Source organism: Bradyrhizobium sp. USDA 327, assembly GCF_041262065.1.
GTDB lineage: Bacteria > Pseudomonadota > Alphaproteobacteria > Rhizobiales > Xanthobacteraceae > Bradyrhizobium > Bradyrhizobium liaoningense.
The window spans coordinates 2,799,407-3,713,248 of sequence record NZ_JBGCCW010000001.1 but is presented as its reverse complement, the minus strand read 5'-3'; the positions used below and the strand labels follow the sequence as shown (position 1 = coordinate 3,713,248).

Below are 913,842 nucleotides of genomic sequence, written 5' to 3'. Positions count from 1 at the left end.
CACGGCAAGTCGAACAAGGTCGTCGGGCCGAGCCCGGACAGGAACGACCGGACCGAGTCCAGATCATGTGACAATTGCAGGCCGCGATTCGCGCCGCCGCCGCGTAGCGGCCCGCGCAGGATGTTGCAGACGACCGGTTGCCACAGCGCGGCGTGAAGTGCCGATCCGATCCGGGTCAGAATGCGCTGACGCAGCAGGTCGAACAGCCCTTGCATCGCATACGCCGCCGCCACCGCGATCGACAGCGCGATCAAGGTCGGAATGCTGTGCGATGGAATGACCCGATCGTACACCTGCAGCATGTAGATCGAGCCGGTGAGCATCAGCAGATTGAGCACCGCCGAGAACAGTCCCACCGTCAGAAAGGCCGTTCTGCAGGAGGCGATCGCGGCCGAGGCGAGATCGCCGGACGCGGGAATCGACGCGGAGGACGTTGTTGCGGTCATGTTACTCAATTCAAAACGACGTCGAACGTCACGGTCGGATGGGGTCGGCGTTCGTTAGCGAGGTTCAACGTCAGGCGCATGACAAAGCGGCGCGTGCGCGAAAACGCGGGCCGGCGGCAACGAGGCCGCGATACCCTGCGACGAAACGCCGCCTGTTCGGATGTTGGGCCGCGCCGGCCAGCAATCGAAACCGGGCGTGGCTGCCCGTCGCGGCGGGCCGATCAAGCTGTAACGCGATGAGTCATTGGCGATTGCTACCGGCCGAGAGGTCGAACGCGCCGTAGTTGGTTCGCTCGGCCTTCGCAGGACCTTTCGGGTCGTGACTTCACCGGCCCGTTAAGAAGCAGTCACCGATCTGTTGTCGTCGGCGTTCTAGAAACGCGCATTAACGATCCGTTAACCATCGGCCGTCTGGACCGCGCCCTTACGCATGCCGTGAGGCGGTGATCCGCGACGTCTTCATCTCAAGCGCTGGAGTGGCGATACATGTCGACGACCCCTCATGTCCTGGCGAATGGCGATTTCCTGCAGGACTGGTCCAATACCGGCCTTATCACGACCAACGATGACTGGTCGGGGGTCGCATCGATCGTCGGCTATCTCGGCAACGATGTCGTTTCGGCCACCGGGGTGGACGCGCGTACGGCTACCGGATCGTCGTCAGGAGATGCCGACGTCGTCGCCAACCAGACCAACACCGCCATCACCAACGGCGGTGTGGCCGAATTCCAGATCGCCGACCCGACGGTGGCGCTGAACGGCTCAAACAGTGCGGATGCCCCCAGCCTCGTGATCCATCTCGACGCCACCGGCCGCAAAGATGTCCGGCTGAGCTTCAACGCACGCGACCTCGACGCCAGCACGGACGACTCGGCGCAGCAGATCAACGTGCAGTACCGGCTCGGTTCGAGCGGGGCGTGGACCAACGTTCCGAGCGGTTACGCCGCCGACGTCACCACCGGCGGTGCCGCGACCCAGGTGACGCCGTTCGATCTGCTGCTGCCCGCCGCCGTCGACGGCCGCAACGACATCCAGGTTCGCATTCTCACCACCAACGCCGTCGGCAATGACGAGTGGGTCGGCATCGACGACATCCGCGTCACCAGTTCGTCCGAATCGTCGATCGAAGTTCATCACGTCGCCTTCGCGCCGGATTCGCTCACGGTGTCGCATGACGAAGGTAACAGCGGCCCGACCGTCTATCAGTTCACCGTCGAGCGCAGCGGCGGCACCACGGGCGACGTCGCGTTCTCGGGAACGATCGCTTCGGCGCAGACCGATGCGGCGGACTACGTCGGCGGCAAACCGGTCAGCTTCAGCGGCAGCATCGCGGCGGGAGAGACCTCCGCGGTCGTGACCGTTACCGTCGCCGGCGACATCGACAATGAGGCGAACGAGAGCTTCACACTGACGCTGCAGGACGTTTCCAATTCGGTGGCCGTGACCACCACGATCGGCAGCGCCGCGACGGCGACCGGCACCATCGTCAACGACGACGTCGGCATTACCAAGATCAGCGCGATTCAGGGCAGCGGGGCCGGCAGCGCCATGGTCGGTCAGACTGTGACCGTCGAAGCCATCGTGGTCGGCGACTTCCAGAACGGCGATGCCGACGCCAACCGCAATCTCAACGGCTTCTATCTCCAGGAGGAGACCACCGATTCCGACGGCAACGTGCTGACCTCCGAGGCGATATTCGTCTACGGCGGCGCCACCGACGTCCAGATCGGCGACCGGGTCCGCGTCACCGGCTCGATCAGCGAATATTTCGGTCTGACCGAGCTCACCGCCAGCAACATTTCGGTCGTCCAGGCCGGCGCGGTGGCCGACGTCGACACGATGGCGGTGCAGATCGACCTGTCGTCGATGGGCACCACGCTGAGCCAGGACGGCGACTACCAGCCCGATCTTGAAGCCTATGAAGGCATGCTGGTCACGATTCCGCAGACCCTGACCGTCACCGAGCAGTACAATCTCGACCGGTTCAACGAGATCAAGCTGGTGGCGGGCGAACGGCCCGAACAGTTCACGCAGGAGAACGCGCCCGACGCCGCCGCCTACCAGGCGTATCTGGCCGAGCTCGGTGCTCGCACCATCACCTATGACGATGGCCTGAACGTCCAGAACGCCGCGATCAACAACCTCGACGGCTTCGATCCGAACGACAACCCGTCCGCCGCGCCGAACTACGGCACCGCCGACGCGGTCCGGATGGGTGACACCGTCACCGGCCTGACTGGCGTGCTCGACTATCAATGGGCCGGCAACTCCGCCTCGGGGGCGACCTGGCGGATCCGCTCGGTCGAGGATGGCGCCAACACCTTCGGAGCCGGCGACAATCCGCGCACCGATGCGCCGGAAGACGTCGGCGGCCGCCTGAAGGTGGCGAGCTTCAACGTGCTGAACTACTTCACTACGCTGGACAATGGCGGCACCACCGCGATCGGCGAAGCGCCGCGCGGCGCCGACAACGCCGCGGAGTTCGCGCGTCAGACCGAGAAGCTGGTCGCGACCATCCTCGACATGGACGTTGACGTGCTGGCGCTGACCGAGCTGGAGAACGACTTCTCCGCTGCATCGTCCGGCAACGCCATCAAATATCTGGTCGAACAGCTCAATGCCGTGGCTGGGGCCGGTACCTATGCCTGGGTCGATCCCGGCCAGCAGTTCGTTGGCGGCGACGCCATCGCGGTCGGCTTCATCTACGACACCACCGCGGTGAAGATCGCCGACGGTACGACCATCGAGATCCTCAACGACGCGGACCTGCCCGGCCTCGGCCTTGGCGGCCTGCTCGGGCAGAGCACGGTCGGCGCGGTGTTCGACGGCGAGAACACCAGCCGCAACGCGATCGCGGTGACCTTCGAGGAGCTGGCGACCGGCGAAACCTTCACGGCGATCGCCAACCATCTCAAGTCCAAGAGCGGTACCGGCTCCGGCGCCGATTCCGATCAGGGTGACGGCCAGGGCAACTGGCAGAACCAGCGCGAGCTGGCCGCCACCGCGCTGACCGCGTGGGCGGCGAGCGATCCGACCGGCTCGGGCGATCCGGACGTGATGCTGCTCGGCGACTTCAACGGCTACGCCAAGGAGCAGTCGACCGCGCTCATCGAGGGCGCGGGCTATGAGAATCTGCAGGACCGTGAGGACGGCGCTTATTCCTATGTGTTCGACGGCCAGACCGGCACGCTCGACTATGCGTTCGCCAATGCCAGCCTCGGCGCGCAGGTGTCCGGTGTGACCACCTGGCACATCAACGCCGACGAGGCCGACGCGCTCGACTACAACACCGACTACGGCCGCGACACCTCGATCTTCGACGGCGACTCCTCGATCCGGGTGTCCGACCACGATCCGGTGATCGTAGGCCTCAATCTCGGAGAGCAGGAGCCGACCCCCGCTTACACGCTGCAAATCCTCCATGCATCGGACTTCGAGGCGGGCCTGAACGCAGTCGATCGCGCCGGCAACTTCGCGGCGATCGTCGACTATCTCGAGGAGACCTACGACAACTCCATCACGCTGTCGTCGGGCGACAATTTCATTCCCAGCCCGTTCTTCAGCGCCGGCAGCGACGGCTCGCTGAAGGAGGTCTACGAAACCGCGCTGGAGACCTACTACGGCCTCGCTGCCGGGACGCTGAATATCTCGCCCGGCTTCGGCACCGCCGACATGGCGATGCTGAACATCATCGGCGTGCAGGCCTCGGCGATCGGCAATCACGAATTCGACGCCGGCACCAAGGCGTTCGCCGACATCATCAAGCAGACCGCCGGCTATCCCGGCGCGCAGTTCCCGTACCTCGCAGCCAATCTGGACTTCTCGGCCGATGCCAATCTCGCCTCGGTCTACACCGGCACGATCCAGGATGCCGACGCCTACACCGGCTTCCCGCCGGAGGCCGGTATCGGCAAGAAGATCGCGCCAGCCACGGTCATCGAGGAGAACGGCGAAAAGATCGGCGTGATCGGCGCGACCACGCAGATCGTGCAGAGCATCTCCTCGACCGGCGGCGTCGAAGTGATCGGCGACAATGTCGATGACATGGCGGCACTGGCGGCAATCCTGCAGCCGACTATCGACGGTCTGCTGGCGCAGGGCATCAACAAGATCATCCTGGTCAGCCATCTGCAGCAGCTCGCGCTCGAAAAAGCGCTGGCGCCCCTGCTGCACGGCGTCGACGTCATCGTCGCCGGCGGCTCGCACACGCTGCTGGCGGACGAGACCGACGCGCTCCGTGCCGGCGACACCGCTGCCGACACCTATCCGATCGTCACCGCGAACGCCGACGGCAAAACCACGCTGATCGTCAACACCTCCGGCGAGTACTCCTATGTCGGACGACTGGTGGTCGATTTCGATGCTGAAGGCAACGTGATCTACACCGCCAACACGGCGGTCAACGGCGCCTACGCCAGCACGGAAGAGGTGGTCGCCTCGCTGTACGACGGCAACACCACGGTCGATGTCGACGATGACGGCGACGTAGATGCCGACGACGCCGATCCGTTTGCCGACGGCGGCCGCGGCGATCTGGTCAACGACATCGCACAGGCGGTGGGTGGCATCATCGACGTGCAGGACGGCAACACTTTCGGCAAGACGGACGTCTATCTCGAGGGCCGTCGCAGCGAGGCTCGCACCGAGGAGACCAACCTCGGCGACCTCTCCGCCGATGCGAACCTGTGGTACGCCCAGAAGGTCGACCCGACCGTGCTGGTTTCGATTAAGAACGGCGGCGGCATCCGCGACTCGATCGGCTACGTCTATGCGGTCGGCGGCGAAGCGGTGGAGAGCCCGCCGCTGGCGAACACCAGCGTCGGCAAGGAAGCGGGCGAGGTGTCGCAGCTCGATATCGCCAACTCGCTGCGCTTCAACAACGCGCTGTCGATGGTCACGGTGACCGCGGATCAGCTGCTCGAGGTGCTCGAGCACGCGGTGGCGGCGACCACCGCGACCGCGACGCCCGGCCAGTTCGCCCAGGTCGGCGGCATCGCGTTCTCGTTCGACAAGGATTTGCCGGCCGGCAACCGCGTGCAGTCGGCAGCGCTGATCGATGACAACGGCAATCCGGTGCTGGCGCTGGTCGCGAACGGCGAACTGGTGGTCGATCCGGAGATGGCGATCCGGGTCGTGACCTTGAGCTTCCTGCTCACCGGCGGCGACGGCTATCCGTTCGCGAGCTTCATCGCGGCCAATCCCGCCTTTGCCAACGTCGTCAATCTGTCGCCGGACCTGGTTCCGGATGCGGGGCAGGGGGCGAACTTCGCCGCCGAAGGCACCGAGCAGGATGCCTTCGCCGAATACATGGCGGCGAACTACTCCGACACGCCCTACGACGTCGCCGACACCGACCGGGCGCACGACGAGCGCATCCAGAACCTCGACTATCGTCAAGACACGGTGCTCGAAACCGACGCGCTGGTGCTGGTCGGCGACGACGGTGACAACGAACTCACCGGCGCGCTCGGTGACGACGTCCTCAACGGTCTCGGGGGCGACGACGTCCTCGCCGGGCTGGGTGGCGACGACCAGCTCGATGGCGGGGAAGGCGATGATACCCTGTCCGGCGGTGACGGCGACGACACGCTGCTTGGCGGTGCAGGCGATGACACGCTCGACGGTGGCGCTGACGACGACCGGCTGGCGGGCGGCGACGGTGACGACACCCTGACCGGCGGCGAAGGCGACGACGTCCTGGTCGGCGGCGAAGGCTACGACACCCTGCAAGGTGGCGACGGCAACGACGAGCTGGTGGCTGGCGCGGGCGACACTGCTGAAGCCGGTGAAGGCGACGACCTCATCATCGTCTCCACCGACGATCCCGCGCCGAGTTTGATCGACGGCGGCGCCGGCAACGACACCGTCAAGCTGATCGGCGGTGGCACGGCGGAACTGATCGCCACGCTCAATGTCGAGAGCCTGCTGGTGGCCGCAGGCGCCTGGTCGGTGGCCGGATCGGAATCGTACGACAATGTGACGATCCAGGGCGGCGCGACGCTGGCTTCGAGCCTCGTTGTGGACAACAACGACCACGTCGCCATCGAGGCCGGCGGCGCGCTCTCGGTGTCCGGCAACGCGATCGTCTGGCAGGGCGGTGGCAACGCGGTCATCGACAATGCCGGCGAGATCTCAGGTTCGACCCGTGCGCTCACCACCACGGCGGGGGCGACCGGCTCGGTGACCCTCAACAACCAGGCCGGCGGCGTCGTCCGCGGCGCGCTGACCCCGGAACGGGCCGGTCACGCCGACGCGACCATCACCGTCAACAACGCCGGCGTGATCGAAGCGAACGGCCGCGTCCTCGATTTCCGTACCTTCGACAACAACGGCGCGTCGGCGGTGATCAACAACCTTGCCGGGGGCGTCATCCGCCAGCATGGCAGCGATACCGACGTGATCCGCCCGGGCACCGACGGCGTCGTCAACAACTGGGGGACGATCACGACGGATCCGACGTTCGTGGGCGGAGGCGACCTGATCGACTTCCAGAGCGACACCGGCGGCAAGGTCAACAACTATGCCGGCGGCTGGATGGAAGCTTCGCGTCATGCCGTCACCGGTGACAATGCAGTCACCGTCATCAACAGCGGCACGATGATCGGCCGCAACGGGTCCGCCGTGAACTTGGACACCGACGGGTCGCTCGCGCAGAAGGCCTTCATCACCAACCATGGGGTGATGGAAGGTCGCTCCGCCGAGCTGGCCGACTCCGATGGCGACGCCATCGACGTTGACGGCTTGGTGCAGGTGCTGAACTATGGCCGAATTGCCGGCCTCGGTGCCGAGGGCTATCACGACGGCGAACCGAACGTGTTTGAAGCGATCGCGATCGGCGGCGGCGAGATCGTCAACAGCGCCACCGGCGAGATCTACGGCTACGGCCGGGCGATCCAGGTCGACAACTCCAGCAACAGCAACGCATTGGGGGCGACGACCATCGTCAATGACGGTCTGATCCAGGGCGACGGCCACGGACCGGAAGGGGTTTCGCCGGCGGACGCTGCCCGGTTCGACCTCCGCGGCAACGAGGCGATCAACCTCGTCGGCGACTACGAGGACTTCGTCGGCAACAACAGCACCGGCCGGATCGTCGGTGGCATCTCGATGGGCGGCGGCCGCGACACCCTGAACAACTCGGGGTCGATCGTTGCGACGGGCGGTTCGGCGATCGACATGGGCGCCGGCAACGACCAGGTCAACCTCTACGTCGGCGCCACTGTGACCGGCACGATCCTGCTCGGCGTCGGCGACGACGTCGCGCTCTCGACATCTGCGGGCGGCTTCGTCATCGATGGTGGCGATGGCAGCGACACCATCGCCATGGACTACACTTATGGCGGCGATGACGTCCTGTTCGGCGGCGCGGGCAACGACTACATCTACGCCGGTGCCGGCAATGACCAGGTCGATGGCGGTGCCGACAACGACACGTTGTACGGCAATGACGGCGGCGACCTGATCAACGGCGCAGCCGGTGACGACATCATCGACGGCGGCGCCGGGACCGACACCGCGACCTTCTCCGGCGCGATTGCCGGATACGCGATGACGCTCAATGCCGACGGCTCGATCAACATCGCTGATCAGGTCGGCACCGACGGCACCGACACGCTCGGCAACATCGAGGAACTCGGCTTCGCCGACGGCACCTGGAAGCTGCGCATCGGAACCGGCGGCAGCGATACGATCGTCGGCGGCCTCGGCAACGATCTGGTGTTCGGCGGCGCCGGCGACGACACCTTCATCGGCGGCAATGGTCTGGATCGTTACGACGGCGGCGACGGCGTCGACACCATCGATTACAGTCAAATCCTGTTCAAGCTGACGATCGACCTCGACTCCGGGCTGGCCTCCTATCCGGGCTATCTCCCGGGCGCCGACCACCTCGCCGGGATCGAGAACGCGGTAGGCACGGCGTTCGGCGACACGCTGATCGGCTCGGCCGGAGCCAACACCCTGAACGGCGGCCTCGGCGACGACCTGCTGATCGGCGGCGCCGGTAACGACGTGCTGCTCGGTGGCTTCGGCGACGACGTACTCCGAGGCGGTGCTGGTGACGACACCATCGACGGCGGCTGCGGTCAGGATCTGTTGGATCTGTCCGACGCCACCGGTGCGGTCACGATCAGCCTGGTGTCCGGCATCGCGACCGGCGCAGGCATCGGCACCGACCACTTCAGCGGCATCGAGGGCTTCGTGCTCGGCGCCGGTGCAGACCATCTTACAGGCGGCAACGGCGCCGATATGTTCGATGGCGGAGCCGGCAACGACGTCATCGCCGGTGGTGCCGGCAATGACACGCTGCGCGGCGGCGACGGCGACGACAGCGTCGACGGTGGCTCCGGCAACGACGTGATCGAGGGTGGCGTCGGCAAGGACACGTTGAAGGGCGGTTCGGGTGTCGACGCCATCTCCGGCGGCGACGGCGACGACACCATCGATGGCGGCTCCGAGAACGACATGCTGAATGGTGGTGCCGGCAACGACACCATCAAGGGTGGCTCGGGTGCCGATATCCTCGCGGGCGATGCCGGCAACGACATCCTGTCCGGCGGCTCGGGTGCCGACGTGTTCATGTTCGCCGCCGGCTTCGGCAAGGACACCGTCACCGACTTCGCCACCACCGGTGCCTCGGCCGACGTGCTGCAATTCTCAAGCAGCCTGTTCTCCAACTTCGCCGAAGTGATGTCGCACACCACGCAGGTCGGCAACAACGTCGTCTTGACGCTCGATGCCGACAACACCGTGACGCTGGCTAATCTGCAGATGGCCTCGCTCGCGGCAGACGACTTCCGCTTCGTCTGATCCATTGCGGATCGAACCGGACCACGGAACGCAAGAGCGTTCCGTGGTCCTTCGCGACAAGCGTCCCGACACGTCGCCGCTGGGGCAGGAGAGGATTGTCGTCTAAATTCAGATTGCCAAAATTCCGGCCGTCCAACCGCGCGTCCACTCAGAACAGTGTCCGTGAGCTCGAAGGTGTCGTCCGCGTGTTGCGTCAGCGATCGGGTCGGATCGGCCATGTGTTTGCACGGCAACGCTCGAGGTTAGTCTTGGCATCCTGCCGTGGCCGTGGGCGGTGATGCGCGATCGTCAGGTTGAGAGCCGTGCATGGATGCCGTCCTGCGTCCAGTCATGACGCGCGAGCCGGCGCAAGGCTCCGGGCGCTTAGGAACTTGCGGTGGCATCTCGGGTTTTGGGTGCGGGGCCCGCAATCGAAGGGAAGAGTCATGCGGCAGAAGGCGAAGGTCGGGAACTATGATGCGCCCGCCGCCTGTTCAAGGACGTCCCTCCCGAAATCGTCGACGGCGGAGAGGCGCCGATTTCGGCATCGCGAATGCTGGATGAGGCACATGGTCAGGGGTGGATGACGATGAGGGACAGCACGTCGGATGTCGCCGACATCGGGAACGCCGTTCACTTGTGCATCGACATGCAGAACATCTTCGCTCCCGGCGGCCTTTGGGCGACGCCCTGGATGGAGCGTGTCCTGCCGACGATCGTTTCGGTCGTCTCGCGCAATCCGGCGAGAACGATGTTCACGCGCTTCATCGCCCCGCAGGATCCGGAGGATCGTCCGGGGCAGTGGCAGAGCTATTTTCGCCGCTGGCACCAGGCGACCCGCAGGCATCTGCCGCAGTCCGCCCTCGAGCTTGTGCCGTCCTTGAACCGCTTCGTTCCGCCGGCGGCCGTCATCGACAAGCCGGCCTATTCGGCTTTCAGCAATCCCGGTCTCGCGAGCCTGCTGGTCGAAAAGAAGATCGGTACCGTCGTGATATCAGGCGCAGAGACGGACGTCTGCGTGCTTTCGACGGTCCTGAGCGCCGTCGATCTCGGCTTCAGGGTCGTCATCGTCGAGGACGCGCTGTGCAGCTCGTCGGACGTCGGGCACGATGCGCTCATGACGATGTATCGCACCCGCTTTCACGGCCAGGTCGACCTGGTGACAGCGGAAGAGCTGGCCGAATTCTGGCGGGAGTAGGAAGCGAAGCGGGATACGATCCGACAATCGCGAAGGCAATGCGCACCCGGTGCCCTTTGTGATGGGTCAAGCGACGGCGGCCTCGGCCATCACCGAGGCTCAAGCGCGATGATCACGCCCTCGTTGCCCCGGAGCCGTTTCGTCACGGGACCCGGCGCTCATCGCCTTGCTTCACCTCGTTGTGCCCAGCGTGCGCTGCAATCTGCCTTGCGGCAGTTCGGGCGCTCTCGATGCCCTTGGGGAAACCGCTGCGGTTCGGATAGAGCTTGCGCCGTGCGTCGCGCGGCGGGCGTCGTGGCTTGGTGTCCTGCGCGGCGCGGTAGTCGAGCATGGCGATGCCGCCGACCATCAGCAGTGCGAGCGCGATGTTGCCCTTCTTGGGGTTGTCCGGTGTCAGCCCTGAGAGCAGCGCGGCGGCATCGAGGCCATCGCCGCCGACGCGGGCCCACAGGCCGGCGTTCTTGTCCACCGAGAGCGACATGATCCCGGCCAGGATCTCGCGCACCCCGAAGGCGCGGACCAGCGTCTCATGGCCTTCCATGCCGAGCGTGCGCGTGACGCGCCTTGGCGCAAGGAATTCGACGACGCCAAGACCGATGCTGAACCAGCCGAGTGCGCGCGCGAGCTGGTCCGCGGGCTGCTTCAGGCTCGGTCCGCCTTCGACGATCTTCGGGTCGCCCTTGGTGCGTACGATATTGGAGAAATGAAACATTGGTCTTGCTCCTCAGGGCTTCAGCACGACCTTGACGCAGGAATCGCGCTTGTCGCGGAACACCTGGTACATCTCGGGGCCCTGGCTGAGCGGCACGGTGTGGGTGATAACGAACGACGGATCGATCTCGCCCTCTTCGATGCGGCGGAGCAGGTCGTCGGTCCAGCGGTTGACGTGGGTCTGGCCGGTCCGCATCGTCAGCCCCTTGTTCATGAAGGCGCCCATCGGCATCTTGTCGGAGAGGCCGTTATAGACGCCGGCGACGGAGATGATGCCGCCGGGCCGGCAGACATAGATCATCTCGCGCAGCACGTGCGGCCGGTCGCTTTCCAGCATCACCATCTGCTTGGCGCGATCGAGCACTGTGTCGGGCTGGGACGCCATCACGTGAGCCTCCATGCCGGCGCAGTCGATGCACTTTTCGGGGCCCTTGCCGTCGGTGAGCTCGTTCAGCCGCTCCACCACGCTCTCGGTCTCGAAATTGATCGTGGTGGCGCCGCCGGCCTCGGCCATGCTGAGCCGCTCGGGCAGGCAGTCGATCGCGATCACCTGGTTGGCGCCGAGCAGGATGGCGCTGCGGATCGCCATCTGCCCGACCGGGCCACAGCCCCAGATCGCGACCGTATCGGTCGGCTCGATGTCGCATTGCACGGCGGCCTGCCAGCCGGTCGGGAAGATGTCGCTGAGGAATAGCAATTGCTCGTCGGGGATACCGGCGGGCACCTTGATGTGGGTGGCGTCGGCAAAGGGCACGCGCAGATACTCAGCCTGGCCGCCGGGATAGCCGCCGGTCAGATGCGTATAGCCGAACAGGCCAGCCGTCGTGTGTCCGAAGGCCTTGTCGGCCAGATGACGCTTGCGGTTGGTGGTCTCGCACACCGAAAAATTGCCGCGCTTGCACTGATCGCATTCGCCGCAAATGATCGTGAACGGCACGACGATGCGGTCGCCCTTCTTCAGCTTGCCGTCGACGCCCAAGCCGACCTCGACCACTTCGCCCATGGTCTCGTGGCCCATGATGTCGCCGGGCAGCATGCCGGGAATGAAATTGTGGAAGAGATGAAGGTCGGAGCCGCAGATGGCGCAGCTCGTGACCTTGATGATGGCGTCGCGCGGATCCTGGATCTCCGGATCGGTGACGGTGTCGCACCGGATGTCCTCCTTGCCGTGCCAGACCAGCGCCTTCATCTTCCGTCCTCCCGGTTGAACCACGTGCCATCTAAGTCCAGGAATGAACGATGGTTGCTACCGCCCCGCGCAAATTCTTCGCGCTGCGCAAATAGGAACGAGGGAGCAGGGCAGCGATTGAGCGTCATCACCTCAATTCCAAGGATGTGCGCATGCCCGCCAATCAACTCGCCGTCGTCACAGGCGCCTCCACCGGTATCGGCCTGGAACTCGCCAGGTGCTGCGCCCAGGCAGGTTTCAACCTCGTCATCGCGGCGGACGAGCCCCAGATCGAAAGGGTAGCCGTCGATCTGCGCCGGCTCGGCAGCAGCGTGGAGCCGGTCGAGGCCGACCTCGCCACCACCGAGGGGGTCGACAAGCTCTGTGCCGCCGTCGCCGACCGCCCGATCGATGCGCTGCTGGCCAATGCCGGCATCGGTCTCGGCAGGGCCTTCCTCGACCAGGACTTCGACAGGGTGAGACGCCTCATCGATACCAACATCACCGGCACGCTGTATCTGATCCACCGCGTCGGCAACGAGATGCTTCGCCGCAATGCGGGCCGGATCCTGATCACCGGCTCGATCGCGGGGTTCATGCCGGGCAGTTTCCAGGCTGCCTACAACGCCAGCAAGGCGTTCCTGGATTCATTCTCGTTTGCACTGCGCGAGGAGCTGCGCGACAGCGGCGTCACCGTCACCTGCCTGATGCCGGGTGCGACCGAGACCGAGTTCTTCCGCCGTGCCGGCATGATGGACACCAAGGTCGGCACCGAGAAGAAGGACGGCGCCTACGACGTCGCCAAGGCCGGGTTCGACGCAATGCTGCGCGGGGAGTCCGACATCGTCACCGGGCTGAAGAACAAGATCCAGACGACGGTCGCCAACGTCACGCCGAACGAGACGCTGGCCAAGCAGCACCGCAAGATGGCAGAGCCGGGCACCGCGCGGTCGTAGCGGCGCCGGCGCAATCTCGCGGCGCGGCGCGAGCCGTCTTGCGGACGGACAACGGAGATCGCCGATTCAAATAGCCTCATGCGGCCGCAGAGCGCTTCTGGGCAAGTGACGTCTTTTGAGTAACTTACGTTGCGCGGGGCGGAAGTTTTTCGGCGAGCCGAGCAACCGTTCCGCGTCAGGAACGTTGGACGCACGCCAGCGCGATTTTGCCTGGCATCATCAACATGTGAACGCAACGGCGCGCTCCACTGACTGACAGGGATACGCCATGACGATGATGCGGCGTCGGGTCAAGCATGAGGATACCTTGGAGGCGCGGCTGGCTGCCGAAGCGGAGCGGCTGCGCGAAGAGGCCAAATCGCTCCCGCCGGGCGCGGCGCGCGACGAGATGCTGCGCAAGGCGCGCCAGGCCGAGACGGGATCTCAGATGAGCGAATGGCTGCGATCGCCGGGCTTGCAGCCGCCCAGTTAGGGACCGCCGCTGCAGCGTGCAGCTGGTCAGGCTGCACGCGCCGGGAACGGGTCAGATGTCGGCGCGTACCGATGCGCTGGTGTCGTGGGCAGAAACCGGAAAAATGAGCACCACGTCCATCGTTCCCCGTTGCGTCCGGTTGTCACCCGGCGGTGCGGGAAATCAACGCCGCTTCGCCGCTTTGGTTCGCCGGTTGTAGGGCGAGCGGTTGACGGGCCTCAGCGAAATCCCTTCGCGTTGCGCCTTGCTGCGGATGGCAGCGACCGGCCGCTGAAGCTTGATGCTCATCACGCCGGTTGGCGTGTTGCCTTTCGCGAGCTGCTTCAGCTTGCTCACGTCCGCCGGCGTCCAGGGCTGGCGCGCGCGGCGCTTATACGCGGGATTGGCCTTGCGCGGTCCCTTGCGGCCAATCGGCGAGCCCGGCCGTTTCCATGCTGCTTTTGCCATGATGATCCTCCTTCAAGTCGTACTTGAACATGCGAATCGGCATTTCGGTTCCGGCGCAGTGCGGCGACGAAGGCCGCGCGCCCGTCTGCCGCGCAAAATTGCGTGGCGTTAACTTATTGAAATGCCGGAACCGCGAGTTGCGGCGGAAGCTACAAATTCGCTTCCGGAACCGGGCCGCCCCAACCGGCAGCGACTTGACTGACGAGCGGCTTGGGCCCCGGCGCCCAACCTCCCGTCGGGGCCAGCTTTCTTCCATCCAGATCCAACGTGAAAAACCATGACCGCCAAACGTAACCGCAGGAAACAGACCCAATCGCTCCAGGAGCGGTTGCCGCCTTCGCCGAAAGCAGCCGCGAGCGCGCGCGCAGCCTGCCACCCGGCCGGGAACGCGAGATGCTGCTGCGACGCGCCAAGCAGAACGAGGTGACCTCGAACCTGACAGAGTGGTTGAGCGCACCTGTCTCGCCAAGACGAGGACAGTCGTAATGGGGAGCATCAAGCATTACCGCGCGTTTCAGATCGATCCGGACGGCCACGTGTTCGGATGCATCAATCTGGTCTGCGACGATGACGAGCAGGCCAAGCGCGAAGCGGCCGCGCTCGTGCTGGCCCACCGCATCGAACTGTGGCGGCTCGACCGGCGGATCGCGAAATTCGATCTGCCGCGGGAGGCTGCTCGGCAGTAGAGCTGTGGGAACCGCGCGCTGCGCGGCGGGTTGGTCGATGACCGACTTTGCCAGGAGCCAGCATGACGGAAGCCGACGTTCGCAAGGGAATGCCGCCCGTCAAGCTGTCGCGCGAGGAGTTCGAGCGGCGTTACAAGGAGCAGTTCGTCGACCCTGCCTTTGCCCCGCTGCAACGTGAGCGCGATGCCATCACTGCTGCGGCCTGGGACGCCTATAGCCATTCGCGCAAGGCGCCGTTGATGCAGAAGGCGGGTGCAGGCTTCTCCGACCCCGACTACGATCTTGCCCTCGACTGGCTCGATGCGCGCGCAAAGATCCTGGAAGCGCAGCGGCGCCACGACGATGCGGACGAGATGCCGCGCATTCTCGTCATCAACGGCTCGGTGCGCAGCGAACACACCTGTCCCGGCGAGATGTCCAAGACCTGGCGGCTGGTCAAGCTGGCCGAGCCCGTCTTTATCGAGATGGGATATGCCGTCGACATCCTCGATCTGTCGCGCCTCGCCTCGGAGTTCGGCAAGACCATTCATCCCTGCAAGTCCTGCGTCGGCACCGCCATGCCGCTCTGCCACTGGCCGTGCAGCTGCTATCCGAACCATTCACTGGGCCAGACCGGCGACTGGATGAACGAGATCTATCCGCTCTGGGTTGCCGCCCACGGCATCCTGATCGTGACGCCGGTGCACTGGTATCAGGTGCCCGCCGGGCTCAAGGCGATGATGGACCGCATGGTCTGCGCCGACGGCGGCAATCCCGATCCGACCTCGACCCACGGCAAGAACGCCACCGAAGCCAAGGCGATGGAGCTGAAGGGCTGGCCCTATCCGCGCCATCTCGCCGGCCGTCATTTCGGCGTCGTCGTTCACGGCGATGCGGTCGGCGCCGAGGGCGTGCGCCGGGCCCTGTCCGACTGGCTGACCGACATGCAGCTGATCTCGGCGGGGCGCTTCGCCGAGCTCGACGGCTATGTCGGCTACATGGAGCCGTACGCCACCTCGCATCGCGATCTCGATGAGGACAGGGAATTCCAGCAGAAGGTGCAGAATGCGGCGCGTGCGCTGGGCAACGCGGTCCGGCTTGCAAGGAGCGGCCGCCTCGAGGAGCCCGGTACCGGTCTTGCGGACCCGAACCCGAAATGACACCGCCGCTCGATTGCCTGATCGTCGGCGGCGGCCCGGCCGGGCTGATGGCCGCGATCTATCTGGCGCGGTTTCATCGCAATGTCTGCGTCGTGGACGCCGGCGCCAGCCGGGCGGCGCTGATCCCGCGCAGCCACAATGTCCCGGGTTTCGTCCACGGGCTGTCCGGCACTGAACTGATCAAACGGATGTCGGCCCAGCTGGACGAGCTCGCCGTCACGCGCGTGGACGCCGAGGTCACCGCCCTGCAGCGACACGATCAGGGCTTTCTGGCGAGCTGGAATGGCCGCACGCATGCGGCCGCCGCCGTCATTCTCGCCTGCGGCATCGTCGATACCCATCCGCCGTTCGACGAATGGCGCGCCGCCGTTGCGGATGGGCTGTTGCGCTACTGCCCCGTCTGCGACGCCTTCGAGGCGACCGGCCGCCGCATCGGCGTCATCGGCCCGCTCGCGCGTGCCGCAGGCAAGGCGCTGTTCCTGCGGGGCTATTCGCGCGACGTCACGCTGCTCGCAACGGAGGGGGATGACGATCAGGCGGCAACGTCACGATTGGCCGAGGCGGATGTGGAGGTCCTGTTCGCGCCCGATCTGCGTTTGCGGCGGAGAGGCGAGGGCGTCGAAGCCGTATTCGCCGATGGCCGCACGGCGCAGTTCGACATGGTCTATCCCGCGATGGGTGCGGAGGTGCGCTCGCAGCTCGCGGTGTCGCTTGGCGCCGAACATACCGGGGAGGGCTATTTGAAGGTCGACGACCGTCAGCGCACGTCGATCGGTGGGCTCTACGGCATCGGCGACGTCGTCACCGACCTGCACCAGATCTCGGTCGCGTTCGGCCACGCCGCAATTGCCGCCTGCACGATCCACAACAGCCTGCCGCCGCGACTGGCCTGACCGGGGCCGCTGGCGGTGAGCCTCGCGATCGACCGGAGAAATCTGCGGCGAATGCGCCGAGGATTGCATCGGTGGCCTGAGGAGATGTCCATGCTGGAAGAGAAGCTCAAGGAAGCCATCATCGACGAGTTGAAGCGCCAAGCCGCCGACCGGCCGCAAGCGCTGAAGGTCCAGGGCGCGGGAGACGCGAAGGGCTCGGAGGAGCTGACCGTCAATGGCAAGATCGACCTTGGTGCGCTGGTCATGGTGATCGCAGGATCGGTTGCCGGCGGGCCTTAGACTAGCGCCGGTCAACTGCAGCTCTCATGCAGTTCGGGCGGAACGCCGCAGGGACTTCGGCGGCTGACCGAATGCGCGGATGAAGGCTCTGCGCATCCGCTCGGGGTCGCGAAAGCCGGTGGCTTGAGCGACGCGCTCGATCGCTTCTCCGGAGGACTGCACGCGCTCCCGTGCCACCTCGACCCGCAAGCGCTCGACGGCCTTCGTTGGCGTGGATCCGGTTTCGGCGATGAAGGAGCGGACGAAATGCCGTGAACTCAGGCCTGCGCGCTCGGCAAGTGCCTCGACCGTGAGAGGCGCATCCAGATTCTCGCGCACCCATGAAAGAAGGTTGCCGAAGCGCCCGTTCGGCGTCTTCAGTTCGAGCAAGGTCGAGAACTGCGATTGTCCGCCGCTGCGGCGATGGTACAGCACCAGCTGCCGAGCGGTCGCTTGCGAAATCTCTTCACCGTGGTCCTCGGCGATCATGGCGAGCGCCAGATCAATTCCTGCGGTGATTCCGGCCGATGTCCACACGCCGCCATCGCGGGTGAAGATCTGGTCCGGCTCGAGCCGGACCTTCGGGTAGCGTCCGATGAAGTCACGGGTGCAGGACCAATGCGTGGTCGCGCAACGACCGTCCAGAACTCCCGCCTCGGCGAGCAAATAGGCCCCCGAGCAGACGCTGGCCAGACGCACGCCGCGGCGCGCCAATCTCTGAATGAATGCGATCGTCGTCTTGCAGCGCGCCGCGTCCTCGACGCCTTCGCCACCTGCCACGAAAAGCGTCGTGACTGAGCTTGCCGATCGCAAGTTGCGCGCGAGCATCTCGGTGCCCGACGAACTGCGCACGGCGCCGGCCTTCGTGGCAACCGTTATCACACGCGGCGCATGCGGCGTGTGGCGTCTTGCGATCTCGAACACCGATATCGGGCCGGCGGCATCCAGCAATTGGAATTCGGGAAAGATCAGGAAGCCGATCATGAACGCGTCCAAAAATGAGGGAATTACGCCGTTTCCGCCCCCAAGGCCAACATGGCAGGCTGCCACCGTCAAGCGCGATGTCGAGGTTGGATATGTCGGGTCCGTTGCAGATCGGTCTTCTGGTTTTTCCCCGCGTTACCCAGCTCGATCTCACCGGCCCGGCCCAGGTCTTCTCCAGCCTGCCTGACGTGACGGTGCATCTGATCTGGAAACGCATCGAGCCCGTGCCGAGCGATTCCGTGATTGCGCTGACGCCGACCATCACCTTCGCCGATTGCCCGCAACTCGACGTGATCTGCGTCCCGGGTGGCTATGGCACCGACGAGCTGATGCTGGACGAGGAGGTGCTTGCGTTTCTGAAAGCGCAGGCGCGGGGCGCGAAATACCTGACTTCGGTCTGCACGGGTTCGCTCGTTCTCGGTGCGGCCGGCCTCCTGAAAGGATATCGCGCGGCCACGCACTGGACGGCGACCGATGCATTGCCGCTCTTCGGAGCCGAGGTGTCGCGCGAGAGGGTCTGCATCGATCGCAATCGCATGACGGGCGGCGGCATCACCGCCGGAATCGACTTCGCGCTCACGCTGGTTTCGATGTTGAGAGGCCGCGCGGCTGCGGAAATGATCCAGCTGCGCATGGAGTACAATCCCGAACCGCCTTTCCGGGCCGGTTCGCCAGATACCGCACCGGCTGCGATCGTTGCTGCGATGAAGGAGCGGGTCGCGCCCGCGCAGGCGAAGCGTCTGGAGTTCGTCAGGAGAGCCATTCATCAGGAGGGATAGCGCGGCGTTTCGAGGCAATCGCCGACAGTCGTCGCGGTGCCAGAGTGGAGGGGAAGATGGTGGATCACGTAGGGGCGTTGCAGTCATGGCACATCCGACTTTGCCGGTCGGTCTTCGGCGTCATCCTGACGCTGGGTCCGGTCGCATTCGCCGAACGGAGCCTGGCCGCCGATTTTTCCGGTGACGTTGTCCGGATCGGCATCATCAACGACCAGGCGGGACCATTGTCCGACCTTGCCGGACCTGGCTCCGTCGTCGCCGCGAAGATGGCGGTCCAGGATTTCCAGAAAGACGCGCCGGGCCTGAAGGTCGACATTGTCGTCGCCGACCATCAGAACAAGCCGGATATCGGCGCCCAGATCGTCCGCAAATGGTTCGACGTGGATGGCGTCGACATGGTGGCCGACGTCGGAAACTCGGCGGTCGCGCTCGCCATCCAGTCGATCGCGCGCGACAAGAACAGGATCGTCATCTACTCGGCGGTCGGGACCACCGAGATCGGCGGCAAGCAATGTTCGCGCACCGGTCTGATGTGGTTGCACGACAATTACAATCTTGTCGCCGGCTCGGTCCGAAAGCTGGTGTCGCAAGGATACGACAGCTGGTTCTTCATCGCGTCCGACTATGCGTTCGGGCGCAATATGGTCGAAGTGTCTCAGCGCGTGCTAGCGGCGACTGGTGCCAAGTCGCTCGGCGCGGTCTTTCATCCGCTGGGAAATGCCGACTACAGCTCTTTCCTGCTCCAGGCCCAGGCCTCGAAGGCCAAAGTGGTCGCGTTCGCCAATGCTGGCGAACAGCTCGTGACCTCGATGAAGCAATGGAATGAATTCGGAATGAATGCCGGGTCTCAGAAGGCCGTCGCCGAGCTCATGTTCCTGACCGATGTGCACGCCATGGGCGCCGATACGGCCAAGGGATTGACGACGGTTACCGCCTGGTACTGGGCGCTCAACGAGGCGACGCGGGCGTTCGCCCAGAGGTTCTACAAGCTTCACAACGCCATGCCGACCGCGCCGCAAGCCGCCGTCTATTCGGCCGTCCTGCAGTACCTGAGGGCTGCGGCTGCTGCAGGGACGGATGAAACTAATGCTGTCCTGGAGCAGATTCGGTCAATGCCCGTAGACGACTTCTATGCGCCTGGCGCGCGGCTGCGCGCTGACAACAAACTGGTGCACGATTTCTATCTCGTCGAAGTCAGGAAGCCTTCGGACGTGAAGACGCCCTGGGACTACTACGACGTTGTCGAGAGAATACCTGCCGAGGAAGCCTATCTCCCGTTGAGCCAGAGTGAATGCCCGCTGCTGAAGACCTCGCAGAACTAGCGCCGCGCCGGCCTTGCGCCCCTTAAGCGCGCCCCTTCAGCCATACTCCTCGCCGATGCCGTATTCCCGGTAGATCTCCAGCGGGTCGATCTCGGGAAACAGGCGGCATTTGGCCTGGGCGAGGTGCAGGCTCACCGCCGCCGGCTCCTTGCCGTTCGCGAGCAGCTTTCGGATGTCGTCCATATGCGCGTTCGGCTGGTGCTTCGGTGCGAGCTGCTCCAGCGCGACCAGGGCGGTTGCGAGCGCCTCGGTCAGAACCCACTCGTCGTGGCCCGTGATTCCCTTCTTCGGCATCGGCAGACCCCACATATGGCGGCGGCCGGCAGTTTACCGCGACTTCGGCCAAATCGCCATTGAGCCGTCGCGGGCAGTCCGATCGGCCATATTCCGGCCTGTGTTGTGGCCGCGTCTGGCTAAAAGGCGGCAAGTTTCGGGGCGATAGTATCTTTGTTGAAACAAACTTGGCGTAGACGGGCCGCTGCCGCATCCAGGCCGGCAGTTCCGGTCCGGGTCCCCATCCCGAAATTTCGCAACACGATCGAGTTGCGCCCCCGCAAAGGTTCGAGCCAGCATGGCCTTTCTTAGCTTCGTCTACCGCTTCCTCACCAATTTCGCGTTCATGGCGGTGGTCTATTTCAGCCTGAACTTCATGGAGAAGTATCCGAACCGGGCGATCCTGGCGATCCTGGTGCTGGTCTATGCCGGCATGCGCGCCGCCTCGACGCTGCGTGCGTTCTACTTCTTTCAGAAGATCGAGAAGCTGGAGGCCGAGACCAAGCGCCTGCAGGCTTCGATCAGTGACGGTTCAGGCGGAGCCTCGGCGCGCAGGCAGGTCGTCGCCGACGTGGCGCGGCTGCGGCGCGATGGCGAGCTCAAGTCCTATATGGACCTGTTCTTCCTGGCGCTGATCGTGCTGCTCTGCGTCGCCGCGATCATGCGGCAGTGAGGGCTCAGGCGCGCTTCTTCAGGCTGGCGACGCGGGTCGGGCGGGTGGTGGCGCTCCTGGATGCCGGGCCCTTGGGTGCAGTGCCCGTGGCTGTCGTGCCCCGGGCTGTCGTGCCCCTGGGCTGCTCGGCATGTTCCGGTGCCGCCGCCGCCGCATGCGCCGTGCGCCGTCCCTGCAGCTTGGCCGCCTTGCCCTTTGCTGCTTTGGCATGTGCGGCCTTGTCCTTGGCCGCACGAGTTGCCTCGGCCGCCATCGCCAGCCGCGTCGCGGCACGCCGCGACAGGGTCGTCGACAGCAGCACCTCGACCGAGCCTTCGGGGATCGCAAAGAGCGCGCGGCCGGGCACGGGCAGGGTGGCCGCGACATTGGCCTGCGCCATGGTCCGGAGCGGCAGCAGCGGCTGATGCTCGGCCTGCGCATTGAGGTCGGCAAGAGCGGGCGCCGGCAGCGTCCGGGTCTGCGTGAACACGAAATTGGGCACGCGCGGCCAGCGCGCGATCGGCGTCGTCTCGGTCGGCGGATGCAGCAGCCATTCCACCGTCGTGGTCGGCGTCGCCGGGCGCTCGGCGGTCGCGGGCACCACATGCACGATGCGATAGCCGCGCGCCTTGAGGTCGCGGATGATCTTGGGCAGCGCCGCCACCGTGCGGGCCTGGATGTCGTGCAGCAGCAGGATACCCTTGCCCTTGGCCTCCAGCCGCTGGATCGCGAGCTGGTAGACGCGGTCGGACGACACGTGCCGCCAGTCGTCGGCGGGGAAATCGGCGCTCCAGACCTGGATGCCGCGCGAGATCAGATAGTTCTCGACGCCCTCGGCGCGCATCAGGCCGGGAATGCGGAAAAACGGGGCGAGCTGGGACTGATCGGTCATCGCGGCCGACGTCCACGCGATTCCGCCGTTGATCTCGGCCTCGGCCTTTTCGATCGGCATCCGATCGAAGGTCAGCGGATGGTCCATGCTGTGCGTGCCGACGGTATGGCCCGCCGCGACCAGCTTGCGCACGCCTTCCGGATTGGCCTTGGCCTGGCTGCCGATGATGAAGAAGGTCGCCTTGATGCACTCGTCGGCGAGGATCTGGAGCACCTGGTTGGAATATTTCGGCAGCGGACCGTCGTCGAAGGTCAGGACGACCTCATGGTCCTTCAGCGGCAACGTCTCGCGGTATTGCATAGTGCCGATCAGCGGATGCTCGCGCGGATCGACCACGAGGGTGCGGGAGGTGCCGAGGGCGTCCGGGTGGCCGGGACAGTCGGCTGCTAAGGCCGCCGGTGTGCCGACAGTCAGCATTCCCAGACAGAGGACGATCCACGATCGCGTCCGCAAAACAACGCTAATTCCGATCATGAACCTCGTCTGCCCTCGTGCGTGATTGCCGCCTTGGTAGGTCGGAGACGCCCCGGAATGGTTCAGGCGCAATACCCAACCATCTTTGCAGGAGGTAGCATGAACAGAGTGTTAATTGGGCCGGGATCACCCCATTTTGCGCTGGCGTGACATTCCGGCATCAATGCGCATCGGCGCTCTTCTGCGGCGTGCCCGCCGGTACGACGTGGACCACCCGATAGCCGTTCTCCCTCAGATACCGCAGAAAGGCCGGCATCATTGCGGCCGTGCGCACCTTGTTGTCGTGGAAGAGGATGATGCCCTTGCCGCTCGCCGCCAGGCGGTCGGTGACGAGTTTCAATTCCTGCTCCGGCGTGATCTCCTCCCAGTCGCTGGCCCATAGGTCGGCCCCGAACACGACGATGCCGCGCGACTGGAGCAGGTCGAGCTGTGCTTGCGTCGACTCGAAATAGGGAAAGCGGAAGAACGGCGTCGAGGGTATCGTCGTCGAGCTGCCGTGCAGCGCCATCTCGTCGGCAGCGATACCGCGATCGATGTCGGCCTTCGACTTGTCGAACGGGATATGCGCCATGAACGGGTGCGACCAGGTATGGTGGCCGACGGTGTGGCCCTCGCGGGCGATGCGCTTGACCATGTCGGGATACTCGGCGGCGTGCTGGCCGATCAGGAAGAAGGTCGCGCGCACGCACTCCTGCGCCAGCGCTGCCAGCACCTTCGACGTCGTCGGCGGGAACGGGCCGTCGTCGAAGGTCAGCACGACCTCGTGATCCGCCAGCGGCAGCGTCTGGGGAAAGCTCTTCAGGCCGACGCGTGGATACGTCTTCGCGTCAACGCTCAGGATGCGCGAGGTGCCGAGCGCGTCCTTGCGCGGGCACTCGGCGGCATCGGCCGAGGCGATGCCGATGATAGAAGCGATGACCGCGCCCGCCGTCATCGATGTCCATTTCAGTCGAAGCATCTTTGTCATTGCGCTCAGAGTTGCCTTGTGGGTATTGCCTGAACCATCAGCTCAGACCACTGGTTCCAACCTGTCAACCGGCGAGGCGCGCCATGGATGAACATATGGACGTTGCCCCATCCGCCTTGGATTCGGTACTCGACCACGTGCCGATGCGCAATGAGAACGGCGAAATTCGTCACGAATTCGTCGAAGAAATTGCCCGGGCGATCGAGGCTGGCGACAGCGCTGCGCTGCGTGCCTGCGTCGCCGAGCTGCACGAGGCCGATCTCGGCGATCTGATCGCCGCCCTGGAGCCCGACGACCGCGTCCGCCTGGTCGAGCTGACGGGGCGCGATTTCGACTTTTCGGCCCTGAACGAGGTCGACGAGGCCGTCCGCGAGGAGATCCTCGAGGAGCTGCCGCCGGAGACGGTCGCCGAGGGCGTCCGCGAGCTCGAATCCGACGATGCCGTCGAGCTCCTGGAAACCCTCGACGAGGCCGAGCAGGAGGAGATCCTCGAAAAGCTGCCGCTCAAGGAGCGCGTCGCGCTCGAGCGCAGCCTGCTCTATCCGGAGAACTCCGCCGGCCGCCGGATGCAGACCGAGTTCATCGCCGTGCCCCAGGATTTCACCGTGGGCCAGGCGATCGACTACATGCGCGAGACGCCGGATCTGCCCGACCGCTTCTACGAGATCTACGTCGTCGACAAGGACCAGCACTGGCTGGGCGCGGTGCCGCTCGACGTGCTCTTGCGCACGCGCCGCCCGGTGGCGCTGACCGAGCTGACCGACGAAGACCGCCGCCGCGTCTCCGTCCTGGAAGACCAGGAAGAGGTGGCGCGCATGTTCGGCAAGTACAATCTCGTCGCCGCGCCCGTGCTCGATACCCAGGACCGCCTGGTCGGCGTCATCACCGTCGACGACGTCGTCGACGTCATCGAGGAGGAGGCGGACGAGGACCTCAAGGCGCTCGGCGGCGTCACCAGCGACGAAGAGCTGTCGGACACCTTCCTGACGATTGCGCGCGGCCGCTTCAACTGGCTGCTGGTGAATCTCGCCACCGCCTTTCTGGCGTCCTCCGTGCTCGGCCTGTTCGAGGGTCAGCTGGAACAGATGGTGGCGCTCGCGGTGCTGGCGCCGATCGTGGCGAGCCAGGGCGGCAATGCCGCGACCCAGACCATGACGGTGGCGGTACGCGCGCTCGCCACCCGCGAGCTTGGCTCCTCCAACGCATGGCGGGTGGTGCTGCGCGAGACGCTGGTCGGCCTCGTCAACGGCCTCGCCTTCGCCGTGATCACGGGCATTGCCGCGGTCGCCTGGTTCAAGATCCCGGGCCTCGGCATCGTCATTGGGCTCGCCATCATCTGCAACCTCGTCGCCGGCGCACTCGGCGGCATCCTGATCCCGATGGCACTGGATCGCGTCCGGGCCGACCCGGCGGTGGCGTCGGGCACCTTCGTGACCACCGTGACCGACGTGGTCGGCTTCTTCTCCTTCCTCGGCATCGCGACCCTCTGGTTCGGGCTGAAGTAGGGAATTTGCCGCGCGCTCTCGCGTCCCGGGCGCGCTGCGGCGCCAATAGCGCGTCGAAGACGCGCGTAAACGCGCTTATGGCCGCTGCTGCGCAGAACCGGAACCTAGAAAGCTGCACGGCACGCTGTTGCGACATGGGCCCCGGCTCTGCGGCACACACGCGAAGCCGCGCTGGGCCGCGTCCGGGACACGGGACCTCGCATCTTTAATCCGAACTTAAGCGACCTGCCGCATCATCGCTGTGCTTGGGGGAATGGGCATGCGGTTGCGGCTGAAGGCGGACGGACGGATCGTCGAATTGCGGGATGGGCAGGAATTTCCGGTCCAGCCTGCGGCCAATGCCGCGCCGGGCGACACCGGCCCGCTCGCGGTGCGCGATCTGCGGCGCCGCGCCTGCCTGACCCAGATGGAGTTCGCCGCCAAGCTCGGCGTCCCCGTCGAGACCATCCGCAATTGGGAGCAGGGCAAGCGCGCTCCACGGGGGCCTGCCCGCGCGCTGCTCGCGGTGATCGCGCATGCGCCGGACACCGTGTTTCAGGCTCTCGCCAAGGTCTGACGCACACCTCTCGTTAGTCTTGCACCTGAATATCCGCCCCGATCGTTGCGGCGTCCGTTGGCAGCATCATTGGCCGGGTCCATAATGACATTTCGGGCTGCCGCAACAGAGAGGATTTCTCATGCTGTTCGTCGAGGCCAATGGCGCGAGAATCCCGGCGATCGGGCTCGGGACCTGGGAGCTGAGCGGCAGGCCTGCCGCGCGCGTGGTCGAGCAGGCGCTGCGGCTCGGCTATCGTCACATCGACACCGCGCAGGTCTACGACAATGAGCGCGAGGTCGGCGATGGCTTGCGCGCCTCCGGCGTGCGCCGCGACGACGTCTTCCTCACCACCAAGGTCTGGACCAACCATTTCGCGCCCAACGATCTCGAACGCTCGGTCAAGGAGAGCCTCGCCCGGTTGCGGCTTCCCTCCGTCGATCTGTTGCTGCTGCACTGGCCCAATTCCCACGTGCCGCTGGCGGAGACGCTGGGCGCGCTGTCGCATGCCAGGCAAATGGGACTGACCCGCCACATCGGCGTCTCCAATTTCACGGTGGCGCTGATCGAGCAGGCGGTCGCGCTGTCGGCCGAGCCGCTCGTCTGCAACCAGGTCGAATATCACCCTTATCTCGACCAGGCGAAGGTGAGGGCGGCCTGCGACCAGCACGGCCTCGCGCTGGTCGCCTACAGTCCGATTGCGAGGGGCCGCATCAAGTCCGATCAGACGCTTGCCGAAATCGGGCGCGCCCACGGCAAGACGCCGGCGCAGGTCTGCCTGCGCTGGCTGGTGCAGCAGAATGTCGCTGCGATCCCGCGCACCTCGCGCGTCGAGCGTCTGTCGGAAAACATCGACATCTTCGATTTCGAGCTGTCGGAGGACGAGATGAGCCGGGTCGCCGGGCTAGCCAATCCCAGGGGACGCCTGACCGATTTCGGCTTCGCGCCAAAATGGGATTGAGGGGGACTTCCGTTATGCTAGGACCGCGGCAGCAACCCAAGATCGGTCGATGGAACTGCGGAAGATCATACGGACGGACATTGCGGCGTCGGCGATCGCGCATCTGACGCTGGTGGGGCTGATCATCCTGATCAGCGAAGTCCATCCGTTCCACGCCGCGCCGCCCGAGACCGTGATGGTGGACATCGTCACGCCGGAGCAGGTGAAGCAGGAAGAGGCCAAGGCCGAGGAGAAGTCCAAGGACGAGGCAAAGGAGAAGCCGCCGGAGCCGCTCCCCGATCTGAAGTTGCCGAAGCTGGATGTCACCGACAAGGCCGACGCAGCGCCGAAGGCCGCGGCCAAGCAGGAGGCTGCTGCTCCATCGCCATCCCCGCAGGCCTCGCCCGAGGCAAGGCAGAACCAGCCGCCATCCTCGCAGCCGCAGAAGCAGCGCGAGGCCAATGTGCAACCGCCGCCTCAGCCGCCTCAGCAGTCGCAGTCGCAACCGCCACCTCAGGTAATGCAGCAGCCGCAGGCCACGCCGCCGCCGGCCTATCTGCCTCCGGAGCCGGACGTCACCGTCAAGTACGGCGTCATGTTGGGCCTTCCGCCTGAACTGCCGACGGAGCTTCTGAAAGATGTCCCCAAGGACGATGGCGGCGACGCCAAGGATTCGATCGCCGCGAAGCTTCCACCCGAGGTTATCGCCGCGCTTCGCCGCCACCTGAGAAGCTGCGCCAAGCTGCCGGCGGGGGTCGCGCCGACCGACAACGTCCAGGTCAAGCTGCGCACGGTGTTCGCCACCGACGGCACGCTGGCACGCGAGCCGATCCTGCTCGAAGCTCCGCCGTCCGCGAAGGGCGTGGCTATCGTCAAGTCCGCAATGAGCGCGCTCCAGAACTGCCAGCCCTACAAGATGTTGCCGGCCGACAAGTACGGGGAATGGAAGGTGCTGGACTTGCCGTTCAGCCCGCGGGATTTCGGCGGGTAGCGTGGACCCGGATCCTGCTGTGTCGCCCTCTGTCAATCCGCTCGCACGAAGGCGGAAGCAAACCAGAATCCCTCCGAGGTGACAGTCTGGATTGCTTCGTCGCAAGAGCTCCTCGCAATGACGAGGAGGAGAGAGCCTGCGCCAAATTCCACTCTCGTGCCCCGGACGCAGCGCAGCGTCCCTCGACGGTGCGCCGCAGAGCCGGGGCCCATGTCGCCGTGTCGTACTGTGGCCCTGGGTCCCCGCCGCAACGCTCAACGCGTTGCAGCTCGTCCGGGACACGCGCCTCAACCGCGCTTCCGCATCTCCTCGCCATCCACCACCTCCGGCGCCATCGCGGCCCACGCACTGGACGCGAACTGCCGTCGCCAGGTGACGACCACCACGGCCGCCGTGGTCACGAACAGCACCCAGGGGCTGACGAACCAGCCGAGATAGCCGAGCGCGAAGAAGAACGCGCGCTGGCCGCGGTTGAAATGGCGGCCGGCGGATTCGAACAGGCGGGAGGTGCGAATGACATGGGCTTCGGCCTCCGGCGTGTCGCGCCGGTCGGCCGGCGGCATGCCGCCAAACAGGATCGCGACGTAGTTGAACAGGCGATAGGCCCAGGCGAACTTGAAGAAGGCGTAGACGCAGATCAGCACGAGGCCGACGCATTTCAGCTCCCACATCGCGGGTGAGGTGCTGAGGTCGATCGGCAGCTTGCTCAGAATCGTGATCGCATCATTGGTGGCATGCAGCAGCGCCAGCGCGCCGCCGAGCGCGAACAGGCTGGTGGAGGCGAAGAAGGCGGTGCCGCTCTGGAGCGAGGCCATGATCTGCATGTCGACCATGCGCGTCTCGCGGTCGAGCATGCGGCGTACCCAGACCTCGCGATAGCGGTTCATGCGCGCCGACAGGCTGTCGCGGCCGTAGGCCGAGTGCTCCAGCGTCAGGGCATAGACCAGCCATTCGATGATGAAGAAGCCGACGGCGGCGATGTCGACCCAATGCCTGCTCATGTCTGTCTCATGTCTGTCTCTTGGCAAGGACCGCAACGATTGCCACGCATGACGGGGCGCAGCAACGATTGATTGGCGGCAGGCGATGGCGCTAAAAGCAGCTCGCTTGAAGGCGTATCGAGAAGGACTGGTGACATGGCAGCGCTGAAACTCGCGATCGGCAACAAGAACTACTCGTCATGGTCGATGCGGCCCTGGCTCGCGCTCCGCGCCAACGATATTCCGTTCGTGGAGACGCTCATCCCGCTCTACACCGATAATCCCGCCGACAAGGAGCAGATCCTGTCCTTCAGCCGCGCCGGCAAGGTGCCGGTGCTGGTCGACGGCGACATCACGGTGTGGGATTCGCTTGCCATCATCGAGTACGTCGCCGAGCGCTATCCGGAAGTGAAGCTGTGGCCCGACGATGTCGCTGCGCGTGCGCATGCCCGCTCTGTGTGCGCCGAGATGCATTCCGGCTTCATGGCCTTGCGCAACGAATGCGGCATGAACCTGCATCGGCCGATCCGCCCCGTGGCGCTGTCGGCGGACGCCAAGGCCAACATCGCGCGCATCGAGGCGATCTGGCGCGAGTGCCGCACCCGCTATGGCGCGAACGGACCGTTCCTGTTCGGCCGCTTCGGCGCGGCGGACGCGATGTATGCCCCGGTCGTGCACCGCTTTCGCACCTACGCGATCGAGGTGGCGCCGGACACCAAGGCCTACATGGAGACGATGATGGCACTGCCGGCATTCCAGGAATGGACGCGCGACGGGCTTGCCGAAACGCTTGTCATCGCGAAGTTCGAGGACGCCTGACCGCAGGCTTGACGAGGGCGGCCGACCGCCCGCCGGCCGGCGGCCTCAGGCCGGCAACGAGCGAGGAGCGGTGGATCGGGGGGTGCGACACCGGCCTGCGACATGCCGGCGGAACGAGCAGCTCCGCTGGTATCATCGGCCCGCCATTTGTCCCGTTATCATTCTGAAATGACTGAAAAATTTGAGTGCTTGCCATGCTGCCATGGCGCTGGCCAAAACGGCGAGTCGCGTGCTATATAACAGCCCGGGTTTCCGGCCGGCCATCGCAGTGGGACACTGGGCGAGGTAGGCGCTGTTTGAGTAATGGAGAGGGTGTTGAAGCACAAATTTCCCGTGGGATCGCGCGTCCTGTTCACGGCAAGCAACGTCGCGCGTCCCGCTGCCAGCGGCTCGTACGAAGTGATCCGTCTGCTGCCGACCGACGGCGACGACTGCCAGTACCGGATCAAGAGCTCGACCGAAGCCTTCGAGCGCGTCGCCAAGGAAAGCCAGCTCGCGCTATCCTGAAGGCTGACCGCACCCGCGCATTGGTGCCATCAGGGATTTGTGTCCTGCGCCGTCAAAAGGCCAGCTTCACCCTCACAAGGTGGGCCGGGGCAGTTGCCGGCTCGCGGTGCTCGCTTGACCATTCGCTCTTTGCTCGCGTGAGGGGACGTCGCGCATGAACTGGGCATGGGCCACTTCGTTCGACCAAATCTGGCACTCGCCGGCCTTCCCGATGTGGATGACGCTGGTGGCCGCAGGATTCTTCGGATTGATCCTCCTGATCACGCTGCACCGCGCCGACAGATCGGTCGCCAACGGTGCGCTGACCGTCATTACGCTGCTATCCATCGTGATCGCGGGCGCAGCCACCGTGCGCGCCTATGGGCCGGACGGACAGGCGGCCCCGGCCGAGGCGCGCGCGCAGGCCGCGGTTGCCGCGAGCCTGCCGGCACTGTCCTGTCTCGACGATCTCGCGGGCGATGCCGTCGCCGCTGGTTGCGAGAAGGCGCTGTTCGGCGCGCCTGACGCCGCGGCCGCCGCCGTGTCCTACACGGCCGCCAGGATCGACCGGCTGACGGCGCTCGGCGACGCCGCCACGGCCGAGAGGAGCCTGACGCTCGAGATGAAGGTGCTGCGCAAGTCGCTCGAGCGTGATCGCTACGGCCTTGTCGCGCATGTGCTGATCGTGCGCGACGGCTGCACGCAGTTCGATTGCGCCGCGTTCCGCTCGCTGACCGACCAGCAGCAGGTCGCCGCCAACATGGGCTCCCATCTCTACGACACGCTGGTCGCGCGCTACGCGCCGACCTGGAATACGCCCGCAACAGCGCCGGCGATGCCGGCCACCGCCGCGCTTGCCGGGCTGCCGCCGTCGATGCCGACGGGCAAGCCGACCAATGCGGAGTTCCCGAGCGCTGCGTCGACGCCGCCGGTGAGCATCATGAGTGCGGAGCCATCCACGACATCGCGCCAGGCCGCGCCTGCAGCCAACACGGCGCTGCCAGCGCCGCGCGCGCCGGCCGCAACCTCGGCGCAGGCAGCGGCACCCGCCGCCAAGAAACCGCCAGCCCCGAAAGCCGCGCGTGCGCCGGCTGCCGCCCCGGTTCCTCTCGCGCCACCGGCCTCGGCGCCGGCTCCGGCGGCTGCGGATAACGAATAGATCGGCATTCCCAATGCGTGGCTGCCCGGCTAATGCTTGGGCATGTCACTCCATCTGATCAAGCTTGCCGTCGGCTGCGACTCCGTCAAGGAATTGAAGGAGTGGGTGGCCGAACGGATGCAGACCGCCAGGAAGAAGGGTCTGCCGCAACGTCACATCCATATCACCCGCATGGTGCCCAAGCGCGACGCCGAAATCCTCGCCGGCGGTTCGCTCTATTGGGTGATCAAGGGCGAGATCGCCGCGCGGGAAAAGATCATCGGCATCGAGCCGTTCCGCGACAAGGACGGTATCGGGCGCTGCCGGATCGTGATGCAGCCGAAAGTGATCTCGGTCTCGCCGCGGCCGATGCGCCCGTTCCAGGGCTGGCGTTATCTCACCGACGATTCCGTTCCGGCCGATCTCGGCAAGTCCGCGGCCGGCTCGATCGCGGCGATGCCCGAGCCGATGCGGCGCGAGCTGCGTGATCTCGGACTGCTCTAAACCGCGATATTATCGATCAGCCGGGTGGTGCCGAGCTTGGCTGCGACCAGGATCCGCAGGGGCCCATCCTTGCGCGAGGTGACTGGCGCCAGCGTCTCGGCATGGCGGACCTCGTAATAGTCGAGCGCCAAGCCGGCCGCCTTGATCATCTCGGCGCCGCCCGCCATCGCCGGCACGATCGAATCGCCGGCCCGGATGCGCCCGGCACTCTCCTTCATGGCGCGGTAGAGGACAGTGGCGGTCTGGCGCTCCTCGGGCGAGAGGTAGACGTTGCGCGAGGACATCGCGAGCCCGTCGCGCTCGCGCACGGTGCGGGAGCCGAGGACCTTGACGCCGAGGTCGAGGTCGCGCGCCATCTGCGTCACCACCCGCAATTGCTGAAAATCCTTTTCGCCGAAGATCGCAAAGTCCGGCCGGCACTGCGTGAACAGCTTGCCGACGACGGTGGCGACGCCGCCGAAGAAGTGCGGGCGGAAGCGGTCCTCGAGGCCGGCCAGCGCGGGTCCTTCCGGCACGATGCGGGTGGCAAAGCCCTCTGGATACATGGCCTCGACGCCCGGATGCCAGACGATATCGACGTCCTCGGCCGCGAGCTTGGCGATGTCGGCCTTCCAGGTGCGCGGATAGGCACCAAAGTCCTCGGTCGGGGCAAACTGAGTCGGGTTGACGAAGATCGACACCACGACGCGGCTGGCGCGGCGCTGGGCGAGTCGAACCAGCGACACATGCCCATCATGGAGGGCCCCCATGGTCGGGACCAGCGCGATCGTGGCTTTTCGCTTGCGGAGATTGTCGACGGCGCGTCGCAGGGCAGGGACCGTGCGGGCGATCAATGGGCTTGCTGACATCAGGACTCGACGGATTGGGAATCGGGGCAGGAGCGGGCGTCGTGCCCGGCCGGCTAACCTTAACAAGTGGCGATCGTGGACGCCATGCATCCGGATGCGGCACAGCATCCCGCGCAAGGTGGCGCAGGACGTCGCGACGTTGCAGGCCGGATCAAAGACGAAAGACGGCGCCGCGATTCACGATGGAGCAGGGCGCGCTGCGATTTGCATGATCTGTCACGCATTTCACTTGACCGCAGACGCGGTCAACTCGAAGATATTCGCGGGCGACGTTGAGGACCACTATGCTTGTGCAGGCTAGCCAAGGCCGATCGGGCTCGGCGCATGTGGTCGTGCTCGGCAACGAGAAGGGCGGCTCCGGCAAATCGACCACCGCCTTGCACATCGCCGTTGCGCTCCTCAAGGCGGGCCAGCGCGTCGCCACGATCGATCTCGACTGCCGCCAGCAGAGCTTCACCCGCTATATCGACAACCGCGCCGCCTGGGCCCGCCGCACCAAGCTCGATCTCGAACTGCCGGTGCATCGCTGCATCAAGCTCGGCGAGACCATGCAGATCGCCGAGAACGAGCATTCCGAGTTCCTGCAGTTCATGGAAGCGGTCTCGGCGGTCGAGAGCAGCTTCGACTTCATCGTCGTCGATACGCCCGGCACCGACAGCTATCTCATGCGGCTCGCCCATTCGATGGCCGACACCCTGGTGACGCCGATCAACGACAGCTTCCTGGATTTCGACGTGCTCGGTACCGTCGATCCCGCCAACTACGCGGTGACGGGCGAAAGCCACTATGCCGAGATGGTGCGCGACGTCAGGCGCAAGCGCCGCCAGCTCGACGGCGCAACCACCGACTGGATCGTCGTGCGCAACCGCCTGTCCATGCTCGGCTCCCGCAACAAGCAGCTCGTCGCCGAGGGCCTGAAGGATTTGTCGCTGCGGCTTGGCTTCCGCTACGTCGACGGTTTCGCCGAACGCGTCGTCTACCGTGAATTCTTCCCGCGTGGCCTGACCGCCCTCGACGAGATCGATGAGGCCACGCTCGGCATGCGACCCAATCTCGGCCATCTTACCGCGCGGGAGGAGGTGACGAGCCTGCTCCGCCAGCTCAAGCTGCCGCTCGACGAGCGCGGTCGGCGCCGCGCCGCCAACCGGGCCGAGTGGTTCAACCAGGTCGACAAGCCGCTCGAGGTCCACGACATCCTGGGCGTCTGAGGCGGCGGTAATTTGCTACTTTCTACCGATCCAATCAGCCGGTTCCTGCGGGAACCCTGGCTGCGCTCGACGCGTTTTCACTTCGTGTTGACTGCGAAATTGAACCAATCGGGATCGGTTGCGCCGGATGGTGAGCTGCACCTGACGTAGTGGTATGAGGATGGGGTGCACAGAAAACGTGTGCGTCGCACAATGGAAGGGCTGCGATTTCACATTATTTAGCCTTCCTGTCACGCTGCTGTGACATATATTAGCCAATAGGCGACAAGGGACCAAAGAGCCCCGGAAGAACACGATTTTCAACAGGGATTCAGGCAGCTAGGCCTGAGGCTGAGGACGAAAATGAAGCGTGGAATTGCCGTTCTGGTTTCGGTCAGTGCCCTCTGCGGCATCGCCTATTTCACGGCGAGCAAGTGGGCCATCAAGCACGAGACCATCACCTTCTACGACGCCTCGCGCGACAATCGTCCGGTGCCCGTCTACGTCGCGGTGCGCCGTGACAAGGAAATGCAGGCGAACGCCGGCATGATCACGCTGCCGGTCGCCGTGATCAATCACGGCAACACCGTCAAGAACACCGAGTACGGCTTCCTCGCCAACATCTTCGCTGCGCGCGGCTACATGGTCTTGAGCCCGCAGCATGACCTGCCGACCGATCCTCCGATGGTGACCAAGCCCGGCGAGCTCTATGTCGGCCGCCTGCCGCAGATCCTGCGCGGCGTCGCCAACATTCATCTCGCCATGCAGGAGATGAAGAAGGTTCAGCCCAATGCCGACTACGACAAGGTGACGATGGTCGGCCACTCCATGGGCGGTGACATCACGATGTACTTCGCCAAGCAGTATCCGGATGAGGTCAAGAAGGTCGTCACGCTCGACAATCTGCGCGTGCCCTTCGTCACCGCCGGCAAGTTCAAGATCCTGTCGTTCCGCTCCCAGGATCCGCAATTCAAGACCGATGCAGGCGTGCTTCCGACCGACGAGGAATGCGAGAAGGCGGGCATCCAGGTCGTGAAGACCGAATTCCAGCATAACGACATGCGCGACACCGGTCCGGATGTGGCGAAGAGCTCGATCCAGAGCATGCTCGACAAGTTCCTGAGCACGACCGACAGCGAAGTGGGGCCGGTCGACACGCAATCGTCCCCGCCCAAGATCCTCGAGCCTGGCCCGGTCGCCCTGATGGCACCCGCCAAGAGCTGACGCACAAGAGCTGACGTCAGCGCTCGACTGCACCGATCGTCAAAGCCTCCGCCGGCCTGCCCGCGGAGGCTTTGCGCATTGACCGGGCCGCATGCGCTGACCACATTAGCCGCTGACGCAAGGTGCAAGCAGCGATGTCGGGCGAACCTATCAAACCGCGCGGTCGCGATGCCGTCTCGGCGCAAGCAGACGGCGCGCTGCCGCAAGCGGCGACCTCAACCTCGGAAGACATCGCTGCCTTCGTCGCCAAGGCGCGGGCACTTTCACCGCATTCAGCGGGCGCCAAGGGGCGGCTGATCTTCGCGCTGGATGCGACGATGAGCCGGCAGCCGACCTGGGACCTGGCCTGCGCGCTCCAGGCCGACATGTTTCGCGAGACCGCGGCGCTCGGCAGTCTCGACATCCGGCTGGTCTACTATCGCGGCTTCAACGAGTGCCGTGCCACGGGCTGGATCTCCGACAGCGCCAAGCTGGCGGCGCTGATGAGCAAGATCGATTGCCGCGGCGGCGATACCCAGATCGGCAAGGTGTTGAGCGAGGCCCGGCGCGAAGCGGTGGCGTCCGGCGTACGGGCCGTGGTCTTCGTCGGTGATGCCATGGAGGAAAAGGTCGACGAGCTCTACGCCAAGGCCGGCGAGCTCGGCATGCTCAAGGTGCCCGTGTTCGTGTTTCAGGAAGGCCGTGACGCCGTCGCCGAGCAGGCCTTCCGCCAGATCGCGCGCCTGACCGGTGGCGCCTGGTGCCGGTTCGATCCCGGCGCGGCGGCGCAGCTGCGCGAGCTGTTGCGGGCAGCTGCGGCCTATGCAGCCGGCGGACGCGAAGCGTTGCTGAAACTGGCGAAGACCGCGAGCGGCGCGGCGCTTCTGATCGGCCAGATGAAGTAGCGATCGAGCTGGCGCGGCTCGGGCGGCGGTGGATGCGATGCATTTTGCCGCGAGGGCGCCTATATTCCGGTCATGACCCTGATTGCCGGCGCTGTCGCCGTTATCACGCTTTATCTGCTGCTTCAGATGTTCCGCGCGGCCAATCCGGCGGTGCTGGCGCGCACCATCAAGTTTGGGGGCGGTGTGCTGGCGCTGGCGGTCGCGGCCTTCACGGGTTTACGGGGCGAGCTGGCGGTTGCGATCCCGCTCGGAATCTTCGGCGCGGGGCTGCTCGGCTGGACGCCACTGGCGAATGCCGGCTTCGGCAATATCGGCGGGCTGTTCGGCGGCGGTGCGGCGCCGGCGCAAGGGCAGGCTTCGCGCGTGCGCTCGCAATTCCTCGACATGCGGCTCGACCACGATTCCGGGCAGCTTACAGGCCAGATCGTCGCCGGGCCTCACGCCGGGCGCAATCTCGGCGACTTCGATCTCGCCAGCCTGCTGGCGATGGTCCCGACGTTCGACGCCGAGAGCGTGGCCTTACTTGAAAGCTATCTGGACCGCCGGTTTCCCGCTTGGCGTCAGAACGCGCAGGGCGATGCGGCAGGGCGGCAGCGCCGCACGGCGGCGAGCGGCAAAATGACGGCGGAGGAAGCCTATCAGATCCTTGGCTTGCAGCCGGGAGCGGGGCGCGACGACATCAGCCGGGCCCACAAAGCCCTGATGAAGAAACTCCATCCCGACCAGGGGGGCTCGACGTATCTCGCTGCCCGGGTAAACGAGGCCAAGGATACTCTGCTTCGCACGCATAACGGCTAACTCCGGCACTACGCTACAAACGCCCGTACCGCGTGAGCTCCGTTCGCTCCGTCTGCCGTCGCCCCGATGCCCGCCATTGTCGGCGTGGTCGATCCATTGAGTAAAGTTTTAACCGTAAATCCTTGACGAGAGGTTGTCGTGGAACGGCCTTGTCAGGAATAGCCTCGGCATCACCGCATCCCCAAAACGAAAATGCCCGCGCAAGGGCGCGGGCATTTGGCTCGGAACGAAGAAGGGAGATCAGTTGCGCACGGTGATGCAGGAGATCTCGGCGCGCTTCAAGGTGCGGCAGACGGCTTCGGCCTGATCGCGCTCGAGCCCGGCGAAGCGGGCGCGGTAGAGCTTGCGATTGTCCTTGGCGACAACCGGCTCGGTAAACGGATCGGCCTTGCTGAGCAGGCCGCGGGCGGAGCTGCGGGCAGCGTCGATGCGCTGCTGGGCTTCGTTCTCGCTTTCAAGCGCGCCGACCTGGACGATCCAACCGCTGTGAGTGACGGCCGGCTTGGTGGTGCTCATCTGGATCGGCTGCGGCGCCGGGTCGGCGGACGCGAGCTTCGGACCAGCGGGGGCGGGAGCAGCGGCGGTTGCGGCCGGCAGCACCCCGAGGATGCCGTTGCCGGTGCCGAAGCCCGCCGGCTGCCGCGGCAGTTCGGTGCGGGCAATCTCGGCCTTCGGTGCTTCCGGCTGGCTGACCGCCTCGGGCCTGTTGATGAGATCGGCCCGGGCGACGACGGCGCCGGAGGTTTCCGCGACGTCGGAACGGGGTGGGATGGTGCTGGTGATCGGCGGGGCGACGTGAGCCGGGGCGGCGGAGGCGACCTTCACGGCGCCGGCCTTGACTTGAACCGTCTTGACTCGAACCGGCTTCATCGGCTCGGACGAGCCGGGGATGATGGAGAGCGGCTGGCTCGAAATCACGCCATTGGTGAGCGGCGCAGGCTCGACCTTGGATTCAGTCGGCCGAACTTCAGGCTTGCTGGCTTCAGATCTCGCGTGAGCGGGCGGCATCGCGGCAGCCGCAGCGGCCAGCGTCGACAGCCGCGAGGCGAGACGCGACGGGGCGGCTTCAGGAGCAGGGGCGGTGGCCTGAACCTGCGGCGCGGAGCGTGCCGGAGCATCCGAGGCATCGGCGACGTCGGTATTGGCTTCGGCGCCGTTGCGCTCCGTGACCGCGGCGACCGTGTGGACAGTCGCGCCCTTGTCGAGATTCTCCGCGAGCAGGCTGCGCATGATGGCGTCGCGCGAGCCGCCGCTGCGGCCGCCCAGCACCACGCCGATCAGGTGGCGATTGCCGCGGCGGATCGAGGTGACGAGGTTGAAGCCGGAGGCGCGGGTGTAGCCGGTCTTGATGCCGTCTACGCCCTCGACGCTGCCGAGCAGGTGGTTGTGGTTGCGGATCGACTGTCCCCGCCAATTGAAGGTCGAGGTCGCGAAATAGCGATAGTAGCGCGGGAAGCGCTCTTGGATGGCGCGACCGAGCGTCGCCTGGTCGCGCGCGGTGGTGACCTGCTCGTCGTTGGGAAGGCCGTTGGCGTTGCGGTAGACCGTCCTGGACATACCGAGCGAGCGCGCCTTGCGCGTCATCATCTGGGCGAAGTCGTCCTCGTCGCCGGCGATCGCTTCCGCGATCACCACGGCTGCATCGTTGGCCGAGCGGGTGACGAGGCCCTTGATCGCGTCCTCGACGCGGATGGTCTGGCCGGCACGCAGGTTCAGCTTGGTCGGATCCTGATTGGCGGCGTGCTGGGACACCGGCATCTCGGTGTCGAGCTTCATCTTGCCGGATTCGAGGCGCTCGAACAGCAGATAGAGCGTCATGATCTTAGTCAGCGACGCCGGATGGCGGATCCCGTCAGGGCTTGTTGCCTGGAGCACCGCGCCGGAATTGCCGTCGACGATGATGGACGCGAATTTCGGGCTCGAACTCTCGGACACATCGCGCTGGACGCGGTGATGCACCTGGTGGCGGCGATGGCGCCGCGCCTCCGCTGCATCGGTGGTGATGATGACCGCGATGGTGACCGTAAGAAGCCCCAAAACGCCAACCCGCGCCAAGCGCGAGGAAGACAAGTTGTTACGAAGCATGGAACCCCGTCCCCGTTTCTGACTTGATCACCGGCCCGTGGGGCGAAATTGTGCCCAATGGTCCCGGGATCATTACCTGCTCAGGCTGTCCCTCCGCTGGTGTTCGCCGCGGGGGACGTTGGACCCGAGCCGCTGTTCTGGCTAAGGTGATGTTCTCAAACGGCTTTGGCCGCCTGCGGAAGTGAACACGTCCAGGGAATCAGGGTAGGGCGCCGCGGTTTCCAAAAGCTTAAGGAACCCTTGCGGGAACCCCCGGGAATCTCCGCGATTTGCGTTGGTTTTTTGTGCGACGCACAAGATTCTTGACATTTTTGTGCGTTGCACTATTTTTGGGCGAAGTCAGGGAGCCGGGGCTTCCCGACGCGAGCCAGGGAAAAGGATTCCGACATGTTCAAGGTTGAAGACTTTCAGAACTACGGGAAAGAGCAGTTCGAGCAGTGCGTTGCCTCCGCGACCTCGGTACAGCACGGCCTCCAGGCGATCGCCAGCGCCTATGGCGACTATACGAAGAAGTCGTTCGAAGACACCAAGTCCTTCGTCGAGAAGCTGTCCGGTGTGAAGTCGCTGGACAAGGCGATGGAAGCGCAGACCGATTTTGCCCGTTCCGCCTACGAGACCTTCGTTGCGGAATCGCAGAAGATCGCCGGCCTCTACAGCGATCTCGCCAAGCAGGCGTTCAAGCCGGTCGAGACCATCGTGTCGAAGTTCACCCCGGCCGCGAACTGACCCGCTCAACGCGCTCCTGGAATCAAAAGCCCGGCCAGATCTGGCCGGGCTTTTCGTTTGTGGATGCTGATGAGAATGACTTCGCGACCCGCGGCTTGGAAATCTGCGCCAAGATGTTCTTGAACGCGTCCGATGTCTGAAGGCGCTGGATTTGTTGTCCGCGAGAATCGGAGGCTCGGCCTCCCATTCGGTCCAATTGATCGAGGCACGGACATTGGTGGTGCCGACGTTGACGTCCTTCGAGAACGGGATGATCGAATCGAGCGCGACCTGCAGCGAAGTACGTGCTTGCACTGCGCGGCTATAGTTTACCGCGGCGCCGATGAAACTCAGCACGGGCACCAGCGATGGCGGAGATCGTGCCGATATTGCCTTGCTCGGCCGCTGCAAAGCGGACGAACTGTCGACCGGGGCGGCTGAGGAGGCAGGCGAGACTTGGCGGTCCACGAAATCTATGTCCTGCCCGATTTCGCGGCACGCCATTGAACGGCAGGTAAATCAGACCGTAGAAGGCCGGAGCCATCCTCGAAAAACCGTCGCAGGCCGGTTAACGGCCGGGTTCCTGGTCAACATGTTCTAAACTTACCGGGCGGAAATTTTTGTCAAATCGGTCCGGATTGATTAACCTGACGAGGATCGCCCGGACCGGGAATCGGGACTGCCACCGCCGCATCGGCCCGATCTACGCATGCTTGCGGCCAGCCGTGGGCAGGCCCATATTGCTGGCGAACGGTCCGGCTCGAGCCGGATGTGTTGGGAGCGGCGATCCAACAAGGCGGCGCGCCTGCGCCAGGCTCCGAAGGGCGGAGTCGCGCGGTGACCGCCATGCGCTTCCGTGGGGAATTTGAACGCCTGTGCCATGCCGCAATTGACTTCCAGTATCGACCTGTTCGCGCCAGCCGCTGCCGACGCTCCTCGCATGAGCAATGACGAGAACCGTTCGGGCAGCCCCTCGGGTCCGAACACTTCGGTCATCACCAAGGTCAAGCCTAAGACCAAACGGCCGAACCTGTATCGCGTGCTGATCCTGAACGACGACTACACGCCGATGGAGTTCGTCGTCCACGTGCTGGAGAAGTTCTTCAACAAGGACGTCGAAGCGGCGACCAAGATCATGCTGCACGTCCATCATCATGGCATCGGCGAGTGCGGCGTGTTCACCTATGAGATCGCCGAGACCAAGGTGACGCAGGTGATGGATTTTGCCCGCAAGCACCAGCATCCGCTGCAATGCGTGATGGAAAAGAAGTAAGACGCCTCGCGGCGCGCGTTTGAAGCCGGCGCTTGTGCAAGTCGCGGCGTGATTGTTGCAGTCACGGCTGCGCGCGAGTCCCGTTGCTGCCGGCAAGACTACGAAATTCCGCGCCGGCGCCGATCCCGCCCAAATCGGAACGGGTTTTGCATTGAAAATACCGCAGGTGTGTCGCCGCCGAGTCGCGGAACCGGTCTTTCGCCGCGGTCTTGTATAACTATATGTGACAAAGGTTGTTGTTGCCTGACCGGGCGATGACGATCATGATGGTGGGGGCCATAGAGGACGCGAATGCCGACTTTTTCCCAAAGCCTTGAACAATCCCTGCATCGTGCGCTGGCGATCGCAAACGAGCGTCATCACCAATACGCGACGCTCGAGCATCTTTTGCTCTCACTGATCGACGACTCCGATGCAGCCGCCGTCATGCGCGCCTGTAGCGTCGATCTCGACAAGCTCCGTACGAGCCTCGTCAACTACCTTGAGACCGAATTCGAAAACCTGGTGACGGATGGCGCCGACGACGCCAAGCCGACCGCCGGTTTCCAGCGCGTGATCCAGCGCGCGGTGATCCACGTGCAATCCTCCGGTCGCGAAGAGGTGACCGGCGCCAATGTGCTGATCGCGATCTTTGCCGAGCGCGAGAGTCATGCCGCGTATTTCCTGCAGGAGCAGGACATGACGCGCTATGACGCGGTCAACTATATCAGCCACGGCATTGCCAAGCGTCCGGGTGTCTCCGAGGCGCGCCCCGTGCGCGGCGTCGACGAGGAGACCGAGACCAAGGGCAACGAGGACGCCAAGAAGAAGGGCGAGGCGCTCGAGACCTATTGCGTCAACCTCAACAAGAAGGCACGCGACGGCAAGATCGATCCGGTGATCGGACGCAATTCCGAGATCAACCGCGCGATCCAGGTGCTGTGCCGGCGGCAGAAGAACAACCCGCTGTTCGTGGGCGAGGCCGGCGTCGGCAAGACCGCGATTGCGGAGGGTCTTGCCAAGCGCATCGTCGACAGCGAGGTGCCGGAGGTGTTGGCGGCCGCGACCGTGTTCTCGCTGGACATGGGGACGCTGCTTGCCGGCACGCGCTATCGCGGCGACTTCGAGGAGCGCCTGAAGCAGGTGCTGAAGGAGCTCGAGGCGCATCCCAACGCCATCCTGTTCATCGACGAGATCCACACCGTCATCGGTGCGGGCGCCACGTCGGGTGGGGCGATGGATGCTTCCAACCTGCTTAAGCCGGCGCTGGCGTCGGGCACCATCCGCTGCATGGGCTCGACCACCTACAAGGAATATCGCCAGCACTTCGAGAAGGACCGCGCGCTGGTGCGGCGCTTCCAGAAGATCGATATCAACGAGCCGACGGTCGAGGACGCGATCGCGCGATCCTCAAGGGTCTCAAGCCGTATTTCGAGGACTACCACCGGCTGAAGTACACCAACGAGGCGATCGAGGCCGCCGTTCAGCTCTCCTCGCGCTACATCCACGACCGCAAGCTGCCGGACAAGGCGATCGACGTGATCGACGAGTCGGGTGCGGCGCAGATGCTGGTCGCCGAGAACAAGCGCAAGAAGACCATCGGCATCAAGGAGATCGAGACCACGATCGCCTCGATGGCACGGATCCCGCCGAAGAGCGTGTCGAAGGACGACGCCGAGGTGCTCAAGCATCTCGAAACGACGCTGAAGCGCACCGTGTTCGGTCAGGACAAGGCGATCGAGTCGCTCGCCGCATCGATCAAGCTGGCGCGCGCCGGTTTGCGTGAGCCGGAGAAGCCGATCGGCTGCTATTTGTTCTCAGGGCCCACCGGCGTCGGCAAGACCGAGGTCGCAAAGCAGCTCGCGGCAAGCCTCGGCGTCGAGCTGTTGCGCTTCGACATGTCCGAATACATGGAGCGGCACACCGTGTCGCGCCTGATCGGCGCGCCTCCCGGCTATGTCGGCTTCGACCAGGGCGGCCTCTTGACCGACGGCGTCGACCAGCATCCGCATTGCGTGGTGCTGCTTGACGAGATCGAGAAGGCGCATCCCGATCTCTACAACGTGCTGCTGCAGATCATGGATCACGGCCGGCTCACCGACCACAACGGCAAGCAGGTCAATTTCCGCAACGTGATCCTGATCATGACCACGAACGCGGGTGCTTCCGATCTCGCCAAGCAGGCGTTCGGCTTCACACGTTCGAAGCGGGAAGGCGACGACCACGAGGCGATCAACCGGCAGTTCGCGCCGGAATTCCGCAACCGTCTCGATGCCATCGTCTCGTTCGGTCATCTCAGCGTCGAGGTGATCGGCACGGTGGTCGAGAAGTTCGTGCTTCAGCTCGAAGCGCAGCTCGGCGACCGCGACGTCACCATCGAGCTGTCCGAGCCGGCCAAGACCTGGCTGGTCCAGCACGGCTACGACGAGCAGATGGGCGCGCGGCCGATGGCCCGCGTGATCCAGGAGCACATCAAGAAGCCGCTGGCCGACGAGGTGCTGTTCGGCAAGCTGAAGGGTGGCGGCCACGTCCGCGTCGTCCTGGTGAAGGACGAGGCCGACGAGACCAAGGACAAGATCGGCTTCGAGTTCGTCGAAGGTCCGGTCACGCCGAAGCAGGAGAAGCTCCCGGGTGCTCGCAAGCGCCCGCCGGGCAAGTCAAAGCCGGGCGGTCCCGGCGGCTCGAAGGGGCCGACCTCCAAGGGCCCGCTGGTCAAGGCTTGATCTGCACGCGATGAAATCGAAAAGGCCGGCTGCAAAGCCGGCCTTTTTGTTGGCGCCGATGTCGGCGTCGAGGGCCGCGGGAACTGGGCCTGGCTCCTTTTAGTCTCCCCGCAGGCGCTGATCGTCCTGGACGCGAACGTGCTCGGCGCCGCGCGCGCCCACGGGAGACAGCCGCAGCATGCTCAGCACCGCGCCGCAGAGCGCAAATCCGACGCCGACGAGGAGCGCCAGCCTGGTGCCCTCAACCGGGTACCGTCCGAGCAGCAGCGCCACCAGCGCTGCCCCCGTGGTCTGGCCGAGCAGGCGCGCCGTGCCCAGCATCCCGCTTGCGCCGCCGGCGCGCTCGCGCGGGGCGGCCGCGATCATGGTGCGGTTGTTAGGGGTCTGGAACAGGCCGAAGCCGGCACCGGCCAGCGCCATGCGCCAGATCACGTCAAGCGGGGTCGGGCTTGCGGGCAGGAAGGCCAGCGCGGCGAGACCGCAGGCGAACAGCGTGAGCCCGATGCCGCCGAGCAGGCCCGCCGGATAGTGCTCGACGAGGCGGCCGGCAAGGGGCGCTGCGAATGCCACCGCGATCGGCCAGGGCGTGATCAAGAGCCCCATATGCACGGCCGAATAGCCGAAGCGGCTCTGGAGATAGAAGGGGATCGCGACGAAGGCCAGCATCTGCCCGCAGAACGATGCGATCGAAGTCGCAATCGACAGCGCGAACACCGGAATGCGTAACAGATCGACCGGCAAGAGCGGCGAGCTCTTATGGGTTTCGCGATAGATCAGCAGCGCGCCAGCGACGATGGCGATGGCGAATTGCGCGATGCAGGTGATGGCGGCCTCACCATGACCGACGCTGTCGACGGCGGCGATGCCGACACCGAACGTGATCGCGGACAGGCCCGCGCTCTGCCAGTCGAAGGAACGGCTCGCTGGCTTGGTGTGCGGCAGGCTGCGCAGGCCGATCAGCAATGTCACCGCACCGAGGGGCACGTTGATCGCGAACAGCCAGGGCCAGCTTCCGATGGCCAGGATGCCGGCGGCGAGCGTCGGTCCGACCGCAGCCGAGAAGGCGACCACGAGCGCGTTGAGCCCGATGCCGCGGCCGAGCTGGCTGCGCGGATAGGTGAAGCGCACCAGCGCCGCGTTGACGCTCATGATGCCGGCGGCGCCAAAGCCCTGGAGGATGCGGCGCGGCCGTCAGCAGCGGCAGCGTGTGCGCCAGCGCGCACAATGCGGAGGCCAGCGTGAACAGCACCAGTCCGACCAGATAGACGCGGCGATAGCCGACGATCTCGCCGAGCGAAGCCAGCGGCAGAAGTGAGATCGTGATCGCTAGCTGGTAGCCGTTGACGATCCAGATCGAGAAGGCCGGGCTTGCATCGAGGTCGGCCGCGATCGTCGGCAGTGCGACGTTGGCGATGGCGCTGTCGACCACCGCCATGATGATGCCAAGCGCAATCGTCAGCACTGCCTGGTTGCGCTGTGGCTGCGGCAGGCCGTCGGCGTGCTCGATGGTGGTCGATGACATCGTGAAGCGTGCTTGCTCGAGACGCGGTTGCTGGTCCGCAACCTGGTCCGACCCGTGATGGTTCCAGCCAAAGCCTGGACGATTCCAGTCCTATTTCGGCTTCCGTGGCTCCTGAATCGCCCTGAGGTAGCTTACCACGGCCTCGGCGTCGTCTCGGCCGAATCGAGGCGTTGGCATCGAGCGGTGGATGCTGCTGTAGCCGTCCTGGAGGCGCTGCACGAAGTCGGGATCGTAGAGTTTGTTCTCGCCGAGGTTCCGGAAGGGCGGTGCCAGTTCGTTCCGGCTCTTGCCCGTCCTGCCGACCGCGTGGCACTGCGCGCACATCCGTTGCAGCAGTGCTTCGGCGCGCCGCTGTTGGAGATCCAGGGCTTGACTTGCCGTGCTCCACAGAACGCCAACGGCCAGCAGCGCTGGCGCGATCCTATTCATCGCTCATGTCCATCATTCCCAGCGCAGGGCCTTCATGGCAAATCGGCGCGGCAGCATCGCGAGTGCCGCAGCGTGTCACGGCCGACGCAGGCGGGCTTGATGCAGCTCAAGTATCCTACACCGCCGGCGGATTCCGGTCGGTGAAGGTCACGCGCTGGTGCCAATAGGGATAGGGCAGCGTCACCGTGCTCGCTGCATCGAGCTTTGCGACCTGGTCCTTGGTCAAGGACCAGCCGACCGCACCGAGATTTTCGCGCAGCTGGGTCTCGTTGCGCGCGCCGATGATCAGCGTCGAAACGGTCGGACGCTGGAGCAGCCAGTTGAGCGCGATCTGCGAGACGCTCTTGCCCGTCTCCTTTGCGATTTCGTCGATGGCCTCGACGACACGGTAGACATGCTCGTCCGGCACGGGCGGTCCGAACTCGGCCGTCTTGGGCAGCCGGCTGACTTCCGGCTTCGGCTGGCCACGCCGAATTTTTCCGGTGAGGCGTCCCCATCCGAGCGGCGACCAGACCACGGCACCCAACCCCTGGTCGAGCCCGAGCGGCATCAACTCCCATTCGTAATCGCGCCCGATCAGCGAATAGTAGGTCTGGTTGGCGACGTAGCGCGGAAAGCCGTGCTTGTCGGCGACGGCGAGCGATTTCATCAGGTGCCAGCCCGAGAAATTCGAGACGCCGACGTAGCGGATCTTGCCGGCGCGCACGAGCACATCGAGCGTGCCAAGCACCTCTTCGGGCGGGGTGAAGGCGTCGAAGCCGTGCAGCTGGAACAGGTCGATGTAGTCGGTGCCGAGCCTGCTCAGCGAACCATCGATGGCCGCGAGCAGATGCTGCCGCGACGAGCCGATATCGTTAGGGCCCTCGCCGAAGCGGAACGTCGCCTTGGTCGAGATCAGAACCTTGTCGCGGCGGCCCTTGATCGCTTCGCCGAGCACCCGCTCGGATTCGCCGAGAGAATAGACATTCGCAGTGTCGAACATCGACACGCCGGCCTCGAGGCAGATGTCCAGAAGGCGCCGCGCTTCGGTCGCGTCGGTCGTGCCCCAAGCCGCAAGGCGGCCGACGCCGCCGAAGGTGCCGGTGCCAAGACTGAGGGCGGGCACCATGAGGCCTGAACTGCCCAAGCGTCGGTATTCCATCGTTCTGCTCCTCGGCTGGCCGCTGGTTGATCGGTACGGCCTTGCGGGCCGATGGTAATGCAAGCAGGCGCTGCGTCCTATCACGCGCTCACATACCGGCCTTGCTTGGGTAGGCGCATATCGTCGAATGCAGCCTCGCAACGCGCGCGCCGAACGTCGTCACCAAAGATTGAACTTCGAGCCTCGTTGCGGGTGAGAGGAAGCGCGCGCGTCCGCATCATCCGCCTGCCGCGGCGGAAGCGTCGGGCTCCAGCCATCACGACCAGCACCGGATCGCGGTCACACCCATATCTCAATGCCGCAACTGGCTCTGCCGGAAGTCGCGCGGCGACATTCCGAAATGCTCGCGGAAGACGCGGCCGAAATGCGAGAGGTCGTTGAAGCCCCAGCCGAACGCGATCTCGCTGATGTGGCGATGGGCGAGCACGGGCGAGGCGAGGTCGCACCGGCATCGGGCGAGGCGTTCGGCAAGAACATGGCGCTGGAAGGAGGTGTCCTCGTCGGCGAGAAGATCGTTGACGTAGCGCGGCGAGATGCCGAGCGCGCCGGCGGTCTCCGCGAGTGAGAGGTCGGGATCGGAGAGATGCGCGCGGATGTGCGCCTTCAACCGGTAGAGCAGGGCCGAGCGGTGGGTCGAGGACGGCAGCGATGTCCTGCCGAGCCGGTCGCTCAGCGCCATGGCGAGCAGATCGACCGCCTGTTCCGACAGCGCGGCGGCGGTGTCCGGGGCCAGCGCGTCCGCGCTCTGGCAAAGCCGGAAGATGAAATCATAGGCGAGCCGCTCGAGCGGCGCGTCGGCTCCGAACGACATCGCAGTCAGCGTTTCGGTGCCGCCGAGCCGGCGCCGCAGCATCTCGCGCGGCACCTTGAAGATGGTCTGCGTGAAGGCGTCGTTGAACTTCAGTTCGTACGGGCGCGTGGTGTCATAGAGCGCGAACTCGCCGGGGTGGATCACGGTCTCCCGGCCATCCTGCACAACCCCGCCGCTGCCGCGATTGCCGAGGGCAATGAGAACAAAATCCTGGTCCGAGCGCGCGATGCGAGAGGGCGTGCGGAACACGTGCTGGCGGTCCGAGCAGACCTCGGAGCATGCCGCCTTGCCGAGCGAAGCCTGCGTGACCGAGCCGCGAAAGGCGCTGCCGAGATCGGACTTGCAGTCGAGGCCGACGAAGACGTCGCAGACGATGTCCTGCCAGAGCGCGAGCCGCCGATAGCCGGGGCTGCCGTCCGTCGTGAACTGGATTGTCATCTGGACAGCCTCCCTTTCACACCCTGCACAATCGCCGGGGATCCAGCCTGCCGGAGGCAAATCCCGTACCGACCGACGGTCCCTTCCCAGTCGAGTTTTTGTTCCGCCGTGGTCGAGCGCCCGGCCGCCTAGCTTGGCCAAATAGACTGCATCGGACGTGGTTTCCGATCAACCGGCAATGGAGGCGGGAATGGGCATCGAGCATCCGAAATACAAGGTCGCGGTGGTGCAGGCGGCGCCGGCCTGGCTCGACCTCGACGCCTCGATCGACAAGTCGATCGCGCTGATCAGGGAGGCCGCGGAAAAGGGCGCCAAGCTGATCGCCTTTCCCGAGGCCTTCATCCCCGGTTACCCCTGGCACATCTGGATGGACTCGCCGGCCTGGGCGATCGGCCGCGGCTTCGTGCAGCGCTATTTCGACAATTCGCTGTCCTACGACAGCCCGCAGGCCGAGCGGCTGCGCGAGGCCGTGCGCAAGGCAAAGCTCACCGCCGTGGTCGGCCTGTCCGAACGCGATGGCGGCAGCCTCTATCTGGCGCAATGGCTGATCGGGCCCGACGGCGAGACCATCGCAAGGCGCCGCAAGCTGCGGCCGACCCATGCCGAGCGCACCGTCTATGGCGAGGGTGACGGCAGCGACCTTGCCGTGCATGCGCGACCCGACATCGGCCGTCTCGGCGCACTATGCTGCTGGGAGCATCTCCAGCCGCTGTCGAAATACGCGATGTATGCCCAGAACGAGCAGGTCCATGTCGCGGCCTGGCCGAGCTTCTCGCTCTACGATCCCTTCGCGCCAGCGCTGGGAGCCGAGGTCAACAACGCCGCCTCGCGCGTCTATGCGGTGGAGGGCTCCTGCTTCGTGCTGGCGCCTTGCGCGACGGTGTCTCAGGCCATGATCGACGAGCTCTGCGACCGGCCGGACAAGCATGCGCTGCTGCATGCCGGCGGCGGGTTTGCCGCGATCTACGGCCCCGACGGCAGCCAGATCGGCGAGAAGTTGGCGCCGGACCAGGAAGGGCTGCTGATCGCCGAGATCGACCTTGGCGTCATCGGCGTCGCCAAGAACGCCGCTGACCCGGCCGGCCACTATTCGCGGCCCGACGTGACGCGGCTTCTGCTCAACAAGAAGCGGTACCAGCGCGTCGAGCAGTTCGCGCTGCCGGTCGACACCGTCGAGCCCACGGAGATCGCGGCGGCGGCAAGCTGAGCGTCGCCGCGCGAAGACGGGCTTACGTTAGGCGACGCAGTGCCCGAGCAGTTCCGGATGTGCGGCGCAGATATGGTGCGCGCCGGCATCGCGCAGCTCGGCCTCGCTGCCATAGCCATAGAGCACGCCGATTGCGGTCATGCCGTTGGTCCTGGCTCCGACCACGTCATGGCTGCGGTCGCCGATCATGATCGCGTTGTTCGCCTCGACCCTGGCCTCGTCGAGCGCATAGCGGAGCAGGTCGCGCTTGTCGACGCGGGTGCCGTCAAGCTCGGAGCCGAACACGCGCTCGAAATACGGCTTCAGGCCGAAATGATCGACGATGCGGGTGGCGTAGACCGCGGGCTTGCTGGTCGCGACGAACATGCGCGGTGTTGTCGCGGCAAGCCTCGTGAGGGTGTCCATGATGCCGGCATAGGCTTCGTTCTCGAACAGGCCGATATCGCTGAAGCGCTCCCGATAGAGCAGCAGCGCGCGGTCGGCGAGTTCGTCGGTTCCGGTGAGCTTTTTCAGGCTGGCATGCAGCGGCGGCCCGATGCACCAGGTCAGCTCGTCCTCGCTCGGGACAGGCTGGTTGAGCCGATCCAGGGCGTATTGGATGGATCGCGTGATCCCCGGCTTGGGATTGGTCAGCGTGCCGTCGAGATCAAAAAAGATTGTCACCATCCGGGCGGGACCTGCGTTGTTACTGCCGCTCGTGCTAATTGGCTGGGGTTCCAAGTCAAGGTCCGATTTGTCCGATAGCGTCAATGCCATGCGAATAGCTCGGGTCATCGCAGTCTTGTGCCACGCCCTCGTGCTGTCGCCGGCGCTCGCAGAGGAGACGCGGCCTCCCGTCGCGCCTCCGAATGCCGAGGAGCCCGCGAAGCCGGCGGAGAAACCCGCGGACGCGCGCGAGAGCGACACGCGGGAGTCGATCTGCCTGATCGTGGAGGCGGCTGCGCGCGATGCCAATCTCCCGCTCGAATTCTTCGCCCGGGTGATCTGGCAGGAAAGCCGCTTCCAGGCCGATGCGGTCGGCCCCATGACGCGCAACGGGGAGCACGCGCAAGGGATCGCGCAGTTCATGCCAGGCACGGCAAGCGAGCGTGGGCTGCTCAATCCGTTCAATCCGGTGCAGGCGCTGCCGAAGTCGGCCGAGTTCTTGAACGAGCTGCGCAACCAGTTCGGAAATCTCGGCCTCGCCGCGGCTGCCTACAATGCCGGTCCGCGGCGTGTGCAGGAATGGCTCGCCGGCACCGGCCCGATGCCGGAGCAGACCCGCAACTACGTCTTCGCCATCACCGGCACGAGCGTCGACGCCTGGGCCAAGGCCGGCAGCACCGGCAAGGGGCCGCCGAGTTCACCGCCGACGAGCTGCCGTGATCTGATGGCGCTGCTGAAGCGCGCGCCGAACCCGTTCGTCGCCGAGCTCGAGCAGCATGTGGAGCTTGCCGCCGCAAAGATCTGGGGCGTGCAGCTCGCGGCCGGCTTCGACCGCAACAAGGCGCTGGCGATGTATTCCAGGGCGGTCACGAGACTGAGCGCCGTGATCGGCGAGCGTGACCCGAGCCTGCTAAGCTCGGTGATGCGCAGCCGCGGCACGCGCGCCTTCTACCAGGTCCGTATCGGCGCGGATACCCGAGCCGAGGCCGATGATCTGTGCAACCGCATCCGCAAGGCAGGCGGCGCCTGCTTCGTGCTGAAGAACCGCGGTGTGAGCGGGTAGAGCGCATTCGCTCTGGGCGTCATTCCGGGGCGATGCGAAGCATCCATCGGGCTACAGAGACCGTCGCGAGATGGATTCCGGGTTCGCGCCAAGTGGCGCGCCCCGGAATGACGACGGTGGTCCTGGGCCTCGCGCATGTCAGCCCCGCCGTGCCCTTCCTTGACGCGCGCCGCCGTCTCGCGCGTTATGCCGCCAGGATTCCTCACCAGCCAAAGCTCTCCGTGGCGCTTCCTCCACTCGATTCCCCTCAATGGCAAAGTCCGTGGCGCGCGTTTGCGTGGGGACTGCGCTCGATCACGCAGACGATCCTCACCATCGTGCTGTTCGTGACCTATCTCGGCATCGGCGCGCTTGCCCACGACACCCATTTCAGCCTGCTCTGGGCGCTCTGCTCGACGCTATTCGTTTGGGCCGGGCCGGCACAGATCATCCTGATCACCACGCTCGGCTCCGGCGCGACCATCATCCAGTCCGCGATTGCGGTGACCGTGAGCGCCATTCGGCTGTTTCCAATGGTCGTGTCGGTGCTGCCGCTGATGCGCACGCCGACGACGAAACGACGCGAGCTGGTCTTCGCCGCGCATCTGACCGCGGTGACGCTGTGGGTCGAATGCCATCGCTTCCTGCCGCTTGTGCCGCGGCAGCGGCGCATCGCCTTCGTCCACGGGCTCGGCTGTGGCCTCGTTTCGGTGTGCCTCGTCGCCAACACCGTCGGCTATTTCCTCGCCGCCAATCTGACGCAGACGCTGGGAGCGGCGATCCTGCTGCTGACGCCGCTGTCCTTCCTGTTCTCGACCGCGCGCAACAGCCGCGAGGTCGCCGACGTCGTCGCGCTGACGCTCGGGATCTTGCTCTATCCGCTGGCCGCGAAGATGAACTCCGGCCTCGACATCCTCGTCAGCGGCGTGGCGGCCGGCACGATCGCCTATGGCGTGCATTGGTGGCGGGAGGTGCGCGCATGAGCTACGCGCAGCTCATCGGCGACTGGCAGGCGCTCGTCGTGCTGTTCGTCGCCGGCGTCGTTCCCAACCAGATCTGGCGCATGCTGGGTCTGTGGTTCGGCGGCGGCATCGACGAGGGCTCCGAGCTGCTGGTCTGGGTGCGGGCGGTCGCGACCGCGATCCTGGCCGGCGTCATCGCCCAGATCGTGGTGGAGCCGCCAGGGGCGCTTGCCACTGTGCCTGACGCGCTGCGCTATGGCGCGGTCGGTGCCGGACTCGTCGTCTTCCTGCTGACCCGCCGCTCGATCTTCGCCGGCGTGGTCACGGGCGAAGTCTTCATGCTGGCCGGCAAGTGGTGGTTGGGCTAAAACCGCCGGCGAACAGCAAGGAACTGAAATATGGTTCGCGAACAGGAGCTCCGCGGGGGCGAGGTCGCCATCGAGCTGCCGCCGACGCAAGATGCCGGGCTCGTCTTCATCGGCCGTATCCGCACGCCCTGGACGTCGCGTCTGGAGACGCCGCGACAGGGGCGTCAGGACGGCCCGATATGCCGGCTCGAGATCTTCGAGCCGTTCGTGCCGGCGATCAAGGGCGTCGATTTCTACAGCAATCTCGAAGTGCTCTACTGGCTCGACCAGTCGCGCCGCGACATCATCCTGCAAAGCCCGAAGAACAACGAGAAGACCCGCGGCACGTTCTCGCTGCGCTCGCCGGTTCGGCCCAACCCGATCGGCACATCGATCGTGAAGCTGGTCGGCATCGAGGGCAATGCGATCCTGGTGCGTGGGCTCGATTGCCTCGACAACACGCCGCTGATCGACATCAAGCCCGACCGTTGCGAGTTCACCCCATTGGCCGCGCCGCAGCCGGGGGATTTCCAGACGGAATGAGGATCAGCCCTTCAAAGCCGCGATCAGCTTGGCCGCGTGCTCTTCCAACACCTTGGCGTCTTCCTTGCGGCTCGCCGGCGGCAGCATGGCGACGCCGTCGTGGCGCGGCATCACGTGCATGTGCAGGTGAAACACCACCTGTCCGCCGGCCGGCTCGTTGAATTGCTGCACGGTGATGCCGTCGGCCTCGAACGCCTTCATCGCGGCGGCCGCGATCTTGTGCGCGCCGCGGGCGACATGGGCGTAGTCGTCCGGCTTGATGTCGAGGATGTTACGGGCAGGGGCCTTGGGGATCACCAGGGTGTGGCCGGGCGTGCGCGGCATGATGTCGAGGAAGGCGATGACGTGCTCGTCCTCGTAGACCTTGTAGCAGGGCAGCTCGCCGCGCAGAATCTTTGCGAAGATGTTGTTGGTGTCGTAGGCGGTCATGGTAGCTCCTCGGCGGCTCCTCGAGACTTTGCACTTACTGTCACCAGCGGCGGCGAGGCGTCAAGGCGCCTCATCGGCGCCCTTGCGGAACGGGCCGAGCTCGGCGAGCTCCCGTCCGGCCTCCGCGACATAGGCGCGCTCGCGCTTGAGGTAATCGTCGATGGCGCGGCGGAGTCCCGGATCGGCGATGAAGTGGGCGGAGTAGGTGGTGCGCGGCAGGTAGCCGCGCGCGATCTTGTGTTCGCCTTGCGCGCCGGCCTCGACATGCTTCAGGCCGTGTCTGATCGCGAAGTCGATCGCCTGATAGTAGCAGACCTCGAAATGCAGGAACGGATGATGCTCGACCGCGCCCCAGTTGCGGCCGAACAGCGTGTCCGAGCCGATGAAGTTGATCGCACCCGCGATCCAGCGGCCGTTGCGGCGGGCCATCACCAGCAGCACGTCCTCGCTCATGGTCTCGCCGATCAGTGAGAAGAACTCGCGCGTCAGGTAAGGCCGGCCCCATTTGCGCGAGCCGGTCTCCATGTAGAATTCGAAGAAGGCATCCCAGGCATCCTCGGTGATGTCCTTGCCCGTCAGCGAGTGGATCGTGATGCCCGCGGCCAGCGCGTCGCGCCGCTCGCGCTTGATCGATTTGCGGTGGCGGGAGTTCAGCGTCGCCAGGAAATCGTCGAAGCTCGTAAACCCCTCGTTGTGCCAGTGGAACTGCTGGTCGGTGCGCTGGAGGAAGCCGTGCTCTGCGAGCAGCTTCCATTCGGCCTCGCGCGCGAAGGTGACGTGGACCGAGGACGCCTTGCTGACGCCGCACAGCGCCACCAAGCCGCTCGCCAGGGCGTCGGTGATCTGCGCACGGTCGATGTCGTCGCGGACCAGCAGCCGCGGCCCCGTCGCCGGCGTGAAGGGAACCGAGACCTGAAGCTTCGGATAGTAGCGCCCGCCGGCGCCCTCATAGGCGTCCGCCCAGCCGCGGTCGAAGACGTATTCACCCTGGCTGTGCGATTTCAGATAGCAGGGCACGACGCCGGCGACGCGGCCGTCGACCTTGGCCACGAGGTGCCGCGGACCCCAGCCGGTGCGGATGGTCGCCGAGCCCGATTTCTCGAGGGCGGATAGAAATGCGTGTGAGACGAACGGGTTATAGGTAGGTCTTGAGAGCCCAAGAGAATCGTCTGGAAGGGCGGATGAGGTTCCCAGGCCATGCCCCTTGCAAGCCTTTTCGTTAAGAGCCTTGCCGGGATTGGCGCAAGCGTCCCAATCCTCGGGCGAGACTTCGCCTATGGACGGTACGGCCTCGAGCGTAATGTCGGATGATGCCATTGCGCCCAAGATCGTGCATTGCAGCAGCGACTTCAAGGGGTGGAGGAACACAGGTCTCGTGCCCCGGACGCAGCGCAGCACCTAGTGGTGCGCTGCTGAGCCGGGGCCCATGTGGCAGCGCGCTCGCGGAGAGATGGGTCCCGGCTCTGCGCAGCAACGCGATGCGTTGCAGCGCGTCCGGGACACGAGAGCTTATGTGCGGCGACGACAACGCCCCCTACGGCACGAACCCCTCAAAAATCATCTGGTCCGCATATTGGCCGACCCGCGTCCGCTGCTCCGGGGTGCGGACGGTCCAGCCGAGCAGGGCGCAGCCGAAGACGTTGCGCGCGATCCAGGGGGCGGGGGCCGGAAGGTGATCGACCTTGAACGCGACGAAGTGAGGCTGGGTCCGGAAGCCATGGCGAAGGTACAGCATGCTGTCGCGCTGCTCCCTGGTGAGCTTGGCCCAATACTCATCCTCATAGGTCCGTTGCGCGACGATGCCGCGCGGACGGGAGGGCAGCAATTCGCGCAGCGCCAGCACCTGGTCGGGATCGAACGACATGCCGACCGCCGGGCCGTCATAGGACGCCAAGACTTCAGCCATCCGCTTCACCAGCTTGCGGTCGCCGCCAAAATGACTCTTCACCTCGATCACCAGCGGCACGCGGCCGGCGACCATGGCGCAGAGGTCACTGAGCGACATCATCCGCTCGTCGGTGTCCCTGAACCTGACCGCCCTCAGCTCCGCCGCGGTCTTCGAGATGATGTCCCCGGTGGCCTCGGTGAGACGGCCCAGCGCGTGGTCGTGATGCACCATGGCCTCGCCGTCGGCCGAGAGCTGGATATCGACCTCGATCGTGAAATTGCCCGCAATCGCAGCCTGCACCGCGCCCGGCATGTTCTCGACGATGCCGCGCGAAATGTCGTGCAGGCCGCGGTGGGCGACCGGCCGGGCTGTCAGCCAATCCGGAGCACGCATTCGCGTCAGGCGACCTCGAACACGCCTTCGACCTCGACCGCCGCATCGGCGGGCAACGAGGCGACCCCGACCGTGGTCCGGGCATGGCGGCCCTTGTCGCCGAAGGCGGCGACCATGAGGTCGGAGGCGCCGTTGAGCACCTTCGGGCCGTCCAGGAAGTCCGGCGCCGAGTTGATGAAGCCGCCGAGGCGGACCACCCGCACGACCTTGTCGAGATCGCCGAGCGCCGCCTTGACCTGGGCCAGCAGGTTCACCGCGCAGCCACGCGCGGCCGCCGCCCCCTCCTCGATGGAGACCCCAGCGCCGAGCTTGCCCTTGGCGATCAGCTTGCCGGCGGGGTCGAAGCAGACCTGGCCGGAGACGAACAGCAGATTGCCGGTCCGCACGAACGGGACGTAGTTGGCGACGGGGGTGGGGGCCTCATGCAGCTTGATGCCCTGTTCCGCCAGTTTCTGCTCGACCGTGCCCGCCATGTCCGACCTCGTTGTCCAAAATCATTGCCCCGGCGCGTCCGTTTGAAGGCCGGGCGCGCCCTGTTTCGCCCATCGTGCCGTCACATGCAAGCAACCGGAAGGGGGCGCATTTTGTCGAGGCGGACCAACGCGAAGGGGCAACTTTACGTGAAACGGCCTCAGTTGCGACGCAATGGAACGGTCATTAAAATGTCGATTCTGCGCTTTCCTCAGGGAACAGACATGGTGCACCTTTTCCGGACTTCGCTCGGTGTGATGGCGCTCGCGGCGGCCGCTTTCGGCCCCGGCGGCGGGGCGCTGGCCGCCAATGGTCCGTTCCTCGCGCACCAGGCGCTGTATGACCTCAATCTCGTCAAATCGCGCTCCAATTCGGTCAACAGTGCCCGCGGCCGCATTCTCTACAATTTCACGGGGAACGCCTGCGAGGGCTATACCTCGGAATTCCGCCAGGTCTCGGAGCTCGACAGCGGCGAGGGCAAGGTCACGCTCAGCGATCTCCGCTCCAATTCCTGGGAGGACGCCGCCGGCAAGAGCTACCGCTTCAAGATCGAGACGCGCATGAACGAGGCGGATGCCGGCCGCGTCGACGGCTCGGCCGAGCGCGACGGCGACCACATCAACGTCAAGCTGAAGCTGCCGGCGCCGAAGAGCTTTACACTCGACGGCAAGATCGTGTTCCCGACCGAGCAGATCCAGCGCATCATCGCCGCCGCCAAAGAAGGCAAGTCGCTGCTCGAGCTCTCCGTCTACGACGGCTCGGACGACGGCCAGAAAGTCTACAACACGCTGACCGTGATCGGCCAGCCGATCCCCGCCGACCGGGCCACCTCGTCCGATCCGTCGACCTCGGACGAGCACATGAAGTCGCTGAAGCGCTGGCCCGTCACCGTCAGCTATTTCGATCGCGACGCCCAGCAGAAAGAGGGCGAGCAGACGCCGGTCTATGCGATGTCGTTCGAACTCTACGAGAACGGCGTCTCGCGCCAGCTCGTGCTCGATTACAACGATTTTGTGATCTCGGGTTCGATGGGCAAGTTCGACGTCAAGGACAGCAAGCCCTGCAATTGAGGGTTCGTTGCATCTAGCCCTCGACACCGTCTCCCGCTACGCTTCCTTCCAACCACAACTCCGGGAGGCACGCACCATGCCCAAGCTCGACCATCTTCGCCCCAGCGGCCTGCATCACAATCCCGCTTACTCCCACGTCGTGACCGCTACCGGTGCGCGCACCATCTACATCTCCGGCCAGGTGTCGGTGGATGAGGAGGGGCGGATCGTCGGCGAGGGCGATATCGCCGCGCAGACGACGCAGGTGATGCAGAATCTCGGGCAAGCCTTGAAGGCGGCGGGGGCCACCTACGCCAACATCGTCAAGATCACGACGTTCGTCGTGAACTACAAGCCGGAGCTGCGGCCGATCATCGGCAAGGCGCGCTCCGCCTTCTTCGAAGGCATGGAGCCGCCGGCCTCGACGCTCGTCGGCGTCTCCGCGCTCGCCGCGCCGGAATGGCTGATCGAGATCGAGGCGATCGCGGTCACGGATTGATTTCGCTGCGCTCTATCTGGGCGACGAGTGCGTCGCCTTGGACATCTCCCGCAGAACAGCCATCGCCTCGTCGGCCCTGTCGGCGGGCACGAAGAGATGGTCGTGGTGGAAGGCCGACACGGCGTTCACGCTGATGCCGGCTTCGGCCAGACGCGCCGTGATTGCCGCCAGAAGGCCCACCGCATCGAGTGCGGAGTGAACTGTCAAGGTGATCAGGCGCGAGGGAAATTCATGGCGTAGTCCGGCACGCTCGGCCTGCTCGTGCAGCATCACCAGCGTTGTTCCTTCGCGTTCGCGGAACTTCAGCATCGGGCTGATGGTGGCTGGAATGCTCGCGTTCGGCGCAAGCGTACAAAACACGAAGATGCCGTCCAGGATCTCCGGCCTCATGTGACTCAGCAGCGCATCGAGATCGCGTTCACCCGCCATCACTCCTGCGCCTTCTCCGGCCCGTCATAGGCGATGCCGCGGATCACCGCGGCGCTGCCGAACTTCTTGCGCAGGCTGTCCACCGCGCGCTCGGCGTGCGCGGCGCGGCGGTCGAGCATGTCGGTGTCGTCGGCGGGCGAGCCCGCGCGCAGAGCGCTGACGCCGGCGCCCATCAGACGGAAGGCGGTGCCGTCGATCTCCCTGGCCAGCATCTCGCGGCAGATCGAGAAGATCTTTGCGGCGAGCTGGGTCGGGGCCGCAATGGACTGCGAGCGGGTGCGCTGGCGGAAGTCGGCGGTCTTCAGCTTCAGCGTCACGGTGGAGCCGGCGAGTTCGCTGCTTTTCAGGCGCGACGACGTCTTCTCGCACAGTCGCCACAAAATCTTCTCCAGCGTCGCGAAATCGCGGATGTCGGTCTCGAAGGTGGTTTCGCTGGAGATCGTCTTGGCGCCGCGGTCAGGCTCGACGCGGCGGTCGTCGATGCCGCGCGCAAGCCGCCACAGCCGGCGGCCGTCGCTCGGAAACTGCCGCATCATCTCGATCTCGTCGGCCTTCTGCAGGTCGGCGATGATGCGGAAGCCGCGCTGCACGAGGCGCTCCTGGGTTGCGGGCCCTACGCCGAAGATGAAGCCGACCGGCTTTTCCGCCAGCATCAAACGGGCTTCTTCCTGGTCGAGCGCGGCGAAGCCGCGGGGCTTGTCGAGGTCGGAGGCGATCTTGGCCAGGAATTTGTTGCAGGACAGGCCGACCGAGACGGTGATGCCGATGTCACGCTCGACGTCGCGGGCAAAGCGCGCCAGCACCTTTGCCGGGATCATGCCGTGCACCCGTTCGGTGCCGGAGAGATCGAGGAAGGCTTCGTCGATCGAGAGCGGCTCGACCAGCGGCGTCAGCGCCTGCATGGCCTGGCGCACCTCGCGGCCGACGCGGACATATTTGGCCATGTCCGGCCGGATCACGGTCGCATGCGGGCAGGCCTCCAGCGCCTTGAACATCGGCATCGCCGAGCGCACGCCATAGGTGCGTGCGATGTAGCAGGCGGCCGACACCACTCCGCGTTTTCCCCCGCCGATGATGACGGGCCTGTCGGCGATGTCAGGATTGTCGCGCTTCTCGACCGTCGCGTAGAACGCGTCGCAGTCGATATGGGCGATGGTCAGGCCAGCCAGCGCGCGGTGGCGGACGAGGCGAGGGGAACCGCAGGCCGAGCAGCGCCGCACCCCCATATCCAGATCGGCCAGACAATCCCGGCAGAAGCAGCGGGGCCCGGCCGGGTCGGGGGCGGTCACGGCACGTCGCGCTCCCAGGAGCGGTCGCCGAGCGCGTCCCCGAGGACCTGCCGCGCTGCGGCAACGTTGGTCGGATGCAGCTCCGAGGCGCTCGCGAAGGCCTTCACGGTGGCGTCATCGCGCAGCACGAAATCCAGCACGTTAAGGAGGAAATTCGGGTCCGAGGCGGCGTTCCGGAGGGTCTCCGGGCCCACACCTGTCTCGGCCAGGAACAGGCCCAGCCGCTCGGGCTCGCTCGCGACGAAGGACAGCGCCTGAATCGCAACGATTTCAGCGACTTCGCGGGGGTTGTGAACAGGCTTTTTCACGGGCCCGGTTTGCCTTTCCGTTAACTTTCGGTGTCTACTTTGCATCATGCCCGAGTCTCGTGCCTGAGTCTTGCGACCCGGGGCAAGCAACTGGAAACCACATCGCAGAAAGTGGCCCCTCGGCTTTAACGAAACTAGAGCGAATCTGAGGCTAGTTTGAATCCAGTTTTCGAAGCGCCGGAAAGCGGCGCCTGAGGCGTCACATGTATCCGGCTTCGTGCCAATCAGGAGGACGGGATGGCTAAGACCGTCCTGATCGTGGAAGACAACGAGCTCAACATGAAGCTCTTCCGCGACCTGTTGGAGGCGCATGGTTATCAGACCTCGGGCACCAGCAACGGCTACGAGGCGCTCGATCTCGTTCGCAAGATGCGGCCCGACCTCGTGCTGATGGATATCCAGTTGCCGCAGGTCTCCGGCCTCGAGGTGACGCGCTGGATCAAGGACGATCCGGAGCTGCGCAACATTCCCATCGTCGCGGTCACGGCATTCGCGATGAAGGGTGACGAAGAGCGCATCCGCGAGGGCGGCTGCGAGGCCTATTTGTCCAAGCCGATCTCGGTCGGCAAATTCATCGAGACGGTCCGGCGTTTTATCGGATAGGAAGTGAGTTCAAAGTGTCCGCGCGTATCCTGGTTGTCGATGACGTTCCTGCCAACGTCAAACTCCTCGAAGCCCGCCTCTCCGCCGAATATTTCGACGTCATGACCGCTTCGAACGGCACCGAGGCGCTGGCGATCAGCCGGCGCGCCGAATGCGACATCATCCTGCTCGATGTGATGATGCCCGACATGGACGGTTTCGAAGTCTGCCGCCGCCTCAAGACCGATCCCGCCACGCACCACATTCCCGTCGTCATGGTGACAGCGCTCGACAGCCCCGCCGACCGCAACCGCGGCCTGGAAGCCGGCGCCGACGACTTCCTCACCAAGCCCGTCTCCGACGTCGTGCTGATCGCGCGCGTGCGCTCGCTGACCCGGCTGAAGATGATGACCGACGAGCTGCGCATGCGCGCCATCACCTCGCTCGAGATCGGCATGCAGACGCCGGAGCGCAGCGCCGTGGCCGACACCGGCAAGGGCGGCCGCATCCTGCTGGTGGATGACCGCGAGTCCTCCTACGAGCGGCTGGCGACCATCCTCGCTGCCGAGCACACCATCGATGTCGAGCCGAACCCGACGGAGGCGCTGTTCCACGCCGCCGAGGGCAATTACGACCTCCTGATCGTCTCGCTCGACCTCAACAATTTCGACGGCCTCAGGCTGTGCAGCCAGGCGCGCTCGCTGGAGCGCACGCGGCATGTGCCGATCCTGGCCATCGCGGACCCCGAGAACTCGACGCGGCTGCTCCGCGGCCTCGAGATCGGCGTCAACGACTACCTGCTGCGTCCGATCGACAAGACCGAGCTGCTGGCCCGCGCCCGCACCCAGATCCGCCGCCGCCGCTACACCGATCATCTGCGCGACAACGTGCAGAACTCGATCGAGATGGCGATCACCGACGCGCTCACCGGCCTGCACAATCGCCGCTACATGGAGAGCCATCTCGCGACCCTCGCCGAGCAGGCCTCGATCCGCGGTAAGCCCTTGGCGCTGATGATCCTCGACATCGACTACTTCAAGTCGATCAACGACAATTACGGCCACGACGCCGGCGACGACGTGCTGCGCGAGTTCGCGGTGCGGGTGCGCAAGTCGATCCGCGGCATCGATCTCGCCTGCCGCTACGGCGGCGAGGAGTTCGTCATCGTGATGCCGGAGACCGATCTTCACGTCGCCGGCATGGTCGCCGAGCGCCTGCGCCGCTCGATCGCGGGTGAGCCGTTCGCGATCCACAAGGGCACCAAGCGCATCGAGGTCACGATCTCGATCGGGCTCACCACGCTGGAGCGGAAGGGCGAGGCGGTCGCCGACGTCCTCAAGCGCGCCGACACGGCGCTCTATCGCGCCAAGCACGACGGCCGCAATCGCGTGGTGTCGCAGGCGGCCTGAGGCCGCCACGACACAAAAGTTGCGAAAACAACCCCATGCACAGTAGCCGGCGCCAGTCGGATCAAGGACTTACGCGGGTGGCAAAGAGGCATGCGCAGGCGGCCGGCAAAGCCGTTTGACTTGTCGGGCAAAACAGGAGCATTTTGCGAACATCGCGAAATGGTCCTGACGTGTAGTTAGGTGTCGACGCTTCCTCCACATCCTCACTGTCGTCCCTGCGAACGCAGGGACCCCAGGGAGCGGTTATGGCGTGAGCTGGCAACCACGGGTCTTCGCCTAACTTCTCCCTGTGGTTATAGGTCCCGGCTCTGCGCTCCGCTTCGCTGCGCTTGTCCGGGACGACAGTGGTTATTGTGGCGCGCGCTTGTGCTGCTTCACCGCATCATCGCCCACATCCACGCCCGCATTGCGCAGCAGCACCTTTGCCGCTTCCTTCGCTGCGCGCGCCATCGCCGGATCGTCGCGCACGAGGTCCTGGGCGATGGAGCCGTCGACCAGCAGCACGAGCTGCGTCGCGAGCGCATCGGCATCGGCGACGCCGAGCTCGGTCAACCGCTCGCGAAACCAGATGCGGCGGCTTTCCTTGAAGGCGATGGCGATCTTCTTCACGGCGCGGTCGGTGGGGCCCAGCTCGGCGACTGCATTGACGAACGGGCAGCCGCGAAAATCTTTCGCCGCAAACCGCCGCTCCAGCGAATCGAACGCCGCGAGAATCTGCTCGGCCGGCGGCTTGTCGGACGGGCGCTGAGCTACGAAGCGGCGCTCGAGATAGGCCGCGATCAGCGCGTCCTTGGAGGGGAAGTGGTTGTAGAGCGTGCGCTTGGAGATGCCGATCTCGGCCGCGATGGTGTCGACGCCGATGGCGCGAATGCCTTGCAGATAGAATAGCTTGTCGGCGGTCTCGAGGATCCGCTCTTTCATCGTCTGTTGTTTGGGCGGGGGAGCCATGCGGTAGCACGCGTCCTGTTCGCTTGACAGCACCGGACATCCATAGCCTATGTAAACAGATCTGTGTACCCAAAATCAACGGCAAAAACAGACGACGGCATTTGCGCCGTGCCGACGAGGGAGAAGAAAATGCCTCTGCTGCAGGTCCTGCGTCCGACATTGCCGATCCTGATCGGCGCATCGATCATGCTGACGCTGAGCATGGGGCTGCGGCAGAGCCTCGGGATCTTCATGCAGCCGCTGACGCATGACATCCACATTTCGATCTCGGATTTCACGCTGGCGCTGGCCGTACAGAACCTCGCCTGGGGCTTTCTCCAGCCACCCGCCGGCGCGCTCACGGTGCGCTACGGCTTCCGCCCGATCATGATTGCGGGCGCGCTGATGTACATTGCAGGGCTCGCGCTGATGGCAACCGCGAACGGGCTCGTCAGCATCATGATCGGAGCGGGCGTGCTGATCGGCACGTCGCTGGCCTGCACTGCCGCGGCGATCGCGATGTCGGTGGCGGCGCGCGCGGTGCCGGAAACGGTGCGTTCCACCGTGCTCGGCATCGTCTCCGGCGCGGGCTCGCTCGGCGCGCTCCTGTCGGCGCCGATCGGGCAGATGCTCAACGAGGGTTTCGGCTGGCGCATCGGGCTTGCCGGCTTCGTGATCATGTCGGTGCTGATGATCCCCGCCGCCTGGTATGCCGGCCGTGTCGACAGGATCCCGCTGCCGAAGCCGGCGGCCGACGATATCGGAGATGCCACGGCCGCGACGGCGGCGAGGACAGCATTCGGCAATGCGTCCTTCGTGGTGATGACCTGCGCCTATCTCGTCTGCGGCATGCAGCTGGTGTTCCTCACCACGCACTTGCCGTCGTATCTGGCGATCTGCGGTCTCGATCCGATGCTGAGCGCGCAGACGCTCGGCATGATCGGCGGCTTCAACGTGCTGGGCTCGCTGTTCTTCGGCTGGGCCGGCCAGCGCTGGAACAAGCTGGCACTGCTCGGCGGCATCTACATCCTGCGCTCGCTGGCGCTCGCCTGGTACTTCACGCTGCCGGCGACGCCGTTCTCGACGCTGCTGTTCGGCGCGATCATGGGCTTTTTGTGGATGGGCGTCGGCCCGCTGGTCGCGGGCGCGGTCGCCGAGATGTTCGGCCTGCGCTGGCAGGCGATGATCCAGGGCCTCGCCTTCATGAGCCACCAGATCGGCAGCTTCCTCGGCGCCTATGGGGGAGGGGTGCTCTACGACGCGCTCGGCTCCTACACCATGGCCTGGCGCATCGGCGTCGCGCTCGGCCTCGCCGGCGGCATCGTGCAGGTCGCGTTCGCGCTGATCCGCCCGTCGCAGCCGCCGGCGCCCGTGTTGCGGACGGCGTAGCAGGGGCGACTGGTCGCTTTCGTCAGCTTGGGAGCTTACCGCGGACGCCGCGCTGTTTAGTCGTCATGGGCCGATTGTGACCCAGCGCAGACTACCACTCCGTTCAAGCCGGGCAGAGGTCGCTCGCCGCCTCCGATCATTGCCAACTTTCGTAGACAAGCAGGACCCGAGATGGACATGGGCGGGTGAAGAGGGAGAGCCCGGCGGATCGGCGACGGCTCCTCACAAGCCTTGTGAGCCCACTGCGGTTAGGATCGCATCATTGTCGGCAAGGATAAGCGAATCTGCTGTGAGAAATCGGCTGCGCCATCGGCCGCCTGTGCGGCTTCGTTGATCAAGGACCCGCGCCTCAGTTCATCAAACGGCAGCGTCGCCTCTATCCGGCCGGAGTGGTAGAGATAGCTATCGATCAGTCCATTGAACAGATGTCGAATGTCGAAGCGCCCCTGTCGGCCCGCCGCATTTGCATAGCGCACGATGTTGATCGTGCAGCTGTTGGTCAACAGATGGTAGAACTCCGGCTGATCGGCGAGTTCGTTGATGCGCGTCAAATAGATCGTTAGCAGCCGGCGCGCGTCGTCAGCCGATGTATTGAGGCGATACAGGTACACCGGCTCGTGGCGATGGTTGGTGCGCACGCCCACAACATCACGCTCTTCACCCACCACGTAGATGAGCTCGAATTGCTTGAACAATGAGGCGACGGGCGCAAAGCCTTCGCCGACCTCAGGACGCGTCTCGATGGAGATGGCCAGTGGTGGCGCGTTGTCGAAGACAAAACTCACAAACGTGTGTCCGACTGGCCCCTCGGTGAAATAGGAAACGTAGAAATCGAGGGCTATCAAGTGCGACAGCGACACCTCGCGCTCCTCGTAGCGCACCGTGAGGTCGCTTCGACTTCGGTAGTCGAAGTTACGGACACCGGTCAGGCGCACGCGGTCGCCGTCGATGGCCGCCCGCGGCATCACCGCGACTTCCGGTCGCCAATGGCGATCGTGTGATGGAGGGATTGAGATCCACCATGCGACGACACCGAAAAACATGACGAGGAAGAGAACGGACGTGCGCCGTTGGCGCGAACGCCAGAGCGCCCAAATCGCAAAGCCCGCAAACGCTCCGGCCGAAATCGTACGCAGCCCACCCCAAGGCAAGTTCGAGTAGTAGATGGCCAGTACGGCCCATGTGACGAGCATGATCCGAATGAGAGAGCCAATTGGCTTTCCCGGCCACCTGACCAACATTGATACGAATTTACGCACTGAAATCACCTGGCTGCTCCTGCCGCAAAGCTCCGGCAATGCCTTTCTACAGCTCCGTTGTGTCAGATCACCTGTCGTTTCATTGTGAATAGTTGCACGCTACAGTAGCTCTTCGCGAACGAGAAGCGATGGCCTCGTTTTTTACAGTGCGTTCAAAGGGCTGCGCGACCTCACCTTCGTAGTGGGCTTGTTGCTGCCGATATCTGGATTTGTCCGCCTCTTTCTGGGCCTCAGCCACTGGAAGGATGCGGGCTGGGTGATGCTGCGGCGCATTCGGAATTCTCGCTGGCCTCGTTATTCTCACGGGGTTCCCGATGACAGGCCTTTGGGTGCTCGGATTTGTGCTCGTCGTCGACCTGATCTCTCACGGCATAGCCTGGCTGACCTATGCATGGCCGCCGGCGACGAGAACGGCATAGTGGAAACGAGTCGATAAAAGGGAGTGCGCTGATGGCGATCGCAGCTGAAAGACCAATCCTCCTGATCAAGAAACTCGCGGGTATCCTTCTCCTGCTTTTCGGCTTGCTATTCACGGCGCTCGGCTTGAGCAGCGAGTCCAGCGGAGTCACCGCGATCGGTGTTGCCTTCCTGGTTGCCGGCGCGATCTTCCTGGTTCTCAAGATCATGAGGCGCAACCAGGGCGATCCGCTCTGACCGAGGCCGCGAGATCGGCCTGTCGCTGCAAGAGCCACGCACGGCATCGCAATCGCGAAGGTCTGGCCGCTTCAACCGAACGCAGCCGATACGCAACGAGGGGGACCGTGCGCGATGATGTCAGGAACTCTCTTGAACAAATTGTACAGTGCGCGGCGGATCCGACCGTCGATGAGCGGAACATGCCGTTCGCTGTCGATCGCGGTGGTGCTCTCGACCTGGCTCGGTGGAGCGAGCCTGGCGCAGCAAGCGCTTCAGGCAGATGGCGCGGCCACGCTCTTTCAGAACGTCCGCATCTTTGATGGGAAGAGCGCCACGCTGTCTGCCTCCTCCAACGTCTTGGTGCGCGGCAACAAGATAGAATCAATCTCGCTACAGCCGATAGCGGTGGATATCCCGGCGGACATTCGCATTGTCGAAGGCGGCGGACGCACACTGATGCCCGGCCTCATCGACAACCATTGGCATGCGATGTTGATCCGGGTCACGCCGGCACAGTCGTTCGGCGACGTCGGCTACGTCAATCTTGTCGCTGGCGACGAGGCCACGCACACTCTCATGCGCGGCTTTACCAGCGTTCGAGATGTGGGCGGGCCGGTGTTCGGGCTCAAGAGCGCCATCGACGAAGGTATCATCAAGGGTCCGCGCATCTATCCGTCCGGCGCGGTCATTACTGTCACGAGTGGGCACGGGGATTTCCGCCAGCTTACCGACCTGCCGCGGACGATCGGCGGCATGCTCACCCGCATGGAACAGACCGGTGGGGCAATGATTGCGGACAGCCCCGACGAGGTCCGCGTCCGTGTCCGCGAGCAGCTCATGCAAGGCGCTTCCCAGGTCAAGTTGACGGCTGGCGGCGGAGTGTCGTCGCCTTTCAGTCCGATCGACGTGACCACGTTCACCGAACCCGAAATACGCGCCGCCGTTGAAGCGGCTGAGAATTGGGGCACGTACGTCGCTGCGCATGCCTTTACGTCTGCTGCGATTCGGGGAGCCATTGCGGCTGGGGTGAAGTGTATCGAACACGGCTTCCTGATGGACGACGCAACAGCGAAACTGATGGCAGAGAAGGGTGTCTGGTTGAGCATACAGCCTCTCCCCGAGGACTTGAGGCTGGGCTTTCCCGTAGGCTCCATCCAGCGAGCCAAGGCGGATGAGGTCTGGCCCGGCATAGCCAGATCCTACGAGTTGGCGAGGAAGTACAAGATCAAGACGGCGTGGGGCACCGACGTCCTGTTCTCCGCAGCGCTCGCGCGTCAACAGGGGGCCATCCTGGCCTCACTCGCTCGCTGGTACACGCCTGCCGAAGCGCTGACCATGGCGACATCGACGAACGCCGAACTGCTGGCGCTATCGGGCAAGCGGAATCCTTATCCCGGCAAACTCGGCGTCGTGGAACAGGGCGCACTCGCGGATTTGCTGCTCGTCGACGGAAATCCCCTGGACAATATCGGCCTTCTTGCCGACCCCGCCAACAATTTCAAGATCATCATGAAAGATGGAATTATCTACAAAGATACGCTTGCGCGTTAGCAGCAACGTCATCGCCCTGTTCGATGGACGAGGTCGCGCTCGATCCCAAAGCGAAGTACCAACCCGTGCCGGGTAATTCCGCTTGTGCCCGAAGGCGAAGAGAGGTTCGGGAAGCCGTATAGGGCTGCTGTAGCAGGTAGAGCGGACGCTGATCGCTCTGCCGTCAATGGGCGCATCCGACCCAGATGTATGGTCCGGCCGTGCGGTGCAAGAAGATTTCGACGATCCGGTAGATGGGCAACATGGTACTGGCTCCTGTAGTAGCTACAGGATGTAGAGTGGCGAGCCAAATAACAAGGATGCTCGATACCAAGGATGCCTCGATATGGAGACGGCAGAACTAGTTGAGCCAGTGCGTTATCGCGTCATGGGCATGGATTGTTCGTCGTGTGCCGAGAAAATCGAAATAGCGGCGCGTGCAATCTCGGGCGTGCTGGAAGCAAGAGTTTCAATTGCTTCGCAGGAAATGAGGCTCCACATTGATGAAAAGGCGGCTCCGCTGCCCGAGCTTGAGCGAACGGTCGCTGGGCTGGGCTATATGCTCGCGCGTCTAGACGCGAACGATGCCGACGACAAGATTGTGGACCTCTCCCATGTCACGCCCGCTTACAAGCGTGCCCTATGGATTGTGGTTCTGCTCAATGCCGGTTATGGCGTCATCGAAACCATCGGCGGGTTTATCGCTGGCTCTCAGGCGCTCAAGGCGGACGCGCTAGACTTTCTTGGCGACGGAATGATCTCTTTCCTAGGGCTGATTGCTGTGGGGTGGGGGCTGGCCGCACGGGCCAAGGCGGCAATGTTGCAAGGAATTTTTCTGGGCGTTCTGGGCATAAGTGTGCTCGTCGCAACCGTCTATCGCGTGTTGGTCGTTCAGCAGCCGGAAGCGCAACTGATGGGCGTGCTCGGCCTGATCGCTCTTGCCGTGAATATAGCTGCGGCTGTTGTTCTCCTTCCACACCGACATGGCGATGCCAATGTGCGCGCAGTGTGGCTGTTCAGCCGGAACGACGCTATCGGGAATGTGGCTGTCGTCATCGCGGCCTTACTCGTCGCTTGGACGCGAACGCCGTGGGCGGACCTAGTGGTAGCGGTCATCATCGCTGGCCTGTTCCTGCAATCGGCGTTTTCCATCATCAAGGACGCACGCAGTGACTTGAACGTGGCCACGCGCGCGCGTGGCCAAGTGTGAGCGGTTGTGAGCGAGCGGACGACGTCGGGTTGTGGCCCGAAGGCGAAGAGGGAAGCCGCATAGGGCTGCTGTAGCAGTAGAGCGGACGTTGATCGCTCTACCCTCAGTGGGTGCATCTGACCCAGAGCGAACGTCCAGGGCTTCGGTTGAGGTCGTGACCAGGACCGACCGATCACGTTTGTCGGGATACGAGCCACAGAAACCTGCTCATTAGTGCGGCAGGGAACGGCGCCCCAGTCTAGCCACCCAGGTCTTCCCGAGAAGGGTTCAGCGGGACGAGGCCAACCCATCGAAGCCATGTTGCAGTCTGCCCTGCTGGAGTTGTCGGACGTCAAGTCGTCTCGTCGCAAAACCGCTAGCACGCCCCTCGCCACAGGGACTAAGACATGGAATGGGCGGGCCATACGACGCATTGGACACTTGAGACCGGAGTTAAGGTGTGGCTGAGGACCAATTCCGTGTCGCACGACTATCCACCGGCAGGAACCGACCTGCCGATCATACTCGGTGATGCAACTATCATCAGCACCTGGGTGGTGAGTTCGTCGCCGAGCAAACTTGTCCTCGAGCTAGACGACGGTCATCTCCGACGTCTGACGCCGGGCGCTTCAGGCTTATCGCCTCGCGGATTTCCGGGCTCAGAGTGGATCGTGCAGCGGCGCGTGTAGCTAAGCGGCAGGCCGCTTGTCACGCGTCGAACGAAACGATTTGTACCGATCAATCTGGTTTGCGAGGCGGACCCAGCTTTGCGACAGAGACTTGAGGAGTCTTGCTTCAGTCTCGTCCCGCGCTGATTGCATCAAGCTGAGGCATTCAGTGGACTGGGCACGACAACGTTTCACGGTTTCCATGAATGCTACCCCACCCCAATCGCCAAACCTGTTAGCTAGCTTGACATACTTCCGAGCGAAAATCTGTGGGCTCGCTCACATTCTTTATAGGGCCTGGTTCCGCCGCCATAGATGCGCTTAGCGTCGTTGCGCGGGCCGCTCGCACACAGGCTGGCGTTGATGTCCATCGTTGCCTGTTAGGCTCGAAGAGCCGGGGACCCATGTCTTCGCGGTGTGCCGTGTTGCTTTCTGGATTCCGGCTCTGCGCAGCAGCGTTGTACGCTGCAGCCGTCCGGGACATGCAGCGGAGAAAATGAAAACGGGGCCCGTGAGGGCCCCGTCAAAGTCTTCAACGTCCCGCGATCTTACTTGATCTTGGCTTCGCGGAATTCGACGTGCTTGCGCGCGACCGGATCGTACTTCTTCTTGACCAGCTTGTCGGTCATGGTGCGCGAGTTCTTCTTGGCGACATAGTAGAAGCCGGTGTCGGCCGAGGACACGAGCTTGACCTTGATGGTGACCGCTTTGGCCATGTTCTGAACCTCAGAATATCGGGGAATCTGGAGCCGGCCAAACGGCCCGCGTTGGCCGGCAACCTAGCCAGAAACCGCCTGATGTCAAGGTTTCGAAGCGTTTTCGAGCGAAGTGAGCACCGGTTCGCGTCAAGAAAACGCGTCAAAAACAACAACCTAGAGCCCCGAAGGGAGCTCTAGGGCCGGAAAACCACTCAAAACGGGCCGATCAGGCCTCGAAGAACCGGTTTTTCGGCCGTGGCAGCCCCAGATTCTCCCTCAAAGTGGCACCCTCATACTCTTTGCGGAAAATCCCGCGCTTCTGAAGCTCCGGGACCACCTTGTCGACGAAATCGTCGAGGCCGGCGGGCAGGAACGGGAACATGATGTTGAACCCGTCGGAGCCGCGCCCGACCAGCCATTCCTCCATCTGGTCAGCGATGGTTTTGGCGGTGCCGACGAACGACAGGCCGCCATAGCCGCCGACGCGCTGGGCGAGCTGGCGCACGGTGAGCTTTTCGCGGGCGGCGAGATCGACCATGCGCTGGCGACCGCTCTTGCTGGCGTTGGTCTCGGGGATCTCGGGAAGGGGGCCATCGGGATCGAAGCCGGAGGCATCCGTGCCGAGGATGACGGAGAGCGAGGCGATGGCGCTGTCGTAGTGCACGCGGCTGTCGAGCAAAGCGCGCTTCTCCCTGGCCTCATCGACGCTGTCGCCGACCACGACGAAGGCGCCGGGCAGGATCTTCAGGTGCTCGGGATCGCGGCCGACCTTCTCCATGCGGCCCTTGATGTCGGCGTAGAGCTTCTGGCCGTCGGCGAGACTGCCGCCGCCGGTGAACACGGCTTCCGCGGTCTCAGCCGCGAGCTGCCTGCCGTCCTCGGAGGCGCCGGCCTGCACGATCACCGGCCAGCCCTGCACCGGACGGGCGATGTTGAGCGGCCCGCGCACCTTCAGATATTTGCCCTTGTGGTCGAGCGTGTGCATCTTCGCGGGATCGAAGAACAGGCCGCTTTCGACATCGCGAACGAAGGCATCGTCGGCGAAGGAATCCCACAGGCCGGTGACGACGTCGTAGAACTCGCGGGCGCGCTTGTAGCGCTCGGCGTGCTCCATGTGATCGTCGAGGCCGAAATTCAGCGCCGCGTCCGGGTTCGAGGTGGTGACGATATTCCACCCCGCACGCCCGCCGCTGAGATGGTCGAGCGAGGCGAAGCGGCGGGCGACGTGATAGGGCTCGTCGAAGGTGGTCGAGCCTGTCGCGATCAGGCCGATGCGCTCGGTGACGGCCGAGAGCGCCGACAGCAGCGTGAACGGTTCGAACGAGGTCACGGTGTGGCTGCGCTTGAGCGCGTTGATGGGCATGTTCAGCACGGCCAGGTGATCGGCCATGAAGAAGGCGTCGAACTTGCCGGCCTCGAGCTTTTGGATCAGCGTCTTGATGTGGCCGAAGTTGAAATTGGCGTCGGGCCAGGCCCCGGGATAGCGCCAGGCGCCGGTGTGGATGCTGATCGGGCGCATGAACGCGCCAAGCTTGAGTTGCCGTTGTGCCATCGCCCGGTGTCCGTTTTTGGTGACGCTCGGGAAGACATAGGGACGCGGCGAAACTCCGCCATTAGGTACGGCGGGAAGAATATTTTGTTTTTTGCAGATCTCTCAGCACGTCATTCCGGGGCGCGCCTCCTGGCGCGAACCCGGAATCCATCTCCCCGCAGTCTCGGCGGCCCAATGGATTCCGGGTTCGCCGCTGACGCGGCGCCCCGGAATGACGGACGAGGGCGTGGCGGCCCTGAGCCTAGCTCAAAATATCCTTCTGCATCTTGCCGCCGTAGAAATGGAAGAACGGCACCGGCGCATCGTGGCGGAGCGGGCCGGTGGCAAGGCGGTTGTCGAGCTCGTTGAGCACGTTGCGCGTCATGGGATGCAGATCGGCGAGCGGTTTCGAGCCGAGCTCGACCCAGACCAGCTCGACCAGCTCCGCATCGGCATGGATCACGCCCTCGACGCGATGGGTGATCGCGGACGCGTCGGCCGTGAAGAAGCGCGTGTCGAACCGCTTGACGCGGCCGGGCGGGGTGATCGCGCGCGCGATCAGGAACAGGCCGGAGGGATCGGGCAGCAGGCCCGCATCCGCAAACGGCTTCCAGGGGCCGTCGAGCCTCGTCACCTTGCCCTCAGCCTTGCGGCCGAGGCACAGGCCGGTTTCTTCACAGGCTTCGCGGATCGCGGCAATGGCGAGCGATTTCGCGCGGGAGGCCGGCGTCTTCGGGCTGCCCTTGGCGAGATTGGTCTCCAACTCCGCGGTGATGGGCGCAGCGCACGGCACGCGATGGTCGGCCTTGTCGACGCGGCCGCCCGGGAAGACGAATTTTCCGGGCATGAACACCACCTTGTCGTGCCGCTTGCCGACCAGCACTTTCGGACTGGCGCCGCTGCGATCGACCAGGATCAGTGTCGCCGCATCCCGTGGGCGGAAATAGGGATGATGGTCGGCTTCCTTCTCCTCATGGACCTTGGTTTTCTCCGCTGCCTGCGCAATATCCGTCATGTCCTCACCCAAACCGCTTCTTGCTTATTTGCTTACACGGGCGGAATACCATCCGGAGGGTTCTCGTCAAACCCGTGCATGCGCAGAGCCCATTGCAAGCCGACCACAGCTCCCTTCACCGGCTGCAGCAGCGCGAGCGAGGCGACGAAGGTGAAGGGCAGATAGGCCGCGAAGCTGATCCAGACCGGCGTGGTGTAGTTGGTCTCGATCCACAAAACCGCCGGCACCACGATGTGGCCGACGATGACGATGACGAGATAGGCGGGCAGATCGTCGGCGCGGTGCGGCGTGAAGTCGAGGCCGCATGTCGCGCAATTGTCCGCCGTCTTCAGGAAGGCGCGGAACAGCTTTCCCTCGCCGCAGCGCGGGCAGCGGCCGCGAAAGCCGCGCTTCATCGCCGTCCAGAGATCGCGCTTCTCGACGAGGCCGCTCTCGCGCGTCCAGATCTTCGGGGCCGTGCTCATCGTCACCATGCCTTGCCCTTCTGTCCCTTGCCTTTTCCCTTGCTCTTCGTCTGGTTTTTCCCCTGACCCTTCTTCCCCTTGCCGGATTTCTGTGTCTCCGGCTTGCGTTTTTTCTCTGGGCTGCGTCCGGGATGGGCCTTTGACGATTTGCGTTGCGGGCGGAACGGCCTGCGCTCCCTTGGGGAGCTCTCGCTCTGCGACGACAGCAATTCGAAGCGCAGTGCGCCCGCGATCGGGGCTGCTTCTATCAGACGGACGTCGACGACGTCACCGAGCTGATAGATCGTGCCGCTGCGTGTGCCGACCAGCGCGTGACGGCTCTCGTCATAGTTGAAATATTCCGTGCCGAGGGATCGGATCGGGATCAGCCCGTCGGCGCCGGTCTCGCTCAGCTTGACGAACAGGCCGGCGCGCGTCACGCCGGAGACGCGGCCCTGGAAACTTGCGCCGATGCGATCGGCGAGGTGATGGGCGATCAGGCGGTCGACGGTCTCGCGCTCCGCCTTCATCGCGCGCCGTTCGGTCACAGAGATGTGGGCGGCGACTTCGCTCAAGGTCTCAGGCGTCTCGCTGTCGGGCAGGGCGCCTTCACCGAGGCCGAGCGCGCGGACCAGCGCGCGGTGCACGACGAGGTCGGCATAGCGGCGGATCGGCGAGGTGAAATGCGCATAGCGGCGCAGATTCAGGCCGAAATGGCCGTAATTCTCGGAGGAATATTCGGCCTGCGCCTGGGCGCGCAGCACGACTTCGCTCACCAGCGGATAGTAGTCATGGCCTTCGAGCTGGGCCAGCACGCGGTTGAACAGCGTCGGGCGCAACGCGCCTGATTTCGTGAAGGGGACGTCGAGCGTCTCCAGAAATTCCGCGAGCGCGTGGACCTTCTCCAGCGTCGGCTCGTCATGCACGCGGTAGATCAGCGGCAGCGATTTCTTCTCCAGCATCTCGGCTGCCGCGACGTTGGCGAGGATCATGAACTCCTCGATCAGCTTGTGCGCATCGAGCCGCTCAGGCACGACGACGCGATCGACCGTGCCGTCGCTCTTCAGCAGGATCTTGCGCTCGGGCAGATCGAGATTGAGCGGATCGCGCTCGTCGCGTGCGCGCTTGGCGCAGGCATAGGCGGCATAGAGCGGTTTCAGGATCGGATCGAGCAGGGGGCCGGTGATATCGTCAGGCTTTCCGTCGATCGCAGCCTGTGCCTGCGCGTAGCTGAGCTTGGCCGCCGAGCGCATCAGGATGCGGTGGAAGCTGTGCGAACGCTTGCGCCCGTCCGGGCCGAGCACCATCCGCACCGCGAGCGCGCCGCGCGGCTCGCCCGGCACCAGCGAGCAGAGATTGTTGGAGATGCGCTCGGGTAGCATCGGCACGACGCGGTCGGGGAAGTAGACCGAGTTGCCGCGGTCGAGCGCGTCGCGATCGAGCGCAGTGCCCGGGCGGACGTAGAAGCTGACATCGGCAATGGCGACGTTGACGATGAAGCCGCCCTTGTTGTTGGGATCGTCGTCGGGCTGCGCGTGGACCGCGTCGTCGTGATCTTTTGCGTCCGGCGGATCGATCGTGGCCAGCGGGACGTCGCGCCAGTCCTCGCGTCCCCTGAGATTGGCGGGCTCGGCCGCCTCCGCCTCGCGCTCGGCGGCGGCGGAGAATTGCAGCGGGATGTCGTGGGCGTAGATCGCGATCAGGCTGATCGCCTTCTCCGACTTGACCGAGCCGAGCTTCTCCTTCACGCGGCCGGAGGCGAGGCCGAAGCCGCGCGAGCGGACGATGTCGACGCTGACGAGATCGCCGTCCTGCGCGCCGTGCGTATCGGTCTTGGCGATATTCAGCTCGCGGTCGGCGAACTTCTTGTCGACGGGGACAAGCCGTCCGCCGCCTTCGGGAAGCTCGCGAAACACCCCGAGGATGCGGCTCTTGGCCTTGTCGATGACCTTGATGATGCGGCCGCGCCAGGCGGGGCCTTCGGTCTCGTCCGAGCGCTCGACGCGCAGCAGCGCGCGGTCGCCGACGCCGGCCGCGGTGCCGGGCTTCGGCCGGCGCGGCATCTCGATCAGGATCTTCGGCGGCTCGCCGCTCTCGACCTCGTCCCATTCGGCCGGGGAGGCGATCAATTCGCCATCGGAGTCGCGGCCGGTGATGTCCGCGAGCAGCGTCGGCGGAAGCGTGTCCGGTTCGGAGACCTTGTGGCGCCTCTTCTTGATGATGCCGTCGTCGGCGAGCTCGCGCAGCATGCGCTTGAGCTCGACGCGGTCGGCGTTCTTCAGGCCGAACTCGCGCGCAATCTCGCGGGTCCCGACATTTCCCTGATTTGCCTTGATGAAGGCGACGATGGCGCTCCTGTCGGGAAAGCCATGGTCTTTCTTGCGTTTCACTTAACCTCTAACTCTTGCCGGCACTCTTCTTGGCCGGAGTATTTGCAGGATTCTTGGTGGCGGCGGCCTTGGTCGGCGACGTCTTGGCGGTCGACGGCACGGCGGCGCGCGCCTTGCTGGTGGATTCGGATTTGGTTTTGGCCGCGGCTTTCTTCGCGGCCGGCTTCTTCGGTTTTGGCGCGGCGTCTTCGCCGTCCGCAGCTTTCTTGTCCGAAGTTTTCTTGCCCTTGGCCGGCTTCGCCGCTTTCTTCGCCGACTTGGTGGTCTTCTTGCCGCCACCCTTGGCCGCGCGCTCGTCGATCAGTGCGATTGCCTGCGGCAGGGTGATCGTATCCTTCTCGAACTCGGCCGGGATCGTCGCATTGACGCCGCCGGCCGTGACATAGACGCCGTAACGCCCGCTCTTGACGGTGACGGTGCCGAGCGTTGGATGATCGCCGAGCGCCTTGCCGGGATCGGCGCCGAAGCGGCGGCTCGGACCCTTGGCGACCTTTTCCGCGATCAACGTCACCGCGCGGTTGAGGCCGATGTCGAACACCTCGTCGCCGGCTTCCAGGCTGGCGTAGGTCTTGTCGTGCTTCACGAACGGGCCGAAGCGGCCGAGGCCGGCGGTGATCGGAAGACCGCTTTCCGGATGCTTGCCGATTTCACGCGGCAGCGACAGCAGCTTCAGCGCGAGCTCGAGGTCGACATCGCTGGGCGAGGTGCCCTTCGGGATGCCGGCGCGCTTGGGCTTCTCGCCTTCTTCATAATCCTTCTGCTCTCCGAGCTGGATATAGGGGCCGAAGCGGCCGGCCTTGACCCAGACATCGCGACCCGTATCGGGGTCCTGGCCGAGCGAACGATCGGCGGTCGCTTCGCTGTCGGCGGCGAGCTGACGGGTGTAGCGGCATTCCGGATAGTTCGAGCAGCCGACGAAGGCGCCGAACTTGCCGGCCTTCAGGTTCAGCCGGCCGGTGCCGCAGTTCGGGCACTGGCGGACGTCGCCGCCATCGGCGCGCGGCGGATAGATGTGCGGCCCCAGCATCTCGTCGAGCACGTCGAGCACCTGCGCGACGCGCAGATCCTTGATGTCGTCGACGGCGCCGATGAAGTCGCGCCAGAAGTCCTTCAGCACCTGCTGCCAGGAAATCTCGTTGTTGGAGATGCGGTCGAGCTGTTCCTCAAGACCCGCGGTGAAGTCGTATTCGACGTAGCGGCTGAAGAAGCTCTCCAGGAACGCGATCACGACGCGGCCCTTGTCCTCGCCGTGCAGGCGCTTCTTCTCCAGCTTGACGTAGCCGCGGTCCTTCAGGACCTGGAGGATCGAGGCGTAGGTGGAGGGCCGGCCGATGCCGAGCTCTTCCATGCGCTTGACGAGGGAAGCTTCCGAGAAGCGCGGCGGCGGCTCGGTGAAGTGCTGGGTGACGGACAGGCTCTGCCGTTTCAGCGCGTCGCCCGAACTCATGGCGGGCAGACGGCGGGAATCCTCGTCCTCCTCGTCGTCGCGGCCTTCCTGGTAGAGCGCCAGAAAACCGTCGAACTTGACGACCTGGCCGGTGGCGCGCAGCTCCAGCGTGCGGGAGCCTGCCTTCGCCGCGATGTCGACCGTGGTGCGCTCGAGCTCGGCGGATTCCATCTGGCTCGCGATCGTGCGCTTCCAGATCAGCTCATAGAGTTTCGCCTGATCGGCATCGAGCTTGCGGCTCAGGCTGTCCGGCCGGCGCGACAGATCCGTCGGGCGGATCGCTTCGTGCGCTTCCTGGGCGTTCTTGGCCTTGGCCTGGTACTGGCGCGGGGCATCCGGCACATAGGCGTTGCCGTAATCCTCGCCGATCACTTTGCGGGCCTGGGTGATCGCGGACGGATCGATCTGCACGCCGTCGGTACGCATATAAGTAATGAGTCCGGTGGTCTCGCCGCCGATGTCGATGCCCTCATAGAGGCGCTGGGCGATGCGCATGGTGTGCGCTGGCGCAAAGCCGTATTTGCGGCTGGCTTCCTGCTGCAGCGTCGAGGTGGTGAAGGGCGCCTGCGGATTGCGCCGGGCCGGCTTGGCATCGACCGCGGTCACGGTGTAGCTGGCTGCCTCCAGCGCCTTCTTGAAGTCTTCGGCCTCCGCGCCGGTGCCGATGTCGAGGCGCTGGATCTTCTTGCCGTCGGCGCCGACGAGGCGGGCCTCGAACGCATCGCCGCGCGGGGTAAGCAGAGTCGCGATCAGCGACCAGTATTCGCGCGGCACGAACTTCTCGATCTCGAGCTCGCGGTCGCAGACGAGGCGCAGCGCCACCGACTGCACGCGGCCGGCCGAGCGCGCGCCCGGCAGCTTGCGCCACAGCACGGGGGAGAGAGTGAAGCCGACCAGGTAGTCGAGCGCACGGCGCGCCATGTAGGCGTCGACCAGCGCGCCGTCGATCTGGCGCGGATGCTTCATCGCCTCGGAGACCGCCTGCTTGGTGATGGCGTTGAACACCACCCGCTCGATCTTCTGGTCCTTGAGCGCGCGCTTTTCCTTCAGCACCTCCAGCACGTGCCAGGAGATGGCCTCGCCCTCGCGATCAGGGTCGGTGGCGAGAATCAGGCGGTCGGCGCCCTTCAGGGACCTGGCGATCTCGTTGAGCCGGCCGGCCGCCTTGGGATCGACCTCCCAGATCATCTTGAAATTGGCATCGGGATCGACGGAGCCGTTCTTCGCGGGCAGGTCGCGGACATGGCCGAACGAGGCCAGAACCTCATAGGACGAGCCCAGATATTTGTTGATCGTCTTGGCTTTCGCCGGCGACTCCACGATGACGATATTCATGTAGTTCCAGTAACTTACGGGAAAATCTTGGGCCGAAAACGAAAGGACTCGGGTCGGCCGTTTCGACCCGAACATGGGTGGTGCGGCCTCCGCTGTCAAATCGAGGGGTGTTGAAAGCCGCCTCGATGGGAAAAGTTTCATATCGAGAAAGTTGCAGAATACCACCTTGGAGTTGCGGTCGATGTGGGCGTAATGTTGCTGTTGGGACCATGGATTCGGGTGGGGTCTTGGTGACTAAGCCAAAGAAACGGAAGCGTGCCGCATCGGGCGCGCGGGGAGGCTCGCGTCACGAGGAACCAGGGGAGGGCGGCGCGGACGAGGCCGTGGCCTTCATCGCCGAGCAGACCGGAGCGTTGCGCAAGCTCGCCGAGCGCCACAAGCTCGACGTGCTGTATTATCTCCTGGGCATGACCAAGCTGGAGGCCGACGAGCATCTGCGGCTGCGGACCAAGCGCAAGCTGTCGTGACAAGGCTAGATGGATTGGCGTGAACTGTCGCGTTCGACCGACGACAAAGCCAATGTGAAGAACGCGTCCAATCTCTCGAGCCTTGCGGACAAGCTCCGCAACGATGTTCGTAGCCTCGTGATCATGGTGGCATTGATCGGAGGGTTGATCCTATGGTTTGCGACCGTCGGCTCGACCGATCGGGTGCTCTATCGTGGCGTCGATCAAGCCTGGTCCGAGCCCGGTCGCGTCCATCTCAAGACGGAGCCTTCCGGTCACTACACGATCGAGCGGAATGCAGACTTTGCCGCCATGAAGGCCGGCTGTGTTTACGATCTGAACTACGAGGTCGGGTTCGGCCGGCGCCAGCGCGCGGATCGGCTGAAAATGGTTCGCAGGGCTACCCTGGTCGGATGCTAGACAGGGTTCGCTCCACTTGCATTGACGGTATGGTGGCAGCTCGCCGTCGCAATCAGGCCGACCGCCGTCGCGCCGGCCGCGGCTTCAGCGTGGTGTCGGCGGGACTGAGCAGCCGCCCGTCCTCGGCGCGCATTTCCAGCCTCTTCACCGGGCGGCCTTTCGCACGATCGACCAGGATGGTCGCGATCTCCTCGGGGTGATCGTCGAACTCCTCGCTCCATTGCCGCAGCGCGACCAGGATCGGGAAGGTGCCGCGGCCCTTCGGCGTCAGCAGATATTCCTGATAGGCGCTGCCGTCGGAGGCGGGGGCGGTCTCGAGAATGCCGTGGTCGACCAGCGATCGCAGGCGGGCCGACAGGATGTTCTTGGCCATGCCGAGCCTGCTCTGGAATTCGCCGAAGCGGCGCACGCCGAACAGCGCCTCGCGGACGATCAGCAGCGACCACCAGTCGCCGAGCGCCTCCAGCGAGCGTGCGATCGGGCAGGAATCGCCCTCGAAGCTGGTTCGTTTCACCATCGCGGTCTGTCCTATCGCGTTCGACCGGCGCCGGCGCCGATCACGCGCTTGTGTGGTTGCATCATAAGACCATATGCCCTAGATGGCAACATAGTTTCATCATGCAACTACTGGAGGCGAGCGTGAGACTGAAAGATAAGACGGCATTGATTACGGGCGGCAACAGCGGCATCGGGCTTGCGACGGCAAAGCTGTTCGCGGCCGAAGGCGCCAAGGTGGTGATCACCGGGCGCAACAAGCAGACGCTGGAGGCTGCCGCGAAGGAGCTCGGGCCGAACGCGCTCGCACTCGCCGCCGATGCCACCGACATCGCCGCGACCGAAGCTGCCATCAAGCAGGGCGGGGAAAAGTTCGGCAAGTTCGATATCGTGTTTGCCAATGCCGGCATCGCCGGCGGCACGCCGCTGGGTTCGGCGACGCCCGAGGTCTTCGAGAAGGTCATCAGCACCAATCTGACCGGCGTGTTCTTCACCGTGCAGTCGGCGTTGCCCTATCTCAACGACAATGCCTCGATCATCCTCAACGGCTCGGTGATCTCCGTGCTCGGCATTCCCGGTTACTCCGCTTACGGTGCCGCGAAGGCCGGTGTGCGGGCGATGGCGCGGATCATGGCCTCGGAGCTGTCGCCGCGCGGAATCCGCGTCAATGTCGTGGCGCCCGGCGCGATCCGCACCCCGATCTGGGGGCCCGCGACCGCGACGCCCGAAGCCGAGAAGGCGTTCGAGAAGCGGATCGCGCTATCGACGCCGCTCGGCCGCATCGGTGAAACGGATCACGTTGCGAAGACGGTGCTGTTCCTCGCCTCCGATGATTCCGCGCATGTGCAGGGCCAGGAAATCTTCGTCGACGGCGGCGCGGTGGCCTCCCCGAGCGGCGCGCCGATCTATCGCGGCTGATCAAACCAAGCGCAAATCGAACTGGCCGGCGCGGTCCATGCAGTTGCGCCGGTCGGTTCCGACGTGCCGTGAGGTGCGTTGACCGAACCTTTGCGTGAGATATTGAACCTTCGCGCAAGCTGCGAAGACCCTCTTATGGGGCGGGGCAGACTCGTTATTTATATGGAGTCTAGCATGCCGAAAGCAGCCCGCTTTTTCTCGTCGCTTTCATCGCCGCGCATCTTCACCGAACGATCCGCCGTTCCGGCCAAGCGCTCCGACACATCCGAGCTGGTCGCCATCGCGTTGTTTTCCGGGATGGGCCTGTTCGTCTCGCTCGTTGCCGTGATCCTGGGCATCTAGGGCGTCTGGTTCCAGCTTTGCAGATCGTGCAGCCGTCAGCCGCCGCGCATTTCGGCGGCGGCCGATCTCGGCGCGGCGTCAGGCCGCCCGCAGGCTGGTGGCCGCTTGAAGCGCGTCCGCGAGCGCTTTCTCGCGGTGATCCGGTCCGACCTGGATGCCGTCGGCGATGATGAATTCGGCATCACTGATGCCCATGAAGCCGAACACGCCGCGCAGATAGCTTTCGAGATGCTCCAGCGCTGCGGCGGGCGAGCCCGCGCCGTAATAGCCGCCGCGCGAGATCGCGACGATCACCCGCTTGCCGCCGGCCAGCCCCTCCGGCCCGGCCGCGCCATATTTAAAAGTCTTCCCCACCACCACGATGCGGTCGATCCAGGCCTTGAGCTGGCTCGGAATGGTGAAGTTGTACATGGGGGCACCGACGACGACGACGTCGGCGCCCATGAACTCGTCCAGCACGGCCGCGCTTGCGGCAAGATCGGGCGCGAGTTCCGCCGGCGCGGGGGCGCCTTGCGCGGCCGCGAGATGCGAGCCGGAGAGATGGGCAAGCGGGGTCTGGGTCAGGTCGCGATAGGTTACGTCGAGACCGGGCGTCGTCTGCCGGAGCCGGTCGACGATGGCGGCGGAGACCTGCCGGCTGACGGAGTGGGGGCCGAGGACACTGGAGTCGATGTGGAGCAGTTTCATTTGAGGTCACCATGGTATAGGTTTGTAACCAGAGCTACATGAGTGACTGTCAAAATCCCCGCAAGAACGCACTTTTTTGAGCCATGGGCACATCATTGAAACCTGAGAACACCGATTTGCCTGCTCCGCCGAGGGCAAATCCAAGGCCGGACATGAGGCCTGATCCATTGCCGGATCCCAACCATGCGGACTGCCGTGGGGTCGCCTCCATCCTGTCCCGCGTCGGCGACAAATGGAGCGTGTTCGTCATCATGATGCTCAGCGACGGGCCGAAGCGCTTCAACGAGCTGAAGCGAATGATCAACGGCATCTCGCAGCGGATGCTGACCCTGACGCTGCGCGGTCTCGAGCGCGACGGCCTCGTCACGCGCACGATCTTCCCGACCATTCCGCCGCGGGTGGACTATGAGCTGACCGACCTCGGCCGCGGTCTTCAGCAGCCCGTAAAGGCGCTCGGGGAGTGGGCGATCGAACATCAGGAGCAGATCGCGGCCGCGCGCACGCGGTTCGACGAGCGCAACGAGGATTAGGACGTGATCAATCTCGGTTCACCGATGTGAGCCGACCGTCACCTCCCCCTGAGGGGCACGCGCTTTACCCTCCCCTGGAGGGGGAGGGTCGGCTCACATTGAGCGCAGCGAAATGTGAGACGGGGTGGGGTGACAGTCTCTCCTCATCGAACGCTGCCCGAGTGGAGAGATCACCCCACCCCGCTCGCGCTACGCGCGATCGACCCTCCCCCTCCAGGGGAGGGTAAGCTCTCTAGAGCAGCGACACCAACCCGCCGCCGTGGCGTTCGAGGCGCCCGGCGAGTTCGAGCTCCAATAGCACCGTGCGCACGATCGCAGGCGAGGCGCCGGACATTCGCACGAGATCGTCGATCGAGATCGGGGCTGGGCCGAGCAGGTTGGTGATCTGATCGCGGTCATGGCCCTGCGGATCGCTCTCGAACGGCTCGCTGTCGGGCTCGCCTGCGGGGCGCATCAGCGGCCGCTCCATGATCGGCTGAACCGCATTGACGATGTCGGCGGCCTCGGTGACGAGCGTTGCGCCCTGCTTGATCAGATCGTTGGCGCCGGCCGCGCGCGGATCGAGCGGCGAGCCGGGCACCGCGAACACCTCGCGCCCCTGTTCCGCCGCCATGCGCGCCGTGATCAGCGAGCCCGAGCGGTGCGCCGCTTCCACCACGACGACGCCGAGCGAGGCGCCGGAGATCAGGCGGTTGCGGCGGGGGAAGTCGCGGGCGCGCGGCTCGTGGCCGAGCGGCATCTCGGAGATCGCAGCGCCCGCGTGACCGAGGATCGCGGCGAGCAGATCGCCATGCTCGGGTGGATAGATGCAATCATGCCCGCCGGCCAGCACCGCGATCGTGCCGTTCTCGATGCTCGCGCGATGCGCGGCCTGATCGACGCCGCGGGCGAGGCCCGAGATGACGACAAAGCCGGCGTCGCCGAGCTCGCGCGCGAGCTGGCCGGCGAATTTCAGCCCGGCGCCCGAGGCGTTGCGCGAGCCGACGATGGCGATCATCGGCCGCATCAGGGTTTTCGTGTCGCCGCGCACGGCGAGCAGCGGCGGTGCGTCGTCGATCATCGCCAGTCGCGCCGGATAGCCGTCCTCGCCGGGCGCCAGCCAGGCGAGGCCGAACTTGCGGCTCGCGGCAAGCTCGGCCTTCGCCTCATCCGTACTGCAGATGCGGCCCGTTCGCTGCGCACCGCCACGGCGCGCCAGATCAGGCAGGCGCTCCAGCGCGGCCCGCGCCGTGCCGAAATGATCGACCAGTGAACGGAAGGTGCGCGGGCCGACATTGTCGGAGCGGATCAGCCGCAGGCGGTCGATCCTGTCAGGCTCGGTCAGCTCTACGCTCGGATTGCTAGCGTCCACGGTGTCTCCTTGCAGGGACAGCATGGAACAACCTGAGGGCGTTGCGCAACAGTCACCTGCGCTTGCGCGGCCTTGCTGCGATGCTAAAAGCGATCCCAATAAGAAGGGTTTTGCCATGATCTCACTCGCCGACCTCCAGCGCCGCATCGAAGCGGGCGAGTTGTCGCCTGACGCCGCCATCGCGCAATCGCACGCGGCGATCGAAGCCAAGGAGAAGGACGTCCACGCCTTCGTCCGCCACGACAAGTCGGCGAAGGCGCAAGGCTCCGGGCCGCTGCGCGGCATTGCGGTCGGGATCAAGGACATCATCGACACCGCCAATATGCCGACCGAGATGGGTTCGGAGATTTATCGTGGCTGGCAGCCGCGCGCTGACGCACCCGTCGTGATGATGCTGAAGCGGGCAGGGGCCACCATCATCGGCAAGACAACCACGACCGCGTTCGCCTCGCGCGATCCGACGCCGACGCGCAATCCGCACAATACAGGCCATTCGCCGGGCGGCTCCTCCTCGGGCTCGGCGGCGGCCGTCGGCGCCGGCATGATCCCGCTGGCGCTGGGCACCCAGACCGGCGGCTCGGTGATCCGGCCTGCCGCCTATTGCGGGACGGCCGCGATCAAGCCGTCGTTCCGGATGCTGCCGACGGTCGGTGTGAAGTGCTACTCATGGGCGCTCGACACCGTCGGCCTGTTCGGTGCGCGCGCTGAGGATCTCGCGCGCGGATTGTTGGCGATGACGGGCCGCACCGAATTTTCGGGCATCGCCCCGGCGAAGTCGCCCCGCATCGGCGTCGTCAGGCAGGAGTTTGCCGGCGCGGTTGAGCCGGCGGCCGAAGAGGGGCTGCTGGCCGCGATCAAGGCGGCCGAGCGCGCCGGTGCCAGCGTGAAGGCCATCGATCTGCCCGAGGCGGTGCAGCAAGCCTGGCGCATCCATCCCATCGTCCAGGATTTCGAGGCGCATCGCGCGCTGGCCTGGGAGTTTTCGGAACGTCATGACGAGATCGCGCCGATGCTGCGCGCCAGTCTCGATGCGACGGTCGGGCTGACGCCGAAGGAATATGACGAGGCGCGCCGGATCAGCCGTCGCGGCCGCCGCGAGCTCGGCGAGCTGTTCGAGGGTGTCGACGTGCTCTTGACCTATTCGGCGCCAGGCACGGCGCCGGCCAAGGAGCTCGCGAGCACTGGCGATCCCCGCTACAACCGGCTCTGGACGCTGATGGGCAATCCTTGCGTCAACGTGCCTGTCCTGAAGGTCGGCGGCCTGCCGATCGGCGTGCAGGTGATCGCCCGCTTCGGCAACGATCCGCTCGCGCTTGCGGCGGCCTGGTTCCTGGAGGATGCGCTGGCGAAATCAGGCTAGCGCAGGTTCGGAAGGAGCAAAGGCCTGAACGGGCGCAGAGGGCGCTGCGCCGGCCCTTGCATCTTGCCCGAGCCAGCGCTCGGCGGCCTCGCGACCGCTCCGGTGCAGCAGGCGGATGAAGCCGCGGCCGAGATCGGTCGATGAGCGCTGCGCCAGGCCGTCAACGGAGTCTTCTGCCGCGATCCTGGTGAGGCGCAGCGAAGCTGTGGCGCACGACTGCGCCCATTCGATCGCCGCGATCTCGGCATTGAGCGCGGCGTTGGCCATGATCTGGTCGAGCCTGCGGTCGATCGCGGCGAGCGTGATCGGCACATAGCTGTCGCGCGTCGGCGTGACCTGGACGAGCAGCAGATCCGTCGCCGCCGTTTCCTGGACCAGCCGCAACAGCGGCGGATTGCCGCCGAAGCCACCGTCCCAATAGGCCTCGCCGTCGATCTCGACGGCGCAGTGAACCAGCGGCGGACAGGTCGAGGCCAGCGCGACGTCCGCGGTGATGGCGTCGTTGGGGAAGATTTGCTGCTGCCCGTCGCGGATCCGCGTCGCCGCGATCAGCAGCTTCGGGCATCGCGCGTCGCTCAAGATGGAAAAGTTGATGTCGCGCGCCAGCGCCTGCCGCAGCGGGTCGAGATCGAACGGATCGAACTGACCGGAGCGCAGCGTCGGGCCGAACGCGACCGAGCTTCCCGCCGGCGAAAAGCCGCCGACCAGCATCAGCGAGCGGAATGAGGCCTCGTGCATCAGTCGGATCCAGAACCGGCTCAGCCGGCTGCGGGCGCCTTCACGGCCGCCTTCGGCAAGGCCGCAAGCGAGCAGCAGCGCATTGATGGCGCCGGCGCTGGCGCCGCTGACGGTGTCGATCGCGATGTCAGGCTCTTCCAGCAGCCGCTCCAGCACGCCCCAGGTGAAGGCGGCAAAGGTGCCGCCGCCCTGGAGCGCCAGCGAGAGTTTTCGCGGCGGCCATTGGTCGGAACGCGCCTGCGGAAGCGCGACCGGTGCAGCCCTGGTGACCACGATGTCGAGCGGAGCGTCGGCTTGCGCGACGGGCTCGGGCTGCGGCACTTGCGGCGAAACGGCCGCAGGGGCGGGCGGCGGCGCATCGGACCAGATATTGGTCGCCGAGAGCAGCCGGCTTGCCGTGCTGCCGGAAGCACTGAGCGAACCAACCCCGTTATGCGCGCCGACAATCATCTCGCTCATTCTGAGCAACCGCGTTACGCCGTTTCCTGTGTCAGGATGACAGGCATGGAACCCGTTCGCTACTGTCTGCACCGAGCGGTGCGGAAGTTGCGAACAGGATTTGGCGTATAATGCGGAAGGTGTGCGGCGATATCCGTACTTTTTCCGGCTTCAGATTCTTGTTTGACGCGTTTTCTTGATGCGAACCGGCATCCACTTCGCTCGAAAACGCTCTAGGCCTTCTCGCCGATCCGGCTTTCCTTGCCGGTTTGCAGACGCTTGATGTTCTCGCGATGCGCGTAGAACAAGAGCAGCGTCAGCACCGCTGTCAGCGCCGACAATGCGAGGTGGCCGAACCACCACAGGAACATCGGCGTGATGAATGCCGCCACCAGCGCGGAGAGCGAGGAGTAGCGGGTGGTGACGGCGGTGGCTAGCCAGAGCAGGCAGAACACCACTGCGCCCGGCCAGAACAGGCCAAGCAGGACGCCGATATAGACGGCAACACCCTTGCCGCCCCTGAACTTGAGCCAGACCGGGAAGAGATGGCCGAGGAAGGCGCCGAGCCCGGCCACCATCGCGGCATTGGGGCCCGCGATGTAGCCGGCGATCACGACGGCCACCGTGCCCTTGAGCGCGTCGAACAGCAGGGTGCCCGCGGCAAGGCTCTTGCGTCCCGTACGCAGCACATTGGTGGCGCCGATGCTGCCGGAGCCGATCGAGCGGATATCCTGCGTGCCCGCGAGCCTGGTCAGGACTAGCCCGAACGGAATCGAGCCGAGGAGATAGCCGATGACGAAGGCCAACGGCAGAAATGCTTCAAGCCCCATGGCGGCAGCTCCAAAGGCAGGGTCCCCATGTCGAACGATCGCGTATGTCAGACATGCTCGTAGACCGTCCGTCCGCCGACAATGGTGCGCACCACCCGGCCTGTAAAGCGGGCCTCGTCGAACGGGGTGTTCTTGCAGGGCGATTTGAGGTCGGCGGGATCGACCACCCAGGGCGTATCGGGATCGATCACGATGACGTCGGCGGGGCTGCCGGCGCGCAGGGTTCCGCCGGGCAGCCCGAGCAGCTCGGCCGGCCGGGTCGACATCGCCCGGATCAGCGTCTTCAGTTCCAGTTCGCCATTATGCACCAGCCGCAAGCCGGCCGGCAGCATGGTCTCGAGCCCGACGGCGCCGGGCGCCGCTTCCGCGAACGGCAGGCGCTTGACCTCGACGTCCTGCGGATTGTGGTCGGACATGATGACGTCGAGGAGGCCGGAGGCGATCGCCGCCACCAGCGCGCGGCGGTCGTCCTCGGTCCGCAGCGGCGGCGACAGCTTCAGGAAGGATCGATAGGGGCCGATGTCGTTCTCGTTCAGCGCCAGATGGTTGATCGAGACCGAGGCGCTGACCGCGAGCCCGGTATCGCGGGCGCGCTGGAGGATGTCGAGGGAATCGATGCAGGTGAGCGAGGCCGCATGGTAGCGGCCGCCGGTGAGCGCGACCAGGCGCAAATCCCGCTCCAGCATGATGGCTTCGGCGGCGTTCGGAATGCCCATCAGGCCGAGGCGCGTGGCGAACTCGCCCTCGTTCATCACGCCCTCACCGACCAGATCGGGGTCCTCGGTGTGATGCACGATCAGCGCGTCGAAGTCGCGCGCGTAAGTGAGCGCGCGGCGCATCACCAGGGCGTTGGTCACGCTTTTGTCGCCGTCGCTGAAGGCGATCGCGCCGGCCGCCTTCAACAGGCCGAACTCGGTCATCTCCTCGCCATGCATCCCCTTGGTGAGGGCGGCCATGGGCTGGATGTTGACGATCGCGGTGTCGCGGGCGCGGCGCATCACGAAGTCGACGGTTGCCGAATTGTCGATGACGGGAGAGGTGGCCGGCTGGCAGATGATGGTGGTGATGCCGCCCGTCGCGGCGGCCTGGCTCGCGGAGGCAAAGGTCTCGCGGTGGCTGAGGCCGGGCTCGCCGACGAAGGCGCACATGTCGATCAGGCCCGGCGCCACGATCTTGCCGGAGCAGTTGACGATGTCGGTGCCCTCGAGGACCCCGGCCGCGCCGATGCCGCGGCGCGTCTCGCGAATGGCGCCGTCCGCAATGAGAACGTCGCCGATGCCGTCGAAATCCCGGGAGGGATCGACGACGCGGGCATTGGCGAGCAGGATGGGGCGGCGATCGGTCAGCATCGGCATCACGCGTTGGGCAGGTTGCGGGCGAGCGCTTCCAGCACGGCCATGCGCACGGCGACGCCCATTTCCACCTGTTCGCGGATCAGGGACTGGGCGCCGTCGGCCACGATCGAGTCGATCTCCACGCCGCGGTTCATGGGACCCGGATGCATCACGAGGGCATCCGGCTTGGCGTAGGCGAGCTTCTTCTGGTCGAGCCCGAAATAATGGAAATATTCCGATGACGAGGGCACGAAGGAGCCGTTCATGCGCTCCCGCTGCAGCCGCAGCATCATGACGATGTCGGCGCCTTCGAGGCCCTCGCGCATGTCGCGCATGACCTCGACGCCCATCCGCTCGATGCCGGTCGGCAGCAGCGTGGAAGGGCCGACGACGCGGACGCGGGCGCCCATGGTGTTGAGCAGGATGATGTTGGAGCGGGCCACGCGCGAATGCAGCACGTCGCCGCAGATGGCGACCACGAGGCCTTCGATCCGGCCCTTGTTGCGGCGGATGGTGAGCGCGTCGAGCAGCGCTTGCGTCGGATGCTCGTGCGCGCCGTCGCCCGCATTGATCACGGAACCGTCAACCTTGCGCGCCAGCAGTTCCACCGCGCCGGAGGCATGATGGCGCACCACCAGGATGTCCGGGTGCATCGCATTCAGCGTCACGGCGGTGTCGATCAGGGTCTCGCCCTTGCGGATCGAGGAGGATGATACCGACATGTTCATGACGTCGGCGCCGAGCCGCTTGCCCGCGAGCTCGAACGAGGACTGGGTCCGGGTGGAAGCCTCGAAGAAGAGGTTCACCTGGGTCCGTCCACGCAGGACGGTGCGCTTCTTGTCAACCTGGCGGTTGACCTCGACATATTCTTCGGACAGGTCGAGGAGGCCGGTGATGTCGGCCGCGGAAAGGCCCTCGATGCCCAGCAAATGCCGGTGGCCGAGGACGAAGGTCGATTTCGATGTCATTAAAAGCAGAGCTATAGGGGCGGATGGCGGGGGGAGCAAGGGGCAAAGGCGAGGATGTGAGTTATCCCCTGATCTGTCGATGGTGGCTCATTCTTACCGGCATGCCCGGGCTTGTCCCGGCCATCCACGTTCTTGCACGCTCGCCGCAAAAAGGGCGTGGATGGCCGGGACAGCCCGGCCATGACGATGCGGAGGCATCTCGTGAAATCATTTCCAATTGCGGCCATAGCGATAACCATAGTCTCGTCGGCCCACGCGCAAGCTCTCCCCGGCGGCTTCGTGTATTTGCGTGATATCGACCCAAGCATCATCCAGGACATCCGCTACGCCACCTCGAACAATTTCGTCGGCCGTCCGCTCGCCGGCTACGGTGCCGGCGAATGCGTGGTGAAGCGCGAGGTCGGGATGCGGCTGAAGGCGGTTCAGCAGGAACTGGCCGCACAGAACCTGTCGCTGAAAATGTTCGACTGCTACCGGCCGGCGCGGGCCTCGCTCGACATGGTGAAGTGGTCGCAGAACGGTCATGAGACCGCGGCCGAGCGGCGCTACAACCCGAACATTCCGAGGACCGAGCTGTTCCGCCTCGGCTACATTGCGAGCCGCTCGCAGCATTCCACGGGTGCAGCGCTCGATCTCACGCTGGTCGATCTCAAGGCCGACAACTCCGCCACATTCGATCCGTCGAAGACCTATGCCGACTGCACGGCGCCGGTCGCGATGCGCGCGCCCGAAGGCAGCGTCGACATGGGCACAGGCTACGACTGTACCGACGTGAAGGGGTATACCGCTGTAACGTCGATCAATCCGGAGCAACGCACCTGGCGCAAGCGGCTGGTCGCTGCGATGGCCAGGCAAGGCTTTGTGAACTATTCGAAGGAGTGGTGGCATTTTTCCCTGCCGGGAGCAGGCGGGGCAGCCTATGATTTCCCGATCCAGCCGCGCCGGAACTGATTACGCGCCGAGGAAACCTGATGACCCAGCCGAGCTTTGCGACCCACGAGGTCTTCAACCAGTCGCCGCCGTTCGAGGACGTCGACCTGTTCGCGGTGGACCTGCCGCTGGTCGAAACGGTCAAAGCCAATGGCGGGGCCAAGGCGGAGCGGGAGCTGTCGGAGTTCGGCAAGCAATGGGGCTCGGCGGCCATGGCAGATCGCGGCCGCATCGCGAATGAGAACACGCCGAAGCTGCGCACCTTCGATGCCAAGGGCAATCGCCGCGACCAGGTCGAGTTTCATCCCGCCTATCACGAGCTGATGGCGCACAGTGCGCATGCGGGCGTGCACAATTCGACCTGGACGGCGGATGGAAGACCTGCTGGCGATGCCGCCGAGGTCATTCGTGCCGCGAAATTCTATATCGCCGCGCAGGTCGAGACCGGCCACCTCTGTCCGATCACGATGACGCGCGCCTCCGTGGGGGCGCTGGCGATGCAGCCTGACTTGCTCGCGGGCGTGATGCCGGTGCTGTCGACGAAGAGCTATGATCCCACCTTTGCGCCGTGGTGGCAGAAGCGCGGCATGACGATCGGCATGGGCATGACCGAGAAGCAGGGCGGCACCGACGTGCGCGCCAACATGACACGGGCCGTGCGCGACGGGGACGGCTATCGCATCACCGGTCACAAATGGTTCATGTCGGCGCCGATGTGCGATGCGTTCCTGGTGCTGGCGCAGGCAGATGGCGGGCTGACCTGTTTCTTCATGCCGCGCTTCGCGCCGGACGGCTCGGTCAACGCCATCCAGTTCCAGCGGCTCAAGGACAAGCTCGGCAATCGCTCCAATGCCTCGTCCGAGGTCGAGTTCGTCGGCGCTTATGCGCAAGCGGTCGGCGAGGAGGGCAAGGGCATTCGCACCATCATCCAGATGGTGCAGCTGACGCGGCAGGATTGCGCGATTGCGTCCGTCGGCCTGATGCGCTCGGGGCTCGCACATGCGCTGCATCATGCGCGGCACCGCAGCGTGTTCCAGAAGCATCTTGCCGACCAGCCCCTGATGCAGGCCGTGCTGTCGGACATGGCGCTGCATGTCGAGGCCAGTACGGCCCTGGTGATGCGGCTCTGCCGCGCCTTCGACCTTACGCCGCAGGATGCCGCGGAGGCAGCCTATATGCGGCTGCTGACGCCCGCGATCAAATACTGGACCTGCAAGAGCGCTCCGCCATTCCTCTACGAGGCGATGGAGTGCCTCGGCGGCAACGGCTATGTCGAGGACGGCATTCTGGCCCGCCACTATCGCGAGTCGCCGGTCAACGCGATCTGGGAAGGCTCGGGCAACGTGATGTGCCTCGACGTGCTCCGCGCGCTCTCGCGCGAGCCGGAGGCGGCGATGGCGGTGCTGCAAGCGCTGGCGGCCGAGACCAAGGGCCTGCCGGGGGCTGGTGAGGCGGTCGCGTTCATCGGCAAGACCTTCCGCCGCGCCGACGGCGAACGCGTCGCGCGCCTTGCCGTCGAGAAGCTGGCGCTGCTTGCTGCGACGGCTGCGCTCAATGGCGTGTCGCCGCACAATGCCGAATTGTTCGCGAGCACGCGTCTCGCGGCCAATCACGCCAGCATGTATGGCGCGGTGGAGCTGGATAGCGGCGAGGTGCGTGCGCTGCTGGAGCGGGCGCTGCCGTGATGGTTTTTCCCGTCATTCCGGGGCGCCCAACGGGCGCCCCCGGAATCTCGAGATTCCGGGTTCGGTCCTTCGGACCGCCCCGGAATGACGGTTATGTTCTAACGAAAGCCCACTGATGGACTCCCTCAATCCCGACCATCCGCCGATTACAGCGGCGCCTGCGGACCTCGCGCCACCTGTCTGGAAGTTCTGGGGCACGGCGCTGTGGGGCCTTTTCATCTTCGCCGCGATGTTCGTCGGGCAGATCGGCGCCGTCGTTCTGCTGGCGTCGCAGCGCGGTCTTCCGATGGACCTCCCTTCGCTCCAGCTCATCGGCCGCGAGCCCCAGACGCTCGCGCTGTCGGTCATCACGGGCCTGCCGGCGACGCTTCTTGCGGTTTGGCTCGCCATTCGCATCAAGAAGGCGTCCTTCGTCGATTATCTCGCGCTGCATTGGCCTTCCTGGAAGCAGCTGCTGTTCGGCGCCGTCGGCCTCATCCTGATCGTGCTGGTGTGGGAGACGATGTCGCGCGCGCTGGGGCGCGAGGCGACGCCGGGCTCCATGACCGATCTCTTGAAATCGGGACGCGACAAGGGCGCTGCCCTGTTGCTCCTGTTCGCCTTCAGCGTGGCCGCGCCCATGTCGGAAGAGATTCTGGCGCGAGGCTTCCTTTATCGCGGCTGGTCGGCGAGCTTCCTGCGCGTGCCCGGCGCGATCCTGCTGTCGTCGCTGATCTGGACGGTCGTGCACCTGCAATACGACGTGTACTTCCTCACCGAAGTCCTCGCCATCGGCCTGTGGTTCGGCTACATGCGCTATCGCTCCGGCTCGCTCTGGCTCACCATCGTGCTCCACGCGCTGAACAATCTGACCGCGGTGGTGCTGACGATGTGGCTGGGGAGCTGAAGCATGATCCGGAAAAGTGCGCAGCGGTTTTCCGAGAAGATCATGCTTAAGCTACAACCGAAAGCGCGATGACGATTCATCCTAGTCGCATCGCGCTTTAGGCCTCATTCTCCGTCATTGCGAGCCACCGGGGCCGCGCAAGGCGCAGCCCGATGACAGGCTCCGCGAAGCAGTCCAGAATCTTAGGCCAGCGCGATCGCGATCGGCATGGTGATTGCCGCCAGGATCGTCTGCAGCGTGATGATCTGCGCCAGCAACGGCGCGTCGCCGCCCATCTGGCGGGCCAGCACATAGGCGCTGGGCGAGGTCGGCACAGCCGCACAGATCGCGACGATCGCGAGGCTGTTGCCGGTGATGCCGAACCAGGCCGCGAGCCCCAGCGCGAGCGCAGGCATCAGCACCAGCTTCAGGCCGACGCCGATGGCTGCGCCTAGGCTGGGGCGCAACAGGCCCTTCAGATGCAGGCCCGCGCCGGTCACGAGCAGGCCGATGGCGAGCGAGGACCGGCTCAGCGCGTCCGCCACCTCGTGCCAGATTTTCGGCAGCGGCAGGTGCATCAGATTGACGGCAAGGCCGATCGCGCAGGCCCAGATCAGTGGATTGCGGATCACCGTCATGGCGATGGCGCGCGGGGATCGCTTCTCCCTTGCGGCGTAGTGGGCGAGCACGGCGACGCTGAACACGTTGACCAGCGGGATGATCGCGACCATGGCCACGGAGGCGAGCGCCAGCCCGAGATCGCCAAACATGTTGGCGGCGATCGACAGCGCAACGAAGGTTTGCCAGCGCGTTGCGCCCTGGAAGATCGAGGTGAAGGCGGGGCCATCGATGCCCAGCCGCGACAGCGCCGGCCGCAGCGCGAGACAGAGCAGCGACATCGCGAGCGCCGACAGCAGCAGCGCGCCGCCGACGCCGGCGACCGGCACCCTGGAGAGGTCGGCCTTGACCAGGGTCTGGATCAGCAGCATCGGAAACAGCACGAAATAGGTCAGTTGCTCCAGCCCGTGCCATTGCGTGTCCAGACGCATCAGGCTGTGCTTCAGCACGACACCGAGCACGATGAGGATGAAGACCGGCAGCAGCGCCGCGACCACGACCGGCATGGATCAGTCCGTCCCCGGCGCCGCGCGCAGATTTGCCAGACGGTCGAGCGCGCCTTGCAGGATGAAGATCGCGGCATGCTCGTCGATCACTTCGGCGCGCTTGGCGCGGCTGACGTCCATGCCGATCAGCTCGCGCTCGACCGCCGCCGTCGAGAGGCGCTCGTCCCAGAGGCCGATGGCGAGTTGGGTCAGTCCGGCGAGATTGCGGGCGAAGGCGCGGGTGGATTGCGCGCGCGGGCCCTCGCTGCCGTCCATGTTGATGGGCAGGCCGAGCACGAAGCCGACCACCTTGCGCTCGGCCGCAATCGCGAGCAGCCGGGCGGCGTCCTGCTTGAACGCCTTGCGGGCGATGGTCTCGACGCCGGTCGCAAGCCGACGATCGGGGTCGGACACGGCAACGCCGATGGTCTTGGTGCCGAGATCGAGCCCGACCAGCGCGCCGCGCACGGGCCAGTGGGTTGCAGCATCGACGAGGGGCAGGATAAGAGCCGGCATGGCGTAGCGCATATCACGCGTCACGCAGCGGAGTGAACCCGGAAGATGGACGTGCTGACATTATTCGGCCTGTTCGCCGTCACGGCGATGCTGGTCACCTACGCCCTGGAGGATCGCAGCCACTGGTTCGTGCTGCTGTTCGCCGCGTCCTGCGCGCTCGGCTCGGTCTACGGTTTTCTCCAGGGCGCCTGGCCGTTCGGGCTGGTCGAGGCGATCTGGTCCGTCGTGGCGCTGCGGCGGTGGCACCTGAAGGCGACAGCAAGAGGCGTGTGAGAATGGCCACGCACAAATGCAACGATCATTTGTGGCGAATCTCACACGGGCGACGTTGCAGGCCATGGCATGATGTCGCGTCCTCGGCAGCGCACGTCGATTGACGCTCTGGTTGCCGAGCTATAGACATATAGGTCTAAGGTAGTGTGGGGCGCGTGCCCCGATTTTTAGAATGATCGGCAGCGACCGGCAGTCCGGCCCGCGCTGCAACCTTGGCGCAGATATTCAGGCGCCGACCACGTCCAATACTCGCCCTTCGTTTTGAGAGGTCATGATGCTCATCAACCCAAGCCTGATCGCGGGCTCAGAAAGGCGATTCAAGCAAGCCGAGTTCTCACCCGATGCCTTGAACCGAAAACTGGGCGACGGCCCGATCGAGATGACCGTCGAAAAGATGCGCCAGCGCCAGCGCCAGCTTCTGGCCGAGACGCACGACATGCAAGCGGCCGAGATCGGCCTGGAGCGGATCATCCAGGGCAATGATCTCGACAGCATCAATTATCTCGCCAAGGGGACCGCCGCCGCGCGCTCGGTCTGCCGTATTCAGCTCAGGGATCTCAAGTCGAATCTGCTCGGCTATGGCTCCGGCTTTCTGATCGGGCCCGGCCTGCTGCTGACGAACCATCATGTCTTCGGCCGGCCGGCCGACGCAGCCAATTCGATCGCCGATTTCAACTACGAATTGGACGCTTCGGGACAGGAGCGTGTGCCGGTGCGGTTCGGCTTCGAGCCGGGCAGATTCTTCTACACCAATGACCGGCTGGATTTCTCGGTCGTTGCGGTGGCGCCGACCTCGCTGTCAGGCCCCGAGGAACTCGAGGATTGGGGATGGCTGCCGCTCAGTGGCGCGCCCGGCAAGGCGGACCCGGGGGAGTATCTCACCATCGTGCAGCATCCCAGCGGGCAGATGAAGCAGGTCTGCGTCCGCGAGAACAAGCTGCTCAAATATGTCGGCGACTTCCTCTGGTACAATACCGATACGACGGCCGGATCGTCGGGTGCGCCGGCGTTCAACCGCTTCTGGCAGGTGGTCGCGCTGCACCACAGCGGTGTTCCCCGGAAGAATGCGCAGGGTCGCACCCTGACCAAGGACGGCAAGGTGTGGAAGCCGTCGATGGACGAATCCTCGATCGACTGGATCGCCAACGAAGGCATCCGGATCAGCGCGATCGTCGCCGATCTCAAGGTGGCCGTCGGCTCTCACCCTCTGGTCAGGCCGGTGCTGGACGAGATGGACCCGCCAAGCCGGCACGAAATCGAGCGAGCCTTGCGGCCGCCGGTTGACGCAACTCCGTACGGCGCCAATGTCTGGGTCGAGCAATCCGTCGATGGCACGTCTCTTGTGGTCCCGATCCGCGTTCCGCTTCCGATGTTCAGGAAGGAGATTCCTCTCGCTCCAGCGGCGCCGCTACCGAGCCCGGCGGGAGGTCATGGCAATGGCCGGACGCCGAACGGCGGCACGGACGGCGGCATGCGCAACGGCGGTACGCCATTGATTGTTCCGCCGACCGGCCTGTTGTCTCACATCAGTGCGAGGAACGGCCTGCCGATGGAGGCCGTGCATATCGATCAGAGCACGCTGAAATCGCGTCCCGGCTACAAGGCGAATTTTCTGGGCACCGGCAAGTTCTCGGTCCCCCTGCCGAAGATTCCGGCCGCCCTCAAGTCGAGGATCGCGATGCTCAAGGGCCGCTCCAGGCAATCCGAGCTGAAATATTTCAACTACAGCGTCGTCATGAACAAGCAGCGCAGGCTCGCCTTCTTCAGCTGCGTCAATATCGACGGCGGCAAGCAGCAGGACGTCGGCAAGCGTGAAGGTGATTCCTGGCTGCGCGATCCGCGCATCGACGAGGATGCCCAGATCGGCGACGAGTTCTACCGCAAGCAGGCCACTTTCGAGGCGGACCGCAGCAAGAATCCGTTCGACCGCGGTCATCTGGTGCGCCGCCTCGATGCGACCTGGGGCGACACCGTCGCCGCGGCCAAGCAGCATGGCGACGACTCCTTCCATTTCACCAACTGCTCGCCGCAGTTCTTCTCGTTCAACCAGGGCAAGCAGCTCTGGGCAGGACTGGAGGATTACACGCGCGATGTCCTGCTCGAAGGGGAGGAGAAGGGCATCGTCATGAATGGCCCGGTGTTCGATGGGCCGGATGCCGACGGATCCGATCTGCCCAATCCGGCCGGCCGGCCGCACAAGGATCCGAGCTTCGGGGGCGTACAGATTCCGAAGTATTTCTGGAAGATACTGATCCGCCGCAACGAGGATGACGACGCTCTCAAGGCGGCGGCATTCCTGATGAGCCAGCGAAAGCAGGTGATGGAGATCGACCGAATCCAGGAGGCTGATCTGCTCGAGCGGATGTCCGAGGAGGATGTCAGCGTCTTCCAGGTCTCGATCGCGGATCTGACGAAACTGACCAAGCTCGACTTCGGCAATCTCGCTGACGCGGATTCGCACGAGGCGACCTCGGTCGGCCCGCGACGCATCGAATCCTATGAGGACATTCGGATCTAAAGCGCGATGCGATTAGGATGAATCGTCATCGTTCTTTAGCTTGTTGTTTAAGCATGATCTTTTCGGAAAACCGCTGCGTACTTTTCCGGATCATGCTTTAGGGCCTTGTTCTCGGAGTAGCGGAACCACGGGGGCGGGTGAGGGGAGCGGTGTGCTCTGTCGAGACACTGACGGCCCTCACCCGGTGCGTTTGCGACGCGGGCCGCGCGTCAGCGGATCGCGATCGGGTTGATCATCGCCTGCACGCCGCCGGTCCAGCGCGGCTGTCCCAGCACGAACAGGAATTCATAGCCCTTGTCCCGGGCGAGCGCGGCGGTGTCCATGTTTTCGAGGATGTAGGTCCCGTTCATCGCGAGCAGGATCTGGTGCACCTCGAACACGTTCTTCGATTCGAACGGCAGCACCTCCAGTCCCCAGGTGTCGGCGCCAACGGCGACGACGCCCTTGCCAGTCAGATATTTTGCGCCCTCGACGCCGAGGCCGGGCTCGCCGGCCGAATAGCGCTTGTCGTCCTTGCCGACCAGGCTGAGCCAGCCGGTGTGGAAGATGACGACGTCGCCCTGGCGGATCTCGACGTTCTGCTGCTTGGCGGCTTCCTCGATCTCCTTGACGTTGAAGGCGGTGCCTTCCTTCACCACGTCGGTCTTGAAATAGGCGGCCATGTCGAGCAGGACGCCGCGGGTGACCATCGGCGGCACCTTCTCGATGCCGAGCTTCTTCAGACCGTTGGGATCGGCGAAGTCGGCGAGCTTGTTGCCGTTGTAATAGACGTGCTCGACGCCGAGATGGCCGAGCCCGTCGAGCTGGCTGCCGATGCCGACCCAGGTGTCGAGGATGTCATCGTTATAGGTGGCCTTGTTCGGACCAAGCCCAGGGCTGCCGGCCTGTCCCGGCTGCACCACCGTGATCTTGTAGGTGCGCGGCGGATAGGCGGGCGTCTGCGACGTGACGGGAATGCCGAGGGCGTAGGTCTTGCCGGTCTTCACCAGCGATGCCGCCTTCACCACGAGCTCGGGCGTCATGTAGTTGGCGGCGCCGACCTCGTCGTTCGGCCCCCATTTCGATTTGGTCCAGTCCTGTGCGCTTGCAGTTCCTGATATCGCCGACAACACAGCGACACAGCACAACACGAGCGTATTGCGCATCGATAGTCCTCCCGATGTTCTTGCCGATGTTTGGCTTCGTTATGGTTTGCGCTGGCCAGTCAGTCATCCTAACGTAGAATGATCGCGGGCTTCAAAGCTTTTTGATGTGCTGCGTTGCCGCGGAAGGCAGCGTGGAAACGCGATGGATTTGTGACGAATTTCGTAGAGTGGAACGCTGCGTCGCGTCAGGCCGCGATGACGTCGTCGTCCTTCTTCAGGCAGTCGGCAAAACCGCTCAGCGCGCTGGTTTGATGGCCCGCGCGGCGGTGGATGAACAGTGTCTCGACGCGCGCGTGCGCCGGGCTCAGAGAGTGGATCGCGATGCTGCCGTTCATCGCGCTACGCTCGACGACCGCGCGCGGCAGCAACGTTACGCCCATGTCGGCGGCGACGCAGCCGATCATGCCGTCGAGCGTGCCGAGCTCGAAGCGCGCGGCCGACGGCCAGCCGAACTCGACGAACACTTGTTCGAGCCGCTGGCGGTAGGTGCAGCCGGTGCGGAAAACCAGCGCTGTCGGCCCGGACTCCGGCGTTCCTGCGCGCAGCTCGGCCATCGAGGCCCAGCGCCGTGCGCTGACCAGCACCAGCTCCTCGCGGAAGGCGCTCGTCGCGACGAGATCGGCATGCGTGATGGGACCCGCGACGAAGGCGCCGTCGAGCGAGCCTTCGAGCACGCCGGTGACGAGGTCGGCCGTCGGCGCGGTACGCAAGGAAAGGCGCACGGCGGGGAAGCGGCGGTGGAAGTCGGCGAGCAGCGGCGGCAGGCGCACGGCCGCCGTCGTCTCCATCGATCCGATCGCAAGCGGTCCTTTCGGCGCGCCATCGTCACGTGCGGCGAGCAAGGCTTCACGCGACAGAGCCGCCATTCTTTGTGCGTAGGGGAGAAGGCGCTTGCCGGCGCTGGTCAGCGTCATGCCGCGGCTGTGGCGCTCGAACAGCGCCGTGCCGATCTCCGCCTCCAGCGCCTTCACGCGCTGGGTGACGTTCGACTGCACCGTGTTGAGCTCTTCGGCGGCGCGGGTGATGCCGCCAGTGCGGGCGACGGCGGCGAAGGTCTGGAGATCGTTGAGTTCCATGGCGTCGTTTCGCTTTTGAGATGGCAACGTTCGCAACAATTCATTTCTGGAGAATGCTAGTCGCGCCTAGTCTCGCTGTCCAGCTCGGGGAGGAGCCATGCCGATGACGACGTCGCTGACCACGCTGCTGGAGATCGCGCATCCGATCTTGCTGGCGCCGATGGATGTCGTCGCCGGCAGCCGCCTGGTCGCGGCTGTGAGCCGCGCCGGCGGGTTCGGCATTCTCGGCGGCGGCTATGGCGAGCGAGCGTGGCTGGAGCAGGAGACTGCGAAGCTCGCCGAACTGCGTGCGCCGTTCGGCATCGGCTTCATCACGTGGAGCCTCGCCAAGCGGCCCGAGCTTCTCGACATTGCGCTCGGCGTGAAGCCATCGGCGATCATGCTGTCGTTCGGCGATCCCGTGCCGTTTGCACCCAAGATCAAGTCCGCCGGCGCACGCCTGATCTGCCAGGTGCAGGACGAGGCGATGGCGCGACAGGCGCTCGATGCCGGCGCCGATGTCCTGATCGCGCAGGGAACGGAGGCGGGCGGTCATGGCGCCTCGCGCACCACCGTCGATCTCGTGCCGGCGATCGTCGATCTCGCCGCAGGCCGCGTGCCGGTGGTCGCGGCCGGCGGCATCGCGGACGGGCGCGGGCTCGCCGCCATGATGATGCTGGGCGCAAGCGGCGTGCTGCTCGGCACGCGCTTCTATGCGAGCCGGGAGGCCGACGGTGCGGAGGAAGCGAAGCGGCGCATCTGTGCAGCACATAGCGGCTCCACGGTGCGCGGCATCATCTTCGATCTCTCCCGAAACAATGTCTGGCCGGCACCGTTCACGGGACGGTGTCTGGTCAACGACCATGCCCGGCGCTGGATCGGGCGCGAGGTCGAACTGATGCAGAATGTTGCCGCAGTCGCGGCGGACTATGCGGCGGCGAAAGCGGCGGGCAATTTCGACGTCGCGGCCGTGATCGCGGGCGAGGCGGTCGGGCTGATTCATGATATTCCACCGGCGGCGGAGATCGTCGAGCGGATTGTCGTGGAGGCGGAGCAGTTGCTGGAAGGGCGGCGGAATTCTGTGATAGCAGCGTAGACTTTTTACCCTCCCCTGGAGGGGGAGGGTCGATCGCGCGAAGCGCGAGCGGGGTGGGGTGACAGTCTCTCCATTGAGGCGGTGCCCGTGTGGAGAGATCACCCCACCCCGCTTCGCATTTCGCTTCGCTGCATGCGAACCGACCCTCCCCCTCCAGGGGAGGGTAAGAAAGAACGCGAGAGAACAACCATGTGGCCTGACCGTCGACTGATCGATCTGTTCAAGACCGAATTTCCGATCGTGCTGGCGCCGATGGCCGGCGTGATGGATGCGGAGCTGGTGATTGCGGCCGCGCAAGGCGGCGCGCTGGGCTCGCTGCCTTGCGCGATGATCTCGGCCGAGAAAGCGCGCGAGCAGGTCGGTCTCATCCGTCAGCGCGTGAAGGCGCCGGTCAACATCAACTTCTTCTGCCACACGCCGGTCGAGCTCACGGCGGAGGCTGACGGACGCTGGAAGCAGCGGCTCGCGGGCTATTACACCGAGCATGGTCTCGATCCGGCAGCGCCGATCGCCGCGGCCAACCGCGCGCCGTTCGATGCGGCCTTCTGCGAAGTTGTCGAAGAGCTGAAGCCGGAGGTCGTCAGCTTCCATTTCGGCCTGCCGGAGCAGGCGCTGCTCGGGCGGGTCAAGGCGGCCGGCTGCCTCGTCATCGCGTCCGCCACGACCGTGAAGGAAGCGGTCTGGCTGGAAGAGCGCGGCGTCGACGCCGTGATCGCGCAGGGCGCTGAGGCGGGCGGTCATCGCGGCATGTTCCTGACCGACAGGATCGCAGAACAGCCCGGCACTTTCGCGCTTGTGCCGCAGGTTGCCGATGCCGTGAAGGTGCCGGTGATCGCGGCGGGCGGCATCGCCGACGGGCGCGGCATCGCCGCGGCCTTCGCGCTCGGCGCTTCCGGCGTGCAGATCGGCAGCGCTTATCTGCGCTGTCCGGAATCCAGGGTCAGCGCGGGCGGCCGCAAGGCGCTCGCTGAAGCGGGGGACGATTCCACCGTCATCACCAATGTCATGACCGGCCGTCCGGCGCGCGGCGTCCAGAACCGCCTGATGCGCGAGGCCGGCCCGGTCTCGCCGGATGCGCCGCCTTTTCCCCATGCCGCGACCGCGCTGGGGCCGCTGAAGGCCGCCGCCGAAAAGCAGGGCAGGGTGGATTTCACCAATCTCTGGGCGGGACAGGCCGTTGCGCTGGGCCGCGAGGTCCCCGCCGCCGAGTTGACCCGGGATCTCGCCAAATCGGCCTTGGCTCGCCTGAAAGCGCTGGCCGGATAAGCCTCCAGGTTCTTGTTTGCGCATGATCTTTTCGGAAAACCGCTTCACACTTTTCCGGATCATGCGCTAGCGCCGGTTGCGGCGCAAAAGCGGCCTCTGCTATACGGCACATGGGTTTTGCCGTGAGAGGCCTTATATAATGTCCGTCGACGCCGCTACCGTCCGCCGCATCGCGCACCTGGCGCGCATTGCGGTTTCCGAGGACGAAGTTCCGCATCTGCAGGGCGAGCTCAACGCCATGCTCGCTTTCGTCGAGCAGCTCTCGGAGGTCAATGTCGAGGGCGTGGAGCCGATGACCTCGGTCACCCCGATGCAGATGAAGAAGCGGCAGGACGTGGTCAATGACGGCGAGATCGCCGACGATATCGTTGCCAACGCGCCCGCGACCGAAGGCCATTTCTTCCTGGTGCCCAAGGTCGTCGAATAGAATGGCGTTTTCGAGCGAAGCGGAAGCGGTTCGCGCGAAGACAACGCGTCAAATCAAAGAGTCTTAGGACGTGGTCCGATGTGTCTGCTTTGCGACGATGAAAAGGCCTATCAGGCCTACATGAATTACCTCGACAAGATGGAGCGGCAGGGTAAGGCTGCCGACCCCAATGTCGCCGTCAATGCCGTGCTCGACGAGATCGAGGCCGCTGCGAAAGCCGCCGCCAAAAAAGACGACCCGGCCAACGACAAGACCCTGTCTCCGTTCTTCTGCAGCCCGATCAATAAATGACCGATTTGACATCGCTGACGCTCGCCGAGGCCCGCAAGGGTCTCGCCGACAAGACTTTCACGTCGCTCGAGCTGACCGACGCGCATCTGAGCGCGATCGAGGCCGCGCGCGTGCTCAATGCCTTCGTGATGGAGACTCCCGACCAGGCGCGCGCGATGGCGCGCGAGGCGGACGGCAAGATCGCCAAGGGCGATGCGGGCCCGCTCGCCGGCATCCCGCTCGGCATCAAGGACCTGTTCGCGACCAAGGGCGTGCGCACCACGGCGTGCTCGAAGATCCTCGGCAATTTCGTGCCGACCTACGAGTCCACCGTCACCTCGCAGCTCTGGCGCGACGGCGCCGTGATGCTCGGCAAGCTCAACAATGACGAGTTCGCGATGGGCTCGTCGAACGAGACCTCGTGCTTCGGCCCCGTCGGCAATCCCTGGCGGCGCGACGGCAGCAACACCACGCTGGTGCCGGGCGGCTCGTCCGGCGGCTCGGCCTCGGCCGTGGCGGCGCTGCTGTGCATGGGCGCGACCGCGACCGACACCGGCGGCTCGATCCGCCAGCCGGCGGCGTTCACCGCCACCGTCGGCATCAAGCCGACCTATGGCCGCTGCTCGCGCTGGGGCATCGTCGCCTTTGCCTCCTCGCTCGACCAGGCCGGTCCGATCGCACGCAGCGTCCGCGATGCCGCGATGCTGCTGCGCTCGATGGCCGGTCATGACCCCAAGGACACGACCTCGGTCGACCTTCCCGTGCCGGACTACGAGGCTGCGATCGGCAAGTCCGTGAAGGGCATGAAGATCGGCATCCCCAGGGAGTATCGGCTCGACGGCATGCCGGCCGAGATCGAGAAGCTGTGGCAAGCGGGCGCGGATTGGCTCAGGAGCGCCGGCGCCGAGCTCGTCGAGGTCTCGCTGCCGCACACCAAATATGCGCTGCCGGCCTATTACATCGTGGCGCCGGCGGAGGCCTCCTCCAATCTCGCGCGCTATGACGGCGTGCGCTACGGCCTGCGCGAGCAGGCCAAGAACATCATCGAGCTCTACGAGAACACCCGCGCGTCGGGCTTTGGCGCCGAGGTGAAGCGCCGCGTCATGATCGGCACCTATGTGCTCTCGGCCGGCTATTACGACGCCTATTATCTGCGCGCGCAAAAGGTGCGGACGCTGATCAAGAAGGATTTCGAGGATTGCTTCGCGAGGGGCGTTGACGCGATCCTCACCCCCGCGACGCCGTCGGCGGCCTTCGGTATCGGAGAGAAGGGCGGTGCCGATCCCGTCGAAATGTATCTCAACGACATCTTCACGGTCACCGTGAACATGGCGGGCCTTCCGGGCATCGCCGTGCCCGCCGGCAAGGACGCGCAGGGCCTGCCGCTCGGCCTGCAATTGATCGGCCGTCCGTTCGACGAGGAGACGCTGTTCTCGCTCGGCGAGGTGATCGAGCAGGCCGCCGGCCGCTACACGCCCGCGAGGTGGTGGTGAATGTCGCCGCGTTCATCGCGAGCCTCGACGGCGCGGCGCCCGCGCCGGATTTGAACGCGCCGCTCGCCGGTCTCTGGTGGGCCGCGAAGGGGGACTGGGACCGCGCGCACAAGATCGTTCAGGACGACAACGGCCGTGACGCCGCCTGGGTGCACGCTTACTTGCACCGCGTCGAAGGCGATCTCGGCAATGCCGGCTACTGGTACCGCCAGGCCGGTCAGCCGGCCGCAAAGGATTCATTACAGGCGGAGTGGGAGCGGATCGCTGCCACGCTGCTCGGGAGCAGGACATGAGCACGGCCACGCACAAGCTTCTCAAGGGCGCCACGGGTGACTGGGAGATGGTCATCGGCATGGAGATCCACGCCCAGGTGACCTCGAACTCGAAGCTGTTCTCCGGCGCCTCGACGGCATTCGGCGGCGAGCCGAACACGCATGTGTCGCTGGTCGATGCGGCGATGCCGGGCATGTTGCCCGTGATCAACGAGGAATGCGTCAGGCAGGCTGTTCGGACTGGGCTCGGTCTCAACGCCAAGATCAATCTGCGTTCGGTGTTCGACCGGAAAAACTATTTCTATCCGGACTCGCCGCAGGGCTACCAGATCAGCCAGTACAAGTCGCCGGTGGTCGGCGAAGGCGAGGTGCTGGTCGAGCTCGACGGCGGCCGCAGCGTCAGCATCGGCATCGAGCGGCTGCATCTGGAGCAGGACGCCGGCAAGTTGCTGCACGACCGGTCGCCGACCATGTCCAATGTCGATCTCAACCGCTGCGGCGTGGCGCTGATGGAGATCGTGTCAAAACCGGACATCCGCGACGCCGAGCAGGCCAAGGCCTATGTCACCAAGCTGCGCTCGATCCTGCGCTATCTCGGCACCTGCGATGGCGACATGGAGAAGGGCTCCTTGCGCGCCGACGTCAACGTCTCGGTGCGCAAGCCGGGTGGGCCGCTCGGCACCCGCTGCGAGATCAAGAACATGAACTCGATCACCTTCATCGGCCAGGCGATCGAGTACGAGGCGCGGCGGCAGATCGAAATCCTCGAGGACGGCGGCCAGATCGACCAGGAAACGCGGCTCTATGATCCCAACAAGGGCGAGACCCGCTCGATGCGCTCCAAGGAAGAGGCGCATGACTACCGCTACTTCCCCGATCCCGACCTCTTGCCGCTGGAATTCAGCCAGGAATTCGTCGACGCGCTGAAGGCGAAGCTGCCGGAGCTGCCGGATCAGAAGAAGACGCGCTTCGTCGCCGACTTCGGCCTGTCGGCTTACGACGCGAGCGTGCTGGTCGCCGAGCGCGAGAGCGCGGTGTTCTACGAGACGGTGCTCGACAAGCTTGCCAATCGCGCCCGCGACGGCAAGATGGCGGCGAACTGGGTGATCAACGAGCTGTTCGGCCGTCTCAACAAGGAAGGCCGGGATGTTACGGGCTCTCCGGTCAATGCGGAGCAGCTGGCGGCGATCATCGACCTGATCGGCGAGGGCACGATCTCCGGCAAGATCGCCAAGGATCTGTTCGAGATCGTCTGGCAGGAAGGCGGCGACCCCCGCGCGCTGGTGGAAAGCCGCGGCATGAAGCAGGTGACGGATCTTTCGGCGATCGAAAAGGTTGTCGACGACATCATCGCCGCCAATCCCGACAAGGCCGCGCAGGTCAAGGACAAGCCGCAGTCGCTCGGCTGGTTCGTCGGCCAGGTGATGAAGGCGTCCGGCGGCAAGGCCAACCCGCAGAGCGTCAACGATCTGCTCAAGTCCAAGCTCGGCCTCTAGCCTCACGCGTCTAACGAGGTGGCGGACATGCTTCGTCGCCTCGCTTTCCGCTCTCGGTGCGACGCTCGCGCGCATCCTCGGCAGCAAACTTCATCCCGATCGACAGTGCCGCAGCGACCGAATCGCCGTCACGCGATTCGCGCAAAACGGCGGCTTGCACACGCTCAGACGAGCGTTCGCGCCGTTAAGCATGAAAATATTTTCGTTGCCAAAATTCGCGACTCAGAGTCCGCAAAGCGCCCTTGCGAGGTGATCGGAGGAATGGCGATGCGCATCGTCGCGTCGATCGCGCGCGATACGCGCGTGCAGAAAAATACTTGCTGCATAGTGTTTTTCTGCAATCGCATCAGTCGCGAACGTCGACGATGCGCCTGTTCTCCGTGATCGCAGGTGCACGTCGTGCGGTGCACTTGCGTCGCGCCCGCCAAGCGCACGCGCGTTGCGCCGTCAACACTTCTTTAAGCGAGACGCTGTTTTTTTCTTCGTGTTGGTGTATTCGGGATGAAGTGCATTCGATCCCCGAGTGCACGCAGCGATTAAAGCCATCTCACACATCGGAGGGCAACATGGCCAAGAAAGCGAAGAAGGCGAAGGCGAAGAAGGCGAAGAGCGCAGTGAAGAAGACTGCGAAGAAGACCCGCAAGGTCGCGAAGAAGAAGAAGTAACTTCGCTTCTGAAGTTGCCGGCTTCAGTTAGCCGGCACGTCATCAGCGCCTCCTAGAGGGTTCTGGTCGACGATAGAGGGTGTCGGCGAGACATCAGGTCAACGGTCGGACCGTTCTCTTTCGCGGTCCGGCAGAAGAAACGAGTTTTCTTCGTTCGGTGCGGTTCTCCGGAAGGAGCTCCGCAATTTCACGAGAGGCCTTCGGGCCGAAGTGGAATCTGGTCCTGACGTGTTCGCCGACGCCCTCGTTCTCATGAGGCCGGGGTATTGCCGGCATTCCTTTTCCCCCGACATCGCTGATCTGACTGCGACGTGGCCGCGCTGCCTTGGTGCAGGCGAGCGCTGTGCGCGTTTGGCTGCCTGCTGCAGTCCGCGCGTGGTTCCACGTGCGCGGTGTCATCGCCCGGCCTCGACCGGGCCGATCCAGTGCGCACGCAGCTTCTCCGCGGATCACTGCTGCCTCTTGGACAGGTCACTCGCCTGTCGCCGTCGCTGAAGCTTCGGCGACCCGAGACCGCGTGCCCCGGCGAAGCCTTGGCGTAACCGGGTCGCGGGTGACGACGGAGGGTGGGGCGGCGCATGAGACGCGCCACCGCGCGCGATGGTTATCGATGTCCCAAGATCTCAGGGTAAACCGAATCTGACGAATTGCAGAAGTGCCTGCAAATCAGGAACTTTTTGAATTTCCCGTACGCGCCTCGCGCGCTCGTGTTTACGTCTGCTTCATCGCGATACTTAAACTGCCATTCAAATTTGCCCGCCATCATCGCCTCCAACAAGCCGGCAAACGGCATGGGGAAGAGTTGAACAGCTATTTGGACGGGAGCCGCGCTCGGTGGAGCAGGACGGCATAAGAATAAAGGGGATGCGTGATGTTTCAGGGTACTTTCGATCTGGGGACGGCAACGCCGATCGACGCGAGCGCGCTGTCGGACGTGCTGTTCGAGCGCGGGATCTATTGGGCGAGCGGCCGCTCCGGGATCGTCGATCTCGTCGCCGCGCACAAATGGTTCAACCTTGCGGCGTTGAAGGGCCGCAAGGACGCGGTGGCGCTGCGCCAGGAAGTCGCCGGGCAGATGTCGGATGCCGAGATCTCCATCGCCCAGCGCGAGGCGAGGGCCTGGGTCTCCGCGCACTGAGATGAGAACCGCTGCCGACCCGTGTTTGCACGGGTGGGTCCGGTTGCGCTGAATCAAGTTTGCTCGTCGTGCCGCCGCATAAAATCGCATGGCATGGGCGACCAAAACACGAATGGACGATGGCTTCCGATCCAGATCGCTCCCGACGAGTGCGACCTGGAACTCGGACGTCTTCACAAGACGGGAATTCAGCCCTGGTCCTTTCCGTGCCGGCGCAAGGCCGGCGTCTGGTTCAACGTCTGGGCCGGCGAGGCTGTGCTGATATCGCCCTCGCATTGGCGGATATGGCGGTCCGGTACCTAGGTGCGCGCACACATATATAAGGAGCACGCGAATCGGGCTGAACGCCCCGTGCTCGTCCGTGGGCCAGGCACTGCGCCGGCTTCACGATCGCTCTCAGGTGAAAGAACGCAGTGATTGATTCTGCTGCTGGGTGGCGGAGAGGGAGGGATTCGAACCCTCGATACAGCTTGAGACCGTATGACGCTTTAGCAAAGCGTTGCCTTCAGCCACTCGGCCACCTCTCCGGTGCGAGCCTTATGCCTCTAATTACTCGGGCCGGTCAATTTGGAAGCGTGTGTTTTCGCTCGAATATTCCCAGTGATTTTCGACACAAGGCGGCCTGTCATCGGGCCAGAGTGTGGCGCTGCGCGAGCGGACGCGAAGCCTGAACCTAAGGCACGCTGCGCAAGGGAGTTCCGCGCATAGAAGCGTCCCTGCTCATGTCAGAAGCCGATTTGCTAGGAAATTCAACGGCTCGCGAGAAGGGGCTATAGAAACTTGGCAACCTGCGCCTCGGCTAGCCGAGCTGCCGGCCCGACTCCAGAATCCCGCCTTCATAAAGAGTGTTTGCCGCACACCCCAAGTGTAGCAGTGGCCCTGCTTGCATCAGACTGTCTGCTGCCGCGGAGGCGGTTGATACCCCTCATTGAGTCTCGTTTCTGATTCCACGATTCGAGCCCCTCAAAGCCCCTTCCAGGCCGATGTCTCGGCTGGGCGCCTCATGTGGGGAACTTTGATGGCAAATGGAACCGTCGAAAAAACGTCAATGTAAACAATGTGTTGCGAGGGCGTTACGATCACATCTACGTGTTATTTGTGCAACACCCGTTGGAAAACACGCTTCATCGGTCCGTTTCGGAGCGTTCTCTTGTTGTGTGTGCAAGGGCGTTCGGTAATTGTGGCTGAGCGACGGAGGGGGGCATCCCGAGGTCGTCCCGTTTAGGTCTTTCGCTTAAGTCCCTCGCGTTCATGCGGGTGTGTCCGAAGGCGCGAAGGGACTTGAAGCGGTGATTTAGAGGGGGTTTGGGAATTGGCCGTCCGGTCAGTGACCTTCCCTGAAGAGCAACTTGGAGGTTTAACATGAAGTTGGTTAAGAGCCTTTTGCTCGGCTCAGCGGCGGGTCTGATCGCCGTGGGCGGAGCGCAGGCAGCCGATCTCCCCGTGAAGGCCAAGGCGGTCGAATACGTGAAGATCTGCTCCCTGTACGGAGCCGGATTCTACTACATCCCGGGCACCGACACCTGCATCAAGCTGGGTGGTTATCTGCGTGCTGAAGTCGCGCTGAACACCAACAGCGTGTATAGCGGCCAGTTCAGCGGTACCGGCGGGGCGCACAACCGTCTCAGCAACTACTACACGATGCGCGCTCGTGAAGATCTCAACATCGACACGCGCACCGCGACCGAATACGGCGTCGTCCGCACCTTCTTCGATGCGACGTTCTCCTGGACCACTGGTAACTACTCCGGCAGCGGCTCCGCCACGGGTGCTACGACCTACTCCGGGGCTGCCCCGGTCGGAAACCCGTCTGACGGCGGCACTTCGGGCGGTTCGCTCGGTGTGTACTACGCCTTCATCCAGTTCGCCGGCTTCACGATGGGTAAGGCCGTGTCGCAGTTCGACGCGCCCTGGACCAACTATCCCGGCAACAACTTCGACGGTCTCGTCGGTGGCAGCGGCACGGTCACTGGTGTCAACCAGTTCACCTACACCGCTGACTTCGGTCAGGGCATCACGGCGTCGTTCTCGGCGGAAGATGCGACTGCCTATTATCAGGCAGGCAATCTGAACCTGACGGGCGCCACGGTTGCTGGCATCGCTGGCGGTTCGTACGGCTCCAACGCCATCGGCGGCTCGCGTTCGCCGAACCTCGTCGGTATGGTCCGCGTTGACCAGGCCTGGGGTCTGTTCCAGGCGTCGGTTGCTGCGCATGACAACCATGTCGCCTATTACGGCGCGACCGAGACCACTGGCCACCCCGACGACAAGTGGGGTTGGGCGGTTCAGCTCGCTCTGTCGATCAAGAACATCCCGACCGGCGCGGGTGACACGATCAACATTTCGGGCGTCTACACCGATGGTGCAACCCGCTACAACTTCCAGAACCTGGCGGGTAGCTCGTACTCCATGTTTGGCGGCACGGGCGTCGCCGGCGCTTATCAGAGCATCGGTTTCGCCAATGCTCCGGACACGGTGTTCGTGACCGGCGGCTCGCAGGAAAGCGTCAAGACCTGGGGCTTCCGTGGCGCTTACACCCACAACTGGGATCCCTACTGGAACACGGCGCTCTATGGTGCCTATGCATCGGCCCAGTTTGGTTCGCTGGCCAAGAACGCCATCTGCGGCGGCGGCGGTTTCGTCGGTGTCATGGCAGTGGCCGGTGTCACCAGCTGTAATCCGGACTTCAATATCGGCCAGGTCGGTGTCATCACCCGCTGGACTCCTGTGAAGAATCTGACCTTCTCGGCAGATTTCAACTGGACCCGTCTGGATCAGAAGTATGCCGGCACTGCCGTCATCACTCCGGCTGCTGCTGTCGCCAAGCCGACCGCAGTGTATGAGCTCAAGGATCAGGACTCGTTCACCCTGCTCCTCCGCGCTCAGCGCAACTGGTAAGTTCCGGTCTAACGACCTGACAGAGAACCCCGGCGGGCAACTGCCGGGGTTTTTCTTTTGCCGGTCGCATGTCTGGTTCGCTCGGGCAGGTCCGACCTGGTACCGCCACTCTCCGTTGATTTCGCGGTCTTGGTTGCGACCTGATGGAAGTCACTGTGGAGGGATGCGCTGCAATCGGTCTCCGACCGGGGTGCGCAGAGAAGACCGCCGGTGCCTGGCCCAACCGTACAAGCGCCCCAACGATTTCGCCCTGCAGCAGGAGCGACCTACGCCTTCATCTGTCAGGGCACCGGTTCATCTGCCAGCGGGCGCACCGGCGAGCGCGGCCGATCGGGCCGCCACGGTCGCAGCGCTCAAGGGGCGCGTCGGAAGGGCTCGCTGAGGATCGTGGTCGGTCGCCGGCTATGCCTCGGCGACTCAGGTCCTGACGAGGGCGGCGCTCGCCCCCATGCTCGGCCGCGAATCGGAACGGGGCAGCGTCATTCCACGCTTCCGGCGCCGCGACGCAGATCGGCTTCGATCTGCAAGCGCGTGCCGCCGCCGAAGCGGGCGCGGTAGACCTGAAGGTTCTCCATGATCCGCTGCACGTAGTTGCGCGTCTCGGAGAACGGAATCAGCTCGACCCAGTCGACCGCATCGACCTTCGGATCGCGCGGATCGCCGTAACGCTCGACCCACTTCTTCACGCTGCCGCGGCCGGCATTGTAGGCGGCAAAGGTCATGATGTAGGAGCCGCGATAATCCTCCAGCAATCCGCCGAGCTCGGCCGAGCCGAGCGCGGCGTTGTAGACCGAATCGTTCTTCAGCCGCCCCAGGTCGTAGGTCGCGCCGTGGCGCTTGCAGACGTAGCGGGCGGCGTCCGGCGTCACCTGCATCAGTCCATAGGCCTGCGCCGGCGAAACCACGCGCGGATTGAACGCACTCTCCTGTCGCGCGATCGCATAGACGATGCTGCGCTCGACGTCGGGGCCGATCGGCGTGAACTGCGGAATGCCGTTGACGGGATAGGCGTAGAAGTCGAATGGCAGGCCGCGGTTGAGGGCAGCCTTGCCGACCAGCAGCATGCCGCGCGCATCGCCGTAGCGCTGGGCGAGCTCGCCGAGGCCCGCAAGCGCTTCGGGATCGCCGTTCTCGCCCATGTCGGCGAGCATGGGCACCGCGAGCTCGCGCTCGTCGAGCTCGTAGAGCAGATGCGCAGCGCGCACGATCTCAAGCCGCTCGGCGCCGCGCCCGCGCGGCTGGCTGTTGAGCTCGATCTGCGGTAGGCCGAGTTTGGCCCGGGCGAGCTGGCCGTAATAGCTGGTCGACTGTTCGGCGGCGCGTGCATAGGCGTTGCGCGCCTCCTGCTGACGCCCCATCGCTTCGGCCGCGCGGCCCTGCCAATAGCCGGCGCGCGCCAGCGCGGTCGGATTGACGCTGCCGACGCCGATGCGGGCAAAATGCTGGGTGGCGGTCGCGGGGTCGTTGAGGAATCGCAGCGCGATCCACCCGGCGGTGAACTCCTGCTCGGTCTTGTAGATGTCGCGCGAGGGCAGGGCGGCATCGCGCGCGATCAGATAGGCCGTGCGGAATTCCTCGGTGTCGATCATCTTGCGCGCCAGGAGGCGCCGCTCGATCCACCATTCGTCGAGATTGTGAAGGCGACCCGGATCCTTGGGCGCCGACAGCATCAGCTGGGCGGCCTCGGCGAACTTCTCCTCGCGGCGTAGGAGCTGGATCTTGCTGAAGGTGTAGCCGGGGTCATTGTGCAGCTCGCGCGGCACGGCGTCGAGCAGCGCCCGCGCGTTCGGCGCTCTCTTGACCGCAGCGATGCGGGCCTTGGCGAGTGCGACATAGCCGGCGCCGAGGCGCTTTGCGGCGCGGAGCGCCGCCTCGGTCTCGCTGCCGTAGAGCAGGGTGTCCATCCGCGCTTTCTGGTCGCCCGGCGTCAGCAGGGCGCCGAACTGGTCGAGCGCGTTGTTCTCGGTGTCCTCCGACATCGGATCGCTGCGCCAGGCCTCGCGCACCAGCCGCTCGGCATTGGCGCGGTCGCCGCGCGCCAGCATCGCCTTGGCGAGCGTGAAGCGGCCCTTGGCGGAGATCGGAGACTCGTTCTCGAACCACGACCACGCGACCGATTCGTCGCGCCTGTCGTCCCACATCGCGGCCTCGAGGCGCCGGCGCAGGAAGGTCTGCGACGGCCAGGTCGGATTGGCGGAGATGAAGGCCCGATAGCGTTCCACGGTCGCGCCGTTGTCCTCGCTGCGCAGGATGATCCATTCGGCGAGCTTTCGCGCGACCGGATCGGAGATGCCGGCGGCGGCACTGGTGGCGTCGCCAGCCTTGCGCTTGCGTACGAGTTCGATGACGCTCTCGAGCGTGTCCTTGTCGGCCTGCGACGTCGACGATGTCGCCGCGACCGCGGCCGGGATGACAGGCTTGCGTGGCGCCGCATGCTGGCGGGTCGCAGGGGCCAGCACGGGAGCTGCGAGCGGTCTGGCGGCCGGGGCGGTAGGCCTGTCGGTGGCCGTCACGGCCGGCGCGGGTGCGGTCTTTGCGGTCTTGGGCGGCGACCCGTTGCTCGCCGGGTGTGATTTTGGCGAGGGGACCGCTGCCGCGGGTCTCGGCTTGTCCGTCGCGGGTTCCTTAGCGGCCGCATCCTTGGCTGGCGTCTTCGCGGCTTCCTTGGCCGGGGTGCCACCCTTGCTCGCGCCCTTCGCTGCGTCCTTGCCGGCTCCCTTGACCGTGCCTTTGGCTGTTTCCTTCGCTGTTTCCTTGGTCGAGCCCTTGTTCGAGCCCTTGGCCGGTCCCTTCGCGGAGTCCTTGGCCGCTGGCTTCGCGGTATCCTTGCCTGTCTCCGCGGCCGTCTCGTTGGACTTGGCGAGGGCGGCGCAGCCCAGCGACAGCCCTGCCATCAGGCACACGGCCAGACCGGTGGATCGCCATGCGGCACGAGCAAAGGAGGTCACGGCGTTTCGTCGCCCCGAATCAGTGAAGTGGCTCAAGACCTAGCTAAGTTTGATTGAATATGCGGACAAAATACCAACAGCCGCTTACCTCGGGCCGATTTGCACCATCACCGCGGCAAAATCGCGGCCTAAACGTTGCCCTCACCCGGAAGCGGGCCTTTTACCGGCAGGATAGACCCGATATGAATGGGGCTTGCTCAAGAGATAGCCGCGTACGGAGGAAGTCCATGGCAGCCAAGACAAAGTTCCGGGGGTCGTTCACCGCCTTGGTCACACCGTTCAAGAACGGCTCGCTGGACGAGGCGGCGTTCCGCTCCCTGGTCAACTGGCAGATTTCGGAGGGGACCAATGGCTTGGTCCCGGTCGGCACCACCGGCGAGAGCCCGACACTGAGCCATGACGAGCACAAGAAGGTCGTCGAATGGTGCATCGCTGAAGCCAAGGGCCGCGTGCCGGTCATCGCGGGGGCCGGCTCCAACTCGACCAAGGAAGCGATCGAGCTCTCCCAGCACGCCGAAAAGGCTGGCGCGGACGCCGTGTTGATCGTCACGCCCTACTACAACAAGCCGACCCAGGAAGGGATGTACCAGCACTTCAAGGCGATCAACGACGCGATCGGCATTCCGATCATCATCTATAACATCCCGCCGCGCTCGGTGATCGACATGTCGGTCGACACCATGAAGCGGCTGTGGGAGCTGAAGAACATCGCCGGCGTCAAGGACGCCACCGCCAGCATGGTTCGCGTGTCGCAGCAGCGCGCGGCGATGGGCGAGGACTTCAACCAGCTTTCGGGCGAGGACGCCACCATCATCGGCTACATGGCCCACGGCGGCCATGGCTGCATCTCGGTGACCTCGAACGTCGCGCCGCGCCTGTGCTCGGAGTTCCACGCCGCCTGGCAGAAGGGCGACACCAAGGCGGCGCTCGCGATCCACGACAAGCTGATGCCGCTGCACAACAACCTCTTCATCGAGAGCAATCCGGCGCCGATCAAGTACGCGATGTCGCTGCTCGGCAAGCTGGACGAGACGCTGCGGCTGCCGATGGTGCCGGTCTCCGAGCCGACCCGCGTTGCCGTGCGCAGCGCAATGGTGCACGCGGGTCTGATCAACTGAGGCGTTAGCTTTTCCGGGGGGCGTTCATGAGCGCGGTCGAGGAAAAGGGCAGGCGGATGCTCAAGGAGTTCCGCGAGTTCGCCATGAAAGGCAACGTCGTCGACCTCGCGGTCGGCGTCATCATCGGTGCGGCCTTCGGCGGCATCGTCAACTCGCTGGTCGGCGACGTGATCATGCCGATCATCGGTGCCGTCACCGGCGGCCTCGACTTCTCGAACTACTTTACCCCCTTGTCGGCGAAGGTCACGGCCACCAACTTAGCTGATGCGAAAAAGCAAGGCGCCGTGTTGGCTTGGGGCAGCTTTCTCACGCTGACGATCAACTTCATCATCATTGCCTTCGTGCTGTTCCTGGTGATCCGCGCCATAAACACGCTGAAGCGCAAGGAAGAGGCGGCGCCGGCCGCTCCGAAGCCGTCGGCCGAGGTCGAGCTGCTGACCGAGATCCGCGATCTCCTCAAGAAGTGACGCGCGCGCTTCATCCGAACTGTTAGATTCCGCGCGCATCTCACAAGCAGGTTTGCCCGACATGGCCGATAAGAACGAACGTCCGATCAAGGTCATGGCGGAAAATCGCAAGGCCCGCTTCAACTACGCCATCGAGGACACGATCGAGGCGGGCATTGCGCTGACCGGCACCGAGGTCAAATCGATCCGCAGCGGCAAGAGCACAATTGCGGAATCCTACGCCGATTCCAAGAACGGCGAGATCTGGCTGATCAACGCCACCATTCCCGAATATCTCCAGGGCAACCGATTCAATCACGAGCCCAAGCGGCCGCGCAAACTGCTTCTCCACCGCCGGCAGATCAACAAGCTGATTGGCGCGGTCGACCGCGAGGGCATGACGCTGATCCCGCTCAAGCTCTATTTCAACGAGCGTGGTCGCGCCAAATTGCAGCTCGCGGTTGCAAAGGGCAAGAAGCTGCACGACAAGCGCGAGTCCGAGAAGAAGCGCGACTGGAGCCGGGAGAAGGGCCGGCTGATGCGGGCGAGGGGATGACGCGATGAACCAACGAAACCTGCTCGAGGTCGATTGGAGCCAGATTCCCGCGCCCTCCGACGACGGCGGCGCCGCGCATCTCAAGGGCCTGACGTTGCCCCCGATCAGCCTGCTCGCGACCGACGACACGTCGGTCACGCTGTCGGCGCTGCGCGGCCGCACCGTCGTGTTCGCCTATCCCCGCACCGGCGAGCCCGGCAAGATCGCGCTGGTCGACGATTGGGACATGATCCCGGGGGCGCGCGGTTGCACGCCCCAGACTTGCGCATTTCGTGATCTGTTCGCCGAGCTGAAAGCCGCCGGCGCCTCACACGTGTTCGGCCTCTCGACCCAGAGCAACGCCTACCAGACCGAGATGGCCTCGCGCCTGCATCTGCCGTTCCCGGTGCTCTCGGACGAGAAGCTGGCGCTCACGCGCGCCTTGAACCTGCCGACCATGGAGGTCGCGGGCCTGACGCTGATCAAGCGCCTCGCGCTGATCGTCGACGACGCCAGGATCACCCATGTGTTCTATCCGGTATTTCCACCCGACCGGAACGCCGGCGACGTGCTCGACTGGCTGAAGGCCAATCCCGCCAAGGCCTAGATCGCCCGCCAGGGTGAATGATCTTGGTCGAACCGATGCGAGCCAGCTGCGGGGATCACAACCACCTGACTCCATCAGGCCCTAATCGAGACCGGCCTTCACCTTCGCGAACACGCTTCGGAACATGTCCGGCGTCAGCACGCCGGTGTTCGTGTTGTAGCGCGAGCAATGATAGCTGTCGTAGAGCTTGAACCGGCCTGCCTGATGCACCGCGCCGTGGCCGAAGGGGGCCTGCGAGCCCTTCAGGTTCAGCGGCTTGAGCACGCTGTCGTGCGCAATCCGCCCGAGCGCGACGATCGCGCGCAGGTTCGGCATCGACGCCAGATTCGCCACGAGAAACTGGCGGCAGGTGTTGATCTCGACCGGCAGCGGCTTGTTCTGCGGCGGCACGCAATGCACCGCATTGGCGATCCGGCAGTCGACCAGTTTCAGGCCGTCATCGGGACGCGCCTGATAGGTCCCCCTGGCAAAGCCGTATTCGATCAGCGTGCTATAGAGCAGGTCGCCGGCATAGTCGCCGGTGAAGGGCCGTCCCGTGCGGTTGGCGCCCTGCATTCCCGGCGCGAGGCCCACGATCAGGAGGCGCGCCTCGATGTCGCCGAAGGGCGCAACCGGCGCATTGTGCCACGACGGCTCGCGTGCGCGGTTCGCCTCGCGAAAGGCGACCAGGCGCGGACAGAGCGGACAGTCACGGTCGGGAACGACGGCGAGAGGCTGGCGGCTTGACCGGGCCGCCTCACTCCTCGAAGTCTTCATCGCCCCTCGGCGCCATCGTGGTTGCGCGCTGGAGGAATTGCGGGGCGTGGTGGCGTTCGCCACGCTCGCCGCGGTCGCGCGGGGCCGGGCGCTCGGACGGGTCGCGGCCGAGCTTGGATTGCAGCTCGACGAGGTCGGTGAAGACGTCGGCCTGGCGGCGCAGCTCGTCGGCGATCATCGGCGGCTGGCTGGCGATGGTGGAGATCACCGTGACCCGCACGCCGCGGCGCTGCACGGCCTCGACCAGGGAGCGAAAGTCGCCGTCACCCGAGAACAGCACCATCTGGTCGATGTGCTCGGCGAGCTCCATGGCGTCCACGGCAAGCTCGATGTCCATGTTGCCCTTGACCTTGCGGCGGCCGGAGGCGTCGATGAATTCCTTGGTCGCCTTGGTGACGACGGTGTAGCCGTTGTAATCCAGCCAGTCGATCAACGGGCGGATCGAGGAGTATTCCTGGTCTTCGATGATGGCGGTGTAATAGAACGCCCGCAACAACGTCCCGCGGCCCTGAAACTCCTTCAGTAGACGCTTGTAATCGATGTCGAAGCCCAGAGTTTTCGCGGTCGCGTAGAGATTGGCCCCATCGATGAAGAGCGCGATCTTGTTGGTAGGAGAAGGTGACATTCAGTTTGCTCGCGTAGTGTTCGTGATTGATCGTTTTTTTTGTTGGCGCGGCGACAGCAAGCCGCGCAGTTCTAAAGTGCCGCTGAGACCCGTCGAAACCGCAAGTCCGGAGAAGTCGGGGCAATCAAGGTATAGTTATGGCGGACTTGCATACACCCGGGGCTGCCCTCGATGGCAGCCCAGAAAACCCCGTCCCAGCCCCAATGTGGCGTTAGCAGAGCCGTTTGGCGAGACCAAATCACAAATTGGCCTTGCGAAATCGTCCCGGCCCCTATAACTAGCCCCCATCATCCACATATTTCGTCCCACCCACAACGGAGCGACAGTCCATGGCTCGCGTCACCGTAGAAGATTGTATCGACAAGGTCGACAACCGGTTTGACTTGGTCCTGCTGGCCGCCCACCGAGCCCGCATGATTTCGTCCGGTTCACAACTAACGGTTGACCGCGATAACGACAAGAACCCTGTTGTGTCTCTGCGTGAAATTGCCGAGACGACGATCTCGCCGGAGGATCTCCGCGAGGAGCTGGTGCACTCGCTCCAGAAGTTCGTCGAGGTGGACGAGCCCGAGCCGGATACGGTGCCGCTGATCGGTTCCGCAGGGGCGAGCGTCGATGCGGACGACACCGAAGTCGCCGTGGAGCGCATGACCGAAGAGGAGCTGCTGAAGGGTCTGGAAGGCCTCGCGCCTCCCGAGGAGCAGCCCGAGGAAGACGAGTAATTCCTCCATCGTGATCATCGACTGCTTGTGATCTTATCAAAGGCCCGAACCCTTGTTCGGGCCTTTGCTTTTGTTGACGTTTTCGTGGTTACCATAGTGTTGCCGGTTGGCGCTGCGCCTGTCACTGAATTGATCGGACACACGCGCGATCGGAGCTAGGATGCATACAACGGACCGGCTCGGGCCCGTTTGAAAGCAGGACGGAATGGTATATCGGCGCCGCAGATCCACGCAGATGCAGGCCGCAACCGAATCGGTTGCCGTGGCCCCGACTGCGCCGGTCGCGCGCCCCGCCAGGCCCCGCGCGCGCATGATGCGTCAATATGACCTCGTCGAGCGTGTCAGATCCTACAATCCCAACACCAACGAAGACCTGCTGAACCGCGCCTATGTCTACGCCATGAAGGCGCATGGTTCGCAGACCCGCGCTTCGGGCGATCCGTACTTCTCGCACCCGCTCGAAGTGGCGGCCATTCTCACCGACCTGAAGCTCGACGACGCCACCATCGTGGCAGCACTGCTGCACGATACGATCGAGGACACCGAGGCGACGCGGGCCGAGATCGACCAGATCTTCGGCCCGGAGATCGGCGCGCTGGTCGAGGGCCTGACCAAGCTGAAGCGGCTCGAGCTGGTGTCACGCGAGGCCAAGCAGGCCGAGAACCTGCGCAAATTGTTGCTGGCCATTGCTGATGATGTCCGTGTGCTTCTGGTCAAGCTCGCCGACCGCCTGCACAACATGCGCACGCTGGAATTCGTGCCGACGGAATCGCGCCGGCGCATCGCCGAGGAGACGCTCGACATCTACGCGCCGCTGGCGGGGCGCATGGGCATGCAGGAAATGCGCGAGGAGCTGGAGGATCTGTCCTTCCGCACCCTCGATCCCGAAGCCTATTCGGTGGTGATGCAGCGGCTCGACGCGCTTGCCGAGCGCAACCGCAACTTGATCGGCGAGATCGAGGACCAGCTCTCCAACAATCTGCGGCACAGGGGCCTCGGCGCGCGGGTCTATGGCCGCCGCAAGAAGCCGTTCTCGATCTGGACCAAGATGGAGCGCAAGTCGGTCGGCTTCGAGCAGTTGTCCGACATCTTCGGCTTCCGCCTCGTCGTCAACGACATCGAGGCCTGCTATCGCGCGCTCGGGATCGTTCACACCACTTGGCCGGTCGTGCCGGGGCGCTTCAAGGACTACATCTCGACGCCCAAGCAGAACGACTACCGCTCGATCCACACCACCGTGATCGGCCCCGGTAACCAGCGCGTCGAGCTCCAGATCCGCACCGAGGCGATGGACCAGATCGCCGAGCGCGGCATCGCCGCGCATGTCTTCTACAAGGAAGGCGTGGGCTCGCCGACCGAATACCTCAAGCGCGAGTCCAACGCGTTCGCCTGGCTGCGCCACACCATCGGAATCCTCTCCGAGAGCGCCAATCCCGAGGAATTCCTCGAGCACACCAAGCTCGAGCTGTTCCACGACCAGGTGTTCTGCTTCACCCCGAAGGGCAAGCTGATCGCGCTGCCGCGCCACGCCAACGTGATCGACTTCGCCTATGCGGTGCACACCGACGTCGGCAACAGCGCGGTGGGCTGCAAGATCAACGGCAAGTTCGCGCCGCTGTCCTCGGAGCTCCAGAACGGCGACGAGGTCGAGGTGCTGACCTCGGAAGCGCAGTCCGCGCCGCCGTCGGCCTGGGAAACGCTCGCAGTCACCGGCAAGGCGCGCGCCGCGATCCGCCGCGCCACGCGCACCGCCGTGCGCGACCAGTATGTCGGCCTCGGCCGGCGCATCGTCGAGCGCCTGTTCGAACGCGCCAAGATCGAATACGCCGACGACAAGCTCAAGGGTGCGCTGCCGCGGCTCGCGCGCACTTCGATCGAGGACGTCATGGCGGCGGTGGGCCGCGGCGAGATCAAGGCATCCCACGTCGCGCGTGCGATGTACCCGGACTACAAGGAGGAGCGCATCGCGCGCTACGGCGTCAAGAAGGGGCTTGCGGCCAAGTTCAAGGAGAAGTCCTCGGAACCGCGCAGCCCGGTTGCGATCCCGATCCGCGGTATCAATTCCGACCTTCCGGTGAAGTTCGCTCCGAACGGCGGCGCCGTGCCCGGGGATCGCATCGTCGGCATCGTCACCCCGGGCGAGGGCATCACGATCTATCCGATCCAGGCGCCGGCCCTGAAGGATTTCGAGGAGGAGCCGGAGCGCTGGCTCGACGTCCGCTGGGACATCGAGGACTCCGCGCCGCAGCGCTTCCCGGCCCGCATCAGGGTCGAGAACGTCAACGAGCCCGGCGCGCTGGCGCAGATCGCGACCGTGATCGCCGAGCACGACGGCAACATCGACAACATCAGCATGCAGCGCCGCTCGCCCGACTTCACGGAGACGACGATCGATCTCGAAGTCTACGATCTGAAGCACCTGAGCGCGATCCTGGCTCAGTTGCGCGCGAAGGCGGTCGTCGCCCGCGTCGAACGTGTTAATGGATAGGCGCTTTGCGTATGCGCCTGTCGCCCTGATCTCGTGAGTCCTGAAATGCCCGCAACTCCGCTCCGCCTCGGCGTCAATGTCGATCATGTCGCGACCCTGCGTAACGCCCGCGGTGGCCGCAATCCGGATCCGGTGCGCGCGGCGCTGCTCGCGATCGAGGCCGGCGCCGACGGCATCACCGCGCATCTGCGCGAGGATCGCCGGCACATCCGCGACGAGGACATGGCGCGGCTGAAGGCGGAGATCTCCAAGCCGCTCAATTTCGAGATGGCGGCGACTGACGACATGTTGCGCATCTCGCTCGCCACCAAGCCGCATGCGGTCTGCCTGGTTCCGGAGCGGCGCCAGGAGGTGACGACCGAAGGCGGGCTGGATGTGGTCGGCCAGCACAACGCGCTCGCGCCCTATATCGCGCGGCTGAACGATGCCGGCATCCGGGTCTCGCTGTTCATCGCCGCCGATCCCGCCCAGATCGAAATGGCGGCACGGCTGCGCGCGCCCGTGATCGAGATCCACACCGGCGCATGGTGCGACGCCGTCGTCGACGGCCACACCGACAAGGCCGAGGCCGAATGGCGGCGGATCGTGGCGGGGGTGAAGCTGGCCAAGGATGCGGGGCTCGAGGTCCATGCCGGGCACGGGCTCGACTATGCCACGGCGGAGACGATCGCGGCCCTGCCCGAGATCATGGAGCTCAATATCGGCTACTACATGATCGGCGAGGCGCTGTTCGTGGGTCTGGGCGAGACCGTGCGCAACATGCGCGCGGCGATGGACCGTGGCCGGAGCCGGGCATGATCATCGGCATCGGCTCCGATCTGATCGACATCACCCGCGTGGCCAAGGTGATCGAACGTCATGGCGAGCGCTTCCTCGACCGCATCTTCACCGCGGCCGAGCGGGCGAAGGCGGAGCGGCGCGCCAAGAACGAGAAGATGGTGGTAGCGACCTACGCCAAGCGCTTCGCCGCCAAGGAGGCCTGCTCCAAGGCGCTCGGCACCGGCATCAGGCGCGGCGTCTGGTGGCGCGACATGGGCGTGGTCAACCTGCCGGGGGGACGGCCGACCATGGAGCTGACCGGCGGCGCGCTGGCCCGGCTTCAGGCCCTGACGCCGGACGGATTCGAGGCGCGGATCGACGTTTCGATCACCGACGACTGGCCGCTGGCGCAGGCCTTTGTCATCATTTCCGCCGTGCCACCTGCGAAGCCCTGAGGATATCCGTTCTATTTTATAATTCGTATGTGAAATCAATATCTTAAGCAGTTTTGATGCGATCCTTGATTGCGTGGCCTCCGACAACCGTCTAAAAGTCCGCCGTCGCAAATCAGCTTGGGCGAATTCGGCTTTACGCCGGAATTGGCCCTCACTATCAGAATCAGGACAATCTCCATGGGCCGCGAAGCAATGGGCTGTTCGCGCCAGGAGGGCGCTCTGTGACCGCCGGCCGGAATTGAGAGAGCAATGAGCGTGACTTCAGGAACGAAAACTGAGAGCGGCGTCGGTGAAACGATCCGGGTCGTCATTCATGCTCTCCTGATCGCGCTGGTGATCCGCACCTTCCTGTTTCAGCCTTTCAACATCCCGTCGGGCTCGATGAAGGCGACGTTGCTGGTCGGCGACTATCTGTTCGTCTCGAAATATTCCTACGGCTATAGCCACTATTCGATTCCGTTCTCGCCGCCGCTGTTCTCGGGGCGAATCTGGGGCTCGGATCCGAACCGCGGCGACATCGTCGTGTTCCGCCTGCCGAAGGACGATTCCACGGACTACATCAAGCGCGTGATCGGCCTTCCCGGCGACCGCGTCCAGATGCGGGACGGGCTGCTCTACATCAACGACACGCCCGTCGAGCGGCAGCGCATGAGCGAATATGTCGGCGAAGACCCCTGTGGCTCGGAAGGCGGCGGCATCTCCCGGGTGAAGCGCTGGAAGGAGACGCTGCCGAACGGCGTGTCCTATGAGACGCTGGACTGCGCCGACAACGGCTACATGGACAACACCAACGTCTACACGGTGCCGCCCGGCCATTTCTTCATGATGGGCGACAATCGCGACAACTCGACCGACAGCCGCTTCCTCGGCCAGGTCGGCTACGTGCCGCAGGAGAATCTGATCGGCCGCGCCCAGATGATCTTCTTCTCTATCGCCGAAGGCGAGCATGCCTGGATGTTCTGGCGCTGGCCGTGGGCGGTACGCTGGAATCGTTTCTTCAAAATCGTCCGATGAAAGACGAAGCCAAGGACATCGCGACCCAACCGATCGAGGCGCAAGCGGGCCCCGAAGGGGAAGCTGCGACCAAGACAGCTGCAGACAAGGCGCCTGCGAAGAAGAAGCGGGTGCGGAGCAGCAAGGCCAAGGCCACGGATGCGAACGCGGCGCTCGAGGCGCGCATCGGCCACAGCTTCGCTGACCCGAACCTCCTGATGCAGGCGATCACGCATGTCTCGGCGCTGAAGTCCGGACGCAAGCGCGGCGACAGCTATCAGCGGCTGGAATTCCTCGGCGACCACGTGCTCGGGCTCGTCGTCTCCGACATGCTCTATCACGCCTTCCCGAACGCCGACGAAGGCGAGCTGTCCAAGCGGCTGGCCGAGCTCGTGCGCAAGGAAAGCTGCGCCGACGTCGCCAAGTCGCTCGGTCTGGTCGACGACATCAAGCTGGGCTCGGTCGGCCCCAGCGCCGACGCGCGCCTGCGCAAGAGCGTGCTGGGGGACATTTGCGAGGCCGTGATCGGCGCCATCTTCCTCGACGGCGGCCACGCGGCGGCAGCCGAATTCGTCAAGCGCAACTGGACCGAGCGCATGCACAAGCCGCGCCGTCCCTTGCGCGACCCCAAGACCGTGCTGCAGGAATGGGCGCAAGGGAAGGGACTGCCGACGCCTGTTTACCGCGAGGTCGAGCGTACCGGCCCGCATCACGATCCGCAGTTCCGCGTCGCGGTCGATCTGCCGGGGCTGGCGCCGGCGGAAGGCGTCGGCGGCAGCAAGCGCGCGGCAGAGAAGGTGGCAGCTTCAGTGATGATCGAACGCGAAGGTGTTGGCGGCGGCAATGACGGCTGAAGCAAGCGGCGAAGCGCCCATTGGTACGCGCTGCGGCTTCGTTGCGCTGATTGGTGCGCCGAATGTCGGCAAGTCCACGCTGGTCAACGCGCTGGTCGGGGCCAAGGTCACGATCGTGTCGCGCAAGGTGCAGACCACGCGCGCGCTGATCCGCGGCATCGTCATCGAGAACAATGCGCAGATCGTCCTGGTCGACACGCCCGGCATCTTCTCGCCCAAGCGCCGGCTCGACCGCGCCATGGTCTCGACCGCCTGGAGCGGGGCGCATGACGCCGACCTCGTCTGCGTGCTGCTGGATGCCAAGACCGGGATCGACGAGGAAGCGGAGGCGATCCTCGCCAAGGCCGCCAGCGTCAATCACGAGAAGATCCTGGTGATCAACAAGGTCGATCTGGTCCAGCGCGAGAAGCTGCTGGCGCTGGCGCAAGCCGCCAACGAGCGCATGAAGTTCGCGCGGACCTTCATGATCTCGGCGATCTCGGGCGATGGGGTCGACGACATCCGCAAGACGCTCGCGGAAATGGTGCCGCCGGGCCCGTTCCTCTATCCCGAGGACCAGATGTCGGACGCGCCGATGCGGCAACTCGCGGCCGAGATCACGCGCGAAAAGATCTATCAGAAGCTGCACCAGGAATTGCCCTACCAGTCCACGGTCGAGACCGACAAATGGGAGGAGCGCAAGGATCATTCGGTGCGGATCGAGCAGACGATCTTCGTCGAGCGCGAAAGCCAGCGCAAGATCGTGCTCGGCAAGGGCGGCGCAACCATCAAGTCGATCGGCGCGGATTCGCGGAAGGAACTGATGCAGATCCTCGACGTGCCGGTGCATCTGTTCCTGTTCGTCAAGGTACGCGAGAATTGGGGCGACGATCCCGATCGCTACCGCGAGATGGGCCTGGACTTCCCCAGGGAATAACCAAGAAAAGATCGGTATCCGATGAGCGTGCCCAGCAACGTCCGGCGCTTCGAAGCGCTGCTCTATGCATCGTTGATGCTGGATGCCCTCTCGGTCGCGGTGCAGGACCGCACGCCCAATGCCGAGATGACCGAGCAGATGATCATGACGGCGACCTTGCTCGCCGGCGGCATGATCCTGCTGCTGGTCTATTTCGTCTGGCTCGCTGCGCATCGGCGCAAGAACTGGCCGCGCTGGGTGCTGGCTGCGGCCCTAGTGTTGTCGGTGATCTCGCTCGGTCAGATCATCGGGGAGAAGGGCATGGAGTTCGACAGCGCCATCGAGATCGTCTCCTGCGCGCTGACCACGATCGGCCTTTATTTCTCCTTCACCGGCGATGCGCAGGGCTGGTTCAACGCGTGAGTTGATACGTTTTTGTCATTCCGGAGCGCCTCGAAGAGGCGAATCCGGAACCTCGAGATTCTCGGGTGCGCAAGGGGCGCACCCCAGTTCGATGCTTTGCATCGCCCGGAATGACGGGATGGAGCGCTGCGCGCTGAGCTGGAATCCTGTAGGCTTCTCCCATGGAATGGACCGACGAGGGCATCGTGCTGGGGGTTCGGCGGCATGGCGAAAGCAGCGCCATCGTCGAGCTTTTGACGCGCGCCCATGGCCGGCATCTCGGCCTCGTCCGCGGCGGCGCCGGCTCGCGGATGCGGCCCCTCTTGCAGCCCGGCAACAGCGTTAGCGCGGTGTGGCGGGCGCGGCTCGACGAGCATCTCGGTACCTATGCCGTCGAGGGATTGAAGCTGCGTGCGGCGACGCTGCTGGCATCGTCCCATGGGGTCTATGGCGTCACCCATCTCGCCTCGGTTGCGCGGCTCTTGCCGGAGCGCGATCCGCACGAAGAGATCTTTGCGCTGCTCGAGCATTCGCTCGACGATTTCGAGGATATCGGCAGCGCCGCCGTGCACGTCATTCACTTTGAGCTGGCGATGCTCGCCGAGCTGGGGTTCGGCCTGGCGTTGGACAATTGCGCGGTGACCGGCGAGACCACGGACCTGATCTACGTGTCGCCGAAATCCGGCGGTGCGGTGTCGCGCGGCGCGGGCGAGCCGTGGCGCGACCGGCTGTTGCGGCTGCCGCCCTTTCTGCGCCATGGCGAAACCGCGAGCGATCTCACCGAGCAGGATCTCCAGGACGGCTTCCGGCTCACCGGCTTGTTCCTGCTGCGTCACGTGCTGGAGCCGCGCGGGCAAGGCCATTCCGATGCGCGGGCCGGCTTCATCAATGCCCTGATACGACAGCAGGCGAGGGCAACGATTCCCGCGCCATGAGCTCATCGGGACTCTGCATTGCCACTTGGCATGGAGTTCCCCGGAACGAAGTCGGGCCGGTCGAGTTCGCCTTGAGGTTCCACAACGGGGACAGCCTAAATGTTGATCAGGGGTTTCGCCTTCTCCGCGGCGCTGCTTACGTTCGCGCCCGATGCAATGGCCGGAGAGCCGCAACCCGGCTTGTTTCGCCGGGCTTCCTGCACGGTCGTCCGGTATTATGTGGCGAAATATTCCGCTGCCACCGCAGAGACATGGGCGAGGGCCCACGGCGCGACCGAGGCTGAGATCGAGGCCGCCCGCCGCTGCGTGGCCAATGCGCGGGCACCCGCCCAAACGCCTGGTCAGGCCAAAACCCAGACATTCACGGCCGGCTGGGCAGGCCAGTAGGCCACCAACAGGGAACCATTCGATCCTTGCCCGATTCGCTTCCACGGTTTAACCGGGCGGCATGGGAAAACGAATCGTTCCGCCGGAAGAACCGGCCGAAATCCACGATGTGCCGCTGCGCGAGGCGCTGGAAGAGCGCTATCTCGCTTATGCGCTCTCCACCATCATGCACCGCGCGCTCCCGGACGCACGCGACGGCCTGAAGCCGGTGCACCGGCGCATCCTGTACGGCATGCGGCTGCTCAGGCTCGACCCCGGCACGGCTTTCAAGAAATCCGCAAAGATCGTCGGCGACGTGATGGGCTCGTTCCATCCGCATGGCGACCAGGCGATCTACGACGCCATGGTGCGCCTCGCGCAGGACTTCTCCTCGCGCTATCCGCTGGTCGACGGCCAGGGCAATTTCGGCAATATCGACGGCGATAACCCCGCCGCCTACCGCTATACCGAAGCGCGCATGACCGACGTCGCGCGGCTTCTGCTCGAGGGCATCGACGAGGACGGCGTCGAATTCCGCGCCAACTACGACGGCCAGTCGAAAGAGCCCGTCGTGCTGCCCGGCGGCTTCCCGAACCTGCTCGCCAACGGCGCGCAGGGCATCGCGGTCGGCATGGCCACCTCGATCCCGCCGCACAACGCCGCCGAGCTTTGCGATGCCGCGCTGCATCTGATCGAGAAGCCCGACGCGAAATCCAAGGCGCTGCTGAAGTGGGTCAAGGGACCGGATTTTCCGACCGGCGGCATCATCGTCGATTCCAAGCAGGCGATTGCGGAAGCCTACATGACCGGCCGCGGCTCGTTCCGTGTCCGTGCGAGATGGGAGCAGGAAGAGGGCGCCCGCGGCAGCTGGGTCGTCGTCGTCACCGAGATTCCCTTCCTGGTGCAGAAGTCGCGCCTGATCGAGAAGGTCGCCGAGCTGCTGGACCAGAAGAAGCTGCCGCTGGTCGGTGACATCAGGGACGAGTCGGCCGAAGACGTCCGCATCGTGATCGAGCCGAAATCGAAGAACGTCGATCCGGCGCTGATGATGGAATCGCTGTTCCGGCTCACCGAGCTGGAAAGCAAGATACCGCTGAACCTCAACGTGCTGATCAAGGGCAGGGTGCCCAAGGTGGTCGGCTTGGCCGAAGCCCTGCGCGAATGGCTCGACCATCTGCGCGACGTGCTGATCCGGCGCAGCAATTATCGCAAGGCGCAGATCGAGCACCGGCTGGAAGTGCTTGGCGGCTTCCTGATCGCCTATTTGAACATCGACAAGGTCATCAAGATCATCCGTACCGAGGATGAGCCCAAGCCCGAGCTGATGAAGGCGTTCAAGCTCACCGAGGTTCAGGCCGAAGCCATCCTCAACATGCGCCTGCGCTCCTTGCGCAAGCTCGAGGAAATGGAGATCCGCACCGAGGACAAGAACCTCCGCAACGAGCTGAAGGGCATCAACGCGGTGCTCGCCTCCGAGGCCGAACAGTGGAAGAAGGTCGGCGAGCAGGTCGGCAAGGTCCGCGAGATGTTCGGGCCGAAGACGCCGCTCGGCAAGCGCCGCACCACCTTTGCCGACGCGCCCGAGCACGATCTCGCCGCGATCGAGGAGGCCTTCGTCGAGCGTGAGCCGGTCACGGTCGTCGTCTCCGACAAGGGCTGGATCCGCACCATGAAGGGCCATGTCGAGGATCTCTCGGGCCTTGCCTTCAAGCAGGACGACAAGCTCGGCTTCGCCTTCTTCGCGGAGACGACCTCGAAGCTGCTGCTGTTCGCGACCAACGGCAAGTTCTACTCGCTCGACGTCGCGAAGCTTCCGGGCGGCCGAGGTCACGGCGAGCCGATCCGCCTGTTCATCGACCTCGAGCAGGAAGCCGCGCCCGTCGCGCTGTTCGTCCACAAGGGCGGACGCAAATTCCTGGTCGCGAGCCACGAGGGCCAGGGCTTCGTCGTCAACGAGGACGATTGCGTCGGCACCACCAAGAAGGGCAAGCAGGTCCTCAACGTCGACATGCCGAACGAGGCGCGCGCGATCACCGAGGTGCTCGGCGACACCGTCGCGGTGATCGGCGAGAACCGCAAGATGCTGGTCTTCCCGCTCGACCAGGTGCCGGAAATGGCGCGCGGCCGCGGCGTTCGCTTGCAGAAGTACAAGGATGGCGGCCTTTCGGATGTCGCCGTGTTCGACGCCAAGGCCGGCCTGACCTGGAAGGACTCCGCCGGTCGCGAATTCTCCGCGACCATGAAGGAGCTCGCCGAGTGGCAAGGCACCCGCGCCGACGCCGGCCGCCTGCCTCCGAAGGGTTTTCCGAAGTCGAACAAGTTCGGCCGGGGCATCGGGTAGGGGCGCAGGCCGTCGCCACACCATTGGTGTCATGCCCCGGCTTGACCGGGGCATCCAGTACGCCGCGGCCTTTATCATCGCATGGTCTCTGGAATACTGGATCGCCCGGTCAAGCCGGGCGATGACACCGACGGTGTGGTGCGCAAACGCGCGGCTGATAGCCGTGTGCGCATACGTGCTCCGATCGAACGGGCACGAACATTGCTTTTTGCTGGCGACCGTAACCGTTTCGCCAAGGCAAGAAGAAACCAATGTTCAAACTCAAGTCTTTGATCCCCGCGCTGTTCGGCCTCGCGCTGGCCGCGGCGCCGGCGCATGCGGCGGGCAATCTCGTCGCGGTGCTCGAGGCGGAGATCGTCACCCTCGATCCGCATTTCTCCACGGCCTATATTTCGCGCACGTTTGGCTACATGGTGTTCGATACGCTGTTTGCGAAGGACTCCAAGGGCGACGTCAAACCGCAGATGGTGCAGGACTGGAAGGTCTCGCCCGATGGCCTGACCTACAGTTTCACCCTGCGCGATGGCCTGAAGTGGCATGATGGCCAGCCGGTCACGGCGGCCGATTGCGTGGCCTCGCTGCGCCGCTGGGGCACCCGCAGCGCGCTCGGCCGCCGCATCTTCGCGATCACCGCATCGCTCGAGCCGACCGATGCCAAAACCTTCGTGCTGACGTTGAAGGAGCCGTCCGGTCTCGTTATCGACGCGCTCGGCAATCCCGTCAGCCCCGTCGCCTTCATGATGCCCGAGCGGATCGCGAAGACGCCCGGCGATCAGCGCATCACCGAGATCATCGGTTCGGGCCCGTTCGTCTACAGCAAGGCCGATCACCGCACCGGCGATCGCATGATCCTGAAGAAATTCGCCGACTATGTGCCGCGCCGCGAGCCCGCCGACTTCCTCGCCGGCGGCAAGCGCGTCAATGTCGACACGCTGGAGATCCGTGTCATTCCCGACGGTGCGACCGCAGCCTCCGCGCTCCAGGCCGGCGAAGTCGACTTCATGCAATACGCGCCGTTCGATCTGCTGCCGACGCTGGAGAAGAACTCCCGCGTGAAGCTGGTCAATTTCACCGGCGGCAACATGTTCGCAGGCGCCTACCGCCTCAACGCCGCGTCGAAACCGTTCGACGATCCCGCGATCCGGCGCGTGCTGTGGAAGCTGGTCGATCAGCGCGAAGTGCTGGATGCGCTCGGGCTCGATGCCAAATACGCCACGCCGTGCGCGACGTTCTTCACCTGCGGCACCACCTATGAAAGCAAGGCCGGCACCGAAGCGGCGGCAAAGCCCTCGATCGAGGCGGCCAAGGCCGCGCTGAAGGCGACCAAATACGCCGGCGAGCCCGTCGTCGTCATGGAGGCCAACGATCTCGAGGCCCCGCGCGTCTCGGCGCAGGTGCTCGCCGAGCGGCTGAAGGCCGCCGGCTTCAACGTCGATCTGCAGGTGATGGACTGGGCGAGCGTGCTGGCGCGCCGCGCCAAGAAGGAAGGCTGGAGCGTCTACGGCGTTCACGCCGGCGGTTTCGATCTGGGGTCGCCGCTGACCAACGTCATGGTTGCCTTCAACTGCGCCGACTTCACCGGCTGGCAATGCGATCAACGCATCACGCCCTTGATGGAAGCCTTCGCCAAGGCGCCGGCCGAGGAGGACCGCAAGAAGATCGCGGGCGAGATCCAGGCCGTCATGTACGATCAGGCACCCGCGATTCCGTGGGGCCAGTTCGCCCAGCCGGCCGCCTATCGCGCGACCTTGCGCGGTCTGATACCGTCCGCCATCCCGGTGTTCTGGAACGTTGAGAAGTAACGCGATGTACGATGTCATTGTTGTCGGCGGCGGCTCCGCCGGCGCCGCTGTTGCGGCACGGCTGTCCGAGGATCCAGGACGGCGCGTCCTGCTGCTCGAAGCGGGGCGCGACTGGCGCGCCGACGAGGCGCCCTGGGAGGTGCGGACGCCCAATCCCATTCCGATCATTCACAAGCGCGAATACCAGGAGAAATGGCAATGGCCTGACCTCTTGACGCGCCGAGTGGCGGGGCAGGAGCCACGCTTCTACTGGCGCGGCAAGGGGCTCGGCGGCTCATCGATGATTAACGGCCAGATCGCCATCCGCGGCGTTGCGGACGCCTTCGACGAATGGGCGGCCAATGGCTGCACCGGCTGGTCGGCGAAAGAGGTGATGCCGCTGTTCTCGGTGATCGAGGACGATCTGGAATTCGGCGATGCCGAGGGCCACGGACGCGGCGGGCCGTTGCCGGTCTATCGCGCGCCGCCGGAGAAATGGGGCCCGATCGATCGCGGCTTGCGCGACGCGGCGCTGGCGAGCGGCTATCCCTGGTGCGCCGATGTCAACGGCCCGGACGGCGAGGGCGTCGCCTGCTATCCCATCAACAGCCGCGACAGCCGCCGTATCACCACCAACGAGGGCTATCTCGAGCCCGCGCGTGGCCGCGCCAATCTGGAGATCCGCGGACATGCACTGGTCGATCGCGTGCTGATCAGCGACGGCCGCGCGACCGGCGTCCGCGTTCATGTCGAGGGGCAAGGCACCAGCGAGATCAGCGCGCGGCAGATCGTGCTCTGCGCCGGCGCCATTCACAGTCCGGCGATCCTGCTGCGCTCGGGCGTCGGACCGGCCGAGGAGTTGCGGGCGATGGGGATCGCGGTCGCTCGCGATCTGCCGGTCGGCCGCCACTTCTTCGATCACCCGCTGTTTCGTGCCACGATCCAGCTGCGGGAGGAGCTTCGTCCCACCGATCCCGATACGCGCCACACCAATTGCTGCGTGACCTACTCGTCGGGCCTTGCCAATGGCGGCAAGCGCGACATGATCCTGATCGCCTTCAATCACCGCGGCGTCGGCGTGTCCGGGGCGATCGGCGCCGGGCTGTTCAACGCGTATTCGCGGGGAACCCTCAAATTGGCCTCGACCGATCCCGCGATCGATCCCGTCGTCGAGGAGAACATGCTGGCCGATCCCCGCGACATGCTCCGCATGAAGGATGCGGTGAAGCGGCTCGCCGTGATCACGTCCCAGCCGGCGCTATCAGGCATCGCCGACTGGATCCGGCTGACCGACACCGACCTGACATTGCCGCAGGCCGCAGCGCTGCCGGATCACGAGCTCGATGCGGTGCTGCGGCGAGAGACCGGCGACATCCAGCACGCCGCCGGCAGCTGCCGCATGAGCGGCGTTGGGGATGCCGACGGCGTGGTCAATCCGGATGGCACGGTGAAGGGGATAAGCGGCCTACGCGTCGCCGACGCCTCGATCATGCCGTCGGATTGCCGGGCCAACACGCATTTCACGACGGTGGTGATTGGGGAAGCGATCGCGCGGATGATGATGCGGTAGAGGCACAACGATGGTGTCATGCCCCGGCTTGACCGGGGCATCCCGTACGCCGGGGCCTATCGATCAAACACGACCGTCTCGGAGTACTGGGTCGCCCGGTCAAGCCCGGCGACGACACCGAGTGTGAAGCTGGACAGGTCATCGCTCGTTGCACGCTTCAAACAGCAGACGCACGATCGTCTTCCCGCGGCGCATGTCGCCCGAGTTTTGCTTCTCGCACGCCCTCGAAAATGACGAGGGCGCACGGATCTCGGGCGCCGGCTGGCACCCGAGATCCGTGCGCCGAAAAATGCACACGGGGTGAACCACAGGTGATGCCGGTCGCCCGGCCTTCCCTGCGCAAATGGTTTTAACGGTGTCCTTCGTGCTCTCTTCGGGGAGCGATGCACTATTGCCCCCGTCGCCCTGCGGATGGCTGATGTGCGGACCCGGTTGGGCCGCAGGCATCACCGCAGGACTTGACGCACAGACCCCGGGCGTCAGGACCACACGACTTCTCCGTCCGCGCACGTCCTCGCATGTCGCTTCGAGGGCTGGCGTGTGCTCGCGCCCGAAGCCATGCGAAGACGCTGTCAGCGTCGTGTCGTATGCGCGACGGCAAGTTGCTCACAGCCGAAGCCGCCCTGCAATGCCTGTTACGCCCGACGCCGTCGCGTCCATCGCTGCCCGGCCCGCGGTTCGTGACGATCGCGATCCGCCCCTTGTCTCGGGCCAGGGTGTTTCTCTTTACGACAAATCCGAATTTCGAGAAAGTGGAATATTTGAACTGTCGGGCCTTGATAAGGCTTGAGGTCAGGGCGTGCGGCTGTTTTGCGCCGACCGCGCCAATGGCGACCGGGCATTGGCGACGTGCTTTTGCCTTAAGGACGTGAACTCATGAACGGCAGCTCCCGCGGGGCACAGCGGAAGTCGCCGGTTGATCATCATCGGCGCAAGCTTCCGAAATCCGAGCAAAGTTTGCGCCGATGTTGCGACCGGAAGGAGGACTCTAGCCAATCGCAATCCACGTCACTTGACCTTCCCCACTGTAGCGGATTCGTCGATTAGCAACTGGTTGCTGATCGACGTGCATACTCGTTGAACAGGCTGGGATGATCCGGAAAAGGTGATCTTCTGAACGTATGGTTTGTCTATTGCAGCCGTAATCTTCTTTCTGTCATCAGAGACATGGAACAGCCTGCTGTCTCCCTCTATGGAGAATTGCTGGCCGGCATTTGGCCCGGCATTCAGCCTGCCCTGAAAGGTGCCGGGTTTGAGGGCCATACGATAAGCGTGCTCTCCCTCGGCTGTGTAAGTGAACGAGTAAGAGAGTGTGCCCGCGCTTACTGCCGCTCCCAAAGGATTGGGGGGCGGAACGATGGTCACGAACGTCTGTCTCGCCTCGCCGGTCCCGTCGCCATGGTAGATGACCTGACCTTCGGTGGTGAGATGGCTGAGGTTGGTTTCGCCGATTGGGATTGTGAAGTTTCCCATGCTGTCTTGCTTGAACCCGGCCGGTGCGACCAAGCAGGTTTGAGCACCGACCAGCGAGTAAGTCCCCTTGAGATTTTCGGTAGCAGCGGCGGCTGCTGCTGCCGCAGCAGTCGATGCAACGGCAATGGTTGGCCAGAAGAGTGCAACTCGCATGATACTCTCCGAGGTTGGACAGCCCCTGGCAATTTATGCCTCGGTCCAGATCGATGTCTCTTGATCTGTCTCAAGGATGTGGAAAGTCCGAAGTTATCAAAATGACGCTCGGATTCGCGGCGGCCTTACACGATTGAAAGATCGGCGGAGCTTCGCCCTCCAGCTCGCAGATGATCAGCCACCTTATGCTGGTTCCCGGAGAGAAGCACATCAGGCTTCAACGATTGGTCCTCTGCGGCTCCCCCGAGAACCGTGCCTTTGTGGCCACCATACGTCCTAGATGATTCCCGCCAGCCGCAGCGCCACGCCTGCGGCGCAACTGCCGGCGAGCACCGTCAGCATGCCCAGCTTGAACCGAAAGATCGCGGTCGCCGCCGCGATGGACAGCACGAACGCGGGGATGTCGACGCTCCTCAGCACGGGCATGTCGAAGTTCAGCGGCAACGCGTGCACCGGCACGGTCTCTCGGAACAGCGTGTGCAGCGCGAACCAGATCGAGAGGTTGAGGATCACGCCGACCACCGCGGCAGTGATCGCACTCAGCGCGCCGGCGAGGCCAATGTTGCCGCGGAGGCGCTCGATATAGGGCGCGCCGACGAAGATCCAGAGGAAGCAGGGTGTGAAGGTGACCCAGGTCGCGAGCAGGCCGCCGAGCGTGGCCGCGAGCAACGGTGACAGGCCGCTGGGATCGCGGTAGGCCGCCATGAAGCCCACGAACTGCAGCACCATGATCAGCGGGCCCGGCGTGGTCTCGGCCATGCCGAGGCCGTCGAGCATCTCGTGCGGTTTCAGCCAGTGATAATGCTCGACCGCCTGCTGGGCGACGTAGGCCAGCACGGCGTAGGCGCCGCCGAAGGTGACGAGCGCCATTTTCGAGAAGAACAGCGCGATCTGGCTGAACACATTGGCCTGTCCGACGAATAACAGCAGCGCGATCACCGGGACAAGCCAGAGCGCGAGCCACAGTGCGCCGACGCGGATCGCGCGCGCCGTGTCGGGGCGCACGTGCTCGGGCACGGCATCGCCGAGCATGCTGTCGATCACGGCGCCGCTGCCGCCATGGCCGTGACCGGCCGGCGCGAACTCCGGACGGCCAGCTCGCGCGCCGGCATAGCCGATGATGGCGGCGGCGATGATGATGACGGGGAAGGGGACGGCGAAGAAGAAGATCGCGACGAAGGCCGCGGCCGCGAGCGCGATCATGATGCGGTTCTTCAGCGCGCGCTTGCCGACGCGCACCACGGCCTCGACGACGATGGCAAGCACGGCGGCCTTGAGGCCGAAGAACAGCGCCTCGACGAAGCTGACATTGCCGAATGCGGCATAGACGTAGCTGAGGCCCATGATGGCGATGATGCCGGGCAGGATGAAAAGCCCGCCCGCCATCAGGCCGCCGGCGGTGCGATGCATCAGCCAGCCGACATAGGTCGCGAGCTGCTGCGCCTCAGGTCCCGGCAGCAGCATGCAGTAATTCAGCGCATGCAGGAACCGGCCCTCGGAGATCCACTTCTTCTCCTCGACCAGGATGCGGTGCATCACCGCGATCTGGCCCGCGGGCCCGCCAAAGCTGAGGCAGGCGACGCGCAGCCAGACGCGAAAGGCCTCATCGAAGCTGACGCCGTGACCGGCGTCAGCTCCTGCTTGAACGTTACGGGTGTCCATTTACGCCTTCACCTTGTTGGTCGGCCAGTTGTGCGTCTCGGTGGTGGCGTCGCGGCACCAGCGGTAGAAGGCATCGTAGAGCAGCATGCCGGACTCGAGCTGTTCGAGGTCGTCGTCGTACATCCGGGACAGCCCGAGCGAGGCCGCGAGCAGGCCCGGAGCCTCCGGCGCCAGATCCGGCCGCGCGGTGTCGGCGCCGCGCACCAGCGTCGCGAGGCGAAGCAGGGCCGGCGTTGCGATCCCGAATTCCTCGATCATCACGTCGAAGGTGCAGAGCTCGCCACGGTGGCTCCAGAACACGTTCTCGATGTCGAAGGGGGCCGCGCCGAAGCGCTCGCCGACGGCGACCACCTCGGATGGCGCCACATAGAGGAACACTGCATTGGGATCGACGAAGCGGCGGATCAGCCACGGGCAGGCGATGCGATCGACCTTCGGTCGCGCTCGCGTGACCCAGACGGTGCGGCCCTTGGCATCGCTTGGCGGCAGCTTGCGGGCGTCGACCAGCGGCAGCCTGGCCGCCTTCCAGCCCTCGAAGCCGCCCTCCAGCGTTTCGGCTTGCACGCCGAGCTGCCGCAGCCAGGCCGCGGTGCCTTGCGCGAGCTTCTCACCGCGGAAGCAGGAGACGACGGCGCGGCGGCCGGCGAAGGCGCCGCCCCAGTCCGTCACATTGTCGTGGCTGAGCTTGATGGAGCCGGGGATCAGCCGCGGGTCGGCGGCAAAATCCTCCTCGGTGCGCACATCGATCAGTGCAGGCGCGTTCGCCGTGCCGATCAGCCGTGCCATTTTGTCAGACGAAATGGTCGTGAATGTAGACATGATGCGTCCTCGCAAGAAACGAACGGGACGCGATGCTTGGGCCTGTCGCCTCGTGGGGAGATCGCTCAAATCCCCATGGCGCAGATTACAGCGAAACTAAGTTGCACTGTCAATCCGCGGGACGATTGGACCTTAGAAAATTGGTGCCCGCGGTCTATATTGCGCGCCGACAGACCTGAATCTTCGGGAGAATTCGATGCATTCCCATTCCGTCGAGCAATGGACCCATGACCACGCGTTCCTGGGCGAGAAGCACGACGAGAACGAGCGCCGAACCTGGTTCGTGGTCGTCCTGACGCTGGTCATGATGGTCGGCGAGATCGTGGCAGGCTCGCTGTTCGGCTCGATGGCGCTGCTGGCCGACGGCTGGCACATGGGTACGCACGCGGCGGCGCTCGGCATTGCCGCCTTCGCCTATCGTTTCGCGCGCCGGCATCTGGGGAATGCGCATTTCACCTTCGGCACGGGCAAGTTCGGGGATCTTGCCGCCTTCGCCAGCGCGATCATCCTGGGCCTGATTGCGGTCGAGATCGCCTATGAGAGCGTGCTGCGGCTGATCACGCCGGTGCCGATCGTCTATGGCGAGGCCATGGCTGTGGCTGTTCTCGGCCTGTGCGTCAACCTCGCCAGTGTGTGGCTGCTGCGCGATAGCCACGATCATCACCATCACGGTCAGGACCATGGCCATGCGCATGATGACCGTGACGATCATGACCGCGACCACGATCATCACGGCCATCATCATCACCACCATCACCACGACAACAACCTTCGCGCGGCCTATGTTCATGTCATGACCGATGCCGCGACCTCTGTGCTGGCGATCGCAGCGCTCGCCGTCGCCATGTACTCGGGCTGGGTCTGGGCCGATCCGGCGGTGGGCCTGATCGGCAGCGTCGTGATCGCGAGCTGGGCGTTCGGCCTGATCAAGTCATCGGGGGCGGTTCTCCTCGACGTGCGCGCCGACGAGAAGCTGGAGTGGGTGATCCGGGCCCGCATGGAGGTCGGCGACGATCGCGTGACCGACCTCCATCTCTGGCAGGTCGGCCCCGGCCATTGTGCCGTGTTGCTCTCGGTGGTGTCGGACAAGCCGAAGCAGCCGGCCGTCTACAAGCGGCGGCTCGCGGGGCTGAAAGGCCTCAGCCACGTCACGGTCGAGGTCGAGACCTGCCCGCATTGACGGGCCTTACTGGAATTCAGACGGGGTGCGGAGGCTTTGTGGCCGAAGCGCGGATCAGCCTTTCGGCGCGGTCGCCGTCGGCGGGCTCGCCTCCGGCGTCTTCTTCGGCTTCAGCGTGCCGGCATAGAACGAGAGCAGCCACACCAGGAGGACGGCGAGGAGATAGACACCCCAGGCCTGCGGCGGCGTGGTCGCCCAGCGCAGGAGGCCTTTGAATGTGCGGGGCGGGCCGGCATCGTCGCTCATGGCTCGCTTCTGCGCGAAAGCGGCTGCGCCGTCAATCCGGCGGCCGCTCGGGGCGGATCAGGAACAGCGCCACAAGCGCCGAAAGGCTGAGCGCAGACGAGACGATCAGCACCTTGGCGCCCATGAGGTCGATCAGCAGGCCGAAGGCGAGCGGCGCCACCGCCTGCGCCATCCGTGCCGGGGCGCCGATGATGCCGAGACGATAGCCGAAATCCTTCGGGCCGAAGATCGACAGCGGCAGCGTGCCGCGCGCGATCGTCAAGATGCCGTTGCCGGAACCGTGGAACAGCGCGAACGCGCTCGCCGCTGCGCCGCCGAAGATCGCAACGATCATGGCTCCGAGCGGGTGGGTGAGGCAGGCGAGCCGGGTCGACCACAGCGGATGGAAGCGGCTGAGGAAGCCGGCTTCGAGCATGCGCGCCCCGACTTGCGCCGGGCCGATCAGTGCGCCGGCGGCGATGGCTTCGGCAGGCGTGGCCCCTGTCGCCTCCAGGATGCGCGGGAAATGCGCGGCCATCGCGCCGGTGACGGTCCAGACCGCCGCGAAGATGAAGCCCAGGAGGAGCATGGTGCGGTCGAGCGGCACATGCGGCTTCTCGGCCGTGGCCGCGGCCTGCTTCGCGCCCTTGATCACCGGCAGCATGAAGAAATTGAGCGGCAGGCCGATCAGGACGTTGGCGGCGGCCCACGCAAAACAGGTGTCGCGCCAGCCGATATGGGCGATGCCCCAGGCCGTGAGCGGCCAGCCGACGGTGGAGGCGAAGCCCGCCATCAGCGTGATGCCGGTGATGGGCCGGCGTGCCTCGGTGCCGTAGATGCGTCCGAGCGCGGCGAAGGCAGCGTCGTAGAGTCCCATCGCCATGCCGATGCCGAGCACGAGCCAGGCGATCGCCATCACGGCGATCGATTGCGAGAACCCAAGGAGCACGAGGCCGGCGGCGATGATCAGGTTCGAGGCCGACAGCACCTGACGGCCGCCGACGAGATCGATCTGCCGTCCGATGCGCGGGCCGAGCATGGCCGAGATCACCAGCGCGGCCGAAAACGCGCCGAAGATCCAGTTGGAGGAGACGCCGAGGTCGTGTGCCATGGGATCGGCGAGCAGCGCCGGCACATAATAGCTCGAGGCCCAGGCCAGGGTCTGCGTGGTACCGAGCGCCAGGATGATCGGGAGCTGGCGCTGGGTCATCCGCGCGGGCTTCCGATTTGGGCCGACGAAGTCATCATCGCCGATATTTGCCGTTCGCGTGGCGAGGGCGTCAACCGGCGCCGCGACATATTCGACCTGCAGGGGACGGGAGCCTGGTGCACACGCCGGGCCTGCGCCTTTCGCTCGTCACGAATGCACGCCATAATGGCGCATGCAATTGACCTCGCGCCTTGCGCTGATGAACTGGGTGACCGGCCAGGGGCTCACGGGCCTGCCAGAGAACGAGCTGCTCCGCGGCTTCTGCGAGCGCTGCTGCGCCGAGGGGCTGGAACTGTCGCGCGGGCTCGTCGTCATCGACACGCTGCATCCGATCTATGAGGGCAGGGGCTTCCGCTGGAGCGACCGGCCCAGCAATGAGAGCGATGCGTTCGAATACGGCTCGACCGCCGACGGCGACGCGGCAAAGAGCTGGCGCCGCTCGGTGTTCTTCCACATGCTCGAGAATGGCCACGACGAGATGGTGATCGATCTCGCGGAGGCCCCGTCGATGGATTTCTCTCAAATCGGCGAGCTCGCCGAAAAGGGCCACAAGCACTATCTCGCCTTCGTGCATCGGTTCGGCGAGAATGGCGCGCTCGGCCTGATGGATTGCCTCTATTCCTGCTGGACCACCCGCCGCGAGAGCGGTTTCTCCGGACTGGAGCTGGAGGCGCTGCGCGATCTGGTGCCGGTGCTGGGTCTGGCGATCAAGTCGGCACAGCAGGTCGACATCGTGCGCACGCTCGGCCGGGTCTATCTCGGCCGCGATGCCTCCGAACAGGTTTTGCGCGGGCGCATCTCCCGCGGCGTCACCGAGCGCATCAACGCGGTGCTGTGGTATTCGGACTTGCGCGGCTCGACCGGGATCAGCGAGAGCATCGGCCCCGACGAGATCATCCCGTTCCTCAACGACTATGCGCAGACGGTGATCGACGCGATCCACCACGCCGGCGGCGACGTGCTGAAACTGATCGGCGACGGCGTGCTGGCGATGTTCTGGGGCGAGGATATGGCGGATGCGCGGCGGGCCGCGCTACGGGCCGAGCACCTGTTCCGCAAGAATGTCGCCGCGCTGAACAAGCGTCGTGCGGCGGAGGGCCGTCCGACCACGTCGGCCTATGTCGGCCTGCATGTCGGCGAGGTCTTTTACGGCAATATCGGCAGCGAGGACCGGCTCGATTTCACCGTGGTCGGCCCGACCGTCAACGAGGTCAGCCGCATCGCCTCCATGAGCCGCTCGGTCGACCGCGAGCTGCTGGCCTCATCGGAGTTCTATAGTGGCCTCGATGCCGCCGGCCGTCGCTATCTCGTCTCCACTGGCCGCTACGCGCTACGCGGCATCGGCCGCGCGCAGGATCTCTATACGCTCGATCCGGAGGTCGACGCGAACGAGCCGGTGACGGGGAGCTACGAACGCTACCTGGCGAATTGAACCAGCAACGACGTGGCTAGCATTGCGCTGCCACTTCGTCCCCCACCATGTCCGGCTGCCGGTCCAGCGCCACCGCGGGTGACAGCAGGATCACGAGCGCCTGCAGGCCGAATACGGCGGCGGCGAGATAGAGGCACGCTTCCGCGCTCCAGAGGCCGCCGACGATCGCGCCCAGCGCCGAGCCGAGCGGACGGGCGCCATAGCTCATGATGTTGATGGCGGAGACGCGTCCCAGGAGGCGCGGCGGCGTCACCGACTGGCGCAGCGTCGTGGTCGAGATCACCCACAGGATCGGACCGACGCCGAGCAGGAAGAAGCTCAAGGCCGCGAGCCACGGCGAGGGCAGCAGCACCGTCAGCGCCATCACCAATGCGGCGACGAAGCCGGTGACGGGGCCGAGTCCGACGACGGTGCCGAAGGCAATGCGCTTCATCACGCGCGTGGCGAGGAGCGCGCCGATCACCATGCCGACACCGTACATCGTCAGCACCGCGCCGACACCGGCCGCCGTCAAGCCGAGATGGCGCACGGCATAGGGCACGAACACGGCGATCTGCAGGAACCAGCCGGTGTTGAAGATGAACTGGGTGATGAATACCGGCCGCAGCAGCGGATGGTGGAACACGAAGGCCGCGCCTTCGCGGATCTCCTGGAACGGATGACGTCGCGGCGCAGGCCCGCGCGCGGGCTCGTAGATGCCGGAGAGCAGCACGACGGCGATGGCCGAGAGTGCCGCGGCAAAGCCGAAGGCCGGGCTGGCGCCCCACCATCCCACCAGCGCGCCGCCAAGCGCAGGGCCGCTGGCGAAGGCGATGGTGCGCGCGAGCTCGATCCGTGCATTCGCCGCCGGCAACAGCTCCGAGCTCACCAGCGAGGGCACCAGCGCCGGCGCGGCGACGCTGTAGACGACGGTGCCGCACACGGCAGCGAAGCCGAGCAGCGCCAGCAGCGGCAAGTCGAGGGCCCCCACCGCGAGCAGGAGCACGATGGCGGCGAGCGCGGCGGCCCGCAACGCCTCGGCGCCCGCCATCAGCCGGCGGCGGGAGATGCGGTCGGCGAGCACGCCGGCGGGAATGGCGAACAGGACGAAGGGCAAGGTGAGCGCAGTCTGGAGCAGGCCGGTCTGACCTTCGGCAACCCCCAGCGTCAGCACGGCGACGATGGGAGCAGCGGCGAGCGCAATCTGCTCGGCCGATTGCGCCGCGAGGTTCGACCAGGCGAGGCGATTGAAGGTGTCAGGGAGGCGGGCGGGCGTTGACATGGCTCATATCCTGCAAAGGCGAATTTCGCCAATGTTCGCCCCCGACGACCACCAGACCCACCCGCTTCCCGACAAGAGGCAAATCCCCCGCGGTCCGCGCCGGAACGGTGCCGCTAGATGCAGTTGCAAATGAGTTGCAATAAGAACAAAGTTGGTTATTCTGCCGGCATGGATGCCCGATCACCCCACCTGACTCCCGACGCCACCGCCTGGCGTGCCGACGCGCCCACCACCAAGAGCCTCGCCGAGGTCAATTCCACAGTCGCGATCCCGCGAGGCCACTGGTCCCGGCGGCTGCTGGCCTTCGTCGGTCCGGGCTACCTCGTCTCGGTCGGCTACATGGACCCCGGCAATTGGGCGACCGATCTCGCCGGCGGGTCGAAGTTCGGCTACACGCTGCTGTCCGTCATCCTGCTCTCGAACCTGATGGCGATCCTGCTCCAGTCGCTGGCGGCGCGGCTCGGCATCGTCACCGACCGCGACCTCGCGCAGGCCTGCCGCGCCACCTATTCACCGGCGGTGAACTTCCTGCTCTGGATTGCCTGCGAGGCGGCGATCATCGCCTGCGATCTCGCCGAGGTGATCGGGACCGCGATCGCGCTGAAACTCCTGTTCGGCATTCCCCTGATCGGCGGCGCATTGCTCGCCGCGCTCGACGCCTTCCTGCTGCTGCTCCTGATGAACCGCGGCTTCCGTTTCCTGGAAGCCTTCGTCATCGCGCTGCTGGCGGTGATCGCCGTCTGCTTCGCGATCCAGATCGTGGCTGCGGCCCCGCCGGTGGCGGAGGTCCTGCACGGCTTCCTGCCGAAGACCGAGATTTTCACCAATCCGGAAATGCTCTACATCGCGATCGGCATCATCGGCGCGACCGTGATGCCGCATAATCTCTATCTGCATTCCTCGATCGTGCAGACGCGCGCCTATGAGCGCAACGAGACGGGCCGGCGCGAAGCGATCAAATGGGCGACGACGGACTCCACCATCGCCCTGATGCTGGCGCTGTTCATCAACGCCGCCATCCTCGTTGTCGCTGCCGCGACCTTCCACAAGAGCGGCCATTCCGATGTGGCCGAGATCGGTCAGGCCTTCGAGCTGCTGTCGCCGCTGCTCGGCCTCGGCATCGCCTCGACGCTGTTCGCGGTGGCGCTGCTGGCCTCCGGCCTCAATTCGACGGTGACGGCGACGCTCGCCGGGCAGATCGTGATGGAGGGCTTTCTCGACCTGCGCCTGCCGAACTGGGCGCGCCGCCTGCTGACGCGCGGCATCGCCATCATTCCCGTGATCATCGTCACGGCGATCTATGGCGAGCGCGGCACGGCGGATCTGCTGGTGTTCAGCCAGGTCGTGCTGTCGATGCAACTGCCTTTCGCCGTCATCCCGCTGGTCCGCTTCGTCTCCGACCGCCGCAAGATGGGTCAGTTCGCGATACCCAAATCCGTCGCCGCGATCGCCTGGATCGTGGCGGGTGTCATTGTGGTTTTGAATCTGAAGCTGCTCGCCGATACGCTGTTCGGGTGAGTGGCGAATAGCGAGTAGCGAATGGAGCGTGCTTCTCCTATTCGCCATTCACCATTCGCTCCTTCAATCCTGCGGCTCGGATGCCACGTCGCCCTGCGCGTCGATGCGCAGCCAGCCTGAGGGTGCAAGGCGCTGCTGCGGCAGGAAGCGGGCCTTGTAGTCCATCTTCTTGGAGCCTTCGATCCAGTAGCCGAGATAGACGTAAGGCAGGCCTTGGCGGCGGGCGCGCGCGATGTGGTCGAGGATCATGAAGGTGCCCATCGAGCGGCTGACCTGGTTCGGCTCGAAGAACGAATAGACCATCGACAGGCCGTCGCTGAGCACGTCGGTCAGGGCGACCGCGATCAGCTCCTCGCCGCGGCCGGTGAGGCCGCTGTCGGGGCCGCGCTTGCGGTACTCGATGATGCGGGTCTCGACGTGGCTGTCCTCGACCATCATGGCGTAGTCGAGCACGGTCATGTCGGCCATGCCGCCGTGGCGGTGGCGGGCGTCGAGATAGGCGCGGAACACCGAATATTGCTCGGAGGTGGGCACCGCGCTGCGCTGCTCGCCGATGATGTCGGCGTTGCGCGCCATCACCTTCCGGAAGCTGCGGGAGGGCCGAAACTCGTTGGCGATCACCCGGACCGAGACGCAGGCGCGGCACTGGTCGCAGGCCGGCCGGTAGGCGATCGACTGGCTGCGGCGGAAGCCGCCATGGGTCAGGAGGTCGTTGAGGTCGCCGGCGCGGTCGCCGACGAGGTGCGTGAACACCTTGCGCTCATGCCGGCCGGGCAAATAGGGGCACGGCGAGGGCGCCGTGAGGTAAAATTGGGGGGTGTCGCGCGAGTGCTGGGTCAAGGGACGTCGTGGGCCTCCGAACTGAGCATCAGCATCGCGCTACGAAAGCCCCTGGTCAATCGGTCTGCTCGGCAGGTCAGATCACTCAGCTTAGTCCGTCCTGGTTGATAGGTTCTTGATCAGTACGGTCTTGCCGCTTGAGGCACGGGAGCGCGGACGGAATTGTTGATCACGACCGTGCCCAGCACGAAATCGTGCAGCAGGCGACGCCGGCCGTTGAACAGGCCGACCAGCACCACGAAGGGCGACAGGAACGAGACCGTGATCCAGAACAGCACGGCATGGGTGGCGCCGAGCACGAAGTAGCCGGGCGCGCCGTACCAGGTGCGCAATTCCAGATCCATGACCCGCATGCCGATCGTCGCGGACGACGGACCGCCGATGCAGGCGCCGTAATAGACGATGGCCCAGATGACGGAGGCCGGCCACGCGATCCAGAACAGGGCCCAGCCGATGCCGAGGGTGACCACGCCGAACAATGCGATGAAGACGTAGCCAAGGATCACGGGCACCGAGATCACGACCATGTCGATCAGGAACGCGAACACCCGCCGCGTCGCCACGCCGCGGAACAGTTCCGGATGCAGGTAGGGGTCGTAGGCGTGCGGCTGCAACCCGCCGTCATTGCGCCAGACGCCTGAATCACTCGAGTCGTACGACATCGTCCGTCCTCCCAGGAGGAAAAACCCTCGTGGCACGACATGGGAACAGACCATGCCCGTGCCAAGGGCGCGCGGGCGTCAGCAAACCGAAATATTCCGGCGATTCGGGGGCGGGCTGGTGGTCGAAGAGACGCGCTGGCGCGACATCCCGCTGTCGTCCCCGCGAACGCGGGGGACCCATAATCCCAAGGGAGAGGTTTGGCGAAGATCAGCGGTTGATCCTTCGCCGGTACGAACAACGCGCATCACGAAGAGATCGCGCGGTATGGGTCCCCGCGTTCGCGGGGACGACATTGGAGATGCAGTGGGGGCTACCCTTGCGTCCGCAGCTTCTCTGCTGCCTTCGGCGCGAAATAGCTCAGCACGCCGTCCGCGCCGGCGCGCTTGAAGGCGAGCAGGCTCTCCATCATGGCACGTTCGCCGTCGAGCCAGCCGTTGTTCGCGGCGGCCGCGATCATCGCGTATTCGCCGGAGACCTGGTAGGCGAAGGTCGGCATCGCAAACGTATCCTTCACGCGGCGGACCACGTCGAGATAGGGCATGCCGGGCTTCACCATCACCATGTCGGCGCCCTCGGCGATATCGAGCTCGACCTCGCGCAACGCCTCGTCGGTGTTGGCGCTGTCCATCTGATAGGTACGCTTGTCGCCGGTCAGCGTCTTGGCCGAGCCGATGGCGTCGCGGAACGGGCCGTAGAAGGCGGAGGCATATTTGGCCGCATAGGCCATGATCTGCACGTCGAGCAGACCTGAGCGATCCAGCCCCTCGCGGATCGCGGCGACGCGGCCGTCCATCATGTCGGAGGGCGCGATGATGTCGCATCCGGCCTCGGCCTGCACCAGCGCCTGGCGCACCAGCACCGCCACCGTCTCGTCGTTCAGGATCTTGCCGTCGGAAATCAGGCCGTCGTGGCCGTGGCTGGTGAAGGGATCCAGCGCGACGTCGCAGAGGATACCGATCTCCGGAAACTCCTTCTTGATCGCGCGCACCGCCTGGCAGACCAGGTTGTCCGGGTTGGTGGCCTCCGAGCCTTCCTCGTCGCGCAAGGAGGGGTCGGTGTAGGGAAACAGCGCGATGCAGGGGATGGTCAGCTTCATGGCGCGCTCGGCCTCGCGCACGGCCTGGTCGACGCTGAGGCGGTCGACGCCCGGCATCGAGGCGACCTGCTCGCGCCTGTTGTGGCCGTCGATCAGGAACAGCGGCCAGATCAGATCGTCGGTGGTGAGGATGTTCTCGCGCACCATGCGCCGGGCCCACTCGGCCTTGCGGTTACGGCGCGGACGGACGGTCAGATCGAGGGCATGGGGCACTGCCGTGCTATCCCGGCGCGAAACCTCGCGCAATTCGATCGGACGTCCGTATTTGATCGCCATCACTCTTCCTCCGGCTGGAATTATTCTTATACCAGCTCGCATGGTTCCCGTCACCGCGGCTTGACCTGCCGCAAGGGATGGCAGCCGATTGATTTTGCGGGGCGAAGCAGCCAGAAGGGGCCATGTCCGAGATCTCTACCCGCGATGCGGCCCGCGACGGCGCCCAGGCCAGGGACGCCGCCCGAGACAATGCCAGAGAGAGCGCGTTGTCGGTGGCGGCGATCTCGTCGGAGCGCACCCAGTCCGATGACAATGTCTGGACGCGCCGGCTGGTGCTGTTCCTGCGGGTGATGGCGCTGCTCTCGATCCTGAAAGGTCTCTATCACTGGGCCCAGGTGACGGGGTTCGTCGGCGGCGAGGACGAGGCGTTCGAGAACCAGTCGATGGCCTGGCAGGCCGCGACCGTCTACTTCGCCGTGATCGAGCTCGTGGCCGCGGTCGGCCTCTGGCTCGCCACGCCCTGGGGCGCGGTGGTGTGGCTCACGACCGTGGTGTCGATGGCCGTGATCGAGCTGATGTTCCCTGGAATCTACGGCGGCAGCCTCGTCGTGGTCGGCGTCGAGGTCTTCATGCTCGCCGCCTATCTCGCGCTCGCCTGGATGGCCGCGCGCGAACGGCCGCCGTAGCAGCGTTTCTCGACGCGCGAACATTCGTGCCCCGGACGCAGCGCAGCATCAACAGCGCGTTTACGCGCGTCGTCAACGCGCTATGGTGATGCTCTGCTGAGCCGGGCCCATTTCGCCGCGATCTCAGTTTGCGACATCTGGATCCCGGCTCTGCGCTCCGCTTCGTGGCGCTTGTCCGGGACATGAGAGTGTTGCTCTTGGTTGACCGTTGGTTGCGTAAAATTCGACGTAAGTTTTCGCTAACCAGCCGCTTTCGCCACAGCTCTTACGCGCGCGTTTCGAAACGGGGCGGGGCTGTTCTGGAATGCGACAACAGGGGCGGACGGAGGGTGAACAGGACCTTGCGAAGGTCAACAGAGGGTTGCGAAAAGTGCTTGTGGCACAGGCTTAATCCGCAATTCACTGTCTTAAATTCATGATCTCTTTATTCTCTTATTTAAGCCGATCTTCAAACGCGCCCCTTAAGTTGCACCTATCAGGCGGGACACAAGTTTCGTCGAATAAGTGTCGATAAAAACGACAACAGGGGAAGTGTCATGATGAAAGCCGTCGCAACTGCGGCAGATACCGCAGAGCGCGTCTCCGGCCAGCAGGGTTCGGTGCAGTCGCTCTATCTGGAAGCTTTGACTCTGGTGGAGCGGCTGCATCGCCGGCTCCTCGACGTGATCAAGGATGAATTCGATCGCCGCGGCCGTGCGGACATCAACTCGGTCCAGGCGCTCTTGCTCTACAACATCGGCGACAAGGAGCTGACCGCGGGCGAGCTGCGCACGCGCGGTTACTATCTCGGCTCCAACGTCTCCTACAATCTGAAGAAGCTCGTCGAGCTCGGCTTCCTCGATCATCAGCGCTCGCGCGTTGATCGCCGCTCGGTGCGCATCCGCCTGACCCCGCAGGGCCAGGAAGTCCGCCGCATCGTCGACGCGCTCTACCAGAAGCACGTCAAGACGGTGGAGCAGGTCGGCGGCATCTCCGGCGACGAGTTTGCGACCCTCAACAAGTCGCTGCACCGCCTCGAGCGGTTCTGGACCGACCAGATCCTCTATCGCCTCTGAGTTTTCTGAAGGGATCAAGGCCAAGCCGGCCCGCAACAAGACCGGCAGCCTTCCCGAACGTGCCTGACCTCCCCAAGCGCGCCGGCCCGGATTTTCCGGACCGGTGCGTTTTGTGTTCTCGCACCTGCGAAAAAATGTGCCGGCCGTGAGGAACCAGTTCCGGGCTGGGCGCTTATCTCTTTCGGATCGGAGAGATGTCGATGCTGGTCGAGCGCGGGCTTCGGGCGATGAACGTGGAACTCGTCAGCGAGGCCTATGGCATTGCCGCGAATTACCTTCGCCGTTCCGGCGCGATCCCCGACACGCTCGTCACTGACGAACGCCTGCTCGGCCTCATCGTCAAGCTGCTCCAGCAAGGCGAATTCAACAAGATCAGGCTGGCCAACAAGGCGATTGCCCGGTTCCAGGCGCAGATCGAGGCCAAGGCGGTTGCCTGATCGAAACTCCCAAAATCGCGACGAACCAGAGGATGCCATGGAAGCTGCCATCGACCGCATCATGAAGACCTATGACCTGCTCGCCAACCGCACCGCCGCGGCCAGCGAGGAGGCCCGGGCCAAGGTCACGAACTATCTCAATACGTTGATGGAAGCCGGCGAGAAGGACCCTCACAGGTTGACGGTTTGCGGCCTGACCTATCTGCGCCAGCTCGACGGCAGCGTGGATCCGGTGAAGGCGGGGTATACGGGGCTGTGAAACGCCGCCGGCTTGAGCCGGTGGCTGTTGGCGGAGATGAGGCCCGCAGCGGCCCGTCGAGATAGTGCAGAGGAGTGGTTCCATAGAACCGCTCCCGCGCTCGAAATCTCCAATCCGCCACCACATCTTGCATAAATATCAGGCTCGACCCGCAACTACTTGGCCTGTTGCGGGCGATGTGGTAGATCGCGCTCGCCGCTTCCGATCGCCACACCAGACCCGTCCGTAGCCCGCCAAAAGGCTGCGGCGGTGGAGATATTCGCAAGATGACCGCACCCAAAACCGCCTCCGCGCCCGATTCGTTTTTCACCGCCTCGCTCGAGCAGGCCGATCCGGAAATCGCCGCCGCCATCAAGGGCGAGCTCGGCCGGCAGCGCCATGAAGTCGAGCTGATCGCCTCCGAGAACATCGTCAGCCGGGCCGTGCTGGAAGCGCAGGGTTCGGTGATGACCAACAAGTACGCGGAAGGCTATCCGGGCGCGCGCTATTACGGCGGTTGTGAGTGGGTCGACGTCGCCGAGAACCTTGCGATCGATCGCGCCAAGAAGCTGTTCGGCGCCAATTTCGCCAATGTGCAGCCGAATTCCGGCAGCCAGATGAACCAGGCGGTGTTCCTGGCGCTGCTCCAGCCCGGCGACACCTTCATGGGGCTCGATCTCGCCGCCGGCGGCCATCTCACACACGGCTCGCCCGTCAACATGAGCGGCAAGTGGTTCAAGGCCGCGCACTATACCGTGCGCCGCGAGGACCAGATCATCGACATGGACGCGGTGGCCAAGCAGGCCGAGCAGGTCAAGCCGAAGCTGATCATCGCCGGCGGCTCGGCCTATTCGCGCGCCTGGGACTTCAAGCGTTTTCGCGAGATTGCGGACAGCGTCGGGGCGTACCTCCTGGTCGACATGGCGCATTTCGCCGGGCTCGTCGCCGGCGGCGTGCATGCTTCGCCGGTGCCGTACGCGCACGTCACCACGACGACGACGCACAAGTCGCTGCGCGGTCCGCGCGGCGGCCTCATGCTGTGGAATGACGAGACGCTGACCAAGAAGCTCAACTCGGCGATCTTCCCGGGCCTTCAGGGCGGTCCCCTGATGCACGTGATTGCGGCCAAGGCGGTCGCCTTCGGCGAGGCGCTGCGTCCGGACTTCAAGGTCTACGCCAAGAACGTCGTCGAGAACGCCAAGGCCCTGGCAGAGACCTTGAAGGGCCATGGTCTCGATATCGTCTCCGGCGGCACCGACAATCATCTGATGCTGGTCGATCTCCGGCCGAAAGGCCTGAAGGGCAACGTCTCGGAGAAGGCGCTGGTCCGCGCGGCCATCACCTGCAACAAGAACGGCATTCCGTTCGATCCGGAGTCGCCCTTCGTCACCTCCGGGATTCGACTCGGCACGCCGGCGGCGACCAGCCGCGGGTTCGGCGTGGCCGAATTCCAGCAGGTCGGCGGCTTGATCGCCGAGGTCCTCAATGCGATCGCGCAGTCCTCCGACGGCAAGGCGCCGCTGGTGGAAGCTGCGATCAAGGAACGGGTCAAGGCGCTCACCGACCGGTTCCCGATCTACCAGTAAGGCTAGGCCAAGCGGATGCGCTGCCCGAACTGCAACAGTCTGGATACGCAGGTAAAGGACTCGCGTCCGACTGAGGACTCGTCCGTGATCCGCAGGCGGCGCGTGTGCGTCGCCTGCAATTTCCGCTTCACCACCTTCGAGCGCGTGCAGCTGCGCGAGCTCACGGTGATCAAGCGCAACGGGCGCCGCGTGCCGTTCGATCGCGACAAGCTGATGCGCTCGGTGCAGATCTCCTTGCGCAAGCGGCAGGTCGAGCCGGAGCGGGTGGAGAAGATGGTTTCCACCATCGTGCGCGAGCTCGAGACCGGAGGCGAAGCCGAGATCTCCTCCGAGGTGATCGGCGAGACCGTGATGGAGCATCTGCGCACGCTCGACGACGTCGCCTATGTGCGCTTTGCCTCGGTCTACCGCAATTTCCGCGAGGCCAAGGATTTCGCCGACGTCCTCGGCGAGCTCTCCGGCGAGGAGGAAGCGCGGCTCGCCGCGATCCGCAAATGATCTTCCGCATCCTGGAAGACCAGTTCGCGCAGAAGGCCCGCGAGGCCAAGGACGCCGATCGCCGATTCATGGAGCTGGCGCTCTCGCTGGGCAAGCGCGGGCAGGGGCGGACCTGGCCGAATCCGGCCGTGGGCGCCGTCATCGTCAAGGACGGCGTCATCGTCGGCCGCGGCTGGACGCAGCCTGGAGGACGGCCGCATGGTGAGCCCGAGGCGCTGCGGCGCGCGGGCGAGGCGGCGCGCGGCGCCACGCTCTATGTCACCTTGGAGCCATGCTCGCATTTCGGCAAGTCGCCGCCTTGCGCCGATGCGGTGATCGCAGCGGGCATCAAGCGGGTCGTGGCGGCGATCGAGGATCCCAATCCTGAGGTCGCAGGCCAGGGGCACGCCCGTCTGCGCGCCGCCGGCATCAATGTGGACGTGGGTCTTTGCGCGGCGGAGGCCGCCTTCGGCCATGCCGGCCATTTCCGCCGCATCAGGGATCACCGCCCGCATGTGATCCTCAAGCTCGCGGTTTCGCCCGACGGCAAGATCGGCGCGGCCGGCGGCGAGCCGCTCGCGATCACGGGTGAAGCCGCGCGCGACCGCGTGCATCTTCTCCGCGCACGCAGCGATGCGATCCTGGTCGGCATCGGAACGGTGCTGGCGGACGATCCGCTCCTCACCTGCCGCCTGCCGGGCATGGCGGTGCGCTCGCCGGTGCGCGTGGTGCTCGACCAGAGCCTGCGCATTCCCGCATCGAGCCAGCTCGTGCGATCCGCGCGCGAGACGCCGCTCTGGGTGGTGGGGTCCGAGCTCGCCGAGGCTGCCGCCGCCATGCGGCTCGGCGCGGCCGGTGCGCAGATCATTCGCGTGTCGCCGGGGGGCACGTCCGGGCTCGATCTTCCGGCCGTGCTGCGCGCGCTGGCCGAGAAAGGGATCACGCGGCTGATGGTCGAGGGCGGCAGCCGTGTCGCCGCGTCCTTTGTTGCGGCCGATCTCGTGGACGAGATCTGGCTGTTCCGCGGGGCGGAAGCGGTGGGCAGTGGCGGCGTCGATGCGCTCGATGCATTGCCCCTGTCGAAAATCACGCAGTCGCCGGCCTACAAGGTTCATGCTAGCGAGACCTTCGGCAAGGATACTCTCACCATCTACGAGCGCGCCTAATGTTCACCGGCATTGTCACCGATATCGGCGAGATCGTCAGCTTCACGCCCACGGCGCAGGGGCAGCTGCACCGCCTGCGCATCGCCTGCCGCTACGATCAGAGCACGATTGCCGACGGCGCCTCAATCGCCTGCAACGGCGTCTGCCTGACGGTGGTTGGCTCGGGCGTGGAGGGCGGCAAGGGCTCTGCTCAAAGGACCTGGTTCGACGTCGATACCGCCGCCGAGACGCTGGCGTTGACGACCGCCAAGCACTGGAAGGTGGGAACGAGACTCAATCTCGAGCGCGCCCTGAAGATCGGCGATGAGCTTGGCGGGCATATCGTCGCCGGCCATGCGGACGGCATCGCGACGCTTCTCAGCCGCGAGGATCTGCCCGACATGGCGCGGTTCGAGCTTTCCACCACGCGGGAGCTGGCGCGGTTCATCGCCACCAAGGGCTCGATCACGCTCGACGGCGTGTCGTTGACGGTCAATACGGTCAAGGACGTGAGTTTTTCGGTGCTGATCATCCCGCACACGCTGACGGTCACGACCGTCGGCGACTGGAAGGCGGGGGACGAGGTCAATATCGAGGTCGACCTGATGGCCCGCTATGCGGCGCGGCTGACGGAAATGAAGTGACCGGCGAAGCCGGTCACTCCGGGATGGTCCGAAGGACCAGACCACAGGTGCGCAATTGCGCGCCGGGGAATCTCGAGATTCCGGGTTCGCTCCGCGTCCCGGAATGACAGTGTCTTTCAACTTGGCTAACCCGCCGGCGGCGACTACATAACGCGCCGACGACTGTAAAACGGATTGAACGATGGCAGACGCGCGGCGCGCACCCCTGAAGGACCAGACCGACATTTCCGGCGCGCGCGCGCTGATTGTCGAGGCGCGGTTCTATGACGATCTCCAGGATGCGCTGCTGGACGGCGCGGTCGCCGAGCTGAAGGCGGCCGGCCTGACCCACGATGTCATCACGGTTCCCGGCGCTTTGGAGATCCCCGCGGCAGTCGCCATCGCGGTCGATGCCGCGGCGGCGAACGGCAAGCCCTATGACGCGGTGATCGCGCTTGGCTGTGTGATCCGCGGTGACACCATTCATTTCGAGATCGTCTCGCAGGAATCCTCGCGCGCGCTGATGGACCTTGCGGTTTCGCGAAAACTGCCGCTCGGCAACGGCATCCTCACCGTCAACACCGAGGCGCAGGCCTGGGCGCGGGCGCGCGCCAGCGAACTCGACAAGGGCGGCGATGCCGCGCGCGCCGCGTTGGCGATGCTGCGCATCAAACGCCGCTTGGCGCAGGCCTGAAGCCATGGCCGACAACACCAGAAAGCCGCCGCTCGGAACCGAGAAGAAAGCGAACCGGCGCGGTGCGGCGCGGCTCGCAGCCGTGCAGGCGCTGTATCAGATGGATATCGCCGGTGCCGGTATCAACGACATCTTTGCCGAGTTCGAGAGCCACTGGCTCGGCAACGAGGTCGAGGGCGACACTTACCTGCCGGCCGAAGCCGCCTTCTTCCGCGACGTGGTCTCGGGCGTCGTGCGCGACCAGAAGAAGCTCGATCCGCTGATCGACGAGGCGCTGTCGAAGGGCTGGCCCTTGAAGCGGATCGAAGCCATCCTGCGAGCGGTGCTGCGCGCCGGAGCCTATGAGCTCCAGCATCGCAAGGATGTGCCGGGCCGGGTGGTGGTTTCGGAATATGTCGACGTCGCCAATGCCTTCGTCGACCGCGAGGAAACCGGCATGGTGAACGCGGTGCTCGACCAGATCGGCCGGCAGTTTCGCGGCGACGAGTTCGGGCGAGGGTAGGTCACACATTCCGCTGTCATCACCCGCGAAAGCCGGTGATCCAGTACGCCGCGGCAGCGGTTATTGATATCGGGCGTCTCGGCGTACTGGATCGCCCGGTCCTAGTGCGCAATTGCGCACTGGCCGGACAGCGGAGGGTGGAGTGGCGCCGATGACGAACGCACAGGACAGCTCGGGCGAAGACGCCCTCATCGCGCGCTACTTCAAGCCGCTGGCGACCGACCCCGGCGCGTTCGGTCTGGTCGATGATGCCGCGGTCCTGTCCTCATCCGGCGACGACATCGTCGTCACCACCGATGCCGTCGTCGAGGGCGTGCATTATCTTGCCGACGATCCGCCCGAGACCATCGCGCGCAAGGCGCTGCGGGTGAACCTGTCCGATCTCGCCGCCAAGGGCGCGCTGCCAGCCGGCTTCGTGCTGACGCTCGCGCTGCGCGGTCAAGAGGATGCCTGGCTCCGTCCCTTTGCGGACGCGCTGGGAGAGGACGCAAAGCATTACGCTTGTCCTCTGCTCGGCGGCGACACGGTGTCGACGCCGGGTCCGCAGATGATCTCGATCACGGCCTTCGGCCGTGTGCCGCGGGGGCGGATGATCGGCCGTACCGGCGCAAGGCCGGGCGACCGCATCCTGGTGACGGGCACGATCGGCGACGCCGCGCTCGGCCTCGATGTGCTCAAAGGCGGTGCCGCTGCCGGGGCCCTGATATCCGATCCTGCCGCACGGGATTTTCTGGTCTCACGCTATCGGGTGCCGCAGCCGCGCAACGTGCTGGGGCGGGCGGTGCGCGATCATGCGACCGCAGCAATGGACGTTTCCGACGGCCTCGCTGGCGATCTGGCCAAGCTCTGTGCAGCGTCCGGGGTCTCGGCTTCGGTCGACGTGGCAAGCGTGCCGCTCTCGGCCGCGGCGGCCGGCCTGCTCGCAAACAACGTCGTTTGCGTCGAGACGCTGCTTGCGGGGGGCGATGACTACGAGGTGCTGTGCACCGTTCCGCCGGCGCAAAGCGACGCGCTGATGGCCGCCGGGCGGGCCGAGGGCGTTGCGGTGACCACGATCGGCAGGATCGTGCAGGGTCATGAGCGGCCGCGCTTCCTGGATGGGCAGGGCCAGGAACTGCTCTTGACGCGGCTGTCCTACAGCCACTTCTGAAGCGCGATGCGATCAGGATGAATCGCCATCGCGCTTGAGGTCACTGTTCGAGCATGATCTTTTCGGAAAACCGCTGCGCACTTTTCCGGATCAGCTGTGAGAATTGCTCCAAACCGGCATCTTAGTTCTCAGCACTTGGTCCTAAATACCTGCCGAGATCGGCGGTTTCGGCCTTATCCGGCGTTGCACCCTCTATTTGATTTTGGCAAGCTTGCGACCGACTGAGGCCGCCCCTTTTTGGGCAAGGGGGCGGCCTTGTTCGAAATCAAGGCGCCGCACCGCACGACGGACAACAAAAGGCGCCGGGGGTACATCAAGGATCTGAGGCAAAAATCACATGACAGCATTATGGTTGATAGTGCTCTGCGGAGTGCTTTCCGTCGTCTACGCGATTTGGGCGACGTCTTCGGTGTTGAGCGCGGATGCGGGGTCGCCGCGCATGCAGGAGATCGCAGGAGCCGTGCGCGAAGGCGCACAGGCGTATCTGCGGCGCCAATACACCACGATCGGTCTCGTCGGCATCGTCATCTTCGTGCTGCTTGTATATTTCCTCGGGCTCTATGTCGCGATCGGTTTTGCTATCGGCGCGATCCTGTCCGGCGCTGCCGGCTTCATCGGCATGAACGTCTCGGTCCGCGCCAATGTGCGTACCGCCCAGGCCGCGACGACGTCGCTTGCCGGCGGGCTCGAACTCGCCTTCAAGGCGGGAGCGATCACCGGTATGCTGGTGGCGGGTCTCGCGCTGCTGGGGGTGACCCTCTATTTCGGCTTTTTGGTCCACTCGCTGAAGCTCGCGCCCGATAGCCGCGTCGTGGTCGATGCCCTGGTGGCGCTCGGCTTCGGCGCCTCGCTGATCTCGATCTTCGCCCGTCTCGGCGGCGGCATCTTCACCAAGGGTGCGGACGTCGGCGGCGACCTCGTCGGCAAGGTCGAGGCCGGCATTCCCGAGGACGATCCGCGCAACCCGGCGACCATCGCCGACAACGTCGGTGACAATGTCGGCGACTGCGCCGGCATGGCCGCCGACCTGTTCGAGACCTATGCGGTGACCGCGGTCGCCACCATGGTCCTGGCGGCCATCTTCTTCGCCAAGACGACGATCCTCGCCAACATGATGACGCTGCCGCTCGCGATCGGCGGCATCTGCATCATCACCTCGATCATCGGCACCTTCTTCGTCAAGCTCGGGCCGAGCCAGTCGATCATGGGCGCGCTCTACAAGGGCCTGATCGCGACTGGCATCCTGTCCCTGATCGGCATCGCGCTGGTGATCTACTACCTGATCGGCTTCGGCAAGCTCGAGGGCGTCGATTACACCGGCATGGCGCTGTTCGAATGCGGCGTGGTCGGCCTCGTCGTCACCGCGCTGATCATCTGGATCACCGAATACTACACGGGCACCGACTACCGCCCGGTGAAGTCGATCGCCCAGGCCTCGGTGACCGGTCACGGCACCAACGTGATCCAGGGCCTTGCGATCTCGATGGAAGCGACCGCGCTGCCCGCGATCGTGATCATCGCCGGCATCCTGGTCACCCACAGCCTCGCCGGCCTGTTCGGCATCGCGATCGCGACCGCCACCATGCTGGCGCTGGCCGGCATGATCGTCGCGCTCGACGCCTTCGGCCCCGTCACCGACAACGCCGGCGGCATCGCCGAGATGGCGGGCCTGCCGAAGGAGGTGCGCAAATCGACCGACGCGCTCGACGCGGTCGGCAACACCACCAAGGCGGTGACCAAGGGCTACGCGATCGGCTCCGCCGGTCTCGGCGCCCTGGTGCTGTTCGCGGCCTACAACCAGGACCTCAAGTTCTTCGTTGCCGGCTCCGCGCAGCATCCCTACTTCGCCGGCGTCAATCCGGACTTCTCGCTCAACAACCCCTACGTGGTGGTGGGCCTCTTGTTCGGCGGCCTCTTGCCGTATCTGTTCGGCGCCATGGGCATGACGGCCGTGGGCCGTGCGGCAAGCGCGATCGTCGAGGAGGTTCGACGCCAGTTCCGCGAGAAGCCGGGCATCATGCAGGGCACCGACAAGCCTGACTACGGCAAGGCGGTCGATCTGCTGACGAAGGCGGCGATCAAGGAGATGATCATCCCCTCGCTGCTGCCCGTGCTGTCACCGATCTTCGTCTACTTCGTGATCTATGCGATCGCGGGCGGCGGCGCGGCCGGCAAGTCGGCGGCGTTCTCGGCCGTGGGCGCAATGCTGCTCGGCGTGATCGTGACGGGCCTGTTCGTCGCGATCTCGATGACTTCGGGCGGCGGCGCCTGGGACAACGCCAAGAAGTACATCGAGGACGGTCATTTCGGCGGCAAGGGCAGTGATGCCCACAAGGCCGCCGTGACCGGCGACACCGTCGGCGATCCCTACAAGGACACGGCGGGCCCCGCGGTGAATCCGATGATCAAGATCACCAACATCGTGGCCCTGCTGCTGCTGGCGATTTTGGCGCACTGAGCGGCGTCACGAGTTTGCAAGACGAGCCCCGCGGTGTGAGCCGCGGGGTTTTGGCTTTCACGATATCGTTCCTTCGCGGCTGCTTTGTCGCAGGGGAACTGTGACGTCAATTACAAAGTGTCTTCCCTCCGGGGACTACCGTGCAGCTGCTGTCTCACCCACTGGAGGGAAGAATGACGCAAGCTGTAAACCTGAACCCAAGACACGGGAAAGCCGGACGCCAGCCGACCAGGGCCGGTTTGAAACCGCCCAGCGCCAATGCAGATCCCGGCTTGTTCGGCCGGATGTTTGACCTGCCGGCATTCACGGCGCCGGAGGCTGCGCTGCGGGCGCTTGCGACCGCGATGAAGGACGCCAGTCCGGACGATGTGACCGGTGACAATTCCAACATTCCGTCGGGCTTTACCTATCTCGGCCAATTCGTCGATCACGACATTACGCTTGATCTCACTTCGCTTGCCGAGAAGCAGGAGGATCCCAACGCCACCATGAACTTCCGCACGCCGAGGCTCGATCTCGACAGCATTTACGGTCTGGGACCGGATGGCAGTCCCCAACTCTACGCTCGCGACACCAACAACGTCGCACAGCCCGGGCCGAAGTTCCTGCTCGGCAAGACAGAGCCCACGCCGCGCGCGGCCGGCGTCTTTCCGAATGATCTGACGAGGAATTCGGAAGGGCGGGCCCTGATCGGCGACCATCGCAATGACGAGAATCTGCTGGTCGCACAGACGCACCTTGCGTTCCTGAAATTCCACAACAAGGTCGTCGACATGCTCGCGGCCGGCCCCAATGCGCCGGCGCCCGACAAGCTCTTCTCCGAATCACGAAAGCTGGTGACTTGGCACTATCAATGGATGGTGCTGCACGATTTCGTCGAGCGCCTAACGGAGAAGGGCATCGTCGCCAAGATTCTGCACGAGGGCCGGAAGTTCTATCGATTCCAGAAGGTGCCCTATATGCCGGTCGAGTTCTCGGCGGCAGCCTACCGGCTCGGACACAGCATGGTTCGCGAGACCTATAGCCACAACCATGTGTTCACGCAGCCCGGCGGCTTTGCTGCGGCGACCCTCAACCTCGAGTTCTTCTTCTCCGGGCTCTCCGGCCGCATCCTGGGCGAAATCGCCGGTACCACTCCCAACGCGCCCAATTCCCCACCCAACGTCAGCACCTTGCCCACGGACTGGATCATCGACTGGAGCCGCTTCTACGAATTCGATCCGGCGATTGCGCCGACGCCAAACTTCCTGTTCAACCATTCGCGCAAGATCGATCCATTCCTCATTCCGAAATTGCACGATCTTCCAGGTGGCGGCGGTAGCCTGCCGCTCCGCAACCTGCAGCGCGGAGTCAATCTCGGATTGCCGTCTGGTCAAGATGTGGCGCGCGCGATGGCGATTCCAGTGCTCAAGCCAGCGGAGATCGCAACCGGCACGGACGGCGCGGTTGCGGCCGCGCACGGCTTCGATCGAAAGACGCCGCTTTGGTATTATATCCTCAAAGAGGCTCAGGTGAAGACCGGCGGTCTTCGGCTCGGTCCGGTCGGCGCGCGCATCGTGGCTGAGGTGTTCATTGGAATCGTCGCTGGCGATAACCAATCCTATCTCAGCCAGCGGAACTGGAAGCCGACGCTGCCGGCGAAGACCCCGGGCACGTTCCTGATGAGCGATCTCTTGCGCTTCGTCGGAGATATCAGTCCGATCGACGGGGTTACGACCGGATAGCAGTTGCTCAAGTCCCGGATGCCGCAGGCGGCATCCGGGACACGAGAAACTACTGCACGTCCATTTGCAGCCCTTCCTTCTGGATGATGCCGGCGAACTTCTTCGTCTCGGCCTCCACGAAGGCGGCAAATTGCTGCGGCGTGCCGTAATCGGCGCGGGCGCCCATGGCGGCGATCTGCTTCTTGATGTCCTCGCGCTCCAGCATCGCCTTGATCTGGAGATTGAGCGCGTTGAGCACCTCGGGTGAAACCCCCTTCGGCAGGAACACCGAGAACCAGGACGAGATGTCGAAACTCGCCAGTTCCGGCGCGCTCTCTCGCATGGTCGGCAGGTTCGGCGCGAGGTCGCTGCGCTCGGTCGTGGTGACGCAGAGACCGTTGAGCGTGCCGTTCTGCACCTGAGGCAGGCTCGGATAGAGATTGTCGAACAGGATCTGGATGTCGCCGGCGAGGGCCGCTTGAAGCGCGGGTCCGGCGCCGCGGAACGGGATGTGCGTCATCTTCAGGCCGGTGAGCTGGAGGAACCAGGCGCCGGTGAGGTGAGGGCTCTGGCCAACGCCCGAAGAGGCGTAGCTGAGCTTGTCCGGATTGGCCTTGAGGTAGGCGATCAGCTCGGGGATCGACTTGATGCCGGTCTTCGGATGCGCCGAGACGATGTTCGGGATCCGGATCATGTTCGAGACCGGCTGCAGCTGGTCGGGCTTGTAGGTGAGGTTCTTGAAGATGCTGTAGGCGATCGCGTTCGGACCGGGATTGCCGACCAGGATGGTGTGACCATCAGGCTTGGCGCGGACCACCTCGGCAGTCCCGATGGTGCCGCCGCCGCCGGAGCGGTTTTCCACGACCGCCGACTGGCCCCAGGCGGTTTGCAGATGCGCGGCCAAGAGCCGGCCCATCACGTCGGTCGAGCCGCCGGCCGCAGCCGGCACGACGAGGCGAACGTTTTCGGTGGGCTTCCAGTCGGCGAGGCTCGATCGCGGCAGTATGGCTGCGGCTGAAAGGCCGGCAGCGCCGGTGAGCACGCGACGGCGGGACAACAAAGGCTTAGGCACGAATCCACTCCCTGCTTCTTTCTTTGCAGGGACCGTACGGAACCGCTCGTGCGACCGCAAGTCGCGTGCGACGGCATGTGGCGCGCGCAGAGCGGCACGACGCCGCAGCTCAGAGCAATTTACCTTCCGACGGAATTGGAAGGGCTCTGGCTGTGTGTTGGACGCATTTTTTCCGCGCGAGCCGTTATCGACTCCGCGCGAAAAGCGCTCTGGAGTCTCAGTTGAAGCTGAGCAGCTTGAACAGCGGTGTGAGGTAGTTCATCTCCTGACCCGACGTCGGCGTGGTGCGGCTGATGAAGTCGAAGATCTTGCCGTCCTGCAGACCGTAATTCGCAAGCCGGCGCACGCGCCGGTTCTTGTCGAAATAGATCGCGATGACGCGCTGGTCGACCACCTTCTGGTTCATGAAGGCGACCGGGCGCTCCGAGCGTTGCGAGATGTAGTAAAAGACCTCACCGTCGAGGGTTGCGACCGTGGAGGGAGTGCCCATCACGATCAGCACCTGGTCCTGGCTTGCGCCGATCGGAATCTGCTCGAGCGCGCCGGGCGGCAGGATGTAACCCTTCTGGAACTGCTCGCCCGTACAGCCCGCAAGAGCCGCGCCGACCACGGCGGCAGCTGCGAGCATGCGCAAGCCGCGCCAGCATGCGTGAAGGCCGCGCCGCTGATCCGCGCGCAGGCTGGTCTGGTTTGTTGTCGTCATAGCGGAACTGATTCCGTCCCCTTGCGTCGCGCGAGGCGCTGAAGTACCGGGCGGAGGCTCTGAATGCAACACGCGCGCGCCCGCTTGCGGAAACCACAATGCTTTGGCCGTTCAATCACTTCAGGAAACCCCGACTAACCCCGCCGCCGGGCACCATTGAAGCCATCTATGGCATGATCGTGACGCAGGCGCGAGAACCCATATTTTACCGTGACTTGGGCGTGCCCGATACGGTTAACGGGCGTTTCGACCTGTTGCTGCTGCATCTCTGGCTGCTGCTGCGCCGCCTGCGCGCGGTCCAAGGCGGCACTGGAGGCGCCACGGAGTTGTCCCAGGCGCTGTTCGACCGCTTCTGCGAGGACATGGACGACAATCTGCGCGAGATGGGGGTGGGCGACCAGACCGTGCCGAAGCGGATGCGGGCCTTCGGCGAGGCGTTCTACGGTCGCGTCCAGGCCTATGACCAGGCCATGGAAGGCGGCGGCGAAGCGCTGGCATCGGCGATCTGCAAGAATATCTTGAATGGGACCGGCTTCGGCCAGGCGCAGCAGCTCGCGGCCTATGCCCGGGCCACTGAGGCCGATCTTGGCCGAACCGACGAGGCCGCGCTGCTGCGCGCCTCCTTCAAGTTTCCTCCAGCACTCCCCGAGGATGTCACGCCATGAGCCGACCGAATGCCGGATCCGAGCCCGATCCCTGGCGGGCGCCCGTCATCGTTGCGCAGATCCCCGAAGCAGGCCTGCATCGCGAGCTCGAGGCTACAGCGGCCGAGCGGCAGGCCATGGCGGAGCTCGCGGGCGTGCGGGAGATCCTGTCCGCGCATGCCAGCTTCGATGTCGTGCCGAAAAGCGGTGGGCGGGTCCAGGTCACGGGGCTTGTTCGCGGCCGGATCGGCCAGACCTGCGTCGTCACGCTGGATCCGATCGAGAGCGAGATCGAGGAGGAAGTCGACCTGATGTTCGCCCCCGAGGCCGAGGCGCGGCGTCTCGCCGATCTGATCGAGGAGGGGCAGGACGATGACGGGCCGTCCGAGGTCGCCGATTCTCCCGAGCCGATCGCCGGTGGCATCATCGACCTCGGCCGGCTCGCCACCGACGTCCTGTTCCTGGCGATCGATCCGTATCCGCGCAAGGAGGGGGCCGTGTTCGAGGCGGAGGTCACCGCCCCCGATCCCGAGGACCATCCTTTCGCGGTGCTGAAGGCGCTTCACGACAAGAAGAAGGGCCAATAGGGCATTGTCCGCTCGTGCCCGCCTTGCGAGGGGACGTGAGGCATTTTCCTTGTTGGTTTGAAAGAAGCATTTATCCTTCTGATTTCAATGTATTTCCTGCTAAATTCGGGGTTCGCGGCCGCATCGCCCCAAATGCAAAAGGCTGGGGGCAAGAGGTTGTTTCGGGGTAACAAAACGCTATTGTCGCGCCCCGGTCCGGGTGCGGCGTGGCGCTTGGCCGATCGCCATGTCCGTGGCGAACCCATTTTGCGGCCCCGCTAGCTCAACACCGCACCAGACCAGGTTTCCAGGACTTTTATGCCAAGCAAGGTTCGCATCGCGCTGGACGCCATGGGGGGCGATGTCGGCCCCGCCGTGGTCATTCCGGGCGCCGCCATCTCGCTAGGCAGGCATCGCGATACCGAGTTCCTGCTGGTCGGCGACCGCGCCAGGATCGAGCCGGAGCTCGAAAAGCACCCGAAGCTGAGAGCCGCCTCCAGGATTGTCCATACCGACGTCGCCGTCAGCATGGAGGACAAGCCGAGCCAGGCGCTGCGGCGCGGCCGCAGGACCTCCTCGATGTGGCTCGCGATCGATGCGGTCAAGAAGGGCGAGGCGGATGTCGCGATCTCCGCCGGCAATACCGGCGCGCTGATGGCGATGGCGCGCTTCCACCTGCGGACGCTGCCGGGCATCGATCGCCCGGCCATCTCCGCGATATGGCCGACCATGCGCGGCGAATCCGTCGTGCTCGACCTCGGCGCCACCCTCGGCGGCGATGCGCACCATCTGGTGTCGATGGCGGTCATGGGCGCAGCCAAGGCGAGCGTGCTGTTCAACAAGAAGCGACCGACGGTCGGGCTGCTCAACATCGGCGCCGAAGAGATCAAGGGCCACGAGGAGATCCGCGAGGCCAGCGAGATCCTGCGGGCGAGAAACCTGCCGGAGCTCGACTATATCGGCTTCGTCGAGGGTGACGGCATCGGCAAGGGGCTGGCCGACGTCATCGTGACCGAGGGCTTCAGCGGCAACATCGCGCTCAAGGCCGCCGAGGGAACCGCCCGCCAGATGGCGGAATTGCTCCGTAACGAGATGCAGCGGAGCTGGCTCTCCAAGCTCGGCTATGTCTTCGCCCGCAGCGCCTTCCAGGCCCTGCGCGACAAGATGGACCCCAACAAGTCCAATGGCGGCGTGCTGCTGGGACTGAGGGGGGTGGTGGTCAAGAGCCATGGCGGAACCAACGCCGAAGGCTTTGCCTATGCGATCGATGTTGGCTATGAGATGGCTCACTACGATCTCCTGAACAAGATCAATCAGATGCTCAACCGCGAGGGTGGTGCACTCAGTTTCGTGCAGCCCGCGCCGGAGGATGTTTCGTGACTCAAATTCGTTCGGTCGTGCTTGGCTGCGGCTCATATCTGCCGGAGCAGGTGGTGACCAACGCCCAATTGGCGGCCCGCATCGACACCTCCGACGAGTGGATCGTTCAGCGCACGGGCATTCGCGAGCGGCACATCGCGGCCGAGGGCGAGTTCACCTCGCACCTGGCGATCAAGGCCGCGCAGGCCGCGCTCAGCGATGCCGGCATGGACGCGCAGTCGATCGACCTCATCGTGCTGGCGACCTCGACCCCGGACAACACCTTCCCCGCGACGGCTGTCGCCGTGCAGCACGGGCTCGGCATCAATCATGGCGCGGCCTTCGACCTCCAGGCTGTGTGCTCGGGCTTCGTGTTCGCGCTCGCCACCGCCGACAATTTCCTGCGCACTGGCGCCTTCAAGCGCGCGCTGGTGATCGGCGCCGAGACCTTCTCGCGCATCCTCGACTGGAACGACCGCGGCACTTGCGTGCTGTTCGGCGACGGCGCCGGGGCGGTGGTGCTGGAGGCGCAGGAGCAGCCCGGCAATGCCGCGACCGATCGCGGCGTCGTGACCACGCATCTGCGCTCCGACGGCCGCCACAAGGCAAAACTGTTCGTCGACGGCGGCCCATCCTCGACCCAGACCGTCGGCCATCTGCGCATGGAAGGCCGCGAGGTCTTCAAACATGCGGTCGGCATGATCACCGACGTCATCGTCGATGCCTTCGAGGCGACCGGGCTCAATGCCGAAAGCATCGACTGGTTCGTGCCGCACCAGGCCAACAAGCGAATCATCGACGCCTCCGCCCACAAGCTTCACATCGCGCCGGAAAAGGTGGTGCTGACGGTGGACCGTCACGGCAACACCTCCGCCGCATCGATCCCGCTGGCGCTGGCGGTGGCGCGCAAGGACGGCCGCATCAAGAAGGGTGACCTGATTCTCCTGGAGGCGATGGGCGGCGGCTTCACCTGGGGCTCCGCGCTGCTGCGCTGGTAAGCCACAGTCGGTAAAATTTTGCCGGAATTCGCGCCGATAATCGATGCGTATGCATTGATGAGCGCTGTTGACCGCCGTATCGTAACCTCATAATTTCAGACAACAATTGTTCGCCGTGATGTGGGGCAGGGCGATGACCGATCAAAGTAAAACCGTAACGCGAGTTGATCTGTGCGAAGCCGTCTACCAGAAGGTCGGGCTGTCGCGCACGGAATCGTCCGCTTTCGTGGAACTCGTGCTGAAGGAGATCACCGATTGCCTCGAAAAGGGGGAGACGGTGAAATTGTCCTCCTTCGGGTCCTTCATGGTCCGCAAGAAGGGCCAGCGCATCGGCCGTAACCCGAAGACCGGTACCGAGGTGCCGATCTCGCCGCGCCGGGTCATGGTGTTCAAGCCGTCGGCGATCCTGAAGCAGCGGATCAACGGCCAGCACCGCGCCAATGGCGACGCCACCAGCAAGGCTCAACAAGAGGCGTAACCCTTTCGCAAAGGATTTGGCATTTGGACAAGGCGCCGGATGCGTTCCGAACCATCAGCGAAGTAGCGCAGGAACTCGACATTCCGCAGCACGTGCTGCGGTTCTGGGAAACCCGGTTCTCCCAGATCAAGCCGATGAAGCGCAGCGGCGGCCGCCGCTACTACCGCCCCGACGACGTCGACCTGCTCAAGGGCATCCGCCGGCTGCTCTACGGCGAGGGCTACACCATCCGTGGGGTGCAGCGGATCCTGAAAGAGCACGGCGTCAAATCAGTGCAGGGCCTCGCCGACAGCGCGGCCGCGGTCTCGTTCGGGGCCATCGAGGACGCCATCGGCGCGAGCCTGATCGAGCCCGAGGACGAGGCGCCCATCAAGGGCGTCACCGACACCGACGATGACGATTACCAGGGCAACGAAGAGGAAGGCATCGACTTCCGCTTCAGCGAGATCGACGACGAGGAGATTCTCACCACCTTCCGCAAGGGCGGCGCCGCCGCCGCACCCGCCGGCCCCAGCGCGCTGGACCGGGAGCGCCTGGGCCGGGCGCTCGCCGACCTCGTCGCCTGCCGTGAGATGCTGGATCAGGCGCTGAAGGACGGGTAGCGGCGGTGGTCCCACCGACTTGCCGGCAGTTCCGCGTGCTTTGGGCGGATACACCAAAATGCTGCGGCCTCGCCTTGCGCAAAGCGGCGATCCTAGCTAATGGAACGACGTTCGGAGCGTGGCGCAGCCCGGTTAGCGCACTAGTCTGGGAGACTAGGGGTCGGAGGTTCAAATCCTCTCGCTCCGACCATTCATTCAAAACATCAGTCGGGTGGACCGTGGCGTGGAGCATGGTCCTGCCCTTGACGCATGCGCGACGGTCAGTGGCGGCCGTCGGTTCGGGGTCGGAAAATTGAAATGCCGAAAACAACCCCATGCACAGTAGCGATGCCATTGCTCGAATGATGTTTTTCCGAAGCGATTTGACCCGTCGGGCAAAACAGGGGTAATATGGCATGGTGCCGGCCTGTGGGACGAAAGTCTCCACGACGTTTGTGTAACCGCGATGCATTGTAGGGATTTCGGAGCGCTTCCCCCTGGAGAGTGGCGCGGCCCAGGTTCGCACACTAGGGAGGCTAGGGCTCTCCCATTCCGGGCTGAAGTTGGCGGCCGCTGAAAACTCGCAACCCCTCGTTGACATAGAACCGTCAGCCGCGTCAAAGTTGGCAAAGGGGCCAGGGGGCGCGAGAGAGGCAGATGGAGCGTGACGCTCGCCTGCCGCAAGTATAGCAGCGTTACTCCTATGGCCGCCGTATTGCGGTGGCACAGATGACAGCGGAAGTTGCGATCCTGAATAAAATTGGTGTGGCCCTTGCAGCCGATAGCACGGTCACGATTACTACTGCGAATGGCGATAAGACATACAACACGACCAATAAGCTCTTTGCGCTTTCGAAATTTCATCCCGTCGGGATCATGATCTTTAACGGGACTGAGTTTAATGGGATTCCATTCGAGCTAATAATCAAAGAGTTTCGAGATACTCTCGGAAAAGGAAGCAAGCCGACTCTTCAACAGTATGCGAACGCCTTCATCCGACACCTGAAAACAAAGGCGCACGTCACCAAAGAAGATCAGTCTGCAAACTTCGAGAGTGTGACGCGAGATTTTTGTCTCGCCATCCGAAAGAATTTCCGAGAAGGGTGTCGAGACGCTGGCGTTCCGATCCCTGAGCCCAGGCTGACCGGCGAAGCCTCCAAATTCTTTACGAAGATCTTGGACGAACTTGAACTCAACGTCGCAACGGCGGGCGTCAATCCCGCATTCAAGGGAGTGACGGAAGCCCAACTTCAGCGGCAGTACCGTGGTGCCGCCAAAAAACTGGTGGATCGCCTGTTTGCAAGGATCGAGCCCAGCATTGCGCAAAAGAAAAGATTTGTTTCGCTGCTGCACCGAGCTGCCCTGAGCAACTACATTTCCGATGATTTCACCGGGTTCGTGATTTCCGGGTTCGGCTCAAAAGAATACTATCCCAGTGTTTTGGCTTATGAGACCGATGGAATGTATGCGAATCGCGTTAAGCTATTGGCGCGTCCTCCCACTGTTGTTTCGCAAAAAAATGCGTCGTGCTTACTACCCTTCGCTCAGACGCAGGCAGCGACGTTGTTCATGGAGGGGGTCAATGATGATTATCAGCAAGCGATCGACACTAGTGCTCATGATCTAATCGTCGGAATAGCGGACCGCGCGGCGAAGCAGTTGGGCGTCAGCAATCCTGTACTAATCAAAAAGCTCCGAGAAGAACTCGAGGAGACGGCCAAGGCCTACATCCAGCAAATGCATGGCCTTCGGAGAATAGAAGCTCAAAGTGTGCTATGATCAATTCGCGTCCTCGACAAAGCAGAGATGGCAATTTTGGCCGAGAACATCGTTAGCTTGACTGCACTCAAACAGAAATTTTCCCTTGAAACTGAAACCGTAGGGGGGCCCATCGACGTTGCCTTCATATCGAAAAACGATGGGTTCATTTGGATCAAAAGAAAGCACTACTTCCAAGCCGATCTAAACCCTTTCTTCTTCAAGAAGTATCTTGATGGGAACCGAAACGGTCGGAACTAGTGAGCCTAGAGGTATCAATGGCAAAAGCATTGGCACGAGACTTTCGGCGGCCGCCAGGGTTCAGCAGTAGTACTGGAGCCCCCGTTCTATCTATGGAATTGGACCGCCGCCGGGCGTGGGAGCGAGGGCGCGCTATCGCCAGCCGTCTCCTCTTAGAGATGGACAAGAGATATCTAGATGGGGCCAAGAAGAAGAAACGAAAGCCGAAGTGATTCAATGGTTTGGACGTGAAGACTTTCTAGCTACTATTTCACGGCAGTTTAGTCTTTCGACTTTTTCGAGCTCTCCGTGGCCGTCGCTGCCAAAGCGCAACGCCAGGGCAGATCAGCGTCAATCGCGCGCTGTGTTTGGTCCCTGATTCAAGTCCGAGCCTCAGCGATCTCCCGTGTCGTTGCATCCGGCTCCGCACCGGTGTTGCACAAGCGATCGAACGTTGCCAGCGTGTCGCTGCCCGACAGATCCTTGCGCAGAATCGAGTAGTAGAATCGCCTTCGATATGGTGGAGAGAGTTTTTTTGCTGTACATCTTCTGGTAGTGTACAGCAGACGTTGGAAGGAGAACTTTATGGCCAAAGCACCGCCACCCCCTCCGCCGCCACCTACGACTACTCAAAAGGGACACATTCCCCGGCCGCCGCCACCGCCCCCCAAACCAGACAAGATAAGCTAACGAGACCAGTAGGCCATCCAAACGAGCGCGGCACCAGCGAAAGGAGCCGCGACTCCACAAGTGTATGCCTTCGTGAGATAGCCGGAGGCTCGTGCGCTGTGACGCTCGTTGTGAGCTACTATTGTCTCGGATTGATCGACATACGCCATCGCCACGGCGCGTAATTCAACGTCATGCTTGAGTGCCCATTGCCAAAAGGGAGGCTTCCTCGAAGGCAAATAGATCGGTGCATTCCAAAGCGCGGCAAAGGCGCATACACATCCAACTAGGAGGCCCGCTCCCGTTCCTCCGATCATAAGCGTGAGAAAAAGAGTGAGTTTACTGGCTTGATATAGAGCGATCGTCCCCGCGATAAGTACGCCGAGAATGGGCACATATACTGCAAGGACTCTGAGCGCTCGATCGTCATGGAAGAAGATCAACTTGACTAGTTGCTCTTCGTGCCGCGCTACGTCTTGAATCGCCTGCTTCGCCACTTCATCAGCTGTGGCGGTTATTCCCTCGACTTGTGGCCATTGGTTGTTAGGCGTCCCCGGCATCGAAAGCTCCCCTCGCGCAATCTAGGCACGAACGAGAGCGTGGGCAACTCAATAGCTCGCAGCTGAGATGCTCAATTAGCACAATCCCGCGGCCCATTTGGGGGGCGGACGGATGTCGCCGGCCTGCTCAGATATGACCTTGATCTAATCTCGAACCATCACCGGCGGCAGGCCTTGTGCTCAATGGATTGCGAGATTCGATATCAGCGATCGCGGTGATGGAATTGTTGTATGTCGAGGTTGGATTGAGCGTTCCAAATGCAGCTTACCGAATGTGACCCATCGTCGATGTCGCGCGCTGCCAGCATCTTACTAGAGGCTTAGCCGATTGGGAACTGTTCCCAATCGACAGCGTAGATCGCGCCATGAACGAGGGTCTCTGGAAACGGTGCTGCGGTCATCTTGCCCTCCCAGTACTGAACCGCATTCTCGCTCCACTTGTTCTGGACTGCGTTCAACAGCTCGGCATCGCATCGATGGACAATGGCAGTATGTGCGAGCCGGATGCGCAGCATCAGACGATTGGGGGCCCCCTGGAACCATTCGCGTCTGGCGCGCTCGGCTAATTCTTCACTGTCAAAGCAATAGAAGGATTTTAGTCGCGAAGGGAGTGCGGGCTTGATTTGGGTGCGGACGGTTTCCCAAATGACTTCTTTCGGATCGTTTGCCCTTGCAAGAGAGTACGGCGAAACAGCGTTTTCTAATCCCGGAATCTGAGCGGCCGCGCTGATGCTCAACACGATTCCCTTGTTTACCCTGGCGTTGTTTTGAAAAAATCCGTTCGGTGTCGTGAGATGCCAAAATGTGTCAGGTTGCAATACCAACGGGTTGCCCTGCCAATCGTGTACTAAGTGCATTGTTACCTCTTAGCGTTGCGCCCTGATATTCGTCGGCGACCGCGCGCGCAGCCACAGCAATCATCGCAATAGGCGGGGCGTAAGGGAATACGACGGCGACCAGCGGTCTTACAAACTATTTCAAATACCCCACCACCATCCGCGTCGTCTCCTCCACCAGCGTCCGCACCGTCCTCTCCGACAGCATCTCGGCGTGGTTCAGCACGGTGTTGTGCGCGACTGCCTCGATCGTGCTGACGCAGATGAAGGTCGCCACATCGAGGTCGACCTTGCGCATCTCCTTGCGGCGGCTTTCGAGATAGGTGCGCACCAGGGCTTGGACTTCGCGGTTGAAGGCTTCGACCTCGGCGAACTGGCCAGTGCGCGGGATCTGCTCGGCGAGGACGCGGTGCAGTTTCGGGTTGATGCGGTGGGCGTCGATGGCGACGGTGACGAGTTGTCGCACGGCCTTGTCGATCGGCAGGTCGGCGACCTCCGTGAGCGCGGTGCGGACGATGCCCATGATCTCCTCGTTGTGACGCTCGATCACGGCGGCGACGAGGGCCTCCTTGCTTGGAAAATATTGGTAGAGCGAGCCGACGCTGACGCCGGCGATCTCGGCGATGTGATTGGTGCTGGCCTTCTCGAAGCCTTCCTTGACCAGAATGCGAGCAGTTGCCTCGACCAGCGCGTCCACCGTGGCGCGGGATCGCTCCTGCGAGGCATTTTTTCGGGGTGTTGTGGGCGGTTTGCGGGCCACGGCTTTGTGATCTGAATGCGAGTAGGAAAAGCGAGTGAATGCTCGCATTATATCGGCAAGTGGCGGCGGGTCGGCAAGCCTCTTTGTCGCCGTATCGGAAAGAGCCAGATGGGGATGTGGCGATGAGCGTTGCCAGGATCGTGTCGGCCTTGCAGTTCTGCCCGGGCGGCTGCGTGTTCGGTGCGCGAGCCTCGCGCGATCCCGCGCCGAGCCTGCAGAGCCGCGCCTTCAACCTGCTGCTCGGGCTGCTTCCGTACAAGGAGCGGTTGGCCTCAGCCGAGGCGGTGCAGGCGCATGTGCAGAAGCTCGCCTTGCAGCCGGCCTCGTTCGAGCCGACGGGGCTCGGTCGCGATGTCGAGGCGACGCTGACCAAGATGGGCGGATGGCCGGTGTACTACACCGCGCCGTCGTCGGGCCATGAAGGCTGCAACTACGTCATGTTCCTGCACGGCGGCGGCTACATCAACGAGATCGCGGCGGCGCATTGGCGTTTCATTGGCGAGATGACACGCAAGGCGCGCGTCTGTTGCGTCGTGCCCATCTATCCGCTGGCACCGCGCGCGACCGCGAAGGACGTCGTGCCGGCAATCGCCGAACTGCTCAGGATGCTGCTGGAGGACGCTGGCACTGCGAAGGTCACGGTGGTGGGGAATTCGGCCGGTGCGGGGCTCGCGCTCGCTGCGTGTCAGTGGCTGCGCGATCACGGCCATCCGCAGCCGAGCCGGATGGTGCTGATCTCGCCGGCGGCTGATGCCTCGGTCAGCCGTCCAGAGCAGGTGGCGATCGCCGCACGCGATCCGATCCAGGACATTCCGGGGATCGTCGAGGCGGGACGCCTCTACGCCGCCGAACTCGATATCGGCCATCCCTTCGTTAGCCCGCTCAACGGCGCCTTCCGCGCCCTCGCGCCGATGACGATCTTCGCGGGGACGCGCGATCTTCTCTATCCCGACAGCGTCGATCTCGCCGAAAAGGCGAGGGCGGTGGGTGTGCCGGTCGAGCTGCATCTTTTGCGCGAGCAGCCGCACAACTTCGCGCTGATGCCGACACCGGAAGGGCGGCGGGCGCGTGCGATCATCTTGCGAGAGGTGGCTTGAAGGAAAGGTGTGACCGTTGTCACAGAGCGCGGTTGCAATGGGGCTGGCGCTGCAAGCCGCACAGGGAAAAGGCGCCCCCGGGCGTTTCCTCGTATTGGTAGTCTTGGATCAGTAGTTTTGCGGGGCCGTCAGGCGTGGCCCTTGATCTCGTAGTGGCCCGGCACGCATTTGTAGCGCTCGAGGCGCCAGTTGGCGTGATAGATCGGATGCTCGCCCATCCATTTCGCGAGCGGCGCCTGTGCGCCGACCGCGCACTGCATCATCGAAATCTCGGGCGTCATGTTGCTGTCGGTCACGATCTCCTCGACGCAACTGCCTGAGCTGGCTGCGCCAAGCCGGCAAAGTACGGCAACGACGGTCACGAACATTCCTGTCACCTCATCGGTTGTTTCTGACCACGAGGAGGATGCAAGCGGAGTGCCAGAGCCTGTTGCACGCAAACGACATGCTGGCCCGGCCGACTCAACCCAACGTCCACCCTCGTCTGTCGATTCGGATTGTAAAAAATCTGCCCTTAACCCGAAGCCGGACAAATACGGGAAGCGGGCAGTCATCCCCGACATGTGGGACCAGCGCCGCGCCGCGGCTTCACGGGGCGTGCCCGGGCCTATTGAGCCGGCCGCGCGTCGAAGCGACGGGACGGAATAATCCGTCCGCCGAAATAACTGATCTCGAACACGGCCGCGCGGCGCTTTTACCTGCGGATGCGGCGCTGCTACAGTTTTGCGCGCGCCCCGGTGAGCGGCGCTGTGACGAAGAAACATACCGACAAGGGGAGGGACCGAAGTCCCATGAAGGATTTTGCTGGAAAGATCGCGGTCATCACCGGCGGCGGCACGGGAATGGGGCGCGAGCTCGCGCGGCAGCTCGTCGCCGAGGGCTGCAATGTCGCGATGTGCGACGTCTCGGAGGCCGCGATGGCCGAGACCAAGCGGCTCTGCGAGACCGAGAAGCTGCCGCAGGGCCTGCGCGTCACGACGCATGTCGCCGACGTCGCGATCGAGGATCATCTGAAGCGTTTTCGCGACGAGCTCGCCGAGCAGCAGCAGACGGACAAGATCCATCTGCTGTTCAACAATGCCGGCATCGGCGGCGGCGGCAGCCTGTTCACCAACACGCGCGAGCAGTGGGAGCGCACCTTCAACATCTGCTGGGGCGGGGTCTATCTCGGCGTGCGCACTTTCCTGCCGATGCTGGTGGCGGCGGACGAGGCCCACATCGTCAACACGGCGAGCGTCAACGGCTTTTGGGCCTCGATCGGCATGAACCAGGCGCACACCGCCTACAGCTCGGCCAAGTTCGCCGTGAAGGGATTTACCGAAGCGCTGATCAACGACCTCCGCCTGCACGCGCCGCACGTCAAATGCTCGGTGGTGATGCCCGGTCACATCGGCACCTCGATCGTCTCCAATTCACGCAAGGTGCAGAGTGCGGACGGCTCGGAACGGCTCAACACCGACGAAGTCGCGCTGACCCGCAAGCGCATGGTGGCGGCCGGCGTGCCGGATGCGGACAAGATGTCGGACGAGGACATCCAGGCGGTGTTCGCCGAGCGCGCCCGCAGCTTTCTGGAGGATGCGCCGACGACGGCCGCGCAGGCGGCGAAGATCATCCTCGACGGCGTCAAGGCGGAGCGCTGGCGCATCCTCGTTGGCGAGGACGCAAAACGCCTCGACGAGCGCGTGCGCGCCACGCCGGAGCAGGCCTACGACCGTGCCTTCTACGAAAGTTTCACGCAGGAGGTCGGCTGGCGGCTTGGTTGAGGCGGTCTCCGAGCGGCCGCGAATCTGGGTATGATGATCGTCATGGCAAGAGATGCGCATGCAATTTTGCGTGCCACCTCTTGCCAATGTTCGCTTGCCGATGTTCGCCCGCTCCATGACCTGTCGGAATGTCACGCATGCGACATGACGATGTTCAAGCGATGGTGATCTGAAACGCCTCTCATCGGGCGCACGGCCGCTTGGTTGGCGGACCGAAATCGTTTAGTCATTGGGAGTAACGCGACGATCGAGCGTAGCTCCCGATGATACCGTGCCTCTCCGACGACTGGACCTTTTGCCCGGAACGAGAGGACATTTCCGCTGAGTTCACGCGGTTGCTCACTGCGGCCCAGGAGGGCGGCGCCACGATCGCGGAATGCCTCATGATCGCGCGACAGCTGAAGCGGGGCGACGACCGGTCCTGGCATCGCGAGTGGAAGAAGCTGGCGCAAACCAATCGGCAGCGCGCCGAGGCCGCGTTCGCGGAGGGCCACATGGCGAGCGCGCAACGCAATTGGCTGCGCGCGATGAACTACTATGGTGCCGCGGCGATGCCGCTCGATCCGGCGGATGAGCGCCGCTGGGTCGCGGTGCTGGCGATGCAGGACTGCGCCCGCCGCTACCTCGCCGCGCGCAGCCCGGCCGGCGAGGTCGTGACGATACCCTGGCTCGACGGGCATTCGCTGCAGGGCTACTTCCTTCCTGCGCCGTCAGCCGGCGGGCGGGCTCCGACCGTGATCTGCATCGGCGAGCCCGGTCACCGCAAGGAAGAGTTCCTGATCAAGCTCGTGCCGCATGCGCGCGAGCGCGGCTTCTCGATGCTGGCCATCGACCTGTTCGGCGACGAGCGCGACGATTTTCTCGACGCGCTGTTGCGGCGCCGGGATCTCGAGAGCGCGATCCCTGGCGTCATGGACTATCTGGAGACGCGCGGTGACGTCGACTTCGCCCGCGTCGGGATCATCGCCGATGGCTGGGGCTCGTCCTTCGTCTCGCGCGCGGTGTTGCAGGAGCCGCGGCTTGCCGCCGCCGTCTGCGACGGCGGCCTGTGGGACCTGCACGAGCGGGCCTTCTTTGCCAGCCGATTCGCGATGAGCGACGTCAGCATCGTCCCCGTGCCCCATGCGCTGCTCATGGCCTCCAGCGCCGAGTGCCCGGTGCTGATCACGCTCGGCGAGGACGGTTGGCTCAAGGCCGATCGGGCGCGTCAGATCGTCCGGAACTCCAGGCTCGGCGGTTCGGACGTCATGCTGAAGGTGTTCACTGCGGCTGAGACCGGCGCGGCACAGGGCCATGCGGACAATCCCAGCCTTGCCAACGAATACATCTTCGACTGGCTCGAATCGCGGCTCGGTGCCGCCGGGCGCATCTAGCGCCGATGGCCCGGATCAGGCCGGGCGTCAGAAGTCCAGGCTCAGACGGACGCAGGCCTTTTCGAGACGGGTCTTCAGCGTCGCGAGCTTGGTGGTGAATTCGGTGAGCTCGGCCTCGTCGAATTCCTGGAAGACGAATTCCCTGATGGTCTTGTACTGCTCATTGAGGCTCGCCAGGTGCTTCTGCGTCTTGTCGGTCAGGGACAGCCGGACGACCCTGGCGTCGGTCGGCGAGGGGCGGCGGCGCAACAGGCCCTTCTTTTCGAGCAGCTTGGACTGGGTGGTGACGAAGGACGGATCGACGTGGAGGAGCTTGGACACGACGTTGACCGGGATGCCGTCGTCCTTGTCGAGGTCGGAGATGGCCATCAGGATCAGCCATTGCGGCCCGCTGATGCCGAGCGTCCTCGCCCAGAACTGACGCAGCTCCTCGAGATACAGGTTGATCGACGATATCTCCCAGGTGAAGCGCCTGATGATATCGAGATTGCCGATGGTGCGCAGGCGCGCTCCCTCTTTCCTCGTCGCGGACACAGCGTCACTCCGTGAACCGATTGTTCAGGTCGGTGTTCGTGGAACGTCATAGTCCACGCAAGCCTGCTCTGACGCAAGTGCAGAGCAGGGTAATTTTGTCACCAAAACCACAAAGATGACCGGCTCAGCAGATTCGCCTGGCCCGGGTGTTGCGCCCGGGGCACAGGTTTAGCGAAACCAGTAACCTGAGCTAATAAACTATTTTGATTAGCGGAACAGCGCAGGCATATTGACCGCGACGGTGGGGGGTACTCGATCGTCCCGTTGCAGGTGGTTCGCTCACGTCCCTCGCCTCGAAAGCGGGTGTGTCCGAAAGCGCAAAGCGGCCGAGCGGATTTGAGAGAGACGGGGATCTGGGGGGCCTCACGGTCCGGTCTCCGCAAAATGAGCAACTTGGAGGTTTTAAATGAAAGTGGTGAAGAGCCTTTTGCTCGGCACTGCGGCGGGTCTGATCGCCGTCGGTGGAGCCCAGGCGGCCGATCTTCCGGTCAAGGCCAAGGCGGTCGAGTACGTCAAGATCTGCACGCTGTACGGCGCCGGGTTCTACTACATCCCGGGCAGCGACACCTGCATCAAGCTGGGCGGCTACCTGCGTGCCGAAGTGGCGCTGAACGCCGGCGGCAACTACAGCGCCCAGTACAACGGCGTGTCCGCGGCCAACAACCGCCTCACCAACTACTACTCGATGCGCGCTCGTGAGGATCTCAACATCGACACGCGCACCGCGACCGAGTACGGCGTCGTCCGCACCTATTTCGACGCGGTCTTCACCTGGACGACCGGCAGCTATGCCGGCAGCGGTTCTGCCACAGGCGCGACCACCTACTCCGGGGCAGCCCCCGTCGCCAATGCGTCTGACGGCGGCATCTCGGGCGGCTCGCTCGGCGTCTACTACGCCTTCATCCAGTTCGCCGGCTTCACCCTGGGCAAGTCGGTGTCGCAGTTCGACGCTCCCTGGATCAACTATCCCGGCAACAACTTCGACCAGCTCGTCGGCGGCAGCGGCACCACCAACGGCGTCCCCCAGATCAGCTACACGGCCGATTTCGGCCAGGGCGTGACGGCGACGATCTCGGCGCAGGATCAGACGCAGATCTTCCAGACCAACCTCTGGAATACCGCGGGCATGACGACCTCGGGCGTTCTCGGCGGCGCCTACGGCTCGAGCAATTTCGGTGGCACCCGGGCCCCCGACATCGTCGGCGCGGTCCGTGTCGACCAGGCCTGGGGCCTGTTCCAGGCGTCGGTCGCTGCGCACGACAACCATGCCGGCTATTACGGTGCGACCGAAGTCACCGGTCATCCCGAAGACAAGTGGGGCTGGGCGGTTCAGCTCGCTCTCTCGATCAAGAACATTCCGACCGGCGCCGGCGACGTGATCAACGTCTCGGGCGTCTACACCGAAGGCGCGAGCCGCTACAACTTCCAGGAGCTGGCCGCGACCAGCTACTCGATGTTCGGCAGCTCGAACGCCGCCTACCAGAGCATCGGCTTCGCCGGCGTCTCTGACGCGGTGTTCGGCCCGGGCGGCCAGCTCGAGCTGACCAAGACCTACGGTTTCCGTGGTGCCTACACCCACAACTGGAGCCCGTACTGGAATACGGCGCTCTACGGCGCGTGGGCTGCGGTTAACTACAACAGCGCGGCGAAGGGCCTGATCTGCGGCAGCGCCGCGTTCGCGACCCTGACCGGCACCTGCAATCCGGACTTCAACATCGGCCAGGTGGGCGTCATCACCCGCTGGACGCCGGTGAAGAACCTGACCTTCTCGGCCGACTTCACCTACAGCCATCTCGACCAGAAGTATTCGGGCGTGATCACGACCGGAGCGCTGACGAACGTCGCCAAGCCGGCTGCGACCTACGAGCTGAAGGACCAGGACACCTACAGCCTCCTGCTGCGCGCCCAGCGCAACTGGTAAGCTCGAGGTTTCGACCTTGATGAAGCCCCGGCGGGAAAACCGCCGGGGCTTTTTCGCAAGGAAGGGATTCGGAAAATCGGCTGGCCTTTGCGGAGGACGAAGACGAGCCATGCGATTCGATCGCCTCAAACTTATTTACTTACCTGAGTTACTAAGCTATATACCGAGCAGCCAAATACGAAAGTTGCGGCTCTTAGCTTCACGCTAAGCCTCCAGAAACCTCCGGTGATGCCCCGCCGGAGGTTTTTTGTTTTCTGGAGCATGGCGCGGCATCAGCCGCGCATCACGCGAGCGCGCGTGTTCGGCCGGTAGGCGAGGCGGCTGTGACCGGCGCAATAGGGCTGGCCGTCGGGAGCCGTGTTGCCGCAGAAGCAGAAATCGTCTTCGCCCGGCGTCGAGATTGGCCATCGGCAGCGGTTCTCGGACAGCTCCAGCAGAGAGCAGCGATTGGCCTCGTCGATGAGGCACGCGGCCGCGGGGCCATCGCTCTCGCCATAGATCGTGGCGAGCATCTCATATTGCAGCCGCGGCACGGCCCTCCGCGTGCGCGCCGGCGCAAAGCCTCTGTCCTGGTCCTTGCGGTCGTCGACCGCCCGGCCGCGCGTCAGATTCAGACGGGACAGCTTGCCGATCACGGCGTTGCGGCTGACGCCGATGTCGGCGGCGATCTCGCGGCAGGAGAGGCCGGCCTCGAAGTGCCGCTTCAGCAGTTCAATGCGTTCGTCGGTCCAGGTCGGTGAAGAGGTCGATGAGAGAACAGGCATGTGTAACGATCCCAGGTTGCAGATGTCGGCCATCCGCCCTCTCGAGATCCGTCCGCCTCACATCCGGCGCGCACTCACGTCCTGCCATTGTCGCGGATCGACAAAAGCCCGTCCTTGATGGCGAGACGGATGCCTTCCTCGATCAATGTCCGTGCGACGCCGGGAACGCTGGTGCCGTGGGTGCCCTGTCTCACCAGCTTCTCCAGATAGGCGATGGTCGAGAGCGCCAAGGTAACGGGAATGCGGTCAGTCTCGGCTTTTTCGGTGGCCATGGCCGAACGCTAGCCTCTTACTCGGGTACATAAAAGTAACGATTAAGACTCTATTTAGGTTCGGGGGTGGAAGTCAAATCAGCGCCGGGGCAGCCGCTCACCTTGTTGGAATCGCTTGGGAATCGAACACGCCGCGGCGTCCCGCAGGGAAGACCGGGCGGCGGCTTGTGTCGGCAGGTCGGGGAAGGGCCCGGCGGGCTCAGCCGTGCACGATCGCCTTTTCGATCATGCAATGGATACCCTTGGCGCCGTTGACGGTTTGGGTCACCCTGAGATCGGCGGCCAGGCTGCACAGCGTGTAGGCGTCCTCGCGCGACAGATTTCGCGTCTCGCCGAGCAGTGCGATCATGTCGCGCAGCGCGCGCACCACGCACTGGTCGAGATCGGGGTCCATGGCCATGGTCATGTAGTGCGTCGCCGTCTCGGCGCGGGGGTAGTCGAGCCTGAGGTCCTTGCGCAGCGTCAGGCGGAAGCGGCCCTGGAGCGCGGTCTCGATCGCAGTGACGCAGACTTCGCCGTCGCCCTGCACGCCATGGCCGTCACCGCAGGAGAACATCGCGCCCGGAACGAACACCGGCAGATACAGCGTCGCGCCGGCGCCGAGCTCCTTGTTGTCGAGATTGCCGCCCATCGCGCGCGGGATCAGCGAGGAGATGCGGCCCCAGGCCGGCGGCGGCGAAACGCCCATCACGCCGAAGAACGGCTTGAGAGGCAGGTCGAGGCCCCACGGCATGCGGCCGGTCATCCGCGACCGGTCGAGCGGGATGTTCAGGATGCGCGTCTCATGGAAATCGTCGGGCAGGGTACCGGACAGCGGCTTGATCATGTTCCAGCCCCAGTCCTGCCGGAGCTGGACGTCGAGGATCTCGACCGCCAGCACGTCGCCGGGCTCGGCCCCTTCGACCGCGACCGGGCCAGTGAGGATGTGGCCGGGCAGCATGCGCTCGTTCTTCGCATGAACCTCGTGCATCTCGGGTGGAATGTGAAATTTGTCCCGGTCCGGCAGCATGTCTGGGCCGCCGCTGATGGTGTCGATCGTCACCTCGTCGCCGCTGGCGATGGTGAGGACGGGCTGAAGCGCGGCTTCGAAGAAGCCCCAATGGCAGGTTTCGGGGCTGGAATGCAGGTGATGATGGGTCATTTGCCGAGTCCGGTTGGTTTCGTCGGCCGCGGGCTTGACCCAACGATCGATCCTCTTTCAAGAAGATTTCTGAAGATGGTGGGGCCGGTCAAGCCCTGCACAGACATGCACGATGATTTCAGCGAGGCTCCCCTGTTTTTTGTTCTTTCCAAGACCCTCGGCGTCGCGCTGCTGCCGATCAATCTCCTGGTCGAGCTCGGCATCCTGTCTGTCGTGCTGATGGCGACGCGCTTTGCCGCGCTCGGCCGCAGGCTCGCGGTGATCACGCTGGTGGTGCTGGGACTCGCTGCGTTCTCGCCGCTCGGCAATCTCCTGATCTATCCGCTGGAGTCGCGCTTTCCGGCCTGGGATCCGTCGCGCGGCGCGCCCGACGGCATCATCGTGCTCGGCGGCTCCGTCGATACCGATCTGTCGGCGGCGCACCATACGCCCGTCGTCGCGCACGCGGCCGATCGTCTGTTCGCGCCGGCCGAGCTCGCGCGGCGCTATCCGAACGCGCGCATCGTCTTCACCGGAGGCTCAGCGAACCTGGTTTCGACCGAGGCGAGGGAGGCCGACTACTCCGCGCCGATCCTGGAGAATCTCGGCATACCGAAGCAGCGCCTGATCCTCGAGCGCAATTCCCGCAACACCTGGGAGAACGCGATCTTCACAAAGCAACTGGTGGCTCCAAAGCCGGGCGAGCGCTGGCTCCTGGTCACGTCGGCCTTCCACATGCCGCGCTCGATGGGGATCTTCCGCAAGGCCGGATTTGACGTCGAGGCCTATCCCGTGGACTGGCGGATGGGGGGACGTGACGACCTCTTTTCCTTCACCAATGTCGGCGCGGATGGACTTGGCCGAACTGAAGTGGCCGTACGCGAGTGGATCGGCCTCTTGGCTTACCGCCTGATGGGCCGGACCGGCGAGTTGCTTCCGGGACCGGGCAAGGACTAGAACGAGGGTCGCAAAACAACAACACACGGCGCGCGATCGCCGGCCGGGAGGGACCGCCATGCAGGAGCAGAGCGTAGACAGGATCGATCTTGCCGGCCTCGTCGCCGACCTCAACAGCCTGCTGCGGCTGAAGACGACGGTGATCGGCATGAAGCTGTTCGCAACGGCCGCGGAGATGGAGGCGATCCCGAAGATCCGGCGTCCGAACGCAATTCACACCACCGATCAGATCGTCAGCATGGCCGCGCGCCTCGGATGGACCGTCGGCATCACCGCCGACGACCTCGTCGGCGCGCAATGCCGCGCGGTGATCGGCCTTGCGCCGCAGGACGAGAAATGGCTCGCCGGCGAAAACTATGTCGGGGTCTGGCACGGTACCGCAGAGGATGCGCGCAAGCGCCAGGAGGCGCTGGATGTGGTTCCGTTCGGGCAATATCAGGCGCTCGCCGTCAGTCCGCTGGCCAGCGGCCGGCTCGATCCGCCCGACATCTGCCTGGTCTATGCGACGCCGGGGCAGATGATCATCCTGATCAACGGGCTGCAATATACCGGCTACAAGAAGTTCGAATGGGGCGTGGTCGGCGAGACCGCGTGCGCGGATTCCTGGGGGCGGGCGCTCAAGACCGGGGAGCCCAGCCTGTCCTTGCCATGCTATGCCGAACGGCGCTATGGCGGCGTGCCGGACGAGGAGATGCTGATGGCCTTGAAGCCGTCGCATCTCGCCAAGGCAGTCGAAGGCATGAAGGCGCTGGCTAGGAACGGCCTGCGCTATCCGATTCCGCCCTATGGCATTCAAAGCGACGTCCGTGCCGGCATGGGCGTGAGCTACGCGAAGAAGTAAAGGCCGACCATGAGCTCTGCGAAATTCGACATCGTCGTCTACGGCGCGACCGGCTTCACCGGCCAGCTCGTCGCCGAATATCTGACGGCGCACTACGAGGACGACAAGTCCCTGAAATGGGCGATGGCGGGCCGCAGCCTCGACAAGCTGAAATCGGTGCGCGACGCGATCGGTGCGCCCGCGGATACGCCGCTGATCGTCGCGGATGCGTCGGATGCGGCGTCGCTGAAGGCGATGGTCGCTCAGACGAGGTCGGTGATCACGACGGTGGGGCCGTATCAGTTCTATGGCGAGGACCTGTTAGCTGCCTGCGTCGCTGCGGGCGCGGATTATTTCGATCTCTGCGGCGAGCCGGTCTGGATGCGGCAGATGATCGACAAGTACGAGGCGGCGGCCAAGGCGAGCGGCGCGCGCATCGTGTTCTCCTGCGGCTACGACTCCGTGCCGTTCGAGCTCGGCACGTTCTTCGTGCAGGAAGAGGCCAGGCGCGTGTTCGGCGCGCCCGCTGCGCGCGTGAAGGGCCGGGTGCGCGACATGCGCGGCACGCTGTCAGGCGGCACCGCGGCCAGTGCGAAGGCGACCTTCGATGCGGTCGCCAAGGACCTCAGCCTCGTTGCCATTCTCAACGACCATTTTGCGCTGACGCCGGGGTTCACCGGCCCGAAGCAGCCCAAGGGCAACCGGGCGGCTTACGAGGAGGATCTGCAATCCTGGGCCGCGCCGTTCATGATGGCGCTGATCAACACCCGCAACGTCCATCGTTCCAACATGCTGATGGGCTTTCCCTATGGCAAGGAGTTCGTCTACGACGAGATGGTCCTGACCGGTCCCGGAGAGAAGGGCGAAGCCAACGCAAAGCGCGTGATGGCGGCCAACGCCGAGAAGACCGGCCCGAACGCGCCGAAGCCGGGCGAAGGGCCGTCGAAGGAGGAGCGCGAGAACGGCTTGTTCGATCTGCTCTACGTCGCGATCGCACCGGACGGACGCCAGGTTCGCGCCGGTGTCACCGGCGACCGCGATCCCGGCTACGGCTCGACCTCCAAGATGATCTCCGAATGCGCGATCTGCCTGCTGCGTGATGCGACGGATGTTCCGGGCGGCTTCTGGACGCCGGGCGCAGCGATGCAGCACAAGCTGATCAGGCGGCTGGTCGATCACGCCGGGCTGACGTTCAGGGTGGAGGCTTAGGCGGCGGCATCACGGATGCTGTCATGTCCAGCCTTGTGCGCAGTTGCGCACTGGGGCGGGGCATCCAGTGCGCCGCGGCCTCTCGTCCCGCTCTCACGCTGAAGAAGCTTCGTCGTCAGCCTCGATCTTGTAGGCCTGCGCCGCTGCGATCATGCCCCACATCGCGCCCAGCATCATCCAGAAGTGCCGCCAGTGATCGGTGTCGATCACGAAGTTTTCGCCGACGGTGCCGAGGAAGGCGGAGAAGACCGCAAGATATGCGCGCTGCCAGGGTACACGCACGAAGATGTGCCTGAAGCCCATGATGACGGTGGTGAAGACCAGCGCGGGATAGCACACGCCGGAAAGCCAGCCGCCGGACATGAAGGCGTTCAGGTAGGAGTTGTGGGTGTCCTCGGGGAAGTAGCGGTGGAATTGCAGGGGCCCGATGCCGAACGGCAGGTCGAGCGCCATCTCCGCGCCGAGGATGTGCCGGCCGAACCGGCCGAAGCGGCCTTCGTCATAGCTCTGGTCGAAGCTCGCGCGCTGCTTGAACATCTCGGCGGTGGAATCGAACGACAGCAGTACCGCGATCAGCGCGAGGCCCAGCACCGCGGCGACGATCGCCATGACGATGATGCGCGAACGCTGTGCGTTGGTGCGGCTGGTCAGCACCATCAGCGCCAGCATGAAGGCGGAGGTCAGCACCAATCCGCCCCAGGCGGCGCGGGAGAAGGCGAGCAGGATCGCGAGCGACATGATGCCGAAGGCGAAGACGTTGCGGAACGCCTTGCCGAACTTGTCAGAGACGACGCTCTGGAGAGCGAACAGGGCCGGCAGGATCAGGAAGGCGCCGAGCACGTTCGGGTCCTTGAAGGTGCCGCGCGCGCGGCCGTAGAGCGTGAGCAGGTCGTTGCCGCCGGGAATCAGGTGGAAGTAGCCGGCGATCGCCAACAGCGAGGCAACCATCGCGCCGACCACGAGCCCGCGGCGGAGCATGTCGAGCCGCGCCGCGGTGTCCTCGGACGTGACCATCGCGAAAAACACCACGGTCACCGCCATGTACCAGGAGGTCGCGATCCAGCTCGCCACCTCGGGCTTATCGAATAGCGGGATCGCGCTGATGGTGTAGCCGACATTGAGCAGGACCAGCAGCGCGACCAGCGGCATCAGAACGAGCTTCAGGCGCAGGCCGGTGGCGAAGAAGGTGACGGTGGCGAGCAGCGTCGCGATCTCGTAGGGGCTCGGCTCGATGAAAACGATCGCGCCGGAGGCGCCGACCAGCCACACCAGCGCGCGCTGCAGCGCCAGCACGCCGGGCGCAGCACGGACCGCTGCATTCATCTCCCCGGCTGTCGCCGCATACGTCATCGCACGCTCATACGCTCACGCAACTCTTACGCCACAAAACACGCCGTCATCGCCCGGCTTGACCGGGCGATCCAGTACTCTGCGGCGCCCATTGCGGAAAACGGCTGGCGCTGTGGGGTACTGGATGCCCCGGTCAAGCCGGGGCATGACGGAAACTCAATACGCGTTCTCGTTCTTGGTCAGCAGCGAGACCGGCGTCTTCAGGAGGATGTAGAGGTCGAACAGCACCGACCAGTTCTCGATGTAATACAGGTCGAACTCGACGCGCTTCTGGATCTTCTCTTCGTTGTCGATCTCGCCGCGCCAGCCGTTGATCTGGGCCCAGCCGGTGATGCCCGGCTTGACGCGGTGGCGGGCGAAATAGCCGTCGACGGCTTCGTCGAACAGACGGCTCTGGAGCTTGCCTTGCACCGCATGCGGCCGCGGGCCGACCAGCGAGAGATTGCCGGCGAACACCACGTTGAAGAGCTGCGGCAGCTCGTCGAGGCTGGTCTTGCGGATGAAGCGGCCGACTCGGGTGACGCGCGGATCGTTCTTGGTCACGACCTTCGATGCGGTCGGGTCGGCCTGGTGGTGGTACATCGAGCGGAATTTGTAGACGTCGATGCGTTCGTTGTTGAAGCCGAAACGCTTCTGGCGGAACAGCACCGGGCCGGGGCTGTCGAGCTTCACCGCGAGGGCCACCAGTCCCATCACCGGCAGCGCTGCGAGCAGCGCGAGGCTGCCGACGACGCGGTCGAACAGCCATTTCATCACCAGATCCCAGTCGGTGATCGGCGCCTCAAACACGTCCAGCGTCGGCACCTCGCCGAGATAGGAATAGGAGCGGGGACGGAAGCGCAGCTTGTTGGTGTGCGCGGACAGACGAATGTCGACCGGCAGCACCCAGAGCTTCTTCAGCATCTCCAGGATGCGCGTTTCCGCCGAGATCGGCAGCGCGAACAGCACGAGGTCGACGCGGGTGCGGCGCGCGAACTCGACGATGTCGTCGACCTTGCCGAGCTTGCGCGCGCCGGCGCAGGTGTCGAGCGCGCGGCTGTCGTTGCGGTCGTCGAACACGCCGAGCACGTGGATGTCGGAGTCTTCCTGCGCGTTCAACGCCTCGACCAGCTGCTCGCCGCTGCTGTCGGAGCCGACGATGATGGTCCGGCGGTCGAGCCGGCCCTGGCGCGCCCAGCCACGCACCAGCGCGCGCAGCACCAGACGCTCGGCAATCAGCGCGGCGAGCCCGAGGAAGTAGAAGGCGGCAAGCCAGAGCCGCGAGATTTCGCTGCCGAACTTGGCGAAAAAGGAGATGCCGATGAACAGCAGGAAGACGAAGGACCAGGACGAGATCATCCGCGTCATCTGCCGGAGCTGACCACGGAACAGCTGCACCTGGTAGATGTCGGCGGCCTGGAAGCAGACCACGGCGGCGACCGCGACGGCGACGACCTCGGCGGGATAAATCCAGCTGAAGGCGCCGGAGAGCGGCATGACATAGCCGACATAGAGCGCAATGCCGACGAGGCTCAGCAGCACGAAATCGGCCAGACGGACGAAACCGGTGATCACGACCGGCGAATAGGCGCGGGCGACCTTCTGGTTGACCACTTCGAGCGCGGCAGGCGAGAGCCGGCGACGGCGCTCCACGAAGGGCTGGTCAACAGGTTTTGCCGCGGCACTGGTCGCGGCATCGAGCATCGAGCGTGCGTTGAGCGGTTCCACGGGCGTCCACGTCCATTCCAAAACTTGCGGCACGGTCTTGCGCGCCCCGGGCAAGCATCCCCTGGCGCTTCGATTATCGAACAAATCGGAAGATTTTCTAAAGCGAGCTTAAGGATGGTTAATGATTGGTAAACGCATCGCGATAGCCGGCGAGCACGCCCTCGACCATGGCGGCTTGCGAGAAATGTGCCGAGATGCGCTCACGCAAGGACGCCGCGCGCTGCGTGGTCGTTTGCGGATCGTCCAGCGCCGCGGCGATCGCCTCCGCCATGGCTTCGGGATTGCTCGGCGCAAACAAGGCGGGGCTGTCGGAGCCGAAGATCTCTGGAATACCGCCGATGCGGGACGCGATCATCGGAATGCCGGCGGCACCCGCCTCGATCACGACGTAAGGCATGGAATCGCCGCGCGAGGGGACGACCAGCAGCCGCCCCTTGGAGAAGCCATAGCGCGGCTTGACGTGGCCGATGAAGCGGATTGCGTCGGACAGGCCGAGCCTCTCGACCTGCGCTTTCAGCGCCGCCGTTTCCTCGCCGTCGCCGCCGAGCGTCAGCGTGACCTTCCTGCCGCCCGCATGCAGCTGCGCCACGGCATCGACCAGCAGATCCGCACCCTTGATATGCCTGAACTCGCCGACATAAGCGAGGTCGGTGGCATCGTCGGCCGTTACGACAGGCTCGAACTCCTCGGGAGTGACACCATTGAAGACGCAACGCACCACGCCCTTGGGCGTGCCGACGATGCGTTGATAGGTGTCGCGGGCAAATGCGCTCTCGAACAGGAACAGGTCGGTCGAATCCATGAGCGCGCGCTCGAGCCGCGCGTAGAACTCGCCCTTGAAGGTGTTGAGGGGATAGTGCAGCGAACCGCCATGCGGGGTGTAGATGCGGATGGTGTCGTCGGAGCGCCGCCGCATGCGGATGAAGGCGCCGGCCTTGGCGCCGTGGCCGTGCATCACGTCGGGCTTGAGCGTGGCGATCAGGCGCCGCATGCGAAGCCATACCAGGACATCGTCGGGCGACGGCTCGCGGCGGATTGCGAGCCGGTGCACGCCGAGCTTCAGCCGAGGCGCGAGCTCGGCAAGCGCCTTGTCGGCACGCTCCCCGCCGGTGAGGCTGTCGGCGAGAATGCCGACATGATGGCCGCGGTCGACCTGGCCGTTGGCGACGTCGAGGATGTGGCGGAAGATGCCGCCGACCGGAGCACGCACGGCGTGCAGGATGCGAAGTGGCCGGTCGGGAGAGGGGGACATGATCGAAACCAGCTCGACGGCGACTGCCGAACAATTCTCACGAAATAATCGTGAGGGATTAAGGGCCCTCATGGTTAACAAACGGTGACGAGCGCGCCAGGGCCGGCCGCGGCCGTCGCGATTAACCCAGCGGCAACCTTAATGGAGTGTAATCGCCCCGGTTGAGGTAGAGTCGCAGCGTTGCCCTGCGGGAGTGTTCGATGCGTTTAGCGTTCTGGCGTGACAGCAAGGCCAAGGCGGTGATCGAGCGGGCAGTCTCGAGGTCGAGACCCAAGCCCGCGCCCAAGGTCGAAGCCAAGGTCGAAGCCGAGGTCAAAGCGGGCCATGCGCCCGTCGTCGCGAAGCAGGCACAAGTCGAATCCGGCGACATCGATCTGCGCGCGCTCGGAACGGCATTGGCGCGCAAGCGCAGCTGGATCATCGTGCCGACGGTGCTGGCGCTCGTTGCGTCTCTCGCTGTCGTCAATCTCGTCACGCCCCGCTACAAGTCCGAAGCCCGCATCCTGATCGACGGCCGCGAGAATGTGTTCCTGCGCCCGAACAGCGACCGCACCGAGGAGCGGCAGGCTCTCGACGCCGAGGCCGTCACCAGCCAGGTGCAGCTGGTGTTGTCGCGCGATCTCGCGCGGGAGATCATCAAGAAGAACAAGCTCGCGGAGCGCCCCGAATTCGACCCGGTGCTGCAAGGCGTCTCGCCGCTGAAGTCGCTTGCCGCGCTCATTGGTATCGGCCGTGATCCGTTCTCGATGACGCCGGAAGAGCGCGTGCTCGATGCCTATTACGAACGCCTCCAGGCCTATGCGGTCGACAAGTCGCGCGTGATCGTGATCGAATTCCAGTCCGCCGATCCCGAGCTTGCCGCCCGCGTCGCCAATTCGATCGCCGACGGCTATCTCGTGCTCCAGCAGGGCGTGCGCCAGGAGCAGGCCAAGAACGCCAGCCAGTGGCTGGCCGGCGAGATCGAGAGCTTGCGCAAGAAGGTCTCGGACGCCGAGGCGAGGGTCGAGGACTTCCGTTCCAAGTCGAGCCTGTTCATCGGGACCAACAACACCACGCTGTCGAACCAGCAGATGGGCGAGGTGAACACCCAGCTCAACAATGCGCGCTCGATGAAGGCGGATGCGGAATCCAAGGCACGGCTGATCAAGGAGATGCTCCAGAGCGGCAAGCCGATCGAGGCATCCGAGGTCGTGAACTCCGAATTGATGCGCCGGCTGTCGGAGCAAAGGGTGACGCTGCGCGCGCAGCTCGCCGAACAGTCATCCACGCTGCTCGGCAATCACCCGCGGATCAAGGAGCTGAAGGCGCAGCTTGGCGATCTCGACAATCAGATCCGCGACGAAGCGGCCAAGATCTCGCGCTCGCTCGAAAGCGACGCCCGGATCGCCAGCGGTCGGGTCGATGGCCTGACCGTGAGCCTCGAGCAGCTCAAGAAGCAGGCGGCCTCGACCAACGGTCAGGATGTCCAGCTCCGCGCCCTGGAGCGCGAAGCCAAGGCGCAGCGCGACCTGCTCGAGACTTATCTGGCCAAGTACCGCGAAGCCAATACCCGCGAGACTATCGACACCGCGCCGACGGACGGCCGCATCATCTCGCGCGCCATCGTCTCGAACACGCCGGCATATCCGAAGAAGCTGCCGATTGTGCTGATCGCGACCATCGCGACGCTGCTGCTTTCGTCCGGTGTCGTCGTCACCGGTGAGCTGTTGCGCCAGACCGCGCCGCGCGCGGCAGCTGTGTTTATGCCGGCGGCGGTTCGGGGGGAGCCGGCGGTGGCTCGGCAAGAAGTGGTGGTGGAGCCGGTCGTCGAACCCGTCACAGAAGAGCCGGCGCCGCTTCAGCCGGAGATGGCGGCCGATGCCGGAGTGACGGAGTTCGCCGAGATCGAGCACCTCGCCGACCGCCTGCGTGCCGCGGGCGCGGCGGCGAAAAAGGTCACGGTGCTCGGCACGGCGCCCGGCGAAGCCATCACGCTGTCGACGTTGACGCTCGCCCGGCACCTGGCGCGCGATGCCCGCGTCGTCGTTGTCGATCTCGCCGCGTCCTCGCCGACGATTGCCGCGGTCTCCGTCGATGCGTCGGCGCCGGGCCTCGCCGAGCTGATGCAGGGTGAAGCCTCGTTCGCCCAGATCATCACCCGCGACAAGCTCTCGCGACTGCATCTGGTCATGGCCGGCCGTCCCGGCTTCGACCGCAGCCTGCTGCAATCGCCGCGCGTGGCGCTCGCGATCGACGCGCTGCTGCGCGCCTACGACCACGTGCTGATCGATGCCGGCAGCGCCTCCGATCTTCCGGCCGAACTGCTGACGGCGCATGCCCGCGCCGTCGTGGTGCCCGATGCGTCGATGGCACCTGATGCCCGCACGCTGATGTGCGAGCAGCTGAGGGAGGTCGGCTTCAGCGAGGTGACGATGCTGAGCAAGCCGGTGCAGCCGTCAGATGCGATGGAAGCGCCGCGCGTCGTGGCGGCGTAGTTTTTCTTTTCCTCTCCCCTTGCGGGAGAGGGTGGCTCGCCGCGCCAGCGGCGAGACGGGTGAGGGGTATCTTTCCACGAGTCTGGAATCGTAGGGTGGGCAAAGGCGCACTTGCGCCGTGCCCACCACATTCCAGCGGTTTTCGACAGACGTGGTGGGCACGCTTCGCTTTGCCCACCCTACGATATCTGTGTTCGCGGAGAGATACCCCTCATCCGGCGCTTCGCGCCACCTTCCCGCAAGGGGAGAAGGGAAGCCAGCTCGCGAGTTCTTAGCCGAACGCCTGCCGCAGCCGTCGGGCCATATCGAACAGCATGTGGTTCTGCTTCACCAGCCGCTTGCCGTGGCTGAGCGAGGACATCGCCATCGCCGCGAGCTTGCCGCGGGAGGTCAGGGGCACGAAGCTGTCGAAAATGTCCTCGTCGTCCTTGCAGAACATTCGCTTGTAGTCGTCCGAACCGATGCCGAGGTCGAGCGAGCGGTAGCCGTGTTCGGCACAGCGATCGATGATGTAGCGCATCAGGATCAGGCCCGGGCTGTAGCGGGCGTGCTCGGACATCGTGTAGGTGTTGAACATCATCGAGAAGCGCTCGCCGTCGGCGACGCCGGCGAAGATCGCGATCACCTCCTCGTCGCATTCCAGCGCATGGATGTCGATGACGCGGCCTTCATCGCGCGGCGCAAGGCAGGCGTTGCGGACGAACTGTTCGACGCCGGGCTCGGCGAAGACGTTCGGGAGCTTCTGTTCCGCCATCCGCACCGGCTTGACGCGGAAGAACCAGTCGAGCAGGCGGGTGATGTCTGCGTCGGACGTGGCCAGGTGATAGCGATAGCCGGCGAGCGACTGAAGCTTCTTTTCCTTGCTCTTGAGGCGGCGGCGGAGCGAATTGCTGATCCGCGATGCCGGCGGGCCGCCAGGCTCCATCACCAGCCGCGGACAGCCGTTGATCGCGCTCTGTCGCGGCAGTAGCGCAAACGGGTTCTGCTGGTCGTGCCAGCGCTGCGGCTGCTGCGTCAGCACGAGCACGTCGACATGCTGTCGCAGCGGCGCAAGCAGTGCGTCGAGATCGGTGATGCCAGCCTGCGCCGCGAACTCGGCGTTCCACAAGCCCATGTTGAAGGTCGTATGCTTGCCGCCCATGAAGCAGGCCGTGCGCACGCCGTGGCTTTGGCGTTGCGAGAGCGGCAGCAGCAGCAGCGGGTGGCGCTCGGCGTCGCGGGCGATCACGATGAACGGTCGGGTGCCTTCATGGGCGCCCACCAGGCGTTGCCACGGGCTGAGCAGGTCGAAGCGCTGGTAAGGCGTGAAGAGATGGCCGTTCGCCTCGAAGGCACGCCAGATCGCCTCGGCATCGGCGAGATCGGTAACGATATCGACCTGCGCGATACGGCTCGCTTTCGACCGCGCTGGCGCTTCTGCCGTCCGGCTTTGCATCGCCGCAGCCATGGTCATTCGCGAAACCTGTCGAGAAATCGAAAATACGTATTTCGGCCTGTTGCCGACCTTTGCAAACAAAGGTCAACAAAGGGTAATGACGATGGGAGAGGGAACGGGCGCCGGCGAGCGCGAAGGATGGGATTTTGGCATCCGACGACAGATGGGTGGAACGGCTGCGTCTCGAGCTGGCCTGGTTCACTGGCCGGGCCATGCTGCACAGTCGCGGTGCCGGCGTCATCCTGCGCTTTGCGCATGTGCGGCCGCGGCGGCGCGGATTTCAGCCGCTGCGCGCGAACGAGATCACGTCGGAATTTCTTGATCGCGCGATTCGCGCGCTGAAGCGGTGGAGGTACGATTTCCTCGGCATGGACGAGGTCTGCCGGTGTGCCGTGACGCTGCCGGAGAAGCGTCGTTTCGTGGCGCTGACCTTCGACGGTGCGCCCAAGGATCTCATCAACTTCGCCTATCCGGTGCTGACGCGCCATGCCGTACCTTTCACAATCTATGTGCCCACCGCCTTTCCCGACGGCGTCGGCGAAGCCTGGTGGCTCGGTCTCGAACAGGTGATCGCGCGCGAGAGCCGGATCAGCCTGATGATGGGCGACAGGGAGCAGCGTTTCACCGTCACGGACAATGCCGAGAAGCAGGCGCTGTTTTCGTATATCGAGAGCTGGCTGCGCTCGTTGCCGCCCGCGGAGCTGTCGGCCGCGATTGCCGATCTCTGCACGCGCTACAGGATCGACCTCGCCACGCTCTCGCGCGAGGCGTCGATGGATTGGGAGGACCTTGCGAAGCTGGCCGCCGATCCGCTCGTGACGATCGGCAGCGCGACCGTTAACTATCCTGTTCTCGCCAACATGAAGGATGCCGCCGCGCTGCGCGAGATGACGATGGGCAAGGCCGTCGCGGAAGCGGCTTTCAGCCGCGAGATCAGGCATTTCGCTTTCCCGTTCGGCGATCGCTCTTCGTTTCGGCGCAGCCACGTCGTGATGGCGGAGGAGGCCGGATTCGCCAGCGCAGTGTCGACGATCCCGGGCATCGTGGACGCGGAGGGACGCACCAATCTGCGCGCGCTGCCGCGGATTTCCTGGGACGGACGGGTGCGTTCGCTGCGGATGATGCGCGTGCTGGCGTCGGGTGTCGCCTTTGCGCCGGTGAAACCGACGGGCAACGCGATGGGCCAGACTTAACGAGTGGATTTGACGCGGTCGGGCCGCTGCATCCAGCTCACGATCGGCATCGCGGGCAGCACCCAGCCCATGCCGACCACGACGTAGTAGATCGCCTGCCGCCAGCCGGACTCGGCGATCCACGGCATCTGCGCGGCGGCCATCCCGAGCAGGGCCCAGACGGTGGCCAGCACCAGGAGCAGGATGGCGCCGAGGAACTTACGGGTGCGGATCGTCATGGCGGGAGCTTGCTGCTTTCGCGTAACTTGCACTGAGGGAGCGGGGGACTATAAGGGGCACGCAGTCCGGTTCAAGCCTGGTTTTTGCCCCGAATGACGACGATTTCCACCCCGTCCGAGCCGCATCGCGCCGTGCGCTGGTGGCTGATCGCCGTGGCTGCGCTGATCGCACTGATGGTGCTGGTCGGTGGCGCGACGCGGCTGACGGAATCCGGCCTCTCGATCGTCGAATGGAAGCCTGTCACGGGCAGTGTTCCGCCGCTCTCGGAGGCGCAGTGGACCGAAGCATTCGAGGCCTACAAGAAGATCCCGCAATATCGCGAGCTCAACGCGGGCATGAGCCTGTCCGAGTTCAAGGAGATCTTCTGGTGGGAGTGGAGCCACCGGCTGCTCGGGCGTTTCATCGGTATCGCTTATCTCTTGCCGTTCCTGTTCTTCCTCTGGCGCGGCGGCCTGTCCGGTGAACTGAAGCGGCGGCTGTGGCTGCTGTTCGCTCTCGGCGGTCTGCAGGGTGCGGTTGGCTGGTGGATGGTCGCCTCGGGCCTGACCGAGCGGGTCGAGGTCTCGCAATATCGGCTGGCGACACATCTGGTGCTCGCACTCCTGATTTTCGCCGGGATCGTCTGGACGGTGCGGCGGCTCAAGGAGCGGCCGCAGATCTCAGCGCCCGCGAGGCTGCGGCTCACGAGCGCGCTGCTTCTCGTCGTGACCTTCGTGCAGATCTATTTCGGCGCGCTGGTCGCGGGCCTGCGCGCCGGGCGTGCCTACAACACCTGGCCGCAGATCGACGGCGCGTTCATCCCGTCGGCGGAGCGGTTGTGGTTCGAGACGCCATGGTGGCGCAACATGTTCGACAATGTGCTGACGGTGCAGTTCGAGCACCGCATGACCGCCTATCTGCTGTTCGCGCTGGCGGCGCTGCACGCAATCGACGCGGTGCGCTCGCGCGCAGGGGCGGCGGCGAGCGGCGCGCTGTGGCTGTTTGCGGCAGTGAGCCTGCAGGCGGTGCTCGGCATCCTCACGCTTCTCAACCAGGTGCCGATCGATCTCGCGCTCGCCCACCAGGCGGTCGCGATCGTGGTGTTGACGCTTGCGGTGATGCAGGTCGAGCGGCTGGCCCCGCGACAATCTGCGCAAGCACACCCGCGTGCGGTTCCGGTCGGTCAGCCCGGCTGATCGCCATCAGCCCGGCTGATCGCCATCAGCCCGGCTGATCGCCATCGGCCCGGCGGATCATGGATCAGCAATAGCCGTAAACGCCGCACGCGTAGGGCAGGCGCCAGAAATAATCGACCTGCTTCCCGCCGTAATACGCGCCCTGATAATCGTAGCTCCAGGGGCGGCCGTAATAGCCCGGTAGCGCGTGGGAGCCCGGCAGCAGCGGCGTGCCCGGCAGGTTGCGGATGTAGCTGCCGATGCCATAGGCCGGCGAGATCAGCGCATCCGGATCGGTTTCGACATAGACCTGCGGCGGATCCTGCGGCGGCACGGCGGCGCGCCGCTTCGGCGTCGCCGGCAGATCGGCGGCCAGCGCGCCTGAAACCGTCAGCATCGCCGCAAGGGCAGGCACCATCCAGCGCAGCATCGTCGGCTCCGAATCAAAAGGGGCGGTCCAAGGACGATGTATGGGGCAGATGTGGTTAACGACTGTTAACCGAGTCCAGTCATTCCGGGGCGGTCCATAGGACCGAACCCGGAATCTCGAGATGACCAGACAATATCGAGATTCCGGGTTCGGTGCTTTGCACCGCCCCGGAACGACTCCAAGTTCAAGCTCCCAGCGCCTGTTCCAGATCCGCGATCAGGTCTTCCTTGTCCTCGATGCCGACCGAGAGCCGCACCACGTCGGGGCCGGCACCGGACTTGATCTTGGCGGCGTCGTCGAGCTGGCTGTGCGTGGTCGAGGCCGGATGGATCACGAGCGAGCGGGTGTCGCCGACATTGGCCAGGTGCGAGAACAGCTGCAGTTTCGACACCAGGCTGACACCGGCGTCATAGCCGCCCTTCAAGCTGAAGGTGAACACCGCGCCGGCGCCCTTCGGCGCATATTTGCGGGCGAGCTGGTTGTACTTGTCGCTCGGAAGGCCGGCATAGCTCACCGAGGCCACCGCGGGGTGGCCGGCGAGGAATTCGGCGACCGCCTTGGCGTTTTCGCAGTGCCTCTGCATGCGCAGCGGCAGCGTCTCGATTCCCGTGAGGATCATGAAGGCATTGAAAGGCGACAGTGCCGGTCCGAGATCGCGCAGGCCGAGCACGCGGCAAGCGATCGCGAAGGCGAAATTGCCGAAGGTCTCCTGGAGGCGGATGCCGTGATATTCGGGGCGCGGCTCCGACAGCATGGGGTATTTGCCGCCCGTGGACCAGTCGAAGGTGCCGGCGTCGACGATGATGCCGCCGAGCGAGTTGCCGTGGCCGCCCAGGAATTTCGTCAGCGAGTGCACGACGATGTCGGCGCCGTGGTCGATCGGGCGGATCAGGTAGGGCGAAGCCAGCGTGTTGTCGACGATCAGCGGCACGCCCGCCTTGCGCGCGACCGTCGAGATCGCCTCGATGTCGGTGATGCTGCCGGCGGGGTTGGCGATGGACTCGATGAAGATGGCTTTCGTGCGCGGCGTCACCGCGCGCTCGAAGCTTGAGATGTCATCGGGATCGGCCCACACCACATTCCAGCCGAAACTCTTGAAGGCGTGCGTGAACTGGTTGATCGAACCGCCATAGAGCTTTCGCGCGGCGATGAACTCGTCGCCGGGCTGCAGCAATTGCTGCAATACCACGACCTGCGCGGCATGGCCCGAGGCCACCGCAAGCGCGGCCGTGCCGCCTTCAAGCGCGGCGACGCGCTCTTCGAGCACGGCATTGGTGGGGTTGCCGATGCGGGTATAGATGTTGCCGAACGCCTGCAGGCCGAACAGCGAGGCGGCATGGTCGGCGTCGTTGAAGACGAAGGACGTCGTCTGATAGATCGGCGTTGCGCGCGCACCGGTGGTCGGGTCGGGCTGTGCACCGGCATGCACGGCAAGAGTCGAAAATCCCGGAAGGCGATCGCTCATTTGGGCGTCCTGTTTCTCGTGGTCTGAAATCGCGCGGCATGCTGATCGGCGCCGCGCTCGCCGTCAAGGCGCGGCTTCACATCGGAATGATCGTGCTACGCATTGCCGCGTTCGCGAAAGAAATCCTTCGCAATTGCGTCAGCTCTGTTCGCTCTTGTTTTTCGCGGCGCGATCCGATGCTGCGGTATCGCCACCGCCGACACTCATCCGATTGAGGGATAGCCGCATGCCCTGCGTCGGTGCCGGCGCCCGCTTCGAACTGAGCGTGCGCGAATTCACGCCCATCCAGGAGATTTCGGACGACAGCCGGCCATACTCGATCTTCGGGCAGCGGTTCATGACCACCTTGATGCCGACCGACTCCGCCTTCGCCGCCGCGGCCTCGTCGCGCGCGCCGAGTTGCATCCAGATCACCTTCGGCAGCGGGTCCAGCGTGAGCGCCTCTTCGACGACAGGCATGATGTGGCTGGAATTGCGAAAGATGTCGATCATGTCGACGGGACGGCCGAGGTCGGAGAGCGAGGCGACGAACGGCTTTCCGAGCAGCTCCTTGTCGACATGGCCGGGGTTGATCGGGATCATGTCGTAGCCGCGCTGCGCCAGATATTTGAACGCGAAGTAGCTCGGCCGCACGTTGACCGGCGAGGCGCCGACCATCGCGATCGATTTCACGCTGTTGAGGATGCCGCGGATGTAATTGTCGGGATAGGCGTCGTGGTTCATTTGTTTCTTTCTCTGACCCTCATGGTGAGGAGCGCGGCACGCGCGTCTCGAACCATGAAGCCGCAGTCGGGCCTCTATCCTTCGAGACGCCGCGTTCCGCGGCCTCTCAGGATGAGGAGTTGACTATTCATCCCGCCATGTCGGCGTGCGCTTCTCGATGAAGGCGCCGATGCCTTCCTCGGCGTCGCGCGCCATCATGTTCTCGGTCATCACCTCTGCCGCATGGCGATAGGCGTCTGCAAGGCTCATCTCGGCCTGGCGGTAGAACGCCTCCTTGCCGAGCTTGATCGTGTAGGCGGATTTCAACGCGACCTTCTGCGCGAGCGCAATCGCGGCCTCGCGCTCGGTGCCGGCGGGGACGACGCGATTGATGAGCCCGATCTCGCACGCACGCGTGGCCGGAATTGGCTCGCCCGTCAGCAGCATCTCCATCGCCTGCTTGCGCGGCACGTTGCGCGACAGCGCCACCATCGGCGTCGAGCAGAACAGGCCGATGTCGACGCCGGGTGTCGCAAAGCTCGCCGCCTCGGAGGCGATCGCGAGATCGCAGCTCGCGACGAGCTGGCAGCCGGCCGCGGTCGCGATGCCCTGGACGGCGGCGACCACCGGCTTTGGCAGGTGCACGATCGCCTGCATCATCGCACTACAGGCGTTCATCATCTCGGCGAAAAAGGCGCGGCCGCGATCCGGGTCGGTGCGGCGTGCGGTGAGCTCCTTCATGTCGTGGCCGGCGGAGAATGCGGGACCGTTGGCCGCGATCACCACGCCGCGGACGGCCTTGTCGTCGCGGATCTCATTGAGCTCGGCATGCAGGCTCGCGATCATCGCCTCCGACAGGCTGTTGCGCGCCGCCGGGCGGTTGAGCGTCAGGACGGCGATGCTGCCGATCGTCTCGCGCAGCAGGATCTGTGGTTGCGGGGAGGGGACGCGGGCAACCTGGACGGACATTGACGCGATTTCCGCTAAATGATTGCAATTGGATGACGCAGATAACTTAATGTAACAGCACAAGCGAAGCGAGGGTGGGGAACGGCATGGCGGTAGCGAAAATGAGCGTGGCGGAGCTCGAGCTGTTCCTCCGTGATGAATTTCCCCAGGCCTTCAGCGGTGACGACATTACGATCGAGAGCGCGGACGGCCAGACCTGCCTCCTGCGCCAGCGCTACAGCGAACGAATGCTGCGGCCGGGTGGAACCGTGTCGGGCCCGACGCTGATGGCGCTCGCCGATTTCGCGATGTACGTGGTGCTTTTGTCGGCGATCGGGCCGATCGGGCTCGCGGTCACCACCAATCTCAACATCAATTTCCTGCGCAAGGGCCAGCCCGGGCAGGACGTGCTGGCGGAGGCGCGGCTGCTCAAGCTCGGCAAGCGCCTCGCAGTCGGGGAAGTGAACCTGCTGTCGGGGACCTCACCCGACCCGATTGCCCATGTCACCTCCACCTATTCCATTCCAAATGTTTGATGTTTTTGCAGGTAATATAGCACCATATTTGTAAGTAACTGATTTTACAGAAGTAATTTCCGTCATTGGGCATTGACCGTTGCGCGTCTCTTCTCTAGAAAACCGCGCAGTCCGGTGCGGTGTTCGCGCCGATGTCTCCCTCACGGAAATTCTGACATGAAAACCTTTTCGGCAAAGCCGGCCGAGGTGACGAAGAAGTGGGTGCTGATCGACGCCAAGGGTCTGGTCGTCGGCCGTCTCGCCACCATCGTCGCCATGCGGCTCCGCGGCAAGCACCTCCCGACCTACACCCCGCACGTCGATTGCGGCGACAACGTCATCATCATCAACGCGCAGCATGCGGTCCTCACCGGTCGCAAGCGCGAGCAGAAGACCTACTACAAGCACACCGGCTATGTCGGCCACGTCAAGGAGCGCACCGCGCGCCAGATCCTCGAGGGCCGTCATCCCGAGCGCGTGCTCGAGAAGGCCGTCGAGCGCATGATCCCGCGTGGCCCGCTCGGTCGCGTGCAGATGGGCAATCTTCGCGTCTATGGCGGGGCCGATCATCCGCACGAGGCGCAGCAGCCCGAGAAGATCGATATCGCCAAGTTGAACCGCAAGAACACGAGGGCCGCATAACATGGCCGAATCCATCCAGTCGCTCGACCAGCTCTCGCAGCTCAAGACGGCGGCAGCGCCCGAGGCGGCCAAGCACGAGAAGAAGGTCGACAAGTTCAACCGCGCCTATGCCACCGGCAAGCGCAAGGACGCGGTCGCCCGCGTCTGGATCAAGCCGGGCGCCGGCAAGGTCACCGTCAACTCGCGTGAGGTCGAGGTCTATTTCGCCCGTCCCGTGCTGCGCATGATGATCGAGCAGCCGTTCTCGGTGGCCCAGCGTTCGGGCCAGTACGACGTGATCTGCACCGTCGCCGGCGGCGGTCTGTCCGGCCAGGCCGGCGCGGTCCGTCACGGCATCTCCAAGGCGCTCACCTATTTCGAGCCGGAGCTGCGCGGCGTGCTCAAGAAGGGCGGCTTCCTCACCCGCGACTCGCGCGTGGTCGAGCGCAAGAAGTACGGCAAGGCCAAGGCCCGCCGCTCCTTCCAGTTCTCGAAGCGTTAATCGCTTTTGTCACATTCGCCGCGAAAGCGGCTTCAATGAGATGCAAAAGGGCGCTGATTTCAGCGCCCTTTTTGCTGTTCGTTTGTATGCAAATTGACGGCGTGTTTCCCGAAAACTTGGGCGTCCGCGAAAACCTGAATGGAACTCGCCGGAACTAGCGTCGCCTGTGGAAGGGCGCGCTAATCGGATGTGCCGATCGCGTAACTGCTATGTTCTAGAGGGGGCCGACATGACGTCGCTCGATAGCATCACGCTCTATTTGGTCGCCACCATGGTCGCCGCACTGCTCGGCGCCATGATGGTATTTTTCGGCAAGCAGGAGAACAGCCCCGCGCTGAAATGGTGGGGCACCGCCTATCTGCTCGGTGCCGCCTCGGTCGCGCTGTGGACCGCGGCGGGCGACAGGCTGGGTCCCCATATTTACCTTGCGCTGAACGCCGTCGGTTTCGTCGCCTGCGGCATGGTGTGGAATGCGGCGCGCGTTTTCCACGGCCGCAAGCCGAACTGGCCTGGTCTCGTGGTTGGTGCGCTCGCCTGGGTCACTGCTGCGACGCTGCTCGATCCCGCCGCGTCCATGCTGCGCATGCTCCTCGGTGCCGGTATCGTCTCGATCTATGCGGCGCTGACCGCGAGCGAGCTCTGGGTCGAGCGGCGCAAGAGCCTGCAACGGCGCTGGCCCGCCGTCGTGGTGCCGGTGATGCACGGCGGCGTGCTGATGCTGCCGATTCTGATCGGCAGTTTCCTGCGTCCGCACGATGCTGGCTTTTCATCGAGCATCTGGGTGACCGTGTTCGCGGTCGAGCTCGTGCTCTACGCCGTCGGCACCGTGTTCGTGATCTTCATGCTGGTGTCGGAGCGCACCGTCACCGCGCACCGGACCGCGGCGTCCACCGATCCTTTGACCGGCATGCTCAACCGCCGCGGCTTCTCGGAAGCCTGCGCACGCGTGATCGAGCGCGAGGCCAAGGCCGGGCGGCCCGTGACCGTGATGATCTTCGACATCGACCACTTCAAGTCGATCAACGATCGCTTCGGCCATCCCGCCGGCGACGAGATGCTGAAGCTGTTCTCCACCGTCGTCGTCAGCAACTTGCGCATCTCCGACCTCTCGGGCCGCATCGGCGGCGAGGAGTTCGCCGCGCTCCTGCCGTGTTCGCTGGAGGAGGGCGTGCTGGTCGCCGAGCGCGTGCGCGAAGCGTTCGAGACCTCCGGCGTCGTGGTCGACGAGGGTCCGGTCGACACCACCGTCAGCATCGGCGTCGCCGGCGGTCCGGCCGGCACCGAGCTCGAAGTGCTGCTGGCCTCCGCCGACACCGCGCTCTACCAGGCCAAGCGCGGCGGCCGTAACCGCGTCGAGGCGGCCGAGGAGCTGCCGCTGTCGCTCGAGAACTGGCGCCGCCGGAGCGCGGCACGGATCGGCGCGCCGCAGGCGCGTCCGGCCACCGCCTGATCGCAGGGGCCTTGCGGTAATCCTCTGTTTACCGTTCGATTCCTACCATTGCGGTCATGGAATCGATCCGTCGACAGAATCCGCAAATCACCCTGATGTCGCTCGAAGCAGCCGCGGCCTCCGCACGCGGCGGTTTCGGCTGTCTGTTCTCGACCGCCGACGAATACGAGACGGCGCTGATCGCCGAACGTCGCGCGCAGGGACGCTACGGCCAGCACCGCAGCTATTGGCCGTTCGCAATGTTCGTCGGTTGCGTGTTCATCGTGGCGGGCACCGTTTTGCTGCTCGCCTGACAGGCCTGCATTCAAGAGACCTGCAATCAAGAGACCTGCACATTCTAGCGAGCCAGGCGCCGTTTCGGCGCCTTTTTCTTTGTCGCCGTCTGCGGTAGACACGCCGATCGAACGAGAAAAGGGTGGAAACCGATGATCACCGAGATCGCGCAAATCGACGTCAAGCCGGGCAGCGAGACGGACTTTGAGGCCGCCGTCGCCAAGGCCAAGGCCGCCTTCGGCCGCTCTAAGGGGTTTCACGGCTTCGAGTTGCACAAATCCATCGAGAAGCCACAGCGCTACCGGTTGATGGTGAAGTGGGCGACGCTGGAGAACCACACCGTCGATTTCCGCGGCTCGGAGAATTTCACCAAATGGCGCGGCCTCGTCGGCCAGTATTTTGCCTCGCCCCCCGAGGTCGAGCACACCGAGACCGTGCTCACGACCTGAAGGCCTGAGCGACGTCAGGCCGCCTCGGCGAGCGGCGGCGCCTCATACGTCTTGAAATGGTCGATCACCACCTTGGCGATGGCGACCAGCGGCAGCGCCAGCGCGAGGCCCCAGATGCCGAACACGACGCCGAGCAGGATCTGGAACGCGAACAGCGTGGCCGGCGGGATGTCGAGCGCCTGCCGCTGCAGGATCGGCGTCAGCACGTAGCTCTCCATGGCGTGCACGCCCATGAAGAGCAGAAAGGCCGACAAAGCGGGGATCCAGCCCGAGGCGAGGCTTGCCAGCACCACGATGACGCCGGCGATGATGGCTCCGACGGTGGGGATGAAGGCGAGCAGGCCCGCCTGGATTCCCAGGATGAACGCGCTCGGGATGCCGATGATCGCAAGCCCGATCCAGGTCACGACACCGACCGCGATCATGACGACGATCTGGGCGATCAGCCAGCGCTCCAGCGTTTCGCTGATACGGTCGATGACGAGGGCGACACGCGTGCGGTGCCTCGCCGGTGCCAGGAACAGCAGGCCGTCATGATAGACGGTGGGCTGGGCGGCGAAGGCGAGGCCCAGGAACAGCACGATGAAGATGTTGCCCACGCCGTGAATGGTGCCGAGCAGCAGCTTGAAGGTCTGGCTCACGATCGCCCCGCCGCTGGAGGCGAGCGCGCTGGCGCCGGGCAAGGGACCGCGCGAGGCCGCCGCTGGCGGGGATGTCGCCTCCGACGAAGGATTGGCGGAGGAGTCCGACGCAGCGTTGCCGAGATCGAAGAAGCTGGTGTCGATGCCGTGGTTCTCGAGGAAGGACCTGACATTCACAATCTGCGACTTGATGGTCTTGCTCAGCAGCGACGCCTGCTCGGCGATGGTGGCGCCGCCAAGATAGGCGATGCCTGCGAGAAGCAGGGCAAGCGCGACACAGACGATCGCAAGTCGGACCGCGTGGGGCAGGTGAACCCGGCGGCCGAGCGCATGGATCAGCGCGTTGAGGCCGAGGCCGAGCAGCATGCCGGTGAAGATCAGCAGCAGCGTCGGCGCAAAATACCAGGTGAAGGCGAGCAGCGCGGTGAACAGCACGACGCCGATGCCTCCGACCGAAATCGCCCAGGCCTGGTCCCGAGCCAGGTCGCTGCGGGTCCGGGAGCGTTCATCTCTGGGAATCGTCACATTGGGTCCTTTTCGAGGGAGGCGGCGCCAGCGCACTCTTTCGCGAAATCCCGGCGGGGATCAAGCGGGACACGCGCCGGTTTGGCGCGTTCGTCGTCTCTGCGGGACTGTAGCCCCCTCCGAGCGATCGGACTCGCCGCCGCCCGGCCTGCCACGACGCTCCAGGCCGGGCATTTGCGCGAAAATAGCATTGCCGTCCCGCGATCCCTTCTGTTGAATTTGTTCTATCGGAGGGGCATGTTGACGGAATCTTCTTACCGGGAGGCGCGAAACGACAGATGAGAAAGCCGGTCGTCGGCGTGATCGGGAATTCCCATCGCGTCGAAAATCGATTTCAGGTCCAGATGGTCGGCGAGCGAAACCTGCGCGCCGTGGCCGAGGTCTCCGGCGGCTTGCCGGTGATGTTCGCGGGCTCGCCCGACATCACAGATATCAGCGCGCTGCTCGATACCGTGGACGGCATCATCCTCACCGGCGCCCGCGCCAACGTGCACCCGACCCGTTTCAACGTCGATCCTTGCGAGAAGCACGAGCCCTACGACATCCACCGCGACGAGGTGGCACTGGCGCTCTCCGTCGCCTGCGTCTCCCGTGGCATCCCGCTGTTCGGCATCTGCCGCGGTCTCCAGGAGATGAACGTCGCCTTCGGCGGCTCACTGCATCCGGAGATCCGCGAGATCCCGGGCCGTATGAACCATCGCATGCCACGGCTCGAGAACGGCGAGATACATCCCGATCCGACGGTGGTGTTCGCCGACCGCCATGATGTCGACCTGACGCCGGGCGGGGCGTTCGCAAAAATTCTCGGCTGTGAGAAGATCCGGGTGAATTCGCTGCACGGCCAGGGCATTCTCGAACCCGGCAAGCGCGTCCTGATCGAGGGCGTCGCCGAGGACGGCACCATCGAGGCGATCCGCATCGCCGAAGCCCCGGCCTTTGCGCTCGGCGTGCAATGGCATGCGGAGTACGATCCGCAGCACAATCCGATCAACCGCAAGCTGTTCGAGGCCTTTGGCCAGGCATTGGCCGCGCGGCAAAAGGCGGCGGCGTAGCTCGCGCTTGCGTCCGGACGCGCTGCAGCGTTCCAAAGCTGCCAGCACCGTCAGCCGCGTGATGCGGCTGCGGCCTCCCCTCAAACGAAAAGGCGCCTCCTTCCGGAAGCGCCTTTTGCCTGTCGTGGTCTGTTCGAGCCGATCAGCCCGAATAGTACATGTCGAACTCGATGGGGTGCGGGGTCATCTCGAAGCGCTCGACCTCGGTCATCTTCAGCTCGATATAGGCGTCGATGAAGTCGTCGTCGAACACGCCGCCGGCCTTGAGGAAGGCGCGGTCCTTGTCGAGGTTTTCGAGCGCCTCGCGCAAGCTGCCGCACACCGTCGGGATCTGCTTCAGCTCTTCCTTCGGCAGGTCGTAGAGATCCTTGTCCATCGCCGGACCCGGATCGATCTTGTTCTTGATGCCGTCGAGGCCGGCCATCAGCATCGCGGCGAAGCCGAGATAGGGGTTGGCGAGCGGATCGGGGAAGCGCACCTCGACGCGCTTGGCCTTCGGCGAAGCGGTGTAGGGGATGCGGCAGGAGGCCGAGCGGTTGCGCGCGGAATAGGCGAGCAGGACGGGGGCCTCATAGCCCGGGACCAGACGCTTGTAGGAATTGGTCGACGGGTTGGTGAAGGCGTTGATCGCCTTGGCGTGCTTGATGATGCCGCCGATGTAGTGGAGGCAGGTCTCCGACAGGTCGGCATATTTGTTGCCGGCGAACACCGGCTTGCCGTCCTTCCAGATCGACTGGTGCACGTGCATGCCCGAGCCGTTGTCGCCGTAGACGGGCTTCGGCATGAAGGTGGCGGTCTTGCCGTAGATGTGGGCGACCTGGTGGATGCAGTACTTGTAGATCTGGATGTGGTCGGCCATCAGCGTCAGCGTGTCGAACTTCATGCCGAGCTCGTGCTGGGCGGAAGCGACCTCGTGGTGATGCTTCTCGACCTTCACGCCCATCTTGGCCATGGCCCCGAGCATCTCCGAGCGCATGTCCTGGACGGAGTCCTGCGGCGGAACCGGGAAATAGCCGCCCTTGGTGCGGACGCGGTGGCCGAGATTGCCGCCCTCATATTCGGTGTCGGAATTGGTCGGCAGCTCCGAGGAGTCGAGACGGAAGCCGGTGTTGTAGGGAGTGGAGGAGAATCGCACGTCGTCGAACACGAAGAACTCGGCTTCGGGACCGACGAACACGGTGTCGCCCACGCCCATCGACTTCACCATCGCCTCGGCCTTCTTGGCGATGCCGCGGGGGTCGCGGTTGTAAGGCTCGCCGGTGGTCGGCTCGAGCACGTCGCAGGTGATGACCATGGTGGTCTCGGCGAAGAACGGATCAATCGTCGCGGTCACCGGATCGGGCATCAGGCACATGTCGGACTCGTTGATCGCCTTCCAGCCGGCGATCGAGGACCCGTCGAACATCGTCCCTTCGGCGAAGATGTCTTCATCGATCATGCTGACGTCGAACGTGACGTGCTGCCACTTGCCGCGCGGATCGGTGAAGCGCAGGTCGACGTACTTGACGTCGTTGTCCTTGATCGATTTCAGGACGTCTTTGGCGGTCTTCATGCATACCCCTTTTGGCTCTGCGGATCGGTTTCCAGATGAGCAAACTCGTTCTCGCTTTGGGCGAGTTTTGCGCGACCGCACAAACGAAATCAGGCCGCCGAAGCAGCCTCATTTCTTGTCGGAGTGTCGCAAAACGCGGGATAGCACCCGGCTCAGATAGCGTCCAGCCCGGATTCGCCGGTCCGGATGCGGATCGCCTCTTCGATGTTGGAGACGAAAATCTTGCCGTCGCCGATGCGGCCGGTCTGCGCGGCGCGGCGGATCGCGTCGATGGCGCGCTCGACCAGATCGTCGCCGATCACGATCTCGATTTTTACCTTCGGCAGGAAGTCGACGATGTATTCTGCGCCGCGGTAAAGTTCGGCGTGACCCTTCTGCCGGCCGAAGCCCTTGGCTTCGGTGACGGTGATGCCCTGAAGACCGACCTCCTGAAGCGCTTCCTTCACCTCGTCTAGCTTGAATGGCTTGATGATGGCTTCGATTTTCTTCACTGCGCGACTCCCGGCCTTTCGATCAAATAGCAACGTCTTCGTCAGGATGCGCATTTCTCAACGCACGATCTTGTCTTCTCTATGCCGGGATCCCTGACCAGTCCGGCAACAACGGCCGGCCACACCCTGTAAGATGCCAGTGAGCACGACGAACCGAAGCGGCTTCCTCGAAAGCAGGGTCTATGCCAAGTTGCACATGCCCTGGTTATTGGAGCGTTATCAGCCTTTTAACGAGCATCCTGGGTGGTGGCGCCGATCTGCACAAAATACCGAAGACTACGAAATAGGCAAACGGTTCAATATATGTGCAGATCGATGTTTCCGCCGTCGGATCGGCACGGAAGGTGCCTGTTGAAGAGGCGTTTGTACTAGGAAGTGGCATGGAAGTTCTGACCAACGCCGAAATGCAGCGCGCCGACCAGCTCGCCATTGCGGCCGGTACGCCCGGTTTCAAGCTGATGCTGAGCGCGGGCCAGGCGGTCGCCGAGGCCGCCCATGCGCTGGTGGAGGAGGGGCCGATCCTGATCGTGGCCGGCCCGGGCAACAATGGCGGCGACGGCTTTGTCGCAGCCGCCGAGCTCGCCGCCCAGGGGCGGGAGGTCTCGGTGATCCCGATGTGCGAGCGCGATCGGCTCCAGGGCGATGCGGCCTCCGCGGCGCGCGGCTGGAAGCATCCGGTGCTTCCGTTCAACCCCCAGGCAATCGGAAAGCCTGCGCTGATCGTCGATGCGCTGTTCGGCGCCGGTCTCAGCCGTCCCGTCGACGGCGAGGCGCGCGAAATGATCGAGGCGATCAACGCCAACGGTGCTCCGGTGCTCGCGGTCGACCTGCCGAGCGGCATCAACGGCACCAGCGCGGCCGTGATGGGGGCGGCGGTGAACGCCACCGAGACCGTCACCTTCTTCCGCAAGAAGCCGGCGCATCTGCTTCTGCCCGGGCGGATGCATTGCGGCCGCGTGCGCGTCGCCGACATCGGCATCGATGCGCAGGTGCTGGACGAGATCGCGCCGCAGACCTTCGAGAACGATCCGGACCTCTGGGGCGCCGCCTTTCCGGTGCCGCGCATCGATGGCCACAAATACGCGCGGGGTCACGTGCTGGCGGTTTCCGGTGATGCGGCAGCGACAGGCGCCGCGCGGCTCGCTGCGCGCGGAGCGCTGCGGGCCGGCGCGGGCCTCGTGACGCTGGCGAGCCCGCGCGATGCGCTCGCGATCAATGCGAGCGCGCTGATTGCGGTGATGGTTCGCCCCGTCGACACCGCCATCGAGTTCGGCGAGCTGCTTGGCGACAAGCGCTATAGTACCTGCATCATCGGTCCCGGCGCGGGCATCGGTCAGCGCACCTGCGACCTCGTTCACACCGCTCTCAACGCGCAGCGGCATCTGGTGCTCGATGCGGATGCGCTGACGAGCTTCGCTGCGACCCCCGAGCGCCTGTTCGAATCGATCAAGTCCTCGCAGGACAATGCGGTGGTGCTGACCCCGCACGAGGGCGAGTTTCCGCGCCTGTTCTCCGACCTCAGCAACAAGCATCCCGGCCGCTCCAAGCTCGAGCGCGTCCGCGCTGCCGCCGAGCGCTGCGGCGCCGTCGTGCTCCTGAAAGGCCCGGACACCACCATCGCCGCCCCTGACGGCCGCGCCACCATCGCCGCCAACGCGCCGCCCTGGCTCGCCACGGCCGGTGCCGGCGACGTGCTCTCCGGCATCATCGCAGGGCTCCTGGCGCAAGGCGTCCCGGCTTTCGAAGCCGCCAACATCGGCGTCTGGATGCACGGCGAGGCGGCAAGCGAGGCGGGGCCGGGATTGATCGCGGAAGACCTGACTGAGACGCTGCCGGCGGTGCACCGGCGGATCTACGATGCGCTCGGGGTGGATTACTAGTGCTCAGGCAGCTTGCGCTCACGGAAATGGGCGAGGCGGCGCAGATCCATCGGATCGCGTTTGACCAAGCGATGCCGTGGCTGGTCGGGCTGCACACGCCGGATCAGGATCGCTGGTTCTATCGTGAGCGTGTTCTCCAGACGTGCCGGGTATGGGGACGCTTCGACGGCGATCAGCTGAGCGGGATCATCGCGTTTCGGGACGGCTGGGTCGAGCAGCTCTACGTTCGTCCCGCGGCACAGGGACGGGGCTTCGGCACCGAACTCCTCAACGTCGCCAAAGGCACCTACGATCGGCTGGATCTCTGGACTTTCCAGCGCAATGCGTCGGCGCGGCGCTTCTATGAGATGCGCGGGTTCGCGCTGGTCGAGCAGACCGACGGAGCGCGGAACGAGGAGAAGGAGCCGGACGCTCGCTATCTCTGGATACGCCAGTAGGCGCTCACTCCACCCCATACCAGCGCACCAGGCGCGGCGCGGCCCAGTCGGTTGCGACGGATTCGATCAGCCAGCGTCCGGGGGCGATCGCCGCGAAGGCGATGCGCTGGGTCTGGCCGGGCTCGATCGCGAGCGTGTCGAGCCAATAGGGCTTCCAGCCATCGTCGAGCGTGTCGAGCAGGCGGAAATGGTGGCCGTGCAGATTGAAGATGGTGGCGATCGGGCCGGAGTTCTTCAGCGTCAGCACGACGGTGCGGCCGGTCCTGGCGCGGAAGATGGGTGCAGAGGCCGTGGAGAAATTCGCGGGTCGCGTCCAGGCGGCGTCGGCTGCGCCAAGCGCGACATCGAACCGCAGGGCGCCTCTCAGATCGAGCTTCTCGGGAAGGTCGTTCGAAGGGAGCGGCTGCGGCGGCAACAGCGGGACGTGCTCCAGCTTCCCGGAGATGGCGAGGCTTCCGACCTGGCGCGCCTCCTTGCCGTCGTGGAGCAGGAATGGGGCCGATGTCGCCGCATCCACAAAGGCGTCGGCTCGCGCGCCCGGGGCCAGCACCAAGGCGCCGTTGCGCGCGGCGAACGGCTCGGCCGGCTGGCCGTCCAGGGCCATCACGCGGACCTCGTGGTTTCCCAATTTGATCGCCAGAACAGTACGTTGGGAGCCGTTGATGAAGCGCAGTCGCAGCCGCTCATTGGCCGCGGCTGAGAGTTCGAATGAAGTTCTGCCATTGACCGTGTAGAGCGGTGTCGTGTCCTTCGGGTCCTGGCCCGGCGGGACCGCGGTGCCATCCGGCCGCAGACGCCATTCCTCGATCAACAGCACCTCGTCACGCTCGGCGGCAACCCGGCCGGTCTCGGCCACGATGATCGGGAGCGGGCGCGCAGGATGCTTCAGGCTGCCCTCGAAGAGACGGAAGTCCGCCAGCAGGGTTCCCGCGCTTGGTATTGAAATGATTGATGTTTCGGTCGTGTCTGGTGCGGCGGGCGCGCGCCCTCGCAACGGGTCGGCGGCAGTCGCGCCATTGAGGCCGTACCAGACCGGTGCAAGTGGCACAGGCAGGTCATTGCGAAACACCACCTCGCATCGGTCGCCGCGCTTGAGACGGACGGTCCCGAGATGGCTTGCGGCGGCCAGCTCCCAGATTGCCGTAGCTGGTTGCCCCGCCTTCGAAGCCAAGGTTGACGGCCTTGCCTGAAGCGCAAGCTGGGCGGTCACAAGCGGGCCTGCGCCCCCGATCATCAGTCCAGCCGCCGAGGCCCCGAGACCGGTCAACACCTCCCGTCGGGTCGGGTCAAGAATCCGCGGTTTCATGGGTCGATCCGGACCATGCCATGCTGGATAAGTCCAGCCATCGAGCCTACTTGAAGCATGCCTCCAACCGGCCATTTTTTTGCTGCGAACAGTCAGGCACATGCTATAAGCCCGGCCGCCCGCGGCATCGCGGCCGGTCTTGATGCAAATTCACGCGGGCGTGGCGGAACTGGTAGACGCGCTGGATTTAGGTTCCAGTGACGAAAGTTGTGGGGGTTCGAGTCCCTCCGCCCGCACCAAGCGCTTATCGCGTTTGCACGGATTACGAGACCTGCTTCTGCGGATGATCGTCCGTCTGGGGCCGGTCCGATGAACCACCGGTGGTGAGGCGTTTGCCTCGTGCCGGATCGATTAATGACAGCGTCCCGACGCGCGACGTGCCGGGGCCGAACGAGAAGAAGATTGGACGCCATGCAGGTCACAGAAACCCTCTCGGAAGGTTTGAAGCACGAGTTCAAGATCAGCGTTCCCGCGTCTGATCTCGATGCCAAGGCCGGCGCCAAGCTCGTCGACCTCAAGGACAAGGTCCGCATCAACGGCTTCCGTCCGGGCAAGGTGCCGGTCGCGCACCTGAAGAAGGTCTATGGCCGCTCTGTGATGGCCGAAACCATCGACCAGACCATTCGCGACACCAACACGCAGCTGTTCTCCGAACGCGGCTTCCGCCTCGCGACCGAGCCGAAGATCACCATGCCGACGGAGCAGAAGGACGTCGAGGAGCTGCTGAGCGGCAAGACCGATCTGACCTACACGGTCGCGATCGAAGTGGTGCCGGCGATCGCGCTCGCCGACTTCAAGACCTTCCAGGTCGAGAAGCCCGTCGCCGACGTCACCGATACCGACGTCGACGAAGCGATCAAGCGCATCGCCGATTCCAACCGCACCTTTGCCGACAAGGGCGAGGGTGCCAAGGCTGCCTCGGGCGACCGCGTCACCATCAACTTCAAGGGCAGCATCAACGGTGAAGTCTTCGAGGGCGGCACCGGCGAAGGCATCCAGGTCGTGATCGGCTCCAACACCTTCATCCCGGGCTTCGAGGAGCAGCTGATCGGCATCGGCGCGAACGAGACCCGCACGCTGAAAGTGTCGTTCCCCAAGAACTACATGAACGACAAGCTCGCCGGTCAGCCGGCCGAGTTCGAGACCACTGCGACCCTGATCGAGGCGCCGCAGGACCTCGCGATCGACGACGCATTCGCCAAGTCGCTCGGCCTGGAATCGCTGGACAAGCTCAAGGAAGCCGCGCGCGAGCGCCTTTCTGCCGAGTTCGCGACCGCGACGCGCCAGCGCGTCAAGCGCGCGCTGCTCGACCGCCTCGACGAGGCGCATCGCTTCGAGGCGCCGCCCTCGCTGGTCGACGAGGAGTTCAATCTGATGTGGAACTCGGTCAAGGCCGAGATGGATTCCGCCGGCAAGACCTTCGCCGACGAGGACACCACGGAGGACGCCGCCAAGGAAGAGTACCGCAAGATCGCCGATCGCCGCGTGCGGCTTGGCCTCGTGCTCTCCGAGATCGGCGAGAAGAACAAGATCACCGTGACCGACGACGAGGTCGGCCGCGCCGTGATCGAGCGCGCACGCTCGATGCCCGGCCGCGAGAAGGAGGTCTGGGACTATTACCGCAACAACGCCCAGGCGCTGGCCCAGCTTCGTGCACCGATCTACGAGGACAAGGTCGTCGACTTCATCCTCGAGCTCGCCAACGTGACGGAGAAGAAGGTCTCGCGCGAGGACCTCTACAAGGACGACGACGCGGAAAAGACCGCAGCCTGAGGGCCTTGGAACAGTCTTCCATTAAGGATGATCAGCGAAGAGGCCCAGCTAGCCAGATGGCCGGCTGGGCCTCTTTGTGCGAATCAGCTTCAACTGCCGCACGGATTAAGCCTTATTTCGCTCCGCACTTGTCAGAAGCGAATTGGGCTATATCTGTCGCTACGCCTTCTACTTCTACCAAGTTCCTGCATCACAGGACGTCCATTCGCCCTTCCGGCAATCCAGCCAAACTGGCGGCCAGGCCCGGCGATGTCCGTCTCCGAAAACCCTAGGTGACTCATGCGCGATCCGGTTGAAACCTACATGAACCTCGTGCCCATGGTGGTCGAGCAGACCAACCGTGGCGAGCGCGCCTACGACATCTTCTCGCGCCTCCTGAAGGAGCGCATCATTTTCCTGACCGGGCCGGTCGAGGACGGCATGTCGACGCTGGTCGTCGCGCAGCTGTTGTTCCTCGAGGCGGAAAACCCGAAGAAGGAAATCTCGATGTACATCAACTCGCCGGGCGGCGTGGTGACGTCGGGCCTTGCGATCTACGACACCATGCAGTTCATTCGCCCGCCGGTCTCGACGCTGTGCACAGGCCAGGCGGCCTCAATGGGTTCGCTGCTGCTCGCCGCCGGCGAGAAGGACATGCGCTTCTCGCTGCCGAACGCGCGCATCATGGTGCATCAGCCCTCCGGCGGCTTCCAGGGCCAGGCCACCGACATCATGCTGCACGCCCAGGAAATCCTCAACCTGAAGAAGCGTCTCAACGAGATCTACGTCAAGCACACCGGCCAGACCTACAAGGCGATCGAGGATGCGCTGGAACGCGACAAGTTCCTGACTGCGAACGACGCCAAGGAGTTCGGCCTGGTCGACAAGGTCATCGACAGGCGCGCCGAGGAGCCGGCGCCGGTGAAGGCTCCGTAGCACTACGGGGTCGTCACGGCGATCCTCAGATCGCCGTGGACCGGTCGGGGTGCGTTCACGTTAGGTGCGGGTGCGCGCGTCGCAAAATGCGGTTTTGCGCGCTGCGACAAGCAGAAAGTTCCGCTTTCGTGCTTTTTTCGTGGCAATCCAGCAACGCCGGGGTGATTTCGATCACTTCGTCCGTGCCAAGACCGGAAATCACGGTATTGTCACGGGTAGCCGGCGGCGTCCGATTAGCGAATTCTTGATAGTCGGGTGACAGCATGGTTGGCTACGACTGATCGGCTATGATCGCGGGAGAATCGAGTGACCGTGATTCGCACGGGATGTGATGCGTAGGGTCTTTTTTGGTACGGAATTTGCTCTACTTAAGCTTCATGCCGGCCATCGTGTCGGAATGGAGCGATCGAGCGGAACGGGATCGAACCGCGGACGGAGACAGGAATGAGTAAGGTCGGCACGAGCGACTCCAAGAACACGCTATATTGCTCGTTCTGCGGCAAGAGCCAGCACGAAGTCCGCAAACTGATCGCGGGTCCCACGGTCTTCATCTGCGACGAGTGCGTCGAGCTCTGCATGGACATCATCCGCGAGGAGAACAAGTCCTCGCTGGTCAAGTCGCGCGACGGGATTCCGACGCCGAAGGAAATCTGCAAGGTGCTGGACGATTACGTGATCGGCCAGAGCCATGCGAAGAAGGTCCTGTCGGTCGCGGTGCACAACCACTACAAGCGCCTCAACCATCAGACCAAGCACAACGACGTCGAGCTCGCGAAGTCGAACATCCTGCTGATCGGTCCGACCGGCTCGGGCAAGACGCTGCTCGCGCAGACGCTCGCCCGTATCCTGGACGTGCCGTTCACGATGGCGGATGCGACGACATTGACCGAAGCCGGCTATGTCGGCGAGGACGTCGAGAATATCATCCTGAAGCTGCTCCAGGCCGCCGACTACAATGTCGAGCGCGCCCAGCGCGGCATCGTCTATATCGACGAAATCGACAAGATCAGCCGCAAGTCCGACAATCCCTCCATCACGCGCGATGTGTCGGGTGAGGGCGTGCAGCAGGCGCTGCTCAAGATCATGGAAGGCACGGTGGCTTCGGTCCCGCCGCAGGGCGGCCGCAAGCATCCGCAGCAGGAGTTCCTGCAAGTGGATACCACCAACATCCTCTTCATCTGCGGCGGCGCTTTCGCCGGCCTCGAGAAGATCATCTCGGCGCGCGGACGGTCGACTTCGATCGGCTTCGGCGCCCAGGTGCTCGCCCCGGAGGACCGCCGTACCGGCGAGATCTTCCGTCACGTCGAGCCTGAGGACCTCCTGAAGTACGGCCTCATTCCCGAGTTCGTCGGCCGTCTGCCGGTCGTGGCGACGCTCGAGGACCTCGACGAGACCTCGCTGAAGAAGATCCTGACCGAGCCGAAGAACGCGCTGGTGAAACAGTACCAGCGGCTGTTCGAGATGGAGAACATCGAGCTGACCTTCGCCGACGAGGCGCTTGGCGCGGTCGCCCGCAAGGCGATCGAGCGCAAGACCGGCGCGCGTGGGTTGCGCTCGATCCTCGAGGCGATCCTGCTCGAGACCATGTTCGACCTGCCGGGCCTGGAAGGTGTGGAAGAAGTCGTGATTTCCCGCGAAGTGGTGGAAGGAACGGCGCGTCCGCTCTACATCTATGCCGATCGGTCCGATCGCGCCGTCGAGAACGCCAGCGCCTGATCCGGCGGCGCTGAAACGCTCCAATCGTCCCCTCGATATGGGCTGCGGAACTGTATTTCCGCAGCCGGTGTTGCGTCGCTTATTTGCGTGCGTAAGCGCCTGATGGCGCGCGTTTTTCAATGACTTGACACCCCCCGGGTCGATAGCCACCTAATGTCGGCGGCGAGCGAAAATTCTCTTCAAGATTCGCCTCAGTCCATCCGGCGAGCCGGTCCAACTTGTAGAAGACCGATCGGTTTTGCGGATCACCTCGGCACCTTGTGGCGGTTGCGCATCATCAGCGGGCTGCGTGCAAGGGGGCAAAGCAAAAGGAAAAGGCCATGACCAATCCCAAACCCCGGCCAACCATCGTCCATGGCGAAACGCACGCTTATCCCGTGCTGCCGCTGCGCGACATCGTCGTCTTCCCGCACATGATCGTGCCGCTCTTCGTCGGCCGCGAGAAGTCGATCCGCGCGCTCGAAGAGGTGATGAAGAACGATGCGCTGATCATGCTCGCGACGCAGAAGAACGCGTCCGACGATGATCCGGCGCCCGATGCCATCTACGAGACCGGGACGCTTGCCAGCGTGCTCCAACTCTTGAAGCTTCCGGACGGCACCGTGAAGGTGCTGGTCGAAGGGCTCGAGCGTGCGCGCGTGGCGAAGTACACCGATCGCGCCGACTATTACGAGGCGACTGCCGTCGCGCTCGCCGATACCGATGCGAAGTCGGTCGAGGCGGAAGCGCTGGCGCGCTCGGTCGTGTCCGACTTCGAGAGCTATGTGAAGCTCAACAAGAAGATCTCGGCCGAGGTCGTCGGCGTCGTGCAGGCGATCACCGACTTCGCCAAGCTCGCCGACACCGTTGCCTCGCATCTCGCCGTCAAGATCGCCGACCGCCAGGGCATCCTGGAGACGCTGTCCGTCACCACGCGCCTGGAGAAGGTGCTGGGCCTGATGGAGAGCGAAATCTCGGTGCTGCAGGTCGAGAAGCGCATCCGCTCGCGCGTCAAGCGCCAGATGGAGAAGACCCAGCGCGAGTATTATCTCAACGAGCAGATGAAGGCGATCCAGAAGGAACTCGGCGACGACGATGGTCGCGACGAGCTCGCCGATCTCGAAGAGAAGATCTCCAAGACCAAGCTCTCCAAGGAAGCGCGCGAGAGGGCGCAGCATGAATTGAAGAAGCTGCGCCAGATGTCGCCGATGTCCGCGGAAGCGACCGTCGTGCGCAACTATCTGGATTGGCTGCTGTCGATTCCGTGGAACAAGAAGTCCAAGGTGAAGAAGGACCTGGAGGCTGCGCAGGCCATCCTGGATTCCGATCACTATGGGCTCGAGAAGGTCAAGGAACGCATCGTCGAGTATCTCGCGGTGCAGTCGCGCGCCAACAAGCTGACGGGCCCGATCCTGTGCCTCGTCGGACCTCCCGGCGTCGGCAAGACCTCGCTCGGCAAGTCGATCGCGAAGGCGACGGGGCGCGAATTCGTGCGCGTCTCGCTCGGCGGCGTGCGCGACGAGGCCGAGATCCGCGGTCACCGCCGCACCTATATCGGCTCGATGCCCGGCAAGATCATCCAGTCGATGCGCAAGGCGAAGTCGTCCAATCCGCTGTTCCTGCTGGACGAGATCGACAAGATGGGCGCCGATTTCCGCGGCGATCCGTCCTCGGCCTTGCTCGAGGTGCTCGATCCCGAGCAGAACGCGACGTTCAACGACCACTATCTCGAGGTCGACTACGACCTGTCCAACGTGATGTTCATCACGACCGCGAATACGCTGAATATTCCCGGCCCGCTGATGGACCGCATGGAGATCATCCGGATCGCGGGCTACACCGAGAACGAGAAGGTCGAGATCGCGCGCAAGCACCTGATCCCGAACGCGGTGTCCAAGCACGGACTGGACTCCAAGGAGTTCTCGATCGACGACGACGCGCTGCTGCTTCTGATCCGCCGCTACACCCGCGAAGCGGGCGTGCGCAATCTGGAGCGTGAGCTCTCGACACTCGCCCGCAAGGCGGTGAAGGAGCTGATGATCTCCAAGAAGAAGTCGGTCAAGGTCACCGAGAAGACTCTGGAAGAGCTGCTCGGCGTGCCGAAGTACCGCTTCGGCGAGATCGAGAGCGAGCCGCAGGTCGGCATCGTCACTGGCCTTGCCTGGACCGATGTCGGCGGCGAGCTGTTGACGATCGAAGGCGTCATGATGCCCGGCAAGGGCAAGATGACGGTCACCGGCAATCTGCGCGACGTGATGAAGGAGTCGATCTCGGCGGCGGCGTCCTACGTCCGCTCGCGCGCGATCAACTACGGCGTCGAGCCGCCGCTGTTCGACCGGCGCGACATCCACGTGCACGTGCCGGAGGGCGCGACGCCGAAGGACGGTCCGTCCGCCGGTGTCGCCATGGCCACCGCGATCATCTCGGTCATGACCGGCATCCCGGTCCGCCACGATGTCGCGATGACCGGCGAGATCACGCTGCGCGGTCGCGTGCTGCCGATCGGCGGCCTGAAGGAGAAGCTGCTGGCTGCGGCCCGCGGCGGCATCAAGACGGTGCTGATCCCCGAGGACAACGCCAAGGATCTCACGGAGATTTCCGATGCGATCAAGGGCGGCATGGAGATCATCCCGGTCTCGCGCCTCGACGACGTCATCGCCAAGGCGCTGGTGAGGAAGCCGGTGCCGATCGTCTGGGAAGAGGACACCAAGGTGACGGTGAAGCCGGACGGCGACGAGGCCGCCGGCGGCCTGACCGCTCACTGAGGTTCAGCTGAAGATGATAAAACGGCGCCTTCGGGCGCCGTTTTTGTTTGAGGGGAAGGGGGGGAGGCAATGCACATCGACGGACAATGCCATTGCGGAAAGATCACCTTCGAGGCCGAGATCAATCCGGAGGAGGTCTCGGTGTGCCATTGCACCGATTGCCAGGCATTAACCGGCTCGCCGTTCCGGGTGACCGTCATCTGTTCCGCGGCCGATGTCCGCCTGACCGCCGGCACGCCAAGGATTTACGGCAAGCGCGGCGACAACGGCCGGATGCGCTTCCAGCACTTCTGCGCCGACTGCGGTTCCCCGCTGTTCACGAGCGGCGAGGGCGACCAGGCCGACGATTGGGGCATCCGCTGGGGTAGCATCCGCCAGCGTGACCAATTGCGACCGGTGCGGCAGATCTGGTGTCAGTCCGCAGCAGTCTGGATCGACGCGGTGGCGCTGCTGCCGGGAAGGCCGGGGGATTGAGGTCGGACCGGGGGTACTTGCCCGGTCGGGCTGCGAGAGGCTAAAGAGGCGGCGAGGGCGGTTAGCTCAGCTGGTTAGAGCATCTCGTTTACACCGAGAGGGTCCGCGGTTCGAATCCGTGACCGCCCACCATTCCCAGAGACATGTGGGCTTCGCGATCTGCTCGCCGGACTGGATACGGCAGAGCTAACGCTACTGGCATGGGGCGAGCCGGCCATGTTTGTTATCGAGGACGAAGCGCACGCCGAGTGGCACGGCCAATTTCAGACACGCCAGCAAGCACTCGCAGAGTTGCAGCGGCTAGCTGCGATTCCCTGGGACCAAGAGCCCAATCGTGCACCATGCACCAGCTGGAAGAATTGTGGTCGCCGATATGAGCTAATCGAGTACGACAGCGCCACGCCATGGAGAGAGTTTTCCCGCACGCTTCTCCTTGAGATTTCTGCTTCCGGCGCGCAGTGGGTTATCGAGACGTAGACGAGCGACAATCAAGAGGCTCCCAATGGAACAGCCTAGCGGACACGAGCAAAACGCCGACCAGATCGCCTATTGGAACGGGCCGAGCGGGCAGCGCTGGGCCGACCGCCATGCGGCGCAGGAGAGCCTGCTCGGCCCCATTGCCGACGTGCTGATCGACCGCGCCAGGCCGAAGCCGGGCGAGCGCGTTCTCGACGTCGGCTGCGGCTCCGGTGCGACGACGGTGGCGTTCGCGAAGACCGTGGCGCCGGATGGCTTTGCGCTCGGCCTCGATGTCTCCGAGCCGATGCTGGCGCAGGCGCGCGCGTTTGCGCCGAAGGGCCTGCCGCTCGATTTCGTGCTGGCGGATGCGACCGTCTATCCGTTCGAGCCGGCGAGCTTCGATCTGCTCGCCTCGCGCTTCGGCGTGATGTTCTTCGCCGATCCCATTGCGTCCTTCACCAATCTGCACCGCGCGCTGAAACCGACCGGGCGGCTCGCCTTCGCCTGCTGGCGCGAGCCGAAGGAGAACCCGTGGATGATGGCGCCGCTGATGGCGGTCTACAAGCACGTGCCGAAAATGCCGCCGGTCGGTCCGGAGGAGCCGGGCCCGTTCGCCTTCGCCTCAGAGGAGCGCGTGATGCGCATCCTGAAAGGCGCAGGCTTCGTGGATGTGGCGATGGAGCCGCACAATCTCGCAATGGACATCGCGATCGGCGGCGGCCTCGATGCCGCCGTCGACGGCTCGCTCCAGATCGGCCCGGCCAGCCGCGCGCTCCAGGGCCATCCGCCGGAGACCTATGAGGCCGCAAAGGCTTCGATCCGCGAGATGCTGACGCCGTTCCTGAAGGGGCAGAGCGTGGCATTGCAGGGCGCGATCTGGATCGTGACAGCGAAGGCGGGGTAGCGAATTCGCTGCTCCGTGACGTTGTGGCGTGCACTGTTGTCGCAAACTCGGCGTCGTCCCCGCGCAGGCGGGGATCCATAACCACAGGGAGTAATTTGGCGCGCAGCTGGTTACTCCGAGTCTTCGCCAAACCGCTCCCTGTGGTTATGGATCCCGGATCGGCGCTGCGCACACGACAACGCTGCGCGTTGTTGTGAGCTACGCTTGTCCGGGACGACAGCGGAGATTGGAGCGGCCACGCATCCCCTCACACCACGTCATCCGGCGCCAGTGCGCAGCCGTTGTCGGGATGCGTCTCGACCTGGAGTGTGGTGTGACCGATGCGGAAAGAGGCCTTCAGCAGCTGCGCCGTCTCCATCAGGAATGCGTCGCCGCCGCCTGCGGGCATGACGAGGTGGCAAGTCAGGGCCGTCTCGGTGGTGGAGATCGGCCAGACGTGGAGATCGTGGATCCCTGAGACGCCGGGACGGGCCAGAAGGAAAGCTCTGATCGCGGCGAGGTCGGTGCCCTTGGGCGCCGCTGCCATCGACATGTCGATGGACCCGCGCAGCAGGCTGGTCGTGCTCCAGAGGATGGTGGCGCAGATGACGAGGCTGGTGACGGGATCGAGCCAGAGCCAGCCGGTCCAGATGATCAGCGCCGCCGAGACCACGACGCCGAGTGAGACCGCGGCGTCGGCGGCCATGTGCAGGTAGGCGCCTTCGATGTTGATGTCGTCCTTGCGTCCGCTCGCGAACAGCATGGCGGTAAACCCGTTGATGAGGATGCCGATGCCGGCGACCACCATCACCGTAACGCCTGCGACCGGCTCCGGCTGCTGCAGGCGCAGGATTGCCTCCCAGCCGATCGCGCCGGTTGCGACCAGCAGGAACACCGCGTTCGCAAGTGCCGCGAGGATGGTGGAGGCGCGCAGGCCGTAGGTGAAGCGGCCGCTCGGGGCACGGCGCGCTGCGATGGAGGCGCCCCAGGCCACCACCAGGCCGAGCACGTCGGAAAGATTGTGACCGGCGTCAGCGAGCAGGGCGGTGGAATTGCCGAGATAGCCGTAGACCGCCTCGGCCACCACCAGCGCGATGTTGAGCGAAATGCCGATCGCGAACGCCTTGCCGAAACTGGCGGGCGCATGGGCGTGGCCATGGCCATGATCATGGCCGGCATGGTCATGGTGGTGATGACCGTGATGGTCGTGGCTTCCCACCTCTAGCGCTCCCCGGAAGCTGCCAAGTCGGGCGCCATTGTAGGCGCTTCCCGCGCTACGTCACGACGGAACAGGACATAAAGCGCCGGCAGCACCAGGAGCGTCAGCATGGTGGAGGAGATGATGCCGCCGATCACCACGGTCGCGAGCGGCCGCTGCACCTCGGCGCCGGCTCCGGTGGCGAGCGCCATCGGCACGAAGCCGAGGGAGGCGACGAGGGCCGTCATCAGCACCGGCCGTAGCCGCGTCAGTGCGCCTTCGCGAACGGCCTCCACAACGGATCGTCCCTCGCTGCGCAGACGCTCGATGAAGGCGATGATCACGAGCCCGTTGAGCACGGCGACGCCCGACAGCGCGATGAAGCCGACGCCGGCGCTGATGGACAAGGGAATGTCGCGCAGCAGCAGTGCCGCGACCCCGCCGGTCAGCGCCAGCGGCACGCCGGAGAACACCAGCGCCGCATCCGCCGCCGATCCCATGCCCATGAATAGCAGCAGAAACACCAGCAGCAACGCAACCGGCACGACGATGGTGAGCCGCTTGGTCGCGGAGACCAGCTGCTCGAAACTGTCCGCCCCAGCCGATGAAGTAGCCCGGCGGCAGCTTGACCTTCTCGGCCACGGCCGCCTCGGCCTCGGCCACGAAGGAGCCGAGGTCGCGCGCGCGGACATTGGCGGTGACGACGATCCGCCGCTTGCCGTTCTCGCGGCTGATCTGGTTGGGTCCGGGCGTCGCATCGACGGTTGCGACCGACGAGAGCGGCACATAGCGCATCTGGGTGAGGGAAGAGGCGGACAATGCTGTTCGGACCGGCGTGTTGGCCGTGGCCTCCTCACCGGGCGGCAGTGGGATCGGGATCGCCCGGATCGCCTCGAGATTGCCGCGCAGATGCTCAGGCAGGCGCACGACGATATCGAAGCGGCGGTCGCCCTCGAACAGCTTCCCGGCGGACTTGCCGCCAACGGCGATCTCGACGATGCCCTGCACCTCGGCAACGCTGAGGCCGTAGCGGGCGAGCGCCTGGCGGTCGAGCCGCACGGTGAGGATCGGCAGGCCCGCGACCTGCTCGATCTTGACGTCGCTGGCGCCGCGGATGCCCCGGATCGCGGCCTTCACCTGTCTTGCGGCGCCTTGCAGGATGTCGAGGTCATCGCCGAAGACCTTGATGCCGACATCGCTGCGTACGCCGGAAATCAGCTCGTTGACACGGAACTGGATCGGCTGGGAGATCTCATAGGCGCTACCCGGAATCTCGTCGGCAGCATGGTCGATCGCCTCGATCACCTCGGCTTTCGGCTTGTCCGGGTCGGGCCATTCGGCGCGCGGTTTGAGCATGATGTAGCCGTCGGTTTGCGCTGGCGACATCGGGTCGGTTGCGATCTCCGCGGTGCCGATGCGGGTGAAGAACTCCTTCACTTCAGGGATCTGCTTGATGCGCTTTTCCAAGGCCTTCTGCAGGTCCAGCGACTGGGTGAGGCTGGTGCCGGGAATCCGGATCGACGCCAGCGCGACGTCGCCTTCGTCCAGGCTCGGAATGAACTCGCCCCCCATCCGCGCGGCGGCGATGCCGCTCGCAACCACGATGACCACGGCCATGACGGCGACCGCGGCCCGGTTGTCGATGGCAAAGCGGAGCAGGGGGAGATAAGCGCGCTTGGCGACCCGCATGAACAGGTTTTCGTGTTCGGACACCTTGCCGGTGACGAAGATGGCAACGGCCGCCGGCACGAAGGTGATGGAGAACAGCACGGCGGCGCCGAGCGCCATCAGCACGGTCAGTGCCATCGGCGTGAACATCTTGCCTTCGACGCCGGTCAGCGTCAGCACGGGCAGGTAGACCACGGCGATGATTAGTGTTCCGAACAGGCTCGGCTTGATGACCTCGCTCGACCCGCGCTGGATCGCCCGCAGCCGCTCCGGGAGCGTGAGCAGGCGACCCTTCTCGCGCTGGGCCTCGGCCAGCATGCGCAGGCAATTCTCGACGATGATGACGGCGCCGTCGACGATGATGCCGAAGTCGATCGCACCCAGGCTCATCAGGTTCGCGCTGACCTTGGTCTCGACCATGCCGGTGATCGTCATCGCCATCGAGAGCGGAATGACACAGGCGGTGACCAGTGCGGCGCGGATGTTTCCGAGGATCAGGAACAGCACGGCCACCACGAGCGCCGCGCCTTCCAGCAGATTGTTCCTGACCGTTCGGATGGTGGCCTCGACGAGGTCGGTGCGATCGTAGATAGTCCGCGTCACGACGCCTTCGGGCAGCGATTTGGCGATGTCCTCGATGCGGGCTGCGACCCGGCGGGCGACGCTGCGACTGTTCTCGCCGATCAGCAGCATCGCAGTGCCGAGCACGGTTTCCTCGCCGTCTCGCGTCGCCGCGCCCGTGCGCAGATCGCGGCCTTCGATGACGGTCGCGACATCCCTGATCCTGACGGGATTGCCGCCGCGCGAGCCGATCACGATGTCCTGGATTTCGGCGATGTTGCCGACCTGTCCCGGCGAGCGCACCAGATATTGCTCGCCATTTCGCTCGATATAGCCGGCTCCGACATTGGCATTGTTGGCGGCCAGCGCCGTCATGACGTCGCGAAAGCCGAGCCGGTAGGCCATCAGCTTGCCGGGGTCCGGCAGCACGTGGAATTGGCGCTCGAAGCCTCCGATGGTGTTGACCTCGACCACGCCCGGCACGTTGCGGAGCTGCGGCCGGATGATCCAGTCCTGCACGGTACGCAAATCGGTCAGCGAATAGTCGTGGCCGCCTTGCGTCTTGGCGCCCGCCTTGGCCTCGACGGTGTACATGAAGATTTCGCCGAGCCCGGTCGAGACCGGCCCCATCGCGACCTCGACGCCCGCCGGGAGTTGGTCCTTCACCTGCTGGATGCGTTCGCCCACGAGCTGGCGGGCGAAATAGATGTCGGTGCCGTCCTTGAAGACGATCGTCACCTGGCTGAGGCCGTAGCGCGACAGCGAGCGGGTGTAGTCGAGCTTCGGCAGCCCGCTCATAGCGGTCTCGACCGGGAAGGTGATGCGTTGCTCTGTCTCGAGCGGCGAATAGCCGGGCGCGCGGGTGTTGATCTGGACCTGGACGTTGGTGATGTCGGGCACGGCGTCGATCGGCAGGCGCTGGAAATTCCAGGCGCCGAAAGCGACGGCGCCGAGCGCGAGCAGCAGGACCAGCCAGCGCTGATGCAGCGAGGCGGCGATGAGACGCTCAATCATGCTCGGCCTCGCCCTTGCCCATCTCCGCCTTCACGACGAAGCTGTTCTCCGCGACGTAGTGCTCGCCGGCCGCGAGCCCTGCCTTGATCTCGACGAACCTCGGATCGGAATCCCCGAGCTCGACCGGGCGCGCCTCGATCTTGTCGCCGTCCTCGCGCACGAACACGATGGTCCTGTTTTCCAGCGTCTGGATCGCGCTTCGGCGCACGGCGACCGCAACATTGCGGGTGGCGAGGATCAGCCGCGCCGTGACGAAGAGACCGGGACGCAGGCGTCCGTCCGGATTTGCCAGCACCACGCGCGCCAGCGCGGTCTGGGTCTCGCTGCTGCCGATCGGCGCCATGTAGGAGATCGTGCCCTTGATCTCGCCGCGTCCGTCGTCGGGATCGATCAGCACCTCGTCGTTGATGCGGACGCGCCTCAAGTCCTGCCGGTAGATCGACAGATCGACCCAGATGGTGGAGAGGTCGGCGACGACGAAGGCAGGCTTCTGCTCGGAGGCGTATTCGCCGAGCGAGATCTGCCGCTCGATGATGGTGCCGGCGAACGGCGCCTTCAGCTCATAGACGGTGAGACTCTGGTTGCTCTCGATCGTGGCGAGCAGATCGTCCTTGGCGACCTTGTCGCCGATGCGCTTCAGGATGGACTTGACGACGCCCGGAAAGCGCGGCGTCACCTGCACCACGGCTTCCTGGTTGGCGCGCAGGATGCCGTTGAAGGCGAGGGTGTCGGTCAGCGTGGCGCCCGCGGCTTCGGCCAGCGTGACGCCCGCGGCCGCGAGCTTGACGTCGGAGATCCGGACGCGGTCGGCGCCGTGCTCGTCCTGCTCGACATGGTCGTTCGGCTTCTTTTCGGAATGCTCTGCATGCTCGGAGTGTGCGAGCTTGGCCGGGGCGAGCAAGGAATAGCCGTAAGCACCGAGCGCGGCGGCAACGATGGCGACGAGAAGGGTGGAGAAGGTCCTCATCGTGCGTTCTCCCGCGCCAGCGTGAAGGGATTGCCGACGAGGCCCTCGATGATCGCAACGCCGGCATGGAAATTCTGCAGCGCCTCCTGCTCGCGCAGCCGCGCCTGGGTGACGCTGGCCTGGGCGTCGAGCACCTCGAGCAGGGTGAAGCGGCCCTGGCCGTAGCCCTGCGAGATCGCCTCGGACGCCTCGACGGCCTTGGGGATCGCGGTCTCACGCAGCACGGCGAGCTCGCGCAGCGAGCCCTGGACCGAGTCATAGGCGCGGCCGGCAATCACGATCAGCGTGTTGCGGTTGGCCTCGCGCTCGGCCCTGGTCTTGGCGAGGCTTTCCTGCGCCGAGAGGATGTTGCCCTGGTTCTGGTCGAACACGGGGATCGGCACGGAGACGGTCAGGCGCGCCGCATCGTCGCCCGTTTCGTTGAAGTGGCGCCAGCCGGCGGCGATCCGCACGTCGGGATAGGGTTTGAGCCGCGCCAGCAGCAGCTCGGCATTGCGCTGCGCGTAAACGGCGGTCCAGCGCACCAGTTGCGGATTGGCATCGATGGCGGCAACCACCGCCTGGAAGGTGGGCGGGCGTCCCGTGGTGTCGAGCCGGCCGGAGACCTCGCCGTATTTTGCGGCTGGATCGCCCATCAGCACCGCAAGCTCGCGCCGGGCGCTGGCCAGCGTCGCCTTGAAGCGCTCGCGGTCGGCTTTCACCAGGGCGGAGGCGACCTCGGCACGGCCGGTCTCGGCGGGCGAGGAGGCGCCGGCCTCGACGCGGCGGCGCAGCAGCGGCGTCAGGCGGTCGATGGCGGCAATCTGCTCGTCGAGGATCTGAATGCGCCGCTGTGCGCCGAGCACGCTGAGGAAGGCGATCGCGGTCTCCGACAGCACCTCCAGCCTGACGGCCTTGCGCTGGATCGCGGCCACTTCGACGCCGGCGACGCCTGCGGCAATCCGCGCATCGCGCTTGCCGAACAGCTCGAAGGCCTGGCTGATCTGCAGCGTGGTCTCGGCCGATCGCGTCCCGCGATATTTGCCCGAGCCGAAGGAATCGTCCTGTTCGTAGGACAGCTCCGGGTTGAAGAGGGCGCCCGCCTGGATGCGCTGGCCCGTGGCGATGCCGACGTCGCGCTCCGCCGCCGTCAGCCGCGGGCTTGCGGCCAGCGCGCGCGACAACGCGCTCCGCATGGTCAACGTCTGGGCGTGAGACGGCGCAATCGCGAGTCCGGCAATCAGACACGCCGCCGCGCACGCCAGGCGCGCGGCCATTCCTCTGAAAAACATCAAGCCGACCTGTGAAGGATGAACCTATTGGGCGCGGGACGCCCGACCAATCCGTTCAGGCTATATGTTTGGGAGGCGGCGAGTCGGTATCCAGGACAATTCCGGCGAGCCGGGATGCATGTTGCGGGCTCGGTGCGGAAACAAGCGCGACCGATGCGGTCGACGGTGCCGGCTGTGTCACCGTCAGCGAAAAGCAGCCATGACAGTGATGGCTGCCGATGACCTTGTGGTCGCTGTGGCCCGCGGGGCCGTCAAGGGCCGCCACGATCTCCGAGCCGCCGCCGGGCGTGGTGACGTCGATGTCATGCGAACCGTGCAGCGCGCTCGCGAGCAGATAGACGGCCGCGATCAGCACGGACAGCAGCCCGCGCCAGTTGCGCGGGCGGCAAGATCCTGAGGGCTGGCGGTTTGCGAGCACGACGTCTCTCTGGTTGCGGTCTGTGCCCGGCCTAGCATGGGCGCGGGAACAGTGTCGACCCGCAACATTGTTACGTCACTGGAACAATTGCCGCAGTGGCGTTGCCAGCCTCTCACTGGCGGGTCATGGCGCGTCGCTCTGAGGTCATGGCTTTGATGGCAGCCGTGCGGGACGCAGGCAACGCCGAGCGCAACGCAAAAAGGCCCCAGCCCGAACGAACGGGCTGAGGCCTTGTGTGCTCACAATCTCTATCCTTGGGACTTGAGCGGATAACCCTCAATTGCGCAGTTCGTTCCCGCGGCTCTGTCCAAATAGGAACGTTCCTCATACCCAGCGATTTAGCGATCGGAAGAAACCGAGGAGGACCAACAATGGACGGACTGATTTACTTGATCGGCTTGATCGTGGTCATCATGGCGATCCTGTCGTTCTTCGGCCTGCGCTGAGAGCGGTGCGATGACGATCGAAACTCTCGTGCGCGAAGAGATCATGGAAGGCGGCCTGGAGGGCGAAGCTCCTCGAACCATCCAGTGGAGCTCGGTGTTCGCAGGCGCGCTTGCGGCGGGCGCAATGTCGTTCATCCTGCTGGGCTTTGGTGTTGCGATCGGCCTTGGTGTCAGTTCGGCCTCGCCGACCTGGCGCGATGCCTCGGCTGCGCTGGCGCTGCTCTCCGGGCTGTATCTGATCATCCAGGCGGTCATCAGCTTTGGCTTCGGCGGCTACATCGCCGGACGGACGACGCGGCCGGCACCCGCGCTGGCGACGATCGAGGACGACGGCGAGCGACGGGACGGGCTGCATGGGCTGATGTCCTGGGCGCTCGCCGTGCTGCTCGGAGCCGCTCTGCTCGCGCTGCTCGGGGCATCTGCGGTTGATCGTTCGCCATTGCGCAGTTCGGCCGGCAACACGTCCGCGGCCGAGCCCCTGCTGAGCTATGAGCTCGACAAGCTGTTCCGCGCGCCGCGGCGTCCGCCTAACACGGACCTTCGCGAACCGCGCGCTGAAGCGGGACGCATCTTGATGACGTCCTCGAGCCACAGCGGCGTCACCACCGACGACAGGGCCCATCTCGTGCAGCAGGTGGCCGCGCTCACGGGTCTGGCGGCGCCCGATTCCGAAAAACGGGTCGATGTGCTGATCGCGGAGTCCAAGACGGCTATCAACCGCGCGCGGCGCAACTCGATCATCGTCGCGTTCTCGGTCGCAGCCGCGACCCTGATCGGCGCGGTGGTGGCATGGGCGGCGGCCGCCGCCGGTGGGCGGCATCGTGACGGCGCACCGTTGCCGAACTGGATGGCGAATTCAAATCGCTTCCACCGCAATCCGCGCGCGATGCCGGTGCCGTAGTCTCAATGCAAATGGCCGGGCGTGAGCCCGGCCATTTCAATACTTACGACGGTGAAGGGCCCTAGGCCCGTTCCTCCCAGATCATGGCGAGGTGGACGATGGTCTGCACCGCCTTTTCCATGTCCTGCCGGCTGACCCATTCGAGCCGCGAATGAAACGCATGCTCGCCGGCGAAGATGTTGGGGCAGGGCAGGCCCATGAACGACAAGCGGGAGCCGTCGGTGCCGCCGCGGATCGCGGTGCGCATCGGGCGCAGGCCGGCGCGGCGGATCGCCTCGATGGCGTATTCGAGGACGTGCGGGTGACGATCGATCACCTGCTTCATGTTGCGGTATTGCTCCTTGACCTCGAATTTGTAGGTCGAGCGCGGATAGTCCTTCATCACGTCCTTGACGATGCCCTCGAGCAGGACCTCCTTCTCCTTCAGCCCTTCCTCGGTGAAGTCGCGGACGATGAAGGAGAGCGTCGCCTGTTCCAACGCGCCCTCGATGCCGATCGGATGCAGGAAGCCCTGCTTGCCCGAGGTCGTCTCCGGTGAGCAGCCTTCCTTCGGCAGCCGCTCGACGATGGCGGCGGCGATCTTGATCGCGTGCTCCATCTTGCCCTTGGCGTAGCCGGGATGGGCGCTGACGCCGTTGATGGTGATGGTGGCACCGTCGGCCGAGAAGGTCTCGTCCTCGACGCAGCCGGCGCTCTCGCCATCCATGGTGTAGCCGAAATCGGCGCCCAGCTTCTTCAGGTCGACATTGTCGACGCCGCGGCCGATCTCCTCGTCCGGCGTGAACAGGATCTTGATGGTGCCGTGCTTCACATCGGGGTTGTTGAGGAAGAAATGCGCGGCATCCATGATCTCGGCGACACCGGCCTTGTTGTCGGCCCCCAGCAGCGTGGTGCCGTCCGTGGTGATGATGTCGTTGCCGATCTGGTTCTTCAGCGCCGGGTGCTCGGCAAAGCGGATTACCTGGCTGGTGTCGCCGGGCAGCACGATGTCGCCGCCACGATAGTTCTTCACCGTTTGCGGTTTGACGTCCTTGCCGGTGACGTCGGGCGATGTGTCCATGTGCGAGCAGAAGCAAATCACCGGCACCTTCTTGTCCGTGTTGGCCGGAATGGTGCCGTAGACATAGCCGTAATCGTCGAGATGAGCGTCCTCGACGCCCATGGCTTTCAGCTCGGCGGCGAGCACGCGGCCGAGATCCTTCTGTTTCTCGGTCGAGGGGGAGCTGGGGGATTCCGGATCGGACTGAGTGTCGATGGTGACATAGCGCAGGAAGCGCTCGGTCACGGTGTGCGAAAAGGTGAGGGAGGACATTTCTGGTCGAACCGCCGAACTTGAGGGAAGGCAGGCGGTATATCAGAAAAGCCGGCCGCGATGCGGCCGAACGAACCCCGATCAGGCCTAATGAATCGTAAGCGCTAGATCGCCTCTTTCAGTTCCTTCACCGGGCGGAACGCGACCTTCCTGCTGGCCTTGATGTGGATCGCTTCGCCGGTGGCGGGATTGCGGCCGGTGCGGGCGGCGCGCCTGCGGACCTGGAGGATGCCAAGGCCCACGATACGGACACGGTCGCCCTTCTTGAGGTGCTTGGTGATCAGGTCGACCATGTCGGTCAGGACGGCTTCGGCGCGCTTTTTCGAGAGGTCCTGGCGCTCCGCGATGTCGGCGGCGAGGTGCTTGAGCGTGATGGTCGCGGGAGCGGCTGCCTTCTTCCCCGAATCCTTCTTAGCCATGACTGGCCTCCTCGATTCCACTGACACGAAGCCCCGGAAAAGCCGGAAACGCGCGGGGATCCCTCTAAGTCTCGGAGGGCGTAGACGATTCGGGCGTGGGCTGACTATGCCGAGAGTTCCCGCCGGACACCGGCAATCGCTGGCGCAGATGCGACAGGCGTGGAGAAATTCAGGCTAAGACTATGAAGGGATTGCCAAAATGGCGCGAGAGACGGGGCTCGAACCCGCGACCTCCGGCGTGACAGGCCGAGAAATCAGCTGGAGATTCAAATGCAAGAGACACTTTGTGACACGAAAGTGGGGCGAAACTCCACGACAAGTGTCACGAAACTGGGAGCGAATTTCCAGCTGATGCGAGCCTGTCCTCCGGGCCGTTTGGCCCGCTTGTTTGGCTGCCCATGTTGCCGAGCTTGCACGTCATGGTGCCAACCGGGTCGGTTCGCCTCTCGATCCAATGATCAACTATATTTTGGTCCGAGGGTGTCCGAATCTACCTCGGGCACTATGGTGCAGGACCTGTCTGGAGCGTGCTCAGAACGATTTTGGGGTGAATAGTGGATCATTTGGACCAATACCTTACGGGTGCCTACTTGAGTGACAAGCAAGAGCTTGCCTCAGTTCAGCGAGTGATCCAGGAGGCTGCGGCTACGCTTCTCTGCGCATTTGTCGAAAACGAGGGCTGGCCATACCGAATTTCGCGGGGCCAGGTGGAACCTCCGCCCAAAAATCTGTCGCAGAGCACTACTGCGATGGTTTCGCTGGCGTTGTGGAAGCTGCTAAATAACTGGCAACGGCCGAACGCTCTTGTAGTAGCTCCTGAGTTCCCAGCCGTCCCTCTGTCGGACAGGGAAAACGTGCAGGGTATTGCGGAACGAGCAACATCTCTCCTGACCGACAAGATCAGGAAGGAAGATGGGAGCGTTAGCACTTGGTCGACCACATACGGACGTAACGATCCGGTTACGCTTTCGTTCTTGGCGGACCTGAACTTGGTGCGCGGCCTCCCTGGAGATGAGGCGGTTTGGGCTCGGGTTCGAGAGTACGTATTGAGTCGGACCTCGGAATTCCGATCGGGCCTGTTCGTCCAATCCCAATGGTTTCGAGATCACACGAAATTCTTTTCGGACCTTCCGATCGCCGAGCAAGGAAAACGACCTGAATACGACGTTATCGCAAACGCGATCATTCCACTGAGGATCGTTCAGGCCGTTCGAGCCGTCCACGATGGTAAAGAGCAGGACGTTCCTTCCTATCGGGAATATTTCGAGACGACGCTGCACGACCAGCTTTCATTCAGCTCAATTCCAGATAGCCGGTTCGACCCCGCCGAACTCACATTCTGCCTCGAAGGACTATTGCTGGCGCAACGTGACGCCGTCGATCAGACACTGTTTCGTCGCGTGGTGGATGTTCTGGCCAAAGCACAACAGGAAAGTGCGTTCTGGCGTCCGAACAAGCCCTTCATGGCGACTAGCAAGGGTTTTGCGCTATTTCCGGTTAGCGTAGAGGTCGCTAATTCCCTCCTGCGTTCATGTGAGATTTACGACGGGGCTCAACTGCATGATACGTTTGGCTCGGCAAGTCTCGGTTTGTTTCGCCGATATTGGCAATGGCTTCGAGCCCGCACCATCCGTTTTCGCACGACGAACGGTGACGATTTGGTGGGATGGCACTCAGAGCACATCAACGAGACGGGCTCAATCCACGTGTGGGAAACCAGCCAGGTCCTAGAGTTTTTACTCGCTTATCATCGGCTACTCCAAGCTCACGTAGCTCGGACCACCCTGATTCTGTCCCGATTCAGTATGCGGCCCACGAAGGTAGACAAGGGCAACAAGCCGGAATGGCTGCACATTCAGAAGGAGTTTGAACCAGTAACTCACCTTGGGTCCGGCTATGAAATTTATCGGCAAATTGCAGATGATTTCATATCGGGTTGGTTGGCGAACACTCGAAGCAACTATTCCATGCTGCTGTATGGACCGCCCGGGACCGGCAAGACAACGGTCGCAGAGAATATTGCCGACGCGCTCGGATATCGGATGATTACGATCACCGTGAGTGACTTTCTGGCCGGTGGTGGCGCGCAATTGGAAGCTCGTGCAAAGGCCATTTTTGAAGTCCTGATTTCTCAGTCCAATTGCGTGGTATTGTTCGATGAGATCGACAACTTCTTGCTCGATCGCGACAGCGATCGCTATACGAAGCAGGATAGCCCCTTTCAGTTTATGACGCCGGGGATGCTGACAAAACTAAACGACTTGCGCAGAGAAAAGCGGTTGCTCTTTGTGATCGCAACGAACTACGAGAACCGCATCGATCCAGCTATTAAGCGGACCGGCCGCATCGACAAACGATATTTGGTGCTTCCTCCAGATGGTGTCGCTCGAAAACGATTGCTGACCAGATTTCTTCGAGACTTCAAAGCTCAAGGTGATCTCGATCCTGCTCGCATAACCGATTGGACCGGTTTGACTGCGGCCTCGCTGTTTCTCGGGTTCAAAGACATTGAGGGAGCTGTGGCCGACGCGCTCAAGTCCGACCGACCGAGTGTGGAAACACTTCAAAGCATTCTGGCCGAGCGTGCGCGAACAACCAGTTTGAGCATGTACTCAAACAAGCTGAAGGATCCCTTAGATCGTGACGCTCCGGTCGAGGAGTTCCTATGTCTGATCGGGCTTGCCTTGGAAACGGAAGCCGAGCTGAAGGATACCGCGACGTGCAAGGCGATGAGGGTTGCGGCGAAATCAATTCAGGCGCGTGACGGCGTCACTGATACCAGATCGGGAGTGAAGGCGTTCGCGCCCGGATTAAGGTCTGACGTCGTCGATCAGATAACTGCCGAGTTGGATAACGCTCAAAAAGCTGAAGCATGATCACTGATATGGCTCACGACAGTACGTTAGAAAGCCGGGAACATCGGCTACTCATGCAAGCTTGGGAGTGTGCATTTGCCGGGACCTCAATCGTCTATTTGAGTGGGCCGATTACGACGGGGCCTCGTTTCGTCAGGTGGTATAGTGAAGTGGGGAAATCGCTCGCTGACCGCTCTGAATACGCTAAGGCCCTTCGCGAGCATGTCATTGAACCGAACAACAAGGATCTCCAAGCCGCCGCGACGCGGCTGCGCTTGCGGCTTCGAGAACCCGTTCTAGAGCCGGCCAGCCTAAATATCGCTGAATGGTCGCAGGTAGACTATCTCACTCTATGGGATCGAGTGATAGAGCGCTTTGCTGGTAGAGTCGTGCTGCTGCCGGGTTGGAATTTTAGCGCCGGCTGCGCCGCCGAACTTTCGCGGGCCATCAGGAAGGGTCTTCCGATAGAGACCATCGATGGCTCGTCAATTAGTGTAGCTCAAGCTATTGAACTCTTGAGTGATGCAGCAGGGCAAGTCGCGCAGGCGCAGATACCCATTCCAAATCTACGATCGGTGGCTGACCAACTCACGGCGGAGTTTCAACAGAAGTTGAGTCCGGCCAGCGCAAAGCAACAGGAGCTTGTTCGCAAAGACGCTTCTCTTGATCGGCTTGCCGAGTTGATCAATGTTGCGCAATTCGTGAGCTTCTCGCCGCGGCGGGCCCTTCTTCGACAGGAGTTCTCGCGCGTTCTTGGGCTGCCACCCAATTACCGGTTTCAAAGCTTGCGCCACGCCCTGGGTACCCTTCTCGAACGGAGCGCCGAAAGCTCGATCAACCTACGGAGTTACACTCCAGAGAGTCCGCAGAGTCGAGAGTTCATTTATGGAATCAAATCACTTGAAGAGGCAGTTGCTGCTGCGGAGCGTCTCGGCTCCGAAGGGCTGTATGTTATTGCGAATGAGACGGTCGATATTCACGATGGTGGTGTTTCCGGTGTCATCATGGACGACGTTGTCGAGTTTGCTCCGGATGACACACCGCGCGGTGTTGAAAAGCCAGGCGTGGCGTCGCTCCCTAGGCATTGGGGGCTCTCGATCCTCGGAACCGTATATGGTTTCGCACCAGATTTGAATGTGCCCCGGACGAGTCGTCTCGAATTCAGCATCCATCCAAAACCGCGAGGTTGGCGCAATTCGCATACGTTGGGCTGGGAGTACGTAGATTCGGACATTATAGACTTGAAACCCAAGCTCAGTTGGCCCAATCGGTTTAGCCGCATGATCGGAGACAAGGTCTATGGTCTCCTCGTTGCACATAGTGTTGGCTTGCCCGTCCCTCGCACAACGGTGGTGAACCGTCGGGTCGCTCCGTTCGTATTTGGTCAGCCAACTGGGTCCGACGAGGTCTGGCTGAGAACTAGTCCAACAGAGCAAATTCCAGGAAAGTTCACGACCAGGAAGGGCTGGGCAGATCCATTCAGAATCCTTCAGAATGAAGACCCGGCCGGAACGGCGATCGCGTCCGTTCTTTGTCAAGCTGCTGTGCCCGCCTTTTGTTCCGGCGCGGCGATCGTCACAGCAGATGATGAGCTCGTGGTTGAAGGTGCTTCCGGAGAAGGCGAGGCGTTCATGAAAGGGGAGGCTGGCCCAGAACGTCTACCTGCGACCGTTGCCGCCGATGTTGAAGCGCTCTATCGGAGAGCCGCTGCGTATTTGGGGCCGGTCCGTTTCGAATGGGTTCACGATGGCCGCTCCGCTTGGATCGTCCAGCTGCACAGAGGCGCTACACAGAGCACGAGTGCCGTGCTGGTCCCAGGGGATGCCGAACACTGGATCCCCTTTGATGTCACTGTCGGCCTAGAGCAGCTCCGCTCCACAGTTTCTAGCTTGGATCCAGGAGCAGGTTTGATTCTGCGCGGCGATGTTGGGTTGACCAGCCACATCGCGGATGTGATCCGGCGGGCGGGTGTACCCGCCAGGATCAGCACGGGCTAGGGTCGCGTGTTGATATCACCGAGATGGTAACGGAGTTGGTGCATCCGCCTTATCTCTTAACGCCTCGTACAGTTGACCAGGCCCAAGCAGGACGTCCTTCAGCCCCTCTCGTACCCGCTCGCTGTCGATAGCTTGCTTGCTCATAGTCGTGTGAGCCGCCAATGCATCCATCACCGCGTTCATGATTTCCTTAGAAAGCGTCGGCGAGTTGGCGAATTGCGCCTTGGTGTTGTTGCTGGCCTGAAGAACCAGCTCTTCGGACTCCAGCAGCTTTCCCTTGATGACGTTGTTCACGTAAACGAGCTGATCGTCGTCGGTCAGATCGCCTTCGAACAGATCGTTTACCTTGGCAATGATCTCTTCGAGCCGCGCCTTCTCTTTCTCGTGCAGTGAACCGGAACCGGCCTCCGACAGGGGCGGCAGCTTGGGCGCTTCACCATCCCCGAGCGGCAACTGCCGTTTGCCTTGGTCTTTTAGGCTATGATGGGTGAGCTTTACCTTCGACAGGTCGATGCCTTCGCGCTCGCGACCGAACTCCAGGAGCGGGATCAGCCGCCGGTAGAACATGAACCGCTTCTCGATGGCCGTGTTGCCATAGTCGAAGATTTGCGACAGGAAGCTGTACGTGCGCTGGAACGCGCCCATGTCACCCTTGAACAGGGTGAGCGCATTGATCTCGCCATTGGCTTCCTCAATGGCCTTGGCGTCGTCCTTCGCTTGCGCTGTCTGAAGCTTCTCCTGGGCCTGCTTGAACCGTTTCAGGAGGCGATCCACCACCGGCTCAAGGGCTGCGATCAGGTCACCCTGCTTGGCTTTTGGGTTCATTTCGACCGCCACGACGCGATCGACTTCGAACTCGTCGTAGTGCCCCAACGCGTCGAGTTTGGCCCGCAGGTCATAGACGAGGTTGGGGTCGGTGACGCTCTCCAGCTCGGCTGTGTCGTAGTAGGTCTTGAACGCCGCTAGCACCTCTTCCGAGCTGTTGACGAAGTCCAGCACATACGTCGTGTCTTTGCCCGGATAAGCACGGTTGAGCCGCGACAATGTCTGCACGGCCTGGATGCCCGCAAGACGCCGGTCTACATACATGCCGCAAAGCAGCGGCTGATCGAACCCTGTCTGGAACTTGTTTGCGACCAGGAGGATCTGGAACTCGTTGCCCTTGAAGGCGTCCCGGATATCGCGTCCATTCAGGCTGGGGTTCAGCGCCTTGCTGGATTCGGTAAAGGGATCAGAGCCGGACTCATGGTCAATCACCTCACCTGAGAAGGCGACCAGCGTCCCGATCTCGTAACCACGGGACTTGATGTACTTCTCTATAGCGAGTTGCCAGCGCACTGCCTCAACGCGGCTTCCCAGCACGACCATGGCCTTGGCACGGCCCTCCAGCAACGGCGCGACGCTCTCGCGGAAATGCTCGACGACGATCTGTACTTTCTGGCTAATGTTATAGGGATGCAGCCGAACCCAGCGCATAATCCCCTTCAGCGCCGCATCGCGCTCGACTTCCTTGTCGTCCCATTCCTTGCCGTTGTTGGCGAGGCGGAAGGCCAGCCGGTATGGCGTGTAGTTCTTCAGCACGTCGAGGATGAAGCCTTCCTCAATGGCTTGCCGCATCGAGTAGACATGGAACGGGGCAGGCAGATTATCATCACCAACCGGCCTATTGGGTTTCGGCGGACGCCCGAATAATTGCAGCGTCTTGGCCTTCGGCGTGGCTGTGAAGGCGACGTAGGTGATACCCTTGTCGTTAGCGCGAGTCGCCATCTGAGCAGCCAGCACGTCCTCTGTGCTGATCTCGCCGCCGTCCCCCAGTTCGGCCAGCTCCTCGGGCGATAGCACTTCCTTGAGTTTTGCGGCAGCTTCGCCGGTCTGCGACGAGTGCGCCTCGTCGGCGATCACCGCGAAACGCTTGCCTTCAGTAGCTGCAAGCCTGCGAACCTCTTCCAGGGCGAACGGAAAGGTCTGGATGGTGCAGACGATGATCTTCTTGCCTGCCGCAAGCGCCTCCGCGAGCTGCCCGCTCTTGCTCGCTCCTTCGGACTTGATGGTCGCAACCACGCCAGTGGTGCGCTGGAAGTCGAACAGTGCATCCTGAAGCTGGGCGTCGATCACGTTGCGGTCGGAGATGACGATGACGGTCGAGAACAGTTTCTCGTTGTTGGCATCGTGCAGGTCGGCGAGAAAGTGCGCGGACCAGGCAATCGAATTGGTCTTGCCGGAGCCTGCCGAGTGCTGGATCAGGAACTTGCCGCCTGCTTCCTCGTCAAGAACCTTGGCTTGCAGCTTCCGGGTGGCGTCGAGCTGGTGATAACGCGGGAAGACGATGCTAGTGATCTTCTTCTTGTCGTCACGCCGGGTCACGAGATAGCGGCCAGTTATCTCCAACCAGCTATCGCGTTGCCAGACCTCCTCCCAGAGGTAGCTCGTGCGGTGACCGGCCGGGTTCGGCGGGTTGCCCTTGGCTCCGTGGTCACCCTTATTGAAGGGCAAAAAGGCGGTCGCTGGACCGGCAAGCTGCGTCGTCATGTGGACTTCACTGTTACTGACGGCGAAATGCACCAGGGCTCCGCTAGGGGAGTTCAGTAGCGGCTCGACACCTTGCCCCTTGGGGCGCGGGTGGCGGTCGAAGCGATACTGGTCTATGGCATCGTCAATGCTCTGGGTGAAGTCGGTTTTGAGTTCGGCGGTTGCGACCGGAAGCCCGTTGAGGAACAGCACGAGGTCAAGGCAGTTTTCATTCGCCGAGGAGTAGCGCACCTGCCGCACGACTCTCAGGCGGTTCGCGGCGTAACGAGCGAGGATGTCGGCGTTCATCGCCAGCGCTGGTTTGAACTGGGCGAGCGCGATGGGCTGGCGCAACCCGATCAGCTCGACGCCGTGCCGCAGCACGTCGAGAGTGCCGCGATCATCGAGCTGCTTGCGGACGCGGTCGAGCAGGATACCTTCGGCACTCGCGCCGTGGTTCTTCGACAAAGTCTGCCATGCGGTTGGCTGCGTGGCTTGCACCCAGGCGAGAAGATCAGCCGGAAAGAGGGCGCGAGGGCGGTCGTAGAGGGCTGCATCGCCTTCCGCATAGAGCCAGCTCCCCGCGGCGAGATGGCCGCAAATCTCGTCCTCGAAGCTGATCTCCTTGTGCAGGCTCATGCGGCGACCACCGCCGTTGAGGCTTTGGCGCCTGCTAGGCCGCGAAGGTCGATTTTGCCAGTGACAGCAGCAGAGATCAGGGCGACACGGTGCTCTTCGAGCAATTCGATTGCTTTTGCGGCTTCCCCGGTAAGTGCATCAAGCCTACCCAATTCTGCGTCTAGGTAGTCCAGTATCTGTGTTTGCTCCGCAGGAGACGGCACAGGGATCTGCATATTCCCCAAGTCTTCCATCGAAAGGTTCGGTTGGGCCGATTGTACGGATGCCAGTTTTACCCTCTCCTGAACGAAGGCAGTGGACATCCAGAAATTGACGAAAGCCGCATGTCGCTTGTCGCGGCATCGAACAAATGCAACAGCCTGGTTAGTGTTCGCAGGTAACAAATCCTCGGTAACCACGGCGGATTTTCCGGTTGTTGCCCCAGCGATCACAACGAGAACATCGAGATCGTGCAGGTTACTTCGGACCATTAGGCGATGAGTCTCTGGTGAAATAAAGAACTCAGGTTCGCTTGAGACCCTGCCATCCGTGATGTTCTCGGCCTTTAGGAAGCGGACGCCGGTTTCGACGAACTCAGCGCCTATCGTGGTGGGCGTCGTTCCCTTCGAAATGAAAGCGGATAGATGCTTGATCCGCTTCACCTCCCAATGCGTGGGCACTTCGTCCATACCCTCAATTCCGGTCCGCCGTGTCGGCGCGTTCCGGTCGAGTCCCTTTGTAACAGCGTCTGAGATGACCGCCTGCCGCTTCTCCTTGAGCAGTTCGATCAACCGCTGCTGCTCCGACACTAGTGCATCGATCTTCGCTACCTCGCGGTGGAGAAAATCGATGATTGCGAGTTGCTCGTCATGCGGCGGCAAAGTCAGGTATAGGTCTTTGAAGCTGTCCCAATACAAGCGGAGACGGAAGTCAGTCACCCCGTGCGAATGCCGCCTCATTTCCTCGATTGCATTAGGCGTACGAAGGAGGTGCTCAACAAAAACCGTTGAAAACCGAGACTTCGGCCGAGCGACGACGTACGCAGGGCTGACCATTCCTGTCGCACGAACGGTTCCGAACCCGCCCTGCCAGGCTCGCATCATGTTGTAAACGAGATCGTCGGGTTGAACTCTTTTGTATTTTGATCTGTCGTCACTGCGACTGACTTTGCGGTCCAACTGCTCATCGTTCAACTCGTCGTCAGAGACCCCATCGTGAATTGAAACACTCAAAATGGGCAAGTCCTCACTGCCTTGCTCGGCAACCTCGTTGAACAAATGGGTAGCTCGGAGCACATCCCAATGCTCGGGGATGCGGCCGAGCCACTCGACACCGGAATCTTTATATCTCGGGTATCGTGGAAAACTCATGCCGCCAACCCTTCGATCATCGCCTTTATGCGGGCTGTCACCCGAGTCAGGTCGGCGTCGATCTCGGCCAGAGGGCGCGGTGGTTTGAACACGTAGAAGTGCCTATTGAAGGGGATTTCGTATCCCGTCTTGGTCTTCTCCTCATCGATCCACGCATCGCGCGCGTGGGGTAGTACCTCGCGCTTGAAATAGTCTGCAACGTCGTCCGAAAGCGGCACATTCTCGGTGTCGCGCAGTGAAGCGTCGGGTTGCGGATTGCCCTTCTGCTTGCCCTTTGTGCTTAGTACCACCTGCCCCTTCTCGTCGCGCAGTGGGCGCTCTACTGTAATGGTGCGATAGCCGAAAGCATTATTGGCAAAGATACGAGAGAGTGGCGCGAGATTCACCTTGCCGCTCTGGGGCGGGACCGGCGGGGTCTTGCCTGCCTGCACCACCTGCTGAGTTATCTCCTTGCCTTCGACATCGAACACGGTAGCGAGCTGGGCTTCGACAAACGAGCCGAACAACTTTGTCACCTCGGCGATGTGCGCATCACTCATCTCCTTACGCTTGGAGCCGAGGCTCTTGCGCATCTTCTGCCAGAACGAGCTGGCGTCGATGAGCTGCACCTTGCCCTTCCGCAGCGACGGCTTCCGGTTAGAGACGATCCAGACGTAGGTCGAAATACCAGTGTTGTAGAACATGTCGGTCGGAAGGCCGATAATGGCCTCGACCAGATCGTTCTCTAGCAGGTAGCGGCGGATTTCGCTCTCGCCCGATCCTGCGCCGCCAGTGAACAGTGGTGAGCCATTAAGAACGATGCCGAAGCGGCTGCCTCCGTCCTGCGCAGGACGCATCTTGGAGAGGAGATGCAGCAGAAAGAGCAGCGACCCATCGGATACGCGCGGCAGGCCGGGACCGAAGCGGCCATTGAAGCCTTGGCTCTCGTGTTCCTTGCGCACCTCCTTCTCGACCTTCTTCCATTCCACGCCGAACGGAGGATTGGAGAGCATGTAATCAAACTTCGCGTGAGGATGTCCATCTTCCGACAAGGTGTTGCCCGCGACGATCTTAGTCACATCCTGCCCCTTGATCAGCATGTCCGCCTTGCAGATTGCATAGCTCTCGTCGTTCAGCTCCTGGCCGAACATGGTCAGCCGAGCCTGCGGGTTCAACGCGGTAAGGTGCTCGCCCGCAACTGACAGCATGCCGCCCGTGCCAGCCGTGGGGTCATAGATGGTGCGGACCACGCCTGGCTTGGTCAGAACGTCATCGTCTTCGACAAACAACAGGTTGACCATCAATCGGATGACTTCGCGCGGCGTGAAGTGTTCACCGGCAGTCTCGTTTGAAAGTTCAGCGAACTTGCGGATCAGCTCCTCGAAGGCTAGTCCCATCTCGTGGTTGTCAACGGCCTCGGGATGCAGGTCGATACCTGCGAACTTCTCGGTGACAAGATAGAGCAGGCCGCCCTTCGCCAGCTTGTCAATCTGGTTCGAGAAGCTGAACCGTTCGAAGATGTCGCGCACTGCAGGTGAGAACGCCTGAATATAGGCGTAGAGGTTCTGGCTGATGTGGTCCTGATCACCCATCAGCTTACGCAGATCGAGATCGGAAGTGTTGTAGAAACTCAGGCCCGACGCGCGGAGCAGGAATGGGTCCGGGTTCAGGCCCGCCTTCTTCTTTGCCGCGAACTCAGCCAGCACCTTCGCCTTGGTGGGCTCAAGCACACAATCCAGACGCCGCAACACCGTGAACGGCAGGATCACCTTCCCATAGTCAGACTGCTTGTAATCACCCCGCAGTAGATCGGCCACGGACCAGATGAAGGAAGACAGATTTTGGTGGTTCACGATCGGGAAAGCCCCATGATTCCTGAAGGAATGCCAATTTGCCAAGGGCATTCTCGGACGACAACCCCAACTTGTGGCCGTGAACTGCCAGAAAGTAGCCCGCCCGTATGGTGGCCTTCGCATGGTCGCCAAGTTTGCTCCGGCTCTAGCAGCACCGACCGGGTCGAGCCGTCCGGAGCCGCGCTCGATTAGGGTTGTTGAACACTGATCGTTGTTGTACAGATATCTCAAGAAAACCGTACAATAATTCGGGGTAAGTTGATGGGAAACAAAGGCAAACGGGTGGACGCTGTGGGCTATCTCCGCACGTCCTCAGCTACCAACGTCGGAGCGGATAAAGACAGTGATCGCCGCCAGCGCGTGGCCATCGCCAGCTTTGCCCGGGCAAATGGGTACGAGCTCGTCGGCGAGTTCTACGATGCCGCGGTCAGTGGGGCCGATCCCGTGGCTGAGCGGCCCGGCTTTGCAGCAATGCTCGACCGCATCGCCGGCAACGGTGTCAGGACCATCCTCGTCGAGAGCCCGGACCGCTTTGCGCGCGACCTAGCCGTCCAGCTGGCTGGTCACGATCACCTACGGAGTCTGGGCATCACACTGATCCCGGCGAGCTCGCCTGACTTTTTCATCGAGGACACCCCGACAGCTGTCCTAGTGCGCCAGGTGCTCGGCGCCATCGCTCAGTTCGAGAAGGCCACTACCGTAGCGAAGCTTCGGGCCGCACGTCAGCGCAAGCGTGAAGCTGTTGGGAAGGTGGAGGGGCGGAAAAGCTGGGCGGAGATCAAACCCGAGCTAGTTGCCACAGCAAAGCGTTTACGCCGCCGTTCAAGGAAAGGACACCAGCGATCGCTGCGTGCCGTCGCCGAGGAACTCGCGAAGCTAGGTTACACAAACGAACGCGGTGCGACATTCTCCGCCTCGTCGGTAGCGTCCATAATCGCTAGCTAACATGGCAAGCTACTTAGTCGGTGTCGCGACTTGGCTGCTGAAGTCTAGAAGCTCGGGCGGCTTGCCGGTTTGGTAGACAGCGTCCGCACATGAAACAAATGAGGTTCTATCGGTGCAGAATTGATGGACCAGCGCGCTTCTGCGATTGTGCTCAAGTCGTGTTAGGCCAAGTTGTTTTGCGTGACTCAGACTTAGAAACTCGCTTTCCACTGGGTCCATGACAACTAAGCCATACCTGTCTTGGTCCTCAACGCTCAAGAATCGGACCGACGACGCCGGCGTCTTCAGCATCTCGTCCGCAAGAGCCTCTGAGACGTTCATCTCCCGGAAATAGGACCTAATATCCTGAACAAGCGAAGTGTAGCTACGCCTTATTTCCTGCTCGTCGATCTTGGAATCAGGCGCGTCAAGAAAGAAGGGGGCATGGATCCCAATTCGTCCACCCGTCGAGCGAGCGTTCCGGACCACAGCCCCAGCATAGATGAGAACACAAGCGCTGACGCAGGATGCTCCGCCTGGCACCAATGCAACCATCCTATGCTGCCTAGCTAATCTTCCGATTGCCATCGCCGCAGGAACAGAACCTCCCGGACTATTCAATGTAATGACGCTGGCAACGGCATAGCTAGTGAGATCAGGGACTTGGGATTTGTCCGTACGGGCCTCTGCATCTCTGAGAAGTTGAAGGACGTTATCGGCGTCTACCTTGTCGATTGCGCCGGTAACCTTCAGGTCTTCAACCGTGCAGACCTTCACGCCATGACAGTCAATGCGCCCCTCTACTTGGCCAGCGTGTGCGGGCTCCAGTGGAAGCAGTGCGGTCCATCCGCCCAGTAGAATTGCCCGAAGTTGACCCCTCATCTGCCGCCCCTCCCGCTGCCCTGGCGCGGCTGGTTAAAAGCCGTGCTTGATGGGCCGTTTCGCCCAACGCGCGCCCTCTCGACGTGCACTATAATGCGTCGCAATCTATTGCACGGTCTGTCGCATTGTGTCCATGGCAGAGGACGTGCGACAACTAGTTGGGAACAACGTTAGGCGGCTTCGCATTACGGCCGGGTTGTCACAAGCGGAATTGGCCAATCGGTTGGGCGTCGATCGGTCTTACGTGAGCGGACTTGAGCTTGGGACTCGCAATGCGACCATTGTCACGCTCTGGCATGTCGCCCAAGCCCTAAGCGTGAGCTTTCAGGAAATTTTCGCTGAAGGGACGAGAAGGACTCGAAGATCGAAGGGAAGCTGACTACCTGATGTTGGGAGCGAACCTGAACCAACAAGCAGCGCCGCTCTGAACGCCCTAAGCGGCGCTAGCCACTCGCTGGTAGGTCATTCGTGGTCAAAAAGTCCCAGCCCGAATATTACATCCAGCTCTGCGCACAAAGGTACGCCCAGATCACTGAGAACATTGTAGTAAGCTCATCGGCTGCCGAGATCAGCGAGATGAAACACAAGCTCACGATCATCAAAGAAGCCGCTCTTGAAGAGGCAAAAGCTGAACGGCGATACAGGATGCTTAGTCTCCCAGAGTACTTGAAGGTCATTGTTGATCGAGGGGGAGCACTGGAGCAGTCGATACCCAGAGCGGACGCGCTGTGCTTGATTGATTATTTCGCTGTTCCGCCACCGGGCACGTTGGGCTTGTTGTCGAGCTCACAGCTCGACAATCTTGCCGACCAATGCGAAGGCTGGGCTTGCACGCCAAATCTGCGCGACTATGAAGCGGCCCGCCTGAACGGCAAGGCAATAGGGTTCCGCCTGCTGGCCGAGTATCTAGGGCCTCTTCACCGGCCTTACGAACCACCTAAATCGCTTCATGGGTTACTGAGCGGGACGCCCGACTGACCGGCATTTAGGTCCGTCGACAGCCTCCTTTAGCCGGAAGTAATGGCGCCAGGGAGCCTGCCCCATAGCGAATTGGTGATTTATTGCGTGCCAGGCTTCAAGTTGCGCAATTGCGCAACTCTGGTACTTTGTCGGTATGAGCCTTGATTCTAAAGACTTTCGCACCCCGGGCCAGTTCGTTTCGGCCCTGATGGAGCAGCGTAGCTGGACCCAGGTAACGCTTGCCGTCGTTCTTGGCCTAGACAAATCCGGCGTTGCGCGGCTAGTGGCCGATAAGCGGCCTATCGATGCCGAACTAGCCCTGACGCTGGAAGAACTATTCGAAGTTCCTGCCGAACAATTTTTGTCCATTCAGCATCGGTACGACTTGGCTCTGGCGCGGGTAACGCGCCGCCCCGACTCCGGGCGATCGGTGCGAGCGCACCTGTATGGCCAGCTTCCGATCTCGGAAATGATTAAGCGCGGATGGATCAACGCTCAAGACATCCGTGACCCGGCCGTCACTACGGAGTTGATGCGGTTTTTCGGCGTCAACCGTATTGAGGACATCGAGGTCATACCCCATTCGGCAAAAAAGACCGAGGTGAACACCCCGGCGACCCCCACGCAATTAGCTTGGCTCTACCGGGTAAAGCAGATTGCGAGCCAAATGCTTGTTGCGAAATACAGCCCTGCGGCGCTCCCTGGTGTACTCGCAAAACTAAAGGGTTTGTTGGGGGCAGCCGAAGAAGCTCGGAAAGTACCACGCATCCTTGCCGAACACGGCATACGCTTTCTGATTGTCGAAACGCTACCGTCCGCAAAGATCGACGGTGTTTGTTTTTGGCTGGATGAAACCTCTCCAGTGGTTGCCATGTCCTTGCGCTTCGACAGGATTGACAATTTTTGGTTCGTTCTGCGGCACGAACTGGAACATGTGCGTCAGCGGCACGGTCTCGGACAGACCTACATGTTAGATGCAGAATTGGAAGGAGATCGCGCGGGTACTGGGGACCACATTGAAGCTGAGGAGCGAGAGGCGAACTCTGCCGCGGCCGACTTTTGCGTGCCTCAAAAGATGATGGATGCCTTCATTGCTAGAAAGGCCCCTCTCTTTCCGGAGCGGGACATCTTAGCTTTCGCGAAGATGGCAAGCGTTCACCCGGGTCTGATCGCAGGTCAGTTGCGTCACCGTATCGGCCGCTATGACCGTTTTGGGAATCACATAACGAAAATCCGTTCGATCGTCGCGCCGAATGCGATCAGAGACGGGTGGGGAGACGTGCAACCACTCGGCAACTTATGAGGACAGAATGTCGCGACGTAAGGAAATGCAACGCCTGATCCGGGCTTATAAGGATGAAACTAAGGTGCTTGAGATCGACATGAAAAAGGTCGCCCTTTGGGCGATCGGAAGAGGCTGGCAACTCCCGACGCCTCCTGATCCGGTTGATCTCCTCGCCCGCCAGTTCACCGACGCAGCACGCGAAGTAGTTGAATACGATAAGAAGACCGGAAAGCCGTTCCGCGTGTACCACGCGCTTAGAACCTCGCATGGGGGCACTCAACTCCACTTCTTCGTGGATATTGAAGAAGCGACGCGCACACAAATGCACGTTTCGCTGGTAAACCGTCGAGAGCAAATGGTCAGCGATGGCCTAATGCTGAGCTATGATCAGGATCACTGGAATGACGCGCACCCAACCGAGGAGCCGATCCAGCTTCCGATGGATCTGAGCTTCGACATCGAATTGCGCAAGAACGCGCCAGATGAAGGCGAAGAGGCGGCCTAGCGGTCGCCCTTTCCTCCATCTAGCTTCTGCGGCGCCGCCGAGCAGATCGAACAGAGCTATGGCGCTGCCATGGTCGCGCTCGCCGACTACCTCACGCGCGAGCAGGACGCCGTGTCGACCAACGATCGACTTCTCCGCATCCTTAATCGTGACAGCCTGCGGACGCAATTACCGAGGTCCTGGTCGACGGCCGCGTGCATCCCGGCCAACAGCAGGTCTTTTGCTTTTACTGGTGCCTTTAGGACGTAGCTTCGCAGCTCACCCCTGTGTCTCAGCGATATCCTGCAAGGTGTCTCACGCTAAGTCTTTCTTGGTATTTCAGTTTTACTCAGCGAAGCCTGAGACACCCTGTCTCATCCGAACGTGCGCGATGACTCACGGTGTCTCACCAGCCCAATTGGGTGTCAATTGGGTGCAAACCGCTCCAATTGCGCGCGCTCAGGCTCATAATCTTGTTGTTGGGGCGTTGCTCAACGTCAGGCGGGCCTGTCCACGAACCGCAACAGTGAGACACCCTTGTCAATTCTTAAGGTGTCTCACCAACTGTCTCAGCCCTACTAGATGGTGATTTAATTGAGTACCGAGGCTGCTGGAGGATCCTCAATCGGGCAAATATTGTGGATGAGAAATACTGGAGCGTTCTGTGCCACTTGAGGAATATCGAGGAACGCCATATGGTCGCAAATACGTAGTGTGCGGTTCTGCGCCTAAGTAGCGTGTCGCCACTTCAGTTAGTGCCCAACGCCCTTCGAGGGCGTTTTTTTGTGCCTTGAATACATCACCCTGAGAGCTCGCCGGCCACGCCGCGCGGGCTTTTTGCGTTGGAGAGAACATATGTCAGCCGAGAAATACCTCACATCCAAAGAAGCCGCAGCCTACCTGCGGAGCTCGACGTCGACCTTGGCTAAGCTGCGAATGAACGGTTCTGGGCCGCGGTTTACGCGCATCGGAAGAGCAGTGCGTTATCGCGAAGGCGATCTAGATGCCTGGATGGACGGCACCGCGCGTCCCGCGCATTTCGGTCAACAAACGTGACGGACGCGCGGCCGAGGACCACGGCGCTCAAATGGTTTCGCCTCTACAACGACCTGATCAACGATCCAAAGGTCCAAAGTCTCCCCGATCGCGTTTTTCGGGGATGGATCAATGTTCTTTGCATTGCCTCGAAATGCGCGGGCATTCTTCCCCCTCTTCAGGACGTCGCGTTCCTTCTCCGCCTTACCCCTTCTCGAACACAATCATTACTGGATGAACTCAAAGCCGCAGGGCTCCTTGACGCGAACGATGGAAAGTTGAGCCCACATAACTGGAAAGGCCGCCAATACGAATCTGACAGTTCTACGTCTCGTGTTCGCGACTATCGAGATCGCCGAAGAAACGGGGCCGGAAACGTTTCATCCACCGTTCCAGAAGCGGTCCCAGAGTCAGAAACAGATCCAGATTCAGATTCGCTGGTGTCTAACGACACCAGACCCCCGCGCGAAATGCGTCCCTCCTTCAAAAGCACGCGAAAAGGGAAGGGACCAATTCCGGAGGGCTGGAGACCCAACGATCAGCACGCTCATCTCGCAAGCTCGCTCGGCCTCGACCTGAAAGATGTGGAGCAAAGGTTTCGGGATTACTGCGCATCAAAAAGCGTTTTCTACGCTGATCATGATGCCGCTTTCCGCAACTTTCTAAAAAATCAACCCAACTTCCAACGAGGATCGACCTATGGAAAGGACAACCGACGTGGGGGGTCCATTATTGATGCTTGTGACCGCTTCGAGGCATTGCTCGATCGTCAACTGGCGGGCCAAGTGGAGGATGCCCTGGCTCTTCCGTTCTTATCCGACAAATGACAGCGAGCACTCTGGATGACGGTTTAGGCCAATCAGACGTCCGTTGCTGCTGTTGAGCGTCGATGACTAGGCTCAATCCTCCCACTCAGCGCGCCATCGAGCGCGCGATCCGTGCAGCACTGTCTGCGGGATTGAAGGTCGTCGGAGTTCGTCCTGATGGTACCGTCCTAACTGAAACGACAGGAAAGCCGCGTGAAGAGAACTTGACCGGCCTGCCCAAGGCCCGCGATGCTCGGGAGAAGCTGGGTGTCGGGTAAATCTTCCGGCTCACACCGGAATGCGTCGGGGGCGCTCATGGGAAAGGACAAAATCCGCTACTTCATTTATCTCAACGGTCGCTGGCGATGGCGTCCTACCAGGACGATGCGGGAATATGGTTTCGGGCTTGTCACTCTCGGGCGAGGAGGGCCCGCCCTCGATGCCGATGGAAATCCTGCCGCTAGCCTGGAGGACCGCCAGCGCGCGTTAGCGTTCAACCGGGCGTGGGACGAGATACGGAGTGGAAAGATCACGCCGCCCGCCCAAACGACTTTAAAGGTCTATCCACCCGGCTCGGTCGGCGAAGCATACCAGCGCGTTATGGCGATGCGAAAAGCCGAGAGACTGGCAAGGGGAGTGGTCTGGAGCAAGGAGCAAGAAGGCCGAGACGACTGGCCGCGCGCCTGGCGCTGGATCGAGCCTAAATTCGGCGACTGCGATCCCAATACCATTATCCCCGAGCACTTCCTGCGGATTGACGGGATTACCGGCAAGCCCGCCGGGCTCGTGGTCGAGATCGAAACGGCGGTCTCAGTCACCGAACGGCACCGGACGGTCAAGGTCTGGCGTGCGCTGTGGGCTCGCATGGGATCGATGGGCTACGTCGGCGACAAGAAGGACCCGGCACTCGGCTTCGTCAACAGCGCCCCGCCGACACGGAACGAAATCTGGTTGCGCCGCGAAGTCATGCGGCTAGTGCAGACGGCCTGGCGGAACGGCTTCTACGGCCTCGCCGCCTGCATGGCGGTGGCCTGGGACTCTATGCTCTCGCCGGTCGATGCCCGCCGGCTGACGGCAGGGCAGGCCGCCGACGACGGTCTCGGCATGCTCTTCTTTCTCGATCGTGCCAAAACCGGCCGGGCGGCTGCGGGCACGCTGTCACAATGGTCGCAGGCGATCCTGCTGGCGTACCTGCGCAAGCTCGGCCTCGACATGCTGGAACATACGCCGCTGTTCTGGACACGCGGCGGCAAGGCCGTGAGCCGCAAGGGCACGGCAGGCCGACGCGGCGGCGATGTCGGTGGCGGCCGCAACTGGGCCCCGCGCCCTTATACCAAGGACCGCCTTGAAAAGGATTTTGCGAAGGTCAGGAAGCTGGCCTTCGGAGCAGACGAGCTCCGCCAGCTCGGCCACATGCGGCGCTCCGGGGCAGTCGAGGGCGACGCCGGCGGGGCCACCGTGACCGACCAGTCCAACAAGATGGCAAACACGGTCGCCGCCAACAATCGGCTGCGAAAAGTCTACAATCCCGTGAACGTTCCGAGCGTGCGCCGGTTCGACGAGGCGAGGCTCAAGGGCGCCAAGGCCCTGGAACAAAGACCGTCCAAAAGTGTCACACCTTCGGTCATTGTGACACTTTTGCGGGAAAGGCCCAAATCGGGCTGAATTTAAGGGATTGATATTCCGCCATGAAATGGCGCGAGAGACGGGGCTCGAACCCGCGACCTCCGGCGTGACAGGCCGGCGCTCTAACCAACTGAGCTACTCCCGCGTGGTTCGCTCGACGCGCGCGGAACGAGGGGGGACTTAAAGGGGGGACATGGTGAAGTCAAGGACGTTGCGCTTTACCGGCCTGTCTCGGCTAAGCATTGCTCTGGAAAACAAAAAGGCCGCCCGGGGGCGGCCATTGGTCAGCCCGGAAGAGGACGTATCAGCGAATTTCCGAGCTCGCCGCGCTCGTCACCGCCACCGGCTTGCCGGCCTTGATCACAGGCGTCGACTGGGCCGTCTGGCCGTAATCGCCATGGGTCCGGGCTGCGATCCCGAAGCCGGCCACGACGATACCGGCCACCAGCGCCACCACCACGATTTTCAGGTGGGTCGCACGATCAGCGGAATGAATTGAGTGGTTCATCTGAGCCTCCCGACGGGCTTTGCCGCCGTCTATGGCTTTGTCTTAAGGGCGATCTGTTTCCGGATCGTTTCGCGGGTTCCGCAAAATGGTTTCATCTGTCCGCCTGGCTGGTTTCGTCCGGGGCAAGCGGGCCCGGACGAAGAGCGGCGCCGAGGCCGTCGGCCAGGACAGGGACAGATCAGCCACCCGTTCGCAGATCTGTTGTCGCGCAAGCTGATCGTGAAATCCGAAAATCCGACGTTGCGGCGAGAGCCTGACCTTCCTGATCGCGGTGGCCCAGCGCAGCCGAGTTCCTTGCAGTGCTGCGACAGGCCGGTCGGCTCACGGCGATCGCCGCCGAGATGTTCGAGAGCGAGAAGAATGCGCACCGATCTCGCTGCAGCAGCGGAAACATTGGAGCCCTTCTAAGAGTCCTTCTAAGAAGCTTTCAATTAGGGAAATCGCGCACCCTCACATAAGCGTCATCGCAAGCGCATGCCGTTCCGGGACAGGCGGCATGATGCATCACACATGCAGCTTTGGGGTGGCGCGTTGAACAGTCTTGGAATGCTGCGGTCGGCCGTGTTGGCGACTGCATCCGCTTGGGTCTTGATGCCGCAGGCATCGCTCGCACAATCTTCCACGCAGAGTGGCGCACAGAACCTGCCGGCGGTGACCGTCACCGCGCCGGAAGCGCGCCGCCGCGCGGCCGCTGCGCCCCCTCAGCGCCGTGCGGCGAGGTCGTCGGTGCAGACCGCCAACAGGAACAAGCCGCCGCAGCAGCGCGATGTCGGCTTCGTCGAGACGCCGCGTGGCCCGGTGCACGGCTATGTCGCGAACCGCAGCTCGTCCGGCACCAAGACCAACACGCCGATCATGGAAACACCACAATCGGTGTCGGTCATCGGTGCCGAGCAGATCCGCGACCAGAAGCCGAACAAACTCGACGAGGTGCTGCGTTACACCGCCGGCGTGCGGGCAGGGACGTTCGGCGCGGACACCCGCAACGACTGGTGGCTGATCCGCGGCTTCAAGTCCGACGACATCGGGCTGTTCCTCGACGGCCTGCAACTGTTCTACACGTCCTATGCGAGCTGGCGGCTGCCGCCGTCCAACATGGAGCGCGTCGAGGTGCTGCGCGGTCCGTCCGCCGTGCTCTATGGCGGATCGAGCCCGAGTGGCATCGTCAACGTCATCAGCAAAATGCCGCCGGCCGAGCCGATCCGTTACATCGAGACCGGCGTCAACAATTTCGGCAACGCCTATGTCGGCTTCGACGTCGGCGGGCCGGTCGCAACGCAGCCCCAGGACGGAAAGCTGTTCTACCGCGTCGTCGGTGAGGTCAGGAACGGCGGGACGCAGGTCGACTTCACGCCTGACAACAACTACTTCATCGCGCCGTCCTTCACCTGGAAGCCGGATGCCGATACGACCTTCACGGTTCTCGCGTCGGCGTCGAAGACGGACACCCGCGGCATCAACTTCCTACCTTACCAGGGCACGGTGACCAACGCACCGTTCGGCAAGATTCCGACCAGCTTCTTCGTCGGCGATCCCAGCGTCGACAAGTTCACCCGCGAGCAGGAGATGCTCGGCTACCAGTTCGAGCGCAATCTCACCGACGACCTCACGTTCCGGCAGAATGCGCGATTTGCGCATATCGACCTGACCTATCGCGGTTACATCGGCAACGGCTGGGACAACATCAACACGGCGACGATGGGCCGCTATAACTGGTATGCGAAGAACACCGCGAACCAGGCCAATCTCGACAACCAGCTGGAGTATCGCTTCAACACCGGTGCCGTCAGGCACACGATGCTGTTTGGCGTCGATCTCAAGGGCTATCAGATTGACGACTACCAGAGCTTCAATTTCGGCACCGTCCCTTCGATCAATGTGTTCAATCCCGTCTATGGTCTGAACATTCCGCTCACGGGCGCCCCGTTCCGCAACTACCAGATCACGCAGAAGCAGGCGGGCACCTATCTTCAGGACCAGATGAAGCTTGGAAACTTCACGCTGGTGCTGAGCGGTCGCAATGACTGGGTCGAGACGACGCAGGCCGCGCGTGACAGCGGCGTGACGCTCGCCAGCCGCGACGACAGCAGGTTCAGCGGGCGGGCCGGGCTGATCTACAATTTCGACAACGGCATCGCGCCCTATGTCTCCTATGCAACCAGCTACAATCCCGTCGTCGGCCTGAACGCCAGCAACCAGCTGCTGCTTCCGGAGACCGGCAAGCAGGCTGAAATCGGCGTGAAGGTGGCACCAAAGGGATTTGACGGCTATTTCACCGCCTCGGTCTTCGACCTGAAGCGCCAGAACGCGCTGACGACCGATCCGTCGAATTCGTTGCTGCAGAACCAGACCGGTGAGGTAACCTCGCGCGGCATCGAGCTCGAAGCGGTGGCCAACGCCACCAGGGAACTGAAGCTGATCGGCGCCTTCACCGCCTACCATCTCTTCACCAGCAAGGACCTCGATCAGTCGCTCGTCGGCAAGACGCCGACCAACACGCCTGAACTCCTGGTGTCGGGTTGGGCCGACTACACCTTCAAGGACGGGCCCCTCGAGGGCTTCGGCTTCGGCGGTGGCGTGCGCTACATCGGCTCGTCCTGGGCCGACGCCGCAAACACGCTCGAGGTTCCCGCAGTCGTGCTCGGCGATCTCGCACTCCATTATGAATGGCAGAACTGGCGCACGGCGCTGAACGTGATCAACCTGACCGACAAGATCTATGTCGCGAGCTGCGCGTCGGCCTCGTCCTGCTTCTACGGCGACCGCCGGCGCATCACCGCCAGCGTCTCCTACAAGTGGTGAGCGAGGACGGGACCTCGTGCAGCCTGCGAGAGGCGGCCAGTCGATCGCGACCGTCCTTCTGCTCCGCCTCACCGGGCAACCACGGATCTTCCGCCAGGAGATCGATGAGCTCACGGGCCATGCCCCCCAGCCCGAAGCTCATCCGAGCGCGGCGCGAGCGACGAACCAGCAAGTCGCCGCCGCCGCGCTCGCGGCCGGTCCGGGATGGGAGCGCGGGCCGACGCATTCGCCAGACGAGACCCGGCCCCGTCGTGACGCATGGCTCTTCCGATCATTCGCAGCTGTGGATAGTATCCTTGCGGCACCTGTCCTGATCGCGGCGCGCACCATCATTGGCTCCCTTGGCTGCGCTGCTCTGGGAAGACCGTTGGCAAAATCTGCTGCTGCGGTGGCGGGAGGGGACCTGCGGCGGTCATTGCCGGGGTTTGAGTGTGCTGCCGACCCGAGAAAACCGAGCATTTTGGTCGTCAGCGCATCGCGCATAGCTGTCCCGGCCCGAGCGCCGCAATCTCAGAACTGCTGACCTGCGAAACCGTGACTGCCCTTGCTGGGTCAGGCGATCTGCTCCATACCAGCCGCGGGGTGATTCCGGGATTTTCACCGTTCTGGGAGCGGCAAAGGGCCTGAAAAGAGCGTGTCTTGCGCCCATTGGTGCACTGCGCTAAGGCTCAGAATAATTCCAAATCGGACGAATCCGTGGCTGTCCCGAGGCTGCGGGAAAAAGGGCTCGTCAATGAGCGGCATTCTTCAGAACTATCTACCACTTGTCGTCTTTATAGGGGTAGCGGGCCTCATTGGCCTGGTGCTGCTGATCGCGCCCTTCATCGTGGCGTTTCAGCAGCCGGACCCGGAAAAGCTGTCGGCGTATGAGTGCGGTTTCAACGCCTTCGACGACGCCCGCATGAAGTTCGACGTCCGCTTCTATCTGGTCGCCATCCTCTTCATCATCTTCGACCTCGAGGTGGCGTTCCTGTTTCCCTGGGCGGTTGCGTTCGGCAAGCTTGGCGCGACCGGGTTCTGGTCCATGGTGGTGTTCCTCGCCGTGCTGACGGTCGGGTTCGCCTATGAGTGGAAGAAGGGAGCACTGGAATGGGATTGAATCCTGCACCGTCCGCGGGTCCGGTTGTCGCGCCGGCCCCGAAGGGCATCCTGGATCCGTCGACCGGCAGACCGGTCGGGGCCAATGATCCGTTCTTCCTCGAGGTCAATTCCGAGCTGTCCGACAAGGGCTTCTTCGTGGCCGCGACCGATGATCTCATCACCTGGGCGCGTACCGGCTCCTTGATGTGGATGACCTTCGGCCTCGCCTGCTGCGCGGTCGAGATGATGCAGGTGTCGATGCCGCGCTACGACGTCGAGCGCTTCGGCTTCGCGCCGCGTGCCTCGCCGCGTCAGTCCGACGTGATGATCGTGGCGGGAACCCTGACCAACAAGATGGCCCCGGCGCTGCGCAAGGTCTACGATCAGATGCCCGAGCCGCGCTACGTCATCTCGATGGGCTCCTGCGCCAATGGCGGCGGCTATTATCACTATTCCTACTCGGTCGTGCGTGGCTGCGACCGCATCGTGCCGATCGACATCTATGTGCCGGGCTGCCCGCCCACGGCGGAAGCGCTGCTCTACGGCGTGCTGCTGCTGCAGAAGAAGATCCGGCGCACCGGCACCATCGAACGCTAAGGTTTTACGTCATGGATGACGCCAAGCTCGACGCCCTGGGGCAGACGATCGTTAGTGCGCTTCCGGGCGCCGCTACCGGTCACTCGGTGGCGTTCAACCAGCTCACCGTGGATGTTGAGGCCGCCAAGATCGTCGAGGTGGTCAAGTACCTCCGCGACGATCCGAACTGCCGTTTCGTCAACATCACCGACATCACGGCGGTGGACTATCCCGATCGCGAAAAGCGTTTCGACGTGATCTACCACTTCTTGTCCCCGACGCTGAACACGCGGATCCGGCTCAAGGCGCAAGCGGACGAGACCACGCAGGTGCCGTCGCTGATCGACGAATTCCCCGGCGCGGATTGGTTCGAGCGCGAGGCCTACGACCTCTATGGCGTGTTCTTCGTTGGTCATCCCGACATGCGCCGCCTCCTTACCGACTACGGCTTCGAGGGGCATCCGCTGCGCAAGGACTTCCCGCTCACCGGTTTCGTCGAGGTCCGCTACGACGACCAGGAGAAGCGGGTGGTGTACGAGCCTGTCCGGCTCAATCAGGAATTCCGCAAGTTCGATTTCCTCTCGCCGTGGGAAGGGGCGGACTATCCGCTGCCCGGTGACGAGAAAGCGGGGCCGAAGGTCTGATCATGAACGAGCAACCCGAAAACCTCCGTAACTTCACCATCAACTTTGGTCCGCAGCATCCGGCTGCGCACGGCGTGTTGCGGCTGGTGCTGGAGCTCGACGGCGAAGTGGTCGAGCGCGTCGATCCGCATATCGGCCTGCTGCATCGCGGCACCGAGAAGCTGATCGAGCAGAAAACCTATCTCCAGGCGATCCCGTATTTCGACCGGCTCGATTACGTCGCGCCGATGAACCAGGAGCACGCCTTCTGCCTCGCAGCCGAAAAGCTGCTCGGCATCGAGGTGCCGCGCCGCGGCCAGCTGATCCGCGTGCTCTATTGCGAAATCGGCCGCATCCTGTCGCATCTGCTCAACGTCACCACGCAGGCGATGGACGTTGGCGCGCTGACCCCGCCGCTGTGGGGCTTCGAAGAGCGCGAGAAGCTGATGGTGTTCTACGAGCGTGCCTCGGGCAGCCGCATGCACGCGGCCTTCTTCCGCGTTGGCGGCGTGCATCAGGACCTGCCTCAGAAGCTGGTCGACGACATCGAGGCCTGGTGCGATCCGTTCCTGAAGGTGGTCGATGACCTCGACCGGCTGCTTACCGCCAACCGCATCTTCAAGCAGCGCAACGTCGACATCGGCGTCGTGTCGCTCAAGGAAGCCTGGGAGTGGGGCTTTTCGGGCGTGATGGTGCGCGGCTCCGGCGCGGCCTGGGACCTGCGCAAGTCGCAGCCCTACGAGTGCTACGCCGAGATGGATTTCGACATTCCGATCGGCAAGAACGGCGACTGCTACGACCGCTATTTGATCCGCATGGAAGAGATGCGTCAGTCCGTGCGCATCATGAAGCAGTGCATCCAGAAGCTGAACGCGCCTGAGGGCAAGGGCCCCGTCGTCGTCGAGGACAACAAGGTCGCGCCGCCGCGCCGTGGCGAGATGAAGCGCTCGATGGAAGCGCTGATCCACCACTTCAAGCTCTACACCGAGGGCGTCCACGTGCCGGCCGGCGAAGTCTATGCCGCGGTCGAAGCGCCGAAGGGTGAGTTCGGCGTCTATCTCGTCGCCGACGGCACCAACAAGCCCTATAAGTGCAAGATCCGCGCGCCGGGCTTTGCGCATCTGCAGGCCATGCATCACATCTGCCGCGGCCATCTGCTCGCCGACGTCTCGGCGATCCTCGGCTCGCTCGACATCGTGTTCGGAGAGGTCGATCGCTGATGGGGCAGCAGGCGCCAATCCAGTTCGACCGCGCCTCGGGGGCCCTTGAAGGGGCCAACCTGTGGGAGCGGACGGCTGCCCTGGCGCTGATGACGGGATCGAAGATCTCCTCGCACTTCTCGCATATGGGCTACATCGCCTGCGCCAATCTGCTGCGCAGGACGCTGCCCGAGCGCAACATCGCGATCAGGCTCAATCCCGACGCCGTGTTCGAATTCCCTTACGGCGACGGCTACTGGAGCAAGCTGCTCAACCGCTCCTACAATTACGAGGACGAGCTCGAGCTGCTGTTCGCCGACTCGATCGACGTCGATTACACCCTGCTCGATTGCGGCGCCAATTACGGCTACTGGTCGGTGCTGGTGTCGAGCAAGCCGTTCGGTTCGCACAAGGCGATCGCGATCGAGCCATCGGGGCAGAACTATCCGAAGCTCGCCAACAACGCCCGCGTCAACGGCAACCGCTTCGAGACCATGAAGTGCGCCATCGGCGCGGCCCGCGGCACCGCGCGGCTGTCCGGCACCAAGCACGAGGCCTTCAGCATTGCCGGCGATCCGTCGGCGGGCGGTGAAGAAGTGTCCGTGATCGCGCTCGACAACCTCATCGACGACGGCAAGGTCGCGGCCACCGGCAAATACCTGATCAAGCTCGACGTCGAGGGCGTCGAGATCGAGGCGATCAAGGGCGGCGCCCGGCTGCTTGAGGCCGACAGCGTCATCATGTGCGAGGAGCACGGCAGCGACCGCTCCCATGCCGTGTCGCGCTTCATCCTCGAACAGACCCCGCTGAAGCTGATCGTGTTCGATCCGCGCAGTAACCGGATGGAGACCGTGACCGAGCTGTCGATCCTCGACCGCATCAAGGTCTCGACCCACGTCGGCTACAACGTTTTCGGCACCGCAAGCGCATTCTGGCAGGACAGGATCGATGCCCTGAATGCGAAAACCGCGCGCCGTATGCAGTGAGAGATTAGAGATGTCCGTTCGCCGATTAGCACCGAAGGAAGTCCAGCCCGCGAGCTTTGCGTTCACGGAGGAGAACCTCGCATTCGCCAGGCAGCAGATCGCGAAATATCCGGCCGGCCGCCAGGCTTCCGCTGTCATCGCCATCCTCTGGCGCGCGCAGGAGCAGAACGACGGCTGGGTGTCGGAAGCCGCGATCCGCGTCATCGCCGACATGCTCGACATGCCCTATATCCGCGTGCTGGAAGTCGCGACCTTCTACACGATGTTCCAGCTCGCCCCGGTCGGCAAGAAGGCCCATGTCCAGGTCTGCGGCACCACGCCGTGCCGCCTGCGCGGCGCCGAGGATCTGATCCACGTCTGCGAGCACCGCATCCATCACGAGCCCTTCCATCTCTCCAAGGACGGCAATTTCAGCTGGGAAGAGGTGGAGTGCCTGGGCGCCTGCGTGAACGCGCCGATGGTGCTGATCGGCAAGGATACTTACGAGGACCTGACCAAGGAAAGCTTCGGCAAGGTGCTCGACGGTTTTGCTTCGGGCAATCCGCCCAAGCCGGGTCCGCAGAACGGCCGCCAGTTCTCGGCGCCGATCACCGGGCCGACCACGCTGAAGGAGATCACCTGATGCGTGATCTCTCGTCGCCGGCAATGCAGGGGAGCGGTGCCATGGAGAAGTGGGGCTTCATCGCGATGCACGCCGTTGTGGCGGCCGCTTTCATCTTCCTGCTTCAGCGCTTCGGCCTGAACGCATCGCTGGAATCTAGTCTGCTCTGGGCGCTGACGTTTGGTATCTGCGCCGCCGGACTTGCCTACAAGCAGTCCAATCGTTGATCGGAAAGCACTGATATGCTCGAGGACAAGGACCGCATCTTCAAGAACCTCTACGGCCTCCACGATTGGGGGCTCGAGGGCGCGCGGCGCCGCGGCGCCTGGGACGGCACGAAGAACATCATCGACAAGGGCCGCGACTGGATCATCAACGAGATGAAGGCCTCGGGGCTCCGCGGCCGCGGCGGCGCCGGCTTCCCGACCGGTCTGAAATGGTCCTTCATGCCGAAGGAATCGACCGACGGCCGGCCGAGCTATCTGGTCGTCAACGCCGACGAATCCGAGCCCGGCACCTGCAAGGATCGCGAGATCATGCGGCACGATCCGCATCTCCTGATCGAGGGCTGCCTGATCGCCAGCTGCGCGATGAACGCGCACGCCTGTTACATCTATGTCCGCGGCGAGTTCATCCGCGAGCGTGAGCACCTCCAGGCCGCGATCGACCAGGCCTACGAGGCTAAGCTGGTCGGCAAGGACAACGTCAACGGTTGGCCGTTCGACATCTATGTCGCCCACGGCGCCGGCGCCTATATCTGCGGCGAGGAAACCGCGCTGCTCGAAAGCCTCGAAGGCAAGAAGGGCCAGCCGCGCCTGAAGCCGCCGTTCCCGGCCAATGTCGGCCTGTTTGGCTGCCCGACCACCGTCAACAACGTCGAGTCGATCGCCGTTGCGCCGGATATCCTGCGCCGCGGCGCGGCGTGGTTCGCCGGCATCGGCCGCCCGAACAACGTCGGCACCAAGCTCTTCTGCATCTCCGGCCATGTCGAGCGGCCCTGCAACGTCGAAGAAGCCATGGGCATTCCGTTCCGTGAGCTGATCGAGAAGCATTGCGGCGGCATTCGCGGCGGCTGGGACAACCTCAAGGCCGTGATCCCCGGCGGCTCGTCGGTGCGCATGGTGCCGGCCGAGCAGATCATCGACACGCCGATGGATTTCGATTCCTTGAGCAAGCTGCGCTCGGGCCTCGGCACCGCGGCCGTGATCGTGATGGACAAGTCCACCGATTTGATCCGCGCCATTGCCCGCATCTCCTATTTCTACAAGCACGAGAGCTGCGGCCAGTGCACGCCGTGCCGCGAGGGCACCGGCTGGATGTGGCGGGTCCTGACCCGCATGGCCGAGGGCCGCGCCCACAAGCGCGAGATCGACATGCTGCTTGAAGTGACAAAACAGGTCGAAGGCCACACCATCTGCGCGCTCGGCGACGCGGCGGCCTGGCCGATCCAGGGCCTGATCACGCATTTCCGTCACGAGATCGAAGCGCGCATCGACCAGTATTCGCACAAGGCTGACATCGACGATATCGGCGTCCGCGATCCCGTGAACATGGTCGCGGCGGAGTAAGAGACATGACCAAGCTCATCATCGACGGCAAGGAGATCGACGTCCCCGCCGAATACACGCTGCTCCAGGCGTGCGAGGCGGCCGGTGCCGAGATTCCGCGCTTCTGCTATCACGAGCGGCTGTCGATCGCCGGCAATTGCCGGATGTGCCTCGTCGAGGTGAAGGGCGGCCCGAAGCCGGTCGCCAGCTGCGCCTGGGGCGTGCGCGACTGCCGTCCAGGCCCCAAGGGCGAGCCGCCGGAGATCTCCACCCGTTCGCCGATGGTGAAGAAGGCGCGCGAAGGCGTGATGGAGTTCCTTCTCATCAACCATCCGCTGGACTGCCCGATCTGCGACCAGGGCGGTGAGTGCGACCTCCAGGACCAGGCGATGGGCTATGGTGTCGACACCAGCCGCTTCGCCGAGAACAAGCGTGCGGTCGAGGACAAATATCTCGGCGCGCTGGTCAAGACCTCGATGAACCGCTGCATCCAGTGCACGCGCTGCGTCCGCTTCTCGGCGGAAGTCGCCGGCGCCCCCGAGATGGGCGCGACCGGCCGCGGCGAGGACATGGAGATCACGACCTATCTCGAGCACGCGCTGACGTCGGAACTGCAGGGCAATCTCGTCGACATCTGCCCGGTCGGCGCGCTGACCTCGAAGCCCTATGCGTTCGCGGCGCGTCCGTGGGAGCTCGGCAAGACCCAGTCGATCGACGTCATGGACGGCCTGGGATCGGCGATCCGCGTCGACACCCGCGGCCGTGAGGTGATGCGTATTCTGCCGCGCATCAACGAGGCCGTGAACGAGGAGTGGATCTCCGACAAGACCCGCCACGTCGTCGACGGCCTGCGCACCCAGCGGCTCGACCGGCCCTATATCCGCGAGGCCGGCAAGCTGCGCGCGGCGAGCTGGACCGAGGCCTTCGCCGCGATCGCCGCCAAGGCGGCGCGCACCGACGGCAAGCGCATCGGCGCGATCGCCGGCGACCTCGCCGGTGTCGAGGAGATGTTCGCGCTGAAGGATCTGCTCGCCAAGTATGGCTCGAGCAATCTGGCGGTGCAGGGCGGCGACGCCTTCGATCCCGCGCTCGGCCGCGCCTCCTACATATTCAACCCAACGCTCTTGGGCGTCGAGCAGGCCGATGCGCTGCTCATCATCGGCGCCAACCCGCGGAAAGAGGCGGCCGTGTTCAACGCCCGCATCCGCAAGCGCTGGCGTGCCGGCGGCTTCAAGGTCGGCGTGATCGGCACCAAGGCCGATCTCACTTACGACTATGACCACCTCGGCGCAGGCACCGAGACGCTCAGCGAGCTCGCGGCCGGCAAGCACTCCTTCATGGACGTGCTGAAGAACGCCAAGAATCCGATCATTCTGGTCGGTGCGGGCGCGGCCGCCCGTCACGATGGCGCTGCCATCCTCGCCGCCGCCGCCAAGCTCGCGCTCGACGTCGGCGCGGTGAAGGACGGCTGGAACGGTTTTGGCGTGCTGCACGAGACCGCTTCGCGCGTCGGTGCGCTCGACATCGGCTTCTCCGCCACGGGCGGCGGGCTCAACGCTGCGCAGATGACGACGTTCGGCACGCTCGATTTGCTGTTCCTGTTGGGGGCCGACGAGATCAAGGCGCCGGACGGCACCTTCGTCGTCTATATCGGCACCCATGGCGACCGCGGCGCGCATCGCGCCGACGTCATCCTGCCGGCAGCCGCCTACACCGAGAAGTCCGCGATCTACGTCAACACCGAAGGCCGCGTGCAGATGACCGGCCGCGCCGCGTTCCCGCCGGGCGAAGCCCGCGAGGACTGGGCGATCATCCGCGCGCTGTCGGAAGCGCTGGGCAAGAAGCTCGGTTACGATTCGCTCGCGGCGCTGCGCCAGGCGATCTTCAAGACCGTGCCGCATCTGATGCGTCTCGACCAGATCGAGGCCGGCACCGCCGACCAGGTCAAGAAGCTGGCCGGGAAGGGCGGCTCGCCCGAGAAGGCGCCGTTCAAGCCGCTGGTCGAGGACTTCTACCTGACCAACCCAATCGCGCGTGCATCCGCCGTGATGGCGGAATGCTCGCGCCTCGCCTCCGGGCAAATGCTGACCGCAGCGGAGTGAGCGTGATCTGATGGAATTCTTCGAAAGCGCATTCTGGACCGGGTTCCTCTGGCCGCTGATCATCATGGTCGCGCAGAGCGTCCTGGTGCTTGTCGTCCTCCTGGTCGCGATCGCCTACATCCTGCTCGCCGACCGCAAGATCTGGGCGGCGGTGCAGATCCGCCGCGGCCCGAACGTGGTCGGCCCATGGGGCCTGCTGCAATCCTTCGCCGACCTTTTGAAGTTCGTGCTGAAGGAGCCGATCATTCCGGCCGGCGCCAACAAGGGCGTGTTCCTGCTGGCGCCGCTGGTGTCCTGCGTGCTCGCGCTCGCCGCCTGGGCGGTGATCCCGACCAATCTCGGCTGGGTGATCGCCGACATCAATGTCGGCATCCTCTTCATCTTCGCGATCTCGTCGCTGTCGATCTACGGCATCATCATGGCCGGCTGGTCGTCGAACTCGAAATATCCGTTCCTGGCCGCGCTGCGCTCGGCGGCGCAGATGGTGTCGTACGAAGTCTCGATCGGCTTCGTCATCATCACGGTGCTGCTCTGCGCGGGCACGCTGAACCTGTCGGCCGTGGTCGAGGCCCAGCACGCGCGCGGCCTCGCCAGCCTGATCGGGTTGCCGCAGCTCACCATCCTGAACTGGTACGTCTGGCCGCTGTTCCCGATGTTCGTCGTGTTCTACGTCTCGGCGCTGGCGGAAACCAACCGTCCGCCCTTCGACCTCGTCGAAGCGGAATCCGAGCTCGTCGCCGGCTTCATGGTCGAATACGGCTCGACTCCGTACCTTCTGTTCATGCTCGGCGAGTATGTCGCGATCGTCACGATGTGCGCGATGGCGACCATCCTGTTCCTCGGGGGCTGGCTGCCGCCGGTTGACCTGCCGCCCTTCAACTGGGTGCCGGGGATCATCTGGTTCTCGCTGAAGCTGTTCTTCATGTTCTTCCTGTTCGCGATGGCGAAGGCGATCGTGCCCCGCTACCGCTACGATCAACTGATGCGCCTCGGCTGGAAGGTGTTCCTGCCGCTGTCCCTGGCGATGGTGATCGTGGTGGCCGGCGTGCTGCATTTCGCCGGCATCGCGCCGAAGTGAGGGCCGTCATGGGTATCAACGTCAACGCCACTGCACGCTCGCTTCTTCTGTCGGAATTCGTCTCGGCGTTCTTCCTCGCCATGCGCTATTTCTTCCAGCCGAAGCCGACGCTGAACTATCCGTTCGAGAAGGGCCCGATCTCGCCGCGCTTCCGAGGCGAGCACGCGCTGCGCCGCTATCCGAACGGCGAAGAGCGCTGCATCGCCTGCAAGCTGTGCGAAGCGGTCTGCCCGGCGCAGGCCATCACCATCGAGGCCGGTCCGCGCCGCAACGACGGCACCCGCCGCACCGTGCGTTACGACATCGACATGGTGAAGTGCATCTATTGCGGCCTCTGCCAGGAGGCCTGTCCTGTGGACGCCATCGTCGAAGGCCCGAACTTCGAGTTCGCGACCGAGACCCGCGAGGAACTGTTCTATGACAAGGCCAAGCTGCTCGCCAATGGCGACCGCTGGGAACGCGAGATCGCGAAAGCGATCGAGCTCGACGCGCCGTACCGGTGAGATGAGAGCATGATCCTTCCCGCGCTGTTCTTCTATCTGTTCGCCGGCATCTGCGTCGCCTCGGCGGTGATGGTGATTGTCTCGCGCAATCCCGTGCACTCCGTGCTGTACCTGATCCTGGCCTTCGTCAACGCCTCCGGCCTGTTCGTGCTGATGGGCGCCGAGTTCCTCGGCATGATGCTGATCGTCGTCTATGTCGGCGCGGTCGCGGTGCTGTTCCTGTTCGTGATCATGATGCTCGACGTCGACTTCCTCGAACTGCGCGAGGGCTTCATCGAGTACCTGCCGGTCGGCCTCGTGATCGGCGGCATCTTCCTGTTCGAGCTGCTGCTCACCGTCGGCTTCTGGGTCATCAATCCCGGCGTCTCCAAGACGATCACGGCGGCGATCCCGGCCAATGTCAGCAACACCGAAGCGCTCGGCCTCGTGCTCTATACGAAGTACATCCACTACTTCCAGCTCTCGGGCATGGTGCTGCTGGTCGCCATGATCGGCGCCATCGTGCTGACGCTCCGGCACAAGGCGAGCGTGAAGCGGCAGGACATCAACGTTCAGAACGCGCGCACGCCCGAGATGGCGATGGCGATGCGCAAGGTGGCGCCGGGGCAGGGGCTCTCGGACGCCGATGCGGCGGAGTGGGTGAAATGACGATCGGGCTCGGGCATTATCTGGCGGTCGGCGCGATCCTTTTCACGCTCGGCATCCTCGGCATCTTCCTGAACCGCAAGAACATCATCGTCATCCTGATGTCGATCGAGCTGATCCTGCTCTCGGTCAACATCAACCTCGTGGCGTTCTCGACCTTCCTCGGCGACATCGTCGGCCAGGTCTTCGCGCTGCTGGTGCTGACGGTTGCGGCTGCTGAAGCTGCGATCGGTCTCGCCATCCTGGTGGTCTATTTCCGCAACCGCGGCTCGATCGCGGTTGAGGACGTCAATCTGATGAAGGGCTGAGCTCTCAAATGGTTCAGGCAATCGTTTTCCTGCCTCTGCTGGGCGCCATTCTGGCTGGCCTGATCGCGCTCGTCGGCGCGCATGCCCGCAACCCCTCGGGCGACGAGCTCGACCATCACGGCGATCACGGCCACGGCGACGCTCATGCGTCGGCCGCCCATGATGACCATGGTCATGACGATCACGGCCACGACGATCACGGCCATAGCCCGACCGAGCCGCCCGCGGCGGGCTCGCGCGGCGCCGAGCTGATCACCACGGCGCTGCTGTTCGTCTCGGCGGCGTTGTCCTGGATGACGCTGGTCGATGTCGGCTTCATGCACCACGACTACAGGATCCAGCTGCTGCCCTGGATCTTCTCCGGCGACCTCCAGGTCTGGTGGACGCTGCGCGTCGACACGCTCACCGCCGTGATGCTGGTGGTGGTGACCACCGTGTCCTCGCTCGTGCACCTCTATTCCATCGGCTACATGGACGAGGATCCGAACCGGCCGCGCTTCTTCGGTTATCTCAGCCTGTTTACCTTCGCCATGCTGATGCTGGTGACGGCGGACAACCTCGTGCAGCTGTTCTTCGGCTGGGAAGGCGTGGGTCTGGCCAGCTACCTGCTGATCGGCTTCTGGTACCAGAAGCCGTCGGCGAACGCGGCCGCGATCAAGGCCTTCGTGGTCAACCGCGTCGGCGATTTCGGCTTCGCCCTCGGCATCTTCGCGATCTTCATGCTGGTCGGCTCGACCGATTTCGAGACCATCTTCCACGCGGCGCCCGGCCTCACCGGCAAGACCATCAACTTCCTCGGCTGGCACGCCGACGCGCTGACCCTGACCTGTCTGCTTTTGTTCATGGGCGCGATGGGCAAGTCGGCGCAGTTCCTGCTGCACACCTGGTTGCCGGACGCGATGGAAGGCCCGACCCCGGTCTCGGCGCTGATCCATGCCGCGACCATGGTCACCGCCGGCGTCTTCATGGTGGCGCGCCTGTCGCCGCTGTTCGAGCTCGCCCCGACTGCCCAGGCCGTCGTGATGTTCTTCGGCGCGACCACCGCGTTCTTCGCCGCGACCATCGGTCTCGTCCAGAACGACATCAAGCGCATCGTCGCCTATTCGACCTGTTCGCAGCTAGGCTACATGTTCGTGGCGATGGGAGCGGGGGCCTATTCGGTCGGCATGTTCCACCTGTTCACGCACGCCTTCTTCAAGGCGCTGCTGTTCTTGGGCTCCGGCTCGGTGATCTACGCGATGCACCACGAGCAGGACATCCGCAACATGGGCGGCCTCTGGAAGAAGATCCCCTACACCTACGCGGTGATGGTGGTCGGCACCCTGGCGCTCACCGGCTTTCCGCTCACCGCCGGCTACTTCTCCAAGGACGCGATCATCGAGTCCGCCTACGCCTCGCACAATCCGTTCGGGGTGTACGGCTTCCTGATGACGATCGTGGCCGCCGGCCTGACCTCGTTCTACTCCTGGCGCCTGATCTTCAAGACCTTCCACGGCGAGCCGCATGACGAGCATCACTACGAGGCCGCGCATGAGGCTCCGATCTGGATGCTGATCCCGATCGGCGTGCTCGCGGTCGGCTCGTTCGTCGCGGGGCTGCCGTTCAAGGAGCTGTTCGCCGGTCACGGCATCGAGGAGTTCTTCCGCGAATCCGTGAAGATGAACCCCCACATCATCGAGGAGATGCACCACATACCGCAGACCATCGCCTTCCTGCCGACGGTGATGATGGTGCTGGGCTTCCTGGTGTCGTACCTGTTCTACATCCGCCGGCCCTATCTGCCGGTCGAGCTCGCGAAGACGCAGCCGATGCTGTACCAGTTCCTGCTCAACAAATGGTACTTCGACGAGCTCTACGACCTCATCTTCGTCCGTCCGGCGAAGTGGATCGGCTATCAGCTCTGGAAGAAGGGCGACGGGTTCATCATCGACGGCTTCGGTCCCGACGGCGTCTCGGCCCGCGTGCTGGACGTCACCCGCAACGTCGTGAAGATCCAGACCGGCTATCTCTATCACTACGCATTCGCCATGCTGATCGGCGCCGCCGGCCTGATCACCTGGTTCATGTTCGGCTTTGGAGGCCAGTAAATGACAACCTGGCCCATTCTTTCGGTCACGACGTTCCTGCCACTGGTCGGCGCGCTGATCGTCTATCTCAGCCGCGGCGACGACGAGGCGGCCAAGCGCAACTCGCGCTGGATCGCGCTGTGGACCACGCTGATCACCTTCGCGGTGTCGGTGATCCTGGTCATGCGCTTCGACCCCAGCAACCCCGACTTCCAGTTCGTCGAGAAGGCGAACTGGCTCGCCGCCGGCATCACCTATCACATGGGCGTCGACGGCATCTCGCTGCCGCTGGTGATCCTCACCACCGCCGTGATGCCGTTCTGCATCATCGCGAGCTGGAAGGCGATCACGAGCCGCGTCCGCGAATACATGATGGCGTTCCTGATCCTGGAGACGCTGATGATCGGCACCTTCTCGGCGCTCGATCTCGTGCTGTTCTACCTGTTCTTCGAGGGTGGCCTGATCCCGATGTTCCTGATCATCGGCGTCTGGGGCGGCCCGCGCCGGGTCTACGCGTCGTTCAAGTTCTTCCTCTACACGCTGCTCGGCTCGGTCCTGATGCTGCTCGCCATCATGGCGCTGTACTGGAACGGCGGCACCACCGACATCCCGACCCTGATGCACACGGCCGTGCCGCGGTCCCTGCAGACCTGGGCGTGGCTCGCCTTCTTCGCCTCCTTTGCGGTGAAGATGCCGATGTGGCCGGTCCACACCTGGCTTCCCGACGCGCACGTCGAGGCGCCGACCGCGGGCTCTGTGGTCCTCGCCGCGATCCTCCTGAAGATGGGCGGTTACGGCTTCCTGCGCTTCTCGCTGCCGATGTTCCCGCTGGCCTCGCACGACTTCGCGCCGCTGGTGTTCACGCTCTCGGCCATCGCCATCATCTACACCTCGCTGGTGGCCCTGATGCAGGAGGACATGAAGAAGCTGATCGCGTACTCGTCGGTGGCGCATATGGGCTTCGTCACCATGGGCATCTTCGCCGGCACCATGCAGGGTGTCGCCGGCGGCGTGTTCCAGATGATCTCGCACGGCATCGTCTCCGGCGCGCTGTTCCTCTGCGTCGGCATCGTCTACGACCGCCTGCACACCCGCGAGATCGCGGCCTATGGCGGCCTCGTCAACCGGATGCCGCTCTACGCGATGACCTTCATGGTCTTCACCATGGCCAATGTCGGCCTGCCCGGAACGAGCGGCTTCGTCGGCGAGTTCATGACGCTGCTCGGCACCTTCAAGGTCTCGATCCCGACCGCGTTCTTCGCCAGCTTCGGCGTGATCCTGTCGGCGGCCTATGCGCTGTGGCTCTATCGCAAGGTGGTGTTCGGGGCCCTGGTCAAGCCGTCGCTGATGAGCATGAAGGATCTCACCTTCCGGGAGTGCCTGACGCTGTTCCCGATGATCGCGCTGACGATCCTGTTCGGCGTCTATCCGAAGCCGGTGCTCGACATGTCGGCCGCTTCGGTCCAGCAACTCGTCAACAACTACAACACCGCTGTGACGGCCATGAAGGCCGCCGCACTGCTCCAGTGATCGGGCAGGTCAGGATATCGCCATGAGCTTTGAGACTGCAGGTTATCAACTGGCGCCGGTGCTGCCCGAACTCGTGCTCGCGGTCGGCGCGATGGCGCTTCTGATGCTGGGAGCCTATCGCGGGCAGGAGACGACCAGGACGGTCACGCTGCTGTCGGTGGTGCTCCTGATCGTGGTCGGCGCGCTCGTCTACATGCAGCCCGCGGGCAAGCAGGTGACCTTCGGCGGCAGCTTCATCGCCGACGACTTCGCCCGCTTCATGAAGATCCTGGCCCTGATCGGCTCGGCGGTGACCCTGGTCCTGTCGACCGAGTTCCTGTCCGACCCGTCGCGCCGCATCTTCGAATATTCGATCCTGGTGCTGCTCTCGACGCTCGGCATGATGGTGCTGATCTCGGCCGGCGACCTGATCTCGCTCTATCTCGGCCTCGAGCTGATGTCGCTGGCGCTTTACGTCGTGGCGGCCTCGAACCGCGACAATGCCAAGTCGACCGAAGCCGGCTTGAAGTATTTCGTGCTCGGCGCGCTGTCCTCGGGCATGCTGCTCTACGGTTCCTCGCTGATCTACGGCTTCACCGGCACGGTGAGCTTCACCGGCATCGCCGCGGCGGCCACGGTCTCGAATGTCGGCCTGGTCTTCGGCCTCGTCTTCCTGCTCGCCGGCCTCTGCTTCAAGGTCTCGGCGGTGCCGTTCCACATGTGGACGCCCGACGTCTATGAGGGCGCCCCGACCCCGGTCACCGCCTTCTTCGCCTCGGCGCCGAAGGTGGCCGCGCTCGCCGTCTTCACCCGCGTGACGCTGACCGCATTCCCCGGCATCGTCTCGCAGTGGCAGCAGATCCTGGTGTTCGTGTCGATCGCCTCGATGGCGCTCGGCTCCTTCGCCGCGATCGGCCAGAGCAACATCAAGCGCCTGATGGCCTATTCGTCGATCGGCCACATGGGCTTCGCGCTGGTCGGCCTCGCCTCCGGCACGGTCGAGGGCGCGCAGGGCGTCCTGATGTACATCGTGATCTATGTCGCGATGACGCTCGGCTCGTTCTCGATCATCCTCGCCATGAAGCGCAACGGCCAGGCGGTGGAGCAGATCAGCGATTTCGCAGGCCTCTCGCGGACCAATCCGCTGCTCGCCTTCATGTTCGCGATGCTGCTGTTCTCGCTCGCCGGCATCCCGCCGCTCGCCGGCTTCTTCGCCAAATGGTACGTTTTCGTCGCCGCCATCAAGGCGAACCTGTTCACGCTCGCCGTCATCGGCGTGCTTACCAGCGTGGTGGGTGCCTATTACTACCTCGCCATCGTCAAGACGATGTACTTCGACGAGCCGGCCGGCCAGGTCGATCCGGTGCGCATCGAAGTGCGGACGGTGCTGGCGGTCGCGGGCCTGTTCAACATCCTGTTCGCGCTATTCGCAGGTCCGGTGGTGAGCGTCGCCTCCGCCGCGGCAAAGTCGCTGTTCTAGGATGGCTTTCGCGCTCGGTTCTCGCGCACTCTCGGCGGGCTATAAGCTCGCAGCTTTCGAGCGGACCGGCTCGACCAATACCGAGGCGATCGAGCACGCCAGGGCCGGCGAGCGTGGCCCGATGTGGTTCGTTACGTCGGAACAGACCGCCGGCCGCGGCCGCCGCCAGCGCGCCTGGATTGCGCCGCGCGGCAATCTCGCCGCCAGCATCCTCGAAGTGATGGACGTTACCCCGGCCGTCGCCGCCACGCTGGGCTTTGCCGCCGGGCTGGCGGAGGAGGCTGCGCTGGAGAAGGTGAGCCTCGAGGCCGCGCTCCGCCTCGGCGAGGGCCGCCCCCGCTACGCCCTGAAATGGCCGAATGATGTGCTCGCCGGCGGCAAGAAGCTGGTCGGCATTGGCCTTGAAGCCGAGGCCGTTGGCAACGGTCTCGCCATCGTCGTCGGCATCGGCACCAACGTGGTCGCAGCGCCCGAGGGCACCCCGACGCCCGCGGTGTCGCTGGCCGCGCTCGGCGTCCAGATCAGCGCCGAGGAGCTGTTCTCGGCCTTGTCGGACGCCTGGGTCGAGTTCCGCGGCATCTGGGACAATGGCCGCGGCTTTGCCGAGATCCGGAAGCTCTGGCTCGAGCGCGCTGCCGGCCTCGGCGAGCGGGTCGCGATCCACACGGGAGCGATGACGCTGGAAGGCGTTTTTGACACAATCGACGACACCGGCTGCCTGATTGTCCGCACCGCGGAGGGCCGCCTCGTGCCGGTGGCCGCGGGCGAGGTGTTCTTCGGCCCCGTCGCCTCCGTGGGAGCTGCGTGATGGCAAGGCCCGACGAACTGGTGTTTGCGCCCCTCGGCGGCGTCGGCGAGATCGGCATGAACCTGTCGATCTACGGCCTCGGCAACCGCCACCAGCGCGCCTGGCTGGCGGTCGATCTCGGCGTGTCATTCGGTGACGAGGAGCATCTGCCGGGCATCGACCTGATCATGCCCGACATCAGCTTCCTGGAGAAGGAGCGCGAGAACCTGATGGGCCTCGTGCTGACCCACGCCCATGAGGACCATTTCGGCGCCATCATCGATCTCTGGCCGAAACTGAAATGCCCGATCTATGCCACCAAGTTCAGCGCGGCACTGTTCGAGGCCAAATGCGCTGCCGAGCGCAATGCGCCTGAGATCCCTGTCACCGTGGTCCCGTCCGGCGGCCGCGTCGATGTCGGCCCGTTCAACGTCGAGTTCATTCCCGTCGCGCATTCGATTCCGGAAGCGCATGCGCTGGCGATCCACACCGAAGCCGGCATCGTGCTGCATACCGGCGACTGGAAGATCGACCCGACTCCGACCCTTGGGGCGCCGACCGACGAGAAGCGGCTGCGCGAATTGGGCGAGCAGGGCGTGCTCGCCTTGATCGGCGATTCCACCAACGCCGTGCGCGACGGCCGCTCGCCGTCGGAAGCCGAGGTCGCCCGGACCATCATCGAGCTCGTCAAGTCAGCCAAGGGCCGCGTTGCGGTGACGACCTTCGCCTCCAACGTCGCCCGCATCAAGGCGGTGGCCGACGCGGCGAAGGCTGCCGACCGCGAGGTCGTCGTGGTCGGCCGCGCCATGGAGCGTGTGGTGCAGGTCGCCCGCGAGACCGGCTATCTCGACGGCGTGCAGAATTTCCGTTCGCCTGAGGTCTACGGTCACCTTCCGCAGGACAAGGTGCTGGCCCTGTGCACCGGCAGCCAGGGCGAGTCGCGTGCGGCGCTGGCGCGCATCGCCAACGACGACCATCCTGAGATCACGCTCAACCGCGGCGACAGCGTCATCTTCTCCTCGCGCACCATTCCAGGCAACGAGAAGGCTGTCAGCTCGATCGTCAACAATCTCGTGCTCCAGGGCGTCGAGATCATCACCGACCGCGACGCTCTGGTCCACGTCTCCGGCCATCCCCGCCGCGACGAGCTGCGCGACCTGATTTCCTGGGTGAAGCCGCAACTCCTGATCCCGGTCCATGGCGAGGCCCTGCATCTGCACGAGCACGCAAAGCTGGCCCGCGCCGCCGGCGTGCCGCGCGTGCTGGTCTGCCGCGACGGTGACCTCGTCAGGCTCGGCCCCGGCGATCCCGGCATCATCGGGGAGGTGCCTTTCGGCCGTCTCTACAAGGACGGGACGATTCTGGAGGACTCCAAGTCCCGCGCGGTGATCGAGCGTCGCCGCATGGCCTTTTCCGGCTGCGCCTTCGTCGCCATCGCGATGACTGGGCAGGGCGAGCTCGCCGACGATCCCGAGGTCGATCTCGTCGGCATCCCCGAGAAGAATAGGGCGGGCGAGCTCTTCGACGACATCGTCTTCGACGCCGTGATGTCCACCATCGAGGGCCTGCCAAAGGCGCGTCGCCGCGATCCCGACGCCTTGGGCGAGTCGGTGCGACGCGCCGTCCGGGCCGTGATCAACGAACATTGGGGCAAAAAGCCTCCCTGTCTGGTACACGTACTGACAGTGTAATTGTGTCAGCATCCCGGGAAGGCGGCCCGCCGCTTGTCCGGATCACGCGCTGAGGGAGAAGAAACCATGCTGGGCCGGCTCAACCATGTCGCGATCGCAACCAAGGACGCGGTCAAGGCCGCGAAGATCTACGGTGCGGCGTTCGGGGCCGAGATCTCGGAGGCCGTTCCGCTGCCCGAGCACGGCGTCACCACCGTGTTCGCGACCTTGCCCAACACCAAGATCGAGTTCATCGAGCCGCTTGGCGAGGCCTCGCCGATCGCGAAGTTCCTCGAGCGCAACGCCGACGGCGGCATCCACCATGTCTGCTACGAGGTCGTGGACATCATCGCCTCGCGCGACACCTTGGTGAAGGAGGGCGCGCGGGTGCTCGGCGACGGCGTGCCGAAGATCGGGGCCCACGGCAAGCCGGTGCTGTTCCTGCACCCGAAGGACTTTTCCGGCGCGCTGGTCGAGATCGAGCAGGCGTAAGGCCGTCCCATGGCCATCCAGATATCGACCGCACTTGCGATCTACTTCGTCATCTGGTGGGTCGCGCTGTTCCTGACGCTGCCGTTCGGCGTGCGCAGCCAGCACGAGGATGGCGTCGGCGCACCCGGCACCGACCCCGGCGCGCCGATCCTGACGCGGATGGGGCGCAAGCTGATCTGGACCACGATCATCTCGGCGGTGATCTACGGCATCGGCGTAGCGGCCTATCATGCCGGCTATCTCTCGATCGAGCGCCTGTCGAAATTGATGGGAATGCCGTTCTAGGGCATGGTTGGCTGCGCGTGGTTCACCTCTCCCCAGCGGGGAGAGGTCGGATTGCGCAGCAACCCGGGTGAGGGGCCGCGGCGCTCAGCGAGTCCAGAACCCCTCATCCGGATCGCATCTTCGATTCGATCCGACCTCTCCCTATGGGAGAGGTGAATCGGAGCCCGGAGCTCACATCGATTCAATCAAGATGCGTTCGATTAGGATTTCTTCGCGCGTTGTTCTTTCGGGGGAAACAAATGACTTTTCAGCGTATCGTCGTCGCGCTTCTGGTGCTGATCGTCGCCGGCCTCGGTGCAATTGGCTATTTTGAGTGGAAGATGGCCGTGCAGGTCCGCACCCTGAAGGCGTTCGTCGAGGGCTATGTCTTCAACGAGGCGGTGCTGGCCTGCGAGCAGTCGAAGAGCTCGACGCCGTTCAGGTGGAACGGAGGCAAGACCACCTCGGTGATCGGCCTGAGCTCGGTCAAGCTCGACAAATACAACGTCAGCGCCAGCTACACGCTGGTGGCGGACGGCGTCTATTGTGACTACGATCCCATCAAGAGAAAGGCCGACATCGGCTCCAGCTTCCTGGAGCGGGAGACCTTTTAGTCGCGAGCGAAGCGCGTGAGCTCTCGAATGGCATCGGACGCCGCCGACCACATCATCGATCTCTATCAGCGCAAGGCATCGGACTGGATCGAGAGCCGTGCACGGAGCAGTCTGTTCGAACAGGCCTGGCTCGACCGTTTCCGCGCGCTGCTGCCGCCTGCCGGCTCCGTCCTCGATCTCGGCTGCGGCTCGGCAGAGCCGATGGCGGGATATCTGATCGGGCTCGACCATCCCGTGACGGGGGTGGATTCCTCGCCGGCCATGATCGATGCGTGCGGACAGCGCTTCCCGCAGCAGGAATGGATCGTTGCCGATATGCGCCAGCTTGCGTTGGGACGGCGATTTGGCGGCATCCTCGCCTGGGATAGCTTCTTCCACCTCTGTTTTGACGACCAGCGCCGCATGTTCCCGATCTTTCGCGACCATGCGAGGCCGGAGGCGGCGCTGATGTTCACAAGCGGCCCGGCGCAGGGCGAGGCGATCGGAGCGCTCGGCGGCGAGCCGCTGTATCATGCCAGCCTGGATCCGGCCGAATATCGTTCACTGCTGGATCGGCATGGATTCCGCGTCGTGTCGCACGTGGTCGAGGACCCCGATTGCGGTGGGCACACCATCTGGCTGGCGCAGCGCCTTTGAGACGCTGCGGCCACCTCGCGGCAGCAGCGGCGTCGCCGTGAAGCAGGCATCCGGCGAGCCTTCCGTCACACATTCCGCTTGAGCGAGTCCGCCAGCAGGTCTCGGCCAGTTCTAAAGCATGATGCGAGTAGGTTTGATTGCGCCACCGGCGGTGCACTTCCTCTCCCGCTTGCGAGAGCTTTGCATAATTGGATGTAAGGGACTGGTTCCCGATGTCGGGCTTTTTTTGCGCGGGGTCGGACGGCGCGCGGGCGTTGAATGGTTGGGTTTTCGCGGCCAACCGATGGCGTTGGGCGGCGGCGGTCATGCCGCAGCTCCCGCAGGAGACAGCACTGCCCATCGTTTGAGATTCATGGCGAGGCAGATCAGGCGCAGACGCGTCTGGTTGCGCGCCAAGCCGAGATAGCGGGCGCGCGCCCAGCGGTAGCTGCCCTTGAGGCGCGCGAAGACCTGCTCGACCGGTGCGCGGCGCTTTCCCACAGCGTCGTTGAAGCGCTTCTGCCGCTCGGTCAGCGGATGATGCTTGTTGGGCCGAAACATCAGCCGCGGCTTGATGCCTCGCGCACGGAGGCCGCTGCGGCGCTCGTGCTTGTCATAGGCCTGGTCGGCGTAGACCGCCTTCTCATCACCACAGATCAACTCGTCGGCGGGCACCGTGTCGTTGACCGCAGCATCGGTCAGCTTGTTGCGGCGGATGATGGCCGAGCCCTTGTCGATGCCGACATGCGCCTTGTAGCCGAAGTATCGTTTGCCGCCCTTCTTGGTCCAGCGCGCATCCGGATCGCGCTTGCTGTTGACCAGTTTGCTCGGCGCCCGGCCGTCCGGGCCGGGCGGCTGCGGGTCCTCTGGCGGCTTTGGCGGCTTCACCGCCGCCGGGATCAGGCTCGCATCGATCAGTGTGCCCCGCCGCAGCACCAGCCCATGCGCCTCGATCTGGCGCAGGATCTCACCGAACAGCGTCTCGTCCAGGCCGGCCCGCTGCAAAGCGTCGCGGAAGCGCCAGATCGTTGCGTGGTCGGGGGTCTCGTCGCCCAGCACAAAGCCGCAGAAATCGCGGAACGAGGCGCGATCATCCAGCGCCTCTTCAAGCTCAGGATCGGACAGCCCGTACCATTGCTGCAGCAGCAGCGCCTTGAACATCACCAGCCGCGGATAGGCCGGCGCGCCCCGCTCCGGTTCCGGCAGACCGCCCAGCACGCGCGCCACTGCCGCCCAATCGACCAGTTCGCCAACCCGCCTCAGCACCCGATTGCCTTTCCCTCGCCGCGACACCAGCGCGTCCGCGAAGCTCGGTTGTCCAACCTGCCGATATGCCATCCCCAGCCCCCTACCAATCAAGCCGAGAGAATTGCAGATTCGTGCTTTATGCAAAGCTCTCGCAAGCGGGAGAGGTGTACGAGCCGCACCGATCATCTATTCAACCTAAGCCATTCCGCTTAGATCGCCCGGCGTTGCCGGCCAGCGAAGAGACCGTAAACAAACAGCACGACGATCGCGCCGACCACCGCACCGATCAGGCCGGCCCCTTCACCAGGGCGATACCAACCCAGCGCTTGCCCGAGATAAGAGGCCACGAACGCGCCGACGATGCCGAGAATGGTCGTCAGGATGAAGCCGGAAGGTTCATTGTCGCCCGGCATGATGAACTTGGCGATCACGCCGGCGAGAAAGCCAATGATGATGGTCCAAAGAATGCTCATGGGTACATCTCTTCTGAGTTAAGCCGCTGCTTCTATGCTTCGGGCAGGCGTCCATCCGGCGTGTATTTGTCGATTGCGGAAGGAAGTTCACGGGACAGCCGTGTGATGATCTCGTCTTGAGAAAGCCCGGTCTGCTCTGCGAGCTTCTCCAGGACGTCGCCGCCGATAGCTTGTTTGAGCTGCGGCGAGGAGATGTCCTTGTTGGGCCCGGGCTTCACCCATGAGTCGGCGATTTCGCCCTGGCCATTCTGGTTGAACCTCTCCAGGAGCTCGCCAATTCCGCCATTGAGCAGGCCCCCGATTCCGCCCGCGCCGAGCATGCCGCCGAGATTGCCGAGCATGCCCCCAGGCGGCTGCGGACCGCCCGCAGACGAGCCGCCCCCTGCGCCTTTCAACAGCTCAGCCAATTTGTCGCGGTTCTGATATCCGGCAATGGCCAGCATCGCCAGAAAGGCAGTCATGGAGGGCATTCCGCGGCTCATCTGCAGCTCCTCTACAAGGTCAGAAACTCAAAACTGTCTCAGCCTGCTTGGGTTCCTCAATCAGCCAATCCTGGCTCGCGGCCAAGCGTCCCAGCTGGTTGCCCGATGCCCATAACGTGCGCCCATGTCCCGCGCGCCGGCACGACAACGCACCAGGTGGCGGGCGGCGTTGATTGCGATTACGATCCGATCAAAAGAATGGCCGGGATCGGCTCGGGCTTGCCAGCCTCGGGAGTAACGATCCGGCCCAGACAAGGGATGGGATCGTCATGAGCGGGGACCGGGCAGGGCACTACCGAATTCTGCACGAAGGCGACCTGCGCGACTATCTCGCGGGCCTCTCCGGGCTCAGGGCATTGCTTGGCGGCGAGCCGGCGTCCTGGTCCATCACCGAGGTCGGCGACGGCAATCTCAACCTCGTCTTCATCGTCAAGGGCGCGGGCGGCGGCATCGCGGTGAAGCAGGCGCTGCCCTACGTCCGCCTCGTCGGCGAGAGCTGGCCGCTGCCGCTGTCGCGGGCCCATTACGAGTATCTCGCGCTGTCCCGGCAGGCCCAGCTCGCGCCCGGCCTGGTGCCAGCCGTGCTGCACCACAACGACGCCCTGGCCCTGACGGTCATGGAGCTGCTCGAGCCCCACATCATCATGCGCAAGGGGTTGGTTGCGGGGAAGCAATATCCGCGCTTCGTCGACGACATCACGGCCTTCATGGCGAGGACGCTGTTCTTCACCTCCGACCTCGCGCTCTCCGCGGCCGAGAAGAAGGAGGGGATCGCCGCCTTCGCCGGCAATCACGCGCTTTGCAAGATCACCGAAGACCTGATCTTCACCGATCCCTACCGCATTGCCGAGCAGAACCGCTGGACCGCCCCGTACCTCGACAGCCTGGCCGCGGAGCTGCGTAACGACATGGAGCTGCATGTCTCGGTCTCCCGCCTGAAGCTGAAGTTCATGGCAAGCCCGGAAGCGCTGCTCCATGGCGATCTCCACACCGGCTCGATCATGGTGACGGAGAGCGAGACGCGCGTGATCGATCCGGAATTCGCGTTCTACGGCCCGATGGGTTTCGACTCCGGCGCCGTGCTGGCCAATCTCCTGATGGCTTATTTCGCCTCCGTCGGCCACGAGCGCGCGGCGGGCGAGCGGGCTGCCTTCGAGGGTTGGGTTCTGGAGACCGTCGAAAAGGTCTGGACCGAGTTCGCCCGCAAATTCCTCGACCTCTGGCGCGCTGGAGCCACCGGGGACGCCTATCCGCCATCGCTGTTCACCGGCGACAAGGGAGCCGCACGGCTGGAAACCGAGCGGCAGGCCTACATGCAGCGCCTGTTCGCCGACACCGTCGGCTTCGCGGCGGCCAAGATCATCCGTCGCATCTTCGGTCTCGCCCACAACATCGACTTCGAGCTGATCGAGGATGCAGGGAAACGCGCGGTCAGCGAGGCCCGTGCTGTGCGGCTGGCGCGCGCGATGATGGTGGAGACGGCGACGTTCCGGACGATCGCTGACGTCACCGGCGCCGCACGAGAACTGAGGGAGTGGATGCCGGACCTGCCTGGCTGAGCGAGCTTAACGTCCGCTGACGCCGACCAGACGAGGACGACGCTGGCTTGCGCGCGGCCTTTTCGCGCCCTGCTCAGTCCTCGTCCTGCCACCTGCGCAGATCCGTCTGGTCATGATAGGCCATGCGGTCCGGCGTGGTGATGAATTCCATCGTCGTGCCCCACGGCATGCGGCAGTAGCAGACCTTGTTTCCAGGACCTTTCTCGGTTGCATAGGGAATAGCGCGCGGCGCGGTGAGGGGTGTGCCTCCCGCCTTCTCGAAGCGCTCGACCGATGCGTCGATGTCGTCGGTGTAGAGAGCGAAGTGCGTGATGCCGAAGTCGCTCGCCCGGATCGGCTTGGCTTGCTCGGGACCGTGCATTTCGAAGAGCTCGATATCGGGTCCGGTTCCGATCTTGACCATCGCCTGCGCACGCACGACCGTTCCGGGAAAAGCGCCGACGGCCCGCTCGAATTCGGGTCCCTGCCGCGGCGGATCCTGCGGTCCGAAGGACTGGTAGATCACCTGGCCGCCGAAAGCTTCCACCAGGAACGATTTTGCTGCTTCGATGTCGGGCACCGTGATGCCGATATGGTTAACGCCGCGAATGACGGGTGCGGTCATGACAGTCTCCTTTGCTGTTGATTCGATCCATCGCGTTTCCGCGGCGCAATTCGCCCGCAGCCTCGCGATCTGCCCGGCCCACGACGGCGCGGGCGCCGAGTTTCAGTCGGCCTTGAGGAACTCGATCAGGGCGGCTGCGACTTCATCCGGCCGCTCGTCCGCGACATAGTGGCTGCACCGCGCGATCGAGCCGCCCCTCACATTGGTGGCGAACTCCTTGAGCATCGGCACCATCTGCGCACCGAACCGCTGGTCCCCACCGAGGCCAAGCACCGGTATCTCGAGCGTTTGCTTCTTGTACGCGAGCGCAGTCGCATGATCGGCGATGAGGGTGCGGTACCATTCCATGCCGCCACGCGTGCGGCCAGGAAGCGCCATCGCCTTGGCGTAGATCTCGATGTCCGCCGGATTGAAGGTGCTGTGATCGTAGAACCGCTCTGCCATGAAAGTCGAAACATAGTCATATTCACGGCCATGAATCAGGCGTTCGGGCAGGTCCCGGTTCATATGGAAGCTGAAGTGCCAGAGCCTTGCGGTCGTCGCCTCCCATCCCGTCCAGCCGGGAAGCGGAACGTCGAGGACGGCCAGGTGGGTAACAGCCTCCCGATAGATGGCGGCCTGAGGCAAGGCGACCATTCCGCCGATGTCATGTCCGCACACGGCGTAGCGTTCATGTCCAAGGGCAACCATCACTTCATGCGCGTCGCGCGCCATCGTCGCCTTGTCATAGCCGTCGAGCGGGCAGTCGGAAAAGCCCGCGCCGCGCAGATCCATGGCCACCACGCTGAAATGCTCGGCCAGCAGCGGCATCACATGGTGCCATTCCCACCAAGTTTCCGGCCAGCCGTGAAGCAGAAGGATCGGCGGGCCTGAACCTCCCGTGACGGCGTTGATCTTGATGCCATTCACCGGCACCAGCTGCTGGGTAAACCCCTTCAAAGATGCGATCATGATCGCTTTCCAGTCAGATGTTGACGTTCAAACAGAGCTCGTGGCCAGCGCTCAGGGCTGGTCGAAATCGGTGGCGATCGTGATGTCGCGCCAGGCGTCGATATCGCTGCGGAAGGCGGCCAGCTTTCGCTCGGCGATCGCGTGCGCGATCGGGCCGAGCGGCAGATGAAGCGGGGCGTCATCGGCGTCGACGGCCTGCAGGATCACCGCGATCGCCTTGTCGGGATCGCCCGCCTGATTGCCGTTGTTGGTTTCGCGATAGGGCTTGCGCGAGCTCGCGGCGTATTCCGGCATCTCGTTGGCCGCCATCGTGATCGAACGGCCAAGGAAATCGGTGCGAAACGGCCCGGGTTCGACGATCAGCACGCGAATGCCGAACGGCTCCAGCTCGCCGGCGAGCGCTTCGGAAATCCCTTCCACGGCAAACTTGGCGGCGTTGTAATAGCCTGCGCCGCCGCTGCCCGCGATGCCCGCGCCGGACGACATGTTGACGATCGTTCCGCCCGAACGTCGCAGGACGGGCAGGGCGGCTCTGGTGGTTTCGATCAGACCGAAGACGTTCACCTCGAACATCGGCCGATATTCCTCGGGCGTGCCCTCCTCGATCGCCCCGAACAGTCCGTAGCCGGCATTGTTCACGAGCACGTCAAAGCCGCCGAAGGTCTCGACCGCCTTTGCGACCGCTGCCTTGGCTGCCGCCGCATCGGTCACGTCGAGTGGCAAAGTGATCATGCGGCCGCCGAAAGGCTCGGCCATTTCCTCGATCGTCTTGACGTTGCGGGCCGTCGCGATGACCCGATCGCCGCGCTGTGCCGCAGCGAGCGCGAGCCGCTGGCCGAAGCCGCTCGAGCAGCCTGTGATGAGCCAAGTTTTCATGACGTCTTCTCCGAGTTGTTTTCTGGGGCACCAGCATCGTGATCATCATCGAAGTCCTCATTTGCGAGCATCGGGGCGGGCCGCCGCGTTCTGCCACCGCTCCGGAAAATCTCTCTGCTCAGTCCGGACGAGCTTCCCTTGGGTTCCACAGCCAAGTCACCGAAGCGGCCGCCCTCACGGGGGAATCCACAGAAGGACGAATCTCCAGACGATGGCGGGGATCTAGGTGCTTAGATTTGTTCTTTAACTGACGCGATTGTACTCTCGGCGTTCAGTTTTGTGCGGGGGTTGCGATGGAATGGAGTGACGTAAGGATCTTCCTCGCTGTTGTGCGATCCGGCACGCTCGGCGGTGCCGCGCGTTCGCTTCGGACAAGCCATCCGACCGTCGGCAGGCGCCTTCGCGCACTCGAGCAGGCAATCGGTCACACGCTCTTCCAGCGCACAGCGGACGGTCTTGTTCTGACCGATGAGGGCCACGGAATCATCGCGCTGGCCGAGCAAATGGAAGAAGGCGCGCTGGCCATGGAGCGCCGGCTTGCGGGGCGGGAGCAGAATCTCAAAGGCAGTCTGCGCATTTCGTCAACGGACTGGTTCGGGGCCTATGTCCTCCCTCCTATCCTGGCGGATTTCTCGAAAGCCTATCCGAACGTCGACGTCGAGATCCTGACCGGCACGCGCCGATTCAGCCTCGCCCAGCGGGAGGCTGAAGTCGCTTTTCGTGCCGTTCCGTTCGACACTGCCGATGTCATTCAGCGGCGGCTCTTCACGCTCGAATACGGCGTCTACATCGCAGAGGAGGCGGCTGATCCCAAATATGGCGATGGGACTGGTTTCCGGCTGATCACGCCATCCACGCCCCACTTTCCCGACATCGCGTGGCTCATCGAGAGTTTCCCCAACGCAAAACCGGTCCTGCGATCGAACAACCGCAACGTCCAGGCGCGCATGTGCAGGCAAGGCGTCGGCATCGCTGTCCTGCCCCGCGTGGTCGGCAACCAGATCCCGGGTATCCGCAGACTGGACCTGCCGACGCTGCCGCCGGCGCGAGACATTTGGATGGGATACCACCGAGACCTACGGCGTCTTGGGCGTCTTCGCGCGTTCATTTCGACGGTATCGGACCATCTCGTGAACGCGACCGCATGATGTGCGGCCCGGAAATGACTCAAGGCTCCCGGAGAAACGCCAAGATCGCTAGGGTCGTTCGCCGGTCATTTTCACCATCGCACCACCCCAGCCGTCCACGCCGCGTAGATGTACCCGCGATGCGGATAGCTCTCGTCAGGCTTCCAGCTGTCGAACGCGACGTTCAAGTCCTGGAGCCTTCAAAGCCAAGCTCGACCTACCCGGCATAAATTTGATCGTCGCCTAACTGTCGCCGAACTCCGAACCCGAAATCACGACTCTCGCAGGGATTGAACTAACTGCGATCTGCTGCTTATGATGCATCATCAATCGCTTTATTTGTGGGAACGCAAATCAACTGGACATGCTGGCATAGCAGAGGAGCAGAACATGGTCGTGGTCCTCACGCGAAAGCGCCTCGTTTCGAAGCAATTCAAGGACAATCAGAAGCTCCAGCGATGCCTGCTTTCGCCAGCCGATCATGTTCTGCCAGGCTCACGCGGAGAGCACGTCGGTCTGATCCAAGAAGCACTGACGAAGCTCGGCATGGGAGTAATCGGAGCAAGTGAGATATCTACCGAGCTGTACGGGCAATCGACCCAGCAAGCCGTGCTTCGTTACAAGGGGCCTCCCCGCAACATCATCAACACGGATTACCAAAGAACGCCGGACAACATCGTCGGCCAAATGACGATCGATCGTCTCGATGCCGATATGGTGGAATTCGAAAAGGTACCTGAGAGCTTGCTGGTTACGCTAACTGAGGCAGGGCCGAAACACGACCACTCGAAATGTCCAACTCTGCAAAGTGGAGGCCATAAGGGTACACCGATCAACCCACTCCCGTTCGGCAAAAGGATCAACATTTACGGGACCCATGAGACTGATTATCTAGGATTTGACGACTATGCGCCAAATCCGAACTTCGCAGGGAGAGGTCAAGGTGATCCGAGTCCTCCACGATTTCTGACCAATGCTCCGCCGCATCTCCACGGGCTCGAAGCTAAGAGCGTTAGCAATATCGCAATCCGAAGCAGTCCCATTTTTGCGAACCATGTCCATAGCAACCCGAATGAAGTGGAGGAGATCCTCCGGGTTGCGATGCCGGGTTGCAGGGTCACCTATGCTGGCACCGACGAGAACTTCAGTACCTTTGGCCCTACCGTTCTGCGGTTCGGTCCAGTGATTGAACGGCATGTCCTCACCACCCGGGACCCGGGCACGACGGCTGACTCGCATTTCCATGTGATCGTGCTCGTAATTCTTGATCCGGATACCGTTCTTCGAAGTTTCCAGCTGCCACCGTTCCTCTAGGCGTTTGGTGCGTGGCCGCAGTCCGCCCGTGGTTCCCAAACTGAACCGCCGTCATTCCATGAAATGATAGCTGGCGGAGCCGACATCATTTCCGTGCTGGCAAGTGCCACGCGGCGCGAAGCCGTCGAGTACGATGATTGGTAGAAGAGACCAGATGAACCCCAAGGGTTAGTTGAGCGGATGTAACCTGCGGCATCTGGAAGCCGAGCTGGTCATTATCGCGGACGGGGCAGGGGTGCGCTGGCGACGAGCCGCGCCACACGGCGGCTCGTCACCGTCCAGCGGCTCAGAACAGTTTGTAGTCGCCGCGATGGACTCCGCGCGCGTTGTCGCGCCATCGATCTAGTCGACCGCCTTGCGGCACTCGACGACCAACCTAGCGGCTGCTCGTCGCTGCATTGCCTCGATGTTGTAGGTAGCGGCGGCGGGACGCCACGCCGCGTGAGGAGCCACTCGCCTCTACGCCGGACCGATGACCGCTCGTTACCGCGCGCGTTGCGTAATCGTAATCGAAGTTTGCTCCTCTTGGTTCAACCAGCTCGCGGATCAATATCCGTCTTTAAGCCTTGCTACAGCGAGTTGAATTTCAAGGTGGGGTCCTACTATCGCGTTAGTGCTAGAACGGATTGCCCACGCGAGCTTATCGATAAACTCGTACTCACGTTGCTCAGGAGACCACTTGTCATAGCCATGTTTTTTCAGAAGTTTCATGCCCTTCGCGGCCAAGTCCTGCCTCCACTCTAATGGTCTTGAGAGACTGTAGCTGTAGCCGACATCGACAGCATAGTCTTCGCAGTTTTCGGCAAGTTGGAGGATAAAAGACAGCGTTAGAATACCTGCTTCGTCTTCAAGACCTCGAACCCGACCATGAGTAACGCGATGCTTGAGATTTAATCGCACATCCTCTTGACTCCAATCCATGGCACCGGCGGCAACACCTTTTGCAAAGCCCTCTTTCAAAAACTTGATCTTGATCTGCCGGATCGCCTCCCGGGCTGCAACTCTGTCGGATACCTTTAGAATCAACTCGGGAACCGCTGCGGCAATACCCTCAGGTGTGAAAACGCCCTCAACGCCCGCCCGGATGGCAGCTTTGTACATGTTTGCTCGCGCCCGAAAAAACGCGCGCAGCGGCGAGCCACCTCCGCCCCCGCTTGCGCCGCCGCCGGCGCCGCCGCCCTCGCTCCCTCCGCCCCCACTTGGAGGCTTACCGAGCGTCGGGGCGCTCGCGATTTTCTGTTCCAGATAGGCTTGCGCGCCGCTCCCTGGTATCCTGCGCGTCTCAAAAGCCCCGACGCGGCCTCGTCGGACATAAAGTTCTTCGACTTTCGCGGGCACTTTCGCGCCAGGTTCGACCTTCAAGATTCGGGCGTCCGGATTTCCGGAAGTTGGGTTTTTCACCAGTTGGGCGCCCTCGGGAATATCAACCCGAAGTTTCGCCGCGTAGGATTCACCCATCTGCCGATCCGCACCGTGAATCAGGCAGTTCTCCCAATCCCGCTCCGCGAAGAATATGCGACCCTGGGAGTCCGCGGTTAATGCGCCATTGCGAATATTGAACAGGAGCTTGTTCGCTTCCGCCCCGTGATAAAGAACGCGAGAGGCCATCTATGTGTCCTCCGGTGGTCTGGAGATCACTCGTCATTTTCGACCGACGGCGGAGGAGCCCATGGAAGTCGGGGCCTCCACCAAATCTCCAGATTGATTCGTTTGAAAGACTAGTCGCGAAAAAGGACCACCAGGTTCAAACGTGCGGCTCGATGTTTGGCGGGCTGTGCTCATCGCTGCGCACCTCGCGCGATGCGCGCAGATTTCCGCACTGCTCGGCCAGCCATCCTGTCCCACTACTGCTGCTCCCGAGCGGGAAAGGTTGGCCGCATGATCCTTCCCTCGAAGCGTCTCGGCCTGCTTCGAGCAGTGCTACCAGTCGGCGGCATCGCCAGCGAGAGGTCGCCGCCTCAGCACGGGTAGGATCCGAATCTCATCGCTCCGGAATCGTCCTTGGGCGTTGCCGCGCGCCAACAGCGCGATCTGGTTAGCGCGGAATAGCAGCTTGCCGTCCCATGGTTGCGCAACCGGCTGAAGCGCCGCGCCGGGTCTCGTCGGTCGGGCGACCTTTCGGCCGCACCCCCTGCGGGCTTGCCGGCCGTTGCTCTGTTTCGTCGCTGCCGTCGCCGTTTCAGTCATGGTCGTCTCATTGCTGCTGCAAAATTCATGGCCTTGGCGACGCGGCCGCCGCGCAATCGCGCATGGTTTTGGTCCTCCTATCTGGTAATCGAGGCGGCGCGGCCAACCGGAAAGGCTCGAGCAGATTTATTGTCGGCCGCCGCTGGTCGGGTAATCCCGCTGGATCGGCCAGCCGAAACCATCCGCTTCAAAGAAAGCGTCGCCAGATCAGAAAAATCGGAAGCCGCGCGCTTAGCTCAGCGGAACGAGCGCCTGGCCTACATCCAGGATGTCGGCGGTTCGATTCCGTCAGCGCGCACCAAATAGGGGATTCACTTCGGGCCGGCGCGGGCGTAGGATTGGCTCATGCACACCGGCGGCACAATCCGGGTAGTCGCGGATTTCGGCTTCAAACCAACCCTCGGCTTCGGCCCGGGCGTCGCTTCGCGATCGGAATTGCAGGTAGTGGCTGTAGTGCTTGCTTTCCAGCCATGTCTTGAAAGACAAAGTTAGGGTAGTGGCCAGGCTGTGGCCGAAAAGTTTCGTGCATCTACTCCAATGCGAGATGTCTTATCTTTTGCTCGGCGTCGGCTTTCTTGTGCATAGCCGTCCGGGCTCATTTCATATGGTTGCGGCGCGGTTTCGGGGGGAAGGGGGCCGTCTGATTTGCGGCTGCCGGGCGCCGCGACCATCATCTTTCCTCACGCGAGGCTGTGCACTTCGTTCATGAGGGACAGCATCATCATAGACGCAATGTATGCGCGCCTCTCTGCCTCGGTATTACCGCCGTCAGTAGAGCGCTGTGCGACCTTAGAGGCCATTGCCTTTCATTTTTTGATGGAAGCGTATCCGGCATTAACGAAGTAGTTGCGGCATTCGCCTGGCAGGACGTTTCTGACGAGGTGGCCGATGTGGTCGCAGGCGTCGTCGATCGTGCGTTTCTGTGCGACGCGCATCCAGTGCTTGATCTTGGCGAAGACCTGCTCGATGGGGTTGAGGTCGGGTGAGTACGGTGGCAGGTACCACAACCTTGCGCCGGCTTTCCGGATCATCTGCCGGACGGTCGGCGACTTGTGGCTACCAAGATTATCCATGACGACGATGTCGCCCGGTTTGAGCACTTTGACGAGTTGCTGTTCGACATAGGCGCGGAAGCTTTCGCCGTTGATCGGTCCGTCGAACACGCAGGGCGCAGTGAGCTGGTCAGAGCGTAGGGCACCGAGGAAGGTCAGGGTTCGCCAGTGACCGTGCGGCGCAAAGCCGCGCAACCGCTCGCCCTTGGATCCCCAGCCGCGCAGCGGGGCCATGTTGGTCTTGATCCAGGTCTCGTCGATGAACACGAGGCGGTTTGGATCGAGGCGATCCTGCAAGCTGCGCCAGCGCTGCCGCCGCCGTACGACGTCGGCGCGGCCCTGCTCAAGGGCGAACAGTGTTTTTTTTGAAGCTGAGACCTTCGCGTCGCAGGAAGGTCCATACCGCATGGTGTGAGACTTTCACGCCTCGCGCCGCAAGTTCGTCCTTCAGCCCGTGCAGCGTTAGATGTGGCGTCTGCCTGATCCGCTCCACGATGAACGCTCGATGTGGCTCCAGAACCGGCTTACGGTGACCGCCCACCTTACCCGGCGCCACCGAACCCGTCGCGCGATAGCGCTGCCGCCACTTCACGACGGACGACACTGCAACATCGAACCGGGCCGCCACAGCATGGCAACTCTCCCCGGATTCCACCGCCTTTACGGCTCGTTCACGAAGATCATTCGAAAGCGGTCGGACCATCCGGTGCTGGCCTCCGATCCAGCCAGTATCTTGAATCACAAACCGCCGCCCGACGGAATCCCTCCCGATTCAATTAATCGATGAACCGCTCTAGTGGGTGCTCAGCTTCGTTCTTCAAAATCCTCATTGTGTAAAAGCAAATAGCAGCCGCGTCGTCGGCGCCTCGATTAAAATCAAACTCATCATTGTGAGACATCTGGATGGTGCGCTGGACCAACTCCTGTCCGTTCAGGTTCGAAACCGTCGTGAGGACGTCACCGACCGCCGCGCTCAGTTCAGCGTCTTTGATCGATCCCCTCGTCGCGAGCTTGATGTGATGCCCGGCGGTAAATGTGAAGAAGCCGAGAATATAGTAGTTCGTCCAAAAGCTCGAAGGCAGTCCCTGGTTGTGTTGGATCGTCGCTATCAGGGGGCGAATGGCGTTGACGGCCGCTTCGGCACCAACCTTCCGATGTGATTTGAACAGACCGAACACTATCTCAGGGTCCGAGTGGCTGTAAGAGAACAGAGCACGAAGCTCCCGGCGTTGATGATCGACTTACTGAAGTCGCACAGTCTTCCGATCGCAAAGACCGTGCTCTGGCCCGCAGTCGACACCGCGATGATGTCGCCGCGCCGGCAGGCCTGCTGCAGATTTGCTAGCTCCGCTTCACCTGAACCAGAGAAGATTGCCTGAGCGCCGGAGCGGCAATAGGCCGATGGCTCCCCAGTTGGTTTCGGCGCTGCTGCTGGCTGTGTCTGAGCGTGCGCAGTCGCGGCAAATAGTAGTGTGGCGCAAACCACAAAGATTACTAAGCAACCGTGTGCCGGTCAATATCCAATACCGACTGGAGTATAGATCTTGGAAAAGCGTGGCCGCCGACGCGAGCCACTGCAGTTTCCGCTTCTCGCGGCTGCCGCCGACCGGGAGATCGGGAGCTAAGCAGCTAAGCAGCGTTCCGTACGTTGTTCAGCACCGCCGCTGCCGCGTCGTCATTGCGAGCGCAGCGAAGAAATCCAGGAATGCACCCGCGGAGAGGTTCTGGATTGTTTTCGCTGCGCTCGCAATGACGAGGCAAGCCACGGCTCATCGAAGCCACCGCCATGATGCCACCATACCCCTGTTTTGCCCGACGAGTCAAAATTCACTTCGCGAAATCCGCAATTTTGCGAGGTCCCGAGCAAGCCATTGATTTCGCTGGCCCCGGCTACTGTGCATGGGGTTGTTTTCGCACTTTTGCTTTAGCGGCCGTCTACTCCGCCGCTTTTTCCCTTAAGCGCTGCGCATAGACGTTGATGACCAGCGCCGCCAGGAGGATCAGGCCGCGGATCAGGATCTTCAGGAAGCTGTCGATGTTGACGTGGTCGAGGCCGTTGTTGAGCACGCCGAGCACGAACAGGCCGACGATGGTGTTGCCGATGCCGCCGCGGCCGCCGAACAGGCTGGTGCCGCCGACGACGACGGCGGCGATGGAGTCGAGCAGGTAGGTGTCGAACTCGTTCTGCTGCGCGCTGCCGAAATGGGCGACGCCGAGCATGCCGCCGATGCCGGAGCACACCGCCGAGATCACCATGACGGCGCCGAGGATGAGCTTGACGTTGAGGCCGGAATATTCGGCCGCCTCGCGGTTGCCCCCGACCATGTAGACGTAGCGGCCGAAGCGCGTGTAGGTCAGCACCAGGTGCCCGCCGAGCAGCATCAGCGCGGCGACGATGACGATCCAGGGGATCCCGCCGATCGAGCCGGAGCCGAGCGTCGTGATCAGGCTCGGCACCTTGTAGGCGATCTGGCCGCGCACCAGGAGCGCGGAGATGCCGGCGGCGATCTGCATCATCGCCAGGGTCATGATGAAGGAGGGGATGCCGATCACGGTCAGGCCAAGCGCATTGACGAGGCCGAGCAGCGCGCAGAGCAGGATAGACAGGATGATCGCGACCGCGCCGGGCAGGGGGACGTTGGCGATGTTGACGTAGGATTCCTGCAGCGTGAAGTAGGCGACCGCAATGCCCGTGACGTTGGCGATGCTGGCGATGGAGAGGTCGATCTCGGCGCACAGGATCACGAAGGTGAGGCCGACCGCGATGATCCCCGTGACCGACACCTGGGTCAGGATGTTGCCGAGATTGTCGAGCGTCGCGAAGGAGGGGCTGGCGAAGGCGAAGAAGGCGGTCAGGAAGATCAGCGTCAGGAAGGGGGCGATGTTGCGCATCTGCGAGCGCAGGAAGGGCGCAAGGCCCCGCGCCCTCCGTCCCGTCGCCAAAGCCGTCTCGCTGCTCATGTGCTTCTCCGTCACGCCGCTTCCAGCAGGCGGTCCTTGCTGACCGGCTCGTTCCTGAACTCCCGCACCACTGTGCCGCGCTTGAGCACGAGGATGCGGTCGGCCAGCGACAGCACCGTTTCCGGCTCGGTCGACAGCACGATGATGGCGAGCCCCCTGGCGCGGAGGTCGCGGACGATGTTGATGACGTCGTTCTTGGCGCCGACATCCATGCCGCGGGTCGGCTCGCACAGCACCAGGAGCTTGGGCGGATAGGTCAGCCATTTCGCCAGCGCGACCTTCTGCTGGTTGCCGCCCGAGAGCATGCCGAGATCGAGGCCGACCACCGGCGGCCGGATCTGCAATTGCTCGACCTGGCGCTTGGCGATGTCGCGCTCCCGCGCCGGCTTGAGCAGCAGGGACGAGATGCGATCGAGAATGCTGATCGAGATGTTCTTGTAGACCGGCTCCTGGTGAAACAGCATGTCGCGCCGGCTCTCCGGCACCAGCGCCACGCCGGCGCGCCGCGCCGCTGCCGTGCTGGCGAAGGTCTTGGGCGTGCCCTCGACGGCAAGCGTGCCGCCGTCCGGTTTCAGCTTGCCGAACAGGATGCGCGACAGCTCCTGCTGGCCGCAGCCCATGAAGCCGTAGATGCCGAGCACTTCGCCGGCGCGCGCCTCGAACGAGACGTCCTGAAGGCTGCGGGACAGCGACAGCTGATCGGCCTTGAGAACGACCTTCCTGTCGCTCGGCTGCGGCAGCATCAGATCGTCGGTGTAGCTATGCCCGAGCGCCTCGCCGCCGCGGCCGATCATGGCCTCGATCAGCGCGCCCTTGCTGGTCGCGGCGCTTGCCGTCTCTGCGACCTTGCGCCCGTTGCGGAACACGGTCACCGTGTCCGACACGCGCAAGATATCCTCGATGAAATGCGAGATGAAGACGATTGCAGTACCGGCCTCGCGCAGCCGCTTGAGCGTGGCGAACAGCCGCTCGACCTCGGGCGGGGAGAGGGCTGAGGTCGGCTCGTCCAGGATGACGATGCGCGCGCCGGAGAACAGCACGCGTGCGATCTCGATCAGCTGCTGCAGCCCGATCGGGAGATCGCCGAGCCGGCTCATCGGATCGACGTCGATGCCGAAGCGGGCGAGCTGCTCGCCCGCCTCCCGCGCCATCCGCCGCCATTGCACGAGGCCCAGCCGATTGATCGGCTGGTTGCCCAGGAAGACGTTCTCCGCGACCGTCAGATCGGGCGCGACACTGAGCTCCTGATGCACCATGGCGATGCCGGCGGCGTGCGCATCGCGGGCCGAGCGGAAATGCATCTCCTTCCCGTCGACCAGGAAGCGGCCGGAGAATTCGGTGTGCACGCCGGCGATGATCTTCATCAGCGTGCTTTTCCCGGCGCCGTTCTCGCCGACGAGACCATGGATCTCGCCGGGATAGAGCGCGAAGTCGACACCACGAAGCGCTTCGACCCCGCCGAAGCTCTTCGTGATGCCCTGCAGTTCCAGGATGGGCTGTTGTCCCTCAGGCATGAAAGTTCAGATCTTGGAGGCTCAGATCAGGAAGTGATCCTGCATCCACTGCATCCCGGCGGCGTTGGCCTTGGTCACGACCGGGCCGTCGGTGACGACGTTCTTCGGGATTCCCTGTCCGCTCTTCTCGCCGCCGACCACGGCCGACACGCCTGCAATGATGGCGCCGCCATGGATGCGGCAGGAGGGATTGCGCACCGTGGCGAACATGCGGCCCTCGCTCACCGCCTGGATCGCCGGCGGCATGGCATCGACGCCGCCGATCAGGATGTTGGTGCGGCCCCGCGCCTTCATGATGTTGGCGGCGGCGAGCGCCATGTCGTCATTGTGGAAGAACGCCGCGTCGATCTGCGGGTATTTCGTCAGGTACGTTTCCCAGAGGCGGGCGGTCTTGGAGACGTCCCAGTCGGCCGGCTGGGTGTCGAGCACCTCGATGCCGGGGAATTGCTTGACCACCGAGTTGAAGCCCTTGGCCCGTCCTTGCGCGCCGGTATGCCCGAGCGCGCCCTGCGTCATGATGATCTTGCCCTTGCCGCCCATGGCGTTGCACAGCGCCTGCGTCACCGAGGCGCCCATGAACTCGTTGTCGGGAGCGAGGAAGGAGTGGACATTGATCTGATCAAGAGGCGCGATCAGCGTGTCCATGTCGATCACGGGCGTGCCGGCGTCGATCATCTTCTGTACGGGCTGGGTGAGGGTGCCGATGCCGAACGCCTGGATCGCGACGAAATCCCATTTCTGCGAGGCCATGTTGTCGATCGCCGCGCGCTGCTTCACCGCGTCGAGCTGGCCGTCGAACCAGGTCACCTCGACGTTGAACAGCTTGCCCCAGAACTCCGCAGCCTGCTTTCCCTGCGCGCACCAGGTGGCCTGGAGGCCTGCATTGGAGAACGCCGCCTTCAGCGGCTTTTCACTGCGTCCGACTGCGGCGGCCAGTGCAGGGTTTATGCCCATGCTGCCGAGGATGGCAGTTGCGGCGCCGGCGGTCGCTGCCGCCTGAAGAAGATCGCGCCTCGTCGTCGAGAAATCTTTCGTCCCGGACATCGCTCGCTCCCATGTATTTTGTCGTCGGCGCGTCATTGCTTGCGCGACCGATCTCCGAAAGTCTCTCACAAGAGTTGTTGGCACTCAATCTGCAATCAGCCGCGAGATCGCCGCAGCCAGTGTTGGTGCAACGCAAAGCGTCGGGCCGGAGCGGCGGCGGATGCGTCGATATCCGCGAGCAATGTATCTCAGGCCTGCGCGATCTCCGGCGTCCATTTACGTCGAGCAGATCGCGGAGCGTATCCCTGACGACGCGGCGTGCCGTAAGCATCGTGAGAGGCGACCTCGCAGGCGATCAGCCGGAAATCCCCGCGGCGCTCACCGGCGAAGTCGAGGATCGCTTCGATCGTCAATCCCTCACCAACTCGCTGCCTTCGAGCGGAACATCGCGTTATCTAGGATTGGATGAGAGGCCACGTTCATCGGCAGTTCAGCCGCGCCGGGCAAAAAAAGAGCGGGGCCCTGGCCCCGCTCGAAAATTGTGTCGACCCTATTATCCCCGATTCTAAGATTTGCTCTTGATTGACGGGGCGACGCTGCGTTTTGCGCGCCAGGGGCTCCTCCCGAGACTTGGACCACCAGACTTCGACCTCGCGGCCAGCCTGAGCAAGGGAGATGCTAAATCAACTTTTCTCACTTGTCATCATTTTCGGCAACGAATGTTCAAAATTCGAGCAGTTAACGAAACGATCGAGCTTCAGGTCACCTAAATATATGACAGATATAAGAAATTTGTGGATAAGCGGGATGGTTGCCCTGCCTTAAATGGCGGACCGGCGCCGGTGCTGGAGCGCGCCGACCACAGTCTTCGAGAAATTTGCGCTGGGCCAAGAAGGCGGCGGAACTGGCCTCGACTCGGCCCTGACTGCAGTGTTTAGTTGGCTGACGAACGAATGGTTCGGCGGATGCGCGCACGGCTACAGAAGTTCCTACCCATCGTCCTGCTCGCCCTGGTGATGCAGGTGCTGGCGCCGATCGCCGCGTGCTTGGCGGCCGGCCAGGCTATGGCCGATCCGCTTTCCGCCGCCGTCATCTGCCACAGCGCGAGCGAGCAGGGCGGCGGACCGAACGATCCGACCGCGCATGCCGGCGCGTGCGCCCTTTGTTGCCTGGCCCAGGCCAACGCGACGCTCGATTCGCCGCCGCAGGTTGCGCTCGCCACTCCCTTGCGTCACGCCGAACGCGTGGTGTGGCTCGTGGCGGATGTGTCCGCCATCCCCGCTTACAAAGGCTCGAGCGCCCAGGCTCGCGCACCCCCTCGATTTTCCTGACGTAGCGACAAACCGAACCATTGGCGCGCGCCGTTGCCGTGCCGATGGCGTGTGCAATGGACCGGCCGACGTGCCGGATGTCAGGAATTCAAGAGATGTTACGCATTCGTGCGATCAGCCGCGCGAGCTTGCCCGTGCTTTGCGGGCTGGTGTCCTCGATCGGCTCGGACGCGCTGGCCCAAGGCGCCTCGGAATCGCTTCCCGCGGTGACGGTTGAGGCGCCGCAGCCTTCGCGTCCCAAACCAATCACCCGACCATCGCGACTGCGTTCAGCTTCGGCGGGACGCGCAGCGAGACCCGTTGCGCAGAACGCGACCGGCAGCGCGCCAGCCCAAAACCTGGCCACGTCTGCCGGCGCAGCGCGGGCTGGTCTCAATCAGTCGCCGGCCGGCCAGACCGCAACAACCATCGATCGCAGCCAGTTCGACAATCGCCCGGCGTTTTCGGTCAGCGACGTCTTGCGGGACAGTCCGGGCATTTCGATCAAGCAGGGGAACGGTCCCCGCGATTTCGGCATCTCAATCCGTGGCTCCAACGCCCGCAACGGTTTCGCCATCCGCAATCTCGTGATCTTCGAGGACGGCTTTCCGGTGACGCAACCGGACGGCCTGTCGCGCAGCGACCTGATTGATCCCCACGCCTATGGCGCGATCGACGTCATCCGCGGCCCCTCGTCGGCGCTCTACGGCAACTATGCGACCGGCGGTGCGCTGAATTTTCGGACGCGGCCCGGCGGCACGATCGACGGCGTCGAATATGGCGTCGACGGGGGCAGTTACGGCTATCTCAACAACTACCTCGCGGCCGGCAAGAAGGTCGGGAATTTCGAGGGCTCGCTGTTCGCAAGCGACGTGCGGGGCGATGGCTATATCGGCAACAGCTGGTTCAATACGCAGACCGTCAACTTCCTCGGCACGCTGAAGGCGACGCCGGACGATCGTTTCACGGTCAAGATCATCAACAATGATCTCAGCACGCGGTTGCCGATCCGGCAGTCGCTGAACCAGTACTACCTCAACCCGTTCCAGCAGGGATGTGCCACCGGTACCACCGCCGCGCCGGGGTGCGGGACGGTCAGGCTGTTCAACAACGGCTTCAACGCAACTGCCGGAACCGACACGGAAACGGCCCTGCAGGCCGGCCTCGGCCGCAACGACCGGCGGACCATCGTCGGCGGCCGGTGGGAGCACGATTTCGACAACACGATGACGTGGCGCAACCAGTTCGTGTTCGACGACAGGAACATCAGCCAGCCGACCGGACAGACCAGCTCGATCGGAGATTTTCCGTCGTACAACTACATGAGCGATCTCACCAAGCGCGGCGAGATCTTCGGGATGGAGTCGACCGCCTTCTTCGGCGCCTTCTACAATACCCTGACGGCGTCGAGTGACACGCGAAATGTGATGCCGGGGGGCAATGCCACGCTCGGCAGGCTCTCGAGCAATCTCTTCAGCGAGACGACTAATTATGGTGTGCGTGCCAGGGAAGAGCTCAGGCTGACGACCTCGCTGACGGCGGTCGCCGGCATTGGTTGGGAGACCACGCTACTCAAGGGGACAAACACGGCGTATGCGTACGCGGGTCCGACCGGCATCACCACATCAACCCTGACGACCGCGGACCGGCAGTTTCAAAATGCTGCTCCAGAGTTGGCGCTCCTCTACAATCTCAACAACGAATGGCTCTTCCGCGGACGAGTTGCCACGGGATACGGCACTCCGCAGGTTTCGAATCTCTTTGTCCTTCCGACCGGGTTGTCAGGCAACAATACCCAGCTCCAGGCTCAGAAAAATCTGGGCTACGATCTCGGTTTCGACTGGACTCCGAACAACACGCTCAAGCTCAGCGCGACCGGCTTCTACGAGTTCTTCCGCAACGAGATCGTCAGTCAGGCGACTCCGATATCCGGCATATCTTATACGTTCAACGCGCCGCGGTCGGAGCACCGCGGGATAGAGCTTGCCGCCGATTGGAAGTTCTATCCGGGCTGGCGATTCACGGCGGCGTACACCTATCTCGACGAGGTCTACACCGAGTATGTCGAGAACATCACCAATGGCGCGGTGTTCAGCTTCAACCGGGCAGGCAACAAGATTCCCGGCATCTCCCCCAATGAGCTCACGGCGCGAATTGGATATGACGAGTTCGCCGGGCCGCTTGCAGGTCTCGGAGGTTTTGTCGAACTGCAGTGGAAGGACTCCTTCTACATGGACAACGCGAATCTGCTGAAGGCGCCCGGCTATGAGCTGGTCAATTTGAATGTTCACTACAAGACCGATCTGATGTCGGACACCTTCAGATCGCTGAATCTGTTTCTCGAGGTCAGGAACGTATTCGACCGTACCTACATCGCTTCGGCAAACAACGTCGCCAACACGGTGACGGCGGCTGGCCTTCAAAATCCTGCGAGTGTGCTCGCAAACACGACAGGATCGATCTATGCGGGCTCGCCGCGCACCTTTGTTGCGGGTATGAAGGTGGCCTTCAAATGATCCAGGCTCTTGAAGGGAGTAGGGCCATGATCCGAACTGGCCTGCTCGGGATCGTCGCTCTCGCATTCCTGCAAGGTGCGGCGCTCGGACAGATGCGTGCTCCGCATGCGTCCGAAGCTGCGTGTGAGGAGCCGACGCTGCGCTGTGCAACCAAGGCGACGCCCGCATTCGCTCCGGACGGAACGCTGTGGCTGGTCTGGATGGCGGGAGGGCAAGTCTCGGTCGCGAGCTCGCGGGACGCGGGCCGCAATTTCTCGGCCCCCATCCAGGTCACGACGAAGCGGCTGAACCTTGATTGGGGGCCGGATGCGCGGCCGAAGATCGTGGTCGATCGCAAGGGCGGCATTGCCGTCGCGTTCTCGATCTTCAGGGACGAAGCCTTCAACGGCCAGGTGCTCTACACGCGTTCGGCCGATGGCGGAAAGAGCTTCGCGGAGCTGAAACCCATCACCGCAAGCAACGAGAGCCAGCGTTTCGAAGCGCTGGCGCTCGATCAGGACGGAACGGTCTTTGCGGCCTGGCTCGACAAGCGCAATCGTGTCCCCGCAAGGGAGGCGGGACGGAAGTACGAGGGAGCGGCGCTGTTCTTTGCCTCGTCTCGCGATGGCGGCGCCACCTACACCGGGGCCCGTCTCGCGCGTGACGGCACCTGCGAGTGCTGCCGATTGGGGCTGACGTTCGCAGCGCCCGGACGGCCGGCCGTGATCTTCAGAAACATCTTCGAGGGGGGCGTGCGCGATCACGCGATCATGACGTTCACCGACGTCTCGACGCCAGGGGAAATCCATCGGGTCAGCAACGACGACTGGCAGATCAATGCCTGCCCCCACCACGGGCCGAGCCTCACGGTTGCGCCGAACGGAACCTATCACGTCGCCTGGTACACGAACGGGAAGGCTCGTAAAGGGTTGTTCTACGCCCACTCGCGCGACGAAGGTCGCACGTTCTCTGCGCCGATGGCGTTGGGGCGGCCGGATCGCAATCCGACGCGCCCCTTCGTGCTCGCGGGCCCGGCGGGGACGGTGATGGTGTGGAAGGAGTTCGATGGCGAGAAGACCACGGTCCGGATGACGATCTCTCACGACGATGGCGAGACCTGGTCGCCACCGAAGGCGATATCGAGCACGACCGACACATCCGATCATCCTTTGCTCGTCTCCAATGGCGAGCAGGTCTACCTGTCATGGATGACGAAAGCAGATGGCTATCGCCTCACAACGATCGAGGACCAACGATGAGACGTCGATTTGCAGCCATTCTGGGTCTGGGTATCCTGATCGCATCGGCGTCCGCCCTCGGATCGCCTCCGGGCCTCAAACCGTTCGAGCGCGGCACCTGGCAAGGCGTGCTGAGGGGGCATGCAGGTCGTCCGACGCTCGTGCATTTCTGGGGCGTGACCTGCGGGCCCTGCAAAGTCGAGCTGCCGTTGCTCGGGAAGTTTGCGAAGGACCATCCCGAAATCGATGTCGTCACGGTCAGCGCCGATCTCGTGCCGAACCTGCCGGCCGCGACGCAATCGATGCTCGACAAGGCGGGGCTGTCGTCGACCGAGAACTTCATCTTCAACGACGGCTTTGTCGAGCGCTTGCGGTTCGAGATCGATCCTGCTTGGCAGGGCGACATCCCCCGGACGATGCTCATCTCTCGGGACGGGATCATCACGACGATCGAAGGCTCCGCCGAAATTTCCGACCTGGAGAAATGGTCGGCGCAGCAAATCTCCAAACACTGACGTTCAATCTGCAAAGGAAATACCGATATGAAGACAAGGCTGAAAGATGTGCTGCTCGCTGCGTTCGCTCTTGCACTCTGTGCGGCACCGGCGGTCGCCGACGACGTCAAGGCCGGCGATCTCGTCATTTCACAGGCGTGGAGCCGTGCGACGCCGGGCGGTGCGAAGGTCGCCGGCGGCTATCTGATCATCGAGAACAAGGGGACCGCGGCGGACAAGCTGGTCGGCGTGTCCGCCGATATCGCCGGCAAGGCCGAGATCCACGAGATGGCCATGGACAACGGCGTGATGAAGATGCGCCCGCTCGACAAGGGGCTCGCGATCGATCCCGGCAAGACGGTGAAGCTTGCGCCCGGCGGCTATCACCTGATGCTCCAGGAGTTGAAGGCCCCGTTCAAGCAGGGCGACAAGGTGCCCGTGACGCTGCAATTCGAGAAGGCCGGCAAGGTCGCCGTCTCTCTCGACGTCCAGGGCGTCGGCGCGCAGGCGCCGGGCGATGCAGGGCACTCGGGCCACATGGACATGAAGAAAATGCCGGATCACTCGGGAATGAAGATGAAATGAGACGGATCAAGGTTCTCGGGAGCCAAGGCAATGCGAGGCCGGCGTCAGCCGCTGGATCGAAGTCCCGCCCGAGGGGGCAGGGCATTCGCATGAGGTCAAGGCGCCCGCGCCTGGCGTGAAGCTCCTGTCAAAAGGCTGATGTGCCTGTTGCGCTCGCGACGCTGCTCTTCATTGCCAGCTTCGCGAGCGGTGCGCATGCGGCGCTCATTCGTTGGGGTTGGGCCTTGATCTTGTCGAGCACCCGCTGCCGGCTTTCGTGACGGCCCTCCCTGGAACGCCGCCTTCGCAAGCAACGCTTCAAGCTGAACCTGAAGCCGACGGAAAAATGACAAGGAATTTCGCTGCGTTAGCGGCTTTTCCTCATTCCCGGCCTTGTATTTTCGCTCTCAATCCGGTTTCACTGCGGACGATCATTGATTCCCAGAGTGCTACCATGCGGTTGTCGCGGTTCTTTCTGCCCATCCTGAAGGAAAATCCGAAAGAAGCGGAGATCGTCTCGCATCGGCTGATGCTGCGCGCCGGCATGATCCGGCAGGAGGCCGCCGGCATCTATGCCTGGCTGCCGCTCGGTTTTCGCGTGCTGAAGAAGATCGAGCAGATCGTCCGCGAGGAGCAGGACCGGTCCGGCGCGATCGAGGTCTTGATGCCGACCTTGCAGCTCGCCGATCTCTGGCGCGAGAGCGGCCGCTACGACGCCTATGGCCCGGAGATGCTGCGCATCGCCGACCGTCACAAGCGCGAGCTCTTGTACGGGCCGACCAACGAGGAAATGATCACCGAGATCTTCCGCGCCTACGTGAAGTCCTACAAGAACCTGCCGCTCAATCTCTATCACATCCAATGGAAATTCCGCGACGAGCAGCGCCCGCGCTTCGGCGTGATGCGCGGGCGCGAGTTCCTGATGAAGGACGCCTATTCGTTCGACCTCAACGAGGCCGCAGCGCGCGTCGCCTACAACAAGATGTTCGTCGCCTATTTGCGCACTTTCGCGCGGATGGGGCTGAAGGCGATCCCGATGCGCGCCGAGACCGGGCCGATCGGGGGCGACCTCAGCCACGAGTTCATCGTGCTCGCCGAAACCGGCGAATCCGGCGTCTTCATCAATCGCGACGTGCTGGACCTGCCGGTGCCGGGCGAGGATGTCGATTATGAGGGCGACCTGACGCCGATCATCAAGCAGTGGACCTCGCTCTATGCGGCGACGGAGGACGTCCACGATGCCACGCGCTTCGAGCGGGAGGTGCCCGCGGACAAGCGGGTCAACACCCGCGGCATCGAGGTCGGGCAGATCTTCTACTTCGGCACCAAATATTCCGAGCCGATGAAGGCGCTGGTGGCGGGCCCCGACGGCGTTGACGTGCCGATCCACGGCGGTTCCTACGGCGTCGGCGTCTCGCGCCTGTTAGGTGCCATCATCGAGGCCTGCCATGACGATGCCGGGATCAAATGGCCGGAGGCCGTCGCGCCGTTCCGCGTGTCGATCCTGAACCTCAAGCAGGGCGACGCGGCGGTCGACGCGGCCTGCGAGAAGCTCTATGCGGAGCTCACGGCCAAGGGCGTCGACGTGCTCTACGACGACACCGATCAGCGAGCCGGCGCCAAATTCGCCGCCGCCGACCTGATCGGCATCCCCTGGCAGATCATGATCGGGCCGAAGGGGCTCGCCGACGGCAAGGTCGAGATCAAACGACGCAGCGACGGCGCCCGCGAGACCATGTCGCCTGCCGACGCGGTCGCCCGGCTGGTCGGCTGAATATTGTTCATCGCCCGAGATCGCGGCCGCCAATCCGGCCACAATTGACCCCGAATCATGGGATTATCGAGCGATGGATGAGACCATGACCGAAACCGTGCAAACCGCGCCTTTTGCGCCATTCGAGTGGATGCTGTCGGCGCGCTATCTGCGTGCGCGGCGGAAGGAAGGATTCATCTCGGTCATCGCCGGGTTCTCCTTTCTTGGCATCATGCTGGGCGTCGCGACGCTGATCATCGTCATGGCCGTGATGAACGGCTTCCGCAAAGAGCTGCTCGACAAGATCCTCGGCCTCAACGGCCACATCCTGGTCCAACCGCTGGAATCGCCGCTGACCGACTGGAAGGACGTCGCCGAGCGCATCAGCCAGGTCGAGGGCATCCGCCTCGCGGCGCCCGTCGTGGATGGTCAGGCGCTGGCGTCGTCGCCATGGAACGCCTCGGGCGTCCTGGTGCGGGGCATCCGCTCCGACGATCTCAACAACCTCACCTCGATCGCCAAGAACATCAAGCAAGGCTCGCTCGAAGGCTTTGACGAGGGGCAGGGCGTCGCGATTGGCCGCCGCCTCGCCGACCAGCTGTCGCTGCATGCCGGCGACAGCGTGACGCTGGTGGCGCCGAAGGGCGCGGTCACGCCGATGGGCACGACGCCGCGGATCAAGCCCTACAAGATCGTCGCGGTGTTCGAGATCGGCATGTCCGAATATGATCTCGGCTTCGTGTTCATGCCGCTGGCCGAGGCACAGGCCTATTTCAACCGCAGTAACGACGTGACCTCGATCGAGGTGTTCACCACCAACCCCGACAGGATCGACGCCTTTCGCAAGGCGGTGACGGAGGCGGCGGGTCGGCCGGTGTTCCTGGTCGACTGGCGGCAGCGCAACTCGACCTTCTTCAATGCGCTCCAGGTCGAGCGCAACGTGATGTTCCTGATCCTGACGATGATCGTGCTTGTCGCCGCGCTCAACATCGTCTCCGGCCTGATCATGCTGGTGAAGGACAAGGGCAGCGACATCGCGATCTTGCGCACGATGGGCGCCTCGCAGGGCTCGATCATGCGCATCTTCCTGATCACGGGCGCCTCGATCGGCGTGGTCGGCACGCTGGTCGGCTTCTGCGTTGGCCTCGTGATCTGCCTCAACATCGAATCGATCCGGCAATTCCTGTCCTGGCTCACCAGCACCGAATTGTTCTCGCCGGAACTCTACTTCCTGTCGAAGCTGCCCGCTGAAATCGACGTCGGCGAGACCACGGCGGTGGTCGTCATGGCGCTGACGCTGTCGTTCCTGGCGACACTCTATCCGTCGTGGCGCGCCGCGCGCCTCGATCCCGTCGAAGCGCTGCGGTACGAGTGAGGGGCTGATGGAGCAGCAGCAGGGGGCGGAAGATGTACCGGTCATCTATCTCCACGAGATTAAGCGGCAGTACTTGCAGGGCGAGGTGCCGCTGACGATCCTCGACGGTGCCAATCTGGCGCTGTGGGCAGGCCAGTCCGTCGCGCTGGTGGCGCCGTCGGGCTCGGGCAAGTCGACGCTGCTGCATATCGCGGGGCTGCTCGAAGCGCCCGATTCCGGCGAGGTCTATGTCTCGGGCGCGCCGACCTCGCAGCTGCCGGACATCGAGCGCACGCAGCTTCGCCGCACCGACATCGGCTTCGTCTACCAGTCGCACCGGCTGCTGCCGGAGTTCTCGGCGCTCGAGAACGTCATGCTGCCGCAGATGATCCGCGGCCTGAAGAAGTCCGAGAGCGTCAAGCGCGCCAAGGAGATCCTGGGCTATCTCGGCCTCGGCGACCGCATCACCCACCGCCCGGCCGAGCTGTCCGGTGGCGAGCAGCAGCGTGTTGCGATCGCACGTGCGGTCGCCAACGCGCCGCGCGTGCTGTTCGCGGACGAGCCGACCGGCAATCTCGACCCGCACACGGCGGATCACGTGTTTCAGGCGCTGATGCAGCTGGTCAAGGCGACCAGGGTTTCGATGCTGATCGCGACCCACAACATGGACCTCGCCGGCCGCATGGACCGGCGCGTCTCGCTCTCGAACGGCCAGGTGGTCGAGCTCGATTAGCAAAACTGCGAAAACAACCCCATGCACAGTAGCCAAGTGCTTGGCGGGATTGGCGAAAAAAGCGACGATGGCGGCTTTGCCGCCGCCCGAAGGCTCAAGGCCTGATCACCGTCAATCTGAACGGCCCGCCATTGGCGGCGGCGTGCTCGACGGCCTCGTTGGCATGGTCGAGGTCGAAGGCCGTCGCCTTATACTCCTCCAGCCTGAGCAGCCCCGCGCGCACCAGCGCGATCAGGCGGCTCGCCGCATCCGGCGGGTACATCCAGACGCCGTGGATGCTGATGCAGTTGCGCATGATCCAGGGGTAGGGCAGCTCGAGGCCCGCGCCGCCCGCCATGCCGACGCCGCCCATCAGCACGACGCGGCCGTAAGCGCGCACCGTCATGACCGCCGCCCGCACGACGGTCGGGTTCACCGAGGGCGGCATGATGTCGAACACGCAGTCGATCGGGCCCGGCGCGGCGCGCTTCATGCTCTCGCGGTCGTCGTCCTCGTTACCGGTGAGCCTGACCGGCCTCACGCGGTCGCCGAAGCGACGGACGAGGTCGGCGAGAATCTTTTCGTTGCGGCCCGGCGCCACCACGCAGGCTGCGCCCATCGCCAGCGCAACGGATACCGCAGCGCTGCCGAAATTGCCGGTGGCGCCGCTCACCAGCACGGTCTCGCCCGGCCGAAGATCTGCGGCGAGGAAGCCGCCATAGGGCACCAGCAGCGTGCCCAGCGCGCACCAGCGCGTCGCTTCCTCCGACGTGATCGCGCCGAGGCGTTTGACGTTCTCGGTCGGCAGGCGCATCTGCTCGGCGAAGGAGCCATGGCGAAAGTGCTTTTGCAGAAGCATGCCGCCGGGCCCGGCGGCGGTGAGGCCTTGCAGCGCGATATCGGGCGCAACGGAGTCATCGCGCGAGCGCACTGTGGGGTCGCAGAACACCCAGTCGCCGACGGCAAGCCTGGTCGCGTCCGGACCGATCGCGCGGACCCGGCCGATGCCGCCGGGGCCCGGCACGATGGGCAGGTCGAGCGCATAATTGCGCGTCCCGTCGAGGACCTCGTTCATGTAGGACAGCACGCGCGTGGCGACGACGTCGACGATCACCTCGCCGGTGCCGATGGCTGGGTCCGGAACGTCCTCGATCACGAGCGGCGATCCAAAGGATTTGAGCACGGCAGCTTTCATGATGTTCACCTCAAGGTCGGGTGAAGCTCTATCCGCTGTCTTGGAGGGGACAGGAAGGCCTGGTATTATCCTAGTATTATACAGGCCCTCCATTGCAGGACACGCGTCATGGCCGATCCACGCCGGGTTGAATTCGGCGACTTCCTGAGGTCCCGCCGCGAAAAGCTGTCGCCGAAGGCCATCGGGCTTCCAATGGGCCGGCGCCGGCGTACCGCGGGGCTGCGCCGCGAGGAGGTCGCGCAACTCGCCGGCATCGGCGTCGACTGGTACATCCGCCTCGAGCAGGGCCGCACGGTCAGCCCGTCCGTCACCACGATCGACGCGCTGGCCCGCGCGCTGCGCCTCAGCAAGACCGAGCACGCGCACCTGAGGGCGCTGGCGCGCGACGGAGACAAGCGCCCGTTCACGCGCGAAATCGTGCCGCCGCCGATCCGGCGGATGATCGAGAGCCTGCACCAGCCGGCCTACATCACCGGGCGCCGCTGGGATGTGCTGGCCTGGAACGAGGCGGCCGAGGACGTCTTCGCCTTCGGGAGATTGCCGGAGCAGGATCGCAACACGCTGCTCCTCATGATGACCAACAAGCAGACGCGAAAATCCTACGGCGCCGGCTGGGCGGATGTCGCCAAGGCCATGGTGGCGATGTTTCGCGCGACCCACGACGTCTGGGCCGGCGATCCCGCCTTCACGGAGTTGCTCACGCGACTGCGCCAGAGCAGTCCGGAATTCGTCAAATGGTGGGAGGCACACGATATCCGCAGCACCATCTCGGGCCGCAAGACCATGAACCATCCGACCAAGGGTGTGCTGCACTTCGAGCACACCAGCTTCCAGGCCAACGACGATCCCGCGCTGAAGCTCGTGATCTATACGCCGGTGCAGGGCGGACACTGATTCAATAGAGCGTCTCTCTTCGAAGCCATTCAGGCTTTCGAGTACGACCGCTGCAGATCTCGTTCCGAGCGCAATGAAGCGACTTCAGCCGGATCCCAAGGGCCCGCGGAACCCAAGTGTCACCCGGAGGTTAATTGGTCGGTCAGTCGACATCGACGTCAGGTCGGGCTGCCCCGATCGAATTGAACTGCGCAACGCGGAATACCGTTTCATCAGCCTATTGAGTGGAGGCAGGGAAGTGTCCGGGGAAGACCGATGACGACAGCGACCGGGCTGCTCTCGGCCGACCGTAATGCCGTCTTGGCCACCCTCGGCGACTACATTCGAGAAATCGGCAACCCCGACGATCTCGCCTATGCCGCGGCTGAGCTGCTTGGCCGCAGCCTCGATGTCAGCCGGGCAGGTTACGGCACCGTCGATACCTCCGCCGAAACCATCACGATCGTTCGCGACTGGAACGCTCCCGGGATCTCGAGCCTGGCCGGCGTGCTGCGCTTTCGCGACTATGGCAGCTATATCGAAGACTTGAAGCGCGGCGAAACGGTCGTCTGCGCCGATGCCGAGAAAGACCCTCGCGTCGGCGACCGTGCCCGTGCTCTCGAGGCGATCTCTGCACGTGCACTCGTCAACATGCCGATCTCCGAGGCCGACGGGGTCGTGGCGCTGTTGTACCTCAACAATGCCGCGCCGCGCGAATGGAGCCCTGAAGAGCTGGAGCTCATTCGCGATGTTGCCGAGCGCACGCGCACCGCGGTCGAACGCCGCCGTGCGGAAACGGCCGTGCGCGAGAACGAAGCCCGGCTGCTCTTCCTGGACGCCCTCAACAAGGAGACGGCCAAGACCCGCGATGCCGATGGCGTGATGGCGGTGACGACGAGAATGGTCGGTGAGCATCTCGGCGTCTCGAACTGCGCCTATGCCGACATGGATCCTGATCAGGACGGCTTCACCATACGCGGGGACTGGGCAGCCCCCGGTGCGATGCACATCCTGGGGCACTATAGCCTTGGCGACTTCGGTGAGAAGGCGGTGCGAGAGCTGAGCGCCGGCAGGCCCCTTGTCATCAACGACAATCTGAAGGAGATCGCGCCAGAGGAAGCCGCCGCTTTCCAGCGCATCGGCATAGGTTCGACCATTTGCATGCCCTTGGTGAAGGAAGGGCGACTGACTGCCTTGATGGCGATACATCACCGGGGCCCGCATCTCTGGACGCCACGGGAGCTTGCCTTGCTCACCGAGGTGACGGAGCGATCATGGGCGCACATCGAGCGCGTCCGGTCGGAGCAGGCAGCCCGGGAAGCTGCCGAACGGCTGGTCCTCGCGAACAAGGCGGCGGGCATCGGCACCTGGGACTACGATCCGCTCAACGATATTCTCCGATGGGACAGCCGCTGCAAGGAGGTGTTCGGTCTCCCACCTGACGCCGACGTCAGCTATGAAGGGTCGTTCCTGAAGGGCATTCATCCCGAGGACAGGCAGCGCGCCCATGAGGCCGTATCGGCAGCCCTGAAGCCCCATTCTCCGGCAAGTTACAACATCGAATACCGAACCGTCGGTATCGAGGATGGCGTCGAGCGCTGGATCGCCGCAACCGGTCGCGCAATTTTTTCCAAGGGCCAGGCTACTCGCTTCATTGGGACCGTGCTGGATATCTCGGCGCAAAAGAAGACCGAACGTCATCTCAGGATACTCAACGATACAGGGGCATCGGTTGCCCGCGAACGCGATCTCGAGAAGATCGTTCAGATCGTGACGGATGCCGGCGTCGAGCTGACGGGCGCCCAATTCGGAGCCTTCTTCTACAACGTCCTGGCAGCGGGCGGCGACAGCTACATGCTGTATTCGCTGTCCGGCGTGCCTCGGTCCGCTTTCGAAAACTTCCCGATGCCGCGCAACACCGCCGTGTTCGAGCCGACGTTCAGGGGCACGGGCGTGGTGAGGTCGGACGACATTCTGCAGGACCCGCGCTATGGCAGGAATGCGCCGCGGAAAGGCATGCCCGAGGGCCATCTTCCGGTCCGCTCCTACCTGGCGGTCCCCGTGATCTCGCGAAGCGGCGAAGTGCTCGGTGGGCTGTTCCTGGGTCATGCGGAGGTAGGTCAATTCCACGAAGAGCATGAGGCCGCATTGCTCGGCATCGCCGGACATGCCGCGACGGCCATCGACAACGCTCGGCTCTTGACCAAGCTCGAGGCGCTCAATGCCGAGCTGGAGCAACGTGTCGCCGACGAGATCGGCGAGCGCATGAAGGCCGAGGAGCAATTGCGGCAATCGCAGAAGATGGAAGCCGTCGGGCAGTTGACAGGGGGCATCGCCCACGACTTCAACAACATGCTGGCCGTGATACTGGGCAGCCTGAATCTTGCAAAGCGACGGCTCAGCAAGGGCGAGGTCAACGTCGACCGCTTCCTCGAGGGTGCCATCGACGGCGCAAACCGTGCGGCCACCTTGACGCAAAGGCTGCTCGCGTTCTCGCGTCAGCAGCCTCTTGCGCCGGAGGTCCTGGACATCAACAAGATGGTCGGCGAGATGAGCGAGCTGCTCGAGCGATCGCTCGGCGAACTGGTCCACCTCGAAACGGTCCTCGCTGCGGGGCTCTGGCGCGTCAAAGCCGACCCCGCCCAGCTGGAAAGCGCGGTCATCAATCTCGCGGTGAATGCGCGCGACGCCATGCCGAAGGGCGGCAGGCTGACGATCGAAACCAGCAACGCGTCGATTGATCGAAAATATGCCCGCGAATACGCGCTGGCACCCGGGCAGTATGTTCTCATTGCCGTCACGGACAACGGCACCGGAATTCCGGCGGAGATGCTCGGAAAGGTCTTCGATCCGTTTTTCACGACCAAGGTCGTGGGCAAGGGCACCGGCCTCGGACTTAGTCAGGTCTACGGCTTCGTGCGGCAATCGGGCGGCCATGTCAAAATCTACTCGGAAGTCGACGTTGGCACGACCGTGAAGATCTACCTTCCACGTTTCATCGGCGAGGAGGCAATCCCGGACTCGTCGCGCGGGATCATACATCCCGGCGCAAGCCATCAGAACGAGACGATTCTCGTCGTGGAGGACGATGAGCGTGTCCGCAGCATCTCATCCGAAAGCCTGCGCGAGCTCGGCTATACCGTCATCGAAGCTGCGAGCGCCATACAGGCGATCAGGACGATCGAGAACGGCACCGTTCCGGATCTGCTGTTTACGGATGTCGTCATGCCCGAAATGACCGGCGCCGAACTCGCGGCACAATTGTCGAAACGACATCCCGGCCTGAAGGTGTTGTTTACCACCGGCTACACCCGCAATGCGATCGTTCACAACGGCATGCTCGACGCCGGCAAGCATCTGTTGTCGAAGCCCTTCGCGATCGAAGACTTGGCCGCCAAAATTCGCAATCTGCTCGACGAGAGTTGAGCACGTCGTGTCAGACGCCTTTCGATTCGAGCACGCCGGGCGATGTGCTCGTCCCAGACGATCTTCGGATGGATCTCTCCCGTTGCATGAGGGCGTTGTCCAGGCTTTCGCGAGTAGACATTTGAGGGACACGCCGACGCGTATCGGTCACGTCAGTCGATCGATCATCTGAAGGAGCCGATCGCAGGACGCCTCGATCTTCGTTAGAGGTGACGTTGCGACGCCGAGCAACAGTCCTGGGCGCGCTGAGCCTTTCGACGCAGACCAGAGCGACAGCGGCGTAGGCGCCAGTCCAAGCGCAGCTGCTTCCCTGGCGATGGCCAGATCGCGTGCTCCATCCGGCAACCGCAGGACCGCCGCTAATCCGGCAATCGCAACGTTCGCAGCGCGCGGGCGCAGGTATTTCAGCAATGCATCGCCTTGCGCTGCGTAGACCCGTTTCGTGCGCCGAAGATGCCGGAGATAATGGCCCTCGCTTATGAAATCGGCCAGCGCGAGCTGCACCGCGGGTCCAGGCGCAGGTGCGAGGCACGCCGCAACTTCGGCAAATCGCGACGCCAGAGCGGCGGGTGCAACCACAAAGCCCAGTCGCAGGGCAGGAGTCACAGTCTTGCTGAAAGAGCCGATGTGAATGACGCGGCCGGCGCGGTCGAGCGAGGCAAGCGCCGGTGTCGCCCGGCCCTTGAGCTGAAGCTCGCTCAGATAGTCATCCTCGATCACCCACGCCTTGCTTTGCGTGGCCCAGTCGAGCAGGCGTGAGCGTCTTGCCAGCGACAATGTCGCTCCGAGCGGCGCCTGCTGCCCTGGCGTCACGACCACCAGCGCCGCATCAGGAGCATGCTTCAGGCCGAAATCGACATCGATGCCGTCGGCGTCAACGGGGATCGGCACGATCGATGATCGCGCAAGCTTCAGGCCGTGCCGGGTGAAGGGAAAGCCTGGATCCTCCATCCAGGCCTTCTTCTGCTCGAGGCCGAGGACGCGGAGAGTCAGGCCAAGGCCGCCGCTGAAACCGCCGGTGATGATGATCTGGGAGGGCGCGCATTCGATCCCGCGCGCCAGCGCAAGGTAGGCGGCGATCTCGCGCCGCAACGCCGGCTCACCGCGCGGATCAGGATAGATCGCCGGTGCGCTCATCTCGATGCGGACCGCCTGCGCGCGCATCCGCGCCAGTAACGTCGCAGGAAGGGTCTCCTGCGCAGGCACGCCCATCTGGAAGATCGCCGGCCCGGCCGTAAGCTCCTGGTACATCTCCATGAACGAGCCTGGGGCCGGGGCCTTGTCCCGCCGCACCGGAAAGCGCGGCCGGTCCGCGACATGTGTTCCAGTCGCGCGGCTTGCGACGATCAGTTGCGCGGATGAGAGCTTTTCGTATGCGACGCGCACGGTGCCGCGCGCGACGCCGAGCTGGGCGGCCAGATCCTGCCAGGAGGGGAGGCGCGCGCCCGGGGCGAGCACGCCGCTCTCGATGGCGGCCCTGATTCCCTTGTGGATCTGCTCGGCCAAGGGCGTCTTCGCAGATCGATCCAGCTCCAGGCGCAGCGGCTCGGTCATGCCTGCATGGTACACGATTTTTGTGCATTCTTGGTTCTTTTCCGTGGACCAGAGCAAGGACACCTAATGGGGCAAAGGGGGGAGTGTTCATCCCCTCCGATCATCAAGGAGCAAACAGATGAGCGAACGTCTCGACTACAACCACGTTGCACCGGCAGGCGCGAAGGCACTGGGCGGTGTCTACGGCTACGTCATGCAGAGCGGGCTTCCCGCGACGCTGGTCACCCTGGTCTATCTCCGCGTGTCGCAGATCAACAACTGCGCCTATTGCCTCGACATGCATGCGCGCGACCTGCTCAAGGGCGGCGTCGAGATCGAAAAGCTCGCGCTGGTGCAGGCGTGGGCGGAGGCCGGCAATCTCTTCGACGAACGCGAGCGAGCCGCCCTTGCATGGGCCGAGACGGTCACCCGCGTCGCCGAGACCAACGTTCCGGATGATGCCTATCGAGCCGCCCGCAAGGTCTTCAATGAGCGCGAGCTCGTCGATCTCACGATCGCGATCAGCCTGATGAATGCGTACAATCGCATGTCGATCAGCTTCCGGAAAACGCCGCAGGCCGTGCTCGAGAGTGCCGCCTGACGACGAATGGCATCAGCCGAAACAGAAAACAGGAGCCTGAAAATGACGAGCATGATCTCCGGCGTCAAAATTCCCGACAGCCAATTGGCGCGCGAGGCTGCCGAACTCGTGCGCAGTTACGAAGGCGAGATGTTGTTCAACCATTCGGTTCGCGTCTACGTGTTCGGCGCGATCAAGGGGCTGCGTCAGAAGCTGAAGTTCGATCCCGAACTGCTGTATGTCGCGGCGCTGTTTCACGACCTCGGTCTCGTCGATCACTACCACACCGATACCAAGCGGTTTGAGGTCGACGGCGCCGACGCCGCACGCGACTTTCTGCGGGCGCGCGGCATTGCCGAGCCGCAAGCCGACCTGGTGTGGGAAGCAATCGCGCTACACACCACCCCCGGCATTCCGCAATATATGAGACCGGAGATCGCGCTCACCAACGCAGGCGTCCTGGTGGACGTCGTGGGCATTGGATATGACGAGTACACGCCGGAGCAGCGCGACCAGGTGATCTCCGCGTTTCCGCGCGGCGACTTCAAGAACGAGTTCTTGAAGGTGCAGACCTGCTCAGCGCTGAAGAAGCCGCAGACGACGTTCGGGACGGTCAACTTCGATTACATCGAAGATCACGATCCGAGCTTCCGCAAGCCGAACGCGTGCACGCGCATCCGCAACACGCCCTGGCAGAGCTGAGGAGAGGCTGCCGCTCCGTCACGGCATGCCCGGCATCAGCGGAACGGCTTTGATCATCCGGCACGAACAGCGGGGCGTCTCGGGCGGTGAGGGGGCGCCGGCTTGCTCGATGGAAAATACGGATTCACCACGCAACTCGCGGAGCGCCCGACGGCGAGATATCGGCACTGCGCAAGCGAACCGTAGCGGCAGTCGAAATAGCCGACGGGACCATAGATCTGCATGCAGACGGGATAGCTCGGATCGTAGGTCTGTGCATACGCAAGTCCGCCGGCAGAGAGCTGGGCGATCGCGACGAGCGCGAGGTGAGCGCGGCGCATCTCAGCGCGGCAGGAAGTAGCCCGGCGTCTGTGCGCGCGGACGATTTTGATACGCGTATGGATCGTCGCTCTGTCCGACGAAATACGGATTGGCGATGCAGGTCAGCGCGCGACCGGATGCGCTCTCCTGACACTGCGCATAGGTGTCGAACCTGCAATTGCTCAGTCCCGGCCATTCATCACCGGTGAGGCAGAATGGATGATTCTTGCCGAATGCGTGCGCCGGTGTGCTTGCAGCCGATGCGAATGCAAATGTGGCGAATGCGAGCGAAAATGTGGCGACAATAGGCAAGGGAACTCGACCGCGCATTTCGATTCTCCAATCACGTGAATGTGCGCGCGATGCCGTTACGCGCACATGCAGTTTATGTCCTGTAGTCGACATTGGAACTCGCGAAAACACTTGTTCCAAAGGGTTTCCGCACACCTGCTGATAAACATTCGTTAATGCAGCGAGGTCCTTTCGACCCAACTGTTGCGTCGCGGTTACAGCAATTCCGTCGTCCGCTGCTAAGACATTGCGCACGGCCCGGGGGCCTACTGAAGAAACTGGAACGGGAACCAAATGAAAAAGAATTTGTTGCTTGCCGCTGTCAGCCTCGTCGCGCTCAGCGCGGCTGCGCCGGCGATGGCTGCTGACCTCGCGGCGCGGCCCTACACGAAAGCTCCGCCCGCGGCGATCGCCGCCGTCTACGACTGGAGCGGGTTCTACATCGGCGTCAACGGTGGTGGCGGTTCGGCGGATACGTCGTGGGACCTCGTCAACTTTGGCCCTGAAGGTTCGCACAACTCGACCGGCGGCACGGTCGGTGGCCAGATCGGCTATCGCTGGCAGACCGGCCAGTTCGTTTTCGGTGTGGAAGGCCAGGGCAACTGGGCCGACTTCTCGGGCGACAACATCAGCCTGATCGCCGCCGGCAATCGTAACCGGACCAGGATGGACGCCTTTGGGCTCATCACCGGTCAGGTTGGCTATGCCTGGAACAACGTCCTGTTCTACGCGAAGGGCGGTGCGGCTGTTGTCAGCAACAAGTACGACGTCTACAGCGTCGCCACGGGCGCGAACATCGATAACGCGGACGAGACCCGCTGGGGCGGCACGGTTGGCGCGGGCCTGGAGTTCGGTTTTGCTCCGAACTGGACGGTCGGCGTCGAGTACAACCACATCTTCCTCGGCGACCAGAATGTCACCTTCGCCAGTGGCGCAGTCGACCGCATCAAGCAGGACGTCGACATGGGCCTCGTTCGCCTGAACTACAAGTTCGGCGGCCCGCTGCTGGCCCGCTACTAAGACAGATCGCTCAACGCGAGCGGCTGACGAAAGCCCCGGCTTCGGCCGGGGCTTTTTTATTGTTTGCATCCAGCGAGTTAACCATCCCGTTTCGCGTGGTCTCGGACCGCTTGACTCCCCTGAACAAAATGAGAACAATGTTCTTCATACGTTCCAACAAGGGAGCAGGCCATGTTCAGGGTTTTCGTGGAAGAAGCCGCCGCACTGGCGTCCATCACGCTGTTCGTCGGGATGATCGCGATCTGGGCGCAGGTGATTCCTCAGCTCTAGGGCGCGATGAGATTGGGATGAGTCGTCATCGCCCTTTAGGTTCTGTTGGAGCATGATCTTTTCGGACAACCGGATCATGCTCTGGGCCGGAGAGCTTGCTGCTGCCGCTGGGGAAAAGCGGGACGACTCGGCCGATCGGCCGCTCCGGCGTGGACTCTGGAGCAGTGACGCCCCACCATTGCGAGGCGAGTCGCCCGGGCGGTGCAGGATCCTCTTTTGATCTACCTGACATCTCCCGGCGCTGGCGACCGCTCCATTTCATCTGCAAGAGGCCGTCACGCGACCATGCCGAGCGCCGGATTCGTTCACCTTCACGTTCACTCGGCCTATTCGCTGCTCAAGGGCTCGATCAAGATCGCCAAGCTCGCCGAGCTTGCGAAGAAGGACCACCAGCCCGCGCTGGCGCTGACCGACACCGACAATCTGTTCGGTGCGCTGGAGTTCTCCGACAAGATGGCGAGTTCCGGCATCCAGCCGATCGTCGGCTGCGAGCTGGCCGTCGATTTCGGCGACCAGGATCCGAATGCGCGGAACGCGATGGGGCCGTCGCGGGTGGTGCTGCTGGGAGCGCAGGAGCGCGGCTATCGCAGCCTGATGCGGCTGAACTCGCGCGCGTTCCTGGAATCGCCGGACAGCCATGCTCCCTTCATCAGGTTCGATTGGCTCGAGGGCGAGACCGAAGGCCTGATCGCGCTGACGGGCGGACCGGACGGGCCGATCTCGCTGGCGCTCGCCGGCGGTCATGCCGAGCTCGCCGCCCAGCGCTGCGAGCGTCTGGCCGGCCTGTTCGGCGACCGCCTCTACGTCGAATTGCAGCGCCACAACACCGAGAAGGAGCGGCGCGTCGAAAGCGGCTTGATCGACATCGCCTACGCCAAGGGACTGCCGCTGGTTGCGACCAACGAGCCGTATTTCGCCGCAACCGACGACTACGAAGCCCATGACGCGCTGCTCTGCATCGCGGGCGGGAGGCTGATCGCCGAGACCGAGCGCGAGCAGCTCACGCCGGATCATCGCTTCAAGACGCGCGCCGAGATGGCGGTGCTGTTCGCCGACATCCCGGAGGCGCTGGCCTCGACGGTGGAGATCGCCGAGCGCTGCTCGTTCCGGCCGATGACGCGCAAGCCCATCCTGCCGTTCTTCACCGTCGGCGCCGCGTCGAGCTCGGATGCGGCTGCGGTGGAGGCCGCCGAATTGAAGCGCCAGGCGGAGGAGGGGCTCGCCAACCGCCTGCGGGTGCATGGCCTGTCGCAGGGCACGACGGAAGAGACCTACGCCAAGCGGCTCGCCTTCGAGCTCGACGTCATCATGCGGATGAAATACGCGGGCTACTTCCTGATCGTGTCCGACTTCATCAAATGGGCGAAGTCGCAAGGGATTCCGGTCGGGCCGGGCCGCGGCTCCGGCGCCGGCTCGCTGGTCGCCTGGGCGCTGACCATCACCGACCTCGATCCGATCAAGTTCGGCCTGCTGTTCGAGCGCTTCCTCAATCCCGAGCGCGTCTCGATGCCGGACTTCGACATCGACTTCTGCCAGGACCGCCGCGGCGAGGTCATCCAGTACGTGCAGCAGCGCTACGGCCGCGACCAGGTCGCGCAGATCATCACCTTCGGTACGCTGCAGGCGCGCGGCGTGCTGCGCGACGTCGGCCGCGTCCTCCAGATGCCCTATGGCCAGGTCGACAAGCTCACAAAACTGGTGCCGCAGAATCCGGCGGCACCGGTGACGCTGGCCGCCGCGATCGAGAGCGAGCCGAAGCTCCAGGCGTTCCGCGACGAAGACCCGGTGGTGGCGCGCGCCTTCGACATCGCGCAGCGCCTCGAAGGCCTGACGCGCCACGCCTCGACCCACGCGGCCGGCATCGTGATCGGTGATCGCCCGCTGAGCGAGCTCGTGCCGCTCTACCGCGATCCCAAATCCGACATGCCGGTGACCCAGTTCAACATGAAATGGGTCGAGCCCGCGGGGCTCGTGAAGTTCGACTTCCTCGGCCTGAAAACGCTCACAGTCCTCGACGTCGCAGTCAAACTGCTCAAGCCGCGCGGCATCGATGTCGATCTCGCCACGCTGCCGATCGACGATGCCGAGAGCTACCAGATGCTGGCCCGGGGCGACGTGGTCGGCGTGTTCCAGGTTGAAAGCCAGGGCATGCGGCGGGCGCTGATCGACATGCGCCCGGACCGTTTCGAAGACATCATCGCGCTGGTCGCGCTCTATCGACCGGGCCCGATGGCGAACATCCCGACCTACTGCGCGCGCAAGCACGGCGACGAGGAGCCGGAATATCTGCATCCCGTGCTGGAGCCGATCCTCAAGGAGACGTTCGGCGTCATCATCTACCAGGAACAGGTGATGCAGATCGCGCAGGTGATGTCCGGCTATTCGCTCGGCGACGCCGACCTCCTGCGCCGCGCCATGGGCAAGAAGATCCGCGCCGAGATGGACAAGCAGCGCGACATCTTCGTCGCGGGCGCGGTGAAGAACGGCGTTCCGAAGGGGCAGGCCGAGACCATCTTCGAGCTCTTGGCGAAGTTTGCCGACTACGGCTTCAACAAGAGCCACGCGGCGGCTTACGCGCTGGTGTCCTACCACACCGCCTACATGAAGGCGCATTATCCGGTGGAGTTCATCGCGGCGTCGATGACGCTCGATCTCAACAACACCGACAAGCTCTCCGAATTCCGCTCCGAAGCGCAGCGTCTCGGCATCAAGGTCGAGCCGCCCAACATCAACCGGTCAGGCGCGACCTTCGAGGTCGGCGAGAAGACGATCTACTACGCGCTCGCAGCGCTCAAAGGCGTCGGCATCCAGGCGATTGAGCAGATCATCGCGGAGCGAACGAAGAACGGCCTGTTCACCTCGCTCGCCGATTTCGCCGCCCGGGTCTCGCCGCGCGCGATCAACAAGCGCATCATCGAAAGTCTCGCCGCCGCCGGCGCCTTCGATACGCTGGAGCCGAACCGGGCGCGCGTCTTCGCCGGTGCCGACTCGATCCTCGCCGCGTGCCAGCGCGCGCACGAGGCCGCGACCGTCGGCCAGAACGACATGTTCGGCAGCGCGGCCGACGCGCCGACCATCATGCTGCCGCAGGTCGAGCCGTGGCTGCCGGCCGAGCGGCTCCGCCGCGAATACGACGCGATCGGCTTCTTCCTGTCGGGACATCCGCTCGACGACTACGCGACCGTGCTGAAGCGGCTGCGGGTGCAGAGCTGGGCCGAGTTCTCGCGCGCGGTGAAGACCGGCGCGACCGCCGGCAAGGTCGCCGCGACCGTGGTCTCGCGCATGGAGCGGCGCACCAAGACCGGCAACAAGATGGGCATCATGGGCCTTTCGGATCCGACCGGCCATTTCGAGGCGGTGCTGTTCTCCGAAGGCCTCGCGCAGTATCGCGACGTGCTGGAGCCGGGCGCGGCCGTGCTGCTGCAGCTGGGGGCCGAGCTCCAGGGCGAGGACGTGCGCGCCCGCGTGCTGCATGCCGAGCCGCTCGATGACGCCGCGGCCAAGACGCAGAAGGGCCTGCGCATCTTCCTGCGCGACACCAAGCCGCTGGACTCGATCGCCAAGCGTCTCGCCGGGCCAGACATGGCGGCCTCGAACGGCGGCGCGCCGAAAGTCGGGAGTCCCGCGCTTGCGCCGCGCTCCAACGGCGACGGCGAGGTCTCGCTGGTGATGATGCTCGACCTCGAGACCGAGGTGGAGATGAAGCTGCCCGGCCGCTTCAAGGTCTCGCCGCAGATCGCCGGCGCGATCAAGGCGGTCGCGGGCGTGGTGGACGTGCAGCAGCTCTGAGGTTGCCTGCACCGCGCAAACCAAAGCTTAACTATTTGGCTCGCGCGTGGTTTCGAAGTCGCTCGAGCGCAGCTATCAGTTGTCGACTCGACAATCTCGTTTGACGAGAAACCTGGAAGGACAACAACCATGTGCGAAAAGTGCTCCGAAAATCTGCATCAACCTGTTGCTCCCTCCCGGCGCTCCATGATGCTGCTCGCCACGTCGGCGCTTGCGGCTGCGGCGTTTGGCGGAACCGCCTTCGCCAAGGAGAAGAAGGCGCCGCCGAAACCGCAGAACGTGCTGTCGCCCGATGCGGCGCTGAAGCGGCTGATGGAAGGCAATGCGCGCTACGTCTCGGGCGTGTCGCGCCGCCACGACTTCAAGCATGAGCGCGAGGCATTGGTCGGCGGTCAGAATCCCTACGCGGCCGTTCTGAGCTGCGCCGATTCTCGCATCGCGCCCGAATATGCCTTCGACAGCGGACGCGGAGACCTGTTCGTGTGCCGCGTCGCCGGCAATTTCGCTGGCGACGAGACCGTTGCGAGCATGGAATACACCGTCGCGGTGCTCGGAACGCCCCTGATCCTGGTGCTCGGCCACGACAATTGCGGCGCGGTCGATGCGACCATCAAGTCGCTGAAGGACGACAAGCCGCTGCCGGGGCACATCCCCACGCTGGTCGCCGCGATCGCGCCGGCGGTGAAGACGGCGGCCCAGCAGAGCGGGAATGCGCTCGACAACGCCATTCGCCAGAATGTCCTCGACAACGTCGCCAAGCTGAAATCGGCCGCCCCGATCCTCAACGCGGCGGTCGAGCAGGGCAAGCTCAAGGTGGTCGGGGGCATCTACCGGCTGAGCACAGGAAGCGTCGAGTTGCTTGCCCAGGGCTGAGCCCATCCGAGCATCGAGCCTTTCGGTCGCGCCTCTTTCCTCCAGAGGCCGGCCGCAAGGTCGACAAGCAGCAATCACCCTCGCGATGACGTCGGCATACGAGATCCGGGGCCGGTCGATTTCTCGCCCGTTGATGAATTGGCTGCCCGGACGACCGCCGCCGAATTGAAATTGGCCGAGCGATCCTCGGACGAGAGGACGCGTCGCGATATCGTCGCAGCGGGGCTGACGCCGGCGATGGGGCGGCCATGCCACCGCCTCAATCCAAGCTTTTCGTCGTTCATCAAGCCTTTCGTTCAACCGCCGTTCAGCCGGCTGCGCGCCTCATGCGTGCCGGACCTTGACAACAATAGCGGGCGAGCAAGCCATGCGTGGGACGCTCAGAGCTTTCATCTGCCTTCTGCTGCCGATCCTGGCCCTCGCCGCCGGCGTACCGGAACCGGCGCGCGCCCAGCAGCCGGAAAAGCGTCTCGCGCTCGTGGTCGGCAACGGCGCCTACGCCAAATCGCCGCTGGCGACGACGGCCAACGATGCCGGCCTGATCGCGCAGACGCTCCAGGCGGCGGGCTTCGACGTGGTCGGCGCGCGCGATCTCGACGGCGACACGCTGCGCAAGAGCTTGCGCGATTTCATCCAGAAGGCCCAGGCTTCGGGCCCGGGCACCGTCGCGATGATCTATCTCGCCGGCTACGGCGTGCAGCTTGCCGGCGAGAACTATTTCATCCCGGTCGATTCCAACATCACCCGCGACACCGACATACCGACCGAGGCCCTGCGCATCAGCGACTATGTGCGCCAGCTCGCATCCATTCCGCTCAAGGCCGGCATCGTCGTGCTCGACGCCGCGCGCGCACAGCCCTTTATCGAGGGCGGTCAGCCGATCGCGAGCGGCCTGGCGCTGGTCGAGCCCGAGGCGAACATGCTGATCGCCTTCAACGCTGCGCCCGGCACGGTGGCGCCGGAGGAGCCTGGGCCTTACGGCATCTATGCCCAGTCGCTCGCCGAGATGATCCGCACCGGCGGCCTGCCGCTGCCCGAGGTGTTCGACCGCGTGCGCTTGCGCGTCAACGAGGCCTCCAAGGGCGCGCAGGTGCCTTGGAACGAGCAGAAGATATCGGCGCAATTCTCGTTCTTTGAGCGTGGGCCCGACGCGCCGCCGCCGGAGACCACGCCCGACCAGGCCGCCGCGATCCGCAACAAGCCGATCCGCGATCTCGGCGTGCAGGATGCCTATGCCGCCGCGCTCGAGCGCGACACGCTGGCGGCCTATGAGGAGTTTCTCGCGGCCTATCCGAATGACCCCCTTGCAAAGCGCGTCATGGCGATCGTGGCGGCGCGCCGCGAGGCGATCACCTGGCGGCGAACCTATCGCGCCGATACGCCGGACGCCTATTGGTCGTATCTGCGCCGCTACCCGCGCGGGCCGCATGCAGGCGATGCCCGGCGCAGGCTCGCGATCCTGACTGCGCCGCTCGAGCCGCCGCCGACTTTCACGATGCTGGATTACGACGTGCCGCCACCGCCGCCGGAGGAGGTGATCTATGTCGACCGTCCGGTGCTGTATTTCAGCGATCCCGATTTCGGCTTCGCGCCGCCACCGCCGCCACCGGTCTATTATCTGCCGCCGCCGCCGCCGGATTTCGTCGTGCTGCCGCCGCCGCTGCCTGTGGTCGGCCTCTTCGTGCTGCCGCAGCCGGTGTTCGTGCCGATCCCGGTGTTCGTCAGGCCGCCGGTCTATGTCGCGCCGCCGCCGAACAACATCATCTTTCAGAACATCCACAACACCACGGTCATCAACACCGTGATCAACCGCCCGCCGGCGGCGCCGCCGGCCGCGGGGCCGGCGCCCGGTCCGGGCAATCTGGCCCCGGCGGTTGCCGGCCGCGGCACACCGGCAGGTGCCGCCGTGCCGCAGGCAGTCATGCAGCGTGCGGCGCTGATCCAGCAGGGCAAGGCGCCGATGCCGCCGAGCGCGACGATCCAGCCGACGGTGAGACCGGGTATCGCGGCTCCAGCTCCAGCCAATGTCGCTCCTGCCACGACAGCCCAGCCGCCGGCTGCGGCCAGGCTGCCCCAGGTCAATACCTTGCCGGCACCCAATACCTTGCCGGGAACTCCTGGCGGTCCACCGGCGGGGACGGCGCCCGGCGCCGTAACGCCAAGCGGCAGGCCCAGTCCGAGCGCGACGGCCCCCGCCGGCAACGTTCCTGCGGCGACACCCCAAACACCGGCGGCCACCAGGCTGCCGCAGGCCAACACGCTGCCGGTGCCCGGAACTCCGGGTGGACCGCCTCCGGCCGGGGGAGGGGGCACGCCCGGCGCTGCTCCGCCTCATGGCAGACCCGCTGCCACCGCCACGACGCCCACTGGCAACGTTCCGCCGGCACCGCCGAACGCGGCAACCGCTACTCCGCCCAATCAGCCGACGGCTCCCGGAAGCTCGACGCCGCCGTCCGCAGGCCTGCCCAAGCCGCTGGGGCCGACAACGCCACCTGCGGCTGACCTGCGCGGCAGGCCGGCCGGGTCCCAGTCGGGCGCTTTGCCGCCGCCGAGCGCGGCCCCCGGCAAGCCGGTCGTCCCGCCCACGGTCAAACCCGCGGCACCGCCACCGCCGCCAGTGGCGGCGCGGGGGCCGTCCGGAGTTCGGGATCACCGGTCCGCGCCGCCGCCGCAGGCCGCCAGGCCTGCCGCACCGCCACCGCATCCTCAAGCCTTGGCGAAGCCGACGCCGCCGCCTCCGCCGCGAGTCGCGCCACCCCCGCCGCCGCGCGCGGCGCCTCCGCCCGCAGCTGTGGCCCGACCGGCGCCACCGCCGCCCGTTGCTCGACCGGCGCCGCCTCCGCCTGCGATGGCGCGTCCTGCACCGCCTCCACCTCCAATCGCACGGCCCGCGCCGCCGCCACCTCCGGTCGCGCGTCCTGCACCGCCTCCCATGGCGGCCGCGCCGCCGCGTGCGGCGCCGCATCCCCCGCCACGGCCAGCCGGCCCGCCACCAAAGGCCTGTCCGCCCGGCCAGCCCAAGTGCTAGGAGGCTGAAGGGCAGGGACGTCGGGAAGTGACAGGGAGCTTGCGGGCGTCCCGGATGGCCCCTTATTTCCTTGCTTCTGGCCGAAATGGCGCTATATAGCGCGCCATCTCACACGGAAACATGGCTCACAAGGCCGTCCGGTGGCAACCGGGGCGAGAACGCTCCGTTTTGCTCACACGTTTCCGGAGGAACCAACCGGAGAATTAGAACGATGGCGCTACCCGATTTCACCATGCGTCAGCTGCTCGAAGCTGGCGTGCACTTTGGTCACCAGTCTCACCGCTGGAATCCGAAAATGGCTCCGTTCATTTTCGGCACCCGCAACAACATCCACATCGTCGACCTCGCCCAGACCGTGCCGATGCTGCACCAGGCCCTCCAGGCCGTCAGCGACACGGTGGCCAAGGGCGGCCGCATCCTGTTCGTCGGCACCAAGCGCCAGGCGCAGGACGGCGTCGCGGACGCGGCCAAGCGCTGCGCGCAGTATTTCGTCAATTCGCGCTGGCTCGGCGGCACGCTGACCAACTGGAAGACGATCTCGGCCTCGATCAAGCGCCTGCGTCACCTCGACGACGTGCTCTCGGGCGGCGAAGCCAATTCCTACACGAAGAAGGAGCGCCTGACGCTTCAGCGCGAGCGCGACAAGCTCGACCGCTCGCTCGGCGGCATCAAGGACATGGGCGGTCTGCCCGACCTGATCTTCGTGATCGACACCAACAAGGAAGACATCGCGATCCAGGAGGCCCAGCGCCTCAACATCCCGGTCGCCGCGATCGTCGACACCAATTCGGACCCCAAGGGCATCACCTATGTGGTGCCGGGCAATGACGACGCCGGCCGCGCCATCTCTCTGTACTGCGATCTCATCGCGCGCGCTGCGATCGACGGCATCTCGCGTGCCCAGGGCGATTCGGGCATCGACGTCGGCGCTTCGGCTCAGCCGGTCGCCGAAGAGCTGCCGGCGCCCTCGTCGAGCGGTTTCCAGGGCCTTGCGGGTCCGCGCGGCACCGCCGACGACCTCAAGAAGCTCCCGGGCGTGTCGGGTGCGATCGAGAAGAAGTTCAACGACCTCGGCATCTTCCACTATTGGCAGCTCGCCGAGCTCGACCACGACACCGCGCACACGATCGGCGAAGAAGTCGGTCTGCCGAGCCGCGCGGACGCCTGGGTGGCCAAGGCCAAGGCGCTGACCGCGGAAGCGGAATAGTCAAAAAGAGCGATGGGTTGGCCGGATAGGATCCGGCCACCATTCCAGTTGACGCAAATTGCTGAGATGGAGCGCGGCGGGGCGCTACGATGCCACGCTGCGGCAAACCGGCAGGCACAAAGGATTTCAACGATGGCAACGATCACAGCTGCGATGGTCAAGGATCTGCGCGAGTCGACCGGCGCAGGCATGATGGACTGCAAGGCCGCGCTGACCGAGAACGACGGCAACATGGAAGCGGCGCAGGACTGGCTTCGCAAGAAGGGTCTGTCCAAGGCTGCCAAGAAGTCGGGCCGGGTCGCGGCCGAGGGCCTGATCGGCGCGCTCACCAAGGGCACCAAGGGCGTCGTGGTCGAGGTCAATTCCGAGACCGACTTCGTCGCGCGCAACGGCCAGTTCCAGGGCCTCGTCAAGATGATCGCCCAGGTTGCCTTCGACGTCGGCGCCGACGTCGAGAAGATCAAGGCCGCCAAGGTCGGCGACGTCACGATCGAAACCGCCATCAATGACGCGATCGCCACCATCGGCGAGAACATGACGCTGCGACGCGCCGCCCAGCTCGAAGTGAGCCAGGGTGTGGTGTCGCACTATGTCCACGGCGCCGTCATCGACGGCGCCGGCAAGATGGGCGTGATCGTGGCGCTGGAATCGCCGGGCAAGGCCGACGAGCTTGCCGCGCTCGGCCGCCAGATCGCGATGCATGTCGCCGCCGCCAACCCGCTGGCGCTCGATCCGTCCGGCCTCGATCCGGCGGTGGTCAAGCGCGAGAAGGACGTGCTCGCCGACAAATATCGCCAGCAGGGCAAGCCCGAGAACGTGATCGAGAAGATCGTCGAGTCCGGCCTCAAGACCTACTACAAGGAAGTCTGCCTGCTCGAGCAGGCCTTCATCCACGATACCGGCAAGTCGGTGGCGCAGGCGGTGAAGGAGGCCGAGGGCAAGGTCGGCGGCGCTGTGAAGATCGCGGGCTTTGTGCGCTATGCTCTCGGCGAGGGAATCGAGAAGCAGGAAAGTGACTTCGCGGCCGAGGTCGCCGCGGCCAGCGGCAAGAAGTAAGCGACGGAACGTTCCTTCCGGCGTGCCGCCGGAAGCGGCGCCCGGACAAGGAAGGTGCTCATGACTGATCCGGTCTACCGTCGCGTCGTGATCAAGCTGTCCGGCGAATATCTCGCGGGACAGCAAGGCTTTGGCATCGATCAGCCGACCGTCGACCGGGTTGTGGACGATCTGATCGCGGCCCGCCATCTCGGCACCGAGGTCGCGGTCGTGATCGGCGGCGGCAATATGGTCCGCGGCGTCGAGGTCTCCTCCCGCGGGGTGTCGCGCACAACCGGCGACACCATGGGCATGCTCGCCACCATGATGAACTGCCTCGCGCTGGAAGCAGCGATCGAGCGCAAGGGAACGCCGGCGCGGACGCTGTCGGCCTTCGTCATGCCGGAGATTTCCGAGCTGTTTACCCGCACTGCGGCACACAAATACCTGGCCGAGGGCCGGATCGTGCTGCTTGGCGGCGGGACGGGCAATCCGTACTTCACCACCGACACGACCGCGGTGCTGCGTGCCGCCGAGATCGGGGCGCAGGCGGTCCTGAAGGCGACCAATGTCGACGGCGTCTACTCGGCCGACCCGAAGACGGATCCGACCGCCACGCGGTTCGACCGTCTGACGCATTCGCAGGCGATCGAGGGCGGCTACAAGGTGATGGATGCGACCGCCTTCGCGCTTGCCCGCGAGACATCGCTGCCTATCATCGTATTCTCGATCGCGGAGCCGGGGTCGATCGGCGCGATTCTGCGTGGCGTCGGCCACGGAACCATCGTCGCCGGCTGACGGCTCGTCTTGCGTGCCCCGAGGGAAGGGCGCGGAGCGGTCGCCGGGATTTTGAAGGAGAAACGTGATGGCCACGGGTAATTTCGACCTCAACGAAGTGAAGCGCCGCATGCAGGGCGCCGTCCAGTCCCTCAAGCACGAACTCGGCGGCCTGCGCACCGGCCGCGCCTCCGCCTCGATGCTCGATCCGGTTCAGGTCGAGGCCTATGGCAGCCATATGCCGCTGAACCAGCTCGCCACCGTCAGCGTGCCGGAGCCCCGGCTGATCTCGGTGCAGGTCTGGGACAAGTCGATGGTCAAGGCGGTGGAGAAGGCGATCGTCGATTCCAATCTCGGCCTGTCGCCCGCGACCGAGGGCCAGGTGCTGCGCCTGCGCATTCCCGAGCTCAACGAGGAGCGGCGCAAGGAGCTGGTGAAGGTCGCGCACAAATACGCCGAAGCCGCCAAGGTCGCCGCGCGCCATGTCCGTCGCGACGGCCTCGACGTGCTCAAGAAGCTCGAGAAGAATCACGAGATGTCGGAGGACGATCAGAAGCGTCACGCCGACGAGGTGCAGAAGGCGACCGACGGTACCATCGCCGAGATCGACCAGTTGCTGGCCGCCAAGGAAAAAGAAATCCTCACCGTCTAAGGCCGCTTCCATGTCCAACGCCGCCGCGCCAGCAACGGAAGGACCCGACCGGTCCGAGGCGCCTGCGCATGTCGCCATCATCATGGATGGCAACGGGCGTTGGGCGGCCGCGCGCGGCCTGCCGCGTGCGGAAGGGCATCGCCGCGGTGTGGATGCGCTGCGCCGCGTGGTGCGCGCCTCGCACGAGCTCGGCATTCGCTATCTCACCATCTTCTCGTTCTCTTCGGAGAACTGGTCGCGCCCGGCGAGCGAGATCGGCGACCTGTTCGGCCTGCTGCGGCGCTTCATCCGCAACGATCTGGCGAGCCTGCATCGCGACGGCGTCAAGGTTCGCATCATCGGCGAGCGCGAGGGGCTCGAGAGCGACATCTGCGGGCTCCTCAACGAGGCTGAGGAGCTGACACGCGACAACACGCGCCTGACGCTCGTCGTCGCCTTCAACTACGGCTCGCGGCAGGAGATCGCGAAAGCGGCGCAGAAGCTCGCCCGCGAGGTTGCGGAGGGCAAGCTGGATCCAGCCACGATCGACGCCGAGACGCTCGGAGCGCATCTCGACGCGCCCGACATTCCCGATCCCGATCTCATCATCCGCACCAGCGGGGAGCAGCGCCTGTCGAACTTCCTGATGTGGCAGGCCGCCTATAGCGAGCTCGTGTTCGTGCCGATCCACTGGCCCGACTTCGACAAGGCGGCGCTGGAAAGCGCGATTGCCGAATTTGCCAGGCGCGAACGCCGTTTCGGCGGCCTGGTCGCGAAAAACGCCTCGTGAGCGAACCGGACGCCGCACCGGCGGGCTCTCAGCCTGCCCCGAGCAATCTCGTGCTGCGAGTCCTCGCAGGTTTGGTGCTGGCGCCGCTCGCCATTGCGCTCGCCTACGCCGGCGGCTGGCTCTGGGCACTTCTCGTCACCCTGGTCTCGATCGGACTGTTCGCCGAATGGCTGATGGTGGTGGGCGCGAGCTCGGTCGCGCTGACGGGCGCGGGGACGATCGTCATTGCCATCGTGGGATTTTGCACGGCCTTCGGTGCCCTCAAGACGGCCGTCATCAGCGGCTTCATCGGCGGCGCGATCGTCACGCTGATTGCGCGGAGGAAGTTCTTCTGGGCGGCGACCGGGTTTGCCTATGCGTCGGCGGCGCTGCTGGCCTCGATCCTTTTGCGGCAGGATCTCGTCAACGGTTTCGCCGCGCTGATGTTCGTGCTGCTCGTGGTGTGGGCGACCGACATCGGCGGCTATTTCGCCGGCCGCAGCATCGGCGGGCCGAAACTGTGGCCGCGCGTGAGCCCGAAAAAGACCTGGTCCGGAGCGCTCGGCGGCTTTGCGGCGAGCCTTGCCGTTGCGGCCGGCTTTGCCGCCTGCGGGATCGGAAAGGCGGTTCCACTGCTGCTCGTCAGCGCCGTCCTGTCGGTGGTATCGCAACTCGGCGATCTCTTCGAATCCGCAGTGAAACGGCGCTTCGGAGTCAAGGATTCCAGTCACTTAATTCCCGGCCATGGCGGGCTTATGGACCGCCTGGACGGTTTCGTCGCCGCCATCCTGGCGGCATGGATTATCGGCTTTCTCCGCCACGGTGTGCATAGCGCCGGAAGCGGTCTTATGGTTTGGTGAGGATATGAGCGCGGTCCCATTGCGTAACAACAGGCTTGCGGCGTCCGGCGTCCGCAGCGTCACGGTTCTCGGCGCCACCGGCTCGATCGGCGACAGCACGATGGACCTGCTGCGCGCCTCGCCCGAGCGCTACCGGGTCGAGGCGCTGACGGCGAACGGCAATGTCGCGGCGCTGGCCAAGCTCGCCAGGGAATTCTCCGCGCGCTATGTCGCGATCGCCGACACCTCCAAGCTCGGCGAGCTCAAGGCCGCGCTGGCGGGCACCGGCACCGAATGCGGCGCCGGCGAAAGCGCGGTGATCGAGGCCGGCGCACGTCCGGCCGACTGGGTGATGGCGGCCGTGAGCGGCGCAGCGGGACTGAAGCCGGCGCTGGCGGCGGTCGATCGCGGTGCCCATGTCGCGCTCGCCAACAAGGAGTGTCTGGTCTGCGCCGGCGATTTCTTCATGCAGCGCGCGGCAAAGGCGGGCGCCTGCATCCTGCCGGCCGATTCCGAGCACAATGCGCTGTTCCAAGCGCTGAGCTCAGGCAATCGCGACGAGCTCGTCCGCGTCATCATCACGGCCTCGGGAGGTCCGTTCCGGACCTGGAAGCCCGCCGACATCGAGCAAGCCACGCTCGAGCAAGCGCTGAAGCATCCGAACTGGAGCATGGGCCAGAAGATCACGATCGATTCCGCCTCGATGATGAACAAGGGGCTCGAAGTGATCGAGGCGTCCTATCTGTTCGCGCTCGCGCCCGACGAGATCGACGTGCTCGTTCATCCGCAGTCGATCATTCACGGCATGGTCGAGTTCTCCGACTGCTCCGTCGTGGCCCAGCTCGGCGCGCCCGACATGCGGACGCCGATCGCGCATTGCCTCGGCTGGCCCGATCGCATCAAGGGGCCGGCGGCCAGGCTGGACCTCGCCAAGATCGGCCAGCTGACCTTCGAAGCGCCGGACTTCGAGCGCTTCCCCGGACTTCGGCTGGCCTACGATTCGCTCCGGACCGGGAAGGGCGCGACCACCGTCTACAACGCCGCCAACGAGGTCGCGGTCGCCGCCTTCATCGCCGGCAAGATCCGGTTCGGCGCGATTGCCCGGCTGGTCGAGGCGACCCTTGACGATTGGATCAAAGGTGGGAACCAGGCGCCCCTGACGTCCGCCGACGATGCAATATCCGTTGACCATGTTGCGCGAAATAGGGCTGCCGCCCTATTGCCTCAAATTGCCTTAAAGGCATCCTAGCTGGTTCGGTGCCAGGGCCTTGCGGCGCTGGGTGAGGGAAATCGATGATCGACTTTTTCGTCCATAGTTTCAATACGTTGAGCCATGGGCTCCTCGGTTACGCAGTCCCCTTCTTGTTCGTCCTGACCATCGTCGTGTTCTTCCACGAGCTTGGCCATTTCCTGGTCGCGCGCTGGGCGGGTGTTCGCGTGCTGACCTTCTCGCTCGGTTTCGGACCAGAGCTGGTCGGTTTCAACGACCGCCATGGCACCCGCTGGAAGATCTCGGCAATCCCGCTCGGCGGCTACGTCAAGTTCTTCGGCGACGAGAGCGAGGCCTCGACACCGTCGTCCCAGACGCTCGCGGCGATGACGGCCGAGGAGCGCGCCGGCAGCTTCCACCACAAGAAGGTCGGTCCGCGCGCCGCCATCGTCGCGGCCGGACCGATCGCGAATTTCATCCTGGGCGCGCTGATCTTTGCTGGCATGGCGCTCTACTATGGCAAGCCGAGTACGATCGCGCGTGTCGACGGTGTGGTCGCCGACGGCGCGGCGGCTGCGGCCGGCTTCAAGGTCGGCGACGTCGTCATCCAGATCGACGGCAAGCCGATCGAGAGCTTTGCCGACATGCAGCGAATCGTTGCGATGAACGCAGGTTCGGCGCTTGCGTTCCAGGTGAAGCGGGACGGCGCCATCGTCTCCCTGACCGCGACCCCGGCGCTGCTGGAGCGCAAGGATCCGTTCGGCAACAGTCATCGTCTCGGCGTTCTCGGTATCGAGCACAAGTCGCAGGCCGGGGAGGCCTCGACCACGCCGGTCGGCGTCGGTGAGGCGCTCAAGATCGGGGTCGAGCAGGTCTGGTTCATCATCACCAGCACCTTCAAGTTCCTAGGCTCGCTGTTCGTCGGGCAGGGCAATCCGAACGAGGTCAGCGGCGTCCTGGGAATCGCGAAGATGTCGGGGCAGGCGGCCAGCGCCGGGTTCCAGTTCGTCATCAATCTCTGCGCGGTGCTGTCGGTCTCGATCGGCCTGTTGAACCTGTTCCCGATCCCGCTGCTCGACGGTGGCCACCTCATGTTCTATGCGGCCGAGGTGGTCCGTGGCCGGCCCTTGTCCGAGCGGACCCAGGAGATGGGGTTCCGAATCGGACTGGGCTTGGTGCTGATGTTGATGGTGTTTGCGACCTACAACGACATCCTGCGGATGGCCGCTTCCTGATCGAGGCTTTTTTGTGGCGTTGCTGTTCAGCAACGTCCTGGAATGAAATTGAAATCACGGCGCTTTCGGCCGTTTGCGCCGTCGGTGAAATTGGCTACAAGCGGCCTGAACTTGGGGAATCTCCAGACCGGCGTTGGGGTTGGGTCTGGCAGGGAATGATAAGGGCGCGTTGCGCGATGAAGTTTGGACTGCGACTCCGGGGGGGCTTGCTCGCAACCCTGATCATGTTCGGCGCGCCGGTGATTGCCCCGGTTGGGGCTGTTTTCGTGTCTTCGTCTGCATTCGCTCAGACCGTCCAGTCGATTTCCGTCGAGGGAAATCGCCGGGTCGAGGTGGAGACGATCCGCTCCTATTTCAAGCCGGGTCCGGGCGGCCGCCTGGATCAGGCTGCCATCGACGACGGCCTCAAGGCGTTGATCGAGACCGGCCTGTTCCAGGACGTCAGGATCAACCGCGGTCCCGGCGGCCAGATCATCGTCTCCGTGGTGGAGAATCCGGTGATCGGGCGCCTCGCCTTCGAGGGCAACAAGAAGATCAAGGACGAGCAGCTCTCCGCTGAAGTCCAGTCCAAGGCGCGCGGCACTTTCTCCCGCGCCATGGTGCAGTCCGACACGCTGCGAATCGCCGAAATCTATCGCCGGTCCGGCCGCTACGACGTGCGCGTCACGCCCGAGGTCATCGAGCAGCCGAACAATCGCGTTGACCTGATCTTCACGATCGAGGAGGGCGCCAAGACCGGCGTCAAGTCGATCGAGTTCGTCGGCAACAACGCGTTCTCGTCCTACCGCCTCAGGGACGTCATCAAGACGCGCGAATCGAACCTGCTGAGCTTTCTCGCCAGCGGCGACATCTATGATCCCGACCGCGTCGAGGCCGACCGCGACCTGATCCGCCGCTTCTACCTCAAGAACGGCTTCGCCGACGTCCAGGTCGTGGCCGCGCTCACCGAATACGATCCGGAGAAGAAGGGCTTCAACGTCACCTTCAAGATCGAGGAAGGCGCGCAGTACCGCGTCGCCGCGGTCAACTTCCGCTCGAGCATTCCGAACTTCGATCCAACCTCGATGCGCGGCTATTCGCGCGTCAATGTCGGCTCGCTCTACAACGTCGAATCGGTCGAGAAGTCGGTCGAGGAGATGCAGATCGAGGCCTCGCGCCGCGGCTATGCCTTCGCCGTGGTCCGGCCCGGCGGCGACCGCAACTTCGAGGCACACACGGTGTCCGTCGTTTTCAACATCGACGAGGGCCCGCGCACCTATATCGAGCGTATCAACCTGCGCGGCAACACCCGCACGCGCGACTACGTGATCCGCCGCGAGTTCGACATCTCGGAAGGCGATGCCTACAACCGCGCGCTGGTCGATCGTGCCGAGCGGCGCCTGAAGAACCTCGACTATTTCAAGAGCGTGAAGATCACGACCGAGCCGGGCTCGTCGAGCGACCGCGTGATCCTGATCGTCGACATGGAAGAGAAATCGACCGGCGACTTCTCGATCTCGGGCGGTTACTCCACCACCGACGGCGCGCTGGCCGAAGTGTCGGTCTCCGAGCGCAATCTGCTCGGCCGCGGCCTGTTCGCCAAGGCGTCGGTGACCTATGGCCAGTACGCCCGCGGCTACTCGCTGTCGTTCGTCGAGCCGTATCTGCTCGACTACCGCGTCGCGCTCGGCCTCGACCTCTATCAGCGCCAGCAGCTGGCCAACAGCTACATCTCCTACGGCACCAAGACGCTCGGCTTCTCGCCGCGCCTCGGCTTCTCCTTGCGTGAAGATCTGGCGCTCCAGCTGCGCTACTCGATCTACCAGCAGGAAATCACGCTGCCGAGCTACCTGGCGAACTGTAACAACGTGCAGTTCCTGCCCGATGGCAGCGCGAATCCCTTGTTCAATCCGAGCCCGGCCTTCGCCAATGCCAATGGCATTAGCCTTGCGTCGACGAACGGCCTGGGCTGTTACAACGATGGCGAAGCCTCGCTGCCGGTGCGCAAGGAGCTTGCCAACGGCAAGACCCTGACCTCGGCGCTCGGCTATACGCTGACCTACAACACGCTGGACAACAACAAGAACCCCACCGACGGTCTGCTCATCGACTTCCGGCAGGATTTCGCCGGCGTTGGCGGCGACGTGAGCTATCTGAAGACCGTGGCGGACGGAAAGTACTATACTCCGCTGGTGTCTGACATCGTCGGCATCGTCCGTCTGCAGGGCGGTATCCTGACCAAGGTAGGCAGCGATCTGCGCATGCTCGACCACTTCCAGATGGGTCCGAACCTCGTCCGCGGCTTTGCCCCGAACGGCATCGGCCCGCGCGACCTGAATCCCTTCGGTACCCAGGACGCGCTCGGCGGCACCAAGTACTGGGGTGCTTCGCTCGAACTGCAGATGCCGTTCTGGTTCCTGCCCAAGGAAGTGGGTCTGAAGGGTGCGGTCTATGCCGATGCCGGCGGCCTCTTTGATTACCAAGGGCCAACGAGCTGGACCACGACCAACGAGGTCAATGCGCCCGGCTGTATCCCGTCGACCATCAATCCGTCATCAGCGGGCACCTGTACCGGTCTCGTGTTTGACGACAGCAAGGTGGTCCGCACGTCGGTTGGTGTCGGCCTGATCTGGCAGTCGCCGTTCGGCCCGCTGCGCTTCGACTACGCCGTGCCGCTCACCAAGGGCAAATACGACCGCACGCAGGAGTTCCGGTTCGGCGGCGGCACCACGTTCTAATTCGATCAGCACGGCACGATCCGGATCACTGGAGCCGGTTTCCGAAAGGGATCGTGCCAATCCAAGACATGAGGCATGATGCGGCCCGACCGCTTCATGCCGAAGCCGGACCGCGACGGGGTGGAATGGCGCAGCCGATCTTCTTCACAAAACCGCCTGCCACAGCGTTGGCCGATATCGCCACGCTGACCAAGGCGCAGCTGGTCGACCCCGCGAGGGGCGGCCATGTCATTACGGGCCTGGCGTCGCTCGACGAAGCCGGCCCGATGCATCTGGCATTCTTCGACAATCTCAAATATGCCGAGCAGCTCAAGGCAACCAGGGCGGGCGCTTGTCTGGTCAGTCCGCGTTTCGAGGCGGAGGTGCCCGCACATGTGGCCGTGCTGCGGGTGGCGCAGCCGTTCCGCGCCTTCGTCAGGATCGCGCGCGAATGGCACGGGGACGCGCTGAGGCCGCAATCCTGGGTCGGCAATGACGGTATCGCGCCCTCGGCGATCATCGATCCCTCGGCCCGGCTCGAGGACGGCGTGATCGTCGATCCCCTGGCCGTGATCGGCCAGGGCGTCGAGATCGGCAGCGGCACCGTGATCGGCGTCGGAGCGGTGATCGGCCCCGGCGTCAAGATCGGCCGGGACTGCAACGTCGGCGCCCGCACGGCGATCCAGTGCGCCCTGATCGGCAACAACGTGCTGATCCATCCCGGCTGCTCGATTGGCCAGGACGGTTACGGCTTCATCTTCTTCGGCCCCGAGGGCCATCTGAAGGTGCCGCAGACCGGGCGCGTGCTGATCCAGAACAACGTCGAGGTCGGCGCCAACACCACGATCGACCGCGGCTCCTTGCGGGACACCGTGATCGGCGAGGGGACCAAAATCGACAATCAGGTCCAGATCGGCCACAATGTGACGATCGGCCGGCACTGCCTGCTGGCGGCACAGATCGGCCTCGCCGGCAGCCTGACCATCGGCGACAACGTGGCGCTTGGAGCGAAGGTTGGCATCAACAATCACCTCAAGATCGGCGACGGGGCTCAGGTCACCGCCATGAGCGCGGTCAAGGACGACATTCCGCCGGGCGGCCGCTGGGGCGGGCATTTCGCCAAACCGACCAAGCAGTGGTTCAAGGAGATCATCGCGGTGGAGCGCCTGGTACGCGACAGCAAGGCCGAGCCGAAGGACGAGGGACGGGAATGACGGCGGAATCACCTGTTAAGTTCGAGCTGGTGGATATCAACGCCATCCTCCAGACCCTGCCGCACCGTTTTCCGATGCTGCTCATCGACCGCGTGATCAACATCCGCGCCGATTACAGCGGCATTGGCATCAAGAACGTCACCTTCAACGAGCCGGCGTTCCAGGGGCATTTCCCCGAGCGCCCGGTCTATCCCGGCGTCATGATGATCGAGGCGATGGCGCAAACCGCGGGCGTGATCGGCATCAAGTCGGTCGAAGGCACCGAGAAGCCGCGGGCGGTGTATTTCCTCACCATCGACAAGTGCAAGTTCCGCAAGCCGGTGCTGCCCGGCGACACCATCGAATATCACATGCGCTCGCTCGGGCGCCGCAAGGCCATGTGGTGGTTTCACGGCGACGCCAAGGTCAACGGGCAGGTCGTCGCGGAGGCCGATGTCGGCGCCATGCTGACGGACTGAGCGGCCAGATGCTCCCGCATGGGCCTCACGCGCGACAATCGTAACGGCTGCCGGCCGTCTCTCGCCTGATATTCTGGTTGAAGAACTGGCCCATGGACGGCGCGCCCAGGAGGCGTTCGACCGTGTCGGCCGTCACGCCGCAATAGCGGTCATAGGCGCCGTCAGCCGCGACGACGAGATCCTGCCGCGCGCGATCGTAACAGACCCGCTGAAGCACCGTGCTCCTGGTGATGTCGCGGCACTCGAACGTGCCGAGATCGATGAGCTGGCGTTCACCGGTCTCGACCGTCTCGGACACGATCGGTGTACCGGCGAGCTGTGCAAGCAGAAGGACCAGGGCCCTGACCACGATAGCTGAAGCTCCGTATGAACATGTTGATGGGCCGGCAGGACCGCTTCATCCGGCACTTGAAATACGCCGAGATGATACGTCACTGGACAGATCGGGCATAGTCGCGCTAACGAGCGGAAAACCAAGCGACTTCAACACATAACCAGACCTTCTTGACGAGTAAGATTGGCTTGATGAGCAAGATTGATCCCACCGCACGGATCGCGGACGGCGCCGTGATCGGCGAGGGCTCCGAGATCGGACCCTATTGCATCATCGGCCCGAACGTCGTGATCGGCGCGAATTGCAGGTTGATCGGACAGGCCACAATCATCGGCCATACCTCGGTCGGGGACGGCTGCGTGATTTCGCCGTTCGCCGTGCTCGGCGGTGCGCCTCAGGATCTCAGCTATAGGGGCGAGCCGACCCGGCTTGAGATCGGCTCGGGCTGCACCATCCGGGAAGGTGCGACGATGAATGTCGGCACCATCAAGGGCGGCGGACTGACGCGCGTCGGCAGCGGCGGTTACTTCATGAACAACAGCCATGTCGGCCATGACTGCATGGTCGGCGACAACGTGATCTTCGCGACGTCAGCAACACTCGGCGGCCATTGCGAGATCGGCGATGCCGTTTACATCGGCGGCCTTTCTGCTGTGCACCAGTTCACCCGCATCGGCTCCTATGTCATGGTCGGAGGTGTCTGCGGTGTGCGCGACGACGTCATCCCGTATGGGCTCGTCAACGGCCAGTACGCGGTGCTGGAGAGCCTCAACCTGATCGGCATGAAGCGTCGCAAGTTCACCAGGCAGCGGCTCGCGACCGTGCGCGCGTTCTACCAGAAGCTCTTCCACGGGCCCGGCACGTTTGCGGAGCGTCTGGAGGCGGCGCGGCCGCTCGCAGGCGAAGACCCCGCGATCGCCGAAATCCTCGACTTCATCGGCAAGGGCAAGCGTCCGCTCTGTCTCCCCGCCATCGCGAAGTGAGTCCGGGATGGCCGCGGGCATGACATCGGCGGCTTCGCAGGTTTCATCACCGGTCGGCATTGTCGCCGGCGGCGGCGCCATGCCGTTCGCGGTCGCCGAGTCGCTCGCCGCGCACGGCATTACGCCAGTGCTGTTTCCGCTGCGCGGGGCCTGCGATCCCGTGCGGGTGGAGAAATTCCGCCATCGCTGGATCTCGGTCGGCCAGCTCGGCCGCGCGATGCGGCTGTTTCGCGAGGAGGGCTGCCGCGACCTGATCTTCATCGGCACGCTGGTGCGGCCCTCGCTGTCGGAGATCCGTTTCGACGTCAAGACGCTGCGCCTGCTCGGCAACGTCATCCGCGCCTTTCGCGGCGGCGACGATCATCTGTTGTCCGGTGTCGGCCGCATGCTCGAGCAGGACGGCTTTCGCATGGTCGGCATCAAGGACGTCGCACCGGATCTCCTGATGCCCGAGGGCTGCATCAGTCGCGCCTGGCCCAGCGACACCAGCAAGGCCGACATCGAGCGCGGGCGCGCGGTGCTGACCGCGCTCGGTCCGTTCGACATCGGCCAGGCTGCCGTGGTGATCGACGGCCATGTCGTGGCGGTCGAGGACATCGAAGGAACCGATGCGCTGCTCGCCCGCGTCGCGCGGCTGCGTGAGGAGGGCCGCATCCGTGCCGCCACGGGCCGCGGCGTGCTGGTGAAGGCGCCGAAGAGCGGCCAGGATCTGCGCTTCGACCTGCCGACGATCGGCCCGCGGACGATAGAGGGCGTCGCGGCCGCCGGCCTTGCGGGCATCGCCGTCATTGCCGGCAACACCATTGCCGCGGAGCCGCAAGCGATGATCGCGCTTGCCGACGCCAAATATCTCTTCATCATCGGCCTGCCCGCGTGATGCAGGGGCGCGATCCCATGCGCAAGATCTTCCTGATCGCCACGGAGGAATCCGGCGATCGGCTCGGCAGCGCCTTGATGAAGGTGCTGCGCCAGCGCCTCGGCGACGGTGTGCAGTTCGTCGGCGTCGGCGGCCGCACCATGGCGCTCGAAGGGCTCGAATCGCTTTTTCCGATCGAGGAGCTGTCGATCGTCGGCTTTGCCGCGGTTGTGCAGCAACTGCCGAAGATCCTGCGGCTGATCCGAGAGACCGCTGACGCGGTGGCCGAGGCCGCGCCCGACGCCCTCGTCATCATCGATAGCCCCGACTTCACCCATCGCGTCGCGCGGCGCGTGCGTTCGCGCAGTCCCGGAATCCCGATCGTCGATTACGTCTCGCCGCAGCTCTGGGCGTGGCGGCCGGGCCGCGCACGGACCATGCTCGGTTATGTCGACCATGTGCTCGGCCTGCTGCCGTTCGAGCCGGAGGAATACCGCAAGCTCGGCGGGCCGCCCTGCAGCTATGTCGGCCATCCCCTGATCGAGCAATTGTCCTCGCTGCGGCCGAACGCAGAGGAGCAGGCGCGCCGCGACGGCGCGCCGCCGGTGCTGCTGGTGTTGCCCGGCAGCCGCCGCAGCGAGATCCGGCATCACCTCGACGTGTTCGGCGCGGCGCTCGGCCGGTTGCAGGCGGAGGGGCGCACGTTCGCGCTGATGCTGCCGACCATGCCGCATCTCGAAGCCACCATCCGCGAGGGCATCGCGAATTGGCCGGTCAAGCCGCAGATCGTGATCGGCGAGAACGAGAAGCGTGCCGCTTTCCGCTTGGCCCACGCCGCGCTGGCCAAGTCCGGCACGGTGACGCTCGAGCTTGCGCTGTCGGGCATCCCGATGGTGACGGCCTATCGCGTCGGCGCGATCGAAGCCTTCATCCTGCGCCGCGCGATCCGCGTCTCCTCGGTGATCCTTGCCAATCTCGTGATCGGCAAGGATGTCATTCCCGAGTATCTGCAGGAGGACTGCACGCCGGAGAAGCTGGCGCCGGCGCTCGCCGAGCTGCTGACGGATTCGCCGCTCCGCCGGCAGCAGGTCGAGGCATTCGCCCAGCTCGATCAGATCATGTCGACCGGCAACAAGTCGCCGAGCGAGCTCGCCGCCGATATCGTGCTCGCAACGATGCGTGGGAGCCGGCAGTAAGCGGCTTCGCCCATCCTGCAAATCCCGCAAACGAAAACGGCGCCATCGTGGGATGGCGCCGTTTCGAAAGCCGTGATGGCCGAACTTACTTGCGATCGCCGATCGGCACGTAATCGCGCTTGGTGACGCCGGTGTAGAGCTGGCGCGGTCGGCCGATCTTCTGCTGGGGATCCTCGATCATCTCGCTCCACTGGCTGATCCAGCCGACGGTGCGGGCGACCGCGAACAGCACGGTGAACATCGAGACCGGGAAGCCCATCGCCTTCAGCGTGATGCCCGAATAGAAGTCGACGTTCGGGTAGAGCTTGCGATCGATGAAGTACTGGTCGCTGAGCGCGATCTTCTCGAGCTCCATCGCCACCTTCAGCATCGGATCGTCGCCATGGCCGGTCTCCTTGAGCACGGCGTGACACATCTTCTGCATGATCTTGGCGCGCGGATCGTAGTTCTTGTAGACGCGGTGACCGAAGCCCATCAGGCGGACTTCGGAGTTCTTGTCCTTCACCTTGGCGATGAACTCGGGGATCTTGTCGACCGTGCCGATGTCATAGAGCATGTTGAGCGCGGCTTCGTTGGCGCCGCCGTGCGCCGGGCCCCAGAGGCAGGCGATGCCCGCCGCGATGCAGGCGAACGGGTTGGCGCCGGAGGAGCCGGCGATGCGCACCGTCGAGGTCGAGGCGTTCTGCTCGTGGTCGGCGTGCAGGATGAAGATCTTCTCGAGCGCATCGGCGAGCACGGGGCTCACCTTGTAGTCCTCGCAGGGCACCGCGAAGCACATGTTGAGGAAGTTCTCGGCAAAGCCCAGCGAGTTCTTCGGATAGATGAACGGCTGGCCGACGGTGTACTTGTAGGCCATCGCCGCCAGCGTCGGGATCTTCGCGATCATGCGCATGGAGGCGATCATGCGCTGCTTCGGATCGTTGATGTCGGTCGAGTCGTGATAGAACGCGGCGAGCGCGCCGACGGCTGCGACCATGATCGCCATCGGATGGGCATCGCGGCGGAAGCCCTGGAAGAAGCGGGCCATCTGCTCGTGCACCATCGTGTGATGGGTCACGCGGTGGTCGAAATCCTTCTTCTGCGAGGCGGTCGGCAGGTTCCCGTAGAGCAGGAGATAGCAGGTCTCCAGGAAGTCGCCGTGCTCGGCGAGCTGCTCGATCGGGTAGCCGCGGTATTCCAGCACACCCGCGTCGCCGTCGATATAGGTGATCTTGGACTGGCAGCTCGCGGTCGAAGTGAAGCCCGGATCGTAGGTGAACAGGCCGGACTGGCCGTAGAGCTTGCCGATATCGACGACATCGGGCCCGACGCTGCCGCTGAGGATCGGAAGCTCGTAGTTCTTGTTTCCTACCGTCAGCGTGGCGGTCTTGTTGCTTGGTTTTGCGTCCATCGTAGTCCCCGATGTGTGGTGAAACGGGCCGAAGCCGGAGGCCCCTAGGCAGATCAGGGGGCAGACCGGATGTTCCAGAATGTACGGGGGAGATGGGTATATTATTGCTGTGTGCGCTGCAAGATCGCCGCACGCATGGTCGACTTACGTCGTAGACTGGTCCTTGAGCCGGCCCAGGGTTTCCTGGCGCCCCAGGACGTCCAGAACCTCAAATATACCAGGCGACGTCGTCCGTCCGGTGAGCGCCGCCCTGAGCGGCTGGGCAACCGCGCCGAGCTTGAGACTGTTTTCCTCGGCAAAGGCGCGCAGCGCGGCTTCGGTGGTGGCGCCGCTCCAGGTCTCGACCTTCTCCAGCGCGGAATGAAGCTGGCCGACCAGCCTGCGGTTCTCGGGTGTCAGCACCGCTTGCGCCTTGGGATCGAACTCCAGTGGCCGGTCGGCGAAGATGAAATGGGCGGCGTCGATCAGCTCGATCAGCGTCTTGGCGCGCTCCTTCAGGGCCGGCATGGCCTTGAGGAGCTGCGCGCGCGTGGTGTCGTTTAACTTGGCCTTAAGCTCGTTGCGTCCGGGCACGTGGTCGAGCACGTCCTCGAACATCTTCACGAGCGATTGATCGTCGGTGTGGCGGATGTAGTGACCGTTGAGGCTTTCCAGCTTGGCGAAATCGAAGCGGGCGGCGGCGCGGCCGACGCTGGCGAGGTCGAACGCCGCGATCATCTCCTCGGTCGAGAAAATCTCCTGGTCGCCATGGCTCCAGCCGAGCCGGACGAGGTAGTTGCGCAGCGCAGCCGGCAGGTATCCCATGGCGCGGTAGGCATCGACACCGAGCGCGCCGTGGCGCTTGGACAGTTTCGAGCCGTCCGGGCCATGGATCAGCGGGATGTGGGACATGCTGGGCAGCGCCCAGCCCATCGCATCGTAGATCTGCTTCTGGCGCGCGGCGTTGATCAGGTGGTCGTCGCCACGGATCACATGGGTGACACCCATGTCGTGGTCGTCGACCACCACGGCGAGCATATAGGTCGGGTTGCCGTCGCCTCGGAGCAGGACGAGATCGTCGAGGTTCTCGTTCTGCCAGACCACGCGTCCCTGGACCTGGTCCTCGATCACGGTTTCGCCGGTCTGCGGCGCGCGCAGGCGGATGGTGGGCTTCACGTCTGCGGGGGCAGTCGCGGGATCGCGGTCGCGCCACATGCCGTCATAGAGGCGGGTGCGCCCCTCGGCGCGCGCCTTCTCGCGCATGGCGGCGAGCTCCTCGGCCGTGGCGTAGCAGCGATAGGCCTTGCCGTCGGCCAGCAGCTGCTCGGCGACCTCGCGGTGGCGGGCGGCGCGGGCGAACTGGTAGATGACCTCGCCGTCCCAGCCGAGCTCCAGCCATTTCAGGCCGTCGAGGATGGCGGCGATGGCGGCCTCGGTGGAGCGCTCCCGGTCGGTGTCCTCGATCCGAAGCAGCATCTTGCCGCCGTGCTTCTTCGCATAGAGCCAGTTGAACAGCGCCGTGCGGGCCCCCCCGATATGAAGGAAGCCGGTCGGCGAGGGAGCGAAGCGGGTAACGACGGAATCGGACATTCTTGGCAGGGCCTATGCATTGGAGGCGGTGGTGTATAGCAGGACCGGAGCATAACTAAAGCCCGACGGCGGACATGCTAGGCCTTGGCTCAGCCACGCGAATTTGGCAGAAGGGCCGCTGATTTCCCTACAGGATTTTCGTGATGACAGAACCGGTGGCGACTGAGGTTGGGCGCGATTTCATTCGTGACATCATCCAGGCCGACCTCGATCAGGGCAAGTACAAGGAGATCGTGACCCGGTTCCCGCCGGAGCCGAACGGCTATCTGCACATCGGCCACGCCAAGTCGATCGCACTCAACTTCGGCATCGCCCAGGAATTTCCGGGCCGTTGCCATCTGCGCTTCGACGACACCAACCCGGTCAAGGAAGAGCAGGAATACATCGACTCCATCCAGGCCGACGTGCGCTGGCTCGGCTTCGACTGGGGCAAGAACCTGTTCTTCGCCTCGGACTATTTCGACCGCCTGTACGAATGGGCGGAGCAGCTGATCCGCGACGGGCTCGCCTATGTCGACGACCAGACCCAGGAGGAAATCCGCCTCACGCGCGGCACGCTGACCGAGCCCGGCAAGAACTCGCCGTTCCGCGACCGCAGCGTGGACGAGAACCTCGACCTGTTCCGCCGCATGAAGGCCGGCGAATTCCCGAACGGCGCGCGCGTGCTGCGGGCCAAGATCGACATGGCCGCGGGCAACATCAACCTGCGTGACCCCGTGCTGTACCGCATCCTGCATGCGCATCATCCGCGCACCGGCACCAAGTGGAACATCTATCCGAGCTACGACTATGCGCATGGCCAGTCGGACGCGATCGAGGGCATCACGCATTCGATCTGCACGCTGGAGTTCGAGGACCACCGGCCGCTCTATGACTGGTTCATCGAGAGGCTGCCGGTGCCGTCCAAGCCGCACCAGTACGAATTCGCGCGGCTCAACCTGACCTACACGCTGCTGTCCAAGCGCGTGCTGACCCAGCTCGTCCGCGACGGCCATGTCGCAGGCTGGGACGATCCGCGCATGCCGACCATGGCGGGCATGCGCCGCCGCGGCGTGCCGCCGGCCGCGCTGCGCGAATTCGTCAAGCGCATCGGGGTCGCCAAGGCCAACAGCGTGGTCGACGTCGGCATGCTGGAGTTCTGCATCCGCGAGGAGCTGAACCGCACGGCGCAGCGCCGCATGGCGGTGCTGAAGCCGCTGAAGGTCGTGATCGAGAACTATCCGGAAGGGCAGACCGAGGAACTCGAGGCGATCAACCATCCCGACGACGCTAGCGCCGGCACGCGCAAGATCACGTTCGGCCGCGAGCTCTATATCGAGCAGGACGACTTCATGGAGAACCCGCCGAAGAAGTTCTTCCGCCTGTCGCCAGGCAACGAGGTGCGGCTGCGCTACGCCTATTTCGTCAAGTGCATCGGCGTGATCAAGAACGACGCGGGTGAAGTGGTGGAGCTGCGCTGCACCTACGATCCCGCGACCAAGGGCGGCAACGCGCCCGACGGCCGCAAGGTCAAGGCGACCATGCACTGGCTGCCGGCGGCGGCATCCAGGCCCGCGGAGATCCGCATCTACAACCAGCTGTTCTCCAATCCGAGCCCGGACGCTTCGAACTTCGCGGCCGATCTCAATCCGAATTCGCTGGAGATCCTCTCCGATGCGCGGGTCGAGGCTTCCGTTGCGGAGAGCAATTCGACCGAGCCGATGCAGTTCGAGCGCCAGGGCTACTTCGTCCGTGACAAGGACTCGACCCCCGGCAAACCGGTGTTCTCGCGCACCATCGGCCTGCGCGACACGTTCGCGAAGGAAGTCGCGAAAGGTTGATGCGCAATGAGCAGCGAAGCAGACGCCATCGTTTCCGCCGTCATCGCGAAATGGTGCGCCGGCTTTGCCAAGCTCGACGCCGTGGCGCTGTCGTCGCTGTACTCGACGAACGCGTTCTTCTTCGGCTCCAACCCCAAACTCTATCGGGGCAGGGACGGCGTCGCCGATTATTTCAATGGGCTGCCGCGCTGGCGCGAACCGAGCGCGACCTTCTCCGAGGTGAACGCGGTGCAGGCCAGCCCCGGTCTGATCAACATGGCCGCGACCATCGCGTTCGATCTCGCCGGCGAGCGGGACGATCTCGTCGTCAAGATGAGCTGGGTCCTCATCCGCGAGGACGGCGACTGGAAGATCGTCAATCATCACGCCTCGTCACAGGCGCCGCTGATCTGATTGGCCATCTGCGTCAGTTTTGTCATTCCGGGATGGCCCGAAGGGCCAGGCCCGGAATCCATAACCCCAGCTCGTGGTTATGGATTCCGGGCTCGCGCCAAGCGGCGCGCCCCGGAATGACATCCGAACAAGAACCCGAGGTCTCTTGCTGCGTTGAGGTAGATTCCAAATAAGGATCCCGCCATGCAGAACATCGCAGAGCATATGGAAGTCATCGGCGCCGACGGCGTCCATGTCGGCACCGTCGATCGTGTCGAAGGTAACCGCATCAAGCTGACCAAGAAGGACAGCGGCGAGGGCAGCCACAAGGGGCACCATCATTTCATCGACAAGGGCCTCGTTGCCGACGTCGAAGGCAACAAGGTCCGGCTGTCGGCCAAGGCCTCGGTCGCGGTGACGATGGAAGAGGAAAAGTAGCGCCGCGACGCCCGTTCCTGATCTGTACCGCTATTCGCCCGGTCGCACGTTCCGGTAGCCTCCGCACCCGTCGCGTATCGTAAGGTGCAGGGGAATGGCGGAGCCGGGCCGGCCAGTGCGCTCCCAGGGAGTTGCCGGGACGTGGCCGGTCGGCCGCGCTGCACCGGCTGGCGGCTTTGCGCCGGCGGGCTTTGGCATCTGGCCGGGAATTGTCGGAACGCTGCGCGGATGGGCCCGCGCCGAGGCCGGCCCTGGCCGGCTGCTACCCTGGGTGCCGGTCGCCTTCGGCGGCGGCATCGCGCTGTATTTCGCCGCCGATCATGAGCCGGTGTTGTGGGTCGTTGCGGCGACGGCGGCCGTTCTCGCGCTTGGCGCGGTCGTGCTGCGACGGAGCCGGCTGTTTGCCCTGGCGATCATGCTCGCGGCGGTCGCGGCCGGTTTTGCCGTCGCAACCTGGAAGACGGCGCGCATCGCCCACACCGTGCTGGCCAAGCCGCTCTATTCGGTGTCGCTGTCCGGCTTCGTGGAGGCGCGCGACATCCGCGAGCGCACCGATCGCTTCGTGCTGCGCGTGAGCGCGATGGAGGCGCAGCGCAGTGACGTCAAGCTCGACCGCGTGCGTCTTTCGGTGCGCAAGGGGACGGCACCGGAGGTCGGCAGCTTCGTGCAATTGAAGGCGCGGCTTCTGCCGCCGATCTCGCCGGTGCGCCCCGGCAGCTACGATTTCTCGCGCGACATGTTCTTCCAGGGCATCGGAGCCTCCGGCTTCGTGATGGGAGCGATCACGGCCACACCGCCGCCGGATGCCGTCGGCTCGCGGCTGCGCTACGCGGCCTTCATGCAAGGCTTGCGCGATGCGATCGATGCCCGCATCCGTGCGACGCTCGAAGGCGATGATCGCGCGATCGCGACCGCGCTGCTCACAGGGCGGCGCGACGCGATCACCGCGCCCGTCAACGACGCGATGTTCGTCTCGGGGCTCGGCCATGTGCTGTCGATCTCCGGCTATCACATGGCGGTCGTCGCCGGCGTCGTCTTCTTCGCGGTTCGCGCGCTGCTGGCGCTGATTCCGGGGCTGGCGGCCGGCTTCGCCATCAAGAAATGGTCGGCGGCCGCTGCGCTTGTTGCGGCTGCGTTCTACCTGCTGCTGTCCGGCGCCGAGGTCGCGACGCAGAGATCGTTCTTCATGACGGCGGTGGTTTTGATTGCCGTGATGGTCGATCGCCGCGCCATCACGTTCCGGACGCTGGCGGTGGCCGCGCTGATCGTGCTCGCAGTCGCGCCCGAGGCGCTGGTGCATCCGAGTTTTCAGATGTCCTTTGCGGCAACGCTCGGGCTGGTGGCGCTGGTGCAGATCGGCATGCCGAACCGGCTCGCATCGCCCGATCATTCCGCAACGGCGCGGATCGCGCTGTGGGGCGGCCGCGAGATCGCGATGCTGTTCCTGGCCTCGCTGATTGCGGGGCTCGCGACCACGCCATACGCCGCCTTCCACTTCCACCGCGTGACGCCATACGGCGTGCTCGCCAATCTCGGCGCGATGCCGGTGGTCTCGGCGCTGGTGATGCCGGCGGGGCTGTTGGGGTTGCTCGCGGCGCCATTCGGGCTCGACGGCGCGTTCTGGTGGCTGATGGGGATCGGCATCGAGTGGATGATCGTGGTCTCGCGCTGGGTGGCGGCACTGCCGGGTGCCGTCGGCCGCATTCCCGCGTTCGGGATCGCGCCGCTGATCGCGGCGAGCCTCGGGATCATCGTGATGGGGCTGTTGCGCACGCCCCTGCGCTGGTCCGGGGCCCTGCTGCTGCTTGCCGCGATCCTCTGGGCGATGTCGGTGCGGCAGCCCGACATCCTGGTTGCCGGGGATGGCGCGAGCGTCGCCGTGCGGGGCCGGGACGGGCGGCTGCATGTGATCCGCGCCAGCAAGGATGGCTTCCTGCTGAGGGAGTGGTTGGCTGCCGATGCCGATCCGCGCGATGCCGGCAGCGCCTCGTTGGCCGACGGTGTGTCGTGTGACGAGTCCGGCTGCGTGACGCCGCTCGCGGACGGACGGCTGGTCGCGTTGGCGTTGCGCATCGACGCGCTGGCTGATGATTGCAGCCGCGCCGCGCTGGTGGTGACGGCGCGCCCAGCGCCGCCCGATTGCGCGGCGATGGTGGTCGACAGGCCGCGGCTCGCCAGTCAGGGCGCGCTGGCTCTGACGCGGAGCGGTGACGGCTTCTCGGTTCGGGCGGTGAGGGCGAGAGGCACAAGCCGCCCCTGGCTGCCGGCCGGCGCCGGCGAGGCGGATTTCGACGGCAGCCTTGCGCCGAAGACGGCCGTGCCCCGCAACCGGGACGCAACGCCATCGGAGACGGATTTTCAGGCGGACGATTGAGGAGCGGTGCGGGGGAGGTCGGACCGGATTTCGCAGGACGCAAACCATACCATCTCGCCGGCCTCGGCCGGCGATGGCATTTCATTCCTGGCCCACGACCATCGGCCGGGGCGACGACGTCAGCCGATCGGCAGGCGCGTGATGGTGGACCGCGTGTCGGCGACGATCTGCGGCTTGTGCTCGCGTTCGCCAACCGGCTGGGTCACCGGCAGTTGCAGCACGGTCGCGCGCTGGCCTTCGACGAGCTGTGTCACCAGCACGTATTTGCCGTCGGGGAATTCGATCGCGTCATGATGGCGATCGGGAATGTGCGGGTCGATCTTGCCGAACTTGCCGACGCGGGAGTTCACGGTGCGCGTCCAGATCCAGCGATTGTCGTAACGGACGTTGTCGGCGAAAGCGAGCTCCGTTCCCGGCAGCAGGCAGACCGCGACGGAGAGATCGGCTTCGGAGGCGAAGCCGCGCGTCGAGGTGCCACGGAAGGTTGTCGTGACGATCGTCTCGCCGACTTCGGCGGGGCGCGTCGCGACGGCATGCAGGCTGTAGTCACACATCGGGTGCTCCTCATGCGAAGATAGCAACCCGCACCTCTTTTGGAGGCGCAGGCCTCTATCAGGTGGAAGCACGCAACATTCTGCTTCGTTGTAGGCAAATCTGCGGCTGCGTCCGCAAGCCGCGATCACATTATCTTTCCCGGATTCGATAGGAACAAAGCCGATGCATGCGTATTCGGAAGGCGTGCGTCAGCGCCCCGCGGGCGCCGACCAGCCTGAGTATTGCCAGCTCGCTTGCGGAATGGCGGTGCGATTGTATGGCAGTGGCTTACGTCACTGCTGCTGCGATCGGCGCAGCGACGATCGTCCATGAAACGTCTGGCGCAACACCTGTCCTCGCATTCTCAGGCCGCGAAGCGATCATGCGCCGTGCGGCGTGTCGAGGATGTGGCGCCGAAAGAGGGGGCCGGACAATCTGAGCAGAACCGGAAAAATCATCCAGCCGGAGCGGACAGCGGATCCGCTCCAATAGGTGTCGAACGATCGCAGGACCGCTCAGTACTTGCGGTACAGCCCGATCAGCTTGCCCTGAATCTTCACGCGGTTCGGCGGAAGAATGCGGACCTCGTAGGCGGCGTTGGCGGGCTCGAGCGCGATAGAGGCGCCGCGGCGGCGGAAGCGCTTGAGCGTGGCTTCCTCGTCGTCGATCAGCGCCACCACGATGTCGCCGGTATCGGCGCTCTCGTTGCGCTGGATCAGCGCCATGTCGCCATCGAGGATGCCGGCCTCGACCATCGAATCGCCGCGGACTTCGAGCGCGTAATGCTCGCCCGAGCCGAGCATGTCGGGCGGCACGCTGATGGTGTGGCTGCGGGTCTGCAGCGCCTCGATCGGCGTGCCGGCCGCGATGCGGCCCATCACGGGCACCGCGACGGGACGCTCGCCCTCGTCCACAGGCGGGCTGGAGGTCGCGCGCACCTTGCCGAGATTGCCCTCGATGACGCTCGGCGTGAAGCCGCGGCGGCTGCCGGCGGCGGCCTGGAGCTCGGGCAGCTTGATCACCTCGATGGCACGGGCGCGGTTGGGCAGGCGGCGGATGAAGCCGCGCTCCTCGAGCGCGGTGATCAGGCGATGGATGCCTGACTTCGAGCGCAGGTCGAGCGCATCCTTCATCTCGTCGAAGGACGGCGGCACGCCGCTTTCCTTCAGACGTTCGCTGATGAACCGTAGAAGCTCGTATTGTTTGCGCGTCAACATCTCGACGAAAGTCCCCCGGTTGATGTCGTTCGATTCCGAGACGAGGAGTTCAGCGATAAGCTGCTACACGTTCGAAACAAATCATGAACGGACACTATATGTTCGATATGTGTTCCGCAACTGCTTAATTTACGGTGAACAGAGCGAAGCTCGCGCGATGCGTGTGGCCGTGCAGCTCAGGCGGGCAGGCGCAGCACCTCGCAAGGCGTGCCGGCCTCGGCCCTCGGCGCGAACGGTGCGCGCACGAGAAGTACCTGCGCCGCAGCGAGATTCGCAAGCAGAGAGGAGTCCTGATGGCTGACGGGATGGGCAACGAGCGCGCCGTCGTCACGCTGTTCCAGGCGCGCACGCAGATAATCCTCGCGCTGGTCGTTGGCACCGAGATCGCGGCCCAGCACGGCGCGCTCGCGGTGATGATGGATCACTGAACGGCCCGACAGGGCGCGAATCAGCGGCACCATGAACAGGAAGGCGCACACGTAAGACGACACGGGATTGCCGGGCAGGCCGATCACGCGCATTGCGCCGAGCCGTCCGTGCATCATCGGCTTGCCGGGCCGAATCGCGATCTTCCAGAACGACATCGAGATGCCTTCGTCCTTGAGCGCCTGCTGGACCAGATCGTGGTCGCCGACCGATGCGCCACCGGTCGTGATCAGGATGTCGGCGCCGCTCTCCCGGGCGCGACGGATGCCGGCGGAAGTGGCCTCCAGCGTATCGGCGGCAACGCCGAGGTCGATGGTCTCGGCGCCCTCGCTGCGGGCGAGCGCGTGCAGGGCATAGCCATTGGAATAGACGATCTGCCCGTGACCGGGCGTGGTGCCGGGCATCACCAACTCGTCGCCGGTGGCGAGGATCGCGACCCTCGGACGGCGGCAGACGGCGAGATGCGGGTGATTCATTCCGGCGGCCAGCGCGAGATCGCGCTCCGTGAGACGGCTTCCCTTGCGGAGCAGCACGTCTCCCTCGCGGAAGTCGACGCCGGCGGGGCGGATGTGCCGCCCGGAAATCGCGGCTTCCTTGATCGTGACAAGCTTGCCTTCCGCGACGGTGTCCTCCTGGATCACGACCGCATCGGCGCCGTCGGGAACGACGCCGCCGGTGAAGATCCGCACGGCTTCGCCGGGGCCAACCCTTCCCGCGAACGGGCGACCCGCCGCGACCTCGCCGACGACCGCGAGCCTGGAATCGACCGTTGCCGCGTCGGCCGCGCGCACGGCATAGCCGTCCATCGCCGACATGGCCTCCGGTGGCTGCGTGCGCCGCGAAGCGACGTCGCGCGCAAGCACGCGATGGTAGGCCTCATCGAGGGAAACCATCTCTTCAGGCAGCGGCTCTGCACCCGCCAGCACCGCGGCAAGCGCGTCAGAAACGGGCATGAGGGCCACGGGCGGAAACTCCTGCAAATCGTTGGCGAGAGTTCTAGCCGAGTGCAGGCGCGAGGCAAAGCAGCACACAGGATGATTTATCCTGCGCGATTTCCGTCGTGGGCAGGGAGCTCAAGTCCGCCGCGGCATGATCCGGACGGCGAGACAGACCGGCACGAGGATAGCCATGGCGAGGACGAGAATGACGAGCACCACGGCCAACATCGCTCAACGTCCTGTCGGATCGCTCGGACCGACGTCCGGTGCCACGTCGGGAGCTCTGGGATCCTGATCCTTGTCGGGCAGCGGATCGGCCAGGGACTTCAGGTCGGCCGCCTTGCTGATCAGCTTGGCGGAGAGGTCAGAATCCGAGGTGGTTCTGGCGAATTCAAGCAGGAGAGAGGCTTGCTTGGTGAGATAGGTTTTGCCCAGCACGTCGATCAGTCCGATGTAGAAATCCCAACAGACTCATGAGTCCGAAGGGTGGTACTCCGTTCCCGGAACTCCGTATAAAAATGCACAAAGGGGTTGGGTTCCTCATCCTCCGCAAATTTGGCTCCGGGAACCGAGGGCATGACCTGTCGCGGCGACTGCCTGGCATTCAGATGCCAAGCGCCCTCAACGCGTTCCCGACGTCGCCGGGCGACGTCACGTGCACGGCGTTCAAGCCGACAGCCCGCTGAGGCTCGGCGGCCAAACTGGTGTAAGCTCTGCGGCATACGTTCTCTTGAAGCGAGGAGCGCCCATGACACGAAAAATTCTCATCATGGGGCTTCCGGGCGCGGGTAAGACGACGCTCGCCAATATTCTGGCGCCGCTGCTCAATGCAGTTGTTTTCAATGCGGACTCGGTTAGGGCCAATATATCGAGAGACCTCGGCTTTAGTCACGAAGATCGCGTTGAACATGCCCGCCGCATGAGCTGGATGTGTGACCGGGTAGTCGAAGCGGGAGGAACGGCGATCGCGGACTTCATTTGCCCGACGGAGGAAACGCGGGCTGCATTTGGTTCTAGTTTCACGATTTGGATTGATCGCATTCAGGAGAGCCGATACGCAGACACCAATCGCATGTTTACACCGCCCAGCCATTTTGATGTGCGCGTCAATGCGGATGGCACTGTCCGATATTGGGCGGAGCAAGTGTTGGCACGCCTGCGACCGGCATTTGATCCACAACTGCCGACCGCGCTGTTCATCGGCCGCTATCAGCCGTTTCACCTTGGCCATCAGCGCCTGATCGAAGAGGGCCTGCGTCGTGTCGGCCAGGTGTGCATCGCTGTTCGCGATACGCACGGAATCGATCAGAAAAACCCGCTATCGTTCTTCGCGGTGAAGCAACGGATCGAAGCTGCGCTGTCGGCCCATGTAGGCCGCTTCATTGTCCTGCCGATGCCCAACATTACCAATGTCTATTACGGACGCGACGTTGGTTACGCAGTCGAACGCATCGTGCTCGACGAGGCAACGGAAGATATCTCCGCCACGGACCTGCGTCGGATGAGTGCAGCGCCGATGCCCCGATAATCGTCGTCAAGCGCTGCCGTCGGTCTCGAGCGGATCGTGAGTGATGAGGTTCAGAATCTCGTCGGAGGTGAAGCCGAGCGCCATCGGCCGCACCACATCCGGGACCACGCCGAGATCGTAGAGTTCCGTCACAGATCCATCGATACGGAACCAATGAACGCACGCACCCGTATCGAGATCGATGATCTGCACCCCGCACCATGGCTCCGAATCGGCCTCGGCGAGCCTGCGGTCGAGGGCCAGCCCTTCAAAGCGCTCGTAGCGTGGTTTTGACAGCCCCACGAATGCGTACCTGCCATGGAAGGCGAGCCCGCGCACGAAACCCGGACAGAAGGCGAGCACCCGAAATCGCCCATCTTCCGCCGAGGCGCAGCGCTCGATCCAGCCGATCTCGCCGGTTCCGGAGTTCAGCAACCACAATCTGCCGCGACACATGCGCGGAGAATGGGGCATTGAGAGCCCTCCGAGAACGACGGCGCCGGACTGCACGTCGATGACGATGCCGCCATTGGCGCGCCGGTCGCGCCAGCCATCGACGGTGTCGGATTTGCTGACCGCCGTCACGTAGCGTGGCACGCCGGCTTCCATGGCGAGTCCATTCAAGTGGCACCGATCCTCTTTGACGATCTTCGAAATGAAAGAAGGCTTCCAAAATGGCGTGAAGCTGTGCCGCTCGGATGTCGTGGCAAGGCAGTTATAGAGCGTATTGACGAAGACGATGCCGCCATCTTTCGTCAAGCCGATGTCGTGAACGTCGAGCTCGCCGGTGATGAATAGTTCACGCGGGACGTAGCATGCATCATGCAGATCGTTGATTGTCTGCTCGCGCTTGAGCACGTTCCTGAACTTGACGATCTGGAACAGTGTGGCGAGAAGAATGGTGTCTCGATCCGCGACGCAGATTCCCATCGCTTTGTGAAAAAAGCGCTCATGCACCAGAAGTCCGCCATCGACGTTCTGCCCGATCAGATAGAACTTGCCTGATTGATAGGACGAAACGGCGAGTGCGATGCGCTCTGAACCAAGAAAGGACGGCAGCCCTGGCGACATGGAATACTTGACCGCGTCGCCGCCGCGCTTGCCGCCCTGCTCAGCGGCAGCGTCCGTGCGCAGTCGATCGGCAGGTCGCTCGATCACTTCGTTGCCTGTGATGCTCCTGGATAACGTCAACACTAGCCGAGTTCTTGCGGAAACACCAAGCCGAGTCTCGCCCGACCCGGCTGCTACTAGCGCGGGAGGTCGTTACTGTGTAAAAACGCAGGTAGCGCGATTTAGGTGGGTTGGAACCTGCATTTGCTGGAGGCCTTATTGGCCGAACGGTCATTGCGTCATCTGATCTTGTCCTCCTCGATGCTCGCCAGCGCGGTCATCGGTTATGGCCGCCGCGCGTACGCCGCCTGTGTTCCGGCCGGCGGATCGAACTTCCTATGCTCCGGCGCCAGCACGGCCCAGTCGGTCTCGGCTGCCAATGCCAATGTCTCGACGCTGCCCGGCTTCAGAGTCACGACCGTGTCGTCCAATGCCCTGGCCATTACCGGATCCGGCGATCTCTTTTACACGGACACGAATTTCTCGGCCCTGACCGCGACCTCAGGCAATGGGTTGAACGTATCCAATGCCGCCGGCCCGGGCAGCATTACCATCAACACCAATGGTGCCGTCACCGCCCGCAACTACGGCATTCGCGGCCGAAACTTCGGTAGCGGAGCGCTGTCGATCACGGCCAATGGAGATGTCATCAGCACCGGCACCGGCGTGGCTTCGCTGTCGCGCGGAATCGTTGCCGTGAGTTCCGGAACCGACCTTAGCGTGACGACGGGAGTCGGGACCACCGTGAGCGGATTGCGATACGGCATCTTGAGCCGCAACTACGGCACCGGCACGACAACTGTGACCGCCAATGGGGATGTCGCAGCCAGTGGCACGACGGGAACAGACGTCGGCATCCTTGCGCGCGGGACCGCAGACGTCGTTGTGACGACGGCGGCCGGCACAACTGTCAGCGGGCAAGAAATTGGCATATCCGCGCGGAGCGACGGCGCCGGTGCATTGAATATTACCGTCAATGGCGACGTCACGGGAAATACGGCCATTTACGCCAGAACAGGCGCCGGCGGTTCCATTGCGATCAACGTCGGATCGGGGAGCAGTGTGACCTCCAACGGCACTGGTTATGCCGTCGACACGTCCACTTTTGCTTCCGCTAACGGAGCCACCAATCTTACGGTCGCCGGCACACTGAACGGCGGGACGGGCGGCGCAGTCCGCTTCCATCAAGGATCGGCGCTGGCTGACCGGCTGGAATTGCATCCGACCGCGGTGATCAACGGCACCGTCTTCGCCGGACCGGGCACCGATACGCTTGCGTTGGGGGGGACTGGCACCGGGAGCTTCGATGTCTCGCGGATCGGCTCGGCCGCGCAATATCGGGATTTCGAGACCTTCGAGAAGGTCGGCGCAAGCCAATGGACCCTGACGGGCATCAACACCGGGATCCCCGACTGGACCGTAAATGCGGGCGTGCTTTCCATCCAGGCGACGATGCCCAACACCGACTTCAGCGTGAACGGCGGAACGCTGGCGCTGGTCGGCGCCGGCAACATCTCCAATTCGATTGTCAACCTGAACGGCGCCACCAGCGTGCTGGATATCTCTGGCGCGGTGGCGGGGGGAACGATCGCGTCGCTCTCAGGTGTGGTCGGCAGCGCGGTTACGCTCGGCAATCAGACTCTGATACTGTCGAACGCCTCCGGGACCTTCGGCGGCGCAATCGCCGGCTCAGGCGGGTTGACGCTCGACGGTGGCACCGAAAGGCTAACCGGGATCAGCACCTACACGGGCGCCACCACCATCAATGGAGGAACGCTGCTGGTGGACGGCTCCATTGCATCATCGAGCGGCGTTACCGCCAACAGCGGCAGTACGCTGGGCGGCACGGGGACCTTGCCGACCACAGCGATCAACGGCGGCATACTCTCCCCCGGACCTATGATTGGCACACTTAACGTTCAGGGCACCATCAGTTTCACGCCCAACTCCACGTACCAGGTGGGCATTTCCCCTGGGTCCAGCGACCGCACGAACGTGACCGGGACCGCCGCACTCGCCGGTACCGCACACGTTATCGCCGGGGCCGGCAGCTATCCAAGGAATACGACGTATGTCATCCTCACCGCTGCCGGCGGGCTGAGCGGAGCATTCTCAGGCTTGAACTTCGCATCCGACTTCCTCTGTGCCTGTCTCAGCTACGATGCAAACAATGTGTATCTGCAGATCACCAGCACGGGGCTGACGTTCGCGGGTGCCGGGCAGACTCCGAACCAGATCGCTACGGGCGGCGCCGTTGAAGGACTCGGCGTCGGCAATCCGATTTATGACGTGATCGTACTCGGCAGCGCGGAGCAGGCCCGCTCCGCGTTTGACCTGCTTTCGGGAGAGGTTCACGCCAGCGCCGTCGGCATGGTGCTTGACGATTCGCGCCATGTCCGCGACGCGCTGCTTGGGCGGCTGAGACAATCCTATGGCGGCAGTTCCAATCCGCCTGCGAGTCTCACTCCCGGCGGTCCGGTGTTGGCCTATGCCAGGACGATGACCGATCATCCCGCACCTGGCTTCGGAGCCAAGAAAACAGCTATGCCTGCGGAGAACGTTGTCGCGGGGTGGGGGCAAACGATCGGAGCCTGGGGGCGCAATGCCGGTGACGGCAACGCGTCCGCACTTTCGCGCTCGGTCGGCGGTTTTATGACCGGGTTCGATGCGAACGTCGGCGAAATGTGGCGATTCGGCGTTGCCAGTGGCTATGCGCGCTCCTGGCTTCGAGCCGACGAGCGGAAGTCGTCCGGAACGGTCGACAGTTACCATTTCGGTCTCTATGGCGGTGGCCAATTCGGCGCCCTCGGATTGCGGGCCGGCGTGGCCCATACGTGGCACGACCTCGAGACGAGCCGCAGCATAGCCTTTGCAGGCGGGGAAGGGTGCTGCGCCTCCATGTTCAGCGATACGGCGACGGCCAGCTTCGCGGCTCGCACCGCGCAGGCGTTCGGCGAAATTGGCGCTAGCTTCTTTGCCGGCCGTGCTGCCATCGAGCCGTTTGCGAGCGCTGCCTATGTGAACGTCCACACCCATGGCTTTACGGAAAGCGGCGGCGCGGCGGTGCTCACCGCAAACGGACAGTCGAATGATGCGGTCTTCACGACGTTGGGGGCACGGGCCGCCATGACTTATGCGCTGCCCGATCGCGCGACGATCACGACTTATGGCATGCTCGGCTGGCGCCGCGCCTTCGGCGACACTACGCCGGTCATGGCCATGGCCTTTGCCAGCGGCGGTGCCGGATTTAACATTAGCGGCAATTCGCTTGCACGGAACGCGGCCCTCGTCGAAGCGGGCCTAAACCTGCACTTCAGCCCGACTGCGACCATTGGCTTCTCTTACGTCGGCCAGCTCTCGGATCGGGTGACTGATCACGCGATCAAGGGAAATCTGATCTGGCGGTTCTAAGCGGGCCGTCCAACGCGTCTTGATTTAAGTGTTGCCGACGAACTCCGACAATGCGGGAGCGGGTCTAGGACAAGCCTCGGTCGCGCCCCCAAGCTACCGGTCGTCGCAGCCCAATTCAGATGCCAAGTGCCCTCAACGCGTTCCCGACGTCGCCCGGCGACGTCACGTGCACGGCGTTCAAACCGCGCGCCCGCGCGCCGTCGATGTTCTCGGCGAGGTCGTCGAAGAATACGATGCGCTCCGCCGGCACGCCGATCGCGGCGACGACGTGGTCGAACGCCTCCGCGTCCGGTTTGCGCAGGCCGATGCTGGACGACAGATACAGCTCGCGGAAATGGCCGAGCACGCCGGCATATTCCTTCGAGAAATAGTCCACGTGCGGCCGATTGGTGTTGGAGAACGCGTAGAGCGGCATCTGCTTCGCCGCGCGCGGCAACAGTTCGGCGATGTCGGGCATCTCGCCTGCGAAGATCGCGTTCCAGCCTTCCAGGAACTGCGCGTCCGAGATGCCGATTCCGAGTGACGCGCGCAGCGAGGCGAAATAGTCCTCGTCGCTGATCTTGCCCATCTCGTGCAGCCGGTAGGCCTCGTCGCGCACATAGCGCGCGACGATGGCCTCGGGCTGGCAGCCGGCATGTCGCGCCCAGCAGGCGATCGCCTTGGAGAAGTCGATGTCGAGCACCACGCGCCCGAGGTCGAACAGAAGCGCATCCGCGCTGCCGGGAGAGAGCGATGTCATTGCGTCCTTTTCACTTCAGTATCGGCAAGTCAGTAGCGATAGGGCTCGTGGTCGAACAGCGGGAATGCGCTGAACACGCTGGGCGCGTTGGTGGCGGTCGCCGGATGCAGGCAAGATTTGTCGACCTCGGCGAATGAGGTGGCGCCCAGGAGGCCAAGGCAGCGCAGCACCTCGTCCTCGAGCAGCTCCAGCATCCGGGTGACACCGGCTTCGCCCGCCGCCGCCAGCGCCCAGCATTGCAGCCGGCCGATGCCGACGAGGTCCGCGCCCGCCGCGATCGCCTTGACGATGTCGGTGCCGCGGCCGAAGCCGCCGTCGACCATGATCTTGGCGCGGCCCTTCACGGCATCGACAATCTCGGGCAGCACATGCATGGCGCCGCGGCCGTGGTCGAGCTGGCGGCCGCCATGGTTGGACACGTAAATCCACTCGACGCCGTGATCCAGCGCGATCAGCGCGTCCTCTGCCGTGGCAATGCCCTTGAGGATCAGCGGTATTTTGAACTTGTCCTTGATCATCTTCACGGTCCGCCACTCCAGACCCTTCTGGAAATCGCCGCCGGTGGCGCGCAGGCGGCTCTCGCGAACGTAGCGCTTGGCGATGTCGCGTTCACGACGGCTGTAATGGGCGGTGTCGACGGTCAGGCAGAAGGCGGCATAGGCGCTCTTCTCGGCCCGGCTGACGACATCGGCGACGAAGGCATCGTCGCCGCGGACATAAAGCTGATAGAGGCGCAGCGCGTCGGGCGCGGCTTCGGCGGTCTTCTCCAGTCCTGGCTCGGACACCGAGCTCAGCATGTGCGCCGCACCGAAAGTGCCGGCGGCGCGTGCCACGCTTGCCGCGCCATCCGGATCGAAGATCTCGAGGGCGCCGACCGGGGCGAGCACCACCGGCAGGCGCATCCTGCGGCCGAATTGATCGACCCCTCCGTCGACCTTGCGGACATCGCGCAGCACGCGCGGGCGGAAGGCGATCTCGTCCAGCGCCATGCGGTTGCGGCGCATCGTGGTCTCGGTCTCGGCCGCGCCGACGATGTAGTCCCAGGCGTTCTGGTTCAGGTTGGCGCGCGCTTTCCGGATGAACTCGTGGAGGTTCTGGAACGTCTCGTTGCTGGCGCCGAGCTCGACGTTCCTTTCAGGCCGGATGCGGGGCGCTTCGTTCATTGTTGTCCTCCCGAGAATTTGAAGTCTTATCGCCATCGCCTATCGCGTCCGGCCCTCGAAAACCATCCTAAAATCGCATAGCTGCGAGGCATGGGCGGCCCGACCGGTTTCCCGCTTTGAGCGAAACAGTTTCGGAACGTTGCCAAAAGTTTAGTCCAAGGCGAAGGGATTTCTTCGGTATACCCGCCAGCGTGGCATCCCGGCCTTGAAGAAACCGGAATGGTATTGTGAGAAGTGGGCTGGATCGCCATTTGCATGGCGCTCCCAACCCGAAGAGAACCGCCAAGCAAAAGGCTACGTCATCCATGCGGAAAACCCTGCTGTTCCCCCTCGGCGCGCTCACCGGAGCGTGTCTGACTCTTCTGGTAGCCGGCCCACATAGCGGAGTATGGGCGGCGCGGGCTGCAGCGAGCGCGGACGATGCCTATTCCCAGCTCAATTTGTTCGGCGCGGTGTTCGAGCGGGTCAAGGCCAGCTATGTCGAGAAGCCCGACAACGCCAAGCTGATCGAGGGCGCGATCACCGGCATGGTGACCTCGCTCGATCCGCACTCGCGCTACATGAACGCCAAGGCCTGGACCGAGATGCAGGAGACCACCTCCGGCGAGTTCGGCGGGCTCGGCATCGAGGTCACCATGGAGGATGGCCTCGTCAAGGTGGTCTCGCCGATCGACGATACGCCCGCCTCGAAGGCCGGCATCATGTCCGGCGACCTCATCAGCAAGATCGACGGCGAGGCGGTGCAGGGCATGACGCTCGAGCAGGCCGTCAACAAGATGAAGGGCCCGGTCGATACCAAGACCAAGCTCACCATCGTGCGCAAGGGCGCGGACGCGCCGCTCGACGTTTCGATCACGCGCGAAATCATCCATGTGCGCCCGGTGCGCTTCCGCGTCGAGAACGGCGACATCGGCTATATCCGCGTCACCTCTTTCAACGAGCAGACTACCGACGGTTTGAAGAAGGCGATCGCGTCGATCTCCAGGCAGGTCCCGGCGGAGAAGCTGGCAGGCTACGTGATGGATCTGCGCAACAATCCGGGCGGACTGCTCGATCAGGCCGTGTCGGTGTCGAGCGCCTTCCTGCAGCGGGGCGAGGTCGTCTCGACCCGCGGCCGCAATCCGGAAGAGACTCAGCGTTTCACCGCGCATGGCGGCGATCTCACCAAGGGCAAGCCGCTCGTGGTCCTGATCAATGGCGGATCGGCCTCGGCCTCGGAGATCGTGGCCGGCGCGCTGCACGACCACAAGCGCGCGACGCTGATCGGCACGCGCTCGTTCGGCAAGGGCTCGGTGCAGACCATCATTCCGCTCGGCTCCGGCAACGGCGCGCTGGCGCTGACCACGGCGCGCTACTACACGCCGTCGGGCCGCTCGATCCAGGCCCAGGGCATCGCGCCCGACATCGAGATCCTGCAGGACGTGCCGCCCGAGCTGAAGGGCCGGATGGACACCATGGCGGAATCCCAGATGCGCGGCCATCTGCAAGCCGCCGACGGCACCGAGCAGACCGGATCGCAATCCTACGTCCCGCCGGAAGAGAAGGACGACAAGGCCCTGCATGCGGCCTATGACTTCCTCCACGGCGTGACCGCGAATGCCGTCGCTTCGAAGCCCGCGTCGAAGGCTGCGGTTCCGAACTAAATCTGACGACCTCCAGATGCGGATCGCCCGGGAGTGGATGACCACTTCCGGGCGAATGTCTTTCGGGACGCTCTCGGAGTCATCCCTCCATCGCGGCGGAAGGCCTAACCGGCCTCGCGGCGGCGGCCCTCACTGCCTTCGCGCCGGGCAAGCCGGCTGCGATGCAGCGCGAACAGCTCCAGCATCTTGTCGGCCGGCTTCGCGGCGCTGAACAGATAACCCTGCATCTCGGAGCAGCCGAGCGTGCGCAGCAGGCGCCGCTGCTCCTCGGTCTCGACGCCCTCGGCTGTGGTGGTCATGCGGCGGGAGGCCGCCAGGTTGACGACGGCCTGAACGATGCTGGCGGAGCCGTCGGGGCGGGCGATGTCGTCGACGAAGCAGCGGTCGATCTTGATCTTGTCGAAGGGGAAACGGTGCAGATAGCTCAGGGATGAGTAGCCGGTGCCGAAATCGTCGAGCGCGATGCGGACGCCGATGGCACGGAGCTGGTGCAGGATCGCGAGCGCGGCATCGTCGTCGCGGATCAGAACTGCTTCGGTGATCTCGAGCTCGAGCCGGCTCGCCGGCAGGTTCGACGCAGCGAGCGCCGCCATGATCTTCAGCGCCAGCGTGCCGCTCTTGAACTGCACCGGCGAGACGTTGACGGCGAGACGGATGTCGTCGGGCCAGGTGGCCGCGTCCCGGCAGGCGGTCGCGAGCACCCATTCGCCGATCTCGTTGATCAGGCCGGTGTCTTCGGCGATCGGGATGAACTCGGCAGGCGAGACCATGCCGCGCTCGGGATGGCGCCAGCGCACCAATGCCTCGCAGCCGGTGATGCGGTCGTCCTTCAGGCCAAGGCAGGGCTGGTAATAGACCTCGAGCCCGCCTTCGAGACTCCCTTGGGCGATGGCGTGGCGCAGGTCGCTCTCGAGCCGGCGGCGCTCGCGGACCCTGGCGTCCATGTCCGGCTCGAAGAAGCGGTAGGTACGGCGTCCGGCGGACTTCGCCGCGTACATCGCCATGTCCGCATTCTTGAGGATCTGGTCCAGCACCGTTCCGTGTTTCGGCGCAAGCGCAATGCCGATGCTGGCATCGGTGGTAAGATGATGGCCCATGCAGTCGAACGGCGTGCGGATGGCTTCGAAGACCCGCGCGACGAGCTCGTCGACCTGATCCAGCGACGTCACCGCGCTCTGTACGATGGCGAATTCGTCGCCGCCGAGCCGCGCCACGAAGTCCGCCGGGCCTGCACAGCGCTGGAGGCTCGCGGCTACCGATTTCAACAGCTCGTCGCCGACGAGATGGCCGAGCGCGTCGTTGACGCCCTTGAACTCGTCGATGTCGATGTAATGCACCGCGATCTGTTCGCCGTCGCGGACCGCGGCCAGCGCTTCGCGCAGATGCTCGTGGAACATGGCGCGGTTGGGCAGGTCCGTCAGCGCGTCGTAATGGGCGAGGTGGGTGATGCGCTCCTCGATGCGACGGCGCTCCGTGATGTCCTCATGGGTCGCGACCCAGCCGCCATCCGCGAGCGGTTCGTTGAGGATGTGGATCGAGCGGCCGTCGGAAGTATCGACCACCATGGAATTGCGGACATGGATGTCCTTCAGCACGAGCGCGACGTAAGCGTCGACGTCGCCGGTGAACGAGCCGGTTGCCCTGCGATGGGCGATGATGTCGTGGAAGCTGGAGCCGGGCTTCACGACCTCGGCCGACAATCCATACATCTCGATGTAGCGCTGGTTGCAGACCACGAGCCGCTGCTCGGCGTCGAACAGCAAGAGGCCCTGCGTCATGTTGTTGACGGCGCGGTCGAGCCGCTGCTTCTCCAGAGTCAGCCGTTCGCGCGAAAGGCGGTGCTGCTCCAGCAGCTTGCGCACGATCGCAATCAGCACGCCTGCGATGGCGAGCGCGGAAGAGGCGGCGACCGAGATCAGGATGCCGATCTGCTCGCGCCAGTCCGCCAGGGCCGCCGCGCGCGTCGTGCTGGCCATCATCAGGATCGGGAAGTGCGGCAGGGCGCGCGCGGAGATCAGCCGGTCCTCGCCGTCGACGGGACTCGTGAAACGGCCCGCGAAGTGATCGAGGCCGAAAATCCTCTGGTTCGCGAACGAACCGGTCTTGAAATTGTGTCCCATCAATTCGCTGGAATGGGGATAACGGGCGAGCAGCGTGCCGTCGCGATGCAGCATCGAGATTGTTGCACCTTCGCCGAGCACGACGGAGGCAAAGAATTTTTCAAAGTTGGCGGGCTCGATTCCGCGTCCGACGACACCGAGGAACTCGCCACGTGGCCCGACGATCCTCCGGGCCACCAGGATGGTCCATGCGCCGGAGATGCGGCTATGAAGCGGCTCGATCAGGACATCCGGCGAATGGGGATCGTACTTGAAGGTGCGGAAATAGGCGCGATCGGCAACGTTTACTTTTGGAGCCGGCCATGCCCTCGTCGTGTTGATCAGATTGCCTTCGGCATCGATGACGTTGACGCCTCCGATGTAGGGCAGCGCCTCGATCTTCGACCGCAGCATCTGGTGGACGTCCTCGCCCGAGAGACGCTTGCGATAATCTTCCCCGGTCATGATTCCGCTCGAGCGGACGTGGTCGACGAAATCCTTCTGGATGACCGCGAAATCCTGCAATTGCTGATCGAAATGGTGAGCGAGCAGCAGCACGGTGTTTTCCAGCTCGCGGCCGGAGTTGCGCAGCGCTCGCTCGCGGAAATTCTGCGCCATCAGGACCGAGCCTATGGCGATGGCCGCGATCAGCAGCGTGCCGCCCACCACCAGCCAGCGGATCGGTCCGCCGCGCACGAAGGCCTGGTCAAAGAAGCGACTGCCGAATTTCGTCATCATGCTGGATCATTGCCGGGCACACCTCAGGATCAATTCTTGGCCCTGGAAACACCCGTTGGTTTACGGGAACGGTGTGGAGGCAAAGTTAGCAAGCGCGGTTAACGCAACGTGAAAGGCCGCGCACAAAAGCAATCGATGTGCGCCGCGCGAGGGGGGCCGAAGCAAGCGGTTTCAGGCGCGGTAGTGGCCGGACTTGCCGCCGAGCTTCTCGACCAGGTGGATGCCTTCGATCCGCACGCCGCGCTCGACCGCCTTGATCATGTCGTAGATGGTGAGGCAGGCGACCGAGACGGCCGTGAGGGCCTCCATCTCGACGCCTGTCGGGCCCGTCACCTTCACGCTGGCCCGAACGAGGCAGCCCGGCAACGTCACGTCAGGCTCGATGTCGACCGTCACTTTCGACAGCGCGAGCGGATGGCAGAGCGGGATCAGCTCCGATGTGCGCTTGGCGGCCATGATGCCGGCGATGCGCGCGGTGCCAAGCACGTCGCCTTTCTTGGCATTGCCCGACACGATCAGGTCGAGCGTCGCCCTGGTCATCACGACGCGGCCTTGCGCGACAGCAAGCCGCTCGGTCGCGGGCTTGTCCGAGACGTCGACCATCCGCGCCTCGCCGGAGGCGCCGATATGGGTGAGGGCGGGGCCGGCCTTGGATTTGGCCGGCTTCGTCCTGGCTGGATCCGTCCTGGCTGGCTTGCGCGCCATATCAGCGCGTGCCCGTCGCGCGCGCATTCGTGTTGCGCGCGAGCAGCGCGCGCGTCGCCGCAGTGACGTCGGCCTGCCGCATCAGGCTTTCACCGACGAGGAACGTCGTTATGCCGACGCGCTCGAGCCGGGCGAGATCTTCTGGCGTGAAGATACCGCTTTCGCCGACCATCAGTCGGTCCTGAGGGATCAACGGCGCCAGCGCCTCGCTGGTCGCAAGCGTGGTCTCGAAGGTGCGCAGGTTGCGGTTGTTGACGCCGATCATCGGCGACCGCAGCTTCAGCGCCCGCTCGAGCTCGGCGCGGTCATGGATCTCGATCAGCACGTCCATGCCATAGGCGATGGCGGCGTCTTCGATATCCCTCGCGGCGGCATCATCGAGCGCCGCCATGATGATCAGGATGCAGTCGGCGCCGTGCGCGCGCGCCTCGACCACCTGATAGGTGTCGAACATGAAATCCTTGCGCAGCACCGGCAGGGACGTTGCCGCGCGCGCCGCCACCAGGAAGTCGAGATGGCCCTGGAACGAGGGCGTATCCGTCAGCACCGACAGACAGGCCGCGCCGCCCGCCTCATAGGCTCTTGCGAGTGCAGGCGGGTCGAAATCGGCGCGGATGAGGCCCTTGGAGGGCGAGGCCTTCTTGATCTCGGCGATCAGCGCATAGTCGCCATGGGCAAGCTTGCTCTTGATCGCGCGCACGAAACCACGCGGCGCGGACGCGGCCCTGGCTTGCGCCTCCACGGCGGAGAGCGGACGCGTCCGCTTCGCTGCCGCGATCTCCTCGCGCTTATAGGTCTCGATCTTGGTCAGGATGTCGGACATGCGCAATTCAGCTGTTGGAGACTGCGACCAGGTGCTTCAGCTTCGCGTTGGCCGCGCCGCTGTCGATTGAGCGGGCGCCGATCACGACGCCCTCCTTGAGGTCCTTGGCGCGGCCGGCCACGACCAGCGTGGCGGCGGCGTTGATCAGCGCCACGTCGCGATAGGGGCTCGGCTTGCCGTCGAGCACGCTTTGCAGAGCGATCGCATTGGCATCGGCGTCACCGCCCCTGAGCGCGCCGGCCTCGCAACGCGACAGTCCGGCCTCCTCGGGCGTCACCTCGAAATTCCGGATCTCGCCATTGTGGAGCGCGGAGACGAAGGTCGGGCCGGTGAGGGTGATCTCGTCGAGGCCATCGGAGCCGTGCACGACCCAGGCGGATTCCGAGCCGAGGTTCTTCAGCACCTGCGCCAGCGGCTGCACCCATTGCCGGGAGAACACGCCGACCATCTGCCGCTTCACGCCGGCCGGATTGGACAGGGGGCCGAGCAGGTTGAAGATCGTGCGCGTCGCAAGCTCGACCCGGGTCGGGCCGACGTTCTTCATCGCGGGATGGTGGGCGGGGGCGAACATGAAGCCGATGCCGCATTCGCGCACGCAGCGCCCGACCTGCTCCGGCTTCAGATCGATCTTCACCCCGAGCGAGGCCAGCACGTCGGCGGCGCCCGAGCGCGACGACAGCGCGCGGTTGCCGTGCTTGGCCACGGGCACGCCGGCGCCCGAGACGATGAAGGAGGCGCAGGTCGAGACGTTGACCGAGCCGGATCCGTCGCCGCCGGTGCCGACGATGTCGACGGCTTCGGGCGGCGCCGTCACGGTCAGCATCTTGGAGCGCATCGCGGAAACGGCGCCAGTGATCTCGTCCACGGTCTCACCGCGCACGCGGAGCGCCATCAACAGGCCGCCCATCTGCGAGGGCGTAGCCTCGCCCGACATCATGGCGTCGAAGGCGGAAGCGGCTTCGTCACGCGACAGGCTGGCGCCGGTCGCCACTTTTCCAATGATCGATTTCAGGTCGTCCATCGCGTGCTTTCAGCTCACTGGTTCGCGCCGGTCACCTGCGCGAAGGCGGCCTGATTGATGGTGGTCCCGATGTCGGTCTCGAGCTTGTTGACGTAGGAGGCAACCTGCTCCTCGGTCAGGGCCCGGTCGAGGCTCTCCTTCAGCTTCTTGACCGCGTCGGAGGCGAAATCGACCGCGGGATCGACGATGTCGGTGACGCGGAAGACGATGACCTCGCTGCCGCCGCTCACGGCCGTCTGTCCGACGCCGTCCTTGGCGGTGCGGAAGGCGGCCGACACGACGGTGGCGGGCACGCCGGCGGGCGAGTCGTCGCGCTTGAAGCCGGTGGCGGTCTCGACCTTGGCGCCGACCGCGGCGGCCTCGTCAGTGAGCTTGCCACCTGCTTCGAGCTTCTGCACCATCTCCGTCGCCTTGGCCTTCAACCTGGCCGCGATCTGGTCCTGGCGCCAGCGCGCCTCGACCTGGTCGCGGACCTCGTCGAGATTGCGGTCGTGCGAGGGCGTGATGGCGAGCACGTCGTACCAGACATAGCCGCCCTTGAACGAGATTGCGTCGTTGTCGACGCCGACGTCGGTATTGAAGGCCTGCGACACCACGTCGAGACCCTGCGGGATATTGGCGACCGGCTGGCCGTTCGGGGCGCGGCCGGAACGGTCGACGGCGTCGATGGTCACGGCGGTGAGGCCGAGCTTCTGCGCCGCGTCGATCACGCTGGAGCCGCCGCCGCGCTCGTCTTCCATCTTGTCGCGGAGATCGGCGACCTTGACGCGCGCGCGCTCGGTCGCGATCTCGCGCTTGATGTCGCCGGCGAGGCTCGCGTAGTCCGCCTCTTTGCCCGGCTCGATCTTGTCGACCCTGACGATGGAGGTGCCGAGAGCGCCCTGGATCGGCTGGCTGATCTCACCGACGGGAAGCGCGAAGGCGGCGTCGCCGACCGCGGGATCGAGCGAAGACTTGGTCACGAGGCCAAGGTCGACGTCGGAGGCACTCAGCCCGCGCTCCTTGCCGAGATCCTCGAACGACATCCCGCCGGCGAGCCGTTCGCGCGCGGCCTGCGCCTCGGCCGCATTCGGGAATACGATTTGGTGGATCTGGCGCTTCTCCGGGGTGCCGAGCCGGTCCTTGCGCTGCTCGAACACCTTCTTCGCGTCCTCGTCGGAGACCTCGGTCCATTTGCCGATGTCTTCCGGCGAGATCACGACGAAGGCGATCTTGCGGTATTCGGGCGCGCGGAACTGGACCTTGTGATCCTCGAAATAGGTGGCGAGGGCTTCGGGAGAGGGCGCGTCGATCTGGCCGGCTTGAGCTGCGTCGAGCCTGACGAATTCAATGGCGCGCTGTTCGTTCTGGTAGCGCGTCAGCACGTCGATCATGGTCTTCGGCGGCTCGATGCCAGCGCCGATCGTGCCGGTGATCTGGCGGCGCAGCGACACCTTGCGCTGCTCGGCGACGTAGCGCTGCTCGGTATAGCCGAAATTGCGGATCACGGCCTGGAAGCGGTTCGCATCGAAATTGCCGCCGACGCCTTTGAAGTTGGGGTCGTTCATGATGACCTGGCGGATCTGGTCGTCGGTTTGGCCGAGCCCGAGCCGGCGCGCCTCTTCGTCGAGGGCGGCTTCCGCGATGGTCTGCTGGAGCACCTGGCGATCGAGGCCGAAGGCGCGGGCCTGGTCGGGCGTCAACGGCCGGCCGAACTGGCGGCTGATCTGCTGCAGGCGGTCGGTGTAGATCTGACGGAACTCGTTGACCGAAATCTCCGTGCTGCCGACCTTGGCCACCGTGGACTGTCCAAAGCCTTTGAAGATGTCGGCGATGCCCCAAATGCCGAAACTGACGATCAACACGCCCATCACAATGGCCATTATCGTCTTGCCGAGCCAGTTTGATGAGGCCTTGCGCATTCCTCGAAGCATTTGGTCCAACTTGTTTGGTCAGGAGGGGAACGGAGCGCGTCTTAATGCAGATTCCGCAAAAGCGCGTCACCAAATTGATCAATCATCATAAAGTGGCGGCTTTCCCCCCGCAACCTCGCCTCACGCGGCCCCTCGAGACTGCGGTTAAAGGCCCCAAAGCGTTTTCCAGCGAAGTGGACCCGGTTCGCTTCACGAAAACGCGTCAAAACAAGAATCTGGAACTGCCGCGACAGCTCTGCTAGCGCATCCACAAACCTCATTTTGCTGGACCTTGACATGACCGACGCCATCCGACCGCTGATTGCCGGCAACTGGAAAATGAATGGCCTGAAGGCCAAGGCTGCCGAATTCGACGCCATGCTCAACGGTGCGGCAGACGTAGCCGGCAAGGCCGACCTGCTGGTTTGCCCGCCGGCGACCCTGGTCGCCGCCTTCGCCGACAAGGCGCGGGGCAAGAAGGTCGCGGTGGGAGCCCAGGACTGCCATCCCAAGGCCTCCGGTGCCCATACCGGCGATGTCGCCGCCGAAATGCTGGTGGATGCGGGCGCAACCGCCATCATCGTCGGCCATTCCGAGCGCCGCGCCGACCACGGCGAGGGCGATGCTCTGGTCCGCCAAAAGGCCGAAGCCGCCTGGCGCGCCGGGGCGACGGCGATCGTCTGTATCGGCGAGACGCAAGGCCAGCGCGATGCCGGGCAGACCCTGGACGTCCTGCGTGGCCAGCTCGACGGCTCGCTGCCGGACGGCTCCACCGCGGCCAATCTGGTCGTGGCCTACGAGCCGGTCTGGGCGATCGGCACCGGGCTGACGCCCACGGCCAGGGATGTCGAGCAGATTCATGGCTTTATCCGGGAACTCCTGATCTCCCGGTTCAAAGACGAAGGTGCCAGAATGCGCATCCTCTACGGCGGATCGGTCAAGCCGTCCAACGCGGCCGAGCTGATGGCGGTGAAAAACGTCGACGGCGCGCTGGTCGGCGGCGCCAGCCTGAAAGCGGCCGATTTCCTTGCCATCGCCAAAGGCTGTCCTAACTAAGCGCTGCCCGACCTCGTTCAAACCGTTGGTTCGGATCCGATCGGGGGTGGCAATACCCCTCCCGATCGTGTAACACCGCGCAACTTCAGGAAAACCCGCGAAGCGCGATCGGCCGCCGTCAGGCGCCGTCCGCTTGTGAAGGATACTATGCAGACCGTTGTCATCGTCATCCACCTCATGATCGTTGCCGTCATGATCGGCACCGTCCTGCTCCAGAAGTCGGAAGGCGGCGGGCTCGGCATGGGCGGAGGCGCCGGCTTCATGTCGAGCCGCGGCACTGCGAATCTTCTGACGCGGACCACTGCGATCCTGGCCGTCGGATTCTTCCTCACAAGCCTGTTCCTGTCCTGGTACGCCGGCTACGACCGCAAGCCGTCATCCATCATTGGCACGCCTGCGTCACAGACCCAGCCGGCCGGCGGGTCGCCGATCGCGCCGCCGACCTCGGGTGGCATCCTGGATTCGCTGAAGAAGGCCGACGAGCAGCAGAACCAGGCGCCATCGGGCCCGCAGGTGCCGCGCTCGCAATAAAGCAGGGGGGCCATGCAGGCCGGCTGCTACCGTCCTGCATCAACAATCCCCATCAAGGCACTGTCACCACTCTTAGTTCTGGCTCACCCACAGGCCCGCAAAATCTTTGGGGCGGAATACGAATCGCTTTGGCGAATCGAATTTAGGGGATTAGAGGTTAAGTCCCATGGCGCGGTACATATTCATCACCGGCGGCGTGGTTTCTTCGCTCGGCAAGGGTTTGGCTTCGGCGGCACTCGGTGCCCTGTTGCAGGCCCGGGGCTACAAGGTCCGCCTCCGCAAGCTCGACCCCTATCTCAACCTCGATCCCGGAACGATGTCGCCGTACCAGCACGGCGAAGTGTTCGTGACCGACGACGGCGCGGAGACTGATCTCGATCTCGGTCACTACGAGCGCTTCACCGGGCGGCCGGCGACCAAGGCCGACAACATCACGACGGGGCGCATCTACCAGGACATTATCTCCAAGGAGCGCCGTGGCGACTATCTCGGCGCGACCATCCAGGTGGTTCCGCACGTTACCAACGCCATCAAGGAATTCGTCCTCGACGGCAATGACGATTACGATTTCGTGCTGGTCGAGATCGGCGGCACCGTCGGCGACATCGAGGGGCTGCCGTTCTTCGAGGCGATCCGCCAGCTGAAGAACGAGCTGCCGCGCGATCACGCCGTTTACATCCATCTCACGCTGCTGCCCTATATCCCGAGCGCCGGCGAGCTGAAGACCAAGCCGACGCAGCACTCGGTGAAGGAACTGCGCTCGATCGGCATCCAGCCGGACATCCTGCTCTGCCGCACCGACCGCGAGATCCCGAAGGAAGAGCGACGCAAGCTCGGGCTTTTCTGCAACGTGCGCGAAAGCGCCGTGATCGAGGCGCGCGACGTCGACAACATCTACGCCGTGCCCGAGGCCTATCACGACGCGGGGCTCGACGACGAGGTGCTCGCCGCCTTCGGCATCGCCTCGCGTATTCCGCCGGAGCTGCGCAGCTGGCAAGAGATCAACGAGCGCATCCGCAACCCCGAAGGCAACGTCACCATCGCCATCGTCGGCAAGTACACCGGCATGAAGGATGCGTATAAGTCGCTGATCGAGGCGCTCTCGCATGGCGGCATCGCCAACAAGGTGAAAGTCAATCTCGACTGGATCGAGAGCGAGATCTTCGAGAAGGAGGATCCGGCGCCGTTCCTCGAGCACGTCAACGGCATCCTGGTGCCGGGCGGCTTCGGCCAGCGCGGCGCGGAAGGAAAGATCAAGGCGGCACAGTTCGCGCGCGAGCGCGACGGTGCCATATTTCGGCATCTGCTTCGGCATGCAGATGGCGGTGATCGAGGCGGCGCGAAACCTCGTCGGCATCGAGGACGCCAACTCCACCGAGTTCGGCCCCACCAGGGAGCCTCTGGTCGGCCTGATGACGGAATGGCTGCGCGGCAACGAGCTCGAGAAGCGCTCGCAGGCCGGCGACCTCGGCGGCACGATGCGGTTGGGCGCCTATCCCGCGACTCTGAACCGCGGCAGCCGGGTCTCGCGGGTCTATGGCGGCGCGACCGAAATCTCCGAGCGTCACCGCCATCGCTACGAGGTCAACACCGCCTACAAGGATCGGCTCGAACAGCACGGCTTGAAGTTCTCGGGGCTCTCGCCCGACGGCGTGCTGCCTGAAATCGTCGAGTACGAGGACCACCCCTGGTTCATCGGCGTCCAGTTTCACCCCGAGCTGAAGTCGCGGCCATTCGAGCCGCATCCGCTGTTCGCCTCGTTTATCGAGGCGGCGGCGAAGCAGAGCCGGCTGGTGTAGCGCGCTCTGGGCCTTTGACGATCGCGCCGTTCGTTGCGACAACTCCCTGCCGCAAGAACAACAATGCAGGGAGTGAGCTCCGATGATCTACGAAATGCGTCAGTATCGCTGCGTGCCCGGCCGTCTGCCGGCGCTGTTGAAGCGCTTTGACACGGTCACGCTGAAGATCTGGGAGAAGCACGGCATCAAGCAGGCCGGCTTCTTTACGACGCTGATCGGTGAATCCAACCAGGAGCTGACCTATTTCCTGGCCTGGGAGTCGCTCGCCGAGCGCGAGAAGAAGTGGGGCGCGTTCATGACCGATCCGGACTGGCTTGAGGCGCGCGCCAAGTCGGAAGCGGACGGCCAGATCGTCGGCAACATCGTCAGCCAAATCCTGGCGCCCACCGCCTTCTCGGCGGTGAAGTAGCCATCCCTGCCGCAGCGGGGAACCCTGGCGCAACCCTGATATTCGAACGGCCCGGGCGGAAGAGGGTTGATCCGACCCTCATCGCGGTTATGGTCGCGCCGAAACGAGGGATTTGTCTTGAGCTCTTCGAATTCAGCGGCGCCGGTCGTCACCATTGGCACGGTCAAGTTCGGCAATGATCTGCCGATCTCGGTCATTGCCGGGCCGTGCCAGCTCGAGAGCCGCCAGCATGCGCTGGAGGTGGCCTCCGCGCTGAAGGAGATCGCCGCGCGGCTGAACATCGGCCTCGTCTACAAGACCTCCTTCGACAAAGCCAACCGCACCAGCGCGTCGGCGGCGCGCGGGCTTGGCCTCGCGCAGTCGCTGCCGATCTTCGCCGAGATCCGATCCTCGCTTGGCCTGCCGGTGCTGACCGACGTGCACGAGGCCACGCAATGTGCCGAGGTGGCGCAGGCCGTGGACATCTTGCAGATCCCCGCCTTCCTGTGCCGCCAGACCGATCTCCTTCTGGCCGCGGCCGCAACCGGCAAGGTCGTCAACGTCAAGAAGGGCCAGTTCCTGGCGCCCTGGGACATGGCCAATGTGGTGAGCAAGATCACCGGCGCCGACAATCCCAACGTGCTCGTCACCGAGCGCGGTGTGTCCTTCGGCTACAACACGCTGGTCTCCGACATGCGCGCGCTGCCGATCCTGGCGCGTACCACCGGCGCGCCCGTGATCTTCGACGCCACCCATTCGGTGCAGCAACCCGGCGGGAAGGGGGCCTCCTCGGGCGGCGAGCGCGAATTCGTGCCGGTGCTCGCACGCGCGGCCGTTGCGGTCGGCGTTGCCGGCGTCTTCATCGAGACCCATCCTGATCCCGACCACGCGCCCTCGGACGGACCCAACATGGTGCCCCTGCGCGAGTTCGAGTCGCTGATCGCAAGACTGATGGCGTTCGACGCGCTCGCAAAGAATCCGCGCTGATGCAGGAAGGCGAGGCGCGGCCGCACGATCACGGCTTGCCGCCGGCGCTCTACGTTATATCAGGCGCGAGCTTCGCCGCTGCGCTCTCGGCACGTGCGCTCGATCCGGTGCTGCCGCACGTCGCAGAGGATTTTGGCGTCAGCATCGCCACTGCCGCGGGCTTTGCCGCGGTGTTCGCTTTTACCTTCTCGATCATCCAGCCGATCATCGGCGCAGCCGCCGATCTGTTCGGCAAGACGCGGCTGATGATCGGCTGCCTCGCGCTGCTCGGCCTTGCCAACATCCTGGGCGCGCTATCGTCCTCGTTCTCGGTTTTGTTCGCGACCCGCATTCTCGCCGGCATCGGCTCCGGCGGCGTGTTTCCGGTGGCGCTGAGCCTCACCAGCGATCTCGTCGGGCCCGACAAACGCCAGGTCGCGATCAGCCGCACGCTCGCCGGCGCCATGACCGGCAATCTGCTCGGCGCCTCGGCTTCCGGCCTGATCGGCGATTTCCTCGGCTGGCGTGGCGTGCTGGCGGTGCTCGGCGCGCTCGTGATCGTTGCCTCGATCGCCGTTGCGGCCGGCTTCCACGGCGCCAAGGTCAAGCATCCGCCGAAGATGAGCCTGTCGGCGCTGAAGGCCGGCTATCGCACCATCTTCACCAATCCGAACGCCTATGTCTGCTACTCGGCGGTGTTCATCGAAGGCTGCTGCGTGCTCGGGCTGTTTCCCTACATCGCTTCGTTCCTGTTCGAGCTCGGCCAGACCTCGCTGTCGATCGCCGGCATCGTCATCGCCGGCTTTGCGGTCGGCGGCCTGTTCTACACGCTGACGGTGTCGCGCCTGCTGCCTTGGCTGGGCGTCAGGGGCATGATGATCGCGGGCATGACGCTGGTGGCCTCGCAGCTCGTCGCCGTGGCCTTCGGCCCGCGCTGGGAGGTTCAGGCGCTCAACCTCATCGTCATGGGCTGGGGGTTCTACATTGCCCATGGCTGTCTCCAGGTGTTTGCCAGCGAGCTCTCGGTCGAGGCGCGCGCCACCGCGCTGTCGCTGCATTCGTTCTTCTTCTTCATGGGGCAGACCGTGGGACCGCTCGCCTATGGCTTCGGCCTCCAGCACGGCGGCAAGGTGCCGACGCTACTCGTGAGCGCCGCGATCATGGTGGTGCTGGGCCTCGTCTGCGCCCGACTGCTCAAGCAGCGCGCGCCGGCGGATGCGCTGGCCTGACGGACAGCGACACGAGACTAGCTCAAGCAGTTCTTGCGATACTCGGCCGGCGTGACGTTCATGTGTCTGCGGAAAATCCGATTGAGATGGCTTTGATCTGAAAATCCGCTCAAGAGCGCAATTTCTTTCAGGGCGAGCCGATCCTTGCGCAGAAACTGACAGGCGCGCTCCACCTTGCGGCTCAGGACATAGGCATGCGGGCGCATGCCATAGTGCACCTGGAACTTGCGCGCGAACTGCACCGGCGAGCAGTTGCAGATACTGGCCAGTTCCTCGAGCGTGATGTTCCTGGAGATGTTCTGCTCGACATAGTCCTCGATCAGCCTTGCATGCGCTGGCCTGAAGCGCCCCTGCGAACAGGGCAGCTTGAATTCCACCGAGGCATAGTTTCGCAAGATGTGCACGCTCGCCTGAAGTGCCAGCGCATCGTAGCAGAGCCGGCCGCCCGGACCGCCTTCGGACACCTCCTGCACCATCCGGTCGCCGATCCAGGTCAGCACCGGATCTTCGATCCTGAGCAGATCGTGGAGCTCGACGCCTTCTGAGTCGCGGTCGAATGCCTCGCTCGCGGTCTTCGTCATCAGGCCCGGCGAGATGTAGAAATGGCTGACCTCGAGGTCATTGCTCCAGCGCCAGTTCGAAGGCTCCGCGCGTGTCAGCAGGGTTGTGACGCCGCGTCCGACGTGATCCTGCTTCCAGGCGCCGGTGACGCGGCGGTTCATCGACGTTGTGCCTTCGCGATAGACGACAATCAGGAAGTTCTCCGACGGCGGCACCCAGATGTCGGACGGCGCATAGCGGAAGACGCGCAGCCTAAAGTCAGCCTTGCCTACCGCGGAACTGTCCAGCATCAATTGGCCGGGAGCGTAGCGTGGCAGCTCCTCGACCGTGATGAATTGGCCCATCGCGTGAGACTCCTTCCCTGAATTGTAAGGCGCGTTGACCGCTTCTGCTTCTCATTGGCCGTACGGCGGAGACGAGCATAAGCCGGTTTTGCCATTTGCCAAGCGAGCCGCGTTGCCGAACTGCAGTACCGGCAAGGGAACGTGCGGCTTCGTTCAAAGGATTGTCCGATTTGTTCAAGCTCCAACCGCCGGAAGACTCATAGCTTCCCCCGTCCCGCACTGACGGGATCAACAATGACGCGCTGCACCACCATCCGATCGCATGACGGGTGGGGAAGATCGTGCGCACTCAAAAATCACCGAGGAGGAAAGAATGGCGGAAGTCGCGACCAAGTCCAATGGAAGCAACGGTTCGCATGGAACCGCGAAGTTCGATGCCGTGGTTGTCGGAGCCGGCGTCGCCGGGCTCTATCAGCTCTATCGTCTGCGCGAGCAGGGATTGAGCGTCAGGGCGATCGACGCCGCGTCAGGCGTCGGCGGCACCTGGTACTGGAATCGATATCCCGGCGCGCGCTTCGATTCTGAGGCCTACATCTATCAGTATCTTTTCTCCGAGGAGCTCTACAAGGGTTGGAGCTGGAGCGAGAAGTTCCCGGGCCAGCCCGAAATCGAACGCTGGATGAACTACGTCGCCGACCGTCTCGATCTGCGCAGGGACATCCAGTTCGGCACGACGGTCAAGAGCGCGCATTTCAACGAGGCCACGCAGCGCTGGCTGGTCACGACCGACCAGGGCGACGTGATCGACACCCAGTTTCTGGTGACCTGCTGCGGCATGCTGTCGGCTCCCTACGTGTCGTTTCCGGGGCAGGAGACTTTCGAGGGGCAGTTGTTCCATACGGCACGCTGGCCAAAGCAGCCTGTCGACCTCGCGGGCAAGCGCGTCGGCGTCATCGGCAACGGTGCGACCGGCATCCAGGTCATCCAGACGATCGTCGGCGATGTCGGCCATCTCAAGGTGTTCATCCGCACGCCGCAATACGTCATCCCGATGAAGAATCCGAAATTTGGAGCCGCGGATGCCGAGGACTACAAGTCGAGATTCAAGTCGCTCACGGAGCGCCTGCCGCGCACCTTCACCGGCTTTGAATACGACTTCGAGCACGCCTGGGCAGACCTCACGCCGGAGCGCCGGCGGGCGGTGATCGAGGATTGCTGGAATGACGGTTCCCTGAAACTATGGATATCCTCGTTCGCCGAGCTGTTCTTCGACCCGGAGGTCAATGCCGAGATCTCCGAATTCGTGCGCGGGAAGATGCGCGAACGGCTCGGGGATCCGAAACTGTGCGATGCGTTGATTCCGGCCGAATATGGATTCGGGACGCACCGTGTACCGCTCGAGCAGAACTTCCTCGAGGTCTTCCATCGTCCCAACGTCGAGATCGTCAGCGTCAAGAGCAATCCGATCGAACGCGTAACGCCGCAGGGCATTCAGACCGCTGACGGTACGGTCCACGAGCTGGATGTCATTGTCCTTGCAACCGGCTTCGACGCCGGCACCGGTGCCTTGACGCGCATCGATATCAGGGGCCGCGACGGCCGATCGCTGAGGGAGGACTGGGGCAGGGACATCCGCACCACGATGGGCCTGCAGGTTCACGGCTATCCCAACCTGTTCACGACCGCCGTCCCGCTCGCGCCGTCGGCCGCGCTGTGCAACATGACCACGTGCCTGCAGCAGCAGGTCGAATGGATCGATGACTGCATCAGGTACATGCGCAGCAAGAACCTGAAGGTGGTCGAGCCGACAAAGGACGCCCAGGATGGCTGGGTGGCCCATCACGACGAGATCGCGAATGCGACGCTGATCGCGAAGACCAGTTCCTGGTACCTGGGCTCGAACGTCGAAGGCAAGCCGCGCCGTGTCCTGTCGTATTGCGGCGGCGTCGGCGCCTATCGGCAGAAGTGCGACGAGGTCGCGGCGAACGGTTACGAGGGCTTCGCGATGCAATGAGCGCTCGCGATGCGAGCGTCGACCATATCAATCCAATCCAGGCACGGAAGGACGATCATGATCATGAATTTTGGCGCGACGGCAGATGCCGTTCTCGACGGCGTCGTCACATCCACACCGCGCGTGCCCGGCGTTGTCGCAATGGTGACGGACCGCCAGCGCAACATCTATGAAGGGGCGGCCGGCAAACGCCGTCTCGATCAGCCGGCGGACATGACCACCGACAGCGTCTTCGCCATCTTCTCCACGACCAAGGCGATTACCGGCACGGCCGTTCTGCAACTCGTCGAGGAGGGCAAGCTCGATCTCGATGCGCCCGCGAAGCGCTACGCGCCCGAGATCGGAAAGCTGCAGGTGATCGAGGGCTTCGATGCAGCGGGCGAGCCGATCCTGCGCGCGCCGAGGCGGGATATTACCACGCGCATGCTGATGACCCACACGGCGGGCCTGAGCTACGATTTCATCAACCACACCTATAACCGGCTGGCCCAGGAGAAAGGGCAGCCCAGCGTGATCACCGCGACCAAAGCCTGCCTGATGACCCCGCTGCTGTTCGATCCCGGCGAGCGCTGGGACTATGGGACAAATCTCGACTGGTGCGGCCAGATCGTCGAGGCCATCACGGGCAAGCGACTCGGTGAGGTCTTCAAGACGCGCATCTTCGAACCGCTCGGGATCAAGGACATGACCTTCGAGCTGACCGACGCTATGCGCAAGAAATTGGCCGGCATCCACGCGCGAAACGCCGACGGGTCGCTGACGCCGATGGATTTCGAGCTTCCGGCAAAGCCCGAGGTCCACATGGGCGGCCACGGCCTGTACGGCACGGTCGGCGACTACATGCGTTTCATCCGCATGTGGCTGAATGACGGGGCTGGCGAGCACGGTCGCGTGCTGAAGGCCGAAACCGTGCGGATGGCGGAAAAGAACCATATGGGCGACAAGAAGGTAACGCCGATCACAGGCGTCATCCCGTCGCTTTGCAACGACGCGGAATTCTTTCCGGGTCAATCCAAATCCTGGGCGCTGAGCTTCATGGTCAACGACGAGGAAGCCCCGACGGGACGTCCCGCCGGCGCGCTGGGCTGGGCCGGGCTTGCCAACCTGTTCTACTGGATCGATCGGCAGAACAATGTCGGCGGGTTCTGGGCCACCCAGATTCTGCCCTTCGGCGATCCGACGTCGTTCATCGGCTATATGAACTTCGAGACGGCGTTCTACCAGAGCCAGAGGCAGCGCTTGGCAAGCTAGGACCATGACGCGAGAACGGCATCGTCGCTATCGACCGAGGCCGTTTTCTCTCGAAGGTCAGCGTGACCGAGATATGCCCTAGCCCCGCCCGCGATAGGGCGCGACGCCTTGCTCGGGCACCCATAGGCCCTTCGGTACGCGGCCGGTCTGCCAGAACACGTCGATCGGGATGCCGCCGCGCGGATACCAGTAGCCGCCGATGCGCAGCCACTTCGGCTTGATCTCGCTGGCGATACGCTTGCCGATCATCACGGTGCAGTCCTCGTGGAAGGCGCCATGATTGCGGAAGCTCGCGATGTAGAGCTTGAGCGACTTCGACTCCAGCAGCCACGCACCCGGCGCGTAGTCGATCGTCAGATGCGCGAAGTCAGGCTGGCCAGTGACCGGGCACAGCGAGGTGAATTCCGGCACGGTGAAGCGCACCAGGTAATCGGTGCCCTTTTGCGGATTGGGCACGCGGTCGAGCTGGGCTTCTTCCGGTGTGTGCGGCCACTCGACCGCCCGGCCGAGCTGGAGGGATTTCTTCGCCATCGTCGTCACATCCTGTTTCGGGTGCCGGGAATGGACGCAAATGCCGCTGCCGTCAACCGCTCGCGATCGTCTGGATCATGACGATCCGGTCGTTGCCGGACTCGCAGCCCCAGAGCTCGCCCGGCCTGCCATCGAGCTGGCGCACATTGGCGTTGGCCTTGTCGCTGACGAACACGTTGAACCGCTCGGTGGTGGGATCGAAGCGCACGATGGCGTTGGCGGAGAAATCCGTGAGCCAGACCTTGTCCTTGTCGTCGACGTAGACCGCGTAGGCGCGGGGACGTTCGCCCGGCAGCTTCCACGTCTTCCAGAAGCCATTGGCGGGATCGTGCACCGAGACATGGCCGCTATTCCACTCGCTGACCCAGATCAGGCCCTTCGAATCCGACCAGACGCGCCGCGCGCCCTGGTTCGGCGTCGGCGGTTCGGCCACGGTCGCATTCCCGCTCGCGAGATCGATCTTCGCGATGTAGCTGCCGGCGAGCGAGGCGTACCAGACATCGCCCTTGGGCGTGACAGTGATGCTGTAGGGACCGATGCCCTTCGGCGCCTTGAACACATTCATCTCGCCGGTCTTCGGCGCGAGCCGGCCGTAATAACCGGATTGGCCGGTGAACCAGTAGGTGCCTTGCTTGTCGAACACGCCAGTGTTGAGATTGGCGTAGGCGAACTTTTCCGGCAGGCGGAACAACGTGACCTTGAGATCGCCGGGGTCGACCCGCGCGATCGCGTTCTGGCCGCCCTCGGTGATCCAGGGCGCGCCGTCGGGACCGATGGTCACGCCATGCGGCGCTGCGCCCTGGCCGAGGCTCACCGTCTTGAAACTGCCATCCCGGGGATCGAGCCTGCCGAGCAGGCCCTTGCCCTGCGCCGTGAACCAAACCGCGCCGTCAGGAGCGGGCGTGAGATCGTGCAGGCCGACGCCCGGGCTGACCGGATAGTATTTTGTCCGGAATGGGGCGTCCTGCGCAAACCCTGGGCGGGCGGTGAGCAGCGCGGCGCTCGAAGCAAGAAACTGGCGGCGATTCATGGCGTTACCCCGACTGTTTCAGATTGAGGTTGGGCACGCGGACCAGATGCAGTCGAGCATAATCTCAGGCGCTTCACGCGTCAGTCGAAGCGGCTCTTCCAAGCGTTCACATTTGCTTGCGGCCCGTGTAAGACCCGCGGCACCGATCAGCCCTAACGAACGGAAGTGGACATCATGACCGCCATCATCGACATCATCGGCCGCGAAATCCTCGATAGCCGGGGCAATCCCACCGTCGAGGTCGATGTCGTGCTGGAGGACGGCGCGCTCGGCCGCGCCGCGGTGCCGTCGGGCGCCTCCACCGGCGCCCACGAGGCCGTGGAACTGCGCGACGGCGACAAGGCCCGCTATCTCGGCAAGGGCGTCTCCAAGGCAGTCGGCGCCGTCAACGGCGAGATCTTCGAGGCCCTGAGCGGCCTCGACGTCGAGCAGCAGGCCCAGATCGACCAGATCATGATCGACCTCGACGGCACGCCGAACAAGAGCCGGCTGGGCGCCAACGCCATCCTCGGCGTCTCGCTTGCCTGCGCCAAGGCCGCGGCGAACTCGCTGGACATGCCGCTCTACCGTTACGTCGGCGGCACCTCCGCGCGCCTGTTGCCGGTGCCGATGATGAACATCATCAATGGCGGCGTGCATGCCGACAACCCGATCGACTTCCAGGAGTTCATGATCCTCCCCGTCGGCGCGTCGAGCTTTGCCGAGGGCCTCCGCTACGGCGCCGAGGTGTTCCACACACTGAAGTCGGAGCTCAAGAAAGCCGGCCACAACACCAATGTCGGCGACGAGGGTGGCTTCGCCCCGAACCTGCCGTCGGCCGACGCCGCGCTCGACTTCGTCATGAACGCGATCGGCAAGGCCGGCTTCAAGGCGGGCACCGACATCGTGCTCGGCCTCGACTGCGCCTCGACCGAGTTCTTCAAGGACGGCAAATACGTCTATGAAGGCGAGGGCAAGACCCGCTCGATCTCCGAGCAGGCGAAGTATCTTGCAGACCTGGTCTCGCGCTATCCGATCGTGACCATCGAGGACGGCATGTCGGAAGACGACATGGACGGCTGGAAGGAGCTCACCGACCTCATCGGCAGGAAGTGCCAGCTGGTCGGCGACGATCTCTTCGTCACCAACGTCAAGCGCCTCGCCGAAGGCATCAAGGCTGGCCGCGCCAACTCGATCCTGATCAAGGTCAACCAGATCGGCACGCTGACCGAGACGCTCGCCGCCGTCGAGATGGCGCACAAGGCCGGCTACACCTCGGTGATGTCGCACCGCTCTGGCGAGACCGAGGATTCCACCATCGCCGACCTCGCGGTCGCCACCAATTGCGGTCAGATCAAGACCGGCTCCCTTGCGCGGTCGGATCGCACCGCCAAATACAATCAGCTCCTGCGCATCGAGCAGCAGCTCGGCAAGCAGGCGCTCTACGGCGGCAAGGCGGCACTGAAGGCGCTGGCATAAGCCGGCGCTTCGACCCGCGCAAAGACGGACAGGGGAGGATCGACATGAGCGACGGCAAGACCGGACTGCAATTGCGTTCGCTGCTGAAGAAGAGCGGCGAGCTGGAATTGTCCCTCGTGAATGTCCCGACGCCGGAGCCGGCCGACGATGAGGTGGTGGTTCGCGTCGAGGCCACGCCGATCAACCCGTCCGATCTCGGGCTTCTGATCGGGGCGGCCGACATGTCGGCCGCCAAGGCTTCCGGCACCAGGGAGATGCCTGTCATCACCGCCACGATGCCGGAAGCTGCGATGCGGATGATGACGGCCAGGTTCGATCAGTCGCTGCCGGTCGGCAACGAGGGTGCCGGCACGGTGATCCGGACCGGATCGTCGGACGCGGCGAAGGCGCTGATGGGCAAGACGGTGTCGATGATCGGCGGTGCGATGTACACACAGTACCGCGTGCTCAAGGTCCGCGACGTCATGGAGCTGCCAGCCGGCACCACGGCCGCGGACGGCGCGTCCTGGTTCGTCAATCCGCTGACAGCGCTCGGCATGACCGAGACGATGCGGCGCGAGAACCACAAGGCGCTCGTGCACACGGCCGCCGCCTCCAATCTCGGCCAGATGCTCAACAAGATATGCATCAAGGACGGCATCGGCCTCGTCAACATCGTCAGGAGCAAGGAGCAGGCCGACATCCTGCACAAGATCGGCGCCAAGCACGTCGTGGATTCCAGCGCGCCTGATTTCATGGACGACCTCACCAACGCACTGGTCGAGACCGGCGCCACCATCGCCTTCGACGCGATTGGCGGCGGCAAGCTGGCGAGCCAGATTCTGACCGCCATGGAAATCGCGGCCAACAAGACCGCGAAGGAATATAGCCGCTACGGCTCCAACGTGTACAAGCAGGTCTACATCTATGGCAGCCTCGACACGCGTCCGACGGAGCTGAACCGCTCGTTCGGCCTGAGCTGGGGCGTCGGCGGCTGGCTGCTGACGCCGTTCCTCCAGAAGATCGGCCCGGCCGAGATCGGCCGCCTGCGCCAACGCGTGGCGTCCGAGCTGAAGACCACCTTCGCCAGTCACTACACCAAGGTGGTGTCGCTTCCCGAGGTGCTCGATCCCGCCAACATCGCGGTGTACGCCAAACGCGCCACCGGCGAAAAATTTCTCATCAACCCGAATAAGTAATCGTGACCTGCGACGGCGCGTGCCCCCGGGGGCAGGGGCCGGCCGCGCCGGCCTATCCTGGATTGGGCGGCATGTTCATGCCTGAGCAGTCGGGCGAACGACGATCTCGCCGACATCCACGCCATCCGGTTGCGCTATCGCGAAAGCGATGGCTTCTGCGATCGCGCTCGCTGGAATGGCCAGCGCCTTCATGCTTGCCAGCCCCTCCGCCCGTAGCGCGGAATCCGTCATGGAGGATGGAAGCTCGGTGTCGACATAACCGGGGGAGATGGTCGTCACCCGAAGCGACGGGCCGGCCTCCTGACGAAGCCCTTCGGAAATCGCCCTGACGGCGTTCTTCGATCCCGCGTAGACGGCCATTGTCGGAACGATCTTGATGCCGGCGGTCGACAGGGTGTTGACGAAGTGGCCAAAGCCCTGACGACGGAAGACGGGAAGGGCCGCAGCGATCCCGTAGAGCACGCCTTTCACGTTCACGTCGATCATATCATCCCAATCGTCGACCCTTAGATCGTCCAGACGGGAAATCGGTGCAATCCCGGCATTGTTGATCATGACGTCCAGCTTTCCGCATCGGTCTGTCGCGAAACCGATGAGCCTGGCGACATCCTCGCGCTGCCTGACGTCGGTGACGAGATACGACGCCTTTCCGCCCTTCGAGGTGATGCTCGCGGTCAGCATCTCCAGCCTCTCGGAACGCCGTGCGGCGAGGACCACGATGGCGCCACGTTCTGCGAGATGCCGGGCCGTGGCTTCGCCAATTCCGCTGCTGGCGCCCGTAATGGCGATGACCTTGCCTGCGATGCCTGTCATAGGTGTTCCATCCAATTCGCTGCGCGATGAAATTCGCATCGGTCGCGAGGATGATCTATGTTTGAAATGCTCGAAAATCGTCGAGATCGGATCAAGCCTTGGACAAACTTTCGGACGAGCGCTTCGACAAGCACTTGGGCAAACAGTTGGGCAAGACCTCGGACCCTCTGTCCCAGGCCTTCTCACTCTTGGACGTTCGCGCTGCGCGTTGCACGAGGTTCGAGGCGGGCGGCAATTGGTCGTATCGGTTCCCGGCAAAACCCGCCCTGAAGTTCGGTGCGGTCATCCGAGGCGATTGCTGGATCGATTTTGGCGACGAAGCCCATCATCGGCTTGCCAGCGGCGACTGTTTTCTTCTGGCCCATGCACCAGCCTACGTTCTGGCCAACGACGAACGCCTCGCTCCCGAAGACGGAATAGCGGCGTTCGATTGGGCGCAGTCGGATGTCGCGCGTGGCGCGGGGAGCGATACCGTTCTCCTTGCCGGCAGTTTCGGTTTCGAGGCATCAGACGCCGAATTGCTGCTCGATGCCCTGCCTCGCTTTCTGCTCATACCATCGCGCAGTCCGTCGGCAGCCGTCGTTCATTCCACGCTCCACATTCTCGACCTTGAAATCAGGGGGACGGGAATCGGAACGGCCGTACTCACCGACAGGCTCGCCGACGTCCTGCTCGTCCAGGTGCTCCGCGCGGCGCTAGATCAGGGGGCCGGCGAGGGACTTGGATGGATCAACGCGCTGGTCGATGCCAGGATCGGCAAGGCAATCAGGCTGATGCACGAAGACGCTGCTCACCCCTGGACCCTGGAAGCATTGGCCGACGCGATCGCAATGTCGCGATCCGCATTTTCGAAGCGGTTCAAGTCCCTGGTGGGGCTGGCGCCGCTCGACTACCTCCTTCGGTGGCGAATGCGGCTTGCGCGCGATCAGCTGCGACGTGGTGCGACCGTGTCGGCAACCGCCGCGCAGCTGGGATATTCGTCGGAGAGCGCCTTCGGGCATGCCTTCAAACGAATCTACGGTCATGCACCGAAGCGATACTGGCGTGGAAAGGCCGCCGGCGAAAAATTCCCCATCGCCCCAAATAAATAATCGTGACGTGCGACGGCACGTCACCGAAAGAAGGTCTTGCCTTCCGAGCGACGCGGGGGATTATTCCGCCGCCATTTGAAGCGGAAGAACCGCAAGGCGCTCAGAAGGGACATTTCCATGACCGATCTCAATCGCCGTCACCTACTCGCGGGCGCCGCCGCCATGGGCGCGGCGGCCGTCACCGGGCTCGGGCCCATCGCCGCGAATGCCGCAGCCCCGCAAGCCGGGACACAGGCGCCGGGCTTCTATCGCTACAAGGTCGGCAGCTTCGAGTGCACCTCGATCAACGATGGCGCCCGCACCTTCCCGATGCCGGACAAGTTCGTCGTCAACATTCCGAAGGAAGAGGCGCTGGCGGCCGGCGCGGCGGCCTACATGCCGAAGGGCATGGTCACCGTGCCGTTCAACCCGCAGCTCATCAACACCGGCTCCAAGCTGGTCCTGATCGACACCGGCAACGGCATTGCGAATTTCGAGGCGAGCAAGGGCGCGGTCGGCCGCACGCTGCAAAACCTTCAGGCCGCCGGCGTCGACCCCAAGAACGTCGACGTCGTGCTGTTGTCGCATCTGCACCCCGACCATACCAACGGCATCCGTTTGGCCGACGGCGCGCTGGCCTTCCCGAATGCGGAGATCATGGTGCCGGGCAAGGACTGGGAGTTCTGGACCAGCGAGGACAACGCCGCCAAGGCCGAAGCCAATCCGATGATGAAGAACTACTTCGCCAACGTGAAGAAGACCTTCGCCGGCCTCGAATCCAAGGTGACGAAGTACGAATGGGGCAAGGAGGTCGCGCCCGGCATCACCTCCATCGCGACACCCGGCCACACGCCGGGGCACACCTCCTTCGCGGTCGCATCTGGCGATGCCAAGGTGCTGATCCAGTCCGACGTCACCAACATTCCGGAGTTCTTCCTGCGCAATCCGGACTGGCACGTGCTGTTCGACAACGATGCCGCGATGGCGCAAGCGACGCGCCACAAGTTCTACGACATGGCGGCAGCGGAAAAGGCGACCGTGATCGGCTTCCACTTCGCCTTCCCCTCGGTTGGCCATGTCGAGAAGGACGGCGCCAAGTATCGCCTGATCCCGTCGGCGTGGAATCCGACGATCTGATCCGCACGCGGCGTTTGCACGAACGATCGGGCCGCCGCTTGGCGGCCCGATTTGTTTGTTTGGTCTGCATTCGCGAAACGCAGCGTTTCCAAATCGGACCAATTCATGCACTTGCATCCATCGGTCCGGATGGCTTAAGTGCCGCCCCGGCACTCCCGCTCAAGCCCTCGAGGACATTCCATGGCCTATAACATCGTCACGATCGCCGGCAGCCTGCGCAAGGACAGCTTCTCGCTCAAGATCGCCAATGCGCTCGCCAAGCTGGCGCCTGGCTCGCTCAAGCTCGAGGTCGTCACGCCGGCAGGCATCTCGTTCTTCAACCAGGACCTCGAGGGTGCGCCGCCCGCGGACTGGCTCGCCTTCCGCGAAAAGCTCCAGAAATCGAACGGCGTCCTGTTCGTCACGCCCGAATACAACCGCTCGATCCCGGGCGTCCTGAAGAACGCCATCGACGTTGCCTCGCGGCCCTACGGCAAGAGCTCGTTCCTCGGCAAGCCGGTCGGCATCATCTCCAACTCGCCGGGGCTGCTCGGCGGAGTCAGCGCGGCCAAGCATCTGCAGAACATTCTGCCGGGCATTTCCGGTCCGGTTCTCCAGCAGCCGGAAATCTACCTCAGTGGCGTCGGCGACGCCTTCGACGCGGACGGCAATTTGACCAAGGACTCCCTCAAGACGGTGCTGCAGCAATACATCGACGCGTTCGCTGCGCATGTGGCGAAAAATCAGGGCTGAGGTCTAAGCCAAGGCTGCTCAACTCTCCGTCATGCCCGGGCTTGTCCCGGGCATCCACGTTCTTCGTTATCGCAGGCAAAGTACGTGGATGGCCGGGACAAGCCCGGCCATGGCGGGATAGTGTGCCTCGTTTTGCCAATTAGCACTCCCTTAACCAACCTGTCCCATCTTCGCAGAATGGTCTCCCGCGCCCGCCTGAAATCGATCCTGACTGGCCTTGCCCTCTATGCGATGGCGGCGGCCATCGTCGGCTATTTCGGCGTCAACGCCTATACCGGCAAATACGGCCTCAACGCGCGCCAGGAGCTCGACCAGGAGATCATCGCGCTGACCAGCGAGCTGGCCCAGCTCAAGCGTGAGCGCGCCAGGAGCGAACAGCGGGTGTCGCTGCTGCGGTCCGAGAAGATCGACCCCGACATGCTGGACGAGCGAGCGCGCTTCCAGCTCGACTATGTCAATCCGCGCGATCTCGTTCGGATGATCCCGGCGAAGTAGCGCATCCGCAGCTTTCGAAAGCGGCACCGAAAGCCGCTGTCGAAACCGACTTGCGTGCCTCTATTCCAGCGAAAGTCGTAGGCCTGGAGCCGGACGGCCGCCTTGACGGCCGCGCCGCAACGGGCGCATGGCTTCTGTCGCCTGTGTTGACGCAGATCAACCGGGCAGCACCGGCAGTTTCTAGACTGCCATCCGGAGGAAACAGTGATGAATGGGTCAATGCCCCGGCATCACGCGGCCCGTGTCGAGGCCGCCATCGCGTCAGGCCAGGCGGCTCGGTCCGCGCTCGTGGCCTCGTGGCGTCGTTCCTCCCGGTTGCATCATCTCGATCCCGGCGGCCGCACCGCGCCGATGCGGCTGACCGAAGCCGAGCTGCAGCGGGCGCGCGAACGTGTCGCGCCGCTTCTGGCCGCGGCGCAAGGCGCGATGGACCGGCTGTATCAAGCCGTCGGCGCCGCGGGCTGCTGCGTGCTGCTCGCCGACGGCGATGGCGTGCCGGTCGATCGCCGCGGCACGGTGGCGGACGACGCGACGTTTCAGTCCTGGGGCCTGTGGACTGGTGCGCTCTGGAGCGAGGAGCACGAGGGCACCAACGGCATCGGCACCTGCCTCGTCGAGCAGCGCCCGCTGACGATCGATCGCGACCAGCATTTCTTTGCCCGCAATACGCTTCTGAGCTGCACCGCCGTTCCGATCTACGATCATGAGGCGGCGGTCGCGGGCGTGCTCGACGTCTCCTCCTGCCGGGCCGACCGCACCGACGCCTTCGCCAGCCTGATCGCACTCGCGACGGGCGAGGCCGCCAAGCGTATCGAGGCCGACCTGTTTCGAAAGGCTTTTGCCGATGCCCGCATCGTGCTGACGCAAGCGGCGGACGGAAGTTGCAGCGGCCTCGTTGCAGTCGATGCGGACGATCTCGTGATCGGCGCGACCCGCTCCGCCCGGGTGGCGCTCGGAATTGCGCCCGGCCGGGCCTTGCAGCCGGTGCCTGCCGCCGACCTTCTCGGCGGTGATACCGCACGCGATCATCTTGCCGGCGGCCAGCGCGCGGTCTTGCAGCGGGCGCTGCTTCGCGCCGGCGGCAATGTCTCGGCAGCCGCCAAGGCCCTCGGTGTCAGCCGCGCCACGCTGCACAGAAAGCTCAAGCGGTTCGAGCTGAACCACTAAGCTGCGCCGTTTCGTCAATCGCAATGACGGGCCGCCCTACCTGTCGCAGAAGTGCGACAGGTCCGCCCCACCATCGCTCCCGCCCGGGCTGACAGAAAACGCCTCCCGCATCATCGTCGGCGCAAGTCGTGAACACACGGCGACAAGCAAGCAGCAAAGATCGGGAGTGATCAATGAACAAGGTGGAATTCCTCAGCGTCACCAAAGTTCCCTTTGCCGAACGCTACGACAATTTCATCGGCGGCAGGTTCGTGGCGCCGATCTCCGGCAAGTATTTCGACAATGCCTCGCCGGTGACCGGCCAGATCGTCTGCAAGATCGCGCGGTCCGACGCGCAGGACGTCGAGGCGGCGCTCGACGCGGCGCACGCCGCCAAGGCCGCCTGGGGCCGCACCAGCGTCGCCGAGCGCGCCGCGGTCCTGAACAAGATCGCCGACCGCATGGAAGACAATCTCGAGCGCCTTGCGATTGCCGAGACGTGGGACAACGGCAAGCCGATCCGAGAGACCCGCGCCGCCGACCTGCCGCTCGCGATCGATCACTTCCGCTATTTCGCCGGTGTCGTGCGCGCCCAGGAGGGCTCGATCGGCGAGATCGACCACGACACCATTGCCTATCATTTCCACGAGCCGCTCGGCGTGGTCGGCCAGATCATTCCCTGGAACTTCCCGCTGCTGATGGCCTGCTGGAAGCTCGCCCCCGCGCTCGCCGCCGGCAATTGCGTGGTGCTCAAGCCCGCCGAGCAGACGCCGGCGTCGATCATGGTGTGGGCCGAGATCATCGCGGATATCCTGCCGCCCGGTGTCCTCAATATCGTCAACGGCTTTGGCCTGGAGGCCGGCAAGCCGCTGGCGTCCAGCCCGCGCATCGCCAAGATCGCCTTCACCGGCGAGACGTCGACGGGCCGGCTGATCATGCAGTATGCCAGCCAGAACCTCATTCCGGTTACGCTTGAGCTCGGCGGCAAGTCGCCGAACATCTTCTTCAAGGACGTCATCGCCGAAGACGACGACTTCTTCGACAAGGCGATCGAAGGCTTCGTCATGTTCGCGCTGAACCAGGGCGAGGTCTGCACCTGTCCGAGCCGGGCGCTGGTCCACGCGGATATCTATGACCGCTTCATGGAGAGGGCGCTGAAGCGCGTCGCCGCGATCAAGCAGGGCGATCCGCGCGATCCCACGACCATGATCGGCGCTCAGGCATCCAGCGAGCAACTGTCCAAGATTCTCTCCTACATCGACATCGGCAGGCAGGAGGGCGCCAAGGTGCTCGCCGGCGGCGGCCGTGCCGAGCTCCCGGGCGATCTCGCCGGCGGCTTCTACGTCCAGCCGACCGTGTTCGAGGGCCACAACAAGATGCGCATCTTCCAGGAGGAGATTTTCGGCCCCGTCGTCTCGGTCACGACCTTCAGGAGCGATGAGGAGGCGCTCGCGATCGCCAACGACACGCTCTACGGATTGGGTGCCGGCGTCTGGAGCCGCGACGCCAATCGCTGCTACCGCTTCGGCCGGGAGATCCAGGCCGGCCGGGTCTGGACCAACTGCTACCATGCCTATCCCGCGCATGCGGCCTTCGGCGGCTACAAGCAGTCGGGCGTCGGGCGCGAGACCCACAAGATGATGCTCGATCACTATCAGCAGACCAAGAACCTCCTGGTCAGCTATAGCCCCAAGAAGCTCGGATTCTTCTGATGAGGGATGTCCCGCTCAGGAGGCCGTCATGCCCGGGCTTGTCCCGGGCATCCACGTCCTCCGTGCCGCGGGGCAAGGCGTGGATGGCCGGGACGAGCCCGGCCATGACGTCGCGGAAGCTGCAGCGCCCCATTCGTGGGACGAGTTTTCGACCGGCAGGATTCTGTTGGTTCGCAGGTTCTTGATCCGCTCACGAATTCGCGCGCGCCGTGGCGCGCATAGATTTGTTGCCCGATCGGCGCCAAAGATTTTGCAATATTTCGATCACGTTGCAGTGCGGCATAATGAAAGGCGTGTCATGCCGCCGCGGTGCTTTCGCACGCGATTGACTTGGGTTAGAGAGGGCGAAAGTTTTCTCTGACCCGGAATTCCCATGGCCGCCCCCAAGAAAGCCGCCGCAAGCCCTCCACAGGACAAGACCGACGGCGGTTCGCCTCCGGAATTCACCAGGGAGCAGGAGCTCAAGGCGCTCCGCGACATGCTGCTGATCCGTCGGTTCGAGGAAAAGGCAGGCCAGCTCTACGGCATGGGCGCGATCGGCGGCTTCTGTCACCTCTATATCGGCCAGGAGGCCGTGGTGGTCGGCATGCAGATGGCGCTGAAGCAGGGCGACCAGGTCATTACCGGCTATCGCGATCACGGCCACATGCTTGCCACCGGCATGGATGCCAACGGCGTCATGGCCGAGCTCACGGGCCGCCACGGCGGCTACTCCAAGGGCAAGGGCGGCTCCATGCACATGTTCAGCAAGGAGAAGCACTTTTATGGCGGCCATGGCATCGTCGGTGCCCAGGTCTCGCTCGGCACCGGTCTCGCCTTCGCCAATCACTATCGCGGCAACGACAATGTCAGCGTCACCTATTTCGGCGACGGCGCGGCCAATCAGGGCCAGGTCTATGAGAGCTTCAACATGGCGGAGCTCTGGAAGCTGCCGGTGATCTACGTCATCGAGAACAACCGCTACGCCATGGGCACATCGGTCTCGCGCGCCTCGGCGCAGCAGGATTTTTCCAAGCGCGGCGTCTCCTTCAACATCCCCGGCAAGCAGGTCGACGGCATGGACGTCCGTGCCGTGAAGGCGGCGGGCGAGGAGGCGGCGGCCTGGTGCCGCGCCGGCAAGGGGCCCTTCATCCTGGAGATGCAGACCTACCGCTATCGCGGGCACTCGATGTCCGACCCTGCAAAATATCGCACGCGCGAGGAGGTCGAGAAGGTCCGCCACGACCAGGATCCGATCGAGCAGGTGCGCAACCGCCTCCTGGCGGCGAAGGTCAGCGAGCAGGATCTGAAGGCGATCGATGCCGAAGTGCGCGACATCGTCAACGCCGCCGCCGATTTCGCCCAGCACGATCCAGAGCCGGATGCCGCCGAGCTCTGGACCGACGTTTATCGCTGAACGCGCGCAAGCTTTCTTTTGGAGTCGATATGCCAATTCAAGTGCTGATGCCCGCGCTCTCGCCCACGATGGAGAAGGGTAACCTCGCCAAATGGCTGAAGAAAGAGGGCGAGACGATCAAGTCCGGCGACGTCATCGCCGAGATCGAGACCGATAAGGCGACCATGGAGGTCGAGGCGACCGACGAAGGCACGCTCGGCAAGATCCTGATCCCCGAGGGCACCGCCGACGTTGCGGTGAACACGCCGATCGCCACCATTCTCGCCGACGGCGAGAGCGCCGCTGATCTCGGCAAGGCGTCCGCGCCGGCCAAGCAGGAGAAGGCTGCCGAGTCAGCGGCCGCGGCCAAGGCCGAGGCGCCGCAGCCGAAGGCCGCGCCGGCTGCCCCGCAGGCCGTTGCCGAGCCGGATCCGGAAGTGCCCGCCGGCACCGAGATGGTGACGCAGACCATCCGCGAAGCGCTGCGCGATGCCATGGCCGAAGAGATGCGCCGCGACGCGGACGTCTTCGTGATGGGTGAAGAGGTCGCCGAATATCAGGGCGCCTACAAGGTGACCCAGGGCCTGCTCCAGGAATTCGGCGCCAAGCGCGTCATCGACACCCCGATCACCGAGCACGGGTTTGCCGGCGTCGGCGTCGGTGCCGCGATGACCGGCCTGAAGCCGATCGTCGAGTTCATGACCTTCAACTTCGCCATGCAGGCGATCGACCAGATCATCAACTCCGCGGCCAAGACGCTGTACATGTCCGGCGGCCAGATGGGCTGCTCGATCGTGTTCCGCGGACCCAACGGTGCGGCCGCGCGCGTTGCCGCCCAGCACAGCCAGGATTACTCGTCCTGGTACTCGCACATTCCGGGCCTGAAGGTGGTCGCGCCGTATTCGGCAGCCGACGCCAAGGGCCTGCTCAAGGCTGCGATCCGCGATCCCAATCCGGTGATCTTCCTCGAGAACGAGGTGCTCTACGGTCACACCGGCGAAGTGCCCAAGCTGGATGATTTCATCATCCCGATCGGCAAGGCACGCATCGTGCGCTCCGGCAGCCACGTCACCATCATCTCCTGGTCGAATGGCATGACCTATGCGCTCAAGGCCGCCGACGAACTCGCCAAGGACGGCATCGAGGCCGAGGTGATCGACCTGCGCACGCTGCGCCCGATGGACACCGAGACCATCATCAACTCCGTCAAGAAGACCGGTCGCGCGGTCACAGTGGAAGAGGGTTGGGCCCAGAGCGGCGTCGGCGCCGAGATCGCCGCGCGCATCATGGAGAACGCTTTCGACTATCTGGACGCGCCGGTCGCGCGCGTCTCCGGCAAGGACGTCCCGATGCCTTATGCCGCGAACCTGGAGAAGCTCGCGCTGCCTTCGGCGGCGGAAGTCGTCGAGGCCGCCAAAGCCGTTTGCTACAGGTAGATCATGGCGGGCCCCAAGGAGCAGCCACTGCCACCCGACGTCATGGACCGCGAGGACGCGGTCGAGATCCTGCGCGTGTTCGTGCTGGACGGCGGGCTGTCGATGGCGTTCCAGCGCGCCTTCGAGGAGCCCGACATGTGGGGCCTCTTGCTCGTCGATCTCGCCCGCCATGCCGCGCGCGCCTATGCGCGCGAAAGCGAATACACCGAGGAGGACGCGTTGAACCGGATCCTCGACATGTTCCAGGCCGAGATCGAGCGTCCCACCGACACCGGCACCACGACGCCGCGCGGGAAGGGGCACTGACCATGGCGATCGAATCCTATCACTTCGATTTCATGCTCGAGGCGATCCGCGAGGCTGAAGCCTCGATCGCGCAAGGCGGTCTGCCGATCGGTGCCGTGCTGACGCGCGACAACAAGATCATCGCCCGCGGCCACAACAACCGCGTGCAGGAGAACAACGTGATCCTGCACGGCGAGATGAGCTGCCTGCGCGAAGCCGGCGCGATCAAGTTCCACGACACCGTCATGTACACCACTCTGTCGCCATGCTCGATGTGCGCCGGCGCGCTCGCGCTGTTCAAGGTCAAGCTGGTGGTGATCGGGGAATCCGTCACCTTCGAAGGCTCCAAGGACATCCTCGACAAGTTCGGGATCCCCTGGATCGACCTTGCCGACGACCGCTCCATCACCATGATGAAGAATTGGCGTTCCATCCCGGCCAATGAGCGCCTGTGGCAGGGCGACATCGGCAACTAAACCTGGTCTGTTCGTCTTCGCATCGAGGACGACGTTTTTGAGAAGTTCTTCGTGAGGTCAGCATGCCCATCAACATCCTGATGCCCGCTCTGTCGCCGACGATGGAGAAGGGCAACCTCGCCAAGTGGCTGAAGAAGGAAGGCGACAAGGTCAAATCCGGCGACGTGATCGCCGAGATCGAGACCGACAAGGCGACCATGGAGGTCGAGGCGATCGACGAGGGCACGATCGCCAAGATCCTGGTGCCCGAGGGTACGCAGGATGTCCCGGTCAACGACGTGATCGCCGTGCTCGCCGGCGAAGGTGAGGACGTGAAGGCTGCGGGTAGTAGCGCCAAGCCCAGCGCTTCGGCCGCGCCGCCCAAATCTGCTGAAAAGACGGCAGGCAAGCCCGCTGAGGCTGCTGCGCCGGCTCCGGCGCCCGCCGCGCCCAAGGCCGCTCCGCCGCCCGCCGCCGCACCTGCGCCGCAGGCGGCAGCGCAAAGCAACGGCCATGGCGGCCGCGTGTTCTCGTCGCCGCTGGCGCGGCGTCTGGCCAAGGACGCCGGCATCGATGTCTCGATGATTGCAGGTACCGGTCCACATGGCCGCGTGGTCGCCCGCGACGTCGAGCAGGCCAAATCGGGCAAGGGCCTCAAGGCGCCAGCTGCTGCTCCGTCGTCCGCGCCTTCGATCGCGCCGACCATGTCGGACAAGCAGATCCTGTCGCTGTTCGAGCCCGGCTCCTACGACATCGTCCCGCATGACGGCATGCGCCGCACCATTGCGCAGCGCCTGACCGCATCGATCCAGAACGTCCCGCACTTCTACCTCACCATCGACTGCGACATCGGCAAGCTGCTCGCCGCGCGCGAGGAGATCAATGCGGCTGCTCCCAAGGACAAGGAGAAGAAGCCGCTCTACAAGATCTCGGTCAACGACTTCGTCATCAAGGCGATGGCGGTGGCGCTGCAGAAGATCCCGAACTGCAACGTGAGCTGGACCGAAAGCGGCATGGTCAAGCATCACCATTCCGACGTCGGTGTTGCCGTCGCGATGCCCGGCGGCCTGATCACGCCGATCATCCGCAAAGCGGAGACCAAGACGCTCTCGATCATCTCCAACGAGATGAAGGACTTTGCCGCGCGCGCCCGCTCGCGCAAGCTCAAGCCCGAGGAGTACCAGGGCGGCACCACGGCCGTTTCCAACCTCGGCATGTACGGCATCAGCCACTTCACTGCCGTGATCAACCCGCCTCATGCGACGATCCTTGCTGTCGGCACCAGCGAGGAGCGCCCCGTGGTGCGCGGCGGCAAGATCGAGATCGCGCACATGATGAGCGTGACCTTGTCCTGCGATCACCGCGCCATCGACGGCGCGCTCGGCGCCGAGCTGATCGGCGCCTTCAAGCAGCTGATCGAAAACCCCGTCATGATGATGGTCTGACGCGGCGGCAGAGGGGGCAACCTTGCATGTCCGGACCCGCTGGCCATGGATATCGCTGCTGCTCGGGGCCGTCGTCGCGCTCAACCCGATCGGGCTCGATTTTCTTCACTCAGCGTTCTTTGCCGGCGAGCAACTGGCGCGGAACATCGCCCAGCCGATCGCGCTCACCGCACTGGCCGTGATGGTCCTGGTGGTGGTGCTCGAATGGCTGGTGAGGTCTCTTTTGGTCAAGCGCCGCGCCCGCGGCGCCTCTTGAGTTGAACGGGAGCCGCTATGGCCGACACATCCTTCGACGTCATCATCATCGGCTCCGGTCCCGGCGGCTACGTCACGGCGATCCGGGCCGCGCAGCTCGGATTCAAGACGGCAATCGTCGAAAAATCCTATCTCGGCGGCATCTGCCTGAACTGGGGCTGCATTCCGACCAAGGCGCTGCTGCGCTCGGCCGAGATCTATCACTACATGCAGCACGCCAAGGATTACGGCCTGTCGGCCGAGAAGGTGTCGTTCGATCCGAAGGCGGTGGTGCAGCGTTCGCGCGGCGTCTCGAAGCGGCTCAATGACGGCGTCGGCTTCCTGATGAAGAAGAACAAGGTCAGCGTGATCTGGGGCGCCGCCTCGATCAACGCGCCCGGCAAGGTCACCGTGAAGAAGTCCGACGTCGAGGGCCCGAAGGGCGCGCTGGGCGAGGGGACTTATCAGGCCAAGCACATCATCGTCGCGACCGGTGCGCGGCCGCGCGTGCTGCCCGGGCTCGAGCCCGACAAGAAGCTGGTGTGGACCTATTTCGAGGCGATGGTGCCGGAGCGGATGCCGAAATCGCTGCTGGTGGTCGGCTCCGGCGCGATCGGCATCGAGTTCGCCTCCTTCTTCCACACCATGGGCTCCGACGTCACCGTGGTCGAGGTGCTGCCGCAGATCCTGCCCGTCGAGGATGCCGAGATCGCGGGCCTTGCGCGCAAGCGGCTGGAGAAACAGGGCATCAAGATCATGTCCTCGACCAAAGTGACCAAGCTGGAGAAGAAGGCCGACAGCGTCGTCGCCACCATCGACGACGGCAAGGGCAAGCCCGTCACGACCGAGTTCGAGCGCGTGATCTCGGCGGTCGGCGTCGTCGGCAACATCGAGAATATCGGCCTGGAGAAACTCGGCGTCAAAACCGACCGCGGCATCATCGTCGTCGACGGCTACGGCAAGACCAACGTTCCCGGCATCTATGCCATCGGCGACGTTGCCGGCCCTCCGATGCTCGCGCACAAGGCCGAGCATGAAGGCGTGATCTGCGTCGAGGCGATCAAGGGCCTCAACCCGCACCCGATGGACAAGAACATGATCCCGGGCTGCACCTATTGCCATCCGCAGGTGGCGTCCGTGGGGCTCACCGAAGCCAAGGCGAAAGAGGGCGGCCGCGAGATCCGCGTCGGCCGTTTCCCCTTCGTGGGTAACGGCAAGGCCATCGCGCTCGGCGAGGACCAGGGCCTGGTCAAGGTGATCTTCGACAAGAAGACCGGTCAGCTCCTCGGTGCCCACATGGTCGGCGCGGAGGTCACCGAGCTGATCCAGGGCTACGTCGTCGCCATGAACCTGGAGACCACGGAAGAAGAACTCATGCACACGGTGTTCCCGCATCCGACGCTGTCGGAGATGATGAAGGAAGCCGTGCTGGATGCGTATGGAAGGGTGTTGAATATCTGATCAGTTCTCCGCTCTTGATGCGCAGGCTTGTCCCGCGCATCCATCAAGCGAAGCGCTCTTCAAGGGATGGATTGCCGGGTCAGGCCCGGCAATGGCGGATGCAAGAAACTGGCGACACAAGGAAGAAGAAAGAATCGAGCCATGCACGACAACGACAACCTCACCATCGAACGCCCGACCTTCGTCACCCATCTCGAATGCGCGATGGAGGGCGACCATTACGCCGCCGACCAGGTCCACAACCTCTCCAAGGCCGGCAAGCCGCTCTTGGTGCGCTATGACCTCGCCGGCGTGAAGAAGGCGCTGACGAAGGATGCGCTGGCCCAGCGCCCCGGCGACATGTGGCGCTACCGCGAGCTGCTGCCGGTGCGCAAATGCAAGGACATCGTCTCGCTCGGCGAGGTCACGACGCCGCTGATCCGGCTGCCCAAGCTCGGCGCAAAACTCGGCGGTGGCGAGATCATCGTGAAGGACGAGGGGCGGCTGCCGACCGGCTCGTTCAAGGCGCGGGGCCTCGTGATGGCGGTGTCGATGGGCAAGGCGCTCGGCATCAAGCACATGGCGATGCCGACCAACGGCAACGCCGGCGCGGCGCTTGCGGCCTATGCGACGTCCTGCGGCATCAAGACCACGATCTTCTGCCCGGCCGACACGCCCGAGGTGAATGTCAGCGAGATCGAGCTGCAAGGCGCGACCGTCTACCGCGTCAATGGCTATATCGACGATTGCGGCAAGATCGTCGGCGAGGGCAAGGCGAAGGTTGGCTGGTTCGACACCTCGACGCTGAAGGAGCCGTATCGCATCGAAGGCAAGAAGACGATGGGCCTCGAGCTCGCCGAGCAGCTCGGCTGGGATGTGCCCGATGTGATCTTCTATCCAACCGGCGGCGGCACCGGCCTGATCGGCATGTGGAAGGCGTTCGACGAGCTCGAGAAGATCGGCTTCATCGGAAGCAAGCGCCCGCGCATGGTTGCGGTGCAGGCGTCGGGCTGCGCGCCGATGGTGCGCGCCTATGAGGCCGGGACCGAGCACGCCACGCGCTGGGAGGACGCCCACACCATTGCCTCGGGCATCCGCGTTCCGCAGGCGATCGGCGATTTCCTGATCCTGCGCGCGGTGCGCGAAAGCAAGGGCTTCGCGATCGCAGTCGACGACGACAAGATCTCGTCGGCGCTGAACGAGGTTGCGCGCGAGGAGGGGCTGCTGTTGTGCCCCGAGGGCGCCGCCACCTACGCCGCCTACAAGCAGAGCCTCGCCGACGGCCGCGTCAGCAAGACCGATCGCGTGATGCTGTTCAACTGCGCGACCGGCCTGAAGTACCCGCTGCCGCCGGTCACCCGCACGCTCGACCGCCACAAGCCGATCGACTACGCGCAGTTCTAAAGCGCGATGCGATTAGGATGAATCGTCATCGCGCCTTAGATCATTGTTTGTGCATGATCTTTTCGGAAAACCGCTGCACACTTTTCCGGATCATGCTGTAGCGCGGCAACAGGCTACGAACGATCCCTCTTCCCGTACGCGGGCAGAGGCCAAAAAACAACAAAGACATCGCTGGGGAGAAGACAATGAAGAAAGCCGCCTGGGCTGCGCTGATTGCTATTCTCGCTGTGACCGGCGCCGCGCGCGCCGACGACTATCCCTCACGTCCCATCACCGTCATCGTGCCCTTCGCGGCCGGCGGACCGTCGGATGCGATGGCGCGAGTCCTCGCTGACCGGATGCGGGTGACGTTAGGGCAGCCCGTGGTGATTGAGAATGTCACCGGCGCGGGCGGTTCGATCGGCGTCGGCCGTGCCGTGCAATCACCGCCGGACGGCTACACCATCTCCTTCGGCCATCTCGGCACCCACGTCGCCAACGGTGCCGTCTACAAGCTCAAATACGATCTCGTCGCCGACCTCGAGCCGGTGGTGCTGTTGCCGAGCAATCCGATGATCGTCGTCAGCAAGAACTCGGTGCCTGCGACCTCGCTGAAGGAGCTGTTGGACTGGCTGAAGTCGCGGCCGTCGCCGCCGACCGCAGGCACCGCCGGCGCGGGCTCCGGCAGCCATATCGCCGGCGTCTATTTCGAGAACATCTCCGGCATCAAGCTGCAATACGTGCCGTATCGCGGCACCGCGCCCGCGCTGAACGACCTCATCGCCGGCCAGATCGACCTCATCGTCGACCAGACCTCCAACTCCATCAACCAGGTCCGCGCCGGCACCATCCGCGCCTATGCCATCACCGACGACAAGCGCCTGCGCTCGGCGCCCGACATTCCGACCGCGGAGGAGGCGGGCCTGAAAGGCTTCAACATGACGCTGTGGTCGGGCATGTGGGTTCCGAAGGGCACGCCGAAGGAGATCGTCACCAAGCTCAATGCAGCCGCCGTGGAAGCGCTGAACGACCCCGGAGTGAGGAAGCAGCTCGAAAGCCAGGGCCTGGAGATGCCCCCTAAGGATCAGCTCACGCCCGATGCGCTCGGCACCCGCCAGAAGGCCGAGATCGCAAAATGGTGGCCGATGATCAAGGCGGCGAACATCAAGGTGGATTGAAGCGGGCAGCGCATGCCTCGCGGTATGTCGTGAGGTTCTGCGAGCGCGCGGGCCATTTCGCGGGAAGCCCTCGCGAGAAGCGGGATTGATCCTGATCGCCGTCATCGTCGCGTCTGCTGGCCGCCGGGCGCTCGCTGCAAGGTTTCGTGACCTGCCGCCAGCGCACGGTCCAGGCACTGCATCAGATCCGAGGCGGCGAACGGCTTGCCGAGAAAACAGATTGCTCCGGCTTTGAGGGCACGCACCCGTACGCTCTCATCCGGGAAGGCCGTGATGAAGATGAACGGCGCCGCCGAACCATGCGCGCGCATCTGCGTCAAAAGATCGATTCCAGTCATCAGCGGCATCTGCACGTCGGCGATCACACACGAGGTGCCATTCGAATCGGGCGACCTCAAAAACTCCTCGGCTGAGGCGAATGTGTGGACGACGTACCCGCGCGATTCCAGAAGATTTTTGATAGCGGCCCGCACGTAAGGGTCGTCGTCAAGCACCGAAATGACCGAAGCCGCTGACAAGACGTCCGCTCCTCACCCGGCATCACGCTTGCCGTCGCCACGGCTGCACATAAACCGATAAGGTGGACCTGCCTGTTGCGATTGGAAACTCATACTTAGGTTTGTGCGTCGGGCTTGTTGGACCCTATCCCGAGCGCCTCGCTCATTCTCACCAGATCGGCCAGCGACTTCGCGCCCATTTTCCGCATGATCTGGCCGCGATAGATTTTGACGGTAATTTCCGCCAATCCGAGCTGGGCGGCCACCTGCTTGTTCATCAGCCCGGCCGTTACCAGGGACAATACGTCTCGCTCCCGCGAGGACAGTGACTCGAAGCGGGATCTCACGGTCGAGACCGTCCTGTTGAGGTCGCGGCGCTTGCGGTCTCTCTCGATCGCGGCCTGGACTGCATCCAGGATGTCTTGGTCGCGGACCGGCTTGGTCAAGAAGTCGATCGCGCCGCTCTTCATGGCCCGAACCGTCATGGGAATATCACCGTAACCGGTAATGAAGATGATAGGCGTGTGGATATTCGCCTTGGCAAGATCGGATTGAAGGTCAAGGCCGCTGGCGCCGGGAAGGCGGATGTCGAGCACGAGGCAACTGGGGACTTCCGGCGGCTTGGCCTGGAGGAGTTGTGGTGCCGAGCCGAATGCCTCGACCTTGAGGCCGACCGACTCGAATAAATTGGTGAGCGCACGGCGCATGGACGCGTCGTCGTCGACGATAAAGACAATTGGCTGATCGCCGTCCTCCGCCTGCGGTGGTGGAGGTTCCCCGCGCTCGGTCACGAAGTTTCCTCTCGATGGAGGGGCAAGGTGATCTGAAAAGTCGCGCCGTGCTCCTGGTTGGGTGCGGCGAAAAGCCGTCCACCATGCGCCTCGATGATGGATCGACAGATCGACAACCCCATGCCCATGCCGGTGGACTTCGTGGTAAAGAACGGCGTGAACAGTCGGTCGATCGCCTGTTCACTGATGCCGACTCCGCAGTCGGAAACGCTCACCAGCACCGCGCCATCGCCGCTCGCCGCTGAACGGATCGCCAGCTCGCGCGGGCGATCATGGACGTCTTCCATGGCCTCGATCCCGTTCATGATCAGGTTGATCAGGACCTGTTGCAATTGAATTCGATCGCCGAATATTTTCGGCAGTGCCGACGACAGCTCCATTCGCACCGACACGGCGTGGCTGGCCATCTCACGCTGAACGAGCGCCACCGACTCCCGTACGACGACATTGGCGTCGAGCGGAGCCATGTCGATGTCGGAGCGCTTGGCGAGCGCTCGAACGCGACGGATCACGTCGCTGGCGCGCGTGCCATCCTCGATGATCCACTCGACGGAGCGGCCGGCCGCTTTGAGGTCGGGCGGATTGCGCTGCAGCCAGGCGAGGCAGGCGTCGGCGTTTGCGATCACAGCGGCGAGCGGCTGATTGATTTCGTGGGCAATGGAAGCGGTCAGCTCACCCAGAGTCGTGACACGCGTCACATGGGCGAGTTCGGCCTGGGCCTTGCGCAGTGCGTCTTCGGCCTGATTGGCCCGGATGGCCGCGGTTACGTCAGTGCAGACGCCACGATAGCCCAGAAAAGCGCCGTCGGCGTCGAAGAACGGCTTGCCGCTGGTCCGGACGTAGATCGGCTGCCCGCTGCGATCCTTGCTGCGATACACCAGGTCGCGGAAGGGGACGTGGGCGTCGAGCGCCGCCCGGTGTTGTTGCCATTTCTCCGGTTCGAGATCGGCGTCAGGAGCGATATCCCAACGCGTGAGTCCGATCAGGCCGGCGGGAGCGGTCATGGTATCGGAGTGTTCCGATATCTGGGTGACGCGATGGTCTGGCCCTGTTTCCCAGAACCAGTCGGAAGCGGTCTCGGCATAGTCGCGGAAGCGCTGCTCGCTCGCACGCAGTCTGCGCTCTGCCTCTTTGGTCGCCGTGATGTCGGTCACTGATCCCACGAACTCCATGCACCCGTTTGAATCTCGCATCGCGCGGGCCACCGCTCGGACATACTTGATGGAGCCGTCGGGCATCACGAGCCGGTATTCGTGATCGTAATCCTTTCCCTCTCGCGCGGCCCGAGCCGTTATCTGTTGCACCGCGAGCCGGTCGTCCGGATGGATCCGCTGGAGCATGAACGGGATCTTTGGCTTGGTTCCCTCGTCGCACTGGAAGATGCGATAGGTCTCCTTGGACCAGGTGATCTCGCGGGTTGCGGCCTTCCATCCGAAACTGCCGGTGTGGCTCAGTTCCTGCGCCTGGGCGAGATAGGCCTCGCTCTGTCGCAGCGCATTCTCGGCTTCCTTGCGCTCGGTGATGTTCTCGCAGGCAACCAGGACGATTGGTCCGCCATCGCCCCGCAGCATGGTCTTGGCATTCTCGCGCACCCATAGCACCGAGCCGTCCTTGCGTATCTTCCGGATCTCCCAGGTGTGGGACTGATCGACGGTCTCAAGGCACAGCTTGACACAGGCGCGGACGAAGTCGCGATCCTCCTCGAAGAAGACATCCAGCACCGATCGGCCGATCAGCTCCGCGGCGGCATAGCCCAGTTGCGCGGCGCCGAACGTGTTCACGTTGATCACGGTTCCGGCTGGATCGACCATGAAGTACATGACCGGGGTGTGCTCGAAGACTTGCTGCCACTGCTTGACCGCCTCGAGCAAGTCGTCACGATCGGGCTCGCTGCGCGGCTCAGCGGTGACGGTTTGCCTTACGCAGCCAGCGAGGAATTGCGCGGCTGACTTCCCGAATGTCGCTGCTCGGCCAGGCTTCATCGCAGACGCTCCCGGCGCTCTCTGCGTGAATACGAGTAGAGCACGTTGCGGTGGGACGAGCAATTCCCGCCAAAGTCGGATGGGCAGTTATCACGTTCGCCTGTGACTTGACCGCCGCCACCCTGTCCGGTGCGGCGCATCACGTACGCCATGCGGGCAAAGATTTTCACGGTGACCGTGCGGCCGGAGCATCGTGCGCCGTCTCGTTGCACATGAGCCGTCGGGAGCCCCGGGCGAGTACGGACAAACCTAGGTATAGCTCCTCCATTCCTAATCATATCGGTCATTTACCTCCGTACAATTGAGCGTCTCGTGCCCTGGGGAATAGCCTCATGACCGATCGGGAGTGTCGCAGCCAATCGCAGCGAGCGCACGAAAACCGGTCTGAAGCTTGCGGCGGAGGCGTCTTGCCGGCAGGCAAAGACCAAGGACGATGCCGCTGCAATTTGTGGCAATTCACGACCCGCATGAGTCGAAGGAAACGAACTGGCAAAGCGCGAGCAAGGGAGGAAGACGACAATGTGCGTGACATCGGTGCTTCCTGAGCGTGGCCGATCCGAGTCCGAATGTTGCTCTTCAGTCAATGGCTGTGCGGTGTGTGGCGGCAAGTTTGGTCTGATCCGCTATTATTCCTGGCGCACCGCGCTCTGCTCCAAGAAGTGTGTCGATCGCTTCCGCACGCGCCGCGAGCGCGATCACCGGTGGTTGTTCCGGGTTCAGGCCGCGTGAGGCCGAATAAGAGAGCTGACATCGTCCGAGGGGCTGATCCGGGAGCGTACGTTGAACCGTTCATGCAAGCTGTTGTGCTCGATGGTTCTCCTCGGCTCCACTGCGACGGTCCGGGCACAGGAGACGGGACATGATGCCGTACATCGCCGGCACCCACCCCAGGACCAGGCGCTGCACGAGAAATTCTATTCGACCTGGCACATGCCGGATAATCCGGGCGTCAGTTGTTGCAACAGTGCTGACTGCTATCCGACCGATATCAAATACATCGACGACCAGATCTATGCCCGGCGCCGGGAGGACGGGAGATACATTCTGATTCCACCGCAAAAGGTGGAGCGAAACAGGGATAATCCGGACGGCCGAAACCATCTTTGCGCTCCGCCGCCCGCACTGTCGCCGCTGGATAGCGTTTACTGCTTCGCGTTGGGAGGTGCCACATGAGATTCGCGTTCGTGCTGGTGAACGACCGGACCCCGTTCCGGCAGGCCTGGTGCATGCAGTGCTGCGAGCCGATCAGCGGCAGCTATCTCCGCGAGATCGCGACCCGTCTGCCTTACTGCGATCATCAGTGCTACGCGCTGTTCTGCGAGATGCTTGCGAAAGATCGCATGAGGGCGGCTTCATGAAATTCATGGTGGTCAATCACGAGCCCCCGTTGTGCGCGGCCACGTGCAGCACCTGCTCGCGATCGATCCGGTCCGGCTATGTCCGGCATGTGCGGACGCAGCGCCGCTACTGCGATTACGATTGCTACCGGCGTGGCGAACTCGTGACGCTGCTAACGCAATGGTCGGTGCCTGGGCGCAACGAGCCGGCCTCCGGGAACGTCGAGGTCGCCGCTCGCAACGCGGTCGAGATGTTTACGGTCCTGGGTGCCGTCTTCTGCTGGAGCTGCACGATCCACGCCTGGACCTTCGCAAGAACCTTGACCGGCGCATACTTGGACGGTCGCGATCCGATCACGATGGAAGGAGGTGACACCTAGCTACGCGACGGCGCTCGCGTGGAAGCCGCAGCGACGCAACCTGGCAGGCGCCGTGTCCAGCCCCGGCGACGTCGCCTAGGGAGCGGGCGCTGCGGCCGCCACGGGTGCCGTTGCGCCGGCCTCCTGCGCGACGACGCGCTGGTCGCTCTTGCCGGCGACCATGCCGCTGCCCTCGAACCTCGTGCGGTAGACCAGCACGTTCTCCATCACGCGCTGGACGTAGTTGCGGGTCTCCGACAGCGGGATGCGCTCGACCCAGTCGACCGGATCGACATTGGGATTCCTGGGATCGCCGCGCGTCTGCACCCATTCGCGCACGCGGCCACGGCCGGCATTGTAGCCGGCGAAGGTCATGATCTGGTTGCCGCGGTATTCCGAAAAGAGCGCACTGAGCTCGGCCGCGCCCATCTGCGTGTTGTAGACGGGATCGGAGACCATCTTGCCCCAGTCATAGGTCAGGCCGAACCGCTTGGCGGTATCGCGGCCCGCTTCCGGCGTCACCTGCATCAGCCCGACCGCGTTGGCATGGGACTTGTCGCGCTGGTCGAACGAGCTTTCGGTGCGCGCCACCGAATAGATCACGCTGGTCTCGATCGCGGGCGCGACCTGCTTGTGCTCGGGGATGCCGATGGTGGGGAAGGCGTAATGGTCGAGCGCGAGCCCGCGCGCCAGCGCCGTCTTGCCGACCTCCAGCATCACGCGCGCATCGTTGCGCCGGCGGGCAACCTCGCCGAGGGCTTCGAGCGCTGCGACATCGCTGCTCTCCTTGGCGAAGTCCTCGGCGTAATAGAACACCATGTCGCGCTCGCCGATGGCGTAGAGCATGTCGGCCGCGCGCACGCGCTCGTCCGCGGGGGCCGTGTCGGCCGAGGCCAGCACAGGCGAGGGCGGACGCAGCTCGATCCGGTCGAGGCCCAGCTTTGCGCGGGCGAGCTGGCCGTAATAGGCGGTGTGATAGCGTGCCGCCGCCCGATAGCTCATGCGCGCATCGGCCATTGCGCCCAAGGCTTCGGCGGTGCGGCCGCGCCAGTAATGGGCGCGCGACAGCGCGATCGGATTGGATGAGCCCTCGTCGATGGCGGCGAAGTGCACCATCGCCGTCTCGGGATCATCGAGAAAGCGCAGCGCGATCCAGCCGCACATGAAGTGATAATCGACGCGATAGACTTCTTTCTCCGGCACCGCGGCCGTGCGCACCACGTCATAGGCGGTCCTGAACTTGCCCTGGTCGAGCAGCTTGCGTGCGAGCAGGCGACGCTCGCGCCACCAGGCGTCGGTGTCCTGGGCCGCCATGGTGTCCGGTGCGGCGGCCAGGATCACCTCGGCAGCGTCGTCGATGCGGTCCTTTTGAAGGTACCATTGTGCGCGGCACAGAACGTAGCCGAGATCGCGGCGGGCGTCAGCGGAGACGTCATCGAGATCGTCCCCGGCCTTGCTGGACTTGCCGGTGACCGCGGCACAGGCTTTCACGATCGCGAGCGCAACCTCGCCGAGCCGTTTGGCCGCGCGCCTCGCGCCCGCGTAATCCTTGGCGCCGAGCCGCTTGTCCATGCGCGCGCGGTGATCGTCAGCGGACAGAAGATCGCGAAACGCTTCGTAGAAATCCTCCTCGCTGCGCTCGGACAATTCGTCGGCGCGCCAGGCTTCGCGCACGAGCCGGGCGGCGCTGTCGGTATCGCCTTCGGTGCGCAAGACGCGGGCGAGCGCAAACTTGCCCTTGGCGCTGGTCGGCCGGCCCATCGTGAACTTGTGCACGGTGGCGGCGTCGGCCTTCTCCTGCCACAGCCGCGCCTCGGCGCGCCGGCGCAAAAGCGCGCTGCTCGGCCAGTCCGGATTGGCGGCCAGGAAGGCGGCATAGCGCTTGAAATTCGCCGTGCTCTCGGAATGGCGCAGCATGAACCAGTCGGCGAGCTTCTGTCCGGCGGGATCGGCGATGCGGTCGCGCGCCGCGCTCGCGTCATCCGTCTTGCCCTTGCGCACAAGATCGATGGCGTCCTTCAGCGCGGCGAGGTCGCCGGTCAGCGGTGGCGGTGCCGGCCTGTCCGCGGGCTGGTCGACCGTCTTCTTCGACTTGCGCCTGGCCTCGGCATGCTTGCCGTGCCGCGCCTTGCCGGCGGAGGCATGGCGGTGCTTGCCGGCTTTCGCCTCATGCGTCTTCTTCGGCGCGGCCGATTTGTGGCTGCTTTTGGCGGCCAGTTCTGTGGGAAGGAGGGCCATCGCGGCCACGGCAACGAAACACGCGAGCGAGCGTAGGCACTGGTTCATTCGATGGTCCCCCCTGCGAAACCACTACAAAACCAAGGTCCGCGACGACATGCGGCTGGAGAATCAAACTAGCGAACGATGCCGAGGCATCGTTCCGCATCCTGACGCTGTCGCAACAATGCGGCAAAAAACCGATGCCCCGTGGGAACTTCCGCAAAGGAGAAAAGGGCAGAGCCGTTAACCTTTGTTAACGGCCGGACTCGCGCGACGGTTGCACGGTGCAGGACGCCAGGAGCGCCAAGATTGCGCGTGTTCCCGCAGCCAGTCCGGTGTATGGAGTTCCCTCGTTCCGTCCTCTTGGCCTTTGCCTTCCGCACCCATGCCGATTTTCAACCAGTCGATCCGGCGCAAGATCGTCGGCATCGCCCTCGGATTGATCGTCCTGATGCTGGTCACCTCGATCCTGTCGATGGTGATGTCCAGCCAGGTCGGCGTCCTGCTCGATGAACTGACCAACCGCTACATCCCGGCCTACAGCCATCTGGCGCGCGCCAACATTCGCTCGCTGGAGCGGGCGCTGGCGCTGCGGCGGATGATCATGACCCGGATGGAGGCGCCGTCGGACGAGGAGGCCTACGCGGCGCGCCTTCGCGAATTCGAGCAATCGGACCGCAGGATCGAGGAGGAGGCCGAGGCCGCGCGCAAGCTGATCAACGCGATCATCGAGGACCCCAGGACGTTTTCCGACAATGCCGCGCTGGCGCGAATCGATATCCGCATCGACACCGCCGTTACCGAGTTGCGGCGCGATCTGAGCGAGGACCATGCGAAGCTCCTCAAGCAGGTCGACGCCAGGCAGATGGCCGAGGCGCGCGGCACGCTGGAACACATCGACGTGCTGCGCGACCATTTCAACCGGAAGATCGATACGATCCGCGGCGATATGCTGGCGCAGGTCTTCTTTTCGACGTCGCAGGTGATCAGCCGCCAGCATCAGACGATCATCGTTTCGGGAGTCGTGACATTGCTCGCGGCGATCGTCGGATTTGCGTTTGCGCTGCTGGTGTCCAGCGGCATCACGCGTCCGGTACGGCTGCTGCTGGCCGGCACCCGCGAGGTCGAAGCGGGCCGGTTCGACAAGCCCATCGCCGTCTCGACGCAGGACGAGATCGGGGAGCTCGCCGCGGCCTTCAACCGCATGATCGAGCAGCTGCGGCACAACGAGCGCATCCGGGAGACCTTTGGCCGCTACATCGACCCCAAGGTGGTGCAGGGTCTGATCGAGCGGCCGGAGGTCGCAATCGAGGGCGAGCGCCGCGTCATGACCATCATGTTCTGCGACATGAGCGGCTTCACCTCGATGAGCGAGGGCATGACCCCGCGCGGCCTCGTCAAGGTGATGAACCACTATTTCACCATGATGTCCGGCCCCATCAGGAGCAATCGCGGCGTCATCGACAAATATATCGGCGACGCCATCATGTCCTATTGGGGCCCGCCCTTCATCGAAGAGGACGAGCAGGCCCTGCTCGCCGGGCTTGCTGCCGTCGAGATGGCCGACCAGGTGCCTGCGCTGCAGAAGCAGCTGCCCGATCTGCTCGGTATCCGCGCCATGCCCGCGCCGTGCGATCTGCGGATCGGCATCGCCACCGGCGAGGTCCTGACCGGGGAGTGTCAGAAGTTTTGTGTAAGAGCGTCTCTGTGAGGGGTTTGCGGGGTCAGCGGACTGACCCCATGGGGTCAGTCCGCTGAGCCTGCAAAGCGCTCGCCGAACTGGATGGCAAACTGGCCCATTGCGGCCGTCCATGCAACCGGTCGTCGCCAATGGATGCCGGCATTTCTGATGGCGAGGTAAAGCAGCTTCATCGCCGCCTCGTCGTTGGGGAAGCTGCCGCGTGTTTTGATGATCTTGCGCAGCGAACGGTTCAGCGCCTCGACCGCGTTGGTGGTATAGATCATTTTGCGTATCTCCGGCGCGAAGGCGAAGAACGGAATGACGTGCTCCCACGCCCGGCGCCAGGCCGCCCCGATCGCGGGATAGCGCTTGCCCCACTCGGCTTCGAAGTCCTCGAGCCTGAGCAGAGCGGCGTCGGCATTCTCGGCATGATAGATCGCCTTGATCGAGGGAAGGATCGCCTTGCGATCCTTCCAGGACACGAAGGATAGGCTGTTGCGGATCAAATGCACGATGCAGGTCTGGACCATCGCCTTGGGAAAGACGCTGTTGATCGCCTCGGGAAAGCCCTTCAGACCGTCGACGACGGCGATCAGGATGTCGGCGACGCCGCGGTTCCTCAGATCGTTCATGACCTTGAGCCAGAATTTGGCGCCTTCGGTTTGCTCGATCCAAAGCCCGAGCACGTCTTTCTCGCCCGATGCAGTGATGCCCAGCACGACGTAGACTGCCTTGTTCTTGACCATCCCCTCATCGCGAATCTTGACCCTGAGCGCGTCGAAGAAGACCACCGGATAGATCGCTTCCAGCGGCCGGCTCTGCCATTCGCGGACCTCGTCGAGAATCGCGTCGGTGACCTTGCTGATCAGATCGGAGGACACCTCGGTGCCGTAGAGCTCGGCCAGATGGCCCTGGATCTCCCGTACCGTCATGCCCCGCCCGTAGAGACTGATGATCTTCTCGTCGAAGCCGTCGAAGCGGGTCTGGCCCTTCGCGACGATCACCGGTTCGAACGTGCCGGCGCGGTCGCGCGGCACCTCGATCTCGATCTCGCCGTCGTCCGTCAACAGCGCTTTGCTGCTTGTGCCGTTGCGGCTGTTGCCCGACCCGCGGCCCGCCGGGTCGCCCTTCTCATAGCCAAGGTGGTGGGTCAGCTCCGCACCCAGTGCGCGCTCCAGAAGCGCCTTCTTCAGTCGTCTGAAAAGCCCGTCTTCGCCGGCTAAGTCTTCTGGCTTGAGGCTGCCCCCGGCAAGAAGCTGGTCCAAAATCTCAGGTGAAAAATCCGTAGCCATGTGAGTCTCCTGTCAAAGGTAAACTCACAGAAACCATCTTACACCGAGTTACTGACACCCTCCCTGACCGGCAGCATCGGCTCCGAGCTGATGATGAGCTTTACCGTGATGGGCGACGCCGTGAATCTCGCCTCGCGGCTGGAGGCCGTCAACAAGGTCTACGGCACCCGCATCCTGGTCTCGCAGGCGACTGCGGACGCGATTGGATCTCGCCTCGAATTGCGCGAGATCGACCGTCTTGCGGTCGTGGGCCAAAGCGCGCCGCAGGCGATCTTCGAGGTGATGGCGCGACCGGGCGCACTCACTGATGCGCAAGTCAGCCTGCGCACGCACTATGTCGAAGGTCTTGCCGCGTATCGTGCCCGGCGCTTCGACGACGCTCGTGCTGCCTTCAACGCGGCGCTCGAGGCGGTCCCCGGCGACGGTCCCTCGCGCACGATGCTCGGCCGCATCGCGCAGTTCGCAGCCAATCCGCCGGATGCCGCTTGGGACGGCACCTGGCGGCTCGAGCAGAAATAGGCTGTCGCGGAAAAATTGATGCTACCCCATAACGATGTTCGCTGTGACCTATTTCCCGGATTTAGGTTAGCTGTCCTTGTGGCGTTTGACGGGGACACGCCGATGACAGAACTTCAGGACAGGTTGGAACGGTTCGAGACGCTCACCGCCGAATGCGAACTAATCGCCAAGCTCGCCACCGACAGCACCAAGCGCGAGTTCTATCTGAAGCTCGGGGAGCAGTACCGCCAGCTGGCGGTGGATATTCGGCAGGCGATCGCGACCACGGCTGCGGCCTGAGGCCGGCTGAAATCCGTTCTTAACATTTAGCGCGCATTCTCGCAGCATGCGGGCATCGCTGATCGGCGGTGGCTCGTGGTGGGAAGGCCGGGGTTCGTTGCAATGCAGCGCACCTCGCGAGTGTCATCGTGCCATGCCTGACAGGGCAAGTCCCTTGCGCCTCGTTGCCGTGATCATATGCGCGCTCATGACGGCGGCCTGCGACCAGGAGCGGGACATCACCGGCTCGACGACGTCGACCTGTCCGATACGAAACTACAGCTACAATCCACGCGACATGAACCAGTGCGTCAACGCCTGCAGATCGTGCGATCGCGGCACCACGGTCACCTGCACGACCTCCTGCACCCTCAAGGGGGCTCGCTGAGCAAATTGCCTTCTGCCTGCAAGGGCTCGCAACCGCGCATCCCCCATCGCCCCCGCCGTCTCCACCTGATAGGGTCGATCGGAGCAGGGGGACATCGGATGAAATTCGCAAGCTTTGAAATCGACAACGCCGGAGGTCTCGTGGGAACGGCGAGCAACGCGCAGGCTTCCAGCGAACGTGGCGTTGACGGTGCCGAGGCACCGGAACGATTTACATAGGATAGTCATTGGAAGCAGTGGGCAGGACGCGGAGTCCGATGGAATGGGTATGCTCGATCCCGGCCGGTTCCTGGTGTCGTGCTCGCATTGCGATGCCTGGCCGATGGCCGCCAACGTGAAGCGTTCAAGCTGGTCGGCATCCCCGCATGAGGTCCGTTTCGTCTGCACGCGCTGCCGGCGCGAAGAGACCGCGATCGTCTCGGCCTCTGGCGAGCTGATGCCGATCAAGCGCCTCGACGTTCCGCCGCGCGATGTCGCTGTCGCCTGGGCTCAGGCCCAGCGCCCGCGAGGACGAACGTAGGCGGCGCAGGGCATTGTTCGATTCGCTTTGAAGCCGGCCCACCGGTCGATTGACTCCCGGCCTGGGCGCCCCGTAGATTGGCCGCCGACGGTTCTCCCCATGGAGATCAAAAGGGAATGTGGTGCGAGATGTCCCAAGGCCGGGATCTTCTCAATGCCATGGCTGCCCCCGCAACTGTAAGCGGTGAATCTCTCGTCCTATGCCACTGGGAATCTCGGTCCTGGGAAGGCGACGCAGAGGTAACGACCCGCGAGCCAGGAGACCTGCCGTCAGCCGTGGTCACACGCGAAGATGTCGGTCGGGGAGTACAGACACTAGCTTCACCGGAGCAATCGATCGCTCCGCCGTAAAGCCTCGTTCGCTGTGACGTGCCACTGACGTCATGCCGAGGTTACAATTGTGTCCCGTATTGTCACTGCCGCCAGGCGCCGCTGCGCCGGCATCGTTGCGGCCGTTTCGCTGTATTCGCTCGATCCCTCCATCGCCCACGCCCAGCAGTCCGTCGCCGAGCAGCTGCCACCGGTTGAAGTGACCAGATCCGACGATCAGAACCGTACGCGTGCCAGGGCGATCGGCGATGGCGAGGCGGGGCGGCGCCGAACGGCGCCGGACGGGGCGCCGAGTGGGACCGGCTCGTCCGGCTCGGGCAATGAGGCCGCCGCCGGCAATGGCGGTATCGTCGGCGCGGCCACGACCGTCATCACGGCCGCGGACATCGCTCATGCGCCGTCGCAGACGCTGGCCGAGATCATCGCGACGCAAGTGCCGGGCGCCCAGATCACGACGTTCTATGGCGGCCCGATCGGTGCCAAGACCAGTGTCGACCTGCGCGGCTTCGGTGCCTTCGCCACGGCCAACACGCTGGTGCTGGTCAACGGACGACGGCTGAACGACATCGATATGGCCCAGGTGGACCTCTCCACCATCCCGCTCAATGCCATCGAGCGCATCGAGATCACGCGCGGCAATTCCGGTGCGGTGCTGTATGGTGACAATGCGGTTGGCGGCGTCATCAACATCGTCACCAAGAATGGCGTGGGCGGCCCGCCCGTGACAGCGCGCATCGAGGCCGGTTTCGGCTCATTCAATACCAGGCTCGGCAACGTCTCGGCCGCGATCAATTCCGGTCCGTGGTCGACCTCGTTCTACGGCAATGCCGTCAGGACCGACGGCTATCGCGACAACAATCGCTATTCGCAGGAGAACGGCGTCGCCAATCTGAACTACACGACGCCGGGCTTGACCGCCTTCCTGACCGTCACCGCTGACAATCAGGAGTTGCGACTGCCGGGCGGCCGCACCGTCGATCCCTCCATCGGCGTCGACGAGCTCGCGACCAACCGGCGAGGGACCAGCACGCCCTTCAACTACGCCAATCAGCAGGGTTTTGGCGCGACCGCGGGCTTCACGAAAACCCTTGTCAACGGCGTCGATCTCATCGTCGACGGCGGCGTGCGCGACAAGAAGCAGCAGAGCGCATTTTTCTCGAGCCCGGCGCCGGTTCTGGCTTTCTTCACGTCGACCTATGTCGATGCTGACCTTACGACATGGTCGATTACGCCGCGGCTCAGCGTGAAGAGCCTGCTCTTCGGAATGCCCTCGCAAGTGCTGACCGGCGTCGACTACTACGATGCGAGCTTTCAGCAGAACCGCGGCGCCGGCCAGGGTCTCGCTCCCTGGCACAATTACGATCTCAGGCAGCGGACGGTTGCGGGCTATATCCAGCACACACTCGGCGTCGCGCCAACGACCGATATCTCCTACGGCGTCCGGGTGCAGAACACCAATCTCTCGGCACGTGACAATTTCGACCCGGCCGCTCCGTTCAACGCCGACATCGGCGCGCTCCCGCTCAGGACCGACGAGACGCAATATGCGCTACACCTCGGTGCGGAGCATCGTCTCAATGACACCGTCGCGCTGTTCGGCCGCGTTGCGCGCGCCTTCCGCACGCCTGATGTCGACGAGCGGGTGTCGTCAGGCCCTTCATTCGACCCGTTCTTCAGTCCGCTCCCGCAAACGTTCCAGCTCAAGACCCAGACGTCGCAGGATATCGAGGGCGGGCTGCGCATCAGAGGAGGCGGACTGCAGATGCAGAGCAGCCTCTATCTGATGGACCTCGCCAACGAGATCCATTTCAATCCGATCCTGTTCTACAACACCAATCTGGATCCGACCCGCCGCTACGGTTCGGAGACCAGTGTCTCCTATCGCATCAACGACGCCCTGCTGGTGCGTTCCGGCATGGCCTATACACGGGCCGTCTTCCGCGAAGGCGTCTGGGCGGGCAACGACGTGCCGCTGGTGTCGCGCTACACCGCGAGTGCGGGCCTCACCTGGAACATCTGGCAGAACTATCTGGTGCTGGACGCCACCGCGCGCTTCTGGAGCGAGCGTCGCATGGACAACGACCAGGCCGGAACCCAGAAGCCGATTCCCGCCAACGGCACGATCGACCTCAAGCTCAGCGGCCAATATGAGCGCTACTTCTGGTCGCTCAGCGTCAGCAATGTGCTCAACGCGCTTTACTACGACTACGGCGTCGCAAGCACCTTCACGGACGGTCGCTTCAGCGCCTATCCGCTGCCCGGTCGTTCCTATCTGCTCAAGGCCGGCGCCACGTTTTGATTTCAATGGGGCTGTCACAGGCCCCCAAATGGACTAGAACTCGAAGAGAAGGAGATCACTTATGGCTCTCGACATGCTGCCGTCCGACGGCGACGATTCCCGCCTCAATCCGGTGACGCCGCGTCTCGCGCCGATGTTCGGCTTCGCGCTGCTGACGGTTTCATGCGCGCTCGCAAGTTTTGCGTTCGCCTGTGCGACGCCGTTCGCGGCCTTCGCCGTCGTCGCGGCTGCGATGCTGCCGCTGCGTCCGGCGCTGCTCGTCGTCACCGGCGCCTGGCTCGTGAACCAGAGCATCGGTTTCGGCGCACTGCACTATCCCATCGATGGCAGCACCATCGCCTGGGGTTTCGTCATCGGCGCGGCTGCGCTGCTGGCGACGGCGGCGGCGGCGGCCGTGCTCCGCAGGCTGCCGCAGGGCCGCACGCCGCTGATGCTGGCGCTCACGCTCGTCGCCGCCTATGCGGCCTACGAGCTCGCGCTGCTCGCCGCAACGCCGTTCCTGGGCGGAGAGGCCGCCTTCACCGCCGCCATCGTCACGCGCATCGGGCTGACCAATGTCGCCTGGCTCGCCGGCCTGGTCGCCGTCTGCGAGGTCGTGCGCCTGTTCGATCCGTTCGGGCGCAAGGGCGTGATGTCGGCCTGAGCAGTCCTCTCGTGGCTCGGATGGAGCACAGCGAAATCCGGGACAACTCGTTCCGTAGCGCGTCATTTACGCTTACGCTCCATCCGGGTTGCGTCGCCGCGCCTGTGTCGCCCTTCTGTCAATCCGTCAGCGCGAAAATATTCCACTTTACCGAAATTCGGATTTGTCGTATGTGTCGCCCATCCCGGCTCATCCTTGAGGGGCGATCATGAGGTCGTCATTGTCGCGAGCCGGGCTTGCGGTGGACGCGGCAGCGTCGTGCACGAGAGTCAGGGCAGGGCGGATTGCTCTCCGTGAGCCCGAAGCTGCGTGCGGACGAGCGGCGCTGTCAGGTTCGTCTCGCCTGTAAGTTTCCGGCTCCGTCGACAGGGCTGGGAAAACTGCGGCGAAATGGCGGGCCGCGCGTACGGCAAAACCGTGTGGTCCTGGCCGTCGTTGCTACGGTCAAGCTCTTGCGGAGGCGGCAGTCGCGTCAACCGGCGCGATTGCCGGTGAATTTCGCGGGAGTGAGGGAGGCCAGAACGAACTCGGCTCCCGGGAGAGCGCGGCATAAGCCGTCCGACCATCGCGCAGGGAAGGCCGAGTGATTGGCTACACCTGTATGCTGCTGTGCGGTTCTTCCTGCGTGTGCATTTCGCGCAGCGGACCGCGGGTGCCGGCCGGCACCCGGTCTTCCCTGCGCTCTCTTGGCTCGAGAGGGTGAGCGACGAAGCAAAGCTCGGGCGAATTCAGCCGCGAGACCGCGAAGCCGTGTCTGCCATTTGAAATGCGTGTTGGAAGAGCGGCGATGCCGCCCCTTGCTCCGACATTGCGAGCGCAGCGACTTGTCCGCCGAAGCCTTCGGCGAAGGCGGAAGCAAACCAGAATCTTTCCTCAGCGACAGCCTGGATTGCTTCATCGCAAGAGCTCCTCGCAATGACGATGTCGACAGAGCCGGCGCGATACTCAGCTCTCGTGCCCCGGACGCAGGGCAGCGTCCCTTCGACGGCGCGCTGCAGAGCCGGGGCCTATGCTGTTGTGTCGCATACCGTGTGGCCGCGGCAGATTGGCTGCCTATTCCCAAGTCGACTCAGCCGCCAGGATGCGTTGTTCTCGCTGGCGGAAATGGGCGCACTGCATCCGTCGCAAAATCTGAAGTTGCCAGATGGCCCCCTTAGTGGAGGTATCAAAGTAGTCTTGTCCGTGTCTTCCACGCCACGATTGTTGTGCCTCCGCAACACTCACGCCGGATTTAACCCTCATCAGCGGCGGTTCGCATCGTCGCCGCTTTTTGGCCACACCCGAACATGAATAAAATCACTCTAGTGTTTTAAGGGCAGTGGCGGTCTTCGAAGGCGACGAGAAAATCCCAAGGTCGATTCAAATCTTGGCTCTGATTTTTCGGGTCTGAAAGGGTTGGCCGGGGAAACTGGTTGCGATGGTCGCAAAGATTGACAAGCAGAGGCTGCCGAGCCGTCACGTGACGGAAGGCCCTGCGCGTGCGCCCCATCGGTCCTATTTCTACGCCATGGGTCTGACCACCGATCAGATCCACCAGCCTTTCGTCGGTGTCGCCTCCTGCTGGAACGAGGCCGCTCCCTGCAACATCGCGCTGATGCGCCAGGCCCAGGCGGTGAAGAAGGGCGTGGCGTCGGCCGGCGGCACGCCGCGCGAATTCTGCACCATCACCGTCACCGATGGCATCGCCATGGGCCATGACGGCATGCGCTCCTCGCTGCCGTCGCGGGAATGCATCGCCGACTCGGTCGAGCTGACGGTGCGCGGTCACGCCTATGACGCGCTGGTCGGCCTTGCTGGCTGCGACAAGTCGCTGCCGGGCATGATGATGGCGATGGTCCGCCTCAACGTGCCCTCGATCTTCATCTATGGCGGCTCGATCCTGCCCGGCAATTTCCGCGGGCAGCAGGTCACCGTGCAGGACATGTTCGAGGCGGTCGGCAAGCACTCGGTCGGCGCCATGTCGGACGAGGACCTCGACGAGATCGAGCGTGTGGCCTGTCCGTCGGCGGGCGCTTGCGGCGCGCAGTTCACCGCCAACACCATGGCGACCGTCTCCGAGGCGATCGGCCTCGCTTTGCCGTACTCGGCCGGTGCCCCGGCACCCTACGAAATTCGCGACGCGTTCTGCATGACCGCGGGCGAGAAGGTGATGGACCTGATCGCCCAGAACATCCGGCCGCGCGATATCGTCACCCGCAAGGCGCTGGAGAATGCGGCTGCCGTGGTTGCGGCCTCCGGTGGCTCGACCAATGCTGCGCTGCACCTGCCGGCGATCGCGCACGAGGTCGGCATCAAGTTCGACCTGTTCGACGTCGCTGAAATCTTCAAAAAGACACCTTATGTCGCGGATTTGAAGCCAGGCGGCCGTTATGTCGCCAAAGACATGTTTGAAGTAGGTGGCATACCGCTTCTGATGAAGACGCTGCTCGACAATGGCTTCCTGCACGGTGATTGCCTTACCGTCACGGGCCGCACGATCGCCGAAAACCTCAAGAGCGTGAAATGGAATCCGCACCAGGACGTGGTGCACCCGGCAGACAAGCCCATCACCGTGACAGGCGGTGTGGTCGGTCTGAAGGGCAATTTGGCGCCAGAAGGTGCGATCGTGAAAGTCGCGGGAATGTCCAACCTCAGGTTTACCGGTCCGGCCAGGTGCTTCGACCGTGAGGAGGATGCGTTCGAGGCGGTCCAGAACCGCACCTACCGCGAAGGCGAAGTCATCGTGATCCGCTACGAGGGGCCGAAGGGCGGCCCCGGCATGCGGGAAATGCTCCAGACCACAGCTGCGCTGACCGGCCAGGGCATGGGCGGCAAGATCGCGCTCATCACCGACGGCCGCTTCTCCGGCGCCACCCGCGGCTTCTGCATCGGCCATGTCGGGCCGGAGGCGGCGGTCGGCGGCCCGATCGGGCTGCTCGAGGACGGCGACATCATCGAGATCGACGCGGTCGCCGGTACCCTTAACGTAAAATTGAGCGACGCCGAGCTCGCCCAGCGCAAAACCAAATGGAGCGCGCGCGCGACTAACCATACGTCGGGTGTGCTCTGGAAATATGCTCAGCAGGTCGGACCGGCGGTCGGTGGGGCGGTAACCCATCCAGGCGGCGCGCACGAGAAACAGTGCTATGCGGACATCTAGGCGTGCCATAGTTGCGTTTGTGTTGGGGGCGGCTGCGCTGGCCGCGCCGGCGCTCGCCTTCGACGGCGCGCCGGTCAACCCCAAGGACGCGGCCATCCCGGTCGTAACCACCTTGCCCAGCGCCGCAGGCGCGGTGCGCACCAAGGTTCCGCCGGCAGTCGCACCCCAGGAAACCTCGCTCAGCGCGCTGCAATATGCTGCCGAGGGTGGCCACCCCATCGCGCAGTGGAAGCTCGGCCGCATGTACGCCAACGGCGACGGCGTCGCCCAGGACGATTTGCGTGCGTTCGAATATTTCAGCCGGATCGCCAACGCGCATGCCGAGGACAGCCCGTCGGCGCCGCAGGCGCAGATCGTGGCCAACGCCTTCGTCGCGCTCGGCCGCTATTATCTGAGCGGCATCCCGAACTCGAAGATCAAGTCGGACCCGGAGCGGGCACGGGAGATGTTCTCCTATGCGGCCTCCTATTTCGGCAACGCCGACGCGCAATACGATCTCGCGCGGCTGTACCTGAAGACCCCGGACGCCTCGCGCGAGGATTTCCGCTATGGCGCGCGCTGGCTCGGCCTCGCCGCGCAGAAGGGCCAGCACCAGGCGCAGGCGCTGCTCGGCCAGATGCTGTTCAACGGCGACCGCCTGCCGCGCCAGGCCGCGCGCGGCTTGATGTGGCTGACCCTGGCGCGCGACAGCGCCGGCGCCGAGGAGACCTGGATCAAGGAAAGCTACAACCGCGCCTTCGCCAAGGCCTCCGACGACGACCGCGCCATGTGCCTGCAGATGCTGGAGCAGTGGGTGCAGGGCCGCCGGGACTAGGTGAGGTCCCGTAGGATGGGCAAAGGCGCCTTGGCGCCGTGCCCACCGCCCGATCGGCGCTCACGCTGCGTCGAGATCCAGATCCGCCCACACCGGGACGTGGTCCGACGGCTTCTCCCAGCCGCGCACATAGCTGTCGATGCCGACATTGGCGAGCCGGTCGCTGGCCTGCGGCGACAGCAGCAGGTGGTCGATGCGCAGGCCCTGGTTCTTCTGCCAGGCCCCGGCTTGGTAGTCCCAGAAGGTGTAGAGCCCGGGCTCATCGGTGACGGCGCGCAAGGCGTCGGTCAGGCCAAGGCCGAGCAGGGACTGGAAGCTTTCGCGCGTCTCCGTCTTGAACAGGGCGTCCTCGGTCCAGGCGGCCGGATTGTGCACGTCGCGGGCGTGCGGGATGACGTTGAAATCGCCCGCGAGGATCAGCGGCTCCTCAGCCTTGAGGCGCTCCTTCGAATATTCAAGAAGCCGGGACATCCATTTGAGCTTGTAGGGATATTTGTCGCTCCCGACCGGGTTGCCATTGGGCAGATAAAGGCAGGCGATGCGCAGCACTCCGCGCTTGAGCGTGACCACGCCCTCGAGGAAGCGGGCATGCGTATCCTCGTCGTCGCCGGCAAGCCCCGACTTGGTCTCGTCGAATCGCAGCTTCGAGAGCAGGGCGACGCCGTTGAACGTCTTCTGCCCATGGGTGACGACGTTGTAGCCCAGCGCCTCGATCTCCAGCCGCGGAAAGGCCTCGTCGACGCATTTGATCTCCTGGAGGCAGACGATGTCGGGCTGGCACTCCTTCAGCCAGGTCAGCAGGAGATCGATCCGCTGCCGGACCGAGTTCACGTTCCAGGTGGCTACTCTGATGGACATGGGGAGGGGCTCCGGGCGGGGCCATGGTTAGAACAAACTGCAAACGCGCCCGTCAAGGACGCCGCAAAATCTCCCACAAAATTAACCTGGTCTAAGCAGGCGGCGGGCCATTGATCGTCGAAAGGTTCCGCGGATGGGTTGGCCGGACAAGTCGATGAAGCGAACTGAGCCGCGTGACGGCCTGATCGGCGCATTCCTGTATTGGCTCGGCGGCTTCGAGATCGAGGACGGCCTGACGGCCGATCTCAGCGAGCGCGAGATCCGCCGCATCCGCGCCAAGCAGATCGACGCTGTGACGCGGCTGATGCCGGTGACGATGGCGGTGACGATGCTGAACGTCGCCATCGTGCTGATCCTGTTCTGGGGCAGGGGCTGGAACGACTTCCTCGCGATCTGGGGCCTGACGCTCGCTGTCACCGCCTCACTCGCGGTGCGCTCCTGGCAGCGGTCGCATCAGAACCCGCCGCAAGAGGCTTCGCCCCGCGCGGCGCGCCAGATGCTGCGGCAGGCATTCTTCCTCGCCGCGATCTGGGGCACGCTGCCGCTCGCGCTGTTCAGCCGCATCGAGCCGACCAGTCAGCTCATCCTGGCCTGCCTGATGGTCGGCATGATGTCGGGCGGCGCCTTCACGCTCTCGACCTTTCCGCGTGCGGGCCTCATCTATCTCGCGACCATGACCGTCGCCTGCGCCGGCGCGCTGCTGCTGTGCGGGACCGGGCCCTATCTCGTGACCTCGGTGTTCCTGCTGCTGTTCGCATTCTTCATGGCGCGCAACATCGTCTCGCAGGGCAATCTGTTCCTCGGCAATCTCAAGGCCCAGCTCGAGCTCGAGCGCCAGACCGAGATCATCTCGCTGCTGCTGAAGGACTTTCAGGAGAACGCCAGCGACTGGCTGTGGCAGACCGACGCCGACGGGCATCTGATCGACGTGCCCCAACGCTTCGCGGACGTAGCGCAGCTGCCGCTTCCGCTGCTGAAGGGATCGCATTTCGCCGACGTGCTCGACATGCTCTGCCCGGAGGACAAGAGTGCAGCCTACAACGTTGTCGGCCTGATGGAGCAGAACGAGCCCTTGCACGAGATGAACCTCAAGGTCGTTGCCGGCGGCGAGGCGCGGCTGTGGTCGCTGACGGCGAAGCCCGCCTATGACCGCGAGGGACATTTCCTCGGCTATCGCGGCTTCGGGCGCGACGTGACCGAGCGCTGGCGCGCGGAAAAGGCCGAGGCCGAGAGCCGCGCCAAGTCGGACTTCCTCGCGGTGATGAGCCACGAGATCCGCACGCCTATGAACGGCGTGCTCGGGCTTGCCAGCATGCTGCTCGAAACCCAGCTCGATGCGGAGCAGCGCGAAGCCGTCACCACGATCCGCGACTCCGGCGACAATCTCCAGCGCATCCTCAACGACATTCTCGACTTGTCCAAGCTCGAGGCCGGGCGCTTCACCTTCGAGGTGATCGACTTCGCCCCGCAGGCGCTGGTCGAGGCGGTCGCGACCGTCATTCGCGCGAGCGCCAAAAACAGGGGGTTGACGGTCAAGGTCGAACTCGATCCGAACCTGCCGCCGACCCTGCGCGGCGACGTCGCACGCATCCGCCAGGTGCTGCTCAACCTCGCGTCCAATGCGGTGAAGTTCACCGACCAAGGCGAGGTGACGATTTCGGTCACCTGCCAGGCGCGACGCGATCTGCTGGCGACCGTCGAATGGACGGTGACCGACAGCGGCATCGGCATCGCCCCCGAAAAGCTCGGCCAGCTCTTCAGCGACTTCGCGCAAGCCGATGCCTCGATCAGCCGTCGCTTCGGCGGCACCGGCCTCGGCCTTGCGATCTCACGGCGCATCATCGAGCAGATGGGCGGCACCATCGGAGTCACCTCGACGCCGGGCCAAGGCTCGACCTTCCGTTTCACGCTGGTGCTGCCCTGGAGCCAGGCGCAGACGTCCGATCAGGCAGGCGGCCGCGACGAGGCCGACGATCTCAAAGCCCGCATTGCCGGCCTCGACCGGCCGCTGAAGGTGCTGGTCGCGGAGGACGATGCCGTCAACCGCATGGTCGTGAGCAAGATGTTGGGATCCTTCGACGTCGAGCTGCGCGTCGTCGCCGACGGCGCCGAGGCCGTCGCGGCGGCATCCGAGGGCAATTACGACGTCGTGCTGATGGACGTGCGCATGCCCGACATGGATGGACTTGCGGCCACCCGCACGATCCGCGCGCAAGGCGGACGCCTCGAAGCCTTGCCGATCATCGCGCTCACCGCCAATGCCTTCCCCGAGGACATCAAGGTCTGCCGCGAGGCCGGTATGTCGGACAGAGCTGGCCCCGGTTGTTTGGACAGCGCCCCGCTGGATTTAAGTGGATTCCTGCCGGGTTATGCTGAACGCGGGGCTTTACGATTTTGTCGTTGCGTCGGGAGGGCGTAGCCCGACCAGAGCGACGACAAAATCGTCGGCGACGGTCATGCGGCCATCACCATAGCTTGCGTGCCGAAGTAAGCCTCGTCGGGCGTGCGCCCGTCAAGGCTCGAGTGAGGGCGTCCCTGATTGTAGAAGGCCAGATACTTGGCAATTGACGCTCGCGCCTCGGACACGCTGTCGTAGGCGCGGAGATAAACTTCTTCGTATTTGACCGTGCGCCAGAGCCGCTCGACAAACACGTTGTCGCGCCAGGCGCCCTTGCCATCCATGCTGATGGCGATCTTCGCGTCCAGCAGCACATCGGTGAACTCGAGGCTGGTGAACTGGCTGCCCTGGTCCGTGTTGAAAATCGCGGGCCTGCCGTGCTTCGCCAACGCCTCCTGGACCGCTTCGACGCAGAAGGCCGCCTCCATTGTGATCGAGACGCGATGGGCCAGGACCCGTCGGCTGAACACATCGACGACCGCCGCGAGATAGACGAAGCCACGCCGCATCGGAATGTAGGTGATGTCCATTGCCCACGCATGGTCGGGCCGCTCGATCTTCAATCCGCGCAACAGGTACGGGTAGATCTTGTGACCCGGAGCCGGCTTGCTCGTGTTCGGGCGACGATAGACCGCCTCGATCCCCATGCGCTTCATCAGCGTCGCGATGTGGCGGCGACCGGCGTATACCCCCTCCCGCCGCAGCAACGATCGCAGCATACGCGCTCCCGCGAAGGGATAATCGAGATGCAGCTCATCGAGCCGACGCATCAAGGCAAGGTCCTCGGCCGAAACTGGCCGAGGTTCATAGTAGACCGTGCTGCGAGCCAGCTTCAGGACCTTCGCCTGGCGCACGATAGAAAGATCATGACCGCGGTCGATCATCGCTTTGCGCTCAGCAGGCCCGCCTTGGTGAGCGCGCCGGACAAAAAATCGTTTTCCAACGCCAGCTCGCCGATCTTGGCATGCAACGCCTTCAAATCGACCGGCGTCTCGGCCGATGTCTTGTCATGCCCAAACACGCCGGCGGCGCCTTCCAGGAGCTGGTTTTTCCAGATCGTGATCTGGTTCGGATGAACATCAAACAGTTGCGCCAGCTCCGCCAGTGTCTTGTCTCCTTTGACCGCAGCCAAAGCAACCTTCGCCTTGAATGCCGGAGAATGCGTCCGGCGGCTCTTCTTCGTCATCTTCGCTCCTGATTCGCAGCAAGAATCCTCGCCGCTGTCAGGCAGAAAATCCACTCAAGCTACTGTCCGAATTTGCGGGGCCAGCTCTGACTTCCTCGCCAAGCCGCTGCGCAAGCCAGCGCTGGTCGCGGCACTCCTGCGTGCGCTGAACGGCCATGTCATGTCGGAGGACGCACCGCTCCAGCCGGACCTGACGCCGGTCGAGGTGGAGTGGACGGAGGAGGAAAGGCAGATAACGGGCGCGTAGCCGGTCAGACCGAGAAGCTGGTCCCGCAGCCGCAGGACGCTGTGGCATTGGGATTGTTGACGCGGAACGAGGCGCCGATCAGATCGTCGACGAAATCGACCTGCGATCCCGCCAGGAAGGGCTGGGAGGCGGAATCGACCAGCACCACCGCATTGTCCTGCTCGATCACGAGATCGTCGTCGGTGCGGGCACGGTCGATGTCGAACTTGTACTGGAAGCCGGAGCAGCCGCCGCCCTCGACGGAGATGCGCAGCATCGCGCCAGAACCTTCGCCCTTGAGGATCTCCCCAATCCGGCGTGCGGCCCGGTCGCTGATGGTCACGGCAGTCGTCATCGTTCGTCTCCGATAGTCCCGCAGTCATACCCAATTCATTTGGTATCCCGCGCCCGACATAGTTAAGTGCCACCATACGCAGAATCAAATGGATAGGGACTAAATTCGCCGTGTCCGTCGGAATGGCAGCCCCCCGCGCGCCCTATGCCTGCGATCCCGATCGCAGCCGTGGCCGGCTGGTCGCCGAACCCCCGAGCCGAACCCGCAGCCCGTTCCGGCGGGATTGCGATCGGGTGATCCATTCCACCGCCTTCCGCCGCCTGAAGTACAAAACCCAGGTGTTCGTGTTCCATGAAGGCGACCATTACCGCACCCGGCTGACCCATTCGCTGGAGGTGGCGCAGATCGCCCGCGCGCTGGCCCGGCAGCTCGGGCTGGATGAGGACCTCACTGAAACCCTCGCGCTCGCCCACGATCTCGGTCATCCGCCGTTCGGGCATGCCGGCGAACGGGCCCTAGACGCCTGCCTGAAGGAATTCGGCGGCTTCGACCACAACGCCCAGACGCTCCGCGTCGTCGCTTCGCTCGAGCACCGCTATCCCGAGTTCGACGGGCTCAACCTGACCTGGGAATCGCTGGAGGGCATCGTCAAGCACAACGGTCCGCTGACCGACCGCAGCGGCGCTCCGGTCGGGCGCTATCGCGAGCACGGCATTCCCGTCGGCATCGCCGACTACATCAAGACCTACGACCTCGAACTGTGGAGCTTCGCCTCACTGGAGGCGCAGGTCGCCGCGATCGCCGACGACATCGCCTATGACGCGCACGACATCGACGACGGCCTGCGCGCCGGCCTGTTTCACCTCGACGATCTCAAGGTGATGCCGCTGACCGCGGAGATCATCGCCGGGATCGCTGCGCATTATCCCGACCTTGAAGACGTCCGGCGCGGCGCCGAACTGGTGCGCGAGCTGATCTCGCACCTGATCGGGGCGGTGTTTGCGGAGGCACAGAAGAACCTCGCCGCCACCAAGCCGCAATCGGCTCAGGAGGTGCGCCAGCAGAGCCGGGCGCTGATCGCGTTCCCCACCGAGGTCGCGGAGGAAGAGGCCGCCATCAAGGCCTTCCTGTACCAGCACATGTACCGCCACAAGCGGGTGATGCGGGTGATGGGCGAGGCGGAGCGGATCCTGTTCGACCTGTTCGCAAAATACCTGAAATCCCCCGGCGAGCTGCCGCCGGAATGGCTGCTGGGGGCGGAGGCGGACGACGAGGGCGACCGCGCCCGGCGGATCGGCAATTTCATAGCCGGAATGACGGATCGCTTCGCACTGACCGAGCACCAGCGGCTCTTTGACTCGACCCCGGATTTGCGTTAGGCGGCGGCCATGCCCCAGACATCCTCATCCCTGCATCTGTTCGCCGACGTGCTTGCGCGCGTGCACGCTGCCTGCCGCGCGCTTGCGGCGGACGCCGGCTGGCCGGAGGGCATCGATTTCTCGCGCGTGGTGGTCGAGCCGCCGCGCGATGCCTCCCATGGCGACATGGCGACCAACGCTGCCATGGTGCTTGCGAAAGAGGCAAAGGCAAAGCCGCGCGACCTCGCCGAGCAGATCGCGGAGCGGCTGCGCGCCGACGCGCTGATTGCCAAGGTCGACGTCGCCGGTCCCGGCTTCATCAATCTGACCTTGAAGCCCGCCGCCTGGGCCGAGGCGCTGCGGACGGTGCTGCGCGATGGTCCCGATTACGGCCGCGTCCGCGGCGGCTCCAAGGTCAATGTCGAATACGTCTCGGCCAACCCGACCGGGCCGATGCATGTCGGCCATTGCCGCGGGGCGGTGTTCGGCGACGCGCTGGCGAGCCTGCTTCAGTTCGCAGGCCACGACGTCACGCGCGAATATTACATCAACGACGCTGGCGCCCAGGTCGACGTGCTGGCCCGCTCCGCGTTCCTCAGGTACCGCGAGGCGCTCGGCGAGGACATCGGCGCGATCCCGGAAGGGCTCTATCCCGGCGATTACCTGAAGCCGGTGGGGGCGGCGCTTGCGAAAGAGCATGGCGACAAGCTCCTTGCGGTGAGCGAGGCCGAGTGGCTGCCGACGGTGCGGGCCAAGGCGATCGCGATGATGATGGACGAGATCAAGGACGATCTCGCCGCCCTCAACATCCGTCATGACGTGTTCTTCTCCGAGCGCTCGCTGATCGAGGCGGGTAACAACAAGGTCGCCGAGACCATCGATTTCCTGCGCGCCAAGGGCGACATCTACGAAGGTCGCCTGCCGCCGCCGAAGGGCGCACCGGTCGAGGATTGGGAAGACCGCGAGCAGCTGCTGTTCAAGGCGACCGCCTACGGCGACGACGTCGATCGTCCCCTGATCAAGTCGGACAATTCCTACACCTACTTTGCCTCCGACATCGCCTACCACAAGAACAAGTTCGACCGCGGCTTCGCCGAAATGATCGACGTCTGGGGCGCCGACCATGGCGGCTACATCAAGCGCATGCAGGCGGCGGTAAAGGCGACCACCTCCGGAAAGGGTGCGCTCGACGTCAAGATCGTTCAGCTCGTGAAGCTCTTGCGCAACGGCGAGCCGGTTAAAATGTCGAAGCGAAGCGGGGACTTCGTCACCTTGCGTGAGGTGGTGGATGAGGTCGGTCAGGACGCCGTCCGCTTCATGATGCTCTACCGGAAGAACGACGCGGTGCTCGACTTCGACCTCGCCAAGGTCATGGAACAGTCGCGCGACAATCCGGTGTTCTACGTCCAGTACGGTCACGCCCGCGGCCACTCGATCTTCCGCAACGCGCGCGCCGAGGTGTTTCCGGAACTGCCCGAGGATACCGGCCAACGGATCGCCTGGCTCAGTGAGTCGGCCGTGGAGCGGCTGTCGGACCCGGTCGAACTCGATCTTCTCAAGCGCCTCGCAATTTATCCGCGCATGCTCGAGGCCGCCGCCGCGGCCCACGAGCCGCATCGAATTGCCTTTTATCTCTATGAGTTAGCGAGCGAATTTCACGCACTTTGGACGAAGGGGCGTGATTTGCCCTATTTACGCTTCATTATCAATAATGATGCAGATCTTACAAAGGCGCGACTGGCCATGGTCCAGGGCGTCGTCTCGGTCCTGGCATCGGGCCTCGCCATCCTCGGCGTCCATGCCCCGGACGAGATGCGGTAGTTTGGGGCGAACTACTTAAGGGGAACTCGGGGGGTAACCGGCAGAAGCCGGATCGCTTAGACTTGGTTGAAAGCCTTGTGGGTCGAAAGCCGCGCCTTGGTCGAGGGGCGCGCGGCTTTCCCGAAGGGACGCATCATTACGATGGCCGAACGATATCAGGACAGACCGTTTCCTTCCGATGACTATGGTCGCGGTGGCGATCAGCATGGGAAGGCGGAAAATGATCCCTTGGCCGAGCTCGCCCGTCTGATCGGACAAACCGATCCGTTTGCAGCGCAGGGCCGGCCGACCGCGCGCCCGCCGGCAGCGCCGGCCCGGAGCAGTCGTCCGGACGATTATCGCCAGAACGATGATCAACAGGACGATGATCAACAGGATTACACCGAGCAAGCCCCGCCGCCGCCCGGGCCGCCCTCATGGATGCGACGCGCCAACGTGCAGCCGGCGCCCGCGCCAGAGCCCGACTATCCCGTCTCCGTCAGCCCGGTTCATCCGTTGCATCGCTATTCGGCCAAGCCTGCCAGGCCTGAGCCTGATATTCATCAGGCTCAGGCCTATCAGGATGGTCCTTATCAGGATCAGGCATATCAAGGTCAGGCCTACCAGCAGCACGGCCAGGCTTACCAGGATCAGACCGAGCCGGAGCCGTACGCGCAGCCCGATCCGTCGCGCTACGACGACGCGCTCTACGGCCGGCTGGAGACAGGCGAGCAGGACTATCAGCGCGATCCCGCATATCCGGACGATCCTTACGCGTTCCAAAGCGACTACCCCGACGACGCCGAAATCGAAGAGCCGAAGAAGCAGCGCGGCGGCATGATGACGGTCGCGGCGATCCTCGCGCTCGCCGTGGTCGGCACCGGTGCGGCCTTCGCCTACAAGACCTATATCGGCTCGCCCCGCAGCGGCGAGCCGCCGATCATCAAGGCCGACAACACGCCGACCAAGATCGTGCCGGCGCCGACGGACTCCTCGGCCAAGGTGCCGGACCGCATGGCCAGCGGTGATGGCACAGAAAAGATCGTGCCGCGCGAGGAGGCGCCCGTCGACGTCAACGCCAAGGCGGGCGGTCCCCGTGTCGTGTTCCCGCCACTGAACCAGAATGCGAACCCGCCGTCGGTGGCCAGCGTCTCGCCATCCTCGGTTCCGCCGCCAAGCACGGGGGTCCCGAGCAATGGGACGTTGCCGAGCAATTCGCCGCGCCCGATCCGGACCGTCGCCGTAAAGGGCGACCAGACCGACAGCGCTGCGCCGCAATCGGCCGCCGCCAAGCCGACGATCGCCGCGCCCAAGCCTGTTGCCGCGCCCTCTGCGACGGTGGCGCCGCACAATTCGCCAACCTCGGCAAATGCCAGCCTCAACCAGCCCCTTTCGCTCTCGCCGCAGTCGGGACCGACGGCCGAGCCTGCGCACCGGATGGCTGCCACCAACCCGACGCAAATCGCCCCCGCCAGCAACGGTGGCGGCTACATCGTGCAGGTGTCTTCGCAGCAAAGCGAAGACAGCGCCGCGGCGTCCTACCGAGTGCTTCAGAGCAAGTACGGCAGCGTGCTCGGCTCCCGTTCGCCGGTGATCAAGCGGGTCGATCTGACCGACAAGGGCAAGGGGATCGTCTATCGCGCCTTCGCCGGTCCCTACGCTTCGGCCGAGGAGGCGACGCAGGCCTGCAACAGCCTGAAGGCTGCCGGCCTGCCGTCCTGCTTCATCCAGAGGAATTAACGGCCGTTTCCTTGACCCCCTCGCGGGGCAGGGTTAATCGGCCGTTATGAGCACGCGGGCCTTCATTACCGGCGTATCCGGAACGGAACTGACCGCCGCCGAGCGGGAGTTTATCCGTGCCGAACGCCCATGGGGCTTCATCCTCTTCAAGCGCAACGTCGCGACACCGGCCCAAGTTACTGCATTGGTTGCGGAATTGCGGGCAGCTGCCAATGCTCCGGATGCTCCGGTCCTGATCGATCAGGAGGGCGGACGGGTGCAGCGGCTGGGCCCGCCGCACTGGCCGGTCTATCCGCCGGGCGCCGTATTCGCGACCTTATACGACACTGATTCGGCGCTTGGGCTCACCGCGGCGCGCCTCAGCGCCCGCCTGATCGCAGCCGATCTCGCTGATCTCGGCATCACCGTGGATTGCCTGCCGCTGGCCGATGTGCCCGTGCCGGGTGCCGACGCCGTCATCGGGAACCGGGCCTATGGCACTCATCCGGGCAAGGTCGCGGCGATTGCCCGTGCGGTCACCGAGGGCCTGGAGCAGGGCGGTGTCCTGCCGGTTCTAAAGCACATTCCCGGTCATGGCCGTGCCACCGCCGATACTCATTTCAAGCTGCCGACGGTCGACACGCCGCGGGACGAGCTGGAGCGGACCGATTTCGCCGCGTTCAAGTCACTCGCGGATCTGCCGATGGCCATGACTGCACATGTTGTGTTTAGCGCGGTCGACCCCGCCCATCCGGCGACGACATCTGCGACAATGATTGCTGACGTGATTCGCGGCGCAATCGGGTTCCAGGGTTTGTTAATGAGTGATGACGTGTCGATGAACGCGCTGTCGGGGAATATCGCCGAGCGGACCCGCGCCATCTTCGCGGCCGGCTGCGACGTTGCCCTGCATTGCAACGGCAACATCGAGGAGATGCGCGACGTCGCCAGCCGGACACCTGAATTGTCGGGCAGGGCATTGGAGCGGGCGAAAGCCGCGCTCGCCGCACGCAAGCCGCCGCAGCCATTCGACCGGGCGGCCGCGCGCGCGGAGTTGGACGCATTGATCGCACGGGCAAACACGGCATCGGCATGACCGCAGAAATCCTATCGTTCGAAACCGGGCGGCCCGCAGAGCTCGCCGAGGGTGAGCCGGCGTTGGTGGTGGACGTCGAGGGCTATGAGGGCCCGCTCGACCTCTTGCTCGCATTGGCGCGGCAGCAGAAGGTCGACCTCGCCAAGATTTCGATCCTGGCGCTGGCCGACCAGTACCTCCACTTCATCGAGGCCGCGCGGAAGATCCGGCTCGAGCTCGCCGCCGACTACCTCGTCATGGCGGCCTGGCTTGCCTTTCTGAAGTCGCGCCTGCTACTGCCGGAGCCGCCGAGTGCGGAAGGCCCGAGCGCGGAGCAGATGGCGACGGCGCTCGCCAACCGCCTGCGCCGGCTGGAAGCCATACGCGAAGCCGCCAACCGGCTCATGAACAGGCCGCAATTGCAGCGCGACATCTTCCCGCGCGGCGAGCCCGAGCAGATCGCCGAGATCAAGCATCCGAAATATACCGCGACGCTGTACGACCTGCTCACCGCCTATGCCGCACAGCGCCAGTCGCGCGTGCTGGCGAGCGTGCATCTGGCCAAGCGCACGGTGTGGTCGCTCGCCGAGGCGCGTGCCACGCTGGAGCGGCTGGTCGGCAGCCTCAACGAACAGGACGACTGGGGCGTGCTCGACGATTTTCTGATCCGGCATGTCGCCGATCCGACGCAGCGGGCAACGGTGTTCGCCTCGAGCTTTGCCGCCGCGCTCGAGTTGGTGCGCGAAGGTCAGCTCGAGCTGAACCAGAAAGAGGCGTTTGCGCCGATCTATTTCCGGAAGGGGCGCCCAAAACCGGTCCCGGACGCAGCTCCTGCGCCCGACGCGCCGGTCGCTTAAGTGCAAGAAGGAGAATCTGCCATGGCAAGCCTGGCTGAAGTGCGGGTAGAAGAGGCCGAGCCGATGGAGAACGAATCCCAGGCACGTCCCGAAGAATTGCGGCTGCTTGAAGCGCTGCTGTTCGCATCGAGTGAACCGCTGGATACCGCGACGCTGGCCAAGCGCATGCCCGAGGGCGTGGACGTGAAGTCCGCGCTTGAGCAGCTCCAGGCGGATTATGCCTCGCGCGGCGTCAACCTCGTGCGTGTCGCCAACAAGTGGACATTCCGCACGGCCGGCGACCTCGCCTGGCTGATGACGCGGGAGACCACCGAGACCCGCCGCCTGTCGCGTGCGGCGATCGAGGTGCTGGCAATCATCGCCTATCACCAGCCCGTGACACGTGCCGAGATCGAGGAGATCCGCGGTGTCGTGACATCAAAGGGCACGCTCGACGTGCTGCTGGAGACCGGCTGGATCAAGCCGCGTGGCCGTCGCAAGACGCCGGGCCGTCCCTTGACCTTCGGAACCACCGAGGAATTCCTGTCGCAGTTCACCCTGGAACAACTGGGTGACCTGCCGGGTCTCGAAGAGCTGAAGGGCACTGGCCTGCTGGATTCGCGCCTGCCAACCGGATTTAGCGTGCCGACGCCGTCCGACGACCCGGCTCTGCGCGAGGACGAGGATCCGCTGGAACCGGGCGAGGACCTCGATCTCGCGCTGGCGCCTGCGGTTGAGCCCGAGACGCCGGAAGGCGGCAATGAGGGCGGCAGCGAAGGCGGCACCGAGGCGTGATGCCCGTCCGCCTACGGGCCCTGCGACCAGTTAACACTAGCAAGATTGCGTAGTGCCGACAGCGAATTGGCGCTGCCTTGGTCCTTGTTTTTGAGACCTGCCAAGCCTAGGTTTCGGTGAAGATCGGCCGGGTCCCCGGCCATGCGCGTTTGGAGGGTTGCAGGATGGGTTCACTCAGCATTTGGCACTGGATCTTGGTGATCGCAGTGGTCCTGCTGCTGTTCGGCCGCGGCAAGATTTCGGATCTGATGGGCGACGTGGCGCAGGGCATCAAGGCCTTCAAGAAGGGCATGCAGGACGACGACAAGCCCGCCGAGAAGCCCGAGCCGGCCAAGTCGATCGAGCACAATGGTGCGCCGACCGCCGCACGGTCCGACGTCGGCAGCAAGGCCGTCTGAGCCAGAGAGCACGCGAGACACGGGTAGCGGCCCCGATCCTGCGCGCGAGGATTGGGCCGGCTCCGGCTGGCGTGAACGGAAGACCTCATGTTCGACATCGGGTGGAGTGAACTGGTCCTGATCGGGGTCGTGGCCCTGATCGCCATCGGCCCGAAAGAGCTGCCGGGCGTGTTGCGCATGGTTGGGCAATGGATGGGCAAGGCCCGCAAGATGGCCGCGGAGTTCCAGGGCCAGTTCCAGGAAGCGATGCGCGAGGCCGAGATGGCCGACCTCAAGAAGAGCTTTGACGAGGTCAAGGAAGCCGCCACCGGCTTTACCAGCAACAATCCGCTGACCTCGCTGCAGAAGGATGTCAGCGACGCGCTCCGCGTCGATGCGCTGGACAAGCCGGCCGAGACGCCTGCCGCCACCGCCATCGATCCGCCCGTCACACCGACGGCACCGGAAGCGCCGACGCCTGCGACCTTCATGGAAGCCGAAGCGCATGCGGCTACGAACGAGCCGCTCGCGATCACCCGCGACGTCGAACCGGCACCGGTTGCGCAGGACACCGCGCCATCCGAGGCGATCAAGGACGCCAAAGCGTCATGACCGACGCCGATATCGAGGCCAGCAAAGCCCCGCTGATGGACCATCTGATCGAGCTGCGCTCGCGGCTGATCAAGGCGCTGCTCGGCTTTGGCATTGCCTTCATCTTCTGCTTCTTCTTCGCCAAGCAGATCTACAACGTTCTGGTCTGGCCGTTCGTGTGGGTCGCAGGGCCCGAGAACTCCAAGTTCATCTACACGGCGCTGCTGGAATATTTCATCACTCAGCTGAAGCTCGCGCTGTTCGGCGCCGGCTTCATCTCGTTCCCGATCGTGGCGACGCAGATCTACAAGTTTGTCGCGCCCGGCCTCTACAAGCACGAGAAGCAGGCCTTCCTGCCGTATCTGGTCGCCACCCCGTTCTTCTTCGTGCTCGGCGCGGCGCTGGTCTATTTCGTCGTGCTGCCGATGCTGGTCCGCTTCTCGCTCGGCATGCAGCAGGCCGGCAGCGACGAGACCGCGCAGATTCAGCTCCTGCCCAAGGTCGGCGAATATCTGTCGCTGATGATGTCGCTGATCTTCGCCTTCGGCATCGCCTTCCAGCTTCCGGTGATCCTGACGCTGCTCGGGCGGATCGGCATCGTCACCTCGAAGATGCTGCGCGAGAAGCGCCGCTATTTCATCGTGGTTGCCTTCGTCATCGCGGCCGTGCTGACACCGCCCGACGTGCTCAGCCAGTGCTCCCTGGCCATTCCGTTGATGGCGCTCTACGAGGGCTCGATCATCGCGGTGGGGATGGTGGAGAAGAAGGCAGCGGCTTCGCAGGCCGCCACCGGCACCGACGTGTCGACGCCGGCCAATCCGGCGGAGTAGGGCACTTTCGCTTTATCATCGCACTGCTCAGCCCATGATTCGTCATGCCCGGGCTTGACCCGGGCATCCACGACTTGATCTAAGGCGGCAGACACGTGGATGGCCGGGATAAACCCGGCCATGACGGGAAGACAGCCATGCACGACATCAAATCGATCCGCGACAATCCGCAAGCCTTCGACGCCGGCCTCGCGCGGCGCGGTTTGAAGCCGATGTCGGCCTCGCTGCTGGCGATCGACGAGAGGCGGCGTGCGGCGATCCTCGCTTCCGAGCAGTCGCAGGCGCGACGCAATGCGGCTTCGAAGGAGATCGGCGACGCCAAGAAGGCCAAGGACGAGGCGCGGGCGGCCAAGCTGATGGCTGAGGTCGCCGAGCTCAAGACCACGATGCCGCAGCTCGAAGCCGCCGCCAGGGCCGCCGACGAGGAGCTGACGAAAGAGCTGTCGGCGATCCCGAACATTCCGTTCGACGAAGTGCCTGACGGCGTCGACGAGCACGGCAACGTCCAGCACCATGTGTTCGGCAACAAGCGCAACTACAGCTTTGCGCCAAAACTGCATGACGATCTCGGTACCGCGCTCGGCTATATGGATTTCGAGGCGGCGGCCAAACTCTCCGGCGCGCGCTTCGTCGTGCTGAAGAAGGGGCTGGCGCGACTCGAACGCGCCATCGGCCAGTTCATGCTCGACCTGCACACGACCGAGCACGGCTACACCGAGATCAATCCGCCGCTCTTGGTGCGCAACGAGGTGATGTTCGGCACCGGGCAACTGCCGAAATTCGAGGACGACCAGTTCTGGGCGATCAAGGGCGAGCTGCTCGCCTCGCCCGACCACGAGCGGTTGAAGACCGAGCGCCTCGGTCTGATCCCCACCGCGGAGGTGTCGCTCACCAATCTCGCGCGCGAGTCCATTCTCGACGAGAAGCAATTGCCGATGCGCCTCACCGCGCTGACGCCGTGCTTCCGCGCCGAGGCGGGCGCTGCGGGGCGCGACACCCGTGGCATGATCCGCCAGCATCAGTTCACCAAGGTCGAGCTGGTCTCGATCACCACGCAGGAAACCAGCAAGGACGAGCTGGAGCGGATGCTGTCCTGCGCCGAGCAGGTGCTGCAGAAACTCGACCTGCACTATCGCGTGATGACGCTCTGCGCAGGAGATATGGGTTTCTCGTCGCAGAAGACCTATGACATCGAGGTCTGGATGCCCGGGCAGGGCGACGGCGGCATGTTCCGCGAGATCTCGAGCTGCTCGGTCTGCGGCGACTTCCAGGCGCGCCGCATGGATGCGCGCTCGCGCGGGCCGGATGGCAAGCCGCGCTTCGTGCACACGCTGAACGGCTCCGGCACCGCGGTCGGCCGCGCGCTGATCGCCGTGATGGAGACCTATCAGCAGGAGGACGGCTCGATCGCGGTCCCCAGCGTGCTCCAGCCCTATATGGGCGGGCTGAAGGTGATCGCGCGCGACTAAAGCGTTTTCCCGCGAAATGGGCACCGGTTCGCGTCCGAAAACGCGGCATGACGAGAATCGCGTTGCGAAGATCGGACGGCCGGCTATCCTGCCGGCCCCCTCAGCGCGATCCCACCCTTCATGCCCTTGCACCGCGACATCTTCTGGATCGGCAGACAATGGGCGGTGACAGGTACCGGGATCCAGGCCATCGATCAGCGTCTCCGCGGCGTCCTGGACATCGAGATCGTGCGGCTCTGGGACGACGATCTCGTGCAGAGCCGACGGGCCAAGCCCGGAGTCAATGCTGCCGACTTCGACAAGGCGCTGACCGTGGCACGCGAACGGTTTCCGCAGGCGCCGACACCTGACCCGTTCGTCGCGCAGCTGGAGGCGCTCGGGGTGATCGAGGCTCCCGTCGTGAATTCAGTCGTGCCGGCGATGCAAATGCGTGCCGAGGGCCGGCTCGCGCGTTTCCTGCCGCAATGGCGCATTCGGCGCTAGTTTAGCGGGACAGGCCGGGAACCTGCTGCCGGGGCCCTGATCAGCCGGTTTGCCTGATGGGCCACGGCCGGATATGACAGATCAAACGGTTTTTCGGAATCGACCTCTCGCATGCGCATTCTCTGCACCAATGACGACGGCATCCATGCTCCCGGCCTCAAGGTCGTGGAGGAGATCGCGCGCGCCTTGTCGGACGACGTCTGGGTCGTGGCGCCCGAGCTCGACCAGTCCGGCGTGTCGCATTCGCTGTCGCTGAACGATCCCCTGCGCCTGCGCGAGGTCGGCCCGCGGCACTTTGCCGTGCGCGGCACGCCGACGGACTGCGTCATCATGGGGGCCCGCCATATCCTGGGTGCCAAGCTGCCTGATGTCGTGCTGTCCGGTGTCAACAAGGGCCGCAACGTCGCCGAGGACGTGGTCTATTCCGGCACCATTGCCGGCGCGCTGGAGGGCACCATCCTGGGCCTGCCGTCATTCGCACTGTCGCAGGAATTCAGTGTCGAGACCCGTGAACGGCCGCCGTGGGACACCGCGCGCAAATTCGGACCCGACATTCTGCGCAAGGTGATCGCTGCCGGCGTTCCCAAAGACACCGTCATCAACGTCAACTTCCCGTCCTGTGCGCCCGAGGATGTGCTGGGCGTCCGCGTCACGCGCCAGGGCAAGCGCAATCTCGGCTTCCTCAAGATCGACGAGCGCAGGGATGGCCGCGGCAATCCCTATTTCTGGATCGGCTTCGAGCGCACCGCGATGATGGATACGCCCGCCGACGGCACCGATCTCGCCGCGCTGCGCGAGCGCTACGTTTCCGTCACGCCGCTCAGGCTCGATCGCACCAACGAGGCCTTTTCGGAAGAGCTGAGCCTCATGCTGAAATAGGGCTCGAGCCTTTGCCGTTCCGGTGGAATCAGAACGGGGCTCTCGATTCTTGTTTCGACGCGTTTTCTTGACGCGAACCGGTGTCCACTTCGCTCGAAAACGCTCTAGCCGCCGCGAAGCGCGGCTTCGATGGTCTTGCCGAGTGCATCGAGCTGAAACGGCTTTTGCAGCGACGGCCGGTCGCGGTATTGTTCGGGCAGGCCGGAAGAGCCGTAACCGGTGGCGAAGATGAACGGGCAGCCCTTCGCCATGATGACATCGGCCACTGGCGAGATGACCTTGCCGTTGACGTTAACGTCCAGAATGGCGAGGTCGAACTCGGTGGATTGCGCAAGCCGCATGGCCTCGGTGATGTCGCCCGCTTCGGCGGCAACCTTGTAGCCGAGCTCCTCCAGCATGTCCGCGACCATCATTCTGATCATGACCTCGTCCTCGACGAGGAAAACAGAGCGGCCCGAAAGCCCTGTCGCAGTCATAGGTGAGTCCTTGCCCATTCTCGTGAACGTTCGCAGATAACGATAGGGGACGCAATGCGCGTTTCGGCGAACGCAAACCCGCAAACGGCTTAGCGCTTTGAAAGCCCGGTTGTGGTCAAATGATGCGCCGAAAGGCTATCATGAGTTCCTGAGCCGGAACAAGATTCTCGTCTCGGGTTCTTGCGGTGCAGTACGCGATGCGCCAGACGAGATGAGCAACAGCAGCTATGACGTCCCATCAGCACCCGCCGGAAAAGATGATGTTTCAGCTGACGCTGAGGCGTCGGGGCATCAGCGATCAGGCCGTGCTGAGGACCATGGAAGAGGTGCCGCGCGAGCTTTTCGTCGAGGGCGCCGATCGCGACGGCGCCTATCGTGACAGCGCACTGCCGATCGCCTGCGGGCAGACCATCAGCCAGCCCTTCGTCGTCGCGTACATGACCGAGCAGCTCCAGCTCAAAAAGCAGCACCGGGTGCTCGAAATCGGCACCGGGTCTGGCTACCAGGCTGCCGTGCTGTCGCGGCTCGCCGGCCAGGTGCTGACCGTCGAGCGCTATCGCAAGCTCGCCGACACGGCACGCGCGCGACTCGAAAAGCTCGATTGTCACAATGTCGAGGTGATGCTCGGCGACGGTCTCAATCTGCCTCCCAATATCGGTCCGTTCGATCGCATCATCGTCACCGCCGCGCTGGAGCAGATTCCGGAGAACCTGATCGAGCGGCTGGAGGTCGGGGGTATCCTGATCGCCCCCGTCGGACCGCATCAGGGCGTACAGACGCTGACCCGCTTGACCCGCACCGAAACCGGGATCGAGCGCAAGGAACTCGTCGAGGTCCGCTTCGTGCCGGCACTGCCCGGGGTGGCGCGGGAACTGTAGAACCCCGGATCGGCTGTGCCGCCAACACCTTATTGGGAGGGTTAAGCCGTTATTTACTCGGCAGGTGTTTACTTAAAACACCAGTTCTGTTGCGTACGAGTGAGTAACCATGTCCGCTGTCGCCGAGTTGCTTTACTCGCGCCGCGTGCCGCAGGTCGCGGCGCTGGCGCTGATCTCCTTCAGCTTTGCAGGGTGCAGCGCCGACATGTCGTCGCGTCTGTCCCAGACGAATTTCTCCAATCCCTTCGCCTCGGAATCCACGGGATCGGTGCAGCAGGCGCCGCCGCAGCAGCGTGAGCTGCCGCAATATGCGCGCCCGCAGACGCAGTCCGGCCATTATCAGTCGCAGCCCTTGCCGCCGCCGGCAGTGTCCGCGCCGCAATCCTATCCCGTCGCGTCGGGTGGGGGAGTGTCCGGTGGCGGACGCGGCGTCGGCTCCTATGCGCCTCCGGCGCAGCCGCATCTCGAGACCACGGCCACCGTGCCGCCGCGCTCGGTTGCGGCCGCCCAGCCGGCCGGCGGGACCAAGATCATCGTCGGTACCAGCGATACGCTGGACGTGCTGGCCAAGCGCTATCGCGTCACGCCGCAGGCGATCCTTGCCGCCAACGGCTACAAGGGGCCGCGCGCGCTCTCGCCCGGCCAGCAGCTGATCATCCCGCATCCGGCGACGGCCGCTGCGCCGGCGCCCGTGCCGGCGATGGCGCCCGTTGCGGCAGCGCCCGCGGCCAAGCCGGTCGCGGCCATGATTGCGCCGTCGAGCACCCATTTCGTCAATCGCGGCGACACGCTCGCCAGCATTGCCCGGAAGAACCACATCTCAGCGGCTGAACTCGCCCGTGCCAACGGCCTCGATCCGTCTGCAAAACTCAAGCTCGGCACCAGGCTGACTGTGCCCGGTGCCAAGACTGCCGCCGTCGCGGCGCCTGCGGCTCCGGCCACAGCTGCGCCCGTTGCGGGGACGCTCCAGCCCGTCGCGGCTGCTCCCGCGCCTGCCACCAAGATGGCGGCGGCCGCGCCGGTGCAGAGCGCGCGCCTGGCCCAGGCGACAGCCAATGTCGAAGAGAAACCCGCTGAGACGCCGGCGAAGGCCGCGGAGGCCACCGGCGCGCTGCCGACCTTCCGCTGGCCGGTCCGCGGCAAGGTGGTCACGAGCTACGGCGCCAAGACCAATGGCAAGGCCAATGACGGCATCAATCTCGCGGTGCCCGAAGGGACGCCGGTCAAGGCGGCTGAAGACGGCGTCGTCGCCTATTCCGGCAACGAGCTGAAAGGTTACGGCAATCTGGTCCTGGTTCGGCACTCCAACGGCTACGTCACCGCATATGCCCATGCGAGTGAGCTGTTGGTGAAGCGCGGCGACACCATCAAGCGCGGCCAGGTCATTGCCAAGTCGGGTCAATCCGGGGAGGTGGCGTCGCCGCAGCTCCACTTCGAGATCCGCAAGGGATCGAGCCCGGTTGACCCGCTTCAATTCCTGAACGGGGCGTGAGGCGCACCGCTTCGGTCGGGCACACCCTCGCCAAAAACACGCTGTCATCGCCCGCCTTGTGCGCACTCGCGCACTGGAGCGGACGATCCAGTATTCCAGAGACGCCAGTTGTTGAGCCGATAAGCCGCGGCGTACTGGATTCCCCGCCTGCCCGGAGAATGACAGTTGTGGGTGAGGTGATAGCGAGCCTTACTTCGCCGTCAGCTTCACGCCGAGCCGTCCCGCCAGCTCCTGCACGAACTGCCAGGCGACGCGGCCCGAGCGCGAGCCGCGCGTCGTAGACCATTCCAGCGCCTCGCGCTCCAGCGCCTCGTCGTCGATCTTGACGCCGAAATGGCTGCAATAGCCGCGCACCATGGCGAGATATTCGTCCTGGCTGCAGCGGTGAAAGCCGAGCCAGAGGCCGAAGCGATCCGACAGCGATACCTTCTCCTCGACCGCCTCGCCCGGATTGATCGCGGTCGAGCGCTCGTTCTCGATCATCTCGCGCGCCAGCAGGTGGCGGCGGTTGGAGGTGGCGTAGAGAATGACGTTCTCGGGCCGGCCCTCGATGCCGCCTTCGAGCACGGCCTTGAGCGACTTGTAGGAGGCATCGTTGCCGTCGAAGGAGAGGTCGTCGCAGAACACGATGAAGCGGAAGGACGAGGCCCGCAGCTGCTCCATCAGCGCGGGGAGGCTCTCGATGTCCTCGCGGTGGATCTCGATCAGCTTCAGCCGGTCGGCCGGTTTGCGCTCCGCGTTGATGCTGGCATGTGCTGCCTTCACCAGAGACGACTTGCCCATGCCGCGCGCACCCCAGAGCAGGGCATTATTGGCCGGCAGGCCATTGGCGAAGCGCTCGGTGTTCTCCATCAGGATGTCGCGCATCCGGTCGACGCCCTTCAGCAGGAACAGCTCGACGCGGCTGACCCGCGGCACGGCCGCAAGGCGCCCGTCGGGATGCCAGACATAGGCATCCGCCCGTTCGAACGATTCGCGCTCGACGGCCGGCATGCCCTGGGCGGAGAGGTGCGCCGCGATCGTCTCCAGCGCGCGGACGATCCGCTCCTGGGAGAGGTCTGGGGCTGTCTTGGCGATGGCTTTGGAGGCTGCCGTGGGGCGTTTTGCCGCGACGCGGGCGGGCTTGCTGGCAGGGGTGCGGGGGCCTTTGCCGGCCGGGCTTTTGCTAAGGTTTTTGGGCATGTCCGAAGTTCCTGAGAACGCAGCCTTATCGGGCCTCGCGGCGCGCCGCAAGGTGGCCCAAAAGGGCGGTCTGGCAGCGTTGCAATTGGGACAATGGCCGCTATAGTCCGCGCGAATTTGACCGAACCGGTCGCCTTTGAGGGCCTGACCGGCTTTCCCCCGTTCTCACGAGGATCGTCCGAATGCTGATTACCCCTGCGTATGCCCAGGCCGCGGGCGCCGGCGACACCAACAGCATGTTGATGTCGCTGCTGCCGTTCGCCCTGATCTTCGTGATCATGTACTTCCTGATTCTGCGTCCGCAGCAGAAGAAGGTCCGCGACCACGCCGAGCTCGTGAAGAACATCCGCCGCGGCGACACCGTCGTGACCTCGGGCGGCCTCGTCGGCAAGGTCACCAAGGTCGTCGACGACGACCAGATCGAGTTCGAGATTTCCGACGGCGTGCGCGTGCGGCAGATGCGCCAGATGATCTCGGGCGTGCGAGCCAAGGGCGAGCCGGCGAAAGAGAGCTCGAAGGAAAGCGCCAAGGACGACACCGCGGCGAAGTGAGCGCTCGCGCGAGTCTCTCAAGTCTCCTGATCTGACAGGTCCAGTCGATGTTGTATTTCACGCGGTGGAAGGCGCTGGGGATTATCCTGACGGCGCTGATCGTGTGCCTCTGCGCGGTCCCCAACTTCTTCCCCGAGGCGCAGGTCAAGACCTGGCCCGCCTGGGCGCAGCGCAGGCTCGTGCTCGGCCTCGACCTCCAGGGCGGCTCCTATCTGCTGCTCGAGGTCGATTCCAACTACGTGAAGAAGGAGCGGCTCGACCAGGTCCGCGACGACGTTCGCCGGACGCTACGCGATGCCAAGATCGGCTTCACCGGCGGCGTCACCGTGCGCAACGACGCGGTCGAGGTTCGGATCACCAAGGAATCCGATGCGCAGGCCGCACTCGCCAAGCTGCGGGAGCTGTCCCAGCCGTTGGGCGGGCTGATGGGATCCAGCGGCCAGCGTGACCTCGAAGTGACCGATGCCGGCGGCGGTGTGATCCGCCTGAGCATCCCGCAGGCTGCGATGCTCGACCGCATGCGCAAGACCATCGAGCAGTCGATCCAGATCGTCGAACGCCGCGTCAACGAGCTCGGCACCGTCGAGCCCGTGATCCAGCGCCAGGGCAATGACCGCATCCTGGTGCAGGTCCCGGGTCTCCAGGACCCGACGCGCCTGAAGGAATTGCTGGGCAAGACCGCGAAGATGGAATTCCGCATGGTCGACACCTCCGTGCCGCCGGATCAGGCGCAGCAGGGCAGGTTGCCGCCGGAATCCGAACTCCTGATGAGCGCGTCGCCGCCGCCGACGCCTTACGTGGTCAAGAAGCAGGTGCTGGTCGCAGGCGGCGACCTGACCGACGCCCAGGCGACCTTCGACCAGCGCACGGGCGAGCCGGTGGTCAGCTTCAAGTTCAATACGTCGGGCGCCCGCAAGTTCTCGCAGGCCACGACCGAGAACGTCGGCCTGCCCTTCGCGATCGTGCTCGACAACAAGGTGATCTCGGCGCCCGTGATCCGCGAGCCGATCACCGGCGGCCAGGGCCAGATCTCCGGCAATTTCACCGTGCAATCGGCCAACGACCTCGCCATCCTGCTGCGCGCCGGCGCGCTGCCGGCGCCGCTCACGGTGGTCGAGGAGCGCACCGTCGGTCCGGGCCTCGGCCAGGATTCGATCGAGAAGGGCGAGCTTGCGGCCTATGTCGGCTCGATCCTCGTCATCGTCTTCATGCTGTTGACCTACCGCCTGTTCGGCGTGTTCGCCAACATCGCGGTGGCCATCAACGTCGCGATGATCTTCGGCCTGCTGTCGCTGCTCAATGCCACGCTGACCTTGCCCGGCATCGCCGGCATCGTGCTCACCGTCGGCATTGCGGTCGACTCCAACGTGCTGATCTACGAGCGCATCCGCGAGGAGCTGCGCGGCGGCCGCAACGCGATCTCGGCCATCGACGCCGGCTTCAAGCGGGCGCTCGCAACCATCCTCGATTCCAACATCACCACCTTCATTGCCGCCGCGGTGCTGTTTTACATCGGCACCGGCCCGGTGCGCGGCTTTGCCGTGACGCTCGGCATCGGCATCATCACCACGGTGTTCACCGCCTTCACCATGACTCGGCTGATCGTCGCCTGGTGGGTGCGGTGGAAGCGGCCGCAGAGCGTGCCGATCTAGGAGCCTGATCGTGACTCACACCGTTCTCATCGGGCTCGGCGTCCTCATTGCCATTCTCACCGTGGTCTCGGTGTTCGGCTGGCTGCCGTCGCTCCGCATCGTCCCTGACGATACGCATTTCGACTTCACGCGCTTCCGCCGCATTAGCTTTCCGATCTCGGCGCTGCTGTCGATTGTCGCTATCACGCTGTTCTTCACTCACGGTCTGAACCTCGGCATCGATTTCAAGGGAGGCACGCTGCTCGAAGTGCGGGCCAAGTCCGGCGCCGCTGACATCGCGGCGATGCGCACGACGCTGGATGGCTTGCGTCTTGGCGAAGTCCAGCTGCAGCAGTTCGGCGGGCCCGAGAACGTCCTGATCCGCGTTGCGGAGCAGCCGGGCGGCGATGCCGCCCAGCAGGCGGCCGTGCAGAAGGTCCGCGCCGCGCTCGGCGATTCCATCGAGTACCGCCGCGTCGAGGTTCTCGGTCCGCGCGTCGCCGGCGAGCTGCTGGCCTACGGCATGCTCGGCCTGATGCTCGCGATCGTCGCGATCCTGATCTATCTCTGGTTCCGCTTCGAGTGGCAGTTCGCGTTGGGAGCCATGATCGCCAACGTGCACGATATCGTGCTGACCATCGGCTTCATGTCGATCAGCCAGGTGGATTTCGACCTGACCAGCATCGCGGCCCTGCTGACGATTCTCGGCTATTCGCTCAATGACACCGTCGTCATCTACGACCGTATCCGCGAAATGCTGCGGCGCTACAAGAAGATGCCGATGCCGCAGCTGCTCAACGAATCCATCAATTCGACGCTGTCGCGCTCGATCATTACCCACGTCACCGTGACGCTGGCACTGCTCGCGCTGCTGTTGTTCGGCGGACACGCGATCCACAGCTTTACCGCCGTGATGATGTTCGGCGTGGTGCTGGTCGGCACCTACACCTCGATCTTCATTGCGGCCCCGATCCTGATCTACCTCGGCGTCGGCGAGCATCGCGAAGATGCGCCCGATACGGCTACGCCGGCGAAGAAAAGCAAGGCATGATCCGAACCTCGCGCCCTCGCAGGAGTTTGCGAGGGCAGTAAGCCCATTCGGACGAAGCTCATGGCCGGCGATCCCAATGCTCCGCATTTCCCGCGCTCGGCGCCGATCGATGCCTATGGCAAGGGCGGCTTCGCCTTTGCCGGCATGTCGCATCGGGGCTCGCTGCTCTGCCTGCCGGACGCGATCTGGGCCTGGGACGTGACGGACCCCCAGAAGATCGACCGCTATTCGCTGGATCGGGTCTTCACGGCGGCCAACAGCATCGACACGCTCCTGGTCGGCACCGGAACCGGGCTGTGGTTGCCCCCGCCGGAGCTCCGTCAGGCCCTTAAGGCGGTGAGGGTGGTGCTGGACACGATGCAGACCGGACCCGCCGTACGCACCTATAACATCATGATCGGCGAACGGCGGCGGGTTGCCGCTGCGCTGATCGCCGTGCCATGAGCAGCCCTGCGCCGCCGCCCGATTCTGTTACCTTCTGCGCCGATCTGGTGCGCAGCCATGACTTTCCGCGTTACGCCGCGACCCTGTTTGCGCCGGCCGCCGAGCGCCGTGCGTTGCTGGCCCTGTATGCCTTCAACGTCGAGATCGTCCGCGTCCGCGACCAGGTGAGCCAGCCCTTGCCCGGCGAGATCCGCCTGCAATGGTGGACCGACATGCTGTCGGGTCATGTCCATGGCAGCGCCGAGGGCAATCCGGTGGCGGCCGAGTTGCTCCGCGCGATCCGTGATTTCAACCTGCCGGTCGAGCCGCTGTCGCAGCTGGCCGACGAGCACCAGTTCGATCTCTACAACGACCCGATGCCGACCATGGCCGCGCTGGAAGGCTATCTGACTGCGACCTCGTCGACGCTGTTCGGTCTGGCGGCGCAGGTTTTGGGACCGCCGTCGGAGGCGGTCGAGCATCTCGCCCGCCATGCCGGGCTGGCGCAGGGCATCGTGCAGGTCATCGCCAATTTGCCGCGCGACGCCGCGCACCGGCAATTGTTCCTGCCGCAGCAGCTGATGGAGAGGTACAATTGCAGCATCGAGGATGTCTTCGCCGGCAAGGAGACGCCCAATCTGCATGCGGTGCTGGAGCAGCTTGCGGGTGAAGCCCGGCAGCATCTGACGACGGCGTCGTCGCTGCTGGCGCAGGTGGCGCCGTCCATGCGGCCGGCGTTTCTGCCGTTGAGCCAGGCGCAGGCCGATCTCAAGCGCCTGTCGCGTCCGGGACGCAACCCGTTTACGCTGCAGCCATCGTCGCGGCTGCGCACGCTCTGGACATTGTGGCGCGCCTCGCGATCGCGTGAATTTACCAAATAGCGGCTGGCTTATCGCCTGAGCCGGCCAAATGCTCTATGCTGTCCTATGGCTGACTTATCCCGAAGCATGTCCGATCTCAGCGGCTTTCCGGTCGCACCAAGCGACATTCTTGCGGCCGCCGAGACCATCCGCGGCGCCGTCGTCGAGACGCCCTGCAGCCATAGCCGGACACTGAGCAGTATTTGCGGCTGCGACATCTGGCTGAAATTCGAGAACCTCCAGTTCACCTCCTCGTTCAAGGAGCGCGGCGCGCTCAACCGGCTCACCGCGCTGACGCCGGAAGAGCGCGTGCGGGGCGTGATCGCTATGTCCGCGGGCAACCACGCGCAAGGCGTCGCCTACCACGCCAAGCGGCTCGGCATTCCCGCCACCATCGTGATGCCGATCGGCACGCCCATGGTGAAGATCGAGAACACCAGGCATCACGGCGCCGAGGTGGTGGTCACGGGCGCGACGCTGGAAGAGGCCGCCGCCTTTGCGCGCAGCCACGGTGAAGCGCGCGGCATGATCTTCGTCCACCCTTACGACGATCCGCTTGTCATCGCGGGGCAGGGCACGATCGGGCTGGAAATGCTGAAGGCCGTACCGGATCTCGACACGCTGGTCGTTCCGATCGGCGGCGGCGGGTTGATCAGCGGTATCGCCATTGCCGCGAAATCGATCAAGCCGTCGCTGCGGATATTGGGCGTCGAGGCCTGGCTGTATCCCTCGATGTACAACGCCATCCATGACGGCAATCTGCCGGCGCGCGGCGACACGCTGGCCGAAGGCATCGCCGTGAAATCGCCGGGGAAGATCACCACCGAAATCGTCCGTCGTCTCGTCGACGACATCGCGCTGGTCAACGAAGCCGAGCTCGAGCGTGCGGTCGCAACCCTGATTTCGATCGAGAAGACGGTGGTCGAAGGGGCCGGCGCCGCGTGCCTCGCCGCGCTGATGTCCGATCCGTCCCGCTTTGCCGGCCAGAAGGTCGGCCTGGTGCTGAGCGGAGGCAATATCGACACGCGGCTGATTGCCTCCGTCCTCACCCGAGAGCTGGCGCGCGAGGGGCGGCTGACGCAGTTGTCGCTCGATATTCCTGATCGCCCCGGGCAGCTTGCCGCCGTGGCCGCGCTGCTGGCCGAAGCCGGCGCCAACATCATCGAGGTCTCGCATCAGCGGACCTTCTCGGATCTTCCGGCCAAGGCGACGCTGCTGCAGCTGGTCATCGAGACCCGCGACAGCGCGCATCTCGACGAGGTGATGGCGAGATTGAGCGCATCCGGACTGAGCGCGCGCTGCACCTGAGCGGTGCGCGGGCGTGCCGCTATCGCGCCGCCAGAGCCGCGAGGTGACCGATCAGCCGATCGATCTCGGCTTCGGTGTTGTAATAGTGCGGTGATGCCCGCACGAGCGGCGGCAGCGAGCGGAGCTCGGCATCGATGCGGGTACTTGATGGATCCGACGCGCCGATCGTGATGCCGGCGGCAGCGGCGCTGCCCACGATGGCGTCCGCCTCATACCCGTCCATCGTGAAGCTGACGATGGCGCCCGGCGCGCGGCCGAGGTCGCGAATGGCGAGGCCGCGGACGGACGCAAGGCCGCCCCGAAGGCGATCCGCCAGCAGACGGCAGCGCTGCTCGATGGGACCCATGCCGATATCGAGTGCATAGTCGACGGCAGCGCCGAGCCCGAGCCGGGCCGCATAATTGTTCTCCCAGGTCTCGAAACGGCGTGCATCGTCGCGGAGCCGATATTCATCCCGCGAGACCCAGGGCGCCGCGAAATGGTCGATCATCGGTGGTTCGAGCTGTTGCAGTAAAGCCCGGCGGACGTAGAGAAAGCCCGTGCCGCGCGGGCCGCGCAGGAACTTGCGCCCCGTGGCCGACAGCATGTCGCAGCCGATCGCCTCGACGTCGACGGCCATCTGGCCGACCGCCTGACAGGCATCGAGCAGGTAGGGAATACCATGTGCCCGCGCGATCTTGCCGATCGCCGCGGCGGGATTGACCAGCCCGCCATTGGTCGGAACCCAGGTGATGGCGATCAGCTTCGTGCGCTCATCGATCATGCGTTCGAGCGCGTGCACGTCGAGTTCGCCGCTGGCATCGCTCGGCACGACATCGATCGTCGCGCCGGTTCGCTTCGCGACCTGAAGAAAGGCGACATAATTGGCAGCGTATTCGGCCTCGGCCGTCAGGATGCGGTCGCCCTTGCGGAACGGAAGCGCGTAGAACGCCATCTGCCAGGCAACCGTTGCGTTCTCCACCAGGGCGATCTCGTCAGGTGCGGCATTGAGCAGGCGGGCCACCGAGCCATACACCGCGTCGAGCCGACCGGACTCGCGGTCGGCAGCGGCATAGCCACCAATTTCGCTTTCCAGGTCGATATGTCCCTTCACGGCCGCGACGACCGGCGCCGGCATCAGAGCCGCACCCGCATTGTGCAGGTAAGCGAGCCGGGAGGCGGCAGGCGTGTCGGCGCGTATCCGGTCGATATCGATCACTTACGCCTCCGCATCTCGCGATCTTCGTGCATGAATTAGACGCGTCGAGGACTGCGAGCAAGACGGCGCAGTCTTGGCTCAGATGCAGAGGCTGAGCAGCTTGATGTGGCAGGTGCTGGATTTGGGCTTGGTTGCGGGCGCCGCCTCACGCTTCACGGCAACCAGCGGCTCCTTGTCCTTCTTGCCCTTACCCTTGCCCTTCGGCTCGTAATCGCCGGCGATCACCATGGCCCAATAAGTGCGCTTGCCGTTGGCATTCTTGGCGCTGGCAATGCCGACGCGGGAGGCGTTGTGCAGCAGGAGGTTCTTGCGGTGCCCGGACGAGTCGATCCACTGTCCCAGCGTCTTCTCGAAATTGTCGTAGCCGTAGGCGATATTCTCGGCGGCGCGGCCCGCGCCCGCCGGCGCGACACGGCGGTTGAAGGGCCCGAGCGCATCGTGACTGAGGTCGTCCTTCGCCGCCATCGCGCGGGCCTGATCCATGGCGATACGGTCGAGGGTGGAATCGCGAACGACGCGGGCCTCACCATGCTTGAGACGGAAGCTCGAGATCTGCTCGGCCGGTGAGTCAGCCATCGCGGGCGCGCCTGCCAGCAGCAGAAGGCCAGCGATCATCCCGCCAACCACACGATGCATCATGGTCCCCCGAGTGCCCATAATCCTTGCCAGCCCTTCGCTATCCAAGCGTTTCTCTATCGCCAATGTGGACGCTTCAAGGCACGCCGCAATGCTAGCTCGCCGGCAGCTTCGCCTCGAAATTGAAGCGGTCGCGCAGGTTTTTGCGCTGCTCCAGGATATCCTTGAGGAAGGCACGGTCCTGCTCGTTCTTCATCATCGGCTCGATCAGGTCGAGCTGGTTCATTGCGACCAGTTGCAGGACCTCGGTGCGCGGCGCGCCGCTGGCGTTGCGCGGCAAGGCGTGCACGATCTGGATGTGTTCGGGCGGCTTCGGTCCCTTGGCGGCGGCAAGCTCGCTGCGGAGTTGACCTTCGAGCGCGGCCTGATCGGCTTCGACGAAGGCATAGAGCCCGACGCCGGAGCGGCGGTCGGCAAAGGCGACGATAGCGGTGTCGCGCACGGCAGGATTCCGGCGGATCAGCTCGGCGAGCACCGGCGCGTCGTTGACGAGCCGGCGGCCGCCGCCCTCGCGGTCGGTGAAGTTGAACAGGCCGCGGGTGATGGCGCGATAGACCTTCTTGCCGGTGGCGAGCCACAGGCGCGCGGCGAACGACTTCTTCGCCAGGATCTTCCGCTCCCGCGGCGTCAGCGCCTCCGGCGCGTAGGAGCGCTTGTGCTTCAGCAGATGCCGCAGGTCTTCATAGGCGAGAATGCGATACAGCCGGCCGCGACCGTTGAAGCACGCGGCAAGCTGAAAATCGGTCACGTAGGCGCGGCCGTCGCGGCCGACCAGCCAGTTCTGCTCCTTGGCGAGATCGTTGTGGCAGATACCGGCGCGACGCAGCCGGCGCAGCGCGGCCTTGGCCGAGCGGAAATAGGCGAGATCGCCATGCGGCTTTGCCAGATGCAGCGCGACGCCGTCGACGAAGCCGCGCACCAACGCGCGGCGTCCGGCCCACAGCAGCTCGGGACCGACGTTGAGGCCTTTGGCGCGCACCAGCGCATGCTTCTCGCGGGCGAACAGATGGCGTGCCAGCAGAAACGACCACCATGGCACCCCGTCGAGCCGGCGCAGCACCGCGTCGGTCTCGCCGCTCTCGGTGCGGAAGCGGCCGCGCTCGACGGTCGAGAACACGTCGCGCTTGAGCAGCACGCCTTCGGTCCAGCGCGCCGACAGCTCTGCGGCGTCGTCTTTGGGGAGGCTCATCGAAAACTCATGCGGCGGCGGCAATGCGCAGGTGATCGGCGATCCAGCGATCGAGATCGGCGAGCGCCCGTGCGCTGAGCGCCTGCTTCTTGGCCACCGTCTTCTCGTTGCCGCGCAATCGCGTGCCATCGGGCTTCTTCGTCGGTGCGGTCGCGAGCGGCGGGAACAGGCCGAAATTGATGTTCATCGGCTGGAACGACCGTGTGCCCGGCTCGATGGTCTCGATATGGCCGCCGGTGATGTGGCCGAGCAGCGATCCGAGCGCGGTCGTGCCAGGCGGACTGACAAGCGTCTCGCCGCGTGCCTGCGCTGCTGCATAGAGACCGGCGATCAAGCCGACGCTGGCGGATTCCACATAGCCCTCGCAGCCCGTCATCTGGCCGGCAAAGCGCAGCCGCGGCTGTGCGCGCAGCCGCAACTGGCCGTCGAGCAGCTTCGGCGAATTCAGGAAGGTGTTGCGATGCAGGCCGCCGAGTCGGGCGAACTCGGCCTTCTCCAGACCGGGAATGGTGCGGAAGATGCGCTGCTGCTCGCCATACTTCAATTTCGTCTGGAAGCCGACGATGTTGTAGAGCGTGCCGAGCTTGTTGTCCTGACGGAGCTGCACGATCGCATAAGCCTTCGTGGCGGGATCGTGCGGATTGGTGAGGCCGACGGGCTTCATGGGACCATGGCGCAGCGTCTCGGGGCCGCGCTCCGCCATCACTTCGATCGGCAGGCAGCCGTCGAAATAGGGCGTGTTGGTCTCCCATTCCTTGAATTCGGTCTTCTCGCCGGCCATCAGCGCGGCGACGAAGCTGTCATACTGCTCCTTTGTCATCGGGCAGTTGATGTAGTCGGCGCCATTGCCGCCGGGGCCGACCTTGTCGTAGCGCGACTGGAACCAGGCCACCGACATGTCGATGGACTCGCGGTGCACGATCGGCGCGATGGCGTCGAAGAAGGCGAGCGCGTTCTCGTCGGTGAGTTCGCGAATGGCTTCGGCCAGCGGCGCGGAGGTGAGGGGGCCGGTGGCAACGATGACGTTGCTCCAGTCGGCCGGCGGCAGGCCCGCGACTTCGCCACGGGCGATCTCGATCAGGGGATGGTCTTTCAGCGCTTTGGTGACGGCCGCCGAGAAGCCGTCGCGGTCGACCGCGAGTGCGCCGCCGGCGGGCACCTGGTTGGCATCGGCCGCACGCATGATCAGCGAGTCGAGCCGGCGCATCTCCGCATGCAGGAGGCCGACGGCGTTGTTGGCGGCGTCGTCCGAGCGGAACGAGTTGGAGCAGACGAGCTCAGCAAGTCCATCGGTGCGGTGCGCCTCGGTCATGCGGGTTGGCCGCATCTCGTGCAGCACCACGGGCACGCCGGATTTCGCCACCTGCCAAGCAGCCTCTGAACCGGCAAGGCCGGCGCCGATCACGTGGACGATGTTGGATTGGGGTCCTGTCATGGGGCGGACAGGTAGCGCTTTTCGGCGGAGAGTGGAATCGCCGAGATCGAGTTTTCTGCCACCAGATACGACAACGCCCGCACGAGGCGGGCGCTATCGGGTCGTCCGGTTGGGGCTGAGGTTATCAGCCCTGATACTGACCGGCGGCAACGCGCGGGATGTCCGAGCGATCGAGGCCGATATCGGCCAATTCGCGATCGCTGAGCTGAGACAGCTCGGCAACATTGCGCTGATAGTCCCGGAAGGCCTGGATCATGCGGATGAGCGAGAGCAGCATTGGTAGTCTCCTGTAGTTCGATTCAGCTCTTGCCCGAGCCTCATCGTTGAAGTGAATATAGATGGGAGTAGTGCAGTGCGAAAGTTCCTATGTTGCGATGCAGCTAGGCGTAGAGTGCATACCGTCGGTAACGGGCGATTAACCTGGGGGCGCTCCCGCCCACGCAACAGGCAGGGTGTCGTATCAGGAGAAGCAAATGTCCGTGAATTCACGGACTTAAGGGAGCTAGCGCTAGCCGGTTGCGCCAGGGAAATATGTTGCGTTCCTGCGCCCGCCAATGACCTGAAGCAGCTACTGAACCCAAGTCACATATGCGCGATTCGCATGTGTCCGGAACAGAAGATATGAATACATATTCATTCATGCGTCCTGTTGGTTCGCGTCGGATATTTGGCACCCTTCGACCGGCAAACGCCCTCGGTGCATCAAGCGCACGCTTTGCGTGCAGCGTTCGTTACAGGTCTGTCATGAAAGACAGAATTTCTGCATGCCACTCTGCGCCATGCGCAGCATCACGTAATTCTCGCGAAGAATTTATTGCGGCAAGTTGACGCGCCCGAAGGAAAGTCGTGCCGCAGAATCCGGCAATGTCGCTGGTCTGTGCAAGGACAAGAAGGAAGGTAACGTCATGTCGAAGTTACTCGGGGTTATCGCAATCGCTGCCGTTGCGTTCGCCGTCGCGCCGGCTGAGGCCACCAAGCACGCCGCGGGCGGCTGCAGCGGGGCCAATCTGGAGAAGACGGAGACCGCGATCGAGAACATGGCCGACGGCGACAGCAAATTCGTCGCGCAGAAGGAAATCACGGCGGCGCAGGACGCGCTGCTCAACGGCAAGATGGGTGTGTGCGGTGCGCATCTGAGCAAGGCGATGCAGGCCACCATGTCCAAATAGAAACGTTGAGAAGTCAGCGCATCAAAGAGGGGGCCGATCGCCGCGCGGTCGGCCCTTGCTCGCTTGTCCGAGGGCCTAAAGCATGATCCGGAAAAGTGCACAGCGGTTTCCGAAAAGATCATGCTTAAACAACAACCTAAAGCGCGATGACGATTCATCCTGATCGCATCGCGCTTTAAGGAGCGCGCGCCAGCTGGGTGGCGAAATAGGCGATGGTCTTGGAATAGACATCGCTCTTGTTCCATTGCTGAAGCACGGCGAAGTTGGGACTGCCCGGCTGCCAATCCTTGCCTCGTTGCCAGCCATAGCCGGCGAGATAGTTGGCGGTGGAGGCGAGCACGTCGGGCGCGTTATGCAGGAGATCGCGCTTGCCATTGCCGTCGAAATCGACGGCATATTTCATCCAGGATGACGGCATGAACTGGGTCTGGCCGAGCTCGCCAGCCCAGGCGCCCTTCATGTCGGCTGGGGCGAGATCGCCGCGCTGGACGATGCGCAGCGCGTCCATCAGCTCGGCGCGAAACTGCTCGGAGCGGCGGCAGTCATAGGCAAGCGTTGCCAGCGAGCGGATCGTCGCGAACTTGCCGGTGTTGACGCCGAAATCGGTCTCCAAACCCCAGATCGCAACCAGGATCTCGCCGGGCACCCCATAGGCCTGCTCGATGCGCGACAGTACCGAGCCGTATTGCTTCATCATGTTGGAGCCGCGCTGCATGCGCGGCGGCACCATGCGGCCGGAAAACTCCTCGAAGGACTGGGTGAAGACCTTTTGCGAGCGGTCGCGGTTGAGGACGCTCTGATCGAGCGTCACGCCGGCAAGCCCGGTGGTGATGGCCTGCTGCGAGATGCCTTTCGCCGCAGCGTCAGTTTTGAAATCCGCAAGCCAGGCGTCGAAATTGCCCGAGCCGCAGGCAACAGCAGCGAGCGCGGGCTGGGCTGACAGGATTGAAGCGGAGAGGGCGAAGGCTGCGAGAGCGAGACGAGAAATCGTCGGGGTCATTCGAGTAAATGAATTCCGTGAAGCGATCTGACCGGTGGGCACAATCTCGGTCGGAACCGCGGCCAAAGCAAGGCGCACGACAGGATGCGATCCTGCCCGAGCCGGGGCAGGATCGCAGGTCACGATATCGTCAGGCGTCCGTCCGATTCCGCCACGGGAAGAGGTTGGCCGGGAAGTCGGCAGCCGGCTTGCGCGGACGATGCGGCGGGGGCGGCACCGGGCGCGCCCCGGGCTCCGAGACGATCACCTTGCGGTAGAGGTGCCACGTGGCATGGCCGAGCAACGGGATCACCACGGCAAGGCCGAGGAAGGCCGGTATTGTGCCGAGCGCGAGCAGCACCGCCACAATGAAGCCCCACGCCGCCATCGGCACGGGGTTTCTTGCGACGACGCGCAGCGACGTTACCATTGACTCGAATGCGCCGGCATGACGGTCCAGCATCAAGGGGAACGACACGACGCTGATACAGAGCGCGGCGAGCGCGAACAGGAAGCCGGTGCCGCAGCCAACCGCGATCAGCCACCAACCTTGCTGAGTCGTCAGCACGCGCGTCACGAAGTCCGAGAGTCCGGTCGCGCCCTCGTAGCCGAACGCTGCGATGTAGATCGCCTGCGCGGTCGCGACCCAAGTGACGAGCAGGGCGAGCAGCAACGTGCCGAGGCCCAGCATCGCACCGAACGAAGGCGAGCGCAGCACCTCCAGGGCATCCCAGGCGCTGGCCGGTTCATAGCGCTCGCGCCGGCTGGAGAGCTCGTAAAGTCCGAGCGCCGCGAAGGGGCCAATCAGCGCGAAACCGGCAGCCAGTGGAAACAACAGCGGCAACACCGAATAGCCCATCACCACGCGGGCGAGCACGAGGCCGAGCACCGGGTAGATCAGGCACAGGATGATGGCGTGGCTCGGAACGGCCTTGAAGTCTTCCCAGCCGCGCCTGAGCGCATCCTGCAGATCGGACAGTCGGATGGTTCGGATCACTGGTCCAGCCGCATCCGCGGGCTGGCCCATCGTAGGAACATTGCCCTGGTAGAGTGTGGCCATGGTCGCTAGCTCCCTTGCCAGGCGGCCAAGACCGGCGCCGGCAAACGGCGCAAGCGGCCGCCATTCTTTGAAATCTCGCGATCCCGACCACACGCGAATTCCGGCCGGCATCGCGAGCTGAACGCCAACCATACTCTCAAGTCCAAGTCCTGTCCCTCACGCTGGGGTAAAATTCGATGTCGCGGCGCAACCACAACGACGTCATTCTGTCGTCATTTCGCCGCAGATAAGCTGATGCTGCTGTTAGCTTGCGGAACTTCGCGGGCGCAGCGCGGTAACTTCGTCTATAAGTGCCACTCAAGGCCCTTCCAACGGATTCCTTTTCGGGGAGCAGACATGAGCATTTTCGGGAAAATCATGAGCGCGATCTTCGGCAGCGAGCCGGCCTCCGCCGCGCCCGCCGGTGGCGCAGCTTCGCCCGGCACGCCCGCAGGCGCGCCAGGCGCTTCGGCGCCGGCCGCCGCGCCCATGGCGGCCGTCGACGTGGCGGCGATCGTCGACAAGGCCGCGGCCGCACACAAGGGCGAGAAGCTGGAATGGCGGACCTCGATCGTCGACCTCATGAAGGCGCTCGATATCGATTCCAGCCTCGCTGCGCGCAAGGATCTCGCCAAGGAGCTCGGCTACGGCGGCGACATGAACGACTCGGCCAGCATGAACGTCTGGCTGCACAAGCAGGTAATGTCCAAGCTCGCAGCCAACGGCGGCAAGCTGCCGCCGGAGATCAAGCACTGACCCACCCCGGGTCGTGCCGGAGGGGCCCGCGATCTCGCGGGCCCCTTTGCACTCAGGCGACCAGATCCGCATCCTCCGGATGCCTGTCGAGATAGTCGACGACGAAGCCGCAGCCGGCGATCACCTTCCTGCCGTCGCGCCGGATCAAGTCCAGCGCGCCCTTGACCAGCTCGGAGCCGATGCCGCGGCCGCGCAGCGCGCGCGGCGTCTCGGTATGGGTGATGATGACGGCGGACGGCGTCAGCCGGTAATTGGCGAAGGCGATGTCGCTGCCGACATCGAGCTCGAAGCGGCTCCTGTCCTTGTTGTCGCGTACCGATGCCGCCATGAGGGATCCTTCCGAAATGCAGATTGCCTCCTGATCTAGGAGGCCAATTCCGCCCTTGCCAAGGTGAGACCAAGGCAGATTGGCGCAGAGGAGATATCCGCAAATGCGCCGCGGTGACCGCAGTGCAGTATGGAAATCGCGCCCTGCGAGCATAGCGCGGCGACCGCAAATATTCCTCGCTACGGCTCTTGCAAGCCGAAGTTCGGTTCCCACGTCCTGGAGAGGACATACGCCCGAATGCGGCCGGCAGGGTCGCCAGATATTCGGAGTGTCGTGATCGCCAGCCGCAGACGTATGCCTCTTTTGCAGGAGGGTACGATGTCGGACTCTGGTTTCTTGAAGACTCATCGAACATGGGAAGACTGGTGCGGGATGCTGCTTGGCGCGGCGATCGTGGCTTCGCCGTGGTTTCCCGTCCAGGATCAGGGGATCACCGGACACCAGACGGCCATCCTCAACACCGTCGCGATCGGTCTGATCGTGTTTGGTCTCAGCCAGCTCGAGTACGTGGCCTTGCAGCGGTGGCAAGAGGTGACCACGATCCTGGTCGGGCTGTGGCTCATCGCCTCGCCTTACGTGATCGGCTATTCCGCCGACGGCTTCCTCCGCATCTATCACACGACCCTCGGTGCGGTGGTGGTGCTGCTCGGCATACTCCAGCTGTGGCAGGACTGGGGTCAGACTGACCAGGACCTGCTCAAGCATGGGCAATAGGCCGTAGATGCCGGCAGGCCCGCCGGCCATGGGCGGCGGGCCCGTGCACTCATCTTGTTACGAGATCTGCATAGTCCGGGTGCTTGTCGATCCACGCCTTCACGAACGGGCATTGTGGGATCAGCTTCAATCCGGCGGCGCGGACCTGGTCGAGTGCGCCTTGTACCAGCTTCGAACCAATGCCCTTGCCACCAAGTTCCTTCGGCACGTCCGTATGCTCGAACGTGATCACGTTGCCATCGAGCTTGTAATGCTCGGTCGCAAGATGGCCTTCCACCGCGAGCTCGTAGCGGTGTTGGGCCTTGTTGTCGATGACGTCGCTCATGTCGTGGCCCCTCCAGCTGCCAGCCTCGCACACGAGACCGTAACGCGCGGTCGGGTCGGCAGGTTTCCGATGTTGCGGTCGTTCGGTTCAATCGGTCGCTTGGGCCAGCCTGGAATCCTCGGGCTGCGGCGGCTGGCGGAGGCAACCCTGGCAGATGACCAGGGAGCGGTTGACCTTGGCGTCCTGCTCGGCCTCGATGCCGTCCTGCGCCTGCCACCATTCCTTCGAATAGGGCTGAATGCCGGCTTGCGACTTGTTGCGCTCGGAGTGGGCAGCGGTACGCGTTGGTTGTGAAGTAGCGCGCGGCCGGTTGGGATCCTCGCCGGCGCCATCCCAGGCGTAACGCGCAGGCTTGAAGGCGGGATCGGAAGCTAGATGCGCCTGTGGCGCAACGGCACATCCGGCGAGCGCCAGCGTGAGCAGGATGACGGCGGGCGCTTTGATCATGGAATGCACTCTGTACGCGGAGACGGATGAAGCGTGCGCCGATCATGTTTAAAATTCCCTGAACAATTGCGGTTGTGGCTGCGACCAACGCCAATGCGATCTCTGATCCTCCTGCTCACCTTGCTCGTGACCTGCGCGCGCGCCGACGACGCAAAGCCATTCAATCCGGCCGACTATCCATCGGACGTGCAGAAGGCGCTGCGCTACGCCAATGAGGAATGCGACAGCCAGGAGGGCGGCGAGGTGACCTTCGCGCCAAACACCGTGCGCAAGACCGACCTCACCGGCGATGGCCGCGAGGACTACATCGTCGATTTCCAGGACACCAAATGCGGCGATCGCGAAACGACCTATTGCGGAACCGGCGGCTGCGTCATGAAGATCCTGGTGACGCTGCCGAACGGGAGCGTGCGCGAGGTGTTTGGCGGCTATGTCCTCCGCTACGAGATCATGGCGCCGGCGGCGAAGCGCGGCGCCGCGCGCACCGTCCGCTTCGATCTGCATGGCAGCTTCTGCGGCGGCTTTGGTCCGCAGACCTGCGTCAAGCGGAAGACCATTGCGGCGACGCCGTTTGCGTTCAAGCAGCCGTAGAGCTGGTCCGCGGCAGCCGGCCTTGCAGGGGCGCTGGCGATGGCGATAAATGGGCGGCAATGAGCGGGCAGCTTGTGCGCCGCCCGTCGTCGAAGAGGAAGCCCGATGCAGCCCCTGCGCATGTCCCGCCGCGTCATGAATCTCGCCTACATGCTGACCCAGAATGCGCGGCGGCATGGATCGCGCCCCGGCTTCGTCTGGGGTGACAAATCCTGGACCTGGCGCGAGATCGATGCACAGGTCTCGGCGCTGGCGGCCGCGCTCACCGCGCGTGGAATTGCCAGGGGCGACCGCATCCTCGTCCATTCCAAGAACGGCGACGAGATGTTCGTCTCGATGTTCGCCGCGTTCCGGCTCGGTGCGGTCTGGGTCCCCACCAATTTTCGCCTGATGCCGGACGAGGTCAGCTATCTCGCGCAGGCCTCCGGGGCGAAGGCGTTCCTGTGCCATGTCGATTTCCCCGAGCACGCGGCGGCGGTGAAGGGCGGCGCACTCGAATTCACCTGGAGCATCGACAGCAAGGCGCCATTCGCGGATATGTCGGTGGCCGAAGCCATGGCCTCGCGGGGAGGAACGGCAGTCGAGAACGTCGCTGTCGAACACGACGATCCCTGCTGGTTCTTCTTCACCTCCGGCACCACCGGCCGTTCCAAGGCGGCTGTGCTCACACACGGCCAGATGGGGTTCGTCGTCACCAATCATCTCGCCGATCTGACGCCAGGCGTGACGGAGCAGGATGCCTCGCTGGTGGTGGCGCCGCTGTCGCACGGCGCCGGCGTGCATCAGCTGATGCAGACCGCGCGCGGCGCATGCACGGTGCTGCTGCCGACCGAAAAATTCGACATCAACGAGGCGTTCCGCCTGATCGAGGCGCATCGCGTCAGCAATCTCTTCACGGTGCCGACGATCCTCAAGATGATGGTCGAGCATCCCGCCGCCGACAAATACGATCATTCCTCGCTGCGTCAGGTGATCTATGCCGGCGCGCCAATGTATCGCGAGGACCAGAAGGCGGCGCTGAAGAAGCTCGGCAAGGTCATCGTGCAGTATTTCGGCCTTGGCGAGGTCACCGGCAACATCACCGTGCTGCCGGCCGCGCTGCACGATCCCGAGGACGGCCCGCATGCAAAGATCGGCACCTGTGGCTTCGAGCGCACCGGCATGCAGGTTTCGATCCAGGACGACGAGGGACGGGAGCTTGCCCCGAACCAGAGCGGCGAGATCTGCGTGATCGGGCCTGCGGTGTTCGCCGGCTATTACGACAACCCCGAAGCCAATGCGAAGGCGTTCCGCAACGGCTGGTTCCGCACCGGCGACCTCGGCCACATGGACGAGGAGGGATTCGTCTACATCACGGGACGTGCCTCCGACATGTACATCTCCGGCGGCTCCAACATCTATCCGCGCGAGATCGAGGAGAAGATCCTGACGCATCCCGCGATCGGCGAAGTCGCCGTGCTCGGCGTGCCCGATGCGACCTGGGGCGAGGTCGGAATAGCTGTCTGCGTTGCGCGCGAAGGCGCGAAGCCAGTGAGCGAAGCGGAGATGGCGGCGTTCCTCTCGCCAAAAGTGCCGCGCTACAAGATGCCGAAGCGGTTTTTCTTCTGGGAGGCGCTGCCCAAATCCGGCTACGGCAAGGTGCCGAAGCGGATGGTGCGCGACGAGCTCGAGGCGCGCGGGCTGCTCGATCTCGACAAGATCAAGGCCAGCTGAGCAGGCGTCATGCGCAGCATCAAGCAGCCGGGCCCGCCCGTCGCCGAACGCATTCAATGGGTGGAGGCGAGGGGGCGCGCCTTTTCCTTCACGCTTCAGGCGGGACTGCCGCTGCTGGAAGCTGCACGGCGCGGATTTGCGGCAGAGGGATTTGCCGGCGGCGTGCTCAATTTCGGCCGCTGTGCGCTCGAACCGTTCGCCTATGTCATGCCGGCGCTGTCGAAGACCGGCGAGAACGCGGCATTCTACAGCGAGACATATCGGCCCGAAGGCGTGACGCGCACGAAGCTTGGCAGCATGACGCTGGGCGTGCGGGACGGCGCACCGTTCTTTCATTGCCATGGGCTCTGGACCGAGGCCGACGGCAAGGCAAGCGGCGGCCACATGCTGCCGGACGAGACCGTTGTGGCCGAGCCCTTCGAGGTCGAGGCGTTCGGCATCGATGGCGCGATGTTCACTGCCGAACCCGATCCGGAGACCAATTTCAAGCTGTTCGGGCCCGTCGCGGTCGCGAGCACCGGCGCCCGCACGACGAGCCGAAGCTTCGCATTGCGGCTGCGGCCCAATCAGGATTTTGCCGGCGGCCTCGAGGACTTCTGCCGTGCACATGGCATCGCGCGTGCGAAAATTCACGGCGGCGTCGGCTCGACAATCGGCGCGCGTTTCACCCATGGCGGCATCACCGAGCCCTTTGCCACCGAGCTGGCGATCACGGCCGGCGCGATCGCGCCCGGCGCTTCCGGCCAACTGCAGGCCGCGCTCGATGTTGCATTGATCGATTACACCGGTGGCATCGCCGAGGGCCGCCTGATCCGCGGCGACAATCCCGTGCTGATGACCATGGAGCTGGTGCTGGAGGCGTTGGCGTAGCTGGTCAGGCCTGGGCGGGCGGGGCAGATATCGCTTTGCAATTCTTATGTTCCTGTTATGTTCTAGCGGAGGTTTCAGGGGTGGGCAATGGCACGAAAAGGCAATCGGACGATCAATCTGCCTGCGCCTTATCTGAAGCGGGTCTGGCTCGATCCGTCGCAAGTTCACGATCGCGAGGCCTATCCGTTTTGCCTGCCCATCTTCCCCGATGACTTCGAGCTCAACTTCGACGCGGCCATCACCATCATCGTGGGAGAGAACGGCACCGGGAAGTCGACGATCCTCGAGGGCATCGCAGCGCTCGCCGGCTATGACGATGCCGGTGGCGGCAAGGGCTACATGCCGGTCGATCATTCCGAAGCACGCGAGAAGATGGGCGGCCAACTCTCGAAGGCGCTGCGCGCAAGCTGGCTGCCGAAGATCACCAATGGCTGGTTCTTCCGTGCGGAGAGTTTTTTCTCGGTTGCGCGATATCTGGACAAGGCGGCACGGGATGCCGGCCAGGCCGGTCCCGATTTCCTCTCGCACTCCCACGGTGAAGGCTTCCTGCGCTTCTTCGAAGAACGCTGCCAACGCCAGGGCATCTTCATCTTCGACGAGCCGGAATCGGCGCTGTCGCCGGCGCGCCAGATCGAATTCCTGAAGCTGCTGCGCCGCATGGAAGAGTCCCGCATCTGCCAGGTGATCATGGCAACGCATTCGCCGGTGCTGATGGCCTATCCCAATGCGCGGCTGCTGCGGCTCGGGAAATACGGCCTGGAGCCGACCACGGTGGAGCAGACCGATCATTACCGGGTGATGCGGGAGTTTTGTGCCGATCCACGCGGGTTCGTGGAGGCGACGCTGGCGGAGTAGGGGCGCACCCGACGCCCACACTCGTGTCCCGGACAAGCCGCAACGCGTGAGCGTTGCGGCGCAGAGCCGGGACCCAGGAGTCCGCGCGTCGTGCTGCTGCATGGGCCCCGGCTCAGCAGCGCACCGCCGAAGGGGCGCTGCGCTGCGTCCGGGGCACGAGAGCCCGAATTTCTCTAGCATTGCTACCCGCATTATACGCGCGGCTTCGCATTCTCGCGGCACACCGTGTCCGAGCTTTGCGTTGATCGCCGCCCTCAAGAGTGCCGAGGGCGTAGGGAAGGCCGGGTGCCGGCTGGCACCCGCGGTCCGCTGTGCGCGTAATGCGCTGGAAGTGATGCACAGCGGCATACAGGTGAAGCCAAACATCCGGCCTTCCCTGCGCAGTGGTTTTACGGCTTATGTCGTGATCTCCTCGGGGAGCGATGCACTATTGCCCCCGTCGCCTTGCGGATGGTTGACGATGCGAACCCGGTCGGGCCGCAACGTCACCACAAGCCTTGGCGCACAGACCCCGGGCGCCAGGACCACACGATTTTGCCGTACGCTGGCTGCGCCCGTCGTGTGCGCGCGTCGTCTGCCCACGGAGTGACCCGTCCTGCAAACCGCCTGCGCGCGACGCTGCCTGCGTCCACCACATTCCCATCCCGCGTTCGTGACGATCGCGATCCGCCCCTCGGCCCGGGCTGGGATGGCCAAAACATGCGACAATTCCGAATTCGATTAAAGCGAATTATTTCCGCCCGCAAGGAGTTGACCGTGTTCTGGCGTGTTTTGCCCGTCAGGCAACGCAACGGATGGTGTGATAGTGGGAGCGCGCCGCCACAGCCGCGCCACGAACCGGTCTCCCCACCGTCCAAAAATGCGCTACGATGCTCCCAGCGCGCTTCAAGTCGCGCAGGATCAAATGAGGAAACGACATGAGGATGACGATGGGACCGGCGATCGCCGGGGTCGCGGCGCTGGCGGTGGCGGGGATGGCGCTGACAACGGCGTTCGAGCCGGTCTGGGCGCACGGGCCGACGCGGCAGAAGGTGAGGGAATCCATCGAGATCAACGCTGCCCCGGCCAAGGTATGGGCGGTGATCGGCAATTTCCAGGACATGAGCTGGCTTCCACCCGTCACCAAGACCACGGGCGAGAAGGGCAACGAGATCGGCGCGACGCGGACGCTGACGCTGACGGGCGGCGCAACGGTCGAGGAGGAGCTCTACAAATACGAGCCCGACATGCTGAGCTATTCGTACCGGATCACCAAGGTCGACGTGAAGGTGCTGCCGGTGACCAACTATTCCTCGACGCTGACGGTGTCGCCCGCGCCTGATGGCAAGGCGAAGCTGGAATGGGCCGGCGCGTTCTATCGCGGCTATCCCAACAACGATCCGCCGCCGGAGCTGAGCGACGAGGCCGCCAGGACCGCGGTGAGCGGGCTGTACAAGGCCGGGCTCGAGGCGCTCAAGAAGAAGATCGAGAGCGGAAGCTGACAGTGCGGGCGCTGGTTCTGGCGGCGTTCGCCGCCAGCCTCTGCGGTGCCGGTTCCCCACGCGCCTCCGCTGAAGAAGCGTTCGTCACCAACCAGCTCAGCGAGGATCTGATGATCGTGGACCTCGCGGGCCTACGCGCGGTCGCGACCATTCCGATCGGCGGCAAGCCGGCCGGTGTCGCCGTCAGCGCCGACGGGCGCTTTGCCTATGTGACGAGCCCAGATGCCAAGGCGGTGACGGTGGTGGACGCGGCCGCGCGTCAGGTCGCGGGGCGGATCGAGGTCGGCGGCGGGCCGCTCGGCATTGCCGTCGCGCCCGATGGCCGCACCGTCTATGTCGCCGACTGGTATGCCGCTGCGGTGCGGGTGATCGATACGGCTTCGCGCAGCGTCACGGCCAGCATCGCGGTCGGGGCCTCGCCATCGGGCCTCGCCGTGACGCCGGATGGCAAGCTGCTGCTCTCGGCGGACCGCGACGACGACAGCGTCTCGGTGGTGGACAGCGCGACGCGCCAGCGCAGGGCCATGATCAAGGTCGGCACCCGCCCGTTCGGCGTCACCATCGACGCCGATGGCCGGCGCGCCTACACGGCCAATGTCGGCTCCGACGATGTCTCGGTCATCGATATCGCGGAGGCTCGCGAAATCGGCCGTGTGCCGGTCGGGATGCGCCCCTATGCGGTGGCGCTGACGCAGGGCCGCGGTTTCGTCACCGACCAATATGGCGGCACCGTCAGCGTGTTCGACCTCGCGAGCCTGAAGCCGATCAAGCGCATCACTGTCGGCGACTATCCCGAAGGCATCGCGGCAACCGCCGACGGCAAGCGCATCATCGTCGCCTGCTGGGAGAGCAACACGCTCAATATCATCGATGCCAGCGAGCTGAAGGTGATCGGCGAGATCAAGACCGGCGATGGCCCGCGCGCATTCGGGGCGTTCTTGCGCAAGACGGAGTAGTTCGCCAAAACCCGCGGCCGCTATCCAACGACGACGTTGCATGAAGGTGCTGCCGATCGCTCATCCAGTAACACCAGTCAGCGCTGATCAGTTAGCGGGGGGGCCAGCCTGATCGGTGACCGCGGCTTCCGGGGCTGCGTTGGCCGGCGCACCCCGGTCGGTCCAATCCGGCGGCAGCCCAATCCTCTCTCCGGCCATTCCAATCAGTCCCGGCGCTCGCCCGAATGTTTCACAGATCACCTCCTTGGGCGCGCCGCCGAGAGAGGCCTGCAGACTGCCGATGGATGGCGGCGCCGAGACCTTTCCGAACGGACTCTCGCCGGTAACAAGCATCTTCCCGAAATCGTCTCCGAAAGCGCTGGCGAGATCATAGGCATCCCCGTCGCTCGATGCGCGCGGAGCGCTGGTGAAGGAATTCGCTCCGCGCGCCCAGATCATGGCAGCTTTTTGGTCGCCGCTGCGGTCACGGGCCTCGGCCTCTACGGACAGGCTCCCAAGTCCGATCGGAAGCCGCGGTACAGGGATGGGCACACCGGGAGCAACGATGGACGGTACAACGCTCGCGACCTTGGAGACGCCGGCTGCCGTCGCATCGGTCGGCGCAATGTGGGTAATGACCGCCCGAACATTCAAGTCCGCGGCTTCCGTCGGCGCTACGATGCGGAAGCGCTCGCTCAGCGCAAGACACATCGCTCTGTTCATCGCATTCTTGATCAGGCTGCGCTGCCGGTCGGAGAACGGCTGGTTTGCGGCGGTTACCGCGAACGCAGCTGGCTCGATACGCGCAGTCTTTGCGGCGAGAACATCAGCCTTGCTGATCCGAACCTGCGACTTGGTCAGAAGACCATCGGACGGCGTCAGATTGTCGTAGGAGGCCAGGGACCCGGACCGCTCCAGCGGTGCAACCGCGCAACCAGCAGCCATCAAGCTCAAGGTCGCGACGACTGACCATCTCATGGCGAGGGAGCAAGACCGATCGCCGCCCTCTGGACCATGCGCCGGGAACGCGCGACCGGAACGGGAGACGGCGCGGCGCCGGGCGCCGATGCTAGGATTGGCTGCCAGGTCGCATTCCAACGCGCCAGCGTCGTCTCGTTGCCGTCGAAGGCCAGGTCGAGGAAAGCCAGAGTGAGCTCGGCCGTCGCAGCCTTCACTTTCGGATTGAGAGCCGGACCACCCGTGAACGAGCGATCGGTAAAGATGCTGTGCGAGCCGCCCTCGAACACAGCAAGCAGCTTGCGCGGTTCGGCAATGGCGTTGAAGACAGCCAATCGATCGGCAGCAGGCGAGTGGTATCCGGGGATTTCGATGACGTCGTTTGTCGCAGTCACGTGCAGGTTCGGAACTGCGATCTTGCCCAGGACCGAGGCAAGATCGGACTCGCCGTAGAACGGCGGCGCAGAGATGACGATCGCCGCCGAGAAGCGCGGGTCGCGGACCTCGACCCACCGTCCTTCACGCATCACGCGGGCGCCAACCGCAAGAAGGGCCGTGTTCGCGCCATATGAATGTCCGGCCGCTACGATACGCCGGCGGTCGATCTGGGCGCCGTAGGGGCTCGACAGCACAAGGTTCAGAGCGAAGTGCAGATCCCTGGCCCGCGCCAGCGCCTCGCTCTCATGAGCCGCTCGCTGCAAGCGGTCCACGACGGCGAGAGGATTGCCTCGCCAGAGCGATGAATCGCTGCCCGCATGCTGAACATGCAGACTGGCGATGCCACGGGCCGCCCAATATCGTCCCAGATAGCTGTAGCCCCGGCGGGAGCCGCCCAGGCCATGGGAGAACACGATGAGCGGTACGCGCGATCCTGGCGCGACACTGGTCGGCCAATGCAGGCGCGCCGGAACGTCCCGCGAACGCGCGGGATCGAGCCAGTCGAAGTCGATGAAGGCGGGCGGGACGGACTGCGCTTGCGCTGGCGGTGCCGCAACGGCGGCTGTGACTGCGACGGCGAGCAGCATGGCACCAAGGCGCCGTCGCGTCATGTTGCCCGGCGCGATTGCGTCGCCCCCGCCACCTGCGTGAGGGGATGAAACATGCCACAAGGGAGTATCGCCGCCCACCCTGTTCACCATGAACACACCTTGAACACAATTCGCACTGGGTGTAATTTTGTATTGCACTTGGTGTAATTTTGCAAGCGGATTTGTTTCGTGCCAGAACAGGTTATGAAGAGCTCGTCTCGAAAGGAGGAAGGCCTGCGCGAACGGAAGCGGCGCGAAACGCTGCATCGTATCGCCGAGCAAGGCCTGAAACTGTTTCTGACGCACGGCTACGAGGCTACGACGCTCGACGCGATCGCGGAGGCAGCCGGGATCTCGCGGCGGACGTTCTTCTATTACTTCAAGTCCAAGGAAGAGATCCTGCTGGCGTGGCAGGACGGCGGTTTCAGCGAGACCCTGCGAGCCGCCGTGCTGGAGCAATCGACCAAGCAGTCACCCCTCGATGCCGTGAAGAACGCCTTGTTGGACCTGACGGCCCGCTTTCAGGCGGATTACAAGCAAGCCAAGGTGATCGAACGCCTGATGTGTGCGAACGAAGCGCTTCGCATTCGACAGCAGGCGAAATACGTAGAGAAGGAAGAAGCGGTATTCGATGCGCTCTGCCAGTTGTGGCCGCAGCCCAAGCGCCAACCCGCGCTCCGCATGGTCGCCATGATGTCGGTCGGAGCACTGCGTCTTGCGATCGACAACTGGAACGGCGATCAGGGCAAGCGACCTCTGGCCATCCACCTGAGAGAGGCTTTCGCGTGCCTGGACCAGGAAATTGGAGGGGCGTCCTCGCGCAAGACTGCCGGCCGCTCCGGCGAGTGAGTGAGCGTCAGGCCGGGTGGCCTGCAGAACCGCTGTCGCTCCGTAGCTTTCCGCCTGAGTGATTTGCCGGATGAGCGGTCCTCATCCACCGACGTTCCCGGGTATCGCTCCGCTCATCCGGGCTACGGCACCGGAGCACAGCGTCGGCGCAATCTCATCCATTCGCTCGAACATATGGTCCGGCCGCAGCGCCCGAAGCGCCGCCGGCGCCGCGTAGCCCCAGCACACGGCGCCGCAGTCGATGCCGACGGTGCGAGCGGCCTCGATGTCGCGAACCTCGTCGCCGATCGCAATCACACGCTCAGGGCTTACGGCTGCCCGCCGGATGACTCGGCGAAATTTCGCGGGCTTGCCGAATATCGACGCAGAACAGTCGAAATGCGCGAACAACGCGGCGGCATCCCCGAGCTTCTCGCGCGCATTGGCCTCGCTGTCGGAGGTCACCAGCGTGAGCTGCACGCCGTGTTCGGCCAGTGTCCGCAGCATCGCCTCGACACCCGCAAACAGCGGAATCTCGCTAGCGGCCTCCGCCTTCAACCGCCGCGCATGCCGCGCGATCGCCGGCAGCTTCCACAGCGGCACCTCGAGCCGGGAGAGCATCTCGCGGCTCGACGCATGCCGCAGCTCTTCAATGTCCTCATCCTTCACGCGGCGAAAATTGAAGCGATCGGCGACATCGTTGATGGTGCGGAGGAACCACGGAAAGCTGTCGGCGAGGGTGCCGTCGAGATCGAAGATGGCGAGGGCGTAGGGCATGAGTCGGGTTCTGGAATTCGCTGACAAAACGCGATGGGGCAGAACTGCACTGGGAATGAATCAACGCAATTTGCGAACATGAACATTGATGTCGATATCGATGTTGTTGACGCAAGTCTGCGTTGTCCGATGCGAGCCGCCTTCGTGCCAGCGCCCGTCGCGCGCCCGGGCGCCGCTAACATTTGCCAGCTTGAGACACCGCCATTGCGGCAACGATCCGGTGCTCTCGCCGGCAAACTGCCACGCCAGCACAGCCTCCTCGCCAGCCTTGTTGGTGCCGATGATGTGCGGGCAGAGCTCGCGAGGGCGACCCTCGTAGACGCAGGTCACCTGCTGCTCTGCGAGGATTGCGTCACGAAAGAGTGTATAAGTTCGGCTCGGCATGGAGACCACTCCACGGCAGCTTCAGCCGGTCGGCCCAGCGGGCGGCGCTATTCCGCCGCCTCGCTCGCCGTCCGTCTCCGCTTCGGCTTCCGCGCCTTCTCCAGCACCGGCGCCAGGAACTTGCCAGTATAGCTCCGCGGCGCTTTCGCGATGTCTTCCGGCGGGCCCCAGGCGACGATCTCGCCGCCGCCGTCGCCGCCTTCGGGGCCGAGATCGATGACCCAGTCGGCGGTCTTGATGACTTCGAGATTGTGCTCGATCACGACGACGGTGTTGCCCTGCGCGACCAGCTCGTGCAGCACCTCCAGCAGCTTCTTGACGTCATGGAAGTGCAGGCCGGTGGTCGGCTCGTCCAGGATGTAGAGCGTGCGGCCGGTGGCGCGCTTGGACAGCTCCTTCGCCAGCTTGACGCGCTGGGCTTCGCCGCCCGAGAGCGTGGTGGCCTGCTGGCCGACATGGATGTAGTCGAGGCCGACGCGGTGCAGGGTCTGGAAGGTCTCGCGGACGCGCGGCACGGCCTTGAAGAATTCCGCGGCCTCTTCGACGGTCATGTCGAGTACGTCGGCGATGCTCTTGCCCTTGAACAGGACTTCGAGCGTCTCGCGGTTGTAGCGCTTGCCCTTGCAGACGTCGCAGGTGACGTAGACGTCGGGCAGGAAGTGCATCTCGATCTTGATGACGCCGTCGCCCTGGCACGCCTCGCAGCGGCCGCCCTTGACGTTGAAGGAGAAGCGGCCCGGCTCGTAGCCGCGCGCCTTCGCCTCGGGCAGGCCGGCGAACCATTCGCGGATCGGCGTGAACGCGCCGGTATAGGTCGCCGGATTGGAGCGCGGGGTACGGCCGATCGGCGACTGGTCGATGTCGATGATCTTGTCGATGTGCTCGAGGCCCTCGATGCGATCGTGCGGCGCGGCGCCTTCGCTGGCGTTGTTCAGCTTGCGGGCGATGGCACGATAGAGCGTGTCGATCAGCAGCGTCGACTTGCCGCCGCCGGAGACGCCGGTGACGCAGGTGAACAGGCCGAGCGGGATCTCCGCCGTGACGTTCTTGAGGTTGTTGCCGCGCGCGTTCACCACCTTGATGGTGCGGCGATGGTTGGGCGGACGCCGCTCCGGCACCTCGACCTCGAGCTCGCCGGTCAGATACTTGCCGGTCAACGATTTCGGGTTGCGCATGATCTCGGCGGGCGTGCCTTCGGCGACGATGTTGCCGCCATGCATGCCGGCGCCGGGGCCGATGTCGAGGACGTAGTCGGCGAGGCGGATGGCGTCCTCGTCATGCTCGACCACGACCACGGTGTTGCCGAGGTCGCGAAGTCTCTTCAGCGTGTCGAGCAGGCGGGCATTGTCGCGCTGGTGCAGGCCGATCGAGGGCTCGTCGAGCACGTAGAGCACGCCAGTCAGGCCCGAGCCGATCTGCGAGGCCAGGCGGATGCGCTGGCTCTCGCCGCCGGACAGCGTGCCGGAGGCGCGGGACAGCGTGAGATAGTTGAGGCCGACGTCGAGCAGGAAGGTCAGGCGCTCGCGGATCTCTTTCAGGATGCGGCCGGCGATCTCGTTCTGCTGCTTGTTCAGCGTCTCGGGCACGCCCGCGAACCATTCGCCGGCCTTCTTGACTGACAGCTCCGAGATCTCGCCGATATGCTTGCCGCCGACCTTGACGCAGAGCGCCTCGGGCTTGAGCCGAAAGCCGTGGCACGCCTCGCAGGGCACGTCGTGGAAGTATTTCGCCAGCTCCTCGCGCGCCCACTCGCTCTCGGTCTCGCGGTAGCGGCGGTTGATGTTGGTGATGACGCCCTCGAACGGTTTCCTGGTGTCGTAGGAGCGGACACCGTCCTCGTAGGAGAACTTGATCTCGTCCTCGCCGGAGCCATAGAGCAGCGCGTCTCTCGTCTTCTTCGGCAGATCCTTCCATTTGGTGTCGAGCGTGAACTTGTAGTGCTTGCCGAGCGCGGTCAGCGTCTGCACGTAATAGGGCGATGACGACTTGGCCCAGGGCGCGATCGCGCCCTTGCGCAACGTCAGGTCCTTTTCTGGGGATGACGAGGTCCTCGTCGACATGCTGCTCGACGCCGAGGCCGCCGCAGGCCGGGCAGGCACCATAGGGATTGTTGAACGAGAACAGACGCGGCTCGATCTCGGGGATGGTGAAGCCGGAGACCGGACAGGCGAACTTTTCCGAGAACAGGATGCGTTCGGGGCCGCTCTTGTCGTGGATCTTCGCGGTCTTCTTTTTCTCTTTCTCTTCGGCAGGCGCGGCCGCCGGCGCGTCGGCGAACTCGACGACGGCGAGGCCCTCGGCGAGCTTCAGCGCGGTCTCGAAGCTTTCGGCGAGGCGCTGGCCGATATCGGCGCGCACCACGATGCGGTCGACGACGACGTCGATGTCGTGCGGGAATTTCTTGTCCAGCGTCGGCGCTTCCGCGAGCTCATGGAAGGTGCCGTCGATCTTGACGCGCTGGAAGCCCTTCTTGAGCCATTCGGCCAGCTCCTTCCGGTACTCGCCCTTGCGGCCGCGCACGACGGGCGCGAGCAGATAGAGGCGGGTGCCTTCGGGCAGCGCCAGCACGCGGTCGACCATCTGCGAGACGGTCTGGCTCTCGATCGGCAGGCCCGTGGCCGGCGAATAGGGTACGCCGACGCGGGCCCAGAGCAGGCGCATGTAGTCGTAGATCTCGGTGACGGTGCCGACGGTGGAACGCGGGTTCTTCGACGTCGTCTTCTGCTCGATCGAGATCGCCGGTGACAGGCCGTCGATCTGGTCGACGTCGGGCTTCTGCATCATCTCCAGGAACTGGCGGGCATAGGCCGACAGCGATTCGACGTAGCGGCGCTGGCCCTCGGCGTAGATGGTGTCGAAGGCGAGCGAGGATTTGCCGGAGCCGGAGAGGCCGGTGAACACCACCAGCTTGTCGCGGGGGATCTCGACGTCGATGTTCTTGAGGTTGTGCTCGCGCGCGCCACGGATCGAAATTGCGCGCAGGCTGGAGCCCGCGTTCTGTTGTTGGCGCTTCGCCTTGATCACTTCGTCCATCCCGCTGGTCCTTAAGGAATCCAAAGACGCGCGATCGCGCCAATGTTGAAGGCGCGCTTCGCCCGGAACCGGGAACGGCGCCGATGGGTATGGCAGCGAACGTAGGAAGAACGGCGGCGGATTTCCAGTGCGACTTGCGAATCGTCAACGGATTGTTGGCGCGCTGGCGGCATCTGGCAGTAGCAGGAGCGGGCGGAACTGCGCAGAGCGAGCCATCAAACAAAAAGGCCGGCGCTGGCGCCGGCCTTTCGTGACGATAAGACGTCGGTCGCGATCAGTACTTCAGATCAGTACTTGGCGACGACCGGGCCCCCGAAGTGATAGTTCACGCCGACCTGCACGGTGTGGAAGTTGAGCGTGCCGGATGCCAGCGGCGCGCCGAGGTTCGAGAAGTAGTTCTCGCTGTCGAGGCTGCGATAGAGGTACTCGCCCTTGACCGACCACTGCGGAGCAAAGAACGCCTCGACGCCCGCACCGACGGTCCAGCCGGAGTGCCACTTGCTGTCCGACACGGACACGCCCAGTGCCGTGAGGGTGATCTTGTTGTCGATCCAGGCATAACCACCGGTGCCGTAGAACAGGAGGTTGTTGACGGCGTAGCCGATGCGGCCGCGGACGGTGCCGAGCGCGTCGGTCTTGGACGACGCGGTGACGCCGAGAGCGGTCGCCGAGGCGCTGACGTCAGCCCAGGAGCCATCGGCCTCGAGGCCGAACACGACGTTGCCGGTCTGCCAGTTGTAGCCGGCGGTGCCGCCGACGAAGCCACCCTGCATGCGGGGGCTGCCAGCGTCTTCCCAAGCGCCGCCGCCGACGACACCGAGATAGAAGCCGGTCCAGTTGTAAACAGCGGCCGGAGCGATCGGAGCCTTGGTGTAAGGGCGAGCTGCGAGATCAGCAGCCGAAGCAGGGGCCGCAAGAGCGAACAAACAGGCCGAAGCCAACAAAACTTTCTTCATCTTTAACTAAATCCCAGTCCCAGTTTCTGTTGTTGCCTTCCGTGACCGGAAGGGCAGCGGACTCAACGGCCCAACTGAGGTTGTGTTTACACCACCAAAGCCGCAAGTTGTGTCTCCGAAAAGCCACAACGACGCAAAAGGTAATGGTTACTGACTCGTTGTCCCCCCGGTACTTCTCGCCCAAAGCAGAAAGGCCGGCGCGAGGCCGGCCTTTGATCTCCAAACAATATCAGCGGGATATCAGTACCTCGCGATCAACGGACCGCCCCAACGATAATTCACCCGGATGAGGCCGATATCGACGTCCTGGCTGATGCGATTGGAGGCCGTGAAAGCACCGAGCGGAGCCCCGGCAAAATTGCCGGACCCGGTGAAATCGATCGTGCGGTGGCCGAGGAAGATGTGATTATACTCGAAGCCGACCGACCAGTTCGGGGCGAATCCGAACTCGACGCCCGCGCCCACCGTGCCGCCCCAACGGGTCTCGTTGGCCCGGTCGAACTCGAGGCCGGTCGCCACATCGTAGGTCCGGTAGCGATCGCCGACGACGGCGGCGCCGCCCTTCACGTAGAGCAGCACGTTGTTCCAGGCATAGCCGATCTGCCCGGTGATCAAACCGAAAGAGTCGATCGTGGAGTGGTTGCGAAGGCCGGATACCGCGCTGATGTTGTCGCCGGAAAAATCGGCCCAGTTGCCCTGGCCCTCGAAGCCGAACACCCAGTTCGTCGACTGCCAGCGATAGCCGACCTGGCCACCGACGGTGCCGCCGGTCGCATTGTGGCAGCCCTCGCCAACCAGAACGCCGGTTGCCGGGGTCACGAAATCCCAACACTTGCGGCTTGTGCCACCACCGCCGTTGATGCCGATGTAGAAGCCGCTCCAGTCGTAGATGGCGGCAACCGGAGCTGGCGCCTTGGTGTAGGGACGGGCGGCAAGATCCGCCGCGCTTGCGGGGGCCGCCAGCCCCAACGCCATTGCACTGATTGCACCAAAAAGAATCTTATTCATTGCAGTCTCCCCAGTTTCGTCCGCTTCTCGAGGTCCCCGAAAGCGGCGGATCAGGCGCGACGCCCATATGAACTAATTCCAAGGCAACCATAGCCCAAGGAAGGGGCAAAATCCGTCTCCGAAATGCCACAGTTGCCCACCGATTGAAGTGTCCGCAACTCGATGAAAGTTAAACGGTTTTCGTCCTTCTCGGGAACCCGGAAAAGTTCCATCCGGGTTCCCTGGCTGTCGGCGCGTGTCCAGAATCTGTTCTGGCTCTTGGCACGAAAGAACAAATCTGGAACGAAGCCGGGCGCGATGCTATATGTGGGGATAACCGTGGGGGTGGCGGGCTGATCGGTGCCCGCAAGCGTATAGGGTCGCCTCAGCGGGGCGCAGAGGAACGCGGGCAGCGGGATTCGTCCTTTTGAAATTCAGTGGCATTCGGAGTGGAGAGCGGCGATGGCGGGAAGCGTCAACAAGGTCATTCTGGTTGGGAATCTCGGCAAGGATCCTGAAATCCGCCGCACCCAGGACGGGCGGCCGATCGCGAATTTGAGCATCGCCACCTCGGAGACATGGCGTGACAAGGCGACCGGCGAGCGCAAGGAAAAGACCGAGTGGCATCGCGTCGTGATCTTCAATGAAGGGCTCTGCAAGGTTGCCGAACAGTATCTGAAGAAGGGCGCGAAGGTTTACATCGAGGGCGCGCTGCAGACCCGCAAATGGACCGACCAGAGCGGCGTCGAGAAGTACTCGACCGAGGTCGTGCTCCAGGGCTTCAACTCGACGCTGACGATGCTCGATGGCCGCGGTGGCGGCGGAGGAGGCGGCAGCTTCGGCGACGAGCCGGGCGGCGATTTCGGCTCCTCCGGTCCCGTCAGCAGCGCACCGCGCCGTCCCGTCGCCGCCGGCGGCGGCCGCAACAACGACATGGACGACGATATCCCGTTCTGAGGACAGGGATCGCGGCCCAGGCACATTGCCCGATAGGGCTGCGCCTGGCGTGCCGTGTCAGCCATTCCTATTAATTCGCGGGGCGGGCTCGGGTTTTCCGGCCGCCTTCATGTTTGAGGTGAGCTCGGATTGCGCCGGGGCAAAACAGGCTGACAGCGCCCACTCTCGGCGCGGTTTCGCGGGCTTCGGAGATCGTTTAGGCAAGCCGGTTCCGGGCCTCTCGGAAGCAGTGCTTGCAAGGGCCTAAGTCGTTGGAAGAATAGGCGGAAAAATCGCTTGTCCTGATCTGCGCGAGGGTGGTTATCAGGACCCCGATGCGCTATATGATTCCCAGACAAAATCTCACCGGATTCCCCTTTGGCTGACGACGACAACAAGCCCGGCGACCAGCCGGCGCAACCCTCGGACATTCGCCCCGTCTCCATCTTCGAGGAGATGAAGAAGTCGTACCTCGACTACGCCATGAGCGTGATCGTGGCGCGTGCGCTGCCCGATGCACGCGACGGTCTGAAGCCGGTGCACCGCCGCATCCTGTTCTCGATGAACGAGCAGGGGCACACGCCCGACAAGAAGTACGTCAAGTCCGCCCGCGTGGTCGGCGACGTCATCGGTAAGTATCACCCGCACGGCGACCAGTCGATCTACGACGCCATGGTTCGCATGGCGCAGGACTTCTCGATGCGCGTGCCGCTGATCGACGGCCAGGGCAATTTCGGTTCGGTCGACGGCGATCCCCCGGCCGCCTATCGTTACACCGAAGCGCGCCTGACGAAGGCGGCGCTGGCTCTGCTGGCCGACATCGACAAGGACACCGTCGACTTCCAGCCGAACTACGACAACAACGAGACCGAGCCATCGGTCTTGCCGGCCAAGTTCCCGAACCTTCTCGTCAACGGCGCGGGCGGCATCGCGGTCGGCATGGCGACCAACATCCCGCCACACAATCTCGGCGAGGTCATCGACGCCTGCGTCGCTCTGATCGACAACCCTGCGCTCACCATTGACGAGCTCATCAACATCGTGCCGGGACCTGACTTCCCGACCGGCGGCGTCATTCTCGGGCGCGCGGGCATCCGCGCCGCCTATCACCTCGGCCGCGGCTCGATCGTCATGCGCGGCAAGGTCGCGATCGAGACCATCCGCAAGGAGCGCGAGGCGCTCATCATCACCGAGATTCCGTACCAGGTGAACAAGGCGACGATGGTCGAGCGCATCGCCGAGCTGGTGAAGGAAAAGAAGATCGAGGGCATCGGCGACCTGCGCGATGAATCCGACCGCGAAGGCTACCGCGTCGTCATCGAGTTGAAGCGCGACGCCGTGCCGGATGTGGTGCTGAACCAGCTGTACAGATTCACGCCGCTGCAGACGAGCTTCGGCGTCAACATGGTGGCGCTCGACAGCGGCCGTCCGCGGATCATGCATCTGAAGGACCTGCTGACGATCTTCGTAGACTTCCGTGAGCGGGTCGTCACGCGGCGCACCAAGTACCTGCTCGCCAAGGCGCGCGATCGGGCGCATATCCTGGTCGGTCTCGCGATCGCAGTCGCCAATATCGACGAGATGATCCGCGTCATCCGGAGCTCGCCCGACCCGACCACCGCCCGCGATACCCTGATGTCGCGCGACTGGCCGGCCCGGGACGTCGAGGACATGCTGACACTGATCGACGACCCGCGTCACCGCATGAGTGCGGATGGCACGATCCGGCTGTCGATGGAACAAGCGAGAGCCATTCTCGATCTGCGCCTTCAGCGCCTGACCGCACTCGGCCGTGACGAAATCCGCGACGAGCTCGACAAGCTCGCCGGCGAGATCGCCGATTATCTCGACATCCTGCGCTCGCGCGAGCGCGTGCTGGGCATCATCAAGACCGAGCTTGCCGAGGTGAAGGCGGAGTTCGCCACGCCACGCCGCACCGTGATCATGGAGCAGGAAGGCGAGGTCGAGGACGAGGACCTGATCCAGCGAGAGGACATGGTCGTCACCGTCTCCCACGCCGGCTACGTCAAGCGCGTGCCGCTGTCGGCCTATCGCGCGCAGCGCCGCGGCGGCAAGGGCCGCTCCGGCATGCAGACCCGCGACGAGGATTTCGTCAGCCGACTGTTCGTCGCCTCCACGCACACGCCGGTGCTGTTCTTCTCCTCGCGCGGCCAGGTCTACAAGGAAAAGGTCTGGCGGCTGCCGATGGCCGCTCCGAACGCGCGCGGCAAGGCAATGATCAACATCCTGCCGCTGGAGCAGGGCGAGCGCATCACCACCATCATGCCGCTGCCGGAGGATGAATCGACCTGGGGCAATCTCGACGTGATGTTCGCCACCACCGGCGGCAACGTCCGCCGCAACAAGCTGTCCGACTTCGTCGACGTTCGCCGCTCCGGCATCATCGCGATGAAGCTCGACGACAACGAGGCGATCGTCGACGTGCAGATCTGCACCGAGCGCGACGACGTGCTCCTGACGGCCGCCGGCGGCCAGTGCATCCGCTTCCCGGTCACCGACGTGCGCGTATTCACCGGACGCACCTCGATGGGCGTGCGCGGCATTGCGCTTGCCGAGGGCGACAAGGTGATCTCGCTGGCGATCCTGCGCCATGTCGAGACCACGTCCGACGAGCGCTCGGCGTACCTGAAGATGCGCCGAGCGGTGGCCGGCGAAGCCTCGGCGGAAGAGGTTCCCGCCGATGCCGAGGCCGAGGAGACCTCCGGCAGCTTCCAGCTGTCGCAGGAGCGTTATGCCGAGATGTCGGCGCAGGAACAGGTGGTGCTGACCGTCTCCGTCAACGGCTACGGCAAGCGGACCTCGTCCTATGAGTACCGCACCACGGGCCGCGGCGGCAAAGGCATCGTGGCCATGAGCGTCAACAACCGCAATGGCAATCTGGTGGCTTCCTTCCCGGTGGAGGACGCCGACCAGATCATGCTGGTCACCGACAAGGGCCAGCTGATCCGCTGCCCGGTCGAAGGCATCCGCATCGCCGGCCGCTCGACCCAGGGCGTGATCGTGTTCGATACCGCCGAGGACGAGCATGTGGTGTCGGTCGAGCACATCACGGAAGAGGCGGAGAGCAACGGCGCGAACGGAGAGTAACGTTCAGCCCGGTCGCCAGGACTGCGCGGCGCTGGATCCGGGCTACGCCCCGCTTGGCTGACACGAAATCGTCAGACGCCGACTACGGGGTCCGATCGGCAGTCACGAGGCGCGCCTCGCGGACATTGGTCTTCGTGCCGGCGCGGCGCAGGCACGAGGTCTCGAAGTTCGGCCAGGCCTGCTGCGAGCAGTCCTTTCCGATGCTGCGGATGTCGAGCCGGTCGCTCTTGGCCAGCGGCTGCGGCACGCTGGCTTCGACGGTGGGGGCGAAGCCCGGCAGGAGGGTGAGGCCCGCGGCAACACATGCAGAGAGTGCGATCGCTGAAAGGGTCTTGATCATTGACGGTCCCCTGTGATGCGGCCGCTCACGCCCTGTGTGCGGCCCGTCATTCGTTGACCGGATTGGTAACCATGACCAGTTTCGGGACGTCTTCGCCGATGCGGGAAATGGTTTCGTTCTCGCTCCGTTTTGTTTCGTGGCTGCCTGGGGACGAAACAAACCAGCCATTGCCGACACGTCCGGCGAGACATTTCCGGGCGACGTGGCAGGAAGCGGGCAAGGAAGCGGGCAAGGAACCTGCCCGGCTTGCCGGGCCGGGCCGGGCGCGGTAGGAGGGAGCCATGCCGCGCATTGCCTTCTATCCCGGTTCCTTCGATCCCATCACCAACGGCCACCTGGACGTGGTTCGGCACAGCGCTTCGCTGTGCGACAGGCTCGTGGTCGCGATCGGGGTGCACCCGGGCAAGAAGCCGCTGTTCTCGACCGAGGAACGGTTGAAGATGCTCCGTGACGTCTGCGGACCCGTGGCAGCCCAGGCTGGCTGCGTGCTCGAGGCCGTGACATTCGACGATCTGTCGGTCACCTCGGCGCGCAAGCACGGCGCGACGATCATGATCCGGGGCCTGCGCGACGGCACCGACCTCGATTACGAGATGCAGCTCGCCGGCATGAACGAGGCGATGGCGCCCGAGGTGCATACGGTCTTCCTGCCGGCCTCTCCCATGGTCCGCCCGATCACCGCCACTTTGGTGCGCCAGATCGCCGGCATGGGCGGGGATGTCTCGGCCTTCGTCCCGCCGCAGGTCGCGGCACAGCTCAAGGCAAAATTCGCCGGATAACGGCCCGCTTCCTTTCTCATCCTGACCGGAGTTGTCATGATCCGAATTCTCGCAGTTCTTGCCGCGCTTCTGTTCGCGGTGCCGGCGGTCGCGCAGCAATTGCCGGCGAACCTCGACAAGGCCAACGCCATCGTCATCGACAGCACCAAGGGTCGCATCGTCATCAAGCTCAGGACCGACATTGCGCCGCAGCACGCCGAGCGCATCAAGCAGCTCGCGCGGGAGGGCTTCTACAACAACGTGCCGTTTCATCGCGTGATGGACGGCTTCATGGCGCAGACGGGCGACGGCCAGAATTTCAACGGCACCGGCGGCTCGAAATACCCGAACCTGAAGCAGGAATTCTCCAAGGTGCATTTCGCCCGTGGCATCGTCGGCATGGCCCGCCGCGGCGACAGTGTCGACAGCGCCAACTCCCAGTTCTTCATCATGTTCGCCGATGGCGGCAGCCTCGATGGCCAGTACACGGTGATCGGCGAGGTCGTGCAGGGCATGGACGTTGTCGACAAGCTGAAGAAGGCGCCCCCGGGCTCGCCAGGAGGCGCGGTCGCCGATCCCGACAAGATGGTGAAGGTTCAGGTCGCCTCCGACATCAAATAGGAGCGGCCATGGCGCGCCGCGGTGGCAAGCTCCTGCTGGTTGCTGCGATGCTGGTGCTCGGCGTCTCGAGTACTGCCGCCGAGGACGCGCAGGTCAACACGATCCAGGACATCTTCCGGCACCTGCGCACCTGCTGGAGACCGCCGTCGCCGGCCAAGGCGCGCCCACTCGACATCACTGTCGTGGTGAGCTTTAACCGGGCCGGAAACATTCTGGGCCATCCGAGGATTACCTATGAATCCGCGGAGGCCTCCGACAATGATCGGCTGCAATACCGGATCGCGGTGATGGAAGCGTTGCAACGCTGCACGCCGATGCCATTTACCGATGCAATGGCCGGCGCCGCCGCAGGACGTCCATTCGCGATCCAGTTCCGCAGCCGGAAGACTTCACCCCCAACGCAAGAGAGACGAGCATGAGCGCCACCGAAAACACCCTGATCCTCGAGACCACGCAGGGCCCCGTCACCATCGAGATGCGGCCAGATCTCGCGCCCGGCCACGTCGCGCGCATCAAGGAGCTCGTGCGCGAGGGCTTCTATGACGGCATCGTGTTCCACCGCGTGATCGAGGGCTTCATGGCGCAGACCGGCTGCCCGCACGGCACCGGCACCGGCGGCTCCGGCAAGAAGCTGAAGGCCGAGTTCAACAAGGAGCCGCATGTGCGCGGCACCGCCTCGATGGCCCGCGCCGCCAACCCCGATTCCGGCGACAGCCAGTTCTTCATCTGCTTCGACGACGCCCGCTTCCTCGACAACCAGTACACGGTCTGGGGCAAGGTCACTGAGGGCATGGAGAACGTCGACAAGATCAAGCGCGGCGAGCCCGTGATGAATCCCGACAAGATCGTCAAGGCGCGGATGGCGGCCGACAAGGAATAGTCACTCATTCCGGGGCGCACCTTGGCGTGAACTATGGTGCGCAATTGGGCTCCCGAGAATCTCGCGCCACAATCTCGGGATTCCGGAGCGCCGCGCTCGAGGCGCGGCGTCCGGAATGACGGCGATAGTGACACATGCGCACCGATCTCTTCGATTTCGACCTGCCGCCCGGGCGCATTGCGTTGCGCCCGGCGAGCCCGCGCGACTCTGCGAAAATGCTGGTGGTGGCGAACGGCGCGTTGCGTGACCAGACCGTCGCCGACCTGCCGCAATGGCTGAAGCCTGGCGACCAGCTCGTCGTCAACGACACCAAGGTGATCGCGGCGCAATTGAAGGGCCGCCGCATCGGTCGCGAGACCGAGCCGAAGATCGAGGCGACCCTGATCAAGCGCCTCGACGGCTCGCGCTGGCAGGCCCTGGTGAAGCCGGCGAAGAAGCTCACGGCTGGCGACCGCATCCGCTTTGGCAATGAGGGCAAGGTCTGTCTGCTCGGCCATCTCGACGCCGAAGTCGAGGCCAAGGGCGGCGAGGGCGAGGTGACGCTGTCGTTCTCATTCCATGGCCCTGCGCTCGACCAGGCGATCGCCGATCTCGGCAGCCCGCCGCTGCCGCCCTACATCGCCTCGAAGCGCACGCCCGACGATCAGGATTTTGCGGACTACCAGACTATGTTCGCGGCGAACGAGGGCGCGGTGGCGGCTCCGACCGCGGGGCTGCATTTCACGCCGGCACTGGAGCAGGCGCTGCACGAGCGCGGTGTCGGCATCAACCGTGTGACGCTGCATGTGGGGGCAGGGACGTTCCTGCCGGTCAAGGTGGACGACACCGAGGGCCACAAGATGCATGCCGAGTGGGGCACGATCTCGGCCGAAACGGCGGAGCGGCTCAACACGGCGCGAAAGAACGGCGGCCGCATCGTTGCGGTCGGCACGACGTCATTGCGCCTCTTGGAAAGCGCGGCGGGCGAGGATGGCTCGATCCAGCCGTACGCGGCCGAGACGTCGATCTTCATCACGCCCGGGTATCGCTTCCGCGCGGTCGATGTCCTGATGACCAATTTTCATCTGCCGAAGTCGACGCTGTTCATGCTCGTCTCGGCCTTCTCCGGGCTCGAGACGATGAAGCAGGCCTACGCGCACGCCATCGCGAACGGCTACCGGTTTTATTCCTACGGCGACGCGTGCTTGCTGTTTCGGGCGGTGCCGTAGCCCGGATGAGCGAAGCGATATCCGGGATTCCGTCTTCGCAGCTTCCCGCATGTCGCTGCGCTCATGCGGGCTACAGCACTGCCGGAGGGTGGGCAAGAGCGCGAAGCGCCGTGCCCACCATCCATCTGCATAGTTGAGGTCGATAGACCTCTACGCCATCACCCGCTGCGGCAGCAGCTCGGCGATCTGCACCGCGTTCAGCGCTGCGCCCTTGAGCAGCTGATCGGCCGCCACGAACATCGAGATCGAATGGCCGCTAGCGTCGCTGAGGTCCTTGCGGATGCGGCCGACCAGGACGTCGTCCTGGCCCGAGGCGTCGATCGGCATCGGGAAGTAGTTCCTGGCGCGATCGTCGACGACCTTCACACCCGGCGCCTGCGCCATGATGGCGCGGACCTGGTCCTCGGTAATCGGCTTCTCGCATTCGAAGGTGATGGCCTCGCAATGGGCGCGCAGCACCGGCACGCGGACGCAGGTGACGCCGACCGCGATGGTGTCGTCCTCGAAGATCTTGCGGGTTTCCTTGATGACCTTGGTCTCTTCGTCGTTGTAGCCGGTCTCGGGATCGACGGCGGTGTTGTGGTTGAAGAGGTTGAAGGCGTAGGGGTGCGGCATCACCCTGGGCGTATAGACCTGCCCGTTGAGGTTGGCGCGGGTGGATTCGACGAGCTCGTCCATTGCGGCGGCGCCTGCGCCGGAGGCCGCCTGATAGGTCGAGATGATGACGCGCTTGATGCGGTTCTGCTGGTGGATCGGCCACAGCGGCACCAGCGCGGTGATCGCGGCGCAGTTGGGGTTGGCGATGATGCCCTTGTGGTCGCGGATGCGGCTGGCATTGATCTCGGGGATCACCAGCGGCACGTTCGGGTCCATGCGGAAGGCGGAGGAGTTGTCGACCACCACGGCGCCGGCCTTGACCGCGATCGGCGCGAACTTCCTGGAGATGCTGCCGCCGGCGGAGAACAGGGCGATGTCGACGCCCTCGAAGGCGCGCTCGGTCAGCTCCTCGATGACGACGTTCTGGCCGCGGAACGACACCGTCTTGCCCGCCGAGCGGGCGCTGGCGAGCGCCTTGAGTCTGCCGACGCGAAAGCTGCGCTTGTCCATGGTGGCGATGAATTCGGCGCCCACCGCACCGGTGACGCCGACAATCGCGACGACGGGATCGTTACTCACTTTGTCCTCCATTGCTTTTGAAATCCAGACAACAAAAAAGCCCCGGACCATCGAGGGCGGGGCTTCGGTAGAGCTGATGCGTTTTCGTCGACGACTACGCGCGCACGCCTCCCCGGGCCCCTGAGGCCGTGGTGGTTTTGGTCGTGCGTTTGGTGGTCGTGAACATGGCGGCGACTTATGCGGGAGAGTCTTGCGGCCGTCAATGGCTTTTCGCCCCGGTCGATACCGGGGGAAAATCTGTCGCTATCGGGCCCGGGCGCCCGGCGGCTCCAGGATGACCTCCTTGAGGTCGTCGCCGCTGATCACCACGATCGCAAAATTGAGCCGGCCGCGTTCGCGCACGAGGCCGCCGCTGATGGCCTTGCCCGAGGCTGCGCGCTCGGCGACGCGCACGGCATCGGCAAGGCGGTGCCTGATCGCACCCAGCGCTGCGAGGTTGCTGCGGTCCTCGTTGTCGAGCTCGGTGAGGGGCAGGGCGGCCTCGCCACCGACGAGCTCGCCGGTCGCGGCATTGATGGTGTGGCGCCAGATCCGGTCGTTGTGCAGGGTCTTCACCCGGTAGACCGGCACGTCCGAAGCGCCGTCGAAACTCACATCGGCGGTGGTGGCGCCGGCATGGCGGGCTTCCGCGATCGCCATGGCCTGACTGATCGTGATCGACGAGCTGCGGAAGCGTTCGATCTCGCGGCCGACTGCCTGGCGGTCTGCTTCGGCATCACCATCTGTGTCGTTGTGGAGCGCGGTCGGCGTGCTCGCGGTCACGATCGCCTGCGCCGGTGCGGCGAGGAGCAGCGCGGGCAAGGCGATCGCAAGCAGTTGCGAGGTCCGTCGTCTGGCTGTCGTCATGATCGAAACCTTCGGCCTGCGAGTGTGCCGGATGAACGTAAAGAATTCGCGGCCGGCCCTGGGCAAGGCCGGCCGCGGAACGCCGCGGCGGGCTGCACCTGCCGTGACGATCGAAGCGGTCCGGACCTCTTTTGGGGCTGGTGAAAAAAGCGGCCCGTACCAGCTTATAACTAAACCATACCGTATCGTTTTGTTTTGGTCAATGCCCTTGCGACGCCCCCTTGGGGGAAAGAGCGTGATTTCACGGAAACGTCAGCGGGAGGAGCGGCGCCGCGCCGGACCCTTTGCGGCGTCCTGGACCCGGTCGGCAGGACCCAGCGCACCGGCGAGGAACAGTTTGATCGCGATGCGCATGCGCTTCTCGGCCGATTTCGGCTCGAGCGCAGTTCCGAACGTCGCCATGCGGTGGGTGTGTCCGACGACGACGTCGAGGAACACCTCGGCTGCGATGGTGGTGTCTTCGACATCGAGCGCACCTTGCGCCACCAGATGGTCGAAGAAGCGCGCGGTGGTGGCGACGGCCTTGAGCCAGCCTTCCTCCTTGCCGAGCTTGGCGACGTCAGGGAAGTTGATGGCCTGTGACGTCATCATGCGGCTGAAGGCGACCGCGTCGGGACCACAGGTGAATGAGAGCATCTCGCGCCCGATCTCGACCAGCCGCTGCTCGACCGAGATGTCGGCGGCGCTGCTCAGCTGGGTCTCTGCCGCGGCCGACAGCGGCGCGAGCCAGCGCGCGATCTCCCGCCTCAGTACGGCCGCGAACAGCCCGCGCTTGTCGCCATAGCGCGAATAGACCGTGGGCTTGCTCACTCGGGCCGCTTCCGCGACCGCGTCGAGCGAGGTCGCCTCGAAGCCGCGATCCAGGAAAAGGCGGGTGGCGACCTCGATCAGCCGCTGGTCGCGCTCGATCGCGGCGGTTTTCGTCGGCCGGCCGCCGCGGGATTTCGGCATCTCGCGCCGCGGTGCTGCCGGTTTTGTCCTGGTCGCAGTCAATCCCATGCCCAATGATTCCTGCGCGTTTCTGACAGTCGTCTTTGCTCTATAACGTGCAGCAGCCGGGGCGTCATCGCGAATCTGGCCGAATTGGCCGCATCGTCAACGGCCTCGACACGGCCTCGTTCCGTCGCGCGGACTCACGGAAGCGCCGAGGTCCAGGCCTGGCCGGATGCTGCCTTCTCGTATCCGTACTGATACAGCGCCCGCATATAGGTGGTATCGAACCCTTCGGAGGGCGGGGCGGGGTAGTCGCGCGCGATGTAGGAGAGATGGAAGCCCAGTCGGTTGCGCTTGGCGAAATCGTAAGTCGAGAGGATGATCGAGCGCGTCTGCGACTGGGTGATCGCCGACAGGCTGCGTGAGGCAACGTCGATGGTGCCGTTGGAGACGAGCTCGAAGTTGCGTTCGATCTTCTTGTTGACGAGGATGTAGATGTCCATCTTCGCACTGCCGGGCAGGCGGCCGCCCTGGAACAGCAGGGCTTCCGGCAATGTCAGCACCGGGGCCGTCACGCCGCCGTCGACATGCATCTCCTGAAACTTGCGGCCCTGGCCTTCGGCGTCGATCATGATCGGCGGAAACACCAGCGGAATGCTGGCCGAGGCCGCCATCACGTCGCGAAACAGCTTCAGGGCCTCGGGCGTTCCGACCGAGGCGATCTTGCCCATGTCCCAGATCGCAGTGCGCTGGGTGTCGAGGTCCGTCGTCACCACCAGCAGTGTCCGACCTTTCGCATGCTCGCGCGCGACCTGGGCCATGATCTCCGGACCGACATAGCGCGCGACCAGCTCGCGCAGCCGCGTGTTGCCGAACAGGCCGGATCCAAACAGCACGCGCACGATGCTGGGATCGTTCAGGAGGCTCTCGGCGATGCCGCTGGTGTAGACCTCCTTCAGCGTGTCGTCATATTGCGGGCCGAGGAAGGCGAACGGCGCGATCAGGCCGCCGGTGCTCACGCCCGAGACGACCGAGAAGGAGGGGCGGGTTCTGGCCGCGGTCCAGCCGTTGAGCACGCCGACGCCATAGGCGCCGTCGGCGCCGCCGCCGGACAGCGCCAGATAGGATCTCGTCGCGGTGCTGTTGTCCTTCTCGAAGCTGAACTTCGTGACGGGATCGTCCGCGTAGCGCCGGAGGCCGTCGATATCGAGCACGCGCGACGTGCTGGCTTCAGCGGCCGTATAGGGCGTGCGCGGCAGGGAGGTGCAGGCGCCGAGCGCCAGGCCGCACACCAGGACCAGCGATCCGGTCAGGCGGACACAAGTCTGCCTGATCCGGTCACACGAGGAGACGGATGCGTCGGTCGAACACGAAGGGTGAGGCATTGTCGGTGGCTGGCGATCACGCGTTTACCGCCGCCGGCAAATTCGCCACGGCATTCTCGTCCAGCCCCCAGGAAGAAACTACACGGTATCGTTTTGTTTGACAAGGTGGACCGCACCGATCCTCGCGCTGGTTGATGTCCCAGTCTGGAGCACAAATCCGCTGGAGCGCGGTCTGGCGGGTTGATCGGCCTGCCCCGACACGCAATAAGCACCGCCATGAATCCGGACAATGGTCTCCCCAATCACTTTGAATTGCTCGCCGTCGATGGGGCCGCGCGCACTGGGCGGCTGACCACGCCGCATGGCCTGGTGCGGACGCCGGCCTTCATGCCGGTCGGCACCGCGGGTGCCATGAAGGGGATGCACTGGCGCGAGGTGCGCGATGCCGGCGCCGACATCGTGCTCGGCAACACCTACCACCTGATGCTGCGTCCGAGCGCCGAGCGGATCGCCGCGCTCGGCGGATTGCAGCGGTTCACCGGCTGGAACGGACCGATGCTGACGGATTCCGGCGGCTTCCAGGTGATGTCGCTGGCGGATTTGCGCAAGGTCAGCGAGAACGCCGTCACCTTCCGCTCGCATATCGACGGTGCCAAGGTCGAGCTGTCGCCGGAGCGCTCGATCGAGGTGCAGCGTTTGCTCGGTTCCGACATCGCCATGCAGATGGACGAATGCGTACGGCTTCCGGCCGAGCGCGCCGACATCGAGCGTGCGATGCAATTGTCGCTGCGCTGGGCCGAGAGAAGCAAGCGCGCCTTCGAGAGCGCCCCCGACGGCTACATGTTGTTCGGTATCGTGCAGGGCGGCGACATCCCCCAACTACGTCATGCGAGCGCCGAAGGTCTCGTTGCGATCGGCTTTCATGGCTATGCGATCGGCGGTCTTGCGGTTGGCGAACCGCAGGCAGTGATGCTGGCGATGATCGACGAGACCGCACCATTGCTGCCGAGAGAGCGCCCGCGGTACCTGATGGGCGTCGGCACGCCCGACGACATCCTCGAAGCCGTGAAGCGCGGCATCGACATGTTCGATTGCGTGATGCCGACGCGCAATGGGCGGCACGGCGTCGCCTTTACGCGGTTCGGCCAGGTGAATCTGCGCAATGCGCGCCACGCCGACGATCCGCGTCCGCTCGACGAAGAGAGCTCATGGCCTGCGGCGCGCAACTACGCGCGTGCCTATCTGCACCATCTCGTCAAAGCGGGCGAGACGCTGGGCGCGATGCTGCTGTCCGAGATCAATGTCGCTTACTACCAGTTCCTGATGCAGGGCATCAGAGGTGCGATCGCGCAGGGAAAATTCGACGAGTTCTATCAGCGCACGCGCGAGGACTGGGCGAGGGGCGACATCGCCCCGCGCCAGGTCAGTTGCAAGTGAAGCGTTGCTTCAGGGCGTGCTTGGTCACGAAGCCATAGCCGCAATTGTCGCAGGTCCAGAGATAGCTGATCATGTGGTCCGAGACGTAGGCGGATGCTTCGGCGGCGACCATGGAGTCGGCGCAGACGGGACAGGTCGGCAGCTCGCTGCAACGAGGATCGCGGGTCGACGCGACGGTCGGCAACACTTCAGCAATTGCTGACATCGTGGACCTCCCTGTTTGAAGTATAAACCTAACATAAGCAGAAGCGGTTGACGAGGTCGCAACACAAATGCGTAGCTTTTCTGATTTTACCGCTCACGTGATTTTGCGATGCAGCGTATTTTACATGTGCCGCATTGTCGCTTGCGTGTCGCCGCAAGCTGTCTGTAACTGCGCAATGGTCGGGACGGAAATGCAGATCGTTGCCACAGGGAGTTCATCATGGACGCATCGTCCACCACGGGTGCAGCGCACCAAGCCGGCCGCGGCCGGATCTATGACTCGATCGTCGATGCCTTCGGCAACACGCCCGTTGTGCGCTTGCGCCGGCTGCCCGGCATGCACGGCGTAAACGCGACCATTTTGGCAAAACTTGAATATTTCAATCCTGCAGCAAGCGTGAAAGACCGCATCGGCGCGGCCATGATCATCGCGATGGAGAAGGCGGGCATCGTCAAGCCCGACACCGTGCTGATCGAGCCGACCTCCGGCAACACCGGTATTGCGCTCGCCTTCGTGGCGGCTTCGCGCGGCTACCGGCTCAAGCTGGTGATGCCGGAGTCGATGTCGATCGAGCGGCGCAAGATGCTGGCTTTCCTCGGCGCCGAACTGGTGCTGACGCCAGCAGCGCAAGGCATGAAGGGTGCGATCGCCGCCGCCGAGGAGCTGGTGAAGACGACGCCGAACTCGGTGATGCCGCAGCAATTCAAGAACCTCGCCAATCCCGAGGTGCACCGCCGCACCACCGCGGAGGAAATCTGGAACGACACCGGCGGCAACATCGATTTCTTCGTGGCCGGCGTCGGCACCGGCGGAACGATCACCGGCGTCGGCCAGGTGCTCAAGCCACGCAAGGCCTCGCTGCGTGTGGTTGCGGTCGAACCGGAGGAGAGCCCGGTGCTGTCGGGCGGACAGCACACGCCGCACAAGATCCAGGGCATCGGCGCCGGCTTCATCCCTGACATCCTCGACCGCGCAGTGATCGACGAGATCGTGAAGATCAACTCGACGACGGCGATTGAGACCTCGCGCGCGCTGGCACGGCATGAAGGCATTCCGGGCGGCATCTCCTCGGGTGCGGCGATCGCGGCCGCGCTGCAGATCGGCAAGCGGCCGGAAGCTGCGGGAAAAACTATCCTGGCGATCGTGCCGTCGTTCTCCGAGCGCTATCTCTCGACAGCGCTGTTCGAAGGAATCTAGCAGATGGCGGATCAACCGAGACGACCGCGCACGCTTGGCGATGCTAGGACCGAAGCGGAGGCGGCATTCAAGAAGGTGACCGCCAAGGTCGCCGCGGCGCCGCCGAAACAAAGCGCCGTTCCCGGCATCAAGGAGCAGGTCACCCTGCGCATCGACCAGGACGTGCTGGAGTTCTTTCAGGAGGGCGGTCCAGGCTGGCAGGACCGCATCAACGAGGCGCTGCGGAAAGCTGCGGGGAAGTAGGCACCAACTCGACACCACTGCGAGGACGACCAAAGAAAAAAGCCCGGCGTGAGCCGGGCTTTTGTGTTGTCGATCTCGCCTCGGCTCAGCGGCGGAACATGCCGCCCATCATGCCGCCGACGACACCGCCGACGAAGGCCGCACCGGCTGCATCGCCGGGACTGCTGCTGCGTTGAGGTGCCGGTGCCGGCCCACTGCTCGGAGGTGGAGCGCTAGCGCGCCGGGCCGGCTTCTGGCTGGTGTCGCTGGCGGTCGCTGGGGCAGCGACGATCTCCGCGAGCAGGGCCTTGTGCTGGTTCTTGTTGAGATAACCCGACGAGGGATAGCCGCGCGCGGTCTGCCAGCGCTTGAGCACGGACCGCGTCTCGTCGTTGAATACGCCAGTCTGCTTGGTGTCGAACCCTAACGCTGTCAGTCGACGCTGCACGTCGCGGCGCTTGTTCTTGTCGAGGCCGATCTGGTCCTCGGTGACTTGGGTGGCCTCGTCGGTGAAGGTAGCGGGATCGACGCCGGCGTTGAGCGTGCGGGTCGCGGTCGAGGCGCCGCTCTTGATCGCCGCGAGGCGCGCCAGCGCCAGCGCCTTGAACTGGCCGTTCGGGTAGGCGGTGAGGTAGGCGTTGAGCTCTTCGGGCTTGTTGGACTCCTTGACCGAGCGCCAGTATTCGAGCTCGACACCATCCCCGGCCGCCGCCGGCGCGATGCCGGACGCGGTCGGCGCCGCGTTGGCGACCTGGGTCATCGGCGCCTGATTGAGATAGACGGAGCCCGTCAGGTTGGTGTGGCCCCAGGGCAGCTGGCCTTTGCGGGTCTCTTCATTGACCTGGGCGCGCACCGACGTCATCGCCTGCTGGATCTCGACGCCGGGCTTGGTGATGTTGTCGATCAGCGCGCGGGTGAACGGGCTGTTGTTGCCCTCCTGGCCGTCGAGCGCGGTCTGGCCTGGGCCGGTGGCGAAGGCGATCAGGGTGCCTTCGCCGGACTTCATCTCGGCGAGACCGCTCTGGACGTTGACGCTGCGGGTCGCCGCGTTCGACTTGATCTTGGCGGCGAACGGATTGTCGCGGCAGGCATCGAGGAAGACGAGCTTGACCTTGGCATCGCCCATGGTCTGCTCGAGCGTCAGGTCGATGTTGATGGCGGCGCCCAGCTTGACGTCCATCTCCGACTTGATGTCGGCATCGACGGGCAGAAGGTAGTTGGTGCCGCTGACGGCGATGCCGTGGCCGGCATAATAGAACAGCGCGATGTCGGAGCCCTGCGCCTTGCGGCCGAAGTCGAGCAGCTTCTCCGTCATCTGGTCGCGGCTGAGATTGGACCCCTCGATCACCTCGAAGCCGACATTGCGCAGCGTGGCCGCCATCGCCTTGGCGTCGATCGGCGGGTTCGGCAATTGCGCGACGTTCTTGTAGGAGCCGTTGCCGACGACGAAGGCGACGCGGCGGTCAGCCTTGGCGGCACTGATCGACAGTGCCATGCACACCAGCGAAGTGAGGAGGGTGAGATAGCGCATTCTGAAATCCCCAGAATCGAATTGCAGGCAGCAACAAATTGGCAACGAACCTACACGAAGTCCCCGACGTCGCGCCACCAAAACGGCCGGTCCGTTGCGTCAACCCGCTGCTGTGTGGCCGAATGTGCACGATGGAGTGTCCCTCCAACGTGATCCAGATCACACGGCCACTTCGTTTTGTCGCGCGAGGCGGCGCGAGGTTCACCGCGCGCGAGCGGCAACGGGCGAAGCGGGCTTCAAATTCAGCAAATTACCGCCCAGGATCAGCACCGCGCCGAGCACGGTCCAGGCGTCGAGCCGCTCGGAATACAGTAGCCAGCCGGCGGTCGCGGTCAGGGGGACCCGCAGGAAGTCCATCGGAACCACGATCGTCGCGTCGGCGTAGCGCATCGCGCTGGCGAGGCAATAGTGTGAAAATGTGCCGCAGACGGCGATCACGCCGACCCAGGCCCAGACATAGACCGATGGCCAGGTCCAGACGAACAGCGTCGGAATGAAGCCTGCGGCGGATTGCACCACCAGCATCCAGAACAGGATCGAGAGCGCACTTTCAGTGCGGGTCAGCGATTTGACCAGCGCCATCGACACGCCAAATCCCATGGCGGCCCCGAGCGCGATGAGCTGGCCCGGATTGATCTCCCCGGTCGCGGGTCGGACGATGACGATCACCCCGACGAGTCCGAGCACGATGGCGGCGATCTTCCATGGCGTCATCCGCTCGGACAGGAAGCTTGCCGCGAGGATCGCCGTCCAGATCGGCATTGTGAACTCGATCGCGACCACCTGGCCGATCGGAATCAGCGTCAGCGCGAAGAACCAGCCGAGCTGGGCGACATAGTGCACCAGGTTGCGCCCGACATGCTGCGGCAGGCGTGATGTCTTGAGCACCTTCAAGCCGCCGGCGCGGTAGATGATCGGCGAGAGCAACACGAAGCCGACCAGCGATCTCACCTCCATGATCTGAAAAACATTGAGTTCGCGCGTGGTCTCGCGCCCGGCAATCGCCATGACCAGCATCAGCGACAGCCAGCCGGCCATCCACAGTGCAGCCATCGTTTTGGACGGTGTCGCGCTCATTGGGGCAGGATGCCGGAGGAAGGAAACCCGAAGGGACGGTCGGTATCGGCGACATCATCGGCGTTTGCAACGGCCAAATCTGCGGATGCAGCGATGCAGGGTGTCGTGCTAGGCATCTCTGGACAACGAGAAGATCGGAGGAGCGTCGCTCATGCATATCTTGCAGCCGGCCGAGTGGAAAAACCCGCGCGGCTTTTCCCATGGCGTCGTGGTCGAGGGGCCGGGGCGCTGGGTGGTTCTGGCCGGCCAGACCGGCGGCGACGAGGCCGGCAATTACGCGTCCGACATGGCAGCGCAGGTCGCGACTGCGCTGAAGCGGATCATCAAGCTCCTGGGCCAGGCCGGCGCCGGCCCCGAGCACATCGTCCGCCTGACCTGGTACCTGACCAGCCGCAGCGAGTATGAAGCGGCCGGTGCTGGCATTGGTGCGGCCTGGAAGGAAACGCTCGGGCGAAATTTCCCGCCCTCGACGCTGCTCTATATCGGTGGCCTCGTGGACGACCGGGCCAAGGTCGAGATCGAGGTCACGGCGTTCGTGCCGGACGCGTAAAAAATCGACCCGGCGAAGCCGCCGGGCCGATTGTCAAAAGTGTCGTCCGCCTTAGCGCGACATCGAGATGTTGGCGCCGCGGAACTGGCTGTCCGCGCGCATCGTGACGGTCTGCTTGTTGCCGTGCGTCCTCAGTGCGATGTTGGCGTTGAAGCCTGCGGCGGAGGCGACCACCTCGAAGTTTCCGCCGCCACCGCGGCCCTGGAGCGAGCCGGAGATGTTGCGGCTGGCCTCGCTCCAGCCTCCCGAAATGGCACCGCCCGCCGACTGAACGTTGGCGGAGAGGATGAACTTGTAGGCGTCGCTGGCGCAGGTCAGCGTCATTTCCATTGTGGGGCCGATGGGAGCGTATTTGGCCCGGCAGCGGATGCGTTCCGTCGATCCGTCCTCGAGGCTGACCGTGCCGCCGCCGCTCCAGCTTCCCGCCATCGGAGCGAACGGACCGGACTGCGCGTTGCTTTCGGAATTGGCGGCTGCGGCCGCAAACAATACGGCGGCCGCGATCAGCAGCCGCCGATTCCGGGCAGGAACCTGCGTTGGTTTATTGGCGCGATGCTTCCCAGCGCCCGCTGCACGGTATGCCTGCTGATGCTCCATTCCACTTCCCCGATCCGGCGTTGCCGTTGAGTTGACCGTTGGCATATGCACCATTGATCGAAACTTTCACAAGTCCCTCACGGCCGATGGTGCCGGAAACGTTAGCGCCGGGCGCGGTGATCTTGCCATCGGCAACCGTCAGCATGGAACTCGCGGTCGGCTCGCACGATCCGCTCTTGGTGACGATCGTGACCTGCCAATTGCCATCATAGGGGCTCTGGGCGAAAGCGGGGACGGCGAGGGTGCCGGCGAAAACTGAAGCGGCACAGAACACCGCAATGCGACCAAAACGCATAAATTCCGTCCTTGAATTTGTCTGATATGCTGACGCTTATTCGGACGAAATGTGACGGAAATTTGTTGCGATGCCAAATCGAAAATTGCTCCTGTTGGCGCAATGGTTTATTCGAGATTCTGACACCGATTTTCGAAGCAGAATCAAAGCGGGCTCACGTTAAGGGTAAACGTCAGGAGAGACTCGGCGCGGAGGTCGCGAACTGCTCGTCCTGCGCTTTGGCGGGCAGCGCCTTGTGGACCTTGGCGTAGTCGATCACATCGGCCAGCAGCTTGAGCCCGAGCGGCGCCAGCGCGCGCTCCCAAAGCTCCCGTGCGGTCTCGCCCTTCTTGACGAAGCACCAGTCCTGGGCGGCGATGGCGCCAGCGTCCATACGGTCGGCGAGGTGATAGATCGTGCCGCCGGCGATCGGATCGGCTTCCTTGATGGTCCATTCCACCGCGGCCTTGCCGCGATGGCGCGGCAGCAGCGAAGGGTGATATCCAATCCCGCCGAGCTTGGCGGCGGCAAGCGCGTCCTTGCCGATCCGGGCGTGGCTGTGGGCCGTGATGATCAGATCGGTGTCGGGGGCAATCTCGGAAGCCACCACGAGCTTCGGATTGGCCTGGACCACGACCTCGATTCCGGCGGCCCTCGCCGTCGCGGCGAGGCGATCCTCGGCATCGGCTACCACGACCCGGACGACCGAGACGCTATGCTCCCGGAGCATGTTCAGGGTGGTCACGCCGAAATGGCGGGAGCCGACGAGGGTAATGCGCATGGGTGTCCGATCCGTTTCGCAACTGCGTCATCCCCGATAACACGTCAGGACGCCCTGTCACCACCCGCGCAGTGTTTGCGTGGGTTATCAACAATGCGCCGGGCGCCAGCGGCCGGCGAACCTATTTCTGCGTCACGGACTAGCGTTGCCGCGCCGCCACGGTCGGACGATAAGCGGCCGACAAGTGGTTCCTGTGTCTCGTTTTTAACAGAGATCCCCCTGATTGGCTGGTAACGTGCGCCGGACCGGGGCTGGCGACATTTCAACCCGCATCCATTTTCGAACCCGGCTTTGGCCGCTGGCGTGATCGCCGGCGGCCTTTTCATGCCACGCATCACGAAATCGTCCGACGGTAACACGATCTCAACCAGCTTGGCGTATCGACGAAACCGTCGCGGATTTGTATTGCGTACCGCGACACCGAAAACGTCCGCCGGCGTGGGCGCGCCGCCGGGCCTTTTCACGGGACAGGTTTCATGCCGAGCGCAATCGAGCAGATCGTCGACGCCTATGTGCGTCTGAAGAACCGCCGCGGACTGGACGAGCTGATGATGCATAGGCAGCGGCTTGCGGTCGATCTGAAGAGCAGGTCTGGCTATGATTTCAGCCTGCCGATCGGCCAGATCGACGAGGAGATCGCGATCATCGAGGCGGGGCTCAGCCGGCTCAAGGCGGAGAACTCCACGGGGATCTAGAGGTCTGCGGCACACGCGCTCCCGGCACGTCTGGCCGATGGCGGGCCTAAAATGTCTGTCGCTCAGTCGCGACGGCCTCCGTCGATGACCGTGAACAGCGGCCGCGCCGGGGTCGGCTCGACCAGGAGCTCCTCCACCAGTGCGGTTGCCGCATCGACATATTTGCGCGTCGGCTTGTCGAGAGGGCGCTTGGCCTCATCATCGAGCGCGACCTTCGCGGCCTCGACCAGCTTGCGCATGCGTGCCGCATGGTCGTCGCCGGCCGTCAGCGTCGCGCGTGCCAGCGAGCGCAGCACGAACAGTTCGCCCTCGAGGCGGAGCAGACGGTCGTTGAGCCTGGTCAGGACGGCGTTGAGGTCGGCCATGATTGGGGTTTGGCGCGGAGGATCCATCCTGATCTAGCGGCGACCGGTGAACGGAGTGCAAACGGCGGCGGTGCAATTGGGCCGATCCTGCGACGCGGACCGCTTACCACCCGACGCCCGCCCAGCGCCTCCCGAACACCGGCGGTCTCGTCTTCACGGCCTGCCAGCCGAAGAAATGATGCTTGCCGGACCAGGCGTGCACGACGCCGCTACAGATGCCGCATTTGAAGCTGCCGGTATGGGCCTCGCTGTGCTCCTCCCTGGTCGCGGTGTAGTTCATGCCGCAACCCGCACAGGTGAACTCTTCGATCGTCCAGATGCTGTTGGCCATTGCACAGAATGCGTTTCGGTGACCTCGATCCACGATAGCCGCCAGCGTTTGCAGCGGCGTAAACCGGCGCGGGGAAATCCGGTTAACGGGCGTTAGCTAAGCCGGGCCGGGGCGCAGGCCAGGGGGAGGCGTCATCGTCGCGGAATGCGGGATGGCCCGATGGGGTCCTGATCGTGGGCGCGGTCAGTTCCGGTCGTCTTGACGCCGGAAGCGTTGCTGGCAATAACGGCCGGGCCGTGCAAGCGCGGGAGGTTGCGTTCATGTCGCAAGGAAAGCTGTGCCCGTGAAAAGCCTCCGTCAGCTCCTGACGGGAGAGGACGTCATCCAGCTCGTGATCCGGCTTGGGCTGCTCGCCCTGCTGATCATCTGGACCTTCCTGATCATCCGCCCGTTCGTGCCGATCCTGGCCTGGAGCGGCGTGCTCGCGGTCGCGTTCTATCCGGCGTTCAGCTGGGTCGCCAAGATCCTCGGCGGCCGGCCCAAGACTGCAGCAGCGATCCTGACCCTGATCACGCTCGGCATCGTCATTGGTCCGGCGACTTGGCTCGGCATCAGCGCGGTGGACGGCGTGCGCGAGCTGGCGCACCAGCTCGGCACCGGCGACCTCGCGCTCCAGTCGGCGCCGGAGCAGCTCAAATCGTGGCCGCTCGTCGGGCCCTGGCTCTACGAGCTCTGGGAGCAGGCCTACAACAACGTCCGGGCGGTGGTGCGCGAGGTGGCGCCGTATCTCCAGCCGCTGGCGGGCCCGCTTCTCTCGCTCGCGGGCGATGCCGGCGTCGGCACGCTCCAGTTTCTCGTCTCCGTGTTCGTCGCCGGATTCCTGTTTCCGCACGGGCCGAGGCTGGTCGCGGCCGGCCGCGGCTTTCTGTTTCGCATCGTGCCCGAGCAGACCGAGCATTTCCTGGGTCTTGCGGGTGCGACCATTCGCGCCGTGGCGCAGGGCGTGATCGGCGTCGCGATCGTGCAGGCGTTGCTCGCCGGCATCGGCTTCAAGCTCGCCGAGGTGCCCAGTGCGGGCCTTCTCGCCTTCATCGTGCTGCTGCTCTCGATCGTGCAGATCGGTGCCTTCCTCGTGCTGCTGCCGGTGATCATCTGGATCTGGACCGCCAAGGACGTCACCACGGCGTTGCTGCTCACCGTGTTTTTCGTCCTCGTCGGCTTCATCGACACCATGCTGAAGCCGCTCGTCATGGGGCGGGGGCTGACCACTCCGACCATCGTGATCTTCGTCGGCGTGATCGGCGGCACGCTGGCCCACGGCATCGTCGGACTGTTCATCGGCCCGATCATCCTCTCGGTGGCCTGGGAGATCATGATGGCCTGGATCAGGACCGAGGATCAGGCGGAGGCGGGCGAGGGCTGATCTCGCGCCCCGCACGTGCGTCCTTCCGGCCGTGCCGCGCCAGGACCCGATATCTCGCGGCCTGTGATCAAAGCATGCCGCGAACTTGTCTGTTCGACTAGACAAGTTACCATCGGGTCGATTCTGTTTTTGATGACGGCAGCAATGGCGAAATCTTCCAAGCTGGTTGCCGCCAGGCGCGGCAAGGTATTGTTGGTCAGGCGCCGGTCGGATGGGCTCTGGATGTTCCCGGGCGGCCGCAAGCGTGCGCGCGAGTCGGAGAAGGACTGCCTGCGGCGGGAGATCAAGGAGGAGCTTCCAAAGCTGAAGCTCGGCAGGATCACACTCTGGAAGGAAGTGAAGACGAGAAACAAGCGCTCCGGGCGCAAGATGAATGACGCGATCTTCATCGCCAAATCCGCCAATGGCAGGCTGGCGATCGGCGACAAGAAGGAGATCGACCGCGCTGCCTGGCAGAAGCCCCGCGGCATCCGCCTGACGCCGACCTCGCGCTACATCCGCGACCGCCTGTTTCCGCGAAAGCGGCGGCGGAGCTGAGCTAGTCCTCTCGCCCGGCCGATCGCGTCCGCCCGGCGAATGACCGCGGACCTTGCGCGCATCGCGCCAAGACGCCGGTTGGGACAGTCGGCCGTTATCGCTTGGCCGCCATCGTCTCCAGGCAATGGTTGAGAAAGGCGGTGCGATCCCTGGGCAGCACCTTCTCGAGATCGGCCTTCAGCGCGCACTCACGCTGGCGCAACTGCTCGGCGCGGCGCTTCTCGGCTGCATCGCGGTATTCGGGAGCAACCTTGTTGGGATCGACCAGCGTCTGTGCGTGGGCGGCCGTCGCAAGCAGTGCGATGGCGCCGATGAAAATGAATGACCTCAAATGAGCCCCCGTAAAAGCGGGCATCCTAACGCGTGGCGCGTGCGCACTCAAACCGGCAGATGTGAGGTACTCGGTTCCGGCATGGTTGGAGCGCCCAAGCATGTTGGACCTCCGATCGGCCAGCTTTGGAACGACTCTGCATGACGTGCGTCGAATCCGGGCTCACGGCCCATCCCCAAGCCCCAAAGCCCCCGGGCCGCGAGAAAACCTACCCATAAAGGTTGGCGACCTCAGGGCCTCTCGCGCTGAGGTCGTTTGCTCGGCGCAAAGCGTGTGAACCAGTTCACAAGCGCACGGCGAAACCGCTGCTATGAAGACGTCATTGCTTAACTTATTCATGTTGAACGAAACGCCCCAGTGTGGCTCCAAGCGCTGGGGCTTTTTCGTGGCCCCATGCGCGCGCGACGTCTTCGATCGCCGCAACGCTTGCATCGAGCGATGCCGATCTCGGGCCGCATGAGTTCCGCGCTGCAGGCCTACCAAAACAGCTGGATTGCCGGGATCGCGGCGCCGCCTTTGAACGTTGCCACGAGGGGTGCGTTTGCGGGGCAAATCCCATATGCATGGCGGCGAGTTGCCGATTCGAGATGAGGGCGGCTCGCATTCTGTTGGCTACAATGTAAGACCAGAAACGGGTTCAAGTGAGGCTTTCCAAAAAGACAGGGGTGGCCAAGAAGGCGCCGAAGAAGAGCAAAGGATCGCAGCGCGCCACGATCTCGTCGTCGTCGCCCCTCGGCATGATGGCTCTTCACCTGCTTGCACAATGGAAGCAGTCCGGACGCAGCGGGATCGTCTTCCTCGCCGAGAACGAGAACAGGGCGGAGCGGCTGGGCAGCGTCATTCACGCGCTCGACCCGTCCTGCGAGGTGCTGGTGTTTCCGCGATTGAACACCTTGCCGTTCGATCAGCTCGAGCCGTCGCACGAGCTCGCCGGGCGCAGAGCCTCCGTGCTGAGCCGCCTCGCAAAATCCAGGAAGCCGTTGTTTCTCGTGTCGACCGCGGAAGCGGTGATGGAGCGCCTGCCGCCGCCGGCGAGTCTGTCGCGCCTGAGCCTGAGCTTGAAAGTGGGCGGCTCGTTCTCCGAGCGGGACCTCGAGACCCGCCTCCTAGCCCTGGGATACGATCTCGACGACGAGCCGGACTATCCGGGCGGGGCGCTGTTCCACGGGCAGACCTTCGAGATATTTCCCGCGGGCGCGCTGGGGCCGTTCCGGATCGAGCATTCGGACCATGCGATCAAGCGGATCGTGGCCTTCGACCCGAACGAGCACAGGATCATCTTCGAGACCAAAGAGCTGCTCGTCGATCCCATGTCGGAGCGGCTCGGCCTTGCCGGCAGGCGCGGCAAGCGCGCGAGCCTGTTCGACTATTGTGGGGGTGCCAAATGGATCGCGGACGCCGGCGTCCCGTTGCATGCCGACGCCTGGCTGGACACGATCGAGGAGGCCGCAGGCCGATCGGAACGGGAGCGTGAATATCTCGCACGGCGCGACTGGAAGCAGCTCTCCAAGAGCATGAAGGTGCTGCCGCGGACTGCGCCCTTCCAGCACATCCCGGAGTTTTCGAAGCTGACATCCTCCAGGAAGGCGCTGCGCGCCTTCGTCGAGGAGACACGCCGGGCCGGATCGCGACTGATCCTCGTCGCCGCGCACGAGGACGATCTGCGCGTGATGGAGCGGATGAGCGGCGTCAAGGCGGAGCGCTCCGATGACTGGGACGAGGCGGCGCGGGGGCGGGGCGGCGAGGCGACGCTGCTGGCCGATCTCGATGCCGGCTTCGTCGTGCCCGGGAAGAAGCCCCTCGTCGTGGTGACGGCGTCGGACGTGCTCGGCAGCCGCGCGCATCATCCGCAACCGATGGCGCGCGCCTGGAGTGCGGCCTTCGACCATGCCGATGTGCCCGAGCAGGGCACGGTGGTCGTCCACCTCCAGCGCGGCCTTGCCGTGCTCGACGGCTTGCAGACCGTCAACACCGGCGGCGGCGCCATGCGCGAGATGATCCGCCTGAAGTTCGCGGGCGACAATGCGGTTCTGGTGCCGCCGGCCGATCTCGCCTTGATGTGGCCTTACGCGACCGAGCTCGGCAAGCTCGCGCTGGACAAGGCGGATGGCAGCACATGGTGGGCCCGCCGCGGCGAGGCCGAGCGCGAGATCCAGGCCGCGGGCAAGGTGCTGGCCAAGCACATCAGCCAGCGCCGGCGGCGGCGCGCCGAAAAGCTGGTGCCGCCGGGGTCGACGTACGAGAAGTTCGTCGCGCGTTTCCCTTACTTCACGACGATCGACCAGGCCCAGGCGATCAGCGACGTGCTGGACGATCTTGCATCCGGTCATCCCATGGACCGGGTGGTCTGCGGCGACGTCGGCTTTGGCAAGACCGAGGTGGCGCTGCGGGCGGCCGCCGCGGTGGTGCTGTCGGGCAAGCAGGTGGCGATCGCGGTGCCGACGACGGTGCTGGCAAGGCAGCACGTCGCGACGTTCCAGAAGCGCTTTGCGCCGTTCGGCATCGAGGTGGGCAACCTGTCGCGGGCAACGTCCGGCGCGCGGCTGCGGGAGACCAGGGAGGGACTGCGCAGCGGCCGGATCAAGGTCGTGATCGGCACGCAGGCGCTCACCGGCAAGGACGTCAAATTCGACGATCTCGGCCTCGTCATCATCGACGAGGAGCAGCATTTCGGCGCGGCCGAGAAGACCAAGCTCGCCGGCCTCGCCAGGAACGTCCACGTGCTGATGATGAGCGCGACGCCGATCCCGCGGACGCTCGCCGCCGGGCTTGCCGGCTTCCGCGACCTCAGCGTGATCGCCTCGCCGCCGGTGCACCGGCTTCCGGTCGCGACCCGGATCGCGCCGCTGTCGGATGCCGCCATCGCCTCCGCGCTGCTGCGCGAGCAGCGCCGCCACGGGCAGAGTTTCCTGATCTGTCCGCGCATCCATGATCTCGATCCGATGCTGGCGCGGGTGCAGGCGGTGGCGCCCGACCTGCGCATCGTCTGTCTGCACGGCAAGCTGCCTGCCGACGAGATCGACGACCGGATGATGAGCTTCGTCGAGGGCGGTGCCGACGTCCTGCTCGCGACCAACATCGTCGAGAGCGGCCTCGACATTCCCCGCGCCAACACCATCGTGGTGTGCTGGCCGGAAAAATTCGGCCTTGCCCAGCTGCATCAGCTGCGCGGACGCGTCGGCCGCAGCGGCATCCGCGCCTTCGCCCATCTCTTGACCGAGACGGCTTCGGGACAATCCGAGAAGCGGCTGGCCGTGCTCGAGGAGTTCAGCCGGCCGGGCGCCGGCTTTGCCATCAGCGAGCGCGACCTGGATTTGCGAGGCGCGGGCGATTTGTTCTCGGAGCAGCAGTCCGGCCATGTCCAGGTGTTCGGGCCGGTGCTCTACAGCCACCTCCTGAAGATGGCCTCGGAGAAGGCCGACGAGGAGCGCGCTGCGGTGTGGGTGCCCGACCTGAACCTGCCGGTCGGGGACATGCTGCCCGAGACCTATGTGCAGTCCGAGCCCGTGCGGCTCGAGCTCTATGCGCGCGCCGCAAGATGCAATGGCGAGGATGACCTCGAAGACCTCGAGGAGGAAACCTCCCGCCGCTTCGGACCCTTGCCGAAGGTGGCGCGCGATTTCTTCGCCGCAGCCAGGCTCAGGATCGAGTGCAAGCGCAGAGGCATCATCCGCCTCGACGTCGGTCCCGAGGCGGTGGCTGCGACGTTCCTGCCGGGGCGCTTGCGGAAATCGAGAGGCAAGTCGCTGCAACGCGACGGCGATCGGGTGGTCCATCACAGTGCGATGCGCGATGCGCCGTTCGAGCGGGTGGAGGCACTGTTCGAGGTGCTGGACGAGGGGTGAGCTCCAAAAAACGCGAAAACAACCCCATGCACAGTAGCCAAGTGCTTCTGCCACAACGCCTTCTGCATCAGGCGCAAAAGGCCCGTTTGACCTGTCGGGCAAAACAGTGGCATGATGCCAACTTCGGAAAATCCGTCGGGGAGAAGCCGCTGCAGCGGGGCGCGTGTTCGGGCTCCAGAGCGAGTGCGCAGCGCAACAGCCCCGTAATCGGCCGGGGGCGTCGGGCCCGTCAGCCGGCTGGGCCGCTAACGTGGAATTAATCCGAAAAGCCCACAATTTTAGGCAGTTGGAGATGGGTGCTGCGTACAGGAGCCGTCACGAGGACGTTCCGGCGACGGCGTCCTGTTGCTCGCTCATTGGGGTCAACGCAGATGACCACGTCCCTGGAAACGCCAAGCTTCGCCGAAGAGCTCGACGCGGTGGCCCTCGCAGCCGCCGCAGCCGCGCACGATCCCGCGGCTCCGGAAGCTGCAGTGCCGCTCACGCGGCCCGGCCGAAAAACGGTGCTGCTGCTGGCGGTGTGTGCCCTGGCCATCAACGGCGCGGCGGCCGTCTATACGTTGCCGTCCGGCTTGCCGTCGCTGAATGTGTCGGCAGCCTGGCTGGGCTGCTTCCGCGCCAGGAAGCGCCCGCGCCGAAACCGGATCCGGTCGTCGCTGCCTTGAAGGACATTCAATCCGCCCAGCAGCAACACACGGCTTCGCTGCAGGCGAACAACCACGCCTTGCAGCAGAATGCGGCTCTGCTGCAGCAGGATTCACTGGTGCTGCTGTCGCTGAGGCAGAGCATCACGGACGAACGGGTCGACGTGAAGAAGATATCTTCGCAGCTGTCCACGCTGATCGCGAAGGTCGACTCGCTGCAAAATGTAATGATGTCGGACGTCACGTCCTCGATCCGACGAGCGAATGCTCGCTATGGACTGTCCGCAGCGATGCGCAAACGGCTGGTCCGGCCGTCGAAGCCGGTAGGGCCGGTTTCGGTGGGAGGAGCTCCGCTGAGTGTGCCGGCGACGGTTTCAGCGCCGGAAAGCTGAAGATCGGAAAATCGTTCATTATCCGCGTCCGGCCTGGTTTGATTTAGGCCGCAATCCGGTGGTCGACAGGTGTCGTCAGAAACTTGAGCGCTTCTGCATGCGCGAGGTCGGGAACCGCGATCGCGGTGTGGCTGTACATCGCATGCGTCCGCGACTTTGCAATCCTGTCCAGGATCTCGCGGCCCTTGATGACATGGAGACCCATACCCTCTTCAGTGGGGAAGATCGCCAGCACCACGTCGTAAGCCGCGATGACGGCCCTGAGCGCTTCGGCCTTGTCTTCGGCGACGTCGACATAGATACGAACATCAGCCGCGAGTTCACGCAGCTCGTCAAAATCCAGCACTGTGGGATACTCCAACGCAACGAACCTGATTGGAGCTTGGCCGCGTTAGGTTACTGAAGTGTCAACGACGCCGGCCGAGCCACAGGTTTCACGTGCAGGTCACACAGCAGGCGGATCAACAAGAGTCGCGACAGAGAAAACCCCGCCTGGGGGAAGCGGGGCTCTCTGGTGGGGGAGGCTTAGGGACCTCGATCATAAGACGCGCCAGCCGCCGAATGGTTCAAAAAGAAGCGGGCATGGGTCCACAGGAGGGAGGGAGTCCCTGAGAACCCGTGCTTGCGTTTTCGGCCTCGATGGGTTCTAAGCCCGGACACTTCATGACCCCTGGCATGAATCAGCAGCGCGCCCCCGCGGTCCGGCCGCGTCCTCAGCAGGAATTGCTCGCGCGCCCCCATTCAAAGGAATTCAGACATGGCGAAGATGACGAAGACCCAATTGATCGATGCAATTGCCGAGGGCACGCAGCTTTCGAAGAACGACGTGAAGTCGGTGATCGAGTACATGGCGACGGTCGGCTACAAGGAGCTCAATGAGTCCGGTGAGTTCGTCATTCCCGGCTTCGTGAAGATGTCGGTCGTGAACAAGCCGGCGACCGAAGCGCGCATGGGCGTCAATCCCTTCACCAAGGAGCCGATGCAGTTTGCGGCGAAGCCCGCGAGCAAGTCGGTCAAGGCCTCGCCGCTGAAGGTCGCCAAGGACGCCGTCTGAGGCGCAGGCGACATCGTTGCGGCGGGCACTTTCGCAAGGCCGCGCGACGAACAATGGCTGAAGAGGTGGTGCTCGGCGAAGGCGATGCCGAACATCACCGGACGATCAGGACAAACCATAGGGAGCGCCGTTCGCTCTGGCCGGGCGCGCTCTGCCGTTTCCCGCAAGCCGCGCAGACCGATAGAGGGTTCTCTCACAGACCTCGCAGGTCATCGGCGCCTCGATGACGAAGCTCGCGACGCTGGCTTCCCTGGCGTCGAACGGCTGCGCCGCACCGTTGCCGGCCCACTGGATTTCGGCCGGTCGATGCGCAAGGGCGAGGGTTCGCTTCGATAGCATGCAATCCGCGCGCGTTGCCAAGTCACCGACTTCAAGAGAGTCACCGACTTCAAGAGAAAAGCCCCGCGCTTTCGCGCGGGGCTCTCTTGGCTGACGGCGTTGGGATTTCAGCGCCTGGCCGCCAACCGTATCTCAAACTTAAGGTTGAAAATGTAAAAAGCAACAGCGCCGCGGTGACGGAGTATGTTCGTCAGGCGGCGCTGCCGTGTGACTGGGCGCTGAAATCCCCAGCTTCCGTAAGTCTATGCCGTTCCGAAAAGGTTCAACGCGGGGCCAGCGAAATTCGGCTGGAGGGGTCTGGACTTTTTGTTCTCATTTTGTTCTAGTGTGAGCCGCCTTGGGAGACTTTTTGGAGGTGGCTCATGACTGTCGAAAAACAGCGCGAAGTGATCAGGCTCTGGAACGAGCTCAGGAAGCTCGAGGGGCCTGCCGCGGAAGAGCTCCGCATCCAGATCCTCGAATGCTTCTCCAAGGTGAAGGCGAAGCGGGCGGCTTGATCAGCGTCGACGACACGCGGCAACCCGCGATCGCGTCTGTCGGCTCGCGCTCGATTGGCCGCCGAAGAGTTTGCCGGCAAAGAGCTCTGCCGCCGAAGGTGTGAGAGCTCGCGCTTTCATCGATCGTTAGGATTCGCTCCGCACCGATTTCCGCGACTCCGATTCGTTCTTCGAGAACGAAATGGAGTCGAAGCCGGAACAGGGCGCGCCTAAAGCGCGATGCGATTAGAATGAATCGTCATCGCGCATTAGGTTGTTGTTCAAGCGTGATCTTTTCGGAAGACCGCTGCGCACTTTTCCAGATCATGATTTAACGGCGGCGATGCGGCCGCACGTGTCAGAACGAGACGGAGTGATGCCTGGCCCCGCGCGTGTCTTCTCCGAAAGCGTGAGGCGAGGAGAGCGCCATGGATGCGGACTGCTCTGATCGAGGCGCAAAGTGTTTGTTAAGAATTGCTCCGCACTCATTTCTGCGATTCCGATTCGTTCTTCTGGAACGAAATGGAGTCGAAGCCGGAACAAAGCCGGTCGGTCTTTCGCCTGTCCGGACGGCAGAGGCGCCGCCTCTGATGTGCCTAACGAGTGCTTGCGCGGACGCCGATAACCCTATTCGGTTAGGTTAAAAGCCCAATCGCGTTGCGCTTGCTGCGGGCTGGGGTAGGTGTCTGGCAAAGACAAGCAAGAAACGCCTTTGCCAAGAAGCAATTTTGTCATGACGCCTTTTTCGACACCGTCCTTTTACCAGGGCGACCGGCACACCTACCGGCGCGTCGCCGTCGTCGGCACGCTGTTCTGTCTCGCCTTCGTGGTGATCAGCTTCTCGCTGCGGCCGCAGGCCGAGGACACGCGCGTGGCGGTCAAGGCCGACCGGCTGGTGCGTACGGCGGGCCAAGCGGCGCACGCCAATTAGCGTTCGTCACCGTAGATGCGATCGTCGGCCGGCGCCTGCGGGCAAGCGGCGCCGCCGCGAGAGGCGAGCGCCACGAAGCCGGCATAGCCGGACAGGTTGAGCAAGACTTCGAGCCACGCGGGCATGTCGGGCCTCTTTTCCTTCATCTCAGCGTGAGGAAGGACTCAACGTCCGCGCGCAATCCTGGTTCCCTGCTTCCGAAAGAAACTCAAACCGGCGAGGTGGGGTCGAGCCGGCGGCCGAGGGTCGCGACGGATTCACTCGACGGCTGCTCCTTCAGGAACTCGGCGATCGCCCGCGCCAGCTCGCCGTCGCTCATCGGCGTCGGCGGCGGGCGCAGGGTACCGACGCCGAAGCTGCGGACGATCTCGTCGTAATGCTGATCGTCGGATCTGGGAACCAACCTGCGAATACGTGCCAGCAAAGCGGATAATGGCAAGAATTCCTCCTCGATCGTCCGCCCCGCTGGCAGCAATTGCGGTCTGCTGCCATTGGCTCCCGTTAAACTGAAAAACCCCGCCAGCATCGCGGAGATACTGACGGGGTCTTCGTGCTGTTGCCTCAACCCGGATGGCGGAGGCTCCCGCACTTGGCAAACCAATCCGCGTTCGGCGATTTCGTTCCCCGCGCATCAACGCTTTTTGAATGCGCCGTGCTTCTTCGAGTTGCGCAACCATCGCAGTTGCTCGCGGTTATCTCCGTAAGACGCGAAGGAGACGAGCATGAAGAAGACATTGGCAGTTCTGGCCACCGTCGCGGCCGTCGGCGTGACCGCCGTCGCGGCGCCTGCGCCGGCCGAGGCGCGCGGTCGCGGCATCGGCCCGGGCCTCGCGTTCGGCCTTGCCGCCGGCGCCATCACCGCGGGCGCGGTCGCAGCCTCCCGACCGTATGGCTATTACGGTTCCGGTTACGGCTATTATGGCGGCCCGAGCTATTATTACGGGCCGGGTCCGTACGCCTATTATGGCGGCGGGCCGTACTAGCGCCATCACCACTGGCGCCATTGGTAGCCGCCAATAGCGAAAAGCCCGGAGCGTTGCTCCGGGCTTTTTTCATTCGCATGTCCTCGCACTTGCCTGCGGGACGATGCTAGGGCCAGAGCGATGGCCGTTCCACCTTGCGGGCGTTCTCCAGCGTCGACACGAAGTATTCTTCGCGCTCGCGCTGGAACTTCTCTTGCGTAGCACGGAAGGCGGCGACCCGGGCGGCGATCTCATCGCGCTCGCGCGCTTTGCGTTCTTCGTCTTCGGTCATGTCAAATCCCCTCCACACCTGAGTTGTGCACATCTGAACTCAAGCGCTGCCGCCGCAATCACGTTGAGTCGCGTCAACACATCCATTGGCGCTCCTGAATGGGGCGTCAATGGGGAGGAGGCATTGCAGGATTGTGATAAGCGAAGGTCGGAAAAAGTTGCCGAGCGCATTGCGTTCGCGCTTGATAAGTACGTCAACGATCTTGTCGCTTGTGCATATTGCTGTCAGGCCAAACGAGTCGGGAGGCGCGATTGATCGCATCGGATCTTCAGAGCGGCGTCGAGCGGCTCGGCGACATGATCGCCGAGGCGAGGGCCATCGTGCCGTTCACCGGCGCCGGCATCTCGACCGAATGCGGCATTCCCGACTTCCGCTCGCCAGGCGGAATTTGGACGCGCAACCGTCCGATCCCATTCGACGAATTCGTCGCGAGCCTGGAGGCGCGCAACGAATCCTGGCGCCGCCGCTTCGCGATGGAGGAGGTGTTTGCCGCAGCGCAGCCCGGGCGCGGCCATCGCGCGCTGGCCTCGCTCTACCGCGCCGGCAAGGTTCCCGCCGTCATCACCCAGAACATCGACAATCTGCACCAGGCCTCGGGTTTCGCCAGCGAACATGTGGTTGAACTTCATGGAAATACCACTTTTGCGAGATGTATTGGATGTGGGCGGGCCTATCCGCTCGACTGGGTGAGGCGCCGTTTCGACGAGGATGGCGCGGCGCCCAACTGCACGGCATGCGACGAGCCGGTGAAGACCGCCACGATCTCCTTCGGCCAGATGATGCCGGACGACGAAATGCAGCGCGCGACCGCGCTGTCGCAATCCTGCGACCTCTTCATCGCGATCGGTTCCTCGCTCGTGGTCTGGCCGGCCGCGGGCTTTCCGCTCATGGCCAAGCGCGCCGGTGCACGTCTTGTCATCATCAACCGCGAGCCGACCGAGCAGGACGACATCGCCGACCTCGTCATCCATCACGACATCGGCGAGACGCTCGGTCCCTTCGTCGGCAATTGAGACGAATCAATTTGATTCGCGGCGATGCAAGCTGTTCATAGGTTCCGGCGAATCTCTTTTTTGTCTATGCCTCTCAACCGGGAGTGTTATCTTTTGAGTCGGAAGATTCGCGTCGCGTCGAGTTGAGAAGATTTTCAGAAGACGCGTGATTCGAGCGCCGCCAATGTGGCGGGTGGCATGGCAGTGTGGGGTCCGGGGTTATGGGGTCGTCGGACGGATTTGAGTCCAAGAAGCTCGGAGTTCCCGGGCAGGGAGTATCGCCCGGGCGGATGGCGCCGGGCGAGCACGGCGGCGCCGGCCACGACAGCGGGCTCAGCCCCTTCAGCGGGCTCGGTGAGGCCAGCGCCAATCTCGTCGAGGTCCATGGCGTCATCAAATGGTTCGATGCCTCCAAAGGCTATGGCTTCATCGTTCCCGACAATGGTTGGCCCGACGTGCTCCTGCATGTGACCGTGCTCAGGCGCGACGGCTTCCAGACCGCTTATGAAGGCGCCCGCATCGTCGTCGAGTGCATTCAGCGCACCAAGGGTTACCAGGCCTTCCGCGTGGTCTCGATGGACGAGTCGACCGCGATCCATCCGGCGCAGATGTTGCCGCCGCGCACCCATGTCACGGTCACTCCGACCAGCGGGCTGGAACGGGCCCAGGTCAAATGGTTCAACCGGCTGCGCGGCTTCGGCTTCCTGACCTGCGGCGAGGGCACGCCCGACATTTTCGTGCACATGGAGACACTGCGCCGCTTCGGCATGACTGAACTCAGGCCGGGCCAGTACGTCCTGGTCCGCTTCGGGCCCGGCTCCAAGGGCATGATGGCGGCCGAGATCCATCCCGAGACCGGATCGCCGGGATTGCAGTCGCACTGAACCCCACCAATTCTCGCGATCGTGAGCAGAGGCGTGCCGGCTGGCCGGCGCGCCTCTTTCTTTTCCGATGGCCGCCGCGTAAGGACTTGCCCAGTCCCCCACGCCTCGAGAGCCCCATGAATTCTGATCGAAAGGCCGCTTGGTCCGCTGCGAAGGGCTGGCTTGCCGCCATCCTCGTCATCATCGGCTGTGTCGTCGCCAGCGCGCCCGTCGGCGCCGCCAGCTTCCAGCCGCTCGAGATCGTCACCAAGAACGGCGTGCAGGTTTTCTCGGTGGAAATGGCGACGACCGAGGAGGAGAAGCAGACCGGCCTGATGTATCGCAAGGAATTGGCGGACGGCAAAGGCATGCTGTTCGACTTCAATCCCGAGCAGGAAGTGTCGATGTGGATGAAGAACACGTATGTGTCGCTCGACATGATCTTCATCCGCGCCGACGGCCGCATCCTGCGCATCGCCGAGAACACCGAGCCGCTGTCGACGAAGATCATCTCGTCCCGGGGGCCGGCCCGGGCCGTGCTGGAGGTGGTGGCGGGAACGGCGCAGAAATACGGCATCCGCCCCGGTGACCGCGTCGGGCACCCTCTGTTCGGCAGCAAATAGGACGGGCGAGGCGATTGCCGGCCTTGCTGGCGCCTTCTGGAAGCTTGCTGGCGCCTTGGGAAGCGTGTATCGACGGGGCTCGCCGGACATTCGGGGTATAGCGCAGCCTGGTAGCGCGGCAGTTTTGGGTACTGCAGGTCGTTGGTTCGAATCCAGCTGCCCCGACCAGTCCCGAGAAGGCTCGCAGGGCATGGGATCGCAGACCTGCGACCGCAACTCCGCTCAGAACAGCAGCCAGTCAACAAGCCGCCAGGCGCCCCAGGCGAGGGCGCAGATCCAGCCCAGCATTGCAATCCCGGCCACGGCAAGTCCGCAGAGCGGCAACAGCGAGCTTCCGGTCTCCGGGACGTCGGGTAGTTTCTCGGTCGTATCGATCTGGCTCACTGCTCCCCCTTGCCATGCGGCCTGCTCATCATTGGTCTCGGCTCGCTCGCAGAAATTCACCGGCCGCGCGCCTGCTCACACGGACGTGAGACGAGACCACTGTCCGTCCATGGCGGGCGCGCGCTGATCGTCGACATTCACGGACGCCTCAAGATCGGTGGGAAAAACCTGCAACGCACGGTGCTGCGTTTGGTTGCTCCGGCCGGGCCCGTAAAATGCCTGCCGGGCTGAATTTTTCGCAGGGCCGCGCCTGCTTTGCGGGCTGTATGCGTTGAAGGGAGGATCGGGGGCGCGCAACCGGCGCTTTGCCCGATGTCTCCTTCGAGCGAGGTCTGCATGTCGATCAGCGCGATTGCATCTACCACCGCGGCCGTGACGACGTCCGCACCGACCGCGACGGCGTCGTCGTCTGCGGCATCCTCAACGTCTGCGGCATCCTCAACCTCGGCGGCCTCGTCGACGGCCGCCGCCTCATCGACCTCGTCGGAATCGTCCTCGCAATCGGCGGGTGGAAGCTCGGGATCGGGCGGCGGCGGCTCGGCCAAGACCATCGTCAGCGAGGTCTCCATGACCATCGACGGCGTCACCACCACTACCATTACCTATTCCGACGGCACCACGGAGGTCGAGACCTCCGTGAGCACGCAAGCCAGTCAGGGCAGTCCGTCCGGGCAGACCTACAACGCGCAAGGCGCGCTCGGGACCAATGCCCAGAACGCGTCCGGCAGCGCGTCGAACGCCAGCGCCACGTCCCAGTCGGCTTGATCGCCGAGGCAGGGGCAGGCGGCGCATTGCGTCGTGAGCCGTTTGCGAGAGGTCTGTCCGAGCCCTTCGAAGCCCTGGCGTTCATAGCCTGCGCCACACGACTTCTGCGCGATTTTTCAAGCCGTTGGTGAGGGGCCGCGCCGCGCAGAATTGCCAAAGATTCATCGAACCTTTGGCTGTTGTCACAGACATACGTGTGTTGGGGATTTCAGCGCCCAATGCCTAACGGACGCCGCCAAGCGATGATATTCCGCTTGCGCGGCGTTGCGCTTTTCCCCCCGCACGCCGATGATTTCCAAGCTCCGATTGTTTTCAAAGTTCGACGTCCGCTGGAAAGTCACCCGATCGCCGCTCCATCCCAAGAAGTAAGGTTGATCGGTTAGGTTAAAGGCGAGCGCTTGTTGCGGCCGTCCGGGTGGCTGTTATCAGGTCGGTCCCGGCTCGCGATGGGCGGCCTTCAATCCGTGCGACCACCAGATCACGGTTCGTCGCGGCGCCCATCGGTTGAGTTCTGCGCCAGCGAGTTCCGCCACATGTCTCTTGATCGCAACCTCAAGACCATTGGTCCGCAGTCGAGCTGGACCGATATCTGGCACCTCTGGACAGTGATCGTGCCGCGCCGCTCCATCAATAGGCAGTTCGTGGTCGGCAAGGTCTGGCGCCGCCGCGACGGCCGCGACTGGATCTACAAGAAATTCACCGAGTTCGACGGCGAAGAGGCGGCCTGAAGCGCGGTGAGATCGGGATGAGACATCATCGCGCCCCGGGCCGTTGAGGCCGTGCAGTCCTAACCCGAGTGCCGCTCGCCTATTGCTGATCCCGGCGTCTGCACGCGCGGCAGCGGCATCTTGAAGTGACGCTTCGCGTAGGCAACGATCTCGGCGTCCGAGGGATGATCGGCCGCTTCCACCGCGACAATCCGCTTGGCCAGATCGGGTGCGCTCGCGTGAATGTGGCCGGCAAGCTCCGTCTTCGCGCTCGCCGGACCGATGATGAGGATCTCGCCGGCATCGGCGATGGCTTTGGTCACCTCAGTGTAGAATGCCTCGTCGGGGGCAGCATGGCCGCTGCCGATCTCATTCGCCTTGTGATGAAGATGTCGTGTCGGCAGTTGCGGATGCAGCGTGACTTCGTCCGAGCCGCTCAGGCCGAGATGGAAGATCCTGGCCTGCGAATGGTCGATCCATACCACGGCGTGGAAATGAGAGGGCATGTGTCTGGGCCTTGTGCTAGAGGAGGTTGCCGACGGCAGAGCGGCGGCGCAGGTCGTGGCAACACTATGCGTGCCGCCGCCGCCGTCTCGTTGACTCATGTCAATGCGATCCCGGCTCAGAAAGCGTGGCAACCGGACGTCGCGCTCCGAAGGGCCTCTGCGGCTCAGGCCGCGGCTGCCGCCGGCTTGGGCGGCGGCGGCTTCAGCGGTTTGTCCTGCTTCTTCGACCACGAGATGTAATAGGCCACCGTCGTCATGATCGCGATGCCGGCGACGCTGACGAAGATCTGCGCGAGCAGCGAACCCGAGCTCATCGACAGCTCGAAATGGCCGACGAACGACAGGAACACGCCGACGCAGAACACGGCGAGCGACTGCTGGCCGCAGACGATCAAGGGATCGAACACCCTCCACTCCAGCCCCGGCCACTCCTTCGGCACGAAGCGGATCACCAGGATCACGATCACCACGAAATGGAGGAAGCGATACGGCGCAAGGTTGGTTTTGTCATTCGGGTTGAAAGCCGAGTACAGCCATTCCGGGAACATGCCGCCGAAGGTGGGGAAGCGGCCGGCCATGGTCATGACCAGCGCGAACAGGAGATAGCCGAGGCAGACCCACAGCGTGATCGGCGAATTGATCAGCGCCATCGAACGGCGTGCACCGCCCAGCGCGCACCAGGCGCCGAACACGAACAGCACCTGCCAGCAATAGGGGTTGAAGTACCACTGACCGGCCGGATAGGCCGTCAGGTTGAGGCCGTAATGGCGCGCGGCCAGCCACAGCACGATCGACAGGACCATCGTCAGGTCGGGCTTGCGCAGCATGAACCAAAGCACCGGCGGAAACAGGCCCATCAGCACGATGTACAGGGGCAGCACGTCGAGATTGAGCGGCTTGAAGCGCAGGAACAAGCCCTGGCGCAACGTCTCGGTGGCGTTGTCGACGAGGCCGGCAACGTTGAACTCGTTGATCATCTCGGAATCGCCGAAGCGCAGCGCCAGATAGCTGATCGAGGCGATGTAGATCACGAACAGGATGATGTGGGCGACATACAGCTGCCAGACCCGCTTGGTCAGCCGCGTGGCGCCCACGATGAAGCCGCGCTCCAGCATCATCCGCGCATAGACGAAGGAGGCGGTATAGCCGGAGATGAAGACGAACAGGTCGGCCGCGTCGGAAAAGCCGTAATTGCGGGTCGTGATCCAGTTCACGACGTTGTCGGGGATATGGTCGAGAAAGATCGCCCAGTTCGCGACGCCGCGAAACAGGTCGAGCCGGAGATCGCGGCCCTTGTCGGGAAGCGTTGCACTGATGTTCAGGAAGGCCATGCGACGGGAGCTCTCGAAGAGATCGGATAGGCTGATGAGGCAGTGCCGCCGGGCGGGATCCCGGCGCCGAGGGCAGGTACGGAATTGTCACGGTGCAGCATAATGACTATACCGTTGGCGAGGGGGCCGGGGGCCGGAATCACCGATCAAGTCCCGATCGGTTTCTCTATACTATCCCTGAGGTTTCCACCAACTGCCACCGTGACGCATCGAAATCGAACGAAAAGACGAAGAGGCCCGGACCAGCCATGACCGCACGCATTTTCAAGCCTGCCAAGAACGCGATGCAATCCGGCCGGTCCAAGACGAAGGAATGGCAGCTCGATTACGAGCCGGAGCAGCCGCGCTCGGTCGAGCCGCTGATGGGCTGGACGTCGTCCGGCGACATGAAGCAGCAGATCACGCTGCGCTTCCACAGCAAGGAAGAGGCGGTCGCCTATTGCGAGCGCAAGGGCATCGCCTACCAGGTCATCGAGCCGCAGGATTCAATCCGCCGCCCGGTCGCCTATGCGGATAATTTCTCGTTCCGCCGCGGAGAGCCCTGGACGCATTGAGGGGCGGGCGGCATCTGCTTCGCGGGCCCGCGTGAAGGAACGCCGATGGCCGAGAGGCATCCCGCCCGTACGCTCTAACGTCGCATCCGGTGCCGGGCCCCCGGGTCCTGCCCTTGGCATCAATTCCGCCACGTGCTTCGCTGCCTCGCGTGACGAGCTCATGGCGAGGCGGGGTATGGCGGGGCGTGACCAGCTCGACGGCGTCGATCTGAAGATATTGTCCGAGCTGCAGCAGGACGGGCGGGTGCGCAACAACGAGCTGGCACTGCGCGTCGGCGTGTCTGCGCCGAACTGCCTGCGGCGGCTGAAGTCGCTGTTCAGCCGTGGCGTGATCCGGGCGGTGCGCGCCGTCATCGACGAGCGGCGGCTCGGCTTTGAGGTGGTGTCGTTCGTCTCGATCCAGCTCGGCAGCCAGGCCCAGCCGGTGCTGGAGGCGTTCGAGAGCTCGATATCAGCGATCCCGCGCATCCAGCAGTGCTGGCGGATATCGGGCGACACCGACTATCTGCTGAAATGCGTGGCGCCGAGCGTCGAGAGCATGCGCCAGCAGCTCCTGCATTTCGCGGCGATGCCTGATGTGAAGAACGTCCGCAGCTTCCCCGTGCTGGGCGTCGCCAAGGATGTGCCGCTGCCGTTGCAGGAGGTCGCCGCGGCGGCCCCGGCAGGATAGATCGGAAATGCTCCCGCCAAATCAGAATTTCACGTAATCCGTATTTTAATGCATGAGTCACTCACCTAACTGTGACATGTGATTTGGGAAGCCCTGCAATGCGCTGAACCGTGATTGCCGGTTCCCCTGCGCCGCCTAAATGCGAGGTGCGAACCTCAGCGTGTTGGCATGCCGAGGCCTCTCTTTGTGAGACCCTGAAGCAGGAAAAGACACCATGACATCGAATTCGAAGACGTTCGTCGCATCCGCTGCGACGCTGTTTGCATCCGCGTTTCTCATGATGACCGCACCGGCTGCCAAGGCCGATGACTTCTGCATCACCAACGGCGCGCAGGCCGCTCACGGCTGCGGCTACCCGACGATGGAAGCCTGCCGCGCCGCGGCCGGCGGCATCGGCGGCACCTGCTCGCAGAGCGGCGGTGCGAAGGCCTCGAACGACGCGTTCGCCCAGCAGCCGAAACAGACCCACTCGCGCAAGCTCCGGCCGGGCGGCCAGACCAACTCGAACTAGCGCCGCCAGTCGAGACCGGTTCAGAGATGTTGCGGCCTCCGAGATCCAACTCGGGGGCCGCAATTCATGACGACCACGCAGCGCACGCGCTCGCTCACCGGTACCGGCCGCGAAACTCGCGCGGGGAGGTCCCGGTCCAGCTGCGGAAGGCGCGCGAAAAGCTCTTTTCGTTGCGGAAGCCGGCGATCTCCGCGATGCGCTTGATCGGCGTGCGGCCGCGCATCAGCTCCTGCTTGGCAAGCTCGAACTTTGCCTCTTCCTTGAGATCGCGCAGCGAAGTTGCCTCCTCGCGCAGGCGCCGGTGCATGGTGCGGGTGGACAGCGCCAGTTCGCGCGCGACGTCCTCGGCGCCGAGAATGCGCCCGCGCGCATTACGGAGCACGCGGCGCACGCGCTCGACCAGCAGCCGGTCGCGCCGGTAGGGCAGCACGGTCAGCCGCAACGCGCCCTCGAGCATGTTGTCGAGATCGGCCGCGCTGCGCGTGAGCGGCAGCGACAGATAGTGCTTGTCGAAGACGATGCTGGCGCGGTCCGCATCGAAGCGGACGGCCCGGCAGAAGATGGTCGGATAGACCGAGACGTGGCTGGGCTGCGGGTAGGGGAATTCAGCCGCGCGGAGCGCGATCTGGGAATCGACGGCCCAACACGAGAAGCCGAGCACGTAGCGGAACAGGGTGACCAGGCAGAACTCGCGGCAAGGCCCGAGGTCGCCTCGCTCACGGATCGACACGACCGCGGTCTCTTCGCCAAGCTCGAGATCGAGCAGCACATCCTCGGTGACCAGGCGGTGATGCCGGCACCAGCGCTTGAGTGCGACCTCCAGCGTCGGCGCGGTGATCGAGGCGCGGCACAGCATGCCATAGGTGCCCCAAGGCAGTCGCCGCGAGAACCAGCCGAGCGCCTCGTCGTCGAGCTCACGCATGGCATGGCCGGCCAGCGCCTCGAATTGGGCGGCGGTGACCCGTCCATCGGGAGAATTGACAAGATCCGGCGCGACCTGGCCCCGGTTCAATGCCTCCGCGGGATCGCGGCCGTATCGCTCATAGGCGGCGACCACGCCGCGGACGAAGGCGGCGGGGGTGACGGCGCGGCGCGGGATCGAGGTGGCGGCTTGAAAAGGCATCAGAAATCCCTCCTGAAAATCCTCGCCAAGTTTGGCGGAAAATGCAACCTTTTCGACTGCAAGAGGGCCGGGACCGGGCTAGGTTCGGTCCCCAAAATACGGAGGAATCGCCTTGAACATCCCGAGCATCGACTTCGATCTGGGCGAAGACATCACCATGCTGCGTGACACCGTGCGCGCCTTCGTGGAGGCGGAGGTCGCCCCGCGCGCCGCCGAGATCGAGAAGGCCAATCTGTTCCCGGCAGATCTGTGGAAACGCTTTGGCGATCTCGGCCTGCTCGGCATGACCGCGCCGGAGCAATATGGCGGGTCCAACATGGGCTATCTCGCCCACGTCGTCGCCATGGAGGAGATTTCGCGCGGCTCGGCTGCGGTCGGGCTGTCCTACGGCGCCCATTCCAACCTCTGCGTCAACCAGATCCGCCGCAACGGCAACGACGCCCAGCGGCAGCGCTATCTGCCGAAGCTGATCTCTGGCGACTATGTCGGCGCGCTGGCGATGTCCGAGCCGGGCGCCGGGTCCGACGTCGTCTCGATGAAGCTGCGCGCCGACAAGCGCGGCGACCGCTACGTGCTCAACGGCTCCAAGATGTGGATCACCAATGGCGGCGATGCCGACGTGCTGGTCGTCTACGCCAAGACCGATCCGGACGCCGGCCCGCGCGGCATGACCGCCTTCCTGGTCGAGAAGGGTTTCAAGGGCTTCACCCACGGCCAGCATCTCGACAAGCTCGGCATGCGCGGCTCCAACACCTATCCGCTGTTCTTCGACGAATGCGAGGTCCCCGAGGAGAACGTGCTCGGCAAGGTGGGCGAGGGCGTCAGGGTGCTGATGTCCGGCCTGGACTATGAGCGCGCGGTACTCTCCGGCGGCCCGCTCGGGATCATGGCGGCCTGCATGGACGCGGTGGTGCCCTACATGCACGAGCGCAAGCAGTTCGGCCAGCCGATCGGCGATTTCCAGCTCATGCAGGGCAAGCTCGCCGACATGTACTCGACCTGGCAGGCCACGCGTGCCTATGTCTACGCCGTGGGCCGCGCCTGCGACCGCGCCGACCACGCGCGCAGCTTGCGCAAGGATGCCGCGGCTGCGATTCTCTATTCCGCGGAGAAGGCGACATGGATGGCGGGCGAGGCGATCCAGGCGCTCGGCGGCGTCGGCTATACCAGCGAATTCCCGGTCGGGCGCCTCTGGCGCGACGCCAAGCTGTACGAGATCGGCGCCGGCACCTCGGAGGTTCGCCGCATGCTGATCGGTCGCGAGCTGATGGCCGAGACGGCTTAGATCCTGCACGCAATTGGAATTGCCGCGAGACTGGTCCAACCTGCTCGCGGCCTCTCGTCAGATCACCAGATACGCGGGACTTTCATGCCGCTCCATTCCAGCATCGATCCGTCTTCATCCGACTTTGCGCGCAACTCCGAGGCCATGCGCACGCTCGTCGCTGACTTGCGCGAAAAACTCAGCCAGGTCGCCGGCGGCGGCGGCGAGGTCTCGCGCAACCGCCACACAGCGCGCGGCAAGATGCTGGCGCGCCAGCGCGTCGATCTGCTGGTCGATCCCGGCACCTCGTTCCTGGAGCTGTCGCCGCTCGCGGCCTACGGCCTCTATGGCGGCGACGTGCACTCGGCGAGCGTCATCACGGGGGTGGGGCGCATCTCGGGTCGGGAATGCGTGATCGTCGCCAACGACGCCACCATCAAGGGCGGCACCTATTACCCGATGACTGTGAAGAAGCATCTGCGTGCGCAGGACATCGCGCGGCAGAACAATCTTCCCTGCGTCTATATGGTCGATTCCGGCGGCGCCTTCTTGCCGTTGCAGGACGAGATCTTCCCGGACGAGCGGCATTTCGGCCGCATCTTCTACAACCAGGCGCAGATGTCCTCACAAGGTATCCCGCAGATTGCGATCGTGATGGGCTCCTGCACCGCCGGCGGCGCCTATGTGCCGGCGATGTCCGACGAGAGCATCATCGTGCGCAATCAGGGCACCATCTTCCTCGGCGGTCCACCGCTGGTGAAGGCCGCGACCGGCGAGGTGGTGAGCGCGGAGGAGCTCGGCGGTGCCGACGTGCACTCGCGCCAGTCCGGGGTGACCGATCACTATGCCCAGAACGATGCCCATGCGATCGGCATCGCGCGGCGCATCGTCGGCACGCTGAAGCCGTCGGCACGGCCGAACCTGAACATGCATCCGCCACGCGAGCCGCTGTTTGCGGCGGAGGAGATCTACGGCGTGGTGCCCGTCGACGGCCGCAAGCCGTTCGACGTGCGCGACATCATCGCGCGCGTGGTGGATGGCTCCGAGTTCGACGAGTTCAAGAAACTCTACGGCACGACGCTGGTGTGCGGCTTCGCCCATATCTGGGGCTATCCGGTCGGCATCATCGCCAACAACGGCATCCTGTTCAGCGAGAGCTCGCTGAAGGGCGCGCATTTCATCGAGCTGTGCTGCCAGCGCGGCATTCCCCTGGTGTTCCTGCAGAACATCACGGGCTTCATGGTCGGCAAGAAATACGAGGCCGGCGGCATCGCGCGCGACGGCGCCAAGCTGGTGACGGCGGTCGCGACCGCCTCCGTGCCGAAGTTCACCGTCGTGATCGGCGGCTCCTACGGCGCCGGCAATTACGGCATGTGCGGCCGCGCCTACTCGCCACGCTTCCTCTGGATGTGGCCGAACGCGCGCATCTCGGTGATGGGCGGCGAGCAGGCCTCGATGGTGCTGAGCCAGGTCCGCCGCGACAACATCGAAGCCAAGGGTGACAGCTGGTCGAAGGAAGAGGAAGACAAATTCCGCGAGCCGATCCGCGCGCAATATGAGAGCCAGGGGCACCCGTATTACGCGACCGCGCGCCTCTGGGACGACGGCGTGATCGATCCGGCCGACACGCGCCTCGTGCTCGGCCTTGGCCTCTCGGCGGCATCGAATGCGCCGATCGAACCGACGAAATTCGGCCTGTTCAGGATGTGATGCGATGGACCGTTCCAAGCTCTACCGGCGTTTTCGCACGCTCCTGATCGCCAACAGGGGTGAGATCGCCTGCCGCGTCATCCGCACCGCCCGCGCCATGGGCCTGCGCACGGTCGCGGTCTATTCCGAGGCCGACCGCGACGCGATGCATGTCGCGCTCGCGGACGAGGCCGTGCTGCTCGGGCCCGCCCGGGCCCGCGACAGCTATCTCAATGTCGAGCGGCTGATCGAGGCCGCCCGGAAGACGGGGGCAGAGGCCGTGCATCCCGGCTACGGCTTCCTGTCGGAGAACGCCGATTTCGCGCAGGCCTGCTTTGAAGCGGGCCTCGTTTTCGTCGGCCCGACCGCCGAGATGATGAATGCGATGGGCTCGAAATCCGGCTCCAAAGCGCTGATGGAGAAGGCCGGCGTGCCGCTGGTGCCCGGCTATCACGGCGAGGCCCAGGACGAGGCGACGCTATCGAAGGCGGCGGACAAGATCGGCTTCCCCATCCTGGTGAAAGCTTCGGCCGGCGGCGGCGGCCGCGGCATGCGCATCGTGCGATCGGCCGCCGAGCTGGGACCTGCGATCGTCAGCGCCAAGCGCGAGGCTCTGGCGGCGTTCGGCGATGATCGCATGCTGATCGAGAAATATGTCGACAATCCCCGGCATATCGAGGTGCAGGTGATCGGCGACAGCCACGGCAATCTGCTCTCGCTGTTCGAGCGCGAATGCACGCTGCAACGGCGGCACCAGAAGGTGATCGAGGAGGCGCCGTCGCCGACCCTCAATGCCGCGCAACGCGAGACGGTCTGCGCCGCCGCGCGAAAGGCGGCCGGAGCGGTGAATTATGTCGGCGCCGGCACGATCGAGTTCGTCTCCGACGGCAAGGACGTGTTCTTCATCGAGATGAACACGCGTCTCCAGGTCGAGCATCCCGTGACCGAGCTGATCACCGGCATCGACCTCGTCGAGTGGCAGCTGCGCGTTGCCTTTGGGGAGGCGCTTCCTTTGAAGCAGGACGAGATCCGGCTCAACGGCCATGCCGTCGAGGCGCGCGTCTATGCGGAGAATCCCACCAAGAACTTCATGCCGTCGGTCGGGAGGATCTCGACCTGGCGCTTGCCGGCGGAAGCCGGAGGCTTGCGCATCGACGCCGGCTATCGCGAAGGCGATGCGGTCTCGCCGTACTACGACGCCATGCTCGCCAAGATGATCGCCTGGGCGCCAACGCGGGATGTCGCGATCGAGCGGCTGAATCGCGGGCTGGAAGAGTCCGACGTCCGCGGCATCGTGACGAACATCCCGTTCCTGTCGGCGCTGATGACGCATCCCAAGGTGCGCACGAATGCGATCGACACCGGCTTCATCGAGCGCGAGCTGGCGGTCCTGACACAGGTTGCACCCGCACCCGGGGAGCTCGAGCTTTGCGCCGCGGTGGCTGCGATCCTCAATGACGAGCAGCAAGCCGCACGTGCGCAGGCGAACTCACCCTGGCAGACCTTCGGCTGGCAGCCGGTCGGCCGCCGCCAGCGCAGCTTTGCCTTCCGCGTCGGGCACGGGCCGGAGCAGAAGATCACGCTGAACTACGGGAGTGGCCCCGCGACGCTGGTGATCGGCGAACGGGAGCTGGCGTTCACGACCGCGGCGAAGGAAGGCGGCTTCGACTTGACGCTCGACGGAGTCAAATCGTCAGTCGCGGCCGTGATCGACGGCCATGAGCTTTACTTGCGCACGCGCAACGGTCGCTTCGACCTGCACTGGGTGGATCCGTTCGGCGGCGAGAGCGAGGAGCAGGCTGGCGAGGACAAGATCGCGGCGCCCCTGCCGGGCACGGTCGTCGCCGTGCTCGCCGAGGAGGGAGCGAAACTCGAGAAGGGCGCGCCGATCCTCACCCTTGAGGTGATGAAGATGGAGCAGACGCTGCGCGCGCCCTTTGCCGGCGTGCTGAAGTCGATCAAGTGCAAGGTCGGCGACATCGTCCAGGAGGGCGTCGAGCTCGCCGTGGTCGAGCCTTCGGAGGAGTGACATGAGCGACGAGGTCCGCATCATCGAAATGGGGCCGCGCGACGGTCTCCAGAACGAGAAGACGCCCGTCAGCGTCGAGGCCCGCATCGCCTTCGTCGAGGCGTTGGTCTCGGCGGGGCTCAAGACGGTCGAGGTCGGTGCCTTTGTCTCGCCGAAGGCGATCCCGCAGATGGCAAGCTCGGACGCGGTGCTGCGGGGCGTCGGCCATATCAAGGGCGCGGAATTCCACGTGCTGGTGCCGAACGAAAAGGGGTATGACGCTGCGCGCGCCGCCGGTGCGAAGGTCGTCTCGGTATTCGCAGCGGCTTCCGAAGGTTTTTCGCGCGCCAACATCAACTGCACGGTCGCGGAGTCCATCGAGCGGTTCAAGCCGGTGCTGGCGCGCGCCAGGGCCGATGGCATTCCGGTGCGCGGCTATATTTCCTGCGTGCTCGGTTGCCCCTTCGACGGCGAGATCAAGCCGAAGGCGGTTGCCGATCTCGCCAGCACGCTGTTCGAGCTCGGCTGCTACGAAATCTCGCTCGGCGACACCATCGGGGTCGGCACGCCTGAGAAGGCCAAGGAGATGCTGCGTGCGGTTGCGGCCAACATTCCCGCAGCCAAGCTCGCGATGCATTTCCACGACACCTACGGCCAGGCGCTCGCCAATCTCTATGCCGGGATGGAGGAGGGCGTCCGCGTCATCGACGCCGCCGCCGGCGGCCTCGGCGGCTGCCCCTATGCGCCGGGCGCGACCGGCAACGTCGCGACCGAGGACGTCGTCTACATGCTCGAGGGCATGGGGATCAGGACCGGCGTCGACATGGACAAGCTGCTCGCGGCCACCAACGCGATGAGCGGCGTGCTCGGCAAGCCGCCCGTGAGCCGCGTGGCGTCCGCGCTGAACGCCAAGCGGAAGCGGGCGGCTTCTTAGTTCTCGTCATTGCGAGCGCAGCGAAACCATCCAGTTCGTAGGGTGGGCAAAGGCGCGTAGCGCCGTGCCCACCATTTCAAGGTTGCCATAGAAATGGTGGGCACGCTTTGCTTTGCCCACCCTACAAAAATGCGCGGTCAAGCCGCCTTCAAGCCGACATCCGGCAGGCGCGGCCGGTTCTTGAGCGCCTTGGCCATCATGGCCTCGACCTCGGCCTTCTCCTGCGGTAGCAGCGCAAGGCGAGGCGGGCGGGTCAGCGCGGTGCCGCGGCCCATGATGTGCTCGCACAGCTTGATGCACTGGACGAGGTCCGGGCGTGCATCGAGGTGCAGCAGCGGCATGAACCATTCGTAAAGCGGCATCGCCTCGGCGAATCGCCCGGCCTTCGCCAGGCGGAACAGCGTCTCGCCCTCGCGCGGAAAGGCGTTCGACATGCCGGAGACCCAGCCCACGGCGCCCATGGCGACGCTCTCGACGATGACGTCGTCGAGGCCCGCGAACAGCACGAAGCGATCACCGACCATGTTCCTGGTGTCGATGAAGCGCCGCGTGTCGCCCGAGGAATCCTTGAAGCAGACGACGGTCTCGACATCGGCGAGCGAGGCCAGGATGTCGGGGGTGACGTCGTTCTTGTAGATCGGCGGATTGTTGTAGAGCATGACCGGCAGGTCGGTGGCGCTGGCGACGGCGCGGAAGTGCGCGGCGGTCTCGTGCGGCTTGGAGGAATAGACCAGAGCCGGCATCACCATCACGCCGTCGATGCCGATGCGCGCGGCTTCCTTGGCGGTCTCGACCGCAAAGGCCGTGGTGAATTCGGCGATGCCGCACAGCACGGGCACGCGGCCGGCCGCGACCGACTTCGCGGCTTCCATGATCGCGATTTTTTCCTTGCGCTCGAGCGAGGTGTTCTCGCCGACCGACCCGCAGACGATCAGGCCGGAAACGCCGTCGCGGATCAGCCCGTCCATGACCCTGGCGGTCGCGTCGATGTTGAGTGACAGGTCGTCGTTGAACTGGGTGGTGACGGCCGGGAAGACGCCTTCCCAGGAGATGCGTGGGCTCATTGCTTGGCTCCGATTGGAATTGAGCCGGCGGACCGTTCGATCCGCCGGGCATTGACGTGAGGGCGATGGATGGGATCAGAGCGTCGCGCCGACCTTGCGCAGCTCGGCGAGAACGGGGGCTTTCGGCAGCCAGATCTTGTCGAACTCGGCGATGACGGCCTCGGTGTCCTTGGCGTCGACCTGGCGGATCGGGATCGGCGCCTTCTTGAAGTTCTCGACCAGCGCGGGCTCGTTGCCGGCAAGCTCGTCGATCTGCGCGTCCAGCGTCGTCTTGATCGTCTTGGCGATCAGTTCGCGATCGGCTGCGGGAAGCGACTGCCAGACCCGCCCGGAGACGACCGCCGCCATCGGCATGAAGACGGCGTTCATCTGCAGGATGACCTTGGACACCTTGTCGAAGCGCTGATTCCAGGAGAATTCGAGATCGGCTTCGAGGCCGTCGACTTGGCCGTTGGCCATGGCATCGAACACCTGCGGCGTCGGGATTGGCGTCGGGGCGGCGCCCAGCGAAGAATAGAAATCGCGATAGACCGGCGTCGGATTGATGCGCAGCTTCATACCCTTGATGTCGGCGAGCGAGTGCAGATCCTTGGACGAGAACACGGCGCGCATGCCGGTGATGCCCCAGCCGAGCCCGATCGTCCCGGTTTCCTGCGGCAGCACGTCGAACAGCTTCACCGCCGCGGGATGCCGCACGAACTTCGCGACCGAAGGCGTCGAGCGAACGATGTAGGGCGCGTTGATCGCGGCGATGTGCGGCACGCGCGAGCCGAGCTCGGCGGCCTGGATAAAGCCCATGTCGAGCGCGCCGGATTGCAATTGCTGCATCATCGCGGTTTCGTTGCCGAGCTGGCCGGAGTGGAACACGGTCAATGTCAGCCGGCCGTTGGTCGCGGACTTGAGATCCTCGCCGAATTTGAGCGCGGCCTTGTTCCAGGAATGGCCATTGGGCGTGATCAGGCCGAGGCGGAATTCCTTGGCCTGGGCGAGCGCCAGCGATGGGGCAAATACCGAGGCGGCGGCACTGGCGGCGAGAAAGCGGCGGCGTGTAAGCGACATGGTTGGGCTCCTATTGGATGGCCTATTTGACGAGGATCAGCGAGAGCGAGGGATAGAGCGAGAGCAGCACCAGCAGGACGCAGGAGATGACGAAGAAGGGCAGCGTCACCATGAACATCTTGCCGGGCTTGGCGCCGGTGACGGCGGCCGCGACGAAGAAGCAGAGCCCGACCGGCGGCGACAGCAGGCCGAGCACCAGGTTGATCACCACCACGACGCCGAATTGCCGGGGGTCGATGTGATAGATTTCGGTTGCCACCGGCAGCAGGATCGGCACGGTCATGATCAGGCCGGGAATGCCGTCGATCACCGTGCCGATCACCAGCAGGATCACGTTGCAGATCAGCATGAAGCTGACCGGGTCCTTGGCGACGGTCTGGATCCAGGCGGCGGTCTCCTGCGGCACCTTGCCGAAGATCAGGACCCAGGAGAACACGGCGGCGGCTGCCACCAGGAACAGCACGATCGCCGAATAGATGGCGCTGCGCAGCATCATCTGCGGCAGCTGCGAGAACTGGAACTCCCTGGTCCAGTATTTTCCGACCAATGCCGCGGCGACCGCGCCGACAGCCGCCGATTCCGTGGCGTTGGCGAGGCCGCCGAGGATGGTGCCGACGATGACGATCGGGATCAGCAGCGTCGGTGAGGTCCGCAGGATCGTCATGACGCGCTGGCGCGGCGTCTGGTAGTCCGCGCGGGGATAGTTGTAGATGTATCCCATCAGCGCGATGACGAGGCAGAACATCACGGTGAGAATGACGCCGGGAACGATGCCGGCGATCAGCATGTCGCTGACCGACACCTGTGCGAGCACGCTGTAGACCACGAACATCACCGACGGCGGGATGATCGGGCCGAGCATGCCGCCATAGGCGGTCAGCCCCGCTGCGAAGGTCTTGTCGTAGCCCTTCTTCTCCATCTCCGGGACCATGATCTGGGCCATGATCGCGACCTGGGCCGTCGCCGATCCCAGGATGGAGGAGATGAACATGTTGGCGAGGATGTTGACGTAGGCGAGACCGCCCTTGAGCGAGCCGACGAAGGCCATCGCCATGTCGACGATGCGCCGCGTAATGCCGCCGCCGTTCATGATCTCGCCGATCAGAATGAAGAGCGGGATGGCGATCAGGCCGTAGCTGTCGACGCCGCCGAACAGCTGGAGCGGGTAGGATTGGAACAGCACCGGATTGCCGGATGCCGCGATGTAGACGAGGCCGGCAAGGCACAGGCACAGGCCGATCGGCACGCCGACCAGCATGAACGCCATGAAGGCTGCTGACGTGATCATCAGTTGACCCCGTCCAGCTCGGAGAGCTGAAAGCCTTTCGGCGCCTTGCGCGGGACCAGCTCGAGATCTTCCAGCAGATTGGCGAGACCGTGAATGGTCATCGACACCGCGAAGATCGGCAGCGTCAGATAGAGCACCCAGGTTGGCCAGTTCAGCGTCTGGGTGCGCTCGGTGTAGAGGAAGTTGAAGGTTTCGGAGGCGAGCTTGCGCCCGTCGAAGCCGGCGCGGGCGAGACCAACGGGGTCCATCCAGAGCACACAGGTGACGATCAGGGCGACACCGAACACGACGACGAGGCCGGTCGAGATCACCTTGGCGATCTTCTGGTGCTGCGGCGACAGCCGCTCCGTCAGCATCGTGACCGCGAAGTCGAGCCGCAGCCGCGTCATCGCGGAGGCGCCGATGAAGGTCAGCCAGACCACGCAATAGACCGCGGATTCATCGATCCAGTAGATCGGGAAATGCGAGTAGCGGGTGACGACGTTCACCAGGATCAATCCGGTGAGCAGGTACATCAGGCCCATCAGCGCGAGGCGCTCGACCGCGAGCAGGCCGCCCGACATCCGGACGATCGTACGTCGGAGGCTGAGCGCGCGCGTGGCCGGCATGGTCTGCTCGATCATGAAAGAGGCCCAACCCCCGAAGAATTGTCGTGCGATTGCCAAATGTATAATTTATACATTTTGGGAGTCAAACGAAGTTTGCGGTCATTTCCGCGGCAGGGCGCGCTTTTGCTGGGCACTTTGCTTTTGTGGAGCGTCTGGCTTTTGCCGGGCACCTCGACATGCAAGACAGGGACCGCGTCGGCCGAACGAGTCGGGAAGGACAGCAGAAGGTCAGATGAAACAGCCTCTGAAGCATCGCACCCTGTCGGCTGCGATCGTCGACCAGCTCCGGCAGGCGATCCTCGACGGCACCTATCCGGCCGGATCGCAGCTGCGCCAGGACGCGCTTGGGGATGCTTATGGCGTCAGCCGCATCCCGGTGCGAGAGGCGCTGTTCCAGCTCGAGGCGGAAGGCCTGGTGCGGATCGTGCCGCAGAAGGGCGCCATCGTCTCCGAGCTGTCACTGGACGAGATCAACGACGTCTTCGACCTGCGCCGCATTTTGGAGCCGCGATTGCTGGCGCAGTCGGCGCCTCGCTTCGGCGCGGAGGATTTCGAGGGGCTCGACGACATCCACAAGAGCTTCGAAAAGGCGATCAAGGCGCGCAATGTCAGCGAATGGGGCCAGCTCAACGCAGACTTCCACATGGCGCTCTACGTCCACGCGCCGCAGCCCCGCACGCGCGCGATCGTGCTGTCGCTGCTCCAGACCAGCGACCGCTACACGCGCCTGCAGCTTTCCAACACCAAGGCGATGGGGACCGCCGAGAAGGAGCACGCCCATCTGATCGCGCTCTGCCGCGCGCGGAAGGTCGAGGAAGCCTGCGGGTTTCTGGAGCGGCACATCGAGGCCGTGCGCAAGGACCTGTTGCAGGTCGTGGCGGCGGCGCCGAAGTCGCGGGGGAAGGAGAAATCGTAGGGTGGGCAAAGGCGCATTTGCGCCGTGCCCACCAAACGGTGAACGTCTGCGACAGATGGTGGGCACGCTTCGCTTTGCCCTCCCTACGATAGCTTGCCTACCGGCTCCCGTCCGGTCCCATCACGAGGTCCGGCAGCCAGGTCGATATCCCCGGCACGAAGCACAGCAGCAGCACCGCGAGCATCATCAAGAGCACGAAGGGCAGGGTGCCCCAGATCACCTCGCGCAGGGGAATGTCCGGCGCGACGTTGCGAATGACGAAGATGTTGAGACCGACGGGCGGGTGGATCAGGCCCATCTCCATCACGATGGTCATGACCACGCCGAACCAGATGATGTCGAAATTGGCGGCGCGCAGCGGCGGCAGGATGATCGGCGCGGTCATGAGAATGATCGACACCGGCGGCAGGAAGAAGCCGAGCACGACCACCATGACGAGGATGGCGAACAGCAGCTCCCAGCGCGGCAGGTGCATCGCGACGATGGATTCGGCGACCGATTGCGAGATGTGCAGATAGCTCATCACGTAGGAATAGAGCAGTGACATGCCGATGATCATCATCAGCATGGTCGATTCCCGGATCGTCGACTTCATGATGGGGGCAAGGTCGCTCGGCCGCCACACGCTGTAGATCGCGGCGATCAGCGCCAGCGCGAGCAGGCCGCCGAGCCCCGCGGTCTCCGACGGCGTGGCGTAGCCGCCATAGAGGGCGATCATGACGCCGGTGAGCAGCAGCACGAACGGGATCACCCGCGGCAGCACGCTGAAGCGCTCGGCCAGCGTATACTCGTCGCGGGTCAGGATCGCGGCCTCCGGGCCACCATTCTTGTAGGCCGCCTCGGCCGCGGCATATTCCTGGCGGAAGCGGATCACGGCGTAGGCGCCGAACAGCGTGACCAGCAGGAGGCCGGGCCCGATGCCGGCGAGGAACAGCCGCCCCAGCGACTTTTCGGCCGCAACCGCAAACAGGATCATGGTGATCGAGGGCGGAAGCAGGATGCCGAGCGTGCCGCCGGCGGCGATGATCCCTGCGGCAAAGCCGCCGGAATAGCCGCGCTTGCGCATCTCGGGGATGCCGGCCGAGCCGATCGCCGAGCAGGTCGCAGGCGAGGAGCCTGCCATCGCCGCGAACAGCGCGCAGGCGAACACGTTGGCGACGCCGAGGCCGCCGGGCACGCGATGCAGCCAGGCGTGCATCGCCGAGTAGAGATCCTGGCCGGCGCGCGATTTGCCGATCGCCGCGCCCTTCAGGATGAAGAGCGGAATCGACAGGAGCGTGATCGAGGCCATCTCCTCGTAGACGTTCTGCGTGACCGTATCGAGCGAGGCCGAGGGCATGTAGATGCCCATGAACACGACGGCGACCGCGCCGAGCGCGAACGCAATCGGCATGCCCGAGAACATCGCCAGCAGCGTCGTGATGCCGTAGGCGAGGCCGATACCGAAAACGCTCATGGCCGCTTGGCTCCGGCGAATGGCAGCGCAAGCTGCACGAGGATCTGGATGCAGAGCAGGCTCATCCCGAACGCCATCAGTGAATAGGGAATGGCGAGAGGCGGCGACCACATCGAGTTCGAGACCTGGCCGTCGACATAGGCCTCATGGGCGAGGGTCCAGGATTTCCAGGTGAAGAAGGCGCAGAACAGGAACGTGGCGGCGTCGACCAGCCAGAGCCGGATCCGGTTCGCCAGCGGCGAGAGCAGCCCGACGAAGGCCTCGATGCCGATATGGCCGCGGTTCTGCTGCACGTAGGCCGCCGTCATGAAGGTCGCGCCGACCAGCAGGAACACGGCGGCCTCGTCCTGCCAGTAATTGGCGGCTTTGAACAGAGCGCGGCTGAGCACGCTGTAGCTCAGGATGGTGCAGGCCGCGACCAGCGCGATCGCTGCGAACACCACGATGATGCTGTTGAGGACGGCGAGACCGCGATCGATCGCTGCCGCAGGGCCGGTCCCTGCGGCAGCGCTCGTCTTGTCGTCGCGATCCGGAAGCGGACCGTGACTCATGCCGCGACGTCGATGGCGAGCTTGAGCAGGTTTGCCGCGGTCGCCGTCTTGGCGCTGTAATCCTTCCACGCGGTGTCGCGGGCGATGTCCCGCCACTTGCCGACGGTCGCGGCGTCGAGCGCGGAGACCTTGGCGCCGGCCTTCTCGTAGACCTTGGCGACCTCGATGTCGTCGTCCTGCGCGCCCTTGCGGCCGAAGGCTTCGAGCTCGGTGCCGACCGCGACCAAGATGTCCTGATGGTTCTTCGGCAGCTTGTCGAAGATCGCCTTCGACATCATCAGGGGCTCGAGCATGAACCAGTAGGAGGTGCCCGCGCCCGAGGTCAGGGACTTCGCGACCTCTTCGAGGCGGAACGAGATCAGGCTGGTCGAGGAGGTGATGCCGGCATCGCAGGCGCCGGTCTGCATCGCCGCGTAGATTTCGTTGGAGGGGACCGACAGCACCGAAGCCCCGGCGGTCTGAAGCACCATGTCCATCTCGCGCGAGCCGCCGCGCACCTTCATGCCCTTGGCATCTTCGGGCGCGACGATCGGCTTGGAGCGGCTGGCGACGCCGCCGGCCTGCCAGACCCAGGTGAGCAGGATGATGCCCTTGTCGGCGAGGAAATCGGTCAGCGCCTTGCCGACCGGCTCCTTCTTCCAGCGCAGGCCCTGGTCGTAGGTGGTCACGAGGCCCGGCATCAGGCCGATATTGGTTTCCGGCACCTCGCCGCCGGCATAAGGCATCGGATAGAGGCTGATGTCGAGCGCGCCCTTGCGCATCGCTGAGAACTGCGCGTTGGTCTTGATCAGCGAGGAGTTCGGATAGATTTCGGCGGCGATGTCGCCATTGCTACGCTTGCTGACCTCGGCGGCGAACATGCGGCAGAGCCGGTCGCGGAAATCGCCCTTGTCGATGGTGCCGCCCGGGAACTGGTGCGAGATCTTCAGCGTGGTCGCGGCGTGCGCCGTACCGGTGCCGAAGCGAAGGATCGCGGGCGCAGCGACGGCGGTCGCGAGCAGATGGCGGCGCGTGAGCATGGCGTGATTTCCTCGGACGATTCTTGTTTGTGTGATTTCGGTCTAGTCCTTCAGACCAGCAGGTAGGCCCATCCTAGCCGGTCTTTCACCCGATATTCTCTCATCTGATAGTTCGAGACCGAACGTCCGGGCAAGTGCTGGCCGTGCTGCGCTGCACACTTCCTGGTTGCGAGCCCGGAAGTACGTTGAACGAGAAATAGGGGAAGGCTCACCGAAATTTGTCGGCGGCGGCGTAACAACGCCGGCTGGCGACCCGTCAGGATTGAATAGCGGCGTCCGTCGCTGACAAACTCCATCTCGAAGGGAAGTTGAACCATGACCATTCGCACCCGCATCGTGCTCGGCCTCTCGGCTGCCGCTCTCTCGCTCGGCCTCGCTTTTGCCCCGGCCGCCTTTGCTCAGGACAAGATGGGCAAGGATGACGGCATGATGAAGAAAGACACGATGTCCAAGGACGGCATGATGAAGAAGGACACCATGTCCAAGGACGACGGCATGAAGAAGGACCACATGTCGAAGGACGGCATGAAGAAAGACGACGGGATGATGAAGAAGAATTGATCGTCGTCGTGGTCGCGCAGCGCCTGCCTCGGGCAGGCCGCGCACTCTCCAATTCCGGCGGCGGCCTTTGAGACCGCCTCCGGAACGGTGCTTTAGTTCAAGTTCAATGGGGCGCTACGAGCGCACCCTACTTGTTACTTGACTTGTTACTTGCGCTTCGCCTTGCGGGCGGCGTAGCGCGCGTCGCGTTTGGCCTTTTGCTCGGCTTCGATCGCAGCCTGTCTTTCGGCGGCTTCCTGAGCCTCGCGCGCGATCCGTTCGGCTTCGGCCGCCTTGGCTTCTTCCTCGAGGCGCTTCTGCTCGGCCTTCTCCGCCTCGCGCGCAGCCTTCGCCTCGGCGCGCTTGGCCGCGAGAGCCTCGCGTTCAGCACGGCGCGCGAGCACCGCCGGATCGTCGGGGCCCGGTTGCGATTTGAATTTGTTCAAAAGATTTTTGCGGGCTTCCTGCGCCGCCTTTTGCCGGTCTGTGAAGCCGGGTTCCCTGAATCCACTCATCTACGAGCCTTGTCTTCCTCGCTTTCGATCCTACATCCGTGCCTGTTGGTACGTCGGCTGGGCATAGCAGGCGCCACGCGACGCTGTAGCGTGTACATCGGCGCGCGTCGCGAAGCCACCCATAATCGCAGCCGATCAGGTCAACGAAAAATCGCCCCCCTCCCGACGATCTCTCGTAGCCCGAAAAAACTGCTGAATTGTGATGTCCCTCATAAGGGAGCACGAGCGCGACGCCTAGCGTCCGCCCGGAACGAGACGGAGCACGGGCATGATGACCTTCCGACCGAGCCTGAAGGCGCTCGCAATCGCCTTCGTCCTGGCAGGCGTGACCGGCGCCGCAGTGCTGTTCGCGCGCCCGCAGACGGTCGAAAGTGCCGTGCTGGGGGCGGACTGGGAATGCAGCCAGACCGCCTTCGTACTCACGACCTGCGCACCGCGGGTCCAGCGGGCGATCCCGGCCGTCGAAACCTCACGCAAGGACGCGACCCCGCCGCCCCGTGGCTGAATTCGGGCAGGCTGATCCGGATGTGACGCGACGCCGCAGAGGTGATAAAGCCGGCTCGCCAGCGCGATCAGGCGGCCATGTCCAAGCCCGAACCCGACCCCGGCGAAAAGCCGAATCCTCGCCCGAACAGTCGACCCCAACGCCAGTCCGGGAACGACCGCCGCGGCGCGATCGCGGGATTGATCATCGCGATCGTGATTCTTGGCGTCGGCTGGTGGCTTGCCCGGGATCTCACCGCAGCCAGCAAGATGCAGGATTGCCTGATGTCCGGGCGAAGCAATTGCAACGTGATTGAGCCGGCTCGCTAGAGGCGCTTCAGTGCGGCCCGCTGGGAGCCCGTTGAGGCCAAAAATTGCCGTGATCTTAATCATTTGTAACGGGACTTAGCCGATCAAGCAGGTCAGTTATGTCGGCCGGTATAAGCCCGGCGCGAGCGAATCGTCTATCGCGCAGGGAATGACGGCGATCGAGAGAGCAGGGGGCGAGCACGTATGAGTGCGTCCAAACGCATGAAGATCATCATTCCAATGGTTTCGGCCGTGTCGTTGCTCGCGCTTTCGGCGCAGGCTCAGGACGCCAGGCCGACGAGGGATGCCGGTCCGCCGCCGGCCCGCCAGGGCGTAGGCGCGCCAGCCCCGACCAATCAGAACATGCGCAAAGGTCCCCCGCCACAGCAGGCGGGCCGGCCCGTCGACCAGCAGCCCCATGCGGGTCCCGCCCGGCACAGTGCCGGCGGTCCGCCGCCGGGACGTCACGTCGCCCGCGGGCCCGCTCCGGAGCGCGACTGGGGCGGACATGCCTATCGCGGCAATCGCGCCTGGGAAGGCGGCCGCTGGCGTCATGAGGTCCGAAACGGACGCTCCGGCTGGTGGTGGGACGTTGGCGGCGTCTGGTATTATTATCCGCAGCGAATGGCTGGCCCGCCTGCCTACATTTCGGAGGACTATATCGACGACGTGCCGGTGGCCTATGCCCCGCCTCCCGTCGCCTACGCGCCACCACCTCCGCCTCCGCCACCGGCTGACCCCGGCGCCAGCGCGCTCGGCGGCGCGATCGTCGGTGGCGTGCTGGGTGGCCTGATCTCGGGCAACGCAACAGGAGCCGCCGCGGGCGCGGTTCTCGGCGGCGCGACGGGCGCGATCGCCGGCGCCACCGCTGCATCCCAGCCCGGCTACTACTGGGCGCAAGGCACCTGCTACTACCGCTATCCGAACGGCCAATATGTGCAGGCCGATCCCCGGGCATGCTACTGAGTTCTCCAAGCGGATTGAGCGCGGAGGCGGGCCCGGGCCCGCCTCTTTTTTTGTGCGCCGGCTTCAAATGAGCGCTGGCGCTGGCGGCCGCCTCACGCAAGTCTCAAAAGAAAAATATCCGGATGATTCGCGGGGATGTGGGACATGCTGGATGCCATCCAGATCAGCGTGGCGCTTTGGGCCATGATCGTTTGCGGCGGGATCAAACTCTCTCAGGCGCTGTCTTGCCTGTTCTAAAGCGCAATGGGACGAGGATGAATCGTCTCATGCTCTAGGTTGTTTTGCTTCAGCATGATCTCGGCGCGAACGCGTTCCGCGCTTGTCGCGAGGGAAAACCGCGGCGCACTTGCCCGGATGATGTCGTGGCGCGCGGACTGGCGTATGCAACCTATGCGCGTGAAGAGCTGCTCAATCGCCTCGCGCGTCAGGACACGAGCCAGCTGAAGAATGCCATCGTGGCCCAGACCAGGCTGCCGATCCAGGCCACCATCACCACGCCGATGGTGCCGAGGTACGCGATGCCAAGCAGGTTCGAGCTATGTCGCTGCTTCGGGACGATGACTTCCGTGGCTGCTTTGCGTGTCATGACCGGGCCTCATCCAAGAAGCGTCGAAGCGCTGTTTAGCGGAAATTGCCGGGGACAGGCTGTGACGTAGTTCACAGATCTGTCCGTGAGGCCTCAAAGCACCCCGCAATCATACGGACGAAATTGCCATGGGCTTGTCCAGATGACCGGCTAGGGTCGCCCCATGTGCACCGAGTACGATCCACAGCACGAAGCCGAGGCCGCAATGAAGCGGGCCGCGGAGGCCGAAGGTGCCGACCGGCAACGGCTGATCCAGCTGGCCCTGGCGTGGCATCAGCTCGCCCGCGATCCACACGATGAGCATGCCGACTCCTCATCGACAGGCGGCCACATGGCTCGGATTGAATAGGGCGGCCGAATGAGAAAAACCCCGTGCTCGGGGGACAAGCACGGGGGCCTTCAAAGCCGACCGGGGTTGGCAGGTCGGCACCACTCGAGTCTGTTGTCCAACGTCCTGATCGCGCGTTCGTTCCGCATCGATCCGCGGCGCTGACTTCCTGCACGGCTCGCGCGCTTGGCGCGCAGGAACATTCGTTCCGCCGCAGCGTTGTGCGGCTATGACCGATCCCGAGCTACGCGCACAGTCTTTCGAGATCGCCTGGCGATATCTCGACCAGTCCGGCCTGCTCACGGGCGAGCACAAGGATTCCGCCCGCTTCATATTGAACCGGATCGACCGCATGATGTTGCGTGGAGAGCGACGCAGGCTGCTGCTGTCGAATGCCGCGATCGATGCCTATCGGCTGCGGCCCGTGCTCGTGAGTGCATGACCGACCTGGCTGAACCAGTCATTAACGAATCCTCGGCCCCGCAATCTGCGATCGCGATTCGTGCTTTGCGAACGAAGCGGAGTCGGATCGTGAACAAACAAAAGGCCCCCGAAGGGGCCCAGTGTTTCAGCTCAGTGTTTCAGGCGGCTTCCGTCTTCGGCACGGCGTCGGCATTCACCGACAGCTTGACGATATCGCCTTCGACGGCGCCGACATATTTCGTATCGATGTAGTGATGATGGTCCTTGTGACCTTCCGGGCTGTCCTTGCGCGTCAGCTTGATGCGATTGCCCTCGACGCGATCGACGGTGCCGACATGTGCGCCGTCCTTGCCGATGATCTTCATGTGCTCTCTGATGTCAGCCATGCTGTCCTCCTTGCGTAGGTTCAACTGCGAAGACGCTTGTTCGTTGCAGCGGGCGCGTTGGACCCACGGCGTTTTCCAGACGTTGACGCCCCATTGAACTGTCAAGAAGCGCATGGAGACCATTCGAGCCTATCTGGAGCGAAAGCACGAGGAACTCAGGCTGTTGAATGACTGCCTGAGAAGCCGGCTTGATCTGGCGTGTCCGCGGTCCGTCGACGAGGTCGTCAGGTCCAAATTCCAGATCACTGCCGCGCTGAGGGCGGAGCACGAATTGCAGGAGTGGAAGGCGACGGAGACAGCCTGGTCGCATACGGCCACTCCCGCCAGCGGGCCGTTCGAGTTCAGTTACGACTACCAGCGCGCCGATCTCACGGTGCGCGGTCCTTCGTTCTATGAGTTCGACTGCGGCTGCACGAGCGCCGCGATCTATACCGCCTCGGGCATGGCCGCGATCTCCGCCGTGCTGCTCGCCTCCGCGCAAATCGTCGAGAAGGCTGATGTCCTGGTGCTTCCAGGCTCCTATGGAGAGACGCTGGAGCTGATCCGGGGTTTCGTCCCGCATTTGCGGCTCGAGGCCTTGAAGCAGCCGCTGGGCGATGCATTTGCTCCGGCGAACTCGCAGCGAATACTTCTGTTGGATTCCTGCTCCTTCGCCGGCGCTTTCGAGGCGGCGCTGCGCTGTGACGGCTCGGGCCTCGATCTCCTGGTTTTCGATACGACATGCTTCGCCGGCAGGTCAGGCCGCATCAGGCGTGTCCTGAGATGGGCCCGGCGATACGGAATCCCGCTGGTGTTGGTGCGAAGCCACAACAAGCTCGATTCGCTCGGAGCGGAATATGGCCGGCTCGGCTCAGCCGTTTTCGTGCAAGGGAACGAGCATCAGCAGCAGCGGGCAGGGGGCGTTGAATGGGCACGCCTCGCGCCCGAAACCCGAAACGCGGTGCGGCTGCTCGGCGGTGCGGCGTTGCCGGCGCACTTCCCGCCCTTTGCAGGCAGCGCGGCGTACTGGGCCCTCACGAAGAGGCGTGTCGCGGCGATCCTGCGCAACGGCCGCAGCACGGCTCGATATTTCGCCGCGAAGCTCCCGGCGCTCTCGGCCGAGCTTCATTTCACCCACGGTTTGTACGTGACCCTCCGGGGAAAGCGGGCGCTCGACGAGGCGGCAGCGCGGCAGGCGGCCGAAGAGATGAGCAGCGAATTGCGCGGGGAGGGCTTTCCCATCCGTCACGCCGGCAGCTTCGGCTTCGATTTCGCGGCGACCGAATGGTTTCACGATGCGACCACGGACCAGTATAGCGTCCGGGTGGCGGTCCCGGATCTTCCGACCGAGCTTTGGAATGATCTGGCCGCCGCAATTGCGCGGTGGTGGATGGCGCATCAGGGGTGAAGGGTGAATGCGAGGTCTCGTCGACAGCCGCGCGAGCGCGCCTCGCATCAATCGATCGCCAGGCAGTGCTCCAGGGCCGGCCTCTCGTGGCCGCGACGCGCCCACTCCTGAACGGCGAAGGCAAGGTGGTGCTGGCCCATCGCGGCGCCGACGATCGATGCCTGCGCCACCTTGATGGGCTTTGTGACCACATTGGTGTTCACGAGGCCTGCGTCAATCGCCAAGTACGACATCGCGACAATCGCCACCGCAGATGCGACAGCCATTCTCGTCCATTCGGATTGATGCATCGGGATCCTTTTCGGGCACACTTCGCCCGGCGGATAGATAGGGCTGATGTGCCCGGTTGAAAGCCCGGAGCGGAGTTACCCACGCATTCGTGAAGGACGATGGATCGGCGACTGCGCGTTGTATGGCGCGTCAAGCCACCGTACGGCTGTGGAGACGTACGCCGATGCACGAATGAGGCTCGTCGGCAAGACGAAGACTGGCGATCCCGGCAGGACTCGAACCTGCAACCCGCGGAGTAGAAATCTTCTGGGCAGCAAGCAATATCAAAAGCTTATGCGCGCCGTGTACGATCTGTGTACTGGTCAGATCCCGAGAAGCCGCGCCTGCACACTCTCTGCCGCGCGCTGGTCGGCGTCGGCATCGGCAAAAAGGTGGCCGTAGACGTCGAACGTAACCTTGATCGAGCTATGCCCCATCAGGCGCTGGATCTGCTTCGGATTGTAGCCGCTCTCGATCCATAGGGAGGCGCAGGCATGGCGCAGGGAGTGCATTCCATATCTCGGCACGTCTCTCAAAACCGGCTCGCCCGCGTTGTTGATGACCGGCTCGCCGGCTTCGTCGAGCACCGGACCTGGCTCAGTTAGCCCAGTCGCCATCAGGATCGGGTGCAAACCACGCTCCACAAGGTTCGAATGGCTCTCGACCTTACCCAGGCCGTTTGGAAACACGAGATCGAGCGCCTTTAGGCGCTCGCCATTGGCGCCCTTCTTCCCAGTGTCTCGCTTCGGACACATCAGTTTCCATTCGCGGAGCGCGTTTATCACTATGGGCGGGCAAGGGATGGACCGATAAGCGGCCTTCGATTTCAATTTGCCAATGCGGTGCGATGCGTCGGCGCGTTGGCTCAGGTTCAATTGCTTCGCCTCGAAGTCCACGTCAGCCCAGCGTAACCCCCGGAGTTCACTGGCACGGAGGCCGCAGAAGATCGCCACTAAGATCGCTGGACGCCACCGCCCGGCTGCGCTGGCAATGATGGCCTGCAATTCCGGCTTGGTCGGGATGACTGGGCGCGGGTCGTCGCGGTCTGGAAGGTCGAGCTCTACGCCCGAAGTCGGGGCCGTAGCTGCCAGTCCCCGACGGCGCGCTTCCTTGAAGATGCCGCCAAGCGACCGAACAACACGCGTGATCATGGCCGCAGATCTACCGGCGTCCCGGAGTTGATCGGCAAACGCGTTCACAGCGGGCACGGTGATATCAGAAAGCTTCTTGGCGCCGATGAAGGGCACGATATGAAGGTCAACGTGTTCCTCGTAGCCCTTCACCGTCATGGGCTCTAAGCCCTTTTCGTTACAGCGCTTGATCCATAGTGCGGCGGCGTCTTTGACAGTCGGCGAGATGCTGCCTGGAGTGTGAGTGCCGCGCGCGATATCGTGGCGGACTTCAACTAACCATGCCTCGCCATCGTTCTTGCGGGGGAATTGCTTCGTGCGGCGCTTTCCTGCGCCATCTGTGTAGGAAGCGCGCCAAACAACCAAACCAGATGGGAGGATACGCTTGCGAACGGTCGCCATTTCAAGCCTCCTTCTTTCCGAACCCGATCCGGTGAATTAGCAAGGGCGGCCCTACGGCGCGAGGGATGCTAGTCCCTTCGTTTCGTAGAGCAGGGCGAGACGAATTTCTTGAAGCGCACTGTTCGGCAGCTCAGCGTAAACCAGCAACCGATCCCGGCGCCGATCTCGCGCTCGGGCACCGAACTCGCTCATGCCTTCTGGTTGCTTCGGCCAATCGTAATGAATTTGGGCCGCGGGCTCGGTACGCGAAACTTGGACTGAAGTGAATGTCGAATCCTTTGCGGCCGGAGCATTCGCAGAAAGAGAGAAACTCAACGCATCCTTGAACATCGTTGCCCCAGTCCAGGGGCACCGGTCCTTTCTTTTGCCGACCAAGGGAGCCAACGCGAGCTTCCGAACGCGATCGTCCGTGTCCGACAGATTATCCGTCGCCATCACCGCGATAATGAGAAGGGCAACGGTATCTGGCGTAGCCTCAGCGCCGCTTCCTCGACCTCGCCCCTGCGGCGCAGGGAGCATCTTCATGCGAACAAGTGCGCGCTGCCGTTCGTACAGTGCCTGAGGACTCAGGCCGAACCTTGGGGCCAATATAGGCAAAAAGCTTGTCAGGCTGCGCATGCAAAGCCAATTAGCCCGAATTTTGGTGAATGTCCAGAAATAAACTTGATTGTCGGAGCTATTCGTTATATTTGGTGAATCACCAAAAAGATTGCACCGTTCCGCACAAGGATTTGGACAGGACATGACAACGGAAGAGATCCGGAAGCTCTTAAGTCGCCCGACGATCACGCCAGCCGAGTTGGCTGAGTCGAGGATTTTTCCGTTGGGACGCAACGGAATTTACGACGCGATTAAACGCGGGAAGATTGCCACGATCGACCTCGGTCACAAGAAGGCAATCATCACCGCGCCATTGCGCCGGCAGCTGGGCATCGACTAGGGCCAAAACGACAATGGCTCATCACTGCCGACGTTGCCGCTCGAAGCTTTCCGCTCCGGCGTCGAACCCCTTGGACGCCTTCTGCAGCAAGGGCTGCGCCCGGCTCCACTACCGGGATCGGTGCGTCGTCTGCGAAGGGCGGAAAGTTGGCAAGGGGTTGGCCTGCAACCACCCCAGGTGCCGGTCCGCGTTGGCGGCCAAAAAGCGCTACGGGACCCTGGGGAGGCTACTACCTACCAGCCGTAAAAAGTTTGGCTCCGGGACCCCTATAAAACAAGCACTTTCCGAAGCCCCCGACGGCCGTCCGACCTGCCGAATTGTCGCCGGATCAGTGAGCCCGGAGCAGCTGAGGCTGGCCACCATCGGCGCCGCGTTCGGCAGCTGTGCCTTCATGCAAGACCGCAGGCTCAATAAACGCCACCGGCTCGCGGACGAGCGGGCCGAGATCGAGGCGAACGGCGAGTTCGACGAGCCCGAGTGGCGAGAGACTGTCAGTTCTGGAGGCGTCAGGGCCTTCATCAAGGTCAGGGAGCACTACGAGGCAGAACGATCGGCGGATGTCACATGATCACCGCCGAGCAAATCATCATCGAGAGAGATGACGGCCTGTACGAGGTCGGCTTGCACCAGCCGATTGGGCCATTCGAGACACGTCAATTCGCCTTGGCCGTCGCAGCCCACGAGACGGCCCCGTCCGCACGGCTGCATCGAAATTCCCGACATCGCGAGGATATCACCAATGGCTGAAGTCGTTCCGTTTCCGATGGCGCGCCGGCGGACATTTATCGCGCGCCAGGCGCAGATCGCCGCAGGGATGAGACAGGAAGCTGGCGAGAGATACATCCAACACCAACTCAAGACGCAAGCGCAAACTATGCGCCGTAGAGGCATCGACGAAGAAGTTATTTCGCGCGAGCTCCGCTGCATGGATGCGGCGATCCGGGCTAACCTTTTCATGTCGATGCCTACGCCCAAGGGGCGCGCATGAGGGGGGCCATTACTGCTGTCGATAGCGGCGCCGATGCGCGGCGACACAGGCGCAAATTCATTAAAAGAGATGGCTACCCAGCTACCGCGCTGATCTGGCGCGGCGCTAGAGCCAAGAGCGTCGCACTCCGCAAGTGGCGAGGCGGAGTAAGCCGCGCATTCTCTGCGCAGGCGTCGTGTCTGCGTGTTGCTTGGATATTGGAATGGCTGTTTGGGAAAGACGGCTTTGCTTTCCCGACAGACGCCTTTATTGCCCGCGAGACCGGAATGGCACTTAAGCATGTGCAGCGCGCTCTGACTGCCTTGGAGCGGAGCGGGGCCATTGTTCGAGCGAGCGTCTTCATCGACGGGCGTCCGCAGAGGAGAATTTGGCCCTGCTCCGCAGTGATACCCCCCGATGTCGGGGGTATGGCTACCCCCAAAGATGCAGCAGATATACCCCCGAACTTCGGGGGAGAGATATCTCAAGAAGGAAAGCGTCAGGCGAATCTGTCGAGTACTGTTTTAGAGGCCCGCAGGGCCGCACAGATCAGAGAACAGCGGTCTCTCGAAAGGATGCGCGCCGAAGGCGCGACGGCCGAAGGCCCGGCGAAGCCGCATCCGGCGCTCCGACGACTGCCATGGGGTGGGGACCTCTGATGGCCAATGTAGCTGCGAGTCGCGCCAAGTGGCGCAGGCCTTTGGCCTCAGCGACGCCTTCGGCGCCGCTCTCTCAATCCCTAGCACGCGGCAGCCTCCGGATTCCGGTGAAGGGAAGAAGGAAGGGCGGGGCGCAGTATGCGTATGCGCCAGTCCTGCCGGTGCAAACATCGAGCTGCAGGCAGATGGGCACCAACGCCCGTCAAATCGCCAACAGCCGCCTTCCTGATTTGGCTGCTGATACGCATTCAGTCGTCGGCCGCTGTTCTCGCGGTCGAGAACGATCGGACGCGCCACGGGCCACCGCTGGCCAGCTGAGGCGGCAAATACGCGCGATTTTTTCAAGGTACCTTTCGGCAGGTCTGACCACTGCGCGCCGGACGCGCCCGGCATTTCTGCATATTCCGGACTCCGAAAACTCCGCTTTTCTTTTCAGCCGAGGTCCCCTGATGTACGGCCCGCGCCACAGGAATAAGTTCCCATATCGCGCCAAGGGATTACGTCGGGCGATCCTGCTCGTCTTGGAGCGGCGCACCGGACTGACCGCAGCGCAGATTGCCTCGTGCACGCATTCTCACGGTCGACCTCAGGCCCGCCCCGGCTGGCGAATTCCGAGCGAGTCGCAGATCGTCGCGGTGCGTCGAGCGCTCAGGCACCTGGTGCTGACCGGCCAAGTTCGAAAATGCGGTCGCGTTCGTGTCGCCGCGGCCCAACGGCGTCGGGATGCTTTCAAGCTGGCGCGGAGGTTCACATGACCGACGATAGCGATCTCGTCGCGGCCGTTAGCGGGCTCAGGACGGCGATCGAGATCCTTGAGGCGGATTTACTTGCACGCGCACGCGACCGGGCTTGCGCTCCGACGGCAGGCAAACCCACGTACATGGCGCCCAAAGAAGCGAGCGCAATCTGCGGCCGATCAGAGTCTACAATCCGCAGGGATTGCGAGGCCAACCCGGTGCATCTTGGCGGTTTCGGGCTGAAGATCGGAGGTCGATGGCGCGTGCTCGTGGCCGCATACATCGAGCAGCGCGGGCCTGCGCGTTTCAGGCGCTGACGCGTGCGCGTTTGCGCGTTTCGCAGATGGATCAATGACCGCTCGCGTGCGATTCTTCCAGTCTGCCGATGCGCAGTCAGACACGCAGCGGCTAGGTGTTGCGGACCTGGGCGGGCGGTGCCGCGCCGAAGCTGAATCATGGGATCAGGCAATAGCCGAAGTGAATCGCCTCCTCGGAGGTACGAGATTTTGAATATCGAAACGCCGCCGGTGGGCACGCTCCGTCTAAAAAAGCTGCCGGCGTCCCGCGCCGCGCGATCTTCCTCTGGGGTTGGATCGCGCGGCGCCTCAATCATGAATGGAAGCAACCGAATGTCTAAGACCCTGACCGAAGCCCAAGCCGCTCTCGCCGCGATCGAGGCCGAACTGTTGACGTTGGACGCCGCCAAGTCCGATGCGATCAGGAGCGCCGCTTCGTTCGCAACATGGAAGATCGATTACAGCACGAAGCAGGCTGAACGCGAGCGCCTGACGGCGCTGATCTCCGCGATCGAGCAAGAAGATGCTGCCGCCAGGGCCTCAGCCGAAGCCGCTGCGCTTCGCCAACGCTATGCCGATCGCCGGAAGGCGAACGATAAGCTTGCGGCCCGCATCCGTGCCGATCTCGGGAAGGCCAACACGATCATGACCGCGCTCATCCGTGATGTTGCCGAAGCCGCCGAAGCGGACGCCGCCGTCAATGCCGCGCTGCCCGATGACCTTGAGCCGCTGGTGCCCGCGGACGTGCTTGCGCGCACGCGCGCCGGCCTCGCTCGCAAGGATCTGGCGACTGAGCGGGTATGGCTCTGGACGCTTGCGGACACCGGCATGCTCATCGGCGACCAAGATAGCGTCACCGATTGTGGGGAGGGCCGCGGTCGCATCGGCACGGGCGCCTACACGAAGTTGTGCAGACTCGCGCTGTTCGAGCAGACTGAATATCATCCGGCCGCGCCGGCCGAGCGTCCGCAGTCGCTCTGGCAGATGCGGCTGCCGCAGCCCGACGGGCCAGGATTCGCGTACGACGGCGCGAGGTGCAACTACCCGGCCGCCGTGCTTGCCGAGCTGGCGCGCGATGTAATCGCCAGCGAGCCGCGCGAGCGACCCGTCGAGATCGAATTGAACCCGCTGCCGATGGCCGACGAGGTGGCCGCATGAGCGGCAAGACGATTACCGCTACCGCTGTCATCAGCGCAGCGGACAAAACGGGCAGTGTCCTCGACAAGATCGCATCGAAGTTCAAGTCGGTCGAGAAGAACGCAAGGGCGCTCGAAGGCATCAAGCCGCTGAAGTTCAGCGGCGATATGTTCGAGGAGCTGAGGCGGCTTCAGTTGTCCGAGAAGCAACTTCAGGGCGTGCGAAAAGAGTTCACCCTGTTCAATGATGCGCTGAAGCAGCAGCGCCCAAAGGCCGAGCACTATTTTCGCGCGCTTCAAGAATGGCAAGGCAAGACCGTAGACCATTGGCGAAACATCAAAGCGAACGTCGACCAGACCGACAAGTCATATAAGAGGTTCTTCGCCGGAGCAGGTGCCGCAGCGCTGCGGTGGGGCCTGATCGCGGGTGGCATCGGCAGCGGTGCCTATGCGGCCAACCGCATCGGCCGCGCAGCCATCGAGGCCGGAGCCGTATCACAGCGCGAGAGCGCACGTGATTATCTCTCCGGCATGTCGGAGGCGGACAGCCAGCGCATCAAGGAAGAGGCGCTGCGCGTTTCCGGCCGCTATCGGTCGGTCGATGCCAGCACCATGCACGAGCGGCTTCGCGACACCGCCATGAGCACGCGCTCGGTCGACAAGGCGCTGGAACTGAGCGACGTCATCGCGCAGGGCACCACCGTCCTGCAATCGCTCAAGGGCAAGGACCAGGCGATCGAGGAGGGGCGTAAGTTCTTCTCGGCTCTCGACGTGCTTGGAAAGAACATCGACCCGAAGGAGGTCAAGGATCTATTCGGCGGCTACATCAAGGCGCTCGGGGTTGAGGGCGCCGACATGAACCTCGGCGAGGTTTTGACGATGTCCAAGCGGCTGAAGGCGGCGGGCTCCACGATATCCAATCGCTTCCTGATGACGACCGGCGCGGGGTTGACCAGAGACATGGGGGCCGATCGCGCCGGCAATGCGCTTTCGATGATGATGCAGCAGGAGGTGCAGGCCACAGCAAAGGCGAAGGACTACGGCAGGCAATACGGCATTCGCGACAAGAGCGGGAAGTTCATCGACCGCTCAACGATGATGGCAGACCCTGATTATTGGGCGTGGAAGAACATCACCGCGGCCATGAAGCGCGCGAAACTGGACCCAGAGAACCCCCAAGACGTCAACACCTTCCTGCAAAGCGCCTATTCGAACAGTAGCGCGCGTGACGTCGTCAGCAAGCTGCTGACGCAGCGTAGCCAGTACGAAGCCAAGGCGGGGCAGTACGAGAAGGCCCCAGGACTTGAGGCAGCCTCACAACTACCTGGTAAGGACCCGTTCGTTGCCTACGAGTCCGTGTTCGCGCAGTTGCGCAATCTCGCAACGCAGGCTCCGGTGATGGACTCCGCGGCGAAGGGGCTGGACTCGATCTCAGGATCAATCGCCAACCTCAACAACTCGGTTGCCAAGGGCGAATATTCCGGATTCTTCAAGTTCGCCAACGACTTTATGTCGGCGGCCAGGCCGACTTTGTCCGGCACGGTCAGGGATATCGAAGTCATCGGGGAGGGTCTTTCCAAGGCCGATGAGGTCCTCAAAAACGCGCCGGCCTGGATCTCAGGCGTCCTGAAGTCGGGACTATCCGGCGCCAACAACGCCGCGCGAACCGGCGGCGGTAAGGGCATGGCTCAGTGGCCGTCATCTGCTGCGGCCGTGCCGTTCTCGCCGATCTCCGGTGGGCCGACGTCCTACGTTCCGTACAGCCAGAGTTGGTCGGACTATTTCAGCACCGGGGCGGCTCGGCTCGGCAAGGGCAAGAGTTCGGTGCCAGGCTTCTCCGCCCCCGGCGTGACCGATACTATGACCTACGGCACTGGTGTGAGCGGCCAGGTCACGGCGCAAGTTACTGGCGAGGTGCACGGCACCGGCCAGCTTGATCTCAACATCAACGCTGGCTCGTCGCTGATCGAGGTAGTGCGCCGCGCTGAAGCGGTCATTCAGCTCGCGGGCCACATCTCCAACAATGGCCCCGGCTCGACCGGCAAGAGCAGCCCGGACGCCGCGGCGCCGGCCAATCCTCGCGCGGACTCAACCTGGAACATGGCGCCGTGAGCCGACGACGCAGCACGGCAGAGCGCCTGACCGCGTTGGAGCGTATGGTCGATAGCGCGACGCAGAGAGGATTGATCTGCGAGGCTATGCTGGCGATGTCGTTGGGGCTGTTGCTGCGCCACGTGTCGACGGATCTTCGAACGGAGATGCTGCGCGAGCTGCGGGCGTGCACCTATTTCGATGCAACTGGACCATGTCAGCGGCAGGCCGAGAACAGCGTGATCGAGGCGGAAGAGAAATTTGATCTGCTCCTCGACACGATCGAACACATAGCACGAGCGCCACAACAATGAAGATTGGAACGTTGAGGAAGTTTGACGAGGTCCGGGGTTATGGCTTCATCCGACCCGACGAAGGCGACTCTGATTTTTTCGTTCACATCAAGGCCTTTCAAAAGATCGGCGTTGTTCCAGAAATCGGAATGCGCCTCGAATTTGAAGAGTGGCCGACCAAGGACGGCCGCCGCCGGGCAGGGCGGCTGTTTCCCGAGCAACACGGAGAATAAGCCATGCGTTTCGGCGTAGGCGTCAAATTTCCAATCCCCAATGCCATCGCCCTGGTCGGCAAAGCGTTTGCGCGGAGCCGCATGACGGCCGCCTCGATCGGCAAAACGCCGCTGGCCGGCAAGGCATCTTCTCGCCTCGCATTCCGCTCTGCGCTCGGAAGCGTCCCCGTCATCACGTCGACCTCATTCACGATCGGCTCCAATCTTGGTTTCGATGCATTCATTGCGCATGTCGACGCCACCAACAGCCCGACGGCGTATGCGATCACGGCGGGGAATCCCTCGGGCTATTTCGCATTGTACAACACCGGCAATTTGCGCACCGGCCTCTCGGCATCGCCACCGGATGGCGTCTACAACCTCACAGTCACCGCATCGAACAGCTACGGCACGAGTCCGGCCAAGTCCATTGGCGTGTCGGTCGGAACGGCGCCGGTCGTTGTTGGAACGACGTTCAACCTGTCTCTCCCGGCCACGGCTGGGGCGCACGTCGGCACGGTGACGGCAACCGGCGGCACGCCCACCGCATGGTCCATCACCGCGGGCAACTCTGCGGGATACTTTGCCATCGACAATTCCGGCCTGATCACCGTCACGTCGACGGGAGCCTCGGGCCTGACCGCTCAGACCTATGGCCTGACGGTGCAAGCGAGCAATGCGCTCGGAAGCAACACCGGCAGCGTTAGCATTGTCGCATCGGCTGTCGCGAGCCCTGGAGATGGATCTGCGAACGCTCCCACCGGAGCAGCCCAATTCCCGAGCCTGCTTAACGCAATGGCCGCGCGTCCTCCATGGAGCGTTGCCGGCGTCGACTACCGCACCGGGATCAACACCGGCGTCACGCTAAAGGACCCGGCGACCATTTCCATCAGCGGTGTCGACGTCGACACCGGAAACCGCATCGTCACCATCCTCGGAGACAACGTGGTCATAGATGCCTACGACTTTTCGATGGGCGGCGGCTGGTACTTGAACATCGGCAGCGTCAGTCAGATCGGCGGAAACAACGCGATAATTACGAACTGCCGATTCCAGCGGAATACTCTCTGGATTCGCAACCAGCCAGGTGCCGGCAATCCCGGCTCGACGATCCGATATTGCGAATTCGATGGCGGCTTCACGAGTGCGGACCCGAGCGCACCGGAATTCCTGATCGACTATCGAGCGAACGGGGACCACATCTTCGAATACAACTGGCTGCACAACATCGCGTGCGACGTCTTCAGCATCGCCGGCTATTACGACGATGGCCAACTTTCGAAGTGGACCTGTCGCTTTAACGTCGTGAACGACACGGGCTACAACTCGGCTCTCGGATGGCATCCGGATTGGACGCAAACATACGGGGGGGCGATCACCGAGATTGATTTTGCCTATAACACCTTCGCTGAGATCTCCGGCGGCGGCGCGGTGCAGGGCGTCTGCGGCGATCCCGGGGGGCCTTGGTATGGGGGATCGATCCATCACAACACGTTCTATGTTTCGGACACGACGCACATTAATTTCTACGTTTCGCCCTACACGCCCGGCAGCCAACTGATCGATGTGTCCAACAACTACGCTCGCCTAAAAGCCGGCGGCTTTGGAGGAACGGGTGTCGTGTTCAACTATCCCGGCTCGGAAGCCGACGGCAACTTCCACGACAACGTCAACATGTCGACCGGCTCAACCTTTGGCTCGTGGAGTGCCGGCGGCACGCCGCCGTGACCCTGACAGGAAATCTCAATCCCACCACCCCACCAAACCGGGGGCAACTCACCCCCGGTTAAGATCAGGAGGCTTTTGGAATGGCACTAGCGCTGGACGGCTCGGTCCACGCGGTCGGTTCGGGCGCATCGCTCGCGGTCGGCACGCTCACGACATCGAACGCAAACGTTGTCGTGATGATCGCGATTCAGGTCAATGGCGACTCCGTCGCGAGCGTGACCGACACCGGCTCGCACACTTGGCAACACCGTGCCTCGGCCGGTGACGCGCCGTTTACCGTCGAATTGTGGTGGACCACCTCTCTTGCCGCGTTCAACAACGCCATCACGGTAAGTCTCGGCGCGGGCGATAGCAGTTTCCTCACAGCTACCGCATGGGGCATCAGCGGAGCTGACGCGACGACTCCGTTCGATGCCAACGCGGCGCTGCCCGACACCGGAAACACCGGCGCGCGATCCATCACCACGTCAGATGCCAACGATTTCCTGATCCACTGCGCCCGGCTGAACAATCAGAACGGCACGCCGGCCACCGGCTGGACCGAGATCCAGGACAACACGGACTATTTCCTGGTCCAGTACAAGATCGTGAGCGCGACCCAGAGCGCACTCAGTGTCGACACAGGCGGCGAAACGAACAACGGCTCGATTGCCGATGCGGTCCAGCAAGCCGGCGCGCTCGTCGACAACCTGATGCCGCAAATCTGGATGTGAAGCATTTTGGCGGGGCCGGTCTTTCGCCTCCGCCATTCCCCATGGGCGACGGCGGATGTAACCGCGCCCTGGGGCCGCTCCAGACCTCTTGTTTTGTAGTGTCTGCGAAGGCCCGATCGACATTCGGGCTAGGTGGGTAGCCCCGCATCAAACGGCCCCCAAGGGAGGGTATCGTTATGGCAAAGCGTCGCAGCCGATTAGAGGACGACGAGGACGACGATAATAGCGGCTGCGAAGCTGGGGACGTTCCGGCATCAGCTCACGCATGGGGACGCGAGCCGTGGCCTGGGAAGCTGCAAGCCATACTCGACGCGCTGGAGATTGACGCGCTCGACGATGGCTCTCGGCTGTACCTTCAAAGACAGCTCCATATAGGCAGTTTGTTTGACCAAGATCGCACGGGGCATCTCGTTATGACGCTACGGTGCATCACCGAATCCGAGGGCAATGATGGCGCTCTCACGGAGCGGTATATCAGGGCCGTCTCTGGCGCGATCGGGCCATATGCCGATCGCGGCCTCGCCCTTATCGAGGCATTTGACCAAATCTCATTGGTCGGCATCTTTGAGCAGATGCGCGCGCTGGAATACTTCTACGAGAAGGAGGCCACGGACGCGCTGGAGCGGATCTTGCGGCACAAGCTGCGCCGTGCCCTTGATCCAACAGCGCCAGAGCCCGCGCCGCCTCCAACCAAGCAAGAGCGCCTTGCCGCGGCCAAGGCGCGTGCTGCCGCGGCAAGGCTCGCGACCGTCGAGCGCAACATTGATCTTGGCCGGCGGATGGCCGCGCTTCGTGACTTGACCCCATGCAACAAAAAGTTTGGCCGGTTGCGCGCGCAGCAATTCGACTTCCCGCAACGGGAATCCGCGGAAATGCTCAGGGTGGCGCGAATGTACGGCGAGCGGCCCGAGTTCTATCGCATCACAACTTGGCCGGTTCTCGTGGAGCTATCCGGCGCCATTCCTGACTCGTGCCGGCTGGCATTCGAGCGCCGCATTCAATCTGGCGAGGCCGTGAAGGCGAACGAAATCGCCGCGGCGCGGAGGGCCGCAGCTACCTAGCTTTCGCCTTCAGGCCGAGCAGCACAAGCCGGCGCCGAGATCGTCAGGACCGGCAAGGGCGTCAGGCAACCTCCAGCGGCCCCGGCCCCATGACATTCCTCTCTATCCGGGCCGGGGCCGTCCTATCGCATTATCGTCTACTCGCTGCCGGCGCAGGAGGCACACCGCGCAGGCCTTACCAACCGGCCCTGTGCAAAAGTGAACATAATAAATTTCCGGGCGGGGCTAGGCTGGCTGTGCTTGGTCCCAAGCCAGGCAACCTCCAACGGCTCCGGCATTTAGGGTTGTGCCGGGGCCGTTTTCCTTTTTGCCCTTGGTGCGGTGGTCCATGTTTAACGATGCACTCTTCGATGAGTTGAGGCAGCTGGAGCGCAATGTCGTCGACGCTGAGCGGCGGCTGGCCGAGCAGGAGGCGATGATCGTCCACCTGAAACGACAACACCAGGATGTCAGCAGCGCGCAGGCCGAACTGGAAGTCATGCGCGCGAACCAGCGGCAGCGTCAGCAGGACCGACAGCGCCTTCTATCGTTGCTGCAACGCTAAGGGACGTTCTGCAGTGAGGCTCGGCATATGGTTTAGCGCCGGGACAGGGTCGGTGCCGTCCTGGGCCGCGGCTTCGCCGTGCATGCCGCGATTCCGGTCGCCTCCTGCGAGCGGCGCTTCTCTGGGCGCTACGGGAGCGGCGTTTACTCTGCGGCCCCTTTTTTATTGCGATTTATATTGACTATATATCTCAAGTTAATATTATTTAATGTTGCAATAACCTAAATTATAAAGTGCCTGCGCCTGAGATTGGACCTGAAACGCCGGGCATTTCCCTCAAGCGGCACAGGGAGACCCAAGTGGCATGGATCGAGATCACCTTGACGCGATGTCCATTGATGAGTTGTGGGCGCTGCACACCGACGTGGGTCAGGTCCTAGCCGTCAAGCTGATCGCAGCAAAGCGCGACCTTGAGGAGCGGCTTGATCAGCTCGGCCGGAGAGCAGACTGGAAGGAACCCGGGAAAAAGCACTGAGGAACGACAGAGCCCCGGCACGAGTGTTATAAATAGTGATTAATTGTAATTAACTTAATTTATGCTTTTTGGGTCGCTACGTGATTTAATTGTTGCCTCATTATACAGAAGCGCGGCGCGGCCTTTCTACTCTATTTCCCCTGCGCCCGCTCGGAAGGTCCGGCCATGACTGGTCTCCATCATTTCCAGAATTCCCCAGCCCCAGCCCCAGCCCCAGCGTCAATGCGATCGGCCGCTCCCTTAGAATGGGCCAACCCGCCCGAGGCGGGCAATCTCGGCGGTCGAGCGGATGCCGCGACCGCTGTTCTTCGGCACCGCTTCGAAGTGCTCGCTGCTCAGATTGCCGAGTTGGGAGCGCTTCGCGAACGCGTTCTTGAGGCTGAGCAGAAGATCGCCTCTTGAGCTGACCAAGGCAGGCTGCCTTCGCTTGGCAGAAAAACTCGCAATTGAGGGCTCTTGCGCTTGAACTAGTGATCAAGCGGCAGCAACAACACTGACCTTTTGAGCCGTAGCGTGGCTTGGTGATTCGTTTCTTACGTGGGGATGCAGCAAGGGGAGGCGAGATATGGTCAAGCGAGTTCGGATTACCGCAGGTGATCTGACAGATCACGACATCGGAACAAACGACGTTTTGGTCGGCGCTGCGGACGTGATCAACTTGCTATATGGCGATGCCGGTGGAAGCCTGCTCGATCACGCTATTGGAGGAAATGACACTTTTACCGGCGGCACGAACTCGACGAACTTTTTCGTTGGCGATGCGCGTCGAGACATGTCCGATCACGCGAGAGGTGGTGCCGACACATTCAGCGGTGGGGCGGACTCGATCAACACGTTGATCGGTGACGCGGGCGGAAACATGTCTGGGCACGCAAAAGGGGGCGACGACACGCTAACAACGAATGGCCATAGCAACACCATCCATTATTACGGCGACGCGGGCGGAAACATGTCCGACCGGGCCCAGGGCGGCAACGACGCGTTTACAACGCGCGGCATTCAAGACAACTACTTCTTTTATGGCGACGCCGGCGGCAATTTGTCTGGTCATGCTTCGGGTGGTGACGATATCTTGAGTTTTCTTCCCCACCCTGGCGGCGCGATGAACGACTTCAGCTATTTCTACGGCGACGCCGGGGGCGACATGCTGGAATTTGCGCATGGCGGCAACGACACGATGGACAGCGCTGCAAACGATATCGGTAAGGCGACCTTCTTTGGTGACGCCGGCGGAAATATGCGGGATCATTCAGTCGGCGGCGATGACAAATTCGTAGGTGGCCCGAGCGCGTTTTTATGCGCGGCTTACGGTGATGCACTGACAATGTCCGGCGATGCGTCTGGTGGCAACGATACGCTTATAGCGGGCAGTGGTGGTTACAGCACCTTAGTTGGCGATGCGCAGACTATGACCGACAGAGCCCACGGCGGCAATGACAGGCTGATCAGCGGCACCGGAAAAGACGACATGTGGGGCGACGCTCAGGCAATGCTCGGCCTCGCGAAAGGAGGAAACGACTACTTCGCCTTCAATTTCAACAGCGGTCACGACAAGATCGAGGATTTTGGTCAGGGCCTCTCAAACTTGGGAACCGACCACATCGATGTTTCGGCTCTAGGCATCGTGAACTTCAGCGGTCTGACCATCTCAGCATTCGATCCGACGACGCAAGAGAGCACAATCACATTCAGTGCAGGCAACGATGTCGTAGTGCACAGCGAGGAGGCGCTCAGGCCGCAGGATTTCATTTTCGCGCCGCATGACCTCTTGATCTGAAGGGGAAACAGGCTCGCCTTGATTCAAGATCGATGGCGCGCCGGGGCCTCGCGAAGGCCCAGGCGTAAGCATCCCGCTGTTCCTGATTTAACGCGTTTTTCTGAGACAGCAACGTGTTTCAGCGCCCCGGATCGATCCCCCAGCAGTCGGTCCCGATCCTTGCAGGTGCAGAGCTTTATCTCATTCCCACGGCGCCCAGTTCGTCCATTAAGGAACTGGTTACAAGTCAATGTTATCATTGTGTATTACGCCGCCATTTGCGGCGAGCATTCTGAGAACGGCTTAATACTTCGACACGCCCGGTTGGCGGTCTCTTTCAGGAGAGGCCCAATGTTTAAGGGCTTAACGGCGGCAGTTGTGGCGCTGATTAGTACAGCGCAACTGGATCGATACCTAACCAACGGGCGGGTACACCGACGCGGCCACAGATGTGCTGCGGCAAATCAGGTTCGCGTTTGGATTTTGAGGCGCCCATGGACAATTTGAGGCCGGTGACGGAGGGCATCTCCTGGACTGATCTCGACGCCGAGGAGCAACGAGCCATTGCGATACTGGGAGCCGGACTGTCTATCGAGCTGTGTGATCCCGTTGCTCTCCTGAAATTGAAGTGGCTAGGGCTGATCGTTGGGTCCCATTTGACGGCCACTGCGCACGAGTTTCGGAGGCGCGTTGTTTTAGACGAACTCAGAGCGCGGGATTGAATCGTGTAATCAATATCGGCGCGCTTCAAAATCAGCTTGGTAGTAGTGTTGAATAAGGCGGGGAGTGAAGGTGGCGAGTGCAATTGAGCTGATCGTGGAGGGTTACGTTTCCCTAAGGGACCAAGCCGCGCTTGATGAGCTTCGGACGCAGCGCCGCAAACTTATCGCAGATCTCAATGCTTGTACCGGGATCGACTGCACAAGTACGATCCAACAGATCGAGAAAGATATCATCGTGATCGAGGCTGGGCTGGCGCACCTGGATGGTGCGGCGAAGACCTAACCAAGCTGCGAACGTAATAGCCCTGTCCATGAACGGCTGACCTGATTTCGTCGCTGACCTTGAGAACTCGTTTCCTGCTCCTGCGCCACTTATGTACAGAGTAAAGCACTGGTACGGGCGAGCCTGAACTTAGAACGAGCAAGTCGCGCTTGTGATTGCGATAGACAGAGCTGGCTCCGGAAATCTGGACAGGGCGGTAAGTGGAGTTTCTGCCTGACGGCGGGCAAGATTGTCCCGCGAATCAGGAGAGACGAAGAGCTGGCCCCGCAAATTCGGACAGTAGCTTGAGTGGATTTTCTGCCTGACAGCGGCGAGGATTCTTGCTGCGAATCAGGAGCGAAGATGACGAAGAAGAGCCGCCGGACGCATTCTCCGGCATTCAAGGCGAAGGTTGCTTTGGCTGCGGTCAAAGGAGACAAGACACTGGCGGAGCTGGCGCAACTGTTTGATGTTCATCCGAACCAGATCACGATCTGGAAAAACCAGCTCCTGGAAGGCGCCGCCGGCGTGTTTGGGCATGACAAGACATCGGCCGAGACGCCGGTCGATTTGAAGGCGTTGCATGCCAAGATCGGCGAGCTGGCGTTGGAAAACGATTTTTTGTCCGGCGCGCTCACCAAGGCGGGCCTGCTGAGCGCAAAGCGATGATCGACCGCGGTCATGATCTTTCTATCGTGCGCCAGGCGAAGGTCCTGAAGCTGGCTCGCAGCACGGTCTACTATGAACCTCGGCCAGTTTCGGCCGAGGACCTTGCCTTGATGCGTCGGCTCGATGAGCTGCATCTCGATTATCCCTTCGCGGGAGCGCGTATGCTGCGATCGTTGCTGCGGCGGGAGGGGGTATACGCCGGTCGCCGCCACATCGCGACGCTGATGAAGCGCATGGGGATCGAGGCGGTCTATCGTCGCCCGAACACGAGCAAGCCGGCTCCGGGTCACAAGATCTACCCGTACCTGTTGCGCGGATTGAAGATCGAGCGGCCCGACCATGCGTGGGCAATGGACATCACCTACATTCCGATGCGGCGTGGCTTCGTCTATCTCGCGGCGGTCGTCGATGTGTTCAGCCGACGGGTCCTGGCCCATCGCGTCTCGATCACAATGGAGGCGGCCTTCTGCGTCGAAGCGGTCCAGGAGGCGTTGGCGAAGCACGGCAGGCCCGCGATTTTCAACACGGACCAGGGCAGCCAGTTCACCAGCCTCGAGTTCACCGATGTGCTGCTGGACGCGAAGATCGCCATCAGCATGGATGGCAAGGGCGCCTGGCGCGACAACGTGTTTGTCGAGCGGCTCTGGCGCACGGTCAAATACGAAGAAGTTTATCTCCGCGCCTACGACAGCGTGTCCGAGGCGCGAGCGTCAATTGCCAAGTATCTGGCCTTCTACAATCAGGGACGCCCTCACTCGAGCCTTGACGGGCGCACGCCCGACGAGGCTTACTTCGGCACGCAAGCTATGGTGATGGCCGCATGACCGTCGCCGACGATTTTGTCGTCGCTCTGGTCGGGCTACGCCCTCCCGACGCAACGACAAAATCGTAAAGCCCCGCGTTCAGCATAACCCGGCAGGAATCCACTTAAATCCAGCGGGGCGCTGTCCAAACAACCGGGGCCAGCTCTACGATGAGCAGACGAGCCCGCCGGCAACACGCACCGGCATTCAAGGCCAAGGTGGCGTTAGCGGCGATCAAGGGCGAGATGACGCTGGCCCAGCTGGCTGAGCATTTCGACGTGCACCCGAACCAGATCACGCAGTGGAAGTCCCAGCTTCAGGAGGCGGCGGCCGAGGTGTTTGGTCCTGGCGGTGGCAACAGAGCGAGCGAGTCCGCGGTAGACGTGAAAACGCTGCACGCCAAGATCGGGGAGCTGACGCTTGAGAACGATTTTTTAGAAGGCGCGCTCAGCAAAGCCGGCCTGCTGAGCGCAAAGCGATGATCGACCGTGAGCACGACCTGCCGATCACCAAACAGGCGGAAGTTTTGAAGATCAGCCGTGGCAGTATCTATTATCTACCACGTCCGGTGTCGCCCGCCGACCTCGCGATCATGCAGCGGCTTGACCGGCTGCACCTGGAGTTTCCTTTCGCCGGTTCGCGAATGTTGCGAGACCTGCTGGCTGCCGAGGGGTGCAAGATCGGCCGCCGGCATGTCAAAACGCTGATGCGGCGGATGGGGATAGAGGCGCTCTATCGCCGGCCGCGTACCACCAAGCCCGAACCCGGGCACAAGATCTATCCGTATCTGCTGCGCGGGATGGAGATCACAGGCCCGAACCAGGTCTGGGCGATGGACATCACCTACATCCCGATGGCGCGCGGCTTCGTCTATCTCGCGGTGGTGCTGGACTGGTTCAGCCGCCGGGTGCTGTCGTGGCGCGTCTCGATCACTATGGAAGCCGCATTCTGCGTCGAGACGCTGGAGGACGCTCTCGCTCGCCATGGCAAGCCGGACATCTTCAATACCGACCAAGGCTCGCAGTTCACGGGCGCCGCGTTCACCGGCATGCTCGCCAGTCATGGCATCGCCATCAGCATGGACGGTCGGGGCGCCTGGCGCGACAACGTGTTCGTCGAGCGTCTGTGGCGCAGCATCAAATACGAAGAGGTCTATCTGCGCGCCTACGACACCGTGTCCGACGCCCGCGCCTCGATCGGCCGATACCTCGCCTTTTACAATGGCCGGCGTCCCCACTCGAGCCTTGACGGCGGCACCCCCGATCAAGCTTACTTCAGCCCGCTGCCGTTCCGCGCGGCAGCCTAACTCTGGCAGAAACTCCACTTATCGACGCGGAATTGCTGTTCAGATAACCGGGGCCAGCTCTAGACATCGAACATCTTTCGCCCCGCTGATCATATTGAACTAAGAATGAAATACGCTTCCATCATTTCATTCGACTAGCTTAGTGTCTCGAATGGCTGTGAGGGTTGTAAATCTGCAACGCCTGCGGCTTTTGCTTTCCGCGTTCCGGATTTGGAACGAACTAAATTGTAGGCCTGAACCATCGCCAAGCAGATTATCTTATTCTTGTAACCTGAACCTTTTCGCCATCATCCACGTTGACGATTTCATCGTCGCAAACAATTACATCAGATACAGCCAACCAAAGCGACGACGTGGGCGTATCTGTCGGGTCTACCTTCCACATACTGCCGTCCTCTAGCTTCAAAATCTGCCCATCAGCTAGGACTTCTTGTATCCAATGTCCGTCATCGCAGGCGCATGCAGGCGTGGTCGCGATAGCGCCTATGACTGCTACGGCGCAGAGCGGCACCAGCCTGATCTTCATTCGGAGTTTCTCCCTCAAGCTCCCGCCGGTCCTTGCGCGATGTCGATCACGTGCCGATCAGTGCCAACCGTAATGACGATAGTGTACGTCTTCGGTCCTCCGCTCTCACTTGCAACTGGTGGCGCCAGATGCAATTGCCCGCCGTACCATTCACCCGGCATCAAGGTGTTGTCCTTAATGACTGCTTGCTCCAATGCCGCCATGTTGCGCTGCCCCGTCTCGACTGTGGCGGCGATCATCGCTTCGTTTTGAACGGCCGCATTGTTCTGCGCGATCACAGCCGCAGTGGGGCTGTAGAACGTTCCGGTGCGTCCGCTGGGGGTGGTGTAGCTGCCATGACCAGCGTTCGCGGCGCTGTAAGCGTTGGCACCCGCGGCCAAGCCAGTGAGGAGGGCGGCGGCAACCTGCCGGTTTCGCTCCTCTTGGACCAGCATCTCGTAGGTCACGACCTTCATCTCGAAATCAGAGCCTGCGGCGTGCTGGACAGCCTCGACTTGCCCGACGCGGAAGTCGACCGGCTGCTTGCTTAGATTGTTGATGCCGACGACAAACACCGGCCGTCCGTTCGCTTGCATTTGACGCGACGCTGGTCGCACCAGGACGAGCGAGCTCTTTTGTCTGGAGACGAGGGCGGGCTGCCCGTCTCGCATGAGGGCCTGCTGCTGCGGATTTGACGCTCGGAAAGAAACCGTCTCGCCGGTCGACATACAGCCGCCCAAGAGGGTGCAAAGCGCTAAAACACCCAAACTACGCATAGAGGATCCCCCGACCCGACGCGCGCATCAAAACGCAACTGTCGCGCGAGATCAAGGGGCGGCACCAGTTTCGAAATCGATCGCTGTTGAAGGTCAAGGCCCGTCCAGGGTGCTGGTCGGCGAGAGCTAACCCTTCCACCTTGAGGCACGTTATGCAGGGCCCAGGACACAGCCGCCTTGCACGCGTGGGGTTAGCGCGCGTGCGAATCGAGCAGCATGGCTCTGAGCTATGATCTACGATCCTTCTATCAGTCGGGAACAAGTGGCAATCTGGCGCATTCCTTCTTTGCTCCGGTGTACCCCAAGAGCCCCCCTGAAGCCGGAGCAGACCCCAACGGCCTCAGCTGCCGCCCAGCTGAGGCCGCCCCTTTTGTCCCGAAGGGTCACGGCAGGGCGGGGATGCTCAGAGGCGCTTCTGAGACGCAAATTGGGGTGGACTGCCGCTCGCGAAGTTCGGCCTGACATCGGCTCCACGGTTGCCGCATCCGCCGCACACGAAGCGCGGCTCGACATCAGACAGGCGAATGTCGTCAGGCCAGCGATCGGCGCTGACAGCAAGGTTATGGCCGCAGTGGCAATAGACCAGGACGCCGCGCAGCCCCATCTCGCGCATCTCGCCAAAGGTGATCTTCATGGGACGGCCGTCAACGTGCGTGGGCGTGTGGCGTCGAGGAGAACGAGACATGCCGCCATCAAAGCGGCATCGTAAGCAGCTCGCAAATTATCGATTCCTGGTGGCTGGCGGGACTCGCGCGAGCTACGGCCGCTAGTAGGTGTGGACAGACTGAAATCCCCGGTCCGCTACCCGGGGATTTTCGAGCGTGCAGGGCATCAAGGGGGCCGCCTTCCTCGGTCGCCGACGAGGCGCCCCTGAAATGCCTATTTTCATAGGGTCTGCGTGCGCCCTGCCGACGCTTGGGCTAGGGTGGTAGCCCGCAGCATGAATTTGCCCTTGAGGGTGCGGAGATCGCCCCATAGGGCGCCGGCCACGGAGTTGCCGGTTCCGGGTCCTTGCGGTCTGGTGAACTAGGCGGACCGAACGCCCACGCCAACGAACGACGCTGTCGGTGCCGTCCGAACAAAGGCTGGGGGGGGCCACTTGGGTGGCGGGAGCCCGCCTGAAGGGGGGTGATGAGGGCGCGGCGTTCTGTGCGTGCGCACCGGTGGATCAGGGCGGCAACGTGGTGCCGATTAGAGCATGACGTCAGCCGTGTGCGTGCATTGCATCGTACATCGTTCTAAGGAAGCGGGTTCGCTTTGATTGATCGAGCCAATTATAAGTTTCGTCAGCGTAGTCGGATAGTAGCTGAATATGGTGGCTGAAGTGCTTCTTAAGATCAGGCTCAACCGCATATACCCCGATCCGGCGCACCGATTTGCCAAAGACATCGCGCGACTTGTCGAGGACGATTGATTTCAGTGCGGCCTCATCTAGCCGGACCGACTGCTTTCGCAAGTCGAGCGTGCTGGCGATATGCATTTTGCCGTTGCGCAGGGCGAAGTCGGCCAAGAGCCCCTCATTCGGTGCCACAGGCAGGGAGCGAACAATCTTTCCGTCTTTCAGTCCCTGCTCAGGCTTTGCTAGCGCCTTCGCTTTCCGGAACGTTGTGGCGATCTCCGTATTGATGCGCGAGACCGCATCGGTCGGCTTCGGTTTCGGAAGAAGGACCAATGTGTCCATGATCTCTTCAAGGGTTCGTTCATAGTCGGATCCGCCATGAGCAGCTAGAGTCCCCACTCCGCTTGGAGAGATCATCGGTTCAACAAGCGCCAGTCGCTCCAGCAAGACCTCAGCCGGTTCACCTGAAGAGCAAAGCGCAGCGATTCGCTCTCGCACACCTTCGATGCGAGCTTCCCAGTTTTCGCGAGTGAGCGCCTTGAGCTTGAACGCCGCCTGGGCAAGACGCACGTCCGCCTTGCCCTCCCGGAAGACAACGATCCCCACGTTCACGCGTTCGCCGCGCCGGCGATCTGGGGTGGCAGTTAGAACCGAGTACTTATAGATATGATCCATTGCGGATGCCTTGGCGGATTTGGTCGATTCTGTCGGTTCGTTGGCTAGAGTTCCACCAATCTACAATTTTGCTCTTTTGTTCGGCTGAAAGCCAGCTTCTCGGATGAGCATTTATCGCCTGCACGATGTGCGATTCCTTAACTTCGTTAAGTCGCTGCAGTGTCTGGTCTGCTTCTGCTTGATCGATGTACTCACCAAAAAGATGGCAAAGGACGCGGCGAGCCAAGATCGTCTTCTTCTCAGGCGCGAACGGCAAGCTTGGTAGGGGCATGCCGTTAAACAGCCATGCTCGGGAATAGTCAAATGCGAGGACTGCCCAGCCACGGCGCTGCTGCCGGAACAGGAAATTGTTCAAGTGACGATCTTCATTATGGATGAAGTGGTCGAAAGCGTAGATCCGGGACAACGCCGCAGAAATGTCGCTCAGAGCGATCGCGCCGCGTCGCACCATGTCCCACCAGGGTTCGGTCGCCACGCCACCCTCCCACCGAGAGCCAAAGACCAAGGTGCCATCCGGGCGCTCGACCGCGGTGCAGGGTGGAGATGGAATTCCGACAAGCTCAGCTAAGCGGGTGCAAAACCATTCGTCATGAGGCGTAAATGCGCTCGAGCTGCCGTCCTTGACCACGTAATCGCAACCGTCGTCGCACCGGCAGATGCCGCTTGCATCTGCAGTTCCTAACCCATCCGGGTCGCACCACCTAATTCGTGGAGGAACCAACACCCCTCAAGCCCCCGAGTCCTCAGCTAGACACGATTCCGCAACCGCAAGGCGAGCGCAAGGGCGAGTGGACAACAAGCGGTGGATTGTCGCGTTTGGGTCCTTTGACCTGCAGCGACTCGATTCTGCACTGAGCGGAGGGGATATGATCGGAACTCAAACGGAAGGGGTCGCGGGCCGCAGGCGATCCTTGAGCCGGAAGTTGAAGCCGCCAGGGGCGCCGGGCGGCCTCTTCCTCAATTGGTGGGCGTCAGCCCAAAGCATCTCATGGGCGCTTCACCCTGAGCCCCAGTTCCACCAGCCGGCGGATGGCTTCGGAGCGGTTGGGCTCGTCGTCCTGCTGCGATGCCCACGCTTCGATTTCTTTGGTGAGTTTCGGAGGCAGCCTCAATGCCGTGATGGGGTCTTTGCCCGTTGCCGGACGCCCGCGCCGCTTTTTAGGTATAACCCTATTTGACTTCGCCATATTTTTGTATAACCTAAAAGCAAGCCGAGGGGAAGTTGCAGCTTCCGCCTCGGCTCTAACCCCGATCAAGAGAGGCAGTTACCCCATGACCGAAGCTGACCGCGTGCGTAGCACGCCACCCCTAAACTCGTCCTCAAACAATGTCGCCGGGACGACAACCGTTGATCACGTCGAGACCTCCTCTCGACGCCGATTCCTTGCCCAAGCCGCGGCTGTCACCGCTGGGGGCGTCGCGCTTGGTGCGGCACTTCCGCTGTCCGGATCGGCCAAGGGCGCCGATCTGGCAACAGATCCGATGTTTGCCGCAATCGAGGCCCACAAGGCCGCCCGCGCCATGACATCGACATGGCTCGCCCGTTACTGCGAACTTGAAACCTTGCTTCCACAGGAAAAGCGTCGCTCCTCCATCTGCGCCTGGGGAGAGACCATCGTCGCGACGGATGACCCTCGCTGGATCGAGGCGGAACGAAAGGTTGACCTAACCAGCGATGCGGAGTTCGACGCAGCATACGCACTCCTGGAAGTCGTCCCCACCACAAGAGAGGGCTTGTTGGCCCTCCTCGGGCACGCCATCGCGCACGAAGCGGACCATTACAGCTGGCCGGAATACTGGAACAGCGACTTGCTGGAGTACCTCTCGGAGGTGCTGCCGCAACTCTGGCAGGAGGGGAGGGTCTGATGGATAAACATCAGCATCTTGAGGAGATCGACCGAAGCCTCGCCGACATTCAGGTGATGGGACAAGTCGCGATCCGAGCAGCGCAGAATCTCCAGCTCTGTGAAGACGATTCCGGCTGCTACCGTCTGCCAGAGCAGGAGACGTCGATACTGTTGTTCAGCGTTCACGACGTCTTGGACCGGATCGAGAAACTGAGAGCCGCCAAGGCGGGGCCGGACGCGCGGACGGTCGACGAGGCGGACATCCACGAGGGGGGCATCAACAAGAACCAGACCCGGCAACCGAACGCGGATGTTCTATACGAACTTCGGCACATGGCCATTCTCGGCATTCGAGTGCTGGAAGGAATGGACGAGAAGTTCTCACCAATCCCACGCAGAGGCATCCGAGGCGCTGGCCTTCTGTCTACACGACATGCTCGAACGCATCGACAGGCTGGAGCACACCGCGGGGCGGGACTGATCCGCATCCCCCTATCCCATGACAAGGCCCGGCCTAGCGCCGGGCTTTTTTCATGGGCGCCGACGACGCAGGTAGGCACCAAAGGCTGCGATAATTCGGGATCCATTCTCAAGGCAATCAGTTGGACCGAAATGCGCATCCAGGCGATGACATGGGCAGCAGGCTCGCTGACCGTCCTCGGTCTTCTGATCTCCGCATGCGCAAGTCACCAGTCATCTTCAGCGAGCCCGTCCGGGGCACCGTGGGCTCGCGATCTCAATGAGAGGCCGCCAAGTCGGGAGCCAGCCGATCGAGGGATAGTCCCAGAGGTGAAGTCTGACCTAAAGGCGACGAGAGACAGAGTACCGCGCTAGGGAGGCGGCTTCCATCCCGCGCTCTTATAAGACCTGGTCTGCGTCGCCAGGCACCACATCCGCGGACAACAGGGACGAAGCCAGTAAACAGGTTCGCGCTATAGCTCGCGCTCCATCGCGGGATGCCTCCGGTTCTTTATCTTGATCCAATGCTTCTGGCGCCCTCCGCGGTACGGCCGATCGCGGTGCTTGGAAACGAGCCCCTCAAGCCCCATCCGGCAGGCCGCTTGAAATAGGTCGGGCCCGATCTCGCCGCGTTCGAACGGCGCCACGCTGATCCCGTCGGGGCGGTGAGCCAATAGCTGCTCAAGGCTCGCCTTCCGCATATGAAGGGGTAGGGAACGGAGATCATCGCCGCCCGTCGCGAGAATATCGAAGGCGTAAAGCTGCACTTCGTGATCGTATCGCCGGCTATGCAGCGCGTTGAAGTCGCTAATGCCGTCCACCCCGAGGATCACAGCCTCGCCATCGATCACAAAGCGCTTCTGTCCGTTCTTCAGCGCCGCCTCGGCTATCCATGGGTAGCGCTTGGTCCAATCGGTGCCGTTGCGCGAGAGGAGACGCACGCGCTCGTTCTCCCGGATGACCAGCATTCGGTAGCCGTCGTGCTTTACTTCATGGATCCAGTCGGGCCCGTTCGGCACCTGCTTGCCGGCGGTAGCCAGGCAAAGCTCGTACGCCATACGCATGGTCCAAAAGATAGGACTTTTCGCTGGCTTTACGAGTCAGGAACAAGTGGCAAATTGACGAATTGGCTTTCTGCTCCGGCGTCCCCAAAAGCCCCCTGAAGCCGGAGCAGCCTCCAACGGTCTCAGCCGCCCAGCTGAGGCCGTCCTTCGGTAAGCTGCATGTCAGCGGGCGTTCTCCGGCCCAGGAATTATAACCAATCCGGCTTTGTTCTTCTCTGCGTGTATCCATAAACGGAGCACCCAGAAGAAGGTCACCCGATTCGGCAGTTGCCTTGATTATTGCTCTTAGGCGGTGGCTACCGCTCTCGGCTGCCCGTGATTGCAAGCCGCGGATTTCCGCGATCGAAGTCGGGCCGCACGTCGGCGCCACTGGACGCCGTCCCATAAAGGGAATCTCACTGGCTCCACTTATCAGGACTGCCGGTTGCACTCCAACACAGGGGGAGCCCGCAGCATGATCAGAGAACCCTATTTTGATACATATTCGATCCCTGCACGCGTTTGTTTTGCCATTGCTGTGTTTGGTGGCGCATTGCTGATCGCCGTAGCGGTTACGAGCGTCTACTTCACAAAATAACGCAGCTGGAACCCCGTGGTAAAACGTTAGGCTCAGACCGAAACCAGAGGTCGGTACTGGCGTTGGGCACAATGGATGACGAAGAACTCAAGGCCCACAGTGAACAAGCCCTTGTCGTGGTGACCCTCAGTACGGCAACGCTGATCGCGTGCGTCACCCACCCGCGCCGGCATTCGCCGCACCGAAGACGAAAAGCAGGTAGATGGTCGCTACCGTCCCGACCAGGATCTTGGCGAGGCGCATACCGCCGCCAAGGCAAACGATGATCAGCACGGTGCAGGCGATTATGACCCAGACCATTTGAGGCTCACAAGATTACGCCGCTCTAGGTTGCTATGCTGGAGGCGCGCTCGTGGAACGTCAAGCGGACTTGCGCAGCCAATAGTCGAGAACAAAGCACGAAGCGCCGTGTACGATCCGTGTATCATCGACTAAGCGGGACTAGACAGGAAAGGCTCAAACTAAAGGGTTTTCGTCTTAACGAGACGAGACACGGAAAGCGAAAGAACAGAACGCGCAACGTTTTGAAAACACTGGCGATCCCGGCAGGACTCGAACCTGCAACCCGCGGAGTAGAAATCCGCTACTCTATCCAGTTGAGCTACGGGACCGTTTTGAGCCGGCCGGTCTAGGCGGCTGGCAGTTCATCTAACATGCCAATATGAAAAATCTGGTGTTTCGCCAAGCCTGAACCGAACCGTTTTCCTCAATGCGGCGACAAAGTGGAACGGTGGCGTGTCAGGGTGCCGGGCTGAGCGGCAGCGGACTGGACGATGGATTACATCGCCGGGACCGCTGAGGAGCTTCCGGGACGCGGCCGCCGGTCGACTGGTCCGGTATTGCTGCGCCATCAGGACGGCGTGCGCGGCGGTATCTTGATCGGTCTCCTCTGGGCTTGCCTTGTCATGGCGATTGTGACGATTTGCACCGTTGGTTCCATCGCCTTGAGGCTGTCACCTTTCCGCGCATTTCTTGCGACAAGCGGCGTTCGTCCGCGATTTCCGGGAGTCCATCCATGATCGGTCTTGTTCGCGCCGTCACAATCTGCGCCGCGCTGGCGCTCGGCCTTTCGGCTGCGCAGGCCGCCGACAAGGCGTTCAAACGCGACGATCTCGCCGATTCCGCCATCAAGCTGGAGGCCCAGATCAAGAGCGAGGCGGGGCCGGTCGCCAAGTCCAGCGCGACGCTGCGCACGGATGCCGACGCCGCGTTCCGGCGCAATGATGTCCGCACCGGCCTCTCGGTGCTCGGCCAGATCGCGGCCACCGCTCCGGACGATGCCGGCAACTGGCTGCGGCTTGCCAAGGTCATTTTCCAGATCTCGCCGAAGAGCTCGAGCGAGCAGACCTTCCTGCTCGAGCGCGCCTCGACCGCCGCCTATATCGCCTATCAGCGCGCCGGAACCCCGGGCGAGGAGGCCGACGCGCTCGCCGTGCTCGGCAAGTCGCTGGCCGAACGAAAACTGTGGCGGCCGGCGCTGGATGCGTTGAGGCTGTCGCTCGACATGCGTGAGGTCGCCGACGTTCGCGGCCAGTATGAGAAGATGCGCGATGAGCACGGCTTCCGGCTGCTCGACTACACCGTGGACTCGGATTCGGCGAGCCCGCGCGCCTGCTTCCAGTTCTCGGAAGAGCTTGCCAAGCGGACCGACTTCGCGCCGTTCCTGGCGCTGGCGGGGCAGGACAAGCCGGCGCTGTCGGCTGAAGGCAAGCAGCTCTGCGTCGATGGGCTGAAGCACGGCGAGCGCTACAACATCAATCTGCGCGCCGGCCTGCCGTCCACCGTGAAGGAGGGCCTGCCGAAATCGGCCGAGTTCAACGTCTATGTCCGCGACCGCAAGCCCTTCGTGCGCTTCACCAGCCGCGCCTATGTGCTGCCGCGGACCGGCCAGCGCGGCATTCCCGTGGTCAGCGTCAACACGCCCGCAGTCAACATCAACGTCTTCCGGATCGGCGACCGCAATCTGATCAACACGGTAGTCGACAGCGACTTCCAGAGGACGCTCTCGACATACCAGCTCTCCGATCTCGGTGACCAGCGCGGCGTCAAGGTCTGGTCCGGCGAGCTCGCGACCGCGATGACGCTGAACCAGGACGTCACCACCGCATTCCCGGTGGACCAGGCGCTCGGCGAGCTCCAGCCCGGCGTCTACGTGATGACCGCCGCGGCCAAGGGCCCGGGCTCGGACGACGAGTACCAGCTCGCGACGCAATGGTTCATCGTCTCCGACCTCGGCGTCTCCGCTTATTCCGGCAATGACGGCATCCATGTCTTCGTCAACTCGCTGGCCTCGACCGATCCGGTCGGCAAGGCCGAGGTGCGGCTGGTTGCCCGCAACAACGAGATTTTGGCCACCCGCAAGACCGACGACAGCGGCCACGTGCTATTCGAAGCAGGGCTCGCGCGCGGTGAGGGCGGGCTGTCGCCGGCGATGCTCACCGTCACCGGCGAGAAGGCCGACTATGCCTTCCTCAGCCTCAGGTCCTCCGCCTTTGATCTGTCCGACCGTGGCGTTTCGGGGCGTGCGGTGCCGGCCGGCGCCGACGCGTTCGTTTATGCCGAGCGCGGCGTCTACCGCTCCAGCGAGACCGTCTATCTGACCGCGCTGTTGCGTGACGGCCAGGGCAATGCCGTCACCGGCGGGCCGATGACGCTGGTGATCGAGCGTCCCGACGGCGTCGAATTCCGCCGCGCCGTACTGGCCGACCAGGGCGCCGGCGGCCGCACGCTGGCCGTGCCCCTCAACTCGGCCGTCCCCACCGGAACGTGGCGGGTGCGCGCCTTCACCGATCCGAAGGGATCGTCCGTCGGCGAGACCACCTTCATGGTCGAGGATTACGTCCCCGACCGGATCGAATTCGATTTGTCTGCCAAGGACAAGCTGATCAAAGCTAATGCTCCGGTGGAGCTGAAGGCGGACGGCCATTTCCTTTATGGCGCGCCGGCTTCCGGCCTCCAGCTCGAAGGCGACATGCTGGTGGCGCCCGCGAGCGAACGCCCGGGCTTTGCCGGCTATCAGTTCGGCGTCGACGACGAGGAGACCACCTCGAACGAGCGCACGCCGCTCGAGAACCTACCCGAGGCGGACGCCAATGGCGTTGCGACGTTCCCGGTCACGCTGGACAAGCAGCCGGCCTCGACCCGGCCGCAGGAGGCACAGATCTTCGTCCGCATGGTCGAGACCGGCGGCCGCGCCGTCGAGCGCAAGATCGTGCTGCCGGTCGCGCCCGCCGCGGCGCAAATCGGCATCAAGCCCCTGTTCGGCGACAAGAACGTCGCTGAGGGCGACAAGGCCGAGTTCGAAATCGTGTTCGTCTCGCCCGAGGGCAAGACGCTGCCGCGTGATGGTCTGCGCTATGAGCTCCTGAAGATGGAGTCGCGCTACCAGTGGTACCGCCAGAACAATTATTGGGAGTACGAGCCGGTCAAGTCGACCTCGCGCGTGGCCGACGGTGACGTTACGATTGCTGCCGACAAGCCATCGCGCATCTCGCTCAGCCCCCAGCCCGGTCGTTACAGGCTCGACGTCAAATCCAACGATGCCGACGGCCCGGTGACCTCGGTACAGTTCGACGTCGGCTGGTACTCCGACGGCAGCGCCGACACGCCGGACCTGTTGGAGACCTCGATCGACAAGCCGCAATACGCCTCCGGCGACACCATGACGGTGTCGGTCAACGTCCGTAGCGCCGGCAAGCTGACGGTCAACGTCCTCGGCGACCGCCTGCTGACGACCCAGACCATCGACGTCAAGGAAGGCACCGCGCAGGTGAAGCTCCCGATCGGCAAGGACTGGGGCACCGGCGCCTACGTCGTGGCGACGCTGCGCCGTCCACTCGATGCGGCGGCCCAGCGCATGCCGGGCCGCGCAATCGGGCTGAAATGGTTCGGCATCGACAAGCAGGCCCGGACGCTGCAGGTGAAGCTGACGCCGCCTTCACTGATCCGGCCGAATTCCACGCTGAAGATCCCGGTCAAGCTCGATGGGCTCAATCCGGGCGAGGACGCCAAGGTCGTCATCGCCGCGGTCGATGTCGGCATCCTCAACCTCACCAATTACAAGCCGCCGGCGCCGGACGATTACTACCTCGGCCAGCGCCGCCTGAGCGCGGAAATCCGCGATCTCTACGGGCAACTCATCGACGGCATGTCGGGGACGCGCGGCCAGATCAAGTCCGGCGGCGACGCCGGCGCTGGTGAGCTCCAGGGCTCACCGCCCACGCAAAAGCCGCTGGCCCTGTATTCCGGCATCGTCACGGTCGCCGCTGACGGCACGGCCGAAGTGAGCTTCGACATTCCGGAGTTCGCCGGCACCGCGCGCGTGATGGCGGTGGCGTGGACCGCCACGAAGCTCGGCCGCGCCAACACCGACGTCGTGATCCGCGATCCCGTGGTGCTGACCACGACCCTGCCGCGCTTCCTGCTCAACGGCGACCACGGCACGGTCAATCTCGAGATCGACAATGTCGAGGGCCAGGCTGGCGACTACGTCATCAACGTGAAGACGGGCGGCCCGGTGAAGATGACCGGCAATCCCGCGACCACCGTGAAGCTCGCCGCCAAGCAGCGCAATGCGTTCTCGCTCGCGCTCGACGCGACTGCGGCGGGGCAGGCGACGCTCGACGTCGACATCAGGGGCCCGAACGGCCTCGCGCTGGCACGCCACTATGCCTTCGACGTCAAGGCGGCGACGCAGGTGCTGGCGCGGCGTTCGATCCGCACCCTGGCGAAAGGCGAGAGCCTGACGCTGACCTCGGACATGTTCTCCGATCTCGTGCCCGGCACCGGCAGCGTCTCGGTCTCGGCCAGCCTGTCCACCGCGCTCGATGCGGCGACGATCCTCAAGGCGCTGGATCGCTATCCCTATGGCTGCTCGGAGCAGATCACGAGCCGGGCCATGCCGCTGCTCTATGTCAACGATCTCGCTGCCGGCGCCCATCTCGCGATGGACACCGAGGTCGACCAGCGCATCCGCGACGCGATCGAGCGGCTGCTGGCCCGCCAGGGCTCGAACGGCTCGTTCGGCCTGTGGTCGGCGGGCGGCGACGATGCCTGGCTCGATGCTTACGTGACGGACTTCCTCACCCGCGCCCGCGAAAAGGGCTTTATGGTGCCGGACGTGCTGTTCAAGAACGCGCTCGATCGCATCCGCAACTCCGTGGTCAATGCCAATGAGCCCGAGAAGGACGGCGGCCGCGATCTCGCCTATGGCCTCTACGTGCTCGCACGCAATGGCGCGGCGCCGATCGGTGATCTCCGCTATCTCGCCGACACCAAGCTGAACAACCTCGCGACGCCGATTGCGAAGTCGCAGCTTGCGGCAGCGCTGGCGCTGGTCGGCGACCGCAACCGCGCCGAGCGGGTATATGGTGCCGCGCTCGACAGCCTCGCGCCCAAGCCGGTGCTGGAGTTTGGCCGCACCGACTACGGTTCGCAGCTCCGCGATGCCGCAGCGCTTGTCTCGCTCGCCAGTGAAGGCAACGCGCCGAAGGCGACGTTGACGCAGGCCGTGTCGCGGGTCGAGTCCGCGCGCGGACTGACGCCCTACACCTCTACTCAGGAGAATGCGTGGCTGGTGCTGGCGGCGCGTGCATTGGCCAAGGAGAACCTCTCCATGGAAGTGGACGGCCAACCGGTCAAGACCGCGCTCTACCGCAGCTACAAGGCGGACACGCTGAGCGGCAAGCCGCTGAAGATCACCAACACCGGCGATGCGCCTGTGCAGGCGGTGGTCTCGGTGTCGGGCTCGCCGGTGACGCCGGAGCCGGCCGCATCCAACGGCTTCAAGATCGAGCGCAGCTATTACACGCTCGACGGCAAGCCCGCCGATATCAGCAAGGTCAAGCAGAACCAGCGCTTTGCGGTGGTGCTGAAGATCACCGAGGCCAAGCCTGAGTACGGCCACATCATGGTGTCGGATTATCTGCCGGCGGGCCTGGAGATCGACAATCCCAAGCTGGTGTCCTCCGGCGACAGCGGTACGCTGGACTGGATCGAGGACGGCGAGGAGCCCGAGGATACCGAGTTCCGCGACGACCGCTTCACCGCGGCGGTCGACCGGGCCTCGGATTCCAAATCGGTGTTCACCGTCGCCTATGTCGTACGCGCGGTGTCGCCCGGCAAATATGTGCTGCCGCAGGCCTATGTCGAGGACATGTACAATCCCTCGCGCTATGGGCGCACCGGCACGGGTACGGTCGAGGTGCGGGCGGCGAAGTGAGATGGTGGGTTCGAACGTAAGCGGGATTGTATGAGCGACGCGGCGCCACATTCTCAGTCGTCATACCCGGGCTTCTCCCGGGCATCCACGGACTGTAGAGCCGTGGACAAGAACGCGGATGGCCGGGACAAGCCCGGCCATGACGGAGTGCGGGGCAGGGGCCTTCGTGCCCTCTCAGCCCTCGCGTTCACCCTCATCCTCGCCATCGTCGGATTCGTCGCCTGGGTCTACTCCCTCGGCCCGCTTCCGCTCGACGAAGCGCGCCAGGTCTCCACGACCATCGTCGACCGCAATGGAAAGCTGCTGCGTGCCTATGCCATGGCGGATGGGCGCTGGCGGCTGCCGGTCGACGCCAAGACCAGCGTCGATCCGACGTACCTGAAACTGCTGTTCGCCTATGAGGACCAGCGATTCTACGCCCACAACGGCCTCGACCCGCTGGCGCTGGCGCGCGCGGCGTTGCAGCTCGGAACGCGCGGCCACATCGTCTCGGGCGGCTCGACCATCACCATGCAGCTTGCGCGACTGATGGAGCCGCGGCGGCAGCGCTCGCTTCACGCCAAGCTGCGGCAGATCGTGCGCGCGATCGAGCTGGAGCGGACGCTGAGCAAGGAGCAGATCCTCGATCTCTATCTCGCGCTCGCGCCTTACGGCGGCAATCTCGAAGGTATCCGCGCCGCCTCCATCGCCTATCTCGGCAAGGAGCCGAAGCGGCTGTCGCTGGCGGAGGCCGCGCTGCTGGTCGCGTTGCCGCAATCGCCGGAAACTCGCCGTCTCGACCGCCATCCGGAGGCGGCACGCAAGGCGCGCGACCGCGTGCTCGACCGCATGGTCGAGGAGCATGTGGTCAGCGCAGACGATGCCAGGCAGGCCAAGGCGGTGCCCGTGCCGAAGCTGCGCAAGCCGATGCCGATCCTGGCGCCGCATGCCTCGGACACCGCGCTTTCGACGGTCAAGGACGCGCCGGTCATCAAGCTCACGTTGGACGCGAACCTGCAGAAGGTGCTGGAGCCGCTGGCGCGCGATCGCGCCATCGCGCTCGGGCCGAACATCTCGGTCGGGATCATTGTCGTCGACAACGAAAGCGGCGACGTGCTCGCGCGTGTCGGCTCGGCGGATTATTTCGACGAGAGCCGGGCAGGGCAGGTCGACATGACGCGCGCCGTCCGCTCACCGGGTTCGACGCTGAAACCCTTCATCTACGGGCTCGCCTTCGAGGACGGCTTTGTCCACCCCGACAGCCTGATCGACGACCGCCCGGTCCGCTTCGGCTCCTACGCGCCGGAGAATTTCGACATGACCTTCCAGGGCACGGTGCCGGTGAGGAAGGCGCTGCAGTTGTCGCTGAACGTACCGGCCATCGTGCTGCTCGACCGCGTCGGCTCCAGCCGACTGACCTCGCGGTTGCGGCAGGCCGGCGGCAACCTGGTTCTGCCCAAGGACGAGACGCCGGGGCTCGCCATGGGGCTCGGCGGGGTGGGCGTGACGCTCCAGGACCTCGCCCAGCTCTATGCGGGTTTCGCCCGTCTCGGCACCACCAAGCCGCTGCGTGAGGTCGTGACTGAACAGGACGACCGCGAGCTGCTCCGGCTGCTGGATCAGGTCGCGGCCTGGCAGGTCGGCAACGTACTGCTGGGAACGCCGCCGCCGGAGAATGCTGCCCACAACCGGATCGCGTTCAAGACCGGGACGTCCTACGGCTATCGCGACGCCTGGTCGGTCGGCTTCGATGGCCGTATGACCATCGGCGTCTGGGTCGGCCGGCCCGACGGCGCCCCGGTTCCCGGCCTGATCGGGCGCGTCGCTGCCGCGCCGATCCTGTTCGACGCCTTTGCCAGGACCGGCAAGACGCTCGCCCCGTTGCCGAAGGCGCCCAAGGGAACCCTGGTGGCGGGCAACGCCAAGCTGCCGCTGCCTCTGAAGCGGTTCCGCCCGGTCGGGGAGCTGGTGCGCACCGGGAGCGAGCAGGCGCTGCACATTCAGTTTCCGCTCAACGGTTCGCGGATCGATGTCGATCGATCAGGCAGCCGGGAGAACGCAGCCATGCCGGTCAAAGTCGCCGGCGGTGTGCTGCCCATGACGATCATGGTTAACGGCACCGCGCTCGGCGAGATCGACGGCCGCCGCCAGCGGCTGATTGATCCGCCCGGACCGGGCTTTGCCCGGGTCACCGTGATCGACGCCACGGGCGCCGCGGACACAGTCGTCATTCGAATTCAATGACCCTGCCTCAAGCGGTTGTGGCGATGGCGGTTTCAGCGTAAGCGGAACCAATGGCCGAGACCTACCCAAGCCCCCGTTTTGGTGCACCCCGCGAGTCGAAATCACCCGCAAATCCGGGCAGTGGACTCGTGCGCATGCTCGACATCGTCACGGCCAGCCATGCGCGCGCGGTCGGCTTCCTGGTGCTGTGCGCGCTGCTGCTGTTTCTGCCGGGCTTCTTCACCATCCCGCCGATCGATCGCGACGAAGCGCGGTTCGCCCAGGCCACCAAGCAGATGGTCGAGAGCGGCGACTACGTCGATATCCGCTTTCAGGAGGACGTCCGCTACAAGAAGCCGGTCGGCATCTACTGGTTGCAATCGGCGACCGTCGAAGCTGCGTCGATGCTCAAGCTGCCGAAGGCCGAATTGCGCATCTGGGTCTACCGGCTGCCGTCGCTGATGGGCGCGATCGGCGCCGTGCTCATGACCTATTGGGCCGCGCTCGGCTTCGTCACGCGGCGCGCAGCCGTGCTGGCGGCGCTGATGATGTGCGCGTCCGTGCTGCTCGGGGTCGAGGCGCGGCTGGCGAAGACCGATGCCATGCTGCTGCTCTGCGTCGTCGCCGCGATGGGCGCGATGGCGCGGGCCTATTTGTCCTGGCAGCGCGCCGAGGACGAGACGCATCCGCCCTGGAGCTGGCCCGCGATCTTCTGGACCGCGCTCGCTGTCGGCGTCCTGATCAAGGGCCCGCTGATCCTAATGTTCGCAGGTCTCACCATCGTCGTGCTTGCGATCCAGGATCGCGATGCCTCCTGGCTGTGGAAGCTGCGCCCGCTCTGGGGTCTGATGTGGATGCTGGTGCTGGTGCTGCCCTGGTTCCTCGCGATCTTCTGGCGCGCGGGCGATGCCTTCTTCGCCGATTCCGTCGGCGGCGACATGCTGAGCAAGTTGGGGGCCCAGGAATCTCATGGCGCGCCGCCCGGACTGTACCTCGCATTGTTCTGGATCACGTTCTGGCCGGGCGCACCGCTTGCGGCGATGGCGGCGCCCGCGGTATGGCGGGCGCGGCGCGAGCCCGGCGCGCAGTTCCTGCTGGCCTGGCTGATCCCGTCCTGGATCGTGTTCGAGGCCGTGCTGACCAAGCTGCCGCATTACGTGCTGCCGCTCTATCCGGCGATCGCGATCCTCACCGCAGGCGCGGTGGAGCGGCGCGTGCTGTCGCGTTCCTGGTTGATGCGCGGTTCGGCCTGGTGGTTCGCGATCCCCGCAGCCGCCTCGATCATCGCGGTCGTCGGGTCGGTGATGCTGACGCGGCAGCCGGCCTTCGTGGCCTGGCCGTTCATCGCGGCCTCGCTGATCTTTGGCCTGTTCGCCTGGTGGCTCTACGACAACAATCGTGCCGAGCGCTCGCTGCTCAACGCGCTGGTCGCAGCCCTGATGCTGGCGGTGACGGTCTACGGCATCGTCCTGCCGTCACTGACGCCGCTGTTTCCGAGCATCGAGATCGCGCGCGCGCTTCGCAACGTCACCTGCGTCGGACCGAAGGCGGCTGCGGCCGGTTATCACGAGCCGAGCCTCGTCTTCCTGGTGGGCACCCGGACCCTGCTCACCGACGGCTCCGGTGCGGCGGATTTCCTGCGGCAGGGCAGCTGCCGCTTCGCGCTGATCGAGCAGCGTTCGGAGCGCAGCTTCGTGCAGCGCGCCGAGGCGATCGGGCTGCGCTACAAGGTCGGCGCGCGCATCGACGGTTATAACTTCTCGCAAGGGCGCGCGATCTCGATCTCGATCTTCCGCTCGGAAGGCACCGAGTAGGATGCGGGCGCCGACCGACATTGCGCCGCGTGCCGGCTATCCCGCACAATTGCTCGCCGTGTCCTGGGGTGCGCTGGCGCAACTCGTGCGGTCGCCCTCGCATTCGCGCCGGGCCGAGGCCGCCCGAAAGCTGGCGCGGCACTCCCTCTGGCTCAGCGCAGTGGGCGCGGCGCTGGTCATCGTGCTGATGGTCGGGCTCGATCAGACCGAGATCGAGCTGATGCCGCCGCGCGGCACACCAAGCCTGTGGCCGATCCGCATCCTCACCGATTTCGGCAAGGACGAGTATCTGCTGATCGTGCTGGGGGCTGCGCTGGTGGCTGTGGCGTTCGTTGCAGCATGGCTGCACGGGACTCGCCGCGCACTGCTGCTCGGCTTCGGCACGCGGCTTCAGTACATATTTCTGTCTGTTGCCGTGTCGGCGCTTGTCGCCGAGATCCTGAAATTTCTCATCGGCCGCGGCCGCCCGTTCGTGGGCGGCAAGGCCAATCCGTTCAATTTCGTGCCGTTCGAGGGGACGGGGGCCTATGCCAGCCTGCCGTCGGGACATGCAGTGGCAGCGTTCGCCCTGGCGTTTGCGGTCTCGGCGCTGTGGCCGCGCCTGCGGGTTTTCATGTTCACTTACGCAATCGTGATCCTGCTGACGCGCCTGGTGCTGCTCGCGCATCACCCGAGCGACGTCGTGGCCGGCGCCCTGGTCGGAATGGTCGGCGCCATGACGGTGCGTTACTGGTTCGCGGCCCGGCGGCTCGGCTTTGCCATCCGCGCCGACGGCACCATCGTGCCTCTTCCGGGAGCGGCCCGGGGCCGCCTCAAAGGGGTTGCCCACGGGGCATCCGCCCCATAAAAGCGGCTGCCTGCCGGGACCGCCGGTTCCCCAAGGCGCAGGCCAAATCCAACCACGAGCCTCCTTTGTCGACGTCCCAGCCTTCGGTCTCCATCGTCGTTCCCGTGCGCAACGAGGCCGACAACATTGCGCCGCTGATCGCGGAGATCGGCGCGGCGCTCGATGGCCGCTGGGCCTATGAGATCATCTACATCAACGACGGCTCCACCGATGCGACCGGCGAGCGGCTTGCCGCCATCATGAAGCAGCGGAGCAATCTGCGTCAGCTCCGCCATGCGCGGTCTGGCGGCCAATCGGCGGCCGTGCGCAGTGGTGTGCGTGCGGCGCGCGGGGACATCGTGGCGACGCTCGACGGCGATGGCCAGAACAATCCCGCCTTCCTCCCGGACCTGATCGCGGCGGTCGAGAAAAGCGCGCGCGTCGGGCTGGCCGCCGGCCAGCGGGTCGGGCGCAAGGACACCGGCTTCAAGAAGTTCCAGTCGCGCGTGGCGAACGGCGTTCGCAATGCCATCCTGAAAGACGGCACGCGCGACACCGGCTGCGGACTCAAGGCGTTCCGGCGCGACGTCTTCCTGATGCTGCCTTATTTCGACGGGCTGCATCGCTTCCTGCCGGCGCTGGTGCGCCGGGAAGGCTACGAGATCGCCTATGTCGACGTGATCGACCGGCCGCGCCACTCCGGCGTATCAAATTACGGCTTCTTCGACCGGCTGTGGATCGGGATCATGGATCTCGCCGGCGTGTGGTGGCTGATCCGCCGCAAGAAGCCGACTCCTGAGGTGACCGAGGTGAACGCATGATCATTCAATACGGTCAGGCGGTCAGCAACTACTTCTACGACGTCTTCGTCGCCAAGTTCGACTTCTGGCTCGCATTCGGCCTGGTCGCGCAGCTCTTCTTCACGGCGCGATTCCTGGTGCAGTGGATCGCGAGCGAGCGGGCCGGCAACAGCGTGGTGCCGATGGCATTCTGGTTCTGCTCGATGGGCGGCGGCGTGATGACCCTGATCTACGGCATCGTGAAGCGGGAGCCCGTCATCATCATGGGCCAGCTGTTCGCGACCATCATCTATCTTCGCAACATCATGCTGATCTGGAAGAACCACGGCACCGCGTCGAAGACGCTGGATCGCTGATCCTATCGCGGCAGCACCGATGCCGCGCCTGACGCGGGCAGGGTGGCTGCATCCGCCTCGGTTCTGCGGTAGGGCTCGCCGGCCGCGTCGAGTACGGGATAGGCGACCGAGCAGATGTGCGAGTGGATGCGGCGCAGGTCGCGCAGCACGTCGAGATGCAGCGAGGTGGTCTCGATGGTCTCGGGACGGCCCTCGCGCAGGCGGTCGAGATGGCGCTCGACCGCGGCAAGCTCGGTGTTGCGCAGCGCGGTCTTCTCCACCAGCAGCTTGCGCGCCTCGTTGGCGTCGCCCGACATGAAGACGCCGAACGCGATACGCAGCGAGTCCATCGTGCGCTTGTGGAAGGCGGCGAGCTCGTCGGCCCCTTCCGCCGAGAACTGGAAGCGCCGCTTGATCTTCTTGGTGGCGAGCTCGCTCAGACTCTTGTCGATGATGTCGCCGATGTGCTCGAGGTTGATGGCAAAGGAGATGATCTCCATCGCGCGGCGCCCCTCACTTTCGTCGAGGCTGCCCCGCATCAGCTTGGTCGCGTAGAGCTTGATGGCCTCGTCGAGACCGTCGACGAGATTGTCCATCTTGGAGACCTGGTCGACCAGTGCACGGTCGCCGGTCATCATCGCGGCCATCACCTTGCGCAGCATCACCTCGACGAGATCGCCCATGCGCAACGTTTCGCGGGCGGCGTCGGCGAGCGCCAGGGACGGTGTCTCCAGCGCGGTCTCGTCGAGATAGCGCGGCCGGGCCGGGTCGGCCTCCTGCACGCGATCCGGCAAAAGGCGGGTGAGCAGGCGCGACATAGTGTCGAGCAGGCCGATGAAGACGACGGCCGTGCCGACGTTGAAGGCGATGTGGAAGGCCGCCGTCATCTTGGCGAGATCGGGCTGCCAGGCGTGCATGTGCTCGGCGATCACGCCCAGGAAGGGCAGGACGAGGGCAATCCCGGTCACGCGGTTGACGAGATTGCCGACCGGCAGGCGATAGCTCGCGGGGTCGTCGCGCCTTGCACCTTCAAACAACGGATTGATGGCACTGCCGAGATTGGCGCCGAGCACCAGTGCGAGGGCAGCTTCAGGCGTAATGAACTGCGAATAGACCAGCGACATGATCAGCAGCACGCTGGCGACGCTCGAATGCACCGCCCAGGTGACGAGGGCGGCGATGACGATGCACAGGACCGGGTCGCCGGTGATGGCCGACATCACGACGCGGACGCCGGGCGCGTTCTCCGCCGGCGCCAGCGTGTCGAGCAGGATGTGCAACGAGAGCAGCATCAGGCCGAGGCCGATGCAGACGCGGCCGATGTCCTTGATCCGCGAGCGCGCGCCGGAGCGGAAGGCCACGAGTCCGAGCACGAACAGGACCGGCGCAACGGCTGCGATGTTGAACGACAGCACTTGCACGATCAGCGTCGTGCCGACATTGGCTCCCAACATGATGGCGAGCGCAGCGGCGAGGCTGACGAGGCCCTCGGCCGCGAACGAACTCGTGATCAGCGCCGTCGCCGTGCTGCTCTGGAGCAGCGCGGTGAGTCCGAGGCCGGCGGCGAAGGCGCTGCCGCGATTGCTCAGCGCCTTGCCGAGCAGCCGCCGCAGGTCGGGACCGAAGGCGCGCAAAATGCCGCTGTGGACCATGTGCAGGCCCCACAGCAACAGGGCAACGCCGCCCATGAGATCGAGCAGAACCAACGTTCCCATGCTCCGTGTCCGGATTGGAGTCGATTGGCGAGGCTAGCGCCAAACGGGAGCCGATCAAACTCTTTGTTGGCGCATCGGCGTTAACGTTTGCGGCAGCGGCGCGTTCCCGCGGCGCGCGATTGCACGTCCGCTGGAGCGTGGTTGCCGTGTCCCCAGGCGCGTTGCCTCGCGAGCAGGTTCAGATTGCCGCTTTCAGGGCAGCGAAGCCGCGATCGAGATCGGCCTTGAGGTCGTCGACGTTCTCAAGCCCGATGTGCAGACGCAGCGTCGGCCCGCCGGGCGCCCACTTGGTCGCGGTGCGATAGGCATCGCAATCGAAGGGGATCACGAGGCTCTCGAAGCCGCCCCAGGAGAAGCCCATGCCGAACAGCTTCAGCGTATCGAGCATGGTGTCGACCGCCTTCTGCGGCGCCGGCTTCAGCACGATGCTGAACAGGCCTGACGCACCGGTGAAGTCGCGCTTCCAGATCGCATGGCCGGGATCGGTTTCGAGCCCCGGATGCAGCACGCGCGCGACCTCGGGTCTGGCGGCGAGCCAGCGTGCCATGTCGAGTCCGGAGCGATGATGCTGCGCCAATCGCACCGACAGCGTGCGTAATCCGCGCAGCGCCAGGAAGACGTCGTCGGGGCCCGCGCAGACGCCGAGCAGGCGGATGCCCTCGTTGATCTGCGGCCAAGCCTTGGCATTGGCAGAGATCGTGCCGAACATGATGTCGGAATGGCCGCCGATATATTTGGTGGCCGCCTGCATGCTGATGTCGACACCCTGATCGAGCGAGCGGTGATAGAGCGGGGTCGCCCAGGTGTTGTCGTCGATGACGAGCGCGCCGCGGGCATGCGCGACCTCGGCGATGGCGCGGATGTCGGGCATCTCGAACGACTGCGAGCCTGGCGCCTCGACCAGCACCGCACGCGTGTTGGGCTTGAACAGCTTGTCGATGCCCGCACCGATCAGCGGATCGAAATAGGTGGTCTCGACCCCATAGCGGGCCAGCATGCCGTTGCAGAAATTGCGCGAAGGCCGGTAGACGTTGTCGACGACCAGAATATGGTCGCCGGTCTTCAGTACCGAGAGCAGGGTGGTGGAGATCGCCGAAAGCCCGGACGGCACGATGCCGACGCCGGCGCATTGCGGTCCCTCCAGCGCCATCAGCGTGTCCTGGAACGCCTTGGTCGTCGGGGTGCCGTGGCGGCCATACGTGAACTCGCCGCGATGGGCGTGCAGGTCTTCGGCGGTCGGATAGAGCACGGTCGAGCCGTGGAACACCGGCGGATTGACGAACCCCTTCTGCGCCTTGGTGTCGCGGCCGGAGGTGACCAGCCGGGTCTCGGCGTGCTGCTGCTGGGGGTGCGAGGAATCCATGCGTCTGCTTTCAAAATCGCGTTTCCGCCGGGTGCGTTGCGCCCGCGGGCGGGCCGAAAGGCCGTCGTCGTTAATAACAGAACACAGAAGAGTCTCGTCAACCCCTTGACCCGGCAGGCCAGTCGTTCTGTGATGCGCAGGTGCTATTCAGTCGCCGCATGTTGAGGGGCCTGCCGCGACCTTCGATCCAATGTCTGACCGGACCTTGCGCCACAGCCGTAATGGCGGGCGCCTGCGGCGGGGATTAAGGTATGGCCTCCCGGGATCGGCGGGTGTTCGGCAAGGTGTTCCAGCATGACTCTTGCAAGGCTAGCCCTGGTACGATTAGCCCTGGCAGAGATGACCCCAAAGACAACATTCCTGATCTTGAGACGACCTTGAAAGGCCCGAAGCCCATGAAACGCGTAACCCTGGCTCTCACCCTTGCTCTCGCCGCCGGCCTCTCTGCCGAAGCCGCCGATGCGCAAACGCTCAAGACCGTCAAGGAACGGGGTATGCTGTCCTGCGGCGTCAGTCAGGGCTTGCCTGGCTTCTCCTCTCCGGATGACAAGGGCAACTGGACCGGCATCGACGTCGACGTCTGCCGCGCCATTGCGGGGGCGATCTTCAACGATCCGACCAAGGTCAAGTACGTGCCGCTGTCCGCCAAGGACCGCTTCACGGCGCTGCAATCCGGCGAGATCGACGTGCTCTCGCGCAACACCACCTGGACCATCTCGCGCGACACGTCGCTCGGCGCCAATTTCACCGGCGTGACCTATTATGACGGGCAGGGCTTCATGGTGAAGAAGTCCCTCAAGGTGAATTCGGCGCTCGAGCTCAACAGCGCATCGGTCTGCGTGCAGACCGGCACCACCACCGAGCAGAATCTCGCCGACTACTTCAAGGCCAACAACATGAAGTACGAGGTGATCGCGTTCGCCACCAACGACGAAACCGTCAAGGCCTATGAAGCCGGCCGTTGCGACGTCTTCACCACCGACCAGTCGGGCCTGTACGCCAATCGTCTGAAGCTCGCCAGTCCCAACGACCACATGGTGCTCCCCGAGATCATCTCGAAGGAACCGCTCGGTCCGATGGTGCGCCACGGCGACGACCAGTGGTTCGACATCGTGAAATGGACGCTGTTTGCGATGATCACCGCTGAAGAACTCGGCGTCACCTCGAAGAACGTCGACGAGAAGGCGAAGCTGGAAAATCCGGAACTGAAGCGCGTGCTCGGCAGCGACGGCAATTTCGGCGAACAGCTCGGCCTGACCAAGGATTGGGTGGTGCGGATCGTGAAGGCGGTCGGCAATTACGGCGAGGTGTTCGATCGCAACGTCGGCGCAGGCTCGCCGCTCGCCATCAATCGCGGTCTCAACAATCTCTGGAACAAGGGCGGTCTTCAGTACGCGCCGCCCATCCGCTGATCACCCCGATCGGCCGGCAACGGCATGAGCACCGAGGCCCGAAAACCGCCGGCCCAGATTGCGCTGAAGATCCGGCGCCTCCTGGGCGGCAAGGCAGGCTGGAACGGCGTTGCCGTCCAGTTTGCCTTCGCGGCGATCCTGGGCTGGATCGGCTATGAAATCGTCTCCAATGCTCGCGCCAACCTCGAGAACCAGCACATCGCCGCCGGCTTCGGCTTCCTCAGGAACAATGCCGGCTTCGACGTCAACCAGACCCTGATCCCCTATACCGGCTCGGACACGTTCCTGCGCGTGTTCGTGGTCGGGTTGCTGAACACGCTCGTCGTCTCGGTGGTGGGCATCGTCTTCGCCACCGTGATCGGCTTCATCGTCGCGCTGTGCCGGCTGTCGCCCAATTGGCTGTTGTCGCGCGTCGGCGAGCTCTATGTCGAGGTCATCCGCAACCTTCCGCTCCTGTTCCAGATCCTGTTCTGGTACCTCGCGGTGCTCGCGGCACTGCCCAATCCGCGGCAGAGCATTTCCCTGCTCGGCATCGCCTTCGTCAGCAATCGTGGTCTCGTCATTCCGCGCCCGATCGGCGAGAGCGGCCTCGAGCCGTTCCTGGCGATGCTGGTGTTCGGCATCGTGGCGTCACTGGCCCTGCGCTTCCATGCGCGACGCGCGCTGTTCCAGGAAGGGCGCATGATCCGGATCTGGCCCTATGTGCTGGGCCTGCTGTTCGGGCTGCCGGTCGCGACCATGCTGGTGTTCGGCTTGCCCTTCACCTTCGAGCTGCCGCAGCTCAAGGGCTTCAACTTCGCGGGTGGCTCGCGCATCATCCCGGAATTCGTGGCGCTGACGGTGGCGCTGTCGACCTATACCGCCGCCTTCATCGCCGAGATCGTGCGCGCCGGCATCCTGTCCGTTCACAAGGGGCAGATGGAGGCGGGATCCTCGCTCGGTCTCAGCCGCGGCGCCACGCTACGCCTGATCGTCATACCGCAGGCCATGCGCGTCATCGTGCCGCCGCTGACCAACCAGTACCTCAATCTCACCAAGAACTCGTCGCTGGCGGTCGCGATCGGCTATCCCGACCTGGTGTCGGTGTTCGCCGGCACGTCGCTGAGCCAGACCGGGCAGGCGATCGAGATCATCGCGATGACGATGGGCGTCTATCTCCTGATCTCGCTGCTCACCAGCGCCGTCATGAGCGTCTACGGTTGGCGCGTCAGCCGGAGTCTCGGCGCATGACCGATATCGCCTCAAGCAGCTTCGTCCGCCAGGACCTGCTCGCCGAGCGGCCCGCGCCGGTCAAGACCACGGGCTTCATCGGCCTGGTGCGTACGCGCCTGTTTAACTCGCCGACCAACATCCTGCTCACGATCGTGGGCGCCTTGCTGCTCTGGTTCACCATCGTTCCTTCCGTCAGGTTCCTGATGGTCGATGCGGTCTGGAGCGGCCAGGACCGCACCGCCTGCCTCACCGAGAACGCCGGCTTTGTGGTCGGCGCCTGCTGGCCCTACATCCAGGCGAAACTCCCGCAACTGATCTACGGCTTCTATCCCGAGGCGGAGCGCTGGCGGGTCGACCTCACGATGTTGCTCGCGGTCGTGCTGCTGCTTCCGCTGCTCGTTCCGCGGCTGCCGGCGAAGGGCCTGAACGCGGGCCTGTTCTTCGTTGCCTTTCCGGTGGTCGCATTCTTCCTGCTGCACGGCGGCGGTATCAAGGGCTTCGGCCTGAGCTGGACGGCCGGCCTGCTCCAACTGTTCGACGAGAGTATCATCGGTGCCGGGCAGGCGCTCCTCAGTCTCAGCAAGACGTCCGCCATCGCACCGTTGCTGTGGGTTGTCGGCAGCCTCATCGTGCTGGTCGGCACGGCGATCTCCTGGCTGATCTTTCCGCTCACCTGGCTGCGCGATTACGTCCAGGTGATCGGGCAGCCGGTCTGGGCTGATTTCGGCATCACGGCCGCGATTGTCAGCCTGATCGCGTTCTTTCTTGCTGGCGGCATTCGCACCGGCGGGCGGGCTCTGGCATCCAGCATCGCCACCTTCATTGCCATCGCGATCGTCATCAAGCTGATGGGCCTGGATCGCGGCGGATTGCCGATCGTGACGACCAATCTATGGGGCGGCCTCCTGGTGACATTGGTGGTCTCCGTCACCGGCATCGTCACCTCGCTGCCGATCGGCATCGCGCTGGCGCTCGGCCGCCGTTCCACCATTCCCTTGATCCGGATCTTCTCGATCGCCTTCATCGAGTTCTGGCGCGGTGTGCCGCTGATCACCGTGCTGTTCTTCGCCACCTACATGCTGCCCCTGTTCCTGCCCGGGAATTTCACCGTCGACGGCCTGGTCCGGGCGCTGATCGGCATCGCGCTGTTCACGGGCGCCTATCAGGCCGAGAACGTCCGCGGCGGGCTCGCTGCGATCCCGCGCGGGCAAGGCGAGGCCGCCGCCGCTCTCGGCCTGTCCTGGTGGAAAACGACCTCGCTGATCGTGCTGCCGCAGGCGCTGCGTCACGTCATTCCGAACCTCGTCAACAGCTTCATCTCGTTGTTCAAGGACACCTCGCTGGTCTCGATCGTGGCACTGTTCGACCTCCTGGGCTCGCTTCGCGCCTCGTTCTCGGATCCGAAATGGTCGACGCCGTCGACCGCGTTCACCGGCTTCGCCTTCGCCGGGATCATCTATTTCATCTTCTGCTTTGGAATGTCGCGCTACTCGCTGTTCGTCGAGCGTCGCCTCAACGCCCACCGCCGCAGCTGATCGAGGCCACCATGTCCGCCCCCATCGTCAAGATTTCCGGCCTGAACAAATGGTACGGCGAATTCCACGTGCTGCGTGACATCGACCTGGCTGTCGCGAAGGGCGAGCGCATCGTGATCTGCGGGCCCTCGGGCTCCGGCAAGTCGACCTTGATCCGCTGCATCAATGCGCTGGAGGAATTCCAGGAGGGCGAGATCGTCGTCGACGGCATCGAGCTCGGCCCCAACCTCAAGCATGTCGATGCCGTGCGCCGCGAGGTCGGCATGGTGTTCCAGAGCTTCAACCTGTTCCCGCACCTGACCGTGCTCGACAATTGCACGCTGGCGCCGATCTGGGTCCGCAACATCCCCAAGAAGGAGGCCGAGGCGACCGCGATGAAATTCCTGGAGCGGGTCAAGATCCCGCACCAGGCGAACAAGTTTCCGGGTCAGATGTCCGGCGGCCAGCAGCAGCGCGTCGCGATCGCCCGCGCGCTGACCATGAACCCGAAGGTGATGCTGTTCGACGAGCCGACCTCGGCGCTCGATCCCGAGATGGTCAAGGAGGTTCTCGACACCATGGTCGACCTCGCCGAGGAGGGCATGACCATGCTGGTCGTCACCCACGAGATGGGCTTTGCCCGGGAAGTGGCCAACCGTGTCGTGTTCATGGACGCCGGCCAGATCATCGAGGCCAACACGCCGAGAGAATTCTTCGCCGCCCCACGGCATGCCCGCACCAAACTGTTCCTGAGCCAGATCCTGCGGTGAGCCCCCGCAACCCGGTGGCCTCGCCGGTCTGACCGCCGCCGCAAGCTTGGCACCATGCGAATCAGCTCGTCTCTTTTCGGACCATCCTCCGGAGAGAAACCTTGCAGAGCAGTCTCGGCGCGCGCGCATACCAGAACGCGCGATTGCAGAAGAAGTTGAGGAAGCAGGCGGACGCCGTCATGTCCTTCGCGGTCGAGGCACTCGGGCAGGGCAGACTTGCCGAGGCCGAGACGCTGTGCCGCGAGATCTTGAAAGAGGTTCCGGATCATTTCCACGCCACGCATCTGCTCGGCCTGCGCGCGTTCGACGGTGGCCGGCTCGATGAGGCGGAATTCCTGCTCGAGCGCGCGATTGCGCTCGACCCGCGTTCGCCCGACGCCCATGGCAATCTCGGGGCCGTGTACTTCGATCTCCAGAAATTTCAGGCCGCCCGCGCATGCCAGGAGAAGGCCATTGCGCTGAAGCCGAATTGTCCGATCACCCTGACCAATCTCGGCAATACGCTGCTGCACATCGGTCTCGGCGAAGAGGCGATCGGGCTGCACGACCGCGCGATCAGGCTGAAGCCGGACTATGCCGATGCATTTTGCAACCGCGGCATGGCGGAGCTGATGACCGGCAAGTTCGAGCGGGCCAAAGAGAGCTTCGATCGCGCCCTGTCGCTTCAGCCGCGTCATGCCGAGGCAATCGCCGGCATGGGCATGGTGAATCTCGAGCTCAGGCACTTCAACGAGGCTGCCGCCGCCTTCGACGCAGCGCTCGCGATCAAGCCAGGGTCACCCAGGATTCTGCTGCAGCGCGGACGGCTCAATTTGAGCCGGTCCCGGCTGGAGCAGGCGGCAGCGGACCTCGATGCGGCGCTAACGCAATCGCCACGGCTCGAGCTCGCGCTGTGCTGGAGGGCGCAAATCGACATCCTCGTGGGGAACACGGCGCGGGCGATGGCGGGCGTCAAGACGCTGCTCGAGGTCAATCCGCGGTCGGAGATGGGATTGGCGCTACTTGCGGCTTGCCATGTGAACCAGGGAGACATCGCGACGGCGCTCGCGCATCTCGATGCGGCGCTGGAGATCGCGCCGGACTTTCCGGAGGCGATCGGATACAAGATTTTCGTGCTGGATTATCTGCCGCAGGCCGATTTCGTAGCCCAGCAGGCGGCCCGAAAATACTGGTGGGAGGCGATCGGCGCCAAGTTGCCGAGAAGGACGCTCGCGCCACGGGAGCTCGATCCGGACAGGCGGATCGTCATCGGGTATGTCGCGTCCGAATTCAGGCGCCACTCGGCAGCGTATTCGCTGTTGCCGGTGCTGCGCTATCATGATCACGCCAGGTTCAAGATCGTCTGCTATTCCTGCTGGCCGTCGCAGGATGAGATGACCGAACAGTTCAAGCCTTTGGCGGACGTCTGGGTCGATGCCGCGCAGCTTTCGGACGACGAACTGGCCGATCGTATCCAGGCCGATGGGATCGATATTCTGATCGACGTATCAGGACATACGACCGGCAGCCGGCTCCATGTCTTCGCCCGCAAGCCGGCCCCGATCCAGGTCACGGGCTTCGGGCATGCGACGGGGACCGGCCTTCGGACCATGGACTACGTGCTCGCGGATCCGGTCTTCATTCCGCCATCCGCGCGCCATCTGCTGGCTGAGAAGGTTCACGATCTGCCCTGCCTGATCACGATCGATCCCATCCTGGATGCGCAGCCTTCGGAGCTTCCCATGCTCCGCAACGGCCATGTGACCTTCGGCGTGTTCAACCGCATCTTCAAGATCTCGGACGAGGCCATCGGTGTGTGGTCGAAGGTGATGCGCGAGGTAACCGGATCGAAGATCGTCATCAAGAACGGACTGCTGGACGATCCCATGCTGCGCGACCGCCTGGTTGCGCGGTTCGTCGAACAGGGTATCGCCGACGACAACGTCGTCTGCATGGGCTCGACCCCGCGCGCCGAGCATCTGCGGGCCTTTGCGGATGTCGACATTTCGCTGGATACCTTCCCGCAAAACGGCGGCATCAGCACCTGGGAATCGCTCTATGCCGGCGTTCCGGTCGTCGCCAAGCTCGGCAGCGGCGCCTCGTCGCGCGCCGGCGGGTCGATCGTCGCGGCCGTCGGTCTTGGCGACTGGGTCGCCGAGGATGACGAAGGCTATGCCGCACTCGCGTGCAAATATGCGGCGCAGCCGGCTTATCTGGCCAAGCTGCGCGCAGAATTGCCGGCCCGGATCGCGGCTTCGCCTGCCGGCAATGTCGAGACCTACACGCGTAAGGTCGAGGCGGGGTATCGCCAGTTCTGGCGCGACTATTGCGCCGCGGCCCCGGAAGGCGGGGACGTAGCGTAGGCCGCGGCCAGATCTTGCGCAGAGCACCGGGAAACCCCGGGGGCCTCGCCGTTCCAGCCGACCGGGCGGCCTTGACGACGAATCAGCTAGACTCTCCGGGCGGCCATCCTTCGGAGAGCAACCTTGCAGAGCAGCGGCGCCGGCGCCCGCGCATTCCAGAACGCGCGATTGCAGAAGAAACTGATGAAGCAGGCGGATGCCGTCATCTCCGCCGCAGCGAGCGCCTATGGCCAGGGCCGATATGCGGAGACCGAGGCACTTTGCCGCGAGATCCTGAAGGCACTTCCGGATCATTTCGATGCCACGCATTTGCTCGGCCTGTGCGCCCATGACGGCCGTCGCCTGGCGGAGGCGCAACAGCTGCTCGAGCGTGCGATTGCGCTCGATCCGCGTTCGCACGAAGCCCACAGCAACCTCGCGACCGTGTACTTCGACCTCAAAAAACTCGAGGATGCGCGCAGGTGCCAGGAGAGGGCGATCGCGCTGAAGCCGAACTTCCCGCTCGCGCTGACCAACCTCGGCAATACCCTGCTGCACATGAAGCTCGCCGAGCAGGCCATCGAACTGCACGATCGCGCCATCAAGCTGAAGCCGGACTATGCCGATGCGTTCTGCAATCGGGGCATGGCCGAACTGATGATGGGCCAGTTCGACCGCGCCAGGGAGAGTTTCGACCGCGCCCTGTTGTTTCAGCCGCGTCACGCCGAAGCGATCGCCGGCAAGGGGATGCTGAGCGTCGAGCTCCGGCACTTCGACGAGGCCGAAGCCGCGCTCGCGGCGGGACTGGCGATCAAGCCCAATTCGGCGAGGATGCTGGCCCAGCGCGGACGGCTCAACTTCGATCTGTCGCGGCTGCCGCAGGCCGCCGCGGACTTCGATGCCGCGCTGGCGCAATCGCCCACGCTCGAGCTGGCGCTGCGCGGGAAGGCACAAGTCAACATTCTCCTGGGGAACACGGCGCAGGCGATTGCGGCCGTGAAGACCCTGCTCGAGGAAAATCCACGCTCCGAGATCGGCATGGCGCTGCTGGCGTCGTGTTATGCGAGCCAGGGAGACATCGCGACGGCGCTCGAGCATCTCGACAAGGCGCTGGAGCTCCGGCCGGATTATGCGGACGCCATCGAGCGCAAGATCTTCTTGCTGGACTATCTTTCCGAGGCCGGTTTCGCGGTCCAGCAGGCGGCGCGAAAATCCTGGTGGGATGCGGTCGGCGCCAACTTGCCGCGAAGGACGCTGGCGCCGCGCAAGCTCGATCCGGACAAGCGGATCGTGGTCGGATATGTCGCGTCCGAGTTCAGGAACCACTCGGCCGCGCTCACTTTATTGCCGGTGTTGCGCCATCATGATCACGCCAGGTTCGAGATCATCTGCTATTCGTGCTTTCCGTTGCCGGACGAGATGACCGAACGCTTCAAGCCTTTGGCGGACGTCTGGGTCGACGCCGGGCAGCTCTCGGACGACGAACTGGCCAATCGGATCCAGGCCGACAAGGTCGATGTGCTGATCGACGTATCAGGCCACACGACCGGCAACAGGCTCCATGTCTTCGCCAGGAAACCCGCGCCCATCCAGGTCACGGGTTTCGGACATGCCACCGGGACCGGCCTTCAGACCATGGACTACGTGCTCGCCGATCCGGTCTTCATTCCGCAATCGGCGCGCCATCTGCTGGCCGAGAAGGTTCACGATCTGCCATGCCTGATCACGATCGAGCCCGTGCTGGACGTGCCGACGTCGGAGCTGCCCATGCTCCGCAACGGCTATGTGACCTTCGGCGTCTTCAACCGCATCTACAAGATCTCGGACGAAGCCATCCGGGTGTGGTCGAAGGTGATGCGCGCGGTTCCCGGATCGAAGATCATCATCAAGCACGGGCTGCTTGACGATCCCTTGCTGCGCGACAGCCTGGCCGCACGGTTCGTGGCGCACGGCATCGACGCAGAGAATATCACCTGCATGGGCTCGACCTCGCGCCACGAGCATCTGCTGGCCTTCGCGAAGGTCGACATCTCGCTCGATACGTTCCCGCAAAATGGCGGCATCAGCACCTGGGAATCGCTCTATGCTGGCGTTCCGGTCGTGGCCAAGCTCGGCAACGGCGCCTCGTCGCGCGCCGGCGGCTCGATCGTGGCTGCGGTCGGTCTCGATGACTGGGTCGCCGAGGACGACGAAGGCTATGCCGCGATCGCGTACAAATATGCGGCGCAGCCCGCCCTTCTGGCGAAACTGCGCGCGGAACTGCCGGCGCGGATCGCAGCTTCGCCCGCGGGCAATGTCGAGATCTACACGCGGAAGGTCGAGGCGGGTTATCGCCAGTTCTGGCGCAACTATTGTGCCGCAGCCTCGGAACGCGGCGAGGTGGCGTAGGCGCTGGAGACCGCAAAGTCCCGGAGGCGATGCTGGTCCAGTAACCCGCCGGCCCGGCCTGCGAATCGGCTAGACTCTTTCCGGGCGATCCTCCGGAGACAATCCTTTGCAGAGCAGCGGCGCCGGTGCGCGCGCATTCCAGAACGCGCGATTGCAGAAGAAATTGAAGAAGCAGGCGGACGCCGTCATCGCCGCCGCGGCGAGCGCCTATGGCCAGGGCCGATATGCGGAGACCGAGGCGCTGTGCCGTCAGATCCTGCAAGCTGTTCCCGATCATTTCGACGCCACCCATTTGCTCGGTCTGTGCGCGCAAAACGGCCGGCGCCTGGAAGAGGCGCAGCGGCTGCTCGAGCGCGCGATCGCGCTCGATCCGCGTTCGCACGAGGCCCACAGCCATCTCGGAGCCGTGCATTTCGATCTCAGGAACTTCGAGGATGCGCGCCGGTGCCACGAGAAGGCGATCGCGCTGAAGCCGAATTTTCCGCTCGCGCTGGCCAATCTCGGCAATACGCTGCTTCACTTGAATCTCCCAGACCAGGCCATCGAACAGTACGATCGCGCGATCAGGCTGAAGCCGGACTCGGCCGATGCACTCTGCAATCGCGGCCTGGCGGAGCTGGCGCTGCGCCAGTTTGATCGCGCCAAACAGAGTTTCGAGCGCGCTCTGGTGTTTCAGCCGCGTCATGCGGAAGCGCTCGTCGGCAAAGGCGTGGTCTGTATCGACCTCAAGCAATATGACGAGGCGGAAGCCGCGCTCGCAGCGGCGCTCGCGATCCGGCCGGGCTCGGCGAAGACCCTGGCGCACCGCGGCCGGCTCCATTTCGAGCTGTCGCGGCTGGAGCAGGCGGCTGCGGATTATGACGCCGCGCTTGCGCTTTCGCCCAGGCTCGAGGTCGCCCTGCAGGGCAAGGCGCAAGTCAGCATCCAGTTGGGAAACACGGCCGAGGCGATTGCGGCCGTCAAGATCCTGCTTGCGGAAAATCCGCGCTCAGCGATCGCGATGACGCTGCTGAGCGCCTGTTTCGCAAACCAGGGAGAGATCGCATCCACCATCGCGCATCTCGACGCCGCGCTGGCGATCGCGCCGGACAATGCGGACCTGATCGCGCGCAAGATTTTCTTCCTGGACTTTCTCTCCGATGCCGATTTCGCGGTCCAGCAGGCCGCGCGCAAATATTGGTGGGACGCGATCGGCGCCAAATTGCCGCGAAGGACGCCGGCAGCGCGGGAGCTCGATCCGGACAAGCGGATCGTGGTCGGATACGTCGCGGCCGAGTTCTGGTACCACTCGGCGGCGTTCGCCCTGCTGCCGGTGCTGCGCCATCACGATCACGCCAGGTTCGAGATCGTCTGCTATTCGTGCTCGCCGCGACGAGATGAGATGACCGCCGAATTCAACTCCTATGCGGACATCTGGGTCGACGCCTGGCAGCTATCGGACGACGAACTGGCCGATCGTATCCAGGCCGACAAGGTCGACATCCTGATCGACGTATCCGGGCATTCGTCGGGCAACAGGCTTCCTGTCTTCGCCCGCAAGCCGGCCCCCATTCAAGTCACGGGTTTCGGACATGCCACCGGGACCGGCCTTCAGACCATGGGCTACGTGCTCGCGGACCCCATCTTCATTCCGCAATCGGCGCGCCATCTGCTGGCGGAAAAAGTCCATGATCTGCCGTGCCTGATCACGATCGATCCCATCCTGGACGTGCCTCCGTCGGAGCTGCCCATGCTCCGCAACGGCTATGTGACCTTCGGCGTGTTCAACCGCATCTACAAGATCTCGGACGAGGCCATCCGGGCGTGGTCGAAGGTGATGCGCGCGGTAGCCGGATCGAAGATCATCATCAAGCATACCCTGCTTGACGACCCGTTGCTGCGCGACAGCCTGGTCGCGCGGTTCGTGGCAGAGGGGGTCGCCGACGACAACGTCGTCTGCATGGGCTCGACCCCGCGCGCCGAGCATCTGCGGGCCTTTGCGGATGTCGACATTTCGCTGGATACCTTCCCGCAAAACGGCGGCATCAGCACCTGGGAATCGCTCTATGCCGGCGTTCCCGTCGTCGCCAAGCTCGGAAATGGCGCCTCGTCGCGCGCCGGCGGGTCGATCCTTTCAGCCGTCGGTCTGGAGGACTGGGTCGCCGAGGACGATGAAGGCTATGCCGCGATCGCGTGCAAATATGCGGCGCAGCCCGCCCATCTGGCGAAGCTGCGCGCGGAACTGCCGGCCCGGATCGCAGCTTCGCCTGCCGGCAACGTCGAGATCTACACGCGCAAGGTCGAGGCGGGTTATCGCCAGTTCTGGCGTGACTATTGTGCCGCAGCCTCGGAACGCGGCGACGTGGCGTAAATGGGCCGAACCGGGGACGCTTTGCGGGCGCGCGTCGCCGACGTGCGCCTTCCTGCGACGATCACACGAAGGGCGGCTTGATGTTGCTGCGCTTCTCCAGCCACTCCGGCACCGGCAAGTTCTTGGCCCGCATGAAGTCCGCGTTGAACAGCTTCGACAGATAGCGGCTGCCGGAATCGCACAGCACGGTGACGATCGTCTTGCCGGGCCCGAGCTGCCTGGCAAGGCGGATCGCGCCGACCACGTTGATGCCGGTCGAGCCGCCGAGGCACAAGCCTTCGTGCTGCAGCAGCTCGTAGATCGCGCTGACGGCTTCGGCATCGGGAATGAGATGGGTATCGTCGACCTTGGCGGTCTCGACGATCGCAGTGGCGCGGTTGAGGCCGATGCCTTCGGTGATCGAGCCGCCGGGCGTCGCCTTGGCCTCACCGGTCCTGAAATATTCGTACATGCCGGCGCCGTGCGGATCGGCGCAGGCGATGCGGATGCTCTTGCTCTTGTCTTTCAGATAACGGCTGACGCCGGCCAGCGTGCCGCCGCTGCCGACCGAGCAGACGAAGCCGTCGACCTTGCCGCCGGTCTGCTCCCAGATCTCGGGGCCGGTGGATTCGTAGTGCGCCTTGGCATTGTCGAGGTTGTTCCACTGATCGGCAAACAGTACGCCGTTTGGCTCGGTCTTGCGCAGCTCGTCGGCCAGCCGCCGGCCGACATGCTGGTAGTTGTTGGGATTGGCATAGGGCAGGGCCGGCACCTCGATCAGCTCGGCGCCGCACAGCTTCAGAAAGTCCTTCTTTTCCTGGCTCTGCGTCTCCGGGATCACGATCAGGGTGCGGTAGCCGCGCGCGCTCGCCACGACCGCGAGCCCGATGCCGGTATTGCCGGCGGTCGCTTCCACCACGAGACCCCCGGGCTTGAGCTCGCCGCGCTTCTCAGCCTCCAGGATCATCCATTTGCCGGCGCGGTCCTTGACCGACTGGCCCGGATTCATGAACTCGGCCTTGCCGAGAATGGTGCATCCGGTCAATTCCGAGGCGCGCTTCAGCTTGATCAGCGGGGTGTTGCCGATGGCTTCGACAACGTCGTTACGAATGGTCATGTCGGGGGAAATCACTGGCAAGGGGTTGATCAGCTTTGGCCAGAACCTAGTGCTTGGGAGGCCAAAGGGGAAGGCTTTTGCGCTGCGGCGAACCGGACCGAAACGCGCGCCCGAACAGTGATATTCCGAGTGGCGAGGCCGGCGATGATGCGCTCGGCCACGAGACGGGATATCGGTAGGAGGAAATCACTGAATGCCGTCGGGGGACGAAACGATAGCGCGCGTCACGAGCGGTCTTGCGACCAATTTTTGCCAGGGACGAGACGTGTCGAGATCGAGGAGCGTGGGCAGCACGTCGAAGGCCGAAGAGATATCGGCACGATGGACGGCTTCGCTTTCGGCAAATTGACGGACTTGTGAGGTGGCCAGAAGGCGCGACTGGGCTGAAGCTGCGTGGTGCAGTCGAACTGAAGGGCACAGCAGCCGGTGTGGCAGCAATATCACATGAAATCTTGGTAAGCTTGATCTCGTTTCCCCGACGTCACGTAGTGGGAGAAGTGTCTGCGAGACAGGTACTTTTTGCATTCCTGTCAGTTTTGCGCCCGCTCGTTCGCACGGGCATCTCGCAACTGCGACACTGTCCCCCTGTTCCGTGCCCGGCTAGTATGAAGCTCGAGGTTCCGCAGAAAGCATCGCCTGTGACCGAGTTGCCGAAAGCCCCCCCACCATCCTGCCGCGAATCGGTTAATCCCGCGGCGGGGTGGCGGCTCGATCTGCCCGGCGGGGGGTGGAAGTGACACAACATGTTCCGGCGATCGCCATGTGGCGATCATCGCGCTCTGCGTCCTGGACGCATCGTGCGGCGCGCTGGCTTGCGGTGCTGAGCCTCTCCGCCGGTTCGGGCGCTTGCGTGCTGACGCAGGATCTGCCCGACCCCGCGCTCGATGTTCCCGCGCAATACAAATATGCCGGGAAGGGGGATGTGCCGCCGTCGCTGGATTGGTGGCGCGGCTTCCGCTCAGCCGAGCTGACGCAGCTGATGGTGGAGGCGCAGACCGTCAACCTCGACATCGCCGCTGCCGTTTCGCGCATCGTCCAGGCCGATGCCCAGGCGCGGCAGGCGGGTGCTGCGCTGCTGCCGAGCCTGTCGACAGCCGGCTCGGAAACCTATTCGCGCACCTCGGGTTCGAGCGCCTCTGGTCTGTCCATCGGCGGGCGCGAGGTCGTCAATTATTCGGCCTCGCTCAGCGCGAGCTATCAGCTCGACTTCTGGGGCCAGAACCGCGACGCGCTGCAGACGGCGGAGGAGACCGCGAACGCCAATCGTTTCGATCGCGACACGGTCGCGCTGACAACGCTCGCAGCCGTCGCCAACGCCTATTTCCAGGTCCTGGCCTCGCAGGACCGCATCAGGACCTCACAGCGCAACATCGCGAGCGCGCAGCGCATCCTCGATGCGGTCCGGGAGCGCCGCAAGGCCGGCACCGGCACCGATCTCGATGTCGCCCAGCAGGAGAGCGTGCTTGCGAACCAGAAGGCCCTGGTGCCGCCGCTGCGCCAGACGCTGGACCAGAACGTCAACGCGCTCGCTGTGCTGATCTCGCGCCCGCCGGAGAGCGTGCGCGTGCTCGGCGGCTCGCTGGACCGGATCGCGATCCCACGCGTGACGCCAGGCCTGCCGTCGGAGCTGCTGACGCAGCGACCGGACATCCGCCGGCAGGAGGCGCAGCTCGCCTCCGCCACCGCGAACATCGGCAATGCCCGCGCGCAGTTCTTTCCGACCATCCAGCTCACCGGCAATGGCGGCTACCAGAGCTCGGCACTGGTCTCGCTGTTCCAGCCGCACGCGGCCTTCTTCCAGCTCGTCGGCAGCGCCACGCAGCCGATCTTCGACGGCGGCCGGATCCTCGGCAATTTCGAATTTGCCAAGGCGCGCCAGGACGAGCTGCTCCAGACCTACCGCAAGACCATCGTCCAGGCCTTTGCCGACGTCGACAATGCGCTGTTCTCGATCAAGCAGACCACGATCCGGCTGCAATTGCAGCGCGACGTCGTTGCTGCCTCGCGCCGCGCCTTCGATCTGTCGGAGCAGCAACTGCGCGCCGGCACTGCCGACATCGTGACCGTGCTCAACACCCAACTGACCCTGTTCCAGGCGGAAGACGTGCTGTCGCAGGCCCAACTCGCACGGCTTCTCGCCATCGTCAGCCTGTACCAGGCGCTCGGCGGCGGTTGGGAGCCGCGAATGGAGAAACCGGTCAATGCTCTTTAAGCCGGATACGAAGCAGGGCGCGGAAGAGGGGACGGCGAAAAAATCGCGCGGCCGCGGCTTCGTCATGACCCTGATCACGCTCGCTATCCTGGGCGGCCTTGGCTACCTCGGCTGGATCGTCACGCATCAGCAACAGGCCAACAACCGCAACCAGCGCCCCGATCTGCCGGTGCCCGTGCTGGCGGCGAGCCCGCGCATCCAGGACGTGCCGGTTTATCTCGATGGCGTCGGGGCGATCCGCGCGCTCAACACCGTGACCGTGCGCTCGCAGGTCGACGGCAAGCTGATCGCCGTCAACTTCACGGAGGGCCAGGACGTCAAGAAGGGTGACGTGCTCGGCGAGATCGATCCGGCGATTTACCAGGCGCAGTACGACCAGGCGGTGGCCAAGAAGGCGCAGGACCAGGCCCAGCTCGCCAATCAGCGCATCGATCTCGCCCGCTACGAGCAGCTCGCCGCCTCCAATGCCGGCTCCAAGCAGCAGGCCGATACCCAGCGCGCGCTGGTGGCGCAGACCGAGGCGCTGGTGAAAGCCGACCAGGCCGCGATCGACAACGCGGCCGCGACGCTGAGCTACACCAAGATCGTGGCGCCGATCTCGGGCCGGGCCGGCCTGCGCCAGGTCGATCAGGGCAACATCGTCCACGCCTCCGACACCACCGGCCTCGTGGTGATCACGCAATTGCAGCCGATCGCGGTGTGGTTCAGCCTCCCGCAGCAGCAGATCATGCGCGTCAACGCGGCCGCCGCAAAGGGCACGCTCGCCGTCGACGTGTTCGGAAATGACGGCATCACCGTGATCGATACCGGCAAGCTCACCGGCATCGACAACCAGGTCGACCAGACCACCGGCACGCTCAAGCTCAAGGCGGAGTTTCCGAACGCCCATTACCAGCTTTGGCCTGGCCAGTTCGTCAATGTCCGGCTGAAGGTCGAGACCTTGATGCAGGCGCTGGTGGTGCCGACCTCTGCGGTGCAGCGCGGTCCGATCGGGACCTTCAGCTACGTCATCGGCGAGGACAACATCGTCTCGGCCAAGCCCGTGACGGTGACCCAGCAGAACGAGCATGACGCCGTCATCGCCAGCGGCCTCTCGCCGACCGACAAGGTCGTCACCACGGGCTTTGCCAATCTGTCCGATGGCTCCAAGGTGATCGTGGGCCGCGACGACCAGACCCCGTCGGCCGATCTCGCGCCGCGCAAGCGCTCGCGCGGGCCGGACGCCCAGAAGAAGGAGGTTGCCAAAGAAGGCCAGAAGGACGGTCAAGGCAAGGACGGCGAGTTCCGCGCCAAGCGGAAGAGCAGCGAGGGCGACCAGAAGGGACAGACCGGGCCGGCACCGGGGCCGGGGGCATCCGGAAGCGGAGCCAAGCAGCCATGATCCCGACAACAGCCGCATGAAGCGGCAGGCGTAACCCATGGGCGTCTCCGAACCCTTCATCCGACGGCCGATCGCGACCTCGCTGCTTGGCATCGCGCTCCTGATCGGCGGGCTGCTGGGCTATTTCGCGCTGCCGGTCTCGGCGCTGCCGCAGGTCGATTTCCCAACCGTGCAGGTGACGACGCAGCTTCCGGGCGCCAGCCCCGACGTGATCGCCTCGCTGATCACCGCGCCGCTGGAGCGGCAGCTCGGCCAGATCCCGTCGCTGTCGGCGATGAACTCGACCAGCTCGTTCGGCGTCAGCCAGATCTCGCTCCAGTTCGACCTCAACCGCGATATCGACGGCGCGACCCCAGGACGTGCAGGCCGCGATCAACGCGGCGGCCGGCGTGCTGCCCAAGACGCTGCCTTATCCGCCGACCTACGCCAAGGTGAACCCGGCGGATGCGCCGGTGATGACGCTGGCGCTACGTTCCGACACGATCTCGTTGCGCGTGATGAGCGACATCGCCGACACCATTCTGGCGCAGCGTTTGAGCCAGATTTCTGGCGTCGGACGGGTCTCGGTCCTCGGCGGGCTGAAGCCGGCAGTGCGCATCCAGGCCGATCTCGCGCGCCTTGCTGCCTACGGCATCGCCATGGAAGATCTGCGCACTGCGATCGCCAATGCCAATGTCTCGGGGCCGAAGGGCTCGCTCGACGGCGCGCAGCAATCCTACATCATCGCCGCCAACGACCAGATCGCCGCCGCCGACGCTTACAGGCCGGTCATCATCGCCTATCGCAACGGCTCGCCCGTCACCATCGGCGACGTCGCCCAGATCGTCGACGGCCTCGAGAACGACCGCACCGGCGGCTGGTACCAGGGCACGCCGGCCGTCATCATCGACATCCAGCGCCAGCCCGGCGCCAACGTCATCGACGTCGTCAGCCAGATCCGCGCGGAAATCCCGAAAGTGCAGCGCGCGATCCCGGCCGGCGTGAACCTCACCATCGTCTCCGACCGCACCGTCACCATCCGCGCCTCGGTACGCGACGTGCAGTTCACGCTGGTCCTCGCCGTCGTGCTGGTGACGCTGGTCGTGCTGCTGTTCCTGCGCTCGCTGCGCGCCACGCTGATTGCCGGCGTTGCGCTGCCGCTGTCCCTGATCACGAGCTTCGGCATCATGTATTTTGCCGGCTTCAGCCTCGACAATCTCTCGCTGATGGCGCTCACGATCGGCACCGGCTTCGTCGTCGACGACGCCATCGTCATGATCGAGAACATCGTCCGCCACATGGAGAACGGCGACAGCGCAATGGAGGCCTCGCTGAAGGGCGCCAGCGAGATCGGCTTCACCGTGATCTCGCTGACGGTGTCGCTGATCGCGGTCTTCATTCCGCTGCTGTTCATGTCGGGTCTCGTCGGGCGCATGTTCCGAGAATTCGCGCTGACCTTGACGATCGCGGTCGTGACGTCGGCTGTGATCTCGTTGACGCTGACGCCGATGATGTGCTCGCGCCTGCTCAAGCACGCCCATGAGGAGCTGGCGGTGCCGGGATTGGCCGCGATCAGCCGCTTCATCGACCGCACGGTCGATGGCTATCACAGGTCGCTTTTGTGGGTCCTGGAACGCCAGCGCGCCACGCTGGTCGTGACCTTCGCCACGCTGATCGCGACCCTCGTGCTCTATGTCGTCGCGCCCAAGGGGTTCCTCCCGCTACAGGACACCGCCTCGATCACGGCGGTGACGGAGGCCGGGCCCGACGTGTCGTTTGCGGAGATGAAGAGACGGCAGGCCGAGGCGGCCGACGCCATCAGGGCCGACCCCGACGTGGTCGGCGTGGTCTCGGTGATCGGCGCGGGCTCGGTCAACCCGACCACCAATGTCGGCCGGCTCGTCATGAGCCTGAAGCCGCGCGGCGAGCGGCGTGACGACATCACGGGCGTCGTGGCCCGGCTGAAGGAGCGGGTATCGGGCATCCCCGGCATGACCGTCTACTTCCAGCCGGTGCAGGACGTGCAGATCTCGACCCAGTCGAGCCGCTCGCAATACCAGTACACGCTGACCGGCACCGATGCGACGCTGGTCTCGGAATGGGCGCGCAAGCTGGTTGCGGAGATGCGGCGCGATCCCTTGTTCCGGGACGTCTCCTCCGAGGCGCAGGAGGGGGGCTTGCGGGCCCAGCTCGATGTCGACCGCACCCGCGCCGGCCAGCTCGGCGTCAGCCTTCAGGCCATCACCGACACGCTCAACGACGCCTTCGCCCAGCGACAGATCTCGACAATTTACGGGCAGGCCAACCAGTACCGCGTGGTGCTGGAGGCGCTGCCGATGTACCAGCGCGATCCCTCGATCCTGTCGAAACTCTATCTGCCGGGCGCCGCCAGCAGCACCGTCGGCGCGCCCAACGCGCAGGTGCCGCTGTCGGCCGTGGCGACGCTGAAGCGGACAACGGCGCCGCTCGCGATCTCGCACCAGGCGCAGTTCCCGTCCGTGTCGCTCAGCTTCAACCTCGCGCCGGGCGCGGCGCTCGGCGATGCCGTCGAGGCCGTGAAGACGATCGAGACCCGCATCGGCATGCCCAACAGCATCGTCGGCGTCTATGCCGGCGATGCCGCCGAATTCGCCAAGGCGCTCGCCGGACAGCCCTGGCTGCTGCTTGCCGCCGTGATCACCATCTACATCGTGCTTGGCGTGCTCTATGAGAGCTACATCCATCCGATCACGATCCTCTCGACGCTGCCCTCGGCTGGCGTCGGTGCGATCCTGGCGCTGATGCTGTGCGGTCAGGATCTCTCGGTGATCGGCCTGATCGGCATCATCCTCCTGATGGGCATCGTCAAGAAGAACGCGATCATGATGATCGACTTCGCGCTGGAGGCCGAGCGCGGGCAGGGCATGTCGCCGAACGAGGCGATCGTGCAGGCGTGTCTTCTGCGCTTTCGCCCCATCATGATGACGACGCTGGCGGCGCTGTTCGGCGCGCTGCCGCTCGCGATCGAGAGCGGCACCGGCGCCGAGCTGCGCTTCCCGCTCGGCATCTCCATCATCGGCGGCCTGCTGCTGAGCCAGCTCCTGACGCTCTACACCACCCCCGTGATCTATCTCGCGCTCGACCGCATCAACCGCCGCCTCGAGCAGGCGCTGCCGCCCGCCGAATCCGGCGGGCCGCCGGTCGCCGGCGCGACCGAGGGGATGCAGTGATGGCATCGATCTCGGAGCCCTTCATCCGCCGACCGGTCGCGACCACGCTGCTGTCGATCGGGTTGTTCCTGCTGGGTGTCGTTGCCTACCATTTCCTGCCCGTCGCCTCGGTCCCGAACGTCGACTTTCCCGCCATCTTCGTCTCGGCCAGCCGGCCCGGCGCCGATCCGTCCGTGATGGCGGCCACGGTGGCATCGCCACTGGAGCGGCGGTTGGGCGAGATCGCCGGTATCAACCAGATCACCTCGACGTCGACCCTCGGCACCACCAGCATCCAGCTCCAGTTCGACATCGGCCGCAATATCGACAAGGCCGCACGCGACGTGCAGGCGGCGATCAACGCCGCGATGGTCGACCTGCCGAGCGACCTGCCGACGCTGCCCCGCTTCCGCAAGGCGAACACGGCCGGCGCGCCGGTTTTCGTGCTGGCGCTGACCTCGAAGACGCTGTCGGCAAGCGCGATCTACGATGTCGCCGATACCGTGCTGGCGCAGCGCATCTCGCAGGTGCCGGGCGTCGGTGACGTCACCGTGTCCGGTGCCGACCAGCCGGCCGCGCGGGTACAGCTCAACCCCGTGGCGCTGTCGAACGCCGGCATCGCCACCGACGACGTCCGAACCGCGATCATCAACGCCAACCCGCTCGGTCCCGTCGGCATTTTCGAAGGCGAGCGTCAGAGCGAGACGCTGGCGCTCAATCGCCAGATGCGCACGGCGAAGGAGTTCCGCGACATCATCATCAAGAGCTCCAACGGCAATTTCGTGCGGCTCTCGGACGTCGCCGACATCGAGGATTCCGTCCGCAACGCCCGCTCGATCGCTTGGTTCAACAAGCAGCCGGCGGTGCTGATCCAGATCACCAAGCAGGGTGATGCCAACGTCATCGACACCGTCGACAGAGTGAAGGCGCTGATCCCTGCGCTGAAGCAGTGGATACCGGCCGGCGTCGAGGTCTCCACTTTGGTCGACCGCACCGGCACGATCCGCGCCAGCGTGCTGGACATGCAGTGGACCCTGCTGGCGACCGCGTTCCTGGTGATGGCCGTGGTGTTCGTGTTCCTGCGACGGCTGACCCCGACGATCGCGGCCGGCATCTCGGTGCCGCTGGCGCTGGCCGGCACCTGCGCCGGCATGTGGGTCGCGGGCTTCTCGATCGACAATCTGTCGCTGATGGCGCTGGCGATTTCCGTCGGCTTCGTGGTCGACGACGCCATCGTCATGATCGAGAACATGTACCGCAACCTCGAGCATGGCATGCGGCCGTTCCGGGCGGCGCAGGAGGGCGCGAAGCAGATCGGCTTCACGGTGGTCTCGATCAGCCTGTCGCTGATCGCGGCGTTTACGCCGCTGATCTTCATGGACGGCATCGTCGGGCGCCTGCTGCGCGAGTTCTCGCTGACGCTGACCTTCGCCATCCTGGTCTCGACGCTGGTGTCGCTCACGGTCACGCCGATGATCTGCGCCCATTACATCCGGCAGACTACGTCCAGCACCGCGACCCTGTTCGACCGCGTCATCGAGGGCTCGCTGTCGCGCATCGTCGCCTTCTACGCCCGCACCTTGCGCACCGTGCTGGAATTTCCGCTACTGACGCTGCTGGTATTCTTCGCCACGATCGCGCTCACGGTGACACTCTACATCAAGGTCCCTAAGGGTTACTTCCCGACGGACGATTCCGGTTTCATCATCGGCGCGACGCGCGCCTCGGCCGACATCTCGTTCCAGTCGATGCTTGGTCTGCAGCAGCGGCTGGCCGACATCGTGATGCAGGATCCGGCCGTGGCCGGCATCGGCTCGACCGTCGGCAGCGGAGGCGGGCCGGGCGGGGCGACCTCGAACCGCGGCACCATGTTCATCAGCCTGAAGCCGCCGGAGGAGCGCGACCACGTCTCGACGCAGGTCGTGATCGACCGCCTCAGGCGCGCGTTATACCCCGTGCCCGGCATCCGGCTCTTCATGTTCGCCGCCCAGGACGTGCGGGCCGGCGGGCGACAGAGCGATTCCGATTACCAGTACACGCTGACCAGCACCGATCTCGGCTTGCTGCAGAAATGGGCGCCGATCGTGGCCAAACGCATGGAGAGCGTGGAGGGCATCACCGACATCTCCAGCGATCGCGACCCTGGCGGGCTTCAGCTCACGCTTTCCATCGACCGCCAGAAAGCCTCGGCGCTCGGCGTCAGGGTTCAGGACATCGACAACGCGCTCAACAATGCGTTCGCGCAGCGGCAGATCTCGATCATCTATACCCAGCGCAACCAGTACATGATCGTGCTGGAGATCGACCCGAAATTCCAGGTCGATCCCTCCAACCTCGACCGCATCTATGTCGCCGGCGCGGGCGACGCGCAGGTGCCGCTCTCGGCAGTGGTGCATGCGACGCGCGGGCTCGCCGCGCTGGCGGTCTATCACTCGCAGTCGTTCCCTTCGACCACAGTGTCGTTCAACCTGCTGCCGGACGTGCCGTTGCAGGTCGCGACGCAGAACATCCAGCGCGCGGTCGAGGAATTGCACATGCCCGAGGGCATTCGCGGCAGCTTCGACGGCAATGCCGGGGACTTCGCCAGGACCAGCGGCCGTCAGCCGCTCCTGATCCTCGGCGCGCTGGTCGCGATGTATATCGTGTTGGGGGTGCTCTATGAGAGCCTTGCCCATCCGCTCACGATCATCTCGACACTGCCCTCGGCCGGGCTCGGCGCATTGCTCGCCCTGCAGATCACCAACACGCCGCTGACGGTGATCGCCTTCGTCGGCATCATCCTGCTCATCGGCATCGTCAAGAAGAACGGCATCATGATGGTGGATTTCGCGCTCGACGCCGAACGCCGGCGCGGCCTGTCCTCGGCAGAGGCGATCTTCGAGGCCTGCCAGGCGCGCTTCCGTCCGATCCTGATGACGACCATGGCGGCGCTGTTCGCCGGCATTCCGCTTGTGGTCGCGACCGGCCCCGGCACGGAGCTGCGCCGCCCGCTCGGCATCACCATCATCGGCGGCCTGTTCGTCTCGCAGATCCTGACGCTCTACACCACGCCCGTGATCTATCTCTTGATCGACCGCCTGCGACGCCGTTCCGAGCCGCGTCCGCTGGCGGCACCGGCGGAATAGGTTGTTGAAGCGGCGCGCGAAGCGTATAGCGCGCCCATGTCGAACCCAACAGATGCGGCCGCGGCCGATCCCATTCCCGAATGCCCGCATTGCCAGAAGCCGATGCCGCTCTGCATCTGCGACAGCGTCACGCCGATCGAAAACCGGCTGTCGCTCCTGATCCTCCAGCATCCGCAGGAGCAGGACAGGGCGCTCGGCACCGCGCGGCTGCTTGCCAGGCATTTCGCCGATGCCACAGTGAGGGTCGGCCTGTCCTGGCCGAGCCTGTCCAAGGCGCTGGGGCGGCCGGTCGAGAATGCCTCGCACTGGGCCGTGCTCTACCTCGGCTCGGCGCGCGCGGCCGATCTCGAGGCCGAAGGTGAGATCGTCGCGCTCAACCGCAAGGGTGAGGTCGCGGAGAACCAGCGTGCGATCCTCGGCAAGCTCGAGGGCGTGGTGCTGCTCGACGGCACCTGGAGCCAGGCCAAGGCGCTATGGTGGCGCAATCCCTGGATGCTCAAGTGCCAGCGCGTGATCCTCAATCCGGCGCACCCCTCGCGGTACGGACGTCTGCGCCGCGAGCCGCGCAGCGACGGGCTCTCGACCATCGAGGCCGCGGCGACGGTCCTCGCCGGGCTCGAGCGGCGTCCTGACATCGCCGACACGCTGCATGCGAGTTTTGAGCGGCTGTTGACACGATATCGCGAGGTCCAGGGCGAGATGCCGGAACTGGCGCCCAAACCGGCCCCGAAGGGCCGCCGGCGCGACTTCCGGCGTCGCAAGCGCGCCTGACTTCGATCCACATCGGAAGTGCCCCGTCGCCGCCATCGCCGGACGAAGGCGGTTGCCTAAACGCTTCATCCCCTATATTGCTCCGCCCTTACGGGGCCACGTGGCGGAGTGGTTACGCAACGGTCTGCAAAACCGTGTACACCAGTTCAATTCTGGTCGTGGCCTCCATCATAAAGCTCTGGAATTACTTGCTAAATTCCTTCGTCGGCGGTTCGGCTCATCGCCCTGCTGGCGGATTGCCGGCCTTCATCTGGCCGCTTTTGAGCGGCCGCATTCTACCTTCCGCTAGTTCCAAACAGGGCCGGGCTATGACAGCCGCCGGTATTGACGGGTGGGTTCTTCTGGCGATCGCCATCTTCGTAACGCCGAGCGCGAGCCCGCCAGCGCGAGGGCGCTACAAGGTGCAGTGGGGGCTGACACCGGATTTGTCCGGGCCCCGCGCAAACCTGCGATTTAGGCCCGCTGGCATAGACTTCGCATCGGTCAGCTGAAATATCCGATCAATCGAGCGCTGGAGAAGCTATGGGCGAGATCGTCCGATTTGTTCCGAAATCCGAGCTGGAGCGGGCTCGCCTCATTCGTGAGGCGCGTGCGATCTATAACAGCATCTTTCCGCCGGCTGCACCCGACCGGGCGCCGCAGGACGGCGAGGAACGCGTCAAGAGTTGATCGTGGTCGCGCCCGGCCCCGGGCTCGATCATGCCAAAGCGCCCGCGGGCATCCGGTCAGGCGAAAGCGCCCTCAGCAGGCCGCATACCAGCCGTCGGGAAAGGGCAGGAGGGGCCAAGCGCCCTCGTTGTCATTGGCGGCCTTCGGAATTGTCCTGGGCGTCGCGTCGAAACTCCACGAGCGGGGCACGAATTCCTCCTCCGGCGCGGGAGCCAGATCTTCAAGGACCATGACGCCCCGGACGGCATCCAGCAGCAAGTTGAATTCGGCTTCGCTCATCACACCCTCCGGAACGCGGATGAGGCAATGTCGCAAAGCCGGCTTGTCTTCGGATTGACCCGATCGCTCGCATTTTAACGATCCGGCGATCGGGACCCGATTGGTTAGCGATTCCTGAAAAAGTCCCGGGCGAATCCTACGTGCCGCCACGGCCTCGTTGGTGTGAAAGAGATCACATTCCCACTGGCTTATTTCTCCTAGCTCTTCGCACCAGGTCGGCCCGCGCAGGCCGCGCGAGCAGGGCAGAACGGGAGACTTGGTCATGAGGGCAAGGTTCTTGCGGTTTGCGGGCGTGAAAAGCCGGGCGCGCGGCACCTCGACGGTCGGGCTGTTCCTGACGCTGTTTGCCCTCCGCCGCTCATGCATAGGGCACAGCGGAGCAGCGGCGGGCCTGCACCCCTGACGTTTACCGCCTCTGCGCCGGCGAGATCCCCAACGTCCGCGCCATCACGGCCTGCTTGCGCCGCAACCGGTCCAGCTTCAGCGAGGCCTGTCGCGCGTGTTCGACCAGCCTGGCGGCTGAGTTGTGCGGCCTGTGGGTTTGTGCGCAGCAAGTACCTCGCACGGGCTCACGAATCCGGCGTAGTGAGCCTGTGGATATGCTGCGGACAGGCTGTGGAGGGCCGGTTGATTTGCTGCGGAGGCCCGACCGTAGATGCGTCTGTCCGGGGTCTCATCTCCATCAGCAAACGTCATATCTCTGTCAAATCATCGCACCAAGTGATTCTCTGACCGGACATATCGCTTCGTCAGCCGGGATCATTTGGTTCTCCCGAATTCGAAAATCCCGCCCCCGCACCGCTTCGAGGCCTGCGAACAGTTTTTGTGCAGCCGTTTGCCCAAATGCCGGGCGCACTCCATCCAATTTTTTGTACGTCCGCGGACAAGCTTTTCGCGGCGCACTCCCGCACGCTTCCGCCCCGATCACTGGACCATGGCAGACGCCATGACATTCGGAGGAACTGGCGAGATGGAGAAATCGGTTGGGCCCCAGGCGCGGCGGGGAGTGGCGCGCGCATCATTGCCACGGCGCAAGCTCATGCTCGGCGCCGCCATTGCTCTCGGACTCGTCGTCGCCGCACCGCTGAGCGCGCAGGCCGCAGCGCCCGCCGCCTGCGCCGCGCTTCAGGAAAAGTATCCGGACTGGAAGGGCAAGACGCTCGTCAACGCCATCAACCCGCACACGCCGGGCTATGAGACGATCGATCCCAAGGATCCCAGCAAGTATATCGGCTTCGACATCGATCTCGGCGAAGCCATCGGCGAATGTCTCGGCTTCAAGCTGACCTACAAGGCGGTGACGTTCGCGGCGCTCCTGACCACGCTCGCCGCGGGACAGGCCGACATCGTGATCTCCGATATCTACGCCACCAAGGAGCGCGCCAAGGCCGCCGACTTCATCACCTACTCGAAGGTGTTCGATGGTGTCCTGGTCGCCAAGGGCAATCCGAAGGGCATCAACGGCATCAACATGTCGCTGTGCGGCGCCGCTGCTGCCGAAAACACCGGCTATGTCGAGGTGCCCCTGATCCAGGCGTTGATCCCGGAGTGCAAGAAGGCCGGCAAGCCCGAACCGACCATCCAGCTCTACGACAACAACGCCAACTGCATTCAGGCGATCCTCGCCGGCCGTGCCGACACCTACATCAACGACGTCAACACCGTCGACAGCGCCGTGAAAGCCTATCCGGACAAGCTGGAGAAGGCGATCGCGGTGACGATCCCGTATTCCGTCGGCATCGCCGTGCCCAAGAACAAGCCGAAATTCCGCGACGCCGTGCTTGCCGCGCTGATCGAGGTGCAGAAGGCCGGCACGCACATGGAGCTTCTGAAGAAGCATGGGCTCGATGTGAACAACTTCATGGAGCCGGAAATTCTCACGGCCGACTGATGTCGCTGTTCCTCCACTACCTGAGCATGCCGTATCTGCTCGCGGGCATCGAGCTCACCCTCGAGGTGACCGCCCTCGGGCTCGGCGGCGGATTGATCCTCGGATTGATCCTCGCCGGCATGCAGCTCTCCCGCTTCTGGCCCCTGGCGGCGATCGCCAGGGCCTATACCGTGATCTTCCGCGGCACGCCGCTGATCCTTCAGATGGTGTTCGCCTACGACGCGCTGCCGCATATCGGCATCAAGCTGCCGGCGGTGCTGGCCGCCGGCCTCGCGCTCGCCTGCAACGAGGCGCCTTTCATCGCGGAGATGCTGCGTGCCGGCGTGCTCGGCGTCGACCGCGGACAGCTGACGGCCGGCCAGGCGCTGGGCATGACGCCATCGGTGCTGATGCGCAGGATCATCGCGCCGCAGGCGATCCGCACCATGATCCCGGCCTTCGGCAACGAGGCGGTGAGCGCGCTGAAGAATTCCTCGCTCGCCTCCGTGGTCGCGGTGCAGGAGCTGACCCTGCGGTCGACGCAACTCGCGTCCTCGACCTTCGACTTCTTCTCGATCTTCTTCGCCTCGGGTCTGCTCTATCTCGTGCTGACCGCGACCATCAGCGTCATCCAGCTCTTCGTCGAATGGTGGCTCGATCTCGATCGCACCACGCGCCGCGAGCGCAAGCTCGCCGATTATCTGCCCTGGCGCCGCGTCGATCTGGTCACCAAGCTCGAACTCGCCGATGCGACCGTCGCCGATCCCGAGCCCGCACCAGCAGAGCTTGCGGCCACGCCTCCGCTGGCCCTGACCCGCGAGGAGCGCGCCCGCCGCGCCGCGACGATCGCGCGCAACAATATCGCGGTCGAAGTGAAGGACCTCACCAAGAGCTACGGCCCGCAGAAGGTGCTCGCCGGCCTCGACCTCACGGTGCGCGTCGGCGAAGTGGTCGCGCTGCTCGGCCCCAGCGGCTCCGGCAAGAGCACGCTGCTTCGCTGCATCAACCACCTCGAGAACTGGGACGCCGGCACCGTGCGCGTCGGCGGCCGGCGCCTCGGCTTCAGCGAAAATGGCAAGCCACTGTCGCCGCGGTCGATCGCCAATGAGCGCGCCAGCGTCGGCGTCGGCATGGTGTTCCAGCAGTTCAATCTGTTCGCGCATCTGTCGGCGAAGGAGAACATCGCCGGTCCCCTGCGCTGGGTTCACGGCATGACCCGCATCGACGCCGACCGCCGCGCCGCCGAGCTGCTCGACCGCGTCGGGCTCTCGCATCGCGCCCACGCGCTGCCGCGGCATCTGTCCGGCGGCCAGCAGCAGCGCGTCGCCATCGCCCGCGCGCTGGCGCCGAACCCGAGCGTGCTGCTGCTGGACGAGCCGACCTCGGCGCTCGATCCGGAGCTGGTCAACGAGGTGCTGGAGGTGATCCGCCGCCTCGCCATCGACGACGGCCTCACCATGATCATCTCGACGCACCAGATCCGCTTCGCCGACGAGGTCGCCGACCGCGTCGCCTTCCTGAGCGGCGGCACGATCATCGAGGAGGGGCCGGCGCACGAGGTGCTCTCCAATCCCCGCAATCCGCTGACGGCGCGGTTCCTCAGCGTGATGGAAGCCGACAAGACTCCGGAGGCGGTGCGATGAGCGGCGCATCCGCAAGGTTCAAGACTCCCGAAGAGGCCACCTCATGAAGCATGTCACGCTGCCGGTTTCGCCGAAAACCGTCCACTGGGGCTATTTCTCCAAGTCAGTCGCGCCGGCCCTGACGCTGCGCTCAGGCGATCGCGCCACCATCGAGACACTGACCCATCATGCCAATGACGATTACGAGCGCATGATCCAGGGCGATCCCGGCGCCGAGAGCGTGTTCCAGTGGACACGCGAGCACAAGGCTGTCGCGCGCCGCGGCTCCGGCCCGACAGAAGGCCCGTTCATCCGCGGCGCAGGCGAGGGGATCGGCGTGCATTTGCTCACCGGACCGGTCGCAATCGAAGGCGCCGAGCCCGGCGACATTCTGGAGGTGCGCATCCTCGACGTCCGGCCACGGCCCAGCTGCAGCGCCTGCCATGCCGGCCGCTGCTTCGGCTCCAACGTCGCAGCCAATTGGGGCTTTCACTATCACGACCTGATCGAGGAGCCGAAGCCGCGCGAGGTCGTCACCATCTTCGAGCTGGACACCTCCGGCGAGCCCTACGCGAAGGCGGTCTACAACTATGTCTGGACGCCGCAGACTGACCCTGACGGCATCGTGCATCCGACCATCGACTATCCCGGCGTCCGGGTCGATCACGCCACCATCAGGAAGCGCGAGAACATCCTCTCCAGCGTGAAGGTGCCGGCGCGACTGCATTTCGGCACGATGGGCCTCGCGCCGTCGGAAGCCGATTTCGTCAGCTCGATCCCGCCGAGCTACACCGGCGGCAACATCGACGACTGGCGCATCGGCAAAGGCGCGCGGATGTTCTATCCGGTTGCCGTCCCCGGCGCCTTTTTCTCGGTCGGCGATCCCCATGCCGCACAGGGCGACAGCGAGCTCGGCGGCACCGCGATCGAGACCTCGCTGACCGGCGACTTCGAGTTCATCCTGCACAAGAAGGCCAATCTTGCCGGCACCAGCCTCGAAGGCCTCGACCACCCGATGCTGGAGACCGACCACGCCTGGTCGTTCTACGGTTTCACCTATCCGAACTATCTCGCCACGCTCGGCGCCGATGCACAAACCGAGATTGCCAATCACTCGAGTCTCGACCGTGCGATGCGCGATGCGTTCAGAAAGCTCCGCCGCTTCCTGATGACCGTGCATCGTCTCAGCGAGGACGAGGCGATCTCGCTGATGTCGGTCGGAGCCGATTTCGGCGTCACCCAGGTCGTCGACGCCAATTGGGGCGTCCACGGCACGATCCGCAAGAACATCTTCCGGTGCGACTGAATCTCTCCACGTCGTCATGCTCTAACGCTTTGAAGAGCAGCCCATTTTTCAGGATAGGATGGTGACCGACGAACCTCGTCTCCGGCCCGTCGCGGCGACGGATGACCGCGTGCGTCTGGCACGGAGGTTGCTTCGATCGACTGCAATCTGGGTCGATCCGATGAGTTTCCGCCCGTTCACGAGCGAATCCTACGCGCAAGACGACCGCCCAGAAGCCTGGCGGGACGTGCTGGCTGCGGTCGGCCTGCAACCGGCGGGTGGCCACAGCATATTTGACGGACACGCGACCGCATCGCACCGGCACGCCGCAGGCGTCGCGCTGACGCGCATGGCTGCGGGCGCGCAGAGCGTCGTTCCGCTCTCACGAGCAAGCGAAGACCTTCCCATCGCGCTGATGCCGGTCGAGGACGGCATGGTGCTGAAGAGCGCCGGCAGTCATCGTATCGTTCCCGTCGGTCATCTCGTGCTGCTGCCGCGCAGCGGCGATTGGAGCATCGTGTTCCAGCGCGACATGCGCGCCATCGTGCTGTCGGTGACGTCGGAGGCGCTGCACGGGCGCCTCTCGGGCAAGCCACGGCTCGGCGGGCCCCGCGTCGTTCCACCCAGCGGCTTTGCCGACGTATTCTCCCGTCTGCTCGATGCCACTGCACGGACCCTCGACACCCTGAGCGACCCCGAATGGAATTCGGTCGCGCATTCTTTCGTCGATCTGCTGCTGACGCTCGTGCATCAGCTGGCGTCCTCGGCCTCCGATGCTGGATCGAGCGCGACGCAGGCCGCGCTGCTGCACCGGATCTGCCAGACCATCGAGCGTCGCCTCGACGATCCCGATCTGGTACCAGCGCGCGTCGCGCAGGCCGAGGGAATTTCCGAACGCTACCTGCAAAAGCTGTTCGAGACGGTCGGGGACAATTTCACCCATTACGTTCGCGAACGCCGCCTCCAGCGCGCCTGGGCCGACCTATCCAACCCAACCGAGGCACATCGTTCGATCTCGGAGATCGCCTACGCCTACGGCTTTGGCGACTCCGCGCATTTCAGCCGCGCGTTCCGACATCGCTTCGGCCTGCCGCCGCGCGAGTTTCGCCAGCAGGAGGCGGAGCGCGCGACGGCACGGCACGGCGTCGCCGGCCAGCGCGGCTGGCCGCAGGAGGCACTGGCGCAGCTTCGTGTCCATCAGAGCGTGGAGACGCGCAGCAGCGTCGCCTGCGCAGGCGCCGAGGCGCGCACGACCGCCGAACGCCGTCATCACCATCTGCCGGTCGAGGCCAGCCGCGTCCATTGGGGTTACTTCAGCCGCTCGCTGCCGCCGCAGATCGAGATCGCCTCGGGCGACACCATCACCATCGAGACGCTGACGCAGCACGCCTCCGACGATCCCGAGTTGATGATCGCCGGCGATGCCGCCGCCGAAAGCGTGTTCGGCTGGACGCGGGACAGGAAGAACGTCGACCGCCGCGGCGCAGGGCCCATGGATGCCAGCGTGTTCGGCCGCGGTGCCGGTGAGGGGTTTGGCGTGCACATCTGCACCGGACCCGTCGCTGTGAAGGACGCCCAGCCAGGTGATGTGCTGGAGGTGCGCATCCTCGACATCGTGCCGCGGACGAGCCGCAATCCGAACCATGCGGGCCGCGTGTTCGGCTCCTCGGTCGCGGCGTGGTGGGGCTATCACTACAACGAGTTTCTCGGCGGTCCGAAGCCGCGCGAAGCGGTTACCATCTACGAGATCTTCGACGACGCCGAGGTGCCGCACGCCCGTGCGCTCTATTCCTACCGCTGGGAGCCGCAGACCGATCCGTTTGGCGTCGTGCACACCACCTACGATTACCCCGGCGTTCCCGTCGCACTCGCCACGAACAAGCGCCGCCATGCCGTACTCGACGGCATCAAGATCCCCCTGCGTCCGCATTTCGGCGTGATCGCTGTGGCGCCGCGCGAGGTCGATTTCGTCGATTCCGTGCCGCCGTCCTATTTTGGCGGCAATCTCGACAATTGGCGGTTGGGGAAGGGGGCAGCCGTGTATCTTCCGGTCTCGGTTCCCGGTGCGCTGCTGTCGGTCGGCGATCCCCATGCCGCGCAGGGCGACGGCGAGCTCAGCGGCACCGCAATCGAGTGCTCGATGACCGGTACCTTCGAGGTGATCCTGCACAAGAAGGCCGATCTCGCCGGCCAGCCCTTCGCCGATCTCTCCTACCCCCTGATCGAGACCGAGACCGATTGGGTGCTGACAGGCTTCAGCCACCCGAACTATCTCGCGGAGTTCGGCGCCCAAGGGCAGAGCGAGGTCTACGCCAAGTCCTCGCTCGACCTCGCCATGAAGGACGCGTTCCGCAAGATGCGGCGGTTCCTGATGAACGTCAAAGGCCTCAGCGAGGACGAGGCGATCGCGCTGATGTCCGCCGCCGTCGATTTCGGCGTGACGCAGGTGGTCGACGGCAATTGGGGCGTGCACGCCATCCTCAGCAAGCGCCTGTTTCAGGACGCATCTTAACAAGGACACCCAGGTGAAATTCCACATGATCAGCGGCGGACCGAAGCCGGTCGCGCCTTTCAGCCATGCGGTGGAAACCGATGGCTTCGTCTTCGTCACGGGCCAGATGCCGGACACGCCGCAGGCGCCGGGCGTGCTGCCCGAGGGCATCGTCGCGCAGACCCGCGCCGTGATGGAGAACCTGAGTTTGGTGCTCGCCGGCCTCGATCTCGGCCTCGAGCATGTCGTGATGACGCGCGTGTATCTGACCCGCTTCAAGGAGGACTATGCCGCGATGAACGAGACCTACCGCACGTTCTTCGCGCCGGATCGCCTGCCGGCCCGTACCTGCGTCGGCGTCACCGGGCTTGCCTACGACGCGTTGATCGAGATCGATCTGGTGTGCCGGCGGCCGTGATCGTCCGCAGCCTGAATGGCGCCAACGGGACTACAAGATCTTGTGCTGCCTGTCGGGCAAGACATCCAGCCGGCAGGTCAATCCGCGCCCGCGAAAATATTCCGCTTTACCGAAATTCGGCTTTGGCGTATCCATCCATCACCTCATCCCGGTCAGAGGGCGTATCGCGATCGTCACGACACGCGGGGTGAGCTGCGGTGGACGCAGGCAGCATCGGCGCGAGAGGCCTTCGCAGGGCGGGCGACCGTGAGCGACAGGTCTTCGCGCACACGACCGATGTGATCTGCGTACGGTAAAACCGTGTCGTCCTGGCGCCCGGGGTCTGTGCGCCAAGTCTTGCGGTGATGTGGCGGCCCGACCGGGCGCGTGCATCAGCCATCCGCGAGGCGACGGGGGCAATAGTGCATCGCTCCCCGGGGAGAACTCGGCATAAGCCGTCAAACCACTGCGCAGGGAAGGCCGGATGTTTGGCTTCACCTGTATGCCGCTGTGCAGCTTCTCGTAGCGCAACCTTCGCACAGTGGACCGTGGGTGCCCGGCCGGCACCCGGTCTTCCCTGCGCCCTCTGACTGACGAGGGTGTCGCGATGGAGCAAAGCTCGGGCAAGACAAGCCGCGAGGAAGCGCAGGTGTGTCCGCAATAGAGATTTGCGTCGCTGGAGAGAGGCGTTGCTTCGAGCTTCGTCGTTGCGAACGTAGCGCAAGCAATCCAGAACCCATCCTCGGAAGCCCCTGAAGGAGGGGCCGCTCCTGACCTTCCTCCAGGCGCGTTGCGGATGATGACGAATTCGTCCTTTGCAAGCGCAAGCGGCTTTGTTATACGCAGCCGCGCGCGAACGAACGGTTCGCCTTTTCCTCGGTAGCTCAGCGGTAGAGCATCCGACTGTTAATCGGATGGTCGCTGGTTCGAATCCAGCCCGGGGAGCCAAATTTTGCTGACAATTCAGTGATTTATGCCCGCATCCTCATGCGGCGCGTGATTTTCTTCGCCTGACTTTGCAGCACGGCCTCCGCAATCCAGCGTGGAATCACGCTTGAACAGATGTGTGTGCAGGCGTGGTCGCGCCATGCGGCCGGCGCCAAATCGACTCAATTCAAATCGAGCATCCACCCGCCGGACATTTACGGAGCTGATCCCATGCCAGACATCCAGGTCGACCGTTCTCTCATGGCCCCCTCGATTCTGCCGGCCGACGTTCCCGAACTCAGCGACGACGAATGCATCGCCCGTCTGGCGCGCGCAGTCGAGACGCCGGATTCGGCACGGCTGGACGAGGTCGCCGCTCTGATCGGCCGCCTCGCGGTGGCGATCGAGTAAGGCTGCCCCTCGATCGGGGAGTTGCGGAAGCCTTGGCCTCTCGGGGCCAACGGCCATGTTGCGTTTTGACCGTGCATGCTCCAAAGATGCCGCGAATTTCTTCCGCGGCATCGTCCGCATTGCAGGGTCTGCAAATGTCCGGTTTCTCGACCGCGCGCCAGAAAATGGTCGATGGCCAGGTGCGCACCAATGACGTCACCGACCGTCGTGTTCTCGATGCCATGCTCACGGTTCCGCGCGAGGCCTTCGTGCCTGCCGCCCGGCAGGCGCTGGCTTATCTCGATCTCGACCTCGACGTGAGCGAAGGTGCCGCCAAGCGGTTCCTGATCAAGCCGGCGCTCACCGGCAAGCTGCTTCAGGCCGCCGAAATCGGCGAGGGCGACAGCGTGCTGGTCGTCGGCTGCGCCACGGGCTACCTCGCCGCGCTGACCGCCAAGCTCGCGCGGCAGGTCGCCGCGACCGAGTGCGATTCGGCCTTGGCCACGAAGGCCAAGGACGCCTTCACCGCCCTTGGGCTTGCCAATGTCACCTGCCGGGTGGCGGCGTGCCCCGAAGGGGAACCTTCTGCCGCTCCCTATGACGTCATCGTCCTCAACGGAGCCGCCGAGGTGCTGCCGGAGGCCCTGCTCGGGCAGCTGAAGGAGGGGGGGCGCCTGGTGGGGGTGTCGGCCGAATCCAGGCCGCCGCGCGCCATGATCGTGACCCGTACCCACGGTGAATTCGGCCATCGGGCACTGTTCGATGCCGCAGCCCCGGTTCTTCCCGGGCTTGAACGGGCCGCCGCCTTCGTCTTCTGACGGGCCAAAGCCCGCCAAAATCCCGTTCTGAATCAGAAGTGTGGCAGGGATGCTGCACGTGAAGAGTTTCCGCTGAGAACCACCCTCAGGTAGTTCCGTCGCGCTTGCCCCCGTCCTATGTTGCGGCGGGGCAATGACTCCTCGTAGACGGTAAACCCAGCTCGCGGGCACGGGGTGGGCGTTAAGATGAACGGAATTTCAGGGATGCATGGGGTGAAGCTCTTCACCGGAGCTGCGGTTTCGGTCCTGCTGCTGGCGCTTGCCGGGCCGACGCCTGCCTTGGCGGAGACGATGGAAGGCGCGCTGGTGCGTGCCTATCAGGACAATCCGCAACTCAACGCGCAGCGCGCCCAGGTGCGTGTGACCGACGAAAACGTGCCTCAGGCATTGTCCGGATATCGCCCGAGAGTTTCGCTGACTGCGAGCGCCGGCTATCAATATCAGGATGCGCAGAGCTCCTCGACCACGGCACCGTTCCACGGGACTACTGTCCCCCGCAGCTCCGCCCTGACCATTCAGCAGTCTCTGTACAACGGCAACCAAACGGCCAACCGGGTTCGGGGCGCAGAGCATCAGGTCTCCGGCGCGCGCGAGGGGCTGCGCAATCTCGAGCAAAGTGTTCTGTTCTTGGCGGCGCAGACCTACATGGACTATCTGCGCGACTCGGCGACCGTCGAGGTCAACAAGAGCAACGTCCGCGTCCTCGAGCAGACGCTGAAACAGACCCGCGACCGCTTTAACGTCGGCGAAGTCACTCGCACTGACGTGGCGCAATCGGAGGCGCAATTGGCTGCAGGGCGAACGCTGGAGCAGCAGTCCGAGGCCACGCTGACGGCGACGCGCGCGACCTATCGCCGCGTGATCGGCAACGACCCTGTCAACCTTGCGCCCGGCTCGCCGGTGGATCGTTTGCTGCCGCCGTCGCTGGCAAAAGCGGTCGAGCTCGCGCTTACTGAGAACCCGACAGTCACGGCAGCGATGTTCGGCATCGATGTCGCCTATATGAGCGTGAAGATCAATGAAGGCGCGCTGCTGCCGACGGTCACCTTGCAGGCGACCGCCCAGCAGCTCAACGAGCAGTCCCTGATTCAATACAGGTCGTTCACCGCCTCCGCTGTCGCGCAAGCTTCGTGGCAGCTCTATGCGGGCGGCTCCGAATATTCCCTGATCCGGCAGTCCAAGGAATCGCTGGCTCAGCAGCGTCTCACGCTTGATCAGACTCGTGACCAGGCTCGCGCTGACACCGCATCTGCCTGGGGCCTGCTCCAGGCATCCAAAGCGCAGGTGACGTCCGCACAAGCCCAGGTGACAGCATCCGAGATCGCGCTGAACGGTGTGCGCGAGGAGGCAAAGGCCGGGCAGCGCACCACGCTCGACGTTCTCAATGCGCAGCAGGCGCTGGTCAACGCCCGCATCAATCTCGTGAACGCGCAGCATGATCGCGTTGTGAATTCCTACAGGGTCCTCAGTACCATCGGCCGTCTGTCGCCGCAGGTGCTTGGTCTGCGGACCACAACCTACGACCCCAGCGTTCACTATCATCAGGTACGCGACAGCTGGGCCGGCGTGCGTACGCCCGACGGGCGCTGATCCTCCTAAAGCGCGATGCGATCAGGCTGAATCGCCATCGCGCTTTAGGTTTTTGTTCAAGCATGATCTTTTCGGAATACCTCTCCGGATCATGCCATAGTGATTCGGTCGATCTCGCCGACAGCCGAGGTCGACCGGTGCTTTGCTTGCAATCATCAAAATCCCTGACATAGCCTTGCCGGAATGATGCGGGTCGATTCGCCCCGCATTGATGTCGTGTGCGTAACGCTTGAGTGCCGGGGGCAGAGGCGCACCGCTGCACGTTGAGCCGTGATCTGGGGACAAGTCGGGCTGCCGCAACGAAAATGAGGGGCCTCCCGTCCGGAACCGGCCAATCCTGTCGTGCTTGGTGGTAAAACGACGCATGCGAGGGCGTTGATGATGTGGAGTCGGAGATGACGCAGCCTGCAAAGGTCACAGAACCCTCGATGGAGGAGATTCTGGCCTCGATCCGGCGCATCATTGCCGACGACGAGGCTAAGCCCCCACCGGCTGAAGCCGCCAAGCCCGAGAAGGCCGCGGCACCCGCGACGCCGCCGATACCGCAGGCAATGAACGACATTCCGCCATCCAAGGTCGCGCCTGCAAAACCTGCTGCCGAGAAGCCTGCGCCGTCAGCTGCGAAGCCGGCTCCGGCGCCGCCGCCCACCGCGGACGCAGCCAACAGCCAGGATGATATCGACGCGCTGCTGGCGGGGCTCGACGCGGCCACGCCTGCGCCCGAGGTCCGCGCTCCCGAGCCAGAGCCAGAACCCGAGCCCGACGTGCTCGAATTGACGGACGAGATGGCGGTGGATCCGACACCGCCTCCGCCGCCGCCCAGCTTCCGCAAGGTCGAGCCGCGCGACGATCTCGAATTCGCCGAATCGCCGCCGCGGCCTGCGCCGCCGCCGTCCTACGCACCGGTGGACTTTGACGCCCCGCCGCTGCCGCCGCAGCAGCCGATCCTCGCGCAATCGACGGTCTCCGCGGTCGAATCCGCCTTCAATTCCCTGGCCCATACGGTGCTCAGCAGCAATGCACGGACGCTGGAGGATTTGGTCAAGGAGATGCTGCGGCCGATGCTGAAGTCCTGGCTCGACGACAACCTGCCGGGCCTCGTTGAACGCATCGTGAAGGCCGAAATCGAGCGAGTCTCGCGCGGCGGCCGCTGAGAAGGGCCGTACGGCCCCGATATAGCCCCGCTCCTACGCCATATTGGGCTCGTCGACCGGGCCGGAAAGCCCGTTTGCGCTGACCTTTTCGTTGACTTGGCCCCCTCGCGCGGCTTTCTAGCAGCCCCATGATCGAGAAAAATTACCAGCCCGCCGATATCGAAGCCCGCATGTCCGTCGTGTGGGAGGACAGCCTTGCCTTCAAGGCTGGTCGCCCCGACCGGCGTGATGCCGTGCCCTTCACCATCGTGATCCCGCCGCCGAACGTGACGGGCTCGCTGCACATGGGCCACGCCCTCAACAACACGCTGCAGGACATCCTGTGCCGGTTCGAGCGCATGCGCGGCCGCGACGTGCTGTGGCAGCCCGGCACCGACCATGCCGGTATCGCCACCCAGATGGTGGTCGAGCGGCAGCTGATGGAGCGTCAGCAGCCCGGCCGCCGCGAGATGGGCCGCGCGAAGTTTCTCGAGCGGGTCTGGCAATGGAAGGCCGAGAGCGGCGACACCATCATCAACCAGCTCAAGCGGCTCGGCGCCTCCTGCGACTGGTCGCGCGAGCGTTTCACCATGGACGAGGGCCTTTCGAAAGCCGTCGTCAAGGTGTTCGTCGAGCTGCACCGCGAGGGACTGATCTACAAGGACAAGCGGTTGGTGAACTGGGACACCAAGCTCTTGACCGCGATCTCGGATCTCGAGGTGCAGCAGACGGAGGTCAAGGGCCACCTCTGGTACCTGCGCTATCCGATCGAGGGTAAATCGTTCAACCCCGAGGATCCCTCGAGCTTCATCGTCGTCGCCACCACGCGTCCCGAGACCATGCTCGGCGATACCGGCGTTGCCGTGCATCCCGAGGACGAGCGCTATCAGAAGCTGATCGGCAAGAACGTCATCCTGCCGCTGGTCGGCCGCAAGATTGCGATCGTCGCCGACGAGTACTCCGATCCGGAGAAAGGCTCGGGCGCGGTGAAGGTGACGCCGGCGCACGACTTCAACGATTTCGAAGTCGGCAATCGCCACGGCCTGCGCCGAATCAGCGTGCTCGACAGAGAAGGTTGCCTCGATCTCCTCGACAACGAGGATTATCTGCGCGACCTGCCCGAAGGCGCTGGGCAGTTCGCCGAGGAGTTCCACAAGGTCGACCGCTTCGTGGCGCGCAAGCGCATCGTCGAGCGGCTGGAATCGTTCGGTTTCGTCGAGCGGATCGAGCCGCACACCCACATGGTCCCGCATGGTGACCGCTCGAACAGCGTGATCGAGCCGTATCTGACCGACCAGTGGTATGTCGACGCCAAGACGCTGGCCAAGCCCGCGATCGCGGCGGTGCGCTCGGGCGAAACGACGTTCGTGCCGAAGAACTGGGAGAAGACCTATTTCGACTGGATGGAGAACATCCAGCCCTGGTGTATTTCGCGGCAGCTCTGGTGGGGCCACCAGATCCCGGCCTGGTACGGACCTGACGGCAAGGTGTTCGTGGCCGAGACCGAGGAGGAGGCCGTCAGCCACGCGCTCGGCTATTACGTCGAGCAGGAAGTGATCACGCCGGAGCAGGGGCGCGAGATGGCGCTCGACCGCAACAAGCGCGAAGGCTTCATCACCCGCGACGAGGACGTGCTCGACACCTGGTTCTCCTCGGCGCTGTGGCCGTTCTCGACGCTCGGCTGGCCCGACGATACGCCCGAGGTGCAGCGCTACTACCCGACCAACGCGCTGGTGACCGGCTTCGACATCATCTTCTTCTGGGTCGCCCGCATGATGATGATGGGCCTCCACTTCATGAAGGAGGTGCCGTTCTCGACGGTCTACATCCACGCCCTCGTCCGCGACGAGAAGGGCGCCAAGATGTCGAAGTCGAAGGGCAACGTCATCGATCCCCTGAACCTGATCGACGAATACGGCGCCGACGCGCTGCGTTTCACGCTGGCGGCGATGGCGGCGCAGGGGCGCGACATCAAGCTCGCCACCAGCCGCGTCGAAGGCTATCGCAATTTCGCGACGAAGCTCTGGAACGCGTGTCGCTTCGCCGAGATGAACCACTGCGTTGTTCGTGAAGGCTTCGAGCCGGCGAACGCGAAGGAGACACTGAACCGCTGGATCGCGCATGAGACCGCGCACACCACGCGTGAGGTGACCGAGGCGATCGAGGCCTATCGCTTCAACGATGCCGCGGGCAGCATCTATCGCTTCGTCTGGAACGTCTATTGCGACTGGTATGTCGAGCTCGCAAAGCCCGTGCTGCTCGGCCCGGACAGTCCAGCCAAGGACGAAACCCGCGCCATGGTTGCCTGGGCGCGCGACGAGATCCTCAAGCTGCTGCATCCCTTCATGCCCTTCATCACCGAAGAGCTGTGGGAGGTGACCGCCAGGCGCGACGGCCTGCTCGCGCTGGCGCCGTGGCCGCTCAAGCCGGTCGAGCCGACGCCGGAGCAACTCGCGATGCTCGCGGCGACGACGGGGCCGACCGATCCGCTCGTCTCGCCGGCCTGGGTGCTGCCGATCTTCGATCATGCCGACTTCACCGATCCCGCGGCCGAGGCCGAGATTGGTTGGGTGATCGATCTCGTCACGCAGATTCGCTCGGTGCGCGCAGAGATGAACATCCCACCGGCGACACTGACGGCGCTGGTGCTTGCGGGCGCCTCGGCCGAGACCAGGGAGCGCGCGCCGCGCTGGACCGACGTCATCAAGCGCATGGCGCGGCTGTCCGACATCTCCTTCGCCGACCGCGCGCCTGATGGGGCCGTACAGCTGCTCGTGCGTGGCGAGGTCGCAGCGCTGCCGCTCAAGGGCGTGATCGACGTCGCCGCCGAGCGCACGCGCCTCGACAAGGAAATCGGCAAGGCCGACGCCGACATCAAGCGTGCCGAGTCCAAGCTGGCGAACGAGAAATTCGTCGCCAACGCGGCCGAAGAGGTTGTCGAGGAGGAGCGCGAAAAGCGCGAGGCCGCGCTGGCCCGCAAGGCCAAGCTGCTCGAGGCGCTGGAGCGGCTGAAGCAGGCGTCGTGAGACTCCCGTCATTCCGGGATGGTCCGAAGGACCAGACCCGGAATCTCGAACTTCCGGGTTCGATGCTGCGCATCGCCCCGGAATGACAATCACTTCGGAAACGGCTTGCTCAAAAACTTCGAGCCCTTGATACCATAGCGCCAGGGCAACTCGACCGCCTTGGTGATGCCGATCCGGATGCCCGTTGCGACCTCCACATCCTCTGTCCGCGCATGCAGCGCGATTGGCGGGTGGTCCAGCGGCAGCGCGTTGTGTGCAATGGTGATGCCGAGCGCTTCGGTCAGCTTGCCGGGGCCCGAGCACAGCGCATGCACGTCCTGCAGATGCCGACGTCGGCGCATCGCAGCTAAGCCATGCGTCGGCTCGAGCGCGCGGATCAGCACGGCGCTTGCCGAGCCTTCCTCCTCGCAGACGAAGTTGACGCACCAGTGGATGCCGTAGGAACGGTAGACATAGGCGAAGCCGGGCGGGCCGAACATCACCTGGTTCCGTGGCGTCGGCCCGCGATAGGAGTGCGCCGCCGGGTCGGTATGATGATAGGCCTCGACCTCGACAATGATCCCGCCAACACCGTTGACCAGCATGGTCGCGCCGATCAGGTCGGGTGCGACCTCGTGGACGCTGCGGCGGAAAAAGGTCCGCTTCAGCTGCTTGCCGAGCCGCGGTGGGGATGCCTTCGAGATTGGAGCCATTCGAGGTGAGAATCGCCTGAGAACAGAGCAGGATATTGCCCATATCTGCCATGTTCCCTGAAGCGGCGCGAGCCGGGTTGCGGCAGGCAGCCAGACCGATTAGGTAGGACCTGAACAGACCGGACACCCCATGGTCGTTATTGTCGATACCATCTCGAACCCGCTGCGCCCGCGCCACCCCGAAAAGGTGAACCGGCCTGATTCCGCTTCGCCGCCCAAGCCGGACTGGATCCGCGTGCGCGCGCCGAATACCCGCGGCTATGCCGACACCCGCAACATCGTGCGGGCGAACGGCCTGCACACGGTATGCGAGGAAGCGGGCTGCCCGAACATCGGGGAGTGCTGGGACAAGAAGCACGCGACCTTCATGATCATGGGTGACACCTGCACCCGCGCCTGCGCCTTCTGCAACGTCAAGACCGGCCTGCCGAATGCGCTGGATGCGGCCGAGCCGCAGAACGTCGCCGAGGCGGTCGCCAAGCTCGGCCTCGCCCATGTCGTCATCACCTCCGTCGACCGCGACGACCTCGCCGACGGCGGCGCGCAACATTTCGCAGAGACGATCGGCGCGATCCGGGCCGCGTGCCCCTCGACCACGATCGAGATCCTGACGCCGGACTTCCTGCGCAAGGAGGGGGCACTCGAGGTCGTCGTTGCGGCGAAGCCCGACGTGTTCAACCACAATCTCGAGACGGTGCCGTCGCGCTATCTCACGGTGCGGCCCGGCGCGCGCTACTTCCACTCGATCCGGCTGTTGCAGCGGGTCAAGGAGCTCGATCCCGCCATCTTCACCAAGTCCGGCATCATGGCGGGCCTTGGCGAGGAGCGCCACGAGGTGCTCCAGGTGATGGACGATCTGCGTTCGGCCGACGTCGATTTCCTGACCATCGGGCAATATCTCCAGCCGACCCGCAAGCACCACGCCGTGATGCGGTACGTACCGCCGGACGAATTTTCGTCTTACGAGAAGGTCGCCTACACCAAGGGCTTCCTGATGGTGTCGGCGAGCCCGCTGACCCGCTCGTCGCATCATGCCGGCGAGGACTTTGCGAGACTGAAGGCCGCGCGGGCAGCTAGCGGCCACTGAACCGATATGCCCCGTTTTTCCAGCAAGCGCCGTGTCAATCACAGCGCATCCGAGATGTTCGATCTGGTCGCCGACGTCGAGCGCTATCCGGAATTCGTGCCGCTGTGCAGCGCCCTGAAGGTTCGTCAGCGCATGGCAAAGCCGGACGGCACCGAGGTGCTGATTGCCGACATGACGGTATCGTTCAAGCTGATCAAGGAGTCCTTCACCAGCCGGGTGACGCTCGACCGCGCCAATCTGAAGATCCTGGTCGAGTATCTGCAAGGTCCTTTCAGCAACCTCGAAAATCGCTGGACGTTCGAGCCCAAGGGCCAAGAGGGGGGTGAGGGCGTCTGCGACGTCGGGTTCTTCCTCTCCTACGAGTTCAGGAGCCGCATGCTGGCGATGCTGATGGGCTCGATGTTCGACGCCGCGTTCGCGCGGTTTTCCACCGCTTTCGAGAAGCGGGCGGACGCCATCTACGGCCGGCCGAAGCTGGCGTCGTCGTAAGGCGCATTCTCTCCGCCGTCATTGCGAGGAGCGAAGCGACGAAGCAATCCAGAGTCTTTCCGCGGAGGGATTCTGGATTGCTTCGCTTCGCTCGCAATGACGATGGTGAGACAGGTGAGCCATCCTCAATCCACCGCCTTCACCACGTCCGGCGGCTGCGAGGCATAGTACGCGGCGGCCTGCTCGATCTCCTGTGGTGTCATCGCGCGCGCGATGTTGCGCATCTGCTGGCTGATGTCGTTGCGCCGTTCACCGGAGGCGAAGGCCTGGAGCTGGGGCCTTCATGTAGGCCTCGGACTGCCCCTCCAGCCACGAGAAGCTGCACAGCGGCATACAGGCGGAGCCAAACATCCGGCCTTCCCTGCGCAGTGGTTTGACGGCTTATGCCGAGCTCTCCCCGGGGAGCGATGCACTATTGCCCCCGTCGCCTTGCGGATGGCTGATGCGCGCACCCGGTCGGGCCGCCACATCACCGCAAGACTTGGCGCACAGACCCCGGGCGCCAGGACGACACGGTTTTGCCGTACGCAGATCACACCGGTCGTGTGCGCGAAGACCTGTCGCTCACGGTCGCCCGCCCTGCGATGTCTCTCGCGCCGATGCTGCCTGCGTCCACCGCAGCTCACCCCGCGTGTCGTGACGATCGCGATACGCCCCTCTGACCGGGGTGAGGTGGCGGAGGAATACGTCAAAGCCGAATTTCGGTAAAGTGGAATATTTTCGCGCGCGCCGATTGACCCGGTGATTGGGTGTTTCGGCCGACAGGCAGCACAAGGACTGGTAGGGATGGGCTGTCACGCGCAAGCCGCGGCGCACAATCAAGGAGTTATACTTCCTGTGGCGAAGGTGACCACCTGTCGTCTGCGCGTCAAACGTGGAGCAGCGACGGCCCCCCTTGCCGCGAGCGGTACACATGTACGGGATGTATTTCATGAAATGTTCAACTACAATCCGAGTCGGGGGCGGGGCTGGTGGAGTCGGACTGGACAGATGGCGCGCTGGAAGCAATCGTGGAGCGAGGAGGATCTCAACCGGCTCAGGGAGCTCGCAGGCACCAAGCCGATTGCGGCGATCGCGAAAGAGCTCGGACGGACCACGGGCACGGTGCTCGCGAAGGCGATCGAGCAGAAGCTCCCCGTCATCTATCGTATCCAGCGAGCGGCGCCATAACGGGACTCGCGGTGAACCTGGAATATTCCAGCCGGTCAGTGCCCGAGGTTCACGTCACTTCCACCCATGCGATCCCGCGGCCGGCGCTTGACGATTGGCAAGCCCCGAAGGGGATCATTTTCCGCGACAGCGAGTTCTCAACCGATTGCCTTGGTTGGAGCCGCCATGACCGTCAATTTCGACACGCTGAGAGCCTCGCTCGTTCTCTATGGGCTGAATGCGATCTACGCGATCCTGCTGCTCGCGGTCGGCTGGTATCTGTCCGGCGCGATGCAGCGTTTCGTCACGCGCGTCCTGAGCGGCACGCATCGCGTCGATCCGCTGGTGACGTTGTTCGTGGGTAGCCTTGCGCGCTATGGCGTGCTCGCGGTGGTCGGCATCGCCGTGCTGCAGCTCTTCGGCATCCAGACCGCGAGCCTCGTCGCCGTGCTGGGCGCCACATCTCTCGCCATTGGTCTGGCGTTGCAGGGTACGCTTTCCAATCTCGCTGCCGGCGTGATGCTGCTGTTGTTCCGGCCATTTCGCATCGGCGACGAGGTCGAGGTCGCCGGCAAGGCGGGGAAGGTGAGGTCGCTGGCGCTGTTCATGACCGAGCTCGTCGCGGCCGACAACACGCAGATCCTGCTGCCGAACGGACAGGTGTGGGGTGCAGCGATCGTCAACCACAGCGCCTATCCCGGCACGGGCGAGGTCAAGGTGGCGTTTCCGGTTCCGGCCGGCGCCGCTTCGGCGCTGGCCGATCGGATCCTGAAGGAGCTGCGCAACGATTCCCGCATGGACGATCAGGCTGCGCCTGCCGTCAACATCTCCAGAGTGGTCGATGTCGCCAATCCGGCGTCGCCGATCCTGGAATTGACCGTCAGTGCGAAGGCCAAGCCGTCACAGGCGGATGCGGTCAGGCAGTGCGTGCTCGACCACGCCAGCGCGCTGCTCGCGGCGGCGTAGGCGTTTCGGCGGTGCGGTCGTTCAGCCTCGCGGCGAACGCGGAGGCCTGCGCTTCACCGCATGCCGGCGCGGCGAGCGGGTCACCCGCGGGCGCAGGCGGCTGGCGGCGGTGCGCTGCGGCTTGGCCGCGACTTGCGGACCGCGGGCGAGGTCCATCAGCATGCGCAGCGCCTCGACCACCGAGCGGGCGCGCACGGCGCTGCGGCCGATCGCGCCAAAACGCTGCTCGCGATGGATGATGCGGCCGTCGCGCGCGGCGGCGGCGAAGTGCACGAGACCGACCGGCTTGCCGGGCGTGGCGCCGCCAGGGCCGGCAATGCCGGTGATGGCGACGGCGAGATCGACATCGGCGCGCTCCAGCGCGCCGATCGCCATCGCGGTTGCGGTCTCCTTGCTGACCGCGCCGAAATTCGTCAACGTGCTCGCTTCGACGCCAAGCATCGCGCGCTTGGCGTCGTTGGAATAGGTGACGAAGCCGCGGTCAATGACGTCAGACGAGCCGGGGATGTCGGTCAGTGCGCCGGCAACCAGGCCGCCGGTGCAGGATTCCGCAGTCGCGATCGTCAGCTTGCGCATCCGGCACAGATCGAGCAGCGAGCGGGAGAGGGCGCGTGCGTCGCTGCCGCCCATGACCTAGACGCTCCAGGTCTTTTCGCTAAACGGCAGGCGGATGGTGGCGCTCGCGGTGGCGGCGATGCCTTCCTCACGGCCGGTGAAGCCGAGTCGCTCGCTGGTCGTTGCCTTCACCGCGACGCGGGAGATGTCGACGCCGGAAATCTCGGCGATGCGCGCGCGCATGGTGTCGCGCAAGGGGCCGATCTTCGGCCGCTCGCAGATCAGCGTCACCTCGAGATTGGCGACGCGGCCGCCGCGCTGGGCGACGCGCTCGATGGCGTATTTCAGGAACTGGTCGGAGGAGGCGCCCTTCCATTTCGCATCGCTCGGCGGGAAGTGCGAGCCGATGTCGCCGTCGGCCAGGGCCCCGAGGATGGCGTCCACCAGGGCATGCAGGCCGACATCGCCGTCGGAATGAGCGAGGAACCCCTTGGTGTGCGGCACGCGCACGCCGCAGATCATGACATGGTCGCCTTCACCGAAGGCGTGCACGTCATAGCCGGTGCCGGTCCTGATGTCGCCAAGCAGGGCGGCCAGGCGCGCTTCCTCGCGCACGAAATCCTCGGGAGTGGTGAGCTTCATGTTGGCAACATCGCCTTCAAAGGTTGCGACCGTCAATCCCGCCCACTCGGCAATCGCGGCATCGTCGGTGAAATCAGAGCGCCCGTCCTTCGCCGCGCGACGATGCGCCTCGAGGATGACGTCGAAACGAAAGGATTGCGGCGTCTGCGCGATCCTGAGGCGCGCCCGGTCCGGCGTGTCCTCGACATTGCCGCCCTCGCCGGTGAGCTTGATCGTGTCAGTGACGGGAACGACCGGGATCGCAGCGCCGGTGCGGCCCGCCGCTTCGATCGCGCGCGAGATCACGCCTGCCGAGACGAAGGGGCGGGCAGCATCGTGGATCAGCACGATGTCCGGCTTGTGCTTCGCCAGCGCTTCGAGGCCGGCGAGCACCGAAGCCTGACGGGTGGCGCCGCCATTGGTCGGCGGCTCGTGCCTCAGCCCTGCGACCGCTGCGGTGAACATGACGCTGTCGTCGGGGTTCACCACCGGCTGCACCGCTGATACCTCCGGGTGGCGGCTGAATGCCTCCATGGCGCGATAAATCACCGGTACACCGCCGATCTCGCGATATTGCTTGGGCCCGCCGGCGCCTGCACGCAGTCCACGCCCGGCTGCGACGAGAACGACTGCGGTGCGCTGTGATTTCGCCATAGGACTCAAATACTCAGTTGCTCGTCAAGGAGTCGGGGAGTGGTAATTTGCCGGCATGCCTCTAGCACGGCAGGCCCGCAAAAAAAGGGGGTTTCCCCGGATTGTGGGAAACAGCATTTTGCTGCACTGCACTTGCAAGATTTGCAGACTTGTCTAAACTGTAGGCATGACGCTTGACTGCACAAGAATTGTGCGCAAGATAGATCATGGCAGGCGCGATGAGGCCCTGCATAGTCAACGAGACCCCTGTGACCGGCTCGGCAGTATCAGGCTCTAAGCCGTTGAAAATAGGCGATATTGATATCGCCACCCCGGTCTTCCTGGCACCGATGTCGGGTGTGACTGACTCGCCCGTCCGCCGGCTGGCCGCCGAGCTTGGGGCCGGTCTCGTCGTGTCCGAAATGACCGCGAGCGATGAGCTCGCCAATGGCCACCGGATGTCCCGGTTGCGCTGCGAAGCCACCGGCATCGGCCCGCATGTGGTCCAGCTCGCCGGCTGCGAGACGCACTGGATGGCCGAAGGCGCCCGGATCGCCGAAGCAGAAGGCGCCGATATCATCGACATCAACATGGGCTGTCCGGCCCGCCACGTCACCGGCGGCCAGTCCGGCTCGGCCTTGATGCGCGACCTCGACCACGCCCTGAGCCTGATCGATGCGACGATCGCGGCGGTGAACGTGCCGGTGACGCTGAAGATGCGGCTCGGCTGGGACGACCGTACCCGCAACGCGCCGGAGCTGGCGCGGCGCGCGGAAGCCGCAGGCGTCAAGCTCGTCACCGTCCATGGTCGCACCCGCTGCCAGTTCTACAAGGGCGAGGCCGATTGGGATGCGATCCGCGCCGTGCGCGAGGCCATCTCGATCCCGCTCGTCGTCAATGGCGACATCACGTCCTACGAGAAGGCGCTCGCAGCATTGGAGGCCTCAGGCGCCGATGCCGTGATGATCGGCCGCGGCGCGCAGGGCCAGCCCTGGCTGCCCGGTCAGATCGGCCGCCGCCTGCAGGGCGGGGCCAAGGAAGCGATGCCCTCGCTCGAGACGCAGCTGCATTATGTCCGCACACTCTATGACGGCGTCTGCGCGCTCTATGGCCTGCGCATCGGGCTGAGGCATGCCCGCAAGCATCTGAGCTGGGCACTCGACGTCGCAGCGCAGGCGAGCCGCGCGCCGGCGGAGAAGCTGAAATCCTGGCGCCAAAAGATCCTGGTCTCGGAGGATCCGCGCCTCGTTCACAATTCACTGCAAGACGCCTTCGACGACTTCGCATGGAGCGCTGCTGCATGAGCTCAGCCGCTGAACATCGTCGGCCGCTTCAGTCCGACAGCGACGCAATCCTGGACGCCTTGCCCAACCCCGTGCTCATGATCGGGCCGGATGGCAAGATCGTCGCCGCCAATATCGCGACCGAAGCCTTCTTCGAGATCTCGACGCAGTTCCTGAAGCGGCAGTCATTGAAGGAGCTGGTGCCGTTCGGCAGCCCGTTGCTGGCGCTGATCGACCAGGTGCGCTCGTCGAATTCGCCGGTCAACGAATACAAGGTCGATCTCGGCACGCCGCGCATGGGCGGCGACCGCCAGGTCGATCTGCACGTGGCACCGCTCACCGAGCGGCCCGGCCACATCGTGGTGATGCTCCAGGAGCGCACCATCGCCGACAAGATGGACCGCCAGCTCACCCATCGCAGCGCCGCGCGCTCGGTGATCGCGCTCGCCGCGATGCTGGCGCACGAGATCAAGAATCCGCTGTCCGGCATCCGCGGCGCGGCGCAGCTCCTGGAACAGCAGGCCTCGTCCGAGGACCGCATGCTGACGCGGCTGATCTGCGACGAGGCCGACCGCATCGTCACGCTGGTCGACCGCATGGAGGTGTTCGGAGACGAGCGCCCCGTGGTGCGCGGCCCCGTCAACATCCATTCGGTGCTCGACCATGTGAAGCGGCTGGCGCAGTCGGGCTTTGCCCGCAACATCCGCTTCGTCGAGGACTACGATCCCTCGCTGCCGCCGGTGCTGGCGAACCAGGATCAGCTCATTCAGGTGTTCCTCAACCTCGTGAAGAACGCCGCAGAAGCCTTGATCGACGTTCCCGACGCCGAGATCCAGCTCACCACCGCCTTCCGTCCCGGCGTGCGCCTGTCAGTCCCCGGTCAAAAATCCAGGGTATCCCTGCCGCTGGAATTCTGCGTGAAGGACAACGGACCAGGCGTGCCGGACGATCTTCTGCCCAACCTGTTCGACCCGTTCGTGACCACCAAGCAGACCGGCTCGGGTCTCGGCCTGGCGCTGGTCGCCAAGATCGTCGGCGATCACGGGGGCATCATCGAATGCGAATCTCAGCCGCGCAAGACCACCTTCCGCGTGCTGATGCCGATGTATTCCACATCGGTGAAACATGCCGATCAAAGCAGTCGCGCCGACTCTGCCGGGAAGTCGTCGCCTGCGTCACAGGGGGCAAAATGAGGATCAACGATGCCCGCAGGTAGCATTCTCGTAGCCGATGACGATACCGCCATCCGCACCGTACTCAATCAGGCACTGTCCCGCGCCGGTTACGAGGTGCGGCTGACCGGCAATGCCGCAACGCTGTGGCGCTGGGTCAGCCAGGGCGAGGGAGATCTCGTCATCACCGACGTGGTGATGCCGGACGAAAACGCTTTCGACCTGTTGCCGCGGATCAAGAAGATGCGGCCGAATCTGCCCGTCATCGTCATGAGCGCGCAGAACACGTTCATGACGGCGATCCGCGCTTCCGAGCGCGGGGCCTACGAATATCTGCCGAAGCCCTTCGACCTCAAGGAGCTGATCGCCATCGTCGGTCGCGCGCTCGCCGAGCCGAAGGAGCGGACCTCGACGCCGGACGAAGATGCCGAGATGGAGGCGATCCCGCTGGTCGGCCGCTCGCCGGCGATGCAGGAAATCTACCGCGTGCTGGCGCGCCTGATGCAGACCGACCTCACCGTGATGATTACGGGCGAGTCCGGCACCGGCAAGGAACTGGTGGCGCGGGCGCTGCACGATTATGGCAAGCGCCGCAACGGCCCGTTCGTCGCGGTCAACATGGCGGCGATTCCGCGCGATCTCATCGAGTCCGAATTGTTCGGGCACGAGCGCGGCGCCTTCACCGGCGCGAATACCCGCGCCTCCGGCCGGTTCGAGCAGGCCGAGGGCGGCACGCTGTTCCTGGATGAGATCGGCGACATGCCGATGGAGGCGCAGACCCGCCTGCTGCGCGTGTTGCAGCAGGGCGAATACACGACGGTCGGCGGCCGCACGCCGATCAAGACCGACGTGCGCATCGTCGCGGCCTCCAACAAGGATTTGCGTGTCCTGATCCAGCAGGGCCTGTTCCGCGAAGATCTGTTCTTCCGCCTCAACGTCGTGCCGCTGCGGCTGCCGCCCTTGCGCGAGCGCATCGAGGATCTGCCGGATCTGGTGCGGCACTTCTTCACGCTGGCCGAGAAGGACGGGCTGCCGCCGAAGAAGCTCGACTCGCTGGCGCTGGAGCGGCTCAAGCAGCACCGCTGGCCCGGCAACGTGCGCGAGCTGGAGAATCTCGCCCGGCGCCTTGCCGCCCTCTATCCGCAGGACGTGATCACGGCCTCCGTCATCGACGGCGAGCTTGCGCCGCCCTCGGTCAGCCCGGGCGCCGCGGTCCAGCAGGGCGTCGACAATCTCGGCGGCGCGGTTGAGGCGTATCTGTCCTCGCACTTCCAGGGCTTTCCGAACGGCGTGCCGCCGCCCGGCCTCTATCACCGCATCCTCAAGGAGATTGAGGTGCCGCTGCTCACGGCCGCGCTGGCCGCCACCCGCGGCAACCAGATCCGCGCCGCCGACCTGCTCGGCCTCAACCGCAACACGCTGCGGAAGAAGATCCGGGATCTCGACATCCAGGTCTATCGGAGTGGGGGCTAGTCTCTCGAAGCGGACGGTGGCTCAGCTCCCCCTACCAAGGCAGAGCTGAGCCTGTCCGGATCGCGCTGGCCGTTGTGGCTGACGCGATGAGCAGAAGTCGGAGTGGGGCCAAAATGTTCCGCGGTCACACAAGGATGGGCCATCCCGCCATCGGCGGCGGCGAACACATTCACCTGATGATTGTGCCTGTGGACGGCAGGACGCGTGCGACGTACGCCGGCGACTCCTGCAGGCCGGGACCGTTGACCAGCAGATCGGCGGCGACGATCAGCAGCAGAACGGCAGAGACCATTATCGCGAGAAAGAACCTATCCATCTCGGACAAGCCGCAGCCGCGGGAATCCGTTCCCGCAGGTTAGCCTGCCAAGACCCTCTGTGGATTTCACCGCTCCGCCCCGGGGATCGCGCCGCGGAATTGTCGCAATTCGGCAACAATGTGGTACGAATACATCAGTATCCGCCCGTCGCGGACCGTTTTCATCACCACCATTGCCGGAATGACCAGCGCAGACACCTCGGCCGCACACTTTGACACGGCCCCAGCAGAAGAGCCCCGGCGTTGGTCGGTGCGGCGCTGGCTGGCACCGTTTGCCGTGGCGCTGGCGCTGCTGTCGGCCCTCCTGACCTTCCTGGTCCTGACCGGCCTTACGAGGATCGATCCGACGCCCGAGGTCGTCCGCTCGTTCTACCTGATCAACGCCGCGACGATCCTGCTCCTGGTCGGGATCATCGTCCGGGAACTCTGGCAGCTGATCCTGGCGCGGCGGCGGGGCAGGGCGGCGGCGCGCCTCCATGTCCAGATCGTCAGCCTGTTCTCGATCGTGGCGGTGCTGCCGGCAGTGCTGGTCGCCGTGGTCGCCAACGTCACCATCGAGCGCGGCCTCGACCGGTTGTTCTCCGGCCCGACCAGGGAGGTGATCCAGAACTCGCTGACGATCGCGCGGGCCTATATGCAGGACCATGCGCAGCTGATCCGCGGCGACATTCTCGGCATGGCCAACGACATCGCCCATGCGAGGCCGCTCTACGACCAGGATCGCCGCTCGTTCCGGGAGATGCTGACTGCAAGCGCCGCCTCGCGCAATTTGCCGGGCGCGATGATCATCGACAAGAACACCAATATCCTGGAATCCGCCGATACCGGCATGCGGCTGGCCTATTCGCCGCCCGCGCCGGACTTCCTCAGCAACGTCAACGAGAACGAGCCCGAGATCGCGGTCCTCCCGGACGCGAGCTTCGTTGCCGCGGTAATCCGTCTGCGCGCCTTCAGCGACACCTTCCTCTATGTCGCCCGTCCACTCGATCCGAACGTCGTCAATCAGCTCAAGCAGACCGAAGTCAGCGTCGCCGAATACGCCCAGATCGAGTCGCGCCGGCTCGGCATCCAGGTCGCCTTCGCGCTGATGTTCGCGGTGATCGCGCTGACCATTCTGATGGCCTCGGTGTTGATCGGCCTCAACTTCGCCAACTCGCTGGTCTCTCCGATCCGGCGGCTGATGAACGCGGCGCAAACGGTCTCGACCGGCGACCTCCATGTCCAGGTGCCCGTGCATCAGTCGGAAGGCGATCTCGCCCAGCTGGGCGAGACTTTCAACAAGATGACGCAGGAATTGCGCAGCCAGCGCGACGAGCTGGTCAATGCCAGCGATCTCATCGACAGCCGCCGCCGCTTCATCGAGGCCGTGCTGTCCTCGGCGAGCGCCGGCATCATCGGCGTCGATACTTCCGGCAGCGTCGGCATCCTCAACCGCTCCGCCGAGAAGCTGATCGGGCACTCCGAAGCGGAGACGCTGGGCCATCCGCTCTCCGACGTACTGCCCGAGCTCGACGAGATGATGAAGACGGCGCGGGAAGGGACCCAGCGCCTGGTGCAGGGCCAGATCACCATCACCCGCGACGGTGCCGAGCGCAATCTGTCGGTCCGCGTCAGCGCCGAGAAGAACCAGCCGCACGACAGCTACATCATCACGCTCGACGACATCACCGAGCTCGTCTCGGCCCAGCGCACCTCGGCCTGGGGCGACGTGGCGCGCCGCATCGCCCACGAGATCAAGAACCCGCTGACGCCGATCCAGCTCTCCGCCGAGCGCATCCGCCGCAAGTTCGGCAAGTCCATCACCGAGGTCAAGGACAAGCAGATCTTCGACCAGTGCACCGACACCATCGTGCGACAGGTCGACGACATCAGGCGCATGGTCGACGAGTTCTCGCGCTTTGCGCGGATGCCCAAACCGGTGATGGAAGGCGAGGACGTCGCCGACACCGTGCGTCAGGCCGTGTTCCTGATGAAGGTCGCCCATCCCGAGATCGATATCGAGGCCGAGTTCAAGGACGATCCGCTCCGCGCCCAGTTCGACCGTCGGCTGATCTCCCAGGCGGTCACCAACATCGTCAAGAACGCCACCGAGGCAATCGAGCAGGTCCCCCCCGAGGAGCTCGGCAAAGGCCGAATCGACGTCGTGGTGTCACGCGAGGGCGACGACGTGCTGATCGACGTCATCGACAACGGTATCGGCCTGCCCAAGGTCGCGCGCTCGCGCCTGCTCGAACCGTACGTCACCACGCGTGCCAAGGGTACGGGCCTGGGGCTGGCCATCGTCGGCCGCGTGCTGGAGGATCATGGCGGGCGGATCGAGCTGAAGGACGCCTCCGACTTCCGCGAAGGCCAGCGCGGCGCCTGGATGCGGATGCGCTTTGCGATCACGGGGCAACCCGCGAAATCCGGGGGCGCCGAGCCAGCGCCCGCGGCCAACGAGGCAACCAAGCCGGAAAACAAGGCTGCGGTCGCGGAATCCGTCAAGAAATCCAGCAACGACCTGGAAACAAAAGAGCCGGTCGCCGGAACCAAAGAGCCGGCTGAAAAGACCAATGATTCAACGAAAATCGAAGCCTCAACAGGCAGCTGACAACACAGGCGCGATCCATGGCAAGTGAAATTCTGATTGTCGATGATGAGGCCGATATTCGGGATCTCGTTGCGGGCATTCTCGAAGACGAGGGGTTCGTGACCCGGACCGCACGCGATAGCGATACGGCACTCGCCGAGATTGCCAATCGGCGGCCGCATCTGGTGTTTCTCGACATCTGGCTGCAAGGCTCCAAGCTCGACGGCTTGCAGCTGCTGGAGCAGGTCAAGAAGGACAATGCCGATCTGCCCGTCGTGATGATCTCCGGCCACGGCAACATCGAGACCGCGGTCGCCGCGATCAAGCGCGGCGCCTACGATTTCATCGAGAAGCCGTTCAAGGCTGACCGGCTGATCCTGGTCGCGACCAGAGCGCTGGAGAACTCGCGACTCAAGCGCGAGGTCAAGGAGCTGAAGCAGCTCGCGCCGAGCGCGAGCCAGCTCGTCGGTCGTTCGCCGAGCATGAACCAGCTGCGCCAGACCATCGAGCGCGCGGCCAAGGCCAACAGCCGCATCCTGATCGTCGGTCCCGCCGGCGCCGGCAAGGAATTGACCGCCCGCACGCTGCATACGGCCTCGGGCCGTGCCGACGGTCCCTTCGTGGTGATCAACGCGGCGGCGATCACGCCCGAGCGCATGGAGCACGAGCTGTTCGGCATCGAGCAGTCCAATGGCGAGCAGCCGCGCAAGCCCGGTGCGCTCGAGGAAGCCCATGGCGGCACGCTGTTCATCGACGAAATCGCCGACATGCCGCGCGAGACCCAGAACAAGATCTTGCGCGTGCTGGTGGAGCAGTCGTTCCAGCGCGTCGGCGGTACCGCCAAGGTGCAGGTCGACGTGCGCATCATCTCCTCGACCGCGCGCAACCTGGAGGAGGAGATCGCGGCCGGCCGTTTCCGCGAGGACCTCTACCACCGGCTCTCGGTGGTGCCGATTCGCGTGCCCGCGCTGTCGGAGCGGCGCGAGGACATTCCGGAATTGATCGACTATTTCATGGAGCAGATTTCCGCCGGCAGCGGCCTGCCCAAGCGCCAGATCGGGCAGGACGCGATGGCGGTGCTGCAATCCCATGTTTGGCCCGGCAATGTGCGTCAGCTCCGCAACAACGTCGAGAGGGTCATGATTCTCGCGGCAGGCGGGCCGGAGGTCATCATCACGGCCGACATGTTGCCGCAGGACGTCGGCTCGATGGTGCCGGCGATGCCGACCAGCAACAATGGCGAGCACATCATGGGCTTGCCGCTGCGTGAGGCGCGCGAGGTGTTCGAGCGCGACTATTTAATTGCGCAGATAAGCCGTTTTTCAGGAAATATTTCTCGTACGGCCGAGTTCGTTGGCATGGAACGTTCGGCGCTGCACCGCAAATTGAAAGCGCTCGGCGTCGGCTAACGTGCTTTCGAGCGGGGTGGAGACCGGTTCGCGTCAAGAAGACGCGTCAAAACAATAGCAGCGCGCGACCTTGCGGCCACGCGTCAGGAATAAGTGAGCAAGATCATCGATTTCCGTAGTTTTCCGGGACAATAGGGCGTGGCCTGCCGCGTGAAGCGGCTTGCCTAATATCCCGACCTGTCCTCTAATCGAACCGCTGTTCCTTCCGAGGGGGATCTCATGAGGGACAGCAACCGGGAGAGGCCCCGAACGTCACAAGAGGGCCGCAACCGGCGCAATAAAAAGAAACTCAAAGCGAGAAAAAAACAATGGCGGCAGACCGCGCACAAAACTTACAGGACACCTTCCTTAATCACGTTCGCAAAACCAAGACGCCACTGACGATCTTTCTGGTCAACGGAGTGAAGCTCCAGGGCATCGTGACCTGGTTCGACAATTTCTGTTTGCTGTTGCGGCGCGACGGTCACTCGCAGCTGGTCTACAAGCATGCGATCTCGACCATCATGCCGGGCGCACCGATCCAGTTGTTCGAAGGCGGCGAGGATCAGCCGACTTGAGAGTGATCTGATTGGAACCCCGGAATTTCGACGGGGATGCCGACCGTCCGCGGTCGGCAGGGGCCAATACGGGGCGGGTGCTGGTCATCGGCCCCTATTTGCGGGTGCGTGCAGGGAATGCTGACGCGCAATCGGAAGGCCATGTCCTGCGCAACACCGAGGCCCGGCTCGACGAGGCCGCGGGCCTCGCGCGCGCGATCGATCTCGTCATTGCCGATGCCATCATCGCTCCGGTCAGCCAGATTCGGCCCGCGACCTATATCGGCAAGGGCAAGGTCGAAGAGATCGCAGGGCTGATCAAGAGTCTGGAGGTCGAGCTCGTGGTGATGGATTGCGCGCTATCGCCGATCCAGCAGCGCAATCTCGAGAAGGAATGGCAGGCCAAGGTGCTCGACCGCACCGGTCTCATTCTGGAGATCTTCGGCCGCCGCGCCAAGACCAGGGAGGGCTCGCTCCAGGTCGAGCTTGCGCATCTCAACTACCAGCGCTCGCGCCTGGTGCGCTCATGGACCCATCTCGAACGCCAGCGCGGTGGTTTCGGCTTCATGGGCGGTCCTGGCGAGACACAGATCGAGGCGGACCGCCGCCTGATTCAGGAGCGCATCTCCAAGCTCGAGAGCGAGCTGAAAAAGGTGCAGGCGACGCGGCGTCTGCATCGCGCCGGCCGCCAGCGCGTACCGTATCGCGTCGTCGCGCTGGTCGGCTACACCAATGCCGGCAAGTCGACGCTGTTCAACCGCCTGACCCGGGCCGACGTGCAGGCGGCCGACATGCTGTTTGCGACGCTCGACCCCACCTTACGCGCACTCACTTTGCCGCATGGCGGCAAGGCGATGCTGTCGGACACCGTCGGCTTCATCTCCAATCTGCCGACCCAGCTCGTCGCCGCCTTCCGTGCCACGCTGGAGGAGGTGCTGGAGGCCGACGTCATCCTGCATGTCCGCGACATCTCGCACGAGGACGCCGAAGCGCAGCAGAGCGATGTCGACGCGGTGCTGCGCCAGCTCGGCATCAACCCTGATGATTCTGGCCGCATCATCGAAGTCTGGAACAAGATCGACCGGTTCGACGCCGGGCAGCGGGAAGAGCTGCTCAATATCGCTGCGCGCAGGCCGGAGGATCATCCGGCGATGCTGGTCTCAGCCGTATCAGGTGAGGGCATCGACGCACTGCTCGCCGCGATCGAGCAACGCCTCGCCACCAAGCGCACCACGCTCGATCTCTCCATCGACGCCTCGGACGGTGCCGGCATCAGCTGGCTGCACCGCAACGCCGAGGTCCTGTCGAAGGAGCTGCACGACGGCCGCTTCGACATGACCGTGCGGGTGGACGAGACCAAGCGGGATATCGTGGTGTCGAGGTTCGACGCGGTGCCGCATCACGCCACATGACCGCTGTCGTCCCGGCGAACGCCGGGGCCCATACCGCGTGATCTATCCACGTCGGGCGGTCTTCGTACCGACGAACGCTTGACTTCGAGCTTTCACCAAATTGCTGCCCGTGGTTATGGATCCCTGCGTTCGCAGGGACGACAGCGAGGTTACCGGCTGGCTTCCTTGCCTCCCCCTGACGCCGGCTTCTCCTCACCCTTCGCCGCATTCCACAGCGCGTCCATCTCCGCCAGCGACGCCTGCTCAAGGGTCCGACCCTGCGCCTCCAGCGTCCGCTCGATATAGGCGAAGCGCCGCTCGAATTTCCCATTGGTCACGCGTAGCGCGCTTTCCGGATCGGCGTCGACATGGCGTGCGAGGTTGACGAGGGCGAACATCAGGTCGCCGGTCTCTTCCGCAATCTCCTGCTTGTCGTTGCGATCCAATGCCGCCTCGATCTCGTCGACCTCCTCTCGGATCTTTTGCAGCACCGCGCGCGGATCGTTCCAGTCGAAGCCGACGGTGGAGGCCTTGCGTTGGAGCTCCATCGCGCGCGTCAGCGCCGGCTGGCCGGCCTTTACCCCCGACAGCAGCGATCTGTGCGACGGCGCGTCCTCCGGCGGCCGGCGCGCGGCGCGCTCGGCTTTCTCCTCGGCCTTGATGCGATCCCAGACCTCCTTGACATGGGAGGAGGCGAGATTGCCGTCCTTGTCGGCGAAGACATGGGGATGGCGGCGGATCATCTTGCGGGTGATGGCTTCGACGACGTCACCAAAATCGAACGCGTTCTGCTCCGAGGCCATCTGGGCGTGGTACACGACCTGGAGCAGGAGATCGCCGAGCTCCTCGCGCAGATCGTCGAGATCGCCGCGGGCGATGGCGTCGACCACCTCATAGGCTTCCTCGATGGTGTAGGGCGCGATCGTCGCAAAATCCTGCTCGAGGTCCCAGGGGCAGCCGGTGACCGGCGTGCGTAGCGCCGCCATGATCTCGATCAGGCGGGAAATCTCGCGGGAAGGGGTCATTGCGGGGCAGTCTCCTGGCTCCGCAACCTTATGCCAAAACCGGGCCGGCGTTCCCAGCCTGGTACGGCGGAACAGGCCGATTTCCACCGATTGGCGAGCCGGTCGCGCAATGCTAAAGCGCGGGCCATGAATGACGCATTTTCCTCCGAGACCGCGCTGGTGCTGTTCTCCGGCGGCCAGGATTCCACCACCTGCCTGGCCTGGGCGCTCAGCCGCTTTGCCCGCGTGGAGACGCTGGGGTTCGACTACGGCCAGCGCCATGCCATCGAGCTCGCCTGCCGCGAGCGGTTGTTCGACGGCATCAAGGGGCTGCGCGCGGATTGGGCCGCAAAGCTCGGCGAGAGCCATACGCTGTCGATCCCGACGCTGGCGGCGGTGTCCGAGACCGCGTTGACGCGCGACGTCGCGATCGCGATGGGGGCCGATGGCCTGCCCAATACGTTCGTGCCCGGCCGCAACCTCGTGTTCCTGACCTTCGCCGCGGCGCTGGCCTATCGACGCGGGATCAACCACATCGTCGGCGGCATGTGCGAGACCGACTATTCCGGCTATCCCGATTGCCGCGACGAGACCATCCGTGCCATGCAGGCCGCGCTCTCACTCGGCATGGCCAGAAAGTTCGAATTGCATACGCCCTTGATGTGGATCGACAAGGCCGCGACCTGGAAACTGGCGCAGGATCTCGGCGGCGAGGGGCTCGTCGACCTCATCCGCGAGCACTCGCACACCTGCTATCTCGGCGAACGCGGCGCGCAGCACGATTGGGGCTATGGCTGCGGCGAGTGCCCCGCGTGCAGCCTGCGCGCAAAGGGATGGGCGGAGTATGTGGCGGGCAGGCAGGCCCGCTAGAAAGTGTGCTGCAGTTTCACCGAGACGTTTCGACCGGTCTCCACGAGAGGGTTCGTGAAGCTCCGTGGATACGAGCGGTTCACGAAGGTCGAGGCGTCGACATAGGCCGTGTTGAAGATGTTTTCCAGGCCGAGGATCAGCTTGGTATCGCCGAGTTGCGGCGATACCAGTTTCCCCAGTTGAAGCGTCGCATAGAGCTTGGGAATGGCGTATCCCGAGGTCGTATACTCCTGTGCCGGATCGATCCGGGTCTTGCTGGCGGCCCAATCGATCACGCCGAGGATCGAGTAGGCGCCATCCGGGTCCGCATATTGTATCCCCACCCGCCCGCGATACGGAGCGAGAAAAGGCAGCGGCTTGTCGGTCGCCGTGTTGGTACCGCGCAGCTGGGTGAAGTTCGTGAACAGGTTGACGGACGGCGTCATCTGCCAGCGCGCCTCCAGTTCGACGCCGGTCACCTCGGCCTTGCCGACGTTCTGTGACTGAGTGTATCCGCCGACACCGTTGAGCGTCACTGCGACCGTTTGAAGGAAGTTCTCGTAGTGCGTATCGAACGCCGTGACCTTGAGCTCTGCATTGGTCGTATGAAAGCGTGCGCCTCCTTCGTACGTCACGCCGCGTTCCGGCTTCAGGTCCGGATTGGGAAGCTGAGTGGCCGTCACGGCAAACAGCTCGGAGTTCGTCGGTTGACGGAACGAGGTCGCCACGTTGCCGATCAGGTCGACGCTTGGCAGGACGGCGTAGACGAACCCAAGGCTTCCGGTCGGAGCCGTTTGATCCACGTTGGTCTTGCTCGCATACAACGCTCTGACATTTGCAGGAATGGTGGACGCGAGCGGCGAGGTGTCAGTGGTCGTGTTGAACCAGTCGAAACGGCCCCCTGCGGACAGCGTCAGCGGCTGGATCGGCTTCCATTCATGCAGGACGAACGTGCCGATGTTGGATTGCGTCGTGTCGGGGCCTTGCTTGGTGTAAGGCGAAAACACATCGCTCGTCACGATCCCCGTCGTCCCATTGCGGGTGATGGTCTCGGACGTCAATTCGCTGCCCGGCCGCGCTTCCCGGAAGCCGTCGAGGCCGACCGTGGTCTTCGTTGCACCCCACGGACTGAGCCAGGGAATCTCGGCCCGTGAGCGCCCGCCGATTACGAGGGGGCCTATGACGTGGCTGGTGGATTTGACGGTCCTGGTGGTGATGCCGGCAGCGTTGATCGTGTTGTTGATTGTCGAGAGCTTCGTGTCGAAATAGTTGACGTAGAATGAGCTCTCGACGTGCTTCACCAGGCCGTCGAGTTCGCCCGTATAGGCGATGCGCGCCGAATGCACCTGATTGGGGTCCTGCCGGACCTGGAGATATGGCGCACCCGGCGCTCCGCCGACGCCGCCGGCTCGCCCATCGACCTCGCTGTAAGAGCGCAACGAGAGCTCCAGCCTTTGTCCGATATCGGGCGAGTAGCCGAGCTTGATATTGCCGCCGACGCTCTGATAATCGCTATTCGGCACCGTTCCGAGCGAAGTCTGATAGTCGCCGCCCCAGCGGCCGGCGAAGCCGCCGATGAAATCGAAGCCCTGTCCGGCGCCCTTGACCCAGTCGTAGGTGGTGAACGAGTTGGCGGCGCTTCCGTAGCCGGTTGACCAGCCGCCACCCGTAAACCGGAATGGCCCCGACGTATCGCCGGTGTACGAGCGGGTCACGACGTTGACCAGTCCGGTCAGCGCCTCGCTGCCATAGACGACGGAGCCTGGACCGCGGATCACTTCGACGCGCTCGACCTCGTCAGGCGCGAGGTAATTGAGCTGCAGTGTATTGCGGCCGCGGAAGCGATCGCCGTCGATGAACATCGGCGAGCGGAAGCTGTTCGAGGAGAACCCTCGCAAGTAGATCTGACCACCGATACCACCGGAGCGGGCGACCGAGACGCCCGGGACCGAAGCAAGAATATCGAGAAGGCCAGTTGGCGAAGTCGCCTCGATCTGGGCACGGTCAACAACCGTAATGCTCTGCTCCGCAAGATGAGGAATTCCCGCTTGCGGCAGCCTGCCGCCCATGGGCTTCAGGGAATCGCTGTTCGTGCCTTCAGGAGCTGTTTGCGCGGTTTGCGGGCCTCGTGCCGGCTGCACAGCCTGCGACTGCGTTTGTCGCGCCGCGCGCGCTGCATTCTGCCGTGCCGTGCGACGAGGATTCGACGGTTTTCCGGCCTCGACGGTCACCGTCGGCAGCACGGATTGTTGTGATGAACTACCCGCCGTCTGGGCTTCCGCGACTACGCTCGATGCCGTGGCCGCCACGCAAGCAAGCCCCACACTCAATCTCCAAGTCGACGAAAAAAGCGAACTTCTCCCAAAGTCAGAAACGATCGTTCTCGAAAACATCGACGATATCCCTCAGCATTCAGCCAGCCTCAGGCGTCTTATCTTGCGACAATCTCTTGTGCCATCTTCCGAAGTCCAGTTTCGAGGAATTCAAATTGCGCTGGATGCTCTGCTCATCAATCAAGCGTTTGACGCACGACATTCAGCAACTCGTCGTCGCGATCGAACGACACATCGTCCTTCGAGCGATTCTAATTTCGGACAGCCACACCTCCGGCACACGACGAGCATTTTGCTTTTGAATCTTTCTTCCATTGGACTATGTAGCCGTGTCAGCAGCGCCGGGTCGTAATCCCCGCGCCGACGAGGTTCTTGCATTTCATGCTGCCGCTGTTGCATTGGGGAAGATCAGCACTGGGCTTGGCCACGATCCTTGTGATTGCGTTCGGCGAGCTCAGTGCTGCGAACGCGATCGATCTGACCGACCAGCGCAACCGCAAGCTCTCGTTCAGCCGACTGCCGGAACGCCTGGTCATCATTCCGATCCCGGCACCATCGACCTTCATGACGATCGATGGGAGCGACAGGAAGATCGTCGGTATGAACGAATACGCCGCACGCGCGATGCAGGAGGGCATTTTCGGCAAGCTGTTTCCTGGCTTCAGGCAGATCCAGACGGCGATAACGACCGGTGGAGATGCCTCCAACTTCGCTCCGAATGTAGAGGCAATCCTCGCATTGCGGCCGGATGCGGTTTTCCAATGGGCCAACAACAACGAGATCATCGGGCCGTTGGACCGAACCGGGATTCCCGTCGTCGGCATGCGTGTCGGTTCGTTCGAGAACTACGTCGACTACGTGAAGTTGATGGGTAAGATTGCGGGCAGGGAAGACCGAGCGAGCGAATTGCTCCGAAAGCAGGAAGAGACTCGTCAGTCGCTAACGTCGCGGTTTGCCGATCTATCGTCGACGCAGCGACCACGCGTGCTGTACTTCAATCGAGTCACGAACATGCTGCGCGTCAGCGGCAAAGGAACGGCGCAGGATTTCGCCATTGAGCTGGCGGGCGGACAGAACGCGGTCGGCACCGCTTCGATCAGCACCATCACCATTGAACAGATCCTCGCGTGGAATCCGCAAGTCATCCTGCTTGGAAATTTCGATCCGGCGATGCCGTCGGATTTGTATCGCGATCCGCGCTGGCAGGGCATCGAGGCCGTTCAGGCTCGCCGCGTGTACCGCGTTCCTCTCGGGGGTTATCGCTGGGATCCGCCGAGTCACGAATCGGCACTTGGTTGGCTCTGGCTGGCCGGTCTGCTGCATCCCGAACGTGCTCAGGAGAGCATTCGTACCTCGGTGAAGAGCTGGTTCGGCTTTCTCTATGATTACAATCCAACGGATGAGGAGATAGACGGCATCCTGTTTCTCAAGGACAACGCCGGGTCGGCCGGCTACGAAGCTTATCGGGCTCATTGATGGGAAGCGCTATCTCCGGATCGGCGACGAGTCTCCCCTCGCGAAGTGAAAGATCCTTTGCCCTGCTTTACGTTGCGCTCGCTGCGGGCCTGATCCTCGTCCTTTTGTGGGCGATCGCATCGGGACGGTATCAGATCCCGTTCGGCACGGTTTTGTCGATCATCGTGTCGCACCTGGTCGCAGTGAAAGCGACGTGGACGACCACGGAAGCCGTCGTCGTCGAAACGGTGAGGCTGCCACGCGTGCTCACCGCCGCTATCGCAGGCGCAGGCCTGTCTCTGTGCGGCGCAGTGCTTCAGGCGATCTTCCGCAATCCGCTGGTTGGCCCCCAGACAATCGGAGCCTCCTCCGGAGCTGCCCTCGGCGGCGTCATCGTCATCTTCCTGGTCGGGTTCGGGCCACTCGTCCAGATCGGTGCTTTTGGAGGCGCCGCCTTGGCGCTCGTCGCCGTGCTTGCGCTCCATCGCAGCGACAATCTCTCGCCCATCCTCACGCTCGTGCTTGCGGGCGTGGTCGTCAGCGCGTTCTGCACCGCTCTGGTCGGACTTGTGACCTATCTGGCCGATCCCGAGACGACATTGCAGGTCATCGTCTTCTGGCTGCTGGGCAGCTTCGCGCCTTCGACGTGGCTGCACTGCGGTCTGATTGCAGTCTGCACCGCGGTCGCAGCCGCCGTACTCATCGGGATGAGGTGGCGGGTCAACGTTCTTTCGCTCGGAGATGAAGAGGCTCGAGCCCTCGGCGTCAATCCGGGGCGCGATCGGTTGATCCTTCTGGCCGCGGCCTGTCTTGCGATCTCGTCTCAAGTTGCGGTCAGCGGAACGATCGGCTGGGTCGGACTCATCGTTCCCAACCTTGCGCGCATGATCGTGGGGGCGGACAACCGCCAGCTGCTGCCGGTATCGACATTCCTGGGCGCCATCTTCCTGGTTGCAGCGGACACGCTGGCGCGGTCGCTCACGCCGGCCGAGATTCCGGTCGGGATCATCACGGCGCTCATCGGCACTCCGATCTTCGCGCTGCTCCTCCGGCGCACCACCAGGAGCGGCGCAGCATGATCCGCATCGAGAATGCAGGCCACAGGTACGGATCCCAGCACTGGCTCTTTCGCGAGCTGTCCGTCACCTTTCCTTCGGCCCGGATCGCCGCAATACTCGGGCCGAATGGCTGCGGCAAAACAACCTTGCTGCGCGCGATCAGCCGAACATTGACCCTCAAGGAAGGAATCATCGACATCGACGGCCATGTGGGTTTCGTGCCGCAGGCATTGACGGCCGATCAGTCCTACAGTGCTGTCGATATGGTTCTGATGGGTCGAAGCCGCTATCTCGGCAGGTTCAGCTCACCGGGCCGCAAGGACAGGGAACGTGCATATGAGTCTCTCGAGGAAGTCGGTCTGGGGGCTCTCGCGGAGCAGCGTTACGACCGGCTGAGCGGCGGGCAGCGGCAGCTCGTCCTGCTGGCCCGCGCACTGGCCAGCGACTGCAAGGTCCTCGTGCTGGATGAGCCAGCCTCGGCGCTCGACATCGCCAATCAGGGCGTTGTTCTTCGCCTGCTCCTGCGCCTCGCAAGCTCCTTGGGCCTGACCGTGTTGTTCACAACGCATCATCCGGACCATGCAATCGGTATCGCCGATACGACCTTGCTGATGCAGCGCAATGGCATGCACATCTCCGGCCCGACAGAAATGGTGCTGACCGAAAGCAATCTCGCGCGGATGTACGGCGTTCCGGTTCGCCGCGTGGATGTTCATGCGGACGAGGAGACGGCATCGGCAATCGTGCCGTTGCACGGCTTGCGGAGCAAGGCTCCGGATCAGCCTCTGGTCCCCTGAGATCAGCGACCGCCGCGATCGATTTGCGGCGCAGCCTTTCGCTTCGCCCAGGGCAGAAAGCCGTCGAGGAGCTTCGTGGCTGCGGGCATGAAGTTGCTGCCATGATGATAGAATGGATCCAGTGTCGAGACGAACAAGCGCCCCGGCAGCGTGACCCAATCCTCGTAAAGGAGCGCTCCGCCACCGTCGCGACCCTCAGGATCGGCCGGCACGTCGATCAGCGCCCGAGCCCCTGCAGGCGGGGTCAATACGCCGTGAAAGTGCCATATCGTGCTTTCGAACGGCACCGCCTGGAAAAGCTCATGGTCGGGCGCCAGCAGGCGGTTCGGTGGACGCGCTGTCTTGTCGAGCCACCACCAGAAGTTTGTCGGCCGCGCCGCCCAGGTGACGCCTGGCAGCCACGTGTCGGCGCGATTCTCGCCGAACACGACCAGCGTGTGCCCGGCTTTCGCAAAATGGATCAGGACATCGCGGCTGGCACGAAGAACGTTCGGATTGATGCGATCCGGCACGATCAAAAAAGTGACGCCGGACAAGGCATCCGTTGTGAGTTCAGGAGCGTAGATGATCTTGTCGAACAGTTCTCGATAGCGCCGGCCGTGAATAGCCGCGTGGTGGTAAAACGTGCCGCCGTCGAGGATCGCCAGGCTCATTGAACGTTTCGTCCCTCTGTGACCCACTGCATGATCCGGGGCGCCAGCTGCTTGTCCTCGCCGCCGAATGTCCAGAGGTCATTTCCGCCGTGGAACAGCACATGACCTCGACCGACCGGATAGATGAAGTCGAGCGGCAGGTTCGGCTGGCCCAGGGCGTGGATAATCAGCGCATCCGGCGGCGCGTCGTGCCAGACCCGGCCGTAGAAGCCGGAGACGCCGCGGCGGAAAGTCAGATCATGCGGGTCAATGCCGTGCCAGATGGGATGCGCGGCGAGCCGCAGCACCGTGATGTCGCTCAGCTTGTAATTGTCGATGGTGTGGAAACCTGCCATGCGCGGTAGGTAGGAATAGGCGTGATGGCCGTTCGCAACGACGACACCGCCACGAACAAGGTATTCCTCGATCTGGCCAGCGCGGGCCGCCAGGAAACGCTGGTCGCTGTGCATGCTCACGAACAGCACACTGAAATCGTTCAGATCGATGTCGGGCAGCGCATAGATGTCCCGCAGCTCGGCTTTGACGTTCGCCAGGGCACGTAGCGACCCGTCGTCATAACCGAAGCTGAGAGCAAGTCCGGGCTTCGTCATCAACTCGCACGCATGGTGAAGAGAGCGCCTGGTTCCTTCGCCAGAACGTCCTCGGCGATGGACCGTTTCAATGCACTCAGCTCGCGCTCCTGTGCTGTGCTGCGATTCTTGGCGAAGACGAGCTCGAAAAATCGCTCCGGCAACACCCCAGGCAGCAACGCCATCTCGGCGGTTCGCTCTCCGAGCGTAATTCGAAAGCTGTAGGAAATGTCGTGCCCAGGCACAAGTCTCGCTTCGGGCAGCGTGCGGTCTACGCTATAGGCGCCGCGGGTCACGGCGCGCGTGATCACTTCGAACGCGTCCCGCACACCCGGACCTGGGTGCCCGCTCACGATGCTGATGTCACGCCGCGCCGGAGGCTTCTCGGGCGACAGCACGGCGAAAGCTGCCCGCTGCGCCTGGAATACGATGGCGGCCATGGCAAGCGCGGATTGGCCATGGTAGGCGGCCACCATGGGGAAACCAATCTCGACGGGCTCCTCCTCGGCCATGATGGCGATCGCAGATTCTTTTCCTGCTGGCGTGTTCACAGAGTTCTCACATGACGAGGCGGCTGGTAGCTCGCATGCGTTACCCCGCGCTTTTGCCCGAGGTCAACAAGCCAAACTTAGATTCAGTTCAAAGCGCGATCAGGCGGCGAGGCCCTTCCGTTCCTATGAATACAAGGAAGAGAGAGAATCCATTTCGCCGCTAGAAGCATGGCGCCGAATGGATTGGGCAACGAGGAGTTCGACCCGCAATCGCCGCAAGCTACCCGAAATCCTCCGGCCGCAGCTCGATCGGCTTGCCGTGCGGCGTGCGATCGGCGGCGTGGTCCCAGGCGTCGCGATAGCGGTGCAGGGTTTCGGCCGATGCGACGCCCTTGCGCGCCACGAGGCCTTCCAGCGTCGCCAGCCAGTGGAGGTAGTAGGTCTCGCCCGTATCAGGGTCGCCCGCCGCTTGCGCGCGCTTGATCTCGTCGGCGAGTGCGGCGGCCCATTCGGGCCAGGTGAACACGCCGCGCTCGTGCAGGGTCAGCGCCATGGCAAAGGCATGCGCCTCCCATGGCGCCCGGAAAACCGGGCCATCGTCATCGCGGGGGATGCTCGGGATGGCCGCGGTGGCGGCCGCAGCAAGCGTCGTGCTCATCACGCCGGATCCAGATAGGGCTCGAACGCGTCGATCGAGACTTTTGTGGTCGGATCGCCATCGAGGCCCCAGAGTTCGCTGCCCTCGAACACCACGGTGTAGAGCCATTGCGGGTTCTCGCCGCGCTCCATCGCCGCCGTGTCAGGAAACACATGGCAGCCATGGTTCAGCTCGATCACGCCGACATGGCCGCGCACGTAACGTGGCAGCCTTGTGTGCGAGGTCGGATGGATGTTCTTCGCGCGCACGCGGTCGCCGATCTCGAATTTCGCCGGAGCCGGAGCAGGGCGGTCAAATTTGCCGCGCACCATCACGCGCTCGACATTGGCGAGGTCGAACTTGCCGTGCTTGAGCGCTTTTGCGGGCTGCATCGCATGGCCGGCGGCGACTTCCTCCCTGGTGAGGTAGCCCTTGTCGATCAGCATCTCCTCGAGACCGAGGAACCATTTCTTATAGTAGGAGCTCGCGAGATAGACGTGCGGCGGCAGCGTCTCGCGGTAGAAGCGCGAGGTATCGATGTTGAAGGCGCCGGCCGCGCCCATCGCGCGCACCATGGCAAGGACGCGCGCTTCCCAATCCGCGTGGAACATCGGCTCGTTGGGCTCGGGCTCGACCTTGCCGAACCCGTCCATGCCGCCCATGTCGTGCACGCCGTTCATGACGGCTCTCCCGGCTTCCGCGGAAATCCGGTGCCGATCATGGAATCGCGGGTGACGAGTTCGGCGAGCTGCTCCTCGCTCCAGCCCTCCGTGCCTTCGGGCCGCATCGGCAACACCAGAAAGCGCGTCTCGGCAGTCGAATCCCACACCCGGATTTCCATATCCCTGGGCAATGTGACGTCGAAATCGGCGAGCACGCCGCGCGGGTCCTTCACGGCGCGGGAGCGGTAGGGCGCAGCCTTGTACCAGACCGGCGGCAGTCCCAGCATTTCCCAGGGGTAGCAGGAGCACAGTGTGCACACGACCATGTTGTGCCGCTCAGGCGTGTTCTCGACCACGACGAGATGGTCGCCGACGCGGCTCACATGGCCGAGCGTGCCGATCGCCTTGCTGCCGTCCTCCAGCAGCGCCTTCTTGAACGCCGGATCGGTCCAGGCCTTGGCGACGACGCGCGCACCATTGTGAGGGCCAATCCTGGTCTCGTAGGCCTGGATGATGGCATCGAGCGCGGCCGGCTCGACATAGCCTTTTTCGGTCAGGATCGTCTCCAGCGCGCGCACGCGCAGCTCGGTCTCCGACAATTCGGAATGGTCGTGGTGATGGTCGTGATCGTGGCTCATGGCAGCAAAGATATGCGCAATGGCCCAGGCCTGTCGAGTGTTCCTTGCATCGTGATCGGGTCCCATATTCGTGACGACAATTGTGCGCTAACATCGCCGAAAGCAGCGTGGAGATGATGGTGACGGACTACGTGAAGATCGAGAAGGGCCTTGGGCCTGAGGGCCGGATTGCGGTGGTCCGTTTCGACCGCGGCGATGGCATCAACGCACTCTCGCCGGAGGCATTGCGGCAGCTGACCGCGGCGGCGCGCAGTTTCGAGGATGACACCGCGACGTCGGTCGTCGTCTTGACCGGCAGCTCGGGCGCGTTCAGCGCCGGCTTCGACCTCAAGGATGCGGAGGGACGTTCGCGCAAGGAGATGGATCTCGGCACGTTGCGTCGGCATCTCAAGCTCGGGCCGCGCCTGACGCACGCCTGGCAGGAGATGGAGCAAATCACGATCGCGGCGATCGAGGGCTTTTGCGTCGGCGGCGGGGTGGCCCTCGCTGTCGCGCTCGACTTTCGCATCATGGGCCGCAATGCGCATTTGCGGGTGCCCGAGATCGGACTCGGCATGAACATGAGCTGGCAGAGCATCCCGCGCATGCTGCATCTGATGGGGCCGGCCCGCACCAAGCAGGCGGTTATATTGGCCGACCAGCGCATCAGCGCGGACGAGGCCTATGAATGGGGCCTGGTGGAACAGGTGACCGACCCCGGCCATTCCTTCGATGCGGCCATGGAGCTTGCCCGCAAGGTCGCCGCACAGCCGCCGCTCTCGGTCGCCATGACCAAGCTGACCGTCAACCGGCTCGCGCACGCGCTTGACGATCTCGCCAGCCACATGGATGTCGATCAGTTCGCGCTCGCCAGCCTGAGCGAGGATCACAAGGAGGGCGTCGAAGCATTCCTGGCCCGCCGAAAGCCACGCTTCAGGGGCCGGTAGATCAGGCGCGGCAGGACGATGATCCCGTCGGAAGATGAATTTTCTTCGGACGTAACGGATTGGGAAAACTTCGTCCAACTCCTCGCAAATTTCTGACATTGCAAGGAAGACCGGAAACGGCGATGGTGCGTGCTGCGGTGCAGCGCGCTTCACCCGGCCGGCATCGCAATTTCATCCCCGTCGCTCCATGCGACCTGATTCCCGCACGCCCATGAGCGGCGCGGGCAAGCGAACTATTGTGCATGAAGGCCGTCTCCATGAACGCCTACCAATCGCTCGCAATCGGACAGCCGATCGAAAGGCTTGAAGCGATTCCCCCTGCCGTGGATGCGATGGTCCGTTTCGAGGGCATCTCAAAAACCTATCCGGCCTATCGCGGCAAGCCCGGCGTCAACGCGCTGCAGAATATCGACTTTGCAATTCCGCGCGGTTCCATTACCGGCGTGATCGGCCGCTCCGGCGCGGGCAAGTCCAGCCTGGTGCGGCTGATCAACGGCCTGGAGAAGCCGACCACGGGCCGCGTGATCGTCGACGGCCGCGACATCTCGGCACTGACTGGTCGAGAGCTGCGGCTGGCGCAGCGCTCGATCGGCATGATCTTCCAGCACTTCAACCTGCTGTCGTCGCGCACCGCTGCCGACAACATCGCGCTGCCGCTCGAGATCGCCGGCTGGGCCAAGGCCGACATCAAGGCCCGCGTGACTGAGCTGCTCGCGCTCGTCGGCATCGCCGACAAGCATGATCGCTATCCATCCGAACTCTCCGGCGGCCAGAAGCAGCGCGTCGGCATTGCCCGCGCGCTGGCGACGCGGCCGAGCGTGCTGCTGTCGGACGAGGCGACCTCGGCGCTCGATCCGCAGACCACGCGCGCGATCCTCGACCTGCTCGCGAACATCAACCGCGAGCTCGGTGTGACTATCGTGCTGATCACCCACGAAATGTCCGTGGTACGCCAACTCGCCAAGGAGGTCGTCGTGCTCGACGCCGGACACGGCGTCGAGAGCGGCCATGTCGCCGACATCTTCACCCATCCCAAGCATCCCATCACACAGTCCTTCCTGGCCGAGGTGATCGGCGACAGCCTGCCAGTGTCACTGTCGAGCCGGATCGTGCCGGAGCCTTCGGCCGGCGGCCACGCCGTGATCCGCATCCAGGTGGGCGGGGCAGGGGCCGGCGACACGCTGGTGGCGCGGCTTGCGCGCGAAATCGGCCGCGACGTGTCGCTGCTGTCGGCGCGCATCGACGAGATCGGCGGCCAGCATGTCGGCTCGCTCGTTCTCGGTATTCCTCTCGGTGTTTCCAGCGGCGCGGACGCGGTGACGCGAACGCTGGCCTTTATGTCTCAACATCAATTCCCGGCGGAGCATCTCGGCTATGTCGCCTGAACTCATCAACCTGATCATCCAGGCGACCTTCGAGAGCCTGTACATGGTCGGCATCGCCGCGCTGCTCGGCACCGCCTTCGGCCTGCCGCTCGGCGTCTTCCTCGCGACCAGCGGCAAAGGCGAGTTGTTCGCGGCCCCCATCGTCAATCGCGTGCTCGGCATCGTCGTCAACGCAACGCGCTCCACGCCGTTCATCATCCTCGTCGTCGCCATCATCCCGTTCACGCGCCTCATTGCCGGCACCTCGATCGGATCGAGCGCCGCGATCGTGCCGCTGACGATTGCATCGACGCCGTTCATTGCGCGCCTGGTCGAAGCTGCGATCCGCGAGGTCGACGGCGGCCTGATCGAGACTGCGTCCTCGTTCGGGGCCTCGCCGCTCCAGATCGTGTTCAAGGTGCTGATCCCCGAGGCGCTGCCCGGCCTGTTGCTGGCGCTGACGCTCGCCGTGGTCAGCCTGCTCGGCTATTCCGCGATGGTGGGCGCGGTCGGCGGCGGAGGGCTTGGCGATCTCGGCATCCGCTACGGCTACCAGCGCTTCATGCCGGAGATGATGCTCGCCGTCGTCGTCGTGCTGATCGCACTGGTGCAACTCGTCCAGAGCGCCGGCGACTATCTGGCGCGCCGGGTCAACCGCCGGCTGCGGCATCGCTGATCCTTCTCGTTCAATATCGGAGACTTCCATGCGTTTTCTGGCAACCCTTGCGGCTGCGGCCTTGCTCGCGACCACCGCCCAGGCTGAAACCATCCGTGTCGGCGTGACCGCAGGTCCCCACGCCGAAATTCTCGACGTCGTGAAGAAGGTCGGCGCCGAGCGCGGCCTCGACATCAAGGTGGTCGAGTTCACCGACTATGTGATCCCGAACCAGGCGCTGGCGCTGAAGGATCTCGAGGCCAATTCGTTCCAGCACGAGCCCTATCTGAAGAACCAGATCGCCAAGACCGGCTGGAAGATCGTCAAGGTCGCCAACACGATCGGCTCGCCGCAGGGCGTCTATTCGCAGAAGTACAAGAAGCTCGCGGACCTTCCGGAAGGCGCCCGCGTCGCCATCGCCAACGATCCCTCCAACGGTGCGCGAGGCCTGATGATCCTGGCCCTGCAGGGCGTGATCAAGCTGAAGGACCCCAACAACGTCGCCTCGACCGTCGCTGACATCGCCGACAACCCGAAGAAGCTGCGCTTCGTCGAGCTCGATGCGGCCCAGCTGCCGCGCGCGCTGCAGGATGTCGACGTCGTTTCCATCAACAACAATTACGCGGTGCAGGCCGGCCTCAACCCCGCCACCGACGCGATCGCGCGCGAAAACCCCGATGGCCCCTGGGTCAACATCCTCGCCGTCCGCGATGAGGACAAGGACAAGCCGTGGGTCAGGCAGTTGATCGAGGCGTACCACTCCGAGCCCGTGAAGGCCTTCCTGGAGTCGCGTTTCAAGGGCACGTATCTGCCGACCTGGTAGGCCGCAAGCGCGCGCGTCAGGCCGCGAGCCTCGCGCGCCGCAGCGTATCCGAGGGCAACTCGGCGAAGTGACGCTTGTAGTCGAGCGAGAACTGGCTGAAGTGCCAGAAGCCGTGCTGCACGGCGACGTCGTAAATGGATGTCCCAGCGCCGCCGGCGCGCTTCAGATCGCGCCGCACGCGGTTCAGCCGCATCGCACGCCAATAATGCATCGGGCTCGTGCCCAAAACCGCCTGGAAGCAATAGCCGAGCTTACGCGGACTGGCGCCGACCGCCTTGCAGACCTCCAGCAGCGACAGCGAATGGTCACCGTTGCCGTGCATCAGCTCGCGCGCGCGATCGACGGTACGCTTGCGCGCGTTGGCGCTGCGGCCGGGATCGGTGGGGCGTGCGGTCGGCAGCATGTCCATGATCTCGACGAGGAGGGCGTCTTCGAGCGCCTGCCGGACGGTCGGATCCTGGAACCGTTCGGGTGCCGTCGCGATGGCCTCGTGAATGGTCTCAAGATGAGCCCGCAATCGTGCGACCGGTGCCTGCGCCATCTCGAACACCCGCAATTGGTGCCAGACCGCGCGCGGCAGATCGATCTCGAGCCGGGCGGCGAGATCCCGGATCAGCGCCGCACTGGCGACGACACCGCGCAGCTCGAATGACTTCGGCGTGCACATATCGACCTCGGCATCGACGCAGGCGATGACCTGGGCGCCTGCAACGCTGGCGCCGTTGCAATTGACCTCGCTGTCACCGCGCCAGGGTAGACCAATGCCAAAGCTGTCGGCGCCAAGCTGACCGTATTGGCGGACCTGCTGGCTGGTGATTTCGCGGAACACCTCGACCCGGGGCAGAGAGAGCTGGGTGAAGCTGCCGCGAAAGGCGCCGGCGCTGATCTGGTCGTAGCGCAGCCGCCAGCGGCCGAGCGCGGCGCAGTGCTCATCGACATCCGTGCTGCTCGCCTCGATCAGGCCGGCAGCCGAGTCCTGAATCGGAGGAGTTACGTTCAAGGCCATGATAATGCGTCGAAATTTGCAAGCCAAGATCAGCAATAAACGTGCCAAGACTGACATGCCGGACGGCTGCGTCCAGCAAAATATTGCCGGATCTCGATAACGCCCGACAGCGCTGAGGTGCAGATTTTCCTTCCAGCCGTTCCGACATCGCAGTCGGGATGGCCTTGCGGAGGATCGAGATGCGACCGACCCTTGTCATGCGCGGCAGCCCGCCCGTGCCCGAGGCCCAGGTGACGCGCGCCAACTGGCGCAGCTTTCCCGCGATACGCTGGGGCTTCACCCACACCCGCGAAGTGCTGCCCACCGCGGAGGTGCGCCGCTCGGCCCAGCCGACGCCGATTCGATGCGCGCCGCGCGAATTGTCAAAGCTCGGCTTCAAAGCCCCGGACGGCCAGCCGACGACGATCGAGGCCACGCTGCGCGAGACCTTTGGCGATGCACTGCTCGTCATGCATCGGGGCACGCTGATCCACGAATGGTATGGCGACGGCATGAGCGCGACAACGCCGCATCTGATCTGCTCGATCAGCAAGTCGATTGCCGGCGCGCTCGGCGGCGTGCTGGCGGCACGCGGGCTGCTCGATCCGGAGGCGAGGGTGGTGCGTTACGTGCCGGAGTTGGAGAATTCCGTCTACGGCAGCTGCACGGTCCGCAACGTCCTCGACATGGCCGTCGCCATCAAGTTCGAGGAAGACTACGAGGACCCGGCCGGCGACGTTGCGCGCTACCGCTTCTCCTCTGGCTGGGATGTGCCGCCTCCAGGTGTCGAGCCGAGCCATCAGCGCGCCTATCTCGCCACGCTGCGCGGTACTGGCAAGCCGCACGGCAAGGTGTTCCACTATGTCTCGACCAACACCGAAGTTCTCGGCTGGGTGTATGAGCGCGCCTGTGGCATGCCTTACCCTCGCATCCTCTCCGAATATCTCTGGCAGCCGATGGGCGCGGAGGAGGACGGCTCCCTCACGCTCGACAGCCACGGCATGGGCCGCATCGCCGGCGGTCTTTCCATCACTGCCCGCGATCTCATCCGCTTCGGCGAGATGATCCGCTGCCGCGGCGTGGTCGAGGGACGGCAGGTGGTGCCGGGCTGGTGGATCGACGACATCCACGAGAACGGCGATCCCCAGGCCTGGGCCGACGGCGACCTCGCCGACATCTTCCCGGGTGCCCGCTACCGCAGCAAATGGTACACGATCGATCCCCCGCGCAACGATCTTGCCGCGATCGGCATCCACGGCCAGTGGCTCTACATCGATGCGGCCTCCGACACCGTCATCGTCAAGCTCGCGACGCAGCCGAAGGCGATGGACGCTCCGCTTGACCATCGCTGGCTCGCCGCCTTCGGCGCCATCACCGCCCATCTCGCCCCGCGCTGACTTCTGGACATCATCATGCTCGATCCCGCCAAAGCCCGATCGCCCGCCCATGCCGCCACGGCGCATCCGCTCGATCCTCTGACGACTGAGGAGATCACGGCGGCTTGCACTCTGGTGCGTGCCTCCGCAACCTCTCCGGAGAACTGCCGCTTCCCGACGGTACGGCTGGAAGAGCCGACCAAGCAGGAGCTGGCCGCGGGCGGAGCAGGGCGCCGTGCCTTCGTGCTGACACTTGACATCACCACCGGCGAGGCCATCGAGCACATCGTCGATCTCGGCCGCGGGGAGATCGTCGATCGTAAGCTCCTCCCCAACCGCGACGTGCCCTACGGGCAGCCGCCGGTGATGCTGGAAGAGTTCTTCAAGTGCGAGGCCGTGGTGAAGGCCGATCCCGGCTGGCGCGCGGCGATGCATCGGCGCGGGCTTACCGACAAGGACATCGAGCTGGTGCAGGTCGATCCGTTCTCCTCGGGCTTCTTCGACATGGAATTCGAGCGCGGCGCGCGCATCGTACGCGCCGTCAGCTTTTTCCGCGAGCATCTACAGGACAACGGTTATGCGCACCCGATCGAGGGCGTCGTCGCCGTGGTCGATCTGATCGGCGGCAAGGTCATCGATCTCACGGATGCAGATCCGATCGTACCGATCCCGCGCAAGAAGCGAAATTACGGCGCTCACGAGGTCACCAACCCGCGCACCGACATCAAGCCGCTGCATATCGAGCAGCCGGAGGGCGCGAGCTTCAAGGTCGATGGCTGGAAGGTCGACTGGCAGAAATGGAGCTTTCGCGTCGGCTTTACACCGCGCGAGGGCCTGGTGCTGCACCAACTCTCCTACCAGGACGGCGCGCGCAAACGGTCGCTGATCCACCGCGCCAGCGTCACTGAGATGGTCGTGCCCTACGCCGATCCGACCGAGAACCATTTCTGGAAATCGGCGTTCGATGCCGGCGAATATGGCCTCGGCATGCTCGCCAACGCGCTCGAACTCGGCTGCGACTGCCTCGGCAACATCCATTATTTCGACGTGCCGGCGGCCGACAGCAAGGGCGAGCCCTTCGTCATGCAGAACGCCATCTGCATGCACGAAGAAGATTACGGAATTGCCTGGAAACACTACGAATTTCGCAACGGCCTGTTCGAGGTCCGCCGCTCGCGCCGCCTCGTGATCTCGTTCTTCGCGACGGTCGGCAATTACGACTACGGCTTCTATTGGTATCTCTACCAGGACGGCACGATCCAGCTCGAGACCAAGCTCACCGGCATCATCCAGACCGCTGCCGTGCCATCAGGCGAAACCTACAAATGGGGTGGCATGGTCGACGACAATCTGGGCGGACCGACGCACCAGCACTTCTTCAACGTGCGCCTGCACATGGATCTCGACGGCGGCGGCAACACCGTCACCGAGCACGAGTTCGTGCCGCGGCCATGGGGCCACGACAATCCCCATGGCAACGCCTTCACCACCACGACGCGCGTGCTGTCACGCGAGCGCGACGCGGCGGCGATCGCCAATGGCGAGACCGGCCGGTTCTGGAAGATCAGCAATCCGAACGAATCCAATTCGGTCGGCAACGCGCCGGCCTACAAGCTCGTGGTCAATCCGAGCCCGCTGATGCTGGCGCAGGAGGGGAGCTATGTGCGCAAGCGCGGCGGCTTTGCCACCAAGCATGTCTGGGTGACTGCGTTCGATGCCGACGAGAAATACGCCAGCGGCGACTATCCCAACGTCCATGCCGGCGGCGACGGCCTGCCGCGCTACGCCGCGCAAAACCGCAACATCGAGAATGCCGACATCGTGGTCTGGCACTCCTTCGGCCACACCCATGTCTGCAAACCCGAGGACTTTCCGATCATGCCGGTCGAATATGCCGGCTTCATGCTCAAGCCGACCGGATTCTTTGCGGCGAATGCGGCTGGCGACATCCCGCCGGACCGCAACAGCCGCAGCGTGCTGGCTGGCGGGAAGAGCACCGCCGCAACCTGTTGTCATGCGGACCCGGGGTAACATTCGGCGGCTTATGCCTTCGGCTTCGGCTCGCGGCGCTGATCGCGCGATGCAGCCATCGCATGCGGTCGCATTCCGAACCGACCGCCGAGTTTCGGTCTAGAAATATTCCAATTCTAAAGAAGCGACGTTGGGCGCATTGGTCGCAGAGTCTATTCCCCCGTCTCGATAAATTCTAACACCGCATCTCTCGCACTCCGGACCTGCCTGCGTTAGGGCGGGACATCAAAAATGATACCGGCGAAGCCGGCGGTGCGTGGGGCCTCGAAAGACGTGACTGACTTCCAACTCTCTTCGCGTGACGACACACGTCGTCGGCAGATTCAGGTATTTTTCCTCGGGGCGGTCAGCACATTGTCCCTCGTCGTTCCCTTCGGTTCCGTGGAGGCGCAAACGCAAATTCCCGCAGTCACCGTGGAAGCGCCGGCAGAGCGCGCCCGTTCGGCGGCAATTGCTTCGTCGCGAAGGGCGGCGGCAACTCGCACCGCACGCGCCAATCGTCGCCCTCCGGCGCACCAGGCCACCCTGACTCAGTCGGCATCATCGAACGGCGCCACGGGCGAACGCGCCAATGGTCCGGTGCGCGGGTTCGTCGCGACAAGGAGCGGCACCGCTACCAAGACCGATACGCCCTTGATCGAGACGCCACAGTCGGTGTCCGTCATCACCACCGATCAGATCAGGAACCAGGGCGCGGTCTCGATCGGCGAGGCCCTGCGCTACACCGCCGGCGTGAGTGGCGACGTCAATGGCGGCTCGGACACCCGCTTCGGCGGACTCCAGATCCGCGGCTTCGACATGACCATGCCGGGCCTCTACATCGACGGCTTGCGGATTCCGTCCAGCAACTACGTGCATTTCAACGGCCTCGATCCCTATGGCGCCGAGCGCATCGAGGTGCTCAAGGGCCCGTCCTCCGCGATGTACGGCGGCAGCGGCACCGGCGGCATCCTCAACTACGTGACCAAGCTGCCGACCGCGCAGCAGTTCGGCGAGGTCTCGATCTCCGGCGGCAGCTTCAACCGCTATCAGGGCCAGTTCGACATGGGCGGCCCCGCCAACAAGGAAGGGACCGTGCTGTGGCGTCTCACCGGCGTGGTTCGCGACGGCGAGACGCAGGTCGACTTCAGCAAGGACAATCGCGTCTTCATCGCGCCCGCCGTCACCTTCAAGCCGAACGAGGACACCACCATCACCTTGCTCGCCAACTACCAGCGCGATCGGGCAGGGTGGGGCCTCCAGTTCCTGCCGGCCGCGGGTACGGTGTGGCCGAACAACGGCCGCACCATTCCGGTCTCGTTCTTCGCGGGCGTGCCGAGCTTCGATGCCTTCAACACCGAGATTGCGACCGTCGGCTACCAGCTGGCGCACAACTTCACCGACAACATCACGTTCCGCCAGAACCTGCGATACGCCTATCAGCACAACGAGGAGAAGGTGTTTTACGGCGGCGGCTATACCAACGAGGCCGCGGGACAGCTCGCACGTTATGGCAGCTACAGCAACTCCTACATCAACTCCTTCGCGGTGGACAATCAGCTCCAGGGCAAGTTCACCACGGGCTTCCTCAGTCACACCGCGCTGGTCGGGATCGACTACCGCAACACCACGTTCCGCGATACCGCGTATAGCGTCACGACGTCGGCCCCCGAGATCAACGTCTTCAATCCGGTCTACAGCTACGACTGGACCATCGGCGCCATGAGCGACAATACCGGCGTCAAGCAGTCGCAGGTCGGCCTTTACGCGCAGGACCAGATCAAGCTCGGCCGGCTCTCGTTCCAGTTCGGCGGCCGCCAGGATTTCGTGACGACGCAGGTCGATAATGGTCTCGCCAACACCTCGGTCTCGAAGGACGCGTCGGCCTTCACCGGCCGGGCCGCCGTGATGTACAATTTCGACAACGGCATCGCGCCATATTTCAGCTATTCGGAATCCTTCCTGCCGGTGCTCGCGACGGCTTCCGGTCAGTTGCTCAATCCAGAGACCGGAGTCCAGTACGAAGTCGGCATCAAGTACCAACCGATCGGATGGAATGCCCTGTTCACCTTCGCCGCCTTCGACCTGACGCGCGACAACGTCGTCACCTACGCGCCTCCGAGCTATCTCGCGGAACAGACCGGTCAGGTGAAATCGCGCGGCATCGAGCTCGAAGGTACGATGTCGCTCGCCGACGGCTGGAACCTGCGCGCGGCCTATGCCTATGTCGATGCCGTGGTCACGCAGGATCCGGTCAATGTCGGCAAGGCCCCGGTTACCGTGCCGCTCAACCGCGCCTCGCTGTGGAGCGACTATACGCTCCAGAACGGCCCACTGGCGGGCTTGCAGTTCGGCGGCGGCATCCGCTATGTCGGCGCAACCTGGGGCGACGACGCCAACACGTTCAAGGTGGGAGCCTCGACCGTGCTGGATGCGTTGCTCGCTTACACCAAGGACAATTGGCGCCTGTCGCTGAACGTCACCAATCTCGCCGACACCCGCTATGTCGCCGCATGCTACGGCCTGTCGGGCTGCTTCTATGCGGAAAGGCGGAAAGCCATCGCCAGGCTGACCTACCGCTGGTGAGCACGAGGCGAGAGCGGTCCGGCGTTGCAGGCCGGACCTGTTCCTTTCACCGATCAGAACGGGTAGTGCCGGGGCCCGGTCTGCACGGTGATCCAGCGCAGCTCGGTGAATTCGTCGATTGCGGCCTTGCCGCCGAAGCGGCCGTAGCCTGACGCCTTGGTGCCGCCGAACGGCATCTGAGGCTCGTCATGCACGGTCGGGGCGTTGACGTGGCAGATGCCTGCCTCGATCCGCCTGGCCACGCCGAGCGCACGGGCGATGTCGCGGCCGAACACGGCGGAGGAGAGGCCGTATTCGGTGTCATTGGCCACGCGCACGGCCTCGTCTATTCCGCTCACGCGCACAACGGTCACGACCGGACCAAAGCTCTCCTCACCATAGATCCGCATCGCCGGCGTGACATGATCAACGATGGTGGCGGGCATGATGGTGCCGCTGCCGTGACCGCCGGCAGCGAGGACGGCGCCCTTGGCGACGGCATCGTCGATCAGGCCCCGGACGCGCTCGCAGGCCGCGTCACTGACCAGCGAGCCGAGCACCACATTCCCCTTGCGGGGATCGCCGAAGGGAAGGCTCCTGGCCTTGGCGGCGAACTTGGCGATGAAGGCATCCGCAACCTTGTCGTCGACGACGATCCGCTCGGTCGACATGCAGATCTGCCCCTGGTTCATGAAGGCGCCGAACGCTGCCGCATTCACGGCGGCGTCGAGGTCGGCATCGTCGAGGATCACGAGCGGGGCCTTGCCGCCAAGCTCCAGCAGCGCGCGCTTCAGATGCTTTGCACATGCCAGTGCGATGAGGCGGCCGACGCGGGTCGAGCCGGTGAAGTTGACGCGACGGATCGCAGGATGGGCGATCAGAGCTTCGACCACCGCCTGCGCATCCTCGGGCGCGTTGGTCACGACATTGACGACGCCGTCACCGAGGCCGGCCTCCGCCAGGCAGCTTCCGATCAGCCGGTGCACGCCGGGGCTCATCTCGGATGCCTTCAGCACCACGGTGTTGCCGCAGGCGAGCGGCATCGCGACCGAGCGCACGCCGAGGATCACGGGGGCGTTCCACGGCGCGATGCCGAGCACGACGCCGACCGGCTGGCGAAACGCCATGGCGAGGTTGTCGGGCTTGTCGGTCGGAATGACTTCGCCGGATATCTGCGTCGTCATGGCCGCGGCTTCGCGCAGCATGCCTTCGGCGAGATGCACGTTGAAGCCGGCCCAGCCCGCGGTGGCGCCCGTTTCGGCGACCATCAGCGCGGTGAACTCCGCCGCCCGGCGCGCGAGGATGTCGGCGGCCGCATTGAGCCGTTTGCGGCGCTCGGACGGACCAAGCTGCGACCAGGCCGGGAAGGCGGCGGCCGCAGCGTCCGCGGCTCGCATCGCGTCGTTGATCGAGGCCGCCGCCACGATGGTCGCGACGTCTCCGGAGATCGGGTTGTGGCGCTGGAAGGTGCGCTGGTTGCTGGCCGACTGGTCCTTGCCGCCGATGAGAAGGTCGATCGCGTTCATGAAGCACTCCAAAGGTTGCAGGCGGATTGAGTGATTATGGTGGGGACGGGGCCGCGCGCGCCTTGCCGAGATAGGCGCGCTGGACCTTCGGATCGTTCTTCATCGCACTGGCCGGTCCGCTGCCGGCGTTGCGGCCGGACTCGATCAGGTAGACACGGTCGGCGATGTCGAGGCTGGCCCGCGCATTCTGCTCGACCAGCAGCACGCTGAGGCCGCTGCTGCGGATCTCCGCCAGCGCGCGGAAGACCTCGCGGCTGAGGAGGGGCGACAGGCCGAGCGAGGGCTCATCGAGCAGGAGCAGCAGCGGGTTCGACATCAGCGCCCGGCCGATCGCCACCATCTGCTGCTCGCCGCCGCTCATGGTGCGAACGGCCTGGGCCATACGCTCGGCAAGCCGCGGGAACAGCCGGAGGATCCTTCCGAGCCGGTCCGCCTCGCCTGCGCGGGCACGGGCGGGGTAGGCACCGAGCTGCAGATTCTCGGCAACCGTCAGATCGCCGAACACGCCGCGGCCTTCGGGCACCAGCGCGATGCCGCGCTCCACGATCAGATGGGCGGGCAGCTCGCCAATGTGATGTCCCGCGAACCGGATCGTTGCGCCCGGCGCCGGTTTGACCAGCCCCGCGATGCTCTTGAGCAAGGTGGACTTGCCGGCGCCGTTGGCGCCGAGGATGGCGACGATCTCGCCTTGCTCGATACCGAGCGCAATGTCGGCGAGGGCCTGGTGCTTCCCATAGAAGTGGGAGAGGGCGGCGACCTCAAGCATCGTCGCCTCCGAGATAGGCTGCAACGACTTTCGGATCGGACAACACGGCCTCCGGCGCGCCGCGCGCGATCACGCTGCCGGCGTTCATGACGATGCAATGGCTGCACAGCGCTCGGATCGCATCCATCACATGCTCGACCATGATGATGGTGAGGCCGCGGTCGCGCAATTTCGCGATCAGCGCGATGCCGGTCTCGAGTTCGCTCGGATTGAGGCCCGCCAGCCATTCGTCGAGCAGCACGAGGCGCGGCTGCAGCGCCAGCGCGCGGGCGAGCTCGAGGCGTTTCTGGTCGATATAGGTCAGCTCGCTCGCGGGCGCTTCCTGCATCTTGCCGAGCCCGACCAGGTCCAGCAGCTCGCTCGCCGTTGCGCCCGAGCCGTTGGACGTCGAGAACAGCCGCGCCGCTGCAACGTTTTCGGCCACCGTCAGGTCCGGCATCACGCGCACCAGCTGGAACGTGCGCGCCAGGCCGAGGCGCGCGATCTGGTGCGCGCGCAGGCCGTTGAGGACGATGCCACCCAGCCGGATCGTGCCCGAGGAGGGCCGCAACGCCCCGGACAGCGTATTCAGCAGCGTCGTCTTGCCGGATCCGTTCGGGCCGATGATGCCGATGATCTCGCCCGGCGCGGCCGTGAAGCTGACACCGTCGACGGCGCGCAATCCGCTGAACGATTTGCTGACGCCGTCGACCGCGAGCAGCGGTGCATCGCTGGTGCGGGGGGGCGCGGCGGCGGGACCGCCGGCCGGAACGCGCCAGCGGCGGCCCGCCCCGAACAAGCCGATCACGCCATTCGGCAACACCATCACGATGAGCACGAAGATGACGCCGAGCACGATGCTGAAATGGTTGGGCAGCGTCGCGGTCAGCACCTCGAACAGCAGGACGAGGGGAATGACGCCCAGCACGGGCCCGAACAACGAGCCCGCGCCGCCCAGCAAGGCCATGATCACGACCTGGAACGAGATGGTCGGATTGAATGCAATGGCCGGATCGATATAGGTCCAGCGTGGCGCCATGACCGCGCCGGTCACCGCCATGAAGGTCGCGCTCAGAATGAAGACGCCGAGCTTGACCCGCGTGGCGTCGATGCCGGAATGGCTCGCCGCGGTTTCGTCGGCGCCGATGGCACGCAGGGCCAGCCCGTAGCGCGAGCGTCCGAGCATCCAGCCCACCAGGAAGACAATCGCGGTCAAGCCCAGGAGCTGCCAGTAGAGAACGTCCTGCGTCACCGCGCTGAAGAGATAGCGGCCGACCGATTTGTGGATGTTGACCTCGTACCAGATCACGAGCTGCCGGATCAGCTCGGCCAGGCCGAAGGAGAAGATCACGAAATAGATACCGGACAGCCGCAGCGTCGAAAGCCCGGTGACAGCGGCGGTAAGTGCGCCCACGCCGGCTGCGGCCAGCAGCACGGCCGGCCAGGGCATGGTCTCGCCGAGCACCGCAGCCGTGTAAGCGCCGAGCCCGAAGAACGCGACCGTGGCAAGCGAGATGTAGCGCGTCGGGCCCGAAAACATCGCCCACGCGGTCGCCAGGATCGTGAAATAGAGCACGCTGATGCCGAGCGCGAGATAATAGCCGTTGGCATAGAGCGGATAGGTGACGAGGCCGGCGGCGAGGGCGAGGCCGGCGCACCACAGCAAGATCCGGACGGCCCCCGTCATGACGCGGCCCTGCCGAACAGGCCGGTCGGCTTGATCACGAGGACGCCGAGAAACAGCGTGTAGGTCGCGGCCAGCGTCAGGCCGGGATCGACCAGCCGCGCCACCGCGGTTTCGACCACACCAAGCAGCAACCCGGCGACCAGCGCGCCGATGACGTTGCCGACACCGCCCATGATGACGACGACCAGTGCCTTCATCGTGAAGACCACGCCCATCGCGGCATTGAAGGTGAGGAACATGCTGATCAGAACGCCGCCGACGGCGACGAGGCCGCCGCCAAAGGCAAACGCCAGCCCCGACAGGGCCGCAACGTCGATGCCGACGAGACGCGCGGCGTTGGCATCGACGGCGATGGCGCGTACCGCAGTGCCGATCCGGGTGCGGGTGAGGGCGAGGTACACGGCGCCGCCGACCAGGGCCGCGAACAGCAGCGCGACGAGCCGATTGACGGCAAGCGTCGAGCCCATGATCGTCAGCGGAATGGAGAGATAGCTATAGCTGTAATACTGGCCGCCGAAGGCGACCAGCATGGCGCCCTGGATCACGAACAGCACGCCGAAGGTGACGAGGATGCTGTCGATCTCCTGCGCGCCCCGGTCCTTGCCGCGACGCATCAGCCGTTCCAGCAGGAAGCGATACAGCAGCCAGTTCAGCACCATCGCGACCGGGACCGCCAGCAGTAGCGCCGCAAGCGGGCTCAGCCCAAGGCCGCCGTAGAGCGAGAACGCGCCGAAGGCGGCCGCGACCAGCGACTCTCCATAGGAGAGGTTCATGATCCGCGCCACGCCATATTGCAGCGTCAGCCCGAGCGCGATCAGCGCGTACATGCCGCCGAGCACGAGGCCCGGCAGGATGATGTCCACAAGCAGCATGAAACGGCGTCCCCTTGAGCGGACGGCACGCAGGCCTTGCCTGCAGCCAGCCTTACTGCCACTGCGGCTTGGGCACGACCGCGGCACGTGCGCCCGGCAGCGAGGTCGGCGCGAGGGCGTAGAACTCGCCGTTCTGCCACTGTCCGACGCTCCAGACCTCCTGAAGCAGCCCGCCCTTCAGCTTGACCTTGCCGATGATGGTCTCGAACGTGCCGGCGCGGATTTCCGCCGCGATGGCGGTGCGATCGAGCTTGCCGACCTTTTCGATCGCCTGCTGGAGCACCTGCAAGCTCGCATAGGTGATCGAGCTCGCCCAGCGATCCGGCTCCTTGCCGGTGGCGGCCTTGTGGCGCGCGAGATACTCTTTCAGCTGCGGAGACTCGGCATTCCAACCGCCGATGCCCATCACGCCGTCGCTGTTGGCGGCAAACTTGCCCTTGTAGAGCGGGAACGCGGTGCCGACGCCGACATAGAAGACCTTCGGGTTGAACTTCAACAGTTGCGCCTGCTCGGTGAGCGCGATCGTATCCGGCGGATAGCTGAAGGCGATGAACGCATCCGGGTTTGACGCGATCGCATCCTTCAACAGAGGCTGGAGATCCTGCGTCCCCATCGGATAGGTCTTGTCATAGCCGAGCGTGAAGCCGTGCTTCTTGAAGGCCTCGCGGCCCGCAGCGGACAGCTCGATGCCGAACTGGTCGGCGATGCTGACCATCGCGATCTTCGCCCCTATCTTGCCTTCCCTCTTCAGCTTGCCGAGGAGGTCGGCAAGCCCCTCGGATATCTGCGCCGACGTCCCGAGCCAGAACGTCGCGTTCGACCAGCGCTTGGCAAGTTCCGGCGCCTTGTCGGTCACCGACGTGACCGCGAGGTGAGGGTAGCCCAGGCGGTTCAGCGTCGGGCCGACCGCGAGGTTGAGGCCCGTCCCCCAGGGCGAAAGAATGAAATCGACCTTGTCCTGGTTGGCGAGGCGCTCGATCGCCTTGACGGCTTCTTCCGAGCTACTGCGGTCGTCATATTCGACCACCTCGATCGGCAGCTTCTTGTCGCCGAGCTTGATGCCGCCGGCGGCATTGACGTCCTTCACCCACAGCTCATAGTTGGGCAGGGTGGTGATGCCGGCGCCGCCGGCATAAGGCCCGGTCTTGGAAATCGCGTAGCCGATCCGGATCTTCTCCTGCGCATCGGCCGTGGACGGAAAGGTCCAAAGCGTGCCGGCCAGAGCCGCAAGGCCAGCGCCGCGCAGCAACGTTCGACGGTTCGCTGAAAACATATCGTGTCTCCCTCCTGTTGCACTCAAGCGATTGTTGGCATCGAGTGGTTGGTCGTTTCCTCTTGGTCCCTTTCTTTCGGAGCGGCATCATTGAGCCGGCCGCCACCGGGACTTGACCTAGCAAGCATCGCAAGCTTTGCTCGCACAATGGACAAATCCGGCGAAAGGTTGGACATTTCTGGTCTTGATGGCCGAGTGCGTCGAGGCGTCGCGGGCCCGGATCCGGCACCGGCAACCGTCCCGAGTGGGGCCGTCCCTGTTGGCGCCGAGCTGATCGGAGCGCATTACGTCGCGCGGCGATGGTCGCTGACCTCGAAAGCGGCCCGTCCGTTCATTCATCTGCTCTGCCTTCCCGGCGGCGGAACCGCCGAGATCGGTCAGGCCGGCAAGATGATTCAGTCGGTCGGACCCGCGATGGTCTGGCTACCGGCAGGATCGGCCGACTATCTGGAGGTGCCGGCCGGCACGACCGCGCAGCTGCTGCAATTGCGTGCCGGCACATGGCATCGCTATCTCCCGCCATCGGCGGAGGCGGCCTATCTGGCGCTCGAAGGCGCGGGCGGCATCCTGGCGTTGCAGGTCGAGGCCGATCTCGCGGCCACGATGGCGCGTTCCATCGCGGCGATCGCCGCCGAGATCGCCTCGCCCGCGCGCAGTGGCGCAGCGTCGATCATGTCGGCGGAGCTGACGCTGTGCGCGCTGCGCTTTTGGCGCCTGTTCGCCGGCGACGGCAACCGCAACGAGGAGAGCAGCAGCACCGAGATCCTGAGCCGGTTCCGCAGGCTGCTCGAGGAGCGCTATCAGCAGCACCTGCGCGTCAGCGATTACGCCAGGCTGCTCGGCACGACGCCCGATCGGCTGCACGCGCTGTGCAGCCGCGAGCTGAAGCGATCGCCGAGCGAGCTGATCCAGCAGCGCCTCGTCAGGGAAGCGGCTGCGCGGCTGGAGACTGGAACCATCGCCGTCAAGCAGATCGCATTCGCGCTCGGCTTCACGGACACCGCCTATTTCAGCCGCTTCTTCCGCAAGCACACCGGCGAGGCACCGGGGGTATGGCGCCGGCGCGTTGCGGCACGTGTGAGAGCGGGGCGATCGAGGCCGACGCTGAATTTTGCCGATTGGCCGTGACGCACTTGGCTGCGCGGACAGCCGATCCCGCATGGACGCCTTGTCGCGCAGCTCATGCGCCAGTCTCGATAAATTCTAATGTCGGGCCTCTCGCACTGAAATGGTCCCTGCGTTAGGCCGAGGGCCCACCGGCGGACCTGCCGGCGATGAGTCCAATCGAAAGCGGTCCGGCAAATGGGGGGCCGGGCCCACCGTGAATGAGATCTGAGCGATGAGAGCGATATTCGGCAAACTGCATCGCTGGGCAGGACTGCTGACGGCCGCCTTCCTGTTCTTCTCGGGCATCACCGGCGCGATCATCTCCTGGGATCACGAGCTCGACGACGTTCTCAACGGCCATCTGTTCGACGTCGCGACCAAGGGCCCGGCCATTCCATCGATCGAGCTTGCCAAGATGATCGAGCAGCGCGATCCCCGTGCGCGCGTCGTCTACCTCTTCATGACGCCGGAAGAGGGCCACTCGCTGTGGTTCTTCGTCATGCCGCGTATCGACCCCGCGACCGGAAAGCGTTACCCGCTCGACTACAACCAGGTCTTCCTCGATCCCAACACCGGTGCCGAGCTTGGCCGCCGCTATTGGGGCGCGGTCTGGCCGGTGACGCGGGAGAACTTCGTCTCGTTCCTCTACAAGCTCCACTACACGATGCACATCCCGGAATTCTGGGGCAGCGACCGCTGGGGCATGCGCGTGCTCGGCGTGATCGCCATCATCTGGACCATCGATTGCTTCGTCGGCTTCTATCTGACGCTGCCCTCGCGGCGGCGTGCCAAGGCGGCGCGGGCGCCTGAAGTCACGCGCCAGCTCGAGCGCGGCTTCTGGGCGCGCTGGGCGCCGGCCTGGACCATCAAGACCTCGGGCAGCGGCTATCGGATCAATTTCGACATCCACCGGGCCTTCAGCCTCTGGACCTGGGGTGTGCTGTTCATCATCGCCTTCACCGCATTCTCGCTGAACCTCTATTTCGAGGTGTTCTCGCCGCTGATGAAGATGGTGTCGAACTACACGCCGACGCCCTACGAGCAGCGGCCCTATCGCGGTCTCGACGATCCGATCGAGCCCAAGGTGACGTTCGCCGACATCGCCGCACGCGCGGCGGCCGACGGCAAGGCGCGCGGATGGACGACCCCGGTCGGCTCGATCAATTACGGCCCGGCCCATGGCGTCTATGCCGCCGCCTTCTTCCACCCCGGCGACGACCACGGCGCAGGCGGCGTCGGCCCGGCGCAGCTCTACTACGACAGCGAGGACGGCCGCCCAATCGGCGAGCGACTGCCCTGGGTCGGCACCGCCGCCGACATCTTCGTGCAGGCGCAGTTCCCACTGCATTCGGGCCGGATCGTCGGGCTGTTCGGCCGCATCCTGATCTCGGTCATGGGATTGGTGGTGGCGGCGCTCTCTGTGACTGGCGTCGTGATCTGGTGGCGCAAGCGCCGCGCCCGCGTCCGCGTGCGCGAGACCGCCGCTATGCGCCTGAACCGGCAGCAACTCACGCCGGCGGAGTAGGGCTCCCGCACTCCGTCGACGGATGAACCTTCCCGCCCGGCGACGGCACAAAGACTGGAGACCGCTCCCAGTCTTCCGGACATCGCAATGAGATCGCTCGCCTTGCTCTGCCTGCTTCTCCTGGCTGCGCCGGTCCATGCAGCCGCGCCCGAGCAGCACTATCTCGACCTGCGCGATCGCTACATCGCAAAATTCTCGACAGCCAAGGAGAACGACGAGATCTACAAGCAGCACGATGCCGCGCTCAACGAGCTGACCGGCGTGCTGCGCGGCCTGGTGGGACCTGTGGCAATCAAGGGGCTGCCGGCCGAGGGCAAGTCGAACGTCGACACGCTGTTCAGGAACGATGTCGGCTTCGGCCATCTCGACGGGCTCGGCTTCGCTTCCGAGGGCGACAAGATGCGGGCCGTGGTGACCACGACCGGGCTGCTCAAGCACTGGCTGCGCGAGCACCGCGAGGACGGCATGCCGCAGGAGAGAGATGCCGCGTTCAAGTCGGACCGCTTCTACTATTACGCCATCCAGGACGCGGCCTTCGCCAAATATGCCGAGCTGCCGGTCACCAAGCCCGCATCCGCCACCACCGCGGTCGCCGTGCTGGGTGTGCGCGGCAATGGCGGCCTCAAGGGATCACCGCATGAAATCGACGTCATCGCCATAAAGGATGCCAAGGTCTTCTTCATCGCCACATCGGACGCCGTGAAGACGGCCGAAATCCCGGCCTGCGAAAAGGTCTGGAAGCAGATGATGGCCAGGAAGACCCCGCAGGACGCCATGGCCCGTGAAGACCAGGCGATGGACGCCTACACCAAGTGCTTTGCCAAGGAAGCGCCAAGCCAGAGCTGGTTCGCAGCCGCCGTCAAGAAGGCGCAGAGCCAGCTGGATTTGCTGCCGTTGCGCTAAATTGGAGCGCGGAAGGAGCAGACGAGGCGGCCAACTCGACCGACTTGCCGGCGGCGTCGATCAGATGCACGCTGTCGATGTCGACACGCGGCAACAACGATCGAATCCTGTCTTCCGGCATGAAGCTGAACGCCGTGGACAATGCGTCTGCGGCGGTTGCGCTGCGGGATACCGTCGTCACGCTGCGATAGCGCAGAGCGCAGCCGCCCGTTTGGGGATCGAACAGGTGGTTGAAGCATGCCTTGGAATCGAACCGGAAGCCGTAGCCACCCGAGGTGGACACGGCACGATCGACGATGGGCAGCACCGTTTTGGTGTGGTCCGCGATGTCTGGATTGGCGATGCCGATGTCCCAGGGACGTCCGTCCGGACGCGGGCCGATCGCGCGGGCCTCGCCCATGTCGACGAGGCTATGAGAGATGCCTTGCGCCCGCAGCAGGTCGACCACCTTGTCCGTGACGTAACCTTGCGCGATCCCGTTCAGGGTGACGGCCATGCCCCGAGGCATCACGATCCGGTCGCGGGATATCGACAGCCGGCCGCTGCCGATGCGCGTGAGCGCCGCTTCGATTTCGGCTGCCGCAGGACCAGCTGGATTTGCATCATTTTGCGCGAAGTGGCGGGCGTAGAGATCCCAAAGCGGCTGCACCGTGACATCGAACAGACCGCCTGTCAGCCTGGAATAGTGCTGCGAGGTCGAAAGCAGATCGACCATTTCGGCGGGGGGATCGATCAGGATGCCCTTCCGGTTCAGCTCCACCAGGGTGGAATCGTCCAGGTAAAGGCTGAACAGCCGCTCGAGCCGTCGCGCCTCGGCGCATGCCAGCGATATCAGCCGTTCGGCCCGGCGGCGATCTTCGTCGTGGATCTCCAACGTCGCGACCGCGCCCAGCATCGTGCCCCGCCACGTCACCGGGGCGACCTCGGCACGAACGGGATGTCCGACGAACAGCGAGCCGAGCCCCGCCGCCGCGGCGCTGATCCGGATGAACCGTCGGCGGGTCAGCGCTTGCGTCATGGCGTCCTCCTCGATCGGTCACCCGGCGAGCCTTCGGTCGCTTCGACGGACGCAGCGTCGCCAGCGGCATTCGCCGACGACAGGACATAGTCGCGGGGCACCTCGTCGAAGCCGACGATTCTGCCGCCGTTTTCACCTGCGAACTTCTCCGCGGCCGCCCGGTCCGAGAACGGGACCGCCTCGTCCCCGCCCATGCCGCTCTTGACCCGGCTCCCGATGACGAACAACGCCTTGCGCGCCTCGACCCAGTTGTCGGCGCCGGGCTGGTCCCAGTTCGGTGCCTTGCCCATATCGGACACGTAGATCGCCTGAATGTCTTTGGGCTCGTCTGGCAGAATGGTGAAGGCGAGGGTGTCGCGTACGGACGAGAACCAGACGGGCTGAATGAGGCTCGCGGCGAAAATCTGCCCCTTGGGTCCTGGGTGCTCGAGCACGTTCATGCCGCAGTAATGGCCGATGTCCTCTGCCGTCATCCGATGCGGCAGCGGGATCTTCGCCGCCTGCTTCTCGTTACAGCCCGCGAGCGCCAGCGGCAGCAGCAGGGCGCAAGCGATGGCCAGCCGCCTCATAGCTCCCTCCGCGAGAAGGCGAGTGCGGCCAGGCCCAGCGGCAGCAGCGTCCAGCCGAGCAGGGCCGTCAGAAGGACCGGTATCGTCAGGGAGGTGTTTTGAGCAAGGCCGGCCATGCCGGCGAAGGTGCTGACATTGGCGAACCCGGTCAGGTTGATCAGCCGGTAGGCGTCGGTCGGGTTAGACAGGAGCAGGGCGTTGAGCATGGTCGCCGAGATGCTGCGTCCCTGGTCGAGCGCAAGCACGCCCAGCAATGCCATGTCGTAGATCAGCACCAGCAGCAGCCATAATCCGATGCAGATGCCGGCCGCCGTTCCGCGGTCCCGCACGAGCGCGCTGACCAGATAGCCAATCGCGACGAACGTGGCGCCAAGCAGCACCGAGGAGCCTACCATCGCCGTGAACGCCAGGAGACTATCGCCGTCAATGTCGCTACCCGTCGCCGCCAGCGCCCCGACAGCCGCGCCATAGCCGAGGCAGGTCGCAAAGCCGAGGACGGCGAGGTGGCCCAGGAACTTGCCGAGCAGCACCTGCCAGCGTGCTACCGGATAACTCAATAGCAACAGCATCGTCCCCCGCTCCATCTCGCCGACGATGGCATCGTGGGAGATCAGGAGCGCAATGAGCGGAACGAGAAAGATCGTCAGGCTCGACAGGCTGACGATGACCACATCCAGCGTGCGAACGCCGACGTTGCCGGTCGGCGCGCTGCCGAGAAAGGTCAGCGACAGGGCGAGCCCTGCGAGCAGGAGCGTTGCGGCCAGCACCCAGCGATTGCGAATGGCCTGGTGGATCTCCTTGGCGGCGATGATCATGACGTTCATGGCGCCTGCTCCGATTGCCGAAGAAAGTGAGCGTAAAGCTCGTCGAGGGTCGGCGGGACCACGTCGACGTCCTCGACGGAATTGCCGGCGGCCGTCGCGCGATGCAGAAGCTCGATCTTGCGCTCCGGCGCGGCGTCGATCTCGACGATGTGGCCGTTCAAACGGCGGCAGGTCGCGTCCTTGGGCGCCCAGCCCGGCAACTCGCTCGGAGCGAGCCCTGCGACCCTAAGGCGGATCCTGGTGGGCAGCCGGGCAAGTCGACGCAGTTCGTCGATCGATCCGTCCGCGACCTTGATCCCGCGGTTCATGATGATGACCCGGCCGGCACGTTCCTCGAGCTCGGTCAGCGCATGCGACGACAGCAGTACGGTTGCACCAGCAGCGGCGAGGCGTACGATGATGTCGTAGAAGGTCTGCCGCAGCTCCGGATCGAGACCGGTGGTCGGCTCGTCCAGCAGCAGCACACGCGGCTCGCCGAGCAGCGCCTGCGCGAGCCCGAGGCGCTGCCGCATGCCCTTCGAATAGGTGTTGACCCTGCGGCGGCCGGCGGCGCCCAGGCCTACGGCGTCCAGCAGCTCCAGGGCCTCGGCGACCGGCTCCCGCTTCAGCCTGGCGTAGAAGGCCTGCGTCTCGCGGCCGGTCAGGGCAGGGTCGAAGGAGACGTTTTCCGGCAGGTAGCCGAGCTGCCGTCGGCCGGCAAATTCGCCGGCGGCCGGATTGTCTCCGAGAACCTCGATGGAGCCGCAGGTCGGCCGGATCAAGCCGAGCATGAGCTTCATCAGCGTGGTCTTGCCGGCGCCATTGTGGCCGATCAAGGCGACCAACTCGCCTTGGCCAAGCGTGAACGAGGCATCGCGCACGGCGTTGACCCGGCCATACGCCTTGGTGACGTTGCTGACGCGTACCGTGCCGATCATCGGGTTTCCTTCGCGCGGCGCGCTGGCGGCGACACCAGCGGATGGCTGTCGACCACGCCGCCCGGCAGCAGTGCCGGAAACTGTGCCTGCGCCCAGCGGATCACCTGGACGGCAGGGCTGTTGATCAGGACCTTTGCAGCGGGCGCCGTCCACAGCACGCGATCGATCAGGTCGTTCGGCCGGTACGCCGTGTCGGCGATTCCATCGCCGTTGAGGTCGAATGCCGGGTTGTCGCTCCAGTAGTTGCCGCGCCCCCCGATCGACCAGTCCAGATGCCGGGTGCCGACATATTTCACCTGATTGGCGTTGCTGACGAAAGCATTGCCCGTGATTTGGTTACCTTCGGAGCCGGCCGTGAAGTGCACGCCGATGGCGCAACGTTCGAACCAGTTGTTGCGGAATTTATTGTGATTGGTGTTGTAGATGAAGACGCATTTTTCCGGGCCAGTCCTGAGAGCGTTCTCCCGCCTCGCTTGCGGAAGCATGCCTCGCTCGTCGTCCGGACCATCGTCCGGTTTCTGCATCGTCGGGTTCAGCAGGCCGCCCGTGACCCGGTTGTCTTCGATCTCGGCGTAGTTCGCGTAGTTGAAGAGAAATCCATAGTCGCGATCGTGATCGGAGCTGTTGCCGCGGATCACCAGGCGGTTTGAATACATGATGGCGTAACCGACATGGTTGCCGATCGAGACGTTGCCGCTGACTTCGCTATCGTTGGTGTACATGTAGTGGACCGCGAAGCGAACCTGCTCGAAGCGGTTGTCGACGAATCGGTCCTTGCTGCTGGAGATCGAGAAGATGCCGTCGCGGCCATAGCGGAAGGTGTTGTTCGCGATGGTGACGTCGGGCGCATTCCACAGCGAGACGCCGTTGCCCGCCTCGCTGAGACGCCCGCCGCGCAGTCCCTCGATCTCGTTGCGGACGACCCGGGAGCCCCTCGCGCCATGCACATAGACGCCGAACAGGTTTCCGACCAGCCGGTTGTCCTCGATCGTTGCGCGCGCGGCTGTCTTCTGCAGGAAGATCCCGGAATTCATCGCCTGCAAATCGCGGCCGGACCCGCGAATGGTCACGCCGCGGACGGTGACGTCCGGCGCGCTGACGGTGACGACGTTGTCAGCGCCGTCGCCGTCCAGCACCGTACCTTCGGTCCCAACCAGCTGCAAAGGACGGTCGATCCGGATCGAGCCGTGATAGTCACCCGGTGCAAGTTTAACGACGTCGCCTGCGCGCGCGCCATCCAGCACCGCTTGCAGCGGCTGGCCGGGCGCAGCCGTCAGCGTCTCCGCCTCAGAGAAGCTAGACAATCCGGCAGCGACCAGCGCCGCCGGAAACATGGGTGACAAGAGACGCACGAGGTCGCTCCGATCAGACTGACTTTGGTTCGACGAGCATCCGGCCCTTCATCTCCATGTGCATGGCGTGGCAGAACCAGGAGCAATAGTACCAGTAGACACCCGGCTTGTCGGCCGTGAACGTCACTGACGAGGTGGCCATCGGCCCGATCTCCATGTTGATGCCGTAGTTGACGATGCAGAAGCCGTGCGTCAGGTCTTCGACCGCATCGATATTGGTGATGAAGACGGTCACTTCGTCCCCTTGCTTGACCTGGAACTGCTCGAGGCCATAGGCCGGCGCGGTCGACGTCATATAGACCCGCACCTTGTTGCCGTCCTGGATCACCTTGGAATCCGCCTCGAGATTGATCCCGTCCGCCTTGGCCTGCTTGACGGCGTCCGCGAACATCGGATCCGCGCGGTCCCAGATCGAGATCGGGTTGATCTTGGAGCGGTGGACGATGGTCGCGTCATGCGGCTCGGCGAAGCTCGGGCCGTCATGCACCAGCTTCATCTGATCGCCCGAGATGTCGATCAGCTGATCGTTCTCAGGCTTGAGCGGTCCGACGTTCAGGAAACGGTCCTTCGAGAACTTGTTCAGCGAGATGAGCCATTTTCCATCGGCCTCCTTGGTCTGTCCCATCGAGGTATGGTTGTGGCCGGGCTGATAGTGCACGTCGAGCTTCTGGATGATGGGATTGACCTTCTCACCCTTGAAGGCCCGCTTGGCGAGGTCGATGTTCCACTTGCAGACCTGGCTATCGAGGAACAGGGTCGTGTAGGCGTTGCCCTTGCCGTCATAGGCGGTGTGCAGCGGCCCGAGGCCGAGCTCCGGCTCCGCGACGACGACGTCGCGCGGCTTGATCTTGTCGTCGAACAGTTGGTCGAACAGGCGCACATCCATCACGGTCACGGTGGGCGAGAGCTTCCCGGCTGCGACGATGTGGATGCCGTCCGGGGCCGTGTTCATGCCGTGCGGATTGTTCGAGACCGGAACATAGCGGGTGTAGGCCGACCCCTTGCGGCCGTCGATCACGGGCACGCCGTTCATTTCCTTGAAGTCGCCCTTCTTTACTGCCTCCTCGATCCGCTTGAGGTTGAAGATGACGACCCAGTCCTGCTCGCTGGCGGTCATCTCCGCCAGCGTGACGCCTTCCTCGCCGTTGTAGCAGGTCGAGAAAGCGTATTTGCCCTGATAGTCCGCGTCGACATTGTCGAGGTTGCCGCTGACAATCACCTGCCAGGCCACCTTCATCGTGTCGCCGTCGATCGCACTGAGCATCGAGCGATATTGTTTGGGATCGTCAAGCACCTTACCGTCGTTGGGCAGGGGCACCCCGTCTTCGCCGTTGGCGAACACATAACCGGTGCGCGGATATTTCTGCAGTCGCAGGCCGTGGACCGTATGCTGGTTCGGCAGTTCGATGATCTTGTCGCATTTCATGACATCGAGCCGCACCCGCGCCACGCGGCTGTTGGCCTTGTCATTCATGAAGGCATAGCGACCGTCATAGGTGCCGTCCGTGAACGAGATGTGCGGGTGATGGAGGTCGCCGTTCAGGTAGGTGCCGCCGCGGTTCTTGAGGAATTCGCGGGTGGCAGGCTGCATTCCTTCCGTCAGAACCTTGATGCTTTCATTGGTCTGGCCCCAGCCGGTCGCGCTGCAGCGGTTGAAGACGGGAACCCGCATCAACTCGCGCATCGAAGGGAGGCCGATGATCCGCATCTCGCCGGACTGGCCGCTTGAGAAAAACACGTAGTATTCGTCGAGCTCACCGGGCGCCACTTCGGTCTTCTGCACCGCCGGTCGCGCCGCCGGCACCTTTGGTGCTGCTGTCTTCGTCTGAGCATCGGCGGACGAGATGAATCCGCCGCCGTCCTTCATCGCCACTCCGGCGGCCAGGCCCACGCCCGCTGCGGCCGCCGTCGTTCCCAGCACAGCTCGTCGGCTGACGCCCTTGGTTTCGTTCTCGCTCATGATTGCCTCCTCGGCTTCCGGTTTCAGTTTGGGGGTAAAGAGATGGGGGCTGATGCGCCGACAGGTTTGCCGCCGGCGGTGATGACGGTCGCCGGACCCTTGCCGCCTGAGCGCATCGAGGGCGAGGACATGGCCGCGAACTTCTCGCGCTTGAGCCGCACCTGAATCATGTGCGGACAGCGGTGATCGTCGTAATAGAGTTCCTGGCAGTGCATGCAGTAGATGCACTCATTGACGTTGATGTGCCCCTCGGGATGGATCGACTGAACCGGACATTCCTTGGCGCAGCGTTGGCAGGGTGATCCGCATTCTTCCCAGCGGCGGAGCCATTCGAACGTCCGCATGCGGCCGGGAATCGCGAGCGCCGCGCCGAGCGGACAGAGGTAGCGGCAGAAGAAGCGCTCGATGAAGAGGCCGATGACGAGCAGGGCGACTGCATAGGCCACGAACGGCCAGCCCCGCGAAAACTTCAGGATGATTGCCGTCTTGAACGGTTCGACCTCGGCAAATCGCTCGGCCATGTCGACGGAATAGAGCGACAGGCCGAACAGTCCGAGGAAGATGATGTACTTGATCGGCCACAACCGTTCATGCAGTCCCCACGGCACCGTTATCTGCGGCACCTTCAGCCATTTCGCGGCCGTGTTGGTGAGCTCCTGCAGCGCGCCGAAGGGACACAGCCAGCCGCAGAACGGGCCTCGGCCCCAGAACAGAAGCCCACCGGCCGTCGCGGCCCACAGGATGAAGATCAGCGGAGCGGCGAGGAAATATTCCCAACGGAAGCCGGTCACCAGCGCATTGGAAAAGGTGACGACATTGACGACGGAGAGCTGGGCGTTTGCGTACCAGCCGAGCCAGACCAGAACGAAGGCGAGATAGCCTCGCCGAACCCAGGTGTACAACGCCGGGCGGCGCACAAGCAGATTCTGGAAGAAGAAAATGCCGGTGAGAGCGGCCAGCATGAACGCCGTGATGCCGATCGAGACCGTGCTCGATCGCCAGATTCGCACCCAGAGCGGCTCATCCGCCTCCGGGGACGGGGCGGCGGCGGCAGAAGCAGCCTGCGAGGCAGGAGGCGCCGCATTCTCCGCCACCGTCACCGCACGCTGCTCGCGGCGTAGATAACCGTCGGGCAGGGTGTAGGCGACATCAAAGTTCAGGAACGCCTTGTCGCGGCCGCCGAGGCTGCGTTGCACCAGCAGTTGAAGCTGCCACGGCTGCGTCGGATCCAGGGTGAACTCGGGAGGGGTGACGAACAGGCCGATTTCCCTGAACTCGGGCGCGCCGACCGCGTCCAGTGCTCCGAGGCGGGTATGGTTGCGATCGCGGAAGCGGGTGCTGTTGCCTTCCTGTAGGATCTCGATGCGATCGAAGATGCCGCCGCGCACGTAGGCCGAACCCTTGAAAGAGTAGGGACCGTTGCCGGCGACGACAATCGCCTGCTGCCCGGGCTTCAGGCTGTCCTTCAGCCGTCGATAGCCATCGTCGCCGAGCAGGCTGCGGCCGATCGTGGGCGCAGTTACGAGCGCCACATAGAGGTCGATGAAGGTGTCGCTGGCGTCACCTGGTTCGGGGTACTGGGCCGCCGCCGCGCTACCGGACTTCGCAAAGGCTTCGTTGACATCGCCAATGCCGAGATGAAGCCGGCGGATCGAGCCGTCGCCGATGAGGCTCTCCCAGTCACGGACTTCGCTGTGTTGGAGATCGAGCGTCTTGATGACCGGGGGCAGGGCTGCCGAAGCCGCGGCGCCGTCGCCGCCACCGACCCGGCCGCTCCGGATCAGCTTGGACGCCGCACGTACGATACTGTCACCCATCACCAGCACGGTAACGGTCGCGCCGCTCACGATGTCGACCTGTGGCGGCCTCTCGGCGCCACTTGCGACCGGCTTCATGTCCTTGCCGATCAGGGAGTTCATGGCGGCAACGATTCGGGCTTCCGGAATGCCGACCAGCACGATCGGTTCCTTGTGATCGACGAGTCTGACTCCTGTGATGACGCCTTTCGGGTCGATCCCAGCCAGCAGGTGAATCGGTTTGCCCGAGTAGCCGACGGAATTCGCGAGATCGGAGTTGAGGAAGACAAATCCCTGGAGCTGATCGCCACGGTAGACCGGCACGATAGGCGGATCGCCTTGAGACGGGCCAAAACGATCCGCACCCGGGAAGAAGTCGGCGGGCGCGACCTTCGGCAGGTATGTCTGCAGATCACCGGCAGCGCGTGCGGGCGCAATGTACGTCAGGCACATCAGCAGCAAGCCTGCCAGCGCTCGCGCTGCACGCCTTGCAAAGACGACGTCGTCGTTCGGCCGCTTCGACATGTCGATTCAAATGCGATCTGCGCGACCAAGGCGGCCGCGCGTGCCTCGAGAATCTTCTTCGATGATTTGTCGCCGCTGACGTGCCAAGCTCATCGCGAGCAACCGCATCTGTCAACCCTGCGGAAATATTTGTATTCGCGCGGAACCGGATCAGAAGTCTGCATTTGGAGCCATCGCCATGCCGTTTCTACGCACTTCATTGCTGAGCGCTGAGCCTCGCGGTGTACTGAAGTCTCTCGATGAGCTCTTTGCGCTGGCGCACGCAATGGAGCAGGAGGCAGCCAATAGGTATGATGCTCTTGCCGAAGATATGCGCAGGCAGGGCAAGGACGATCTTGCTGACGTGTTCGCGCGACTCGCTGCCGCCGAGCGCGAGCACGTCGACAGCGTCACACAGTGGTCGCAAATGCGGCGCGGCAAGAGCCCGGATCCCGCTCTGGTGCGCTGGGAAGCGCCGGAAGCCCTCGATCCGGAAGTTGCCGCCGAGGTGAAAACATCCCGTTTGATGACGCCGTACCGCGCGCTCGCCATGGCGGTCCGCAACGAGGAACGCGCCTTCGCCTTCTGGTCCTATCTGGCAGCATACTCGCTCGATCCAGAGGTCAAGAAGGCGTCCGAGGCAATGGCCAAGGAGGAACTCGGCCATGTCGCCACGCTGCGAAAGGAGAGGCGCCGCGCGTATCATCGTCAACACGAACAGGATAGCGCCGAGGCATCCGCCGCTCCTCATCCGCCGATCGATGCGCGAAGGCTCGAGCTTCGCCTGGTTGCGCAACTTGGTGAGCTCGAACAACGCTTGAGCGGCCCAGCCGCCGTCCGGGCACGAGACATTCGCCAGCAGGCAAGCAAGATGGCGGGCGCCACCGCCGGCTTCGGCACCTTTCCGGCCTCCATGGAACGAGAGGACCCGCTGGAGATCGCGGAAGCTCTCGTCGATGTCTACCTCGACGGCGCCGAGCGTGCGAGCGATGCGGTAAGCGTCGAAAGCCTGCAGCAACTTGCTGAGCAAGCGATCTCGAGGTTGGCCTGGCTGCGTTCGCTCTTGGCGGACTAGCCCTCGCCGATGCAGTGCCGAGTCGCACAGCAAACCCCGCCACGTCGGAGGCTGCAGTCCTGCGTTGCAGGAGGCGGTACGAATTCACTGTGCGCGAGATCTGGCCAACAGTGTGCTCCTAATGGAAGTCTGGAGTCCACTCGCTCGAAAAGATCAATGTTTTCAATGCAATCGATGAAATCTGAAACGAGTCGGATTCAGCGGCTCAACGATGTGCGCCGACGCAGGCTTCCATGCCGATCAGGCAAGGCGGCATATTGGCGAGCCGCGCCTCCATCTGGCCACGCGACCACTTTTGCCCCGGGCGCCCCGGAATGACATCGAGAGAATCATCCGTCAGCATCGGAACAATAGCTTGATGCTGCGCATCGCCCCGACATGACTGTTGAGGGCGCCCGTACCTCGCCTTTGAACTTCCCCGAACTTCCCCGACCGCTCGCGTCACTACTAGTCATAGCCGTGGTGGGAACTGAGGCTCCCTCCAGTGCTCGGCTTTGCGCAGGACACGCCAGCAACGGGAGAAATGGCCATGGGACGCGCGCCGCAGCCACTGCCGCAATACACGCCGCCGGGCCCGGTGGAACAGATGCCGAATATGGCGACGCAACCGCAGTGCTCGCCACTTGCCAAGGTTCACAGCGCCGCCGTCTTTCCCTACTTGGCCAATGAAGTTGCGACGTCCCGCACCGAGGTCGGCCATCTCGGTGTGGACGTCAGTCTGGTCCCGCCGGCCGGCATCTGCCAATATCTCATCATCTGGGATTTCGGCGTCGACTGGCGGCATCTCAAGAACATTGCCAAGCGCGATCCGCTGTTGGCAGCGCAGCTCATCCGCTTCGAGACCGACAAGTCGTTGCAGTTTCAGATCGTCGGATACAGCGACAGCGCCGGGGGCGAACGCAACAACATCTTCCTGCGCACGGGCCGGGCCAGGAACGTCTTTCACCTGTTCGGCCCAAGCGCCCGCTCGCGCGTCTTCTCCGTCAAGCCCGCTTCACACTACGAGTATCTGAAGGACAACACGACCGTGATGAACAGGGCCGCCAATCGCGCCGTGGTCGTCGAAATCTTCGCCGGCGGCGGGACGATCTAGCCACTTCCCACAGGACGGAGGCTCTCATTTCCGCGCGCGAATCTCCCGTTGACGGACCGAACGAGGACAGGAGAACTAGAAATGGCCGCCTTTCAAGAGGTTTTCCACCGCTCCGGCATCGATGAGCGGCGTAGCCCGCCGGGCATGGTGGTGCCGTTCGGGGGCTCCAACATCGTGGCGCTGATCGACCCCGGCAGAAAGCTCAAAGTCGATCCTAACCCCCATGCCCTCGGGATCAAGGAGATCGATAGCGCCGATACCCTTAGACGCGTAATGCAAGCCAGAGACACCTTCTCCGAACCCGATATCGATCCGCAGCTCAGGGCGGCGTCACTTCCTGCCACCTTCAACGGCGATGCACGGTTCTTCGAAATCAATGGCCGGATCAAGCCGATTGGTTTTCCCGGCCTGGAGGTGGTGGCTCGGTCTGCTGGCCGGAAGATCGAAGCCAGGCTCCATGTGGCCGTGCTGCCAGAAATCAAGATCAAGGTGGCGTTCCGCAACGTCATGGTTACGGGGATCGGCGGCGCTCCGGCGTTTCACGCCAAGAAGCCCTGCAACGAGCAAGATGAATTGCTGACGATGAACAGTATCTGGAGGCCGCAGGCCAACATCCGTTTCGAGCGGGTGCCAAGCGACTGGCTGGTCATCGACGACTCGCAGGCTGCCGTCAAACAGGAGCTCGCCAATGCCACTGGCATGAAGGATGCGAGCCTGGCGGCCTTTCCCGATGTGATCGAGGTCGAGAAACTGAAGAGCTTCTTCGTCAAATACAAAGTTCAGGGCGCCCATCTGACCATTTTCTGCGTCGACAAGCTTTTGTCCAACGGCTCCTATCCCAATGGATCGTTTGCTCGATCGTTAGACCTTGCCTTCATCAGCTCACAACGCGGGCCTAACACGTCTGCCCATGAAGCTGGGCATTTTCTCGGCTACTACTCGAAGAGCGCGAGCAAACCTTGGGACAGCCAAGGCCACACGTTGGAGACCGATCCGAGAACCGGAAAAGAAAACAGGGCGGAAGACATCAAGATGCTGATGCGCGGGGGAGGCGCCGGGTGGAAAATTCCGTTCAATCTCGTCAAGGAGTTCCGCGACTTCCCCGGCTAACACTCCGAAGATCACATGGAAGCTGGCACTCCAGGCGTTGAATTTCGCCTTTGGGTCAGAAGTGCAAAGAGCTCAAACTGGGCAAACTGTCGCCCGCCATAGCTCGATGACGGACGCTCGCTAGCCGAGGCGCCGGTTCGTCGAAGAGGCCAAAAGGCGACATGCTGCGGTTTGCTCGGCAGGGTTCCTCTCGCGACACAGGCGATACCGAATGGCTTCGCTGCGACATCGCGATGAAGCCAACGCCGCGTACGCTCATTCCGCTCAAAACCACGGAGTGTCTTATGGCTTCGCCTTCACCAACGTCGACGGCGTCGATAGCACCTTCAAGTAGCCGACGCGAAATCTGAGGGCGACGATGAACCGCCAAAACGTCCAGAGCGACCGATCAATACGCGTATCTTTCAATCTGAGTTCTACCCGTTTCGCAGTCGGTCTCTCCGTTGGGAGATAAACAACATGGCATCACCCGGGAAAATCCAGGAGTACGGATCGCAGGCATCGGATACGATTGCGGCGAAGTTATTCAACTTTGACGTCGGCAAGTTCGCCATAAAGCCGGAACATTCCAATTGGCTGAATAGTGTCGTCGCTCCGAAATTAAGGGACGGAGGAAGCCTTACAATCATAGGACTTGCAAGTCGTACCGGCAGCGACGATTTCAACATGCTATTGTCGCACAATAGGCTGCGGGCCGTAGTTGATTTGCTTCGCAAGCAAGTGCCCAACAATTTCAAAGTTGCGTTCGAGGTGGCGAAAGGGGAACGCGCGGCCATGTATGCAGGTGAAATGGATGGGGTGGAAAACGAGACCTGGCGTGGTGTCATCATCTCAGTTTGGAATAAACCAAACCCACCGCCGCCACCGCCGCTACCGCCGCCTCAAACGAGACCTCAGTACTATCCGGCGGAACGCAAATTCTTCAAGCGTTGGCTTGGCTTCGGCGTTAAGTCTGGCGGGCAGTTGTTAATCGGCGGCGTCGAGAGCACGACCGCGTACGTCGTGAACCTGGGAGATTTGGAGACCTTTGATCTCCAGATTGTTAGCAGTCGGTGGGGACTGGGTCTTGGAGGCAGCGGAGGGGCCGTTGCTGTCATCGGCTTTGGGTTCAGGGTTCCATATGAGTTGGACCATGAATCCTTGAATGACTGGGGCGTCAACGTCGCATTTACCGAAAAGCTGATCTCGAAATCGGCACTACAATCCATCCATCACAGCAAGTACTTCATCGATGGCTTGAAAAACGGTAAATACGTGGCGCCCACGCTAAATGCGCGAAACGCCTTTACGGCTGTTGGAATAATTCAGAACGTGAGAAATGCACTTCACACGCTGTACGGAGGACTCGAGGCAGCCAAGGGCTCGGGCGTCATTGTGCTTGACTTGCCGCTTTTGGGTGTAGGACTTGAATTGTCCGCTTTCGTGACGCGAGGAAAGATGTACGTCTCGAATCCTTCCCATTGGACTGGACCGAGTTGAAAGCTCGGGCAGCATGCGATGCTGTCTGATGTCGTAGTTTGGTCAGAGGCGGGAAAGGTACGGTAGAAAGGGAAGTCGTCGCAATCGCTGCCGTGCCCTTTGAACCTCATTGGCCCCGATGAGACCCATCGGAAAGCGCGGAGATCACTGGACGGAGCGGATCATGGTGATCAACCTGAAACCCATCAACGTGATCGGCTTCTCCATCGCGGAATCCGTTGGCCTGAAGGGTTCGAACCAGCCGGACGATATCTTCGTGATCAAGACGCTGTTGAACGGCATCGCGCCCCAGGACGGCGGGGCCGATGGAACGCTCGATATCAACGATCTGACCAACACGCCGGAAGCCATGGAGTCGGTGATCGACGCGATTCTCGTGTTTCAGAATGCCCAAACCGGTCTGCTGCACGACGGTCGCGTCGACCCTGAAAAGAATACGATCAAGCGCATGCGTCTGATGTTCAACCGTCGCAAGGGCGGCGGGCTCGACGTGAACGTGACGATTACGCCGGACGGTCCGATATTCGGACCATGCGATGCGCGCGGCTTCAGTGCCGCAAGGCTCAGGCTGGTCGGCGGCGAATGGTCGGCATTCGACGGCCTTGCGCCGGTTCGCCAGATGGTTCCAATAGGCAAGACGCGGAAGCTGAAGTTGAAAGGGACAAACGGCGCCGCGGTGGGATTTGCCCTCGAGAGTCCTAAGGTGGAAATCCTCGAACGAACGAGCGACACCGTCACGGTAATCGGACGTTTGGAGGGTGATGCCGACTTGAGCGTCATCGTCGAAGGCCAGAGGGGTCCGATCCCGGTTCGCCTCCAGGTGCGCAAGGCGTCATCGATTCCGATCGACGTGGTTCATCTCGGTCGGGCGACGCTCGCCAACGGCCTCATGATCGCTACACAGCGCGCCGTTGCCAGCGTCGTCAGTCGGATCTACGACAATCAGGCAAACCTGACGTTCACATCTGGCACAAGCCGAATCGTCGATGCCGTGACCACCGAAGGCCGGGCAGTGCCGATCGATCCGAACAAGAAACTCAGCATCCGCTCCGGCTTCGGCCCACTGAGCACGGCACAGGAGTTCCGATTTGACGATCTTAAGTCGCTCGTCACTAATCGTGCGGCGATCACCATGTTCATTTCAACACAGATCATCGATGACGAAGACTCGAACGTTGCCGGGCGCGGCGATCCCGGCAATCGGATGCTATGGTTCAATCCCGCAACGCCGGGAAGCGTGAACACCAATATTGTGCCCGCGCATGAGATCGGGCATGCCCTGGGTCTGGGCCACATCACGACAAAGAACAACACAGGATTCCTGATGAACCCGACCGTACAGTTGAACAACATAATTATCCCATGCGAAACACTGGTCCAGCTCCCGTCGTGACGACCCACGCCTAGCTTTGATGCAGTAATCGGTCTGAGCTGCGCCGACGGCCGCAAACCGGTTCGAAAACATCGCCGAACGGGGCGCTACTATTAGGGACGGGGAGAGCAGTCGAATGCTCGCCGTCCACGGTGGTGATCTGGCGCCGTCGTTGAGTTGGATCGCTATCGCATCATGCGACCAACAAGCCCAGCTTGCCAACCATCGCAAGCGAGCGTTCGACGCTCTCTCGGGTTGACAGCAACAGCGGCTCGGCGGGATTTCCGTCCTTGTCCTTTTGTTCGATCCGGATGGTCGACCCGAATGCTTCGGTCATTTCGGCCGTGATCTGGTCGATGGTACGAGCGCCATCGAGCAGTTGCAGGAAATGCCGCGTCCGGTCGTCCTCCAGCTGTACCGTTTGGTGGAGCAGGTTGGTGACCTGCGGACCTGTCTGCGACTGCTTGCGGGCCAGCAAGCTCGCCTGCGGGTGGTCGGTAACTTCCTTCAAGAGGAAGGGCGGCGAGACCAGGAAGGAGACCTCGCCACTGCAGGCCAGGATGTACATCGCATCCGTCAGTACCCGTTCGTCATCATCGGCTCGGCGGCCGTCCAGCAGCGCGCGCGCACCATCCAGCAGCTCACTGAATGACAGCGCCCGCGGCCAGGCCCCGCCGAGGCACAAATGCGCGGCCTTCAGAATCGGATTGGTCACCGTAATCCTGCTGCCGTCGTGGTTCTCGAACTCCATCGGGGATTCGTCGGTCAGGCAGGCCTCGGGATCGAGCGGGCTGATCGTGCTCAGGAGGTGGTATCGCCTGACGAAATCCACATCGATCTGCCGGTTGAGGGAAACGTCGTCGTGGCAGAACAGGGTACGACGGAAGCCGTTGCCGTCGACAAAGTCCTGATACTGGTCGCGCGCCATGAACTCGCTCTCCGGGAAGCGCTGCAGCGTGGCGCGGACCTCCTCGGAATAGCCGGCGAGATAGCGGCGCGCGAAATGGGCATCGCCGAGATACTGCAGGCCGTGGCCGGCGGCATCCTCGGCGACCTCGTGCAGCAGGAAGGCGGTTGCGCCGTCGTCGAGGTCGTCGTGAAACAGCAATTCGTCCGGAGCCTTGAGGACACGATTGTACTGGTCCCGCATGATCGCGCCGTGCACCGTGTTGGCCTTGGAGCCCTCGCTCAGGAACTTCAGGATCGCGCGGGCCTGTCCGACCTTCTCCTTCATGCCGGTGAGGCGGCGGGTGTGATACCGCATCATGTCGCGGACCATGTCGCGAAGATGCGAGAACGGGTGCGCATTGTAGCTGACATAGCAGATCCCGCGCGGCGCCAGATTCTGCTTGAAGATCGCCATCATCTTCTCGCGCACCTGCGGCGGTACCCAGGAGTAAACGCCGTGCGCAATGATGTAGTCGAACTTCCCGAAGCTTGTGTCGACATTCATGATGTCGCAGTGCAGAAGCTTGATGTTGCTCAGACCCAAGGTCGCGATATTCTGCCGGCCGCGCTCGATCGTCACGCCGCTCAGGTCGACGCCGACGAATTCACTGTCCGGATATTGAAAGGCCATCGGCAACAGGTTGCCGCCAACGCCGCAGCCGAGCTCCAGCACCCGACAATGCTCGACCGGAGCAGGCTGCATGCCGTAAACGGTGGCGATCGTTGCGAGATGATTGGGGTGGGTGAGCCCGTAGACGTGGCCAGGGTAGTAGACCTCGTCATACGGTGTAGGGCCGGTAGCGGGATGGCGATGCTCCGACTGAATGTTCATCGTGCTCAGCTCCACGAATATGCGAACTTGTCGTCGGCGATCGAGACGCGTGTCTGCCTGATCTCTTCCTTGGCAAGCGATTTGCTGAGGAATTCGCGCGACAGCTCCGGCAGCAGGGTATTGGTGATGATGTTGTCGATCATGCGTCCGCCGGAATCCGGATCGTTGCAGCGTGACACGATGTGCTCCACGACTGCATCGTCGTAGCTGAAGGCCGCGTTGTGATTGTCGCGCAGTCGCCGTCCGATGCGATCGAGCTGCAGCCGGGCGATGCCGGCGAGCATCTCGTCCGAGAGCGGGAAGTAGGGGATCGAGACGATGCGCCCGAGCAGCGCGGCAGGAAATACCTTGAGCAATTCCGGCCTCAGCATCTTGGCGAGTTCTTCCGGCTCATTGCGATACTTCGGATCGCGCGAAAGCCCCATGATCAGATCGGTGCCGACGTTGGTGGTCAGAATGATCAAGGTGTTCTTGAAGTCGATCCGTCGCCCGTTGCCGTCCTCCATGACCCCTTTATCGAACACCTGGAAGAAGATCTCGTGGACGTCGGGATGGGCCTTCTCCACTTCGTCGAGCAGGATGACACTGTAGGGCTTGCGCCGGACAGCCTCCGTGAGGCGACCGCCTTCGCCATACCCGACATAGCCGGGAGGCGCTCCCTTGAGGGTCGAGACGGTATGCGCCTCCTGGAACTCCGACATGTTGATCGTAATCATGTTCTGCTCGCCGCCGTACAGGGTTTCGGCGAGCGCCAGGGCGGTTTCGGTTTTACCAACCCCGGACGGTCCGGCCAGCATGAACACGCCGATCGGTTTCGACGGGTTGTCCAGCTTGGCACGGCTGGTCTCAACTCGCTTGGCGATCATCGTCAAGCCATGGGACTGGCCGACGACGCGGCGGTTGAGGATCTCCGGCAGCTTCAGCACGGTTTCGATCTCGTCCCGCATCATCCGGCCGACCGGGATGCCGGTCCAGTCGGACACCACGGACGCCACCGACTGCTGGTCCACATGGGCGTAGACCATCCGTTTTTCCGGATTGATGCCCTCCAGCGTCTCGAACTTGCCGCGCAGCTCCGCGCGCTTGGCGGCCGGATCCTGATCTTCCTTGGGTTCGGACAGGATGTCACGAATGCTGCGGATGTCCTTGACCAGCTCCTGCTCCTTGGCCCAGTCGGCCTCGAGATTCGTCAACTTGTCCTTCAGTGTTGCGATATCGCTGTCGATCGCGGCAACGCGCTCGCTGTCCTCGATGCCGAGGTCGCTGTCGTTGACCAGCGCCGATTTCTCGGCTTCGCGAGCGGTGATCGCGACGCGCGTATCCTCGATCAAGGCCGGTGTCGCGCTCTGGCTGATCGCCACGCGGGCCGAAGCGGTGTCGAGCAGGCTGACGGCCTTGTCCGGTAGCTGTCTAGAGGGAATGTAGCGATGCGAGAGGTTGACGGCTGCAACGATTGCAGCATCGGAGATGCGAACACCGTGGTGCTTTTCCATCGGGCCGAGAAGGCCCCGTAGCATCACGCAGCAGGTCTCGACGTCAGGCTCATCGATCTGGATCGGCTGGAAGCGCCGTGTGAGCGCGGGATCCTTCTCGATGTACTGACGATACTCCGCCCACGTGGTGGCGGCGATCGTGCGCAGCGTGCCACGGGCGAGGGGAGGCTTCAGGAGGTTGGCCGCATCGCCGGTGCCGGCTGCGCCGCCGGCGCCGATCAGCGTGTGGGCTTCATCGATGAACAGGATGATGGGGGTCGGTGAACTCTGCACCTCATCGATCACCGAGCGCAGCCGCTGCTCGAATTCGCCCTTCATCGAGGCGCCGGCCTGCATCAGGCCGATGTCGAGCGCGCAGAGCCTGACACCGCGTAGCGGTGGCGGCACGTCGCCGGCGGCAATTCGCTGGGCGAATCCCTCCACCACGGCCGTCTTGCCGACGCCGGCCTCGCCAGTGAGGATCGGATTGTTTTGCCGCCGCCGCATCAGAACGTCGATCAGCTGGCGGATCTCTTCGTCACGACCCAGGATCGGGTCCATCTCGCCCGACTTGGCCTTGGCTGTGAGATCCTGCGAGAACCGGTCGAGCGGCGTCGTCCCCTTGGGACTCGCCTGATCCGCGCCCTCCGCGCCGGCGCCGACCAGCCCCGAGCCGTCCATCGGACGCATGGACTCCTCGTCGGAGCCGGCCCAGACGGCGCGGCGCTCCGCGGCCAATGCGTCGACGTTCACCTTTGCAAATTCCTGGGAGAGGTTGTTCAGCGTGCGACGGATGTCATTCGACTTGAGCCCGGCCACCAGCAGATGGCCGGTGCGGATCTGGGTTTCGCCGAAGAAGAGCGTGGCGTAGTGCCAGCCGCGATCGAGAAGATCGATGACCGGATTGGCGACGCCCGGCATATCGGTTTCGTTCTTGCGGAAGCCGTTGATGACGCCAGCAAGGTCCGACAGCAACCGTGACCGGTCGAGCTTGTAATGGTCGACCGAGAGGCTGAGGTCGGTGCGGTCCTGCTGCAGGATATGAAAGAGCCAGTGCGCAAGCTCGACGTTGCGGTTGCCGGCGCTCTTGGCGTGGCGGAGAGCCTGTATGAAGGCGTCATAGCCAGCCCGGTTCAATTTGCCGGTTACCGCTTCAAGGCTGATGTCGGTCACGGCGGCCCCTCCTGCTCAATTGCTCCGCGGATGCTTCGTACCTGGCGGAATTGCCTCGAATCCCATGATGTTAGGACGACAGGGGCGGCCGATAGGTTCAAATCGCCGCGGCATCCGCTGCGCTGCTCCGACGGGCTCTCAAGCGCTCGCCAAGCTGAAAGCGGGCATCGCGGCGATATTCTTCCGTGGACGTCCAGTTCGGCGAGACCCAGGTGGTCCATCCAAGTCGTCCGCTCTGGCCGAGTCTGACCGGGGCGACCTCTCCCGCTGGAATGGCGAGTTCAACCTCCCACTCCAGTTCGTCGCCGATATAAAAGAAGACGGCGTCCGCCAGCGGCTCCGACAAGTTGCGGCTTTCGGTCGGCAAGAACTGCTCGTATTGAGCAAAATTCTTGACGAAGACCCGAACCCTGATCTTGTCCTCGACGCTGAACACCCGTGAGCCGAGAAGAGCGTCTCGACCGAGGCTGGCATGTGCCTGCCCGATCCGGCTGCAGTGATCTGGGTCGAACGCGAGCCAGGTGCCGACAAACTCGTCGATCTCGACTTCGACATCGAACAGCCCCTGCAGGAACCGCGTCAGTCGTGACGCGCACTTCGCCCTGGGGGCGAGAAGCCCGGCGAAGCCGAGCTTCGCCATGTCCGGTACGGTGTCCCGATTGGCGAAGACGTCGGAGCCTAGGCCCGCGAAGGAGCCGACATAAGCGATGAAGCGATCCTCTGCCGGCCGATCGTGCTGCGCGATCGGCCGCGCATCGGCCCAGGCGCGAAAGAACAGCTGCAGGAAGCGCCCGTTAAACAGGTCGAGAAATCGCGGGAAAGCGTCATCCCGCATCAGCCACCAGCTGAGACTTTCATCGGTGGTGGCAAGCGGCAGCGCGCCCTGCGGCCCGAGCAGACCCAGAAACTTGACGAGTATCCTGAGCCGGCCGTCCTGGTCGTCGACCGCAGCAAGATTGGAGGCGGGGAACTCCAGATAAGGGACTTGACCGAGGTCGACATACTCCTCGCGGCGCGCGGCGCTGTCACCGATCCGCGGTCGATCCCGGTTGGCTCGCTCCAGCTGGCGCAGCGTATTGAAGAAATCGAACCGCCAGGGTTCGGACTTCATCTGGTCGATCAGCGTCACAACGGTCTCCGCGTGCCCATGCGCGGTTGCCACCGCATGATCTCGCCGCGCTCCGGTGTGGAGATGACTGTCTGGGTAAACGTGTTGAAACCCGAATAGTCGGCGAAGAATCGCTCCAGTACGGCTCCGAGCAAGAACACGCCGCTCCCCTCGAAAGCCTTCTCGTCGAGTGTGACGGTGATCTCCAGCCCGCGCGCTGCGCCGCTGCCCGTGCGCTCTCGCACCCGCCGCACCACCGGCCGGCTTTCGATCGTGCGCACGCCGCGGATCTTACGTTCCGTGGCGTCGTCGTACTGGTCGGCGAACAAAGACAGCATTTCGCGCAGCGCTCCGGCGTTCTTGCCGCCACCACGCTCGACAAGGCCAAGGTAGTTCAGACTCAGCATGTTGATCAGCCGCCAACTGACAACTCCGCTATTGGCGATCTCGCTGCGGCTGCGCAACTGAGCCACCACCGGCTCCCGTGGACGTGTGGGACCGGCGACGCACACCAGATCGAGGGATGTATCATCCAGCAGGCGGAAGTCGGCGCCGCCGTGGCCAACCGGCAGGTGCTCCGTGAGGTGCCGATTGGAGCACAGCGCCCGGACGCTGAGTTCGGCAACGGGGTTTTCTCCGCTCAGCTCACCGGGCTCGAGCAGTGACAGGAACATGTCGGTCCCGGTGTAGTCGGACGATGAGCCATACGTCTTCTCCTCCACCGTGCGGCGTCGAGGCAGGCGGCGGACGGTGAAATAGAGATTCTCGACCGATCCGCTGGTCGGGTCGACGACAGCCGAATACAGCGGGCGCACCAGCCGCTTGTCCTTCTCCGCCGGAAGGTGCGCGTAGACTTCGATCACTTGGTGCGGTTCGTATTCGAGATAGCGACTACGATCGGGCACCACGTGGTATTCGTGGGTATTCGACTTGACGGGGATGCGATCGCTCGTCTTCTCGAACAGATTGATCGCCGGCGCAGTATAGAGCTTGAAGGTGTCGGGACGCACCGCGGCGGCAAGCCGCGAATTGTGTTCATCGAAAGCGAAGACGATGTCGATCGACTTGCTGCGCAGCCGCGGCATCACGCTGCGAAGCCCGGTCAGGTTGACCCCAAGGAACTTGCGTGGAAATACGAAATACTCCCGCAACAGCTCCGAGCCTCGGAAGATCCGATTATCGTTGGGAAACAGCGACTCGTTCTCATCGAAGCCGATCTGTTGAACGCAGTCGAGCGGCGCACGCGTCACCACGGGATCGCCGAAGTCGTCGAGATGGCGGAAGTAGACACCCCTGCAATTCGAGATCAATTGCTCGTAAAGCGCGATGGAATCCGACTCCGCGCCGGAGAGGTAGATCGGGAGATCGCTCACGCGGCAGCCTGCAAACCAGGTTTCCGGTTTGGTCCGGGCCTCGGTGTCGGGCGGCTCCTCATCGAGCCGGGCAGCGGTACGGTGGGTCAGCGACAGTCTCAGTCCCGCGATGACATCGCCGCCGACCGGTATCCCGAGTGCCTGCAGTGCGCCGGCTGTCGAAAAGTACTCGGCGCCGCTGAGGTCGAACGGCCAGAGCACGATATCGCGGCAAAGTCGAAATCGGCAGGCGAGGCTTCGTTCTCTCTCGCGGTACGTGGCGTCGAAATACGCGCCGCGCGCGATCTTCTTGCCGTCGCGCAGCGCCGGATCGGCATAGGGTGGACGCGCCGCGACCAGCATGGCCGACGGAGTCGGGGCAAGATAGTTCGGAACCAGCTGTTCGAGCAGGTTTGCGGTGAATTCCGGAAATTCGTGCTTGAGCTTCAGCTGGACGCGGGCGGCGAGAAACGCGGCCCCCTCCAGCAGGCCGGTGATCATCGGATCCGAGCGATCCCGGATCAGGCCGCCGAGGCGTTCCGCGATTCCGGGGAATTCTTCGGCGAAGTCTCCCGCCTGCTCGTACAGCAGTGACAGTTCACGATTGTAGAAGTCCAGGAATTCGCGGTTCATGCTAAAGTCGGTTGATCTGAATATCGCCGCTGTCGAGTTCGACGTCGGCGACGAATTCCACGGGAACGTTGAGCGGTTCGGCTTTCATGTCGGCGTGAACGATGAAGCGTAGCTTGAGTTGCTCAGGGCCGACCGAGCCGTCGCGGCGGACGCGGATTGTCTTGCGATCGAGCCTCGGCTCAAAAGTCGTCAGGGTCTCGCGCAGCGCGTTGCTGAGTTCATCGTCAGTGACCTCGTCGATCGAACGATTGGCAATATCGGGAAAGCCATAGTTCAGGATCGACATTCGCACGCAATCCCGGCCGGTCATGTCCAGCGTTGACTCCAGAGCGATCGTATTGAGGAGCGTTTCGAGGTCATGGGAGACCTCGCGCCGCAGCAATGTTTCCGAGATCGGATGGCGTCCCGTGCTGCGCCGGCCTGCGATGATCCGTTCACCGGACTGGTCGCGCAGATTGAGCTCCTTGCGCGCATCACGTGCCTCGTGAGCCGCACGAAAGGCCAGCATGAGCGGAGGAGAAAGCCGATCCTTTTTTGGCGTAAGCGTCATTCCGGTCCCCATGTCGGCCGGCGCATATGCAGCTTCGGGGGCGGCAATTGGCGTCCGGCGTGACCTGCCGTGATCAAGCGTCCAGCCCGAAAACCGGGATAGCCCGAAAGGTGCGGGCGGGATCGCGTCGCCTGGCACCGGTTTCCGCTATCGGTAACCGGCGCCAGACGAGGATCCGTAGATCAAGCCCATTCCTTGTTGGCAGGAACGTCCCAGCCGAAGGTCGGCGACGCGCCGGCGGCGCCCTTCTCCGTCTGGGACTTGTAAGTCATCTTGACCTTCGCGAAGTTCAGACTCACGTTCTCGGTGAGACGCTCTTCGCCGTGCGACCCGCCGGTCGACACGCTGGTGACCAGAACGTGCTTCATCTCGATCTTGAGATATTCCAGTGGGTTCTCGCCGGCCTTGCGAACGGTGAGGATCGCGGTATCAATGTGCTTGCCGTTCGCGCAGACCTTGAACAGTTCCGGCGTGGCCTTGTCAACGAAGTGCGTGAAGTGGAGGTCCTGGACGCTGACCTTGCCGGCGCCGCCGCCGGATCCGCTGTGGAATGTACCGGTCTGGCTTTCGCCGAAAGACCAGCTCAAGACATCGATTTCGTCAGGATGTTTGTCGTCCTTCGATTCGCCCTTGATCGGATCGAGTTTCAAGAAAATATCGACAGCCATAGCATAGTCCTCTCAAAAATCTTGATATTGACGGTCGTGATGACGTGACGTCAGGAGCTCGGGCCCGGCAGGCGCGAGACAAGGCTGAGGCCGACGTCCATCGCTTCAAGTTGAAAGTGGGGACGGAGAAAGAAGCGTGCGTTGTAGTATCCCGGGTTCTCCTCGTTTGCTATGACCTCAACCTTCGCAGCGGCCAGCGGCTTGCGCGCTTTCTGAGCTTCTGACGACAGGGCTGGATTGGCATCAACGTATTCGTTGATCCAGGTCTGCAGCCAGACCGTCAGCTCATCCTTCTCCTTCATGGATCCGATCTTGTCGCGAACCATGCACTTCAGATAGTGCGCAAAGCGAGACACTGCGAACATGTAGGGCAGACGTGACGATAGGTTGTCGGACGCGGTTGCATCCACGCCTTTCTCGCCGAAATACTTCTTCGGCTTGTAGAGCGACTGCGCACCGATGAAGGCCGCCTTGTCGGTGTTCTTGCGATGGATCAGCGGGATAAGGCCCGCCTTTGCAAGTTCGTGCTCGCGACGATCGCTAATGGCGATCTCGGTCGGGCATTTCAGGTCGACGCCGCCGTCGTCGGTGGGGAACGTGTGCGTCGGCAGGTTGATGACCTCGCCGCCGGACTGCACGCCGCGGATGCGCGTACACCAGCCGAACTCCTTGAAGGCACGGTTGATATTGACTGCCATCGCGTAGGCGGCGTTGATCCAGCCGTATTTGTCGCCGGTATGCCCGTCGGTTTCTTCCTCGAAGGCGAACTCCTCCACAGGCTCAGACTTGGCGCCGTAGGGGAGGCGACCCAGTACCCGCGGCATGCAGAGACCGAGATAGCGTGAGTCATCCTGGTCGCGCAGACCCTTCCATGCCGCATATTCCGGCGTGTCGAACACCTTGCCGATGTCGCGGGGATTGGACAGTTCGGTCCACGAATCCATTCCCATCAGCGTGGGTTCGGCTCCGGCGAAGAAGGGGGCGTGTGCCGCGCCGGCAATCTTGCTGAGATCGCGCATCAACTGCACGTCGGTGGGCAGATGGCTGAAGTAGTAGTCTCCGATGAGGCAGCCGAACGGCTCACCACCCAACTGGCCGAACTCGTACTCGTAGACCTGCTTGAAGAGCGGGCTCTGATCCCAGCGGGCGTCCGGGTAAAGCCGGAGGTTGCGATAGAGCTCACTCTTGGAGACGTTCATCACGCGAATTTTGAGATTGGCGTCCGTCTCGGAGTTGAAGACGAGGTAATGCAGACCGCGCCAGGCGCTTTCGATCGCCTGGAACTCCGGTGCGTGGAGGATCTCATTCATCTGCGCGGTGAGCTTCTGGTCGATCCGCGCGATCATCTCCTCGATGGTGTCGAGGACGTCGGATTTGATGACGCTGGTGTCCTTCAACGCTTCCTGGACGAGCGTTGATACCGCGTTCTCGACTTCGGTCGCCGCGCGTTCAGTGCGAGGCTTGAAGCTTTGCTTCAGCAGGGTCGCGAACTCGTCAGCCTCGACGGTCCCGGTCTGAGTAACGGTTGCTTTCTGACCAGCTTCTTTTGCCATGGTCCCCAGTCCTTCTCTTATTTCTCAGCGTCGGGTTCGGTCGGCTGGCTGGCTGCGCGCTCCTGCAGCGCGGCCATCAGTTGCGGATCGCTGAGAAGCTTCTTCAACTGATCCTCGGCGGCCACCTTGCCGTCCATGTAGCGCAGCAGGTTGGCGAGTTGTTCGCGGGCCTCCAGCAGCTTGGCCGTGGCCGGAACTTGCCGGGCGACCGCCACCGGTGAGAAGTCGGCCATCTTGTTGAAGCGCAGGGCGACGGAAATCTTCTCGTCGGGCGCATCGCCCAGACGATTAGCCACGCGTGTCGTCACGCCGGGCTGAATTGCCGCCATGCGGTTGTCGAAATTGTCCATGTCGAACTCGAGGAATTTGCGCTCCTCGACCTTGGACTTCTCGACGCCGGCGTTGTTGCCGGAAAGGTCGGAGAGGACGCCCATGACAAACGGCAGCTCGATCAGCCGCTCGGCGTCGTAGGGATCTTCGTAGGTGATGTGCACGCGCGGTGCGCGGTTTCGCCGAATGAATTTTTGACCGCTGTCCGTAGCCATGGCTGCCCTCTCTACAAAATCGCTTTGGAAACCGACTTGCGCGACGCAGGCTGATAAGGCGGCTCAACTCGCGGTCGACAAGCTTCCTTATGTCCTGTTAGTGCCGTCGAGCGAAAAGCGGGTTCAATGCGATTTGTCGATTGTCTTGAGCGCCCCCTCGGGCAGGACGTCATTCAAGAGGCTGAGGAAGTCTCGCTGCGCGAGATCGCGCGCGCGATCGACCAAAAAAGGGATCGGGCTGGACGGCTCTGCGGCACGGAAAAATGCCGCCACCTTCGCCAGCAGGCCCAGAGCTTGAGTTCTGTTTTCTGCACAAAAAACAACATCTTGAGATGCGTTCTCGATCGTGGATGAGGATGTTATGGCGAGCTCCGCCATCCGTTCGATCGGCAGGTCGAATACCTTGTCGCGCCCGATGTTGATCGCGGCGCTCTCCACGTGGGTGGGCACCAGCATCCGCATCACCTCGATGAATGACTTGCCGACCATCTCCTGGGCCTGGCGCACCAGCAACAGCGCCGGGTTGGACGGTTCCATTCGGGCAAAATAGTCGCCCGCGGCCGCAAGTGCTGCGGCGGCCTGCGCTGACGAAGCCAGCGCGCCGGTCGTTTCCAGTGGCGCTTGCGCGTCAACCGGTGCGGCATCGTCCGATGGCGCGGCCACTGCGGCCGGATCACGCTCCGTGACAATACCCGCAAGCCACGCGGCCATACCGTTTACGACACCGGAGACTCGATCGAGGCTGATGGGTTGACCCGTGTTCAACTTTTCGTGCCAGATCGCCTTGAGGCCTGAAATTTCAGCCGCGACCGCCGAGCACCGGGCACTCACGTCCTTGAGGGTGTCGAGATCCGTGTCGCCGATGATGCGCTCGATGGTCGCTAGATCGGGTCCGTCCGCGTCGGCATCGCCGGGGGCAATTTCGCCTTTGGCGACCTGATAGGCCCGGTAATTGATGCTGCCATGCCTGCGGTTTTCGATCAGCGGAAGGAATTGGAGGGGGTTGATCACGGTTGGAAACACGTCGATCGCTTCGACCGTGACGGCCCGAAGCGCATAGTCGCCGTCTTCGGCCCTCGGATGCACCGCTTCCCACTGATCCCTCAGCAGCGTGGTGGTCGCCTTCAGGCAATTCAGAAAGCCGTCGAGATCCCGGTTGAGGATGGAGAACTTGGCCAGCAGCATGTTCAGGCGCAGATCGCGGGTGCGCGCCAGAAGGGGCCGTACGGCCTCAAACTGGCCCGCGATATCGACGGTCTTTGGATCGAACCGCCCGCGCTCTCCATTGGCGTTGACGACCTCGAAATACGACATCGGCAGCAGGGATTCCGCACCTGCGAAAAAATTGAGGTACTGGATGTCGCCGGCGGCGTCGAGATCCGGGCCGCAGGGATCATCGGCCGTTATGGCCTGGGTGAGGGATGCGACGTCGAGCATGCGAGGATCATCCGCCTCCTAAGCCATCCGCCCCACTGCCGAAGCCCGTGTCATCCAGCGGATGGGGCAGGGGAAGATCATGATCTGATAGCCTTGATAGGTCAGATGCATGATGGCCCTGGTTCATTCGCCAACGATCATGACAGTTTCGCGTGAACCGGCAAGCTCTTGGAGGCGACTATACTTGAGGGCCGGGGTGGTTCTTTGGACGGCTCCTGTGGCGCGTCAGAAGGCCCACCCACCCCGCGGCAGACTTGCCGGCCCTGCCAGTGGCAGAAGGGATTGCCGCGGTTCCTGCATGACGCCCGATCTGCACTTGTGCCGATCACGCGGACGACGAGGGAGTTAACGCCCACATGGGCCAGCTTACCCAGGATACCCGCCTCTGCGAACTCAAGACGCCTCTCGGCAAAGACGTTCTGGTTTTCGTCGGATATGAGGCTTCGGAAGGACTTAGCGAACTCTTCGAATATCGCATCGAGTGTCTCAGCGAAGATGCCGATCTCGACTTCGACCGCGCGATCGGTCAGCAGTGTACGTTGACCATCAAGCTGCACGAAAAGGAACGCGAGTTCAGCGGCATTCTCACCGAAGCCCAATGGCTGGGGGTGAAGAACGACTATTTCAGCTATCGGATCGTACTGAGGCCTTGGCTATGGCTGTTGTCGCGAACCACCGATTGCCGGATCTGGCAGGACAAGAAGGCGCCCGATATCATCAAGGAGGTCTTCAACGATCGCGGCTTCACCGACTATGAATCCAAGCTGACCGAAGAGGGCTCCTGTCCGAAGCTCGAATATTGCGTTCAGTATCGGGAGACCGATCTGAATTTCGTTTGCCGGCTGATGGAACAGCACGGCATCTACTACTATTTCAAGCACGAGGGCGGCAAGCACACGCTGGTGTTGGCGGACTCCAAATCGTCGCACAGCCCGATCAACGGTCTTGCCACGATACCCTACATTCCGCTGACGGGAGCCGACCGGCGCGGCGAGCAACACATCTACGAATGGGTCTCGGAGCGCCGGTTTCGGACCGGCAAGGTCGAGCTCAACGACTACAACTACCAGAAGCCCAACGCGCAGATGATCAGCGACGCCAAGGGTAACGAGCACTACACGCGGTCGGAGATGGAGTTTTACGACTATCCAGGCAAGTTCAAGGAAAAATCCGACGGCGAGCGTTACGCGAAGATCCAGCTCCAGTCCGAACAGGCCATGGACCGGCGGCGGCGCGGCAACGGCGACGCGGTCAACCTGTTCCCCGGCGGACTGACCAAGCTCGAAAAGCACCACAAGGACTCGCAGAATGTCGAATATCTCGTGGTGCGAGCCACCCATTCGTTCTCGATCGAATCCTATCGCACTGGCGGCCCGAGCGACGCCGGCCAACACGTCTATTTCGGCAGCTACGAGTTTCTGCCAAGTGATCGGCCGTTCCGCGCGCCGATGTTGACGCCGAAGCCGAGGATCAACGGCGTCCAGACCGCCAAGGTGGTGACCAAGGACGACAATTCCAGCGAGGAGATCGACGTCGAAAATCTCGGCGAAATCTATGTCCGGTTCTTCTGGGACCGGAAGAAAAAGCGGTCATGCCGGTTGCGCGTCGCCCAGGTCTGGTCCGGTAAGAAATGGGGCGGTCAGATCATTCCGCGCGTCGGACAGGAGGTGGTCGTCGAATTCCTGGAAGGAGATCCGGACCGGCCGCTGGTGATCGGCACGGTGTATAACGACGAATACAAGCTGCCCTACGATCTGCCGTCCAAGAAGACGATCGCGGGATTGAAATCGGACTCCACCAAGGGGGGCGGCGGCTACAACGAGTGGAACTTCGAGGACAAGAAGGGCTCCGAGAAGATCACTGTGCACGCCGAGAAGGACCACGACGTGACGGTCCGCGACACCGAGACGCGGACGATCGGCGAAGCGGCGCTCGGTGGTGACACCCGCAAGACCACCCTCGTCAACGGCAACGACAAGCTCGACATCGAGCTGGGCGGCCAGCATATCACCATGACGATGGATCAGTCCGTCACCGCGGGCCTGACCATCACGCTCATGGCGAACGTCAACATCACCCTGCAGGTTGGTCCCAGCCAGATCATCCTGACCCCTGCGGGTATCGTCATCAACGCGCCGACCATCGCGATGACGGCGCAGGGCGCCATGGCACTCGCAGCCGGGGGACCGCTGGGCGCCCACGGCCTGCCAACTCTTGTCGGCTGACCGCTATGAGCCAGGCTCGGTTCGGTACGGTGCAGGATCTATTTCAGGCCTATCCGATGGCGCGCCACGACGTCGGCAAGGCCGAAGTCGACAAGCCCTCGCTTGACTTCCTCCAGGACGCCACCGATGCGCGCAATTGGCACGGGGCCGTCTCTTTCTGCGCCTATCTGCTGCCCAGGCGCGTGGCGGTTGCCTGGGGATGCCGTTCGTTGCGACGGATGTTCGACCAGTTCGACGCCAACGACAGTAGGGCGCTGAATTTCGTGGAGACCTGGGTCCGGCAGCCGGACGAGCAATCCCGGAACAAGGCGCTGGCGGTCGGCAATGCCAACGATCCCGAGCAGCCGGCGACATGGTTGGCGCTGGCGGCCGGATGGTCCGGCGGAAGCGTGGTTCCAGCAGAATTTGCGCCGGTCGAGGCCAAGCCCGATCAAGCCGCGCGCGCGGTGCGGGCGGCCCTGCTGATCGCCCTTTGCCGGCTCCCCCGCGAGTCCCGGGACCGGATAATGACGGCATGCCTGGAGGATGGTATTCAATTAGCACGCGGCGAACCGCGCCCTCCGCGCTGATGAGACGATGAGATGGTGCTTCGCTTCAATATCGAGAACGAACCGAACCTTCCGGACGGCGGCCCTGTGTCATTTTCGGTCACCGGCAGGCGTTCGGTCGATATTGGCCGGGACCGTCACCTCGACTGGACGTTGCCCGATCCGGCGCGGATGATTTCCGGAAAGCATTGCGAGGTGCATTTTCGCGACGGCGCCTATTGGCTGCATGACGTCTCGACCAATGGCACTTTTCTCAATGGCGCCGACCAGCGCATCCGGGGGCCACACCGGTTGCGCGACGGCGATCGGCTTACCATTGGCCACTACATCATCGGAGTTTCACTGGAGGACGAGGAGGGCGGGCGCGTCGCGGACCGCGAGGCACAACCGCGCGCTTCTCCCGTCCAGCAGCATGCCGGGTACCAGGAGCTTTGGGCGGCCGACCGCGACGTGCCGCCGCCGATCGATCCGCAGCAGCTGAAGAACCCACGCGAGGCGGCGCGGCCGATCAATCCGGAGTTTCTGGATTGGGCCGCGAGCGTCCCGGCGCCGGGAGTGGATCCGTTTCGACGTCCATCGCCGACGCCTCCGCACCAGCCCGATGCGCAGGACGAATTGAGCTGGGCCGCCGGCCCGGTCGCGACGCCGAGAGCACTGGTGGAGCCACCACCTGCCATGCCGACCCCGCGCCGGCCATCGGTGTGGACCGATGATGAAACAGCGCCCGTCCAGCCGCCGCCATCGCCGGCGTGGTCACGGCCACCCGTTGAGCAGTCACGCCCGGCACCAGTGGTGGACGAAGGGCCCGTCGCGGCCAAGCCGGTCGGCAGCACCGAGTTCGCACGGCTGGTGGCACGTGCTGCGGGGTTGCCGGACAATTTCTTTGCCAACAAGACCGACGCGGAGCTCGCCGAACAGCTCGGCACGATCTTGCGCATGACCGTAGACAATCTGATGGCGCTGTTGCAGGCGCGAACTCAGGCCAAGCAGCTGACCCGCAGCACCAGCCAGACGACTGTCCAGGCCGTGGAGAACAACCCGCTGAAGTTCTCGCCGACTTCGGAAGAGGCCATGCGCATATTGTTCGGGCCGCGGACGCGCAGCTATCTCGACGCGCAACGAGCCTTCGCGCAGGGCTTCAGCGACCTCAAATCGCATCAGTTGAAGACGTACATGGCGATGCAGCACGCCGTCCACGAGCTCATCGCCGGCATCGATCCGACGCTCATGGCGCGCGAGCTCGAGCTTCAGCGCGGCGCCAACTCTTGGTTCGGCTCGAACAAGGGCAAACTCTGGGACGAATTCCTGACGCGCTGGAAAGCGCATCTCGGCCGCGACAATAGCGCGCCGATCGATACCTTCATGTTGCATTTTTCGGACTATTACGACCGCGCCGACAAGGGCGGATCAAAGTGACTATCGGCGACCACGCGGTCGCCGAACATTGGTAAGTGGATGCAGGAATGTCTTGGTACAGCAAGGTTTTCTGGTCAGAAGGACTGTTTCTGCGGCCGCACCATCTGCAGCAGAACGATCGCTATATCGAACATTTGCTGGAAAAGCGCGTTCGCTACACAACGCCATACCCCTGGGGATTCGCCCAGCTCGAGATCGACAAGGACCTCACCGAACAGAGCAAGTTCGCAGTGCGCAACGCGTCCGGCGTCATGCCGGACGGAACGCCGTTCGACATCCCCGCAGACAGCCCGATTCCGGAAGCGATCGAGGTGCCGGATTCCGCCGCCGGCCAGATCGTCTGGCTGATGATGCCGATCGCAGCGCCAAACACCCGCGAGGTTGATGAGGATCGCACCGACAGCGCCAGTCGCTATGTTCGCACGTCCGAGACCTTCATCGATTCGACCTCGGCGCTGCGCATCGAGGAAGAGATCGACATCGCTTATCCGCGGCTGTCGTTCGAACTGCGCAAGACCAGCAAGCCGGGATACATGGGACTCGGCATCGCGCGCATTCTGGAAGTGCGCGACAAGAACGTCCTGTTCGACGACAAGTTCGTGCCGCCGATGCTGGTCTGCGCCGCACATCCCATCATCGACGGCTGGCTCAATCGCATCATCGGCTGGGTCGAGACCAAGCTCGACGAGCTGGCACGTTACGCGGTCGATCCGTCGTCCGGGGGCGGGTTGCAGAGCGTCGACTATCTGGTGCTGCAGGTGCTGAACCGGACCATTCCCGTGCTGACCCATTTCCAGCGTTCGGGCAGCGTTCATCCGGAACGACTGTACGAGGAGCTGCTGGGGTTCGCCGGTGAGCTTGCGACGTTTGCCACACCAGAACGCCGTGCTCGCAACTATCCGGCGTACGATCACGACGATCTCGAGAATATCTTCACACCCCTGGTGAGCGACATCCAGGACTTCCTGAGCGCGCGGCTGGGCCGGCGGGCGATCCGCCTGGAGATCATCGAGCGCGCCCAGAATGCGTTCGTGTCGCCGATCCGCGACCGGGCGCTGTTCCGGAATGCGACCCTGGTGCTGGAGGTCGCCGCACGGCGGCCGCTCGTCGAGATCCAGAACGACTTCCCGCATTTGTTCAAGGTCGGCCCGAACACCAAGATGAACGAAATCGTGCACGCCAACTTGCCAGGGTTGACGCTGGTGCACCTGCCGACCCCGCCGCCGCACATCCGGGCCATCACCGATCACGTCTACTTCTATCTCGATCGCAAGTCGCCGCTATGGCCGGAGTTCAGCACGGCGGCCTCGATCGGGATGCATTTCTCCGGCGACTGGCCGGAGCTCGAGCTGTACCTTTGGGCTATCCTGGAAGACAGGCCATGAGCGACAGGGACAAGCCGGTCAATCCTTTCGGTCGGGGCGAGCGGACGATCATTCGTCCCAATCCCGGCGGGAGGTTGCCGCCGGCGCCCGCCGCTCAGCCTCCGGCGGGCGAGGGACCCGCAGCACGTCCAAGCTATTCGCCGTCACCTGTGCAGTCTCCCGGCGCGCCCGCGCCTTCCTCGCCGTCATCCTCTTCTCCCATTCCGCAGCACCCGAGCTACGCCGCTGCGCCGATCAGCCAGCCGTCCGAGGAATGGATATCGACACCCGCGCAGGCACCGGCGCAGCAGGGGATGCTGCCGCCCGGACCGCCGCTGCGCGTCGACGATCTGGTGGCGCCAAACGCCAATCCGGTGATGCGTGCGGCCGGCCCTTTGCTGCAACTGCTTGGCCGGTTGCGCGTGGCGCTCATGCGTGCGTCATTCGCGAGTCTGATGGAGCAGGTCGCCGACGCGATCAAATTCTTCGAGAAGGATATCCGTTCGGCGGGGATCTCCGAGCATCAGGCCAACACGGCGAAATACATCCTATGCGCCACCGCCGACGATATCGTGCAGCACATCCCGACCGATGAGCGCCACGTCTGGACGCAATATTCCATGCTGAGCCGATTCTTCGGCGAGCGGGTGGGTGGTGTCCGTTTCTTCGAGATCCTCGACCATTTGAAGGTTGATCCGCTGATCAACTATCCAGTGCTCGAACTGCAGCATGCCTGTCTCGCGCTCGGCTTCCAGGGCATCCACCGTACGTCGGCAGGCGGGCTTGCGAACCTGCAGGTGATCCAGCGCAACCTCTACGAATTGTTGCGCCGGGTCCGTCCCAAGACGGTGAGCGACCTGTCGCCCAACTGGAGGGGGCAGGCGCTGGCCGGTCGCCGGCAGCGTCTCCGCGTTCCGGTCTGGCTGGTGGCAGCCGTGGCCGCCGCGCTATTGACGGGGTCCTATTTCGTCCTGCGAACGCTGCTGGCCGGGCGGGCGGAGAACGCTGCCGAAGTCGCTCTGGCGCTGCATCCCAGCGATCCGATCGAGCTCAAGCGCAAGGTCATTGCACCTCCGCCTCCACCACCTCCGCCGCCACCGCCGGACCGTATCACCCAGCTGCAGCGCATCCGCAACGCGCTCGCCAAGGAAAACACCGCCTGTGCCATGACTGCGGACCAGACCGCGAGCTTTATCGTGATCAGGGTCTGTGACCTCGTGTTGTTCTCGTCAGGCCAGGCCACCGTCCTCGACGGCTTCAAGCCGGTTGCGACCCGCGTCGCAGCAACTCTCGACAAGGAGCCGGGACGAATCCGGGTCGTCGGTCACACCGATAGCTCGCCGATCCGCACAGTGCGTTTCCCTTCGAACTTCGAGCTGTCGGTCGAGCGCGCCAAGGCGGTTGCCGCCGCGCTGAAGCCCGGCCTGACCGATGGTTCGCGCGTCGACGTTGAAGGCAAGGGAGCGGACGCGCCGATCGCACCCAATTCGACGCCTGACGGACGCGCCAAGAACCGGCGTGTCGAGATATTCATCGAACGCAGCGAATAAGCAGGCTCCACGGCTCACGCGGTTTGCGACAGGTACCGATCAATGCTTGCCAAGGATATCATCCGCATCATTCTCTACGGAGTTGGGCTCAGCTCGCTCGGCGCCGTGATCTATTTCGCAGGTCCCTTCATTGCATTCGGCGACTGGCATCCGCTCGAGAACCACATCATCCGCCAGATCGCGATTCTGCTGCTGACCACGGCCGTGGCGAGCGTCGCCGCCTTTAGTTTCTTCAAGCGGCGCAAGAATGCCAAGGAGATCGCCGACGGGATCAGTGCGGCAGATCAGCCCGTCAGCGATGAGCCGGTTCTCAAGGAGCGCATGAAGGATGCGCTTGCCACGCTGAAGACCGCAAGCGGCAACAAATCGGGCTATCTCTACGATCTGCCCTGGTACGTCATCATCGGCCCGCCCGGCGCCGGCAAGACCACCGCGCTGGTCAATTCCGGGCTCAAATTTCCGCTCGCACGCGGGGCAACGCCGGCTGCGGTCGCGGGGGTCGGCGGTACCCGCTATTGCGATTGGTGGTTTACCGAGGAGGCCGTGCTGATCGATACGGCCGGCCGCTATACCACTCAGGATTCCAACGCCAAGGCCGATAAGGAAAGCTGGCTGGCCTTCCTCGACATCCTCAAGAAGAGCCGGTCACGCCAGCCGATCAACGGCGTCCTGGTCGCCATCAGTATCGAGGACGTGCTGACGCTGCCGAAGCAGGAGCTCGCGCTTCACGCCGACGCCATCAGAATGCGCCTGCTCGAGCTGCATCAGAAGCTCAAGGTCAGCTTCCCCGTCTACGCGCTATTTACCAAGGCCGATCTCGTTGCCGGCTTCACCGAATACTTCGCCTATCTCGGCGAGGCCGGCCGTCGGCAGGTCTGGGGTGCGACATTCCAAACCGCTGACAAGACCCAGAATCTGGTGGGACAGATACCCGTCGAGTTCGACCGTCTGCTGGAGCGCCTGAGCGAGGAGACACTCGACCGCCTGCAGGACGAGCCGACGCCGCAGCACCGCGTGCAACTGTTCGGCTTCCCGGCACAGATGGCGCGGCTCAAGCCCCAGATCCACGACTTCCTCAACCAGATCTTCGAGCCGACGCGCTACCACGTGAACGCGAACTTGCGCGGATTCTACTTCACCTCGGGTACGCAGCAAGGGACGCCCATCGACCAACTGATCGGGTCGCTGGCGCGCACGTTCGGCGCGGAGGAGGTCGGTTCCGGATCCTATTCAGGGACGGGCAAGAGCTATTTCCTCGCCGATCTCATTTCCAAGGTCATCATCGGCGAGGCCGACTGGGTCTCGACCGACCGTGCGGCGGTGCGCCGCGCACTGATCCTGAAAACAGCAGCGCTATCCTTGATCGGTCTGGTCTCGATCGGGCTGATCGCGGGATGGCTGACCAGCTACAAGCGCAATTCTGACTTGATCGAGCAGAGTGTGCAGGCGGACAACGAATATGCAGCCGCCGGAGCGCCTCTCATCAAGCAGACGCTGATCGACGATCATGATCTCGACAAGGTGTTGCCACTGCTCTATCGGCTGCGCAACGCCCCGGCAGGCTACGGATCGCGCAACGAATCGGTGCCCCTGTCGGCCCGTTACGGGCTCAGCCAGCACGCGCGGCTGATGTCCCCCTCCAAGGCGGCCTATCATACGGCGCTCGAGCGCATGTTCAGGCCACGCCTGCTGTATCGTTTGGAGGAGCAGCTCAACACGCGCATCAACGAATCTGCGTTCGTCTACGAGGCGCTGAAGGTCTATCTGATGCTCGGCGGCCTGCAGTCGCCGGACCGCGAGTTGATCCGCTCCTGGATGCAGCGCGACTGGCAGGACAACCTCTATCCCGGCGCAACCAACGCAGAAGGACGGCGCCTGCTCGATGAGAACCTCACGGCGATGTTCGACCTCGAGACGGAGCAGCCCCCGCTTGTCGAGCTGGACGGCCGGCTGATCAAGCAGGCGCAGAACTCGCTCGCGCGCCTGAGCGTCTCGCAGCGCGCCTACGAATTCCTGAAATCCGAGGCTCGCTCATCGACTGCAGGCGACTGGCTCGCCGCCCGCCGCGGCGGTCCTGATATGGCGGTCGTGTTCGAAACCACGACGGGGCAGCCTCTGGACGCTGTGCGGGTGCCCCAGTTCTTCACGTATAACGGCTTCCAGCAGAACTTCGTCGCCCGGCTGCCCGGTTTGTCGGAGCGCATGAAGAAGGAACGCTGGGTTCTGGGCGATGCCGGCCAGCAGTCGGCCATCGACCAGCAGTACGACAACCTCGCCGGCGACCTCTTGAACATCTATTCCAACGAGTTTGTCACGACTTGGCGGACCGCGCTGGGCAGCTTGCGTCTGAAGAAACTGCTCGCCGACAAGCCGAAATACGAGGTGCTAAGGGCGGTTTCCGCGCCGACCTCACCGATGCGGCAAATCCTGGAATCGGTGCGCGACGAGACGATGCTGACCAAGGAACGGCCGAAGCCGGCGAACGCGGCCACGAACCCGGCCACGCCTGCCGTGGCCGCGCCGCCACTGTTCACCAACGCCCAGGATGGACCACTCGGGACGACGATCGAAGCGCAGTTCAAACCATATCAGGCGGTGCTGGAAGGCGACAGCACCCGCCGGCCGATCGACTCGACCATCGCCAACCTGAACGATATCGCGCAGAATCTGACGCTGATGATCGAGAACCCGCAACTGACCGCGCAGGCGACCGCTTCGCTTCAGAGCCAGGTTGCGGCCCTGCGCAACAACGCCTCGCGCATGCCGCCGCCGTTCTCCGACATGCTGCGCGCGGCCGCCGCGGAGTTCGAGGGCAGTATTGCCGCCTCGACTGCCGGACAGATCCTGCAGGCGCTGCGCGATCAGGTCACGCCGGTTTGCCAGCAGACGGTGACCAACCGGTATCCGTTCGTCCGCGGCAGCAATCAGGAGGTGCCACTCGCCGATTTCGCCAAGCTTTTCAGTCCGAACGGCGTGATGGACAAATTCTTCACCCAGTTCCTGGCGTCTTACGCCGACACTTCGCGATCAGATTGGACGTGGCGGAAGGAGAGTCCCGTCGGCCGATCGTTCTCGCCCGACACGCTGAAGCAGTTCCAGAATGCGGCCTATGTCCGCGACGCCTTCTTCCAGACCGGCGGTGGCGTGCCGGCGGTGTCGTTCGCGATCCGGCCGCCCGGGGCATCCGGACCGGGCGTGACGGTCAAGACCGAGATTGGCGGCACGACGATCACCAGCCCGGTCACGCCGGGCCCGCCCACGGCTTCGTCCATGTTCGGCGGGCCGCAACCTCCGCCACCACCGCCGCAGCCTCAGAGCAACGCACCGACCACCGTCCTATGGCCGGGTCCGTCGCCGCGGACGGCAATTTCGGTCAGCAACGATATCGGGCCGCCATCCGTGCTCGAGCGCATCGGTCCCTGGTCGTTGTTCCGGATGCTAGAGGCTGGATCTTTGGTGGTGAAAGCGGAAACCGCCAGCGCGACTTTCATCGTCGCGGGGCGCGAGCTCAACTATCAGATTTCGACCGGGTCGTTGCGCAATCCCCTCAACCTGTCGGTGCTCCGCGAGTTTCGTTGCCCGACCGGAATATGACCATGCGTTGTGGGCTATTCGGCAAGATCGGCGCTAAGCGTGATTTCATCGCGATCGCCACCCCGCGCAGCTTCCTGGAAGCCTGGGAGCCATGGGTGCAGTCTGCGCTGTCGGCCAGTCGTCATCAGCTTGGCCCGGGCTGGCAGCAGGCGTTCCTGACCGCACCGGTCTGGCGATTCTGGCTTGGCGCCGCCATCTGCGGCACGACGGTGGCGGGGGCAATGATGTCTTCGCTCGACGGGGTGGGGCGGTATTATCCATTGACGCTGCATGTGGTGTCGGACGAAAGCGCCTTGCTGCCGCCGCCGAGCGTCGATCCTCAGGATGAATGGTACGGACAGGCGGAGGCGTTCCTGCTTTCGACCCTGGATCAAACTTCTACCTTTGAGCAGATATCGGGTGCCCTGGATCGTCTCGCGCTGCCGCGACCGCAGGCGCCGATCGCCGACGAATCGCAAATGATCGCACTGGGCGCAACGACCGTCGGAGCGGTTTCAGCGGATGACGCATTCACCAAGTCCTTTGCCGCGCTTTCCGCTGCCAGTCCGCAGATCTATGCTGCGGCAAGTTTCTGGTGGACCGCGGGTGGCGAAGGCTTTCCATCAATGGCGCTCGCTTGCCGCGGATTGCCGGATCCATTTCACTATTCCACACTGTTGACCGGCGATCTCGGCCGTGCAGCATCCGGGACGGGGTGACGCGCGATGGTGCATGTCCCTTCCTTGTTCGATGTCGGCAGCGTCACTCATGCCGGACGGGTGCGGACGCGAAACGAAGATTCATGCCTGGTCCGGACCGATGTCGGCCTGTGGGCCGTTGCCGACGGTATGGGCGGTCACGAGGCCGGCGATCTCGCCAGCCGCATCGTCGTGCAGTCGCTTGATACGATCGACTTGCCGGACTCGGCCGCCGACTTGCTGGCGCAGTGCGAGGAGCGGCTGTTCCACGCGAACCGGCAGATCCTGTCGCTCAGCAAGGAGCGGCAGGGTGCCACCGTCGGCACCACGGCGGCGGTTCTGCTCGTGCGCGACGGCTATTATGCCTGCATATGGGCGGGCGACAGCCGGGTCTACCTGGTCAACCGGGGCAGCATCAATCAGGTATCGCATGATCACAGCGAGCTGGAGGAACTGATTGCCGGCGGCGCGGTGTCGCGCGAAGACGTCAAGGACTGGCCGAGCAATGCCATTACGCGGGCCGTTGGCGTCGCCGACGATCCGGAGTTCGAGGTCGTGACAGGTCCGGCCGAGCCGGAAGACGTCTTCGTGATCTGCAGCGACGGCTTGACCAAGCATGTGCAGGACGACGAGATCCTGCAGCATGCGATCACGCGGCACGCCCAGGCGGCTTGCGATGACATGCTCGCTTTGGCTCTTGATCGGGGAGGGCTCGACAACGTGACGATCGTGGTTGTGCGGCTGCTGGTGCCGCGATCCTCGGAACCGACAAGATCGCCGCTGGATCGGGAGCCGCAACCATGACCGTCAACGATCCATTCCCGTCGGGCTACCGCGGTGTGCCGCCCGGCACCCGCCTCAACGGCATCTACGAGATCGAAGCGGTGATCGGCGCGGGCGGCATGGGTGAGGTCTACAAGTGCCGTGAGATCCAGACCGGATCGCCGGTTGCGGTGAAAATGCTGCTCCCCGACATGGTCGACAACGAGGCCGCGCTCGCGCTGTTCCGGCGGGAGGCAGCGGCGCTTCACAATCTCCCGCACGATGCGATCGTTCGCTACTTCCTGTTCACCGTGGAGCCCGTGCTGCAGCGACCGTATCTCGCGATGGAGTTCGTGAACGGCCGTTCGCTCTCGAACATGCTCGACGAAGGGCCGTTGACTTTCGAGGCGCTGGTCAAGCTGATGCAGCGCGTTGCATCGGGACTTGAGGCCGCCCACGAGCACGGCATCATCCATCGCGACGTTTCCCCGGACAACATCATCGTGCCGCTCGACGATGTGAGACGCGCCAAGATCATCGATTTCGGTATCGCCCGATCGACCCAGATGGGTGACAAGACCATCATCGGTTCGGGCTTCGCCGGCAAGGACAACTACGCGTCCCCGGAACAGGTCGGCCTGTACGGCAACGAGATCACAGCGAAGTCCGACGTCTACAGCTTCGGCCTCGTGCTGTTCCATGCGCTGACCGGACAGAAGCTCGACATGGGCGGAAGCCAGTTTCAACTGGTGGAGAAGCGCCGGCGTGTGCCCGATCTCGGTGCGGTAGACATGCGCATCAGGCCCTTGCTGGAGCGGATGCTGCAGCCCGATCCGGCGTTGCGTGCGACCATGGCGGAGGTCGCCAAATGGACGCCGACAGGTCCGCCTCAGACATCCACCGCGCCGCTGTCCGGCTTCGATCCGCTGGCGCCGCCGGAAAGCGCGGCGCCGGCCTGGCAGGACAGGGCGCCCTCAACCGCGCAGAGGAGGCCGCGGAGTCTCTGGCTCTATGCGAGCGCAGCCGCGGTGCTGCTCCTGTTGGGCGCGGGTGGATATGCCTTCTACAAGCTGGTCTGGTCGGCGCCTGGCGTGGCGGCCTTGCCGCCGCCTCCGAAACTCGCGGGGACAATGTCGCCGCCGAAAGTCGAGTCCCCTGCACCACAGCCCGGACGTCAGGAGTCGGTGAAGCTGTCACCACCGCCAGCGGTAACACCCACTCCGCCAGCCGAGGGGCAGGGACGAGCCGAACGCATCCGCAAATATGTAACTCAGTATTCCGGCGGCGATTGCTTCTTCATCTTGCCGGTTGCGGTCAGTCAAACGGCCGCCGTGATCGAAGGCTTCGGCGCCTCGACGGCCCCGTTCGATACGTTCGACAAGGCGTTTCGACGGGACCAGGGATTTGAGGCTTCGGTCGGTGTCAGGCAGGTGACCCAGGCCCAGTGCCCGGCCGTCAAGTTCTTGAGCCAGGTAGGAAACGATCAGATGCGAGTGCCGCGCGTCACCCTGTCAGCGACGGAACTGAAGGCTGGCGAAATCCTCAACGGCACCATCGAGAACTTCGCCAATCGTGTGGTGGAACTGCTCGTGGTATCGGATCGCGGTGAGGTGCAGAGCCTGTCTTACCTTCTGAAGCCGGGCATTGACTCGCTGTCGTTTTCGCTCCCGGTCCCGCGCGCGAGCGGTCCGCAACTGATCTTGGCCGTAGCGACTCCGCAGGTTCTGGACTCGTTGCGCCAGCCGCGGCCGATCGCTGCCGACACGTTCTTCCTGCAGGCGCTGAGTGACGCCCAGCGCAACCACGTGACGATCACCGCGGCCGCGCGCTACGTGATGCTTACGAACTGATCGGCGCTCAGAATTTTCCAATCACCAGGATCTTCAGGTCGGTATCCGGCTTGAAATCGCTCGCCGTATATTCAAGCGTGTTTCCGGTCGGGGGCGCCTTGAGCCGGCCCTGGCAGAAACTGACCATGCGGTCGCTGCCACCCGGGTCGATGGTCAGCTTGAACGCCCGGATCGGCCCGGCCCAATTCGCGCCGGTCTTGAGCACGTATGAAATGCGCCGCTCCTGCAGCTTGGCGGTGTTGGCCGTGCCGTCGCCGGCGCGCTTGTCGAGCTCGGCAAGGAACCCATCCGTCACGCAATAATCCTTCCGGTAACGCACGACTTCCGGGCCGAGTGCGTTGCTGCGGCGCAGGCCCGGGCGCAGTATGGTGTCAGCGCTGGAGCCGACGCTGGGCCGATACTGGTGTTCGACGACGACGGTGCGGGAAGGCGGAAACACCTGCTGGCGCACGGCAGACGTCCTGGTGACCCAGCCTGGAGCATATTGCTGACGGCCGTTGTCGCTCATTCCGGCAGGCATCAATAGCCCCTCGTCCACAAGTCGGGTTTGGGTCGCTGCCGGGAGGTCGGCCACGCGGATCTCGCGGCTGCCGATGGGCAACAGCGGCAGTTTGAACTGGCGGAGCAGTGCGCTGACATCCTTGTCGCCAATCATGGCGCGCTGATCAATCGTCAGCGGCGCTGGGCTACCGTCGATCCTGGTCTCGAAGTCGACGAAGTTCACCGGGTCGTTCGACGGCAGCGCAATGTTATCGGCCTCCGACAGGTCGATGTCGGGCAGCGGAAAGGCCACAGTCAGCGTAACCGGCTTGCTGGTGACGTTGGCGAACTGATAGCGAACGATGATCTTGTCGAGTGCGATACGCAGGTCCTCGCTCTCCATGGCCACATCGCGGGTGCGAACGAACTGGAGCCCCCCGATCGACAATTCGGCGGCCGAGTCGTTGGCCCGTGCCGGCCAGTTGGTCGCAACCAACAGCGCGACCATCAAGGCTCGGACCCGCAACGACGCGCGGGGCAGGGGTCCGTTCAGCATGCTCGTCTCCATACGGCGTCGCAACATGTGCCGGTCCGCCCGGCAATGAATCAGTCGAGGGCCCGGTAAAGATCGCCCCATTCGGGCTTCCAGACGCCGTCCGGATCGCACACCACGATCGCGAGCTTCACGTCATTGGCCAGCCGGATCGCGCCGCGAAAGGCGTCCTGGGCCGGCAACGGGGCGCTGACCTGGTCATTGGACAGCCTCCCGCCGCTGCTGGCAGCCGGCATCACAACCGATCCGGTGGCGCCGTCAAGGTCGCGTTTCAGGACCAGCGTAATGGCGTCGGGCTGGATCTCGTTGACCTGCTCAAATCTATTCTTGGCCATGATTTCTGCACCGCAAGCTGAAGACATTCGGGCTATCACCGTCCGGTGATAGAATTGAACGCGATTGAGATTGCTCACCACTAATTGACGCGCCGCATCAACGGCATCTCGGATTAGTCGATCTGGCGCGACAATCGGTTCGGGCACATTGAGGCGAACATGTTTCGTCCAACGAGTTGGATCTGGGTATTCATCGCCGGTGCGAGCATTTTCGCCACCGGGACGCACGCCGAGGACACCGTCGTGCGGAGCTTTTCTGGCGGCTCGGCTGCCTCCATGGTCGGCATCGTCCCGGCCGGCGAGGACGTGGAACTGGCAGGCCCCCAGGCGCTCAGTGCCGACGGGCAGGGCAACCTGTTCGTGCTCGATCAGGTCAACGGACGCATTCTCCAGTTCGATCCCAAGCAACCGAATTCCGATCCTGACGTCCTCAAGATGCCGAGGGATGTACAGCCGACCGATCTCGTCGTTCATAACGGCGACATCATGGTTTGGGACGGCGGCGTCCGCACGTTGAAGGCGGCGCCAGACCAGTCTACGCGCGGGCTCGGTGGCGACGAAATCCAACTTGAGGAAGTCTCGAGCCGCGGCACGGATGACCAGGTCGCCATCTCCGCCTTCGCTCAGATGGGATCGCAGCCACCCGGCAGCGCGACCGAGCTGCTCGACCAGAACACCCGCGCGGCCGTCGTCAAAACGGGCCGGCAGCCCGACCGGCAGTACGTCGCGTCCCGCAGCAAGGGCTCGGTCATCGCCGATATCATCCCGGACAAGGGCAATTCCAGCGTGCGGATCGAGATCCAGACCATGGTCACCAATGAGACCATTGGCGCGCTCGGCCTGCGCGTGCGTGACCAGCTCGGTACGGTCGAGTTCCTCGAGATCGACAATAGCGATCGCTTCTATGTGTTGGCCGAAGACATTCCGCCGTCGGGAAAGAACGCATCCACTTTCGTCGTGCGCTATGCCGCCAACGGCCGGCTCGAGGGAATCTACGAGTTGCCTCTCGAGAACACCCCGCTGACGAGGCGGTTCGTCACGATCTCGGGTGACGGCGACGTCTATTTCCTGCGAACCAAGCCAAACGGTGTCGATGTGGTTGGCGTCGGCTTCCGCCCCCTTCGCAACGCGTCGGTGATCGACGCACGGCCGTCGCGGACGGCAACCGCGCAGCCCTACAACAATAGCAAGTTCAATGCGACAGCGGCGGTGCGGCCGTCAAATCGCCAGCAGGCGATCGAGACCGCGTTTGCGTTCGAGGGTGTGCAGTGGAAGCTGACGCAGGCGAACTATGGCAACGATCCGGACAGCCAGTGCAGCGGATTCAACCGCATTCGCCGCCCATGGTACCTTCAGGGCAAGGTAAACCAGGAGGTACGCGGCGTACCCTATTGCTGGGGCTGTCACGGCTCGCTCGCAAACTTCCGGCAGCGCATCGAGAGCGGCACGTTGGCCGGGAATGTCTGCACCCGCAACGCACCGAGGCCGGATGTGGCGGGCGTCGACTGCTCGGCGTTCGTCAGCGCCACGTGGGGACTCTCGGTCCACTACACGACCGCCGCCATTCCCGCGATCGCGTCGCCCGTGACGAACCCCTGGGAGCTGAAGCCCGGCGATGCACTCAACAAGCCGGGCTCCCATGTGATGTTGTTCCTGCGGTTCACGCCGGATCGCAAGGCGGAGGTGATGGAATCTTCGACCGGCGGCTGCAACGGACGCGTTTGCCGCAACATCTATCCGTTGGCGAGCCTGCTTGCGCGCGGCTACACTCCGGTTCGCTTCCGTGCCTTCGCCGATGACCAGACAACCGTTTCGGCTGACGTCTACCAGGACTCCGATGCGCCGACGGGCCGCAAATCGGCGGCTGCGAAAACCGCGACCAAGAGGCGCTGAACCATGTGTGTCACTGGCGCTACAGATGGATAGCGAATGCTGTTCGCAGACTGGACCCGGGACGTTCGGACGACGTGTCGCCGCCACGTCGGACCGGCGCGGTTCGGGAACCGGCTTGCATGACATCGAGGTGGATCACGATGCGAAGGCCCAGAGGATTTGAGTACAGGATCTGCTGCGCTGCCGCCATCGCGCTTGCTGCGGTGATCGGTCTGCCGCTGCAGCGCGCCCAGGCAGCGGAAGCACTGGCGATCAGCAATCCGGATGGGGCGGCCGTGCGCGCGCTCGTGATCGGAATCGACGATTACCAGCACGTCCGCAAACTGAAGGGCGCAGTCGCTGACGCGGGAGATCTCGTGTCCAGCCTGAAGACGATGGGGGTTAGCGATGTCGTCGAGTTGACCAATGCCCAAGCGGACAGGGCGAGCGTCTTGCGTGAAATCAGTGCCTTGGTGACGCGCACAAAGAGCAATGACCTCGTCTTCCTGTCGATCGCCGGCCACGGCACGCAGGAGCCTGAGCGCGTCAAGGGCTCGGAGCCCGATGGGATGGAGAACGTGTTCCTGCTGCCCGGCTTCGAAACCACGCCGAAGGGTTCAGTCGAGCGCATTCTGGGGAGCGAGTTCAACCATTTCATCCGGCAGCTCGAGTTGCGCGGCGCGAAGGTGATCTTCGTTGCGGATACCTGCCATGGCGGCGGAATGGTGCGCGATATCGACCCGCGGGCTGCAGAGATGAGCTTCCGGCAGGTGCCGCGCTACACGTTGCTTGTCGATGAATTGAAACCGATATCGGACAGCAACGGTCCGAAGTCCGAGCTCGATCTCGACCATACGGCGTTCCTCGCCGCTGTTGATCGCCACACCAAGGCGCCCGAAGTACGGATTCCCGGGATCGATGGGCTGCGCGGGGCTCTCAGCTATGCGGTGGCGCGGGCAGTGGAGGGCAGCGCGGACATCAATCGCGATGGCAAGGTGACGCTCAAGGAGCTCTTCGCCAATGTCCGGCAGGTGGTCTATCAGCTCTCGGACCAGCGCCAGAACATCGTGACGATATCGTCACCGGCGCAGGCGCCGGAGACCGCCGTCGCCTTCGAGCTGACGCGCGGCGTGGTGCTGATTCAGGGCCCGGCCGCGAGGACGGCCTCCAGTCAGGCTGCTGATGGACAGGCGGCTGCCCCGCCGGCTGCGACGACCAAGGCTCCGGCGCTGCCGACGCTGGCCGCTGCACCCAATACGGTTGCGCCCGTCGCCGCTCCGACTGCTGCAGCCCCGACCGTCGCCGCACCGGCGCCCCTCCGTCTCACGGCACCGATCCGTCTGGCGGCGCTCGACGGCAAGATGAACTATTTCGCCGGCATGACGCCGAAGGACGCCACCGTGCAGGCCGTTCAGCCGACGGACAATCCCGACCTGATCTGGGACCCCGTCTCGCATGACGTGATCGCCTGGGGCGATGTCGTCGCCTATGGGATGGACGTAGCCAACTTGCCGACGGTCGTGGATCGCACCGCAGCAATGCGGGAGCTCAAGCGAATGGCGACCCGATCGCCGCAGATCATGCGTATTTGGCCGGATGATCGACAGCAGCGCGCTGGTCAGACCATCGAAGTCGAACTGTCCGATGTGGCTTCAAGGGCATTGCTGCTGTTCAATGTATCCGGCGACGGTACCATCCAGATGTTGTACCCGGTGGGTACAGATGCGGCAGTGGCCAAATCGTCGAACTTGCGGCTGCCACTCCGGGTGGGTGAGCCGTTCGGTGCCGAGCAGGTCGTTGCTGTCACCTCGCAGCGGCGCATGGTCGATCTCGAGACCGTCCTGATTCAGCTCAATCGGCGACGTGCCTCAGGGCACTTGATCAAGAACCTCGAGCGCTACCTGCCTGCGGACGCGCGGATCGCCTCGATCGGCTTTTTCAGCGCTCCCTGACATCTGTTTGGGGGAGCCATGTGGCGATCGGAGCTGATCCGCCGTAAACGAGTATGCTTCGCATTCGCCCTGCTGCTGGCGGGAAGTGGGGCCGTGCCCGCGGCGCCGCTGCGGCCGGAATCTCCACATGCGAGCCTGGCGAGCGCGCCATGGTTTTGGCGCATCCAGGCGACGCGCGGACAGGCCGGCGCCGCACAGAGCAATGCTGCAAGTGTGTCCCTCGAGATCCTGCCCGGCCTGACCGTCGACGTTGGCGGCAAGGTGTCATTCGGAGTGACTGCGAAGAAGGCAGGCTATCTCATTCTGGTGGATGTCGATGCGGACGGACGGATGTCCCAGATTTTTCCGACTCCCGAATTGTTGGAGCAGTCGGATGGCCGCGACATCAATCTCGTCAAGCCCGGTGTGCAATTTGTTGTGCCGACTCCGGCAGGGCGGCAACGTGGCTTTGAATATGTCGTCGCACCGCCGACCGGCTCGGCCGTCATGGTTGCGATCCTGAGTGAACGGCGCGTGCAATTGCTCGATTTGCCGGATCTCCCGCGCAAACTACAGAATCAAGCCGATACGTTGAGCTACCTGTCGGCGTGGACCAGGGAGCTGCGTGTGCCGGACGGCGGCAGCGGAAAACTGGTGCCAAACAATTGGTCGTTCGACGTCAAGTCCTATTCCATCAAGTGAGCCGTGGCTGTCAGCTGTCTCAGAATTTGAACCCGAGCGTGAGCGTGCCGGCTGCTTCCATCTTGCCGTCGGCCGAGCAGCTCCCGTTGAGCGCAATCTTGACACGCCCGAACTTCGCGATGTCGACGCTGACTCCAACGCGGGAAAAGTCGTTTGGCGAGCTCGGGATGATGAAATTGACGTTATCGAGCGCCCAGAAAGGCAGTTTGCCCTGCAGGTTGGTCTTCCAGAGCAATTCGACGAAGATGTGCCGCAGCGCGTCAGGGTCGACGATGATGGTGCCTTTGCTGTCCGTGACCACGAAGCCCATCTCGTCGATATGGACGTTGCAGATCCGGTTCGACACGGCACAGTGCACCGAGGTGAGATCCGGCAGGTTCGGTGAATCGCCGAACCGCCCGGAAGCCTTGGGATCCATCGCCGGTCCGGTACGCGGATCTGGTGTTGCGACCGGTCTTTCCTCCGGAAATGTCTGCCAGATTTGCCGAAAGCCGATGCCGTCGGTGGCCAGGAATGAGGCCATGCCGAAGAAATGACCGCGGCCGGATCTCTCTCCGCGAAAAAAGACATTGTTGCCGGCGGGATATTTCAGGTTCGTCAGCGCATCGAGAAGACGGTGGTGATCCTTGGCGACGAAATTGATGCCATCGAGCACGAGCCGCCCCGCCTCCAGGTGCGAGCCGATGTGATCGTCGAGATCGATGCCGAGACCCTCCACCCGCCGGTGGATCTTCCTGAATACGTCGGTATCTCTCGCGGTGACCACCCGGGCCCGTCGCAGGGCGTCGAGACGTCGCTCCTCGTCTTTCTCCAGGATGTAAATTCGACAGAGCCCGGGCCGATCGATCGCAATGTCGAGATGCACGTGCGGAGCCTTGCCGGTCTGCGTGAAGCCGACGCTCTTGACGCCGGCCTGCAGCCACGGATCGTAGCCCGGCATGTTGATCTGGTCGGAGCCTAGCCGCGGTGCCTTGCCGGCGGCATCGAGCAGTTGCCGCCAGTTGTCGCACATGAAATCGAAGCCAAGCGGATTCCAGTACGGCACGAGGTCGTGGATCTTGTAGAATCCGTAAAGCTGAATGCCGGCTTCGCGCAGCTTCAGCGCGACCTTGTTCATGTCCGCTCGCATCGCGGCGCGGTCCTGAGCCGAGTTGCCGGCTCTCGGCGCGGTGTTCGGATCGAAAGGTGGTTCCGTCATGTCCTGCGTGTCTCCTCGCATCATCACAGCCAAGGTTAAGCAGCGAGCCGGTGACTGGCGAATTCGTGCCCGCCGGAGGGCCTTTGCGACGCTACAGCTTACTCAGGCGGCTGTAGAAACCGCCGCGGGCAATCATGTAGTGAATGTCCTTCGGAAAGGGGAAAGCGCCGCGAACGTTGGCAATCGCCTGTTTGAGGAATTCTCCATTGCGCGACGCCGGCTTGTGGCCCAGTGGAGGTTTGTCGGCGACCTGCGGGATCATGAAGCGGTCGACGAAGGCCGGATCCAGATCATTGACCCTGACCATCTGCCCGAAGGCCGGAAATGCATCATAGTGACCCACGCTCACAGTCAGGTTTTTGAGAGCAGGGCGCTGTGACGGAGGACGATTGCCGTCGAGCGTTGCGAGTCCGCGTCCGACCAGGTCCAGCTTCACCGATTGCGAAAGGGTGGTCGGGCCATAGACAATTTCGAGCGCGCAGGTGCTCTGGCCCGACAGCCATTGGTACCAGAACGTGGCGTCGTCCGGTTGCACTTTGGCGCCGTAGAGGCAATCAAATCCCCAGCAGGCCGACAGGTTCGGCTGATACTTTCCGAGGCTTCCGACCAGGTTGCGCATGCCGCTCCCGCCGCCGGAATGGCAGGCGATGATGAGCTTGCCGACCTGGAGCTGGGGTATGCTCCGGGTGCCGTTGCCGGTGCTGGCGGCAGGCGCCACGAACTTGGCAAAAGCCCCGAGGATCTCGTCCAGGTAGCGTTCGCCCCATTTGGCAGAAGCCAGATCCTTCACGCTGTAGTTTCCGGCAAAGGTGTCACCGACGGCATATTCGTAGCCCAGGAATGGCGCGACAAGCACGACATCCTTCCCCGAATCCCGGACCTGTTCGCGCAGACGTGCAGGATCGTTCCGGAACAGGTATTCATGATCCCTGACATAGAAACCGTGTAGCCAGATTACGACATCGAACTTGGTGGCGGCCGTTGCGTGCTTCGGTGGAAGATAGACCGCCGTCGGCCTCATGCCGGGCGCCTGCCGCTTCGTGAAGAGCGTCACACCCGGAAAGGTGCCGACATCTTTCTGCTCCAGCTCGCAGGTTGTCACTCAGGTCACTCCTTCGGACACCTCTTTTGCGTGGCGCTAGAGCGTTTTCGAGCGAAGTGGACACCGGTTCGCGTCAAGAAAACGCGTCAAAACAAGAGTCTAGAGCCCCGTTCCGATTCCATCGGAACGGAAAAGGCTCTAGTTGCAGACCTCGACATTCCCAGTGTTGCCGCCGGGACCTCCACCGCCCCGGTATTCGAGGCGGCAGCCACGATTGACCTGACGGCAAATATGCTGGTCACAATAGATGCTGCCACTGCTTCCCTTGGCAGTCGCCTGTCGCCGTGGCGCGGGCGCCTCCGCAGCCGGCGTAAACCTCTCGCGGGCCGGGCGATCCGCGCGGGCCGGGCGCTCGCCCGTGTTGCGGTTTGCAACAGGCTTCTTGCCGCGCCGCTTCTCGCATTCATTGTCGTCATTGAGGAACGAGCCCTCGGCGCAGGTGATCTTGCTGCACTGGTCGCCATTGGCCTTGTAGCCGCGTTCACAGACCAGCGGACAGACCCGCGACGATTTGAGCTTGATTGCGTCAAGTGCATCGAGACTCGCAAGCTTCGTGTCGAACTTGGTTCCCGCGTGGCGGTTGAAGAGCGAGAGTGAGCGCTGCGAAGCGGCATTCCATTCGCCATCGACGGCACTGGTGAAGCATCCGACACGGCTCAATTCGCTCTGTACCGATCTGGCGAGATCGGCCTGAGGGATATCGGCCCTGGCCGGATCGGCCTGCTGCGGCCCGGCGCTCAGAGCGGCGACCTTCGTGTCTGTGTCACTCTGAGCGGCCACAGCGGCTGGAGGCGGGCTCGCCGTGGTGGAATTCTCGACGGCGGCCTTGTTCCGAGTGAGCGCGGCGCTTATCGATCCCTCGGATGTGGTCCGATTCCGCTCGGCATCGGCCGCTTGCTGTTGCGCAGCTAGTTTTGTTCTTTCGGCCGCAATGCGGGCGTCCTCCGCAGCCTTCAGATCAGCGGCCGCCTTTTCCTGCTCTGCGCGCAGGGCGCCTTCGGAGGCAAGCCGGGCTTGCTGCTGTTGGGCTTGGCGCGCCTTTTCGGTCGCCGCAACCCGTGCCTCCTCCGCCTCGATCTGGTTGAGCTGAAGCTTGGCGAGGCTTGCGTAATATCCGTCTGGATGCTGGGTCAGGAATGCGCCCAGAGCGGCTTTGTTGTTGAGCTGCAGCGCCAGTTCGTAGTCACGGCGAACCTCCGACTGGGGGTTGGCCGCCGCTGGCGTGGGCTCCACGGCCTTTGGAGCAGGCACGAGCGCAACGTCCTCGCCGCCCAACGAGCCGTAGACGTAAGGCTCCTGCCGGTTGCCCGTGGCTTGCAGGACGTCGTCGCGGACGAACCCAAAGGCCCTGCGCAGGTCGAGGCCCGGCTTTGCGATATACTTGACCAGTGCGGCCGCGTACGGGCTGTTCTGGCTGTTGCCGTCGAGCGCCGTCAACCCGGCCTTCGCGGCGAAGGCGATCAACGTATTGGAGACCGTTGGCTCGACCCTGGCGAGCCCGCGGCTGATCGATCGCGAGGCGACCGTTCGCTTCATCGTGTCGGCAAAAGGATTGTTGCGGCACGCGTCGACGATCACGACCCGTAGCTGCCTTGCAGGCTCGATCGCCATCAGGACACGGTCGAGCGAGAACGCCTCGTCGTAGATGTCCGTATCACGTTCAAGCCTGGCGTCGGTTGGGATCAGATAGTTCGTGCCATCGATCTCGATCCCATGGCCTGCGTAGTAGACGAGTGCGATGTCGGCGTCGCGCGCCTGATCTGCAAAATCCCTCAGGGCGCGCTTCATGTCCATCGCTGCGAGGTTGAGCCTCGAGTCGACCACGTCAAATCCCGCGGCCCTCAACGTCGCAGCGATGGCGCCGGCGTCGTTGGCCGGGTTGGGAAGCAGGGGAGCGTTTTGATATGTGGCATTGCCAAGCACCAGGGCGACGCGCTTTGTCGCGGAAGCAGGCTGAGCGGTCAGGAACAGCAAGGCAGCAAGAAGAAGAGCGTACAACTTGATCTGCGTGTAATTGCTCATGGCGCGACGTCCAACATCAGCCGAAGAATGGTAGCGAGCGTCAACGAAGTTGGCGTGGCCGCGCAGATGCTGACTAAACTCATAGCTCCTGGCGACCGCCTGGCTCGTGCAAGGAACAGTCTCGAGCCCGATCCATTCCTGATATTGGTCGCGTATTCCAGCGAACGCGTTCAAGGGCCTCGGACGATTGTTCGGGGCCTGCGAGCGGTCGCGCCGGCGCTCTTCGCACTCCGGTTCTTTGAGGTAAATTGTTGATATGTCTACTTTTACTGATCTGTTCGATCGCTTGCCTGAAGCGCTGAAGAAGGCCGAAAGTCGGTTCGGATCGAACTCCGCCTGGTTGCAGATCGAGCGGATGTGAAGCGTGGTGTCAGGCGTGCGGATCGATCGCCTTGGCCGGTGCCTGGCCCCGGCCTATTCGGCCGATCGCCCGGCACGTGGGGATCAGAAAAGGAGTTGTCGTGCGGTAGGCGGCATATTCGGGAAATGCCCGCCTCAGGATCCGCTCTTCGTTGATCATCCGCCGGCATTGGATCATCACAATCACGATGGCGACGAGGACGGCAAGCGGTGAAAGGACCTGGAGTGTTATGCCGACGAGGGCAATCCCCTCGCAGAGATAGAGAGGATGCCGGACGATCCGATAAGGCCCTTCCGTCACAAGACGCCTGGCCTCCGCTTGAATGCTGAAGGATCTGCCGAGCCAGCGGAGCACCACGATGCAGAGCGAGGTACCCACCAAGACCAACGTCGAGGACACAGCCGACCAGACGGGCCCGAGCTCTGCCTTCGGAAGAAATGCGAGGACGATGCTCAAGAAAGTACCCAGCAAGGCTGAGACCCGCGTCTCGATGCCCTGCGATTTCATGATCGGCGTCAGCCTGGTGATGGTTGTCAGCGCGACGAGGCCGAGGAACAGGATGTTGGCAATTCTGGCCGCAAGCGCAAGCCCGTCGTGGAGATTGTCCGGCGGAAGCAGGTGAGGGACGCTGGCGGCGCCCATAACAGCAGACCCGCCATAGATGATCACGACAACGGCCCTGGCGGTCCAATCCAACAAGGCATTGCCTCCGCGCCCGGCAATCTCCTTCCGCGCTGTTCCCGCCTGATCGAGCTTCGCGCCAGTCACGGGAGTGATCTCGCCTGTTCGAAACCTGCCTCATTAAACGGCAGGCTTGCGGTGAGGTCAATTGACCGGCCAGCCAGCGCAGTCATGCCATCCCTGTGGGTTCCACAGCCGGATCATGAGATCGCATTGAACCGCTTCTGTCGTGACGACACAAATGATGGAAGAAGAAAATCTAGAAGTAGTACTGCCATGCATTTGCACCGATCTGTGGCATTGCGCCGTACCCTGTTTCTTCTCGCTGCGCTGATTGTCTGTCAGCCGGCATGGGCTGCGAACCGTGTCGCGCTTGTCATCGGCAACTCGGCCTACAAGAACGCCGCAGCGCTTGCCAACCCAGCCAATGATGCTGCGATCGTTGAGGGAACCCTGAAGAGAGCGGGATTCGACGTCGTCCAGACCCGCACGGATCTCCAGGCATCGGAGATGCGGCGTGCGCTGCGTGATTTTGCCGATGTGGCGCGCGACTCGGATGTCGCCGTCGTCTACTACGCGGGCCACGGGATCGAGCTCGAAGGTACGAACTACCTGATCCCCACGGATGCGACGCTCGAGCGCGATACAGATGTGTACGACGAGGCCTTTTCGCTCGAGCGAGTGCTGCTGGCGATCGAGCCGGCGCGGCAGCTGCGGCTCGTGATCCTCGATGCTTGCCGCAACAATCCTTTCGCCGACAAGATGAAGCGGACGGTCGGCTCGCGGGCTGTCAGCCGGGGCCTCGCCAGGATCGAGCCGGCGACCTCGAATACGCTGGTTGCTTTCGCTGCCAAGGCTGGCTCGACGGCGTCCGACGGTGGCAGCAAGAACAGCCCCTATGCCTCGGCACTGGTGAAATATATCGCTACTCCAGGCATGGACCTGCGCCGGGTGTTCGGCTTCGTCCGCGACGACGTCATGAAGGCGACCGGCAACAAGCAGGAGCCCTATGTGTACGGTACGCTTGGTGGCGATGATGTGCCGCTCGTGCCGGCACTGGCCAAGGAAGCGGCCGCCGCAGCGCCTCAACCGGCCCCGCCACCGCTGCCTGCAACTCCACCGGTCTCGGCGCGTGCAGAAATTCGGCACGATTACGAGCTCGCGCTGCAGATCGGCAACAAGGATGCGCTGAACTACTTCCTTGCCCAGTATCCGGACGGCTACTACGCAAATCTGGCCAAGCTGCAGCTCGCCAAGATCGATGCGGAAGATAAGCGCGCGGCCGCAGCGGAAAAGGCGCGCCAGGCCGAGCAGGAGCAGGCGCGGCTCGTCAACCAGGGGGCCCAGCAGACACAACTGGCCAAAGCCGCCTCGGACTTGAAAGCAGCGCAGGACGCTCGTGCCGAAGCGGAGAAGGCCAGAGAAACCGCGCAACAATTGGCCGCGCAGGCCGAGCAGCGTCGCCGGGAAGCTGAAATAGCCGTCGCGAGAATTGGCGCTCAGGCTGGGTCCGACCCGTCGCAAGAGGCTCCCCCGAACTCGGATGCGAAAGTGGCCGCGCTGCCGGCTCCACAGACGTCCGCGCCGGCACCGCCGTCCAAGGCCGAGCTTGCAAAATCGGTGCAAGCCGAGTTGCGCCGGGTCGGTTGCTTTAGCGGACCGGCCGATGGCGACTGGGATGCGGCCTCACGGCGTTCGCTCGAGTTGTACAACAAGAATGCCGGCACCACGTTCGATGCAAAAGCTGCGAGCCCTGAGGCGCTCGACGCGATCAAGCTCAAATCGGCGCGGGTTTGCCCGATAATTTGCGGATCCGGCCAGAAACGCGATGGAGATCGGTGTGTCAAGATCACCTGCGCCGCGGGCTACTTCCTGAATAATGACGATGAGTGCGAGAAGCGCAGGGCCCGTCCGACACCATCCGCAAAGCTCGAGCGCAGGAACAGGGACCCCGAAGAAGCTCCGGCACGGCCTGCAAGGCCGCCGAAGCCCGAGGTTAACGCGGGCGGAGGCGGCGGTGGTGGTGGCGGAATCGGCTTCATACCGTTCTTCCTGCCGTAAGACTGATCGGTAGCCCGGCGCATGTCCATTCCGCTTAGACTTTATGTCACCCCATTCGCCAACAGGGGCGTCCTCGAGCCTGCGCAATGGGACTGCGACACAGCGAAGAAGGCGCTCGATGTCGTCAATACGATCTGGTCGAAGGCGAAGATCGCCTTCGTGATCAGCGATTGCATCTTGGACAAACCGCTCGACATGGCACCGAGCAGGCGCAGCAGCGATGAGGTCCTGCTGGGCGTTCTCGCGTCCCGGCACGACGCGGACAATGCGGTCCACATCTTCCTGGTCAATTCGATCGCAAGTCTGAACGCCGGCGGAGGTTCATACCCGAATGGCTCTCCCGAGCCCGCGAGCTTCGTCCAGTGGTATGGCAATGACCACGCCAATGGACGCGCCTGGGCGCACGAACTCGGCCATCTGATGGAGCTCGATCACGTCGAGATCGACTATTCCAACGAGAAGCAGGCGGCGCAGCGCGTCAAGAACCTCATGGTGAAGGGATTGAGCGCGGGAAGCGACTTGACCAGCCAGCAGATCAGCACGGCCAAGGGCTCAAAGCTCGTCAAGAGATTTGGCGGTTAGGCCGCCATCGGATTTGACCATCCTCGCTGCGAACCATGATCTTCTCGAGGGCTCAGGAGTCGCTCGATCCCACGCAAGTGAATCTTCGACAATCGGGGAAGGGCGCGCTTCCCCTCCCTTTACCCTCAGAGCTCTCGCCCTACGAATTCGCCGTAAGTGGCGCCGTTCTCCATTTTCATGTGAAGGCAGCCGCCGAGGGCAGGGCAGTAATTGACCTCCGCCGCGAGGGCCAGGATCACGTGCACTGCTCGTCGTGCGCGGCTGTTAGACGGCCGGATCTTCTCGATGGCGGATCCGCGAGCGCCTCGTTGGCGCAGCGCCCGTTGAAATCGCCTATGGACCAATACGCCGGCCTCGCGTTCCGAGATGAGGTCGTCATCGACACGGCGCAGGTCATGCCGCCCGTCACTAACTCCTACGGCGAGTTCGGGCACCGCCCTCAATCGCTCTACCGTTCCGTCGGTCTGGAGGCCACGACGCTCAGGATGAAAGAGACCGTCGACACCTCGGTGTTTGAGCGTTGGCGCGCAGACCTATCGTCCGGCGAACCTCCTCGAATGGGAAGGCCTGCGGCTCGATGCGTTGTAGAGGGGCTAGGCTCAAAAGAGCCGAAAGCAGACTCGGATCAGGAGAGGAGTTTCAGCAGGCGGGAATGTCGGTTCGGGTTGGACCCGAGTCTGAGGACAAAAAAGCCAAATGATTCAGCGTCAAATTTTGCGCAGGATTCGAGTCAATTTTGGTTCCATCGGAGTCAGCCAGACGATCTTCGCTGTTCCATCCGAGTCAATCGTCAATCGCGAGTGGCCCTTCGATTGTCTGCCCGATATCGGCTGGTCAGGGGCGGAGACTGGCGAAGACGATGGCGTCATTTCTCGGCGCGGCGCAGCAGGAGATCGCTCGCGCAAAGGAGGACCTCTAGAGATCTAGGGAAGTAGCCTGCCGTGATTCGATCTTAAATGGGTTTCAGCCTCCGAAAGCGCCAAGAGGTTAGACCGAGCAACCCCGAATGACGGAAAGCCATACGATCAAAGCGCTCTCCAGGGCCGATCATTGGGAAGGTGGGCGAGCTGCGATTAGGTGAGTAACCTTGGGCTCCGCCGTGGCGCCGAAATTGCGGATGGCGTCCTGAACGACCCGGTCCGCATTCGTCACCCGCTGGTGTTGTCGGAGATGCTCGAGCCAGGACGCCACCATGAACGTCTCCACGAAGCGTCCGCTCTGGGCCGCGTCCTCGAAGATGTCCCAGGCATATGCGCCGTCGCGACGTCTTTGCAGGCCCAGCGCCATGACAGCGGGAAGGAAGGCCTCGCGCTTGTCTGGGGCGATCAAGTACTCGACCGTGACAAGTACAGGCCCGCGGTCGGCTTCGGCCTCGATGTTCAATATCGGCGCCGGCCAATGCATCGAAGGAGCAAGGTCGATGCTGGCACCGCCCTGAAGCTTCCAGGGCCAGGTCAGTGCGATCCCTGCGATTGCGCCCGCTGCTGCGATGAAATGCGCCTCCGGCAGGCCCAGTCCCGAAGCGAGCTGTCCCCAAAGCGCGCTACCGGCCGTCATCGCTCCGAAGAAGACGGTGACGAACATTGCCAGGCCGCGGCCGCGGACCCAATCGGGCAGCGAGACCTGGACCGAGACGTTGATAGTCGCAAGGACGGCGATCCATGAGATACCCGCGACGAGGCATGCTGCGATTCCCACTCCCGGCTGATGCGCGACGCCCAGGAGAACCAGGCTCAGCGCAGTGCCGGCGGTTCCCGCCGCGACAAGCCGATCTGGTCCGAGAGAAGTCTTCATCCATGACAACTTGAAGGCGCCCGTGACAGCGCCGACGCCGATGGCTCCAAGCAGAACACCGTAGAGCTCGGGGCCGCCCGCGATCTGATTGCGGGCGACGAGGGGGAGCAGCGCCCAATAGGCACTCGCGAAGAAGAAGAACGCCACGGCCCTGACCAGGGTCGCTCGAAGGTTCGGATTGTAGCGTACGTGACGAAAGCCGATCACCATGGCGCCGGCGAGACGTTCCGGCGGCAGCCCGCTGCCCGTGGAGGCAGCCGGTTGCCACCAAAGAAGAGCGCCGATCACGGCGAAATTGCTCAGCGCGTTGAACCAGAACGGCGCCGCGATACCCAATCCGCCGATGACTACGCCGCCTAGCGCGGGCCCGATGGCTCTGCTGATGTTGACCCCGACGCCGTTGCTGGCGACGGCCGCGGCCAGATCCTTCCTCGGGACAAGCTGGGGCACGACCGACTGCCAGGCCGGCGCGGTAAACGCAGCGCCAGCGCCCAACAAGAACGTGAAGAGGAGCAGGACGGGTGGCGTGACGAGGTTCAGTTCAACGAGTATCGCGCTTGCTGCCGCGACAAGGGTGAGGGCGATCTCACAGCCGATCAGAAAGCGGCGTTTGTCCACGGTGTCCGCCAGCGCGCCGGCCGGCAGCGCGAACAGAAACATAGGTAGGCTGCTCGCGACCTGGACCAGAGAGACGGTAAGCGGATCAGCAGCGAGGCTGGTCATCAGCCATCCGGACGCGGCGTTGTACATCCAGGTGCCTACGTTGGCGACGACGGTCGCTAACCACACCACCGTGAACGTCTTGTAGCGGAAGGCCACCCAGGGCGAGGTGGGGGAGATCTTCGGATCGGGGGAGGCATGACTCTCGTTCGACAAACTCATGGCGTGGATCCGGAAGGAGGCGTCTGGTCGGGAAGATCGACGACCATCTCATCGATGTAGCACCATCCCCAGCCCTCGGGCGGGTCATAGCCTTCCATGATCGGATGCTTGGTCGCGTGGAAATGTGCGGTGGCGTGCCGGTTAGGAGACTGATCGCAGCAGCCGACGTGGCCGCATTCGCGGCATATCCGAAGGTGCACCCACCAGCTTCCTGTTTTCAGACACTCCTCACAGCCTGGGGCGCTGGGCGAGACTCTCCTAACCGTCCGGGAGTTCATGTGGATGCATCGCGGCATTTTACTATTCCTCATCGGTCGGCGAGTTCTTCGCTTTTCGTCACGCCGTGAGGCGCGGGGATCGTCTGACGGTGCCGGCCATGGCTCCCGCGATCATCCGCACACAAGCGCGCCCGCTGCGCCCGCACCCGGTCACGTCCGAGCAGTACTCCATAGGGCGAGTCAAGCGATCAGCGGCTCGGCGGAGCGATCGTGCTCAGGTTGTCCTGAGCAGGTAGGAGTGCTGACCGGACAAAACGAGCTCGCCATTCTGGTTGTGAACCGTAACGTCGGTGGTTACCTTGCCCTTGTCGCCCATACGCTCCAGCGCAGCGATTTCAAGCGCGGGATAGAGCGTGTCGCCGACATGGACCTCCTTGAGAAATTTCACCGATAGTTCGGTGAACGCAATGAAGATCGAGCCGAAGGTGTGCGGCAGCAACGTAGCGCCAGGAGCGGTAAAGGCAAGAACCTGCAAGCCGTGTACGACCGGAGCGGAATGGCCGAACCGCTTGGCGTAGCCGACGTCGTAGTGGATCGGATGATTGTCACACGACACGGTCTGGAAAGCGGAAGCATGGGCGTCCGTCAGCGTGCGACTTGGCGCGCGGAAAGTCTCGCCAAGCTTGAGTTCGCCGAAACTGCGTTCCGGAACCATGTGCCATTCTCTTGGGTCGAATGCGAAGGTCATTTTTTCTCCTCAGTTGATGTCGGTGCGGAGGCGTACCCGCGAACAGGCTCGCCACGCGCTCTTGGCGCTCGCGCCCGGCGACGGCCTGAGTCAGTTAATCGGCTTGAGCTCCGTGGTATAGTTCGTCGGCAACCATTCGAAGCGCCCGTCGACCGATCGGATATGCCCGATACCCGGAAATGCTATGTGCGCTGCCGCGATCCAGGTTGCGCTCCTGGCGGCCTGTGCGAAGACGCCCGTTCGTTCCGCCTCCGCCGATACCGGGTCGCTATCGTAAGTCACCGTGATGGCCGGGTCGGGAAACTGGATCGGCGCCACGTGTACGAGATCGCCCCAGACCAGAAGTGTCTTGCCTTCGCTGGTCACTTCGTACGACGTGTGGCCGGGGGTGTGCCCAGGAGTTGGGATGGCGCGAATTCCTGCGGAAAGCTCCTGGCCTTCAGAGAACGACTTCAGCCGGCCGGTCTCCATGTAGGGCTTCAAGGAGGCGCGATCGCCTTCGAACATGGGTTTGAGAAATTTGGGAGCCTCGCTCTCGTTCTTGACGTCGAGCCAGTAATCCAGATCCTTCTGGTTTACCCTTATGACGGCGTTGGCGAACGCCGGCTTTCCCTGCGGGGCGATGCCTCCCACATGGTCCGCGTGAAGGTGGGTCAGATAGACTTCGTCTATCTGCTCAGGTGTGTATCCGGCCTTCCTCAAGTTCTCGATCAGGTGCCCGCAGCACGCGCCGTAGAGGCTGCCAGCACCGCTGTCGATCAGAATGAGCTTCGTCCCCGTGTTTACCAGGAAGGCGTTGATCGAGCCCTCGACCGGAGCGGGGAGATCGGAAGCGGCAAGGAGCGCCTCGGCTTTGCCGGGATGACTTTCCGCCAGTTTGACGGCCTTTCGTTCTCCGGTCGGCGCCGTCTCATTCCGCGTCATTACTTCGTGGACAGGAAAGGGATGGGTGCCGTCGAGCAAGGCGGTTACCTCGAAATGCCCGAGCATCATTCGATAGAATCCAGGCGCTTGCGTCCGAACCTGGGGGGCTGCGGCGTCCGCTGCGTCACAAGACATTAGCCCGAGCGCCAGGCACATCACGATCGAAACAGGTCTCATCTTTGTCTCCTGGGGTCGAATGGCTCAGTCGCGAGCCGCGCCAACCATGGCCGGGGTGACCCGGCCTTGCTTGCCGCCGAAGTGACCGATAACGTAGTTGCTGACCGCGGCGATCTCTTCGTCGGAGTAGGCCGCGGCGAACGAAGGCATCGTGTTGTTGCCGTTCGGGGATCCGATCCGGATGCCCTCGATCACGGCGCGAACGACGTTCGGGCCGTCCGGATCATTCACGCTGCGTGAGCCGCGGAGCTGTGCATGCTCGGTCTGTTGACCTTCGCCGTTCCAGCCGTGACAGCTTGCGCAAGCCGAAGCGAAGATACGGAAGCCGGCGTTTTCACTCCGATTCAGGCCTGGCGACCAAGCAGTGGCGTCGGCCAGCGTGATGGGATGATGATCGATCGGGGCGGCCAGCTCCGTCTTTTGCGGCGGTATGGTTCTGAGGTACCGCGTCAGCGCAGCGATATCTTCGGACGTGAGATGACGGAGGCTGAGGTCGATCGCCTCGGCCATGCCGCCGCCGGCGCTGCCACGGGTCGGCGCGTGTCCGGACGACAGATAGCGCTCGATGTCGGCGTCCGACCACGCGCCGATCCCGGTCTCCATGTCGGACGTGATATTGTAGGCCTTCCAGCCGTCCACGACCGCCCCCGCGTATTTCTTGTTCGTCTTCGTGGCGAACAGAAGATTGCGTGGGGTATGGCAATCGCCGCAGTGCGCGAGGGCCTCCGCGAGGTATGAGCCACGATTCCAGGCTACGTCGTGGGCCTGGGACGGCTCCCATCGTCGGGTCGGCATGAACAGGAGCTTCCACGCGCGCAGCGTGTAGCGCAGGTTGAAGGGGAAGGAGAGCGTGTTGTCGGTGTTCGGCCGAGACACAGGCAGCAAAGTCGAAAGGTAGGCGCGAATGGCAAGGACGTCATCCGTCGAAAGGAGCGCGTAGGCCGTATAGGGGAAGGCGGGGTAAAGGTCTTCGCCGTTCTTTCTGATTCCCCGATGCACGGCCCTCACGAATTCGGCGTCGCTCCAGCGTCCGATTCCGGTTTCCTGATCGGGCGTGATGTTGGTCGAATAGATCGTTCCGAACGGCAGCTTGAAAGCGCGCCCGCCCGCGAACGGCTCGCCTCCAGGAGCCGTGTGGCAGGCGGCGCAATCGGCGGCTTTGGTCAGATACTCGCCCTTACTGACCAGAGCAGGGCCGATCGGCTGCGCATCGCTGGGTCGAACTTGTTCGATCGATGCTGGCAAAAAGAAAAAACATGCGGCCGAAATCGCGCCCAGGGCGCCTAGAGCGACCACGGTGATGAGACTCCGCCGGACGTTCATGAGTTTGCCCGCTTGGACAGGAGGCCTCGATCGATCGGCAGGCGCCGCACGCGAACGCCCGTAGCCGCGAATACGGCGTTAGCGAGCGCCGGCGCGGCAGAGACCGTTCCTACTTCACCGAGGCCGCCAGGCTTTTCGCTGCTTTCCAATAGATGGACCTCGATCGACGGCGTCTCATTGATGCGCAGTTGTCTATAGTCGTTGAAGTTGCTCTGTTCGACCCGTCCGTCGCTGAAAGTGATGCCGTTGTAAAGTGCGGCCGAGAGTCCGAATAGAGCGCCGCCTTCGAGCTGAGCGCGAACGATGTCGGGATTGATCTTGATGCCGCAATCGACGGCCGCAACGATTCTTCTCAGCGTGATCATTCCCGAGGAGCCGACCGAGACTTCGACGACCAAAGCGGCGTAGGTCCCGAAGTTCTGGTGCAGCGAAACGCCTCGCCCCGACCTCGGCGCAAGAGGCTTGGTCCAGCCAGCAGCCTCGGCCACTTTGTCCAGGACCGCCGTCGCCCGCGGGTTGGCGTCGAGTAACGCGCGCCGATAGGCGATCGGATCCCTTCCCGCAGCGTGCGCCAGTTCGTCGAGAAAACTTTCGACGACGAAAACATTGTGAGTGGGACCGACGCCGCGCCACCAGTTCAGCTTCACCGGGGGATCGTGCCTGATCCAATCGACCCGGATGGCAGGGAACGCATAAGGGCTGTCCCACGCGCCATCGACGGCGTCTTTATCGAGCTTTCCCTCCGGCCAGCCGTTTTCGTCGAAGTAGCGTCTGACGGTCCCCGATGTGGTGCGATGCGTCCACGCCAAAGGCCGGCCCTGATCATCCAGGCCGGCCGTCAACCTATCGAGATAGCTAGGTCGGAAGCGGTCGTGCCGGATGTCCTGCTCGCGCGTCCAGATGACCTTGAGCGGGTAGGGAACCTGTTTGGCGAAGCGGACCGCCTGTTCGATCGTGTCCGCCTGCAACCTGCGTCCAAATCCGCCTCCGATGAGATGATTGTGCAAGATCACCTTCTCGGGAGGGAGACCTGTGATACGGGCCGCATGCTTCTGCGCGACGACGGGCGTTTGGGTCCCCACCCAGATGTCGCACCCGTCCGGGCGAACGTGAACAGTCGTGTTGATCGGCTCCATGGTGGCGTGGGCCAGAAACGGGAGTTCGTATTCGGCCGTCAACCGCTTCGATGCGTTCTTGAGCCCGGTCTCGACGTCGCCTCGTTCGAGAGCATTTATGGGTGTCCCTTCATCCGCTGCCTTCGTGGCCTCGGCACGGATCGATGCGGTGGTCAACTTGGCGTTGGGCCCGAGATCCCATGCGATCTTCAGCGCTTCGATGCCGCTGCGGGCAGCCCAATAATGCTCGCCGACGACCGCGACCGCGTCCTCTATGCGAAGGATGTCGACGACGCCGAGGATTTTCCGAGCCTCTGCTTCGTCGACCGATTTGAGGCTGCCTCCATCCACGGGGCAAATAGCCACAGCCGCCGTCTTCATCCCGTCGACCGACACGTCAATGCCGTATACGGCGCTTCCATTGACCTTCGAAGGGGTGTCGATGCGCCGGAGCGACTTGCCGATGATCTTGAATTCGCCAGGCGTCTTGAGCGACGGGTGCTCGGGCATCGGTGTCGCAGCGGCCGCTTCCGCGACGTCTCCATACCGGAGCACTCGACCAGTCGACGGATGTGCGATCGTGCCGTTACTGGTGGAGCACTCGTCAGGATGCACACCCCACTTCTCTGCCGCAGCGGCGACGAGCATGAGCCGCGCAGCGGCTCCGGCCTCACGAAGGGGAGTCCAGAATCCTCGGATCGACGTGGACCCGCCGGTCAACTGGGCCTTGAACAGAGGTTGCGCGTAGAGCGCCGCGTCGGGGGGAGCGGCAATCGCCTCGATCTGGTCGAGGCGCACGTCGAGTTCTTCGGCCAGCAGCGCGGCCTCCGCCGTGTAGATGCCTTGCCCCATCTCCACGCTCGGCATCACCAGCGATATACGTCCCTCGCGGGAGATCCTGACGAATCCACCGAGCGCGCTTGCAGCGGCATTCTCAGACGCCTCTCTTGCCCTGGCCGCGCCCGCGAAGGCCACCATGAGACCGCCAACGATCAACTGACGCCGGGAAATCGAAAGAGGCCCACTCATCTGCGGCAGGCCGCCTTGATCGCCGTGCGAATACGCACGTAGGTCGCGCAGCGGCAGATGTTTCCGGCCATCGCGGCATCGATTTCGACGTCGTCGGGGCTGGGATTGTGCTCAATGAGAGCGGCAGCGCTCATGATCTGGCCCGATTGGCAATAGCCGCACTGGACGACTTCGAGATCGAGCCACGCCTGTTGGATCCTGCGCCCGCTCTCGCTCTGTCCGATGGCCTCGATGGTCGTTACTTTCCGCGGACCGACGTCTGCCGCAGGCAACATGCAGGAACGAACAGGCCGACCATCGACATGTACGGTGCACGCGCCGCATTGCGCGATTCCGCACCCGAACTTCGTACCCTTGAGATTCAGGAGATCGCGCAACACCCAAAGCAACGGCATGTCGTCTGGGACCTGTACCGAATAGTCGCGGCCGTTCACGTTGAGCGATATCATCTGTCGTCCCGATCGATCGAGCTCGAGCATCGCCCAGCTCCGCGACCCCGTCTTGTCCGATCTCAAGACGGATTGGACGTTGTTGCGCGCGAGCCTCGCAGACTCAGCCGCTCCAACCTTCGAGGAAATTCAGAAGGAGTTTGTTGACGATATCCGGCTGTTCTTCCTGCGGAAGATGACCACAGCGTTCGATGGGAGCCACAGTGAGATTCTCCGCCATCTCGCTCCAGATCGCCTTCATATCGAACAGGCGGCCGACGGCGCCAAAATCCTGTCCCCAAAGCGAGAGCACGGGGCATTTGATCTTCTTGTCGGCATCTTCGAGGTCCTGCGCGACATCTTCCGCGCTTGCTCGGTAATCGGCCATCGCGCCCCGAACGGCGCCGGGCGCTCTGTAGGCCTTCACATAGGTTTCAAACGCCTCGCCGGTGATCGTCGATGGGTCGTGGCACCAGTCGGAAAAGAAGTGCCGAAGCCAGATGTCTTCCCGACCCGCGATCAACGCCTCCGGAAGATCCGGAATCTGGTGGAACATGAAGAACCAGTATTCGCGGGCGACTTTGGCTTTCATTTCGCGCGCGACAATCCGCGTGGGGACGTTGTCCATCACGACCAGACGATCGACGAGATCGGGATGGTCTTTGACCAGGCGGGTGGCGACCCGTGCACCACGGTCATGCCCAATAAGTGCGACCCGTCCGATCCCGAGCGCCTTCAGCAACTCGACGATGTCATTGGCCATTGTCCGCTTGTCATAGCCACTTGCAGGCTTGTCGGTTTCCCCGTACCCGCGAAGATCCGGAGCGATCACCCGGTACTGGGGCGCAAGCGCCGGAATCTGGAACCGCCAGGCGAAGTTAGTCTCGGGAAAGCCGTGCAGAAGCACTACCGGCGGCCCAGTCCCCGCCTCGAGGTAGAACTGCCTGATGCCGTTGGCACGGCACGTGGTCCGATGGATGGTGGTCACGGATCTGGCGCCCCGCTGCGGTTTCGGGCCGCAATCGTTAGGCTGATCGGCCGGGGAGTCATTGCAGGATTTCAGCGCGCTTTGCACGATTGCGTCGCGACAGCATTAAAAATCGCTATAATTGCCTCGCAACGGGTTGGTTTTCGGGAGAAAGTCCAAGACGAGAGGTCAAGTTCCGGGTTGTGTGTCTGCTATGACCGGCAGCCACAACGAGAACCAAAGGCCGGCTAGGCAGGTATGACGCACCATGCGGCCTAGGGGTCGCGGACTGGGAATGAGCCAAGTGAACGCGCGAGGAATTCACCACGTTACGACGATCGTCGGCGACGTAAGGCGCGCGGCCGACTTCTATCGAGGCGTGCTAGGGCTTAGGCGGGTTAAGAAGACCGTCTGCTACGACGATCCAGGCAGTTACCACGTCTATTATGGCGCCGAGTTCGGTTCTCCAGGGACTGTGATAAGCACCCTTGCCTGGAACTGCGTGACAGCGGGACTCGTCGGGGTCGGCGAAGTCGTCCAGACCGCATTTCGGGCACCGCCGCATTCCCTCGGTCAGTGGGCCGATCGCCTGGATTCGTGTAGTGTACCCAGTAGATCGCAGATGTCACCCTTCGGAGAGCGAATGCTCTGTTTCGCGGACCCCGATGGAACATCACTGGCATTGGTCGAGACACTGGAAGATCAATCGTCGGAAGTCCATCGAGATGGGCCAACAGTTCGCCCGCTCGAAGGCCTTCATGACGTGACACTCAATGTCCGCGAGGAGGACGCGACGATCGACATCCTTCAGGAGGTCTTCGACTTCGGGCTTGTGTCGAGGAGGGATGGTTCTATCCGCTTGGCTGCGCACGGCGGACCGGGAGGCGCCATCACCTTGCGTGTGATAGGGAAGTCCTCGCGGGGACGGCTCGGCGGAGGTACCATCCGCCACGTCGCCTTTCGCTCGAGGGATATCGACGATAGGTCGGAGATGGTCGAGAAGCTACGCTCGGCATACGGCATGGCGGTAAGCGATCCAATCGAGCGAACCTATCTGAGCGCTGTAGGCTTCCGTGCGCCTTGTGGGGTCCTTTTCGAGATCGCCACCGATGGTCCCGGATTCGCGGTCGACGAAGCGCCCGAGCGCCTGGGGGAACATCTCAAGCTGCCCGCTTTCCTAGAAGATCGCCGCACCGAATTGCAAGCGATCCTGCCTCCGCTCAGCTAGGCGCCCTGGTTGCTCGCTTCGCCTTTCCCTGCGGGACGGCCCTTTGCGCAGGCTTTTCGCGAGTGGCCTTGCCTTCCATGAAATCGGTGAGGCGAGGGCAGACGAAGTCAAGGAAGGCCTTCACCCGGAAGGGAAGACGCGGCCCGCCGTGATAAAGCGCGTGTATCTGCTCGTCGTCGCCAACGGTGCCATTGAGCACTTCGATCAGTCGGCCAGCAGCTATGTCATCGCGGATGTGGTAGTCGGCGAGCCTGGCAATCCCCACGCCCGCGATGGCCATTCTCTTCAAGGTTTGGGCATTGTTCGCGACGAGAGGGCCATTGACCATCCGGTCTACGATACGGCCGCTCTCCTTCAGCGGCCAGACCGGCGCGGACCGTCTGAAGTTGAACCCTAGGCACTTGTGACGGGAAAGATCCTCGACCTTTTTGGGTTCGCCCATGCGCGCGATGTAGTCGGGTGATGCAACGATCCGCCTCTTCACGACCCCGATGCGTCTGGCGACCATCGCCGAATCCTGCAGAGGGCCCACGCGGAAGGCGACGTCCGTCCGATCCAGATAAAGATCGACGACCTCATCGGAGAGTGAAATATCGATCACGATCTCGGGATGGGCCTTCCAAAAGGCCGGGAGCAAAGGTTCGAGACCTAGGATACCGAACGATATAGTCGTGTTGACGCGAATTGTCCCACCGGCCGTCGTCGCACCCCTGGAAATTCCCCGCTCGATCCCATCAAGCTCGGCGACAAGCGCGAGGCTTTTCTCATGATACATCCGCCCTTCGGCGGTCAGCGCCAAACGCCGCGTCGAACGCTCGAAAAGTCGCACACCGAGCCGCTCCTCGATTCTTCCGACAAGCTTGCTGACCGTCGACGGCGTCATCAAGAGGCGGCGCGCTGCCTCGGAATAGTTGCCGGCCTCCACCACGCGGAGGAAGACCTGCATTTCGCCGATCCGGTTGTCCATGTCATGACCATCTGTGAAGCAGTTTCACAAATAATGTGGAGTCTGAATGGATTATCAAGCCCGGGTTTTATCACCTATCGTGCGACATCGTTTCCTTTTCGGCGACAATTTCCGATAAGCACGTGTTGCTATCGGCGGTCGTCGGATCGGAGTCTTGAACGAAGGCGATTATCTCTCTAAGAGAGATTCGTTGTGCGGACGCGATCTGTGATGGGGGGCTATGGACGTTCCAATGAAGGAAGGTTCTGATAGCACGTCCGGCGGCTTCTATGGTCGTCGTATCAGTGAACACCTCGGTATGGAGGGCGACTGTCTGCTTCGCGTCCATCGCGAGGGACAACTGGCGCTCGCGATGACGCGGTTGACCTGCTCTCGTTTCGTTCGGGAGCGGACGGCGGCCATACCTTCCGAGCCAGCCTTCAGCATCCTGCACCAACTGGGCGATCTTGAGAGGCATTCCTGCTGGCTCGCCGGTAAGCCGAGATATTCGGGAGCCTTCGGCGCCGGCACGGTCAGCGTCACCAATCTGATGGACAACCCTCAGTGCGAATTTAGGGGTCCGTTCGATGCCGTCCAATACTACGTGCCGACTAGCGCCCTCAACGAATTCGCCCGCGAACACGGAGCCAAGCCGGTGGCGACGCTCAAGTGGGGCAGGGATCAGCGCGACCCGTATCTTTCGACATTGTCGAGCGTGCTTCTCAGCGCTGTCGAGCAGGATCCGGCCAACAATCAGCTCTTCATCGACCAGATCGGATTGAGCTTGATCGCCCATTTTGCGCAGACCTACGGCGGCCTGCGCCCCCAGGATAGCGCGGTCGGCGGAGGCCTTGCGCCTTGGCAGGAGCGTCGCGCCAAGGAGATTATGCGAACGCGTCTTGCCAGCGGCCTGACGATTGCCGACGTAGCTGCGGAGTGCAAATTGACGCCCAGCCACTTCGCAAGATCGTTCCGGCGCAGCACAGGTATCGCGCCGCATGAATTCCTCTCGCAGCTTAGAATTGAAGAAGCCAAGCGTCAGATGCTGAGCACGAAGCTTCCGCTTGCCGACATCGCGCTCATCTGCGGTTTCGGTGACCAGAGCTACTTCACCAGGGTCTTCTCGCGCAGTGTGGGAGCAAGTCCCGGCGCTTGGCGGCGGGTCCGGACCGAAGGCTAGGTCCAGACCCGCTACGCCTCAGGCGGGACGGATCATATCGCGGGCATAAGCCAACCCGATCCCGTATCCGCCCGCATGGGATTCGACGATCGCGCGAGCGCCATCGTAAGTTTCGTGTCGCGTCCAGTCGCGCTGCATTTCGAGCAGAATCTGAATCCACGATGTCAGGTGAGCCCCCGCGGCCTCCATCCGGCTAAGAGCGAGTTCGTGGCTTGCGGGAGTGAGCCCTCCGCAGGCATCGCCGACGACATAGACTTCCAAGCCGGCCGACAGCGCCGACAAAACGGCGAACGTCACGCACGCCTCGGTGAGCAGGCCTGAAACGATGAGACGTCCGCGGCCGGTGGCGAGGACGGCGTCACGCGCCTTCTCGTCCTCCCAAACGTTCATGCTGCGGCGGTCGATCGGCTCGATGCCTGGCAGGGCCGACTTGATGGCCGGCATCAGCGGGCCGCTGTACACCTTTGTCGCGGAAGTCGATGCGACGACAGGCAGACCGAACACAGTCGCGGTCTTCGCGAGCGCGACGACATTGTTCATGAGCGCCTGCCGGTCGATCGATCCGACGCCGAACGCCAGGCCGGCCTGTTGGTCGACCAAAAGCAGGGCGCAGTCCTTCGGTTCCAGTAAGTGGAGGGGATTCGACGCCATGTGACCTCTCCACTACGACTTCAGGAATGCAAGCAGGTCCGCGTTGACATGATCGGCGTGCGTCGTCGTGGTAGCGTGCGGAGCGCCCGGATAGGTTTTAAGCTTGGCGCCTTTGATCATCTCGGCGGCCAGCTTGCCGGTATAGGGGAGCGGCACGACCTGGTCATCCTCGCCGTGGACTACCAACGTGGGGACGTCGATCTTGGCCATGTCGGGCCGGAAGTCGGTTTCCGAGAATGCGGTTACGCAATCGAGCGTCGCTTTGATCGACGCCTGAAGGGCGATCTGAAGCGTCTGCTTGAATACGCCCTGCGACACCTTCATGCCATGGTTGGTCCCGTAAAAGAGGGGATTGAAGTCGTCGAGGAACTGCGGGCGATCCTTGATAAGGCCGGCCTTGATGCCGTCGAATACCGATTTGTCGACGCCGTCGTGGTCCGCGGTCTTGACGAACAGCGGAGTGACACAGCTCAGCAGCACGAACTTCGAGACGCGCGCAGAGCCGTGTCGCGCGACGTAGCGGGCGATGTCTCCGCCGCCCATCGAGAATCCGACGAGCGTCACTTCCTTCAGTTCGAGATGCTTGATGAGTTCTGCGATGTCGTCGGCGAAGGTATCGTAGTCGTAACCCGTCCAGGGTTGGCTGGAGCGGCCGAATCCCCTGCGATCGAATGCCACGGTCCGGTAGCCTCGCTCGGCCAGAAAGAGCATCTGCGCGTCCCACATGTCGGCGCTCAGCGGCCAACCATGGCTGAATAGGACGGGCTTTCCGCTTCCCCAGTCCTTGTAATAAAGCTCGGTACCGTCCCGCAGTTTCAGCAAGGCCATCGATAGCTCCTTTGACGCGCGTAATAGGACCGATGCATCGCTTTCGACGCCTCGGTCCCCCTTCGCGCGAAGCCTCGCGAAAGGAGGGCCGCTTGGCTTGCACTATCTGCGCGTCCTTTGGACATGCTGGCGATCTCGGACGAGGGGCGGAAAGAAGGCATGCTCGGCAAATAGTCGCACACGGACATCGGGCCGGAGTCCAAGCGGCGACGAAATCGTCCAAGCTCCGGCGACCGCCAGGGTTCAGGATCGGCTCGCTTGCACCCATCCGCTTTCGCCGATCGACCACGATCGCAAGGAGACCTTCTCGATGTCGAAACTCGATATGCTCACCCCGGACAATAGCGCCATTGCGCTGATCGACTATCAGCCGGCCATGTTCCAAGGTGTTCAATCGCACGACCGCTTGGTCACGATTAACAACGTTCAGATCTTGGCAAAGGCTGCCAAGCTGTTCAAGATTCCGACCGTGCTGACTACAGTTGCGCGGGATTCGTTCTCCGGGCCCTTCATTCCGGAAGTCACCTCGCTGTTTCCGAAGCATGACGTCATCGACCGCACGTCGATGAATTCCTGGCTCGATGCGAACTTCCGCAAGGCGGTCGCTGCTACCGGTCGCAAGAAATTCGTGCTGGCCGGTCTCTGGACCGAGGCGTGCGTGATCTTCCCGACCTTGGACATGCTCAAGGAGGGCTACGAGATCTACATCGCTGCTGATGCTTGCGGTGACCTTTCGCTCGAAGCCCATAATCGAGCGATGGAGCGAGCCATTCAGGCGGGCGCGGTCCCCATCACCTCGTCTCAGTACGCCTACGAACTTCAGCAGGATTGGGCGCGCACCGAGACCTACGAAGGAATGATGGACATTCAACGCGCGCATTCGCCCTACGGAATTCAGATCCGCTTCTCGAAGTGGGCGCTCGGCGAGCATGCTTCCGAGGGTGGCGCCAAGGCGGGCTAGAGTTCCTCTAATCGCGGATAACCGGGATGAAAATCTACCTGTTGTCGCTCGGCGCCGGCCTTCTGGTCGGCGTCATCTACAGCTTGATGAACGTTCGCTCACCCGCGCCTCCGTTGGTCGCTTTGGTTGGGCTGCTTGGCATCCTTGCAGGCGAGCAGATCGTTCCCGTCACTCGGCAGTTGCTGTCCGGACATGGGCTGGCTTCCGCTTGGCATCAAGCAAAGAGCGCGACGCACATGTTTGGGATGTTGCCTGGGCGTCACAGCGAGCAACCCGCTAAGACGACCACGTTAGAGGCCCTGGAGAAGCAATCATGACCACTACGCCAGATGTCATTCTACACCGCGGCCTGTTCACGACCCTCGACCGTTCTAACCCGACCGCTTCCGCCGTAGCCATCGCCGACGGCCGCTTCGTTGCCGTCGGGCACGATCAAGAGGTAATGAAGCTCGCCGGGCCGGACACGAAAGTCGTCGATCTGAAAGGGCATCGTGTGCTGCCCGGTCTGATCGACAACCATCTCCACATCATCCGTGGCGGCCTAAACTTCAACATGGAGCTCCGGTGGGACGGCGTACGTTCGCTTGCCGATGCAATGAATATGCTGAAGCGGCAGGTCGCCGTCACTCCGCCGCCCCAGTGGGTGAGGGTGGTCGGTGGGTTTACCGAACATCAGTTCGCCGAAAAGCGGCTCCCGACGATCGACGAGCTCAACGCGGTTGCTCCGGAGACGCCGGTCTTCCTGCTCCATCTCTACGATCGGGCCATCCTGAACGGGGCCGCGCTGCGCGCCGTCGGTTATACCAAGGACACCCCGGAACCGCCTGGCGGTGAAATCATGCGGGACGCGAAGGGCAATCCGACGGGTTTGCTGCTGGCCAAGCCGAACGCCAACATCCTCTACGCCACGCTCGCAAAAGGTCCCAAGCTGCCTTTCGACTACCAGGTCAACTCGACCCGTCACTTCATGCGAGAGTTGAACCGCCTGGGCGTCACCGGCGCCATCGATGCGGGCGGCGGATTCCAGAACTATCCGGAAGACTATGCCGTCATCCAGAAGCTCAACGATGAGGGCCTTCTGACCATCAGGCTCGCCTATAACCTCTTCACCCAGAAGCCCAAGGGCGAGAAGGATGACTTCCTGAACTGGACGAAGACTTCGAAATACAAGCAGGGCAACGACTATTTCCGGCACAACGGCGCAGGCGAGATGCTGGTGTTCTCCGCTGCCGATTTCGAGGATTTCCGCGTCGCACGACCTGACATGCCGCCTGAGATGGAGGATGAACTCGAAGAAGTCGTGCGCGTTCTCATCCAGAACAAGTGGCCGTGGCGGCTACATGCGACCTATGACGAGACGATCTCGCGTGCGCTGGACGTGTTCGAGCGGGTTGATCAGGATCTGCCGCTGGAAGGGTTGCACTGGTTCTTCGATCACGCCGAGACGATCTCCGACCAGTCGATTGACCGGATCGCGGCGCTCGGAGGTGGCATCGCCGTCCAGCACCGGATGGCCTATCAGGGCGAATACTTCGTGGAACGCTACGGGGCAGGGGCAGCCGAGGCTACGCCGCCGGTAAAGAAGATCCTGGACAAGGGCGTCAAGGTGTCCGCCGGTACGGATGCGACTCGCGTTGCTTCATACAATCCATGGGTCTCGCTGTCGTGGCTGGTCACCGGCCGCACCGTCGGCGGTTTGCGGATCACGCCGCAACGCAACTGCCTAGATCGCGAGACGGCGCTGCGGATGTGGACCGAGAATGTAACGTGGTTTTCCAATGAGGAAGGCAACAAGGGCCGTATCCAGGTTGGTCAGCTCGCCGATCTCATCGTTCCGGATCGCGACTACTTCTCCTGCAGCGAAGCTGAAATAGCCGACACGACCTCCGTGCTGACGATGGTAGGAGGCAAGATCGTGTTCGGCGCCGGAGACTTTTTGAAGCTGGAGGCAGTTACCCCGCCGCCCGCAATGCCGGACTGGTCGCCGGTCAGGCGCTTCGGTGGCTATGCCGCCTGGGCCGACGACAAGACGAAGGAAAGCGGTCTCGCCATGAAGGCTTCGCAGATGTGCGGCTGCGCCAACTCCTGTGGCGTGCATGGACATGATCACGCCTCGGCATGGTCGAGTCGTCTGCCGATTTCCGACCTCAGAAGCTTCTGGGGCGCTCTCGGGTGCGCCTGCTGGGCGGTCTAAGATGACGTCCAAAGATTCTCCGGACTGGGTGTCCTCGATTCTCCGCTGGCCGCTCTTGTGGCATGCCGTCAGATTGGCGCTGGTGTCGGCCTACGTGATCGGCGGCTCTACCAAGTTGCTTGACTTCGCGGCCGCCGCGGCCGAGCAGGAACATTTCGGCCTTCATCCAGGATGGCTGTGGGCGGCGGCGGCCATCGTGGTCGAACTCGGTGGCTCCCTGCTTGTCGTCATCAACCGCTTCGTCTGGCTCGGTGCCGGTGGGCTCGGCGTCCTTACGTTCGTCGCGATGCTCACCGCCAACGCGTTCTGGACTATGAGTGGCCATGAGAGATTCATGACTACAAATGCCTTCTTCGAACATCTCGGTCTGATTGCAGGTCTCGTCGTCGTATCGATCGTTGCCGACGCGTCCTCCGTCCGCTCGAGTCCTGTTGCGCGATCTCAAGCTACCCAAGGAGTTTCTCGATGAAACCGGCTAGGATATTGGTTCTGCTCGCATTCGCTGCGGCCGTCGGGACAACCGCGCCGATTGCGGCAAAGGGCGTAACGAAATCGCGGGAGACCGGAGTTGCCGTCGCTCCACAGTACGATACGACGCACGTCTACGTGGCACCCGAGGACGTGGACAAGTTCGTGACGAGCTTCCTCGCGACCTTCGGCGGCAAGAGCACTAAGCAAGTGGTGGCCACCGTTACGCCAACTCCAAGCAGCACTACGTCGCAATTGCTGCAGACGTCGGTGGGGACCGTCTCGCTGTTCGGCTTCAGGACGCCGATCCCGTACCCGTTCGGCACCGAACGCAACGGCTACCTCGTCACTGACCTCGACGAGGCAATCAAGGCGGCGCGAACTGCAGGTGCGGACGTGATCGTGTCGACCTTTCCGGATCCTATCGGACGGGATGCCGTGATCCAGTGGCCTGGCGGTATCAACCTTCAGATCTACTGGCACACGACCAAACCGGACTACACTCCTTTCGAGCGGATTCCGGAGAACCGCGTCTATGTCTCGCCCGACCGGGTCGCAGCGTTCAGCCGCGGCTTCCTGGCGTTTTCGCGGGGCAAGGTCGTCTCCGATGACGCGAAGGCGCCCGGAGCAGAGATCGGCAGGCCGGAGACGACCTACCGCCGGATCCGGATCGAATCCGCGTTCGGGAAGATGGTTGTGCTAGTCACGGACGGTCATCTGCCCTATCCCTACGGACGGGAGACGACAGGCTACGAAGTAAGCGATCTCGCCGCCACACTGGCCAAGGCGAAAGAGGCAGGCGCATCGGTGCTTGTCGAACCCTACACCTCGGACGGTCGCTCCGCAGCGTTCGTCATGTTTCCAGGCGGCTATGTCGCTGAGATCCACTCGCTCGCGCAGAAGAGCGCGGCCCGGGCCGCTGGCAAGTAGGAGTTGATGAGCGTCAATGGCGGATCGGGCTCATCTGTGCGGTTTTTGGATCCTTCTGGCGCTGGTGACTTTCGGTGCCGGGGCCGGCCGCGCGCTCGCGGACGAAGGAGATGCCACACTTCCAAAGCGACCCGCTATCCAGGCGAACCGCTGGGCGGAAGATTGGTCGGTTCTCGCCGATCCAAGGCTGCGCACCGAGCCGTTCGACGAACTCAAGTACATTCCCCTTTGGGCCACCGATCCGAAGAGCTACATCTCGCTGGGCGCAACGCTGCGGGAGCGCTTCGAGAGCAACAACGCGGCTGGCTTCGGCACCGGCAATGCCCCGTCAGATAGCTACTTCCTGCAACGGATGCAGGTCCATGCCGATATCCACTTCAACGAAAATTGGCGTGCGTTCGTTCAGTTGGAGGACGATAGGGCCTTTCACAAGTTCAACGTCACTTCGGTCGATCAGGACAGACTGGACCTTCGTCTGGCCTTCGTTGAATACGTCAACACGTTCTCGGGCGGGACCTTGAAGGCGCGTGCCGGACGACAGGATTTTGCATTCGACTTGCAGCGCTTCGTATCGTCGCGGGACGGGCCCAACGTCCGGCAGTCGTTCGATGCGCTGTGGGCGGACTGGGAGACCGGTCCCTGGCGTTTCATCGGCTTCGTCAGCCGTCCTGTGCAGTACTTCGATGGGCAGCCGTTCGACGACACGTCCAACGATAACTTCAAATTCAGCACGCTCAGGGTCGAACGCAAGGTATTCGGCGACAAGGAACTATCCGGCTACTATTCGCTCTACGAACGGAGCAACGCCAAATATCTGGATGCGAGTGGCGAAGAACATCGACACGTGTTCGATGTCCGCTTCGCGGGCAATGCCCAACACTTCGATTGGGACCTCGAGGCCATGGGGCAGGTAGGCCAAGTGGGGACAACGGACATTCGCGCTTGGGCCGTCGGCGCGCGCACGGGCTACACCTTCAGCAGCGTGCCGTGGCAGCCGCGGGTTGGGCTGCAGATCGATGCCGCGTCCGGCGACCATCACCCCGGAGATGGATCGCTGGGCACGTTCAATCCGCTCTTCCCTAACGGATACTACTTCACCCTTGCCGGCTACACGGGCTACGTGAACCTTCTGCACGTCAAACCGGCCATCATGTTCAATCCGATAGAGCGGTTGAAAGTGCTCGCAGCGGTTGGCTTTCAATGGCGCGAGACGACGACTGACGCGATCTACGTCCAGCCCAACGTGCCGATTGCGGGAACTGCCGGCAAGGGCAGCAACTGGACCGGCGCATATGGCCAGGTCCGGCTCGATTACGCCTTCAACGACCATCTGACGGGAGCCGTTGAAGCCGTGCATTTCGATGTCGGCGACACGATTCTCCGCGCCGGCGGCCACACCAGCAATTATGTCGGCGTCCAACTCCAGTACGGCTGGTGAAATGCCTCGGCAGATATTGCTCCTTCCTCTTCTGATGAGTCTGAATGCGGGATTCGTCGACACAGCGGGATTTCTCGCACTGCAGGGATTGTTCACCGCCCATGTCACCGGCAATTTCGTCACCTTCGGCGCGGCCATGGTGCTCGGGACTTCCGGGGCTCTGGCGAAGCTCTTGGCGTTGCCTGTCTTCTGCCTGGTCGTGATCGGCACCCGGGTTTTCAGCTTCCTCCTTCCCGCGGTCGGTCTACCGATTTTTCGCTCGATGCTCGCGCTAAAGGTGCTGCTGTTGGCTATCGGCGCGGTCTTCGCCGTTCGGTTCGGACCGTTCGCCCAAGGCGATAGCTGGCAGGCGATCTGCACTGGCATGATTTTGGTTGCCGCGATGGCAATTCAGAACGCCGCGCACCGCATTCACATGGGTACTGAACCACCGAGCACCTTGATGACCGGTACTACCACCCAGATCATGATCGACGTCGCCGACGTGCTAAGGGGAGCGCCAGTATCTGTGCTGACCGTGGCCAAGCCACGCCTCGGCAAGATGGCGGCAAGCGTGGCGGCTTTCGCGCTGGGATGTGCCGGCGGCGCCTGTCTCTACGCTACGCTCGGAACCTGGTGCTTCGTACTTCCACCACTCATCGCTGTGCCGGCCGTCTTCCTTGCGACCGTCGAGCGAAAGTGAATTGGCGCTGAAGAGCGGCAAGACAATGCTATGGCAGATCTCTCGATTCAATCGCAATAGGAGGTCACGATGCAAGAACATTCATCCGAAGCGAAACGACTGACGCCGCTCCGAACTCCGTCGGACCTTGGCGACAACGCGACAAAGGATGTTTCTGCCGCGCTCACGGGGCTTCTCGCCGACATGTTCGTGCTCTATCTCAAGACCAAGAACTTCCATTGGCACATGTCGGGGCCACATTTTCGCGACTACCACTTGCTGCTCGATGAACAGGGCGATCAGATATTTGCGTCAACCGACGTGATCGCAGAGCGCGTTCGCAAGCTCGGAGGCACGACGATCCGATCGATCGGTCACATCTGCCGCATTCAACGGCTTCCGGACAATGATGCGCCCTACGTAACCCCCGAGGACATGCTCGCCGAGCTTCTCGATGACAACAAGCGGTTGACGACCTTGCTGCGGGAGGCCCACGCGGTCTGTGACGAGCACAACGATGTGGCCTCGGCGAGCCTCATCGAAAATTGGATCGACGAAGCCGAACGCAGGACTTGGTTCCTGTATGAATCGACGCGGGGAATAGGTTAGGCGCCCCTTTCCGCTCCCGATCGAGGTCGAGAGCGAAGGAGGTGCGCGAAGGCCTCACTGACCCGCGGATTCGTGCTTCATTTCGACAACCCATTCGCGCGAAAGCGCGATGTCTTCCTGCGAGAGCTGGTGCCCTGCCGGGAGGATTCGATGGTTCACTTTGCCTCCCGCGGCCGACAGCATCTCCGCCAACGTATCCGCATTGTCTGCGGGCACGATCGGATCCTGTCGTCCGGAGAGGATGAGCACCGGCCTCTGTTCGAGATCCGCGGCTGGGGGTTCCGTCAGCGGGACCATGGCCCGGAGCAGGATCGCTCGTGCGAGCGCCTCCGGGCTCATCAACAGAAGAGCCGCTGCGATGTTCGCTCCGTTCGAATACCCGACCGCGATAGGCGCGCTGATGCCGTATCGGCCGCGGGCCTCCCGGACGAAGTCACCGAGCTCGAGCGCACGACGCCGGACGTCTTCCTCGTCGAACACGCCCTCCGCCAATCGGCGGAAGAACCGGGGCTTTCCGTTCTCCAGAGCGCGTCCGCGAGGCGAGAGGAGGGAGGAGCCCGGCGAGATCATGGCGCCGAGCTGCAGAAGATCGTTCTCGTCGCCTCCCGTACCGTGAAGGAGCAGCAAGGGCGGTGCGTCCGATCGGCTGCCTGGCTCGAAGCGATGGATGAACGGATACTTCGCGGTCATGACACGCATCCTTGAAGCTTGGGCAGGACACCCTCGATTTCCTTACGGTGCGGCTCGAGGAAACTCGGAAGCTTCAGATCATGGCCGAGCGTCTCTACGGGTTCGTCGACGGCGAAGCCTGGGATGTCTGTGGCGATCTCGAAGAGGACGCCGCCCGGCTCACGGAAATAGACCGATCGGAAGTAATTGCGGTCCTTCTGCTCGGTGGGATGCAGTCCATGATTGCTGACGAGCCTCTGGGCCATGGTTTCTTGTTCGGCGTCGTCCTTCGCGCGGAACGCGATGTGATGCACGGAGCCGCGTCCTTGGCTGCCTCGCAGAAAGCCTTTCGCTTCGTAGATATCGACGATGTCGCCCTGCAAATCGCCGGGCGCTTTGAAGCGCGCTACGGCTCCTTCCCGCGCGGTCTCGCGGAAGCCGAACACATCGGTCAGGATCCGGGCTGTCTTGGTGGCGTCGTCGAGCAGAAGGGTGACGCCCTGGAAGCCGCGTATCGCGTGTTCCACCGGCACATCGCCGTTGCTCCATGCTGGCTCATCCTCGGCGCCCGCTATGCCGACGAGGGCGAGAGCCATGCCGTCCGGATCGGAGAACGCGAGCACGGATTCGCCAAAGCGCTTCTCGAGCGCCTCGAACTTGATGCCCTTCTCCAGGAAGCGCTGCGTCCAGTATCCCAGCGATCGCTGTGGCACGCGAAAAGTCGTCTGGTGAGTTTCGCCGACGCCGCGGCGACCCGAAGGAGCGCCTTCCCACGGGAAGAAGGTGAGTATCGAGCCGGGACGGCCAGTCTCGTCTCCGTAGTAGAAATGATAGGTCGCCGGATCGTCGAAATTGACGGTCCTCTTAACGAAGCGCAGGCCGAGGTCGCGCGCGTAGAAGGTGAAGTTTCTCTGCGGGTCGCCTGCGATGGCGGTGACGTGATGAATGCCTGACATCTTGCCCTCCGGATTGGAAGGAGCCTCGGTGGCTCTGCTGCGAGATATCGAACGGCTTTGTTCCGAGGACAATCCATGCTTTTGTGACACTACTGTCTTCGAATTGACGACAATCGGGGTGGAAAGATGGACAAGGTGGCCAGCCTAAGGGCCTTGGTGAAGGTGGTGGAAACCGGCAGCTTCTCGGAGGCAGGCCGGCAACTGCGCCTGTCCAGGTCCGCGATCAGCAAATACGTCGGCGATCTGGAGGAAAGCCTAGGTGTGCAGCTTCTCAACCTCACCACCCGGCATGCGAGCCCGAACGAGAACGGCCAACTCTATTTCGAGCGCGCGCTCGTCATCCTCTCCGAAATCGACGCCGCCGATCAAGCGGTCACACATTTGCAGTCCGCGCTGCGCGGGCTTCTACGCATCAACTGCTCCGATGTCCTTCGGCACCTTGAGGCTCGGGCCGGCGCTCGCCGATTTCATGAAGAAATATCCGGATCTCCAACTCCAGCTTGTACTGAGCGACGACCTTGTCGATCCTGTCCAGGACGGTTTCGACGTCACCCTTCGCATCGCCGATCTCGAGTCATCCAGTTTGATAGCGCGCAAGATCACACCCGTGCCTAGGGTGGTCTGTGCGTCTCCCGACTATCTCAAAAAGCACGGCACCCCTTTACATCCGAGGGATCTTCGGGAGCACGTCTCGCTTACCTATGGCTTCCTGCTCACCGGCAACCAGTGGAAGCTCACCGGCGCGGACGGAGAGCACTGGATCCAGCCTGCTTGGTCCCTGTGCGTCAACAATGCGGAAGTTCTGCGCGACGTTGCCATCAAGGGCAGGGGCGTCGCCCTCATCCCCGAGTTCATCGTCAGAGACGCTCTGAGTTCGCGGCGATTGAATGCGATCTTGAAGGAGTTCTGGGCCCCACCGCTGACACTATATGCGATCTATCCACCGACGAGACACCTGTCGGTGAAGGTCAGACTTTTCATCGATTTCTTGGTCGAGCGCTTTGGCCGCGAAGTAGATGCTTCAGGAACATAAAATGGCTTTCGAAACTACCGATTCATCGCCCCGATCCTATCCCAAGTCGGTCGCATTCGTGCGTAGAGCCGGCCCGATCGTGGTTGCCGCGGGCGTGGACACCTTTGTCGAGATCGAACACTGGCTATTGGAAGAGGCGTCCGCCGACCGGCACATGATCAATCTCTTGGTCAAGCTGATCAGTCGGATGAAGGCCGCCGGATCGTCGGTCGATCGTCTCACCCTGCACATCGGTACACTTCACCCTCAACTAGTCGGATTCGCATGGGTCTGGAACATCGACGACGGCTTCTGCGACGAAGTGCGGGTTGCGGACGCCGCGATCGATTCCGATGCTTACAGGCTTAATCCGCTGCAGCGCATCGTCGAAACCGGCGAGACGATCCGGCGGACGCCGACCGAGCCGTCGGCGCAGGCCGAGTTTCCCATCATGATCGAGCTTGCGGCCGCCGGCATGACGGACTACGTGGCAATTCCTCTGTCCGGTCTGGACACGCGCAACGTGATCACGATCGCAACGAAAGCGGTTGGCGGATTCGCCGGGGCGGAGATAGATTGCTTGAGGCGTCTTTTCCAACTGTTCGCCCTGCACGTGCAGCGGCACAGCGAGTTGAAGATCTCCGAAAACGCATTGGGTGCCTACCTTGGTTACGGCGCCGCAGCCAAGGTGCTCGAAGGCGCGATCAAGCGCGGCGCCGGAGATTCGATCCGCGCCGTAATCTGGGTTTCGGATCTCAGAAATTTCACGAAGATGTCGGACGTTTTGGAGCCGGCCGACATGCTAGTGCTGCTCAATGCCTACTTCGAAGCGATGGCAAGCGCCGTCGCCGCTCACGGAGGCGAGACTCTCAAGTTCATCGGTGATGGCATGCTCGCCGTCTTTCCGGTGACGGTCGGCGCTGCCGAGGCGTCGCGCGCGGCGGTCTCGGCCGCGAAGGAAGCGATCGCCAGGCTCGACGCATCCAACCGGGAAATGCGGGTTTCATCCGATGCGGACCAGGGGCGCGCCTCGCTGCGGGCAGGGATCGTCCTTCACGAAGGCGAAGTCTTTTTCGGCAACGTTGGTGCTCCGGACCGCCTGGATTTCACCGTCATTGGCGCAGCCGTCAACGAGGCTTGTCGCGTGGAGGCGCTCACGAAAACGATCGGCCGCGACCTGCTCATGACGGAAGCTGTCGCCCGACATCTTTCCCATGACGTCGAACATCTCGGGGAGCATCAGTTGCGGGGCGTCGCCGCTCGGATGTCGGTCTACGGACTGGCGGGGTGAGGGTGTCGTCGATGGCGTAGCCACCGGTCGGCAGAATGGCCCTTAGGAGAGGAGCGAGCTCCCGAAGCGGCTCTCCTATCGCTTTCTGATGCGCTGTGCCCGCGGCGAACATGCGCCTTCAAACACGCTCGAGGCGCGCGATGGCCCAAAGTTGGGAGTCCCAAAAAGGCGTTGCGAAATTGGCAGTCCAGAGGATGGACAAATTTTGGGGGCGGTGCGGCGCGCTGGGGGAAGAGCTGAGAGCTCCACCTATGATCTGGTTTCACAAATACTGTAAAGCGTTGATGGGTTATCAGGCTCCGTGACCAGGCCTATGTCACGGCCATGGGAAAGAACTCAGCTCTCGATCTGATCCGGAGGCCCGACCGTCTCACGCTCGGCATTGAATTGCCGTTCGACAACGACTGGTCGCCCGCTGGCGAGGCTCGGCGCCTGGCGGCGGGCCGTGCGCGCGGCGTACCTGATCTCTCGGCGCAGACCGAACTCGTCCGTAAGGCCGACGATCTCGACTTTGCGGCGATTTGGATGCGCGACGTGCCAGTCTTCGATGCCGTGAATATGGGAGACGCCGGCTCGGTGTACGACGTCTTCACGTTGCTCGGCTACTTCGCCGGAGTGACGCGCCAGATCGCTCTAGGCACGGCGGCCGTGGTGCTTCCGATCCGCCATCCGCTTCTGACGGCGAAGGCCGCCGCTTCGGTGGACGTGCTGTCAGGCGGTCGACTGATCCTCGGTGTCGCCTCTGGCGACCGCCCGGTAGAGTATCCTCTGCTCGGTCTTGATTTCGAGGGGCGTGGGGAGGCGTTCCGCGAAGCGGTCGCCTATCTCAGGGCAGCGTGGCAGCCAGGCGGCCTGCCGGTGAACGGCAAGCGTGCCCCGGGCCTCGATCTTCTCCCGCGCCCAACGCAGCCCACCATCCCGATGGTCGTTGCCGGGCAGGCCAGTCAAGACGACAAATGGCTGGCCGCACATATGGACGGACGCTTCATCTATCCCGGCAGCGTCGAAAAAATGGCTGCGCAGGCGGCGCGCTGGCGCGAGGCGACATTCGCCCAGGGCAGTTTCATCAGCGCCTTTCATCTCGACCTGCTCACAGACGTGGATGCGCCGGCTGTACCGATACGCTTCGGCGCGCGCGTCGGCCGCAAAGTACTCATCGCGCATCTGGAAGCCCTTGCCTCGGTCGGTGTCGATCACATCGCCATCAATCTCAGACAATCGGGGCGGCCGCCCGCCGAGATCATCGAAGAACTGGCGTCGGACGTCATGCCGGCGCTCGTCGGAAATCCGAAGGCGCGAGCCGCCTAAAACTTTTGGGACAATCAGCATGAATATCGTGAAAGCACATGGCGCCGAGATTCCGGCACTCGGCTTCGGCGTCTTCCGCATGTCGGACGCCGAAGTCGAAGCGGCCGTTCCTGCCGCGCTCGAGGCCGGCTTTCGGCACTTCGACACCGCGCAGATCTACCAGAACGAAGCGGCGCTCGGTCGCGCACTTCGCTCCGCCCGCGTACGCCGCGAGGACTTGTTCTTGACCACAAAAGTCTGGGTCGACAACTACTCAAAGGACAAGTTCTCGGCCTCGGTGGACCAGAGCCTCGACAAGCTTGGGATCGACCGAGTCGACCTGTTGCTTCTGCATTGGCCGGGCGACAGGGTCTCGATTGCCGACCAGATCTCCCTGCTCAATGAAGCTCAGGAAGCCGGTAGGACCCGTTTCGTCGGGGTAAGCAACCAAAATATAGCGCAGATGATGGAATCGATCGCGCTCAGCAGGGCGCCGATCGTCACCAATCAGATCGAGGTGCACCCCTATCTCGATCAGAGTGCCGTCGCCGCCGCAGCGAAGGCTGCGGGCGTAGCGATCACAACCTACTACGGTATGGCCGACGGCGCGATGCCGCGCGATCCGCTTTTGCAGAAGATCGGGGCGAGGCATGGCAAGTCCGCAGCGCAGGTCGCGCTGCGCTGGCTGGTCCAGCAAGGCTATGTCGCGCTGTCCAAGACCGCCAAGCCCGAGCGCGTGGCCGAGAACTTCGCGATCTTCGATTTCGCTCTGACGGAAGAGGACATGGCCGCGATCGGCAAGCTCTCTCGACCGACCGGCCGCCTGGTTAGCCCGCCCGGTCTTGCTCCTGTCTGGGATTGAGGAGAGCTGCACGTGAGCGGATCGTTTACAAAGTCTCGGCGTCTCAACTGGCCCCTGCTGACGCTCGCCATCGGAGCCTTCGGCATCGGTACGACCGAGTTCACGCCGATGGGCCTGCTGCCGGTCATCGCGCAGGGGGTGGACGTCTCCATCCCAACCGCAGGTATGCTCGTCAGCGGGTACGCCATCGGCGTCATGGTGGGCGCGCCGATCATGACTCTTGTCTTCAGTCGGTTCGGCAAGCGCACGGCGCTCATGCTGCTGATGACGATCTTCACTGTCGGTAATTTGCTTTCGGCCCTGGCGCCAGACTATTACACGCTACTGGCATCCCGGCTCGTCACCAGCCTCAATCACGGTGCTTTCTTCGGCCTAGGTGCGATCGTCGCCGCGAGCCTGGTGCCGAGGGAAAAGCAAGCGAGCGCGGTCGCCACCATGTTCATGGGGCTGACCATCGCCAATGTCGGCGGCGTTCCCGCTGCGACCTGGATCGGTCAGCAGGTGGGCTGGCGGATCGCATTCGCGGGAACGGCGGGGCTCGGCGTCCTCGCAATCATTTCCTTGTGGATAGCGCTGCCAAAGGGTGAATCGGGCACCGTTCCGGACGTACGGCGTGAGCTCGAGGTGCTCATCCGGCCGACCGTGCTGCTCGCGATGGCAACGACGGTGATGGGCGCTGGCGCCATGTTCACGCTCTACACGTACGTGGCTCCGGTCTTGGCCGGACTAACAGGTGCGTCGGAGACTTTCGTGACGATTGCCCTGATTCTGATTGGGGTCGGCTTCACCGTCGGCAATGGTCTCGGCGGCAAGCTCGCCGACTGGTCGCTGGATGGCGCGACGAAGATTTGTCTCGCGAGCCTCGCCGTCATCATGGCGGTTTTGCCGCTGTTGCTCACCAGCCATATTGGCGCGGCGGTAGGTCTGCTGGTGTGGGGAGCAGCGACCTTCGCGATCGTCCCGCCCGGTGCAGATGCGGGTCATGCAGGCCGCTTCCGAAGCGCCAGGGCTCGCATCGTCGATCAACGTCGGAGCGTTCAATCTCGGTAACGCGGTTGGTGCCGCGGTCGGCGGCGGGGTCATCAGCCTCGGCCTCGGCTATGCGGCCATTCCCATCGCGGGCGCCGTGCTTGCCGCTGCCGGTCTGGCGCTGGTCTGGCTCGGGGCTCGCAGACGCGTCGCGATGAACCCTTGCGAGGCGTGACAGGAAGGGAGCCGAACATGAGCAGGATAGGCTTTCGGTAGTAAGCGACAGCCGCGAGGTGCCACGATGGCACCAAGGAGCGGGAGGGATGACACAATGGATCTACAACTGAACGGCAAGACCGCGCTGGTGACCGGCTCGACGGCCGGCATTGGGCTCGAGATTGCAAAACGCCTAGTCGCAGAGGGCGCCGACGTGGTCATCTGCGGCCGCAATCGGCAAAAGCTCGACGCAGCGGCGGTCGAATCCGGTGCGCGCAGTGTGCTCGCCGACCCGGCGACATCGGAGGGAGCGACAACGCTTCTCGCGGCTGTGCCGGAGGTCGATATCTTGGTGAACAATCTCGGCATCTACGAATCGAAGCCTTTCACCGAGATCTCAGACGAAGACTGGCGGCGCTTCTTCGAGGTGAATGTCCTCTCCGGAGCGCGGTTGGCCCGCGCCTATTTCCCCGGCATGATCGCTCGCGATTGGGGGCGCGTCATCTTCATTGCCAGCGAGAGCGGTCTGCTGGTGCCCCCTGACATGGTCCATTATGGAATGACGAAGACAGCGCAGCTCGCGATAGCACGGGGTCTCGCCGCGAATACCAAGGGCACTCGGGTTACCGTCAATTCTGTGCTGCCGGGAACTACGCGATCCGAAGGAATCGTCGATTTCCTCAAGAGTGTCGCCGAGGATCCCAGCGCACCGGAAGCGGAGATTGAGCGGGCATTCTTCGTCAGAGACCGTCCAACCTCGTTGATCCAACGCATGATCGAGCCCGGGGAGATCGCGTCGCTGGTCGCCTACGTCGCAAGCCCGCTTTCGGCCGCCACCAACGGCGCGGCGCTACGGGTCGACGGCGGCATCACGCCGACCATCGTTTGACAGGCGCTGGCACGTGCCGGCGACATTGACCTGGTAGCGCGCAGACTGCCTTCGGGGACGCGACATGGCACGGACCTGTAAGTTGTCTCGGCAGTCGGCCTCCGCTAGTCTCCCGCAGCGGCTTCCGCGTGACCGCTCTCAAGCTCAGGATAGTCGAGATATCCGGAATTCGATCCGCCATACATCCCGAACTGCTTTGGCGAGTTGTAGGGACCGTCCATCAGAATTCGCGCTGGCAGGTCTGGGTTGGCCAGGAAGAGGCGACCGAAGGCGACCGCGTGGGCCTCACCGGAGCCGACAATCTGCGCTGCACGTCTAGGGGTGATACCCGCATTGACGATCAGCGGGCGGTAGCCTCCGCGGAATATCGACAGCATTCTTTCGTAGTCGGGAGCTCCAGTCCAGGCGTTGGTGTCGGCAAGGTGCAGATAGGCAAGCCCAGCCGACTCCAGCCAGTGAGCAAGGGGCCGATAGGTATCCTCCGGCTCAGGATCCCGCACGCTGTTGTAGTCGGCGAAGGGCGACAGCCGCAGTCCGATCCGCGAGCGCGGCATGACATCAGAAATCGCCGAGACGATCTCGTGAAGCAGCTTTGATCGTCCTTCGGCGCTTCCGCCGTAGTCGTCGGTTCGTAGGTTAATCGTCGGCGACAGAAACTGATGGATGAGATAGCCATTGGCGCCATGAATCTCGACGCCGTCGAAGCCCGCGCGGACCGCGTTGGCGGCTGCGAGTCTGAATTCGCTTACGACGCCTTGGATCTCTGCGGAGGTCATCGCGCGCGATGATGTCGCCGCTATCCGCACATATGCACCGTTGGCGAGGAGCGCCCACACCTGTAGCCGATCGAGATCGTCGTTCACGCCTGAGGGAGATAGCGGTTGTCCATCGGATAGGAGACCGCGAGCGCTGGCACGCCCGGCATGCCAGAGCTGCGCGACGACGCGCCCCCCTTTTTCATGGATCCGATCGACGACCGGCTTCCACGCCAGGGTCTGTTCGTCGGTCCAGAGACCAGGCGTCCGGTCGAAGGCGCAGGACATCGGCCCCACGTTAATGCCTTCGGTCACAATGAAACCAGCGCTCGCCCGTGCCGCGTAGTACTCCGACGCGGTCGGATTAATCACGCCGCGTTCGCTGGCGCGCGAACGCGTCATCGGTGCCATCACAATTCTGTTCGCGAGATCGAGATCGCCCAAGGTCGCCGGATGGAATAGGCTTTGCATGTTCACTCCTTCGAGGTCGGCTCATTGCGAGCCAGATCGAGCTGGTCCGCGCGTCTATCGCGCAACCAGCGATTTCCCAACGCGAGACCGTATTCGTAAAGAGTGTTCCCGTATGCGAGTTGCTGCCGTTCGGCGGACAAGAGCGCGACGTCGACGTTCGCGCGCGCCGAGTTCAGAGCGCGTGCCAGAGAGGCAGCTTCGTAGGCCGCCTTGGCGGTTCCTCCTGCGGTGTGGGGACGCACGACGAACGCGGCGTCGCCTGTCAGCAGGACCCGACCGAACAACGTCTTCGGCACTCTCACGTCGACGATGGTCTGGAGAAATGGATCCGGCGTTTCCGACACCAGCACGGCCATCTTGGGGTGAATCTCGCGAGGGGCGCGCGCCTTGAGCGCTGCGATGGCGCCGTCCGGCAAGGCGCCGCGCGGAATCGAGGATCGATGCCGCGTGCCGTTCTTATCGGTCAGCATGCCCGCCAGGTCGGCTGGGCTGACGTGAACGTACCAGACCCAGTTGAGGCGTCGCGATCCGGCCGCGATGGCGCCGTCCCTTCCCGGGATAAAATAAGCGAGCATGTGCCCCCCGCTGCGGGCCTCGGAGAAGGTGAAACGGTCGTGGAAAAAGGACAAAAGCTCGCCAGGCACGTCGCGCTCGTCCAGCACGCCCCGCCAGGCGACGTAACCGGCATAACGCGCCGCGACATCGGGAAGCATTCTTCGTCTCGTCGCCGAGCCCGAACCGTCCGCGGACAAGAACAGATCGCTTTCGACGATCGTGCCGTCGACGAGCGTTGCCGCGACTTTGGAGGTCATCTGGGTCACAGCGGTCACCTCAGAGCCCGCGCGGTAGCACTCGTCAGGGACAGCGGCGCGCAGCGCTGCGTGGATGGCTTCCCAGGATGTGAAGTCTTGCGGTGCCTCCTCGAGCATTCCGTCTCCGCCGTCATAGTCGAGGTAGCGGCGTCCTTGGCAGGACGTGCAGGGGAGGGGCCCGGCACCGTTCTCCGCGAGCAAACGCGTCAATTCGCTTTGGACGACAATGCCGGCTCCTCGCGCCATCATCGGACCGGGCACGCGTTCGTAGATGCGTACGGTCGCGCCGATCTTCCGAAGGGCTATGGCATTGCAAAGTCCGGCAACGGATCCCCCGCCGATCGTAACCGTAAAGCCATGTTCGGCGTGCCAACTCATCCGTTTCTCCAATGTGAAATCTCCGAGGATCATGACGGGCTCATCAGACGAGCCCCCAACTCGCGGCCGGATGCTGCGACGGCTTTGCCTGCCTGAATTCGTTCTTGAGCGTAGTTCCGGAGCGCGGTTTCGAGCGGCACGGATGACAGGTGCTTACGCAGCGCGATGGCATCCGCGGCGGCCTTCGCGATCCCCATCCCTGTGTGTGGCCTCACGACGAATGCCGCGTCTCCGACGAGTGCGATCCGCTGCGACACCATCCACTCCGTTTCGTAGTCGAAGATGCCCTGCACGAAAGGCCGGGCCGTTTCTTCGACCGCCGCGGCGAACGAGCGGGGCAACAGCCGCCTCGCGTCGTCGACGAGCCGCTCGCGGGCCCGCTCGGAGGCGGTGCCGGGCGGCAGGGAATATCGATGGATGCGGCCTTGGCTATCCGTAAGTACCTCGTCCCGCGTCGCCGGTCCGGCCGCGGGCCTATACCAGACCCAGTTGTACCTACGGCGTCCGGTCTCGGTCTCGCCTCCGGCGCCCGGCACCAAGAAGCCGATGATGTGGGAGTAAGGCATCCGGAAGTATGCGAAGCGGTCGAGCAGTTCTTCCCTCGCGAATCCAGGCAAGGCGGACTCCGAAAGCAGACCGCGCCATCCGACGTAGCCGGCATAGGAATTTGAGGCCGAAGGACCGTCCACGACGGCGCGCACGACGGATGCTATTCCGTCGGCGCCGACGACCAGGTCGGCCATCGCTTCGTTGCCGTCTTCGAAGCGAAGAACGATACGATCCGTGTCCTCTCGAAGATGTTCGACCTTCTTGCCTAGCAGGTATGTGCCGTCCGCCTTCCGCTCGCGAAAGACTCGATAGACGGCGTCCCAGGATATCTGCATTTGCGGCGGCATCGGCTGGACAAGCGGAGTTCCGGCGTCTCCGAAGACAATGCGCTCTCGCGAGACCACACCGACTCGCGCGACGTGCTCGCATCCAGAAGCCCTAAGGATCGCGAATGTTTCGCGCTTGCCGAGAAAGCCCGCGCCGCGTCCCCCCAACCCATGGAGCGATCGTTCGTAGACCGTGACGTCGTGCCCGTCCTGTGCAAGCAACGTCGCGGTGAACAGTCCCGCGAGAGAGCCTCCGACGACCGCGATGCGCATGCTCTGTAACCCTCGGAGGGACCGTGGCCCTAGTGTTTCGATGCCTTGCCGGCGCGGGTCGCAAGCGTCGGCAGTTGCAGAAGCAGCCCCGCTGCCGCAAGAGCGGCCCCATAGGCGCAGACTCCGAGCCAGGAAAGGTGCGTATACGCCCAACTCGCCCCGAGGGAACCGAGCGAGCCGCCGATGAACATTGCTGTCATGAACACGGTATTCAACCTGCTCCGGGCCTCCGGACGAAGCGCGAAGATCAGATGTTGGTTCGATACAAGTGCGGCGTTCACGCCGATGTCGAGGAGCACCACCCCGACGACCAATCCCGCAATCGCGTTCCAGCCCGCGAAAACGGCCCATGAGGAAAGCGAGATGGCGGCTGCGATCGCGACCACCACGTGTGGACCGCGTCTGTCGGCGACGCGTCCTGCGAGAGGAGCGGCGAAGATGCCGGACGCGCCGATGACGCCGAACAGACCAGCGATCTCGGGTCCAAGCCCGAATGCGGGTTCCTGGAGATGAAGCGAAAGTATGGTCCAGAAGGCGATGAAGGAGGCGAACAGCATCGCTTGCGTCGCGGCGGCGAGACGAAGCTGTGGCTCCTCGACGAGCAAGTGGACGAGCGAGCGCAGCGCGGCGAGATATCCGATGTCTTGCTTCGCATGGTGCAGAGGCAGGATCGAACGGACCAGCGCGGCAGCAGCAAGTGCCAAAGGAACGCCCAGCCAGAACATCTCGCGCCATCCGAAGTGCGATCCAACGAAGCCGGCGATCGTACGGCTGAGGAGAATGCCTCCCAGAATCCCGCTGACCACGGTGCCTACGGCGCTGCCCCTGGTCCGGTCGTCGGCGAGCGTCGCGGCGAAGGGGACGATCTGTTGGGCCACGGTCGCTGCCACGCCCAGTGTTAGCGACGCCGCGATCAAAGCATGCGTAGACGGAGCGATTGCGGCGAACGCGAGAGCAGCAGACAGAACGAGGAATTGCGCTGCGATTAGACGCCTTCTTTCCACAATGTCGCCTAATGGCACCAGAAAGAGAAGGCCGACGGCGTAACCGAATTGCGTGGCGGTGGGGATGAGGCCGATTGCGGTCGAGTCCGGATAGCTCGCTTCGATCAGGCCGAGCAGGGGCTGGTTGTAGTATATATTTGCGACCGCGATCCCGGCGCAGACCGCCATCGCGAAGATGCGAGCGCGGGTGAGGCTGGGTGCCTGGCGGTCCGTCGTGACTGTTGAAGTCGACATGGCTGCGAAATCCTCTTTGCGCCGGCAAGCGCTTCTTCTTTCACGCGCCGGCTCTTGACCTTCGAACAGGATTGACAGTTAATTATCACGTGATAAATAACAAGGCGCGGCGGTGGCGGCTCCAATCTGCATGTGGTTTTGGTCGCGTGAGCATTACGGCCCTACGCGCTGCGATGACATCCGCAGCCCCGCATTCGTCCTGAAGCGAGGCTCTTCCCCAAGCCTCTTACTCCGTGAACGAGCGGTCGTATTGGATTCCGTGAGCGTGGTTTGGACTGGCTCGTCGAGCAGCGATCTGGAGATTGTGCAAGCCGCGCATGAAACTCAAAAGAAATCGCGCGACGTCCGCTGATATCGCCTAGGTCTCGATGAAGGAAGGGTGATGAAGTTCAGGTTTGTCTTCTTCGCGCTACTTGCGATTGGTGCGTTTGGCGGGACGGCGGCGCTTCTATATGCGTGGGAATCGCCTATTGCTCCGAGCGATCCTCGATCGCATGTAACGCCGGATCGCGCATTGGCTCGTCGTGGCGCAAGTCTCGCACTTCTCGGAGACTGCGCCACATGCCATACCGCGGCGGGCGGACTCTCATACGCCGGAGGGCTCGCGATGCCGACGCCCTTTGGAACTATCTACTCCACGAACATCACGCCGGATCCGGAGACGGGCATAGGTCGCTGGTCGGAGCAGGCTTTCATTCGCGCTCTACGGTCCGGCGTGGATCGCGAAGGTCGCCATCTCTATCCCGCGTTTCCCTACGACCACTTCACGCGCGTGACCGACGATGATGCCAAGGCGTTGTACGCCTTCTTCATGTCGATCGATCCGGTGAAGTCGTCGGCGCCCTCCAACGAACTTCCATTTCCTCTCAACGTCCGTCTCACTCTGGCCGGCTGGAAGCTTCTCTTTCTGCATCCGTCGCGTTTCGTCGCCGACCCGTCGAAGGACGAGAAATGGAATAGGGGAAAATATCTGGTCGACGGACTGGGCCATTGCGGAGCCTGCCATTCCCCTCGAAATCTCCTCGGAGCCGAGATGACATCTTCCGGCTTTTCCGGAGGCGAAGCCGAAGGCTGGCGCGCCTATGCGCTTGGCGGAATTTCGCCGGCACCGGCCGCGTGGGATGAAGCCGCCCTCGCGGATTATCTCGCGCATGGTTTTCATCCCCAACATGGCACCGCCCAGGGCCCCATGGCGAACGTGGTCGACAATCTGTCCCAGGTAGATCCGTCGGACGTGGGAGCGATGGCCTATTATCTCGCCTCTCTCGGAAAGGGGAAGGGGCGGAACGACGTCGAAAAGGTTGCTGCCGGGCCGGGCCGCCTGCCGCAGGCGGCCGGCATGCAGGCGGCCACATCTGCCATCCCGCCCGAGGCTGGCGGCGCGATCTACATCACCGTCTGCGCTTCATGTCACGAAGGCGACAGGCCAGTGCCGTTCGGGGGCTTGAGACTCGATCTCTCCACCGCGCTCGCCGATGCGACGCCAGCCAACCTCGTTAATCTGGTGGTACGGGGAATCCCGGCAGCCGCCGGCGCTTCCGCGCGCCCAATCATGCCCGGTTTCGGTGAAATTCTCGACGACCGACAGATCTCGGATCTTGCGAATTATCTGCGTACGCGACTTGCGGGAAGGCAGCGGTGGGACGGGCTGGACAAAGCGGTCGCGGAAGCAAGAGGCGGACAATGAGGGCGATCGGTCAAGGACTAAGGAGGCTCGGCGCAACATTATGACAACTCTGATAGTCAACGGTGAGAGCCGAACGATCAAAGCAAGCGCCGATACGCCGCTGCTCTACGTCCTCAGGGACGAACTCGGTCTTAACGCCGCAAAGTTCGGTTGCGGGCTAGGCCAGTGCGGTGCCTGCACCGTCATCGTCGACGGCAAGGCGATATTCTCTTGCGTGACGCCGCTGATGGTCCTGGAGGGACGTAAAGTGACAACGCTTGAGGGGATCGGGAGCCGGGACGCCCCTAGTCCGATGCAGCGCGGTTTCATCGAGGAGCAGGCCGCACAATGCGGCTACTGCATCCCGGGCATGATGATGCGAGCCCAAGCGCTACTGGATCGCGATCCGCACGCCTCCGACGAGTCGATCAAGGCGGAACTGCAGCCCCATCTCTGCCGATGCGGGACGCACATGCGCATCCTGCGGGCGATTCGAAGAGCCGCGGATGAATTGCGATCGAAGACTACTGTCGAAGCAAGGACAAGGCGATGAAGAGAACGGTTTCGCGGCGCAGTGTCCTGGCCGGCGCCGGCGCACTCGTCGTCGCCTTCCGAATATCCCGGTCGCATGCACAAACCGAAACCGGTACGGGGGGAGGTCCCTCGAATCTTGGTTTACCGGGAAGCCTGGACGATACTCCGAGAATCGACGCCTGGATCCGCATCGACGCTTCAGGCGCAGCCACGATTCTTACCGGAAAGGCCGAACTCGGCCAGGGTCTCAAGACGGCGATTTTGCAGATCGCTGCCGAAGAACTCAAGCTCCCGTTGAGCAGGCTTTCTCTGATCACGGCCGACACGGGGCGAACACCGAACGAAGGCTACACGGCCGCCAGCCACTCGATGCAGGATTCGGGCACCGCGATCCGGCATGCGGCAGCCCAGGCGCGCGAACTGCTCCGCGAAGAGGCGGCCCGAAGGCTGGATGTACCTGCCGCCTCGCTGCGGGTGCATGGCGGCGAGGTGTCGGGCGAGGACGGTAGGCGCCTCGGCTTCGGCGAATTGGTGCGCGATCAGCTGCTGGCCGTCGACGCCGGTCAGATATCGCATCTGACCCCTCCCTCAGACTTCACCATCATGAACCGGCCGGTTCCGAGAATCGACCTTCCGGCCAAGGTGACGGGGGGAGCGGCTTACGTCCAGGATCTTCGCCCGGAGGGGATGCTGCACGGTCGCGTCGTTCGCCCGCCGAGCTACGGCGCAACGCTCCGGGACTGCGATGTGGCGCGCATCGAGCGGATGAGCGGGATCGTCAAGGTCGTGCGAGACGGAAATTTCCTTGGTGTAGTCGCGGAGAGCGAATGGACCGCGGTCCAGGCGATGCGAAACTTGGCGGCCTCCACGACGTGGATCGAGCAACAGGAACTACCCGACGAGAAGGATCTGCCGACCGCGCTGATGAATCTCCCGTCGCGCGACACGACGATTCGTGACAGCGGAAATCCAGGTAAGCCGGGCATTACGGTCGATGGCACCTTCAGCAGGCCCTATCTCACCCATGGATCGATCGGACCTGCGTGCGCTCTTGCGACGTTCGAGGACGGAAAGCTCACGGTTTGGACCCATACCCAAGGCGTGTTCTTCCTCCGCGATGCGATCGCCGGCATGTTGAAAATGCAGACCGAAGATGTGCGCTGCGTGCACGCCGAAGGCGCGGGGTGCTACGGCCAGAACGGCGCAGATGACGTCGCGGCCGACGCCGCTATGCTTGCTCTCACTGTCCCAGGCCGACCGGTCAGGGTCCAACTGATGCGCGAGCAGGAACACGCGTGGGATCCGTTCGGGCCCGGCATGGTGGTCAAGCTCAAGGCCACGGTCGGAGCCGACGGCGCGATCGCCGATTGGCACCACGAAGTTTGGAGCCAGTCGCACATGATGCGGCCAGGTCCGCCCGGGACATTGATCGCGGCGCGTCTGAAGTCAAACGCCTTCCCACCGGCGCCTCCTGTCGCCCTCGCGCAGCCCGAGGGAGGCGGCGACCGGAACGCGATTCCGCTCTACGCGATCGAGAACTGCAAGGTGATCAGCCACTTTCTTCCCGACATGCCCTTGCGCGGCTCGTCGATGCGTTCATTGGGCGGCTATCTGAATGTGTTCTCGATCGAGAGCGTCCTCGACGAATTGGCAGTCCGTTCGGGGCAGGATCCCGTCGCGTTTCGGCTCAGACACATGGAAGATCCGCGGGCACGGTCCGTCATCGAAACGGCAGCTTCGCGTTTCGGATGGAGCGGACGGAAGAAGCTTTCCGGAGGCACCGGATTCGGGTTCGGCTTCGCCAGGTACAAGAATCTCGAAGCCTGGTGCGCGGTGGCGGTCGAGGTCGAACTCATCCGCTTGAGCGGCGCGGTTCGCGTTCGTCGGGTCGTAGCAGCTGTGGACACCGGGCAGATCGTGAATCCGGACGGCGTCCGCAATCAGATCGAAGGCGGCATCCTGCAGGCGACAAGCTGGACGCTATTCGAGCAGGTCAGATTCGACCGCACCCGTGTCACATCCGTGGATTGGGCGTCCTATCCGATCATGCGATTCGACAGCGTCCCAGAGAGGGTCGAAGTCCATCTGGTGGATCGCCCGGGCGACGGCTTCTACGGCGTCGCCGAGGCCGCGCAAGGTCCGACGGGGGCTGCGCTCACGAATGCCATCAGGGATGCCTCGGGGGTCAGGTTCTCTCAACTTCCGATCACGTCGGCGCGGATAAGAAAAGCGATCGGCGTGTGATTGGAACGCGAGGCCAGCTCGACACGACCGGAGGTGACTCGCTTGGCACCAGCCGCGCAACCGGGCCGAATTAAGCGCGCCAAGTCGGGCCCATGTCCTGGATCTATTTATCTTTCGCGTCGCGATCTCACGGCGACGCTATGGAGATCTGGAACGTCCAGCGACCGCGAGCTAGCAGTGTCCAGTTCACAATTTCGCCGGCAGAACGGAGCGGATGCCGCCAAGGAACGTCGTCACCTTCGCGTCAATGATCGAATTGACGTCGGCTTCCAGCGGCATGGAATAGATGAACTGACGCACTCCAAGATAGAAGATCGCCGCATGAAGTCCCCATACCATCTCGATCTCGAGGACTGTGGTCGGCACCTCTCGGGTGGACGGACGTCCGTATTCGAACCGGATCTCCTCTATCACCCTTTCGAATGCGCGTTCGCGGAGCATCTTCAGGTAGCGGGCGTTCAATCCGAGATCCTTCAGACCCGCGAACATGAACAGGCGGATCCATTCGTACGTGAGAATGACTTCGGCATACTCGCGGTAAAACCGGGTCAGCCTCATTTTGAGGGGAACGGAACGGTCGGCAATGACCTTTTCCCATGACGGCTTCCAGCGCTCGACAAAGACCTCCTGGTAGACTCGTTCGATGAGGGCTTCCTTGCTGGGGAAGTATCGATAGAGCAGGGGCTGTGTGATCCGCAGTCGCTTGGCGAGCTCGCGGGTCTGCCCCTCGAACCCATGCTCGGCGAAGAAGGAGACCGCCTCGCGCGCGATGATCGCCTCGCGCTCGGACGGGTCTAGCCGCTGCTGCTCTCGGACGGGTGTTTTGGAACGAGCACCGATGGATTTCTTCACATTTGCTTCTTCGGCTGGAGTGCCATTTTCCATAGTCATACACCGTACTCCCAACTCGCCCGAGCCGCCAAAACCGATCACTTTATATTTATCAAACGATAAATAATCGTTGACTCCCGTCAATGCCGCCCCAATAATTGATCAAACGATAAATAACAATCTGACGATCCGTCCGATTGCATTGAAGGGAGGCCGCCTATGACGAACGATCGCAGCACACGCGAAGCGCAGCCGAGAGCGCTTGTGATCGGTGGCTCCATGGCCGGATTGTTCGCGGCGTTACTCCTGCGACGGGAAGGCTGGAGTGTCGACATATACGAACGCATCGGTGCCGAACTCGCCGGCCGGGGCGCGGGGATCGTTACGCACCGCGAATTGTTCGACGTGTTGGGGCGGGCTGGCATCGACACCGAAGCGGCCGCCGTTGGCGTAGTCGTCCCGGGCCGACGGGTGCTCGACCGCAGCGGACGCATCGAGGGCGAACTCGGGTTGCGTCAAGTACTCACGTCGTGGGGCCATCTCTACGGGCTTTTGAGGGCGGCCTTTCCAACCGAGAGCTACCATCACGGCAAGAACCTTGTGGCGGTGGCCGAAGTGGGGGGTCGGGTAACGGCACGCTTCTCCGACGGCTCCAGGGAACGCTGCGCGCCCAATCTCTAATTCGCATAAGGTATATTATGGAATATATTTATCTACAATCAGATCAAATATTTAGGCGAGATTCCTGGTGCAGCACGTTCAATTGAACACGGTTTTCGGACAACGCCTTGACCGTCGCCCCAGCTCTTGACGGCTACTGTGCATGGGGTTGTTTTTCAGATTTTGAAATGGGCCCCGTGCTCCGAAACCCGATATTGCCGTGACGTTGTCCGGCTGCAATAAGCGAGGCCTCGCGAGATCGCAGATGACCTGAAGGCCGACCGTCCGTATAGGTTTGCATCTCAAGAACAACAACAAACCTTCCGAGGAAGCAGACCCATGAGCTTTTCCCGACGCACGCTTCTCAAGGCCTCCGCCGCGACCGCGGTCCTGGGCGGCCTCAGTGCGCCCCATGTGGCCCGCGCCCAGAGCGCCGAGTTCACCTACAAATATGCCAACAACCTGCCCGACACCCATCCGATGAACGTGCGCGCCAAGGAGATGGCCGCGGCGATCAAGAGCGAGACCGGCGGCAAGTTCGACCTGCAGATCTTCCCGAACAACCAGCTCGGGTCCGACACCGACATGCTGAGCCAGATTCGCTCCGGCGGCGTCGAGTTCTTCACGCTGTCGGGACTGATCCTGTCGACCCTGGTGCCGGCGGCGTCCATCAACGGCATCGGCTTCGCGTTCCCGGACTACGACACGGTCTGGAAGGCCATGGACGGTGATCTCGGCGCCCATGTCCGCGGCGAGATCAAGAAGGCCGGCCTCGAAGTCATGGACAGGATCTGGGACAACGGCTTCCGCCAGACCACGTCGTCGACCAAGCCGATCACCGGGCCGGACGACCTGAAGGGCTTCAAGATCCGCGTGCCGGTGTCGCCGCTGTGGACCTCGATGTTCAAGGCGTTCGATGCGGCGCCCGCCTCGATCAATTTCAGCGAGGTCTATTCGGCACTCCAGACCAAGATCGTCGAGGGCCAGGAGAACCCGCTCGCGATCATCTCGACGGCAAAACTCTACGAGGTGCAGAAGTACTGCTCTTTGACCAACCACATGTGGGACGGCTTCTGGTTCCTGGCCAACCGCCGGGCCTGGGAAAAGCTGCCGCAGGACGTGCGCGCCATCGTCGCCAAGAACATCAACGCCGCGGCCGTGAAGGAGCGCGAGGACACCGCCAAGCTCAATGCCAGCCTGCAGCAGGAGCTCGCGGGCAAGGGCCTGACCTTCAACCAGCCGGCCGTGGCGCCATTCCGGGAGAAGCTGCGGTCTGCCGGCTTCTATGCCGAGTGGAAAGGCAAGTACGGCGACCAGGCCTGGGATCTCCTGGAGAAGGCCGTCGGCAAGCTGTCGTAACGCGTCGGGGCCGTCATGGCTCATATCGAGATTGAGGTGACCGAAGTAACGGGCGAGGTGGCTGTGCAGTCCCCTCGCCGACCTTCGTTGCTGGGCTCAACGGAACGCGTGCTCGGCCTCCTCGTCGAAGTCCCGGCGGCGATTCTCGTCGTCGCCGAAATCGTGATCCTGTTCGCCGGGGTGGTCGCGCGCTACGGCCTGCACCGGCCGCTGATCTGGTCCGACGAGCTCGCTTCGATCCTGTTCCTGTGGCTGGCCATGCTGGGCGCGGCGGTCGCCTTCCGCCGCTCCGAGCACATGCGCATGACCGCGGTCGTCGCGAGCGCCAGGCCTGGGATGCGGGCCTATCTCGATCTGGTCGCAACCTGCGCGGCGCTGGCGTTCCTGGCGCTGATCGTCTGGCCGTCCTTCGACTATGCCTACGAAGAGAGCTACATAACCACCCCGGCGCTCCAGATCTCCAACATGTGGCGCGCCGCCGCGCTGCCGACCGGTATCGGCCTCATGGCGGCCTTTGCCTTGCTGCGGCTGCTGCGCGCGGCCGATTACCGGATGGTCGCAACTGCCTTCGTCACCGTTGCTGCCATAATCGGCCTGTTCTGGCTGGCGGAGCCGCTCCTGCGGCAGCTCGGCAATCTCAACCTCGTCATCTTCTTCGTCGGCGTTGCCGGCTTCTGCGTCTTTGCCGGTGTTCCCATTGCGTTCGGCTTTGGCCTGGCCATCTTTGGCTATCTCGCGCTCGCCACACGCACGCCGGTCATGGTGCTGGTCGGGCGCATGGACGAGGGCATGAGCCACCTCATCCTGCTCTCGGTGCCGTTGTTCGTGTTCCTCGGCCTCCTGATCGAGATGACCGGCATGGCGCGGGCCATGGTGGCGTTCCTGGCGAGCCTGCTCGGCCATATCAGGGGCGGCCTGCACTACGTGCTGGTCGGCGCGATGTATCTGGTCTCCGGCATTTCCGGGGCCAAGGCCGCCGACATGGCCGCCGTCGCGCCCGTGCTGTTTCCCGAGATGAAAGAGCGCGGTGCCAAGCCTGGCGACCTCGTTGCGCTTCTTGCGGCGACGGGCGCCCAGACCGAGACGATTCCGCCGAGCCTCGTGCTGATCACGATCGGCTCGGTCACCGGCGTCTCGATCGCAGCCCTGTTCACAGGCGGCCTGTTGCCCGGCGTCGTGCTCGCGATCACGCTGTGCATGCTGGTGTGGTGGCGCTACCGCCACGAGGACATGAGTCACGTCCGCCGCGCCACGGCATCCGAGATCGGCAGGACCTTCATCGTCGCCCTGCCCGCGCTCGCGCTGCCCTTCGTGATCCGCTACGCCGTCGTCGAGGGCATCGCCACCGCGACCGAGGTCTCCACCATCGGCATCGTCTATGGCGCCCTCGTCGGCCTCCTCGTCTACCGCCGCTTCGACTGGCGGCGGCTGTTTCCGATGCTGGTCGAGACGGCGGCGCTGTCGGGCGCGATCCTCCTGATCATCGGCACGGCGACCGGCATGGCCTGGGGCCTGACCCAATCCGGGTTCTCGCGTTCGCTGGCGGCGGCCATGACGGGGCTGCCCGGCGGAGCGGCGACCTTCATTGCCGTCTCGATCCTCGCCTTCACCATTCTCGGCAGCGTGCTGGAGGGCATTCCGGCCATCGTGCTGTTCGGACCGTTGCTGTTTCCGATCGCCCGCGCCGTGGGCGTGCACGAGGTCCACTATGCCATGGTGATCATTCTCGCCATGGGTATCGGGCTATTCGCCCCGCCGTTCGGCGTGGGCTATTATGCCGCTTGCGCCATTGGACGGGTCGATCCGGCTGAGGGCATCAGGCCGATCTGGGGCTATCTGCTGGCGCTGCTGGTGGGATTGATCATCGTCGCGATCTTCCCCTGGATCTCGATCGGATTTCTTTGACGCGATTTAAGGAGTGTGTCGATGAGTGAGCGGCAGAACCCGTACAATATCGGCCTCGACAAGACACCCGCCAACTACGTGCCGCTGAGCCCGCTGAGCTTCCTCGCGCGCAGCGCCGCCGTCTATCCCGATCACGTCAGCACCGTCTATGAGGGCCGCAGCTTCACCTGGGCACAGACCTATGAACGCTGCAGGCGATTTGCGTCCTGGCTGGCGCGCAAGGGCATCGGCGTCGGCGACACCGTTGCGGCGATGCTGCCGAACATTCCCGCGATGAACGAGGCGCATTTCGCCGTGCCCATGACCGGCGCTGTGCTCAACGCGCTCAACATCCGCCTCGATGCGCCCTCCATCGCGTTCCAGCTCGACCATGGCGGCGCCAGGATCATCCTGGTCGACCCCGAATTCTCCGGCGTGATCACCGATGCGCTCGCGCAGATGAAGGGCCCCAAGCCGCTCGTGGTCGACGTCGACGACGCATCGTTCAAGGGCGGCACGCGCATCGGCGAGATCGAGTATGAGGCAGCCGTTGCGCAAGGCGATCCCGGCTTCGTGGCGGTCAGGCCGAGCGATGAATGGGACGCGATCGCTCTGAGCTACACCTCGGGCACGACGGGCAATCCCAAGGGCGTCGTCACCCATCATCGCGGCGCGTACCTGAACGCCGTCAGCAACATCCTCGCCGGCAATCTCGGCCAGCATCCGGTCTATCTCTGGACGCTGCCGATGTTCCACTGCAACGGCTGGTGCTTCCCCTGGACCATTGCGGCCGCAGCCGGCATCAATGTCTGCCTGCGCAAGGTCGAGCCAACGAAGATTTTCGAGCTGATCAAGCAGCACGGCGTCACCCACATGTGCGGCGCGCCGATCGTGTACAACACGCTGATCAACGCACCCGATGCGCCCAAGGACAATGCGGCCCGCCGCGTCGTCGGCCTGATCGCTGGCGCAGCGCCGCCGGTCGCGGTGCTGGAAGGCGCCGAACGCATCGGCATCAAGCTGACACACGTGTACGGCCTGACCGAGGTCTACGGCCCCGCCTCCGTCTGCGCCGAACAGCCCGGCTGGGACGAGCTCCCGGCGGCCGAGCGGGCTCGGATGAAGCGCCGGCAGGGTGTGCCCTACCCGCTTGAGGAAGCCGTCACCGTCATCAACCCGCAGACGATGCAGGAGGTGCCGCGCGACGGCGAGACCATCGGCGAGGTCATGTTCCGCGGCAACATCGTGATGAAGGGCTATCTCAGGAACGAGAAGGCGACCAGGGAAGCGTTCGAAGGCGGCTGGTTTCACACCGGCGACCTCGGCGTGCTCGACGAGCATGGCTACGTCATCATCAAGGACCGCTCCAAGGACATCATCATTTCCGGCGGCGAGAACATCTCCTCCGTCGAAGTCGAGGACATCCTCTACAAGCACCCGGCCGTGCTGTTCGCAGCCGTGGTCGCCAAGCCCGATCCGAAATGGGGTGAAGTGCCCTGCGCCTTCGTCGAATTGAAGGACGGCGCCAGCGCCAGCGAGGCCGACATCATCGCCTTCTGCCGTTCGCATATGAGCGGCTTCAAGACGCCGAAGGCGGTCGTGTTCGGACCTATCCCGAAGACCTCGACCGGCAAGATCCAGAAGTTCCTGCTGCGCAACGAGGTCGGATCAGTGAAGGCGATCTCGGCTTAAACAGCGTCTGTAGAGCCTTCCGCCCGCCAAGCACGGCGAGCGGAAGCTCTCTCCGTTCTCACATCTTCCTGTAGGCGTCGACCACCGCCTGACCGTCGGCGCCGGCCTTCTTGAGCCAGTCGGCCGTGAGCTGTTCGCCGATCTTCTGGAAGCCGGCCTTGAGTGCCGGGCTCGGCGGCTCGACCGTCATGCCTTTCGCCTTAAGCTGGTCGATGTACCAGGTGCTCTTGTCCTGCCAGGCCTTCCAGCCGCGGGTTTCCGCGGTCGCGGCGGCCTTGAGGATGGCCTCCTGGGTCGGCTTGTCGAGCGCCTCGAACGCGGCCTTGTTGACGAAGGTGTAGTCCTTCGGAATCCAGGCCTGCACGTCATAGAAATATTTGAGCGATTCCCAGGCCTTCGAATCGTAACCGGTCCCGCCCGACGACATGAAGGAGTTCACCACACCCGTCGCCAGCGCCTGCGGCAATTCCGCCGCCTGGATCGTGACCGACTGGGCGCCGACCAGCTCGCCGATCCGCGCGGTTCCGACATTGTAGGCCCGCCATTTCAGGCCCTTCATGTCCTCGATCGTGGCGAGCGGCTTGTTGACATAGACGCCCTGGGGCGCCCAAGGCACGACGAACAGCAGCTTGAGACCCTGCGAATCGAGCTTCTTGACGATCGCGGGCTTGGAAGCCTGATACAGCTTCATCGCATCCGGGAAGCTGGTCGCGAGGAACGGCACGACGTCGATGCCGAAGAGCGGATCCTCGTTCTCGTGGATCGACAGCAGCACCTCACCCATCTGCGCCTGCCCGGTCACCACCGCGCGCTTGATGTCGGGTGCCTTGAACAGCGAGGCGCCCGGATGAACCGTGATCTGGAGCTTGCCGGAGGTGGCGGCTTCGACGTCCTTGGCGAAAGCGACGAGATTCTCGGAGTGCGGATTGTCGGCTGGATATGCCGCCGGCAGATTCCATTTGGTCTGAGCCATGGCGGGCGTCGCGGCCAGCACGGCGCCGGCGATCAAGGATGCGCGGATTAAACGGGACGTCATCGGGCTTCTCCTCACAGTCAATTTGAACACTTCGTACGCTCAGTCTGGGAAAGCGAGCTTGGGCAGAAACATCACGATCTGCGGGTATTCCGTGATGATGAACACGGACGCGAGCAGCAGGACGAAGAACGGAAACGCTGCACGCGCAACGGTGAACGTATCACGGCCGCTCATGTTCTGTAGCACGAAGAGATTGAATCCGACCGGCGGCGTGATCTGCGCCATTTCCACATGAATGATGAGATAGACGCCGAACCAGACCAGGTCGAGCCCGGCCTGCCTGACCATCGGCAGCACGATGACGGCGGTCAGAACGATCATCGAGATGCCGTCGATCAGGCATCCCAGGATGATGTACATGATGCTCAGATACAGCGCGAGCATGCCGGGTGTCAGCTCCTGCCCCTGAACCCAGGTGGCGAGCGCGGCCGGAATGCCCGTATAGGCCATCGCAGCCGTGGTGTAGGCCGCACCTGCCAGGATCAGCATGATCATGCAGGTCAGGCGCGTCGCGCTCATGATGCTCTCGAGGAAATTCTTGCGCGTGAGCGTACCGCTCCACCACGCCAGCAGCAGCGCGCCCGTGACGCCCCATGCGGCGCATTCCGTGGCGGTCGCAAAGCCCAGCACGAGTGAAAGAAACACGGCCAGGATCAGAAGCAGGCAGGGTGCGAGCTTCGCAGACTCTCGCAGCTTCTGCCGGAACGGCATCGGCGGATCGCGCGGCGGAACCTTCTTGGGATTGAGCAACGACCAGATGATGATGTAGCCCGAATAGAGCACCATCACGAGCACGCCCGGCAGGAATCCGCCGAGGAACACCTGAAGCACGGAGACGTTCGCCGTGACCGCGTAGACCACCATCGGGATCGAGGGCGGAATCAGGAGGCCGAGCGTGCCCGCCCCTGCGAGCGATCCGAGACTCAGGCTCTTGTCGTAGCCGCGCTTGTCCAGCTCAGGCAGCGCGATTTTTCCGATCGTCGCGCAGGTCGCCGCCGAAGAGCCCGACACCGCCGCAAAGATGCCACAGCCGATCACGTTGACATGGGTCAGGCGTCCCGGCAGCCACTGAACCCAGGGCGACAGCCCCCGGAACATCTCTTCCGACAATTTGGTGCGGAAGAGGATCTCGCCCATCCAGATGAACAGCGGCAGCGCGGCCAGGGTCCACGACGAGCTGGCGCTCCAGGTGGTGGTGGCGAGCACGGCGCCGAGCGGGAGGCTCGTCGTCAGCGCCATCGCCACGAAGCCGACAAGTCCAAGCGAGACCGCGATCCACACGCCGCTTCCCAGCAGCAGGATCATGACGCCGAGCAGAACGAACGACAGCTCGATCATGCCGAGATTGGCCATGGTCAACCTCCGCCGCCCTGCGAGATGCGCTCGATGAATTCGTCCGGCGTCTCATCCGGCGAGCCCTTCTCGTAACTCGGCCGGTTGCCGACGACGACATTGACCATTTCATCGATGAGCGCGATCGACATGATCGCAAGGCCACCGGCAAAGCCGAGCTGCGGAATCCAGAGCGGAAGCGCGACGACGCCCTGCGCTACATCGTTGAAGCGCCAGGAGTCGTAGGTCATCTGCACGGCATAGCGGGTGAAATAGAGGATGAAGGCGGTGGCAATACCGAGCGCCACGATCTCGGCGATCTGCTTGGTCCGCCCGTGCAGACGCTCCAGCAGCAATCCAACGCGGATCATCTCTCCGCGCTTAAATGTGTGCGCGAGACCGAGGAAAGCCATCGCGGCCATGCACCAGGACGCGAAATCATCGCCGGCGGGAATGTTGATCGCAAACTGGCGCCCGACCGACATGACCATCATGATTGCGAAGATCGCGACCATGAAGACGCCCGCGGCGTAGCCCGCGCCGAGATAAAGCAGATCCAGCGCGCGTCGCACTGGTCCCCGAGCCGCTACATCGTCCCCTGCCAACGCAATCCCCATCCTCACACGAGGCGATCCAATCGACCCGTGCCGGTCGTGCCTGAATGTCGCCCTGTCCAACGCCTGTCTTTCAGACGTTAGATCAACATGATGGGGTGGGTGCAAGCAAGGAGTATGCCGGCTCACGCCAGAATTTCTACCCCAGGTTCAGTGCGTCTCCAGCCGCAGCCCGTCATAGGCTGGCACCACGCCGGCCGGCAGCGACTGACGGATGACCTCGTAGTCGACGTCGGCGGTCATGTTGGTGATGACCGCGCGCTTCGGCTTGAACCGCTCGATCCAGGACAGCGCGTCGTTGATGCTGAAATGGCTGACATGGCTGGTGTAGCGCAGGCCATCGACGATCCAGAGATCCAGATTTTCCAGTGCGCCCCAGCTCTCGCGCGGGATGTCGTTGAGGTCGGGCGTGTAGGCGGCATCCCCGATACGATAGCCGAGCGCGGGAATGTTGCCGTGCTGCACCAGGAAGGCTGTCATCGTCACGGCGCCGCCCTTCCCCAGGATGGTCTGGCTCTCGCCCGCCTCGATCGAATGCCGGGTCAGGATCGGCGGGTAGTCGCTGCCCTCCGGCGAGATGAAGCAATAGGAGAATCGCGACAGGATGTCCTTGGCGGTCGACTGGTTGAAGTAGGTCGGGATACGACGGCGCATGTGCATGACGACCGAACGCAGATCGTCCATGCCGTGGGTCTGATCGGCGTGCTCGTGCGTCAGGAACACTGCGTCGATGTGGTCGACATTGGTCGAGAGCAACTGCTCGCGCAGATCCGGCGAGGTGTCGATCACGATGCGTGTCGTGCCGTGCTCGGACGTCCGTTCGACCAGGAGCGAGCAGCGGCGACGGCGGTTCTTGGGATTGTTGGGATCACAGGCGCCCCAGCCGAGCGCCGGGCGCGGCACGCCGGCGGAGGAGCCGCAGCCCAGGATCGTCAGCGTCAACGTCATGTGGTTCCCAGTCTCAAGCTCTCACCTTCGAGAACAGTCGGAAGAAGTTTTCAGTGGTCTGGCGCGAGATCTCGTCAAACGACACGCCGCGTGTCTCGGCGAGCACTTTTGCCACCTCGACGACATAGGCTGGCTCGTTGCGCTTGCCTCGAAACTTGCCGGGCGCAAGATAGGGCGAGTCCGTTTCAACCAGAATACGGTCCGATGGCAGTTCGGCCGCGAGCGCGCGCAAGGCTTCTGATTTCTTGAAGGTCAGGATTCCCGTGAAGCCGATATAGAGCCCGAGCGACACCGCCTTCAGTGCCAGCTCGCGTCCGCCCGTGTAACAGTGCAGCACGGCGCGAAACGATCCCTTTGCCGCCTCGTCTTCCAGAATGCGTGCGCAGTCCTCGTCGGCTTCGCGGGTGTGGATCACCAGCGGCAGGCCGGTGGCGCGAGCGGCGGCGATGTGGGCGCGAAAGCCCCTCGCCTGCGCCTCCGGCGAGCCGTTGTCGTAGAAATAGTCGAGCCCGGCCTCGCCGAGCGCGACGACCTTGGGGTGCTGCGTCAGGGCAACAAGCTCGTCCGGCGCGATGCCGTCCTCCTCGTCCGCGTTGTGCGGATGGGTGCCGACCGAGCAATAGACGTCGTCATAGCGTTCGGCGATCGCGAGCAGATCCTTCAGCCGGCGCACCCGCGTCGAGATCGTGACCATGCGCGTGATGCCGGCCGCTTGCGCCCGCGACACGATCCCGTCGAGATCTTCCGCAAAGTCCGGAAAATCAAGGTGGCAGTGGCTGTCGACCAGCATCGCGCGAACGCCTTCAGGCCGCCGGCTCGACGTAGCGCGGGAACGCCGGCGTCGGCGCCGGGAGCGTCGAGCCGGGCGCGATGCGCTTGGCGCCACCGAGCATGGCGAACTTGCGCTCGGTCTCGGGGATGCCGAGGCTATCGAGCAGCTTGCCTGAGGCGGTCGGCATCGCCGGCTGAGCAAGGATCGCGACCTGGCGGACGACTTCGGCGGTGACGTAGAGCACCGTCTTCTGCCGGGCAGGATCCGTCTTCGCGAGCGCCCACGGCGCCTCCCCGGCGAAATAGCGGTTGGCCTCCGCGACCACTGCCCAGACGGCGTTGAGCCATTGATGGATCTGCTGCGTCGCCATGGCCTCGCGTGACGCAGCGATCATGCCGTCGGCCATTGCCAGAATCGCCTTGTCGTTGTCGCTGAAGTCCCCGGGCTCGGCCAGCACGCCGCCGAACTGCTTGGCTATCATCGAGAGCGAGCGCTGCGCGAGGTTGCCGAGGTCGTTGGCGAGATCGGCATTGATGCGCGCCACGATGGCCTCATGATTGTAGTTGCCGTCCTGTCCGAACGGCACCTCGCGCAGGAAGAAATAGCGCATCTGGTCGACGCCGTACTGGTCGGCGAGATTGAAGGGATCGACGACGTTGCCGACCGACTTCGACATCTTCTCGCCCCTGCTGAACAGGAAGCCGTGGGCATAGACCCGCTTCGGCAGCGGGATTCCGGCCGACAGAAGGAAGGCCGGCCAATACACCGCATGGAAGCGGATGATGTCCTTGCCGATGACGTGCACGTCGGCCGGCCAATAGCGCCAGTTCTTGTCGCTCTCATCGGGAAAGCCGACGCCGGTGATGTAGTTGGTCAGCGCGTCGACCCAGACATACATCACATGTCCTTCGTCGCCAGGCACTTTCACGCCCCAATCGAAGGTCGTGCGCGAGATCGAGAGATCGCGCAGGCCGCCCTTGACGAAGCTCACCACCTCGTTCTTGCGCGAGTCCGGTCCGATGAAATCAGGGTGATCCGCGTAGAGCTTGAGCAGCTTGTCCTGATACGCCGACAGGCGGAAGAAATAGCTCTTCTCCTCGACCCATTCGACCGGCGTACCCTGCGGCCCCAGGCGCACGCCGTCGTCGTTCACGCGCGTCTCGTCCTCGGCGTAATAGGCCTCGTCACGGACCGAGTACCAGCCCGAATAGGTGTCGGCATAGATGTCGCCGTTCGCTTCCATGCGCCGCCAGATCTCCTGGCTGGAGCGGTGATGCTGCTCCTCGGTGGTACGAATGAAGCGGTCGAACGACACGTTCAGACGCTCGTCCATCTCCTTGAAGCGGCCGGCATTGCGGGTCGCGAGCGCGGCGGCGGACATGCCCTCCCCGGCCGCGGTCTGAACCATCTTCTGACCGTGCTCGTCGGTGCCGGTCAGGAAGAACACGTCCTTGCCGTCGAGCCGCGCAAAGCGCGCCAGCGCGTCGGTCGCGATCGCCTCATAGGCGTGGCCGATATGCGGGCTGCCATTGGGATAGGCGATCGCGGTCGTGATGTAGAAGACGTTGTCGCGCGCGGGGGCGGCAACGGGTGCGGCGACCTGTGGAGCAGCGACTGGTTTCGGCGCACGCGGGGTCTTGGGTTTCGATACCTTGGGCGTCACAGCCCTCGGCGGCGTGACGACAGGAGACGGCGCGGCGGTCACGGCAGGTGCAGCCGCCTTCTTCGCGACCTTCTTCGCCGGAGCCTTTGCCGGAGCCTTGGCCGGCTTGTTGGCAGCCGATTTCTTCGAAGCCTTCTTGGCGACGACCTGCTCCTTCGCAGCCTTTTTGCCGGCCTTCTTCGTCGTCTTTGCAGCGCTCTTCGCCCCGCCCTTCCTGGCGGCGGCCTTCTTGGTCTTCTTGGCGGCTTTGGCCGCGCGCGTCTTCACGGCCTTCACGGCGGCTTTCTTCACGGCCTTCTTGGCAGCCTTCTTCTTGCTGCTCTTGCCTTTGACGGTCTTCTTAGCTCGCGTTGCCACCACGAATTCCTTTACCGGCTTGTCCGAAATTTGGAAACGAACCTGCGTTAGGTTGTTGTTTTGCGCATGATCTTTTCGGAAAACCGCTCCGCACTTTTCCGGATCATGCTTCAGCGCGTTGCGTCCGCCAGCCAGCCGAACACCGAGAAGACCAAGGGCTTGCGCTCCAGATTGTAGGTTTCGGTGTCACGCGCGGCGCGGACGATCTTTTCCCATACCTCAGCTAGGCGCGCAAGGCGCGGCAGGTTCTGGTTGGCATTGGCCTCATCCGCATGCAGCCGCTCCGCGATCCAGCGGTCGATGCCGTCGACGAAGGCGGCAAGCGCGACGCGGTCGCTGGTGCCGAGCGAATCGCCGAGCGTGTGCAATTCGCGCGGATCGACCTGCGGCAGGCGCGCGAGCAGCGCCGCCGTGCGCTGCTGAAGTTTCAGGGCGTCGCCGCCGAGCAGCGTCAGCGCCCGTGCGACGCTTCCCTCGGAGGCCTCGGCCGCCTCGCGCAGCGCGGGATCGTTCGGATCGAGCTCGGCCGCCGAAGCCGCGGCCGCGATCACGTCATCCGTGGCGAGCGGACGCAGGCGCAACTTGCGGCAGCGTGACTGGATCGTGGCGAGCACGCGCGCGGGCGCGTGGCTCACCAGAAGAAACAGCGATTGCTGGGGCGGCTCCTCGAGGATCTTCAGAAGCGCGTTGGCCGCGTTCGGATTGAGCTCGTCGACGGTGTCGACGATGCAGACGCGCCATCCTTCGGCTGCCGCGGTCGAGCCAAAGAACGCGATCGTCTCGCGCGTCTCGTCCACGGTGATCACGGTGCGCATCACGCCGCGATCATTGGCGGTTCGCTCCAGCGCCAGCAGGCCGCCATGCGAGCCGGCGGCCACCTGCCGCGCGACCGCGTCGTCAGGATCGATCGCAAGGTTCTCGGCGTGCAGCACGGCGGGCGCGAGCGGCTGAGAATGGGCGAGCACGAAGCGCGCCATGCGATAGGCCAGCGTTGCCTTGCCGATCCCTTGCGGCCCGCCGATCAGCCAGGCATGCGGAATGCGCCCGCTGCGATAGGCCGTCAGCAGCGCCGCCTCGGCCTCGCGATGGCCGAACAGCCGCGAAGTCTCGCGCGGATGCGGGATCGCGGTTTCGCGTTCGGCCTGACGCGGGCTCATGCTGACACCACTGATGCAGGCGTGGGGAGCAGACGTTCGCACAGCACGGTCCAGATGCGCCCGGCGACCGTGTCCGGATCGGAATTGGCGTCGATCAGCACGCAGCGCGCGGGATCCTCCGCTGCGATCTTGCGATAGGCTTCGCGAAGGCCCTCGTGGAAGCTGAGCTTCTCGGCCTCGAACCTGTCAGGCGTGCCGCTGCCGCGGCGCGCGGCAGCGCGTTGCAGGCCAATCTCGACCGGCAAATCGAGGATGATGGTGAGATCAGGCTTGAGATCGCCGATCGTGACCCTTTGCATGGCGTTGATCAGGCCCTCGGGAACGCGGCCGAGGCTGCCCTGATAGGCCCGTGTCGAGTCGGCGAAGCGGTCGCAGAGCACCCAGGTGCCCTGGTTGAGCGCAGGCAGGATCACGGTGCGGACATGGTCATCGCGCGCGGCGGCAAACAGCAGCGTCTCAGCTTCGGGGCCGAGCAGCTTGCCCATGCCCGACAGCACCAGGTGACGCATGATCTCGGCGCCCGGCGAGCCACCCGGCTCACGCGTGACCCGGATGCGCAACTTTGCCGCCTTGAGGCGGTCAGCGAGCTTCTTGATCTGGGTCGACTTGCCCGCGCCCTCGCCGCCTTCAAAGGTGATGAAGCGTCCGCGTCCGGACGGTCGCTGTACCGCGCTCTCACTCATGATCAGAGCTTCTCGGCGCCTGCGCGGAACATGCCGATCACGAGCTCGCTCGCGCCGTCGATCGCGCGGCGCATGGTCGAACCGGTGCCGATCGCTTCCGCTGCATAGACCGGCGTCTCGACCGCAATGTTGCCGCTGCGCCAGACCTTGACCACGCCGACCCGTTGACCGGCCTCGATCGGCGCGCGCACCGGGCCGCTATAGACGATGCGCGCAATCAGCTTGTCGCTGCCGTTCTTGTGCACCATCACCTTCACCGGCGTCCTGGCGACGAGCTTGACCGAGCGGCTCTCGCCGCCGAACACCTTGGCGTAACCGACCGGCTGCTCGGCGGCGATCAGGGTGCGGGTCTCGAAATTGCGGAAGCCCCATTCCAGCATCTTCTTGGCTTCCGTGGCGCGATCCTCGGGATCTTCGAGTCCGTTGACGACGACGATCAGCCGTGTGCCGTTCTGCACGGCCGAGCCCACCATGCCGTAGCCGCCTTCCTTGGTGTAGCCGGTCTTGAGACCGTCGGCGCCTTCCATCGAATTGAGCAGCGGATTGCGGTTGAACTGGCGGATCTTGTTCCAGGTGAACTCCTTCTCGCCGAACAGTTTGTAGAATTCGGGGAAGTCGAGAATGATGTGCCGGGCGAGCATGGCGAGCTCGCGCACCGTCATCTTGTTGCCGGGATCGGGCAAGCCGTTGGAATTGGCGAAGGTCGATCTGGCGAGGCCGAGTTCGCGGGCGCGCTTGGTCATGAAGTCGGCCGCGAAGATCCGCTCATTGCCCGCCATGGCTTCGGCAAGCGCGATGCAGGCGTCATTGCCGCTCTGGATGATCGCGCCGTGCAGGAGATCGTCGACCGAGACCTTGCTGTTGATGGCCGCGAACATGGTCGAGCCGCCCGAGGGCGCGCCGCCCCGGCGCCAGGCATTCTCGCTGATCCGGTACTCGTCCGTCAGCTTGATGTCGCCCTTCTTGATCGCATTGAAGACGACCTCCGCGGTCATCAGCTTCATCATGCTCGAGGGCGCTCGCAGCTCGTCGGCGTTCTTCTCGAACAGCACGCTGCCGCTGGAGGCTTCGATCAGGATCGCAGTCGGGGCATCGCCATCGAATCCGACCTCCTCCGCTTTCTTGGCGCCCTGGACGCTCTGGTTGGCGGCATGGAGCGCCCCGCCCCAGCCGATCCCCGCCATCAGGGCCGCAGCGATCAGCCCGCGCACCAGCGTGCCGGCGGTGAGCCGGTTGCGACGAAGCAAAGGAAGACGAAATGCCATGGCGAAGCCCTGAGGGAGGCGTTCTAACAGTTGGAACAGATGCGAACAACACGCGGTTGGATGCTTGCCCGTGAGATTGCACGATTCTCCTCGCGCCCCTATCGTGGCATCTCATATTTCCGGACCAAACCCCTGAAACAAGGCGGAAAAGCGAATGTCCTCAACCCGCATGATCAAGGCCAACGGGGTCGAGCTGTTCGTCCGCGAAGCCGGCCAGGGACCGCTGGTGGTGCTGTGCCATGGCTGGCCGGAACTGTCCTACTCCTGGCGCCACCAGATCCCCGCGCTCGCCGAGGCCGGGTTTCACGTCGTCGCGCCCGACATGCGCGGCTACGGCCAAAGCTCAGCGCCGCCTGATGTTGCGGCCTATTCGATCTTCGATACGGTCGGTGACGTGGTCGGCCTCGTCCAGGCGCTCGGCGAGACCAGGGCGATGGTGGTCGGCCACGATTGGGGCGCCCCGGTCGCCTGGCACGCGGCGCTGTTCCGGCCCGACATCTTCACGGCGGTCGCGGGCCTGAGCGTGCCGCCACCGTTCCGCGGCCGCGGCAAGCCGCTCGACCTGTTGCGCCAAGGCGGCATCACCAATTTCTACTGGCAGTATTTCCAGGCGCCCGGCGTCGCCGAGGCTGAACTCGAGCGAGACGTTGGCCGCACCATGCGCATCGTGCTCGCCGGACGCGGCCTGGCCGATCCGTCCGCGGCCATGTTCGTGCAGGAGGGCAAGGGCTTTCTCAGCCACGCGACTACCGAGGAGCCACTGCCCGGCTGGCTCAGCGAGACTGATCTGGCCTATTTCACCGAAGCCTTCCGCAAGTCCGGCTTCCGCGGCGGGCTGAACTGGTACCGCAACATCGACCGCAACTGGGAGCTGACCGCGCCCTGGCAGGACGCACAGATCCACCAGCCTTCCCTCTTCATCGCAGGCTCAAAGGACGCAGTGATCACCGGCCTGATCGGCGCCAAGCGCGTCAACGAGCTCGAGCGGGTGCTGCCGAATCTCAAGGGCAGGCTGATCCTCGAGGGCGCCGGCCATTGGGTGCAGCAGGAGCGGCCCCACGAGGTGAACGCGGCGCTGGTGAAATTCCTGACGGCGTGCGCGGCTCAGTAGAGCCCGCGGCCGCTCAGGATGTTGCGCGCCTCGGCGGCGCCATCCGATGAGGGCGCGCTCTCGGCGAGGTAGCGGCGGTCCTCGTCATAGGACACCGCACGGGCGTTCTGGAGCGCCCGGCCCCGGCCGCGGCTCGAGGCCGACATTTCCGAGGTCGCATTGAGCGATGCCATGTCGGCCGAGGTGTTGCCGAGATTGTAGGGGCGTCCTTCCGGCATCGGGACCTCGCCGCGGATGGAGCCGCGGCTCGATGACGGCAGCTCCGGCACGAACGGCTTTGCCGAGGCGACACGGACCATCGAGGGCGACGGTGCCGGAACGCCGGTGCGCAAGGTGGCCATCAGCTGGCGGTCGTCGGAGCCTTCAAGCGGCGCCCGCCCGACATATTCGACGCGGACCTTGGCGACACCATTGCCTTTGAATTCAAGGAGTTCGGCAGCCTTGTTCGAGACGTCGATGAGGCGATTGCCGTGATAGGGCCCGCGATCATTGACGCGGACGATCAGCGACTTGCCGTTCGAGATATTGGTCACCCGCGCGTAGGACGGCATCGGCAAGGTCGGGTGCGCCGCGGTCAGCGAGGTCATGTCGAACACTTCGCCGTTGGCGGTCAGGCGGCCGTGGAAATCGTCGCCGTACCAGGACGCCATGCCCTCGGCACGGTAGTTGACGTCCTCCTCCGGCACGTAGGTCCGGCCCGCCACGACATAGGGCTTGCCGACACGGTAGGTGCCGCCGCCTTTCGGGACCGGTTCGCCCCAGGCCACCACCCGGGGGCTCGAGGACACGCCGTATTTCGGATCGACGCGGCTGGCGAATTTGCTGGACGAGGCGCAATTGGCGAGCGCGAGGCAGGTCGCGACTGCCGCAACACCACGCGCGGCCCGCAAAACCGAATCTGACCGTCGGATCCCCATGCGCCCCAAATACCATTCCGCCGGAGGCGTACCCAACCCGCTTTGGTGACGGAGAGCGCTGTCCGGACCTGTGATTCCAAGGCGGCCCACCACCGCATCGGAAGTAGTAAGGATAACGCAACCCGAACACGGCGGAAATGGGGAGCCCACAGCGATCACGCCGAGATGGTAAACGGGAGGTTGGCTTCCCCCCGCCATCTACGGAACCTGGGCGCCCTGCTCTGTGCCACCGCTGGACAAGCTGTTGCGCCAAATCCTCACTCCACCCCCATTGTCGCGGCGCTCACCGAAATTCTTTTGACTGTGCAAGGCCGCACGCGTCTTCTCGGCTGGCAGGGGCGGATTGGAATTTAACGATGATCGAGACGGTTTCGGCACTGATGGGTCTGGTAAGCGCGGTGATCTTCCTGGCCCATGCGTTCGAGGGTTACCGCACGAGGGCCTAAAGGCACTCGCGCGAGCGGCAAGCGTCACCTCTTTCAAGACGGCCCGTTCGGACGATTTTGATGGATCCGATCGAGCATCGTAGACGAGAGCAGCAGGTGTCCCATGCGCAACCATGACCTCGTATCCGATGGTTTCCTGGCATTGACCGCGGGCGGCTTGGTGCTGCTCTGCTCGAGCCTCATGGCCCTGGCATTTGCCTGAGGGCCCTACTTCCCGATTTACGACATCGCTCCACCGCAGCGCAGCAAGCGCGACTGTCCCGCTCCCATTCAGTTGATTGAATTTCTGCGTTCGGCACCTCGACCAATTGCGAGAGGCCATCACCAACGAGGGTGACGCAGATGCTTGCCGAGAAATTCTTCCTGGTCCTGGAATCCCTGATCCGCGGCGACCGCACCTATCCGGATGGAAGTCCCCGGGTCATCAGCACCTCCCCGCACGTGCCGGTCAAGCTGTCGGCGCAGAAATAGCCGGCGCGTTCGCAAGCCTGGATCACGTGCCGCTCAGCGCAGACCCAACAGTGAACGGCGATAGAAGCCGTCGCGGGCCTCGCTCAGGCAGACGAAGCTGCCGTCGAATCCCTGGCCGTACCGCTTCTGACCCTTGCGGTAGTAGACGCCCTTCCTGAAGTCGAGCCAGACCACCCTGTCATGCGGGCAATGACGCTGCGCCTGCGCCTCGTAGCGAAACGGCGTCAGCGGCGTCGCCGAAACCTCGGCGCTGCCTGCACCCACCAGCATGGCGCCCGCGCATGCGACTGCGCCGGACCATTTGCCAAGGCCGCTCCGAGACACTCCCCACCTCCGGCTGACGGCCGTCGCGCGACGGCCGGCCGGCACCGTAGCACGAAACAGCACTGCCCATGGAAGGCGCCAAACGCGTCGCGTCTTCCGCCGGCCATCTTGTCGGGGTACATGACGGCGAGATCGTCCGAATGCGAGGATGCGGCCTGAATGTCGGTTGAGCCTGACCCCAGAACTGGCCCCCGCCCGCCTTCGCCGCAGCTCGGCCTGCTTCCGACGATCATTTTCGGCTCACGCTGGCTGCAACTGCCGCTCTATCTCGGGCTGATCGTGGCGCAATGCGTCTACATCGCGCTGTTCCTCAAGGAGCTCTGGCACCTCTCCTGGCACGCCCTCGACCTCACCGAGCACCAGATCATGATGAGCGTGCTGGCGCTGATCGACGTCGTGATGATCTCCAATCTGCTCGTGATGGTCATCATCGGCGGCTACGAGACGTTCGTTTCGCGGCTCGAGCTCCGGGGCCATCCCGACGAACCGGAATGGCTCGGCCATGTCAATGCGAGCGCCCTGAAGATCAAGCTCGCCATGGCTATCATCGGCATCTCCTCGATCGCGCTGCTCCGCACCTTCATCGAGGCCGGCAATCTCGGCTCCAACCGCGCCGGCTTCACCGAAACCGCCGTGATGTGGCAGGTGCTGATCCACCTCACCTTCGTCGTGTCGGCGATCGGCATTGCCTATGTCGACAAGCTCAGCGAGTCCGGGATGCGCAAACATGCGGAGTGAGGACCGCCCGCACAGCTTGCAACCCACCGCCTGCCCTGAGAGGTTTCATGTCCGCCGCTAGCGAGGTGTCTTTCAGGGCGGCGCGTCCTGACGATGCGGAAACGGTGTTCAACATCACCAAAGCCTCGATCGCGGGTCTGTCGCGTGGGTGCTATTCGCAGGCCCAGATCGAAAACTGGATGGGCGAACGGACACCCCGGTTCTACGAAGATCTCATCACCAGGGGGCGAATGACCGTCGGCCTTCGCAACGGGATCGTCGTCGGTTTCGTCGATGCGGAGCCCGGCGAGGTCACCCGCTTGTTCGTCCTGCCCGAAGCGGCCGGTTCCGGGCTCGGTCAGCGGCTGCTCGACATCGGCGTCGCCCAGGCGCGCCTCGGCCATGACGGACCGATCCGTCTTGAAGCCACAATCAACGCCGAGGCCTTCTACCGACGATACGGATTCAGAAGCACGGGCAGAGGGCAGTTCTCTCACGGCCTCGGCGGCGAGCCCATCGAAATTGTTCACATGGAGCTGTGAGCGCCAGTTGCACACGCTCAGGATTCTGCTTGGAGCTGCTGAAGGGCCTGGTGCAGATACTCCTGAAGCTTCTGCGCGACCTGCTCACGCACGACGCCCTTGTCTGCGAGATCGCCTGACACCTTGCCGACGACATCGTCGATCGTCCGGCTCTCCAGGTGGTCCGTCACCAGCGCGGTTGCGTAGCTTGCCGCGGCATCGCCGCTAAGCCCGAGCTGGCCTGCGGCCCACAGCCCGAGCAGCTTGTTGGATCGCGCGGCGGCTTTGAACATGAACTCCTCGTCGTGAGCGAATTTGGCTTCAAAGCCCTGCTCGCGCTTGTCGAACGTGGTCATGGTCAGCTCCATTCTGGTTCGCTGATGAGGATCGGACTTGCTGGGAGCGAAAGTCTCCGTGCTTCACGTCAGTTTAGGATCATCTGAAGCTTCCTCCCGGAAGCCGAACGCCGTCAAGCCTGCCGATGCACGCGGGTGCACGGCGCCGCATGGAGCGGAGACATCGAGAGCTGACGCCCGAGCAATGAGCTGCCGGAGTTTCGAAGGCTTGAACGGATCTGGCTGTAGCAAGCCACCCTATCCACCCTGGACCTTGCGCGAAGCGGACCGCTGAAGGTCGCCGACGACTCGAAGGAGGTGTCCAAGCGGCACTAGCGGCCAAAAAGGCCGCCGGAGAAACGATTCACGGATTGGGCAGCAAGCGCGTCAGCTCAGTCCTTCGGCGCCGCCGCTTCACGCGCCAACCGCTCGGCCCTCAGCCGTTCCTTGTTGGCGTAAAACGCCTTCTGCGCCGCTTCATGGTCGCGCATGGCCTTCTCGGCCTCGATCCGGCGCGCCGCATCGCGCGCTTGGCGCTGTTCGGGGGTCAGGGGTTTGCGTCGAAAGGAAAGGTCTTCAGTCATGCCAAATCAACGCCGCGGCGAGGAAAAAGTTCCCGCATGGTCCCGCTCACGGGCATAGGCCCGGTCATGAAGATTGCGAAAACAACCCCATGCACAGTAGATAAGTCCTGCTGCCACAACGCTTTTCTGAAGGCGCAACAGCCCTTTCATCCCTCGGAACATCTGACCGAGTTCCCCTTTTCGGGGGCCACGGCGAGAGGGGAAGTGAAACGGGCCCGTCGCCGGCAGATCAGATCTCGATGTCCGCGATCACAGGCAAATGGTCCGAATAGGCCCTCGCCTCTTCGTCGGTCCAGACTTTCCCGAACCGGCTATCGCGCGTTGCATAGATCCGGTCGAGCCGAAGCAAGGGCAAGCGCGCCGGGAAGGTTCGCAGCCGCGTACGGTTTGGGCAGGCCTGCGCGAGCACGCGCCGCACCGATTTCACCCAAAACCAGTCGTTGAAATCGCCGAGGACGACAGTTCTTCCAGGCCTCACCAGGCTCACCAGGGCCTGAGCCTGCGCATAACGCTCGTGGATACTCAGGCCGAGATGAGTGGCGACCACGCGGACGTCGCCAAGAGGCGTCAGCAATCCCGTGGCAATCGCTCTGCGTGGCTCCCGCTCCCGATACGACACGTCGACGATCTCCGGCACGCCGGAGAACGGAAAGCGGCTCAGGAGCATCTGACCGTAGTCACCGTCCTCCGTGACGATCGACTTGGCGTGGACGCGATGATCGCCGACCGCACTCGCGAGCTTCGCAAAGGGATCGTCCGACCGCGATCGGGAATCCACCTCCTGAAGCGCGACGACATCCGGCGACCACTTGCGAATGATGGAGCAAACACCATCCAGGTCGAATTTCGGATTGAGATTGAACGTGCCGTGCACGTTCCACGTCATGAAGCGCATTGGCGCCATCAGCGCCTCCCGGCGAGCCACGTCGCGAGGAATTGTGCGCCCGCGCAGAACCCGAGCCAGCCCAGAAACGCCAGTGCGAGCAGCAGAACGTTGCTCCAGGACGCATTCCTGGCCAGATCCGCGATCTGAGCTCCCAGAACGGCCATGGCGAGAATCCCGGGCGTGATACCCAGCAGCGTTCCAACCATGAAGTCACGAAGCGGCAGCGTGCTCGCACCTGCCACGACATTCACGACCGAGTACGGCGCGATCGGAATCATCCTGATGACGACGACGGCCAGAATGCCTCTGCCAACAATGCGTTCCTGGATGCGTGCCGCGCGTCGTCCAAGCAGATGCTGGAGGCGTTCTCGACCGAGTACCCGTCCGATTGAGAAAAGGACAAGGGCGCTGAGCAAGGCGCCAGCCATTGCAGTGAAGAAGCCTAGCCATGGCCCCAGTGCAGCAGCGGTTGCGGCAATGAGGACGAGAATCGGAAACACGACCAGCCCGCCGACGACAAAAGCTGCGATCGCGAAGAATGGCCCCCAGATGGATTGCGAATAGACAGACAGGAGCGTCGAAATGCGGCCTTCATCGGCGAAATCGCTCAAGGATGTGTACGACCAGGCCAGCGTCAAGCCAAGAAGCGCCACGGCGATCGATACGATCCCGATTATCGTCTTCGTGCTCCACATGCGAGATGCCGCCCGCTCCAAATGAAGTGGCCTCTCGGGGTCCGCCACCGGCTGAACCATCGTGGCCAGTGTACTGGTCAAACCCGAGGACTCCACTTTCCGCAGCGTCTTCGTCCTATCACCTTTCGACACGTCGTCGAGGAGAGCAAGAAGGCGATCCTCATTTTGCGCGAGGGTCTGTTCTTCGAGACCGCAGAAATGGGCGATCAAGCGATGCCGAACCGAGGCGATGAAATCCCGATGCTCCTCGGATGCGGCCTCGAAAATGAGGTCACATTCGCTATCGGCCCCCATCGATCGATTGTTAAGGTTAGCCGAGCCGATTCTCAATATCCGATCATCCACGATCATGAGCTTGCTGTGCACCATCACGGCAACTTCCGTATCTCCGCTGCGTGAGACCGGATAGAGGAAGCGAATGCGATCTGCGACCCCAGCTGCACCGAAGCAGTCGATGAAGGCGCCACGGCCGTTCTGCATGGCCTGGGATTCCAGCCACGAGGAATGCAGTTTTGGAGCGACCACCAGAGCGCGAAGCGATGGCGCGCGACGCATCTGCTCCGCCAGTTCACGCGCGATCTTGGTGGCGCTGGTGAACTGATTTTCGATGTAGATGAAGCTCGTCGCGGACCCGATCGCTGCAATCAGAGAACGCTCGACCTCCCTGATGGTCGAACCTGCAGGACAGACCACCTCGGTCCTGGCGATACCGACCGGCAAGTGCTCGGCCTCGACCGGCACGTTGGCTGGCCACCGAACGCTCTTCAGCGCGCCCCGATCATGCCTCGGTTGACCTGCCGCACGCCAGCGTGCCTCCGCGAGCTCGAACAGCAACGTCGCGGCATCCCCGTCGACCATGCATTGAACGTCATGAAACGGCAGGTATGGCTTCCCCTGGGGGTCGCAGCGCGATGCGTGATCGGCGCGATGGTCACTCGTGTCCCAGCGCCTGATCGTCAGATCGAGCCCGCCGACGAACGCCAGTGAACCGTCGACACAGACGATCTTCTGGTGCTGGGCCGAGCCAAACGGAAGCGTGGAATCCAGATGAAACCGGACGCGGCCATCCGTTTCGGCGGTAAATTTTGCAGCGGAATTCCACTCCCTTTCGGAGGCGTAAAAGGAGACGAAGTCCCAGACGAGAATGTTGATCCGCAAGGCGGGCCGGCGTTGAACCAGCGCGCGCAGGAACGGACCGAGCTGTTCCGGCAAGCCATCATCGGCTCGTCCGGAAGCTCCGACCAGCCGGGTTTCACTATGGATGTCCCACCCTACGATATAGACGAGATCTTGCGCTTCCAGCAGCGCCTCCCGCAGGGCCGCGAAATAAGCGGCAGCATCGTTCAGAACCGCCACACGCCGCGCTTCGCACCGCCGCCAGACGGTATCGCCGGGGATCAGTGTCGATGAACTCTGAAGCAGGTGGCCCTCGCAATTCGCATTCGCGTCTAAACGCGTTGGATGCTCAAGGGGTTCCCGCGATCGCCGTTCGGAGCGCAAAGTCAGACCTTCCAGCTTCTGCCGTCCCTCCGGCGCGGGCGCAGCCTTGGACCCACGCACTGAGGATCAAAACCGGAGTATCCCGAACAGGAACAGCAGCGCCACAGTGATCAAGCCGGAGATCAGCAGCGAGCCGAGACATCCCAGCCGGTTTGAGAACAAGAAGAACATTTGCGTCGCCCGCTGTGAAGCTTCCGGTCAGGCTAATCTCTCAAATTCGATGGCGTTCCTGACGCGCTTTTCCTCCTTTGCGCCAGGAGGAGGTGCGTCACCGACCGTTCGCCAGTGCTTCAGACCACAAGGTCATTGAGACAGGTCAATACGGGCCAGCCCGAGCTCTGGAATTCTGACCTCGGCAAGCAAACGGAGACGGCCATGTCACAGCAGAGCAGCATGCATTTTTACCTCAATTGGGCCAAGGAGCGGATCGACGAAATGGATGCCGCATTGGCCTCCTTCGAGGTCAAGGCCGGCGAGGCCAAGGCCGAGTCCAAGGTCAAGACTGATCAACTCCTGTCCGACCTGAAGAATCGCCGCGATGAATTTCAGGCCTTGCTCAAGACGCAGGCGGAGGCGGGCGAAGCCGCTTGGGCGGGCGCCAAGACAGACCTGGAAAAGCAATGGGCTGGATTTGAAGCCCAGGTGAAGACCTTCTTCGAAACCGCGGGCAAGCAGCTCGAGCAGCAGCAGGCCACGTTCAGGGACGTTGCGGCGGCACAGGCCAAGGCTTGGCGCGAAGCGGCGGAAAAATTCCGCGAGGCCGCGGGCAAAGTGGCCACGGCCCGCACCGCCGACGTCGATGCCGCGCTCAAGCAGATGAAATCCGATGCGTCCGAAGCGGAAGCACGTCTGCAAAAGCTGAAGCAGGCCGGCAGTGAATCCTGGTCTGTCCTGAGCGCCGCGCTCGCCGAATCCCGGAAGGCGTTCGATCAAGCAAACCAAGCCGCGTGGAATGCGCTGAAGGGCGCTGATACGAAGAGCTGAAGTCGAGGCCCGCCAGTTCACCGCTGGCGCGGCTTCTCAATAATAGCGGCGTCTGGGGCGGCGTTCATAGTCGTCGTAGCCGTAGTACCCCTGTCGACCCTGCTGAAACTGCGGCGGGACCGTACCGTTGGGGTAGCATTGACCGTCTCGAACATCGACGTCTGCGCCGTGACCACAGGGAACTCGATGTCTGCCGTAACCTCCACCACCGCGATAGTAGTGCTGCCGCGCAGCCTGTTCCTGAGGAGGAAGGTACCCGTTTGGATAGCACATACCGTCACGGGCGCTCACATCCCAACCGTGGCCGCACGGAGGCGGCCTAACGGGGACATGGTATTGGACAGTCTGAATCTCGGGTGAAATGTCCTGTGCCGCCGGGGTCCCGAGGTGAAGGGCGAGCGCAGCCGCGGCAACGCTAATGATCATGATCCGTCTCCCTCCGCACAACGTATGACGGAGGCGCTGAATACCCGATGAACGGCAGCTTGCGCGTCTCAAGACGCGCATGCTGGTCGGTGGTAGCCTTGATGGTTGGCTATGCAGGTTTTTTTGCCGAACCACCACCGGCAGAAGCCACCCGACGATATCGACCGCTGTCATGGCCGCACCGAAAGGGTTGTACGTTCGGTTGTGCTCAGGCAGGCAAATCTCAGCTCAAGCACCTGATCTTGATGATTTTTTTTTGGCGGAAGGGGTGGGATTCGAACCCACGGTACCCTTGCGGGCACGCCGGTTTTCAAGACCGGTGCCTTAAACCACTCGGCCACCCTTCCCTGTCAACGGGATCGAGCACTTAGCCAATGGCGGCGTTGAACGCAAGGCGACCGAATTGAATTTGGCGATCATCTGGGCCCAACATGCTCAAATGCTCAAGCTCCGAGGATGCCCGTTCCCAAGGCGTTCGGGGTCTCCGACCGACATCTTGTCGTCCTTCTTCAAAACTCCTCGAAGCAAGCAGCGGGCGAACCTGTGGGTTGGGAACGGACAGGTGAATGCGGGCGGACTTCTCTTCCTGGACGACGGGCAAATGCGTCCGCTCGGTCGCCGCTATCTTTGATGTTTGCAGCGCAAGTCCAGATGTCAGCGCACGCGAATAGTCTCCGAGATCAGTACCGGACACCGGGCATGTCGCGACTTTCCGCGCATAAGCCAGCACCACGGGATTGGCCTTCAAGGTGCGCCGATTGTCGCCCAAAAGGCTAGTCCCTGATCCCGGAATGGCAGCAGCTATCACGAACCCGCACGCCCGCCGCACTCTTGAGCAGGCAGTTCTCGGCAGAGCCCGCTCCCGAACTGCCCGCCCGCCGCCAGGTCCACGCACGGCAGGCGGCCGTGTCCCGGCACAGCTGGCGGCAGCGGCGCCAATCCTGACCCGGAATCTCACTGTGGCTGATGTCATGGCCCGGAAGGCGGATGCCTGGCAAGGGTGGGTGGCAGTCCTCGCCGATGCACGTCCATCCTTCGCCCGATGGCACCGGACAACTGATGTGATAGCCGCTCGCGATGTTGACCCTGGTCGCGGGATTGATGTTGCCGCCGTCGACCACGCAGCCGCGTTCCCCTTCGATGAACAGCACGAGGTCGACGTCCTGGGCGTAGTCAGTCGGGCGAGCGGCGCAGAGGTCGGTATGAAGCCTTTCCGCGAGGTTCACGAAGGGATAGTCATGGACCTCGAGGCTGTCGTGCGATTGGCAAGCATACGGTACCGCAGCGACGTCGCGAGCATCCCAATGGGCCCGTACGCAGGAGGCGATCGCGCGCCGCGCCTCCCGCCGGGCCTCATTGACCTGGTAGTAATGCGTGACCGTGTTGCGCACCGACCACCGATAGGCTTTGCGCGCGGTGCTGGCGCCTGACGGGCGCACCTCGAGAATGGCCGTGCAGCTTCGGGTGTAATCCGCCTCCGCTGGTCGAACGTCGGAGATGGCGACGGTCGCAGCGGCGAAGGCCAGGAGGGACACTTGCTGCCATGCGAAGGTTTTCGATCTCAGCGTCATGGAAGCCGCCTCCATACGAATGCCGTTTCGTAGCCCGGCCGGGGGCGCCCGCATTGAGATTGATCAAACCGCCCGCAAAAGGTCCGCGACCGCGAGCGGCAGCGCGTGTTGTTGTTGGCAGCTCAATAGATCTCGGAGCAGCCGCCGTCGGCACCCACCGGGAGTTCGTCGTCGATCTCGCAGTAGCAGTACGGGTTGTCCTGCGTTGTGGCTGCCATTCCGTGAGTAGCCGCCTCGTCCACAAACCAGAAAATCTTCTGGTCGCCGATCCGAGCCAGATTGCCCCAAAAGGTGACCAGCTCTCCGACCGTGTTGGCTCCAGCCTCCTCGAATACGTCAGGCTCGTCCTCGCCGGCGGCCTTGCCCGCATGCCCGCCCGCAATGGCGCCGAGGATCGCGCAGACGATCGCGACAATGATTGCGGCGAGGAGCGCAAGCAGGCAGAGGATCAGGGTTGCGCAGCCAATCGCTGCAGCAACCGCGACTCCTGCGATCACACCCACGATTGCGCCGACCGCGAGTCCGACGACCCCGCCATTGTAGGCCGAACACACGCGCGGATCGTAGAAGAAGCACTGGACGAGCGCAGAGTTTCGCTCCGCCGCCTCGTGCGTGCAGAGAACGCGGCAGCCTCCTTCCTCCAAACGCTCCCAGTAAAACGACGTCACGAGCACATAAACGAGATTATGCCAAGCGAGGAACGGAAAGATACCGTCGCCGGTCTCGGAGAAACTGCGTTCAATGCGCGTGATTACGCCGGCAACGCAGCTGGGTGTTCCCTCCACTGCGTTGCATTTCACCCGGCCCTCGCCGGATATGAGCGAGTACACGGCGAAGACCGCCATGAACCCGACCGAAAACACACCGATCAATACCCCTCCGACGCCGGGGATCGCGAGTGCCAGCGCGGTACCGATCAGGAAGCCGACCAGCGCGGCCTCGGTAAATGCAACCGCGACATTGGTGTATGTCCCATGCCCCTCCGGCTCGGTTCTCGGCGGATAGCAGTTTGGAGTTCGGTCGTATCTGCACACCATGATTAGACCCTCCTCTCCCCGAGCATCCGGCACAAAGCGAACCCAAGGAGGAGCCCGACCAGAATGCCAATCACGATCCCATAGCTGTACGCCCTCAGGATGTGTGCAATCAGCACCGTGAGCGTGCAGATCAGAATGGAACGTGCCAGCATTCCGGCCATGACGCTCCGCAACTGCAGCCGGACAAAAACAATGGAGATGAAGACAACGATAAGCCAGCAGAAGACGGACAGGATGAGGATGATCCACAGGACCTCATCAGCGGTCGGCCTCATGTGCGGATGCATAAATGCGAGTACGGTGAGAAGGCCGCCCGCGATCAGGCCGATGACAAAACCGACGCTTCCGCAGTCTCCCAGCCAATCGAAGAATTCTGCCAGTCGACCTCTGAGGCCCCGGCGAATAGCGGGCATTCTCATGTGTCGATCCTCGCTATGACGGTCACGCCACCCAGTAGCCTTCCACCGTCCCATGTGGCGACGAGGCTGACGGGCTGTTTGTTCGGCGCGTCGTCCGTCCCGTGAAGCCCTGCCGGGACAGTGATGTCGACCCGCACCATCTTCTCCTCACCCGGAGCGAAGTCGTGCTGCGTCCAGTCGATCGCCGCATTCAGCTCTCCGGGTATCAGCCGGAGGTCGATCCGTCTTCCGGCTGCAAGCGGATTCCGTACAGGTACATCGATCGCGAAACGTCTGCCGGACGTACTCGTCTGACGCCCGTCGATGCACTGCGAGCCACGGTTGTTGATCGGTTCCGTATCGAAGGGATGTTCTGCCTGGATTGTGAAGCTGAGCCGCTGCGACTCCGTGCTGCGCAGCGTAGCGTCAAGCGGGAAACGGATAGTGACCACGTTGCCGGCAACGACCGTCGTCTTGTGAGATGCATACAACGATTGAGGCATCCCGATGCCGAAAGGGCCGACGAGGCAGTTGATGATTGCATTGGTCGCGTTGGCTCTCGCGGAGCGGTTGGAAATCCGCGCTTCGACCGCTTCCATCAGATGGAACGGTCCCCAGTCGTTGGTGACGATATCCGGGTTATTCCAGGTCGCATCCCTCCCGAAGGACGCTTCTTCGGTCTGGCTGTAGATGGCGAGATCCGGGCGATGGATTCTCACGCGGGGTAGTCTCACGCAGCCGTCTCCGGGGATCCTCCTTGGAATGCCGGAACAATTGCACAACGAGCGAAACCAGCTGGACGACCGACGCATCGAAGTCCTCCGCGCGACTGAGACACGCAAACCGGGAGTGCGGAGAGCGCGCATTGCTGCGAGAAGAAGCTGCACCTTCCTCAATGCGATTTCCGACCGCCGTGCCAACGCTCAAATCTGCGGTCGATTGCGACTCGAAGACGTGCTGCAAGATGTCAACGCTCTTCAACCCATAGTAGTGAACATACGTCCCTTGAACTTGACGCCGATCAATGTGCACCGCGTGAGCGGCACCTCGTCGTCTTGATTGATGGCTGTGCACGGCGTTGAAGTCGCAGAGGCCGTCCACGCCAAGCGCCATAGCTCCTCTTGCCGCCAGACGGCAGCCGCAACTGACGAGGTCGGCAAGGAGGCACTGCGGCGCCTCGCAGCCGATTGGAGCCGAGCAAGCCGAGGCGAGGCAATCCCGTTCTTGAACAGATCGTCGCTTCATTGAGGCTGATCCAACGTCTGGCCTTCGCCAGCGGCCGATGGAAACAGTGCGTAGATCCCCCAAATACGGGAGCCCCCACCAGCAACCGTCAATTCGCAGCGGGTTGGCGGCTCGATGGCTGTCCCAGGCTGGCACATGAACCTTGGCACGCGCCATGCAGACCTACATTTAACCGGGGATTTTGCATTTCCCTCCCTGGGGCTGGAGCAACGCCGCCTGCCATCATTTCAAGCAGGCGGCGTTGCTGTTTCCGCAGCCCGCCGATCGGGTGCCCCGGTACCAACGATCGTGAATCCTGTTTGCGCCGGCGATCAGGGAAGTTCTGCCCGTTCGCGCTCCGAAGTGCCGAGGCCGAAGGAATCGCGCGCAGGTTCCCGGCGTGGTTCAGCCGGATTCCCGCGACTGCGGGTCCTTGAGCCCCAACCCTGGGCCCAACCATGCCGTTTCGTTCTGGGCCTGGCGGTTCAGGATCGGCTTCCTTGCACCGGCAAAAAAATGCGGCGCCCCCGAGGGAGCGCCGCATGATGCTCTTCCCTGTCAGCTCAGTAGCCGCAGGACGCGCAGCCCATCTGCACTGGGGCGTAGTAGGAATAGCCCGGTGAGACCATCTCGACGCGCTGGCGCGTGGCGTATTGCGGCGGGATGCGCTCGTACTGGACGCTCGGTGGCGCGACCATCACGGTCTGCGGCACCATCACGGTGCGGTACTGCGCCGGCGTGCGGTGCGCGACCACGGCGCCCGGCGACACCATCACGGTCTCGTCGACACTGCGGTATTGCGGCGGCACGTATTGCTGCTGATAGCAGGTCTGGCACGGCGGCGGTGCGTAGCAATTGTAGCAGCCGGCGGAGGCCGCGCCCGTCATGGAAACCGCGGCGACGGCAGTCGAGAAGACGACGGCGAGAGTACGAGACATTGTGGTGTTGCCCCAGTTGCCCGAAATGGATTTGCGAAGGTCGGCGCAGTATACGCCGCAAAACCTTGCTTTGCCGAACTACGTCGGGGCATCCTTAATGCGAACGGCCGGCTGTCGCCGGCCGTTCAGAACTTGTTGACCATGCGCGTCAGGCGAATGGCGCGTGCTCAGTTCGAGCGACGCTTCACCTCGCGCACCGCGCCGCGCGCGGCGCTGGTGGTGAGCGCGGCATAAGCCTGCAGCGCGGTCGAGACGTTGCGCTTGCGGCCTGTCGCCTGCCAGGCGGCGTCGCCCTTCGCCTCTTCCGCTGCGCGGCGGCTGGCGAGCTCCTCGTCGGAGACCTCCAGCGTGATGCTGCGGTTCGGAATGTCGATGGCGATGATGTCGCCAGTCCGCACGAGACCGATGTTGCCGCCTTCAGCCGCTTCCGGCGACAGATGGCCGATCGACAGGCCGGACGAGCCGCCGGAGAAACGGCCGTCGGTGACGAGCGCGCAGGCTTTGCCGAGGCCCATCGATTTCAGGTAGCTGGTCGGATACAGCATCTCCTGCATGCCGGGGCCGCCGCGCGGGCCTTCGTAGATGATGACCACGACCTCGCCGGCGACGACCTTGCCACCCAGGATGCCTTCGACCGCGGCGTCCTGGCTCTCGAAGACGCGCGCAGGGCCGGAGAATTTCAGGATCGAGGCGTCGACGCCGGCGGTCTTCACGATGCAGCCGTCCTGCGCGAGGTTGCCGTAGAGCACCGCGAGGCCGCCATCCTTGCTGAAGGCGTGTTCGAGATCGCGCACCACGCCCTTCTCGCGGTCGGCATCGAGCTCCTCGTAGCGGCGCTCCTGGCTGAAGGCGACCTGGGTCGGGATGCCGCCGGGCGAAGCGCGATAGAAGGTGCGCACGGTCTCGCTCTTGGTGCGTTTGATGTCCCAGCGTTCCAGCGCCTCGTTCATGGTCGGCGCGTGCACGGTCGAGACCGAGGTGTCGATCAGCCCGGCGCGGTCGAGCTCGCCCAGAATGCCCATGATGCCGCCGGCGCGGTGCACGTCCTCGACGTGAACGTCGGCGACCGACGGCGCGACCTTGCACAGCACGGGCACGCGGCGCGAGAGGCGGTCGATGTCCTGCATGGTGAACGCCACCTGCCCTTCATGGGCGGCGGCCAAGAGATGCAGCACGGTGTTGGTCGAGCCGCCCATCGCGATGTCGAGCGTCATCGCGTTCTCGAACGCCTTGAAGTTGGCGATGTTGCGCGGAAGCACGCTGGCGTCGTCCTGCTCGTAATAGCGGCGGACGAGATCGACGATGGTGTGGCCGGCCTCGACGAACAGGCGCTTGCGGTCGGCATGGGTGGCGACCACCGAGCCGTTGCCGGGCAGCGCCAGCCCAAGCGCCTCGGTCAGGCAGTTCATGGAGTTGGCGGTGAACATGCCCGAGCAGGAGCCGCAGGTCGGGCATGCCGAGCGCTCGATCACCTTGACGTCGTCGTCGCTGACCTTGGAGTCGGCCGCGGCGACCATGGCATCGATGAGATCGACGGCCTTGGTCTTGCCCTGCAGCTTGACCTTGCCGGCTTCCATCGGGCCGCCAGAGACGAACACGGCGGGGATGTTGAGCCGCAGCGCCGCCATCAGCATGCCGGGCGTGATCTTGTCGCAATTGGAGATGCAGACGAGGCCGTCGGCACAGTGGGCGTTGGCCATGTACTCGACGCTGTCGGCGATCAGCTCACGCGACGGCAGGCTGTAGAGCATGCCGTCATGGCCCATGGCGATGCCGTCGTCGACGGCAATGGTGTTGAACTCCTTGGCGACGCCGCCGGCCTGCTCGATCTCGCGGGCGACGAGCTGGCCGAGGTCCTTCAGATGGACATGGCCCGGCACGAACTGGGTGAAGGAGTTGACGACCGCGATGATCGGCTTGCCGAAATCGGCGTCCTTCATGCCCGTGGCGCGCCAGAGGCCGCGGGCACCCGCCATGTTGCGGCCGTGGGTGGTGGTGCGGGAGCGATAGGCTGGCATGGCGGTTTCCGTCCTGGGTTTGGGGGGCCGGGCGGGAAGAAAATGTGGAGCCGCCTCAGGCCTTTCCGGCCGGATAGCGCACGGGGTGATCAGGCGCAACGGGAACTTGCCGCGAACCGGCCCGGATCGGCCTATCGCAGGCCTCCCCTGCTCCCGACGCGTGGGCACAGGCGGTCTCAGCCGTCATGCCCGGGCTTGTCCCGGGCATCCACGTTCTTGGTTCTGCGCGGCAAAGACGTGGATGGCCGGGACAAGCCCGGCCATGACGGAGCATTTACTGCAGCGTCGGATCGAGCCGGTCGCGGAGCCAGTCGCCGATTACGGAGACCGCCAGCGTGGTGACGACGATCGTGGCGGCCGGCGCCAGCATGATCCAGGGTGCCCGGGTAAGGTATTCCCGGCCATAGCCGACCATGTTGCCGAGGCTGGTCATTGGCGGCTGAACGCCCAGGCCCAGGAAGGACAGCCCGGATTCCATCAGGATCACTTCGGGGAAGACCAGCGTCGTCGAGACGATCAGGGTCGAGGCGATGTTGGGCAGGATATGCCGGAGGTAAATCCGCGACGGCGTCGCCCCCAATTGGCGCACCGCTGCCGCATAGCCTTGCGCATTGGCCGAGATGGCGAGGCCGCGCGCGATGCGGGCATAGCGCTCCCAGCCGAACAGGCCCATCAGGCCAATCAGCAGGGGCAGCGAATTGCCGAAGAAGGCGAGCACGGCCAGAGCCATGATCAGGAAAGGCATGCTGGCCTGGAAGTCGGTCAGCATCAGCACGAGTTGCTCCGCCGCGCCACGGAAATGCGCAGCGAGGAAGCCCAGCGTGGTGCCGACGATTGCCGAGATCGCGGTGGCGCCGAAAGCGATCAGCAGCGAGATGCGGATGGAAACGAGAAGCCGCGACAGCACATCCCGGCCGAGCTCATCGGTGCCCAGCCAATGCGCTGCATTGCCGGGCGCGGCCAACCGGTTGCGCAGGTCGAGCTGCGTGAAGCCGTAAGGCGCAATCTTCTCCGCGAATGCCGCGATCAGCAGCATCGCGATGATCCAGGCGACCGCAAGCGCGACCGAGACGGGAATTGCCGGCAGGCTGACACGGCGACGAACCGCGGTGTCCTTCAGCGTCGCGTCGGTCATGCGTGGGCTCCTTTCGCGCGCAGCCGCGGGTCGAGGAAGCCGTAGAGGAAGTCGACGATCAGGTTGGACGTCACCATGGTCATCGCGACCAGCAACAGGATGCATTGCACGACCGCGAGATCGCGATTGGCGACGGCGACCACGAGCAGGCGCCCCTACCCCCGGCCAGGCGAACACGCTCTCGACCACGACCGCGCCCGCGATCAGCGTCCCCACCATGAAGCCGAGAATGGTGACGGTCGGAATCGCCGCATTCGGCAGCGCATGTGACGTCACCACCCTGCGCCACGGCACACCCTTGGCCGAGGCGGTTCGGATATAGGGCTGGCCGAGCACTTCGAGCATCGCGCTGCGGGTGAAGCGCGCCAGCACCGCAGCGCCGCCAAGGCTGAGGGTTGCGATCGGCAGGATGGCGTGGCGCCAGCTGTCCTGCCCGCCGGACGGCAGCCAGCCGAGCTGCACGGCAAAGACGAGCACCAGCAGCAGCGCGAGCACGAAGCTCGGCACCGTGAAGCCGGCGACCGCCGTCATCATCACGGCGCGGTCGATCGCCGAGCCACGATGCAGCGCGGCGTAGATGCCGGCGGGAACGCCGAGCGCGACCTTGAAGAAGAAGGCCGGCAAGGTCAGCGCCAGCGTGGCCGGGATGCGCTCCAGCACGAGCTCGATCGCGGGCCGTCCGTCGCGCATGGAGCGGCCGAGCTCGCCCTTGGCGATGGCGCCGAAGTAATCGAGATACTGGAACCAGATGGGATCATCGAGGCCCCAGGCCTTGCGGAAGGCGGCCAGCACCTCGGGCGGCGCCTCGGGTCCCAGAATCATCAACGCGGGATCGCCGGAGAGGCGAAGCACGACGAAGGCGAAGGTAACGACGAGCACGATCGTCAGCGCCGCGCGCCCGATCCGAATGGCGAGATAGCGTCCCATCAGGCTGCGTCCCGTGTCGCGGCGCCCGCGACGAGATGACAGGCGACCTGCCTGTTGCCGCCGACGGCCGCGAGTGTCGGTACCTCGCCCGCGCAGCGCGCGATGGCGCGCGGGCAGCGCGGGTGGAAGGCGCAGCCGCTCGGGCGTGCCGCCGGATTCGGCGGATCGCCCGACAGGACGATGCGGCCGGCGCTGCGGCGGCCCGGTGCCGGCGATGCAGAGACCAGCGCCTGGGTGTAGGGATGCTCGGGCCGCGCGAACAGGTCATCGGCGCTGCCGATCTCGACGATGCGGCCGAGATACATCACGGCAACGACATTGCTGATCTGCCTGACGACCCGCAGATCGTGGCTGATGAACAGCAGCGTCAGCGACAGCCGGGCCTGAAGATCGGCGAGCAGGTTCACCACCTGTGCCTGGATCGAGACGTCGAGCGCGCTGACCGGCTCGTCGCAGACCAGGAAATCAGGTTTGGTGGCGAGCGCCCGCGCCAGCACGATGCGTTGGCGCTGGCCGCCGGACAGTGCGCCCGGATAGCGCGCACCGTGCGCCGGCGTCAGCTCGACGGCGCGCAGCAACTCGCGGACGCGCTCCTCGCGCTCGGCGGGCGTGCCGAGGCCATGGATGTCCAGCGGCTCGCGGATTTGCGTCGCCACCGGCAGGCGCCGGTCCAGCGCGCCGAGCGGATCCTGGAAGATCATCTGCATGCGTGCACGCTGCGCACGCCAGGCGGCCGTCCCAACAGCAGCCATCGGCTTGCCCTGGAAGCGCACTTCGCCCTTATCTGGCGGCTCGAGGCCGAGCACGATACGCCCCGTAGTCGACTTGCCCGAGCCGGACTCGCCGACGAGACCCAGCGTTTCGCCCTTGGCAATCGTGAGCGATACGCCATCGACCGCATGCACGGCCGTGCTGCGGCCGAACATTCCGGAGCGCATGGCATAGCTGCGCGAGATCGCAGACACTTCGACGAGCGGCGGGCTCATTCAGCCGCGATCCCAAGCAGCGCGCGGCGCGAGGCCTCGGCGCGGATGCAGGCGACGCTGCGGTCATCCGCGATCGGCGCCAGGCTCGGAGCGGCAAGGCGGCACGGTTCGGCCGCCAGCGTGCATCGCGGCGCGAAGGCGCAGCCGCCCGGCATGTGCGCCGGATCAGGCACCGTCCCGGGAATGGCGGTGAGACGCCGGCGTGGTCCGTCGAGCGGCGGCAGCGCGCCGATCAGCCCTTGCGCATAGGGATGCAGGGGATCGGCGAAGAGCTGGTTGCTGGGCGCCTGCTCGACGATGCGGCCGGCATACATCACCGCGACACGGTCGCAATTCTCGGCGACGACGCCGAGATCATGGCTGATCAGCACCATCGCCATGCCGAGCTCGCGGCGGACCGTGGAGAGCAGCTCCAGGATCTGGGCCTGGATGGTGGCGTCGAGCGCCGTGGTCGGCTCGTCCGCGATCAGGAGATCGGGATTTCCGGCGAGCGCCATCGCGATCATGATGCGCTGGATCTGGCCGCCGGAGAATTCGTGCGGATAGGCTTCGAGCCGCCGCACCGCATCGGGAATGCCGACGAGATCGAGCAGCCGTCGCGCTTCCGCCTTCACGGCGTTGCCGGAGAGATCGCGATGCAGCGCCAGCGCCTCGCAGAGTTGCTTGCGGATGGTCAGCACCGGGTTGAGCGCGCTCGCCGGATCCTGGAAGATCATGGCAATGCGTCCGCCCCGCACGCGATCAAGCTCGGCGGCCGCCGCGCCGAGGATCTCTCGTCCCTCGAGCCGCACCGAGCCGGAGACCTGCGCATGGCGCGGCAGAAGGCCCAGCGCGGCGAGCCATGTGACCGACTTGCCCGACCCGGACTCGCCGACGAGGCCGAGGGCCTCGCCCTTCTCCAAGGCGAGATCGACGCCGCGCAGGACCGGCACGCCGCTGAAGGCGACGCTCAGGCCTGCAATACTGACCAGCTGCGGCACGTCAGGCCTCGAAATTGCCGGCGCGGAAATCCATCGCGAAGGCGGGAGATGCCTTCCACTTGATCGATTTCGGCTTGGCGGTGAAGGTCGCGTTCTGGTGCAGCACCGTGTAGGCGGGGTCTTCGCGTTCGGCGATCTCCAGCATGCGGCGGAACGCCTTCTTGCGCGCGGCGCGGTCGGTCGAGGTCTCCAGGAACTCCGAGAGCTTGTTCAGCTCGACATTGGTCCATTCGCCGATCTGCTGCTGCTGGCCGTTCGGCCCGTGCTGGGCGACCAGCGAGGACACGGGATCGTTGAACGCGGCCGAGTTCGACCAGTCGCGGACGGCGCGCGCGGGTCCACGCTCCATGATCTGCGACCAGTTCTCCTTGGTCTCGATCTGCACGTTGAGGCCGACCGACTTCCACATCTCGACCAGGATCTGCGCGGTCGCGACCTGGTTGGTGTAGTAATTGTTGAGCAGGCGATAGGGAATCGGATCGCCCTTGTAATTGGCCTGCTTGAGCAGATCCTGCGCAAGCTTGGGATCATACGCGGGCACGTTCCAGTCGGCGTTGAACATGTCGCCGTAGAATTCCCACTGCAGGCCCTTCGGCACGCGGGTGCGGCCGGCCCACAGGCTGTCGACGATGGCCTGGCGGTCGATCGCATGGGTGAACGCGCGCCTCACCAGCGGATTGGCCAGCTGAGCATGGTTCTTGTCGAACACGGTCAGGCGATGATTGAGGATGGTGCCGCCCTGCACTTCGAACGCGGCGTTCTTCTCGATGCCGGCGATCTGGTCCGGCGGGATGTCGCAGGCGAACTGGTATTCGCCCGACAACAGGCCATTGATGCGGCTCGCGACCTCCGGCACTTCGAGGAAGCGGATGCGCTTGAGCGGCGGACGGCCACCCCAATATTCGTCGTGGGCTTCGAGCGTGAGCGAGACGTCGGGCTTGAGTTCGACGACCTTGTAGGGGCCGGTGGTGATCGGCTTGCGCGCCCAGTCGAGATAGCTCGCAGACTCATCCCAGGCGCGGCGGTTCATGATGTCGGAGCCGTAGCGCGACAGCCGACCCTCGATGGTGACGTCGGGCGTCGCGTTGTAGAAGCGCACGGTGTACTTGTCGACGGCATCGACGCGCGCGAGGTCCGGCCAGATGCGGCGGGCGACGGCCGGCACATCCGGCGGCAGCTCCTTGCCGGGCCGCGGCGTCGGGATCTTCTCGAACGCTTTGATGGTGGAGCGGTTCTTGGCCTCGGTCTCGCCGAACATGCGTTCGCGGCTGAAGGTGAAGACGACGTCGTCTGCCGTCAGCTCGTCGCCATTGTGGAACTTGACGCCCTGGCGCAGCTTCACCTCGACGGTCTGATCGTCGATGCGGCGCCATTCGGTAGCAAGGCCGGGCACGGCTTCGAGATTGCCACGCCAGTTCTTGGAGATCAGGCCTTCCCAGACCGAGGAGAAGAATACGCGCTCGCCGACATTGGACTGCTCGCGCAGCACGTCGAGCACGTTCGAGTTGGTGACCTTCTGCACGGCGATCGTGACCGACGGACGGTTGTCGCCTTGCGCAATCGCAAAGCGCGGGAGCAGCAGCGTGCTCGCGGCAACGCCGCCGGTTTTCAGGATGCTGCGACGGGTAAGCTTGCTCATGATGATGACCCTGCCCTTGTGATGACGGTTATTCGGCGAGGCCGAGCGCGGCGAGATGGGCTGCGCCGGCGCGGACGTCGTCGTGATTGCGGAGCTCGAGGATCAACCGCGGATTTGACGTCAGACGGCCAAGGGCGCGGAACACGGCCACCCACGGGATATTGCCTTCGCCCGGCGCCCAGTGCCGGTCGGCAAAGCCGTCGGTGTCCTGGAGATGCACATGCGTCAGCATGTCGCCCGCTGTCTCGACATAGTAGTCGACCGGCGGCGCGCCGGTGGAGATGTGCGCGTAATTGGCGTGCCCGGTGTCGAGCGAGACGCGGACCTTGCTGCTTTCGAGCGCCCTGGCGAGGCGCACGCGGTCGCGCGGATCCTTGTCCTCGATGTTCTCGATGACGATCTCGCAGCCGATGGTTTCAGCGCGCGCAATCACCTCGGCGAGCGTCGCCTTGACGCGTTCGACGATGTTGCCGCGGCTATCGGGATAGAGATCGAGATTGTTGTGGTCCCACGTCGTGAACGGCGAGTGGACCACCATCTGCGTCGCGCCGAGGAATTCGGCGGCATCCAGCCCCTGAAGCAGGCGCTTGGTCACCGCCTGGCGGATCATCGGATCGTGGCTGTCGATCTTGAAACCCCAGAACGGCCCGTGGATGCCGAGCCGGCCGGTATGGCCGGAAAGCATCTGCTTGATCTCGCCCGCCGTGCTCCGCCAATCGCTGTCGAGCAGATCGGCGCGGAAAAAATCCTGGATCTCGAGATCGCGCTGCCGTTCGAGAAGCCAGTCGCGATGCGCGGGGATCGATTTGATGGACAATGCGGCGCCCAGCACCGGCTTCGACATGGCTTGCTCCTTGACCGTCGGCGATGACGGGAGCAGCGCTAGACCAGTTCAATGACAGGCCCGTGAATGTGTCTTCGGCGGCGCTGACGAGATGTGGACATCCTGCGCATTGCGAGCAACGATGTTGAGCAGCGGTGCTGCCGTCAATGCAGGCATCTGCAGATTCCCGCAGCAGCAAGTTCGATCGTGTCCGTAGTGATCCGGATTTGAATCCTATTCAGATCTCGCGTACATCGCGCGACATCGATCGGCGGCACTTCAAGAGGCATCACCTTCTGATCGCGCACCTCGGGGTTGGGGGACCACATGGGGCGGGGGATCTAAGGCTGGGGCAAGGTGACGAGGTCCGGACTCCTAGGCACTCCGGACCTCGAAACTTTCGACATCGAACGCAATCGCGCCGCCCGGCTGGTTTCTGCCGGGCGGCGCGTTGTCGTTTCAACGTCGTCGCAGTCAGCGCGTCTGCGGCTCGATCGTCACCGTGCAGTCGCCCTGCCCTTGCGTTGCGACCACGATGTTGCCCGCGGGAGCGCCGAGCGCGATCGGCGCGGACGAGCCGCCGTCGGGCATCTGGACCGTCACGCTCAAGGAATCGGTGCGCGCAGTCGAGCCAACGGTCGAGGGTTCCGCTTGGGCGACATTGCCCGAGGCGTCACGCCGCATGATCTGGCAGTTCAAAGGGCCTCCGCCGGCCGCCGCCATGCTCGACGAGGAGCTGCCGCCCATTTGTGCACGCGCCCGAGACGGATCGCGGGGCACCTGGCTGACGATGCGATGCGTCCGGGGCTCGACAATGACCACCTCGTCGTCCGTTGCGAAATATTCGTAGTCCCGATATTCGGGCTCGATCGAGACGATCTCGGGCGGCAGCCGGTAGAGACGTACGCGCGGCGGAATCGTCTCGCCGATCCGGATCGAGATGTTCAGATTGCGCTCCGGCTGCGCCAGCCGCGCGCGGCTCATCGTTTCGGAGATCCGCACCTGCTTCTCGGTCGTCACCTGGGCCTGCTGATTGACCTGCGTGTTGGTCTGGGTGGCTTGATTGGCCTGATTGGTCTGCGTGCCCGATGTGCTGGGCGCGGTCTGCGCATTGTTGGCCGGAGCCGTCCGGCTCGTATCCGTCGCGGTGGTCGGCCGGTTGGTCTGTTGCGCTGGCTGCTGTTGCTCGGCGGCATTGCGCGGCGGCTGAGCCTGGTTGCGCTCGTTCTGGTTGGCCGCGGCCCCGGTACGCTCGTTCTGCTGGCCAGTTGGGGCGGTCCTGGACTTCTCGGACTCGGCCGTTGATTTCTGCGGTGCTGACTTGTCCTGCTTCGTCTCCGCGCTGCTCTTGTCGCTGTCGCGACCCGGCTTCGCGCTCTCAGCCTCGCGATTGCGATCGCGTGAAGGTTCGCGAGAGTCTCGTGCCTGATCCTTCGCCTTCGGTTGATCGCGCTCCGCAGAAGGGGCCGGCTGGCGCTTGTCGTCGTCGGCCTCGCGCTTCGCCGCGCCGCCTTTGTCCTCGCGTCCCGCTCCCTGCAGTCTCTCATGAGCGCCCTGCGCGCGCTCTTGAACGCGCTCTTGAGCGCCTTGGGCCGCGCCACCGCGCTGCGGCGCGGCGCCTTTCGCGGGTTCCTCGGTTCGTTTCGGCTCGTCCCTTCGCTCACCGGGCGCCTGAGCGTAGGCGAATCCGGATGCGAGCATGAGCCCGATGGCCGCAGTCGATAGCATCAAGTGTTTACGCATGGTCCCTCTCCTCAACAATTCGCAACAACAGACGCGAACGTTCTGTCCTTGCGAAGGTTCCTGAGTGGGAACGTAGCGTTTCACCAGCGAGCCGATCAGGCCACGCTCACATCGCATCCTTGAGCGTCAGTCGCGCCGTGAACGTCACGCTGGTCTTGCCGACCAGTGCCATGCCTTCGACCTCCGCACCGCCGGGAAAATAGTCGCCGGAAAAGCCGCAGGTGACTTCCCTGCCGCCGAATGCAAGCGTCCTGCCGACCGCCTCGGTGTGCTGGTTGACGGTCATGTCGCCACGCCACTTGCCGTTCCGGAAGGTGTAGCTGCCGGTGTAGTAGAAATAGCTGTCGCCGCCCATGATGCGGCCCTCGCAGAGCACGACCACGCCTCTCGCCCGCCCGCGCTTGCCATCACGCATTTCGATGTCGAAGATGTAGAGGCCGTTGGTGACCTTGGCCTCCTCGCTCGTTTGCGCCCCATCTCCGGCCGACATCGATCGTCTCCCAACAATGCCGATCGGCCGCGCCGATCAGTTCGGCACGTTCCGTTCGAGATCCTCGAGCCAAGCGGCCGCACTCGAATCCGACGGCGCACGCCAGTCGCCGCGCGGCGACAGCGAGCCGCCGGCCGAGACCTTCGGCCCGTTCGGCATGGCCGAGCGCTTGAACTGGCTGAACGCGAAGAAGCGGCGCAGGAACACTTCCAGCCAGCGGCGGATCTCGGGCAGATCATAGGCCTTGCGCCGATCATTCGGGAATGCTGGCGGCCACTCGCCCTTGGCGACGTCCTTCCACGCCTGGAAAGCCATGAAGGCGATCTTGGACGGCCGCATGCCGAAGCGCAGCGTGTAGAACAGGTTGAAATCCTGCAGCTCGTAAGGCCCGACGGACGCTTCCGTGCTCTGCGGTTTCTCGCCGGGCTGCACCGGCACCAGCTCGGGCGAGATTTCGGCGGTCAGGATCGAGCCAAGCGTCCGGTTGACGTCGTCGCTGAACTGCCTGGATGAGATCACCCAGCGGATCAGGTGCTGGATCAGCGTCTTCGGCACGCCCGCATTGACGTTGTAATGCGCCATCTGGTCGCCGACACCATAGGTGCACCAGCCCAGCGCGAGCTCGGAGAGATCGCCGGTTCCGATGACGATGCCGCCGTGATGGTTTGCGAGCCGGAACAGATAGTCCGTCCGAAGGCCCGCCTGCACGTTCTCAAAGGTGACGTCGTAGACCTTCTCGCCCTTGCCGAAGGGATGACCGATATCCTTCAGCATCTGGGTTGCGGTGGTGCGGATGTCGAGCTCCTGCCAGCTCGTCCGCAACGCCTGCATCAGTGCCAGTGCATGGGTCTTGCTCTCGCTGCCGGTGGCAAAGCCCGGCATGGTGTAGGCCAGGATGTTCTCGCGCGGCAGGCCGAGCAGATCGATCGCCTTGGCGGCCACGATCAGTGCATGGGTGGAATCGAGCCCGCCGGATACGCCGATCACGACGCGCTTGGTACCAGTCGCGCGCATGCGCTGCACCAGCCCGGCGACCTGGATGTTGTAGGCCTCGTAGCAATCCTGCTCGAGCAGGCTCTCGTCGCTCGGCACGAACGGAAAGCGCTCGACCTTGCGCAGGAAGCCGATGTCGGCGGCTGGCGGTTTCAGCGCGAATGTCACCTTGCGGTAAAAGGCATCGCGCTGCCGCCGGTTGTCGTCGAACGTTCCCATCAACGCGCGTTCCTGCCTGAGCAGGTCGAGATCGACGTCGGCCAGCGTGATCTGGCCGCCCTGGCGGAACCGCTCGCCCTCGGCCAGCAGCACCCCGTTCTCGAAGATCGAGGTCTGGCCGTCCCAGGCGAGATCCGTGGTCGATTCTCCTGCCCCGGCGGCCGCATAGACGTAAGCCGCGAGGCAGCGCGCCGACGTCGATTGGCACAGCAGCGCGCGTGAGCGCGCACGGCCGATCGTGATCGGGCTGCCGGAAAGATTGATCAGAACACTCGCACCCGCGAGCGCGAGCTCCGAAGCCGGCGTCACCGGGATCCACATGTCCTCGCAGATCTCGACGCCGATGGTGAGGCCCGGAACGTCCTCCGCGGCGAACAGGAGATCCACGCCGAACGGGGCCTGCAGGCCGCCGAAGGCGATCGTCTCGCCAGCGATGCCGGCGCCGGAGGCGAAATGCCGTCCCTCGTAGAACTCGCGGTAGGTCGGCAGGTAGGATTTCGGCACCACGCCGAGGACGTTGCCGCGATGGATGACGACAGCGCAGTTGTAGATGCGATGACCAAAGCGCAGCGGTGCCCCGACGATCAGGACCGTCATCAGCCCCGCGGAGGCCTCAACGATCGCGGCGAGCCCGCGCTCGACGGCATCGAGCAGCGGATCCTGCTTGACCAGGTCCTCGATCGCATAGCCGGACAGGCACAGCTCGGGAAAAACCGCGACCGCCGCCGACTGCTCGTGGCAGGCCTCTGCCGCTGCCAGGACAGCCTTGGCGTTGGCCGTGGGATCGGCGACATGGGACGTGGTGACACAGGCCGCCACGCGCGCAAATCCGTGAGCGTAGATCGAGTGGAAAGTCATCGAGCGCAGTACCCTTAAATCCATCCGCTGCCGAAGCCGTCAGCTCCGGATCCTATGTAGCCCATCGACCGGGTCCCGTGCGAGCCATCCGCCGGCATGCATAACGGACTTGCAGGGCGGCCCGCCCAGCGCCGGCGACTCAGGCGCTGCGGGCCAGCACGCCGGGCAGATCGTCACGCAGCCACCCGGCGATCCGGCGCCAGACATGCGCGTGGGTGCGCGCGCCCATGAACAGTCCGAGATGATTGCTCGGCTCGGAAGCCGCCGCAATGAAAGCGGGCGGCGTACCGACAAGCCCGGCGGTGGCGAGCGCTTGCGTCGCCGGCACCACATCGTCGTCGAGTCCGGCGAGCAGGAAGATCGGCGCCACGACGTCCTTCAGATGAATCTGGCGGCCGAGCGCGACGAAACTGCCTCCGGCAATCCGGTTCTCCCGGAAAATACCGTTGACGATCTCGAGATAGTAAGTGCCCGGCAGATTGAGCGTCTCGGCGTTCCAGCGGTCGAAGCGCGCGAGCAGCGCGGTGCCCTGCTCGTCCGACAGATCCCGCTGCAATGCCGCGACGATATCGTCGCGGCTCGGCGCCTTGGACCAGAAGCGCAACATCTCCTCACCGCTGACATTGCCGCCGCCGCGCGAGACGAGCTGGTGGTAGACCTGCTCGGGCGCGTTGCGGGCGAGGCGGGAGAGCGAGGAATCAATCGACAAGTCCACGGGAGCACCGACCAGCACCAGCCGCCGCACCTTGGCTGGAAAGCGCGCCGCGTAGAGCAGCGACAGCCATCCGCCCTGGCAAAGGCCGACGAGATCGACCGGCGCACCGATCTCGTCGATGGCGACGTTGAGATCGGCGAGATAGCTGTCGATCGAGAGGTAGCGCATGCTCGGGGTGGCCGACCGCCAGTCGGTGACATAGACCCTGTCGACACCGCCCTCTTGCAGCGACTGCACCACGCTATGGCCCGGCGCGAAATCGGCGATCAGGGCCCGATGCAGCGCATAGGGGGCGCAGACCAGCGCCGGCTGGCCGGACCGGGTCCGCGAGCAATCGCGCAGCTGCATCGTTGCGAGCTCCAAGGCAACGCTGTTGGGCGTCGTCCATGGCAGGCTGCTCTCACCCTGCTTCGCGGGCCCGCGCTCCAGCCACCAGAAGCAGGCATCCATGGCGAGCTGCGCCGCCGCAAACGGCCACAGCCGTGGATCGTCAGGGGCATGCCCTGGTCCGCGTGGCTGTTTGGCGGTCCTCTCCACCATGGCTACCTCAATATCCTCACAGGAACGCCTCGAGGCTGACGACAGCGATACCGAGGTCCCTGAAACTGTGATGGGTCGCGGCCACCGAGCCGTCGAGATCGATGCCACGGCAGGCATCCTCGATGACGGCCACCTCCAACCCCGCCTTTCGCGCATCCTCCGCCGAGAAGCGGACGCAGAAGTCCAGCGCCAGACCGGCGACGAAGACGGTCTTCAGTTCGCGCTCGCGCAAATAACCGAGTAGTCCGGTCGGCGTCCGATGATCGTTCTCGAACAGCGCCGAATAGGAATCGATGCCACGGCGAAAGCCCTTGCGCACCACGAGGCCTGCCCGCGTCACGTCGAGATCGCGATGAAATTCAGCGCCCGCCGTGCCTTGCACGCAATGCGCCGGCCATAGCACTTGCGTGCCATAGTCGAGCTCGATGGTCTGGAACGGCTGCTTGCCCGCATGGTTCGACGCGAACGAGACGTGGTCACTCGGATGCCAGTCCTGGGTCAGCACCACATTGGTGAATTTTTGGGCGATCCGATTGATGGCAGGGACGACCTTCTCGCCACTGGGAACGGCGAGCGCTCCGCCGGTACAGAAGTCGTTCTGTACGTCGATCACCAGCAACACGTCGCGGTCGGAAATCTTCATTGCAAGGCCCCACTCGATCCGCCCGGCGTCAGGCGCCGGACGCTACTTCCCAATGTCGATCTTCCGGCGCAGCTTAGCAACCACCGACCGCGTGCGGCGATACCGCGCTGACGGCCGGGATTTGCCTAGAATGCAACGGTTTGACCTTGTCCGTGTTGACTAGGAACAACCAAGCGAGGATTCTCAGACCGTCCGCGGTTTGCGGATCGGATCAGGAACGGAGGCGAAGGTTCCCGAGGGCCGCAAGGCCGCGGAAGCCGCAGGGCTATGGGCATCGGCAAGACAGGAACCATTCTTCTCGCCGATATCGGCGGCACCAATGCGCGCTTCGCGCTGAGCCGGAACGATCAGACCGGACCGATCGACTACGTGAAGGTCGCTGACTTCCCGACCGTACGGGAAGCCATCGCGGATGTCCTGGCGCGCCGGTCAGGCGGCGAGCAGCCCCAAAGAGCGGTGCTGGCCGTGGCCGGTCCCGTCACCAACAACCGCTGCGTCATGACCAACAGCCCCTGGGTCATCGACGGCAACGAGCTGCAGCCCGCGCTCGGCTTCGACAGCGTGCACGTGCTGAACGACTTCGAGGTGGTGGCCTGGTCCCTGCCCGCCTTGCAGCCTGCCGATCTGATCCCGCTCGGCGGAGGCGATGGCCTTCCCGGAGAGCCGTTGCTGGTCGTCGGGCCCGGAACTGGCTTTGGTGTCTCCTGTCTGATCGAACGCCATGGTTCGCGACTGGCCGTCGTCACTGAGGCCGGACATGCGACCCTGCCGGCGGAGAACGAGCGCGAGGAACGCGTGATCGCCTGCTTGCGCCGGCGCCTCGGCCATGTCTCCATCGAACGTGGCGCCCTCTCGGGCTCCGGACTGCAGAACCTCTATGAAGCCTTGGGCGAGATCGATGGCGTCCAGGTGCCGCACCGCGATGCCGCCGCCATCACCAAGGCTGCGCTTGAGGGCAGCTGTCCCGTCAGCCGCGCGACGCTGGAGATGTTTTGCGCCATCCTTGGCTCGGTTGCCGGCAATCTCGCGGTGACCTTCGGCGCGCGCGGCGGGGTCTATATCGCCGGCGGAATCGTGCCGCGCTTTCGCGAGTTCCTCGCGGCCTCCGCGTTCCGGGCGCGCTTTGAAGCCAAGGGACGCTTCCAGGACTATCTGCGCGACATCCCGACCAGGCTGGTGATCAAGCCCGATGCGAGCTTCGTCGGCCTGAAGATGTTTGCCGACCATACTGCGGATTGACGGACGACCACGCTCCGCTGCTGTTCGTTCCACTAATTCACAGACGATTCAGCACACGCCCGGTTCCAGGCAGGAACGTGCTTGCGTGCATGTTTCAGATGCGAAACAATCTCCCCGTGTGTGGCGTAGTTGCGGGGGCGTGACATGCGTAAGCAGGATTTGGGTTTCGACTATCACCGCTATCACCGTCTGCTTCGCGAAGCGGACAGCGAAGACAAGCGGCTGGCCCTGATCGAACTCCTGATCGAGGAAAAGGCGCGCGACCGGCTGGCTGCTCAGCGCGCGTCGGATCGCGCTGCCATGACGGCCCACACCATTGCCAAGGTGCTGAGGAACGGTCGCAACTGAGCCGGCTGAGTTGCGGCCGTGCGCGGCGGTTGTGATCGGTCAGCCTGGAGCTTTGGTTGACGGCCCCGGAAACATCGAATCGATCATCGCCTTGAGCTGATCCATTGCGATCGGCTTGCGCAGGATCGGCCTGCGCCGGAGCAAGGACGGCAGCAGTTCCGGACCGTAGCCTGTGGCGAACAGAAACGGTTTTCCGCGACGCTCGATCAGGTCGGCGACGGGATCGACGTAGACGCCCATGAGATTGATGTCGAGGATGGCCATGTCGTATTGCGCGGTCATGGCAAAGGCGCTGGCGTCGCGCACATTGTCCGCTTCCGCGACGACGTGGTGGCCGAGTTCCGCCACCATGTCGGCCATCATCATCCGGATCAACGCCTCGTCTTCGACCAGGAAAACGGAGAGTCCGTCCGCCATATCAACCCCGCAGTCAGCTTACGAAGCTAACCATAACCGAATTGCGGGGAGGATTCACGAATTCGTGGCGGGGCCGTTAATTCAACCCCGCCCGGACCGATTCAACTTGATCAGTCCAGTCCACGCTCGTGACTGAGGCGCACCATCTCCTGAATGAAGACCTGCCTCTGCTTGTCGTCGAGGCTCGAATAAAGCGGCTCGGCGGCGTCGGCAACGTTGCGCTGGTCGGCGGCGCGATCAATCAGGAACTGGGCCTCGTTGCGCATCTGCTCGATGATGTCATCGGGCGGATCCCGCTTGGCCCGCGCAACCCTCAGGTTGAGCCGCTCTGCACCATTGTGCCCCAGGTAGTGCATCGCGCTCGAGAAGCCGTACCAGTGCTTCTCCTGTTCCGGCGTGAGGTTCAGCTGGGTCTTGATCCGCTCGATGTAGGAATCGCTGTTGGCGACGATCTGTTCGGCGGTCAGTTGCGGCGTGCCGGGCTGGGTGAGAACCGTGACGTCCTTGTTGCCCTTGTCCTGCGGCGCGTTCTTCGCCTCTTTGGTCGCCTTGGCGCCCTTGCCCGGCTTGACGCTCTTGGCATCCTTGTCCCTGGCTGCGCCTTGCTGCTTGGCGTCCTTGCTGGACTCCCTGGCGGCCGGCGGAGGATTGCTGCTGTTGTTGTTGCCGACACCGAGCACGCCCGTGAAGACGCCAACCACGCCGCCGATTGCGCCGCCGAGCACGCCACCGACCGGACCTGCCGCCTTGTTCCCGGCCGCAGCGCCTTCCTGAACACCTTTGACCAATCCCTGAGCATTCGCCCAAGTCGCTGCGCCGAGCAACAGCGCGAGCATGGACCCCAGCGCGAGCCATCGTCGCAGGTAAGGCCGCGCTGGCGGCGCCGCATTGATCATTCTCGTCTCCATCGTCGATCCAATTGGTCTTGGCGGGCGGAAGCAAACCATCAGCCGAACTCTATCGTTTCCAGCGCTTTGCGGTCCAGACACAGCCGAGTGCTGTCCACGCCGGAAAAGTCTTTCGCGCGAAGCGGTTATGCAGGCTCATTCGAAACTGCGGCGTAATTGCGCAACGGATCGTTCCGGGTCGGTCTGTGCGCTGTGTGCGTCGCAAAATGTGTGCTCGCGGTTCACATTCGACGCATGGTTCTGACATGCAGCGACGCGCGTCCTGGGCACAACGTTAGTTTTAGACGAGGAGCCGCTCGGCTTTCTCGACAGACGCAATCAATCATGATCTGATCGCGCTACCAATTTGCTCCGGGCGGCGTGAATTTTCACGTCGGCCGCCGGCATCAATAAGAAAATTCGAAAACAAGAAACTCAAAAGTCTCTCAGAGGAAACTCCAACAACAACACCCAGGCGAGGAAACGAGATGTCACGCAAGACACTGACGCGACGTCAATTTGTGGCTGCCACTGCAATGTCCTCCGCGGCGCTGATCACGGCGCCCTACGTCCGGGGCGCTTACGCCGCCGGCAAGCTCTCGATCGGCTTCTGGGACCATTGGGTTCCGGGCGCCAACAAGGCCTCTACCGATCTGGTCAATGAATGGGCCGCGAAGGAGAAGGTCGAAGTCTCCATCGACTACATCACCAGCAACAACAAGAAGCTCGAACTGACGGTCGCCGCCGAAGCGCAGGCGAAATCCGGCCACGATATTCTCCAGATGCCGACCTGGTGGCCGCATGCCTATGCGGACAACCTCGAGCCGGTCAATGACGTGATGGCGCCGATCATCAAGCAGAACGGCGAGGTCAACGACACGGTCAAATATCTGGGCCAGGCCGGCGGCAAATGGCTGGCTATCCCGGCGACGGTCGGCAGCCAGATCAAGGGCCCATGCTCACGGATCGACCTGATGAAGAAGCATGCCGGCATCGACGTGCAGGAGATGTACCCGGTCGGCGCACCGCCAAAGGTGGACAATTGGACGATGGAGACCTTCCTGAAGGCGGCCGAAGCCTGCCACAAGGCCGGCTTTGCGTTCGGCATCGGTCTCGGCGAGACCACCGACAGCGTCGATACCGCCGGCGCGATCTTCAGCTCTTTCGGTGCGGACCTCGTCAACGCCAAGGGCGACGTCACGGTGAAGACCGATGCGGTTCGTCAGGCGCTCGAGTTCTACAAGAAGCTGATTGCCGTCCTGCCGCCTGACGCGGCGTCGTGGGACGATGCGTCCAACAACAAATGGCTGATCTCGGGCCGCGGGGCGATGATCCTGAACCCGCCGAGTTCCTGGGCGGTCGCCAAGCGCGACGCGCCGCAAGTGGCCGAGCAATGCTGGACCCACGGCTTCCCGTCCGGACCGAAAGGGCGTTTCGCGCCCTTCCTGCCATACTTCTGGGGCGTCTGGAGCTTCGGCAAGAACAAGGAGGCCGCCAAGAGCCTGCTCGTTCATCTGTCGCAGCCGTCATCGATCGAAAAATTCGTCGCGGCGAGCGGCGGCTACGATCTTCCGGCATTCGCCAACATGACGAAGCTCAAGACATGGGCCGAGGAAGGGCCACCGAAGGGCACGCTCTTTCACTATCCCGATCCCTACAAGCACCAGACGATGTCGATCGCGGCGGCTCCGGCACCGCCGAAGATCGCACAGCAGATCTACTCGCAGGCGACGTTGACCAAATTGGCGCTGCGTTATGCGCGGGGCGAGACGATGGAGCAGGCGCTCGCCTGGGCCGAAGGCGAGTGCGAAGGCTTCATGCGGAGCTGATGCCTGTGCGTCACGGCGGCTCACGTGCCTGGGTGTGAGCCGCCGATGATTCCGCCCGTCCCCTTGTCGGGGGAAGCCGGTCGATGCGGCCGGCTTCCCCGTTGAATCTTCCGTAAGAAAGTTTGACCATGGCCGATGTCGTCGTTGAGCAGGGTCGCTCCGTCCGCGCCGCGAGCCCGCGCAAACGCACCAGCTTACATAACGCGCTCAGGCGGAAGTCGACGGTGGCGTTCTTCCTGACGCTTCCGCTGATTCTCCTGATCGCGCTGCTGGTGCTCTATCCAGCCTTCTACTCCGCGCATCTCGCGATGCTGAACAAGTCGATGCAGAAGTTCGTCGGCTTGAGCAACTTCACGTTCCTCTTCAAGCGCGACACGTTCTGGATGGTCGTAAGGCAGTCCTGCATCTTCGCCATCACCGCGGTGTTCTTCAAGGCGTTGCTGGGCTTCATCGTCGCTCATTTCGTCCACAACCTGCCGGCCAAGGGCCAGCGCAAATGGCGCGGCATGCTGCTGGTGCCGTGGGTGATCCCGCCCGCCATGAGCACGCTGGCCTGGCTGTGGCTGTTCGACCCCTCCTACAGCGCCTTCAACTACACGCTGTCCTTCTTCGGTATCGGCCCGATCCCCTGGCTTGGTGACACCTTCTGGGCGCGCTTCTCGGTCATCCTCGTCAACGTCTGGTACGGCGCACCGTTCTTCATGATCATGTACCTGGCGGCGCTGAAATCTGTGCCGGACCAGCTCTACGAGGCGGCCGCCATCGACGGCGCCAATTGGTGGCAGCGGATCTGGTACGTGACGTTGCCGATGATGCGCAACATCATCGCCATCACGACGCTGTTCTCGTTGATCGTGACCTTCGCCAATTTCGACATCGTGCGCATCCTGACCTCGGGCGGCCCGCTGGACTCCACGCACATATTCGCGACGTGGGCGTTCCAGGTCGGCATTCAAAGCAGCGACATTCCGCTGGGCGCCTGCGTTTCGCTGTTCATGGTGCCGATCCTCGCAGTCGCGGCAATCTTCATTCTGCGCGACGTCAACAAACGTGGGAACGAAGCCTGATGAGCACGCTTGCAATCGACAAGGGCGGCCCCACGCGCAAGGTCAAATACCGGAGCATGAGCCGGGATCGCACCTGGGCGCTGCGCTGGTCCTACTTCTTCCTGGTGCTGTTCGCGATATTCTCGCTCACTCCGCCGATCTACATGCTGATCACCTCGCTCAAGAGCAGCGCGGAGATTTCGGCGGCGACCAATCCCTGGTGGGTGTTTCATCCCACCCTGTCCAACTATGTCGAGCTTCTGACCTCGAACCAGTTTCTGCGCTTCTTCTGGAATTCCGCCATCGTCTCCATCGTGGTCGTGATGGTCACCATGCTGATCAGCATCCCCGCGGCATTCGCGCTGGCGCGGATGAAGTTCTGGGGCTCGACGACGCTCGCGACCGGCGTGTTCCTCACCTACCTCATTCCGGACAGCCTCCTCTTCATTCCGCTGTTCAAGATGCTCGCGGTGGTCCAGGACCTGACCGGCATCACGCTGCTCAACCGGTGGTACGTGCTGCTGTTCATCTATCCGACGCTGACCGTGCCGTTCTGCACCTGGATCATGATCGGCTATTTCGCCTCCATTCCGAAGGAGCTGGACGAGGCCGCCCTCATCGACGGCGCCTCCTGGCTGCAGACCCTGACACGGATATTCATCCCGGTCGCCCTGCCCGGGCTGATCGCGGCGACCATCTTCGCGTTCACGGTGTCCTGGGCGCAGTTCCTCTATCCCCTGGTGTTCACGACGTCGGTCGATCAGCTCGTGCTGCCGGTCGGCATCACCACCACGCTGATCAAGGGCGACGTCTTCAACTGGGGGCAGATCATGACCGGCGCGCTGCTGGGCGCCGCGCCGCCGCTGATCATCTACGCCTTCCTGATGGACTATTACATTGCCGGCCTGACCGCCGGCGCGACAAAGGGTTGATGGCTCATGGCTGAAGTTGCTTTGCGGAAGGTAGTCAAGCGTTACGACGATGTCGAAGCCGTGCGCGGCATCGATCTCGACATCGCCGACCACGAGTTCATCGTGCTGGTCGGCCCGTCCGGCTGCGGCAAGTCGACGACGCTGCGCATGATCGCAGGCCTCGAGGACATCAGCGACGGCGACATCATGATCGGCGGCGACGTCGTCAACGACGTGCCGCCGAAGGACCGCGACATCGCGATGGTGTTCCAGAACTATGCGCTCTATCCGCACATGACGGTCGCCGAGAACATGTCGTTCGGGCTGCGTCTGAAGCACTATCCCAAGGCCGAGATCAAGGCGCGGGTGACGGAAGCCGCGCGCCTCCTCGACATCACCGACCTGATCGACCGCAAGCCGAAGCAGCTCTCCGGCGGCCAGCGCCAGCGCGTCGCGATGGGGCGGGCCATCGTGCGCAATCCGAAGGTGTTCCTGTTCGACGAGCCGCTGTCCAATCTCGACGCCAAGCTGCGCGTGCAGATGCGGATCGAGATCAAGAAGGTGCACCAGAAGGTGCGCACCACCACGGTCTACGTCACCCACGACCAGGTCGAGGCGATGACGCTGGCCGATCGCGTGGTGGTGATGAACAAGGGCCGGATCGAGCAGATCGGCACGCCGAACGAGCTCTACCACAAGCCGGCGACGCGCTTCGTCGCGGGCTTCATCGGCTCGCCGGCGATGAACTTCATTCCGTGCCGGCTCGAGGACGTCGGCGGCACGCTCCAGATCCGCCTCACCGACCGCATCGCTTTCCCGTTGCCGCCGGCCCGCGCCGCACGTTACAACGCGCTGCCGCGCACCGACAAGCTGCTGCTGGGCCTCCGGCCCGAGCATCTCACCGAGTCGCATGCGCATCTGGAGCCCGGCGTCGAGACCTTCGACACCATGCTCGACGTCACCGAGCCGATGGGAATGGAGACGCTGGTCTATTTCGGGCTCGAGGGCACGCCGGTCTGCGGCCGCGTCAATCCCAATGCCGGCGCCAAGGACGGGGCACCCATGCGCCTGGCGATGGACCTCAACAACATGCACCTGCTAAATGAAGAAACCGGCGTCGTGTTGTGACGCCGCCTTAAGAAACGCGAGGCAGGCAGGGGAGCGATGGCGACCAACAAGAAGAAGATATTCGTTACACAAACTTTGTCGCAAGGGGCACGCGCCCTCCTCACCCAGCGGGACGATATCGAGCTCGTCGAGTTTGCGAACCTGATCTCGGCGAAGGACTTCGAGGCCTTGTTGAAGAGCCATGCCCCCGTCCACGGCGTGGCCCTCGGCGCCACCGCCTTCGGCGAGACCGAGCTCGAAGCAGCCGGGGACATGAAGGTGGTGACCCGCATCGGCGTCGGCTACGACGCCGTCGACGTGCCCGCCCTCTCCCGCCGCAAGGTGCCGCTGATGGTCGCCGGCAGCGCGAACTCGCCCTCGGTCGCGGAAGCGGCGCTGTTCATGATGCTGACGCTGGCCAAGCGCGCGCAGGAGATGCACGCCTGTGTCAGGGACGGCAAATGGGCCGACCGGCTCGGCATGCTGCCGTTCGATCTCTACGGCAAGACCGTGCTGATCATCGGCTTCGGCCGCATCGGCAGTCGCACTGCCAAGCGCTGCCTGGCGATGGAAATGAAGGTGCAGGTCTACGATCCCTTCAAGGGAGCCGCCGAGATCAAGGCGGCAGGATGCGAGCCGGTGCCTGACCTCGACGCCGCCCTGCCAAACGCCGATTTCGTCACGATCCACTGTCCGAAGACGCCGGAAACCGTCGGCCTGTTCGACGCGGCGCGGATCGGCCGGATGAAGCCGAAATCCTACCTCATCAACACCGCGCGCGGCGGCATCGTGAAGGAGGCTGCGCTGTACGACGCCCTGGTCTCCGGCAAGCTCGCCGGCGCCGGCATCGACGTGTTCGAGGTGGAGCCGCCGCCGGTCAGCAACGCGCTGTTCGCGCTGCCCAACGTCATCGTCGCCCCGCATGTCGCGGGCGTGACGGTCGAGGCTGTCCAGCGCATGAGCGAGCAGACCGCGCGCAACATCCTGAGTGTGCTCGACGGCGATCCGATCAGGCAGAACGTGATCAACCAGGACGTGCTGGGCTGAGGCGAACCCCGGGCGGGCGCCGGATGCGCCCGCCTTCGGGTCGCCAGAAAGCGTCCCATTTTGGTGCAGATCGAGCCCCAACTCAGCCTTAATCAAACGCGCGTAATAAGACCCGCCGCGGCGGCAGTGGGACAGACTGGCCGGCCGCGTCGAGCTGGAGGATGAACCCTTGTCAGAGATCGACCCGACCGACCACGCGCTCGCCACCATCGCCAGCATCCTGGAGCACCCCGAGCCCGTCCTCGTCGTTCGCGAGACCGAGACCATCCGGGAGACCGAGATCGTCGTCGTCGGTGAGCAGCCGTCCGTCGAAGAGCATCATGCTGTCGAAGAGCATCCGATGATCGACGAGCAGCCGCTGGTGCCGGAGCACATCGATGCGGATGGCTACAGCAAGGTTGGCCCCGGTCCGATGGTCGCGATCCGCCTCAAATGGACGGTCCATCGCGGCGACGACGACCAGTTCTACGTCCATGAGACCATCGGCGAGCAATCCGCCCCCGTGGTCAGCGGTCCGATGACGAGCGAGGCCGCCGTGCGCTTCGTTGACGAGCGGGAAGACGAGTCACATCGTCGCTTCGAAGAGCTGCGCAGCGAGATCGCCGGCCGAAGCTCGCTCGCCGACTACGAGCGCAAGGGCGAAGCGTAAGCTCTACCGCCGCCCGAGATAATCCTTCTTCACCAGCTCGACGCCGGCGTGCCGCAACAGGTCGTAGGCCGTGGTGACGTGAAAGAAGAACTGCGGGACGCTGAACGTCAGCAGCAGCGTCCGCCCGGTAAAGGGCAGCTCGGTGCCGTTCTTCAACCTGAAGAAGACATTCCGTTCCGCAGCAGCATCGATCTCCGCGCGCGGCAGGCTTTCGATGAACTCGATGGACGTTGCGATGCGCGCCTGAAGCCCGGCCATGTCGTGCTCGAGGGCCGGCAACGCCACCGGCTCGCACTGCGCCAGCAAGGCCGGCGCGACCACCGCGTGACGGCAGGCTTCGCCGACCTGCTGCGCCAGATCGTACATGTTCGGCGCAAGGCGCATGCCGAGCAGAACCGTCGGATTGAACTTGCGGGCCTCCGCATCAGCGACGCCCTTGTCGAGCAGCGCGGACAGGTTGCGCAAATAGGGCACGAAGAGGCCGACTGAGGCCTCGTACATCGAGATCGTCACCTCAAGGATTCCCTTCAATTTGCCTCGCCACCGAGTGGCATCTGGTCCAAATCCACCGCTCAAGGGCTGCACAATGACAGCTCGGGCATGGGTGGAAAAGAGATGATCGTTCAGTTCTGGACGGCTTTGGCCGAGGCGTTGCTGGTGACATGGCGCAGTCCCTCGGCAAGACGCTCGGCGTCAAGATTGATTGGCTCCAGCGCGACATGGCACTGAAGGCCTTCGTCGACCAATGGCTGCATATTTCCATGGAAGACGGCAGCTACAAATTATCTACGCCGCCTGGTTCGGCTGGGCGTTCTTGCCGCGTCCTCCTGTCGCTGCCTTGGCCAAACTTTGGACCGGCTCCGGGCCTATTGAACCCGGAACCACCGGAAGACGACTCATACCAACGACAGTGATCTAGATCACTTTTTGCGAGCGAGCCGGCGCGTAAGCGTCGGTCCGGGGACCACCTGTTCAGGAGACGGAAATGAGGAAGCTGTTGGCCACGGCCGCATTCCTTTTGGCGAGCACCGCCGCGCAGGCGCAGTACACGTTCGAATATGGCGGACACACCATCCGCATCGATCCGGACCGCGGCACGGTGCAGATCCCCGGCGTCTACGACAACACCGGCCAGAGCAAGCCCAAGAAGGCCAAGAAGAACGAGACGACCCCAGGCCAACAAGCGCCGCAGCAAGCCACGGTCGAGCCGCAAACGCCGACCGCGCCCGCTCCCGTCGCCCCGCCGCCTGCGGCTGCGCAGGCACCTGTGCCTGCTGCACCCGCTGCTGCTGCACCCGCTGCAGCACCGCCGCCTCCGGCGGCAACCGCCAGCAATGCGCCGGCCGAGACCGCTGTGCTGCCGCCGCCCGCGCCGCCTGCACCGGCCACGCAGCAGGCAGCTCCCGCCGTGACACCACCGCCGGCCCCAGCCGTGGCTGCGGTCCCTCCGGCGCCGCCTCCGCCCGCTCCGCCCCCGGCAACCGCCCCAGTCCAGGCGGCTGCCGTCGCGCCGCCCGCTCCTGCAGCGGCGCCCACGCGCGATCTCAATTCACCGCTCGGCCTCTGGCTGACCGAGGAGAGGGAAGGCAAGGTCCGCATCGAGCAATGCGGCAGCAATCTCTGCGGCTATTCGGTCGACAGCAAATCGAACCAGAACGGCGAGCAGGTCCTGATCAACATGAAGCCCGGCAAGGACCAGAAATGGTCCGGCCGCATCCTCGATCCGAACTCCGGCTCGACCTACGATTCCACGATCGCGATGAAAGGCACCGACCGGCTGCGCGTGCAGGGCTGCGCCTTCGGCGGCATGTTCTGCGGCGGCCAGACCTGGACACGCGTGAACTGAACTCGACATCCTGACGGAGACAAGGGGCCCGTGATCCGGGCCTCTTTGCCTTTTTCCATCATCGCGACGTGCGCCGGCTCACAGAGCCGCTTGCGCGCGTGACAGCCCTCACATCGCCGGTTCCACGCCCGTGCCACGATCCCCGCATGGTCACCCACAGGGACGTGTCATGAACGGCTTTCGCAAAGGTCTCCTCGCTTCCCTCGTCGCCATCGCCTTCCCGCTCACGCAGGCTGATGCTGCGACAAGCACTTTCGACGGCACATGGAATGTCCGCATCTCGTCGTCGAGCGAAACCTGCGGCAACGGCGCAACCGTCGCAATCGGCATCAACAACGGTCAGATCGCCTCGAGCAGCACCGCGGTGAACGCGTCCGGTCGCGTTGCCGATGCCGGTAGCATCAACGTCACCTTGAGCACCGGCGTCAAGCGCGCCGTCGGCTTCGGCCGGCTCAGCGGCAGCTCGGGCTCCGGCACCTGGCGCGGCGCGATGTGCACTGGGACGTGGACGGCGGAGCGGATGTAAGTTGCGGTGTCCCGGACAAGCAGCGGCGCCTCAGGGCGACGCGTCTTGTCCGAGACACGGCGCGTTAGCCGACCGCGGCCCCGTACTCTGCGTCGGTGACCGGCTCGAGCCAGGTCGAGTAGACGCCGTCGAGCGCTTCCTGCATGGCGATGTGGCACATGGCGTTGGTCGGCGATGCCCCGTGCCAGTGCAGTTCACCCGGCGGAATCCAGACAGTGTCACCAGGACGGATCTCGCGGATCGGCCCGCCCTTGGACTGGATGCGGCCGACGCCGGAAATGACGTAAAGCGTCTGCCCGAGCGGATGATGATGCCAGTTGGTGCGTGCGCCCGGCTCGAACGACACGCGCGAGCAGTTCAGCCGTGCCGGCGCGGGCGCCATGATCACGGGGTCCTGCAAGACAGTGCCGGTGAAGTGTTCCTTGGGCGCGTGGCGGGTCGGCCGCGTGCCTGCAACAGTGATCTCCATCGAAATGACCTCTCTTCTTCCCGGTTACTTCTTGCTCGCGGCGTAGCGCGCCTTGGTTTCGGCATTCATGGGGTAGAGGCCCGGCAGCGCCGCGCCGTTGTTCACCTCGTTGACGATCCAGGCCTCCATCCGCTCCTGCTCGACGCCCTCGGCGAGGACGTGATCGAGCATTGCCTGCGGGATCAGCACGCAGCCGTCCTGGTCGGCGACGACGATGTCGTTCGGGAAAACGGCAACGCCGCCGCAGCCGATCGGCTCGCCCCAGCCGACGAAGGTGAGGCCCGCAACGGAAGGCGGCGCGGCATAGCCGTCGCACCACACCGGCAGGTTGGTGCCGAGCACGCCCTCGACGTCGCGCACGACGCCATCGGTGACCAGCGCGGTGACGCCGCGCTTGACCATGCGCGCGCACAGGATGTCGCCGAAGATGCCGGCATCGGTGATGCCCATGGCGTCGACCACGGCGATGCATCCTTCCGGCATCGCCTCGATCGCGGTGCGGGTCGAGATCGGCGACGACCAAGATTCGGGCGTCGCCAGATCCTCACGCGCCGGCACGAAGCGTAGCGTGAAGGCCGGTCCCACCAGGCGCGGCAGGCCCGGGCGGAGCGGACGGGCGCCGCGCATCCACACATTGCGCAGCCCCTTTTTCAGCAGGACCGTGGTGATCGTGGCGGTGGTGATGCCGGCGAGGGTCTTGCGGGCTTCGGGGGACAGCGACATGGACGAGAACGAGCTCCGGATAGGCGGGAAAGAACGCGCGCATCTTGCGAGCCGCAGCCCTTGCGTCAAGGGCCAAGAGGGTCCCAATAACGCAGGGCCGCTGAGCTGTTATGCGACGCGATAACAAGGCTTTATCGGCTCCCCTTGCATTAATTTATTGGACTTGCGGGCGCATTTACGCGAAGCAGGGGTGACGCGGAACTCAACGTCGAGCCCGCACGCTTCCAAAAGTCCGATTTCGACAGCTCTTCGACAGCTCAATGGCCGCGACGCTTCCCCCGCCCCGCCTTCTGCCCAGCGGCGACAGCGCCGTCACGGTCGAGTTCAGCCGCACCATCGACGAGGACGCCAACCAGCGCGTGCTGGCGCTCGACAAGGCACTCGCTGCAAGCCCCATCGACGGCATCACCGAGACCGTGCCGACCTATCGCTCGTTGCTGGTTCACTACGACCCCGAAAAGATCGGTTTCGACGCGCTCGGCGAAAAGATCCTCCCGATCGCCACCCGGCCGCTGCCGCCGGTCACCAAGGCGCGCCGCTGGCGCATTCCCGTCGCCTATGGCGGCGAGCATGGCATCGACCTCGAGGATGTCGCGAAGGCGCTCAACACCACGCCCGAAGACATCATCGCCCGGCATGCGGGCGGCGATTACAAGGTCGCCATGATCGGCTTCACGCCGGGCTGGTCCTATCTCAGCGGCCTCGACAAATCGCTGCACATGTCGCGGCGGCAGAATCCGCGGCTGCTGACGCCCGCCGGCACGATCTCGATCGGCGGCATCCAGGCCGGGATCCAGTGCCTCGCCGCGCCGAGCGGCTGGCATCTGCTCGGCCGCACCCCGGTGCGAACCTATCAGCTCCACCGCAATCCGACCTTCCTCACCGAGCCCGGCGATCGCGTGACGTTCTTCGCCATCGACCACAAGACGTTCGCGGAACTGGACCGCGCCGCGGAAGCCGGCGAGATCATCGCCGAGCAGGTGGCCGCATGAGCCGGCTCGTCGTCGCAAGCATCGGGCCTGCGAGCTCCGTCCAGGATGGCGGCCGTTTCGGCGCGCAGCGCTATGGCTTGACGGTCAGCGGAGCGATGGACCGCCTGTCGCTTGCGGCAGCGAACACGCTGGTCAGCAACGAGCCGTTCGCGGCGGCCGTGGAGATCGGCCCGTTCGGCGCCTCCTTCACTGCCCGCGACGGCGCCGTCCGCGTCGGGATCGCCGGCGCGCCGCGCAATGCGGACGTCGCCGGAAGCCCGGTCGCGATGGACACATCTGTGACGCTGAGGGACGGCGAGACGCTGACGCTCGGCTTTGCCCGCGGCGGCGCCTTCACCTATCTCGCGATCGAGGGCGCGATCAAGGGCGAGCCGGTGTTCGGCAGTCTTGCGGTGAATGCCCGCGCCGGTCTCGGCAGCCCCTACCCGCGCCCGCTTCAGGCCGACGACGAATTCACCGTCGATGCCGCGAGCGGCGCGCCGGAGCTACGCATCGAATTGCCGAAGCCAGCGACAGGTCCGATCCGGGTCCTGCTGGGTCCGCAGGATGACGAGTTCGACGAGGCCAACAAGGCGCTGTTCCTGAACAGCGAGTGGAAGATCTCGGCGACCTCCGACCGCATGGGCTACCGGCTCGAGGGTCCCCCGATCAAGCATCTGCACGGCCACAACATCGTCTCCGACGGCACCGTCAACGGCAGCATCCAGGTGCCCGGCAACGGCGCGCCGATCGCGCTGATGATGGATCGCGGCACCTCCGGCGGCTATCCGAAGATCGCAACCGTCATTACGGCCGATGTCGGCCGCCTCGCCCAGACCTCGGCGGGAACCGCGTTCCGCTTCAAGGCCGTCAGCATGGCGGAGGCGCAGGACGAGGCGCGCAGGTTTGCCCAGTTGATCCGCAGCCTTCCCGATCGCCTGCGCTCCTCCGACACCGTCGCGCTCAACATCGAGGCGCTCAGCGATGCTAACGTGGCGGGCTATGCGGTCAGCGCGGTCGATGCCGGGACCTGGCAGGTCACGGCCGAGCCGTAAGCCACAACGAAGACCAGAGGCGGAGAGCACCCATGAAGACAGTCGATCTCAATTGCGACCTCGGCGAGGGTTTTGGCGCGTGGGAGATGGGCAACGACGCCGCCATGATCGAGCTGGCAAGCTCGGTCAACGTCGCCTGCGGCTTCCATGCCGGCGATCCCGACATCATGCGGCGGACGGTTGAGCTGGCGAAGGCGCGCGGCGTCTCGGTCGGCGCGCATCCCGGCTACCGCGACCTGCACGGCTTCGGCCGGCACCCGATCGCCGGCCTGAAGGCCTCCGAGATCGAGAATCTCGTCGCCTACCAGATCGGCGCGCTGCAGGCGATCGCGACCGCCGCCGGCCACAAGGTGACGCATGTGAAGGCGCATGGTGCGCTCTCCAATGTCGCCTGCGAGGACGACATGACCGCGAAGGCGATCGCCGCCGGCATCAAGGCGGTCGATCCCAGCCTGATCTTCGTCGTGCTCGCCAATTCGAAGCTGGTGAAGGCCGGCGAAGCGGCCAATCTGCCGATGGTGCATGAGGTGTTCGCCGACCGCGCCTATGAGGACGACGGCAACCTCGTCTCGCGCAAGAAGCCCGGCGCGGTGCTGCACGATGCCAAGGCAATCGCCGACCGCGTGGTGCGCATGGTGCAGGACGGCGCGGTGGTCTCAGTCACCGGCAAGGTCATCAAGATGCGCACGGACACGGTCTGCATCCACGGCGACACGCCCGGCGCCGTCGAGATTGCGCGCGGTGTGCGTGAGGCGCTGAAGGATGCGGGGATCGAGGTCGCGCCGTTCAGGCGCGGGTGAGGTACGACAGGCGCCGTAGGGTGTGCAAAGCGAAGCGTGCCCACCAAACCGAATATATTGAGAGATGGTGGGCACGGCACGCGAAGAGCGCGCCTTTGCCCACCCTACTAGAACTCTAAAACGGATGCACCGAGAGCGTGCCGAACACGATCGCCGCGATGACCGCAAATGCGCTGTAGAGCGCCAGATGATGGGCGTTCGCCCGGGTCTGCCGCGAGAGCGAGCGCGCGTAGAAGTGCAGTCTGGCTTCCGCCGATAGTTCGCGCATGTTCGATCTCCAACGCCCCATTTGCGGGAGTATGAGGGATCAACCAGGGCGGGAGGCAAGATGGTGGCGCAAATAGCGATGCGCCTCCTCCGAGGCGGCCGTCTCGCAGACGTAAATTCTCTTAGGGCCCAGGTTCCGAGAATCTTATTCGTTCAAATCCGAGCCAGTCGGAACCGGCTCGGATAACAGTAAGCGGCAGCGGTCAGTACACATCCGCCTGGAAGCGGCCGGTCTTCTTCAGCTCGGCGACGAAACTGACGGCTTCGTCGGTCGAGCGCGCACCGAACTGGGCGACGATGTCGACCAGCGCACGCTCGACGTCCTTGGCCATGCGCTTGGCGTCGCCGCAGATGTAGAAATGCGCGCCGTCGGCAAGCCAAGTCCACAGTTCGCGGCCGACCTCGCGCATGCGGTCCTGCACGTAAAACTTCTTCTCGCCGTCGCGCGACCAGGCGAGCGACAGGCGCGTGAGTACGCCCGATGTCTTCATCGCGTTGAGCTCGTCCTGGTAGAAGAAGTCGCAATCGCTGCGCTGATGGCCGAAGAACAGCCAGTTCTTGCCGGGCGCACCGGTCGCCTTGCGGTCGAGGAGGAAGGCGCGGAACGGCGCGATGCCGGTGCCGGGACCGATCATGATAACAGGCGTCTTCGGGTCCTGCGGCAGGCCGAAACCATGCGCCTTCTGCACGTAGACCTTGAGCTTGTCGCCCTCATTGATGCGCTCGCCGAGGAAGGTCGAGGCGACGCCGAGCCGCTTGCGCTTGCCGATGACGTAGCGCACGGAGTCCACCGTCAGCGACAGCCTTCCGGGCGTGGCATTGTGCGAGGACGAGATCGAGTAGAGTCGCGGTTGCAGCGGCTCCAGCGCCTCGACGAAGGCCTCGGGATGCGGCCGCGTGCCGGAGAATTTCTGCAGCCCCGCCATCACGTCAAGGGTGGCGGCATCGCCGTCGGGATCCTCGCCCTGCGCCAGTGCTCGCGCCTTCTCCCGGGTCGCGCCGCCGGTGATGAAGGAAATCAGTTCGAACAGAGAGTCGGGTGCCGGCGACAGCGACACGTCGTCGATCAACACCTCGCGCAGCGTCTTGCCGTTGACCCTGGTCGTGTGGGAGGCGCCGAGCAGTGCGATGATCTGGTCGACGAGGCCGACATCGTTGCGTGCGAACACGCCGAAGGAATCGCCGACGACGTAGTCGAGCTTGCTCTCGGAGAGATCGAACTCGACGTGATATGTCTCCTTCTCCGACTTTCCCTTGTTGAGAAGACGGCGCGACAGGAAGGTTGCGGTCACAGGGTTGTCGCGCGAGCGGCCCGGCTCTGCGATCGTCACGGTCACGGCCGGCGCCGCCGCGTCCGGCTTGTCGGCCGATTTGGCCACTGGGGCCTTGTCGAGCTCTTCGTACAGCGACTTCAGCATCCGCGCGGTTTCCTTGCCGCCGGGAACGCAGAGGTTGAGCCGTGCCTCGCTGCGGCCTGCGATCGCCTCCGAATAATCGTGGCAATTGTAGCCGCACTGGCCGCAGTCCTGCTGCGCCATCGCCGCCATCATCTTGCGGCGCAGGGGTCGTCCCTCGGCGAGCTTCATCCGCTCGGCGATCGGCATGGTCTGGTCGTGCCACGGCGCCTCGCCGTCGTCGCCGTCACCGGCTTGCATGACGGCCGCGCCCTGCTCCGACGACAATGGAGTTGCGACGTCGGGCGACAGCAGGCCGGCGAAGAAGCCGTTCAGCCAGGAGCGCTGCGCGTCGGAGAACGGCGCGCTGGGTGGGATGATGTCGAGCTTGGGCGGAGGGGTGATCTGGTTCATGCGGACACCTGTGCATCGGCAAGCTTGCGCAGCGTTTCGCCGTCATGGCGGCGCGCAAAGGACAGGAACGTTTCTTCGGGAGAGGAGCGATGGGCGATGTAGGCCTTGAGCAGTGCTTCGACCGTCTTCGGCGCGTCCTCGGCCTTGAGGTCGTGATAGACCTCCTGGCCGACATCGGCGTCAGGACCGAACCCGCCGCCGGTGAAGAGGTGATAGCCTTCGACCGTGTCTTCCTCGCCGACCGGCACACGCGCACCGATCAAGCCGATATCGCTGATGTAATGCTGCGCGCAGGAATGATGGCAGCCGGTGACGTGGATGTTGACCGGCTTGTCCATCGCGACGCGCGGCTCGCACCAGTCGCCGATCTCGGCGGCATGGCGCTTGGTGTTCGCCGCGGCGAAGCGGCAGCCGGCATTGCCGGTGCAGGCGATCAGGCCGGCGCGGATGTAGGAGGCCTCCACGGCGAGCCCGATCTGCTTGATCGCCGTGATGGCAAGCTCGACATTCTCGTCGCGCACGCCTGATATCAGCAGGTTCTGCCAGACCGTGAGGCGGATCTCGCCGTCACCGAGATCCCGCGCGACCTTGGCGAGGCCGCGCATCTGATCGGAGCTGAGCTTGCCGAGCGTCAGCGACACGCCGATCCAGTTGAGGCCATCCTGCTTCTGCTTGTGCACGCCGACATGCGCCATGCGATCCGCGGCGGGCCGCGGCGCGAACGCCTCTTCCGGCACGCGCGTGAACGGCGTCTTCAGCCGCTCTTCAACGAGCTTGAGAAAGCCGTCATGGCCCATGGCGTCGAGCACATATTTCAGCCGCGCCTTGTTGCGGTTGGTGCGGTCGCCATGGTCGATGAACACGCGCACGATGGCGTCGGCGACGGCCGTCGCCTGCTCCGGCTTGACGATGATGCCGGAATATTTTGCAAAGTCCTTGTGGCCGGTAATGCCGCCGAGACCGAGGCGGAACCAGACGCCGGGCTCGACGCCGAACCCGTCCTTCACCTCGTATGCGGTGAAGGCGATGTCGTTGGTCTCCTCGAGCACCGCGACCCTGCCGGCGCCGTCGAAGGCGACGTTGAACTTGCGCGGCAGGCCGTAGAGCGAGCGGTCGTTGAGGATATGGTAGTGCCACTCGCGCGCATAGGGCCGCGTGTCGATCAGCTCCTGCGGATCGATGCCGGCCGTCGGCGTTCCCGTCACGTTGCGGATGTTGTCGGCGCCGGAGCCGCGCGAGCACAGGCCGAGGTCCTGGATGCCCTCGATCAGCTTCACCGCGTTCTTCGGTGGAATCTCGCGAAGCTGGAGGTTGGCGCGCGTCGTGACATGACTGTACGGGCCGCAGAGCTCGTCGGCGAGATCGGCAAGGCCCGACAGCTGCCAGTGCTTCATGATGCCGTTCGGAATACGCAGGCGGCACATGTAGGAGTCCTGCGTCGGCGCGACGTAGAAGATGCCGTAATAGCGCCAGCGGAAATTGTCAGCCGGGCTCGGCGGAGCGTTGTCGAGCGCCTGCTGGCGCAGCCGCGGATAGGCATCGAAGGGATGCTCGTCGCGCTTGAACTTCTCCTGGTCGGCGAGCTTCTTGCCGGACGCGATGACCTTGTCCTGCGCCTTGATGTGCACGGCGTCGGGACCGGTCGGCTCGACATTCGCCTTGCCGGCACCCGCGCCGAGACCGCGGCCCACCCGGCTGATCTGCAAGCCGGTCGTGAAGCCTTCGAGATAGCGTTTCTGCTCGTCGGTGAAGTCGACTGAGAGCGTTTCGATTTTCATGGTCGGTAACGAAGCTCCTGCGGCCACCAAGGTGGCTTCGACGGAAATTGTGCGACCCGCGGGAAACTCGGCCGGCTCAAGAGCCCGCTTCGCAACCCGACGGTCCATTCAGCTTCGTTGCTGTGGGACTTGGCTCAGCAGGCACCTATGACAAGCTGGCCGCAGTGCAACATTCAAGTTGCGTGCCAGCTGGGTCGAAATAAAAAGCCTTTTAATATCAGAAGATTAGGATACGCCCGGGAAAACACTGATCCGAGAGCTCTCCCGAAATTCAAGCAGTCAGCCCAAACATTAGCCAACGAACTTACGTGCTCGAAAACGAAGCAGATCCGAATCAGGCCTTCCAGCGCCCGACCTCGAAGGCCTCGAGATGCCCCCGGATGTTGTCGGGATCGAAGACGGGCCCGGCAAAGGCGCCGAACGCCGCTGGAGCTTCAATGGGCGCCCTGTTGCCAAGGGCTGCGTCGTAAAGGTCGGGCCTGAACACCGCCATTGCCGTCTTGACGCCGTCCGGGGTCAGGGCCGTCTGCCCCCAGCGCACCATCTGGGCATAGAGCCAGGCGGCCTGGACCGGATCGGGGCGCCCTGCCCCTTCGCGCCCAACGAGGAGGTAGCGACCGCTTTCACGGAAGGTACCGTCGGGCGAGATCTTGAGGCGTCCGGTGAGGGTGCGCTGAATGACCTCGGCATCGACGCCGATCCGCTCCGGCTGGGCCAGGATCTGCGCCGCCTCCGTGCGGTTCTCGGGATGCTCGATGAACTCGGCGGCTTTCACGGCCGCGCGCACCAGTGCTGCAACCACGTCCGGATTCTTGTCGGCCCAGGCCTGGCGGACCGCCAGCACCTTCTCCGCCGCACGGACCAGGATGTCGGAGACGAAATGCAGGATATGCCCGATGCCGAGATCGACCGCGACCGAATTCCAGGGCGCGCCGACGCAGAACGCATCGACATGGCCGTTCTTGAGGCTGTCGACCATGAAGGGTGGCGGCAGCACCACGAGGCGCACGTCCTCGTCGGGATCGACGCCCGCTGCAGCCATCCAGAACCGCAATTGATAATTGTGGGTGGAGAACGGGAAGGTCATGCCGAAGGTCAGCGGCTCGGCCCCTGCCTTGCGCCTGACGGCCACGACCTTCGCCAGCGCCTTCGCGGTCGCCATCGGGTCAAACCGATCGCCGTCGATCTCCTCCATCAGCGCGGCATGGAGCGCCGGCGACACCGTGATGGCATTGCCGTTGATGCCGAGATTGAACGGCGCTGCGATCGGCACCTTGACGTGACCGAGTCCGAGCGAAGAGGCAATCGCCACGGGCGCCAGGAGATGCGCGGCGTCGAACAGGCCGATATTGAGCTTGTCGCGGACGTTGGACCAGGAGACCTCGCGCACCAGCTCGACGTCGAGCCCTTCGGCGGCGGCAAATCCCTTGTCGACGGCGACGATCAGGGCGGCGGCATCGACCAGCGGAATGAACCCGATGCGGAGGGGAACGGTCATTTCAGCATCTCCGACGCGGTGATGATCGACTGTGCGATCTCGCCGATTTTCTTCTTCTCGCGCATCGCCGTGGAGCGCAGCAGCACATAGGCCTCGTCTTCGGTCAGGCCCTTCACCTTCATCAGAATGCCCTTGGCGCGCTCGATGACCTTGCGGTCCTCGAGCTGCGACTTGGTCCGCTCCAGCTCTTCCTGGAGCTTGGCGAAGGCGTTGAAGCGGGACACGCAGAGATCGAGAATCGGCTTGATGCGCTCCTTCTTCAACCCGTCGACGATATAGGCGGAGACCCCCGCCTCGACCGAGGCCTGGATCGAGGCTGAATCGCTCTGGTCCACGAACATGGCGATCGGCCGCTTCACGGCGCGGCTGACCTGGAACATCGCTTCCAGCACGTCGCGGCTGGGGTTCTCCAGGTCGATCAGGATGATGTCAGGATCGACCGCATAAATGCGGGCGAGCAGGCTCTGCATCTCGCTGATATGGACCACTTGCGTGAATCCGGCCTCCCGCAATCCCTCCTCCAGGATCGCAGCCCGGATCGGGCTTTCGTCGACGATCACGATTTTGGGCGACTGTTCGGCGCTCATGGCTCACTCGCGGCGGGTGATTCATCCATAGCATGCCGGTACGCCCTGCAAAGGGTTGTAATTATGGGCAATTGGGACTAGCTCAGGCCGGTCAAATCAGGCAGTTCAGATATGGATCAGACGGCTGCGCCCAAGGTCAGCTTCGTGTCGCTCGGCTGCGCCCGAGATGTCCCTCGCGCACCCATCGGGTACCTTCACGCGTAGCCTGAACTCCGGGCACAAGCGTTGCCGATCTTAGACATGCATAGTCTTGTCGACTTCGGCCCGCACCGGAAACATGATGCCACAGGAAAAACTAACCAAGGCCATGCCGAGGATGAAAACGGCTCATCGCAGTTTTGCGTACACGGTGTCGAAGCGACAGTTCGAGATCAAGGCGCGCCCGTGATCCGTCACGATTGCTGATCGACAATCGCTTTTCGAGCATCATGTGCCGCAGAAGCGGCTCTCAATGGTCGGCTTTAATGCTTGGATCGAGCGCTTCGCACGCCCAGGACGGATGTCAGAGGGCGATGTGAGGCAGCTCTGTGGCGCTCTCCCATCCAAGAATCGAACTTGATTGCAGGCTCAATGATCGCGTCGGTCGAGTGGTGGATTGCCCACGCCAGCTTGTCGATGAACTCGAACTCGAACAGGGCTTCCGGATCATCGCCGAAGTGATATCGGGTGTCGCGCAGGAATGCGAAGCCCCTGTCGCGCAGTTGGTCTTTCCACGCCGGATTCTGCGTGCCTGCATACGCATATCCAACGTCGACGGCGTAGTTCTCGAAGGCTTCGGCCAGCTTCAACATGTCGCCCAGCTTCAGCATCCCGGCCGCATCGCCCATGCCCTGGAGGCGGAAGCTCGTCATGCGGTTCTTGGAGTTCGCGTCGAGCTCGGCTTCCGTCCAACGCATGATGCCGGCGGCGACGCCGCGGGCGAAGCCTTCCTTGATGAACTTCACCTGGATGTTCCGGAGCGCCTGCTTCGCCGCGGCGCGGTCGGCGAACTTGAGGATGACGTCTGGGATCATGGAGGCGATGCTGGCCGCCGAGAACGCTCCCTTCAAGCCGGCCTTGAACATCGCGCCGCGCGTCGGGGCGCCCGTCGCCGGCGAGACCGAGGACTTGGGCTTGGTCCCTCCCCCGCCGCCGTGCACCGCGATATGCATATTCGGTCTCAGGGCGACCGGCTCGAACTTCAGCGCGTTCACCCCCTGCAGCCGCATCTTAGCGATGTCCTTGGTGTTCTGGCTGAGGAGCACGGGATTCCTGATATTCCGGACATGCGCGCTGGCGCGGACATGGGCGACCATCTTGGCGTCCCCATGCCCAAGCCCCGCGGCAGTGGCCTGATCGGTCCACGCCCGCACCTGGGCAAGAGGGACCTGCGAGGCCATGGTATCGACCTGGAGGCCGAAGCGCTGCAGGAAGGCTTGCCGCTGCGCCATGTTCTGCGCACCAGCCTTCGAGAAGAGGAACTCGGTCTCGACATGCTTGGGAAGAAGCATCTTGAAGCCGTCCCTCTGCATGCGCGCCAGTTCGTCGAGGCCGCCCTGGAGCGCGCCGGACTCGATGTCGATAAGAAGGCTGGTGTCGAACCAAACGACGGTGCTCATGGCGAAGCCCTGTTAGAAGGGGATTTGAACTATGTATGTGTCCGGGCCGCCCGGAGGGCGATAATCTTGAGGAAGCGGGCTTCGTGGGGCACGCTCGATTGGCATGGCTCTTACTCCGAAGCAGACGAGCAAATTGTAGTTCTTTGTAGCAATTGCTGGACAACACGTTCAAAAGCATCGTCGGCTAAAATAATCCGGCGGAAATTCTCAAGTCGGGGTCACGAGCGACAAAACTCAATATGAGCATATTAGGTATGCTTTCGGTTGCATAACGGCCGAAACCTCCTCCAGCAGGGAGGTTGAGCCTGGCTGCCGAGCGGTGATTCAAGCCCCGAATGGAGCGGCCGAATTATGCGTTATGAACTCACCGAGCGGACTGCCATCAAGCCGATGCTGCCGAACGAGCCGCGCGGTGTGCCACGGGTAAACGACCGTCGAGTCCTCATGGCATGTGGCCTCGGCGAATATCCCACCAAAGAGAAATCGGACGGACGTTGCTTTGCTTCAGCCCATATCTCGATGGGGCTCCCAACTTGGTCGAGCGGTCGTTCAATAAGATCAAACACTGTCGACGTATGGCAACGCGAAACGACAAGCAGGCGGCCAACTGTCTCGCATTCGTCCAGCTCGCTTCCATACGCCTGTGGCTACGCGGTAATGAGGCCACGTCTAGCTACTGCCAGATCGCGTCACAATATATGCGCGAGCGCTGCCGCATGGAGCACGTTAGTTATTGAATTTCGTCATTGGATCAATTAGTTGGATCGCGTATCCGAACAATCCAGATGTAGGTTCCAGGCGATTACATGGAAAGAGCGCCGCGTATTTCATTCACTTCGCTCGGGTGTCCCAAGGCATTGGTGGATTCCGAGCGCATCATCACGCGCCTGCGCGCGGAGGGTTACGAGCTCGCCCGCAAGCATGACGGGGCCGACATCGTCATCGTCAACACCTGCGGCTTCCTCGACAGCGCCAAGCAGGAATCGCTCTCGGCGATCGGCGAGGCCATGGCCGAGAACGGCAAGGTGATCGTGACCGGCTGCATGGGCGCGGAACCCGAGCAGATTGAGCAGGCCTATCCGGGCGTGCTCTCCATCACCGGCCCGCAGCAGTATGAGAGCGTGCTCGATGCCGTGCACCGCGCGCTGCCGCCTGCGCATAATCCGCATCTCGACCTGGTGCCGCCGCAGGGCATCAAGCTGACGCCGCGGCACTACGCGTACTTGAAGATATCCGAAGGCTGCAACAACCGCTGCACCTTCTGCATCATTCCGAAACTGCGCGGTGACCTCGTCTCGCGCCCAGCCAACGACGTGTTGCGCGAGGCCGAGCGCCTAGTCGGCGCTGGCGTCAAGGAATTGCTGGTGATCTCGCAGGACACCTCCGCCTACGGCGTCGATCTGAAATACGCCGAGAGCTCCTGGAAGGACCGCCAGGTCCGCGCCAAATTCCTCGACCTCGCGCGCGAGCTCGGCGAGTTGGGTGCCTGGGTCCGACTGCAATATGTCTACCCCTACCCGCACGTCGACGAGGTCATCGCGCTGATGAACGAGGGCAAGGTGCTGCCCTATCTCGACATCCCCTTCCAGCATGCGAGCCCCGAAGTGCTGAAGGCGATGAAGCGCCCCGCCGCGCAGGACAAGACGCTGGCACGCATCAAGCGCTGGCGCGAGGAATGTCCCGATCTCGCCTTGCGCTCGACCTTCATCGTCGGCTTCCCCGGCGAGACCGATGCAGACTTTGCTTACCTGCTCGACTGGCTCGATGAGGCCGAGATCGACCGGCTCGGCTGCTTCAAATACGAGCCGGTTGCGGGGGCGACGTCGAACACGATCGAGAACCCGGTGCCGGAAGAGGTCAAGCAGGAGCGTTACAACGCACTGATGGCGCGCCAGCAGAAGATCTCGGCACGACGGCTGAAGCGCAAGGTCGGCACGCGCCAGCAGATCATCATCGACGAGGTCGGCCCGACCGTTGCGAAGGGCCGCTCCAAGTCCGACGCGCCGGAGATCGACGGCGCGGTCTATCTGACGAGCCGCCGTCCCTTGCGCGTCGGCGAGATCGTCACCGCGAGGATCGAGCGCGCGGACGCCTACGACCTGCACGGCAGCGTCGCGGGGTTCTGAAGGAACTCGCGTACACCAATGCTGGCACAACGTCATGGCCGGGCTTGTCCCGGCCACGCGTTGACACCCGGCATGACGGCCTCTTGAGAATAGGCGCACGCAAGCGCAGCCGCTAGCGTCGCTGGAGCCACAGCTCAATCAAACCAGCCATTTCGTCCCCAGCGTTCCGGCCGCTGCACGCGGGCAAGACCCGCGCGCCTCAGGCATTCCACCGGCCCGCGTTCAGGCTGGGCGCGCCGTACTACGGGGTTGCGCGATACACGGCGCCGACGCCCCAGGTTCCAACGAGCAGATCACCATTCGCCATCCGGCCGAGCGCGACGGCGCTGCCATCGAGGCCGTTCACGACCACTCGCGACAAGCCGCCAAACGACACGCGGCGCACCACGCCAGCCCCGTTGTCGATCGCAAGGACTGCATCGGGGCCGTCTGCCACGATGCCTACGCCAGGCCGATCGAAGCTCTTGCCAAGTTCTTGGGTCTTGCCATCCGGAAGAACGCGCGTCAGCCGTCCGCCATATTGTGTGGCGACCAGACTGCCGTCCGCCATCTCCACCACTCCCACCGGCAAGGACAGCGAACGCGCGACGACCCTGCGGTCGCCGCTGACGGCGTCGATGCTGAGAATCTCGCCTGACGACCGGTTCGCGACGAGCAGCCTGCCATTTCGGCTGAGGGCGATACCGGCCGGCGTGGCAAGATCATTGGCAACGCGCGAGCGGGTGCCGTCCGGTGCGACGCGCTCGATATAGTCGCCAGAGTAGGACGAGATGTAGACGCTGCCGTCCGCACCAATGGCAAGGCCCGCCGGTGACGAAATTGCAGCGGCGAACACGGATCGCTCCCCATCCGGCGTGATCCGCTCGACAGTGTCGCCGCTCCAGTTGGACACATAGACCATTCCGTCGGCGCCGACGGCAATGCCGGTCGGCGACTTGAAACCGTCCCATAATTTCACCGGCGACGAGTGCTCGGCGCGGACCGGCGCCGGGGCAAGGCACGTGAGGGAAGCTGCAATGCCCAGGCTGCCGAGCAAAGAAAGAGTTTGGAGCAAGTTCGTCATGTCGCTTCTCCCGACGCCTGCCGTCCGTCATGCGCGGAAAACACCTCCTTGGCTGCGAACAGCCCGTCGAGGCTCGGTGCGAGCAGCTCGTAGTCGCCCTCCGATCCCAGCCCCACGATCGGCGGATTGTCGCGGTCAAGGCCGGCACCGTACCAGCCACCCACGGCCGAGCCGTCCGGCAGACGCATGAACAGCGAGAACCTGTCGCGCAGGGGACTGCCGTCGACGATCGGCGCATGATCTGCGAACTGGCCTTGCAGCGCGAAGCAGCCGACGCTGCCCCAGGGGCGCCCCTCGAGCCAGCCGGCAAAGTCGACCAGCAGCCGCGGGGCCTCGATCCCCGGCGGAAATGCGCCGCGAATGCTGTCGAGGTCGATCGGATAAAGCGTGTCGGACAAGGCTGAAACTGTCTCGTTGGTCCCGCCCTCTTGGTCTGAGCCGCCGCGCGTCCGGTTCGAACCAAGTCGCGTATCTCGATCACAAACGCGCCAGCGATGCGATGGTTTCTGCGGGGCGACAATGAAATGGCGGGAAACCAGCGGTATCGGGAGCGGACTATGCGCGCGCCGGTGACCGCATCGGCCTCGCTCGCACGCTTCGTCGTCTCGACTGCCGCAGCGCTATGAGCGAGACTGCCTGCGGAACGTATTGTGACACTATAGTGCATTCACGCAGAGGTCACGGACTCGGCCTAACTCTGCCCGCGCTTTTCAACGCGAGCGAGGAACGAGGATGAGCCTCTCGGATATGCTGCGCACACAGCGCTTCGACGATTACCGCTTCTACCACCAGAGCACCGTCAACCAGACGCTGCACCTCTTCAGCGCCGTGATCTTCCTCGTCTGCTACGCGCTGCTGTTCGTAGACCCCGCGCTCGCCGGCATCGTCGGCTGGCTTGCGATGCTGACGCGGCAGACCGGGCATTTCTTCTTCGAGCCGAACGGCTATGACGCCGTCAACGACGTCAGCAACGAGTACAAGGAAGCGATCAAGGTCGGCTACAACCAGACCCGCAAGATCATTTTGCTCTTCGTCTGGGGCAGCGCGCCGATCGCGCTGTATTTCCATCCGACGCTGTTCGGACTTTTCGATCGGCCGGCCGGGCGTCTCGACTTCATCCGGCATGTCGGCGCGCTCTGGCTCGCGATCGGCATCGGCGGCGGACTGGCGCGCATGCTCCAGCTCTTCGTCACGCGCGACCTCACGACCGGCCTGGTATGGGCGTTCAAGGTGCTGACCGACCCGTTCCACAACATCGCGCTGTACTGGAATTCGCCGCTCAAGCTGATGCGCGGCGAACTCATCGACACCGCGATTGCGGACGCGGATTGGGGCGACGAGGATGCCGAGGAAGCCGCCCACCTGACCTGACCGATGCACGCCAAGCGGGTGTTCGGCAAAACGCCCGCTTGACAAGCCCCGGCATTCGCATGTATTGCCGCGCCCCATGATCAACCGGACCAACCAGCGCACCGCAATGCTCCGTCGTCGCTCCCGCGACGATGAGAGGGTGCGCCATGTCCGACGACGCCGCTGAACCACTAGAATTCAGCTCAAGTCTTCGAGAAGGCCGCACCCGCAAGGTGCGGCCTTTCTGCTTTTTGCGCCCGTTTTCCACCCGCCTCCAGAGGAGTTCGACATGACCACGCACCCGTATGACGCGCTGATGGACATCACCGCACGGCCCAAGGCCGTGTTCGTCCGCGGCGCCGGCTCCTACCTGTGGGACGACAGCCGCAAGCGCTATCTCGATTTCGTGCAGGGCTGGGCCGTGAACTGCCTCGGCCACTCCCCGCCCGTGGTCGCTGACGCGCTTGGCGCGCAAGCCAGGCGCTTGCTGACGCCGAGTCCGGCTTTCTACAACGAACCGAGCCTCAAGCTGGCGCAGGCACTCGTCGACAACAGTGCTTTCGATCAGGTGTTCTTTGCCAATTCCGGCGCGGAGGCCAATGAAGGCGCGATCAAGCTCGCGCGCAAATTTGGCAGCGTGCACAAAGGCGGTGCGTTCGAGATCATCAGCTTCGAAGGCGGCTTCCACGGCCGGACGCTGGCGACGATGTCGGCCTCGGGCAAGAAGGCGTTCGAGCCGCTGTTCGAGCCGAAGGTCGCAGGCTTCAAGAAGGCAAAGCTCAACGACATCGCCTCGGTCGAAGAACTGATCAACGACAACACCATCGCCGTCATGCTCGAGCCGATCCAGGGTGAATCCGGCGTGTGGCCCGCGACCGACCAGTTCCTGCAGCAATTGCGCGCGCTCACCAAGGCGCACGGCCTGCTGCTGATCTTCGACGAGATCCAGACCGGCATGGGTCGGACCGGCAAGCTCTTCCACTATGAGCACACCGGCATCGCACCCGACATCATGACGCTCGGCAAGGGCATCGGCGGCGGCGTGCCCCTCGCCGCGCTGCTGGCGACCGAGCGCGCCTCCTGCTTCGAGCATGGCGACCAGGGCGGCACGTTCAACGGCAACCCGATCATGTGTGCGGCGGGGCTCGCGGTGCTCGAGGAGGTCGGCAAGCCGGACTTCCTGAAGGCGGTCAGCGAGACCGGTCTCTTGCTCGAAAGCGAGTTGCAGAAAGTCTCGGCCCGGCACGGGCTCGGCGGCGTACGCGGACGTGGGCTCTTGCTCGCGCTCGATCTCAAGCTGCCGATAGCACCAGGCATCGTCGCGCAGGCATTCGAGGCCGGCGTGCTGCTGAACGCGCCGCAGGTCGACACGCTGCGCTTCATGCCGGCACTCAACGTCACGAAGGCAGAGATCGCCGAGATGATCGATTGCCTCGACGAGATCCTGACCAAGGCCGGCGCGGCGCGGCGGGTGGCGTAACTGCGAAGTCGTTCCGGGGCGGCTCGAAGAGCCGAACCCGGAATCTCGAGATTCCGGGTTCGATGCTTCGCATCGCCCCGGAATGACGGCGGGTTACGGCTTCAGGATCGAAGCCCCCGTGGTCTTGCGGCTTTCGAGATCGATATGCGCCTTGGCGGCGTCCTTGAGCGCATACGCGTGGTTGATCGGCACGTGCAGCTTGCCGTTGATGACGGCGGCGAACAGCGTGTCGGCACCCTCCAGCAACTCCTTGCGTGTGCCGACATAGTCGTTGAGCTTCGGCCGCGTCGCGAACAGTGAGCCGTGATTGTTGAGCTCGGCGATCGAGAACGGCGGCACCGGACCTGAGGCATTGCCGAAGGAGACGAACATGCCGCGCGGCTTCAGGCAGGACAGCGAGCCCGGGAAGGTCGCCTTGCCGACACCGTCATAGACGACGTCGCAGCCCTCGTTGCGGCTGATCTGCTTCACGCGGGCGACGAAATCCTCCTCGTTGTAGAGGATGACGTGATCGCAGCCATTGGCCTCCGCAAGCTCGGCCTTCTCGCGCGAGCCGACCGTGCCGATGACATGCGCGCCGAGCGCCCTCGCCCACTGGCAGGCAAGCAAGCCGACGCCGCCGGCGGCGGCATGAATCAGCACGCGGTGATGCGGCTCGACCTTGAACGTCTTGTGCAGGAGATACCAGACGGTCAGCCCCTTCAGCATCAGCACGGCACCCTGCTCGTAGGTGATGTGGTCGGGCAGCTTGACCAGCTTCTCCCAGGGGATGTTGCGCTCGCCGGTATAGGCACCGAGATTGTGGTAATAGGCGACGCGATCGCCGGGATGAAAATTCGTGACGCCAGGCCCGACCGCGACGACCTCGCCCGAGGCCTCGTTGCCCGCGATGAAGGGCAGCCCCGGCGCCTTGTAGAGGCCGGTGCGGTAATAGACGTCGATGAAGTTGAGGCCGACCGCATGCTGGCGGATGCGGACCTCGCCCGGCCCAGGCGCCGGCACGTCGACGCTCTCATAGACCAGGGCTTCGGGGCCTCCGACCTTGTGCACGCGGATGGCTTTGGTCATCATTTGACCTCCTCTTCTCGCGACTGAGCGAAAGCCATCGCGCCAGCCTTGTCAACTCGGGGCCCGGCCGCAACGATCATGCAGACGACTTGCCGGCTTTCCTGCGGTTGCGCTTGGCCAGCACGTTGAAGAATTCCACCGCCGCCGAGAACGCAATCGCGAAATAGATGTAGCCGCGTGGAATATGAAACGCCAATCCGTCCGCGACCAGCGCGACGCCGATCAGCACCAGGAAGGCCAGCGCCAGCATCTTCGTGGTCGGATGCTCCGCGACGAATCGCGACACCGGGCCTGACGAAATGTACATGATCAGGCATGCGATCACGACGGCCGCGACCATGATCTCGATGTCCTGCGCCATGCCGATCGCGGTGATGATCGAGTCCAGCGAGAACACGATATCGATGACGATGATCTGGACGATCACCCAGAAGAAGGCGCTCCCGCCGGACTTCTGATCGCCCTCGCCGTCATCGGCCTCGACCTCGGCGTGAATCTCGTGTGTCGCCTTGGCGATCAGGAACAGGCCGCCGCCGATCAGGATGAGGTCGCGCCAGGAGAAGTCATAACTTGCAAACGAGAACACGGGCGCAGTCAGGCCGATCAGCCAGACCAGCACGCTGAGCAGGAGGATGCGGAACACCAGCGCCAGAGCCAGCCCGATCTGGCGGGCGCGGTACGCCTGCTGCTCCGGGATGCGCGAGACGATCACCGAAATGAAGATGACGTTGTCGATGCCGAGCACGATCTCGAGCGCCGTCAAGGTGAGCAGCGCGGCCCAGGCTTCCGGGCTGGTCAACAGGTGCATCACGCCAAGGATCTCGCCAGGCGGATCAAGGCGTCGCTGAAGCTGATCCAGAGCGCGATGGCGCAGAGCACGACGGTCACGCCGGTGCCGACGCGGAAATCCATCGCCAGCGTGTAGATGCCCAGCACCGCCCAGATCGCGATCAGCGACATCGTCAGCCAGCGCAGCCGCACGACGCGGACCGGATGCAGCACGTGGAACGGCACGAAGGTCAGCACGACGAGCGCGGCCACCAGCATCGTCGACCAGAGCGGCGGCCAGTGCAGCAGGAACAGGTAGAACGCCGCCGCATTCCACAGCGCCGGGAAACCGCGGAAATGATTGTCGTCGGCCTTCATGCGCAGATCGGCGAAATATAGTGCGCTGGTGACGATGATGGCGACGCCGAGCAAGGGAGCTGCGACCGGCAGCAACAGCCCGCTCGCCACGATCGCATAGGCCGGCACGAAGACATAGGTGACGAAGTCGACCACGAGATCGAGCACATCACCCGACCAGTTCGGCTGCACGTTCTTGACGTCGAGCCGGCGCGCGATCGGCCCGTCGATCGCATCAATGATCAGGGCGACGCCCAGCCACTGAAACATCGCCGCCCAGTGCTCGCGCACGGCCTCCAGCATCGCCAATAGCGCGATCGCCGCGCCGAACGCGGTGAAGATGTGCACCGAGAGCGCCGCGGCGCGGATCGCCGGTCTCGGTTTCAGGGAATCCTGCTGGCTATCCATGGCTTCTGCTATCAGAATGGGACCGGTTTGCACATCCGCCATTGCGGCGCTCCGTCGCACAATTCGTCATAAAATCAGGCAAAAATCAGCGGGCTTGAATTCGCCGCCGGCCGTGTCCAATGTCGTTCCATGACAGACGCATCGACACTCCATGACACGGCCGTGATCGGCGGCGGACCGGCGGGACTTGCGGCGGCCATCGCACTGGCGCAGGCGGGGGCCCGGACCGCGCTGGTGGCACGGCGCGTGCCCTACGCCGACAATCGCACCACTGCGCTGCTGGGTGCCTCCGTCGATCTCCTGGAAGGCCTCGACGTCTGGCCGCGCTGCAAGGACAAGGCGGCCGCGCTGGAGGTCATGCGCCTCGTCGACGACACCGGCCGGCTGTTCCGCGCGCCGGAGGTGCGCTTCTCCTGTCACGAAATCGGCCTCGACGCGTTCGGCTACAACATCGACAATCGTTCGTTGATGCTGGCGCTGGAAGAGCGCGCGGCCGAGCTGCCCAACCTCGTCCGCTTCGACGACGAGGCCGAAAGCATCGTCATCGAAGCCGGCGACGTCGCTGTGCGCACGGCCTCCGGTCAGTTTCTCTCGGCCCGCCTAGTCGTCGGTGCCGACGGCCGGCACTCGCTGTGCCGCGAGGCCGCCGGCATCGAGGTGACGCGGCGCGAGCTGAACCAGACCGCGCTGACCTTCAACGTCGGCCACGCACGGCCGCATCGCAATGTCTCGACCGAGTTCCACACGCCGCACGGACCTTGCGTGTTCGTGCCCCTGCCCGGCGACCGCTGCAGCGTCGTCTGGGTCTCGGCGGCAGCGGAGGCCGAGCGCCTTCGCAGCTTGAGCGATGAGGAGCTGTCCGGCGCGATCGAGAAGCAGTCGCATTCGATCCTCGGCCGCATGACGGTGGAGCCCGGGCGCAACCTGTTCCCGCTCGCGATCGAACGTCCAAAATCCTTCGGCCGCGACCGCATCGCGCTGGTCGGCGAAGCCGCCCATGTGGTTCCGCCGATCGGTGCCCAGGGCCTCAATCTCGGCCTGCGCGATGCCGCCGACATTGCCCGTCTCGCGAACGATGCCATTGCCTCGGGGCAGGATCCCGGTGCGGACGAGATCCTCAAGCGCTACGACCGCGCGCGGCGGCCGGACATTTTGAGCCGCACCTTTGCGATCGACATCGCCAACCGCTCTTTGCTGAACGATTTCCTGCCGCTCCAGCCGGTCCGCGCCGTCGGCATGCACCTGCTCGGCGCCATCGGCCCGCTCCGCCGTTTTGCCATGCGCGAAGGCTTGACGCCGACGTGGCGGCGATAAGCCTCCTCACGGAAACGCCAGCCGCCCGCTCTGGATCGCCCACATCACGCTGGTCAGCGTGACGACCGACGCGAAGGTGCCGAGCAGCACTGCCACAGAGGCTGATTCGATCCAGGCATCGTTCTGCCGGGCGATCACGAACACGTTCAGCGCCGGCGGCAGCGAGGCCATCAGCACGGCGGTGGCCGCCCAGGGTTGTGCGAACGGACCGAACGCCAGCATCAGGCCGAACGCCGCGAGCGGATGAATCAGGAGCTTGACCGCGATCACGCCCGGCACCTCCCACGGCACCCGATCGAACGGGCGCAGCGCCACGGTCACGCCGAGCACGAACAGCGCGGTCGGAGCGGCTGCGTTCTGGAGGAAGGTGATGGTGCGGTCGAGCGCGACCGGCAGCTCGATATGCAGGGCGGCGACCGCGGCGCCGAAGCAGGCGGACATGATCAGCGGGTTGAGCACGATCTGCTTCAGCACGACGCCGAAGGCGTGCACGAGCGAGGGATGGTCACGGTCGGAGAGCTCGATCAAGAGCGGCACGATCGTGAACAGGAAGATGCTGTCGCAGCAGAAGATCAGCGCCGTCGGCGCCGACGCCTTCGGCCCCAGCACGGCGAGCGCAAGACCCGGCCCCATGTAGCCGATATTGCCGTAGCCACCGGAGAGACCCGCGAGCGTCGCCTCGCGCAGCGTCAGCCGGCCCAAGACCTTGCCGACGACCAGCGCCAGCGTGAACGCGGCGACCGTCGACAGCGTGGTCGCGACCAGGAATGGCGGGTTATTCAATTCCGAAAACGGCGTCTTCGACATGATCGCGAACAGCAGCGCCGGCAGCGACACGTAGAGCAGGAAGAAGTTCATCCAGGCGAGGCCCGATTCCGGGAGGGATTTGACCTTGCCGCAGGCGAAGCCGACGAAGATCAAACCAAAATAGGGCAGCGCCAGATTGAGGATATCGACCATTGATGAAGTGTTTTCTGAAGGCTTGGGGGCTATCCGCCCCGGAAACGAAGGTTAATTCCAGACGAGGGCACTAGCATCGGCCACAATCCTGGTCTATCGACGGGGAATGATTAAAGCGCGGACCGCGAAATTCCAGATCGGACAGGTCGTTCGCCACCGGATCTTCTCGTTCCGGGGGGTGATCTTCGACATCGATCCGGAATTCAACAACACCGAGGAGTGGTGGCTGTCGATCCCCGAGGAGGTGCGGCCCAACAAGGACCAGCCGTTCTATCACCTGCTCGCGGAGAATGCGGAGTCGGAATACGTCGCCTATGTCTCGGAGCAGAACCTGTTGCCGGATGATTCCGGCGAGCCGGTCCGGCATTCCCAGGTCGCCGAGATCTTCATCAAGGACAAGGCCGGCGGCTATCGTCCGCGCAATCCATCGCTGAACTGATCGTCGCCGATAGGCGTCCAGCAAACCAGCAAAAAAGGCGCTCGAAACGAGCGCCTTTTTCATATTCGGAATCTGGCCCGATTACTTCTGCGCAGTCGGCGGTGCGCCGGGCGCGCCACCCTGCTGCTCGAGCTTCTTGCGCTGCTCGTCGGCCTTCTTCTGAAGCTCTTCCTGGAGCTTCTTCTGGGTTTCCTCGAACACCTTCGGATCGGTCGGCGGACCGTCATAGGCCTTCTGGAATTCGCCGGCGAGCGGCAGCGGCAGGGTCAGCGGCGCGCCGTTGGCATTGATCGCCTGGACAACGAGATTCTGACCCTTCTTCATGTTGTTGATGAGCTCGGGCGTGGCCTCGTAGTCGGACATGCAGCCGTTCTGGAAGCAGATCACATACGGGCTCTGCAGCGGTGGATTGTTGTCCACGATGATGCGGGTGCCGTGCACGAGTTGCATGCCGAGCGGCAGCGTCACGCGCAGAATCTTCTTGGGCTCGCCTTCCGGCTCGATGATGACGGCCGCGATGACCGGCTGTCCCGACTCGATGCGGCCGTCCTTGCCGGTGAAGCAGACTTGCTTGGCGTTGGCATCCTGGCCCTTGAGACAGAACTTGGTCCAGGGGGCGTAGATCAGCTGGATCTGCTGGTCAGCGGGCTGGGCCGCACCCTGCTGCCCGGGAGCGCCCTGGGCGGGAGCCTGCTGGGCCTGCGGAGACGCTGCCGGAGCCGGAGCCTTAGGGGCAGCCTTGGGAGCCGCCTTCGGGGCCGGAGCCGCCTTGGGTGCGCCCGGGGCTGGCGCAGGGGTCTGGGCCTCGGCGGCAAACGGAATGGCCAACGCCGTCGCCGTCAACAGGGCGAGAAGTCGCCCGCGCGGCCGGACGGACGCGGCCAAGTAACGGAAATTCATTGCGGAAAACCCTTTCTGAACGGGAAGTGCCCGAACCGCTCCGAAGCGCCGAACCTGGCCGCCCTGGGCGCGGCTCTCTCCCCGTCAATTAAGGCGGATAGGTGACGGGCTCGACGCTCTTGCGCGATTGCCCGCCTTTTAACGTGGCCGACGAAAAGATCAATGCCGACAACCGCCTTTGGCCGGCTTGGCGCCAACGCCCCACCAAATTCCCTGTGATAGGATTCAGTCCCGCCGGTCGTCGAATCACCGTGTGCCGATGTTCATGTTCCAGCGCCTTCTCGAAGGCTTCGGCGTCCGCTTCTGCGTCCTCGCCCTCGCTGTGGTCACCGGACTTTCGGCAGGTGGCGCCCGGGCCGAGGAGGCTCATGCCATCGCCATGCACGGCAAGCCGGCGATGCCGGCCGACTTCACCCACATGCCCTACGCCAACCCCGACGCCCCCAAGGGCGGCCGCTTGACCTGGGGGATTCTCGGAACCTTCGACAGCCTCAATCCCTTCATCGTGAGAGGATTGGCCGTGCAGCAGATGCGGGGCTACGTGGTCGAGAGCCTGCTCGCACGCGGCAATGACGAGCCGTTCACGCTCTATGGCCTGCTCGCCAGGACGGTCGAAACCGACGACGAGCGGAGCTTCGTCACCTTCCGCCTCGATCCGCGCGCCCGCTTCTCCGACGGCAAGCCTGTGCTGGCCGAGGACGTGCTGTTCTCCTGGCAGCTGCTGCGCGACCACGGCCGCCCCAACCACCGGCAGTACTACGCCAAAGTTGCCAAGGCCGCGGCGCCCGATCCCCTCACCGTCCGCTTCGATCTCACAGGCGCCAACGACCGCGAGCTGCCGTTGATTCTCGGCCTGATGCCGGTCCTGCCGAAGCACGCAGTCGACGTCGCGGCCTTCGAGGAGACCACGCTGACGGCGCCGGTCGGCTCGGGCCCTTATCGGGTCACGGCCGTGAAGCCCGGAGCCAGCGTGACGCTCACCCGCAATCCCGACTATTGGGGCCGCGACCTCGCCATCAACCGCGGGCTCTACAATTTCGACGAGATCCGGCTCGACTATTTTCGCGAGGCCAACGGCCAGTTCGAAGCCTTCAAGCGCGGCCTCTACGATTTCCGCATCGAGCACGAGCCGCTGCGCTGGCACGACGGCTACGATTTTCCGGCTGCACGGAGCGGCGACGTGATCCGCGACACCGCCAAGCCCGGCGTGCCGCAGCCCTCCGAATTCCTGGTGTTCAACACCCGCCGCCCGATCTTCGCCGACATCCGGGTGCGACAGGCCCTGACGCTGCTGTTCGATTTCGAGCTGGTCAACCGCAATTACTTCTTCGGGCTCTATTCGCGCGCTGCCGGCTATTTCGCCGGCTCGGACCTGTCGGCCTACGGCCGCCCGGCGGATGCACGCGAACGCGAGCTGCTCAAGCCGTTCGCCGCACGGATTCCGCCCGATATCATGGATGGCAGTTATCGCCTGCCGGTCACCGACGGGTCGGGCCGCGACCGCACGACGCTGCGCGCCGCGCTGAAGCTGTTGTCGGAGGCCGGCTATGATCTCGACGGCACCGTGCTGCGCAATCGCGCGACCAAGGCGCCCTTCACCTTCGAGATCATGGTCACGACCCGAGACCAGGAGCGCATCGCGCTCGCCTTCCAGCGCGACCTCAAGCGCGCCGGCATCGAGCCGACCGTTCGCTCGGTCGATCCCGTACAGTTCGACCAGCGCCGGCTCGCTTACGAGTTCGACATGATCCAGAACCGCTGGGACCAGTCGCTCTCGCCCGGCAACGAGCAATATTTCTATTGGGGCAGTGCTGCCTCGGACAATCCCGGCACGCGCAATTACATGGGCGCCAGGGATCCCGCGGTGGATGCCATGATCGCCGCCCTGCTGGAGGCCCGCGAACATACGGATTTCGTCCCGGCGGTGCGGGCGCTCGACCGCGCTCTGATCGCGGGCTTCTACACAATCCCGCTGTTTAACGTATCGGAGCAATGGATCGCGCGCTGGAATCGGATAGAACGGCCCAAGGCCACCTCGCTCTCGGGCTATTTGCCGGAGACCTGGTGGGCGAAGGGGCAGCCGCAAGCTCATCAGGCAAAGTGACGCCGTGAACCAGCCAGCAATATCGCCGACGCTCGACACGCTGTTTCAGCGCACGCTGATGCGGCAGCCGCACGCGCTCGGTCTGTGCGATCCCCTCAACAAAGCGCGCGTGACCGGTCACCAGCCGCGGCGGATGACCTATGCCGAGGCTGACACGGCCATCGAGGCGCTGTCGGCGCATTTCGTCGAATCGGGCCTGCCGGCCAATTCCGTGATCGCGATCCAGCTGCCGAATACGGTCGAGTTCGTGCTCACCGTGCTCGCCGCCCATCGCGCCGGCCTCGTCGTCGCGGTGCTGCCGCTGCTCTGGCGACACGCGGAACTGACCGCTGCGCTGAACCGCACCGCGGCGCGCGCCATCGTCACCATGAGCACGGTCGACGGCGTCAGCTATGCCGACCTGGCGATGCATGCCGCGGCCGAAGCCTTCTCCATCCGCCACGTCTGCGGCTTCGGAGGCGACCTGCCCGAAGGCATGGCGTCGCTCGACGACGTCCTCGCTCGCCCGCCCGGCCTGACGCGCGCCGTGATCCAGGACGGCCGCAAGGCGGCGATGATCTCCTTCGACGTCACCGCCGAAGGTTTCCGTCCGGTGCCGCGGCCGCATTTCAGCCTGATCGCCGGGGGGCTCGCCATGTCGCTGGAAGCCGACATCAGGCAGGGTGCGACCGTGATGGCGGCGTTCGCCCCGATGTCGTTCGCGGGCCTCGCCTCCTCGCTCGCGGTATGGCTGCTCTCGGGCGGCACGCTGGCGCTGCATCACCCGTTCGAGAACGAGGTGCTGGAGCAGCAGATCAACGAGCACGAATGCGAGGTGCTGATCGCGCCGGCGCAACTCGCGTTGCGGCTCGGTGCTGCCGACCTCGCGGCACGGATGCCCTCGTTGCGCAACGTCATCGGCCTGTGGCGCGCGCCCGAGCAGGTCGCGGCAAGCGATGCCTGGATCGCGCCGCATGCGCCGCTGACCGACGTCTATCTGTTCGGCGAGGCCGGACTGTTCGGCGCCCGCCGCGGCGAGGACGGCATGCCGGTGCCGGTCATGCCCGGGCCGCACGGCGCCCCGCGCGAGCAGTCGGGCTCCTCCATTGCCGGCGAGATCCTGCTGACGCCGAAGGGCACGCTCGGCCTGCGCGGCGCGATGGTGCCGATCGCGGCCTACGCCCCGCCGCAGCCGGTCGGCGAGACGCTGACCGCGCAGCCGCCGCGCGACTATGTCGACACCGGCTACGCCGCGCGGCTCGACCGTCCGAGCGGCGCGATCTGCATCACTGCGCCGCCCTCCGGCATCATGGCCGTCGGCGGCTACCGCTTCCTCTCCAACGATCTCCAGGAATGGGCGCGCCGGCTCGGCCAGGGCGCCCTGCTCACGGCGCTGCCCGACCGCCTCTCGGGTCACCGGCTGGCCGGACGCGCCCAGGACAATGCCCGCGCCCGCGAGGCGCTCAGCGAGCTCGGGCTTAACCCCCTGATGGTCGAGGCCTTTCGCGACCGCTCCGGGCCGGTCTAGGCATAGTTTTGCACGTTCCGTTGACGCTGCATTAAGGCGGCCAAACTAGGCTGCGCGGCATCTGTTGCGTGATCAGAGTTTGTCGATGTCCCAGGCGGGCCCGATCCTGTTTGTGTCCGAGGCCGAGCGCCCCGCCTTCGTGGCAGCGCTGGACGAGGCCCGGCTCTTTCCCGTCGTCGACACCGATTGGGCCAGCGCGGCGCGCGCGGTCGACGAGGTGCAGCCGGCTGCGGTTCTCGCCGCGATGCATGCCGGACACGAGCCGCATGTGACGGCGCTCGCAAAGAAGATCGCCGATCAATCGCCTTACGTTCCCTTCGTGACCCTGGATGCGGCGGGCACGCTGCCGCACAATGCGTTGCCCTTCTCCTCGCGCGGCGGCAATCCCGAGCGTCTGATCGCGCGGCTCCGTGCCGCGCTGCGCGTGCGCACGCTGCATGCAACGGTTCTGCGCCGGCTGCCGGAAGCGAAGCTCGCGCTGCCGGAGGGCGATCCCGCGCGCGATGCCACCGTGCTCCTGATCGGTCGCGGCGCAGCCTATCCCGCGCTCTCCGTCGCGCTGGGTGAGCGCTTCGGCGTGGTCGGCGCGCTCTCGATCGAGGCCGCCGCCAAACACCTCAACACCCGCGACCTCGACGGCGTCGTGCTCGCCGAAGGTTTCACCCCGCGGGTGACCGACGCCTTCCTCACGGTGCTCGCGGAGGACACCCGCTTCCGCAGCCTGCCGGTGGTCCTCACCGCGCATCAGCTGACGCAGACTTATGATCTGCCCAATCTCGAACTGATTGCCGGCGAGCCTGCGAAGGTCGCCGCCAATGCGCTGCCCTTGATCCGCCAGCACGCGATGGAAGCGCAGCTGAGCCGCACGCTGCGCTCGATCGATGCGGGCGGCTGGCTCGATCCGCGCAGCGGCCTGCTCACGGTCGAGGCCTTTGCCCGCGATTTTGCCAGGGCGGTCGAGCAGGCGCTCGCCCGCGGCGGCGGCCTCTCGGTCGCGCGCTTCGCTTTCGATCCCGGCAATTCCCGTGCCCAGCTCGATGCCGCGCGCATCCTCAGCCGCCTGATGCGGCAGATGGATTTCGGCGCGGCGCAGAAGGACGGTTCAGTGATCGTCGTGTTCGCGGAGACCGACTTCCGCACGGCGCACATGATCGCCCGCCGTCTGTCGGCGGTGATGCGGCACACGTCCAATGGCAAGCACGAGATGCGCAGCGATCCCGTGGTCAGCGTGGATTCGCTGTCCCCGTCGGATACAGCGCGGTCGCTGCTGGCACGGCTGTCCGCCGACGCGTCGCGGGCGGCATCCTAAAGCGCGATGGCGATTAGGATGAATCGTCATCGCGCTTTAGGTTGTTGTTTAAGCATGATCTTTTCGGAAAACCGCTGCGCACTTTTCCGGATCATGCTTTAGCCGTTTGAAGTATCTCTTGAGCTAACGGGTTCGTTGACGCCCGCCGCTACGTCGACGGCATCACGAGCTTGATCTCGCCGTTCTCGACCTTCCCCAGCGCGAGAGCGTCGCGGGCCATCTTCTCGACGGCCGGCCAGTTCGCGAGAAGATATCGTTGCGCCTGCACCTTGGTCGGCAAGTTCGTCTGCAGGATACAGTTCTGCCGCATATTCCCATTCGCGATTTGGAAGGCAACGGCTTGCGCGCCCTCGCTCAGCTCTTGTTCGGTGGGATCGGGAAACTTGCGCATACAGCTCTGCTCCGGTCAGCGAACGGCCGGGAGGACTTTGAACGCCTGATTAGAAACAGACGGGTCTTCGGCGATCGTCGGCGCCTTCGCCGGGGTTCGGTTAGGGACGGGTCGCGTGTTGCGGACCGCTTCGGTCAGCATCTCCCGGAGTTCGGCCTTGGACCTGGGTGCTTGTCGCGGACTGGATTTCTGCCAATGTGTCATACCCCTATATGGGTATCGCCTGCGCTAAACGCCACCCTCCGCTTTCGACTGGGTCGACAGAGCGGGAGCCGCCAGGAGCAAACCGACGGAATCGTTCAAGAGCTCGTAGGCACGATCGACAATGTCGTCCAGCGATATGGTCTTGACGAACATGCGCTGCGCTTCAGCCAGCAGCTGGTCGCGCGTCGGCATGCTGGACAGACGCTCGCCGGCACGCTGCTGCAACAGAGCGAGAGCATCACGGACCGACAATTCGGTCTCATGGATCGACGTCCGGATCGCGAGCGCGATGCGCTCGGAATCGAAACGGGCGGCGAGCTGTTCTGCCGCCTGCCTGACCACGCGTGATCCCAACCGTTGCTGATTGCGCAGAACCTGAGCGGGAGGCATCTTCAGGTCCCGGACAATTCCGAACCAGGACAGGACCACCAGGACATAATAGGTCAGATCGATCTCATACCAGTAGAATCCCTGTCGGGCGCTGGCCTGATAGGCGTGATGGTTGTTGTGCCACCCCTCACCCATCGTCAGCAGGGCCAGCAGCCAGTTGTTGCGGGAATCGTCACCGGTCACATACCGCTTGCGTCCGTGAACATGCGCCAGCGAGTTGATGCAGAACGTGGCGTGGTACAGCAGCACGGTGCTCCAGAGGAAGCCGACCACGAGTCCGGACCAGCCGGCAAGGATAAAGCACAGACCCGCCAGCACAACCGCCGGCAGGAGCTCCAGCCTGTGCAGCCACATCAGTTCGGGATACGACGCAAGATCGGCCACTTTGACGAGGTCGGTCGCATCGTGCTGACGGTAGAAGATCCAGCCGACATGGCTGTAGAGGAAGCCCTTGTGCCGGGGCGAATGCACATCCTGCGCGGTGTCCGAGTGAAGGTGATGATGGCGATGCTTGGCAGCCCACCACAGCACGCTCTTCTGGGCGCTGCTCTGGGCAAGGAAGGCAAGGACGAATTGAAACACCCGGCTTGTCGCGTAAGCCCGATGCGAGAAGTACCGGTGATATCCGGCCGTGATCGCAAACATGCGCAGCCAATACAGCGCGACGCAAAGCACAACCGCCTGCCACGAAACACCCGACCAGATCGCCGCGACGCATCCGACGTGGATCAACAAGAACGGCAGAACCTGCGGATACATGACGTCGTCATGTTCCCGGTCCGGATCGATGTTAACGGGCACCCTTGCAACCTCAGTCGTTTCGACGGCGGGTCAATCCGCAACCGGTATGAAAAACCCGCAGCCGGTAAACCGGCCGCGGGTCCAGAGAACCGAAGCTCTGCCAGTACATCCGTGGTCAAAGCTTCATCATGACGATTGCGGCAACCTATTCGGCGCGCAGATTCTCGGCCGCAGACTTGCCGGTTCGGCGGTCTGCAACGATTTCAAAAGAAACCTTCTGCCCCTCGTTGAGGGTATTCAAGCCCGCGCGTTCGACCGCGCTGATATGAACGAAAACGTCCTGGCTTCCCTGGTCCGGCTGAATGAAGCCGAAACCCTTTTGGCTGTTAAACCACTTCACAATTCCCGTCGTCATTGGGTCGTCCTTTAAGATAGATATGTTCAGGACCGCGCTGAGAGGCGCAATCGGCGTCGTCGAGATCTGGAGGGAGGGTCGTCAGTCAGGCGCGCTTGTGAGCGGCGAGGCCAAGTCGTTCGGCCGAAACTCGATAAGGAGGATATGGCCTTGCGCGGCCTGATCCGCAAGTGACGTTATGTCGCTGTCTTACGACAGGAACACCGAAAGGAGACCCCGGAACCGCGCTGGCTCCGAGGTTGCTTGCCTACGCCGCCTTCTTGCTCTCGGCGAGTTGCGCCAGTTGCCGCATGATCTCCGTCGTGCCGGCGAGACGCTCTTCCGGCGTCTCCCAGTCCTGCAGGAACACAACCTTCATGTCGGGCCGCACCTTGGCGGCCTGGCCGTGACTGCGGATGAAGGTCACGAGGCGGTCGGGATAGGCGAAGGAATTGTCGCGGAAGGCGATGACGGCGCCCTTCGGACCGGCATCGATCTTCTCGACATTGGCCCTGCGGCAGAACGCCTTGATGGCAGCGACCTTGAAGAGATACCGCACCTCGTCCGGCAGCACGCCGAAGCGGTCGCGCATCTCGGCACCGAAGTTCTCGATCTCCTCCTCGCTGTCGAGATCGGCAAGGCGCCGGTACAGCGACAGCCGCACCGAGAGGTCGCTGACATAGTCGTCCGGAATCAGCACGGGCATGCCGATGGTGATCTGTGGCGACCAGCGGTCGGCCGCGGGCTCGGAGACGCCGGCCTTGAGGTTGACGATCGCCTCCTCCAGCATCGATTGATAAAGCTCGAAGCCGACCTCCTTGATGTGGCCGGACTGCTCCTCGCCCAGGAGATTGCCGGCGCCGCGGATGTCGAGGTCGTGGGACGCGAGCTGGAAGCCCGCGCCCAGCGTCTCCAGCGATTGCAGCACGGTGAGCCGGCGCTCGGCCTGCACCGTGATCTTCTGCTGCGCCGGCAGCGTGAACAGAGCATAGGCCCGCAGCTTGGAGCGGCCGACGCGGCCGCGGAGCTGGTAGAGCTGGGCCAGGCCGAACATGTCGGCGCGGTGCACGATCAGCGTGTTGGCGTTGGGGATGTCGAGGCCGGACTCGACGATCGTGGTCGACAGCAGGATGTCGAACTTGCCGTCGTAGAACGCGGTCATGATGTCCTCGATCACGGCGGGCGGCATCTGGCCGTGCGCGACCGCGACCTTCATCTCCGGCACGTTCTTGTCGAGGAAGTCCTTGACCTCCGCGAGGTCGTCGATGCGCGGCACGACGTAGAAGGCCTGGCCGCCGCGATAGCGCTCGCGGAGCAGCGCCTCGCGGATCATCAGCGGATCATGCGGGGCGACGAAGGTCCGGACCGCCAGGCGATCGACCGGGGGCGAAGCGATGATCGAGAGTTCGCGCACGCCGGTGAGCGCCAGCTGCAGCGTCCGCGGGATCGGCGTCGCCGACAGCGTCAGCACATGGACCTCGGCGCGCAGCGCCTTCAGCCGCTCCTTGTGGCTGACGCCGAAATGCTGCTCCTCGTCGACGATGAGGAGGCCAAGGTCGCGGAATTTGATCGCCTTGCCGAGCAGCGCATGGGTGCCGACGACGATGTCGACGGAGCCGTCGGCGAGGCCCTTCTTGACCTCGTTGAGCTGTTTCGTGGGGATCAGGCGCGAGGCCTGGGCCACGTTGACCGGGAAACCCTTGAACCGCTCGTTGAAGGTCCGGTGGTGCTGGCGGGCGAGCAGCGTGGTCGGCACCACCACCGCGACCTGCTTGCCGTCGAGCGCGACCGCAAAGGCGGCGCGCAGCGCGACTTCCGTCTTGCCGAAGCCGACGTCGCCGCAGATCAGCCGGTCCATGGGCCGGCCCTTTTCGAGATCCTTCAGCGTGGATTCGATGGCACCGAGCTGGTCCTCGGTCTCGTCATAGGGGAAGCGCGCGCAGAACTCGTCATAGAGGCCCTGCTGCACCGGCAATTTCGGCGCCTCGTGCAGCATGCGCTCGGCGGCGATCTTGATCAGCTCGCCCGCGATCTCGCGGATGCGGTTCTTCAGTTTGGCCTTGCGGGTCTGCCAGCCCGAACCGCCCAGACGATCCAGCTCGACCGTGGTTTGGTCCGAGCCGTAGCGCGACAGCAGCTCGATGTTCTCGACCGGGAGGAACAGCTTGGTCTCGGCGGCGTAGTGCAGCTCGAGGCAGTCATGCGGCGCGCCGGCGACGTCGAGCGTCTGCAGGCCGATGAAGCGGCCGATGCCGTGATCGACATGCACGACGATGTCGCCGGCATTGAGGCTCGTCACCTCCGAGATGAAATTGTCGAGTTTGCGGCTGGCCTTGCGCGGCCGCACCAGGCGGTCGCCGAGGATATCCTGCTCGCTGATGAGCGCGATCTCGTCGGTCTCGAAGCCGCTTTCGAGGCCGAGCACGGCGAGCATGGTCTCGTTGCGCGGCGTCGCCTGCACCGTGCGCCAGCTGTTGACGCTGGTGGTGTGGGTCAGCTTGTGATCGCGCAGCATCGAAGTCATGCGGTCGCGCGAACCTTCAGACCACAGCGCGATCACGACCTTCTTGCGCTGGGCTTGCAAGGCCATCACGTGCGCGACGACGGATTCGAACACGTTGACGGCGGTGTCGTTGCGTTCCGGGGCGAAGTCGCGGCCCTTGCGCGCGCCGGCATCAATGACGCTCGTGCCGTCGGTCGGCACGGAGAACGGCGTCAGCCGCGCCAGCGGGATCTCGCCGAGGCGCTTGCCCCACTCCTCCTCGGTCAGATAGAGCCGATCGGGCGGCAGCGGCTTGTAGATGGCGCCGCCGCCGGGATGCTCCATCGCCTCCCGACGGGCCTCGTAATAGTCGAGGATCTGCTTGAAGCGTTCGCGCACGGCGTCCTCGGCCTGCGGCTCGATCGCGACGGCCGCGCCCTGCAGATAATCGAACAGCGTGTCCATCCGGTCCTGGAACAGCGGCAGCCAGTGCTCCATGCCGGGATGGCGCCGGCCTTCGCTGACGGCCTCGTACAGCGCATCGTCGCGCTCGGGCGCACCGAACTCGGCGACATAGCCCATGCGGAAGCGGCGAATGGTGTCGGTGACGAGCTGGAATTCCGAGACCGGCACGAGATCGAGCGAGCGCATGTCGAGCAGCGTGCGCTGGGTCTCAGCGTCGAAGCTGCGGATCGATTCCAGGCTGTCGCCGAAAAAGTCGAACCGCACCGGCTGATCGAGGCCGGCCGGAAACAGATCGAGGATGCCGCCGCGCACGGCGTATTCGCCGGGCTCGCGCACGGTCGAGGAACGGTTGTAGCCGTTGTGCTCGAGCCAGGCGACCACGGTGTCCATCGGCACCACATTGCCGGGTGCGACCGACAGCGCCTGCGCCGCAACGAGCTCGCGCGCGGGCACGCGCTGCACGACGGCGTTCACTGTGGTCAGCACGATCAGCGGCTTGTCGCTGCCGGTGAGAGGAGCCAACCGGGCCAGCGTAGTCAGGCGCTGCGCCAGGATGCCGCCATGCGGCGAGACGCGGTCATAGGGCTGGCAGTCCCAGGCCGGAAAGGTCAGCACCGGAAGATCGGGCGCGAAGAAGCGCAGTGCCCGCTCGAGCTGCTGCATGCGCCCGCCATCGCGGCAGACCACGGCGAGGCTGACGGCCGGCTTCTTCGGCCGCGCCGCGATGGCGCGGGCGAGATCGGAGACGACGAGGCCTTCAGCGCCTTCCGCGACATTGGCAAGCGTCAGCGCGCGGCCGGGCGTGAGCAGCTCGGCCGGCGACTTCATCCCCTGCTTCATAGATTGCCGTCCGTGATCGGAAACGCCTTGATGCGGGCAAACAGCGCGCCGGTGACATCGGACGGCAGCACCTTGTCGCCGGTGATGGCGGCATAGAGATCGGGATCGTTGACCTCGAGCAGGCGCTCGAGCTCGCCGAGTTCGACGTCGGACAGATTGCCGATCTCGGCATCCGCGAAGCGGCCGAGGATCAGGTCCATCTCGCGCGTGCCGCGGTGCCAGCAGCGGAACAGAAGCCGCTTGCGGCGGTCGTCCAGCCCGCTGCTCGATCGTGTCGTTCCCGTCATGTCTCAAATCCAGTCAAACGCAGAAAGCCCGGACGTGCCGGGCCGGGGTGATATAGCCACTCGAGCCGCCCGTGTCAGCCTTTTGTTGCGACAGGTCGCCCATCCCGTCCGTCATGGCCGGGCTCGTCCCGGCCATCCACGTGGGGCTGCAAAAAAGACGTGGATGCCCGGCATAAAGCCGGGCATGACGGCCAGGAACAATCCTAGATTCCACGAATGCGCCCCAGCCTGCTCAATCCGCTGTTTGCTCCCGTGACCAGCCTATCCGGCGTCGGTCCGAAGCAGGACAAGCTGTTGCAGTACCTGCTCAGCCGCAGCGAGACGCCGCGGCTGGTCGACCTGCTGCTGCATCTGCCGAGCCAGGTCATCGACCGCCGGGCCCGGCCGAAGATCCGCGACGCGGCCGTCGGAACCATGGTGACGCTGGAAGTCACCGTCGATCGCCACCGCCCGCCCCCGCCGCGCAACGCGCGCGCGCCGTATCTCGTCTACGCCAGCGACGACACCGGCGATGTCGTGCTCACGTTCTTCCGCGCCAAGCCCGGCTATGTCGAGAAATTGCTGCCGGTCGGCGAGAAGCGTTACGTCTCCGGCACGCTCCAGATGTACGACGGAACCCCGCAGATCGTGCATCCGGACCGCGTGCTGGACGAGGAGGCGATCTCGAAGCTCTCCGGCATCGATCCGGTCTATCCTCTGACCGAAGGCCTCGCGCTCGGCTCGCTCCGCCGCGCGATCGCGCAGGCGCTGCAGAAGCTACCCGCCTTGCCGGAGTGGATCAGCCCTGAGGTGCTGCGACGCTGCCACTTCCCGCCGATCGCGGACGCGCTCAATCGCGTGCACCAGCCGGTCGAGCTGACCGACATATTGCCGGACCAGCCGTTCTGGTCGCGCCTCGCCTTTGACGAGCTGCTGGCCGGCCAGCTCGCGCTCGCGCTGATCCGTGCGCAGCTGCGCCGCCCCGCCGGCGTGCGCAATGCCGGCGACGGACACCTGCGCAACAAGATCATCGACGCCCTGCCCTATGCGCTGACCCCGTCCCAGCGCAGCGCCGCGGCCGCCATCGCCGAAGATCTGAAGCAGCCGGTACGCATGCTGCGCCTGCTCCAGGGCGACGTCGGCTCCGGCAAGACCGTGGTCGCGCTGCTCGCAGCTGCCGCCGTCGCCGAGGTCGGCAAGCAGGCCGCGCTGATGGCGCCGACGGAAATTCTGGCGCGTCAGCACATCAAGACCATCACCCCGCTCGCCGAGCGCGCCGGCATGCGCGTCGCCATCCTCACCGGCCGGGAAAAGGGCAAGGAGCGGCGCGAGATCATCGCCCGGCTCGCCGCAGGCGAGATCGACCTGCTCGTCGGCACCCATGCACTGATCCAGGACGATGTGACCTTCCATGATCTCGCGCTCGCCGTCGTCGACGAGCAGCACCGCTTTGGCGTGCGCGAACGGCTTGCGCTGACGTCCAAGGGCGAAGCCGTCGACGTGCTGGTGCTGAGCGCGACGCCGATCCCGCGCACGCTGGTGCTGACCTATTTCGGCGACATGGACATCTCCGAGCTGCGCGAAAAGCCCGCCGGCCGCCAGCCGATCGACACCCGCGCCGTCGCCATGAGCCGGCTCGGTGAGGTGATGGACGGTGTCGGCCGCGCGCTCGAAACCGGCAAGCTGGTCTACTGGATCTGCCCGCTGGTCGAGGAATCCGAGGCCGAAGGCACCGAGCACCTGACCAATGCGACCAAGCGTTTCGAGAGCCTGCAGAAACGTTTCGGCGAGCGTGTCGGCCTCGTCCACGGCCAGATGAAGGGCACCGAGAAGGATCGCGTCATGGGCCAGTTCGCCGCCCACGAGATCGGACTTCTTGTCGCGACCACCGTGGTCGAGGTCGGCGTCGACGTGCCCGCCGCAACCATCATGGTGATCGAGAACGCCGAGCGTTTTGGTCTTGCCCAGCTGCACCAGCTGCGCGGCCGCATCGGCCGCGGCTCGGAAGCCTCGACCTGCATATTGCTCTATGGCGAGCCGCTCGGCGAGATGTCGAAAGCGCGGCTGAAGGTCATCCGCGAGACCACCGACGGCTTCCGCATTGCCGAGGAAGACCTGAAGCTGCGCGGCGAAGGCGACGTGCTCGGGGTACGCCAGAGCGGCCTGCCCGGCTACCGCATCGCGCGCCCGGAGGTGCACGGCCAACTGATCGCCCAGGCCCGCGACGAGGCGCTGCGCATCCTCAAGGACGATCCGAAGCTCAAGGGCGAGCGCGGCGAGGCGCTGCGGTGCCTGCTGTATCTGTATGAGCGGGACGAGGCGATCCCGCTGATTGGGGCGGGTTAGCCTGCCGCTCTTCGCCGCCCGACCTCATAAGCCGCCACATGCGCGCGGGCCAGATCCAGCAGCGGCGTGTCGATGCCGAGCGCACGGGCCCGATTGGCCATATCGCCCAGGATGTGCTCTGCCTCGGTAATCGAGCCGCGCTCGATGTCGCGCAGCATCGAGGCCTTCAGCGGCGAATCCAGGGTGGTGAACAGCTTGCGGTCAAACTCGATGAACGGCGCGCGTGGCTCAAAGCCTGAAGCTGTCGCAACGGCGCAGCATTCGGCGAACAGGCGGAAAATGGATTGCTCGCCGTTGGGCACGGCCAGGATGTCTCCGATGCTCGCGCGCATCAGGCAGGTGATGCCGGCGAGCGTCGAGAGCTGCACGAACTTCTCCCACATGTCCTGCATGATGGCTTCGCTGGCGCGCACGTCGATCCCGGGGACCTGGAGCAGCGTCTCCAGCGCGAGCGCACGTTCGCTCAGCGTCCCCTCGATCTCGCCGAAGACGATCGTCTGATTGGCCATGAACTGAACGACCCGGCCCTCCGCATCGAGCCCCGCACTGACATTCGCGAGTCCGCCGAGGACGCGAGCGGCGCCGAACCTGGAGGTGAGAGCGTCGATGTGTTTCAACCCGTTCAGGATCGGCAAGATCATCGTGTGGGGGCCGACGGCGGGCGCAAACTGGCTCATCGCGTCATCGAGCGAGTAGGCTTTCACGCCGACGAGCACGACGTCGAAGGCCTCCCTGAGATCGCCGGCCAGAACGATCTCCGGCTGCACCACGAAATCGCCGTGCGGGCTCACGACCTGCAGTCCGTTCCGCCGCAATTGCTCGGCCCGCTTCTCGCGCACCAGGAAGGTCACGTCGCGGCCTGCTCGGACGAGGCAAGCGCCGTAATAGCCTCCGAGCGCCCCTACGCCGATCACCAGCACTCTCATTCGAACTCCCATTGCATGCGTCGACCATTCAGCCATTGCCCTGCCGGAACGGCAAGCCGATTGCGAGAGGGCAACAGCTAGACTTGCGTCTTCGCGCTCTTTTCTGCGAAGGCCTTCATCAGTTCCGCATCCACCGCCTCGCTCTTAGCATCCTCGGCGAGATGCTCGAACCACCGCGCAAAGCCCTCGTAGATCTGGCTGGCGGGATGATCCGGGCCTAGGAAGCCGGAGATCTCCCGCATCTCCGCAACCCAGCGATGGGCCTTCGGAATCATGTCGGGCAGCGCGACTTCGAGCCGCGCCAGGATCGCCGGCTGGCTGAGCGCAAGCTCGTCGCGCAGCGCATCGGCCGCGCCCGCCTTCGTTGCCGCGATCACCATGGCCGAGCCGATGCCGGCGAGGCCCTTGACGATGCCGGCGTACGACATTTTCAGGGCCGACGCCGCGCCGACCGGGCCTTCGACGATCCGCACGTCGAGGCCGAGGTCCTTCAGCACGGCGACCTCCTTGGCGTGCTCGCCGGACATGTAGAAGGCCGGGCTCTTGCCGCCGGGCTGCGGCGGAAATCCGATGATGCCGGCATCGACGAACGGCGCCTGCGCCGAGCCGATGATCTCCTCGATCCTTTGCACCGTATCGACATTGACGGCGTTGCAGTCGACGACAACCGGCTTCTTTGCGCGCCGGACGATCAGCGACGCCAGGCGTTCGGCCAGCGCGACGGCTTCACCCGGCGGCACGATCGAGAGGATGATGTCGGCCTCAGCGATCGCCTCGTCATCGGCGCCGACCATGCCGGCGTCTGCCGCGCGTTTCAGCGTCGCCTCGCTGCGTCCCTTCAAGGAGGTCAGCACGCGCGCGCCGTGTTCGTTGAGTCGACGGGCCACGGCGCTGCCCATGGCACCGGGGGCGAGGATCGCAATGGTCTTGGACATCATGCACTCCAAATCGTTCCGAGCGAGGCGCTCGGTCAATCGGAGACTAGCAGATGACGAAAACGCCTGCGTGAACGCGGCCATCCCGCGGGGGAATGGCCCTACTCCGCCTTCGCAGGTTCGGGCTGGAGCTTGGAGGCATTGGCGATGCGCGCGGCATTCGCCACACCGGCAAGCGCCGCCGCCTTCTTCGGATCGGGGGCCGAGCCCGGCTGCACCACACCGGCCGACATGATCAGCGTCGCGGCGTCTTCGGTGCTGAGATCGACCTCGATGATCCTGCTCTTCGGCACATAGAAGAAGAAGCCGGTTGTCGGGTTTGGCGAGCACGGCAGGAACACCGAGACGTGCTCCTCCTGGCCCGGCAGGCTGCGCGCAATGTCCTCGTTCGGCGATTGCGAGATCAGCACGATCGACCACATGCCCGGCGAGGGAAACTCGACGAGGCCGACCTTGCGGAAGCTCGAGCCCTTGCCCGAGAACAGCGTCTCGAACACCTGCTTCAGGCCGCGATAGATGGCACGCACCGCCGGGATCCGGCCCAGAAACGTCTCGCCGACGTCGACCAGCGTCCGGCCGATCAGATTGGCCGCCAGGAAGCCGACCAGCGTCAGCGTGAAGAATGCGACGACCAATCCCCAGCCGGGAATGACGTAGGGCAGATAGGTTTCGGGTCGGTACGCCAGCGGCACGAAGGGTCGGACCACGCCGTCGACCCAGGTGACGAACCACCAGACCAGATACAGCGTGATCGCGATCGGCCCGGTCACGACGAGGCCGGTGAGGAAATAATTACGGAAGCGGCCCATCAGGCCGGTATGCGGTTCCGGGACGGGATCAAGAGGCGCAGGCGCGTCGTCGCGGGGGGTCATTCGGGTTCCAGGTCGGTCGCTAGCAACAAGCTAGGGTCTTCTAGCAGGTTTTGGAAGACCACGAAGCGACCGACCGATGTCCGTTTTGCCTATTCCACGGTCACCGATTTGGCGAGGTTGCGAGGCTGGTCGACGTCGGTGCCCATGACGACAGCCGTGTGATAGGCGAGCAGCTGCACGGGGACGGCATAGACCATCGGCGTGAAGGCCGCCGCCATGTCGGGCATGACGATGGTGACGAGGGACTCGACGGTCGCCTCCGCGGCGCCCTTGGCGTCCGTCATCAGGATGATGTTGCCGCCGCGTGCGGCGACCTCCTGCATGTTGGAGACGGTCTTTTCGAACACCCGGTCGTGGGGCGCGATGACGACGACCGGCATGGTCTCGTCGATCAGCGCGATCGGCCCGTGCTTGAGCTCGCCCGCGGCATAGCCTTCGGCGTGGATGTAGGAGATCTCCTTCAGCTTCAGCGCCCCTTCGAGCGCCAGCGGGAAGCTGGTGCCGCGACCGAGATAGAGCACGTCGCGCGACTTGGCGATCCGGTGCGCGAGCTTTTCGATCTGGGGCTCGGTGGTGAGCGCGTCTGCCATCAGGCGCGGGACCTCGACGAGGCCATGGACCAGCTTGGTCTCGTCCTCGTCGGACAATTCGCCTCTCGCCTTGCCGGCCGCAATCGCAAGGTTTGCCAGCACCATGAGCTGGCAGGTGAAAGCCTTGGTCGAGGCGACGCCGATCTCCGGTCCCGCCAGAGTTTGCAGCACGGTCTCGCTCTCGCGCGCGATCGTGGAGGTCGGCACGTTGACGACGGCGACCGTGTGCACGCCTTGTGCCTTGGCATAGCGCAGCGCGGCCAGGGTGTCGGCGGTCTCGCCGGACTGGGAGATGAAGATGGCGAGATCGCCCTTGCGCAAGGGCGCCTCGCGGTAGCGGAATTCGGACGCGACGTCGACCTCGACCGGCACGCGCGCAAAGCGCTCGAACCAGTACTTCGCGACGAAACCGGCATAGCTCGCGGTGCCGCACGCCGTGATGTTGATGCGCTGGATGGTCTTGAAGTCGAACGGAAGCTTGACCGGCAGCGCGACGCGCTCGGTCGCCATGTCGACGTAGCGCGCCAGCGTGTGGCCGACCACTTCCGGCTGCTCGTGGATCTCCTTTGCCATGAAGTGGCGGTAATTGGCCTTGTCGACCAGCGAGGTCGAGGCGGCGTGCCGGATCTTGTCGCGCTGGACGGTGTAGCCGTCCTTGTCGAAGATCGTCGCGCTCTTGCGGGTCAGCACCACCCAGTCGCCGTCTTCGAGATAGCTGATCGTGTCGGTGAACGGGCCGAGCGCGATGGCGTCGGAGCCGAGATACATCTCGCCGTCGCCGTAGCCGATCGCCAGTGGCGGTCCGTTGCGGGCCCCGATCATGAGGTCGTTGTCGCCGGAGAAGATGAAGCCGAGCGCGAAGGCGCCGCGCAGCCGCGCCAGCGTCAGCTTGACGGCTTCGACCGGCTTGTTGCCGCGTGCGAGCAAATCGTCGACGAGATGCAGCACGATCTCGGTGTCGGTCTCGGTGTGGAACACCGTGCCCTTCTTCTCGAGCTCCTCGCGCAGCTCGCGGAAATTCTCGATGATGCCGTTGTGAACGACGGCGACGCGCTCGGTCGCGTGCGGATGGGCATTGTTGACGGTCGGCTTGCCGTGGGTGGCCCAGCGCGTGTGGCCGATCCCGGTGGTGCCCTTCAGCGGCTCGGCTTCGAGCCGCTTCTCCAGGTTCTTCAGCTTGCCCTCGGCGCGGCGGCGCTCGAGGTGCGCACCTTCGAGCGTGGCGACGCCCGCGGAATCATAGCCGCGATATTCAAGACGTTTGAGCGAATCCACCAATTGCTCTGCAACCGGCTCGCGCCCGAGAATGCCGACAATCCCGCACATGCGGATCACTATCCCTCAAATCGTCGAAAAATCGCCTAAACGACGCGCTCAGTTTTTAGCGAAATTCCCCGCGGACCAGATACTCAATAATTATTGCCGATTGAGACAGCACCGGGCGCCCTGCGCTTCGCCTGCGTCGAATTGGCCGACCTTAAACCGCGCGCCTTAACTTGTTGTCAACAGATTTGACCAACGATCGCCCCAGGAGACACAAGGTCATGAAGGGCTCGTCCGACCGCAAAGGCCTGACATCGATGTCCGTCCGCGCCAGCGAGACCACGGGCACGCACCTTGCGCATTGGCCGCCTCCCCAGCGCGGCAAGGAAAGCAAGCCTGTCTTCGTCAAGCATGCGCAAGGCGAGCCGGTGAAGCGCGCCAAGCCGCGCGGCTGGCGCCTGACCCGCGCCATCTTCTCCGAATTCGCCGACGACGAGTAGCGCCGCTTACTTCTCCGGCTTCTTGCCGCCCGTCTTCATCTCACGATAGCGCGCCGCGCCGCCTTCCCTGATGACCTGCTGGTTGCGCTCCAGCGCCATCGCGTCGTCGGGTACATCCTTCGTGATCACCGAGCCGGAGCCGATATAGGCGCCGTTGCCGATTGTCACCGGCGCGACCAGCGAAGAGTTGGTGCCGACGAACGCGCCCTGCCCGATCACCGTCTTGTGCTTCTTGAAGCCGTCGTAGTTGCAGGTGATGGTGCCGGCACCGATGTTGGAGTTGGCACCAATGGTGGCATCGCCGATATAGGAGAGGTGGTTGACCTTGACGCCGGCCTCCAGCGTCGCCGCCTTGGTCTCCACGAAATTGCCGATGCGCGCGCCGTCGCCGAGCGAGGTGCCGGGACGAAGCCGCGCATAGGGCCCGATCGAGACGTTCTTGCCGAGGGTGCTCTGCACGATGTGCGAGAAGGAATGGATCACGGTGCCGTCCGCGATCGACACGCCGGGGCCGATCACCACGAACGGCTCGATGGTCACGTCCTTGCCGAACACGGTGTCTGCGGAGAGATAGACTGTCTCCGGCGCGATCAGTGTCACGCCGGCCTCCATCGCCGCCTTGCGCAAGCGTGCCTGGATCACGCCTTCCGCTTCGGCGAGCTGCGCCTTGGTGTTGATGCCGCGCACCTCGTCCTCGCTGGTCTCGATCACCACGGACTCCCATCCCTTTTCGCGGACGATTTCGACTGCGTCCGTCAGATAATATTCGCCCTTGGAATTCGCATTGCCGATCTGCCCGAGGATATCGAGCGCGCGGCGGCCGTCGATCGCCATCACGCCGGCGTTGCACAGATCGATCTTGCGCTCCTCCGCACTGGCGTCGGCCTGTTCGCGGATCGCGACCAGGCGGTCGCCCTCGACGATGAAGCGGCCGTAGCCGGTCGGGTCGGCGGCGCGAAAGCCGAGCGCGGCGATCGCTGCGCCGCTGGCGAGCGGCGCGCGCAGCCGCGCAAAGGTCTCGGCCGAGATCAGCGGCGTGTCGCCGAAGGCGATGAGGAGATCGTCAACACCGCGCGAGATCGCCTCGCGCGCCGCCAGCACCGCGTGCGCGGTGCCAAGGCGTTCGCTCTGCACGAAGGTGAGCGCGTCGGGGCGGATGCGCTTCGCTTCATCCGCGACCGCCTGGTGATCGGGGCCGATCACGACCGCGAGCGAGGTGCCGGCTCCCTTCGGTGCGGCGGCGAGCACATGGGCGAGCAGCGTCTGGGAAGCCACGGGATGCAGCACCTTCGGCAGGCTCGATCGCATGCGCGTGCCTTCACCGGCGGCGAGCACGATCGTGAGGCTGGAACGGGCGGTCATCGAGATCCTGTCAGATATAGCCGAATCAATTGGCGCGACGGGCAGCGAGCTCCCTCAGAAGCTATCGCCTTGCTACCCCCGCAAACGCCCGGAATTCAAGTGCGAGGCGCTTTTCCTGTTAATGTTCCCTGATTGATTCGGGGAAGCCCGGACCGGGGCTGGGCACTTAACGTACATGGCAAAGGATTCCGACCCACTGGCGGATGCCTTCGGCACCAAGGAGACCGGCGGGCTGTTCTCCGGACTTTTGGCGGAGGAAAGCGCGTTCGACCGTCGCATGATGTGGCGGCTTGGCTCGTGGGGCGCAGCGGCCGTGGGCGCGGTCGTCATCGCGGTGATGGCCAACCAGGCCCAGCTCGGCTGGCGGCGCGACCAGGCTGCCGCCGCCGATCTCGCGCGCCAGGCCGACCGGCTCCAGATGCTGACCAAGGAGAGCCAGAACGAGGCCCGCCGCCTCGCCGCCGCCATCGAGACGCTGAACACCGATCGCGACCGGCTCTATTCGCGCGTCACCGTGCTGGAGCAAGGGCTCGATTCCGTCACCGGCGCCATTGCAAAGCAGACCGCCACGCCGCAGCAGGGCGCGAAGCCGCAGGACCCGGCACCCGCAGCTCCCAGCGTCGCGCCGGTCGCCTCGACCCCAGCTCCGGCGAACGACAAGCCGCGCACGGAAGCTGCCAAGGATTCTCAGAAGGACACCCCGAAGGAAGCGCTCAAGGAGCTGCCAAGCCCACCGCCGCAGACCGCGGCCGCCGCCTCGCTCGTGCAACAGACGCCGGCAATGAACCCGGCGCTGCCGGCCATTCCGCTGGTGCAGTCGAAGCCGCTCGTGGCGCCGCCGGATTCGTCCGCATCGAAACTGATTCAACCCGAGGCAGCTGAGAAGACCGCCGAGAAGAAAGCCGAGCCGGCGCCCGCCCCGACCGAGGTCGTTGCGGCAGCACCAAAGCCACCGGAAGCAGCCGAGAACGAATCCCCTGCGATCGCGGTTCAGCAGACGCGTTTTGCGATCGATCTCGGCGGCGCCAACTCGATCGACGGCCTGCGCGCGCTCTGGCGCGGCCTGACCAAGTCCAATCCGGAGATCGCGGCGCTGCGGCCGATCATCATGATCAAGGAAGGCACCACCGGCCTCGGCATGCAGCTCCGCTTGGGGGCCGGCCCCCTGGTCAACGCCGCCGTCGCCGCGAAATTCTGCGCGAGCCTCGCCGAGAACGACCGTCACTGCGAGACCACCGTGTTCGACGGTCAGCGCCTGTCGATGCGTGGCGGCCAGGAAAAGGGACAAGAGAAGGGCCAGGAAAAGGGCCCAGATAAAGCGCAAGAGAAGACCCAGGACAGGGTTCAAGAGAAGAGCCCGGAGAAGAATCAGGACGCGGTGCCGCAAGCCGAAGCTGCGCCGAGCGCAAAGCCCGAGAAGCCGCAGCGCCGCCGCAACTACTCCTCGAAACGATCGAAGCGCGAGGAGCCCGCGCCCGCTCCCGCGGCGCAGCCGGCGCCGGCGCCGGCGAAACCGGAGGCAGCATCGACGTCTGCGGGATCGACGCTGTCGTCTTTCTTCAGACGCTAGAGAGCATGATCCGGAAAAGTGCGCAGCGGTTTTCCCTCGCGACAAACGCGGAACGCGTTTGCGCGGAGATCATGCTCAATCAACACCCTAGCGCGCGATGACGATCCATCCCAATCTCATCGCGCTTAGGACTCCGCTTCCACCTGAACGCGCCGTGAATGACGGCATCTCATCGCGCGCGCAGGCGGACTCAATTTTCAGCCCGTCATCGAAACCAGCTGCCGACTGCCAAGTTATCCCGGTCGTGAACCGGAGCGGCCGACAGGCAGAAGCACTCGTGCCCGCCTCCATGACCAAGGGAGCCACGCGTGAAGACATTCATCATCGCAACGGCCGCTGTTCTCGCGGCGTCCTCGGCGCTTGCGCAGACGACAAAATCCCCGGGCGCTTCGAGCAACGCGCCGGGTCAACAGATGCAGAACACGACGAAGCCTTCGACAGGTTCCGGCGCCTCCGAATACGCGCCGGGTCATCAGACCAATACAACTGCCGGACCGGGCCACTCGGAAAGTGCGCCCGGACAAAAGATGCAGAACACCACGGGTTCGAGCACCACAAGGAAGTGACGGTGCGAGGCCAAAGTCGTCAACTCTGGCAGACGGCGCCGACCTACCCGGCCGGCGCCGTCGCGCTGTGAGAGAAGGCCCGCACCGGACGATTCCGATGATCGCTCGGCCTTGCATGCGACCAACGGACGCTTGGACGTGAGCCGCTCTTTCGCAGCAAGCTTGTAGTCATTTCCGGCGCAATCCAAATGTCGCGCTGCTTCCGAACTCGTGGGTTCTGATGAACGAACTGGATGATGTCCTGAGGCTTCTCGTCGCGGCCGGAACAGGGCTGCTGATCGGCATCGATCGCGACATGAACGACAAGCCGGTGGGGATGCGGACCCTGGCGCTGGTCGCTCTCGGCTCGGCGCTGGTTTCGATCTCCGTGATCGAGTTCCAGAACCTGCGCGACCACCCGGATGCGATCTCCAGGGTGATTCAGGGCGTCGTTGCCGGCGTGTTGACCGGCGTCGGCTTCATCGGGGCCGGCGTCATCCTGCACGACGCCAAGGCGAAGACGGTTCACGGCCTCACCACGGCCGCAACGGTCTGGATCGCGGCCGGCCTCGGCATTGCCTGCGCGTTGGGAGCCTGGCTGCTCGTCGGAGCAGCCATCGCGGTGACGTTGCTCGTGCTGTTCGTTCTGGGCTGGGTCGAGCGCCGGCTGGGGTTGAAATAGTCCTGGCGTCGGCAGGAGACGTCCGCCCATATCGGATCAACAGAAACGTCGCCTGCCCTGTTGCCTGCCCGCGCCATCCCGACCATATTGCGCCCATGACAAAAAAGCCCTTTCGCCTCACGCCCTACCAGGTGCAGTTCCTGATCGTCGTCGGCTTCCTCTCCGTCGGCTATGCCAGTTACTTGCGCTATCTCGGCATCGAGCTCTCGACAGTCGCGCTTGCGTGCGACGCCGGCCTGCAGACCGCAATCTGCAAGGCGCGTTCGGTCGCGACCGTCCTGTTCAAGAATTCGGTGTTCGGCATCGTCGCGCTGGTGGTGGCGACGCTGAACCTGATGCGGCCGTCGATCGTGCTGCTCACCGTCGGCATCGTCGCCGCCGGCCTCGGCATCGTGCTCTACAACGTGGTGCTGTCCGGCCTTGCGATCGGCCTGTTCATTCTTGGGTTTGCTCGGCCCGCGCCCGCCACAGCGTGAGGGCGAACAACAGATAGATCGCGCAGGTCCACAGCGACTGCCAATTGTCGCGGCCCTCGTTGACCAGCACATAGGCGGCCGAAAGCGTCAGCACGCCCGCGAACACCGCTTCCGCGATCGGACGCTGGCCGATCTGCGGCCGGTTCAGCATCAGCAGCGCAAACGGCACCACCGCCATCGTCAGCGCGGCGTAGGGAAAATCCTTGTAGCGCGGGTCGAACACGAAGCCGAGCGCGGTTTGCGCCGCGATCACGGCCGTGACCGCCAGCGTCAGGCCGAGCACCGCGGTGAGCTTCGACCATTTCCGGCCCTCGCGCGGGCCGAGCAGATCGAGGAAAGTCGGAAGGCTGCGGCCGATCACCATCGCCTGCGCGCAGAAGATCGGCGACAGGATGCCGGCGAGCAGCAGCGCGCCCCACAGCAGCCAGCCGCCGATGCCGTAGCTCTCGTAGTACATCTTGTCGATGCCGATGCCGAGCAGGATGCCCGCCGTCGTCGCGGAGATGCCGACGCCGAGCCAGGCCGAAAAGCGCGGCGTCCACGGCCGCCGGCGCAGCGTGATCATCGCGACCGCGAACACCAGCACGCTGAGGCCCATGCCGGCGCCCATGTACCATTTCCAGTACGGGAAATTGCTGATCGGCTGGCCGGGCGGATATTTCAGGTTTCGCCGCACCGAGTCGTACAGGCCCCAATAGCCGCCGACGGTGCCTTCCAGCTTGCGCTTCCACGGCTGGTCGTAGGACTCGATCAGATTGACGCGGAACTTCTGCGTCTTCGCAAGGCTCAGGATTTCCGAGACGACGCGCGCCTGGTTGGTCCGCGACGGCAGCGCGCCGTCGCGCATCCGGCCCTCGCTCGGCCAGCCGGTCTCGCCGATCAGGATCTCCTTGCCGGGAAACGCCACCGCCATGCGCTCGCGGATCGCCCCGACATGGGCGGCGGCGAATTTCGCCCTGACGGGGAAATCCTCCCAATAGGGCAGGATGTGGATCGTGACGAAGTCGACGGCGTCATAGACCTCGCGGTTCTTCAGCCAGTATTCCCAGACATCGGCATAGGTCACGGGCACGCTGACCTGCGCCTTCACCGAGCGGATGATCGAGATGAGGTCCGCCGTCGTCATCTCGCCGCGCAGCAGCACCTCGTTGCCGACGATCACCGCGCTGATGATGTCGGGGAATTCCTTGGTGAGGCGAACGGCGAGCGCGGCCTGCTCGAAATTCTTGGTGCGGTTGCTGGACAGCCAGATGCCCTGGAGCACCTTCAGCCCGCCGACCTTGGCGGCAACCGCCGGCACCTGGTCGAGCCCGTTCTCCATCGAATAGGTGCGAATGCAGTCGGTGATCTGCCTGAGCTGGCGCAGGTCCTGCTCGATCTGGTCGGCCTCGATATGGGTCCATGCGTCCAGCGGCGACTGCTCGCCGCGGAACGGCGCGTAGGAGACGCACTGGACCTTGTCGGCGGGGTCGATCGGGGCGCGCGCGAGCGTGATCGGCGTGGCAAGCCACCACCACACGGCAGCGATCGCACCCAATGAAACGAGCAGAAGCGCCAGTGGCGTACGAAGAGAAATCGGTTCCGTCCTCCGCGAAGGGTCCGTCGATTACCTGCTCGCACGCCTTCTGCCAAGGGGTAACAGGCGACCGACCCGCTCCTCACCCTGCGGAATTTGGCTGCGGCCGTTCGGCCGTGGGCTAGGATCGTGACTTTGCTGGACAAAATTCGAAATACAGGTCATGGGATTCGACGGGAATTTTCCGCCGCATTGGAGACCCATTTGGACGCCATCAGCTAGCGCGTCCGCGAGGTCTCGGCGCGGACGGTCAGCGGATATATTGGGGAATTCATGCGGCAACGGGTGTTCGAGTTACGAAATGCGGTCCTGCGGCAGTTCGCCGCCACCTTGGCCGTCTCCTCCTTGCTCGTTCTGATTGGTGTCGGCGGCGCCTCCGCCCAGAGCGGCACACCGGCCCCTGACCAGGGCAAGGCGGCCGCCCAGCCCGCCGATGCCGCCAAGGACGCAGCCCAGAATCAGCGCCGCACCGACGAGTTCGCGGAAGCGGCGCAGGTCATCAACGGCCCGGCCGGCAACCCCGAATGCGTCTGGCTCGGCCGGCGCGTGGTGCGGCTGATGTGGCGGGACGACCTCGATACCGCGTTCCGCCATCTCGACCTCTACGACCGCTTCGGCTGTCCCGGCGGCCACATCCAGGCCGCGTTCCGCTGCCTGACCCGGTTCGGTGGCCAGATCGATCCGAAGGTCGCCGAGACCCTGGACAGCCGCGTGCACGCGTGTTGGATCAACCCGAACGCCCAGCCGCAGCAGGCGGCCGCGGCCTCCCCGCCGGCAGCGCCGGCCGCAGGCAACTCCCCGGCACCGCAGCCGGCGGCGAGCCCCTCGCCTGCGGCAAGCCCGTCCCCGGCGCCCGCGAAATAGCCGCGATCGTTTCAGCTGCCGTTCAGGAACGATCGGCGATAGAGACGGTTGGCACTGCCACGCATCCCAAAAGGCATGCCCTCATAAGGACATGAGGCCATGACAGTTGTGAAACCGCGCGGCAGAGGTATGCTCCCTTTGCCGCGGACTCGGTCGGATCTAGGGGTCGGATCCGCTTCCCTGCCACCTCAGCCCCTTTTGGTTTAGCCGCGATGCGCGTTGTCGCCGCCGTTCTGTTGCTCGTGTCTGCACTCCATGCAGGAGTCTGGGGGGTCTTGCGCGACAAGGAACCCGCGCCTGACTTCAAGGGCCTCCTGCCCAGCGTTTCCTACGCCCCGTTCGAAGGCTCGGCCCATCCCGACATCGACAACATCCCGACCGTCGAGAAAATCCGCGCCGACCTGAAGACGCTGTCGACCATGACGCGCGCGATCCGCCTCTATTCGTCCACGGGCGGCGTGGAACTGGTGCCGCCGATCGCGGCCGAGTTCGGCCTCAAGGTCACCGTCGGCGCCTGGATCGACAAGGACAAGGATCGCAACGAGCGCGAGATCAAGGCCGCCATCGAGCTCGCGCGCAAGAACAGCAACGTCGTCGGCGTCGTCGTCGGCAACGAGGTGATCTACCGCGGCGAGCAGAAGGTCGAAAACCTCATCGACATGATCAAGAAGGTGAAGGGCGCGGTCCGCGTGCCCGTGACCACCGGCGAGATCTGGAACATCTGGCGCGACAATCCCGACCTTGCCTCCAACGTCGATTTCATCGCCGCCCACGTGCTGCCCTATTGGGAAAACTTCCGCTCGGACCAGGCGGTGGACCAGGCCGTCGATCGCTACAACCTGCTGCGCAACCTGTTCCCCGGCAAGCGCATCGTGATCGCCGAGTTCGGCTGGCCGAGCCAGGGCTACAACCTGCGCAACGCCGACCCGGGTCCGTTCCAGCAGGCGGTGATCCTGCGCGACTTCGTCACCCGTGCCGAGGCCATCGGCATGGAATACAACATCGTCGAAGCCATCGATCAGCCCTGGAAGTTCTTCGAAGGCGGCGTCGGTCCGTACTGGGGCATCCTCAACGCCAGCCGCGAGCCGAAATTCGCCTGGACCGGCCCGGTGGAGAATCCCGACTATTGGAAGCTGATGGGCATCGCGCTGCTGGTCGGCATCCTGCTGTCGCTGCCGATCCTGCGGATCCAGAAAGCGACCGCGAAGCAGGCCTTCCTGCTCTCGGCGACCGCCAACGGCGTCGGCGCCTGGGCCGCGACCGTGTTCGCCTTCTGGAACAGCCACTATTTCATCTTCGGCTCGGCCTTCGCGCTGACGCTCGGCATGATCCTCCTTGTTCCTCTTGTTCTCATTGCGATGGCGCGCATCGACGAGATCGCCGCGGTCGCCTTCGGCCGGCCGCCGCAGCGGCTTCTCACTAAGAGCAAGCCGGTCGAGAACGTGCCGGAGAGTTACTATCCGAAGGTCTCGATCCATATCCCGGCGTACTTCGAGCCGGTCGACATGCTCAAGCAGACGCTGGATGCGCTGTCGCGGCTGAACTATCCGAACTACGAATGCGTGGTCATCATCAACAACACGCCGGATCCCGCCTTCTGGCAGCCGATCCAGGACCATTGCCGCGCGCTCGGTGAACGCTTCAAGTTCATCAACGCCGAGAAGGTGCAGGGCTTCAAGGCCGGCGCGCTGCGCATCGCGATGGACCGCACCGCCGCCGATGCCGAGATCATCGGCATCCTCGATGCCGACTATGTCGTCGAGCCCGACTGGCTCAAGGACCTCGTGCCGGCCTTCGCCGATCCGCGCGTCGGCCTCGTGCAGGCGCCGCAGGAGCATCGCGACGGCGACCTGTCGATCATGCACTACATCATGAACGGCGAATATGCCGGCTTCTTCGACATCGGCATGGTCCAGCGCAACGAGGCCAACGCCATCATCGTGCACGGCACGATGTGCCTGATCCGCCGCGCCGCGATGGACATGGCCGGCGGCTGGTCGAGCGACACGATCTGCGAGGATAGCGATCTCGGCCTTGCGATCCAGGAGCTCGGCTGGACCACCCACTACACCAACACCCGCTATGGCGCGGGCCTGCTGCCGGATACCTACGAGGCCTTCAAGAAGCAGCGACACCGCTGGGCCTATGGCGGCCTGCAGATCGTGAAGAAGCACTGGCGCCGCTTCCTGCCGGGCGCGAGCCGGCTCACCTCCGACCAGAAGCGCGAATACGGCCTCGGCTGGCTGAACTGGCTGGGTGCCGAAAGCCTCGGCGTGGTCGTGGCGCTGCTCAACCTCGTCTGGGTGCCGATCGTCGCCTTCGCCGACATCGCCATTCCCGACAAGATCCTGACGCTGCCGATCATCGGCGCCTTCGTCGTCTCGCTGGCGCACTTCCTGTCGATGTACCGCGCCCGCGTCGCGATCAAGCCGGGCCAGATGCTGGGCGCGATGATCGCGGCGATGAGCGTGCAGTGGACGGTGTCGCGCGCGGTGGCGCAGGGCCTGATCACCGAGCACATCGCGTTCGCCCGCACCTCCAAGGGCGGCCTCAGCAGGATGTCGATCGAGTTCCAGGCGTTCTGGGAAGCCGTGATCGGCTCCCTGCTCTTGATCGGCGCCGGCGTGCTGGTCGCCTCCAACAGCTTCCGGCAGATCACCGAGATCTACATCTTTGCCGGCGTGCTGGTGCTGCAGAGCCTGCCGTTCCTGGCCGCGGTCGCCATCGCCATCCTCGAACTCAGCCGGATCAATTCATTCCAGTTCTGGCGCGACAGCGCGATCCGCACCGCCGAGCTGATCGGCCTCCGCCCGGTCGCCCTGCCGCCCGTGGGCGCGCCGCAAGCCGTGCCGAGCGAGGTGCGGCGGGAGACGAACTGACGGGCGGGAGGCCATCCTCGCTGTTCGGCGTGGATGGCGTCCCGCCAATCAGGTTGAGATTCCCGACCTAACCAGCGGAAGCAGCGAGCGAATCCCCGCTCCTGCCATGAACTTCGGTAGCCACCCGCACTATTGACCTCCGCGGCCACTCCCCCTACACAGCGCGGGCCGAGAGCATGATCCGGAAACAGCCGGTTTTTCCCCGCGACGCAAGCTTAAGAAAGCGCAGCGGCAAGACATGCTTCTCGAATGTCCGACCACGATGGCAATCTCTTTCGAAGCCATCAGCGGCCATGGGAGCGCGTAGCTCAGCCGGTAGAGCACGTGACTTTTAATCACGGGGTCCTGGGTTCGAGCCCCAGCGCGCTCACCAAGCTAAGTCAAAGACTTACACCTAGTTTTAGACCATCGATAACTCTAGATATTTCGTTGGGGCCACATCCGGGGCCACTTCCGTGAAAATCGTAATGCGCAACGCATAGCCACTTGTCCGCAGCCGCTGGTTGCGAAAGAATTGTGTTTCGGGGGGATTTTGAATGGATGATTCAGTCACGGGAGAAGATTTGCGGGCACCGTCCGCCCCAGCGAAAGCATCTATTGGGAAAGGACGTCTTTTGCTCGGAGCTACTGCGTTCAAGGATGCGGGCATTCCGAATCTGGGTGATACGTACAGAGCGCAAATTCTAACGGCTAATGGCGTCCGCGCTGCCATCGTGAAGGATATCCCTCTACGAGAGTTGGCAAACGAGATCATGGCGGCCACTTTGGCCTCGGCGCTTGGCCTACCCACTCCGCCGGCCTTTATCGTTGCCGCGACCGAAAGCGTGCTGGTGACCAGGTACGCCCCCAAGGTGGACAAGGTCAGCTTCCTTTTTGGCAGCGCTGATCTTTCGTCACCCTCGGTCGCTCAAATAATAAACACCAAGATGGGTCTTGATTTAGCTGCTCTGCGGCGTGTGATCGACGCACTGGTTAAAAGTGGCCGACTTGGTAGTCTCTATGGTTTCGACGCTTGGGCCGCAAATATCGACCGCCACCCCGGCAACATATTGTTGGCATTCGATGCTTTGCCTTGGCTTATCGATCACGGCCGCTGCTTCACCGGACAGAATTGGGTACCGAACGACTTGGTGGCGGACCGCTCGTTCGTAAGTCGCTTGAAAGGTTGGCTAACACCCAAATTGTCGGCATCTCAAAAGCGGAATACGCCAAAGAGGTCAACGCACTTGTAGCAAGGATCGCCACGATCGATGTACGCGAAGTCGCCACCGTGAACGGCCTACCTGAGTTGTACGGCGATACGGACTTCAACGCCTTGGTGACGTTTCTTTGCGATCGTGCGGGACACACTGAGCGAATTGCGGCTGATACACTTGATCTGGTGATCTAGAATGCGACCATTCGCAATTGCCGATTTTCCATCATCGGAGCGCTTCATACGAGCCAGATGGGCTCCCGTACTTCTGCGTCCTATTCTCGGATCACCGGAGCAGGTCATTGTAGGCGTCGCCGCCGTTAACGATTCTGGATTTCACCTCGAAAGAGCTTCCGACTTGTTTCGGCTGGAATGTCTGCTGGGGAATGAGGCTCCAGTTGCAATCCTCGCGGCGAATGCCGGCTTAGATGCTCTCATGGCCGATCTCTCGGCTCGATCTCTAGAAGCGCTCTCGGACTACCGGCCCGTGTTCTCTGGTGTAGCGATCGGCGAGCTACGGGACGCAGAGGGCGAGTCCCTACAAGCAATAGCCAAGTCATGGCTTTCATCGCTGTCATCTCTCTCGTCTCGCGAAACGCAGGCCTCGCCAAGTCGTAAGGCCGTTGCCGTCGACAGCGCCGGAGTCTCGCCACAGAGAGATCGCCTGCCCCTACTGGTTCTTGAATACATGAAGGCGAAACGCCCTGACGCCGACAAATTTTTCAGCCGCGAGATTCGAGAACAAAAGCCGGAGTCTACTAACGCCTCCGCAGACAAAATCGATTATTCGGGGTCCAAGATTGTTGCAAATTTTGGTGCTTTGCTTGTCAACCAGCACAAGCGGTCGGTCCTTCGCATCACCAAGGGGCTATGGGATCTGAAGGTCGACCGGGACAGCGAGAAGAAGGGCTGGACAAAGCGCGATCACGAAATGCTCATCCAGCATCCGCCTTTAAACGATCCGCAATTCACACAGAAGCAACTCGACACCATGGGAGAGGCGCTCTCCCAGTTGGAGAAGCAAGCCGATCAAGAGGAGATCCGCTTGCGGTCGATGCATTCTGTTTCGGAAATTGGCGAGCACCTACTCCATCGAGAGGCCGCCTGAGTTTGAGCAATCGAATGCGCGTTTACCTCATCAGCCTAATGTGCCCGCTGATCGCAACTGTTGCTCAAGCGCAAGAGATTTCGGCCATTTGCAGATATGAATATTCGATCGATGATCAGGGCAAAAAGAGCGACACGGCCGGCGAGTTCTCCCTGAAGGCGACTTACATGCTGCCAGCCGGCAAGCCGCTCAATGTGCAGCTACGGACCACGAAGGCGCCATGCTTCGATTTCTTAGCAACGGGCGACGATATGCGGATTGAAGGTGGCTGCGTCCGCATGCTCGAAAAGATGAAAGTTTATCACCGCTTTACAATCGACCGTGTGAGCGGTTCGTTCGAAGAGAGCGTGCAATTCAATGACAAGGCTGGGTTAATCCACTATGGGCGATGCACCCCGGCGCGGCCTTTGCTTTGATGTTGGCCGGATCAAATCCGCAGCTCCGTGATGATCGTGATGTTCTGCGGCCCGCTCAGCTCGGTCAGCGCCCACACCAGAGCGTCAACACGATCCGGCGAATAACCAACTTTCGCGCGATCGAAATCCGACGTGAACGCGCACATCTGATCTTCGAGCACATCGAACCCGCCGACGTGATGAACCTTACGCTGCTCATAGAGCGCCGCGATCGGCTCCGCGCGCACCACCTTGCCACGGCTGGCGTGCACCGCTTTGAAACTCACACGCGAGTCGAGCGCCCTGATCGTCGCCTCGACCATGGCGCCGCCGTTGTTCACTTCGGCGAGGATCCGGTCGGCCTTCCACCGTCGGTAAGCGTCGATTGCCTTCGCGGCCCACTCGTGCGGCGCGTACCGACCAGAGCAGTCCTCCAGCACGTAGATCGTGCCATCGCGCGCGACGCCGGCAACGATGATTCCGGTCTCGTCCGAGCCTTCGTTGTTTGAGACGGCCGGATCGATCGCCACAACGATGCGGCGCAGTTCGGGCGCAGCCGACACGCGATCGCGGTCCAGCCAATCCAATTGCCAAAGGGCGCCCGGGTTGTCCGAAAGCAGCTCGGCGTTCAGCTCCTGTCGACCGAGGCGCGTCCCTTCGTACCGCTGCCGGACGGCGGCCAGGAACGTCGGCGCAAGGTTCGCTTCGTTCTCAAAGGTCGAGCCGCGCGTCACCACGACGTCCCTGCCCTGACGCGCCAACAGCTCTTTGATCAGCTTGATCGGCCGTGGCGTCGTCGTCACCAGCCAGCGCGGGCGCTTGCCAAGGCGCAGACCAAATTGCAGCATGTCCCAGGTGCCTTGCACGTCGGTCCACGCGGCCAGCTCGTCGGCCCACGCCGCGTCGTGCTCGGGGCCGCGGAGGCGATCGGCTTCCTCACTGGAAAACGTCGTCGCGACCGCACCATTTTGCCAGGTGAGCCGGCGCTTGCTCGATTCGTAGATCGGCCTATTCCATGTCGGCGCGGTGTTGAGCAGCCCCGACACGCCCTCTACCAGCGTATCGCGCGCGTCGGCGGCGGTGGCGGCGACCAGGGCGATGCGGCCAGCCTGCCGGGTCTCGACAAGTTCGTGCACCCACCCTGCCCCGGCTCGAGTCTTGCCCCATCCGCGGCCGGCGAGCGCCAGCCATCCGTTCCAATCGCCCGGCGGCGAGAGCTGGCTGGGACGCGCCTTGGCACGCCATCCGCCGTCCTCCAGTGCGTCGGCGAGCGCGGCGGCAATGCTGGTCATGTGCGGGGCTCCGGTAGCGGTACGGGGCAAGGCGGCGGCAACGGTACCGCATCAATGACCACGGGCGCCCTGCCCGGCGGATGCGGTGTTTCGCTCTGCTCTGCATCGAGCTTTCGCCAGGCGGCAACCACTGCGGCGCGCGCCTCGGGATACGGCGCCAGCGCGGCGAGCTGAGCCGCCTGCACCTTGGCGAAGGCAGGACTATTCACGATCGCCACGTTGTTGGTGACGTTGATGGTGCCTTGCGCGATCGTGGCAATCTCGCCAGTCACCTTGCCGATCTTCTCCAGCACGCCGACGAGCTGCCCTGCGACAATCGCCGCACCGCGGGCGTCGCCGGCCTCGGTGGTCGCCGCAAGCTGCGACATCAGCATCGTGCGCACGGCCCGGAAGTGGTCGAGTACGGAGGCGCCCTCGTCCGCTGCCTTCGCTGCCAGGTCGGCGAGCTGCGCCGGTCCGACCAAATAGGACGCCTTCAGTTCGGCACTGACGTGGTTGTGCCAGTGCCGGCCGATAGCGTCCTTGGACAAACCGAACTTCGTAGCCAGGCTGTCGAGCGAGGCGCCGCCTGCACGCAACAGTTCGATCCGCCAACGCTCGTCGTGAGCGCAGACGGTGCATTTAGGTCCCGTTTTCATCTGCAAAAATCCGGCGCGAATTGCGCCATGTGGCCCGATAGTGGCCCCGGAAAGTGAAATTTCGGTTTCAACTCAAAAATGCAAGGCAATGCAAGCAGTTGAAATTCAGACCCCGTGATTAAATATCGTGAGCGCAGATGAAAGCGGTTGAAACGAAGTGCGACAACGTCGAAAGATCGACGCGGATTGAACGTTAGGCAAGCAGAGTCTCCTACGCCATGCGCGACCCTTGGTTTCCGCTTCTCATCTTGTTGATCGTGCTTGTTGCAATCTGGCTCGGCGTCCTGGGCCCTCTTCCCGGAGGATTCGCAGATTGGCTCCAGCGGTGGCAAACGCTTGCTGCTGCAGGCGTCGCATCGATCGCGGCGTACGTCGCGTTTCAAAATACCACTCGAACACTCCATCATGGGGAAAGGCTGGAGAGACAGAGACGAGACCGCAAGCACGCAGCGGTTCGCGCGGTGCTACCCTTGGCACTTTCCAGCCTTTCTGAATACGCACAGGAGAGTGCCGAGACTCTAGGCAATCTCGTCGATAAATGCGATGATGAGACTCTACCGCGTCTAACAGCAACGGAAGAGCTTGTCCGGCCACTTCCCGCCGATACTCTCAAAACACTGAGTGATTTTATTGAGTACACCGACCACGGCGAAGTCAGGATATTGGAAGCCCTGATCGCAGCAATTCAAGTTCACGACGCCAGACTGCGAGGAATCTATTCGATCAACAATGATCCTAATATCGTTGGGGTGGTAATCCGAGCCGACTTGGAAGGCCGGATAGTGGATGCAGCCAGCATCTACGCTGGCGCAGCTGTGTTCTATAATTACGCGCGACGGCGGAGCAACGAACTACCGACCTCTGTGCCTTGGGAAAATGTCGCCGTTGCCCTCTCAAATATGCGAATATGGGACAGCGAATACCCAAGGGTTTACGAGACTTTGGAACGTCAGCGCTCTTTTTCAACAGGTCCATTCGACCTCCCCTCGGATGGGACGGCGTAAACAAAACGCACACACGCGCAGCCATAGGATCTGAGTGTGTGTGCGAACGATCGGAAGGGACGTAAACGTCCCCCTTTTCCGATTATCGTCTCCGCACAGCGCGCCGAAGTGTGAAGCCATGGAAATTGCGACGGTTTTCCCGACTTTTGCACATACGCACACCGCAAAACGCACATGTGCCAAAACTGTGCGTTCCGAGCGAAAGTAGGCCGGAAAACGCACAGCCCGGTGTGTGCGTTCTGTCCACTTCAAAGTGAAGTTGACGCTTGCGCGTGCAGCGCAACTTTCAGTAGATCGGTAGCGTGTTCAAAACGAGGTGCGAGAGATGGCAGCGAAATTTAACGTCGGTGATGTCGTCGTTCTGAAGTCCGGAGGTCCTAAAATGACGGTCGAGACTGATTTTTTGGACGGTACGGTGCGCACAGTTTGGTTTGCGGGAGCGAAACAAGAGGACGCAATCTTGCGTTACGAGGTCCTTCAACTCGCTTCGGATGATACCAAAAAATGACGACGCCGAGCGAAGTCGCGCAATTTATGCTGGATGAGCTAAAGCGGGTGAGTTTTCTTTACCAAGAACAAGTCGTGCACGACATCCAGCAAAAATTCGGAGACGATTTTGTTTACCTCAACGAAAATGGGAACTATGCGATTTCGAAGAAAGTATTGACTGTCTTTCGGCAGTTGGCGCCAGACGTAGTCTGGGAGCGAGGGGAGCGCATGTGGCGGGAACGCACTGCTTACGACACCGATGGCCGACAGCAGGATTAGCCGCGCGGCAGTGGGATTGGCGGGGTTGGCATCGTCGCCCGTTTCGCGTCGATCGCATTCAGTTCGCGGTCGCCGGTTTGAGTGGTTCGCCACGCGCCAAGCCGCTCGACCACCAGCTTTTCCTTAAGTAGCCGCTTCAGAGCACGCGCCACCTTCGTTTGGTTGGGCGCCATAGCCGTTCCGTATGTCCAGCCAAGCGCTCGCGCCAGATCCGTTGGAGATGAGCCCTGGCGGTCACTGACGGCGCGCAGCACCCGCTCGTTATCGTGATCGGCCCCCTTTTCCACGACGTTGGCTCTATCGCCGCCGACCGGCCGGGCAATGACGGTCGGGATCGTTCGGCCCTTCGTGTCTTTAAGTCTTGGATGATCGCGCACCGTTTCCAGTTCGAAATGCATCGCGGGAAATTCAGGGCCTCGGAATTTGCCTTGCGCGCTGAGAGCGAGCAGCGAGTCGCGACGCTGAACCGCGATATTGCCGTCGACTTCGGCCAGGAATGCGCCGCCGCCGCGCGGGATCAGATCGTCGTCGCCCGCCCGCTTCGTCGGATGGCAGAGCACAATGACGGTTGGCCCGCCCGGTAGTTGCGTGAGGGATCGAAGCTGCCGCGCGTAGGCGCCTGCCTGCGTGTTTGAATTCTCGTCCTCTGAAGAACTGTAGGCCGCCGCGGTGTCGACGATCACCAGAGCAAGGCTCAGCCCTTTGCGGATCACTTCTGCGGTAATGCGCTCGGCGGTCTGATTAAGGTCCATGGCACCCACGAGGAAATGCACGGCCGTGGTGTCTGGGCTGATCCCCATGTCGCGCGTTAACCCGAGCCAGCGCGCCTGCACATCTGTCGGGTTCTCACCAGCGAAATAGAGCGTGGTGCCTTGCTCGACCGCCGCACCGTTGAGCGGCCGACCGGCGGTGACGTGTCCCATTACTCGCATCGCAATCGCTGTTTTACCCGATCCAGTCGCCGCCGTGAGGCTGTAAAAATACCGGCGCTGTAAGATGCCATCGATCAGAAAGTCCGGTGGCTCGTACGCGGCAACGAACTCGCCGGAGGACTTGAGCAGGTCGGGTTGCGGAGCCGCGGATGCTTTCGGGAAGGGAACGATGGTCACCGGTTGCAACTCCGAAATTTGAGGGATGTAGATCATTCCATATTTGGCGTTCCAGGCGTCGACTTGCTCTTGTGTCGCCTGATCGTTAAACGCCTGCCACTCCGCTTTCGCGGTGACGGCGAGTGCACGCTGTGCGGCTACGGCCGCATCGATCTCTTCCCGGACCTGCTTCAACGATTTGGTGAATTTGATTTCCGGCGGCGGTCGGTCCCACCAATCGGGCCGGCCGCACCACAACGGCACTTCCGAAGGCGTGGGGTTGTGACGGCGCTTGCGGCTGGCAAAGTGCCGCGCGGTGGGCGATCCGTTCTGGCGCTTGGCCGCCATCGTTCGCGTAATCGCCGCCTCACCCTCGGGCGAGAGGACGACTTCGATCTCGTTCGTCAACATCGTGGTCTCCATTGGATTTGGAGCCCACGCAACATTTACATTGCGACCGACATCGAAGTGTGGTAGCGGTCAACTCGCGACAGTTTACGACTACCTTTCGACGCCTCTGCAATGCCCGTTGCAGGGGCGTTTACTTTTTAGACGGTCCGCACATTAGCCGCTTGCGGTTTGCCAGTCCGCGAGCCGATCTCAATTTCGAAACCGACGTGCGCTCCGACTTCGAGCGACTTGGTGCCCAGCGGCAGCGCGGAGACGTGGCAGAATACGTCGTGCCCATCGGTGGCGATGAACCCGAAGCCGCGGTCCGAATTCCACTTTTTTACTTGTCCAATCTTCATGTCCGTCTTTCCTTTGGTTGAGAGAGAGCTATGAGCAGGCCGCCGGAGTCGACTCGCGCGCTGCCAACCACTCGGCGGCGGCGGCTTCGCTGATGCGGGTGCTTCGTTTGCCGACCTTCACGACTCGGGGACCGTCGCCGTTGGCGAGCAGGCGATAAAACGTGCGCCGGCAAATGCGGTAGCGTTCGCAGAACTCAGATACGGTCAACATCCTGCCTCCTTGCGTGAACGCAAAAAATCCCGCCGGCGGGCACTCAAGCCGCAGGCGGGTGGATGGCGCAATTATACACGAAAGGCGCGCCGAGTAAACTAATGGCAGGTTAAGGCGCTGATGTGCCGAGTTAACGACCGATTACTTGTCCCATCAGTTGCGCTCTTCTTCGACAATAACTTTGCGTCCTCTAGTGATGAGGACGAAGAGACCGAGCACAAGACTGCCGCAGGTCCAAAGGGAGACAATCAGTCCAGTCCCCATTGTCGTCCCAATAGCAGCACCGGCTCGTCCTGCACTGCTCCCATTCGCCGTCATCGGCAAAACCGTAGACCAGTACGAAAGTAACCAGGCTGCCATTAGGCCGTTGAAGAGAAGAAAAACGATCAAAAACAGCCAGCCGAAAAAACCGCGCTTACGCTTTTCGGTCCGGACGATCCGCGCAGGTTTTGGAGCGTCTGAGCGCGGTTGGGCTCTAATCTGAGGCGGTCGCTGCCCCAACCAGGCGGCGACTTCGGGGACAGATCGTGCAGTTTGCCAATCGGAGAACCCATTTTTCCAAATCAGTGCCGCACCGGGTTCCGAAAGTAAGTTCAAAGCCCGTACTAATTCTTGGATCGATATCGGTCCTAAGGACTGATCGTCGTGGGCATAATACCAACCTTCGCTCATGATGTTGGCCCCGTGCGCTTTCCCAAGGTTGAAGAATGGCGCAAGTGCCACTCTGTTGTCGAGACGTCTTCCGGTAGATGAGTTAACCAGCGACGCGCCTTCACTCGCCCCATGCCGCCGGCAGGCGTGTGCCTGGATAGCTCGCCAAGGTGCGGATCTGATCGGCCGGAATGCCAAGCCCGAATAGGCAAGCCATCAAATCGCGTCGGCTTCCACCGCGGGCGAATGCCTCGACCGCGTCGTCGTATTTGTCCATGTCGTTGAGAGTGCGCAGCGCAACGAAGCCAGGAAAGCTGGCGCGGATTATTTCGAGCATGGTGATGCAACCCCTGTGTGATTCCCCAGAGCATAGAACCACGGGCGCAGCGTCAGGTCAACGAAAATTCGGATTTATGGAAATCGTCAACATGCGATGTAATTTGTCAACGTGAGAGCCAATTATGAGTGCTCGGGAACACTCGGCAACCGTCGGGCTTCGTTCAGCCAATTATTTTATTGATTCGCGTACGACAATGCGCCACACTTTCACTTTCACTGAAGCTTGGTTTTGGGTTGGAGGCGTTAATGCAACAGTCTCAGACGATCCTTTTATCCCAGCGAATTAACGAACTCTCCTCTAAACTTTCGGAACTGGAAGACCTTAGAATTCAGGTCGAAGAAGCCGAGCAACGCGCCCGCACTGCTCGTCGACCACTATCTCGACCGATCGCATTATCGGCTCACACCTAGGCACACACTCTCCACGGGATCTCTCGGTCCCGTCTTGAGCGAGCTGACTTGGCCGTTGTTTTTCGCAGGCGTAAAGCTTGGTCGGGAAAACTATGCAAGCTGGGTTCATGAAGGCGCAGGTCGAAAAACTGCGGACAGATGCGGCCGAGTGCGCGCTCATTCGGGATCTGGCCACCGAGCCTCATAAACGCGAGTTGTTCAACCGATCGGCCGAGCACCTCAACACCCTTGCGGCCGAAGTCGAGAATGCGGTCGAGGCCCAAGAAGGCCGCTAGTTGTTCTGTTTCTTATCTCTCGGATTGAGCAACCGAAGCCGTCGCTCCAGGTCTTCCTTCTTCGCGGCGAGCCTAACGGCGAGAATGTCGTTCACGACCGTATGGAGTCGCCACAGTTCCTCGACAGACATGCTTTCGAATGGCTTTCCTTCCATGAATCCCTCCGACTCAGGCGAGTTCCCACAGCTTGGGCTCACAAGCGAGAGTCGGCAACCCTTTGTAGGTTGGCGCGGAAGGCTACTTGGGTTGGCGACGCGCGCCCTGCTTTACGCAGGCACGGCGGTCCTTCGACGTCCTCGCCGTGGGTGGCGACGATACGCGAGATCTTCCGCTGCATCTGCGAAAGACGAAGTTGGAGCGGCTGCTGGCTCGTCGGCCCGAGGGGATCAGCGTGGCGCCATTCGAGCGCGGCGAAATCGGCCCCGACCTCTACCGGGCCGCCTGCTGTATGGGGCTGGAAGGTATCGTATCCAAGCACCGCGATCGGTCCTACCGCGGCGGCAGGCAAAAACATTGGGTCAAGGTCAAGAACCGGGCTCATCCTGCAATGGAGCGAGAGCTATGACTGAAGACGGCAAGCCCCACGGTTGGCATCCGCGGAGCGAAGGCGATCATTTCATCCGCTGCCCGGCATGCGGCAAGATGCTGGACATGCGCGACCTGAGCAACGTCATTGAGCATCTGCACGGCCAGGAAATCGAGGAAGAGCCGACCTTCCGTTGATTGTCGTGTACTAATAAGTTCGTCAGGTCCGCTTCGCTCTCGATTGTGTTGCAAAACTGGTTTCTGACTTGGGGCGAGCTTGGCTTTTGAGTTTCGGCGGTTTTTTTGGGTACGGGGTGTCGGCGGTTTCCGTTTTGCTGGTGGATTTCAGCACGCGACTGCCAGTTGTGGCGGAGGACGGCAGATTAGCTTGGCCAGCCGCCTCAGGTTCTGCGCGGTGGCTGTGAGCAGCACTTCGTCCCTGACGCCATTCAGGCCCCGCAGCCGAAGCCGGTCGAGCCTGAGAATGCGCTTCATATGAGCAAACCGCATCTCGACCTTTTTGCGCTCGCGGCGCGATTGCTCGAAGGCTTCCGTATTGGCCAGCGCACGGACATGATCGCGCACATCTTCGTTGACGTCGCGGGTAATTTTGCGCACGACCGCCGTCGTGCATTTGGGCTTCAAGGCGCAGCCAGAGCAATCGCTCTTGCTGGCCCTGTAGTAAACGATGTGACCTTGATCGATATTGCCGGTGCTGGTCAGTTCCGCGCCACCCGGGCAAACATAGACATTGCGCTTCTGGTCGAAGACGAAGTCCGCTCGGTTAAAGGTGCCATCGGGGCGTGCCGACTTGTCCCACACCGGAACGTGCGGCGTGATCTTGCGATCCACCAGCCATTTGAGCAGTCTGACCGCGCCGTAAGCCGTGTCGCCTGCCAACCTTTTGGGGCGCAGATCGAAGCGACGCTCAACGCGGTCCACCATGATCTGGGTGACAGCAATCTCAACCGCACGGTTCGCGCGCGTGCCTACCGCATCGAGGATGATCCCGGCCTTGTTGTCGATCAGATAGTTCGCATCATAAGCAAAGAATGGATCCACGCCCGGCCTCGTAACCCATGTTGCTTGCGGATCGGTGAGCGAGACTTCCTTGGGAGGCTTGCGGCGACGGCTGCCTTCACTTGAACCGCCGCCGTCTTCATCGCTGTCCTTATCGCTATTGGCGGCATCAAGCGCTGCGATGTACTCCCGAACCGCATGGGATGCTTCCTCCGCCTTTGGCCAGGTAATAGGCTGGTCGCCGGGAAGTCGCCTAGTCTTGTTCACATCTGCCTTGATCAGGCTCGCATCGACTGAGAACGCTTCGCCTCCGACCAGCCCCGCCGAAATACACAGCGTCACTACACGCTCAAAAACCCGGCGTAAGGCATCGCTCTCACGGAAGCGTTCGCGCCGCGCCCGGCAAAACACCGAGTGATCAGGGATATGATCCTCGATGCCGAGCTTGCAAAACCATCTGTAAGCCAGATTGACCTGGACCTCGGCGCAGAGCCGACGCTCGGAACGAAGTGCAAATACGTAGCCCAAGACCAGCATCCGGATCATGAGCACCGGATCAATCGAAGGCCGGCCAGTGTGCGAGTAGAACGGAGCGAGCTCGTTGTGCACCCAACTCAGGTCCAGCAAACCGTCGATTTGTCGTACCAAGTGATCAGCCGGCACCACCCTGTCGAGATCAAAGGAGTAAAAGAACTGGCCCTGACCGCTCTCCTGCCGCCCTAACATCCGCTGCTCCCGCAAATGCCGCCTCAAACCAACGGAATCACGGTTCGCGAGTCGCCTCAACTGGAGTTTTGCAACACAATCCTCTCCGAAGCCGACGTGCCGTATGTCGCTCTTGGGGCCAACAGCGGAAATGAGCCCGAACATCATTTTTGCTTCCGCGGATCATCCTCGGGATTTAGGTAGTCGATACCTGTTGGTCCGACCCCGGTAATCTCAAAGATCACTTCCTCGTCTCTCGTTTCGGCAAACTGCCAAACCTTGGGCGGCACATGCGAAAACGTCCCGGGTGGAAAGCTCAAGAGTTTCGATGTGTCGACCTTGTCACCGAGCGCTGAATAATATGTCCCCGAAATGATAACGCGAACGCGCTCGTCAGGGTGAGAGTGCACTGGCATTTTGGAATTTGCCGGCACCTTGAGGCGAACAGTATACAGGCCAGGCTTGCCCGGATTGCCGTGGAGAACCGTAGTTTGCGTCCCCTTTGGCATAGAGGGGATTGGTGCCCATCTAATGTCGCTCGACGTCACGCGTTTGTATTCAAGCGAACTATCTTCTGCCAGAACTGTACAAATTTCGCTCGTGGCAAGTATGGCCATCAAACAGACTATGGTCTTGAAAATGCGCATCTCGTGCTCCATTCGGACTCTTAAGGACGGGCAATCGCGAAGAATATTGGGACGACGGCATCGAGTTGCATCACCCTAACGGGTGACAGTTGTGATGTCTGCATACCTTGTCACTTTGGTGGCATCTCTTTATGATCAACTACTAGTAGTTACCCGGCAGAGGGAGATACGCGTGATGAGAAACTCTCACGTTACTCGCCGCCGCATGCTTCGCAGCGCTGCAGCTGGCGGTCTCGCGGCCGTAGCGGCTTCCGGCATGATCGGTGCCGCCCGTGCCCAATCGGCGCGAAAGACCTTCGTCTTGGTCAGCGGAACTTATTGTGGCGGCTGGATCTGGCACCGGGTCACGGACCGGCTCGAACAGAGCGGCCACAAAGTATTCGCTCCATCCCTGACGGGTCTAGCAGAACGCTCGCATTTGCTGAGCAAGGACATCAATCTTGACACCCACATTGCCGACGTCGTCAATCTGGTCCAATGGGAGAGCCTCGAGAATATCTGCCTTGTGGCGTGGTCCTATGCTGGCTTCGTAGGCGCAGGCGCACTCGAAAGCATTGGCGGTCGCGTCTCCTCAATCGTGTGGCTTGATGCCTTTCTGCCGACCGACGGACAGAAGGTGCCGGACCTCTCGGCCGAAGCGGTTCGTAAGGCCGTGCAGTCGGCTGTCGAAACGAGCACGGCAGGCTTTGGTCCGCCGAAGTTTGGGGTGATTGCTGTCGCTGAACGTGATCAGCCATTCGTACAGTCCAAGGTGACAGCGCATCCGGTCGGCACGTATCTCCAGCCGATCAAACTTTCTGGGGCGCTCGAAAAGGTTGCAAAGAAAACTTACATCCGCCTTCCGAAATTTCCGCAGCCAGTTTTCGATAAGGCACTGGCAGACTGCAAAGGCAACAAGTCTTGGGCCACATTCGAACTGCCGGACGTTGGGCACATGGCCATGCTCGATGCACCGGACCGCCTGAGCCAGTTGATACTGCAAGCCGCGTGAGATCGACCTCCCCAAACGTAAGGTGCAGACATCACGCCGGAATGCGTATGTCTGCCTTGGGTCACAGGCGGCTGAACGCCGACTTCCGCATTGCTTTCGGTGGCCGACGTTTATGAGTACGTACCAGGGGGTGCCTTAGTTGGATCGGATCTGGCTCCGAAAGCCCCAGAAAGCGACGGCCAAAAGGCCAACCGCGCCGACTGCCAACATCACCAGAATAACTTCCAGCATGACGAATCAGTCTCCGACTCGACTGAGGATACACCGAGGCGAAAATTTGTCATGGCAGCAAGAGCCGGCTTTCTCGGCTCCGGTGCATGTCGGTCAACGAGATCACTCCGCTGCGACCACGAGCGAGCCGAGCACGTTCAGCGCTTCGGGCTCGCGACGCCGATACAGCTCGTCGAAATCTGCGCCCACATCGATCAGCAGTGGGTCGACCAATGGTTTTGCCCACACACGAAAATCAGTCTCGTGCGCCACTTCCGCGGCGGATCGAATCTCCTTGTCGGCCACACGGATAAGTTCGTCAGCCAGCTCCATCGCTGCTACGTCCGCGGCAATCTTGGCCAGTTCGGCGCCGTGCGTTTGGCGTAGCATCGCATTCACCAGTTCGCCGTGGACGCTCTCCGGCACGCCGGATAGTTCTGCGGGCGCCCGCGCCACCGCTGCGGCGATCTCAGGATGCAACCGCTGCGCGCGGTCGCGCTGCTCCTGCGGAAGGCCGCGCACGTAGGCTCTATATTCCTGGTCCTGCAAAACGCCCGCGAGATCGTCCTTTTCGCGTCCCGGCAGCTTGGGCAGTGAGGATTTGATATCGGCGCGCAACTTCCGCAGCGCGACTCTCGCTTGCGCATTGGACTGGACGAACGTCGATATCTCGTCGCGCTTGGCGGCTTTCTTGCCGAGGTCGTTGAGGTGTTCCCAATTCGACGACTTTGCGGCGCCGGCAGCCTCTTCTTTCGCGCCGTTTTTGATGCCGAGTTGAACTCGCATAATGTCGCCGACCTTCTTCTGCACGGGGCGGCTGTTGTCGAGTTGATTGATGTAGTCGACGAAAAATTTGGACATGTGTTCTCGATCCTCTTTTTGCTGATGCGGAGGATCAGGCGGCGAATTCGACGCGGCCGGCCGCTTCTGCGGACCGAATGGCCTGATCGATCATCTCGGTGGCAGGCTCGAAGCGGCATCGATCGCAGCGATATCGGCGCCTACTTGGCGCAGATTGGAGAATTTCGCATCGACTCGTTGGTGGTGGTGTCGAAGGTTGGTCGTGAAGGACGCGACCAGGCCCACATCGTTGCCGCGGTGATTCAGAATCTCTTGCTGAATGTTGGCGCGGAGGCCGGCGAGGATGGTGTCGAGTTCGTTCTGCATTGTGAATGTTCCTTGTGAGGTTTGAATTGTGGGGCTGCGGGGCTGGGAGAGTTCAAGGCATCGCCCGCCCCGCGCCACGAGACCGCCGATGGCCCCACCGGCGGCCGGAGCGAAGAATTAGGCGGCGATCGGCTGACGGCGCGCTGCAATACGCGCGGCGATCCACTCGTCAATTTCGGCTTCGAGCCAGGCAATACGCTGCGCGGAAAGCCTCACGCGCTTGGGAAACTTCCCTGCCCGCTCAAGGCGCCAAAGCTGAACTTTGGAGTAGACGATCCCTTTGGGCGAAAGGCCCTCGTAGGCGATCAATTGCTGCGACACGGCGGTATGCTCCGGGATATCGCTCGCCGCCAATAAAAAAGGCCGGGCGAGCGCTTGTTGCGCTTGTCCCGACCCATCCCGGATCGCTCGGCCCTACTCACTAGCGAGACCATCCCGGTCTCTCGTCGACCATCTCGGTCTACGATTTAAAGCTAGCCCCTCAAGGCTTGGATAGCTCTATTCTGCCGCACGAAGGTTAATGAAACGTTGCGAATTGCACTGAATTACCCGACCGCTTCAGCGCGCATCGGTACGACGTTGTCGGCCGGCGGGGTTTAGGATCATATCCAGCATGGACGCCAACGCCTCGAACGCCTTGCGCTTCTCGTCCAAGTATTCATATCGGTCATAGGTTTCGCGGACGCCGCCGATGACGTGACCCATGCAACGCTCGGCGTGGTCGGCATCGACCTTGGCCCGGCTCATGAGGCTGCGGCCGGTGCGGCGCAGGTCATGAAGCTGCCACTGCTTCATGGGCGCCCTACCCTCCGCCTTGCGGATCTTTGAAATGATCGCGTCGAGTTCTTTCTTAGCCTTGCTGAACCCGCTGAACGGCTTGGCGCCATCCAACTGGCCGCCCGCCGTCGTTGTCGAGAACACAAACCAAGAGTTTCCCTTGCAACCGGCCGGCTTATCGCCGATCAGCTCGCGGAGCGCGGACGTGATAGGAATGACGTGATCCTGCTTGTTCTTGTAACGGGAACCCGGAATGATCCACAGATCGCTTTCCAGCTCGTCGGTGTGCATCCGCGCGGACTCGTTCCGACGGGTCATCGCGAGCAACAGAGATTTTACGTAACGCGGATAGCAGGTCGGCTGCTCCATCTGGTCGAGAGCCGTCCACACGTCCCGAATTTCATCATCAGCCAGGGTACGCTTGCGCGCGCGCTCTTTGGGTTTCGTCTTGGACATGCCACGGACGATTGGCGATTTGAACTCGTCGTCCTGCACCATTTGCCAGTTGAAAGCCTTCCGGACGTGCGCCAGCACCCTGTCAGCCATGACCGGTCCGCTGTCCGCTTTGATCTCGTTGAGCATAGCCGCGATGTCGCTGCGCTTTAGGTCATAGATCGACTTTTCCCCGATCCGGGGCCGAACGTGGTTCTTAAACGCAGCCTTGACCTGATCGCCGCTCCGAAGCCCCTCCACGTGGTCTTTCTCGAAGGCGTCGAGCACGGCATTGACGGTCATTGCGTCCTTGGCAACCTGCGACCGCCGCTGTTCCGCTTCAACGTTGGCGGGATCCTTGCCCTCGCCGATCAGCTTCAGCCAGCCCCGCGCCTTCTCCCGGGCATCGGCAAGCTCGGTCTCTCCTACCTTTCCGATCTCGCGCCGGCTCGCGCTGGTCTCACCGGGGTAGCGGGTCCGGAGCACGAACGTTTTGGCGCCCTTTTCGGTCACACGCACGCCGAAGCCCGGGACGACTGAGTCGGCCACCCAAAGGCGCCCTGCCGCGGGTGCCTTCAACCGAGTGATCATGGTGGCGGTAAGCTCTTTGCGGTGCTTCTTGGCAGGCATGGGGCCACTCCGGGGCCACAAGAATCTGAAATAGCGCGCAGCCCGATGAAATCCATTGTTAGCGCATTAAGGCGCAAATATCAACAGTTTCAGTTGCTTATGTAAGGCAACGAAAGGGGATGAAATCCAAAGAAATCCGGAAAACCATAACTTTTAATCACGGGGTCCTGGGTTCGAGCCCCAGCGCGCTCACCAAGCACAATCAAAGACTTGATCGGCAACACTACCCATTTTGGTTCCGAGAAAACTGAAACTGGGAAGCAGGTGGGAAGAACTCTCGATTCTCCGTACCGCGAGAAGGCTGCACGCGACCACTCGACGGCGGAAGCCCGCGCTGATGAAACGCGACTACTGGCAGGCATTGCTGCCATCCCGCTCGCGATGATCATCGGCCTGATTTGCGAGACAATCGATCTGCGGCCGAAAGAGAAGGTTCAGACCATCGCGATCGGCTCCCACAAACGCATCGATCAGGCGAAGCGCGACGGCGCCAATGAGCTTTGGGTGCATCGTACCAACGCTCAGAGCAACGTGCACTTCCACGAGGTGGAACAGCGGCTGATCCGGGCGCTATGCCCGCCTATGAACTCGCAGCACAACTCCCTCGCGCACCTGGGCGGCATCCTTGGTTTGAAGTCGGGAAGTTGGCGAACGAGAAGCCGCAGACGGCTCCCTTTGGGCTTCTCAGTGGTTTGAAACTCTAAGTCCGCAAGGTACTTGGCGGGTTCATCAGTGCCCCCCGGAGACAACCGCCTATCAGGAGCGAAAGATGACGCAATCGAACCAACGCATCCTTTGTGGAACGTGCCGGTCAGACCTCACCGGTCCGGAGGAGCACAACGACGATTCCATCTTCAAGTGTCTGGTCTGTGGCCAAGAGGAAGAGCTTGGCGAGATTCGACCCCGCGCCCAGGAAATATCACTACGTCTTGGATGATGTGCCGTAAGTCGCGGCGGGCAAAAGGTCAAACGTGCTCATCCACCGTTTTACAACCTGAGGAAACATGCCTGTAGGTCAGCGGCTCTGCATTTTCCGAATCGTCTTCCCGTGCTCGCTCCTCCGCCAGAGGCGTTGTGTTCAGGGGTGTCAGAGTGAGCCAGTTTCTATCGGTGCTGTTGTTAGTGACGGCCGTCCTGCTGACCTTGTGCTTCGGGGTGGCCGCCTGGCGCCAGTCGGCTGGGACCGACGTCAATATTACCGCCACCATTCCCGACGAGGAAACCGGCTGGCGAGCGCGGCCGAACTAACGGTCCCCCGCGCGGGCCGCGGTATTTTTACCAGTTCGGCGAACGTCGCATTGATCTCTCCCCCTAGTTGCGCTTGATTGTTGCAAGGGGGCGAGCATGCGTTTGATTGCGATCGCTGGGCTATGCCTCGCTTTGGGCGGCTGCGGCACGAAATATCAGGAGATGGGGTTTACAGGCGGCGTTGCGGCGCAGCAGATGACTGCGGACACGTGGCGCATACAGTCACGAGGCAACGCTTACACTAACTCCGCCACGGTGCAGGACTATGTCCTCCTCAAAGCCGCAGAAACCACGCAAGCGGCCGGCGGGACGCATTTTCAGATCATCAGCGCGGCGGACGCCAGTCGAGCGTCCACGGTCGTTACACCCGGAACGAGCAACACAACGTTCGTCGGCAATCAAGCGTTCACAATGACCTCTCCCGGCAGCGTGGACACCGTGATCAGACCGGGCCAAGACGTCTATGTGCGTGTACTGAAGCTACCTCCTGGTCCGCCGCCGCAGGGCGTCTACTCCGCCCAGGAGATTATCCAGTTCGTGGGATCTCGAGTGGAGCGTCCGCGATAGCGACAATCGGAGGAGCGGCATGTTTGAAATCAACGGTTTCGACACGGCGGGCGTCGTCAGCCTCAAGCGGCTGTCACTCGCCGCTGCCCTCAAGAAGGCCAAAGAGCTTGTTCAGGACGGATGCTGGGACGTTCAGGTCGTTGATCCCAACGACCGCGTCCACACTTCGTTTGGAGAGCAGGCCGCCTAGTTCCGAGCGATCACCCGCGTCTGTCGCCGCTATCCGATGCACTCTCTTTTTGCCGTGGGTTTCATGGGTCTGCTGCTCGTATTGTGCACCGCTGCAGACGCAGCAACAGTGCATCACCCCTGTAAAGGATACGAAAGAGATCACCTTCGCCAGATGCACGAGATGGGCGTCTGCGGCGTCCTCGCTTGTTGCGCCGATGATCGATGCAGCCACCGCTTGGCTCTCAATGCCGATTGCTGGCTTGACGACATGCGGCTGTCAGATCTCGAGCGGCGGTTTGTCAGCAAAACCTGCGGACGACGAGGCGCTGATGTTCGGCCGGATTTTGAGAGGGGTAAGCCGCCGATGGTCCTCACGGTGACCGACCACATGAACCAACAAAGCAATGGGAAAAGCCGCAGCGTGGTTCCAGCCCCCACTGCGGCATTCCCGGCAGAAATAGAACCAAGTACTTAAATCGCGCCGGTGTTCATTCTATAGAACACCCCGTTCCGAAAATGGACTCCGTATAACTACCGGAGTGCGATGTTCTACGCATTGCCGCCCGGATGCGAATGTGGCACGGCTCGGGTTCCAGCCCCCAAATGCTCCCGGCTGCCGATTCAATTGCGGATCAGAGCGCCGGGAGTGCCGGGCGAGATGAGGGTGGCCGTCCGACCTCCCGTCTCCCAAAAGGAAGATCCCTCGTCCCCGATGCGATCGATGCCGCACAGCGATGGCTCTGCGCTTCTGGAAGCTGCACTGATGTCATGATTTCTGAATGCGTTGGAGTTGCGGTGACAGTGCACGCAACGCGCTTATCGCTCCTGCTTGGCACTTGGCTGCCGTTCCCAAAGCCCTCCCACCCCAAAAATCGGAAGACACGCCGCCGGAAACGTGTACGCTTCACAAAACCGGAGGGACAGCATGTTTGAAATCAACGGTTTCGACACGGCGGGCGTCGTCAACCTCAAGCGGCTGTCACTCGCCGCCGCTCTCAAGAAAGCCAAAGAGCTTGTCGAGGACGGCTGCCGGGACGTTCAGGTCGTCGATCCCGACGGCCGGGTCTACACCTCGTTTGAAGAGCAGGCCGCCTAAAGCGCGATGCGATTAGGATGAATCGTCATCGCGCTTTAGGTTGTTGTTTAAGCATGATCTTTTCGGAAAACCGCTGCGCACTTTTCCGGATCATGCTTTAGTTCCGAGCGATCACCCGCGCCTGTCGCCGCTATCCGCCTCGGCCGACGTTCGACGAGGCATTGTCGAGCCAGCGCCGTGTTGCTTCGTCACTCCAACCGGGGACCGCGAAGCGCGCCGGTGGCGTCGCATTCGTGCGTGGCCGGTCTACCGCAAGAGGGCGTGCGCGAGGGCGATGCACCGTTGCTGCGTCTGCGGCGCTGCACAGGACGAGCAGCAGACCCATGAGACCCATGGCAAAGGGAGAGCGCATCGCATCAGCTCCAATCGAGCAATCGTTCCTGCAATGTGTTGCCCTGATCGGTTCGCCACAATCAACGGCGCCTTCACAAGCAGGCGAGAGAAGCGCGGGCCCTTGCGGCGGCGCGGGCAATCGTCAACGCGCGCGCGATGGCATTGCCAGTCGACTGGTTTGAGCGCAGGCTCTCTTCAGGCGCTTCAGACGCCGCACGGGAGAGACACATGAAGGAACCGGGCCTGGATGGCCGCCATCGGGACAAGGATGGCCAGATCAGCAAGAAGCACGGCAACACGCTGGTCGGCACATTGCGCAAGATCTATGGAAAGGGCTTTGCGGCCGGGTATCCCGATGCGGCGCAGCTCAGCGAGGTCCTGGCCCAGCTGAACGAGACGTCGCTGAGCCAGCTGCGTCGCGATCACGACACCGGGCACTTGGCGCACAAGATCGATCACGCCTTGAAGTGACGCCTCGCGGTGAGAGCCGCCATCGGAGGCGCGTATCCAGCGGCAGTTATTGGCGTTCCTCGTACTTGTTACAGCGGCCATCGCCCGGCTGGACCCGGCTGAGTTCCTGAAACGGCGGATCACAACGCAGGAGCGTGTACACCTTGTAAGAGGGCGGCGGGACGCGCCAGCAGAGATTCTGGCCCGCTGGTATCTGGTACGTGTCCCCGTTCGCCAACGTATAGCTGCACGAGGCGTCCGGGCCGTTTACCTTCCCCTCCGCGTGGGCCTGGGTCAGCGAAGCCAACGCGAGGAACATCACCAACAATCTGCGCATTTTGTCCTCCGCACATCTGATCGCACACCAGTGGAACTGGGATGCGGACATCGCTTCAGCAAGTCACAGATTCCTGAAAAGCACGCCGGGCAGTCACGAGGGCAATTGGCGGAGCTTCGACGTGACCCGCGCCTGCTCGAATGAAGCGCAGGCCGCGGGCTCCTCCTGCGCGGAATATCTTTTCTCTTGAACGCCCAGTCCTTAGGACCATGGCTTCTGCGCTCCCGTGAGGACGGAATGCGCGGGAGCAGTTTCAGCGGGCACCGACGCCATTTAGCCATCCTGAGGAGACCGCGAAGCTCCCGTCTCGAAGGACGAGGCGCGCGCTCAGCTCGCGAATGAAGCCATATGCGTTTGCCCAGCAAGTCCGGCGCTGTGGATTCTCTTTTGAACGTTCTGCCGGCTTGCTCGTCTTTCAGTTGAAGCGTCCCCAAGCTTCACCCCGACAGAGAACCCCGCTTCCCCCAGGCGGGGTTTTCGTTTCAGGCGCGCTGCATCGGCTCGCCCGGAATTTCAAGCCTCTCTTTGCCGTTGACCCGGCTCCCCTCCCGACGCACCTTTTGGGCGGGCAGGGTTCTGAGGAGGAATTATGCCGAAAACCCTTGTGGAATTCAGAGCGCAGAACCTTCGTTTGCTTAAACAGCTTTGTCCCGATGATCCCCGATACATCCAGGCCTGGTTGAAGCAATTCGACGAGCAGAACGGGATCACACCCGTAGCGCGTCCGAAGCCCGGCAAAACTCGACGGACTACTCCGCCGAGGAAGGCCGCTTCGCCCGGTCGGACCAGGTCAGCGCCCTCCTCCTCGGTCTCGCCACGCTGATCGGCGCAACGACGAGCGCGCACGTCTTCGTCCCTGTTGCTGCTTGCTCCCCGTCGTAACGGGAGCGCAGAAGACGGTGCGATGGCGGCAGGCCTGCGCGCCGTCAGCCATCGCTACTCTTCCAGCTTGTGGCCGCTCTCGGCGAACAGCTGCAGTTGGGACCGCCGTCATCGCAATTTGGCGCCGTGCAAATTGACGGCGCATCTCGAACACGAGCGTTGACACCAGCGACGTGCCCCGATGCGATGCACGAGCAACGACACGAGGGCACAGTCCCTCACGGAATATCCGCGGCCTTCCGGTTGTCGCCGATTGAAACCGGCTTGTTCAGGAAATATTCGCGGTTGCCTGTCGCGGCCTCCGCGTACTGGTCGATGGCCACGATGATGGCCTGGACGTGGGCATAGCACCACCCTTCCCGCGTCGCCTTTCTACGAACGTCCTCGAGCGCGGTCAGGAAGGGCGACAGCTCTCTCTCGTCGTCGAACCAGCGCCTGCTCACCATGTCCTCCCGCCGAGTACCCTGCCCTTGTTGTGATGCGGCTCTGCGCTCCTCAGCGCGTCGCGCTGGGCGCAGAGACTTTCAACCTTCGCCTCCATCCGCGACAGCAGCGCTTCGGCCGAGGCGGTCCCGACGCCCGCCCGCTGCAGCTGCAGGATCTCCTTTCTCTGCCTGCCAATCTGGATGCGCATCCGTTCGATCTCCCGCCTGACAAAGTCCAGGTCCGGCATGTTCAGCCCTCGCGATATGAATATGGCCAAAGAGAACAAAAACGGAACGAAGAGTCGAGTCCGGCGTTTGACGGAAAAGGAGATTTGCGATGGCGGACAATACCCGGAAGGAACCGAAAGATTGGGTTTCCGGGGACGACCCGATGACGGGAGCCCAGGAATCCTATCTCAAGACCCTCGCCGAGCAGGCGCACCAGGACCTGCCGGAGGAGGAACTAACCAAGGCCGAGGCCTCGGAGCTGATCGACGAGATGCGGCAAAAGGCCGGGCTGGAGCGGTGACCCGTATTCTTGCGGGAATCCGGAACCACGTATATGCAAACGAAATTGGGAATCGAAAATGCCTTATTTCGTTTGCGCCCGCGACGGAGCGGGCCAGATCATTTTGAAGCGCGACACAAGGGAAGCGGCCGAGAAGAAGGCCGCCGAGCTCCGTGACATGGGCTATTTCGAAGTCGAGATCGTCGTGAAGGATGTCGAGAAGGCGGCGTGAGCGAGTGGGCACGGTCGCCGGAGTTGGCCGTGCATGATCAAACAAACGCTGCGGCATCAGCTGCTATCAAGGTCGACCCAATCTGCCCCGCGGTGCCCCAAAGCGCAGCAACCCTCGCAATCTTTCCCATCATCTGAAGCCCAGGGCTTCATGCTTCCCTCAGCACCTTAAAGGCGCTGAGAATGACGAAAGCGCCCAGACCGTAGGTCAGTGCGTTCACGCCCCAGCAAATGGCGATGCCGAGGAAGGTGGATCCTCCGACCGCTCCCCAGAAAAAATAAGCCGCGGTGATGCCCGGCCACTCCAGCGAGAGGAACGCGAAGTCGGTTAGAGGCTCCGCGACGAGGAGCACTGAGGAGATGAACGCCCCGATTGCCAATGCGATGATGAGGCTCGCTTTAACGGAGTACATCACAGCCCCAGCAGGCCGGCGATAACGGGAATGAGGAAATAGGCGGCGATCCCGAGAAGGCCGCCCACGACAACGCGTGCAGCACGGCCATGAATCTTCGTATCGAGCCACGCAGAGATGGCCACCGCAGCCTGTCTCAGCCAGCTAGCAGCGATGCTTCTGACGAGGTCAAACAGGAGTTCTGCAACGAGTGCGGCCATGGCGTTTAGTCGGCACCACCTCTGGCGGGGTTCAAGTGTTGAGGGAATGAACCCTTATTACGGTGACAGTGCACTAAATACCCCCGACTCCACCGACAGCTTCGGCCGCGCTTGGCGGGCTTGAGGACGCGCCCGGTCTGACGTTCGAGACGGCTAAGAAAGCGGCTGTCTCCAAGCGGCCGGCCGATGCTCTCGGCTGAACGCAGGGCGTCGAACAGATCGTCTTCCCGTTCGGTCGCCAGCAGATCGGCGAACTCCGGAAAACGATCGCGGATCGGCGCCAGCGCGGTCACGCCATCGTCCCTGCCGCGCAAATGCGCGCGCGTGCTCGACCAGCGCCAGTCCTGTGCCCGCGGCACCAGGCGCGCCCGCACCGGATTGAGCGACACGTAGCGCAGCGCCGCCGCGAGATGTTCTTCGTCCATGGCAACAGCGCCGAACCGGCCCTGCCAGAAATGACCGGTACGCTTACGTCGCGCGTGGATGATCCCGGCGTAGCTGCGGTGCACGCGCGAGAGCGCACGCCGCAGCCCGTCGGGATCGGACGGCACCAGGATCAGGTGCACGTGGTTCGGCATCAGGCACTAGGCCCACACCTCGACCCCAGCGTCCTTGCAGTTCGCCGCAAGCAGGTCGCGATACAGCGCATAATCGCCGTCCTCGAAGAACGTGCGCGCCCGGAGGATGAACTGACCAAGGCCGAGGCCTCGGAGCTGATCGAGGAGATGCGGCAAAAGGCCGGGCTGGAGCGGTGACCCGTATTCTTGCGGGAATCCGGAGCCATGTGTATGCAAACGAAATTGGGAATCGAAAATGCCTTATTTCGTTTGCGCCCGCGACGGAGCGGGCCAGATCATTTTGAAGCGCGACACAAGGGAAGCGGCCGAGAAGAAGGCCGCCGAGCTCCGCGACATGGGCTATTTCGAAGTCGAGATTATCGTGAAGGATGTCGAGAAGGCGGCGTGAGAGGTCGGGAACGAAGCCGTGTCTCCGGGCAGCGTTAAAGCCCGACAGTCGCGGCTCAATCCTCCTTCATGAATATCTCACGCCGTAGCTGCTTTTGCCCCGCCTTGAAATGACCGGGCACCCATTCCTTCCAATCCTCCTTCAGGAAGCCGGCGTCCGGGTCGCCCTTGCCCGCCTCCTTGATCTTCTTGATGACATAACGCGAGTAGAAGTGGTCGAACACGCGCATGAACTCGCCGAAATAGATGTCGGCGACTCTTGTGTTGCCGCGGATGACCAGCATGTTCTCGTCGTTGGCGTTCTGCGACGGCCTGCTGAAATTGGCGGTGCCCGTTACGACGATCGGGTCAGAACTCAAGGGATCGACCAGCAGAAACTTGTCGTGAACATAAAAGTTGCGGTTGAAACCCGTCAGCTTCTCGCCGAGGAAGAATTCGATGTCGCCCTTTGAAAGCTTGGCTCCGGGCGCCATGACACTGTTGCCCGTCACTTTGATTTCGTCGGCAAACTCGTCTCCGGGGTCCTTGTCGAAAAGCGAGTAGCGGAGCGTATCATCGTCCTTTGCCAGCGCCTTGTAGAAGAAGTCATCCAGATTGAAGGCGAAGGTTATGCAAGCCATCCGCTTGGCGTCGGCGAGGAGATCCGCGTACCACTCCAGCGTCGTTGGCTTGGTCTTGCCGTCGCGCGGCGAGTACAGCTGCAAGATGCGATCCTTCGGCGGCAAGGTATGGCGCGCAGGCGTCGCATCAACAGCGAGATTCGCGTTCTTCAGGGGAGTCAGCGTCACGTCCGGTGCAGCGAGGCGCTCCCAATAATCGAGGAAGCTCTGTGCAATCTCACCGTCCCATATGACGTGGCCGACATTGGAATGACCGAAGATTCCGCCCGAGGAAATGTTCGTCGACCCCGTCCAGACGGCGATCGGCACGCCGTCGTGGAGCAGAACGATGAATTTGTTATGCCTGATGCCGGCGCGTGACTTCTGCGGCGTGCAGATGCTCTTGATCTTGGCCGCAGCTATCATCTCCTCGTTTTCGTCCGCATAGCTTTGTGCCTCGTAGCGGATATCGACGTCGACGCCCGCATTCTTCGCTTTCTTGAACGCCAGGCCGACGGGCTTGTAGCGAAATTCGTAGAGCATCGCCCGCAACGCGTACGCGTCAGGGTTTTGTAGCGTTGCGGGATATTCGATGAACTTGACGAGCGCCTCGAACAAGCCTCGGGAAAGCCATTTCATCGCATCCGAGCTGGGATCGTTTTCATCGAGCTCGGTCTTGCCGAACTTGCGCGCGAACGCCTGAGACCCGGCCGCGCCACGGTTGAAGTAGATATCGTGGGTGGTTTCTCCGGGCTTCTTCCCGCCCTCTTCGGCCTCCGTACTCACGCGAATTCTGGTTGCTGATGCAACATCGAGTTCGAGTAATTTCGGCTTGCCGTAAATCGGGATGACGCTGAACTCGTAGGTTGTCGCCGGTCTCGCCGTGTAGTCGCCCCACTGAAATGTCTGAATCGGATGCTCCGACGTCGGCACCGGAGTTCCGGGAGCCAGCCCTTCATCCTTGTGCTTGAAGCGCTTGATCCCCCGGATGAAGTAGCGCTCGTGAACATTCCCGTTCTTGTCGAACTCGGTGCGCTCGATGGCGAAGCCCAATAGTCCGGTCTTCCTGGCTTCCTGGCCCGGCGCGAAGTCCCAGGCCAGCGTAACAACGTGCAGTCCAGCAATTGCGCGCACGTACAATACGGCGCCCTCTTCAAATTCGCGCACGGAAAGCCTCCAATCTTGCCCCTGCGCAATATGCAGGGAGGTCGCGTTTCCCAACGAGACACGTGCATCCTCTCACGAGAACAATCCAAAGTCGAGATGCCTCCCAGGATCACAGCCGTTATAGCCATTTGCGTCTTCGCGATGCTTGGGGCTCCACGTACACTGGCTCCGCCCCCTGCCCCTCCTCCCGAATTCCTGCTATCCCTCCCTCCGCCGGCTCCGCCGCCGCCAAAACCCTCCATTCGTTCCAGGGAGCAACAACCATGCGATACCTCCACACCATGCTGCGCGTGCGCAATCTCGATGTCGCGCTGAAATTCTATGTTGATGCTTTCGGCTTGAAGGAGGTGCGGCGGATCGAGAACGACAAGGGGCGCTTCACACTGGTGTTCCTGTGCTCGGCGGACGATCTCGAGGCGCTGAAGAAGCAGCCGCCGACGCGCGGGGCGCCGCTGGTCGAGCTCACTTACAATTGGGACGAGGAGACCTACGGCGAGGATCGCTTCTTCGGCCATCTCGCCTATGAGGTCGACGACATCTACGCCACGTGCGAGAAGCTGATGAAGGCCGGCGTCACCATCAACCGTCCCCCGCGCGACGGCAACATGGCCTTCGTGCGCTCGCCGGACCTGCACTCGATCGAGCTGTTGCAGAAGGGCGATCCGAAGCCGCCGCAGGAGCCGTGGCTGTCGATGCCGAACACCGGTCATTGGTAGGTTTGCGCGCGGAACAAGCGCTCACGACCCGCGTTCACCCTCCAGTGAGACAATTGGAGGAGGATGCGATGGCGAGAGGGCTATTGCTGTGGATGATTGGCGTGCCGATCCCGGTGATCATTCTGTTGTGGCTGTTCTTCGGCCGCTGACCGTCAGGTCGAACTTTGCAACGAAAGCTCCGCCGCGTGCGGAGCTTTTTGCATGAGGGGCGCGCCGCAATCGCGCATCGCTCCGACCAGCGAATTCCGCTATCACCCGCAGCAAGCGACAATGCGGGGAGACGCTTCATGCCTGATACCAAGATGACGATCTGGGGCCGCGCCAATTCGGTCAACGTGCAGAAGGTGCTGTGGTGTCTCACCGAGCTTGGCCTCGCTTGCGAGCGCGTCGACGCCGGCATGCAATACGGCAAGACCCGCGAGGCCGACTATCTCGCGATGAACCCCAATGCGCGGATCCCGACGCTGGTCGAGGGCGACTTCGTGCTGTGGGAGTCCAACTCGATCATGCGCTATCTCTGCCTCGCGCATGGAAGCGGCACGCCGATCTACCCGGAGGCGCCGAAGCAGCGCGCCTCGGTCGACCGCTGGCTCGACTGGACGCTGTCGACCGTGCAGCCGGTCGACCGCCCGGTGTTCTGGGGCATCGTGCGCACGGCGCCCGCCGAGCGCGACATGATCCAGGTGCAGCGCGATGCCGATGCTGCCGCCGAGGTCTGGGCCATCGCCGACCGCCTGCTCTCTTCGCGCCGCTTCATCGAGGGCGATGCGTTCACGCTCGCCGACATCGCGATCGGGTCCTATGCGCGGCGCTGGCTCGGGGTCGAAGGCATCAGCCGGCCCGCGCAGCCGCACCTCACCCGCTGGCTCGCCGAGCTCGACAAACGGCCCGGATTTGCGCAATTCGTCGCACCGCCGATGTCGTGACCGCTGGCAGGGTGCAAGCTGCAGCGATCGCGCGAGCGGAGGTGATGTCTGAGCAAGCCGCGCGACCTATCGGCCGCACCTTTCAACGATGACATCATACCCCTGTTTTGCCCGACGCGTCAAAGCCATATTCGCCAAATCCTAAGAACGGAATGACCAGCGTTTGCCGTGACTTGGCTACTGTGCATGGGGTTGTTTTCGCAGTTTTGTCGGGGCTTCAGCGCCAGCCGCGCTCGACCAGCAGGACGGCGATGATGAGCACCAGCGTCACCACGGCGGTCGCCAGCCGGGCCGTCCAGCTCAGGCCGCGGCCGACCCACCACAGCAGCGCGCAATACATCATGATGGGAACGATGAGGTCGAGCCGCAGCAGGTCCGCCGGCATGGCCCTTAGCGCCTGACGCTGGTGTCGATGCTGATCGAGCCACCGACCTTCACGCAGGTCCCGGTGCCCTCGACCATGACGAAGCGCGGGCCGTAGGAGGCGCAGGAGCCCGCTCTTGTCTTTCCGACGGTGCTCTTCAACGGCGGGGCGTTGCCCGCTTGCTGCCGTTCGGCAGGCGGAAGGCGGAGGCTCTCGGCCGCGGTCGCGGACGTGGCCAGCAACGAGATCAGGATGAGGAGCGGCGTACGCATCGCCGCCTTGTAGCCCGGACCGGCGGGGCGCGCCATCGGGGCGTCCGCGTCCGCGATCAGATGAACTTGACGCCGGCCGACTTGCCCCGGCGCCAGACCACCTGGCAGCTCCGCCCGGTGCGCGCGTCGCGCGCGAAGGCCATCCGGATCACGCCCGGAAGCTGGCTCGCGTCCTCGTCCAGCGTGATTTTCGCGCCCGTGTCCGAGATGTCCCGGACCAGGCAATGCCGTGCGGCGAAGCCGCCGTCGAGGGTGATCCAGGCGTGCTGCGACAACAGCTTGCGGGCTGCGCGCTTTTTCGGCGGTGGCATTTGGAAAATCTCCCGCTCCAGCGCTACGCAGGGAACCCTAAGAAACCGTTGAAATCTCCCCCGATGCCCCCCGGTCCACGCTATCCACGGGCGCCAAAAGTCCGTTCCCGAACGGCTTGCCCGGGAGCGCAAACGCCACTATACGTTCGCCCGCTGCAAGCCGCCGGGCGCTGTTCGGCCGGCCAGCGGCCGTGCCGCGGCAAGCGGCGGGGCCCTGCGTTTGCTCCCTTCGTCTATCGGTTAGGACGCCACCCTTTCACGGTGGAGAGAGCGGTTCGATTCCGCTAGGGAGCGCCAGCTGCGCGATGGCTCGCCAACGCCGACAATCCTCCGCCGCGGCATGAACTCCCCGCCTCCGCCCTCCGACCAATCTCCGATCGGAACCGGTACAGGCCCGTGGAGCAGCGCGAGACCATTCCCAAGAGCCATTCCGGCGCTGCCCCGCAGCCGCCGCCCTGGATGCATCGCGCGGCACCCCATGTGCCGGACCGGCGTGCCAGGATGCTCGAGCACATGGCGCGCGCCAGAGCGCTTCCGCAGCGCCAGGGCGCGGCTGCGCAGCCCAAGACGCAGCCCAAGACATCATCGCCGCCCGCGGCGGGCATGACGATTCTCGGCGATGCCTGCAGCTACGCAATCCTGTTCGGCATCATTGCGCTCCTGTTCCAGTCCAGCGTTCCTCTCTACCTCGGCGCGTTTCTCTTCCTGGGCGACGGCACGCGCATCGAAAGCGCGTTCGGAGCGATCGAGATCAGGTTCGAGCCCGATACGATCGGGCCCGATATCGTCAAGGGCTCCGTGTTCTGGTTCGCCTGGATCGCGCTACTCGTATCCATGAGAAGCTCCGTCCCCGCCTTTCTCGCCGCGTGGATGCCACCGGCCGCCCCATGGTTTTGGATCGCCGGCATCGCTCTCGCGCTCGCCATTTTCGATGCGCTCGCCGCGCTGACGATCCGGCGCGCAGGTCCGTGGTTCAACTTGTCGATCAGGCCGGACGGCCTGGCTCGGACGACGATAAAGACCGTCATTCTCGTTGGCGTGCTGGCGCTGCTGGTGCTGCTCGGGCTGGTCTGAAACGCCATCGCTTGATTCTGCTGTGACGGTATTGCGACCTTACGCCGCGAGCCATCGCGCGACTCTCGTTCGCGCATTTACCGGAAATTTACCCCTGCTCATGCGCGCCGGTGTCAATTGCTTAGAGTTTGGCCGCTAGCCGTGGAACCACGGAATCCCAAACAGATCGGCGATCATGTCCGTCGAAGAGTTCCTCAGGCAACGAGCAGTGGACGTTGCGGTGAGCGGCAGCTACTCGCTGCCCCGCTGGTACGATTGCGAGGGCAAGCTCCGCAGCTTCGCCTGCCGGACCAAGCGAGTCTCGCCCTTCCGCATGATCGTGGACGTGCCTGTCGTCGGCAAGGTCGGCGAGCGCGTGACCTCCTACTTCCAGGATTTCGGCGAATTCCAGTGCACCATCAGCGCGACATTGAAGGCGGGCTTCCTGATGGAGCTCGACATGACGCGGGCGCGGCGCGCCTGGATGTCGGAAAAGCTGACCTGGCTCGAGAAGAAGCAGAAGGATGCCAGCGTTCGCGAGCTACGGCGTGACGCGCGCTTCGTTCCGCAGGTCTCGCACACGGTCCTGACCCTCGCGGACGGGAGCACTCATTCGTGCTTCATCATCGACGTCTCGACGGCCGGCGTCGCGGTGTCCTCCGAGTACGATCCGCCGATCGGAACCCCGCTTGCGGTCGGCGCCTGCGTCGGGCGGGTGATCCGCAAATTCGCGCACGGCTTTGCGGTCAAATTCACCGAGAAGCAGTCCCGGGACAACCTCGTCCGCCTGATCGTGCGCTCATCGCAGCCGGCCTGATCCACCGCATCGCTGCCCTATCGCGGCCAAAATGCGGTATCAGCTTATGTAGGTCTGTGCCTCGGGCCGGACGTCAATGTGCAGACTTGCGCTCGGGGGACCGAATGGCAGTCGACAAGATCACAGTTGATAAAGTCGCAGTTGATAAGATCACTTGGGACAGGGTCGGCCGGGTCACCGAGCCCGGACGCTACATGTACACGTTCGGCTGGCTCACCATCACCGCCGGCGATATCGAGATCTGGAAGCGATACCCACAGGCCGCGTTCACCCTGCTGGCGCAACCGGCCGATCCGGACGCATCGATCGGCGAAGAATTCCACCTCGGCGCCTTCGACGTCGCTCCCGCCGCGCCGTCGCCGCTCCCAGCGCATTGAAGAACGGATTCGGGGCCGCCGAGTCGCTGCTGAGCAAGCGGCGTTTACGGTCATGCGCGGCTGCGCCAGGCGCCGGCCATCGCGGGAACCTCTGGCATGGGCGTTGCTTCATCATCGCCATGATACACATCCCTGCCGTCGATCAGGCCTTCCTGTTGCTGCTCATCGTCTTCTGCCTCGGCACGTGCCTGGTCCGTGCATTCTGGGAGCTTGAGCAGATGCGGTCGCGCCGGATCGCAGGCCCGCCCCGCACAAGGAAAGCGGGACTAGGCCAGCAGCCGCGGCGCCGGCCTTGAGACAGGCCATCCCGCCTGCGGATCCGCCGCCGGAAGAGGTGCGCAGTGGATCGAAGAAACCTGCGCATTTCCTTGATCTGGCTCACCAATCTCGACCCGACATCCGACGCAGGGTCGTTGCCATGGATGACGAGCATTTTTTGCCATGCAATTGATCGCGCTTGTATTCTACTCCTTCGCAGGCGACGGGAATGAACGGCAGCTATCGCCCGCGTTCAGCGAGCGGACAGCAGGCGCATGACACATGGTCGCATCGGCCCGACGTAGATAAGCGGATCAAGGGAACCTATTTTCGGCGCCAATGTATCTGATCGAAGCGCTCCCCACCGTCATTGGAACTGCGGCCATCGCCCCGGCGCTGCTGATGCTGTGGCTTGTCATCGCTGCCGAAGAGCGCCCCGGCCCGCCGGCCCAGGTCTGGACCGCCTTCCTGCTTGGCGCGGCCAGCATTTCGCTCCTGGGGCTCGCCCGCGCTCCTTTCGCCAAGATGGTCGCTGCCCCCGACGACCCCTGGGCGGCACTGGCCATGCATTCGATCTTCGGCGTCGCGCTGCCTGAGGAGGCCGTCAAGGTGATCGCCATCGTGCTGATTTCGTCGACCAAGCGGCGGACCTTCTCCAATCCAATGGACACCGTGGTCTATGGCGCCGCGGTCGGCCTCGGCTTCGCCGCCTACGAGAACCTCGCCTATCTGGTCCAGCACGCGGAGATGTGGCGCTCGCTGGCCGCCCTGCGCAGCGTGCTGACCGTACCCTTCCACGGCGCGCTCGGCATCATCGCGGGCGCCTACCTGACGATCGCGCGCGCAGGCACGGCACTGGGCGCGAACCGCCGCCATCGCGACTGGGCACGCCTCTCCAGCCGGCTATTGATCTTCGCCGCCCCGCTCGCGCTGCATTCGGCCTTCGACTTCCCGCTGCTGGCGCTCCAGCGCATGCCCGATCTCGATCCGACACTCCGAATGTGGCTGGGCGCCGCGAGCCTCCTGGTCGGCTTCGGCTCGATTGCTTTCGCCATCCACCTGGTCCGGCGCGTCGCGCGCCACCATGCGCCGCGGACCGATGTCGCGCGCGAGCGGCTCAGCCAGCTCCGCCGGATGTGGGCGCTGCTGCTGGCCGGCGGCGGCATCGGCTTTCTGGGGCTCGCCTTCGTGCTGACCTCGATCCATCACTGGCTGATCAACCCCGAGCGCAACCTGACGCTGGCGCTGATCCCGATTGGTTTCGTCTCGATCCTGCTCGGCCTCGCGCTTCTGATTGTCACGACGGCGATCTACATTCTCGGCCGCAACCGCATCCGCACCAGCGCGGAAGGCTTTTCGTCGGCGCCCGGCGGCGGCTGAGCCGCGCGATGGCAGGCGCGGTGCACACATACTAGATTGAGCGGCATGGGCTGCTGACGAAATCGAGGACTTCATGACATCGCCTGAGGAATTTTCACGGCTGCAATCCGCAATGAACCAGGCGGTCAAGACGCATTGGAAGGCCTTCCTGTTCGAGGGCATCCTGCTCGTGGTTCTCGGCATTGCCGCTTTGGTCCTCCCGCCGCTCGCGAGTCTTGCGACCGCGATCTTCCTCGGCTGGATGTTCCTGATCGGCGGCATCGGCGGACTGATCGCGACCTATTGGGCGCGCAGCACGCCGGGCTTCTGGTGGTCGCTGATCTCGGCCGCTCTGGCCGTGCTCACCGGCACGCTGCTGCTGGCCCGGCCGATACAGGCCGTGCTGACGCTGACCATCGTGCTCGGCGCCTATTTCCTCGCGGAGGGCGTCGCCACCATCATGTACGCGCTGGAGCACCGCCGCGAGTTGAGCGGCCGCTGGTCGTGGCTTCTGGTCTCCGGCCTCGTCGACATCGCGATCTCGTTCATGGTGATCACGGGACTGCCAAGCTCGGCGGACTGGGCGATCGGTGTGCTCGTCGGTATCAACCTGCTGTTCGGCGGCGCCACCTTGATCGGCATGGCAATGGCGGCACGTAACAGCAAGACCTGAGGCGCCTCGCCGCCGTACGCGCCGATTGGGGGGTGACAACCCGCCAGCGGCAGGCTATATGGCCTGCCATGATCACCGTCGCCACCAGCTATTTTTGGTACTTTAGCTACGACAGCTCGCTGGCGGCGGGAGGATCGCGCTCAATCTGACACATTGCAGCAAACGTCCGAACAAGCCGCCAGACCTGGCGGCTTTTTTATTGGCCGGCAGGTTCTAAAACAGACAGGAGCCCGCCGTGCTGAGCACGACCGACGATCTTCGTATCCGCGAACTGAAAGAACTGAGCACGCCGGAAGAGGTGATGCGGGAGGTCCCGCGCACGCTCACCGCGACACGCGTGGTGATGGCCGCCCGCAACGCCATCCACGCCATCCTGAGCGGCCAGGACGACCGCCTGCTGGTCGTGGTCGGCCCCTGCTCGGTGCATGATCCCGAGGCCGCGCTCGACTACGCCGAGCGCCTTGCGCGCTTGCGCGAGGACCTTGCCGACCAGCTCGAGATCGTGATGCGGGTCTATTTCGAGAAGCCGCGGACCACCGTCGGCTGGAAGGGCCTGATCAACGACCCCAATCTCGACGGCAGCTTCGACATCAACAAGGGCCTGCGGCTGGCGCGCAACGTGCTGTCGGCCGTGAACAATCTCGGTCTGCCCGCGGGCACCGAATTCCTGGACATGACGACGCCGCAGTACATCGCCGACCTCGTCTCCTGGGCCGCAATCGGCGCACGCACGACCGAGAGCCAGATCCACCGCGAGCTGGCCTCGGGGCTGTCCTGCCCGGTCGGCTTCAAGAACGGCACCGACGGCAATGTGCGGATCGCGGCGGACGCGGTGAAGTCGGCCTCGCATCCGCATCATTTCATGGCGGTGACGAAGCTCGGCCATTCGGCGATCGCCTCGACCGCGGGCAACGAGGACTGCCACATCATCCTGCGCGGCGGCAGCAGGCCGAACTACGACGCGGCAAGCGTTGCGGCCGCCTGCAACGAATTGACCAAATCCGGCGTCGCGCCGCTCGTGATGGTCGATGCAAGCCACGCCAATTCGAGCAAGAAGCCGGAGAACCAGCCGCTGGTGATGGCCGACATCGCCAGTCAGATCTCGGGCGGCGAGAGCCGCATCATGGGCGCGATGATCGAGAGCAACATCGTCGCCGGTCGCCAGGACGTGGTGCCGGGCAAGCCGCTCACCTACGGCCAGAGCATCACCGACGGCTGCATCGACTGGCCGACCACGGCAAGCGCGCTCGAGCAGCTCGCCGACGCTGTCGAGATTCGTCGCAACACCCGGCACGCAGGGCGGCACGAACGGTCGGCCTGAGCAACGACTCGGCTGGGTTGGCTGGCTCATCACCTCTCCCCGACGGGAGAGGTCGGATTGCGCAGCAATCCGGGTGAGCGGTCGCAGCGTTGGGGCGAGAGTGTAACCCTCACCCGGACCGCATCTTTGATGCGATCCGACCTCTCCCTTCGGGAGAGGTGAAGCAATCAGCAGCCGCGGCAGATGCTCCTGATCTTGCGATCGAGCTCCGCATCTTCCTTGTTCGCGGGGGTGTTCGGATCGCTCAGATTCTTCTCACTCGGCACGTCAGCCGCACGCGGCTGGCGGTGACCAACAGGCGCCGGCCACGCCGTTCCACGGCTTGCGCCGCCGGAGGTCGATCCCTTCGAGCCGTTGGTCTGCGCAACCGCCTCGCCACCAAGCAAGACCACGAGCGATGTTGCCACCATGATCTTCTTCATTTTCAGTGCTCCATTTTCAGATCGGCACACTCTCTACCCCGCTCAGATTTCGGGCGGGTAAAGATGAACGCCGCCGCAATAATCTAAGATACGATACCGCGTTTCGGCTCCCGCATCATCCGCATCGGGTGCGGTATTTTGCGGCGCCAATACGTAACCTGGCCCCACCGGCGATTTGCCGGCGCCGCCGGGAATGTCGATGACATAGTCCGGCTGACATAGTCCTGAGACCCGCCCGCGCAGCTGCCGCATCAAGTCCTGTCCCTCCGCCAGCGTCGTTCGCAGATGCGCCGTGCCCGGCGCGAGATCGCCGTGATGCAGATAGTAGGGCTTGATCCGGCATTCGACGAAAGCTCGCATCAAATCCGACAGAGCGGCGATGTTGTCATTGACGCCGCGCAACAGCACGGACTGGCTCACCAAGGGAACTCCAGCATCGACGAGCCGGGCACAGGCAGCACGCGCGGGCCCTGCCAGCTCGCGCGCGTGGTTGGCGTGCACTGCCAGCCAGGTGGTCGCGCCCGCGACCTTCAATGCCGCAACCATCTCCTCGCTGACTCGCGCGGGTTCGGCCACCGGTACGCGGGTGTGAAGACGGATGATCTTGACGTGATCGATCGCAGCCAGTTCGGCCATGATCTCGCTCATCCGCCGCGGCGACAGCATCAGGGGATCGCCGCCGGTCAGAATCACTTCCCAGATCTCGTCGTGTGCTCGGATGTAGTCGATCGCCGCGCGATAAGCGCTGTCCGACAGCGCATTCTCCTTGCCGGGCCCCACCATCTCGCGGCGGAAGCAGAATCGGCAATAGACCGCGCAGACGTGAACGAGCTTGAACAACACGCGGTCGGGATAGCGGTGCACGATTCCGGGAACTGGCGAATGGGGGTGGTCGCCGATCGGATCGGCATTCTCGCCCGGCTCCAGGTTCAGCTCGGCTGCGGTGGGGACGAATTGTCGCGCGATGGGATCGTCGGGATCGGTCGTGTCGATCAGCTCGATCAGCGCCGGCGTGATCGCCACGGCATAGCGCGCGGCAACGCGCTCGAGCGCCGGCAGCGCTGCTGCGGGGGCCAGACCCTCGGCGACGAGCTCGGCAGGCTCGCGCAGAGTGCGTACAGAATTCGTCTTCGTCATCTCTCATCCGCAGGGGGTGTCCACACCACCTGATCAATTCGTGTTGCGCTGCTCGCCAGCATGACCAGCCGGTCGAAGCCGAGTGCGACACCACTCGCCTCCGGCATTGCGGCGACCGCGGCCAGAAAGTCCTCGTCGAGCGGATAGGCTTCACCGTAGCGGCGCTGCTTCTCCGTCATCGATTCCGTGAAGCGTTTTCGCTGCTCCTCCGCATCGGTCAGTTCGCCAAAGCCGTTGGCGAGCTCGACGCCGCACGCATAGACCTCGAATCGCTCGGCGACCCTCGGGTCGTCCGCCTTCACCCGCGCCAGCGCCGCCTCTGGAGATGGGTATTCAAACAGGATGGTCAAACGCCCCTGCCCGAGATGCGGCTCGACATGCTCGACCAGGACCTTGCTGAAGATGTCGGACCATGTGTCGTCCTCGGCCACACGGACCTTGCCGCGGGCCGCCGCGGCGAGCGCGCCACGGTTACCCTCGCCACCCGAAATTGTCGACAGCAGTTCGATGCCGGCGAAGCGCTCGAAGGCGCCCGCGACCGTCAGGAGCTCCGGCTCGGCGAAGGGATCGGCGGTCCTGCCGCGGAAGGAAAAGGTCCCGATGCCGGTCGCCTGCGCCGCACGGGCGATCACGACGACGCAATCGGCCATGATGACATCATAGGGGGCACCCGCCCGGTACCATTCTAGCATGGTGAATTCAGGCAGATGCAGGTCGCCGCGCTCGCGGTCCCGGAACACTCGGGCGAATTCGAAAATCCGCGTCTCGCCCGCCGCCAGCAGCTTCTTGCAGGCGAATTCGGGCGAGGTCCGCAGGTATCGGCGCGCCCGGCTGCCGTCGGGCCGCATGATCTCGGTCCGGGGGGCGTGCAGATGGGTCTCGTTGCCCGGGGAGACCTGAAGGACCGAGGTTTCGACCTCCATGAAGCCTTGTTCGGCGAAAAAGGCCCGTAAAGCTCCGGTCACCGCGCCCCTGGCCTGGAGGAACGGCCGCCGGTCGAGGTGCCTGCCGGGCGACCAGAACGGCGACATCGGCTTGTCCCCAGCCATTAACCGACCGCTCCAGCCAGCAGCAAAGTGCTGGCATCCAACGGCAAAATCAGTATGTTGCGGCCCGAAACGGGCGCCGAGGTCCGATTTGAGGCCCCAAGTCCCCCATCAATTTGACCACGTCCTGGCCCCCGCCGGGCCAAGCAAGCAGGAAATACAGCTTTGAGAGTCATCGCCAGTTCTATTCGCAAAGGCAACGTGATCGAGCAAGACGGCAAGCTTTATGTCGTCGTGAGCGCCGAGAACATCCATCCCGGCAAGGGCACCCCGGTCAGCCAGATCGAAATGCGCCGAATCTCGGACGGGGTAAAGATCTCCGAACGCTACAAGACCACCGACCAGGTCGAAAAGGCCACGATCGAAGAGCGCAACTACACCTATCTCTATGAGGATGGCGACGGCTACCACTTCATGAACCCTGAGACCTATGACCAGGTCCAGGTCTCGAAGGACGTCGTCGGCGACGCCGCCGCGTATCTCCAGGAGAGCATGACGGTCAAGCTGTCCATGCACGACACCAACCCGGTGTCGATCGCGCTGCCGCAGCGCGTGACGCTGGAAGTGGTAGAAACCGAGCCCGTGACCAAGGGTCAGACCGCCTCCTCCTCCTACAAGCCCGCGGTTCTCTCCAACGGCGTGCGCACCACCGTGCCGCCGCACATCTCGGTCGGAACGCGCGTGGTGGTGATGACCGAAGACGGCTCCTACGCCGAACGCGCCAAGGACTAAGCGGGCAATCGAGGATCGGAACAGGTACCGCCGGGGGCGAGGCAGTGGGCAGGAAGAGTTTCCGGTTCGTCCCGCTTCTCCTGGCGTCGCTGTCGCTCCTCGCTGCCGCGCCGGTCGCTGCGGATGAATTCCGCGGCCCTTCGCTCACGGCCCTGCGCGTCGACTGGCGCGCAGCGCTCGACCAGCTCCGCGTCGAGATCAACAGTCGCCCGCAGATTGCGGGCGACTTCATCTTTGCACCCCGCCGTTCGGTGCCGCGCTACGATCCGCGCGCGATGCCCGCGCTGGTGCAGCTCAACGCGATCTCCTCGCGCTTCTTCACCGGCATCACCCGAAGTCCCGTACCCGTGCTGCTGCCGTTCGACGCTGCCGCGTACCTCAAGGCGCAGCGCAGCGGCGCGCCGCTCACCCTGTCGCGCTACCAGGCCGACTTCAATCCCGTCGACATGTTCGATGCCGGTCCGGCCGGCTACAGCGCGACCTTCTCGTTCGAGCCCGGCGCCGGCGAGGGTATGCCGAGCCGGGTATTCGCAAGGCCGGTCGAGGTGCAGATCACGGGCTCGGCGCTCGTCTACGACATCGCCGATCCAGCCGGCGGCAAGGGGGAGCCAGTCAAGCCGCTCGCGGCAACCTACCCGGACCTGCGCAAGTTCATCCGGGAAGGCTACGTACGCTACGCCTTCACCCGCTTCGGCGTCGCCTATGTGGTGTCGATCCAGTGCCTCGACAGCATCGCCAAGCCGCGGCGGCTCGCCTGCAAGGAAGCCTATCCAGTCGCCGAGCGCTTCTTGAAGGCTCTGCGTATCGCCGGTGGCCAGCGCATGAGGCCGTTGATGGACATTGCTTCCAACGTCCTCGATCGTCCCGCGGGGCGTTCGCCGGACTTCAGCTACCGGCCGAGCGGCGACATCATCCCGAACACCGGCTACCGCAAGCAAGGCGGCCATCCCGATATGATGGCCTATGCCCAGATCCGCTTTCCCCTCGACAAGGCGCCCGCCTTCGTGCGCTCGCAATCCTACGGCAGGCGCGACAAGAGCGAAGGTCCGACCGCCTATCCCTGGCGCGACAATTTCTGCGAGTCGCGCAGTTTCGAGGTGTGGCAATGTGGCGGAGGCTACGGCCACCAGGGCGAGGACATCCGTGCCGCCGACTGCCCGCCGCCCGGTGAAGGCCGCGAGCCCTGCGATCCCAAGCAGCGCGCCGTCGTCGCCGTGCGTGACGCGATCGTCATCCGCGGAGCCAAGGACCAGGCCGCGACACTTCAAGTCAACAGCCGCACCGAGCACATCCGTTTCCGCTACATGCATATGAATCCGCACGTGATGAACGCCGATGGCGTGCTCAATGGCCGCATCGTCACCGAAGGCGAGAAGATCGGTGTGATCTCGAACTATCTCGACCATCCCGCCGGCACGTCGATGCACCTGCATTTCGATGTGCAGGTGTTCACACGCGACGGCTGGATCTGGGTCAGCCCCTACGTCACGCTGGTGTCTGCCTATGAGCGCCTGATCCGCGCCCGCGGCCGCGAAGTCGGCCCGGAGATCGCAGGCACGGCGCAGCCGGTCGCCCATGCGCTCCCGGAGGACGTGATCAAACCGGACCTGCGCGAGGGATCGAGCGGCGAGGACAATTAACGGCTTGCTCGCTCCCGATTCCGGGCGGCGCAAGAGCGTATCGTCGCGCAAACCCGCCGGCTCAATGAAGAAGGGACACGTTTCATGAGTGTCGGACTGATCGGTCTTCTCGACGATGTCGCGGCGATTGCAAAGGTGGCAGCAGCCTCGCTCGACGATGTGGCGAGCCAGGCCGCCAAAGCGGGCACGAAGGCAGCAGGCGTGGTCATCGACGACGCCGCCGTCACGCCGAACTACGTCATCGGCTTTGCCTCGAAACGCGAACTGCCGATCGTCGGCAAGATTGCGGTCGGATCGCTGCGCAACAAATTGCTGATTCTGCTTCCCATTGCTCTGCTGCTTGGTTACTTCCTTCCCGCCGCGGTCACGCCGCTGCTCATGCTGGGCGGAGCCTTTCTCTGCTATGAGGGCGCCGAGAAGGTGCTCGAAGCCGTGCTGCCGCATCATGCGCACCACCACGAAGCTCAGTTGCAGCCGATTGCGTTGAATGCCCGGTCGGTCGAGGACGAGAAGGTCGCGAGCGCCATCAAGACGGACTTCATCCTGTCGGCAGAGATCATGGCGATCACGCTGGCGGCCCTCCCGGCGGGCAGCATCTGGACGCAGGCGCTGGTGCTGGCGCTGGTCGGCCTCTTTATCACCGTCGGGGTCTACGGCGTGGTAGCCCTGATCGTGAAGGCGGACGATGTCGGCATGGCCCTTGCGCGCTATGACGGCACCTCGATCATCGGCAGCGGAATCCGCTTGCTTGGACGCGCGCTCGTCCGCGGCATGCCCATCTTCCTGGCGGTGCTGAGCACCATCGGCACCGCCGCCATGATATGGGTCGGCGGCGGCATCATCCTGCACGGCATCGAAAAATACGGCCCACCCGTGGTCGGCCACATGGTCCATGCCGCCACCGGAGCTGCCGCACACCTCCTTCCCTCCGTTGCGGGCGTCATCGAATGGTCGGTCGAGGCAGCCATCTCGGGCGTGCTTGGACTGCTTGTCGGCGCACTTGCGATTCCGGCGGTCGAATACGGTCTCGCACCGGCATGGAAACGGTTGAGGCGATCGCGATCGGCCTGAACATGCGGTGGCGCATTGCGCGTGCAGCTACTCGATGAACGTCGTCAGTTGTGCGCCCTCGTCTGCGACGAACACAGCGATCAACTCCGCCGGCTCCGTCATACTGGCATTGGCCGAGACCAGATGCGTCGAGCCCGGCGGCTCGAAGAAGGATTGGCCCACGGCGAACGTCTCGACCGGGCCACCGCCGAGCTGCGAGCGGATCTGCCCCTTGGTGATGTAGGCGGTGACGGATCCCGAGTGTCGGTGCGGCCGTGAAAATCCGCCGGGACCATATGACACGCGCACGATGGTGACGCGCTTGCCCGGGACGTTCGGCAGCGCGTAGGAGCCGATCGGCTCGACCTTGTCGAGCGGCGAGCTCTCCGCCGCCGTGGCGCAGAGCGGCGCCAGCACACCGGATACACTGTCGATCGTCACCGGCAGCACCTTGCCGATCGCAAGCGCGCAGGCGAGGCCTGCGACGACGGCGAGCGCCGTTGACCGCGACGACATCGGGCGTGGCGCGGCAGAAAAGCACATGGCTATCATCGTGATCTCCCCTTGTCCCCCTCAGGACGCAGCTGCGGCGGCTGCGACCGGCCGCTTTGCTGGCGTCCAGCGAAACGCCGCGCCGAAACGGTTCCAGACGTTGATCGAGGCGACCGCTGACGTCAGGTACGTCAATTCCGTCTCGGAGAATTCGTCAGACGCTTCCGCATAGACCGCCTCGCTGACGCCATCGGGCAGACAGGTCAGCGCCTCGGCCCAGGCCAGGGCCGCGCGCTCGCGCGGCGAAAAGATCGGCGCCTCGCGCCAGACCGCGACCAGATGAAGCTTGTCGACAGGAACGCCGATCCGTTCCGACAGCAGAACGTGGTGCTGCACGCAGAAGGCGCAGCCGTTGATCTGCGAGGCGCGCAGCTTGACGAGCTCGAGCAGCTGCTTGTCGAGGCCGGCCTTGCCCGCCAGCTGGCCCAGCGCAAGCACCAGATCATAGACGTCCGGCGCGATCCTCTTGAAATCCTCGTATTCGCTGCGGGCGTGTGACATTGCCGTTCACCTCGGATTATTATAAGGGTACTTATATCTTATAAGAGCTCTGATATGACACGCAAGACCGTTGCCGTCACAGGACCGAAAACCGTGCGCAAGGCACCCGCGCCTGCCGGCGACACCACGCGTGTCCCCGCTCCCGGCGAAGGCAAGCGCGGCGAGCAGGGCTATCTCGGCTATCTCCTGCGTCAGGCCCATGCCGCGGTTCGCCTGACGATGGAACGGACTCTCGCCGATCTCGGCGTGACGTCGCCGCAATTTGCGGTATTGACGATGCTCAACGCCTATCCGGGCTTGTCGGGGGCCGATGTCGCCCGCCTCACCTTCCTGACGCCCCAGACCGTCGGTGTCATTGTCCGCAACCTCGAACGCAACGGCGCGATTGTGATGACACCTCATCCCGTCCACGGCCGCATCCTGCAATGGACGCTGACCCCGCGCGGGGCGACGCTTTTGAACGCGTGCCGGCAGCGTGTGCTGGAATTGGAGAAGCGCCTGGCTCGGGATTTGGATTCAAAGGCGGAAAGCACTATCCGGCGTTGGCTTGCCGGAATCGCGAAGGATCTGCAGGGGGACGAGGCCACCGACATTCGCGGTCGTTGATTGCCGCCTCCATCGCAGCAGCAGCGCGCCTACCCGCCTTTCAACGCGTTCTTGACCTCGCCGTCGGGCCAGGTCTCGTCCGCCGCGATCACCCGCACGCGGCTTTGATCGGCCATATTCACCAGCACGTGCGAACTCATCCGGTCACCGCTCTGCTCGAGACGCAAATCGGTTTCGGGCTTCCAGCTCAGCGTGGTCGCGAGGTCGCCGGGGAAAATCTGCCACTGCGATCCGTCGTCGAGTTCGACGACATGGCTTTCCGCATGCGTGCGTATCTTCATTCGACCCCGATTCGATTTGCCGATCGTGCGAAGAAAGGCCCCGGCATCAAGCCGGGACCCTGCTCCGTCAGTCGTTGTCGTGAATGACGGTCTTGCTGCGATTGCCGAATTCATCTTCCTTCTTGATCACCGTGGTGCGGTCGGCGGGCTCGCGTTCCCTGATCACGGTGGTGCGGTCGTGGTCGCGGTCGCGCTCACGATATTCGTGGGACCGTCCGACCGTTACGCCCGCGCCGACCGGGCCGACGTGAACGCCGACCTCATCGGCGAACACGGGCGCTGCGACGGCGGTGACCATGGCTGCGACAAGCAGATATTTCCTCATCTTCTCCTCCTTCCCGGTGTGTGGGGGGAATGCGGGAGTGCGACACTTGTTCCGGTGGGAACCGCCGACGCAATCAGGCAGAATTCTCACATCGCCGCCGTTCCAGGAACCGACTCACACGCGCCATGTTTCCGGCTAGAATGCGCCCATGACGCACGCTGATTCCTCGCCTCGTTCAACTCGCCGCGCCCTGCTCCAATCGGCGTTCGGTGCAGCCGCCTTGCTCGCCGTCCCGACACGCGCTCTCGCCGCGCCTCCGGGATTCGACGAATGGCGCGAGAGCTTTCGCGCCCGCGCGATGGCGAAAGGTATTTCAGCCACGACATGGCAGCGCGCGATGGGGCGGATCGAGCCGGACATGAGCGTGTTCAAGCAGATGCGCAACCAGCCGGAATTCAACGAACAGCTCTGGCAATACATCAACCGCCGCGTCTCGGACTGGCGTATCATCAACGGCAAGATCGCGCTGAAGAACAACGAGGCGCTGCTTGCGCGCGTCGAGCGCGATTTCGGCGTCGAGCGCGGCACGCTGCTGGCGCTGTGGGGCGTCGAGTCCGCCTATGGCGATCCCCTGGTGCAGCAGAACCACATGAGGCCGGTGTTTCCCTCGCTGGCCGCGCTCGCCTGGAACGAGCCGCGCCGCAAGGCCTATTGGGAGACCGAATTGATCAACGCGCTGCGGATCGTCGACAAGGGCTGGAGCACGCCGGACGAAATGCGAGGATCCTGGGCCGGCGCGATGGGGCATTCGCAATGGATGCCGGAGGTCTGGCTCAATGTCGGCATCGACTATGACGGCGACGGCAAGGTGTCGCCATTCGGCAAGCCCGATGACGCGCTGGGCTCGACGGCAAAGTATCTCGTCAACCGCGGCAAGTGGCATCGTGGCGAGCATTGGGGCTACGAGGTGCGCGCGCCCGGCAGCGTGAGCGGAAGCCGCACCTACGCGGCGTGGCAGGCGGCCGGCGTGACCCGCGCCGACGGCCAGCCGTTTCCGCAGCCGAACGCATCCGCGCAGATGTGGACACCGGTTGCGGGCGGGCCGACCTTCCTGCTCGGACCGAATTTCTATTCGGTGAAGAGCTATAACCCTTCCATGAACTATGCGCTGGCGATCTGCCATCTCGGCGACCGCTGCCTGGGAGCGCCACCCTTCATCCAACCCTTCCCCGGCTCCGAGCGTGCGCTGACGCTGGCCGAGGTGCAGGAGATGCAGACGCGCCTGACCAAGGCCGGCTTCGATACCGGCGGCACCGACGGCCGCGTCGGCAACGACACGATGAAGGCGGTCAAGGATTTTCAGCAGCGTGCCGGCATCACGCCGGCGGATGGCTATGGCGGGCTGAAGGTGCTGGCCAAGCTGCGGCAGGGCTCGTAGGCGCTCTCTCACTTCGTCGTTCCAGGACCCGCGTGGCGAGAACCCGAAATCTCGCACCACGACCTCTGGATTCCGGGTTCGAGGCTGCGCCCCGCCCCGGAATGTGGCGCTCAGTGCCTGTATTGCGGCTCCTCCGCGTCGAGTTGACGGCGGATGGCGGCGAGATGCAGCCGCGCGGATTCGGTATCGCCCTCGCGCATCTGCTTGTAGGTCGCGGCCGCAATCGCGGGATCGACCGGCAACACCTTTCGTCCCGTCGACATCGCCAGCACCTGCACCTCGGCGGCGCGTTCGAGGTAGTAGAGATCGTCCCAAGCCTCTGCGATGGTCGGCGCCAGCACCATCACGCCGTGATGCTTCATGAAGACGATGTCAGCATCGCCGACGGCGGAGGCTATGCGCGCGCCTTCGCGGTTGTCGAGCGCGAGGCCGTTGTAGTCGCGATCAACCGCGGTGCGGCCGTAGAATTTCAGCGCGGTCTGGCCGGCCCAGATCAGGGGATCGCCCTCGGTCATCGACAGCGCAGTGGCATAGGGCATGTGGGTATGGAAGGCGACCTTGGCACGCGGCAGGCGCTTGTGCATCTCGGCATGGATGTAGAAGGCGGTCGCCTCCGGCACTCCCTCGCCATCGAGTACGTTGCCGTGGAAGTCGCAGATCAGGAGCTTCGACGCAGTCAGCTCGCGGAAGGCGTAGCCATAGGGATTGACGAGGAACAGATCATCATGGCCGGGCACGACGGCCGAGAAGTGGTTGCAGATGCCTTCCTCGAAGCCGTTGCGCGCCGCCATGCGGAAACAGGCGGCCAGATCCTCGCGCGCGGTGCGGATCGCGTCGGTCGCGAGGTCCGGCCGATTGGAGCGGAATGGCGCGGGCGCGGGTGAGGAAGCGTGAAGGCTGTGCGCCATGGCGAAGGACACCTCTGTCGGTCGGGAGCTGCCAGCCTTGTACAGGGACTGGACCTGCGCGTCAGCCCCTGCAACCGCCACCCTGCCCTGCGCGGCTCAGGTTCGCCGCGGCACGCCGCCCGCGTTCATGCCGCCGTCGATGACGAGCTCGCTGCCGGTGACGTAGCGCGAAGCATCGGAGGCGAGATACAGCACGCCGGAGGCGATCTCCGCGGCATGGCCGGCACGGCCGAGAGGCGTGACGACGCGCGCGCGCTCCTCCGGATCGATCGGCGCGTTCTGGCCGGCGCCGGCCGCCCCCGTCGGAATCTTGCCCCAGATCGGGGTATCGATGATGCCGGGGTGAACCGAGTTGACGCGGATGCCGTCGCCCGCCGCCGCGCACTCCATCGCGATCGATTTGGCGAACAGCCGCACGCCGCCCTTGGTCGCCGAATAGGCCGACAACCCGGGCGAGCCGCGCAAGCCCGCCAGCGACGACATCATGATGATCGAGCCGCCGCCGGTCTTGCGCATCAAGGGCAGGCAATGCTTGACCGAGAGGAACACGCCATCGAGATTGATCGCATTCTGCTTGCGCCAGTCGGCGAGCGTCATGTCGACGATCGAGGGTACGGCGATGCCGATGCCGGCGTTGGAGACCATGATGTCGAGCCGGCCGTAGCGCTTGGCGATCTCGGCGACGACCTCAATCCAGCGCTCCTCGCTGGTGACGTCCTGCTCCAGGAAGATCGCCTTGCCGCCGGCCTTGGTGACGCGCCTGGCGAGCTCCGGGCCGCGCAGCTCGTCGATATCGGTGATGACGACCGCGGCGCCTTCGCGCGCGAACAGCTCGACGATGGCCTCGCCAATGCCGGAAGCGCCACCGGTCACCAGCGCGACCTTGCCCTCAACCTGCCCTGTCATGTTCACTCCCTTTTTTGTTGTTTGAGACCGTTATCTTTCGCGCATGATCGTTGTCGGAAAACCGCTTCGCACTTTTTCGGATCATGCGCTATCTAATCACGGATGGCCCTTGATCGGGTAGCGCGACATCGACGACGCGAAATTGCACGCGCTCGGCGCCCTGGTAGCGGTCGACCGAGAGCGAGCCCGCGACATGCAGCTGCTGGCCTCGATTGGCGAGCAGCGCGTTGCCGAGCTTCTGGCCGACCGAACGGAACGCGATGCCGTTGACCATGGCGCCGTCGCCCGACTTGAAACGCAGGCGCAGATGCGCCTGGCCGACCTCGTCGGCAAACACGAGTTGGTGCGCCGGCAGTGCCAGCACGGGCTCCGGATTGCCGCTGCCGAAGGGACCGGCACGGTTGAGCGTCGCCGCAAGCTCCGGCGTCACAGCACGTGCGGAGACCGCGCCGTCGATATAGAGCTCGTTGACGTGGCGCGCCTCCGCGACATCGCGTGCCAGCGCGTTTTCGAGATAGGCGCGGAATTCGGCGAGCTTCTCTTTGCGCAGCGTGACGCCGGCGGCCATCGCATGCCCGCCGCCCTTGAGCAGGATGCCGTCGGCAACGGCCTGCCGCACTGCCTTGCCGAGATCGACGCCGGCGATCGAGCGGCCCGAGCCGGTGCCGATGCCGCCTGGCTCCAGCGCAATGGCAAAGGCAGGTCGAGAGAACTTCTCCTTCAGGCGGGAGGCGACGAGGCCGACCACGCCGGGATGCCAGCCTTCCGAGGCGGTGACGATCACGGCCAGCTTGTCCTCCAGCCCGATCGAGGCCAGTGCCTCGGATTCGGCCTGAGCTTCGGCCGCCTGCTCGATGACGCGGCGCTCGCTGTTGAGACGATCGAGCTCCGCCGCGATCCGCGCAGCCTCGACGCTGTCGCCTTCCAGCAGCAGCCGCACCCCGAGATCGGCGCGGCCGATGCGGCCGCCCGCATTGACGCGCGGCCCGAGCATGAAGCCGAGATGCCAGGCCTCCGGCGGGCCGTTGAGCCGCGCCACGTCCATCAGTGCGGTATGCCCGACATGGTCGCGCCGTCGCATCGCGATCAGGCCCTTGGCCACGAAGGCGCGGTTGAGACCGATCAGCGGCGCCACGTCGGCGACCGTGCCGAGCGCGACGTGATGCAGCATGCCGAGCAGATCCGGCTCCGGCATCTCGGAGGTCCAGAAACCGCGCTGGCGCAGCTCGCGGTTGACGGCGACCAGCGTCACCAGCACGAGGCCGACGGCGGCGAGATGACCGAGGCCGGAGAGATCGTCGGGGCGGTTCGGGTTGACCAGCGCATCGACTTCGGGAAGATCGAGCCCGCATTGGTGGTGGTCGATCACGACCACGGACATGCCGAGACGTTTTGCTTCAGCGAGCGGCTCGATGCTGGTGGTGCCGCAATCCACGGTGACGAGCAGCGTCGCGCCCTTCGCGGCGAGCGCCCGCACCGCCTCGGTATTGGGGCCGTAGCCTTCGAATATCCGGTCGGGGATATGGATCAGCGGATCTATTCCACAATGGCGCAGGTGCCAGGCGAGCAGCGCCGCCGACGTGGCGCCGTCGACGTCGTAGTCGCCGAAGATCGCGACCTTCTCGCCCCTCGCCGCGGCATCGGCGATCCGCTTCGCGGCGGTTTCCATCTCCGTCACGGTGAAAGGGTCCGGCAGCAGCTTTCGGATGGTCGGATCGAGGAAGTCGGGCACGGCGTCGATATCGATCCCGCGGCCGGCCAGCACCCGCGCCAGCAGCTCCGGCAGTTGGTGCCGCTGCACGATGGCGAGCGCCTGCGCCGCCCCACGGGCGTCCAGCCGGTCGCGCCAGAGCTTGTCGGTCAGCGAGCGCGCCACGCCCAGGAAAGCCTGGGGCGCTTCGACGGGCAAGGCGGTGGCGGGCGGCGTCATGGCGGAGGCAACTTGGTGGGAGCTCGGGGTCCAGGCGATCACGCGGACGCACGGTTACTGGCTTTCCGAGGATTGGCCGGCAATCGGCCCGGATTTGCAACGGCCCGACCGCACAAAGCGGTGGATGGCGGCTCGGCCGGCCGGGGTGACTAGCATTTAGGCATTCCGCGGAACAGCAAATTAAGCAGGCGTTAGGCGGAATCTTCGAAAAAGAATCGTATTCGATCTGTAAGTCGTTGTTCCCCGTTCATTGCAGATCAGGCCTCATTGCCAAGGGAAGCTCCCCGATGTCTGCTGCGCTGGGTCTCAAAGCCAAGCCGATTGCCCCCGAAGCCACGGACGATGATTCCGACATCTCCGCGCTGATCAACCGCCTCACTGCCGAGGTCAACCAGATCGCGATCGACAAGACCAAGTCGATCCAGCAGATCACCAATCAGATGAAGATGCTGGCGCTGAACGCGCTGATCGAGAGTTCGCGCGCAGGCGCGCAAGGCGCGGGCTTTGCGGTGGTGGCGCAGGAGGTGCGCGGCGTCGGCCAGCAGGTCGAAACCATCGCCCGCGAGCTCGAAACCCAGTTGACGAAGCGCACGGGCGATCTCGTCGCCTCGATCGAGCGCATGAGCCAGCGTTCGCGCGGCGAGCGCATGGTCGACCTGTCGCTCAACGCCATCGAGCTGATCGACCGCAATCTCTATGAGCGCACCTGCGACGTGCGCTGGTGGGCGACCGATTCCGCCGTGGTCGATTGCGCGGCCTCGCCTGGCGCCGCGGCCGTTTCCCATGCCTCGCAACGCCTCGGCGTGATCCTGGGGGCTTACACGGTCTATCTCGACCTCTGGCTCTGCGATCTCGACGGCAACGTCATCGCCAACGGCCGCGCCGACCGCTTTCGCGTCGTCGGCCAGAACGTCGCCCACACCAAATGGTTTCGCGAGGCGCGGTCCTTGCGCTCCGGTGACGACTATGTCGCCGGCGACGTCGAGAACCAGCCGCTTCTCGGCAACGCGCAGGTTGCGACCTATTGCGCCAGCGTCCGCGACGGCGGCCAGGCCAATGGCGCGCCGATCGGCGTGCTCGCCATCCATTTCGACTGGGAGCCGCAGGCCCGCGCCATCGTGCAAGGAGTCCGCGTCGGCGACAGCGACAAGGCCCGCGTGCTGCTGGTCGACTCGAATTTTCGCGTGATCGCAGCCTCCGACGGCCAGGGCATCCTCAGCGAGCGCGTCTCGCTGTCGCTGGACGGCCAACGGTCCGGCTTCTATCAGGACCGCTCCGGCACGATGGTCGCCTTCCATGCGACGCCCGGCTACGAGACCTATCGGGGCCTCGGCTGGTACGGCGTGATCGTCTGCGGGGCGTGAGGCGAGAAGCGGCCGCCTCGCGCCTGCCCGATCAGAATCCGCGAAAACAACCCCATGCACAGTAGCCCGAGGGTTGTTTTCATTGGTGTTTCTCGAGGGCTTCCCTGCCGTCTTGCGTCCGTCAAAACGCGCTTTGACACGTCGGGCAAAACACTGGCAATCTATGATCATCGCAGGTTGTGTTCCCGGTAGGAGGGGCTGATCCCTTCCGATGCGATCTTGTGACATCGCAGCCCAGCTTCTGAAGCATTTTCCGGCAAGGCTCGCCCATTACAGGCAAGAGCCTGCGCCATCGCTCGCATAGAGTCGCTTCGCATCACGTCGATCGACGTGACAGCGCGAGCTCCCTTGGTTCGTCTCGCGCTCCGACATACCGAGGAGACATGCCATGAAGATCGTCGTGATCGGCGGAACCGGCTTGATCGGATCGAGGCTCGTCGCGAAGCTCAAGCAGCAGGGCCACGAGACGGTGGCAGCCTCGCCGAAATCAGGCGTGAACGCCGTGACCGGCGACGGCCTTGCTGCGGCGCTGACGAGCGCGGATGTCGTCGTCGATGTCGCCAACGCGCCGTCCTGGGAGGCGGCTGCCGTGCTCGAGTTCTTCCAGCGTTCGAGCAAGAATCTCGGCGCGGCAGAGGCCGCAGCAGACGTGAAACATCACGTGGCGCTCTCGATCGTCGGTACCGACCGCGCGCCCGACAACGCCTATTTCCGTGCCAAGCTGGCGCAGGAGACCATCATCAAGTCCGCGTCGGTCCCCTACTCGATCGTGCGCGCCACCCAGTTCTTCGAATTCCTCGGGGCCATCGCCGAAACAGGCGTGATCGACGGGAAGATCGTCGTTCCCACGGCCCAGTTTCAGCCGATCGCGGCCGACGACGTCGTCGATCGTCTCGCGGAGGTCGCGACGGGCCGGCCGCTCAACGGCACGATCGATATCGCAGGACCCGAGAAGGCCCCCTTCAATGAATTCATCGCACGGCGCCTGAAGGCATCCGGCGATGTCCGCCCAGTGGTGGGAGATCCGAAGGCCCCATATTACGGCGCCCTCATTGACGATAGATCGCTAATCCCGCTCAGCGAGGCGCGGCTGGGGAAGACGCCGCTCGCAACATGGCTCGCGAGCCTCTGAAGCTCCGCCAGACTCAATCACGATGGAAACGGCAAAGAAGGGGAATCCCATGCGCAGACTGCTGATCGCAACCGCGGTTTATGCCGCATCTTTCCTGGCGGCCCATGCAGCCGAGACCGCCGCCCCCTTGGCCAAGGTCACGATCGTCTTTGACCAGGCGCTGCCAAATGTCCCCGGCAAGAGCATGAAGGGCGTGCTGGTCGAGTACGGCCCCGGAGGCTCCTCGCCGGCGCACATTCACGCGCCGTCCGCCTTCATCTATGCCACCGTCCTCGAAGGCGCGATCCGCAGTCAGGTCAATGATGGCCCGGCCAAAGTCTTTCACAAGGGAGAGAACTTCTCTGAAAGGCCCGGTGACCGCCACGCCGTCAGCGCCAATGCCAGCAATAGCGAGCCCGCGAAGCTGCTTGCCGTGTTCGTGGTGGATACGACCGACAAGGAGCTGACGACGCCGATCGCGAAGTAACGCCGGACCGGTCGTGTCGTCAGAGGCCGCGACGCGCCGCCATCTCCGCTGCGAGCAGCAGAGCAGCGCGGCTAGCGCCCACCGATGCGATGCCTTGCCCTGCGATGTCGTAAGCGGTGCCGTGGGCAGGCGTGCAGATCGGGAACGGAAAGCCGCCGAGCAAGGTCACGCCGCGATCGAAGCCCATCAGCTTCATCGCGATCTGGCCCTGGTCGTGATACATCGTCAGCACCGCGTCGAAGGCGCCCGCGTTGGCGCGCAGAAACACGGTGTCGGCGGGAAACGGTCCCTCGGCGGCAATGCCCTCGCGCTGGCCGGCAGCAACCACCGGGGCAATCAGGTCGATCTCCTCGCGGCCGAAATTGCCGCCGTCGCCGGCATGGGGATTGAGGCCTGCGACTGCGATCCGCGGTCGCGCGAAGCCGGCATTGCGCATGCAGGAATCGGTCAGCCTGAGCGCACGGTGGATGCGTTCGCTGGACAGCATTGCAGCAACATCCTTGAGCGGAATATGAGAGGTGACCCGTGCGTTCCAGAGCCGGTCCAGCACGTTGAATTCGCTCGCCGGCGTCTTCAGACCGACGACCTCGGCCGAGAACGCGATCTCGTCGTCGTACTCGGCACGGGCAAGGCGCATCGCCTGCTTGTTGAAGGGGGTGAAACAGACGGCATTTACATGGCCGTCGCGGCCGAGTTCGAGCGCGTGCCTGTAGTTGGACAGCGCGAATTTTCCGCCGGCAAGAGTCGCAGTCTTCGGCTCGACCTCCCTGGGATCGAGGTGGCGGAGATCGACAAGCAACGCATCGCCTTTTGCCGCGCGAAGGTCGGCACCCTGCTCCACCGCCTCCAGTTCCGGCTCGACCCCGACAATGCGCGCGCCCTGGTCGAAGATGCGGCGGTCGCCGATGACGACGAGCCGGCAGCGGGCGCGGATGTCGTCCTGCGCCACGAGATTCGCCGTCAGCTCCGGGCTGATGCCGGCGGGATCTCCCATTGCCAACGCAATCAGCGGCTTTGCGGTCATATGATCACCTTCTCCTGGGCGATCGTGTCGGTCGTGGGGGATGCTGGCTTTCGCCAGAGACGCGCAAGCTGCAACACCAACGGCAGCAAGAGCAGCGCGATCCCGCCCACGATCAGGCACGTCACCAGCTTGTTCGCGAAGAAGATGCCCAGCGATCCCTTGGAGAGCAGCATCGACTGCCGGAACGCATCCTCGGCCTTGTCGCCGATGACGATCGCGAGCACAAGCGGGGCCAGCGGATAGAACAGCTTCTTGAAGAGATAGCCGACGACACCGAAGCCGAGCATCATCACCACGTCGAGATAGGAGTTCGACACCGAATAGGCGCCGACGACGCAGATGATCACGATCAGCGGCGCGATCACCACGAAGGGAATCCGCATCAGGGCTGCGAAGACCGGAACGGTCAGCAGCACCAGCGCGACGGCGACGATGTTGCCGACATACATCGAGGCGATCAGGCCCCAGACGAAATCCTTCTGGTCGACGAACAGCATCGGGCCTGGATTGAGGCCCCAGATCATCAGCCCGCCCATCATGACGGCTGCGGTTGCCGAGCCGGGAATGCCGAGCGAGAGCATCGGCAGCAGCGCGCTGGTCCCGGCGGCATGATCGGCCGTCTCCGGCGAGATGATGCCTTCGATCTCGCCGGTGCCGAAATGGCGGCCACGGCGCGAGAAGCGGCGGGCGATGCCATAGCTCATGAAGGAGGCCGCGGTCGGTCCGCCCGGCGTGATTCCCATCCAGCACCCGATGGCGGCGCTGCGCAGCAGGGCAACGCCATGCCACGGCAAGCGGCCGACGGCGCGGAACACCTCACGCCACTCGATCTTCGAGGAAACCGCGCGGGCGTGAAATTCCTCCTCGACGGCGACCAGCAGCTCGCCGATGCCGAACAGGCCCATCACCGCAACGACGAAGCTCACGCCCTTGACCAGTTCATCCACGCCCATGGTGAGGCGCACGCTGCCGGAGACCGTGTCGATACCGATGGCGGCGATGGCAAAGCCGATCGCCAACGCCACGACCGTCTTGATCGGCGCCGCCCCACCCATGCCGACGAAGCTCGCAAAGGCGAGGAAATAGACCGCGAAATATTCCGGCGGGCCGAAGGCGAGCGCGGCCTGGGCAACCCAGGACGCCAGGAAGGTGATCAGGATGACGCCGATCAGCGCACCGAACGCCGCCGAGCCGAAGGCGGTGGCAAGTGCCGTGGTCGGCCGGCCGTCGCGTGCCATCGGATAGCCGTCGAAGGTGGTCGCAACCGACGACGGCTCACCGGGAATGTTGAACAGGATCGAGGTCACGGAGCCGCCGAACAACGCGCCCCAATACATGCTGGAGAGCAGGATGATCGCCGACACCGGCTGCATGCCGAAGGTCAGCGGCAAGAGCAGCGACACACCGTTCGGCGCGCCGAGCCCCGGCAGCACGCCGACGAGAATGCCGAGCAGCACACCGACTGCCATCAGGACCAGATGCGGCATGGTGACCGCGATGGAAAAGCCGTGCAGGAGGTCTGCGAGATTATCCATCGGCCTCTCCGTCAGAACCCGAACGCGGCGGCGAGCGCGCCGTGCGGCAGGCTCACCTGGAACATGCGCTCGAACACGACATAGAGCGCGAGCGCCGTTGCTCCGGCCATGGCGAGCGCACGCGGCACGGATTGGTGCCTCGGGATCGCCAGCACCGCGAAGACATACAGGGCCGAGGCGACGTAGATCCCGGCGAGCGGGATCGCGGCAACGAAGATCGCAGCCGGCACGAACAGGCCGGCGAGGCGCCGCAGCTCGATGGACGTGATGGCGATGGGAACGTTTGCGAGCGTCACGGCCGGCCGCACACCTCGGACCAGATTGACGAGGCTCCCGACCACGATGATGATCCCGGTCAGGAAGGGAAATGTGCCCGCATCGACGCCCGCGCGCGACCAGCCGATGCCGTTGTCGAGGCTGGAGACAACGACGGCCACGCCGAAGCTTCCGGTGAGGACGGCGGTCGCAAGTTCAAGCGCGCGGCGGGAAATCATCGAGGGCTCCAGTCGGGTCACGTACAATGGCTATGACGCACGCATTTTCCCAGCGCTCGGTGTCGTCCCGGCGTTCGCCGGGACGACGGAGGAGTTTGAGGTGTGCCCCGCCTCACTTCACCAGCCAGCCCTGCTCGCCCGCGACCTGCTTGACGTGCTCGAGGTCCTCCTTGATGAATTTGTCGAACTCGGCACCGGTCAGGAAGGTGTCGACCTGGGAGGTCTTCTCGATGTAGTCCTTCCACTCGGGCGTCGCCTGCACCTTCTTCATGAGGTCGACATAGAACGCGGCCTGCTCCGGCGTGACCTTGCCGGGCAGCCAGACGGTGCGCGGCTGCTCATACTGCTTGATGTCGAGGCCCTGCTCGATGCAGGTCGGAACATCGCTCCAGCCCTCGCTCGCGGTGACCTTGGGGCCCTGCGGTAACCGCTTCGGGCTGAACACGCAAAGTGGCCGCTGCGTGCTGCCGCGCCATTGGCCAAGACTTTCGCTGGGGTTGTTGACGTGGGAGTCGAGATGTCCGCCGGCGAGCTGCACGGCAGTCTCGGCGCCGCTCTTGAAGGGGATATAGGTCAGCTTGACCTTGCCGGCCTTCTCGATCATGCGCGTCAGCACCTCGTCGGTGTCCTTCGACTGCGCGCCGCCCATCTTGAATTCGCCCGATGCGGCCGCCTTCAGATAATCGCCCGCCGTCTTGTAGGGTGAGTCCTGCTTGACCCAGAGCAAGAACTCGTCCTGCGCCATCGCCGCGACCGGGGTGAGATCGGTGTAGTTGAAGGCGACCTTGGAGACGAGCGGCTGCTGCCAGGCGTTCGAGGTGCCGAAGATCACCTTGTAGGGATCGCCGGCGGAAGCCTTGGCGTAGACGTAGCCTTCCGCACCGCTGCCGCCGCCCTTGTTGACGACGACGATCGGCTGCTCCGTCAGCTTGTGCTTGGTGATGATGTTCTGCACCGCGCGCGCGAGATTGTCGGTCCCGCCGCCGGGCCCGGCGGTGGCCACGAACTCGATCGGCTTCTGCGGTTGCCAGGCGGCACTCGCCGGCATCGTGCCGGCGAGCACGGCCGCGGAGAGCAGAAATATTGACGTCCGACCCATGATTTCCTCCAGCTGATCTTGTCTTTTGTTCTTGTCGTCTCGACGTCCGCTCAGGCGACGCGTTCCTCGCGTCTTCCCGATGCCAGCACGATCGCGCCTTCTTTTTCGAGCGCTTCGATCTGCTTCTGGTCGAACCCGTGCTCGGCCAGCACCTCGCTCGTGTGCTCACCATAAACGGGTGCGCCTGATCGCACTTTGCCTGGGGTCTCCGAAAACTTGATGGGAAGCCCAATCGTCTTGACGGGGCCGAGCGTGGAGTGCTCGACCTCGACGACCATCTCGCGCGCAAGCGTCTGCGGATCGCTCAGAGCCTCCAGCATGTCGTGCACGGGTCCGCACGGCACGCCCTTCTCGTCCAGCGCGGCGAGCCAGTGCGCCCGGGACTTCGTGCGGAAGCGCTCGCTCAGGACGGCTTCGAGCTCCTTCAGATTCGCCATGCGGTCGGCTCCGTTGACGAAGCGCGGGTCGGAGGCAAGCTCGCTCGCGCCGAGCGCTTCCAGCATCAAGAGCCAATGCTTCTTGTTGGCGCCGCCGACGACGAGCCAGCCGTCCGAGGCTTCGAACGCCTGATACGGCGCGTTGAGCGGGTGCGCCGAGCCCATGGCGCGCGGCGCAGTGCCCGCGGCAAGCGCGATCGTCGACTGCCAATAGGTCTGCACCAGCGCGGCCTCGTAGAGCGAGGTCTCGACCCACTGCCCTTCACCCGTCCTGAGGCGATGCGTGTAGGCGGCGAGAATGCCCATGCTCGCGAGCAGGCCAGCGGTGATGTCGGACAGCGGGGGCCCGCATTTGACGGGCGGGCCATCCGGACGTTCACCGGTAAAGCTCATGATGCCGCTCATCGCTTGCGCGACCAGGTCAAAACCGCGGCGATGCTTGTAGGGGCCGGTGCGGCCGAAGCCCGACAGGGAGCAATAGATCAGCGCCGGGAATTCCGAGTGCAATGCCTCGTAACCGAAGCCGAGGCGCTCCATCGCGCCCGGTGCAAAATTCTCGACCAGCACGTCGGCACTCGCGATCAGCCGCCGCAGCACCTGCTTGCCGCCGTCGGTCTTCAGGTCCAGCACAATGCCGCGCTTGTTGCGATTCATCATCAGGAAGGAGGCCGCCTCGTCCCCGATCTTCGGCGGCACCGAATGACGGGTGTCGTCGCCGTTCGGCCATTTCTCGATCTTGATGACGTCGGCGCCCATGTCGGCCAGCATCAGGGTGCAGGTCGGTCCCGCCATGACATGGGTGAGATCGACGACCTTGAGGCCGGCCAGCGGTCCCGAGCGGCGAGAGGTGGATTGCGATCGATCGCTCTGCATCGGGGGCGTCCTATCGGCCGCGCCATTGCGGCGCGCGCTTGTTGAGGAAAGCATCGAGCCCTTCGCGAAAATCCTGGCTCGTGTAGCACATCAGGATGAGGTCTTCGCCCTCGTCCCGCGTCAGCCGTTTTTGCAGGCGCGCCACGGCCTGCTTGGTCGCATTCAGCGTCAGCGGCGCATGGCTGGCGACGAGGCGGGCCACCTCGTCGGCGCGCCGATCAAGTGCCGGGAGATCGTCGACGATTTCGCCGAGCAGCCCGACACTCGCGGCCTCCGTGGCGTCGACGAGGCGCGCGGTGAAGATGATGTCCTTGACTCGCGCGGCGCCGAGGAGCGCGGTGAGACGGCCGACATTGGACATCGACAGGCAATTGCCGAGCGTCCTTGCGATGGGAAACCCGATTTTCGCGCTTCGCGTGCCGATGCGGAGATCGCAGGCCGCGGCAATGCCCGCCCCGCCGCCAGTACAGAACCCGTTGATCGCCGCGATCGTCGGCACCCGGCACTGCTCCAGCGTAGTCAGCACGCGATCGATGCGGTTCTCGTAGTCGATGGCGTCCTGGGGCGTCCTGAATTCGCGGAACTGGTTGATATCGGTGCCAGACGCAAAGGCCTTGTCGCCGGCCCCGCGCAACACCAGCACCTTGATCGCATGGTCGCGGTCGGCCTCCTCGCAGATCGCGGCAAGCCGCTCGTACATGGCGAAGGTGAAGGCATTGCGGGCCTGCGGACGGTTGAAGGTGATCCGCCCGATGCCGTCGTCGCGCTCGAAGACGAGGTCTTCTGCCTCCACCTGCCGGTCCATTTCCTCATACCTTTCTGTTTTTTGCATTTTTGAATGCAAAATTTGGAATTTTCAAGCTGGAACTTGGCAGTATGTGCCTGTAACTTAAGTTTTGCATTCAATTTGAGCTCAGACCCATGCTTCACGAAGACGTCGTCGGCCGCATCCGCGCCATCCTGCTTGACGGTGAAATCCCGCCGGGTGCGCGGATTCCCGAACGCGAGTTGTGCGAGCGGCTGGAGATCTCACGCACGCCGCTGCGCGAGGCGCTCAAGGTGCTCGCCGCCGAGGGCCTGGTGCAGCTGCTGCCCCATCGCGGCTCACGCGCGGCGAAGCTGACGGACAAGGACATGCGCGACCTGTTCGAGGTCTGCCAGGGTTTGGAGGCGCTCGCCGGCGAGCTCGCCTGCGAGCGCATCACGGACGCCGAGATCGACGGGATCGCCGCCGCGCATGCGGAGATGGTGCAGCACTATCGCGAGCGTAACCTGATCCAGTACTACCGTGGCAACCGCGCCATTCACGAAGCCATCGTCGCCGCGGCCGGAAACCCTGTGCTGGCGGGGCTCTACACCTCGGTGACCGCGCGCATCCGCCGCGCGCGCTATGTCACGCCGATGACGCCGCAACGCTGGGCGCTCGCCGTGAAGG

At 64.0% G+C, this 913,842-nt stretch carries 842 protein-coding genes, 13 tRNA genes, 18 pseudogenes and 1 riboswitch (2 of these 874 only partly in view); of the genes and pseudogenes, 508 read left to right on the top strand and 365 right to left on the bottom strand.

Going from position 1 to position 913,842, the window contains the following annotated elements; all coding sequences use genetic code 11:
- Positions 1–446, bottom strand: the 5' portion of a protein-coding gene (locus tag ABIA42_RS17100; RefSeq protein ID WP_370123018.1) for a type I secretion system permease/ATPase. 1,333 nt of this gene lie to the left of the window's left edge; the window shows 446 of its 1,779 coding nt (coding positions 1–446); the start codon lies at positions 444–446; the stop codon falls past the left edge of the window.
- A gap of 486 nt (positions 447–932) precedes the next feature.
- Between ABIA42_RS17100 and ABIA42_RS17095 the strand changes: the two genes are divergently transcribed.
- Together ABIA42_RS17095 and ABIA42_RS17090 are read left to right on the top strand one after the other, a co-directional pair.
- Positions 933–9,254, top strand: coding sequence for an ExeM/NucH family extracellular endonuclease (locus tag ABIA42_RS17095; RefSeq protein WP_370123021.1), 8,322 nt, complete (start codon positions 933–935; stop codon positions 9,252–9,254).
- 568 nt (positions 9,255–9,822) lie between these two features.
- Positions 9,823–10,431: a cysteine hydrolase family protein gene (locus ABIA42_RS17090; protein ID WP_271529503.1), complete on the top strand. Its 609-nt coding sequence runs from the start codon at positions 9,823–9,825 to the stop codon at positions 10,429–10,431.
- A gap of 142 nt (positions 10,432–10,573) precedes the next feature.
- Here ABIA42_RS17090 and ABIA42_RS17085 read toward each other — a convergent pair whose 3' ends face one another.
- Together ABIA42_RS17085 and ABIA42_RS17080 are read right to left on the bottom strand one after the other, a co-directional pair.
- Positions 10,574–11,143 carry a hypothetical protein gene (locus ABIA42_RS17085; RefSeq protein WP_370123024.1) on the bottom strand — a complete coding sequence of 190 codons (570 nt, stop codon included), beginning with the start codon at positions 11,141–11,143 and terminating at the stop codon, positions 10,574–10,576.
- A 12-nt stretch (positions 11,144–11,155) separates the two neighbouring features.
- Positions 11,156–12,331: a zinc-dependent alcohol dehydrogenase gene (locus ABIA42_RS17080; RefSeq protein ID WP_370143796.1), complete on the bottom strand. Its 1,176-nt coding sequence runs from the start codon at positions 12,329–12,331 to the stop codon at positions 11,156–11,158.
- Between the two features lie 152 nt (positions 12,332–12,483).
- Here ABIA42_RS17080 and ABIA42_RS17075 point away from each other — a divergent pair, with 152 nt between their 5' ends.
- Both ABIA42_RS17075 and ABIA42_RS17070 read left to right on the top strand, forming a co-directional pair.
- On the top strand, positions 12,484–13,266 hold the full coding sequence (locus tag ABIA42_RS17075; RefSeq protein WP_370123030.1) for an SDR family NAD(P)-dependent oxidoreductase: 783 nt from the start codon (positions 12,484–12,486) through the stop codon (positions 13,264–13,266).
- Between the two features lie 274 nt (positions 13,267–13,540).
- Positions 13,541–13,738, top strand: coding sequence for a hypothetical protein (locus tag ABIA42_RS17070; protein ID WP_370124066.1), 198 nt, complete (start codon positions 13,541–13,543; stop codon positions 13,736–13,738).
- A 162-nt stretch (positions 13,739–13,900) separates the two neighbouring features.
- On the opposite strand, the gene ABIA42_RS17065 is transcribed toward ABIA42_RS17070, so the two are convergent.
- Positions 13,901–14,185 carry a hypothetical protein gene (locus ABIA42_RS17065; RefSeq protein ID WP_057197072.1) on the bottom strand — a complete coding sequence of 95 codons (285 nt, stop codon included), beginning with the start codon at positions 14,183–14,185 and terminating at the stop codon, positions 13,901–13,903.
- A 277-nt stretch (positions 14,186–14,462) separates the two neighbouring features.
- Between ABIA42_RS17065 and ABIA42_RS17060 the strand changes: the two are divergent.
- The 5 genes and pseudogenes from ABIA42_RS17060 to ABIA42_RS17040 all read left to right on the top strand — a co-directional run bounded on the left by ABIA42_RS17060 (position 14,463) and on the right by ABIA42_RS17040 (position 17,182).
- A pseudogene (locus ABIA42_RS17060) lies at positions 14,463–14,671 on the top strand (hypothetical protein).
- On the top strand, positions 14,671–14,871 hold the full coding sequence (locus tag ABIA42_RS17055) for a hypothetical protein (protein ID WP_271529498.1): 201 nt from the start codon (positions 14,671–14,673) through the stop codon (positions 14,869–14,871). Before ABIA42_RS17060 ends, ABIA42_RS17055 begins: the two are co-directional and overlap by 1 nt.
- A 62-nt stretch (positions 14,872–14,933) precedes the next feature.
- The gene (locus tag ABIA42_RS17050; RefSeq protein ID WP_370123035.1) at positions 14,934–16,010 is read left to right on the top strand and encodes a flavodoxin family protein; all 1,077 of its coding nucleotides are present in this window, start codon (positions 14,934–14,936) and stop codon (positions 16,008–16,010) included.
- A complete protein-coding gene (locus tag ABIA42_RS17045; RefSeq protein ID WP_271529496.1) occupies positions 16,007–16,903 on the top strand; it encodes an NAD(P)/FAD-dependent oxidoreductase in 897 nt (298 codons plus the stop codon). The genes ABIA42_RS17050 and ABIA42_RS17045 overlap by 4 nt, the downstream gene beginning before the upstream one ends.
- A 90-nt stretch (positions 16,904–16,993) precedes the next feature.
- Positions 16,994–17,182, top strand: a complete 189-nt coding sequence (locus ABIA42_RS17040) for a hypothetical protein (RefSeq protein ID WP_271529495.1) — start codon at positions 16,994–16,996, stop codon at positions 17,180–17,182.
- 24 nt (positions 17,183–17,206) lie between these two features.
- On the opposite strand, the gene ABIA42_RS17035 is transcribed toward ABIA42_RS17040, so the two are convergent.
- Entirely contained in the window at positions 17,207–18,145 is a 939-nt protein-coding gene (locus ABIA42_RS17035; RefSeq protein WP_370123040.1) for a GlxA family transcriptional regulator, read from the bottom strand.
- A 92-nt stretch (positions 18,146–18,237) separates the two neighbouring features.
- On the opposite strand from ABIA42_RS17035, the gene ABIA42_RS17030 reads away from it, so the two are divergent.
- Together ABIA42_RS17030 and ABIA42_RS17025 are read left to right on the top strand one after the other, a co-directional pair.
- Positions 18,238–18,924, top strand: coding sequence for a DJ-1/PfpI family protein (locus tag ABIA42_RS17030; protein WP_370123043.1), 687 nt, complete (start codon positions 18,238–18,240; stop codon positions 18,922–18,924).
- Positions 18,925–18,980: 56 nt separating this feature from the next.
- On the top strand, positions 18,981–20,246 hold the full coding sequence (locus ABIA42_RS17025; RefSeq protein ID WP_370123046.1) for an ABC transporter substrate-binding protein: 1,266 nt from the start codon (positions 18,981–18,983) through the stop codon (positions 20,244–20,246).
- Positions 20,247–20,282: 36 nt separating this feature from the next.
- On the opposite strand, the gene ABIA42_RS17020 is transcribed toward ABIA42_RS17025, so the two are convergent.
- On the bottom strand, positions 20,283–20,540 hold the full coding sequence (locus tag ABIA42_RS17020; RefSeq protein ID WP_193374346.1) for a hypothetical protein: 258 nt from the start codon (positions 20,538–20,540) through the stop codon (positions 20,283–20,285).
- A gap of 277 nt (positions 20,541–20,817) precedes the next feature.
- Between ABIA42_RS17020 and ABIA42_RS17015 the strand changes: the two genes are divergently transcribed.
- On the top strand, positions 20,818–21,192 hold the full coding sequence (locus ABIA42_RS17015) for a hypothetical protein (protein ID WP_239624072.1): 375 nt from the start codon (positions 20,818–20,820) through the stop codon (positions 21,190–21,192).
- Positions 21,193–21,196: 4 nt separating this feature from the next.
- Here ABIA42_RS17015 and ABIA42_RS17010 read toward each other — a convergent pair whose 3' ends face one another.
- Together ABIA42_RS17010 and ABIA42_RS17005 are read right to left on the bottom strand one after the other, a co-directional pair.
- A complete protein-coding gene (locus ABIA42_RS17010) occupies positions 21,197–22,537 on the bottom strand; it encodes a polysaccharide deacetylase family protein (RefSeq protein ID WP_370123051.1) in 1,341 nt (446 codons plus the stop codon).
- 160 nt (positions 22,538–22,697) lie between these two features.
- Positions 22,698–23,504: a polysaccharide deacetylase family protein gene (locus ABIA42_RS17005; RefSeq protein WP_370123053.1), complete on the bottom strand. Its 807-nt coding sequence runs from the start codon at positions 23,502–23,504 to the stop codon at positions 22,698–22,700.
- Positions 23,505–23,587: 83 nt separating this feature from the next.
- Between ABIA42_RS17005 and mgtE the strand changes: the two genes are divergently transcribed.
- From mgtE to ABIA42_RS16985, 4 genes are all read left to right on the top strand, one after another.
- Positions 23,588–25,009 carry a magnesium transporter gene (gene mgtE / locus ABIA42_RS17000; RefSeq protein WP_271529491.1) on the top strand — a complete coding sequence of 474 codons (1,422 nt, stop codon included), beginning with the start codon at positions 23,588–23,590 and terminating at the stop codon, positions 25,007–25,009.
- 253 nt (positions 25,010–25,262) lie between these two features.
- Positions 25,263–25,565: a DNA-binding transcriptional regulator gene (locus tag ABIA42_RS16995; protein WP_131867921.1), complete on the top strand. Its 303-nt coding sequence runs from the start codon at positions 25,263–25,265 to the stop codon at positions 25,563–25,565.
- Between the two features lie 121 nt (positions 25,566–25,686).
- A complete protein-coding gene (locus tag ABIA42_RS16990) occupies positions 25,687–26,505 on the top strand; it encodes an aldo/keto reductase (protein WP_271529490.1) in 819 nt (272 codons plus the stop codon).
- Between the two features lie 49 nt (positions 26,506–26,554).
- On the top strand, positions 26,555–27,475 hold the full coding sequence (locus ABIA42_RS16985; protein ID WP_370123058.1) for a hypothetical protein: 921 nt from the start codon (positions 26,555–26,557) through the stop codon (positions 27,473–27,475).
- Positions 27,476–27,762: 287 nt separating this feature from the next.
- Here the strand turns inward: ABIA42_RS16985 and ABIA42_RS16980 are convergent, their stop codons facing one another.
- On the bottom strand, positions 27,763–28,476 hold the full coding sequence (locus ABIA42_RS16980; protein ID WP_271529488.1) for a DUF599 domain-containing protein: 714 nt from the start codon (positions 28,474–28,476) through the stop codon (positions 27,763–27,765).
- Between the two features lie 135 nt (positions 28,477–28,611).
- Here ABIA42_RS16980 and ABIA42_RS16975 point away from each other — a divergent pair, with 135 nt between their 5' ends.
- The 4 genes from ABIA42_RS16975 to ABIA42_RS16960 all read left to right on the top strand — a co-directional run bounded on the left by ABIA42_RS16975 (position 28,612) and on the right by ABIA42_RS16960 (position 31,402).
- The gene (locus tag ABIA42_RS16975) at positions 28,612–29,274 is read left to right on the top strand and encodes a glutathione S-transferase family protein (RefSeq protein ID WP_370123062.1); all 663 of its coding nucleotides are present in this window, start codon (positions 28,612–28,614) and stop codon (positions 29,272–29,274) included.
- 303 nt (positions 29,275–29,577) lie between these two features.
- On the top strand, positions 29,578–29,781 hold the full coding sequence (locus tag ABIA42_RS16970; protein ID WP_085966667.1) for a hypothetical protein: 204 nt from the start codon (positions 29,578–29,580) through the stop codon (positions 29,779–29,781).
- Positions 29,782–29,935: 154 nt separating this feature from the next.
- On the top strand, positions 29,936–30,919 hold the full coding sequence (locus ABIA42_RS16965) for a hypothetical protein (protein WP_370123065.1): 984 nt from the start codon (positions 29,936–29,938) through the stop codon (positions 30,917–30,919).
- 42 nt (positions 30,920–30,961) lie between these two features.
- Positions 30,962–31,402, top strand: coding sequence for a DUF1489 family protein (locus ABIA42_RS16960; protein ID WP_271529483.1), 441 nt, complete (start codon positions 30,962–30,964; stop codon positions 31,400–31,402).
- Here the strand turns inward: ABIA42_RS16960 and panC are convergent.
- Positions 31,399–32,250 (bottom strand): pantoate--beta-alanine ligase, encoded by an 852-nt coding sequence (gene panC, locus ABIA42_RS16955; RefSeq protein ID WP_370123068.1) that lies wholly within the window; start codon positions 32,248–32,250, stop codon positions 31,399–31,401. The two genes, ABIA42_RS16960 and panC, sit on opposite strands and share 4 nt — an antisense overlap.
- Before the next feature lie 284 nt (positions 32,251–32,534).
- Between panC and ABIA42_RS16950 the strand changes: the two genes are divergently transcribed.
- From ABIA42_RS16950 to ABIA42_RS16935, 4 genes are all read left to right on the top strand, one after another.
- Complete coding sequence (locus tag ABIA42_RS16950) at positions 32,535–33,458, top strand: division plane positioning ATPase MipZ (RefSeq protein WP_370123071.1); 924 nt, start codon at positions 32,535–32,537, stop codon at positions 33,456–33,458.
- A 342-nt stretch (positions 33,459–33,800) separates the two neighbouring features.
- Positions 33,801–34,661 (top strand): alpha/beta fold hydrolase, encoded by an 861-nt coding sequence (locus tag ABIA42_RS16945; RefSeq protein WP_271529479.1) that lies wholly within the window; start codon positions 33,801–33,803, stop codon positions 34,659–34,661.
- Between the two features lie 134 nt (positions 34,662–34,795).
- The gene (locus ABIA42_RS16940; protein WP_271529478.1) at positions 34,796–35,545 is read left to right on the top strand and encodes a VWA domain-containing protein; all 750 of its coding nucleotides are present in this window, start codon (positions 34,796–34,798) and stop codon (positions 35,543–35,545) included.
- Between the two features lie 72 nt (positions 35,546–35,617).
- The gene (locus tag ABIA42_RS16935; RefSeq protein ID WP_370123074.1) at positions 35,618–36,343 is read left to right on the top strand and encodes a DnaJ domain-containing protein; all 726 of its coding nucleotides are present in this window, start codon (positions 35,618–35,620) and stop codon (positions 36,341–36,343) included.
- A 240-nt stretch (positions 36,344–36,583) separates the two neighbouring features.
- Here the strand turns inward: ABIA42_RS16935 and ABIA42_RS16930 are convergent, their stop codons facing one another.
- The gene (locus tag ABIA42_RS16930; RefSeq protein WP_370123077.1) at positions 36,584–38,428 is read right to left on the bottom strand and encodes a serine hydrolase; all 1,845 of its coding nucleotides are present in this window, start codon (positions 38,426–38,428) and stop codon (positions 36,584–36,586) included.
- A gap of 387 nt (positions 38,429–38,815) precedes the next feature.
- Between ABIA42_RS16930 and ABIA42_RS16925 the strand changes: the two genes are divergently transcribed.
- The 4 genes and pseudogenes from ABIA42_RS16925 (at position 38,816) to clpA (ending at position 43,108) form a co-directional block, all read left to right on the top strand.
- Positions 38,816–39,154: a phasin family protein gene (locus ABIA42_RS16925; RefSeq protein ID WP_024341049.1), complete on the top strand. Its 339-nt coding sequence runs from the start codon at positions 38,816–38,818 to the stop codon at positions 39,152–39,154.
- Between the two features lie 322 nt (positions 39,155–39,476).
- A complete protein-coding gene (locus ABIA42_RS16920) occupies positions 39,477–39,734 on the top strand; it encodes a hypothetical protein (protein ID WP_370123080.1) in 258 nt (85 codons plus the stop codon).
- Positions 39,735–40,073: 339 nt separating this feature from the next.
- Positions 40,074–40,406 carry an ATP-dependent Clp protease adapter ClpS gene (gene clpS, locus ABIA42_RS16915; protein ID WP_028135886.1) on the top strand — a complete coding sequence of 111 codons (333 nt, stop codon included), beginning with the start codon at positions 40,074–40,076 and terminating at the stop codon, positions 40,404–40,406.
- Between the two features lie 291 nt (positions 40,407–40,697).
- Positions 40,698–43,108 (top strand): annotated as a pseudogene (clpA, locus tag ABIA42_RS16910) (ATP-dependent Clp protease ATP-binding subunit ClpA).
- Positions 43,109–43,207: 99 nt separating this feature from the next.
- On the opposite strand, the pseudogene ABIA42_RS16905 reads toward clpA, so the two are convergent.
- A pseudogene (locus ABIA42_RS16905) lies at positions 43,208–44,561 on the bottom strand (MFS transporter).
- Between ABIA42_RS16905 and ABIA42_RS16900 the strand changes: the two are divergent.
- Positions 44,449–44,688, top strand: coding sequence for a hypothetical protein (locus ABIA42_RS16900; RefSeq protein WP_370157201.1), 240 nt, complete (start codon positions 44,449–44,451; stop codon positions 44,686–44,688). The pseudogene ABIA42_RS16905 and the gene ABIA42_RS16900 sit on opposite strands and share 113 nt — an antisense overlap.
- Positions 44,689–44,720: 32 nt before the next feature.
- Here ABIA42_RS16900 and ABIA42_RS16895 read toward each other — a convergent pair whose 3' ends face one another.
- From ABIA42_RS16895 to ABIA42_RS16885, 3 genes are all read right to left on the bottom strand, one after another.
- Positions 44,721–45,059, bottom strand: a complete 339-nt coding sequence (locus ABIA42_RS16895) for a cytochrome c (RefSeq protein WP_370123085.1) — start codon at positions 45,057–45,059, stop codon at positions 44,721–44,723.
- Positions 45,060–45,174: 115 nt separating this feature from the next.
- A complete protein-coding gene (locus tag ABIA42_RS16890; RefSeq protein ID WP_370123087.1) occupies positions 45,175–46,200 on the bottom strand; it encodes an aldo/keto reductase in 1,026 nt (341 codons plus the stop codon).
- 292 nt (positions 46,201–46,492) lie between these two features.
- Positions 46,493–47,449, bottom strand: coding sequence for a helix-turn-helix domain-containing protein (locus ABIA42_RS16885; RefSeq protein ID WP_370123090.1), 957 nt, complete (start codon positions 47,447–47,449; stop codon positions 46,493–46,495).
- Between the two features lie 190 nt (positions 47,450–47,639).
- Between ABIA42_RS16885 and ABIA42_RS16880 the strand changes: the two genes are divergently transcribed.
- On the top strand, positions 47,640–48,656 hold the full coding sequence (locus ABIA42_RS16880; RefSeq protein WP_370123092.1) for a carbon-nitrogen hydrolase family protein: 1,017 nt from the start codon (positions 47,640–47,642) through the stop codon (positions 48,654–48,656).
- Positions 48,657–48,683: 27 nt separating this feature from the next.
- Here the strand turns inward: ABIA42_RS16880 and ABIA42_RS16875 are convergent, their stop codons facing one another.
- Entirely contained in the window at positions 48,684–49,322 is a 639-nt protein-coding gene (locus ABIA42_RS16875; RefSeq protein ID WP_271529468.1) for an HAD family hydrolase, read from the bottom strand.
- Positions 49,323–49,410: 88 nt separating this feature from the next.
- On the opposite strand from ABIA42_RS16875, the gene ABIA42_RS16870 reads away from it, so the two are divergent.
- The 4 genes from ABIA42_RS16870 (at position 49,411) to tsaA (ending at position 52,195) form a co-directional block, all read left to right on the top strand.
- Positions 49,411–50,364, top strand: coding sequence for a transglycosylase SLT domain-containing protein (locus tag ABIA42_RS16870; RefSeq protein WP_370123096.1), 954 nt, complete (start codon positions 49,411–49,413; stop codon positions 50,362–50,364).
- Positions 50,365–50,585: 221 nt separating this feature from the next.
- Positions 50,586–51,326, top strand: coding sequence for an AzlC family ABC transporter permease (locus ABIA42_RS16865; RefSeq protein WP_370124069.1), 741 nt, complete (start codon positions 50,586–50,588; stop codon positions 51,324–51,326).
- Positions 51,323–51,673 carry an AzlD domain-containing protein gene (locus ABIA42_RS16860; RefSeq protein ID WP_370123099.1) on the top strand — a complete coding sequence of 117 codons (351 nt, stop codon included), beginning with the start codon at positions 51,323–51,325 and terminating at the stop codon, positions 51,671–51,673. The genes ABIA42_RS16865 and ABIA42_RS16860 overlap by 4 nt, the downstream gene beginning before the upstream one ends.
- 30 nt (positions 51,674–51,703) lie before the next feature.
- Complete coding sequence (gene tsaA, locus ABIA42_RS16855) at positions 51,704–52,195, top strand: tRNA (N6-threonylcarbamoyladenosine(37)-N6)-methyltransferase TrmO (protein ID WP_370123101.1); 492 nt, start codon at positions 51,704–51,706, stop codon at positions 52,193–52,195.
- Positions 52,196–52,198: 3 nt separating this feature from the next.
- Here the strand turns inward: tsaA and ABIA42_RS16850 are convergent, their stop codons facing one another.
- The 4 genes from ABIA42_RS16850 to ABIA42_RS16835 form a co-directional block, all read right to left on the bottom strand.
- Positions 52,199–52,624, bottom strand: a complete 426-nt coding sequence (locus tag ABIA42_RS16850; protein ID WP_370123104.1) for an HIT family protein — start codon at positions 52,622–52,624, stop codon at positions 52,199–52,201.
- Positions 52,625–52,684: 60 nt separating this feature from the next.
- Entirely contained in the window at positions 52,685–53,941 is a 1,257-nt protein-coding gene (locus tag ABIA42_RS16845; protein ID WP_370123107.1) for a GNAT family N-acetyltransferase, read from the bottom strand.
- A gap of 217 nt (positions 53,942–54,158) precedes the next feature.
- Positions 54,159–54,905 carry a glycerophosphodiester phosphodiesterase gene (locus ABIA42_RS16840; RefSeq protein WP_370123110.1) on the bottom strand — a complete coding sequence of 249 codons (747 nt, stop codon included), beginning with the start codon at positions 54,903–54,905 and terminating at the stop codon, positions 54,159–54,161.
- 5 nt (positions 54,906–54,910) lie between these two features.
- Positions 54,911–55,378 carry a RidA family protein gene (locus tag ABIA42_RS16835; RefSeq protein ID WP_008130072.1) on the bottom strand — a complete coding sequence of 156 codons (468 nt, stop codon included), beginning with the start codon at positions 55,376–55,378 and terminating at the stop codon, positions 54,911–54,913.
- Between the two features lie 222 nt (positions 55,379–55,600).
- On the opposite strand from ABIA42_RS16835, the gene ABIA42_RS16830 reads away from it, so the two are divergent.
- A complete protein-coding gene (locus ABIA42_RS16830; RefSeq protein WP_271529461.1) occupies positions 55,601–56,446 on the top strand; it encodes a cell envelope integrity EipB family protein in 846 nt (281 codons plus the stop codon).
- Between the two features lie 76 nt (positions 56,447–56,522).
- Positions 56,523–56,924 (top strand): RidA family protein, encoded by a 402-nt coding sequence (locus ABIA42_RS16825; RefSeq protein WP_370143795.1) that lies wholly within the window; start codon positions 56,523–56,525, stop codon positions 56,922–56,924.
- 12 nt (positions 56,925–56,936) lie between these two features.
- Here the strand turns inward: ABIA42_RS16825 and ABIA42_RS16820 are convergent, their stop codons facing one another.
- Genes ABIA42_RS16820 through ABIA42_RS16810 form a run of 3 tightly spaced genes read right to left on the bottom strand, consistent with a single transcriptional unit; the run spans position 56,937 to position 58,950 of the window.
- Positions 56,937–57,353: an ACT domain-containing protein gene (locus ABIA42_RS16820; RefSeq protein ID WP_370143794.1), complete on the bottom strand. Its 417-nt coding sequence runs from the start codon at positions 57,351–57,353 to the stop codon at positions 56,937–56,939.
- Complete coding sequence (locus tag ABIA42_RS16815) at positions 57,353–58,642, bottom strand: DNA polymerase IV (protein ID WP_370123114.1); 1,290 nt, start codon at positions 58,640–58,642, stop codon at positions 57,353–57,355. Before ABIA42_RS16815 ends, ABIA42_RS16820 begins: the two co-directional genes overlap by 1 nt.
- Positions 58,639–58,950: a DUF3572 domain-containing protein gene (locus ABIA42_RS16810; RefSeq protein ID WP_028177874.1), complete on the bottom strand. Its 312-nt coding sequence runs from the start codon at positions 58,948–58,950 to the stop codon at positions 58,639–58,641. The genes ABIA42_RS16815 and ABIA42_RS16810 overlap by 4 nt, the downstream gene beginning before the upstream one ends.
- 237 nt (positions 58,951–59,187) lie before the next feature.
- On the opposite strand from ABIA42_RS16810, the gene ABIA42_RS16805 reads away from it, so the two are divergent.
- On the top strand, positions 59,188–59,553 hold the full coding sequence (locus ABIA42_RS16805; RefSeq protein WP_271529458.1) for a response regulator: 366 nt from the start codon (positions 59,188–59,190) through the stop codon (positions 59,551–59,553).
- 14 nt (positions 59,554–59,567) lie between these two features.
- Positions 59,568–60,941, top strand: a complete 1,374-nt coding sequence (locus ABIA42_RS16800; RefSeq protein WP_028177872.1) for a PleD family two-component system response regulator — start codon at positions 59,568–59,570, stop codon at positions 60,939–60,941.
- Positions 60,942–61,289: 348 nt separating this feature from the next.
- On the opposite strand, the gene ABIA42_RS16795 is transcribed toward ABIA42_RS16800, so the two are convergent.
- A complete protein-coding gene (locus ABIA42_RS16795) occupies positions 61,290–61,889 on the bottom strand; it encodes a TetR/AcrR family transcriptional regulator (RefSeq protein WP_370123118.1) in 600 nt (199 codons plus the stop codon).
- A gap of 129 nt (positions 61,890–62,018) precedes the next feature.
- Between ABIA42_RS16795 and ABIA42_RS16790 the strand changes: the two genes are divergently transcribed.
- Entirely contained in the window at positions 62,019–63,257 is a 1,239-nt protein-coding gene (locus ABIA42_RS16790; protein WP_370123121.1) for an MFS transporter, read from the top strand.
- A 248-nt stretch (positions 63,258–63,505) separates the two neighbouring features.
- On the opposite strand, the gene ABIA42_RS16785 is transcribed toward ABIA42_RS16790, so the two are convergent.
- Positions 63,506–64,516, bottom strand: a complete 1,011-nt coding sequence (locus tag ABIA42_RS16785; RefSeq protein ID WP_370123124.1) for a DUF4105 domain-containing protein — start codon at positions 64,514–64,516, stop codon at positions 63,506–63,508.
- 450 nt (positions 64,517–64,966) lie between these two features.
- On the opposite strand from ABIA42_RS16785, the gene ABIA42_RS16780 reads away from it, so the two are divergent.
- The 3 genes from ABIA42_RS16780 to ABIA42_RS16770 all read left to right on the top strand — a co-directional run bounded on the left by ABIA42_RS16780 (position 64,967) and on the right by ABIA42_RS16770 (position 67,892).
- Positions 64,967–65,170, top strand: coding sequence for a hypothetical protein (locus tag ABIA42_RS16780; RefSeq protein WP_028181690.1), 204 nt, complete (start codon positions 64,967–64,969; stop codon positions 65,168–65,170).
- 171 nt (positions 65,171–65,341) lie between these two features.
- Positions 65,342–66,703, top strand: a complete 1,362-nt coding sequence (locus ABIA42_RS16775) for an amidohydrolase family protein (RefSeq protein WP_271529575.1) — start codon at positions 65,342–65,344, stop codon at positions 66,701–66,703.
- 325 nt (positions 66,704–67,028) lie between these two features.
- Positions 67,029–67,892, top strand: coding sequence for a cation diffusion facilitator family transporter (locus tag ABIA42_RS16770; protein WP_370123127.1), 864 nt, complete (start codon positions 67,029–67,031; stop codon positions 67,890–67,892).
- A 1,195-nt stretch (positions 67,893–69,087) separates the two neighbouring features.
- Here the strand turns inward: ABIA42_RS16770 and rpmG are convergent.
- The 6 genes from rpmG to topA form a co-directional block, all read right to left on the bottom strand.
- On the bottom strand, positions 69,088–69,255 hold the full coding sequence (rpmG, locus tag ABIA42_RS16765) for a 50S ribosomal protein L33 (protein WP_007603295.1): 168 nt from the start codon (positions 69,253–69,255) through the stop codon (positions 69,088–69,090).
- Between the two features lie 208 nt (positions 69,256–69,463).
- Complete coding sequence (locus ABIA42_RS16760) at positions 69,464–70,789, bottom strand: LLM class flavin-dependent oxidoreductase (RefSeq protein ID WP_370123130.1); 1,326 nt, start codon at positions 70,787–70,789, stop codon at positions 69,464–69,466.
- A 241-nt stretch (positions 70,790–71,030) separates the two neighbouring features.
- Positions 71,031–71,783: an NUDIX hydrolase gene (locus tag ABIA42_RS16755; RefSeq protein ID WP_370123133.1), complete on the bottom strand. Its 753-nt coding sequence runs from the start codon at positions 71,781–71,783 to the stop codon at positions 71,031–71,033.
- Between the two features lie 32 nt (positions 71,784–71,815).
- Complete coding sequence (locus ABIA42_RS16750) at positions 71,816–72,256, bottom strand: DUF983 domain-containing protein (RefSeq protein WP_271529451.1); 441 nt, start codon at positions 72,254–72,256, stop codon at positions 71,816–71,818.
- On the bottom strand, positions 72,250–74,616 hold the full coding sequence (rnr, locus tag ABIA42_RS16745) for a ribonuclease R (protein ID WP_370123136.1): 2,367 nt from the start codon (positions 74,614–74,616) through the stop codon (positions 72,250–72,252). Before rnr ends, ABIA42_RS16750 begins: the two co-directional genes overlap by 7 nt.
- Before the next feature lie 7 nt (positions 74,617–74,623).
- Positions 74,624–77,398 carry a type I DNA topoisomerase gene (topA, locus tag ABIA42_RS16740; protein WP_370123139.1) on the bottom strand — a complete coding sequence of 925 codons (2,775 nt, stop codon included), beginning with the start codon at positions 77,396–77,398 and terminating at the stop codon, positions 74,624–74,626.
- A gap of 323 nt (positions 77,399–77,721) precedes the next feature.
- Here topA and ABIA42_RS16735 point away from each other — a divergent pair, with 323 nt between their 5' ends.
- Both ABIA42_RS16735 and ABIA42_RS16730 read left to right on the top strand, forming a co-directional pair.
- Positions 77,722–77,865: a hypothetical protein gene (locus tag ABIA42_RS16735; protein WP_319327636.1), complete on the top strand. Its 144-nt coding sequence runs from the start codon at positions 77,722–77,724 to the stop codon at positions 77,863–77,865.
- Positions 77,866–77,874: 9 nt separating this feature from the next.
- A complete protein-coding gene (locus ABIA42_RS16730; RefSeq protein WP_271529447.1) occupies positions 77,875–78,264 on the top strand; it encodes a hypothetical protein in 390 nt (129 codons plus the stop codon).
- A gap of 52 nt (positions 78,265–78,316) precedes the next feature.
- Here ABIA42_RS16730 and ABIA42_RS16725 read toward each other — a convergent pair whose 3' ends face one another.
- Positions 78,317–78,781, bottom strand: a complete 465-nt coding sequence (locus ABIA42_RS16725; RefSeq protein WP_271529446.1) for a helix-turn-helix domain-containing protein — start codon at positions 78,779–78,781, stop codon at positions 78,317–78,319.
- 122 nt (positions 78,782–78,903) lie between these two features.
- Here ABIA42_RS16725 and ABIA42_RS16720 point away from each other — a divergent pair, with 122 nt between their 5' ends.
- Entirely contained in the window at positions 78,904–79,677 is a 774-nt protein-coding gene (locus tag ABIA42_RS16720) for an SDR family oxidoreductase (RefSeq protein WP_239624003.1), read from the top strand.
- A 174-nt stretch (positions 79,678–79,851) separates the two neighbouring features.
- Positions 79,852–80,019, top strand: a complete 168-nt coding sequence (locus ABIA42_RS16715) for a hypothetical protein (RefSeq protein WP_271529445.1) — start codon at positions 79,852–79,854, stop codon at positions 80,017–80,019.
- Between the two features lie 78 nt (positions 80,020–80,097).
- Here the strand turns inward: ABIA42_RS16715 and ABIA42_RS16710 are convergent, their stop codons facing one another.
- Complete coding sequence (locus ABIA42_RS16710; protein ID WP_271529444.1) at positions 80,098–80,706, bottom strand: FMN-dependent NADH-azoreductase; 609 nt, start codon at positions 80,704–80,706, stop codon at positions 80,098–80,100.
- 83 nt (positions 80,707–80,789) lie between these two features.
- Here ABIA42_RS16710 and ABIA42_RS16705 point away from each other — a divergent pair, with 83 nt between their 5' ends.
- Positions 80,790–81,236, top strand: coding sequence for a helix-turn-helix domain-containing protein (locus tag ABIA42_RS16705; protein WP_271529443.1), 447 nt, complete (start codon positions 80,790–80,792; stop codon positions 81,234–81,236).
- Between the two features lie 232 nt (positions 81,237–81,468).
- Here ABIA42_RS16705 and dprA read toward each other — a convergent pair whose 3' ends face one another.
- Positions 81,469–82,611 (bottom strand): DNA-processing protein DprA, encoded by a 1,143-nt coding sequence (gene dprA / locus ABIA42_RS16700; protein ID WP_370123144.1) that lies wholly within the window; start codon positions 82,609–82,611, stop codon positions 81,469–81,471.
- Between the two features lie 91 nt (positions 82,612–82,702).
- On the opposite strand from dprA, the gene ABIA42_RS16695 reads away from it, so the two are divergent.
- Positions 82,703–83,947, top strand: a complete 1,245-nt coding sequence (locus ABIA42_RS16695) for an amidase (protein ID WP_370123147.1) — start codon at positions 82,703–82,705, stop codon at positions 83,945–83,947.
- Here the strand turns inward: ABIA42_RS16695 and ABIA42_RS16690 are convergent.
- The 4 genes from ABIA42_RS16690 to ABIA42_RS16675 all read right to left on the bottom strand — a co-directional run bounded on the left by ABIA42_RS16690 (position 83,939) and on the right by ABIA42_RS16675 (position 88,255).
- Entirely contained in the window at positions 83,939–85,144 is a 1,206-nt protein-coding gene (locus tag ABIA42_RS16690; protein ID WP_370123150.1) for a patatin-like phospholipase family protein, read from the bottom strand. The two genes, ABIA42_RS16695 and ABIA42_RS16690, sit on opposite strands and share 9 nt — an antisense overlap.
- A 212-nt stretch (positions 85,145–85,356) precedes the next feature.
- On the bottom strand, positions 85,357–85,953 hold the full coding sequence (plsY, locus tag ABIA42_RS16685) for a glycerol-3-phosphate 1-O-acyltransferase PlsY (protein WP_370123152.1): 597 nt from the start codon (positions 85,951–85,953) through the stop codon (positions 85,357–85,359).
- Positions 85,954–86,000: 47 nt separating this feature from the next.
- Positions 86,001–87,302, bottom strand: coding sequence for a dihydroorotase (locus ABIA42_RS16680; RefSeq protein WP_370123154.1), 1,302 nt, complete (start codon positions 87,300–87,302; stop codon positions 86,001–86,003).
- 5 nt (positions 87,303–87,307) lie between these two features.
- Positions 87,308–88,255, bottom strand: a complete 948-nt coding sequence (locus ABIA42_RS16675) for an aspartate carbamoyltransferase catalytic subunit (RefSeq protein WP_271529437.1) — start codon at positions 88,253–88,255, stop codon at positions 87,308–87,310.
- A gap of 186 nt (positions 88,256–88,441) precedes the next feature.
- Between ABIA42_RS16675 and ABIA42_RS16670 the strand changes: the two genes are divergently transcribed.
- The 3 genes from ABIA42_RS16670 (at position 88,442) to ABIA42_RS16660 (ending at position 91,756) form a co-directional block, all read left to right on the top strand.
- Positions 88,442–89,206, top strand: a complete 765-nt coding sequence (locus tag ABIA42_RS16670; RefSeq protein WP_370124073.1) for a M15 family metallopeptidase — start codon at positions 88,442–88,444, stop codon at positions 89,204–89,206.
- Positions 89,207–89,226: 20 nt separating this feature from the next.
- On the top strand, positions 89,227–90,870 hold the full coding sequence (locus ABIA42_RS16665; RefSeq protein ID WP_370123158.1) for an isovaleryl-CoA dehydrogenase: 1,644 nt from the start codon (positions 89,227–89,229) through the stop codon (positions 90,868–90,870).
- Positions 90,871–90,985: 115 nt separating this feature from the next.
- Complete coding sequence (locus tag ABIA42_RS16660; protein WP_370123161.1) at positions 90,986–91,756, top strand: lysostaphin resistance A-like protein; 771 nt, start codon at positions 90,986–90,988, stop codon at positions 91,754–91,756.
- Between the two features lie 182 nt (positions 91,757–91,938).
- Here the strand turns inward: ABIA42_RS16660 and ABIA42_RS16655 are convergent, their stop codons facing one another.
- Together ABIA42_RS16655 and ruvX are read right to left on the bottom strand one after the other, a co-directional pair.
- The gene (locus tag ABIA42_RS16655) at positions 91,939–92,859 is read right to left on the bottom strand and encodes an AEC family transporter (RefSeq protein WP_370123163.1); all 921 of its coding nucleotides are present in this window, start codon (positions 92,857–92,859) and stop codon (positions 91,939–91,941) included.
- A 3-nt stretch (positions 92,860–92,862) separates the two neighbouring features.
- Positions 92,863–93,354, bottom strand: coding sequence for a Holliday junction resolvase RuvX (gene ruvX, locus ABIA42_RS16650; RefSeq protein ID WP_271529433.1), 492 nt, complete (start codon positions 93,352–93,354; stop codon positions 92,863–92,865).
- A gap of 45 nt (positions 93,355–93,399) precedes the next feature.
- Here ruvX and ABIA42_RS16645 point away from each other — a divergent pair, with 45 nt between their 5' ends.
- Together ABIA42_RS16645 and ABIA42_RS16640 are read left to right on the top strand one after the other, a co-directional pair.
- Positions 93,400–93,627 carry a hypothetical protein gene (locus ABIA42_RS16645; protein ID WP_370123167.1) on the top strand — a complete coding sequence of 76 codons (228 nt, stop codon included), beginning with the start codon at positions 93,400–93,402 and terminating at the stop codon, positions 93,625–93,627.
- Positions 93,628–93,898: 271 nt separating this feature from the next.
- A complete protein-coding gene (locus tag ABIA42_RS16640) occupies positions 93,899–96,145 on the top strand; it encodes a DNA/RNA non-specific endonuclease (RefSeq protein ID WP_370123170.1) in 2,247 nt (748 codons plus the stop codon).
- A gap of 209 nt (positions 96,146–96,354) precedes the next feature.
- Here the strand turns inward: ABIA42_RS16640 and ABIA42_RS16635 are convergent, their stop codons facing one another.
- Together ABIA42_RS16635 and ABIA42_RS16630 are read right to left on the bottom strand one after the other, a co-directional pair.
- The gene (locus ABIA42_RS16635) at positions 96,355–97,290 is read right to left on the bottom strand and encodes a cyclase family protein (protein WP_271529431.1); all 936 of its coding nucleotides are present in this window, start codon (positions 97,288–97,290) and stop codon (positions 96,355–96,357) included.
- A gap of 185 nt (positions 97,291–97,475) precedes the next feature.
- Positions 97,476–98,366, bottom strand: coding sequence for a LysR family transcriptional regulator (locus tag ABIA42_RS16630; protein WP_370123173.1), 891 nt, complete (start codon positions 98,364–98,366; stop codon positions 97,476–97,478).
- A 97-nt stretch (positions 98,367–98,463) separates the two neighbouring features.
- Here ABIA42_RS16630 and ABIA42_RS16625 point away from each other — a divergent pair, with 97 nt between their 5' ends.
- The 8 genes from ABIA42_RS16625 to ABIA42_RS16590 all read left to right on the top strand — a co-directional run bounded on the left by ABIA42_RS16625 (position 98,464) and on the right by ABIA42_RS16590 (position 106,468).
- On the top strand, positions 98,464–99,441 hold the full coding sequence (locus ABIA42_RS16625; protein WP_370123176.1) for an NAD(P)H-dependent flavin oxidoreductase: 978 nt from the start codon (positions 98,464–98,466) through the stop codon (positions 99,439–99,441).
- A 189-nt stretch (positions 99,442–99,630) separates the two neighbouring features.
- A complete protein-coding gene (locus ABIA42_RS16620; protein ID WP_370123179.1) occupies positions 99,631–100,707 on the top strand; it encodes an NAD(P)H-dependent flavin oxidoreductase in 1,077 nt (358 codons plus the stop codon).
- Positions 100,708–100,846: 139 nt separating this feature from the next.
- Positions 100,847–101,134, top strand: a complete 288-nt coding sequence (gene gatC / locus ABIA42_RS16615; RefSeq protein WP_008548395.1) for an Asp-tRNA(Asn)/Glu-tRNA(Gln) amidotransferase subunit GatC — start codon at positions 100,847–100,849, stop codon at positions 101,132–101,134.
- Between the two features lie 78 nt (positions 101,135–101,212).
- Positions 101,213–101,425, top strand: a complete 213-nt coding sequence (locus tag ABIA42_RS16610) for a hypothetical protein (RefSeq protein WP_027547180.1) — start codon at positions 101,213–101,215, stop codon at positions 101,423–101,425.
- Positions 101,422–102,897, top strand: coding sequence for an Asp-tRNA(Asn)/Glu-tRNA(Gln) amidotransferase subunit GatA (gatA, locus tag ABIA42_RS16605; RefSeq protein WP_370123182.1), 1,476 nt, complete (start codon positions 101,422–101,424; stop codon positions 102,895–102,897). The genes ABIA42_RS16610 and gatA overlap by 4 nt, the downstream gene beginning before the upstream one ends.
- Positions 102,888–103,190, top strand: a complete 303-nt coding sequence (locus ABIA42_RS16600; protein ID WP_370123185.1) for a hypothetical protein — start codon at positions 102,888–102,890, stop codon at positions 103,188–103,190. The genes gatA and ABIA42_RS16600 overlap by 10 nt, the downstream gene beginning before the upstream one ends.
- A complete protein-coding gene (gene gatB, locus ABIA42_RS16595; RefSeq protein ID WP_370123188.1) occupies positions 103,187–104,665 on the top strand; it encodes an Asp-tRNA(Asn)/Glu-tRNA(Gln) amidotransferase subunit GatB in 1,479 nt (492 codons plus the stop codon). The genes ABIA42_RS16600 and gatB overlap by 4 nt, the downstream gene beginning before the upstream one ends.
- 1,536 nt (positions 104,666–106,201) lie before the next feature.
- Positions 106,202–106,468 carry a hypothetical protein gene (locus ABIA42_RS16590; protein ID WP_370123191.1) on the top strand — a complete coding sequence of 89 codons (267 nt, stop codon included), beginning with the start codon at positions 106,202–106,204 and terminating at the stop codon, positions 106,466–106,468.
- 434 nt (positions 106,469–106,902) lie between these two features.
- Here ABIA42_RS16590 and ABIA42_RS16585 read toward each other — a convergent pair.
- A tRNA-Ser gene (locus ABIA42_RS16585) sits at positions 106,903–106,995 on the bottom strand.
- 835 nt (positions 106,996–107,830) lie between these two features.
- Here ABIA42_RS16585 and ABIA42_RS16580 point away from each other — a divergent pair.
- Positions 107,831–109,366 (top strand): porin, encoded by a 1,536-nt coding sequence (locus ABIA42_RS16580; protein ID WP_370123194.1) that lies wholly within the window; start codon positions 107,831–107,833, stop codon positions 109,364–109,366.
- Positions 109,367–109,845: 479 nt separating this feature from the next.
- Here the strand turns inward: ABIA42_RS16580 and ABIA42_RS16575 are convergent, their stop codons facing one another.
- Positions 109,846–112,260, bottom strand: coding sequence for a transglycosylase SLT domain-containing protein (locus ABIA42_RS16575; protein WP_370124076.1), 2,415 nt, complete (start codon positions 112,258–112,260; stop codon positions 109,846–109,848).
- Between the two features lie 281 nt (positions 112,261–112,541).
- Between ABIA42_RS16575 and dapA the strand changes: the two genes are divergently transcribed.
- The 4 genes from dapA (at position 112,542) to ABIA42_RS16555 (ending at position 115,020) form a co-directional block, all read left to right on the top strand.
- Positions 112,542–113,432 (top strand): 4-hydroxy-tetrahydrodipicolinate synthase, encoded by an 891-nt coding sequence (dapA, locus tag ABIA42_RS16570; protein WP_028179703.1) that lies wholly within the window; start codon positions 112,542–112,544, stop codon positions 113,430–113,432.
- A gap of 56 nt (positions 113,433–113,488) precedes the next feature.
- Positions 113,489–113,899, top strand: coding sequence for a large conductance mechanosensitive channel protein MscL (mscL, locus tag ABIA42_RS16565; protein WP_370124079.1), 411 nt, complete (start codon positions 113,489–113,491; stop codon positions 113,897–113,899).
- A 61-nt stretch (positions 113,900–113,960) separates the two neighbouring features.
- On the top strand, positions 113,961–114,434 hold the full coding sequence (gene smpB, locus ABIA42_RS16560; protein WP_370123198.1) for an SsrA-binding protein SmpB: 474 nt from the start codon (positions 113,961–113,963) through the stop codon (positions 114,432–114,434).
- A 4-nt stretch (positions 114,435–114,438) separates the two neighbouring features.
- Positions 114,439–115,020: a peroxiredoxin gene (locus ABIA42_RS16555; RefSeq protein WP_271529421.1), complete on the top strand. Its 582-nt coding sequence runs from the start codon at positions 114,439–114,441 to the stop codon at positions 115,018–115,020.
- An 81-nt stretch (positions 115,021–115,101) separates the two neighbouring features.
- On the opposite strand, the gene ABIA42_RS16550 is transcribed toward ABIA42_RS16555, so the two are convergent.
- Both ABIA42_RS16550 and ABIA42_RS16545 read right to left on the bottom strand, forming a co-directional pair.
- Positions 115,102–115,776 carry a uracil-DNA glycosylase gene (locus ABIA42_RS16550; protein ID WP_370123202.1) on the bottom strand — a complete coding sequence of 225 codons (675 nt, stop codon included), beginning with the start codon at positions 115,774–115,776 and terminating at the stop codon, positions 115,102–115,104.
- Entirely contained in the window at positions 115,757–116,401 is a 645-nt protein-coding gene (locus ABIA42_RS16545) for an NYN domain-containing protein (protein ID WP_028179699.1), read from the bottom strand. Before ABIA42_RS16545 ends, ABIA42_RS16550 begins: the two co-directional genes overlap by 20 nt.
- 329 nt (positions 116,402–116,730) lie before the next feature.
- On the opposite strand from ABIA42_RS16545, the gene rpoZ reads away from it, so the two are divergent.
- The 13 genes from rpoZ to ABIA42_RS16480 all read left to right on the top strand — a co-directional run bounded on the left by rpoZ (position 116,731) and on the right by ABIA42_RS16480 (position 130,962).
- Entirely contained in the window at positions 116,731–117,123 is a 393-nt protein-coding gene (gene rpoZ, locus ABIA42_RS16540; protein ID WP_007603391.1) for a DNA-directed RNA polymerase subunit omega, read from the top strand.
- A gap of 205 nt (positions 117,124–117,328) precedes the next feature.
- Positions 117,329–119,611 (top strand): bifunctional (p)ppGpp synthetase/guanosine-3',5'-bis(diphosphate) 3'-pyrophosphohydrolase, encoded by a 2,283-nt coding sequence (locus tag ABIA42_RS16535; RefSeq protein ID WP_271529419.1) that lies wholly within the window; start codon positions 117,329–117,331, stop codon positions 119,609–119,611.
- Positions 119,612–119,656: 45 nt separating this feature from the next.
- A complete protein-coding gene (locus ABIA42_RS16530) occupies positions 119,657–120,409 on the top strand; it encodes a pyridoxine 5'-phosphate synthase (RefSeq protein WP_271529418.1) in 753 nt (250 codons plus the stop codon).
- Complete coding sequence (gene acpS / locus ABIA42_RS16525; RefSeq protein WP_271529417.1) at positions 120,406–120,825, top strand: holo-ACP synthase; 420 nt, start codon at positions 120,406–120,408, stop codon at positions 120,823–120,825. Before ABIA42_RS16530 ends, acpS begins: the two co-directional genes overlap by 4 nt.
- Before the next feature lie 249 nt (positions 120,826–121,074).
- On the top strand, positions 121,075–121,839 hold the full coding sequence (gene lepB / locus ABIA42_RS16520) for a signal peptidase I (protein WP_061877333.1): 765 nt from the start codon (positions 121,075–121,077) through the stop codon (positions 121,837–121,839).
- The gene (gene rnc / locus ABIA42_RS16515) at positions 121,836–122,672 is read left to right on the top strand and encodes a ribonuclease III (protein WP_271529416.1); all 837 of its coding nucleotides are present in this window, start codon (positions 121,836–121,838) and stop codon (positions 122,670–122,672) included. The genes lepB and rnc overlap by 4 nt, the downstream gene beginning before the upstream one ends.
- On the top strand, positions 122,662–123,588 hold the full coding sequence (gene era / locus ABIA42_RS16510; protein ID WP_271529415.1) for a GTPase Era: 927 nt from the start codon (positions 122,662–122,664) through the stop codon (positions 123,586–123,588). The genes rnc and era overlap by 11 nt, the downstream gene beginning before the upstream one ends.
- A gap of 21 nt (positions 123,589–123,609) precedes the next feature.
- Positions 123,610–123,990 (top strand): hypothetical protein, encoded by a 381-nt coding sequence (locus ABIA42_RS16505; protein WP_271529414.1) that lies wholly within the window; start codon positions 123,610–123,612, stop codon positions 123,988–123,990.
- 161 nt (positions 123,991–124,151) lie between these two features.
- On the top strand, positions 124,152–124,904 hold the full coding sequence (gene recO / locus ABIA42_RS16500; protein ID WP_370123210.1) for a DNA repair protein RecO: 753 nt from the start codon (positions 124,152–124,154) through the stop codon (positions 124,902–124,904).
- A 99-nt stretch (positions 124,905–125,003) separates the two neighbouring features.
- A complete protein-coding gene (locus ABIA42_RS16495; protein ID WP_271529412.1) occupies positions 125,004–125,291 on the top strand; it encodes a hypothetical protein in 288 nt (95 codons plus the stop codon).
- 61 nt (positions 125,292–125,352) lie between these two features.
- Positions 125,353–127,611, top strand: a complete 2,259-nt coding sequence (gene parC / locus ABIA42_RS16490; protein WP_271529411.1) for a DNA topoisomerase IV subunit A — start codon at positions 125,353–125,355, stop codon at positions 127,609–127,611.
- A 251-nt stretch (positions 127,612–127,862) separates the two neighbouring features.
- On the top strand, positions 127,863–129,413 hold the full coding sequence (locus ABIA42_RS16485; RefSeq protein ID WP_370123215.1) for an ABC transporter substrate-binding protein: 1,551 nt from the start codon (positions 127,863–127,865) through the stop codon (positions 129,411–129,413).
- A gap of 4 nt (positions 129,414–129,417) precedes the next feature.
- On the top strand, positions 129,418–130,962 hold the full coding sequence (locus ABIA42_RS16480) for a GMC family oxidoreductase (protein WP_370123218.1): 1,545 nt from the start codon (positions 129,418–129,420) through the stop codon (positions 130,960–130,962).
- A 1,008-nt stretch (positions 130,963–131,970) separates the two neighbouring features.
- Here ABIA42_RS16480 and ABIA42_RS16475 read toward each other — a convergent pair.
- From ABIA42_RS16475 to ABIA42_RS16465, 3 genes are all read right to left on the bottom strand, one after another.
- The gene (locus ABIA42_RS16475; RefSeq protein ID WP_370123221.1) at positions 131,971–132,588 is read right to left on the bottom strand and encodes a hypothetical protein; all 618 of its coding nucleotides are present in this window, start codon (positions 132,586–132,588) and stop codon (positions 131,971–131,973) included.
- Positions 132,589–132,864: 276 nt separating this feature from the next.
- Positions 132,865–134,250, bottom strand: coding sequence for a chromate efflux transporter (chrA, locus tag ABIA42_RS16470; RefSeq protein ID WP_370123224.1), 1,386 nt, complete (start codon positions 134,248–134,250; stop codon positions 132,865–132,867).
- On the bottom strand, positions 134,251–135,069 hold the full coding sequence (locus tag ABIA42_RS16465; protein WP_370123226.1) for a chromate resistance protein ChrB domain-containing protein: 819 nt from the start codon (positions 135,067–135,069) through the stop codon (positions 134,251–134,253).
- 196 nt (positions 135,070–135,265) lie between these two features.
- Between ABIA42_RS16465 and dmeF the strand changes: the two genes are divergently transcribed.
- Positions 135,266–136,249 carry a CDF family Co(II)/Ni(II) efflux transporter DmeF gene (gene dmeF, locus ABIA42_RS16460; protein ID WP_370123229.1) on the top strand — a complete coding sequence of 328 codons (984 nt, stop codon included), beginning with the start codon at positions 135,266–135,268 and terminating at the stop codon, positions 136,247–136,249.
- A 54-nt stretch (positions 136,250–136,303) separates the two neighbouring features.
- Here dmeF and ABIA42_RS16455 read toward each other — a convergent pair whose 3' ends face one another.
- Both ABIA42_RS16455 and ABIA42_RS16450 read right to left on the bottom strand, forming a co-directional pair.
- A complete protein-coding gene (locus ABIA42_RS16455) occupies positions 136,304–136,495 on the bottom strand; it encodes a hypothetical protein (RefSeq protein WP_370123232.1) in 192 nt (63 codons plus the stop codon).
- A gap of 31 nt (positions 136,496–136,526) precedes the next feature.
- Positions 136,527–137,684, bottom strand: coding sequence for an MFS transporter (locus ABIA42_RS16450; protein ID WP_271529403.1), 1,158 nt, complete (start codon positions 137,682–137,684; stop codon positions 136,527–136,529).
- Positions 137,685–137,856: 172 nt separating this feature from the next.
- On the opposite strand from ABIA42_RS16450, the gene ABIA42_RS16445 reads away from it, so the two are divergent.
- On the top strand, positions 137,857–139,116 hold the full coding sequence (locus ABIA42_RS16445) for an adenylate/guanylate cyclase domain-containing protein (RefSeq protein ID WP_271529402.1): 1,260 nt from the start codon (positions 137,857–137,859) through the stop codon (positions 139,114–139,116).
- A 16-nt stretch (positions 139,117–139,132) separates the two neighbouring features.
- Here ABIA42_RS16445 and ABIA42_RS16440 read toward each other — a convergent pair whose 3' ends face one another.
- Positions 139,133–140,377, bottom strand: coding sequence for an MFS transporter (locus ABIA42_RS16440; protein ID WP_271529401.1), 1,245 nt, complete (start codon positions 140,375–140,377; stop codon positions 139,133–139,135).
- A gap of 168 nt (positions 140,378–140,545) precedes the next feature.
- On the opposite strand from ABIA42_RS16440, the gene ABIA42_RS16435 reads away from it, so the two are divergent.
- Positions 140,546–141,895 (top strand): Nramp family divalent metal transporter, encoded by a 1,350-nt coding sequence (locus ABIA42_RS16435; RefSeq protein ID WP_271529400.1) that lies wholly within the window; start codon positions 140,546–140,548, stop codon positions 141,893–141,895.
- A gap of 63 nt (positions 141,896–141,958) precedes the next feature.
- Here the strand turns inward: ABIA42_RS16435 and ABIA42_RS16430 are convergent, their stop codons facing one another.
- The 3 genes from ABIA42_RS16430 to hemB all read right to left on the bottom strand — a co-directional run bounded on the left by ABIA42_RS16430 (position 141,959) and on the right by hemB (position 144,770).
- Complete coding sequence (locus ABIA42_RS16430) at positions 141,959–142,735, bottom strand: arginyltransferase (RefSeq protein WP_271529399.1); 777 nt, start codon at positions 142,733–142,735, stop codon at positions 141,959–141,961.
- A gap of 119 nt (positions 142,736–142,854) precedes the next feature.
- Positions 142,855–143,397 carry an RDD family protein gene (locus tag ABIA42_RS16425; RefSeq protein ID WP_271529398.1) on the bottom strand — a complete coding sequence of 181 codons (543 nt, stop codon included), beginning with the start codon at positions 143,395–143,397 and terminating at the stop codon, positions 142,855–142,857.
- A gap of 311 nt (positions 143,398–143,708) precedes the next feature.
- Positions 143,709–144,770, bottom strand: coding sequence for a porphobilinogen synthase (gene hemB, locus ABIA42_RS16420; protein WP_271529397.1), 1,062 nt, complete (start codon positions 144,768–144,770; stop codon positions 143,709–143,711).
- A gap of 122 nt (positions 144,771–144,892) precedes the next feature.
- On the opposite strand from hemB, the gene ABIA42_RS16415 reads away from it, so the two are divergent.
- The 13 genes from ABIA42_RS16415 (at position 144,893) to ABIA42_RS16355 (ending at position 157,485) form a co-directional block, all read left to right on the top strand.
- Positions 144,893–145,396: a DUF6163 family protein gene (locus tag ABIA42_RS16415; protein ID WP_035674874.1), complete on the top strand. Its 504-nt coding sequence runs from the start codon at positions 144,893–144,895 to the stop codon at positions 145,394–145,396.
- A 536-nt stretch (positions 145,397–145,932) separates the two neighbouring features.
- Entirely contained in the window at positions 145,933–146,451 is a 519-nt protein-coding gene (gene ldtR, locus ABIA42_RS16410; protein WP_025036696.1) for a transcriptional regulator LdtR, read from the top strand.
- 200 nt (positions 146,452–146,651) lie between these two features.
- A complete protein-coding gene (locus ABIA42_RS16405) occupies positions 146,652–146,888 on the top strand; it encodes a hypothetical protein (RefSeq protein WP_239629799.1) in 237 nt (78 codons plus the stop codon).
- Between the two features lie 37 nt (positions 146,889–146,925).
- The gene (locus tag ABIA42_RS16400) at positions 146,926–147,147 is read left to right on the top strand and encodes a hypothetical protein (RefSeq protein WP_124157990.1); all 222 of its coding nucleotides are present in this window, start codon (positions 146,926–146,928) and stop codon (positions 147,145–147,147) included.
- Positions 147,148–147,413: 266 nt separating this feature from the next.
- Positions 147,414–148,712: a serine hydroxymethyltransferase gene (glyA, locus tag ABIA42_RS16395; protein WP_271529396.1), complete on the top strand. Its 1,299-nt coding sequence runs from the start codon at positions 147,414–147,416 to the stop codon at positions 148,710–148,712.
- A gap of 15 nt (positions 148,713–148,727) precedes the next feature.
- Positions 148,728–149,210, top strand: coding sequence for a transcriptional regulator NrdR (gene nrdR / locus ABIA42_RS16390; protein WP_011087793.1), 483 nt, complete (start codon positions 148,728–148,730; stop codon positions 149,208–149,210).
- Positions 149,207–150,355 carry a bifunctional diaminohydroxyphosphoribosylaminopyrimidine deaminase/5-amino-6-(5-phosphoribosylamino)uracil reductase RibD gene (gene ribD, locus ABIA42_RS16385; protein WP_271529395.1) on the top strand — a complete coding sequence of 383 codons (1,149 nt, stop codon included), beginning with the start codon at positions 149,207–149,209 and terminating at the stop codon, positions 150,353–150,355. The genes nrdR and ribD overlap by 4 nt, the downstream gene beginning before the upstream one ends.
- Positions 150,355–150,978, top strand: a complete 624-nt coding sequence (locus tag ABIA42_RS16380) for a riboflavin synthase (protein WP_370123243.1) — start codon at positions 150,355–150,357, stop codon at positions 150,976–150,978. The genes ribD and ABIA42_RS16380 overlap by 1 nt, the downstream gene beginning before the upstream one ends.
- Positions 150,979–151,159: 181 nt before the next feature.
- The gene (ribH, locus tag ABIA42_RS16375; protein ID WP_271529393.1) at positions 151,160–151,651 is read left to right on the top strand and encodes a 6,7-dimethyl-8-ribityllumazine synthase; all 492 of its coding nucleotides are present in this window, start codon (positions 151,160–151,162) and stop codon (positions 151,649–151,651) included.
- Positions 151,652–151,655: 4 nt separating this feature from the next.
- Entirely contained in the window at positions 151,656–152,153 is a 498-nt protein-coding gene (nusB, locus tag ABIA42_RS16370) for a transcription antitermination factor NusB (RefSeq protein WP_194393592.1), read from the top strand.
- A 151-nt stretch (positions 152,154–152,304) separates the two neighbouring features.
- Positions 152,305–153,303: a thiamine-phosphate kinase gene (gene thiL, locus ABIA42_RS16365; RefSeq protein ID WP_370123247.1), complete on the top strand. Its 999-nt coding sequence runs from the start codon at positions 152,305–152,307 to the stop codon at positions 153,301–153,303.
- Between the two features lie 337 nt (positions 153,304–153,640).
- Entirely contained in the window at positions 153,641–155,761 is a 2,121-nt protein-coding gene (locus ABIA42_RS16360) for a sodium-translocating pyrophosphatase (RefSeq protein ID WP_370123250.1), read from the top strand.
- A 173-nt stretch (positions 155,762–155,934) separates the two neighbouring features.
- Entirely contained in the window at positions 155,935–157,485 is a 1,551-nt protein-coding gene (locus ABIA42_RS16355; RefSeq protein WP_370123253.1) for a heme peroxidase family protein, read from the top strand.
- 49 nt (positions 157,486–157,534) lie between these two features.
- Here ABIA42_RS16355 and ABIA42_RS16350 read toward each other — a convergent pair whose 3' ends face one another.
- Both ABIA42_RS16350 and ABIA42_RS16345 read right to left on the bottom strand, forming a co-directional pair.
- The gene (locus ABIA42_RS16350) at positions 157,535–158,536 is read right to left on the bottom strand and encodes a tripartite tricarboxylate transporter substrate binding protein (protein WP_239623910.1); all 1,002 of its coding nucleotides are present in this window, start codon (positions 158,534–158,536) and stop codon (positions 157,535–157,537) included.
- Between the two features lie 217 nt (positions 158,537–158,753).
- Complete coding sequence (locus ABIA42_RS16345; RefSeq protein WP_271529389.1) at positions 158,754–159,239, bottom strand: outer membrane protein assembly factor BamE; 486 nt, start codon at positions 159,237–159,239, stop codon at positions 158,754–158,756.
- A gap of 98 nt (positions 159,240–159,337) precedes the next feature.
- Between ABIA42_RS16345 and ABIA42_RS16340 the strand changes: the two genes are divergently transcribed.
- From ABIA42_RS16340 to ABIA42_RS16305, 8 genes are all read left to right on the top strand, one after another.
- Entirely contained in the window at positions 159,338–159,904 is a 567-nt protein-coding gene (locus ABIA42_RS16340; RefSeq protein ID WP_370123258.1) for a ubiquinol-cytochrome C chaperone family protein, read from the top strand.
- Complete coding sequence (locus ABIA42_RS16335; RefSeq protein ID WP_370123260.1) at positions 159,901–160,470, top strand: DUF177 domain-containing protein; 570 nt, start codon at positions 159,901–159,903, stop codon at positions 160,468–160,470. Before ABIA42_RS16340 ends, ABIA42_RS16335 begins: the two co-directional genes overlap by 4 nt.
- A 297-nt stretch (positions 160,471–160,767) precedes the next feature.
- On the top strand, positions 160,768–161,829 hold the full coding sequence (plsX, locus tag ABIA42_RS16330) for a phosphate acyltransferase PlsX (protein ID WP_370123263.1): 1,062 nt from the start codon (positions 160,768–160,770) through the stop codon (positions 161,827–161,829).
- Positions 161,826–162,806 (top strand): beta-ketoacyl-ACP synthase III, encoded by a 981-nt coding sequence (locus ABIA42_RS16325; RefSeq protein WP_271529386.1) that lies wholly within the window; start codon positions 161,826–161,828, stop codon positions 162,804–162,806. The genes plsX and ABIA42_RS16325 overlap by 4 nt, the downstream gene beginning before the upstream one ends.
- Positions 162,807–162,939: 133 nt before the next feature.
- Entirely contained in the window at positions 162,940–163,284 is a 345-nt protein-coding gene (locus ABIA42_RS16320; protein WP_028136003.1) for an integration host factor subunit alpha, read from the top strand.
- Positions 163,285–163,307: 23 nt separating this feature from the next.
- A complete protein-coding gene (locus tag ABIA42_RS16315; RefSeq protein WP_370123267.1) occupies positions 163,308–163,886 on the top strand; it encodes a MerR family transcriptional regulator in 579 nt (192 codons plus the stop codon).
- A gap of 112 nt (positions 163,887–163,998) precedes the next feature.
- Positions 163,999–164,076, top strand: a tRNA-Pro gene (locus ABIA42_RS16310).
- A 518-nt stretch (positions 164,077–164,594) separates the two neighbouring features.
- Positions 164,595–165,644, top strand: a complete 1,050-nt coding sequence (locus ABIA42_RS16305; protein WP_370123270.1) for a hypothetical protein — start codon at positions 164,595–164,597, stop codon at positions 165,642–165,644.
- A 1,768-nt stretch (positions 165,645–167,412) separates the two neighbouring features.
- Here ABIA42_RS16305 and ABIA42_RS16300 read toward each other — a convergent pair.
- Both ABIA42_RS16300 and ABIA42_RS16295 read right to left on the bottom strand, forming a co-directional pair.
- The gene (locus tag ABIA42_RS16300; protein WP_370123273.1) at positions 167,413–167,949 is read right to left on the bottom strand and encodes a DUF2441 domain-containing protein; all 537 of its coding nucleotides are present in this window, start codon (positions 167,947–167,949) and stop codon (positions 167,413–167,415) included.
- 115 nt (positions 167,950–168,064) lie between these two features.
- Positions 168,065–168,625 carry a TetR/AcrR family transcriptional regulator gene (locus ABIA42_RS16295; RefSeq protein ID WP_370123276.1) on the bottom strand — a complete coding sequence of 187 codons (561 nt, stop codon included), beginning with the start codon at positions 168,623–168,625 and terminating at the stop codon, positions 168,065–168,067.
- Between the two features lie 185 nt (positions 168,626–168,810).
- On the opposite strand from ABIA42_RS16295, the gene ABIA42_RS16290 reads away from it, so the two are divergent.
- Positions 168,811–169,785: an alpha/beta fold hydrolase gene (locus ABIA42_RS16290; RefSeq protein ID WP_370123278.1), complete on the top strand. Its 975-nt coding sequence runs from the start codon at positions 168,811–168,813 to the stop codon at positions 169,783–169,785.
- Between the two features lie 128 nt (positions 169,786–169,913).
- On the opposite strand, the gene ABIA42_RS16285 is transcribed toward ABIA42_RS16290, so the two are convergent.
- Complete coding sequence (locus ABIA42_RS16285) at positions 169,914–170,153, bottom strand: hypothetical protein (protein WP_028178804.1); 240 nt, start codon at positions 170,151–170,153, stop codon at positions 169,914–169,916.
- A 423-nt stretch (positions 170,154–170,576) separates the two neighbouring features.
- On the opposite strand from ABIA42_RS16285, the gene ABIA42_RS16280 reads away from it, so the two are divergent.
- Together ABIA42_RS16280 and ABIA42_RS16275 are read left to right on the top strand one after the other, a co-directional pair.
- Positions 170,577–171,548 (top strand): SDR family NAD(P)-dependent oxidoreductase, encoded by a 972-nt coding sequence (locus ABIA42_RS16280; RefSeq protein ID WP_370123282.1) that lies wholly within the window; start codon positions 170,577–170,579, stop codon positions 171,546–171,548.
- A gap of 263 nt (positions 171,549–171,811) precedes the next feature.
- Positions 171,812–172,921, top strand: coding sequence for an alpha/beta hydrolase family protein (locus ABIA42_RS16275; protein ID WP_370123285.1), 1,110 nt, complete (start codon positions 171,812–171,814; stop codon positions 172,919–172,921).
- A gap of 27 nt (positions 172,922–172,948) precedes the next feature.
- On the opposite strand, the gene ABIA42_RS16270 is transcribed toward ABIA42_RS16275, so the two are convergent.
- Complete coding sequence (locus ABIA42_RS16270) at positions 172,949–173,455, bottom strand: MarR family winged helix-turn-helix transcriptional regulator (protein ID WP_271529377.1); 507 nt, start codon at positions 173,453–173,455, stop codon at positions 172,949–172,951.
- A 406-nt stretch (positions 173,456–173,861) separates the two neighbouring features.
- Between ABIA42_RS16270 and ABIA42_RS16265 the strand changes: the two genes are divergently transcribed.
- Positions 173,862–175,376, top strand: a complete 1,515-nt coding sequence (locus tag ABIA42_RS16265) for a porin (RefSeq protein ID WP_370123288.1) — start codon at positions 173,862–173,864, stop codon at positions 175,374–175,376.
- A 272-nt stretch (positions 175,377–175,648) separates the two neighbouring features.
- Here ABIA42_RS16265 and ABIA42_RS16260 read toward each other — a convergent pair whose 3' ends face one another.
- The 3 genes from ABIA42_RS16260 to ABIA42_RS16250 form a co-directional block, all read right to left on the bottom strand.
- Positions 175,649–176,140, bottom strand: coding sequence for a GcrA family cell cycle regulator (locus tag ABIA42_RS16260; RefSeq protein ID WP_370123291.1), 492 nt, complete (start codon positions 176,138–176,140; stop codon positions 175,649–175,651).
- Positions 176,141–176,214: 74 nt separating this feature from the next.
- The gene (locus tag ABIA42_RS16255) at positions 176,215–176,412 is read right to left on the bottom strand and encodes a hypothetical protein (RefSeq protein WP_024341172.1); all 198 of its coding nucleotides are present in this window, start codon (positions 176,410–176,412) and stop codon (positions 176,215–176,217) included.
- A 199-nt stretch (positions 176,413–176,611) separates the two neighbouring features.
- Positions 176,612–177,553, bottom strand: coding sequence for an acetamidase/formamidase family protein (locus ABIA42_RS16250; RefSeq protein WP_271529374.1), 942 nt, complete (start codon positions 177,551–177,553; stop codon positions 176,612–176,614).
- A 168-nt stretch (positions 177,554–177,721) separates the two neighbouring features.
- Here ABIA42_RS16250 and ABIA42_RS16245 point away from each other — a divergent pair, with 168 nt between their 5' ends.
- From ABIA42_RS16245 to ABIA42_RS16235, 3 genes are read left to right on the top strand one after another with little or no spacing between them, the layout of a single operon-like run.
- Positions 177,722–178,489, top strand: a complete 768-nt coding sequence (locus tag ABIA42_RS16245; RefSeq protein WP_370124082.1) for a YdcF family protein — start codon at positions 177,722–177,724, stop codon at positions 178,487–178,489.
- Positions 178,490–178,547: 58 nt separating this feature from the next.
- A complete protein-coding gene (locus ABIA42_RS16240; RefSeq protein WP_370123294.1) occupies positions 178,548–179,330 on the top strand; it encodes a DUF169 domain-containing protein in 783 nt (260 codons plus the stop codon).
- A 9-nt stretch (positions 179,331–179,339) separates the two neighbouring features.
- Positions 179,340–180,518: a trans-acting enoyl reductase family protein gene (locus tag ABIA42_RS16235; protein WP_370123297.1), complete on the top strand. Its 1,179-nt coding sequence runs from the start codon at positions 179,340–179,342 to the stop codon at positions 180,516–180,518.
- A 93-nt stretch (positions 180,519–180,611) separates the two neighbouring features.
- On the opposite strand, the gene ABIA42_RS16230 is transcribed toward ABIA42_RS16235, so the two are convergent.
- The 3 genes from ABIA42_RS16230 to ABIA42_RS16220 form a co-directional block, all read right to left on the bottom strand.
- Positions 180,612–181,868, bottom strand: a complete 1,257-nt coding sequence (locus tag ABIA42_RS16230; RefSeq protein WP_271529371.1) for an O-antigen ligase — start codon at positions 181,866–181,868, stop codon at positions 180,612–180,614.
- A 156-nt stretch (positions 181,869–182,024) separates the two neighbouring features.
- On the bottom strand, positions 182,025–183,575 hold the full coding sequence (locus tag ABIA42_RS16225) for an undecaprenyl-phosphate glucose phosphotransferase (protein ID WP_271529370.1): 1,551 nt from the start codon (positions 183,573–183,575) through the stop codon (positions 182,025–182,027).
- Between the two features lie 118 nt (positions 183,576–183,693).
- Positions 183,694–184,827: a glycosyltransferase family 4 protein gene (locus ABIA42_RS16220; RefSeq protein ID WP_370123302.1), complete on the bottom strand. Its 1,134-nt coding sequence runs from the start codon at positions 184,825–184,827 to the stop codon at positions 183,694–183,696.
- Positions 184,828–185,027: 200 nt separating this feature from the next.
- Here ABIA42_RS16220 and ABIA42_RS16215 point away from each other — a divergent pair, with 200 nt between their 5' ends.
- Entirely contained in the window at positions 185,028–187,301 is a 2,274-nt protein-coding gene (locus ABIA42_RS16215) for a GumC family protein (RefSeq protein WP_370143792.1), read from the top strand.
- A gap of 271 nt (positions 187,302–187,572) precedes the next feature.
- Here ABIA42_RS16215 and ABIA42_RS16210 read toward each other — a convergent pair whose 3' ends face one another.
- Positions 187,573–188,754 (bottom strand): GNAT family N-acetyltransferase, encoded by a 1,182-nt coding sequence (locus ABIA42_RS16210; RefSeq protein WP_370123308.1) that lies wholly within the window; start codon positions 188,752–188,754, stop codon positions 187,573–187,575.
- A gap of 128 nt (positions 188,755–188,882) precedes the next feature.
- On the opposite strand from ABIA42_RS16210, the gene ABIA42_RS16205 reads away from it, so the two are divergent.
- Positions 188,883–189,929: a polysaccharide deacetylase family protein gene (locus tag ABIA42_RS16205; protein WP_370123310.1), complete on the top strand. Its 1,047-nt coding sequence runs from the start codon at positions 188,883–188,885 to the stop codon at positions 189,927–189,929.
- On the opposite strand, the gene ABIA42_RS16200 is transcribed toward ABIA42_RS16205, so the two are convergent.
- Positions 189,926–190,147 (bottom strand): DUF2842 domain-containing protein, encoded by a 222-nt coding sequence (locus ABIA42_RS16200; RefSeq protein ID WP_028178822.1) that lies wholly within the window; start codon positions 190,145–190,147, stop codon positions 189,926–189,928. The two genes, ABIA42_RS16205 and ABIA42_RS16200, sit on opposite strands and share 4 nt — an antisense overlap.
- 93 nt (positions 190,148–190,240) lie before the next feature.
- Here ABIA42_RS16200 and ABIA42_RS16195 point away from each other — a divergent pair, with 93 nt between their 5' ends.
- Complete coding sequence (locus ABIA42_RS16195; protein ID WP_370123314.1) at positions 190,241–191,323, top strand: COX15/CtaA family protein; 1,083 nt, start codon at positions 190,241–190,243, stop codon at positions 191,321–191,323.
- Between the two features lie 64 nt (positions 191,324–191,387).
- On the opposite strand, the gene ABIA42_RS16190 is transcribed toward ABIA42_RS16195, so the two are convergent.
- The 4 genes from ABIA42_RS16190 to ABIA42_RS16175 all read right to left on the bottom strand — a co-directional run bounded on the left by ABIA42_RS16190 (position 191,388) and on the right by ABIA42_RS16175 (position 194,868).
- Positions 191,388–191,732, bottom strand: coding sequence for a hypothetical protein (locus tag ABIA42_RS16190; protein ID WP_271529363.1), 345 nt, complete (start codon positions 191,730–191,732; stop codon positions 191,388–191,390).
- 184 nt (positions 191,733–191,916) lie between these two features.
- Positions 191,917–193,197 (bottom strand): O-acetylhomoserine aminocarboxypropyltransferase, encoded by a 1,281-nt coding sequence (locus ABIA42_RS16185; protein ID WP_271529362.1) that lies wholly within the window; start codon positions 193,195–193,197, stop codon positions 191,917–191,919.
- A 138-nt stretch (positions 193,198–193,335) separates the two neighbouring features.
- The gene (locus tag ABIA42_RS16180; RefSeq protein WP_370123317.1) at positions 193,336–193,920 is read right to left on the bottom strand and encodes a CoA-binding protein; all 585 of its coding nucleotides are present in this window, start codon (positions 193,918–193,920) and stop codon (positions 193,336–193,338) included.
- 123 nt (positions 193,921–194,043) lie between these two features.
- A complete protein-coding gene (locus ABIA42_RS16175; protein ID WP_370123320.1) occupies positions 194,044–194,868 on the bottom strand; it encodes an enoyl-CoA hydratase in 825 nt (274 codons plus the stop codon).
- An 86-nt stretch (positions 194,869–194,954) separates the two neighbouring features.
- Here ABIA42_RS16175 and ABIA42_RS16170 point away from each other — a divergent pair, with 86 nt between their 5' ends.
- The 6 genes from ABIA42_RS16170 (at position 194,955) to ABIA42_RS16145 (ending at position 198,657) form a co-directional block, all read left to right on the top strand.
- Positions 194,955–195,383: a PaaI family thioesterase gene (locus ABIA42_RS16170; protein WP_271529359.1), complete on the top strand. Its 429-nt coding sequence runs from the start codon at positions 194,955–194,957 to the stop codon at positions 195,381–195,383.
- 156 nt (positions 195,384–195,539) lie between these two features.
- Complete coding sequence (rplM, locus tag ABIA42_RS16165) at positions 195,540–196,004, top strand: 50S ribosomal protein L13 (RefSeq protein WP_018642440.1); 465 nt, start codon at positions 195,540–195,542, stop codon at positions 196,002–196,004.
- A 1-nt stretch (position 196,005) separates the two neighbouring features.
- Positions 196,006–196,485 (top strand): 30S ribosomal protein S9, encoded by a 480-nt coding sequence (gene rpsI, locus ABIA42_RS16160; protein ID WP_370123323.1) that lies wholly within the window; start codon positions 196,006–196,008, stop codon positions 196,483–196,485.
- Between the two features lie 229 nt (positions 196,486–196,714).
- Positions 196,715–197,935, top strand: a complete 1,221-nt coding sequence (locus ABIA42_RS16155) for a diguanylate cyclase (protein ID WP_370123326.1) — start codon at positions 196,715–196,717, stop codon at positions 197,933–197,935.
- A 56-nt stretch (positions 197,936–197,991) separates the two neighbouring features.
- The gene (locus ABIA42_RS16150; RefSeq protein WP_028178830.1) at positions 197,992–198,228 is read left to right on the top strand and encodes a hypothetical protein; all 237 of its coding nucleotides are present in this window, start codon (positions 197,992–197,994) and stop codon (positions 198,226–198,228) included.
- 132 nt (positions 198,229–198,360) lie between these two features.
- Entirely contained in the window at positions 198,361–198,657 is a 297-nt protein-coding gene (locus ABIA42_RS16145; protein WP_370123329.1) for an antibiotic biosynthesis monooxygenase, read from the top strand.
- 14 nt (positions 198,658–198,671) lie between these two features.
- Here the strand turns inward: ABIA42_RS16145 and ABIA42_RS16140 are convergent, their stop codons facing one another.
- Positions 198,672–199,823, bottom strand: a complete 1,152-nt coding sequence (locus tag ABIA42_RS16140; RefSeq protein WP_370123332.1) for an AI-2E family transporter — start codon at positions 199,821–199,823, stop codon at positions 198,672–198,674.
- Positions 199,824–200,101: 278 nt separating this feature from the next.
- Between ABIA42_RS16140 and ABIA42_RS16135 the strand changes: the two genes are divergently transcribed.
- Positions 200,102–200,875 carry a gamma-glutamyl-gamma-aminobutyrate hydrolase family protein gene (locus ABIA42_RS16135; RefSeq protein WP_370123334.1) on the top strand — a complete coding sequence of 258 codons (774 nt, stop codon included), beginning with the start codon at positions 200,102–200,104 and terminating at the stop codon, positions 200,873–200,875.
- Between the two features lie 142 nt (positions 200,876–201,017).
- On the opposite strand, the gene glnA is transcribed toward ABIA42_RS16135, so the two are convergent.
- Together glnA and ABIA42_RS16125 are read right to left on the bottom strand one after the other, a co-directional pair.
- Positions 201,018–202,427 carry a type I glutamate--ammonia ligase gene (gene glnA / locus ABIA42_RS16130; protein WP_028182123.1) on the bottom strand — a complete coding sequence of 470 codons (1,410 nt, stop codon included), beginning with the start codon at positions 202,425–202,427 and terminating at the stop codon, positions 201,018–201,020.
- Between the two features lie 152 nt (positions 202,428–202,579).
- A complete protein-coding gene (locus tag ABIA42_RS16125) occupies positions 202,580–202,918 on the bottom strand; it encodes a P-II family nitrogen regulator (protein ID WP_007603495.1) in 339 nt (112 codons plus the stop codon).
- A 380-nt stretch (positions 202,919–203,298) separates the two neighbouring features.
- On the opposite strand from ABIA42_RS16125, the gene ABIA42_RS16120 reads away from it, so the two are divergent.
- Entirely contained in the window at positions 203,299–204,798 is a 1,500-nt protein-coding gene (locus ABIA42_RS16120; RefSeq protein WP_370123337.1) for an NAD(P)H-hydrate dehydratase, read from the top strand.
- Entirely contained in the window at positions 204,798–205,235 is a 438-nt protein-coding gene (locus ABIA42_RS16115) for a GNAT family N-acetyltransferase (RefSeq protein WP_271529354.1), read from the top strand. The genes ABIA42_RS16120 and ABIA42_RS16115 overlap by 1 nt, the downstream gene beginning before the upstream one ends.
- Before the next feature lie 4 nt (positions 205,236–205,239).
- On the opposite strand, the gene ABIA42_RS16110 is transcribed toward ABIA42_RS16115, so the two are convergent.
- Entirely contained in the window at positions 205,240–206,541 is a 1,302-nt protein-coding gene (locus tag ABIA42_RS16110; RefSeq protein ID WP_370123340.1) for a multicopper oxidase domain-containing protein, read from the bottom strand.
- A 154-nt stretch (positions 206,542–206,695) separates the two neighbouring features.
- Between ABIA42_RS16110 and ABIA42_RS16105 the strand changes: the two genes are divergently transcribed.
- The 3 genes from ABIA42_RS16105 (at position 206,696) to ABIA42_RS16095 (ending at position 209,229) form a co-directional block, all read left to right on the top strand.
- A tRNA-Leu gene (locus ABIA42_RS16105) sits at positions 206,696–206,780 on the top strand.
- Between the two features lie 172 nt (positions 206,781–206,952).
- Positions 206,953–208,314, top strand: a complete 1,362-nt coding sequence (gene tig, locus ABIA42_RS16100) for a trigger factor (protein ID WP_370123343.1) — start codon at positions 206,953–206,955, stop codon at positions 208,312–208,314.
- A 279-nt stretch (positions 208,315–208,593) separates the two neighbouring features.
- Positions 208,594–209,229, top strand: coding sequence for an ATP-dependent Clp protease proteolytic subunit (locus ABIA42_RS16095; protein ID WP_028181340.1), 636 nt, complete (start codon positions 208,594–208,596; stop codon positions 209,227–209,229).
- Between the two features lie 55 nt (positions 209,230–209,284).
- On the opposite strand, the gene ABIA42_RS16090 is transcribed toward ABIA42_RS16095, so the two are convergent.
- A complete protein-coding gene (locus ABIA42_RS16090; RefSeq protein WP_271529352.1) occupies positions 209,285–209,494 on the bottom strand; it encodes a hypothetical protein in 210 nt (69 codons plus the stop codon).
- A 179-nt stretch (positions 209,495–209,673) separates the two neighbouring features.
- Between ABIA42_RS16090 and clpX the strand changes: the two genes are divergently transcribed.
- The 6 genes from clpX to ABIA42_RS16060 all read left to right on the top strand — a co-directional run bounded on the left by clpX (position 209,674) and on the right by ABIA42_RS16060 (position 215,526).
- On the top strand, positions 209,674–210,945 hold the full coding sequence (gene clpX, locus ABIA42_RS16085; protein WP_008547851.1) for an ATP-dependent Clp protease ATP-binding subunit ClpX: 1,272 nt from the start codon (positions 209,674–209,676) through the stop codon (positions 210,943–210,945).
- Between the two features lie 320 nt (positions 210,946–211,265).
- On the top strand, positions 211,266–213,689 hold the full coding sequence (lon, locus tag ABIA42_RS16080) for an endopeptidase La (protein ID WP_028181341.1): 2,424 nt from the start codon (positions 211,266–211,268) through the stop codon (positions 213,687–213,689).
- Between the two features lie 69 nt (positions 213,690–213,758).
- Positions 213,759–214,163, top strand: a complete 405-nt coding sequence (locus ABIA42_RS16075) for a GFA family protein (RefSeq protein WP_370123348.1) — start codon at positions 213,759–213,761, stop codon at positions 214,161–214,163.
- Positions 214,164–214,218: 55 nt separating this feature from the next.
- Positions 214,219–214,295: transfer RNA gene (locus ABIA42_RS16070), tRNA-Val, on the top strand.
- A gap of 84 nt (positions 214,296–214,379) precedes the next feature.
- A complete protein-coding gene (locus ABIA42_RS16065; RefSeq protein ID WP_370123350.1) occupies positions 214,380–214,640 on the top strand; it encodes a hypothetical protein in 261 nt (86 codons plus the stop codon).
- Between the two features lie 25 nt (positions 214,641–214,665).
- Positions 214,666–215,526 carry a class I SAM-dependent methyltransferase gene (locus ABIA42_RS16060; protein ID WP_271529330.1) on the top strand — a complete coding sequence of 287 codons (861 nt, stop codon included), beginning with the start codon at positions 214,666–214,668 and terminating at the stop codon, positions 215,524–215,526.
- A gap of 247 nt (positions 215,527–215,773) precedes the next feature.
- On the opposite strand, the gene ABIA42_RS16055 is transcribed toward ABIA42_RS16060, so the two are convergent.
- From ABIA42_RS16055 to ABIA42_RS16035, 5 genes and pseudogenes are all read right to left on the bottom strand, one after another.
- Positions 215,774–216,724 carry a cation diffusion facilitator family transporter gene (locus tag ABIA42_RS16055; RefSeq protein ID WP_271529329.1) on the bottom strand — a complete coding sequence of 317 codons (951 nt, stop codon included), beginning with the start codon at positions 216,722–216,724 and terminating at the stop codon, positions 215,774–215,776.
- Positions 216,725–216,726: 2 nt separating this feature from the next.
- A pseudogene (locus tag ABIA42_RS16050) lies at positions 216,727–219,946 on the bottom strand (efflux RND transporter permease subunit).
- Entirely contained in the window at positions 219,939–220,913 is a 975-nt protein-coding gene (gene ihpB / locus ABIA42_RS16045; RefSeq protein WP_370123354.1) for a divalent metal ion exporter adaptor subunit IhpB, read from the bottom strand. Before ihpB ends, ABIA42_RS16050 begins: the two are co-directional and overlap by 8 nt.
- A complete protein-coding gene (gene ihpA, locus ABIA42_RS16040) occupies positions 220,910–222,184 on the bottom strand; it encodes a divalent metal ion exporter subunit IhpA (protein WP_370123356.1) in 1,275 nt (424 codons plus the stop codon). Before ihpA ends, ihpB begins: the two co-directional genes overlap by 4 nt.
- Before the next feature lie 55 nt (positions 222,185–222,239).
- Positions 222,240–222,602, bottom strand: a complete 363-nt coding sequence (locus tag ABIA42_RS16035; protein ID WP_271529325.1) for a hypothetical protein — start codon at positions 222,600–222,602, stop codon at positions 222,240–222,242.
- 456 nt (positions 222,603–223,058) lie between these two features.
- On the opposite strand from ABIA42_RS16035, the gene ABIA42_RS16030 reads away from it, so the two are divergent.
- Positions 223,059–223,949, top strand: coding sequence for a hypothetical protein (locus ABIA42_RS16030; protein WP_370123358.1), 891 nt, complete (start codon positions 223,059–223,061; stop codon positions 223,947–223,949).
- Positions 223,950–224,010: 61 nt separating this feature from the next.
- On the opposite strand, the gene pepT is transcribed toward ABIA42_RS16030, so the two are convergent.
- Positions 224,011–225,261, bottom strand: coding sequence for a peptidase T (pepT, locus tag ABIA42_RS16025; protein ID WP_370123361.1), 1,251 nt, complete (start codon positions 225,259–225,261; stop codon positions 224,011–224,013).
- Positions 225,262–225,365: 104 nt separating this feature from the next.
- A complete protein-coding gene (locus tag ABIA42_RS16020) occupies positions 225,366–225,680 on the bottom strand; it encodes an HU family DNA-binding protein (protein WP_370123364.1) in 315 nt (104 codons plus the stop codon).
- 590 nt (positions 225,681–226,270) lie between these two features.
- On the opposite strand from ABIA42_RS16020, the gene ABIA42_RS16015 reads away from it, so the two are divergent.
- Both ABIA42_RS16015 and ABIA42_RS16010 read left to right on the top strand, forming a co-directional pair.
- The gene (locus tag ABIA42_RS16015; RefSeq protein WP_370123366.1) at positions 226,271–228,556 is read left to right on the top strand and encodes an AAA family ATPase; all 2,286 of its coding nucleotides are present in this window, start codon (positions 226,271–226,273) and stop codon (positions 228,554–228,556) included.
- Positions 228,553–230,532, top strand: a complete 1,980-nt coding sequence (locus ABIA42_RS16010; RefSeq protein WP_370123369.1) for a hypothetical protein — start codon at positions 228,553–228,555, stop codon at positions 230,530–230,532. Before ABIA42_RS16015 ends, ABIA42_RS16010 begins: the two co-directional genes overlap by 4 nt.
- Before the next feature lie 15 nt (positions 230,533–230,547).
- Here the strand turns inward: ABIA42_RS16010 and ABIA42_RS16005 are convergent, their stop codons facing one another.
- From ABIA42_RS16005 to ABIA42_RS15995, 3 genes are read right to left on the bottom strand one after another with little or no spacing between them, the layout of a single operon-like run.
- The gene (locus tag ABIA42_RS16005) at positions 230,548–233,679 is read right to left on the bottom strand and encodes a type I restriction endonuclease subunit R (RefSeq protein WP_370123372.1); all 3,132 of its coding nucleotides are present in this window, start codon (positions 233,677–233,679) and stop codon (positions 230,548–230,550) included.
- Positions 233,676–235,028, bottom strand: a complete 1,353-nt coding sequence (locus ABIA42_RS16000) for a restriction endonuclease subunit S (RefSeq protein WP_370123375.1) — start codon at positions 235,026–235,028, stop codon at positions 233,676–233,678. The genes ABIA42_RS16005 and ABIA42_RS16000 overlap by 4 nt, the downstream gene beginning before the upstream one ends.
- Positions 235,025–236,905, bottom strand: a complete 1,881-nt coding sequence (locus ABIA42_RS15995) for an N-6 DNA methylase (protein ID WP_370123378.1) — start codon at positions 236,903–236,905, stop codon at positions 235,025–235,027. Before ABIA42_RS15995 ends, ABIA42_RS16000 begins: the two co-directional genes overlap by 4 nt.
- A 216-nt stretch (positions 236,906–237,121) precedes the next feature.
- On the opposite strand from ABIA42_RS15995, the gene ABIA42_RS15990 reads away from it, so the two are divergent.
- Positions 237,122–237,805 (top strand): recombinase family protein, encoded by a 684-nt coding sequence (locus ABIA42_RS15990; RefSeq protein ID WP_370123381.1) that lies wholly within the window; start codon positions 237,122–237,124, stop codon positions 237,803–237,805.
- A 9-nt stretch (positions 237,806–237,814) separates the two neighbouring features.
- On the opposite strand, the gene ABIA42_RS15985 is transcribed toward ABIA42_RS15990, so the two are convergent.
- Complete coding sequence (locus ABIA42_RS15985) at positions 237,815–238,666, bottom strand: ATP-dependent Clp protease proteolytic subunit (RefSeq protein ID WP_370123384.1); 852 nt, start codon at positions 238,664–238,666, stop codon at positions 237,815–237,817.
- Positions 238,667–238,799: 133 nt separating this feature from the next.
- On the opposite strand from ABIA42_RS15985, the gene ABIA42_RS15980 reads away from it, so the two are divergent.
- From ABIA42_RS15980 to ABIA42_RS15950, 7 genes are all read left to right on the top strand, one after another.
- A complete protein-coding gene (locus ABIA42_RS15980; protein WP_370123387.1) occupies positions 238,800–239,045 on the top strand; it encodes a helix-turn-helix domain-containing protein in 246 nt (81 codons plus the stop codon).
- An 89-nt stretch (positions 239,046–239,134) separates the two neighbouring features.
- Positions 239,135–239,644 carry a hypothetical protein gene (locus ABIA42_RS15975; protein WP_370123389.1) on the top strand — a complete coding sequence of 170 codons (510 nt, stop codon included), beginning with the start codon at positions 239,135–239,137 and terminating at the stop codon, positions 239,642–239,644.
- A gap of 136 nt (positions 239,645–239,780) precedes the next feature.
- On the top strand, positions 239,781–240,929 hold the full coding sequence (locus tag ABIA42_RS15970; RefSeq protein WP_370123392.1) for a helix-turn-helix domain-containing protein: 1,149 nt from the start codon (positions 239,781–239,783) through the stop codon (positions 240,927–240,929).
- 7 nt (positions 240,930–240,936) lie between these two features.
- A complete protein-coding gene (locus tag ABIA42_RS15965) occupies positions 240,937–241,416 on the top strand; it encodes a hypothetical protein (RefSeq protein WP_370123395.1) in 480 nt (159 codons plus the stop codon).
- Between the two features lie 834 nt (positions 241,417–242,250).
- Positions 242,251–242,451, top strand: coding sequence for a helix-turn-helix transcriptional regulator (locus ABIA42_RS15960; RefSeq protein ID WP_370123398.1), 201 nt, complete (start codon positions 242,251–242,253; stop codon positions 242,449–242,451).
- Entirely contained in the window at positions 242,448–243,257 is an 810-nt protein-coding gene (locus ABIA42_RS15955) for a hypothetical protein (protein WP_370123400.1), read from the top strand. The genes ABIA42_RS15960 and ABIA42_RS15955 overlap by 4 nt, the downstream gene beginning before the upstream one ends.
- Positions 243,258–243,485: 228 nt before the next feature.
- Positions 243,486–244,901, top strand: a complete 1,416-nt coding sequence (locus ABIA42_RS15950; protein ID WP_370123403.1) for a hypothetical protein — start codon at positions 243,486–243,488, stop codon at positions 244,899–244,901.
- A 29-nt stretch (positions 244,902–244,930) separates the two neighbouring features.
- Here the strand turns inward: ABIA42_RS15950 and ABIA42_RS15945 are convergent.
- Positions 244,931–245,007: transfer RNA gene (locus tag ABIA42_RS15945), tRNA-Asp, on the bottom strand.
- A 159-nt stretch (positions 245,008–245,166) separates the two neighbouring features.
- Positions 245,167–245,370: a hypothetical protein gene (locus ABIA42_RS15940; RefSeq protein WP_028178218.1), complete on the bottom strand. Its 204-nt coding sequence runs from the start codon at positions 245,368–245,370 to the stop codon at positions 245,167–245,169.
- Positions 245,371–245,916: 546 nt separating this feature from the next.
- Between ABIA42_RS15940 and ABIA42_RS15935 the strand changes: the two genes are divergently transcribed.
- The 23 genes from ABIA42_RS15935 (at position 245,917) to ABIA42_RS15825 (ending at position 268,938) form a co-directional block, all read left to right on the top strand.
- Positions 245,917–248,172 carry a TonB-dependent siderophore receptor gene (locus tag ABIA42_RS15935; RefSeq protein ID WP_370123406.1) on the top strand — a complete coding sequence of 752 codons (2,256 nt, stop codon included), beginning with the start codon at positions 245,917–245,919 and terminating at the stop codon, positions 248,170–248,172.
- A gap of 733 nt (positions 248,173–248,905) precedes the next feature.
- A complete protein-coding gene (locus ABIA42_RS15930; protein WP_008136158.1) occupies positions 248,906–249,271 on the top strand; it encodes an NADH-quinone oxidoreductase subunit A in 366 nt (121 codons plus the stop codon).
- Positions 249,268–249,849, top strand: coding sequence for an NADH-quinone oxidoreductase subunit B family protein (locus tag ABIA42_RS15925; protein WP_370124085.1), 582 nt, complete (start codon positions 249,268–249,270; stop codon positions 249,847–249,849). The genes ABIA42_RS15930 and ABIA42_RS15925 overlap by 4 nt, the downstream gene beginning before the upstream one ends.
- A gap of 11 nt (positions 249,850–249,860) precedes the next feature.
- Positions 249,861–250,472 (top strand): NADH-quinone oxidoreductase subunit C, encoded by a 612-nt coding sequence (locus ABIA42_RS15920; protein ID WP_370123409.1) that lies wholly within the window; start codon positions 249,861–249,863, stop codon positions 250,470–250,472.
- 2 nt (positions 250,473–250,474) lie between these two features.
- The gene (locus ABIA42_RS15915) at positions 250,475–251,671 is read left to right on the top strand and encodes an NADH-quinone oxidoreductase subunit D (RefSeq protein WP_028178213.1); all 1,197 of its coding nucleotides are present in this window, start codon (positions 250,475–250,477) and stop codon (positions 251,669–251,671) included.
- Positions 251,671–252,636 (top strand): FkbM family methyltransferase, encoded by a 966-nt coding sequence (locus ABIA42_RS15910; protein ID WP_271529319.1) that lies wholly within the window; start codon positions 251,671–251,673, stop codon positions 252,634–252,636. The genes ABIA42_RS15915 and ABIA42_RS15910 overlap by 1 nt, the downstream gene beginning before the upstream one ends.
- A 10-nt stretch (positions 252,637–252,646) precedes the next feature.
- A complete protein-coding gene (gene nuoE / locus ABIA42_RS15905; RefSeq protein ID WP_271529318.1) occupies positions 252,647–253,258 on the top strand; it encodes an NADH-quinone oxidoreductase subunit NuoE in 612 nt (203 codons plus the stop codon).
- Positions 253,258–253,464 (top strand): hypothetical protein, encoded by a 207-nt coding sequence (locus ABIA42_RS15900; RefSeq protein ID WP_028178210.1) that lies wholly within the window; start codon positions 253,258–253,260, stop codon positions 253,462–253,464. The genes nuoE and ABIA42_RS15900 overlap by 1 nt, the downstream gene beginning before the upstream one ends.
- A gap of 15 nt (positions 253,465–253,479) precedes the next feature.
- Positions 253,480–254,805 carry an NADH-quinone oxidoreductase subunit NuoF gene (gene nuoF / locus ABIA42_RS15895; RefSeq protein WP_028178209.1) on the top strand — a complete coding sequence of 442 codons (1,326 nt, stop codon included), beginning with the start codon at positions 253,480–253,482 and terminating at the stop codon, positions 254,803–254,805.
- Positions 254,806–254,810: 5 nt separating this feature from the next.
- The gene (gene nuoG, locus ABIA42_RS15890) at positions 254,811–256,886 is read left to right on the top strand and encodes an NADH-quinone oxidoreductase subunit NuoG (RefSeq protein WP_370123414.1); all 2,076 of its coding nucleotides are present in this window, start codon (positions 254,811–254,813) and stop codon (positions 256,884–256,886) included.
- A gap of 10 nt (positions 256,887–256,896) precedes the next feature.
- A complete protein-coding gene (gene nuoH, locus ABIA42_RS15885) occupies positions 256,897–257,964 on the top strand; it encodes an NADH-quinone oxidoreductase subunit NuoH (protein WP_271529316.1) in 1,068 nt (355 codons plus the stop codon).
- Between the two features lie 8 nt (positions 257,965–257,972).
- Entirely contained in the window at positions 257,973–258,467 is a 495-nt protein-coding gene (gene nuoI / locus ABIA42_RS15880; RefSeq protein ID WP_191093171.1) for an NADH-quinone oxidoreductase subunit NuoI, read from the top strand.
- 9 nt (positions 258,468–258,476) lie between these two features.
- Positions 258,477–259,115 carry an NADH-quinone oxidoreductase subunit J gene (locus ABIA42_RS15875; protein WP_028136073.1) on the top strand — a complete coding sequence of 213 codons (639 nt, stop codon included), beginning with the start codon at positions 258,477–258,479 and terminating at the stop codon, positions 259,113–259,115.
- Complete coding sequence (gene nuoK / locus ABIA42_RS15870) at positions 259,112–259,420, top strand: NADH-quinone oxidoreductase subunit NuoK (protein ID WP_008547737.1); 309 nt, start codon at positions 259,112–259,114, stop codon at positions 259,418–259,420. The genes ABIA42_RS15875 and nuoK overlap by 4 nt, the downstream gene beginning before the upstream one ends.
- Before the next feature lie 8 nt (positions 259,421–259,428).
- Positions 259,429–261,507, top strand: coding sequence for an NADH-quinone oxidoreductase subunit L (gene nuoL / locus ABIA42_RS15865; protein ID WP_370123419.1), 2,079 nt, complete (start codon positions 259,429–259,431; stop codon positions 261,505–261,507).
- The gene (locus ABIA42_RS15860) at positions 261,508–263,016 is read left to right on the top strand and encodes an NADH-quinone oxidoreductase subunit M (RefSeq protein ID WP_370123422.1); all 1,509 of its coding nucleotides are present in this window, start codon (positions 261,508–261,510) and stop codon (positions 263,014–263,016) included.
- A 22-nt stretch (positions 263,017–263,038) separates the two neighbouring features.
- On the top strand, positions 263,039–264,475 hold the full coding sequence (gene nuoN / locus ABIA42_RS15855; protein WP_271529312.1) for an NADH-quinone oxidoreductase subunit NuoN: 1,437 nt from the start codon (positions 263,039–263,041) through the stop codon (positions 264,473–264,475).
- Between the two features lies 1 nt (position 264,476).
- The gene (locus ABIA42_RS15850) at positions 264,477–265,283 is read left to right on the top strand and encodes a biotin--[acetyl-CoA-carboxylase] ligase (RefSeq protein WP_370123426.1); all 807 of its coding nucleotides are present in this window, start codon (positions 264,477–264,479) and stop codon (positions 265,281–265,283) included.
- Positions 265,283–266,953 (top strand): ribonuclease J, encoded by a 1,671-nt coding sequence (locus ABIA42_RS15845; RefSeq protein WP_370123430.1) that lies wholly within the window; start codon positions 265,283–265,285, stop codon positions 266,951–266,953. Before ABIA42_RS15850 ends, ABIA42_RS15845 begins: the two co-directional genes overlap by 1 nt.
- Positions 266,954–267,019: 66 nt before the next feature.
- Positions 267,020–267,424, top strand: a complete 405-nt coding sequence (gene mce, locus ABIA42_RS15840) for a methylmalonyl-CoA epimerase (RefSeq protein WP_239623841.1) — start codon at positions 267,020–267,022, stop codon at positions 267,422–267,424.
- A gap of 9 nt (positions 267,425–267,433) precedes the next feature.
- The gene (locus ABIA42_RS15835; RefSeq protein ID WP_271529309.1) at positions 267,434–267,709 is read left to right on the top strand and encodes a DUF1467 family protein; all 276 of its coding nucleotides are present in this window, start codon (positions 267,434–267,436) and stop codon (positions 267,707–267,709) included.
- A gap of 239 nt (positions 267,710–267,948) precedes the next feature.
- Positions 267,949–268,302, top strand: coding sequence for a hypothetical protein (locus tag ABIA42_RS15830; RefSeq protein WP_271529308.1), 354 nt, complete (start codon positions 267,949–267,951; stop codon positions 268,300–268,302).
- Between the two features lie 27 nt (positions 268,303–268,329).
- Positions 268,330–268,938: a class I SAM-dependent methyltransferase gene (locus tag ABIA42_RS15825; RefSeq protein ID WP_271529307.1), complete on the top strand. Its 609-nt coding sequence runs from the start codon at positions 268,330–268,332 to the stop codon at positions 268,936–268,938.
- 303 nt (positions 268,939–269,241) lie between these two features.
- Here ABIA42_RS15825 and ABIA42_RS15820 read toward each other — a convergent pair whose 3' ends face one another.
- The 3 genes from ABIA42_RS15820 to ABIA42_RS15810 all read right to left on the bottom strand — a co-directional run bounded on the left by ABIA42_RS15820 (position 269,242) and on the right by ABIA42_RS15810 (position 271,120).
- The gene (locus tag ABIA42_RS15820) at positions 269,242–270,255 is read right to left on the bottom strand and encodes an IS5 family transposase (RefSeq protein WP_370113545.1); all 1,014 of its coding nucleotides are present in this window, start codon (positions 270,253–270,255) and stop codon (positions 269,242–269,244) included.
- A gap of 119 nt (positions 270,256–270,374) precedes the next feature.
- A complete protein-coding gene (locus tag ABIA42_RS15815) occupies positions 270,375–270,638 on the bottom strand; it encodes a GlsB/YeaQ/YmgE family stress response membrane protein (RefSeq protein ID WP_028178196.1) in 264 nt (87 codons plus the stop codon).
- Positions 270,639–270,670: 32 nt separating this feature from the next.
- Positions 270,671–271,120 carry a YidB family protein gene (locus ABIA42_RS15810; RefSeq protein ID WP_271529306.1) on the bottom strand — a complete coding sequence of 150 codons (450 nt, stop codon included), beginning with the start codon at positions 271,118–271,120 and terminating at the stop codon, positions 270,671–270,673.
- A 269-nt stretch (positions 271,121–271,389) separates the two neighbouring features.
- Here ABIA42_RS15810 and mtnK point away from each other — a divergent pair, with 269 nt between their 5' ends.
- Complete coding sequence (gene mtnK, locus ABIA42_RS15805) at positions 271,390–272,679, top strand: S-methyl-5-thioribose kinase (protein WP_370143789.1); 1,290 nt, start codon at positions 271,390–271,392, stop codon at positions 272,677–272,679.
- A gap of 73 nt (positions 272,680–272,752) precedes the next feature.
- Here the strand turns inward: mtnK and ABIA42_RS15800 are convergent, their stop codons facing one another.
- From ABIA42_RS15800 to ABIA42_RS15790, 3 genes are all read right to left on the bottom strand, one after another.
- Positions 272,753–273,283, bottom strand: coding sequence for a VOC family protein (locus ABIA42_RS15800; protein WP_247769755.1), 531 nt, complete (start codon positions 273,281–273,283; stop codon positions 272,753–272,755).
- Positions 273,284–273,385: 102 nt separating this feature from the next.
- Positions 273,386–274,234, bottom strand: a complete 849-nt coding sequence (locus ABIA42_RS15795; protein WP_370123439.1) for an alpha/beta fold hydrolase — start codon at positions 274,232–274,234, stop codon at positions 273,386–273,388.
- 51 nt (positions 274,235–274,285) lie between these two features.
- Positions 274,286–275,110 carry an oxidoreductase gene (locus ABIA42_RS15790; protein WP_370123442.1) on the bottom strand — a complete coding sequence of 275 codons (825 nt, stop codon included), beginning with the start codon at positions 275,108–275,110 and terminating at the stop codon, positions 274,286–274,288.
- A gap of 293 nt (positions 275,111–275,403) precedes the next feature.
- On the opposite strand from ABIA42_RS15790, the gene ABIA42_RS15785 reads away from it, so the two are divergent.
- Both ABIA42_RS15785 and ABIA42_RS15780 read left to right on the top strand, forming a co-directional pair.
- Positions 275,404–276,258, top strand: a complete 855-nt coding sequence (locus tag ABIA42_RS15785) for a LysR family transcriptional regulator (RefSeq protein ID WP_370123444.1) — start codon at positions 275,404–275,406, stop codon at positions 276,256–276,258.
- Between the two features lie 369 nt (positions 276,259–276,627).
- Positions 276,628–277,551, top strand: coding sequence for a hypothetical protein (locus tag ABIA42_RS15780; protein ID WP_194393716.1), 924 nt, complete (start codon positions 276,628–276,630; stop codon positions 277,549–277,551).
- Between the two features lie 546 nt (positions 277,552–278,097).
- Here the strand turns inward: ABIA42_RS15780 and ABIA42_RS15775 are convergent.
- Positions 278,098–279,159, bottom strand: a complete 1,062-nt coding sequence (locus ABIA42_RS15775; RefSeq protein WP_061879541.1) for a hypothetical protein — start codon at positions 279,157–279,159, stop codon at positions 278,098–278,100.
- A gap of 804 nt (positions 279,160–279,963) precedes the next feature.
- On the opposite strand from ABIA42_RS15775, the gene ABIA42_RS15770 reads away from it, so the two are divergent.
- A tRNA-Val gene (locus ABIA42_RS15770) sits at positions 279,964–280,039 on the top strand.
- Positions 280,040–280,544: 505 nt separating this feature from the next.
- On the opposite strand, the gene ABIA42_RS15765 is transcribed toward ABIA42_RS15770, so the two are convergent.
- The 6 genes and pseudogenes from ABIA42_RS15765 to ABIA42_RS15740 form a co-directional block, all read right to left on the bottom strand.
- A protein-coding gene (locus tag ABIA42_RS15765) for an IS630 family transposase (protein WP_370123448.1) occupies positions 280,545–281,493 on the bottom strand; the annotation gives its coding sequence in 2 pieces (ribosomal slippage) (positions 280,545–281,156 and positions 281,158–281,493; 948 coding nt in all).
- 73 nt (positions 281,494–281,566) lie between these two features.
- A complete protein-coding gene (locus ABIA42_RS15760) occupies positions 281,567–281,968 on the bottom strand; it encodes a hypothetical protein (RefSeq protein ID WP_370123451.1) in 402 nt (133 codons plus the stop codon).
- Between the two features lie 757 nt (positions 281,969–282,725).
- Complete coding sequence (locus tag ABIA42_RS15755) at positions 282,726–283,751, bottom strand: ABC transporter permease (RefSeq protein ID WP_370112553.1); 1,026 nt, start codon at positions 283,749–283,751, stop codon at positions 282,726–282,728.
- Positions 283,752–283,762: 11 nt separating this feature from the next.
- Positions 283,763–285,265: a sugar ABC transporter ATP-binding protein gene (locus ABIA42_RS15750; protein ID WP_370112555.1), complete on the bottom strand. Its 1,503-nt coding sequence runs from the start codon at positions 285,263–285,265 to the stop codon at positions 283,763–283,765.
- 21 nt (positions 285,266–285,286) lie between these two features.
- Positions 285,287–286,309, bottom strand: coding sequence for a sugar ABC transporter substrate-binding protein (locus ABIA42_RS15745; RefSeq protein ID WP_028177658.1), 1,023 nt, complete (start codon positions 286,307–286,309; stop codon positions 285,287–285,289).
- A gap of 188 nt (positions 286,310–286,497) precedes the next feature.
- Positions 286,498–286,662 (bottom strand): annotated as a pseudogene (locus tag ABIA42_RS15740) (globin); the annotation flags it as partial.
- 552 nt (positions 286,663–287,214) lie between these two features.
- On the opposite strand from ABIA42_RS15740, the gene ABIA42_RS15735 reads away from it, so the two are divergent.
- From ABIA42_RS15735 to ABIA42_RS15700, 8 genes are all read left to right on the top strand, one after another.
- On the top strand, positions 287,215–287,580 hold the full coding sequence (locus ABIA42_RS15735; protein ID WP_370123454.1) for a DUF2946 domain-containing protein: 366 nt from the start codon (positions 287,215–287,217) through the stop codon (positions 287,578–287,580).
- Positions 287,581–287,675: 95 nt separating this feature from the next.
- Positions 287,676–290,075: a TonB-dependent receptor family protein gene (locus ABIA42_RS15730; RefSeq protein WP_370143788.1), complete on the top strand. Its 2,400-nt coding sequence runs from the start codon at positions 287,676–287,678 to the stop codon at positions 290,073–290,075.
- Positions 290,076–290,101: 26 nt separating this feature from the next.
- Positions 290,102–291,313 (top strand): sialidase family protein, encoded by a 1,212-nt coding sequence (locus tag ABIA42_RS15725; protein ID WP_370112557.1) that lies wholly within the window; start codon positions 290,102–290,104, stop codon positions 291,311–291,313.
- Positions 291,310–291,807 carry a TlpA family protein disulfide reductase gene (locus tag ABIA42_RS15720; RefSeq protein ID WP_370112559.1) on the top strand — a complete coding sequence of 166 codons (498 nt, stop codon included), beginning with the start codon at positions 291,310–291,312 and terminating at the stop codon, positions 291,805–291,807. The genes ABIA42_RS15725 and ABIA42_RS15720 overlap by 4 nt, the downstream gene beginning before the upstream one ends.
- Positions 291,808–291,834: 27 nt before the next feature.
- Entirely contained in the window at positions 291,835–292,371 is a 537-nt protein-coding gene (locus tag ABIA42_RS15715) for a copper chaperone PCu(A)C (protein WP_370112561.1), read from the top strand.
- 433 nt (positions 292,372–292,804) lie between these two features.
- On the top strand, positions 292,805–294,124 hold the full coding sequence (proS, locus tag ABIA42_RS15710) for a proline--tRNA ligase (RefSeq protein WP_370112563.1): 1,320 nt from the start codon (positions 292,805–292,807) through the stop codon (positions 294,122–294,124).
- Positions 294,125–294,197: 73 nt separating this feature from the next.
- On the top strand, positions 294,198–295,478 hold the full coding sequence (locus ABIA42_RS15705) for a lipoprotein-releasing ABC transporter permease subunit (protein WP_271529295.1): 1,281 nt from the start codon (positions 294,198–294,200) through the stop codon (positions 295,476–295,478).
- Positions 295,479–295,485: 7 nt separating this feature from the next.
- Complete coding sequence (locus ABIA42_RS15700; RefSeq protein ID WP_271529294.1) at positions 295,486–296,190, top strand: ABC transporter ATP-binding protein; 705 nt, start codon at positions 295,486–295,488, stop codon at positions 296,188–296,190.
- Between the two features lie 94 nt (positions 296,191–296,284).
- On the opposite strand, the gene ABIA42_RS15695 is transcribed toward ABIA42_RS15700, so the two are convergent.
- Complete coding sequence (locus ABIA42_RS15695) at positions 296,285–297,364, bottom strand: zinc-binding dehydrogenase (RefSeq protein WP_370112565.1); 1,080 nt, start codon at positions 297,362–297,364, stop codon at positions 296,285–296,287.
- A gap of 108 nt (positions 297,365–297,472) precedes the next feature.
- Between ABIA42_RS15695 and ABIA42_RS15690 the strand changes: the two genes are divergently transcribed.
- Positions 297,473–298,258, top strand: coding sequence for a helix-turn-helix transcriptional regulator (locus ABIA42_RS15690; protein ID WP_370112567.1), 786 nt, complete (start codon positions 297,473–297,475; stop codon positions 298,256–298,258).
- 255 nt (positions 298,259–298,513) lie between these two features.
- Positions 298,514–301,663: a GAF domain-containing protein gene (locus ABIA42_RS15685; protein ID WP_370112569.1), complete on the top strand. Its 3,150-nt coding sequence runs from the start codon at positions 298,514–298,516 to the stop codon at positions 301,661–301,663.
- Positions 301,664–301,810: 147 nt separating this feature from the next.
- Here ABIA42_RS15685 and ABIA42_RS15680 read toward each other — a convergent pair whose 3' ends face one another.
- Positions 301,811–303,217, bottom strand: a complete 1,407-nt coding sequence (locus tag ABIA42_RS15680) for a PLP-dependent aminotransferase family protein (protein WP_370112571.1) — start codon at positions 303,215–303,217, stop codon at positions 301,811–301,813.
- A 118-nt stretch (positions 303,218–303,335) separates the two neighbouring features.
- Here ABIA42_RS15680 and ABIA42_RS15675 point away from each other — a divergent pair, with 118 nt between their 5' ends.
- Entirely contained in the window at positions 303,336–303,797 is a 462-nt protein-coding gene (locus ABIA42_RS15675; RefSeq protein WP_370112573.1) for a carboxymuconolactone decarboxylase family protein, read from the top strand.
- Positions 303,798–303,839: 42 nt separating this feature from the next.
- Positions 303,840–304,478, top strand: coding sequence for an HD domain-containing protein (locus ABIA42_RS15670; RefSeq protein WP_370112575.1), 639 nt, complete (start codon positions 303,840–303,842; stop codon positions 304,476–304,478).
- A gap of 53 nt (positions 304,479–304,531) precedes the next feature.
- Here the strand turns inward: ABIA42_RS15670 and ABIA42_RS15665 are convergent, their stop codons facing one another.
- Complete coding sequence (locus tag ABIA42_RS15665) at positions 304,532–304,798, bottom strand: DUF3551 domain-containing protein (RefSeq protein WP_370112577.1); 267 nt, start codon at positions 304,796–304,798, stop codon at positions 304,532–304,534.
- A 1-nt stretch (position 304,799) separates the two neighbouring features.
- Positions 304,800–305,108: a DUF3551 domain-containing protein gene (locus ABIA42_RS15660; protein WP_271529286.1), complete on the bottom strand. Its 309-nt coding sequence runs from the start codon at positions 305,106–305,108 to the stop codon at positions 304,800–304,802.
- A gap of 255 nt (positions 305,109–305,363) precedes the next feature.
- On the opposite strand from ABIA42_RS15660, the gene ABIA42_RS15655 reads away from it, so the two are divergent.
- From ABIA42_RS15655 to fabZ, 15 genes are all read left to right on the top strand, one after another.
- On the top strand, positions 305,364–306,089 hold the full coding sequence (locus ABIA42_RS15655) for an outer membrane protein (RefSeq protein ID WP_271529285.1): 726 nt from the start codon (positions 305,364–305,366) through the stop codon (positions 306,087–306,089).
- A gap of 555 nt (positions 306,090–306,644) precedes the next feature.
- Positions 306,645–310,148, top strand: coding sequence for a DNA polymerase III subunit alpha (gene dnaE / locus ABIA42_RS15650; RefSeq protein ID WP_271529284.1), 3,504 nt, complete (start codon positions 306,645–306,647; stop codon positions 310,146–310,148).
- A gap of 129 nt (positions 310,149–310,277) precedes the next feature.
- Positions 310,278–311,021 (top strand): carbonic anhydrase, encoded by a 744-nt coding sequence (locus ABIA42_RS15645; protein ID WP_370112580.1) that lies wholly within the window; start codon positions 310,278–310,280, stop codon positions 311,019–311,021.
- A 367-nt stretch (positions 311,022–311,388) separates the two neighbouring features.
- Positions 311,389–314,049: a caspase family protein gene (locus ABIA42_RS15640; protein WP_370112582.1), complete on the top strand. Its 2,661-nt coding sequence runs from the start codon at positions 311,389–311,391 to the stop codon at positions 314,047–314,049.
- A 211-nt stretch (positions 314,050–314,260) separates the two neighbouring features.
- A complete protein-coding gene (locus ABIA42_RS15635) occupies positions 314,261–315,256 on the top strand; it encodes a 30S ribosomal protein S2 (RefSeq protein ID WP_271528141.1) in 996 nt (331 codons plus the stop codon).
- Positions 315,257–315,388: 132 nt separating this feature from the next.
- Entirely contained in the window at positions 315,389–316,312 is a 924-nt protein-coding gene (tsf, locus tag ABIA42_RS15630; protein WP_131868196.1) for a translation elongation factor Ts, read from the top strand.
- Positions 316,313–316,372: 60 nt separating this feature from the next.
- Entirely contained in the window at positions 316,373–317,089 is a 717-nt protein-coding gene (gene pyrH, locus ABIA42_RS15625) for a UMP kinase (RefSeq protein WP_271528142.1), read from the top strand.
- 67 nt (positions 317,090–317,156) lie between these two features.
- Positions 317,157–317,720, top strand: a complete 564-nt coding sequence (frr, locus tag ABIA42_RS15620) for a ribosome recycling factor (protein ID WP_027575609.1) — start codon at positions 317,157–317,159, stop codon at positions 317,718–317,720.
- 10 nt (positions 317,721–317,730) lie between these two features.
- The gene (locus ABIA42_RS15615; protein WP_370112585.1) at positions 317,731–318,489 is read left to right on the top strand and encodes an isoprenyl transferase; all 759 of its coding nucleotides are present in this window, start codon (positions 317,731–317,733) and stop codon (positions 318,487–318,489) included.
- Positions 318,486–319,328 (top strand): phosphatidate cytidylyltransferase, encoded by an 843-nt coding sequence (locus ABIA42_RS15610; RefSeq protein WP_370112587.1) that lies wholly within the window; start codon positions 318,486–318,488, stop codon positions 319,326–319,328. The genes ABIA42_RS15615 and ABIA42_RS15610 overlap by 4 nt, the downstream gene beginning before the upstream one ends.
- 4 nt (positions 319,329–319,332) lie before the next feature.
- Positions 319,333–320,556, top strand: coding sequence for a 1-deoxy-D-xylulose-5-phosphate reductoisomerase (gene dxr / locus ABIA42_RS15605; RefSeq protein WP_271528145.1), 1,224 nt, complete (start codon positions 319,333–319,335; stop codon positions 320,554–320,556).
- Positions 320,557–320,600: 44 nt separating this feature from the next.
- On the top strand, positions 320,601–321,752 hold the full coding sequence (rseP, locus tag ABIA42_RS15600) for an RIP metalloprotease RseP (protein WP_035670731.1): 1,152 nt from the start codon (positions 320,601–320,603) through the stop codon (positions 321,750–321,752).
- A 176-nt stretch (positions 321,753–321,928) separates the two neighbouring features.
- Positions 321,929–324,469: an outer membrane protein assembly factor BamA gene (gene bamA, locus ABIA42_RS15595; protein WP_370112589.1), complete on the top strand. Its 2,541-nt coding sequence runs from the start codon at positions 321,929–321,931 to the stop codon at positions 324,467–324,469.
- A 125-nt stretch (positions 324,470–324,594) separates the two neighbouring features.
- Positions 324,595–325,662 (top strand): UDP-3-O-(3-hydroxymyristoyl)glucosamine N-acyltransferase, encoded by a 1,068-nt coding sequence (lpxD, locus tag ABIA42_RS15590; RefSeq protein WP_370112591.1) that lies wholly within the window; start codon positions 324,595–324,597, stop codon positions 325,660–325,662.
- Positions 325,659–326,120, top strand: a complete 462-nt coding sequence (gene fabZ / locus ABIA42_RS15585) for a 3-hydroxyacyl-ACP dehydratase FabZ (protein ID WP_024341283.1) — start codon at positions 325,659–325,661, stop codon at positions 326,118–326,120. The genes lpxD and fabZ overlap by 4 nt, the downstream gene beginning before the upstream one ends.
- 25 nt (positions 326,121–326,145) lie before the next feature.
- Here the strand turns inward: fabZ and ABIA42_RS15580 are convergent, their stop codons facing one another.
- Positions 326,146–326,469 (bottom strand): KTSC domain-containing protein, encoded by a 324-nt coding sequence (locus ABIA42_RS15580; protein ID WP_271528148.1) that lies wholly within the window; start codon positions 326,467–326,469, stop codon positions 326,146–326,148.
- Between the two features lie 176 nt (positions 326,470–326,645).
- Here ABIA42_RS15580 and lpxA point away from each other — a divergent pair, with 176 nt between their 5' ends.
- From lpxA to lpxB, 3 genes are read left to right on the top strand one after another with little or no spacing between them, the layout of a single operon-like run.
- Positions 326,646–327,437, top strand: coding sequence for an acyl-ACP--UDP-N-acetylglucosamine O-acyltransferase (gene lpxA / locus ABIA42_RS15575; RefSeq protein ID WP_271528149.1), 792 nt, complete (start codon positions 326,646–326,648; stop codon positions 327,435–327,437).
- 19 nt (positions 327,438–327,456) lie between these two features.
- Complete coding sequence (locus ABIA42_RS15570; protein WP_158626710.1) at positions 327,457–328,314, top strand: LpxI family protein; 858 nt, start codon at positions 327,457–327,459, stop codon at positions 328,312–328,314.
- Positions 328,311–329,489, top strand: a complete 1,179-nt coding sequence (gene lpxB, locus ABIA42_RS15565; RefSeq protein WP_370112594.1) for a lipid-A-disaccharide synthase — start codon at positions 328,311–328,313, stop codon at positions 329,487–329,489. Before ABIA42_RS15570 ends, lpxB begins: the two co-directional genes overlap by 4 nt.
- A gap of 85 nt (positions 329,490–329,574) precedes the next feature.
- On the opposite strand, the gene gltA is transcribed toward lpxB, so the two are convergent.
- Both gltA and gltX read right to left on the bottom strand, forming a co-directional pair.
- Positions 329,575–330,879 carry a citrate synthase gene (gltA, locus tag ABIA42_RS15560; protein WP_124158115.1) on the bottom strand — a complete coding sequence of 435 codons (1,305 nt, stop codon included), beginning with the start codon at positions 330,877–330,879 and terminating at the stop codon, positions 329,575–329,577.
- 144 nt (positions 330,880–331,023) lie between these two features.
- Positions 331,024–332,448, bottom strand: coding sequence for a glutamate--tRNA ligase (gene gltX / locus ABIA42_RS15555; protein WP_271528156.1), 1,425 nt, complete (start codon positions 332,446–332,448; stop codon positions 331,024–331,026).
- A gap of 143 nt (positions 332,449–332,591) precedes the next feature.
- On the opposite strand from gltX, the gene ABIA42_RS15550 reads away from it, so the two are divergent.
- The 4 genes from ABIA42_RS15550 to ABIA42_RS15535 all read left to right on the top strand — a co-directional run bounded on the left by ABIA42_RS15550 (position 332,592) and on the right by ABIA42_RS15535 (position 337,452).
- Complete coding sequence (locus ABIA42_RS15550) at positions 332,592–334,268, top strand: glutamine--tRNA ligase/YqeY domain fusion protein (protein WP_370112596.1); 1,677 nt, start codon at positions 332,592–332,594, stop codon at positions 334,266–334,268.
- Positions 334,269–334,274: 6 nt separating this feature from the next.
- Positions 334,275–334,661 (top strand): nuclear transport factor 2 family protein, encoded by a 387-nt coding sequence (locus ABIA42_RS15545; RefSeq protein WP_370112598.1) that lies wholly within the window; start codon positions 334,275–334,277, stop codon positions 334,659–334,661.
- Positions 334,662–334,844: 183 nt separating this feature from the next.
- Entirely contained in the window at positions 334,845–335,078 is a 234-nt protein-coding gene (locus ABIA42_RS15540) for a DUF2171 domain-containing protein (RefSeq protein ID WP_024341296.1), read from the top strand.
- Positions 335,079–335,172: 94 nt separating this feature from the next.
- Positions 335,173–337,452 (top strand): ComEC/Rec2 family competence protein, encoded by a 2,280-nt coding sequence (locus ABIA42_RS15535; RefSeq protein ID WP_370112600.1) that lies wholly within the window; start codon positions 335,173–335,175, stop codon positions 337,450–337,452.
- A 119-nt stretch (positions 337,453–337,571) separates the two neighbouring features.
- Here ABIA42_RS15535 and ABIA42_RS15530 read toward each other — a convergent pair whose 3' ends face one another.
- The 4 genes from ABIA42_RS15530 to ABIA42_RS15515 form a co-directional block, all read right to left on the bottom strand.
- Positions 337,572–338,006 (bottom strand): hypothetical protein, encoded by a 435-nt coding sequence (locus ABIA42_RS15530; protein WP_027574385.1) that lies wholly within the window; start codon positions 338,004–338,006, stop codon positions 337,572–337,574.
- Between the two features lie 495 nt (positions 338,007–338,501).
- Positions 338,502–339,203: a transcriptional repressor LexA gene (lexA, locus tag ABIA42_RS15525; protein ID WP_028177622.1), complete on the bottom strand. Its 702-nt coding sequence runs from the start codon at positions 339,201–339,203 to the stop codon at positions 338,502–338,504.
- A 176-nt stretch (positions 339,204–339,379) separates the two neighbouring features.
- Positions 339,380–340,591, bottom strand: a complete 1,212-nt coding sequence (gene glp / locus ABIA42_RS15520) for a gephyrin-like molybdotransferase Glp (protein WP_370112603.1) — start codon at positions 340,589–340,591, stop codon at positions 339,380–339,382.
- A gap of 207 nt (positions 340,592–340,798) precedes the next feature.
- Positions 340,799–341,005 (bottom strand): hypothetical protein, encoded by a 207-nt coding sequence (locus tag ABIA42_RS15515; protein ID WP_271528162.1) that lies wholly within the window; start codon positions 341,003–341,005, stop codon positions 340,799–340,801.
- A gap of 310 nt (positions 341,006–341,315) precedes the next feature.
- Here ABIA42_RS15515 and ABIA42_RS15510 point away from each other — a divergent pair, with 310 nt between their 5' ends.
- Positions 341,316–342,095 carry an adenylyl-sulfate kinase gene (locus ABIA42_RS15510; RefSeq protein ID WP_271528163.1) on the top strand — a complete coding sequence of 260 codons (780 nt, stop codon included), beginning with the start codon at positions 341,316–341,318 and terminating at the stop codon, positions 342,093–342,095.
- A gap of 6 nt (positions 342,096–342,101) precedes the next feature.
- On the opposite strand, the gene ABIA42_RS15505 is transcribed toward ABIA42_RS15510, so the two are convergent.
- Complete coding sequence (locus ABIA42_RS15505; RefSeq protein ID WP_370112605.1) at positions 342,102–343,232, bottom strand: TIGR03032 family protein; 1,131 nt, start codon at positions 343,230–343,232, stop codon at positions 342,102–342,104.
- 138 nt (positions 343,233–343,370) lie between these two features.
- Between ABIA42_RS15505 and ABIA42_RS15500 the strand changes: the two genes are divergently transcribed.
- Positions 343,371–346,595: an autotransporter domain-containing protein gene (locus tag ABIA42_RS15500; protein ID WP_370112607.1), complete on the top strand. Its 3,225-nt coding sequence runs from the start codon at positions 343,371–343,373 to the stop codon at positions 346,593–346,595.
- A 115-nt stretch (positions 346,596–346,710) separates the two neighbouring features.
- On the opposite strand, the gene ABIA42_RS15495 is transcribed toward ABIA42_RS15500, so the two are convergent.
- Together ABIA42_RS15495 and ABIA42_RS15490 are read right to left on the bottom strand one after the other, a co-directional pair.
- Entirely contained in the window at positions 346,711–347,334 is a 624-nt protein-coding gene (locus tag ABIA42_RS15495; RefSeq protein ID WP_370112609.1) for an HAD-IA family hydrolase, read from the bottom strand.
- Between the two features lie 29 nt (positions 347,335–347,363).
- Positions 347,364–348,497 carry an alpha-hydroxy acid oxidase gene (locus ABIA42_RS15490; RefSeq protein WP_271528167.1) on the bottom strand — a complete coding sequence of 378 codons (1,134 nt, stop codon included), beginning with the start codon at positions 348,495–348,497 and terminating at the stop codon, positions 347,364–347,366.
- 305 nt (positions 348,498–348,802) lie between these two features.
- On the opposite strand from ABIA42_RS15490, the gene ABIA42_RS15485 reads away from it, so the two are divergent.
- Positions 348,803–350,140, top strand: a complete 1,338-nt coding sequence (locus ABIA42_RS15485) for a S41 family peptidase (RefSeq protein WP_271528168.1) — start codon at positions 348,803–348,805, stop codon at positions 350,138–350,140.
- A 104-nt stretch (positions 350,141–350,244) separates the two neighbouring features.
- Here the strand turns inward: ABIA42_RS15485 and ABIA42_RS15480 are convergent, their stop codons facing one another.
- The 5 genes from ABIA42_RS15480 to ABIA42_RS15460 form a co-directional block, all read right to left on the bottom strand.
- Positions 350,245–352,977: an EAL domain-containing protein gene (locus ABIA42_RS15480; RefSeq protein ID WP_271528169.1), complete on the bottom strand. Its 2,733-nt coding sequence runs from the start codon at positions 352,975–352,977 to the stop codon at positions 350,245–350,247.
- A 171-nt stretch (positions 352,978–353,148) separates the two neighbouring features.
- On the bottom strand, positions 353,149–353,682 hold the full coding sequence (gene moaC, locus ABIA42_RS15475; protein ID WP_370112612.1) for a cyclic pyranopterin monophosphate synthase MoaC: 534 nt from the start codon (positions 353,680–353,682) through the stop codon (positions 353,149–353,151).
- A 1-nt stretch (position 353,683) separates the two neighbouring features.
- Complete coding sequence (gene trpC / locus ABIA42_RS15470; RefSeq protein ID WP_271528171.1) at positions 353,684–354,505, bottom strand: indole-3-glycerol phosphate synthase TrpC; 822 nt, start codon at positions 354,503–354,505, stop codon at positions 353,684–353,686.
- Positions 354,506–354,512: 7 nt separating this feature from the next.
- Positions 354,513–355,526: an anthranilate phosphoribosyltransferase gene (trpD, locus tag ABIA42_RS15465; RefSeq protein ID WP_370143787.1), complete on the bottom strand. Its 1,014-nt coding sequence runs from the start codon at positions 355,524–355,526 to the stop codon at positions 354,513–354,515.
- Positions 355,527–355,540: 14 nt separating this feature from the next.
- Entirely contained in the window at positions 355,541–357,439 is a 1,899-nt protein-coding gene (locus ABIA42_RS15460) for a SurA N-terminal domain-containing protein (RefSeq protein ID WP_271528173.1), read from the bottom strand.
- Positions 357,440–357,483: 44 nt separating this feature from the next.
- Between ABIA42_RS15460 and ABIA42_RS15455 the strand changes: the two genes are divergently transcribed.
- The 7 genes and pseudogenes from ABIA42_RS15455 (at position 357,484) to ABIA42_RS15425 (ending at position 363,387) form a co-directional block, all read left to right on the top strand.
- On the top strand, positions 357,484–357,681 hold the full coding sequence (locus ABIA42_RS15455; RefSeq protein WP_271528174.1) for a hypothetical protein: 198 nt from the start codon (positions 357,484–357,486) through the stop codon (positions 357,679–357,681).
- A gap of 34 nt (positions 357,682–357,715) precedes the next feature.
- Complete coding sequence (gene tpiA, locus ABIA42_RS15450; protein ID WP_370112613.1) at positions 357,716–358,474, top strand: triose-phosphate isomerase; 759 nt, start codon at positions 357,716–357,718, stop codon at positions 358,472–358,474.
- 147 nt (positions 358,475–358,621) lie between these two features.
- On the top strand, positions 358,622–359,005 hold the full coding sequence (gene secG / locus ABIA42_RS15445) for a preprotein translocase subunit SecG (RefSeq protein WP_197966412.1): 384 nt from the start codon (positions 358,622–358,624) through the stop codon (positions 359,003–359,005).
- A gap of 166 nt (positions 359,006–359,171) precedes the next feature.
- Positions 359,172–360,804: pseudogene (locus ABIA42_RS15440) on the top strand (CTP synthase).
- A gap of 82 nt (positions 360,805–360,886) precedes the next feature.
- The gene (locus ABIA42_RS15435) at positions 360,887–361,213 is read left to right on the top strand and encodes an NIPSNAP family protein (RefSeq protein WP_271528177.1); all 327 of its coding nucleotides are present in this window, start codon (positions 360,887–360,889) and stop codon (positions 361,211–361,213) included.
- 117 nt (positions 361,214–361,330) lie between these two features.
- Entirely contained in the window at positions 361,331–362,179 is an 849-nt protein-coding gene (kdsA, locus tag ABIA42_RS15430) for a 3-deoxy-8-phosphooctulonate synthase (protein WP_370112615.1), read from the top strand.
- Entirely contained in the window at positions 362,179–363,387 is a 1,209-nt protein-coding gene (locus ABIA42_RS15425) for an MFS transporter (protein WP_370112617.1), read from the top strand. Before kdsA ends, ABIA42_RS15425 begins: the two co-directional genes overlap by 1 nt.
- A gap of 17 nt (positions 363,388–363,404) precedes the next feature.
- Here the strand turns inward: ABIA42_RS15425 and ABIA42_RS15420 are convergent, their stop codons facing one another.
- Positions 363,405–364,292, bottom strand: a complete 888-nt coding sequence (locus tag ABIA42_RS15420) for a helix-turn-helix domain-containing protein (RefSeq protein WP_370112619.1) — start codon at positions 364,290–364,292, stop codon at positions 363,405–363,407.
- A gap of 313 nt (positions 364,293–364,605) precedes the next feature.
- Here ABIA42_RS15420 and ABIA42_RS15415 point away from each other — a divergent pair, with 313 nt between their 5' ends.
- Together ABIA42_RS15415 and ABIA42_RS15410 are read left to right on the top strand one after the other, a co-directional pair.
- Positions 364,606–366,246, top strand: a complete 1,641-nt coding sequence (locus ABIA42_RS15415; protein WP_370112621.1) for a flavin-containing monooxygenase — start codon at positions 364,606–364,608, stop codon at positions 366,244–366,246.
- A gap of 57 nt (positions 366,247–366,303) precedes the next feature.
- Positions 366,304–367,497, top strand: a complete 1,194-nt coding sequence (locus ABIA42_RS15410) for a serine hydrolase (protein ID WP_271528182.1) — start codon at positions 366,304–366,306, stop codon at positions 367,495–367,497.
- Positions 367,498–367,575: 78 nt separating this feature from the next.
- Here ABIA42_RS15410 and queF read toward each other — a convergent pair whose 3' ends face one another.
- Positions 367,576–368,028: a preQ(1) synthase gene (gene queF / locus ABIA42_RS15405; protein ID WP_370112623.1), complete on the bottom strand. Its 453-nt coding sequence runs from the start codon at positions 368,026–368,028 to the stop codon at positions 367,576–367,578.
- A gap of 52 nt (positions 368,029–368,080) precedes the next feature.
- Positions 368,081–369,058: a lyase gene (locus tag ABIA42_RS15400; protein WP_370112625.1), complete on the bottom strand. Its 978-nt coding sequence runs from the start codon at positions 369,056–369,058 to the stop codon at positions 368,081–368,083.
- A gap of 174 nt (positions 369,059–369,232) precedes the next feature.
- Here ABIA42_RS15400 and eno point away from each other — a divergent pair, with 174 nt between their 5' ends.
- The gene (eno, locus tag ABIA42_RS15395; protein ID WP_370112627.1) at positions 369,233–370,516 is read left to right on the top strand and encodes a phosphopyruvate hydratase; all 1,284 of its coding nucleotides are present in this window, start codon (positions 369,233–369,235) and stop codon (positions 370,514–370,516) included.
- 44 nt (positions 370,517–370,560) lie between these two features.
- A complete protein-coding gene (locus tag ABIA42_RS15390) occupies positions 370,561–371,694 on the top strand; it encodes a zinc-binding dehydrogenase (RefSeq protein ID WP_370112629.1) in 1,134 nt (377 codons plus the stop codon).
- A gap of 75 nt (positions 371,695–371,769) precedes the next feature.
- Here the strand turns inward: ABIA42_RS15390 and ABIA42_RS15385 are convergent, their stop codons facing one another.
- Complete coding sequence (locus tag ABIA42_RS15385) at positions 371,770–372,507, bottom strand: SDR family oxidoreductase (RefSeq protein ID WP_370123457.1); 738 nt, start codon at positions 372,505–372,507, stop codon at positions 371,770–371,772.
- Positions 372,508–372,641: 134 nt separating this feature from the next.
- Here ABIA42_RS15385 and ABIA42_RS15380 point away from each other — a divergent pair, with 134 nt between their 5' ends.
- The 15 genes from ABIA42_RS15380 to ABIA42_RS15310 all read left to right on the top strand — a co-directional run bounded on the left by ABIA42_RS15380 (position 372,642) and on the right by ABIA42_RS15310 (position 388,030).
- Positions 372,642–373,598: an AraC family transcriptional regulator gene (locus ABIA42_RS15380; RefSeq protein WP_370123460.1), complete on the top strand. Its 957-nt coding sequence runs from the start codon at positions 372,642–372,644 to the stop codon at positions 373,596–373,598.
- 117 nt (positions 373,599–373,715) lie between these two features.
- On the top strand, positions 373,716–374,714 hold the full coding sequence (locus ABIA42_RS15375) for an MBL fold metallo-hydrolase (RefSeq protein WP_370112631.1): 999 nt from the start codon (positions 373,716–373,718) through the stop codon (positions 374,712–374,714).
- Positions 374,715–374,894: 180 nt separating this feature from the next.
- Positions 374,895–375,446 carry an NADPH-dependent FMN reductase gene (locus ABIA42_RS15370; protein WP_271528189.1) on the top strand — a complete coding sequence of 184 codons (552 nt, stop codon included), beginning with the start codon at positions 374,895–374,897 and terminating at the stop codon, positions 375,444–375,446.
- A gap of 177 nt (positions 375,447–375,623) precedes the next feature.
- Positions 375,624–375,941, top strand: coding sequence for a septum formation initiator family protein (locus tag ABIA42_RS15365; RefSeq protein ID WP_028177591.1), 318 nt, complete (start codon positions 375,624–375,626; stop codon positions 375,939–375,941).
- Positions 375,942–376,148: 207 nt separating this feature from the next.
- Entirely contained in the window at positions 376,149–377,108 is a 960-nt protein-coding gene (locus ABIA42_RS15360) for a GAF domain-containing protein (RefSeq protein ID WP_370112634.1), read from the top strand.
- A gap of 173 nt (positions 377,109–377,281) precedes the next feature.
- Positions 377,282–378,799, top strand: coding sequence for an aldehyde dehydrogenase (gene adh, locus ABIA42_RS15355; RefSeq protein WP_370112636.1), 1,518 nt, complete (start codon positions 377,282–377,284; stop codon positions 378,797–378,799).
- Between the two features lie 373 nt (positions 378,800–379,172).
- On the top strand, positions 379,173–380,195 hold the full coding sequence (pdhA, locus tag ABIA42_RS15350) for a pyruvate dehydrogenase (acetyl-transferring) E1 component subunit alpha (protein WP_028177589.1): 1,023 nt from the start codon (positions 379,173–379,175) through the stop codon (positions 380,193–380,195).
- Positions 380,196–380,224: 29 nt separating this feature from the next.
- Positions 380,225–381,610 carry a pyruvate dehydrogenase complex E1 component subunit beta gene (locus ABIA42_RS15345; RefSeq protein WP_271528192.1) on the top strand — a complete coding sequence of 462 codons (1,386 nt, stop codon included), beginning with the start codon at positions 380,225–380,227 and terminating at the stop codon, positions 381,608–381,610.
- 3 nt (positions 381,611–381,613) lie between these two features.
- Positions 381,614–381,916 (top strand): DUF5076 domain-containing protein, encoded by a 303-nt coding sequence (locus ABIA42_RS15340; RefSeq protein ID WP_061881819.1) that lies wholly within the window; start codon positions 381,614–381,616, stop codon positions 381,914–381,916.
- 2 nt (positions 381,917–381,918) lie between these two features.
- Positions 381,919–382,371, top strand: a complete 453-nt coding sequence (locus tag ABIA42_RS15335; protein ID WP_035672010.1) for a nucleoside deaminase — start codon at positions 381,919–381,921, stop codon at positions 382,369–382,371.
- Positions 382,372–382,433: 62 nt separating this feature from the next.
- The gene (locus ABIA42_RS15330; protein ID WP_370112639.1) at positions 382,434–383,795 is read left to right on the top strand and encodes a pyruvate dehydrogenase complex dihydrolipoamide acetyltransferase; all 1,362 of its coding nucleotides are present in this window, start codon (positions 382,434–382,436) and stop codon (positions 383,793–383,795) included.
- Between the two features lie 22 nt (positions 383,796–383,817).
- Complete coding sequence (locus tag ABIA42_RS15325) at positions 383,818–384,051, top strand: hypothetical protein (protein WP_271528195.1); 234 nt, start codon at positions 383,818–383,820, stop codon at positions 384,049–384,051.
- Between the two features lie 17 nt (positions 384,052–384,068).
- Positions 384,069–385,490: a dihydrolipoyl dehydrogenase gene (gene lpdA / locus ABIA42_RS15320; RefSeq protein ID WP_370112641.1), complete on the top strand. Its 1,422-nt coding sequence runs from the start codon at positions 384,069–384,071 to the stop codon at positions 385,488–385,490.
- A gap of 141 nt (positions 385,491–385,631) precedes the next feature.
- Entirely contained in the window at positions 385,632–386,873 is a 1,242-nt protein-coding gene (locus tag ABIA42_RS15315; protein WP_271528197.1) for a threonine synthase, read from the top strand.
- Between the two features lie 185 nt (positions 386,874–387,058).
- On the top strand, positions 387,059–388,030 hold the full coding sequence (locus tag ABIA42_RS15310; protein WP_271528198.1) for a tripartite tricarboxylate transporter substrate binding protein BugD: 972 nt from the start codon (positions 387,059–387,061) through the stop codon (positions 388,028–388,030).
- A 101-nt stretch (positions 388,031–388,131) separates the two neighbouring features.
- On the opposite strand, the gene ABIA42_RS15305 is transcribed toward ABIA42_RS15310, so the two are convergent.
- The 3 genes from ABIA42_RS15305 to ABIA42_RS15295 form a co-directional block, all read right to left on the bottom strand.
- Positions 388,132–388,548: a response regulator transcription factor gene (locus ABIA42_RS15305; RefSeq protein ID WP_271528199.1), complete on the bottom strand. Its 417-nt coding sequence runs from the start codon at positions 388,546–388,548 to the stop codon at positions 388,132–388,134.
- A 95-nt stretch (positions 388,549–388,643) separates the two neighbouring features.
- A complete protein-coding gene (locus ABIA42_RS15300) occupies positions 388,644–389,318 on the bottom strand; it encodes a response regulator transcription factor (protein ID WP_028181758.1) in 675 nt (224 codons plus the stop codon).
- Positions 389,315–391,300 (bottom strand): PAS domain S-box protein, encoded by a 1,986-nt coding sequence (locus ABIA42_RS15295; RefSeq protein WP_370112644.1) that lies wholly within the window; start codon positions 391,298–391,300, stop codon positions 389,315–389,317. Before ABIA42_RS15295 ends, ABIA42_RS15300 begins: the two co-directional genes overlap by 4 nt.
- A 1,169-nt stretch (positions 391,301–392,469) precedes the next feature.
- Here ABIA42_RS15295 and ABIA42_RS15290 point away from each other — a divergent pair.
- Both ABIA42_RS15290 and ABIA42_RS15285 read left to right on the top strand, forming a co-directional pair.
- Positions 392,470–392,658, top strand: a complete 189-nt coding sequence (locus ABIA42_RS15290; RefSeq protein ID WP_035672022.1) for a hypothetical protein — start codon at positions 392,470–392,472, stop codon at positions 392,656–392,658.
- Positions 392,655–393,017: a hypothetical protein gene (locus ABIA42_RS15285; protein ID WP_271528201.1), complete on the top strand. Its 363-nt coding sequence runs from the start codon at positions 392,655–392,657 to the stop codon at positions 393,015–393,017. Before ABIA42_RS15290 ends, ABIA42_RS15285 begins: the two co-directional genes overlap by 4 nt.
- Positions 393,018–393,092: 75 nt before the next feature.
- Here the strand turns inward: ABIA42_RS15285 and ABIA42_RS15280 are convergent, their stop codons facing one another.
- Entirely contained in the window at positions 393,093–395,282 is a 2,190-nt protein-coding gene (locus ABIA42_RS15280; protein ID WP_370112647.1) for a transglycosylase SLT domain-containing protein, read from the bottom strand.
- A gap of 319 nt (positions 395,283–395,601) precedes the next feature.
- On the opposite strand from ABIA42_RS15280, the pseudogene ABIA42_RS15275 reads away from it, so the two are divergent.
- Positions 395,602–396,891: pseudogene (locus ABIA42_RS15275) on the top strand (adenylate/guanylate cyclase domain-containing protein); the annotation flags it as partial.
- A gap of 71 nt (positions 396,892–396,962) precedes the next feature.
- Here the strand turns inward: ABIA42_RS15275 and ABIA42_RS15270 are convergent.
- Positions 396,963–398,189 carry an IS256 family transposase gene (locus ABIA42_RS15270; RefSeq protein WP_370112649.1) on the bottom strand — a complete coding sequence of 409 codons (1,227 nt, stop codon included), beginning with the start codon at positions 398,187–398,189 and terminating at the stop codon, positions 396,963–396,965.
- Positions 398,190–398,252: 63 nt separating this feature from the next.
- Between ABIA42_RS15270 and ABIA42_RS15265 the strand changes: the two are divergent.
- From ABIA42_RS15265 to ABIA42_RS15230, 8 genes and pseudogenes are all read left to right on the top strand, one after another.
- Positions 398,253–398,708: pseudogene (locus ABIA42_RS15265) on the top strand (adenylate/guanylate cyclase domain-containing protein); the annotation flags it as partial.
- A 102-nt stretch (positions 398,709–398,810) separates the two neighbouring features.
- Entirely contained in the window at positions 398,811–398,987 is a 177-nt protein-coding gene (locus ABIA42_RS15260) for a hypothetical protein (protein ID WP_271528204.1), read from the top strand.
- A 133-nt stretch (positions 398,988–399,120) separates the two neighbouring features.
- Positions 399,121–399,354 carry a hypothetical protein gene (locus ABIA42_RS15255; RefSeq protein ID WP_370112651.1) on the top strand — a complete coding sequence of 78 codons (234 nt, stop codon included), beginning with the start codon at positions 399,121–399,123 and terminating at the stop codon, positions 399,352–399,354.
- Positions 399,355–399,615: 261 nt separating this feature from the next.
- The gene (locus ABIA42_RS15250) at positions 399,616–399,873 is read left to right on the top strand and encodes a hypothetical protein (protein WP_271528206.1); all 258 of its coding nucleotides are present in this window, start codon (positions 399,616–399,618) and stop codon (positions 399,871–399,873) included.
- 71 nt (positions 399,874–399,944) lie between these two features.
- Positions 399,945–400,159, top strand: a riboswitch (cobalamin riboswitch).
- Positions 400,160–400,272: 113 nt separating this feature from the next.
- A complete protein-coding gene (locus ABIA42_RS15245) occupies positions 400,273–402,501 on the top strand; it encodes a TonB-dependent receptor (RefSeq protein ID WP_370112653.1) in 2,229 nt (742 codons plus the stop codon).
- Between the two features lie 61 nt (positions 402,502–402,562).
- Positions 402,563–403,144 carry a hypothetical protein gene (locus ABIA42_RS15240; protein WP_370112655.1) on the top strand — a complete coding sequence of 194 codons (582 nt, stop codon included), beginning with the start codon at positions 402,563–402,565 and terminating at the stop codon, positions 403,142–403,144.
- Between the two features lie 1,417 nt (positions 403,145–404,561).
- Positions 404,562–406,283, top strand: a complete 1,722-nt coding sequence (gene ilvD, locus ABIA42_RS15235; protein ID WP_028182308.1) for a dihydroxy-acid dehydratase — start codon at positions 404,562–404,564, stop codon at positions 406,281–406,283.
- Positions 406,270–407,097: a tetratricopeptide repeat protein gene (locus ABIA42_RS15230; protein ID WP_370112658.1), complete on the top strand. Its 828-nt coding sequence runs from the start codon at positions 406,270–406,272 to the stop codon at positions 407,095–407,097. Before ilvD (ABIA42_RS15235) ends, ABIA42_RS15230 begins: the two co-directional genes overlap by 14 nt.
- Positions 407,098–407,157: 60 nt before the next feature.
- On the opposite strand, the gene xth is transcribed toward ABIA42_RS15230, so the two are convergent.
- Positions 407,158–407,955 carry an exodeoxyribonuclease III gene (xth, locus tag ABIA42_RS15225; protein ID WP_035679920.1) on the bottom strand — a complete coding sequence of 266 codons (798 nt, stop codon included), beginning with the start codon at positions 407,953–407,955 and terminating at the stop codon, positions 407,158–407,160.
- A 133-nt stretch (positions 407,956–408,088) separates the two neighbouring features.
- On the opposite strand from xth, the gene ABIA42_RS15220 reads away from it, so the two are divergent.
- Entirely contained in the window at positions 408,089–410,374 is a 2,286-nt protein-coding gene (locus tag ABIA42_RS15220; RefSeq protein ID WP_370112660.1) for an ATP-binding protein, read from the top strand.
- Between the two features lie 35 nt (positions 410,375–410,409).
- Here the strand turns inward: ABIA42_RS15220 and ABIA42_RS15215 are convergent.
- Together ABIA42_RS15215 and erpA are read right to left on the bottom strand one after the other, a co-directional pair.
- Positions 410,410–411,539 (bottom strand): IS3-like element ISRj2 family transposase gene (locus ABIA42_RS15215; RefSeq protein ID WP_109866565.1). Its coding sequence is split into 2 segments (ribosomal slippage): positions 410,410–411,287 and positions 411,287–411,539, totalling 1,131 coding nucleotides; the frame shifts between segments, so codons are not numbered across the junction.
- Positions 411,540–411,790: 251 nt separating this feature from the next.
- On the bottom strand, positions 411,791–412,120 hold the full coding sequence (erpA, locus tag ABIA42_RS15210) for an iron-sulfur cluster insertion protein ErpA (protein ID WP_024342679.1): 330 nt from the start codon (positions 412,118–412,120) through the stop codon (positions 411,791–411,793).
- A 122-nt stretch (positions 412,121–412,242) separates the two neighbouring features.
- On the opposite strand from erpA, the gene ABIA42_RS15205 reads away from it, so the two are divergent.
- The 12 genes from ABIA42_RS15205 to surE all read left to right on the top strand — a co-directional run bounded on the left by ABIA42_RS15205 (position 412,243) and on the right by surE (position 424,272).
- Positions 412,243–413,439, top strand: a complete 1,197-nt coding sequence (locus tag ABIA42_RS15205; protein WP_271528212.1) for a deoxyguanosinetriphosphate triphosphohydrolase — start codon at positions 412,243–412,245, stop codon at positions 413,437–413,439.
- A 9-nt stretch (positions 413,440–413,448) separates the two neighbouring features.
- A complete protein-coding gene (gene argS, locus ABIA42_RS15200) occupies positions 413,449–415,239 on the top strand; it encodes an arginine--tRNA ligase (protein WP_370112663.1) in 1,791 nt (596 codons plus the stop codon).
- Positions 415,240–415,380: 141 nt separating this feature from the next.
- The gene (locus ABIA42_RS15195; protein WP_370112665.1) at positions 415,381–416,958 is read left to right on the top strand and encodes an SPOR domain-containing protein; all 1,578 of its coding nucleotides are present in this window, start codon (positions 415,381–415,383) and stop codon (positions 416,956–416,958) included.
- 46 nt (positions 416,959–417,004) lie between these two features.
- Positions 417,005–418,033 carry a beta-N-acetylhexosaminidase gene (gene nagZ, locus ABIA42_RS15190; protein WP_370112667.1) on the top strand — a complete coding sequence of 343 codons (1,029 nt, stop codon included), beginning with the start codon at positions 417,005–417,007 and terminating at the stop codon, positions 418,031–418,033.
- Complete coding sequence (locus ABIA42_RS15185; protein WP_028179491.1) at positions 418,030–418,869, top strand: ScpA family protein; 840 nt, start codon at positions 418,030–418,032, stop codon at positions 418,867–418,869. Before nagZ ends, ABIA42_RS15185 begins: the two co-directional genes overlap by 4 nt.
- Before the next feature lie 21 nt (positions 418,870–418,890).
- Positions 418,891–419,643: an SMC-Scp complex subunit ScpB gene (gene scpB, locus ABIA42_RS15180; protein WP_271528217.1), complete on the top strand. Its 753-nt coding sequence runs from the start codon at positions 418,891–418,893 to the stop codon at positions 419,641–419,643.
- Positions 419,644–419,807: 164 nt separating this feature from the next.
- A complete protein-coding gene (locus ABIA42_RS15175) occupies positions 419,808–420,041 on the top strand; it encodes a twin-arginine translocase TatA/TatE family subunit (protein WP_018317874.1) in 234 nt (77 codons plus the stop codon).
- Between the two features lie 87 nt (positions 420,042–420,128).
- Positions 420,129–420,632 carry a Sec-independent protein translocase protein TatB gene (gene tatB, locus ABIA42_RS15170; protein ID WP_271528218.1) on the top strand — a complete coding sequence of 168 codons (504 nt, stop codon included), beginning with the start codon at positions 420,129–420,131 and terminating at the stop codon, positions 420,630–420,632.
- On the top strand, positions 420,629–421,441 hold the full coding sequence (tatC, locus tag ABIA42_RS15165; RefSeq protein ID WP_370112670.1) for a twin-arginine translocase subunit TatC: 813 nt from the start codon (positions 420,629–420,631) through the stop codon (positions 421,439–421,441). The genes tatB and tatC overlap by 4 nt, the downstream gene beginning before the upstream one ends.
- A 137-nt stretch (positions 421,442–421,578) precedes the next feature.
- Positions 421,579–422,910, top strand: coding sequence for a serine--tRNA ligase (gene serS, locus ABIA42_RS15160; protein WP_370112672.1), 1,332 nt, complete (start codon positions 421,579–421,581; stop codon positions 422,908–422,910).
- A gap of 120 nt (positions 422,911–423,030) precedes the next feature.
- Complete coding sequence (locus ABIA42_RS15155; protein WP_370112674.1) at positions 423,031–423,393, top strand: hypothetical protein; 363 nt, start codon at positions 423,031–423,033, stop codon at positions 423,391–423,393.
- Between the two features lie 111 nt (positions 423,394–423,504).
- Complete coding sequence (surE, locus tag ABIA42_RS15150) at positions 423,505–424,272, top strand: 5'/3'-nucleotidase SurE (RefSeq protein ID WP_370112676.1); 768 nt, start codon at positions 423,505–423,507, stop codon at positions 424,270–424,272.
- 104 nt (positions 424,273–424,376) lie between these two features.
- Here surE and ABIA42_RS15145 read toward each other — a convergent pair whose 3' ends face one another.
- On the bottom strand, positions 424,377–424,748 hold the full coding sequence (locus ABIA42_RS15145) for a response regulator (protein ID WP_271528223.1): 372 nt from the start codon (positions 424,746–424,748) through the stop codon (positions 424,377–424,379).
- Between the two features lie 227 nt (positions 424,749–424,975).
- Between ABIA42_RS15145 and ABIA42_RS15140 the strand changes: the two genes are divergently transcribed.
- Together ABIA42_RS15140 and ABIA42_RS15135 are read left to right on the top strand one after the other, a co-directional pair.
- Positions 424,976–425,626: a protein-L-isoaspartate(D-aspartate) O-methyltransferase gene (locus ABIA42_RS15140; RefSeq protein WP_271528224.1), complete on the top strand. Its 651-nt coding sequence runs from the start codon at positions 424,976–424,978 to the stop codon at positions 425,624–425,626.
- A 109-nt stretch (positions 425,627–425,735) separates the two neighbouring features.
- A complete protein-coding gene (locus ABIA42_RS15135) occupies positions 425,736–427,118 on the top strand; it encodes a peptidoglycan DD-metalloendopeptidase family protein (protein ID WP_271528225.1) in 1,383 nt (460 codons plus the stop codon).
- Positions 427,119–427,307: 189 nt separating this feature from the next.
- On the opposite strand, the gene ABIA42_RS15130 is transcribed toward ABIA42_RS15135, so the two are convergent.
- The gene (locus ABIA42_RS15130; RefSeq protein ID WP_370112679.1) at positions 427,308–428,300 is read right to left on the bottom strand and encodes an ATP-binding protein; all 993 of its coding nucleotides are present in this window, start codon (positions 428,298–428,300) and stop codon (positions 427,308–427,310) included.
- 182 nt (positions 428,301–428,482) lie between these two features.
- On the opposite strand from ABIA42_RS15130, the gene yajC reads away from it, so the two are divergent.
- From yajC to ABIA42_RS15100, 6 genes are read left to right on the top strand one after another with little or no spacing between them, the layout of a single operon-like run.
- Positions 428,483–428,851 (top strand): preprotein translocase subunit YajC, encoded by a 369-nt coding sequence (gene yajC, locus ABIA42_RS15125; protein ID WP_027576227.1) that lies wholly within the window; start codon positions 428,483–428,485, stop codon positions 428,849–428,851.
- A gap of 47 nt (positions 428,852–428,898) precedes the next feature.
- Positions 428,899–430,503: a protein translocase subunit SecD gene (gene secD, locus ABIA42_RS15120; protein WP_271528227.1), complete on the top strand. Its 1,605-nt coding sequence runs from the start codon at positions 428,899–428,901 to the stop codon at positions 430,501–430,503.
- 10 nt (positions 430,504–430,513) lie between these two features.
- Positions 430,514–431,533 (top strand): protein translocase subunit SecF, encoded by a 1,020-nt coding sequence (gene secF / locus ABIA42_RS15115; protein ID WP_370112682.1) that lies wholly within the window; start codon positions 430,514–430,516, stop codon positions 431,531–431,533.
- A gap of 60 nt (positions 431,534–431,593) precedes the next feature.
- Positions 431,594–431,977, top strand: coding sequence for an Mth938-like domain-containing protein (locus tag ABIA42_RS15110; protein ID WP_061881784.1), 384 nt, complete (start codon positions 431,594–431,596; stop codon positions 431,975–431,977).
- A complete protein-coding gene (locus tag ABIA42_RS15105; RefSeq protein WP_370112684.1) occupies positions 431,974–432,837 on the top strand; it encodes a phytoene/squalene synthase family protein in 864 nt (287 codons plus the stop codon). The genes ABIA42_RS15110 and ABIA42_RS15105 overlap by 4 nt, the downstream gene beginning before the upstream one ends.
- A 45-nt stretch (positions 432,838–432,882) precedes the next feature.
- Complete coding sequence (locus ABIA42_RS15100; protein ID WP_370143786.1) at positions 432,883–434,124, top strand: threonine ammonia-lyase; 1,242 nt, start codon at positions 432,883–432,885, stop codon at positions 434,122–434,124.
- Positions 434,125–434,143: 19 nt separating this feature from the next.
- On the opposite strand, the gene ABIA42_RS15095 is transcribed toward ABIA42_RS15100, so the two are convergent.
- From ABIA42_RS15095 to ABIA42_RS15075, 5 genes are all read right to left on the bottom strand, one after another.
- Positions 434,144–435,322, bottom strand: a complete 1,179-nt coding sequence (locus ABIA42_RS15095) for an aminotransferase class V-fold PLP-dependent enzyme (RefSeq protein WP_370112686.1) — start codon at positions 435,320–435,322, stop codon at positions 434,144–434,146.
- Positions 435,323–435,400: 78 nt separating this feature from the next.
- Complete coding sequence (locus tag ABIA42_RS15090) at positions 435,401–435,958, bottom strand: CAP domain-containing protein (protein WP_370112688.1); 558 nt, start codon at positions 435,956–435,958, stop codon at positions 435,401–435,403.
- 94 nt (positions 435,959–436,052) lie between these two features.
- On the bottom strand, positions 436,053–437,147 hold the full coding sequence (locus ABIA42_RS15085) for a serine/threonine protein kinase (RefSeq protein ID WP_370112690.1): 1,095 nt from the start codon (positions 437,145–437,147) through the stop codon (positions 436,053–436,055).
- 7 nt (positions 437,148–437,154) lie between these two features.
- The gene (trmFO, locus tag ABIA42_RS15080) at positions 437,155–438,582 is read right to left on the bottom strand and encodes a methylenetetrahydrofolate--tRNA-(uracil(54)-C(5))-methyltransferase (FADH(2)-oxidizing) TrmFO (RefSeq protein WP_370112692.1); all 1,428 of its coding nucleotides are present in this window, start codon (positions 438,580–438,582) and stop codon (positions 437,155–437,157) included.
- Positions 438,583–438,706: 124 nt separating this feature from the next.
- A complete protein-coding gene (locus ABIA42_RS15075) occupies positions 438,707–438,859 on the bottom strand; it encodes a DUF1127 domain-containing protein (protein ID WP_007590701.1) in 153 nt (50 codons plus the stop codon).
- Between the two features lie 628 nt (positions 438,860–439,487).
- Between ABIA42_RS15075 and ABIA42_RS15070 the strand changes: the two genes are divergently transcribed.
- Positions 439,488–439,751: a hypothetical protein gene (locus ABIA42_RS15070; protein ID WP_370112694.1), complete on the top strand. Its 264-nt coding sequence runs from the start codon at positions 439,488–439,490 to the stop codon at positions 439,749–439,751.
- Positions 439,752–439,926: 175 nt separating this feature from the next.
- Here ABIA42_RS15070 and ABIA42_RS15065 read toward each other — a convergent pair whose 3' ends face one another.
- Both ABIA42_RS15065 and ABIA42_RS15060 read right to left on the bottom strand, forming a co-directional pair.
- Entirely contained in the window at positions 439,927–440,751 is an 825-nt protein-coding gene (locus tag ABIA42_RS15065; protein WP_370112696.1) for a lytic murein transglycosylase, read from the bottom strand.
- A 130-nt stretch (positions 440,752–440,881) separates the two neighbouring features.
- Complete coding sequence (locus tag ABIA42_RS15060; protein ID WP_370112698.1) at positions 440,882–441,790, bottom strand: DUF2189 domain-containing protein; 909 nt, start codon at positions 441,788–441,790, stop codon at positions 440,882–440,884.
- Between the two features lie 336 nt (positions 441,791–442,126).
- Here ABIA42_RS15060 and ABIA42_RS15055 point away from each other — a divergent pair, with 336 nt between their 5' ends.
- Positions 442,127–442,525, top strand: a complete 399-nt coding sequence (locus ABIA42_RS15055; protein ID WP_370112700.1) for a DUF3597 domain-containing protein — start codon at positions 442,127–442,129, stop codon at positions 442,523–442,525.
- A 52-nt stretch (positions 442,526–442,577) separates the two neighbouring features.
- On the opposite strand, the gene ABIA42_RS15050 is transcribed toward ABIA42_RS15055, so the two are convergent.
- Positions 442,578–442,853, bottom strand: coding sequence for a GNAT family N-acetyltransferase (locus ABIA42_RS15050; protein WP_370112702.1), 276 nt, complete (start codon positions 442,851–442,853; stop codon positions 442,578–442,580).
- A gap of 318 nt (positions 442,854–443,171) precedes the next feature.
- Between ABIA42_RS15050 and ABIA42_RS15045 the strand changes: the two genes are divergently transcribed.
- Complete coding sequence (locus ABIA42_RS15045) at positions 443,172–443,567, top strand: SPW repeat protein (RefSeq protein ID WP_370112704.1); 396 nt, start codon at positions 443,172–443,174, stop codon at positions 443,565–443,567.
- A gap of 49 nt (positions 443,568–443,616) precedes the next feature.
- On the opposite strand, the gene ABIA42_RS15040 is transcribed toward ABIA42_RS15045, so the two are convergent.
- Positions 443,617–443,892 carry a GNAT family N-acetyltransferase gene (locus ABIA42_RS15040; RefSeq protein WP_370112706.1) on the bottom strand — a complete coding sequence of 92 codons (276 nt, stop codon included), beginning with the start codon at positions 443,890–443,892 and terminating at the stop codon, positions 443,617–443,619.
- Positions 443,893–443,979: 87 nt separating this feature from the next.
- A complete protein-coding gene (locus ABIA42_RS15035) occupies positions 443,980–444,339 on the bottom strand; it encodes a hypothetical protein (RefSeq protein ID WP_370112708.1) in 360 nt (119 codons plus the stop codon).
- A 93-nt stretch (positions 444,340–444,432) separates the two neighbouring features.
- Here ABIA42_RS15035 and ABIA42_RS15030 point away from each other — a divergent pair, with 93 nt between their 5' ends.
- The 6 genes from ABIA42_RS15030 to ABIA42_RS15005 all read left to right on the top strand — a co-directional run bounded on the left by ABIA42_RS15030 (position 444,433) and on the right by ABIA42_RS15005 (position 450,805).
- Positions 444,433–444,930 (top strand): hypothetical protein, encoded by a 498-nt coding sequence (locus ABIA42_RS15030; RefSeq protein WP_370112710.1) that lies wholly within the window; start codon positions 444,433–444,435, stop codon positions 444,928–444,930.
- 105 nt (positions 444,931–445,035) lie between these two features.
- Positions 445,036–446,643 (top strand): acyl-CoA synthetase, encoded by a 1,608-nt coding sequence (locus ABIA42_RS15025; RefSeq protein ID WP_370112712.1) that lies wholly within the window; start codon positions 445,036–445,038, stop codon positions 446,641–446,643.
- A 9-nt stretch (positions 446,644–446,652) separates the two neighbouring features.
- The gene (locus tag ABIA42_RS15020) at positions 446,653–447,513 is read left to right on the top strand and encodes a PCC domain-containing protein (protein ID WP_271528245.1); all 861 of its coding nucleotides are present in this window, start codon (positions 446,653–446,655) and stop codon (positions 447,511–447,513) included.
- A gap of 87 nt (positions 447,514–447,600) precedes the next feature.
- A complete protein-coding gene (locus ABIA42_RS15015; protein ID WP_370112714.1) occupies positions 447,601–448,368 on the top strand; it encodes an AAA family ATPase in 768 nt (255 codons plus the stop codon).
- A gap of 917 nt (positions 448,369–449,285) precedes the next feature.
- On the top strand, positions 449,286–449,849 hold the full coding sequence (locus ABIA42_RS15010) for an SRPBCC family protein (protein WP_271528246.1): 564 nt from the start codon (positions 449,286–449,288) through the stop codon (positions 449,847–449,849).
- Positions 449,850–449,851: 2 nt separating this feature from the next.
- A complete protein-coding gene (locus ABIA42_RS15005; protein WP_370112717.1) occupies positions 449,852–450,805 on the top strand; it encodes a cytochrome D1 domain-containing protein in 954 nt (317 codons plus the stop codon).
- An 87-nt stretch (positions 450,806–450,892) separates the two neighbouring features.
- On the opposite strand, the gene ABIA42_RS15000 is transcribed toward ABIA42_RS15005, so the two are convergent.
- Both ABIA42_RS15000 and ABIA42_RS14995 read right to left on the bottom strand, forming a co-directional pair.
- Positions 450,893–451,729, bottom strand: a complete 837-nt coding sequence (locus tag ABIA42_RS15000) for a DUF3313 domain-containing protein (protein ID WP_370112719.1) — start codon at positions 451,727–451,729, stop codon at positions 450,893–450,895.
- A gap of 29 nt (positions 451,730–451,758) precedes the next feature.
- Entirely contained in the window at positions 451,759–453,036 is a 1,278-nt protein-coding gene (locus tag ABIA42_RS14995; RefSeq protein ID WP_370112721.1) for an alpha/beta hydrolase family protein, read from the bottom strand.
- Between ABIA42_RS14995 and ABIA42_RS14990 the strand changes: the two genes are divergently transcribed.
- Positions 452,974–453,618 (top strand): TetR/AcrR family transcriptional regulator, encoded by a 645-nt coding sequence (locus ABIA42_RS14990; protein ID WP_370112723.1) that lies wholly within the window; start codon positions 452,974–452,976, stop codon positions 453,616–453,618. The genes ABIA42_RS14995 and ABIA42_RS14990 overlap by 63 nt on opposite strands.
- Positions 453,619–453,699: 81 nt before the next feature.
- Here the strand turns inward: ABIA42_RS14990 and ABIA42_RS14985 are convergent, their stop codons facing one another.
- From ABIA42_RS14985 to ABIA42_RS14965, 5 genes and pseudogenes are all read right to left on the bottom strand, one after another.
- Complete coding sequence (locus ABIA42_RS14985; protein WP_370112725.1) at positions 453,700–454,374, bottom strand: HAD-IA family hydrolase; 675 nt, start codon at positions 454,372–454,374, stop codon at positions 453,700–453,702.
- A 60-nt stretch (positions 454,375–454,434) separates the two neighbouring features.
- Positions 454,435–454,758: a hypothetical protein gene (locus ABIA42_RS14980; RefSeq protein ID WP_271528252.1), complete on the bottom strand. Its 324-nt coding sequence runs from the start codon at positions 454,756–454,758 to the stop codon at positions 454,435–454,437.
- Between the two features lie 47 nt (positions 454,759–454,805).
- A pseudogene (gene uvrA, locus ABIA42_RS14975) lies at positions 454,806–457,791 on the bottom strand (excinuclease ABC subunit UvrA).
- A 287-nt stretch (positions 457,792–458,078) separates the two neighbouring features.
- Positions 458,079–458,747, bottom strand: coding sequence for an outer membrane protein (locus ABIA42_RS14970; protein ID WP_271528254.1), 669 nt, complete (start codon positions 458,745–458,747; stop codon positions 458,079–458,081).
- Between the two features lie 240 nt (positions 458,748–458,987).
- Entirely contained in the window at positions 458,988–459,755 is a 768-nt protein-coding gene (locus ABIA42_RS14965) for an outer membrane protein (RefSeq protein WP_271528255.1), read from the bottom strand.
- Positions 459,756–460,196: 441 nt separating this feature from the next.
- Here ABIA42_RS14965 and ABIA42_RS14960 point away from each other — a divergent pair, with 441 nt between their 5' ends.
- Both ABIA42_RS14960 and gyrA read left to right on the top strand, forming a co-directional pair.
- A complete protein-coding gene (locus ABIA42_RS14960) occupies positions 460,197–460,691 on the top strand; it encodes a single-stranded DNA-binding protein (RefSeq protein ID WP_271528256.1) in 495 nt (164 codons plus the stop codon).
- 357 nt (positions 460,692–461,048) lie between these two features.
- Complete coding sequence (gene gyrA, locus ABIA42_RS14955) at positions 461,049–463,778, top strand: DNA gyrase subunit A (protein WP_271528257.1); 2,730 nt, start codon at positions 461,049–461,051, stop codon at positions 463,776–463,778.
- Between the two features lie 82 nt (positions 463,779–463,860).
- On the opposite strand, the gene ABIA42_RS14950 is transcribed toward gyrA, so the two are convergent.
- Positions 463,861–464,118 (bottom strand): hypothetical protein, encoded by a 258-nt coding sequence (locus tag ABIA42_RS14950; protein WP_271528258.1) that lies wholly within the window; start codon positions 464,116–464,118, stop codon positions 463,861–463,863.
- Positions 464,119–464,164: 46 nt separating this feature from the next.
- Positions 464,165–464,401: a hypothetical protein gene (locus ABIA42_RS14945; protein ID WP_370112731.1), complete on the bottom strand. Its 237-nt coding sequence runs from the start codon at positions 464,399–464,401 to the stop codon at positions 464,165–464,167.
- Between ABIA42_RS14945 and coaD the strand changes: the two genes are divergently transcribed.
- The 5 genes from coaD to queA all read left to right on the top strand — a co-directional run bounded on the left by coaD (position 464,400) and on the right by queA (position 467,585).
- A complete protein-coding gene (coaD, locus tag ABIA42_RS14940) occupies positions 464,400–464,897 on the top strand; it encodes a pantetheine-phosphate adenylyltransferase (RefSeq protein ID WP_194393844.1) in 498 nt (165 codons plus the stop codon). The genes ABIA42_RS14945 and coaD overlap by 2 nt on opposite strands.
- Before the next feature lie 36 nt (positions 464,898–464,933).
- Entirely contained in the window at positions 464,934–465,497 is a 564-nt protein-coding gene (locus ABIA42_RS14935; protein WP_271528260.1) for a peptidylprolyl isomerase, read from the top strand.
- Between the two features lie 8 nt (positions 465,498–465,505).
- Positions 465,506–465,916, top strand: a complete 411-nt coding sequence (locus ABIA42_RS14930; protein WP_370112734.1) for a hypothetical protein — start codon at positions 465,506–465,508, stop codon at positions 465,914–465,916.
- Complete coding sequence (locus ABIA42_RS14925) at positions 465,913–466,377, top strand: peptidylprolyl isomerase (RefSeq protein WP_370112736.1); 465 nt, start codon at positions 465,913–465,915, stop codon at positions 466,375–466,377. The genes ABIA42_RS14930 and ABIA42_RS14925 overlap by 4 nt, the downstream gene beginning before the upstream one ends.
- A 134-nt stretch (positions 466,378–466,511) precedes the next feature.
- Positions 466,512–467,585, top strand: a complete 1,074-nt coding sequence (queA, locus tag ABIA42_RS14920) for a tRNA preQ1(34) S-adenosylmethionine ribosyltransferase-isomerase QueA (RefSeq protein WP_370112738.1) — start codon at positions 466,512–466,514, stop codon at positions 467,583–467,585.
- A gap of 150 nt (positions 467,586–467,735) precedes the next feature.
- Here the strand turns inward: queA and ABIA42_RS14915 are convergent, their stop codons facing one another.
- From ABIA42_RS14915 to ABIA42_RS14900, 4 genes are all read right to left on the bottom strand, one after another.
- Positions 467,736–468,773, bottom strand: coding sequence for an aspartate-semialdehyde dehydrogenase (locus ABIA42_RS14915; protein WP_370112740.1), 1,038 nt, complete (start codon positions 468,771–468,773; stop codon positions 467,736–467,738).
- Between the two features lie 231 nt (positions 468,774–469,004).
- Positions 469,005–469,607, bottom strand: coding sequence for a PepSY domain-containing protein (locus ABIA42_RS14910; RefSeq protein ID WP_370112742.1), 603 nt, complete (start codon positions 469,605–469,607; stop codon positions 469,005–469,007).
- 252 nt (positions 469,608–469,859) lie between these two features.
- Positions 469,860–470,606, bottom strand: a complete 747-nt coding sequence (locus ABIA42_RS14905; RefSeq protein WP_271528266.1) for a TetR/AcrR family transcriptional regulator — start codon at positions 470,604–470,606, stop codon at positions 469,860–469,862.
- Positions 470,607–470,740: 134 nt separating this feature from the next.
- Positions 470,741–471,925, bottom strand: a complete 1,185-nt coding sequence (locus tag ABIA42_RS14900) for a patatin-like phospholipase family protein (protein ID WP_370112744.1) — start codon at positions 471,923–471,925, stop codon at positions 470,741–470,743.
- Positions 471,926–472,141: 216 nt separating this feature from the next.
- Here ABIA42_RS14900 and tgt point away from each other — a divergent pair, with 216 nt between their 5' ends.
- Positions 472,142–473,302 carry a tRNA guanosine(34) transglycosylase Tgt gene (gene tgt, locus ABIA42_RS14895; RefSeq protein ID WP_370112746.1) on the top strand — a complete coding sequence of 387 codons (1,161 nt, stop codon included), beginning with the start codon at positions 472,142–472,144 and terminating at the stop codon, positions 473,300–473,302.
- On the opposite strand, the gene ABIA42_RS14890 is transcribed toward tgt, so the two are convergent.
- Positions 473,289–473,507, bottom strand: a complete 219-nt coding sequence (locus ABIA42_RS14890) for a hypothetical protein (RefSeq protein ID WP_271528269.1) — start codon at positions 473,505–473,507, stop codon at positions 473,289–473,291. The genes tgt and ABIA42_RS14890 overlap by 14 nt on opposite strands.
- A 219-nt stretch (positions 473,508–473,726) precedes the next feature.
- On the opposite strand from ABIA42_RS14890, the gene cysK reads away from it, so the two are divergent.
- Positions 473,727–474,704: a cysteine synthase A gene (gene cysK / locus ABIA42_RS14885; protein ID WP_370112748.1), complete on the top strand. Its 978-nt coding sequence runs from the start codon at positions 473,727–473,729 to the stop codon at positions 474,702–474,704.
- 3 nt (positions 474,705–474,707) lie between these two features.
- Positions 474,708–474,947 carry a BrnA antitoxin family protein gene (locus ABIA42_RS14880; RefSeq protein ID WP_035678505.1) on the top strand — a complete coding sequence of 80 codons (240 nt, stop codon included), beginning with the start codon at positions 474,708–474,710 and terminating at the stop codon, positions 474,945–474,947.
- 85 nt (positions 474,948–475,032) lie between these two features.
- On the opposite strand, the gene ABIA42_RS14875 is transcribed toward ABIA42_RS14880, so the two are convergent.
- Positions 475,033–476,457, bottom strand: a complete 1,425-nt coding sequence (locus ABIA42_RS14875; protein WP_370112751.1) for a caspase family protein — start codon at positions 476,455–476,457, stop codon at positions 475,033–475,035.
- Between the two features lie 201 nt (positions 476,458–476,658).
- The gene (locus ABIA42_RS14870; protein ID WP_370112753.1) at positions 476,659–477,534 is read right to left on the bottom strand and encodes a DMT family transporter; all 876 of its coding nucleotides are present in this window, start codon (positions 477,532–477,534) and stop codon (positions 476,659–476,661) included.
- Positions 477,535–477,685: 151 nt separating this feature from the next.
- On the opposite strand from ABIA42_RS14870, the gene ABIA42_RS14865 reads away from it, so the two are divergent.
- Positions 477,686–478,084, top strand: coding sequence for a RidA family protein (locus tag ABIA42_RS14865; protein ID WP_370112755.1), 399 nt, complete (start codon positions 477,686–477,688; stop codon positions 478,082–478,084).
- 51 nt (positions 478,085–478,135) lie between these two features.
- Here ABIA42_RS14865 and ABIA42_RS14860 read toward each other — a convergent pair whose 3' ends face one another.
- The 3 genes from ABIA42_RS14860 to ABIA42_RS14850 all read right to left on the bottom strand — a co-directional run bounded on the left by ABIA42_RS14860 (position 478,136) and on the right by ABIA42_RS14850 (position 479,736).
- A complete protein-coding gene (locus ABIA42_RS14860) occupies positions 478,136–478,681 on the bottom strand; it encodes a hypothetical protein (protein ID WP_271528275.1) in 546 nt (181 codons plus the stop codon).
- A complete protein-coding gene (locus ABIA42_RS14855; RefSeq protein ID WP_370112757.1) occupies positions 478,626–478,976 on the bottom strand; it encodes a hypothetical protein in 351 nt (116 codons plus the stop codon). The genes ABIA42_RS14860 and ABIA42_RS14855 overlap by 56 nt, the downstream gene beginning before the upstream one ends.
- Positions 478,977–479,148: 172 nt before the next feature.
- On the bottom strand, positions 479,149–479,736 hold the full coding sequence (locus ABIA42_RS14850) for a formyltransferase family protein (protein WP_370112759.1): 588 nt from the start codon (positions 479,734–479,736) through the stop codon (positions 479,149–479,151).
- A 476-nt stretch (positions 479,737–480,212) separates the two neighbouring features.
- Here ABIA42_RS14850 and ABIA42_RS14845 point away from each other — a divergent pair, with 476 nt between their 5' ends.
- Positions 480,213–480,431: a hypothetical protein gene (locus tag ABIA42_RS14845; protein WP_370112761.1), complete on the top strand. Its 219-nt coding sequence runs from the start codon at positions 480,213–480,215 to the stop codon at positions 480,429–480,431.
- A 62-nt stretch (positions 480,432–480,493) separates the two neighbouring features.
- Here ABIA42_RS14845 and ABIA42_RS14840 read toward each other — a convergent pair whose 3' ends face one another.
- On the bottom strand, positions 480,494–480,796 hold the full coding sequence (locus ABIA42_RS14840; RefSeq protein ID WP_027575377.1) for a hypothetical protein: 303 nt from the start codon (positions 480,794–480,796) through the stop codon (positions 480,494–480,496).
- A gap of 103 nt (positions 480,797–480,899) precedes the next feature.
- Positions 480,900–481,127: a hypothetical protein gene (locus tag ABIA42_RS14835; protein WP_239623695.1), complete on the bottom strand. Its 228-nt coding sequence runs from the start codon at positions 481,125–481,127 to the stop codon at positions 480,900–480,902.
- Positions 481,128–481,404: 277 nt separating this feature from the next.
- On the opposite strand from ABIA42_RS14835, the gene ABIA42_RS14830 reads away from it, so the two are divergent.
- Together ABIA42_RS14830 and ABIA42_RS14825 are read left to right on the top strand one after the other, a co-directional pair.
- The gene (locus ABIA42_RS14830; protein ID WP_271528278.1) at positions 481,405–482,490 is read left to right on the top strand and encodes an AI-2E family transporter; all 1,086 of its coding nucleotides are present in this window, start codon (positions 481,405–481,407) and stop codon (positions 482,488–482,490) included.
- A gap of 144 nt (positions 482,491–482,634) precedes the next feature.
- Positions 482,635–483,027, top strand: coding sequence for an NUDIX hydrolase (locus ABIA42_RS14825; RefSeq protein WP_370112763.1), 393 nt, complete (start codon positions 482,635–482,637; stop codon positions 483,025–483,027).
- A 94-nt stretch (positions 483,028–483,121) separates the two neighbouring features.
- Here ABIA42_RS14825 and ABIA42_RS14820 read toward each other — a convergent pair whose 3' ends face one another.
- Positions 483,122–483,358: a hypothetical protein gene (locus ABIA42_RS14820; protein ID WP_370112765.1), complete on the bottom strand. Its 237-nt coding sequence runs from the start codon at positions 483,356–483,358 to the stop codon at positions 483,122–483,124.
- A 737-nt stretch (positions 483,359–484,095) separates the two neighbouring features.
- Between ABIA42_RS14820 and ABIA42_RS14815 the strand changes: the two genes are divergently transcribed.
- A complete protein-coding gene (locus tag ABIA42_RS14815; protein WP_370123463.1) occupies positions 484,096–487,203 on the top strand; it encodes a DEAD/DEAH box helicase in 3,108 nt (1,035 codons plus the stop codon).
- A 371-nt stretch (positions 487,204–487,574) separates the two neighbouring features.
- A pseudogene (locus ABIA42_RS14810) lies at positions 487,575–488,239 on the top strand (hypothetical protein).
- A 43-nt stretch (positions 488,240–488,282) separates the two neighbouring features.
- On the opposite strand, the gene ABIA42_RS14805 reads toward ABIA42_RS14810, so the two are convergent.
- Positions 488,283–488,585, bottom strand: coding sequence for a hypothetical protein (locus ABIA42_RS14805; RefSeq protein ID WP_271528282.1), 303 nt, complete (start codon positions 488,583–488,585; stop codon positions 488,283–488,285).
- Between the two features lie 411 nt (positions 488,586–488,996).
- Here ABIA42_RS14805 and ABIA42_RS14800 point away from each other — a divergent pair, with 411 nt between their 5' ends.
- The 3 genes from ABIA42_RS14800 to ABIA42_RS14790 all read left to right on the top strand — a co-directional run bounded on the left by ABIA42_RS14800 (position 488,997) and on the right by ABIA42_RS14790 (position 491,039).
- A complete protein-coding gene (locus ABIA42_RS14800; RefSeq protein WP_018323108.1) occupies positions 488,997–489,293 on the top strand; it encodes an HU family DNA-binding protein in 297 nt (98 codons plus the stop codon).
- 701 nt (positions 489,294–489,994) lie between these two features.
- The gene (locus ABIA42_RS14795) at positions 489,995–490,129 is read left to right on the top strand and encodes a hypothetical protein (protein ID WP_271528283.1); all 135 of its coding nucleotides are present in this window, start codon (positions 489,995–489,997) and stop codon (positions 490,127–490,129) included.
- Positions 490,130–490,841: 712 nt separating this feature from the next.
- Positions 490,842–491,039, top strand: coding sequence for a hypothetical protein (locus ABIA42_RS14790; RefSeq protein WP_035682375.1), 198 nt, complete (start codon positions 490,842–490,844; stop codon positions 491,037–491,039).
- On the opposite strand, the gene ABIA42_RS14785 is transcribed toward ABIA42_RS14790, so the two are convergent.
- Both ABIA42_RS14785 and ABIA42_RS14780 read right to left on the bottom strand, forming a co-directional pair.
- Positions 491,036–491,164, bottom strand: a complete 129-nt coding sequence (locus ABIA42_RS14785; protein WP_256439286.1) for a hypothetical protein — start codon at positions 491,162–491,164, stop codon at positions 491,036–491,038. The two genes, ABIA42_RS14790 and ABIA42_RS14785, sit on opposite strands and share 4 nt — an antisense overlap.
- 83 nt (positions 491,165–491,247) lie before the next feature.
- Positions 491,248–491,604, bottom strand: coding sequence for a hypothetical protein (locus ABIA42_RS14780; protein ID WP_370112771.1), 357 nt, complete (start codon positions 491,602–491,604; stop codon positions 491,248–491,250).
- A gap of 157 nt (positions 491,605–491,761) precedes the next feature.
- Between ABIA42_RS14780 and ABIA42_RS14775 the strand changes: the two genes are divergently transcribed.
- Positions 491,762–492,022, top strand: a complete 261-nt coding sequence (locus ABIA42_RS14775; RefSeq protein WP_370112773.1) for a hypothetical protein — start codon at positions 491,762–491,764, stop codon at positions 492,020–492,022.
- 106 nt (positions 492,023–492,128) lie between these two features.
- Here ABIA42_RS14775 and ABIA42_RS14770 read toward each other — a convergent pair whose 3' ends face one another.
- Positions 492,129–492,293 (bottom strand): hypothetical protein, encoded by a 165-nt coding sequence (locus ABIA42_RS14770; protein ID WP_271528287.1) that lies wholly within the window; start codon positions 492,291–492,293, stop codon positions 492,129–492,131.
- Between the two features lie 251 nt (positions 492,294–492,544).
- Here ABIA42_RS14770 and ABIA42_RS14765 point away from each other — a divergent pair, with 251 nt between their 5' ends.
- The 4 genes from ABIA42_RS14765 to ABIA42_RS14750 all read left to right on the top strand — a co-directional run bounded on the left by ABIA42_RS14765 (position 492,545) and on the right by ABIA42_RS14750 (position 494,939).
- A complete protein-coding gene (locus ABIA42_RS14765) occupies positions 492,545–493,306 on the top strand; it encodes an NAD-dependent deacetylase (RefSeq protein WP_370112775.1) in 762 nt (253 codons plus the stop codon).
- 200 nt (positions 493,307–493,506) lie between these two features.
- Positions 493,507–494,169 (top strand): cold-shock protein, encoded by a 663-nt coding sequence (locus ABIA42_RS14760; RefSeq protein ID WP_370112777.1) that lies wholly within the window; start codon positions 493,507–493,509, stop codon positions 494,167–494,169.
- 116 nt (positions 494,170–494,285) lie between these two features.
- Positions 494,286–494,771, top strand: coding sequence for a DUF192 domain-containing protein (locus ABIA42_RS14755; protein ID WP_271528291.1), 486 nt, complete (start codon positions 494,286–494,288; stop codon positions 494,769–494,771).
- 91 nt (positions 494,772–494,862) lie between these two features.
- Positions 494,863–494,939 (top strand) — tRNA-Pro (locus ABIA42_RS14750).
- A gap of 54 nt (positions 494,940–494,993) precedes the next feature.
- Here ABIA42_RS14750 and ABIA42_RS14745 read toward each other — a convergent pair.
- Both ABIA42_RS14745 and ABIA42_RS14740 read right to left on the bottom strand, forming a co-directional pair.
- Entirely contained in the window at positions 494,994–495,155 is a 162-nt protein-coding gene (locus ABIA42_RS14745; RefSeq protein WP_271528466.1) for an RNA-binding protein, read from the bottom strand.
- A gap of 137 nt (positions 495,156–495,292) precedes the next feature.
- Positions 495,293–495,730 (bottom strand): hypothetical protein, encoded by a 438-nt coding sequence (locus tag ABIA42_RS14740; protein ID WP_271528465.1) that lies wholly within the window; start codon positions 495,728–495,730, stop codon positions 495,293–495,295.
- Here ABIA42_RS14740 and ABIA42_RS14735 point away from each other — a divergent pair.
- Both ABIA42_RS14735 and ABIA42_RS14730 read left to right on the top strand, forming a co-directional pair.
- Positions 495,723–495,920, top strand: coding sequence for a hypothetical protein (locus ABIA42_RS14735; RefSeq protein WP_271528464.1), 198 nt, complete (start codon positions 495,723–495,725; stop codon positions 495,918–495,920). The genes ABIA42_RS14740 and ABIA42_RS14735 overlap by 8 nt on opposite strands.
- Positions 495,921–496,453: 533 nt before the next feature.
- Positions 496,454–496,648: a hypothetical protein gene (locus tag ABIA42_RS14730; protein ID WP_271528463.1), complete on the top strand. Its 195-nt coding sequence runs from the start codon at positions 496,454–496,456 to the stop codon at positions 496,646–496,648.
- Positions 496,649–496,707: 59 nt separating this feature from the next.
- Here the strand turns inward: ABIA42_RS14730 and ABIA42_RS14725 are convergent, their stop codons facing one another.
- Together ABIA42_RS14725 and ABIA42_RS14720 are read right to left on the bottom strand one after the other, a co-directional pair.
- Entirely contained in the window at positions 496,708–497,133 is a 426-nt protein-coding gene (locus tag ABIA42_RS14725) for a translational machinery protein (RefSeq protein WP_370112781.1), read from the bottom strand.
- Between the two features lie 164 nt (positions 497,134–497,297).
- Complete coding sequence (locus tag ABIA42_RS14720; protein ID WP_370112783.1) at positions 497,298–498,464, bottom strand: OpgC domain-containing protein; 1,167 nt, start codon at positions 498,462–498,464, stop codon at positions 497,298–497,300.
- Positions 498,465–498,712: 248 nt separating this feature from the next.
- Between ABIA42_RS14720 and ABIA42_RS14715 the strand changes: the two genes are divergently transcribed.
- The 3 genes from ABIA42_RS14715 to ABIA42_RS14705 all read left to right on the top strand — a co-directional run bounded on the left by ABIA42_RS14715 (position 498,713) and on the right by ABIA42_RS14705 (position 500,199).
- On the top strand, positions 498,713–499,018 hold the full coding sequence (locus tag ABIA42_RS14715; RefSeq protein WP_014495449.1) for an ETC complex I subunit: 306 nt from the start codon (positions 498,713–498,715) through the stop codon (positions 499,016–499,018).
- Positions 499,019–499,193: 175 nt separating this feature from the next.
- A complete protein-coding gene (locus tag ABIA42_RS14710) occupies positions 499,194–499,688 on the top strand; it encodes an Lrp/AsnC family transcriptional regulator (RefSeq protein ID WP_271528460.1) in 495 nt (164 codons plus the stop codon).
- A 214-nt stretch (positions 499,689–499,902) separates the two neighbouring features.
- On the top strand, positions 499,903–500,199 hold the full coding sequence (locus tag ABIA42_RS14705) for a DUF3551 domain-containing protein (protein ID WP_028176449.1): 297 nt from the start codon (positions 499,903–499,905) through the stop codon (positions 500,197–500,199).
- A gap of 94 nt (positions 500,200–500,293) precedes the next feature.
- On the opposite strand, the gene ABIA42_RS14700 is transcribed toward ABIA42_RS14705, so the two are convergent.
- On the bottom strand, positions 500,294–501,322 hold the full coding sequence (locus ABIA42_RS14700; RefSeq protein WP_370112786.1) for an AraC family transcriptional regulator: 1,029 nt from the start codon (positions 501,320–501,322) through the stop codon (positions 500,294–500,296).
- Between the two features lie 112 nt (positions 501,323–501,434).
- Between ABIA42_RS14700 and ABIA42_RS14695 the strand changes: the two genes are divergently transcribed.
- The 4 genes from ABIA42_RS14695 to ABIA42_RS14680 all read left to right on the top strand — a co-directional run bounded on the left by ABIA42_RS14695 (position 501,435) and on the right by ABIA42_RS14680 (position 507,217).
- A complete protein-coding gene (locus tag ABIA42_RS14695; protein WP_370112788.1) occupies positions 501,435–502,607 on the top strand; it encodes an isovaleryl-CoA dehydrogenase in 1,173 nt (390 codons plus the stop codon).
- A gap of 84 nt (positions 502,608–502,691) precedes the next feature.
- Positions 502,692–504,296: a carboxyl transferase domain-containing protein gene (locus ABIA42_RS14690; RefSeq protein WP_370112790.1), complete on the top strand. Its 1,605-nt coding sequence runs from the start codon at positions 502,692–502,694 to the stop codon at positions 504,294–504,296.
- A 4-nt stretch (positions 504,297–504,300) separates the two neighbouring features.
- Complete coding sequence (locus ABIA42_RS14685; protein WP_370112792.1) at positions 504,301–506,304, top strand: acetyl-CoA carboxylase biotin carboxylase subunit; 2,004 nt, start codon at positions 504,301–504,303, stop codon at positions 506,302–506,304.
- 1 nt (position 506,305) lies between these two features.
- Positions 506,306–507,217, top strand: a complete 912-nt coding sequence (locus ABIA42_RS14680) for a hydroxymethylglutaryl-CoA lyase (RefSeq protein ID WP_370112794.1) — start codon at positions 506,306–506,308, stop codon at positions 507,215–507,217.
- Positions 507,218–507,354: 137 nt separating this feature from the next.
- On the opposite strand, the gene ABIA42_RS14675 is transcribed toward ABIA42_RS14680, so the two are convergent.
- The 4 genes from ABIA42_RS14675 to ABIA42_RS14660 form a co-directional block, all read right to left on the bottom strand.
- Positions 507,355–508,281 (bottom strand): dihydrodipicolinate synthase family protein, encoded by a 927-nt coding sequence (locus tag ABIA42_RS14675; protein ID WP_370112796.1) that lies wholly within the window; start codon positions 508,279–508,281, stop codon positions 507,355–507,357.
- Between the two features lie 75 nt (positions 508,282–508,356).
- Complete coding sequence (locus ABIA42_RS14670; protein ID WP_370143785.1) at positions 508,357–509,340, bottom strand: TRAP transporter substrate-binding protein; 984 nt, start codon at positions 509,338–509,340, stop codon at positions 508,357–508,359.
- Between the two features lie 22 nt (positions 509,341–509,362).
- Complete coding sequence (locus tag ABIA42_RS14665) at positions 509,363–510,628, bottom strand: TRAP transporter large permease (protein WP_370112798.1); 1,266 nt, start codon at positions 510,626–510,628, stop codon at positions 509,363–509,365.
- Positions 510,628–511,236 (bottom strand): TRAP transporter small permease, encoded by a 609-nt coding sequence (locus tag ABIA42_RS14660; RefSeq protein WP_271528478.1) that lies wholly within the window; start codon positions 511,234–511,236, stop codon positions 510,628–510,630. Before ABIA42_RS14660 ends, ABIA42_RS14665 begins: the two co-directional genes overlap by 1 nt.
- Before the next feature lie 232 nt (positions 511,237–511,468).
- Here ABIA42_RS14660 and ABIA42_RS14655 point away from each other — a divergent pair, with 232 nt between their 5' ends.
- Positions 511,469–512,152, top strand: a complete 684-nt coding sequence (locus ABIA42_RS14655) for a GntR family transcriptional regulator (protein WP_370112800.1) — start codon at positions 511,469–511,471, stop codon at positions 512,150–512,152.
- Positions 512,153–512,249: 97 nt separating this feature from the next.
- Here ABIA42_RS14655 and ABIA42_RS14650 read toward each other — a convergent pair whose 3' ends face one another.
- The 3 genes from ABIA42_RS14650 to dctP are packed head-to-tail and all read right to left on the bottom strand — an operon-like array spanning position 512,250 to position 515,178.
- A complete protein-coding gene (locus tag ABIA42_RS14650) occupies positions 512,250–513,608 on the bottom strand; it encodes a TRAP transporter large permease (RefSeq protein ID WP_370112802.1) in 1,359 nt (452 codons plus the stop codon).
- Positions 513,605–514,159, bottom strand: a complete 555-nt coding sequence (locus tag ABIA42_RS14645; RefSeq protein WP_370112804.1) for a TRAP transporter small permease — start codon at positions 514,157–514,159, stop codon at positions 513,605–513,607. Before ABIA42_RS14645 ends, ABIA42_RS14650 begins: the two co-directional genes overlap by 4 nt.
- On the bottom strand, positions 514,156–515,178 hold the full coding sequence (gene dctP / locus ABIA42_RS14640) for a TRAP transporter substrate-binding protein DctP (protein ID WP_370112806.1): 1,023 nt from the start codon (positions 515,176–515,178) through the stop codon (positions 514,156–514,158). Before dctP ends, ABIA42_RS14645 begins: the two co-directional genes overlap by 4 nt.
- A gap of 315 nt (positions 515,179–515,493) precedes the next feature.
- Between dctP and ABIA42_RS14635 the strand changes: the two genes are divergently transcribed.
- A complete protein-coding gene (locus tag ABIA42_RS14635) occupies positions 515,494–515,739 on the top strand; it encodes a pentapeptide MXKDX repeat protein (RefSeq protein WP_028176436.1) in 246 nt (81 codons plus the stop codon).
- A 146-nt stretch (positions 515,740–515,885) separates the two neighbouring features.
- On the opposite strand, the gene ABIA42_RS14630 is transcribed toward ABIA42_RS14635, so the two are convergent.
- Complete coding sequence (locus ABIA42_RS14630) at positions 515,886–516,233, bottom strand: DUF6481 family protein (protein ID WP_319332616.1); 348 nt, start codon at positions 516,231–516,233, stop codon at positions 515,886–515,888.
- Positions 516,234–516,501: 268 nt separating this feature from the next.
- On the opposite strand from ABIA42_RS14630, the gene ABIA42_RS14625 reads away from it, so the two are divergent.
- The 3 genes from ABIA42_RS14625 to ABIA42_RS14615 all read left to right on the top strand — a co-directional run bounded on the left by ABIA42_RS14625 (position 516,502) and on the right by ABIA42_RS14615 (position 517,991).
- On the top strand, positions 516,502–516,738 hold the full coding sequence (locus ABIA42_RS14625; protein ID WP_370112809.1) for a hypothetical protein: 237 nt from the start codon (positions 516,502–516,504) through the stop codon (positions 516,736–516,738).
- A 77-nt stretch (positions 516,739–516,815) separates the two neighbouring features.
- Positions 516,816–517,046, top strand: a complete 231-nt coding sequence (locus ABIA42_RS14620) for a hypothetical protein (RefSeq protein WP_271528445.1) — start codon at positions 516,816–516,818, stop codon at positions 517,044–517,046.
- Between the two features lie 183 nt (positions 517,047–517,229).
- Complete coding sequence (locus ABIA42_RS14615; protein WP_370112811.1) at positions 517,230–517,991, top strand: hypothetical protein; 762 nt, start codon at positions 517,230–517,232, stop codon at positions 517,989–517,991.
- 424 nt (positions 517,992–518,415) lie between these two features.
- Here the strand turns inward: ABIA42_RS14615 and ABIA42_RS14610 are convergent, their stop codons facing one another.
- Together ABIA42_RS14610 and ABIA42_RS14605 are read right to left on the bottom strand one after the other, a co-directional pair.
- Positions 518,416–518,577, bottom strand: a complete 162-nt coding sequence (locus ABIA42_RS14610; RefSeq protein ID WP_028176431.1) for a hypothetical protein — start codon at positions 518,575–518,577, stop codon at positions 518,416–518,418.
- A gap of 109 nt (positions 518,578–518,686) precedes the next feature.
- On the bottom strand, positions 518,687–518,881 hold the full coding sequence (locus ABIA42_RS14605; RefSeq protein WP_028176430.1) for a hypothetical protein: 195 nt from the start codon (positions 518,879–518,881) through the stop codon (positions 518,687–518,689).
- Between the two features lie 253 nt (positions 518,882–519,134).
- On the opposite strand from ABIA42_RS14605, the gene ABIA42_RS14600 reads away from it, so the two are divergent.
- On the top strand, positions 519,135–519,347 hold the full coding sequence (locus tag ABIA42_RS14600) for a hypothetical protein (protein ID WP_061881515.1): 213 nt from the start codon (positions 519,135–519,137) through the stop codon (positions 519,345–519,347).
- A 139-nt stretch (positions 519,348–519,486) separates the two neighbouring features.
- On the opposite strand, the gene ABIA42_RS14595 is transcribed toward ABIA42_RS14600, so the two are convergent.
- Positions 519,487–519,714, bottom strand: coding sequence for a DUF2171 domain-containing protein (locus ABIA42_RS14595; RefSeq protein WP_028176428.1), 228 nt, complete (start codon positions 519,712–519,714; stop codon positions 519,487–519,489).
- Positions 519,715–519,826: 112 nt separating this feature from the next.
- Between ABIA42_RS14595 and ABIA42_RS14590 the strand changes: the two genes are divergently transcribed.
- Positions 519,827–521,101 (top strand): hypothetical protein, encoded by a 1,275-nt coding sequence (locus ABIA42_RS14590; RefSeq protein WP_370112814.1) that lies wholly within the window; start codon positions 519,827–519,829, stop codon positions 521,099–521,101.
- A 47-nt stretch (positions 521,102–521,148) separates the two neighbouring features.
- Here ABIA42_RS14590 and ABIA42_RS14585 read toward each other — a convergent pair whose 3' ends face one another.
- On the bottom strand, positions 521,149–521,367 hold the full coding sequence (locus ABIA42_RS14585; protein WP_239623511.1) for a hypothetical protein: 219 nt from the start codon (positions 521,365–521,367) through the stop codon (positions 521,149–521,151).
- A gap of 327 nt (positions 521,368–521,694) precedes the next feature.
- A complete protein-coding gene (locus tag ABIA42_RS14580; protein WP_035714961.1) occupies positions 521,695–522,903 on the bottom strand; it encodes a site-specific integrase in 1,209 nt (402 codons plus the stop codon).
- A 742-nt stretch (positions 522,904–523,645) separates the two neighbouring features.
- On the opposite strand from ABIA42_RS14580, the gene ABIA42_RS14575 reads away from it, so the two are divergent.
- The 14 genes from ABIA42_RS14575 (at position 523,646) to ABIA42_RS14510 (ending at position 534,755) form a co-directional block, all read left to right on the top strand.
- Positions 523,646–523,843 carry a hypothetical protein gene (locus ABIA42_RS14575; RefSeq protein WP_035714963.1) on the top strand — a complete coding sequence of 66 codons (198 nt, stop codon included), beginning with the start codon at positions 523,646–523,648 and terminating at the stop codon, positions 523,841–523,843.
- A gap of 331 nt (positions 523,844–524,174) precedes the next feature.
- Positions 524,175–524,411 (top strand): hypothetical protein, encoded by a 237-nt coding sequence (locus tag ABIA42_RS14570; RefSeq protein ID WP_035714964.1) that lies wholly within the window; start codon positions 524,175–524,177, stop codon positions 524,409–524,411.
- Complete coding sequence (locus ABIA42_RS14565; RefSeq protein WP_035714967.1) at positions 524,408–524,590, top strand: hypothetical protein; 183 nt, start codon at positions 524,408–524,410, stop codon at positions 524,588–524,590. Before ABIA42_RS14570 ends, ABIA42_RS14565 begins: the two co-directional genes overlap by 4 nt.
- The gene (locus ABIA42_RS14560) at positions 524,583–524,831 is read left to right on the top strand and encodes a DUF6074 family protein (protein ID WP_035714971.1); all 249 of its coding nucleotides are present in this window, start codon (positions 524,583–524,585) and stop codon (positions 524,829–524,831) included. The genes ABIA42_RS14565 and ABIA42_RS14560 overlap by 8 nt, the downstream gene beginning before the upstream one ends.
- Positions 524,832–526,220: 1,389 nt before the next feature.
- Positions 526,221–526,523: a hypothetical protein gene (locus ABIA42_RS14555; protein WP_370112818.1), complete on the top strand. Its 303-nt coding sequence runs from the start codon at positions 526,221–526,223 to the stop codon at positions 526,521–526,523.
- A 312-nt stretch (positions 526,524–526,835) separates the two neighbouring features.
- Positions 526,836–527,660 (top strand): hypothetical protein, encoded by an 825-nt coding sequence (locus ABIA42_RS14550; RefSeq protein ID WP_370112820.1) that lies wholly within the window; start codon positions 526,836–526,838, stop codon positions 527,658–527,660.
- Complete coding sequence (locus tag ABIA42_RS14545) at positions 527,657–529,750, top strand: hypothetical protein (protein ID WP_370112822.1); 2,094 nt, start codon at positions 527,657–527,659, stop codon at positions 529,748–529,750. The genes ABIA42_RS14550 and ABIA42_RS14545 overlap by 4 nt, the downstream gene beginning before the upstream one ends.
- Positions 529,747–530,043, top strand: a complete 297-nt coding sequence (locus ABIA42_RS14540; protein WP_370112824.1) for a hypothetical protein — start codon at positions 529,747–529,749, stop codon at positions 530,041–530,043. The genes ABIA42_RS14545 and ABIA42_RS14540 overlap by 4 nt, the downstream gene beginning before the upstream one ends.
- Positions 530,040–530,255, top strand: coding sequence for a cold-shock protein (locus ABIA42_RS14535; protein WP_035715014.1), 216 nt, complete (start codon positions 530,040–530,042; stop codon positions 530,253–530,255). Before ABIA42_RS14540 ends, ABIA42_RS14535 begins: the two co-directional genes overlap by 4 nt.
- Positions 530,256–530,258: 3 nt before the next feature.
- Complete coding sequence (locus ABIA42_RS14530; protein ID WP_370112826.1) at positions 530,259–531,962, top strand: cadherin repeat domain-containing protein; 1,704 nt, start codon at positions 530,259–530,261, stop codon at positions 531,960–531,962.
- Positions 531,963–532,042: 80 nt separating this feature from the next.
- Positions 532,043–532,675, top strand: coding sequence for a hypothetical protein (locus tag ABIA42_RS14525; RefSeq protein ID WP_035715023.1), 633 nt, complete (start codon positions 532,043–532,045; stop codon positions 532,673–532,675).
- A gap of 176 nt (positions 532,676–532,851) precedes the next feature.
- Positions 532,852–533,736 (top strand): hypothetical protein, encoded by an 885-nt coding sequence (locus ABIA42_RS14520; RefSeq protein ID WP_035715026.1) that lies wholly within the window; start codon positions 532,852–532,854, stop codon positions 533,734–533,736.
- Between the two features lie 328 nt (positions 533,737–534,064).
- Complete coding sequence (locus ABIA42_RS14515; protein ID WP_370112829.1) at positions 534,065–534,280, top strand: hypothetical protein; 216 nt, start codon at positions 534,065–534,067, stop codon at positions 534,278–534,280.
- Positions 534,281–534,584: 304 nt separating this feature from the next.
- Positions 534,585–534,755, top strand: a complete 171-nt coding sequence (locus tag ABIA42_RS14510; RefSeq protein WP_370112831.1) for a hypothetical protein — start codon at positions 534,585–534,587, stop codon at positions 534,753–534,755.
- A 240-nt stretch (positions 534,756–534,995) separates the two neighbouring features.
- Here the strand turns inward: ABIA42_RS14510 and ABIA42_RS14505 are convergent, their stop codons facing one another.
- Positions 534,996–535,166: a hypothetical protein gene (locus ABIA42_RS14505; protein ID WP_157461155.1), complete on the bottom strand. Its 171-nt coding sequence runs from the start codon at positions 535,164–535,166 to the stop codon at positions 534,996–534,998.
- Positions 535,167–535,320: 154 nt separating this feature from the next.
- Here ABIA42_RS14505 and ABIA42_RS14500 point away from each other — a divergent pair, with 154 nt between their 5' ends.
- Positions 535,321–536,532: a calcium-binding protein gene (locus ABIA42_RS14500; protein WP_370112833.1), complete on the top strand. Its 1,212-nt coding sequence runs from the start codon at positions 535,321–535,323 to the stop codon at positions 536,530–536,532.
- Between the two features lie 771 nt (positions 536,533–537,303).
- Complete coding sequence (locus ABIA42_RS14495) at positions 537,304–537,516, top strand: hypothetical protein (protein WP_035715055.1); 213 nt, start codon at positions 537,304–537,306, stop codon at positions 537,514–537,516.
- Here the strand turns inward: ABIA42_RS14495 and ABIA42_RS14490 are convergent.
- Positions 537,464–537,700: a hypothetical protein gene (locus tag ABIA42_RS14490; protein ID WP_370123467.1), complete on the bottom strand. Its 237-nt coding sequence runs from the start codon at positions 537,698–537,700 to the stop codon at positions 537,464–537,466. The genes ABIA42_RS14495 and ABIA42_RS14490 overlap by 53 nt on opposite strands.
- 158 nt (positions 537,701–537,858) lie before the next feature.
- Between ABIA42_RS14490 and ABIA42_RS14485 the strand changes: the two genes are divergently transcribed.
- Both ABIA42_RS14485 and ABIA42_RS14480 read left to right on the top strand, forming a co-directional pair.
- A protein-coding gene (locus tag ABIA42_RS14485; protein ID WP_109866565.1) for an IS3-like element ISRj2 family transposase occupies positions 537,859–538,988 on the top strand; the annotation gives its coding sequence in 2 pieces (ribosomal slippage) (positions 537,859–538,111 and positions 538,111–538,988; 1,131 coding nt in all).
- A 149-nt stretch (positions 538,989–539,137) separates the two neighbouring features.
- Positions 539,138–540,273 (top strand): IS3-like element ISBj3 family transposase gene (locus ABIA42_RS14480; protein WP_085973330.1). Its coding sequence is split into 2 segments (ribosomal slippage): positions 539,138–539,396 and positions 539,396–540,273, totalling 1,137 coding nucleotides; the frame shifts between segments, so codons are not numbered across the junction.
- 253 nt (positions 540,274–540,526) lie between these two features.
- On the opposite strand, the gene ABIA42_RS14475 is transcribed toward ABIA42_RS14480, so the two are convergent.
- From ABIA42_RS14475 to ABIA42_RS14455, 5 genes are all read right to left on the bottom strand, one after another.
- On the bottom strand, positions 540,527–540,799 hold the full coding sequence (locus tag ABIA42_RS14475) for a hypothetical protein (RefSeq protein WP_157461156.1): 273 nt from the start codon (positions 540,797–540,799) through the stop codon (positions 540,527–540,529).
- Between the two features lie 14 nt (positions 540,800–540,813).
- Positions 540,814–541,506 carry a hypothetical protein gene (locus tag ABIA42_RS14470; RefSeq protein ID WP_035715036.1) on the bottom strand — a complete coding sequence of 231 codons (693 nt, stop codon included), beginning with the start codon at positions 541,504–541,506 and terminating at the stop codon, positions 540,814–540,816.
- 451 nt (positions 541,507–541,957) lie between these two features.
- Positions 541,958–542,239 (bottom strand): hypothetical protein, encoded by a 282-nt coding sequence (locus tag ABIA42_RS14465; RefSeq protein ID WP_035715040.1) that lies wholly within the window; start codon positions 542,237–542,239, stop codon positions 541,958–541,960.
- A gap of 519 nt (positions 542,240–542,758) precedes the next feature.
- A complete protein-coding gene (locus ABIA42_RS14460; protein WP_081492566.1) occupies positions 542,759–543,568 on the bottom strand; it encodes a DUF3037 domain-containing protein in 810 nt (269 codons plus the stop codon).
- Positions 543,552–544,292: a HipA family kinase gene (locus tag ABIA42_RS14455; RefSeq protein ID WP_347369238.1), complete on the bottom strand. Its 741-nt coding sequence runs from the start codon at positions 544,290–544,292 to the stop codon at positions 543,552–543,554. The genes ABIA42_RS14460 and ABIA42_RS14455 overlap by 17 nt, the downstream gene beginning before the upstream one ends.
- Before the next feature lie 548 nt (positions 544,293–544,840).
- Between ABIA42_RS14455 and ABIA42_RS14450 the strand changes: the two genes are divergently transcribed.
- Together ABIA42_RS14450 and ABIA42_RS14445 are read left to right on the top strand one after the other, a co-directional pair.
- Positions 544,841–545,434 carry a hypothetical protein gene (locus ABIA42_RS14450; protein ID WP_157461162.1) on the top strand — a complete coding sequence of 198 codons (594 nt, stop codon included), beginning with the start codon at positions 544,841–544,843 and terminating at the stop codon, positions 545,432–545,434.
- Positions 545,434–546,249: a hypothetical protein gene (locus ABIA42_RS14445; protein WP_370157141.1), complete on the top strand. Its 816-nt coding sequence runs from the start codon at positions 545,434–545,436 to the stop codon at positions 546,247–546,249. Before ABIA42_RS14450 ends, ABIA42_RS14445 begins: the two co-directional genes overlap by 1 nt.
- Before the next feature lie 98 nt (positions 546,250–546,347).
- Here the strand turns inward: ABIA42_RS14445 and ABIA42_RS14440 are convergent, their stop codons facing one another.
- The 3 genes from ABIA42_RS14440 to ABIA42_RS14430 form a co-directional block, all read right to left on the bottom strand.
- Positions 546,348–546,932, bottom strand: coding sequence for an RNA ligase family protein (locus tag ABIA42_RS14440; RefSeq protein WP_081492567.1), 585 nt, complete (start codon positions 546,930–546,932; stop codon positions 546,348–546,350).
- A 736-nt stretch (positions 546,933–547,668) separates the two neighbouring features.
- Complete coding sequence (locus ABIA42_RS14435; RefSeq protein WP_370112839.1) at positions 547,669–547,815, bottom strand: hypothetical protein; 147 nt, start codon at positions 547,813–547,815, stop codon at positions 547,669–547,671.
- Between the two features lie 234 nt (positions 547,816–548,049).
- Positions 548,050–548,126: transfer RNA gene (locus tag ABIA42_RS14430), tRNA-Arg, on the bottom strand.
- 404 nt (positions 548,127–548,530) lie between these two features.
- On the opposite strand from ABIA42_RS14430, the gene ABIA42_RS14425 reads away from it, so the two are divergent.
- The 6 genes from ABIA42_RS14425 (at position 548,531) to ABIA42_RS14400 (ending at position 559,733) form a co-directional block, all read left to right on the top strand.
- Entirely contained in the window at positions 548,531–553,735 is a 5,205-nt protein-coding gene (locus ABIA42_RS14425) for an alpha-2-macroglobulin (RefSeq protein ID WP_370112841.1), read from the top strand.
- 30 nt (positions 553,736–553,765) lie between these two features.
- On the top strand, positions 553,766–555,958 hold the full coding sequence (gene pbpC / locus ABIA42_RS14420) for a penicillin-binding protein 1C (RefSeq protein WP_370112843.1): 2,193 nt from the start codon (positions 553,766–553,768) through the stop codon (positions 555,956–555,958).
- Positions 555,959–556,008: 50 nt separating this feature from the next.
- The gene (locus ABIA42_RS14415) at positions 556,009–557,751 is read left to right on the top strand and encodes a glycosyltransferase family 39 protein (RefSeq protein WP_271528436.1); all 1,743 of its coding nucleotides are present in this window, start codon (positions 556,009–556,011) and stop codon (positions 557,749–557,751) included.
- Position 557,752: 1 nt separating this feature from the next.
- Positions 557,753–558,598 (top strand): phosphatase PAP2 family protein, encoded by an 846-nt coding sequence (locus tag ABIA42_RS14410; RefSeq protein ID WP_370143783.1) that lies wholly within the window; start codon positions 557,753–557,755, stop codon positions 558,596–558,598.
- 65 nt (positions 558,599–558,663) lie between these two features.
- Positions 558,664–559,398, top strand: a complete 735-nt coding sequence (locus ABIA42_RS14405) for a glycosyltransferase family 2 protein (protein ID WP_271528434.1) — start codon at positions 558,664–558,666, stop codon at positions 559,396–559,398.
- Positions 559,395–559,733 carry a lipid-A-disaccharide synthase N-terminal domain-containing protein gene (locus tag ABIA42_RS14400; RefSeq protein ID WP_271528433.1) on the top strand — a complete coding sequence of 113 codons (339 nt, stop codon included), beginning with the start codon at positions 559,395–559,397 and terminating at the stop codon, positions 559,731–559,733. The genes ABIA42_RS14405 and ABIA42_RS14400 overlap by 4 nt, the downstream gene beginning before the upstream one ends.
- Positions 559,734–559,735: 2 nt before the next feature.
- On the opposite strand, the gene ABIA42_RS14395 is transcribed toward ABIA42_RS14400, so the two are convergent.
- Together ABIA42_RS14395 and metC are read right to left on the bottom strand one after the other, a co-directional pair.
- Positions 559,736–561,427 carry a Na/Pi cotransporter family protein gene (locus ABIA42_RS14395; RefSeq protein WP_370112846.1) on the bottom strand — a complete coding sequence of 564 codons (1,692 nt, stop codon included), beginning with the start codon at positions 561,425–561,427 and terminating at the stop codon, positions 559,736–559,738.
- A gap of 178 nt (positions 561,428–561,605) precedes the next feature.
- Positions 561,606–562,790: a cystathionine beta-lyase gene (gene metC, locus ABIA42_RS14390; RefSeq protein ID WP_370112848.1), complete on the bottom strand. Its 1,185-nt coding sequence runs from the start codon at positions 562,788–562,790 to the stop codon at positions 561,606–561,608.
- 395 nt (positions 562,791–563,185) lie between these two features.
- Between metC and ABIA42_RS14385 the strand changes: the two genes are divergently transcribed.
- The 7 genes from ABIA42_RS14385 to ABIA42_RS14355 all read left to right on the top strand — a co-directional run bounded on the left by ABIA42_RS14385 (position 563,186) and on the right by ABIA42_RS14355 (position 574,757).
- The gene (locus tag ABIA42_RS14385) at positions 563,186–564,202 is read left to right on the top strand and encodes an amino acid ABC transporter substrate-binding protein (RefSeq protein ID WP_370112850.1); all 1,017 of its coding nucleotides are present in this window, start codon (positions 563,186–563,188) and stop codon (positions 564,200–564,202) included.
- Between the two features lie 24 nt (positions 564,203–564,226).
- On the top strand, positions 564,227–565,432 hold the full coding sequence (locus ABIA42_RS14380; RefSeq protein ID WP_370112852.1) for an amino acid ABC transporter permease: 1,206 nt from the start codon (positions 564,227–564,229) through the stop codon (positions 565,430–565,432).
- On the top strand, positions 565,429–566,949 hold the full coding sequence (locus ABIA42_RS14375; RefSeq protein ID WP_370112854.1) for an amino acid ABC transporter permease: 1,521 nt from the start codon (positions 565,429–565,431) through the stop codon (positions 566,947–566,949). The genes ABIA42_RS14380 and ABIA42_RS14375 overlap by 4 nt, the downstream gene beginning before the upstream one ends.
- 11 nt (positions 566,950–566,960) lie before the next feature.
- Positions 566,961–567,698, top strand: coding sequence for an amino acid ABC transporter ATP-binding protein (locus tag ABIA42_RS14370; RefSeq protein ID WP_271528427.1), 738 nt, complete (start codon positions 566,961–566,963; stop codon positions 567,696–567,698).
- 101 nt (positions 567,699–567,799) lie between these two features.
- Entirely contained in the window at positions 567,800–570,040 is a 2,241-nt protein-coding gene (locus tag ABIA42_RS14365) for a tetratricopeptide repeat protein (protein ID WP_271528426.1), read from the top strand.
- A gap of 123 nt (positions 570,041–570,163) precedes the next feature.
- Positions 570,164–572,407, top strand: coding sequence for a tetratricopeptide repeat protein (locus ABIA42_RS14360; protein ID WP_271528425.1), 2,244 nt, complete (start codon positions 570,164–570,166; stop codon positions 572,405–572,407).
- A gap of 106 nt (positions 572,408–572,513) precedes the next feature.
- Entirely contained in the window at positions 572,514–574,757 is a 2,244-nt protein-coding gene (locus ABIA42_RS14355) for a tetratricopeptide repeat protein (protein ID WP_370112857.1), read from the top strand.
- 61 nt (positions 574,758–574,818) lie between these two features.
- Here ABIA42_RS14355 and ABIA42_RS14350 read toward each other — a convergent pair whose 3' ends face one another.
- Positions 574,819–575,853, bottom strand: coding sequence for a cysteine synthase A (locus ABIA42_RS14350; protein ID WP_370112859.1), 1,035 nt, complete (start codon positions 575,851–575,853; stop codon positions 574,819–574,821).
- A 760-nt stretch (positions 575,854–576,613) separates the two neighbouring features.
- Here ABIA42_RS14350 and ABIA42_RS14345 point away from each other — a divergent pair.
- The 7 genes and pseudogenes from ABIA42_RS14345 to ABIA42_RS14315 all read left to right on the top strand — a co-directional run bounded on the left by ABIA42_RS14345 (position 576,614) and on the right by ABIA42_RS14315 (position 587,178).
- Complete coding sequence (locus tag ABIA42_RS14345; RefSeq protein ID WP_370112861.1) at positions 576,614–578,065, top strand: efflux transporter outer membrane subunit; 1,452 nt, start codon at positions 576,614–576,616, stop codon at positions 578,063–578,065.
- Positions 578,055–579,446 (top strand): efflux RND transporter periplasmic adaptor subunit, encoded by a 1,392-nt coding sequence (locus tag ABIA42_RS14340; RefSeq protein ID WP_370112863.1) that lies wholly within the window; start codon positions 578,055–578,057, stop codon positions 579,444–579,446. The genes ABIA42_RS14345 and ABIA42_RS14340 overlap by 11 nt, the downstream gene beginning before the upstream one ends.
- A 37-nt stretch (positions 579,447–579,483) precedes the next feature.
- Positions 579,484–582,634, top strand: a pseudogene (locus tag ABIA42_RS14335) (efflux RND transporter permease subunit).
- Positions 582,634–585,738 carry an efflux RND transporter permease subunit gene (locus ABIA42_RS14330; RefSeq protein ID WP_370112865.1) on the top strand — a complete coding sequence of 1,035 codons (3,105 nt, stop codon included), beginning with the start codon at positions 582,634–582,636 and terminating at the stop codon, positions 585,736–585,738. The pseudogene ABIA42_RS14335 and the gene ABIA42_RS14330 overlap by 1 nt, the downstream one beginning before the upstream one ends.
- A 36-nt stretch (positions 585,739–585,774) precedes the next feature.
- On the top strand, positions 585,775–586,509 hold the full coding sequence (locus ABIA42_RS14325; RefSeq protein ID WP_271528418.1) for a tRNA-uridine aminocarboxypropyltransferase: 735 nt from the start codon (positions 585,775–585,777) through the stop codon (positions 586,507–586,509).
- A gap of 94 nt (positions 586,510–586,603) precedes the next feature.
- Positions 586,604–586,677, top strand: a tRNA-Cys gene (locus ABIA42_RS14320).
- Positions 586,678–587,031: 354 nt separating this feature from the next.
- A complete protein-coding gene (locus ABIA42_RS14315) occupies positions 587,032–587,178 on the top strand; it encodes a hypothetical protein (protein ID WP_370112867.1) in 147 nt (48 codons plus the stop codon).
- 72 nt (positions 587,179–587,250) lie between these two features.
- Here ABIA42_RS14315 and ABIA42_RS14310 read toward each other — a convergent pair whose 3' ends face one another.
- Positions 587,251–587,457 (bottom strand): hypothetical protein, encoded by a 207-nt coding sequence (locus tag ABIA42_RS14310; protein WP_271528417.1) that lies wholly within the window; start codon positions 587,455–587,457, stop codon positions 587,251–587,253.
- A 970-nt stretch (positions 587,458–588,427) separates the two neighbouring features.
- On the opposite strand from ABIA42_RS14310, the gene ABIA42_RS14305 reads away from it, so the two are divergent.
- The 11 genes from ABIA42_RS14305 to ABIA42_RS14255 all read left to right on the top strand — a co-directional run bounded on the left by ABIA42_RS14305 (position 588,428) and on the right by ABIA42_RS14255 (position 603,006).
- On the top strand, positions 588,428–589,348 hold the full coding sequence (locus ABIA42_RS14305) for an ABC transporter substrate-binding protein (protein ID WP_271528416.1): 921 nt from the start codon (positions 588,428–588,430) through the stop codon (positions 589,346–589,348).
- Positions 589,348–590,970: an amino acid ABC transporter permease/ATP-binding protein gene (locus ABIA42_RS14300; RefSeq protein ID WP_271528415.1), complete on the top strand. Its 1,623-nt coding sequence runs from the start codon at positions 589,348–589,350 to the stop codon at positions 590,968–590,970. The genes ABIA42_RS14305 and ABIA42_RS14300 overlap by 1 nt, the downstream gene beginning before the upstream one ends.
- Before the next feature lie 43 nt (positions 590,971–591,013).
- Positions 591,014–592,255, top strand: a complete 1,242-nt coding sequence (locus ABIA42_RS14295; RefSeq protein ID WP_370112870.1) for an acetamidase/formamidase family protein — start codon at positions 591,014–591,016, stop codon at positions 592,253–592,255.
- A 160-nt stretch (positions 592,256–592,415) separates the two neighbouring features.
- A complete protein-coding gene (locus tag ABIA42_RS14290) occupies positions 592,416–594,746 on the top strand; it encodes an acetamidase/formamidase family protein (protein ID WP_370123470.1) in 2,331 nt (776 codons plus the stop codon).
- 13 nt (positions 594,747–594,759) lie between these two features.
- Entirely contained in the window at positions 594,760–595,143 is a 384-nt protein-coding gene (locus ABIA42_RS14285; protein ID WP_370112872.1) for a RidA family protein, read from the top strand.
- An 852-nt stretch (positions 595,144–595,995) separates the two neighbouring features.
- A tRNA-Asn gene (locus ABIA42_RS14280) sits at positions 595,996–596,070 on the top strand.
- A 210-nt stretch (positions 596,071–596,280) separates the two neighbouring features.
- Positions 596,281–596,460, top strand: coding sequence for a hypothetical protein (locus ABIA42_RS14275; protein ID WP_271528413.1), 180 nt, complete (start codon positions 596,281–596,283; stop codon positions 596,458–596,460).
- Positions 596,461–596,594: 134 nt separating this feature from the next.
- The gene (locus tag ABIA42_RS14270) at positions 596,595–597,257 is read left to right on the top strand and encodes a protein-L-isoaspartate O-methyltransferase (RefSeq protein ID WP_271528412.1); all 663 of its coding nucleotides are present in this window, start codon (positions 596,595–596,597) and stop codon (positions 597,255–597,257) included.
- A 204-nt stretch (positions 597,258–597,461) separates the two neighbouring features.
- Positions 597,462–598,847: a TolC family outer membrane protein gene (locus tag ABIA42_RS14265; RefSeq protein ID WP_271528476.1), complete on the top strand. Its 1,386-nt coding sequence runs from the start codon at positions 597,462–597,464 to the stop codon at positions 598,845–598,847.
- 395 nt (positions 598,848–599,242) lie between these two features.
- Complete coding sequence (locus ABIA42_RS14260) at positions 599,243–600,001, top strand: PopZ family protein (protein ID WP_370112875.1); 759 nt, start codon at positions 599,243–599,245, stop codon at positions 599,999–600,001.
- A 128-nt stretch (positions 600,002–600,129) separates the two neighbouring features.
- Positions 600,130–603,006, top strand: coding sequence for a valine--tRNA ligase (locus ABIA42_RS14255; RefSeq protein WP_370112877.1), 2,877 nt, complete (start codon positions 600,130–600,132; stop codon positions 603,004–603,006).
- Positions 603,007–603,095: 89 nt separating this feature from the next.
- On the opposite strand, the gene ABIA42_RS14250 is transcribed toward ABIA42_RS14255, so the two are convergent.
- Positions 603,096–603,698, bottom strand: a complete 603-nt coding sequence (locus ABIA42_RS14250) for a DNA-3-methyladenine glycosylase (RefSeq protein WP_370112879.1) — start codon at positions 603,696–603,698, stop codon at positions 603,096–603,098.
- Positions 603,699–603,828: 130 nt separating this feature from the next.
- Here ABIA42_RS14250 and lipA point away from each other — a divergent pair, with 130 nt between their 5' ends.
- Complete coding sequence (lipA, locus tag ABIA42_RS14245) at positions 603,829–604,785, top strand: lipoyl synthase (protein WP_370112881.1); 957 nt, start codon at positions 603,829–603,831, stop codon at positions 604,783–604,785.
- 6 nt (positions 604,786–604,791) lie between these two features.
- Positions 604,792–605,274: a type II toxin-antitoxin system RatA family toxin gene (locus ABIA42_RS14240; protein WP_370112883.1), complete on the top strand. Its 483-nt coding sequence runs from the start codon at positions 604,792–604,794 to the stop codon at positions 605,272–605,274.
- A gap of 125 nt (positions 605,275–605,399) precedes the next feature.
- Here the strand turns inward: ABIA42_RS14240 and ABIA42_RS14235 are convergent.
- Positions 605,400–605,586: pseudogene (locus ABIA42_RS14235) on the bottom strand (cytochrome c); the annotation flags it as partial.
- A gap of 678 nt (positions 605,587–606,264) precedes the next feature.
- Between ABIA42_RS14235 and ABIA42_RS14230 the strand changes: the two are divergent.
- Both ABIA42_RS14230 and ABIA42_RS14225 read left to right on the top strand, forming a co-directional pair.
- A complete protein-coding gene (locus ABIA42_RS14230) occupies positions 606,265–606,444 on the top strand; it encodes a hypothetical protein (RefSeq protein ID WP_370112885.1) in 180 nt (59 codons plus the stop codon).
- A 165-nt stretch (positions 606,445–606,609) separates the two neighbouring features.
- The gene (locus ABIA42_RS14225; protein ID WP_370112887.1) at positions 606,610–607,389 is read left to right on the top strand and encodes a mechanosensitive ion channel family protein; all 780 of its coding nucleotides are present in this window, start codon (positions 606,610–606,612) and stop codon (positions 607,387–607,389) included.
- A 21-nt stretch (positions 607,390–607,410) separates the two neighbouring features.
- On the opposite strand, the gene ABIA42_RS14220 is transcribed toward ABIA42_RS14225, so the two are convergent.
- Positions 607,411–608,019, bottom strand: a complete 609-nt coding sequence (locus ABIA42_RS14220; RefSeq protein ID WP_028179542.1) for a CinA family protein — start codon at positions 608,017–608,019, stop codon at positions 607,411–607,413.
- 3 nt (positions 608,020–608,022) lie between these two features.
- On the bottom strand, positions 608,023–609,219 hold the full coding sequence (locus ABIA42_RS14215; protein ID WP_370112889.1) for a bifunctional 2-C-methyl-D-erythritol 4-phosphate cytidylyltransferase/2-C-methyl-D-erythritol 2,4-cyclodiphosphate synthase: 1,197 nt from the start codon (positions 609,217–609,219) through the stop codon (positions 608,023–608,025).
- Positions 609,220–609,500: 281 nt separating this feature from the next.
- On the opposite strand from ABIA42_RS14215, the gene dusB reads away from it, so the two are divergent.
- Genes dusB through ntrC form a run of 3 tightly spaced genes read left to right on the top strand, consistent with a single transcriptional unit; the run spans position 609,501 to position 613,126 of the window.
- Entirely contained in the window at positions 609,501–610,502 is a 1,002-nt protein-coding gene (dusB, locus tag ABIA42_RS14210) for a tRNA dihydrouridine synthase DusB (RefSeq protein WP_370112891.1), read from the top strand.
- Positions 610,499–611,674 (top strand): nitrogen regulation protein NR(II), encoded by a 1,176-nt coding sequence (locus ABIA42_RS14205; RefSeq protein ID WP_271528402.1) that lies wholly within the window; start codon positions 610,499–610,501, stop codon positions 611,672–611,674. The genes dusB and ABIA42_RS14205 overlap by 4 nt, the downstream gene beginning before the upstream one ends.
- Positions 611,675–611,683: 9 nt before the next feature.
- Entirely contained in the window at positions 611,684–613,126 is a 1,443-nt protein-coding gene (gene ntrC / locus ABIA42_RS14200) for a nitrogen regulation protein NR(I) (RefSeq protein ID WP_239623552.1), read from the top strand.
- Positions 613,127–613,295: 169 nt separating this feature from the next.
- On the opposite strand, the gene ABIA42_RS14195 is transcribed toward ntrC, so the two are convergent.
- Positions 613,296–613,442, bottom strand: a complete 147-nt coding sequence (locus tag ABIA42_RS14195) for a hypothetical protein (RefSeq protein ID WP_370157139.1) — start codon at positions 613,440–613,442, stop codon at positions 613,296–613,298.
- Positions 613,443–613,623: 181 nt separating this feature from the next.
- On the opposite strand from ABIA42_RS14195, the gene ABIA42_RS14190 reads away from it, so the two are divergent.
- The 4 genes from ABIA42_RS14190 (at position 613,624) to hflX (ending at position 619,368) form a co-directional block, all read left to right on the top strand.
- The gene (locus ABIA42_RS14190) at positions 613,624–616,032 is read left to right on the top strand and encodes an ATP-binding protein (protein ID WP_370112896.1); all 2,409 of its coding nucleotides are present in this window, start codon (positions 613,624–613,626) and stop codon (positions 616,030–616,032) included.
- Between the two features lie 17 nt (positions 616,033–616,049).
- The gene (locus ABIA42_RS14185; protein WP_028136496.1) at positions 616,050–617,420 is read left to right on the top strand and encodes a sigma-54 dependent transcriptional regulator; all 1,371 of its coding nucleotides are present in this window, start codon (positions 616,050–616,052) and stop codon (positions 617,418–617,420) included.
- A 308-nt stretch (positions 617,421–617,728) separates the two neighbouring features.
- The gene (hfq, locus tag ABIA42_RS14180) at positions 617,729–617,977 is read left to right on the top strand and encodes an RNA chaperone Hfq (protein ID WP_028179548.1); all 249 of its coding nucleotides are present in this window, start codon (positions 617,729–617,731) and stop codon (positions 617,975–617,977) included.
- Between the two features lie 11 nt (positions 617,978–617,988).
- A complete protein-coding gene (gene hflX, locus ABIA42_RS14175) occupies positions 617,989–619,368 on the top strand; it encodes a GTPase HflX (RefSeq protein ID WP_370112899.1) in 1,380 nt (459 codons plus the stop codon).
- A 149-nt stretch (positions 619,369–619,517) separates the two neighbouring features.
- Here the strand turns inward: hflX and mazG are convergent, their stop codons facing one another.
- On the bottom strand, positions 619,518–620,372 hold the full coding sequence (gene mazG, locus ABIA42_RS14170) for a nucleoside triphosphate pyrophosphohydrolase (protein ID WP_370112901.1): 855 nt from the start codon (positions 620,370–620,372) through the stop codon (positions 619,518–619,520).
- Positions 620,373–620,498: 126 nt separating this feature from the next.
- Between mazG and queC the strand changes: the two genes are divergently transcribed.
- Positions 620,499–621,221, top strand: a complete 723-nt coding sequence (queC, locus tag ABIA42_RS14165) for a 7-cyano-7-deazaguanine synthase QueC (protein ID WP_370112903.1) — start codon at positions 620,499–620,501, stop codon at positions 621,219–621,221.
- On the opposite strand, the gene ABIA42_RS14160 is transcribed toward queC, so the two are convergent.
- Positions 621,218–623,269, bottom strand: a complete 2,052-nt coding sequence (locus ABIA42_RS14160; RefSeq protein WP_370112905.1) for a TonB-dependent receptor — start codon at positions 623,267–623,269, stop codon at positions 621,218–621,220. The genes queC and ABIA42_RS14160 overlap by 4 nt on opposite strands.
- Before the next feature lie 645 nt (positions 623,270–623,914).
- Between ABIA42_RS14160 and ABIA42_RS14155 the strand changes: the two genes are divergently transcribed.
- From ABIA42_RS14155 to ABIA42_RS14145, 3 genes are read left to right on the top strand one after another with little or no spacing between them, the layout of a single operon-like run.
- Positions 623,915–625,009 (top strand): ABC transporter substrate-binding protein, encoded by a 1,095-nt coding sequence (locus tag ABIA42_RS14155; RefSeq protein ID WP_370112907.1) that lies wholly within the window; start codon positions 623,915–623,917, stop codon positions 625,007–625,009.
- Complete coding sequence (locus ABIA42_RS14150) at positions 625,009–626,067, top strand: FecCD family ABC transporter permease (RefSeq protein ID WP_370112909.1); 1,059 nt, start codon at positions 625,009–625,011, stop codon at positions 626,065–626,067. The genes ABIA42_RS14155 and ABIA42_RS14150 overlap by 1 nt, the downstream gene beginning before the upstream one ends.
- Positions 626,064–626,843, top strand: a complete 780-nt coding sequence (locus ABIA42_RS14145) for an ABC transporter ATP-binding protein (protein ID WP_370112911.1) — start codon at positions 626,064–626,066, stop codon at positions 626,841–626,843. Before ABIA42_RS14150 ends, ABIA42_RS14145 begins: the two co-directional genes overlap by 4 nt.
- 2 nt (positions 626,844–626,845) lie before the next feature.
- Here ABIA42_RS14145 and ABIA42_RS14140 read toward each other — a convergent pair whose 3' ends face one another.
- The 6 genes from ABIA42_RS14140 to nthA form a co-directional block, all read right to left on the bottom strand.
- Positions 626,846–627,496: a hypothetical protein gene (locus tag ABIA42_RS14140; RefSeq protein ID WP_370112913.1), complete on the bottom strand. Its 651-nt coding sequence runs from the start codon at positions 627,494–627,496 to the stop codon at positions 626,846–626,848.
- Complete coding sequence (locus ABIA42_RS14135) at positions 627,493–628,086, bottom strand: hypothetical protein (RefSeq protein ID WP_370112915.1); 594 nt, start codon at positions 628,084–628,086, stop codon at positions 627,493–627,495. The genes ABIA42_RS14140 and ABIA42_RS14135 overlap by 4 nt, the downstream gene beginning before the upstream one ends.
- On the bottom strand, positions 628,086–628,616 hold the full coding sequence (locus ABIA42_RS14130) for a hypothetical protein (protein ID WP_370112917.1): 531 nt from the start codon (positions 628,614–628,616) through the stop codon (positions 628,086–628,088). Before ABIA42_RS14130 ends, ABIA42_RS14135 begins: the two co-directional genes overlap by 1 nt.
- A gap of 220 nt (positions 628,617–628,836) precedes the next feature.
- Complete coding sequence (locus ABIA42_RS14125) at positions 628,837–629,214, bottom strand: nitrile hydratase accessory protein (protein ID WP_028182021.1); 378 nt, start codon at positions 629,212–629,214, stop codon at positions 628,837–628,839.
- The gene (gene nthB, locus ABIA42_RS14120; protein WP_370112919.1) at positions 629,214–629,873 is read right to left on the bottom strand and encodes a nitrile hydratase subunit beta; all 660 of its coding nucleotides are present in this window, start codon (positions 629,871–629,873) and stop codon (positions 629,214–629,216) included. Before nthB ends, ABIA42_RS14125 begins: the two co-directional genes overlap by 1 nt.
- Positions 629,870–630,493, bottom strand: a complete 624-nt coding sequence (gene nthA / locus ABIA42_RS14115; RefSeq protein WP_370112921.1) for a nitrile hydratase subunit alpha — start codon at positions 630,491–630,493, stop codon at positions 629,870–629,872. The genes nthB and nthA overlap by 4 nt, the downstream gene beginning before the upstream one ends.
- 119 nt (positions 630,494–630,612) lie before the next feature.
- On the opposite strand from nthA, the gene ABIA42_RS14110 reads away from it, so the two are divergent.
- The 4 genes from ABIA42_RS14110 to ABIA42_RS14095 all read left to right on the top strand — a co-directional run bounded on the left by ABIA42_RS14110 (position 630,613) and on the right by ABIA42_RS14095 (position 634,261).
- Entirely contained in the window at positions 630,613–631,419 is an 807-nt protein-coding gene (locus ABIA42_RS14110; RefSeq protein WP_370112923.1) for an enoyl-CoA hydratase/isomerase family protein, read from the top strand.
- Between the two features lie 242 nt (positions 631,420–631,661).
- Positions 631,662–632,804 carry a methionine ABC transporter ATP-binding protein gene (locus ABIA42_RS14105; protein ID WP_271528387.1) on the top strand — a complete coding sequence of 381 codons (1,143 nt, stop codon included), beginning with the start codon at positions 631,662–631,664 and terminating at the stop codon, positions 632,802–632,804.
- Complete coding sequence (locus tag ABIA42_RS14100) at positions 632,794–633,459, top strand: methionine ABC transporter permease (protein ID WP_028180183.1); 666 nt, start codon at positions 632,794–632,796, stop codon at positions 633,457–633,459. The genes ABIA42_RS14105 and ABIA42_RS14100 overlap by 11 nt, the downstream gene beginning before the upstream one ends.
- A 28-nt stretch (positions 633,460–633,487) precedes the next feature.
- Positions 633,488–634,261: a MetQ/NlpA family ABC transporter substrate-binding protein gene (locus ABIA42_RS14095; protein ID WP_370112926.1), complete on the top strand. Its 774-nt coding sequence runs from the start codon at positions 633,488–633,490 to the stop codon at positions 634,259–634,261.
- Positions 634,262–634,277: 16 nt separating this feature from the next.
- Here ABIA42_RS14095 and ABIA42_RS14090 read toward each other — a convergent pair whose 3' ends face one another.
- Complete coding sequence (locus tag ABIA42_RS14090) at positions 634,278–635,267, bottom strand: helix-turn-helix domain-containing protein (protein ID WP_370112928.1); 990 nt, start codon at positions 635,265–635,267, stop codon at positions 634,278–634,280.
- 179 nt (positions 635,268–635,446) lie between these two features.
- Between ABIA42_RS14090 and ABIA42_RS14085 the strand changes: the two genes are divergently transcribed.
- From ABIA42_RS14085 to ABIA42_RS14075, 3 genes are all read left to right on the top strand, one after another.
- Entirely contained in the window at positions 635,447–636,643 is a 1,197-nt protein-coding gene (locus tag ABIA42_RS14085; protein ID WP_370112930.1) for a serine hydrolase domain-containing protein, read from the top strand.
- Between the two features lie 15 nt (positions 636,644–636,658).
- On the top strand, positions 636,659–638,653 hold the full coding sequence (locus ABIA42_RS14080; protein WP_370112932.1) for a primary-amine oxidase: 1,995 nt from the start codon (positions 636,659–636,661) through the stop codon (positions 638,651–638,653).
- Positions 638,654–639,232: 579 nt separating this feature from the next.
- Positions 639,233–641,218, top strand: a complete 1,986-nt coding sequence (locus ABIA42_RS14075) for a TonB-dependent siderophore receptor (protein ID WP_370112934.1) — start codon at positions 639,233–639,235, stop codon at positions 641,216–641,218.
- 53 nt (positions 641,219–641,271) lie between these two features.
- On the opposite strand, the gene ABIA42_RS14070 is transcribed toward ABIA42_RS14075, so the two are convergent.
- Genes ABIA42_RS14070 through ABIA42_RS14050 form a run of 5 tightly spaced genes read right to left on the bottom strand, consistent with a single transcriptional unit; the run spans position 641,272 to position 647,300 of the window.
- Positions 641,272–642,723, bottom strand: coding sequence for an aldehyde dehydrogenase (locus ABIA42_RS14070; RefSeq protein WP_271528381.1), 1,452 nt, complete (start codon positions 642,721–642,723; stop codon positions 641,272–641,274).
- 34 nt (positions 642,724–642,757) lie between these two features.
- The gene (locus ABIA42_RS14065; protein ID WP_271528380.1) at positions 642,758–643,489 is read right to left on the bottom strand and encodes an ABC transporter ATP-binding protein; all 732 of its coding nucleotides are present in this window, start codon (positions 643,487–643,489) and stop codon (positions 642,758–642,760) included.
- Complete coding sequence (locus ABIA42_RS14060; protein WP_271528379.1) at positions 643,482–645,155, bottom strand: ATP-binding cassette domain-containing protein; 1,674 nt, start codon at positions 645,153–645,155, stop codon at positions 643,482–643,484. The genes ABIA42_RS14065 and ABIA42_RS14060 overlap by 8 nt, the downstream gene beginning before the upstream one ends.
- On the bottom strand, positions 645,152–646,027 hold the full coding sequence (locus tag ABIA42_RS14055; RefSeq protein WP_271528378.1) for a branched-chain amino acid ABC transporter permease: 876 nt from the start codon (positions 646,025–646,027) through the stop codon (positions 645,152–645,154). The genes ABIA42_RS14060 and ABIA42_RS14055 overlap by 4 nt, the downstream gene beginning before the upstream one ends.
- A 52-nt stretch (positions 646,028–646,079) precedes the next feature.
- Positions 646,080–647,300 (bottom strand): amino acid ABC transporter substrate-binding protein, encoded by a 1,221-nt coding sequence (locus ABIA42_RS14050; RefSeq protein WP_370112938.1) that lies wholly within the window; start codon positions 647,298–647,300, stop codon positions 646,080–646,082.
- Between the two features lie 195 nt (positions 647,301–647,495).
- Between ABIA42_RS14050 and ABIA42_RS14045 the strand changes: the two genes are divergently transcribed.
- The 3 genes from ABIA42_RS14045 to ABIA42_RS14035 all read left to right on the top strand — a co-directional run bounded on the left by ABIA42_RS14045 (position 647,496) and on the right by ABIA42_RS14035 (position 650,835).
- Complete coding sequence (locus tag ABIA42_RS14045; protein WP_370112940.1) at positions 647,496–648,428, top strand: helix-turn-helix domain-containing protein; 933 nt, start codon at positions 647,496–647,498, stop codon at positions 648,426–648,428.
- A gap of 211 nt (positions 648,429–648,639) precedes the next feature.
- Positions 648,640–649,932 (top strand): siderophore utilization protein FsrB, encoded by a 1,293-nt coding sequence (fsrB, locus tag ABIA42_RS14040; RefSeq protein ID WP_271528375.1) that lies wholly within the window; start codon positions 648,640–648,642, stop codon positions 649,930–649,932.
- An 87-nt stretch (positions 649,933–650,019) separates the two neighbouring features.
- The gene (locus ABIA42_RS14035) at positions 650,020–650,835 is read left to right on the top strand and encodes a hypothetical protein (RefSeq protein WP_271528374.1); all 816 of its coding nucleotides are present in this window, start codon (positions 650,020–650,022) and stop codon (positions 650,833–650,835) included.
- Here ABIA42_RS14035 and ABIA42_RS14030 read toward each other — a convergent pair.
- The 7 genes from ABIA42_RS14030 to ABIA42_RS14000 are packed head-to-tail and all read right to left on the bottom strand — an operon-like array spanning position 650,792 to position 659,724.
- Positions 650,792–651,853 (bottom strand): FAD:protein FMN transferase, encoded by a 1,062-nt coding sequence (locus ABIA42_RS14030; RefSeq protein WP_370112943.1) that lies wholly within the window; start codon positions 651,851–651,853, stop codon positions 650,792–650,794. The genes ABIA42_RS14035 and ABIA42_RS14030 overlap by 44 nt on opposite strands.
- Positions 651,850–652,422 (bottom strand): nitrous oxide reductase accessory protein NosL, encoded by a 573-nt coding sequence (locus ABIA42_RS14025; RefSeq protein WP_271528372.1) that lies wholly within the window; start codon positions 652,420–652,422, stop codon positions 651,850–651,852. The genes ABIA42_RS14030 and ABIA42_RS14025 overlap by 4 nt, the downstream gene beginning before the upstream one ends.
- Complete coding sequence (locus ABIA42_RS14020; RefSeq protein WP_271528371.1) at positions 652,419–653,246, bottom strand: ABC transporter permease; 828 nt, start codon at positions 653,244–653,246, stop codon at positions 652,419–652,421. The genes ABIA42_RS14025 and ABIA42_RS14020 overlap by 4 nt, the downstream gene beginning before the upstream one ends.
- Positions 653,243–654,163, bottom strand: a complete 921-nt coding sequence (locus ABIA42_RS14015) for an ABC transporter ATP-binding protein (protein ID WP_370112946.1) — start codon at positions 654,161–654,163, stop codon at positions 653,243–653,245. Before ABIA42_RS14015 ends, ABIA42_RS14020 begins: the two co-directional genes overlap by 4 nt.
- A complete protein-coding gene (locus tag ABIA42_RS14010) occupies positions 654,160–655,515 on the bottom strand; it encodes a nitrous oxide reductase family maturation protein NosD (protein ID WP_271528369.1) in 1,356 nt (451 codons plus the stop codon). Before ABIA42_RS14010 ends, ABIA42_RS14015 begins: the two co-directional genes overlap by 4 nt.
- 13 nt (positions 655,516–655,528) lie before the next feature.
- Positions 655,529–657,475 carry a TAT-dependent nitrous-oxide reductase gene (gene nosZ / locus ABIA42_RS14005; RefSeq protein ID WP_271528368.1) on the bottom strand — a complete coding sequence of 649 codons (1,947 nt, stop codon included), beginning with the start codon at positions 657,473–657,475 and terminating at the stop codon, positions 655,529–655,531.
- Positions 657,476–657,498: 23 nt separating this feature from the next.
- Positions 657,499–659,724, bottom strand: a complete 2,226-nt coding sequence (locus ABIA42_RS14000) for a 4Fe-4S binding protein (protein WP_370123473.1) — start codon at positions 659,722–659,724, stop codon at positions 657,499–657,501.
- A gap of 250 nt (positions 659,725–659,974) precedes the next feature.
- On the opposite strand from ABIA42_RS14000, the gene ABIA42_RS13995 reads away from it, so the two are divergent.
- The 5 genes from ABIA42_RS13995 (at position 659,975) to ABIA42_RS13975 (ending at position 665,925) form a co-directional block, all read left to right on the top strand.
- Complete coding sequence (locus tag ABIA42_RS13995) at positions 659,975–660,850, top strand: ferritin family protein (RefSeq protein WP_370112948.1); 876 nt, start codon at positions 659,975–659,977, stop codon at positions 660,848–660,850.
- A 484-nt stretch (positions 660,851–661,334) separates the two neighbouring features.
- Positions 661,335–661,943 carry a hypothetical protein gene (locus tag ABIA42_RS13990; protein ID WP_370112949.1) on the top strand — a complete coding sequence of 203 codons (609 nt, stop codon included), beginning with the start codon at positions 661,335–661,337 and terminating at the stop codon, positions 661,941–661,943.
- 81 nt (positions 661,944–662,024) lie between these two features.
- Positions 662,025–663,053 carry a hypothetical protein gene (locus tag ABIA42_RS13985; protein WP_370112950.1) on the top strand — a complete coding sequence of 343 codons (1,029 nt, stop codon included), beginning with the start codon at positions 662,025–662,027 and terminating at the stop codon, positions 663,051–663,053.
- Between the two features lie 459 nt (positions 663,054–663,512).
- Positions 663,513–664,532, top strand: coding sequence for a hypothetical protein (locus ABIA42_RS13980; protein ID WP_370112952.1), 1,020 nt, complete (start codon positions 663,513–663,515; stop codon positions 664,530–664,532).
- A 163-nt stretch (positions 664,533–664,695) separates the two neighbouring features.
- Positions 664,696–665,925, top strand: coding sequence for a matrixin family metalloprotease (locus ABIA42_RS13975; RefSeq protein WP_271528361.1), 1,230 nt, complete (start codon positions 664,696–664,698; stop codon positions 665,923–665,925).
- 172 nt (positions 665,926–666,097) lie between these two features.
- Here ABIA42_RS13975 and ABIA42_RS13970 read toward each other — a convergent pair whose 3' ends face one another.
- From ABIA42_RS13970 to ABIA42_RS13930, 9 genes are all read right to left on the bottom strand, one after another.
- Positions 666,098–667,684 carry a methyltransferase regulatory domain-containing protein gene (locus tag ABIA42_RS13970; RefSeq protein ID WP_370112954.1) on the bottom strand — a complete coding sequence of 529 codons (1,587 nt, stop codon included), beginning with the start codon at positions 667,682–667,684 and terminating at the stop codon, positions 666,098–666,100.
- 5 nt (positions 667,685–667,689) lie between these two features.
- Positions 667,690–670,329, bottom strand: a complete 2,640-nt coding sequence (tssH, locus tag ABIA42_RS13965) for a type VI secretion system ATPase TssH (protein WP_271528359.1) — start codon at positions 670,327–670,329, stop codon at positions 667,690–667,692.
- Between the two features lie 97 nt (positions 670,330–670,426).
- Entirely contained in the window at positions 670,427–671,491 is a 1,065-nt protein-coding gene (gene tssG / locus ABIA42_RS13960) for a type VI secretion system baseplate subunit TssG (RefSeq protein WP_271528358.1), read from the bottom strand.
- Entirely contained in the window at positions 671,455–673,422 is a 1,968-nt protein-coding gene (tssF, locus tag ABIA42_RS13955) for a type VI secretion system baseplate subunit TssF (RefSeq protein WP_370112957.1), read from the bottom strand. The genes tssG and tssF overlap by 37 nt, the downstream gene beginning before the upstream one ends.
- A gap of 1 nt (position 673,423) precedes the next feature.
- Positions 673,424–673,972: a type VI secretion system baseplate subunit TssE gene (tssE, locus tag ABIA42_RS13950; protein ID WP_028178523.1), complete on the bottom strand. Its 549-nt coding sequence runs from the start codon at positions 673,970–673,972 to the stop codon at positions 673,424–673,426.
- Between the two features lie 182 nt (positions 673,973–674,154).
- Positions 674,155–674,640, bottom strand: coding sequence for a type VI secretion system tube protein Hcp (locus ABIA42_RS13945; RefSeq protein ID WP_028178524.1), 486 nt, complete (start codon positions 674,638–674,640; stop codon positions 674,155–674,157).
- 50 nt (positions 674,641–674,690) lie between these two features.
- On the bottom strand, positions 674,691–676,193 hold the full coding sequence (tssC, locus tag ABIA42_RS13940; RefSeq protein WP_319332839.1) for a type VI secretion system contractile sheath large subunit: 1,503 nt from the start codon (positions 676,191–676,193) through the stop codon (positions 674,691–674,693).
- Positions 676,194–676,210: 17 nt separating this feature from the next.
- The gene (gene tssB, locus ABIA42_RS13935) at positions 676,211–676,738 is read right to left on the bottom strand and encodes a type VI secretion system contractile sheath small subunit (protein WP_370112960.1); all 528 of its coding nucleotides are present in this window, start codon (positions 676,736–676,738) and stop codon (positions 676,211–676,213) included.
- A 123-nt stretch (positions 676,739–676,861) separates the two neighbouring features.
- Positions 676,862–678,175: an ImpA family type VI secretion system protein gene (locus ABIA42_RS13930; protein WP_370112962.1), complete on the bottom strand. Its 1,314-nt coding sequence runs from the start codon at positions 678,173–678,175 to the stop codon at positions 676,862–676,864.
- Between the two features lie 356 nt (positions 678,176–678,531).
- On the opposite strand from ABIA42_RS13930, the gene ABIA42_RS13925 reads away from it, so the two are divergent.
- Genes ABIA42_RS13925 through ABIA42_RS13885 form a run of 9 tightly spaced genes read left to right on the top strand, consistent with a single transcriptional unit; the run spans position 678,532 to position 692,161 of the window.
- A complete protein-coding gene (locus ABIA42_RS13925; protein ID WP_370112964.1) occupies positions 678,532–680,400 on the top strand; it encodes a type VI secretion system Vgr family protein in 1,869 nt (622 codons plus the stop codon).
- 5 nt (positions 680,401–680,405) lie between these two features.
- Entirely contained in the window at positions 680,406–680,969 is a 564-nt protein-coding gene (locus tag ABIA42_RS13920) for a hypothetical protein (RefSeq protein ID WP_370112966.1), read from the top strand.
- 12 nt (positions 680,970–680,981) lie between these two features.
- Positions 680,982–682,364, top strand: coding sequence for a type VI secretion system-associated FHA domain protein TagH (gene tagH, locus ABIA42_RS13915; protein WP_370112968.1), 1,383 nt, complete (start codon positions 680,982–680,984; stop codon positions 682,362–682,364).
- A 47-nt stretch (positions 682,365–682,411) separates the two neighbouring features.
- Complete coding sequence (tssK, locus tag ABIA42_RS13910; protein ID WP_370112970.1) at positions 682,412–683,749, top strand: type VI secretion system baseplate subunit TssK; 1,338 nt, start codon at positions 682,412–682,414, stop codon at positions 683,747–683,749.
- Positions 683,746–685,278 carry a type VI secretion system protein TssL, long form gene (tssL, locus tag ABIA42_RS13905; RefSeq protein WP_370112972.1) on the top strand — a complete coding sequence of 511 codons (1,533 nt, stop codon included), beginning with the start codon at positions 683,746–683,748 and terminating at the stop codon, positions 685,276–685,278. Before tssK ends, tssL begins: the two co-directional genes overlap by 4 nt.
- A gap of 42 nt (positions 685,279–685,320) precedes the next feature.
- Positions 685,321–688,872: a type VI secretion system membrane subunit TssM gene (tssM, locus tag ABIA42_RS13900; protein ID WP_370112974.1), complete on the top strand. Its 3,552-nt coding sequence runs from the start codon at positions 685,321–685,323 to the stop codon at positions 688,870–688,872.
- Positions 688,869–689,570 (top strand): type VI secretion system-associated protein TagF, encoded by a 702-nt coding sequence (gene tagF / locus ABIA42_RS13895; protein WP_370123476.1) that lies wholly within the window; start codon positions 688,869–688,871, stop codon positions 689,568–689,570. The genes tssM and tagF overlap by 4 nt, the downstream gene beginning before the upstream one ends.
- A 6-nt stretch (positions 689,571–689,576) precedes the next feature.
- Positions 689,577–690,353 carry a protein phosphatase 2C domain-containing protein gene (locus ABIA42_RS13890; protein WP_333921685.1) on the top strand — a complete coding sequence of 259 codons (777 nt, stop codon included), beginning with the start codon at positions 689,577–689,579 and terminating at the stop codon, positions 690,351–690,353.
- Positions 690,350–692,161: a serine/threonine-protein kinase gene (locus ABIA42_RS13885; protein WP_370112976.1), complete on the top strand. Its 1,812-nt coding sequence runs from the start codon at positions 690,350–690,352 to the stop codon at positions 692,159–692,161. The genes ABIA42_RS13890 and ABIA42_RS13885 overlap by 4 nt, the downstream gene beginning before the upstream one ends.
- Before the next feature lie 7 nt (positions 692,162–692,168).
- Here the strand turns inward: ABIA42_RS13885 and ABIA42_RS13880 are convergent, their stop codons facing one another.
- Both ABIA42_RS13880 and ABIA42_RS13875 read right to left on the bottom strand, forming a co-directional pair.
- On the bottom strand, positions 692,169–693,149 hold the full coding sequence (locus tag ABIA42_RS13880; RefSeq protein WP_370123479.1) for a DUF4424 domain-containing protein: 981 nt from the start codon (positions 693,147–693,149) through the stop codon (positions 692,169–692,171).
- Between the two features lie 98 nt (positions 693,150–693,247).
- Positions 693,248–693,529 (bottom strand): hypothetical protein, encoded by a 282-nt coding sequence (locus tag ABIA42_RS13875; RefSeq protein ID WP_271528343.1) that lies wholly within the window; start codon positions 693,527–693,529, stop codon positions 693,248–693,250.
- Positions 693,530–693,688: 159 nt separating this feature from the next.
- Between ABIA42_RS13875 and ABIA42_RS13870 the strand changes: the two genes are divergently transcribed.
- The 3 genes from ABIA42_RS13870 to ABIA42_RS13860 all read left to right on the top strand — a co-directional run bounded on the left by ABIA42_RS13870 (position 693,689) and on the right by ABIA42_RS13860 (position 698,034).
- A complete protein-coding gene (locus tag ABIA42_RS13870) occupies positions 693,689–695,422 on the top strand; it encodes a hypothetical protein (protein ID WP_370112979.1) in 1,734 nt (577 codons plus the stop codon).
- Between the two features lie 140 nt (positions 695,423–695,562).
- Positions 695,563–697,353, top strand: a complete 1,791-nt coding sequence (locus tag ABIA42_RS13865) for a caspase family protein (RefSeq protein WP_370112981.1) — start codon at positions 695,563–695,565, stop codon at positions 697,351–697,353.
- 18 nt (positions 697,354–697,371) lie between these two features.
- The gene (locus ABIA42_RS13860; protein ID WP_370112983.1) at positions 697,372–698,034 is read left to right on the top strand and encodes a DUF4384 domain-containing protein; all 663 of its coding nucleotides are present in this window, start codon (positions 697,372–697,374) and stop codon (positions 698,032–698,034) included.
- Between the two features lie 19 nt (positions 698,035–698,053).
- Here the strand turns inward: ABIA42_RS13860 and ABIA42_RS13855 are convergent, their stop codons facing one another.
- From ABIA42_RS13855 to ABIA42_RS13840, 4 genes are all read right to left on the bottom strand, one after another.
- Positions 698,054–699,232, bottom strand: coding sequence for a hypothetical protein (locus tag ABIA42_RS13855; protein WP_050995166.1), 1,179 nt, complete (start codon positions 699,230–699,232; stop codon positions 698,054–698,056).
- Between the two features lie 91 nt (positions 699,233–699,323).
- Entirely contained in the window at positions 699,324–700,334 is a 1,011-nt protein-coding gene (locus ABIA42_RS13850) for a hypothetical protein (RefSeq protein ID WP_370112985.1), read from the bottom strand.
- Between the two features lie 138 nt (positions 700,335–700,472).
- Entirely contained in the window at positions 700,473–702,356 is a 1,884-nt protein-coding gene (locus ABIA42_RS13845) for a caspase family protein (protein WP_271528338.1), read from the bottom strand.
- Positions 702,357–702,726: 370 nt separating this feature from the next.
- Complete coding sequence (locus tag ABIA42_RS13840) at positions 702,727–703,485, bottom strand: methyltransferase (RefSeq protein ID WP_370112987.1); 759 nt, start codon at positions 703,483–703,485, stop codon at positions 702,727–702,729.
- 189 nt (positions 703,486–703,674) lie between these two features.
- Between ABIA42_RS13840 and ABIA42_RS13835 the strand changes: the two genes are divergently transcribed.
- Both ABIA42_RS13835 and ABIA42_RS13830 read left to right on the top strand, forming a co-directional pair.
- Complete coding sequence (locus tag ABIA42_RS13835; protein WP_370123482.1) at positions 703,675–705,459, top strand: caspase domain-containing protein; 1,785 nt, start codon at positions 703,675–703,677, stop codon at positions 705,457–705,459.
- Between the two features lie 21 nt (positions 705,460–705,480).
- On the top strand, positions 705,481–706,041 hold the full coding sequence (locus ABIA42_RS13830) for a hypothetical protein (RefSeq protein ID WP_370112989.1): 561 nt from the start codon (positions 705,481–705,483) through the stop codon (positions 706,039–706,041).
- 1,047 nt (positions 706,042–707,088) lie between these two features.
- Here ABIA42_RS13830 and ABIA42_RS13825 read toward each other — a convergent pair.
- From ABIA42_RS13825 to ABIA42_RS13790, 8 genes are all read right to left on the bottom strand, one after another.
- Positions 707,089–708,717, bottom strand: a complete 1,629-nt coding sequence (locus ABIA42_RS13825) for an MFS transporter (RefSeq protein ID WP_370143781.1) — start codon at positions 708,715–708,717, stop codon at positions 707,089–707,091.
- On the bottom strand, positions 708,714–709,013 hold the full coding sequence (locus tag ABIA42_RS13820) for a UBP-type zinc finger domain-containing protein (protein ID WP_370112991.1): 300 nt from the start codon (positions 709,011–709,013) through the stop codon (positions 708,714–708,716). Before ABIA42_RS13820 ends, ABIA42_RS13825 begins: the two co-directional genes overlap by 4 nt.
- Before the next feature lie 196 nt (positions 709,014–709,209).
- Positions 709,210–709,683, bottom strand: a complete 474-nt coding sequence (locus tag ABIA42_RS13815; protein WP_370112993.1) for a MaoC family dehydratase — start codon at positions 709,681–709,683, stop codon at positions 709,210–709,212.
- A gap of 90 nt (positions 709,684–709,773) precedes the next feature.
- Positions 709,774–710,676: an MBL fold metallo-hydrolase gene (locus ABIA42_RS13810; protein ID WP_370112995.1), complete on the bottom strand. Its 903-nt coding sequence runs from the start codon at positions 710,674–710,676 to the stop codon at positions 709,774–709,776.
- Positions 710,677–710,808: 132 nt separating this feature from the next.
- Positions 710,809–712,107: a c-type cytochrome gene (locus ABIA42_RS13805; protein ID WP_370112997.1), complete on the bottom strand. Its 1,299-nt coding sequence runs from the start codon at positions 712,105–712,107 to the stop codon at positions 710,809–710,811.
- Positions 712,104–714,200 carry a molybdopterin cofactor-binding domain-containing protein gene (locus tag ABIA42_RS13800; RefSeq protein ID WP_370112999.1) on the bottom strand — a complete coding sequence of 699 codons (2,097 nt, stop codon included), beginning with the start codon at positions 714,198–714,200 and terminating at the stop codon, positions 712,104–712,106. The genes ABIA42_RS13805 and ABIA42_RS13800 overlap by 4 nt, the downstream gene beginning before the upstream one ends.
- Before the next feature lie 47 nt (positions 714,201–714,247).
- The gene (locus ABIA42_RS13795) at positions 714,248–714,700 is read right to left on the bottom strand and encodes a (2Fe-2S)-binding protein (protein ID WP_370123487.1); all 453 of its coding nucleotides are present in this window, start codon (positions 714,698–714,700) and stop codon (positions 714,248–714,250) included.
- 103 nt (positions 714,701–714,803) lie between these two features.
- Positions 714,804–715,667: an alpha/beta fold hydrolase gene (locus ABIA42_RS13790; RefSeq protein ID WP_370113001.1), complete on the bottom strand. Its 864-nt coding sequence runs from the start codon at positions 715,665–715,667 to the stop codon at positions 714,804–714,806.
- 274 nt (positions 715,668–715,941) lie between these two features.
- Here ABIA42_RS13790 and ABIA42_RS13785 point away from each other — a divergent pair, with 274 nt between their 5' ends.
- A complete protein-coding gene (locus ABIA42_RS13785) occupies positions 715,942–716,874 on the top strand; it encodes a ring-cleaving dioxygenase (RefSeq protein WP_370143780.1) in 933 nt (310 codons plus the stop codon).
- On the opposite strand, the gene ABIA42_RS13780 is transcribed toward ABIA42_RS13785, so the two are convergent.
- Positions 716,867–717,841 carry a LysR family transcriptional regulator gene (locus tag ABIA42_RS13780; RefSeq protein WP_370113003.1) on the bottom strand — a complete coding sequence of 325 codons (975 nt, stop codon included), beginning with the start codon at positions 717,839–717,841 and terminating at the stop codon, positions 716,867–716,869. The two genes, ABIA42_RS13785 and ABIA42_RS13780, sit on opposite strands and share 8 nt — an antisense overlap.
- Positions 717,842–718,073: 232 nt before the next feature.
- Between ABIA42_RS13780 and ABIA42_RS13775 the strand changes: the two genes are divergently transcribed.
- Entirely contained in the window at positions 718,074–719,000 is a 927-nt protein-coding gene (locus ABIA42_RS13775) for a helix-turn-helix domain-containing protein (RefSeq protein ID WP_370113005.1), read from the top strand.
- 18 nt (positions 719,001–719,018) lie between these two features.
- Here ABIA42_RS13775 and ABIA42_RS13770 read toward each other — a convergent pair whose 3' ends face one another.
- Positions 719,019–719,651, bottom strand: a complete 633-nt coding sequence (locus ABIA42_RS13770; protein ID WP_370113007.1) for a hydrolase — start codon at positions 719,649–719,651, stop codon at positions 719,019–719,021.
- Between the two features lie 12 nt (positions 719,652–719,663).
- Entirely contained in the window at positions 719,664–720,479 is an 816-nt protein-coding gene (locus ABIA42_RS13765) for an alpha/beta fold hydrolase (protein ID WP_370113009.1), read from the bottom strand.
- Between the two features lie 310 nt (positions 720,480–720,789).
- Between ABIA42_RS13765 and ABIA42_RS13760 the strand changes: the two genes are divergently transcribed.
- The 8 genes from ABIA42_RS13760 (at position 720,790) to ABIA42_RS13725 (ending at position 727,740) form a co-directional block, all read left to right on the top strand.
- Positions 720,790–721,440 carry a hydrolase gene (locus tag ABIA42_RS13760; RefSeq protein WP_135173297.1) on the top strand — a complete coding sequence of 217 codons (651 nt, stop codon included), beginning with the start codon at positions 720,790–720,792 and terminating at the stop codon, positions 721,438–721,440.
- Positions 721,441–721,466: 26 nt separating this feature from the next.
- Complete coding sequence (locus ABIA42_RS13755; protein ID WP_135173298.1) at positions 721,467–721,757, top strand: XapX domain-containing protein; 291 nt, start codon at positions 721,467–721,469, stop codon at positions 721,755–721,757.
- Positions 721,754–723,634, top strand: a complete 1,881-nt coding sequence (locus ABIA42_RS13750; protein ID WP_370113011.1) for an amidohydrolase — start codon at positions 721,754–721,756, stop codon at positions 723,632–723,634. Before ABIA42_RS13755 ends, ABIA42_RS13750 begins: the two co-directional genes overlap by 4 nt.
- A 1-nt stretch (position 723,635) precedes the next feature.
- Positions 723,636–724,103, top strand: a complete 468-nt coding sequence (locus ABIA42_RS13745; RefSeq protein WP_370113013.1) for a DoxX family protein — start codon at positions 723,636–723,638, stop codon at positions 724,101–724,103.
- Positions 724,100–725,032, top strand: coding sequence for a glyoxalase (locus ABIA42_RS13740; protein WP_370113015.1), 933 nt, complete (start codon positions 724,100–724,102; stop codon positions 725,030–725,032). Before ABIA42_RS13745 ends, ABIA42_RS13740 begins: the two co-directional genes overlap by 4 nt.
- A gap of 16 nt (positions 725,033–725,048) precedes the next feature.
- Positions 725,049–726,470, top strand: coding sequence for an alginate export family protein (locus tag ABIA42_RS13735; protein WP_370113017.1), 1,422 nt, complete (start codon positions 725,049–725,051; stop codon positions 726,468–726,470).
- Between the two features lies 1 nt (position 726,471).
- On the top strand, positions 726,472–727,152 hold the full coding sequence (locus ABIA42_RS13730; RefSeq protein ID WP_370143827.1) for a YoaK family protein: 681 nt from the start codon (positions 726,472–726,474) through the stop codon (positions 727,150–727,152).
- A 69-nt stretch (positions 727,153–727,221) separates the two neighbouring features.
- Positions 727,222–727,740, top strand: a complete 519-nt coding sequence (locus tag ABIA42_RS13725) for a Dps family protein (protein WP_370113021.1) — start codon at positions 727,222–727,224, stop codon at positions 727,738–727,740.
- Positions 727,741–727,794: 54 nt separating this feature from the next.
- Here the strand turns inward: ABIA42_RS13725 and ABIA42_RS13720 are convergent, their stop codons facing one another.
- Both ABIA42_RS13720 and ABIA42_RS13715 read right to left on the bottom strand, forming a co-directional pair.
- Positions 727,795–728,430 carry an alpha/beta hydrolase gene (locus ABIA42_RS13720; RefSeq protein ID WP_370113023.1) on the bottom strand — a complete coding sequence of 212 codons (636 nt, stop codon included), beginning with the start codon at positions 728,428–728,430 and terminating at the stop codon, positions 727,795–727,797.
- On the bottom strand, positions 728,427–729,365 hold the full coding sequence (locus ABIA42_RS13715; RefSeq protein WP_370113025.1) for a ring-cleaving dioxygenase: 939 nt from the start codon (positions 729,363–729,365) through the stop codon (positions 728,427–728,429). Before ABIA42_RS13715 ends, ABIA42_RS13720 begins: the two co-directional genes overlap by 4 nt.
- 126 nt (positions 729,366–729,491) lie before the next feature.
- On the opposite strand from ABIA42_RS13715, the pseudogene ABIA42_RS13710 reads away from it, so the two are divergent.
- The 6 genes and pseudogenes from ABIA42_RS13710 to ABIA42_RS13685 all read left to right on the top strand — a co-directional run bounded on the left by ABIA42_RS13710 (position 729,492) and on the right by ABIA42_RS13685 (position 735,891).
- Positions 729,492–730,398 (top strand): annotated as a pseudogene (locus tag ABIA42_RS13710) (LysR family transcriptional regulator).
- A gap of 1 nt (position 730,399) precedes the next feature.
- Complete coding sequence (locus tag ABIA42_RS13705) at positions 730,400–731,668, top strand: adenylate/guanylate cyclase domain-containing protein (RefSeq protein ID WP_370113029.1); 1,269 nt, start codon at positions 730,400–730,402, stop codon at positions 731,666–731,668.
- A 324-nt stretch (positions 731,669–731,992) separates the two neighbouring features.
- The gene (locus tag ABIA42_RS13700; RefSeq protein WP_370113031.1) at positions 731,993–732,976 is read left to right on the top strand and encodes a TIGR03571 family LLM class oxidoreductase; all 984 of its coding nucleotides are present in this window, start codon (positions 731,993–731,995) and stop codon (positions 732,974–732,976) included.
- Positions 732,977–732,995: 19 nt separating this feature from the next.
- On the top strand, positions 732,996–733,817 hold the full coding sequence (locus ABIA42_RS13695) for an aldo/keto reductase (RefSeq protein ID WP_370113033.1): 822 nt from the start codon (positions 732,996–732,998) through the stop codon (positions 733,815–733,817).
- A gap of 6 nt (positions 733,818–733,823) precedes the next feature.
- A pseudogene (locus ABIA42_RS13690) lies at positions 733,824–735,021 on the top strand (MFS transporter).
- A 96-nt stretch (positions 735,022–735,117) separates the two neighbouring features.
- On the top strand, positions 735,118–735,891 hold the full coding sequence (locus ABIA42_RS13685) for an SDR family NAD(P)-dependent oxidoreductase (protein WP_370113035.1): 774 nt from the start codon (positions 735,118–735,120) through the stop codon (positions 735,889–735,891).
- Positions 735,892–735,995: 104 nt separating this feature from the next.
- Here ABIA42_RS13685 and ABIA42_RS13680 read toward each other — a convergent pair whose 3' ends face one another.
- The 4 genes from ABIA42_RS13680 to ABIA42_RS13665 are packed head-to-tail and all read right to left on the bottom strand — an operon-like array spanning position 735,996 to position 740,693.
- Positions 735,996–737,117 carry an alkene reductase gene (locus tag ABIA42_RS13680; protein WP_370113037.1) on the bottom strand — a complete coding sequence of 374 codons (1,122 nt, stop codon included), beginning with the start codon at positions 737,115–737,117 and terminating at the stop codon, positions 735,996–735,998.
- Positions 737,118–737,119: 2 nt separating this feature from the next.
- A complete protein-coding gene (locus tag ABIA42_RS13675; protein WP_370113039.1) occupies positions 737,120–738,307 on the bottom strand; it encodes a hypothetical protein in 1,188 nt (395 codons plus the stop codon).
- Between the two features lie 29 nt (positions 738,308–738,336).
- Positions 738,337–739,455 (bottom strand): FAD-dependent monooxygenase, encoded by a 1,119-nt coding sequence (locus ABIA42_RS13670; protein WP_370113041.1) that lies wholly within the window; start codon positions 739,453–739,455, stop codon positions 738,337–738,339.
- Positions 739,456–739,484: 29 nt separating this feature from the next.
- Positions 739,485–740,693: an MFS transporter gene (locus ABIA42_RS13665; RefSeq protein WP_370113043.1), complete on the bottom strand. Its 1,209-nt coding sequence runs from the start codon at positions 740,691–740,693 to the stop codon at positions 739,485–739,487.
- Positions 740,694–741,075: 382 nt separating this feature from the next.
- On the opposite strand from ABIA42_RS13665, the gene ABIA42_RS13660 reads away from it, so the two are divergent.
- Genes ABIA42_RS13660 through ABIA42_RS13650 form a run of 3 tightly spaced genes read left to right on the top strand, consistent with a single transcriptional unit; the run spans position 741,076 to position 745,137 of the window.
- Positions 741,076–742,380, top strand: a complete 1,305-nt coding sequence (locus tag ABIA42_RS13660; RefSeq protein WP_370113045.1) for a c-type cytochrome — start codon at positions 741,076–741,078, stop codon at positions 742,378–742,380.
- 40 nt (positions 742,381–742,420) lie between these two features.
- Positions 742,421–742,912, top strand: coding sequence for a (2Fe-2S)-binding protein (locus tag ABIA42_RS13655; protein WP_370113047.1), 492 nt, complete (start codon positions 742,421–742,423; stop codon positions 742,910–742,912).
- Positions 742,909–745,137, top strand: coding sequence for a molybdopterin cofactor-binding domain-containing protein (locus ABIA42_RS13650; protein WP_370113049.1), 2,229 nt, complete (start codon positions 742,909–742,911; stop codon positions 745,135–745,137). Before ABIA42_RS13655 ends, ABIA42_RS13650 begins: the two co-directional genes overlap by 4 nt.
- Before the next feature lie 186 nt (positions 745,138–745,323).
- Here the strand turns inward: ABIA42_RS13650 and ABIA42_RS13645 are convergent, their stop codons facing one another.
- Positions 745,324–746,028, bottom strand: a complete 705-nt coding sequence (locus ABIA42_RS13645) for a TetR/AcrR family transcriptional regulator (protein ID WP_370113051.1) — start codon at positions 746,026–746,028, stop codon at positions 745,324–745,326.
- 159 nt (positions 746,029–746,187) lie between these two features.
- On the opposite strand from ABIA42_RS13645, the gene ABIA42_RS13640 reads away from it, so the two are divergent.
- The 4 genes from ABIA42_RS13640 to ABIA42_RS13625 all read left to right on the top strand — a co-directional run bounded on the left by ABIA42_RS13640 (position 746,188) and on the right by ABIA42_RS13625 (position 751,563).
- Positions 746,188–746,649 carry an FAD-dependent monooxygenase gene (locus ABIA42_RS13640; RefSeq protein ID WP_370113053.1) on the top strand — a complete coding sequence of 154 codons (462 nt, stop codon included), beginning with the start codon at positions 746,188–746,190 and terminating at the stop codon, positions 746,647–746,649.
- A gap of 318 nt (positions 746,650–746,967) precedes the next feature.
- Positions 746,968–747,987 (top strand): TRAP transporter substrate-binding protein, encoded by a 1,020-nt coding sequence (locus ABIA42_RS13635; protein WP_370113055.1) that lies wholly within the window; start codon positions 746,968–746,970, stop codon positions 747,985–747,987.
- Positions 747,988–748,002: 15 nt separating this feature from the next.
- Positions 748,003–749,892: a TRAP transporter large permease subunit gene (locus ABIA42_RS13630; RefSeq protein ID WP_370113057.1), complete on the top strand. Its 1,890-nt coding sequence runs from the start codon at positions 748,003–748,005 to the stop codon at positions 749,890–749,892.
- A gap of 21 nt (positions 749,893–749,913) precedes the next feature.
- Complete coding sequence (locus ABIA42_RS13625) at positions 749,914–751,563, top strand: acyl-CoA synthetase (RefSeq protein WP_370113059.1); 1,650 nt, start codon at positions 749,914–749,916, stop codon at positions 751,561–751,563.
- Between the two features lie 58 nt (positions 751,564–751,621).
- Here ABIA42_RS13625 and ABIA42_RS13620 read toward each other — a convergent pair whose 3' ends face one another.
- From ABIA42_RS13620 to ABIA42_RS13580, 9 genes are all read right to left on the bottom strand, one after another.
- Positions 751,622–752,599 (bottom strand): TRAP transporter substrate-binding protein, encoded by a 978-nt coding sequence (locus ABIA42_RS13620; protein ID WP_370113061.1) that lies wholly within the window; start codon positions 752,597–752,599, stop codon positions 751,622–751,624.
- Between the two features lie 39 nt (positions 752,600–752,638).
- On the bottom strand, positions 752,639–753,952 hold the full coding sequence (locus ABIA42_RS13615) for a TRAP transporter large permease (RefSeq protein WP_370113063.1): 1,314 nt from the start codon (positions 753,950–753,952) through the stop codon (positions 752,639–752,641).
- A 2-nt stretch (positions 753,953–753,954) separates the two neighbouring features.
- Complete coding sequence (locus ABIA42_RS13610) at positions 753,955–754,548, bottom strand: TRAP transporter small permease (protein ID WP_271528330.1); 594 nt, start codon at positions 754,546–754,548, stop codon at positions 753,955–753,957.
- 147 nt (positions 754,549–754,695) lie between these two features.
- Positions 754,696–755,493, bottom strand: a complete 798-nt coding sequence (locus ABIA42_RS13605) for an MBL fold metallo-hydrolase (RefSeq protein WP_028179866.1) — start codon at positions 755,491–755,493, stop codon at positions 754,696–754,698.
- Between the two features lie 13 nt (positions 755,494–755,506).
- A complete protein-coding gene (locus ABIA42_RS13600) occupies positions 755,507–756,283 on the bottom strand; it encodes a TatD family hydrolase (RefSeq protein ID WP_370113066.1) in 777 nt (258 codons plus the stop codon).
- 13 nt (positions 756,284–756,296) lie between these two features.
- Positions 756,297–758,285 carry a methionine--tRNA ligase gene (gene metG, locus ABIA42_RS13595; RefSeq protein ID WP_271528327.1) on the bottom strand — a complete coding sequence of 663 codons (1,989 nt, stop codon included), beginning with the start codon at positions 758,283–758,285 and terminating at the stop codon, positions 756,297–756,299.
- A gap of 110 nt (positions 758,286–758,395) precedes the next feature.
- Positions 758,396–759,442, bottom strand: a complete 1,047-nt coding sequence (locus ABIA42_RS13590) for a DNA polymerase III subunit delta' (RefSeq protein WP_271528326.1) — start codon at positions 759,440–759,442, stop codon at positions 758,396–758,398.
- Positions 759,439–760,125 carry a dTMP kinase gene (gene tmk, locus ABIA42_RS13585; protein WP_271528325.1) on the bottom strand — a complete coding sequence of 229 codons (687 nt, stop codon included), beginning with the start codon at positions 760,123–760,125 and terminating at the stop codon, positions 759,439–759,441. Before tmk ends, ABIA42_RS13590 begins: the two co-directional genes overlap by 4 nt.
- A gap of 2 nt (positions 760,126–760,127) precedes the next feature.
- The gene (locus ABIA42_RS13580; RefSeq protein WP_370113069.1) at positions 760,128–761,390 is read right to left on the bottom strand and encodes a D-alanyl-D-alanine carboxypeptidase family protein; all 1,263 of its coding nucleotides are present in this window, start codon (positions 761,388–761,390) and stop codon (positions 760,128–760,130) included.
- 154 nt (positions 761,391–761,544) lie between these two features.
- On the opposite strand from ABIA42_RS13580, the gene ABIA42_RS13575 reads away from it, so the two are divergent.
- The gene (locus tag ABIA42_RS13575) at positions 761,545–762,501 is read left to right on the top strand and encodes an alpha/beta fold hydrolase (protein ID WP_370113071.1); all 957 of its coding nucleotides are present in this window, start codon (positions 761,545–761,547) and stop codon (positions 762,499–762,501) included.
- Here the strand turns inward: ABIA42_RS13575 and ABIA42_RS13570 are convergent.
- Positions 762,495–763,418 (bottom strand): septal ring lytic transglycosylase RlpA family protein, encoded by a 924-nt coding sequence (locus ABIA42_RS13570; protein WP_370113073.1) that lies wholly within the window; start codon positions 763,416–763,418, stop codon positions 762,495–762,497. The two genes, ABIA42_RS13575 and ABIA42_RS13570, sit on opposite strands and share 7 nt — an antisense overlap.
- A gap of 788 nt (positions 763,419–764,206) precedes the next feature.
- Here ABIA42_RS13570 and ABIA42_RS13565 point away from each other — a divergent pair.
- Positions 764,207–764,335, top strand: a complete 129-nt coding sequence (locus tag ABIA42_RS13565; RefSeq protein ID WP_370113075.1) for a hypothetical protein — start codon at positions 764,207–764,209, stop codon at positions 764,333–764,335.
- Positions 764,336–764,368: 33 nt separating this feature from the next.
- Here the strand turns inward: ABIA42_RS13565 and ABIA42_RS13560 are convergent, their stop codons facing one another.
- Positions 764,369–764,605: a hypothetical protein gene (locus ABIA42_RS13560; RefSeq protein WP_370113077.1), complete on the bottom strand. Its 237-nt coding sequence runs from the start codon at positions 764,603–764,605 to the stop codon at positions 764,369–764,371.
- A gap of 213 nt (positions 764,606–764,818) precedes the next feature.
- Here ABIA42_RS13560 and ABIA42_RS13555 point away from each other — a divergent pair, with 213 nt between their 5' ends.
- Positions 764,819–765,397, top strand: a complete 579-nt coding sequence (locus ABIA42_RS13555) for a TIGR00645 family protein (RefSeq protein WP_370113079.1) — start codon at positions 764,819–764,821, stop codon at positions 765,395–765,397.
- A gap of 47 nt (positions 765,398–765,444) precedes the next feature.
- Positions 765,445–765,918, top strand: coding sequence for a GNAT family N-acetyltransferase (locus ABIA42_RS13550; protein ID WP_370113081.1), 474 nt, complete (start codon positions 765,445–765,447; stop codon positions 765,916–765,918).
- Between the two features lie 17 nt (positions 765,919–765,935).
- Here the strand turns inward: ABIA42_RS13550 and ABIA42_RS13545 are convergent, their stop codons facing one another.
- The 4 genes from ABIA42_RS13545 to ABIA42_RS13530 all read right to left on the bottom strand — a co-directional run bounded on the left by ABIA42_RS13545 (position 765,936) and on the right by ABIA42_RS13530 (position 769,753).
- On the bottom strand, positions 765,936–766,253 hold the full coding sequence (locus ABIA42_RS13545; protein ID WP_271528318.1) for a DUF1476 domain-containing protein: 318 nt from the start codon (positions 766,251–766,253) through the stop codon (positions 765,936–765,938).
- Between the two features lie 371 nt (positions 766,254–766,624).
- Positions 766,625–766,816, bottom strand: coding sequence for a hypothetical protein (locus ABIA42_RS13540; protein WP_035713295.1), 192 nt, complete (start codon positions 766,814–766,816; stop codon positions 766,625–766,627).
- A gap of 229 nt (positions 766,817–767,045) precedes the next feature.
- Positions 767,046–767,720, bottom strand: a complete 675-nt coding sequence (locus tag ABIA42_RS13535) for an endonuclease/exonuclease/phosphatase family protein (RefSeq protein ID WP_271528317.1) — start codon at positions 767,718–767,720, stop codon at positions 767,046–767,048.
- Entirely contained in the window at positions 767,720–769,753 is a 2,034-nt protein-coding gene (locus tag ABIA42_RS13530) for a VTT domain-containing protein (protein ID WP_370113084.1), read from the bottom strand. The genes ABIA42_RS13535 and ABIA42_RS13530 overlap by 1 nt, the downstream gene beginning before the upstream one ends.
- Positions 769,754–770,272: 519 nt before the next feature.
- Between ABIA42_RS13530 and ABIA42_RS13525 the strand changes: the two genes are divergently transcribed.
- Positions 770,273–770,881, top strand: coding sequence for a hypothetical protein (locus tag ABIA42_RS13525; protein WP_370113086.1), 609 nt, complete (start codon positions 770,273–770,275; stop codon positions 770,879–770,881).
- Between the two features lie 683 nt (positions 770,882–771,564).
- Here the strand turns inward: ABIA42_RS13525 and ABIA42_RS13520 are convergent.
- The 19 genes and pseudogenes from ABIA42_RS13520 to pncA all read right to left on the bottom strand — a co-directional run bounded on the left by ABIA42_RS13520 (position 771,565) and on the right by pncA (position 791,184).
- Positions 771,565–771,654 (bottom strand) — tRNA-Ser (locus ABIA42_RS13520).
- Between the two features lie 20 nt (positions 771,655–771,674).
- Positions 771,675–772,076: a hypothetical protein gene (locus ABIA42_RS13515; RefSeq protein ID WP_370113088.1), complete on the bottom strand. Its 402-nt coding sequence runs from the start codon at positions 772,074–772,076 to the stop codon at positions 771,675–771,677.
- A gap of 4 nt (positions 772,077–772,080) precedes the next feature.
- Positions 772,081–772,878, bottom strand: coding sequence for a PAN domain-containing protein (locus tag ABIA42_RS13510; RefSeq protein ID WP_271530713.1), 798 nt, complete (start codon positions 772,876–772,878; stop codon positions 772,081–772,083).
- Positions 772,879–773,000: 122 nt separating this feature from the next.
- On the bottom strand, positions 773,001–773,915 hold the full coding sequence (locus ABIA42_RS13505) for a hypothetical protein (RefSeq protein WP_370113090.1): 915 nt from the start codon (positions 773,913–773,915) through the stop codon (positions 773,001–773,003).
- A 2-nt stretch (positions 773,916–773,917) separates the two neighbouring features.
- Positions 773,918–774,334 carry a hypothetical protein gene (locus ABIA42_RS13500; RefSeq protein ID WP_370113092.1) on the bottom strand — a complete coding sequence of 139 codons (417 nt, stop codon included), beginning with the start codon at positions 774,332–774,334 and terminating at the stop codon, positions 773,918–773,920.
- Entirely contained in the window at positions 774,331–775,032 is a 702-nt protein-coding gene (locus ABIA42_RS13495) for a hypothetical protein (protein WP_271530709.1), read from the bottom strand. The genes ABIA42_RS13500 and ABIA42_RS13495 overlap by 4 nt, the downstream gene beginning before the upstream one ends.
- A gap of 1,068 nt (positions 775,033–776,100) precedes the next feature.
- Positions 776,101–776,424: a hypothetical protein gene (locus tag ABIA42_RS13490; RefSeq protein ID WP_271530744.1), complete on the bottom strand. Its 324-nt coding sequence runs from the start codon at positions 776,422–776,424 to the stop codon at positions 776,101–776,103.
- Positions 776,425–776,642: 218 nt separating this feature from the next.
- Complete coding sequence (gene ilvD, locus ABIA42_RS13485; protein ID WP_370113094.1) at positions 776,643–778,493, bottom strand: dihydroxy-acid dehydratase; 1,851 nt, start codon at positions 778,491–778,493, stop codon at positions 776,643–776,645.
- Positions 778,494–778,767: 274 nt separating this feature from the next.
- A complete protein-coding gene (locus ABIA42_RS13480) occupies positions 778,768–779,628 on the bottom strand; it encodes an ABC transporter permease (RefSeq protein WP_370113096.1) in 861 nt (286 codons plus the stop codon).
- Positions 779,625–780,555: pseudogene (locus tag ABIA42_RS13475) on the bottom strand (ABC transporter permease). The gene ABIA42_RS13480 and the pseudogene ABIA42_RS13475 overlap by 4 nt, the downstream one beginning before the upstream one ends.
- On the bottom strand, positions 780,555–781,541 hold the full coding sequence (locus ABIA42_RS13470; RefSeq protein WP_370113100.1) for an ABC transporter ATP-binding protein: 987 nt from the start codon (positions 781,539–781,541) through the stop codon (positions 780,555–780,557). The pseudogene ABIA42_RS13475 and the gene ABIA42_RS13470 overlap by 1 nt, the downstream one beginning before the upstream one ends.
- A complete protein-coding gene (locus ABIA42_RS13465; RefSeq protein WP_370113102.1) occupies positions 781,538–782,521 on the bottom strand; it encodes an ABC transporter ATP-binding protein in 984 nt (327 codons plus the stop codon). Before ABIA42_RS13465 ends, ABIA42_RS13470 begins: the two co-directional genes overlap by 4 nt.
- A 1-nt stretch (position 782,522) precedes the next feature.
- Positions 782,523–784,160 carry an ABC transporter substrate-binding protein gene (locus tag ABIA42_RS13460; protein ID WP_370113104.1) on the bottom strand — a complete coding sequence of 546 codons (1,638 nt, stop codon included), beginning with the start codon at positions 784,158–784,160 and terminating at the stop codon, positions 782,523–782,525.
- Positions 784,161–784,188: 28 nt separating this feature from the next.
- Positions 784,189–785,004, bottom strand: coding sequence for a sugar phosphate isomerase/epimerase family protein (locus ABIA42_RS13455; protein WP_370113106.1), 816 nt, complete (start codon positions 785,002–785,004; stop codon positions 784,189–784,191).
- Between the two features lie 453 nt (positions 785,005–785,457).
- A complete protein-coding gene (locus ABIA42_RS13450) occupies positions 785,458–786,726 on the bottom strand; it encodes a DUF1236 domain-containing protein (protein WP_370113108.1) in 1,269 nt (422 codons plus the stop codon).
- A 106-nt stretch (positions 786,727–786,832) separates the two neighbouring features.
- The gene (locus ABIA42_RS13445) at positions 786,833–787,216 is read right to left on the bottom strand and encodes a GrlR family regulatory protein (protein ID WP_028181737.1); all 384 of its coding nucleotides are present in this window, start codon (positions 787,214–787,216) and stop codon (positions 786,833–786,835) included.
- Positions 787,217–787,252: 36 nt separating this feature from the next.
- The gene (locus ABIA42_RS13440; RefSeq protein WP_370113111.1) at positions 787,253–789,286 is read right to left on the bottom strand and encodes an NAD(+) synthase; all 2,034 of its coding nucleotides are present in this window, start codon (positions 789,284–789,286) and stop codon (positions 787,253–787,255) included.
- Positions 789,287–789,425: 139 nt separating this feature from the next.
- Complete coding sequence (locus ABIA42_RS13435; protein ID WP_370113113.1) at positions 789,426–790,541, bottom strand: alpha/beta fold hydrolase; 1,116 nt, start codon at positions 790,539–790,541, stop codon at positions 789,426–789,428.
- Between the two features lie 16 nt (positions 790,542–790,557).
- Positions 790,558–791,184, bottom strand: coding sequence for a bifunctional nicotinamidase/pyrazinamidase (pncA, locus tag ABIA42_RS13430; RefSeq protein ID WP_370113115.1), 627 nt, complete (start codon positions 791,182–791,184; stop codon positions 790,558–790,560).
- Positions 791,185–791,451: 267 nt separating this feature from the next.
- Here pncA and glk point away from each other — a divergent pair, with 267 nt between their 5' ends.
- Together glk and ABIA42_RS13420 are read left to right on the top strand one after the other, a co-directional pair.
- Positions 791,452–792,423 (top strand): glucokinase, encoded by a 972-nt coding sequence (gene glk / locus ABIA42_RS13425; protein ID WP_370113117.1) that lies wholly within the window; start codon positions 791,452–791,454, stop codon positions 792,421–792,423.
- A gap of 144 nt (positions 792,424–792,567) precedes the next feature.
- Positions 792,568–792,771, top strand: a complete 204-nt coding sequence (locus tag ABIA42_RS13420; protein ID WP_370113119.1) for a hypothetical protein — start codon at positions 792,568–792,570, stop codon at positions 792,769–792,771.
- 39 nt (positions 792,772–792,810) lie between these two features.
- Here the strand turns inward: ABIA42_RS13420 and ABIA42_RS13415 are convergent, their stop codons facing one another.
- Both ABIA42_RS13415 and ABIA42_RS13410 read right to left on the bottom strand, forming a co-directional pair.
- Complete coding sequence (locus ABIA42_RS13415) at positions 792,811–793,188, bottom strand: response regulator (protein WP_370113121.1); 378 nt, start codon at positions 793,186–793,188, stop codon at positions 792,811–792,813.
- 110 nt (positions 793,189–793,298) lie between these two features.
- On the bottom strand, positions 793,299–794,084 hold the full coding sequence (locus ABIA42_RS13410; protein WP_370113123.1) for a Spy/CpxP family protein refolding chaperone: 786 nt from the start codon (positions 794,082–794,084) through the stop codon (positions 793,299–793,301).
- 479 nt (positions 794,085–794,563) lie between these two features.
- On the opposite strand from ABIA42_RS13410, the gene ABIA42_RS13405 reads away from it, so the two are divergent.
- From ABIA42_RS13405 to ABIA42_RS13380, 6 genes are all read left to right on the top strand, one after another.
- Complete coding sequence (locus ABIA42_RS13405) at positions 794,564–795,904, top strand: ABC transporter substrate-binding protein (protein WP_271530695.1); 1,341 nt, start codon at positions 794,564–794,566, stop codon at positions 795,902–795,904.
- A 128-nt stretch (positions 795,905–796,032) separates the two neighbouring features.
- Positions 796,033–796,971: a carbohydrate ABC transporter permease gene (locus tag ABIA42_RS13400; RefSeq protein WP_271530694.1), complete on the top strand. Its 939-nt coding sequence runs from the start codon at positions 796,033–796,035 to the stop codon at positions 796,969–796,971.
- Positions 796,971–797,882 carry a carbohydrate ABC transporter permease gene (locus ABIA42_RS13395; RefSeq protein WP_028179734.1) on the top strand — a complete coding sequence of 304 codons (912 nt, stop codon included), beginning with the start codon at positions 796,971–796,973 and terminating at the stop codon, positions 797,880–797,882. The genes ABIA42_RS13400 and ABIA42_RS13395 overlap by 1 nt, the downstream gene beginning before the upstream one ends.
- Positions 797,883–797,888: 6 nt before the next feature.
- Positions 797,889–798,989 (top strand): ABC transporter ATP-binding protein, encoded by a 1,101-nt coding sequence (locus ABIA42_RS13390; RefSeq protein ID WP_370113126.1) that lies wholly within the window; start codon positions 797,889–797,891, stop codon positions 798,987–798,989.
- Between the two features lie 36 nt (positions 798,990–799,025).
- Positions 799,026–800,015 carry a hydroxyacid dehydrogenase gene (locus ABIA42_RS13385; RefSeq protein ID WP_370113128.1) on the top strand — a complete coding sequence of 330 codons (990 nt, stop codon included), beginning with the start codon at positions 799,026–799,028 and terminating at the stop codon, positions 800,013–800,015.
- Between the two features lie 169 nt (positions 800,016–800,184).
- Positions 800,185–800,664: a hypothetical protein gene (locus ABIA42_RS13380; protein ID WP_271530690.1), complete on the top strand. Its 480-nt coding sequence runs from the start codon at positions 800,185–800,187 to the stop codon at positions 800,662–800,664.
- 3 nt (positions 800,665–800,667) lie between these two features.
- Here ABIA42_RS13380 and ABIA42_RS13375 read toward each other — a convergent pair whose 3' ends face one another.
- The gene (locus tag ABIA42_RS13375) at positions 800,668–801,165 is read right to left on the bottom strand and encodes a DUF1993 family protein (protein ID WP_271530743.1); all 498 of its coding nucleotides are present in this window, start codon (positions 801,163–801,165) and stop codon (positions 800,668–800,670) included.
- A gap of 194 nt (positions 801,166–801,359) precedes the next feature.
- Between ABIA42_RS13375 and ABIA42_RS13370 the strand changes: the two are divergent.
- From ABIA42_RS13370 to ABIA42_RS13360, 3 genes and pseudogenes are all read left to right on the top strand, one after another.
- Positions 801,360–801,466: pseudogene (locus ABIA42_RS13370) on the top strand (amino acid ABC transporter); the annotation flags it as partial.
- Between the two features lie 183 nt (positions 801,467–801,649).
- A complete protein-coding gene (locus ABIA42_RS13365; protein ID WP_370113130.1) occupies positions 801,650–802,510 on the top strand; it encodes a DUF2147 domain-containing protein in 861 nt (286 codons plus the stop codon).
- Positions 802,511–802,679: 169 nt separating this feature from the next.
- Complete coding sequence (locus tag ABIA42_RS13360) at positions 802,680–803,036, top strand: hypothetical protein (RefSeq protein ID WP_370113132.1); 357 nt, start codon at positions 802,680–802,682, stop codon at positions 803,034–803,036.
- A gap of 64 nt (positions 803,037–803,100) precedes the next feature.
- Here ABIA42_RS13360 and ABIA42_RS13355 read toward each other — a convergent pair whose 3' ends face one another.
- Both ABIA42_RS13355 and ABIA42_RS13350 read right to left on the bottom strand, forming a co-directional pair.
- Positions 803,101–803,505 carry a cupin domain-containing protein gene (locus ABIA42_RS13355; RefSeq protein WP_197966305.1) on the bottom strand — a complete coding sequence of 135 codons (405 nt, stop codon included), beginning with the start codon at positions 803,503–803,505 and terminating at the stop codon, positions 803,101–803,103.
- 24 nt (positions 803,506–803,529) lie between these two features.
- On the bottom strand, positions 803,530–804,228 hold the full coding sequence (locus ABIA42_RS13350; RefSeq protein WP_024341888.1) for a ribonuclease activity regulator RraA: 699 nt from the start codon (positions 804,226–804,228) through the stop codon (positions 803,530–803,532).
- Between the two features lie 260 nt (positions 804,229–804,488).
- On the opposite strand from ABIA42_RS13350, the gene pxpB reads away from it, so the two are divergent.
- Genes pxpB through ABIA42_RS13335 form a run of 3 tightly spaced genes read left to right on the top strand, consistent with a single transcriptional unit; the run spans position 804,489 to position 807,054 of the window.
- A complete protein-coding gene (pxpB, locus tag ABIA42_RS13345; RefSeq protein ID WP_370113135.1) occupies positions 804,489–805,220 on the top strand; it encodes a 5-oxoprolinase subunit PxpB in 732 nt (243 codons plus the stop codon).
- Positions 805,217–806,254, top strand: a complete 1,038-nt coding sequence (locus tag ABIA42_RS13340) for a biotin-dependent carboxyltransferase family protein (protein ID WP_370113137.1) — start codon at positions 805,217–805,219, stop codon at positions 806,252–806,254. Before pxpB ends, ABIA42_RS13340 begins: the two co-directional genes overlap by 4 nt.
- 32 nt (positions 806,255–806,286) lie before the next feature.
- Complete coding sequence (locus ABIA42_RS13335; protein WP_370113139.1) at positions 806,287–807,054, top strand: LamB/YcsF family protein; 768 nt, start codon at positions 806,287–806,289, stop codon at positions 807,052–807,054.
- A gap of 115 nt (positions 807,055–807,169) precedes the next feature.
- Here the strand turns inward: ABIA42_RS13335 and ABIA42_RS13330 are convergent, their stop codons facing one another.
- From ABIA42_RS13330 to ABIA42_RS13305, 6 genes are all read right to left on the bottom strand, one after another.
- On the bottom strand, positions 807,170–807,322 hold the full coding sequence (locus ABIA42_RS13330; protein WP_035677849.1) for a hypothetical protein: 153 nt from the start codon (positions 807,320–807,322) through the stop codon (positions 807,170–807,172).
- Positions 807,323–807,524: 202 nt separating this feature from the next.
- Positions 807,525–809,129, bottom strand: a complete 1,605-nt coding sequence (locus ABIA42_RS13325; RefSeq protein WP_370113141.1) for a sulfite reductase subunit alpha — start codon at positions 809,127–809,129, stop codon at positions 807,525–807,527.
- A complete protein-coding gene (locus ABIA42_RS13320; protein ID WP_271530680.1) occupies positions 809,126–810,907 on the bottom strand; it encodes a NirA family protein in 1,782 nt (593 codons plus the stop codon). The genes ABIA42_RS13325 and ABIA42_RS13320 overlap by 4 nt, the downstream gene beginning before the upstream one ends.
- Before the next feature lie 334 nt (positions 810,908–811,241).
- On the bottom strand, positions 811,242–812,405 hold the full coding sequence (locus ABIA42_RS13315) for a CmpA/NrtA family ABC transporter substrate-binding protein (RefSeq protein ID WP_370113143.1): 1,164 nt from the start codon (positions 812,403–812,405) through the stop codon (positions 811,242–811,244).
- The gene (locus tag ABIA42_RS13310; protein WP_239623662.1) at positions 812,402–812,992 is read right to left on the bottom strand and encodes an ANTAR domain-containing response regulator; all 591 of its coding nucleotides are present in this window, start codon (positions 812,990–812,992) and stop codon (positions 812,402–812,404) included. The genes ABIA42_RS13315 and ABIA42_RS13310 overlap by 4 nt, the downstream gene beginning before the upstream one ends.
- Positions 812,993–813,453: 461 nt before the next feature.
- Positions 813,454–814,590, bottom strand: coding sequence for a hypothetical protein (locus tag ABIA42_RS13305; protein WP_370113146.1), 1,137 nt, complete (start codon positions 814,588–814,590; stop codon positions 813,454–813,456).
- A gap of 351 nt (positions 814,591–814,941) precedes the next feature.
- Between ABIA42_RS13305 and ABIA42_RS13300 the strand changes: the two are divergent.
- The 3 genes and pseudogenes from ABIA42_RS13300 to rimO form a co-directional block, all read left to right on the top strand.
- Positions 814,942–815,034 (top strand): annotated as a pseudogene (locus tag ABIA42_RS13300) (IS5/IS1182 family transposase); the annotation flags it as partial.
- 10 nt (positions 815,035–815,044) lie between these two features.
- Positions 815,045–815,240 (top strand): annotated as a pseudogene (locus ABIA42_RS13295) (IS5/IS1182 family transposase); the annotation flags it as partial.
- Positions 815,241–815,396: 156 nt separating this feature from the next.
- Positions 815,397–816,716 carry a 30S ribosomal protein S12 methylthiotransferase RimO gene (gene rimO / locus ABIA42_RS13290; protein WP_370113148.1) on the top strand — a complete coding sequence of 440 codons (1,320 nt, stop codon included), beginning with the start codon at positions 815,397–815,399 and terminating at the stop codon, positions 816,714–816,716.
- 241 nt (positions 816,717–816,957) lie between these two features.
- On the opposite strand, the gene ABIA42_RS13285 is transcribed toward rimO, so the two are convergent.
- Both ABIA42_RS13285 and ABIA42_RS13280 read right to left on the bottom strand, forming a co-directional pair.
- A complete protein-coding gene (locus ABIA42_RS13285; protein WP_370113150.1) occupies positions 816,958–817,752 on the bottom strand; it encodes a serine/threonine protein kinase in 795 nt (264 codons plus the stop codon).
- Between the two features lie 23 nt (positions 817,753–817,775).
- Positions 817,776–818,177, bottom strand: a complete 402-nt coding sequence (locus ABIA42_RS13280; protein ID WP_370113152.1) for a hypothetical protein — start codon at positions 818,175–818,177, stop codon at positions 817,776–817,778.
- Positions 818,178–818,511: 334 nt separating this feature from the next.
- Between ABIA42_RS13280 and ABIA42_RS13275 the strand changes: the two genes are divergently transcribed.
- Entirely contained in the window at positions 818,512–819,150 is a 639-nt protein-coding gene (locus ABIA42_RS13275) for a hypothetical protein (RefSeq protein ID WP_370113154.1), read from the top strand.
- 268 nt (positions 819,151–819,418) lie between these two features.
- The gene (locus tag ABIA42_RS13270) at positions 819,419–820,609 is read left to right on the top strand and encodes an acetylornithine transaminase (RefSeq protein ID WP_370113156.1); all 1,191 of its coding nucleotides are present in this window, start codon (positions 819,419–819,421) and stop codon (positions 820,607–820,609) included.
- Between the two features lie 93 nt (positions 820,610–820,702).
- Here the strand turns inward: ABIA42_RS13270 and ABIA42_RS13265 are convergent, their stop codons facing one another.
- The 3 genes from ABIA42_RS13265 to pcsA all read right to left on the bottom strand — a co-directional run bounded on the left by ABIA42_RS13265 (position 820,703) and on the right by pcsA (position 823,252).
- Positions 820,703–821,677 carry a quinone oxidoreductase gene (locus ABIA42_RS13265; RefSeq protein WP_271530741.1) on the bottom strand — a complete coding sequence of 325 codons (975 nt, stop codon included), beginning with the start codon at positions 821,675–821,677 and terminating at the stop codon, positions 820,703–820,705.
- Between the two features lie 76 nt (positions 821,678–821,753).
- On the bottom strand, positions 821,754–822,488 hold the full coding sequence (locus ABIA42_RS13260) for a TerC family protein (protein WP_271530672.1): 735 nt from the start codon (positions 822,486–822,488) through the stop codon (positions 821,754–821,756).
- On the bottom strand, positions 822,485–823,252 hold the full coding sequence (gene pcsA / locus ABIA42_RS13255; RefSeq protein ID WP_271530671.1) for a phosphatidylcholine synthase: 768 nt from the start codon (positions 823,250–823,252) through the stop codon (positions 822,485–822,487). The genes ABIA42_RS13260 and pcsA overlap by 4 nt, the downstream gene beginning before the upstream one ends.
- Before the next feature lie 87 nt (positions 823,253–823,339).
- Between pcsA and ABIA42_RS13250 the strand changes: the two genes are divergently transcribed.
- On the top strand, positions 823,340–824,524 hold the full coding sequence (locus ABIA42_RS13250; RefSeq protein WP_271530670.1) for a UbiH/UbiF family hydroxylase: 1,185 nt from the start codon (positions 823,340–823,342) through the stop codon (positions 824,522–824,524).
- Between the two features lie 6 nt (positions 824,525–824,530).
- Here ABIA42_RS13250 and ABIA42_RS13245 read toward each other — a convergent pair whose 3' ends face one another.
- Positions 824,531–825,484, bottom strand: a complete 954-nt coding sequence (locus tag ABIA42_RS13245; RefSeq protein ID WP_028178767.1) for an AEC family transporter — start codon at positions 825,482–825,484, stop codon at positions 824,531–824,533.
- Positions 825,485–825,590: 106 nt separating this feature from the next.
- Here ABIA42_RS13245 and hspQ point away from each other — a divergent pair, with 106 nt between their 5' ends.
- Complete coding sequence (hspQ, locus tag ABIA42_RS13240) at positions 825,591–825,923, top strand: heat shock protein HspQ (RefSeq protein ID WP_028178766.1); 333 nt, start codon at positions 825,591–825,593, stop codon at positions 825,921–825,923.
- An 81-nt stretch (positions 825,924–826,004) separates the two neighbouring features.
- Here the strand turns inward: hspQ and ABIA42_RS13235 are convergent, their stop codons facing one another.
- Positions 826,005–826,823 (bottom strand): invasion associated locus B family protein, encoded by an 819-nt coding sequence (locus tag ABIA42_RS13235; protein ID WP_271530668.1) that lies wholly within the window; start codon positions 826,821–826,823, stop codon positions 826,005–826,007.
- Positions 826,824–827,082: 259 nt separating this feature from the next.
- Between ABIA42_RS13235 and ABIA42_RS13230 the strand changes: the two genes are divergently transcribed.
- The 3 genes from ABIA42_RS13230 to ABIA42_RS13220 all read left to right on the top strand — a co-directional run bounded on the left by ABIA42_RS13230 (position 827,083) and on the right by ABIA42_RS13220 (position 831,743).
- Positions 827,083–828,927, top strand: coding sequence for an extracellular solute-binding protein (locus ABIA42_RS13230; protein ID WP_370123499.1), 1,845 nt, complete (start codon positions 827,083–827,085; stop codon positions 828,925–828,927).
- 4 nt (positions 828,928–828,931) lie between these two features.
- A complete protein-coding gene (locus ABIA42_RS13225) occupies positions 828,932–830,434 on the top strand; it encodes an AMP-binding protein (RefSeq protein WP_370113160.1) in 1,503 nt (500 codons plus the stop codon).
- A gap of 85 nt (positions 830,435–830,519) precedes the next feature.
- Positions 830,520–831,743: a GGDEF domain-containing protein gene (locus ABIA42_RS13220; protein ID WP_370113162.1), complete on the top strand. Its 1,224-nt coding sequence runs from the start codon at positions 830,520–830,522 to the stop codon at positions 831,741–831,743.
- A 148-nt stretch (positions 831,744–831,891) separates the two neighbouring features.
- On the opposite strand, the gene ABIA42_RS13215 is transcribed toward ABIA42_RS13220, so the two are convergent.
- From ABIA42_RS13215 to ABIA42_RS13195, 5 genes are all read right to left on the bottom strand, one after another.
- Positions 831,892–832,134: a hypothetical protein gene (locus tag ABIA42_RS13215; RefSeq protein WP_370113164.1), complete on the bottom strand. Its 243-nt coding sequence runs from the start codon at positions 832,132–832,134 to the stop codon at positions 831,892–831,894.
- Positions 832,135–832,362: 228 nt separating this feature from the next.
- Positions 832,363–833,487, bottom strand: a complete 1,125-nt coding sequence (locus ABIA42_RS13210; protein WP_370143777.1) for an acyl-CoA desaturase — start codon at positions 833,485–833,487, stop codon at positions 832,363–832,365.
- A 187-nt stretch (positions 833,488–833,674) separates the two neighbouring features.
- On the bottom strand, positions 833,675–833,884 hold the full coding sequence (locus tag ABIA42_RS13205; RefSeq protein WP_271530662.1) for a cold-shock protein: 210 nt from the start codon (positions 833,882–833,884) through the stop codon (positions 833,675–833,677).
- A 247-nt stretch (positions 833,885–834,131) separates the two neighbouring features.
- The gene (gene mfd / locus ABIA42_RS13200; protein WP_370143776.1) at positions 834,132–837,650 is read right to left on the bottom strand and encodes a transcription-repair coupling factor; all 3,519 of its coding nucleotides are present in this window, start codon (positions 837,648–837,650) and stop codon (positions 834,132–834,134) included.
- Positions 837,647–837,937: a succinate dehydrogenase assembly factor 2 gene (locus ABIA42_RS13195; RefSeq protein ID WP_370113166.1), complete on the bottom strand. Its 291-nt coding sequence runs from the start codon at positions 837,935–837,937 to the stop codon at positions 837,647–837,649. Before ABIA42_RS13195 ends, mfd begins: the two co-directional genes overlap by 4 nt.
- Before the next feature lie 216 nt (positions 837,938–838,153).
- On the opposite strand from ABIA42_RS13195, the gene recG reads away from it, so the two are divergent.
- The gene (gene recG, locus ABIA42_RS13190) at positions 838,154–840,262 is read left to right on the top strand and encodes an ATP-dependent DNA helicase RecG (protein ID WP_370113168.1); all 2,109 of its coding nucleotides are present in this window, start codon (positions 838,154–838,156) and stop codon (positions 840,260–840,262) included.
- Here recG and panE read toward each other — a convergent pair.
- The 4 genes from panE to glmS form a co-directional block, all read right to left on the bottom strand.
- On the bottom strand, positions 840,259–841,188 hold the full coding sequence (gene panE, locus ABIA42_RS13185; protein ID WP_370113170.1) for a 2-dehydropantoate 2-reductase: 930 nt from the start codon (positions 841,186–841,188) through the stop codon (positions 840,259–840,261). The two genes, recG and panE, sit on opposite strands and share 4 nt — an antisense overlap.
- A gap of 77 nt (positions 841,189–841,265) precedes the next feature.
- Positions 841,266–842,123, bottom strand: coding sequence for a DUF1932 domain-containing protein (locus tag ABIA42_RS13180; RefSeq protein WP_370113172.1), 858 nt, complete (start codon positions 842,121–842,123; stop codon positions 841,266–841,268).
- Positions 842,124–842,224: 101 nt separating this feature from the next.
- A complete protein-coding gene (locus ABIA42_RS13175) occupies positions 842,225–842,995 on the bottom strand; it encodes a DUF502 domain-containing protein (RefSeq protein ID WP_028178752.1) in 771 nt (256 codons plus the stop codon).
- 89 nt (positions 842,996–843,084) lie between these two features.
- Positions 843,085–844,911, bottom strand: coding sequence for a glutamine--fructose-6-phosphate transaminase (isomerizing) (gene glmS, locus ABIA42_RS13170; protein ID WP_271530656.1), 1,827 nt, complete (start codon positions 844,909–844,911; stop codon positions 843,085–843,087).
- A 218-nt stretch (positions 844,912–845,129) separates the two neighbouring features.
- On the opposite strand from glmS, the gene ABIA42_RS13165 reads away from it, so the two are divergent.
- Complete coding sequence (locus ABIA42_RS13165) at positions 845,130–845,348, top strand: hypothetical protein (protein ID WP_271530655.1); 219 nt, start codon at positions 845,130–845,132, stop codon at positions 845,346–845,348.
- Positions 845,349–845,354: 6 nt separating this feature from the next.
- Here the strand turns inward: ABIA42_RS13165 and glmU are convergent, their stop codons facing one another.
- Positions 845,355–846,710, bottom strand: a complete 1,356-nt coding sequence (gene glmU / locus ABIA42_RS13160) for a bifunctional UDP-N-acetylglucosamine diphosphorylase/glucosamine-1-phosphate N-acetyltransferase GlmU (RefSeq protein WP_370113175.1) — start codon at positions 846,708–846,710, stop codon at positions 845,355–845,357.
- 175 nt (positions 846,711–846,885) lie between these two features.
- Here glmU and ABIA42_RS13155 point away from each other — a divergent pair, with 175 nt between their 5' ends.
- From ABIA42_RS13155 to ABIA42_RS13140, 4 genes are all read left to right on the top strand, one after another.
- The gene (locus ABIA42_RS13155) at positions 846,886–848,280 is read left to right on the top strand and encodes a hypothetical protein (protein ID WP_370113177.1); all 1,395 of its coding nucleotides are present in this window, start codon (positions 846,886–846,888) and stop codon (positions 848,278–848,280) included.
- A 308-nt stretch (positions 848,281–848,588) separates the two neighbouring features.
- The gene (locus ABIA42_RS13150; protein WP_370113179.1) at positions 848,589–848,846 is read left to right on the top strand and encodes a hypothetical protein; all 258 of its coding nucleotides are present in this window, start codon (positions 848,589–848,591) and stop codon (positions 848,844–848,846) included.
- 220 nt (positions 848,847–849,066) lie between these two features.
- Positions 849,067–849,507 (top strand): MgtC/SapB family protein, encoded by a 441-nt coding sequence (locus ABIA42_RS13145; protein WP_028178747.1) that lies wholly within the window; start codon positions 849,067–849,069, stop codon positions 849,505–849,507.
- 95 nt (positions 849,508–849,602) lie between these two features.
- Positions 849,603–849,983 (top strand): hypothetical protein, encoded by a 381-nt coding sequence (locus ABIA42_RS13140; RefSeq protein ID WP_124158252.1) that lies wholly within the window; start codon positions 849,603–849,605, stop codon positions 849,981–849,983.
- Here ABIA42_RS13140 and ABIA42_RS13135 read toward each other — a convergent pair.
- Positions 849,943–851,502 (bottom strand): beta-(1-6) glucans synthase, encoded by a 1,560-nt coding sequence (locus tag ABIA42_RS13135; protein ID WP_271530651.1) that lies wholly within the window; start codon positions 851,500–851,502, stop codon positions 849,943–849,945. The two genes, ABIA42_RS13140 and ABIA42_RS13135, sit on opposite strands and share 41 nt — an antisense overlap.
- A gap of 330 nt (positions 851,503–851,832) precedes the next feature.
- Between ABIA42_RS13135 and ABIA42_RS13130 the strand changes: the two genes are divergently transcribed.
- The 6 genes from ABIA42_RS13130 to ABIA42_RS13105 all read left to right on the top strand — a co-directional run bounded on the left by ABIA42_RS13130 (position 851,833) and on the right by ABIA42_RS13105 (position 858,021).
- Positions 851,833–852,423 carry a beta-1-3, beta-1-6-glucan biosynthesis protein gene (locus tag ABIA42_RS13130; protein ID WP_271530650.1) on the top strand — a complete coding sequence of 197 codons (591 nt, stop codon included), beginning with the start codon at positions 851,833–851,835 and terminating at the stop codon, positions 852,421–852,423.
- A 212-nt stretch (positions 852,424–852,635) separates the two neighbouring features.
- Positions 852,636–855,302 carry a glycosyltransferase gene (locus ABIA42_RS13125; RefSeq protein WP_370113182.1) on the top strand — a complete coding sequence of 889 codons (2,667 nt, stop codon included), beginning with the start codon at positions 852,636–852,638 and terminating at the stop codon, positions 855,300–855,302.
- 297 nt (positions 855,303–855,599) lie between these two features.
- Positions 855,600–855,675, top strand: a tRNA-Lys gene (locus ABIA42_RS13120).
- Positions 855,676–855,838: 163 nt separating this feature from the next.
- Complete coding sequence (locus tag ABIA42_RS13115; RefSeq protein ID WP_370113184.1) at positions 855,839–856,534, top strand: HipA family kinase; 696 nt, start codon at positions 855,839–855,841, stop codon at positions 856,532–856,534.
- A 399-nt stretch (positions 856,535–856,933) separates the two neighbouring features.
- Positions 856,934–857,605 (top strand): hypothetical protein, encoded by a 672-nt coding sequence (locus tag ABIA42_RS13110; protein WP_370113186.1) that lies wholly within the window; start codon positions 856,934–856,936, stop codon positions 857,603–857,605.
- Between the two features lie 14 nt (positions 857,606–857,619).
- The gene (locus tag ABIA42_RS13105; protein WP_370113188.1) at positions 857,620–858,021 is read left to right on the top strand and encodes a hypothetical protein; all 402 of its coding nucleotides are present in this window, start codon (positions 857,620–857,622) and stop codon (positions 858,019–858,021) included.
- Between the two features lie 11 nt (positions 858,022–858,032).
- Here the strand turns inward: ABIA42_RS13105 and ABIA42_RS13100 are convergent, their stop codons facing one another.
- Positions 858,033–859,292, bottom strand: coding sequence for a DNA-packaging protein (locus tag ABIA42_RS13100; protein ID WP_370113190.1), 1,260 nt, complete (start codon positions 859,290–859,292; stop codon positions 858,033–858,035).
- Positions 859,289–859,930 carry a hypothetical protein gene (locus ABIA42_RS13095; protein ID WP_370113192.1) on the bottom strand — a complete coding sequence of 214 codons (642 nt, stop codon included), beginning with the start codon at positions 859,928–859,930 and terminating at the stop codon, positions 859,289–859,291. The genes ABIA42_RS13100 and ABIA42_RS13095 overlap by 4 nt, the downstream gene beginning before the upstream one ends.
- A gap of 470 nt (positions 859,931–860,400) precedes the next feature.
- Here ABIA42_RS13095 and ABIA42_RS13090 point away from each other — a divergent pair, with 470 nt between their 5' ends.
- The 3 genes from ABIA42_RS13090 (at position 860,401) to ABIA42_RS13080 (ending at position 861,702) form a co-directional block, all read left to right on the top strand.
- Entirely contained in the window at positions 860,401–860,934 is a 534-nt protein-coding gene (locus ABIA42_RS13090) for a hypothetical protein (RefSeq protein ID WP_370113194.1), read from the top strand.
- A gap of 325 nt (positions 860,935–861,259) precedes the next feature.
- Positions 861,260–861,442 (top strand): YodC family protein, encoded by a 183-nt coding sequence (locus ABIA42_RS13085; protein WP_370113196.1) that lies wholly within the window; start codon positions 861,260–861,262, stop codon positions 861,440–861,442.
- Positions 861,439–861,702 carry a hypothetical protein gene (locus ABIA42_RS13080; RefSeq protein ID WP_370113198.1) on the top strand — a complete coding sequence of 88 codons (264 nt, stop codon included), beginning with the start codon at positions 861,439–861,441 and terminating at the stop codon, positions 861,700–861,702. The genes ABIA42_RS13085 and ABIA42_RS13080 overlap by 4 nt, the downstream gene beginning before the upstream one ends.
- On the opposite strand, the gene ABIA42_RS13075 is transcribed toward ABIA42_RS13080, so the two are convergent.
- The 5 genes from ABIA42_RS13075 to ABIA42_RS13055 form a co-directional block, all read right to left on the bottom strand.
- On the bottom strand, positions 861,699–863,201 hold the full coding sequence (locus ABIA42_RS13075) for an AAA family ATPase (RefSeq protein WP_370113199.1): 1,503 nt from the start codon (positions 863,199–863,201) through the stop codon (positions 861,699–861,701). The genes ABIA42_RS13080 and ABIA42_RS13075 overlap by 4 nt on opposite strands.
- A 137-nt stretch (positions 863,202–863,338) precedes the next feature.
- A complete protein-coding gene (locus ABIA42_RS13070; protein WP_370113201.1) occupies positions 863,339–863,539 on the bottom strand; it encodes a cold-shock protein in 201 nt (66 codons plus the stop codon).
- Positions 863,540–863,567: 28 nt separating this feature from the next.
- Positions 863,568–863,750: a helix-turn-helix transcriptional regulator gene (locus tag ABIA42_RS13065; protein WP_370113203.1), complete on the bottom strand. Its 183-nt coding sequence runs from the start codon at positions 863,748–863,750 to the stop codon at positions 863,568–863,570.
- Positions 863,751–863,903: 153 nt separating this feature from the next.
- Entirely contained in the window at positions 863,904–864,473 is a 570-nt protein-coding gene (locus ABIA42_RS13060; RefSeq protein WP_370113205.1) for a DUF4339 domain-containing protein, read from the bottom strand.
- A 49-nt stretch (positions 864,474–864,522) separates the two neighbouring features.
- Positions 864,523–864,738, bottom strand: a complete 216-nt coding sequence (locus ABIA42_RS13055; protein WP_370113207.1) for a hypothetical protein — start codon at positions 864,736–864,738, stop codon at positions 864,523–864,525.
- 520 nt (positions 864,739–865,258) lie between these two features.
- Here ABIA42_RS13055 and ABIA42_RS13050 point away from each other — a divergent pair.
- The 3 genes from ABIA42_RS13050 (at position 865,259) to ABIA42_RS13040 (ending at position 866,149) form a co-directional block, all read left to right on the top strand.
- Positions 865,259–865,426 (top strand): hypothetical protein, encoded by a 168-nt coding sequence (locus ABIA42_RS13050; protein ID WP_370113209.1) that lies wholly within the window; start codon positions 865,259–865,261, stop codon positions 865,424–865,426.
- Positions 865,427–865,667: 241 nt separating this feature from the next.
- Complete coding sequence (locus ABIA42_RS13045) at positions 865,668–865,991, top strand: hypothetical protein (RefSeq protein ID WP_370113211.1); 324 nt, start codon at positions 865,668–865,670, stop codon at positions 865,989–865,991.
- The gene (locus tag ABIA42_RS13040) at positions 865,988–866,149 is read left to right on the top strand and encodes a hypothetical protein (RefSeq protein ID WP_370113213.1); all 162 of its coding nucleotides are present in this window, start codon (positions 865,988–865,990) and stop codon (positions 866,147–866,149) included. Before ABIA42_RS13045 ends, ABIA42_RS13040 begins: the two co-directional genes overlap by 4 nt.
- Positions 866,150–866,296: 147 nt before the next feature.
- On the opposite strand, the gene ABIA42_RS13035 is transcribed toward ABIA42_RS13040, so the two are convergent.
- Positions 866,297–867,697 carry an IS1182 family transposase gene (locus ABIA42_RS13035; protein ID WP_370114641.1) on the bottom strand — a complete coding sequence of 467 codons (1,401 nt, stop codon included), beginning with the start codon at positions 867,695–867,697 and terminating at the stop codon, positions 866,297–866,299.
- A gap of 143 nt (positions 867,698–867,840) precedes the next feature.
- Positions 867,841–868,323 (bottom strand): cupin domain-containing protein, encoded by a 483-nt coding sequence (locus ABIA42_RS13030; RefSeq protein WP_271553015.1) that lies wholly within the window; start codon positions 868,321–868,323, stop codon positions 867,841–867,843.
- Between the two features lie 256 nt (positions 868,324–868,579).
- Between ABIA42_RS13030 and ABIA42_RS13025 the strand changes: the two genes are divergently transcribed.
- On the top strand, positions 868,580–869,314 hold the full coding sequence (locus tag ABIA42_RS13025; protein ID WP_370113216.1) for an alpha/beta fold hydrolase: 735 nt from the start codon (positions 868,580–868,582) through the stop codon (positions 869,312–869,314).
- Between the two features lie 333 nt (positions 869,315–869,647).
- Here the strand turns inward: ABIA42_RS13025 and ABIA42_RS13020 are convergent, their stop codons facing one another.
- The 4 genes from ABIA42_RS13020 to ABIA42_RS13005 form a co-directional block, all read right to left on the bottom strand.
- Entirely contained in the window at positions 869,648–870,385 is a 738-nt protein-coding gene (locus ABIA42_RS13020) for a hypothetical protein (protein ID WP_370113218.1), read from the bottom strand.
- A gap of 90 nt (positions 870,386–870,475) precedes the next feature.
- Positions 870,476–870,691, bottom strand: coding sequence for a hypothetical protein (locus ABIA42_RS13015; RefSeq protein ID WP_370113220.1), 216 nt, complete (start codon positions 870,689–870,691; stop codon positions 870,476–870,478).
- A gap of 117 nt (positions 870,692–870,808) precedes the next feature.
- On the bottom strand, positions 870,809–871,012 hold the full coding sequence (locus tag ABIA42_RS13010; protein ID WP_370113222.1) for a helix-turn-helix transcriptional regulator: 204 nt from the start codon (positions 871,010–871,012) through the stop codon (positions 870,809–870,811).
- Between the two features lie 237 nt (positions 871,013–871,249).
- Positions 871,250–872,530: a tyrosine-type recombinase/integrase gene (locus ABIA42_RS13005; protein ID WP_370157137.1), complete on the bottom strand. Its 1,281-nt coding sequence runs from the start codon at positions 872,528–872,530 to the stop codon at positions 871,250–871,252.
- Positions 872,531–872,740: 210 nt separating this feature from the next.
- Here ABIA42_RS13005 and ABIA42_RS13000 point away from each other — a divergent pair, with 210 nt between their 5' ends.
- The 6 genes from ABIA42_RS13000 to ABIA42_RS12975 all read left to right on the top strand — a co-directional run bounded on the left by ABIA42_RS13000 (position 872,741) and on the right by ABIA42_RS12975 (position 876,416).
- On the top strand, positions 872,741–873,226 hold the full coding sequence (locus ABIA42_RS13000) for a hypothetical protein (RefSeq protein ID WP_370113226.1): 486 nt from the start codon (positions 872,741–872,743) through the stop codon (positions 873,224–873,226).
- Between the two features lie 396 nt (positions 873,227–873,622).
- Positions 873,623–873,778 (top strand): hypothetical protein, encoded by a 156-nt coding sequence (locus ABIA42_RS12995; protein ID WP_271530646.1) that lies wholly within the window; start codon positions 873,623–873,625, stop codon positions 873,776–873,778.
- 96 nt (positions 873,779–873,874) lie between these two features.
- Positions 873,875–874,345, top strand: coding sequence for a hypothetical protein (locus ABIA42_RS12990; protein WP_271530645.1), 471 nt, complete (start codon positions 873,875–873,877; stop codon positions 874,343–874,345).
- A 19-nt stretch (positions 874,346–874,364) separates the two neighbouring features.
- Positions 874,365–874,535, top strand: coding sequence for a hypothetical protein (locus tag ABIA42_RS12985; protein WP_370113229.1), 171 nt, complete (start codon positions 874,365–874,367; stop codon positions 874,533–874,535).
- Between the two features lie 906 nt (positions 874,536–875,441).
- Positions 875,442–875,612 carry a hypothetical protein gene (locus ABIA42_RS12980; RefSeq protein ID WP_271530643.1) on the top strand — a complete coding sequence of 57 codons (171 nt, stop codon included), beginning with the start codon at positions 875,442–875,444 and terminating at the stop codon, positions 875,610–875,612.
- 561 nt (positions 875,613–876,173) lie between these two features.
- A complete protein-coding gene (locus ABIA42_RS12975; RefSeq protein WP_028181762.1) occupies positions 876,174–876,416 on the top strand; it encodes a hypothetical protein in 243 nt (80 codons plus the stop codon).
- Positions 876,417–877,832: 1,416 nt separating this feature from the next.
- On the opposite strand, the gene ABIA42_RS12970 is transcribed toward ABIA42_RS12975, so the two are convergent.
- Positions 877,833–878,060: a hypothetical protein gene (locus tag ABIA42_RS12970; protein WP_124160848.1), complete on the bottom strand. Its 228-nt coding sequence runs from the start codon at positions 878,058–878,060 to the stop codon at positions 877,833–877,835.
- On the bottom strand, positions 878,054–878,287 hold the full coding sequence (locus tag ABIA42_RS12965; RefSeq protein ID WP_197968518.1) for a hypothetical protein: 234 nt from the start codon (positions 878,285–878,287) through the stop codon (positions 878,054–878,056). The genes ABIA42_RS12970 and ABIA42_RS12965 overlap by 7 nt, the downstream gene beginning before the upstream one ends.
- A gap of 89 nt (positions 878,288–878,376) precedes the next feature.
- On the opposite strand from ABIA42_RS12965, the gene ABIA42_RS12960 reads away from it, so the two are divergent.
- Together ABIA42_RS12960 and ABIA42_RS12955 are read left to right on the top strand one after the other, a co-directional pair.
- Entirely contained in the window at positions 878,377–878,568 is a 192-nt protein-coding gene (locus tag ABIA42_RS12960) for a DUF3072 domain-containing protein (RefSeq protein ID WP_239623481.1), read from the top strand.
- 58 nt (positions 878,569–878,626) lie between these two features.
- Positions 878,627–878,779 (top strand): hypothetical protein, encoded by a 153-nt coding sequence (locus ABIA42_RS12955; protein ID WP_271530641.1) that lies wholly within the window; start codon positions 878,627–878,629, stop codon positions 878,777–878,779.
- Between the two features lie 148 nt (positions 878,780–878,927).
- On the opposite strand, the gene ABIA42_RS12950 is transcribed toward ABIA42_RS12955, so the two are convergent.
- The 3 genes from ABIA42_RS12950 to ABIA42_RS12940 are packed head-to-tail and all read right to left on the bottom strand — an operon-like array spanning position 878,928 to position 879,969.
- The gene (locus ABIA42_RS12950; protein WP_271530640.1) at positions 878,928–879,191 is read right to left on the bottom strand and encodes a hypothetical protein; all 264 of its coding nucleotides are present in this window, start codon (positions 879,189–879,191) and stop codon (positions 878,928–878,930) included.
- Positions 879,191–879,391, bottom strand: coding sequence for a hypothetical protein (locus ABIA42_RS12945; protein ID WP_370113232.1), 201 nt, complete (start codon positions 879,389–879,391; stop codon positions 879,191–879,193). The genes ABIA42_RS12950 and ABIA42_RS12945 overlap by 1 nt, the downstream gene beginning before the upstream one ends.
- Positions 879,392–879,396: 5 nt before the next feature.
- A complete protein-coding gene (locus ABIA42_RS12940) occupies positions 879,397–879,969 on the bottom strand; it encodes a transposase (RefSeq protein WP_370113234.1) in 573 nt (190 codons plus the stop codon).
- Here ABIA42_RS12940 and ABIA42_RS12935 point away from each other — a divergent pair.
- Both ABIA42_RS12935 and ABIA42_RS12930 read left to right on the top strand, forming a co-directional pair.
- Positions 879,958–880,146 carry a hypothetical protein gene (locus tag ABIA42_RS12935; RefSeq protein WP_370113236.1) on the top strand — a complete coding sequence of 63 codons (189 nt, stop codon included), beginning with the start codon at positions 879,958–879,960 and terminating at the stop codon, positions 880,144–880,146. The genes ABIA42_RS12940 and ABIA42_RS12935 overlap by 12 nt on opposite strands.
- A gap of 58 nt (positions 880,147–880,204) precedes the next feature.
- Positions 880,205–880,357: a hypothetical protein gene (locus tag ABIA42_RS12930; protein WP_319332537.1), complete on the top strand. Its 153-nt coding sequence runs from the start codon at positions 880,205–880,207 to the stop codon at positions 880,355–880,357.
- A gap of 55 nt (positions 880,358–880,412) precedes the next feature.
- Here the strand turns inward: ABIA42_RS12930 and ABIA42_RS12925 are convergent, their stop codons facing one another.
- Entirely contained in the window at positions 880,413–882,122 is a 1,710-nt protein-coding gene (locus ABIA42_RS12925) for a phospholipase D-like domain-containing protein (protein ID WP_370113238.1), read from the bottom strand.
- 263 nt (positions 882,123–882,385) lie between these two features.
- Between ABIA42_RS12925 and ABIA42_RS12920 the strand changes: the two genes are divergently transcribed.
- Together ABIA42_RS12920 and ABIA42_RS12915 are read left to right on the top strand one after the other, a co-directional pair.
- Positions 882,386–882,838 carry a VOC family protein gene (locus ABIA42_RS12920; RefSeq protein WP_061880415.1) on the top strand — a complete coding sequence of 151 codons (453 nt, stop codon included), beginning with the start codon at positions 882,386–882,388 and terminating at the stop codon, positions 882,836–882,838.
- Positions 882,839–883,125: 287 nt separating this feature from the next.
- Positions 883,126–883,764: a glutathione S-transferase family protein gene (locus ABIA42_RS12915; RefSeq protein ID WP_370113240.1), complete on the top strand. Its 639-nt coding sequence runs from the start codon at positions 883,126–883,128 to the stop codon at positions 883,762–883,764.
- A gap of 217 nt (positions 883,765–883,981) precedes the next feature.
- Here the strand turns inward: ABIA42_RS12915 and ABIA42_RS12910 are convergent, their stop codons facing one another.
- Genes ABIA42_RS12910 through ABIA42_RS12900 form a run of 3 tightly spaced genes read right to left on the bottom strand, consistent with a single transcriptional unit; the run spans position 883,982 to position 884,711 of the window.
- A complete protein-coding gene (locus tag ABIA42_RS12910) occupies positions 883,982–884,149 on the bottom strand; it encodes a hypothetical protein (RefSeq protein WP_035678397.1) in 168 nt (55 codons plus the stop codon).
- 5 nt (positions 884,150–884,154) lie between these two features.
- Positions 884,155–884,400, bottom strand: coding sequence for a hypothetical protein (locus ABIA42_RS12905; protein WP_370123502.1), 246 nt, complete (start codon positions 884,398–884,400; stop codon positions 884,155–884,157).
- 56 nt (positions 884,401–884,456) lie between these two features.
- Positions 884,457–884,711, bottom strand: a complete 255-nt coding sequence (locus ABIA42_RS12900) for a PilZ domain-containing protein (protein WP_028177535.1) — start codon at positions 884,709–884,711, stop codon at positions 884,457–884,459.
- A gap of 222 nt (positions 884,712–884,933) precedes the next feature.
- On the opposite strand from ABIA42_RS12900, the gene ABIA42_RS12895 reads away from it, so the two are divergent.
- From ABIA42_RS12895 to ABIA42_RS12865, 7 genes are all read left to right on the top strand, one after another.
- Positions 884,934–885,008, top strand: a tRNA-Glu gene (locus ABIA42_RS12895).
- Between the two features lie 99 nt (positions 885,009–885,107).
- The gene (locus tag ABIA42_RS12890) at positions 885,108–885,785 is read left to right on the top strand and encodes a hypothetical protein (RefSeq protein WP_370113243.1); all 678 of its coding nucleotides are present in this window, start codon (positions 885,108–885,110) and stop codon (positions 885,783–885,785) included.
- 175 nt (positions 885,786–885,960) lie between these two features.
- The gene (locus tag ABIA42_RS12885) at positions 885,961–886,581 is read left to right on the top strand and encodes a PilZ domain-containing protein (protein WP_370113245.1); all 621 of its coding nucleotides are present in this window, start codon (positions 885,961–885,963) and stop codon (positions 886,579–886,581) included.
- Positions 886,582–886,685: 104 nt separating this feature from the next.
- Positions 886,686–886,958 carry a hypothetical protein gene (locus ABIA42_RS12880; RefSeq protein WP_271530634.1) on the top strand — a complete coding sequence of 91 codons (273 nt, stop codon included), beginning with the start codon at positions 886,686–886,688 and terminating at the stop codon, positions 886,956–886,958.
- A gap of 597 nt (positions 886,959–887,555) precedes the next feature.
- Positions 887,556–888,596 (top strand): PrsW family glutamic-type intramembrane protease, encoded by a 1,041-nt coding sequence (locus ABIA42_RS12875; protein ID WP_370113247.1) that lies wholly within the window; start codon positions 887,556–887,558, stop codon positions 888,594–888,596.
- 73 nt (positions 888,597–888,669) lie between these two features.
- Positions 888,670–889,248: an HdeD family acid-resistance protein gene (locus ABIA42_RS12870; protein ID WP_370113249.1), complete on the top strand. Its 579-nt coding sequence runs from the start codon at positions 888,670–888,672 to the stop codon at positions 889,246–889,248.
- A 235-nt stretch (positions 889,249–889,483) separates the two neighbouring features.
- The gene (locus ABIA42_RS12865) at positions 889,484–890,569 is read left to right on the top strand and encodes a 3-deoxy-7-phosphoheptulonate synthase (RefSeq protein ID WP_370113251.1); all 1,086 of its coding nucleotides are present in this window, start codon (positions 889,484–889,486) and stop codon (positions 890,567–890,569) included.
- A 167-nt stretch (positions 890,570–890,736) separates the two neighbouring features.
- Here the strand turns inward: ABIA42_RS12865 and ABIA42_RS12860 are convergent, their stop codons facing one another.
- The 3 genes from ABIA42_RS12860 to epmA are packed head-to-tail and all read right to left on the bottom strand — an operon-like array spanning position 890,737 to position 893,177.
- Positions 890,737–890,991: a hypothetical protein gene (locus ABIA42_RS12860; protein WP_028177543.1), complete on the bottom strand. Its 255-nt coding sequence runs from the start codon at positions 890,989–890,991 to the stop codon at positions 890,737–890,739.
- A 42-nt stretch (positions 890,992–891,033) separates the two neighbouring features.
- Positions 891,034–892,128, bottom strand: coding sequence for a lysine-2,3-aminomutase-like protein (locus ABIA42_RS12855; RefSeq protein WP_370113253.1), 1,095 nt, complete (start codon positions 892,126–892,128; stop codon positions 891,034–891,036).
- Positions 892,125–893,177: an EF-P lysine aminoacylase EpmA gene (gene epmA, locus ABIA42_RS12850; RefSeq protein WP_370113255.1), complete on the bottom strand. Its 1,053-nt coding sequence runs from the start codon at positions 893,175–893,177 to the stop codon at positions 892,125–892,127. Before epmA ends, ABIA42_RS12855 begins: the two co-directional genes overlap by 4 nt.
- A 162-nt stretch (positions 893,178–893,339) precedes the next feature.
- On the opposite strand from epmA, the gene efp reads away from it, so the two are divergent.
- The 3 genes from efp (at position 893,340) to ABIA42_RS12835 (ending at position 896,617) form a co-directional block, all read left to right on the top strand.
- Positions 893,340–893,906: an elongation factor P gene (efp, locus tag ABIA42_RS12845; RefSeq protein WP_271530628.1), complete on the top strand. Its 567-nt coding sequence runs from the start codon at positions 893,340–893,342 to the stop codon at positions 893,904–893,906.
- Positions 893,907–893,950: 44 nt separating this feature from the next.
- The gene (locus tag ABIA42_RS12840) at positions 893,951–895,546 is read left to right on the top strand and encodes a M23 family peptidase (RefSeq protein WP_370113258.1); all 1,596 of its coding nucleotides are present in this window, start codon (positions 893,951–893,953) and stop codon (positions 895,544–895,546) included.
- 84 nt (positions 895,547–895,630) lie between these two features.
- Positions 895,631–896,617: a DUF808 domain-containing protein gene (locus tag ABIA42_RS12835; RefSeq protein WP_370113260.1), complete on the top strand. Its 987-nt coding sequence runs from the start codon at positions 895,631–895,633 to the stop codon at positions 896,615–896,617.
- A 27-nt stretch (positions 896,618–896,644) separates the two neighbouring features.
- Here the strand turns inward: ABIA42_RS12835 and ABIA42_RS12830 are convergent, their stop codons facing one another.
- Both ABIA42_RS12830 and ABIA42_RS12825 read right to left on the bottom strand, forming a co-directional pair.
- A complete protein-coding gene (locus ABIA42_RS12830; RefSeq protein WP_271530625.1) occupies positions 896,645–897,148 on the bottom strand; it encodes a cupin domain-containing protein in 504 nt (167 codons plus the stop codon).
- 21 nt (positions 897,149–897,169) lie between these two features.
- The gene (locus tag ABIA42_RS12825; protein WP_370113262.1) at positions 897,170–897,649 is read right to left on the bottom strand and encodes a carboxymuconolactone decarboxylase family protein; all 480 of its coding nucleotides are present in this window, start codon (positions 897,647–897,649) and stop codon (positions 897,170–897,172) included.
- A 54-nt stretch (positions 897,650–897,703) separates the two neighbouring features.
- Between ABIA42_RS12825 and ABIA42_RS12820 the strand changes: the two genes are divergently transcribed.
- Complete coding sequence (locus ABIA42_RS12820) at positions 897,704–898,255, top strand: MarR family winged helix-turn-helix transcriptional regulator (RefSeq protein ID WP_370113263.1); 552 nt, start codon at positions 897,704–897,706, stop codon at positions 898,253–898,255.
- A gap of 29 nt (positions 898,256–898,284) precedes the next feature.
- Here the strand turns inward: ABIA42_RS12820 and ABIA42_RS12815 are convergent, their stop codons facing one another.
- Positions 898,285–898,650 carry a hypothetical protein gene (locus ABIA42_RS12815; RefSeq protein ID WP_370113264.1) on the bottom strand — a complete coding sequence of 122 codons (366 nt, stop codon included), beginning with the start codon at positions 898,648–898,650 and terminating at the stop codon, positions 898,285–898,287.
- Entirely contained in the window at positions 898,604–898,861 is a 258-nt protein-coding gene (locus tag ABIA42_RS12810; RefSeq protein ID WP_370113265.1) for a hypothetical protein, read from the bottom strand. Before ABIA42_RS12810 ends, ABIA42_RS12815 begins: the two co-directional genes overlap by 47 nt.
- Before the next feature lie 148 nt (positions 898,862–899,009).
- Between ABIA42_RS12810 and ABIA42_RS12805 the strand changes: the two genes are divergently transcribed.
- Positions 899,010–900,239 (top strand): lytic murein transglycosylase, encoded by a 1,230-nt coding sequence (locus ABIA42_RS12805; protein ID WP_271530620.1) that lies wholly within the window; start codon positions 899,010–899,012, stop codon positions 900,237–900,239.
- A gap of 110 nt (positions 900,240–900,349) precedes the next feature.
- Here ABIA42_RS12805 and ABIA42_RS12800 read toward each other — a convergent pair whose 3' ends face one another.
- The 3 genes from ABIA42_RS12800 to recJ form a co-directional block, all read right to left on the bottom strand.
- Positions 900,350–901,147, bottom strand: coding sequence for an aldolase (locus ABIA42_RS12800; RefSeq protein WP_028177555.1), 798 nt, complete (start codon positions 901,145–901,147; stop codon positions 900,350–900,352).
- A gap of 96 nt (positions 901,148–901,243) precedes the next feature.
- On the bottom strand, positions 901,244–902,053 hold the full coding sequence (locus ABIA42_RS12795; protein ID WP_370113267.1) for an SDR family NAD(P)-dependent oxidoreductase: 810 nt from the start codon (positions 902,051–902,053) through the stop codon (positions 901,244–901,246).
- An 88-nt stretch (positions 902,054–902,141) separates the two neighbouring features.
- Entirely contained in the window at positions 902,142–903,983 is a 1,842-nt protein-coding gene (gene recJ / locus ABIA42_RS12790) for a single-stranded-DNA-specific exonuclease RecJ (protein WP_271530618.1), read from the bottom strand.
- A 287-nt stretch (positions 903,984–904,270) separates the two neighbouring features.
- Between recJ and ABIA42_RS12785 the strand changes: the two genes are divergently transcribed.
- From ABIA42_RS12785 to ABIA42_RS12775, 3 genes are all read left to right on the top strand, one after another.
- Positions 904,271–905,347, top strand: coding sequence for a methyl-accepting chemotaxis protein (locus ABIA42_RS12785; RefSeq protein WP_271530616.1), 1,077 nt, complete (start codon positions 904,271–904,273; stop codon positions 905,345–905,347).
- Between the two features lie 388 nt (positions 905,348–905,735).
- Positions 905,736–906,479, top strand: coding sequence for an SDR family oxidoreductase (locus tag ABIA42_RS12780; RefSeq protein WP_271530615.1), 744 nt, complete (start codon positions 905,736–905,738; stop codon positions 906,477–906,479).
- A 49-nt stretch (positions 906,480–906,528) separates the two neighbouring features.
- Positions 906,529–906,945: a cupin domain-containing protein gene (locus ABIA42_RS12775; protein ID WP_370113270.1), complete on the top strand. Its 417-nt coding sequence runs from the start codon at positions 906,529–906,531 to the stop codon at positions 906,943–906,945.
- 19 nt (positions 906,946–906,964) lie between these two features.
- On the opposite strand, the gene ABIA42_RS12770 is transcribed toward ABIA42_RS12775, so the two are convergent.
- The 6 genes from ABIA42_RS12770 to ABIA42_RS12745 all read right to left on the bottom strand — a co-directional run bounded on the left by ABIA42_RS12770 (position 906,965) and on the right by ABIA42_RS12745 (position 913,212).
- The gene (locus ABIA42_RS12770) at positions 906,965–907,969 is read right to left on the bottom strand and encodes a 4-hydroxythreonine-4-phosphate dehydrogenase PdxA (RefSeq protein ID WP_370113272.1); all 1,005 of its coding nucleotides are present in this window, start codon (positions 907,967–907,969) and stop codon (positions 906,965–906,967) included.
- Positions 907,966–909,504 (bottom strand): tripartite tricarboxylate transporter permease, encoded by a 1,539-nt coding sequence (locus tag ABIA42_RS12765; protein WP_370113274.1) that lies wholly within the window; start codon positions 909,502–909,504, stop codon positions 907,966–907,968. The genes ABIA42_RS12770 and ABIA42_RS12765 overlap by 4 nt, the downstream gene beginning before the upstream one ends.
- Positions 909,505–909,515: 11 nt before the next feature.
- Positions 909,516–909,998, bottom strand: a complete 483-nt coding sequence (locus tag ABIA42_RS12760) for a tripartite tricarboxylate transporter TctB family protein (protein WP_271530612.1) — start codon at positions 909,996–909,998, stop codon at positions 909,516–909,518.
- 112 nt (positions 909,999–910,110) lie between these two features.
- Positions 910,111–911,097 (bottom strand): tripartite tricarboxylate transporter substrate binding protein, encoded by a 987-nt coding sequence (locus tag ABIA42_RS12755; RefSeq protein WP_271530610.1) that lies wholly within the window; start codon positions 911,095–911,097, stop codon positions 910,111–910,113.
- A 50-nt stretch (positions 911,098–911,147) separates the two neighbouring features.
- On the bottom strand, positions 911,148–912,407 hold the full coding sequence (locus ABIA42_RS12750) for a CaiB/BaiF CoA-transferase family protein (RefSeq protein WP_271530609.1): 1,260 nt from the start codon (positions 912,405–912,407) through the stop codon (positions 911,148–911,150).
- Positions 912,408–912,417: 10 nt separating this feature from the next.
- Positions 912,418–913,212, bottom strand: coding sequence for an enoyl-CoA hydratase/isomerase family protein (locus ABIA42_RS12745; protein WP_370113277.1), 795 nt, complete (start codon positions 913,210–913,212; stop codon positions 912,418–912,420).
- Between the two features lie 116 nt (positions 913,213–913,328).
- On the opposite strand from ABIA42_RS12745, the gene ABIA42_RS12740 reads away from it, so the two are divergent.
- Positions 913,329–913,842 carry the 5' portion of a GntR family transcriptional regulator gene (locus ABIA42_RS12740; RefSeq protein WP_370113278.1) on the top strand. 152 nt of this gene lie beyond the right edge of the window, so 514 of the gene's 666 nt are visible here — the first part of the coding sequence; the start codon lies at positions 913,329–913,331; the stop codon falls past the right edge of the window.

Coding starts and splice junctions, on each gene's coding strand:
- ABIA42_RS14275 (WP_271528413.1), top strand. CDS start 596,281: ATGCCAGACATCCAGGTCGACCGTTCTCTCATGGCCCCCTCGATTCTG.
- ABIA42_RS17055 (WP_271529498.1), top strand. CDS start 14,671: ATGGGGAGCATCAAGCATTACCGCGCGTTTCAGATCGATCCGGACGGC.
- ABIA42_RS13740 (WP_370113015.1), top strand. CDS start 724,100: ATGAAACCGGCTAGGATATTGGTTCTGCTCGCATTCGCTGCGGCCGTC.
- ABIA42_RS16805 (WP_271529458.1), top strand. CDS start 59,188: ATGGCTAAGACCGTCCTGATCGTGGAAGACAACGAGCTCAACATGAAG.
- ABIA42_RS14840 (WP_027575377.1), bottom strand. CDS start 480,796: ATGGCCGACCTCAACGCCGTCCTGACCAGGCTCAACGACCGTCTGCTC.
- ABIA42_RS15690 (WP_370112567.1), top strand. CDS start 297,473: ATGGCCGATCCACGCCGGGTTGAATTCGGCGACTTCCTGAGGTCCCGC.
- ABIA42_RS12775 (WP_370113270.1), top strand. CDS start 906,529: ATGCGCAGACTGCTGATCGCAACCGCGGTTTATGCCGCATCTTTCCTG.
- dnaE (WP_271529284.1), top strand. CDS start 306,645: ATGCCGAGCGCCGGATTCGTTCACCTTCACGTTCACTCGGCCTATTCG.
- ABIA42_RS14205 (WP_271528402.1), top strand. CDS start 610,499: ATGAGCTCAGCCGCTGAACATCGTCGGCCGCTTCAGTCCGACAGCGAC.
- dxr (WP_271528145.1), top strand. CDS start 319,333: ATGAGCGCGGTCCCATTGCGTAACAACAGGCTTGCGGCGTCCGGCGTC.
- mgtE (WP_271529491.1), top strand. CDS start 23,588: ATGGATGAACATATGGACGTTGCCCCATCCGCCTTGGATTCGGTACTC.
- ABIA42_RS13600 (WP_370113066.1), bottom strand. CDS start 756,283: ATGCTGGTCGACAGCCACTGCCACCTTGATTTTCCGGACTTTGCGGAA.
- ABIA42_RS14085 (WP_370112930.1), top strand. CDS start 635,447: ATGCGACCGACCCTTGTCATGCGCGGCAGCCCGCCCGTGCCCGAGGCC.
- queA (WP_370112738.1), top strand. CDS start 466,512: ATGCGCACCGATCTCTTCGATTTCGACCTGCCGCCCGGGCGCATTGCG.
- ABIA42_RS14875 (WP_370112751.1), bottom strand. CDS start 476,457: ATGCGCTATCTCACCCTCCTCACTTCGCTGGTGTGCATGGCACTGTCG.
- ABIA42_RS14300 (WP_271528415.1), top strand. CDS start 589,348: ATGTCGCTGTTCCTCCACTACCTGAGCATGCCGTATCTGCTCGCGGGC.
- nuoG (WP_370123414.1), top strand. CDS start 254,811: ATGACCAAGCTCATCATCGACGGCAAGGAGATCGACGTCCCCGCCGAA.
- ABIA42_RS15250 (WP_271528206.1), top strand. CDS start 399,616: ATGGGTATGCTCGATCCCGGCCGGTTCCTGGTGTCGTGCTCGCATTGC.
- ABIA42_RS16335 (WP_370123260.1), top strand. CDS start 159,901: ATGAGCCGACCGAATGCCGGATCCGAGCCCGATCCCTGGCGGGCGCCC.
- ABIA42_RS14775 (WP_370112773.1), top strand. CDS start 491,762: ATGAAGAAGACATTGGCAGTTCTGGCCACCGTCGCGGCCGTCGGCGTG.
- ABIA42_RS15755 (WP_370112553.1), bottom strand. CDS start 283,751: ATGAGCAGCGAGACGGCTTTGGCGACGGGACGGAGGGCGCGGGGCCTT.
- ABIA42_RS13885 (WP_370112976.1), top strand. CDS start 690,350: ATGACCGTCAACGATCCATTCCCGTCGGGCTACCGCGGTGTGCCGCCC.
- pepT (WP_370123361.1), bottom strand. CDS start 225,261: ATGTCCTCCCTCACCTTTTCGCACACCGTGACCGAGCGCTTCCTGCGC.
- ABIA42_RS14095 (WP_370112926.1), top strand. CDS start 633,488: ATGCGTTTTCTGGCAACCCTTGCGGCTGCGGCCTTGCTCGCGACCACC.
- ABIA42_RS15680 (WP_370112571.1), bottom strand. CDS start 303,217: ATGACCGAGCCGCTGCGCCTGGAGCTGGATCGATCTGCGAAGACGCCC.
- adh (WP_370112636.1), top strand. CDS start 377,282: ATGAACAAGGTGGAATTCCTCAGCGTCACCAAAGTTCCCTTTGCCGAA.
- ABIA42_RS13020 (WP_370113218.1), bottom strand. CDS start 870,385: ATGTCCAAATTTTTCGTCGACTACATCAATCAACTCGACAACAGCCGC.
- ABIA42_RS13730 (WP_370143827.1), top strand. CDS start 726,472: ATGCCTCGGCAGATATTGCTCCTTCCTCTTCTGATGAGTCTGAATGCG.
- ABIA42_RS14910 (WP_370112742.1), bottom strand. CDS start 469,607: ATGACGACAGCCAGACGACGGACCTCGCAACTGCTTGCGATCGCCTTG.
- ABIA42_RS13985 (WP_370112950.1), top strand. CDS start 662,025: ATGGCCGCCTTTCAAGAGGTTTTCCACCGCTCCGGCATCGATGAGCGG.
- ABIA42_RS15785 (WP_370123444.1), top strand. CDS start 275,404: ATGGAATGGAGTGACGTAAGGATCTTCCTCGCTGTTGTGCGATCCGGC.
- ABIA42_RS13040 (WP_370113213.1), top strand. CDS start 865,988: ATGACTGAAGACGGCAAGCCCCACGGTTGGCATCCGCGGAGCGAAGGC.
- ABIA42_RS13825 (WP_370143781.1), bottom strand. CDS start 708,717: ATGAGTTTGTCGAACGAGAGTCATGCCTCCCCCGATCCGAAGATCTCC.
- ABIA42_RS15065 (WP_370112696.1), bottom strand. CDS start 440,751: ATGACCCCGACGATTTCTCGTCTCGCTCTCGCAGCCTTCGCCCTCTCC.
- ABIA42_RS13780 (WP_370113003.1), bottom strand. CDS start 717,841: ATGGACAACCGGATCGGCGAAATGCAGGTCTTCCTCCGCGTGGTGGAG.
- ABIA42_RS14680 (WP_370112794.1), top strand. CDS start 506,306: ATGAGCGACGAGGTCCGCATCATCGAAATGGGGCCGCGCGACGGTCTC.
- eno (WP_370112627.1), top strand. CDS start 369,233: ATGACCGCCATCATCGACATCATCGGCCGCGAAATCCTCGATAGCCGG.
- ABIA42_RS13735 (WP_370113017.1), top strand. CDS start 725,049: ATGGCGGATCGGGCTCATCTGTGCGGTTTTTGGATCCTTCTGGCGCTG.
- ABIA42_RS15220 (WP_370112660.1), top strand. CDS start 408,089: ATGGGTTGGCCGGACAAGTCGATGAAGCGAACTGAGCCGCGTGACGGC.
- nuoF (WP_028178209.1), top strand. CDS start 253,480: ATGCTCGAGGACAAGGACCGCATCTTCAAGAACCTCTACGGCCTCCAC.
- ABIA42_RS13775 (WP_370113005.1), top strand. CDS start 718,074: ATGAAGGAAGGTTCTGATAGCACGTCCGGCGGCTTCTATGGTCGTCGT.
- ABIA42_RS14660 (WP_271528478.1), bottom strand. CDS start 511,236: ATGCCGGCCACGCGCGCGCTCAGCCTCCGACGTACGATCGTCCGGATG.
- ABIA42_RS16965 (WP_370123065.1), top strand. CDS start 29,936: ATGAACTGGGCATGGGCCACTTCGTTCGACCAAATCTGGCACTCGCCG.
- ABIA42_RS13395 (WP_028179734.1), top strand. CDS start 796,971: ATGAGCACGCTTGCAATCGACAAGGGCGGCCCCACGCGCAAGGTCAAA.
- ABIA42_RS13460 (WP_370113104.1), bottom strand. CDS start 784,160: ATGAGCAAGCTTACCCGTCGCAGCATCCTGAAAACCGGCGGCGTTGCC.
- ABIA42_RS15700 (WP_271529294.1), top strand. CDS start 295,486: ATGGAGCAGCAGCAGGGGGCGGAAGATGTACCGGTCATCTATCTCCAC.
- ABIA42_RS14700 (WP_370112786.1), bottom strand. CDS start 501,322: ATGCCTTTTCAAGCCGCCACCTCGATCCCGCGCCGCGCCGTCACCCCC.
- proS (WP_370112563.1), top strand. CDS start 292,805: ATGCGGTTGTCGCGGTTCTTTCTGCCCATCCTGAAGGAAAATCCGAAA.
- ABIA42_RS14475 (WP_157461156.1), bottom strand. CDS start 540,799: ATGAAGATCAGGCTGGTGCCGCTCTGCGCCGTAGCAGTCATAGGCGCT.
- ABIA42_RS16155 (WP_370123326.1), top strand. CDS start 196,715: ATGACGTCGCTCGATAGCATCACGCTCTATTTGGTCGCCACCATGGTC.
- ABIA42_RS15310 (WP_271528198.1), top strand. CDS start 387,059: ATGAAGAAAGCCGCCTGGGCTGCGCTGATTGCTATTCTCGCTGTGACC.
- ABIA42_RS14905 (WP_271528266.1), bottom strand. CDS start 470,606: ATGGGATTGACTGCGACCAGGACAAAACCGGCAGCACCGCGGCGCGAG.
- ABIA42_RS16320 (WP_028136003.1), top strand. CDS start 162,940: ATGACCGATCAAAGTAAAACCGTAACGCGAGTTGATCTGTGCGAAGCC.
- ABIA42_RS13875 (WP_271528343.1), bottom strand. CDS start 693,529: ATGGCCAAGAATAGATTTGAGCAGGTCAACGAGATCCAGCCCGACGCC.
- ABIA42_RS15010 (WP_271528246.1), top strand. CDS start 449,286: ATGAGGATGACGATGGGACCGGCGATCGCCGGGGTCGCGGCGCTGGCG.
- ABIA42_RS15970 (WP_370123392.1), top strand. CDS start 239,781: ATGAGCCTTGATTCTAAAGACTTTCGCACCCCGGGCCAGTTCGTTTCG.
- ABIA42_RS13310 (WP_239623662.1), bottom strand. CDS start 812,992: ATGAGCGCCGAACAGTCGCCCAAAATCGTGATCGTCGACGAAAGCCCG.
- ABIA42_RS15545 (WP_370112598.1), top strand. CDS start 334,275: ATGAGCAGCGAAGCAGACGCCATCGTTTCCGCCGTCATCGCGAAATGG.
- ABIA42_RS13095 (WP_370113192.1), bottom strand. CDS start 859,930: ATGAAAACGGGACCTAAATGCACCGTCTGCGCTCACGACGAGCGTTGG.
- ABIA42_RS14230 (WP_370112885.1), top strand. CDS start 606,265: ATGGCGCGCTGGAAGCAATCGTGGAGCGAGGAGGATCTCAACCGGCTC.
- ABIA42_RS16110 (WP_370123340.1), bottom strand. CDS start 206,541: ATGAAACCGCGGATTCTTGACCCGACCCGACGGGAGGTGTTGACCGGT.
- ABIA42_RS13720 (WP_370113023.1), bottom strand. CDS start 728,430: ATGACCGCGAAGTATCCGTTCATCCATCGCTTCGAGCCAGGCAGCCGA.
- rplM (WP_018642440.1), top strand. CDS start 195,540: ATGAAAACCTTTTCGGCAAAGCCGGCCGAGGTGACGAAGAAGTGGGTG.
- ABIA42_RS13770 (WP_370113007.1), bottom strand. CDS start 719,651: ATGGCGTCGAATCCCCTCCACTTACTGGAACCGAAGGACTGCGCCCTG.
- ABIA42_RS15550 (WP_370112596.1), top strand. CDS start 332,592: ATGACAGAACCGGTGGCGACTGAGGTTGGGCGCGATTTCATTCGTGAC.
- ABIA42_RS12805 (WP_271530620.1), top strand. CDS start 899,010: ATGACGCACGCTGATTCCTCGCCTCGTTCAACTCGCCGCGCCCTGCTC.
- ABIA42_RS16440 (WP_271529401.1), bottom strand. CDS start 140,377: ATGTCAACGCCCGCCCGCCTCCCTGACACCTTCAATCGCCTCGCCTGG.
- ABIA42_RS13325 (WP_370113141.1), bottom strand. CDS start 809,129: ATGAACCAGATCACCCCTCCGCCCAAGCTCGACATCATCCCACCCAGC.
- ABIA42_RS15660 (WP_271529286.1), bottom strand. CDS start 305,108: ATGCGCGGTCGAGTTCCCTTGCCTATTGTCGCCACATTTTCGCTCGCA.
- ABIA42_RS16825 (WP_370143795.1), top strand. CDS start 56,523: ATGCCCAAGCTCGACCATCTTCGCCCCAGCGGCCTGCATCACAATCCC.
- ABIA42_RS17085 (WP_370123024.1), bottom strand. CDS start 11,143: ATGTTTCATTTCTCCAATATCGTACGCACCAAGGGCGACCCGAAGATC.
- ABIA42_RS15915 (WP_028178213.1), top strand. CDS start 250,475: ATGAACGAGCAACCCGAAAACCTCCGTAACTTCACCATCAACTTTGGT.
- ABIA42_RS16960 (WP_271529483.1), top strand. CDS start 30,962: ATGTCACTCCATCTGATCAAGCTTGCCGTCGGCTGCGACTCCGTCAAG.
- gatA (WP_370123182.1), top strand. CDS start 101,422: ATGACCGATTTGACATCGCTGACGCTCGCCGAGGCCCGCAAGGGTCTC.
- ABIA42_RS13580 (WP_370113069.1), bottom strand. CDS start 761,390: ATGGCATTTCGTCTTCCTTTGCTTCGTCGCAACCGGCTCACCGCCGGC.
- ABIA42_RS15875 (WP_028136073.1), top strand. CDS start 258,477: ATGATCCTTCCCGCGCTGTTCTTCTATCTGTTCGCCGGCATCTGCGTC.
- ABIA42_RS16120 (WP_370123337.1), top strand. CDS start 203,299: ATGGAAGTTCTGACCAACGCCGAAATGCAGCGCGCCGACCAGCTCGCC.
- ABIA42_RS13715 (WP_370113025.1), bottom strand. CDS start 729,365: ATGTCAGGCATTCATCACGTCACCGCCATCGCAGGCGACCCGCAGAGA.
- ABIA42_RS13560 (WP_370113077.1), bottom strand. CDS start 764,605: ATGCTGGTGGGTGCAGGCAGCGCCGAGGTTTCGGCGACGCCGCTGACG.
- ABIA42_RS13590 (WP_271528326.1), bottom strand. CDS start 759,442: ATGAGCCCGCGTCAGGCCGAACGCGAAACCGCGATCCCGCATCCGCGC.
- ABIA42_RS13945 (WP_028178524.1), bottom strand. CDS start 674,640: ATGGCTGTCGATATTTTCTTGAAACTCGATCCGATCAAGGGCGAATCG.
- ABIA42_RS16235 (WP_370123297.1), top strand. CDS start 179,340: ATGAGCTCTGCGAAATTCGACATCGTCGTCTACGGCGCGACCGGCTTC.
- ABIA42_RS13115 (WP_370113184.1), top strand. CDS start 855,839: ATGGATGATTCAGTCACGGGAGAAGATTTGCGGGCACCGTCCGCCCCA.
- ABIA42_RS12965 (WP_197968518.1), bottom strand. CDS start 878,287: ATGCCGGACCTGGACTTTGTCAGGCGGGAGATCGAACGGATGCGCATC.
- ABIA42_RS13155 (WP_370113177.1), top strand. CDS start 846,886: ATGGCAAAGGATTCCGACCCACTGGCGGATGCCTTCGGCACCAAGGAG.
- dapA (WP_028179703.1), top strand. CDS start 112,542: ATGGCAGCCAAGACAAAGTTCCGGGGGTCGTTCACCGCCTTGGTCACA.
- ABIA42_RS15375 (WP_370112631.1), top strand. CDS start 373,716: ATGACCGATCTCAATCGCCGTCACCTACTCGCGGGCGCCGCCGCCATG.
- ABIA42_RS13215 (WP_370113164.1), bottom strand. CDS start 832,134: ATGCGCAAGTTTCCCGATCCCACCGAACAAGAGCTGAGCGAGGGCGCG.
- ABIA42_RS14850 (WP_370112759.1), bottom strand. CDS start 479,736: ATGCGCATTACCCTCGTCGGCTCCCGCCATTTCGGCGTGACCACCCTG.
- ABIA42_RS13510 (WP_271530713.1), bottom strand. CDS start 772,878: ATGACGCTGAGATCGAAAACCTTCGCATGGCAGCAAGTGTCCCTCCTG.
- lipA (WP_370112881.1), top strand. CDS start 603,829: ATGGTCGTTATTGTCGATACCATCTCGAACCCGCTGCGCCCGCGCCAC.
- ABIA42_RS13385 (WP_370113128.1), top strand. CDS start 799,026: ATGGCGACCAACAAGAAGAAGATATTCGTTACACAAACTTTGTCGCAA.
- ABIA42_RS16170 (WP_271529359.1), top strand. CDS start 194,955: ATGGCGGTAGCGAAAATGAGCGTGGCGGAGCTCGAGCTGTTCCTCCGT.
- ABIA42_RS15400 (WP_370112625.1), bottom strand. CDS start 369,058: ATGAATCGCCGCCAGTTTCTTGCTTCGAGCGCCGCGCTGCTCACCGCC.
- scpB (WP_271528217.1), top strand. CDS start 418,891: ATGGCAAGCCTGGCTGAAGTGCGGGTAGAAGAGGCCGAGCCGATGGAG.
- ABIA42_RS15230 (WP_370112658.1), top strand. CDS start 406,270: ATGCGGACATCTAGGCGTGCCATAGTTGCGTTTGTGTTGGGGGCGGCT.
- ABIA42_RS15640 (WP_370112582.1), top strand. CDS start 311,389: ATGCGTGGGACGCTCAGAGCTTTCATCTGCCTTCTGCTGCCGATCCTG.
- rimO (WP_370113148.1), top strand. CDS start 815,397: ATGGAAAGAGCGCCGCGTATTTCATTCACTTCGCTCGGGTGTCCCAAG.
- ABIA42_RS13250 (WP_271530670.1), top strand. CDS start 823,340: ATGACAGACGCATCGACACTCCATGACACGGCCGTGATCGGCGGCGGA.
- ABIA42_RS12910 (WP_035678397.1), bottom strand. CDS start 884,149: ATGCCGGCGGACCTGCTGCGGCTCGACCTCATCGTTCCCATCATGATG.
- ABIA42_RS15780 (WP_194393716.1), top strand. CDS start 276,628: ATGGTCGTGGTCCTCACGCGAAAGCGCCTCGTTTCGAAGCAATTCAAG.
- ABIA42_RS16185 (WP_271529362.1), bottom strand. CDS start 193,197: ATGAGCGATCGCCTTCCGGGATTTTCGACTCTTGCCGTGCATGCCGGT.
- ABIA42_RS16790 (WP_370123121.1), top strand. CDS start 62,019: ATGCCTCTGCTGCAGGTCCTGCGTCCGACATTGCCGATCCTGATCGGC.
- ABIA42_RS16485 (WP_370123215.1), top strand. CDS start 127,863: ATGTTCAAACTCAAGTCTTTGATCCCCGCGCTGTTCGGCCTCGCGCTG.
- ABIA42_RS14845 (WP_370112761.1), top strand. CDS start 480,213: ATGCCGAGCGCAATCGAGCAGATCGTCGACGCCTATGTGCGTCTGAAG.
- ABIA42_RS16265 (WP_370123288.1), top strand. CDS start 173,862: ATGAAAGTGGTGAAGAGCCTTTTGCTCGGCACTGCGGCGGGTCTGATC.
- ABIA42_RS13365 (WP_370113130.1), top strand. CDS start 801,650: ATGAGGAAGCTGTTGGCCACGGCCGCATTCCTTTTGGCGAGCACCGCC.
- ABIA42_RS16730 (WP_271529447.1), top strand. CDS start 77,875: ATGGATTGGCGTGAACTGTCGCGTTCGACCGACGACAAAGCCAATGTG.
- ABIA42_RS16780 (WP_028181690.1), top strand. CDS start 64,967: ATGGCGATCGCAGCTGAAAGACCAATCCTCCTGATCAAGAAACTCGCG.
- ABIA42_RS13610 (WP_271528330.1), bottom strand. CDS start 754,548: ATGGGGATTGCGTTGGCAGGGGACGATGTAGCGGCTCGGGGACCAGTG.
- ABIA42_RS13615 (WP_370113063.1), bottom strand. CDS start 753,952: ATGGCCAATCTCGGCATGATCGAGCTGTCGTTCGTTCTGCTCGGCGTC.
- ABIA42_RS12855 (WP_370113253.1), bottom strand. CDS start 892,128: ATGACGAAGACGAATTCTGTACGCACTCTGCGCGAGCCTGCCGAGCTC.
- ABIA42_RS14305 (WP_271528416.1), top strand. CDS start 588,428: ATGGAGAAATCGGTTGGGCCCCAGGCGCGGCGGGGAGTGGCGCGCGCA.
- xth (WP_035679920.1), bottom strand. CDS start 407,955: ATGTCCATCAGAGTAGCCACCTGGAACGTGAACTCGGTCCGGCAGCGG.
- ABIA42_RS15835 (WP_271529309.1), top strand. CDS start 267,434: ATGGCCATCCAGATATCGACCGCACTTGCGATCTACTTCGTCATCTGG.
- ABIA42_RS16850 (WP_370123104.1), bottom strand. CDS start 52,624: ATGACCGCCTACGACACCAACAACATCTTCGCAAAGATTCTGCGCGGC.
- ABIA42_RS13975 (WP_271528361.1), top strand. CDS start 664,696: ATGGTGATCAACCTGAAACCCATCAACGTGATCGGCTTCTCCATCGCG.
- ABIA42_RS13700 (WP_370113031.1), top strand. CDS start 731,993: ATGGGAAAGAACTCAGCTCTCGATCTGATCCGGAGGCCCGACCGTCTC.
- ABIA42_RS14350 (WP_370112859.1), bottom strand. CDS start 575,853: ATGACCATTCGTAACGACGTTGTCGAAGCCATCGGCAACACCCCGCTG.
- ABIA42_RS15260 (WP_271528204.1), top strand. CDS start 398,811: ATGACAGAACTTCAGGACAGGTTGGAACGGTTCGAGACGCTCACCGCC.
- ABIA42_RS16150 (WP_028178830.1), top strand. CDS start 197,992: ATGGAATCGATCCGTCGACAGAATCCGCAAATCACCCTGATGTCGCTC.
- ABIA42_RS16200 (WP_028178822.1), bottom strand. CDS start 190,147: ATGACGATCCGCACCCGTAAGTTCCTCGGCGCCATCCTGCTCCTGGTG.
- ABIA42_RS14315 (WP_370112867.1), top strand. CDS start 587,032: ATGGGCGAGATCGTCCGATTTGTTCCGAAATCCGAGCTGGAGCGGGCT.
- mce (WP_239623841.1), top strand. CDS start 267,020: ATGCTGGGCCGGCTCAACCATGTCGCGATCGCAACCAAGGACGCGGTC.
- dmeF (WP_370123229.1), top strand. CDS start 135,266: ATGCATTCCCATTCCGTCGAGCAATGGACCCATGACCACGCGTTCCTG.
- ABIA42_RS15335 (WP_035672010.1), top strand. CDS start 381,919: ATGGCGATCGAATCCTATCACTTCGATTTCATGCTCGAGGCGATCCGC.
- ABIA42_RS15000 (WP_370112719.1), bottom strand. CDS start 451,729: ATGGCTGCTGGTTGCGCGGTTGCACCGCTGGAGCGGTCCGGGTCCCTG.
- recJ (WP_271530618.1), bottom strand. CDS start 903,983: ATGACGCCGCCCGCCACCGCCTTGCCCGTCGAAGCGCCCCAGGCTTTC.
- ABIA42_RS14030 (WP_370112943.1), bottom strand. CDS start 651,853: ATGACGCAAGCGCTGACCCGCCGACGGTTCATCCGGATCAGCGCCGCG.
- ABIA42_RS14150 (WP_370112909.1), top strand. CDS start 625,009: ATGGGAAGCGCTATCTCCGGATCGGCGACGAGTCTCCCCTCGCGAAGT.
- plsX (WP_370123263.1), top strand. CDS start 160,768: ATGCCAAGCAAGGTTCGCATCGCGCTGGACGCCATGGGGGGCGATGTC.
- ABIA42_RS12975 (WP_028181762.1), top strand. CDS start 876,174: ATGAAGGAACCGGGCCTGGATGGCCGCCATCGGGACAAGGATGGCCAG.
- parC (WP_271529411.1), top strand. CDS start 125,353: ATGGGAAAACGAATCGTTCCGCCGGAAGAACCGGCCGAAATCCACGAT.
- ABIA42_RS14650 (WP_370112802.1), bottom strand. CDS start 513,608: ATGAGCGTTTTCGGTATCGGCCTCGCCTACGGCATCACGACGCTGCTG.
- ABIA42_RS12830 (WP_271530625.1), bottom strand. CDS start 897,148: ATGATAGCCATGTGCTTTTCTGCCGCGCCACGCCCGATGTCGTCGCGG.
- ABIA42_RS15100 (WP_370143786.1), top strand. CDS start 432,883: ATGGCTGACTTATCCCGAAGCATGTCCGATCTCAGCGGCTTTCCGGTC.
- ABIA42_RS17075 (WP_370123030.1), top strand. CDS start 12,484: ATGCCCGCCAATCAACTCGCCGTCGTCACAGGCGCCTCCACCGGTATC.
- clpS (WP_028135886.1), top strand. CDS start 40,074: ATGAGCAATGACGAGAACCGTTCGGGCAGCCCCTCGGGTCCGAACACT.
- ABIA42_RS16345 (WP_271529389.1), bottom strand. CDS start 159,239: ATGACGACAACAAACCAGACCAGCCTGCGCGCGGATCAGCGGCGCGGC.
- ABIA42_RS13605 (WP_028179866.1), bottom strand. CDS start 755,493: ATGACGTTGACGCTGACGATCCTGGGCTGCGGCTCCTCCGCCGGCGTG.
- ABIA42_RS15025 (WP_370112712.1), top strand. CDS start 445,036: ATGCAGCCCCTGCGCATGTCCCGCCGCGTCATGAATCTCGCCTACATG.
- ntrC (WP_239623552.1), top strand. CDS start 611,684: ATGCCCGCAGGTAGCATTCTCGTAGCCGATGACGATACCGCCATCCGC.
- ABIA42_RS16095 (WP_028181340.1), top strand. CDS start 208,594: ATGCGCGATCCGGTTGAAACCTACATGAACCTCGTGCCCATGGTGGTC.
- ABIA42_RS14060 (WP_271528379.1), bottom strand. CDS start 645,155: ATGACGGGGGCCGTCCGGATCTTGCTGTGGTGCGCCGGCCTCGCCCTC.
- ABIA42_RS13695 (WP_370113033.1), top strand. CDS start 732,996: ATGAATATCGTGAAAGCACATGGCGCCGAGATTCCGGCACTCGGCTTC.
- ABIA42_RS16680 (WP_370123154.1), bottom strand. CDS start 87,302: ATGCTGACCGATCGCCGCCCCATCCTGCTCGCCAATGCCCGCGTCGTC.
- ABIA42_RS13245 (WP_028178767.1), bottom strand. CDS start 825,484: ATGGTCGATATCCTCAATCTGGCGCTGCCCTATTTTGGTTTGATCTTC.
- ABIA42_RS15185 (WP_028179491.1), top strand. CDS start 418,030: ATGACCGCAGAAATCCTATCGTTCGAAACCGGGCGGCCCGCAGAGCTC.
- tssM (WP_370112974.1), top strand. CDS start 685,321: ATGCTTGCCAAGGATATCATCCGCATCATTCTCTACGGAGTTGGGCTC.
- ABIA42_RS14785 (WP_256439286.1), bottom strand. CDS start 491,164: ATGCCCGCGTGGCTCGAAGTCTTGCTCAACCTGTCCGGCTATGCCGGC.
- ABIA42_RS14835 (WP_239623695.1), bottom strand. CDS start 481,127: ATGGCCAACAGCATCTGGACGATCGAAGAGTTCACCTGTGCGGGTTGC.
- ABIA42_RS15715 (WP_370112561.1), top strand. CDS start 291,835: ATGAAGACAAGGCTGAAAGATGTGCTGCTCGCTGCGTTCGCTCTTGCA.
- ABIA42_RS14145 (WP_370112911.1), top strand. CDS start 626,064: ATGATCCGCATCGAGAATGCAGGCCACAGGTACGGATCCCAGCACTGG.
- ABIA42_RS13390 (WP_370113126.1), top strand. CDS start 797,889: ATGGCTGAAGTTGCTTTGCGGAAGGTAGTCAAGCGTTACGACGATGTC.
- ABIA42_RS13820 (WP_370112991.1), bottom strand. CDS start 709,013: ATGCCGCGATGCATCCACATGAACTCCCGGACGGTTAGGAGAGTCTCG.
- ABIA42_RS16340 (WP_370123258.1), top strand. CDS start 159,338: ATGCTTTGGCCGTTCAATCACTTCAGGAAACCCCGACTAACCCCGCCG.
- nthB (WP_370112919.1), bottom strand. CDS start 629,873: ATGAACGGCGTGCACGACATGGGCGGCATGGACGGGTTCGGCAAGGTC.
- ABIA42_RS15540 (WP_024341296.1), top strand. CDS start 334,845: ATGCAGAACATCGCAGAGCATATGGAAGTCATCGGCGCCGACGGCGTC.
- ABIA42_RS13540 (WP_035713295.1), bottom strand. CDS start 766,816: ATGACTGAAGACCTTTCCTTTCGACGCAAACCCCTGACCCCCGAACAG.
- glyA (WP_271529396.1), top strand. CDS start 147,414: ATGACCGCACCCAAAACCGCCTCCGCGCCCGATTCGTTTTTCACCGCC.
- ABIA42_RS14625 (WP_370112809.1), top strand. CDS start 516,502: ATGATGACCTTCCGACCGAGCCTGAAGGCGCTCGCAATCGCCTTCGTC.
- ABIA42_RS16775 (WP_271529575.1), top strand. CDS start 65,342: ATGAGCGGAACATGCCGTTCGCTGTCGATCGCGGTGGTGCTCTCGACC.
- ABIA42_RS14730 (WP_271528463.1), top strand. CDS start 496,454: ATGTCTCTTGATCGCAACCTCAAGACCATTGGTCCGCAGTCGAGCTGG.
- ABIA42_RS14450 (WP_157461162.1), top strand. CDS start 544,841: ATGACCGAAGCTGACCGCGTGCGTAGCACGCCACCCCTAAACTCGTCC.
- ABIA42_RS14605 (WP_028176430.1), bottom strand. CDS start 518,881: ATGCTCATCGTGTGGATCGCGGGCGAGCTGATGCCACGCCAGGGCCAG.
- ABIA42_RS14690 (WP_370112790.1), top strand. CDS start 502,692: ATGCCGCTCCATTCCAGCATCGATCCGTCTTCATCCGACTTTGCGCGC.
- ABIA42_RS15615 (WP_370112585.1), top strand. CDS start 317,731: ATGTCCAACGCCGCCGCGCCAGCAACGGAAGGACCCGACCGGTCCGAG.
- ABIA42_RS15435 (WP_271528177.1), top strand. CDS start 360,887: ATGATCTACGAAATGCGTCAGTATCGCTGCGTGCCCGGCCGTCTGCCG.
- topA (WP_370123139.1), bottom strand. CDS start 77,398: ATGAATATCGTCATCGTGGAGTCGCCGGCGAAAGCCAAGACGATCAAC.
- smpB (WP_370123198.1), top strand. CDS start 113,961: ATGGCCGATAAGAACGAACGTCCGATCAAGGTCATGGCGGAAAATCGC.
- ABIA42_RS14630 (WP_319332616.1), bottom strand. CDS start 516,233: ATGAGTGGATTCAGGGAACCCGGCTTCACAGACCGGCAAAAGGCGGCG.
- ABIA42_RS13880 (WP_370123479.1), bottom strand. CDS start 693,149: ATGGTCGCGCTGTTGGTTGCGACCAACTGGCCGGCACGGGCCAACGAC.
- ABIA42_RS13205 (WP_271530662.1), bottom strand. CDS start 833,884: ATGACGACGGGAATTGTGAAGTGGTTTAACAGCCAAAAGGGTTTCGGC.
- ABIA42_RS14560 (WP_035714971.1), top strand. CDS start 524,583: ATGGCTGAAGTCGTTCCGTTTCCGATGGCGCGCCGGCGGACATTTATC.
- ABIA42_RS15330 (WP_370112639.1), top strand. CDS start 382,434: ATGCCCATCAACATCCTGATGCCCGCTCTGTCGCCGACGATGGAGAAG.
- ABIA42_RS12835 (WP_370113260.1), top strand. CDS start 895,631: ATGAGTGTCGGACTGATCGGTCTTCTCGACGATGTCGCGGCGATTGCA.
- secD (WP_271528227.1), top strand. CDS start 428,899: ATGTTGTATTTCACGCGGTGGAAGGCGCTGGGGATTATCCTGACGGCG.
- ABIA42_RS14900 (WP_370112744.1), bottom strand. CDS start 471,925: ATGCCTCACCCTTCGTGTTCGACCGACGCATCCGTCTCCTCGTGTGAC.
- ABIA42_RS16355 (WP_370123253.1), top strand. CDS start 155,935: ATGACGCAAGCTGTAAACCTGAACCCAAGACACGGGAAAGCCGGACGC.
- ABIA42_RS12810 (WP_370113265.1), bottom strand. CDS start 898,861: ATGAGGAAATATCTGCTTGTCGCAGCCATGGTCACCGCCGTCGCAGCG.
- ABIA42_RS14255 (WP_370112877.1), top strand. CDS start 600,130: ATGATCGAGAAAAATTACCAGCCCGCCGATATCGAAGCCCGCATGTCC.
- ABIA42_RS16135 (WP_370123334.1), top strand. CDS start 200,102: ATGAGAAAGCCGGTCGTCGGCGTGATCGGGAATTCCCATCGCGTCGAA.
- rseP (WP_035670731.1), top strand. CDS start 320,601: ATGATCGACTTTTTCGTCCATAGTTTCAATACGTTGAGCCATGGGCTC.
- ABIA42_RS14995 (WP_370112721.1), bottom strand. CDS start 453,036: ATGCAGCGTTTCGCGCCGCTTCCGTTCGCGCAGGCCTTCCTCCTTTCG.
- ABIA42_RS15820 (WP_370113545.1), bottom strand. CDS start 270,255: ATGGCATATCGGCAGGTTGGACAACCGAGCTTCGCGGACGCGCTGGTG.
- ABIA42_RS15735 (WP_370123454.1), top strand. CDS start 287,215: ATGCGCGCACGGCTACAGAAGTTCCTACCCATCGTCCTGCTCGCCCTG.
- ABIA42_RS13210 (WP_370143777.1), bottom strand. CDS start 833,487: ATGTATCCGCAGGTTCTGCCGTTCTTGTTGATCCACGTCGGATGCGTC.
- ABIA42_RS16215 (WP_370143792.1), top strand. CDS start 185,028: ATGCGTTTAGCGTTCTGGCGTGACAGCAAGGCCAAGGCGGTGATCGAG.
- ABIA42_RS14195 (WP_370157139.1), bottom strand. CDS start 613,442: ATGGATAGGTTCTTTCTCGCGATAATGGTCTCTGCCGTTCTGCTGCTG.
- nrdR (WP_011087793.1), top strand. CDS start 148,728: ATGCGCTGCCCGAACTGCAACAGTCTGGATACGCAGGTAAAGGACTCG.
- glmU (WP_370113175.1), bottom strand. CDS start 846,710: ATGACCGCCCGTTCCAGCCTCACGATCGTGCTCGCCGCCGGTGAAGGC.
- tpiA (WP_370112613.1), top strand. CDS start 357,716: ATGACCGACGCCATCCGACCGCTGATTGCCGGCAACTGGAAAATGAAT.
- ABIA42_RS13440 (WP_370113111.1), bottom strand. CDS start 789,286: ATGACTTTCCACTCGATCTACGCTCACGGATTTGCGCGCGTGGCGGCC.
- ABIA42_RS14370 (WP_271528427.1), top strand. CDS start 566,961: ATGTCCGCCCCCATCGTCAAGATTTCCGGCCTGAACAAATGGTACGGC.
- ABIA42_RS13130 (WP_271530650.1), top strand. CDS start 851,833: ATGCGGCAACGGGTGTTCGAGTTACGAAATGCGGTCCTGCGGCAGTTC.
- ABIA42_RS16920 (WP_370123080.1), top strand. CDS start 39,477: ATGAAACTCAGCACGGGCACCAGCGATGGCGGAGATCGTGCCGATATT.
- ABIA42_RS16860 (WP_370123099.1), top strand. CDS start 51,323: ATGAGCTACGCGCAGCTCATCGGCGACTGGCAGGCGCTCGTCGTGCTG.
- ABIA42_RS15950 (WP_370123403.1), top strand. CDS start 243,486: ATGCTCGGGAGAAGCTGGGTGTCGGGTAAATCTTCCGGCTCACACCGG.
- ABIA42_RS14440 (WP_081492567.1), bottom strand. CDS start 546,932: ATGGCGTACGAGCTTTGCCTGGCTACCGCCGGCAAGCAGGTGCCGAAC.
- ABIA42_RS15370 (WP_271528189.1), top strand. CDS start 374,895: ATGGCCTATAACATCGTCACGATCGCCGGCAGCCTGCGCAAGGACAGC.
- tagH (WP_370112968.1), top strand. CDS start 680,982: ATGGTGCTTCGCTTCAATATCGAGAACGAACCGAACCTTCCGGACGGC.
- ABIA42_RS14555 (WP_370112818.1), top strand. CDS start 526,221: ATGACCGACGATAGCGATCTCGTCGCGGCCGTTAGCGGGCTCAGGACG.
- trpD (WP_370143787.1), bottom strand. CDS start 355,526: ATGGACGACCTGAAATCGATCATTGGAAAAGTGGCGACCGGCGCCAGC.
- nuoN (WP_271529312.1), top strand. CDS start 263,039: ATGAGCTTTGAGACTGCAGGTTATCAACTGGCGCCGGTGCTGCCCGAA.
- ABIA42_RS16970 (WP_085966667.1), top strand. CDS start 29,578: ATGGAGAGGGTGTTGAAGCACAAATTTCCCGTGGGATCGCGCGTCCTG.
- ABIA42_RS16505 (WP_271529414.1), top strand. CDS start 123,610: ATGAGCGTGCCCAGCAACGTCCGGCGCTTCGAAGCGCTGCTCTATGCA.
- ABIA42_RS14190 (WP_370112896.1), top strand. CDS start 613,624: ATGACCAGCGCAGACACCTCGGCCGCACACTTTGACACGGCCCCAGCA.
- ABIA42_RS15705 (WP_271529295.1), top strand. CDS start 294,198: ATGGATGAGACCATGACCGAAACCGTGCAAACCGCGCCTTTTGCGCCA.
- ABIA42_RS13075 (WP_370113199.1), bottom strand. CDS start 863,201: ATGTTGACGAACGAGATCGAAGTCGTCCTCTCGCCCGAGGGTGAGGCG.
- ABIA42_RS14525 (WP_035715023.1), top strand. CDS start 532,043: ATGGCACTAGCGCTGGACGGCTCGGTCCACGCGGTCGGTTCGGGCGCA.
- ABIA42_RS17010 (WP_370123051.1), bottom strand. CDS start 22,537: ATGATCGGAATTAGCGTTGTTTTGCGGACGCGATCGTGGATCGTCCTC.
- ABIA42_RS14510 (WP_370112831.1), top strand. CDS start 534,585: ATGGATCGAGATCACCTTGACGCGATGTCCATTGATGAGTTGTGGGCG.
- nosZ (WP_271528368.1), bottom strand. CDS start 657,475: ATGAGCGAGAACGAAACCAAGGGCGTCAGCCGACGAGCTGTGCTGGGA.
- erpA (WP_024342679.1), bottom strand. CDS start 412,120: ATGACGACTGCCGTGACCATCAGCGACCGGGCCGCACGCCGGATTGGG.
- ABIA42_RS13435 (WP_370113113.1), bottom strand. CDS start 790,541: ATGGTGGAGAGGACCGCCAAACAGCCACGCGGACCAGGGCATGCCCCT.
- ABIA42_RS16990 (WP_271529490.1), top strand. CDS start 25,687: ATGCTGTTCGTCGAGGCCAATGGCGCGAGAATCCCGGCGATCGGGCTC.
- tssE (WP_028178523.1), bottom strand. CDS start 673,972: ATGACGCTTACGCCAAAAAAGGATCGGCTTTCTCCTCCGCTCATGCTG.
- ABIA42_RS16495 (WP_271529412.1), top strand. CDS start 125,004: ATGTTGATCAGGGGTTTCGCCTTCTCCGCGGCGCTGCTTACGTTCGCG.
- ABIA42_RS17080 (WP_370143796.1), bottom strand. CDS start 12,331: ATGAAGGCGCTGGTCTGGCACGGCAAGGAGGACATCCGGTGCGACACC.
- nuoK (WP_008547737.1), top strand. CDS start 259,112: ATGACGATCGGGCTCGGGCATTATCTGGCGGTCGGCGCGATCCTTTTC.
- ABIA42_RS15960 (WP_370123398.1), top strand. CDS start 242,251: ATGTCAGCCGAGAAATACCTCACATCCAAAGAAGCCGCAGCCTACCTG.
- ABIA42_RS13505 (WP_370113090.1), bottom strand. CDS start 773,915: ATGGTGTGCAGATACGACCGAACTCCAAACTGCTATCCGCCGAGAACC.
- ABIA42_RS14070 (WP_271528381.1), bottom strand. CDS start 642,723: ATGAACGCGATCGACCTTCTCATCGGCGGCAAGGACCAGTCGGCCAGC.
- ABIA42_RS14855 (WP_370112757.1), bottom strand. CDS start 478,976: ATGCGTTTTGGTCGCATTGCGGTGTTCTGTGCCGCTTCAGTTTTCGCC.
- ABIA42_RS13005 (WP_370157137.1), bottom strand. CDS start 872,530: ATGCCTGCCAAGAAGCACCGCAAAGAGCTTACCGCCACCATGATCACT.
- ABIA42_RS17030 (WP_370123043.1), top strand. CDS start 18,238: ATGTCGGGTCCGTTGCAGATCGGTCTTCTGGTTTTTCCCCGCGTTACC.
- ABIA42_RS16590 (WP_370123191.1), top strand. CDS start 106,202: ATGTTTCAGGGTACTTTCGATCTGGGGACGGCAACGCCGATCGACGCG.
- ABIA42_RS12950 (WP_271530640.1), bottom strand. CDS start 879,191: ATGTACTCCGTTAAAGCGAGCCTCATCATCGCATTGGCAATCGGGGCG.
- ABIA42_RS13620 (WP_370113061.1), bottom strand. CDS start 752,599: ATGACGTCCCGTTTAATCCGCGCATCCTTGATCGCCGGCGCCGTGCTG.
- ABIA42_RS14865 (WP_370112755.1), top strand. CDS start 477,686: ATGCATATCTTGCAGCCGGCCGAGTGGAAAAACCCGCGCGGCTTTTCC.
- tsaA (WP_370123101.1), top strand. CDS start 51,704: ATGGTTCGCGAACAGGAGCTCCGCGGGGGCGAGGTCGCCATCGAGCTG.
- ABIA42_RS15290 (WP_035672022.1), top strand. CDS start 392,470: ATGAGATTCGCGTTCGTGCTGGTGAACGACCGGACCCCGTTCCGGCAG.
- ABIA42_RS16705 (WP_271529443.1), top strand. CDS start 80,790: ATGGGCACATCATTGAAACCTGAGAACACCGATTTGCCTGCTCCGCCG.
- ABIA42_RS16625 (WP_370123176.1), top strand. CDS start 98,464: ATGCCGATGACGACGTCGCTGACCACGCTGCTGGAGATCGCGCATCCG.
- ABIA42_RS16895 (WP_370123085.1), bottom strand. CDS start 45,059: ATGAATAGGATCGCGCCAGCGCTGCTGGCCGTTGGCGTTCTGTGGAGC.
- ABIA42_RS16360 (WP_370123250.1), top strand. CDS start 153,641: ATGACAGCATTATGGTTGATAGTGCTCTGCGGAGTGCTTTCCGTCGTC.
- tatC (WP_370112670.1), top strand. CDS start 420,629: ATGACCGACGCCGATATCGAGGCCAGCAAAGCCCCGCTGATGGACCAT.
- ABIA42_RS15480 (WP_271528169.1), bottom strand. CDS start 352,977: ATGATGACGAAATTCGGCAGTCGCTTCTTTGACCAGGCCTTCGTGCGC.
- ABIA42_RS12960 (WP_239623481.1), top strand. CDS start 878,377: ATGGCGGACAATACCCGGAAGGAACCGAAAGATTGGGTTTCCGGGGAC.
- ABIA42_RS16755 (WP_370123133.1), bottom strand. CDS start 71,783: ATGACGGATATTGCGCAGGCAGCGGAGAAAACCAAGGTCCATGAGGAG.
- ABIA42_RS17065 (WP_057197072.1), bottom strand. CDS start 14,185: ATGGCAAAAGCAGCATGGAAACGGCCGGGCTCGCCGATTGGCCGCAAG.
- ABIA42_RS15490 (WP_271528167.1), bottom strand. CDS start 348,497: ATGAACGAAGCGCCCCGCATCCGGCCTGAAAGGAACGTCGAGCTCGGC.
- ABIA42_RS14960 (WP_271528256.1), top strand. CDS start 460,197: ATGGCGGGAAGCGTCAACAAGGTCATTCTGGTTGGGAATCTCGGCAAG.
- nagZ (WP_370112667.1), top strand. CDS start 417,005: ATGAGCACGCGGGCCTTCATTACCGGCGTATCCGGAACGGAACTGACC.
- ABIA42_RS16840 (WP_370123110.1), bottom strand. CDS start 54,905: ATGCGTGCTCCGGATTGGCTGACAGCCCGGCCGGTCGCCCACCGCGGC.
- ABIA42_RS15530 (WP_027574385.1), bottom strand. CDS start 338,006: ATGTGTGACTACAGCCTGCATGCCGTCGCGACGCGCCCCGCCGAAGTC.
- ABIA42_RS14125 (WP_028182021.1), bottom strand. CDS start 629,214: ATGAGCACGACGCTTGCTGCGGCCGCCACCGCGGCCATCCCGAGCATC.
- ABIA42_RS12880 (WP_271530634.1), top strand. CDS start 886,686: ATGGCAGTCGACAAGATCACAGTTGATAAAGTCGCAGTTGATAAGATC.
- ABIA42_RS13685 (WP_370113035.1), top strand. CDS start 735,118: ATGGATCTACAACTGAACGGCAAGACCGCGCTGGTGACCGGCTCGACG.
- ABIA42_RS14720 (WP_370112783.1), bottom strand. CDS start 498,464: ATGGCCTTCCTGAACATCAGTGCAACGCTTCCCGACAAGGGCCGCGAT.
- ABIA42_RS14100 (WP_028180183.1), top strand. CDS start 632,794: ATGTCGCCTGAACTCATCAACCTGATCATCCAGGCGACCTTCGAGAGC.
- ABIA42_RS15795 (WP_370123439.1), bottom strand. CDS start 274,234: ATGATCGCATCTTTGAAGGGGTTTACCCAGCAGCTGGTGCCGGTGAAT.
- ABIA42_RS17020 (WP_193374346.1), bottom strand. CDS start 20,540: ATGCCGAAGAAGGGAATCACGGGCCACGACGAGTGGGTTCTGACCGAG.
- ABIA42_RS14265 (WP_271528476.1), top strand. CDS start 597,462: ATGCATGGGGTGAAGCTCTTCACCGGAGCTGCGGTTTCGGTCCTGCTG.
- ABIA42_RS13545 (WP_271528318.1), bottom strand. CDS start 766,253: ATGACCACGTTCGACAAGCGCGAGCAGGGCTTTGAAGCCAAATTCGCT.
- ABIA42_RS13125 (WP_370113182.1), top strand. CDS start 852,636: ATGCGCGTTGTCGCCGCCGTTCTGTTGCTCGTGTCTGCACTCCATGCA.
- ABIA42_RS16075 (WP_370123348.1), top strand. CDS start 213,759: ATGCACATCGACGGACAATGCCATTGCGGAAAGATCACCTTCGAGGCC.
- ABIA42_RS15845 (WP_370123430.1), top strand. CDS start 265,283: ATGGCAAGGCCCGACGAACTGGTGTTTGCGCCCCTCGGCGGCGTCGGC.
- ABIA42_RS13235 (WP_271530668.1), bottom strand. CDS start 826,823: ATGAATTTCCGTTACTTGGCCGCGTCCGTCCGGCCGCGCGGGCGACTT.
- pxpB (WP_370113135.1), top strand. CDS start 804,489: ATGGCCGCGACGCTTCCCCCGCCCCGCCTTCTGCCCAGCGGCGACAGC.
- ABIA42_RS14090 (WP_370112928.1), bottom strand. CDS start 635,267: ATGGCCTTGAACGTAACTCCTCCGATTCAGGACTCGGCTGCCGGCCTG.
- ABIA42_RS14135 (WP_370112915.1), bottom strand. CDS start 628,086: ATGACGAAGCCCGGACTTGCTCTCAGCTTCGGTTATGACGACGGGTCG.
- ihpB (WP_370123354.1), bottom strand. CDS start 220,913: ATGAGGACCTTCTCCACCCTTCTCGTCGCCATCGTTGCCGCCGCGCTC.
- ABIA42_RS14225 (WP_370112887.1), top strand. CDS start 606,610: ATGACCGTCAATTTCGACACGCTGAGAGCCTCGCTCGTTCTCTATGGG.
- ABIA42_RS13105 (WP_370113188.1), top strand. CDS start 857,620: ATGCGCGTTTACCTCATCAGCCTAATGTGCCCGCTGATCGCAACTGTT.
- ABIA42_RS16260 (WP_370123291.1), bottom strand. CDS start 176,140: ATGCCTGTTCTCTCATCGACCTCTTCACCGACCTGGACCGACGAACGC.
- ABIA42_RS12920 (WP_061880415.1), top strand. CDS start 882,386: ATGCGATACCTCCACACCATGCTGCGCGTGCGCAATCTCGATGTCGCG.
- ABIA42_RS14935 (WP_271528260.1), top strand. CDS start 464,934: ATGATCCGAATTCTCGCAGTTCTTGCCGCGCTTCTGTTCGCGGTGCCG.
- ABIA42_RS16400 (WP_124157990.1), top strand. CDS start 146,926: ATGGAAGCTGCCATCGACCGCATCATGAAGACCTATGACCTGCTCGCC.
- ABIA42_RS13630 (WP_370113057.1), top strand. CDS start 748,003: ATGGCTCATATCGAGATTGAGGTGACCGAAGTAACGGGCGAGGTGGCT.
- ABIA42_RS13315 (WP_370113143.1), bottom strand. CDS start 812,405: ATGACCGTTCCCCTCCGCATCGGGTTCATTCCGCTGGTCGATGCCGCC.
- ABIA42_RS16875 (WP_271529468.1), bottom strand. CDS start 49,322: ATGGTGACAATCTTTTTTGATCTCGACGGCACGCTGACCAATCCCAAG.
- ABIA42_RS16230 (WP_271529371.1), bottom strand. CDS start 181,868: ATGACGTATGCGGCGACAGCCGGGGAGATGAATGCAGCGGTCCGTGCT.
- ABIA42_RS16580 (WP_370123194.1), top strand. CDS start 107,831: ATGAAGTTGGTTAAGAGCCTTTTGCTCGGCTCAGCGGCGGGTCTGATC.
- ABIA42_RS15345 (WP_271528192.1), top strand. CDS start 380,225: ATGCCAATTCAAGTGCTGATGCCCGCGCTCTCGCCCACGATGGAGAAG.
- ABIA42_RS14465 (WP_035715040.1), bottom strand. CDS start 542,239: ATGTCTCGTTCTCCTCGACGCCACACGCCCACGCACGTTGACGGCCGT.
- ABIA42_RS14970 (WP_271528254.1), bottom strand. CDS start 458,747: ATGAAGAAAGTTTTGTTGGCTTCGGCCTGTTTGTTCGCTCTTGCGGCC.
- ABIA42_RS14610 (WP_028176431.1), bottom strand. CDS start 518,577: ATGACACGCAAAGCAGCCACGGAAGTCATCGTCCCGAAGCAGCGACAT.
- ABIA42_RS13230 (WP_370123499.1), top strand. CDS start 827,083: ATGTTCATGTTCCAGCGCCTTCTCGAAGGCTTCGGCGTCCGCTTCTGC.
- ABIA42_RS13800 (WP_370112999.1), bottom strand. CDS start 714,200: ATGGTGGCCTTCGCGGGCGCGGCCAGGGCAAGAGAGGCGTCTGAGAAT.
- ABIA42_RS16880 (WP_370123092.1), top strand. CDS start 47,640: ATGGGCATCGAGCATCCGAAATACAAGGTCGCGGTGGTGCAGGCGGCG.
- ilvD (WP_370113094.1), bottom strand. CDS start 778,493: ATGCCAGCCTATCGCTCCCGCACCACCACCCACGGCCGCAACATGGCG.
- ABIA42_RS12815 (WP_370113264.1), bottom strand. CDS start 898,650: ATGAATTCGGCAATCGCAGCAAGACCGTCATTCACGACAACGACTGAC.
- ABIA42_RS14945 (WP_370112731.1), bottom strand. CDS start 464,401: ATGGCTCCCTCCTACCGCGCCCGGCCCGGCCCGGCAAGCCGGGCAGGT.
- tmk (WP_271528325.1), bottom strand. CDS start 760,125: ATGAGTGAGAGCGCGGTACAGCGACCGTCCGGACGCGGACGCTTCATC.
- ABIA42_RS12765 (WP_370113274.1), bottom strand. CDS start 909,504: ATGGATAATCTCGCAGACCTCCTGCACGGCTTTTCCATCGCGGTCACC.
- rpoZ (WP_007603391.1), top strand. CDS start 116,731: ATGGCTCGCGTCACCGTAGAAGATTGTATCGACAAGGTCGACAACCGG.
- ABIA42_RS16405 (WP_239629799.1), top strand. CDS start 146,652: ATGCTGGTCGAGCGCGGGCTTCGGGCGATGAACGTGGAACTCGTCAGC.
- ABIA42_RS15685 (WP_370112569.1), top strand. CDS start 298,514: ATGACGACAGCGACCGGGCTGCTCTCGGCCGACCGTAATGCCGTCTTG.
- ABIA42_RS12905 (WP_370123502.1), bottom strand. CDS start 884,400: ATGCGTACGCCGCTCCTCATCCTGATCTCGTTGCTGGCCACGTCCGCG.
- ABIA42_RS13330 (WP_035677849.1), bottom strand. CDS start 807,322: ATGCGCGAACTATCGGCGGAAGCCAGACTGCACTTCTACGCGCGCTCG.
- serS (WP_370112672.1), top strand. CDS start 421,579: ATGCACGACATCAAATCGATCCGCGACAATCCGCAAGCCTTCGACGCC.
- ABIA42_RS15090 (WP_370112688.1), bottom strand. CDS start 435,958: ATGCATCGTGTGGTTGGCGGGATGATCGCTGGCCTTCTGCTGCTGGCA.
- ABIA42_RS13375 (WP_271530743.1), bottom strand. CDS start 801,165: ATGTACGAGGCCTCAGTCGGCCTCTTCGTGCCCTATTTGCGCAACCTG.
- ABIA42_RS16870 (WP_370123096.1), top strand. CDS start 49,411: ATGCGAATAGCTCGGGTCATCGCAGTCTTGTGCCACGCCCTCGTGCTG.
- ABIA42_RS13030 (WP_271553015.1), bottom strand. CDS start 868,323: ATGCGCATTTTCAAGACCATAGTCTGTTTGATGGCCATACTTGCCACG.
- ABIA42_RS15570 (WP_158626710.1), top strand. CDS start 327,457: ATGACATCGGCGGCTTCGCAGGTTTCATCACCGGTCGGCATTGTCGCC.
- ABIA42_RS13645 (WP_370113051.1), bottom strand. CDS start 746,028: ATGACTATGGAAAATGGCACTCCAGCCGAAGAAGCAAATGTGAAGAAA.
- ABIA42_RS12955 (WP_271530641.1), top strand. CDS start 878,627: ATGCCTTATTTCGTTTGCGCCCGCGACGGAGCGGGCCAGATCATTTTG.
- ABIA42_RS16890 (WP_370123087.1), bottom strand. CDS start 46,200: ATGGAATACCGACGCTTGGGCAGTTCAGGCCTCATGGTGCCCGCCCTC.
- mazG (WP_370112901.1), bottom strand. CDS start 620,372: ATGACCCCTTCCCGCGAGATTTCCCGCCTGATCGAGATCATGGCGGCG.
- ABIA42_RS14445 (WP_370157141.1), top strand. CDS start 545,434: ATGGATAAACATCAGCATCTTGAGGAGATCGACCGAAGCCTCGCCGAC.
- ABIA42_RS14160 (WP_370112905.1), bottom strand. CDS start 623,269: ATGGGCGGCAGGCTGCCGCAAGCGGGAATTCCTCATCTTGCGGAGCAG.
- nuoL (WP_370123419.1), top strand. CDS start 259,429: ATGGTTCAGGCAATCGTTTTCCTGCCTCTGCTGGGCGCCATTCTGGCT.
- tssK (WP_370112970.1), top strand. CDS start 682,412: ATGTCTTGGTACAGCAAGGTTTTCTGGTCAGAAGGACTGTTTCTGCGG.
- ABIA42_RS13665 (WP_370113043.1), bottom strand. CDS start 740,693: ATGTCGACTTCAACAGTCACGACGGACCGCCAGGCACCCAGCCTCACC.
- ABIA42_RS13670 (WP_370113041.1), bottom strand. CDS start 739,455: ATGCGCATCGCGGTCGTCGGAGGCTCTCTCGCGGGACTGTTCACCGCG.
- ABIA42_RS15980 (WP_370123387.1), top strand. CDS start 238,800: ATGGCAGAGGACGTGCGACAACTAGTTGGGAACAACGTTAGGCGGCTT.
- nusB (WP_194393592.1), top strand. CDS start 151,656: ATGGCCGACAACACCAGAAAGCCGCCGCTCGGAACCGAGAAGAAAGCG.
- ABIA42_RS14035 (WP_271528374.1), top strand. CDS start 650,020: ATGAGATCGCTCGCCTTGCTCTGCCTGCTTCTCCTGGCTGCGCCGGTC.
- ABIA42_RS15140 (WP_271528224.1), top strand. CDS start 424,976: ATGACGTCCCATCAGCACCCGCCGGAAAAGATGATGTTTCAGCTGACG.
- ABIA42_RS13660 (WP_370113045.1), top strand. CDS start 741,076: ATGAAGTTCAGGTTTGTCTTCTTCGCGCTACTTGCGATTGGTGCGTTT.
- ABIA42_RS16530 (WP_271529418.1), top strand. CDS start 119,657: ATGCCCGCAACTCCGCTCCGCCTCGGCGTCAATGTCGATCATGTCGCG.
- ABIA42_RS13490 (WP_271530744.1), bottom strand. CDS start 776,424: ATGACGGGCGCGGCCTCCGCCGGCTGCTACAATTGCTACGCACCGCCG.
- gatC (WP_008548395.1), top strand. CDS start 100,847: ATGTCCGTCGACGCCGCTACCGTCCGCCGCATCGCGCACCTGGCGCGC.
- ABIA42_RS14815 (WP_370123463.1), top strand. CDS start 484,096: ATGATGGCTCTTCACCTGCTTGCACAATGGAAGCAGTCCGGACGCAGC.
- ABIA42_RS14950 (WP_271528258.1), bottom strand. CDS start 464,118: ATGATCAAGACCCTTTCAGCGATCGCACTCTCTGCATGTGTTGCCGCG.
- rpsI (WP_370123323.1), top strand. CDS start 196,006: ATGGCCGAATCCATCCAGTCGCTCGACCAGCTCTCGCAGCTCAAGACG.
- ABIA42_RS16000 (WP_370123375.1), bottom strand. CDS start 235,028: ATGAGTTTTCCACGATACCCGAGATATAAAGATTCCGGTGTCGAGTGG.
- ABIA42_RS12900 (WP_028177535.1), bottom strand. CDS start 884,711: ATGCCACCGCCGAAAAAGCGCGCAGCCCGCAAGCTGTTGTCGCAGCAC.
- pncA (WP_370113115.1), bottom strand. CDS start 791,184: ATGAAGATTTCCGACCGCGACGTGTTGCTGGTGATCGACGTACAGAAC.
- ABIA42_RS14585 (WP_239623511.1), bottom strand. CDS start 521,367: ATGGCTGTCGCATCTGCGGTGGCGATTGTCGCGATGTCGTACTTGGCG.
- ABIA42_RS15240 (WP_370112655.1), top strand. CDS start 402,563: ATGGCTCTCGACATGCTGCCGTCCGACGGCGACGATTCCCGCCTCAAT.
- ABIA42_RS15675 (WP_370112573.1), top strand. CDS start 303,336: ATGAGCGAACGTCTCGACTACAACCACGTTGCACCGGCAGGCGCGAAG.
- ABIA42_RS12760 (WP_271530612.1), bottom strand. CDS start 909,998: ATGATTTCCCGCCGCGCGCTTGAACTTGCGACCGCCGTCCTCACCGGA.
- ABIA42_RS15485 (WP_271528168.1), top strand. CDS start 348,803: ATGCGGAAAACCCTGCTGTTCCCCCTCGGCGCGCTCACCGGAGCGTGT.
- ABIA42_RS14425 (WP_370112841.1), top strand. CDS start 548,531: ATGATCGGTCTTGTTCGCGCCGTCACAATCTGCGCCGCGCTGGCGCTC.
- tatB (WP_271528218.1), top strand. CDS start 420,129: ATGTTCGACATCGGGTGGAGTGAACTGGTCCTGATCGGGGTCGTGGCC.
- ABIA42_RS15645 (WP_370112580.1), top strand. CDS start 310,278: ATGTGCGAAAAGTGCTCCGAAAATCTGCATCAACCTGTTGCTCCCTCC.
- ABIA42_RS16710 (WP_271529444.1), bottom strand. CDS start 80,706: ATGAAACTGCTCCACATCGACTCCAGTGTCCTCGGCCCCCACTCCGTC.
- ABIA42_RS15900 (WP_028178210.1), top strand. CDS start 253,258: ATGCGTGATCTCTCGTCGCCGGCAATGCAGGGGAGCGGTGCCATGGAG.
- ABIA42_RS14250 (WP_370112879.1), bottom strand. CDS start 603,698: ATGGCTCCAATCTCGAAGGCATCCCCACCGCGGCTCGGCAAGCAGCTG.
- ABIA42_RS15195 (WP_370112665.1), top strand. CDS start 415,381: ATGGCCGAACGATATCAGGACAGACCGTTTCCTTCCGATGACTATGGT.
- ABIA42_RS15665 (WP_370112577.1), bottom strand. CDS start 304,798: ATGCGCCGCGCTCACCTCGCGCTCGTCGCGATCGCCCAGCTCTCTGCC.
- ABIA42_RS15800 (WP_247769755.1), bottom strand. CDS start 273,283: ATGACCGCACCCGTCATTCGCGGCGTTAACCATATCGGCATCACGGTG.
- cysK (WP_370112748.1), top strand. CDS start 473,727: ATGGACGCATCGTCCACCACGGGTGCAGCGCACCAAGCCGGCCGCGGC.
- ABIA42_RS15420 (WP_370112619.1), bottom strand. CDS start 364,292: ATGGGCCAATTCATCACGGTCGAGGAGCTGCCACGCTACGCTCCCGGC.
- ABIA42_RS13830 (WP_370112989.1), top strand. CDS start 705,481: ATGTCCATTCCGCTTAGACTTTATGTCACCCCATTCGCCAACAGGGGC.
- ABIA42_RS14025 (WP_271528372.1), bottom strand. CDS start 652,422: ATGAGGCGGCTGGCCATCGCTTGCGCCCTGCTGCTGCCGCTGGCGCTC.
- ABIA42_RS16195 (WP_370123314.1), top strand. CDS start 190,241: ATGACGACGATTTCCACCCCGTCCGAGCCGCATCGCGCCGTGCGCTGG.
- frr (WP_027575609.1), top strand. CDS start 317,157: ATGGCCACGGGTAATTTCGACCTCAACGAAGTGAAGCGCCGCATGCAG.
- ABIA42_RS12820 (WP_370113263.1), top strand. CDS start 897,704: ATGACACGCAAGACCGTTGCCGTCACAGGACCGAAAACCGTGCGCAAG.
- ABIA42_RS14240 (WP_370112883.1), top strand. CDS start 604,792: ATGCCCCGTTTTTCCAGCAAGCGCCGTGTCAATCACAGCGCATCCGAG.
- ABIA42_RS16240 (WP_370123294.1), top strand. CDS start 178,548: ATGCAGGAGCAGAGCGTAGACAGGATCGATCTTGCCGGCCTCGTCGCC.
- hspQ (WP_028178766.1), top strand. CDS start 825,591: ATGATTAAAGCGCGGACCGCGAAATTCCAGATCGGACAGGTCGTTCGC.
- ABIA42_RS14580 (WP_035714961.1), bottom strand. CDS start 522,903: ATGGCGACCGTTCGCAAGCGTATCCTCCCATCTGGTTTGGTTGTTTGG.
- ABIA42_RS16020 (WP_370123364.1), bottom strand. CDS start 225,680: ATGGCTAAGAAGGATTCGGGGAAGAAGGCAGCCGCTCCCGCGACCATC.
- lexA (WP_028177622.1), bottom strand. CDS start 339,203: ATGTTGACGCGCAAACAATACGAGCTTCTACGGTTCATCAGCGAACGT.
- ABIA42_RS13275 (WP_370113154.1), top strand. CDS start 818,512: ATGAGCCTCTCGGATATGCTGCGCACACAGCGCTTCGACGATTACCGC.
- ABIA42_RS12945 (WP_370113232.1), bottom strand. CDS start 879,391: ATGGCCGCACTCGTTGCAGAACTCCTGTTTGACCTCGTCAGAAGCATC.
- ABIA42_RS14050 (WP_370112938.1), bottom strand. CDS start 647,300: ATGTTTTCAGCGAACCGTCGAACGTTGCTGCGCGGCGCTGGCCTTGCG.
- ABIA42_RS15175 (WP_018317874.1), top strand. CDS start 419,808: ATGGGTTCACTCAGCATTTGGCACTGGATCTTGGTGATCGCAGTGGTC.
- ABIA42_RS12940 (WP_370113234.1), bottom strand. CDS start 879,969: ATGCCGAACCACGTGCACCTGATCCTGGTGCCGTCCGATCCCGACGGG.
- ABIA42_RS16090 (WP_271529352.1), bottom strand. CDS start 209,494: ATGCTGTCACCCGACTATCAAGAATTCGCTAATCGGACGCCGCCGGCT.
- ABIA42_RS13890 (WP_333921685.1), top strand. CDS start 689,577: ATGGTGCATGTCCCTTCCTTGTTCGATGTCGGCAGCGTCACTCATGCC.
- ABIA42_RS15850 (WP_370123426.1), top strand. CDS start 264,477: ATGGCTTTCGCGCTCGGTTCTCGCGCACTCTCGGCGGGCTATAAGCTC.
- ABIA42_RS14385 (WP_370112850.1), top strand. CDS start 563,186: ATGAAACGCGTAACCCTGGCTCTCACCCTTGCTCTCGCCGCCGGCCTC.
- pdhA (WP_028177589.1), top strand. CDS start 379,173: ATGGCCGCCCCCAAGAAAGCCGCCGCAAGCCCTCCACAGGACAAGACC.
- ABIA42_RS13055 (WP_370113207.1), bottom strand. CDS start 864,738: ATGCTCGAAATAATCCGCGCCAGCTTTCCTGGCTTCGTTGCGCTGCGC.
- ABIA42_RS13835 (WP_370123482.1), top strand. CDS start 703,675: ATGCATTTGCACCGATCTGTGGCATTGCGCCGTACCCTGTTTCTTCTC.
- ABIA42_RS15535 (WP_370112600.1), top strand. CDS start 335,173: ATGGCGGAGCCGGGCCGGCCAGTGCGCTCCCAGGGAGTTGCCGGGACG.
- ABIA42_RS13675 (WP_370113039.1), bottom strand. CDS start 738,307: ATGAGTTGGCACGCCGAACATGGCTTTACGGTTACGATCGGCGGGGGA.
- ABIA42_RS14980 (WP_271528252.1), bottom strand. CDS start 454,758: ATGCCGAGCCGAACTTATACACTCTTTCGTGACGCAATCCTCGCAGAG.
- ABIA42_RS12795 (WP_370113267.1), bottom strand. CDS start 902,053: ATGACAGGGCAGGTTGAGGGCAAGGTCGCGCTGGTGACCGGTGGCGCT.
- metC (WP_370112848.1), bottom strand. CDS start 562,790: ATGGATTCCTCGCACCCCCAGCAGCAGCACGCCGAGACCCGGCTGGTC.
- ABIA42_RS14890 (WP_271528269.1), bottom strand. CDS start 473,507: ATGTCAGCAATTGCTGAAGTGTTGCCGACCGTCGCGTCGACCCGCGAT.
- ABIA42_RS15670 (WP_370112575.1), top strand. CDS start 303,840: ATGACGAGCATGATCTCCGGCGTCAAAATTCCCGACAGCCAATTGGCG.
- ldtR (WP_025036696.1), top strand. CDS start 145,933: ATGATGAAAGCCGTCGCAACTGCGGCAGATACCGCAGAGCGCGTCTCC.
- ABIA42_RS14550 (WP_370112820.1), top strand. CDS start 526,836: ATGTCTAAGACCCTGACCGAAGCCCAAGCCGCTCTCGCCGCGATCGAG.
- ABIA42_RS16630 (WP_370123173.1), bottom strand. CDS start 98,366: ATGGAACTCAACGATCTCCAGACCTTCGCCGCCGTCGCCCGCACTGGC.
- ABIA42_RS14000 (WP_370123473.1), bottom strand. CDS start 659,724: ATGTGCCTGACGTACATTGCGCCCGCACGCGCTGCCGGTGATCTGCAG.
- ABIA42_RS14825 (WP_370112763.1), top strand. CDS start 482,635: ATGGCGAAATCTTCCAAGCTGGTTGCCGCCAGGCGCGGCAAGGTATTG.
- ABIA42_RS13865 (WP_370112981.1), top strand. CDS start 695,563: ATGCGAAGGCCCAGAGGATTTGAGTACAGGATCTGCTGCGCTGCCGCC.
- ABIA42_RS16670 (WP_370124073.1), top strand. CDS start 88,442: ATGCGGAGGCATCTCGTGAAATCATTTCCAATTGCGGCCATAGCGATA.
- ABIA42_RS16250 (WP_271529374.1), bottom strand. CDS start 177,553: ATGACCCATCATCACCTGCATTCCAGCCCCGAAACCTGCCATTGGGGC.
- ABIA42_RS14375 (WP_370112854.1), top strand. CDS start 565,429: ATGACCGATATCGCCTCAAGCAGCTTCGTCCGCCAGGACCTGCTCGCC.
- ABIA42_RS15425 (WP_370112617.1), top strand. CDS start 362,179: ATGCAGGAAGGCGAGGCGCGGCCGCACGATCACGGCTTGCCGCCGGCG.
- ABIA42_RS15145 (WP_271528223.1), bottom strand. CDS start 424,748: ATGACTGCGACAGGGCTTTCGGGCCGCTCTGTTTTCCTCGTCGAGGAC.
- ABIA42_RS13760 (WP_135173297.1), top strand. CDS start 720,790: ATGTCGAAACTCGATATGCTCACCCCGGACAATAGCGCCATTGCGCTG.
- ABIA42_RS17035 (WP_370123040.1), bottom strand. CDS start 18,145: ATGATCGGCTTCCTGATCTTTCCCGAATTCCAATTGCTGGATGCCGCC.
- ABIA42_RS13335 (WP_370113139.1), top strand. CDS start 806,287: ATGAAGACAGTCGATCTCAATTGCGACCTCGGCGAGGGTTTTGGCGCG.
- ABIA42_RS12885 (WP_370113245.1), top strand. CDS start 885,961: ATGTCCGTCGAAGAGTTCCTCAGGCAACGAGCAGTGGACGTTGCGGTG.
- ABIA42_RS13110 (WP_370113186.1), top strand. CDS start 856,934: ATGGCCGATCTCTCGGCTCGATCTCTAGAAGCGCTCTCGGACTACCGG.
- fsrB (WP_271528375.1), top strand. CDS start 648,640: ATGAGAGCGATATTCGGCAAACTGCATCGCTGGGCAGGACTGCTGACG.
- ABIA42_RS16480 (WP_370123218.1), top strand. CDS start 129,418: ATGTACGATGTCATTGTTGTCGGCGGCGGCTCCGCCGGCGCCGCTGTT.
- ABIA42_RS15390 (WP_370112629.1), top strand. CDS start 370,561: ATGAGCGACGGCAAGACCGGACTGCAATTGCGTTCGCTGCTGAAGAAG.
- ABIA42_RS14535 (WP_035715014.1), top strand. CDS start 530,040: ATGAAGATTGGAACGTTGAGGAAGTTTGACGAGGTCCGGGGTTATGGC.
- ABIA42_RS16975 (WP_370123062.1), top strand. CDS start 28,612: ATGGCAGCGCTGAAACTCGCGATCGGCAACAAGAACTACTCGTCATGG.
- ABIA42_RS13360 (WP_370113132.1), top strand. CDS start 802,680: ATGAACGGCTTTCGCAAAGGTCTCCTCGCTTCCCTCGTCGCCATCGCC.
- ABIA42_RS15280 (WP_370112647.1), bottom strand. CDS start 395,282: ATGAACCAGTGCCTACGCTCGCTCGCGTGTTTCGTTGCCGTGGCCGCG.
- glnA (WP_028182123.1), bottom strand. CDS start 202,427: ATGAAGACCGCCAAAGACGTCCTGAAATCGATCAAGGACAACGACGTC.
- rnc (WP_271529416.1), top strand. CDS start 121,836: ATGAAAGACGAAGCCAAGGACATCGCGACCCAACCGATCGAGGCGCAA.
- ABIA42_RS13625 (WP_370113059.1), top strand. CDS start 749,914: ATGAGTGAGCGGCAGAACCCGTACAATATCGGCCTCGACAAGACACCC.
- ABIA42_RS14530 (WP_370112826.1), top strand. CDS start 530,259: ATGCGTTTCGGCGTAGGCGTCAAATTTCCAATCCCCAATGCCATCGCC.
- lon (WP_028181341.1), top strand. CDS start 211,266: ATGACCAATCCCAAACCCCGGCCAACCATCGTCCATGGCGAAACGCAC.
- ABIA42_RS15155 (WP_370112674.1), top strand. CDS start 423,031: ATGCCCTTGCACCGCGACATCTTCTGGATCGGCAGACAATGGGCGGTG.
- acpS (WP_271529417.1), top strand. CDS start 120,406: ATGATCATCGGCATCGGCTCCGATCTGATCGACATCACCCGCGTGGCC.
- ABIA42_RS12875 (WP_370113247.1), top strand. CDS start 887,556: ATGTATCTGATCGAAGCGCTCCCCACCGTCATTGGAACTGCGGCCATC.
- rpmG (WP_007603295.1), bottom strand. CDS start 69,255: ATGGCCAAAGCGGTCACCATCAAGGTCAAGCTCGTGTCCTCGGCCGAC.
- ABIA42_RS15015 (WP_370112714.1), top strand. CDS start 447,601: ATGGCACGAAAAGGCAATCGGACGATCAATCTGCCTGCGCCTTATCTG.
- tgt (WP_370112746.1), top strand. CDS start 472,142: ATGAATCCGGACAATGGTCTCCCCAATCACTTTGAATTGCTCGCCGTC.
- coaD (WP_194393844.1), top strand. CDS start 464,400: ATGCCGCGCATTGCCTTCTATCCCGGTTCCTTCGATCCCATCACCAAC.
- ABIA42_RS14330 (WP_370112865.1), top strand. CDS start 582,634: ATGGCATCGATCTCGGAGCCCTTCATCCGCCGACCGGTCGCGACCACG.
- ABIA42_RS15130 (WP_370112679.1), bottom strand. CDS start 428,300: ATGCCCAAAAACCTTAGCAAAAGCCCGGCCGGCAAAGGCCCCCGCACC.
- ABIA42_RS16175 (WP_370123320.1), bottom strand. CDS start 194,868: ATGTCCGTCCAGGTTGCCCGCGTCCCCTCCCCGCAACCACAGATCCTG.
- ABIA42_RS16620 (WP_370123179.1), top strand. CDS start 99,631: ATGTGGCCTGACCGTCGACTGATCGATCTGTTCAAGACCGAATTTCCG.
- ABIA42_RS17005 (WP_370123053.1), bottom strand. CDS start 23,504: ATGACAAAGATGCTTCGACTGAAATGGACATCGATGACGGCGGGCGCG.
- ABIA42_RS15825 (WP_271529307.1), top strand. CDS start 268,330: ATGGCATCGGACGCCGCCGACCACATCATCGATCTCTATCAGCGCAAG.
- ABIA42_RS13050 (WP_370113209.1), top strand. CDS start 865,259: ATGAAGGCGCAGGTCGAAAAACTGCGGACAGATGCGGCCGAGTGCGCG.
- ABIA42_RS15360 (WP_370112634.1), top strand. CDS start 376,149: ATGAATGGGTCAATGCCCCGGCATCACGCGGCCCGTGTCGAGGCCGCC.
- ABIA42_RS15750 (WP_370112555.1), bottom strand. CDS start 285,265: ATGCCTGAGGGACAACAGCCCATCCTGGAACTGCAGGGCATCACGAAG.
- ABIA42_RS13400 (WP_271530694.1), top strand. CDS start 796,033: ATGGCCGATGTCGTCGTTGAGCAGGGTCGCTCCGTCCGCGCCGCGAGC.
- ABIA42_RS15205 (WP_271528212.1), top strand. CDS start 412,243: ATGGCAGCCCCCCGCGCGCCCTATGCCTGCGATCCCGATCGCAGCCGT.
- ABIA42_RS13140 (WP_124158252.1), top strand. CDS start 849,603: ATGACAAAAAAGCCCTTTCGCCTCACGCCCTACCAGGTGCAGTTCCTG.
- ABIA42_RS14545 (WP_370112822.1), top strand. CDS start 527,657: ATGAGCGGCAAGACGATTACCGCTACCGCTGTCATCAGCGCAGCGGAC.
- ABIA42_RS14675 (WP_370112796.1), bottom strand. CDS start 508,281: ATGAGCCCACGCATCTCCTGGGAAGGCGTCTTCCCGGCCGTCACCACC.
- ABIA42_RS15790 (WP_370123442.1), bottom strand. CDS start 275,110: ATGAAAACTTGGCTCATCACAGGCTGCTCGAGCGGCTTCGGCCAGCGG.
- ABIA42_RS13080 (WP_370113198.1), top strand. CDS start 861,439: ATGACGACGCCGAGCGAAGTCGCGCAATTTATGCTGGATGAGCTAAAG.
- ABIA42_RS13420 (WP_370113119.1), top strand. CDS start 792,568: ATGCGTAAGCAGGATTTGGGTTTCGACTATCACCGCTATCACCGTCTG.
- lpxD (WP_370112591.1), top strand. CDS start 324,595: ATGGCGCAGCCGATCTTCTTCACAAAACCGCCTGCCACAGCGTTGGCC.
- ABIA42_RS15075 (WP_007590701.1), bottom strand. CDS start 438,859: ATGCTGCTCTCGCTCATCCGCATGATCCAGGCCTTCCGGGACTATCAG.
- mfd (WP_370143776.1), bottom strand. CDS start 837,650: ATGAAGCAGGGGATGAAGTCGCCGGCCGAGCTGCTCACGCCCGGCCGC.
- ABIA42_RS16190 (WP_271529363.1), bottom strand. CDS start 191,732: ATGCTGCGCTGGATGGTGCCTGCCCTTGCGGCGATGCTGACGGTTTCA.
- ABIA42_RS15410 (WP_271528182.1), top strand. CDS start 366,304: ATGATCATGAATTTTGGCGCGACGGCAGATGCCGTTCTCGACGGCGTC.
- ABIA42_RS13085 (WP_370113196.1), top strand. CDS start 861,260: ATGGCAGCGAAATTTAACGTCGGTGATGTCGTCGTTCTGAAGTCCGGA.
- ABIA42_RS16655 (WP_370123163.1), bottom strand. CDS start 92,859: ATGCCGGTCGTGGTCGCGGCGCTGCTGCCGGTCTTCATCCTCATCGTG.
- ABIA42_RS16145 (WP_370123329.1), top strand. CDS start 198,361: ATGATCACCGAGATCGCGCAAATCGACGTCAAGCCGGGCAGCGAGACG.
- ABIA42_RS14790 (WP_035682375.1), top strand. CDS start 490,842: ATGACGCCTTTTTCGACACCGTCCTTTTACCAGGGCGACCGGCACACC.
- tssC (WP_319332839.1), bottom strand. CDS start 676,193: ATGGCAAAAGAAGCTGGTCAGAAAGCAACCGTTACTCAGACCGGGACC.
- ABIA42_RS16010 (WP_370123369.1), top strand. CDS start 228,553: ATGATCACTGATATGGCTCACGACAGTACGTTAGAAAGCCGGGAACAT.
- ABIA42_RS13925 (WP_370112964.1), top strand. CDS start 678,532: ATGGGCCAGCTTACCCAGGATACCCGCCTCTGCGAACTCAAGACGCCT.
- ABIA42_RS13340 (WP_370113137.1), top strand. CDS start 805,217: ATGAGCCGGCTCGTCGTCGCAAGCATCGGGCCTGCGAGCTCCGTCCAG.
- ABIA42_RS14215 (WP_370112889.1), bottom strand. CDS start 609,219: ATGGCGAAATCACAGCGCACCGCAGTCGTTCTCGTCGCAGCCGGGCGT.
- ABIA42_RS15815 (WP_028178196.1), bottom strand. CDS start 270,638: ATGAGCATTCTTTGGACCATCATCATTGGCTTTCTCGCCGGCGTGATC.
- ABIA42_RS13725 (WP_370113021.1), top strand. CDS start 727,222: ATGCAAGAACATTCATCCGAAGCGAAACGACTGACGCCGCTCCGAACT.
- ABIA42_RS16065 (WP_370123350.1), top strand. CDS start 214,380: ATGTTTGTTATCGAGGACGAAGCGCACGCCGAGTGGCACGGCCAATTT.
- ABIA42_RS15965 (WP_370123395.1), top strand. CDS start 240,937: ATGTCGCGACGTAAGGAAATGCAACGCCTGATCCGGGCTTATAAGGAT.
- mscL (WP_370124079.1), top strand. CDS start 113,489: ATGCTCAAGGAGTTCCGCGAGTTCGCCATGAAAGGCAACGTCGTCGAC.
- thiL (WP_370123247.1), top strand. CDS start 152,305: ATGACGAACGCACAGGACAGCTCGGGCGAAGACGCCCTCATCGCGCGC.
- argS (WP_370112663.1), top strand. CDS start 413,449: ATGCCCCAGACATCCTCATCCCTGCATCTGTTCGCCGACGTGCTTGCG.
- ABIA42_RS16465 (WP_370123226.1), bottom strand. CDS start 135,069: ATGTCTACATTCACGACCATTTCGTCTGACAAAATGGCACGGCTGATC.
- ABIA42_RS13705 (WP_370113029.1), top strand. CDS start 730,400: ATGGCTTTCGAAACTACCGATTCATCGCCCCGATCCTATCCCAAGTCG.
- ABIA42_RS16610 (WP_027547180.1), top strand. CDS start 101,213: ATGTGTCTGCTTTGCGACGATGAAAAGGCCTATCAGGCCTACATGAAT.
- ABIA42_RS14925 (WP_370112736.1), top strand. CDS start 465,913: ATGAGCGCCACCGAAAACACCCTGATCCTCGAGACCACGCAGGGCCCC.
- ABIA42_RS14345 (WP_370112861.1), top strand. CDS start 576,614: ATGTGGCGATCATCGCGCTCTGCGTCCTGGACGCATCGTGCGGCGCGC.
- ilvD (WP_028182308.1), top strand. CDS start 404,562: ATGGTCGCAAAGATTGACAAGCAGAGGCTGCCGAGCCGTCACGTGACG.
- ABIA42_RS15725 (WP_370112557.1), top strand. CDS start 290,102: ATGATCCGAACTGGCCTGCTCGGGATCGTCGCTCTCGCATTCCTGCAA.
- ABIA42_RS13810 (WP_370112995.1), bottom strand. CDS start 710,676: ATGATGCTCGGGCATTTCGAGGTAACCGCCTTGCTCGACGGCACCCAT.
- ABIA42_RS15365 (WP_028177591.1), top strand. CDS start 375,624: ATGGTCTCCCGCGCCCGCCTGAAATCGATCCTGACTGGCCTTGCCCTC.
- ABIA42_RS16455 (WP_370123232.1), bottom strand. CDS start 136,495: ATGAGCGACGATGCCGGCCCGCCCCGCACATTCAAAGGCCTCCTGCGC.
- ABIA42_RS15040 (WP_370112706.1), bottom strand. CDS start 443,892: ATGAGCGACGTCATCGACAACAAGGCCCAACACCGCTACGAGCTCGCG.
- ABIA42_RS17015 (WP_239624072.1), top strand. CDS start 20,818: ATGGCCTTTCTTAGCTTCGTCTACCGCTTCCTCACCAATTTCGCGTTC.
- ABIA42_RS16220 (WP_370123302.1), bottom strand. CDS start 184,827: ATGTCCCCCTCTCCCGACCGGCCACTTCGCATCCTGCACGCCGTGCGT.
- ABIA42_RS14590 (WP_370112814.1), top strand. CDS start 519,827: ATGGAGACCATTCGAGCCTATCTGGAGCGAAAGCACGAGGAACTCAGG.
- ABIA42_RS16300 (WP_370123273.1), bottom strand. CDS start 167,949: ATGCACTTAGTACACGATTGGCAGGGCAACCCGTTGGTATTGCAACCT.
- ABIA42_RS16535 (WP_271529419.1), top strand. CDS start 117,329: ATGGTATATCGGCGCCGCAGATCCACGCAGATGCAGGCCGCAACCGAA.
- ABIA42_RS15935 (WP_370123406.1), top strand. CDS start 245,917: ATGCTGCGGTCGGCCGTGTTGGCGACTGCATCCGCTTGGGTCTTGATG.
- ABIA42_RS16285 (WP_028178804.1), bottom strand. CDS start 170,153: ATGTTCGTGACCGTCGTTGCCGTACTTTGCCGGCTTGGCGCAGCCAGC.
- ABIA42_RS16770 (WP_370123127.1), top strand. CDS start 67,029: ATGGAGACGGCAGAACTAGTTGAGCCAGTGCGTTATCGCGTCATGGGC.
- ABIA42_RS14435 (WP_370112839.1), bottom strand. CDS start 547,815: ATGGTCTGGGTCATAATCGCCTGCACCGTGCTGATCATCGTTTGCCTT.
- ABIA42_RS15695 (WP_370112565.1), bottom strand. CDS start 297,364: ATGAAAGCTGCCGTGCTCAAATCCTTTGGATCGCCGCTCGTGATCGAG.
- ABIA42_RS12825 (WP_370113262.1), bottom strand. CDS start 897,649: ATGTCACACGCCCGCAGCGAATACGAGGATTTCAAGAGGATCGCGCCG.
- ABIA42_RS15285 (WP_271528201.1), top strand. CDS start 392,655: ATGAAATTCATGGTGGTCAATCACGAGCCCCCGTTGTGCGCGGCCACG.
- tsf (WP_131868196.1), top strand. CDS start 315,389: ATGGCAACGATCACAGCTGCGATGGTCAAGGATCTGCGCGAGTCGACC.
- ABIA42_RS14500 (WP_370112833.1), top strand. CDS start 535,321: ATGGTCAAGCGAGTTCGGATTACCGCAGGTGATCTGACAGATCACGAC.
- ABIA42_RS16280 (WP_370123282.1), top strand. CDS start 170,577: ATGAAGGATTTTGCTGGAAAGATCGCGGTCATCACCGGCGGCGGCACG.
- ABIA42_RS13355 (WP_197966305.1), bottom strand. CDS start 803,505: ATGGAGATCACTGTTGCAGGCACGCGGCCGACCCGCCACGCGCCCAAG.
- ABIA42_RS14185 (WP_028136496.1), top strand. CDS start 616,050: ATGGCAAGTGAAATTCTGATTGTCGATGATGAGGCCGATATTCGGGAT.
- ABIA42_RS13320 (WP_271530680.1), bottom strand. CDS start 810,907: ATGAAAATCGAAACGCTCTCAGTCGACTTCACCGACGAGCAGAAACGC.
- ABIA42_RS16830 (WP_271529461.1), top strand. CDS start 55,601: ATGGTGCACCTTTTCCGGACTTCGCTCGGTGTGATGGCGCTCGCGGCG.
- ABIA42_RS13415 (WP_370113121.1), bottom strand. CDS start 793,188: ATGGCGGACGGACTCTCCGTTTTCCTGGTCGAAGACGAGGCGTTGATC.
- epmA (WP_370113255.1), bottom strand. CDS start 893,177: ATGGCTGGGGACAAGCCGATGTCGCCGTTCTGGTCGCCCGGCAGGCAC.
- ABIA42_RS15415 (WP_370112621.1), top strand. CDS start 364,606: ATGGCGGAAGTCGCGACCAAGTCCAATGGAAGCAACGGTTCGCATGGA.
- ABIA42_RS13930 (WP_370112962.1), bottom strand. CDS start 678,175: ATGCTCGACGTCGCATCCCTCACCCAGGCCATAACGGCCGATGATCCC.
- ABIA42_RS15050 (WP_370112702.1), bottom strand. CDS start 442,853: ATGGCGGCATCGGTACGCGACAACAAGGACAGGAGCCGCTTCGAGCTC.
- ABIA42_RS16640 (WP_370123170.1), top strand. CDS start 93,899: ATGATGCTCATCAACCCAAGCCTGATCGCGGGCTCAGAAAGGCGATTC.
- nuoE (WP_271529318.1), top strand. CDS start 252,647: ATGTCCGTTCGCCGATTAGCACCGAAGGAAGTCCAGCCCGCGAGCTTT.
- ABIA42_RS13745 (WP_370113013.1), top strand. CDS start 723,636: ATGACGTCCAAAGATTCTCCGGACTGGGTGTCCTCGATTCTCCGCTGG.
- ABIA42_RS15105 (WP_370112684.1), top strand. CDS start 431,974: ATGAGCAGCCCTGCGCCGCCGCCCGATTCTGTTACCTTCTGCGCCGAT.
- lepB (WP_061877333.1), top strand. CDS start 121,075: ATGAGCGTGACTTCAGGAACGAAAACTGAGAGCGGCGTCGGTGAAACG.
- ABIA42_RS14990 (WP_370112723.1), top strand. CDS start 452,974: ATGAAGAGCTCGTCTCGAAAGGAGGAAGGCCTGCGCGAACGGAAGCGG.
- ABIA42_RS15035 (WP_370112708.1), bottom strand. CDS start 444,339: ATGATCAAAGCGCCCGCCGTCATCCTGCTCACGCTGGCGCTCGCCGGA.
- ABIA42_RS12980 (WP_271530643.1), top strand. CDS start 875,442: ATGTTTGAAATCAACGGTTTCGACACGGCGGGCGTCGTCAACCTCAAG.
- ABIA42_RS16450 (WP_271529403.1), bottom strand. CDS start 137,684: ATGACCCAGCGCCAGCTCCCGATCATCCTGGCGCTCGGTACCACGCAG.
- ABIA42_RS13635 (WP_370113055.1), top strand. CDS start 746,968: ATGAGCTTTTCCCGACGCACGCTTCTCAAGGCCTCCGCCGCGACCGCG.
- ABIA42_RS13165 (WP_271530655.1), top strand. CDS start 845,130: ATGAAGGGCTCGTCCGACCGCAAAGGCCTGACATCGATGTCCGTCCGC.
- trpC (WP_271528171.1), bottom strand. CDS start 354,505: ATGTCCGACATCCTGACCAAGATCGAGACCTATAAGCGCGAGGAGATC.
- recG (WP_370113168.1), top strand. CDS start 838,154: ATGCGCCCCAGCCTGCTCAATCCGCTGTTTGCTCCCGTGACCAGCCTA.
- ABIA42_RS16715 (WP_271529445.1), top strand. CDS start 79,852: ATGCCGAAAGCAGCCCGCTTTTTCTCGTCGCTTTCATCGCCGCGCATC.
- ABIA42_RS14105 (WP_271528387.1), top strand. CDS start 631,662: ATGAAGGCCGTCTCCATGAACGCCTACCAATCGCTCGCAATCGGACAG.
- ABIA42_RS14645 (WP_370112804.1), bottom strand. CDS start 514,159: ATGAGTCACGGTCCGCTTCCGGATCGCGACGACAAGACGAGCGCTGCC.
- ABIA42_RS13640 (WP_370113053.1), top strand. CDS start 746,188: ATGACGAACGATCGCAGCACACGCGAAGCGCAGCCGAGAGCGCTTGTG.
- glmS (WP_271530656.1), bottom strand. CDS start 844,911: ATGTGCGGGATTGTCGGCATTCTCGGGCGCGAGCCGGTTGCAGAGCAA.
- ABIA42_RS13565 (WP_370113075.1), top strand. CDS start 764,207: ATGCTTGCCGAGAAATTCTTCCTGGTCCTGGAATCCCTGATCCGCGGC.
- ABIA42_RS16725 (WP_271529446.1), bottom strand. CDS start 78,781: ATGGTGAAACGAACCAGCTTCGAGGGCGATTCCTGCCCGATCGCACGC.
- ABIA42_RS16030 (WP_370123358.1), top strand. CDS start 223,059: ATGACGATCGAAACTCTCGTGCGCGAAGAGATCATGGAAGGCGGCCTG.
- ABIA42_RS14325 (WP_271528418.1), top strand. CDS start 585,775: ATGTCGAACCCAACAGATGCGGCCGCGGCCGATCCCATTCCCGAATGC.
- ABIA42_RS14620 (WP_271528445.1), top strand. CDS start 516,816: ATGTCCAAGCCCGAACCCGACCCCGGCGAAAAGCCGAATCCTCGCCCG.
- ABIA42_RS14670 (WP_370143785.1), bottom strand. CDS start 509,340: ATGTCGCTTACACGCCGCCGCTTTCTCGCCGCCAGTGCCGCCGCCTCG.
- ABIA42_RS14020 (WP_271528371.1), bottom strand. CDS start 653,246: ATGAACGTCATGATCATCGCCGCCAAGGAGATCCACCAGGCCATTCGC.
- ABIA42_RS12785 (WP_271530616.1), top strand. CDS start 904,271: ATGTCTGCTGCGCTGGGTCTCAAAGCCAAGCCGATTGCCCCCGAAGCC.
- ABIA42_RS16845 (WP_370123107.1), bottom strand. CDS start 53,941: ATGGCATCATCCGACATTACGCTCGAGGCCGTACCGTCCATAGGCGAA.
- ABIA42_RS13265 (WP_271530741.1), bottom strand. CDS start 821,677: ATGACCAAAGCCATCCGCGTGCACAAGGTCGGAGGCCCCGAAGCCCTG.
- ABIA42_RS13455 (WP_370113106.1), bottom strand. CDS start 785,004: ATGTCGAAGCCGGTGCTGGGCGCCGCATTGTCCATCAAATCGATCCCC.
- ABIA42_RS13270 (WP_370113156.1), top strand. CDS start 819,419: ATGACCACGCACCCGTATGACGCGCTGATGGACATCACCGCACGGCCC.
- ABIA42_RS16795 (WP_370123118.1), bottom strand. CDS start 61,889: ATGGCTCCCCCGCCCAAACAACAGACGATGAAAGAGCGGATCCTCGAG.
- ABIA42_RS14760 (WP_370112777.1), top strand. CDS start 493,507: ATGGGGTCGTCGGACGGATTTGAGTCCAAGAAGCTCGGAGTTCCCGGG.
- ABIA42_RS16305 (WP_370123270.1), top strand. CDS start 164,595: ATGACAGCGGAAGTTGCGATCCTGAATAAAATTGGTGTGGCCCTTGCA.
- ABIA42_RS12985 (WP_370113229.1), top strand. CDS start 874,365: ATGTTTGAAATCAACGGTTTCGACACGGCGGGCGTCGTCAGCCTCAAG.
- pcsA (WP_271530671.1), bottom strand. CDS start 823,252: ATGGCGGATGTGCAAACCGGTCCCATTCTGATAGCAGAAGCCATGGAT.
- ABIA42_RS16435 (WP_271529400.1), top strand. CDS start 140,546: ATGGATGCCCGATCACCCCACCTGACTCCCGACGCCACCGCCTGGCGT.
- ABIA42_RS13450 (WP_370113108.1), bottom strand. CDS start 786,726: ATGCGTAAACACTTGATGCTATCGACTGCGGCCATCGGGCTCATGCTC.
- yajC (WP_027576227.1), top strand. CDS start 428,483: ATGCTGATTACCCCTGCGTATGCCCAGGCCGCGGGCGCCGGCGACACC.
- ABIA42_RS13870 (WP_370112979.1), top strand. CDS start 693,689: ATGTTTCGTCCAACGAGTTGGATCTGGGTATTCATCGCCGGTGCGAGC.
- ABIA42_RS16695 (WP_370123147.1), top strand. CDS start 82,703: ATGATCTCACTCGCCGACCTCCAGCGCCGCATCGAAGCGGGCGAGTTG.
- ABIA42_RS15730 (WP_370143788.1), top strand. CDS start 287,676: ATGTTACGCATTCGTGCGATCAGCCGCGCGAGCTTGCCCGTGCTTTGC.
- ABIA42_RS14015 (WP_370112946.1), bottom strand. CDS start 654,163: ATGATCGGCACGGTACGCGTCAGCAACGTCACCAAGGCGTATGGCCGG.
- ABIA42_RS14685 (WP_370112792.1), top strand. CDS start 504,301: ATGGACCGTTCCAAGCTCTACCGGCGTTTTCGCACGCTCCTGATCGCC.
- ABIA42_RS17045 (WP_271529496.1), top strand. CDS start 16,007: ATGACACCGCCGCTCGATTGCCTGATCGTCGGCGGCGGCCCGGCCGGG.
- ABIA42_RS16635 (WP_271529431.1), bottom strand. CDS start 97,290: ATGCGCAATACGCTCGTGTTGTGCTGTGTCGCTGTGTTGTCGGCGATA.
- ABIA42_RS14655 (WP_370112800.1), top strand. CDS start 511,469: ATGAAACAGCCTCTGAAGCATCGCACCCTGTCGGCTGCGATCGTCGAC.
- ABIA42_RS15315 (WP_271528197.1), top strand. CDS start 385,632: ATGCACGACAACGACAACCTCACCATCGAACGCCCGACCTTCGTCACC.
- ABIA42_RS16290 (WP_370123278.1), top strand. CDS start 168,811: ATGAGCGTTGCCAGGATCGTGTCGGCCTTGCAGTTCTGCCCGGGCGGC.
- ABIA42_RS12860 (WP_028177543.1), bottom strand. CDS start 890,991: ATGAAGAAGATCATGGTGGCAACATCGCTCGTGGTCTTGCTTGGTGGC.
- ABIA42_RS14740 (WP_271528465.1), bottom strand. CDS start 495,730: ATGGTCATGGAGACCTCGCTGACGATGGTCTTGGCCGAGCCGCCGCCG.
- ABIA42_RS15135 (WP_271528225.1), top strand. CDS start 425,736: ATGTCCGCTGTCGCCGAGTTGCTTTACTCGCGCCGCGTGCCGCAGGTC.
- nthA (WP_370112921.1), bottom strand. CDS start 630,493: ATGAGCCACGATCACGACCATCACCACGACCATTCCGAATTGTCGGAG.
- dctP (WP_370112806.1), bottom strand. CDS start 515,178: ATGCTCACGCGCCGCCATCTGCTCGCGACCGCCGTCGCTGCGCCCGCG.
- ABIA42_RS16545 (WP_028179699.1), bottom strand. CDS start 116,401: ATGTCACCTTCTCCTACCAACAAGATCGCGCTCTTCATCGATGGGGCC.
- ABIA42_RS13655 (WP_370113047.1), top strand. CDS start 742,421: ATGACAACTCTGATAGTCAACGGTGAGAGCCGAACGATCAAAGCAAGC.
- ABIA42_RS15030 (WP_370112710.1), top strand. CDS start 444,433: ATGCGATCTCTGATCCTCCTGCTCACCTTGCTCGTGACCTGCGCGCGC.
- ABIA42_RS13855 (WP_050995166.1), bottom strand. CDS start 699,232: ATGACGGAACCACCTTTCGATCCGAACACCGCGCCGAGAGCCGGCAAC.
- ABIA42_RS13680 (WP_370113037.1), bottom strand. CDS start 737,117: ATGCAAAGCCTATTCCATCCGGCGACCTTGGGCGATCTCGATCTCGCG.
- ABIA42_RS13860 (WP_370112983.1), top strand. CDS start 697,372: ATGTGGCGATCGGAGCTGATCCGCCGTAAACGAGTATGCTTCGCATTC.
- ABIA42_RS13195 (WP_370113166.1), bottom strand. CDS start 837,937: ATGACGGGAACGACACGATCGAGCAGCGGGCTGGACGACCGCCGCAAG.
- ABIA42_RS13305 (WP_370113146.1), bottom strand. CDS start 814,590: ATGAGCACCGTCGTTTGGTTCGACACCAGCCTTCTTATCGACATCGAG.
- era (WP_271529415.1), top strand. CDS start 122,662: ATGACGGCTGAAGCAAGCGGCGAAGCGCCCATTGGTACGCGCTGCGGC.
- ABIA42_RS16475 (WP_370123221.1), bottom strand. CDS start 132,588: ATGCGAGTTGCACTCTTCTGGCCAACCATTGCCGTTGCATCGACTGCT.
- lpdA (WP_370112641.1), top strand. CDS start 384,069: ATGGCCGACACATCCTTCGACGTCATCATCATCGGCTCCGGTCCCGGC.
- ABIA42_RS16930 (WP_370123077.1), bottom strand. CDS start 38,428: ATGCTTCGTAACAACTTGTCTTCCTCGCGCTTGGCGCGGGTTGGCGTT.
- ABIA42_RS15055 (WP_370112700.1), top strand. CDS start 442,127: ATGAGCATTTTCGGGAAAATCATGAGCGCGATCTTCGGCAGCGAGCCG.
- ABIA42_RS17040 (WP_271529495.1), top strand. CDS start 16,994: ATGCTGGAAGAGAAGCTCAAGGAAGCCATCATCGACGAGTTGAAGCGC.
- ABIA42_RS16760 (WP_370123130.1), bottom strand. CDS start 70,789: ATGGCACAACGGCAACTCAAGCTTGGCGCGTTCATGCGCCCGATCAGC.
- pbpC (WP_370112843.1), top strand. CDS start 553,766: ATGAGCGACGCGGCGCCACATTCTCAGTCGTCATACCCGGGCTTCTCC.
- ABIA42_RS14705 (WP_028176449.1), top strand. CDS start 499,903: ATGACATCGAATTCGAAGACGTTCGTCGCATCCGCTGCGACGCTGTTT.
- ABIA42_RS17070 (WP_370124066.1), top strand. CDS start 13,541: ATGATGCGGCGTCGGGTCAAGCATGAGGATACCTTGGAGGCGCGGCTG.
- ABIA42_RS16935 (WP_370123074.1), top strand. CDS start 35,618: ATGACCCTGATTGCCGGCGCTGTCGCCGTTATCACGCTTTATCTGCTG.
- ABIA42_RS15110 (WP_061881784.1), top strand. CDS start 431,594: ATGGCCGGCGATCCCAATGCTCCGCATTTCCCGCGCTCGGCGCCGATC.
- ABIA42_RS12750 (WP_271530609.1), bottom strand. CDS start 912,407: ATGCAGAGCGATCGATCGCAATCCACCTCTCGCCGCTCGGGACCGCTG.
- secG (WP_197966412.1), top strand. CDS start 358,622: ATGCAGACCGTTGTCATCGTCATCCACCTCATGATCGTTGCCGTCATG.
- ABIA42_RS14965 (WP_271528255.1), bottom strand. CDS start 459,755: ATGAATAAGATTCTTTTTGGTGCAATCAGTGCAATGGCGTTGGGGCTG.
- ABIA42_RS15020 (WP_271528245.1), top strand. CDS start 446,653: ATGCGCAGCATCAAGCAGCCGGGCCCGCCCGTCGCCGAACGCATTCAA.
- ABIA42_RS16660 (WP_370123161.1), top strand. CDS start 90,986: ATGGACTCCCTCAATCCCGACCATCCGCCGATTACAGCGGCGCCTGCG.
- glk (WP_370113117.1), top strand. CDS start 791,452: ATGGGCATCGGCAAGACAGGAACCATTCTTCTCGCCGATATCGGCGGC.
- ABIA42_RS14915 (WP_370112740.1), bottom strand. CDS start 468,773: ATGGAGGACAAAGTGAGTAACGATCCCGTCGTCGCGATTGTCGGCGTC.
- ABIA42_RS14595 (WP_028176428.1), bottom strand. CDS start 519,714: ATGGCTGACATCAGAGAGCACATGAAGATCATCGGCAAGGACGGCGCA.
- ABIA42_RS16985 (WP_370123058.1), top strand. CDS start 26,555: ATGGAACTGCGGAAGATCATACGGACGGACATTGCGGCGTCGGCGATC.
- ABIA42_RS16180 (WP_370123317.1), bottom strand. CDS start 193,920: ATGAACCACGACGCCTATCCCGACAATTACATCCGCGGCATCCTCAAC.
- ABIA42_RS16885 (WP_370123090.1), bottom strand. CDS start 47,449: ATGACAATCCAGTTCACGACGGACGGCAGCCCCGGCTATCGGCGGCTC.
- ABIA42_RS15985 (WP_370123384.1), bottom strand. CDS start 238,666: ATGAGGGGTCAACTTCGGGCAATTCTACTGGGCGGATGGACCGCACTG.
- ABIA42_RS14310 (WP_271528417.1), bottom strand. CDS start 587,457: ATGAGCGAAGCCGAATTCAACTTGCTGCTGGATGCCGTCCGGGGCGTC.
- ABIA42_RS14220 (WP_028179542.1), bottom strand. CDS start 608,019: ATGGGCGGCAGCGACGCACGCGCCCTCTCCCGCTCGCTGCTCGATCTG.
- surE (WP_370112676.1), top strand. CDS start 423,505: ATGCGCATTCTCTGCACCAATGACGACGGCATCCATGCTCCCGGCCTC.
- ABIA42_RS15455 (WP_271528174.1), top strand. CDS start 357,484: ATGCAGATTCCGCAAAAGCGCGTCACCAAATTGATCAATCATCATAAA.
- ABIA42_RS16835 (WP_008130072.1), bottom strand. CDS start 55,378: ATGGCGGGCACGGTCGAGCAGAAACTGGCGGAACAGGGCATCAAGCTG.
- ABIA42_RS12745 (WP_370113277.1), bottom strand. CDS start 913,212: ATGGACCGGCAGGTGGAGGCAGAAGACCTCGTCTTCGAGCGCGACGAC.
- ABIA42_RS13405 (WP_271530695.1), top strand. CDS start 794,564: ATGTCACGCAAGACACTGACGCGACGTCAATTTGTGGCTGCCACTGCA.
- ABIA42_RS16940 (WP_271529478.1), top strand. CDS start 34,796: ATGTCGGGCGAACCTATCAAACCGCGCGGTCGCGATGCCGTCTCGGCG.
- ABIA42_RS13795 (WP_370123487.1), bottom strand. CDS start 714,700: ATGATATCGCTCAACGTGAACGGCCGCGACTATTCGGTACAGGTCCCA.
- ABIA42_RS16665 (WP_370123158.1), top strand. CDS start 89,227: ATGACCCAGCCGAGCTTTGCGACCCACGAGGTCTTCAACCAGTCGCCG.
- mtnK (WP_370143789.1), top strand. CDS start 271,390: ATGAGCGGGGACCGGGCAGGGCACTACCGAATTCTGCACGAAGGCGAC.
- ABIA42_RS15495 (WP_370112609.1), bottom strand. CDS start 347,334: ATGACATCGCTCTCTCCCGGCAGCGCGGATGCGCTTCTGTTCGACCTC.
- tssB (WP_370112960.1), bottom strand. CDS start 676,738: ATGGCTACGGACAGCGGTCAAAAATTCATTCGGCGAAACCGCGCACCG.
- ABIA42_RS13805 (WP_370112997.1), bottom strand. CDS start 712,107: ATGAACGTCCGGCGGAGTCTCATCACCGTGGTCGCTCTAGGCGCCCTG.
- gatB (WP_370123188.1), top strand. CDS start 103,187: ATGAGCACGGCCACGCACAAGCTTCTCAAGGGCGCCACGGGTGACTGG.
- ABIA42_RS14600 (WP_061881515.1), top strand. CDS start 519,135: ATGACCGATCCCGAGCTACGCGCACAGTCTTTCGAGATCGCCTGGCGA.
- ABIA42_RS15060 (WP_370112698.1), bottom strand. CDS start 441,790: ATGGCCACACTCTACCAGGGCAATGTTCCTACGATGGGCCAGCCCGCG.
- ABIA42_RS15745 (WP_028177658.1), bottom strand. CDS start 286,309: ATGTCCGGGACGAAAGATTTCTCGACGACGAGGCGCGATCTTCTTCAG.
- ABIA42_RS13100 (WP_370113190.1), bottom strand. CDS start 859,292: ATGACCAGCATTGCCGCCGCGCTCGCCGACGCACTGGAGGACGGCGGA.
- ABIA42_RS17050 (WP_370123035.1), top strand. CDS start 14,934: ATGACGGAAGCCGACGTTCGCAAGGGAATGCCGCCCGTCAAGCTGTCG.
- ABIA42_RS16675 (WP_271529437.1), bottom strand. CDS start 88,255: ATGACATCGAAATCGACCTTCGTCCTCGGCCACCGGCATTTGCTGGGC.
- ABIA42_RS15940 (WP_028178218.1), bottom strand. CDS start 245,370: ATGAACCACTCAATTCATTCCGCTGATCGTGCGACCCACCTGAAAATC.
- ABIA42_RS16275 (WP_370123285.1), top strand. CDS start 171,812: ATGATACCGTGCCTCTCCGACGACTGGACCTTTTGCCCGGAACGAGAG.
- ABIA42_RS14295 (WP_370112870.1), top strand. CDS start 591,014: ATGAAGCATGTCACGCTGCCGGTTTCGCCGAAAACCGTCCACTGGGGC.
- ABIA42_RS13815 (WP_370112993.1), bottom strand. CDS start 709,683: ATGACCTTCGCATTCGACCCAAGAGAATGGCACATGGTTCCGGAACGC.
- ABIA42_RS14270 (WP_271528412.1), top strand. CDS start 596,595: ATGTCCGGTTTCTCGACCGCGCGCCAGAAAATGGTCGATGGCCAGGTG.
- ABIA42_RS13070 (WP_370113201.1), bottom strand. CDS start 863,539: ATGAAGATTGGACAAGTAAAAAAGTGGAATTCGGACCGCGGCTTCGGG.
- ABIA42_RS16060 (WP_271529330.1), top strand. CDS start 214,666: ATGGAACAGCCTAGCGGACACGAGCAAAACGCCGACCAGATCGCCTAT.
- ABIA42_RS13035 (WP_370114641.1), bottom strand. CDS start 867,697: ATGTTAGGGCGGCAGGAGAGCGGTCAGGGCCAGTTCTTTTACTCCTTT.
- ribD (WP_271529395.1), top strand. CDS start 149,207: ATGATCTTCCGCATCCTGGAAGACCAGTTCGCGCAGAAGGCCCGCGAG.
- ABIA42_RS16690 (WP_370123150.1), bottom strand. CDS start 85,144: ATGAGCGAGATGATTGTCGGCGCGCATAACGGGGTTGGTTCGCTCAGT.
- lpxA (WP_271528149.1), top strand. CDS start 326,646: ATGAGCAAGATTGATCCCACCGCACGGATCGCGGACGGCGCCGTGATC.
- bamA (WP_370112589.1), top strand. CDS start 321,929: ATGAAGTTTGGACTGCGACTCCGGGGGGGCTTGCTCGCAACCCTGATC.
- ABIA42_RS16575 (WP_370124076.1), bottom strand. CDS start 112,260: ATGGCAGGGCTGTCGCTGGGCTGCGCCGCCCTCGCCAAGTCCAACGAG.
- ABIA42_RS13500 (WP_370113092.1), bottom strand. CDS start 774,334: ATGAGAATGCCCGCTATTCGCCGGGGCCTCAGAGGTCGACTGGCAGAA.
- ABIA42_RS16995 (WP_131867921.1), top strand. CDS start 25,263: ATGGGCATGCGGTTGCGGCTGAAGGCGGACGGACGGATCGTCGAATTG.
- ABIA42_RS12800 (WP_028177555.1), bottom strand. CDS start 901,147: ATGGCGCACAGCCTTCACGCTTCCTCACCCGCGCCCGCGCCATTCCGC.
- ABIA42_RS13995 (WP_370112948.1), top strand. CDS start 659,975: ATGCCGTTTCTACGCACTTCATTGCTGAGCGCTGAGCCTCGCGGTGTA.
- ABIA42_RS16645 (WP_370123167.1), top strand. CDS start 93,400: ATGGACGTGCTGACATTATTCGGCCTGTTCGCCGTCACGGCGATGCTG.
- ABIA42_RS13845 (WP_271528338.1), bottom strand. CDS start 702,356: ATGAGCAATTACACGCAGATCAAGTTGTACGCTCTTCTTCTTGCTGCC.
- ABIA42_RS14515 (WP_370112829.1), top strand. CDS start 534,065: ATGTTTAACGATGCACTCTTCGATGAGTTGAGGCAGCTGGAGCGCAAT.
- ABIA42_RS15830 (WP_271529308.1), top strand. CDS start 267,949: ATGACTTTTCAGCGTATCGTCGTCGCGCTTCTGGTGCTGATCGTCGCC.
- ABIA42_RS15655 (WP_271529285.1), top strand. CDS start 305,364: ATGAAAAAGAATTTGTTGCTTGCCGCTGTCAGCCTCGTCGCGCTCAGC.
- ABIA42_RS16820 (WP_370143794.1), bottom strand. CDS start 57,353: ATGGCGGGTGAACGCGATCTCGATGCGCTGCTGAGTCACATGAGGCCG.
- ABIA42_RS13410 (WP_370113123.1), bottom strand. CDS start 794,084: ATGATCAATGCGGCGCCGCCAGCGCGGCCTTACCTGCGACGATGGCTC.
- ABIA42_RS14055 (WP_271528378.1), bottom strand. CDS start 646,027: ATGCTGCTTGTGGACATCATCCTGCCGGGCCTCGTGCTCGGCGGCATG.
- moaC (WP_370112612.1), bottom strand. CDS start 353,682: ATGGCGCGCAAGCCAGCCAGGACGGATCCAGCCAGGACGAAGCCGGCC.
- ABIA42_RS15340 (WP_061881819.1), top strand. CDS start 381,614: ATGGCGGGCCCCAAGGAGCAGCCACTGCCACCCGACGTCATGGACCGC.
- hemB (WP_271529397.1), bottom strand. CDS start 144,770: ATGGCGATCAAATACGGACGTCCGATCGAATTGCGCGAGGTTTCGCGC.
- ihpA (WP_370123356.1), bottom strand. CDS start 222,184: ATGTTTTTCAGAGGAATGGCCGCGCGCCTGGCGTGCGCGGCGGCGTGT.
- ABIA42_RS14615 (WP_370112811.1), top strand. CDS start 517,230: ATGAGTGCGTCCAAACGCATGAAGATCATCATTCCAATGGTTTCGGCC.
- ABIA42_RS16950 (WP_370123071.1), top strand. CDS start 32,535: ATGCTTGTGCAGGCTAGCCAAGGCCGATCGGGCTCGGCGCATGTGGTC.
- ABIA42_RS15085 (WP_370112690.1), bottom strand. CDS start 437,147: ATGAGCCTCCCCAAAGACGACGCCGCAGAGCTGTCGGCGCGCTGGACC.
- ABIA42_RS16750 (WP_271529451.1), bottom strand. CDS start 72,256: ATGGTGACGATGAGCACGGCCCCGAAGATCTGGACGCGCGAGAGCGGC.
- ABIA42_RS14860 (WP_271528275.1), bottom strand. CDS start 478,681: ATGGAGCATCAGCAGGCATACCGTGCAGCGGGCGCTGGGAAGCATCGC.
- ABIA42_RS13350 (WP_024341888.1), bottom strand. CDS start 804,228: ATGTCGCTGTCCCCCGAAGCCCGCAAGACCCTCGCCGGCATCACCACC.
- ABIA42_RS16445 (WP_271529402.1), top strand. CDS start 137,857: ATGCAATTGACCTCGCGCCTTGCGCTGATGAACTGGGTGACCGGCCAG.
- ABIA42_RS14155 (WP_370112907.1), top strand. CDS start 623,915: ATGCTGCCGCTGTTGCATTGGGGAAGATCAGCACTGGGCTTGGCCACG.
- ABIA42_RS14460 (WP_081492566.1), bottom strand. CDS start 543,568: ATGGATCATATCTATAAGTACTCGGTTCTAACTGCCACCCCAGATCGC.
- ABIA42_RS12755 (WP_271530610.1), bottom strand. CDS start 911,097: ATGGGTCGGACGTCAATATTTCTGCTCTCCGCGGCCGTGCTCGCCGGC.
- ABIA42_RS14635 (WP_028176436.1), top strand. CDS start 515,494: ATGACCATTCGCACCCGCATCGTGCTCGGCCTCTCGGCTGCCGCTCTC.
- dprA (WP_370123144.1), bottom strand. CDS start 82,611: ATGCTGTCCCTGCAAGGAGACACCGTGGACGCTAGCAATCCGAGCGTA.
- hfq (WP_028179548.1), top strand. CDS start 617,729: ATGGCGGCAGACCGCGCACAAAACTTACAGGACACCTTCCTTAATCAC.
- recO (WP_370123210.1), top strand. CDS start 124,152: ATGGAATGGACCGACGAGGGCATCGTGCTGGGGGTTCGGCGGCATGGC.
- ABIA42_RS14735 (WP_271528464.1), top strand. CDS start 495,723: ATGACCATCGACGGCGTCACCACCACTACCATTACCTATTCCGACGGC.
- queF (WP_370112623.1), bottom strand. CDS start 368,028: ATGGCGAAGAAATCCCTCCAGCTCGGCCGGGCGGTCGAGTGGCCGCAC.
- ABIA42_RS14795 (WP_271528283.1), top strand. CDS start 489,995: ATGACTGTCGAAAAACAGCGCGAAGTGATCAGGCTCTGGAACGAGCTC.
- ABIA42_RS14415 (WP_271528436.1), top strand. CDS start 556,009: ATGGCCGAGACCTACCCAAGCCCCCGTTTTGGTGCACCCCGCGAGTCG.
- ABIA42_RS13980 (WP_370112952.1), top strand. CDS start 663,513: ATGGCATCACCCGGGAAAATCCAGGAGTACGGATCGCAGGCATCGGAT.
- ABIA42_RS15720 (WP_370112559.1), top strand. CDS start 291,310: ATGAGACGTCGATTTGCAGCCATTCTGGGTCTGGGTATCCTGATCGCA.
- ABIA42_RS15810 (WP_271529306.1), bottom strand. CDS start 271,120: ATGAGCCGCGGAATGCCCTCCATGACTGCCTTTCTGGCGATGCTGGCC.
- ABIA42_RS14340 (WP_370112863.1), top strand. CDS start 578,055: ATGCTCTTTAAGCCGGATACGAAGCAGGGCGCGGAAGAGGGGACGGCG.
- ABIA42_RS14710 (WP_271528460.1), top strand. CDS start 499,194: ATGGCGGGGCGTGACCAGCTCGACGGCGTCGATCTGAAGATATTGTCC.
- tssF (WP_370112957.1), bottom strand. CDS start 673,422: ATGAACCGCGAATTCCTGGACTTCTACAATCGTGAACTGTCACTGCTG.
- ABIA42_RS12770 (WP_370113272.1), bottom strand. CDS start 907,969: ATGACCGCAAAGCCGCTGATTGCGTTGGCAATGGGAGATCCCGCCGGC.
- ABIA42_RS16945 (WP_271529479.1), top strand. CDS start 33,801: ATGAAGCGTGGAATTGCCGTTCTGGTTTCGGTCAGTGCCCTCTGCGGC.
- ABIA42_RS14575 (WP_035714963.1), top strand. CDS start 523,646: ATGACAACGGAAGAGATCCGGAAGCTCTTAAGTCGCCCGACGATCACG.
- ABIA42_RS12930 (WP_319332537.1), top strand. CDS start 880,205: ATGCCTTATTTCGTTTGCGCCCGCGACGGAGCGGGCCAGATCATTTTG.
- ABIA42_RS14770 (WP_271528287.1), bottom strand. CDS start 492,293: ATGACCGAAGACGAAGAACGCAAAGCGCGCGAGCGCGATGAGATCGCC.
- ABIA42_RS14260 (WP_370112875.1), top strand. CDS start 599,243: ATGACGCAGCCTGCAAAGGTCACAGAACCCTCGATGGAGGAGATTCTG.
- ABIA42_RS14800 (WP_018323108.1), top strand. CDS start 488,997: ATGGCGAAGATGACGAAGACCCAATTGATCGATGCAATTGCCGAGGGC.
- ABIA42_RS14290 (WP_370123470.1), top strand. CDS start 592,416: ATGAGTTTCCGCCCGTTCACGAGCGAATCCTACGCGCAAGACGACCGC.
- ABIA42_RS17090 (WP_271529503.1), top strand. CDS start 9,823: ATGAGGGACAGCACGTCGGATGTCGCCGACATCGGGAACGCCGTTCAC.
- ABIA42_RS15920 (WP_370123409.1), top strand. CDS start 249,861: ATGGATGACGCCAAGCTCGACGCCCTGGGGCAGACGATCGTTAGTGCG.
- ABIA42_RS13145 (WP_028178747.1), top strand. CDS start 849,067: ATGAACGAACTGGATGATGTCCTGAGGCTTCTCGTCGCGGCCGGAACA.
- ABIA42_RS15510 (WP_271528163.1), top strand. CDS start 341,316: ATGACACGAAAAATTCTCATCATGGGGCTTCCGGGCGCGGGTAAGACG.
- ABIA42_RS13065 (WP_370113203.1), bottom strand. CDS start 863,750: ATGTTGACCGTATCTGAGTTCTGCGAACGCTACCGCATTTGCCGGCGC.
- ABIA42_RS16380 (WP_370123243.1), top strand. CDS start 150,355: ATGTTCACCGGCATTGTCACCGATATCGGCGAGATCGTCAGCTTCACG.
- ABIA42_RS16425 (WP_271529398.1), bottom strand. CDS start 143,397: ATGTCGTACGACTCGAGTGATTCAGGCGTCTGGCGCAATGACGGCGGG.
- queC (WP_370112903.1), top strand. CDS start 620,499: ATGAATGACGCATTTTCCTCCGAGACCGCGCTGGTGCTGTTCTCCGGC.
- ABIA42_RS13025 (WP_370113216.1), top strand. CDS start 868,580: ATGATCGGTGCCGCCCGTGCCCAATCGGCGCGAAAGACCTTCGTCTTG.
- ABIA42_RS17095 (WP_370123021.1), top strand. CDS start 933: ATGTCGACGACCCCTCATGTCCTGGCGAATGGCGATTTCCTGCAGGAC.
- ABIA42_RS13970 (WP_370112954.1), bottom strand. CDS start 667,684: ATGAACATTCAGTCGGAGCATCGCCATCCCGCTACCGGCCCTACACCG.
- trmFO (WP_370112692.1), bottom strand. CDS start 438,582: ATGACAGGACCCCAATCCAACATCGTCCACGTGATCGGCGCCGGCCTT.
- ABIA42_RS13570 (WP_370113073.1), bottom strand. CDS start 763,418: ATGGGGATCCGACGGTCAGATTCGGTTTTGCGGGCCGCGCGTGGTGTT.
- ABIA42_RS13015 (WP_370113220.1), bottom strand. CDS start 870,691: ATGCAGAACGAACTCGACACCATCCTCGCCGGCCTCCGCGCCAACATT.
- ribH (WP_271529393.1), top strand. CDS start 151,160: ATGGCAGACGCGCGGCGCGCACCCCTGAAGGACCAGACCGACATTTCC.
- ABIA42_RS14470 (WP_035715036.1), bottom strand. CDS start 541,506: ATGTCGACCGGCGAGACGGTTTCTTTCCGAGCGTCAAATCCGCAGCAG.
- panE (WP_370113170.1), bottom strand. CDS start 841,188: ATGAGAGTGCTGGTGATCGGCGTAGGGGCGCTCGGAGGCTATTACGGC.
- chrA (WP_370123224.1), bottom strand. CDS start 134,250: ATGGACACCCGTAACGTTCAAGCAGGAGCTGACGCCGGTCACGGCGTC.
- plsY (WP_370123152.1), bottom strand. CDS start 85,953: ATGGGGCTTGAAGCATTTCTGCCGTTGGCCTTCGTCATCGGCTATCTC.
- ABIA42_RS16005 (WP_370123372.1), bottom strand. CDS start 233,679: ATGAGCCTGCACAAGGAGATCAGCTTCGAGGACGAGATTTGCGGCCAT.
- ABIA42_RS15385 (WP_370123457.1), bottom strand. CDS start 372,507: ATGACAGGCATCGCAGGCAAGGTCATCGCCATTACGGGCGCCAGCAGC.
- tig (WP_370123343.1), top strand. CDS start 206,953: ATGCAGGTCACAGAAACCCTCTCGGAAGGTTTGAAGCACGAGTTCAAG.
- ABIA42_RS15930 (WP_008136158.1), top strand. CDS start 248,906: ATGAGCGGCATTCTTCAGAACTATCTACCACTTGTCGTCTTTATAGGG.
- ABIA42_RS16980 (WP_271529488.1), bottom strand. CDS start 28,476: ATGAGCAGGCATTGGGTCGACATCGCCGCCGTCGGCTTCTTCATCATC.
- ABIA42_RS13575 (WP_370113071.1), top strand. CDS start 761,545: ATGTCCTCAACCCGCATGATCAAGGCCAACGGGGTCGAGCTGTTCGTC.
- ABIA42_RS14725 (WP_370112781.1), bottom strand. CDS start 497,133: ATGCCCTCTCATTTCCACGCCGTGGTATGGATCGACCATTCGCAGGCC.
- ABIA42_RS13175 (WP_028178752.1), bottom strand. CDS start 842,995: ATGACCCCCCGCGACGACGCGCCTGCGCCTCTTGATCCCGTCCCGGAA.
- ABIA42_RS14665 (WP_370112798.1), bottom strand. CDS start 510,628: ATGATCACGTCAGCAGCCTTCATGGCGTTCATGCTGGTCGGCGTGCCG.
- ABIA42_RS14140 (WP_370112913.1), bottom strand. CDS start 627,496: ATGAGCCTGGCGATCCTCGACGGCGGCACGTTTTACCACCACGCGGCT.
- ABIA42_RS13470 (WP_370113100.1), bottom strand. CDS start 781,541: ATGAGCCCGCCGCTCGTCGAAGTGTCTGCGATCTCGCGCAGCTATGCC.
- ABIA42_RS12970 (WP_124160848.1), bottom strand. CDS start 878,060: ATGGTGAGCAGGCGCTGGTTCGACGACGAGAGAGAGCTGTCGCCCTTC.
- ABIA42_RS15635 (WP_271528141.1), top strand. CDS start 314,261: ATGGCGCTACCCGATTTCACCATGCGTCAGCTGCTCGAAGCTGGCGTG.
- ABIA42_RS15460 (WP_271528173.1), bottom strand. CDS start 357,439: ATGCTTCGAGGAATGCGCAAGGCCTCATCAAACTGGCTCGGCAAGACG.
- ABIA42_RS14400 (WP_271528433.1), top strand. CDS start 559,395: ATGATCATTCAATACGGTCAGGCGGTCAGCAACTACTTCTACGACGTC.
- ABIA42_RS15255 (WP_370112651.1), top strand. CDS start 399,121: ATGCCTGACAGGGCAAGTCCCTTGCGCCTCGTTGCCGTGATCATATGC.
- ABIA42_RS13445 (WP_028181737.1), bottom strand. CDS start 787,216: ATGTCGGCCGGAGATGGGGCGCAAACGAGCGAGGAGGCCAAGGTCACC.
- ABIA42_RS13755 (WP_135173298.1), top strand. CDS start 721,467: ATGAAAATCTACCTGTTGTCGCTCGGCGCCGGCCTTCTGGTCGGCGTC.
- ABIA42_RS14065 (WP_271528380.1), bottom strand. CDS start 643,489: ATGCTTGAGGTCGCCGCCCTCTCCCACTTCTATGGGAAGCACCAGGCC.
- ABIA42_RS13555 (WP_370113079.1), top strand. CDS start 764,819: ATGTCGGTTGAGCCTGACCCCAGAACTGGCCCCCGCCCGCCTTCGCCG.
- ABIA42_RS14870 (WP_370112753.1), bottom strand. CDS start 477,534: ATGAGCGCGACACCGTCCAAAACGATGGCTGCACTGTGGATGGCCGGC.
- ABIA42_RS16210 (WP_370123308.1), bottom strand. CDS start 188,754: ATGACCATGGCTGCGGCGATGCAAAGCCGGACGGCAGAAGCGCCAGCG.
- ABIA42_RS14380 (WP_370112852.1), top strand. CDS start 564,227: ATGAGCACCGAGGCCCGAAAACCGCCGGCCCAGATTGCGCTGAAGATC.
- ABIA42_RS13525 (WP_370113086.1), top strand. CDS start 770,273: ATGTCACAGCAGAGCAGCATGCATTTTTACCTCAATTGGGCCAAGGAG.
- ABIA42_RS12780 (WP_271530615.1), top strand. CDS start 905,736: ATGAAGATCGTCGTGATCGGCGGAACCGGCTTGATCGGATCGAGGCTC.
- ABIA42_RS14520 (WP_035715026.1), top strand. CDS start 532,852: ATGGCAAAGCGTCGCAGCCGATTAGAGGACGACGAGGACGACGATAAT.
- ABIA42_RS13480 (WP_370113096.1), bottom strand. CDS start 779,628: ATGACCGACGCGACGCTGAAGGACACCGCGGTTCGTCGCCGTGTCAGC.
- ABIA42_RS14930 (WP_370112734.1), top strand. CDS start 465,506: ATGGCGCGCCGCGGTGGCAAGCTCCTGCTGGTTGCTGCGATGCTGGTG.
- gltX (WP_271528156.1), bottom strand. CDS start 332,448: ATGTCCGATTCCGTCGTTACCCGCTTCGCTCCCTCGCCGACCGGCTTC.
- ABIA42_RS12915 (WP_370113240.1), top strand. CDS start 883,126: ATGCCTGATACCAAGATGACGATCTGGGGCCGCGCCAATTCGGTCAAC.
- ABIA42_RS15270 (WP_370112649.1), bottom strand. CDS start 398,189: ATGGCTACGGATTTTTCACCTGAGATTTTGGACCAGCTTCTTGCCGGG.
- ABIA42_RS13785 (WP_370143780.1), top strand. CDS start 715,942: ATGAGCCAAGTGAACGCGCGAGGAATTCACCACGTTACGACGATCGTC.
- ABIA42_RS12870 (WP_370113249.1), top strand. CDS start 888,670: ATGACATCGCCTGAGGAATTTTCACGGCTGCAATCCGCAATGAACCAG.
- ABIA42_RS16255 (WP_024341172.1), bottom strand. CDS start 176,412: ATGGCCACCGAAAAAGCCGAGACTGACCGCATTCCCGTTACCTTGGCG.
- ABIA42_RS16550 (WP_370123202.1), bottom strand. CDS start 115,776: ATGAAGACTTCGAGGAGTGAGGCGGCCCGGTCAAGCCGCCAGCCTCTC.
- ABIA42_RS12990 (WP_271530645.1), top strand. CDS start 873,875: ATGCGTTTGATTGCGATCGCTGGGCTATGCCTCGCTTTGGGCGGCTGC.
- panC (WP_370123068.1), bottom strand. CDS start 32,250: ATGTCAGCAAGCCCATTGATCGCCCGCACGGTCCCTGCCCTGCGACGC.
- ABIA42_RS17025 (WP_370123046.1), top strand. CDS start 18,981: ATGGTGGATCACGTAGGGGCGTTGCAGTCATGGCACATCCGACTTTGC.
- ABIA42_RS13550 (WP_370113081.1), top strand. CDS start 765,445: ATGTCCGCCGCTAGCGAGGTGTCTTTCAGGGCGGCGCGTCCTGACGAT.
- ABIA42_RS14985 (WP_370112725.1), bottom strand. CDS start 454,374: ATGCCCTACGCCCTCGCCATCTTCGATCTCGACGGCACCCTCGCCGAC.
- ABIA42_RS13650 (WP_370113049.1), top strand. CDS start 742,909: ATGAAGAGAACGGTTTCGCGGCGCAGTGTCCTGGCCGGCGCCGGCGCA.
- nuoH (WP_271529316.1), top strand. CDS start 256,897: ATGGAATTCTTCGAAAGCGCATTCTGGACCGGGTTCCTCTGGCCGCTG.
- ABIA42_RS13180 (WP_370113172.1), bottom strand. CDS start 842,123: ATGTCCAAGACCATTGCGATCCTCGCCCCCGGTGCCATGGGCAGCGCC.
- gltA (WP_124158115.1), bottom strand. CDS start 330,879: ATGGACGCAAAACCAAGCAACAAGACCGCCACGCTGACGGTAGGAAAC.
- pyrH (WP_271528142.1), top strand. CDS start 316,373: ATGACTGATCCGGTCTACCGTCGCGTCGTGATCAAGCTGTCCGGCGAA.
- ABIA42_RS13750 (WP_370113011.1), top strand. CDS start 721,754: ATGACCACTACGCCAGATGTCATTCTACACCGCGGCCTGTTCACGACC.
- ABIA42_RS14565 (WP_035714967.1), top strand. CDS start 524,408: ATGATCACCGCCGAGCAAATCATCATCGAGAGAGATGACGGCCTGTAC.
- ABIA42_RS13765 (WP_370113009.1), bottom strand. CDS start 720,479: ATGGCCTTGCTGAAACTGCGGGACGGTACCGAGCTTTATTACAAGGAC.
- tagF (WP_370123476.1), top strand. CDS start 688,869: ATGACCATGCGTTGTGGGCTATTCGGCAAGATCGGCGCTAAGCGTGAT.
- ABIA42_RS14080 (WP_370112932.1), top strand. CDS start 636,659: ATGCTCGATCCCGCCAAAGCCCGATCGCCCGCCCATGCCGCCACGGCG.
- clpX (WP_008547851.1), top strand. CDS start 209,674: ATGAGTAAGGTCGGCACGAGCGACTCCAAGAACACGCTATATTGCTCG.
- ABIA42_RS14395 (WP_370112846.1), bottom strand. CDS start 561,427: ATGGGAACGTTGGTTCTGCTCGATCTCATGGGCGGCGTTGCCCTGTTG.
- nuoI (WP_191093171.1), top strand. CDS start 257,973: ATGGGTATCAACGTCAACGCCACTGCACGCTCGCTTCTTCTGTCGGAA.
- tssL (WP_370112972.1), top strand. CDS start 683,746: ATGAGCGACAGGGACAAGCCGGTCAATCCTTTCGGTCGGGGCGAGCGG.
- ABIA42_RS16415 (WP_035674874.1), top strand. CDS start 144,893: ATGTCCGAGATCTCTACCCGCGATGCGGCCCGCGACGGCGCCCAGGCC.
- ABIA42_RS15775 (WP_061879541.1), bottom strand. CDS start 279,159: ATGGCCTCTCGCGTTCTTTATCACGGGGCGGAAGCGAACAAGCTCCTG.
- ABIA42_RS15070 (WP_370112694.1), top strand. CDS start 439,488: ATGTCGAAGTTACTCGGGGTTATCGCAATCGCTGCCGTTGCGTTCGCC.
- ABIA42_RS15910 (WP_271529319.1), top strand. CDS start 251,671: ATGGGGCAGCAGGCGCCAATCCAGTTCGACCGCGCCTCGGGGGCCCTT.
- ABIA42_RS15045 (WP_370112704.1), top strand. CDS start 443,172: ATGTCGGACTCTGGTTTCTTGAAGACTCATCGAACATGGGAAGACTGG.
- ABIA42_RS14880 (WP_035678505.1), top strand. CDS start 474,708: ATGGCGGATCAACCGAGACGACCGCGCACGCTTGGCGATGCTAGGACC.
- ABIA42_RS13920 (WP_370112966.1), top strand. CDS start 680,406: ATGAGCCAGGCTCGGTTCGGTACGGTGCAGGATCTATTTCAGGCCTAT.
- ABIA42_RS15860 (WP_370123422.1), top strand. CDS start 261,508: ATGACAACCTGGCCCATTCTTTCGGTCACGACGTTCCTGCCACTGGTC.
- fabZ (WP_024341283.1), top strand. CDS start 325,659: ATGACGGCGGAATCACCTGTTAAGTTCGAGCTGGTGGATATCAACGCC.
- ABIA42_RS15990 (WP_370123381.1), top strand. CDS start 237,122: ATGGGAAACAAAGGCAAACGGGTGGACGCTGTGGGCTATCTCCGCACG.
- ABIA42_RS15295 (WP_370112644.1), bottom strand. CDS start 391,300: ATGAAGCCTGGCCGAGCAGCGACATTCGGGAAGTCAGCCGCGCAATTC.
- ABIA42_RS14715 (WP_014495449.1), top strand. CDS start 498,713: ATGACCGCACGCATTTTCAAGCCTGCCAAGAACGCGATGCAATCCGGC.
- ABIA42_RS14410 (WP_370143783.1), top strand. CDS start 557,753: ATGCGGGCGCCGACCGACATTGCGCCGCGTGCCGGCTATCCCGCACAA.
- ABIA42_RS14755 (WP_271528291.1), top strand. CDS start 494,286: ATGAATTCTGATCGAAAGGCCGCTTGGTCCGCTGCGAAGGGCTGGCTT.
- ruvX (WP_271529433.1), bottom strand. CDS start 93,354: ATGCCGGCTCTTATCCTGCCCCTCGTCGATGCTGCAACCCACTGGCCC.
- ABIA42_RS16925 (WP_024341049.1), top strand. CDS start 38,816: ATGTTCAAGGTTGAAGACTTTCAGAACTACGGGAAAGAGCAGTTCGAG.
- ABIA42_RS13220 (WP_370113162.1), top strand. CDS start 830,520: ATGTCCCAGGCGGGCCCGATCCTGTTTGTGTCCGAGGCCGAGCGCCCC.
- ABIA42_RS16555 (WP_271529421.1), top strand. CDS start 114,439: ATGAACCAACGAAACCTGCTCGAGGTCGATTGGAGCCAGATTCCCGCG.
- ABIA42_RS13535 (WP_271528317.1), bottom strand. CDS start 767,720: ATGGCGCCAATGCGCTTCATGACGTGGAACGTGCACGGCACGTTCAAT.